The organism is Lysinibacillus sp. FSL M8-0355 (assembly GCF_038008985.1).
Lineage (GTDB): Bacteria > Bacillota > Bacilli > Bacillales_A > Planococcaceae > Lysinibacillus > Lysinibacillus fusiformis_D.
Window position 1 is genome coordinate 519,042 of the sequence record NZ_JBBPAI010000001.1, and the last position, 922,746, is coordinate 1,441,787.

The 922,746-nt window shown below is 37.3% G+C and carries 852 protein-coding genes, 15 pseudogenes, 6 riboswitches and 2 other annotated features (2 of these 875 running past the window's edge); of the genes and pseudogenes, 686 read left to right on the forward strand and 181 right to left on the reverse strand.

Annotated elements, in window-relative coordinates:
• Together MKY46_RS02520 and MKY46_RS02525 are read left to right on the forward strand one after the other, a co-directional pair.
• A protein-coding gene (locus MKY46_RS02520) for an HD domain-containing protein (protein ID WP_080717019.1) crosses the window boundary here: on the forward strand, positions 1 to 671 show its 3' portion. It extends 637 nt beyond the left edge of the window; only the last 671 of its 1,308 coding nucleotides appear in the window; its start codon lies off the left edge, out of view; the stop codon is at positions 669 to 671.
• A gap of 381 nt (positions 672 to 1,052) precedes the next feature.
• Entirely contained in the window at positions 1,053 to 6,242 is a 5,190-nt protein-coding gene (locus tag MKY46_RS02525; protein ID WP_340833700.1) for a collagen binding domain-containing protein, read from the forward strand.
• A 620-nt stretch (positions 6,243 to 6,862) separates the two neighbouring features.
• On the opposite strand, the gene MKY46_RS02530 is transcribed toward MKY46_RS02525, so the two are convergent.
• Together MKY46_RS02530 and MKY46_RS02535 are read right to left on the reverse strand one after the other, a co-directional pair.
• A complete protein-coding gene (locus tag MKY46_RS02530; protein ID WP_036121527.1) occupies positions 6,863 to 7,519 on the reverse strand; it encodes a class A sortase in 657 nt (218 codons plus the stop codon).
• A gap of 91 nt (positions 7,520 to 7,610) precedes the next feature.
• On the reverse strand, positions 7,611 to 7,796 hold the full coding sequence (locus MKY46_RS02535; protein WP_004231516.1) for a 2-hydroxymuconate tautomerase: 186 nt from the start codon (positions 7,794 to 7,796) through the stop codon (positions 7,611 to 7,613).
• A gap of 164 nt (positions 7,797 to 7,960) precedes the next feature.
• Here MKY46_RS02535 and MKY46_RS02540 point away from each other — a divergent pair, with 164 nt between their 5' ends.
• On the forward strand, positions 7,961 to 8,479 hold the full coding sequence (locus MKY46_RS02540) for a YwhD family protein (RefSeq protein ID WP_036121521.1): 519 nt from the start codon (positions 7,961 to 7,963) through the stop codon (positions 8,477 to 8,479).
• A 343-nt stretch (positions 8,480 to 8,822) separates the two neighbouring features.
• Here MKY46_RS02540 and MKY46_RS02545 read toward each other — a convergent pair whose 3' ends face one another.
• On the reverse strand, positions 8,823 to 10,895 hold the full coding sequence (locus MKY46_RS02545) for a transglycosylase domain-containing protein (protein WP_271912331.1): 2,073 nt from the start codon (positions 10,893 to 10,895) through the stop codon (positions 8,823 to 8,825).
• A 318-nt stretch (positions 10,896 to 11,213) separates the two neighbouring features.
• On the opposite strand from MKY46_RS02545, the gene speB reads away from it, so the two are divergent.
• The 21 genes from speB to MKY46_RS02650 all read left to right on the forward strand — a co-directional run bounded on the left by speB (position 11,214) and on the right by MKY46_RS02650 (position 37,991).
• On the forward strand, positions 11,214 to 12,086 hold the full coding sequence (gene speB / locus MKY46_RS02550; RefSeq protein WP_036121512.1) for an agmatinase: 873 nt from the start codon (positions 11,214 to 11,216) through the stop codon (positions 12,084 to 12,086).
• A 247-nt stretch (positions 12,087 to 12,333) separates the two neighbouring features.
• A complete protein-coding gene (locus MKY46_RS02555) occupies positions 12,334 to 12,609 on the forward strand; it encodes a hypothetical protein (RefSeq protein ID WP_036121509.1) in 276 nt (91 codons plus the stop codon).
• Between the two features lie 24 nt (positions 12,610 to 12,633).
• Positions 12,634 to 13,266 carry a YidC/Oxa1 family membrane protein insertase gene (locus MKY46_RS02560; RefSeq protein WP_101966469.1) on the forward strand — a complete coding sequence of 211 codons (633 nt, stop codon included), beginning with the start codon at positions 12,634 to 12,636 and terminating at the stop codon, positions 13,264 to 13,266.
• Between the two features lie 159 nt (positions 13,267 to 13,425).
• The gene (locus MKY46_RS02565; RefSeq protein ID WP_036121502.1) at positions 13,426 to 13,857 is read left to right on the forward strand and encodes a DUF1934 domain-containing protein; all 432 of its coding nucleotides are present in this window, start codon (positions 13,426 to 13,428) and stop codon (positions 13,855 to 13,857) included.
• The gene (gene argS, locus MKY46_RS02570) at positions 13,857 to 15,524 is read left to right on the forward strand and encodes an arginine--tRNA ligase (protein ID WP_340833701.1); all 1,668 of its coding nucleotides are present in this window, start codon (positions 13,857 to 13,859) and stop codon (positions 15,522 to 15,524) included. Before MKY46_RS02565 ends, argS begins: the two co-directional genes overlap by 1 nt.
• A 248-nt stretch (positions 15,525 to 15,772) precedes the next feature.
• Positions 15,773 to 16,162 (forward strand): MerR family transcriptional regulator, encoded by a 390-nt coding sequence (locus tag MKY46_RS02575; RefSeq protein WP_036121497.1) that lies wholly within the window; start codon positions 15,773 to 15,775, stop codon positions 16,160 to 16,162.
• Positions 16,155 to 17,657: a class I adenylate-forming enzyme family protein gene (locus MKY46_RS02580; protein WP_340833702.1), complete on the forward strand. Its 1,503-nt coding sequence runs from the start codon at positions 16,155 to 16,157 to the stop codon at positions 17,655 to 17,657. Before MKY46_RS02575 ends, MKY46_RS02580 begins: the two co-directional genes overlap by 8 nt.
• 1 nt (position 17,658) lies before the next feature.
• Positions 17,659 to 19,326: an acyl-CoA dehydrogenase family protein gene (locus MKY46_RS02585; RefSeq protein ID WP_340833704.1), complete on the forward strand. Its 1,668-nt coding sequence runs from the start codon at positions 17,659 to 17,661 to the stop codon at positions 19,324 to 19,326.
• Between the two features lie 57 nt (positions 19,327 to 19,383).
• A riboswitch (cobalamin riboswitch) is annotated at positions 19,384 to 19,565 on the forward strand.
• 145 nt (positions 19,566 to 19,710) lie between these two features.
• Positions 19,711 to 20,682 (forward strand): ABC transporter substrate-binding protein, encoded by a 972-nt coding sequence (locus MKY46_RS02590; protein WP_340833705.1) that lies wholly within the window; start codon positions 19,711 to 19,713, stop codon positions 20,680 to 20,682.
• The gene (locus tag MKY46_RS02595; protein ID WP_340833707.1) at positions 20,679 to 21,680 is read left to right on the forward strand and encodes a FecCD family ABC transporter permease; all 1,002 of its coding nucleotides are present in this window, start codon (positions 20,679 to 20,681) and stop codon (positions 21,678 to 21,680) included. The genes MKY46_RS02590 and MKY46_RS02595 overlap by 4 nt, the downstream gene beginning before the upstream one ends.
• The gene (locus tag MKY46_RS02600) at positions 21,677 to 23,137 is read left to right on the forward strand and encodes an adenosylcobinamide amidohydrolase (protein WP_340833708.1); all 1,461 of its coding nucleotides are present in this window, start codon (positions 21,677 to 21,679) and stop codon (positions 23,135 to 23,137) included. Before MKY46_RS02595 ends, MKY46_RS02600 begins: the two co-directional genes overlap by 4 nt.
• 12 nt (positions 23,138 to 23,149) lie before the next feature.
• On the forward strand, positions 23,150 to 23,713 hold the full coding sequence (locus MKY46_RS02605) for a cob(I)yrinic acid a,c-diamide adenosyltransferase (RefSeq protein ID WP_036121468.1): 564 nt from the start codon (positions 23,150 to 23,152) through the stop codon (positions 23,711 to 23,713).
• A 270-nt stretch (positions 23,714 to 23,983) separates the two neighbouring features.
• The gene (locus MKY46_RS02610) at positions 23,984 to 26,218 is read left to right on the forward strand and encodes a heterodisulfide reductase-related iron-sulfur binding cluster (protein ID WP_271912337.1); all 2,235 of its coding nucleotides are present in this window, start codon (positions 23,984 to 23,986) and stop codon (positions 26,216 to 26,218) included.
• A 199-nt stretch (positions 26,219 to 26,417) separates the two neighbouring features.
• Positions 26,418 to 27,623 carry an acetyl-CoA C-acetyltransferase gene (locus MKY46_RS02615; protein WP_340833709.1) on the forward strand — a complete coding sequence of 402 codons (1,206 nt, stop codon included), beginning with the start codon at positions 26,418 to 26,420 and terminating at the stop codon, positions 27,621 to 27,623.
• The gene (locus MKY46_RS02620; protein WP_036121460.1) at positions 27,623 to 28,474 is read left to right on the forward strand and encodes a 3-hydroxybutyryl-CoA dehydrogenase; all 852 of its coding nucleotides are present in this window, start codon (positions 27,623 to 27,625) and stop codon (positions 28,472 to 28,474) included. The genes MKY46_RS02615 and MKY46_RS02620 overlap by 1 nt, the downstream gene beginning before the upstream one ends.
• A 59-nt stretch (positions 28,475 to 28,533) precedes the next feature.
• Complete coding sequence (locus MKY46_RS02625) at positions 28,534 to 29,670, forward strand: acyl-CoA dehydrogenase (RefSeq protein ID WP_340812543.1); 1,137 nt, start codon at positions 28,534 to 28,536, stop codon at positions 29,668 to 29,670.
• 168 nt (positions 29,671 to 29,838) lie between these two features.
• Entirely contained in the window at positions 29,839 to 30,975 is a 1,137-nt protein-coding gene (locus MKY46_RS02630; protein WP_036121450.1) for an acyl-CoA dehydrogenase, read from the forward strand.
• A 3-nt stretch (positions 30,976 to 30,978) separates the two neighbouring features.
• Positions 30,979 to 31,611, forward strand: coding sequence for a TetR/AcrR family transcriptional regulator (locus MKY46_RS02635; RefSeq protein WP_036121448.1), 633 nt, complete (start codon positions 30,979 to 30,981; stop codon positions 31,609 to 31,611).
• A gap of 93 nt (positions 31,612 to 31,704) precedes the next feature.
• On the forward strand, positions 31,705 to 34,953 hold the full coding sequence (gene icmF, locus MKY46_RS02640; protein ID WP_340833710.1) for a fused isobutyryl-CoA mutase/GTPase IcmF: 3,249 nt from the start codon (positions 31,705 to 31,707) through the stop codon (positions 34,951 to 34,953).
• A 461-nt stretch (positions 34,954 to 35,414) separates the two neighbouring features.
• Positions 35,415 to 35,957 (forward strand): DNA-directed RNA polymerase subunit delta, encoded by a 543-nt coding sequence (gene rpoE, locus MKY46_RS02645; protein WP_058844289.1) that lies wholly within the window; start codon positions 35,415 to 35,417, stop codon positions 35,955 to 35,957.
• A gap of 441 nt (positions 35,958 to 36,398) precedes the next feature.
• A complete protein-coding gene (locus MKY46_RS02650; protein ID WP_036121444.1) occupies positions 36,399 to 37,991 on the forward strand; it encodes a CTP synthase in 1,593 nt (530 codons plus the stop codon).
• A 51-nt stretch (positions 37,992 to 38,042) separates the two neighbouring features.
• Here MKY46_RS02650 and MKY46_RS02655 read toward each other — a convergent pair whose 3' ends face one another.
• Positions 38,043 to 38,573, reverse strand: coding sequence for a DUF2529 family protein (locus MKY46_RS02655; protein ID WP_036121442.1), 531 nt, complete (start codon positions 38,571 to 38,573; stop codon positions 38,043 to 38,045).
• 155 nt (positions 38,574 to 38,728) lie between these two features.
• Between MKY46_RS02655 and MKY46_RS02660 the strand changes: the two genes are divergently transcribed.
• From MKY46_RS02660 to MKY46_RS02905, 50 genes are all read left to right on the forward strand, one after another.
• Complete coding sequence (locus tag MKY46_RS02660) at positions 38,729 to 39,088, forward strand: response regulator (RefSeq protein ID WP_036121440.1); 360 nt, start codon at positions 38,729 to 38,731, stop codon at positions 39,086 to 39,088.
• A 486-nt stretch (positions 39,089 to 39,574) separates the two neighbouring features.
• Complete coding sequence (locus MKY46_RS02665) at positions 39,575 to 40,429, forward strand: class II fructose-bisphosphate aldolase (RefSeq protein WP_036121426.1); 855 nt, start codon at positions 39,575 to 39,577, stop codon at positions 40,427 to 40,429.
• Between the two features lie 150 nt (positions 40,430 to 40,579).
• Positions 40,580 to 41,230: a fructose-6-phosphate aldolase gene (gene fsa / locus MKY46_RS02670; RefSeq protein WP_340833711.1), complete on the forward strand. Its 651-nt coding sequence runs from the start codon at positions 40,580 to 40,582 to the stop codon at positions 41,228 to 41,230.
• Positions 41,231 to 41,293: 63 nt separating this feature from the next.
• Positions 41,294 to 42,580 carry a UDP-N-acetylglucosamine 1-carboxyvinyltransferase gene (locus MKY46_RS02675; protein WP_036121421.1) on the forward strand — a complete coding sequence of 429 codons (1,287 nt, stop codon included), beginning with the start codon at positions 41,294 to 41,296 and terminating at the stop codon, positions 42,578 to 42,580.
• 94 nt (positions 42,581 to 42,674) lie between these two features.
• Complete coding sequence (glpX, locus tag MKY46_RS02680; protein WP_036121428.1) at positions 42,675 to 43,631, forward strand: class II fructose-bisphosphatase; 957 nt, start codon at positions 42,675 to 42,677, stop codon at positions 43,629 to 43,631.
• A 226-nt stretch (positions 43,632 to 43,857) separates the two neighbouring features.
• Positions 43,858 to 45,141, forward strand: a complete 1,284-nt coding sequence (gene rho, locus MKY46_RS02685) for a transcription termination factor Rho (protein WP_036121419.1) — start codon at positions 43,858 to 43,860, stop codon at positions 45,139 to 45,141.
• A gap of 272 nt (positions 45,142 to 45,413) precedes the next feature.
• Positions 45,414 to 46,796, forward strand: a complete 1,383-nt coding sequence (locus MKY46_RS02690; RefSeq protein WP_036121417.1) for a TcaA 3rd/4th domain-containing protein — start codon at positions 45,414 to 45,416, stop codon at positions 46,794 to 46,796.
• A gap of 14 nt (positions 46,797 to 46,810) precedes the next feature.
• A complete protein-coding gene (locus MKY46_RS02695; protein WP_330493597.1) occupies positions 46,811 to 47,623 on the forward strand; it encodes a hypothetical protein in 813 nt (270 codons plus the stop codon).
• A gap of 348 nt (positions 47,624 to 47,971) precedes the next feature.
• On the forward strand, positions 47,972 to 49,873 hold the full coding sequence (locus MKY46_RS02700) for an AraC family transcriptional regulator (RefSeq protein WP_340833712.1): 1,902 nt from the start codon (positions 47,972 to 47,974) through the stop codon (positions 49,871 to 49,873).
• A gap of 87 nt (positions 49,874 to 49,960) precedes the next feature.
• Positions 49,961 to 51,685, forward strand: coding sequence for an ABC transporter ATP-binding protein (locus tag MKY46_RS02705; protein WP_036123690.1), 1,725 nt, complete (start codon positions 49,961 to 49,963; stop codon positions 51,683 to 51,685).
• 38 nt (positions 51,686 to 51,723) lie between these two features.
• A complete protein-coding gene (locus MKY46_RS02710; RefSeq protein WP_036123689.1) occupies positions 51,724 to 52,518 on the forward strand; it encodes an ABC transporter ATP-binding protein in 795 nt (264 codons plus the stop codon).
• A 33-nt stretch (positions 52,519 to 52,551) separates the two neighbouring features.
• A complete protein-coding gene (locus tag MKY46_RS02715) occupies positions 52,552 to 53,604 on the forward strand; it encodes a FecCD family ABC transporter permease (protein ID WP_340833713.1) in 1,053 nt (350 codons plus the stop codon).
• The gene (locus tag MKY46_RS02720) at positions 53,601 to 54,635 is read left to right on the forward strand and encodes a FecCD family ABC transporter permease (protein WP_249645821.1); all 1,035 of its coding nucleotides are present in this window, start codon (positions 53,601 to 53,603) and stop codon (positions 54,633 to 54,635) included. The genes MKY46_RS02715 and MKY46_RS02720 overlap by 4 nt, the downstream gene beginning before the upstream one ends.
• 122 nt (positions 54,636 to 54,757) lie before the next feature.
• Positions 54,758 to 55,807 carry an NAD(P)/FAD-dependent oxidoreductase gene (locus tag MKY46_RS02725; RefSeq protein ID WP_340833714.1) on the forward strand — a complete coding sequence of 350 codons (1,050 nt, stop codon included), beginning with the start codon at positions 54,758 to 54,760 and terminating at the stop codon, positions 55,805 to 55,807.
• A gap of 199 nt (positions 55,808 to 56,006) precedes the next feature.
• Complete coding sequence (gene rpmE, locus MKY46_RS02730) at positions 56,007 to 56,210, forward strand: 50S ribosomal protein L31 (RefSeq protein ID WP_004269457.1); 204 nt, start codon at positions 56,007 to 56,009, stop codon at positions 56,208 to 56,210.
• Between the two features lie 116 nt (positions 56,211 to 56,326).
• On the forward strand, positions 56,327 to 56,899 hold the full coding sequence (locus MKY46_RS02735; RefSeq protein WP_036123677.1) for a thymidine kinase: 573 nt from the start codon (positions 56,327 to 56,329) through the stop codon (positions 56,897 to 56,899).
• Between the two features lie 152 nt (positions 56,900 to 57,051).
• The gene (gene prfA / locus MKY46_RS02740; protein WP_036123674.1) at positions 57,052 to 58,128 is read left to right on the forward strand and encodes a peptide chain release factor 1; all 1,077 of its coding nucleotides are present in this window, start codon (positions 57,052 to 57,054) and stop codon (positions 58,126 to 58,128) included.
• A complete protein-coding gene (gene prmC, locus MKY46_RS02745) occupies positions 58,115 to 58,975 on the forward strand; it encodes a peptide chain release factor N(5)-glutamine methyltransferase (protein ID WP_036123672.1) in 861 nt (286 codons plus the stop codon). The genes prfA and prmC overlap by 14 nt, the downstream gene beginning before the upstream one ends.
• A 44-nt stretch (positions 58,976 to 59,019) precedes the next feature.
• Positions 59,020 to 59,610 carry a stage II sporulation protein R gene (locus tag MKY46_RS02750; RefSeq protein ID WP_036123670.1) on the forward strand — a complete coding sequence of 197 codons (591 nt, stop codon included), beginning with the start codon at positions 59,020 to 59,022 and terminating at the stop codon, positions 59,608 to 59,610.
• Positions 59,611 to 59,711: 101 nt separating this feature from the next.
• On the forward strand, positions 59,712 to 60,746 hold the full coding sequence (locus MKY46_RS02755; protein WP_340835623.1) for an L-threonylcarbamoyladenylate synthase: 1,035 nt from the start codon (positions 59,712 to 59,714) through the stop codon (positions 60,744 to 60,746).
• 172 nt (positions 60,747 to 60,918) lie between these two features.
• Positions 60,919 to 61,416: a manganese efflux pump MntP gene (locus tag MKY46_RS02760; protein WP_036123667.1), complete on the forward strand. Its 498-nt coding sequence runs from the start codon at positions 60,919 to 60,921 to the stop codon at positions 61,414 to 61,416.
• Between the two features lie 22 nt (positions 61,417 to 61,438).
• Positions 61,439 to 61,879, forward strand: coding sequence for a low molecular weight protein arginine phosphatase (locus MKY46_RS02765; protein ID WP_089933002.1), 441 nt, complete (start codon positions 61,439 to 61,441; stop codon positions 61,877 to 61,879).
• Between the two features lie 8 nt (positions 61,880 to 61,887).
• The gene (locus tag MKY46_RS02770; RefSeq protein ID WP_058843798.1) at positions 61,888 to 63,171 is read left to right on the forward strand and encodes a methyl-accepting chemotaxis protein; all 1,284 of its coding nucleotides are present in this window, start codon (positions 61,888 to 61,890) and stop codon (positions 63,169 to 63,171) included.
• Between the two features lie 357 nt (positions 63,172 to 63,528).
• The gene (gene rpiB / locus MKY46_RS02775; RefSeq protein ID WP_036123645.1) at positions 63,529 to 63,966 is read left to right on the forward strand and encodes a ribose 5-phosphate isomerase B; all 438 of its coding nucleotides are present in this window, start codon (positions 63,529 to 63,531) and stop codon (positions 63,964 to 63,966) included.
• 86 nt (positions 63,967 to 64,052) lie between these two features.
• Entirely contained in the window at positions 64,053 to 64,595 is a 543-nt protein-coding gene (locus tag MKY46_RS02780; RefSeq protein ID WP_101966466.1) for a TIGR01440 family protein, read from the forward strand.
• A gap of 58 nt (positions 64,596 to 64,653) precedes the next feature.
• Entirely contained in the window at positions 64,654 to 65,895 is a 1,242-nt protein-coding gene (gene glyA, locus MKY46_RS02785; protein ID WP_036123640.1) for a serine hydroxymethyltransferase, read from the forward strand.
• A 284-nt stretch (positions 65,896 to 66,179) separates the two neighbouring features.
• On the forward strand, positions 66,180 to 68,339 hold the full coding sequence (locus MKY46_RS02790) for an EAL domain-containing protein (protein WP_340833715.1): 2,160 nt from the start codon (positions 66,180 to 66,182) through the stop codon (positions 68,337 to 68,339).
• A gap of 124 nt (positions 68,340 to 68,463) precedes the next feature.
• Positions 68,464 to 69,093 carry a uracil phosphoribosyltransferase gene (gene upp / locus MKY46_RS02795; RefSeq protein ID WP_004269470.1) on the forward strand — a complete coding sequence of 210 codons (630 nt, stop codon included), beginning with the start codon at positions 68,464 to 68,466 and terminating at the stop codon, positions 69,091 to 69,093.
• Between the two features lie 167 nt (positions 69,094 to 69,260).
• Positions 69,261 to 70,382, forward strand: a complete 1,122-nt coding sequence (gene wecB, locus MKY46_RS02800; RefSeq protein WP_036123633.1) for a non-hydrolyzing UDP-N-acetylglucosamine 2-epimerase — start codon at positions 69,261 to 69,263, stop codon at positions 70,380 to 70,382.
• Positions 70,383 to 70,918: 536 nt separating this feature from the next.
• Positions 70,919 to 71,290 carry an ATP synthase subunit I gene (locus MKY46_RS02805; RefSeq protein ID WP_036123631.1) on the forward strand — a complete coding sequence of 124 codons (372 nt, stop codon included), beginning with the start codon at positions 70,919 to 70,921 and terminating at the stop codon, positions 71,288 to 71,290.
• Positions 71,291 to 71,326: 36 nt separating this feature from the next.
• Positions 71,327 to 72,037 carry a F0F1 ATP synthase subunit A gene (gene atpB, locus MKY46_RS02810; RefSeq protein ID WP_036123628.1) on the forward strand — a complete coding sequence of 237 codons (711 nt, stop codon included), beginning with the start codon at positions 71,327 to 71,329 and terminating at the stop codon, positions 72,035 to 72,037.
• Positions 72,038 to 72,102: 65 nt separating this feature from the next.
• Positions 72,103 to 72,327: a F0F1 ATP synthase subunit C gene (gene atpE, locus MKY46_RS02815; protein ID WP_004269474.1), complete on the forward strand. Its 225-nt coding sequence runs from the start codon at positions 72,103 to 72,105 to the stop codon at positions 72,325 to 72,327.
• 173 nt (positions 72,328 to 72,500) lie between these two features.
• The gene (gene atpF / locus MKY46_RS02820) at positions 72,501 to 73,025 is read left to right on the forward strand and encodes a F0F1 ATP synthase subunit B (protein ID WP_089932992.1); all 525 of its coding nucleotides are present in this window, start codon (positions 72,501 to 72,503) and stop codon (positions 73,023 to 73,025) included.
• A complete protein-coding gene (locus MKY46_RS02825; RefSeq protein WP_036123623.1) occupies positions 73,022 to 73,558 on the forward strand; it encodes a F0F1 ATP synthase subunit delta in 537 nt (178 codons plus the stop codon). The genes atpF and MKY46_RS02825 overlap by 4 nt, the downstream gene beginning before the upstream one ends.
• 28 nt (positions 73,559 to 73,586) lie before the next feature.
• Entirely contained in the window at positions 73,587 to 75,095 is a 1,509-nt protein-coding gene (gene atpA, locus MKY46_RS02830) for a F0F1 ATP synthase subunit alpha (protein WP_036123620.1), read from the forward strand.
• Positions 75,096 to 75,142: 47 nt separating this feature from the next.
• The gene (gene atpG, locus MKY46_RS02835; protein WP_036123615.1) at positions 75,143 to 76,000 is read left to right on the forward strand and encodes an ATP synthase F1 subunit gamma; all 858 of its coding nucleotides are present in this window, start codon (positions 75,143 to 75,145) and stop codon (positions 75,998 to 76,000) included.
• 49 nt (positions 76,001 to 76,049) lie between these two features.
• Positions 76,050 to 77,465 carry a F0F1 ATP synthase subunit beta gene (gene atpD, locus MKY46_RS02840; protein ID WP_089932989.1) on the forward strand — a complete coding sequence of 472 codons (1,416 nt, stop codon included), beginning with the start codon at positions 76,050 to 76,052 and terminating at the stop codon, positions 77,463 to 77,465.
• A 24-nt stretch (positions 77,466 to 77,489) separates the two neighbouring features.
• The gene (locus MKY46_RS02845; protein ID WP_036123609.1) at positions 77,490 to 77,897 is read left to right on the forward strand and encodes a F0F1 ATP synthase subunit epsilon; all 408 of its coding nucleotides are present in this window, start codon (positions 77,490 to 77,492) and stop codon (positions 77,895 to 77,897) included.
• Positions 77,898 to 77,966: 69 nt separating this feature from the next.
• Positions 77,967 to 78,206, forward strand: coding sequence for a DUF1146 family protein (locus tag MKY46_RS02850; RefSeq protein ID WP_036123606.1), 240 nt, complete (start codon positions 77,967 to 77,969; stop codon positions 78,204 to 78,206).
• 484 nt (positions 78,207 to 78,690) lie between these two features.
• A complete protein-coding gene (murA, locus tag MKY46_RS02855) occupies positions 78,691 to 80,010 on the forward strand; it encodes a UDP-N-acetylglucosamine 1-carboxyvinyltransferase (protein ID WP_036123602.1) in 1,320 nt (439 codons plus the stop codon).
• Positions 80,011 to 80,092: 82 nt separating this feature from the next.
• On the forward strand, positions 80,093 to 81,031 hold the full coding sequence (spoIID, locus tag MKY46_RS02860) for a stage II sporulation protein D (protein WP_101966490.1): 939 nt from the start codon (positions 80,093 to 80,095) through the stop codon (positions 81,029 to 81,031).
• Between the two features lie 37 nt (positions 81,032 to 81,068).
• Positions 81,069 to 81,746, forward strand: coding sequence for a M23 family metallopeptidase (locus MKY46_RS02865; RefSeq protein WP_036123599.1), 678 nt, complete (start codon positions 81,069 to 81,071; stop codon positions 81,744 to 81,746).
• Positions 81,747 to 81,902: 156 nt separating this feature from the next.
• Positions 81,903 to 82,163: a sporulation transcriptional regulator SpoIIID gene (locus tag MKY46_RS02870; RefSeq protein ID WP_025114760.1), complete on the forward strand. Its 261-nt coding sequence runs from the start codon at positions 81,903 to 81,905 to the stop codon at positions 82,161 to 82,163.
• Between the two features lie 209 nt (positions 82,164 to 82,372).
• On the forward strand, positions 82,373 to 83,368 hold the full coding sequence (locus MKY46_RS02875; protein ID WP_036123595.1) for a rod shape-determining protein: 996 nt from the start codon (positions 82,373 to 82,375) through the stop codon (positions 83,366 to 83,368).
• Between the two features lie 21 nt (positions 83,369 to 83,389).
• Positions 83,390 to 84,223 carry a flagellar hook-basal body protein gene (locus MKY46_RS02880; protein WP_058843804.1) on the forward strand — a complete coding sequence of 278 codons (834 nt, stop codon included), beginning with the start codon at positions 83,390 to 83,392 and terminating at the stop codon, positions 84,221 to 84,223.
• A 25-nt stretch (positions 84,224 to 84,248) separates the two neighbouring features.
• Complete coding sequence (locus MKY46_RS02885; protein WP_340833716.1) at positions 84,249 to 85,088, forward strand: flagellar hook-basal body protein; 840 nt, start codon at positions 84,249 to 84,251, stop codon at positions 85,086 to 85,088.
• A 47-nt stretch (positions 85,089 to 85,135) separates the two neighbouring features.
• The gene (locus MKY46_RS02890) at positions 85,136 to 85,420 is read left to right on the forward strand and encodes a DNA-directed RNA polymerase subunit beta (protein WP_036124463.1); all 285 of its coding nucleotides are present in this window, start codon (positions 85,136 to 85,138) and stop codon (positions 85,418 to 85,420) included.
• 55 nt (positions 85,421 to 85,475) lie between these two features.
• Complete coding sequence (fabZ, locus tag MKY46_RS02895; RefSeq protein ID WP_036124465.1) at positions 85,476 to 85,919, forward strand: 3-hydroxyacyl-ACP dehydratase FabZ; 444 nt, start codon at positions 85,476 to 85,478, stop codon at positions 85,917 to 85,919.
• A gap of 147 nt (positions 85,920 to 86,066) precedes the next feature.
• Complete coding sequence (locus MKY46_RS02900) at positions 86,067 to 86,450, forward strand: hypothetical protein (protein ID WP_036124467.1); 384 nt, start codon at positions 86,067 to 86,069, stop codon at positions 86,448 to 86,450.
• Positions 86,451 to 86,559: 109 nt separating this feature from the next.
• A complete protein-coding gene (locus MKY46_RS02905) occupies positions 86,560 to 86,970 on the forward strand; it encodes a hypothetical protein (RefSeq protein WP_036124468.1) in 411 nt (136 codons plus the stop codon).
• Positions 86,971 to 87,436: 466 nt separating this feature from the next.
• Here MKY46_RS02905 and MKY46_RS02910 read toward each other — a convergent pair whose 3' ends face one another.
• The gene (locus MKY46_RS02910; RefSeq protein ID WP_340833718.1) at positions 87,437 to 88,402 is read right to left on the reverse strand and encodes a nuclease-related domain-containing protein; all 966 of its coding nucleotides are present in this window, start codon (positions 88,400 to 88,402) and stop codon (positions 87,437 to 87,439) included.
• 80 nt (positions 88,403 to 88,482) lie between these two features.
• Entirely contained in the window at positions 88,483 to 88,908 is a 426-nt protein-coding gene (locus MKY46_RS02915) for a YwpF family protein (protein WP_036124472.1), read from the reverse strand.
• 297 nt (positions 88,909 to 89,205) lie between these two features.
• Between MKY46_RS02915 and MKY46_RS02920 the strand changes: the two genes are divergently transcribed.
• Positions 89,206 to 89,604, forward strand: coding sequence for a single-stranded DNA-binding protein (locus MKY46_RS02920; RefSeq protein ID WP_036124475.1), 399 nt, complete (start codon positions 89,206 to 89,208; stop codon positions 89,602 to 89,604).
• Between the two features lie 248 nt (positions 89,605 to 89,852).
• Here MKY46_RS02920 and MKY46_RS02925 read toward each other — a convergent pair whose 3' ends face one another.
• Together MKY46_RS02925 and MKY46_RS02930 are read right to left on the reverse strand one after the other, a co-directional pair.
• The gene (locus MKY46_RS02925; protein WP_340833720.1) at positions 89,853 to 92,615 is read right to left on the reverse strand and encodes a DEAD/DEAH box helicase; all 2,763 of its coding nucleotides are present in this window, start codon (positions 92,613 to 92,615) and stop codon (positions 89,853 to 89,855) included.
• Positions 92,612 to 94,186 (reverse strand): hypothetical protein, encoded by a 1,575-nt coding sequence (locus tag MKY46_RS02930; protein ID WP_340833721.1) that lies wholly within the window; start codon positions 94,184 to 94,186, stop codon positions 92,612 to 92,614. The genes MKY46_RS02925 and MKY46_RS02930 overlap by 4 nt, the downstream gene beginning before the upstream one ends.
• Positions 94,187 to 94,391: 205 nt before the next feature.
• Here MKY46_RS02930 and MKY46_RS02935 point away from each other — a divergent pair, with 205 nt between their 5' ends.
• Both MKY46_RS02935 and MKY46_RS02940 read left to right on the forward strand, forming a co-directional pair.
• Entirely contained in the window at positions 94,392 to 94,868 is a 477-nt protein-coding gene (locus MKY46_RS02935) for a transcriptional regulator (protein ID WP_340833722.1), read from the forward strand.
• A 375-nt stretch (positions 94,869 to 95,243) separates the two neighbouring features.
• A complete protein-coding gene (locus MKY46_RS02940; protein ID WP_036124319.1) occupies positions 95,244 to 96,074 on the forward strand; it encodes a flagellin N-terminal helical domain-containing protein in 831 nt (276 codons plus the stop codon).
• A gap of 40 nt (positions 96,075 to 96,114) precedes the next feature.
• Here the strand turns inward: MKY46_RS02940 and csaB are convergent, their stop codons facing one another.
• The 5 genes from csaB to MKY46_RS02965 form a co-directional block, all read right to left on the reverse strand.
• Positions 96,115 to 97,194, reverse strand: coding sequence for a polysaccharide pyruvyl transferase CsaB (gene csaB, locus MKY46_RS02945; RefSeq protein ID WP_340812548.1), 1,080 nt, complete (start codon positions 97,192 to 97,194; stop codon positions 96,115 to 96,117).
• Complete coding sequence (locus tag MKY46_RS02950) at positions 97,194 to 99,107, reverse strand: DUF5693 family protein (RefSeq protein ID WP_340833724.1); 1,914 nt, start codon at positions 99,105 to 99,107, stop codon at positions 97,194 to 97,196. The genes csaB and MKY46_RS02950 overlap by 1 nt, the downstream gene beginning before the upstream one ends.
• A gap of 20 nt (positions 99,108 to 99,127) precedes the next feature.
• A complete protein-coding gene (locus tag MKY46_RS02955; protein ID WP_101966460.1) occupies positions 99,128 to 100,684 on the reverse strand; it encodes a putative polysaccharide biosynthesis protein in 1,557 nt (518 codons plus the stop codon).
• A complete protein-coding gene (locus MKY46_RS02960; protein WP_036124308.1) occupies positions 100,681 to 101,421 on the reverse strand; it encodes a WecB/TagA/CpsF family glycosyltransferase in 741 nt (246 codons plus the stop codon). Before MKY46_RS02960 ends, MKY46_RS02955 begins: the two co-directional genes overlap by 4 nt.
• Before the next feature lie 364 nt (positions 101,422 to 101,785).
• Positions 101,786 to 103,636 carry an S-layer homology domain-containing protein gene (locus tag MKY46_RS02965; RefSeq protein WP_340833726.1) on the reverse strand — a complete coding sequence of 617 codons (1,851 nt, stop codon included), beginning with the start codon at positions 103,634 to 103,636 and terminating at the stop codon, positions 101,786 to 101,788.
• Between the two features lie 629 nt (positions 103,637 to 104,265).
• Between MKY46_RS02965 and MKY46_RS02970 the strand changes: the two genes are divergently transcribed.
• The 7 genes from MKY46_RS02970 (at position 104,266) to xerA (MKY46_RS03000) (ending at position 113,664) form a co-directional block, all read left to right on the forward strand.
• Positions 104,266 to 107,730, forward strand: a complete 3,465-nt coding sequence (locus tag MKY46_RS02970; RefSeq protein ID WP_340833728.1) for an S-layer homology domain-containing protein — start codon at positions 104,266 to 104,268, stop codon at positions 107,728 to 107,730.
• A gap of 479 nt (positions 107,731 to 108,209) precedes the next feature.
• Complete coding sequence (locus MKY46_RS02975) at positions 108,210 to 108,431, forward strand: hypothetical protein (protein ID WP_340833729.1); 222 nt, start codon at positions 108,210 to 108,212, stop codon at positions 108,429 to 108,431.
• Between the two features lie 90 nt (positions 108,432 to 108,521).
• Positions 108,522 to 108,701, forward strand: coding sequence for a hypothetical protein (locus MKY46_RS02980; protein ID WP_051998269.1), 180 nt, complete (start codon positions 108,522 to 108,524; stop codon positions 108,699 to 108,701).
• A 472-nt stretch (positions 108,702 to 109,173) separates the two neighbouring features.
• Positions 109,174 to 110,067, forward strand: a complete 894-nt coding sequence (locus tag MKY46_RS02985; protein ID WP_036227522.1) for a tyrosine-type recombinase/integrase — start codon at positions 109,174 to 109,176, stop codon at positions 110,065 to 110,067.
• A gap of 5 nt (positions 110,068 to 110,072) precedes the next feature.
• Positions 110,073 to 110,906, forward strand: coding sequence for a site-specific tyrosine recombinase/integron integrase (gene xerA, locus MKY46_RS02990; RefSeq protein WP_036227525.1), 834 nt, complete (start codon positions 110,073 to 110,075; stop codon positions 110,904 to 110,906).
• 17 nt (positions 110,907 to 110,923) lie between these two features.
• A complete protein-coding gene (locus MKY46_RS02995) occupies positions 110,924 to 112,822 on the forward strand; it encodes a tyrosine-type recombinase/integrase (RefSeq protein ID WP_230584866.1) in 1,899 nt (632 codons plus the stop codon).
• 5 nt (positions 112,823 to 112,827) lie between these two features.
• Positions 112,828 to 113,664, forward strand: a complete 837-nt coding sequence (gene xerA / locus MKY46_RS03000; RefSeq protein WP_340833733.1) for a site-specific tyrosine recombinase/integron integrase — start codon at positions 112,828 to 112,830, stop codon at positions 113,662 to 113,664.
• A 44-nt stretch (positions 113,665 to 113,708) separates the two neighbouring features.
• Positions 113,709 to 113,903: riboswitch (cobalamin riboswitch) on the forward strand.
• A gap of 196 nt (positions 113,904 to 114,099) precedes the next feature.
• Here xerA (MKY46_RS03000) and MKY46_RS03005 read toward each other — a convergent pair.
• The gene (locus tag MKY46_RS03005) at positions 114,100 to 114,435 is read right to left on the reverse strand and encodes a helix-turn-helix domain-containing protein (protein WP_340833734.1); all 336 of its coding nucleotides are present in this window, start codon (positions 114,433 to 114,435) and stop codon (positions 114,100 to 114,102) included.
• Positions 114,436 to 114,786: 351 nt separating this feature from the next.
• On the opposite strand from MKY46_RS03005, the gene MKY46_RS03010 reads away from it, so the two are divergent.
• On the forward strand, positions 114,787 to 117,327 hold the full coding sequence (locus MKY46_RS03010; protein ID WP_340833736.1) for a hypothetical protein: 2,541 nt from the start codon (positions 114,787 to 114,789) through the stop codon (positions 117,325 to 117,327).
• 272 nt (positions 117,328 to 117,599) lie between these two features.
• On the opposite strand, the gene MKY46_RS03015 is transcribed toward MKY46_RS03010, so the two are convergent.
• From MKY46_RS03015 to MKY46_RS03035, 5 genes and pseudogenes are all read right to left on the reverse strand, one after another.
• The gene (locus MKY46_RS03015; RefSeq protein WP_340833737.1) at positions 117,600 to 118,706 is read right to left on the reverse strand and encodes a D-TA family PLP-dependent enzyme; all 1,107 of its coding nucleotides are present in this window, start codon (positions 118,704 to 118,706) and stop codon (positions 117,600 to 117,602) included.
• Positions 118,707 to 119,093 carry a RidA family protein gene (locus MKY46_RS03020; protein ID WP_340833738.1) on the reverse strand — a complete coding sequence of 129 codons (387 nt, stop codon included), beginning with the start codon at positions 119,091 to 119,093 and terminating at the stop codon, positions 118,707 to 118,709.
• 127 nt (positions 119,094 to 119,220) lie between these two features.
• A complete protein-coding gene (locus tag MKY46_RS03025; protein WP_445299958.1) occupies positions 119,221 to 119,838 on the reverse strand; it encodes a helix-turn-helix transcriptional regulator in 618 nt (205 codons plus the stop codon).
• Positions 119,839 to 120,176: 338 nt separating this feature from the next.
• Positions 120,177 to 120,887: pseudogene (locus MKY46_RS03030) on the reverse strand (IS3 family transposase); the annotation flags it as partial.
• Between the two features lie 290 nt (positions 120,888 to 121,177).
• Positions 121,178 to 122,377: a Ger(x)C family spore germination protein gene (locus MKY46_RS03035; protein WP_340833740.1), complete on the reverse strand. Its 1,200-nt coding sequence runs from the start codon at positions 122,375 to 122,377 to the stop codon at positions 121,178 to 121,180.
• A 1,039-nt stretch (positions 122,378 to 123,416) separates the two neighbouring features.
• Here MKY46_RS03035 and MKY46_RS03040 point away from each other — a divergent pair.
• From MKY46_RS03040 to MKY46_RS03085, 10 genes are all read left to right on the forward strand, one after another.
• The gene (locus MKY46_RS03040; protein ID WP_340833741.1) at positions 123,417 to 124,010 is read left to right on the forward strand and encodes a TetR/AcrR family transcriptional regulator; all 594 of its coding nucleotides are present in this window, start codon (positions 123,417 to 123,419) and stop codon (positions 124,008 to 124,010) included.
• Positions 124,011 to 124,013: 3 nt separating this feature from the next.
• Positions 124,014 to 124,436, forward strand: coding sequence for a DUF3995 domain-containing protein (locus MKY46_RS03045; RefSeq protein WP_340833743.1), 423 nt, complete (start codon positions 124,014 to 124,016; stop codon positions 124,434 to 124,436).
• A gap of 15 nt (positions 124,437 to 124,451) precedes the next feature.
• Complete coding sequence (locus MKY46_RS03050; RefSeq protein ID WP_340833744.1) at positions 124,452 to 125,579, forward strand: FAD-dependent monooxygenase; 1,128 nt, start codon at positions 124,452 to 124,454, stop codon at positions 125,577 to 125,579.
• Positions 125,580 to 126,153: 574 nt separating this feature from the next.
• Positions 126,154 to 126,765, forward strand: a complete 612-nt coding sequence (locus MKY46_RS03055; RefSeq protein WP_340833745.1) for a Type 1 glutamine amidotransferase-like domain-containing protein — start codon at positions 126,154 to 126,156, stop codon at positions 126,763 to 126,765.
• Between the two features lie 334 nt (positions 126,766 to 127,099).
• Complete coding sequence (locus MKY46_RS03060) at positions 127,100 to 127,498, forward strand: Rrf2 family transcriptional regulator (protein ID WP_340833747.1); 399 nt, start codon at positions 127,100 to 127,102, stop codon at positions 127,496 to 127,498.
• 98 nt (positions 127,499 to 127,596) lie between these two features.
• Complete coding sequence (locus MKY46_RS03065; protein WP_340833748.1) at positions 127,597 to 128,499, forward strand: NAD(P)/FAD-dependent oxidoreductase; 903 nt, start codon at positions 127,597 to 127,599, stop codon at positions 128,497 to 128,499.
• A 136-nt stretch (positions 128,500 to 128,635) separates the two neighbouring features.
• Complete coding sequence (locus MKY46_RS03070; RefSeq protein WP_340833749.1) at positions 128,636 to 129,805, forward strand: MFS transporter; 1,170 nt, start codon at positions 128,636 to 128,638, stop codon at positions 129,803 to 129,805.
• A 239-nt stretch (positions 129,806 to 130,044) separates the two neighbouring features.
• Complete coding sequence (locus tag MKY46_RS03075) at positions 130,045 to 130,512, forward strand: DUF523 domain-containing protein (protein WP_340833750.1); 468 nt, start codon at positions 130,045 to 130,047, stop codon at positions 130,510 to 130,512.
• A 136-nt stretch (positions 130,513 to 130,648) separates the two neighbouring features.
• Entirely contained in the window at positions 130,649 to 130,978 is a 330-nt protein-coding gene (locus MKY46_RS03080; RefSeq protein ID WP_340833751.1) for a nuclear transport factor 2 family protein, read from the forward strand.
• 130 nt (positions 130,979 to 131,108) lie between these two features.
• Entirely contained in the window at positions 131,109 to 131,669 is a 561-nt protein-coding gene (locus MKY46_RS03085) for a cysteine hydrolase family protein (protein ID WP_340833752.1), read from the forward strand.
• Between the two features lie 304 nt (positions 131,670 to 131,973).
• On the opposite strand, the gene MKY46_RS03090 is transcribed toward MKY46_RS03085, so the two are convergent.
• Positions 131,974 to 132,228 carry a hypothetical protein gene (locus MKY46_RS03090; protein WP_340833753.1) on the reverse strand — a complete coding sequence of 85 codons (255 nt, stop codon included), beginning with the start codon at positions 132,226 to 132,228 and terminating at the stop codon, positions 131,974 to 131,976.
• Between the two features lie 312 nt (positions 132,229 to 132,540).
• Here MKY46_RS03090 and MKY46_RS03095 point away from each other — a divergent pair, with 312 nt between their 5' ends.
• A complete protein-coding gene (locus tag MKY46_RS03095; protein WP_340833754.1) occupies positions 132,541 to 133,686 on the forward strand; it encodes an MFS transporter in 1,146 nt (381 codons plus the stop codon).
• Positions 133,687 to 133,798: 112 nt separating this feature from the next.
• Positions 133,799 to 134,854, forward strand: a pseudogene (locus MKY46_RS03100) (IS4 family transposase); the annotation flags it as partial.
• A 172-nt stretch (positions 134,855 to 135,026) separates the two neighbouring features.
• Here MKY46_RS03100 and MKY46_RS03105 read toward each other — a convergent pair.
• Positions 135,027 to 136,315, reverse strand: a pseudogene (locus MKY46_RS03105) (transposase); the annotation flags it as partial.
• 100 nt (positions 136,316 to 136,415) lie between these two features.
• Between MKY46_RS03105 and MKY46_RS23775 the strand changes: the two are divergent.
• From MKY46_RS23775 to MKY46_RS03135, 6 genes and pseudogenes are all read left to right on the forward strand, one after another.
• A pseudogene (locus tag MKY46_RS23775) lies at positions 136,416 to 136,490 on the forward strand (histidine phosphatase family protein); the annotation flags it as partial.
• A 624-nt stretch (positions 136,491 to 137,114) separates the two neighbouring features.
• A pseudogene (locus MKY46_RS03115) lies at positions 137,115 to 137,938 on the forward strand (AraC family ligand binding domain-containing protein).
• Between the two features lie 140 nt (positions 137,939 to 138,078).
• Complete coding sequence (locus tag MKY46_RS03120; RefSeq protein WP_340833755.1) at positions 138,079 to 139,026, forward strand: proline dehydrogenase family protein; 948 nt, start codon at positions 138,079 to 138,081, stop codon at positions 139,024 to 139,026.
• Positions 139,027 to 139,234: 208 nt separating this feature from the next.
• A complete protein-coding gene (locus MKY46_RS03125; protein ID WP_340833756.1) occupies positions 139,235 to 139,489 on the forward strand; it encodes a hypothetical protein in 255 nt (84 codons plus the stop codon).
• Positions 139,490 to 139,771: 282 nt separating this feature from the next.
• Positions 139,772 to 140,242 carry an HAD family hydrolase gene (locus tag MKY46_RS03130; RefSeq protein WP_340833757.1) on the forward strand — a complete coding sequence of 157 codons (471 nt, stop codon included), beginning with the start codon at positions 139,772 to 139,774 and terminating at the stop codon, positions 140,240 to 140,242.
• Positions 140,243 to 140,605: 363 nt separating this feature from the next.
• On the forward strand, positions 140,606 to 141,880 hold the full coding sequence (locus MKY46_RS03135; RefSeq protein WP_340833758.1) for an alpha/beta hydrolase family protein: 1,275 nt from the start codon (positions 140,606 to 140,608) through the stop codon (positions 141,878 to 141,880).
• 33 nt (positions 141,881 to 141,913) lie between these two features.
• Here the strand turns inward: MKY46_RS03135 and MKY46_RS03140 are convergent, their stop codons facing one another.
• Positions 141,914 to 142,936, reverse strand: a complete 1,023-nt coding sequence (locus MKY46_RS03140; protein WP_340833759.1) for a MerR family transcriptional regulator — start codon at positions 142,934 to 142,936, stop codon at positions 141,914 to 141,916.
• Positions 142,937 to 143,084: 148 nt separating this feature from the next.
• Between MKY46_RS03140 and MKY46_RS03145 the strand changes: the two are divergent.
• The 3 genes and pseudogenes from MKY46_RS03145 to MKY46_RS03155 form a co-directional block, all read left to right on the forward strand.
• Positions 143,085 to 143,388, forward strand: a pseudogene (locus MKY46_RS03145) (ATP-binding protein); the annotation flags it as partial.
• Between the two features lie 967 nt (positions 143,389 to 144,355).
• Positions 144,356 to 144,919, forward strand: a complete 564-nt coding sequence (locus tag MKY46_RS03150) for a sigma-70 family RNA polymerase sigma factor (protein ID WP_340833761.1) — start codon at positions 144,356 to 144,358, stop codon at positions 144,917 to 144,919.
• The gene (locus MKY46_RS03155) at positions 144,916 to 145,938 is read left to right on the forward strand and encodes a DUF4179 domain-containing protein (RefSeq protein ID WP_340833762.1); all 1,023 of its coding nucleotides are present in this window, start codon (positions 144,916 to 144,918) and stop codon (positions 145,936 to 145,938) included. The genes MKY46_RS03150 and MKY46_RS03155 overlap by 4 nt, the downstream gene beginning before the upstream one ends.
• Positions 145,939 to 146,259: 321 nt before the next feature.
• On the opposite strand, the gene MKY46_RS03160 is transcribed toward MKY46_RS03155, so the two are convergent.
• From MKY46_RS03160 to MKY46_RS03200, 9 genes and pseudogenes are all read right to left on the reverse strand, one after another.
• On the reverse strand, positions 146,260 to 146,583 hold the full coding sequence (locus tag MKY46_RS03160; protein ID WP_340833763.1) for an IS3 family transposase: 324 nt from the start codon (positions 146,581 to 146,583) through the stop codon (positions 146,260 to 146,262).
• A 51-nt stretch (positions 146,584 to 146,634) separates the two neighbouring features.
• The gene (locus MKY46_RS03165; protein WP_340833764.1) at positions 146,635 to 146,928 is read right to left on the reverse strand and encodes an IS3 family transposase; all 294 of its coding nucleotides are present in this window, start codon (positions 146,926 to 146,928) and stop codon (positions 146,635 to 146,637) included.
• Positions 146,929 to 146,974: 46 nt separating this feature from the next.
• A complete protein-coding gene (locus MKY46_RS03170) occupies positions 146,975 to 147,124 on the reverse strand; it encodes a hypothetical protein (protein ID WP_340833765.1) in 150 nt (49 codons plus the stop codon).
• Positions 147,125 to 147,229: 105 nt separating this feature from the next.
• Positions 147,230 to 148,489 carry an ATP-grasp domain-containing protein gene (locus MKY46_RS03175; protein ID WP_340833766.1) on the reverse strand — a complete coding sequence of 420 codons (1,260 nt, stop codon included), beginning with the start codon at positions 148,487 to 148,489 and terminating at the stop codon, positions 147,230 to 147,232.
• Positions 148,490 to 148,503: 14 nt separating this feature from the next.
• Positions 148,504 to 149,748: an MFS transporter gene (locus MKY46_RS03180; protein WP_340833767.1), complete on the reverse strand. Its 1,245-nt coding sequence runs from the start codon at positions 149,746 to 149,748 to the stop codon at positions 148,504 to 148,506.
• Positions 149,749 to 150,423: 675 nt separating this feature from the next.
• Positions 150,424 to 151,722: an alpha/beta hydrolase family protein gene (locus tag MKY46_RS03185; protein ID WP_340833768.1), complete on the reverse strand. Its 1,299-nt coding sequence runs from the start codon at positions 151,720 to 151,722 to the stop codon at positions 150,424 to 150,426.
• A 183-nt stretch (positions 151,723 to 151,905) separates the two neighbouring features.
• Positions 151,906 to 152,340 carry a DUF3021 family protein gene (locus tag MKY46_RS03190; protein ID WP_340833769.1) on the reverse strand — a complete coding sequence of 145 codons (435 nt, stop codon included), beginning with the start codon at positions 152,338 to 152,340 and terminating at the stop codon, positions 151,906 to 151,908.
• A gap of 16 nt (positions 152,341 to 152,356) precedes the next feature.
• Positions 152,357 to 152,794 (reverse strand): LytTR family DNA-binding domain-containing protein, encoded by a 438-nt coding sequence (locus MKY46_RS03195; protein WP_340833770.1) that lies wholly within the window; start codon positions 152,792 to 152,794, stop codon positions 152,357 to 152,359.
• A 387-nt stretch (positions 152,795 to 153,181) separates the two neighbouring features.
• Positions 153,182 to 153,445: pseudogene (locus MKY46_RS03200) on the reverse strand (transposase); the annotation flags it as partial.
• A gap of 37 nt (positions 153,446 to 153,482) precedes the next feature.
• Between MKY46_RS03200 and MKY46_RS03205 the strand changes: the two are divergent.
• Both MKY46_RS03205 and MKY46_RS03210 read left to right on the forward strand, forming a co-directional pair.
• Positions 153,483 to 153,920 (forward strand): annotated as a pseudogene (locus MKY46_RS03205) (GerAB/ArcD/ProY family transporter); the annotation flags it as partial.
• 1,787 nt (positions 153,921 to 155,707) lie between these two features.
• Entirely contained in the window at positions 155,708 to 158,230 is a 2,523-nt protein-coding gene (locus MKY46_RS03210) for an Ig-like domain-containing protein (RefSeq protein ID WP_340833771.1), read from the forward strand.
• A gap of 1,245 nt (positions 158,231 to 159,475) precedes the next feature.
• On the opposite strand, the gene MKY46_RS03215 is transcribed toward MKY46_RS03210, so the two are convergent.
• A complete protein-coding gene (locus tag MKY46_RS03215; protein WP_340833772.1) occupies positions 159,476 to 159,772 on the reverse strand; it encodes a hypothetical protein in 297 nt (98 codons plus the stop codon).
• An 808-nt stretch (positions 159,773 to 160,580) separates the two neighbouring features.
• Here MKY46_RS03215 and MKY46_RS03220 point away from each other — a divergent pair.
• The 6 genes and pseudogenes from MKY46_RS03220 to MKY46_RS03245 all read left to right on the forward strand — a co-directional run bounded on the left by MKY46_RS03220 (position 160,581) and on the right by MKY46_RS03245 (position 167,997).
• Positions 160,581 to 160,850, forward strand: coding sequence for a hypothetical protein (locus MKY46_RS03220; protein ID WP_340835626.1), 270 nt, complete (start codon positions 160,581 to 160,583; stop codon positions 160,848 to 160,850).
• Between the two features lie 52 nt (positions 160,851 to 160,902).
• A pseudogene (locus MKY46_RS03225) lies at positions 160,903 to 161,162 on the forward strand (hypothetical protein); the annotation flags it as partial.
• A gap of 658 nt (positions 161,163 to 161,820) precedes the next feature.
• A complete protein-coding gene (locus MKY46_RS03230; RefSeq protein WP_101966456.1) occupies positions 161,821 to 162,189 on the forward strand; it encodes a hypothetical protein in 369 nt (122 codons plus the stop codon).
• Positions 162,190 to 162,389: 200 nt separating this feature from the next.
• Entirely contained in the window at positions 162,390 to 162,797 is a 408-nt protein-coding gene (locus MKY46_RS03235) for a hypothetical protein (protein ID WP_340833774.1), read from the forward strand.
• A 745-nt stretch (positions 162,798 to 163,542) separates the two neighbouring features.
• Entirely contained in the window at positions 163,543 to 165,435 is a 1,893-nt protein-coding gene (locus MKY46_RS03240) for a stalk domain-containing protein (RefSeq protein ID WP_036124295.1), read from the forward strand.
• A gap of 60 nt (positions 165,436 to 165,495) precedes the next feature.
• Positions 165,496 to 167,997, forward strand: coding sequence for an S-layer homology domain-containing protein (locus MKY46_RS03245; RefSeq protein ID WP_340835628.1), 2,502 nt, complete (start codon positions 165,496 to 165,498; stop codon positions 167,995 to 167,997).
• A 90-nt stretch (positions 167,998 to 168,087) separates the two neighbouring features.
• Here the strand turns inward: MKY46_RS03245 and MKY46_RS03250 are convergent, their stop codons facing one another.
• Positions 168,088 to 169,344, reverse strand: coding sequence for an HlyD family secretion protein (locus MKY46_RS03250; protein ID WP_089932955.1), 1,257 nt, complete (start codon positions 169,342 to 169,344; stop codon positions 168,088 to 168,090).
• A complete protein-coding gene (locus MKY46_RS03255) occupies positions 169,344 to 170,021 on the reverse strand; it encodes a hypothetical protein (protein ID WP_058845006.1) in 678 nt (225 codons plus the stop codon). Before MKY46_RS03255 ends, MKY46_RS03250 begins: the two co-directional genes overlap by 1 nt.
• Before the next feature lie 594 nt (positions 170,022 to 170,615).
• Between MKY46_RS03255 and MKY46_RS03260 the strand changes: the two genes are divergently transcribed.
• The 4 genes from MKY46_RS03260 (at position 170,616) to MKY46_RS03275 (ending at position 179,164) form a co-directional block, all read left to right on the forward strand.
• A complete protein-coding gene (locus MKY46_RS03260) occupies positions 170,616 to 174,626 on the forward strand; it encodes a cell wall-binding protein (RefSeq protein ID WP_340835630.1) in 4,011 nt (1,336 codons plus the stop codon).
• Between the two features lie 193 nt (positions 174,627 to 174,819).
• Positions 174,820 to 175,887: a CAP and S-layer homology domain-containing protein gene (locus MKY46_RS03265; RefSeq protein ID WP_036124284.1), complete on the forward strand. Its 1,068-nt coding sequence runs from the start codon at positions 174,820 to 174,822 to the stop codon at positions 175,885 to 175,887.
• A gap of 221 nt (positions 175,888 to 176,108) precedes the next feature.
• Positions 176,109 to 177,020 (forward strand): C40 family peptidase, encoded by a 912-nt coding sequence (locus MKY46_RS03270; RefSeq protein WP_036124282.1) that lies wholly within the window; start codon positions 176,109 to 176,111, stop codon positions 177,018 to 177,020.
• Between the two features lie 233 nt (positions 177,021 to 177,253).
• Entirely contained in the window at positions 177,254 to 179,164 is a 1,911-nt protein-coding gene (locus MKY46_RS03275) for an N-acetylmuramoyl-L-alanine amidase (protein ID WP_036124280.1), read from the forward strand.
• Between the two features lie 135 nt (positions 179,165 to 179,299).
• Here MKY46_RS03275 and MKY46_RS03280 read toward each other — a convergent pair whose 3' ends face one another.
• Entirely contained in the window at positions 179,300 to 181,273 is a 1,974-nt protein-coding gene (locus MKY46_RS03280) for an S-layer homology domain-containing protein (RefSeq protein WP_036124277.1), read from the reverse strand.
• 263 nt (positions 181,274 to 181,536) lie between these two features.
• Entirely contained in the window at positions 181,537 to 183,081 is a 1,545-nt protein-coding gene (gene pruA, locus MKY46_RS03285; RefSeq protein WP_036119871.1) for an L-glutamate gamma-semialdehyde dehydrogenase, read from the reverse strand.
• 180 nt (positions 183,082 to 183,261) lie between these two features.
• Here pruA and MKY46_RS03290 point away from each other — a divergent pair, with 180 nt between their 5' ends.
• Positions 183,262 to 184,599 carry a helix-turn-helix domain-containing protein gene (locus MKY46_RS03290; RefSeq protein ID WP_036121141.1) on the forward strand — a complete coding sequence of 446 codons (1,338 nt, stop codon included), beginning with the start codon at positions 183,262 to 183,264 and terminating at the stop codon, positions 184,597 to 184,599.
• 137 nt (positions 184,600 to 184,736) lie between these two features.
• Here the strand turns inward: MKY46_RS03290 and MKY46_RS03295 are convergent, their stop codons facing one another.
• A complete protein-coding gene (locus tag MKY46_RS03295) occupies positions 184,737 to 185,711 on the reverse strand; it encodes a proline dehydrogenase family protein (protein ID WP_036121138.1) in 975 nt (324 codons plus the stop codon).
• Positions 185,712 to 186,255: 544 nt separating this feature from the next.
• Between MKY46_RS03295 and MKY46_RS03300 the strand changes: the two genes are divergently transcribed.
• Positions 186,256 to 186,855, forward strand: coding sequence for a TetR/AcrR family transcriptional regulator (locus MKY46_RS03300; RefSeq protein ID WP_036121135.1), 600 nt, complete (start codon positions 186,256 to 186,258; stop codon positions 186,853 to 186,855).
• Between the two features lie 43 nt (positions 186,856 to 186,898).
• On the opposite strand, the gene MKY46_RS03305 is transcribed toward MKY46_RS03300, so the two are convergent.
• Positions 186,899 to 188,266 carry a S41 family peptidase gene (locus MKY46_RS03305; RefSeq protein WP_036121132.1) on the reverse strand — a complete coding sequence of 456 codons (1,368 nt, stop codon included), beginning with the start codon at positions 188,264 to 188,266 and terminating at the stop codon, positions 186,899 to 186,901.
• 188 nt (positions 188,267 to 188,454) lie between these two features.
• The gene (gene brnQ / locus MKY46_RS03310) at positions 188,455 to 189,786 is read right to left on the reverse strand and encodes a branched-chain amino acid transport system II carrier protein (protein WP_036121130.1); all 1,332 of its coding nucleotides are present in this window, start codon (positions 189,784 to 189,786) and stop codon (positions 188,455 to 188,457) included.
• 250 nt (positions 189,787 to 190,036) lie between these two features.
• Between brnQ and MKY46_RS03315 the strand changes: the two genes are divergently transcribed.
• The gene (locus MKY46_RS03315; RefSeq protein WP_036121127.1) at positions 190,037 to 190,930 is read left to right on the forward strand and encodes a C40 family peptidase; all 894 of its coding nucleotides are present in this window, start codon (positions 190,037 to 190,039) and stop codon (positions 190,928 to 190,930) included.
• 87 nt (positions 190,931 to 191,017) lie between these two features.
• Here the strand turns inward: MKY46_RS03315 and MKY46_RS03320 are convergent, their stop codons facing one another.
• Together MKY46_RS03320 and secA2 are read right to left on the reverse strand one after the other, a co-directional pair.
• A complete protein-coding gene (locus MKY46_RS03320; RefSeq protein ID WP_036121124.1) occupies positions 191,018 to 191,914 on the reverse strand; it encodes an accessory Sec system S-layer assembly protein in 897 nt (298 codons plus the stop codon).
• Positions 191,914 to 194,277, reverse strand: a complete 2,364-nt coding sequence (gene secA2, locus MKY46_RS03325; protein WP_036121120.1) for an accessory Sec system translocase SecA2 — start codon at positions 194,275 to 194,277, stop codon at positions 191,914 to 191,916. Before secA2 ends, MKY46_RS03320 begins: the two co-directional genes overlap by 1 nt.
• A gap of 225 nt (positions 194,278 to 194,502) precedes the next feature.
• Between secA2 and MKY46_RS03330 the strand changes: the two genes are divergently transcribed.
• On the forward strand, positions 194,503 to 195,570 hold the full coding sequence (locus MKY46_RS03330) for a glycosyltransferase family 4 protein (RefSeq protein WP_036121117.1): 1,068 nt from the start codon (positions 194,503 to 194,505) through the stop codon (positions 195,568 to 195,570).
• A gap of 315 nt (positions 195,571 to 195,885) precedes the next feature.
• Positions 195,886 to 196,178, forward strand: a pseudogene (locus MKY46_RS03335) (transposase); the annotation flags it as partial.
• 186 nt (positions 196,179 to 196,364) lie between these two features.
• Here MKY46_RS03335 and MKY46_RS03340 read toward each other — a convergent pair.
• Positions 196,365 to 197,420, reverse strand: coding sequence for an LCP family protein (locus MKY46_RS03340; protein ID WP_036121114.1), 1,056 nt, complete (start codon positions 197,418 to 197,420; stop codon positions 196,365 to 196,367).
• Between the two features lie 148 nt (positions 197,421 to 197,568).
• Entirely contained in the window at positions 197,569 to 198,204 is a 636-nt protein-coding gene (locus MKY46_RS03345) for a YigZ family protein (RefSeq protein ID WP_036121111.1), read from the reverse strand.
• Positions 198,205 to 198,369: 165 nt separating this feature from the next.
• Between MKY46_RS03345 and MKY46_RS03350 the strand changes: the two genes are divergently transcribed.
• The 17 genes from MKY46_RS03350 to MKY46_RS03430 all read left to right on the forward strand — a co-directional run bounded on the left by MKY46_RS03350 (position 198,370) and on the right by MKY46_RS03430 (position 212,630).
• The gene (locus MKY46_RS03350) at positions 198,370 to 199,518 is read left to right on the forward strand and encodes a sensor histidine kinase (RefSeq protein ID WP_036121108.1); all 1,149 of its coding nucleotides are present in this window, start codon (positions 198,370 to 198,372) and stop codon (positions 199,516 to 199,518) included.
• Positions 199,519 to 199,552: 34 nt separating this feature from the next.
• A complete protein-coding gene (locus MKY46_RS03355; RefSeq protein WP_036121104.1) occupies positions 199,553 to 200,227 on the forward strand; it encodes a response regulator transcription factor in 675 nt (224 codons plus the stop codon).
• 294 nt (positions 200,228 to 200,521) lie between these two features.
• Positions 200,522 to 201,073 (forward strand): DUF3225 domain-containing protein, encoded by a 552-nt coding sequence (locus MKY46_RS03360; protein WP_036121101.1) that lies wholly within the window; start codon positions 200,522 to 200,524, stop codon positions 201,071 to 201,073.
• A 227-nt stretch (positions 201,074 to 201,300) separates the two neighbouring features.
• Complete coding sequence (locus tag MKY46_RS03365; protein WP_036121098.1) at positions 201,301 to 202,143, forward strand: DegV family protein; 843 nt, start codon at positions 201,301 to 201,303, stop codon at positions 202,141 to 202,143.
• A gap of 62 nt (positions 202,144 to 202,205) precedes the next feature.
• Entirely contained in the window at positions 202,206 to 203,573 is a 1,368-nt protein-coding gene (locus tag MKY46_RS03370; RefSeq protein ID WP_340833775.1) for a DEAD/DEAH box helicase, read from the forward strand.
• Entirely contained in the window at positions 203,570 to 204,160 is a 591-nt protein-coding gene (locus tag MKY46_RS03375; RefSeq protein WP_340833776.1) for a ComF family protein, read from the forward strand. The genes MKY46_RS03370 and MKY46_RS03375 overlap by 4 nt, the downstream gene beginning before the upstream one ends.
• A 79-nt stretch (positions 204,161 to 204,239) precedes the next feature.
• Complete coding sequence (locus MKY46_RS03380; protein ID WP_036121090.1) at positions 204,240 to 204,653, forward strand: TIGR03826 family flagellar region protein; 414 nt, start codon at positions 204,240 to 204,242, stop codon at positions 204,651 to 204,653.
• A 121-nt stretch (positions 204,654 to 204,774) separates the two neighbouring features.
• The gene (flgM, locus tag MKY46_RS03385) at positions 204,775 to 205,035 is read left to right on the forward strand and encodes a flagellar biosynthesis anti-sigma factor FlgM (RefSeq protein WP_036121087.1); all 261 of its coding nucleotides are present in this window, start codon (positions 204,775 to 204,777) and stop codon (positions 205,033 to 205,035) included.
• A gap of 27 nt (positions 205,036 to 205,062) precedes the next feature.
• Entirely contained in the window at positions 205,063 to 205,563 is a 501-nt protein-coding gene (locus MKY46_RS03390; protein WP_340833777.1) for a flagellar protein FlgN, read from the forward strand.
• A gap of 14 nt (positions 205,564 to 205,577) precedes the next feature.
• Positions 205,578 to 207,170 (forward strand): flagellar hook-associated protein FlgK, encoded by a 1,593-nt coding sequence (flgK, locus tag MKY46_RS03395; protein ID WP_036121081.1) that lies wholly within the window; start codon positions 205,578 to 205,580, stop codon positions 207,168 to 207,170.
• Between the two features lie 61 nt (positions 207,171 to 207,231).
• The gene (gene flgL, locus MKY46_RS03400) at positions 207,232 to 208,134 is read left to right on the forward strand and encodes a flagellar hook-associated protein FlgL (RefSeq protein WP_036121078.1); all 903 of its coding nucleotides are present in this window, start codon (positions 207,232 to 207,234) and stop codon (positions 208,132 to 208,134) included.
• Positions 208,135 to 208,194: 60 nt separating this feature from the next.
• Positions 208,195 to 208,758 (forward strand): DUF6470 family protein, encoded by a 564-nt coding sequence (locus tag MKY46_RS03405; protein ID WP_036121075.1) that lies wholly within the window; start codon positions 208,195 to 208,197, stop codon positions 208,756 to 208,758.
• Between the two features lie 14 nt (positions 208,759 to 208,772).
• Positions 208,773 to 209,216: a flagellar assembly protein FliW gene (fliW, locus tag MKY46_RS03410; protein ID WP_036121072.1), complete on the forward strand. Its 444-nt coding sequence runs from the start codon at positions 208,773 to 208,775 to the stop codon at positions 209,214 to 209,216.
• Entirely contained in the window at positions 209,216 to 209,434 is a 219-nt protein-coding gene (csrA, locus tag MKY46_RS03415; protein ID WP_036121069.1) for a carbon storage regulator CsrA, read from the forward strand. The genes fliW and csrA overlap by 1 nt, the downstream gene beginning before the upstream one ends.
• Before the next feature lie 181 nt (positions 209,435 to 209,615).
• Positions 209,616 to 210,425, forward strand: coding sequence for a flagellin N-terminal helical domain-containing protein (locus tag MKY46_RS03420; protein ID WP_203582523.1), 810 nt, complete (start codon positions 209,616 to 209,618; stop codon positions 210,423 to 210,425).
• Positions 210,426 to 210,613: 188 nt separating this feature from the next.
• Positions 210,614 to 212,305 (forward strand): motility associated factor glycosyltransferase family protein, encoded by a 1,692-nt coding sequence (locus tag MKY46_RS03425; protein ID WP_036121053.1) that lies wholly within the window; start codon positions 210,614 to 210,616, stop codon positions 212,303 to 212,305.
• A gap of 1 nt (position 212,306) precedes the next feature.
• Positions 212,307 to 212,630: a hypothetical protein gene (locus tag MKY46_RS03430; RefSeq protein ID WP_036121050.1), complete on the forward strand. Its 324-nt coding sequence runs from the start codon at positions 212,307 to 212,309 to the stop codon at positions 212,628 to 212,630.
• Positions 212,631 to 212,768: 138 nt separating this feature from the next.
• Here MKY46_RS03430 and MKY46_RS23780 read toward each other — a convergent pair.
• Positions 212,769 to 212,931 (reverse strand): annotated as a pseudogene (locus tag MKY46_RS23780) (IS30 family transposase); the annotation flags it as partial.
• A gap of 783 nt (positions 212,932 to 213,714) precedes the next feature.
• On the opposite strand from MKY46_RS23780, the gene MKY46_RS03435 reads away from it, so the two are divergent.
• The 21 genes from MKY46_RS03435 to prfB all read left to right on the forward strand — a co-directional run bounded on the left by MKY46_RS03435 (position 213,715) and on the right by prfB (position 236,554).
• Entirely contained in the window at positions 213,715 to 214,710 is a 996-nt protein-coding gene (locus MKY46_RS03435; protein ID WP_031418701.1) for an NAD-dependent 4,6-dehydratase LegB, read from the forward strand.
• A complete protein-coding gene (locus MKY46_RS03440) occupies positions 214,707 to 215,861 on the forward strand; it encodes a LegC family aminotransferase (protein WP_036121047.1) in 1,155 nt (384 codons plus the stop codon). The genes MKY46_RS03435 and MKY46_RS03440 overlap by 4 nt, the downstream gene beginning before the upstream one ends.
• Before the next feature lie 2 nt (positions 215,862 to 215,863).
• Positions 215,864 to 216,991 carry a UDP-N-acetylglucosamine 2-epimerase gene (gene neuC, locus MKY46_RS03445; RefSeq protein ID WP_036121044.1) on the forward strand — a complete coding sequence of 376 codons (1,128 nt, stop codon included), beginning with the start codon at positions 215,864 to 215,866 and terminating at the stop codon, positions 216,989 to 216,991.
• The gene (gene neuB / locus MKY46_RS03450; RefSeq protein ID WP_036121040.1) at positions 216,988 to 218,067 is read left to right on the forward strand and encodes an N-acetylneuraminate synthase; all 1,080 of its coding nucleotides are present in this window, start codon (positions 216,988 to 216,990) and stop codon (positions 218,065 to 218,067) included. Before neuC ends, neuB begins: the two co-directional genes overlap by 4 nt.
• The gene (locus MKY46_RS03455) at positions 218,060 to 218,683 is read left to right on the forward strand and encodes an acetyltransferase (RefSeq protein WP_036121037.1); all 624 of its coding nucleotides are present in this window, start codon (positions 218,060 to 218,062) and stop codon (positions 218,681 to 218,683) included. Before neuB ends, MKY46_RS03455 begins: the two co-directional genes overlap by 8 nt.
• 4 nt (positions 218,684 to 218,687) lie before the next feature.
• Positions 218,688 to 219,734, forward strand: coding sequence for a nucleotidyltransferase family protein (locus MKY46_RS03460; protein ID WP_036121034.1), 1,047 nt, complete (start codon positions 218,688 to 218,690; stop codon positions 219,732 to 219,734).
• Positions 219,731 to 220,423, forward strand: coding sequence for an acylneuraminate cytidylyltransferase family protein (locus tag MKY46_RS03465; RefSeq protein WP_036121031.1), 693 nt, complete (start codon positions 219,731 to 219,733; stop codon positions 220,421 to 220,423). The genes MKY46_RS03460 and MKY46_RS03465 overlap by 4 nt, the downstream gene beginning before the upstream one ends.
• Positions 220,416 to 221,141, forward strand: a complete 726-nt coding sequence (locus MKY46_RS03470) for an SDR family oxidoreductase (RefSeq protein ID WP_031418709.1) — start codon at positions 220,416 to 220,418, stop codon at positions 221,139 to 221,141. Before MKY46_RS03465 ends, MKY46_RS03470 begins: the two co-directional genes overlap by 8 nt.
• Entirely contained in the window at positions 221,138 to 222,079 is a 942-nt protein-coding gene (locus tag MKY46_RS03475; protein ID WP_036121025.1) for a Gfo/Idh/MocA family oxidoreductase, read from the forward strand. Before MKY46_RS03470 ends, MKY46_RS03475 begins: the two co-directional genes overlap by 4 nt.
• 1 nt (position 222,080) lies before the next feature.
• On the forward strand, positions 222,081 to 222,905 hold the full coding sequence (locus tag MKY46_RS03480; protein WP_036121022.1) for an SDR family oxidoreductase: 825 nt from the start codon (positions 222,081 to 222,083) through the stop codon (positions 222,903 to 222,905).
• A gap of 846 nt (positions 222,906 to 223,751) precedes the next feature.
• Positions 223,752 to 224,414 carry a class I SAM-dependent methyltransferase gene (locus MKY46_RS03485; RefSeq protein WP_036121019.1) on the forward strand — a complete coding sequence of 221 codons (663 nt, stop codon included), beginning with the start codon at positions 223,752 to 223,754 and terminating at the stop codon, positions 224,412 to 224,414.
• 33 nt (positions 224,415 to 224,447) lie between these two features.
• Positions 224,448 to 226,460, forward strand: a complete 2,013-nt coding sequence (locus MKY46_RS03490) for a sulfatase-like hydrolase/transferase (RefSeq protein ID WP_036121016.1) — start codon at positions 224,448 to 224,450, stop codon at positions 226,458 to 226,460.
• Between the two features lie 192 nt (positions 226,461 to 226,652).
• Complete coding sequence (flaG, locus tag MKY46_RS03495; RefSeq protein ID WP_036121013.1) at positions 226,653 to 227,042, forward strand: flagellar protein FlaG; 390 nt, start codon at positions 226,653 to 226,655, stop codon at positions 227,040 to 227,042.
• A 21-nt stretch (positions 227,043 to 227,063) separates the two neighbouring features.
• Positions 227,064 to 229,556, forward strand: a complete 2,493-nt coding sequence (gene fliD, locus MKY46_RS03500; protein WP_036121011.1) for a flagellar filament capping protein FliD — start codon at positions 227,064 to 227,066, stop codon at positions 229,554 to 229,556.
• 27 nt (positions 229,557 to 229,583) lie between these two features.
• A complete protein-coding gene (locus MKY46_RS03505) occupies positions 229,584 to 229,943 on the forward strand; it encodes a flagellar protein FliT (RefSeq protein ID WP_036121009.1) in 360 nt (119 codons plus the stop codon).
• 208 nt (positions 229,944 to 230,151) lie between these two features.
• Positions 230,152 to 230,562 carry a flagellar export chaperone FliS gene (gene fliS / locus MKY46_RS03510; protein ID WP_036121006.1) on the forward strand — a complete coding sequence of 137 codons (411 nt, stop codon included), beginning with the start codon at positions 230,152 to 230,154 and terminating at the stop codon, positions 230,560 to 230,562.
• A gap of 195 nt (positions 230,563 to 230,757) precedes the next feature.
• Positions 230,758 to 231,138 carry a PilZ domain-containing protein gene (locus MKY46_RS03515; protein WP_036121003.1) on the forward strand — a complete coding sequence of 127 codons (381 nt, stop codon included), beginning with the start codon at positions 230,758 to 230,760 and terminating at the stop codon, positions 231,136 to 231,138.
• A 99-nt stretch (positions 231,139 to 231,237) separates the two neighbouring features.
• Positions 231,238 to 231,789, forward strand: coding sequence for a ribosome hibernation-promoting factor, HPF/YfiA family (gene hpf / locus MKY46_RS03520; RefSeq protein WP_036121000.1), 552 nt, complete (start codon positions 231,238 to 231,240; stop codon positions 231,787 to 231,789).
• A gap of 142 nt (positions 231,790 to 231,931) precedes the next feature.
• Positions 231,932 to 234,442: a preprotein translocase subunit SecA gene (gene secA / locus MKY46_RS03525; protein ID WP_036120997.1), complete on the forward strand. Its 2,511-nt coding sequence runs from the start codon at positions 231,932 to 231,934 to the stop codon at positions 234,440 to 234,442.
• 343 nt (positions 234,443 to 234,785) lie between these two features.
• Positions 234,786 to 235,328, forward strand: coding sequence for a competence protein ComK (locus MKY46_RS03530; RefSeq protein ID WP_036120994.1), 543 nt, complete (start codon positions 234,786 to 234,788; stop codon positions 235,326 to 235,328).
• A 121-nt stretch (positions 235,329 to 235,449) separates the two neighbouring features.
• A protein-coding gene (gene prfB, locus MKY46_RS03535) for a peptide chain release factor 2 (RefSeq protein WP_419185183.1) occupies positions 235,450 to 236,554 on the forward strand; the annotation gives its coding sequence in 2 pieces (ribosomal slippage) (positions 235,450 to 235,524 and positions 235,526 to 236,554; 1,104 coding nt in all).
• Positions 236,555 to 236,595: 41 nt separating this feature from the next.
• Here the strand turns inward: prfB and MKY46_RS03540 are convergent.
• Positions 236,596 to 237,105, reverse strand: a complete 510-nt coding sequence (locus MKY46_RS03540) for a competence protein ComK (RefSeq protein ID WP_036120991.1) — start codon at positions 237,103 to 237,105, stop codon at positions 236,596 to 236,598.
• Between the two features lie 226 nt (positions 237,106 to 237,331).
• Here MKY46_RS03540 and MKY46_RS03545 point away from each other — a divergent pair, with 226 nt between their 5' ends.
• From MKY46_RS03545 to MKY46_RS03610, 14 genes are all read left to right on the forward strand, one after another.
• Positions 237,332 to 237,580, forward strand: a complete 249-nt coding sequence (locus tag MKY46_RS03545; RefSeq protein ID WP_036120988.1) for an IDEAL domain-containing protein — start codon at positions 237,332 to 237,334, stop codon at positions 237,578 to 237,580.
• Positions 237,581 to 238,018: 438 nt separating this feature from the next.
• The gene (gene uvrB / locus MKY46_RS03550; RefSeq protein WP_340833783.1) at positions 238,019 to 239,998 is read left to right on the forward strand and encodes an excinuclease ABC subunit UvrB; all 1,980 of its coding nucleotides are present in this window, start codon (positions 238,019 to 238,021) and stop codon (positions 239,996 to 239,998) included.
• A 7-nt stretch (positions 239,999 to 240,005) separates the two neighbouring features.
• Entirely contained in the window at positions 240,006 to 242,873 is a 2,868-nt protein-coding gene (gene uvrA / locus MKY46_RS03555) for an excinuclease ABC subunit UvrA (RefSeq protein ID WP_036120980.1), read from the forward strand.
• Positions 242,874 to 242,961: 88 nt separating this feature from the next.
• Entirely contained in the window at positions 242,962 to 244,152 is a 1,191-nt protein-coding gene (locus MKY46_RS03560) for a DUF4097 family beta strand repeat-containing protein (protein WP_036120976.1), read from the forward strand.
• A 242-nt stretch (positions 244,153 to 244,394) separates the two neighbouring features.
• The gene (ftsE, locus tag MKY46_RS03565; protein ID WP_036120973.1) at positions 244,395 to 245,081 is read left to right on the forward strand and encodes a cell division ATP-binding protein FtsE; all 687 of its coding nucleotides are present in this window, start codon (positions 244,395 to 244,397) and stop codon (positions 245,079 to 245,081) included.
• Complete coding sequence (ftsX, locus tag MKY46_RS03570; protein WP_036120971.1) at positions 245,071 to 245,955, forward strand: permease-like cell division protein FtsX; 885 nt, start codon at positions 245,071 to 245,073, stop codon at positions 245,953 to 245,955. The genes ftsE and ftsX overlap by 11 nt, the downstream gene beginning before the upstream one ends.
• A gap of 54 nt (positions 245,956 to 246,009) precedes the next feature.
• Positions 246,010 to 247,317 carry a murein hydrolase activator EnvC family protein gene (locus tag MKY46_RS03575; RefSeq protein ID WP_340833784.1) on the forward strand — a complete coding sequence of 436 codons (1,308 nt, stop codon included), beginning with the start codon at positions 246,010 to 246,012 and terminating at the stop codon, positions 247,315 to 247,317.
• Between the two features lie 260 nt (positions 247,318 to 247,577).
• On the forward strand, positions 247,578 to 248,210 hold the full coding sequence (locus tag MKY46_RS03580) for a hypothetical protein (RefSeq protein ID WP_036128484.1): 633 nt from the start codon (positions 247,578 to 247,580) through the stop codon (positions 248,208 to 248,210).
• The gene (locus tag MKY46_RS03585) at positions 248,207 to 248,794 is read left to right on the forward strand and encodes a peroxiredoxin family protein (RefSeq protein WP_036128486.1); all 588 of its coding nucleotides are present in this window, start codon (positions 248,207 to 248,209) and stop codon (positions 248,792 to 248,794) included. The genes MKY46_RS03580 and MKY46_RS03585 overlap by 4 nt, the downstream gene beginning before the upstream one ends.
• A gap of 282 nt (positions 248,795 to 249,076) precedes the next feature.
• Positions 249,077 to 250,519: a S41 family peptidase gene (locus MKY46_RS03590; RefSeq protein WP_036120961.1), complete on the forward strand. Its 1,443-nt coding sequence runs from the start codon at positions 249,077 to 249,079 to the stop codon at positions 250,517 to 250,519.
• 122 nt (positions 250,520 to 250,641) lie between these two features.
• On the forward strand, positions 250,642 to 251,823 hold the full coding sequence (locus tag MKY46_RS03595) for a PDZ domain-containing protein (RefSeq protein WP_036120958.1): 1,182 nt from the start codon (positions 250,642 to 250,644) through the stop codon (positions 251,821 to 251,823).
• The gene (locus tag MKY46_RS03600; protein WP_036120955.1) at positions 251,823 to 252,044 is read left to right on the forward strand and encodes a DUF2198 family protein; all 222 of its coding nucleotides are present in this window, start codon (positions 251,823 to 251,825) and stop codon (positions 252,042 to 252,044) included. Before MKY46_RS03595 ends, MKY46_RS03600 begins: the two co-directional genes overlap by 1 nt.
• 113 nt (positions 252,045 to 252,157) lie before the next feature.
• Entirely contained in the window at positions 252,158 to 252,583 is a 426-nt protein-coding gene (locus MKY46_RS03605; protein ID WP_036126546.1) for an IS3 family transposase, read from the forward strand.
• Positions 252,526 to 253,488 carry an IS3 family transposase gene (locus MKY46_RS03610; RefSeq protein WP_230593935.1) on the forward strand — a complete coding sequence of 321 codons (963 nt, stop codon included), beginning with the start codon at positions 252,526 to 252,528 and terminating at the stop codon, positions 253,486 to 253,488. Before MKY46_RS03605 ends, MKY46_RS03610 begins: the two co-directional genes overlap by 58 nt.
• A 55-nt stretch (positions 253,489 to 253,543) precedes the next feature.
• Here MKY46_RS03610 and MKY46_RS03615 read toward each other — a convergent pair whose 3' ends face one another.
• Positions 253,544 to 253,870: an AzlD domain-containing protein gene (locus MKY46_RS03615; protein WP_036120943.1), complete on the reverse strand. Its 327-nt coding sequence runs from the start codon at positions 253,868 to 253,870 to the stop codon at positions 253,544 to 253,546.
• On the reverse strand, positions 253,867 to 254,601 hold the full coding sequence (locus tag MKY46_RS03620) for an AzlC family ABC transporter permease (RefSeq protein ID WP_051891627.1): 735 nt from the start codon (positions 254,599 to 254,601) through the stop codon (positions 253,867 to 253,869). Before MKY46_RS03620 ends, MKY46_RS03615 begins: the two co-directional genes overlap by 4 nt.
• A gap of 123 nt (positions 254,602 to 254,724) precedes the next feature.
• On the opposite strand from MKY46_RS03620, the gene MKY46_RS03625 reads away from it, so the two are divergent.
• The 8 genes from MKY46_RS03625 to MKY46_RS03660 all read left to right on the forward strand — a co-directional run bounded on the left by MKY46_RS03625 (position 254,725) and on the right by MKY46_RS03660 (position 267,876).
• A complete protein-coding gene (locus MKY46_RS03625) occupies positions 254,725 to 255,276 on the forward strand; it encodes a helix-turn-helix domain-containing protein (protein ID WP_036120940.1) in 552 nt (183 codons plus the stop codon).
• A gap of 11 nt (positions 255,277 to 255,287) precedes the next feature.
• Positions 255,288 to 255,926: a TVP38/TMEM64 family protein gene (locus MKY46_RS03630; protein ID WP_340833785.1), complete on the forward strand. Its 639-nt coding sequence runs from the start codon at positions 255,288 to 255,290 to the stop codon at positions 255,924 to 255,926.
• 238 nt (positions 255,927 to 256,164) lie between these two features.
• On the forward strand, positions 256,165 to 259,674 hold the full coding sequence (gene addB / locus MKY46_RS03635; protein ID WP_036120932.1) for a helicase-exonuclease AddAB subunit AddB: 3,510 nt from the start codon (positions 256,165 to 256,167) through the stop codon (positions 259,672 to 259,674).
• A 1-nt stretch (position 259,675) separates the two neighbouring features.
• The gene (gene addA / locus MKY46_RS03640) at positions 259,676 to 263,395 is read left to right on the forward strand and encodes a helicase-exonuclease AddAB subunit AddA (RefSeq protein ID WP_036120929.1); all 3,720 of its coding nucleotides are present in this window, start codon (positions 259,676 to 259,678) and stop codon (positions 263,393 to 263,395) included.
• Positions 263,396 to 263,474: 79 nt separating this feature from the next.
• Complete coding sequence (locus MKY46_RS03645; RefSeq protein WP_036120926.1) at positions 263,475 to 264,641, forward strand: DUF418 domain-containing protein; 1,167 nt, start codon at positions 263,475 to 263,477, stop codon at positions 264,639 to 264,641.
• A 124-nt stretch (positions 264,642 to 264,765) separates the two neighbouring features.
• Positions 264,766 to 265,668, forward strand: coding sequence for a fumarylacetoacetate hydrolase family protein (locus MKY46_RS03650; protein ID WP_036120924.1), 903 nt, complete (start codon positions 264,766 to 264,768; stop codon positions 265,666 to 265,668).
• Between the two features lie 180 nt (positions 265,669 to 265,848).
• Entirely contained in the window at positions 265,849 to 266,214 is a 366-nt protein-coding gene (locus MKY46_RS03655; protein ID WP_036120921.1) for a YisL family protein, read from the forward strand.
• A gap of 132 nt (positions 266,215 to 266,346) precedes the next feature.
• Positions 266,347 to 267,876: an alpha-amylase family glycosyl hydrolase gene (locus MKY46_RS03660; protein WP_230593788.1), complete on the forward strand. Its 1,530-nt coding sequence runs from the start codon at positions 266,347 to 266,349 to the stop codon at positions 267,874 to 267,876.
• Between the two features lie 44 nt (positions 267,877 to 267,920).
• On the opposite strand, the gene MKY46_RS03665 is transcribed toward MKY46_RS03660, so the two are convergent.
• Both MKY46_RS03665 and MKY46_RS03670 read right to left on the reverse strand, forming a co-directional pair.
• A complete protein-coding gene (locus MKY46_RS03665) occupies positions 267,921 to 268,778 on the reverse strand; it encodes a DegV family protein (protein ID WP_036120917.1) in 858 nt (285 codons plus the stop codon).
• A gap of 143 nt (positions 268,779 to 268,921) precedes the next feature.
• The gene (locus MKY46_RS03670; protein ID WP_036120914.1) at positions 268,922 to 269,731 is read right to left on the reverse strand and encodes a Cof-type HAD-IIB family hydrolase; all 810 of its coding nucleotides are present in this window, start codon (positions 269,729 to 269,731) and stop codon (positions 268,922 to 268,924) included.
• 121 nt (positions 269,732 to 269,852) lie between these two features.
• Here MKY46_RS03670 and MKY46_RS03675 point away from each other — a divergent pair, with 121 nt between their 5' ends.
• Both MKY46_RS03675 and MKY46_RS03680 read left to right on the forward strand, forming a co-directional pair.
• A complete protein-coding gene (locus MKY46_RS03675; RefSeq protein WP_036120911.1) occupies positions 269,853 to 270,617 on the forward strand; it encodes a prolyl oligopeptidase family serine peptidase in 765 nt (254 codons plus the stop codon).
• Between the two features lie 53 nt (positions 270,618 to 270,670).
• Complete coding sequence (locus MKY46_RS03680) at positions 270,671 to 270,979, forward strand: metal-sulfur cluster assembly factor (RefSeq protein WP_036120908.1); 309 nt, start codon at positions 270,671 to 270,673, stop codon at positions 270,977 to 270,979.
• A 497-nt stretch (positions 270,980 to 271,476) separates the two neighbouring features.
• Here the strand turns inward: MKY46_RS03680 and MKY46_RS03685 are convergent, their stop codons facing one another.
• Positions 271,477 to 272,163: a Crp/Fnr family transcriptional regulator gene (locus tag MKY46_RS03685; RefSeq protein WP_036126671.1), complete on the reverse strand. Its 687-nt coding sequence runs from the start codon at positions 272,161 to 272,163 to the stop codon at positions 271,477 to 271,479.
• A 269-nt stretch (positions 272,164 to 272,432) separates the two neighbouring features.
• Between MKY46_RS03685 and MKY46_RS03690 the strand changes: the two genes are divergently transcribed.
• Positions 272,433 to 274,559 (forward strand): ATP-dependent Clp protease ATP-binding subunit, encoded by a 2,127-nt coding sequence (locus tag MKY46_RS03690; protein ID WP_080717137.1) that lies wholly within the window; start codon positions 272,433 to 272,435, stop codon positions 274,557 to 274,559.
• Between the two features lie 49 nt (positions 274,560 to 274,608).
• Here the strand turns inward: MKY46_RS03690 and MKY46_RS03695 are convergent, their stop codons facing one another.
• Entirely contained in the window at positions 274,609 to 274,803 is a 195-nt protein-coding gene (locus tag MKY46_RS03695; RefSeq protein ID WP_004227469.1) for a YjzD family protein, read from the reverse strand.
• Between the two features lie 577 nt (positions 274,804 to 275,380).
• Between MKY46_RS03695 and MKY46_RS03700 the strand changes: the two genes are divergently transcribed.
• From MKY46_RS03700 to MKY46_RS03720, 5 genes are all read left to right on the forward strand, one after another.
• The gene (locus tag MKY46_RS03700; protein WP_036126669.1) at positions 275,381 to 276,319 is read left to right on the forward strand and encodes a beta-ketoacyl-ACP synthase III; all 939 of its coding nucleotides are present in this window, start codon (positions 275,381 to 275,383) and stop codon (positions 276,317 to 276,319) included.
• A gap of 30 nt (positions 276,320 to 276,349) precedes the next feature.
• Positions 276,350 to 277,591 carry a beta-ketoacyl-ACP synthase II gene (fabF, locus tag MKY46_RS03705; protein ID WP_036126666.1) on the forward strand — a complete coding sequence of 414 codons (1,242 nt, stop codon included), beginning with the start codon at positions 276,350 to 276,352 and terminating at the stop codon, positions 277,589 to 277,591.
• Between the two features lie 126 nt (positions 277,592 to 277,717).
• On the forward strand, positions 277,718 to 278,143 hold the full coding sequence (locus tag MKY46_RS03710; protein WP_036126546.1) for an IS3 family transposase: 426 nt from the start codon (positions 277,718 to 277,720) through the stop codon (positions 278,141 to 278,143).
• Complete coding sequence (locus MKY46_RS03715; RefSeq protein WP_230593935.1) at positions 278,086 to 279,048, forward strand: IS3 family transposase; 963 nt, start codon at positions 278,086 to 278,088, stop codon at positions 279,046 to 279,048. Before MKY46_RS03710 ends, MKY46_RS03715 begins: the two co-directional genes overlap by 58 nt.
• A 114-nt stretch (positions 279,049 to 279,162) precedes the next feature.
• Positions 279,163 to 279,384 carry a hypothetical protein gene (locus MKY46_RS03720; protein WP_036126664.1) on the forward strand — a complete coding sequence of 74 codons (222 nt, stop codon included), beginning with the start codon at positions 279,163 to 279,165 and terminating at the stop codon, positions 279,382 to 279,384.
• 1 nt (position 279,385) lies between these two features.
• Here the strand turns inward: MKY46_RS03720 and trpS are convergent, their stop codons facing one another.
• Positions 279,386 to 280,375, reverse strand: coding sequence for a tryptophan--tRNA ligase (gene trpS, locus MKY46_RS03725; RefSeq protein WP_036126679.1), 990 nt, complete (start codon positions 280,373 to 280,375; stop codon positions 279,386 to 279,388).
• A 115-nt stretch (positions 280,376 to 280,490) separates the two neighbouring features.
• Positions 280,491 to 280,713: a binding site (T-box leader), on the reverse strand.
• Positions 280,714 to 281,203: 490 nt separating this feature from the next.
• Between trpS and spxA the strand changes: the two genes are divergently transcribed.
• The 4 genes from spxA (at position 281,204) to pepF (ending at position 285,949) form a co-directional block, all read left to right on the forward strand.
• Positions 281,204 to 281,599 (forward strand): transcriptional regulator SpxA, encoded by a 396-nt coding sequence (spxA, locus tag MKY46_RS03730; protein ID WP_025116803.1) that lies wholly within the window; start codon positions 281,204 to 281,206, stop codon positions 281,597 to 281,599.
• 433 nt (positions 281,600 to 282,032) lie between these two features.
• Positions 282,033 to 282,701 (forward strand): adaptor protein MecA, encoded by a 669-nt coding sequence (gene mecA / locus MKY46_RS03735; RefSeq protein ID WP_036126663.1) that lies wholly within the window; start codon positions 282,033 to 282,035, stop codon positions 282,699 to 282,701.
• 257 nt (positions 282,702 to 282,958) lie between these two features.
• On the forward strand, positions 282,959 to 284,080 hold the full coding sequence (locus MKY46_RS03740; protein ID WP_036126661.1) for a competence protein CoiA: 1,122 nt from the start codon (positions 282,959 to 282,961) through the stop codon (positions 284,078 to 284,080).
• A 51-nt stretch (positions 284,081 to 284,131) separates the two neighbouring features.
• Positions 284,132 to 285,949: an oligoendopeptidase F gene (pepF, locus tag MKY46_RS03745; RefSeq protein WP_036126660.1), complete on the forward strand. Its 1,818-nt coding sequence runs from the start codon at positions 284,132 to 284,134 to the stop codon at positions 285,947 to 285,949.
• An 836-nt stretch (positions 285,950 to 286,785) separates the two neighbouring features.
• On the opposite strand, the gene MKY46_RS03750 is transcribed toward pepF, so the two are convergent.
• The 4 genes from MKY46_RS03750 to MKY46_RS03765 all read right to left on the reverse strand — a co-directional run bounded on the left by MKY46_RS03750 (position 286,786) and on the right by MKY46_RS03765 (position 289,816).
• A complete protein-coding gene (locus MKY46_RS03750; RefSeq protein WP_036126658.1) occupies positions 286,786 to 287,598 on the reverse strand; it encodes a DsbA family protein in 813 nt (270 codons plus the stop codon).
• Positions 287,591 to 287,998, reverse strand: a complete 408-nt coding sequence (locus tag MKY46_RS03755) for a globin domain-containing protein (protein ID WP_004227447.1) — start codon at positions 287,996 to 287,998, stop codon at positions 287,591 to 287,593. Before MKY46_RS03755 ends, MKY46_RS03750 begins: the two co-directional genes overlap by 8 nt.
• 419 nt (positions 287,999 to 288,417) lie before the next feature.
• Positions 288,418 to 289,200: a lytic transglycosylase domain-containing protein gene (locus tag MKY46_RS03760; protein ID WP_036126656.1), complete on the reverse strand. Its 783-nt coding sequence runs from the start codon at positions 289,198 to 289,200 to the stop codon at positions 288,418 to 288,420.
• 28 nt (positions 289,201 to 289,228) lie between these two features.
• Positions 289,229 to 289,816, reverse strand: a complete 588-nt coding sequence (locus MKY46_RS03765) for a CYTH domain-containing protein (protein ID WP_036126653.1) — start codon at positions 289,814 to 289,816, stop codon at positions 289,229 to 289,231.
• Positions 289,817 to 289,942: 126 nt separating this feature from the next.
• Here MKY46_RS03765 and MKY46_RS03770 point away from each other — a divergent pair, with 126 nt between their 5' ends.
• The 6 genes from MKY46_RS03770 (at position 289,943) to MKY46_RS03795 (ending at position 294,872) form a co-directional block, all read left to right on the forward strand.
• Positions 289,943 to 290,326 carry a UPF0738 family protein gene (locus tag MKY46_RS03770; RefSeq protein WP_036126652.1) on the forward strand — a complete coding sequence of 128 codons (384 nt, stop codon included), beginning with the start codon at positions 289,943 to 289,945 and terminating at the stop codon, positions 290,324 to 290,326.
• A gap of 56 nt (positions 290,327 to 290,382) precedes the next feature.
• Positions 290,383 to 291,054: a GTP pyrophosphokinase gene (locus MKY46_RS03775; RefSeq protein ID WP_036126650.1), complete on the forward strand. Its 672-nt coding sequence runs from the start codon at positions 290,383 to 290,385 to the stop codon at positions 291,052 to 291,054.
• Complete coding sequence (locus MKY46_RS03780; protein WP_340833786.1) at positions 291,051 to 291,845, forward strand: NAD kinase; 795 nt, start codon at positions 291,051 to 291,053, stop codon at positions 291,843 to 291,845. Before MKY46_RS03775 ends, MKY46_RS03780 begins: the two co-directional genes overlap by 4 nt.
• Before the next feature lies 1 nt (position 291,846).
• Positions 291,847 to 292,743, forward strand: coding sequence for an RluA family pseudouridine synthase (locus MKY46_RS03785; RefSeq protein ID WP_036126675.1), 897 nt, complete (start codon positions 291,847 to 291,849; stop codon positions 292,741 to 292,743).
• Positions 292,744 to 293,040: 297 nt separating this feature from the next.
• Complete coding sequence (mgtE, locus tag MKY46_RS03790) at positions 293,041 to 294,417, forward strand: magnesium transporter (RefSeq protein WP_036126643.1); 1,377 nt, start codon at positions 293,041 to 293,043, stop codon at positions 294,415 to 294,417.
• Positions 294,418 to 294,470: 53 nt separating this feature from the next.
• A complete protein-coding gene (locus MKY46_RS03795; RefSeq protein WP_230593938.1) occupies positions 294,471 to 294,872 on the forward strand; it encodes a hypothetical protein in 402 nt (133 codons plus the stop codon).
• Positions 294,873 to 294,937: 65 nt separating this feature from the next.
• Here MKY46_RS03795 and MKY46_RS03800 read toward each other — a convergent pair whose 3' ends face one another.
• Positions 294,938 to 295,462 (reverse strand): CotY/CotZ family spore coat protein, encoded by a 525-nt coding sequence (locus MKY46_RS03800; RefSeq protein ID WP_008174263.1) that lies wholly within the window; start codon positions 295,460 to 295,462, stop codon positions 294,938 to 294,940.
• Between the two features lie 135 nt (positions 295,463 to 295,597).
• Here MKY46_RS03800 and MKY46_RS03805 point away from each other — a divergent pair, with 135 nt between their 5' ends.
• The 6 genes from MKY46_RS03805 (at position 295,598) to MKY46_RS03830 (ending at position 298,438) form a co-directional block, all read left to right on the forward strand.
• Positions 295,598 to 296,002 carry a YhcN/YlaJ family sporulation lipoprotein gene (locus MKY46_RS03805; protein ID WP_230593937.1) on the forward strand — a complete coding sequence of 135 codons (405 nt, stop codon included), beginning with the start codon at positions 295,598 to 295,600 and terminating at the stop codon, positions 296,000 to 296,002.
• Positions 296,003 to 296,458, forward strand: coding sequence for a stage V sporulation protein AC (gene spoVAC / locus MKY46_RS03810; protein WP_036126638.1), 456 nt, complete (start codon positions 296,003 to 296,005; stop codon positions 296,456 to 296,458). It begins immediately after the preceding gene.
• Positions 296,452 to 297,447, forward strand: coding sequence for a stage V sporulation protein AD (locus MKY46_RS03815; RefSeq protein WP_036126636.1), 996 nt, complete (start codon positions 296,452 to 296,454; stop codon positions 297,445 to 297,447). The genes spoVAC and MKY46_RS03815 overlap by 7 nt, the downstream gene beginning before the upstream one ends.
• 16 nt (positions 297,448 to 297,463) lie before the next feature.
• The gene (gene spoVAE / locus MKY46_RS03820) at positions 297,464 to 297,823 is read left to right on the forward strand and encodes a stage V sporulation protein AE (protein WP_170829916.1); all 360 of its coding nucleotides are present in this window, start codon (positions 297,464 to 297,466) and stop codon (positions 297,821 to 297,823) included.
• Between the two features lie 65 nt (positions 297,824 to 297,888).
• Positions 297,889 to 298,062, forward strand: a complete 174-nt coding sequence (locus MKY46_RS03825; protein WP_080717135.1) for a YjcZ family sporulation protein — start codon at positions 297,889 to 297,891, stop codon at positions 298,060 to 298,062.
• Between the two features lie 127 nt (positions 298,063 to 298,189).
• Positions 298,190 to 298,438 carry a stage VI sporulation protein F gene (locus MKY46_RS03830; RefSeq protein ID WP_036126630.1) on the forward strand — a complete coding sequence of 83 codons (249 nt, stop codon included), beginning with the start codon at positions 298,190 to 298,192 and terminating at the stop codon, positions 298,436 to 298,438.
• Positions 298,439 to 298,564: 126 nt separating this feature from the next.
• On the opposite strand, the gene MKY46_RS03835 is transcribed toward MKY46_RS03830, so the two are convergent.
• From MKY46_RS03835 to MKY46_RS03845, 3 genes are all read right to left on the reverse strand, one after another.
• Positions 298,565 to 298,993 (reverse strand): GNAT family N-acetyltransferase, encoded by a 429-nt coding sequence (locus tag MKY46_RS03835; RefSeq protein ID WP_036126628.1) that lies wholly within the window; start codon positions 298,991 to 298,993, stop codon positions 298,565 to 298,567.
• Between the two features lie 3 nt (positions 298,994 to 298,996).
• Positions 298,997 to 299,512, reverse strand: coding sequence for a YjcG family protein (locus MKY46_RS03840; protein WP_036126625.1), 516 nt, complete (start codon positions 299,510 to 299,512; stop codon positions 298,997 to 298,999).
• 83 nt (positions 299,513 to 299,595) lie between these two features.
• Positions 299,596 to 300,315, reverse strand: a complete 720-nt coding sequence (locus tag MKY46_RS03845; protein WP_058844600.1) for an alpha/beta hydrolase — start codon at positions 300,313 to 300,315, stop codon at positions 299,596 to 299,598.
• Between the two features lie 113 nt (positions 300,316 to 300,428).
• Between MKY46_RS03845 and MKY46_RS03850 the strand changes: the two genes are divergently transcribed.
• Positions 300,429 to 301,010, forward strand: a complete 582-nt coding sequence (locus tag MKY46_RS03850; protein ID WP_036126573.1) for a phosphatidylglycerophosphatase A family protein — start codon at positions 300,429 to 300,431, stop codon at positions 301,008 to 301,010.
• A gap of 15 nt (positions 301,011 to 301,025) precedes the next feature.
• On the opposite strand, the gene MKY46_RS03855 is transcribed toward MKY46_RS03850, so the two are convergent.
• From MKY46_RS03855 to MKY46_RS03880, 6 genes are all read right to left on the reverse strand, one after another.
• A complete protein-coding gene (locus tag MKY46_RS03855; RefSeq protein WP_340833787.1) occupies positions 301,026 to 301,178 on the reverse strand; it encodes a hypothetical protein in 153 nt (50 codons plus the stop codon).
• A gap of 60 nt (positions 301,179 to 301,238) precedes the next feature.
• On the reverse strand, positions 301,239 to 302,081 hold the full coding sequence (locus tag MKY46_RS03860) for an IS3 family transposase (protein ID WP_340833632.1): 843 nt from the start codon (positions 302,079 to 302,081) through the stop codon (positions 301,239 to 301,241).
• The gene (locus MKY46_RS03865) at positions 302,078 to 302,584 is read right to left on the reverse strand and encodes a helix-turn-helix domain-containing protein (protein ID WP_340833634.1); all 507 of its coding nucleotides are present in this window, start codon (positions 302,582 to 302,584) and stop codon (positions 302,078 to 302,080) included. Before MKY46_RS03865 ends, MKY46_RS03860 begins: the two co-directional genes overlap by 4 nt.
• A 491-nt stretch (positions 302,585 to 303,075) precedes the next feature.
• Positions 303,076 to 304,887, reverse strand: coding sequence for an ABC transporter substrate-binding protein (locus tag MKY46_RS03870; RefSeq protein ID WP_036126570.1), 1,812 nt, complete (start codon positions 304,885 to 304,887; stop codon positions 303,076 to 303,078).
• Positions 304,888 to 304,899: 12 nt separating this feature from the next.
• Positions 304,900 to 306,396, reverse strand: coding sequence for an ABC transporter permease (locus tag MKY46_RS03875; protein WP_036126567.1), 1,497 nt, complete (start codon positions 306,394 to 306,396; stop codon positions 304,900 to 304,902).
• A gap of 13 nt (positions 306,397 to 306,409) precedes the next feature.
• Positions 306,410 to 307,840, reverse strand: a complete 1,431-nt coding sequence (locus tag MKY46_RS03880; protein ID WP_340833788.1) for an ABC transporter permease — start codon at positions 307,838 to 307,840, stop codon at positions 306,410 to 306,412.
• A gap of 121 nt (positions 307,841 to 307,961) precedes the next feature.
• Here MKY46_RS03880 and MKY46_RS03885 point away from each other — a divergent pair, with 121 nt between their 5' ends.
• From MKY46_RS03885 to MKY46_RS03960, 16 genes and pseudogenes are all read left to right on the forward strand, one after another.
• Positions 307,962 to 309,701 carry an ABC transporter ATP-binding protein gene (locus MKY46_RS03885; protein ID WP_036126538.1) on the forward strand — a complete coding sequence of 580 codons (1,740 nt, stop codon included), beginning with the start codon at positions 307,962 to 307,964 and terminating at the stop codon, positions 309,699 to 309,701.
• Positions 309,702 to 309,834: 133 nt separating this feature from the next.
• The gene (locus MKY46_RS03890; RefSeq protein ID WP_036126536.1) at positions 309,835 to 310,455 is read left to right on the forward strand and encodes a thermonuclease family protein; all 621 of its coding nucleotides are present in this window, start codon (positions 309,835 to 309,837) and stop codon (positions 310,453 to 310,455) included.
• A 506-nt stretch (positions 310,456 to 310,961) separates the two neighbouring features.
• On the forward strand, positions 310,962 to 311,468 hold the full coding sequence (locus MKY46_RS03895; RefSeq protein WP_340833790.1) for a helix-turn-helix domain-containing protein: 507 nt from the start codon (positions 310,962 to 310,964) through the stop codon (positions 311,466 to 311,468).
• Positions 311,465 to 312,307, forward strand: a complete 843-nt coding sequence (locus MKY46_RS03900; RefSeq protein ID WP_340833791.1) for an IS3 family transposase — start codon at positions 311,465 to 311,467, stop codon at positions 312,305 to 312,307. Before MKY46_RS03895 ends, MKY46_RS03900 begins: the two co-directional genes overlap by 4 nt.
• Positions 312,308 to 312,580: 273 nt before the next feature.
• Positions 312,581 to 312,832, forward strand: a pseudogene (locus tag MKY46_RS03905) (ATP-binding cassette domain-containing protein); the annotation flags it as partial.
• A gap of 1,049 nt (positions 312,833 to 313,881) precedes the next feature.
• Positions 313,882 to 315,033 carry a Gfo/Idh/MocA family protein gene (locus MKY46_RS03910; RefSeq protein WP_058844174.1) on the forward strand — a complete coding sequence of 384 codons (1,152 nt, stop codon included), beginning with the start codon at positions 313,882 to 313,884 and terminating at the stop codon, positions 315,031 to 315,033.
• Between the two features lie 18 nt (positions 315,034 to 315,051).
• A complete protein-coding gene (locus tag MKY46_RS03915) occupies positions 315,052 to 316,044 on the forward strand; it encodes an ABC transporter permease (protein ID WP_036126514.1) in 993 nt (330 codons plus the stop codon).
• Positions 316,045 to 316,057: 13 nt separating this feature from the next.
• Positions 316,058 to 316,936, forward strand: coding sequence for a carbohydrate ABC transporter permease (locus tag MKY46_RS03920; RefSeq protein WP_036126512.1), 879 nt, complete (start codon positions 316,058 to 316,060; stop codon positions 316,934 to 316,936).
• 19 nt (positions 316,937 to 316,955) lie between these two features.
• Positions 316,956 to 318,572, forward strand: coding sequence for an extracellular solute-binding protein (locus MKY46_RS03925; protein WP_340833792.1), 1,617 nt, complete (start codon positions 316,956 to 316,958; stop codon positions 318,570 to 318,572).
• A gap of 198 nt (positions 318,573 to 318,770) precedes the next feature.
• Positions 318,771 to 319,442 carry a YesL family protein gene (locus tag MKY46_RS03930; RefSeq protein ID WP_036126509.1) on the forward strand — a complete coding sequence of 224 codons (672 nt, stop codon included), beginning with the start codon at positions 318,771 to 318,773 and terminating at the stop codon, positions 319,440 to 319,442.
• Positions 319,439 to 320,617 carry an N-acetylglucosamine-6-phosphate deacetylase gene (gene nagA, locus MKY46_RS03935; protein ID WP_036126507.1) on the forward strand — a complete coding sequence of 393 codons (1,179 nt, stop codon included), beginning with the start codon at positions 319,439 to 319,441 and terminating at the stop codon, positions 320,615 to 320,617. The genes MKY46_RS03930 and nagA overlap by 4 nt, the downstream gene beginning before the upstream one ends.
• 69 nt (positions 320,618 to 320,686) lie before the next feature.
• The gene (locus MKY46_RS03940) at positions 320,687 to 321,418 is read left to right on the forward strand and encodes a GntR family transcriptional regulator (protein ID WP_036126505.1); all 732 of its coding nucleotides are present in this window, start codon (positions 320,687 to 320,689) and stop codon (positions 321,416 to 321,418) included.
• Positions 321,419 to 321,487: 69 nt separating this feature from the next.
• Positions 321,488 to 322,330, forward strand: coding sequence for a class II fructose-bisphosphate aldolase (locus tag MKY46_RS03945; protein ID WP_036126503.1), 843 nt, complete (start codon positions 321,488 to 321,490; stop codon positions 322,328 to 322,330).
• On the forward strand, positions 322,327 to 323,265 hold the full coding sequence (gene pfkB / locus MKY46_RS03950; protein WP_036126501.1) for a 1-phosphofructokinase: 939 nt from the start codon (positions 322,327 to 322,329) through the stop codon (positions 323,263 to 323,265). Before MKY46_RS03945 ends, pfkB begins: the two co-directional genes overlap by 4 nt.
• A gap of 10 nt (positions 323,266 to 323,275) precedes the next feature.
• Positions 323,276 to 324,292: an SIS domain-containing protein gene (locus tag MKY46_RS03955; RefSeq protein WP_230593934.1), complete on the forward strand. Its 1,017-nt coding sequence runs from the start codon at positions 323,276 to 323,278 to the stop codon at positions 324,290 to 324,292.
• Positions 324,293 to 324,391: 99 nt separating this feature from the next.
• A complete protein-coding gene (locus tag MKY46_RS03960; RefSeq protein WP_036126499.1) occupies positions 324,392 to 325,267 on the forward strand; it encodes an ROK family protein in 876 nt (291 codons plus the stop codon).
• 486 nt (positions 325,268 to 325,753) lie between these two features.
• Here MKY46_RS03960 and MKY46_RS03965 read toward each other — a convergent pair whose 3' ends face one another.
• From MKY46_RS03965 to MKY46_RS03975, 3 genes are all read right to left on the reverse strand, one after another.
• On the reverse strand, positions 325,754 to 326,851 hold the full coding sequence (locus MKY46_RS03965) for an ABC transporter ATP-binding protein (RefSeq protein WP_036126498.1): 1,098 nt from the start codon (positions 326,849 to 326,851) through the stop codon (positions 325,754 to 325,756).
• Positions 326,852 to 326,933: 82 nt separating this feature from the next.
• Positions 326,934 to 327,839, reverse strand: coding sequence for a PucR family transcriptional regulator (locus MKY46_RS03970; RefSeq protein WP_036126495.1), 906 nt, complete (start codon positions 327,837 to 327,839; stop codon positions 326,934 to 326,936).
• Between the two features lie 421 nt (positions 327,840 to 328,260).
• On the reverse strand, positions 328,261 to 329,136 hold the full coding sequence (locus tag MKY46_RS03975; RefSeq protein WP_036126494.1) for a glycine betaine ABC transporter substrate-binding protein: 876 nt from the start codon (positions 329,134 to 329,136) through the stop codon (positions 328,261 to 328,263).
• Positions 329,137 to 329,362: 226 nt separating this feature from the next.
• On the opposite strand from MKY46_RS03975, the gene MKY46_RS03980 reads away from it, so the two are divergent.
• The 15 genes from MKY46_RS03980 to ssuE all read left to right on the forward strand — a co-directional run bounded on the left by MKY46_RS03980 (position 329,363) and on the right by ssuE (position 346,038).
• Complete coding sequence (locus MKY46_RS03980) at positions 329,363 to 329,935, forward strand: manganese efflux pump (RefSeq protein WP_036126492.1); 573 nt, start codon at positions 329,363 to 329,365, stop codon at positions 329,933 to 329,935.
• A 464-nt stretch (positions 329,936 to 330,399) separates the two neighbouring features.
• Positions 330,400 to 331,011 (forward strand): heme uptake protein IsdC, encoded by a 612-nt coding sequence (gene isdC / locus MKY46_RS03985; RefSeq protein WP_036126490.1) that lies wholly within the window; start codon positions 330,400 to 330,402, stop codon positions 331,009 to 331,011.
• On the forward strand, positions 331,012 to 332,436 hold the full coding sequence (locus MKY46_RS03990) for an NEAT domain-containing protein (protein WP_036126486.1): 1,425 nt from the start codon (positions 331,012 to 331,014) through the stop codon (positions 332,434 to 332,436).
• A gap of 82 nt (positions 332,437 to 332,518) precedes the next feature.
• Positions 332,519 to 333,811 carry an NEAT domain-containing protein gene (locus MKY46_RS03995; protein WP_230593933.1) on the forward strand — a complete coding sequence of 431 codons (1,293 nt, stop codon included), beginning with the start codon at positions 332,519 to 332,521 and terminating at the stop codon, positions 333,809 to 333,811.
• Between the two features lie 15 nt (positions 333,812 to 333,826).
• Positions 333,827 to 334,735: a heme ABC transporter substrate-binding protein IsdE gene (gene isdE, locus MKY46_RS04000; RefSeq protein ID WP_036126484.1), complete on the forward strand. Its 909-nt coding sequence runs from the start codon at positions 333,827 to 333,829 to the stop codon at positions 334,733 to 334,735.
• Positions 334,736 to 334,829: 94 nt separating this feature from the next.
• Positions 334,830 to 335,795, forward strand: a complete 966-nt coding sequence (locus MKY46_RS04005) for a FecCD family ABC transporter permease (protein ID WP_036126481.1) — start codon at positions 334,830 to 334,832, stop codon at positions 335,793 to 335,795.
• A 6-nt stretch (positions 335,796 to 335,801) separates the two neighbouring features.
• Positions 335,802 to 336,572 (forward strand): ABC transporter ATP-binding protein, encoded by a 771-nt coding sequence (locus MKY46_RS04010; protein WP_036126479.1) that lies wholly within the window; start codon positions 335,802 to 335,804, stop codon positions 336,570 to 336,572.
• 12 nt (positions 336,573 to 336,584) lie between these two features.
• Positions 336,585 to 337,367 (forward strand): class B sortase, encoded by a 783-nt coding sequence (srtB, locus tag MKY46_RS04015; protein ID WP_036126477.1) that lies wholly within the window; start codon positions 336,585 to 336,587, stop codon positions 337,365 to 337,367.
• Between the two features lie 415 nt (positions 337,368 to 337,782).
• Positions 337,783 to 338,310, forward strand: a complete 528-nt coding sequence (locus MKY46_RS04020; protein WP_036126475.1) for a YceI family protein — start codon at positions 337,783 to 337,785, stop codon at positions 338,308 to 338,310.
• A 185-nt stretch (positions 338,311 to 338,495) separates the two neighbouring features.
• Positions 338,496 to 339,437 carry an NAD-dependent epimerase/dehydratase family protein gene (locus tag MKY46_RS04025; RefSeq protein ID WP_036126473.1) on the forward strand — a complete coding sequence of 314 codons (942 nt, stop codon included), beginning with the start codon at positions 338,496 to 338,498 and terminating at the stop codon, positions 339,435 to 339,437.
• Between the two features lie 105 nt (positions 339,438 to 339,542).
• Positions 339,543 to 340,820, forward strand: a complete 1,278-nt coding sequence (locus MKY46_RS04030; RefSeq protein ID WP_036126471.1) for an AAA family ATPase — start codon at positions 339,543 to 339,545, stop codon at positions 340,818 to 340,820.
• The gene (locus MKY46_RS04035) at positions 340,817 to 341,392 is read left to right on the forward strand and encodes an RloB family protein (protein ID WP_036126467.1); all 576 of its coding nucleotides are present in this window, start codon (positions 340,817 to 340,819) and stop codon (positions 341,390 to 341,392) included. Before MKY46_RS04030 ends, MKY46_RS04035 begins: the two co-directional genes overlap by 4 nt.
• A gap of 127 nt (positions 341,393 to 341,519) precedes the next feature.
• Positions 341,520 to 343,601: a catalase gene (locus MKY46_RS04040; protein WP_036126465.1), complete on the forward strand. Its 2,082-nt coding sequence runs from the start codon at positions 341,520 to 341,522 to the stop codon at positions 343,599 to 343,601.
• Positions 343,602 to 343,998: 397 nt separating this feature from the next.
• Entirely contained in the window at positions 343,999 to 345,339 is a 1,341-nt protein-coding gene (lpdA, locus tag MKY46_RS04045) for a dihydrolipoyl dehydrogenase (protein WP_036125937.1), read from the forward strand.
• Between the two features lie 165 nt (positions 345,340 to 345,504).
• A complete protein-coding gene (gene ssuE / locus MKY46_RS04050) occupies positions 345,505 to 346,038 on the forward strand; it encodes an NADPH-dependent FMN reductase (protein ID WP_036125935.1) in 534 nt (177 codons plus the stop codon).
• 44 nt (positions 346,039 to 346,082) lie between these two features.
• On the opposite strand, the gene MKY46_RS04055 is transcribed toward ssuE, so the two are convergent.
• Positions 346,083 to 346,238 carry a hypothetical protein gene (locus MKY46_RS04055; RefSeq protein WP_170829777.1) on the reverse strand — a complete coding sequence of 52 codons (156 nt, stop codon included), beginning with the start codon at positions 346,236 to 346,238 and terminating at the stop codon, positions 346,083 to 346,085.
• A 209-nt stretch (positions 346,239 to 346,447) separates the two neighbouring features.
• Between MKY46_RS04055 and MKY46_RS04060 the strand changes: the two genes are divergently transcribed.
• The 7 genes from MKY46_RS04060 to MKY46_RS04090 all read left to right on the forward strand — a co-directional run bounded on the left by MKY46_RS04060 (position 346,448) and on the right by MKY46_RS04090 (position 358,204).
• Positions 346,448 to 347,836 (forward strand): aldehyde dehydrogenase, encoded by a 1,389-nt coding sequence (locus MKY46_RS04060; protein ID WP_036125933.1) that lies wholly within the window; start codon positions 346,448 to 346,450, stop codon positions 347,834 to 347,836.
• Positions 347,837 to 348,139: 303 nt separating this feature from the next.
• Positions 348,140 to 349,606 (forward strand): UDP-N-acetylmuramoyl-L-alanyl-D-glutamate--2,6-diaminopimelate ligase, encoded by a 1,467-nt coding sequence (locus tag MKY46_RS04065; RefSeq protein ID WP_036125930.1) that lies wholly within the window; start codon positions 348,140 to 348,142, stop codon positions 349,604 to 349,606.
• Between the two features lie 134 nt (positions 349,607 to 349,740).
• Positions 349,741 to 351,318, forward strand: coding sequence for a peptide chain release factor 3 (locus MKY46_RS04070; RefSeq protein ID WP_036125928.1), 1,578 nt, complete (start codon positions 349,741 to 349,743; stop codon positions 351,316 to 351,318).
• Between the two features lie 181 nt (positions 351,319 to 351,499).
• Positions 351,500 to 354,553 (forward strand): efflux RND transporter permease subunit, encoded by a 3,054-nt coding sequence (locus MKY46_RS04075; RefSeq protein ID WP_340833797.1) that lies wholly within the window; start codon positions 351,500 to 351,502, stop codon positions 354,551 to 354,553.
• Between the two features lie 20 nt (positions 354,554 to 354,573).
• Complete coding sequence (locus MKY46_RS04080; RefSeq protein WP_036125870.1) at positions 354,574 to 355,659, forward strand: SDR family oxidoreductase; 1,086 nt, start codon at positions 354,574 to 354,576, stop codon at positions 355,657 to 355,659.
• Between the two features lie 319 nt (positions 355,660 to 355,978).
• On the forward strand, positions 355,979 to 356,740 hold the full coding sequence (locus tag MKY46_RS04085) for a TerC family protein (protein ID WP_036125867.1): 762 nt from the start codon (positions 355,979 to 355,981) through the stop codon (positions 356,738 to 356,740).
• Between the two features lie 108 nt (positions 356,741 to 356,848).
• Positions 356,849 to 358,204 (forward strand): TrkH family potassium uptake protein, encoded by a 1,356-nt coding sequence (locus MKY46_RS04090; protein ID WP_036125865.1) that lies wholly within the window; start codon positions 356,849 to 356,851, stop codon positions 358,202 to 358,204.
• Positions 358,205 to 359,186: 982 nt separating this feature from the next.
• On the opposite strand, the gene MKY46_RS04095 is transcribed toward MKY46_RS04090, so the two are convergent.
• Complete coding sequence (locus MKY46_RS04095; protein ID WP_036125863.1) at positions 359,187 to 360,926, reverse strand: B12-binding domain-containing radical SAM protein; 1,740 nt, start codon at positions 360,924 to 360,926, stop codon at positions 359,187 to 359,189.
• A gap of 310 nt (positions 360,927 to 361,236) precedes the next feature.
• Between MKY46_RS04095 and MKY46_RS04100 the strand changes: the two genes are divergently transcribed.
• Both MKY46_RS04100 and MKY46_RS04105 read left to right on the forward strand, forming a co-directional pair.
• Positions 361,237 to 362,604, forward strand: coding sequence for an ATP-binding protein (locus MKY46_RS04100; protein ID WP_244504793.1), 1,368 nt, complete (start codon positions 361,237 to 361,239; stop codon positions 362,602 to 362,604).
• 120 nt (positions 362,605 to 362,724) lie between these two features.
• The gene (locus tag MKY46_RS04105; protein WP_036125858.1) at positions 362,725 to 363,171 is read left to right on the forward strand and encodes a MarR family winged helix-turn-helix transcriptional regulator; all 447 of its coding nucleotides are present in this window, start codon (positions 362,725 to 362,727) and stop codon (positions 363,169 to 363,171) included.
• An 85-nt stretch (positions 363,172 to 363,256) separates the two neighbouring features.
• On the opposite strand, the gene MKY46_RS04110 is transcribed toward MKY46_RS04105, so the two are convergent.
• The 3 genes from MKY46_RS04110 to MKY46_RS04120 all read right to left on the reverse strand — a co-directional run bounded on the left by MKY46_RS04110 (position 363,257) and on the right by MKY46_RS04120 (position 364,893).
• Positions 363,257 to 363,946: a hypothetical protein gene (locus MKY46_RS04110; protein WP_340833798.1), complete on the reverse strand. Its 690-nt coding sequence runs from the start codon at positions 363,944 to 363,946 to the stop codon at positions 363,257 to 363,259.
• A gap of 61 nt (positions 363,947 to 364,007) precedes the next feature.
• A complete protein-coding gene (locus MKY46_RS04115; RefSeq protein WP_036125844.1) occupies positions 364,008 to 364,625 on the reverse strand; it encodes a CPBP family intramembrane glutamic endopeptidase in 618 nt (205 codons plus the stop codon).
• 79 nt (positions 364,626 to 364,704) lie between these two features.
• A complete protein-coding gene (locus MKY46_RS04120; protein WP_004224583.1) occupies positions 364,705 to 364,893 on the reverse strand; it encodes a YkvS family protein in 189 nt (62 codons plus the stop codon).
• Positions 364,894 to 365,016: 123 nt separating this feature from the next.
• Between MKY46_RS04120 and MKY46_RS04125 the strand changes: the two genes are divergently transcribed.
• The 3 genes from MKY46_RS04125 (at position 365,017) to MKY46_RS04135 (ending at position 366,643) form a co-directional block, all read left to right on the forward strand.
• Positions 365,017 to 365,205 carry a hypothetical protein gene (locus MKY46_RS04125; RefSeq protein WP_036125841.1) on the forward strand — a complete coding sequence of 63 codons (189 nt, stop codon included), beginning with the start codon at positions 365,017 to 365,019 and terminating at the stop codon, positions 365,203 to 365,205.
• 94 nt (positions 365,206 to 365,299) lie between these two features.
• A complete protein-coding gene (locus tag MKY46_RS04130; protein ID WP_080717115.1) occupies positions 365,300 to 365,476 on the forward strand; it encodes an aspartyl-phosphate phosphatase Spo0E family protein in 177 nt (58 codons plus the stop codon).
• A gap of 300 nt (positions 365,477 to 365,776) precedes the next feature.
• Positions 365,777 to 366,643 (forward strand): NAD(P)-dependent oxidoreductase, encoded by an 867-nt coding sequence (locus MKY46_RS04135; protein WP_036125838.1) that lies wholly within the window; start codon positions 365,777 to 365,779, stop codon positions 366,641 to 366,643.
• 60 nt (positions 366,644 to 366,703) lie between these two features.
• Here MKY46_RS04135 and MKY46_RS04140 read toward each other — a convergent pair whose 3' ends face one another.
• Entirely contained in the window at positions 366,704 to 367,096 is a 393-nt protein-coding gene (locus MKY46_RS04140; protein WP_036125836.1) for a DoxX family protein, read from the reverse strand.
• A 155-nt stretch (positions 367,097 to 367,251) separates the two neighbouring features.
• Between MKY46_RS04140 and MKY46_RS04145 the strand changes: the two genes are divergently transcribed.
• From MKY46_RS04145 to MKY46_RS04170, 6 genes are all read left to right on the forward strand, one after another.
• A complete protein-coding gene (locus MKY46_RS04145; RefSeq protein ID WP_036125834.1) occupies positions 367,252 to 367,572 on the forward strand; it encodes a winged helix-turn-helix transcriptional regulator in 321 nt (106 codons plus the stop codon).
• Positions 367,573 to 368,226: 654 nt separating this feature from the next.
• Positions 368,227 to 369,549 carry an MFS transporter gene (locus tag MKY46_RS04150; RefSeq protein ID WP_036125745.1) on the forward strand — a complete coding sequence of 441 codons (1,323 nt, stop codon included), beginning with the start codon at positions 368,227 to 368,229 and terminating at the stop codon, positions 369,547 to 369,549.
• Between the two features lie 65 nt (positions 369,550 to 369,614).
• Positions 369,615 to 370,517 carry a chemotaxis protein gene (locus tag MKY46_RS04155; protein WP_036125743.1) on the forward strand — a complete coding sequence of 301 codons (903 nt, stop codon included), beginning with the start codon at positions 369,615 to 369,617 and terminating at the stop codon, positions 370,515 to 370,517.
• Positions 370,518 to 370,670: 153 nt separating this feature from the next.
• Positions 370,671 to 372,218 carry a Ppx/GppA family phosphatase gene (locus tag MKY46_RS04160; protein WP_036125740.1) on the forward strand — a complete coding sequence of 516 codons (1,548 nt, stop codon included), beginning with the start codon at positions 370,671 to 370,673 and terminating at the stop codon, positions 372,216 to 372,218.
• On the forward strand, positions 372,215 to 374,371 hold the full coding sequence (locus MKY46_RS04165; protein ID WP_036125738.1) for an RNA degradosome polyphosphate kinase: 2,157 nt from the start codon (positions 372,215 to 372,217) through the stop codon (positions 374,369 to 374,371). Before MKY46_RS04160 ends, MKY46_RS04165 begins: the two co-directional genes overlap by 4 nt.
• 29 nt (positions 374,372 to 374,400) lie before the next feature.
• Entirely contained in the window at positions 374,401 to 376,407 is a 2,007-nt protein-coding gene (locus MKY46_RS04170) for a putative bifunctional diguanylate cyclase/phosphodiesterase (RefSeq protein WP_036125735.1), read from the forward strand.
• A 48-nt stretch (positions 376,408 to 376,455) separates the two neighbouring features.
• On the opposite strand, the gene MKY46_RS04175 is transcribed toward MKY46_RS04170, so the two are convergent.
• Positions 376,456 to 377,067 (reverse strand): TetR/AcrR family transcriptional regulator, encoded by a 612-nt coding sequence (locus MKY46_RS04175; protein ID WP_058843415.1) that lies wholly within the window; start codon positions 377,065 to 377,067, stop codon positions 376,456 to 376,458.
• Between the two features lie 236 nt (positions 377,068 to 377,303).
• Between MKY46_RS04175 and MKY46_RS04180 the strand changes: the two genes are divergently transcribed.
• The 16 genes from MKY46_RS04180 (at position 377,304) to MKY46_RS04255 (ending at position 396,594) form a co-directional block, all read left to right on the forward strand.
• Positions 377,304 to 378,197 (forward strand): NAD(P)-dependent oxidoreductase, encoded by an 894-nt coding sequence (locus MKY46_RS04180; RefSeq protein WP_036125729.1) that lies wholly within the window; start codon positions 377,304 to 377,306, stop codon positions 378,195 to 378,197.
• A gap of 16 nt (positions 378,198 to 378,213) precedes the next feature.
• Positions 378,214 to 379,734, forward strand: coding sequence for a CoA-acylating methylmalonate-semialdehyde dehydrogenase (locus tag MKY46_RS04185; RefSeq protein ID WP_036125727.1), 1,521 nt, complete (start codon positions 378,214 to 378,216; stop codon positions 379,732 to 379,734).
• 62 nt (positions 379,735 to 379,796) lie between these two features.
• Entirely contained in the window at positions 379,797 to 380,558 is a 762-nt protein-coding gene (locus tag MKY46_RS04190) for a 3-hydroxybutyrate dehydrogenase (RefSeq protein WP_036125726.1), read from the forward strand.
• Between the two features lie 16 nt (positions 380,559 to 380,574).
• A complete protein-coding gene (locus MKY46_RS04195) occupies positions 380,575 to 381,759 on the forward strand; it encodes an iron-containing alcohol dehydrogenase (protein ID WP_036125723.1) in 1,185 nt (394 codons plus the stop codon).
• Positions 381,760 to 381,913: 154 nt separating this feature from the next.
• Positions 381,914 to 382,681, forward strand: coding sequence for a 2,4-dienoyl-CoA reductase (gene fadH / locus MKY46_RS04200; protein WP_036125720.1), 768 nt, complete (start codon positions 381,914 to 381,916; stop codon positions 382,679 to 382,681).
• 63 nt (positions 382,682 to 382,744) lie between these two features.
• Positions 382,745 to 382,984: a hypothetical protein gene (locus MKY46_RS04205; RefSeq protein ID WP_036125717.1), complete on the forward strand. Its 240-nt coding sequence runs from the start codon at positions 382,745 to 382,747 to the stop codon at positions 382,982 to 382,984.
• 197 nt (positions 382,985 to 383,181) lie between these two features.
• Entirely contained in the window at positions 383,182 to 383,622 is a 441-nt protein-coding gene (gene cbpB / locus MKY46_RS04210; protein ID WP_036125716.1) for a cyclic-di-AMP-binding protein CbpB, read from the forward strand.
• Positions 383,623 to 383,690: 68 nt separating this feature from the next.
• On the forward strand, positions 383,691 to 384,578 hold the full coding sequence (locus MKY46_RS04215; protein WP_036125714.1) for a LysR family transcriptional regulator: 888 nt from the start codon (positions 383,691 to 383,693) through the stop codon (positions 384,576 to 384,578).
• Between the two features lie 173 nt (positions 384,579 to 384,751).
• A complete protein-coding gene (locus MKY46_RS04220; RefSeq protein WP_036125712.1) occupies positions 384,752 to 387,142 on the forward strand; it encodes a DUF7408 domain-containing protein in 2,391 nt (796 codons plus the stop codon).
• A complete protein-coding gene (locus tag MKY46_RS04225; RefSeq protein WP_036125709.1) occupies positions 387,142 to 388,077 on the forward strand; it encodes an ABC transporter ATP-binding protein in 936 nt (311 codons plus the stop codon). The genes MKY46_RS04220 and MKY46_RS04225 overlap by 1 nt, the downstream gene beginning before the upstream one ends.
• Entirely contained in the window at positions 388,074 to 388,919 is an 846-nt protein-coding gene (locus tag MKY46_RS04230) for an ABC transporter permease (RefSeq protein WP_036125707.1), read from the forward strand. The genes MKY46_RS04225 and MKY46_RS04230 overlap by 4 nt, the downstream gene beginning before the upstream one ends.
• Before the next feature lie 12 nt (positions 388,920 to 388,931).
• Complete coding sequence (locus MKY46_RS04235) at positions 388,932 to 390,377, forward strand: hypothetical protein (protein WP_340833799.1); 1,446 nt, start codon at positions 388,932 to 388,934, stop codon at positions 390,375 to 390,377.
• An 11-nt stretch (positions 390,378 to 390,388) separates the two neighbouring features.
• Positions 390,389 to 391,384, forward strand: coding sequence for an AAA family ATPase (locus MKY46_RS04240; RefSeq protein WP_036125553.1), 996 nt, complete (start codon positions 390,389 to 390,391; stop codon positions 391,382 to 391,384).
• Positions 391,381 to 392,256, forward strand: coding sequence for a DUF58 domain-containing protein (locus MKY46_RS04245; protein ID WP_036125551.1), 876 nt, complete (start codon positions 391,381 to 391,383; stop codon positions 392,254 to 392,256). The genes MKY46_RS04240 and MKY46_RS04245 overlap by 4 nt, the downstream gene beginning before the upstream one ends.
• 11 nt (positions 392,257 to 392,267) lie before the next feature.
• Entirely contained in the window at positions 392,268 to 394,013 is a 1,746-nt protein-coding gene (locus MKY46_RS04250; RefSeq protein ID WP_058843423.1) for a vWA domain-containing protein, read from the forward strand.
• The gene (locus MKY46_RS04255) at positions 393,997 to 396,594 is read left to right on the forward strand and encodes a VWA domain-containing protein (protein WP_036125549.1); all 2,598 of its coding nucleotides are present in this window, start codon (positions 393,997 to 393,999) and stop codon (positions 396,592 to 396,594) included. Before MKY46_RS04250 ends, MKY46_RS04255 begins: the two co-directional genes overlap by 17 nt.
• A 244-nt stretch (positions 396,595 to 396,838) precedes the next feature.
• On the opposite strand, the gene thiW is transcribed toward MKY46_RS04255, so the two are convergent.
• The 7 genes from thiW to MKY46_RS04290 all read right to left on the reverse strand — a co-directional run bounded on the left by thiW (position 396,839) and on the right by MKY46_RS04290 (position 403,359).
• Complete coding sequence (thiW, locus tag MKY46_RS04260) at positions 396,839 to 397,339, reverse strand: energy coupling factor transporter S component ThiW (protein WP_036125547.1); 501 nt, start codon at positions 397,337 to 397,339, stop codon at positions 396,839 to 396,841.
• 91 nt (positions 397,340 to 397,430) lie between these two features.
• Positions 397,431 to 397,538: riboswitch (TPP riboswitch) on the reverse strand.
• Positions 397,539 to 397,604: 66 nt separating this feature from the next.
• Positions 397,605 to 398,801 carry an MFS transporter gene (locus MKY46_RS04265; protein WP_036125545.1) on the reverse strand — a complete coding sequence of 399 codons (1,197 nt, stop codon included), beginning with the start codon at positions 398,799 to 398,801 and terminating at the stop codon, positions 397,605 to 397,607.
• Between the two features lie 228 nt (positions 398,802 to 399,029).
• Positions 399,030 to 400,103 carry an ABC transporter substrate-binding protein gene (locus MKY46_RS04270; RefSeq protein ID WP_036125543.1) on the reverse strand — a complete coding sequence of 358 codons (1,074 nt, stop codon included), beginning with the start codon at positions 400,101 to 400,103 and terminating at the stop codon, positions 399,030 to 399,032.
• Positions 400,100 to 400,897 carry an ABC transporter permease gene (locus MKY46_RS04275; RefSeq protein WP_036125540.1) on the reverse strand — a complete coding sequence of 266 codons (798 nt, stop codon included), beginning with the start codon at positions 400,895 to 400,897 and terminating at the stop codon, positions 400,100 to 400,102. Before MKY46_RS04275 ends, MKY46_RS04270 begins: the two co-directional genes overlap by 4 nt.
• Positions 400,894 to 401,703 carry an ABC transporter permease gene (locus tag MKY46_RS04280; RefSeq protein ID WP_036125538.1) on the reverse strand — a complete coding sequence of 270 codons (810 nt, stop codon included), beginning with the start codon at positions 401,701 to 401,703 and terminating at the stop codon, positions 400,894 to 400,896. The genes MKY46_RS04275 and MKY46_RS04280 overlap by 4 nt, the downstream gene beginning before the upstream one ends.
• On the reverse strand, positions 401,693 to 402,799 hold the full coding sequence (locus tag MKY46_RS04285) for an ABC transporter ATP-binding protein (RefSeq protein ID WP_036125536.1): 1,107 nt from the start codon (positions 402,797 to 402,799) through the stop codon (positions 401,693 to 401,695). Before MKY46_RS04285 ends, MKY46_RS04280 begins: the two co-directional genes overlap by 11 nt.
• Before the next feature lie 17 nt (positions 402,800 to 402,816).
• Complete coding sequence (locus MKY46_RS04290) at positions 402,817 to 403,359, reverse strand: helix-turn-helix domain-containing protein (protein WP_036125534.1); 543 nt, start codon at positions 403,357 to 403,359, stop codon at positions 402,817 to 402,819.
• Positions 403,360 to 403,765: 406 nt separating this feature from the next.
• On the opposite strand from MKY46_RS04290, the gene MKY46_RS04295 reads away from it, so the two are divergent.
• From MKY46_RS04295 to MKY46_RS04340, 10 genes are all read left to right on the forward strand, one after another.
• On the forward strand, positions 403,766 to 404,308 hold the full coding sequence (locus tag MKY46_RS04295; protein ID WP_004224676.1) for a peroxiredoxin: 543 nt from the start codon (positions 403,766 to 403,768) through the stop codon (positions 404,306 to 404,308).
• A 148-nt stretch (positions 404,309 to 404,456) separates the two neighbouring features.
• Positions 404,457 to 404,912, forward strand: coding sequence for a TlpA family protein disulfide reductase (locus MKY46_RS04300; RefSeq protein ID WP_036125531.1), 456 nt, complete (start codon positions 404,457 to 404,459; stop codon positions 404,910 to 404,912).
• A 141-nt stretch (positions 404,913 to 405,053) separates the two neighbouring features.
• Complete coding sequence (locus MKY46_RS04305) at positions 405,054 to 405,716, forward strand: potassium channel family protein (protein WP_004224679.1); 663 nt, start codon at positions 405,054 to 405,056, stop codon at positions 405,714 to 405,716.
• A 6-nt stretch (positions 405,717 to 405,722) separates the two neighbouring features.
• The gene (locus MKY46_RS04310; RefSeq protein ID WP_058843428.1) at positions 405,723 to 406,202 is read left to right on the forward strand and encodes a hypothetical protein; all 480 of its coding nucleotides are present in this window, start codon (positions 405,723 to 405,725) and stop codon (positions 406,200 to 406,202) included.
• A gap of 131 nt (positions 406,203 to 406,333) precedes the next feature.
• The gene (locus tag MKY46_RS04315; protein WP_340833800.1) at positions 406,334 to 406,837 is read left to right on the forward strand and encodes a GNAT family N-acetyltransferase; all 504 of its coding nucleotides are present in this window, start codon (positions 406,334 to 406,336) and stop codon (positions 406,835 to 406,837) included.
• 72 nt (positions 406,838 to 406,909) lie between these two features.
• Positions 406,910 to 407,011, forward strand: coding sequence for a hypothetical protein (locus MKY46_RS04320; protein WP_445299959.1), 102 nt, complete (start codon positions 406,910 to 406,912; stop codon positions 407,009 to 407,011).
• A gap of 46 nt (positions 407,012 to 407,057) precedes the next feature.
• Positions 407,058 to 407,267, forward strand: a complete 210-nt coding sequence (locus tag MKY46_RS04325) for a Type 1 glutamine amidotransferase-like domain-containing protein (protein WP_230593895.1) — start codon at positions 407,058 to 407,060, stop codon at positions 407,265 to 407,267.
• Positions 407,268 to 407,401: 134 nt separating this feature from the next.
• Positions 407,402 to 408,358, forward strand: coding sequence for a S66 family peptidase (locus MKY46_RS04330; RefSeq protein WP_036125521.1), 957 nt, complete (start codon positions 407,402 to 407,404; stop codon positions 408,356 to 408,358).
• Between the two features lie 17 nt (positions 408,359 to 408,375).
• The gene (locus tag MKY46_RS04335; RefSeq protein ID WP_036125519.1) at positions 408,376 to 408,870 is read left to right on the forward strand and encodes a GNAT family N-acetyltransferase; all 495 of its coding nucleotides are present in this window, start codon (positions 408,376 to 408,378) and stop codon (positions 408,868 to 408,870) included.
• Positions 408,871 to 408,894: 24 nt separating this feature from the next.
• Positions 408,895 to 409,878 carry a S66 family peptidase gene (locus tag MKY46_RS04340; protein ID WP_036125517.1) on the forward strand — a complete coding sequence of 328 codons (984 nt, stop codon included), beginning with the start codon at positions 408,895 to 408,897 and terminating at the stop codon, positions 409,876 to 409,878.
• 230 nt (positions 409,879 to 410,108) lie between these two features.
• On the opposite strand, the gene MKY46_RS04345 is transcribed toward MKY46_RS04340, so the two are convergent.
• From MKY46_RS04345 to MKY46_RS04360, 4 genes are all read right to left on the reverse strand, one after another.
• A complete protein-coding gene (locus MKY46_RS04345; protein WP_340835632.1) occupies positions 410,109 to 410,228 on the reverse strand; it encodes a GNAT family N-acetyltransferase in 120 nt (39 codons plus the stop codon).
• Entirely contained in the window at positions 410,228 to 410,452 is a 225-nt protein-coding gene (locus tag MKY46_RS04350) for a GNAT family N-acetyltransferase (protein ID WP_329808676.1), read from the reverse strand. Before MKY46_RS04350 ends, MKY46_RS04345 begins: the two co-directional genes overlap by 1 nt.
• 119 nt (positions 410,453 to 410,571) lie before the next feature.
• Positions 410,572 to 410,775, reverse strand: coding sequence for a hypothetical protein (locus MKY46_RS04355; protein ID WP_036125515.1), 204 nt, complete (start codon positions 410,773 to 410,775; stop codon positions 410,572 to 410,574).
• 75 nt (positions 410,776 to 410,850) lie between these two features.
• Positions 410,851 to 412,074, reverse strand: a complete 1,224-nt coding sequence (locus MKY46_RS04360; protein ID WP_036125512.1) for an MFS transporter — start codon at positions 412,072 to 412,074, stop codon at positions 410,851 to 410,853.
• A gap of 592 nt (positions 412,075 to 412,666) precedes the next feature.
• On the opposite strand from MKY46_RS04360, the gene MKY46_RS04365 reads away from it, so the two are divergent.
• Complete coding sequence (locus MKY46_RS04365) at positions 412,667 to 414,235, forward strand: glycoside hydrolase family 10 protein (protein WP_036125511.1); 1,569 nt, start codon at positions 412,667 to 412,669, stop codon at positions 414,233 to 414,235.
• Positions 414,236 to 414,296: 61 nt separating this feature from the next.
• Here the strand turns inward: MKY46_RS04365 and MKY46_RS04370 are convergent, their stop codons facing one another.
• The gene (locus MKY46_RS04370) at positions 414,297 to 417,386 is read right to left on the reverse strand and encodes an efflux RND transporter permease subunit (protein WP_058843430.1); all 3,090 of its coding nucleotides are present in this window, start codon (positions 417,384 to 417,386) and stop codon (positions 414,297 to 414,299) included.
• A gap of 99 nt (positions 417,387 to 417,485) precedes the next feature.
• Between MKY46_RS04370 and MKY46_RS04375 the strand changes: the two genes are divergently transcribed.
• Positions 417,486 to 418,319, forward strand: a complete 834-nt coding sequence (locus MKY46_RS04375; protein ID WP_340833801.1) for a TetR/AcrR family transcriptional regulator — start codon at positions 417,486 to 417,488, stop codon at positions 418,317 to 418,319.
• 48 nt (positions 418,320 to 418,367) lie between these two features.
• On the opposite strand, the gene MKY46_RS04380 is transcribed toward MKY46_RS04375, so the two are convergent.
• From MKY46_RS04380 to MKY46_RS04390, 3 genes are all read right to left on the reverse strand, one after another.
• A complete protein-coding gene (locus MKY46_RS04380; RefSeq protein ID WP_340833802.1) occupies positions 418,368 to 419,144 on the reverse strand; it encodes a serine/threonine-protein kinase in 777 nt (258 codons plus the stop codon).
• 297 nt (positions 419,145 to 419,441) lie between these two features.
• Positions 419,442 to 421,109 carry a ribonuclease J1 gene (gene rnjA / locus MKY46_RS04385; RefSeq protein ID WP_036125500.1) on the reverse strand — a complete coding sequence of 556 codons (1,668 nt, stop codon included), beginning with the start codon at positions 421,107 to 421,109 and terminating at the stop codon, positions 419,442 to 419,444.
• Between the two features lie 5 nt (positions 421,110 to 421,114).
• Complete coding sequence (locus tag MKY46_RS04390; RefSeq protein WP_012293082.1) at positions 421,115 to 421,324, reverse strand: DNA-dependent RNA polymerase subunit epsilon; 210 nt, start codon at positions 421,322 to 421,324, stop codon at positions 421,115 to 421,117.
• Positions 421,325 to 421,770: 446 nt separating this feature from the next.
• Here MKY46_RS04390 and MKY46_RS04395 point away from each other — a divergent pair, with 446 nt between their 5' ends.
• Positions 421,771 to 422,541, forward strand: coding sequence for a Cof-type HAD-IIB family hydrolase (locus MKY46_RS04395; protein ID WP_036125558.1), 771 nt, complete (start codon positions 421,771 to 421,773; stop codon positions 422,539 to 422,541).
• A 43-nt stretch (positions 422,542 to 422,584) separates the two neighbouring features.
• Here the strand turns inward: MKY46_RS04395 and MKY46_RS04400 are convergent, their stop codons facing one another.
• On the reverse strand, positions 422,585 to 423,352 hold the full coding sequence (locus MKY46_RS04400; RefSeq protein WP_051891704.1) for a DeoR/GlpR family DNA-binding transcription regulator: 768 nt from the start codon (positions 423,350 to 423,352) through the stop codon (positions 422,585 to 422,587).
• A gap of 151 nt (positions 423,353 to 423,503) precedes the next feature.
• Here MKY46_RS04400 and MKY46_RS04405 point away from each other — a divergent pair, with 151 nt between their 5' ends.
• Genes MKY46_RS04405 through phnX form a run of 5 tightly spaced genes read left to right on the forward strand, consistent with a single transcriptional unit; the run spans position 423,504 to position 428,761 of the window.
• Entirely contained in the window at positions 423,504 to 424,256 is a 753-nt protein-coding gene (locus tag MKY46_RS04405) for an ABC transporter ATP-binding protein (RefSeq protein WP_036125494.1), read from the forward strand.
• Complete coding sequence (locus tag MKY46_RS04410) at positions 424,249 to 425,880, forward strand: ABC transporter permease (RefSeq protein WP_036125493.1); 1,632 nt, start codon at positions 424,249 to 424,251, stop codon at positions 425,878 to 425,880. Before MKY46_RS04405 ends, MKY46_RS04410 begins: the two co-directional genes overlap by 8 nt.
• Positions 425,877 to 426,863 carry an extracellular solute-binding protein gene (locus tag MKY46_RS04415; RefSeq protein ID WP_036125490.1) on the forward strand — a complete coding sequence of 329 codons (987 nt, stop codon included), beginning with the start codon at positions 425,877 to 425,879 and terminating at the stop codon, positions 426,861 to 426,863. Before MKY46_RS04410 ends, MKY46_RS04415 begins: the two co-directional genes overlap by 4 nt.
• A 13-nt stretch (positions 426,864 to 426,876) precedes the next feature.
• The gene (locus MKY46_RS04420; RefSeq protein ID WP_036125488.1) at positions 426,877 to 427,977 is read left to right on the forward strand and encodes a 2-aminoethylphosphonate--pyruvate transaminase; all 1,101 of its coding nucleotides are present in this window, start codon (positions 426,877 to 426,879) and stop codon (positions 427,975 to 427,977) included.
• Positions 427,967 to 428,761 carry a phosphonoacetaldehyde hydrolase gene (gene phnX / locus MKY46_RS04425; protein WP_036125486.1) on the forward strand — a complete coding sequence of 265 codons (795 nt, stop codon included), beginning with the start codon at positions 427,967 to 427,969 and terminating at the stop codon, positions 428,759 to 428,761. The genes MKY46_RS04420 and phnX overlap by 11 nt, the downstream gene beginning before the upstream one ends.
• A gap of 45 nt (positions 428,762 to 428,806) precedes the next feature.
• On the opposite strand, the gene def (MKY46_RS04430) is transcribed toward phnX, so the two are convergent.
• Positions 428,807 to 429,364: a peptide deformylase gene (gene def, locus MKY46_RS04430; protein ID WP_036125484.1), complete on the reverse strand. Its 558-nt coding sequence runs from the start codon at positions 429,362 to 429,364 to the stop codon at positions 428,807 to 428,809.
• Between the two features lie 394 nt (positions 429,365 to 429,758).
• Between def (MKY46_RS04430) and pdhA the strand changes: the two genes are divergently transcribed.
• From pdhA to MKY46_RS04505, 15 genes are all read left to right on the forward strand, one after another.
• Positions 429,759 to 430,874, forward strand: coding sequence for a pyruvate dehydrogenase (acetyl-transferring) E1 component subunit alpha (gene pdhA / locus MKY46_RS04435; RefSeq protein ID WP_036125481.1), 1,116 nt, complete (start codon positions 429,759 to 429,761; stop codon positions 430,872 to 430,874).
• Between the two features lie 3 nt (positions 430,875 to 430,877).
• Positions 430,878 to 431,855 (forward strand): alpha-ketoacid dehydrogenase subunit beta, encoded by a 978-nt coding sequence (locus MKY46_RS04440; protein WP_036125477.1) that lies wholly within the window; start codon positions 430,878 to 430,880, stop codon positions 431,853 to 431,855.
• A 48-nt stretch (positions 431,856 to 431,903) separates the two neighbouring features.
• Entirely contained in the window at positions 431,904 to 433,241 is a 1,338-nt protein-coding gene (locus MKY46_RS04445; protein ID WP_036125475.1) for a dihydrolipoamide acetyltransferase family protein, read from the forward strand.
• 4 nt (positions 433,242 to 433,245) lie between these two features.
• On the forward strand, positions 433,246 to 434,661 hold the full coding sequence (gene lpdA, locus MKY46_RS04450; RefSeq protein WP_036125472.1) for a dihydrolipoyl dehydrogenase: 1,416 nt from the start codon (positions 433,246 to 433,248) through the stop codon (positions 434,659 to 434,661).
• A gap of 221 nt (positions 434,662 to 434,882) precedes the next feature.
• The gene (locus MKY46_RS04455) at positions 434,883 to 435,770 is read left to right on the forward strand and encodes a LysR family transcriptional regulator (protein WP_051891703.1); all 888 of its coding nucleotides are present in this window, start codon (positions 434,883 to 434,885) and stop codon (positions 435,768 to 435,770) included.
• Positions 435,771 to 436,175: 405 nt separating this feature from the next.
• A complete protein-coding gene (locus MKY46_RS04460; RefSeq protein WP_155273205.1) occupies positions 436,176 to 436,802 on the forward strand; it encodes a phosphate starvation-inducible protein PhoH in 627 nt (208 codons plus the stop codon).
• Positions 436,802 to 437,410 carry a hypothetical protein gene (locus MKY46_RS04465; RefSeq protein ID WP_036125468.1) on the forward strand — a complete coding sequence of 203 codons (609 nt, stop codon included), beginning with the start codon at positions 436,802 to 436,804 and terminating at the stop codon, positions 437,408 to 437,410. Before MKY46_RS04460 ends, MKY46_RS04465 begins: the two co-directional genes overlap by 1 nt.
• Before the next feature lie 199 nt (positions 437,411 to 437,609).
• Positions 437,610 to 438,242, forward strand: coding sequence for a hypothetical protein (locus MKY46_RS04470; protein ID WP_036125465.1), 633 nt, complete (start codon positions 437,610 to 437,612; stop codon positions 438,240 to 438,242).
• On the forward strand, positions 438,239 to 438,841 hold the full coding sequence (locus MKY46_RS04475; protein ID WP_036125464.1) for a hypothetical protein: 603 nt from the start codon (positions 438,239 to 438,241) through the stop codon (positions 438,839 to 438,841). The genes MKY46_RS04470 and MKY46_RS04475 overlap by 4 nt, the downstream gene beginning before the upstream one ends.
• Positions 438,838 to 439,986 carry an ABC transporter substrate-binding protein gene (locus MKY46_RS04480; RefSeq protein WP_419185188.1) on the forward strand — a complete coding sequence of 383 codons (1,149 nt, stop codon included), beginning with the start codon at positions 438,838 to 438,840 and terminating at the stop codon, positions 439,984 to 439,986. Before MKY46_RS04475 ends, MKY46_RS04480 begins: the two co-directional genes overlap by 4 nt.
• A 14-nt stretch (positions 439,987 to 440,000) precedes the next feature.
• A complete protein-coding gene (locus MKY46_RS04485; RefSeq protein WP_036125460.1) occupies positions 440,001 to 441,002 on the forward strand; it encodes a FecCD family ABC transporter permease in 1,002 nt (333 codons plus the stop codon).
• Complete coding sequence (locus MKY46_RS04490; protein ID WP_036125457.1) at positions 440,999 to 441,811, forward strand: ABC transporter ATP-binding protein; 813 nt, start codon at positions 440,999 to 441,001, stop codon at positions 441,809 to 441,811. The genes MKY46_RS04485 and MKY46_RS04490 overlap by 4 nt, the downstream gene beginning before the upstream one ends.
• Before the next feature lie 725 nt (positions 441,812 to 442,536).
• Positions 442,537 to 443,319 (forward strand): SDR family NAD(P)-dependent oxidoreductase, encoded by a 783-nt coding sequence (locus MKY46_RS04495; RefSeq protein WP_036125426.1) that lies wholly within the window; start codon positions 442,537 to 442,539, stop codon positions 443,317 to 443,319.
• A gap of 194 nt (positions 443,320 to 443,513) precedes the next feature.
• Positions 443,514 to 443,960 carry a CidA/LrgA family protein gene (locus MKY46_RS04500; protein WP_051891702.1) on the forward strand — a complete coding sequence of 149 codons (447 nt, stop codon included), beginning with the start codon at positions 443,514 to 443,516 and terminating at the stop codon, positions 443,958 to 443,960.
• Entirely contained in the window at positions 443,953 to 444,630 is a 678-nt protein-coding gene (locus MKY46_RS04505; protein WP_036125423.1) for an LrgB family protein, read from the forward strand. The genes MKY46_RS04500 and MKY46_RS04505 overlap by 8 nt, the downstream gene beginning before the upstream one ends.
• 59 nt (positions 444,631 to 444,689) lie before the next feature.
• Here MKY46_RS04505 and MKY46_RS04510 read toward each other — a convergent pair.
• Positions 444,690 to 445,285 (reverse strand): annotated as a pseudogene (locus MKY46_RS04510) (class I SAM-dependent methyltransferase).
• Positions 445,286 to 445,548: 263 nt separating this feature from the next.
• The gene (locus tag MKY46_RS04515) at positions 445,549 to 447,018 is read right to left on the reverse strand and encodes an aminotransferase class I/II-fold pyridoxal phosphate-dependent enzyme (RefSeq protein ID WP_058843449.1); all 1,470 of its coding nucleotides are present in this window, start codon (positions 447,016 to 447,018) and stop codon (positions 445,549 to 445,551) included.
• 143 nt (positions 447,019 to 447,161) lie between these two features.
• Here MKY46_RS04515 and MKY46_RS04520 point away from each other — a divergent pair, with 143 nt between their 5' ends.
• The gene (locus MKY46_RS04520) at positions 447,162 to 448,121 is read left to right on the forward strand and encodes an NAD(P)H-dependent flavin oxidoreductase (RefSeq protein ID WP_340833804.1); all 960 of its coding nucleotides are present in this window, start codon (positions 447,162 to 447,164) and stop codon (positions 448,119 to 448,121) included.
• A gap of 20 nt (positions 448,122 to 448,141) precedes the next feature.
• Positions 448,142 to 448,429, forward strand: a complete 288-nt coding sequence (locus tag MKY46_RS04525; RefSeq protein WP_036125382.1) for a UPF0223 family protein — start codon at positions 448,142 to 448,144, stop codon at positions 448,427 to 448,429.
• A 112-nt stretch (positions 448,430 to 448,541) separates the two neighbouring features.
• Here MKY46_RS04525 and MKY46_RS04530 read toward each other — a convergent pair whose 3' ends face one another.
• A complete protein-coding gene (locus MKY46_RS04530) occupies positions 448,542 to 449,168 on the reverse strand; it encodes a YktB family protein (protein ID WP_036125380.1) in 627 nt (208 codons plus the stop codon).
• Positions 449,169 to 449,294: 126 nt separating this feature from the next.
• Here MKY46_RS04530 and MKY46_RS04535 point away from each other — a divergent pair, with 126 nt between their 5' ends.
• Both MKY46_RS04535 and MKY46_RS04540 read left to right on the forward strand, forming a co-directional pair.
• Complete coding sequence (locus MKY46_RS04535) at positions 449,295 to 449,492, forward strand: hypothetical protein (RefSeq protein ID WP_036125378.1); 198 nt, start codon at positions 449,295 to 449,297, stop codon at positions 449,490 to 449,492.
• A 209-nt stretch (positions 449,493 to 449,701) separates the two neighbouring features.
• Positions 449,702 to 450,496 carry an inositol monophosphatase family protein gene (locus MKY46_RS04540; RefSeq protein WP_036125376.1) on the forward strand — a complete coding sequence of 265 codons (795 nt, stop codon included), beginning with the start codon at positions 449,702 to 449,704 and terminating at the stop codon, positions 450,494 to 450,496.
• A gap of 107 nt (positions 450,497 to 450,603) precedes the next feature.
• Here MKY46_RS04540 and MKY46_RS04545 read toward each other — a convergent pair whose 3' ends face one another.
• On the reverse strand, positions 450,604 to 450,789 hold the full coding sequence (locus tag MKY46_RS04545; RefSeq protein ID WP_036125374.1) for a DUF5325 family protein: 186 nt from the start codon (positions 450,787 to 450,789) through the stop codon (positions 450,604 to 450,606).
• Between the two features lie 138 nt (positions 450,790 to 450,927).
• Here MKY46_RS04545 and typA point away from each other — a divergent pair, with 138 nt between their 5' ends.
• The 5 genes from typA (at position 450,928) to MKY46_RS04570 (ending at position 455,988) form a co-directional block, all read left to right on the forward strand.
• Positions 450,928 to 452,772, forward strand: coding sequence for a translational GTPase TypA (gene typA / locus MKY46_RS04550; RefSeq protein ID WP_036125372.1), 1,845 nt, complete (start codon positions 450,928 to 450,930; stop codon positions 452,770 to 452,772).
• Positions 452,773 to 452,802: 30 nt separating this feature from the next.
• Positions 452,803 to 453,201, forward strand: coding sequence for a YlaH-like family protein (locus tag MKY46_RS04555; protein ID WP_036125369.1), 399 nt, complete (start codon positions 452,803 to 452,805; stop codon positions 453,199 to 453,201).
• Positions 453,202 to 453,439: 238 nt separating this feature from the next.
• Positions 453,440 to 454,432: an ABC transporter substrate-binding protein gene (locus tag MKY46_RS04560; RefSeq protein ID WP_036125367.1), complete on the forward strand. Its 993-nt coding sequence runs from the start codon at positions 453,440 to 453,442 to the stop codon at positions 454,430 to 454,432.
• A 1-nt stretch (position 454,433) separates the two neighbouring features.
• On the forward strand, positions 454,434 to 455,201 hold the full coding sequence (locus tag MKY46_RS04565; protein ID WP_036125365.1) for an ABC transporter ATP-binding protein: 768 nt from the start codon (positions 454,434 to 454,436) through the stop codon (positions 455,199 to 455,201).
• On the forward strand, positions 455,194 to 455,988 hold the full coding sequence (locus MKY46_RS04570; RefSeq protein ID WP_036125362.1) for an ABC transporter permease: 795 nt from the start codon (positions 455,194 to 455,196) through the stop codon (positions 455,986 to 455,988). Before MKY46_RS04565 ends, MKY46_RS04570 begins: the two co-directional genes overlap by 8 nt.
• 757 nt (positions 455,989 to 456,745) lie before the next feature.
• On the opposite strand, the gene MKY46_RS04580 is transcribed toward MKY46_RS04570, so the two are convergent.
• Positions 456,746 to 456,949 carry a YlaI family protein gene (locus MKY46_RS04580; protein WP_036125360.1) on the reverse strand — a complete coding sequence of 68 codons (204 nt, stop codon included), beginning with the start codon at positions 456,947 to 456,949 and terminating at the stop codon, positions 456,746 to 456,748.
• Positions 456,950 to 456,960: 11 nt separating this feature from the next.
• A complete protein-coding gene (locus MKY46_RS04585; protein ID WP_036125357.1) occupies positions 456,961 to 457,461 on the reverse strand; it encodes a hypothetical protein in 501 nt (166 codons plus the stop codon).
• 182 nt (positions 457,462 to 457,643) lie between these two features.
• Between MKY46_RS04585 and MKY46_RS04590 the strand changes: the two genes are divergently transcribed.
• The 5 genes from MKY46_RS04590 (at position 457,644) to MKY46_RS04610 (ending at position 463,547) form a co-directional block, all read left to right on the forward strand.
• Complete coding sequence (locus MKY46_RS04590; protein WP_036125355.1) at positions 457,644 to 457,925, forward strand: YlaN family protein; 282 nt, start codon at positions 457,644 to 457,646, stop codon at positions 457,923 to 457,925.
• A 60-nt stretch (positions 457,926 to 457,985) separates the two neighbouring features.
• Complete coding sequence (locus tag MKY46_RS04595) at positions 457,986 to 459,167, forward strand: FtsW/RodA/SpoVE family cell cycle protein (RefSeq protein ID WP_036125352.1); 1,182 nt, start codon at positions 457,986 to 457,988, stop codon at positions 459,165 to 459,167.
• A gap of 12 nt (positions 459,168 to 459,179) precedes the next feature.
• Positions 459,180 to 462,614 carry a pyruvate carboxylase gene (gene pyc / locus MKY46_RS04600; RefSeq protein WP_340833805.1) on the forward strand — a complete coding sequence of 1,145 codons (3,435 nt, stop codon included), beginning with the start codon at positions 459,180 to 459,182 and terminating at the stop codon, positions 462,612 to 462,614.
• A gap of 131 nt (positions 462,615 to 462,745) precedes the next feature.
• Positions 462,746 to 463,366 carry a TetR/AcrR family transcriptional regulator gene (locus tag MKY46_RS04605; protein WP_036125348.1) on the forward strand — a complete coding sequence of 207 codons (621 nt, stop codon included), beginning with the start codon at positions 462,746 to 462,748 and terminating at the stop codon, positions 463,364 to 463,366.
• Complete coding sequence (locus MKY46_RS04610) at positions 463,359 to 463,547, forward strand: hypothetical protein (protein ID WP_036125343.1); 189 nt, start codon at positions 463,359 to 463,361, stop codon at positions 463,545 to 463,547. The genes MKY46_RS04605 and MKY46_RS04610 overlap by 8 nt, the downstream gene beginning before the upstream one ends.
• 54 nt (positions 463,548 to 463,601) lie before the next feature.
• Here the strand turns inward: MKY46_RS04610 and MKY46_RS04615 are convergent, their stop codons facing one another.
• Positions 463,602 to 464,525, reverse strand: a complete 924-nt coding sequence (locus MKY46_RS04615; protein ID WP_036125337.1) for a COX15/CtaA family protein — start codon at positions 464,523 to 464,525, stop codon at positions 463,602 to 463,604.
• A 336-nt stretch (positions 464,526 to 464,861) separates the two neighbouring features.
• Here MKY46_RS04615 and cyoE point away from each other — a divergent pair, with 336 nt between their 5' ends.
• From cyoE to MKY46_RS04650, 7 genes are all read left to right on the forward strand, one after another.
• Positions 464,862 to 465,779, forward strand: coding sequence for a heme o synthase (gene cyoE / locus MKY46_RS04620; protein WP_036125331.1), 918 nt, complete (start codon positions 464,862 to 464,864; stop codon positions 465,777 to 465,779).
• A gap of 99 nt (positions 465,780 to 465,878) precedes the next feature.
• Positions 465,879 to 466,967 (forward strand): cytochrome c oxidase subunit II, encoded by a 1,089-nt coding sequence (coxB, locus tag MKY46_RS04625; protein ID WP_036125330.1) that lies wholly within the window; start codon positions 465,879 to 465,881, stop codon positions 466,965 to 466,967.
• A 40-nt stretch (positions 466,968 to 467,007) separates the two neighbouring features.
• On the forward strand, positions 467,008 to 468,891 hold the full coding sequence (gene ctaD / locus MKY46_RS04630) for a cytochrome c oxidase subunit I (RefSeq protein ID WP_036125328.1): 1,884 nt from the start codon (positions 467,008 to 467,010) through the stop codon (positions 468,889 to 468,891).
• Positions 468,891 to 469,517: a cytochrome c oxidase subunit 3 gene (locus MKY46_RS04635; RefSeq protein WP_036125326.1), complete on the forward strand. Its 627-nt coding sequence runs from the start codon at positions 468,891 to 468,893 to the stop codon at positions 469,515 to 469,517. The genes ctaD and MKY46_RS04635 overlap by 1 nt, the downstream gene beginning before the upstream one ends.
• Positions 469,517 to 469,861: a cytochrome C oxidase subunit IV family protein gene (locus MKY46_RS04640; RefSeq protein WP_036125323.1), complete on the forward strand. Its 345-nt coding sequence runs from the start codon at positions 469,517 to 469,519 to the stop codon at positions 469,859 to 469,861. Before MKY46_RS04635 ends, MKY46_RS04640 begins: the two co-directional genes overlap by 1 nt.
• Before the next feature lie 181 nt (positions 469,862 to 470,042).
• Complete coding sequence (gene ctaG, locus MKY46_RS04645) at positions 470,043 to 470,966, forward strand: cytochrome c oxidase assembly factor CtaG (RefSeq protein ID WP_036125321.1); 924 nt, start codon at positions 470,043 to 470,045, stop codon at positions 470,964 to 470,966.
• Between the two features lie 40 nt (positions 470,967 to 471,006).
• On the forward strand, positions 471,007 to 471,468 hold the full coding sequence (locus tag MKY46_RS04650) for a DUF420 domain-containing protein (RefSeq protein WP_036125319.1): 462 nt from the start codon (positions 471,007 to 471,009) through the stop codon (positions 471,466 to 471,468).
• A gap of 18 nt (positions 471,469 to 471,486) precedes the next feature.
• Here MKY46_RS04650 and ytvI read toward each other — a convergent pair whose 3' ends face one another.
• Together ytvI and MKY46_RS04660 are read right to left on the reverse strand one after the other, a co-directional pair.
• Positions 471,487 to 472,545, reverse strand: coding sequence for a sporulation integral membrane protein YtvI (gene ytvI / locus MKY46_RS04655; protein ID WP_080717108.1), 1,059 nt, complete (start codon positions 472,543 to 472,545; stop codon positions 471,487 to 471,489).
• A 147-nt stretch (positions 472,546 to 472,692) separates the two neighbouring features.
• Entirely contained in the window at positions 472,693 to 473,094 is a 402-nt protein-coding gene (locus tag MKY46_RS04660; RefSeq protein WP_051891699.1) for a YugN family protein, read from the reverse strand.
• 147 nt (positions 473,095 to 473,241) lie between these two features.
• Between MKY46_RS04660 and MKY46_RS04665 the strand changes: the two genes are divergently transcribed.
• Together MKY46_RS04665 and MKY46_RS04670 are read left to right on the forward strand one after the other, a co-directional pair.
• Positions 473,242 to 474,429, forward strand: coding sequence for a CAP domain-containing protein (locus tag MKY46_RS04665; protein ID WP_036125317.1), 1,188 nt, complete (start codon positions 473,242 to 473,244; stop codon positions 474,427 to 474,429).
• Between the two features lie 150 nt (positions 474,430 to 474,579).
• Complete coding sequence (locus MKY46_RS04670) at positions 474,580 to 476,052, forward strand: UDP-N-acetylmuramoyl-L-alanyl-D-glutamate--2,6-diaminopimelate ligase (RefSeq protein WP_036125315.1); 1,473 nt, start codon at positions 474,580 to 474,582, stop codon at positions 476,050 to 476,052.
• Here MKY46_RS04670 and MKY46_RS04675 read toward each other — a convergent pair.
• The gene (locus MKY46_RS04675) at positions 476,033 to 476,530 is read right to left on the reverse strand and encodes a PaaI family thioesterase (protein ID WP_036125313.1); all 498 of its coding nucleotides are present in this window, start codon (positions 476,528 to 476,530) and stop codon (positions 476,033 to 476,035) included. The genes MKY46_RS04670 and MKY46_RS04675 overlap by 20 nt on opposite strands.
• A 90-nt stretch (positions 476,531 to 476,620) precedes the next feature.
• Here MKY46_RS04675 and MKY46_RS04680 point away from each other — a divergent pair, with 90 nt between their 5' ends.
• Positions 476,621 to 477,067: a YlbF family regulator gene (locus MKY46_RS04680; protein ID WP_036125306.1), complete on the forward strand. Its 447-nt coding sequence runs from the start codon at positions 476,621 to 476,623 to the stop codon at positions 477,065 to 477,067.
• 521 nt (positions 477,068 to 477,588) lie between these two features.
• Here the strand turns inward: MKY46_RS04680 and MKY46_RS04685 are convergent.
• Positions 477,589 to 478,503 (reverse strand): glycerophosphodiester phosphodiesterase, encoded by a 915-nt coding sequence (locus tag MKY46_RS04685; RefSeq protein WP_036125304.1) that lies wholly within the window; start codon positions 478,501 to 478,503, stop codon positions 477,589 to 477,591.
• A gap of 327 nt (positions 478,504 to 478,830) precedes the next feature.
• On the opposite strand from MKY46_RS04685, the gene MKY46_RS04690 reads away from it, so the two are divergent.
• On the forward strand, positions 478,831 to 479,103 hold the full coding sequence (locus tag MKY46_RS04690; protein WP_036125303.1) for a YlbG family protein: 273 nt from the start codon (positions 478,831 to 478,833) through the stop codon (positions 479,101 to 479,103).
• A gap of 2 nt (positions 479,104 to 479,105) precedes the next feature.
• Here the strand turns inward: MKY46_RS04690 and MKY46_RS04695 are convergent, their stop codons facing one another.
• A complete protein-coding gene (locus MKY46_RS04695; protein WP_036125301.1) occupies positions 479,106 to 479,495 on the reverse strand; it encodes a DUF7147 family protein in 390 nt (129 codons plus the stop codon).
• Between the two features lie 56 nt (positions 479,496 to 479,551).
• Here MKY46_RS04695 and MKY46_RS04700 point away from each other — a divergent pair, with 56 nt between their 5' ends.
• The 3 genes from MKY46_RS04700 (at position 479,552) to coaD (ending at position 482,105) form a co-directional block, all read left to right on the forward strand.
• A complete protein-coding gene (locus MKY46_RS04700; RefSeq protein WP_036125299.1) occupies positions 479,552 to 480,973 on the forward strand; it encodes a hypothetical protein in 1,422 nt (473 codons plus the stop codon).
• A 72-nt stretch (positions 480,974 to 481,045) separates the two neighbouring features.
• The gene (gene rsmD, locus MKY46_RS04705) at positions 481,046 to 481,612 is read left to right on the forward strand and encodes a 16S rRNA (guanine(966)-N(2))-methyltransferase RsmD (protein ID WP_036125297.1); all 567 of its coding nucleotides are present in this window, start codon (positions 481,046 to 481,048) and stop codon (positions 481,610 to 481,612) included.
• Position 481,613: 1 nt separating this feature from the next.
• Entirely contained in the window at positions 481,614 to 482,105 is a 492-nt protein-coding gene (coaD, locus tag MKY46_RS04710; RefSeq protein ID WP_036125293.1) for a pantetheine-phosphate adenylyltransferase, read from the forward strand.
• Between the two features lie 57 nt (positions 482,106 to 482,162).
• Here the strand turns inward: coaD and MKY46_RS04715 are convergent, their stop codons facing one another.
• On the reverse strand, positions 482,163 to 483,062 hold the full coding sequence (locus MKY46_RS04715) for a hypothetical protein (protein WP_230593889.1): 900 nt from the start codon (positions 483,060 to 483,062) through the stop codon (positions 482,163 to 482,165).
• Between the two features lie 118 nt (positions 483,063 to 483,180).
• On the opposite strand from MKY46_RS04715, the gene MKY46_RS04720 reads away from it, so the two are divergent.
• Positions 483,181 to 484,227 carry a SepM family pheromone-processing serine protease gene (locus MKY46_RS04720; RefSeq protein ID WP_036125288.1) on the forward strand — a complete coding sequence of 349 codons (1,047 nt, stop codon included), beginning with the start codon at positions 483,181 to 483,183 and terminating at the stop codon, positions 484,225 to 484,227.
• A gap of 51 nt (positions 484,228 to 484,278) precedes the next feature.
• Here MKY46_RS04720 and MKY46_RS04725 read toward each other — a convergent pair whose 3' ends face one another.
• Entirely contained in the window at positions 484,279 to 485,490 is a 1,212-nt protein-coding gene (locus MKY46_RS04725) for a nucleotidyltransferase (protein WP_036125284.1), read from the reverse strand.
• A gap of 167 nt (positions 485,491 to 485,657) precedes the next feature.
• Between MKY46_RS04725 and MKY46_RS04730 the strand changes: the two genes are divergently transcribed.
• The 31 genes from MKY46_RS04730 to ileS all read left to right on the forward strand — a co-directional run bounded on the left by MKY46_RS04730 (position 485,658) and on the right by ileS (position 515,887).
• Positions 485,658 to 486,191, forward strand: coding sequence for a YceD family protein (locus MKY46_RS04730; RefSeq protein ID WP_036125282.1), 534 nt, complete (start codon positions 485,658 to 485,660; stop codon positions 486,189 to 486,191).
• Positions 486,192 to 486,215: 24 nt separating this feature from the next.
• Entirely contained in the window at positions 486,216 to 486,389 is a 174-nt protein-coding gene (gene rpmF / locus MKY46_RS04735) for a 50S ribosomal protein L32 (protein WP_010858320.1), read from the forward strand.
• A 163-nt stretch (positions 486,390 to 486,552) separates the two neighbouring features.
• The gene (locus MKY46_RS04740; protein ID WP_036125279.1) at positions 486,553 to 487,320 is read left to right on the forward strand and encodes an enoyl-CoA hydratase/isomerase family protein; all 768 of its coding nucleotides are present in this window, start codon (positions 486,553 to 486,555) and stop codon (positions 487,318 to 487,320) included.
• 110 nt (positions 487,321 to 487,430) lie between these two features.
• Entirely contained in the window at positions 487,431 to 487,808 is a 378-nt protein-coding gene (locus MKY46_RS04745; RefSeq protein ID WP_036125273.1) for a transcriptional regulator, read from the forward strand.
• 212 nt (positions 487,809 to 488,020) lie between these two features.
• Entirely contained in the window at positions 488,021 to 488,923 is a 903-nt protein-coding gene (locus MKY46_RS04750) for a ketopantoate reductase family protein (protein WP_036125270.1), read from the forward strand.
• Positions 488,920 to 489,315 (forward strand): DUF3397 domain-containing protein, encoded by a 396-nt coding sequence (locus tag MKY46_RS04755; protein ID WP_036125267.1) that lies wholly within the window; start codon positions 488,920 to 488,922, stop codon positions 489,313 to 489,315. Before MKY46_RS04750 ends, MKY46_RS04755 begins: the two co-directional genes overlap by 4 nt.
• Positions 489,316 to 489,586: 271 nt before the next feature.
• Complete coding sequence (gene bshC, locus MKY46_RS04760; RefSeq protein WP_036125265.1) at positions 489,587 to 491,203, forward strand: bacillithiol biosynthesis cysteine-adding enzyme BshC; 1,617 nt, start codon at positions 489,587 to 489,589, stop codon at positions 491,201 to 491,203.
• A 253-nt stretch (positions 491,204 to 491,456) separates the two neighbouring features.
• Positions 491,457 to 491,888 carry a division/cell wall cluster transcriptional repressor MraZ gene (gene mraZ / locus MKY46_RS04765; protein WP_036125263.1) on the forward strand — a complete coding sequence of 144 codons (432 nt, stop codon included), beginning with the start codon at positions 491,457 to 491,459 and terminating at the stop codon, positions 491,886 to 491,888.
• Positions 491,889 to 491,949: 61 nt separating this feature from the next.
• Entirely contained in the window at positions 491,950 to 492,900 is a 951-nt protein-coding gene (gene rsmH, locus MKY46_RS04770) for a 16S rRNA (cytosine(1402)-N(4))-methyltransferase RsmH (RefSeq protein WP_036125261.1), read from the forward strand.
• Complete coding sequence (ftsL2, locus tag MKY46_RS04775; protein ID WP_036125259.1) at positions 492,901 to 493,272, forward strand: cell division protein FtsL; 372 nt, start codon at positions 492,901 to 492,903, stop codon at positions 493,270 to 493,272.
• Complete coding sequence (locus tag MKY46_RS04780; RefSeq protein WP_051891697.1) at positions 493,269 to 495,491, forward strand: penicillin-binding protein; 2,223 nt, start codon at positions 493,269 to 493,271, stop codon at positions 495,489 to 495,491. Before ftsL2 ends, MKY46_RS04780 begins: the two co-directional genes overlap by 4 nt.
• Positions 495,492 to 495,548: 57 nt before the next feature.
• Complete coding sequence (locus tag MKY46_RS04785) at positions 495,549 to 497,465, forward strand: stage V sporulation protein D (protein ID WP_036125256.1); 1,917 nt, start codon at positions 495,549 to 495,551, stop codon at positions 497,463 to 497,465.
• A 125-nt stretch (positions 497,466 to 497,590) separates the two neighbouring features.
• On the forward strand, positions 497,591 to 498,562 hold the full coding sequence (gene mraY / locus MKY46_RS04790; RefSeq protein WP_036125252.1) for a phospho-N-acetylmuramoyl-pentapeptide-transferase: 972 nt from the start codon (positions 497,591 to 497,593) through the stop codon (positions 498,560 to 498,562).
• Entirely contained in the window at positions 498,562 to 499,911 is a 1,350-nt protein-coding gene (murD, locus tag MKY46_RS04795; RefSeq protein WP_036125250.1) for a UDP-N-acetylmuramoyl-L-alanine--D-glutamate ligase, read from the forward strand. The genes mraY and murD overlap by 1 nt, the downstream gene beginning before the upstream one ends.
• A gap of 40 nt (positions 499,912 to 499,951) precedes the next feature.
• Entirely contained in the window at positions 499,952 to 501,031 is a 1,080-nt protein-coding gene (ftsW, locus tag MKY46_RS04800) for a putative lipid II flippase FtsW (RefSeq protein ID WP_036125247.1), read from the forward strand.
• A gap of 20 nt (positions 501,032 to 501,051) precedes the next feature.
• Positions 501,052 to 501,882 (forward strand): cell division protein FtsQ/DivIB, encoded by an 831-nt coding sequence (locus tag MKY46_RS04805; protein ID WP_036125245.1) that lies wholly within the window; start codon positions 501,052 to 501,054, stop codon positions 501,880 to 501,882.
• On the forward strand, positions 501,863 to 502,588 hold the full coding sequence (locus MKY46_RS04810) for a DUF881 domain-containing protein (RefSeq protein WP_036125243.1): 726 nt from the start codon (positions 501,863 to 501,865) through the stop codon (positions 502,586 to 502,588). The genes MKY46_RS04805 and MKY46_RS04810 overlap by 20 nt, the downstream gene beginning before the upstream one ends.
• 121 nt (positions 502,589 to 502,709) lie before the next feature.
• Complete coding sequence (locus MKY46_RS04815) at positions 502,710 to 503,429, forward strand: DUF881 domain-containing protein (protein WP_036125239.1); 720 nt, start codon at positions 502,710 to 502,712, stop codon at positions 503,427 to 503,429.
• A 3-nt stretch (positions 503,430 to 503,432) separates the two neighbouring features.
• Positions 503,433 to 503,804 carry a small basic family protein gene (locus MKY46_RS04820; RefSeq protein ID WP_036125237.1) on the forward strand — a complete coding sequence of 124 codons (372 nt, stop codon included), beginning with the start codon at positions 503,433 to 503,435 and terminating at the stop codon, positions 503,802 to 503,804.
• A 95-nt stretch (positions 503,805 to 503,899) separates the two neighbouring features.
• Positions 503,900 to 505,183 carry a cell division protein FtsA gene (gene ftsA / locus MKY46_RS04825; RefSeq protein ID WP_036125235.1) on the forward strand — a complete coding sequence of 428 codons (1,284 nt, stop codon included), beginning with the start codon at positions 503,900 to 503,902 and terminating at the stop codon, positions 505,181 to 505,183.
• Between the two features lie 53 nt (positions 505,184 to 505,236).
• Positions 505,237 to 506,394 (forward strand): cell division protein FtsZ, encoded by a 1,158-nt coding sequence (gene ftsZ / locus MKY46_RS04830; protein WP_058843469.1) that lies wholly within the window; start codon positions 505,237 to 505,239, stop codon positions 506,392 to 506,394.
• Positions 506,395 to 506,585: 191 nt separating this feature from the next.
• Complete coding sequence (locus MKY46_RS04835) at positions 506,586 to 507,419, forward strand: sigma-E processing peptidase SpoIIGA (protein ID WP_036125177.1); 834 nt, start codon at positions 506,586 to 506,588, stop codon at positions 507,417 to 507,419.
• 13 nt (positions 507,420 to 507,432) lie between these two features.
• Positions 507,433 to 508,140: an RNA polymerase sporulation sigma factor SigE gene (gene sigE, locus MKY46_RS04840; RefSeq protein ID WP_009373518.1), complete on the forward strand. Its 708-nt coding sequence runs from the start codon at positions 507,433 to 507,435 to the stop codon at positions 508,138 to 508,140.
• Between the two features lie 114 nt (positions 508,141 to 508,254).
• Positions 508,255 to 509,028 carry an RNA polymerase sporulation sigma factor SigG gene (gene sigG, locus MKY46_RS04845; protein WP_004227313.1) on the forward strand — a complete coding sequence of 258 codons (774 nt, stop codon included), beginning with the start codon at positions 508,255 to 508,257 and terminating at the stop codon, positions 509,026 to 509,028.
• Positions 509,029 to 509,156: 128 nt separating this feature from the next.
• Positions 509,157 to 509,399, forward strand: coding sequence for a PRC-barrel domain-containing protein (locus tag MKY46_RS04850; RefSeq protein WP_230593885.1), 243 nt, complete (start codon positions 509,157 to 509,159; stop codon positions 509,397 to 509,399).
• A gap of 118 nt (positions 509,400 to 509,517) precedes the next feature.
• Complete coding sequence (locus MKY46_RS04855) at positions 509,518 to 510,222, forward strand: YggS family pyridoxal phosphate-dependent enzyme (protein WP_036125178.1); 705 nt, start codon at positions 509,518 to 509,520, stop codon at positions 510,220 to 510,222.
• Positions 510,206 to 510,703 carry a cell division protein SepF gene (locus MKY46_RS04860; RefSeq protein ID WP_036125175.1) on the forward strand — a complete coding sequence of 166 codons (498 nt, stop codon included), beginning with the start codon at positions 510,206 to 510,208 and terminating at the stop codon, positions 510,701 to 510,703. Before MKY46_RS04855 ends, MKY46_RS04860 begins: the two co-directional genes overlap by 17 nt.
• A gap of 20 nt (positions 510,704 to 510,723) precedes the next feature.
• Positions 510,724 to 511,005 carry a YggT family protein gene (locus tag MKY46_RS04865; protein ID WP_058843470.1) on the forward strand — a complete coding sequence of 94 codons (282 nt, stop codon included), beginning with the start codon at positions 510,724 to 510,726 and terminating at the stop codon, positions 511,003 to 511,005.
• A 273-nt stretch (positions 511,006 to 511,278) separates the two neighbouring features.
• Positions 511,279 to 512,067: a YlmH family RNA-binding protein gene (locus tag MKY46_RS04870; RefSeq protein WP_036125174.1), complete on the forward strand. Its 789-nt coding sequence runs from the start codon at positions 511,279 to 511,281 to the stop codon at positions 512,065 to 512,067.
• 95 nt (positions 512,068 to 512,162) lie between these two features.
• The gene (locus tag MKY46_RS04875; RefSeq protein WP_036125171.1) at positions 512,163 to 512,687 is read left to right on the forward strand and encodes a DivIVA domain-containing protein; all 525 of its coding nucleotides are present in this window, start codon (positions 512,163 to 512,165) and stop codon (positions 512,685 to 512,687) included.
• A gap of 96 nt (positions 512,688 to 512,783) precedes the next feature.
• Positions 512,784 to 513,007 (forward strand) — a binding site (T-box leader).
• Positions 513,008 to 513,118: 111 nt separating this feature from the next.
• A complete protein-coding gene (gene ileS / locus MKY46_RS04880) occupies positions 513,119 to 515,887 on the forward strand; it encodes an isoleucine--tRNA ligase (protein WP_036125168.1) in 2,769 nt (922 codons plus the stop codon).
• Between the two features lie 104 nt (positions 515,888 to 515,991).
• Here the strand turns inward: ileS and MKY46_RS04885 are convergent, their stop codons facing one another.
• Positions 515,992 to 517,188 carry a helix-turn-helix transcriptional regulator gene (locus tag MKY46_RS04885; RefSeq protein WP_036125166.1) on the reverse strand — a complete coding sequence of 399 codons (1,197 nt, stop codon included), beginning with the start codon at positions 517,186 to 517,188 and terminating at the stop codon, positions 515,992 to 515,994.
• A 203-nt stretch (positions 517,189 to 517,391) separates the two neighbouring features.
• Between MKY46_RS04885 and MKY46_RS04890 the strand changes: the two genes are divergently transcribed.
• From MKY46_RS04890 to pyrE, 14 genes are all read left to right on the forward strand, one after another.
• Positions 517,392 to 517,727, forward strand: a complete 336-nt coding sequence (locus tag MKY46_RS04890) for a hypothetical protein (protein WP_036125161.1) — start codon at positions 517,392 to 517,394, stop codon at positions 517,725 to 517,727.
• Between the two features lie 24 nt (positions 517,728 to 517,751).
• A complete protein-coding gene (locus tag MKY46_RS04895; protein WP_036125158.1) occupies positions 517,752 to 519,320 on the forward strand; it encodes a sodium/solute symporter in 1,569 nt (522 codons plus the stop codon).
• Positions 519,321 to 519,487: 167 nt separating this feature from the next.
• Positions 519,488 to 519,967 (forward strand): signal peptidase II, encoded by a 480-nt coding sequence (gene lspA / locus MKY46_RS04900; protein ID WP_036125155.1) that lies wholly within the window; start codon positions 519,488 to 519,490, stop codon positions 519,965 to 519,967.
• Positions 519,964 to 520,875, forward strand: coding sequence for an RluA family pseudouridine synthase (locus MKY46_RS04905; protein ID WP_036125153.1), 912 nt, complete (start codon positions 519,964 to 519,966; stop codon positions 520,873 to 520,875). Before lspA ends, MKY46_RS04905 begins: the two co-directional genes overlap by 4 nt.
• 240 nt (positions 520,876 to 521,115) lie before the next feature.
• Positions 521,116 to 521,661 carry a bifunctional pyr operon transcriptional regulator/uracil phosphoribosyltransferase PyrR gene (gene pyrR, locus MKY46_RS04910; RefSeq protein WP_089931954.1) on the forward strand — a complete coding sequence of 182 codons (546 nt, stop codon included), beginning with the start codon at positions 521,116 to 521,118 and terminating at the stop codon, positions 521,659 to 521,661.
• A 17-nt stretch (positions 521,662 to 521,678) separates the two neighbouring features.
• Entirely contained in the window at positions 521,679 to 522,989 is a 1,311-nt protein-coding gene (locus MKY46_RS04915; protein WP_036125061.1) for a uracil-xanthine permease family protein, read from the forward strand.
• A 194-nt stretch (positions 522,990 to 523,183) separates the two neighbouring features.
• A complete protein-coding gene (locus MKY46_RS04920) occupies positions 523,184 to 524,062 on the forward strand; it encodes an aspartate carbamoyltransferase catalytic subunit (RefSeq protein WP_036125057.1) in 879 nt (292 codons plus the stop codon).
• Position 524,063: 1 nt separating this feature from the next.
• Complete coding sequence (locus tag MKY46_RS04925; RefSeq protein WP_036125051.1) at positions 524,064 to 525,341, forward strand: dihydroorotase; 1,278 nt, start codon at positions 524,064 to 524,066, stop codon at positions 525,339 to 525,341.
• Positions 525,341 to 526,441 (forward strand): glutamine-hydrolyzing carbamoyl-phosphate synthase small subunit, encoded by a 1,101-nt coding sequence (carA, locus tag MKY46_RS04930; RefSeq protein ID WP_036125049.1) that lies wholly within the window; start codon positions 525,341 to 525,343, stop codon positions 526,439 to 526,441. The genes MKY46_RS04925 and carA overlap by 1 nt, the downstream gene beginning before the upstream one ends.
• Entirely contained in the window at positions 526,434 to 529,631 is a 3,198-nt protein-coding gene (gene carB / locus MKY46_RS04935) for a carbamoyl-phosphate synthase large subunit (RefSeq protein ID WP_036125046.1), read from the forward strand. The genes carA and carB overlap by 8 nt, the downstream gene beginning before the upstream one ends.
• A 1-nt stretch (position 529,632) precedes the next feature.
• Positions 529,633 to 530,406: a dihydroorotate dehydrogenase electron transfer subunit gene (locus MKY46_RS04940; protein WP_036125045.1), complete on the forward strand. Its 774-nt coding sequence runs from the start codon at positions 529,633 to 529,635 to the stop codon at positions 530,404 to 530,406.
• Complete coding sequence (locus MKY46_RS04945) at positions 530,403 to 531,314, forward strand: dihydroorotate dehydrogenase (RefSeq protein WP_036125043.1); 912 nt, start codon at positions 530,403 to 530,405, stop codon at positions 531,312 to 531,314. Before MKY46_RS04940 ends, MKY46_RS04945 begins: the two co-directional genes overlap by 4 nt.
• A complete protein-coding gene (gene pyrF, locus MKY46_RS04950; protein WP_036125041.1) occupies positions 531,314 to 532,018 on the forward strand; it encodes an orotidine-5'-phosphate decarboxylase in 705 nt (234 codons plus the stop codon). Before MKY46_RS04945 ends, pyrF begins: the two co-directional genes overlap by 1 nt.
• 3 nt (positions 532,019 to 532,021) lie before the next feature.
• On the forward strand, positions 532,022 to 532,651 hold the full coding sequence (pyrE, locus tag MKY46_RS04955; protein ID WP_036125070.1) for an orotate phosphoribosyltransferase: 630 nt from the start codon (positions 532,022 to 532,024) through the stop codon (positions 532,649 to 532,651).
• Positions 532,652 to 532,724: 73 nt separating this feature from the next.
• On the opposite strand, the gene MKY46_RS04960 is transcribed toward pyrE, so the two are convergent.
• Positions 532,725 to 533,513: an MBL fold metallo-hydrolase gene (locus MKY46_RS04960; protein ID WP_036125068.1), complete on the reverse strand. Its 789-nt coding sequence runs from the start codon at positions 533,511 to 533,513 to the stop codon at positions 532,725 to 532,727.
• 736 nt (positions 533,514 to 534,249) lie between these two features.
• Here MKY46_RS04960 and MKY46_RS04965 point away from each other — a divergent pair.
• Genes MKY46_RS04965 through MKY46_RS04985 form a run of 5 tightly spaced genes read left to right on the forward strand, consistent with a single transcriptional unit; the run spans position 534,250 to position 539,935 of the window.
• Positions 534,250 to 535,263 carry an ABC transporter ATP-binding protein gene (locus MKY46_RS04965; protein WP_036125038.1) on the forward strand — a complete coding sequence of 338 codons (1,014 nt, stop codon included), beginning with the start codon at positions 534,250 to 534,252 and terminating at the stop codon, positions 535,261 to 535,263.
• A complete protein-coding gene (locus MKY46_RS04970) occupies positions 535,260 to 536,195 on the forward strand; it encodes an ATP-binding cassette domain-containing protein (RefSeq protein WP_036125035.1) in 936 nt (311 codons plus the stop codon). Before MKY46_RS04965 ends, MKY46_RS04970 begins: the two co-directional genes overlap by 4 nt.
• Before the next feature lies 1 nt (position 536,196).
• Entirely contained in the window at positions 536,197 to 537,159 is a 963-nt protein-coding gene (gene opp4B / locus MKY46_RS04975) for an oligopeptide ABC transporter permease (RefSeq protein WP_036125033.1), read from the forward strand.
• Between the two features lie 35 nt (positions 537,160 to 537,194).
• The gene (locus tag MKY46_RS04980) at positions 537,195 to 538,094 is read left to right on the forward strand and encodes an ABC transporter permease (protein ID WP_036125031.1); all 900 of its coding nucleotides are present in this window, start codon (positions 537,195 to 537,197) and stop codon (positions 538,092 to 538,094) included.
• A gap of 17 nt (positions 538,095 to 538,111) precedes the next feature.
• Positions 538,112 to 539,935: an oligopeptide ABC transporter substrate-binding protein gene (locus MKY46_RS04985; protein ID WP_036125028.1), complete on the forward strand. Its 1,824-nt coding sequence runs from the start codon at positions 538,112 to 538,114 to the stop codon at positions 539,933 to 539,935.
• Between the two features lie 269 nt (positions 539,936 to 540,204).
• Here MKY46_RS04985 and MKY46_RS04990 read toward each other — a convergent pair whose 3' ends face one another.
• The 7 genes from MKY46_RS04990 to MKY46_RS05020 form a co-directional block, all read right to left on the reverse strand.
• Entirely contained in the window at positions 540,205 to 541,131 is a 927-nt protein-coding gene (locus MKY46_RS04990; RefSeq protein ID WP_036125026.1) for an ABC transporter ATP-binding protein, read from the reverse strand.
• Complete coding sequence (locus MKY46_RS04995; RefSeq protein WP_036125025.1) at positions 541,124 to 542,179, reverse strand: ABC transporter ATP-binding protein; 1,056 nt, start codon at positions 542,177 to 542,179, stop codon at positions 541,124 to 541,126. The genes MKY46_RS04990 and MKY46_RS04995 overlap by 8 nt, the downstream gene beginning before the upstream one ends.
• Positions 542,180 to 542,192: 13 nt before the next feature.
• Positions 542,193 to 543,113 (reverse strand): ABC transporter permease, encoded by a 921-nt coding sequence (locus MKY46_RS05000; protein ID WP_036125023.1) that lies wholly within the window; start codon positions 543,111 to 543,113, stop codon positions 542,193 to 542,195.
• Positions 543,113 to 544,042: an ABC transporter permease gene (locus tag MKY46_RS05005; protein ID WP_036125020.1), complete on the reverse strand. Its 930-nt coding sequence runs from the start codon at positions 544,040 to 544,042 to the stop codon at positions 543,113 to 543,115. Before MKY46_RS05005 ends, MKY46_RS05000 begins: the two co-directional genes overlap by 1 nt.
• A 128-nt stretch (positions 544,043 to 544,170) precedes the next feature.
• The gene (locus MKY46_RS05010; RefSeq protein ID WP_036125017.1) at positions 544,171 to 545,826 is read right to left on the reverse strand and encodes a peptide ABC transporter substrate-binding protein; all 1,656 of its coding nucleotides are present in this window, start codon (positions 545,824 to 545,826) and stop codon (positions 544,171 to 544,173) included.
• A 909-nt stretch (positions 545,827 to 546,735) separates the two neighbouring features.
• Positions 546,736 to 548,421, reverse strand: a complete 1,686-nt coding sequence (locus MKY46_RS05015; RefSeq protein ID WP_036125015.1) for a methyl-accepting chemotaxis protein — start codon at positions 548,419 to 548,421, stop codon at positions 546,736 to 546,738.
• 247 nt (positions 548,422 to 548,668) lie between these two features.
• Positions 548,669 to 550,363, reverse strand: a complete 1,695-nt coding sequence (locus MKY46_RS05020) for an Rqc2 family fibronectin-binding protein (protein ID WP_036125010.1) — start codon at positions 550,361 to 550,363, stop codon at positions 548,669 to 548,671.
• Positions 550,364 to 550,624: 261 nt separating this feature from the next.
• Between MKY46_RS05020 and MKY46_RS05025 the strand changes: the two genes are divergently transcribed.
• The 15 genes from MKY46_RS05025 (at position 550,625) to spoVM (ending at position 565,033) form a co-directional block, all read left to right on the forward strand.
• Positions 550,625 to 551,500, forward strand: coding sequence for a YicC/YloC family endoribonuclease (locus tag MKY46_RS05025; RefSeq protein ID WP_340833806.1), 876 nt, complete (start codon positions 550,625 to 550,627; stop codon positions 551,498 to 551,500).
• Between the two features lie 43 nt (positions 551,501 to 551,543).
• Entirely contained in the window at positions 551,544 to 552,161 is a 618-nt protein-coding gene (gene gmk, locus MKY46_RS05030) for a guanylate kinase (protein WP_036125005.1), read from the forward strand.
• Between the two features lie 4 nt (positions 552,162 to 552,165).
• Positions 552,166 to 552,393, forward strand: coding sequence for a DNA-directed RNA polymerase subunit omega (gene rpoZ, locus MKY46_RS05035; RefSeq protein ID WP_036125003.1), 228 nt, complete (start codon positions 552,166 to 552,168; stop codon positions 552,391 to 552,393).
• 125 nt (positions 552,394 to 552,518) lie between these two features.
• On the forward strand, positions 552,519 to 553,523 hold the full coding sequence (coaBC, locus tag MKY46_RS05040; RefSeq protein WP_340833807.1) for a bifunctional phosphopantothenoylcysteine decarboxylase/phosphopantothenate--cysteine ligase CoaBC: 1,005 nt from the start codon (positions 552,519 to 552,521) through the stop codon (positions 553,521 to 553,523).
• A complete protein-coding gene (priA, locus tag MKY46_RS05045) occupies positions 553,520 to 555,931 on the forward strand; it encodes a primosomal protein N' (RefSeq protein WP_340833808.1) in 2,412 nt (803 codons plus the stop codon). The genes coaBC and priA overlap by 4 nt, the downstream gene beginning before the upstream one ends.
• 86 nt (positions 555,932 to 556,017) lie before the next feature.
• Complete coding sequence (def, locus tag MKY46_RS05050) at positions 556,018 to 556,512, forward strand: peptide deformylase (protein WP_036124934.1); 495 nt, start codon at positions 556,018 to 556,020, stop codon at positions 556,510 to 556,512.
• A 1-nt stretch (position 556,513) separates the two neighbouring features.
• Positions 556,514 to 557,455 carry a methionyl-tRNA formyltransferase gene (fmt, locus tag MKY46_RS05055; protein ID WP_036124932.1) on the forward strand — a complete coding sequence of 314 codons (942 nt, stop codon included), beginning with the start codon at positions 556,514 to 556,516 and terminating at the stop codon, positions 557,453 to 557,455.
• Complete coding sequence (gene rsmB / locus MKY46_RS05060; protein WP_036124929.1) at positions 557,452 to 558,813, forward strand: 16S rRNA (cytosine(967)-C(5))-methyltransferase RsmB; 1,362 nt, start codon at positions 557,452 to 557,454, stop codon at positions 558,811 to 558,813. Before fmt ends, rsmB begins: the two co-directional genes overlap by 4 nt.
• A complete protein-coding gene (gene rlmN / locus MKY46_RS05065) occupies positions 558,813 to 559,955 on the forward strand; it encodes a 23S rRNA (adenine(2503)-C(2))-methyltransferase RlmN (protein ID WP_340833809.1) in 1,143 nt (380 codons plus the stop codon). The genes rsmB and rlmN overlap by 1 nt, the downstream gene beginning before the upstream one ends.
• 6 nt (positions 559,956 to 559,961) lie before the next feature.
• Positions 559,962 to 560,711 carry a Stp1/IreP family PP2C-type Ser/Thr phosphatase gene (locus MKY46_RS05070; RefSeq protein ID WP_058843486.1) on the forward strand — a complete coding sequence of 250 codons (750 nt, stop codon included), beginning with the start codon at positions 559,962 to 559,964 and terminating at the stop codon, positions 560,709 to 560,711.
• Between the two features lie 2 nt (positions 560,712 to 560,713).
• Positions 560,714 to 562,699, forward strand: coding sequence for a Stk1 family PASTA domain-containing Ser/Thr kinase (pknB, locus tag MKY46_RS05075; RefSeq protein ID WP_340833810.1), 1,986 nt, complete (start codon positions 560,714 to 560,716; stop codon positions 562,697 to 562,699).
• Positions 562,700 to 562,710: 11 nt separating this feature from the next.
• Positions 562,711 to 563,595, forward strand: coding sequence for a ribosome small subunit-dependent GTPase A (rsgA, locus tag MKY46_RS05080; protein WP_036124921.1), 885 nt, complete (start codon positions 562,711 to 562,713; stop codon positions 563,593 to 563,595).
• A gap of 2 nt (positions 563,596 to 563,597) precedes the next feature.
• A complete protein-coding gene (rpe, locus tag MKY46_RS05085) occupies positions 563,598 to 564,266 on the forward strand; it encodes a ribulose-phosphate 3-epimerase (protein ID WP_340833811.1) in 669 nt (222 codons plus the stop codon).
• A complete protein-coding gene (locus MKY46_RS05090) occupies positions 564,263 to 564,913 on the forward strand; it encodes a thiamine diphosphokinase (protein WP_036124829.1) in 651 nt (216 codons plus the stop codon). Before rpe ends, MKY46_RS05090 begins: the two co-directional genes overlap by 4 nt.
• Before the next feature lie 18 nt (positions 564,914 to 564,931).
• A complete protein-coding gene (gene spoVM / locus MKY46_RS05095; protein ID WP_099805045.1) occupies positions 564,932 to 565,033 on the forward strand; it encodes a stage V sporulation protein SpoVM in 102 nt (33 codons plus the stop codon).
• Between the two features lie 97 nt (positions 565,034 to 565,130).
• Here spoVM and rpmB read toward each other — a convergent pair whose 3' ends face one another.
• Both rpmB and MKY46_RS05105 read right to left on the reverse strand, forming a co-directional pair.
• Positions 565,131 to 565,319 (reverse strand): 50S ribosomal protein L28, encoded by a 189-nt coding sequence (gene rpmB, locus MKY46_RS05100; RefSeq protein ID WP_004227417.1) that lies wholly within the window; start codon positions 565,317 to 565,319, stop codon positions 565,131 to 565,133.
• A 185-nt stretch (positions 565,320 to 565,504) separates the two neighbouring features.
• The gene (locus tag MKY46_RS05105) at positions 565,505 to 566,248 is read right to left on the reverse strand and encodes an IclR family transcriptional regulator (RefSeq protein WP_036124840.1); all 744 of its coding nucleotides are present in this window, start codon (positions 566,246 to 566,248) and stop codon (positions 565,505 to 565,507) included.
• 267 nt (positions 566,249 to 566,515) lie between these two features.
• On the opposite strand from MKY46_RS05105, the gene MKY46_RS05110 reads away from it, so the two are divergent.
• The 103 genes from MKY46_RS05110 (at position 566,516) to MKY46_RS05620 (ending at position 671,743) form a co-directional block, all read left to right on the forward strand.
• Complete coding sequence (locus MKY46_RS05110; protein ID WP_036124826.1) at positions 566,516 to 567,388, forward strand: dimethylarginine dimethylaminohydrolase family protein; 873 nt, start codon at positions 566,516 to 566,518, stop codon at positions 567,386 to 567,388.
• A gap of 14 nt (positions 567,389 to 567,402) precedes the next feature.
• Positions 567,403 to 568,164: a dimethylarginine dimethylaminohydrolase family protein gene (locus MKY46_RS05115; protein ID WP_036124824.1), complete on the forward strand. Its 762-nt coding sequence runs from the start codon at positions 567,403 to 567,405 to the stop codon at positions 568,162 to 568,164.
• Between the two features lie 101 nt (positions 568,165 to 568,265).
• Entirely contained in the window at positions 568,266 to 569,687 is a 1,422-nt protein-coding gene (locus MKY46_RS05120; RefSeq protein ID WP_036124822.1) for an amino acid permease, read from the forward strand.
• A gap of 38 nt (positions 569,688 to 569,725) precedes the next feature.
• Positions 569,726 to 571,330, forward strand: a complete 1,605-nt coding sequence (locus tag MKY46_RS05125; RefSeq protein ID WP_036124820.1) for a M20/M25/M40 family metallo-hydrolase — start codon at positions 569,726 to 569,728, stop codon at positions 571,328 to 571,330.
• Between the two features lie 171 nt (positions 571,331 to 571,501).
• Positions 571,502 to 572,707, forward strand: a complete 1,206-nt coding sequence (locus tag MKY46_RS05130) for a GGDEF domain-containing protein (RefSeq protein WP_036124817.1) — start codon at positions 571,502 to 571,504, stop codon at positions 572,705 to 572,707.
• Positions 572,708 to 572,815: 108 nt separating this feature from the next.
• Positions 572,816 to 573,175, forward strand: a complete 360-nt coding sequence (locus MKY46_RS05135; protein ID WP_004269431.1) for an Asp23/Gls24 family envelope stress response protein — start codon at positions 572,816 to 572,818, stop codon at positions 573,173 to 573,175.
• 18 nt (positions 573,176 to 573,193) lie between these two features.
• Complete coding sequence (locus tag MKY46_RS05140; protein WP_036124816.1) at positions 573,194 to 574,843, forward strand: DAK2 domain-containing protein; 1,650 nt, start codon at positions 573,194 to 573,196, stop codon at positions 574,841 to 574,843.
• Between the two features lie 351 nt (positions 574,844 to 575,194).
• Positions 575,195 to 575,857, forward strand: a complete 663-nt coding sequence (gene sdaAB / locus MKY46_RS05145) for an L-serine ammonia-lyase, iron-sulfur-dependent subunit beta (protein WP_036124814.1) — start codon at positions 575,195 to 575,197, stop codon at positions 575,855 to 575,857.
• Between the two features lie 15 nt (positions 575,858 to 575,872).
• On the forward strand, positions 575,873 to 576,781 hold the full coding sequence (sdaAA, locus tag MKY46_RS05150) for an L-serine ammonia-lyase, iron-sulfur-dependent, subunit alpha (RefSeq protein WP_036124812.1): 909 nt from the start codon (positions 575,873 to 575,875) through the stop codon (positions 576,779 to 576,781).
• Between the two features lie 164 nt (positions 576,782 to 576,945).
• Positions 576,946 to 578,097 (forward strand): M20 metallopeptidase family protein, encoded by a 1,152-nt coding sequence (locus MKY46_RS05155; protein ID WP_036124809.1) that lies wholly within the window; start codon positions 576,946 to 576,948, stop codon positions 578,095 to 578,097.
• Positions 578,098 to 578,240: 143 nt separating this feature from the next.
• Complete coding sequence (gene recG, locus MKY46_RS05160) at positions 578,241 to 580,286, forward strand: ATP-dependent DNA helicase RecG (protein ID WP_036124807.1); 2,046 nt, start codon at positions 578,241 to 578,243, stop codon at positions 580,284 to 580,286.
• Positions 580,287 to 580,417: 131 nt separating this feature from the next.
• Positions 580,418 to 580,990 (forward strand): transcription factor FapR, encoded by a 573-nt coding sequence (fapR, locus tag MKY46_RS05165; RefSeq protein ID WP_036124838.1) that lies wholly within the window; start codon positions 580,418 to 580,420, stop codon positions 580,988 to 580,990.
• A 2-nt stretch (positions 580,991 to 580,992) separates the two neighbouring features.
• Positions 580,993 to 581,985 (forward strand): phosphate acyltransferase PlsX, encoded by a 993-nt coding sequence (gene plsX / locus MKY46_RS05170; protein WP_036124805.1) that lies wholly within the window; start codon positions 580,993 to 580,995, stop codon positions 581,983 to 581,985.
• A gap of 18 nt (positions 581,986 to 582,003) precedes the next feature.
• A complete protein-coding gene (gene fabD / locus MKY46_RS05175) occupies positions 582,004 to 582,957 on the forward strand; it encodes an ACP S-malonyltransferase (protein ID WP_036124803.1) in 954 nt (317 codons plus the stop codon).
• Positions 582,950 to 583,696, forward strand: coding sequence for a 3-oxoacyl-[acyl-carrier-protein] reductase (gene fabG / locus MKY46_RS05180; protein WP_036124801.1), 747 nt, complete (start codon positions 582,950 to 582,952; stop codon positions 583,694 to 583,696). Before fabD ends, fabG begins: the two co-directional genes overlap by 8 nt.
• 58 nt (positions 583,697 to 583,754) lie before the next feature.
• Entirely contained in the window at positions 583,755 to 583,991 is a 237-nt protein-coding gene (gene acpP, locus MKY46_RS05185) for an acyl carrier protein (RefSeq protein WP_036124798.1), read from the forward strand.
• A gap of 441 nt (positions 583,992 to 584,432) precedes the next feature.
• On the forward strand, positions 584,433 to 585,197 hold the full coding sequence (gene rnc, locus MKY46_RS05190; RefSeq protein WP_036124796.1) for a ribonuclease III: 765 nt from the start codon (positions 584,433 to 584,435) through the stop codon (positions 585,195 to 585,197).
• 3 nt (positions 585,198 to 585,200) lie between these two features.
• On the forward strand, positions 585,201 to 588,782 hold the full coding sequence (gene smc / locus MKY46_RS05195) for a chromosome segregation protein SMC (protein WP_036124793.1): 3,582 nt from the start codon (positions 585,201 to 585,203) through the stop codon (positions 588,780 to 588,782).
• Entirely contained in the window at positions 588,779 to 590,071 is a 1,293-nt protein-coding gene (gene ftsY, locus MKY46_RS05200; protein ID WP_036124791.1) for a signal recognition particle-docking protein FtsY, read from the forward strand. Before smc ends, ftsY begins: the two co-directional genes overlap by 4 nt.
• Positions 590,072 to 590,272: 201 nt before the next feature.
• Entirely contained in the window at positions 590,273 to 590,608 is a 336-nt protein-coding gene (locus MKY46_RS05205; RefSeq protein ID WP_036124788.1) for a putative DNA-binding protein, read from the forward strand.
• A 12-nt stretch (positions 590,609 to 590,620) separates the two neighbouring features.
• A complete protein-coding gene (gene ffh / locus MKY46_RS05210; protein ID WP_036124787.1) occupies positions 590,621 to 591,979 on the forward strand; it encodes a signal recognition particle protein in 1,359 nt (452 codons plus the stop codon).
• A 94-nt stretch (positions 591,980 to 592,073) separates the two neighbouring features.
• Entirely contained in the window at positions 592,074 to 592,346 is a 273-nt protein-coding gene (gene rpsP, locus MKY46_RS05215; protein WP_004269411.1) for a 30S ribosomal protein S16, read from the forward strand.
• Positions 592,347 to 592,361: 15 nt separating this feature from the next.
• Positions 592,362 to 592,595 carry a KH domain-containing protein gene (locus MKY46_RS05220; RefSeq protein ID WP_004269410.1) on the forward strand — a complete coding sequence of 78 codons (234 nt, stop codon included), beginning with the start codon at positions 592,362 to 592,364 and terminating at the stop codon, positions 592,593 to 592,595.
• A 386-nt stretch (positions 592,596 to 592,981) separates the two neighbouring features.
• A complete protein-coding gene (rimM, locus tag MKY46_RS05225; RefSeq protein WP_036124784.1) occupies positions 592,982 to 593,497 on the forward strand; it encodes a ribosome maturation factor RimM in 516 nt (171 codons plus the stop codon).
• A complete protein-coding gene (gene trmD, locus MKY46_RS05230; protein ID WP_036124836.1) occupies positions 593,497 to 594,234 on the forward strand; it encodes a tRNA (guanosine(37)-N1)-methyltransferase TrmD in 738 nt (245 codons plus the stop codon). Before rimM ends, trmD begins: the two co-directional genes overlap by 1 nt.
• A 116-nt stretch (positions 594,235 to 594,350) precedes the next feature.
• A complete protein-coding gene (gene rplS, locus MKY46_RS05235) occupies positions 594,351 to 594,695 on the forward strand; it encodes a 50S ribosomal protein L19 (RefSeq protein WP_036124783.1) in 345 nt (114 codons plus the stop codon).
• 105 nt (positions 594,696 to 594,800) lie between these two features.
• Complete coding sequence (lepB, locus tag MKY46_RS05240; RefSeq protein ID WP_036124779.1) at positions 594,801 to 595,364, forward strand: signal peptidase I; 564 nt, start codon at positions 594,801 to 594,803, stop codon at positions 595,362 to 595,364.
• A 57-nt stretch (positions 595,365 to 595,421) separates the two neighbouring features.
• On the forward strand, positions 595,422 to 596,297 hold the full coding sequence (gene ylqF, locus MKY46_RS05245) for a ribosome biogenesis GTPase YlqF (RefSeq protein WP_036124777.1): 876 nt from the start codon (positions 595,422 to 595,424) through the stop codon (positions 596,295 to 596,297).
• Positions 596,298 to 596,462: 165 nt separating this feature from the next.
• Positions 596,463 to 597,224: a ribonuclease HII gene (locus MKY46_RS05250; protein ID WP_036124775.1), complete on the forward strand. Its 762-nt coding sequence runs from the start codon at positions 596,463 to 596,465 to the stop codon at positions 597,222 to 597,224.
• A gap of 54 nt (positions 597,225 to 597,278) precedes the next feature.
• Positions 597,279 to 599,168, forward strand: a complete 1,890-nt coding sequence (locus MKY46_RS05255; protein WP_036124772.1) for a hypothetical protein — start codon at positions 597,279 to 597,281, stop codon at positions 599,166 to 599,168.
• Positions 599,165 to 599,467 carry an EscU/YscU/HrcU family type III secretion system export apparatus switch protein gene (locus MKY46_RS05260; RefSeq protein ID WP_036124770.1) on the forward strand — a complete coding sequence of 101 codons (303 nt, stop codon included), beginning with the start codon at positions 599,165 to 599,167 and terminating at the stop codon, positions 599,465 to 599,467. Before MKY46_RS05255 ends, MKY46_RS05260 begins: the two co-directional genes overlap by 4 nt.
• 161 nt (positions 599,468 to 599,628) lie before the next feature.
• Complete coding sequence (sucC, locus tag MKY46_RS05265) at positions 599,629 to 600,789, forward strand: ADP-forming succinate--CoA ligase subunit beta (RefSeq protein WP_036124767.1); 1,161 nt, start codon at positions 599,629 to 599,631, stop codon at positions 600,787 to 600,789.
• Between the two features lie 19 nt (positions 600,790 to 600,808).
• Positions 600,809 to 601,711: a succinate--CoA ligase subunit alpha gene (gene sucD, locus MKY46_RS05270; protein WP_036124765.1), complete on the forward strand. Its 903-nt coding sequence runs from the start codon at positions 600,809 to 600,811 to the stop codon at positions 601,709 to 601,711.
• Between the two features lie 193 nt (positions 601,712 to 601,904).
• Complete coding sequence (gene dprA, locus MKY46_RS05275) at positions 601,905 to 602,801, forward strand: DNA-processing protein DprA (protein WP_036124762.1); 897 nt, start codon at positions 601,905 to 601,907, stop codon at positions 602,799 to 602,801.
• Between the two features lie 92 nt (positions 602,802 to 602,893).
• On the forward strand, positions 602,894 to 604,972 hold the full coding sequence (gene topA, locus MKY46_RS05280; RefSeq protein WP_036124760.1) for a type I DNA topoisomerase: 2,079 nt from the start codon (positions 602,894 to 602,896) through the stop codon (positions 604,970 to 604,972).
• A 19-nt stretch (positions 604,973 to 604,991) separates the two neighbouring features.
• On the forward strand, positions 604,992 to 606,305 hold the full coding sequence (gene trmFO / locus MKY46_RS05285) for an FADH(2)-oxidizing methylenetetrahydrofolate--tRNA-(uracil(54)-C(5))-methyltransferase TrmFO (RefSeq protein ID WP_036124758.1): 1,314 nt from the start codon (positions 604,992 to 604,994) through the stop codon (positions 606,303 to 606,305).
• Between the two features lie 287 nt (positions 606,306 to 606,592).
• A complete protein-coding gene (gene xerC / locus MKY46_RS05290) occupies positions 606,593 to 607,492 on the forward strand; it encodes a tyrosine recombinase XerC (RefSeq protein ID WP_036124756.1) in 900 nt (299 codons plus the stop codon).
• Positions 607,493 to 607,513: 21 nt separating this feature from the next.
• Positions 607,514 to 608,059 (forward strand): ATP-dependent protease subunit HslV, encoded by a 546-nt coding sequence (hslV, locus tag MKY46_RS05295; RefSeq protein WP_036124754.1) that lies wholly within the window; start codon positions 607,514 to 607,516, stop codon positions 608,057 to 608,059.
• Positions 608,059 to 609,459, forward strand: a complete 1,401-nt coding sequence (hslU, locus tag MKY46_RS05300; protein WP_036124752.1) for an ATP-dependent protease ATPase subunit HslU — start codon at positions 608,059 to 608,061, stop codon at positions 609,457 to 609,459. Before hslV ends, hslU begins: the two co-directional genes overlap by 1 nt.
• A gap of 87 nt (positions 609,460 to 609,546) precedes the next feature.
• Complete coding sequence (gene codY / locus MKY46_RS05305) at positions 609,547 to 610,326, forward strand: GTP-sensing pleiotropic transcriptional regulator CodY (protein WP_004229266.1); 780 nt, start codon at positions 609,547 to 609,549, stop codon at positions 610,324 to 610,326.
• 592 nt (positions 610,327 to 610,918) lie between these two features.
• The gene (flgB, locus tag MKY46_RS05310; protein WP_036124750.1) at positions 610,919 to 611,311 is read left to right on the forward strand and encodes a flagellar basal body rod protein FlgB; all 393 of its coding nucleotides are present in this window, start codon (positions 610,919 to 610,921) and stop codon (positions 611,309 to 611,311) included.
• Between the two features lie 3 nt (positions 611,312 to 611,314).
• Positions 611,315 to 611,776: a flagellar basal body rod protein FlgC gene (gene flgC, locus MKY46_RS05315; RefSeq protein WP_036124747.1), complete on the forward strand. Its 462-nt coding sequence runs from the start codon at positions 611,315 to 611,317 to the stop codon at positions 611,774 to 611,776.
• Between the two features lie 23 nt (positions 611,777 to 611,799).
• Complete coding sequence (fliE, locus tag MKY46_RS05320) at positions 611,800 to 612,105, forward strand: flagellar hook-basal body complex protein FliE (protein WP_036124744.1); 306 nt, start codon at positions 611,800 to 611,802, stop codon at positions 612,103 to 612,105.
• A 120-nt stretch (positions 612,106 to 612,225) separates the two neighbouring features.
• Complete coding sequence (gene fliF, locus MKY46_RS05325; RefSeq protein WP_036124742.1) at positions 612,226 to 613,818, forward strand: flagellar basal-body MS-ring/collar protein FliF; 1,593 nt, start codon at positions 612,226 to 612,228, stop codon at positions 613,816 to 613,818.
• 15 nt (positions 613,819 to 613,833) lie between these two features.
• The gene (fliG, locus tag MKY46_RS05330) at positions 613,834 to 614,847 is read left to right on the forward strand and encodes a flagellar motor switch protein FliG (RefSeq protein ID WP_036124740.1); all 1,014 of its coding nucleotides are present in this window, start codon (positions 613,834 to 613,836) and stop codon (positions 614,845 to 614,847) included.
• Entirely contained in the window at positions 614,840 to 615,628 is a 789-nt protein-coding gene (gene fliH, locus MKY46_RS05335; RefSeq protein WP_036124738.1) for a flagellar assembly protein FliH, read from the forward strand. Before fliG ends, fliH begins: the two co-directional genes overlap by 8 nt.
• A gap of 5 nt (positions 615,629 to 615,633) precedes the next feature.
• On the forward strand, positions 615,634 to 616,959 hold the full coding sequence (gene fliI, locus MKY46_RS05340) for a flagellar protein export ATPase FliI (protein WP_036124834.1): 1,326 nt from the start codon (positions 615,634 to 615,636) through the stop codon (positions 616,957 to 616,959).
• On the forward strand, positions 616,960 to 617,409 hold the full coding sequence (fliJ, locus tag MKY46_RS05345; protein WP_036124736.1) for a flagellar export protein FliJ: 450 nt from the start codon (positions 616,960 to 616,962) through the stop codon (positions 617,407 to 617,409).
• A 4-nt stretch (positions 617,410 to 617,413) separates the two neighbouring features.
• Positions 617,414 to 618,022: a MotE family protein gene (locus tag MKY46_RS05350; protein WP_036124734.1), complete on the forward strand. Its 609-nt coding sequence runs from the start codon at positions 617,414 to 617,416 to the stop codon at positions 618,020 to 618,022.
• Between the two features lie 26 nt (positions 618,023 to 618,048).
• Positions 618,049 to 619,314 carry a flagellar hook-length control protein FliK gene (locus MKY46_RS05355; protein ID WP_340833812.1) on the forward strand — a complete coding sequence of 422 codons (1,266 nt, stop codon included), beginning with the start codon at positions 618,049 to 618,051 and terminating at the stop codon, positions 619,312 to 619,314.
• A 2-nt stretch (positions 619,315 to 619,316) separates the two neighbouring features.
• Positions 619,317 to 620,006: a flagellar hook assembly protein FlgD gene (flgD, locus tag MKY46_RS05360; protein ID WP_036124730.1), complete on the forward strand. Its 690-nt coding sequence runs from the start codon at positions 619,317 to 619,319 to the stop codon at positions 620,004 to 620,006.
• A 15-nt stretch (positions 620,007 to 620,021) separates the two neighbouring features.
• The gene (locus tag MKY46_RS05365; protein WP_036124832.1) at positions 620,022 to 620,390 is read left to right on the forward strand and encodes a TIGR02530 family flagellar biosynthesis protein; all 369 of its coding nucleotides are present in this window, start codon (positions 620,022 to 620,024) and stop codon (positions 620,388 to 620,390) included.
• A gap of 86 nt (positions 620,391 to 620,476) precedes the next feature.
• Positions 620,477 to 621,445: a flagellar basal body rod protein FlgG gene (gene flgG / locus MKY46_RS05370; RefSeq protein WP_036124729.1), complete on the forward strand. Its 969-nt coding sequence runs from the start codon at positions 620,477 to 620,479 to the stop codon at positions 621,443 to 621,445.
• Positions 621,446 to 621,546: 101 nt separating this feature from the next.
• Positions 621,547 to 621,768 (forward strand): flagellar FlbD family protein, encoded by a 222-nt coding sequence (locus tag MKY46_RS05375; protein ID WP_036124831.1) that lies wholly within the window; start codon positions 621,547 to 621,549, stop codon positions 621,766 to 621,768.
• Positions 621,758 to 622,186 carry a flagellar basal body-associated protein FliL gene (fliL, locus tag MKY46_RS05380; RefSeq protein WP_036124726.1) on the forward strand — a complete coding sequence of 143 codons (429 nt, stop codon included), beginning with the start codon at positions 621,758 to 621,760 and terminating at the stop codon, positions 622,184 to 622,186. The genes MKY46_RS05375 and fliL overlap by 11 nt, the downstream gene beginning before the upstream one ends.
• Positions 622,187 to 622,217: 31 nt before the next feature.
• A complete protein-coding gene (fliM, locus tag MKY46_RS05385; protein ID WP_036124724.1) occupies positions 622,218 to 623,213 on the forward strand; it encodes a flagellar motor switch protein FliM in 996 nt (331 codons plus the stop codon).
• Positions 623,206 to 624,429 (forward strand): flagellar motor switch phosphatase FliY, encoded by a 1,224-nt coding sequence (fliY, locus tag MKY46_RS05390; RefSeq protein WP_340833813.1) that lies wholly within the window; start codon positions 623,206 to 623,208, stop codon positions 624,427 to 624,429. The genes fliM and fliY overlap by 8 nt, the downstream gene beginning before the upstream one ends.
• A gap of 21 nt (positions 624,430 to 624,450) precedes the next feature.
• Complete coding sequence (locus MKY46_RS05395) at positions 624,451 to 624,813, forward strand: response regulator (protein ID WP_004269288.1); 363 nt, start codon at positions 624,451 to 624,453, stop codon at positions 624,811 to 624,813.
• A 10-nt stretch (positions 624,814 to 624,823) separates the two neighbouring features.
• Positions 624,824 to 625,498 (forward strand): flagellar biosynthetic protein FliO, encoded by a 675-nt coding sequence (locus tag MKY46_RS05400; protein ID WP_230593865.1) that lies wholly within the window; start codon positions 624,824 to 624,826, stop codon positions 625,496 to 625,498.
• Positions 625,495 to 626,160 carry a flagellar type III secretion system pore protein FliP gene (gene fliP / locus MKY46_RS05405; RefSeq protein WP_036124231.1) on the forward strand — a complete coding sequence of 222 codons (666 nt, stop codon included), beginning with the start codon at positions 625,495 to 625,497 and terminating at the stop codon, positions 626,158 to 626,160. The genes MKY46_RS05400 and fliP overlap by 4 nt, the downstream gene beginning before the upstream one ends.
• A 13-nt stretch (positions 626,161 to 626,173) precedes the next feature.
• Positions 626,174 to 626,443, forward strand: a complete 270-nt coding sequence (gene fliQ / locus MKY46_RS05410; RefSeq protein ID WP_036124229.1) for a flagellar biosynthesis protein FliQ — start codon at positions 626,174 to 626,176, stop codon at positions 626,441 to 626,443.
• A gap of 4 nt (positions 626,444 to 626,447) precedes the next feature.
• The gene (gene fliR, locus MKY46_RS05415; protein ID WP_141903467.1) at positions 626,448 to 627,221 is read left to right on the forward strand and encodes a flagellar biosynthetic protein FliR; all 774 of its coding nucleotides are present in this window, start codon (positions 626,448 to 626,450) and stop codon (positions 627,219 to 627,221) included.
• Position 627,222: 1 nt separating this feature from the next.
• The gene (gene flhB, locus MKY46_RS05420) at positions 627,223 to 628,311 is read left to right on the forward strand and encodes a flagellar biosynthesis protein FlhB (protein ID WP_036124225.1); all 1,089 of its coding nucleotides are present in this window, start codon (positions 627,223 to 627,225) and stop codon (positions 628,309 to 628,311) included.
• Positions 628,312 to 628,335: 24 nt separating this feature from the next.
• Positions 628,336 to 630,369: a flagellar biosynthesis protein FlhA gene (flhA, locus tag MKY46_RS05425; protein WP_036124222.1), complete on the forward strand. Its 2,034-nt coding sequence runs from the start codon at positions 628,336 to 628,338 to the stop codon at positions 630,367 to 630,369.
• Positions 630,366 to 631,556, forward strand: coding sequence for a flagellar biosynthesis protein FlhF (gene flhF / locus MKY46_RS05430; RefSeq protein WP_058843506.1), 1,191 nt, complete (start codon positions 630,366 to 630,368; stop codon positions 631,554 to 631,556). The genes flhA and flhF overlap by 4 nt, the downstream gene beginning before the upstream one ends.
• Positions 631,553 to 632,428 (forward strand): MinD/ParA family protein, encoded by an 876-nt coding sequence (locus MKY46_RS05435; protein WP_340833814.1) that lies wholly within the window; start codon positions 631,553 to 631,555, stop codon positions 632,426 to 632,428. The genes flhF and MKY46_RS05435 overlap by 4 nt, the downstream gene beginning before the upstream one ends.
• The gene (locus MKY46_RS05440; protein WP_082673691.1) at positions 632,429 to 633,583 is read left to right on the forward strand and encodes a protein-glutamate methylesterase/protein-glutamine glutaminase; all 1,155 of its coding nucleotides are present in this window, start codon (positions 632,429 to 632,431) and stop codon (positions 633,581 to 633,583) included.
• Between the two features lie 15 nt (positions 633,584 to 633,598).
• Positions 633,599 to 635,662 (forward strand): chemotaxis protein CheA, encoded by a 2,064-nt coding sequence (locus MKY46_RS05445; RefSeq protein WP_036124212.1) that lies wholly within the window; start codon positions 633,599 to 633,601, stop codon positions 635,660 to 635,662.
• Between the two features lie 27 nt (positions 635,663 to 635,689).
• Complete coding sequence (locus MKY46_RS05450) at positions 635,690 to 636,136, forward strand: chemotaxis protein CheW (RefSeq protein WP_036124209.1); 447 nt, start codon at positions 635,690 to 635,692, stop codon at positions 636,134 to 636,136.
• A gap of 9 nt (positions 636,137 to 636,145) precedes the next feature.
• On the forward strand, positions 636,146 to 636,778 hold the full coding sequence (locus tag MKY46_RS05455) for a chemotaxis protein CheC (RefSeq protein WP_036124206.1): 633 nt from the start codon (positions 636,146 to 636,148) through the stop codon (positions 636,776 to 636,778).
• Positions 636,778 to 637,284, forward strand: a complete 507-nt coding sequence (locus MKY46_RS05460; protein WP_369802726.1) for a chemotaxis protein CheD — start codon at positions 636,778 to 636,780, stop codon at positions 637,282 to 637,284. The genes MKY46_RS05455 and MKY46_RS05460 overlap by 1 nt, the downstream gene beginning before the upstream one ends.
• Entirely contained in the window at positions 637,284 to 637,655 is a 372-nt protein-coding gene (locus MKY46_RS05465; protein ID WP_036124203.1) for a hypothetical protein, read from the forward strand. The genes MKY46_RS05460 and MKY46_RS05465 overlap by 1 nt, the downstream gene beginning before the upstream one ends.
• Positions 637,656 to 638,330: 675 nt before the next feature.
• On the forward strand, positions 638,331 to 639,101 hold the full coding sequence (locus MKY46_RS05470) for a FliA/WhiG family RNA polymerase sigma factor (protein ID WP_036124200.1): 771 nt from the start codon (positions 638,331 to 638,333) through the stop codon (positions 639,099 to 639,101).
• 23 nt (positions 639,102 to 639,124) lie between these two features.
• Complete coding sequence (locus tag MKY46_RS05475) at positions 639,125 to 639,433, forward strand: hypothetical protein (RefSeq protein ID WP_036124197.1); 309 nt, start codon at positions 639,125 to 639,127, stop codon at positions 639,431 to 639,433.
• A gap of 9 nt (positions 639,434 to 639,442) precedes the next feature.
• Complete coding sequence (locus tag MKY46_RS05480) at positions 639,443 to 640,027, forward strand: hypothetical protein (protein WP_036124194.1); 585 nt, start codon at positions 639,443 to 639,445, stop codon at positions 640,025 to 640,027.
• Positions 640,028 to 640,183: 156 nt separating this feature from the next.
• On the forward strand, positions 640,184 to 640,903 hold the full coding sequence (gene rpsB / locus MKY46_RS05485; RefSeq protein WP_004269262.1) for a 30S ribosomal protein S2: 720 nt from the start codon (positions 640,184 to 640,186) through the stop codon (positions 640,901 to 640,903).
• Positions 640,904 to 641,002: 99 nt separating this feature from the next.
• Positions 641,003 to 641,890 (forward strand): translation elongation factor Ts, encoded by an 888-nt coding sequence (tsf, locus tag MKY46_RS05490; protein WP_036124190.1) that lies wholly within the window; start codon positions 641,003 to 641,005, stop codon positions 641,888 to 641,890.
• Between the two features lie 209 nt (positions 641,891 to 642,099).
• Positions 642,100 to 642,825 carry a UMP kinase gene (pyrH, locus tag MKY46_RS05495; protein ID WP_036124188.1) on the forward strand — a complete coding sequence of 242 codons (726 nt, stop codon included), beginning with the start codon at positions 642,100 to 642,102 and terminating at the stop codon, positions 642,823 to 642,825.
• Entirely contained in the window at positions 642,825 to 643,382 is a 558-nt protein-coding gene (gene frr, locus MKY46_RS05500; RefSeq protein WP_036124184.1) for a ribosome recycling factor, read from the forward strand. The genes pyrH and frr overlap by 1 nt, the downstream gene beginning before the upstream one ends.
• A gap of 311 nt (positions 643,383 to 643,693) precedes the next feature.
• Entirely contained in the window at positions 643,694 to 644,488 is a 795-nt protein-coding gene (locus MKY46_RS05505; RefSeq protein WP_036124181.1) for an isoprenyl transferase, read from the forward strand.
• Positions 644,485 to 645,285 carry a phosphatidate cytidylyltransferase gene (locus MKY46_RS05510; RefSeq protein WP_036124178.1) on the forward strand — a complete coding sequence of 267 codons (801 nt, stop codon included), beginning with the start codon at positions 644,485 to 644,487 and terminating at the stop codon, positions 645,283 to 645,285. Before MKY46_RS05505 ends, MKY46_RS05510 begins: the two co-directional genes overlap by 4 nt.
• A gap of 63 nt (positions 645,286 to 645,348) precedes the next feature.
• Positions 645,349 to 646,494, forward strand: a complete 1,146-nt coding sequence (gene dxr, locus MKY46_RS05515) for a 1-deoxy-D-xylulose-5-phosphate reductoisomerase (RefSeq protein ID WP_058843508.1) — start codon at positions 645,349 to 645,351, stop codon at positions 646,492 to 646,494.
• Between the two features lie 46 nt (positions 646,495 to 646,540).
• A complete protein-coding gene (gene rseP / locus MKY46_RS05520; RefSeq protein ID WP_141903475.1) occupies positions 646,541 to 647,803 on the forward strand; it encodes an RIP metalloprotease RseP in 1,263 nt (420 codons plus the stop codon).
• 131 nt (positions 647,804 to 647,934) lie between these two features.
• Positions 647,935 to 649,641, forward strand: coding sequence for a proline--tRNA ligase (locus MKY46_RS05525; protein WP_058843510.1), 1,707 nt, complete (start codon positions 647,935 to 647,937; stop codon positions 649,639 to 649,641).
• A 269-nt stretch (positions 649,642 to 649,910) separates the two neighbouring features.
• Positions 649,911 to 654,242 (forward strand): PolC-type DNA polymerase III, encoded by a 4,332-nt coding sequence (locus tag MKY46_RS05530; RefSeq protein ID WP_089932000.1) that lies wholly within the window; start codon positions 649,911 to 649,913, stop codon positions 654,240 to 654,242.
• Positions 654,243 to 654,576: 334 nt separating this feature from the next.
• Positions 654,577 to 655,053 carry a ribosome maturation factor RimP gene (rimP, locus tag MKY46_RS05535; protein WP_036121405.1) on the forward strand — a complete coding sequence of 159 codons (477 nt, stop codon included), beginning with the start codon at positions 654,577 to 654,579 and terminating at the stop codon, positions 655,051 to 655,053.
• Positions 655,054 to 655,077: 24 nt separating this feature from the next.
• Positions 655,078 to 656,217, forward strand: coding sequence for a transcription termination factor NusA (gene nusA / locus MKY46_RS05540; RefSeq protein ID WP_058843511.1), 1,140 nt, complete (start codon positions 655,078 to 655,080; stop codon positions 656,215 to 656,217).
• A 136-nt stretch (positions 656,218 to 656,353) separates the two neighbouring features.
• Positions 656,354 to 656,632 carry an RNase P modulator RnpM gene (rnpM, locus tag MKY46_RS05545; RefSeq protein ID WP_036121399.1) on the forward strand — a complete coding sequence of 93 codons (279 nt, stop codon included), beginning with the start codon at positions 656,354 to 656,356 and terminating at the stop codon, positions 656,630 to 656,632.
• On the forward strand, positions 656,629 to 656,937 hold the full coding sequence (locus MKY46_RS05550; RefSeq protein WP_036121397.1) for a YlxQ family RNA-binding protein: 309 nt from the start codon (positions 656,629 to 656,631) through the stop codon (positions 656,935 to 656,937). Before rnpM ends, MKY46_RS05550 begins: the two co-directional genes overlap by 4 nt.
• A gap of 14 nt (positions 656,938 to 656,951) precedes the next feature.
• Complete coding sequence (gene infB, locus MKY46_RS05555; protein ID WP_089932001.1) at positions 656,952 to 659,243, forward strand: translation initiation factor IF-2; 2,292 nt, start codon at positions 656,952 to 656,954, stop codon at positions 659,241 to 659,243.
• Positions 659,243 to 659,521: a DUF503 domain-containing protein gene (locus MKY46_RS05560; protein WP_036121391.1), complete on the forward strand. Its 279-nt coding sequence runs from the start codon at positions 659,243 to 659,245 to the stop codon at positions 659,519 to 659,521. Before infB ends, MKY46_RS05560 begins: the two co-directional genes overlap by 1 nt.
• Before the next feature lie 78 nt (positions 659,522 to 659,599).
• Positions 659,600 to 659,941, forward strand: coding sequence for a 30S ribosome-binding factor RbfA (rbfA, locus tag MKY46_RS05565; RefSeq protein WP_036121387.1), 342 nt, complete (start codon positions 659,600 to 659,602; stop codon positions 659,939 to 659,941).
• Between the two features lie 111 nt (positions 659,942 to 660,052).
• The gene (truB, locus tag MKY46_RS05570) at positions 660,053 to 660,964 is read left to right on the forward strand and encodes a tRNA pseudouridine(55) synthase TruB (RefSeq protein ID WP_036121383.1); all 912 of its coding nucleotides are present in this window, start codon (positions 660,053 to 660,055) and stop codon (positions 660,962 to 660,964) included.
• Between the two features lie 12 nt (positions 660,965 to 660,976).
• Positions 660,977 to 661,924 (forward strand): riboflavin biosynthesis protein RibF, encoded by a 948-nt coding sequence (gene ribF / locus MKY46_RS05575; RefSeq protein ID WP_036121380.1) that lies wholly within the window; start codon positions 660,977 to 660,979, stop codon positions 661,922 to 661,924.
• A 173-nt stretch (positions 661,925 to 662,097) separates the two neighbouring features.
• Positions 662,098 to 662,367, forward strand: a complete 270-nt coding sequence (gene rpsO, locus MKY46_RS05580; RefSeq protein ID WP_036121378.1) for a 30S ribosomal protein S15 — start codon at positions 662,098 to 662,100, stop codon at positions 662,365 to 662,367.
• Between the two features lie 458 nt (positions 662,368 to 662,825).
• Positions 662,826 to 663,341, forward strand: coding sequence for a DoxX family protein (locus MKY46_RS05585; protein ID WP_036121376.1), 516 nt, complete (start codon positions 662,826 to 662,828; stop codon positions 663,339 to 663,341).
• An 897-nt stretch (positions 663,342 to 664,238) separates the two neighbouring features.
• Positions 664,239 to 666,353: a polyribonucleotide nucleotidyltransferase gene (gene pnp, locus MKY46_RS05590; protein ID WP_058845147.1), complete on the forward strand. Its 2,115-nt coding sequence runs from the start codon at positions 664,239 to 664,241 to the stop codon at positions 666,351 to 666,353.
• 91 nt (positions 666,354 to 666,444) lie between these two features.
• Positions 666,445 to 667,668 (forward strand): M16 family metallopeptidase, encoded by a 1,224-nt coding sequence (locus tag MKY46_RS05595; protein WP_089932003.1) that lies wholly within the window; start codon positions 666,445 to 666,447, stop codon positions 667,666 to 667,668.
• Positions 667,669 to 668,190: 522 nt separating this feature from the next.
• On the forward strand, positions 668,191 to 668,376 hold the full coding sequence (locus MKY46_RS05600) for a hypothetical protein (protein ID WP_197412998.1): 186 nt from the start codon (positions 668,191 to 668,193) through the stop codon (positions 668,374 to 668,376).
• Between the two features lie 73 nt (positions 668,377 to 668,449).
• Positions 668,450 to 669,445: an ABC transporter substrate-binding protein gene (locus tag MKY46_RS05605; RefSeq protein ID WP_340833816.1), complete on the forward strand. Its 996-nt coding sequence runs from the start codon at positions 668,450 to 668,452 to the stop codon at positions 669,443 to 669,445.
• A gap of 17 nt (positions 669,446 to 669,462) precedes the next feature.
• A complete protein-coding gene (locus MKY46_RS05610) occupies positions 669,463 to 670,455 on the forward strand; it encodes a FecCD family ABC transporter permease (RefSeq protein WP_036121351.1) in 993 nt (330 codons plus the stop codon).
• On the forward strand, positions 670,455 to 671,237 hold the full coding sequence (locus MKY46_RS05615; protein ID WP_036121348.1) for an ABC transporter ATP-binding protein: 783 nt from the start codon (positions 670,455 to 670,457) through the stop codon (positions 671,235 to 671,237). The genes MKY46_RS05610 and MKY46_RS05615 overlap by 1 nt, the downstream gene beginning before the upstream one ends.
• Before the next feature lie 11 nt (positions 671,238 to 671,248).
• A complete protein-coding gene (locus MKY46_RS05620) occupies positions 671,249 to 671,743 on the forward strand; it encodes a pyridoxamine 5'-phosphate oxidase family protein (protein WP_036121345.1) in 495 nt (164 codons plus the stop codon).
• A 215-nt stretch (positions 671,744 to 671,958) separates the two neighbouring features.
• Here the strand turns inward: MKY46_RS05620 and MKY46_RS05625 are convergent, their stop codons facing one another.
• The gene (locus MKY46_RS05625; protein ID WP_230593795.1) at positions 671,959 to 672,471 is read right to left on the reverse strand and encodes an ATP-binding cassette domain-containing protein; all 513 of its coding nucleotides are present in this window, start codon (positions 672,469 to 672,471) and stop codon (positions 671,959 to 671,961) included.
• A gap of 141 nt (positions 672,472 to 672,612) precedes the next feature.
• Positions 672,613 to 672,951 carry a GntR family transcriptional regulator gene (locus MKY46_RS05630; RefSeq protein ID WP_340833817.1) on the reverse strand — a complete coding sequence of 113 codons (339 nt, stop codon included), beginning with the start codon at positions 672,949 to 672,951 and terminating at the stop codon, positions 672,613 to 672,615.
• A gap of 166 nt (positions 672,952 to 673,117) precedes the next feature.
• On the opposite strand from MKY46_RS05630, the gene MKY46_RS05635 reads away from it, so the two are divergent.
• The 59 genes from MKY46_RS05635 to MKY46_RS05925 all read left to right on the forward strand — a co-directional run bounded on the left by MKY46_RS05635 (position 673,118) and on the right by MKY46_RS05925 (position 737,720).
• On the forward strand, positions 673,118 to 673,381 hold the full coding sequence (locus tag MKY46_RS05635; RefSeq protein ID WP_036121342.1) for a sporulation protein, YlmC/YmxH family: 264 nt from the start codon (positions 673,118 to 673,120) through the stop codon (positions 673,379 to 673,381).
• A gap of 9 nt (positions 673,382 to 673,390) precedes the next feature.
• Entirely contained in the window at positions 673,391 to 674,170 is a 780-nt protein-coding gene (locus MKY46_RS05640) for an NAD(P)-dependent oxidoreductase (RefSeq protein ID WP_036121339.1), read from the forward strand.
• Positions 674,164 to 674,754, forward strand: coding sequence for a dipicolinate synthase subunit B (locus tag MKY46_RS05645; RefSeq protein ID WP_089932009.1), 591 nt, complete (start codon positions 674,164 to 674,166; stop codon positions 674,752 to 674,754). The genes MKY46_RS05640 and MKY46_RS05645 overlap by 7 nt, the downstream gene beginning before the upstream one ends.
• An 82-nt stretch (positions 674,755 to 674,836) precedes the next feature.
• A complete protein-coding gene (locus tag MKY46_RS05650) occupies positions 674,837 to 675,874 on the forward strand; it encodes an aspartate-semialdehyde dehydrogenase (protein WP_058843933.1) in 1,038 nt (345 codons plus the stop codon).
• Positions 675,875 to 675,887: 13 nt separating this feature from the next.
• Positions 675,888 to 676,787, forward strand: coding sequence for a 4-hydroxy-tetrahydrodipicolinate synthase (gene dapA, locus MKY46_RS05655; protein ID WP_058843932.1), 900 nt, complete (start codon positions 675,888 to 675,890; stop codon positions 676,785 to 676,787).
• Positions 676,788 to 677,053: 266 nt separating this feature from the next.
• Positions 677,054 to 678,721, forward strand: coding sequence for a ribonuclease J (locus tag MKY46_RS05660; protein ID WP_058843931.1), 1,668 nt, complete (start codon positions 677,054 to 677,056; stop codon positions 678,719 to 678,721).
• A 153-nt stretch (positions 678,722 to 678,874) separates the two neighbouring features.
• Complete coding sequence (locus tag MKY46_RS05665) at positions 678,875 to 681,166, forward strand: FtsK/SpoIIIE family DNA translocase (protein ID WP_340833818.1); 2,292 nt, start codon at positions 678,875 to 678,877, stop codon at positions 681,164 to 681,166.
• Positions 681,167 to 681,366: 200 nt separating this feature from the next.
• On the forward strand, positions 681,367 to 682,095 hold the full coding sequence (locus MKY46_RS05670; RefSeq protein ID WP_036121324.1) for a GntR family transcriptional regulator: 729 nt from the start codon (positions 681,367 to 681,369) through the stop codon (positions 682,093 to 682,095).
• Positions 682,096 to 682,149: 54 nt separating this feature from the next.
• The gene (locus tag MKY46_RS05675) at positions 682,150 to 683,232 is read left to right on the forward strand and encodes a BMP family lipoprotein (RefSeq protein ID WP_058843929.1); all 1,083 of its coding nucleotides are present in this window, start codon (positions 682,150 to 682,152) and stop codon (positions 683,230 to 683,232) included.
• Positions 683,233 to 683,589: 357 nt separating this feature from the next.
• Complete coding sequence (locus MKY46_RS05680; protein WP_330493459.1) at positions 683,590 to 685,137, forward strand: ABC transporter ATP-binding protein; 1,548 nt, start codon at positions 683,590 to 683,592, stop codon at positions 685,135 to 685,137.
• Entirely contained in the window at positions 685,137 to 686,183 is a 1,047-nt protein-coding gene (locus MKY46_RS05685) for an ABC transporter permease (RefSeq protein ID WP_036121315.1), read from the forward strand. Before MKY46_RS05680 ends, MKY46_RS05685 begins: the two co-directional genes overlap by 1 nt.
• Position 686,184: 1 nt before the next feature.
• On the forward strand, positions 686,185 to 687,144 hold the full coding sequence (locus MKY46_RS05690) for an ABC transporter permease (RefSeq protein ID WP_330493460.1): 960 nt from the start codon (positions 686,185 to 686,187) through the stop codon (positions 687,142 to 687,144).
• Between the two features lie 175 nt (positions 687,145 to 687,319).
• Positions 687,320 to 688,591, forward strand: coding sequence for an EF-P 5-aminopentanol modification-associated protein YfmF (yfmF, locus tag MKY46_RS05695; RefSeq protein ID WP_058843927.1), 1,272 nt, complete (start codon positions 687,320 to 687,322; stop codon positions 688,589 to 688,591).
• A complete protein-coding gene (gene yfmH, locus MKY46_RS05700) occupies positions 688,588 to 689,889 on the forward strand; it encodes an EF-P 5-aminopentanol modification-associated protein YfmH (protein ID WP_330493461.1) in 1,302 nt (433 codons plus the stop codon). Before yfmF ends, yfmH begins: the two co-directional genes overlap by 4 nt.
• A complete protein-coding gene (gene ymfI / locus MKY46_RS05705; RefSeq protein WP_036121304.1) occupies positions 689,886 to 690,614 on the forward strand; it encodes an elongation factor P 5-aminopentanone reductase in 729 nt (242 codons plus the stop codon). Before yfmH ends, ymfI begins: the two co-directional genes overlap by 4 nt.
• Before the next feature lie 43 nt (positions 690,615 to 690,657).
• A complete protein-coding gene (locus MKY46_RS05710; RefSeq protein ID WP_004224939.1) occupies positions 690,658 to 690,915 on the forward strand; it encodes a DUF3243 domain-containing protein in 258 nt (85 codons plus the stop codon).
• A gap of 217 nt (positions 690,916 to 691,132) precedes the next feature.
• Positions 691,133 to 691,918: a DUF3388 domain-containing protein gene (locus tag MKY46_RS05715; protein WP_008178931.1), complete on the forward strand. Its 786-nt coding sequence runs from the start codon at positions 691,133 to 691,135 to the stop codon at positions 691,916 to 691,918.
• A 16-nt stretch (positions 691,919 to 691,934) separates the two neighbouring features.
• Entirely contained in the window at positions 691,935 to 692,864 is a 930-nt protein-coding gene (locus MKY46_RS05720; protein ID WP_170829781.1) for a helix-turn-helix domain-containing protein, read from the forward strand.
• Positions 692,865 to 692,911: 47 nt separating this feature from the next.
• A complete protein-coding gene (gene pgsA / locus MKY46_RS05725; protein ID WP_330493462.1) occupies positions 692,912 to 693,490 on the forward strand; it encodes a CDP-diacylglycerol--glycerol-3-phosphate 3-phosphatidyltransferase in 579 nt (192 codons plus the stop codon).
• 17 nt (positions 693,491 to 693,507) lie between these two features.
• Positions 693,508 to 694,767, forward strand: coding sequence for a competence/damage-inducible protein A (locus MKY46_RS05730; RefSeq protein ID WP_058843925.1), 1,260 nt, complete (start codon positions 693,508 to 693,510; stop codon positions 694,765 to 694,767).
• Between the two features lie 158 nt (positions 694,768 to 694,925).
• Positions 694,926 to 695,990, forward strand: coding sequence for a recombinase RecA (gene recA, locus MKY46_RS05735; protein WP_036121272.1), 1,065 nt, complete (start codon positions 694,926 to 694,928; stop codon positions 695,988 to 695,990).
• A gap of 560 nt (positions 695,991 to 696,550) precedes the next feature.
• Complete coding sequence (gene rny / locus MKY46_RS05740) at positions 696,551 to 698,110, forward strand: ribonuclease Y (protein ID WP_036121270.1); 1,560 nt, start codon at positions 696,551 to 696,553, stop codon at positions 698,108 to 698,110.
• A gap of 131 nt (positions 698,111 to 698,241) precedes the next feature.
• Positions 698,242 to 699,024 (forward strand): tyrosine-protein phosphatase, encoded by a 783-nt coding sequence (locus MKY46_RS05745; RefSeq protein WP_330493463.1) that lies wholly within the window; start codon positions 698,242 to 698,244, stop codon positions 699,022 to 699,024.
• 20 nt (positions 699,025 to 699,044) lie between these two features.
• A complete protein-coding gene (locus tag MKY46_RS05750; protein WP_089932159.1) occupies positions 699,045 to 700,202 on the forward strand; it encodes an O-antigen ligase family protein in 1,158 nt (385 codons plus the stop codon).
• Between the two features lie 68 nt (positions 700,203 to 700,270).
• Positions 700,271 to 700,987: a YveK family protein gene (locus MKY46_RS05755; RefSeq protein WP_089932015.1), complete on the forward strand. Its 717-nt coding sequence runs from the start codon at positions 700,271 to 700,273 to the stop codon at positions 700,985 to 700,987.
• Positions 700,987 to 701,685, forward strand: a complete 699-nt coding sequence (locus MKY46_RS05760; protein WP_036121265.1) for a CpsD/CapB family tyrosine-protein kinase — start codon at positions 700,987 to 700,989, stop codon at positions 701,683 to 701,685. Before MKY46_RS05755 ends, MKY46_RS05760 begins: the two co-directional genes overlap by 1 nt.
• A 15-nt stretch (positions 701,686 to 701,700) precedes the next feature.
• Positions 701,701 to 702,780 (forward strand): glycosyltransferase, encoded by a 1,080-nt coding sequence (locus tag MKY46_RS05765; RefSeq protein ID WP_244504797.1) that lies wholly within the window; start codon positions 701,701 to 701,703, stop codon positions 702,778 to 702,780.
• The gene (locus tag MKY46_RS05770; RefSeq protein ID WP_330493464.1) at positions 702,737 to 703,936 is read left to right on the forward strand and encodes a glycosyltransferase; all 1,200 of its coding nucleotides are present in this window, start codon (positions 702,737 to 702,739) and stop codon (positions 703,934 to 703,936) included. The genes MKY46_RS05765 and MKY46_RS05770 overlap by 44 nt, the downstream gene beginning before the upstream one ends.
• Before the next feature lie 19 nt (positions 703,937 to 703,955).
• Positions 703,956 to 705,485, forward strand: coding sequence for an oligosaccharide flippase family protein (locus tag MKY46_RS05775; RefSeq protein WP_330493465.1), 1,530 nt, complete (start codon positions 703,956 to 703,958; stop codon positions 705,483 to 705,485).
• Positions 705,467 to 706,477, forward strand: coding sequence for a glycosyltransferase family 2 protein (locus MKY46_RS05780; protein WP_330493466.1), 1,011 nt, complete (start codon positions 705,467 to 705,469; stop codon positions 706,475 to 706,477). Before MKY46_RS05775 ends, MKY46_RS05780 begins: the two co-directional genes overlap by 19 nt.
• 405 nt (positions 706,478 to 706,882) lie before the next feature.
• Entirely contained in the window at positions 706,883 to 707,680 is a 798-nt protein-coding gene (locus MKY46_RS05785) for a TIGR00282 family metallophosphoesterase (RefSeq protein ID WP_058843922.1), read from the forward strand.
• Between the two features lie 178 nt (positions 707,681 to 707,858).
• Entirely contained in the window at positions 707,859 to 708,125 is a 267-nt protein-coding gene (locus MKY46_RS05790; protein ID WP_004224903.1) for a stage V sporulation protein S, read from the forward strand.
• Between the two features lie 262 nt (positions 708,126 to 708,387).
• A complete protein-coding gene (locus MKY46_RS05795) occupies positions 708,388 to 710,127 on the forward strand; it encodes a 2-oxoacid:acceptor oxidoreductase subunit alpha (RefSeq protein WP_036121251.1) in 1,740 nt (579 codons plus the stop codon).
• On the forward strand, positions 710,127 to 710,993 hold the full coding sequence (locus MKY46_RS05800; RefSeq protein WP_058843921.1) for a 2-oxoacid:ferredoxin oxidoreductase subunit beta: 867 nt from the start codon (positions 710,127 to 710,129) through the stop codon (positions 710,991 to 710,993). The genes MKY46_RS05795 and MKY46_RS05800 overlap by 1 nt, the downstream gene beginning before the upstream one ends.
• 171 nt (positions 710,994 to 711,164) lie before the next feature.
• Complete coding sequence (locus tag MKY46_RS05805) at positions 711,165 to 711,872, forward strand: lantibiotic protection ABC transporter ATP-binding protein (protein ID WP_058843936.1); 708 nt, start codon at positions 711,165 to 711,167, stop codon at positions 711,870 to 711,872.
• A 1-nt stretch (position 711,873) separates the two neighbouring features.
• Positions 711,874 to 712,602: a lantibiotic immunity ABC transporter MutE/EpiE family permease subunit gene (locus MKY46_RS05810; protein ID WP_330493467.1), complete on the forward strand. Its 729-nt coding sequence runs from the start codon at positions 711,874 to 711,876 to the stop codon at positions 712,600 to 712,602.
• 3 nt (positions 712,603 to 712,605) lie between these two features.
• Positions 712,606 to 713,361, forward strand: coding sequence for a lantibiotic immunity ABC transporter MutG family permease subunit (locus MKY46_RS05815; protein ID WP_330493468.1), 756 nt, complete (start codon positions 712,606 to 712,608; stop codon positions 713,359 to 713,361).
• A 10-nt stretch (positions 713,362 to 713,371) separates the two neighbouring features.
• Complete coding sequence (locus tag MKY46_RS05820; RefSeq protein WP_036121239.1) at positions 713,372 to 714,031, forward strand: response regulator transcription factor; 660 nt, start codon at positions 713,372 to 713,374, stop codon at positions 714,029 to 714,031.
• Positions 714,022 to 715,395: a sensor histidine kinase gene (locus MKY46_RS05825; protein WP_330493469.1), complete on the forward strand. Its 1,374-nt coding sequence runs from the start codon at positions 714,022 to 714,024 to the stop codon at positions 715,393 to 715,395. The genes MKY46_RS05820 and MKY46_RS05825 overlap by 10 nt, the downstream gene beginning before the upstream one ends.
• 199 nt (positions 715,396 to 715,594) lie before the next feature.
• Entirely contained in the window at positions 715,595 to 715,972 is a 378-nt protein-coding gene (locus MKY46_RS05830; protein WP_230593789.1) for a 2-oxoglutarate ferredoxin oxidoreductase subunit beta, read from the forward strand.
• 241 nt (positions 715,973 to 716,213) lie between these two features.
• Positions 716,214 to 717,302: an ABC transporter substrate-binding protein gene (locus MKY46_RS05835; protein ID WP_101966385.1), complete on the forward strand. Its 1,089-nt coding sequence runs from the start codon at positions 716,214 to 716,216 to the stop codon at positions 717,300 to 717,302.
• Positions 717,292 to 718,128, forward strand: coding sequence for an alkaline phosphatase family protein (locus tag MKY46_RS05840; protein WP_036121228.1), 837 nt, complete (start codon positions 717,292 to 717,294; stop codon positions 718,126 to 718,128). The genes MKY46_RS05835 and MKY46_RS05840 overlap by 11 nt, the downstream gene beginning before the upstream one ends.
• Before the next feature lie 72 nt (positions 718,129 to 718,200).
• Positions 718,201 to 719,046 (forward strand): ABC transporter permease, encoded by an 846-nt coding sequence (locus MKY46_RS05845; RefSeq protein WP_170829782.1) that lies wholly within the window; start codon positions 718,201 to 718,203, stop codon positions 719,044 to 719,046.
• Positions 719,043 to 719,828, forward strand: a complete 786-nt coding sequence (locus tag MKY46_RS05850; protein WP_330493470.1) for an ABC transporter permease — start codon at positions 719,043 to 719,045, stop codon at positions 719,826 to 719,828. The genes MKY46_RS05845 and MKY46_RS05850 overlap by 4 nt, the downstream gene beginning before the upstream one ends.
• Positions 719,825 to 720,826, forward strand: a complete 1,002-nt coding sequence (locus MKY46_RS05855) for an ABC transporter ATP-binding protein (RefSeq protein ID WP_036121224.1) — start codon at positions 719,825 to 719,827, stop codon at positions 720,824 to 720,826. The genes MKY46_RS05850 and MKY46_RS05855 overlap by 4 nt, the downstream gene beginning before the upstream one ends.
• On the forward strand, positions 720,823 to 721,605 hold the full coding sequence (locus MKY46_RS05860; RefSeq protein ID WP_036121221.1) for a DeoR/GlpR family DNA-binding transcription regulator: 783 nt from the start codon (positions 720,823 to 720,825) through the stop codon (positions 721,603 to 721,605). Before MKY46_RS05855 ends, MKY46_RS05860 begins: the two co-directional genes overlap by 4 nt.
• A complete protein-coding gene (locus MKY46_RS05865) occupies positions 721,605 to 722,618 on the forward strand; it encodes a histidinol phosphate phosphatase domain-containing protein (protein ID WP_058843913.1) in 1,014 nt (337 codons plus the stop codon). Before MKY46_RS05860 ends, MKY46_RS05865 begins: the two co-directional genes overlap by 1 nt.
• 568 nt (positions 722,619 to 723,186) lie before the next feature.
• Positions 723,187 to 724,455, forward strand: coding sequence for a carboxylate--amine ligase (locus MKY46_RS05870; RefSeq protein WP_058844646.1), 1,269 nt, complete (start codon positions 723,187 to 723,189; stop codon positions 724,453 to 724,455).
• Between the two features lie 203 nt (positions 724,456 to 724,658).
• Positions 724,659 to 726,203 carry a tRNA (N6-isopentenyl adenosine(37)-C2)-methylthiotransferase MiaB gene (miaB, locus tag MKY46_RS05875; protein WP_058844647.1) on the forward strand — a complete coding sequence of 515 codons (1,545 nt, stop codon included), beginning with the start codon at positions 724,659 to 724,661 and terminating at the stop codon, positions 726,201 to 726,203.
• Entirely contained in the window at positions 726,204 to 726,641 is a 438-nt protein-coding gene (locus MKY46_RS05880) for a RicAFT regulatory complex protein RicA family protein (protein WP_058844648.1), read from the forward strand.
• 135 nt (positions 726,642 to 726,776) lie between these two features.
• On the forward strand, positions 726,777 to 727,424 hold the full coding sequence (cotE, locus tag MKY46_RS05885) for an outer spore coat protein CotE (RefSeq protein WP_170829783.1): 648 nt from the start codon (positions 726,777 to 726,779) through the stop codon (positions 727,422 to 727,424).
• A gap of 128 nt (positions 727,425 to 727,552) precedes the next feature.
• Positions 727,553 to 730,123, forward strand: a complete 2,571-nt coding sequence (mutS, locus tag MKY46_RS05890; protein WP_058844649.1) for a DNA mismatch repair protein MutS — start codon at positions 727,553 to 727,555, stop codon at positions 730,121 to 730,123.
• A 19-nt stretch (positions 730,124 to 730,142) separates the two neighbouring features.
• Positions 730,143 to 732,005, forward strand: a complete 1,863-nt coding sequence (gene mutL, locus MKY46_RS05895) for a DNA mismatch repair endonuclease MutL (RefSeq protein ID WP_340833820.1) — start codon at positions 730,143 to 730,145, stop codon at positions 732,003 to 732,005.
• A gap of 19 nt (positions 732,006 to 732,024) precedes the next feature.
• Entirely contained in the window at positions 732,025 to 733,518 is a 1,494-nt protein-coding gene (gene glpK, locus MKY46_RS05900; RefSeq protein WP_340833821.1) for a glycerol kinase GlpK, read from the forward strand.
• 18 nt (positions 733,519 to 733,536) lie between these two features.
• Positions 733,537 to 735,183, forward strand: coding sequence for a glycerol-3-phosphate dehydrogenase/oxidase (locus MKY46_RS05905; protein WP_036124680.1), 1,647 nt, complete (start codon positions 733,537 to 733,539; stop codon positions 735,181 to 735,183).
• Between the two features lie 3 nt (positions 735,184 to 735,186).
• On the forward strand, positions 735,187 to 736,104 hold the full coding sequence (locus tag MKY46_RS05910; protein WP_036124678.1) for an alpha/beta fold hydrolase: 918 nt from the start codon (positions 735,187 to 735,189) through the stop codon (positions 736,102 to 736,104).
• Positions 736,091 to 736,993 (forward strand): tRNA (adenosine(37)-N6)-dimethylallyltransferase MiaA, encoded by a 903-nt coding sequence (gene miaA, locus MKY46_RS05915; RefSeq protein WP_036124676.1) that lies wholly within the window; start codon positions 736,091 to 736,093, stop codon positions 736,991 to 736,993. The genes MKY46_RS05910 and miaA overlap by 14 nt, the downstream gene beginning before the upstream one ends.
• A gap of 97 nt (positions 736,994 to 737,090) precedes the next feature.
• On the forward strand, positions 737,091 to 737,321 hold the full coding sequence (gene hfq, locus MKY46_RS05920) for an RNA chaperone Hfq (protein ID WP_036124674.1): 231 nt from the start codon (positions 737,091 to 737,093) through the stop codon (positions 737,319 to 737,321).
• A 96-nt stretch (positions 737,322 to 737,417) separates the two neighbouring features.
• Positions 737,418 to 737,720, forward strand: coding sequence for a rhodanese-like domain-containing protein (locus MKY46_RS05925; RefSeq protein WP_036124673.1), 303 nt, complete (start codon positions 737,418 to 737,420; stop codon positions 737,718 to 737,720).
• 545 nt (positions 737,721 to 738,265) lie between these two features.
• Here the strand turns inward: MKY46_RS05925 and MKY46_RS05930 are convergent.
• A complete protein-coding gene (locus MKY46_RS05930; protein WP_036128186.1) occupies positions 738,266 to 738,661 on the reverse strand; it encodes a hypothetical protein in 396 nt (131 codons plus the stop codon).
• A 288-nt stretch (positions 738,662 to 738,949) separates the two neighbouring features.
• On the opposite strand from MKY46_RS05930, the gene MKY46_RS05935 reads away from it, so the two are divergent.
• Both MKY46_RS05935 and cobT read left to right on the forward strand, forming a co-directional pair.
• Entirely contained in the window at positions 738,950 to 739,804 is an 855-nt protein-coding gene (locus MKY46_RS05935; RefSeq protein WP_036128184.1) for a DMT family transporter, read from the forward strand.
• Positions 739,805 to 739,876: 72 nt separating this feature from the next.
• A riboswitch (cobalamin riboswitch) is annotated at positions 739,877 to 740,052 on the forward strand.
• 94 nt (positions 740,053 to 740,146) lie between these two features.
• Complete coding sequence (gene cobT, locus MKY46_RS05940) at positions 740,147 to 741,202, forward strand: nicotinate-nucleotide--dimethylbenzimidazole phosphoribosyltransferase (protein WP_036128181.1); 1,056 nt, start codon at positions 740,147 to 740,149, stop codon at positions 741,200 to 741,202.
• A gap of 74 nt (positions 741,203 to 741,276) precedes the next feature.
• Here cobT and MKY46_RS05945 read toward each other — a convergent pair whose 3' ends face one another.
• Positions 741,277 to 741,882 carry a trimeric intracellular cation channel family protein gene (locus MKY46_RS05945; RefSeq protein ID WP_036128179.1) on the reverse strand — a complete coding sequence of 202 codons (606 nt, stop codon included), beginning with the start codon at positions 741,880 to 741,882 and terminating at the stop codon, positions 741,277 to 741,279.
• Between the two features lie 349 nt (positions 741,883 to 742,231).
• Here MKY46_RS05945 and MKY46_RS05950 point away from each other — a divergent pair, with 349 nt between their 5' ends.
• The 3 genes from MKY46_RS05950 (at position 742,232) to glnA (MKY46_RS05960) (ending at position 745,404) form a co-directional block, all read left to right on the forward strand.
• Positions 742,232 to 743,485: a methionine gamma-lyase family protein gene (locus tag MKY46_RS05950; protein ID WP_036128177.1), complete on the forward strand. Its 1,254-nt coding sequence runs from the start codon at positions 742,232 to 742,234 to the stop codon at positions 743,483 to 743,485.
• A gap of 154 nt (positions 743,486 to 743,639) precedes the next feature.
• On the forward strand, positions 743,640 to 744,014 hold the full coding sequence (locus MKY46_RS05955; protein ID WP_036128174.1) for a MerR family transcriptional regulator: 375 nt from the start codon (positions 743,640 to 743,642) through the stop codon (positions 744,012 to 744,014).
• Positions 744,015 to 744,069: 55 nt separating this feature from the next.
• Positions 744,070 to 745,404 carry a type I glutamate--ammonia ligase gene (glnA, locus tag MKY46_RS05960; RefSeq protein WP_036128172.1) on the forward strand — a complete coding sequence of 445 codons (1,335 nt, stop codon included), beginning with the start codon at positions 744,070 to 744,072 and terminating at the stop codon, positions 745,402 to 745,404.
• A 109-nt stretch (positions 745,405 to 745,513) separates the two neighbouring features.
• Here the strand turns inward: glnA (MKY46_RS05960) and MKY46_RS05965 are convergent, their stop codons facing one another.
• The gene (locus MKY46_RS05965; RefSeq protein ID WP_036128170.1) at positions 745,514 to 745,822 is read right to left on the reverse strand and encodes a CotD family spore coat protein; all 309 of its coding nucleotides are present in this window, start codon (positions 745,820 to 745,822) and stop codon (positions 745,514 to 745,516) included.
• Between the two features lie 466 nt (positions 745,823 to 746,288).
• Here MKY46_RS05965 and MKY46_RS05970 point away from each other — a divergent pair, with 466 nt between their 5' ends.
• From MKY46_RS05970 to MKY46_RS05995, 6 genes are all read left to right on the forward strand, one after another.
• Complete coding sequence (locus tag MKY46_RS05970; RefSeq protein ID WP_036128169.1) at positions 746,289 to 747,296, forward strand: ABC transporter substrate-binding protein; 1,008 nt, start codon at positions 746,289 to 746,291, stop codon at positions 747,294 to 747,296.
• 133 nt (positions 747,297 to 747,429) lie between these two features.
• Positions 747,430 to 748,446 (forward strand): FecCD family ABC transporter permease, encoded by a 1,017-nt coding sequence (locus MKY46_RS05975; RefSeq protein ID WP_036128167.1) that lies wholly within the window; start codon positions 747,430 to 747,432, stop codon positions 748,444 to 748,446.
• Positions 748,439 to 749,479 carry a FecCD family ABC transporter permease gene (locus MKY46_RS05980; protein ID WP_036128166.1) on the forward strand — a complete coding sequence of 347 codons (1,041 nt, stop codon included), beginning with the start codon at positions 748,439 to 748,441 and terminating at the stop codon, positions 749,477 to 749,479. The genes MKY46_RS05975 and MKY46_RS05980 overlap by 8 nt, the downstream gene beginning before the upstream one ends.
• Before the next feature lie 48 nt (positions 749,480 to 749,527).
• Positions 749,528 to 750,373 (forward strand): ABC transporter ATP-binding protein, encoded by an 846-nt coding sequence (locus MKY46_RS05985; RefSeq protein WP_036128164.1) that lies wholly within the window; start codon positions 749,528 to 749,530, stop codon positions 750,371 to 750,373.
• Positions 750,351 to 751,121, forward strand: a complete 771-nt coding sequence (locus MKY46_RS05990) for an IucA/IucC family C-terminal-domain containing protein (RefSeq protein WP_036128162.1) — start codon at positions 750,351 to 750,353, stop codon at positions 751,119 to 751,121. Before MKY46_RS05985 ends, MKY46_RS05990 begins: the two co-directional genes overlap by 23 nt.
• A 950-nt stretch (positions 751,122 to 752,071) precedes the next feature.
• Positions 752,072 to 753,427, forward strand: a complete 1,356-nt coding sequence (locus MKY46_RS05995) for a YjiH family protein (protein ID WP_036128387.1) — start codon at positions 752,072 to 752,074, stop codon at positions 753,425 to 753,427.
• 247 nt (positions 753,428 to 753,674) lie between these two features.
• Here the strand turns inward: MKY46_RS05995 and MKY46_RS06000 are convergent, their stop codons facing one another.
• The gene (locus MKY46_RS06000) at positions 753,675 to 754,664 is read right to left on the reverse strand and encodes an acyltransferase family protein (protein ID WP_340833822.1); all 990 of its coding nucleotides are present in this window, start codon (positions 754,662 to 754,664) and stop codon (positions 753,675 to 753,677) included.
• Positions 754,665 to 754,901: 237 nt separating this feature from the next.
• Between MKY46_RS06000 and MKY46_RS06005 the strand changes: the two genes are divergently transcribed.
• On the forward strand, positions 754,902 to 755,153 hold the full coding sequence (locus MKY46_RS06005; protein WP_016991985.1) for a phage holin: 252 nt from the start codon (positions 754,902 to 754,904) through the stop codon (positions 755,151 to 755,153).
• Positions 755,154 to 755,234: 81 nt separating this feature from the next.
• Complete coding sequence (locus MKY46_RS06010; RefSeq protein WP_036128120.1) at positions 755,235 to 757,316, forward strand: DUF2339 domain-containing protein; 2,082 nt, start codon at positions 755,235 to 755,237, stop codon at positions 757,314 to 757,316.
• 38 nt (positions 757,317 to 757,354) lie between these two features.
• Here the strand turns inward: MKY46_RS06010 and MKY46_RS06015 are convergent, their stop codons facing one another.
• From MKY46_RS06015 to MKY46_RS06025, 3 genes are read right to left on the reverse strand one after another with little or no spacing between them, the layout of a single operon-like run.
• Positions 757,355 to 758,887: a DUF7305 domain-containing protein gene (locus MKY46_RS06015; RefSeq protein ID WP_419185198.1), complete on the reverse strand. Its 1,533-nt coding sequence runs from the start codon at positions 758,885 to 758,887 to the stop codon at positions 757,355 to 757,357.
• Entirely contained in the window at positions 758,865 to 759,323 is a 459-nt protein-coding gene (locus tag MKY46_RS06020; RefSeq protein ID WP_036128114.1) for a type II secretion system protein, read from the reverse strand. Before MKY46_RS06020 ends, MKY46_RS06015 begins: the two co-directional genes overlap by 23 nt.
• 4 nt (positions 759,324 to 759,327) lie before the next feature.
• Positions 759,328 to 759,774, reverse strand: a complete 447-nt coding sequence (locus tag MKY46_RS06025) for a prepilin-type N-terminal cleavage/methylation domain-containing protein (RefSeq protein WP_036128111.1) — start codon at positions 759,772 to 759,774, stop codon at positions 759,328 to 759,330.
• 311 nt (positions 759,775 to 760,085) lie between these two features.
• Here MKY46_RS06025 and MKY46_RS06030 point away from each other — a divergent pair, with 311 nt between their 5' ends.
• The 10 genes from MKY46_RS06030 (at position 760,086) to MKY46_RS06075 (ending at position 769,880) form a co-directional block, all read left to right on the forward strand.
• Entirely contained in the window at positions 760,086 to 761,417 is a 1,332-nt protein-coding gene (locus MKY46_RS06030) for a G5 domain-containing protein (protein WP_036128109.1), read from the forward strand.
• Positions 761,418 to 761,434: 17 nt separating this feature from the next.
• Entirely contained in the window at positions 761,435 to 763,105 is a 1,671-nt protein-coding gene (locus MKY46_RS06035) for a GspE/PulE family protein (RefSeq protein WP_230593966.1), read from the forward strand.
• Between the two features lie 11 nt (positions 763,106 to 763,116).
• Positions 763,117 to 764,163 (forward strand): type IV pilus twitching motility protein PilT, encoded by a 1,047-nt coding sequence (locus MKY46_RS06040; protein WP_036128104.1) that lies wholly within the window; start codon positions 763,117 to 763,119, stop codon positions 764,161 to 764,163.
• Positions 764,160 to 765,365, forward strand: coding sequence for a type II secretion system F family protein (locus tag MKY46_RS06045; protein ID WP_036128100.1), 1,206 nt, complete (start codon positions 764,160 to 764,162; stop codon positions 765,363 to 765,365). The genes MKY46_RS06040 and MKY46_RS06045 overlap by 4 nt, the downstream gene beginning before the upstream one ends.
• An 87-nt stretch (positions 765,366 to 765,452) precedes the next feature.
• Positions 765,453 to 765,938 (forward strand): prepilin-type N-terminal cleavage/methylation domain-containing protein, encoded by a 486-nt coding sequence (locus tag MKY46_RS06050; protein WP_036128097.1) that lies wholly within the window; start codon positions 765,453 to 765,455, stop codon positions 765,936 to 765,938.
• 112 nt (positions 765,939 to 766,050) lie between these two features.
• On the forward strand, positions 766,051 to 767,025 hold the full coding sequence (pilM, locus tag MKY46_RS06055; RefSeq protein WP_036128094.1) for a type IV pilus biogenesis protein PilM: 975 nt from the start codon (positions 766,051 to 766,053) through the stop codon (positions 767,023 to 767,025).
• On the forward strand, positions 767,025 to 767,618 hold the full coding sequence (locus tag MKY46_RS06060) for a PilN domain-containing protein (protein ID WP_036128090.1): 594 nt from the start codon (positions 767,025 to 767,027) through the stop codon (positions 767,616 to 767,618). Before pilM ends, MKY46_RS06060 begins: the two co-directional genes overlap by 1 nt.
• A complete protein-coding gene (locus MKY46_RS06065) occupies positions 767,615 to 768,304 on the forward strand; it encodes a hypothetical protein (RefSeq protein ID WP_036128088.1) in 690 nt (229 codons plus the stop codon). Before MKY46_RS06060 ends, MKY46_RS06065 begins: the two co-directional genes overlap by 4 nt.
• A 67-nt stretch (positions 768,305 to 768,371) precedes the next feature.
• Positions 768,372 to 769,124, forward strand: a complete 753-nt coding sequence (locus MKY46_RS06070) for a prepilin peptidase (RefSeq protein ID WP_036128085.1) — start codon at positions 768,372 to 768,374, stop codon at positions 769,122 to 769,124.
• Between the two features lie 33 nt (positions 769,125 to 769,157).
• Positions 769,158 to 769,880: a gamma-glutamyl-gamma-aminobutyrate hydrolase family protein gene (locus MKY46_RS06075; protein WP_036128080.1), complete on the forward strand. Its 723-nt coding sequence runs from the start codon at positions 769,158 to 769,160 to the stop codon at positions 769,878 to 769,880.
• A 110-nt stretch (positions 769,881 to 769,990) separates the two neighbouring features.
• On the opposite strand, the gene lexA is transcribed toward MKY46_RS06075, so the two are convergent.
• Positions 769,991 to 770,608: a transcriptional repressor LexA gene (lexA, locus tag MKY46_RS06080; protein ID WP_004232118.1), complete on the reverse strand. Its 618-nt coding sequence runs from the start codon at positions 770,606 to 770,608 to the stop codon at positions 769,991 to 769,993.
• A 166-nt stretch (positions 770,609 to 770,774) separates the two neighbouring features.
• On the opposite strand from lexA, the gene yneA reads away from it, so the two are divergent.
• Positions 770,775 to 771,089, forward strand: coding sequence for a cell division suppressor protein YneA (yneA, locus tag MKY46_RS06085; RefSeq protein WP_036128077.1), 315 nt, complete (start codon positions 770,775 to 770,777; stop codon positions 771,087 to 771,089).
• Positions 771,086 to 771,751 (forward strand): YneB family resolvase-like protein, encoded by a 666-nt coding sequence (locus MKY46_RS06090; protein WP_036128073.1) that lies wholly within the window; start codon positions 771,086 to 771,088, stop codon positions 771,749 to 771,751. The genes yneA and MKY46_RS06090 overlap by 4 nt, the downstream gene beginning before the upstream one ends.
• Positions 771,752 to 771,789: 38 nt before the next feature.
• Here MKY46_RS06090 and def (MKY46_RS06095) read toward each other — a convergent pair whose 3' ends face one another.
• Both def (MKY46_RS06095) and MKY46_RS06100 read right to left on the reverse strand, forming a co-directional pair.
• Positions 771,790 to 772,365: a peptide deformylase gene (def, locus tag MKY46_RS06095; protein ID WP_271912563.1), complete on the reverse strand. Its 576-nt coding sequence runs from the start codon at positions 772,363 to 772,365 to the stop codon at positions 771,790 to 771,792.
• A 795-nt stretch (positions 772,366 to 773,160) separates the two neighbouring features.
• Entirely contained in the window at positions 773,161 to 773,682 is a 522-nt protein-coding gene (locus tag MKY46_RS06100; protein WP_340833824.1) for a GNAT family N-acetyltransferase, read from the reverse strand.
• A 186-nt stretch (positions 773,683 to 773,868) separates the two neighbouring features.
• Here MKY46_RS06100 and MKY46_RS06105 point away from each other — a divergent pair, with 186 nt between their 5' ends.
• Both MKY46_RS06105 and tkt read left to right on the forward strand, forming a co-directional pair.
• Positions 773,869 to 774,102 carry a DUF896 domain-containing protein gene (locus MKY46_RS06105; RefSeq protein WP_036128062.1) on the forward strand — a complete coding sequence of 78 codons (234 nt, stop codon included), beginning with the start codon at positions 773,869 to 773,871 and terminating at the stop codon, positions 774,100 to 774,102.
• Between the two features lie 124 nt (positions 774,103 to 774,226).
• A complete protein-coding gene (gene tkt / locus MKY46_RS06110; protein ID WP_058843965.1) occupies positions 774,227 to 776,221 on the forward strand; it encodes a transketolase in 1,995 nt (664 codons plus the stop codon).
• Positions 776,222 to 776,522: 301 nt separating this feature from the next.
• Here the strand turns inward: tkt and MKY46_RS06115 are convergent, their stop codons facing one another.
• The 5 genes from MKY46_RS06115 to MKY46_RS06135 form a co-directional block, all read right to left on the reverse strand.
• Positions 776,523 to 777,155, reverse strand: coding sequence for a response regulator transcription factor (locus MKY46_RS06115; protein WP_036128056.1), 633 nt, complete (start codon positions 777,153 to 777,155; stop codon positions 776,523 to 776,525).
• Positions 777,130 to 778,170, reverse strand: a complete 1,041-nt coding sequence (locus tag MKY46_RS06120) for a sensor histidine kinase (RefSeq protein ID WP_036128054.1) — start codon at positions 778,168 to 778,170, stop codon at positions 777,130 to 777,132. The genes MKY46_RS06115 and MKY46_RS06120 overlap by 26 nt, the downstream gene beginning before the upstream one ends.
• Entirely contained in the window at positions 778,167 to 778,850 is a 684-nt protein-coding gene (gene liaF, locus MKY46_RS06125) for a cell wall-active antibiotics response protein LiaF (protein WP_036128050.1), read from the reverse strand. Before liaF ends, MKY46_RS06120 begins: the two co-directional genes overlap by 4 nt.
• A 112-nt stretch (positions 778,851 to 778,962) precedes the next feature.
• Complete coding sequence (locus MKY46_RS06130; RefSeq protein ID WP_036128047.1) at positions 778,963 to 779,601, reverse strand: PspA/IM30 family protein; 639 nt, start codon at positions 779,599 to 779,601, stop codon at positions 778,963 to 778,965.
• A gap of 16 nt (positions 779,602 to 779,617) precedes the next feature.
• On the reverse strand, positions 779,618 to 779,974 hold the full coding sequence (locus tag MKY46_RS06135) for a lmo0954 family membrane protein (protein WP_036128044.1): 357 nt from the start codon (positions 779,972 to 779,974) through the stop codon (positions 779,618 to 779,620).
• A gap of 306 nt (positions 779,975 to 780,280) precedes the next feature.
• Here MKY46_RS06135 and sirA point away from each other — a divergent pair, with 306 nt between their 5' ends.
• From sirA to MKY46_RS06150, 3 genes are all read left to right on the forward strand, one after another.
• Positions 780,281 to 780,739: a sporulation inhibitor of replication protein SirA gene (gene sirA / locus MKY46_RS06140; RefSeq protein ID WP_170829784.1), complete on the forward strand. Its 459-nt coding sequence runs from the start codon at positions 780,281 to 780,283 to the stop codon at positions 780,737 to 780,739.
• A 98-nt stretch (positions 780,740 to 780,837) separates the two neighbouring features.
• Positions 780,838 to 781,056: a YneF family protein gene (locus tag MKY46_RS06145; protein WP_004232154.1), complete on the forward strand. Its 219-nt coding sequence runs from the start codon at positions 780,838 to 780,840 to the stop codon at positions 781,054 to 781,056.
• A 146-nt stretch (positions 781,057 to 781,202) separates the two neighbouring features.
• Positions 781,203 to 781,673, forward strand: coding sequence for an S-ribosylhomocysteine lyase (locus tag MKY46_RS06150; RefSeq protein ID WP_036128043.1), 471 nt, complete (start codon positions 781,203 to 781,205; stop codon positions 781,671 to 781,673).
• Between the two features lie 572 nt (positions 781,674 to 782,245).
• On the opposite strand, the gene MKY46_RS06155 is transcribed toward MKY46_RS06150, so the two are convergent.
• Complete coding sequence (locus MKY46_RS06155; protein WP_036127977.1) at positions 782,246 to 783,217, reverse strand: alpha/beta hydrolase; 972 nt, start codon at positions 783,215 to 783,217, stop codon at positions 782,246 to 782,248.
• A gap of 207 nt (positions 783,218 to 783,424) precedes the next feature.
• On the opposite strand from MKY46_RS06155, the gene MKY46_RS06160 reads away from it, so the two are divergent.
• From MKY46_RS06160 to MKY46_RS06170, 3 genes are all read left to right on the forward strand, one after another.
• On the forward strand, positions 783,425 to 784,609 hold the full coding sequence (locus MKY46_RS06160) for an acetyl-CoA C-acetyltransferase (protein WP_080717167.1): 1,185 nt from the start codon (positions 783,425 to 783,427) through the stop codon (positions 784,607 to 784,609).
• Positions 784,610 to 784,631: 22 nt separating this feature from the next.
• On the forward strand, positions 784,632 to 784,898 hold the full coding sequence (locus tag MKY46_RS06165) for a YqkE family protein (protein ID WP_036127968.1): 267 nt from the start codon (positions 784,632 to 784,634) through the stop codon (positions 784,896 to 784,898).
• Between the two features lie 179 nt (positions 784,899 to 785,077).
• The gene (locus MKY46_RS06170; RefSeq protein ID WP_141903549.1) at positions 785,078 to 785,584 is read left to right on the forward strand and encodes a GNAT family N-acetyltransferase; all 507 of its coding nucleotides are present in this window, start codon (positions 785,078 to 785,080) and stop codon (positions 785,582 to 785,584) included.
• A 421-nt stretch (positions 785,585 to 786,005) separates the two neighbouring features.
• On the opposite strand, the gene MKY46_RS06175 is transcribed toward MKY46_RS06170, so the two are convergent.
• Both MKY46_RS06175 and MKY46_RS06180 read right to left on the reverse strand, forming a co-directional pair.
• The gene (locus tag MKY46_RS06175; protein WP_340833825.1) at positions 786,006 to 786,485 is read right to left on the reverse strand and encodes a VanZ family protein; all 480 of its coding nucleotides are present in this window, start codon (positions 786,483 to 786,485) and stop codon (positions 786,006 to 786,008) included.
• Complete coding sequence (locus MKY46_RS06180; protein ID WP_058843268.1) at positions 786,482 to 787,381, reverse strand: aldo/keto reductase; 900 nt, start codon at positions 787,379 to 787,381, stop codon at positions 786,482 to 786,484. The genes MKY46_RS06175 and MKY46_RS06180 overlap by 4 nt, the downstream gene beginning before the upstream one ends.
• A 76-nt stretch (positions 787,382 to 787,457) precedes the next feature.
• On the opposite strand from MKY46_RS06180, the gene MKY46_RS06185 reads away from it, so the two are divergent.
• The 12 genes from MKY46_RS06185 to MKY46_RS06240 all read left to right on the forward strand — a co-directional run bounded on the left by MKY46_RS06185 (position 787,458) and on the right by MKY46_RS06240 (position 798,296).
• The gene (locus MKY46_RS06185) at positions 787,458 to 788,015 is read left to right on the forward strand and encodes an NUDIX domain-containing protein (RefSeq protein ID WP_058843269.1); all 558 of its coding nucleotides are present in this window, start codon (positions 787,458 to 787,460) and stop codon (positions 788,013 to 788,015) included.
• Positions 788,016 to 788,068: 53 nt separating this feature from the next.
• Complete coding sequence (locus MKY46_RS06190; protein WP_036127953.1) at positions 788,069 to 788,581, forward strand: hypothetical protein; 513 nt, start codon at positions 788,069 to 788,071, stop codon at positions 788,579 to 788,581.
• A gap of 121 nt (positions 788,582 to 788,702) precedes the next feature.
• Complete coding sequence (gene fur, locus MKY46_RS06195; RefSeq protein WP_004232171.1) at positions 788,703 to 789,167, forward strand: ferric iron uptake transcriptional regulator; 465 nt, start codon at positions 788,703 to 788,705, stop codon at positions 789,165 to 789,167.
• A gap of 288 nt (positions 789,168 to 789,455) precedes the next feature.
• Positions 789,456 to 790,358 (forward strand): site-specific tyrosine recombinase XerD, encoded by a 903-nt coding sequence (gene xerD / locus MKY46_RS06200; RefSeq protein WP_036127949.1) that lies wholly within the window; start codon positions 789,456 to 789,458, stop codon positions 790,356 to 790,358.
• 99 nt (positions 790,359 to 790,457) lie between these two features.
• Positions 790,458 to 791,639, forward strand: coding sequence for a phosphopentomutase (gene deoB, locus MKY46_RS06205; protein WP_089932072.1), 1,182 nt, complete (start codon positions 790,458 to 790,460; stop codon positions 791,637 to 791,639).
• Positions 791,640 to 791,652: 13 nt separating this feature from the next.
• Positions 791,653 to 792,903, forward strand: a complete 1,251-nt coding sequence (locus MKY46_RS06210; protein ID WP_089932073.1) for a thymidine phosphorylase — start codon at positions 791,653 to 791,655, stop codon at positions 792,901 to 792,903.
• A gap of 239 nt (positions 792,904 to 793,142) precedes the next feature.
• Positions 793,143 to 793,496, forward strand: coding sequence for an anti-sigma F factor antagonist (spoIIAA, locus tag MKY46_RS06215; protein WP_036127938.1), 354 nt, complete (start codon positions 793,143 to 793,145; stop codon positions 793,494 to 793,496).
• Positions 793,489 to 793,929 (forward strand): anti-sigma F factor, encoded by a 441-nt coding sequence (spoIIAB, locus tag MKY46_RS06220; RefSeq protein WP_036127935.1) that lies wholly within the window; start codon positions 793,489 to 793,491, stop codon positions 793,927 to 793,929. The genes spoIIAA and spoIIAB overlap by 8 nt, the downstream gene beginning before the upstream one ends.
• Before the next feature lie 58 nt (positions 793,930 to 793,987).
• Positions 793,988 to 794,731 (forward strand): RNA polymerase sporulation sigma factor SigF, encoded by a 744-nt coding sequence (gene sigF / locus MKY46_RS06225; RefSeq protein WP_283778184.1) that lies wholly within the window; start codon positions 793,988 to 793,990, stop codon positions 794,729 to 794,731.
• 15 nt (positions 794,732 to 794,746) lie between these two features.
• Complete coding sequence (locus MKY46_RS06230; protein ID WP_340833826.1) at positions 794,747 to 796,195, forward strand: spore germination protein; 1,449 nt, start codon at positions 794,747 to 794,749, stop codon at positions 796,193 to 796,195.
• 210 nt (positions 796,196 to 796,405) lie between these two features.
• Positions 796,406 to 797,725 carry a diaminopimelate decarboxylase gene (gene lysA, locus MKY46_RS06235; protein ID WP_036127923.1) on the forward strand — a complete coding sequence of 440 codons (1,320 nt, stop codon included), beginning with the start codon at positions 796,406 to 796,408 and terminating at the stop codon, positions 797,723 to 797,725.
• A 199-nt stretch (positions 797,726 to 797,924) separates the two neighbouring features.
• The gene (locus MKY46_RS06240) at positions 797,925 to 798,296 is read left to right on the forward strand and encodes a GNAT family N-acetyltransferase (protein ID WP_036127920.1); all 372 of its coding nucleotides are present in this window, start codon (positions 797,925 to 797,927) and stop codon (positions 798,294 to 798,296) included.
• Here the strand turns inward: MKY46_RS06240 and MKY46_RS06245 are convergent.
• Positions 798,293 to 798,799 carry a DUF309 domain-containing protein gene (locus MKY46_RS06245; protein WP_036127917.1) on the reverse strand — a complete coding sequence of 169 codons (507 nt, stop codon included), beginning with the start codon at positions 798,797 to 798,799 and terminating at the stop codon, positions 798,293 to 798,295. The two genes, MKY46_RS06240 and MKY46_RS06245, sit on opposite strands and share 4 nt — an antisense overlap.
• Before the next feature lie 55 nt (positions 798,800 to 798,854).
• On the opposite strand from MKY46_RS06245, the gene MKY46_RS06250 reads away from it, so the two are divergent.
• The 15 genes from MKY46_RS06250 (at position 798,855) to MKY46_RS06320 (ending at position 815,325) form a co-directional block, all read left to right on the forward strand.
• Positions 798,855 to 799,634: a segregation/condensation protein A gene (locus MKY46_RS06250; protein WP_058843273.1), complete on the forward strand. Its 780-nt coding sequence runs from the start codon at positions 798,855 to 798,857 to the stop codon at positions 799,632 to 799,634.
• Entirely contained in the window at positions 799,606 to 800,199 is a 594-nt protein-coding gene (gene scpB / locus MKY46_RS06255) for an SMC-Scp complex subunit ScpB (protein WP_036127911.1), read from the forward strand. The genes MKY46_RS06250 and scpB overlap by 29 nt, the downstream gene beginning before the upstream one ends.
• Before the next feature lie 77 nt (positions 800,200 to 800,276).
• A complete protein-coding gene (locus MKY46_RS06260) occupies positions 800,277 to 801,347 on the forward strand; it encodes a D-alanyl-D-alanine carboxypeptidase family protein (protein WP_340833827.1) in 1,071 nt (356 codons plus the stop codon).
• A 546-nt stretch (positions 801,348 to 801,893) separates the two neighbouring features.
• The gene (locus MKY46_RS06265; protein ID WP_036127908.1) at positions 801,894 to 802,625 is read left to right on the forward strand and encodes a pseudouridine synthase; all 732 of its coding nucleotides are present in this window, start codon (positions 801,894 to 801,896) and stop codon (positions 802,623 to 802,625) included.
• A gap of 334 nt (positions 802,626 to 802,959) precedes the next feature.
• Positions 802,960 to 803,493 (forward strand): thiol-disulfide oxidoreductase ResA, encoded by a 534-nt coding sequence (gene resA / locus MKY46_RS06270; protein ID WP_036127905.1) that lies wholly within the window; start codon positions 802,960 to 802,962, stop codon positions 803,491 to 803,493.
• 13 nt (positions 803,494 to 803,506) lie between these two features.
• Entirely contained in the window at positions 803,507 to 805,183 is a 1,677-nt protein-coding gene (gene resB, locus MKY46_RS06275; RefSeq protein WP_036127902.1) for a cytochrome c biogenesis protein ResB, read from the forward strand.
• The gene (gene ccsB / locus MKY46_RS06280) at positions 805,180 to 806,361 is read left to right on the forward strand and encodes a c-type cytochrome biogenesis protein CcsB (RefSeq protein ID WP_340833828.1); all 1,182 of its coding nucleotides are present in this window, start codon (positions 805,180 to 805,182) and stop codon (positions 806,359 to 806,361) included. Before resB ends, ccsB begins: the two co-directional genes overlap by 4 nt.
• Before the next feature lie 115 nt (positions 806,362 to 806,476).
• Entirely contained in the window at positions 806,477 to 807,193 is a 717-nt protein-coding gene (locus MKY46_RS06285; RefSeq protein ID WP_004232215.1) for a response regulator transcription factor, read from the forward strand.
• Entirely contained in the window at positions 807,186 to 808,961 is a 1,776-nt protein-coding gene (locus MKY46_RS06290; RefSeq protein ID WP_058843275.1) for an ATP-binding protein, read from the forward strand. Before MKY46_RS06285 ends, MKY46_RS06290 begins: the two co-directional genes overlap by 8 nt.
• 78 nt (positions 808,962 to 809,039) lie before the next feature.
• On the forward strand, positions 809,040 to 809,573 hold the full coding sequence (gene sigX / locus MKY46_RS06295; protein WP_036127894.1) for an RNA polymerase sigma factor SigX: 534 nt from the start codon (positions 809,040 to 809,042) through the stop codon (positions 809,571 to 809,573).
• Positions 809,570 to 810,850 carry an RNA polymerase subunit sigma gene (locus tag MKY46_RS06300; RefSeq protein WP_340833829.1) on the forward strand — a complete coding sequence of 427 codons (1,281 nt, stop codon included), beginning with the start codon at positions 809,570 to 809,572 and terminating at the stop codon, positions 810,848 to 810,850. The genes sigX and MKY46_RS06300 overlap by 4 nt, the downstream gene beginning before the upstream one ends.
• A 157-nt stretch (positions 810,851 to 811,007) precedes the next feature.
• A riboswitch (FMN riboswitch) is annotated at positions 811,008 to 811,195 on the forward strand.
• Between the two features lie 219 nt (positions 811,196 to 811,414).
• Positions 811,415 to 812,002, forward strand: coding sequence for an ECF transporter S component (locus tag MKY46_RS06305; RefSeq protein ID WP_058843277.1), 588 nt, complete (start codon positions 811,415 to 811,417; stop codon positions 812,000 to 812,002).
• 185 nt (positions 812,003 to 812,187) lie between these two features.
• The gene (locus MKY46_RS06310; protein ID WP_340833830.1) at positions 812,188 to 813,534 is read left to right on the forward strand and encodes a sodium-dependent transporter; all 1,347 of its coding nucleotides are present in this window, start codon (positions 812,188 to 812,190) and stop codon (positions 813,532 to 813,534) included.
• Positions 813,535 to 813,723: 189 nt separating this feature from the next.
• On the forward strand, positions 813,724 to 815,058 hold the full coding sequence (glnA, locus tag MKY46_RS06315; protein WP_141903558.1) for a type I glutamate--ammonia ligase: 1,335 nt from the start codon (positions 813,724 to 813,726) through the stop codon (positions 815,056 to 815,058).
• Positions 815,059 to 815,139: 81 nt separating this feature from the next.
• Entirely contained in the window at positions 815,140 to 815,325 is a 186-nt protein-coding gene (locus MKY46_RS06320; RefSeq protein WP_036127831.1) for a sporulation protein Cse60, read from the forward strand.
• Positions 815,326 to 815,369: 44 nt separating this feature from the next.
• Here MKY46_RS06320 and MKY46_RS06325 read toward each other — a convergent pair whose 3' ends face one another.
• Positions 815,370 to 815,756, reverse strand: coding sequence for an NUDIX hydrolase (locus tag MKY46_RS06325; RefSeq protein ID WP_230593962.1), 387 nt, complete (start codon positions 815,754 to 815,756; stop codon positions 815,370 to 815,372).
• A gap of 202 nt (positions 815,757 to 815,958) precedes the next feature.
• On the opposite strand from MKY46_RS06325, the gene MKY46_RS06330 reads away from it, so the two are divergent.
• The 4 genes from MKY46_RS06330 to MKY46_RS06345 all read left to right on the forward strand — a co-directional run bounded on the left by MKY46_RS06330 (position 815,959) and on the right by MKY46_RS06345 (position 818,785).
• On the forward strand, positions 815,959 to 816,822 hold the full coding sequence (locus tag MKY46_RS06330; protein WP_058843279.1) for an AraC family transcriptional regulator: 864 nt from the start codon (positions 815,959 to 815,961) through the stop codon (positions 816,820 to 816,822).
• 92 nt (positions 816,823 to 816,914) lie between these two features.
• Positions 816,915 to 817,085 (forward strand): transposase, encoded by a 171-nt coding sequence (locus MKY46_RS06335; RefSeq protein WP_186436105.1) that lies wholly within the window; start codon positions 816,915 to 816,917, stop codon positions 817,083 to 817,085.
• Positions 817,075 to 817,578, forward strand: coding sequence for a helix-turn-helix domain containing protein (locus tag MKY46_RS06340; RefSeq protein WP_340833831.1), 504 nt, complete (start codon positions 817,075 to 817,077; stop codon positions 817,576 to 817,578). Before MKY46_RS06335 ends, MKY46_RS06340 begins: the two co-directional genes overlap by 11 nt.
• 478 nt (positions 817,579 to 818,056) lie before the next feature.
• Positions 818,057 to 818,785: a Fic family protein gene (locus tag MKY46_RS06345; protein WP_340833832.1), complete on the forward strand. Its 729-nt coding sequence runs from the start codon at positions 818,057 to 818,059 to the stop codon at positions 818,783 to 818,785.
• Here MKY46_RS06345 and MKY46_RS06350 read toward each other — a convergent pair.
• Positions 818,721 to 819,026, reverse strand: a pseudogene (locus MKY46_RS06350) (JAB domain-containing protein); the annotation flags it as partial. The gene MKY46_RS06345 and the pseudogene MKY46_RS06350 sit on opposite strands and share 65 nt — an antisense overlap.
• A gap of 705 nt (positions 819,027 to 819,731) precedes the next feature.
• Here MKY46_RS06350 and MKY46_RS06355 point away from each other — a divergent pair.
• From MKY46_RS06355 to MKY46_RS06375, 6 genes are all read left to right on the forward strand, one after another.
• Positions 819,732 to 821,678 (forward strand): NACHT domain-containing protein, encoded by a 1,947-nt coding sequence (locus tag MKY46_RS06355; RefSeq protein WP_340833833.1) that lies wholly within the window; start codon positions 819,732 to 819,734, stop codon positions 821,676 to 821,678.
• Between the two features lie 676 nt (positions 821,679 to 822,354).
• A complete protein-coding gene (locus MKY46_RS06360) occupies positions 822,355 to 822,552 on the forward strand; it encodes a hypothetical protein (protein WP_340833834.1) in 198 nt (65 codons plus the stop codon).
• Between the two features lie 432 nt (positions 822,553 to 822,984).
• Positions 822,985 to 823,305 carry a helix-turn-helix domain-containing protein gene (locus tag MKY46_RS06365; RefSeq protein ID WP_145991326.1) on the forward strand — a complete coding sequence of 107 codons (321 nt, stop codon included), beginning with the start codon at positions 822,985 to 822,987 and terminating at the stop codon, positions 823,303 to 823,305.
• Positions 823,306 to 823,313: 8 nt separating this feature from the next.
• A complete protein-coding gene (locus MKY46_RS06370) occupies positions 823,314 to 823,472 on the forward strand; it encodes a hypothetical protein (RefSeq protein WP_155273184.1) in 159 nt (52 codons plus the stop codon).
• A gap of 36 nt (positions 823,473 to 823,508) precedes the next feature.
• Positions 823,509 to 823,586, forward strand: coding sequence for a hypothetical protein (locus tag MKY46_RS23785; protein ID WP_145991332.1), 78 nt, complete (start codon positions 823,509 to 823,511; stop codon positions 823,584 to 823,586).
• A complete protein-coding gene (locus MKY46_RS06375) occupies positions 823,574 to 824,176 on the forward strand; it encodes an IS3 family transposase (RefSeq protein ID WP_340833836.1) in 603 nt (200 codons plus the stop codon). Before MKY46_RS23785 ends, MKY46_RS06375 begins: the two co-directional genes overlap by 13 nt.
• A 62-nt stretch (positions 824,177 to 824,238) precedes the next feature.
• On the opposite strand, the gene MKY46_RS06380 is transcribed toward MKY46_RS06375, so the two are convergent.
• Positions 824,239 to 824,652: a DUF4279 domain-containing protein gene (locus MKY46_RS06380; protein ID WP_069481681.1), complete on the reverse strand. Its 414-nt coding sequence runs from the start codon at positions 824,650 to 824,652 to the stop codon at positions 824,239 to 824,241.
• 87 nt (positions 824,653 to 824,739) lie between these two features.
• On the opposite strand from MKY46_RS06380, the gene MKY46_RS06385 reads away from it, so the two are divergent.
• On the forward strand, positions 824,740 to 825,183 hold the full coding sequence (locus MKY46_RS06385) for a hypothetical protein (RefSeq protein ID WP_340833839.1): 444 nt from the start codon (positions 824,740 to 824,742) through the stop codon (positions 825,181 to 825,183).
• A 235-nt stretch (positions 825,184 to 825,418) separates the two neighbouring features.
• Here MKY46_RS06385 and MKY46_RS06390 read toward each other — a convergent pair whose 3' ends face one another.
• Positions 825,419 to 826,768: an IS1182-like element ISBsp5 family transposase gene (locus MKY46_RS06390; RefSeq protein ID WP_340833840.1), complete on the reverse strand. Its 1,350-nt coding sequence runs from the start codon at positions 826,766 to 826,768 to the stop codon at positions 825,419 to 825,421.
• A gap of 138 nt (positions 826,769 to 826,906) precedes the next feature.
• Positions 826,907 to 827,281, reverse strand: a pseudogene (locus MKY46_RS06395) (transposase); the annotation flags it as partial.
• Positions 827,282 to 827,289: 8 nt separating this feature from the next.
• On the opposite strand from MKY46_RS06395, the gene MKY46_RS06400 reads away from it, so the two are divergent.
• From MKY46_RS06400 to MKY46_RS06410, 3 genes are all read left to right on the forward strand, one after another.
• A complete protein-coding gene (locus MKY46_RS06400) occupies positions 827,290 to 827,988 on the forward strand; it encodes an RHS repeat-associated core domain-containing protein (RefSeq protein WP_340833842.1) in 699 nt (232 codons plus the stop codon).
• A gap of 985 nt (positions 827,989 to 828,973) precedes the next feature.
• Positions 828,974 to 829,477 (forward strand): pyridoxamine 5'-phosphate oxidase family protein, encoded by a 504-nt coding sequence (locus tag MKY46_RS06405; RefSeq protein ID WP_230593960.1) that lies wholly within the window; start codon positions 828,974 to 828,976, stop codon positions 829,475 to 829,477.
• A gap of 170 nt (positions 829,478 to 829,647) precedes the next feature.
• Complete coding sequence (locus MKY46_RS06410; RefSeq protein WP_340833843.1) at positions 829,648 to 830,313, forward strand: GNAT family N-acetyltransferase; 666 nt, start codon at positions 829,648 to 829,650, stop codon at positions 830,311 to 830,313.
• Here the strand turns inward: MKY46_RS06410 and MKY46_RS06415 are convergent.
• Complete coding sequence (locus MKY46_RS06415) at positions 830,258 to 830,521, reverse strand: Parvovirus coat protein VP1-like protein (RefSeq protein WP_082673680.1); 264 nt, start codon at positions 830,519 to 830,521, stop codon at positions 830,258 to 830,260. The genes MKY46_RS06410 and MKY46_RS06415 overlap by 56 nt on opposite strands.
• A gap of 180 nt (positions 830,522 to 830,701) precedes the next feature.
• Between MKY46_RS06415 and MKY46_RS06420 the strand changes: the two genes are divergently transcribed.
• The 3 genes from MKY46_RS06420 to MKY46_RS06430 all read left to right on the forward strand — a co-directional run bounded on the left by MKY46_RS06420 (position 830,702) and on the right by MKY46_RS06430 (position 833,792).
• On the forward strand, positions 830,702 to 831,751 hold the full coding sequence (locus MKY46_RS06420) for a DUF418 domain-containing protein (RefSeq protein ID WP_340833845.1): 1,050 nt from the start codon (positions 830,702 to 830,704) through the stop codon (positions 831,749 to 831,751).
• A 134-nt stretch (positions 831,752 to 831,885) separates the two neighbouring features.
• Positions 831,886 to 832,515, forward strand: coding sequence for a hypothetical protein (locus tag MKY46_RS06425; protein ID WP_340833846.1), 630 nt, complete (start codon positions 831,886 to 831,888; stop codon positions 832,513 to 832,515).
• 23 nt (positions 832,516 to 832,538) lie between these two features.
• Complete coding sequence (locus tag MKY46_RS06430) at positions 832,539 to 833,792, forward strand: glutathionylspermidine synthase family protein (RefSeq protein ID WP_340833847.1); 1,254 nt, start codon at positions 832,539 to 832,541, stop codon at positions 833,790 to 833,792.
• A 58-nt stretch (positions 833,793 to 833,850) separates the two neighbouring features.
• On the opposite strand, the gene MKY46_RS06435 is transcribed toward MKY46_RS06430, so the two are convergent.
• Complete coding sequence (locus MKY46_RS06435; RefSeq protein ID WP_058843284.1) at positions 833,851 to 834,324, reverse strand: YbaK/EbsC family protein; 474 nt, start codon at positions 834,322 to 834,324, stop codon at positions 833,851 to 833,853.
• A 251-nt stretch (positions 834,325 to 834,575) separates the two neighbouring features.
• On the opposite strand from MKY46_RS06435, the gene MKY46_RS06440 reads away from it, so the two are divergent.
• From MKY46_RS06440 to MKY46_RS06450, 3 genes are all read left to right on the forward strand, one after another.
• Positions 834,576 to 835,724 carry a PstS family phosphate ABC transporter substrate-binding protein gene (locus tag MKY46_RS06440; protein ID WP_340833849.1) on the forward strand — a complete coding sequence of 383 codons (1,149 nt, stop codon included), beginning with the start codon at positions 834,576 to 834,578 and terminating at the stop codon, positions 835,722 to 835,724.
• Between the two features lie 31 nt (positions 835,725 to 835,755).
• A riboswitch (guanidine-I (ykkC/yxkD leader) is annotated at positions 835,756 to 835,852 on the forward strand.
• Positions 835,853 to 835,977: 125 nt separating this feature from the next.
• Positions 835,978 to 836,319, forward strand: coding sequence for a DMT family transporter (locus tag MKY46_RS06445; protein ID WP_340833850.1), 342 nt, complete (start codon positions 835,978 to 835,980; stop codon positions 836,317 to 836,319).
• The gene (locus MKY46_RS06450) at positions 836,319 to 836,633 is read left to right on the forward strand and encodes a DMT family transporter (protein WP_330493496.1); all 315 of its coding nucleotides are present in this window, start codon (positions 836,319 to 836,321) and stop codon (positions 836,631 to 836,633) included. The genes MKY46_RS06445 and MKY46_RS06450 overlap by 1 nt, the downstream gene beginning before the upstream one ends.
• 580 nt (positions 836,634 to 837,213) lie before the next feature.
• Here the strand turns inward: MKY46_RS06450 and MKY46_RS06455 are convergent.
• From MKY46_RS06455 to MKY46_RS06470, 4 genes are all read right to left on the reverse strand, one after another.
• The gene (locus MKY46_RS06455) at positions 837,214 to 838,098 is read right to left on the reverse strand and encodes a glycine betaine ABC transporter substrate-binding protein (protein ID WP_036127748.1); all 885 of its coding nucleotides are present in this window, start codon (positions 838,096 to 838,098) and stop codon (positions 837,214 to 837,216) included.
• 86 nt (positions 838,099 to 838,184) lie between these two features.
• On the reverse strand, positions 838,185 to 839,039 hold the full coding sequence (locus MKY46_RS06460) for an ABC transporter permease (RefSeq protein ID WP_249645953.1): 855 nt from the start codon (positions 839,037 to 839,039) through the stop codon (positions 838,185 to 838,187).
• Positions 839,032 to 840,231: a quaternary amine ABC transporter ATP-binding protein gene (locus MKY46_RS06465; RefSeq protein WP_036127743.1), complete on the reverse strand. Its 1,200-nt coding sequence runs from the start codon at positions 840,229 to 840,231 to the stop codon at positions 839,032 to 839,034. Before MKY46_RS06465 ends, MKY46_RS06460 begins: the two co-directional genes overlap by 8 nt.
• A gap of 158 nt (positions 840,232 to 840,389) precedes the next feature.
• On the reverse strand, positions 840,390 to 841,025 hold the full coding sequence (locus MKY46_RS06470; protein WP_036127739.1) for a TrkA C-terminal domain-containing protein: 636 nt from the start codon (positions 841,023 to 841,025) through the stop codon (positions 840,390 to 840,392).
• A 269-nt stretch (positions 841,026 to 841,294) separates the two neighbouring features.
• Between MKY46_RS06470 and MKY46_RS06475 the strand changes: the two genes are divergently transcribed.
• Genes MKY46_RS06475 through MKY46_RS06490 form a run of 4 tightly spaced genes read left to right on the forward strand, consistent with a single transcriptional unit; the run spans position 841,295 to position 844,816 of the window.
• Positions 841,295 to 842,026 (forward strand): GTP cyclohydrolase II, encoded by a 732-nt coding sequence (locus MKY46_RS06475; protein WP_089932088.1) that lies wholly within the window; start codon positions 841,295 to 841,297, stop codon positions 842,024 to 842,026.
• 15 nt (positions 842,027 to 842,041) lie between these two features.
• On the forward strand, positions 842,042 to 843,154 hold the full coding sequence (gene ribD, locus MKY46_RS06480; RefSeq protein WP_340833851.1) for a bifunctional diaminohydroxyphosphoribosylaminopyrimidine deaminase/5-amino-6-(5-phosphoribosylamino)uracil reductase RibD: 1,113 nt from the start codon (positions 842,042 to 842,044) through the stop codon (positions 843,152 to 843,154).
• On the forward strand, positions 843,151 to 844,236 hold the full coding sequence (locus MKY46_RS06485) for an FAD-dependent oxidoreductase (RefSeq protein WP_340833852.1): 1,086 nt from the start codon (positions 843,151 to 843,153) through the stop codon (positions 844,234 to 844,236). The genes ribD and MKY46_RS06485 overlap by 4 nt, the downstream gene beginning before the upstream one ends.
• A gap of 16 nt (positions 844,237 to 844,252) precedes the next feature.
• Entirely contained in the window at positions 844,253 to 844,816 is a 564-nt protein-coding gene (locus MKY46_RS06490) for a 5' nucleotidase, NT5C type (RefSeq protein WP_036127725.1), read from the forward strand.
• Positions 844,817 to 844,863: 47 nt separating this feature from the next.
• Here the strand turns inward: MKY46_RS06490 and solA are convergent, their stop codons facing one another.
• The 4 genes from solA to MKY46_RS06510 all read right to left on the reverse strand — a co-directional run bounded on the left by solA (position 844,864) and on the right by MKY46_RS06510 (position 849,954).
• Positions 844,864 to 845,979, reverse strand: coding sequence for an N-methyl-L-tryptophan oxidase (gene solA, locus MKY46_RS06495; protein WP_036127723.1), 1,116 nt, complete (start codon positions 845,977 to 845,979; stop codon positions 844,864 to 844,866).
• Between the two features lie 128 nt (positions 845,980 to 846,107).
• A complete protein-coding gene (locus tag MKY46_RS06500) occupies positions 846,108 to 847,457 on the reverse strand; it encodes a uracil-xanthine permease family protein (RefSeq protein ID WP_036127721.1) in 1,350 nt (449 codons plus the stop codon).
• A 48-nt stretch (positions 847,458 to 847,505) separates the two neighbouring features.
• Positions 847,506 to 848,873, reverse strand: a complete 1,368-nt coding sequence (guaD, locus tag MKY46_RS06505; protein ID WP_340833853.1) for a guanine deaminase — start codon at positions 848,871 to 848,873, stop codon at positions 847,506 to 847,508.
• Positions 848,874 to 849,063: 190 nt separating this feature from the next.
• Positions 849,064 to 849,954, reverse strand: coding sequence for a LysR family transcriptional regulator (locus tag MKY46_RS06510; RefSeq protein ID WP_340833854.1), 891 nt, complete (start codon positions 849,952 to 849,954; stop codon positions 849,064 to 849,066).
• Between the two features lie 116 nt (positions 849,955 to 850,070).
• Between MKY46_RS06510 and MKY46_RS06515 the strand changes: the two genes are divergently transcribed.
• The 3 genes from MKY46_RS06515 (at position 850,071) to MKY46_RS06525 (ending at position 852,711) form a co-directional block, all read left to right on the forward strand.
• Positions 850,071 to 851,255 (forward strand): YbfB/YjiJ family MFS transporter, encoded by a 1,185-nt coding sequence (locus MKY46_RS06515; protein WP_340833855.1) that lies wholly within the window; start codon positions 850,071 to 850,073, stop codon positions 851,253 to 851,255.
• A 185-nt stretch (positions 851,256 to 851,440) separates the two neighbouring features.
• Positions 851,441 to 852,181 (forward strand): class I SAM-dependent methyltransferase, encoded by a 741-nt coding sequence (locus MKY46_RS06520; RefSeq protein ID WP_340833856.1) that lies wholly within the window; start codon positions 851,441 to 851,443, stop codon positions 852,179 to 852,181.
• A 14-nt stretch (positions 852,182 to 852,195) separates the two neighbouring features.
• Positions 852,196 to 852,711 (forward strand): DUF6886 family protein, encoded by a 516-nt coding sequence (locus MKY46_RS06525; RefSeq protein WP_089932095.1) that lies wholly within the window; start codon positions 852,196 to 852,198, stop codon positions 852,709 to 852,711.
• Positions 852,712 to 853,226: 515 nt separating this feature from the next.
• Here the strand turns inward: MKY46_RS06525 and MKY46_RS06530 are convergent.
• The 5 genes from MKY46_RS06530 to MKY46_RS06550 all read right to left on the reverse strand — a co-directional run bounded on the left by MKY46_RS06530 (position 853,227) and on the right by MKY46_RS06550 (position 857,963).
• Positions 853,227 to 854,027, reverse strand: coding sequence for an ABC transporter ATP-binding protein (locus tag MKY46_RS06530; protein ID WP_036127699.1), 801 nt, complete (start codon positions 854,025 to 854,027; stop codon positions 853,227 to 853,229).
• The gene (locus MKY46_RS06535; RefSeq protein ID WP_058843291.1) at positions 854,027 to 855,058 is read right to left on the reverse strand and encodes a FecCD family ABC transporter permease; all 1,032 of its coding nucleotides are present in this window, start codon (positions 855,056 to 855,058) and stop codon (positions 854,027 to 854,029) included. The genes MKY46_RS06530 and MKY46_RS06535 overlap by 1 nt, the downstream gene beginning before the upstream one ends.
• Positions 855,055 to 856,089: a FecCD family ABC transporter permease gene (locus MKY46_RS06540; RefSeq protein ID WP_170829786.1), complete on the reverse strand. Its 1,035-nt coding sequence runs from the start codon at positions 856,087 to 856,089 to the stop codon at positions 855,055 to 855,057. Before MKY46_RS06540 ends, MKY46_RS06535 begins: the two co-directional genes overlap by 4 nt.
• 1 nt (position 856,090) lies before the next feature.
• Positions 856,091 to 857,152 (reverse strand): iron-siderophore ABC transporter substrate-binding protein, encoded by a 1,062-nt coding sequence (locus MKY46_RS06545; RefSeq protein WP_036127692.1) that lies wholly within the window; start codon positions 857,150 to 857,152, stop codon positions 856,091 to 856,093.
• A gap of 325 nt (positions 857,153 to 857,477) precedes the next feature.
• Positions 857,478 to 857,963 carry an NUDIX hydrolase gene (locus MKY46_RS06550; protein ID WP_340833858.1) on the reverse strand — a complete coding sequence of 162 codons (486 nt, stop codon included), beginning with the start codon at positions 857,961 to 857,963 and terminating at the stop codon, positions 857,478 to 857,480.
• A 129-nt stretch (positions 857,964 to 858,092) separates the two neighbouring features.
• Here MKY46_RS06550 and MKY46_RS06555 point away from each other — a divergent pair, with 129 nt between their 5' ends.
• Together MKY46_RS06555 and MKY46_RS06560 are read left to right on the forward strand one after the other, a co-directional pair.
• Complete coding sequence (locus MKY46_RS06555) at positions 858,093 to 858,539, forward strand: DUF523 domain-containing protein (protein WP_340833859.1); 447 nt, start codon at positions 858,093 to 858,095, stop codon at positions 858,537 to 858,539.
• Positions 858,540 to 858,608: 69 nt separating this feature from the next.
• On the forward strand, positions 858,609 to 859,343 hold the full coding sequence (locus MKY46_RS06560) for a DUF4184 family protein (RefSeq protein ID WP_340833860.1): 735 nt from the start codon (positions 858,609 to 858,611) through the stop codon (positions 859,341 to 859,343).
• 50 nt (positions 859,344 to 859,393) lie between these two features.
• On the opposite strand, the gene MKY46_RS06565 is transcribed toward MKY46_RS06560, so the two are convergent.
• From MKY46_RS06565 to MKY46_RS06580, 4 genes are all read right to left on the reverse strand, one after another.
• Positions 859,394 to 860,101, reverse strand: coding sequence for a hypothetical protein (locus MKY46_RS06565; protein ID WP_036127682.1), 708 nt, complete (start codon positions 860,099 to 860,101; stop codon positions 859,394 to 859,396).
• Positions 860,094 to 860,966, reverse strand: a complete 873-nt coding sequence (locus MKY46_RS06570) for an ABC transporter ATP-binding protein (RefSeq protein WP_036127678.1) — start codon at positions 860,964 to 860,966, stop codon at positions 860,094 to 860,096. Before MKY46_RS06570 ends, MKY46_RS06565 begins: the two co-directional genes overlap by 8 nt.
• Before the next feature lie 133 nt (positions 860,967 to 861,099).
• Positions 861,100 to 862,116: an ABC transporter permease gene (locus tag MKY46_RS06575; protein ID WP_340833862.1), complete on the reverse strand. Its 1,017-nt coding sequence runs from the start codon at positions 862,114 to 862,116 to the stop codon at positions 861,100 to 861,102.
• Positions 862,113 to 862,841, reverse strand: a complete 729-nt coding sequence (locus MKY46_RS06580) for an ABC transporter ATP-binding protein (protein ID WP_036127672.1) — start codon at positions 862,839 to 862,841, stop codon at positions 862,113 to 862,115. Before MKY46_RS06580 ends, MKY46_RS06575 begins: the two co-directional genes overlap by 4 nt.
• Before the next feature lie 116 nt (positions 862,842 to 862,957).
• Between MKY46_RS06580 and MKY46_RS06585 the strand changes: the two genes are divergently transcribed.
• Positions 862,958 to 863,554, forward strand: a complete 597-nt coding sequence (locus MKY46_RS06585; RefSeq protein ID WP_036127669.1) for a TetR/AcrR family transcriptional regulator — start codon at positions 862,958 to 862,960, stop codon at positions 863,552 to 863,554.
• Positions 863,555 to 864,003: 449 nt separating this feature from the next.
• Here MKY46_RS06585 and MKY46_RS06590 read toward each other — a convergent pair whose 3' ends face one another.
• Together MKY46_RS06590 and MKY46_RS06595 are read right to left on the reverse strand one after the other, a co-directional pair.
• Positions 864,004 to 864,903 carry a hypothetical protein gene (locus tag MKY46_RS06590; RefSeq protein ID WP_036127666.1) on the reverse strand — a complete coding sequence of 300 codons (900 nt, stop codon included), beginning with the start codon at positions 864,901 to 864,903 and terminating at the stop codon, positions 864,004 to 864,006.
• A 414-nt stretch (positions 864,904 to 865,317) separates the two neighbouring features.
• A complete protein-coding gene (locus MKY46_RS06595; RefSeq protein ID WP_340833864.1) occupies positions 865,318 to 865,875 on the reverse strand; it encodes a hypothetical protein in 558 nt (185 codons plus the stop codon).
• 289 nt (positions 865,876 to 866,164) lie between these two features.
• Between MKY46_RS06595 and MKY46_RS06600 the strand changes: the two genes are divergently transcribed.
• The 4 genes from MKY46_RS06600 to MKY46_RS06615 are packed head-to-tail and all read left to right on the forward strand — an operon-like array spanning position 866,165 to position 869,580.
• Complete coding sequence (locus MKY46_RS06600) at positions 866,165 to 866,737, forward strand: class I SAM-dependent methyltransferase (RefSeq protein WP_036127285.1); 573 nt, start codon at positions 866,165 to 866,167, stop codon at positions 866,735 to 866,737.
• Complete coding sequence (locus MKY46_RS06605; RefSeq protein WP_101966360.1) at positions 866,737 to 867,324, forward strand: DedA family protein; 588 nt, start codon at positions 866,737 to 866,739, stop codon at positions 867,322 to 867,324. The genes MKY46_RS06600 and MKY46_RS06605 overlap by 1 nt, the downstream gene beginning before the upstream one ends.
• A 53-nt stretch (positions 867,325 to 867,377) precedes the next feature.
• Positions 867,378 to 868,079 (forward strand): response regulator transcription factor, encoded by a 702-nt coding sequence (locus MKY46_RS06610; RefSeq protein WP_101966359.1) that lies wholly within the window; start codon positions 867,378 to 867,380, stop codon positions 868,077 to 868,079.
• Positions 868,063 to 869,580, forward strand: a complete 1,518-nt coding sequence (locus tag MKY46_RS06615; protein WP_036127278.1) for a sensor histidine kinase — start codon at positions 868,063 to 868,065, stop codon at positions 869,578 to 869,580. The genes MKY46_RS06610 and MKY46_RS06615 overlap by 17 nt, the downstream gene beginning before the upstream one ends.
• Here MKY46_RS06615 and MKY46_RS06620 read toward each other — a convergent pair.
• Together MKY46_RS06620 and MKY46_RS06625 are read right to left on the reverse strand one after the other, a co-directional pair.
• Positions 869,575 to 869,892, reverse strand: coding sequence for a hypothetical protein (locus MKY46_RS06620; RefSeq protein ID WP_036127276.1), 318 nt, complete (start codon positions 869,890 to 869,892; stop codon positions 869,575 to 869,577). The genes MKY46_RS06615 and MKY46_RS06620 overlap by 6 nt on opposite strands.
• A gap of 198 nt (positions 869,893 to 870,090) precedes the next feature.
• Complete coding sequence (locus tag MKY46_RS06625; protein WP_036127274.1) at positions 870,091 to 870,984, reverse strand: LysR family transcriptional regulator; 894 nt, start codon at positions 870,982 to 870,984, stop codon at positions 870,091 to 870,093.
• Between the two features lie 100 nt (positions 870,985 to 871,084).
• Between MKY46_RS06625 and MKY46_RS06630 the strand changes: the two genes are divergently transcribed.
• Positions 871,085 to 872,266: a YbfB/YjiJ family MFS transporter gene (locus MKY46_RS06630; protein ID WP_340833865.1), complete on the forward strand. Its 1,182-nt coding sequence runs from the start codon at positions 871,085 to 871,087 to the stop codon at positions 872,264 to 872,266.
• A 41-nt stretch (positions 872,267 to 872,307) separates the two neighbouring features.
• On the opposite strand, the gene MKY46_RS06635 is transcribed toward MKY46_RS06630, so the two are convergent.
• From MKY46_RS06635 to MKY46_RS06645, 3 genes are all read right to left on the reverse strand, one after another.
• Positions 872,308 to 873,168: a YitT family protein gene (locus MKY46_RS06635; protein ID WP_036127272.1), complete on the reverse strand. Its 861-nt coding sequence runs from the start codon at positions 873,166 to 873,168 to the stop codon at positions 872,308 to 872,310.
• Between the two features lie 32 nt (positions 873,169 to 873,200).
• The gene (locus MKY46_RS06640; RefSeq protein WP_036127271.1) at positions 873,201 to 873,740 is read right to left on the reverse strand and encodes a helix-turn-helix domain-containing protein; all 540 of its coding nucleotides are present in this window, start codon (positions 873,738 to 873,740) and stop codon (positions 873,201 to 873,203) included.
• A gap of 160 nt (positions 873,741 to 873,900) precedes the next feature.
• A complete protein-coding gene (locus tag MKY46_RS06645; RefSeq protein WP_139149502.1) occupies positions 873,901 to 874,098 on the reverse strand; it encodes a hypothetical protein in 198 nt (65 codons plus the stop codon).
• A 537-nt stretch (positions 874,099 to 874,635) separates the two neighbouring features.
• Between MKY46_RS06645 and MKY46_RS06650 the strand changes: the two genes are divergently transcribed.
• Positions 874,636 to 875,439: a geobacillin-26 family protein gene (locus MKY46_RS06650; RefSeq protein WP_036128530.1), complete on the forward strand. Its 804-nt coding sequence runs from the start codon at positions 874,636 to 874,638 to the stop codon at positions 875,437 to 875,439.
• Between the two features lie 247 nt (positions 875,440 to 875,686).
• On the opposite strand, the gene MKY46_RS06655 is transcribed toward MKY46_RS06650, so the two are convergent.
• The gene (locus MKY46_RS06655; RefSeq protein ID WP_101966358.1) at positions 875,687 to 877,081 is read right to left on the reverse strand and encodes a hypothetical protein; all 1,395 of its coding nucleotides are present in this window, start codon (positions 877,079 to 877,081) and stop codon (positions 875,687 to 875,689) included.
• A 505-nt stretch (positions 877,082 to 877,586) separates the two neighbouring features.
• Here MKY46_RS06655 and MKY46_RS06660 point away from each other — a divergent pair.
• A complete protein-coding gene (locus tag MKY46_RS06660) occupies positions 877,587 to 878,225 on the forward strand; it encodes a GntR family transcriptional regulator (RefSeq protein WP_036127231.1) in 639 nt (212 codons plus the stop codon).
• Between the two features lie 19 nt (positions 878,226 to 878,244).
• A complete protein-coding gene (locus tag MKY46_RS06665; protein WP_036127229.1) occupies positions 878,245 to 879,294 on the forward strand; it encodes a 2,3-butanediol dehydrogenase in 1,050 nt (349 codons plus the stop codon).
• 250 nt (positions 879,295 to 879,544) lie between these two features.
• Here the strand turns inward: MKY46_RS06665 and yiaA are convergent, their stop codons facing one another.
• Both yiaA and MKY46_RS06675 read right to left on the reverse strand, forming a co-directional pair.
• Entirely contained in the window at positions 879,545 to 880,015 is a 471-nt protein-coding gene (gene yiaA / locus MKY46_RS06670; protein ID WP_036127227.1) for an inner membrane protein YiaA, read from the reverse strand.
• Between the two features lie 584 nt (positions 880,016 to 880,599).
• Positions 880,600 to 882,018: an aminotransferase-like domain-containing protein gene (locus MKY46_RS06675; protein ID WP_101966357.1), complete on the reverse strand. Its 1,419-nt coding sequence runs from the start codon at positions 882,016 to 882,018 to the stop codon at positions 880,600 to 880,602.
• A 113-nt stretch (positions 882,019 to 882,131) separates the two neighbouring features.
• On the opposite strand from MKY46_RS06675, the gene MKY46_RS06680 reads away from it, so the two are divergent.
• The 5 genes from MKY46_RS06680 (at position 882,132) to MKY46_RS06700 (ending at position 886,764) form a co-directional block, all read left to right on the forward strand.
• Entirely contained in the window at positions 882,132 to 883,055 is a 924-nt protein-coding gene (locus MKY46_RS06680) for a DMT family transporter (protein ID WP_089932122.1), read from the forward strand.
• A 76-nt stretch (positions 883,056 to 883,131) separates the two neighbouring features.
• On the forward strand, positions 883,132 to 883,791 hold the full coding sequence (locus MKY46_RS06685; protein WP_101966356.1) for an MBL fold metallo-hydrolase: 660 nt from the start codon (positions 883,132 to 883,134) through the stop codon (positions 883,789 to 883,791).
• A gap of 160 nt (positions 883,792 to 883,951) precedes the next feature.
• Positions 883,952 to 884,161, forward strand: coding sequence for a hypothetical protein (locus MKY46_RS06690; RefSeq protein WP_058843320.1), 210 nt, complete (start codon positions 883,952 to 883,954; stop codon positions 884,159 to 884,161).
• 433 nt (positions 884,162 to 884,594) lie between these two features.
• Positions 884,595 to 885,530, forward strand: a complete 936-nt coding sequence (locus MKY46_RS06695; protein ID WP_058843321.1) for an EamA family transporter — start codon at positions 884,595 to 884,597, stop codon at positions 885,528 to 885,530.
• Positions 885,531 to 885,822: 292 nt separating this feature from the next.
• The gene (locus MKY46_RS06700) at positions 885,823 to 886,764 is read left to right on the forward strand and encodes an alpha/beta fold hydrolase (protein WP_197412987.1); all 942 of its coding nucleotides are present in this window, start codon (positions 885,823 to 885,825) and stop codon (positions 886,762 to 886,764) included.
• A gap of 416 nt (positions 886,765 to 887,180) precedes the next feature.
• On the opposite strand, the gene MKY46_RS06705 is transcribed toward MKY46_RS06700, so the two are convergent.
• Positions 887,181 to 887,801 (reverse strand): flavin reductase family protein, encoded by a 621-nt coding sequence (locus tag MKY46_RS06705; protein ID WP_340833866.1) that lies wholly within the window; start codon positions 887,799 to 887,801, stop codon positions 887,181 to 887,183.
• 253 nt (positions 887,802 to 888,054) lie between these two features.
• On the opposite strand from MKY46_RS06705, the gene MKY46_RS06710 reads away from it, so the two are divergent.
• The 6 genes from MKY46_RS06710 (at position 888,055) to MKY46_RS06735 (ending at position 894,895) form a co-directional block, all read left to right on the forward strand.
• Positions 888,055 to 888,666: a TetR/AcrR family transcriptional regulator gene (locus MKY46_RS06710; RefSeq protein ID WP_058843324.1), complete on the forward strand. Its 612-nt coding sequence runs from the start codon at positions 888,055 to 888,057 to the stop codon at positions 888,664 to 888,666.
• Between the two features lie 15 nt (positions 888,667 to 888,681).
• Positions 888,682 to 889,371, forward strand: a complete 690-nt coding sequence (locus tag MKY46_RS06715; protein WP_058843325.1) for an ABC transporter ATP-binding protein — start codon at positions 888,682 to 888,684, stop codon at positions 889,369 to 889,371.
• Positions 889,364 to 891,094 (forward strand): ABC transporter permease, encoded by a 1,731-nt coding sequence (locus MKY46_RS06720; protein WP_340833867.1) that lies wholly within the window; start codon positions 889,364 to 889,366, stop codon positions 891,092 to 891,094. Before MKY46_RS06715 ends, MKY46_RS06720 begins: the two co-directional genes overlap by 8 nt.
• Before the next feature lie 504 nt (positions 891,095 to 891,598).
• Positions 891,599 to 893,197, forward strand: a complete 1,599-nt coding sequence (locus MKY46_RS06725) for a sensor histidine kinase (RefSeq protein ID WP_340833868.1) — start codon at positions 891,599 to 891,601, stop codon at positions 893,195 to 893,197.
• A 13-nt stretch (positions 893,198 to 893,210) separates the two neighbouring features.
• Positions 893,211 to 893,885: a response regulator gene (locus tag MKY46_RS06730; protein WP_058843327.1), complete on the forward strand. Its 675-nt coding sequence runs from the start codon at positions 893,211 to 893,213 to the stop codon at positions 893,883 to 893,885.
• Positions 893,886 to 893,920: 35 nt separating this feature from the next.
• Positions 893,921 to 894,895, forward strand: coding sequence for a tripartite tricarboxylate transporter substrate binding protein (locus MKY46_RS06735; protein WP_036124911.1), 975 nt, complete (start codon positions 893,921 to 893,923; stop codon positions 894,893 to 894,895).
• A gap of 48 nt (positions 894,896 to 894,943) precedes the next feature.
• On the opposite strand, the gene MKY46_RS06740 is transcribed toward MKY46_RS06735, so the two are convergent.
• From MKY46_RS06740 to MKY46_RS06770, 7 genes are all read right to left on the reverse strand, one after another.
• Positions 894,944 to 895,732: an ABC transporter ATP-binding protein gene (locus MKY46_RS06740; RefSeq protein WP_058843328.1), complete on the reverse strand. Its 789-nt coding sequence runs from the start codon at positions 895,730 to 895,732 to the stop codon at positions 894,944 to 894,946.
• 15 nt (positions 895,733 to 895,747) lie between these two features.
• A complete protein-coding gene (locus tag MKY46_RS06745) occupies positions 895,748 to 896,761 on the reverse strand; it encodes a FecCD family ABC transporter permease (RefSeq protein ID WP_340833869.1) in 1,014 nt (337 codons plus the stop codon).
• A complete protein-coding gene (locus MKY46_RS06750; protein ID WP_051891748.1) occupies positions 896,758 to 897,762 on the reverse strand; it encodes a FecCD family ABC transporter permease in 1,005 nt (334 codons plus the stop codon). Before MKY46_RS06750 ends, MKY46_RS06745 begins: the two co-directional genes overlap by 4 nt.
• Before the next feature lie 87 nt (positions 897,763 to 897,849).
• The gene (locus tag MKY46_RS06755) at positions 897,850 to 898,839 is read right to left on the reverse strand and encodes an ABC transporter substrate-binding protein (protein WP_419185195.1); all 990 of its coding nucleotides are present in this window, start codon (positions 898,837 to 898,839) and stop codon (positions 897,850 to 897,852) included.
• Positions 898,840 to 899,206: 367 nt separating this feature from the next.
• The gene (locus MKY46_RS06760) at positions 899,207 to 900,334 is read right to left on the reverse strand and encodes a Ger(x)C family spore germination protein (RefSeq protein ID WP_036127210.1); all 1,128 of its coding nucleotides are present in this window, start codon (positions 900,332 to 900,334) and stop codon (positions 899,207 to 899,209) included.
• Positions 900,335 to 900,363: 29 nt separating this feature from the next.
• The gene (locus MKY46_RS06765) at positions 900,364 to 901,764 is read right to left on the reverse strand and encodes a spore germination protein (RefSeq protein WP_089932134.1); all 1,401 of its coding nucleotides are present in this window, start codon (positions 901,762 to 901,764) and stop codon (positions 900,364 to 900,366) included.
• A complete protein-coding gene (locus tag MKY46_RS06770; protein ID WP_036127192.1) occupies positions 901,757 to 902,821 on the reverse strand; it encodes a GerAB/ArcD/ProY family transporter in 1,065 nt (354 codons plus the stop codon). The genes MKY46_RS06765 and MKY46_RS06770 overlap by 8 nt, the downstream gene beginning before the upstream one ends.
• Positions 902,822 to 903,198: 377 nt before the next feature.
• Here MKY46_RS06770 and MKY46_RS06775 point away from each other — a divergent pair, with 377 nt between their 5' ends.
• The 15 genes from MKY46_RS06775 to MKY46_RS06845 form a co-directional block, all read left to right on the forward strand.
• A complete protein-coding gene (locus MKY46_RS06775; RefSeq protein WP_155273220.1) occupies positions 903,199 to 903,888 on the forward strand; it encodes a response regulator transcription factor in 690 nt (229 codons plus the stop codon).
• A gap of 438 nt (positions 903,889 to 904,326) precedes the next feature.
• Positions 904,327 to 905,820 (forward strand): helix-turn-helix domain-containing protein, encoded by a 1,494-nt coding sequence (locus MKY46_RS06780; RefSeq protein ID WP_036127189.1) that lies wholly within the window; start codon positions 904,327 to 904,329, stop codon positions 905,818 to 905,820.
• Positions 905,821 to 906,243: 423 nt separating this feature from the next.
• Positions 906,244 to 907,953, forward strand: a complete 1,710-nt coding sequence (locus MKY46_RS06785; RefSeq protein ID WP_051891747.1) for a methyl-accepting chemotaxis protein — start codon at positions 906,244 to 906,246, stop codon at positions 907,951 to 907,953.
• 578 nt (positions 907,954 to 908,531) lie between these two features.
• Positions 908,532 to 909,323, forward strand: coding sequence for a nicotianamine synthase family protein (locus MKY46_RS06790; protein ID WP_036127188.1), 792 nt, complete (start codon positions 908,532 to 908,534; stop codon positions 909,321 to 909,323).
• Positions 909,324 to 909,346: 23 nt separating this feature from the next.
• Entirely contained in the window at positions 909,347 to 910,678 is a 1,332-nt protein-coding gene (locus MKY46_RS06795) for an opine metallophore biosynthesis dehydrogenase (protein ID WP_036127187.1), read from the forward strand.
• A gap of 423 nt (positions 910,679 to 911,101) precedes the next feature.
• Complete coding sequence (locus MKY46_RS06800) at positions 911,102 to 911,929, forward strand: helix-turn-helix transcriptional regulator (RefSeq protein WP_036127185.1); 828 nt, start codon at positions 911,102 to 911,104, stop codon at positions 911,927 to 911,929.
• An 83-nt stretch (positions 911,930 to 912,012) separates the two neighbouring features.
• On the forward strand, positions 912,013 to 912,996 hold the full coding sequence (locus tag MKY46_RS06805) for an iron-siderophore ABC transporter substrate-binding protein (RefSeq protein ID WP_036127182.1): 984 nt from the start codon (positions 912,013 to 912,015) through the stop codon (positions 912,994 to 912,996).
• A 67-nt stretch (positions 912,997 to 913,063) separates the two neighbouring features.
• On the forward strand, positions 913,064 to 913,402 hold the full coding sequence (locus MKY46_RS06810) for a cupin domain-containing protein (RefSeq protein WP_036127180.1): 339 nt from the start codon (positions 913,064 to 913,066) through the stop codon (positions 913,400 to 913,402).
• A 477-nt stretch (positions 913,403 to 913,879) separates the two neighbouring features.
• Entirely contained in the window at positions 913,880 to 914,386 is a 507-nt protein-coding gene (locus MKY46_RS06815) for a phage tail protein (RefSeq protein ID WP_036127178.1), read from the forward strand.
• Between the two features lie 17 nt (positions 914,387 to 914,403).
• Positions 914,404 to 914,904 carry a phage tail protein gene (locus tag MKY46_RS06820; RefSeq protein ID WP_058843341.1) on the forward strand — a complete coding sequence of 167 codons (501 nt, stop codon included), beginning with the start codon at positions 914,404 to 914,406 and terminating at the stop codon, positions 914,902 to 914,904.
• 21 nt (positions 914,905 to 914,925) lie between these two features.
• Positions 914,926 to 915,450, forward strand: a complete 525-nt coding sequence (locus MKY46_RS06825; RefSeq protein ID WP_036127114.1) for a phage tail protein — start codon at positions 914,926 to 914,928, stop codon at positions 915,448 to 915,450.
• A gap of 51 nt (positions 915,451 to 915,501) precedes the next feature.
• Complete coding sequence (locus tag MKY46_RS06830; RefSeq protein WP_036127112.1) at positions 915,502 to 920,082, forward strand: S-layer homology domain-containing protein; 4,581 nt, start codon at positions 915,502 to 915,504, stop codon at positions 920,080 to 920,082.
• Positions 920,083 to 920,553: 471 nt separating this feature from the next.
• The gene (gene isdC / locus MKY46_RS06835) at positions 920,554 to 921,246 is read left to right on the forward strand and encodes a heme uptake protein IsdC (RefSeq protein WP_080717150.1); all 693 of its coding nucleotides are present in this window, start codon (positions 920,554 to 920,556) and stop codon (positions 921,244 to 921,246) included.
• Between the two features lie 72 nt (positions 921,247 to 921,318).
• Positions 921,319 to 922,242 carry a heme ABC transporter substrate-binding protein IsdE gene (isdE, locus tag MKY46_RS06840; protein WP_051891743.1) on the forward strand — a complete coding sequence of 308 codons (924 nt, stop codon included), beginning with the start codon at positions 921,319 to 921,321 and terminating at the stop codon, positions 922,240 to 922,242.
• A gap of 21 nt (positions 922,243 to 922,263) precedes the next feature.
• On the forward strand, positions 922,264 to 922,746 hold the 5' end (the start) of the coding sequence (locus tag MKY46_RS06845; RefSeq protein WP_036127110.1) for a FecCD family ABC transporter permease. Its footprint extends 486 nt past the window's final position; only the first 483 of its 969 coding nucleotides appear in the window; it begins with the start codon at positions 922,264 to 922,266; its stop codon lies off the right edge, out of view.

The window sequence follows — 922,746 nt, forward strand, 5'->3', positions numbered from 1 at the left end:
CAGGCATGCATGCAGTGGAAGATTATATTATGAGCCGCTATCAAATGTACTTGCAAATTTATTTCCACCCTGTGTCACGGAGTGCGGAAGTTATTTTAAATAATATTTTAAAAAGAGTTAAACAATTAAGCCAAGAAGGTTATACATTTAAGCATGAACCTACTCACTTCTTAGCATTTTTTCGCAATGCTATTACATTAGAGGATTATCTTGCTTTAGATGAGAGTATACTTTTTACATATTTTCAGCTATGGATGCAAGAGGGTGATGCTATTCTAAGTGATTTAAGTCGTCGCTTTGTTAATCGTAAGCTATTCCAATACATTGATTTAGATCCCGGTGTTGAGCTAGATAAATATCAAAAACTACAAGAGCTTTTCAAGCAAGCAGACCTGAATCCAGATTATTATCTTGTTCATGATACAACGGCAGATTTGCCCTATGATTTTTATAGACCTGGGGAGGAAGAGGTGCGTGTGCCGATTTTTCTAGAAATGAAAAATGGCGAGCTACGAGAGCTTTCGCGTGAATCCATCATCGTTGATTCCATTTCAGGTCGTATGAAACGAGACCATAAAATCTATTTTCCATTAGATTTCTTAGAGGATGACTCTATTCACTCAACTATTAAAAAACAAATCTTAACACTGTTAAGAGAAGACAGCAAATAAAATAAGAATAAACAAAGCAGTAAACACGTTCAAATAAGAGCGTTGTTTACTGCTTTTTTGTATGTATACATGATTTGTTTAGAATTTGTTCAGGACCCCTAGTTATAATGGAACAAAAATCCTAAAGGGGGGTGAGGCCAATTATTGTAGGTGTCACAAAAGTAGCGCTTATAAAATAAAAAAGTGAAAAAGGCTATAATTTGTTAATTCTTATGACCTATGTTAGCATACAATTTGGCTTTTATTCACAAGAGTGACAAGTTAATTTTAGGAAAGAGGGAGCAACTGATTGTTTGTAGCACGCCTTTCCTAAACAGTGAAAGGAAGCTATCGTCATAGCAAACAATTCAAGCTCTCTATCTATTAGAAAAGAGGAGAGACATGAGGAAAAAAATGAACATTGCTATGCTGACCATGTTGTTAGTGTTCCAAACACTACTAAGTCCACTGTCAGCATTTGCAGCAGATGACCTTTCAACACCACCAGTCGCAAATGACAATGGTGCGGAGGCCGGAATGGCAGAAAACCTATCTACGCCTGTCGACGATGGCACAGATTTGACAGAAGACAACACAGGTGAAGAAGACCTTTCTACAACTCCATCGGAAAATGAAAACACGGAGCAAGCTCCTGAGGGCGAGGCTCCTGAAGAAGAAAAAGCAGCAGATGAGCCTGTGAAAACATTGCCAATGAATGAGGCACCATTAGCGGCTCAAGAAATTCCAGCTTCACTATCATCATTTGTGATGAAAATTGGTGGAACAACGGTTGGAGCAGGTGAATTTGGTACAGAGCTAGATCCAAATACAACAGCTAACTTCACTGTTAAATTTTCCGTACCAATGCAAGATAGTCAAGGCGAAGCATGGGGAGACGGGAGCTGGTTTGAATTCCAACTGCCGCAATCATTAATTGACTTTGATGGGGCATTTACAGGAAGCAGAACAGTGAACGGTATCACATATAATTATGTAACTACAGATAATAAAGTACGTGTAGAGTTAAGCGGTATGGAACCAGGCTCAGGCAGCTCTCAACCGGAGGAATTAAGCATTACATTTAATTCTGGATTTAACCTCCTTTCTGATAACATTGAGCAAGAGCTGGAAATTCCAGCAGCCACTGGTGGTAGTGAGATAATTAAAGCTCAATTTAGTTTTTTACCTTCAACAAGCAACAAAAAGGTAAGTAAGTCAAAACTAGGCACTCCTACACCAACAGCAAGTGGTAACCATGAAATGGAATGGCAAGTATGGGTTAATGAAGCGGGTAAATCATTAAGCAATCCAACTTTGACAGACGATCCAACATCACATGAAATTATGGCTAATTCCGTGAATGTATATCAATATGTGGTTGGTCTTAATGGTGTAAGAACAAGTACTGAAACAAATGTTCTTACAAATGGTAGTTGGAGCGATATTGAAAGTAAGTTGACTGGTAAATATGCATATAAAATTACGTACAAAACGTCTGTAACATTAGATGCTGATAAACGTGATGGTGCAGTTAACTTTCATAACAAGGTACTATTTACTAACAATGGGCAACTAGAAACTTCTAATACGGCTACTCACACCATTACGTATGGTAAAGCACTAGATAAAAAGCTAGTGAGCAATACAAACTATGAAACAAAATGGCGTATTGATTATAATCATAATCTGTTAAGTATCGATCAAGCTGATGCCTATATTGAAGATACAATCCAAGGTCCTCACGAAATTGATGCATCAAGCATTAAAGTATATAAAATGAATGATGCGGCTGGCAATGTGGCGACAACAGTTTCGGAAGCTAATAGAGTAACAAGTGGATTTACTATTACTCCTACTCCTGCAACTGGAGATGTTAAAAGTTTCACATTAACCTTTGATAACGGTATTTCAGATGCCTATACAATAGTGTATGATGCGAACTATACTAAACAGGATTTTTATGAAAATGAAGCAGGTCTGTTTAACAATAGTGTGACAAGTGGTTCAGGTAAAGAGAAGAATATAGACTATGCACTTACAGAAAACTTATTAAAAAAATCATATACAGTTGATTTTGATAAAAAAGTAATTACATGGACGGTCGACATTATATCTGATAATCCAACTAAACCAATTAACAACCTAAAACTAACAGATACATTTACAGCAGGTGCTGCAGATGGGGTGCATGAGTTAATAGATAACACTGTAAAGCTTAATGGTATAGCAACTACTTATATTCTAATTGATGGAGATAAGAAAAAAGGCTTTACAATTTCAGGTATTAATGTACCAGCAGGTAGTACATCAACTATCACTTATCAAACGAGCTTCGCAATTGGTGATGAGGGTACTGTACAAAAGCAAGGGTATGGCAATACAGCTGCTACAGAGTGGACTAGTGGCGGTAAAACATATAAAAAGTCATCTTCAACGAGTTATATCCCACAGTCAACTACTGTTAACAATGGCAGCAAATCGGGAACCTTTAACTACTCCACGCAGCGATTTACATGGGATGTGAAAGTGAATATCAATAAAAAGGATATTAATGGAGCCGTTTTAATTGATACAGTTGGTGAGGGACATAAGTATTTACCAGGAACAATTGAAGTATTACCTTTAACTGACTTAGGTGGTAGTGATACAGGTGGAACGATTGGTACTACACCGATTAACTCGAGTAATTACACAATCTCGGCTGAATCAGATAAAGGCTTTACATTAAAATTCAGTGATTCCTTAGCAGGAGACATAAACTACCAAGCATACGTTGTTCGTTATAACACAATGGATGACGATCATATTTTAGGTATTGGTTCTGATACGGCTACTGATAGAGGGAATGTTTACACGAATGATGCCACATTTAAAACAAAAGGTACGCAAGAATTTACGCTTGAATCAAAGCCAGTAACGATTGACGAGGATGTAGCGAATAATTTAGTGACAAAAAATACACCACAACAAAACGCGAATACAGAAACAATTACTTGGACATTAGATGTGAATAGATCTCATTCTAATTTAGGTCAAAATGTCATCTTAACAGATTTACCAGGTAATAATTTAATGTTATTGGAAAGTAGTATTCTATTAACACCATATACAGTATCTAAAACTGGTATTCAAAAAGGAACTACTTGGCAAACACCTTCGCAATTAGGGGTAACGGTCACATTCGATACACAAGGTGGCTTTAGCCTCGAATTTCCTGATTTAAATCAAAAGGGGTATCAAGTACAGTATAAAACAATAGGCTTTGGTCAATTTGGGGATGCATTGGAAAATACAGCAACATTGCATTATACGGGTCAAACAAAAGCTAATCAAAAAACAGAGAGCGACTATAAGGATAAATTTAGCTTTAGTAGCTCTGAATCAGATTTTACGTCAACACGAGGCAGTGCTAAATTTAAAAAGATTGGTATCGATTCAGCTACAGGCCAATTTAAAGAAAATTTAGCTGGTGTTGAATTCCAACTTATTAAAAAAACTGCAAAACCGAATGAATATATTATCCAAACAGCTACTACAGATGTAAATGGTGAATTCACATTTGAAAATGTACCGTACAACGATTATCTTATTCGTGAAGTAGCTGCACCAACTGGTTATAGTAAGATGTCTGACTTTAAATTTAAGTTAGATGAAAACACGACACTAGATAAGCAACCAGACTTCATTACACAACTTGTCAATACAACACCAATCATTGGTGGTAGTTGTACACAATTTGAAATAGCGATTAAGGATGTTGATGGTCATTCCATTACAACAGGCACAGTTACATTAAAGGATCACAATGGTATAGAAACAGCGCCGTACACAGTAACAAATGGCAAAGTGACATTACCGAATCATTTTACTGCTGGTGAGTATACAGTAACTCATTCAGTTGAAGGTGAATTAGGGAAGGTAACAGTGAAATATGACGGCGGATGTAAAGCTGAGGTTCAACCAGTACCAAAATGTGAAAACTACACAATTGTTGTGAAAGATGATCAAGGTAATATTCGTACTAATATTTTAGAATTAACATTAAAGCAAGGTACTACAGTAGTGACAAAGGTATCTCCTGACGCATCAGGTAAGTTTATTGTTGAATCCAATCAAAACGATCCTACTAATGGTGTAAAACCTGGTGAATATACATTGTATGAGGGTAATCAATTCTTAGGTACAGTCACACTAACGTACAAGAAAAGCTGCGATTATGAATTTACAATTATACAAGCACCGAAGTGCGAAACATTCGAATTAACGGTCAAAGATGTTGATGGAGAATTAGTAGCAGATAAAACGGAAGTAACAATTAAAGATATAGATGGCAAGACGGTAGCTACTGAAGAAACAAAAGACGGTAAAGTAGAATTAAAAGATTTAGAACCAGGTGTTTACGTAGTATTTGATAAGGATGGCAATAAAATTGGCGATTTCGCAAGTAATATTCATTGTCAAGCAACGGTTCAACCAAAACCGGCTTGCGAGCGCTTTACTGTAGCATTGAAAGATGAAAATAATGTGTTGGTTAAGGCTGGTAAAGATGTTGTCATTAAAGATAAACAAGGTAACATTATTTCAACAGTGATAGAAGCAGATGGTAGTATTACATTTATTTCTGAAGATGTACCTGCAGGAAAGTACGAGGTTTACGACAACAAAGTTTATTTAGGCGAAATTGAAGTTTCTTATAAACAAACTTGTAAAGCTGAATTACCTATTGCTCCAGCTTGTCCAAACTTCACATTAACAATTAACAATATGTATGGTCAGCCACGTGAAGGTGTGAAAGTTACGTTTACAGATGAAAATGGTAAAGCGGTAGAAGAGAATGGGTTAATAGAATTTGTTACAGATAGCAAAGGGCAAATTACGATTAACCACTCATTGATCAAACCGGGTAAATATATAGTTAGGGAGAATGGTAATACCATTATTGGGACAGTTACAGTAGGTAATACATGTGAGGCTAAAATACAGCCGACACCACCTACAACAGATCCAGGACAACCAGTAGAGCCAAACAATCCAAACCCAGATCCAACTAAACCAGTAGATCCAACTAACCCAAATCCAGATCCAACTAAACCAGAAGATCCAAACAATCCAAACCCAGATCCAACTAAACCAGTAGATCCAAATAATCCAAATCCAGATCCAACTAAACCGGTAGATCCAAATAAGCCGAACACAGATTCAAATAAACCAGTGGATCCAAGTAAGCCAACGACAGATCCTAACAAACCAACGACCCCTGATAATGGTGGTACATCAGTACAAAATGTGATTGATCAAGGGAAGCAATTACCACCATATCATCCATCTAACGCTACAAAAGATACGTTAGATGCCTATAAAGATTTCCTTAATAGATATAGTAAGCTATCTAAAGACCAACAGGCAGAGGTAGCCCAAGCGATTGATATTAATCAAATCAAGGCAGACACAGCACGCTTAGAAGCGCTGCTAAGAGCACAAGGTAAATTACCACAAACAGATGGAGCAAATCAAACAGCTCTTGTCTTTGTTGGTTTACTACTTGTAGCTGGGGCAGTATGGTTTATGCGCCGCCGTGAAACAGAGGTATAATAAGAAAAAGCGTCATCCTTTTTAGGATGGCGCTTTTTCATGTTGTTGAAAAAAGGTAATGTCAACGGCATAATAAGCAATTTTGTAAGGCGAGGGGTTGATTTCCGTTCCGCCAGCGTCCTTTCCAGGGGGCGTCCGATGAGCCGCTTCACTCACTGCGTTCGCTCCAGGGTCTCCTCTGTGACGCTAAATCCCCTAGGAGTGACGCTGGCTCCACTCCAATCAACCATTCTGCAAAAGTGTCTTTTCCTGAACAAAATAGCCCATTATTTATATTATAAGAGAGGATAGCCTCTTACTTTCAATGTGGAGAAGTGATGTGTGACAACACCCCTCCATAAAAGAGTAGTGAATACCTTCACTTTTTTGCTAAAAAAGTGAACATTTTTATGGATTGGAGTGGAAGGCTACTTGACTCCCGTGGGAATAGCGAGACAGGCGAGCCTCTAAACGGAGCGGTAGCAGAGGAAGCGGCTCGGCGCTCGCCCACAGGAAAGCAAGTAGCCTGCAACGGAAATCCTTTTTCACCTTTCACATAAATTCTATGGATGGTTTTGTTTTTCAACACTATGAAAAAGCGTCATCCTTTTTAGGATGGCGCTTTTTGCGTATTGCTTGCATCAAAAGGTTCCTTTGGCATTTTCTAACGAGTAGCTTTGAACAAAATCTGCTTGTAATGCCAGTCGTTTAGAACCTTTTTCTGCACATGTAATCAATGTTAGTGTAGTTTGATTGGGAATATCGTCAATGATATAAACATCAGTTGCAGCAATGATTTTTTTCGTTGTTAATTTATACTCATAGACATCTTTCATATCCGTGATATAGATGATATCGCCAATTTGTGCTTGATAGAGTGGGCTGAATAAAATATCTTTTTCCTCAAAGTAGTGACCAGCCAATGCATAGTTCCCTTGACCGAGCTGTTGGTTGGGTTTCATCGTACCTGCTCCAATAGCAAGTACAGAATGGCCAACACCTTTTAAAATTGGTAGCTGCATATGTACACTTGGAACAGCAATACTGCCGATAACAGGCATATTACTAGCTTTTACTTGTGCTTGGAGTACCTCAGCGATAGATAATGATTGAACGGCTTCAAACTCAAAATCAGCTGCTGCTTTTTTGTTTTTTTCAATGTCTTTAACGCTGTAGTCAGTTGTATTTAATTGGTCACTCAAATGAGCGATAATAGCATGTTGAATCGGATTAATAAATATTAATAATAGGCCAAAAAGTAACACGCAAACGAGCAAGGTCAGTCTAAATTTATTCATTTTGTATAACACATCCTAGTTATTGAAATAACGGAACGATGATTGTCAGTTTAAAAATGGGTAGAGCTAAGATGCTCTACCCATCTTCATCTTATTTATCACTAAAACGAACGCCTGCAACCCCATAATGGTTTTTTGACATTTCTTCGATAAAAACTGTTACATTTTCTGCAGGTGCATTAACTGTACGCGAAACGGCCTCTGTTACTTCCTTTACAAGGGCGCGTTTTTGCTCCTCTGTACGACCTTCAAGCATTTTCACTGTTACGTATGGCATAATATTGCCTCCTTTATAGAATAATGTTGTATAGTTAGTTTATAAGAAAGTATAAACTTCTTACTTGCGTTGAGGCATAAGTGCGCGTTAGAAATAGTGTGTTATACGACAAAATATACGCGATATGCTTTCCTTTATAATAGCAGAATGGAGGATATTTAAGTATGGCAAATGAAGAAAAACCAAAACAAAAAATGGGTTTTACCATTATAAAAAACGATCCAACAGATGGACATAAAGGGTTTGGAATTGGTTCACTTTCATTAGAGAATGTATCGCCTGTTATGATTGATGTAGAAGAGGGGACAGCTACTGTTGAAATTGGTGCCATGCATGCACGAAGTGATGTTGAGCGAGGTATTAAATTTACGATGGACCGTGCTGATTCAGAAGGTGGGAAATCCTATTGGTTAGTGTGGGTGACGGTAGACCATAAAGAAGATGGACCCTATTATGCGGGTGTAACAGCTTGTGAAATGGTCGTTAACCGTGAAAAGAGACGTGGCTATAAAATTCTAGCTGATCATGTGAACAAAATGGATAAATCCATGAAGCGTCAGATTATTGTAGAGCATATGGATGCACCATCTAAAAAAGTGTTGGCTACTTTCCTAGAGCAACTTAATCCAGATTTGTGGGGACGTAGTGATGAGCAACTGCGTCAAGACTTATTTGTCGAATAGACCAATAATGATTGAACAATCTGTGACATTTTGCGATCGCTTTCGATATTAGGTTGAAAGTGGGTTTGAAACAAAGTACACTTGATGCAGAGCTTACATTTTAGTAAGCTAGGACACTTGGTATCGCGAATATGATGAGCGCTATGCGGCATTTGAATAACCCAAACCCAAGCCAAATGCCCCATGATGCTCATACTTCGCGTACCATAAAAAAAGAAAAGCTTTCTGTTCCCACGGACACGTCTCCGGGGAAGAGAAAGCTTTTCTTATTTATTCGTCTATTAGTTACTTTGTCGAGAGCCTTCATAACATAGAACGAGAGCTGTTCAAAAAGGTTTCCGCATTATTGTTTATTTTTATCATCACCTTTAAAAAGTGAGAATGGCAGCATGTTCCAAAATTCTCCCCATGTATCACTGTCGAGAATATCGAAGTTTGTACATTTTTCAGTTGGTACATCCTTAGCTTCTACATAAACAAGACGTTGTTTTGGACAAGCATCAGTAGCGAGTTTACCTGTTTCGATATCAATGACAACGCCCTCTACACCTTTAGGTTTTTTGAAATCCTCATTTTTCGTTCCTTTGTTGACGCTCTCCATAAAGTCAATCCAAATTTGCTTAGTGGCAGCAGTATCTTCCTTCGTTGTAAGGTTTTTACCCTGATCATAGCCGTTCCACACACCAGCAGTTAGACTTGGTGTAAAACCAATTAGCCATTGGTCACTATTGGTAGAACCTGATTTAGCCGCATAGGTGTGTGTCATGCGGGAACGAATACTAATGCCTGTAGCAGGAGAATAATCACTGAAAACCGGGTCAAAAATACCTGTCATCATCTCAGTTAAAATGTATGCATTTTCTTTTGAAATGGCCGTTTCCGCCTTGCTTGAAACATCTTTATTTTCATAAATAACGTCTCCATGAGCATTTTTTATGGACACAATGGTTGTTGGAATGGTTTGCTGTCCCTGAGATGCTAAAATATTATAAGCATTCGTCATCTCATATAATGTCGTTTCAATTGTACCGAGAGCGATAGATAAATTATCTTTAGCACCAATCCCTACACTAAAACGGTTTGCCATGTCATGAAATTCCTTGAAGCCAATGTCCTCTAACGTTTTTACGGCGTAAATATTGTCTGAGATCGCAATCGCTTGAGCCATCGTCATATCATGATCTGCAAACTGACCATTGACATTTTTAGGTGCATAAGTGCCACGTCCATTATCATAAGTAAAGGTTGTCTCACCAACATCTAAAAATGTAAGCGGTGTGTAACCATTTTCTAGTGCCGCTGCATATAAAATCGGCTTAATAGTAGAGCCTGGTTGACGTTTAGCCTGTGTGACACGGTTAAATGAACTTACTGAATAGTCACGACCTCCAACTAATGCAGTGACAGCACCTGATTTCGATTCCATACTAACGAATGCTGTTTGAAGATCATTGGCAGGCATGTTTTTTACTACTGCTTCTTCAGCGGCTTTCTGGTGTTCCAGATTAAGCGTTGTTTGAATTGTCCAGCCACCTTCGCTAATATCGAGATTTTTTGACTTTAAAATTTCGCTAGCCTCTTGCCATGCCACATCAAGGAAATAAGGGGCGACAGATTTTGTGGCAACCCAGCTATCATTTTTTAAGACAAGCTGTTCATTTTCAGCTCGTGTTTTTTCTTCTTGTGTAATGGCACCTTGATCCGCCATTAGTTTTAAAATTACGTTTTGGCGATTCGTAGCCTTTTCTAAATTGGCAATAGGTGAATAGATACTTGGTCCCTTTGGTACGCCTGTTAGCATTGCAGCTTCCGCAAGTGTTAAATCAGCGGCAGATTTACCGAAGTAAAATCTACTTGCTGCTTCTACTCCATACATGCCGTGTCCATAGTATACCGTATTTAAATAGCCCTCTAATATTTCGTCCTTGTCATAAAAAACTTCTAATCTATAAGCATACAGGGCTTCATTTAATTTACGTGTCCAAGATTTTTCATGGGAAAGATAAAGATTACGTGCATATTGTTGCGTAATGGTACTAGCCCCTTGGACTTTTCCGCCCGCCTTAATATCCACTAAAATGGCACCAGCAATACGTGAATAATCAAAACCACCATGTTTATAAAAATCTTTATCCTCAACAGCAACTACTGCTTCTTTTAAATAAGGTGACATCTCATCAAGACCAACCCAATAACGTCGTTGATTTGTAAAGTGATCTCCAATTTGGTTCTCATTTTCATCTAAGAAGATGGAAGCTTTCGGTACGGTTAAAGGCGGTGCACCAGCCACTTGAACATAGATGCGTAGAGCGACAAATGCTACGACAATTGCAGATGCAAAGGCGACAAAAAGAGTAAGGGATTTCCGTGTGCGCTTTACACGCTTTTGCTTTCGATGATAGCTTTTTCGTTTCATCCGACTTCACCTCGTTTTCTTACAACTTCTAATTTTAGCTTTAGTATGTGTTTGAACACTCATCTTTAATCGAAATTCTAACTAAAAACTATTGCACTTTATTCAAAAACATCTATACTTTTTTTGTACTACTTGAAATGCGAGCATTCGACAGAAAAATCACACCTTGTAGATTTTAATCGAAATTTGCTAGATGTTCCAATAATGTATACGAGGACGAAAGGATACAGGTTTCATTACAATCCTGTAAGCCATAATAGAAGAAGTTGAAGAGAATTGATAATCAATACAATTTGTTAATGATACGGAGGGCAAGCAATGAGATTTGATGAAGCTTATTCAGGAAATGTTTTTATAAAAAGTCATCCTACCTATGAGGATGCACAAGCCGTTATTTATGGCATGCCAATGGACTGGACAGTAAGTTACCGTCCAGGATCACGTTTCGGTCCACAGCGTATCCGTGAGGTATCGATCGGTCTTGAAGAGTATAGCCCATATCTAGATCGGGAGCTTGAGGAAGTAAAGTACTTTGATGCTGGTGATATTCCACTACCTTTCGGGAATGCACAGCGCTCATTAGATGAAATCGAAAAATTTATTGAAACATTATTAGCAGATGGCAAGATTCCTGTCGGTATGGGTGGGGAGCATTTAGTGTCTTGGCCAGTTATGAAGGCTGTCTCTGCTAAATATGATGATCTTGCCATCATTCATTTTGATGCACATACCGATTTACGTGTGGAATATGAGGGAGAACCACTTTCTCACTCAACACCAATTCGTAAAATTGCGGAACATATTGGACCGAAAAATGTTTATTCTTTCGGCATTCGTTCAGGCATGAAAGAAGAATTTGAATGGGCAAAGGAAAACGGCATGCACATTTCAAAATTTGAAGTGCTTGAGCCGTTAAAAGAGGTTTTACCAACATTAGCTGGACGCAATGTGTATGTAACGATTGATATTGACGTTTTAGATCCAGCACACGCTCCAGGCACTGGTACAGTAGATTGTGGAGGTATTACATCAAAAGAATTACTAGCTTCCATCCACGCGATAGCAGCTAGTGGTGTAAATGTTGTAGGCTTTGATCTAGTAGAAGTCGCACCTATCTATGATTCATCAGAAATGACGGCAAACACAGCTTCTAAATTATTACGAGAAATGATTTTAGGCTGGGTAAAATAAATAAAGCATTGAAAACAGATTGATTGGATGGGGTTAGCTATAGGCTTGCCCCATTTTGTATTTTCTATTGAAATGAAGAATAGCTATACGTCATAAATTTGAAACTTATTTTACGTAGTTGCGTAGATAAGTTAAGTAATAGTTTCTATTTTATAGAAGAGAGAAAAATTGATGAAACAACTGTCATCTATTGGTCAGTAGAATGTATGGTTCTTTAATTTAATTAGTGATAGGAAGGAGGAGTATTATGATTTGGTCACTTCTCATCAATGATTTATTCATTATTGTCAGTACAATGGAATACTTTTGGCTATTAGCTTCTTTGGTTTTAACTGTGCTAAGTGTTCATTTGCATCTGTATCTGGTTAATAAAATAACAATTCAAGAAGTAAAGGACGAAGCGTTTGAAGTTGACTATAATATCACGAATACTTGGACTCCACCTATGCTAACGTGGTTTGTTCTATGTATTAGGACGTCGGAAAACAGTGAGGAAGAAAGTGTATCTCCTAGTTTCATGTAAACTTTTAAACTAGGAGGAATATCATTGTTAACCTTTTTAGCACAACCGATTATTTACTTCATTCATTTCATCCATTCATTTACAGGTAGCTATGCAGTGAGTGTCATTGGCATTACGATTGCAGTAAGATTAATTCTAATGCCGCTATTTATTCAATCTGCAAAACATCAAAAGCGCTCGAAAGAACTAATGTCAGCCATTAAGCCTGAACTAGATGCGCTTACCACTAAATATAAGAACAGTCAAAATGAATCTGAAAAAATAATAGTACAACAAAAAATGCAAGCATTAACGTCAGATTCATTGAAAAGTTCTTTATTAGGCTGTTTACCTATTATTGTTCAATTGCCTGTATTATTTTCACTGTATTACGCGATTAAGTTAGATACCGTCATCGCAAGTGAAAATTTCCTATGGATGAATTTAGGTACGATAGATATTGGCATTTCGATTATTGCTTGTTTGATTTATTTGATGCAAAGTGTTTTCTCCTTAGAGAAAAGCCAACCACTTAATATGAAGATTATGGTGTTCATTAATCCAATCATGATCCTCATTTTTAGTTTGTTCAATCCAGCGATTATCCCTATCTATTGGACAGTTAGTGCTATATTATTAATAGTTCAACAATTAATCATTAAAAAATGGTATAGATAAAATGAAACTTCTCTCTTTCGATTATGTAAAGAGAGGAGTTTTTATTTATTCTCCATCTATATTTGTGAGATGCTTTACATGACTTCTATCTTGAAAAAACAGGAGTATTCATCCTATAATAAAAAGGTTATAGTAAAAGACTAAAAGGGAGCGTCCATTATGGCGAACGAAATAAGATCGCAAGTGAACATTAAGCTCATTTCTACAATTCGTCCAAGTGATGGAGAGTCCGAAAGTTATGAAATGTGGCTCAAAGGGCAGCTACTTGAAAAAGCAGGAAGCTTATATTTGAAATATGATGAGGTGCAGGAGGATAAAACTATCCGCACAACAATGAAGTTAGGACATGAGAAAGCGCTAATTATGCGTGCTGGCTCGGTCAATATGCGCTTACCACTTAACATAATTGAGCAACAAAAAGGGCATTATGAGAGTGAGTTTGGTTCCATGCCACTCATTATTGACACGAAAAAAATGACCTTTACGAAACAGGCATTAAGCGGAGATTTCCATGTACAGTACGATTTACTAATGGGTGGGCAATCCGTTGGCAACTATACATTAGATATTACATTTACGGAGGTACAATGATGAACGCAGTAGAACAAGTACAACAGGCTATAAAAGCAGCAATAGCTCAGGCTGTTGAAAAGGCAGGCTTAGTTGAGGCTGGTACAGAATTATCGATTCACTTGGAATCACCAAAGGATAAAGCAAATGGGGACTATGCAACAAACATTGCAATGCAATTAACGAAATTAGCTAAAAAACCACCTCGTGCTATTGCGGAAGCTATTTTAGAAAATCTTGAAACAGCAGGTACAGATATTGAAAAGATCGACATTGCTGGTCCTGGCTTCATGAATATCACAGTACGTAAAGATTTCCTAACTGGGGTAATTACACAGGCTCTTGAACAAGGTACTGACTACGGCCGTTCAAATGCTGGTGCTGGGGAAAAGATTCAAGTGGAGTTTGTTTCAGCAAATCCTACAGGAGACCTTCATCTAGGACATGCACGTGGAGCTTCTGTTGGAGATTCATTATGTAATGTATTAGATCTGGCTGGTTACAGCGTCTCTCGTGAATATTATATTAATGATGCGGGCAATCAAATTAATAACCTAGCTTATTCATTAGAAGCACGCTATAAACAAGCACTAGGTATGGAAGCGGAGATGCCAGAAGACGGCTATCATGGGCAAGATATTATTGATATTGCGGGTAAATTAGCGGAGGAGCATGGTGAAGCTATTTTAGCAAAATCAGAGGATGAACGTTTTGCATTCTTCCGTCAACACGGTTTAGCCTTAGAATTAGATAAATTAAAAACAGACTTAGCAAACTTCCGCGTGAACTTTGATGTCTGGTATTCTGAAACGTCTCTATATGAAAACGGTAAAATCGAAGTAGCGTTAGATAAATTAAAATCAAATGGTCATGTCTTTGAAGAAGATGGTGCTACTTGGTTCCGCTCTACAACATTTGGTGATGATAAAGACCGTGTGTTAATTAAAAATGATGGTTCGTTCACATACTTAACGCCAGATATTGCTTACCACGAAGACAAAATTGTCCGTGGTTTCGATAAATTAATCAATATTTGGGGAGCTGACCACCACGGTTATATTCCACGTATGAAAGCAGCTATTCAGGCCCTTGGCTATGATCGTGATACATTAGAAGTAGAAGTTATTCAAATGGTTCAGCTTTATAAAAACGGTGAAAAATTCAAAATGTCTAAACGGACAGGGAACGCGGTAACAATGCGTGAGCTTGTAGAAGAGGTTGGCCTTGATGCAGTACGATACTTCTTCGTGAAAACTGCAGGCGATTCTCATATGGACTTTGACCTTGATCTTGCTGTATCACAATCCAATGAAAACCCAGTGTACTATGCACAATATGCACATGCTCGTATTTCATCTATTTTACGCTCGGCAAATGAGCAAGGATTTACTGCAGCAACAGATCATCTTAATCTGTTAACAGCAGAAAAAGAAATTGATTTACTGAAAAAGATTGGCGATTTCCCGAGAGTGGTAGCAGAAGCGGCGAAACACCGTACACCACACCGAATCGCTAACTATATTCAAGAGACAGCAGCAACATTCCATAGCTTCTACAATGCAGAAAAAGTATTGGATGCTTCCAACAAGGAGTTAACAGAGGCTCGTTTAGCATTAATTACAGCTGTACGCACAACAATTGCTAATGCACTACGTTTAATCGGCGTATCTGCACCAGAAAAAATGTAATACTTTTTAAGCCCCTAACATGATGAATGTTAGGGGTTTTTTAGTGGCTAGAAGGCCAAAAATGGGCGATAACATTCTAAAAGTGGTTGATAAAACAGTAAATGTGAAAGATAAAAAGGCACAAGGAACGGATAACACTAAAAATTAGCTGTTTCAAACTTAATTTTTCTGTTAATTTCGAAAATTTTGTTGAAGTTTACGTCAACGTCAATGATATACTGTTGACAATAAGGAAAGGGGAGATGATTTTGAAGACGATTCAGGAGGTAGCAAAGGAATTCAATGTATCTACTCGTACAATTCGTTATTATGAAGAACTTGGTCTTCTTCGTCCCGATCGCTCATCTACCAATCAACGAACCTTTTCAAAAAAAGAATTGGCGAAGCTCAAGCTTATTTTCAGAGGCAAGCGTTACGGGTTCTCACTGGAGGAAATCAAAGAGATGGTTTTACTTTTTGATTTTGATCGCTCAGGTATTCAGCAATTAGAGCGAACAGTAGAGTATGGAGAACAAAAAATTCAAGAGATTGAGAGTAAAATTGCTGAGCTGACGCAAATGAAACAGGAATTACAGCAAATGCAAGGCATGTTTAGTGAAAAATTAGCTACTTTAAAGGGAGAGATGCATGATGAATAGTTCCAGTTTGTTAGCACGAAATGCCCGTAAGTATCCAAAAAATGAAGCCATTATTTGTCATGGCAGAAGAGTGACCTATCGTGATTTAGATGAACAAGTAACACGTTTTAGTCATGCTTTGCTAGAGCAAGGAGTAAGTCAGGATGATAAGGTTTTAATCTTTATGCCGAACGTTTTAGAGTTTGTTGTAAGCTATTTTGCTATTCAGCGTATCGGGGCAATCGTTGTTCCAGTTAATGCGAAATTTACATTGCAGGAAGTAGAGTATGTGGCACAGCATGCCGAAGCGAAGGCGATTGTTGTTCATGAGGCGATTTTTGCCGCAGTGGAACAACTAGCTGCTGTACCATTAAAAATTAAAACCGGCCAAGAAAAAACAGGTTGGCAGCATTACGAAACAATGCTTCAAAATGCGAGCACACAAACAATTGATTGCCAGCTACAAGAAGATGACCCTTCGACTATTTTGTATACATCTGGTACGACAGGAAAACCAAAGGGTGTGTTATTTAGCTACCGTAATATTTTAACAGTGGCACAAATGATTGCTGTTGAAATGGAAGTGAAACCTGAAAGCCGTATATTGCTCATGATGCCATTAACTCATTCAGCACCATTGCATTTATTTTTAATGGCGGGCGTATTTGTAGGGTCAACAAGCGTATTAACACCAACCTTTACACCAGACCTTTTTATCGATGCCATTGAGCAGGAAAAAACGACGCATTTCTTTGGAGCGCCTGTTGCTTATTTATTAACGGCTCAGATGCCGAGGCTACAAACGGCTGATTTGTCTTCCATGAAGTGGTGGGTATATGGTGGAGCACCATTATCTCAAAATGAGGTTCGCTTCATTCAACAGGCATTCCGAACAACTAATTTAACCTGTGTTTATGGATTAACAGAGGCGGGTCCGAGTGGCTCACTGTTATTTGGCAAGGAGCATGAAACGAAGGCTGGGAGTATTGGCCAACGGGCGCCACTTGGCACAGAGCTTCGTATTGTCAATGACAATGGAGAAGATGTAAATGTGGGCGAAGTAGGAGAAATTGTCTTATTTGGTGAGGGTAATATGCTTGGCTACTTCAAGGATGAAATAGCAACCAAGGCTGCTTACATTGATGGGTGGTTAAAAACAGGAGATCTGGCTCGGATGGATGAGGACGGCTTTATTTGGATTGTGGATCGCAAAAAAGATGTCATTATTTCAGGTGGTGTCAATATTTATCCGAAGGAAATTGAAGATTGCCTATTAAGCTTTGAAGGGATATTTGAAGTTGCTGTCATTGGTATACCACATCCGCAATGGGGGGAAACCGTGAAGGCTGTATATGCTACGAAACAAGACATAGATGAGGATGCATTGAAAGCTTATTTAGAGGAACGGCTTGCGAAGTATAAACTACCACGTATTTTCGAAAAAGTGGAAGCGCTACCACGCAATGCTTCAGGCAAAATTTTAAAACAATCCTTGAAAGGACAAGAGGTGAGATAGCATGAAGGTTTTACAGCAGGAAGAAATGCGTGCAACAAACTTTTTTACAGAGGAAGAAACGCTTCAAAAAGTGTTAGAAATGATGTTAGATAAAGAGTTTTTGTCTTATGCACACAGAGAACTGACAGATTTCGGTGAGTTATGTGCAGGTGATATTGACGTAAGGGCAAAACATACTGATCGGCAGGGAGAGCCCCGCCTTGAACGGTATAATGCTTATGGAGAAGAGGTATCAGAGGTTTGGGTGAATGACGGTTACAAAAAAACAATTGAAGAGACATATAATACGGGAATTGTTGGCTACGTGCACAAAGAAATTCCACAGTTAGGTCACAAAGGGAATTATGTCTATAGCTTTGCACAAGGTTATTTACTATCTCATGCAGAGCCCGGTTTTTATTGTCCCGTGACTTTGACGATGGCTACGGCTTATCTATTAGATCATTATGCTGATGAGGATGTAAAGCAGCGTTTCTTGCCACATGTTTGTGCAACAGGAGAGACGGAGCTATACGAAGGAGCAACATTTTTAACAGAACGTCAAGGAGGGTCAGACGTTGGGGCAAATGTTGTGGAGGCCAGAAAAGTAGGCAATGAGTACCGTCTCTATGGAGAAAAATACTTCGCATCCAATGCAGGTATGTGTGGCGTAGCAATGGTGTTGGCACGTTTAGAAGGCGCACAAGCAGGCTCTAAAGGGTTAACGTTATTTGCAGTTCCATGGAATAATGAAGATGGTACGGCTAATCATCTTCGTATTCGTCGATTGAAAGATAAATTAGGCGTTCGAGCAGTCCCATCGGGCGAGGTAGAGTTTGATGGTGCCCTTGCTTATATTGTAGGGGAACAAAATAAAGGGATTTATTACATGCTAGAAGCACTAAATCTTTCGAGAATTTGTAATGCAGTCGCATCGATTGGTATTATGCGTCGAGGCTTTTTAGAGGCAAAGCATTATGTGACCAATCGATATGCATTTGGCAAGCCCTTAACACAATACCCAATGATCCAGGATACGTTAGGGAAGTTTGCTGCTAAGCTGCATGTGGAAGTAGCGACAGTATTTGATCTTATTCAATTATACGATAAAGTGACAAGTGGGCAGGGAACACAACAAGATCTCATTATGAATCGTTTATATATTGCCATTATGAAAAAGGAAACGGCAGAGCAAGCCGTTCATTATGCTAGTGAAGCGATTGAATTACATGGTGGTAATGGCTATATTGAAGACTTTGTGACACCACGCTTACTAAGGGATGCACAAGTATTGACGGTATGGGAGGGAACGGCAAATATTTTGGCTTTAGAACTTATTCGTTTAGTGGATAAATTCCATGCACATGAACTGTTTGTCCGTGAAATGGAGACAAGGCTAGAGAAGCTAGCGGATAGTCCACTAGTGCAAATTGTGGAAGAGCAGTTGGTAAATCTTGCGGCTACATTACAAATTTTTAGCGCTTTAGATGAAGCAACTAAAACTTTCGAAGCAAAAGATATAGCGAAAAAGATGGCCCATCTTTATGAAAGTGTTGTAGCGGTGGAATGGGCACAAAAATTTGGCGGAAAGTACGAAAAGCTAGCGGATATCTATTTAGAGCAAACGTGGTCATTGAGACAAATAGGTGCACAAATGAAAACCGTACAATATTTTTCTGAAATTGTATAATTGCCAAGGAGTCGTCTGGAATGGAGGCGACTTCTTTTATTTTCATGTATAATGAAATCAACTGAATATTATAAAGGTTCTTTACTTAAGTAAAGTGAAAAGGGAAGTCGGTGTAATTCCGATGCGGTCCCGCCACTGTAAGTGTGAGTTTTTTCAAATAATGCCACTGAAGATTTCGGGAAGGCTTGAAAAACGCAATAAGCACGAGCCAGGAGACCTGCCTTTATAGTATAGACATGACAGCCTACGAGGATAGGGTGGTGGATTTTGTATCAGTTTTTTGGTGCGATTTTGACCCCTCATCATTCGAAGATGAGGGGTCTTATTTTGATGGAGAAAATATTTCTAACCAATTGACGCACGGATCAACAAAGGAGGATTCACATGAAGAAATTTTGGAAAATAGGATTATCAGCATTTTTAGCAGTAGGTTTGTTAGCAGCATGCGGGCAAGAAGCCAAAAATGACAAGCCAGTAGCTACGGAGCAGCAAACACAGCAAGAGACTCCACAGGTGGATGAAGCAACATTCCCAATGACCATAACAGATGCCATTGGCAAGGATGTTACACTTGAAGCACCGCCTGAAAAAATTGTTTCTCTTATTCCAAGTAACACAGAGATATTATTTGAACTTGGTTTAAATGATGAAATAGTTGGGGTGACAGACAATGATGATTATCCACCAGAAGTCGCTGAAAAGGATAAAATTGGGGGCATGGAGTACAATATTGAAAAAATTATTGCCTTAAAGCCAGATATCGTGTTTTCGCATGAATCTAGCATGTCCCTTTCAGAAGCGGCGATTGAACAGCTTGAGTCAGCAGGTTTGAAAGTATTTGTCGTAAAAAATGCACAAGACTTTAATGAAACTTACACAACGATTGAGCTACTTGGTCGTGCAACAGGGAAATTACCAGAGGCTGAAAAAATCATTGCTAATATGAAGGAAAAAGTGGAAGATGTCCTGACAAAAGTAAAGGATGTCGAACCCAAAAAAGTGCTAGTCGAAGCATCAGATGAACCTACTATTTATACGGCGGGTAATGGCACATTTATGAATGCTATGCTGGACATGATTCATGCAGAAAACGTAGCGGCAGATGCGAAGGATTGGTATGAAATTAGTTCAGAACAAATTATTGCGAAAAACCCAGATGTCATCGTTGTGACATATCATTATGTACCAGATATTTTAACAAAAATACCACAACGTGCTGGTTTCGATACTGTTAATGCCGTGAAAAATAAGGCAATCGTTCAAGTAGATGAAAGCACAACAAGTCGTCAAGGTCCCCGTTTAGGAGAAGGTCTTGAAGAATTAGCAAAAGCTATTTATCCAGAGGTATTTAAGTGAAAAAAATAGCACTAGCCTATGTACTAACATGTACGCTTCTTGTCATTAGTATCTGGTGTGGCGTAGCGATAGGCTCAGTTCATATTCCGTTAGAAGTTTTATGGAATCAAGCAGTTGATGTAACAGCTGCTAATATCTTTTGGAAAATCCGTCTGCCACGCGTGTTGTTAGCGGGACTAGTGGGAGCTTCTTTGGCCATTGCTGGAGCAGCTTTCCAAGGGTTGTTAAAAAACCCATTGGCAGATCCATATACATTAGGCGTCTCGTCGGGGGCATCTGTTGGTGCTGTTATTACGATCTTTTTTAGTATATCTATACCGGTCGTAGGCTTGTATGCCCTACCCACTTTTAGTATGATAGGCGCAATCATCACGATGGTAGTGGTCATGAGCTTCGCTAGAATGGTAGACCGTTCATTGAAGATGGAAACGTTAATTTTAACAGGTGTTATTTTTAGCTCATTTCTAGGTTCTCTCATTTCATTAATGATCGCTTTATCTGGAGAAGAGCTACGCCAAGTAATTGGCTGGTTACTAGGTTCTGTGTCAATGCGTGGATGGCCATATGTCCAAATGATCACGCCATTTGTTATTGTTGGTTCCATTATGCTTTGGACGCAAAGACGAGAGCTAAATGTTTTGTTATATGGTGAAGAGCGCGCGAAGCATTTAGGTGTCAATGTGAAACGTAGTAAGTATTTGATTTTAGCGGGTGGCTCCATGTTAACGGGAGCTGCTGTAGCGGTTTCTGGCACAATTGGCTTTGTAGGATTAGTTGTACCGCATATGACAAGGATGATTTGGGGTTCCGACCACCGCCATTTATTGCCACTATCGTTTTTCAATGGCGCAACTTTACTCATTGTTTGCGATTTAGTAGCACGAACAATTATTGTGCCAAGAGAGCTGCCTATTGGTGTTATTACAGCGTTTATTGGTGCACCTGTTTTCTCCTATATTTTTTATAAGCAACGTAGAAGTAAGGGGGTACGGGCATGATTATTGTCGAACATCTATCAGGTGGTTATGAAGATGTACCAATCGTCAAGGACATTAGTTTTACTGTTGAAAAAGGGAAAATTCTTGGTATTCTAGGACCGAATGGTAGTGGGAAATCCACATTATTAAAGGTAATGAGTGGGATATTACCAGCTACTGCTGGAACAATCACAATTGATGGACAAAATATCCTTTCTTATAATGCCCGTGCTTTGGCGCAAAAGATGGCTGTACTACCACAGCTTCATGCAAATGCTTTCTCAAACAGTGTAAGGGAGGCCATTTCATTAGGGCGCTACCCCCATCAAACAGGTTTTTTCTCAAGTTGGTCTGAACAGGATGAACAGGCTGTTCAGCATGCCATGCTGCAAACAGGTGTGAAACGCTATGAGCACACCCCGTTAGAATTTTTATCGGGTGGTGAACAACAAAGAGTATTTGTTGCCCAGGCATTAGCGCAAACAGCAGAAATTCTACTGCTGGATGAGCCAACCAATCATCTAGACATTGCACATCAACGGCAAATCTTAGATATGGTCAGGAAGGAAGCTGTGGAGTGTGGTTTAACGGTCGTTATGGTACTACATGATATGAATTTAGCCTCTCTCTATTGTGATGAATTATTGCTTATGGAGGGTGGGCAAATGAGAGCACTTGGAGCACCGCATGAAGTATTAATTGCCTCCCAAATTGAAGAAGTTTATCAAGCACGAGTGGCTACATATGCCCATCCCGAAATACCAAAACCTCAAATTACAATGATGCCCGCAACAACTGATTACCAGCAGCGAGCTGTCATCAAAAAAGACCATTTCATGATAACGGAACACTATATTCAACTCCAATCAGAGATTCCGTTAAAAACAGTGTCCTCTGCTGTTCATAACCCAGGTATTGGCTGGCATAATTGCTTGTTAAACCGCTCTGTACCTGGTGATTATGTGATAAGTGATGTAAAAAGAGAAGTTAGTGATTTTTTGCAAAGAGAGAATTTTTCCCCAACAAGTACTGTTGTGATGCTGACAGCAGTGCCAACAGCTCTTGTTGCCATCAATGAATTTTCAGCGCCTTTTGGCAGTATGATAGTAGCTGTAACAGCTGGTGTGGGCAATGCGGTTGATGTATCACGTGTACACGAAAGACAGGATGATCCATATATTGGTACTATCAATACATGGATCATAATCAATGGCTGTTTATCGGAGGAGGCATTTTTCCAGGCACTGATGACAGCTACAGAGGCGAAAACAAAAGCTTTGCAATCAGAAGATATTCGTGACGAGCGTAGTGGAACTATTGCTACAGGAACTGCTACAGATAGTCTGTTAATTGCAGCAACTCAAAAAGGGGAAGAAATGCTGTATGGTGGCCCGATTACGGAAGTTGGTAAAATGATTGCCAAGGGTGTTTATGAAACAACAGTTCAGGCCATCAGAAATTATAAAAATCAGTTTTAGGAGATGAGAGAAATGAAGCTTTACACGAAAACAGGCGATACGGGGAAAACAAGTCTAATTGGCGGACGCGTTGATAAAGATAGCTTACGTGTTGAAACATACGGGGCGATTGATGAATTAAACTCTTTTATCGGGAAGGCAGTAAGTGAATTAGATCAAGCACTTTTTAAGGATATTTTAACAGATCTTGAAACAATTCAGCATGAACTATTCGATGCTGGTGGTGACCTTGCCAATGTGATGAAAGAACGCCACTATAAATTAACAGAGCAACCGATTGAAGTGTTGGAAGCTCGTATAGATGCTTTATCAGATGAGGCACCACCATTACAACGTTTTATTTTACCAGGTGGCGCACCAGCAGCTGCAACTTTACACATTGCTCGTACAGTTGCACGACGAGCAGAGCGTGAAATGGTGACACTTATGAAAGAAGTGGAGGACGTGCCGAAAGTTGTACAAAAATATTTAAATCGATTATCAGATTATTTATTTGCAGCCGCACGTGTTGTAAATGCTCGATTAAACGTAGCAGATATTGAATACATTCGCAGTGGCAATGTCTTCAAAAAATAAACTTGTTATGTGAATGTCGCAGCTTTTATTAATTAAATTTTAAAAAAGAAAAGTAAAAAAATGCTACTTTGAATAAATTTCAGGGTGGCTTTTTTTCTTGTAAAGTGTAAGAATATAAAATTATCAGAAATATTTCCGTTTTATGTTGACTGAATGCTCACTCATTTATTAGAATAGGAATATATTGATATAGTGACGCACATTTCCGTATGAACTAGCAAATTTGCCGCAAAGAGAGAAAATTACGACAAACTAAAGGGGGGACCAACCATGAGTCCATTATTAATTGCTAACATAGTCTTAACAGTCGTGGTTGTGCTTTATGCAGTAGGATTGTTCTTCTATCTGTTGAAAACACGCTATAAGTATGTGCAATTGGGGAAAAAGGTTGAGTTTGATGAAAGTGTTAAAGAGCGACTACGCTATATTATGGTCAATGTATTTGGTCAAAACAAGCTATTAAAGGATCCAAAGAGTGGATTAATTCACGTGATGTTTTTCTATGGATTTTTGATGGTTCAGTTAGGGGCCATTGATTTAATTTGGAAAGGACTAGCACCAGGATCACATCTGCCATTAGGTATTTTCTATGGTGTCTTTACATTCTTCCAAGAGCTTGTAGTTTTAATGATTTTAGTTGCGGTAGTGTGGGCATTTTACCGCCGCTATGTAGAAAAGCTAGTGCGTCTAAAAAGAGGATGGAAAAACGGTCTTGTGTTAATTTTCATTGGTGGCTTAATGGTCTCAACATTAATCGCTAATGGTATGGGATTAATCTGGCATGGTGAGGGGTTAACTTATACGGAGCCTGTTGCTTCAAGCATTGCTGCTATATTTGGCTTCCTACCTGCATCAGTAGCTGCTGGAGTATTTTATGTTATGTGGTGGGCACATCTTTTAATTCTATTAACATTCCTTGTGTATGTACCACAATCTAAGCATTTCCATTTAATTGTTAGCCCACTGAATGTTTACATGAATCGTTTAGATCGTGTGGGTACATTAACGCCTATCGATTTTGAGGCATTAGAAGAAGCAGGAGAAAATGCTGAAAGTGAAGAGGATATGCCTTCAATTGGAGTTGGACGCATACAAGACTTCACACAAAAGCAAATGCTCGATCTGTATTCTTGTGTGGAATGTGGACGTTGTACCAATATGTGTCCTGCAACTGGAACAGGAAAAATGCTGTCTCCAATGGATTTAATCGTAAAATTGCGTGATCATTTAACATTTACTGGCGCTGTTGTAACAAAACAAAAGCCTTGGGTACCTTATCAATTCTTTGCCAATACCAAGGGTAATCAGCTTGCGATGGCTGCTGGTGCTGAAGGCGCAGTAATTGAAGATATTTACAGCCCATCTTTAATTGGCGATGTGATTACAGAAGAAGAAATTTGGGCTTGTACGACTTGTCGAAACTGTGAGGATCAATGTCCAGTAATGAATGAGCATGTTGATAAAATCATCGACCTACGTCGCTATCTAACAATGACGGAAGGAAAAGTTAATCCTGATGCACAACGTGCCATGACAAATATCGAACGACAAGGGAATCCTTGGGGCTTAAACCGTAAAGAAAAAGAGAATTGGCGTGATCTTGATCCAACAATCCATATTCCAACAGTAAAAGAGTTAAAAAAATCTGGCGAAGAAATGGAATATCTATTCTGGGTTGGTTCGATGGGGGCATTCGATAATCGCTCTCAAAAAATTGCTTTAGCTTTCTGTCGTCTATTAAACGAAGCTGGTGTGAAGTTTGCGATCTTAGGAAATAAAGAGAAAAACTCTGGGGACACACCTCGTCGTTTAGGAAATGAATTTTTATTCCAAGAATTAGCTACAGCAAATATTGATGAGTTTGAGAAAAATGATGTGAAGAAAATAGTGACAATCGACCCTCATGCTTACAATATCTTTAAAAACGAATACCAAGACTTTGGCTGGAATGGCGAAGTGTATCATCATACTGAAATACTAAATCAGTTGATTGAGGAAAATCGTCTGGCACTCAATTATGAAGTTCATGAAACAATTGTTTTCCACGATTCCTGTTACTTAGGCCGTTACAATGATGTTTATGATGCGCCGAGAGAAATTCTACGCGGTATCCCGGGTGTGAAGCTTGTGGAAATGGAACGAAATCGCGAAACTGCTATGTGCTGTGGTGCAGGTGGTGGCTTAATGTGGATGGAAGAGCATGTTGGTAATCGCATTAATGTAGCTCGTACAGAGCAAGCTCTTGCTACTAATGCATCCGTTATTTCATCTGGCTGTCCTTATTGCTTAACAATGCTGGAGGATGGTACAAAGGCAAAAGAAGTGGAAGACTCTATTGGCACATTCGATGTAGCAGAATTACTAGAGCGTTCAGTGTTCGGTGAAAAAGTGAAGGCTGTTGATCCTTCATCTGAGGAAGCTGAAGAAGAAACATTAGAGGAAGTGGTAGCATCCGTAGAAAATGTTCAACAGGACGAGAATACGGAAGCGAACGCAGAAAAATGATCGCTATTGTAGAAATATTTTAGTTATCTGAAAAATATAAATTGCACAATAAAAAATTGTTTTGTAGAATAAGATTAAATGGAAATGGGAGTTGCAACTAACAAGCTCCCATTTTTCATCGATAGAAGTCGAGCGAGCGTTCAGTCAATGAAATGCTATACTACTTCATCGAGTACGTAAAACAAAAGGGGTGTTTTACTTGAATAGAGCTGTCATTTTAGTAGGAGCAAGAACTGCATTTGGTAAATTTGGAGGTTCATTATCAACATTACATGCAAGTGATCTAGGGGCAATTGCAATAAAAGGTGCGCTAGAGAAAGCAAATATTGCATCTGACGAAGTAGATGAGGTTATTTTGGGCTCTGTTTTACAAGGGGGACAGGGGCAAATACCTTCGAGGCAAGCTGCGATAAAAGCCAATTTACCAACAGCGGTAAAAACAGAAACAATCAATAAAGTTTGTGCATCAGGGATGCGTGCAGTGACATTAGCAGATCAATTGATTCGATTAGGGGACGAAGAAGTGATTATTGCTGGTGGAATGGAGTCTATGTCCAATGCTCCGTACTATCTGTTAAATGGTCGAAATGGCTTGCGTATGGGAGATTCCACAATGGTGGATGGCATGCTTTATGACGGTTTAACATGTGCTTTCGATAAAGCGAGACCGCATATGGGGAGCTATGGTAATGCAACAGCTAAGGAATTCTCGCTCAGTCGTGAGGAACAGGACGCTTGGTCTGTTCGCAGTCATGAGCGCGCACTAGCGGCGATTGAACAAGGTTACTTTGCTGAAGAAATCGTACAAGTGGAGATTCCACAACGTAAAGGACAACCACTGATCGTCGATACAGATGAAGCACCAAGAGCAGGTACAACGTTGGAGGTACTAGCAAAACTGAAACCAGCCTTTGACAAGGATGGCACGATCACAGCAGGTAATGCACCTGGCGTTAACGATGGTGCATGTGCCCTCGTGGTTATGAGTGAGGAACGTGCCACACGTGAAGGAAGAGAGCCATTAGCAATAATTTTAGGTCATGAAGAGCTTGCCATCGAGCCAGAAAACTTCCCACAAACACCAGGTCTTGTTATTAATAAATTGCTGAAAAAAACCAATAAATCATTGGCAGATATTGATTTGATCGAAATCAATGAGGCCTTTGCAGCAGTCGCTTTGGTCAGCAAGCAGTTAGCTGATTTAGATGCTGAAAAGGTGAATGTTAATGGCGGTGCGGTTGCTTTAGGTCATCCTATTGGAGCATCTGGTGCACGTATTATTTTAACGCTTGCACAAGAATTGAAGCGTCGTGGTGGAGGCATCGGTATTGCTGCAATTTGTTCAGGTGGGGGTCAAGGTGATGCGATTATGATTGAAGTACCAAAAACAGGGGGACTGAACTAATGGGAATTCAGAAGGTAATGGTCATTGGTGCAGGGCAAATGGGCTCTGGCATTGCACAAGTTTGTGCACAAGCCGGCTATGATGTGAAATTGAATGATATTAAACAAGAGTTCTTCGAGCGTGGAATAGGAGTTATTACAAAAAATTTATCACGTGATGTAGAAAAGGGCCGTAAAACGGAGGATGACAAAGCGGCTGTTTTAGGTCGAATTAGTATGTCACTAGATTTACAGGATGCTAGTGATGTAGATATTATCATCGAGGCAGCTGTAGAGAATATGGACATTAAGCAATCCATCTTTAAGCAACTTGATGGCATTGCACCAGCACATGCCATTTTAGCTACGAATACATCTTCGTTGCCTATTACTGAAATCGCTGCGGTAACAAATCGACCAGAGCAAGTAATTGGTATGCATTTTATGAATCCAGTGCCAGTAATGAAGCTTGTTGAAATTATTAGAGGTTTAGCAACTACGGATGAAGTATACAAAGCTGTTGAAGCGATGACAGTCAAGTTAGCGAAAACACCAGTAGAAGTGAACGACTTCCCAGGATTTATTTCAAACCGTATTTTGCTACCAATGATTAATGAAGCAATTTATGCACTTTATGAAGGTGTAGCTACGAAGGAAGCAATTGACGATGTGATGAAGCTAGGTATGAACCATCCGATGGGACCATTAACATTAGCAGACTTCATTGGCTTAGATACTTGCCTTTACATCATGGAAATTTTACATGAGGGTCTAGGAGATAGTAAATATCGCCCTTGTCCACTGCTTCGTAAATACGTTGCAGCTGGCTGGCTAGGAAAGAAATCAGGAAGAGGCTTTTACGTTTACGAATAATCCTATGGGGATGGGGTTATGTAGATGTTGCGGGACAACTTAGAGGGGTGACATTATAGATGCAATTGCAATTTACAGATGAGCAAATGATGATGCGCGATATGGTTCGTCAATTTGCTCAGGAAAAAATTCAACCATGGGTAGGGCGGATGGAAGCAGGAGAATTTCCACGTGAGCTTCTACAACAAATGGGTGAACTTGGCTTAATGGGGATTACGACACCAGAAGACTTAGGTGGCTCTGGTATGGATTTTACATCGTATATTATTGCGATTAATGAATTGTCAAAAGTAAGCGCTGTAATGGGGGTTATTTTATCAGTGCATACTTCGGTTGGAACAAATCCAATCATTTACTTTGGAAATGAGGAACAAAAGAAGCGTTATGTACCAAAGCTTGCAGCCGGGGAATATTTAGGCGCATTTTGTTTAACAGAGCCAGGTGCAGGCTCTGACGCAGGGTCTCTACAATCAAAGGCAGTACGAGACGGCGATGAATATGTGATTAACGGCTCTAAAGTTTTTATTACAAATGGCGGAGAGGCTGATGTATATATCGTATTCGCCTCAACCAACCCTGCTGAAAAAACACGAGGTATTTCGGCTTTTATTGTTGAAAAAGGAACACCAGGTTTAATCATTGGTAAAGATGAACAAAAGATGGGTTTACATGGCTCACGCACTGTTCAACTGACATTCGATAATTGCCGCATCCCAACCGACAACCTTTTAGGGGAAGAGGGAGAAGGCTTCAAAATTGCGATGGCGAATTTAGATGTAGGGCGAATCGGTATTGCAGCACAGGCATTGGGGATTGCTGAAGCAGCACTAGAGGCGGCTACTACTTATGCAAAAGAGCGTGTGCAATTTGGTAAACCGATTGCTGCTCAACAAGGAGTTGGCTTTACACTCGCTGATATGGCAACAGCTGTTGAATCGGCAAAACTATTAGTGTATCGTGCAGCAGATTTACGTGCAAAAGGTTTACCGTGTGGAGCAGAAGCTTCAATGGCCAAACTTTTCGCATCACGAACAGCTGTACAAACGTCAATAGAAGCGGTTCAAGTTTTTGGCGGCTACGGCTACACAGAGGACTATCCAGTAGAGCGATATTTCCGTGATGCAAAGGTCACAGAAATCTATGAAGGTACAAGTGAAATTCAAAAACTAGTTATTAGTAAACATTTACTGAAATAAAGCCTGATGATAGGCTATTCTCTTAGGGATGACTTATTAAAGTGGAGTAAAGACCCTCATCAAGAATGGAAACTCGCTCCAATGCTCCAATATGATTGACAATCGCTGAACCCAGAACAACACACAGGTAACATAGAACAGAGTCTAATTAAAAAGGGGAAATGGACAATGAACTTTCAGTTAACAGAAGAGCATGAACAATTACGTGAAATGATTCGTGATTTTGCTATAAATGAAGTGGCACCAACAGCTGCTGAACGTGACGAGAATGAAGAATTTGACCGTGCAATTTTCGATAAAATGGCGGAGCTTGGGTTAACTGGTATTCCGTGGCCAGAGGAATATGGTGGAGCTGGGTTTGACTACCTTGCATATGTCATTGCTGTTGAAGAATTATCACGTGTCTGTGCCTCCACTGGGGTAACATTATCAGCACATACTTCACTGGCAGGATGGCCACTGTACAAGTTCGGTACAGAAGAACAAAAACAAAAATACCTTCGTCCAATGGCAGAAGGAAAACATATTGGTGCGTATGGTTTAACAGAACCAGGTTCAGGATCTGATGCGGGTGGCATGAAAACATATGCTAAACGTGATGGCGATGATTATATTTTAAATGGCTCAAAAATCTTTATTACAAACGGCGGAGTGGCAGATACATATATTGTGTTTGCAGTAACAGATCCAGAAGCTAAACACGGTACATCAGCATTTATCGTGGAAGCTGGATTTAAAGGTTTCTCTGTAGGGAAGAAAGAAAAGAAATTAGGAATTCGTTCATCTCCTACAACCGAAATCATTTTCGACAACTGCCGTGTTCCAAAAGAAAACCTGCTAGGAGCTGAAGGGGAAGGTTTTAAAATTGCTATGACGACACTAGATGGTGGACGTAATGGTATTGCTGCTCAAGCTGTAGGAATTGCACAAGGAGCGCTGGATGCAGCAGTTGACTATGCCAAAGAACGTGTGCAATTTGGTAAACCAATCTCTGCTAACCAAGGTGTATCTTTTAAATTAGCAGACATGGCAACTCAAATTGAAGCTTCTCGACTTCTTACATACCAAGCGGCTTGGTTAGAGTCTAATAACCTACCATATGGTAAGGCTTCTGCAATGGCGAAATTAATGGCTGGCGATACAGCAATGAGTGTAACGACAGAGGCGGTTCAAGTATTTGGTGGCTATGGTTATACAAAGGATTATCCAGTAGAGCGCTTTATGCGTGATGCGAAAATTACTCAAATTTACGAAGGTACGCAGGAGATTCAACGTCTTGTAATCTCGCGTATGCTAACGAAATAATTGATGACAGAAAAAGATAAAAGGCCCCAAGTACAGTCAACTGTAAAAGATGAAAATTTAATCGCCATTCGTCGTGAACAAATGATTCAAGGAGCTATTAAGCTATTTAAAGAAAAAGGCTTTCATCGTGCCACGACGAGAGAAATCGCAAAAGCTGCAGGCTTTAGTATTGGTACTTTATACGAGTACATCCGTACTAAAGAAGACGTTCTTTATCTTGTTTGTGATAGTATCTATCATCATGCAATGGAGCGGCTTTCAAGTTACGAGATTAAAGCTGGAACAATTGATGAGTTAAAAGAAATGATTCGAGAATATTTCGTGCAAATTGATAGCATGGTTGATGAGCTAACAATCATGTATCAAGAAACAAAATCATTGTCAAAAGAAGCACAACGCTATGTCTTTAGTAAAGAGTTTGAAATGGTTGCCACTTTTGAACGCTTGCTACAGCGCTGTGTGCAGTCTGGGGAACTAACAATGACAGACAAGCAAATCCATTTAGCAGCCAATAACTTAGTTGTCTCAGGACAAAGTTGGGCGTTCCGCAAATGGGCATTACATCGTCAACATTCAATTGATGAGTTCATCGACATGCAAATCACCTTGTTCATTTCAGGCATAAAGGGGTTCTAATATTTCGTAAGGGGTTTGTCGGCAATTGCATACATCGACATTGCAATTGTCGGCTTTTTTCAATTCATTAAGGGGAGAGAGTGGGGATTTCATATGACAAAGGTAGAAGTATATCGTCCAAAAAATCACGTACGTTTTGTGACAGCATCAAGTCTTTTTGATGGACATGATGCTTCGGTCAATATAATGCGACGCATATTACAATCGAGCGGTGTAGAAGTAATCCATTTAGGGCATAACCGTTCTGTCGAAGAAGTCGTGAATGCCGCGATTCAAGAAGATGCACAAGGTATTGCAGTTTCTTCTTATCAAGGCGGGCATATGGAATACTTTAAATATATGTATGATTTGCTGCGTGAAAAAGGGGCACCGCATATTAAAATTTATGGCGGTGGTGGTGGGGTTATTTTACCTCGTGAAATTAAAGAGCTTCATGCGTATGGCATTGCAGGCATTTTCTCACCAGAGGATGGCCGTGTTTTAGGGCTACAAGGGATGATTAATGAGCAAATTAAAGGAACGGACTTTCCAACTGCAACAGGCAACTATTTAGATAAATTAGAGGCTTTAACGACAGAAACGCCTGAAATTTTAGCCAATCTAATTACAGCAGCTGAGTCAAATGAGGATGAAGCTACGAAAGAGATGTTAATTGAGGCACGAAAGCGTTCAAAAGGTACACCTGTCATGGGGATTACAGGAACAGGTGGCGCAGGGAAATCTTCATTAACGGATGAGCTGATTCGCCGTTTCCTGAAAGAATTCCCAGATAAACGTGTAGCCATTCTTTCGGTCGATCCAACAAAGCAAAAAACAGGTGGAGCATTACTTGGCGATAGAATTCGCATGAACGCCATCTTCAATAACCGCGTTTATATGCGTAGTTTAGCAACACGAGGCTCTCGCACTGAATTATCTGCATCTATTGGTGATGTAATAGATGTAGTACGTGTAGCGGGCTATGATTTAATCATCGTCGAAACAAGTGGTATTGGTCAAGGTGATGCCGAAATCACAAGGTATACAGATCTTTCCATGTATGTTATGACAAGTGAATTTGGTGCACCTACACAGCTTGAGAAAATTGATATGATTGATTTTGCAGATGTCATTGCGATCAATAAGTTTGAGCGTAAAGGCTCGGAGGATGCGCTACGTCAAGTACAAAAACAATACCAACGATCTCGTGAGCTATGGGAAGAATCACTTGATAGTATGCCTGTTTATGGAACAATTGCTAGCCAGTTTAATGACAAAGGGACCAATGCATTATTCGCAGCTTTAGTTCATATTATTAACGAAAAAACAGGCTACAATTGGGAAACAAGCTATGAGCAATTTGCTAAGACGCAAAAGCAAGATGTCATTATTCCAAACGATCGTCGTTATTATTTACGTGAAATTACTGACACGGTTCGTGGCTATCATAAAAAATCAGAACAGCAGGTGGGATTTGCTCGCCGTCTGTTCCAATTAGAAGGTGCTATTACGGTAGTTAAGGAAAAAGCACCAGAGGATGCACTTATAGCATCGCTTTCTTCTTTAGCACAAGGTGTCAGAGATGAATTATCAGCAGAATCCAAGCGTATATTGGATAATTGGCAAACTTTAAAAGAAGCTTATGCTGGTGATGAGTTTGTGACGAAGGTTCGAGACAAAGAAATTCGCACTATTTTAAAAACAACAAGTCTTTCTGGTACAAAAATTCCTAAAGTAGCATTGCCGAAATTTGAGGACTACGGTGAAATATTACGCTGGGTGTACAAAGAGAATGTTCCTGGTGAGTTTCCTTATACAGCAGGTGTTTTCCAATTCAAACGTGAGGGAGAAGATCCGAAGCGTCAATTTGCTGGTGAAGGAACACCTGAACGTACAAATAAACGCTTCCACTATTTATCGAAGGATGACGATGCGAAACGTTTATCTACAGCCTTTGATTCTGTAACTCTCTATGGGGAAGATCCAGATTACCGTCCAGATATTTATGGTAAGGTCGGGGAATCGGGTGTATCGATCTGTACATTAGAGGATATGAAAAAGCTTTATGCAGGCTTTGATTTATGTGCACCGTCTACATCTGTATCTATGACCATTAATGGTCCAGCGCCTATTATTTTAGCGATGTTCATGAATACGGCGATCGATCAACAAGTTAAATTGCGCGAACAAGAGCTAGGACGGACTTTGACAGTAGAAGAGTTTACCGAGACACGTGAAAACACATTGCAGGTTGTACGTGGAACAGTACAAGCTGATATTTTAAAAGAAGATCAAGGACAGAACACATGTATTTTCTCGACAGAGTTTGCTTTACGTATGATGGGTGATATTCAGCAATACTTTATTGATCATAAGGTGCGTAACTACTATTCCGTTTCTATTTCGGGTTACCATATTGCAGAAGCTGGGGCAAATCCTATTTCCCAATTAGCTTTCACCTTAGCAAATGGCTTTACGTATGTAGAGTATTATTTAAGTCGTGGCATGAATATTAACGACTTTGCACCAAATCTATCGTTCTTCTTCTCGAATGGACTTGATCCAGAGTATACAGTAATTGGACGTGTTGCTCGTCGTATTTGGGCCATTGTAATGCGTGATAAATATGGTGCCAATGAACGTGCGCAAAAGCTAAAATATCATATTCAAACATCTGGTCGTAGTCTACATGCGCAAGAGATTGATTTTAATGATATTCGTACAACATTACAAGCATTGATGGCATTACAAGATAACTGTAACTCATTGCATACAAATGCCTATGATGAAGCTATTACAACACCTACAGAGGAATCTGTACGTCGTGCCATGGCTATCCAAATGATTATTACGAAAGAGCATGGCTTGGCAAAAAACGAAAATCCTCTGCAAGGTGCATTTGTTATAGAAGAATTGACAGATCTTGTAGAAGAAGCGGTCCTTGAGGAATTTGATCGTATTAATGATCGTGGTGGTGTTTTAGGTGCAATGGAAACGCAATATCAACGAGGTAAAATTCAAGAGGAGTCCATGTACTATGAAATGTTAAAGCATTCAGGGGAGCTACCAATCATTGGTGTCAATACGTACCTGAATCCAAATCCACCTTCAGACGCTGCTATCGATAATATGGAAATTGCTCGTGCATCCACAGAAGAGAAGGAAACGCAAATTCGCAATTTACAAGCATTCTGGAAGACGCATGAAGAAGAAAGTGAAGCTGCAATCGCACGTTTACAAGAAGTTGCTGTTAACAATGGTAATATTTTTGCTGAGCTTATGGAATCAGTAAAAGTAGCAAGCTTAGGACAAATTACAAAAGCTTTATATGAAGTTGGCGGACAATATCGTCGAAATATGTAATTGTAGACATTCAAAACTGCTTTTTTTCTAACATTTTTTTCTAATTTATGTAACAAGCTTCTCTAGTTTCTAGTGTCTAGTCTTAAGATTAGGCACTTCTTTTTATTTTCGTTATAATAGAAATGTAAAAAAAGGGGAGGCGCAGTAGGGATGAAATCATTTATTCACTACATAATTATATTAGCTTTAGTATTGGTAGCCATTTTCCTGTATAATAAGCAAATTGGCGCTATTCCTTTACTACTATTATCTGTTTATTTGTTTTATCTTGGAATAAAAAAAATGCGTAATATAAAAAACAGTAATTGAAGCTAGCAAAGGGGCTAAAACTTTGTATATAATGGGTATTATGCTTATGTATAGAAAGTACCTTTTGCGTGGCCTTTTTTGCTGCGCTTGGAAAATAAAGCACCATGTAATTTTAAAACGTCCATTGTGATGAGGGAAAGGAAGTGCACGAATTGAATTTTCGTGAAATGACAAAGGAACAATTAACGGAAGAATCGTTAATTAACTTAGCTTATGCAATTTTAAATGAAAAACGTGCCTCAGTGTCTTTTAATGATTTACTAAAATTAATTCAAGAGCTTGTGGGCTATAGTGATGCAGAAATGAAATCCCGTCTGTTACAATTTTATACAGATATTAATATTGATGGCCGCTTCTTATATAATCAAGAAGCAGGATGGGGCCTACGTGAATGGTTTAAAGTAGAGCAAATTGAAGAAGAAACAGCACCTTCTGTTAAGACTCAAAAGAAAAAATCTAAAGCTGCCTTTGATGATGAAGATCTTGATGAGGATGTAGATTTAGAAGAAGAAGATATCGACTTTGACGAAGACTTCGAAGAGTTTGTTGATGAAGAAGATATTGAAGAAGAGGACGAAGAAAAAGAAGAAATCGATTTTGACGATGAAGAAATCGAAGATATTGATGAAGAAATTGATGAAGACTTTATTGATGAAGAGGAAGAAGAGTTCGACGAAGAAGAGGAAGAAAACTAATACAGTACTCTTAGAATTTTCTTTCTATTAGGCATGGAGTAAAAAATCTTGACTTCTATCACGGTTCCGTTTAATCTTTTACTTGGGCTCCTTAAAAGAAGGAGAAAGACCGTGTATATAATACGCTCCCCCTGCAAACCTATGCAGGAGGAGCGTTTTTTTGTTTTTAACTATATTCAGTTCTCCCATACATTCATCCAGAAATGAATATAAAAGTTTGGATTTATTCATGATGTATAGTAAACGGTGACTGGATAAATGTTAGAGTTTTAAGGTTTAAAGGAAAGTGGAAAAGAGATAGAACCGATTACAGCTTCGAATCGACTACATTTTTTGTAGACATTCTCGGCTTTTCTTTTTTTAGGGTATTAGAATATAAAGGATTCTGTTCCCCCCTAAGCGAGCTAGTAATTTTAGAACATCATAAGGAGGAATTTATTCATGACGAAGTATATTTTTGTAACAGGTGGGGTTGTATCATCACTTGGAAAAGGGATTGTTGCAGCATCTCTAGGTCGTTTATTAAAGAACCGTGGTTTAGAAGTTACGATTCAAAAGTTTGACCCATATATCAATATTGACCCAGGTACAATGAGCCCTTATCAACATGGTGAGGTTTTTGTAACAGATGATGGTGCTGAGGCTGATTTAGACTTAGGACATTATGAACGTTTCATTGACATTAACCTAGGGAAACATTCTACAGTAACTTCAGGTCGCGTTTACCAATCTGTATTACAGAAAGAACGTCGTGGTGATTATAATGGTGGAACAGTACAAGTAATTCCTCATATTACAAACGAAATTAAAGACCGTATCCAACGTGCTGGTCGTGAAACTAATGCAGACGTTGTTATTACAGAGGTTGGTGGGACAGTAGGGGATATTGAATCATTGCCATTCCTTGAAGCGATTCGCCAAATGAAAACAAATTTAGGTCATGACAATGTGATGTATATTCACTGTACACTTATACCTTATATTAAAGCAGCTGGTGAATTGAAAACAAAGCCTACTCAGCATTCTGTTAAAGAATTACGCTCTTTAGGTATCCAGCCAAATATTATCGTCGTACGTACAGAACAAGAAGTACCACAAGATATGAAAGAGAAATTAGCATTATTCTGTGATGTGCAACCACATGAAATTATTGAATCTCGTGATGCAGAGCATTTATATGAAGTGCCATTAAACCTGCATGCACAAGATATTGATGATATCGTTCTTGATCATTTTGGCATTGAAGCACCAGAGGCAGATATGGAAGAATGGCGCGAGCTGGTAGACAAAGTGAAGAACTTACCAAATAAAAGAAAAGTAGCATTAGTAGGGAAATATGTGGAATTACAAGATGCTTACATTTCAGTAGTTGAGGCATTAAAGCATGCGGGCTACGCATTTAACTCTGATATTGAAATTGACTGGATTAATGCAGAACATGTCAATGCAGATAACGTTGCTTCACTATTAAAAGGTGCAGATGCCATTTTAGTACCAGGCGGTTTTGGTGATCGTGGTGTTGAAGGGAAAATTTTAGCGACACAATATGCGCGTGAAAATGATGTACCGTTCCTTGGTATTTGCTTAGGTATGCAATTAGCAACAATAGAATTTGCTCGTAATGTCCTTGGTTTAAAAGGTGCACATTCTACAGAGCTTGATGCAAATACAGAGTACCCAATTATCGACTTCTTACCAGATCAAAATGATAGTGTAGATATTGGCGGTACATTACGTTTAGGATTATACCCATGTAAATTGAAAGATGGTTCAAAGGCAAGCAATGCATACGGTAAAGAGCTTGTTTATGAGCGTCACCGTCACCGCTATGAGTTTAACAATGAATATCGTGAGGCAATGGAAGCAGCAGGTCTTGTCTTCTCAGGTACAAGCCCTGATGGCAAATTGGTTGAAATTATTGAGCTACCAGGTAACAACTTCTTTGTAGCATGTCAATTCCACCCAGAGCTAGTTTCACGTCCAAATCGTCCACAACCATTGTTCCGTGATTTTATCGGAGCAACATTTAAATAATCAAAAAGAGTTGTCTCTCTATTAATGAGACAACTCTTTTTAAATGAATGTTTATAGTTCTTCTTCATCAATACCAAGCATTTCATCATAAGCAATTTTCACAGCTTCATATACAAAAAGTCCAGCAATTGCATGTGGTACAACGATTCTTTGCCCTAAATCATTAGGCAATAAACCACCTTTAACGCGTGTAGAAACATACGTATAGGCCAAATCTGCAAGAGGATTTTCCGTATTCGCTACTTCACTCGCAACAGCAGCGAAAGGAATAAACCGTTTATTTAAGTCTTGAGCTAAAGCCAGTGCCTCCTCATCGTGCGCACTGCGTGTAAAAATGCAAACACGATCAGCTTCAGTTAAGCTTGTACTCGAAGTCCAAGGAGCTAATTTGCTAAATGGTTCAACTGCTTGAGATGCATTGGATTCAATAACTTGCATTTCACCAAAGCAAGCGAAATACACATGACCTTCTCCAATGGCTGCTTGTGCAAGGAGTCTTGCTGTTTCCTCAATAGCCTCCTCTTCATTTTGTGTTATTCTTTGTAATAATCCACTTAATTGTGTTGTTAGAATTTTTGACATGTTCCCACCTCTAACCATATTATAGGGGCGGAAAAGGTAGAAAGCAAAAGCAGATAATTTATAATACTAGAAGGTATTAAGCTGAAAAAGGAGAATTATACATAATAAAGAAAGTTTTTGTGTAAGAATAAAACTAAAAAAGGGCGGAATGAAATGTGAAACGATTACTAATTGTCGATGATCAGCAGGGAATTCGTTTACTTTTAAATGAAGTGTTGAAAAAGGAAGGTTATCTTACATATTTAGCGGCTAATGGTTCAGAGGCATTAAAATATGCAGATGAGCAACAGATGGATTGTGTTTTACTGGATATGAAGATTCCAGGGATGGACGGTATTGAAATCTTGAAACGCTTAAAAGAAAAATTTCCGAAGTTACCTGTATTTATGATGACAGCATATGGCGAATTGGATGTAGTGCAAGAAGCTTTAGAATTAGGAGCTATTCGTTACTTTACAAAACCATTTGATATTTTTGAGGTGCGAGATGAAGTAAATAAGGCTTTACAGGTGTAAAAAACAGACAGTGGACACACGGTCTGTTTTTTATGTTTATTTTGAAAGAAGCGACAGGGTATTGCCTTCAATTTCAGTGTGTTGCACTATGCTGTCGTGTAGAAAATAAGAGCCTCTGCATTTCAGGTGCAAGCCTCTGTTGAGTTACACTCCACAACGGCAGACACTGTCGCTACGTTATACTGCGGCTATCGTGTAGAAAATAAGAGCCCCTGCATTTCAGGTGCAAGCCTTCGTTGAGTTGCACTCCACAACGGCAGACACTGTCGCAACGTTACACTGCGCTATCGTGTAGAAAATAAGAGCCCCTGCTTTTCAGGTGCAAGCCTTCGTTGAGTTGCACTCCACTACGGCAGACACTGTCGCTACGTTACACTGCGCTATCGTGTAGAAAATAATAGCCCCTGCTTTTCAGGGGCTATTATTTTTGCTATGATTGAGGGGCATGTTTATGTAAAGAATAGTCCTATGAGGAGGATTTTTAGTATGGCATTAGTATCTATGAAAGAGATGTTAATTAAAGCAAAAGCAGAAGGTTATGCGGTTGGTCAATTCAACATTAATAACCTTGAATGGACTCAAGCAATTTTACAAGCAGCTGAAGAAGAAAAATCTCCAGTGATTCTTGGTGTTTCTGAAGGTGCAGGTAAATATATGGGCGGATTTATTTCCGTTGTTCATATGGTAAAAGGTTTAATGGAATCTTACGGTATTACAGTTCCTGTAGCGATTCATCTTGACCATGGTTCTAGCTTTGCAAAATGTAAAGAGGCAATTGATGCAGGCTTTACTTCAGTGATGATTGATGCATCACATCACTCATTTGAGGAAAATGTAAAAATTACTTCAGAAGTAGTAGAATACGCACATGCTAAAGGCGTTTCTGTGGAAGCAGAATTAGGAACAGTTGGTGGAGATGAAGATGGCGTAATCGGTGGTATTATTTATGCTAATCCAGAAGAATGCCGCAAAATGGTTGAACTGACAGACATCGATTGCTTAGCACCAGCACTTGGCTCTGTACATGGTCCTTACAAAGGAGAGCCAAACTTAGGCTTTAAAGAAATGGAAGAAATCTCTAAATTAGCGGATCTTCCACTTGTCTTACATGGTGGTACAGGTATCCCAACAAAGGATATTCAACGTTCCATTTCATTAGGTACAGCTAAAATCAACGTCAATACTGAAAATCAAATTGAAGCAACAAAAGTAATCCGTGAAATTCTAGACAACGACAAAGTTGTTTACGATCCACGTAAATTCCTTGGTCCAGCACGTGAAGCCATTAAGGCAACGGTTATTGGTAAAATTCGTGAATTTGGTAGTGCACAAAAAGCATAATTTTTGCATTTAATATGTTACAAAAGCATAGTTAAATACACATACTAAGAGAAGTGTTGATGCTTTCAATCGACCTTCTCTTGTTTTTGAAATAATGAAATTTTGGAAAATATTTAATAATATAAGAAAAATGATCAGGAGGAAATAAAAATGAAATATTTCATTGATACAGCAAACTTTGAAGAGATTAAAGAGGCACATGCATGGGGTATTTTATCAGGGGTTACAACAAACCCATCATTAGTGGCTAAAGAAGAGAATGTTTCTTTCCATGATCGTCTTCGTGAAATAGCTGAGCTTGTTGATGGCTCTGTAAGCGGAGAAGTTATTGCACTTGATGCGGAAGGTATGATTAAAGAAGGTTTGGAATTAGCTGCGATTGCTCCAAACATAACAGTAAAGTTACCAATGACACCAGCTGGATTAGAGGCATGTCGTTTCTTTGCAAACAAAGGTATTAAAACAAACGTGACATTAATCTTTAGTGCGAACCAAGCATTAATGGCTGCGCGTGCAGGTGCTACATACGTATCACCATTTATCGGCCGTTTAGATGACATTGGTCAAAATGGTGTCGAGCTAATTGAAACAATAGCAGATATTTTTACCATTCATAATATCGATACGCAAATTATTGCTGCTTCTGTTCGTCATCCTCAGCATGTTACAGCAGCAGCTTTAGCTGGCGCACATATTTCAACTACACCGTTTAAAGTATTAAAGCAACTTTTCAACCATCCATTAACGGAAAAAGGAATTGAAGGATTTTTAACGGATTGGAATACGAGAAAAGGCGAATAATAAGATTATAAAGTGAGCCAATTGCAAAAAATACTACTTTCCAATCATGAGGGAGAACGCAAAATGGATGTTTATAAAATTACTGGCGAAAATCGTCTACGAGGTACAATTAAAGTTAGTGGTGCAAAAAATAGTGCAGTCGCCTTAATTCCTGCATCAATTTTGGCGAACTCTCCAGTGACTATTGGGGGGATACCCGAAATTTCAGATGCTTGGACGTTAAAGGCTTTATTAGAGGAAATTGGTGGAGAAGTTTCATTTGAGGATGGCACAATGACAATTGATCCTACAGATATGATTGCATTGCCTTTACCAAATGGCAACGTGAAAAAGTTACGCGCTTCTTATTATTTAATGGGTGCTATGCTTGGACGTTTTAAGAAGGCAGTCATAGGGTTACCTGGAGGCTGCTTTTTAGGACCACGACCAATTGACCAACATATAAAAGGCTTTGAGGCATTGGGAGCTAAAATTACCAATGAACATGGAGCCATCTATTTACGTGCAGATGAATTGATTGGGGCAAAAATTTATTTAGATGTAGCAAGTGTTGGGGCAACGATTAATATTATGTTAGCAGCAGTGCTTGCAAAGGGACGGACTGTCATTGAAAATGCCGCAAAGGAACCTGAAATCATCGATGTAGCGACACTTCTGACGAATATGGGGGCCAATATTAAAGGTGCAGGTACAAGTGTCATCCGTATTGAAGGTGTAGAAGAGCTACATGGTACCGAGCATACGATTATACCAGATCGCATTGAAGCATCTACATTTTTGATAATGGCTGCAGCAGTTGGTGATGGTATTACCATTGATAACGTTATTCCACTGCATTTAGAAGCGATTATCGCAAAGCTTCGTGAAATGGGTGTGAAAATCGAAATTGGTGAAGAAAGTATTTATGTACCAAAAACAGATCTCTCGACATTACAGGCAGTGGATGTTAAAACGCTGGTATACCCTGGATTCCCAACGGACATTCAGCAGCCACTTGCGGTGTTAATGTCACAGGCATTCGGTTCTTCTAAAGTAACAGATACTATTTATACAGCTCGATTTAAACATATTGATGAGCTTCGTCGTATGAATGCAGATGCTCGTGTAGAAGGAAATACAGCTATTATTAAAGGGCCGAGTAAATTACATGGCTCAACGGTAACAGCTACAGATCTTCGCGCGGGTGCAGCTTTAGTTTTAGCTGGTCTCTTAGCTGAAGGCGAAACAGAGGTTCAAGATATCTATCATATCGAACGTGGCTATAGCTCACTTATTGAGAAATTACGTGATTTAGGCGCTGATATTCGACGTGAAACAATCATGGCACGTGTAGCTGAGACAAAGGAATAATGAGAGCTAAAAGTTTTCAGCCAATTATGTTACAATAGAGGTAATTTGAATGTTTTGGCATAAAAAGATGCCGATAACGGGAGGCAAAGCAACAATGGAACGTAGTTTATCGATGGAAGTAGTACGAGTAACAGAAGCAGCAGCAATCGCATCCGGGAAATGGATGGGACGCGGTTTGAAAATTGAAGCAGATGATGCAGCAACAACAGCGATGCGCAAAATGTTCGATACAATTCCAATGCATGCTACAGTAGTAATTGGTGAAGGTGAAATGGATGAAGCACCAATGCTTTATATTGGTGAAGAACTTGGTTTACGAAATGGTGGTCCAAAAGTAGATATCGCAGTGGATCCTTTAGAAGGTACAAATATTGTGGCAAAAGGTACGAACGGTGCCATGACAGTACTTGCTATCGCAGATAAAGGCAATTTGTTAAATGCACCAGACATGTACATGGAGAAAATTGCTGTAGGGCCAGAAGCGGCTGGTAAAGTGGATATAAATGCTTCTGTCACTTATAACTTATTACAAGTAGCAAAGGCTAAAAATAAAGATATTTCTGATGTAGTTGCTACTCTTTTAGATCGACCTCGCCATCAAGCAATTGTTGATGAAATTCGTGAAGCTGGCGCACGTATTAAATTTATCCAAGATGGCGATGTTGGCGCAGCAATCAATACCGCTTTTGATGAAACGGGTATTGATATTATGTTTGGAACAGGTGGCGCTCCAGAGGGTGTTATTTCGGCAGTGGCCTTAAAATGCCTTGGTGGGGACTTCCAAGCAAAACTAGTACCAGAGGATGAAGAGCAATTAGAACGCTGCACAAAAATGGGTGTAGATGTTGAGAAAGTGCTTTATTTAGATGACCTAGTAAAAGGCGATGATGCTATTTTTGCAGCAACTGCTGTAACAGATTGCGAGCTTTTAAAGGGTGTTCAATATAAAGGTGCTTATGCCCTAACACACTCAGTAGTTATGCGAGCTAAATCCGGTACGGTTCGCTTTGTAGAAGGCCGTCACGCTCTTGAGAAAAAACCTAGATATTAATGATATTTTCTTCTAAAATATACCTAGTACATCTATTGTGCTAGGTACCTTCTTCTTAAATTAACCATCCCATATTTTAAGGCAATGTTTAGTTGTATGGTAGAAAGTGTATCAGTAGTTATTATTAAACTCAGGCTACCATATAAGCATTAACAGAGCCTATCGAAAACTTCAATGATAACCCCAATAATTGTATTATATTTTGAAAAAGACTGGAGTTGTGCATATGTCTACATTGACAATCGCTCAATTAGAAAACATGACGTTAAAAGAGCTTTACGCCCTCGCACGCCAATATAAAATTTCATATTATAGCAAGCTAACGAAAAAAGAATTAATATTTGCTATTTTGAAAACGCGTTCAGAGCAAGAGGGCTATTTCTTTATGGAAGGCGTATTAGAAATTGTTTCGCAAGAGGGCTTTGGCTTCCTACGACCAATAAACTACTCACCAAGTAAAGAAGATATTTATATTTCTGCATCTCAAATCCGTCGCTTTGACCTACGTAATGGGGACAAGGTGTCTGGGAAGGTGCGACCACCGAAGGAAAATGAACGCTATTACGGCCTTTTACAAGTAGATGCTGTCAATGGCGAAGATCCTGAAGTAGCAAAGGAACGTGTGCATTTCCCTGCATTAACACCTTTATATCCTGATCGACAAATTAAGCTTGAAACAACACAGCGCAATTTATCAACACGTATAATGGATTTAGTGGCTCCTGTAGGTTTTGGTCAGCGTGGTTTAATCGTTGCACCACCAAAGGCAGGGAAAACATCTTTATTAAAAGAAATTGCAAACGCTATTACAACCAATCATCCAGAAGCTGAATTAATTGTCTTGCTGATTGATGAACGTCCTGAGGAAGTGACAGATATTGAACGTTCTGTAAATGCAGATGTTGTCAGCTCAACATTTGATGAAGTACCAGAGAATCACGTGAAAGTGGCAGAAATTGTATTAGAACGTGCACGCCGTTTAGTTGAACATAAGCGTGATGTTATCATTTTAATGGACTCTATCACGCGTTTAGCACGTGCTTTTAACTTAGTCATTCCGCCAAGTGGACGTACACTTTCAGGTGGTATTGATCCTGCTGCTTTCCATAGACCAAAACGTTTCTTTGGTTCAGCTCGTAATATTGAAGAAGGCGGTAGCTTAACAATTTTAGCAACAGCTTTAGTCGATACAGGCTCTCGTATGGATGAAGTCATCTATGAAGAATTTAAAGGTACAGGTAACTTAGAGCTTCATCTAGACCGTCAGTTGGCGGAGCGCCGTATTTTCCCTGCGCTTGATATTCGCCGCTCAGGTACACGTAAAGAAGAGCTTCTTCTTGAGCCAGAACAGCTTGAAAAACTATGGGCGATCCGTAAAACATTTTCAGATGCGCCTGATTTTGCAGAGCGCTTCCTGAAAAAACTGCGCACGACAAAATCAAATGAAGAATTTTTTGAGAAATTGAACGAAGATATGAAAAAAGCCACAAAAGGTAAGGGGCTACTTTAACTTAAAATTTAGTTAGCTCTTCATATTGCTGATTATAATCTTCAGAAAAGAATCACCATTAACTAAAATTAGTTGATGGTGATTTTTTGTAATATAAAAAGGAAAATATTGTATGATTGTATAATCATTTTCCTAATACTATTTTACTGATAAAGGGAGCTAGAAACTAAATGTATCAAAATAGAAACTATGAAATTTGAATTAAAAAACTACAATTTACCATAAATGTATTGTATAATTATGTTATTATACATAAGGAATGGTGATTTTTAATGAGATTTTGCATAAGTTGTGGTGAAAAAAATAGTGAAGAAGTATTGTATTGTACAAATTGTGGTAATAGTCTTAGCGATGTACAAGATAAAACATCTATGAAAATTGAACCAAAACTAAGTGCTCAAAAGAAGCATCGTAAAAAAATGACTAAAAAACAGAAATGGATATTTTCTATCTCAAGTGTCCTACTATTAGTTCTTGCTATTACACATTTCGTTTTAAGTAGCATTTATGAGCCAACTAAGCAGATTAGTGCGATGAATGATGCGTATAATAATCAAGATAAAGATGCTTTCTTTCAAGAGTTTGAAGTTAAAGAGGGCACTGTAGCAGATGCTCAAAATTTTTATGCGATTGTTAAAGAGTACGGTTGGACAAATTTGAGAAATCAACTTACATATGAAGTAGAACGTATTATGAATAATGAAAATCCAGATATTATATACAATGGGGGTGAATTTATTTCTGTACATAGTAAACCTATTTTATTTGGGTTGTATGACAGGGTTGAATTCATCATTATTCCGACTGAAGTGTTTATTTATGCACCTTTTAAAAATATGACTTTACAGTTTGGGGATAAGGAAATTGTCAGTAAGAGTGATGAGGAAAATGTAGGATTTGGTCACTATATTCCAGGAGAGTATGCTTGGTCTTATAGTTATGAAGGTGGTTATATACCTTTAGCAGACGAAGGAAAACTAATGCTTGAAGCACAAGCAGACAATATTGCACAAATTGATGTAGACTGGGGTTTCCAAACAGTATCTGTAGACTCCGATTTAGAGGATGCGATTTTATATGTAAATGGAAAATCGACTGAAAAAAAAGTAAGTGAATTAAGAGAGCTTTATCCTGCGAAACTAAATAGTAAAATAGAAGTTTATGCACAAAGTCAAGATAAGGATGGTAAAACGGTAAAGTCAGATGTATTGCCACTAGATAGTGATACTATTTATTTACCATTTGAACATATTCGAACGGAACAAAAATTAGCAGAACATGAAGATATCATAAGGGATATTTATAAAAATTTCCGCTCAGACTATTCCTCTGCTATTCGATACACAAATTTTGATTACATAGGTGATTATTTCAGAGAAGGAAGTAAAATAAAAAAAGATTATGCGAAATTTGTAACGGATCATGATAATATTCCTGGCTATAACTATGAATTTTTGTTAAATGAAATAATATCATTTAATACATTATCAGATAAACAATTTGAGTTACAGTCATATGAAACTTTTAATTATTCTTCAGATAAAGAAGGTTCTATTAACTATGAACGTAAAAAGAAATATATTTTCTCATTTGAAAATGGAAAATACTTTATTGATGAAATTGTGGATTTAGATACGAAAAAGACAAAATTATAGTGAGGTATGTGTAGATGAAAAATTGTTTAACATGTGGACATTCGCAGGAGGATGGAAAATTCTGTGGGAAATGCGGGACTCCACTAGAAAGCGCTGCTCTTGAACAAGCAGCAACAATAAATAATATGACGGATTATCAAAATCAGCCGCAGCCACAAGCCGGACAGGCTGTTCAGGAAACTTCGCACAGTAGTGATCAAATTGAATTATTAAAAAAACAATCTAAATTATACTTTAATCATTTTCTAGAACAATTAAAAAAACCATCTGCAGGTTTTAATGTAGAAATAGCTTGGAAAAATAATCTTACTAGTATGATTATCTATGTTTTAATTACGGCTTTATCTGTATTTTTATTAATAAAAAGTTTCACTTCACGAACGTTTGGGCTTTTCGAAAGTTATGGACCTTCTATAATTCAAGTGATTCTATATGTGTCATTATTTCTAATTTTACTAATGGCGATAAACGTATTAGCCATATTCTTAACTTCAAAATTATTTTCTGAAAACCTCAGTTTTACAAATGTGATTAGTAAAATAGGAAGTTACTACGCTCTTCCTATTGCAGTTACGATTTTAAGTATTTTATTTGGCTTGTTGAAATCTTATACATATTCCATGATTATGTTATATATTGGATTTGTGTTAGCTATCGGGATCATACCTATTTTTGTTATGGTTAAATTATTGAGTAATACATCTAAAATTATTGATAATTTCTATAGTTTTATTTTTTATCTAGTTGTAACAGCTATCTTAACTTCAATTATCTTCTCTTTTATTATTGACTCAACAATAGGGGACTATTTAAGTTTTTTAATATAAGAAATTAATAGCTTCAAAGAAAATTATTGAAGAGAAGACAGTTCACAAATACGTATCCATATGGCACTAACACGTGGACAAGTTATTTTATCAAAAAGAAGCAACCTTCTAGTATTGTTGTCTTGTTCTGCAACGAAGGACCCTCATTCATATTAGACATTAAAATTTGGCGTCTGGATGATCCTTTGAATAAAAAGAGGCTTTAAAAACAATTGTTTGTTTAATACCTGCCAAGTTCGCGCTTGGCAGGTATTTTTGTATATGTTTTATTTTATAAATGTATATTGAAATTGATAATCATTATCAATATAATGAGGCTATAAAGTATGTTTATTGAAGGAGACGAAGATGAATTATGACGCTTATATGCTTCTTTGGCAAAATGCATTTATCCAGTTGAAGCAAATCGATTACATAAATAAATCAGATGTTCATGTGTCAAAGGTTTTAACATATAGCTCGTTTCTTATTGTCACAGGAGGTGGTGCACAGGTTGTCATTGATGATCAACCCTATCACGTGCAGCGCTTCAGTATTTTTCATATAGGAAAATCTCAATGCCTTCAGATTACAGCACAACAGAGTGTTAGCTACTTTCTCATTAGCTATAAGGGGGATGTCATGTACAAAGATGCTTTTATGCAACATTTGCACATGCATTATCAACCATTTCAAACACATTTTTCATGTGTACCCGCTAATCCGATCGTCATTCACAGTATCCTTCAAGATATGTACAGTAAATGGCAATCTGGTTCCATTCAGGAGCATTTATCTGTAAGGGCCTCCTTCTATGAGCTTGTCTATCATGTCTTTCGAGAATTAGCGGAAGGGCAAGGTAAACCACATGAGATGGATAAGGCAGAAGCTGCACGATTGTTTATTAAGCAACACATTCATCAACCACTATCTATACAGACATTAGCAGATATGCTTCAGATTAGTACACGGCATTTATTACGCATCTTTAAAGCGCGTTATGAAATAGGTCCACAAATTTATTTACAGCAATTGAGAATAGAGCAAGCTAAGCAGTATTTATTAACCAATCAATATGGCATTAAAGAAATTGCCATTTCTCTTGGTTTTGAAGATGAATATTATTTTAGTCGTGCTTTTAAAAAAGCAACAAATATGGCTCCAAGTAGCTTTAGGCTGAAATATACAGCTAGTATGTCCGAAATTGCCATTACAAATGAGAATCATTTTCAATACAATAATAATCAGCTCGCGCAAGCAAAACGATTTGAGAATGGAGAAAATGAAATCATGATGAGAAAGATGATTCAGCATATAAAGCTACCTTTTTTATTAAGCCTGATTGTTTTACTGGCAGCATGTAATGAAGATACGAGCCAATCTAAGGTTGACAAACAAACTTTGTCTGATACGGCAGTGACTAGAACCGTAACAGATGATAGTGGACGCGAAGTTGAAATTCCAGTGAAGGCGGAGAGAGTCGTAACCGATTGGTATCTTGGGCAAATTTTAGCGTTAGATGTTGTACCAGTTGGAGGCGTAACGGCAAACCTTGATTATGCAGCTTTCTTAAAGCAACACTATAAGGATGGGGAAATTACGAATATTGGTACAGATGGCAAGGTATCATTAGAAAAAGTTTTAGAGTTAAAGCCAGACCTGATTATTACTTGGAATGTGGAAGATGTAGCGAAATATGAAAAAATTGCCCCGACAATTGTCTTCGCTGAAGATGCTCATCAATCAGCAATGGAGGAGATTGAGGCAATGGGAAATTACTTAGGAAGACAAGCAGAGGCTGAAAAATTTACAAAAGAATTTGAAGACCGTATAGCAAAAGCTAAGGAAAAAATCATGGATGTGATTCCAGAAGGATCCACATTTACTATTTATGAAATGTTTGAAAAAAATGCAACGATTGTAGGGCAATCAAGTGTATCAGGCGGTAGAGCACTCTATCAAATTTTGGGCATGAAACCTCAAGAAAAGGTGCAGGAGATTTTTGATACAAAGGAAGCAAGTAATGGACGTTATGAGATTTCCTATGAAGTAGTAGGTGATTATGTAGGTGACTATAACTTCATGATTAATTTCTTTAACAAAGATGGCCAGTTGCCAGCAACGTGGACAAATTTAGATGTCGTTAAAAATAATCAAGTATTAGAGCTTCCATCTGAATATTATTTTGCTTCTGATCCGCTTTCTGGCTTACACCAAGCTGAAGAATTAGCTGACAAAATAGTTGATTTTACGAAGGCTCAGCAACAATAACTGTGAAAACATGTGAGCTATCTGTATGTAGAATCAGATAGCTCATTTATTAGATACGAAAATGACATTACCATAGGAGGTTGCAACATGTTATTAAGGCGCTTTTTTTCATATTATAAACCCTATAAAGGTTTATTCATTTTAGATTTTAGCTGTGCGATATTAGTGGCACTAATCGAGCTGGCATTTCCACTTGTTTTAAATAAAGTAATTGATGATATTCTGCCAGATGGGGAATTAAAATGGATTCTTATGGCAAGTTTATTGCTGTTTGGTCTATATATTTTCAATTCTATTCTTCACTTTATCGTATCGTACTGGGGGCATATGCTAGGGATTAATATTGAAACAGATATGAGGAAGGAATCCTTTAGCCATGTGCAAAAACTATCTTTCCGATATTTTGATAACAATAAAACAGGGCATCTTGTTTCTCGATTAACGAACGATTTAATGGATATTGGTGAACTTGCTCACCATGGTCCAGAGGATATTTTTATTGCGGCAATGACGATTATTGGGACGTTTGGGGTTATGTACTATATTGATCCAACCTTTACAATTCTTATTTTCTTACTTGTACCGATCATTTTAATTTTAACGATTATTTTTGGGAAGTTAATGTCCAAAGCATTCCGTCAAATGTTCGGAGATATCGCAGATTTCAATGCGCGAGTTGAAAATAATGTAAGTGGTATTCGTGTGGTACAGGCTTTCACAAATGAAGATCATGAGATTAAACGCTTTAAAGTAAATAATGAACGATTCCGTATGACAAAGCTGTTCTCCTATAAAGTAATGGCTTGGAATGAGGCTATTTCAGGCATACTCACTAAAGTATTATCACTCTTTACTTTATTTGTAGGAGCGTATTTTGTTTTAAATGGACATATAACAAATGGAGATTTTATCGCATTTATTTTACTATCAGGTATTCTTTTAGGCCCAATTAACAAAATTAATATGTTTATAGAAAGCTATCCGAAAGGTATGGCAGGATTTAGACGCTATATCGAATTTTTAGAAACGGAACCTGAAATTGCGGATCGTCCAGAGGCAAAAATGGTTGATGAAATTAATGGCGAAATTACTTTCTCCGATGTATCGTTTGGCTATGCTGCCAATAACCGTGCCCTACATCATATTAATTTAAAAGTAAATCCTGGCGAAACCGTTGCCTTGGTAGGTCCATCTGGTGCAGGGAAATCAACAATCTGTAGTTTATTGCCACGTTTTTATGAAGTCAATGAAGGATCCATTAGTATTGATGGTATGGATATACGCGATTTTAAACTGCATTCCTTACGTTCGCATATTGGGATTGTCCAGCAGGATGTCTTTTTATTCGATGGTACCATTCGTGAAAATATTGCCTATGGTGATTTAAATGCCAGTGAAGAAGATATTTGGTATGCAGCACAACGAGCGCAACTGACGGATGTCATCAATGCTCTACCTGAAGGTATGGATACATTAATTGGTGAGCGTGGTGTGAAATTATCAGGTGGTCAAAAGCAAAGATTATCCATTGCCCGTATTTTCTTGAAAAACCCAAAAATCTTAATACTAGATGAAGCAACATCTGCATTGGATACAGAAACTGAACAAGCTATCCAACAGGCATTAAATGAACTTTCCATTGGACGTACTACATTAGTGATTGCTCACCGATTAGCAACAATTAAGGATGCAGACAGAATTGTCGTTGTGTCGAAAAAGGGCATCATTGAAGAAGGTACACACGAGCAATTAATGGAACGCCAAAATGCTTACTATGGCTTGTATACAGCTCAATTTGGTTTACAAATGTAAGAGTGGAAAGCATTCTCAAAAATGAAAGGAAGTTAAAGATGTCAGTACTCGAAATAGATCATGTTGCGATTGGTTATTCTTCAGCGCTCATCGTCAACGATTTAAGTGTGGAGATTCCTAAAGGGCAAATCTCCACAATCATCGGCCCAAATGGTTGTGGCAAGTCTACTTTATTAAAGGCTGTTGCCCGTGTATTACGAACACAAAATGGAGCTGTCTATTTAGATGGCAAGGCGATACACCAATTAAAAACGAAAGATGTAGCCAAAAGAATGGCTATTTTACCTCAAACAGCAACAGCACCAGGAGGATTAACGGTTTTTGAGTTGGTATCATATGGTCGCTTTCCCCACCAAGTTGGGTTTGGTTCCTTGCAAAAGGAAGACTACGAATATATCCACTGGGCGATTGATGTAACGGGGCTAAGAGAATTTAGTGATCGACCAATTGAAGCATTATCAGGTGGCCAGCGTCAGAGAGTATGGATTGCTATGGCATTGGCGCAAGGCACGGATATTTTAGTACTGGATGAACCAACAACTTATTTAGATTTAGCGCACCAGCTAGATATATTATTGCTACTGCAAAAACTAAATAAGGAAGAAGGACGAACAATTATCATGGTCTTGCATGATTTAAATCATGCGTCACGATTCTCCCACTTTATAATGGCTATGCGAGACGGCGATTTAATGGTGAACGGTAGTCCAAAAGAAGTGATGACAAAGGAAAATCTACAAAAAGTATTTAATATCGATGCAGAAATGGCTGTTTGTCCATATAGTAAAAATCCAATCTGCCTATCTTATCAGTTGTACGACATGAAGGAATAAAAGTTTAATTGAAAGTTATGAGGAGGAAGTAAAATGACTACGTCGACAGGAGTAGGAGAGCTCAACGATTTAGATGAGCTACAGAAACGATCTCATCCGATCCGTGGAGTAGTGGCTTTAATCGTAGGAGTAATTGGATTAATATTTGCCATTGGCTTATCGATTTCTTTTGGAGCAGCAGATATTTCATTGGGTACTGTTTGGACAGCAGTTACCCATTTTTCACCGGAATTAACAACACATCAAATTATCCATGATATTCGCTTACCTCGAGTACTTGGAGCAGCATTAGTAGGTGCAAGCTTTGCAGTAGCGGGTGCTATTATGCAGGGGATGACACGTAACCCATTAGCAGACTCGGGGCTACTTGGTCTGAACTCTGGAGCGGCCTTTATGTTAGCATTGTGCTTTGCCTTCTTCCCTGGTCTGCCTTACATGTATTTAATTTTATGGTCCTTTGTAGGCGCAGGTCTTGGCGTAGCCATTGTTTATGGTATTGGCTCACTGTCAAAAGGTGGCTTAACACCGATGCGGCTAGTTCTAGCAGGTGCAGCTGTTAGTGCATTGCTTGGAGCGTTAGGAGAAGGGATTGCACTTTATTATCGTATTGGACAAGACCTAGCATTTTGGTATGCTGGCGGTGTTTCAGGTACAAAATGGAGTCATCTACAAATATTATCCCCATGGATCTTTATTGCGATGATAGGAGCGCTTATCCTATCACGTTCAATCACTGTACTGAGCTTAGGTGAGGAAATTGCAGTTGGACTTGGGCAACGTACAGCAGTTGTAAAAGTATGGGGAATGATCATTGTTTTAGTTTTAGCAGGTGCAGCTGTGTCTGTTGTCGGTGCGGTTGGTTTTGTAGGGTTAATTATCCCTCATTTAACGAGATACATAGTTGGACATGATTATCGCTGGATTATCTCTTGTTCTATAGTATATGGGGCATTGCTTGTTGTGTTAGCTGATTTAGTGGCACGTATTATCAATCCACCTTATGAAACACCGATTGGCGCACTAATTGCCTTTATCGGTGTACCATTCTTCCTTTATTTAGCACGTAAAGGAGGGAAAGAACTATGAGTAACAGCTATTTAACACCGAGTCAGCTTAAGGCGAAAAGAAAAAATTTCTCCATCCTCGTTACACTCATTGTGTTAATCATTATTACCTTTGTTATTAGTATGAATACTGGCGTTATTAAACTGACGCCAATGGAAGTTCTGCGCACACTTTTTGGTCAAGGTGATGCACAACAGCAACTTATATTATTTGAGTTCAGACTTCCTAGAATTGTGATTGCTGTGTTAGTAGGTATGGGCTTAGCGGTTTCAGGCGCTATTTTACAGGGCATTTCCAAAAATGCTTTAGCGGACCCAGGAATCTTAGGGATTAATGCTGGGGCAGGACTTGCTGTCATGCTCTATGTATCATTTTTCCCAACTACGAAAGCAGCACCTGTTTATTTACTGCCAGTACTGGCTTTTGTAGGGGCAGGTTTGACAGCTGTTCTGATTTATTCACTTTCTTATAGACGACATGAAGGTATTACACCAATGCGTTTAATTTTAACAGGGGTAGCTGTAGCAGCAGGGATTAGCTCAGCTATGATTGTGCTAACACTACGCCTATCACCAGAAAATTATCAATTTGTAGCGACATGGCTAGCAGGTAGCATTTGGGGCTCGAATTGGCGATTTGTGCTGTCGCTGTTACCATGGTTAATTATCTTATTGCCTTTTGTTTATGCAAAATCACGGGTATTAAACGTACTAAATCTAGGCGAATTAACAGCTGTAGGGCTAGGTGCCTCTATTGAAAAAGAGCGCCGTTGGTTATTGGCTGCTGCTGTTGGTTTAGCTGGAGCTAGTGTTTCTGTAAGTGGAGGCATTGGTTTCGTGGGTCTTGTTGCACCACATTTAGCTCGACAACTTGTTGGCGCTAAACATCAGTTTTTACTGCCAACTGCAGCTCTGTTAGGAGGATTTTTAGTGTTGATGGCAGATACAATCGGTCGTTCTATATTAGAGCCTTCAGAAATTCCAGCGGGGATTGTGGTTGCTGTTTTAGGAGCACCTTATTTCTTATATTTATTGGCGCGATTGAAAGAGTAACTATAGTTTGTGGATGGTGTGTGAATAGTATGATCCTCGTCGGAAAGAATAGACAGGCAGTAGCTTAACACAACCTCAAAACTGTATGATCGAATCGAGACAGAAGGGGATGGAGAACGGAAATGTCAGAAGAACTATATGATGTAACGATTGTTGGTGGTGGTCCAGCTGGGCTTTATACTGCCTTTTATAGTGGGATGCGAGATTTAAAAACGAAAATTATTGAATACAGCTCACAGCTTGGCGGTCGTATGTTAATTTATCCTGAAAAAATGATTTGGGATGTCGGCGGAGTAACACCTATTTTAGGGGGACAGCTGATTAAACAACTTGTTGAGCAAGCTAAAACATTCGATCCTACAATTGTTTTAAATCAAAAGGTGGAAAAATTAGAAAAGCAACAGGATGGAACATTTATGTTGACATCTTCTACAGGTGAGAAGCATTTTTCGAAAACAGTTATTTTAGCAGTGGGGTATGGTGTTCTTTCTATGCAAAAGCTTGAAATAGAAGGAGCAGACCGATTTGAAGTAACAAATTTACATTATACAGTACAGGAACTAGAGATTTTCCGACACAAGCATGTGTTAATTTCAGGTGGTGGTAATTCTGCAGTTGATTGGGCAAATGAGCTAGAGCCAATTGCTGCAAGTGTTACAGTCGTTCATCGCCGAGATGATTTTGGCGGCCATGAAAAAAATGTCTTGCGCATGAAAGAATCCTCAGTTCGTGTAAAAACGCCATATGAGGTTGTTCAATTGCATGGTGACGGTGATTTGATTCAGTATGTGTCTATAGTCAATAAAGAGACAGGTGAAAGTGAACGAGTAGCGGTAGATGCTGTCATTGTCAACCATGGTTTGAAATGTGATTATGGTGCACTTGAAGAATGGGGATTAAATATCCAAGATGAAGTAGCGATTGTCAATGAGAAGCGTGAAACGAACATTGAAGGTGTCTATGGAGCGGGTGATTTTATTGATCATCCTAGTAAAGTAAGATTAATAGCAGGTGCATTTGCGGATGGAATACTAGCATTAAATAGTGCCAAGCTATATTTGGAGCCAGATGCACCGAAAGTAGCCTATGTGTCATCACATAATATTCGCTTCAAAGAACGAAACGAGCAAATTGGGTTAGTAGACAATGATTATCGCGAAGTTCGTGGATAAGAAAGATGGAAGGTTCGTTTTTAATATTTTTTACTTGAAAATAATAAAATGACTATGCTATACTTCAAAAGTATGCAACGTGTACATATGTAGCTGACCCTTTCGACGCAAATTTTGTAGTCGACATATTCGGGCTATGTAAGGTACAGTTCGATAATACTCTGTTCCAGATGGTTCAGGGCGAGAGGAGAAAACGAATATGAAACAAGGAATTCATCCAGACTACAAAGAAGCAACAGTAACTTGCTCTTGTGGGAACACTTTCAAAACTGGTTCAGTAAAAGAAAACATCGTTGTCGAGTTCTGCAACGAATGTCACCCATTCTACACTGGCCGTCAAAAATTCGCGTCTGCTGATGGTCGCGTGGATCGTTTCAACAAAAAATACGGTCTTAAAAACTAATGTTAGTTTAATACCTGCCAAGCATGCGCTTGGCAGGTATTTTTTTCAGTAAATAATACACGTTGATGCAATACCTTTCAAAATCCACATTGACATAGAGAAAGGGAGAAGACAGAATGGCACAGCTATATTTTAAACATGGTGCAATGAATAGTGGAAAATCAATAGAAATTCTAAAAGTTGCCCATAATTATGAAGAACAACAAAAGCCTGTGATGATGTTTACTTCAGGTTTAGATACACGTGATGAGGTTGGCTTTGTTTCCAGTCGAGTAGGTTTACGCCAACAAGCCATCCCTGTTTATGAGGATACAAATATTTTTGAACTAGTGGAATCCAATACTGTCAAGCCATACTGTGTGCTTGTGGATGAAGTTCAATTTTTAAAAAAAGCACATGTTTTACAACTTGCTAACATTGTGGATAAATTGGACATCCCGGTGATGGGCTTTGGCTTAAAAAATGATTTTCAAAATGAGCTATTTGAAGGTAGCCAATACATGCTTACATATGCAGATAAAATCGAGGAAATGAAAACAATTTGCTGGTTCTGTCATAAAAAAGCAACAATGAATTTACGAGTAGATGAAAGTGGAAAGCCAGTCTACACAGGTGATCAAATTCAAATTGGTGGTAATGACTCGTATTATCCGGTTTGTCGAAAATGTCACGCACAGCCACCACTTTAAAGCCAATAGACAGGTGGATACGCTAAGAAAAAGTAGCATACATGCGAAATTTTTCTTATACTAAGTAGTGGAAATAAACATTGTAATTACTGAATGAAAGCTTCTTTGTCAAAAAGGAGCATACCTTAAAAAACTAAATAGAGGTGAAATCCATGTTTGATCGATTACAAGCAGTGGAGGATCGTTATGAAAGGCTAACAGAGCTTTTGAGCGATCCGGATATTGTGAATGATAGTAAGAAATTACGTGAATATTCTAAGGAACAATCAGATATCCAAGAAACAGTGGATACTTATCGTGAATATAAAAGTGTTAAAGAGCAGATAGTAGATACTCGTGAAATGTTAGATAGTGAAAAAGATCCTGATATGCATGAGATGGTAAAGGAAGAATTTAACCTATTAAAAGCACAGCAGGAAGAGCTAGAAGAACGTTTACGCATTTTATTAATTCCTAAAGATCCTAATGATAATAAAAACGTTATCATGGAAATTCGTGGAGCAGCTGGTGGTGACGAGGCCAATATTTTTGCGGGTGATTTATTCCGTATGTACTCTCGCTATGCGGAAACACAAGGCTGGAAAATTGATATTATGGAAGCTACACCAAACCCAATGGGCGGCTATAAAGAAGTAATCTTTATGATTAACGGACAAGGAGCCTATTCAAAATTCAAATTCGAAAATGGTGCACACCGCGTACAACGTGTCCCTGCTACCGAATCTCAAGGTCGTATTCATACATCGACGGCAACAGTTGCGTGTTTACCTGAAGTGGAGGAAGTAGATGTTGAAATCCATGAAAAGGATATTCGTGTAGATACATTTGCCTCTTCAGGTGCTGGTGGTCAATCTGTAAATACAACGATGTCTGCTGTTCGTATGACCCATTTACCAACAGGTGTTGTGGTTTCGATGCAGGATGAACGCTCACAAATTAAAAATCGTGAAAAAGCCATGAAAATTCTACGTGCTCGTGTTGCTGATATGTATATGCAAGAAGCACAAAAAGAAATTGATGCTACACGTAAATCTGCTGTAGGCTCAGGCGATCGCTCCGAGCGAATTCGCACATACAATTATCCACAAAACCGTGTAACAGATCACCGTATCGGTTTAACGATTCAAAAGCTAGATCAAATCGTCGAAGGAAGACTAGGCGAGATTATCGATGCCCTTATTTTAGAAGAACAAGCATCGAAGTTAGAGCGATTAAATGATGACTTATAAAAATGTGATGGAGGCCCTAGAGTGGGCTTCTTCTTTTTTAGTAGATAATGGTCGTGAGCAAACAGCAGCACGTATCGTCATGCAACATGTACTTGGTACAAGTTATTCAGAAGTTATGTTGCACTTACAGGATGAATTAACAGCAGCACAGCAAGTGAAATTTAAAGCGCTCATAGAAGAACATGTCAATGGCCGCCCTGTACAATATTGTGTTGGAAGTGAAGAATTTTATGGCCGCTCCTTCCTAGTCGATGAATCTGTCTTAATTCCTCGGCCAGAAACAGAGGAGCTAGTACTTGGTACAATCAATCGCCTGCCTAAACTATTTCCACAACAAACCCTGAAGTTGGCTGATATCGGTACAGGCAGTGGAGCTATTGCTATTTCGATGAAACTGGAATGTCCAGCGCTAACTGTTATAGCCACTGATTTATCACAGGATGCACTAGCGACGGCGCAAAAAAATGCTCAACGATTAGAGGCTGATATTGATTTTAGGTTGGGCGATTTAACAGCGCCACTTGCAGGAGAAAAATTGGATGTTGTCTTATCAAACCCACCGTATATTGCCTTTGATGAGGCACAGGAAATGTCGAATGTTGTACTAGAGCATGAGCCACATAGTGCACTATTTGCTGAGGAAGATGGTCTGATTTTGTATAGAAAATTAGCTGAGCAACTACCAGCCTATATGAATAAACCAGCATTGATTGGGTTAGAAATCGGTTATACACAAGGTGAGCAAGTAGCCAAATTCTTTCAAGATAGTTTTCCACATGCGACAGTTTCAATAGAAAAAGATATTAACGGTAAGCCTCGAATGATTTTTTGTGAGATTCATGTATAAAGTTTCTTAATCTTGCCAACAATGTTGAGCAAGGAGGGATTTATATGTTAAATGAATACAAGATTATTAGATTACCTAAACAAAATATCTTTCTAGCTTTTGCTAGACTAGTATTAATCGCGATTGCTTTACAATTATGTATTTTATATATTCCATCATTAGTAGGCTTTGCCAAGGAAGCTACCAATGATGAGCAAGAAAACGATTTTCGTATACGTGTTATTGCGAACAGTAATACGACACAAGATCAGCTAGAGAAAGAGCAGCTTGTCCAAGAATTAAAGCCATACTTTATGCAAGTAGCCACTGCTGGCAATGTAGGGAGTGAGCAAATTCTTTCGCTAAAACAACAAATTGAAACAGAATTGAGCGAAAATTATCCACAGATGGATACACAGATTGTCATTGGGGATAACTTATTTCCACCAAAAAGACAAGGTGCTGTACTCTATCCACAAAATGTGTACCACTCGATTGTTGTGAAGATTGGTGATGCACGTGGGGATAACTGGTGGTGCAGTATCTTTCCATCTATTTGTGAGCCTGAAAAAGAAGAAGTAAAAGAAGAAGTAAAAGAAGAAAAAGAGCAAGTAACATTCTTTATATGGGAATGGATTAAAGGACTTTTTGAATGAATTGTGCACAAATTCAGACAACTTATACACATTTTTTCGTAAGTTATAAACATTATGTGGATAATTCAGTAAAAACCAATAATTGAAGGTAGGTTTTAATGATGGAAACCGTTTGCAAGGTTGTGGACAGTAATGTGAATAGTCAGATTAATTATACACAAACTGTGGATATCTTAAATGCGGGAGAGGTAGTAGCATTTCCGACAGAAACGGTTTATGGCTTAGGAGCAGTGGCCACAAATGATTTGGCAGTGAAAAAGATATTTGAAGCAAAAGGCCGACCTTCAGATAATCCTTTAATTGTCCATGTGGGGACAAAAGAGGAAGTAGCCATTTATATCGATCAAATTTCTGAAGTAGCCAAACAGTGCATGGATTTCTTTTGGCCCGGCCCCTTAACGCTTGTAATGCCAGCAAAGCCAAATGTTTTAGCACAAAGTGTCACAGCTGGGTTATCAACAGTGGGCATTCGAATGCCGAATCATCCAGTAGCACTCGCATTGCTACAGCAGCTTCAAAAACCGCTTGCTGCACCAAGTGCCAATCGTAGCGGTAAACCAAGCCCTACAGAGGCAGTCCATGTATTAGATGATTTGGGAGGATACATACCTTATATTTTGGATGGAGGTTCTACAGGCATTGGGCTCGAATCTACTGTGTTAGATGTGACACATGAACCTCCAGTAATTTTACGTCCAGGTGGCATTACAAAGGAAATGCTTGAGGCGAAGATAGGTCCCGTTATTCAACCAACCAATATAGAGCAGAAGCTAGAAACAACGCCTAAAGCACCAGGCATGAAATATACACATTATGCTCCAAATGCTCCTGTGTATTTAATAGATTGTCATTATGAGAAAGTCAGCGAGGCTGTTCAGCGAATGCAGCGAGAAGGACATGTAGTAGCATTGCTTGCACCAGTGAATTTTGAAGATATCAAAGCTGATTTTTACTTCTCAATTGGTGAAGCTGGAAGTAAACAAGAAATGGGTGCGAACTTATACAATGCACTTAGAGCATGTGATAAAACCGCCGCTACCATTATATTAGCAACAACAACCTCAACAGAAGGTGTAGGAGCAGCTATCATGAATAGACTTGAAAAGGCCTCTGGAGGCAAATGGTATTCATTATAAATGAATATAGTTCAGGTACATTAGCGACAAAAGACATTGATATAAATCATGTCTTTTGTCCTTTTTGTTTATCATTACAAAATATAAAAGAAAAACTATTGTGGACAATTATGATAATAATGTATTTTCGAGCATAAAATGATAAAATATTAGGGAGAGAAGGAGTGCGTTCTTGCAGGGAATTCTTGCAGGTATACTAACGTCTGTTGATGTGATTGGTCTATATGTCTTACTGCCAAATGTTAGATATCGCTTATTTTTGTCATTATGGACAGCAGCATTGCATATGCTTTTCCCGTTGTTAGGCTTTGAGCTAGGAAGCTATTTAGTTCGATTTCTATTAGAATGGGGACAATGGATTTCAAGTATTTTATTATTTTGTATTGGTATGCATTTACTATTATTCTCTCATCGAGATGAAAAAGTAACAATATCACCTGTAATTTTGGCTGTGACTGCAAGCCTAGATACCTTTTCAGTTAGTGTTTCTTTTGGTATGCTTAACTTAGAAAAAACTATTTTTATCATGAGTGCAGGCTTGAGCGCTCTAATTTGCGCTTATGGTTCATTAGTCATTGCCCGTAGAAGCCAAGTATTTTTTGGCAATAAAATTCAAATAGCTGCTGGCGTTATATTTATTATCATGAGCATTCTAGCTATTCAACAATAAATGAAATTGGAGAGTGATAAGTGTGAAAATATTATTTGTTTGTACAGGCAATACTTGTCGCAGTCCGATGGCAGAAGTTATTTTAAAACATAAACAAATCAACAATGTAGAGGTGCGCTCAGCAGGTATTTATGCCATGCCAAATGCACAAATGTCAGCACATGCACAACTAGTGTTAAATGAAGCGCAAATGTCACATCAGCATTTTGCAACGCAATTATCAATGACAGAAATGGCATGGGCAGACTTAATTTTAACGATGACGACTGCTCACAAAGACGCCGTGATTTCAAATTATCCAGAAGCTGAACATAAAGTATTTACCTTGAAAGAATATACAAATGAGGGCAGTCTGGAAAATGTAGTAGATCCTTATGGTGGCAATAAAGCAATATATGAAGCAACATTTGCAGAATTAAAGGAATTAGTTGATCAATTAATACAAAAACTTGAAAAGAATTGAGGGGCCCTATGAAAAAACAATTTGGTTTACGGCTTAAATTGGTATTATTTGTTAGTGTACTTGCGCTTATCACCTACAGTGTCAGTTTTATATTCATTGAGTTTTTACAACCTACTTTCTTCCCAGACACGAATCGAATGGTTTTTGAGGTAATTACCTACGCATTAGGTATTATATGGTCAGGTATATTAGCGGCGTTGTTAAGCGTGATCTTAATCAAACCTTTACAGCAGCTCGAACATTCAGCAATCCTTGTAGCTGAGGGGAAAATTGGACAGGATGTGCAAATGCCTAAAACAAATGATGAAATTCGATCCGTTGCTGAGGCGTTCCAACAAATGGTGTTAAATCTGCGTCAAATGGTGGAAAGTATCGATCAAAACTTTCAGCAAACAAATCAATCAATTATTCAGCTATCTGATGAGGCGGGAGTGGCAACTAGAAAGGCAGAAGGAATTGCCTCTACTGTGAAGCATATATCTGCAGGAGCAGAAGCATCTGCAACAGCTGTACAAGACACTGCCGAAGCTATTGAAGATGTGCGAGCTCTTGCAACAGAAGTAAATAGTAGAGCAGAAGCATCAGCATCACAATCAAAAGAGATTCTACATAATTTATCGACAACAACAAAGGCCATCGAAATATTAGTGAATAGTATTCAGCAAATTGCTACAGGTAATAATGAGGCACTAAAAAGTATTCATGCACTTGAAGAAAATGCTGGCCAAGTAGAACGGATTATTAGCTTAGTCGGTGACATTGCGGCACAAACAAATTTACTGGCATTAAATGCCTCGATTGAAGCAGCACGAGCAGGAGAGCATGGAAAGGGCTTCGCAGTGGTAGCTGAGGAAGTTCGCGGTTTGGCTGATGAAAGTGCGAAAGCTGTCCAAGGTATTACAGCTTTAATTCAGTCCATGCAGCAAAATGTAGAGGTGGTTGTTAAACAAATGAATGAACAAGTAGCATTTGCGACGAAGGAAGCTGATCGCGTTTCTGAAACAACGACAGCCGTTGAAGGTATGGCTTCCAACGTACATGAAATGGCAACAGCAATTGTTGAAATTTCCTCGTTAATTGAACAGCAAATGCATAATATTGAAACGACAGCTCGCCAATCACAAGAAGTTGCAGCCATTGCTGAAGAAACGTCAGCAGGTGCACAGGAAGTTCGTAGCGCCGCTGAGGAGCAAGCTTATGCTATCGAGCAGGTAGAGCATTTGGCTCAAAGTTTGAAAAAGCAATCGGAAGCATTGCATAAGATGATTCAACAATTTGATAGACAAGCATAGTTCTAAAGGCTATACATAAATGCGACGTAAAATCGGATTTATGTATAGCCTTTTTTATTAGAGAGCGTCCATCTTAAGATCACACTCTGTCAAAGTATTTATGTCCATCGTAAGTGAAAAGCTAAAAAAACTTCAGAAGATGGAATATTACAACAAAGGACCTTTATCCGAACTTATTAACATGATATTCACATTATCCACAGAAAAACGGGTTTAAAAGTGAATATTTTTATGTTAATATACAATAAATGTTCGTCTTTCAGGAGAAATCAGCATAAAAAAACAAGAAAAATCATGTTATTCTTCAGAAAGAAGTGGTACACTAAGGGTGACTATAATTCGAAAAGAGGGAACCCAGTGAGAATAGCAATTTCTTCTGATCACGGAGGCAACAACTTACGTCGTGAGATTATGCAGCTATTAGATGAACTTCATATTAGCTACGAAGATTTTGGTCCACAATCTGCGGATTCAGTAGACTATCCTGATTATGCAAAACCTGTTTCTGAAGGTGTTGCTAATGGAGAATTTGATAAAGGTATTTTAATTTGTGGCACAGGAATTGGTATGTCCATTGCTGCTAATAAGGTGAAGGGCATTCGTTGTGCATTAGTGCATGATGTATTCAGTGCCAAGGCAACACGTTGCCATAATGACTCAAATATTATAGCCATGGGTGAACGTGTCATTGGTCCAGGCCTTGCACGTGAAATCGTCCAAACTTGGCTAGAAACAGAGTTTGAAGGTGGTCGTCATACACGCCGCATAGAAAAAATTGCTGAGCTAGAGCAATAATTGTTTCATGATTCCATATATGGCATTCGTCAAGGATGTCCTATATGGCATGATTTTAATGGATATAGATGAAGGAGCTGAGCTTAATGGTAGTAAAACAAATACGAACGCATTTGACTCAGTTACTCAGTGAGTTTGAAGAGCAGGTAACGTTACGACCTCATACAATTTTTGTTGTAGGGTGCTCTACATCTGAAGTGATTGGTCAGAAAATTGGCACAGCAGGGGCATTGGAAATAGCTGAAGCCATTTATGAGCCGTTACAAGAATTTGCATCGAAACATCAATTACATTTAGCATTCCAAGGCTGTGAGCATATTAACCGCGCTATTACTATGGAGGCATCGACGGCTGAACGATTTGGCTATGATGAAGTAGCAGTAGTTCCAGTACGTACAGCAGGTGGATCGATGTCTGCTTATGCCTATACACAATTTGCTAATCCAGTGGTTGTTGAAACAATACAGGCACATGCAGGTATTGATATTGGACAAACATTAATTGGTATGCATTTGAAAGCAGTAGCTGTTCCCGTTCGAACATCAGTGAAAATGGTGGGAGAAGCGATTGTTACGGTTGCAACAACACGTCCAAAGCTAATTGGCGGAGAACGTGCAATATATAAATAAGTACCCTTATTATAAGTGGTATAGATAATTAACGATACTTTAGGAGGCTTTTTCAAACATGGCATATGAAAAATTAGCAGTACAAGACAAAGCAGTATTAGACGGAATTCTTGCAGAAAAAAAACGTCAACAAGCAAATATTGAATTGATTGCATCTGAAAACTTTGTTTCCGAAGCGGTTATGGAAGCACAAGGATCAGTACTGACAAATAAATACGCTGAAGGCTATCCAGGTAAACGCTACTACGGTGGTTGTGAACATGTAGACGTAGTAGAAAATATTGCACGTGATCGCGTGAAAGAAATTTTTGGAGCAGAATATGCTAATGTACAACCACACTCTGGTGCACAAGCAAACATGGCTGTTTACCATACAATTTTAGAACCAGGTGACACAGTTCTTGGTATGAACCTTTCTCATGGTGGTCACTTAACACATGGATCTCCAGTAAACTTCTCTGGTATCCTATATAACTTTGTGGAATATGGTGTAACGAAAGAAAATCAAGTAATCGATTATGAAGATGTACGTCAAAAAGCATTAGAACATAAACCAAAACTGATCGTTGCTGGTGCTTCTGCCTACCCACGTGAAATTGACTTCTCTAAATTCCGTGAAATCGCAGACGAAGTGGGTGCATACTTCATGGTGGATATGGCACACATTGCTGGTCTTGTAGCTGCTGGTGAACATCAATCACCAGTGCCGTATGCTGATTTTGTTACATCAACAACGCATAAAACATTACGTGGACCACGTGGTGGTTTAATTCTTGCTTCAAAAGAATGGGAGCAAAAATTAAATAAATCTGTATTTCCAGGAATTCAAGGTGGTCCATTAATGCATGTCATTGCTGCAAAAGCTGTAGCATTTGGCGAAGTATTACAACCAGAATTTAAAGACTATGCAAAGCAAATTAAAGCGAATGCCAAAGCTTTAGCAGAAGTACTAATTGCTGAAGGTGTTGAAATCGTTTCTGGTGGTACAGATAACCACTTATTACTGTTAAATGTAAAATCACTTGGTTTAACAGGTAAAGTAGCAGAGCATGCACTAGATGAAGTAGGTATTACAACGAATAAAAACACAATTCCTTACGATACAGAATCGCCATTTGTTACTTCTGGTATTCGTATCGGTACGCCAGCTGTTACTTCTCGCGGCTTTAAAGAAGAGGATATGAAAGAAGTTGGAGCAATTATTGCTGCGGTTCTTAAAAATCCTGAAGATGAAGCAGTTAAAGCAGAAGCAAAAGATCGTGTAAAAGCATTAACAGATAGACACCCATTATACGCATAATAGAAATGAGAGGGCTGTGTTTAAAGTACATTTGTTACTTTAAATACAGCCTTTTATTTTGTGAATTTAGGACTAAACTATAAAAAACATATTTTTTCTGAAAAAATAGAATAATCATCTTGTTTTTGAATAAATTTACATAAAATAGATAAGTAGGGTTTTATTATAATAGTTTAAGGACAGATAATGTCCTAGAAAAGAAGTTTTTTTTCATAAAGGTGAAAATTTATTTGAATTTTATGTACAATGGAAATGGGATGAAGTGATAGAGATGGAGGGATTGGATGGTCACTAAATCATTAGACATAGAAAATGATGTTTTATTAAGTAGCATTCGTAAATTAGGGGATAATTCGAAAGAAAGCTACGTTATTTTTGATGCGACAAATCATCATGGCATACTAGCGTGTAATGATTCATTTTGTATGCTTACAAATGCTTCGCGTTCACAAATCCTAAATACTGATTATTTTTCATGGCTCTCTATAGATGAAAAAAAGACAACCATAAAAATGATAAAAGAAAAAATACATAACGGCATAATGGTCCAGGCAAAGCTCTATCATAATGGCATTAATAAATCGCCCTTTTGGGCAGAGATACAAGCATTACCATTTTGCAATGAGGCTAATCGTACGAAATATGTTTTAGTGCTTGTGAAGGATGTAACGTATTACCGTACTGAAGACTTCCTAATGAGATTAGAAAATGATATGTACAAGGCCATCGAGCGAGATAGCACTCTTGAACAAAAGATGAAAATTATTTGCCGTGGACTGGATGATTTTTTTACGCCGAATATTGCAAGTATGGTTCTAGTAAAAACAGAGTCCAATCAATTACAAGTTTTCACAGGTAATGATCCGGAGGAAAGTGTGCCAAGGTGCTGTGAAAACAATGCATTTTTTATTGAAGTAATGCAATCAGGAAATGCTAGGCTCGTGGAAAATTTAGATGAAGTAAATATCCCTGAGGAACATAAACAATATGCTACATTATCTGAAAAGCCGTATGGATGGTTTGTACCTATACGCAATCAACAACGGCAAGTGATAGGGTTATTTTCGATCTATTTTCAAAAAACACGAAGCGACCAAATGTCTTTTAAAAATATGCTTCAAAAAATGGGGTCACTTGTTGCGTTGGCTGTTACCTATGCTCGAACTCAAAAAAAAATTTGGGATTTAGCCTACACGGATATTACAACGGGTCTACCTAATCGTCATAGCTTTGTTAATTCGATTGAAAAAGAAGTGGAGCATGGTTTAAGCGGTTTTATCAAAATATTAAAACCAAGTGAATTTCATCAAGTAGTGGAACTTTACGGGCGTGAGGTTGGAGATGAGCTTTTAAGGCAACTCGCTAAAAGGTTGGAGCAAGACAAGCCAGAAGATAATGAATATGTTGCTAGATTTACAAGCTCTAGTCTCATTATGTCTACGTTGGCACACAATGAAAATTTACAGGAGTATGATAAGCGGATAAAGGAAACAATTCGTCAGCCCTTTATTATAGGGGGAAAGCAAATCTATATCACGCTAAAAACAGGAATCGCTTCCTATAATAATGACACAAAAATCATTGATGCGATTCGCTTTGCTGATAATGCTCTTTCCTTTGCAATTGATAGACCAGGTACACATACTGAAATTTTTACAACAGAAAAAAATGATGTGCTTATACAGAAAATGACGGTTTTAAATCATTTATCACAAGCAATCAAAAATAAAGAAATTACAGTCCATTTACAGCCTAAGGTAGACTTACGTGATGGTGAAATACACAGTATTGAGGCACTGGCACGGTGGATTTCTCCAAAACTAGGCTTTGTGTCACCAGCCATCTTCATTCCAGTAGCTGAGAGTACTGGGAAGGTTCTGGAAATAGATGTTCTTGTTTTAGAGACTGTGCTTTCATGGCTTTCAGAACGTCAACGGCTAGGAAAGAAATTAGTGAAAATTGCAGTTAATATCTCACCTGATCATTTTTACTATACGCATTTCGTTCAGGATACACTGAAACTTGTTCAAAAATATAATATTGACCCTAGCTATATTATTTTAGAGGTGACTGAAAATATTGGTTTAGTAGACTTTCAATCTGCCTTTAAAATTATTCAAGAATTAAAAAGCTATGGTTTTAAAACATCAGTAGATGATTTTGGAACAGGTTTTTCATCATTAAGCTATCTACAACAGCTACCCTTCACTGAATTAAAGATTGATCGTAGCTTTATTAATGCGATTGAAGATGCGGCAACACTTGCGATTGTACGCTCCATTATTCAGTTGGCATTAAACTTAGGGATGATTTCAGTTGCAGAGGGCATTGAAACGGAAGAGCAGGTAGAAATTTTACGTGCACTAGGCTGTACAGTAGGACAAGGCTATTTTTATTATAAGCCAATGCCCATTGAACAAGTAGATAAAATTCTTGATCAATAGCTTATTTTTGACAAATATAAAATAACAAAAGGAGTTGTCCTAAATTAATTTTTGAGGCGACTCCTTTTTTCTGTTATACTAGTTGAGATAAAAATGAAATCCGAACGGTGAGGAGAGAATCCCTTTGAGCAAAGTCTATGTATTTGATCATCCACTAATCCAACACAAATTAACTTATATTCGCGACAAGAACACAGGAACAAAAGAATTTCGTGAGCTAGTAGACGAAGTAGCAACACTTATGGCGTTTGAAATCACACGTGATATGCCAGTAGAAGAAATTGAAATTGAAACACCTGTAACAATTGCCAAAACAAAAGTACTTTCTGGTAAAAAGCTTGCGATTGTACCAATTCTACGTGCAGGTATCGGTATGGTAGATGGCGTATTAAAGCTTATCCCAGCAGCTAAAGTTGGTCATATTGGTCTTTATCGTGATCCTGAAACGTTAAAACCAGTTGAATATTATGCAAAACTTCCAGCAGATGTGGAAGAGCGTGATTTCATCATTGTAGATCCAATGCTTGCAACTGGTGGTTCAGCAGTGGAAGCCATCCACTCACTGAAAAAACGTGGAGCTAAAAACATTAAATTCATGTGCTTAATCGCTGCACCAGAGGGTGTAAAAGCTATTCAAGAAGAACATTCTGATGTAGATATTTATATTGCTGCACTCGATGAAAAATTAAACGATCATGGCTATATTGTACCTGGTTTAGGTGATGCCGGAGACCGTCTATTCGGTACAAAATAAAAATCAATACATGTAATTTCCTCATTTAGGAAACTAATAACTTGTGAAAGCGTCCTTCAAATTGAAGGGCGTTTCCTAGTATGTGTAGGCAAGTACGTCTATTGATGACCATTAATAGATGTAGTTGACCATTTCATACAATAACAAAAAGGACGGTGCAGATCGTTTTGATAAAAAAATGGAAAGTAATGACGATTTTTGGTACAAGACCAGAAGCAATTAAAATGGCTCCTCTCGTTTTGGAGTTACAAAAGTATCCTGAGCAAATAGAATCTATTGTAACCGTAACAGCACAGCATCGCCAAATGCTCGACCAAGTATTAGAGACATTTAACATAACACCAAACTATGATTTAAATATAATGAAGGATCGTCAAACATTAATTGATGTAACGACAAACGCATTACAAGGCTTAGATAAAGTAATGAAAGAAGCACAACCAGATATCGTTTTGGTACATGGTGATACAGCAACAACCTTCATTGCGAGCTTGGCGGCATTCTATAACCAAATTGCTATAGGGCATGTGGAAGCAGGCTTACGTACATGGAACAAGTATTCACCATATCCAGAGGAAATGAATCGTCAGCTAACAGGTGTGATGGCAGATTTACATTTTGCTCCAACGGAAGTATCTAAAAAGAACCTGCTAGATGAAAATAAAAATCCAGACACGATTTTTGTGACAGGAAATACAGCCATTGACGCATTAGCAACAACGGTCAGTGAGCACTACACACACCCTGTATTAGATAAGATTGGCGAAGATCGCATGATTTTATTAACGGCACATCGTCGTGAAAATCTGGGTGAACCAATGCGCCATATGTTCAAAGCGATTACGAGAATATTAACAGAGCATGAGGATGTTCAAGTTGTATATCCAGTGCATATGAATCCAGCTGTTAGAGAAATTGCGAATGAAATCTTAGGAGACAATGAACGTGTACATTTAATAGAGCCTCTTGAAGTGTTTGATTTCCATAATTTTGCGGCAAATTCATATATGATTTTAACGGACTCAGGTGGCGTACAAGAAGAAGCACCTTCATTAGGGAAACCAGTGCTTGTTCTAAGAGATACGACAGAACGTCCAGAAGGCATTGAAGCTGGCACATTAAAGCTAGCGGGAACGGAAGAAGAAACAATTTATGCCTTAGCAAAGGAATTACTAACAGATAAAAATGCCTACGAAGTAATGGCGAAAGCATCGAATCCATATGGAGATGGGCATGCATCGAAGCGTATTGTTGAGGCACTGCTAGAATTTTTACAAAGAACTAATTAATGTACTATATTTAATTCGGAAAAATAAGTCTAATGTACCTATTGAAATGGGTAAGCTAATTTACGAGCATAATCATGTCGTAAATTAGCTTTTTTTTCGTGTGAGAAGGTTGGGAACTTTTGAAACTATGAAATTTCATACACAAATTTGTCAACAATTTGACAAGAGTATATAGGCTGTGAAGTTTTTCTCCTTTACCAATTGACTTCAAATATCACCTATTGTATGCTTACAAAGGGTAAGAATGATAAGGGTTTCAGTTCATAAATAGGACGTTGAAACACTTGTTATATCAACTTTCTACTAAATTGACAGTTCAAAATAAAACTGTCGATTTGCAACGTTTTGTGCGTTTCGGTTTTTACCGAGTCGGTAAGGGGTGTAAGTTATTTTTGGGCATTTACACCTGTAATTGAAATGACTCTCCCATTACTATTCCGCTGTGAGTAGTGTCTTTCACTGCTCTTTTCTGATTTCACATAGTGGTCAGCAAACGTTTTCATTACTCGAAAAAATGATTCAGGAGATTATAACCAATGCTAGATTTGCATCACATTTTTGCTGTGCAGAAGAGGGCGTTATTTTTTTTGCTTGCACTCTGCGCATTAGGCTGGGGATTTACTCCCTATCAAACTGTTTTTGCGGGCATCGCAATAGGTGCATTTTTTGGTACGTATAATTTTTGGATTCTAGTTCGACGTATGGAGAAGTTTGACAGATCCATTAGTGAAGGGAAGAAAATAGGCTCACTTGGTACAGCACTTCGCTTTGGATCAGGTGTTGCGGCAGTCGCAATAGCCATTTCGTTGCCAAACTATTTTCACTTAATTAGCACGGTTATAGGGCTAATGATTCCGTACGTTTTTCTCTTTGTCGAGAGAATTGTGTCACATGTAAGGAACCGCTAATGTGCTTTAAATTAGAAAGAGAGGTGAAAAATAACAATGAATCATGAAGCTCCGTTACTAGAAGTCGGTTTTTTAACATTTAACTTATCAACAGTTATGATGTTACTAGTTGCAGCAATTATCGTATTTTTAATTGCCTTTATTTCAACTAGAAGCCTAAAGTTAAAACCTACTGGTATGCAAAACTTTATGGAATGGATTATGGATTTCGTTAAGAATATTATTAAAAGCAACATGGACTGGAAAACTGGTGGTCGATTCCACGTTCTAGCCATTACGCTAATTATGTTTATCGCAGTATCTAACTTACTAGGTCTTCCATTCTCTATCGTCTATGATCATCAGCTATGGTGGAAATCACCAACAGCTGACCCTACAGTTACGATGACATTGGCAGCAATGATTTTAGTCTTAACGCAATACTATGGTGTTAAAATGAAGGGTACAGGTCATTATGTTGGTACATTCTTCAAACCAATGTCATTCATGTTCCCGCTGAAAATAGTAGAAGAATTTGCAAACACATTAACATTAGGTTTACGTCTTTACGGTAACATTTACGCGGGTGAGATTTTACTTGGCTTACTTGCAGGTTTAGCATCATCAGGTGCTGTGGGATTCATCGGGGCAATCGTTCCTATGATGGCATGGCAAGGTTTCTCAATTTTCATCGGCTTTATCCAAGCCTTTATCTTCACAATGTTAACAATGGTTTACATGGCTCATAAAGTGAGCGATGACCATTAATATAAAGCATATATCCTATGCTTGAATCACAAAAAAACAAACAATTCCAAGGAGGAAATTTTCAAATGACAGGTTCATTAGGTTTATTAGCAGCAGCAATCGCAATCGGTTTAGGTGCACTTGGTGCAGGTATTGGTAACGGTCTTATCGTATCAAAAACAGTAGAAGGTATCGCTCGTCAACCAGAAGCTCGTGGCGTTCTTCAAACTACAATGTTCATCGGGGTTGCATTAGTTGAAGCCCTACCGATCATCGCAGTAGTAGTAGCATTCATCGTAATGAACAAATAATTCAGTTGAACACTGAATTTTACTAGTGGCGAAGCAGGATTCACCAGATGAAACTTCGCCCTTCATTTTGGAACGGATAAAAGCTATGTGTAGATATAGCTTTTTAAAATAGGTAGTTTTTTTAATCATTAAATTATGTTGAAGTTAAAGCTCTTGAAGGGAGTGAAACAATCGTGTTTTTAGATTATCTTGTACTAGGTGCTGGCACTGGTGGAGGTTTTAACAATGGTGACATCATCTCAACATTGGTTATCTTCATAGTGTTAATGTTATTACTTAAGAAATTCGCTTGGGGTCCACTTATGGGCATCATGCAGCAACGTGAAGAATTAGTAGCGAGTGAAATCGAAGCAGCTGAAAAAGCGCGCAAAGAATCGCACCAATTTTTAGAAGAACAAAAGAGCCTTCTTAAAGAAGCTCGTACGGAAGCACAATCGATTGTTGAAGGCGCTAAGAAACAAGGCGAACTACAAAAAGAAGAAATTCTTACTGTAGCGCGCAATGAAGCAAACCGCTTAAAAGAATCGGCTTTACGTGAAATTGAGTCTGAAAAAGAAAAAGCTATTGCAGCAGTACGTGATGAAGTCGTTTCATTATCTGTACTTGCAGCATCTAAAGTCCTTAGCAAAGAGATTTCTGAGGCAGACAACCGTGCTCTAATTGAAGAGACGATTGCGAAGGCAGGCGAAGCTCGATGAGTAATTCAACTGTAGCAAAACGTTACGCTCAAGCGCTTTTTGAATTAGCGCAACAAAAAAACAATCTTACTGAAGTTGGAGCAGACTTAAACGAACTAACAAAAGTAATGAAAGAATCTCCTGATTTTTTAACGCTTTTAAGTGCGCCTAAGTTCTCCATCGAACGTAAAAAACAAATGGTAGCTGAAATCTTCACTGGTGCAACACCAGAAGTTTTACACACGGTTCAACTTCTAGTTGAGAAAAAACGTGTAAACGAGATTAAGCTAATTGCCAATGCATATGCTGAGCTTGCTGCACAAGCACAAGGTATGGCAGATGCAACAGTATTTTCAACACGTGCACTTTCTGCAGAAGAAAGCGCTAATATTTCGACAGCATTTGCGAAACTTGTTGGAAAACAATCATTAAACATTACAAACGAAATCGATCCAACTTTACTTGGTGGTATTCGTGTTCAAATCGGTAACCATATTTATGACAGCTCAGTAGTTAACAAACTAGAGCGTCTAAAACGTGAATTAATCGGTTAATAATTTAGAAATGTGAGAGGTGACATACATGGGCATCAAGGCTGAAGAAATCAGCAGTCTGATTAAACAACAGATTGAGAATTATGAATCTGAACTTAAAGTAAGCGAAGTTGGTACAGTTATCCGTATTGGTGACGGTATCGCTCTTGCTCATGGCCTCGACAACGCCATGGCTGGAGAGCTTTTAGAGTTCTCTAACGGTGTTATGGGTATGGCTCAAAACCTAGAAGAAGGTAACGTTGGTATCGTAATCTTAGGTCCATACACTGACATCAAAGAAGGCGATGAAGTTCGTCGTACAGGTCGTATCATGGAAGTACCAGTTGGTGAAGAACTGATTGGTCGTGTTGTAAACCCACTTGGTCAACCAGTGGATGGACAAGGTCCTATCAACGCTACAAAATCTCGTCCAATCGAAAGCCCAGCTTTCGGTGTAATGGCTCGTAAATCAGTACACGAACCACTACAAACGGGTATTAAAGCGATTGACGCATTAGTGCCAATCGGTCGTGGTCAACGTGAGTTAATCATCGGTGACCGTCAAGTAGGTAAAACATCTGTAGCAATCGATACAATCTTAAACCAAAACGGTGAAAACATGATTTGTATCTATGTTGCAATCGGTCAAAAAGAATCTACTGTACGTGGTGTTGTTGAGACTTTACGTAAACATGGTGCTTTAGATTATACAATCGTTGTAACTGCAGCAGCATCTCAACCTGCTCCATTATTATACTTAGCACCATTTGCTGGTGTTTCTATGGCAGAAGAATTCATGTTACAAGGTAAACACGTTTTAATCGTGTATGATGATCTTTCTAAACAAGCATCAGCTTACCGTGAACTTTCACTTCTTCTACGCCGTCCTCCAGGTCGTGAAGCATACCCTGGTGATGTATTCTACTTACACAGCCGCTTACTTGAACGTGCTGCGAAGTTAAATGAAACTTACAACTGTGGTTCTATCACAGCTCTTCCATTCGTAGAGACACAAGCTGGGGATATCTCTGCATACATCCCAACTAACGTAATCTCAATTACTGATGGTCAAATCTTCTTACAATCTGACTTATTCAACTCAGGTGTACGTCCAGCGATCAACGCAGGTCTTTCAGTATCACGTGTAGGTGGATCAGCTCAAATTAAAGCAATGAAAAAAGTTGCGGGTACACTACGTCTTGACTTAGCTGCATTCCGTGAGCTTGAATCATTTGCTCAATTCGGTTCAGATTTAGATAAAATTACACTTGCTAAACTTGAACGTGGTAAACGTACGGTTGAAGTGCTTAAACAAGACCTAAACAAACCACTTAAAGTTGAAAAACAAGTTGCTATCCTATATGCATTAACTAAAGGTCATTTAGATGATATCCCAGTACAAGATATCGTTCGTTTCGAAAACGAATTCTTAAGCTGGTTAGATTCAAACCACACTAACGTTCTAGATCATGTTCGTACTACAAAAGAGCTTGCTCCGGATGCGGATTATGAAGCAGCAATCAATGCATTCAAGAAAACATTCGCTAAATCAGAATAAGTTCTAGCTAGTCACTTGATTAAAAAACAAAAGGTGGTGAAATACCAGTGGTAAACTTACGCGAAATAAAAGGTCGTATTAATTCAACAAAGAGTACGAAACAAATTACGAAAGCGATGCAGATGGTTTCTTCTTCAAAGTTACGTCGTGCAGAGCAAAATGCTAAAGCTTACGTTCCTTATATGGAAAAAATCCAAGACGTAGTAGGCGCGATTGCAGCAGGTACAAAAGACAGTGGACACCCAATGTTAACTGCTCGTCCTGTAAAGAAAACAGCTTACTTAGTCATTGGTTCTGACCGTGGTCTAGCAGGTGCTTACAACTCAAGTATCCTACGTCAAGTACAACGTACAATTAACGAGCGTCATAAATCAAAAGACGAATACGTTATTTTAGCAGTAGGTCGTGTTGTTCGTGATTACTTTGTGAAACGTGATCATAATGTCATCAGCAGTGTTGTTGCTCTTCCTGACCAACCAACATTCGCTGATATTAAAGAAATCGCTCGTAATGCTGTTGGTATGTTCATTGACGGTACGTATGATGAGCTTTATATGTACTATAATCACTTTGTCAGCGCAATTGCTAACGAAGTGACAGAGAAAAAACTTCTTCCATTAACAGATATCGCACCTGTAAACAGTAAAGCTTCTTATGAATTCGAACCATCTGGCGAAGCAATTCTTGAAGTATTACTTCCACAATACGCGGAAAGCTTAGTTTATGGCGCATTATTGGATGGAAAAGCAAGTGAACATGCTTCTCGTATGACTGCTATGAAAAATGCAACTGATAATGCATCTGATCTTATTGCAGATCTTTCATTGCAATATAACCGTGCACGTCAAGCAGCGATTACACAAGAAATTACAGAAATCGTTGGTGGAGCTGCAGCCTTAGAATAGGCTCAGCTCACCAATGTCGTATAAGAATACGATAGGAGGGTACACAGTAATGAATAAAGGACATGTTATTCAAGTAATGGGTCCAGTTGTCGACGTAAAATTCGAAAACGGCCAATTACCAGCAATCTATAACTCATTAACAGTTAAGATTGAACGTCCTAATGAAGAACCAACAACTCTTGCATTAGAAGTTGCACTTCATTTAGGCGATGATTCTGTTCGTACAATTGCAATGTCATCTACTGATGGCTTACAACGTGGAGCAGAAGTAACAGACTTAGGAAAAGCTATCTCAGTACCAGTTGGTGAAGTGACACTAGGTCGTGTATTCAACGTACTTGGAGAAGTAATTGACTTAGGTGAAGAGATTCCAGCAGATGCTCGTCGTGATTCAATTCACCGCGAAGCTCCATCTTTCGATGAACTTTCAACTACAGTTGAAATTCTTGAAACAGGTATCAAAGTAGTAGACTTATTAGCACCTTATATTAAAGGTGGTAAGATCGGTCTATTCGGTGGTGCTGGTGTAGGTAAAACAGTATTAATCCAAGAATTAATTAATAACATCGCACAAGAGCACTCAGGTATCTCTGTATTTGCTGGTGTAGGTGAGCGTACTCGTGAAGGGAACGACTTATTCTTCGAGATGAGCGATTCAGGCGTTATCAAGCAAACAGCGATGGTATTCGGTCAAATGAACGAGCCTCCTGGTGCACGTATGCGTGTAGCTTTAACTGGTCTTACAATGGCGGAATACTTCCGTGATGAGCAAGGCGCTGACGTACTTTTATTCATCGACAATATCTTCCGTTTCACACAAGCAGGTTCAGAGGTTTCTGCCCTATTAGGTCGTATGCCTTCTGCGGTAGGTTACCAACCAACACTTGCAACTGAAATGGGTAAACTACAAGAACGTATCACATCTACGAACAAAGGATCTGTAACTTCTATCCAAGCGATTTATGTACCAGCCGATGACTATACTGACCCGGCTCCAGCTACAACTTTCGCCCACTTAGATGCAACTACTAACCTTGAGCGTAAATTATCAGAAATGGGTATCTACCCTGCGGTTGACCCATTAGCTTCGACTTCTCGTGCATTATCACCTGAAATCGTAGGCGCTGAGCACTACGCAATTGCTACTGGTGTACAACGTACAATCCAACGTTACCGTGAATTACAAGATATCATTGCAATCTTAGGTATGGATGAGTTATCTGATGAAGACAAACAAACAGTAGAACGTGCTCGTCGTATTCAATTCTTCTTATCACAAAACTTCCACGTAGCGGAACAATTCACTGGTCAAAAAGGTTCTTATGTACCTGTAAAAGAAACTGTTCGTTCATTCAAGGAAATCCTTGATGGCAAATGGGATCACCTTCCAGAAGATGCTTTCCGTCTAGTTGGTTCTATTGATGAAGTAGTTGAAAAAGCGAAAAGCATGGGCGTAGAGGTTTAATACTAGGGACGAGGAGGAAAAAATATGAAGACAGTTCAAGTCAATATTGTCACTCCCGACGGCCCAGTATACGATTCTGAAGTATCAATGGTAATCGCTAAAACAACTTCAGGAGAAATCGGTGTTCTTGCAGGCCATATTCCAATGGTTGCTCCACTTGCAATTGGTGCAGTGAAGCTGAAAAAAGAAAACGGTTCGACTGATATAGTTGCTGTAAGCGGTGGTTTCATTGAAGTTCGTCCAGAAAAGATCTCAATTTTAGCGCCTTCTGCTGAAATTGCTGAAAACATCGATGTTCAACGTGCTAAAGAAGCCGTTAAACGCGCTGAAGGACGTCTTCAAAGTAAACAAGACGACATTGATTTCAAACGTGCTGACCTAGCATTAAAACGTGCGTTGAATCGTATCAACGTTCATGAGGGTAATATCTAATTCATTTTTAACGGGCAGATATAGTATCTGCCCGTTTTTTAAGGTGAAGTAAATTGAAGGAGGGGTAGCATGGAACTGTATGAAGCGATAGGACAAGAAGCATTACTGGGCATTTTATCTCATCTGTTTTTTATTGCTATTACTTTTTACGCATTACAAGCTTTTATGGTGGAGAAACTATTTAAGAAGAATCGAGTATTTCAAATTCAACTTATTTATATTTTACTCAGTATTACGATAGGCTCAGCAGTATCTAATTTCTTTCTCCAAATATCTAGCTGGTCAGGCAAACTTCCCTATTTATTTTAAAGCACTCGTTGTTAAATACTATAAGATTTATGCACCTACATGCTTCAAAGGACTTTATAATACCATTTGTGTGGCCCTTTGAACTATGTATAAAAATCTTCCGTACCAGTTTTGCCTTGGCATCATTACAGCTTACGATGCGTCTGTTATTGGTAAGACGCACGCTAACAAAATATGTACATGATGCATTCATATAGTAAAGGGAATATTTTACTGAATGAAGATAAAATAGGTTTTTTGTGCATATATCTTTGGGTATGTATTGAAAGTGAACGGGTTATTGGTCATTCACAAAAAAAAAATGACAGCGTACAATAAATAAATAGCAAAATATCTAATAATGCCTTAAAATAGTGATTTGGACGCTTGAACGAGCGTTAGAAAAGTTGTACTATAGAGTTGTTTGTTTACTGATTATGACATTATACTTCTTTTTAAAATAAAAATTCGATAGGTTAATAGATTGAATTCGGAGGGACATAGGGTGGATAAAATAATAGTGACTGGCGGCCAAAAACTACAGGGAAAAGTACGTGTAGAGGGCGCAAAAAATGCAGTGTTACCAATCCTTGCGGCAGCTTTACTTGCTTCAAAAGGAGAAAATGTAATTAAAGAAGTCCCTAATTTAGCAGACGTCTTTACAATAAACGAAGTACTTAAAAGTTTAAACGCAGCAGTTACATATATACCTGAAGATAATGCCGTATATATAGATGCAACTAAAGAACTTTCAAGTGAAGCTCAATTTGAATTTGTTAGTAAAATGCGTGCATCTATTTTAGTGATGGGTTCTCTACTTGCTCGTAATGGATATGCTCGCGTGGCACTACCAGGAGGCTGTGCAATCGGTTCTCGTCCAATTGAGTTACACTTAAAGGGCTTCGAAGCTATGGGTGCAAAAATTTCATTTGGTCACGGATATGTAGAGGCAAAAACGGAAGGTCGTTTAAAAGGGGCTAATGTGTATTTAGATTTCCCTAGTGTTGGTGCTACTGAAAATATTATGACAGCCGCATCTTTAGCAGAAGGGACAACTGTAATTGAAAATGCTGCGAAGGAGCCCGAAATTGTCGATCTTGCAAACTTCATCAATAGCATGGGCGGTCGTGTAATTGGTGCTGGTACAAATACAATACGTATCGAAGGAGTCGATACATTATATGGAGTAGAGCACCATATTATTCCCGATCGTATTGAGGCTGGTACATTTATGGTGGCAGCAGCTATTACGAAGGGTGATGTAGTCATTGAAAATGCTGTTCCTGAGCATATGACAGCTTTAATAGCTAAGATGCGTGAAATGGGTGTAGAGATTACTGAACTGGATGAGGGAATCCGTGTACGTGCTCCTCATACATTAAAAGCTGTTGATATTAAAACAATGCCACATCCAGGCTTCCCAACAGATATGCAATCACAAATGATGGCATTAATGTTAACTGCGGAAGGTACGAGTATTATTACAGAAACGGTATTTGAAAATCGTTTTATGCATGTTGAGGAATTCCGTCGCATGAATGCTGGTGCTAAAATAGAAGGACGTTCTGTGTTTATCGAGGGGCCGGTTAATCTTCAGGGAGCTGAAGTAATGGCAACGGATTTACGAGCTGCGGCTGCCCTAATTTTAGCAGGTCTTGTATCTGAAGGAATAACACGTGTGACGAAGCTTCATCATTTAGACCGTGGTTATGTTGATTTCCATGGCAAGCTAGCATCGCTTGGTGCCAACATTGAACGTATTACTGAACTTACTGAAGAAGTAGTGACAGTTGAAGACACAATAATTGAATTACCTACAAACTAAATGGATTTCTCAACCCTTTGCTTTTGGAGCAGAGGGTTTTTTGTTTGCTCATAACTTTAAGAGATCTAGCATATTATTCCTTATGAAAAAATGGATGATTAGTATAGGTGTCATTTGTTTGATTGGAGTATTATACATGCTTCCTGTTATAGGGCTTAGTGAAAGACGGGAGGCTGTCAAACCTCCAACTAGTGATGAGAATGCCTGTGAAATATTTATAGAAGTGGAGGGACAAGAGGAAAAAATCCCTTTGGAAACGTATATTACAGGTGTTGTTGCAGCGGAAATGCCTGTTTCTTTTAAAAAGGAGGCATTGAAAGCCCAAGCGATTGCAGCACGCACATACGCACTGAAAACGACAAATTACGGTAAAACTGCAATTGCTCCAACTGTGGCAAGGCAAGTTTTTTATGATGAGGAGCAAAGAAAGGCGAATTGGGCTAGCAATTTCCTGGGAAATGAAAAGAAAATTGTCGAAGCAATCAATGAAACGAAAGGACAAGTTCTTCTTTATAATAAGGAACTAATTACAGCCATGTTCCACTCGACAAGCAATGGTAAAACAGAAAGTGCCTTTGGCTATAGTGGGAATGATATTCCATATTTGAAAAGTGTTGCAAGTATCTCAGATCAAGCATCACCGAAGTTTGAGGCTCAGCAAGAATGGACATTAGCCCAATGGAATAAGTTGTGGCCTGTACAGTGGCAAGCTAGTGATTTTAATCGTATCCAGCTATTTTACAATGAGTCAGGGCGAGTAGAGCGTTTGCAGTTAGGGAGCAATGTCTGGACTGGTAGAGAGGTTAGAACACTTCTTGGCATACCATCAACTGATTTTACAATTGTCTATGACGCAAAGACAAGAAAGGTCCATGTGACAACCCAAGGTTATGGTCATGGCGTGGGCATGAGTCAATATGGCGCTGAGGCAATGGCAAACGAAGGGAAAACGGCTGCCGAAATTTTACACTATTATTATCAAGATATTGAAATAAAAAAAATAGATGCATGTTTAAAATAACTTCTAGTTGTTCACACTGCAACTAGAGGTGATGAAAATGAGAGAGGATAAAAACAATAAAACTTCTCAAAACCAAAATCCAAATCAAAAGGAAAATGGTCAATTACAAAAGAAACCTTGGTTTTGGCCAGCAGTTTACACAGGTGGTGCACTAGTTCTAGCAGGATTGTTATTTGGTTACAATAGTCTCGTATCAAAAGTAGAAGAGGCTCCTTTACCAGATTTAGCGGAAGTTGATCCAGGTCCTGTAGTAGAAACAAATGCACGTACTGAAAACATGAAGTACCCATTCAAAGAAGAGAGTCTTAGTAAAGTACAAGTTTTACAAGAGTTCTACGAGTTAGAGGCAAATGAAGAGTCCCGTGAAAATGCACTAATGGTATTTAATCAAACATTTACAACGTCTTCTGGTATCTCTATCGCTATGAATGGTGAAGAATTTGAAGTACTAGCTGCTATGAGTGGTAAAGTACTAGAGGTAAAACTAGACGCATTTACAGGCAATAAGATTGTAATTGAGCATCCAAACGGTATGCAAACACATTATAGCTCTGTAAAGGATATCGCTGTTAAAGAAGGCGATGAGGTTACACAAGGTCAGGCATTAGGAAAAGCAACTGATAACGAGTGGAATCAAGCGGCTGGCGTCCACATGCATTTCGAAGTTCTTGAAGACGGAAAATATATTAATCCGAAAAAATTACTAGCTTTTTAATTCGAAAAGCTAGTAACGCATAAAAAGTCAGCATTTTATCAGGAAAATGCAAAAAATGTTCTGAATAGCTTTGTCCTTACATAAGGTGAAGAAATGCGCAAATGTGCATCTGATTGCCAAAGCATTTTGTGAAATTGTGTGGAAAGGACGAAGAAAGTGCATGAGCACATTCGGAAGCGCTGCATACGCCTCGGTGAATTACTGATTGAGACGCGTGAGACTGTGCGTGTCCTCGCGAAAATGACTGGTTATTCAAAAAGTACGGTGCACAAGGATTTAACAGAGCGATTACCAACAATTCATGAAGGATTAGCTGACCAAGTGAAAGAAATACTCGCCTACCATAAGGCCGTACGTCATATTCGTGGAGGAGAAGCAACGAAAAACAAGTGGAAAGAGAGAGCGAGTCAAGACTGATTCGTTCTTTTTTATTGTCTTGGAAATGTATTTATGACGAATTCTATGGAATAGTAATTCTATATTATAGCCGTTCATAACCTGAAAAGAAAACAGTCTCATTCACTAAATTTAGGTGAAATTACCAATAGAATATGATAAAATATTCTAGATAAAGAGATAAAATGAACGTTATGTAGTTGGAACTGGCGGGAAGGAGAAATTATAGAATGTTTTCGAAAGATATTGGCATTGACTTAGGAACTGCGAACGTATTAATCCACGTTAAAGGTAAAGGAATCGTCCTAAATGAACCATCTGTGGTGGCGATTGACAAAAAGACAAACAAAGTATTAGCGGTAGGGGAAGAAGCTCGCCAAATGGTAGGGAGAACGCCAGGTAATATTACAGCAATTCGCCCACTAAGAGATGGAGTCATTGCAGATTTTGATGTGACAGAGGCGATGTTAAGACATTTCATCAATAAATTAAATGTAAAAGGATTTTTGGCGAAGCCACGAATTTTAATTTGCTGTCCAACGAACATCACAAGTGTTGAGCAAAAAGCAATCCGTGAAGCCGCAGAAAAATCTGGCGGTAAAAAAGTATATTTAGAGGAAGAACCAAAAGTAGCTGCTATCGGTGCAGGCATGGATATCTTCCAACCAAGTGGTAATATGGTAGTCGATATAGGTGGCGGAACAACAGATATCGCAGTTCTATCAATGGGTGATATTGTAACAAGTGAATCCATTAAAGTAGCAGGAGATGTGTTTGATAACGACATTTTGCAATATATTAAAAAAGAATATAAATTGCTAATTGGTGAACGTACAGCAGAAGCAATCAAGATGACAATTGGTACAGTTTTCAAAGGTAGCCGCAACGATACAATGGATATTCGTGGTCGTGACATGGTAACAGGTTTACCACGTACTATTACAATTCATTCCGAGGAAATTGAACGAGCATTGCACGAGTCTGTAGCGATGATTGTCCAATCAGCAAAAAATGTCTTAGAAAAAACACCACCTGAGCTATCAGCCGATATCATTGACCGTGGCGTTATTATTACGGGTGGCGGTGCACTATTACATGGAATGGATCAGCTATTAATAGAAGAGTTAAAGGTACCTGTCTTCGTTGCAGAGAGACCTATGGATTGTGTAGCAATTGGTACGGGAATAATGCTAGAAAACATTGATCGTGTGCCAGCATCCTTATAAAAATAAAATGAGGTGATTTCTTTGTTTAAAGGGTTTTATACAGTTGCAACAGGTATGATCACGCAACAAAGAAGAACAGAATTACTAACAAATAATTTATCAAATGCGAATACACCAGGATTTAAAGCAGATCAATCAACTATTCGCTCATTTCCAGACATGCTAATGTCTAGTATTGGTAAAACAAATGCTCCCGCCAATCAACAAGCAGGCGCTGAATATATGAGTCAAGTAGGAGCTTTAAATACAGGAACATATTTACAAGAAACATTGCCAAATTACATACAAGGCCAAATCTATAGCACTGATTTTACAACAGATATGGCGCTAATTGATGGAAACTTACCACAAAACGAAGATGGGATTACGGGGTCAATTTTCTTCCGTCTAGAACATCCAGCTGGTGGTGAGGCCTATACACGTAATGGTAATTTCACATTAGATGGTCAAGGCTATTTAGTAAACGGGCAGGGTCTATACGTACTCAATGATGCAGGACAACGTATCCAGCTTCCAAACGATGATTTTCGCCTCGATGAAAATGGAGCCATTTTTGTAAACGATCAGCAAGTAGCACGAGTTGGCGTATCATATGCTGCTAATCCGAACATGCTACGTAAACAGGATAATGGTCTTATTCGTACAGAAAATGGGGAGAACTTACCAACAGCCTATGGTGCGAATGGCGTTTCCTTTACGCTACGTCAAAACTTTTTAGAAGGTTCAAACGTAGATTCTGGTCGCACAATGACAGATTTAATGACAGCCTACCGAGCATTCGAAGCAAATCAAAAAGTATTACAAGCTTATGATCGCAGCATGGAAAAGGCAGTGAATGAAATCGGGAAAATCTAACGGGCGAACAGGAGGCGTTTTATAAATGCTACGTACAATGATGACAGCAACGAACACAATGGGTCAATTACAAAATAAACTAGATACAATTAGTAATAATATTGCTAATAGTAGTACAACCGGTTATAAAACGAAGGAAGCATCCTTCAATGAACTACTTTATCAGCAATTTAACAATGATAAGCAGGACCGAGCTGAACGTCAAACACCAGTTGGTATTCGTTATGGATCTGGTGCCATGCTTGGACAAATTAAATCCAATGAAAAGCAAGGCTCATTACAAACAACGAATCGAGATTTAGACTTTGCTTTCACAAAAGCAAAACAATATTTCAATATTTTAATGCCAAATGGTGAAAATGGAACTGAAACAGTGTATACTCGACAAGGTGACTTTTATTTATCTCCGTTGAATAACGGAACAGTAATGCTCGTAACGGCAGAGGGTTATCCCGTAGCCAATGCAGCAGGACAAGCTATTACATTACCAGATACTGTTCAAAAGTTTGCCGTTCGAGATGGTGGTGTTTTAGAAGCATCTTATCCAAATGGTGATATCATTCGTACGGATTTAGCTGTAACAGAATTCCAAAAACCACAATTAATGGAACATGTTTCTGGTTCCTATGTTGGTTTACCAGACAATCTAGCTGAACTTGGCTTTACACAAGCAGAAGTTCTGACAGAGTTTGTGGGTGCGAACCGTCAGCAAATTGGCATGCAAAGTGGTACACTAGAAATGTCCAATGTAAACCTCTCAAAGGAAATGACAGAACTAATACAAACTCAACGTTCTTATCAGTTCAATGCAAGAGCGGTTACATTAGCAGATCAAATGCTAGGACTAATTAACGGCATTCGATAAAAAGTCATCCAAAAACACATAGTTAGGAATGAAGAGGAGTACAATCTATGACAAACGATTCACGTCGACGTTCTGTGCCGACACAAGAAACCGATACGCAACCAGAAAAGAAAGAACGCCGCTCAAATGGAGAGCAACGCGAGGTTCGCTGGGTGCAAATCCGACTGATTCCGATTTGGTTACGCATTGTAATTGTTCTCGTCTTAGTCGTTGCTGCCGCAGCATTAGGCGCAATGTTTGGCTTCAGTGTGATTGGAGAAGGCAATGCTATGGATATTTTTAAAAGGGACACATGGCAGCATATATTTGATATTATGAACGGTAAAGAATAGCAATATTCTTTACCTTACTTTGTGTATACATACTTAATTTCGAGGGGGAAATTACATGTTAACAGCAGAACAAATTCAAGCAATTTTACCACATCGCTATCCTTTTTTATTCGTTGATCGCATTGTTGAATTAGATGAAGGTAAACGCGCAGTAGGTTTAAAAAATGTTTCGATCAATGAAGACTTCTTTAATGGACACTTCCCAGGCTATCCTGTAATGCCAGGTGTATTAATTGTAGAGGCATTAGCACAAGTGGGTGGAGTCGCTTTATTAAATGCAGAAGAATTCAAGGGACGTTTAGCCTTTTTAACAGGTGTGGATAATTGTCGTTTCAAGCGTCAAGTAGTTCCTGGCGACCAACTTAAATTGGAAGTAGAATTTGTAAAACTTCGTGGCGCAATGGGTAAAGGACATGGTATAGCGACTGTAGATGGAGAACTTGTATGTGAAGCCGATATTCTATTTGCGATTGGACCTGAACAGCCTAAACAAGCCTAATTTGCATTTGTAGACCAAAAGATATAAAATAGATAAAGTCAAGTTAAAAGTTGATTAGTAGGTTCTTAAATTGCAGTGGCGAAAAAGCGTTTGGGAATTGAAATAGATGTAATTTTTAGGTTTTACAAACGTAGGAGGATTATTAAGATGTATAAGGAATTGTCTTCAGGTATTAAAATTAGCATTACTCGTTCGATTTCGACATCTTTTGAAGCATACTTAGCAAGTATTGGTTGGGATGAAGAGCGCTTTTCTATGGAAGACTTCATTGCAAGCTGGCAGACTTATTTTCAGGAGAATGCCGCATGGATCGAAAAAATCCCTGCTGATATATTGTTGAGTGCACAGTTTCATGAAGAGATGGCACAAAAAATCGATGAGGTCATTGCTAAAATTTTAAATGAAGAACCAACAGCGCAGCAGATCGAAACAATCGAGGCATTGCAAAAAGAGCTAGGCACAAACTATAGCTATGACTGTAAAGCAGAAGCAGCATACATTGAACAAGTATTAAAAGAAAAACAAAAATAGTTTGTACAAATATCGGATAGTTCCCTCCTTTCCCGGGCAATCTATGTAGGATCACAAATACACACGATGTATTTGCTGACATAGTACCCAAGAAAGGAGGTTTTTTACTATGTGGAAAATGTCATTTTTAACCATTATTCTTGCAACTGTATTCCTTGGAGGATGTAACTGGGGAAATAATGCAGTCGAAGATCACCCTGTTCGAGACGTCGAAAATGACGTTCGTCGTGGTGTAGACAATGTGGAAGATGCATTAGACCCGAATAATCGTGACGATGCATACGATCGCAACGTAGATGGTACTAACCGAGGTACTGTTAACGAAAATACAACATTGCCTGAAGCGACAACACCTGGATCAAATGCCGATATCAACAGCACAAACGGCTATGATAACGTACCAAATGCTAATGGTGTAAACGGTGTTGAACGTAATGACAACGTAAACAATAATAATGATATTGTCGACGATAAAGTCAAAGACACTGAAAAGTACCGTGATGGTATGAACAACCGATAACATAAAAAAGAGTGTTTCCTAAATGGAAAACACTCTTTTTTGATAAAAAGAAGCGAATACACGCGGAAGGAAGGTGAATACTCGCGGAAGGAAGGTGAATACTCGCGGAAGAAAGGTGAATACTCGCGGAAGAAAGGTGAATACTCGCGGAAGAAAGGTGAATACTCGCGGAAGAAAGGTGAATACTCGCGGAAGAAAGGTGAATACTCGCGGAAGAAAGGTGAATACTCGCGGAAGAAAGGTGAATACTCGCGGAAGAAAGGTGAATACTCGCGGAAGAAAGGTGAATACTCGCGGAAGGAAGGTGAATACTCGCGGAAGGAAAGTGAATACTCGCGGAAGGAAAGCGAATACTCGCGGAAGGAAGGCGAATACTCGTGGAAGAAAGGTGAATACTCGCGAAAGCGAAGTGTATGCCCCATGAGCGTTGCAAATACTCTCGCCAGAGAAGCGAGCCAATCAACCCTCAAAAAAATCTCTTCATGTAATCCAATAAATTTTCAGGTAAATGGTAAACGCGATTTTTATAGGTTCCTGTATAAGGGAACTGAAATTTCTGAAGCAATCGTGTAGCTGTATCGATAGAATCAATTTTGAAAAATTTACGTAACTGTTGATTAGTAATAGAATGGCTAACCAATAGTTGATAATCGAGCATGGCTTCTGCAAAAATTTCTATACTCCGATAATGACAAAATGAACATTTCCAAATGCCCCGATAGAAATACATATTATGTTGATAGGAACATTTAGGACAAAGCACACCATGCCGAAATCGTGATGGGGCAATCGAAGTTCGAATGTGAGGAATCGTTTGTTTGGAGAGAAGCCCTTGAACCAGTTGAGCTAATTGATCATCTGTTAGCATTTTTTGAGGATGCTTTTTAAAAAGTGACTGGAGATGTTGATGAAGACCTGACACATGAAAAATAGGGAGCACTTTAGAAGGATTAACGATGATCGCTGAAGGGTTTGCTATAACAACGGCACCTTCAATGGGGAGTGAGTAAGAAAGACTTTTAAGAAAACGTATATGACGCTCAGTTTGGGTAAACGCATTTGGAAATCCTTCTACTGTGCCATCTGCCTTTGTGCGTGTACATTGATGTGTGAGTTGATTAAATTCTAGTCGACCATGAATATTTTTAATTTCTAAAACGAAGATAAATTGAGAGCAAATAAAAAGTGTATCAAGCTGATGCATATGTTGAGCAGTGTTCTTGAGACACAAATCATGTAATACGAAAAAAGTATTTGGACATAGTAATTCATGCCATTCGCGGTCAACTTTTTGTTCACCAGCAAAACCTGCATCCAGTCGGCGATATTGTTCCTGATAATAGTGAAACTCAACATCATTCTTTAAAAGCCTCCTCATCACAGCCTCAAGCCATAATAATTTTAAAGGCTTCTCTCTAATAGCAATAACCAAATGTAACGCTCCTTTTTAAATAGTATTGTACTGAAAAAAGGCAGCTTGTCCAATAAAAAAACGATGCAAAACTCGCATCGCTAATCATTTTTTAATTTTGGTCGCTGCTTCATATCTTTCGTAAAGCGCTCCAGTAAATCCTCTAGGGATACACCCTCAGCAAGTAGCTCGGAAAGCAATTGTTCAGCATATTTAGAGCGTTTAATTTTGAGTGTTCCTTTTAGTAGTACTGAAACATGATCACCAATTTCTTGAACTGTATGTACGATTACCTGAAAAGGAGCGGGTTCATTATCTGGAAATGAAATAACTGCACGGACATTGCAGACTGTAGCATTTACTAAGAGCTCATCAAAGGTTGAGCGATATTGTTTTTCCATAAACAATTCTAGTATCCAAGATTGATGGCTGTTCTCCTGATTAATAATAATGCCATCGACTAAAGGGAATGGTTGTACGCCATCTTTCGTGACAAGGTCAAAGGAAAGCATTTTAAATGTTTTCATTATGTATATTCCTCCTAAGTCTGTCATTCTTTTATTATAACACATGAAGTAGTGACTGTTTGTTATGTGCACCTGTGACGATATTTCAAAACCTGCGAAAATGCTGATTTCATGAAATAGCATTTGCCATTACAGCCCAAAGCATTCAGCTAGAAAATTAAAAAAAATTAGCAAATTAAAAATGCTAATTTACCCAATTTATGCTGCAAAAAAGAAGGAAATTTATAATATCGGATTTTGCTAATGCGGACATCCTTTTGTAAGATGAAAGCAATCCAACAGAAAGGTGGTGAACGAATGAATCAAGTCGGACTGGTCGGAAGGTTTACGAAAGATCCGGTGTTACGTTACTTATCTGGAAATCGTGTACAGACTCATTTTTCATTGGCCATTAACCGCAATTTTAAAAACAATCGTGGAGAAGTAGATGCAGACTTTATTTTCTGTACAGCTTGGGGAAGGCTGGCAGAACATATCGTCAAATATTGCGGTAAAGGCTCTTTAATCGGTGCAAATGGTCGTATTCAAACAAGATCATTTGTAAATGAAGAAAACACTAAGATTTTTATGACAGAGGTGGTCGTAGAAGATATACGATTTTATCATCTCAAACAAAGGAATAGTGACGAAACGGCTATTGTACCGCCACAGCCACCGAATGAACAGGAAGACTTAAAAGATTTTGTTTTACCATAGACAAGCTATTTACATACGGAGCAAGAGAAATATCGTTGTCTGATCCGCCATTCTCCTTATATTTCTTGCACCGTAGCAACAGAAAGGAATGATGTATACACATATTAAAAAGACATTGCTGAAGACCGCACAGCAATGGCTGTTTTGACACAACTAAATAAGAATGTTTGAAGTAAGTAGGGATAAGAAGTAACGAGGTTCCACTAAAAGAGCGCCAAGAACAATGTAGCTCTTGGCGCATCTAATTACTATATGTCCAATGTTATTAGATCACGAAGTTCTTGATCTTCTAACTCGGTCAACCACTGGCTTGATTGAATGAGTTCTTCGGATAATGCAGATTTCTGCACCAGCATTTTATCAATTTTTTCTTCAATTGTACCGATCGTTACAAATTTATGGACCTGCACAAATTGTGTCTGCCCAATGCGATAAGCACGATCAGTTGCTTGATTTTCGACAGCGGGGTTCCACCAGCGATCTGCATGTAAAACATGATTAGCAGCTGTTAAATTAAGACCTGTTCCACCTGCTTTTAAGGAAAGAATAAATATAGGGAAGTCTCCTGCCTGAAAAGCCTCTACTAAGCGGTCACGCTGCTGCTTAGGCATAGCACCAGTTAAAAACGGTGCATCCACATTGTATAGTTCACTTAAACAATGCTGTAGCAATTGCCCCATTCCGATATACTGTGTAAAGATAAGGCATTGTTCGCCATTGTCCACAATCTCTGCTGCCATTTGTACAATGCGCTCTAGCTTAGTCGAACGTGCAAGCATTGTTTCGGCATCCTCGAAAGATTCCTTTAAATATAAGGCAGGATGATTACATAGTTGCTTTAACTTACTAAGCATCTTTAAAACACGTCCCTTTTTTTGAAAACCTGTTAACTGCTCTAGCTGATCGAGTGTCTCTAAAATATATCCTTCATAGAGAGAAGCTTGCTCGGCTGTTAATGGACAGTATTCGTTCGATTCTAGCTTATCTGGTAAGTTAAGCTGTAAATGGGGATCACGCTTTGTACGACGCAATAAGAAAGGTTGAATTTTAGCTCGTAACTTCTGCTTATGTGATTCAGATTCGTCTCGTTCAATAGGCAAAATAAATTCTTCATTGAAGCGGCCAAAGCTACCTAAATAACCCTTATGAATGAAATCAAAAATAGCCCATAGCTCAGATAAGCGGTTTTCTACAGGTGTTCCTGTAAGGGCAATATGCTGGTCTCCTAACAATTTACGAATGGCTCTTGATTGTAAGGTCTGCATGTTTTTTATATTTTGAGCTTCATCGAGCACAACAGTTGCCCATTCTATATTCTGTAAAAATTCAGTATCCTGCGACACAGTACCATAGGTTGATAAAATAACATGTGGTTTTTCGGCAGTCACTAGCTCTTTAAAATCCTCATCCTTAGCTCGATTTGTCTGATAATGCGTATGCACAATCAGTGAAGGGGCAAATCGAGCGAGTTCTTTTTGCCAGTTACCGAGGACTGAGGTTGGACAAATAATAATGGTTGGCTTCGTATAATCAGCTGCTGTCTCATAAATATGAAGTAAATAGGTGATTAGTTGCACCGTTTTCCCAAGTCCCATATCATCGGCTAGACATGCACCAAAACCTTGTTCGCGCATAAAGATTAACCATTCAAAGCCCTCTTGTTGGTAAGGACGTAATTCGGTTTGTAAGGATAAAGGAATCGGTACTGCTGGCAAGCCCTTCTTCTCCAAAAGCTGCTCCATATATGATTTTAATGATTGTTGTATTTCCAGTGCGAAAATTGGATCATCTCTTAGCGCATCATCGGCATCTTCTTCGAGAGGAGCAGACAAGTCTTCGGGTAATTCTCTAAACAACAATTCTCGAACAGTCCAACTTTCATCTTCTGCCTGCTGCATTAGTTCACGCATTTCGTGCATCCAATTGGCATCGACTCGGAACCATTCCGTACCTATACGAATAAATTCACGTTTCTCATCCACCAGCTTTTTAAATTGCTCAGCTGAAATCGTTTGCCCATTCATAGAAAATTGCCATTTAAACGTTAAAATATCATCTAATCCTGCTACCTTCTTTGTGGAGACATTGTTAGTTGTTACACGTACACGTAATTTGGATTGTTTTAAATCTTTTAGCCATGCAGGGAGTACAACATCAAAACCAAGTGCCTGTAATCTGGCGAGATCCTCACGTAAAAAAGACCGTACTTCTGAGTCCTCCAATGTCACACGAATAAAGGTATCACTTCTGATATCGTCATTGGATAGAAGATTCACAATTTGTTGTTGCTGTTGTTCAATTTCAGTGGCGAACATTCGCCATTTCGTAGGAAGCGCCTCTTCAATTGGTAAGGATTGCTTACGAATAGCAGGAGTCCAGTAGTTTTTTGTCGTAGCCGTGCTGAGCACTGTTTCTAATAACCAGACATCGGCTTCATCTTCTGGCTCACTTAACCGTAAAGAAACTGAAACTGTACCGGCTTGACGAGCCTGATCCAATGGCCAGCCACCACGTAAGAAAAAGGGTAGAAGTTTTGGTAAATCAGCTAGTATTAGACCAACCTGTGAAAGCTTTTGCTGAACAGCTATTTCTAATAATGCTGTATCGACGTGAGCAATAGGAAAAGTTAGCGAAGAAAAATCTTCCGCAATGACAGCGTGTGACCAAAGTGAGGGCTCCTGCCAGTATTCCTGTAACGCCAGTACTTTTCCGAGCCATTCCTTACTTTCATCATTTGCACCAAGCCAATTAATAAAGGGATGTTGGAAGCTTGATGAAAAAATATCAAGTAATTCAGCAGTAGAAACCTCAATCGTGAAATCAGTCCGACTGGTTAATAAGCCATAGACATTTGCTTCATAGGTAAAGAATAATGAAGAAATTAATGTATCGGCGTCGATTGTCGTACCATTTGCAGTAAAACCCTGCAACGTAAAATATCCTTCCCGCGCTACATCAATACGAAGTTGTTGAGTTTGGGAAAAGGCGGAAGGAGCATTTATTGTCATCATACTAAGTTTCCTTTCTCAATTTCTTCTTGTAACGCACGTAATCGTTTATATTCTGCACGAATGGTTTGCATATATGTTTCAAAATAAGCTGTTTTGCCAGCTCGTTTTGCGGCACTACGCATACTTTTCCAAATACGCACAGCTTGCTTATAATTCATACGTGATTTTTGTGAAATTTCAGCCATTGCATAGACATGGTATAAAGGTAAAACAGTAGCTGGTTCAATCTGTAAGACGTCCTTTAATCCACACATTTCTAAATAGGATAGAGATGAAGGGTTTAATTGATGGAGAGCAGCCCATTCACGGTAACGTCCTTTTTTAATTAAAAACGATGAAAATGGCTGAAGCCCATACACACCAAATGCACTGTATAACATTGCTTCCTCTTCCTCAGTAAGCTGTATGTCATCAAATAAAAGCTGAAATTGCCTTACGTACTGGGCTCTTTGAACGACTGGTACGACTTCCTGTAGGAAGGCTTCAGTCAAAGGTAATATAGCTCGTAAAATGACAGCTAATGAATAGGACTCACCAGCACGTTGAGCAAAAGTAGCCAGTTCAAATAAATCCTGCATTTGCGGTAAATCAATCTGTGCCAAATTTTCGAGCAGCAGATCCTCCTTTTGTAATAACACATAAAATAATAGCTTTAATGATTGCAAAGAAATTTCTTCCGAAGGGTTTTCTAGATTATTTAAATAAGTTAATTCCTGCTCGCGTCGAGGCTTCTCATAAAAAAGCACTGCCCAAAGCAGCATATATAGACGAAGTCGATGGGCAAACAGCCCTTGTCGTTCTAATAAAAATTCCCTTACTAGCTCTTGAATGGCATCATAAAAAGGATCAGTCGCAAAAAGACGTGACCGATTCGTTAACTCAGTAAGAATGCTTTCAAAGGATTGCATGCTTTGATCGATAAAGTATTTCATATATGGAGAATCTAATGAATGCCCAGCTGTTGCATTTAAATGCCGCCATATAGTATTAAAAATAGCTAATTCCATATAGAGCTTATAAAGGGGCTGCCATTCACGTTCAAAGGGCATATGCCGGCGAAGACGCTCCAATGCATCTGTTCTTACAGCAGAAAGCCCATAGCCCTCTAATACTCGGCCAGATGGTAATAAGCGCTTCATTACTTCATCAACCATCATCGACCAGCTTTGTGGTCTACGTTCTTCTGCTAAGGTTTTTAGCTGGACCGATTTTTGAGCACGCCAAGCACTCGACCAATTTTGCACGGAGTTAAAGTATTGGTAGAGAGCGAGTAAAGCACCTACTTGATGTCGACACCATTTAGGTTGTGGGCAGTTACAATGTAGCTCTTCCTTGTAAAAATCAATTTCAACAGAAGCGGGTCTGACATCCTGAACACTTGCATATAATATAGAACTTGTTCCATTAAAACGTTCAAAAACAATGGATTTATTTCTTACAGAAAAGACAGCACGACGCACTAGTTCTTCATCTTCCGTAGAGGAAGGATGTAGCCCTTGTTCAGCTTCTTTTAATTTAGTCAGCACAAATGCTTGATGTTCATTAGCTATTTGCGATATAGACAATGCCATAACCTCACTCCTTTCATCATGTATGGCTATGTTTAACATTGTTAATTGTAAGAATGAAAAAAAGACTGTCCTTCCATTATACGATTAAAATGCGGTAATGATAAGCTGAATGATCAGAAAGAAAAAAATGAATTCAAAGATAGTTAACAAGCCAATTGATTTGTGTTAAAATCTGAATAATCAGATAACTAGGGAGGGATGAAGGATGATGCAAGTTCAATACATGAAGCCGTTTTACACAAAAGTTACTGGAGACAAACTACGTCTCGTATTTGCTTATCAATATTTCTCTATTTTAAAAGAGAATGAGATTTTCCATTTCATTCCCATAGAAGGTAAAGAGATGATTATCAACATGAAGACACAGCAAATTGAAAATTTATCTGAGGTTTTTGTTTTCCAAAAAGGAAATCGTTTTATCCGATTACCACTTTATCAACTACTGCTTATTACGAATGTTCATGAGCATCTAGCACCAATACTTGAAAGCGCAACACCGAAGAAACAAATTCCACTTGTTTCATCTGTGACGGTTGGCGAAATCGATCAGCTTATCGCAGAACTAGAGGAGAAAAATTTTGATTATTTAATTGATCAAACATTATTGGAGAACGATAAAGAACTCTTTTTCGAACTGCTACAGCAAAAGAGCCATCAACTTGGAGGTTTAATAATTGAATAGTTGGAATGCCCAGTAAGCACCTACTTTTCAGAAATGATAAGCAGGTGCTTTTACTAAAATTTGGCATGTATCTCCAGAAAGAGAAGAATTGTATTCCAACACAAGTTACAATAGGAGAACAGCTTCATTCAACGTCTTGTCCATGGTAGGCTACTATCTATTGCCACAAAGCTGAATGAGCGACTTGCAAGTCAGCTAATCATCATCGCTCATAATGGCTATAGGTTCACTAAAAAATCTGGACACTATTAAGCTAAAAGGAGTCATGTACCTATAAATTGTTAATAATACATAAAAAATTAGCAACGATTCCCATAATGGTGATTAATAGAATAGAGAATAGGCCGATATACATATTAAGAAGGTGGTGAAAGCATGCTTGGTAAGTGGTCAGCTACGGGGATGTCGATCCTGAATAATATGAATCGGCATCAAAGTGCGATGAGTAAAGCTATGCTACGCATTTCGTCGGGGTATCGAATCAATAGTGCAGCGGATGATCCAGCTGGATTGGCGATTTCTGAAAAAATGCGTTCTCAAATTCGGGGATTGAATATGGCGGCTAAAAATATACAGGACGGCATTTCTCTCGTGCAGACAGCAGAGGGGGCACTGAATGAGACACATGCGATGATTCAGCGCATGCGTGAATTAGCAGTGGAGGCAGCCAATGACACATTAACCGATGATGATCGTGAAAAATTAGAGCTGGAGTTCCAAGAATTAAAGAAGGAAATTCAGCGACTCTCTACGGATACAGAATTTAATACGAAGACATTACTCAATGGAGATCATGAGACAAATAGCATTAAAATTCAGGCAGGGGCCAATGCAGGGCAGCATATAGAATTATTTATCAATGGTATGGGCTCTGAAGCACTCGGTTTGAAGGATGTGTCCATTGCTACTCGTGAGGATGCGGATAAAGCCATTTCTTCAATGGATGAGGCTTTAAAACGTGTATCTAATGAGCGTTCTCGTCTAGGAGCGTACCAAAATCGTTTGGAACATGCTTATAATGCTAATGTTAACACCGCAGAAAATTTACAAGCGGCAGAGTCTCGTATTCGAGATGCAGATATCGCTAAAGAGATGATGAATATGGTGAAGGCTCAAATTTTGATGCAGGCCAGTCAATATGTCTTAGCTATGCATATGCAGCAAGCACAGTCTGTTTTAAAATTATTAGAAATCGGAAAAAAATGATGAATTTCAATATTAATTGAAATTCATCATTTTTTCATGTTTATTGTGAAAAAACCTCAATGGCTAATTTCGCCGTTGCTGTTGCTTCATTTTGTAAGGGTATGATAGCCTGACGCATATTTTCTTGAACCGTCGTAAATGATTCAAGGATTGTGACGGCTTGTTCAAACAATGTCACACCGTTCCAATCATCTGCTTCGACATGACCAATAACTGGTTGACTGACAATGTCAGCAAACGCATCGATTTTTGGATCGTACGAGATGGCGATAAAAGGAGTCGCATAGATTGCAGAAAAAATGAGAGAATGTAGTCGCATCCCAATTAATAATTGAGATTGTCCAATTACTGCGATTTTCTCCTCTATGGATAAATCGGCTGGCGCAATCAAACTTTTCTCCTTCATTAGTGCAGCTACTTCCTGTGATGTTTTTAAATCATGCTCACCATGCATAGGTAAGAAGACAATTTGCTCACCTTGACGCACTAATTCGTCTAGGCTATGCGCAATTTTTTCTTTGTACGCTATGGCGGATGGCCAGTCACGCACACTTACAGAGATATAGCTATCTGCTGATAATGTGACACTTTCGAGCCATTCACTATGAAAGTCACTGCCGTTAAGTCCCATAACAGGGTCTGGCACAAGCTTAGCCTCTTTTCGCACACCAATCTCTGTTAGAAGAGATTGAGAGGCTTTATCTCGGACTGTAATTTGCTCTACCTTATTAAAGACAGAGCGAACAATGAATTTACTTAGAGAGTGATTAATCGGGCCCATGCCTTGGGCGTAAACAAATACTGGTTTTTTCAACCATTTTGCTATTTGGATAACGCCCGCATAGTAAGGAATGGTTTTCATTCCTGTTTGATCCTGCATAAGGCTACCGCCACCGCTGATAAGTCCATCTGCCCTTTTAAGCAATTGGCGTATTTCTTTCATTTTCCAACGATTCACGGCTTTGACACCGTATGTTTGCTCAGTAGCTGCTGGATTATTGGATAATACCGTGATTTCTATATCATGCTGCCACTTTTTTAGAGAGTGGATAATGGACAGCAGGATGGCATCATCGCCAACATTATCAAATCCATAATAGCCAGATAACACAACGTGCATTATGACCACCTCGCGATTGCCTTAGAAACCCAACGATAACCAATTTTGAAGATGAAGATAAACACTAGTCCTACTACAAGGCCAAGAGATACGCTGTATAGTGTACGCAAGACAGAAACAGCTACTGGGATGTGTAGGTGGGTAAATGTATTGACGATAGATAGGAATCCGATAACACCTGGTACAAGTAGGATACTACCCCATTTGCGATTAATCCCCATTACATATAACGCTAAAATAAAGAATGGGAAACCAATTAAAAATTCCTTCGTTCTTGGTCGAACATACAATGTATTTTCGAGCCATTGTCTAAAGGCTAATTCCATATCACTGACAGAGCCAGAGTTACCTGTACGGCTAATGTAAAATAAACCGATACCTGCGACAACTACTAGTAATAGCACATGCCAATATTTTAGTTCTTTGTTTAATAATGTGACGGTATTCGATAAAGATTTTTTGATGTTTTGCTCAGCTAGTCGGTTGATCTCAATTACAGTAAATAATAATACACCCATAATTGGAATGAGATAAACAAGCTTAACTCCTTTAAATACAGCAAAGCCTGTCATAAAGGCATTACCATTCAATAAGCCAATGACAATGATAATCCCAATAAGGCTAATCGCTACAGCCTTCACATATTGCACCAAGATTTTAGACATTTTCGTAGAGCCTTGCGCCGATTTGATGACTGCATAGGTTGGTGCAAGGACTGCAATAATTAGTGCAAAAGCTTGTAAGAATAGAGTACTTTTTAGAATAAAGTACGCAATAGCTAGTAACGCCATAAAGCCAGCTGCCGCTAAACGAAGAGGCATCCATTTTACTAACTCTGAAACGATAAAGGTAAATAAAATACCTGCTAATAATACGGTTGCTGTGACCCATGCTGGAACGGCAACTTTATCAAATAGCTTTGGTTCACCTGGTTGGAAATGATCGGGCATTGTCTCATGAACACCATTTAAGTATTCAATCGTGTCTTCTATATTATCTTTGGCATTGCCTGTTGTTTTAATATGATAGAAGATGGAGCGAATATTACGCTCTTTGACAGCTCGTGTTGTACGGTCAATACTTGCATTTAACTTTAATTTTGTTTCTCTGTTGACATTGATACTATGCAAACGAATCATATGATAATCCGTCATTTGAGCGATTTTACTTTCGCCTTTGAGCGGGTTGCTTTCAATTGTGTAGAAGTAATAGCCAGCGTCACTTAATTTTTCAACTAATTGATTGCCATCTTCTTGTCCAAATCCAATGGCTTCATCGCCTTGGCCAAGCAAACGACCAGCAGAAGCATCTTTTAACGCTAGTAATTGATTTACTATTTTTTCATTAGCTACTTCATTATCTGCATTTTCCACTTTAAAGATGTGGGCTAGTCCATGCTTACTAATCATATCAATTGCAGGCTGATCGTAGCCAATTGGTGTTTTTAAATCAAAATTGTGGTTAGAAGCAGGGAGGAAATAAAAAGCTTCTTCTCCTATTAGTACTTCCTCTGGTTCCATGCTTTCCATGATAAGCTTCTGATAACTTTCATTTTCAGGCACTCGAATATAATAGCCACCCTTAGTGATATCAACAGCATCTTTATAAGGTGTAAATAATAATTGCGCTGCTAATTCGCTTTCTTTATAAACCGTAATTAAGTTTTGTTTTTCCATTTCCTTTAATGTTAAAGGCTCTAGACTTACCGTATTCAGTCCAGCATCCTTTAAGGAGGAAAGGATTTCTTCCATTGTTAAATCGCTATTTTTTTCTGCGGTTTGTATTTCATGATAGGGAATGACAATTTCATAAGCATTATTCGATTGCTCAGCATTCCACCTCATCATCATACCTGTGGAGGAAACGATGAGTAAAAGAACAATGATTCCCCAAAGCCATTTCTGTTTCGACATAAGTGTCCTACCTCTCTTAATTATGAAAATCTTTTTCCGATAACAGGGATTTTCTTTAAATCTTGTTTATGGATTGCTTTCATCATCCATAGAAGAAGGAAATAAAGAGCTCCTCCCACTATAATTGCAACAGTTAGATAACCCATCGCCAACATTCGAGACCAATGTGTAAAATCAAGCCAAAGCGTTGGTAAACCAACAGCTGCCCCCATTACGATGGAAGACACAATCATTTTTACCGTATCTTTTCCAAGAACAGTGAAGCGAATCATACGATAAATAAAGACAGAATTCACAATAAATAACACTAAGTACACCAACAACGTTGCATACGCAGCACCATCTAAACCGAATTCTTGAATAAAGAAGATGTTCGCAAACACCTTAAGGACAACTCCACTCAAAATAATGATGGCTCCTGTTTTGGCAGCATTCATGCCCTGTAAAATACCTGTTCCAAGTAGTGTCAGGGATGTAAAGACGGAGCTAAGGTTAATGATGGCTAACATTAAGCTTCCCTCTAAGTCTTTGAAAAGTGCTAGATTTAAAGGCAAGGTTAAGGCTAGCAACCCGATAGCAGCTGGCCAAGAAATAAGATGTGTCATACGATGTGTTCGTTCAATAATACTGCGTGTTTCATTCAATTTACGTTCTGCTAGCTTCGTTGTAATCAGCGGCACAAGTGGTAAGATAATTGAAGAAGCGAAAACCGTTGTGATTTGAACTAATGTCAGTCCTCGACCATAAATCCCGTAAAGGAAGCTAATCTCACTTGCATCTGCTCCAGCATTTCTTAAGCCATATGTGACCGTGAAGGAGTCAACGAAATTAAAAAGCGCCATTGTTACAGAACCAATTGCAATGGGTATGGAGATTTTTAAAATGGTTTTACTGTATGTGGAAAAATCCTTACTAGAATATTTCTCCTTGCTCGTCACTTTTACCGAAGAACGGAAATATTTAAAGAGTAAATAGAAAAGTGATCCAAGTGCACCTAATACAGAACCTGCCATAATACCACCAGCTACGATATCATTTGAATAATCCATCGCAACTAAGAAATACGCAACAATTAAAATTAAAGCGACACGTACTAATTGCTCAATCACTTGTGAGATGGCAGTAGGTCGCATATCCCCAAAGCCTTGGAAAAATCCTCGATAGACAGCCATATAGGGAGCAACGAGTAGTGTTAGGGCTACAATGATTAATGCAATCTCCGTTGAAGGGCCGCCAAGTGCATTCGCTATCTGCTCTGAAAAGCCGTAAATGATTGTAAAACTAATGACGCCAAAGGATAATGCAAGGATTCTTGCAGTCACATAAATTTTCTTAATTTTGGCAGTATCCATACTCGTCCTAGCTTCCGCAATCAGCTTAGAAATAGCGATAGGGATACCGGCAACGGATAAATACAGTGCCACCATATAGACAGGATAGACAAGACTAAAGATACCGAGTACTTCATCACCAGCAATATTTTGCAGCGGTATACGGAAAATACTACCGATTACTTTAGAAAGTAATGTTGCAATTGTTAAGATAAGCGTACTTTTGACAAAGGTTGACTGACTCATTTTGTTTTGCCCTGACCTTTAAGCTTTAATGCAAAAACCTTTAAAGCAAAGCGAGGGAGAACGAGCATTCTGCCAAAACGACTTGGCTGACGCAGCACTCGGTAGAGCCACTCCAGGTTTAACTTTTGCCAAATGACTGGTGCACGCTTTACAGTGCCAGCGATCACATCGAAGGAACCACCTACACCGATAAATACACCCTTTGAAAACTTATCCAGATTTTCTGTAATCCATTTTTCCTGTCTTGGAACACCTAATGCTACAAACACGAGATCAGGCTGTAATGTCGCGATTTCATTTGCAAAATCATTATTATTCCAGTCGAAGTAACCATCATGATAACCAACGACATCAACATTCGGGTAGTTTTTATGAATATTCGCAACCGTCTTTTCGATTGTTTCTTTTTGTGCACCTAATAAATAAATTTTAAAACGCTTCTGCTGACCTACTTCCAGCAGCTGTACCATCGTATCATAGCCTGTTACACGCTCTGGCAGTGATTCACCAAGGATTTGTGCAGCTTTAACGACACCAATGCCATCCGCACAAATGTAGGTCGCCTGCTGTAAATAATTCATTACAGTGGCATTTTCATTTGCCTGCATAACAACTTCTGGATTGGCTGTTACAACGAAAGTCTTTTCTTGCTGTTCAATACGATGAACGAGTAAATCAACAAACCCTTGCTGATTAATATGTAAAAAGGGTACGCCCATAATTGTTACATGCCTCATATAGTGTTCAAACCTTTCTGTAATTCCTTTTTCACTGCAATCTATCATACCATAAAAGCAATATTGACAGGAAATTTTCGTATAGGGGTTTAGTCGTTATGGAAGAGGGTATATCTCAGACAAGGGAATGAAAGCGGAAAGGGATGTCGATAGTCATAGTCGAGTAGCGCCTATTACTTAGCATGATCGATGAAACAGCTGAATAAGCATAAAATTGTACTAAATTTTAGGAGAATTTTTTCATAATCCTAACATATAATTTCGAGTTTCTTCTATTATATAGCGATCAAATAGTAGGACAAAAATGAACAATAAAAAGAGTGCGCAGCAATGTCGCACTCTTTTTTAGATGATCGCAATCGAATCATTTTTTTACAATATAATCACCATGCACCCAGCCAGTTTTACCGTTGTAGATTACCTGATACCAAGCACCATTTTTTATGAACTCACCTTTGTCATCGACTTCACCAATAATAAAGCCATTCGGTTTCACTGTGCCTAAAATAGCGCTTGTAGTGGAAGGTTCACTTCTGACATTGAGCGTGATATTCATGTTAACAATCTGTAGACCATTTTCAAGCATGACATAATCATCAAATACCCAGCCTTCTTGTCCATTAACACTTACTTTGAACCAGCCACCATTTTCGCCAAGGACTTTAAAGGATGTATCCTTTGGTAAATTCGTAATGATTGAAGCATTATCAGTTGTAGTCGGGTATGTTCTCATATTGAGATTAATCGTAGCCTTGCCTGTTGCTCCAGCTAAACCTAAATCCAACGCATATTGCTTCGTTGGGCTTGGTAATGATGGCGCGGAAGACTGACTTTGATAAGCAGGTACATCAAACACCAAATTAGTTGTTGTATGAGCACCAATTAATTCGTAGATGTCATAAATCTTTTTTGCTTGAATGACTGCCCACATCACATGCGTAGCATATTGGTGAACGGTTGGATTTTCAGGATTCCAACGCATTTTATACAATGTGTCTTGCCCCTTGCTAATATACTGATCCTTTACAAATTGAGCACCACCAATAATAGCATCCTCAACAGTAAACCAACCATTTGCATAGGCACGCTCAGCACCATACTTATTAGCGTCTGCATCAATAGCACCAATACCATAAGCATTGTAAGTTTTCTTAATCGCTGTTAATTTTTCACGATTTTCTGCGGTCACCATCATCGGTTTACCATTAGTATCTAAACCAACCTCGATACCTTTAATGAGTGAAGAGCCACCATTGGCTGTTTCATGTAAGGCATGGGACACCAAATAAATGGCATTGACATTGTTATCGACACCCGCCTTTATAAAGGCATCAGCTGTATTCGCTAAGCTTCCTTTATTCGCAAGTACCTTATCATTCAGTTCCTTTGCACTAAGGTTATTCACCACAGTAGATAATTTTAAAAATTGATAATAAGATGGGCTATCCTGCATAAAGCTTTTTGGGTGCACATAGTATGACACTAGTGCCTCGCTAGCCGTGAAAATGCCTGCACCATCGACCTTTGGATTATTCTTCGCCTGATTACGTACCACCGTTGAGTAATCGTGTGAGTAGTTCGTCGTAGTGTATTGCTTACCACCTGTTTCAGGTGTTTCCAAATGGATTAAACGATAGAGCACAGTAGCTGCCTCGGCACGAGTTGTTTGGGCAAGAGGTGCAAATTGATTATTAGGCTTCCCGACAAGTAGTCCTGTCGTGACGACAGCTTGTACATCTGCATAGGCCCATTTGGCAATACGAGCATTATCACTAAACGTAATAGGGGAGGAAGTTGTGTTGATGTTTTGGTAATGGAGAGCCCTTTTTAACATAGCCGCCATTTCCTGACGGTTAATATGATCATTCGGGTTAAACTTACCTTGCTCATCACCTTTGATCAGTCCGTGATAGCTTGCCTGTTCGATGACCCCGTAATACCAGTCACCCTTCTTAACATCTGAGAAGGTTGCATTACTAGAAGCAACTGGTAGATTAAGTGTTCTAACTAGAAATGCAGCAAACTCAGCACGAGTAACAGCATCATTCGGACGATAATTGCCGAATTCATCACCTTTCATTAAATCGTTGGTAATAAGATAGTTCATTTCATGGTAGGCCCAGTGCTTCGAAAGATCTTCTGCTGAAGCGGAAGTAGGCGCCAGATATAACATTCCGGCAAGCACGGCCCCATAAAGAGGAAATTTACGTTTCATTTTTTTAGCTCCCTTCAATAGCTGATGATGTTCTATCAAACTATCAAAAGTGTAGCATAAAAATAGCCAATCTATCATTACAACATGAGGACAGATAGAGACTGCTTTTCATTAATATAGTAGAAACTCTTGAAAAGTCTGGATTTTACAGAAAAGTACAAAATGTATTACTGTAGCTTTACAATTATTACTAAATTATTACGGGAGTCTTTAATTTTTGACAATTTAGTAACCATTCTAGAAAACACTTGGTTATTAAGGAGAGTCAGGTATAATAGGTAATGGAACTATATGTTACCAATCCAAATAAGGGGATAAATAGATGGGAGATTTTGAGTTTCTATAAAATACCACACTAGGTATGGTAAAAAAATCTTCTATAACTAAATTTATGTCCCAGTGCTTGAATTATGGAAAAAAGAGTGTTATATTATTGTAGAAAGTGAATAAGCTTACTAGAATGGTATTCTACTACTCTTTTTCTAGTAACTTTACTAAGAAAATTTGCTTTAGTTTTGAATTATTCAGGAAAGCTATAATACATAAATTTAGGCAACTAATTATGGTGGTACTATAGTTTTCATTGGAATAATATCAATTTTTAGGAATATTAGGGAGGAATACAAATAATGGCAAAGCAAAACAAAGGCCGTAAGTTTTTCGCGGCATCTGCAACAGCTGCATTAGTTGCATCAGCAATCGTTCCTGTAGCATCTGCAGCACAATTAAATGATTTCGATAAAGTTTCAGGGTACGCTAAAGAGGCAGTTCAAGCTTTAGTTGACAGTGGTGTAATTCAAGGAGATGCTAACGGCAACTTCAACCCAACTAGCACAATTACTCGTGCACAAGCTGCAACAATCTTCGCAAATGCTCTAGAATTAGAAGCTGAAGGTTCTGTAGACTTCAAAGACGTAAAAGCTGACGCTTGGTACTACGATGCAATCGCTGCAACTGTAGAATACGGAATCTTTGAAGGTGTAAGCGCAACTGAATTTGCTCCTAACAAACAATTAACTCGTTCAGAAGCAGCTAAAATTCTTGTTGAAGCTTTCGAATTAGAAGGTGAAGCAGATCTAGGTCAATTCGCTGACGCTTCAACTGTTAAATCATGGGCTAAATCTTACCTTGAAATCGCAGTAGCAAACGGCGTTATCAAAGGTTCAGAAGCAAATGGTAAAACAAACTTAAACCCAAATGCTTCAATTACTCGCCAAGACTTCGCAGTTGTATTCTCACGTACACTTGATACTGTAGATGCAACTCCAAAAGTTGACAAAATCGAAGTAGTTGACGCTAAAACTTTAAACGTTACTTTAACTGACGGTACTAAAGAAACTGTTACTTTAGAAAAAGCTCTAGAGCCTAACAAAGAAACAGAAGTTACTTTCAAAATCAAAGACGTTGAGTACACAGCTAAAGTTACTTATGTTGTAACTACAGCTACTGCAGTTAAATCTGTATCTGCAACTAACCTTAAACAAGTAGTAGTAGAATTTGACGGTAAAGTTGATCCATCTACAGCTGCTGAAGAAGGTAACTATGCTCTTACAGGTACTGGCTCTCCTACAGTTGATTCAGTAATCGTTGCAGAAGATGGTCGCTCTGTAACTTTAAACGTTAAAGACAAACTTGAGAACCAAGTTGAATATAAATTATCTGTAAACAACATTAAAGCTGGCGATAAAGTTATCAATGCTAAAGATTTAAAATTCAAGCCTCTTGACAATACAGTACCAACTGTATCTAAAGTAGAAGCTTTAGGTAACAAAACTATTCGCGTACACTTCAGCGAACCAGTAAAACCAGCTCAAACATCACAATTCAAAATTGATGGTAAAACAGTTGCAGGTAATATCCAAACGAACTTAAACACTGTAATCATTAAATTATCTTCTGCTTTAACAGATGGAGAGCACACTCTAACTACTGAAGGTACTCAAGATTACAACAACTTTAAAACAGTTCAAGCAGACACTAAATTCAACGTTGTTGAAGATAAAACTGCTCCAACTGTAACTTCAGTTGTAAGTGCTTCATTTGAGAAAGTAGTTCTTAAATTCTCTGAGCCTGTAGAGCAAGTATTTGCTTCAAACATCTACTGGATGCAAGGTGGAACTAAAAAACAAGCTTCATCTGTAAAACAACTTACTGATGATACTTTTGAATTCACATTCGATGGTACAAATAAACTTGTTTACACAACAGATTTATATGTTACTAATGTAAAAGATTACTCTGGTAACGTAATTGATAAAGATACAAAAATTCAAGTAACTCCTGTTGTCGATCAAACTCGTCCAGAAATTATTAGTGCAAACATTAATAAAGATAACGCTAAACAAATTGTTATCAAATTTACAAAAACACTAGATGAAAAAACAGCTACGAAAGCTGCTAACTATGTGATTAAAGATAAAGATGGTAAAGTACAACCGATTTCTAATACTGTTACTTTAAAAGATAAAAAAGAAGTAACTATCACTGTATTAAATTCATTAAAAGATAATGCTGACTACACATTAAGTGTAACTGGTGTAGCTGATAACACTACATTGACAAATGTAATGCTTCCATACACAACAACTTTAACAATTAAAGATGTTACTCCACCAACACTTAAGAAGGTTGTACGTTTAAATGACAAACAACTTTACGTTCAGTTCAATGAAGCAATGGCTACAAGTGGTGATGGATCAGTAGTAGAAGATGAAAAATATACTATTAAAGATAAATCTAATAACAATAAAGCTTTAAAACCAACTTCATTTGATCTTACTTCAGATTCTAAAGGTGTAATCTTAAGCTTTAATGATACGCTTCCAGCAAAAGATAAAATTGATTTTACAGTTCAATTAGTAAAAGATTTAGCTGGAAACTACTTAGAAGGCTATAAAGCTCCTGGTGTAGTGGAAGATCAAGTTGCTACAAGCATTAAATCTGTAACAGCATTGGAAACAAAGAAAGTAGAAGTTGAATTTGATAATGCAATTCAATCTTTAAACCAAAATGACTTCACGATCGATGGTTATGGAATTTCTTATGCTGAACTTTCTACTGATGGAAAAACTGCTACATTCACATTAAAAGATGAATTACCAGAAGATGTGAAAAAAGGTACAGAACCAACTAAAACTTTATTACAACTTAAAGTTGCTGAAAATCCTAACACTGTTGATATTTTAGGTGAAAAAATCGCTAAAAATATTCCAGCTAAGGATATTACAGATGAAATTAAACCAACTGTAAAAGGTGATATTGTTGCAGCGGACAAAACAGGCAAAAAAATTAAAATTACATTTAATGAAGCCGTTCAAGTTAAATCAGCTGATCTTACACATGCATTAACAGATTTCATCGTAAAAGAAAACGATGGTAGCACTACGAAAGATGTAAAAATTGAAAGTATTGCTAATGGTGCAGAGAATGAACTAATCCTTACTTTAGAAAAGCCAGTTGTAGCTGCAACTATTTCTACTAATAAAGATGTTCGTTTTGTAACTGACCGTGCATTAAAGCCTAATACAATTAAGGATATCGCTGAAACTGCTGTAGAATTAGGTGGAGATACTGCTGCTCCAAATGCTCCAGCTGTAACTACAGTTCTTGCTGGTGCAACTGCTGTAACAGGAACTGCAGAAGCAGGTTCAACTGTAACTGTTAAAAATGCAGCTGGTACTGTTCTTGGTTCAGCTAAAGCGGATGCAACAACAGGTGCATTCTCAGTTGCTATCGTAGCTCAAGCTGCTAATACAGTATTAACTGTAAATGCAACTGATGCTGCTGGTAATGTAAGTCCTGCTACAACAACTACTGTTGTTGATGCTCCTGTACTTGTAACTGGTATCACTGTAACAGGTACTGCAACTACAATTACAGATAAAGATGGCACATTACAATTGACTGCTACTGTAGTTCCAACGAACGCAACAAATGCTGCTGTAGTTTGGTCTGTAAATGATACAACTAAAGCTTCTATTGATGCTAATGGTTTATTAACTGCAAAAGCTGATGGAACTGTAACTGTAACTGCAACTGCTGCAGATGGTTCTACTAAAACAGGCACATTAGACATCGTTATTTCTGGTCAATAATTTTTAATAATTAAATAATTGATTAAAATTAAGCCCTAGGGAGAGAGATCTCCTTAGGGCTTTTCTTTTTGTTTTTTTACGAAATATAAAGGAACATCGTGACGGTTTTTCCGTTTCAAGAAGATACCTATCATGATTTGAATGCAGTGTTTTTTACGTCAGTTATGTTTTAACTGTTACTCAAAATATTATTGCTTCGGATGTCCAACTGAAGATGGAACTGTTGAAATGCTCCATGATGAGAAATCTCTATGGAGCTTTTCTTATTGGAAGATCGAATGTCAGCCATTAACAGGATTAAATTCGAACAATTTAATACAGTTCAGAATGGAATTTAAATTAGGGTATCTGACACTTAATCAAATTCGATAATTTACTAGAAAAATCAATAATTAAAAAATATGAAAATTAGACGTTTAAAAAAAGAAATACTAGATAAAAATAGTTTATTACAGATTCATGAAAGAGAGGTTACTTTTATGAAAACGACAAAAAAGTATTGGGTCAGCTCACAAGAAGCCATTCCTCCACAAACGAGAATTATTCTGAATGAATATTTGTTAAGTTTAAAATTAGCAAATAAAGCTGAAGTAACTGTTTCCAAATATCGTTCAATACTAGAAAAATTTCTAATGGAATGCTCTATTTCAATTGATGACTTAACATCTGATGATGTTCTAAATTGGTTAAAATTGTATTAAATTAAAAAAAAAGAAAGATCATTAGATCAGGTAATTTCTACTCTTTCGTCTTTTTTTAACTTTTGCCTTGCTGAGGAATATTTAAATACGATGCTTATGAAGAAGCGTTGGAGACCGAAGATACCGCAGTCGTTAACTGCAGCTGCTGATAAAGCGATTTTACCAATTGATATCACTAAAATATCAACTGGTGCTAATAATATTGTTATTACAGTAACAGATGCTGTTGATAACGTATCAACTCCATTAACTGTAACAGTTACTAAATAAAACTAAACGTTACTCTATAAACTGATTGATTCAGTAAAATGAGTGGAAATGGAAACCCCGTGTCTTGCATTATGCATTTCATGGGGTTTTCTTTCTAACTACAATTTCGAATAATAAATGAAAACCCTGTTCCTTTAAAAAATTTATTGTACAAGTACCCTATCTTCATGATCCAATGCTTTGTTGAATTATACAAAAGGGATCAAACCGGTCGTTCTTACTCATGAATAGTAAACTTATTTCCCTAGAATTTGTTTCTTTCCAAAGTGAAATTCAGAGGAAATCATATAATTTGATTGCCTCTTTTTTGTATGTTTATTAATACTTTTCTTCTCTTTATATAAATTCAATAGATTCTCAATTTAACTAATTTAGTTCTGAAACGCCTTATACTTTAGAATAATTTCAATGAAATAGGGTAATACTATTTCTAATATATAAAATCATTTTCTATTAGATTGGTGGTGAGATAATGAAAATTATAGATGAATATTGGAAGAGTACTGATATTTGTATCTCATCAAAAACTAAAACGATATTGAATGAGTATCTTCTATGTTTAAAGTTAGAGAATAAAGCAGTTGCAACTATAACTAAGTATAAATGGATATTGGAACGCTACCTACGTGAATGTAAGGTTCCCTTGATGGATATGACCTCAGAGGATGTTAGAGAATGGATCAATGAATTTTCAGTAGATAAAAAACCGAATACAATAGCGCTTGTACTTGCAACACTATCTTCCTTTTTTCAATTTTGTTTTGATGAAGAATATATAGAAAGAATGATAATAAAAAAACGTTGGAGACCTCAATTACCAAAATCTCTTCCTAATTTTCTAGATGAGTATGAGTTTTCTCGTATTAAACTTATCTCTGAACAATTATCAATTCGAGATAGGGCTATTATTTTATTTCTTCTTACATCGGGTTGCCGTGTCTCAGAAATGTCAGCATTAAATATCAAAGATATTAATATGGACAAACACACAGCAGAAGTAGTAGGGAAAGGTAATAAAATTAGAACTATCCATTTTTCTTTAGAATGTGCAATAGCATTACAAAATTATTTACAGGCTCGGACGTGTGATCCAAAAGAGCCGCTATTCATGAATAAATTTGGTGACCGTCTTTTAAATGGTGGAATAAGAGGTGTTCTAAAAAAAGTGGGGAAACAAGCAGGACTTGAAAAAAATTTTCATCCACATTGCTGTAGACATACATTTGCCACCAATTTGTTAGCAAGAGGCGCAGATCTTCAGTTTATAGCGGATGAGATGGGGCATGCCGATTTGAATACAACACGTATCTATGCGCAAATACCATCGGAAGATAAGAGATTAAAATATCAGAATATAATGGGGTGATTTCTATGAATCAGGAAGTTTTACAAGCCTTCTATGATGATAATTGTAATCAGTTCAGCTCAGAAACAATTCGTTCTTATAAAATTTCACTATCTCAATTTTTTTCGGAGAGTGAAAAAAAGTATGATGAAGTAAGGGCAAAAGATATACGTAATTGGCTGGCAACTCTAAGTGAAAAAGGGTTAAAAATACGTAGTATTCAACTGAAATTAACAGCATTAAAATCATTTTATCAATATTGTATCGAAGAAAACAAGATTAATCATAACCCCACTAAGAAAGTAAAAACCCCAAAAAGTGAAGACTTACTTCCGTACTATTTAAACAAACGTCAATTAGCATTACTTCAGGAGTTAACCAAGGACAATTTAAGAGAACGTGCAATTGTGGAGGTCTTATATGCAACTGGGGTAAGAATTAATGAATTATTGAATATTAAACTAGAAGATATAAAATGGGATACACGCCAAATATGGATTCGTAAAGGTAAAGGAAATAAGGACCGTTTTGTACTCTTCAGTCATGAATGTGCTTTACGTTTGAAAAATTATTTACATGTACGGTACGAGAATAGTGATTTTTTGTTTTCCAGTCCTAGAGGTAAACATATTAGCTGTGACTTAGTACAACTGTTCTTTAGAAAGTATTCTAAAGAACTGGGATTCAAAGTCACCCCCCACACTCTAAGACATACCTTTGCAGCTCATTTAGCAGAAAAGGGAATGGAATTTATCTATATACAAGATTTGCTAGGTCATGCCAATATCAATAGTACGAGAATATATACTAGATTAATGAATCATGCGAGAAAAAAACAATATGATCAATATCAAACATAGAATGGGAGAGTGAGTTTATGGAGTACTGGAAATTAAAGAAAGGATTATTGAATTCTCAAAATACTGAAATAATAAACTTGTTTTTACTAAGTCTAATAAGAAAAAAAAGAAGTCAGCAAACTATCTTAAGACAACGTAGTATTTTGCAGCGATTTTTTGGAAAAAGTAATAAAGTGTATAATTGTATAACATTGGAGGATATAACAAATTGGCTTTTAGATCAACAAATGGGCTGTAATAAGAGAACCATTAGCTGTTATTTAGCAACCTTACGAATATTTTATTTCTTTTGTGAAAATGAAGGGTTTATCGAAGAATCCCCACTTCAAGATGAAGAAAAATCAGTATCTCATCCAAGTAGATATTGGGAGTTAAAGATGATTTTACCCAACATAGAAAATCAAAATATTATAAATGAATTTTTGGTTAATTTAAAAAACTCTGGGAAAAGAAAAAGTACTATTATATGCAAAAGGGTATTTTTACAACAATTTTTCAAGGATTTCAAAAAGGAATTTATTTATATTACTATAACAGAAATTGAAGATTGGTTTTTAAAGAATGGACATTTATGGAGTGATAAAACGGGAAGTGGAATTCTTAGCGCACTTAGAACTTTCTATGACTTTTGTTGGGAAACAAGAATTATAGAAAATCCTCCACTGAGAAATAAAAGGAAAGATAGAAACCTTCAAGATGATGAGGGTTTTTTAATTCAAATTAGATTACCCAACATAGAAAATCGAAAAAAAATTAATGAGTACTTGCTTAACCTAAAACACAAAAATAAGAGCCATCGTACCATCGAGGAATATAGATTTATTTTACAAGCTTACTTTAAGGATACAGATACCCATTTTACACTACTTAAAAATTATGATTTTCAAAATTGGATTCAGAGTTATAAAGGTGTGAAGAATGAAAAAACGTTAGATAATTATATGAGTATCTTTCGTTCGTTCTATATATTTTGCGTAAGAAAAAAATATTTAGAGAGGTCACCTATCCCTTATAAATACGATAAGTTGGAAAATAATAGATACTGGGAAATAAGTAACTTGTTTGTTAACAATGATAGTAGAAAGATAATCAATGAATATTTACTAAGCATGAAATTAGAAAACTTAAGTGCAGGAACAATTTATCAATATCGTTTTTTCCTCAACAAATTCTTTAAAGATAAGCGCGAAAATTGTTTATCTTTAACACCAGAGGAGATTCGAAAATGTTTTATACCACTTCAAAAAGGATTAAAAGCAGCAACAATTAAAAAGCAATTAACAATTCTTTCTTCTTTTTATAATTTTTGTGTGGATGAGGGATATATCCATATGTCGCCTATCAAGAAAAGATGGTTTCCACGAAAATCAAAATCTATTCCTAAGTTTTTAGAAAAAGAAGAAATTGCTAAAGTTCGTCAGTTATGTGAGAAAAGAAATCAGCTTAGAAATAGGGTTATGGTAGAGCTGCTCCTTACGTCAGGTTGTCGAATCAGTGAAGTAAACATGTTGAATAAAAGTGATATAGATTTAGAAAACAGAACGGCTCAAGTATTGGGGAAAGGAAAGAAAATTAGGGAGGTTCATTTTTCTGAAACATGTGCTATTTTATTAGAACGGTTGCTGGAATCTTATATAGATGAGCATCCTGCACTTTTTATTTCCGAAAGGGGAACTAGACTAGGTATTAGGCAAATGCAAAAAATAGTGGAGCAAGTAGGAATAGATGCGAAAATTAAGAGTTCCCTACATCCTCATCGGTTTAGACATACCTTTGCAACCGAGCTATTGACGAAAGGTGCTGATCTTTCTTTTATCGCAGATGAATTAGGACACAAACAACTCCAGACAACGAAAATATATGCTTGTCTACCTAATTGGAAACTGATTAGTCTATATCGAAAATTTAAGGGGTGATGGCTATGGATATAAATGAATTTATCGAAAAATTTAAAGAAGAATACATGTATCGTTTAGCTCCTCGAACAATCAGAGGGTATCAACTATCTGTTAAACAATTACAAGATTATACGGAAAAACCATTTAATATGATCACCAAAAAGGATATTAGGCACTGGATGATGGTGTTAAATGAAAAAGGATATAAACAGAATTCTATAAAAAACAAATTAATTGGGTTAAAAACTTTTTATCAATATTGTTTTGATGAAGGATTGATTATTATAAATCCTGCTAAGGATATCCCATTCCCTAAAGTGGCGGAAACTTTGCCTCGTTATTTAAGTAAAAAACAACTTACTTGTCTCTTAGAGCATGTGTGTGAAAGACTTTATGAGAGAACAATAATCGAAGTACTTTATGCAACTGGGGTAAGAATTAGTGAACTTGTAAAGATAAAGAAAGAGGATATCAACTGGTCTGAACGAAGCATTCAAATTTTGGAGGGCAAAGGAAATAGAAGTAGGATTGTATTATTTAACCTTGATTGTGCTCAACACTTGGAGACCTATCTAAATAGTCGAACAGATAAATTACCTTATGTCTTTGTCGATAAAAAGGAAACAAGGATGATTCGTAGTAGAGAAATTAATACTCTCTTCCAATTTTATTCAAAACAATTGGGGTTTAGAGTAACACCTCATATGTTACGTCATACCTTTGCAGCTCACCTTGCCGAAAGAGGAATGCCACTTGAATGTATTCAACAATTGCTAGGACATGAAACTACTCATTCAACACAGCTATATGCTAGATTATATAATCATGCTAGAAAAGAAATGTATGATAATTGGATATAACAATCCAAGTTTAAAGAATTATTATCCCTAATTTATAACGTATACTACTTTAAAGAGATAAAGGTACAAACTTATTATTAGTTAAGTTAATTTAAAAGTTAAATACGGTTAAAATCCTGTGCTGTCCCGCAACTGTAATTAGGAGCACATTTTAAAAAAACATTGTTATGTGACGAAATAGGAAGGGGAAATGTGTGATGACCATAAGCCAGGAGACCTGCCTTTGTCTAGTACAACCAAAAACCTACGAGGATAGGGGGTGTTGAGTGTGACGGGTTACAGCATCATACTCATAGTGTGACAACCGGAAAAAGGGTCTCTATTCAAATTAGAATCCTTATTTTATTTTGGTTGAAGAACTATGAATTATGTCAGTTATAACTAGCATCTTACCAAAAAACGATAGCCACTTGAATATCCCCCTAATCTCGATAGCTACTGGAAATGCTCTTTTAATCCAAGATAATCATTGATGGCAAACAATAAATAATCCAATTCTCTCTTAGAGTGACGATTAGATAATTCACCTAGCAAGTTAACAGTTAATTGGCCTTCCGTTATTGTATCTGAATGAACCAATTCTTTTGTCGTGATCCCCATTATCTTGGCAAAGTGTTCAATGCGATCTGATTTTAAAGTACGTTCTCCTTTTAACATAAGTCCTACAAGTGATTTACTTACTCCTAATTGTTCAGCTAGCCATTGATATGATTTATCCTCAGCTTTCAACCATTTAATTACTTTGCTTATTACGATGTCGTTAGTTTTCATATCCTACTCTCCACCTATCTACAAATATCATATCATTCAATATTAAACATCCATAACATTTTTATTCAATCTATGCAATTAAATATTAAATATAAGAGCATAGGTTTATTAAACAATTGGGCGTTTTCCTTAAATAGGAGAGTGTCCTTTTTCATGGTATAGAGACCAAGAGACTTTAAATAGCGTCTTCGCTTTTATTTGTTTAGAGATGCAAAAATTTGTTGTTATAAAAGGAGCAAATTCCTGTAATTAAGAAATTCCCCCTTATAAGGTGAATATTATAGGTTTTGTTTGAAAACCTATAACATGAACATTAGTTAATAATCGAGGTAATTACAGGAGGTAATAGTATTGAATCACGAAGAAGAACTGAAAAGACTTTTAGCCGATTTTTCTGAAGACAGTGGATTTAAAGATCAATATGGTTACATTGTACATCAAACAAAAGAAAAAAAAGATGATGTAATGAAACCTGATGAAATAGGAGAGGCAACATTATATACTGCAATAGCAGCAATAGCTATTGCCACCGGTAATTATAAGCAAGATGACTGGGATAAAAATTCTGCAAATAAAAGTCTAATGGAATTATTAACAACTTTACTTGAAAAAGGTTGGGGCAATAAAGATAATCTCGGACGTTATCACCCAATTCGTCATCCAGAAGACATTGAATATTATAAGTATGGAAATGATGTAAAAAGTCGAATAAGTCCAATAACAAAAGATAGTTTTGGAGCAATTGTAGCTGCTTCATACTATTCTTATTCCTGTCCTAATTCAAGCCAGGAAGTTCGTAAATTAGCTCGTGATTTAATGACCAAATGGTCTGAGTACTTAATCCTTTTCCAATGGCGTACTCATTCAATATATATTGATAATGAATTCGAAAAAGATGAAAATGATAAAAAAAGATATAAAAATATTTTTAGTGACAAAAATTTGGAACACCTAAAAACCTTTAAAGGACCAGGTTCTTTTATGTTATTGCCACACGAAATCTATGCTTTACAGAATGTAGCAGCACATTTAGGTATTGCAACAAGTCAATGGGATGCTAGGGATAACATGACACCAGAACTTAAACAAACCTTTATAGATTTAGCTGTTCCATATATAGCTCAATACGCTGGACAAGCTATAGATAATTTACTGCAAAGTTTCAAAGGTGCAGTCCCTTACAGTATTCCATTAGGGCCACCAGATTGGTCTTTAGGAAAAATAAATGGTGTATTTACATTAGAAATTCCTTCAAGTATTCGTGAACAAATAGTTACTTCTTTTAAAGAAGCGATTAAAGATTTATTACGTGAAAAAGTGAGATTGGATAATTATCAAGATTATCAGGGTGATGAATTATTAGGTATTTTAATTAATCGTGTTCTTGATCTTTTTCCAGATGTTTTAGGACCAGATAGCTGGCGTTCTATTTTAACAAAGTCTATACAACAGGTACTACCATGGATTACTAAATCAGGATGGATAGAAGCACTCACTTTTATTGGTAGTTTACAACTACTAAAGCCACAGAGTATTTCTTCTATTAGTTATACTTTATGGATATACGCTGTTGAGTGTGAAACGAGACCTGAAATGAAGGACTTATTAAAAGCTGCGTTAGAAGAATTCTATAGCTATTTAAGAGGTAATGATAATCCAAATAGTCTATGGGCATGGATTGCTGAAGATTCAGGTAGAGTTAGTGAACATTTGCAATTATTCGAATCAAAAGACTGGAATTATTGGTGGAGATTCGCTTATCAAGAAGATAAATTTAACGATTGGCTTAAGAAACCAGAAGATCAATCTAATGAAATAATTAATCAAAATGAATGTAATAATAGTCCCCGCCTTGACTACTTAGTTTTAAGTGGTTTAGCAGAGAAAGGGCCACCTGTGGGTTTAACAGATATCCTTTCTGATTGGTGGGAGGATTTTATGAAGTTGATAGGGGATGTAGCAAATCAGTTTATAAATAATCTGACTGCAGAGATTCAGAAGCAGTTTACACAGACCGGTTACTATATTCAAGAAAAATTAAATGAAGCTGGTGAACTAATTAAAGAAACTTGGTCCAATACCTTAGAATACACAAATGAAACATTTTTTCAGGGTAATTTAATTCGAAAGAGTACATGGAATCCAGCAGGTGTTCTAATTCACAAATGGGATAAAGTTGATGGAAAAGTTATAGAAGAGTTTTGGCATCGCACAGATGAGAGTTACTGGAAAGGGGTATGGTCTGAGACTGGGGACATGCTTGAGCGCATAACTCATCCTGCTGACGGGATTGTTATTGAAGAATTCTGGAAACGAACTGGAGAGAATTACTGGAAAGGGGTATGGTCTAAAGTTGATGGAACTGCTGACGATATGATTGAACGTGTTATTCACCCTATTGACGGGACACTTATTCATGAATACTGGAAACGAACTGGAGAGAATTATTGGAAAGGGATTTGGTCTAACGTTGACGGAGCTATGGAAAACATGATTGAACGCATTATTCATCCTATTGACGGGACGTTGATTCATGAATACTGGAAACGAGATGGAGAGAATTATTGGAAGGGGGTATGGTCTAACGTTGACGGAGCTGCTGAAAATATGATTGAACGCGTTATTCATCCTATTGACGGGACGTTGATTCATGAATATTGGAAAAGAGATGGAGAGAAATACTGGAAAGGGGTATGGTCTAACGTTGACGGAGCTGCTGAAAATATGATCGAGCGCATAATTGAAGGATCTGATGGAACAATTGAAAAAGTAATTTGGGATGGGGCAGGTAAATCGGGAAGAACAGTCTGGAATGCAGCAGGAGAAGTGATTGAAAGGGTTGGTGATCTTTTTCCTGATTTACGCTGGCCGCCGAATTGGTCTCCATTTTGAGTGTAAATTAAAGTAATGTCACTCACTGTGTTTTGTATTTGAAGTACTATTATTGACTAAACATTCTACTTAAAATTAAAGATCCTGTGTAGATATGCGGGATCTTTTCTTATTCCACAATCGGGCCAGATTGTGGAATAACTTCTTTAAAAGGAAGTTGTGAAAATCATGTTGAAATAGATCATTCTACATCATTAATTTTGTTGAACAAAAAAAGAGGGAGCCCTCTTTTTCTATATTTATTTTAGTTTTTTTACAGAACACTGGAGTAATTATTGTAATTTCCCTCTGCATTCAATAATTATCTCTTCAATGACTTTACCATCATTAATTAGGTAAGCCTTTTCGTGCAAATTGGATACGGGACAAATATGGTTTGGAATGATTTGAACTTTATCTCCTATCTGTATTTTTTGATTAAAATCCTTATTGTAGATAATTGAATGTTCGTCAAATACACTATGAATGAACACATCGTCAAATTCTTTTATTTTCCCTAACCCTTTTGTAGCTGTTAGTCCTTCAGTGCGAGTTTGGGCAGTAATGCCTTTAGCACCCACATCAGTAATGACCCGTTCTTCTGTTGGTTTGCTAATGATCGTAGTTAGTACACTAGCTGCGGCTCTATGAAAACTTCCGATAACACCAGATTGAGACGCATCCATTAGAATATAAGTGCCTGGCCTAATTTCGGTAATACCTTTTGGTATGTCAAATCCCAGTAAGAATGGGGGAGTCGAACCAATACTCACTACCTCCAAATTAAAACCTTCATCTGTTGCAATTTTGGAGAAGTACAATGTTCTTTCAACACTTTCGATGTACAATTCTTTACAATGTTCAACACTTTTTGCTTTATACGTATGTCCATCGTGAGAGAAGATGCCCTTTAAATTAAGATTATTGCATTTTTTTATTGCATCTAATAATTTACGGTAATCTTCTTCCTCAATAACTCCAGATCGTTTTTCTCCGACTTCTATTTCAATTAGAACTTGTGCTTTTTTTTCTGCACCCTGGAATACTTTTTCTGTCTGATTAATCTGATAAATAGAATCAATACCAAAAGATATCTCTATCTTTCCTGACAATTCCTTTATTCGTTCTAATTTTTGCACTCCTACAATTTCATTCGCAATAAATATATCTTTCAAACCATGTTCAGCCATTACTTCGGCTTCCCCGACTTTTGCAACAGTTATGCCACTTGCTCCTTTGGCTTCTTGCAATTTAGCTAGTTTAGGCATTTTATGTGTTTTTGTATGGGGTCTTAATTTAACACGATTCCTATTGGCGAAGTCTTGCATCTCCTGAATATTCTTGTTAAGGATGTTTTGATCAATTAAAAGCGCTGGTGTGTCAATTTCTAAGTAATTCATTTATTGTTCCTCCTTAATTCTCGCTATAGCTTCAATTTCTACAAGGCAATCATCATGTAATCGTGTAGTTGGAATAATCGCTCTTGCTGGTTTATGATCTTTAAAAAATTCTGCATAAACATGATTGATTTCATCCCAATAGGTAACGTCTGGTGTATATACTCTACACATCAGAACATCGTTTCTGTTTAACCCACGTCCTTGTAGTACTAACTCCATATTAAGTAAAGCTTGTTTAGTTTCTTCTTTAATTCCTCCTGATGGAATGATCCCTGTAGAGGGTTCTTTGGATAACTGACCAGATATAAATAAAATCCCATTAAACTCCATACCTGGAACATAGTGTCCGCCATTGTTGGATGAATATTGTGTATATACCGGATTCAATGCAATTCCTCCTAAGCTTTCAATATAGCAGCAATTTTTTTCTATCTTGGAAGTAACAATTTGTATAAAAAAATCTATTTTATATATTTTTTTATACATTGTGGTCAAAAAAAGAAAGTAGACCAACCTAAGAATTGGTACTTACTTTTTTATTTGCTTTCTTTATTTCGTCTAAATAGCTATAAACAGTTACTTTAGAAATATTTAACTTTGTAGCTACTTTATCTACAGCACCCTTCATTAGAAAGATTCCTTTTTCATCCATAAAACTTATTACTTCCATTTTTTCTTGACGCTTTACTAATCTGTTTCCACGATTTGAAATAATTTGGTCAATTAATTGATCTGTAATTTCTTCTACGTTACCTATATTCTCTTCTTGATTGGTCATATCATGAGAAGTATGTTTATTGGCATGAATATTTGGTAATAGTGTATCAATCATAGTTTTCAAATCAAGTAACAAATTAACATCATAATTAATGCAAAGAGCGCCTATTACCTTCAAATCATCGCTCCTGATCAGTATGGTAGATGCCTTTATTGTTTTATTATCAGCTGTTTGAAATTCATAACCAGCTAGATAGTCATCTTTAAAATCGTTTGATAACAATACCTTTTTAATAAGGTGATCAAAAGACTGTCCAACTTTCCTTCCAGTTACATGATTATTGAAAGTATAAGTTACGGAAGATTCAGGGGTTGTCAAATCATGAATAATTACCTCACAATTCGGACCAAACATCTCACCAATAGCCTTTGCAAAAGGGATATAGCTATCAAGTATAGTTTTAACACTTCTCAACTTTTTCACCTTCTACTCTTGAAGATAGGATTATCATATCATAGAATTAAATAAAAAATATATAAATTTTTATATTCTATATATTTTTTTATATGACAATAAGTCAGTAACGTGAGTAAGTCGTATACATTTGAGGATATTATAGAATGATATAGCAACTGTTCGTGCAATATTTAGGGAGTAACTTTGTTAACTTTAACAAAAAATATATGCGGACTTATTAAGCATTCACTCTTAAATGAGTAATATTGGTATGTCAACACTAAACTGGACAAAAATTATAAAGTCTGTTGCTTGAATTCCACTGGAGTTAAATAGCCTAGTGTCCCGTGAATTCGAATGTTATTGAACCAATGAACATAATCATCAAGTTCAAAAGCGAGCTGTTCAAGAGTAGAGAAATGTGCTCCGTTGGCGAATTCGGTTTTAAATACCTTAAACATCGCCTCAGCCACGGCGTTATCATAAGGGCATCCCTTCATGCTCAGGGATCGCTGGATTCCGAATGTTTCTAGGGCTTTTGAAATGAGCTTATTATCAAACTCTTTTCCTCGGTCTGTATGAAACATTTGTATGTCGTTCAAGTTACCTCTAATACTTACTAGTTCTTGATAAACCAGCTCTGCTGTCTTATTTGCACCAGCACTACGGCCAATGATTTCACGATTGAAAAGGTCGACAAATAAGCATACATAATGCCATTTTGTTCCGACACGGACATATGTTAAATCACTCACGATGACAGCCAACGGCTCTTCTTGCTCAAATTGGCGCTGTAATTCATTTTTTATCGGCGCTTCATTACATGTTGAGTGATGCAGCTTATACTGTGCTACTGTATAGTTTGATACTAGGCCAAGACCTTTCATTAAACGACCAATTCGACGACGTGATACGTGTTTTGGCTCTGGTAATTTACTTAGTTCTTTCTTGATTTTACGCGTACCATAATTATTACGGCTTTCTTTGAAAATACGAGCAATCTCTTTGGAAAAGAAGAGTTTTAGAATTGTTAGAATTATGTTTACTTGACACATGGGACCATTTGATTTGGCTTGGAAAATCATCTAAAGAAACAGATAAAAAAATTATTACTTTCCTTGAGGCTAATAATATATTATGAAGTGAATGATAATTTTAATTTCAAAGTCCATAGTCAAACCAATAAATCAAACCTGCGCATTTGGCTAAATGGTCCATCATTTTTCTAAATGCGTAGGTTTTAACTTTGCAAATTATTGTTCGTAATCATACTTAATTTCAGACATTAAAAGTAAATTTATTCCCAAGATCTCCAGTTATTAACTGTTCCGACGCTATTAGTATTGACATAGACTTCAATTTCTACCTCTAGTTCAGGAAATATCGTGGACCAATCATCTTTAATGTTTTTCCATGCTTTGTAATCTTCACGGTAGAGTACTTCACCAAATCCTACAATATCGGAACTATAACTTTGTTGAATTGTGGTAATCATTTTTTTAATTTGAGATTTAATAGTTTGCGCTGCTTTTTTATTAATATATTCAGTGGTTTTACTATCATTCAAATCTATATCACATTGAACTTCTCCCACATTTTGATCAATATGAATTTTAATATTTATTCTGGGTGTATTATTTTTAAAAGTTCCTTTAATCTTGGTTGTTGAATCTGTAATTTCTGTGGTTAACTTCCCAGCTTTAGGACAGGTGAATACTATAACTGTGCTTTTAATATTGTCATTTAAAAAATTAAAGCTTTTACTGTCTTCTTCTGTTAGAAACCCCACTAATCTATCTTGTTTAAATACAGACAACCCTATATATTTCAATATTGCTGGGGTTTCTATTTTTTCAACATTCTTTTTATCCGGACCTAATTGCTTATCTCCTTGTATTTCAATTGCAGGTAAAACAGCGCTCTTTTTTTCGCTATTTATAATTGTTGCCAATTCATCTATATTAATCGATAACGTTGAACCCCAAGCTTTTTCAGTTCCTTGTAAAGAGTATAACATTTTATTTGCCGGAATTTTTTCTATAGGGGTTAACACATTTAGAATTTCTTTAGCAGTCGATTCGTGAGAAACCAGTACAACAAAATCATTTCTTGTTTCAGGATCTCTTACAAATAAGTCAATCACGTCATTTATTCCTTCTATAGCTAATTTATCTCCAAGTATAAGTACTTGAAGGTGAGCAAAATACGCTTTTCTTGGCGTTATTGTTGTCAATTTCCTAATTGCTTCAAATATAGATTCGCCTGTAGCATGGTAAGTAATGACTGTTGCCTGGCTACTAGAGGGTTTTTGTGAGGATATTTCACTAGGATTAACGATTTGCACTGAAACTTCAAATCCATTATCGACTTTATCAATACCTGCACCTACTACAATGGCTAATTCATTCAACTCTCGTTTACTCCAACAGCCACTTAACAGTATGCAGAATGAAATAAATATTATTATTACTGCTTTAGTCTTAGTTATCTTAATCACCTCATTGTAAACTTAGTCAATTAAATAAAAGGTTTTACAAATTAGAGAGGAATTAATCATGAAACAAACAAAAAGTCACTATGAGATTAAGCAAAAGTTTAGTCTTTTATTAAATACATATAAAAGGAATTAAACAGCTTAACAACTAATATTAATGGGATGTTTGATTGGAACTGAGTTGATATGGGGAAGCACCTAAAATTTAAGCTTTTCCTTTATGGAGTATTCTTTTAAATTAATTTAGAATGATATTTCCACTTACCAAGTTCCATCAATTCAAGTGGTATTATTGCATCGCTCGTTAAACGAGATCTAAGTCTCAAGCAGGCTTAAACATTTATCTACAGGTAGAAGGCGAACAGTTTAGTATACAGAATCAATGTCCCACGTCCCTGTACTTCACCATAGGCAACTGATAGATTAAATCTAAATACAAAAAGTTCAACCAGAAAGTTATGGTGAACTATATAATACGAAAGCCCTCATTAGACATCTATATAATGTAGAAACCCAGCACTACATCTCGGAAAACTAAAGAAGATTAAGTTCTTTCGTGGGAGTTTGAGAAGAAGAACACAACTTTTTTGTTATTTTCCTGCCTCTAAATGTATCCTTTTTATTGTAGGCGGTCCTCCTAAGTTGGAGATATTGGACTTTGAGTTTTCTCCTAGCTACCATTTCGTTTGTTTAAAATTTTTTACTATGTCATTAAATTAGTAAAAATAATTAGCCTATCAGGACAAACGGTCTGATGGTAGTTAATATCTATTCCAAGGTAAGATATATTCTCCAACATCGATATGCAATTTTAACTCTGTTCAGTTCGTCGATGTGGTTAGAAACTCTGTTTAATCTCTGCCAAGAGTGCTCTAAAAAAGCGATGTTTTTTGCAATATTTTGAAGGCGCTGTTTTGCAAATCTTAGTTAAATAAAGTAATTAGTAAATATAAATAGGTTGGTGACATAAGCGGTTGAACATGGTAAAATCATGACCGTAGTCATTTTTTGACTAAAGTCATAATTTTAGGGAGGAATTTATGTGCTACGAGAAACTAGAAAAAAAGAGTTAAAAGAAAAGGTTTTTTACGAGGCGATTCGTTTATTTTCTGAAAAAGGAATAGACGAAGTCAGTGTGTCTGAAATAACAATAGCATGTGGTATTGCAAAAGGAACATTTTACAATTATTTTCCTACGAAGGAATCTGTTCTTTTATATTTTGGACAATTGCAAATGGAAAGGATAACCCGCATCCAAGAGTTTTCACATATGGATGTAAAACAGAAAATCATTGAATTATTTTCTCGTTTAACGACAATGTATGGGGAATACCCAAAATTATTGAAATTTGCTGTAGCGGAAGTGTTCAAATCTTCGGAGATAATTGATGATGAAATGAATGCGATTCAACAATTTAAAGACCTGTTAATAAATTTATTAAAGGAAGAAATAGAATGCGAGCAAGTTAGAGTTCATGGCGAACTTGAAGACATTGCTTCTATACTCCTAGGAACTTACTTTACATCGGTGATGATGTGGGTATATGATGAACAATCTGAAACTGCACTTCTCCAAAGTATTAATCGAAGAACTTCACTGCTTCTTGAACAATTTATCGTTAAAATGGAGGATTAATTAATGATAGTGTTACCGATCATTTCGTGTATAATACTTCTTTTACTAGCGTTCATTCACGTTTATTGGGCATTTGGTGGAAAAAAAGGAATAATTGCCGTCATTCCACAAGATAATCATAATCAGCGCCAGTTTACCCCAGGAAAATGGATAACGCTTTTAGTAGCTGGTTGCCTTTTTTGTGCATGCTTAATTTTAGGAATACAAAGTTCACTCATCCCATTAATAAAACAACCAAAACTAGTTAGTATCCTTTCTTTTTTCTGTTTCCTTGTTTTTGGTCTTAGAGCAATCGGAGACTTTAATTATGTAGGTTTATTTAAAAAAATAAGAAAGACTTCCTTTTCTAAAATGGATACGATTGCGTACACTCCCCTTTGTCTTTTTCTTAGTTTTACATTCATTTATGTCTTTATGACAAAATAGGAGGGAAATCTATAGATGAAAAAAGTAATTATTTTAGGCGGTGGAATCGCTGGGTTAAGTACAGCTATAGCACTTCAGCGAATTGGAATGAATGTACAAGTATTTGAGAAGGCAGCACAATTAAGGCCTGCAGGAGCAGGAATCATTTTAGCTCCTAATGTTATTCACATCTTTGGAGAGTGGGGGATTACACAGCAACTTAAGAAACATGGTCAGTTCATAAATCATTTTGTTATTTCCTCTGATAAAGGGAAAGTATTAGCAAAGCTTAATGAAAACCAATCTCCTGAACAAACCATTGCTATTCATCGTGCAGATTTACATAATATTCTTCTACAGGAACTAAAGTCAGTCCCAATTTATTTTGAAAAAAAAGCTGTTGAATTTCATCAACATCCGCATGGAGTCGCCGTGTTGATGAATGATGGTGAAGTAGTCAAAGGGGACATGTTAATTGCGGCAGATGGAATTCATTCAATAATTCGAAAGCAATTGCTTCCAAGTATACCGCTCCGATATGCAGGGTATACATGTTGGCGAGGAGTTACTCTTATAGAAAACAAAATGAATTTAGCTCCCGAACTTCAAGAAATATGGGGATCAAATGGACGCGTTGGTTATTTACCGATTTCTAAAACAAAGGCATATTGGTATATGCTTGTCAACAACCGACAGGATGATTGCCTTCTATCCAATTATAATCTTTTAGATTTGATCGAACGCCTAAAAAACTATCCTCAGGAGGTAACTGATTTATTAAAGTTTACTGAAAATCAGCATGTCCTCAAACACGATATTTTTGATATTCCTACAATTGACCAATATGTTTTTGACAATATTGCTCTTGTTGGAGATGCGGCACATGCAATGACACCAAACTTAGGGCAAGGGGCATGTCAAGGAATTGAAGATGCCTATGTTTTGGGGATGGCCCTATCCAATAATCTAGATAATGGATTACTAGAGTATCAAAAAAAGAGATTATATAGAGCAAATAAAATCAGCAACATTTCCAGACGAGTAGGTGTAATGGCGCAATTCGAACACCCTTTCCTTTGTCATATCCGAAATATGATAATAAAAACAACTCCTCAAGCCTTTTATCAAATGCAAAATAAATTTAAAAATGAATATCACTATTAATAAAGCACTCTCTTGATATATGTACTATTATAGGTAATAATAGTAAGTTTTTCAGATAATTAATACAGGTATAGTAATTTGATGATTCATCATTTCTTTCTATAAGAAATAGCATTAACCATACAATACCAAGGTGCTCCAAGTGGTAGTTGGTTGATTCCTTTACTGAATAGAATGGGACAACTAGGGATGATGGATTTACGTGAAGGGCTAGTAAATCCTAATATACTTCAACAATGAGTGCTTATAAAAGATTCATTTAAGCTAAGGGAAGAAAAAGGAATTAACGAAAAGGATTTAACCTTTCTTGTTAATGCTTTTTACAGGTTTTATGTAAACCATAATTACGAGTTTTGGAACAAATATTGGGCAAAAATGTTGACAGCTTGCATTTTTGAAAAAGAGCGTTTTTAAAAATTTTTATTCTCCAATCGGCCATTTTATTGAATAACAATTTTTTATGATAAGGACCAAACTACGCTTTGGTAACTAATGGTATACTTATAAACAGGTCAAATTATGTTAAAGAGATTTTCATATCTGTATAAAAGTAATAACAAAAAGGAGAATTAATATGCTTAAAATGTTTTTAGCATCTTCGTTTATAGATGTAGTTGAGTTATTTGAAAAATTTGCTGATGAAGACCTACAAGGGAAAACTGTAACGTTTATTCCTACTGCGAGTATTCCAGAAGAGGTAACTCACTATGTTAATACAGCAAGAGAAGGTTTCAAAAAGTTAGGCGTGGTTATTGAAGACCTTGATGTAGCTGTAGGATCACCTGAAGAGATTAAAGAAAAATTGGAGCGAAACGATTTTATCTATGTTTCAGGAGGAAATACTTTTTTCTTGTTGCAAGAGTTGAGAAAATCAGGAGCAGATAAGATAATAAAAGAACAAGTTGATTCAGGAAAAATGTATATTGGAGAATCTGCAGGAGCTATAATAACCTCACCTAATATAGAGTATATAAGATTTATGGACGATAAAGAAAAAGCTACTCAATTGAAAACGTTTGAAGGTTTAAACTTAATGAAATTTTACCCAGTCCCTCACTATAGTAACGATCCATTTAAGGAATCTGCATCGGCTATAATTGCTCATTATAGTTCCACGTTAAACCTTTTGCCCATCTCAAATACACAAGTAATTAAAGTTAAAGAAAACGAAGTAATTGTTTGTTAATAAACTTAACTAAAGGGTAGTCTTGCATAATCCTGCATCTTAAAATGAAAAAACGTTCCCAAATGAAAGTTTGGATACACACACTTAAAAGCCACAAAATGTAGTTTATTTATTCCAATAAAGGGCGCTTTTTCGTAATAAGGAAAGCGCCTTTATTCATGAAAAGGATCAAATTGTTGAGGAACGTTTTCAATACAATTGAAGATTTATACAAAAATATAGGGTCATAATTGTGAAGATTGATTGGCTACATTTTTTAGGAAGCATTAGTCTTGACAGATAAATGTATTTAAGGATATTGTAGATATAATAAATCTATAATAGAGGTGTTAATATGAAATTTTCAAAAGCGACTAATTATGCTTTACACACCATGCTTTCTCTCGTTACGGCTTCTTCGATTGAGCCTATAGGAGTCCAGCAACTGGCAGAATCCCAAGGTGTTTCAACAACTTATCTGTCCAAAATTTTAACCAAGCTCGTAAAAGCAGGAATGATTGAATCAATTTCCGGAGCTCATGGAGGTTATCGATTATCACGCCTAAAAGATGATATTACATTTTTAGATATCATTCATGCTATAGAAGGTACAGCTTCCTTATTTGAATGTGATTTTGTTCATGGAGATGAATGCTTAATTCAAGCTGAAATGAAAGAAGCAGAAGATAAGATGAAGCAGCATTTAAAAGAAATTAACTTAGTGGACATAGCTCAAAAGCAAATGGGAGTTTAACATAAGCCATTTTTATAGTTTTTTACTTTAAAGATGGTTATTTTTTGTTTAATTACAGATATAGTATGTCTGTAATATCTATTTAGGTGGTGCAGTTTATGATTTATGAATGTGCAATTATTGGTGGGGGCCCTTCAGGGTTGAATGCAGCCCTTGTACTGGGGAGAGCAAGACGAAGTGTAGCATTGATTGATAATAATCGGCCTAGAAATGCTGTGACACATGCCTCTCACGGTTTTATTACAAGAGACGGTACAACACCGAGTGAATTCCGACGTATTGCTTATAAAGAATTGTTGAATTATCCTTCTATCAATCATCTACAAACTGAGATTGTCTCAGTTAACAAAACAGCTCTAGGGTTTGAGGTAGTTGATAGATCAGGAATTCGTATTCAGACAAAAAAATTAATTGTGGCAACAGGGTTAAAAGAAATTTTCCCTTACATTGAGGGCTTTTATTCATTATATGGAAAAAGTTTATTTAATTGTCCTTATTGTGATGGATGGGAACTGCAGGATCAGCCGATTTTTGTTGTTTCAGAAAATCCATCTATCTTCCATACAGCGAAACTGCTCTTCAATTGGAGTAAAGATTTGATTGTTTGTACAAATGGTTATGCTCATTTATCGGAAATGCAAAAAAAGCAACTGCAATCAAAAGGGATTACGGTGATAGAGAAATCCATTTTAGCCTTTATCGGGCAGAATGGTGGATTGGAATATGTCCGCTTTGCTGATGGAACTCAGATTGCCAGGGCTGGTGGCTTTGTCATGCCACAATTTGTTCAAAGCGCACCGTTCAGAGAACATTTGGGGTATGAAATGACAAAATCGGGTGGGATAAAAACAGATGAATCAGGCAGAACCTCAATACCTGGTTTGTATGCTGCTGGAGATGCTTCTTATGTAAAACCATCTCAAGTGGTTTTTGCAGCAGCTGATGGGAGTCGTATTGCTATGACTGTTAATATGGATTTAACAGAAGAAGAGTTTGAATGATATCAAAATCTTTAAAAATTTACTTTAGTCATTTAGCTCACTAAAAAACCGATTTCCTTGTTTTTCTTCCTAATGAAAATTATCGATATGATGAAAAGTATTTCTTTAAAATAACATTAAGAAAAAGGAGAAAGAAATGAATCGTTTTGCAATATATTTGCTAGCTTTAGGAGCTTTTGGAGTTGGAACAGCAGAGTTTGTTGTTTCTGGGATTTTAGAGATGGTTTCAGGGGATTTAGGCGTATCGATCTCAATGGCTGGGCAATTAGTTACCATATATGCTTTATCCCATGCAATCGGTGCGCTAGTGCTTGTTATGCTGACTGCAAAATATGAAAGAAAAAAAGTGTTAATGTATTCAATGCTTATTTTTGTTATTGGCAACATCATTGCGTTTTTTAGTTTTAATTTCATTATACTTATGATTTCGCGCATTGTCCTGGCAATGAGTGGAGGCTTGTATTTTGTTGTGGCAACCAGTTATGCTGCACAACTTGCTGAGCCCACAAAGCGAGGTAGTGCAATTGCAACGGTTATTACTGGCTTTACCGTTTCTTTAATCCTAGGTGTACCGATTGGCACATTAATTGCTGCTTATTTGGATTGGCGTTATATCTTTCTGTTTATTGCTGTAGTTACACTGTTGAATGTAGTGCTTCTAAATAAGTTCATTCCAAAATTAGCGGGACATAAACCGATCTCTTTAAAGCAGCAAATGTTAATAATTCTTGACAAACAAATCATAACTGGTTTATTAACAACGGTATTTTGGATTCTTGGCTATACAATGGTATTTGCTTACATTGCACCACTTTTAAGTAGTTTAGCTGGCTTCTCTATAGAACAAATTAGTACCTCTCTTTTAGTGCTTGGTTTGTTTGCTTTCATAGGTTCACGTGTCGGTGGATATGCCGTTGATAGATGGGGACCAGTTCGTACTATCTCTGTCAGTTTAATCGTTCACTCATTAATATTAATTATATTCACTTCTATATCTACATCAACGATAGGTATTTTTCTTGCAATTATTATCTGGGGAACATCTGCATGGGTAACTACTCCTGCAAATCAATTTTACTTAATTTCTTTGAAACCACAGTCATCAGAAATTATTTTAAGTTTCAATACGGCTCTAATGAATATTGGTATGACATTAGGTGCTGGTTTAGGAGGAGTGGTAATTGAATATACATCTGTTTTGAATCTAGGGTGGATTGCGGGTTTAACAGTATTACTAGCGTTACTAACTGCATCTATTTCGTTTGGATTGGGGAAAAGGAGAAAAGAAAATTTTGCGAATAGTTGATTTAAAAATACCTAGAATAGTATTGATTAACAATAACTTTTTCTATTTCAACAACGAGTGCGAGAGGTAAATAAGTACGATCCAGCTTCAACATCCTTTGATCTTCAACAATCTGGCGCTATTCCAGAATAAGAGAAAGATTAGAGAGTGAATCAAAAGCTTAAAAGCTTTAAGTTATTCAATTAACCAGGAGTTAGTTGTACAATGTTATTAGGTGCTATTAAAGTGAGGTGTTATCAATGATTTTAGTGAGTTCTTGTTTAGCAGGCTTAGAGGTAAGATATAACGGTACGCATAGTTTAAATCATAAGATCAGTAAACTACTAGAAGTGAATAAAGCAATACCTGTATGTCCGGAATTACTTGGTGGTTTTTCAACCCCCAGAGAACCTGCTGAAATAATTGGTGGTGACGGGGAAGATGTATTGGATGGGAAAGCTAAAGTAATCGAGAAATCAGGTAGAGACGTAACGGAACTATATTTAAAGGGAGCTTACTCTACTTTAAAAAAGGCTACAGATGTTAATGCAACAGTAGTTGTTCTGAAAGAGTATAGTCCATCCTGTGGAAGTTCAATGATTTATAATGGTGAATTTGCAGGAGAGAAAATTGTAGGGAACGGAGTAACAACAGCTTTATTAAAAAGAAACGGTTTACGAGTAATTTCTGAAGAACAACTTGCCGATTATTTCGATGAGATAATATAATTTATCTTCAATTAATAAGCGCGTTTGCGTTATAGTGGTGTTTCAGAATCAGGCCATTTGACGAATGAAAGAGTACCTTGTTAGTCCTGAAAAGAAATAACATATATTAGGTGAATTTTTACATGGAGGTGTTGAGATGGATGAGAATGTTATTTATGAATATGAAGAAAGTTTACGGAAAGCTATGATAAATAGCGATGTAGAAAATCTTGATAAACTTCTCAGTGATAAACTTGCATTTGTTAGTCCCTTTGGACATGTAATAACAAAGAAAGATGACATTGAAGTTCATAAGTCAGGGATGCAAAAAATTACTGAAATTAAATTTTTAAATCAAAAGATAATCCCATTAGAAGATGCTGTTGTTACAATTACACAGGCTCAAGTAAAGTCAATCTTGGCTGGAGAAGATAGAGAAGATGAATTGTGTTATACAAGGTTTTGCAATCAGATGAGAATGAATTAAAAGTTATTTCAGGTAGTTGTAATTTCGTTCAAAAATCTTGAATAATTCTAGAATCGGGCGTAGTTGTGTAAAATGTGCTGCTCATCAATCGGACCAGATTATTGGGAAATTTAAATACAGGAGTGATCTTATGGACGAGAAGAAAAAAGCATTAATTATAGTTGATGTACAAAAGGCTTTCGATAACCAAAAATGGGGTGAACGAAATAACCTCCATGCAGAAGAAAATATCAGCAAGATTTTAAAATTATGGAGGGAGCAAGGCTGGTTAGTGATACATATACAACATACTTCCAATAATCCTAGCTCATTATTTCATCCGAAGAATGAGGGCTTTGCCATTAAAGAAATAGTGAGGCCTATTGGAGAAGAAGTAATAGTTAATAAGAGAGTAAACAGTAGCTTTATTGGTACAAATTTAGAAGATCTTTTGAAAGCAAATGAAATATCAAAAGTTGTTATTGCCGGTTTGACTACGCCCCACTGTGTATCAACGACTACAAGAATGAGTGGTAATTTAGGTTTTGAAACATATCTGATTTCTGATGCAACAGCTGCTTTTGGCTTGAAGGATCAAAATGATAAATATTACGATGCAGAAACTATACACAATATATCTCTAGCCATACTGCATGATGAATTTGCTACAGTTCTTACAACAGATCAACTGATCAATGATTTCCTAATCTAACCTTATTCCATTAACGGACGCGCGCTTGTAGAGCAACATAGACAGAAAATGATCAACCTTTTTTATAAAAGAATGAATCAATTTAAAATATTAAGAGCGTGTTTTGATCAATCTTTTTTCCAAAACACGCTCTTTTCTATGATCGATTATCAATGTTATTAGTATCAATTAGATCAAACTTTATTTTAATGCAACAGCTACCCCTATTTTAAGACATTTTCCTTCTTCCACTAACCTGTATCGTTAGTTCAATAAGAATCCATTCCACAACTCTTAAGTTTCAACACTACAGGTCCATCTCCTTTTATTTTACATTGACATCAAAAACAAAAGTCTCTCTCCCTTGTTGCCATACGGATGTAAGTTCATAAATGTTATATCCACTTTCTGATGGCATCTTTATTTTATTATTTTCAATATTAACATTATCACTTGTACCATCTTCGTTCAGTTTAATTACTAAAGTGGAAGAAGGATTTTTATCAATTTCAAATTTTAGCGTCTCTCCTTTTTTGACTTCTAATAGGGTACGGCAAGAATTCCTTCTTTTTTGAGCCACTCACAAATAGGCCGGGGAAAATTCTTTTATATGAAAATTATAAATTTCTTTTAGTTTAGAAACCAGATTTGATTGAATGTAGATGATATATTTTAGTTGAGTTCGTTATACATTAATCCCCCTATACTTTTTAGTAATCAGAACATATAATAAAAAGGAATTCAAGGCGAGCAATGGAAGAACGTCCCTTCCGCTCTTATTTTTTTGTTTATGATTTTTCAGGAGGTATTATTATGCATACAATCATCAGTGTACGCCCTTAATAAGGGGGACGTACACTTCTTTTAGCCGCCAGACTTTTTGGAGGCTACAATGAAACCAATCTATTATTTATATACGAAAGCGTTTTCTGATTTTAGTTCACGCATGCAATTTATCGGCTTGACGAGCGCGCTGTTAATGAGTAAGCATCCTGAACTGTATTTGATGCTCTTTTATTTAGGGAGACAAATTGGTGGTATGATGATAAGTTACCTGGCTGGCGTCGTTGCCGACCGTTATTCGAAGCGCCGAACGATGATTATTTCAGAACTTGCAAGCGGAATAGCTGTGTTAAGTTTAGTTTTCATAGAACATCCGCTGTTTATTGTGATTATTGCTTTTTTACTTGGTATCACATATACATTTTTTGATGTAAGTTTTCGGGCATCAATCCCATCGATGTTTGACGAAGATCGCCTTACAGAAATCAACACACTTCTTGTACGTCTTGGAGCGACAATGAGTATCATTGGTTTTACTGCTAGTGGCTTTATTTCAGCCTTTTTTTCATATAAGTATTTATTAATATTTGACAGTATGATGTATATTGGATCAGCTATAATTTTATTAAAAGTTCACTGGAAAGAACAAACTAAATCGGTACAGCCCGATCAACAGAAGCATACTGTCCGAAACGTTTTACAGTCAGGAATTTATATGTTTTTGCTGACGGTTGGATTTGTTTATCCACTTGCAGCTTCTGCCTATCAATATGCCCTACCACTTATCGCATCTGTAAAAGAACACGGGGAATTGTATAATGGCTTGATGTGGTCGACTGTAGCTGTAGGTTCATTTCTTTGTTCATTAATTCTAAAGAAGCAAGTAGTAAACGAGAAGCGTTATATCGTCAGCCTACTTTTGTTTGCAACATTCGTGTCGATCACGTTTATTTATGAGTTAACACCCGTCACTTTTCTTATTTTATTACTTGTAGGAGCTACAGAAGCAATGGTGCAAGTGTGTCACTATACGCTCCTTCAACGTAGTGATGAACATGTTCGCGGCCGCTTGTTCGGTCTCAACACTCTCGCAACAAGATGTGGGTTTTTAGTAGGATTTGGACTTGTGCCACTACTGGCGGAGGTAACTTCATTACCTCATGGTATTTGGTTCATGCAGGCCATGCTGGTGATGTGCTGTGTTGTTCATATGTGGAGAAAATATTATTCTTACAAAAAAGCGAAACCGTTATAGTTTGGGTTTCGCTTTTTAAATATATACAATCCGATACTGAACAAATTTATATTCTTTAAAAAAACGCTATTCTTGTTGTAAGAAAGTTTACGAGAACGGATGGTGTTTTTTTATGAATCCTATCATCTTCAGTGAACTGAAACTTTATGCACAAGAATTACAAAGATCTTTATCTCCAATAGTCCTAAAAGAAATCGCTAAACAAGTGGGCTTTGTGCAGCGATCTAGTAAGTATCAAGCAGATGAACTCATCGCCCTTTGCGTTTGGCTCAGCCAAGAAGTCGCTAGTACATCACTTACGCAACTATGTAGTCGGTTAGAGGCTTCGACGGGTGTACTAATGAGCCAAGAGGGACTTAATCAACGCTTTAATCCTGCAGCTGTCGCATTCCTCCAAGAAGTCTTTACTTCACTCCTAACACAAAAACTCTGTGCGACACTATCGCTATCTTCACACATGATTTCTGCTTTCGAACGTATTCGGATTTTAGATGCGACTGTGTTTCAGCTACCTGATTCCTTCGCTACTGACTATCAAGGCTCTGGAGGGAGTAGTAATACTGCGGGAGTAAAAATCCAATTGGAATACGATTTACTGAGTGGCCAATTTTTAAACGTGCAGCTAGGACCAGGAAAGAATAATGATAAAACATACGGTACAATTTGCCTTGAAACCGTAGAGGCAGGCGATTTATGTTTGCGTGATCTTGGTTACTTCGATTTAGGAGACTTACAAGTCATTCATGAAAAAGAGGCTTACTATATTTCGCGGTTGAAGCTGAATACACGCATTTATATCAAGAACCCTGATCCAGAATATTTCAAAAATGGCACGTTAAAAAAGCAAACAGAATACATCCAACTTGATATGACACAAATTATGTCTGGTCTAACCCCTGGTGAAACAATCGAAATCTCCGAGGCATACATTGGCCAAAATCAGAAGCTTCCAGCACGTGTAATTACCCATCGTTTAACCGACAATCAAACGCAAACACGGCTGAAAAACCAAGCGATACGTGAAAAGAAGAAAGGTATTGTCATGAAGGATAAAAGTAAACATTTAATGGGCATGAATGTTTATATCACGAACACGTCGCTAGAAGAAGTACCGATGAATTACGTGCATTCATTGTATTCACTTCGTTGGCAGATTGAGATTTTTTTTTAAAACATCACTACATTGAATACATTGTTTACTGAGTTAAGATATCCAGTATTCAAAGTATCTTTTCACTCGATTTTTCTTCTTCGAATACTTTAAATACTCCTAATTTTCATAGTATAGATAACCGCGTTTTGCTACCGGGACCCCATTTAATTGAATTTTCCCCGGCTATTTATTTTAACTCACCGTTTCTAATTGAGAAGGAGGATACAGGGATATCAAATTTAAGAACCGGTGGACAACGATCAGAGTCTAACCGATACTTTCCAAAACGATTTACATGAAATGTAAGGTATGGACTAAGGGACTAAGTTCAGACAGCGCATCTTCATCCAATTGATTACCTTCTTGCATATATTCATGAAGGATATGAGTGAGTTGAAAAACATTATAGAAAATTAAACAGTTAGCGACTAAGTGATTATATTTTATTGTTTTCTTCTGTTTCTCACGATTGTTTTCCGCAATGACTCCGTCTCCACCAAAGGATAACCATTTGGTAAATCCATTAAAGGATTCACTCTTATTAGTAGCTGCTTGAATTGTACTCCGTAAATCTTCATCCGATACGTAATTCAATAAAAATAGGGTACGAATAGCACAATCTAATTTCCGAAACGCTTGATACAATTTATTTCTTTTGCTGTATGTACTTAATTTATTCAGGATGGTGGAAGGGTGAATACGTCCTGCTTTAATCGACATCACCACTCGTAGCATATCCTCATAATGATCTTCGAGCAGTTTCCAATCAATTGAAGAAGAAAAAAGCTCGTCGATATGCTGATAAGTTGAATGTTCACTTGGTCGAAGAAACTTTAAATCCTTCCAGTTCCGGATACGCGGCATTAGTTTGATTCCTAAAAGGTAAGCTAACCCAAATATAGGCGCATTCTGCCCTTGTGTATCGGAATGGAGCGTATCAGGTTGAATATCAGATTGATTCTTCATCAAGATATCTAGGATATAAACACCTTCCCACACTCCACAAGGGATAAAGTGGCTGAATAAAGCAATATACGTATCAGACACATGGTAATAACCAATCCCTCCATAGCCCCCATAACGAATATGATTTTCAGAAAGTAGATTTTGCTCATACAAGTCCCATTTCGTCCCATCGGCGGATGCGCTGGTTCCCGTTCCCCAATACTTTGGCAAATTGAATTTGTTATAAGCGTTAATTATCCATTCAATCGCTTTTTGAATATTTTCTTCCGTAACGTGCCTCTCATTAATCCAGGAAATATGCTTTCGATCCATATTTCCTAATGATCGAGCAGTTTGAGTCGGACCTAAGTTACATCCATAACAGAATGTTGCTGTTATATAACGCTCGGAAGGGTTATCTATTTTTGCGTCATGGCCAGAGATCGGTCCAAAGAAACGTGTCCAATTTAACCAATATTCTGTGTCGGCCAATAAGTCTAAAACATTGATTGGTGCCATCTTTTCTTCGATACGTTTCCGAATAGCTTTCATTGTGAAAGAAAATATTTAATCTAACGAAGCAGTTTAGTTTTATATTTTTTGGATTTAAAAGATATAAGGGGGAAAAGGCATGCAAATACTATTAATTCGCCACGGAGAATCTAAAGCAGATATTTTAAACGTACATGAAGGAAAGCTGATTTTTCCTCCAATGGATATGGTACCAAAATCATTTACACTCAAGCCAAGTCATACAAATAATGAAGGCTTTAGTGAAGAGATAAAGGAATTGGAATTGGTCGTTCCTTTGGATAAAAAACGATAAAGATGGTCCCATATTAAATATCTGTTGAACTAGGTATTTAATATGGGAACAGTAAACAATGATTTTTGAAAATCCCAGCACTCTTGTGCGCCTCGTATCTGGAATACAGTTTAAAACTAACGATAAGAATTCTAAAATTGCTTAAACAATAACAGCTAATTTAAGCTGAATATTTATTCCAGGAAAGAGCGCTTTTCCGTAATAGGGAAAGCGTCTTTATTCATGGAAAGGACCATTTTGTGGAATAAGGTAACTATTTTTTCTTGTAAGAAATAATTTTTTTAGTTCTACAAATGAAGAAAGGTAGTATAAGGGAAAAACAGGATAAAAGAAATTTATGGGTGTCATCAAGACACTTTTATAGTTGTAGATTTGATATTAATAAAACGAATGGTGTGGTAGTTTTTTAATCGGCCATGCCATTTTTATTAGTCAATATCTTACAAGAGAGCCTTAACCCAATGTGTTACACTAACTATCAGAAATCAAAAGGAGGTTGTTCGTATGAGAGAAGAAGAAAGAACGGTACGTTTTGATCATGATTTACAAATAGAAGCTTATCGTTTCGAAGGTATCATGCAAAAGTTTCCGAACCACTTCCATGAATATTATGTGATTGGGTTTATAGAGAGTGGACAAAGACGATTATCTTGTAAGAACAAAGAATATGTAATAGGTACTGGTGATATTATATTTTTTAACCCTCTGGATAATCATGCCTGTGAATCAATTGACAACGAAACATTAGATTATCGCTGCTTGAATATCAAGCCTGAAATTATGCGAACAGTTACAAAAGAGATTACAGGACAAGATTATCTTCCTTCCTTTGCTTCTCCTGTTGCCTATCGTAGTGAAAAAGCTCAATTGTTGCATAATCTTCACCAGATGATTATGGATGAAATATCAGATTTTGAGAAAGCAGAAACTTTTTATTTTCTTATTCAACAGCTTATTGAAGAATATACTGAAGCCATCGAAGATACAGAACCGAGAGCTATTAAACAAGAAATTGAAAATATCTGTCACTACCTAGAAGTACATTATGCAGAACATATTGCTTTAGATGATTTAGCAAAGATAGCTAATATGAACAAATATTCTTTGTTACGCTCATTTACCCGAATTCGGGGGATTACCCCGTATCGTTACTTACAAACGGTACGTATTAACGAAGCAAAGAAACGATTGGAACAGGGTGTAAAACCACTTGATGCGGCAATAGAGACAGGTTTTGTAGATCAAAGTCATTTTAGTAATTTTTTTTTGAATTTATTGGATTAACCCCTGGACAATACAGGGATATTTTTAATCAGATTGATAAATGATCTGCTTTAATAATTACCCACATTTATTACCATTTTCATTTGGAATTCAACAATGTAGGAGTTTGATTTTTGTGGGTAAAAAGTCATCATCGGAATAACGTAATCCCAAATAAGATATAAAATAAGGATGTGATTACTTTATGTTTAATGAAGAAAGTCGCTTTTCCAAAGCGCTCAAATCGATTGCTAGAGATCAAGAACTAAAAGCCTATTTTCAAAATTCAAAAGAACTTTTCCCGATTTTTATTAAAGGTGCTAATCGATTTGTGGCTGGAGAAACACGTACGGAAGGGATAGAACGCGTTATAAATCTATATAACAAAGGGTATCAGGTTTCATTAGAGTTTATTGGCGAAAATACAACATCCGAAGAAGAATGTATGCTTGCCAAAAACGAATTCAAAGAATTAATAAAAGATCTCGGGAATAATCAAATGAACGCTACCGTATCATTTGATCTTTCTCATATCGGAATGATGATTTCTGATGCATTAGCATTTACTAATTTAGAAGAATTAGCAAAAGAAGCACAAAAGCATAATATTCAACTAATGATAAGTATGGAAGAATCACAAAAAACAGATAAAATTTTATCACTATATAAAAGGATATCAAATTCATTCTCAAATGTTGGGATAACATTACAAGTTCATTTGAATCGTTCATCTATTGACCTAAATGATCTATTGAAAACCTCGGGTAAAATACGTTTAGTAAAGGGGGCTTATCAAGAGTCTGAAGGTATATATATTCCAAGATCCGAAGAGTTAAATAAACGGTATATAGAATTTGTATCTATGTGTATAGATAGTAATCATCCATTGTCTGTTGCTACACACGATGAAAAAATATTGATGGACCTAAAAGCAAAAGGATTTCTTTATAATCCGAATGTTGAGGTAGAGATGTTAGATGGGGTTCGACCTGATTTATTAAGATCTTTAAAGGAGGATAATATCCAGGCTAAAGTTTATGTAACATATGGTAGTGAATGGTATTTATATTTAGTTCATCGTATTGCTGAATATCCTCCGAATATTTATACTTTTATTTCAGATATAATTGAACAAAATACCGATAGAGAATGAAATATTATTTTCTATTGTTTCGTTATGATTTAGTATCTTCAACGATCTTGCGCAATTATTGAATAAGAATAATGGCATTACATATTAGTCATGTAAAATATGTAATGCCATTTAATTTATCTATCTTTTTTAATTTAGGTCTTGATAACATATAGGAGATCCTCTTTTTACTTTTCAAATATTTAATGTAGATGGGAGGTAAAAAGAAATGGCAGAACGTCCGAAGCAACAAATCTATAGGTATGATATTGAACCAGTGGACATTTCAGATATGTTGTCTTTTGTGGAAAGTAGGCAAGAAGTATATGGCAATAAACCAAAAGTTATTTTGAGCATGTACGGAGATGATGTAAAGGGACATGGTGACGCAGCTGTACACTATAAAGGGATGAAGGAAGGGAGGAGTATCAACCTCTCTTATTTAAAGGCCTATAAACTATACCCGAGCTGGCTAATGAAATAACCGTGTCTAATTTTTAGGCGTCATTTCATAGATCAGGTTTTTTGATTGAGTTATATTTTAGTTAATCATGTTTAATATTAACTATATGATGTCTTTATTTCCAAAGGTACCGGACAATAAATATAACTCTAGAATTGGGGATACTTAACTTATAACTCTATATGGAAGATTTACAATCATGATTTAGAACTATACTATTTAAAAGATAACAAAATGCACAACGAAGAAACGCTTATGGTTAATTGCACGGATGTATAAATTAGAGATAAGGAGATGTTTATAGTGGAAATTAATATACCAGGAAGAGGAATCATAAAAATTACAAATCTTTTATTAGACTATAATGGAACTATAGCTTGTGATGGTAGAGTTATACCTTCATTAAAAGAGAAAATAGAGGCTATTAATAAAAAAGGAATAAGAGTACATTTAGTAACTGCTGATACCCATGGTACTGCAAGAAATCAATGTGCTACAATGCCTATTGAAATACAGGTATTTGATAACTCAAATGCTGCAGAAAATAAAAAAGAAATTGTAGAAAAACTTGGGGCAGAGCATTGTATATGTATTGGAAATGGTTTTAATGATGGTCAAATGTTTGAAGCCTGCAGCATTTCAATTATAGTAATAGGGATAGAGGGATGTTCTGCAAAATCTTTAATGAAAGCTGACATTGTATGTAAGAATATCGAAGAAGCATTTGATTTGATACTGAAACCAAGTAGAATCATTGCAACTTTAAGAGGATAAAATATTTACAATATTGTAGGAATACTGATTCATCGCTTGCAAAAATACAAAGATTTTAATGTTATAAAAAATGCAGGGACAGAGGTTAAAAACCTCTGTTTTTGTTTATTTCAAAATAACTAAGGGTTGAATCTCCACCTGCTGGATGTTGTATTGTTTTTGTTAGCTAGAAGCTAGAAGCTAATATGAGGAGGTTCAATTCTTATGAGATTTTTTGAGATGATCTTTATTGTTTTCAATATTTTGCTAATTGTCTGGATTATGTTTGCCAAGAGCAAACCGCTTCGTGGACTTCTTATTTGTTTCGGTGTGTCCACTATCCTTATGCTGCTGCAGTGGCGCATTGAAGGAATACGCTGGCAGATGATTCCCGCTTATGTGATGACAGTGGTTCCGTTAGCGGCTGCAACGGGTAGATTAATATGCAAGCAGAAGAGTAATGAAGGAGTGATCAAAAAAGCATCTCCTGTAAGATTTATTGCGGTGACAGTACTAGCAATAATATATCCACTCGTGGCCGTGGTGCTGCCGCTCTTATTCCCGGTATTTACCTTCGAGGAGCTGACAGGTCCGTACCAAATTGGAACTATTACGTATGACTGGGTAGATGAACAGCGTGAAGAAACGTTTACAGCTGCTCCTAAAGACAAACGGAGGCTAGTGGTACAGGTTTGGTATCCTGCTGATTCGAAAGCGAAAGGTAAGTCAGTCCCTTACCTATCTGATGGGGATGTTTATGCAGAAGGACTGAGCAAGGCTCAAAATATGCCGAAGTCATTATTTACTACTTTCAATCATGTGAAGACACATGCCATGGAGAATGTAGAGATTTCCAACCGGGAAACGGCATATCCCGTACTCCTGTTCTCCCATGGATTTACGATGTATAAGAACCAAAACACTTTTCAGATCGAACAATTAGTTAGTCAGGGCTATATCGTGGTAGGGATTGAACATACGTATAGCAGTGCGGCAACTGTTTTTGCTGATGGACGTGTGGCCTATTATATGTCGCAAGATAAGGATTCTGCTGACTATTTAGATCAAGCAAATGAGGGGTGGGTTGAGGATGCGAAGTTCACACTTGATCAATTAGAAAAGCTAGCAGAAAACGATCCTGATCAACGTTTCACAGGGCGATTGGATATGGAGAATGTAGGAATGTTCGGTCATTCCTTCGGCGGCGCAACAAGCACCCAGATGCTCATGAGGGACAAGCGAATCAAAGCAGCCATTAATATGGATGGTGCGCTGTATGGTAAGGTCGAGGTACCTGAAGAAGGTTTGCAGAAGCCTTTTTTATTAATGAGTGCTGATCGTTCTTTAACCATTACTCAGCAGATGACAGATCAGAAGCAAGTTAAGATGATGGAACGTGTACTTGCCCGATACGAATATGTAACGGAGGGTGGGAATTACTGGCTGATAATAAATCATAATGACCATGTAGGATTCACCGATTTCTACCTTCTCTCACCGCTATTTGAACGGATGGTAGATGTTGATATACGGAAGGTTCATCGCATGATTAACGACTACTCATTGGATTTCTTCAATCATTATTTAAAACAGCAGTCATTTAAGCTATTGGAACAAAATATTGGTGAGTATCCAGATTATACTCTACATAAAGGGTAAGTTTTGTATAGGATCATTGAGAGCGCTAAGCCCTCAATGATCCGTATGAGAGGATTTTTGATGTTGAAGCTTCCATTGGATGCCTTGATTTAATAGTTGATTTCCTTTATACAGCTGGTGGTATTGTGGGCTGATGATGGCACATAACGTATTGCACCGTTCGAGGTGCTTGGTTTGTGTACTCTCGCAATATTTGACAAAGAGATGGAAGAAGTCTCCTTTAGGTCCCAATTGCTCCGAATTCGCAAACAGCATAGCCATATCATCCACGATGTTCTGTACAATCTTGCTTCCTGGTGAACATTTTTGCTTCCATGCATTATTCAACCGTTTCTGGATATTTTCAAGTTTTTTGGTCCATATAGCCGCATTATATCGGGGCTTATGTATGATACGTGCGAACAGCAATTCGACATTTTTAAGATCCTCTATAAATTGGGAGTCGTTCATGAGATCCTGCAGCTCTTGCCAGGCTGCCGTTTGTTTGGCAGATGTTTTGGGCTGATGGACCACATACTTATTGAAAAAAAATAAAATCGGGTTTCTCCACTCAGGAGGAATCCCGTCAAAAAGGTTCGAGAACTCCATTTTCTCTGTAATGAACTCTTTCTGTTTTTCGATGGATAATGTTTTTTCATGCACGAGATCATAAACATAGCGTAGCGAATTTTCTTGGTGTTGTTTCGCTTGATGTAAAATCGCAATCATATTTGTAAGTGCGGTAACCTGTGCTGTAAGAGATTCAATCTGCCAATCGAGTGCTTTTTCAACTGGTAATTCTCCAGAAATAATTCGGCTAATTTCATCGATGCCATAATCAAGATAGCGTAAGGTTATAGTCAGCTTTAAACGCCATATATCTTCTGCAGAATATAATCGATGTCCTCCTTCTGTGTGACTCGATGGTTGTACTAATCCGATTTCATGGTAGTATCGAACGGTTCTGACCTTAGATCCAATTATTTTGGCCACTTCCCCAATCGTAAAGGTAGCACCTTGATCTCTAGATTCTGAAACATATTGCTTTTGCGAATTCATTCTACTTTTTGAATCCAAAATCACTCACCTCCAATACCTTATTTTACATTCTCCAGTACCTGAAGATTCAAAATGATTATACTATGGGGTAGCTCTCAGATGTTTGATTTACTGCTGGACACTGCTAATGAAAAAATAGTTATTAATTAAGTTTTTCCCATTTCTTCTAGAGAGCCGTTTGAAGCATTACACAAAATACAAGTTACTTCTTACTCATTATTGATGAGATTGGTTATTTACCGATTGATCCGGAAGATGCAAAACTATTTTTCCAGTTAATCGATATGCGTTATGAAAAACGTAGCACTATTTTTACAACAAACGTTAACTTCAAGTTCTGGGACGAAGTGTTCCAGGAGCCTAAATTAGCTAATGCGGTTTTAGATCCTATTTTACATCACGCAATAGTTGTCACAATCGTCGGCAATTCATATCGTTTGAAGTACCACCTAGCACAAGAAGGTGAGTAATTTTATACACAATTAAGTGAGCGTTTTGTACATAGATTAGTTGACATTTGTAGCTTGTTAAACAGTTTTGTTTAACTTGTGTTCAACAATCGGGAGCAATTGTGGAGCAACACTCCTAGGAAATGATCAAACTTTTTTATAAAAGGCTCATATTTAGCTAAAACGAAAAACTCCATTTTGATCAATCTTTTTTCGTAATGGAGTTTTTGCATTTTGTGTTAAATAAGGATTGAACCAAACCAACACCAGAAGTAATAAACAAATAACCAGGCGCTCATATGAAACTGAGTACCTGGTATTTATTGTTTATGTTTATTCGTCATAAGGTCTGTATTAAGCATTGTAATTCTTTTACTGTTTCTTTTATTGCTAAAATTCCCTAAAATCTGAATTGAAAGAAGGATTGGAGAAATTGTTTAGTAAAAATAGATTTGTTCCACAATCGGGCGCTTTTCTGAAATAGGGAAGCGTCTTTCTTCATGGAAAGAGCCATATAATTGAACACCACTTTTAAAAGGTCTGGATATTTATGTTTACATATAGGTGAGATTGTGATGTATCTTTAAAACAAAGTTTAACCGTTTGAAAGAAAGTTGTACCGTTTATAAAAAAGATGAACTGTTTTTGTAGATCTTAGAGGGGTACAGCCAACATTTCGGAAATTTTGTACGCTAAGCAAATTTTAACCTCAAAAAATTGGTTGCTGTACGATAAGAAACCGACTTTTAGGCTGGTTTGTTTAACTATCACACCGTTTAAAAGAAAACTCTATAAAAATTCTTCTTCAATCTCCAATATCTAATGGTTTTCTATCATATTTGAATAGATTTGACAGCAATATAACCCAGAGTAAAAATAGCCTAATGAATAAATAAGAAAATAAGAAAACTTTTTTTGAGAAAAAACTCTTAGACAGTTCGTTGTACTTTATGAAAAAGCTTTTTCAATCACATAAGGAGAAAAGTAAATGAAAAGTTTATCGACAAACTTTATCAGTAGATTAAAAAAACAAAAAGAAGATGCACTTGAGTATATCATTGATGCATATATGCCACTCGTGAAAACCATTGTCACAAAAATTTTACACAATATGAAGAAAACAGATGTTGATGAATGTATCAATGATGTTTTTCTAACTGTTTGGCAAAATGCTCATCAGTTTCAAGGTGATACACAAGACTTTAAAAAATGGATTGGCATGATTACGAAATACAGAGCAATCGATCGATACCGTCAAACTAAAAAGCAAGTCATACATGAACAACCGGACAAACCACTAGAACAGAAAGCAAGTGCTTTACAAACAGAAGTAACTGTTTTGAAACGAGAAGAAAAAAATGCATTGTTATTTGCGATTAGTCAATTGAAGGAAATTGACCGCGATATTTTTATAATGAAATATTATTTGGAGCTTTCAAATAGTGAAATTGCTGACAATCTAGGTCTATCGAAAGCTGCGGTCGATAATCGGTTGTATCGAGGTAAGAAAATACTAGCTACAAATACCAAGTTAAAGGAGTTATTTGCATGAGTATGAAGGAATGGATAGATATAGATATCGATCAACTTGAGTTACTAGACGTAACAGACATCGAAAAGGCACGCGTCAAACAACATGTACTCAAACAACGAAAAAAAGCACCGATTTGGAGTAATATTGCCGTCGCTGCTGTTATCATTGTTGGTGCAAGTACAGCAACAGGTTTTGCATTTCCGTCTCTTGCAGCACAAATTCCATTTATGGATCATGTCATCAATTATTTTAATGACGAAGAGCAACACTATAAAAATTTTGAGGCCTTCTCTACTGATATTGGTCTTGCACAGACGAGTAATGGTATTACGGTCATGATTGATAATGCTGTATATGATGGGACGAATATTACGGTATCCTATGCAATTGAAACCGAGCATCCATTTGGTGAAAATCTCGATACACTTGCACCTCACTGGTTTGATGTAAAGGGGTCAATAGCAAGTGATGGTACGGGTAAAATTACAAAAATTAGCAATACTCGTTATGTTGGGATTGCGACACTTACACCTCACTTCAAAGATGATGTATATCCAGAAACGGTACAGTTAACTTGGGAGCCTACAACATTTACGAATCATGAAGGAGTAGAAGGAAAAGGTGATTGGTCATTCGACTTTTCATTAGATCGTTTAGAAGGAGATATACAGCTCGTGAATGAAACTGTACAGAGGAAAGATATGAACTTTACCTTAAAATCGGTTGAATTCACGGATGTTTCGACAGTTATTGCCTATGAGCAAGTCGTGACAGACGAACTCCTTGAACAATGGCCAAGTGTAACACCAGTATTTCGAGTTTCAGATGATCTCGGCCATGTGTACATGAATGGCACCGGTGGTGGTGGCGTTTCAACTGATAATGGGAAAAACTTTGAAGGAACGACAGCATTCGGTCCAATCCAAGAAGGTGCTAGTCAGCTTATTATCCAACCGGTTGAAATCGCAAGTCTTATGTCTGGTCAAGGTCACACCGAAATCGAACTCGATCCGATTGTCATTGAGTTGAAAAAATAAAATTGATATCACCTGTAGAAGTTGATTAGTTGTCAAGTTTTACAGGGGTGTATTTTTATGGACTTTAAAGGTTTAAACCATTAGATTCTTTTTGACTAAGAATATAGTTAAAGAATGCTGTTCCGTTTGCTTAAATACACTGTTTCATAATCTCTTATTTATCTTAACGTAAATATCCATTTTCCTCTTTCTCAAAAAGATACCATAAACGACGAGTTTTGGAACAAATAATAATATGTGTGCTCTTTTAACTTTGTTCAGCAATCGGGTGCATTTCTTTTATTGTACTTACCCCTGTCAAGTTGACAGCACTAAAAAACACTACACAGCCATCTGGTGTCGATATTCTATCGGCGCTAGATGGTTGAGTCGTTTTTGAAAACGTTTATAGTTGTAAAAGTAGATATATTGCTCAACGGCTTGGATAATTTCTACTTCAGAATTATCCTGTAGTAGATACAAACACTCGGTTTTAAAATGGGAGAAGAATGATTCAATATAGGCATTATCGTGACAGTTCCCTTTACGTGAATGGCTGCCAATCATGCCGAGTTGTTCCACTGTTTGATGATAGTTAATCGATGTGTATTGAAAGCCTTGAACTGAGTGGAGAATACTTCGATACACATTTCTTTTTTCTGTCAATTCTTCAAGCGTATCCATGACCAGTTTTAAATCGTTTCGTTTGCTTATCCTTCAAGCGACAATTTCGTTATTATATAAATTTTGAACCGCAGAAAGATAGAGAAAACCAGTTTTGGTTGGTAAGTACGTAATATCTGTGACGAATACTTCATTTTCTGTACGCTCTTTAAATTGGCGTTCTACGATGTTATCGAATACACGAGATACGTGGTTTTTCCACACACGACGCTTCTTACGGATAATGGACTGAATGCCTAGGTCACTCATTAATCGATAGACTTTTTTGTGATTTACTTTGAAGCCTTTGTCTCTTAAGGCGATTTGCATACGTGTGTAGCCATACATTTTATGTGTTTGGTGAATCGATAAAACGTGCTCCTTTAAAAGGATATCATTCCGTTGACGTAACGATACTTTTCCTGTTTTTTACCAAATTATAATAGCCCGAACGTTGCACTTTAGCCATTTCAGTTAGCCACGTAATCGGGTAACGATTCTTCATCTCATCAATAATTCGGTAACTATCTGGATAAGTTGGCATGCCTCCATTTACAGATGCCGCCATAACATGTGTAGTTTTTTATTGGGATCATTTCTACCTGTAGAAAAATCAGTTTTACAAAAAAGTCATGTGTCACATTCCTTTTTAAAGTCCTTTTTTAAAAGAAGGTTTCCATTCTGACAAATCCTGATAAACAAACGTTATATTGTCACATATTTTATCTGCAACTTCGTACATATGTTTTATATCATTAGCTGTAAATAATACATATCCTTTGCGGTGAGTACTGTCTACAATAGTTGGTATGATGTCACCTTCTTTTACTAAAAGATCAATTAATACGACCTCGGATATGTTAGCTAACCCTTTAAACTTGATTTCTTTTAAGCAACCTGGTTTTGGAATTAAGCTTAAGGACATAGCTTGGCATTTTGAAGGTACACATCTAAATTCATCTATAGTCTTATTAGCTAATGCATCATAATAGTATCCAAATTGAGATATACCGGTTGTTAGTTCTACCATTTTCCAAATATTACCTCCACCTATCCTAACTTGAGACTCTATGATAATTGGCTTATTTTGTTTGTCTAACTTTACTTCTGTATGAGTAATACCATTTTCTAGTTGCATGTCGTCCAAGAATAGCATTACTTTCTCAATGATTAATTTTTTTTGAGATTCATCTATAGGTGCTGGCATAATAGTATAGTTTATTAAAAACGTATCCTCTTTAAATATTTCAGCTGATATGGCTAGTATAGAATGTTTTTTGTTATTAGAAATGGCTTCGACTGTGTAAACTACATCACCTTCAACGTACTCTTCCACTAAAATAGGTAGTTGAATACCGTTATCTTTAATAAATACCTCTACGTTATCTCCAATGCCTAGCTTTGACACCCCTTTACCACCTGCGCCAATCGGAGGTTTTATTATAATACTATCTTTTTTATGCAAAAATTCATTGATTTCTTTTATATTGTTGCAAATTATCGAATCTATCGAATAGTCCTTGCCTACTAGAATTTCACGCATCATGTCTTTATTGCGGGTTATCAAATTAGCGTTGTAAGAAAATCCTTTAACATTAAAAATCTTTCCAATAATGCTTGCCGTATCCAAGGCTAATTCGTTGAAAGATACAACCAGATTAAACGGTTTCTCTTTGAATAATTCTTCAGCATAGTAGACACATAAGGGTATGTTTGTTGTGTCTATTTCTTTTTTATAGAAACACTTTTCTAAGATAGTTCCATCAAAATATATGTGTTTAGTGTAAGACCCTATATACGAAACAGTATACCCCCTGTCTAAAGCATCTTGTATAGGTTTAGTCCATCCTCCTATAAATAAAACGTGTGGTGTATTTTCTATTTCAGTTCCTTTTAATATCTTATCCATCATATTTATCTCCTCTAAATTGAAGTCGTATATTCAATGTTGATTCCTTTTGATATGCCTCGCCTTAATAACACTATTAAACACAATGTTGTTCCGAAACCTCCTATAAATAACGTTGTTTGAAGTCCAAATATAGAAACTAAAAAAGCACTAGCAAAACTTCCTAATGCCCAAGCTCCCCAATTAAGCGTACGCTGTACAGCATTTACTCTGCCCAGCATGTGATTTGGTGAGGCAAGTTGTCGTATGGTTGCAGCGTAAGGACCAAATACACCTTCTCCCATACCATGTATGATACTTGCAGCTACTATACCGAATACGGTTCCCAAATATCCCATTACCGGTATTAAGGACAGACCGATAACTGATACAGTAGCGCTATAAACAAGCATTTTTGTGTTATTAATTTGTTGACTTTTTTTGACGAGTATCGTATTCCCTATTAAAAATCCCAACGCTGCCGAGCCTACAACAAAGCCTATTTCAAGTTCAGATAGATCCATTACCTTATATAGGAATATTACTAAAATACTATTTAGTATGTATTTAAAGAAACCGTAAACAGCACCACAGCTTACAATAGGTTCTAATACAGGGTGGCTTTTAAAATATATTAAACCTTCATATATGTTTATATATATCGATTTTATATTTACGTTTTTTAAAGAGCCTTCTGTTTGCGGTTTAAACCTTGAAATAAATAATATACACACAAAACAAATAAAATACGTTACCGCGTCAACAGTGAATAAGCCTGTTAATCCGACTAGAGTAATTACTATTCCTGCTAGCATAGGACCGATTACTATTGAAAGTGACTCCGAAAGGGCTAGTTGAGCATTTCCTTTTTTTAAGTTGTCTTTATCTGTTACTATTTCTGGTAAGAAAGAAGGAATGGCAATGTTATAAAAAGTCGTAAATATTCCATTTAAAAACATGAGAAACACCAATAAAGGGAACGTTATTATATTTGTTACAGTCAGTATGAATACTGATAAAAATAAAACGCCTTGGCATATACTACAAATTAGCAAAACCTTTTTTCTATGAAGGATGTCTATCAAAGCACCGGCCACTAATCCGAAAATTAGATAAGGTAAGAATATAATCCCACGAAGCAAGGCAGCATTCGCCTCACTTGTTTCTAGGACCTCTAATGCAAAAAGAGGTAATGCTACTACTGTAAACTGGGTACCTAACAAACTAATAGACTGTCCTAGCCAAAGCTTGTAAAAATTAAAATGTTTGTTATTTTTCATAAAATACCTCCATTAATCAATTTCAACACTCATCTTTTGTTCAGCATCCAAAACTCCTCTCTTTTCCTCGATTGCTTTGGTTTTTCTCATGTAATCACCTCCACGGAAAACTAGTATAAACCCAAAATTCATCATTTGTACGGATTTGGGAATATAAGAGCAAGATTACAAAATCAAAAAAAGTAAATTATGATAATAATATTTTAGAGTTATGTATGGCAAAACAGGAGGAATTTCATGACAAAGCATATTAACAACACTGAGGGGATGACTTTATTTTAAAGGTGATTTAAAGGTTTGTATGATTGAGACCTATTATGGTTAGTCCATTAAAGGGCGCATTTCTTTAATAAAGAGATGCGTATTTTTAATTAAGGGCCAGATTGTGGAGGATGGCTTTTACCATTAAGTATTCCATAATTATTTTAAAAATAATAATCTATATTAAATATAAGAGAGGCTGAGACAAAACATTTTAGCTAAAGTAAAACCCGAACAATGGCAAGACACTCATACTGGTGCTTTACCATTGTTCGGGTTTTCTAAATATAGTGCTTAATTTATTTGAAAGTGATTCGGCTTTCGCAAAGAGCTAATTAGTTATATCGCTGCCTCTTTGTGTAGCCAGTTAAGGCAGGTATTTTGTACAAAACCAAAGTCTATTTAGATACAAAATTAATATGTCTTCTTGGGATTGAAATGACCAATGCCTTTTAATTCATAATCAAAAAATTCAAGAATTAATTCATTTTCCATTTCAATACAGTAATAGGAATCGATGTTGGCTTTTCCACCTTGCAGCGTATTTGCAAGTATTGGGGAGAAAAGCTGTAAATCGGTCAAGCTTAAATGTTTTGCCCCTTTAAAATGAGTAGTATATGCTCCTTCGAACTGTCTATTGTTGAGTTTGTTCGCTACATAAACAGGAGTACTATCCAGTTGTCGCCAAACATCATCTGAATAAATGTTAAAAAGTGGGGTTGGGTAGACTTTGCTGCTTGCCACAAAATTATCATCTGCTTTGTTATAAACAAGTTCACTAAAGAAAGGGGCATCGATATTTACTACTGCACTTACATCATCGCGCTCTCTGCTTAGCCAAACGCTTGCGGCACCTCCCATTGAGTGCCCGAACACACCAATTTTCTCTGTATTGATATGTTGATAAAGGGGGTTATTGTCATTTTTTTCTTTTTCAAGGATTGTATCAATGACAAAATTCATATCGTCTACTCGCAGTTTCATCCATTTTTGAATGATATTGTACAGTTCTTCATTCGAGTAAACGCCTTTATTCATATTTTCGACTTCATGGCTAAAACCTGAATTGATCCTAGCTACTGTTCCATCCTCTGAACGAGTAAAGAAGGAATGATAAGGATGATCGATGGAAACGACTACATAACCGTGACTTGCAAGTTCAGTGTAGGTAGAGCTATTGCTATCCTTAATGCCATATGCTCCATGTGAGAACACCAAAAGTGGGTATGTACCATTTCTATTTTTTGGATACCAAAACCCTACGTTCACAAATCTGTGTTGCTCTTTATCCGTAAATTCCTCCATACGGTTTTTATCCGTATATGTGTAAGTAGCGGTTGCAACTTTATATTCACCAGTTACTTTTGGTGATTTATGCTGCGGAAAAACAATTGCAGGTGCAAGTGCAAATACTGTTACAACCATCATTACAATGGATCTCCACACAATTTTAGAAGTTTTATATTTTTTGTTTTCCTTGTTACGGATAAGATAAACTGTCGCATTTACCGCTAATAGGAGAAGCAGTATACCAAGCATTACCCAGCGTAAACTCCACACAATCACAGAGGAAAGTGTGAGTATTACAAATGCAATAAATACAGCAATCCTAATGTAATTCTTTATTTTTCTATGGTATTGCTTTGTTGCCATACTGTAAACTGCAGAAACAATTTCGAAAATCAAAGTGATTATCAATAATAAAGTTCCCATTTTTGTTACTCCTTTTTTTAAATCAATTTTATTAACTCATCATAATAAGCAGCCGAAAAGAAGTATATAGAAAAACGGTAAGTTGCTTCTACAGGTAAATAAGATGCAAAAAAAAAGCGGTAAACTATAAAGTTTACCGTAAAATATTCTGTTGCAGAAAAAACTGCATAATGATTTTATTGACTACTCATTATCATTTTTCTTAAATGTTTTTAGTTTTTCGTTAATTTTTTTGGCTTCATTTATATCATTTTTCCATGACAACAGACGAACTATAATATAGATAACAGCAATTTGCAGTGCAATAATAATTACATCTAATCCACTTTTCACAATCCCAAAAATGCCGCCAAGGGTAATCAATAGAATCTCCAAGGTGAAAAAATGAACAGCAATTTTTAGCCGCATTTTCTTTTCACTTATTTCATTAGGAGAATATAAAATAAATCCTGTTAGTGCACTTGAAAATGAAAACGCAATAATGATATAAATAGACTTTAAATCAAAGGCCATATCGGGATAATATATTTGTCTTAAAATAGTAATAATAATAATTATAGATGCGAAGATAATCAAGAAATCCCTAATGATGTTTTGTACAAATTCGGAAAGTTTCATATATTTATCCCACCTTTTACAATCCAAGCATTTTTTTTAGGACAGGCACATATTGCCTTGATATAACAGCACGTTCCTCATTATCAAGCACTGCCTCAAATCGACCACTAAAGGAAGGATGAACGGACGAAATTTTAGCTATGTTTAGAATGGTTGATTTGGTGGCACGAAAACATTCCTTATCTTTGCATATTTCCTCTAACTCATAAAGCTTATGTTTTACCTCAAAAACGTTATCCTTGCAGTAAAGAAAAACCTTTCCGTCAACTGCCTCAAAATAATAGATATCCCTAAGATTAACACGATGAACTCTATCATTTTGATATCCGAGTATTATGAGGGTTTCAGTTTGTAGTTTACTTACAATTTCATGTATTTCTTCATCTACCTCATGACACCTAATGAGGATTTCTTCTTCCAGTTCTCTACTTATTTCTTCTATTGAAATTTTCAAATTATCACCCACGAAAATTTAAATTATTTCAGGTTTGATGTCCGTTATTCTACTAGCACTATGAAGATTTGGAAATAACAACCTTCAGACCATTATAACACAATCAAATACAATCCTTATTTTCATAAAACCTCATTTTGATATATTATGGCGAACCGTATGGTTATAGTGGTAGGTCTTACATTTGGTACAATTCCAATTACAGAATTTATTTACTCAAGAAAATACAAGTAGCGATTATTAAGTATTCAACAAACCAGCTAATAGTTGTCAATAATTTTCATTAAAAATAATAAAAATATCATGTTATACTAAATTTGTGTATACCAAATAACCGTCCAAATACTTGATTTGGAAAGTTCAGGTCTACTTAGTTAAATTGTTAAATCAAGCTAAGTCTTGGAAAGAAGTTTTGCTTTTTAAAAGTGCATAAATCCAATGTAAGAGTTTGTTTGCACAAACTCTTACTGCTACTCTAAATGGTTTTCCTTCTTCCCATTTTTTATCATAAAACGCCCGTAATTTCTTATTACGAGGAAGGGTTTCATCCGTTGTTTTCTGTTTTTGACAGTCACGAATAGCACATTTAGCAGCCATATACAAAGCTTGTCGTAGTCTGCTAGAGCCTCTTTTGGTTATTCGGTTGTAAGTATCAGATCAATTCCCGGTATCGGAGAAAAAAACTTTTCTAATTGGAAACTTAATAGGCGGCATCGTCATCATCTCTATTACATTTTTGTGTGTTACAGTATTAGGTTTTGAGAAAACTGCAGGAGAGATTTATCCAAGTTATGAATTGACCAAAAAGATTAATATCGGGAATTTTATACAGCGTATTGAGGGATTAATAGCATCACTATGGATTATCACTCTCTATTTTAAGACGACCCTTTATTTTTACGCTGCCGTTTTAGGGATGGCACAAATTCTGAATTTGAAAGATTACCGTCCTTTAACATTACCGTTAGGCATGATTGCTGTTGTCCTTTCTCTCGTGATTTTTCCTAATATCATCTACCAAAAATATTTTGACTTTACAACGGGTAATTCTTTAACATTATCAATCGGACTTTTTTTACCTCTTTTGTTGATAGTCGTATATGCAATACGAAAAAGAACGAAATAGAAATAAACGAATAGATAATTATTTTGAAAAATCTATATATAAGCCTTTAATGTGGATAAAAACATAGATGGACGAATTCCAGGTACTTATTGTACTCCCATGAAAGAACGTAATCATCTTTCATTTTCTGTGGTGTAGTGATAATTTTACACGACATGGATGGCTAACGGGTGCTTTAGTGCAACAAGAGTTTCAAAAATAATCTAACTTTTTATTAAAATTTAATATGCTTCATTAAACAAGAGCATGTTTTGTTCAATATTTTATCAAAACATGCTCTTTAGATTTGTTCTCATATAAAGGTTAATATCGGTAAAATAATCAAACTTTATTAAAAGTCTACATAAAGAAATCGTCATTGCTACACTTCATTTCGGTAAAATTGCAGAAGACTTCCAAGAACTTATTGAATTTACAGACTCAATAGGGCCTAACCCTAAAGTAATGTTAAATTCTTAAAAAGGGAAATTATATAGGAATTTTACTTGTAGATTGCAATATTAAAAAAGAGGTTTTCTTACTGTTTGGTAACAGTTAATAGACGAATATTGGAACTGTATAACATTCCCTGTTCAGTTAACAACTTTATTAGTACTTTCTGAATCATTTAGTTCGAAAATAACGGTTTTATTCTGTATCAGTGCCCAACTTTATTATCATTTAACAAAATGTTGTAGAATGACAACAAAGTTGGGCACTGACATTCGACGATATGTTTTTTTAGCATATGTAATGAATGAGGATAGTGAAATATACAACTTTATAACAAATGAAAATAACTATTTAGGCTTTGCAAATGAAATTATTTATTATACCGGTTTAAATACTGTTTTAGCATTAAAATAGACTATAATATAGCATTAAACCAAAGAGGCTGTGACAGAACTCGATTATTTTAAAAAATAGCGAAAATGGATAATAGTTTTTCCGCCTCACAGAGTTAAATAATCCTTCCTAAATCAAAAAATGCTAGACCATATGTATCTTTGTCTAACATTTTTTCTTTTTGTCCCAGCCTCTTTTTATTCACTTTGAGAGTTAGAGATATATTGTTAATGTTAAAATCTGTAAATATAATTTGTATCAAAGGGCATTCTATAACGGTCGATATAAAAGAAGATATACTAAAAGAGCAACCATATCTAACACTTGGTTCTAGTACGCAGGAACTTTGGGAAATGACATTACAACAGGATTGTATAGTCGCTTTTTGATATTAAATATAAGCCAATTGAATATTTTTCTTTATTTACTATCAGACTCTATTTTTGCTGATCATTTAAAATTTTGAGATATAAGCCATTATTGGTGAATTTGAAATAAATAATTTATTAGTGATTTAAAAAATTCAAAAATGACTTATTTGTTGAATATATTTCTTTATTGCGTGCATGCTATAAAAGGTTATTTGCAGGTGTATGGAAATCAAAATTTCAATCATTACAAAACTTAAGACAAGCAACAATAACAATATACTATGATGGAACTGCGGGAATCCCTCCATAGATGTAGAAATAGGAGCAATTATTATTTTTTATCCTAATTATTGAAAAGTAGTTAATCAAACAAACAAACAAAAACCAAATCTTGAATTTTTAGATATAATTATTAAAATTCTCCGATTCCCATTCATGAATAGCATGCTGATCTGTTTCTAAAACCTTCTCCATATAAATGATAGTCGTTTCTATCTTTTCATGACCGAGGGATTTCATAATTTTATATTTAACCTGAATTGTTAACACTGATAAAATAAGCTCAAACCCTTGATATGATTGGAATTGGGTTTGTTTTTTTATTTTATTATTGGCACTGAAACTGCAACTAACCTTAAACAAGTAGTAGTAGAGTTCGACGGTAAAGTTGATCCTTCTACAGCTGGTGAAAAAGGTAACTATACTCTTACAGGTACTAACTCTCCTGAAGTTGATTCAGTAATTGTTGCAGAAGATGGTCGCTCTGTAACTTTAAATGTTGTTACAAACCTTGAGAACCAAGCTGAATACAAATTAGCTGTAAATAACATTAAAGCTGGCGATAAAGTTATCAATGCTAAAGATTTAAAATTCAAGCCTCTTGACAACACAGTGCCAACTGTAGCTAAAGTTGAAGCTTTAGGTAACAAAACTATTCGCGTACACTTCAGCGAACCAGTAAAATCAGCTACAACTTCACAATTCAAAATTGATGGTAAAGTAGTTGTAGGTAATATCTCAACGAAATTAAACACTGTAATCATTAAATTATCTTCTGCTTTAACAGATGGAGAACACACTCTAACTGCAGAAGGTACTCAAGATTACAACAACTTCAAAACAGTTCAAGCTGATACTAAATTCAACGTTGTTGAAGATAAAACTGCTCCAACTGTAGCTTCAGTTGTAAGTGCTTCATTTGAGAAAGTAGTTCTTAAATTCTCTGAGCCTGTAGAGCAAGTGTTTGCTTCAAACGTCTACTGGATGCAAGGTGGAGCTAAAAAACAAGCTGCATCTGTAAAACAACTTACTGATGATACTTATGAATTCACATTTAATGGTGACAATAAACTTGTTTACACAACAGATTTATATGTTACTAATGTAAAAGATTACTCTGGTAACGTAATTGATAAAGATACAAAAGTTCAAGTAACTCCTGTAGTCGATCTAACTCGTCCAGAAGTAATTAGTGCAGGTATTAATAAAGATAACAACAAGCAAGTTGTTATTAAATTTACAAAATCACTAGATACAGATACAGCTAAGAAAGCTGCTAACTATGTGATTAAAGATAAAGATGGCAAAACACAACCAATTTCAACAACTGTTGATGTATCAAAAGATAAAGAAGTAACACTTACTTTATTAGGTAATATTAAAGATAACGCTGATTATACATTATCTATAACTGGTGTAGCTGATAACACTACGATGAAAAATGTAATGCTACCATACACTACAACTTTATCAGTTAAAGATGTAACACCACCAAAATTTGAAGGTGCTACTCTTCTAAATAAAAACCAAATTTTTGTTTCATTTAATGAAGTAATGGCTACAAGTGGAGACGGTTCAATCGTTGAGACTGATAAATATGAGATTACTGATTCAAAAGGTAACAAATTAAAAATCACAGGATTCGATGTAACTCAAGATGCAAAAGGTGTTATTCTTACATTAAATGAAACTATTACTGACCATAACGGTTATAAAGTAAAAGTATCTCTAGTTAAAGATTTAGCTGGAAATCACTTAGAAGGATACACTAAAACACATGATTTAGGAAAACAAGGCGATACTACGATCGATACTGTTAAAGCCACTGCTAAAGATAAAGTTGAAGTAGTGTTCACTAACGCAATTCAATCATTAAATCAAGGTGATTTCAAAATTGAAGGTTATGATATCGCTCATCATGAAATCTCTTCTAATGGTAAAACAGTAACTTTCACATTAAAAACTGATTTAAAAGAACATGTGAATGGTGAAACTCTTAAATTAGAAGTTAAAGATCCATCAACTGTTGATGTATTAGGTAAAAAAATCGCACCTATTTCAAAAACAATCACTGACAAAATCAAAGCAACTGTCAAAGAAATTACAAAAGTTGAAGGTTCAGACACTAAAATCAAAATTACTTTCAACGAAGCAGTACAAGTTACAGATATTGATGCTGCAAAAAATGATTTCATAGTACTTGATAATTTAGATGATGAAGCTAAAGTTGCTCTAATTGACGTAAAATCTGATGCTGATGATACATCTATTATCTTAACTTTAGCAAAACCACTAGTTTCTGCTACAGTTTCTTCTGCAAAAGAAGTTCGTTACGTTAAAGACAAGGCAGCAGTGGCAAATACGATTGCTGACATCGAAAAAACTACTGTAGAATTAGGTAAAGTGGATACTGCAGTTGCTTCTGTAATATCAAAAATTGCAAATGCAACTTCGATTATTGAAGTTGAAGCTGCTAGAGCAGATTTTGAAGCTTTAACAACTGCTCAAAAAGATTTAGTAACAAACGTATCACTACTTGAAACTAAAGAAGAAGGTTTAGTAGGACTTGAAGCTGCTAAAATTACTAAAACAGCTCTTGAGAATCCAGCATTAGTAACTGGTGAAAACGTAAAAACTAGAGCTCAAAATTTAGTTGCTGCAGGTTTCATTGTAACAATTGAAAATTCAGCTAATACTGCTATTGCAAATACTACTGGTGAAGTTACTCATCCAGCATCACCAGCAGCTGATGCTACAGGTAATGTAGTATTTAAAGTTGCTAAATATGGTAAAGAAAAAACTGTAACAATTGACCTTACAGTTGCTGCTCAATAATTAGGGAATGTTTGGCACCCAAAAAATATTGTAAATAGAAGAAAAGTACTGTGGAGAGATACTCTCTATAGTACTTTTCTTTTTTTATGGTTGCGCTATTAAATTTAGGAACTCACTATAGACGCAGACGCAATCCTTTAGTGGCAATTGAAGGATTGACTGTTAAACCGATCGCTCTTATACATGGATAGTAAAAACCTAAGAAAATCAATATGAGGGTTGGAAGTATGGAATGTTTGAAGTATTATAGTTAGCCGTTTGGACTTTGTATGGCAATATATGTGAAGGTTGGAACTAGCAGAAGCGTAGGATCTAGAGTAGATTTATAAAAAACTTATTTCTAGAATTTGTTTCTTTCCAAAGTTAAATTCAGAGGCAATCATATTATATGATAGTCTCTTATTTTATTTTGTATCTACTCTATGAAAGAAAGTAAACTTAAGAAAGAAAAATTCCCAGTTTAGTTAATATAGAGTGATACTTTGTAATGTTTATTATATTTCTTAATCAATGTAATCTGATTTTTAATACAAACCTTTTCTTAATAAACCAATAAATAAGCAATAGCAAACTCTTAAAAGTTTAACTTCTAAGTATTTAATGCTTGAATAACTTTAATGAAAAAAGGAGATGGATAAGTAAAAATCAGGTAGGTTAAATATGGAATTTTATAAAGAAAAAGAAATATTTTGCTACAGTTGTCGTAAAAGAAATAAATTTACTTATAGAGATATGAATAGAAAGAATGGGGTAGACATTCATTGTAGTGAATGTTCTGGGATTTGGTTCGAATGGCAAAATAGAGCTGTTGAGAGGGAGATGTAAAAGTGGATTGAATATAATAAACATCTTATCAAATGACTAATAGGTTGTTTATCAATATTTAATCGAGAAGTTTATATTAGAAGCTCTGTAAAGAAAGTATGTTGCTTTGAAATAAAATTTGAGCAAAATACCTTGCAAACCTTTATTTTGCGTTAAAGTAAGAAGAATCCCTTTTGAAAAAAGATTGATTGATCAAAAGGGATTCTTCTTTTGAGTTTTTTAGTTTGGTTTTTATAAAAAAGTTTGATCATTTTCTACCTACATTACTCCATAAACGCGCTCGATTGTTGTATAAGCCCATCTTTTCTTTATAGCAACAATCCTTGAGAAAACAGCCAAAAAAAGAGCAAGATTCACTGCGATTTTACAAATGCCTTTTTTTCGTATAGATTGTTGCTTCCGAAAAAGTTTCTGAAAATATTATCGAAGTAAAGATAAAAAAGCAGCAGCATAAATTATCACACCAATACCAATTATTGCCAACCCCATACTAATCAGTCTCCAATGGCCCGATTCTTTTTGCATCTCCTTATAACATTTTGTCGTCAAAAATGCACCAGTCATCATTATGACCACACAAGCCGTATACGAAAGAATTCCTCCACCATCAATCTTACTTTGAGCGATGATTCGCATCGCTATATAGTTTATAAAAGACACAACTGAAAAAAGAGATGTTTCCTTCTTTTCTAATTTTCTATCTTTCTTTTTTGACACTATACACCATTTTTTACATCTTCTTGAGATACATATTGCTCAACAATAGCTTCTACTTGTCCTGCATATTCTTTTCGAAATTTGACTGCATAAAACACTATGTATACTTCATTATTTTTTTCGAGCGGAGTCTTTCGGACGGCTGCCTTAAAATATCTTTGATGCCTAGTTCAAACGGAACGCTTTTTCTATCTAAGTGTTCGATAATTGCCTGGACAGTATCTTCTGAATGACCAACTAATATTTTCTTTTTAAACAAACTCAGCACCTCTTATGAAACAAGTTAAATACCCTTAATTATACTATTTCATTAGACCTTTCCAATGATCCAAAATATAACAATATCTTTTAAATATCTAATGCTTTCATTTAGCAGCATTCTTCGAAAAAGGCTATTTTCTTAAAGATTATTGTTATTCAGCTAACGTGGCCGGTTAGTTGAAGAGTGTTGTTTAACTTGTTGTTCAAAAATCGGGCCGTACTCTTGAGGAACGTTTAATTATAGGAAACAATTACCATAAATTTTGGTTCTCTATATTGAGATTATGAATAATTGTATTTAAAGCAAAAGGGAAATTTAAGGGTTATAGAAAAACACTTCGAGGTGAGTAAAGAAGTGGAGATTATGGTGAAGTTCCAATAAAGTGTACAGGTGTTGCAATTGTTCTATTAAAAAAGAGTATAAAGTACTGTTATTGAAAAGGTCTACATCTGTTTTAAAAAATGTTTGGTGTTATATTGGCGGAGGTATCGAGGAAGGGGAATTGCTTGAGAGTCTGCTGTAAGAGAGATCAAAGAAGAAACTGGTATTACAAAGGTTTTATTATATACTCCTAATAAATTTGTTCAAATATATTCACCAAAAGAAAATTATATTTATGTTGCACCTGTATTTGTTGGATATGTTGAAGAACAACAAGAAGTTACATTAAATTACGAACACAGCGAATATAAATGGTTATCGTTTAAAGAGGCAATTGCCGTGGTTTCTTTACCTGGAAATGATGATGTCTTAATGTCTATTGAAAAACATTTTGTCATGAGAAATCCTTCCGAATATTTGCGTATAGAAAACTAATGCACATTAGTATTATTACATGACATAAATAAAAATATATGGAGGTATAGTTATGTGGATAATATTAGGGATTATTGCAATAGTAGCAACACTTATAAATCTTTATATGTATGTAGCAGGAAAGGATTATAAGCTTGCTATGGCGATAGGATTATCATTTACAGCATTAACACTTTGTTCAGAATACAGTCTTGTATCAGGGTGGGTAAAAGAGGAAGATTGGCCAGCTCTATTGGATGTAGTACCTAATATGGAAAAGGCATTATGATTTGTGACAATTTTTTTATATTACTAAATATAACTCCTATAATTGACGGAATGTTGAATAATTTTGCCTCTAAATTAAATAACTTTATGGGTAAAAGGCTAGTTAATATATCACCGTTAGTCAGAAGTATAAAATGAAATTTAATATTTGTAAGAAGCTTTAGATAGCTGAGAAAAAGGAATGATAGCTATTAATCGCTCAGCTTATTAGCGATCAACGTCTAAATTATACCTTTTTATAACATTGAAAATATGGAAAATTATATATGTAATGTGATAAATTATTCCTAGAGGTGAATAAAGATTATGGATAAACGTAAAGAATAGCAATAAGAAGTCATGACATTACAATAGATTTAGGCAATAAAAAGTACCAGAGTTTGAGATGTTAACAGAAATCGGAAATATGGTTAAATTCGCATTAAATATCCGAGGGCTTCCGATGATTGAATACCAAACTTTAAAGTTAGCAGCATATCATTTCTTAGATATTCTTACGTACATGTGTAGTGTATAGTGGAATATCTTGCAGAGATTGAATTTCTTAAAATATCATCGGAAGGAAAGAACGAAAAAGCGGTTAAATAATTTCTATTTTACTTGTGAAATGTATTCCCTAAAAGTTTGGCATTCTGTCTTTTTTTATGGTGATTATTTGAAGTTATTTTGTTCATTATGAGTTAGTAAATAAAAGGAGGATTCAATGTTTATTGTATTTTTTATTCTATTAATCTTAATTATCGTTACTACAATTTTTGTAAGCATTTTGTTAAAGAAAAAACCTCTCATTTCTGTCCTTGTACTTGCGTTGATATGCGTGACTGCTCTGTTCACAAGACCTTCAGAAACTACGTACTATAATGAATTGGCAAATAAACATGGTTTGCAATGCTATGACAACGGCACATGCACTGCCGGTCAACACGTTTATACGGTAGAGCAGTTTAGCAGCCACAATTTAGGTCTTTTTACAACGTATCATTTAAAAATGACTTATGGTGGCGGTACACATTTGCGCGAAATTGATAGCATTGGAGCCTTCTACAATATTTTTACGTATACCAATAGATAAGATGCTGGGACATAAATATCACAATACTTGAAGGTGCTCCAATTGTAGTAGGGATTGTAAAAGATGCACAAGAAAATAGTGAGGATATTTTAAAAATAAGGAAATATAATAAGGACTTAGAAATTATAGATGAAGTTAATTTAAACCAGTATCCTAGTTATTTTTCTTTTACTGGTAAAAATAATAAACTATATTTATTTATGTATAGTGGAGATATTGTAGAAATAAGTAGTGATTTAAAAGTAAGCACTTTTTCTTCTGACTTTTCAGCTATAATGGATGATATAGTTAATATAGAATTCAAAAAAAATTTAATGCTAGAGAATGGAGATCTTTTGATTAATATTGTTTTAAACGCTATTGATCAAAAATTAAATTTTATAGTAAAAGTATCATTTAGTACTGGTTCTCCTCAAATGGAGATAATAGAAAATACAGCTAATAAAAATCTTTTAAATGTTGATTATGATGCCAACGAATTTTATACAGCTTCTTATAAAGAGGATAAAAATGTAATTTCTATATGGGATTCAAAAACTTTAAAAATAAAAAATAAGTTTAAGCTTGATAGTACATATAGCGTTTATTTAGTAGATAAGATAAACTAGTCTAAAATCAAATTTTGATATGCTAAAATCTGTTGCTAAACGACCATTAATTCAATACTTACGACATAGTAATAACCAACAATTTAAACATATTTTAGATTTATTAAATTTAGCGATTTGGCAACTACCCAGCCTCTCTTCACGATTAGAAGAGGGGTTTTTTAGTACGCTGAGCATGTGCTATAACCTGTTATTTATATATTGCACAAGTGAAATTAATACACTACAAAAAACGAATTCGATATCATCTAACTAAGTATCATTAACGAGAATCAGCTATATTTATAGTGTTCACATCTGTTCAATCAAGCATCGGCCAACCTAGAGATGCTTTGAATGTAGTAATCCTCAAATACTTCATTTTCTATGGTGATTACCCAAAAGTTATGTAACTTTTTTTTATAAAACAAGTCTAATTAAGAAAATATAACTTTACTGGAAGTTCTAATAGTAATGAAGTTACTTATCAAATATTATGCACATATAATTTGATAAAAAGCTGACTTTATTACCTTTAAAATACAGTACGATGGGGGTTATACATAAGGATTTATCAAGTAGCAATGCGTTTGATAGAAAATGTTCATGGAGATTTGGAAATAGCCTTTTCTTTCTATGAAGCTTTTGAAGGAGAGGGGTTAGCACTCTAGTACCGAATTCAACACTTTTCGATAAAAATCCCACATTTTAGGGTTTTTTCGTGTTAAGATGTTAAAGACTATGGAATGTGAAAAAGGAGATTAGCATGTTTAAGAAACTTAGAAATACATGTATTGTATCGGCAGTTGCTTTGGCTACTATTTTGCCTGGACAAGCATCTGCAACAGCTATTAGTAAAGATGGAATTCAGATAAAAAACAATGTTTCGATTACGATTAATGGAGAGACGATTAGTGTCAATGACCCTATCTTAAATAAATCGGATTTCTTATTATTACCGATGCGTGCATTATATGAAGCTATTGGTGCGAATGTGGAGTGGAATAAGGATACATTGACAGCGTCAGCTACTCGAAATGGTAAGCTTGTCGATTTAACGATTGACTCTATGAACGCATTAGTAGATGGGGAAGAGGTGGCGATGGATGTCGCACCGTTTATGTATAAGGACCGAACTTATATGCCATTACGCTTTGTCAGTGAAAACTTTGATGGCACTGTGAATTGGGACCCCGATACTCAAAGTGTAGATATTACGTTATCTGATGAAACACCAGAGCAACCTCAAGAAAACCCATATATTTTACATATTAATAATCATCGCATTGTGATGAAAGATCCAATTGTGATGAAGCAATCAAGATCCTACATCCCAGCGAATTATATATATGAATACCTTGATGATTCAACAGGTATGTGGCTACCAGATAACTCTTTTGAATTACAAATAGCTGGCATGAGCTTTGTTTTTAAGGATAACAGTAATCAAGTTTTAGTGAATAATGAAGTTGTCACTTTAGAAGAGGTTCCTTTTGTTCAAAAAGGGAAGATGTACGTTCCTATTACCTTTGTAGTGAATGCATTAGGCGGAAACTTGCGTTATATAAGTGAAAAACGAGAAATGTATTTATATGTCTATCATTATATGTATACAAGCTCTTTCCTTGAAAAATCATTTGGCTCAACAGCTTATCCAGAAGCCGTTCCTTCTGCACGTTTAGAGGGAGATCGTGATTTATTTATTAGTGACAACCCAGAAACTTTAACACGTAAATTAGTTCCTAAATCTAATGCTACGCTTGCACAATACGATGTGAATGCAACAGCAGCAACGAATAAGCACCGTATTTTTGGTTGGCATTATAACACATTAGGGACAGATGTGAAGCTTGGGATTACGGTTCAAAATAAATCTACTACAGAGAGTATTAAGGTAACAGAATCGAAGGGCATTAACCAAAAAACTGGGAACAGCTGGGTAGGCCACGATATTGGTTTAACGATTGCTGATGCTGTTTTAAATAACAAGCTTCAAAGATCAACAAGTAAAGGTACTGTGATTGCACCAGGAGAAACAAAGGTCATTGAAACATACGATTTAGAATACGACTATATCATTGGTTTTTTACATGATCTAGATATCCAAGCGGCTAACGGCGGAAAGCCAGAGTATACAATTCGTACAGTGCTTACAAAGGATAATAGTGACTTAAGAACGATTCAATCAGAGCAGGTTGCTGTTGATGAATATGCTAAACATCCAAGGGGGGCGTGGCCAAGTGCTACAATTCTAGCAGAGCTACCAGCCTATACAGTAGATTCTCCTGAGGTAGGCTATAACATTTCTAACGGCCGTACAGACCATTTACAAACGGCTGAAAATTCCTTCTCTCAGATTAATGGAGCAGTAGGTAATCCAGGTCATTTTGGCATGAACTATAAGGTGTCGATTCCAGTGGTAAATTCATCTGGCACATCAAAAACGATTAAGATGAAATTAGCTGGTCGTGGTGGTTTATATAGTGGTGCTATTAAGGTCAATGGCAAGGTATATTTAGTGCCTTCTTTACGAGTAGGAACAGAATATGTTGAGCTGCCAGAGTACACAATTGATGGTTCATCAGGAACAATTGAATTAGAACTAATGCATGCTGGTGGTGTCAATCTTCCAGTAGCTATCTATGTAGGAACAAAATAAAAAAGTCACTGGCACGGGTCATGTGACATGAGATCGTGCCATACTTTGAATATATTCGGAGTGAAGAAATTGGCAAGGAAACTAGTAACAATTATTGTAGCCCTATTTGTGCTTATACTAACAGTTAGCCCAATCGATGGCCAAGCAGCTGGTTTAGGCAATAAAGTCAGTGAAGTTAAAACGGAGGTTTCACCACAGGTAACACATATACAGCAAAGCTATACTTCAGGTTCTATTCGTGAGTTTGTAAATGTTTTAGATGTTAATTTAAATAATACATATACAAAATTAGAAATCGGTATGCCCAATCCTATTAATTCATTAAAAACAACATCAGCCATGGCAAAGCAAAATACGTATGATGGACATCGTGTTGTGGGAGCTGTCAATGCTTCTTACTTTTTAGGTAATGGTATGCCTGCGAACTTGTTAGCGGAAAAAAATGAAATAGTGAACTATGGTATTTTAGGAGATACCTATGATAGCCCAACACAAAAACCAGTTGCGTTTGGTTTATCAAAATCAGGGAAAGCGATAGCAGATTATTATACAACAAATCTAACGTTCCAAGTGAATGGCAAAAGCTATCCTATTGATCTCATTAATAGTGAACGAGGAACGAATAAAACAGTTTTATATACACCTGAAAAAAGAACGACAGGTACGAATACATGGGGTGTAGAATTAGTGGTGACAGGTGCTAGCCAAGATACAAATGTCTTGCATTTTGGTGACCAGTTTTCAGGCACAGTTTCGCATATAACAGCCTATGGGGCAGAAGGTAACTCATCTGTACCAGCGGATGGCTTTGTTATTTCTGTTCAAAATAAAGAGTTAGCTGCTGAATTAAGTACAATTACTTCAGGCACGAATGTGGATGTAAGCTTATCCATTGATCAAAAATGGATGGATGCTCAATTCATTTTAGCTGCTGGACCAATGCTAGTGCGAAACGGCAAAGTAGATATTTCGATGCCGACGAATTCTGGTTTTGCTTCAACACGTAGTCCACGTACAGCAGTTGCAGTGGATGCCACTGGTACGAAGGTATCTCTTGTAACAATTGATGGTCGCATAAGCGGTCACAGTAATGGTGTGAATTTATCAGATTTAGCTTCTCATTTAATTTCAATGGGCGCTTCTTCGGCTATTAACTTAGATGGAGGCGGCTCTACAGCGATGGTCGTGCGTAATCCAGGTGGCTATTTTGCCAACCTAGTGAACAGACCATCAGAGGGCAGTGAACGTCGTGTATCAGCCATTTTGCAGGTTGTGAATACAGCGCCACCAGGACAAGCAAAATCGATTACATTAAGTAGTGTAAGTCAAGTAATGAAAGGTTCGTCTGTAGATATGCAGGTAGCAAGTGCCTATGATCAATACTTGAATCCGATGACGATCAACCCAGCCAATATGAAATGGACTGTGGAAGGAAATATCGGAAAAATGGATGGGGCAACCTTTACCGCTACACAAAAAGGTGAAGGGAAAATTATCGCAGAATATGAAGGTATTCGTACGTCTACACCTGTAAAAGTAATAGACTTAGCAGAAAAACCTATCGTACTAGATAGCTTCGATAATGCGTCATCTTGGACAACTGAAGTGGCAAAAGCCAATGCTTCATTAGCAAGCTCTAAAGAGTATGCTAGACAGGGAACTGCTAGCTTACAATTAAACTATGATTTTACGACAGCAGGTACAGGCACAAAAGCGGCCTATATGGTTGCTAAGACACCAATTGCTATGACAGGTCAGCCTAAAAACATCGGTCTTTGGGTATTTGGTGATGGCGGTAAGCATTGGCTAAGAGGTGTAGTTGTTGATGGTTCTGGCGCTAAGCATACGATTGATTTCACAAGTCAGGGCGGTTTAGACTGGAATGGCTGGAAGTACGTTACGGCGAATATTCCGAGTGATTTAGCGCAACCATTGAAATTTGAACGTTTATATGTTGCTCAACCAACAGCGTCTCTTCAAAAGAAAGGGCAGCTATACTTCGATCAATTACAGGCTGTCTATAAAGATAATCATGAGGAATTAATTTATACAGATGTTGCAAAAGGACATTGGGCATTTTCTGAAATCCAAAGCCTAAACAATAAATCGCTTATTAAAGGGTATGCCAATGGAACATTTAAGCCAGAAGCATCGATTACTCGTGCAGAGGCAGCGACAATCATTGCTAGAGCTTTAAATCTAACAACGACGAAGGATTCAAGCTTTAAAGATGTGAGTAAAGGTCACTATGCTTACAGTGCCATTGCTGCCGTAGAGCAGGCTGGTATTATTAAAGGGCAAGAAGCAGGGAAGTTTAATCCAAATGGACAGCTTTCACGTGCAGAAATGGCTGCGATTTTAACAAGAGCGTATAAATTAACAGGTACAAGTAAGGTAAGCTTCACAGATGTTAAATCAACACATTGGGCATATAGCAATATCCAAGCACTTGTGGCGAATAATTTAACTGGAGGTTTCCCAGACAATACATTTAGACCAGATGCACAAATTACACGTGCTCAATTTGCAAGCTTCTTAAATAGATGCTTATCATTAAAATAATATTGATGAATCCCCTGTAGCTACTACAGAGGATTCGTTCGTAGCAAAAAAATCCGCTTAGCTCATAAGAGAGCGAAGCGGATTTTTTATTTAGAATACAATGTATTTCACATATTGTTTCCAAGTTAAATCTTTAAAATGGCTCCATTGTATTTTCTCAACAGGCAATGTGCGGAAGGTATAGGCTGCAATATTACGTTTCTCATTAGAGAGCATTGGCGTGCCTTCCTCTACATAGTCCATAAAAATAGCGGATTTCGCTGTGTTAAATTGCACATTGATATCGATCAGCTGGATTTTGCCCTCCTGATTGATAATATAAAGCTTTTTATTTCCTTTTTTAGTCGTCGCTAGCCACGATTTATCGACTTTGTAAGAATCGAATGCTTCATTGACAATAATGGATGCCTTGCCTGTAGTTGAAAATGGGATGTCCTCTAATGGAGCATCTTGCTGTAACGTTACTTCATAATTTGTTGGCTGTGGTAAAGCTGCTGTTTTGGCTAGCTCATTTGCCCAAAATGTATGATCATCTGTAGCGATCATTTGTTTTTCTAAAACCACACCTGATAAGGCATCTTTAACATGTTTGACTTTAAAATCAACGGTTTGGCCTTCCTGTACCTTTTGCCATTCCTTTTCTGATAAATAGGCATACATTGCTTTTTCATTAGAATAGATTTCAAACGTTACTGTACCAGCTTCTTCTTTAATGGCAGATATGATACCGTCAATAGGGCTGACAATGCCTTGTCGAGATTGAATTTGTGTAATTTGTGCTTCAATTAGCGCAATTTGACGATTTGTTTCGGCAATATGTCGATTTAACAGTGCAACGGCTGTCGATGCTGAATTTTGTTGAGCAAGCTCTAATTTTAGCGTAACAGATAGTTTATCATTGATTTGGTCCGTATTAATCGAGCTTTTCGGATTAGAGCCATCTCCATATTCATCCTCAATTTGGTCGAGTGCATCCTGTAAATCACTTAATTCTGTTTCATAGGCAGTACGTTCTGATTCAAGCTTTGTTATCTCTTCATCTACCTCATCAGTTTGATAGGTAGCAAGCAAATCATTCATCATCACTTCCTGACCACGCTTTACATTCACAGCCGATAAGCTAGTTGCATCAGCCGTAATCGTAAATGTTTCAGCAGGTGCTACAATCGTTTCTTTATTGACACGCTCAGTATTTGTGCCGATATAAGCTTTTTGAAACTCGTCGATAAAGTAGGATCGTGTGATGTTGCTATCATTCTTGAACACTAAATAAGCATTTATACCGATTACTAGCATCGCCAACACAATGGTCATACTTGTCCATGGTCTTGCTTTGATAAATGCCATCATCCTAACCCCCTAGCAATCCATTCTTTTATTGGTAGCACACTAATCATCCCAACAAATAAGGCCATAAATAGTTGTACACCAATCAATTTGACTACTAATATTTTTCTACTAGCTGCTTCCTCCCATTTAGATAGGAATAGATACTGCACAATAATGATTAAAACGGTCGTTACTGTCAATTGGTTGATGCTAAATAAGACGAAATCTGTTTCAATCACCTGTAGGGCAGCTGGAGCTAATGAGAAGAATGAAAACATTGTTGTATAGCCTACTGCGTAGAAAACAGCAAAGAGAATTGCTTTTTCGATTAATAAGAAGGCAACAACATAAAGCTGGACTTTTTTAATCCAAGAGTAAGGAATGTCCGTTAATAGATGTAATAGATAGGTAACCCCATAATAATGGAAGCAAAAATAGACGATTGCCCATAATACAGCACCGAGCATGGAAAGTACGCGTGCTACAAAATAATCATTTTGTTGATCCATTGCGAATAGGGTCGTTAAATTTTCCGTCCCCATTCCCCAATATTCGCGTACAGCATACAACAGGATAAATAAAATAAACACTGATAATACGCGTTTCTTATATCCGATGACCTCACCTTCCTCTACTATGTTTGTAAAGTAGGTAGGATTTTTTAAGCTATGCCAGAACTTATAATGGTAAAACATAAACAGCGTCCTTTCTTCCAAAATAGGATTTCAAAGTTGTAGTATACACCTTGTAAAAAGATTATGACATATGAAATTAGCTGTTTTTTTTCATTAATTTCGTAGAAAAAAACATATGCCGTCATTACATGTCGGTTGATGTAAACATCACATAAATCTATTGTATAGTATAATTGAAATAACTTCCTGTTTTTCTAGCTAGTAAATTTGAAAAATTATTTTTGATACTCATAATTTTGTAAATATACTAGAATGTCTTGAAAACATGATATTTATACCGATACTAAAGTAATGATTATCAATTACACTTTGCTGTAATTACGTCCGGATTTTTTCGAGCTTGCTCGAAACGTTTTTTTTCAAAATCTGTGACATCCGCCAGAGGTATTGGGGCTACATGATGCTGGTCACACACCTTCATTACTACAAGACGCACCACATTTAGACGGTGTTCCCTTATTTCGGTGGGCATTTAATTAATCGATGAAAAAAGTAAAACAAGAATTTAACTCTGTCTAGTGGAAGGGGATAAATTCTGAATCAAGATAATTGAAAATGAACATAATCATTTTCCCATACATAAAAGATGAAAGGGTGGTTCGATTGAATCGAAAATTGACAGCAGGGGTCATAACAAGTCTTTTACTTGCACCTACGGCTATAGCGAATGCACAGGAAAATGATGCGCAAACTCGTGTGACACCACAGACAGAGCAAGTTGGCTATGCCAACGTGGTAGCAGCTGCTACGACAAGAGAGCAGCTCATTGCAGAATTTGGTAAGTTATCTGAAATTTCTTCAGGTGATGAGATGGTGATTGCAGAAGGAAATCTCATTGTTGTACAAAATTCTGGAGATTTTCATGCTGATGAAAAAGCAATTATAAAAGCGAAGTATGAATATGTAGTAAAACATCGCGAGCTATTAACAAAGCTTAAAGGAATGGGCAATAAAGTTAATGGAATTTTGTATTCAAGTAAAACGTTTTTTGAAGAAGTTGAAGCTGTAAATGACGAATATGTTAAATTTTTAGGAGAAAAAGAACCAACAGATACAACATCCTATCTATATGTACAAGCTCAATTTAAACAGGCCGTTGATACAGCGCTTATAAATAACGCAAGTAGTATTGCTCCTACTATGCGTAACTCGGTGTTGCAATATGGTTATGATAAGGCAGCACGTGATGCGTATTTTGGCAAAAAAGGACTGGACGTTGGAAAACTATCAAAATTAGGTAAGGATGTAGAAGCTACTGAATTGATTGCTAGCGAGCTAGTGGATTTAGTTAATTTATTGGAGAGTTCTGCAAATTTTGAAGATATTTCGACTGCACTAAACAGTTTTACAACTGGATATAATACCTTAACTGCAGATCAAAAGAAGGTGGTTGAAGCTTATAATCCAAACGATGCTTCCGTAACGCCCTTCAAAAAATATAAGGACGCTCTAACGAGTCAGTCTGCTGTAGAAAAAGTTATTTTAAGTATTAATCAGCTGAAAGCAAAACAACCATCTGAATTCACATCAGCAACAAATTTCATTAGTGCGGTATCGTCTGTTGAAAAAGCATATAACAGCCTTGATACGGCATCAAAAAATTTGGTGACAAACGCTTCTATACTTGAAGAGTATAAAAAAGCGGCTGAAATTTCCAAGCGAATTTCAGCACTACGTGTATCAAGTGATGCTGCTTATCGTACAGAAGTAGCTTCAATTAAAGATATTTATGATAATCAATTAACCCTAGAAAAGGGATATATAAAGAATGCGGCTGATTTTGAAATAGCGGTCGCGAATATTGCTTCTGCACAACAGATTGAAGGACTCATCTTGGCAATTGCAGGTGCTTCAGATAAAGTACAAGCAATTAAAGATGCTCGAACTGCTTATGATGCTCCTCCAGCACCATCTGGAACAACAATCAATGCGGCAAATGTCAAAAAAATTGTTAATAATCTAGCAGAGTTAACGAAGTGGGAAAAGGTTTATAACGCGTCTTTAACTGTGGATAAATTAATCGATAGTATTGATCCAACAGCTTCTACTTTTGAAAGCAAGACATTAGCTGCACAGGCTGCTTTCGATAAGCTTGGAGAAAGTGAAAAGACGTTAGTTCAAGGCACAAATAAACTAACTCTGTTTTTCAAATATGCGGATGTATCTAAAAAAGTGAATGCACTGAATTCTTCTGTGTCTGACTACAACGCACAGCTTGCAACATTGAAAACTGCAGTTGCTGCTTTAGATGCTTCGGGCAGTGAATATGCAGCAGCGCTTGATAATATCAAAGATAAACTCAATGAAAAATTAACAGCTCTTACAAACGAAGCATCAGCAGTAACAGATGTTATGAGCAAGATAGACAGTTTAAATACATCATCTAATCTCGTACAGGATATGCTAGATGCTCGTTCAGCTTATAATGCTCTACCATCAGCAGCAAAAAGTCGTGTAACGAACATTAAAGTTTTAACAGATTTTGAAAAATCACATAAAGCTGTTGTGAATGTCATCTCACTCTTTGAAAAACTTGATCCATCTTCTAAAAGCTATATTTCCAAAGCGAAGTCAGCTTTTACTGCTTATGCAAAGCTAGATGACAATAATAAAGTATATGTAAAAAATTACAAGGATTTAAAAGATATAGTACCAGTTGTAGATGTCATTGTTCAAATTAATGCTTTAAATCCTTCTAAAAAAACGTATAAAGTGGATGTAACAAAAGCAACGGAGACATACGCAGCATTAGCAGATGCAACACTTCAAGGGAAGGTTGTCAATTATGCTGACCTAATAAAAGCACAGGGGTATATCGATACAGCCAAAAACTTTGATGCCCGTGTCGCAGCATTGGCGAATGAGAATCCTGACACATTTGTCAAAAAGGTAGCCGACCTAGCTGCAGAATATAAGACGATGGATAAAAATGTGAAAAAGCTGGTGGAAGAGTACAAAACGTTAAGTGCGTATGAAAAAAACAATAAGGCTGTAGTAAAGGTTATTCAAATGATTGATGCCTTAAATCCAACAAGTAAGGATTATACGAAAAAGGTACTTGCTGCTCGCAAAGCCTATAATGCACTTGATACAGTATCTCAAAAACGAGTGACGAACTATGATAATCTGACAGCAGTTGAGGATGTAGCTTCTTTGATTGGTCTTATTGCTTCATTAAAGCCAACGAGTAAAACATTCTATCAGGATATGAAAACAGCTCGTGAGCTTTATGATTCACTACCTGAAGCGAAACAACAAGCTATCATCAACTATGATGCTCTGGTGGCAGCAGAAAATGAACAGGGCTTAGCGCAGAGCGTGATTGAGCTTATTAATTTAACAGAAGAACAAGATGCAGACTATTTAACGAAGCTGATGAATGCACGAGTAGCCTATGATAAGCTGTCATCGAATCAAAAGAAATTAGTGACAAATATTAAAGATTTAACAACACGTGAAAAAGCGGTTAAGCCGATTTTAAGTGTGATGGTTCAAATTAATGAACTAGATCCAGAAGCGCAAAACTTTGTTAGTAAGTTTAACGCCGCACGTAAGGCCTATGACAAACTATCAAAGGATCAGAAGAAATATATTGATAATATTGATATACTCTTAAAGTTTGAGCCCGTTTCTAATGTGATGGAATTGATTAGCAAACTAAAATCTTCTAATAGTACATTCCTTCAGGATACATCACGAGCCCGTTCATTGTACGATGCACTGCCTGCTGATTTGCAGCAATATGTGACAAACTATTATTTATTGCAAGCAGCTGAGTCTAGTATTTTAGGTGCTGGGAATGTAATGCAGATGATCAATGACTTACCATCTGTTGATCCAAAGCAATATGTGAAACGTATTCAAGAGATTCGTGCGGCTTATAATGCTTTACCAAAGGATCAGCAGCGAGCTGTACAAAATTACAGAGTGCTACAAGATCAAGAGAAGCTAATTAAGCCTGTTATTACTGTGGTAGAGGATATTGACCGACTATTAACAGCCAAAGATATGAACAGCCAGTATCAAAAGATTTTAAAAGCCTATGATAAGCTCAATGCCGATCAAAGACGCTATGTCTATAACGACCAGCTATTGCTATCATTAGACAACGTGATAAAAGTTTATAATAGCATTGCTAACTTGAATCCGAAGGATAAGTTCTACTTTGGTATGATCGAAGCGGTGCGTAGAGAGTATGATAGCTTGAATACAATAGATAAACAGCGTATTTCCAACTACTCTATTTTATTAGAGGCAGAGAAAAGCATGGCTGACGTCAAGAAAGTGGTTGAGTTAATAGCAGGACTTTCACCAAGCTCGCCAACCTATATTGAAGATGTGGCTAATGCAGTTGCTGCTTATAAAGCGCTGGATTCAAAAGTACGAGGACAAGTCATCAATGAGGATGTATTAAAGCAGGCTGAAAAAGATGTGGCAGCTGTTTTGAAAGTTGTCCAAGCCATTGGCGGCATTGATCCAGAAAGCTCATCCTTCGAGAAAAAAGTATTAGCTGCTCAAAAAGATTATAGTAATTTATCGATTGAGCAACAGGGGTTAGTTTATAATTTCCGCATTTTAGAAGAATATCTAAAAATGATACAATAGTCTGACGAAAAAGGAGTTTCCCCAATGAAGATTGCGGGAAAACTCCTTTTATAACGAGAAAATAATGGTTCTACTTATAAATTTCCAAAAAAGTGAAACTATATCAGATGAAATTCGTATCTTATAATGTGCTTACTTATTTTTATTGCATCATGGATACATATTCATTTGACAGAGTGAGGAGGTAGCCCTGTTGAAAAAAATACTTTGTATAGTGGTCCTTTCAATAGCTGCAACCATAGGAAGTTTAACTAATTCAAGTCAGGTAGAAGCTGCATCTGCAAAAGCTGTAGATGTGACTAGTTCATATTGGGCAAATGCTTCCATTCAACATATGCTCACTAAACAATATATGACTACATATAACGATCATACATTTAAGCCTGAGCAAGCTATTACGAGGGCTGAGGCTGCCGCTACCATTGCTCGTTCTCTCCAGGTAAATGTAGACATTGCGAATTCCGCAAAATTTAAGGATGTTCCTGCAACACATCCATATTACAAGGAAATTTGTCAGCTCGTTCAGCTAGGTGTTATTCAAAAAGGTGATGAATTTCATCCAGAAGAGCCTTTGAAGCGAATGCAGGTAGCGAAAATGCTAACACTTGCCTATCAGTTTAAAGTAGATAGCAAAAACAACAGCCAGTTTGCAGATATTGCTAGCACACATTGGGCAAAGGACTATATCGAATCCTTAGCAGATATAGGCATTGTTAGTGGAGTGGATACAAAACATTTTGCACCGGACCAATTGGTGACGCGTGCACAGTTTGCTGTTTTTGTTGAGCGCAGCATAAATTTTCAGCAAAAGATAAAGAAGCTGGAAGTAGCCTATGATTATTTAGCGAAGCAATATATCCCAACAAAAAACCTTTCTACAGAATGGTCTAAAAAGGTCATTGAATTAATCAATGTGGAAAGAAAAAAGAATAAGCTAGAAACGGTTGTCTATGATCCAGAGCTGACACAAATCGCGATTATCAAAGCACAGGACATGGTGAATCGCCATTATTTTGAACATGTTTCTCCATTTTATGGTGCACCTTGGGATTTAGCGACATTATTTGATTACGATTACACAAGCTTTGGCGAGAATATTGCCAGAAATATAAAAACACCTGAAATTGCTGTAAAGGCGTGGATGGCTTCCACTAGTCATCGAGAGAATATTTTAAAAGAACATTATACAAATACAGGTGTTGCGATAGCACAGGACATCAAAGGAAATTACTATTGGGTTCAAATGTTCTCTAGTCAATAAGTTGTTGTGTAACAAAGAGTCTCTAATATTACAGGAATGTTACGAAAGATCCAAAATACGATAAAAAAATTTCCTTTTGAACGCTGGAAATACCACCAAACGTTGGTATTACAGCGTTTTTTTGCTGTCTAAAACCGTTACACAATTGAAAAATAACAATCGCTTTTTTTGTGATAGTCTATGTATAGGCAAAAAAGTTTTGAGAGGGGTATAACAAAAGTATGAATAAGAAATGGTTATTACCGATTTTTGCATCTTTTATGTTATTTTCAACAGCTCATATAAACACTGCTGAGGCAGCGACTAAAGCAGATGTAACTGATACAGCTTCTAAATACGTAGGTATTCCATATAAATACGGCGGTACAACAACAAGTGGTTTTGATTGCTCTGGCTTTACTTCTAAAGTATTTTCAGATTTAGGCATTCAATTAAATCGCACATCTGGCTCACAGTATCAACAAGGTACTGCAGTAGCGAAAAGTGATTTGCAAGTTGGCGATTTACTATTTTTCAATACAAGTGGTAGTGGTATTTCACATGTGGCTATATACATAGGTGACGGTAAAATGATCCACTCTCAAACTGGTCAAGGCGTAAGTTATTCAAGTGTGAATGATCCATACTATTGGAGCTCTCGTTATGTAGGTGCTAAACGCGTTGCGACATTTGATACACAACAGCAAGCAGAAGTTAAACAAGCAGCAATTGACTTTTCAGTATATGCTTCTCGCGCAGAGGTAGCTGTCCAAATTGCGAAAGCTTTGAACTTAGATACATCTGATACAAATGCTGGTTTTGTAGACGTAAAACCATCCAATGCCCATGCAGGTGCAATCGCAGCTGTGGCAAAACTAGGCATCTTTGAAGGCGATGCGAATGGTAAATTCAACCCGTCTTCACCAATTACACGCGCACAAATTGCTAAGGTATTAGTGGTAGCATTTGGCCTTGAAAACAATGGTGGAAGTGTAGCATTTAGCGATGTACCTCAAAATAGCTGGGCTAATGGATATATTTCGACTTTAGCATCAAATGGTATTACAAATGGCGATGGAGAAGGTAGCTTCGGTTCAGATGAGTTACTTAAAATCGACCAACTAAAAGTATTTATCAAACGAATTCAACAATAAGTTCATAAAGTTAACACTTTAATTGTGTTATAGATTGCAAGAATTGATCTTTTGAATAGCGTATAATGGAAGAAGGGTTTGCAATCGCAGACTCTTCTATTTTTATGATAATTTTGTAGGAAAGGGTGTGACTTGGAAAATTAAATTTTAACAGTTCTATTGTCTGATGCATTATTTAGCTAATTTTGTTAAAATGGACACGTTAAGAGAACAAGAAGGGAGGAAATAAGACATTGAACATCAAAAAAATTAGTCTTATCTTGTGCGTCTTATTGATTTCGGCTTCTATGTTTACGATACATAGTGCAAGTGTCAGTGCAGCTACCAATTCAAATATAACATTTGAAGATGTCACTAAAACACACCCAGCCTATGAAGAAATCAATTATTTAGTAAGTTTAGGTGTTATTCAAGGATACTTTGTCAATGGTAAAAGAGTATTTGGCCCAAATAACAATGTAACAAGAGGACAAGCTGCTAAGATGGTTGTGGTTGCTTCAGGTAACAAACCATTAGTTGTTAATAAATCAAGCTTTTCAGATGTTACAGTAGGCACTGAAATGTCAGGTTACATAGAGCGTGCTGTCCAATTAGGATTTTTCGACAAAAATATAAAAGGTGAATTCCTACCAAATAAGCCTCTAACTCGTGGAGAAATGAGTTATGTATTAACAAAGGCATTCAATTTAGATACTAGTGAGTATGAGGGAATTGACTCACCATTTACGGACGTAGCGATTACACATGAATATGTGAAATACATTAATACCATCTATTATAATGGTATTACGAACGGAACGGGTGATAAGTATTTACCAAATAGTACTGTGACACGTTCACAATTTTCTTTATTCGTTGCACGTGCAAAAAGTGAAAAATATCGCTTAGAACTACCTGTAAAAGGTGTACAAGTACCAGATACATCACAAGTGATTGGCTTAGTAAAAGTTACTACAGAGGGGTTAAACATCCGTAAATCAAAGGATTCCTCTTCTAGTACTAACATCGTAGGTAAAGTCAATACAGGCGGTAAATTATCAGTATATGCAGTTGAAGGCAATTGGTTAAAGGTAACTTATAAAGGGGCATTTGCCTATGTTTTTAAGCAATACACTGAATTTTTAGATGCAGATGGCAATGAGCTAGGAGCAGTCGAAAAAGAAGTTACGACAAATGGTGCTGTAAACTTATATGTGAAGCCAACATCTTCCGCAAAAGTAATTTCATCAGTTAAAGCCAACGAAAAATTGCCAGTTTACAAAACAATCGGTGGCTATTATTTAACACAAGTAAATGGTTTGCCAGGTTATATTGTAGCAAACAGTACTACGGATGCTACTGGAGAAGTAAAACCTAATCCGGATCCAACACCACCAGCTTCTGGAGATGTATTAGGTAAGGTAACGGTTGCTAACCTAAATGTACGTAGTCAAGGTAACTCAACTTCGCCAGTGCTATTTAAGCTGAACAAGGGAGAGTATGTCCAAGTTAATAGCATTAATGGTTATTGGGCAGAAATCACCTATAATGGTCAAACAGGATATGTTCATAAATCCTATTTAAAACTATTAAATCAAACAGCTAAGCCTTTACAAAATCGTATTATCATCCTAGACCCAGGTCACGGTGGTAAAGATCCAGGTACTGTAAAAGGTTCTGTTTCTGAAAAAAGCATTACATTAAAAGTCAGCACACAAGTTAAGCAATTACTAGAGAATGCTGGTGCAAAAGTTTATATGACACGTACTGGTGATACGTATCCATCATTACAAGATCGTGTAGATTTTACACAAGCAAACTATGGTGAGATTTTCGTTAGTGTCCATGTTAACTCTGCTGCCAATGCGTCAGCACAGGGTACTGAAACATATTATGCAATATCTACAGGAGATATGTATCAAGAGGACATCGATTTAGCTACATTTGTGAATAACCAAATTGTTAACAATTTAAATATGAAAAACCGTGGTGTGAAGCAAGAGCAATACTACGTCATTCGTAACATGGTCATTCCATCTATTTTAGTGGAGCTAGGATTCTTAACGAATACAGAGGATCACAATAAAATGACGAATGATCAATACGTTAAATTATTTGCAGAATCTATTTACAATGGTATTTTGCAATATTATAAGAAACAATAATAGTTGAAGAACGATTCCAAAGGGGTGCTATCTTTTGGGATCGTTTTTCTTACTTTATACATACCCGCATTCGAAAAATACAAACAAATCTATAAAAAATGGCTGCCTCGTTTCTTAGGAGGCAGCCATTTACTATTATTTCACGGTATTGATGAATTTTATATAATCCTTACTAATATAGGCAGGTTCAGTGTGTAATTTATCTGAAACAACTTGATACCAACCATTCGCTCCTGTATCTGTGACAATGACGGGCATATTACTTTTGCTAAATGTGAACAATGGACTTTGACTTGTTGATGCGTCTGCACGAACATTTAGACCAGCTGTTGTAGTTAGGGCAATTTTATAAGGGTTATTTGCATCTTTAAAGCCTAAAGCCTTTTCTGCACGATAGTAGTGTCCAGCAATTTTAGCGCCCCAGAATGGATCTGAAGCGTATTTTACATTGAAACCGATAGCCTTAGAACCAACCACTGCACCATTCGTATAACGTCCTCCTGGTGTAATATAATTTGGCTGTAAGAACCTTTCAACAAGCTCATTAATGTTTGCACCAACACTATCAAACTTTTTGTTTAGTGGGTTTGTGTCATAGACATATAAACCAAATAGATTGTTCAAGTTTTGTGCATGATCACTCATACCATAAGCACTCTCATGCTGTGCTAGAGATAAAATAAGCATAGCATTAATATGGGCATTTGCCTCTACTTCCTTTAACACAGAGCCTAAGCCAATTAATTTACTTTTTGTTGTTGCATCCTTATAAATGGTAGCACCTGAGCTTTCAACTTCCGCTAATTTTTGCAAAATATATTGATCTAGCTCTTCTGCTGTATATTGAGTTGTCGCACGAGCGGGTAGGAATTGATAGTAATTATAGCCTTCTCCTTTTGAAGAACCATTGGCATTTGTAAAATTAATGCCATCCCAGCTAAAGTATTTTTCGCCTTGCTTCATAAAGCTAGGAGCCTTACCGTACACGTAACTAGAGGAATACTTATTCGTTTTATAATCATATAGGGTATGCTTGATTTCACCATTTTCATTTGAATAGAAAGAACGTCCCTTCACTAATGCAGAAGGAATTAAGCTAACGTCAGCCTGTTTTAAATAGCCTACATGACCAGCTAAGCGTACTTTTACTTGTGTGGCATCACTGCCTAGATACTCCATTTCTGTATTACCAGCAACAGCGATTTGATCCTTAATTGTTTCAGAGTTCAGTGCAACGTAATTATTCGTTACAACATAACCCGAAGTCATTTTTATAATTTTATTATTTTGAGTAATCACTAACGAATTACTTGTCATCGCTTTTTCAGCTGCTTCAAAGGTAGGAAGGCTTTGCTTGTCTACTAGATTGCCATTTGAAATTTCTTTGATGATATATGCTGTAGTATTACCGTTATTCCCAGTATTTTCGTTGTTACCAGCGTTTCCATTATTATTGCCATTATTCTCTGAGTTTCCGTTGTTTTCGTTATTCTCAGTATCCATTTGATCGGCAAGAAGAATTAAACGTAGAATGAATGTTGAAGCTTCACCGATAGTGGCATTGTCTCTAGGTAAAAACATGCCATTAGAGCTTCCTTTAATCAGTCCTAATTGTGCACCAATGGCAATATCCTGACGGAAATCTTTAAAAATAGTGGCATTGTCTTTAAATGTAATAGAAGAAGTACCTTTTGGTATTTTTAAATAATCCACCGCTCTAATTAGCATAACTGCCATATGCTCTCTTGAAATGCGTGCGTCAGGCTTAAAAGAGCCATCTGTATACCCTGTGATAATTCCAGCAGTAGCGGCAAGCTTAATTTCATTTGCATATAAATAGGTGTCTGAGACATCTGTAAACGTCATGTCGCTTTTTGTACCTAAATCTAAAGCTTTTGCTATGTATGTGGCAAATTCACCGCGTGTAACCGTGTCATTTGGACGATAGCTGCCGTTTGCATCTTTAATCAATGCATCTTTAGAGATTAAATAACGCAAGCCACTTTCGTGCATATGGCCTGATAGCTCATCAGCATTGGCCGATTGGGGTTGCCAAATGACTACACTAATAAGCATCATAAGCAACATAAAAATTGATCGTTTTTTCATAGTTTTACCCTCCTAAACTGATATCATTTTAACAAAGTTATACAATCAAGTTAAGGGTCAAATGTTAGAAATATCATAAAATATGCCAACGAATTCTAGGAAATAAGTAGTCTTTTCGTTTTTGTAGAAAGATTTTGTATGGAATAAGGGAGGGGGAGTGAATCAAAATTCATATGAGTTTCTTCTATTATATAGTGGTTTTCTGTTTAGCCCAAAAAATAATGCCGCCCATTGTTTGGAATGGACGGCATTTTTGAAAAATATTAAAGCATTTCTGAAGTTGTTTTTGCTTGCATATGCAGTTGTAGGTAGTCTGGTCCACCTGCTTTTGAGTCTGTACCTGACATGTTGAAGCCACCAAATGGTTGGTAGCCAACGATGGCACCTGTACAGCCACGGTTGAAGTAAAGGTTTCCTACATGGAATTCTTCACGTGCTTTTTCTAAGTTCACACGGTTTTTCGTGATGACTGCACCTGTTAAACCGTATTCTGTATCGTTCGCAATTTCAATAGCGTGATCGAAATCTTTTGCTTTTGCGATTGCTACCACTGGCCCGAAGATTTCTTCTTTCATAATACGTGCAGAAGGTTCTACGTCTGCGAACACAGTTGGCTGTACGAAGTAACCAACTGAATCATCTGCTGTACCACCAGCCACTAGACGACCTTCGCCTTTACCGATTTCGATGTATTCCGTAATTTTGTTGAATGCCGCTTGGTCAATAACTGTTGCCATGAAGTTGCTGAAATCTGTTGGATCTCCAACTGTTAAAGCATTTGTTAATTCTTCTACACGATTAACAACTTGCTCATATACATCTTCTACGATGACTGCACGAGAACAGGCTGAACATTTTTGACCTGAGAAGCCAAATGCTGATTTGACGATTGATTGTGCAGCTAATTCTAAGTCTGCTTCTTTATCAACTACGATTGTATCTTTTCCGCCCATTTCAGCGATGACACGTTTAATCCAAATTTGACCATCATTTAATACAGAAGCACGTTGGTTGATACGTAAACCAACATCACGTGAACCTGTGAAGCTGATGAAGCGTGTTTTTGGATGATCGACTAAGTAGTCGCCTACTTCAGCACCAGAACCTGGTACGAAGTTCACGGCACCTGCTGGAAGACCTGCTTCTTCTAATACTTCGATAAATTTATACGCCACTACTGGTGTTGTAGAAGCTGGTTTTAATAAGACTGTGTTCCCTGTTACTAAAGCGGCCACTGTTGTACCAGCCATGATCGCAAATGGGAAGTTCCAAGGAGAAATAACGATACCGATTCCTAATGGAATATAGTCATAACGGTTGTATTCGCCTGGACGGCTTTCTACTGGTTGACCGCCTTTAATGCGTAGCATTTGGCGACCATAGTATTCCAAGAAGTCGATTGCTTCCGCTGTATCTGCATCTGCCTCTGCCCATGGTTTCCCTGCTTCTTTTGTTAATAATGCAGAGAATTCATGTTTACGACGACGAATAATAGCTGCTGCTTTGAACAAAACGTCAGCACGAATCGCAGGGTCAACTTTTTTCCATGTTTTGAATGTTTCATCCGCTGCTTGCATCGCTTTTTCAGCTAACTCTTTGCTTGCTTTTGACACACGGCCGATCACTTCTGTTTTCTTTGCAGGATTGTACGAAACGATTTTATCTTCTGTTGTAATGCGCTCGCCACCAATAATTAGTGGGTAGTCTTGACCTAAGTAACCTTCAACTTTATTTAAAGCCTCCACATAAGCATTGTAGTTTGCCTCTTGTGAAAAATCTGTGAATGGTTCGTGTTTGTATGGAATCATGTCAGTTTCCTCCCCATGGATAAGTGATGCCAAATGATTATGCACCTTTTAAGAATGTGATAATTATATAATGCAATATAATTTGGCATTAATCAACTCAAATCTTAAAACTTTTTCAATTTTTGCATCTGTTTTTCGTATTGGTGTTAGAATAAGCTTAATGGAATACAGGAGGACAAGATGGATAATAATGTACTACAAAGTATTTATAAATATGTCATTGAAAAAGGTGATATGGGAATTTGCGTCGTAGATACGGATGGCAAGTTGCTCATATATAATAAAAAAATGAGGGAATTAGAAGGTGTTAACGAAGATGAGTTTGAGGAAAGACGAGCCTTAGAGATTATTGATTTTGAGATTGAAAAAAGTGATATTTATAAAGTCCTCAGCTCTGAAACACCCATTTACAATATCAAAAAAACGTATTGGAATAAAAAAAATCAAGAAGTGACCTATATAAGCAATATTTATCCGTTGCACTATGAAGGTGCTTTGGTGGGGGCTGTGGAATTTGCGCGAGATATTACACAGCTTGAATATATGATGTATCAGCCATTAAGAAGATATGGCGCACCATTGACATTTGACATTATCACGGCTGTATCACCAGTCATGAAGGATGTTATTGAAAAAGCAAAGATTGTAGCGCTAAGTAGAATGCCTGTTGTCTTAATAGGGGAATCAGGTACAGGCATTGATATGGTGGCTGAGGGAATTCATCATGATCTAAAGGTTCAAAATGATATGTTTATTGCTTTAATTTGCCGTCGAGACGAAAAAACGGTTTTAAAGCAATTTGAAAAATATATTATTGAAAAGGAAAAAATCACTTTTTTTGCAGAGCGTATCGAATATTTATCGCTTGAAGCACAGGAAAAGATTGTTGAGCTTTTTAATAATCACCCAAATCATCAGCATGTTCTAATCGCTAGTGTTGGCAAAGACCCAATTGATTTAATTCAAAAGCAAGAGCTATCTAAAAAGCTGTATCGACTTTTTTCTGGCATCACAATATATGTACCACCTTTACGAGAAAGAAAAGAGGATATCATGCCCTTTATCGATGACTATTTCAAACGGCATCGTGATAGCTTTGGCTCATCGATTCAAGGGCTTTCAGAAGAAGTGCGTGAAACCTTTTTAAAATATGATTGGCCAGGTAATCTAAAGGAATTGGAAGTTCTATTGGATGAAATTACGTCGTTGATTACCAATGAAATGATTGTGGAGTCACATATGTTGCCTGTCCATTTCAAATGGAAAATCCAAAGCTCATGTGAGGAAACGGAAAAAGAAGTATCTACGAGTGACTTGTTTGTAATTAAAAATCAGCAGGATATCCGACCGTTAGACGTCTACATGAAAGAGGTAGAGGAGTACTATATTTCGAAGGCGTTAGATTTTCATCAGGGGAATATTTCTAAAACTGCTGCGGCATTGGGGATTCGTCGTCAAAGCTTACAATATCGCGTTAAAAACTATAAGCTCAATAAAAAAAGCGAAAACATTGATTAACGATGTTTTCGCTTTTATTGTTGATTTGATGGATAGAATCACTAAATTGATGGATAGAGCTATCTAACTGATGGATAGACTCCCAAAAGTGACGGATAGAACTATCTAACTGATGGATAGCATCTAGCTTGTAATGATTATTTTCCTTTTTTTGAAAGGCGACCAAGAGCAAATGCCGCAGCTCCTAAGCCGATTGCCATATTTGTTTTTTTATTAAACACTTGTTTTGTCACAAGTGCCACATTTTGTGGGCGTTCTGCTAAACGGCGCATAAAGTAACCGTACCAATCGTTACCAAATGGTAGGTATGTGCAGAAGTTAAAGCCTTCACGTGCAAGATCTAGCTGCATTTCTTTACGGAAACCATATAGCATTTGGAATTCGAATTTTTCATTTGGAATATTATGTTGTTTCACAAATTGTTTTACATGGTTAATAACATTATGGTCATGTGTAGCAATCGAAGTAAATTTACCATGTAATAAATGATACTCGATTAGTTTTAAATAGTTGCGATCAATATCACCTTTTGATTGATATGCTACATTTTCTGGCTCTTTGTAGGCACCTTTAACGATTCGTAATCGGAAGTTTTTGTATTTCTCAATATTTTCTTCTGACTCGAAGAAGTAAGCTTGAATAACTGTACCTACGTTATCAAACTCTTTGTGTAGTTCCTCTAATAATTCAAAAGAGCTGTGTAAACGTTCGTAGTTTTCCATATCGAAATTTACGAAAATGTTATATTGATGTGCCAGAGCCACGATTTCTTTTAAGTTTTCGTAGCAAAATGCATAATCAATATCTAAACCTAATTGAGAAGGTTTAAGGGAGATGTGAGCATCAAGCTTTTCATCATGAATAGCTTGAACAACAGCTAAAATATTATTTTTTGCAGCTGTTGCTTCTGATTTTTCGTAGACGAATTCGCCTAGATTATCGACTGTACATGAAATATTAGCATTGTTTAATTCTCTAATCGATTGCACAACTTCAGGTAAGCTTGTTCCAGCAACTACACTTTGAGCACCCATTTTTAGACCATATTTTTGTGCAGCGCTATTTAATAATTTGTTTTCTGATAAGTAAATGAAAAAATCACGTAATACCATCATATGCCTCCAAAATTGAAAATTTTAAATTCTTGGCGATTATAACACTTTTTTTGAAAAGTAAAATGGCTAGATTTTTAGAAAAAATTTTTTTGAAGAAGCGATAAGGGGAGAAAACTATTGTATTGATTGACTTTTGAAAGTGAAAAAAACAAATAAAAAAAATTTTTTCAATAAAAGGGACTTTTCAAAATAATAGTTTTGAATTATGTTGAAAGGTATGTGTATGACACAAAGTATGTAATTGTTGATGGAATTTTCTGATATTTCACCAAGGTGCTCAATTGATTTTTGAGTCCTTTTAGTATTTTAATATAATGTTAAAAGTAATTATCTTTAGAAGAAATTCTAAGATAATTACTTTTTTATTTCCATTATAAATATCATATTAATAGTAGTTCATAGTAAAAAAAAAGTGGGTGTATTATAATAGAATGGTGTATAATCATGGATAAAATATGTACAATTTGTGAAGATATAGTTACTTTTGATTTGTAATACTGAAGGCAATATGACTACTTTAAACTAAGATAAGGTGGAAAGTATGGCAAGAGGCAGAAAATTTAATTCAAATGGAGAGCGAAGCAAACAAATATTACTTGAAAAAGCGATAGAGCTATTTTCTGATAAAGGTTATTATCAGACAAAAATTAGTGACATTGTAAAGGCTGCCAATGTAACACAGCCTACTTTTTATCTGTATTTTAAAAGCAAGGATGCCCTTTATAATGATTTAAATATACAATTCCAAAGTGGATTTTTGGAAGCGCTGGAAAGTCAATCAACTGAAATTGTTGAAAACGGCTTAATAGGATTTGTCACACTGTTAGAGCAAAAGTTATTAAACTTGTTCGTTTATATTACGGAAAATCCCAAATTGACAAAAATCGGTTTTATCGAATCAGAGCAATCCCATATAGTGAAAACACAACTGACACAGCAAATTATCCACCTAATTTATCTTCATGATTGCGACAAAGATTTGCAGATGTATAGTGTGGATATGAAAATAATGATAGACAGCTTAGTCGGATCAATGGAGCGACTCATCATAATTTATTTATTAGAGCAAAAAAGATTACCTGCTGATCTGGCAAATGATATTATACAATTATATTTTGGGAAAACAAAAGAAACGATATAAAAAATCCTCTCATCGATAAAATGTCTATCGATGAGAGGATTTTTTACTGATTTATTTTTATATGCTGATAGTAGCCTTTTTGACTCTTGCTATTTGCATGAATAAGTAGCATATATTCTTGATCTGCTATTAAAGGTTTTGCTGGGGTAACGACAAGTGTTTGCCCTTCAACTTTAGCAGTCATAGATACTTCATTTGCCCCTAAAGCAACTAGTTGAACGTGACCTTTAGCAATTTGTGAAGAAAGAACTGCAGGGATTTTCACACTTACTTTTTCTTTTGTTACAGTATTCTTTGCAGTGGATAACTTTCTATATTTTGGATACTGTTCCTTTAGAGCATCAAAATGTGCTTGGAAAATAGGGGCTGATGTTGTTTGTATATTTGGCTTAACCCCTACTTCGTGAATAGTCTGACTAGCAGGTCCTGTAAATTTACCGACTGTTAGCTTTAAATAACTTCCATCATGTAAGGTATAAAAGCCTTGCATAGCACCTTTTCCATAGGTTGTTTCACCATATAATATAGCCGCCTTTTGGTCTTTTAGTGAGGCGGAGAGCATTTCAGAAGCACTAGCACTATAGCGATTCACGAGAATACGAGTATTTTTAGGAAACTTTGTGTCTTGGTGAACTGCTGGTATCGTGTAGGAGGCGTGTGCTTCCTCTAATAAATAGGCGATTTTAGCAGATGGGAATAATCCTGTCATTTCTTCCGCTGTTGTCACGTAACCCCCACCATTATTTTGTAAATCCAAAATGAACGATGTTGCACCACGTTGTTTTAAGTCAATAAGCGCTTTTTTGACAAGCTGTGCGCCATCTTCAGAAAAGGAAGCCAACGAAATATAGCCAACATGTCCAAACAGTAATTCAGATTGTACATTTGGTAATGTGAATTTTTTTCGTGTAATAGTTTTAGTTGTTGTCGTTTCATTACTATGCTTGATTGTAACCTTCACTTGGGTCCCTTCATTACCGATTAAGAGGGAAGAGGTTTCTTGTGTAGAGCGACCAATAATAGACTCATCATTAACGGCAATGATGATATCTCCAGCCTTAATACCAGCTTCAAAGGCGCCGCTACCTTCAATTACTTGTAAAATATGAATCCCATCTTCGTGTTCTTCAATTATAACACCAATCCCAATTGTTGATAGGTTAATGCTATTCATATAATCCTCAAATTCTTGCTTTGTAAAATAAGTGGAATATGGATCAAGCATCTCCATGATTTCTGAGATGGACGTGGCTTTCTCTAAGTTTCCATCGATTGTTCCAACATAAGTATTTTTAATGATCTCCTTCATTTCCTTCATAAGCTGTTGATCATTACTTGCAGCATGAGTAGCCGTGAAAGGAATTAGAAAGAAGGCTAGAACAAATACAAACGACCATATTAATTTTTTCATTGGACACCTCTTTTCTAGAACTCAAAAAAGGAATGCACCATGCTCATTAGGCTTTTAATGGATGGATACATTTTACAATTGAGTCTCTATTTTTATTATACATGAGCTGTAGGAATTGTGGGGGGATTAAATAAGTTAAAAGAATCTGCTTGTTATGAACAGCAAGCAGATTCCAATAAATTATTTTTTTATTTCGCTGAGGCGTAATTAGTTAGCTTATGAATCATAATGCCAATGAATGCGCCAACTATGGCTGGTAAAAGCCATCCTAAATTTTGCTCATACAGAGGCAATGCTTTTAGCATGTTTTCATACGGCGCAATTTCCACTTTCATTTCTTTTAAGCCACCATAAAGGCTAACAAGGAAAGTTGGAATGAGTGCTAAAATATAAACAATTTGTCCACCTTTAAAGAAATGATCCGCTAATGATAATACCATCAATACCATTGCCAGTGGATAAATGATTAACAGTACAGGTAAAGATGCACTAATAATCGTTGAAAGACCAACATTTGTAATAGCTGCACTAATAATAGTGAAGACAATCAAAAAAGTCTTGTACGAGATTTTTGGGAAGAGCTTGTGGAAATATTGGGCATTAGCAGTTAATAAACCGACAGCCGTTGATATACAAGCTAGTAAAATAGTAGCAGACAAAATAATACTTCCAAAACTACCAAAAAGCACTTCCGCTGATTTTGCAATAATATCTCCGCCATTGGCAGAGGCACCAATTGCAGTGATACTTGTATTCCCAATATGACCGAGTGAGATATAAACAAAAGATAAACCTATAGCTGCAACCACACCAGCAAAAATCGTCGTATTAACTTGCTTTTTCTTATCTGTCATGCCCATATCACGTAAAGCTTGTAAAATAACGATACCGAAAACAAGTGCACTTAGAACATCCATTGTTAAGTACCCTTGTACAAAGCCTTCAGCAAAAGGAGAGCTAATATATTTTCCTGCTGCTTCCCCTGGTTCTCCCATTGGAGAGATAAAGCTTTTGACAGCGAGCAATAAAATAACTAGAAGCAGGGCAGGTGTTAAGATTTTTCCTACTCGATCGACAAGCTTCGAAGGGTTAATAGAGAGATAAAGAATTAGGGCGAAAAATAAAATAGATGTGATTAAAAGCGGCGCCCAATGCCCCTTCATCGCTTCAGGAAGGAACGGTGCAATCCCTATTTCATAGGACACAGATCCAGTTCGCGGTACAGCGAAGAACGGTCCAATGGCTAAATAAACAATGGATGTAAAGATTACGCCAAAAGCAGGGCTAACACGATTGGCAAGCAGCTGTAAATCGCCTCCTGCTTTGGCGACAGCAACGATAGCTAATAGTGGTAAACCGACACCTGTTATTAAGAAACCGATCATAGCAACTGTGATATTTTCACCTGCTTGTTGACCTAATAACGGTGGAAAAATAATATTCCCAGCACCCAAGAATAAGGCAAATAATAGCAATCCTACTGCTAAATTTCCTTTGATGAAATGCAAGATGTTTTTCATAAGTATAAAAACTCCTTTAAGATTGAAAAGATAAAACTTTCTAAAAATTTTAAATACAGAAGTGTATGTTATCATAGGAACAAGAATCTGGCAATGAATATATTATTGCAATATAGTCGGATTTTGTCGTATTCTATAGGATTACTAAAATGTTTGAAAAATAGTCAGTATTTCCGATTTTTCATGAAGCAGTTATCTAGTATGATAGACACACAAGGAAATATTCTAGCACGAACGGAGGCAATTTGGTATGCAAAAGACAAAAAAATGGAGAATTCTTGTTTTAAGTACTATCGCAACTTCATTTTTAGCACTACAAACAGCAGAAGCAGCAACTTACACCGTACAAAAAGGCGATACTTTATCCAAAATCGCGCAACATCATCAAGTTACGATTGAGGATATTATGAAGTGGAATAATCTATCGAAAGATACGATTTTTGTAGCTCAAAAGCTTGAAATTCAAAAGCAAACAACGAGTGAGGGGACAAAACCTTCAACCCCATCAACATCTGTCAAACCTACTGCTGGCTCTCATACAGTAGCGAAAGGTGACACATTATCAAAAATTGCAAAGCAATATAATGTGTCAATTAAAGATATACAGGAATGGAACAAGCTTGAGAAAGACATAATTTACATTGGACAAGTACTAAAGATTTCTTCAGGAGCCGTGAAACCCGGGGGCGAATCTATACATAATAATGTGACTTCAGATACGGGCACACCATCCAAAGTGACAGATAAAGATCCTACAGCAAATGGACAAGCTATTTATAAAAAAACAGTTGAAGTGGCAAATACATTGGTTGGGACACCCTACCTATACGGTGGTAATACGCCAGTGGGTCTTGACTGCAGTGGATTTATTTTCTATGCCTTTAATCAAGGCGGATTAAAAATAGGAAGAACAAGTAGTGAGGGGTATTTTAATGGCAACACAACACTTGTGGAAAACCCAGTACCAGGAGATCTAGTTTTCTTTGAAAATACATATAAAGAAGGTATTTCTCATATGGGCATTTATATTGGGGATAATAAATTCATCCACGCGGGCACAGATGGCGTAGAAATTTCAGATGTTACTTACACTTACTGGTCTTCTAAACTAGTAGCTTATAAACGTTTTGATAGTGTGAAATAAAAAAGGAGTGATTTTTGCTTACGCAGAAATCACTTTTTATATGACATAAACAAACCCCCTTCTTAACGAAAGAAGGGGGTTTTGATGTTATTGTGTAACACGCGCTGTCCAACGGGAGAGATCAGCATCATTTGCATCAACAAGCTCTGCTGGGAAAACAAATGTCCAAGGCTTAGTTGAGTTTGGTTGCACAGTTAAGATTGGGTCCATTTTAAATGAGCCTTTGGCAATTTGTTTGCCTGTTGCATCAATAATTTCTAATGGCAATTGTTCAAGATTAATTGCTTTATTGTGGCCATTGCGGATAAAGATCGATACATTTAAATTACCATTTTCAGCTAGCTTTGCCTGTAAACCTGTGAAGTTTACCTCTGTTTCGCCTAGCTCTGGTAATGTTTTAACGATTTTTTCAAGCTCCTCTTTTTGAGCTGCTGGTAATTGCTTTTCCCAAGATGGATCAAGCTCTAATTGGTGTCCGCGAAGGGAAACAAGGTTAAAGGCAATTTTCCAGCCTTCTTCAGGAACCTCATCAACTTTGATGGTAGACTTGTCAAATTCGAATACCCATGGACGAGCACTTTCTGCTGGAATTGTGCCAAGTGCTTTAAAATCGAATTTTTTAGATGCTACAAGCTCATCATTTTTATCCATAATGAATAGTTCGATTTCACCTAGCTCAATCGCTTGTGGTAAAGATGAACGGAAAAATGCACGTACTAACCATTTTCCACCACGACCTTCTTCAATACTAATAGAAGATAGAGATAATTGATTTGGTTTCAATGGTTCTAGCTCATTAGCAAGGAAGTTAAAGATATATTTTTGCTCCTGAGGTACGTCCCATTCTGGATGGAAAGAAAGCTTTGTTTCAACATCACGGTTTTCACCTTTATTTGTAGAAACAGTACCTAGCAAGTCTTTTGAGTCAATTGTGTTTTCTTGAACGATTTTATCTGATTTTTTAAAGAATGAAAATAAGCCCATTATTGTTCCTCCTGCTGTGCTTCAATTGTTTTCATGAAGCTTGTAATTTCTATAATGATTGAACGACGTAGTTCTTGGAAATTTTTACCGAACAATTCCAGTCCTTCACGTTGATAAATTCGCATCGGATCTTCTTGTTGATAATGACGTAAGCCTATTCCTTCTTTTAAATGCGCCATGGCTTCCAAATGTCTTACCCAGCCACTATCGATGTAGCTAAGCATAACTTGAGGGATAGCTTGAAGTATTTGCTCATTTTCAGAGAATTTTTCGATTTTATTAAGTAGTTCTAGTTCAGATGGTTCGATATCTGCTAGTATCTGTTTAATTCTTCCGACCTCACGATCGATTGTAACAGGCGTAATGAATAGTGAGTTTAATGTTTGCTCCATACGATCATAATCCCATTCGATAGAAGAAACATCTTCTGGTGCAGCATCACGAACAGCAAAATCAACTGTTTCACGTAGCATTTTTTTCAGCTCGCCCATTAAGTCTTCACCAGCTAAAATTTTGTCACGTAATCCATAAAGAACCGTGCGTTGATCATTAATAACATCATCTAGTTTTAAGTTGTATTCACGCATGCCGTATTGAGAACCTTCCACAATGCGCTGCGTACGATCTATAAGCTCCTGCACCTCTTTGTTTTGAATAATGCCATTTTCATCTGTGACCATTTTTGCAGAGAATTTTTCAACTTCTTCTTTTGCGTAACGACGGAACATATCATCTTCAATAGAGAGAATGAAGCGGCTTTCGCCTATGTCTCCTTGACGACCTGAACGACCACGTAACTGATTATCTACACGTCGACTTTCATGCTTTTCTGTACCCATTACATATAAACCACCAAGATCATGCACTTCTTCCCCTAGCACGATATCTGTACCACGACCAGCCATATTTGTTGCTACAGTAATACGACCTTTTTGACCTGCTTGTGAAATAAGCTCTACTTCTTGCTCTACGGTTTTTGCATTGAGTAATTGGAAAGTTAATTTTTCTTTTTTTAGATAATCAGCAACCGTTTCGGACTGTAAGATTGATGTTGTACCAATGAGAATTGGTTGACCTTTTTCATGACGTTTTTTAGTCTCAGCTGCAACATATTTATATTTTGCCTCTTGGGTGCTAAAAATAATATCAGGCTGATCGACACGTTGACGTGGACGGTTGGTTGGAATTTGCACAACTTCCATACCGTACACTTCTCGAATTTCCTTTTCCTGTGTTTTCGCTGTACCCGTCATCCCAGAAAGTCTCGGATACATACGGAAATAGTTTTGAATTGTAATTTGCGCCATTGATTTATTTTCATCCGTGATGGTAACGCCCTCTTTGGCTTCAATTGCTTGATGTAAGCCATCAGAGAGTGAGCGACCTTCTAAAATACGGCCAGTAAACATATCAACAAGCTCAATTTTGTCGTTTTTAACGATGTAATCTACATCACGTTTAAACATGACGTGTGCACGAACTGCTTGAATCACATAATGGAAAAGTGTTTGATGTTCTAAATCATACAGATTATCAATATTGAAGGCAGCCTCAACCTTTTCAATACCTTTGTCTGTTAAGGAAGTAGCTTTTGTTTCTTCATCAAAATCATAATCTTCCTCGACTTTGAAACGTTTGGCTAGCATGGCAGCAATTTGATGTAATTCGTTATTCGATGCCATTTTACCTGCGATAATGAGAGGTGTTTTGGCCTCATCAATCAGGACACTATCTACTTCATCAATAATGGCAAAGTGATATGGTCGTTGAACCTTATCTGCTAAGCTATGGGCCATATTATCACGTAAGTAATCGAAACCGAATTCAGTTCCAACACCGTATGTAATATCTGCGTTGTAAGCTAATTTTTTTTCATCTTGCTCCATCATCGGTACATTTAAACCAACAGTTAAGCCAAGGAACCGATGGATTTGACCAACTAACTCATAGTCTCGTTTTGCAAGGTAATCATTTACTGTGATAACGTGAACGCCTTTACCTTCTAATGCTCGTACATAAGAGGGAAGGGAAGCAACGAGTGTTTTACCTTCACCTGTAGGCATTTCAGCGATATTGCCTTCAGTCAATACAAGACCACCGATAAGCTGTACATCAAAATGACGCATACCTAATACACGCTTTGAGGCTTCGCGTACAACTGCAAAGGCGTCCGGGATGATTGATGTAATAGGCTCACCTTGTTCTAATTGATTTTTGAAAATAAAAGTCATTTCTCTTAATTCAGCATCTGACTTGTTAACATACGTTTCTTCAAGATTATTAATTTGATCTACTATTTTATAGTAGCGCTTTAATTGACGAGCACTAGTTTGCTCTTTGTTACTTTTGAAAATTGAGAACATGAAATATACGCTCCTTTAAAGTTGTCTACATGCTAGACACTTCATTATTTTATCAAATTTTGCGAATGGTGACTACAATTGACTGTATAGGAATCTATGAATGCTAAAATGTACAAAATATTTGTGAAATCGTGGAAAATGTTTAGAAAAAGTATATTTCAATGCTTGTTCATGCTATAATCAATTTGGATTTCAATGTAGATTATTTATTTGAGGAGGAGAGACATGCTTTACGTGTCTTTAATAGCAGCGTTCGTTGCATCCATTTTGTTAACTCCATTAGTGAAACGTTTAGCGTTTAGAATAGGTGCTGTTGATGCACCAAACTACCGAAAAGTACATGCTCGAATTATGCCAAGACTTGGCGGCTTAGCCATTTTCCTTGCGTTTATAATTGGTGTGACGATTTTATATTCATTTTTAATCCATACTAAACATGGTAGTCCCGAATCTTTGTTAGCAATCATTATAGGTGCTTGTATTATCGTTGCCACTGGTGTTATTGACGATATGCGTGAGATTTCTGCCAAGGCAAAGATGATTGGTCAGCTAGGTGCCGCACTAATTGTTGTTTTTGTAGGTGGAATTCAAATTGAAATGGTTAACTTACCATTCTTAGGTACATTAGACTTTGGTTTACTAAGTATCCCATTAACAATTATTTGGATTGTTGGGGTTACAAATGCTATTAATTTAATTGATGGCTTAGATGGCCTAGCAGCAGGTGTTTCTACAATTGCACTCATTACATTAGCAATCATGGCGTTTATTATGAGCAATATGTTTGTTTTAGCGCTAGCAGCCATTTTAGCTGTAGCTTCACTTGGTTTCTTATTTTATAATTTCCACCCAGCGAAAATTTTTATGGGTGATACAGGGGCATTGTTCCTCGGATTTATGATTTCCGTGTTGGCATTACTTGGTTTTAAAAATGTTGCATTCGTAGCTTTAATCATCCCAATTATTATTCTTGGTGTACCGATTTCTGATACATTCTTTGCGATTGTTCGTCGTGTACGCATGAAGAAGAAATGGTCTGATCCAGATAAATCTCACTTACACCACCGTTTACTGGATATGGGCTTTACACATCGTCAAACTGTATTAATTATTTATGGCATCGCGATGATGTTTGGATTAGCAGCGATCATCTTCTCTATGGCAAAATTATGGGGAGCTATTTTACTTGTAGCTGTTATTTTAACAGCCATTGAAATCTTTGTTGAGGTCATTGGGCTAGCAGGTAAAAACTATAGACCATTATTAAACTTTGTACGGATTTTCAGTAAATAAAACGAAAGCAATCATACATTTTGTATGATTGCTCAGACTGTAGATAAACTCAAAAAAATTGAGATTATCTACAGTCTTTTTTTATTAAAACCGTCGATTGATGCTAAAGGCGGGGGCGAGTTGCTTCCCTCGCTTTGTTATTGCCACTACTTCGCACCAATCAGCTTCTACATAAAATACTTCATCGTGAACGATTAGAGATGTTAACGATCGATTAATAAGTACCTAAGAAGCATTTAGTACGAAAATGAAAGAAATCGCAACGAATATGGCGTATTGCCAATATAACCATGCATCACAATGTACAGAAAATAACTCATTCAACACCATATTTGGGAATTATATTTAGAGGAAGCTGAACATTTACGACATTCCTATGACAGCAAACCAATTTATGCAAAGCGCAAAGAGACGATTGAATGTGTCTTTGCGGACGCGAAGCAAAAGCATGGATTGTGATGGAAAAACCTTAAGAGATCTAAAAACATTGTTCATGCAGGTGAGGCTTACTTTTGCTGCCAAAGAAACTGGCTACTTGGATGTATAGCTTAAAAGAGCGCTTCTCAATGTCTTTCTTATTGATAAGCATAAATAGCAACTTTGAGTGAACCACATTACTGACGGACATTACCATTATAATGTATAGGAAATGGAAAGGGAGGAAAGCTAAAATAGGCTTGTTTAACTAGTTCATGACAGGGTAAATGAAAAGAGCAGTTTAATCTTTGGGGAAGTAATATAAAAAGCCCCTAGACAAGATGGCTTGTCTAAGGGCTTTGGAAAGTCATTACTGGTTATTCAACGGCTGAATTATCATCGCTTGCAGCACTGTCTGTTCCTGAAGTATTGCCACTTGTTAGGCTTGATGAACTTTCATTTCGTCCAAGATGGTTATTGAAGATTTCCTTCACTTCATCTACAGAATCCTGATTTAACTGATAATAATAAATACCAGTAGACATGTCATCTGTACCATCCAATGTTAAAGAGTCGATACGTGGAGCACCTTTTGATAAGTAAGATATGAAGGATTTCATTTCAGTGAATGTCATATCTGTTTTCATGTTATCACCAAGGGCTTTAATGACATCATCATACTTTGTGATGGAACCAACAGAAGCAACTTTTTTGATAATAGCTGAAAGAATTTCTTGTTGACGTTTACCACGCTCAATATCACTATCTTGCTTACGTGTTCTTGCAAGGGCAAGAGCCTCACTACCGTTTAAATGCTGTAAGCCTGGCTGTAAATTGATTGTGAATTTATCAAATTCATCTAATTCGTGTAAAGCATAAGGTACCTCTGCTTCAATACCACCGAGTGCATCGACAACGTCAATGAAGGCATTGAAGTTCATACGCACATAATAGTCGATTGGAATGTCAAATAGTTGTTCTACTGTTTCGATAGTAGTAAGTGTTCCACCCATTGCATGAGCATGAGTAATTTTATCTTTATAACCAACCTTAGGAATATAAACGTAAGAATCACGAGGAATACTTAACATTTTAATTGTATGTGTTTTGTTATTTAACGTAGCTAAAATAAGTGCATCGGAACGTGAGTTTTCAGAACCCTGTCCACGATTATCACTATCATCAACCCCGACAAATAAAATAGATACATTATCATGTACTGGCTCTACTTTTTCTTCTCGCTGAGTAGAAACCTGTCGACCTTCTAATTCCTCGTATGCTGAGTTTGCAGCATGCTCTACCTGTTTTGTAAGGTAAACACCATAAGCCGTTACACAAATCACCAAGCTGGCAACTAATAGTAGTGTAACTTTTATAATTAAGGAAGCTTTAGAAGATCTTTTTTTGTACGGTTTAACAGATCTTTTTTTCATATTAGATATATTCTCCTCTAATTATTGGGAATAATAATGCGATAAAGCTAAATTTTATTCAATTACAATAAAGCAAACGAATGGTCAATAAAAATAGCCTAACAAAAAAATTATACTATGCATATTTAGTTTCGACAATTAAAACTATTTATTTGACAATAAATTCTATAAATTGAGCATCTTCGAATGTAATGGAAGCTTGTCCATTTGTGATTTCTGTAATCCAATTTCGGAACTGCTCTTCTTCCTCTTTTAACACAGAAGTAATGATTTCGACACCCTCTAAATACCGTATTTCCTCTAAAGAGTAAGATGAACCTCTTATTTCATTTTCGACTTTCCCTAGCCATGTGTAATCAATGGCTACCTTCATGAAATGATGAAGTTTACGTTCAACTACTTGTGCAGCAATGAGACCCTCTGTTGTCGCTTTCCCGTAAGCACGAATGAGACCACCACCACCGAGCTTAATACCTCCAAAATAGCGAGTAACTACGACGACCGTATCTTTTAAGCCTTGTTTTTTTAAGACCTCTAACATAGGGACGCCAGCCGTACCACTAGGTTCCCCGTCATCATTCGCTTTTTGAATATGATCATGCTCACCAATAATATAGGCTGAGCAGTTATGTGTTGCATTATGATGCATTTTTTTTATACGATCTATAAAGGAAATTGCATCCTCTTCCGTTTCTGCACGTTCTATATAAGTGAGAAAGCGGGATTTGGAAATAACAATTTCGCTTTCACCATATCCTTTTACTGTTAAATAGTTTTCTCTCATCCGTATCAATCTCCTTTTAATTAGAGTTCTATTCTATAATTTTCGTGTAGAAAAAGCATTAAATTTTAGCATGGTAATGCTATAATGGGTGTAGACTATGGAATATATGAAATTGGTCTATTAAAATAGTGAGTAATCATAAGACATTAGACTGGGGAGTATACTATGTTTTCAAATGATACCTTCGATTTAAAGTCGCTTGATGACATTTTCAATCGAATGTTAGATACAATCATGAGCTCAAAGGATGACATCTTTATTATAAGTGAACAAAGCCGAAGAAGCTTTGAAGATATGCAAAAAGAGCTGGAAATTGTTCGAAAACAAATATCAATTGTAATTGATGAAGGCGATGCTCTGGAAAAAAGTACGCAGCTTGCTAAGCAAAGACTTGTATTAGTAAGTAAAGCTTTTGATAATTATACCGAAGAACAAGTTAGAGAAGCATATGAAACTGCACATGATTTCCAGGTAAAGCTCTCCGTTATTAGAACGCAAGAAAAACAGCTACGCGATAAAAGAGATGATCTAGAGAGAAGATTAAGAGGATTACTCGATACGATTGAACGTGCTGATCATATTGTCAATCAGGTAAATGTCATTTTGAATTACTTAACTTCAGATTTAAAAAATGTTGGTTTAGCGCTTGAACAAGCAAAAATGAAGCAAGATTTTGGGATACGTATTATTGCAGCTCAAGAAGAAGAGCGTAAGCGTTTATCAAGAGAGATTCATGATGGACCTGCTCAAATGCTTGCAAATGTACTAATGCGCACTGATTTAATAGATAGAACGTATCGTGAAAAGGGTATTGAAAATGCATTGGCTGAAATTGCTGATTTAAAGAAAACGGTGCGAAATGCTTTATCTGAGGTGCGACGTATTATTTATGATCTACGACCAATGGCACTTGATGATTTGGGAATTGTTCCGACATTAAAGAAGTATTTATCGACAGTAACTGAATATAATCCAGGTGTTGAAGTTCATTTCCAATCGAGAAGTACAGAAAAACGTATACCTTCAAATTATGAGGTATCCATTTTCCGATTAGTGCAGGAATGCGTAACAAATGCCATGAAGCATGGAAAATGTAAAGACATTTGGGTAAAGCTTGAGTGGTTAAAAGAAGCTGTCAATATCGTTGTGAAAGATGATGGCATTGGCTTTGATCCACAAGTAGTGAAAGACCATTCCTTTGGGATTTTAGGAATGAAAGAACGTATCGAAATTTTAAATGGTACAATCACGATTACTAGTGAAATCAATCGAGGGACAACGGTTTTATTTAAAATACCGTTAGAAGTAGAGTGATGCAATGTTGCAGAAATTTAGGGGGTAAAGACAAATGACAAAGATTATAATTGTAGACGATCACCAGCTATTCCGCGAAGGAGTAAAACGCATTTTAGATTTTGAAGATACGTTTGATGTAGTAGCTGAAGGTGATGATGGTACTGACGTGGTTACGTTATATGCTGAAAACGAACCAGATGTTGTATTAATGGATATTAACATGCCAGGTAAAAATGGAGTAGAAGCAACGTCAGAGTTAATCAATGATTTTCCTGATGCGAAAGTGATTATGCTGTCGATCCATGATGATGAAACATATGTGACACATGCATTAAAATCAGGTGCTCTTGGCTATATGTTAAAAGAGATGGATGCCGATGAAATCGTTGAAGCGATCAAAGTCGTTGCTAATGGTGGATCTTATTTACATCCAAAAGTAACAAAAAACCTAGTAGCTGAGTTCAAACGCCTGTCTGAACACGAAAATAAAGGGAACTTCCACCAAACAGAAATTCGTCGTCCATTCCATTTATTAACTAAACGTGAATGTGAAGTATTACAGCTATTAACAGATGGTCAATCAAACCGTACAATTGGTGAGACATTGTTTATCTCTGAAAAAACGGTTAAAAACCACGTTTCAAGTATTCTACAAAAAATGAATGTTAATGACCGTACACAAGCTGTTGTAACAGCCATTAAAAATGGTTGGGTGGAAGTACGATAAGTGCTAAAACTGTTTTTAAAGGCTACTTTCTATTGAAGTAGTTTTTAAAACAGTTTTTTATTGTTTTTTGGTAATTATTTATAAAGGTTTACGAAATCATGAAGAGGCTATTCACAATTTTGTAACATTGCTAAACGGGACTGTTTATACGTATAAACATGAAAACTAACAGAACGTGCAACATTTTACAAGCAAATGCGTCATAAGAAAGATGTAGCACCTAAATGTTGAAAAAGCACAACAAAATTCCTACTACAGCATTTATATGCTACAATATGCGCGGGAGGTTTTTTGATGTTAAAGAAAAGTTTTCTAGCAGTGTTAATCTTATTCGTATTAACTTTAACTGCATGTGGTAATAAAGAAGAGAAGATGAGTGACGAGGATCGAGAAAAAGTAATAGAAGATGGTACAGTAGGCTTTGAGATGATGGGTGGTAACGTGGAAAAAGCTGAAAATGTGCCAGCAGCAGATGAAAAGGCAATTTTAGCATCTTTCGATGAGTATATTGCTGCATTAAATGCTGAAGAAATCGAGCGTTATATGAAGACAATCTCGAAAAATCCAAAGGGTTTTAAATACGATGAAGAAAAAACATATGCAACAGAAGTATTCGATCAATTTGATATTAAGCGTGATGTAGAAAACGTAACGATTGCTAAATATGAACCAGAAGAGGCTCAGGTATTTGCCAACATGAAAATGCACTCTCTTCAGATTGAGACAAATGTTGAACACGAAAGTGCAGGACGTCAAGTAACAGTCTTTGTGAAGGAAGACGATGATTGGAAGGTTACAAGTGTCTTTTATATTGGTGATGACTCACAGTCTAGTACAGGCAACTAACAGGAGCTATCTTCATTCAATATAAGAATTGAGTGAAGATACGCCTACTATACATAGAAAATGAATGCGAAATGAATAACGAAAACGTGAATCTCACGTTCGTCATTCATTTTACATTCATTTCTTTTTGTTTTCATTCCGTATCCTGTGCGACAGCGAACAAACAACAACAATTGCACCAAGAAGAAATAGATTGTAAACTAAGAATCATAGGAGAGTGGACATGGATGAGGACGGCAATCGTAACAGATAGTACTGCATATCTTTCAGCTGAGGAACGTGCACGCTTAAACATTCACATGATACCTTTAAGTGTTAATATCTCAGGTGAACTATTTGCAGAAGAAGTAGACATCACAGCATCTGAGTTTTACGATAAGGTGCGTGGAGCAAAAGAATTCCCAAAAACAACACAGCCTCCAATCGGAGAATTTGTTGCTCTCTTTGACGAGCTAGCGAAGGATTATGACGAGGTTATTTCGATCCATTTATCAAGTGGTATTAGTGGAACATATCAAGGGGCAGTACAGGCAGGTGAAATGGTAGAAGGCATAAAAGTGCATGCCTTTGACAGTGAAATTTCCTGTGCGGTTCAGGGCTTTTATGTTTTAAAAGCTGCTGAAATGGCGAAAGAGGGCCATTCAGCGCAAGACATACTGGCGGCATTAGCGGACATGCAGCAGTATATCCGTGCTTACTTCATTGTAGACGACTTAGCTCATTTACAACGTGGTGGGCGTTTGTCTTCTGCGGCAGCCTTGATCGGCGGTTTATTACAAGTAAAGCCTGTTCTACATTTTGTAGACAAGGTGATTGTGCCTTTTGAAAAAATCCGAACACGTAAAAAAGCATTAAAACGTGCGGAGGAATTGCTAGCAGAGGATGCGAGAAAGTATGAAGCTGTGGACGCTGTTGTCATACATGGCAATTGCCAAGCAGAGGCACAGGAATGGCTAGAGCAATTAGCAGAAGCGTACCCGAACGTAAGTTTTAAATTAAGCTATTTCGGCCCTGTCATCGGCACACATTTAGGTGAAGGATCGATGGGCTTAGGCTGGACAAAAAAATAAAATTTCTATGAGAAGGTCTCTACAGCAAAGTAGAGGCTTTTTTCTATGGAGGGAGAGAAATTATGAAATATAAAGGTTGGCTGTTACCACCGGCATTACGTGATTTCCATGAAGGTCGCATTTGGTTAAAAAACCATTCTCCATATTCATCAGCACATATTGATAACGCAATCGAGCGAAAATATTTTAATTTAATAGAAGGAATTCAAATGAAGCCAGTTATTCGTTGCAATCGCTGCCACAATACAAACCCGCAATTATTCACTCTATTTGATTGTTCAAAATGCCAGCAACAATGTTTATATTGTCGGCACTGTATCAAAATGGGGAGGGTGAGCAGCTGTACGAATTTGATGGTTTGGATTGGCCCTAAAGCCATTAAGACGTACAAGCATTTATTCAAATGGGCAGGGCAATTCACGGAACTCCAACAACAGGCTGCAAATGAAACTTTAGCAAGTGTGGAAGCAAAGCGTTCGCATTTAATTCATGCAGTGTGTGGTGCTGGAAAAACTGAGCTACTTTTTCCAACGGTTTATGATGCGCTAAAGCGAGGGCTACGTGTTTGTATTGCAACACCACGCACAGATGTAGTGTTGGAATTGACGCCACGCTTCCAGCAAGTATTCCCTGAAACTATTATTCATGCATTATACGGTGGTGTCTCACAACAACATGGCTATGCCCAGATGGTTATAGCAACGACCCATCAGCTTTACCGATTTGACAAGGCTTTTGATGTTATCATTGTCGATGAAGCAGATGCTTTTCCTTATACATTTGATGAAACCCTACAAAGAGCAGTAGGAAAGGCTAAAAAAGAACATGCTCCTATTGTATTTGTTACAGCAACCCCATCACCATCATTACTACATGCCTTTCAGCAAGAAAGCTACTCCTTTATTCCAAAACGCTATCACAATCATCCATTGCCAGTTCCTCAAGTGCGTGCTTTATGGGGCTATGATAAAAGCTTCCAGCGAGGTACGATCCCCAAAAGGTTAAAAAAATGGACAGAGGAACGTCTTAGCCAAAAGCAGCCATTTTTAATCTTCTTTCCAACAATCGCCTTAATGAATAGAGCAGAACCCCTTTTTCAGTTGCTAGATGAAAAGATAGTAGCTGTGCATGCAGCAGATTCGGAGCGAAAGGAAAAGGTGCTGAAGCTAAGAAATAAAGAAGTTCCAGGATTATTAACTACAACTATATTAGAAAGAGGCATTACAATTAGCAATGTACAGGTGGCAGTAATCGGAGCAGAGTCATTGATTTTTACTGCCAACGCTCTTATTCAAATTGCGGGTCGTGTTGGGCGGGATAGACAATTTCCTGCTGGTGAGGTCTTGTTCTTTCATCACGGCATCACAATAGAGATGGATGAGGCATGTGCAAAAATTGCTTTATATAATAGAAAAGGATTTCCCCAATGAATAAAATAGAATCGCATTGCTTAATTTGCTCGCAGCCGTTGACATCAACCATGTCCTGGAAAATACTGTTAACAAAGCAGTTTTCACCGACTATATGTGATAGGTGTGCTGCTCGCTTTGAACATTCACAGTCAGCTACAGCACTCTATCAGTATAATGACGCGATGAAAGATTACTTACATCAGTTTAAATTTCTTCAGGATGTAGCTCTTGCAAAAGTATTTCGACAGGAGCTTTATGCTCGATTTAGAAAAGAGAAAGCGATGATTCTACCAATTCCCATGCATCCCCTCAAGCAACAGGAGCGTACCTTCTCACACACAGAGGAACTATTAAAGGCAGCTTTTATTCCGTACATTCAGCTATTAGAAAAGACAACAACAGAGACACAAAGCTCCAAAAATAGAGAGCAGCGCATACATGTAGCACCTCTTTTTCGCGTAAAGGTAGGCTCACAAGTAGAGCATAAAGATTACCTTCTTTTTGACGATATTAAAACTACAGGAACAACCATTCAGCATGCCGCAGATGTGCTAATGCAGGCGGGTGCTAAAAATGTCCAATACTTCACATTAATTGAAGGATGAATTTTCCAACGTATTATGTATAATAGATGATGGGTATAGCATTCGTAGATAAGATTTCTTGAAAGAGGAGGAAAAGCAGATGGCTGAGGTTCGCAATTGTCCAAAATGTAATGAATTTTTTAATTATACAGGGGTCCGAGAAGTATGTCATAAGTGTGCACAATCGGAGGAAGAGCTTTATCAAATCGTTTATCGCTTCCTTCGTAAACGTGAGAACCGTGCAGCAACAGTTGAGCGTATCGTAGAAGCAACTGGAGCAGAAGAGGAGCTATTGTATAAATGGGTTCGTAAAGGCCGCTTGCAGCCAGCCATGTTCCCTAACCTTGGCTATCCATGTGATAACTGTGGTCACCTGACAACAACAGGCAAGCTTTGTACAAAATGTCAAGATGAATTAAAGGCAGACTTACGTACATTTGAAGCAGCCAAGGAATTCCGCGACAGTGTAGAGCAACGCGATCGTGTAACCTATCACGCAGAGCGAAAACGCTAATAACGGGAAGTGTGTTAATTTTAAACAAAATTAGCACACTTTTTTATATGTGAAAACTTAACATTATGTGAGACAATCCGAAATAATAGGAAGATAAGATTTTTAGATGGGGGGGTTCAAAATGAAAATTACATCTTATGGAATTAATGCAGTAAACGCCTATAAAAACCAAGTACGTAACGTTAAATCAGATACAAACAAAGCATCTTTTGCTGATAAAATTGAGATTTCGAAAGCTGCTCAGGATATGAAAAGCGTATCAACATACAGTACAGAGCGAGCTGACCGCGTACAACAGCTGAAAAAAGACATTGATTCTGGTGAATACAAAGTAGATGCTCGCAAAGTAGCAGAGGATATGCTGAAATATTATCGTTTCTAGGGAACAGCAGAAAGGGTGTATAGCGATATGTCTGTAGAAGCGATTAATTCTACATTAACGATGCTAGAGAGAATGCATAAAAGTTTACTTGAACTAGCCTTGAAAAAAACAGAAATCATTAAAGCTGGTGATATCGAAGCTCTAGACCAATTGCTCAAGGATGAGCAGGCACACATAGCGGCCATCGATAAGCTCGAGCAACAGCGTCAGAAACAGGTAACGGACTACCTCGAAGCAAAGGGACTTGCTTCATCTGACAAAATGACTGTCGCAGATGTCATCGAGGCTGCTGACCAACAGGCTGACAAAGCAACCTTATCAGTAGTTCGCGATCGTTTACTGCAAATTATCAATGACCTACGAAAACAAAATGACTTAAATCAAAAACTTGTGTTCCAATCACTACAAATCGTCAACCTAACATTAGATGCTGTAAGACCTCGCACAGAGCAAATGAACTACTCTAGCAACGAGGTTCACGGCACAAATAACATAGCTAAAAAATCATATTTCGATTCACAAGCCTAAAAGGAGGAAGAAAAATGCGCTCAACATTTATGGGCCTAGAAGCAAGTAAACGCGGCCTCTTCGTACAACAAACAGCTTTATACACAACAGGACATAATATTTCCAATGCCAACACATTAGGTTACTCACGCCAACGAGTAAACATGCAAGCAACACCTGGTTTTCCAACAGCCGGCTTAAACCAACCTACTTATCCAGGACATCTTGGTACTGGAGTTGAAGCAAGCTCGATTCAACGTATTCGCAGTGAATTTATTGACCGTCAATATCGTCAAGAGACGAATAAGTTAGGTTATTGGGAATCTAGAACAAATGCCATTTCTCAAATGGAAGATGTCATGAATGAACCTTCGGAATTCGGTTTAGATAAAGCTTTCGAACAGTTTTGGAAGGGACTTGAAGATGTGGGGACGAAGCCTGCAGATGGTGCTTCACGTAAAGTAGCCATTAGTCGTGCGGAGCACTTAGCTGATTCTTTAAATTACCTTGATAAACAGTTAAAAATGATTCAGGGTAATCTCGGAAATGAACTTAATGTTTCGACAACTCAAGTTAATACCATTCTTAAACAGATTGCTGCCGTTAATAAGCAGATTCAAGAGGTTGAACCTAGTGGCCATGTACCAAATGATTTATATGATGTGCGTGATACTCTAGTTGATAAATTAAATGAGTATATTCCAGTATCGATTGAACGAATACCTTCTGGTGGTCTTGCCTCAGAAGTTGCTGAAGGAAGCCTGAAAATTACTTATAAAGGTAATGATGGCGTTATCAGAGATCTAGTAAACGGTAAAGATTTTGCTCAATTTACAGCAATGGGTACGAATGGTACTAAAGTGACAGGTGATGATATTACAAATTCTTTCTCTGAATTACAGTTAACAGGATTGGAATCTCTAGATGCGCATGAAGCTGGAGCTGTCACTAGTACACAAACGGCTATTAAACAGCAAGATTTTGAAGCATCTAAAGGAAAATTACTTTCACTAATTAATTCGTATGGTTATCAAAGTGCGGGTGGCGATATTAAAGGATACTACACAGAAACTTTACAAAAATTAGATCAATTAGCCAATGCATTTATTAAAGAATTCAATGCGCAGCATGCAAAAGGTTATACCCTTGAAGAAAAAGATGCGAATGGAAACATCATAAATCCTTCGAAACCAGGCGGCGTTTTCTTTGAAGGAACTGGTGCTGGTGGAATCAAGGTTAATGAAGATATCTTAAAAAATCCTAACCTTTTAGCAGCATCTTCTGACCCAACAGAAGAAGGAAATGGTAAGAATGCTTACGAACTTGCCAATATGCAGCATAAATTATATGCAGATATAGATAATGCAAGCTTACAATCATTCTATCAAGCGATCGTCGGAAAAGTTGGTGTAGATGGTGAAGAGGCATTACGTATAGCTGCGACTTCTGAATCCCAACTTCTGATGGTATCTAATAGTCGCGATGCTGTAAGTGCTGTTTCTTTAGATGAAGAAATGACAAATATGATTACTTTCCAACAGGCGTATAATGCAAATGCACGTATGATTACGGTTGTCGATGAAACATTGGATAAAATTATTAACGGTATGGGCCGAGTTGGTTTATAACAATAGAATCAAGTAAATAATGACCAATTTATCAACCTACAAGAAGGAGGCTTTTTACAAAATGCGTGTAACACAATCAATGCTATCAAATAACATGCTACGAAATTTAAATAACAGCTATGGTAAAATGTCTAAGCTACAGGACCAAATAAACTCAGGTTCAAAAATCACTCGTCCATCCGATGATCCAGTTATTGCAGTAAAGGGTATGGGCTATCGTCGAGATTTAGCTAAAGTAGAGCAATACACTCGTAACACGATTACGGCAAGTAGCTGGTTGGATTCGACAGATGAATCTCTTAATCAGGTTGGCGAGCAAATGAAGCGAGTTCGTGAACTTGTTATTCAAGCTGCCACTGATTCAAATACATCAGAGGATCGTGACAAAATAAAAAAAGAAATTGACCAAATTCGCCAACAATTACAGGATGTAGGAAATACGAATATTGGTGGCAGTTACATATTTAGTGGAACTAGAACTAACGAGCCTTTATTTATTGGTGGAGCCATAAATCCGAATACTAATCAAGAAGGTGTAAAAATAGAAATATATGATGGTATCCAGCTTTCTGTGAATACCCCAGGGAAAGATCTATTTAATAATATAGATGATATGATGGGGAAAATTTCGGATTTATTAGGCGACCCAACAAAAACAGGTGAAGAAATTGCTAGCATGCTTGGCGGGGTATCCTCAGCTACTACAAATGATGATATTACAGCCATGCATAATAAAGTTTTAGAAGCACAGGCAGATATCGGTGCACGGCAAAACCGTGTAGAAATGATGGAAAATCGACTAGGTATACGTGAGGTTAACGTCACAAAACAACTCAGGGATAATGAGTCTGTCGACTATGCAAAGGCCATTACTGAAATGGTTACACATGAATCTATTCATCAGGCTGCACTTTCAGTAGGTTCTAAAATCATTCAACAAACATTAGTGGATTTTATCCGTTAATATAATTTAGGCGTTTGGACACTTTGTTCAAACGCTTTTCTTGAAAGGAGAGCTAGTATTGTGAGGCTACCACAAATACAAATTCGTACAATCGATGCCAAAATTGATCTTCACATTGGTAAACCTCAGCAGCATATTGAACAGCCAAAGGCGACACAGCGTATTGAACAACCAGCCGCTATTTTAGATATAAATACAACGAGAAGTGTTTTGAAAATTGACTCCTCACAGGCAAGAAGAGACATAGGAATGATTGGTCCTTTAGAATCAAGTGCAAATTACGCAGAAAAAGGAAAACAAGAGGCAATAAAAGGAATGGCACGCAGAGCACAAGAGGGACGTCAAATGATGGAGAACGCTGGAAAAGATCAAGGACGGGCAATAGTTCAAAATATAGCTAAACAAAACCACGGTCCACACCGTGTACAATTTAATGTCAAATTTGTACCATCCGTAGGATCAGTCAAAATTAATTACACACCAGGTACAACGGATGTCAATATTCAACGAAGAGAACCAGTAATTGACGCTAAAGTGAACAAACCTATACACGAATACACACCAGGAAAAGTAACTGGTACAATGATACAAAGACCAGATGTTGACATCGATGTCATCATTTAAAGGAGAGTTTATAAATGAAAATTGCTACTAAATTTTTAGGAGAAGTAGAAATTGGTGAACAAGATATCCTTACATTTGAACATGGTTTACTTGGATTAGAAGAAGAAAGGGAGTTCGTATTACTCCCAATCGATGTTGATCTGCCACTTGCATTACTTCAATCTGTGCAGAATGTTGAAATTGGCTTTGTTGTTGCCTATCCATTTGCATTCAAACAAGATTATAGCTTTGACATTAGCGAAGAAGATCGTGCGCAATTACAAATTGAAAAAGAAGAAGATGTTCTTACATATGCCATTGTCACAATGAAGGAAACATTCAAAGATTCTACTATTAACTTGTTAGCACCCGTTATTTTAAATATTGAAAAGAAACGTGGGAAGCAAATTGTTCTTCAAGATAATAAAGCCTTTCCATTACGCTATCCAATGCTACCATTGGAAGGAAGTGCCAAATAATGCTTGTCCTTTCGCGAAAAAAAGATGAATCTATTATGATTGGTGATCAAGTTGAAATAAAAATATTGGCAGTTGAGGGTGACCAAATCAAACTGGGGATTGTTGCACCGAAAACAGTGAAAGTACATCGTTCGGAAGTTTTTGAAGCAATACAAGCTCAAAATAAAGAAGCTCTTTCTTCAACAACTAACTTCTTAGCGCAATTGAAGAAAAAATAAGAGATATAGGTTGTTTAAAACTATTACATAAAAAATAAAAAAATTTCTAAAAGACTATTAAACATTTCCAACTAATTACGATATATAGTTTGTAGGGGGCAGGAAGTATATACATACTACCTATTCCTAAATTCCACACGGATGTGGGATAACAAAACAAACATTCAAGGAGGAATTCCAAATGAGAATTCAACACAACATTTCAGCTTTAAACACACACCGTAACCTTGCTTTCAACAACACTCAAGCTTCTAAAAACCTTGAGAAATTATCTTCTGGTTACAAAGTAAACCGTGCTGGCGATGACGCTGCTGGTTTAGCAATCTCTGAAAAAATGCGCGGACAAATCCGTGGTCTTGATATGGCTACTAAAAACGCTCAAGACTCAATCTCTTTAATCCAAACTGCTGAGGGTGCACTTAACGAAACACACGCAATCCTACAACGTATGCGTGAATTAGCAGTTCAATCTGCAAACGATACAAACGTAACAGCAGACCGTACAGCACTTAACAAAGAAGTAATTGCATTAAAATCAGAAATCGACCGTATCGCTAAAAACACAGAGTTCAATACTCAAAACTTATTAGATGGTTCATTCTCTGGTAAGAAATTCCATATCGGTGCTAATGATGGACAAGCAATTACATTAAAAATCGCTACTATGGATACAAAAGGATTAAAAGTTAGCGGTACAATTGATACTCAATCAAAAGCTGACAAAGCAATTAAAAACTTCAACAGTGCTTTAGAATTAGTTTCTTCGCAACGTTCAGATTTAGGGGCTGTTCAAAACCGTTTAGAGCACACAATCAATAACTTAGGTGCAACATCTGAAAACTTAACAGCTGCTGAATCACGTATCCGTGACACAGATATGGCGAAAGAAATGATGGGCTTCACTAAGAACAACATCTTAATGCAAGCTGCTCAATCTATGTTAGCTCAAGCTAACCAACAACCACAAGGTGTACTTCAATTATTACAATAATTGACTAACATTTAGAATAATATTAAAAGCTTGAACGAGGACTCGTTCAAGCTTTTTTTTATAAAAAATTTAAAAATCCTTTTTTATACCGATATAAACAAAGAAGTAGTATATTATTTTTCTAAAGAACACTACTAAAAATCCTTTTATCAGGATAGTCTTACTAAGTGAAGCAAGGAGACGACTTTATGGAAGAGTTAGATATAATTTATTTACAAACAAGAAATAATAAGCCTAATGCAAAAGTGAATGGATATTTTTTACATAGTAATTACAATCCAGAAGCAGAGGCTGAAAAATACATAAATAATAACTATAAAGAAGGATATTTAAATATATTATTTGGTTTTGGCCTAGGATATATAGTTAATACTATTGTAAAAAAGTATGGGAATACAGGTATTTTAGTTTACGATCCTTTATTTACTAGTTTAAATATTGAAAATAAGGATAAAATTGAGGGGATTTTTACTGATTTACAAGACTTTTGTAAGCGTTCAGAAGATTATATTGCTGAATTCGATCGTAAGGTCAATATTCTACTCTCACCTAATTATGATAAAATTTTTGACAGAGAATATAAAGAATTTCTAGATTTTATTCGCCATGTTCAAATTGAAGATATAGTAAATGAGAATACAATAAGATTCTTTGGCGATTTATGGCAAGAAAATTACATTATGAATTTATACTATGTTCATAACGATCAAAGTTTAAAAGCACTTTTCAATAAATATGATTGCCCGGTAATTTTAGCTTCGGGAGGTCCTTCATTAACAAAACAGTTACCATTGTTAAAAAAGATGAAGAATAAATGTTTGATAATATGTGCTGGTTCTACAATTAATTCTTTATTGGCTGCAGATATTATTCCTGATTATGTAGTAACAATGGATGGTGGAGAAAATAACTATTTACACTTTAAAAACATTAAAAGTTATGAGTTTGATTTAATTTATGGATTAGGGAATGCATGGAAAATAGCAAGAGATTTTAAAGGCAAGCGCTATAGCTTTTGTTTTTATGGAGAAGATAGTATACAAAAACGTATTAAAGAAGGTCTAGGGAAAGATTTACCAATGCTATCAACTGGTGGTACAGTTGCTATTACTGCATTAGAAGTTGCAAGTAAAATTAGTACAGGACCTATAGCAATTATTGGACAAGATCTTGCATATACGAACAATAAATCCCACGCAGAAAATAATAACCATTACAGTGAGTTAACAGATGATTTTTTTAAGAAAGATATGGCCTTTGAAGTAGAAGGGTACTATGGAGAAACTGTAAAGACGAATCACCAGTTTAATAGTATGAGAAAAAGTTTAGAAAAATTATATCAAAACTTACAGCATCATCATAAAATCTATAATTGTACTGAAGGTGGTGTAAAGATTAATGGTATGCCACAATTAGATTTCGTAGTATTTTGTGAAAATTATATTAATCTTAATCCTACAAATAACATTACTAAGTTGGAATTTAAGAAAGATCTAAATGATAATGAAGAAAATTATGTAGAATTTATGAATCAAGAAATAGAAGTCTATTTAAAAATTAAAAAATTACTAGTGGATGCGATGCATCTTTTAAAAGAAGAGAGAAATAATACTGTTTTTACAACTAGCACATTAAAAAAATTAGATAAAATAGATTCAAAATTGAAGGCGTATTATCCACAAGTTATAATGGAAAGAATTGTTGATCCAATTACTATGGATGTAATTAGAATGACTACGGATAAAAAACAAAAAGAGAGAATAGATAATTTCAAACAAATTCATAAACAAAATATGTATCTTTATGAAAATATGTTAGAGGCAACTGAAAAATCATTGAAATTTACTAGAGTTGCATTAGATGAATTCGGAGGGTGTTAACATGGATAAAACAGAGATTGCAGATGAATATTTTAAATATGTAGCAAAAATACCGGCAGGAATACAATATATTGCAGATAATTTAAGAACTCATAAAATTCCCATGGCTTTAAATGAAATCCTGAATTTCTCAGAAGGTATTACGTGGATTAAACAAATGGAAGAAATTTTAACTGACCAAGGGGTCAATACGAATTTAGATAAAAATCAATTGGATGAATTTTTAAATCTTATCAATGAAGGTTTAGAAAAGCAGGATTTTGTCCTTGTAGCTGATATTTTTGAATATGAAATCTTACCGTATTTTATGAAAATTGTAGCTTGAAAATAATAGTTATTAGCTAATAGTTAAACTAAGGACACTTTTTGAAAGTATATTTAAAATCAAAAAGTGTTTTTTATTTTCAATCAATTGTCAAATTAAGTGCAACAGTTCATCCCGAAACGCCTCATATGCCATTTTTCAGCCTAGGCATTTCCTTGGTTGATTCTTTATGAAATTGAGTATTTGCTTCATGTCATCTAGTGTTACGTAATCGAAGTTCTTTTTCTTAGGAAGAACTCGCGCAGTAAGTCGTTCTATTTTCATTACTAATGCGTTGCCAAGCGGAATAAGCATCCCAAAATAGACTTGAAAGATTAGTTCTTTTTAAGCCCGGAATAAAAAATTGCACCTTCTCGTATGCACAACGACTGGCCATCTACTCTAACTTTTTGGTTAGATGGCTAATTTGTATATATATATTGTATTTAAACCAAGTTTGTAATGATTTGAAATCTCTAGGTGTTGGTGAAACAGTAAAAGGCGATTCATCCACCCATTAAAAAAACTCGAGACAAATATTTTAGCGGTGCTTTTCGGCGCTTTCCAGGTGAAAGGTGATTAAATTGACATTCGAAGCAATATATTTGATTGCAAGTATTGATGACTATTTGACCGTTTTTTCTATCGATCAGTCAATAAAGTCATACATGAGCCCAACAGTTAGCGAATGAAACATCATGAGGATTGCCGTAATCAGAATAACCATTCCAGATAAAGACATTAGCTTGCCTCACTTGGAAATACCATTGACTTAACCAGATTTTCCGTCTAAGCGTTTGATGATATACGCATAGGTATCATCACATGTAACACAGATTAGGATGATAATATCTTATCCTACACTAGTAGAAGCAAATAGGCCGCCCGAGCCCGTATCGTTCCCAGTTCCTTCACCTGGCGGTAAAGAGGTAAGTACTGAATGAATTTTGTCTGTTCAATTGCAAGTGTTGTACCTGCTTCGGTCAGTTGTAGCAATCAGCTAATCAAAAAGAGATTGGTTGATTTTTTTAAAAAAAAGCCGATAGTAAGTATAATTAACTAGTTATGGTAATATAAATAGAAAGAATTTTAGAAGGGGTTTTTTATGAAAATATTAATTACAGGTGCCGATGGCTTCATCGGCTCGCATTTAACAGAAACATTAGTACGACAAGGTTATGATGTTCGTGCATTTGTTTATTATAATTCATTTAATTCATGGGGCTGGTTAGATCAGTCTTCGGCGGAAATAAAATCATCATTAGATGTATTTTTAGGAGATATTCGTGATCCGTATGGCGTAAAAGAAGCGATGAAGGGGTGCACGCATGTCCTTAATTTAGCAGCTTTAATTGCAATTCCATATTCCTATCATTCTCCAGCAACTTATGTTGATACAAATGTGACAGGGACTTTAAATATTGTACAAGCTGCGAAAGAATTAGGTGTAGAAAAGGTAGTTCACACTTCTACAAGTGAAGTATATGGTACAGCGTTATATGTACCAATCGATGAAGAACATCCATTACAAGGACAATCACCTTATTCTGCTTCAAAAATAGGTGCTGATCAAATGGCTTTGTCATTTTATCGCTCATTTGACACACCCGTATCAATCATTCGTCCGTTTAATACATATGGACCACGCCAATCTGCTCGTGCCGTTATACCGACAATCATCAGTCAGCTAGCAAGTGGCAAAACAAATATTAAGCTTGGAGCTGTAAGCCCTACACGTGATTTTAACTATGTAAAGGATACCGTTAACGGTTTTATATCTGTTATGAATGCTACTAGTTCAATCGGTGAAGTCATTAATATTGGATCAAATTATGAGGTTTCTATTGGTGAAACTGCACAAATGATTGCAGATATTATGGGTGTAGATTTAACGATTGAAACGGATGAACAACGTTTACGTCCTGAAAAAAGTGAAGTTGAACGTCTTTGGGCTGACAACAAAAAGGCAAAGGAACTACTTGGATGGGAACCGCAATTTGGTGGCAAGGAAGGTTTCCGACAAGGTCTTGAAGAAACGATAGGATGGTTTACAAATCCTAAAAATTTATCTCAATATAAGGCAGATGTTTATAATATATGAATAATCAATGGTTGGAATTTGCAGATAATGTAAAGCGATTTTATGGAAAAGAGTTTGTGCCTTTACATGAGCCTACATTTAATGATAAAGAAGTTGAATATGTGACGGATTGTGTTAAAACAGGTTGGGTTTCCTCAGTTGGAGCTTATGTGAAGCGTTTTGAGGAAGACCTCGCTAAATTTGTCGGCGTTAAACGTGCTGTTGCTGTTGTAAATGGTACAGCTGCATTACATATTGCATTAAAGGTTGCAGGTGTAAAGACGGAAGACGAAGTGTTAATGCCTTCACTTACTTTTATTGCAACAGCCAATGCTGTGTCATATTTAGGTGCAGTTCCACATTTTATAGATGTTTCTATTAATACTTTAGGTGTTGATGCAGATAAATTAAAAATCTACTTAGAGCAAATTGGAACAACAAAAAACAATCAGCTTTATAATCGTGTAACAGGAAGACGTATTTCAGCGCTTGTACCAATGCATACATTTGGCCATGCTGCGGACATAGAGGGGTTACTTAAAGTATGTGAAATGTATAATTTGATGCTTATTGAAGATGCAGCAGAGTCATTAGGTTCATATTATAACGGAAAACACACAGGTAGCTTTGGAAAAGTTAGTGCATTGAGCTTTAACGGCAATAAAATAATGACAACTGGCGGTGGCGGTGCGATTGTGACAGATGACGATGCAATAGCTGACTATGCAAAACATTTAACAACTACTGCTAAAATACCACATCGTTGGGCATATGAGCACGATGAAATCGGATTTAATTACCGTATGCCGAATATAAACGCAGCGTTAGGTTGTGCGCAATTAGAAAAAATACCCTTGTTTATCCAGCAAAAACGCGAGTTAACAAAGCAGTATGAGCAATGGTTAGCTGGTATCGAGGGTGTCCAATTATTTAAAGAGCCAGCAAATTCTAGAAGTAATTATTGGCTACAAACTATTCTACTGGATGAACAGTTTAATCGTGATGAAGTGTTGGACTATTTAAATGAGCAAGGTGTAATGAGTCGTCCTATTTGGAGCCCGATGCATCACTTAGCAATCTATCAAAACTGCCCGAAATCAGATTTAAGTGTGACAAATCAGTTAAATAGAAGTGTTGTCAATATTCCTAGCACACCAATAAGTGAGGGATAATGATGAAACGTAAAATTTGTATTATAACTGGTACTAGAGCGGAGTACGGTCTATTATCACATCTTGCAAAAAAACTTCGAGAAGATCAAGATTTTGATTTACAAATGGTTGCTACAGGCATGCATTTATCTCCAGAGTTTGGAAGCACTTATAAAGAAATAGAAAATGATGGATTTTTTATCAATGAAAAGATAGAAATTCTTTTATCTGCTGATTCTCCAACCAGCATTGTGAAATCGATGGGACTTGCTACAATTAGTTTTGCAGATGCATTTAACCGTTTAGAACCAGATTTACTAATTATTTTAGGTGATCGTTTTGAAATGTTAGCAGTCGCTCAAACGGCACTTATTATGCGAATTCCTATTGCTCATATACATGGGGGTGAGTGTACGTTTGGTGCGTATGATGATGCTATTCGTCATTCTATTACAAAAATGGCAACTTGGCATTTTACAAGTACAGAGTCCCATAGAAAACGTGTCATTCAATTAGGTGAATCTCCAGAACGTGTTTATAATGTTGGTGCTCTTGGTATAGAAAATATTGTAAATTTAACTCTGCTGACACGTCAGGAACTATTTCAAACACTGCAACTAGATGAGGAACGACCTATGTTTTTAATAACCTATCATCCTGAAACGAATGGTCATATTCATGGGGTATACGAATTGTTAAAGGCCCTGGAAAATTACCCTGATATTAATTTAGTGTTTACGAAATCCAATGCTGATAATGGTGGAAGGTTCATTAATAAGGCGATTCAACAATTTACTTTAAAACATAACAATGCAAAAATATTTGATTCACTTGGTCAGTTAAAGTATCTAAGTGCAGTGAAGTATGCTGATGTTGTCATTGGGAATTCTTCAAGTGGATTAATTGAAGTACCTTATTTAGAAACACCTACTGTTAATTGTGGAAATCGTCAGGAAGGACGTGAGCATCCCAATTCAGTATTTAATACAAATATGGATGCTGAAAGTATACTTATTTTCATTGAAAAGGCAAGAAAGTTTAGCGATAAGTATGAACATATATTTGGTGATGGAATAGTATCTGAAAAAATAATTTCAGTATTACGCAGTTTACCTTCATTTTCTATTCAAAAGGGGTTTTATGATTTATGAACAATAAAACATATATCATTGCTGAAGCAGGTGTCAATCATAATGGGTCATTGGAAATGGCAAAAGAGCTTGTGATGGTTGCAAAAAAAGCAGGGGCAGACGCGGTAAAGTTTCAAACCTTTAAAGCTGAAAATCTAGTTACAAAGAAAGCACAGCAAGCAGCATATCAAGTTGAAAATTTAGGTGGGGCTTCATCTCAATATACAATGTTGAAAAAGCTGGAATTAACTTATGAGGAATTTATTGAATTGCAATCATTTTGTCAATTAGAGCAAATAGAATTTCTATCGACACCTTTTGACTTCGAAAGTGTCGATTTTTTGCTAGATAAAATTGCAATTGCAAGGGCTAAAATCCCATCAGGAGAATTAACGAATGCTCCATTTATTCAGTATATTGCAACAAAACAAAGACCAATTATTTTATCTACGGGAATGGCAACTATCGAAGAAATACATGAGGCATTAGCATTTATTTCTTATGGTTTAGCGAAATCTAATGAACCCGTTACGATAGAGCGTGTGAATAAGTTTTATGTTTCAGAAGAGGCGAAAGAAGTGTTGAAAAAATATGTAACTTTGTTACATTGCACTACACAATATCCAGCGCCTATGGATTCTATTAATTTAAAAGCAATGATTGAAATGGAAAGAATCTTTCAATTACCTATCGGTTTATCAGACCATTCAGAAGGAATCAATATTCCGCTAGTGGCAGTAGGTATGGGTGCAACTGTAATAGAGAAACATTTTACGTTAGATAAAACGTTAGAAGGACCAGACCATGTGGCATCCTTAAATCCTGATGAACTTAAGTCCATGATAATAGGAATTAGAGAAGTAGAGCAGGCATTAGGAAATGGCATAAAAAGTCCAACATCTATAGAACTTCAAAATCGGATTCCAGCACGGAAAAGCATAGTTGCTAAACAAACGATACAAGCAGGTGAAAAATTCTCTGTTAGCAATTTAACTGTAAAAAGACCTGGAGATGGTATGCAACCTTCTAAATACTGGTCTCTTATCGGTGAAATTTCTTTAAAATCATATGAAGAGGATGAGTTAATTGATGAATAAAGGGATTATTATGATTGGGAGTGGGGGACATGCCTCGGTATTAACAGAAATTTTACTTGAACAGAAGCAAACGATTATTGGATTTACTGCACCAACTCTAGAAGAGAATGCTTTTGATTTGCCTTATTTAGGAACTGATGAGGTAATAGAAGATTATAATCCATCTGACATTGAACTAGTACTCGCTATAGGGACAATTAAACCGTCCCCATTACGGGAAAAAATCTTCAATAAATTTACACAAAAAACGTATCAATTTAAATCTGTCATCCATCCTTCAGCTATTATTGCTCCTTCCGTTCAATTAGGTCAAGGTGTTCAAATAATGGCTGGTACTATTATTCAAACGAAAACAACTGTTGCCGATAATAGTATTATAAACACTGGTGCGCTGATTGATCATGATTGTCAAATAGGTTCCCATATACATATTGCGCCGGGCACAAAAATATCAGGCAGTGTACATATACAAAAAAGAACACATGTCGGAACAGGTGCAACAATTATCCAAGGCGTTCATATAGGATCAAATTGTTTAATTGGTGCAGGGGCAGTTGTGGTTAGTAATTTTGCAAATGGCATAAAAGCAGTTGGCGTACCTGCAAAGGAAGTGTAACTATATGAAACAATGGAAAAAAACACTAGTTAATCAAAATCATACTTTACTAGATACAATGAAAATTATTGATGATTCTTCTTTGCAATTTGCAGTAGTTATAGATGAAGAAAAACATTTGCTTGGAACTGTTACGGATGGAGATATTCGCCGTGGTATTTTGCGAGGTGAAGGCCTTGATGTAAAAATTACCTCCATTATGAACCCAAATCCAATAAGTGCAAGAAGTGGTCAAAGATATCATAAATATAAGCAATTAATGAAATCAAAAATGCTTAAGCAGTTACCTATAGTAGATGAGGATAATAGAATTATTAATATACTATTTGCGGACAATATTGAAACGACATTGAATAAAAACACTGTTATCTTAATGCTTGGCGGATTAGGTACAAGGTTGCGACCATTAACAAACGATACACCAAAACCAATGCTTAGAGTGGGAAATAAGCCGATTTTAGAAACAATAATAGAAGGTTTCAAGCAATATGGATATATTAATTTTATTTTTTCTGTTAATTACAAAAAAGAGGTAATCCAGGACTATTTTCAAAATGGGGAAGCATTTGATGTAACGATTAATTATATTGAGGAAGACAAAAAAATGGGGACTGCTGGAGCACTTTCATTACTAAAAAATAGACCGACTAAACCATTTTTTGTGATGAATGGAGATTTATTAACACAAATTAATTTCGATCAACTGATGCAATTTCATATCGAACAAGATTCTGTTGCAACGATGTGTGTAAGAGAATACGAATATCAAATTCCATATGGTGTTATTGAAACAGTTGGAACAGATTTAGTGACCATAAAGGAAAAACCTATTCATCGTAGCTTTGTTAATGCTGGTATTTATGTATTAAGTCCAGATGTTTTTAGTTATATACCAAATGATGAATTTTTTGATATGCCTACATTGTTTCAGCGATTGGTAGAAGAAGGAATGAAAACATCAGTTTTTCCAATACATGAATATTGGTTGGATATTGGACAAATAGGCGATTATGAGAGAGCGAATAATGAAATAGGAGGAATTTCTAAATGATAAATGGGAAAAAAATAATTGCTTTAATACCAGCACGGGGTGGAAGCAAATCTATTCCTAAAAAAAATATAGCATTGCTAGGTGGTAAACCATTAATTTCCTGGTCAATCGAAGTAGCAAAAGCAATTGATTTAATAGATGAAATAATAGTTTCTACAGACTGCAAAGAGATAGCAGAGGTTGCTAAAAAGTTTGGAGCAAAGGTACAAGAAAGGCCGAGTGAATTAGCAAACGATAGCTCTTTAGTAATTGATACAGTTCGATATGTATTAAGTAATATGGAAAATTATTTAGATGATGATGATTATTTGTTGCTATTAGAACCAACCTGCCCTTTACGTTCTGAACAAGATATAAAATCTTGTATAAATCTAATTGAAACGGAACAGTTAGATTCAGTTGCTACATATAAAGAGGCGGAGTTAAATCCACATAGAGCTTGGAAAATCATTGGTAATAAACCAACGAGTTTTATGGATGGTGTAAATCCGTGGTTACCAAGACAGAAATTACCAATGTCTTATCAACTAAATGGAGCAATTTATCTTTCAAAAGTTGGAGTAATTGATGAAAAAACGGTTGGTTTAGTGAATGGAAACATTGGGGCAATTGTTATGCCAAAAGAGCGTTCTATTGATATCGATCATCCGATAGATTTACTTGTAGCAGAGGTGATAGTAAATGGATAAAAGTAAAATACTAATTACTGGGGCTAATAGTGGTGTTGGAGCCTCTTTGGTCTCATACTTATCAAAAAGTTATGATGTTATTGCTTTAGCTAGAAATACGGAAGAGATTATAGAGAAAGATAATGTTTTTAAATATAAAGTGGATTTAATAGAAGAAAAAGAATTAGACAATCTATTAATCCAAATCGTTGAAGAACAAGGGTATATACCTTATTTAATTAATAATGCAGGTATTATGCATCAATCTAAAATTGAAAATTTAAGTCTTAAGGATTTAGAGTATTCTTTTAGAGTAAATGCATATGCCCCGCTTCAAATAATGAATAAATTGTTGCCATTAATGAAGTTAAACAATTATGGAAGAATTATTAATCTTACTTCAGGTGCACCTTTAAATTGTATGGAAGGCTATACAGCTTATAGTGCTTCAAAGGCAGCATTAAATGCTATAACTGAAACTGCTTCAAAGGAGTACAAGGATTATAATATTAAAATTAATTTGATGAGCCCAGGACCTTGTAAGACTAAAATGGCACCTAATGGTGTAATGGATCCATCAGTTTGTCATCCCACTGTTGATTATTTACTTAATTTAGATGAACAAACAATAACAGAAGGATTATATTGGTTAGGATATCAAATTCCACTTAAACCAGAACTTAAAGGAATTGAGTGGTTAAAAGGTACTGCTGATAAAAGGTACAAAAAAATATTATGAAAAAGTTAGGGTTGCTAGGATTAACAGATGGTAACGGTCATCCATATTCTTGGGGATCTATTATTAATGGGTATAATGATAAAGCATTGAGAGATGCGAATTGGGATGTTATTTATAACTATGTTAAAAAGAGGGATATCTCTGAATTTGGTTTTCCTAACATTAAAATCACTCATGTATGGACTCAAGATGATGCTATTAGCAATAATTTAGCACAAGCGATTGGCGCAGAGAGTGTTGTCAAAAACTATACAGATATGATTGGAGAAGTTGATGCAGTAATTATTGCTCGAGATGATTATGAGCAACATTTAGTAATGGCTAAACCATTTTTAGATGCAGGAATGAAAGTTTTAATAGACAAACCTTTGACAATGGATATATCAGAGTTATTGTATTTTAAAGAATTCCTATCTAAAGGACAGTTAATGTCTGTTGCAGGATTAAGATTTGCAATTGAACTAGATGAGATAAGAGCTAATATGGACACGTTTGGTAAACTAAAAGTAATTCAATCATCAGTCATTAATGAATGGGAAAAATATGGAATACATATAATAGACGGGGTATTAGGGTTAATTGAGGAAAAGCCAAAATCAATTGAATATATTTCTAGTAATGCTGAAATATATGTGGTTACCTTTGATAGTGGATTAGTCTGGACAATTAATATTCTTGGTAGAACACAAAAAACATTTAATATAGAAGTTTGGGGAGAATCGAAAAGATCTAGTGTCGAAATAGAAGATAATTTTTCTATGTTTAGACGAATGCTCTATCGATTTGGAAAGTTAGTAGATAAAAATGAAATACTTTATAACCCTGAGAATACTTTGTTATCAATTGCATTATTAATAGCTGGAAAGCAATCACGTCAAGAGAATAGAAAAATCATATTGGATGAGCTATATCATTGCTTAGGAATAGAAGGGTATTAAAATGAAAAAAGAATTTAAAAAGTTTTTTGATTTGCAAGGTAAAAACGCCATTGTAACAGGTGGTGCAGGAATTTTAGGTAGTCATTTTTGTATGGGGTTGGCTGATGCAGGTGCCAATGTAGCAGTAGTAGATATCAATATTGATAAAGCAAATGAACTTGCAAGTACAATTGAAAAAGATTATGGAGTAAAAACACTAGCTATTTATTGTGATTTGACATCTGAACAATCAGTCAAAGAAATGGTCAATAGTGTCGTAACAGAATTTAAGACAATCGATATTCTTCATAATAATGCAGCGGGTAAATCTAGTAACTTAGAAGCTTTCTTTGCCCCGTTTGAAGAATATGAATTGAACCAATGGAAAGAGATTATGAGCACGAATTTAGATGGTATGTTCCTTGTAGCTAAATATGTAGGAAAAGTAATGAAGCAACAAAAAAATGGAGGTTCTATCATTCAAACGGCTTCTATTTATGGCGTACTTGGTCCAGATAATCGTATTTATGAGGGCTCTTTCTATTTAGATCGTCAAATCAATACACCAGCCATTTATTCAGCATCCAAAGGAGGCGTTGTTGCATTAACTAAATATCTTTCTACTTATTGGGCGAAAGATAAAATACGCGTGAATACAATAACCCCTGGTGGAGTAGAAAGTGGACAAAATGAAGTATTTAAACAGAAATACTCAAATCGTATTCCGTTAGGTCGAATGGCACAAGCTGATGAAATGGTTGGAGCGTTAATTTATTTAGCATCTGATGCTTCAAGTTATGTAACAGGGCAAAATCTAGTAATTGATGGTGGTTTGAGTGCGTGGTGAGTATTATATCAATCATATAACAAAACTATTTGTTCTAATTCATAGTCTATAAAGATGAAAATTTATATAAATATATTATTTAGTGTCATTTTTATCTAAGTAGATAGTATATATTGCTTCTACAATATAACCATACTTAATATTAATTATTTATAGTATGTTTTAGTTTTAGGACATAGATTGAATTGTTAAGGCTTTTTATATTGTATAAAAGAATTTATAATGTGCAAAGTTTAGTTGTAAGGATATGTGATGTGTTGCTTGGAACATTACAGTAGATAAAGCTTTATCATCCTGAAATAAGTAGGATCTAAATATAATCAAATCTAGCTAGAATTTTAAACTTTACACTCAAAATCTAATATGATTGGGAGTCTGTAAAACAGCAAAATTAACGCAGGAGATGATTATAAAAGTATACAGCAACTTGCTAAAGAAATTGGACTAATTCTACTTAATTCATAAAGGTATGGAGGATTCTGACTAAACTACAATAGATAGGATATATTATTGCGATAATTAGTAATTACATACAATTATTTTATAACCGAAAGGCTTCAAATTATTAAAATACAATAACTTAAAAAAATACTAATTCTTCTAAATTAGTATACCTATTATCTGAGTTGAAGCTTTTTTGTTGAGCAATACATATTAAAAAGAGTTTACTGCAAAGGTGAAAAATTTCAAAAACTTATGATTCTAAGTTAAGAATAAGAAGAGTTTTATGAGATTTCGTTATATAGTAAATTTCATGAAATTATAATCAATATCTTGATTCATAAATAGAAGTAAGAGAAGGAATGACGATAATCAAGGCCAAAAGAAAAGAATGGAGATTTTTTAATGGGTTATATAAATAAGCAATACTGGGAAAACTTTTATAAAGATAGAGTTGATTTGACTGAATCATCAACCTTTAGTGAGTTTATTTTAAAGAAAAAAGAACAGATTATTGAAAATATAATTCTAATTGATTTAGGATGTGGAACTGGAAAAGATACATTTTATTTTGCTAAAAATGGTTTTGAAGTTATTGGAATTGATGGATCGGAAAAAGCGATACAGAGAAATAATGACCTAACAAAAGAACATTTTGATACAAATAATATATATTTTACATGTGTTGATTTAAGTGATGTGAATGCAGTTCAAAAATTAATGGCCAAATTTAATGATATTTCAATATCTCAAGAAAAAGAAATTTTGTTTTATACTAGGTTTTTCTTACATGCAATTACAGAAGAAACTGAAAATTTGATTTTTGAAAGCATTCTTGCGAATATTAAATTTTCTTGTGAAATAGTAGCTGAGTTTAGAACTAAAGAAGATGAGGAATTAGACAAAGTTTTTGATAATCATTACAGAAGATATATAGATACAGATATGCTAATTTCCAAGTTAATAAATCTAGGATTTTCTATTGAAGAGTTCTCAAAAGGAAGAGGGTTTTCTATTTACAAAAACGAAGATCCGTTTTTAGCTAGAATTATTATTAAAAAGAACTAAGTTGTTTATAAAAATAATGAAAGAGTGATATTTTTGAAAGATGCTAAAATAACTGCTTTGAAAAAATTTAAACAAGAAATCACTTTACTCTTAAATGAAGGATTATTAGCAGAAGCTAAGGTTAAATTAGATGCAATAAGTATAAGAAATGAATCGTATTATTCACTATCTGCAAACTATTATTATCAACTTAGTGAGTATCAACTAGGAATAACTTTACTAGAGGAAGAGGCATTAAAAGAATTTCCTTTTTCATTTGAAATTGTTTATAATTTGGCAATCTTAAAAAGTGCAATTGGGGAGTATATTGATAGCTTATGGATATTTGCACGATGTGTGAAGTTGGCGAATTCTGACGAAGATCGTGAAATGGCGACGCAAAATTTAAAACAAGTAATAGATAAAGTAAAAGAAGATTCTACTCTAATTCCTGATCAACTCCAGGCAGCTTTAGATTATACTAAATTGATTCTTTTAGAAGAAAACGAAAGCAACTATCCAATTAATCGTTTTAATGAAAGTCTTGTGAAAAAAATAGTAAAAGATTCTGCTGGCAATGAATACTTTACAGAAATGTATAAGTCGCTGAATGTGTTGAATATTGATAAAACTTCACGTTTCTTTTTTAAAACTGAACTGTTACAAGGAAAAGCTACTGATGCCTTTTCTTTTGCTATTAATAATGTAACAACTTTACCAATAGCATTATTTGAACAATATGATGAAATAATAGTAGAAGGCCCAAAAATTAATTATAGTTTCCCAAGAAATGTATTAAGGTCAAACCAATTTAATTATTTTACATTTACTGATGTAGGTGAATATAAAGTAACGTCGAGTAAACCCTTTTTTGTTGGAAAACCAGTTGATTTGAAACCTACTATAAAACAAGCTCAAGCTGTTATTACTATTTTTGTAGATGGTCTAGCTAATAGTGTAATAGAAGAAAAGTTACATAAATTAATGCCTCGTACGTATAACTTTTTTTCAAATGGCTATATAAATAATAATTGCTATACTACGGGAGATTGGACACTGCCAAGTGTTGCCAGCATGTACACTGGTAAGACTACCTTAAACCATGGACTTTACCATCCTTCAAATCATTTAGAGTTAAACAAATATAATCATATGTTCACAAGGGATTTTCAAAAAAATGGATATTTAACTGCCCAAGTTAATAATGATTGGCGGGTTACACCTACCTATGGTTACTTAGAGGGGATGGATCGAATTTTATATCAAAACTATGCAGGAGGCTTTACGGCTGGAGAAGTAGTTGGAGAGGCAATCGAGCATTTAGAGACTTTCAAAAATAATAATCATTTTTTATGGATAAGCTTAATGGATTTACATGATGTCGCTGATGAAATAAATAATGATTTAATGAGTCAAGTCAACGTTTCAGCTAAATATAGACAAAATAAAAATCTTGGTGCTACATCTGTATTATCCTCTTATGACCCAAATAAAATAAAAAAGTACGAATCAGAATTAAAGCGTGTAGATTTGCATCTATCCTCACTATATAGTTATCTTGAATCAAGTTTTGGCAAAGAAAATATTATTGTTGCTTTAGTAGCTGATCATGGACAAACTTATTTAAAAGAAGACGACTTTCTCTTACATGAACCAAGACGTAAGGTCCCATTTATGTTGGCAGGTGGAAAAATTGAAAGGAAAATTAGTAATGAATTATGTTCGATTATTGATATTTTTCCTACAATTGCTAACCTTGCTGACCTAAAGTTAGATAGTAATGAAGGTGTTGTATTAAAAGATTTTGGTGGTAATGGACGAGATACAGCAATAACGGAGACAATACACCCTAATCAACCTTATTTAGTTGCTATTACAGATGCTGAACATATTTTTAGATTTAAGACAAAATCTAACGTTACTGACAATGGATTAGTTGATTTAGAGCATTATGAAGCGCAATTATTAGACTTAAAAACATTTGAAGATGTATCAGTACAATTTATTGAAAAATTAGAGAAATATATAGATACAACTATTCAAAGAGCAATAAAATTACAGCCGTAAAAATAATACAGTGAGATATAATTAAATAGAATAGAAAGGATGGCCTCTTGTTCAAGAAAAATTATTTGATCAAGAGGCCATTCTTTTGAAGTATACAAACAAATCAAAGTACTTCTAGAGAAAGAGTGAAACATTCCTAAAAACTTCCGATATTAAATATAAGAATAATAAATGTTTGGGAGGTTACATATTATGCGTATTGCAGCTCAAGGACAATCTACAGATGTGGGAACTGCAACGTCATCAACATCTTCTAAGAAAGCTAGTTTAGAAGAAACTACGATGATTACTAGTAAATCTCAGTTAATAACGCAATCACAAGGAGAAAAAATACCAGTTGCTGAGGGTCAAGATGTATCTAAAGAAAAGTTGCAAAATGTAGTAGATACTGTGAATGAATTTTTGCAAATCAATCATAATGCTTCTAAATTTGTGTTACATGACGGTTTAGATCGTTATTTTGTACAAGTTGTTGATACCCAAACAGAAGAAGTCGTAAAAGAGATCCCTCCAAAAAAACTTTTAGACGCATATTATGAGATGCAAAAGTTATTAGGGATGATTGTGGACGAAAAAATATAAGAATTTTTAGGAGGAAATATAATGGTAAATAGAATCGGCGGTTTAGCTTCAGGAATGGATATAGATTCAATAGTAAAAAAATTAATGAATGCGGAAAGAGCACCTTTAAACAAGTTATATCAAAAGAAACAAACGTACGAGTGGCAACGTGACGCATATCGAAGTGTTAATACAAAGCTAAAAACATTTGATACTTATATATCAGATAATCTAGTACTAAAAAGTCTTATTTCTAAAACGGCAGCTAGTTCTAATTCTAATTTAGTATCTGCAACTGCAACAGGAAGTGCTTCGGGAACACTGTCAATCGAGGGTGTTTCCCAATTAGCTACAGCAGCTCGTAAAGTTGGTGATCAAGTTAATGCTGTAGGAACTACGAAAATGTCCGATTTAGGAGCAACAGGAACTATAGAATTTAAAGCCATTCAAACCAACGGTCAATTAGCAAGTGAGGCAACAAAGATTGAAATTACTCCTGATATGACAGTCAATCAATTTATTAGTAAAGTGAATTCTAGTAATGCAGGAATTAGTGCTGTATTTGAAAATGGCCGATTCTCCTTTACTGCCAAAAACACTGGTGATGTTAAAGGTGATGATGAAATCAAAGTTGTAGGTGGAGTAGACATTTTCAACAAGTTAGGATTTGCTGATCCTAATAAAGTTCAAAATACAGAAGGAAAAAATGCTATCTTCACTGTGAATGGTATAGCAACAGAAAGAACAACAAATACGTTTACGATTTCGGGTTATAATGTAACGTTAAAAGATACATTCAACGGCCTCCAAACGATTGCAGATAAATATAAAGCTGCTGTGGAAGAATTAAAAAATGCTACTACTAATTTAGCAAATAAACAAGCAAATCTTACTACAAAACAAAATGCTTATGGTGCTAGTGATATTAATAGCTATACAGCTAACCATGAAACTGCTTATAAAAATGCTTTTGGTAATACTTTATCTTTGTCACAACAAGTGCAATATAACAAACTTGGAAATAATGCGTGGAGAAATTTATCAACTGATGAAATAAATTTCATTAAAAACCAATCATCTGCACAAGGTATTAAAGATAATTTAGACGGAAGCTCTTTAAGTGATGAAAGCAAAGCGAAATTAAAGGATTTATCTAATGATGTGTTAGATGTTTTATTTTCAAACAAAGATCAGCTTACAGATTTTAAAGCTCAAGCAGAGTACGAAAAGTATGGTGCAAAATTAAAAGATTTTGATCAAAATGCCATCGATGCATTAAAACGTTTCTCATATGACAGTAATGATTCAATTGATAAAATTCATAAAGATATAGATGATAATCCTGAATTTACAAAAGAAGTAAAAGATGCGTTAAAATCTTTAAGTAAAGATGATTTAACTAATTTAATAGCAACAGATTCAGCAACTTTAAAAACTTATCAAGAAAAAGCTCAAGCTGAGGATTTAAAACAAAAGTATAATCAATTTGGAGATGCGTTAATTAAAGATTTGCAAGATGGATCTAAAAAGGTTGAGGATTTAACAGAAAAACAAAAAGAGGTTTGGAATAGCTTATCCCCAGAAGAAAAAGGTCAATTCTATGATTTGGCGGATCAGAATATTAAACGTTCAGAGTATTTAACTGCCGATGCTGAAGAGAAAGCAGCTCAAACTCGTTTAACAGAAGCAACTAATACCGAAAAGGCAGCAACAGCAGATGCAAATGCGGCAGGTATTTTAAAGGATGATGGTAGTGGTGGTAAAATCGTTGACGAAGATAAAGTAAATGCTGCTCCACAAGCACAAGCAGTCACAATGACTTCCACAACAGATGTTGATGACATCATGGCTAAAATTAAGGAGTTTATCACTACTTATAACGGTTTTATCAAAGATTTAAATGATCAAACAAAAGAAACTAAATATCGTGATTATACGCCATTGACTAGTGAGCAAAGAGAAGACATGTCAGAAAATGAGATTAAGCTTTGGGAAGAAAAAGCGAAGAGTGGGTTATTAAGAGGTGATACTCTTATTCGTGAAGGGCTTTCGGGTATGCGTTCTTTAGTATATCAATCAAATCCTGGTATTGATTCAAAATATAATACCCTTTTCAGTATTGGGATTACAACATCAAAAAACTATAATGATGGCGGTACATTAGAAATTGATGAAACAAAATTACGAAAAGTATTAGAAGAAGATCCTGATGCAGTTGAAAAACTCTTTAAAAATAGTGAAGGTAAAAAAGATGATGTAGTAGATGGAAAAACAGTCGATACACGTGGTTATTTAGAAAAACTACGTGAATCGATGAAAACTTTTGAAATTACTATTGAAAAAAAAGCTGGACGTTCTACGATGACAGACGCTCAATATGCAATCGGAAATAACCTAATGGATACAGAAAGTCGAATTAGTACTTGGAAGAGAAAACTAGAGGATATAGAATCTCGCTATTGGAAGCAATTCACAGCTATGGAGCAAGCAATAAATAAAGCAAATCAACAATCCAGCATGTTCATGCAAGGCTGAGGCTTCTAATTAAGGTAGGAGAATAATATGTATCAAACAGATCAACTATTGCAAGTGTCAGCCAATTTATTTAAGCATTTAGGTGACATTCCAAATGGTGAAGAGCGTGACGAATACATCAACACAATCAATAGCATGTTGGACAAGCGTGAAACGATTATTAAAGGCTTGAAACAAGAAGGTTTTCATTTCGATGAACAAAATCGCATTCATCGTACACTGTTGGAACTAGATAATGGTATTAAAGAACGATTAGCAGCTGTTATGGATGCAGTTAAGCAAGATATGGCAAACCTACAAAAAACGAAAAAAAGTGAACAGCAATATTTCAACCCTTACTCCAATGTTCGTGTGATGGACGGGATGTATTACGATAAAAAAAATTGACATTTTATCTTCATTTAGTGTGGTGGAAGCCGCAAGCTGAATGAAGATAAAGCTCCGGCGGACGTCAAGAATTTTAAAAGGATGAATTATGATCACACAATTCAAAATCCCGACACAATTACGCTTGGGCGTTATTGATCAAATAGCTTTTCTTCGTAAAATGGTTTAAACTAGTAAATAAGTAACCTTTCAAAGGAGTTGTCCTTTATTGGCAGCAAATTTAACAGCACAAAATGCATACAAACAAAATAGTGTAACCACGGCTTCTCCAGGAGAGCTGACGTTAATGCTTTATAATGGATGTTTAAAATTTTTGAATAAGGCGAAACAAGCTATTCAAGAAAAAAATATCCAAGAAAAAAATACAAATCTTATTAAGGCACAGGCAATTATAAGTGAATTAATGGCAACGCTCAATATGGAAATCGAAATTTCGAAACAAATGCTACCTCTTTACGAATATATGAATCATCGTTTAGTAGAGGCAAACATTCAAAATGATGTAGCGATTATTGAAGAAGTAGAAGGATTGGTGACGGAATTCCGCGATACGTGGAAGGAAGTTATTCGCATTACTCGACAACAGCAATTTGGTCAGGGAAACAGCGGACAAATTTAGACAAAATTAGAGACCATCATCAGAAGATGGTCTCTTTTCTATATGACAGGAATAATAACTAGAAATTAACACTAAATAGTCATAAATTAGGCTATTTGACGGTAAAATATGTTACTTATTCCCTCTAGCTGTAAGAAGGGCATCGTGTCATAATCAAAGCAATATAAATGTTTAACATAGTACTGGGGTGGGAATATGATCTTTAAGCGTCAAGAAGGTTTCCGATTTAAATTTGAGGAGCCTGTTCAAATAACTTTTGCTATTTATGAGAACGGAAGGGTCAATCATGGACAAACGGCTATGGCGGACTTGCTGGACATTAGTCCACGTGGGTTAAAGATGTTTACTGAAGTGGATTTAGGCGTGAATCCTCCACCATTGGATATCCATTTTGTGCTTGATACACAAGAGGTGCGGGCTTATGGTGAAGTTATTTGGAGCCGTCCGTTTGGTAGCGGCAAGCAATATGGCATTTATTTCAATGATCAGGCACGAGTAGAAGATTTGATTGTAGAAGAATTAAAGCTGCGACGTAAAAAGGAAGCGGCAGAAGCAAAAAAGCAAAGTAACCATTAATTTTATAAAAATTTTTTGTAAAAAAAAGAATTATTTTAGAGGAATTTCACACACTTGTGTAGAAATAGATAGTATAGCAGTTATAAAGGAGGAGTTTACATGTTAAACTTTAACATTCGTGGTGAAAATATTGAGGTAACTCCAGCTATTCGTGAGTATGTTGAGAATAAAATCGAAAAAGTTGAACGTTATTTTAACGAAGATGTTAACGCCAATGCTAACGTAAATTTAAAGGTTTATAATGACAAGCAAACAAAAGTGGAAGTCACAGTTCCGATGAAGAACTTAACTCTTCGTGCTGAAGAGCGTCATAATGACATGTATGCTGCGGTTGATCTAATCGTTGATAAATTAGAGCGTCAAATCCGTAAGCATAAAACAAAAGTAAACCGTAAATTCCGTGAGCGTGAAGGTGCAGGCCTTTATTTTGCTACTACACAAGCAGCCGCTGATGCTACTACAGAGGAAGAGGAATACTCAATTGTACGTACAAAGCAATTTGATTTAAAACCGATGGATCAAGAAGAGGCTGTTTTACAAATGAATATGTTAGGACATGATTTCTATGTCTTTACAGATGCTGAATCTAATGGCACAAATATTGTGTATAAACGTAAAGACGGTAAATATGGCTTAATCGAAACAACTTAAAACTTCATGATGACAAAGGCTCTCGCGATGGCGAGAGTCTTTTTTGTATGACTTTCTTCTGCAAGTAGGGTGACTGTTTGCATGAAACTGTTACACAATGGTAAAATGGAAGTTGAATCTATATAGGAAGTGAAAAACATTCATGGCAAACCTATTAAATAAATTATTTGATTTCAATAAACGTGAGTTAAAAAAATTAGAAAAAATCGCTGACCAAGTAGAGGGATTTGCTTCTCAAATGGAACAGCTTTCAGATGAACAATTACAAGCAAAAACAGAAGAGTTTAAAAAGCGTTATGCTGATGGAGAGCATTTAGAGTCGATTCGTGCAGAGGCTTTTGCTGTTTGTCGCGAAGCATCTAAACGTGTTTTAGAGATGTATCCTTTCCGTGTTCAAATCATGGGGGCTGCTTCACTGGATGAAGGTAATATTTCAGAGATGAAAACAGGTGAAGGTAAAACATTAACAGCTACTATGGCGGTTTATTTAAACGCGATTACTGGTAAAGGTGTACATGTTGTAACAGTCAATGAATATTTGGCTAGTCGTGATGCTGCTGAGATGGGACAGCTGTATAATTTCTTAGGTCTTACAGTAGGTTTAAATTTAAATAGCCTGTCAAAAGAAGAGAAGCGTGCGGCATATGAAGCGGATATTACTTATAGTACAAACAATGAATTAGGATTTGACTATTTACGTGACAATATGGTGCTTTATAAAGAAGAGCGTGTTCAACGACCGCTTCATTATGCTGTAATCGATGAGGTGGACTCTATTTTAATTGATGAGGCTCGTACGCCATTAATTATTTCGGGTCAAGCTGGGAAATCAGCACAGTTGTACAAACAGTCTAATGCTTTTGTACGCATGTTAAGTGCAGATACAGATTACACATACGAAGAGTCGACAAAAGGTGTTACATTAACAGATGCAGGTGTAGAAAAGGCAGAAAAAGCATTTGGGATCGACAATTTGTTTGATTTAACACATGTACGCTTAAATCATGCCATTAACCAATCGTTAAAGGCACATGTGAGTATGCATAATGATGTTGACTATGTTGTCCAAGAGGGCGAAATTGTAATTGTTGACGGCTTTACGGGCCGTTTAATGAAGGGCCGTCGATATTCTGATGGACTTCACCAAGCAATTGAAGCTAAAGAGGGCGTTGACATTCAAAATGAATCAATGACAATGGCTACCATTACGTTCCAAAACTATTTCCGTATGTACCAAAAGCTTGCGGGTATGACAGGTACAGCGAAAACAGAGGAAGAAGAGTTCCGAAATATTTACAACATGAGCGTTATTGCGATTCCAACGAATAAACCAATAGCTCGTGATGACCGTCCAGATTTAATTTTTGCTTCGATGGAAGGAAAATATAAAGCGGTGGCGGCCGATATTGCTGAGCGTCATAAGGCAGGACAACCTGTGCTTGTTGGTACAGTTGCGATTGAAACATCTGAAATTATTTCGCAGTTACTTGATAAACATAAAATTCCTCATAATGTCTTGAATGCGAAAAACCATGAACGCGAGGCAGAAATTATTGCAAATGCCGGTACTAAGGGCGCAGTAACGATTGCGACAAACATGGCGGGTCGTGGTACAGATATTAAACCAGGTGAAGGTGTACTAGAAATTGGTGGTTTAGCGGTCATCGGGACAGAGCGACATGAATCACGTCGTATCGATAACCAGCTTCGTGGACGTTCTGGTCGTCAAGGGAATCCAGGGGTTACGCAGTTCTATCTATCCCTAGAAGATGATTTAATGCGTCGTTTTGGCTCTGATAATATGAAGTCGATGATGATGCGCTTAGGCATGGATGATTCTCAGCCATTGCAATCAAAGGTTGTGTCGAGAGCTGTAGAATCAGCGCAGAAACGTGTCGAAGGTAATAACTTTGACGCACGTAAACGTTTATTACAATATGACGATGTGCTACGTCAGCAACGTGAGATTATTTATAAAGAGCGTTATGATGTATTGGAAACAGAGAATATGCGTGTACTCGTAGAGTCTATGATTCAAGAGACAATCGATAATGTTGTTGGTCTGTATACTCAGGGTGAGCAGAAAGATTGGAACTTAAAAGCAATTGAAGATTTTGTAGCGGCTAATCTGTTAGAAGAGGGTCAGCTTAAAGTAGCGGATTTCCAAGGCAAGTCTGCTGAAGACATTAATCAGTTGGTTTCGGATGCTGTTCATGCTCGTTATGATGAAAAAGAGGCAGAACTGACACCAGAGCGTATGCGTGAGTTTGAAAAGGTAATTTTATTACGTTCTATTGATACGAAATGGATTGATCATATCGATGCGATGGACCAACTTCGTCAAGGTATCCATCTACGTGCATATGGACAAAATGATCCACTTCGAGAATATCAACAAGAAGGCTTTGCTATGTTTGAGGATATGGTTGCGTCTATTCGTGAGGATGTTGCGAAATATGCAATGAAGGCAGAAATTCGCAGTAATCTTGAGCGTGAAGAGGTGGCGAAGGGCCAAGCGGTTAATCCGAAGGAAGAAGGCGGCTCAGCTCCGAAAAAGCAACCTGTGCGTAAGTCTGAAAATATTGGTCGTAATGATTTATGCCCATGTGGAAGCGGCAAGAAATTTAAAAACTGTCATGGTGCAGGTCAATAATATATTAGTGAAAAAAATCATTTTAACTACATGTTGAAATGGTTTTTTTCTTTTGACATTATACTGTTTTAGGAAGAAATTTAGGAATAAAAGTCAGAATTTATAGACAATTGAAAAATATGGGTATACAATAGCTGTAATATTAGGATTTTAGTTCAGGGAAGCTCCCGTTATTATCCTAAATAAGAAGGTGCTATGAAGACTTAGACCTAGAAAGGGAAGGGGTGCTATGCATGATAATAAAGCAATTTTACGAGTCACAAACATCTGGAATGTACGAATATTGGTATATCCCTTTTTATTTTAATTGAAAAAACATAAAGTGTATAAAGGAGGACTATAGGTGCATAAAAAAGATATTATGAATAGTGAAACGATGATGTATATGCCTGTGTATGATTCCTTTGGAAATTTATGTACGCGGGTAATTGAGAAAAATAATGAATATCTATCGAAATTAGCACCAACGAAGTTAATGGACTATAACCTTCGTTATTTTGGTTCGAGTTTAAGAGGGGCATTTGATGGCTCGAAAATGATTTTAGGAAAGCTTAATAAAAATCCAATTGTAGTGGATGAACGATGTAATATTTTATGGTTTCCAAGTAAGTCTCCTCTACAACCTGAATGTATCTGGTTCGCCGTTCATCATATTGATGAATATATCGCTGTGGATAAAAAGAGAGCAAAAATAACTTTTACGAATGGCAAAGAACTGGTAGTGGATGTCAGTGTTAAAGCGTTAGAATATCGTATTCAGAGAGCCTATTTATTAAAATATAGGTTAGAAAAACGAACAAAGCATTTGCTTGTTCAGTATGACCGTGTAAAGGTTTTTCAGCGTCTCGCTCTTAATATGCTAGAGGACGAGACACAGGATCATTGATTACTCCGAGAAAACAACTGCTAGATAGTATGTTTTCCTTTGTAAAAACGTTATAATGAAAAGATACGGAGCTTTGTGAGTGCAATGTTAGCTCCATTACTAACGTTCGGAGGATTTAACAATGATTGAATTAGCAGATGTACGCAATGTGTTAGACACTACAGCCAAAAAACTGGCGGACTTCAGGGGGTCTCTTTGACTTAGAAAACAAAGAGGCACGCATTCAGGAGCTAGATGAAATGATGCTAGAGCCTGGCTTTTGGGATGATCAGCAAGGGGCACAGGTGACCATCAATGAAGGCAATGGCTTAAAAGCAATCGTCAATGAATATAAAGATTTAGTGGAAACCCATGAAAATTTAGATATGACACTGGAGCTTTTACAGGAAGAGCCAGATGAAGAGTTACAGGAAGAACTAGGCAAAGAGCTAGCAGAATTCCAGCAAAAAATGGGAGATTTTGAGCTGCAATTGCTGTTAAGTGGTCCATATGATCAAAACAATGCCATTTTAGAGCTACACCCTGGTGCTGGTGGAACGGAATCTCAGGACTGGGGTTCTATGCTGTTACGTATGTATACAAGATGGGCGGAGAAACGTGGATTTAAAGTGGAGACTGTGGACTATCTTCCTGGTGATGAAGCAGGGATTAAATCGGTAACATTGTCGATTAAAGGTCACAATGCTTTCGGTTATTTACAGGCTGAAAAAGGCGTGCATCGTCTAGTGCGTATCTCACCATTCGATTCGTCTGGCCGTCGTCATACATCATTTGTTTCTTGTGATGTTATGCCAGAATTCGACGAAAATATTGAAATCGAAATTCGCACAGAGGATTTAAAAATTGATACGTATCGTGCTACAGGTGCGGGTGGTCAGCATATTAATACGACAGATTCAGCAGTTCGTATTACACATATTCCGACTGGTACTGTTGTACAGTGTCAAGCAGAGCGTTCACAGATTAAAAACCGTGAAAAAGCGATGACGATGCTAAAAGGGAAATTATATCAATTAGAGTTAGATAAGCAGCAAGCGCAACTAGATGAAATACGTGGTGAGCAAAAGGAAATCGGCTGGGGCTCACAAATTCGTTCGTATGTATTTCACCCATACTCTATGGTGAAGGATCACCGTACGAATGAAGAAACAGGTAATGTTGGTGCAGTGATGGACGGCGATTTAGATCCGTTTATTAATGCCTATTTACGCTCGAAAATTGGCTAATACACAAATCCCCCAAGAGGTGTTCTTGGGGGATTTTCTAGTTAAAAGGGAGGGTGATATGGCGCATCTTGGCTAAGCTGCTTGCGCTCGTTCATGTAATATTTATAGAGCATTGATGCATTCAAAAACTGTTTACTAATCGAGGCATATTGAATAGGTAGTTCAATTGTTTTACCATTTTTTAATGTGACAACACACCCAGTCTGACTTGGTGTAATATTGATAATCGCGTGAAGTCCAATCCATATATTATGAATGGAGTTCGGGGAATAAGTTGGTAGAAAAATACAGGGATAGCCGTAGTCAAAGGCCACGACGATTGGTAGCTTATGTTGATTGCCAAAGAAACGTTTAGCCGATAGTTTGGCAGCTTCATAGGTTGAACCTAATGAGATACAAGATTTTCGAAGCACATGCATCGGTTTACGCGTGACGATCAGCTCATTGTGCTTATCGATAACATGAGTGAAAACCTTGGAGTTGTGCTGAATAGGTTGAAGCAAGTAAGTGTTGAATGAAATTAAGTAGCTATTGACAAAATTGCTAGTCATATAGAGAGAGCCTCCTTTTTCTGTTGATAACGGTAGTGTAGAACAAAATGAGAGTTTCAAAAAATAGACAAAGTAGCTGAAAACCCTTCAGAAAAGAATGAAATGCTTAGAGAATTCACTGCAAATGTCACGAGATTAATAGCTAATCCAAGTTATTTTCAATTCGTAAGCATTGCAATTTAATTTCAATTTTCATATAATTTAGAAAAGGATCGAGGTGAGATCGTTGGATAAATATTATTCGTACACAGATTTTCTAAAAGCCGTGGGTCAGTCGAAAAAAGTTGATGAGGCAGAGAAATTATTAAACGAGATTTATTTAGATTTATTTTTAAATCGTATCCAGCGTATGCATCGTCAAGAGCAGCTCATGGTTCTGATAGACAGAGTACTCGATGAAAAAGATGAAAACGCATTTTACCAATACGCAGCTGAACTACATTCCTTGCAGCAAACAGAGGATGAATCATACTAACGAACCCGCTCTCCATGTCTATTGGAGAGCGGGATTTTTTTGATTGAAGGAGGGCTGCTCGTTCAAAAAGTGAGAGTCTTCGCTTATAAAAGAGGGAGGGTTGCTCAGGAGTAAATCCGCTCTCAAAGCAAGAGCCCTAGCTCATAAAAGAATGCAACCCACGCCAAAAATCTGTTACCCCGCTCACAAAAGCAGAAGCCCTCTACCGAAAATATTATGACTTCTACTCAAGAATCGAAATCTATTGAATAGATTAAGCTTGAAAACGTGTTGAAGCGGCTATTATGAGAGTAATAAGTATTCTTCGCTTCACGGTTATTCATTTAAATTTTAGGGATAAAAAATTTTTTACAAACATTCGTTCGTTAAATGTTCGAAATTTTAATATTGCTATGCTAAAATATATGTACAAATTGGAAGGAAAGGACGGGGACATGTGTGCAAACATTTGATTTACAAGCGCCATATCAGCCTAACGGGGATCAGCCACAGGCAATTGCGGAATTAGTGGAGGGTGTGAAAGCGGGCAAGCGTCATCAAACATTACTTGGTGCTACGGGAACAGGTAAAACGTTTACCATTTCTAATGTCATCCAGCAAATTAAAAAACCAACACTCATTATGGCACATAATAAAACACTAGCTGGCCAGTTATATAGTGAGTTTAAAGAGTTCTTCCCGAATAACGCTGTTGAATATTTTGTCAGCTACTATGATTACTACCAACCAGAAGCCTATGTACCGCAGACAGATACCTATATAGAAAAAGATTCCAGCATTAACGATGAAATTGATAAGCTGCGTCACTCTGCTACTTCTGCATTATTTGAGCGTGATGATGTCATCATTATTGCATCTGTGTCCTGTATTTATGGTTTAGGTTCTCCTGAAGAATATCGAGAAATGGTTGTATCAATTCGCACAGGTATGGAAATTGAACGTAATCAGCTACTGCGCAAACTTGTAGATGTTCAATACGAGCGTAATGATGTCAGTTTTACTCGGGGAACATTTCGGGTACGTGGAGATGTAGTGGAAATTTTCCCAGCCTCACGTGACGAGCATTGTATTCGGGTGGAGTTTTTCGGTGATGAAATCGATCGTATTCGAGAGGTGGATGCCTTAACTGGAGAAATTTTATCGGATCGAGAGCATGTTGCTATATTCCCGGCATCCCACTTCGTTACACGAGAAGAGAAAATGCGAAAAGCGATTGAAAACATTGAAAAAGAATTAGAGGAACGTCTTGCGTTGCTACGTGCAGAGGATAAATTACTAGAGGCACAGCGCCTAGAGCAACGGACACGTTATGATTTAGAAATGATGCGTGAAATGGGCTTTTGCTCAGGGATTGAAAACTATTCACGCCATTTAACATTGCGTGGAGCAGGTGCCACTCCATATACATTGCTAGATTACTTTCCAGATGACTTTTTGCTTGTAGTAGATGAAAGTCACGTAACACTTCCTCAGGTTCGTGGTATGTACAATGGTGACCAAGCTCGTAAAGGTGTACTCGTAGAACATGGTTTCCGTTTGCCATCAGCACTTGATAACCGTCCACTACGTTTTGAAGAATACGAAAACCGAGTGCATCAGGCCATTTATGTATCAGCCACACCAGGCCCTTATGAGCTGGAGCATACGCCGGAAATGGTTGAGCAAATTATTCGACCTACTGGATTATTGGATCCGTTAATTGAAGTGCGACCTATTGAAGGGCAAATCGATAATTTAATTGATGAAATTCGAGATCGAATTGCCCAAAATGAACGGGTTTTAGTGACAACATTAACGAAGAAAATGTCAGAAGATTTAACGGCTTACTTGAAAGAAATGGGCTTAAAGGTCGAGTACCTACATTCCGAAATTAAAACGCTAGAACGTATTGAGATTATTCGTGAGCTACGTAAAGGAACGTACGATGTACTCATCGGTATTAATCTCTTGCGTGAAGGGCTCGATATTCCTGAGGTGTCACTTGTAGCGATTCTTGATGCTGATAAAGAAGGATTTTTACGTTCAGAACGTTCATTAATTCAAACGATTGGTCGTGCTGCACGTAATGCAAATGGTCATGTCATTATGTATGCGGACCATGTAACAGATTCGATGAAAAAGGCAATTGATGAAACACAACGTCGTCGTGCATTGCAAATGGCTTACAACGAGGAGCATGGCATAACGCCTCAAACCATTATCAAGAAAATCCCAGATGTAATTCGTGCGACACAAGTGGCAGAAGAAGAAGAATCCTATGTGACAAAGGCTACGAAAGGCAAAAAGCTGACAAAGGCGGAAAGAGAACAGCTTTTGGCTTCCTTAGAGGTCGAAATGAAGGAAGCAGCAAAAGCGCTTGATTTTGAACGTGCGGCTGAGTTGCGAGATACAATATTTGAATTGAAGGTAGAAGGGTGAATGACTTGTGAAAAATACTGAAATTGTCGTGCAAGGTGCACGTGCTCATAATTTAAAAAATATCAATGTCACAATTCCACGTGACCAATTAGTCGTATTAACAGGTTTATCAGGCTCAGGAAAATCTTCTCTAGCATTTGACACAATTTATGCGGAGGGCCAACGTCGTTATGTTGAGTCCCTTTCTGCCTATGCCCGTCAATTTTTAGGACAAATGGATAAGCCAGATGTCGATGCAATAGAAGGATTATCGCCTGCTATTTCCATTGACCAAAAAACAACGAGTCGTAATCCACGTTCTACGGTTGGTACGGTAACGGAAATCTATGATTACTTACGATTACTTTATGCACGCATTGGTAAACCGATCTGTCCAAATCATGGCATAGAAATCACTTCCCAAACGATTGAGCAGATGGTAGACCGTTTATTATCATATCCAGAAAGAACAAAAATGCAGCTTCTTGCGCCGATGGTTTCTGGACGCAAGGGAACCCATGTTAAACTGCTAGAGGATTTAAAAAAGCAAGGGTTTGTTCGTGTGCGAATTGATGGGGAATTACGGGATTTAGATGATGCGATTGATCTTGATAAAAATAAAAAGCACTCGATTGAAGTAGTAGTGGACCGTGTTGTTATGAAGGAAGGTATTGCCTCACGTTTGAGTGACTCCTTAGAAACAGCTTTACGTTTGGCTGATGGTCGTGTACTTGTTGATGTGATGGAGTATGAAGAATTATTATTTAGTGAACATCATGCTTGCCCGATATGTGGTTTTTCTATAGGCGAGCTAGAGCCTCGTATGTTTTCATTTAATAGCCCGTTTGGTGCTTGCACAAGCTGCGATGGCTTAGGCTCAACACAGGAAGTGGATTTAGATTTAGTCGTTCCAGATTGGGATCGTTCCTTGTTAGAGCATGCTATTGCTCCATGGGAACCGACTAGTTCACAGTACTATCCACAATTATTAAAAGCGGTGTGTGATCACTATGATATCCCAATGGACGTGCCTGTGAAGGATTTACCAAAGGAAAAGATGGATAAGGTTTTATATGGCTCAGGAAAAGACAAAATTCACTTCCATTATGAAAATGAGTTTGGCAATGTGCGAGACCAAATGATTGAATTTGAAGGTGTTGTGCGCAATGTGGAACGCCGTTTTAAAGAAACAACATCCGATTATGTTCGTGAGCAAATGGAAAAATATATGGCACAGCAGCCATGTCCGTCCTGTAAAGGTTATCGTTTAAAGCCTGAGACGTTAGCTGTGAAAGTAGCAGATAAGCATATTGGTGAAGTCACACAATATTCGATTCAGGAAGCGGACACATTTTTCAAAGAGTTGGATTTAAGTGAAAAGGATATGCAAATTGCTCGACTGGTTTTACGAGAAATTGAAGAACGATTGGGCTTCCTTGTCAACGTAGGTTTAGATTATTTGACATTGAGTCGTGCAGCAGGGACATTATCAGGCGGAGAGGCGCAACGTATTCGGCTCGCTACACAAATCGGCTCACGTTTAACAGGAGTTCTCTATATTTTAGATGAGCCTTCGATTGGTTTGCATCAACGTGATAATGATCGTTTAATTAACACGCTGCAAAATATGCGTGATATCGGCAATACGTTAATTGTGGTAGAGCATGATGAAGATACGATGTTGGCAGCCGATTATCTTATTGATGTGGGACCTGGAGCAGGTGTTCATGGCGGTCAAATTGTGGCAGCAGGCACACCACAGGAAGTTATGAAGAATGAAAACTCTCTAACAGGGCAATATTTAAGTGGTAAAAAATTCATTCCATTACCAGTGGAAAGACGTCAACCAAATGGTCGTAAGCTGTCTATTAAAGGCGCTAAGGAAAATAATTTACGTAACGTCAAAGTGGATGTGCCACTGGGTTTATTTGTAGCAGTGACAGGTGTGTCAGGCTCTGGGAAATCGACACTGATAAATGAAATTTTATATAAATCATTGGCACAGAAGCTGAATCGTTCAAAGGTTAAGCCTGGAGAACATAAAGAAGTGACGGGCCTAGATGAGCTTGAAAAAGTAATCGATATTGACCAATCACCAATTGGTCGTACGCCTCGTTCAAACCCAGCAACGTATACAGGTGTCTTTGATGATATTCGTGATGTTTTTGCGGCAACAAATGAAGCAAAGGTACGAGGCTATAAAAAAGGTCGCTTTAGCTTTAATGTGAAAGGTGGACGCTGTGAAGCATGTCGAGGAGATGGCATTATTAAAATCGAAATGCACTTCCTTCCAGATGTTTATGTTCCATGTGAGGTATGTCATGGCAAACGTTATAATCGTGAAACACTTGAAGTGAAGTATAAAGATAAGAGTATTGCAGATATTCTTGATATGACGATTGAAAATGCAGTAGTGTTCTTCGAAAATATTCCTAAAATCCAGCGTAAACTACAAACAATTGTCGATGTGGGCTTGGGCTATATGAAATTGGGACAACCAGCTACCACTTTATCGGGTGGTGAGGCACAGCGCGTAAAGCTAGCCTCTGAGTTACACCGACGATCTACAGGGAAATCCTTCTATATTTTGGATGAGCCAACGACAGGTTTACATGCCGATGATATTGCTCGATTGCTCGTCGTGTTGCAGCGGCTTGTTGAAAATGGGGACTCTGTATTAGTCATTGAGCATAATTTAGACGTTATTAAAACCGCTGATTATATCATCGACTTAGGGCCAGAAGGTGGAGATAAAGGTGGCACTATCGTTGCGACAGGTACACCAGAAGAGGTAGTAAAAGTCGCTGGCTCTTACACAGGGAAATACTTAAAACCTATCCTGGAACGTGATCGTCTGCGAATGGATGCATTGCTAGTAGAAGCGTCTCAATCTTAACAGACCCAATTTATTCAATTTTGCAGTGAAACTTTTCATATGATGAATCGTATAAATAGTATAACGAACTGAGGGAGGCTATTTATTTATGCAAAATGAACGTCAACGAATTTTAGAACTTGTAGAAAAAGGAACGATTTCGGCACAAGAGGCGATTACATTACTAGAAGCATTAGAGCAACCTGGCAAGTCTACTCAAAATGTTATGGATGATGTGTCAAAAGAGGCGCAATCCTTTTCAACTGAAAAAGAAGAGTCACTATTTGAAGAAAAATCAAAAGATGGTGACAAGAAAAAAGATGATTTTATGAAATATTTCCAAGATGAAATGCAAGATTTTCGTAAGGATTTAACGCAAATCGGTTCTCTTTTTATGGATATGATGAATACCGCTGTTAAAAAGGTAAAGGAATTTGATGTAGCATCTCCATTTGGAGATAAAATTGAATTTACACATACAGAAGAAGTGGCAGCTGCTAACGTAGACAATGTTATTGTTGAATTGCCAAATGGTAATTTCTCATTGGAAGCAAGTGAAGGAGATACGATTCAGGTAGTTTGTAAGGTGAAAGCACCGCTGATGAATGAGAGCGAGGAAGAAACACGCAATCACTTTTTAGAGCAATTTGTTGTAAAAGAGGATGAGCGTTCACTTCGCATTTTAAGCCAATTAAAGCTTGTTCAAGTCAATGTAAAGGTGCAAGTACCTAAGGATAAACTTGAAAAATTATCTGTTCGTCTCATGAATGGTAGTGCGTCACTACAGGATATAGAATTTGAAGAATTAAAAGTTAAAACATTGAACGGAGCTATTAAAGGCACTAAGTTTAATTTTGGAAAAGCGGAAGTGGACTCTTCTAATGGTTCCATTGAATTAACGAATGTTCGTGGTAAGGATTTAGAGGCTGAAACGTTGAATGGACGTGTTTATTTAGATGGTGCTTTGGATGAGGTAGAGGCGAAGTCTGTCAATGGACATGTAGTGGTAACAACTTGTTCCACAAATTCATCTAAAATAAAAGCTCAAACAGTTGCTGGAGCGGTGGAAATATATGTCCCACGTACCATTTCATTAAGTGGTAAAGTTGTGACGAATTTCGGGAAAGTGGATGTAGGCATTCAGGATGTTTCTAAAATGGAGTCACAGGACCAATTCCTATCCAAAGTAGTACGCTTTGATAAAGAAGTTGAAAGTGCAAATCGCTTATTTATCGAAGGCGAATCGAAAACTGGCGCCGTTTTAGTGCGCTACACAACAACGGACGAACAACAAATGTAACATGGGAAGCATTCAGGCGAAAGCTTGAATGCTTCTTGCTATTTCAAACAGTATTCGACTTGGTTTATCGTCGATTGCTGTTTTTATTTTTGTCATTTTTTTAATGATAATGGCAATGAAAGAACGAAATAGAAGGAACTGGCACGTATTGAAATGAAACTGTAATAAAAAAACAGAAATAGAGTGCTATAATAGTAAAAGAAATACCTCTTACATAGATGAGAGTTTTAGGTGGTTTAATCATGATAGAAATGAAAAATGTGACAAAGAAGTACCCAAACGGTGTAGTTGCGACAAATGGTATTTCCGTTAATATAAAGCAAGGCGAATTTGTGTATGTAGTTGGTCCAAGTGGAGCAGGTAAATCTACATTTATTAAATTGATGTATCGTGAAGAAAAGGCAACATCAGGGCAAATTATAGTCAATGGTATTGATTTAGCAACATTAAAAAATAAGAAGGTCCCTTTTTTGCGCCGTCAACTTGGCGTAGTTTTCCAGGATTTCAAATTACTACCTCGTTTGAATGTTTATGAGAATGTAGCATTTGCACTTGAAGTAATTGAGGAAAATCCAGATGAAATCCGACGTCGTGTGATGGAAGTATTAGAACTGGTGGGATTAAAGCATAAAGCAAGAATGTTCCCGAATGAGCTTTCAGGTGGGGAACAGCAACGAGTGTCGATTGCACGCTCAATCGTCAATGTTCCTAAAGTGGTGATTGCAGATGAACCAACAGGGAACCTCGATCCTGAAACATCGTGGGAAATCATGAATCTATTTGAGGAAATTAATGCTCGAGGGACAACCATTGTGATGGCGACCCATAACCGTGAAATTGTCAATACGATTCGTCGTCGTGTTATCGCAATTGAAGGCGGTTTAATTGTCCGTGATGAACACGGAGGTGAATACGGCTATGAAATTTAATACAGTAAAGCGCCACTTCCGAGAAAGTGTGAAATCACTTGGCCGAAATAGCTGGATGACCATTGCGTCTGTCAGTGCCGTAACAGTTACGCTTATACTAGTAGGCGTTTTTGCGCTTATTATGATGAATTTAAATAAAGTAGCGACTGATTTAGAAAACGATGTTGAGATTAAAGTTTTAATTGATGAGACAGCAGATGAAGCTGCAGAAAAAGCACTCGTCGAAAAAGTCAAAAAATTGCCTGGTGTGTCAGAGATGACCTATTCCACTAAGGAAGATGAGTTAACTAAGTTAGTAAAAGATTTTGGTGATGATTTTAAGCTATTTGAACAAAGCAACCCTTTACGTAATGTAATCTATGTAAAAGCTGCTGATCCCCAGCAAACAGCTAAAATTGCAAAAGCGATAGATAAATATGAGTATACGTATGACGTTATGTACGGCGAAGGAAAAGTTGAAAAACTATTTAACTTCTTAAATATTAGTCGTAATGTAGGCATCGTACTTATTTTAGGGTTATTATTCACGGCGATTTTCTTAATTTCGAATACAATTCGTATTACTATTATTGCTCGTAGAGATGAAATTGAAATTATGAAACTTGTAGGGGCTACGAATTCATTCGTACGTATCCCATTCCTATTGGAAGGTATGTGGCTCGGAATTTTAGGTTCGATTATTCCGATTGCGGTTGTCACAACCCTTTACCACAATGTATATAAAATTATTGCACCACGTTTACAAGGTGAGCTAATTCAATTACTTGATTTTTCTCCACTTGTGTATCAGGTGAGCGGTCTCCTGTTACTCATTGGCGTGCTTATCGGTGTTTGGGGAAGCTTTATGTCAGTGCGTAAGTTTTTAAAAATTTAGTCACAACGGATATTTGTGAAGAAGAAAAAGAATAGTCGAAGGGGAGTTCAATCGGTGAAAAGTAAGGCGAAAAAAACATTGAAAACACTTGCAGTAGCATCTGCTCTATTTCTTTTTATCCAAACTCCATCAGCATATGCAACAAGTTTATCGGATTTAAAAGAAGAAAAGAAACAAATTGAAACAAAGAAATATGATTTAAATTCATCCATTAGTAATAAGTCAAATGCCATCACGGCTAATCAAGAAAAGCAACAAAAAATCTTAGATCAAATTCAAGCATTGAACGCTGAAATCGACAAAACCAATAGTAATATTAAAAATGTTCAAGCAGATATTCATACAACAAATGAAGAAATAAAAAAATTAGAAGCTTCCATTAAAGAACTTCTGCATAAAATTGAAGAGCGAGATTTATTATTACAAGAACGTGCACGTGCGATTCAAGCTGGTGGTTCGGTAAGCTATTTAGATGTTTTGCTTGGATCTAATAGCTTTGTAGACTTCATTGATCGCTTCTCTGCAGTTAATGCACTATTAGAAGCGGATCGTCAAATTATTCAAGATCAAAAAGATGATAAACAACAGTTAGAAGAGCAAAAGCAAAGTGTAGAAGAAAAACGTCAAAAATTGGAAGGCAAGAAAGCTGAGCTTGAACGATTAAAGGCATCTTTAGATAGCCAAAAAGCTGAGAAAAATAAACTAGTTGACCAATTAGAAAAAGAGCAAGAAAAGCTCAAATCTGAAAAAGTATTACTTGAAAAAGAGTACTCAGAAGCATTAGAAGTAAGCCAAGAATTACAAGATCAAATCATTGCTGAGCAAAAACGTTTAGCTGAAATTGCTCGTCAACAAGAAGCAAAACGTAAAGCAGCGGCTGCTGCTGCAGCGGCTGCAGCAGCCAACAATGGTGGTGGTTCATCAGGTGGTACTGTGAACGCGCCTCAATCAAATGGTACTTGGATTAAACCAACGAACGGCCGCCTAACATCACCTTATGGTTGGCGTAATATTGGAGCTGGCCCTGAATTCCATTACGGCGTGGACCTTGCAAATGCAACAGGAACACCGATTTGGGCAGCGGCGGATGGTGTAGTTTCTTATGCAGCACCACTTAGTTCTTATGGTAATGTTGTCATTTTGACGCACTCTGTTGATGGACAAATTTATACAACAGTTTATGCCCATTTAAGTGCATTTAATGTTAGTGTAGGACAAGAAGTAACACAAGGTCAGCAAATTGCAGCAATGGGTAGTACAGGTCGCTCTACTGGCCCTCACTTACACTTTGAAGTGCATATTGGTCCTTGGCGAGGACAAGCTGTGGGCAGTGTAAACCCACTAAAATATATCCCATTGTAAAATAGAACAGCTATACATTAGAGAATTCTAGTGTATAGCTTTTTTTATTTCATCTATATCTTTAGAAGATAAGAACTCCCTACTCTATGAGTAACGGCTATTATACGATTCTATTTAATGTTATGATGAATATATACATAGTGGGGTATTTTTAACAGATGTTAATTTCTGAAGATTTTCTGAACACAGTGTGAAATATTCTTATTTTAAAAGGGTTCTATGCTATGCTGTATCTAACTTTCGGAGGAGGATTTGTTGGAGTGATTAATACAGAGTGGTACTCGATTCGAGCACTAACTTTACCAGCTACTGCAGTGGCTTTACTCATTACATTTTTTATAGTGTGGCTCATATTACGCGTGCAATTTTCAAAAAAATGGTCTGAAGTATATGCTGATGCGATTTTTACATTTCTCATTGTTTGGAAACTAAGCCTACTTGTGACTGATTTCAAAGCTGTTGTGAATAATCCAATGTCATTACTTTATTTCAATGGCGGTACAATAGGTGTTTATCTCGGCGTCATCGTAGTGTCCTTACAAATATGGAGAAAGCGGCACAATCTTCAGTTTGAAAAACAAGATATTATCCCTTGTAGCTGGGCTATTATTTTAACGCAATCTATTTACCAAATGATTGTCGTGCTACTCAATGACAACACTACATCGAGTGAAATCATTACATTAGTTGTGCTAAGTGTATTAACCATCATCATATTATGGAAACTAGCAGCGATGAAACAAGCTTTATTATTGTATACAGTTGGCTATTTGATCGTGGCTCTCTTCCAAACCCTTGGTATATGGCAAACAACTGTGGGTGTGAGTGTAGTACTACTTTGTTTGGGATTAGCCATTCAATATGAACGAATCAATGTGGGAGGTAAAGAATGAAAAAAAATATTGGGCTATTGATCGTTGTGCTATTAGTGATTGCGATGATTGGTACATATGTGAGACAACAAATTAACGAAGAACGTGCTATTGAAAAGTCTGCTCTTGGTAAGGATATGGAGGAGCTAGAAACGGGCTTGAAAAAAGGGGATATACCGCCTGATTTCACCTTAACAAGCTTAGACGGAGAAGATATCACATTAAGTGATTTGCGTGGAAAAAAGGTTGTACTAAATTTCTGGGCGACATGGTGCCCACCTTGTAAGGCGGAAATGCCGCATATGCAAAGCTTCTACGATGAGTATGCTAAAGAGAAAAACGTTGAAATTATAGCTGTCAATTTAACAAGTGCAGAACGGGATGTGACTGCCGATGCCAAAGTAGACACAGTGATGACATTTAGAGATAGCTTTGAGCTAACATTCCCCATTTTATTGGACCCAGACAATGACGCTGGCTTAGATTATCAAATCATCACCATTCCAACCACTTATTTTATTGATTCCAACGGCTATATCCAACGCGCCATCAGAGGACCAATGGATGTAGATATGTTAAATGATTATGTAGATGCACTAGATTAATTCATAAAAAATCTGTTCGTTTTCTATAGTAGAAACGAGCAGATTTTTTATTTTTATAGAAATTAAGGTGAACAATTGTGGGGCAGGAGGGAATACTCGCGAAGGCAGAGGAAATACTCGCGGAGCCAGAGGAAATACTCGCGGAACAAAGGAAAATACTCTCGAAGCAACAACCAACACCCATGAGAAAAGTGAAATATTCTCTCTTCATAAATTTGAAAGGTAATCTTGTATGTTTGAAAAAATAGAGTCATACAGTAAAAGAGACGGAGGAGGGAAGAATTGCGCAAATTAACGGCTGGTGTCGGAGTCCTGCTTAGTAGTTTGGTGGTAGGTAGTGGTATTTACTTTGATTGGTTTTCTAGTGACGATAAAAAGGAGCCTGTTACGGAGGTTGATACAATTGGTGAAGCCATGACACTTATTGAAGAAAAATCAGTCTACAGCACAAAAAAGGATGCATTGGTGGAGGGGGCTCTTCGTGGTATGGCTGATGCCATTAAGGATCCTTATAGTACGTATTACTCCCAGGAAGAGGCCGAGCAACATCGGCAAATGCTGGCTGAGGAAAGGGTAGGTATTGGGATTGAACTAGCAGAAAATAAAGGGAAGTTTATTGTTGTGTCTCCAGTTCGTTCTTCACCTGCTGAGAAAGCTGGTATGCGTTCACTCGATGAAATTGTACAAGTTGATGGAGTGCGTGTAGATGGGAAAACGATGAGTGAATTAATGCATTTAATTCAAGGTGAAAAAGGGTCGAAGGTAACTATTGTTGTCTACCGTCCGAGTGAGGATAAACATATTAAGATGACAATGGAGCGTGCTGCAATCTCTAATAAAACGGTATCGAGTGAGGTTATAAAAGTAGAAGATACAACCATCGGCTATGTGGCTATCTCGTTGTTTGGGGAAAAAACGGCCAATGAATGGGTTGCTGAAACGAGTAAATTGCTTCGTAAAGATGTTGAAGGTATTGTGATTGATGTACGTGATAATCCAGGTGGTTATTTACATAGCGTCGCAGCGCTACTGAGCACGGTATTGGACAATGGCAAGGTATTTGCATATATGCAAAATGCGGAAGGTGCTATGGAACCATTGAAAACGCAAACGAAAGGCTTTGATGAAAAATATGTAGCAACGATGAACAAAATCCCAATCGTTGTCTTACAAAATCAAGGTAGTGCTTCAGCGAGTGAAGTATTGAGTGGTGCTTTAAAAGGCTGGGGACGTGCTTCACTGATTGGTGTCAAGAGTTTTGGGAAAGGGACTGTGCAGGAATCTTGGGAGCTATCAAATGGTGGAGAGCTGAAATTATCAACTAATAAATGGCTGACACCAAAACGCGAATGGATTCATGGGCAAGGCATTGAAGCAAGTTTAGTAATTGAGCAAAATGAATTATTTGCTTTTCAACTACATCCACTAACAGGTAAATTTAAAGTCGGTGATATGAGTGAGGAGATCGCCTATTCACAAACTGCCTTACAGAAACTAGGCTATCAAATAGATCGTTTAGATGGCTATATGGATGAAACGACTGCAGAGGCCGTCAACCTTTATCGCAAACAGAAAAAATTAAAATTAGCAGAAGATGAATTTTATATGGATACAACTTTCTTCAATAGCTTAAATGAGACATTAAAAAATTATAAAGCGGATCGTCAAAATGACCAGCAATTCCAGATGGCCACTAGCTTTTTACTGCACACTATTGAACAATAAACCTATCTGACAGAACAAAAATAACATAATACAAAGCTTTCGATGAGTTTGTACTACGCAAGAGTGTAGTCGTTTGATACAATAAATTCATAGTATTCAAGATAGAAATGGCGGGTGTTCGTATGGTTAGTGAGATTTTAATAGAAATTGTAACAGCGATTGGCCGCTTTTTACTCAACCCATTACTGTATATAGTCATAATATTTGCTATTTTTTTAGGATATCGTCGTGTAAAACAGGAGCGTAAATATTTTAATAGACGTATTATTTGGGGCTGGACAGAGTTAATCGGTCAATGGAAAGATGGATGGCTTTATGCACTGCTCATTTCTCTTATCAGTATTGTCGCAGGGCTTACTGTACCAAAAGAATTTTTAATCATTTTAATAGTAATTTCTATAGTAGCGCTAGTCCTGTACCTTATTAATGCACTATCGCCCATTGTGACAATGGGTATTGCAACACTTGTGATATGGGCCATGTCCTATTACAATTGGACATTTACTTGGTGGATATTTTCCTTGGAGGGGAGCAATTTAGAGGATGGCGCAATTGTGACGATTACCATTTTGGCAGGCCTTTGTGTTATCGCAGAGGGGCTATTAATCCGTCGTGCTGCCATGAAGGTATCAACGCCTTCCATAGAGAAAACAAAGCGGGGTATGCAGGCTATTGTCTATCGCACAAAAAATGTATGGGTATTACCTATTTTCTTTGTTATGCCTGGTGATGCTATATCGGCTGTATTGCCATATTGGCCACTGTTTACGATAGGTGATAGTAGCTTTGCACTTGTTTTATTCCCTCTTATCATTGGCTTTGCTAAGCTATCAAGAAAGGAATTACCAGTCATAAAATTACCTAAAATAGGGCGATCTGTCTTATTGCTTGGAGAGCTTATTTTAATAGGTGGCTTAGCTGCTTATTTTGAGCCGATGATCGGTTTCATCGTACTTGGTGTTGGGGCAATTATACGTATCATCATCTCTATCTACTTTGCACAGCAGGATAAAACAGATCATTATGCCGTTGCACCAAGTACAAAGGGTGCTATTATCGCAGCTGTTCTTCCTGATTCGCCAGCAGAAAAAATGGGCTTGCTTGCAGGGGAATGTATTCGTAAAGTAAATGGAAAATCTATTTTTACAGAGAATGAGCTATACGAGGCATTGCAATTAAATGCAGCACACTGTCGTCTAGAAGTGTTGGACCGCAACAATGAAATTCGTTTAACACAGCATGTGATTTACAGCAATGATCATTACCGTATTGGTTTATTACTAGCTGAGCCGAGGGAAATATAATGGATGTTTTTGGAAAAATGATATTAGCGCTATTTATACCAGCGATCCTTGTCTTATTGTTTACAAGAATTACCTATAATCGCTATGTTGCGCTGTTATTAGCGATTGCACTTATCGCAGCTTCTGTTTATGCAGGCTATACATCTTCGCCTATTATTTATGTGATGGATGCATTTTCATTAACCGTAGGCTTTTGGTTAGCTAGTAAAATGAAGAAATAAAAAGGTCAGTCCTCTCAATAAAATGTACCCTATAAGATAGACACTTTCCAAAAGGTCATCTTATAGGGTATTTTTATTTATAATGAAGAAAAAAACGAGCGGTGGTAAATAGTATGACTAAAAATTTTTTTTCGGAACAACAACAGGCACAATTAAAATTAAATCCATACGTCAAATCAGTAAGCGCGAAAGCCATTACTTATACAGATGAATTTAAAGAATTTTTTATTGATGAATACGATAAAGGAAAATATCCAAGTGAAATTTTCCTTGAGGCGGGTTTTGACATTGAAGCCCTTGGTCCAGCGCGTATTCGGAGAGCTTCGAATCGTTGGCGCACAGCTTATAAAGAGCATGGGCTAACAGGTTTAGAAGATGCTAGAAAACATGCTTCAGGTCGCCCTTTAGAACGCGTATTAAGTATAGAAGAAAAATACGCCCGCTTAGAAGCGAAGATGAAATTGTTAGAAGCAGAAAACGAATTTTTAAAAAAGCTAGATCAACTCGAAAGGCAGCTGATAAGGAAGAAATCAAAATAAGTACTACACAAAAATTTGAGTTAATCCATCAAATTATTGAAAAATATCAATTAAAACGAATGGTACGATATCTTTGTGAAATGGCACATGTTTCACGCTCAGGCTACTATCGCTATTTTAGAGTAGAAGCTGTCTTAACTCGTCAAAAACAGAATGAAGAAGATGAAGTGGTGAAAGAAGTCATTTTAAAGGCCTTTCATTTCCGAGGACGAAAGAAAGGCGCACGTCAAATAAAAATGACACTAGAAAACCAATATGAAATTACGTACAACCTTAAGCGTATCCGTCGCATTATGAAAAAGTTTAATATTATCTGTCCCATTCGAAAAGCGAATCCAGCGCGTCGTATGGCAAAAGCAACGAAGGAACATCGTATATGCCCTAACAATTTACACCGCAACTTCAAGCAAGGTGTGGCAGGAAAAGTATTACTAACCGACATCACATATTTAATATATGGAGGCGGTAAACGTGCTTATTTATCAACGATAAAAGACGCCGAAACAAATGAAATTTTAGCTTATGAAGTATCTTCTACATTGAGTATAGAAATTGCGCTCAATACCTTACATAAATTGAAGAAACATCGCCATTTAAGGGAAGATGCCTTTATCCATTCGGATCAAGGTTTCCATTATACGAATCCAAAATTTCGAGCCTTAGTGAAGAAAATTGGCTTAGGACAGTCCATGTCACGTCGAGGAAACTGTTGGGATAATGCGCCACAAGAATCATTCTTTGGGCATTTTAAAGATGAAACAACTATTAGAGCATGTGAAACGTTAGAAGAAGTAAAGAAAGAAATTAAGAGTTATATGATTTACTACAATCATTATCGAGGGCAATGGAATTTAAAAAAGCTGCCGCCTGTAAAATACAGACAGCAGCTTCAAGAAGTTGCCTAACCTTTTTCAAAATGTCCTTTACAAAGGGTACACTTTACAAAGGGGATTGACCTTTTTACATGAAAAATCGAACAGCTGCCATAATGATTACGCCTGCAATGACAGTAATCGATAAACTTTTTGTGATAAGTGCAATAATAAGAGTTGGCACAAATGTAACAAAGACGGGCCAATCAAGAGTCACTACTTTCCCACTTTCAGTATCGAATAAGTTTTCAATTACAAGAGCACTTAAGATACAAACAGGTATAAAGCTGAGCCACTTGAGTGCAACATCAGGGAGTGTTACACTACGTACAAAAATAAATGGAATGACACGCGGCAGCCATGTAACAAGTGCACAGCCAATAATAAGCCAGACCATATAAGAAGTTGTTGTCATTTATCTGTCACCACCCCAATTGTTGCGACAATGACTGTTGCTAGAAGCACAGCTACATGTGAAGGCACTAGATAAGAAAGGCCATACATAATAACTGTCATATAGCCGATTAACTTGATATAATGCATGATTTTGCTTTTGCCAACACTGCTCAATTGCAGTACTAACAATGCAACAAACATGGCAATTAAAGCAAAATCTAGGCCCCATTTTTCGGGATTTGCTACCCATTGTCCTAAAAAGGCACCTGCAACACAGGAGAGAATCCAAAAAATGTAGGCTGTGATGTTAAGCCCATCCATCCATTTGCCGTATAATTTGCCTGTTTGCATTTGCTTTGTTACTGCGACACCAAAGGTTTCATCCGTTAATAATGTACCGAAACCAACATTTCTAAGCATAGAGTAGCGCGTAAAATGAGGTGCTAATGTTAAACTCATTAATAAATGGCGTAGATTAACTACAAAAATGGTTACAATGATAGCAGAGGCAGGGCTGCTTGTTAAAAGAAGTGCACAAAAAATAAATTGTGCAGATCCTGCATAAATAAGTATCGTTAACAGGGCAATTTCAAGGACAGATAATCCAGAAGCGGAACCTACAACACCGAATGCAAGTCCTATACTAATATAACCGAGTAAAGTAGGTACGCAATCTTTGACGCCCTGTAGAAAGCTGTCGTTGGAAGGGCTTATGGAATCATCATGATGAAGCTCTGTTGTACTTGTCATAAATAGGCCATCCTTTCTTAATCATTTCCATGTATACTATTGATGGAATTGTTTGATAGTTCTTGATGTTTATTAAAGTATACATATGTCTGATAAAATAAACAATAGAAATTGGTGATTAAAATGGAACAAATGAGTCGAAATTTAGCATTTCAATTAAAGAAAATTAGACAGCAGCGTCATCTAAGTCTAGATGACGTAGCTAAAGCGACAGGTGTTAGTAAAGCACAACTTGCACAAATTGAAAAGGGTGAGGCTAATCCGACTGTTTCAACAATTTGGAAAATCGCAGCTGGTATGCGCATATCATTCTCTTCATTATTACAGCCACCAACCGCTCATTACATGCGTTATAGCAGTAAGGATGTGCCGCATGTGGATGAAGATGAGGGACGCTATCGTGTCTACTCCATTATTCCGTATAATCCTGAGCGAGGCTGGGAATTTTATAAGGTTGAAATGGAGCCAGGGGCAATTAGTAAGAGTGAAGCTCATACAGAAGGGGTAGAGGAAACTGTAATGGTCATCAAAGGACAAGCAGTTATTTCTGCTGGGGATATGCATGAATTACTGGATGAAGGGGATACACTAGTATTCTCAGGGCATCAGCCCCATGAATATCGCAATACTTCGGAAGGGCTAACAATTTTTCATTTAATTTTACAGTATAAATAGAGGTGTCGATGTTGAGTGAATGGTTTACTGTAGAAAATATTGAACAGGTTGCGGCACAATATCGAACATTTGGCCCAATCATTGGTTTACTGCTACCATTTTTAGAAGCGTTTTTACCTTTTCTGCCATTAGTCGTATTTGTTGTAGCGAATGCAAGTGCATTTGGCTTATGGTTAGGGTTCTTATTATCATGGTTAGGCTCTGTAGCGGGCTCCTATGCTGTCTTCTTGCTTGTTCGCCATTTTGGCAAGCATCCAAGGCTACGATTTTTAACAGGTAGTAAAAAGGTTCAGAAACTTATTAAATGGGTGGATATGAATGGCATCAGCCCTCTTTTTGTCCTCCTTTGTTTCCCTTTTACACCATCTGTTATTGTCAATATTGTTGCTGGGTTATCCCATATTCATAAAAAGTTTTACTTAGTCGTTTTATTGGCTGGGAAGTTCGTGATGATTTTAGGCATGAGTGTGTTGGGCTATGACTTAAAATCGTTATTGACAAGCCCCATCAGATTGGTCATTGCTGCTGTAGCCGTCGTAATTTTATGGTGGGTCGGCAAGCTGATAGAGAAGCGCTTGAACGCTCGTGTGGAAAGAGATTTGAAGCAAGCGCGAAAATTGACGAAAAATCAGGATCATCATGCTCGCTAACCAATTGTTTGTAGCCTCTTTAATTTTTAAAGAGGCTGTTTTTTTGTGTCATTATCTTCTCACATGAAGGTTGATAGATAGTATTTACTAGTTTTTTTCGATAGAATTTAAGATAGACGATTAAAGTTGCTGTAACATAGGTACGTTAACTAACTAGCAAAGGAAATGCTCAAAAAGCGTATCAAATCATCAAAAGATTCACCCAAAATGGGCAAGTCAATGAGGAGGGGGAAAGAATATGTCATTGCGTATTGTTTCAGGACGTTCAGGAACAGGAAAATCCGCATTTATTCATCAGGAGATCATTGAACAGCTTAAAACGGAGCCATTGGGACATCCGATTTTCATAATTGTCCCCGACCAGATGTCTTATTCTACAGAATATGAGTTGACGAATAAGCATGGTTTACAAGGCTTGATCCGTGCACAAGTGATGACGTTTAAGCGCTTAGCGTGGCTGGTTTTACAGGAAACTGGCGGGATTGCTCGCAAAGAAGTGAATGGCTATGGCTATCGAATGCTCATTCGTAAACTTTTAGAGGAACAAAAAAGTGAGTTTTCCTTATTTCGACAAGCAGCAGGAAAACGTGGCTTTACGGAGGAGATTGAAACACTTTTAAAAGAATTTAGCCGCTATAGCGTCAATAGCTCAGTCTTAGCAGAGGTAACGGAATCATTAAAGGCAATTGATGCTCCAAATACCTTACAGGCTAAAGCAAATGATTTACATGTAGTGTTACAGGCCTTAGAGGAACGACTAGGCACGACATATGTCGACAGTGAGGGCTATTATCCAATTTTAACAGAGCAATTGAAGTATGCTGATACGATGAAGCAAGCAACCATTTATATTGATGGATTTACCGCCTTCACTGTACGGGAGTTAGAATTAGTACGTGAGTTGTTAAAAGTAACTAAACAAGTAACCATTGTTCTTCCGTTTGATCATTCAGATGAAGCGTTTGATGAACAGGCACTATTCCATGAGGCGGCTTTAACAAATCAACGGTTGCATGACATCGCCAATGAAGAGGGCATCGATGTTGATGCACCATTACATTTTTACAATACTAAAAGGTTCCATTCTGAAGATTTGCAGCATGTGGAGGCTAAATTTACTGATTTGGTGCCCAAAACGAAAAAATCTTCTGGAGATGTGATGGTACTTGAAGCGTCTAATCGTCGAGCCGAAGTACATGCGATTGCCCGGGAAATAACAAAGCTGACAAGAGAAGACGGTTATCGTTATCAGGATATAGTTCTTTTATATAGACAAGCAGAGCTATATGATCCACTTATTACAAGTATTTTCCAACAATATGAAATTCCTATTTTTACAAATACAAAAAAGACGATGTTACATCATCCACTAATCGAGCTAAGTCGTTCTGCACTAGAGGTCATGACGTCTACTTGGAAGTACGAACCTGTTTTTCGTAGTGTGAAAACAGATTTATTTTTCCCATTACATGCTGAGCTAACCATCTGGCGTGAGCGAGCAGATCGATTAGAAAACTATTGCTTGGCACAAGGCATCTATGGAGAACGGTGGTTTGAGGAGGCACGTTGGTTTTATAAAAAGTATCGTGGATTAGAATTCCATTCGCGTGTTCAAACAGATGAGGAACGTGCTATGCAGGCGGAAATCGAGGCTATTCGAGATGAAATTCGTCTACCGTTAAAGAATTTACAAGATAAGCTTGATAGTGCGAAAACGGGTAGAGATATTGCGACTGCATTATTTGAGCTAGTGGAGTCATTACAGGTTTATGATAAGCTTCAAGCAATGAAAGATCGTGAGCTAGAGCGAGGTGACGCATTAGCAGCGAGTGAACATGAGCAAGCTTGGAACGAATGGATTGGTGTTCTTGACCAATTCGTCTATATGTTTGGGGAGCAAGAAATGACTTTGGAGGAAGCAGCTAAAATTCTTGATGAAGGGTTTGATACGCTAGAATTTTCTCGCATTCCGCCGACCTTAGATGAGGTCATGGTCGCTACTGTTGATTTAGCCAGATTGTCTAATATCAAAGTTACTTTTGTAGTGGGTATGAATGATGGTGTTTATCCAACTCGAATGGAATATGAGGGTTTATTGTCAGATACAGAGCGAGAATGGTTTAGCCAAATTGGCTACGAGCTTGCACCAACCTCCACCAATCGTTTATTACAGGAAAATTACTTATTCTACCGTGCTATTACAACACCATCTGACAAGCTGTATATGACATATCCTACGGCAGATGAAGAGGGCAAGGCACTGCTATCCTCTCTTTATATCAAGAAAATGATTGGCAATGATAAAACAGCTGGTTTATTAAGTGAAGTTGTCATTGAGCGAGTGGTGATGGATCCCATTGAATTACTTAACGGAGATGTTTTACCCTATTTACGCCACCCTCGTACGGCTTTAGCGCATCTGATGGTGCAGTTACGTCAAGCTGAGCATAGCCGTGAACTAGCACCAGAATGGCTAGCATTACAAAAATTTTATAAACAAGATCCGTATTGGGCACTCATTTTTGAGCGTGTCCTCTATCCGATTACCCATAAAAATGAAGCTGAGCCACTTGAAACATATATTACACAGGAATTATATGGTCAGAAGTTAACATCAAGTGTGTCACGAATCGAGAAATACTTTAGATGTCCATTTTCTCATTTCACTACGTATGGTCTACGTTTAGAAGAACGTGCTGAATACCGACTTGAAACCTTTGCGATGGGTGATTTATTCCACGAGGCATTAAAGTGGATTACAGAAGAAACACATCGCCAGCAGTTATCATGGATTCGTTTAACAACACAGCAAATTAAACAATTAGCACGACAAGCAGTAGAGCAAATTGTGCCTGTCTTTTCACATCAAATTTTATTGTCGAGTGCTCGTTATCGCTATATTCAGCGTAAGCTTATTCGCATTGTTGAGCGCACAATGACTGCACTGACACAGCATGCTAATGTATCCCACTTCAAGCCTATTGCTATTGAGGCGTCGTTTGGTCCAGGGCAGCATGAACAGCTACCACCGCTTGAAATTGATTTGACTAGCGGCAAGAAAATGTTTATGCGAGGACGTATTGATAGAGTGGATAGTGCAACAATCGATGATCGTTCTTATTTGCGGGTTGTCGACTATAAATCATCAGCTCGAGATCTGGACTTAAATGAGGTTTATTATGGATTGTCCTTACAAGTCCTTACGTATTTAGATGTAGCAATGGAAAATAGCTCTTATTGGCTACCTGGTCAAACTGAACCAGCTGGGGTACTGTATGTCCATGTCCATAATCCAATGTTAAAGCTAGATAAGGATTTAACAGATAGTGAAATAGAGGAAGATCGATTAAAGCAATATAAAATGAAGGGTCTACTGTCAGAAAATGCTGAGGCGATTTTATCGATGGACGAGCAATTAGAAGAAAGTAGTGGGTACTCAAAAATTATTCCTGTATATATGAAAAAGGATGGGACACCGTCTGAATCACAATCACGCATTGTTCCTGTCAATGATATGAAAAAGTTACAACATTTCGTTCGACGTAAACATCAGGAAGCAGGGAATGGCATTTTATCTGGTGATACAGCCATTAGCCCCTATAAATTAAAAGCCAAAACAGCATGTGATTACTGTCAATTCGCCGCGGTTTGTCAATTTGATCCTTCAGATGGTAAACAAAGCTATCGTCAGTTGGCGCAAGCGAAGCCGAATGACATTGTTGATAAAATTCGGAAGGAGATGGAGTAGCATGGCACAAACAATTCCTATTAAGCCAGCAGATGTCACGTGGACAGATGATCAATGGAAGGCGATTTATGCTAGTGGTCAAGACACACTTGTTTCAGCCGCGGCAGGGTCTGGGAAAACAGCAGTACTGATTAATCGGATGATTGAAAAAGTCATTGCTACCGAGAATCCTATCAATGTGGATGAACTATTGGTAGTGACCTTTACGAATGCTTCAGCCGCTGAAATGCGACATCGTATGTCAGAGGCATTAGAAAAAGCAATCGCAGAAAATCCAACATCTAATCACTTAAGACGCCAGCTTAGCCTTGTCAATAAAGCGCAAATTTCCACGTTGCACTCGTTCTGTTTAGCCATTGTGAAGCAATATGCATACTTGCTTGATATAGATCCAGGCTTTCGTATCGCCAATGAAGCAGAAATCGCTTTATTAAGAGATGATGTATTAACGGATGTTCTAGAAGATGCCTATGATGCTGAGGATGAGGCTCAAGTACAGGCTATTTATCGCCTTGTTGATAGCTTTACTTCGGATCGTGATGATCAAGCAATCGAAACACTGATTAGTAAACTATATGATACGTCACGTGTACATGCAGAGCCTCAAAAATGGCTATGGAGTCTTCCTCAAGTATACGAGTTAGCAGAGGATGTAACGATTGATGATCTAGAGCTTTCTCAATATGTTAAATTGACCGTTCGCCATAGTTTGGAAGAAGCCTTCGTGTTAATTTCAGAAATGCGGGCGATTACATTACAGCCAGACGGACCGGCTCCTTATGCTGAAACGGCAGAAGTTGATTTTGCCATGATTCAAGAAGGGATTCGAATTAGCCAAAACGGTACATGGCAGGAGCTATTTGATTTTTTTGCGATGGTCAAATGGTCTACGTTAAAACGAGTATCCAAAGATGCATTAGTAGATGTAGAGTTACAGGAGCTTGCAAAGAAAAAAAGAGAAGCAGCTAAAAAAATAATGAATAAAATCAAAGAAACGTATTTTGTTCGTACACCTGCACGCCTACTTGAAGAAATACGATTAATGGCGCCAATAATTGCCACATTAGTAGACCTGACCGCTACTTTTAGTGAACAGTTCCGCCTAGCTAAGCTAGAACGGGGAATCATTGATTTTTCAGATTTAGAGCATTATGCGCTACAAATTTTGACAGTAGAAATAGATGGTGAACTTCAGCCTTCGCCAGTTGCATTAGATATGAAAAAACGTTTTAAAGAAGTACTTGTGGATGAATATCAGGATACGAATATGCTACAGGAAACCATTTTGCAGCTTGTCAAAACAGGGGAAGAGAGGGATGGCAACCTGTTTATGGTTGGAGACGTAAAGCAAAGTATTTATCGCTTCCGATTAGCTGAACCGAAGCTCTTTATGCGAAAATATAGTGATTTTTTGGAGATGCCTGATGTAACGGGAATGAGAATTGATTTAAATGCTAATTTCCGTAGTCGCAAAGAAGTGTTGAATGCTACAAACTATGTATTTGCACAAATTATGGGAGAGCGTGTTGGTGAGATTCTTTATGATGACAATGCATCATTAAAGCCAGCAGCACCTTATGATGAAAAAGAAATACCTGTTGAGCTTGTAGTGATGCATCCGCCACAGGATGAGGAAGCAACAGAAGAGCTTGAGGAAATGGGCAATGAAGCTACTACAGAGCTAGAAGAATTGAAAAAATCACAATATGAGGCGCGCTTTATCATTGATCGTATACGACTGATGATGGAAGATGGGACAACTGTTTATGATACGAAAACGAAGTCTGAGCGACCATTAAAGTATAGTGATATTGTGATTTTAATGCGCTCCATGACATGGTCGACAGATTTAGTGGAGGAATTTAAGCTGGCAGGGATTCCACTCTATGCTGAGTCATCTAAAGGCTATTTTGATGCGCTCGAAGTGATGATTATGTTAAATGTCTTGAAGGTAGTCGATAATCCCTATCAGGATATTCCACTAGCTTCTGTACTGCGTGCACCGTTTGTTGGTTTAACGGAAAATGAGTTGGCAAAAATTCGTTTAGCCGATCAGAAGGTACCGTTCTATGATGCTTTACGTCAATTTATTCGTAGCGAAGGGCATGGCGTGCAATCAACTACATTTGAAAAGCTTCAACGCTTTATGCTGGCCTTCGAAAACTGGCGAGATTTAGCACGTCGTGGATCATTATCCGATTTAATTTGGAGGATTTATTTAGATACGCATTATTATGAAATGGTTGGTGCAATGCCAAATGGTAAGCAGCGTCAGGCGAATTTACGCATCTTACATGACCGTGCATTAATGTATGAAAAAACGGCCTTTCGTGGACTATTCCGCTTTCTCCGCTTTATTGATCGAATGCGTACGCGTGGGGATGATTTAGGTACTGCAAAATCAATTGGCGAAAAGGACGATGTTGTGCGTCTTGTGACGATTCACTCCTCAAAGGGATTAGAGTATCCAGTAGTCTTTGTTGCAGGAATGGGACGCCCGTTTAACAAAATGGATTTTCATCAACCTTATTTATTCGACCAAGATTTTGGACTCGCTGTCAAGGCTATTGACCCAGAAAATCGCATCACATATACATCTTTACCGTTTTTAGCGTTAAAAGAAAAAAAAGAGCTGGAAATGCGTGCAGAAGAAATGCGTGTTTTATATGTTGCCATGACTCGTGCGAAGGAACGCCTAATTTTAGTGGGCTCTGTGAAGAATTGGGAGAAAACACGTGACAACTGGCAGGATGCACAAAGTTTACCGATAGATGCGCCGCTACAGGAATATTTGCGAGCAAGAGCTAATAGCTATTTGGATTGGGTAGGACCAGCGGTGGCAAGGCATGCAGACTTTACTACAGTTGCTACCACTTCTTATAAGGCGTTAGAAGATCATTCACGCTGGTCGGTACAAGCGATCAACACAAGCCATTATTCATATGAAATACATGCGATGGATGAAGAAGTACAACAATGGCTCACGATGCCAGAGGACGAGGCATTACTAGATGAAATTACGTCACGCTTTCAAGCGCAGTACGCCTACCAAAGGTCTACAAAAAAACGTTCTAAAACGTCTGTTAGTGAGATTAAGCGCTTAGAAAACTTACAGCGCCAGGCGGAACCTGAATTTTACTTTGCCACACCTGCCAAGCAAAAAGCTACTTCCATTGCACCTCGACCAGCCTTTTTACAGGAACAACAGCTAACAGGTGCTGAAATTGGAACAGCTGTGCATACAGTGATGCAGCATGTCCCACAGTATGGCTTTGTTGAAATCCAAGATGTGAAGGATTTTGTAGAGGATTTAGTGGCGAGACAATTGTTAACTGAGGCAGAGGGAAAAATGGTTCCACTAGCGAAGATTTATCATTTTTTTGAGACAGAAATAGGGCAGCGGTTCAAAAAGGCAAAGCAAATACGGAGGGAAATGCCCTTTACCATTAGTAGAGTTGATGAAGATGGCGATGCTCAAATTGTACAAGGGATCATTGACTGCTTATTTGAAGATGAATATGGCGATTGGGTCTTGCTAGATTATAAAACAGACCGTATCCTGCCGCATTTTGCACAGGAGCCTGCCCTGACAAAGGAAATACGAAATCGTTATGCTGTACAGCTTCGTGTTTATAGTGAGGCCATTGAATCAATTTTACACATCAATGTGAGCGATAAAGTATTATATTTATTCGATAATGAACAGGCCGTACAGGCATAAAGAACTTGTTATGGCAAAGCAGGGCAAGCCTTTTTTGCCTTGCTTGCACCATAGCATTTAGTCAAGAGGAGGCTATTTCGTGGAGTCAAAACCGACCATGTTGCAGGAACGAATGGCAACATTAGATATTTTACGAGGCATTAGTTTGGTAGGTATTTTACTTGTAAATATGTATACCTTTTATTTGCCAATGCCGCATATTGATTTGGCATCGTGGTTTACAACACCATCTGATATTGTTTGGCAAAAAAATATAGACATATATGTGCAGGGAAGCTTTTACCCATTATTTGCAATGCTATTTGGTTATGGGCTTGCCATGCAGTGGCAAAAAGCACAGAGCCGTGAACAAAATTTTTACACACTAGGTCTTCGCAGACTGTCTGTATTGTTTGTTTTTGGTTTTCTACATGCTGTGCTGATTTGGTGGGGCGATATATTAATGATGTACGCGTTCTGTGGCGTTTTTTTAGTGCTATTCCTACGCTTTAGTCCTATTTGGTTAGTAGCTAGTGCATTTATTATTAACGGTTTAATGCAAGTTTTTATGTTATTCGTTGTAGGAATTATTCTTTTTAATACCAAGGTAGATGATTATTTAGATATCGTATCTGTAGAGAAGGCTATTACGGCTTATGGTACAGGCAATTGGGTAGATGCCTTTATGCAACGCTTAACAGATTTATCGACGCAGGCAGGCATAGGGATGTGGTTTGCAGCACTGTTCACTATTTTACCGTATATGTTAATAGGTGCTGCAGCGTCAAAATGGCGTCTAGTAGAACGAGCTAAAGAATTGAAATGGCTCTGGCTGACATTAGGGATCACGGGGTTGGTCTTTGGTATCGGTGTTAAAAGTTTACCAATTATGTTTACAAGAACATATTTACTAGATTATCTAAAGGTATACATAGGTGGTCCAATTTTAGCAGTAGGGTATATCGGGGTCATTGTGTTACTTTGCTTAGTGCCAATTGTACCGAAGTTACTTAGTCCTTTTGCTAAAATTGGTCGTATGTCCTTAACGATGTATATTCTTCAATCTATTATAGGTACTTGTTTATTCTACCAATTTGGCTTTGGCTGGTACGGTAAAGTCACTGTGGAAACAGGGGTATTAATTGCTATCGGCATTATTGTTGTGCAAATGATCCTAGCTGAAGTTTGGTTATCTAAGTGGAAACAAGGACCATTAGAGGCGATATGGCGTAAATTAACGTATAAGCAAAACGTGGAATCACGTTAATATATGCCTCTTCACATGCATAATTTATGAAGATAGTACAACTTATAAAATTATTGTCGCAAAAGTAAGGCAATTTCTATCATATTGTTGTATTATGTAGAAAAAAGAAGGAGCTCTTAAAATCATGAAAATTTTATCATTCAAATTAGGTGGACATGTAAGCTTTGGACCAAAAGTAAAAAAAGAAGAAGCGGTATGGGATGTACTCGCTATTCAAAATGAACTTCAAGTTCTCCCTTCTTTTTCAAGTTCAATTGTGGATGGCATTGCTTTAGGCTTTGATTTCGTTGAACAGATTCGTAAATTAGTAGAAGCAGCAGAAAAATCAGATCGTGCCGATAGTTTTAAACGTGAATTTACAGATATCGAGTGGCTTTCACCAATTCCGCGTACACCCAAAAATATTATGTGTATCGGTAAAAACTATGATGAACATGCCAAAGAAATGGGTGCAGAAGCAGCACCAACAGATTTAATGGTATTTACAAAATCACCAACTGCTATTGCAGCGGATGGACAAACAATTTCCATTCATGCTGACCTTTCTTCCAAAATGGACTATGAAGGTGAGCTAGCGATTGTTATTGGAAAACGTGGTAAAAATATTCCTAAAAATTTAGCATTTGATTATGTATTTGGTTATACAATTGCTAATGATATATCAGCTCGTGATTTACAAGACAAGCATAAACAATTTTTCTTAGGTAAAAGCTTGGAAGGTACTTGCCCTCTTGGACCATACCTTGTGACAAAGGATGAAATTCCAAATCCACAAGACTTAACAGTGGTGACAAAGGTCAATGATGAAGTACGCCAAAACGGTTCTACGAAGGATATGATGTTCTCTGTTGAAACCTTAGTATCTATTCTATCTCAACATGTAACATTAGAGCCAGGAGATGTTATTTTAACAGGTACGCCTGCAGGAGTTGGAAAAGGGATGAACCCGCCACAGTTCTTAAAGGCTGGGGATACAGTAAAAGTATCTATTCAAGGCATTGGTACATTAGTCAACCATTTTGAATAATGACGATAACCATCCGCGTGAGTCCTTACTCCGCGGATTGTTTCTTTCTACACTCGATAGGCTGTGAGATGTCGAGCTATAATTGATGTAAATTATGTGAACACTGTTGTAATGTTTGAAACCCTTTCCATCGCATGGTAGGATAGAGTTTGATAGAAAAATGAATGAGGTGGGACAAACATGAGTTTTTTAACTAGCCAAACGCATTTGCATATTACTACGTGGGTTATTGCTATTGTTATCTTTTTAATCGCTGCACTAATGGGCAAGCAATCGAAGGGCTTACATATGGCTTTACGTCTATTCTACGTATTAATTATCATCACAGGTGGGGCATTATTCTTTAAATATCAGGCTGGAGACCCGATGATGTACGGACTGAAATTTTTATTCGGTATTTTAGTAATTGGTATGATGGAAATGGTATTAGTGCGTCAAAAGAAAAACAAACCAACAGGGATGTTTTGGGCATTATTCGCAGTATTCCTATTTATCACGCTGTTCTTAGGCTTTAAGCTACCATTAAACATTAATTTCCTAGCATAATAATTTCTTAAAGGTCGTGAAGTATTTGCTTCACGGCTTTTATTTTGCCAAAAGGGTGAATACGAGAGAACTGACACCTTTTTGCCCTAATTCATTTCGCATTTTCGTAAAATCTTTTGAAAAGATAGCGACGTGACAGTGTTATTTGGTAAAATGACGATGGATTGGTTTGAAAGAGAGGGAATAACAGTGAAATTTAAGAAGTGGATAAGTGCGACGGCTGCATCACTTTTATTAGCAACTTCATTCGTAAGTACTACACCAGTAGCGCATGCGGATGAAAAAGCAACAACATCGATAGCAGAAGAAAGCATCTTTGATTTACTCGTTGACCGTTTCTTTAATGGTTCGGGCACAAACGATTTTGATACAAATACGAAAGACCCTTCGAAATTTGCAGGAGGCGATTTTACAGGTCTGCAAGATAAGCTAAAATTTATTGGTGAGATGGGTTTTACAATTGTTTCTATTGGTCCTATTTTTTCTACAGAGAAATATGATGGATCACTACTTACAAGCTACACGACAATCGAACGTCATTTTGGAACAACAGAAGAATTCCAAAGTGTTGTAGAAGCCTATAAAGCTAAAAATATGTCCATCATGGTGGATTTCCCGCTCAATAATGTGAGTCCAAATCATGAATGGGCAAAGGACTCATCAAAAGCTGACTGGATTGCTTCTACGAATAATGGACAAGTACAATGGGATTTATCGAACAAAGCTGTGCAAGAGGCGCTCATTCAATCAGCCACTGAATTTGTTTCTACATATGATGTTGGTGGTATTCGTTTAACGAATATTGCAGAGGCTGATATAGCGTTTGTCAATGCGATGATTGCAGCATTAAAAGAGACAAAAGCATCTCTTTACGTGATTGCTAATGAAGAAAGTGATGCTGATTTTGATGCAACCTTCTCACCAGCAACAGCGGATATTTATCGTAATATTTTTAAAAACGTGGATATGGATTCTTCTAAATTAATGGAGCCTTTTACAGGAGAGAAGCCGACACAGATTATGGTGGATTCACTTGAAACCCATCGTTTTACATTCGATTCTGCGACTGAAAATATGTTTCCGCCTACACGCTTAAAAATGGCGATGGGTGCTTTATTTATGCTTCCTGGGATTCCCGTTGTGCAATATGGTACAGAAATCGCCATGAATGGGGAAGCAAAACCAGATACACATCAGTTGTATAACTTTAAAACTGATGAAGAATTGATTGATTATATTAAAAATGTTCAATCCTTACGTAATCAATCTGCAACTTTACGTAAAGGTGATTTTGAAGTAATTACAAATGACAATGGCCTACTTGTCTTCACACGTACCTCTGACGAAGAAAAGTGGGTAATTATGGTGAATAATACAGGCAAAACGCAACGTGTGGACTTAACACCAGCGCAACTTGGTGAAGGGAAAATGCTGAACGGAATTTTACATGAGGAAAAAGTTCGTATAAATGAAAAAGAGGTTTATCCTGTTATTTTAGACCGAGAAATGGTTGAGATTTATCAGGTTCGCAATGATGAAGGCTTAAACATGCCCTACATGGTTGCCCTTGGTTTAGTGTGGGTCATCTTTATCGGCTTTGTTGTTATCATCATTAAACGAGGAAAAGTTCGCCGTCAAGAACAAGACGTCCAACAACCATAGCACAACGAAAAAGCATGCTAGGAGCAATCCTAACATGCTTTTTATTAGCCTTGATAGCTTTTGTTCGTAAAGAAGATTGCAATAGTGCCTGGTCCTACATGTGAACCGATTGCAGAGCCAATCATAGTAATTTGAACAGCTTGAGGAGAAAAACGTTCCTGAATAGAAGCCTTTACTTCATTGGCAAAGGCCACATCATCACTATGACTAATACCAACAATTTTATCCGTAAAGCTTCCGCCACGCTCCTGCATTAAATCTAACATACGATTAAGTGCTTTTTTACGACCACGTGACTTTTCAATAGGTATCAGCTTGCCTTCCTCTACATTTAAAATAGGCTTAATGCTCAGAAGACCACCTAAAAAGGCACTGGCCTTGGATACACGACCACCTTTGGCAAGGTAATCTAAATCTTCTACTGTAAATAAATGCTCCATCTGAGGTGCATATGCACTCATTTTAGAGGCCATATCCTCTAAGGATACCCCTATATTTCGAAGGCGAACTGCTTCCTCTACAACTAGACCATGTCCTAGTGAAGCGCATTTAGAGTCGATAATGACTAATTTTAATGAAGGATATTGCTCTAATACTTGATTGCGAATCATTTGAGCAGTACTATATGTGCCGGATAATTCCGATGAAAAGGCAATATAGATGCCTTCTTCTTCATTTTTAGCTAGTTCCTCAAAGTGCTTTAAAAACAGCTCAGGTGACACTTGTGATGTTTTTGGTTGAGCACCTTGGCGGATGGCATCGTAAATCTCTTTGGAATCAATCGTAATGACATCTTCATATTCTTTGTTGTTCAATTGCACTCGTAAAGGGAGTAACACGACATCATTTTCTTCATAGTAAGACTTCGGTAGATCGCATCCACTATCCGTAAAAATCTTCATTCTCTTGTCCCCCTAATTTCAACTTACTCATCAAGTATTTTTAACTTTATTCAGTCGGTACTCACTTAAGATAAATGGAAGGGGTACCACTGAATAAAGTTAAACTGGTAAAAATGGAATGTTAACTTGAACTTACTACTTAACTATGATAATTTCAAGCGTTCAATGAGGATTTTCGCGATTCCATCATCATTATTTGTTGCTGTAATTTCATTGGCAATGTTTTTAAGACTTGGAATACCGTTCCCCATCGCTACACCAAGTCCAGCATATTCGATCATTTCTAAATCATTGTCTTCATCACCAAACGCGATGATACGCTCACGTGGAATACCTAAATCTTTTGCCACATGCGCAATACCCACAGCTTTATTTAAGCCGCGACGTACAATTTCAATAATATGAAGTGGCGCGCCCCATCGACGATGCTCAATAACTTCTGCGTGCACCGCCTGTAAATGGTCACGTATAATGACCGAATTCGCTTCATTTGCTTGAATTAATAAACTTGTGGGATTTTCCAAGAGATGTGTGTATAAATCCCCAAGTGTGATTTTGGGATTACCCATATTAAAAATATTTAAGATACGATCATCCTCTGTGTGTACATAAATATCATCTTTTACCTCAGCGATAATATTTTCATACTCGTAACTATTGATGGATCCAACAACATCATGTACAACACTTAAATCAATCGGTGTGTGCATATGTTGCCAAGATACATTTTTGGGATGATGTACATATGCGCCATTAAAATTGACAATGGGTGTAGTGAGCCCAAGTTCATGATAATAAAGATCACTTGCACGGTATGGACGCCCCGTTGCAATCATCACTTGATGCCCTAATTCCTTAGCCTGCAATAATGTTTTTTTCGTTTTTGCTGAGATTTGTTGTTGGTCTGTTAATAAAGTACCATCTAAGTCTAGTACGATTAAATGCGGTTTCATAGCTCGTTGCCCCTTTCCTATAGTTTGAATAGTATCTCTTTGTCTTTCATTCGTCAAAATTTTGTCACAGTGAAAAAAGTTTGCTAACATAAAGATGAGACAATAGTTGGGAGTGACAAAAATGTTTGTAGAAAAAGAAGTGTGGGGAAATATTCCTTTATTACATATACATACAGACAAGATGAATGAAGAAACCCCAGTAGTTATTTTTTTGCATGGCTTTATGAGCGCGAAAGAACATAACTTACACTATGCATACCAATTGGTGCATAAGGGGGTGCGTGTCCTATTACCAGATGCAAAATTTCATGGTGACCGTAGCGAAGGCCTTACAGAAATACAAATGAACTTGAAATTTTGGGATATTGTTTTAAATTCTATTCATGAAGTGCAACAATTATATGATGAATTAAGGAATAAAAATTTATTGGCCAGTCATAATATTGGCATAGCAGGTACTTCAATGGGCGGCATCGTGACCTCCGGCTGTTTAAAACTTTATGATTGGATAAAAACAGCGTCAATATGTATGGGTGCACCAGGTTTTATTAAATTAGGTGAATATCAATTGCAGCAATTTGCAAAAAGCGGTATCAATTGGCCGATGTCAGAGGAAGATGTTCAAAAAGTGAATGAGCTCTTAGCTAAATATGATGTTAGTTTAACGCCAGAAAAATTCGCAGGTCGTCCAGTTTTCTTTTGGCATGGAGAATTAGATAAAACAGTACCTTTCCAAGAAACGTATAAATTTTATGAGACATTACGGGAATACTATCAAGCAAGCCCTGAATATTTAAAGTTTATGGTGAACAAAAAGGCAGGACATGCAGTCCCACGTGACGGTATGCTAGCAGCAACAGACTGGCTTGCACAGCATTTGGCATAACAGGATGCATCTGCTATGATAAGGTTAACACTATGATGGAAGGAGAAATACGAATGGATCAAGATATGAAAGATAGCATGTTTGGTGCTTTAGAAAATGTAATTGACCCTGAGCTTGGGATTGATATCGTCAACTTAGGTTTAGTATATGATGTAGATTTAGATGATGAAGGTGTAGCAACTGTTACGATGACATTAACATCGATGGGATGCCCACTTGGGCCAGTTATTGTGGATCAGGTGAATACGGCATTAGGGGAACTTCCAGAAGTGAAAAGTACAAATGTTAACATTGTATGGAATCCACCTTGGTCAAAAGACAAAATGTCACGCTATGCAAAAATGGCATTAGGCGTACGCTAAAATTGCAACATTAAAAATCCCTGCTTATTTTATAGGCAGGGATTTCATGTTGTTGAAAAAAGATGATGTTCATAGTAGAAAAAGAACCTTTAGCAAGGCGAGGGGTTGATTTCCGTTCCGCCAGCGTCCTTTCCAGGGGGCGTCCGATAAGCCGCTGCTCCAATCACCCATGTGGTAAAAGGATAGACTCTTATTTTCAATGTGGAGAAGTGATGAGTGACAACACCAGTAGTGAATACATTCACTTTATTTGAAAACCTTGCTAAAAAGAAATATTTTTATGGGTTGGAGTGGAAGGCTACTTGACTCCCGTGGGATAGCGAGACAGGCGAGCCCCTTCACGGAGGAAGCGGCTCGGCGCTCGCCTTCAAGAAAGCAAGTAGCCTGCGACGGAAATCCATTTTCACCTTTCACAAAAATGCTATGGATGGTTTTGTTTTTCAACACGATAAAATCCCTGCTATATTTTATAGGCAGGGATTTCGTTTGTAACGAAATTAATCGATACGGCATATTTGTAATGGACAATTTTCACAAGCAATTTCATTTTTTAAAAATTGTAAATCATGAATTGTAATAAAGCCTTTATCAAAAGTGATAATATCGTGTTTTTTTAAATCATTCAACATGCGATTAATCATTTCACGACTTGTTGCACACAAATTCGCAATTTCCGTATTTGTTAGCTGGAAATCAATAAAAATTGAGCCATTTTCTAAAGGTTTACCATACGTATTGGAAAGCCGAATGAGCGTTGAAAATAAAGCACCTTTTTTTCCATTTAACACTAAATCACGCAAACGACTTTGATGCTTTAAGTTTTCTGTTTGCAACCACTTTATATATTCCACCATAACAGTAGGCTGATCTTCTAGTAAATGCTCCAATGATTTACGACTTAACACATACATCGTAGAAGGCTCTAATACCTTTGCAGTCATGGAATTATAGACTAGGTTACAAAATAATGACCCCTCTCCAATTATACTGTCAGGACCACAAATACGAATAGTTAATTCCTTGCCAGTTTCGGTTTCTTGGCTTATCGAAATCACACCAGATTGGATGTAATAAATTTCTTTTGCCCGTTCACCCTCTAGAAAAATTTTATTTCCTTTATTCACTTTGATAAAAACACCATGCTTTTGAAATAGATCCTTCATTTTTTCAAACATATTATCCATTAAAACCATATCTCCAACACATCGCTTTCTTTTTGTAATAAACGGCAATTATTACAAAAGGATAGTGGATTTTTCGATACTAAAACATAGAAACATACCATTATTATAACGTAAATTTCCATAATCCGTGAAAAAATTTTAGTGCGATTTCTTTGCGAAGCAATGTCGATTGATGTAAAATAAAGTTAGTCAAAAAAGGTCAAACTTTTTAAAAGAACAAGAATGGGTATAACAATGATAAGAAACATGATGGTAAAGGAGTGCTAGCTATGCAATTTCAACAAACAGATAACAAAAAACCACTAGAGCAATTTGGACGAAATTTGATTGAAGAAGTTAAAAACGGCAAAATGGACCCTGTTATCGGGCGTGATGAGGAAATTCGAAATGTCATTCGTATTTTAACACGCAAAACGAAAAATAATCCTGTATTAATTGGTGAACCAGGAGTTGGTAAAACAGCGATTGTTGAGGGTTTAGCACAGCGTATTGTGAAAGGCGATGTGCCAGAGGGCTTGAAAGAATGTGTGTTATATGAGCTAGATATGAGTGCTTTAATTGCAGGGGCAAGCTATCGTGGCCAATTTGAAGAGCGCTTAAAAGGTGTGTTAAAAGAGGTGAAAGATTCAGAAGGACAAATCATTTTATTTATTGATGAAATTCATACCATCGTCGGCGCAGGCAAAACAGACGGTGCTATGGATGCAGGGAATATGCTCAAGCCTATGCTTGCACGCGGTGAACTACATTGTATTGGTGCTACAACACTAGATGAGTATCGGATGTACATTGAAAAAGATCCTGCTTTAGAGCGACGATTCCAGCAAGTTCTTGTACGTGAGCCTTCGATTGAGGATACGGTTTCCATTTTACGGGGCTTAAAAGAACGCTTTGAATTACATCATGCAGTACGAATTCATGACAGAGCAATTGTTGCGGCAGCAGAACTGTCCAACCGATATATTACAGAGCGATTTTTACCTGATAAGGCAATTGATTTAATTGATGAGGCTTGTGCGATGATTCGTACAGAAATTGATTCGATGCCACAGGAATTAGATGCAGTGACACGTCGCATTATGCAGCTTGAGATTGAAGAACAGGCATTACGTAAGGAAAAGGACGAGGCAAGTAAAAAACGTCTAGAGCAATTGCGTGAGGAATTAACAAAATTAAAAGAATCCTCAGAGGGCATGCGCCAACAATGGGAAGCAGAAAAAGAAATGCTACACGACATTCAGAAAAAACGGGAAACATTAGATAAATACCGTCGTGATTTAGATGAAGCAGAAAGTAAATATGATTTAAATAAAGCTGCCGAATTACGCCATGGCAAAATCCCAACATTAGAAAAGGAAATTCAGGAACTCGAAAAACAGTTAGAAAATGGGGCAGAATCCCGCATTTTACGTGAAGAAGTAACGGCAGATGAAATTGCTGCGATCGTTTCCCGCTGGACAGGAATTCCTGTAACAAAATTAGTAGAAGGAGAGCGTGAAAAACTTCTACGATTAAAGGATACATTACATGAAAGAGTAGTCGGTCAAGACACAGCAGTACAATTAGTAACAGAAGCTGTATGGCGTGCACGTGCAGGTATTAAAGATCCACATCGTCCGATTGGTAGCTTTTTATTCTTAGGTCCAACAGGTGTTGGTAAAACTGAGCTTGCTAAGGCACTTGCTGCGCAGTTATTTGATGCAGAAGATCACTTTATTCGAATTGATATGAGTGAATACATGGAGAAACATAGTGTGTCTCGTCTCGTTGGTGCTCCTCCAGGCTATGTAGGTTATGAGGAGGGCGGACAATTAACAGAAGCTGTACGCCGAAATCCATATTCCGTGGTCCTCCTAGATGAAATTGAAAAAGCGCATCCAGATGTGGCGAATATTTTATTACAAATTTTAGATGATGGCCGCATTACAGATAGTCAGGGACGTATGGTGAATTTTACAAATACAGTGGTCATTCTAACATCCAATATTGGCTCTAGTTATTTAATGGAGGCAAAAGAAGGCGATAATGCTGTTGAAGACTTAGTCATGGCGGCCCTACGCCAACATTTTAAACCAGAATTATTAAACCGTATGGATGACATTATCTTTTTCCATGCTTTATCTACAAAGCATTTTACTGCGATTGCTTGGAAGTACGTGGAGCAACTGATTAAACGTGTGGCAGAACAGGAAATTACTTTATCTGTCGAGCAAGAGGTTATTGACTGGGTAGTACAGCAAGGAGCGGATGCTCAGTTTGGAGCGAGACCATTAAAACGCTTTGTACAACGACATATCGAAACAGCAGTAGCTAGAGAACTGCTTCGTGGTGAGGTTTTACCAGGAGAAACTTTGCATGTGAAAATGCGTGATGGTCAATGTGTTGTGGAAAAATAACAGAAAAAACCTGTTCGGCAATATGCTGAACAGGTTTTTTCTAGATAAATTAATGATGGTCTGCAGCTTCTGGTGTAGGGTCGTTTGGAATGATTGCTCCAATAATAAAGATTAGAATGGAGAATACAACGGAAACGATTGCCCCTGTTTTAAAATCGAATGGTACACCAAGTACAGAGCTGACTACGTAGTTTAACATAGAAACTAGTAGGAATGACCATATGAACGTTACGATATATTGCATTAATTTCACCTCAACCGAACTTTTTTCATTATAAGGTTTTACTCATATTCATTATCATATCATAACATAAATCGAAAAAAAATGAACCTTTTATGTGAAACATGGCGAATTTGTCACAACAAATACGAGGATCTGCAATTTATATTCAACGGTATATCGTAGCATTTGATTGTAGAAGGTATGCTGATGTTTAATGATAGGAAGTTAGTGTGTGTTTTGTAATGAAGAAGAGTCAGGGGAATTTGTCTCGATTAGGGTTTTTGCTCGTAACGAGTGAAGAAGCGCTCTAATTATAGTAGGGACTTGGCTCAGAGCTAGTAGAAAGCGCCCCTAAGAAAGACACTCCGCTCATAAAAAGGTGAACAGTACTATGACGTAGAAGTTCACCCGCTCGAAAACGACGATAATGCCAAAACTCTCGCCTAACCTAATAAAGAGTCAGCCATCACCAAAAATAAAATCTCCACCACGTCCAAAACACATTAATTTTAAATCATCTTGCGTCCTTCCTTTCGTATGCGTTATAATTATGACCAGTTACTAATAATTGATAGTAAGAAAGCTGAGGGGTTGCTATATGAACGCTGGTATTATAGGAATTGGCAAATATGTTCCTGAGAAGGTCGTTACAAATTTTGATTTGGAAAAAATAATGGATACTTCAGATGAATGGATTCGAACTCGAACAGGCATTGAAGAACGTCATTTTGCGGCAGAGGATCAGGAAACTTCAGATTTAGCAGTAGCAGCTGCTAAAGAAGCTATTGCAAAAGCGGGTATTACGCCAGAGGAAATTGGTTTAATACTTGTAGCAACTGTCACACAGGATCAAACTTTTCCAAGTGTAGCATGTATGGTTCAGGAACAAATCGGAGCAGTGAATGCGGCGGCGATGGATCAAGCAGCGGCATGTGCAGGATTTATATATAGCTTAGTGACAGCGAAGCACTTTGTAGAGGCAAATACTTATAAATATGTCTTAGTAGTAGGTGTAGAAAAGCTGTCGAAAGTCATTGATTGGAAGGATCGTAATACAGCTGTTTTATTCGGTGATGGTGCTAGTGCAGCCATTGTTGGGCCAGTATCTGAAGGCAGAGGTATTGTATCATTTGAACTTGGTGCAGATGGTACAGGCGGCAAAAACCTTTATTTAACACAGCAAGACACAATTGCAATGAATGGCCGTGAAGTGTTTAAGTTTGCTGTACGTCAAATGGGTGAATCGGCTGTCAATGTGTTAGAGAAAGCAGGATTAACAAAAGAAGACGTAGATTTTTTAGTGCCGCATCAGGCAAATATACGAATTATGGAATCTGCTCGTGAGCGATTAGAGCTACCACCTGAAAAAATGTCAAAAACGATTCATAAATATGGAAATACTTCAGCAGCATCTATTGGTATTTCCTTGGTAGATGAGCTCGAAGCAGGTAAGATTAAAGAGGATGACTTATTAGTCCTCGTTGGTTTTGGTGGCGGCTTAACATGGGGTGCCGTAGCCATGAGATGGGGAAAATAAGAAGGAAAAATGCTTGAGGGGAGTAAGACAATGAGTAAACGACGAGTAGTAATTACAGGAATTGGCGCAGTTACACCACTAGGAAATAGCATCGAAGAAACATGGGCTAACATCAAGGCTGGTAAATCTGGCATTGGTGAGCTGACACGATTGAATAAAGAACTTTTTGCAGCAAAAATCGCAGCAGAAGTGAAGGATTTCGATATTGAAAAATATATTGATCGTAAAGAAGCACGTAAAATGGATCGTTTTACGCACTACGCGTTAGCCGCTTCCATTATGGCAATGGAAGATGCACAATTAACAATTGATGAAGAGTTAGCTCCACGTGCGGGTGTATGGATTGGCTCTGGTATCGGCGGTATGGAAACTTATGAACAACAATTTTTAACATTCCAAGAGCGTGGCGCAAGACGTGTCAGCCCATTCTTCATTCCAATGATGATTCCTGATATGGCTTCAGGGCAAGTATCTATTCACGTTGGTGCAAAAGGTATTAACTCATGTTCTGTAACGGCGTGTGCTTCGGGAACAAACTCCATTGGTGATGCCTTTAAAGTAATTGAACGTGGGGATGCAGATGTGATGATTTCAGGTGGTGCTGAATCACCAATCGTTACAATGGCTGTGGCAGGCTTCTGTGCAAATACAGCTTTATCATTAAATCCAGACCCACAAGCAGCATGTCGTCCATTTGATAAAAACCGCGATGGTTTTATTATCGGAGAAGGCGCTGGTATCGTTATTCTAGAAGAGTATGAACATGCGAAAGCTCGTGGCGCTAAAATATATGCTGAAGTTTTAGGTTATGGTGCAACAGGTGATGCGCATCACATTACGGCTCCAGCTCCAGAGGGTGAGGGGGCAGCACGTGCAATGACGCAAGCATTGACAGATGGTGGAGTTGATCCATCACAAGTTGATTATATTAATGCACATGGTACTAGCACACCTTACAATGATTTATTTGAAACACAAGCTGTTAAAACTGCTTTTGGTGATCATGCGTATAAGCTTGCTATGAGCTCTACAAAGTCTATGACGGGTCACTTATTAGGAGCAGCTGGTGGTGTGGAAGCGATTTTCACAGCATTAGCCTTAAAAGAAGGCATTTTACCTCCAACAATTAATTTAGTAGATCCAGATCCAGAATGTGATTTAGATTATGTTCCAAACGAAGCGAGAGAAGCAAACATTCAATATGCGATGAGTAATTCTCTTGGTTTTGGTGGTCACAATGCCAGTCTTCTATTCAAAAAATATGAAGCATAATATATAAACTTAAAAAACGTCAGCCAAATTTTAAAATGTACCCTATAAGATAGACACTTTCCAAAAGGTCATCTTATAGGGTATTTTTATTTATAATGAAGAAAAAAACGAGCGGTGGTAAATAGTATGACTAAAAATTTTTTTTCGGAACAACAACAGGCACAATTAAAATTAAATCCATACGTCAAATCAGTAAGCGCGAAAGCCATTACTTATACAGATGAATTTAAAGAATTTTTTATTGATGAATACGATAAAGGAAAATATCCAAGTGAAATTTTCCTTGAGGCGGGTTTTGACATTGAAGCCCTTGGTCCAGCGCGTATTCGGAGAGCTTCGAATCGTTGGCGCACAGCTTATAAAGAGCATGGGCTAACAGGTTTAGAAGATGCTAGAAAACATGCTTCAGGTCGCCCTTTAGAACGCGTATTAAGTATAGAAGAAAAATACGCCCGCTTAGAAGCGAAGATGAAATTGTTAGAAGCAGAAAACGAATTTTTAAAAAAGCTAGATCAACTCGAAAGGCAGCTGATAAGGAAGAAATCAAAATAAGTACTACACAAAAATTTGAGTTAATCCATCAAATTATTGAAAAATATCAATTAAAACGAATGGTACGATATCTTTGTGAAATGGCACATGTTTCACGCTCAGGCTACTATCGCTATTTTAGAGTAGAAGCTGTCTTAACTCGTCAAAAACAGAATGAAGAAGATGAAGTGGTGAAAGAAGTCATTTTAAAGGCCTTTCATTTCCGAGGACGAAAGAAAGGCGCACGTCAAATAAAAATGACACTAGAAAACCAATATGAAATTACGTACAACCTTAAGCGTATCCGTCGCATTATGAAAAAGTTTAATATTATCTGTCCCATTCGAAAAGCGAATCCAGCGCGTCGTATGGCAAAAGCAACGAAGGAACATCGTATATGCCCTAACAATTTACACCGCAACTTCAAGCAAGGTGTGGCAGGAAAAGTATTACTAACCGACATCACATATTTAATATATGGAGGCGGTAAACGTGCTTATTTATCAACGATAAAAGACGCCGAAACAAATGAAATTTTAGCTTATGAAGTATCTTCTACATTGAGTATAGAAATTGCGCTCAATACCTTACATAAATTGAAGAAACATCGCCATTTAAGGGAAGATGCCTTTATCCATTCGGATCAAGGTTTCCATTATACGAATCCAAAATTTCGAGCCTTAGTGAAGAAAATTGGCTTAGGACAGTCCATGTCACGTCGAGGAAACTGTTGGGATAATGCGCCACAAGAATCATTCTTTGGGCATTTTAAAGATGAAACAACTATTAGAGCATGTGAAACGTTAGAAGAAGTAAAGAAAGAAATTAAGAGTTATATGATTTACTACAATCATTATCGAGGGCAATGGAATTTAAAAAAGCTGCCGCCTGTAAAATACAGACAGCAGCTTCAAGAAGTTGCCTAACCTTTTTCAAAATGTCCTTTACAAAGGGTACACTTTATTTAAACGGCTGACGTCTTTTTTTATAGTTTTGTGAATAAATGATAAGTAAGAAGAAATAGAAAGGATGCCTCTACTGTGTTTCGTCTCTTTTTATTTTTAGTAAGCTATGGCTTAATGATCCTCTCTGTAGGGAATCTCATATTGTATTTAAATTATCGAACATTAGGTTATTCCTGGAAGGTTGTTTTCAAATTTATTTTTCAAACAACAGAATTTTATATGGCGGTAGGAGCCTGCATTATCATTTGTGCTGTTGTGCTTGATTTAGGCTTTGATCGCTCCACAGACAAGCCATAAATTAGCGACGTGTGCGGCCGAGACCCATTGCATCTTCCATGCGTTTTAATGTAGCACTGGCAATCGCATTCGCCTTTTCAGCACCTTCATCTAAGATGACATCTAATTCAGAGGATTCTACTAAATGATAGAATTTTTCTTGAATTGGTGTTAGATGTTCGATAACAGCTGTTGCAACACCTTGCTTGAATCCACCATAACCAATTCCCTCATATTTTTTGACTAAATCTTCAATGGCTATACCAGAAATAGCCGATTCGATTGTCAATAAATTCGAGACACCTGGTTTATTTTCTACATCAAATGCAACAATACCATCAGAATCCGTAACCGCTGATTTAATTTTTTTCTCAATGTCCTTTGCCGTATCTAGCAAACGGATTGTCGCTTTCGTATTAGGGTCAGATTTACTCATTTTCTTTGTTGGCTCTTGTAAGGATTTAATACGAGCGCCTGCTTTTGGTAATTGAATTTCTGGAATTGTTAAAACGTCACCAAAGCGTTTATTAAAACGTTCTGCAAGGTCACGAGTTAGCTCGATATGCTGCTTCTGATCATCGCCGACAGGGACAATGTTTGTGTTGTAAAGTAGAATGTCTGCAGCCATTAACGGTGGATATGTTAAAAGAGCAGCAGAAACGCTTTCTTTACCATGTGATTTATCTTTAAATTGTGTCATACGTTCTAGCTCCCCGATAGACGCAACACATTGTAACATCCATCCTGCCTGAGCATGCGCTGGCACCTCTGATTGAATGAATAACGTAGATTTTTTAGGGTCGATGCCAGTAGCAATATAGGTAGCTGCCAGCTTACGAATGCTTTCACGTAATTCTTTAGGATCTTGGGCAACCGTGATCGCATGCTGATCAACGATACAATAAATAGCATTTCCTTCGTCTTGTAGTGCAGGAAATTGCTTGAATGCTCCTAAATAGTTCCCTAAAGTAACGATTCCTGTAGGCTGTACGCCTGAAAAAATAGTTGTCATTAAAAGTTCCTCCTCGAATTCAAATTCCGTGATGGTTGTCAGCGGCATTTACTCACTTTTCCACCTCACGATAAAGACAAAAAAACATCATGCGTCCTCATTAGATTTTTTCTAATGAAGGGACGAATGATGTTTTGAATCCGCGGTACCACCCAGCTTGCCTAAAAGGCCACTCAGCTTCGTAACGTGAAGGGACGAGCTCTGCTAATAGCTTCTAACAGCGTTCACAAAGCTAACTCGGAAGTCCATTCCACATGTCTCCACGATCTGTTTGCAGCAACCACAGACTCTCTAAACGTGAAATGAACATATGTACTACTCTTCGTCAGCGTTTTTCTCAATTTAAATTATTCAAATTGATTTGATTGCAAAGAATTATATTATAAAGATTCCATTGTGTAAAGTCAGACTTTTGACGGTGGTTTTTTTCGAGAAAAAATTATATGCTTTTTTTGTTGTGTAATTTTGTTATAAATATAAAATTTTTTATTAAAATTGTGTTTAGGTGTACACGTCAAATTGACAATTTTCTCGTTTAATCTTTTTAAATGAGAACAACTAAGATACATGCTTGGATGTTTAAAATGCACTGAAAGTGGGAATGTTAGTAGTAGCACATAAGATAGAAGGAAATACGCTTTATTAAAAGCTGTATAAAGAGACAGAATAATTTGTGATGGGTTCAGTCTTTTTTTATTGGAACTATATTCAAATACAGCTGAGTGCTGTATAATGGTACTGTGTATTTTACTTTACATTAATTCTAATTTAACACTTTGGTTCTGGTTTATAGATAATGATTACAAAATGAAAGGATGTGTCAGAATGATCGTAACCCTATTTACATCACCAAGTTGTACCTCTTGTCGTAAAGCGAAAGCTTGGTTAGAGGAGCACGAAATTCCATATACAGAACGTAATATATTTTCTGAGCCACTAAGTATTAGTGAAATTAAAAAAATTTTACGTATGACAGAAGACGGGACAGATGAAATCATTTCTACTCGTTCAAAAATATTTCAAAAATTAAATGTGGATGTTGAAAGTTTACCACTACAACGTTTATATGAATTAATTCAGGAGTATCCTGGTTTATTACGCCGACCAATTATTTTGGACGAAAAACGTCTACAAGTTGGCTATAATGAAGATGAAATTCGTCGCTTCCTACCTCGAAAAGTTCGAGCATATCAGCTTCAAGAAGCGCAACGAATGGTGAATTAAACCTACTCATTTTGAATAATATATATTGTAGATGTTACAAATGTGGAATGCATGTTGTGACATCTATTTTTTATGTTTTACTTATGTAAAACCTTCTATATGAAGTATAATAATTGATAGGGAAAAGTCATATATTTCCGTAAAAGTATGTTAAACTTGATTTAAGTTAAATAGTTTACTACAATTTCAATAATTCAAATATCTTCTGTGAAACGGTGTATATCCTTTTCATTTTATGACAGAACAGCATACAATAGAGTTAGAGACAACTGTGAACAAAAAAAATCATGTTTGCGGTTCCTCGATGGTTTTACTGAGTGTGGTCAAAGGTTGAAAAACAAATGCAGTATGAAGGTTAAAAACAAAGAATAAAAGCATACTAATGAAACAAAACTGTTTTTCAGCATATGACAGTGAAGGGAGATGAGGTCTAGTGGACATCGAACGTGTAAATGAAAATACACTCAAGCTCTTTATTACGTATAATGATATAGAGGATCGCGGCTATAGTCGTGAAGAAATTTGGTACAATCGAGCAAAGGGTGAGCAACTTTTTTGGGATATGATTGATGAAGTAAACACGGAGGATTACTTTGATGTAGAGGGTCCGATTTGGATTCACATCAATGCATCTGAAGTAGGCTTAGAAATCATTGTCACACGTGCACATATTTTAAAAGACGGTGAAACATTAGATGGTCATTCGAGTTTTGATGAACACAAAGAAATGTTTGCACCATTCGATGAAGTTGGAGAAGATCTTCTTAGCCAGCTAACTCAACTTGGTGACATGGATGAGTCAGAGTTATTTATGGATACAGACATTTATGTTTATAAATTTAAAGATATTGATGAGTTAATCCCTGTCGCAAAACGAATGACAGACGAATTAGTGGATTCCTCATTATTCAAATATGAAGATTGGTACTATTTAGTTGTTGATTTCGGGAACGCAGATGAGGATTTAAATCGTCATGATCGAAATGCGGTCATCAAGGAATTTTTAACACCATCCAATTTAACCATTCACCGTCTAGAGGAGTACGGTGAAAAGATTATGGAATTTAATTGCTTTGAAACAGTTCGAAAATACTTTGCATAAGCATTAAAATACCTCATTTTTTAGACTGTAGTAAAACTCGTAAATTTATTGAGTTTTGCTACAGTCCTTTTTTTGCATTCATATTTAAGCTATCATCGGTTAATTGACCAGCGTTGTACAGGCCTCTCTGCTCATGCTGTGAAATCTGCTGAATGAAGATATATGAGACGGCATTTTTTAAATTTCAAGAAATAATTGCTTAATTTTTGTGAGGGCAAACCAACTCCATTATAGTTGACTAAAAAGGAGTTGATTAAATGCTGGTAGCTTATAACAACAAACAGCAGCTATTTCTCCCATATCAATATACGAGGAAAGCTTTACAACGATATAGGCGACAAATGAAATTTTTTTGTCCTCAATGTCTAGAACCAGTTCAATTGAAAGTAGGTCAACATAATATTCCCCATTTTTCACACTTCGCCAAAAAGCATTGTCCACAATTGTTCGCTGAAGGTGAATCTAAACTTCATCTCCAAGGTAAAATGCAATTATTTGAATGGCTCACAAAGCATGGATATCAAGTGGAGCTAGAGCCATTTTTAAAGCAGCTTGCTCAACGCCCGGATTTGCTCATTACAATAAATGATCGTCACTATGCAATTGAATTTCAATGTAGCACAATCTCCCATGAAAAATGGCAACAACGTACAGCTGGCTACGAAAAAAACGATATACAAGTAATTTGGCTTTTTCAAACGCCTCAAAGTAAAGATGCAATCAACGGCATCAGCAAAATGACCATTTCCCCATTGTTGCAAAAAGCGTTTATGACAACTACATCAGGTGTACCTTATTTAATGACGTATAACGCTAGGACGGCCCATTTTACTTATTGGACGAATCTTCTTCATGTACATGGGCATACTTTCATAGGTAAAGTTCAGACAATACCAGTCAATCAACAACACTTTCCTTTTTATATACCGAAGCAAATTACTCAAGAAGAATTTCAACAGTATTGGCAACTTTATAAACAAGCATGTAGGCAATTTGTATCTGCGCGTCTTTTATATAGTAAAAAGGGGGCGCAAGATTTATTTTTACGAAATTGCTATGAATTAAACTTTGCGTTAACTGCTATGCCTTCCTACATTGGAATCCCAGTGAAGGGTGGAGCAGCCATCTCCTTGTTTACTAGTGAATGGCAAACGATGCTGTTGCATTTTAGTAAACAATTAGGTCGACAGCCCTTTATGTTAACGAAGCAGGAGATTCACCATTTTTTAAGTAAGCATCAACTAGAAGTGACAACACAGGCGGTAAGTGCTGTCCTGTATTATGGACAGCTCTTGAAGCATATGACTCAAGAAGAGCAGTCGCTAGATATTTGTGAGCATGTATATGTACATTTATTTGCAATTGCCACAATATATTGAGAAAATATGAGAGTAAAAGGAAAAAAGCACATATAAAGGGGGCTGGCATATATGGCTAGTAACAGTAATCAGATTTTGGTTAGAAATGAAGTACCCGCAGAATTAACATGGCGCTTAGAGGATATCTTTGCAACAGATAAAGCTTGGGAAGAGGAATTGAAGGAAGTTGCAGAGCTTGCTAAACAAGCACCGAGCTATGCAGGTACTTTAAATAATGGGGCAGAGGCATTATTAACAGCTTTACAATATCATGATCATCTATATGAGCGTGCGATGAAGCTCTACACATATGCCCATATGCGCTATGATCAAGATACAACAAATAGCTTTTATCAAGATATGAACAGTCGCATTCAAACATTGGCAACTAGTATCTCAGCTGGTCTTTCATATTTAACACCAGAGATTTTAGCATTAAGTGAAGAAACAATTGAAGGCTACTTAGCAGAAAATCAAGACCTACAATTATATAAGCAATCTTTAAAAGAAATTACAATGGCACGTCCACATGTATTACCAGCTGAGCAGGAGGCATTGCTAGCGCAAATGTCTGAAGTAACGGGTACAGCTTCTAATACATTCAGTATGTTAAACAATGCGGATATGGTTTTCCCTTATGTGCAAAATGAAGAGGGAGAGGAAGTACAACTTACACATGGTAACTATATTAAGTTTTTAGAGAGCAAAGATCGCTCAGTGCGTGAAGGTGCATTTAAAGCTATGTACGAAGCATATGGCAAGTTTAAAAATACGTTCTCGGCAACGCTAACGGGTAATGTAAAGAAGCATAATGTGAGTGCTCGTATTCGTCATTATGATTCTGCACGCCATGCAGCCATGTCTAATAATTTCATTCCAGAAAATGTGTATGATCAATTAGTTGAAACAATTCATAAGTATTTACCAGCTATGCAGCGTTATATTTCGTTACGTAAGCAATTATTAGGTGTAGACGAATTGCATATGTGGGATTTATTTGCACCACTTGTTAAAGAAGTGGAAATGAAAGTCACTTATGATGAAGCGAAAGATATTTTAGTGAAAGCACTAGCTCCATTAGGCGAGGAATATCAAAGCATCGTCCAAAGTGGATTGGATAACCGTTGGGTTGATGTATTAGAGAATAAAGGGAAACGTAGTGGAGCCTACTCATCAGGCGCGTATGGTACGAATCCGTATATTTTAATGAATTGGCAAGACAATGTGAATAATCTATTTACATTAGCGCATGAATTTGGCCATAGTGTTCACAGCTATTATTCACGTAACAATCAGCCATTCGTTTATGGAGATTATTCTATTTTTGTCGCAGAGGTTGCTTCAACATGTAATGAAGAGTTATTAAATGACTATTTACTAAAAACAATTGATGACCCTCAACAAAAAATTTACTTATTAAATCATTGGTTAGATGGTTTCAGAAGTACGGTATTCAGACAAACAATGTTTGCAGAGTTTGAACATCTTATTCATCAAATGGATAAGAACGGTGAGTCATTGACAGCTGATCGTTTAACTGAGGTTTATTATGAACTAAACAAAAAATACTTCGGCGATGATATGATTGTAGATGAGGAAATTGGCTTAGAATGGGCTCGTATTCCACACTTCTACTATAATTACTATGTTTATCAATATGCGACTGGTAAATCAGCCGCTACAGCATTGAGTAAACAAATTTTAGAGGAGGGGGCACCAGCTGTAGAACGTTATATTAATAACTTCTTAAAAGCTGGATGCTCTGATTTCCCAATAGAAGTATTAAAGGCAGCAGGTGTTGATATGAACGTTGCTAAGCCGATTGAAGATGCATGTAAAGTATTTGAAGAGCGTTTAAATGAATTAGAAAAATTATTGTTGAATAACTAATTAAAAGGGCGGTGGGAATATTCCTACTGCTCCTTTTTATATATTGTCCATGTTATTTCAAATGAAAGAATAATGATTTTTTTTGATTTCTAAATAGTTTAAAAGTGTGCATCTTGGAAAAATACTGTTTGTAATCGCTTTCTATTTGACAAATTTGTGAATCTAGTATTGGTTGCATTGCTAAATATATTATTCCATGATAGAGTAATTCTTGTGAAATAAATCACAAAACAAACATACACCCCTTTGTTTGAACGTGAACATTTCTCCCATCCCCTTTGTGAAAAAGAAGCGTCTCTATCGGTCGAGGATAGAGGCGCTTCTTTGTATTTTGCTTTATCTAACAAAATATCCATAGAATTTATGTGAAAGGTGAAAATGGATTACCGTTGCAGGCTACTTGCTTTTCTGTGGGCGAGCGCAAAGCCGCTTCCGCCTCGCTATCCCAAGGTAGTCAAGCCTTCCACTTCAACCGATAAAAATATTTCTCTTTAGCAATGGTTTTTAAATAAAGGGAAGGTGTTCACTACTCATTTTATGGAGGAGCGGTACGCATCATTTCTCCACATTGAAAATAAGAGCCTATCCTTCCTCTAATTATGCTCGTATGAAAGATAAGGAAAAGACACTTTTGCCACATGGTGATTGGAGTGGGGCCAGCGTCACAACTGATACCTTGGGACGAACGCAGTGGGTGAAGTGACTCGGACGCTGGTGGTACGGAAATCTACCCCAGACTTTGTGAAAAAGTGTATTACTGCTATTGACATGATCTTTTTTCAACAACATGAAAAGGACTCCATCATGAAAGATTGGAGTCCCTGTCGTTTCTTGTATTATTTAAGACGCCATAACGTAGCGTGAGTTGTCTGGATTCGTTCGATTTTTTGTTGTAGCATGCGTTTCTTTAATTCACGCTCTGCTGCTTGCTCTGTAAATGAATAGATAAAAGCTATTTCATTTGTAGAAAGTGTATGGAATTTAGAAAATAAGTCCTCTATTGATGGTAATGGCTGACGGACAAGCTGTTCGTTCAGCATTTCTTGTAAAATATGTTCATAAACTTCATAGGAATAGCTACCGCTGACTTTTAGTCCTTCATCTTCAATACATTCATTGAAAAACACGATACTAGGGACTTCGTCAACTTCCATTTCACGTTTAATATATAAATCGCATTGGAAAGCTCGTGCTGCTTCCTTTGAGCCAAAGTCGACAGTGAATTCATTCATGTCTAGTTGAACATCCTCTGCAATTTTTAAAAGCGTTGCATAGGAGTTTACATCTTGGTGGTTTAGTAATACATATTCTTGTAGTTTCGACAAATAGCGTGCACCTGCACGTTTTCCCTGTAGTTCGGCTGCTTTAATAGCAATTGAAGGTAAGACAGGGTGATTAATATCAAGTTCGACTCCCGAGATACAACCTTTGACACGTTTACTTAAGCAATTTAAAGAAGTAAGCTCTGTGCTTAAAACAAAGCGCCACGTGAAATAGTGGTTGTATTCAAGCTGTAATTTACGAAGAGTTGCTTGCATACTGAAAGCTTCAGGGCAAAGTGGATCTACGAAAATATACAATTCAATAGGCTTGTTGGCAGTAGAAATCGTCGGCGTTGGCTCTTGCAGCAACATTTGAATATTATTCACGTAACAATTCCCCCTCATCGTCATTTGGCGTATTAACCATGTGATGAGCTGTTAATACTAAACGTTGATAATAAGTTTCACGGAACTTCCCTTCCAAACCTACCTCATCCATTGCTTCTGACATACACTCTAGCCAAGCTTGAGCACGGTCAGGTGTAATCGGAAAATTCATGTGACGTGCACGCATCATTGGATGTCCATGTTCCTCAGTAAAGAGATTTGGTCCACCTAAATACTGTGTTTGAAATTGAATTTGCTTACGGGCTGTCTCTGTTAAATCCTTTGGAAAGATTGGAATAAGATCAGGATGCTGAGCCACTCTTTTATAGAACGCGTGAATGAGTTCTGACAGTTTTTCAGCTCCCAGCTCCTCATAAGGAACAGTGTATTTTCGACTCATAGGTTATATGCTCCTTTAATTCTTCTTTATATCTTAAAGTATCATTTTATCGCATTCAGCAAGTGTTCAAACGACTGCTGAATCTAGAACACCGTCAAAAAGTGCTACGTTTGTGGCAATGAAAGTGTTGCCACAGAGCCCTCCGGCAGTTGTCGCAGGACGTGACTTTCTTAGGCTAACTTCTACTTTTCTGCTCGGAAAAATCTAGACACATCGTTAGCGGCAATTAAGCCGAAGCGTTATTGATATACTTGTCATCCTCAAAATGTGAATTTCTTGTGACTACCTTCATTCTATCAACGTCTTTTCGTTAACACAAACAAAGAGCTCTTTCGAATTGTTGTTCGCTAAAATAGCACAAATTTCACCACAATGGGTGAAATTTGTTGGAAAAAGTATGGATAAAAGGAAAGATGCGATTACACTGTGTAGTAATTCATCACTTTTTTGACATAATTCTGTGTTTCTTTGAAAGGAGGAATCCCTCCATATTTCGTAACGCGAGACGCGCCAGCATTGTAGGCTGCTAAAGCTAGTGTAGGGTCATTATTAAATTTATCTAGCATTTGACGCAAATATTTTGCCCCAGCCATAATGTTTTGCTCTGGGTCAAAAGCGTTTGTCACGCCTAAATATTGTGCTGTTGTGGGCATTAATTGCATTAAGCCCTGCGCTCCTGCATGACTCACTACAGTTGGATTAAAATTAGATTCTTGCTTGATGACAGCCGCAATAAGCTTTTCGGGTACCTGATAAGTAGCGGCAGCTTTTTCGATAATAGCGGCATATTGATTGGCTCCTGTTAGTGAATTGGCGTACGCTGTAGAGCCTATAACATCATCTGAAACATAAGAATCAAGCTTTGTGCCAGTATAGTTGTTTGCTAAAGCTTGTTTGACAGATTCAGGGATAAACACAGCATTAGAGCCTTGATAAAGCAATGATTCGAGTGAGCTACCTTCTGAATTATTGGCTAACATTGTCAGCTGATTGACGAAATCTGAATGATTTGCTGTTCCAGAAGCAAACAAGCTAGACAATTTGGCATTGCTTGCTGTCGATGCTTCTCCTAATAATTCATTAATCATGTCAGAAAAAATAGAATTATTGTCTGTCAGATTGTTTGTTGATGCATTTTCGGTAGCTCCAAGTGTTTGCAATGCTTGAATTTCTAGTAAAGATTTTAGTGATTGAATATCCAAGGAGTCAGTCACCTTCCTTTTTATACTATTATGAATTTTGTGCTTGTAGAGCTTTCATAAAGCGGGCTATTTTTTTATCTGTAGCCTGTTTTTTAATTCCGTATTGCTGTAAAAATTCGTCGAAAATTGTATTTCCTTTTATTGCATCTTTTGCTTCATATTCTACCTCATAATCGTCGCACTGCAAATAGTAAGAATGGTCAAAAACAAGAAGCCCCTCTTTATAAGGAATTTCGACACGATCTGTAGTGAGTGAGCCAAATACTTGTAATTGTTCTAAAGGAATACTGTGGCTGGCTAATTTTTTTGCTACTTCTTGAGCAAAAAAGCCTTTACCATCAAGCATTTGCTGTGCCTGTACTGCAGTTAATTCATCTGTTGTTTCAAGATGAGCATGCTCGGTATTTTTCTCTTTGAGTGTACATTCGTAATAATCACCAATTTGTCTAATTCGCAGCCCGCTTTGCAGTTGACGAATGGCCTGTGTAGGCGTGTCAAAATAATGATTTACTTGTCGATGAATAGCATTTTGGCTAATGTGGAAGTCTTGTAACAATTGCTCGTATTGTTGTTTTGTTAATAGATTTTTAAACTCAATTTCAATTTCTTGTGTCATTTATATTCACCTATTTAATTTTTTATTTTTCATTCGTTGTTTCGCTTGATTTAGTATTTACACACTGCAACTATTTACCCTGTGTGATAAAATAAGAGGAAGAGTACAACGAAAAGGGGAACCGCAGTGCGTAAAATTTATACAATAGAAACATCGAATTTTGAACAAGATCAACTTCATTTTAGTTTAAACGACAATGAAGTAAATTTACAGTTAAAACCTGCTGGACAACTCATTGCAGATTCAGATGAGTTTGCATTTATTTATTTACTTGATGCAGGCGAAGACTATCATTACTTGCGTTTTCCACCGAGTAGTTGGGAGAATCTTGTACATATTTTACAAAAAAAGAAAGATCCAATACTACGAATAGGTGAAGAAGAGATTGAGCTGACAAATTTCTACGATGAATTGGAAATGCTCGTGTATAATATTGAAGGAAATTACAATTACGGGGCAGAATTTGTCCAAACCGTGGAACAACACTTTCAGGCAATTCTTGCTGAATAGAAAGACAAAACGAACAGACGGTGGTGTTCGATACCGAATGTCGGGAGGTTTTTACAATGGGACAATGGGAAATATTTTTAAGTCCTTATAAACAAGCAGTAGACGAGTTAAAAGTAAAATTAAAAGGCATGCGTTCGCAATTTGGTATTGTTAATGCCAATTCACCAATTGAATTTGTAACAGGACGTGTTAAGCCTTTAGCAAGTATATATGATAAAACATTAGAAAAAGGATTAGCTTTTGAGCCCTCTAAACAACTTGGTGATGAACTTGGTGATATCGCCGGGCTTCGGATTATGTGTCAATTTGTTGATGATATCGCAACGGTAACAGAGCTTATTCGTCAGCGTAAAGATATGCGTGTAGTGGAAGAACGCGATTATATTACACATAATAAGCCAAGTGGTTACCGCTCCTACCATATGATCGTGGAATATCCTGTTGAAACGATTCAAGGAAAAAAAGTAGTGTTAGCCGAAATCCAAATTCGAACACTAGCCATGAATTTCTGGGCATCTATTGAGCACTCTTTAAATTATAAATATAAGGGCATGTTCCCAGAGGAAATTAAAAATCGTTTACAAAGTGCAGCAGAGGCAGCATTTCGATTGGATGAGGAAATGTCATTGATTCGTAGTGAAATTCAAGAGGCACAGGCCTACTTTAGCGAATACAAAGAAGCATCGAATCCTAATTTACTAACAGAGAAGGAGCGTGACGCCCAATGAAATTTTCGATTCAATCACGTAGAGATGCACAATCTAACGAGCTAATGGAGCTAGCTAAAACTTATTTACAGGATTTTGGCTTAACTTATGATGAGGAAACACCAGAAATCGTTGTTTCTATTGGAGGAGACGGCACGCTTTTGCATGCCTTTCATCGATATTCTCATTTGTTAGACCAAGTAGCATTCGTTGGTATTCATACGGGGCATTTAGGGTTTTATGCGGATTGGAAGCCATCTGAATTAGAAAAATTAGTTTTATCCATTGCTAAAAAAGACTTTAATGTTGTGGAGTATCCACTTTTAGAAGTAAAAGTAGAGCATCACAATGCCGATTCGAATAGGTACCTAGCGTTAAATGAAGCAACAATCAAATCGCCAGATGTAACACTTGTTATGGATGTCGAGCTGAACGGCAATCAATTTGAGCGTTTCCGTGGAGATGGTCTATGTGTATCAACGCCTTCTGGTAGTACGGCTTATAATAAAGCACTTGGTGGGGCAATTATCCATCCTACATTAGCGGCACTACAAGTCACTGAAATTGCATCCATTAATAATCGTGTTTTCAGAACAGTAGGATCACCATTAATATTACCAGCACACCATCATTGTGTGTTACGTCCGGTAAATGAACAGAACTTTAATATGACCGTCGATCACTTGCAAATTACACAAGGTGATGTCAAGGCTATTGCATTTAATGTAGCAAATGAAAAAGTACGTTTTGCCCGTTTCCGACCATTCCCATTTTGGGAGCGCGTGCATGAATCTTTCGTCGCTAATGAATAATATGGATACAAGGTTTACATTGCACTTTGTGGCTGATAAAGAGGGGCAATTATTACGAGAAGCCCTTCAGGAATGGCGTATATCCAAGAAAGCCTTAACCGCCATTAAGTTTGATGGTGGCTTATTAACAGTCAATGGTGTCGAACGTAATGTGAGACATGTCCTTCAAGAGGGTGACTATGTGGGAGTGACATTTCCTCCTGAGGAAAGAAGTGACGGTCTTGCTATTGAGCATGGTGATTTAACCATCGTATTTGAGGATGATGCAATCTTAGTGCTTGATAAACCAGCTCACCAGAGTACAATTCCCTCAAGAGAGCATCCAACCAAAAGCATTGCAAATTTAGTTTGTGGCTATTTTGAGCAACAAGGATTAGCTTCCACAGCCCACATAGTCACAAGGTTAGATCGAGATACATCAGGCTTACTCTGTATTGCCAAGCATGCGCACATTCATCATTTAACAGGGCTTGCTCAGCGTAGTAGAAACATTTCAAGGCAATATGAGGCGATTGTGCATGGCCATGTCGAACAAAATTTTCAATCCATTGTGGCTCCTATAGGGCGTAAAGTGACGAGTATTATTGAAAGAGAAGTAAGAGAAGATGGGCAATATGCACATACAGATGTAACCGTGCTAAAGCGGTTTTTACTTGATGCTGAACCAGTGACATATGTACGATTGCAATTGCATACAGGACGTACACATCAAATTCGCGTACACATGGCGTACCTTGGGCATCCACTTGTTGGTGATGACCTTTATGGTGGAAGCCGTCATTTGATTGATCGACAAGCACTACATTGTGTCTCCTTAAGTATGGAGCATCCATTGACCGGTAGGCCATTACACTTTACAAGTATGTTAAATGAAGACATGCAGAGATTATTGAAGTAGTCTTTGACTGATAGAAAGGAGATGTTCGCACAAACGGGCATCTCCTTATCATTTTTGATGTAATATCAGTGTATAGGAAGTATCTTTACACCGACTTTATAAAATTAATGTATAGTAAAATAGAAATCGTCATGATTTTACGCTTAAAATCAAATTTTATAAAGATCTGTACACCGACTCTGATGGATAACTTAAAAAAGGGTTTGCAGAAAAGGTATAATACACTCTATTATATAGAAGGTAGATTTACGGCATTGCCCGTAAAGATGATTGAAAGCTCGGAAGGAGGGGACAAGCATGATAGAGGAAAGAAATGAAAAGGATGATGTGCAATTTGATGAGGCACATCTACGAGGAATGCTCGAAGCACATAATATTGATGCATTCCGTGATGAGTTTTTAGAACTTCATCCATATGATCAGGCAACGTTTTACGAAAAGGTGGAACCTGATATAAGGAAGATCATCTATTCGTTCTTGTCTCCGACAGAAATGGCTGATATTTTTCAGGCAATCGATATCGAAGATGATGAATATAAAGCGTACCTAGCTGAAATGGATCCTTCATATGGGGCAGAAATGCTTTCGCATATGTATGCTGATGATGCGGCAGATGTCTTAAATGAGCTGGATTTGGCACAGCGTGAAAGCTATTTGGAAATGATGGATGAGGAAACGGCTGAAGAAATTAATGAGCTATTAAGCTACGATGAATATACAGCCGGTTCTATTATGACAACTGAATACGTTGCTATACCAGAAAATTCAACAGTGCGTTCAGCAATGGCCATTTTGCGTAAAGAAGCACCAGATGCAGAGACTGTTTATTATATTTTCGTGGTGGATGAAGAACACCGTTTGACAGGTGTTATATCACTACGAGATTTAATCATTGCTGACGAGGATACACGTATTCGATCCATTATGAATGAACGTGTTGTGATGGTACATGCAAATGATGACCAAGAGGAAGTCGCACAAATTATGAAGGACTATAATTTTTTAGCGACACCTGTTATTGATGATAAAGGGGAACTGCTCGGTATTATCACGGTCGATGATATTATTGATGTTATTGATGAAGAGGCTTCTGAGGATTACTCAAAATTAGCCGGTATTTCGGATATGGATAAGTTTGATGTAACACCTTTCCAAGCAGCTAAAAAACGTTTACCTTGGTTAGTGGTACTACTGTTTTTAGGTATGCTGACAGCCAATTTAATGGGGCAATTTGAAGATACTTTAGATAAGGTAGCCTTACTAGCTGTCTTTATTCCACTTATTTCAGGAACATCAGGGAATAGTGGAACACAAGCATTAGCCGTGGCGATCAGAGGTATTGCAACAGGAGACGTGGAAGAACATAGTAAATTCAAGTTACTACTACGTGAAGCAGGTACAGGCTTAATGTCAGGCGTTGTTTGTGGATTAATCGTTATTGGCATTGTTTATTTCTGGAAACATGAACTTGTTTTAGGAATGTTAGTAGGAGCAGCACTTTGTGGTTCTATTTTAGTCGCGACATTAGCGGGTTCCTTTATTCCGTTGTTAATGCATCGACTAAAAATAGACCCTGCTGTGGCATCAGGACCTTTTATTACAACTTTAAATGATATAACAAGTATTTTAATTTACTTAGGATTAGCGACAGTTTTTTTAAGTCAAATAGGCTAAGAACCAATTTACTTACTTTCGCATATTGTATGGAAAAAAGGGAAGTGAGTAAAGTGGATCGAGAGCCACGCTTGTTTATAAAATCACCATCATATTTTTTAAATATTTCTAAGGCGTTACATGAACTTGATTTGGATGAAAGTACATCCGTATATGTAAGGGACAACATTTTCGATGAGCAAACAGTTGATGGGAAAGAAGATATCGTAGAAGATGTACAAATAGATCCGTACTTACTAAAACAACTTCAATTTTTAGAAAAGCCATTTCGTCAGAGGGCCTATCAGCCATTATTAGTTTGCTTAAAAGATGGTAGAAAATTAACTGGAACTGCCTCAGAAGTACAGAGTGATTCTTTAATGCTAACGTCATTAGAATTAAAAACACAGGAAATCATTCATTTTGAAGAGATACAACAAATACTGTGGCGTGGAAGAAAATTGCCAACATTATAAAAAAAGTGTACAGCAGAGGATGCTGTACACTTTTTTTTATGTGTGTGTGTCAAAGGTGAAAGAAATTAATCACAAATCCCTAAGTCAACATCAGCGATACATTGTACAGCGCAGAAACAAGATAAATCTACAGTAATACAGCTATCTGTTGAGTTCCAGTCATCTACTTTACAGATTTTCTTCATGTTTACGCAACAGCCGTCACGACTTAATAAGTCTACTGTACTTTCACTAGAGTCAAATGTACATAATGGCTCTAAAACACGTAAAGTTGCACAGCACTCATCAAACATATCTTCTACACGGAAGAATACGGATGTACAAATACAAGGATCTGCTGTTGGAGAGTTAAAGAATGCTTTGAAAGGAGTACCATCTTTTGTAATTAACATGAATACACGTGTATCTGCTTGAGAGCGTGCAGGACTAACAATTCCGCCTAGTGGTTCTAAGAAACAGTTCGCTGTACATGGAGAACACTCATCTCGCACCGCTTGATTTTGAATATCTAAAATAGCGCGAACTACGTCACAAACGCAGCCTGCTGAATGGATTGGTCCAATAGGATTTGTTGGCTTACCACAACCCATATTGTCACCTCCTTTCCTTGTTACTACTTCTACAATATGTACTTTTGAAAAATGGACTCGGGCTTTCGTATATATCTTCGAATGAATAGTTTTTTTATGTGTGGAGAAACTGTAAAGAAAAGGAGGGGAAAACATTTGAGGCTACTAGGAATGACATTACCTCTCTTAGTCGTTTTATCGCTGTTAAATGGTTGTGCTGAAAAAGAAAAATTTATTGTCTATGGGTCGCCACAAAATGAAAGTGAAGTCGAAGCCCTTATAAAAGAAGAAGACTATGTTGAACGATCAACGGTTATCCAATATGACGATAGTATGCTTGTTGCAGTACAAATCAAACCATGGGAAAAGTGGAAAAAGACTAAGCTAGAGAAAAAATTGCAAAAGAAATTTGATGAGAAATATCCAAACAAAGATGTATTTGTCTCAGCTGATTATAAAATTTTTTATGAAGCCAATAAAATAAAAAAGGATCAGATTGAAGATAATAAATTGAGCGATAAAATTACAAAACTAAAAGAGCTTGCAAAGGAGCAGACATAAATGGAAAAAGAACAATACCAACAGTTAGAGCAATATGTTACACCAAAGCCCCCTTATTTAAAGAATATAGCTAAGGCATTCTTTGTTGGTGGACTGATTTGTGCAATTGGTCAAGCTGTGTCCCTTTTTTATATTATTTTTTTCAATTTTACGGAAGCAACAGCAGGAAATCCAACTGTTGCCACAATGGTATTCTTTGCCATGATTTTAACAGGCTTGGGCCTTTATAAAAAAATTGGTCAATTTGCTGGAGCAGGCTCAGCAGTTCCAGTAACAGGCTTTGGTAATGCCGTTATTTCTGCGGCTATCGAACACCGATCAGAAGGGTTGGTACTGGGCGTCGGTGGCAATTTATTTAAATTGGCAGGGTCAGTTGTATTATTTGGAGTAGTATCTGCATTTTTCGTTGCTCTCATTAAATATATCCTTGTGACGATAGGAGTGGTTTCATGGTAATCGTTTTTCAATCGAAACCATCTCTTTTAGCTGGTGGAGTAGTAGCTGGCCCGTTGGAGAACCGCAGTATTTTTAGTCAGTATTTTGACTCGGTCTATGATGATGAACGATGGCAGATGAAAACAAATGAACAGGGGCATCGCAAAATGATCGAAGAGGCCTGTGAATTTGCTATGAAAAAATTGGGCATACAAAACGGAGATATTGATTATTTAATGGGTGGGGATTTGGTTAATCAAATGACACCGACCAATTTTGCAGCTAGAGATTTAGAAATCCCCTTTATTGGATTATTTTCAGCTTGTGCAACGTCTGTATCCTCTGCCATTATTGCATGCCTATTAACAGAGTTAGGTGTGGCTAATTTTTCATTAGCTGGTGCCTCAAGTCAGCATAATTCCATTGAACGTCAATTTCGTTATCCCATCAATTATGGTGCTCAAAAACCTCAAACTGCACAATGGACTGTGACAGCGGCGGGCTATGCCCTTATTGGAAAGCATCGTGAGGAGTATCCTTCTATAGAAGCAGCAACGATAGGCAAGTCAGTTGACTATGGCATGGATGATCCTTTCCATATGGGTGCAGCGATGGCACCAGCCGCCTTTCAAACGATTCAATCTCACCTACAGCAAAGAAACCAAAAAATTTATCATTATGATTTAATTTTAACGGGTGATTTAGGTCAGCTTGGATTAAAGCTGTTGAAAGGAATGCTTGTGGAAAATGGTGTGAAGAATGAAGAGCTAACGTTATTACGTGATGCAGGTGCCGAATTTTATGGACAGGATGAAGCTTTCCAATCTGGTGCAAGTGGAGCAGGCTGTTCGGCGGCTGTTTTTTTTAGTTATGTTATTCAACAAATGCGCGCAGGGAGTTATAAACGAGTATTACTTGTGGCAACAGGGGCATTATTATCGCCGCTATCCTATCAACAAGGCGAGACGATTCCATGTACGGCACATGCGATAGAAATTACAATGAAATGAGGCAAAAACCATGGTTATGACATTTGTATTTGCATTTATTATTGGAGGCATTATTTGCGTCATAGGCCAATTATTAATGGATGTTGGCAATTTAACACCGGGACACACACTAAGTACGTTGGTTGTCCTCGGTGCCGTATTGGATGGTATGGGTTTATATGAGCCACTAATCAATTTTGCTGGAGCAGGAGCTACAGTACCCATTACATCCTTCGGGAATTCATTAACTCATGGGGCATTGGCGGAAGCAGAAAAGCATGGACTTGTTGGCGTATTAACAGGCATGTTCGAAGTAACAAGCTCAGGGATCAGTGCTGCTATCGTATTTGGCTTTATCGGTGCATTAATTTTTAAACCAAAAGGAAATATTGACTAGACGAATACCCCTCCCATTTTTACAACCGAAACATATTATAGGTTGTAGAAGGGAGGGGTGCTTTTATGGGATATCAAGGCTGGTCCTCACAACCTTATGGGAATAATGTTGGTGGGTGGAACAATAGCTATTGCGGAGGTTACTCTGGAGGCGGCAACAACTATGGCTATGGTTCTACGTTTGTTCTAATTGTTGTCCTATTCATTCTATTAATTATTGTTGGCGCTACTTACATCTAATTTGATGAACATAAAGGCTTTAGCTTCTATTTAGGACTATCTAAATAAGGTTAAGGCCTCCACCATTTGCGAAATGTTTCGTGCAAGACGCAAGGTCAATTTGAGTTTTAATGATAGGAGGGAAAACATGCATCGCTCGTTTTTTAATTCGATTGAGCAAAAAACAGGTGTATCGATGGATGAAATCTTCGCATTAGCCAATGCCATTCAACATGCGGATTTTACCAGTGAAAAACAAGTAAGAAAAATTGTAAGACGTGTAGCTAAAATTTCTAACAGATCGATTACGCAAGAGTTGGAAGATAAACTTGTACAATCTATTATTCAAGATGGCGCATCACTAGATTTAGATAAAATCACTAGAATGATGAAGTAGCGTATGGCATATCTACTTGGCAATGTAGCTTGTTACGATGGAGTAGATAAATGGTGGCAAGCGAATTCGTGTCTATTTAAAAAGGGTGTTACGACAATGCGCAATGCATATCGTAACACCCTTTGATTACATTTTTTTCTCCATAGCACGATGTGGAATACCTGCATCCATAAACTCAGGAGAGGTAACTGTAAATCCAAGCTTTTCGTAGAAGGGAATGGCATAGCTTTGTGCATGCAATTTTAATATTTCCTTGTTGATAGAAATGGCATGCTTCTCCATCTCCTTCATCATTAAAGCCCCTAATTTTTTACCACGCTGAGATTGTAAAATACAAACACGTTCAATTTTAGCTGTTGTGCCGTCAATACTACGTAAACGTGCTGCTCCTACTGGCTCAACGTTATCATACATAATGAAATGTGTTGCAGTGGCATCCTCAGCATCACATTCTAGATGAAGAGGGACACCCTGCTCTTCAACAAATACCTTTCGCCGAATAGCAAAGGCATCATCGTGTTCTTGCTTTGTTTCAACAATTTTCACCTGATACAAGAATCACTCAGCTCCAGACAAACGGAATGTTTCATATGTTGTCCATGAGCCATCTTCTAATTGATATAAAAGATGGATGCGATCAATTGTATCCTTTTCATCAACGCCAGTCATGCGTAATTGTCCAAAGATATCGTCATGCTCAGAAGCTGACATTTTTTGAGCGATTGTAATATGAGGAACAAATACATGTTTCATTTCCCCATGAGGGATGTTGTCTTGAAGTTCATGTTGGAATGCTACTAATTGTTCAGTTGGTTCAATGCGGAAGTAAATCGCATTTGTTGTAGGGAAAAACGAACTTATGCGAGATGCATGAATGTTTAAAGGTGCATATTTAGCAGCAAGTTCATCCAATTGCTTGACGATGGTTTGAATTTCTTCTTCAGATGCATCGAAGCTGTCCTTTAACGTCATATGCGGTGTAATCTTTGCATAATGAGGATCATAACGTTTGCGATAAGTGTTTGCTAAATCTTGCAATTTTTTTGATGGAAATGCCACAATACCGTACTTCATAGTCCATTACCTCCCGAAAATAAACAATTTTTCTATTTAAGTATAACAGAAATTTCAATTTTCGTAATTTGAATCACCCAATATTAATTGAAATTTTCAATTAAAGCACGTCGAAGGTCTGGTTTCCAATATTTCCATGTATGATTGCCTTCGAACTCGTCATAAAATGTAGTGAACCCTTTACTAATCATGAGCTCATGTAATTGACGGTTAGGTGTTAAAAAGTCTTTGATGGTTTTATCCATTGTCACTACCTGATCTTCGCCCTTACCTACTATATGGTAGATAGAAATCGCGCCAGGATCTTTAAATTTTTCAACAGCCTGTAAGACATCCTCATCAACATATGGTGATTGTAAAATGACTTTGCCAAAGATGCTTGGGTACTTTAGGGCAGCCATTAAGGAAGCAGTGGCAGCCATAGAGTCTCCAATGACGCCACGACTCATACCCATTTGGTAAGTGGCATATTCATTGTCTAAATAGGGTACTAGCTCATGAGCTAAAAAGCGTAGATAGGCTTCGTGTTGCTCACCGCTTGGAATATATTTATGACGTCGATCTTTAATATCTTTGTAAGGAACAAATGCTATAATTAAATTTTCGATTTCATAGTCATCAATCAGTTCATCAGCTAGCTTTGTAATGCCGCCGAGTTGGAAATAATCTTTACCGTCTGATGCGATTAAAATATTGTATTTATAAAGTGGAGAATAATTTGCAGGAACATAAATATAGAGCTGTAATTCTTCCTGTAATGCTTCACTATAAAATGTTAAATCCTGTACTGTTCCCTTATCCAATGATGACACTCCTTCTTGTATTTGTAACAAAATTGTACCATATTACGAAAGTAAAGGTATAATAGGTTGGGCTAGCTTTATACTAGCAATAAAAATCGAAATGAGGGTTAATTATGCATAATAAAAGTATTCGTGTGCACTCTGACGAAGTAGCAAAGGCAGCTCAAGCCGCGTTAATTCGTAGAGGTGTAGCGATAGAGGATATCGCAAAAATTGTTTACGAAATGCAAAAAACCTATAATGAAGGTTTAACACTGGAGCATTGTGTTCATTCTGTTGAACGTGTTTTACGTAAGCGAGAAGTACAGCATGCTTTATTAGTAGGAATTGAATTAGATGAACTAGCAGAGAAAAAATTATTATCTTCACCACTGCAACAAATTATCGAATCGGATGAGGGGTTATTTGGTGTAGACGAAACAATCGCACTAGGATCTGTTTTTACATATGGCAGTATCGCCGTTACCACTTTTGGTCATTTAGACAAGCAAAAAATAGGGATTATTAAAAAACTCGATACAGAACCTGGACATCATGTCAACACATTCTTAGATGATTTAGTTGGCAGTATAGCAGCTTCAGCGGCTTCACGTATTGCACACCGCATGCGTGACCTAGAAGAGGAAGGCGAAACATTTGCTGATATCGAGCCTGAAGAGCTAGGACCAAAACCAAAATCACATAATGAAATATAAAATGAGTTTCTACTATTAAAAATGAGCCTTCTCAATTTTGAGAAGGCTTTCATGTTGTTGAAAAAAGATGATGTCAACGGCAGAAAAAGCAAATTTGCAAGGTGAGAGGTTGATTTCCGTTCCGCCAGCGCCCTTTCCAGGGGGCGTCCGATGAGCCGCTTCACTCACTTACGCTCGCTCCAGGGTCTCATCTGTGACGCTATGATCTGACCCCAAAAATTAGAACTTTTAAGAAACCCTTCGAAACTCAACTGGACTTTTTCCGTTGAGTTTTATTTTTATCCGTTCATGATTGTAATAATGGATATAGTCTGCTAATGCTTTTTTGAATTCTTCATAGGTGTGAAACGTTGTCGTATATAGAAATTCAGATTTCAAAATGCCAAAAAAACTTTCGATTACGGCATTATCTAAACAATTTCCTTTCCGTGACATACTTTGCTTGATTTCATGCGTTGCCAATAGCTCTTTAAAACGTGGTATTTGATATAACCATCCTTGATCAGAATGGATGATTAAGCCACTCTTTTTCGATAACTTTGTATACGTAAACGCCATTTTAAAAGACTGTTGAACTAACTCAAAATTGGGTGCTTTCGAAACCTCATATCCAACGATTTCTCGATTGAATAAATCTAATACAGCCGATATATAGAGTTTTTGACCATTTATTTTAAACTCTGTGACATCGGTTACCCATTTCTGATTGGGTGCAGTAGCTTCAAAATCACGTTGGATGACATTCTCTGCGACATAGCCGACTGTCCCTTTATACGAACGGTATTTTTTAGGGCGTACCGTCCCTTTTAAGCCCAATTCTTTCATCAATCGTTGGACTGCTTTGTGGTTGATTAAAATCCCTTCATTTCGGAGTGCAAGACAAATACGACGATAGCCATAACGACCCTTATGGTAATGAAAAAGTATCTGGATTCGTTCTTTGATCGCCTGATATTTATCTGGTTTTACCCATTTTTGAAGATGATAATAATACGTACTTTTCTTAAGTTTCGCGACTTTGAATAGAGCTTGAAGTGGAAATTCCAGCCTTAGCTCATACACAGCTCTCACTTTTTCTTCGGTTTGAATGCTTCCTTTTCTTGAACTAAGGCTTTCAACTTTTTTAAATAGGCGTTTTCCATACGTAAATAGTCAATTTCCGCTTTTAACTCTTCCATTGTTTTTTCGTTTAAGTCAGACGAAGGTGGTTGTTTTTTTGGCATCGATTGGCACTCCTTTTCTATTTGATAGAGTACCTTATCAGCCGTTGACATCCATTGTTTTTTCCATCTCCGAATGGTTTCACGAGAAGGAATATTAAACTTCGCAGCAGTCTGAAGGAGCGAATCGCCCGTCTCTATCATGTGTTGAATTACTTTTATTTTAAAAGAATCTTCGTAATTCGTGAACCCTTGAGGACGAATAATTCCTTCGATGCCATGATAGCGATATAATTCAATCCATAATCGAATGTGATGTCGATCAATCTGCAATCGATTGGCAATCTGATACGGACTTTCCTTTTCTTCAAAGTAAGCTAGAACAGCGGCTAATTTTTGTTCATCAGTAATCACTAACTGCACCTCCTAAATTAGATTTTTAAGTCCAATATTTTGGGTGCAGTTCACTAATCCCCTAGGAGTGACGCTGGCTCCACTCCAATCAACCATTCTGCAAAGTGTCTTTACTTTTTTTCATAGTAACATAGCGATTAAATAGTCCGTTATTTGTATTCTTAGAGGGAATAAGCTCTTATTTTCAATGTGGGGAAGTGATGTGTGACAACACCTCTCCATAGAGAGTAGTGAAGACCTTCGCCTTATTTGAAAACCTTTGCTAAAAAGGTAATACTTTTGTAGGTTGGAGTGGAGGCTACTTGACTCCCGTGGGATAACGAGACAGGCGAGCCTCTAAACGGAGCGATAGCGGAGGAAGCGGCTCGGGGCGCTCGCCCACAGGAAAGCAAGTAGCCTGCAACGGAAATCCATTTCTACCTTCCAATTGACTGTTTTGTTTTTCAACACTAAGTGAGCCTTCTCAAATTTTGAGAAGGCTCAAATTAGTATTACTTATTATCGTTATATGCTTTTACAAATTCTTTTACTTTCTCGCTATCTGCCTCCAGTTTTAAACCAGTATCGATTAATGGAGATACTGTGGATACAGCTGGTTTTTTATTGCCTTGGTAATAGCTAATGAATTCGTCTTGGTTAATGGAGTATAGGATTGCTTTACGTAAATCTGCTGAATCAGAAACTGCACGTCCAGACGTATTCATTTGTAAGTAAGACACAGCATTACTATCTGCCGTATTTAATGTTAATTTAGCGTCTGATTTCACAATATCCAACTTCGTTTCTGGAACTGTTTGAAGAACATGTATTTCACCATTACGTAATGCAGATAGTGCACTATCAACATCAGAGATAAATCGAACATTAATTTTGGCGATTTTTGGTTCATATTCGCTACCTGCACGGTAAGCAGGGTTTTTCACGAATTGTGCTTCATAATCATTTTTCTTCACTAAAATGTAAGGACCACTTGCATATAGCTGATTGTTAAATGTTGCTGAACCTTCCGTTATAGTAGCTTGATCACCATAGGCAATGTCTTTATCAGGATCATAGCTAGCCACGTCATACGTATTAATGCTTGTTACTTGTTTTTCAGATACGATACCACCAGATTGGTGTGCTAAATAATTTAATACTTGTGGGAATGGAGTTGGTGTTGTAATTTTAACAACTTGGTATGCACCTGCTGCATTATGAACAGCACCTTTTTCCTTTGTTAATTGTGCTATTGAAGCAGGTAGGTTTTGTGATAATGCATCTAACACTGATTGCTCAGAGCCTGCTACTTTTTTGCTTTGTAATTCAGCTAAATCAGAAACGATTTCCACTGTTTCTATATTTTCATGAATGCTATAAGTACGATGATCTGGTACTGAATTAGCATCTTTTGCACGATTTAATGAGAAGACAACATCTTCAGCTGACACTAATTCACCTGTATCAACTGCTGCACCATCTTTCACAGCTGCAAAGTGGATATCATCACGTAAAATGAAGTAATATTCTTGATTACCTTCAGCCATTACATGGTTATAAGATAATGAACCATCTGAAACAACTTCATCTGTATCTGTTAAGTTAACAAGACGAACGTACATATTCGTGTTTAATGTATTGATGGAACCATCATTCCCTTTGATTGGGTCAAGTGAAGTAAGGGAGTTGATTGTTTGGTGTAAGATTAAAGGTTCTGTTGCATTTTTAGCCGCATCATTAAATTCAATTTTTTCCCAAACCTGTGCACGAGATTTTGGTAAAAGGACCGTTTTAGGATTTACTAATTCAGAGTAGATCCCTTGATATTTATTGGAAATATATAAAGGCGCAATATAAGCTTGATCGAATACTAGTAATTGCTCTAAATCTTTATATTTAGCTGCTGCTTCTTCACCAGTCAATGTGCTTGCCTCATCGATTAGTGCATCTAATTTTGAATCTGCAACAACACTGTAGTCACCGCCTGTTTTAAATAGACCACGTACAGCATAGTCAGGGTTCCCAGTTACTGTCGTCCAGCTTGAAAGAGCAAGATCATAGTTACCCGCTTCTTTTTGAGCAGAGAATGAACCGTAATCTGGTTGAATATTTAGTTTTACATCAAAACCATTTTTCACCAATTGGTCGCGTACAATATTCATATCTTCTTCAGCAGACGCCATTCCTAATACTTCAATGGCCACTTTGCCATTGCTCTTGTTATTATCTTTTGAATCTTTACTGCCTTCTACGTCAGTTTTTGTTTGTACACAGCCAGCTAAAGCTAGTACTGCAACGAATAAAAATACAAGTAATTTCTTCATAGTTACCTCCAATTAATTTGTTTTTGGATCTAAAGCATCTCGTAAACCATCTCCTAAGAAGTTAAAGGAGAGGACAAGAAGCATAATACAAAGACCTGGGAAAATCGCGACATATGAATGTGTCTCCAGGTACGTACTACCAACTTTTAAAATATTGCCCCATTCGGGAATATGTGGCTCAATACCAAGCCCTAAAAAACTTAAACTACTTGTTGAAATAACAGCTCCCCCAATCGTTAAAGTTGCTTTCACAATCATTGGTGCTAATGAATTGGGAACAATATGCTTGAAAATAATAGCAGCATCAGATGCACCTAAAGCTCTAGCTGATTCCACAAATTCAAAATTAGCAAGCTGCATAACATTAGCCCGCATTGTACGAGCATAGGTTGGAATTGCCCCAACACTCAGCGCAATAATGAGGTTCACTGTATTAGCACCAAAGGCAGCGATAATAGCAATAGCTAACAAAATGCCAGGGATAGCATATAAAACATCAAGGCTTCGCATGATGATATTATCAGTGGATTTTCCATAATAGCCTGACAAAGCGCCTAATGTTCCTCCCACAACTGCTGGAATAATCGTTGAGAAAAATCCGACGATTAGCGATATTTGTGCACCAAATACAATGCGAGAAAATAAATCTCGTCCGTAATTATCTGTGCCTAGCGGATAGTCCAATGATGGTGTTTGTAGTAACACACCATAGTTATTTTCTGTAGCAAAATCATAGTCAAAAGTCCAAGAGCTTGTGACGGACAATGAGAACATGAAAATAATGAAGAATAAGCCGAATACAGCCATCGTATTACGTAAAATCTTTTCCCATATTTTTTGCCACTTCTCTATAGAAGACGGATTTACCTTTCGAGCCTTTTGAATCAGGCTATAGCCTAGTAATGTCGCAAATAGATTACCAGTGAAAGTTGCAAATAGTAATAAAACACCGGGAATAATCATCCATTTAGGTGCCTCAGTAGCTGTCACATATTTCGTACATAAAATGGCCATCACGATATAAAACAGCGCTAGTACTAAGAAAACACCCATCGCCAGTAAAAAGGTATCCGTTACATATGGTTTAAATATATTCAATGCTGCAATACCAATGATGAATAATTGTGTAATAAAGGCATAGGCTGCAAAAGTATATTCTGCAGATTTTCTTTTCGACACAAGCATAAATGCAAAGGATGTTGAAAAAATATTGCCTGACAATATAGTGATTAACAATGGATAGCCCAGCACTCGAGTGCTTTTTTGAATGTCACCGTGCTTTGCTAAGTCCTTTTTAATTCGTAAATTGATGAAAGCAACATATGCCGTGGTAATAGCATAAATAACAAAAAAGAGTATAATAACTGGTCGCCAGCTATTGGTAGAAAAATTATAGCTATAGGCTAGAAACAAGAAAGAAAACAATAAGGAAAAGACAAAAGTGAAATGAGAATTGACATATTCCTGTGTAATCTTCAAGAGTAGTTTGACATGTAAGATGTTTTTCACAGGTGATCCTCCTTTAAGACTTCTTCATTTTCGAGCGAATGCGTGGATCAAAAAAGGCATACATGATATCAATCAATAAATTGACAATTGAAATAGTAATGGCAATATAAACAACGCCTCCAAGAATGGCCGGAATATCAGGGATAAATTGTTTATCGACGATATAGCTACCAATCCCACTAATGTTGAATACCTTTTCTGTTACAGATGCGCCTCCCAACATACCTCCAAAAAGAAGTCCAATCACCGTAATAATTGGAATCATGGCATTACGAATGGCATGTTTTGAAATGACTTTAAATTCATTTAAGCCTTTTGCTTTTGCTGTAATAATGTAATCCTCATGAATCACCTCAAGCATACTCGACCTTGTCATCCTAGCGATGGATGCTGTAATGGATGTTCCCAAGACGATAATGGGCATGATGAGCGATAACCAATTGTGAGGATTATAGGTCGCTGGAAACCATTGAAGCTTTAAAGCAAACGTTAAAATAAAAATTAAACCTTGCCAAAAGCTTGGGATGGATAGACCGATTAAAGCAATGAACATAAATGTATAATCCAAATATGAATTTGGACGAACAGCTGAAATAATACCGACTGGAATAGCAATGGCGATAGCCATTAACAATGACAATACGGCTATTTCAAGTGTGACAGGAAATTTTGTCGCAATGCTGTGGGTAATATCTTCTTTACCTGCAAAGGATGTTCCTAAATCAAATGTAAATAGGCCAGATAGTGCGTTCCAAAGCTGCGATAAATAAGGCTGATCTAAACCGTGAATACGATTAAAATTCGCAATCTGCTCGGGTGTTGCTTCAACTCCGAGTAGGTTTCTTGCTGGGTCAAATGGTGATAAATACAAAATAGTAAACACCAATGTAGCTACACCAACAATGACAATGAAGCTTTGTAAAAGACGTTCAATAATAAATTGTAGGAACGGATTCGCAAATAAGATAAGTACTACATAAAATAAAACAGCTGGTAGAAAGGTAAGAGCGACAAAGCGTTTGTTTGTTAGTAGCTGATTAAAAAACTGGTTATACGTTAGTTGTTGTATGCCCTCTTTTTGTAAATCTTGATCCACTTGCTGTTGTAGTTTATTTTGAGCTAATTGCTTGGCTGTTGTTTGAATTTGTGACTGTAATACAGTCTCTTTAAAAAAGGTAGCTTTTGCTATTTCTTGTTGTTCAAAGTCCTTTTGCCAGTGAGCAACCAAAGCCTTCTCTAGGTAGTACTGACTACGTAATGCAAAAGCCTGATCATAATTGTTTGAATGTTTTCTTTTCCGATAGATAAAGTATGTAAAAAGGTGAACTAAAATACTTAAGAAAAAAAGAATCAAATGGTAAGGCTTTTGATGCATTAGTTTTTGATAAACCGTAGAAAAGAAAATAAATTCCTTAGGTTTTAAATGATTTTTTGAAGTAACCATGCATTTCCTCCAAACGTAAATAAAATATTCAGCATCATATTGTATAATTCCTATCAGTATTGTAAAGTATGGATTATACTTGTAAGTAAGTCAATCACAAATTTTAAAAAGGATGGGTCGAATGAATGAAAAGCTTTTAGAAATCAATAATCTTCGCGTGTCCTTTATCACAGGGGAGACAGAATTCGAAGCTGTTAAGGACGTTAGCTTCCATCTAAATAAAGGTGAAACACTCGGAATTGTAGGAGAGTCTGGAAGTGGAAAAAGTGTAACGGCTCGTTCCATTATGCGTTTATTACCATCGCCGCCTTCATTTCTGAAATCTGGCACTATTGTGTTTAAAGGCCAAGAACTCACGGAATTAAGTGAAAAACAAATGGAAGGGATTCGTGGACAAGATATTAGTATGATCTTTCAGGATCCGATGACATCAACAAACCCTACCATTCGAATAGGAGATCAAGTGGCTGAAAGTTTAATCAAGCATCAGGCCATGTCAAAAACAGAGGCCTACCAACAAACAATTGAATTATTAAAACTGGTTGGTATTCAGGATGCTGAAGAAAGATATCGACAATACCCTCACGAATTCTCAGGTGGTATGCGCCAACGTGTGATGATTGCCATGGCACTTGCTTGTAACCCGTCCCTGCTTATTGCGGATGAGCCAACAACAGCACTTGATGTAACGATTCAAGCGCAAATACTGAAATTGATGCGTGATATGCAGAAAAAAATGGGGACGTCTATTGTTTTAATTACACATGACTTAGGCGTGGTTGCAGGTATGTGTGATCGTATCATCGTCATGAAAGAAGGAGAAATTGTTGAACAGGGCACAACGGAAGAGATTTTTGCGAATGCTCAGCATCCATATACCCAAAAATTATTGAATGCGCTACCAAAGCTGCATGAAAAAAAGCAGCCAAAAGAGATAGCCAATATTCAGTCAGGTATCAATCGTCATAAGCCATTGATTGAGGTGACACATCTGTCGAAGGAATTTTCACTAGGTCGTGGTCAAACGCTAAAAGCAGTCAATGATTTATCCTTCCATATATATCCTGGTGAAACATTGGGCTTGGTTGGTGAATCAGGCTCAGGAAAATCTACTACAGGTCGAACGATTCTTCAGCTTCATCAGCCTACAAATGGAGAGGTTTTATATCAAGGCATACCCGTAACAAGACTAACGAAAAAGCAGTTAAAGGCAATGCGTCGTCATATGCAAATTATTTTCCAAGATCCTTATTCATCGTTAAATCCTCGAAAAAAAATCTTAGATATTATCGGGGAAGCTCTGGATATTCATGGTCTAGTGAAGACACATGAAGAAAGACGACTACGAGTAGAGGAATTGCTTGAGCTTGTTGGTTTAAGGAAAGAACATGCTATGCGTTATCCTCATGAATTTTCAGGGGGGCAACGTCAGCGAATTGGGATTGCTAGAGCATTAGCAGTCGAGCCAAACTTTATTGTATGTGATGAACCTTTATCAGCATTGGATGTTTCTATTCAAAAGCAGATTGTAGATTTATTAAAGGAATTACAGCAAAAACTTGGTTTAACATATTTATTTATTGCCCATGATCTGTCAATGGTGAAACATATTAGTGATCGTGTTGCGGTCATGTATGGTGGGAAAATTGTTGAATTGGCAGAAAGTGAAGAACTATATACTAATCCACAGCATCCTTATACCCGTGCATTATTACGCTCAATACCTATTCCAGATCCTGCAATAGAGAAGAAGAAATATAATGATGCCGAATATATCGAAGATAAAAAAGTACGCTATGAAGTAGAAAATAGTCAGCTAGTAGAGGTTTCTCCTAACCATTGGGTAGCTGTGACAATGTGATAGCTTGAATGTAGTAGCTTGATATTTTACAATAGAAACATCGTGCAACTTTTTGTTTTCCTAATGATGAGTTGCACAACTTATGCCAAGCGTAGGTATAAGCAAAGATGATTAGTTGTGAGGGGCCTACTACATGAAAATGCAAGATATAAAAACATTAATAACAAGTGGTACGATTATTCTGGCTGTAGCATTGTACATGATATTTGGCAGATCACCTGCGGAAGATCAAGATACTAAATCAATGACAGATCAGCAAGGAACTATTTCAATTGAACAAGTGGAAGAAAAAACAGGAAATAAACGCTTTGAGCTAGACTATATTAAAGCATATGATGGAGATACGATTCAGGCGACAATTAATGGTGAGAAACGAAAAATTCGTCTGTTAATGGTGGATACACCTGAAATGAATTACAACAAAGGCGATGCCCAGCCATATGCTGAACAAGCAAAAGATTACACGATTAATTTATTGGAAAAGGCTAAAAAAATTGAAGCAGTCTATGATGTTGGACCAGAAACAGACAATTATGATCGCCTTCTAGCCTATGTTTTTGTAGATGATGTATTATTGCAGGAATCTTTATTAAAGGAAGGTCTTGCAGTTGTACGTTATATTCATAAGCCAAACAACACATTTGAAGATGCATTTAAAGCTATTCAACAGAAAACACAGGATGCAAAATTAAATATTTGGTCACATGATGACTACTTCCAAAATGATGGTTTCCACCCTGAAGTAGTTCAATAATCTAAAAATGCCTTTACTATACGCCTTTTAAAGGGCAATTTCAAAAAAGCTACTGTCTGTATTCTACAGGCAGTAGCTTATGTTGTTGAAAAAAGGTAATGTCAACGGCATAATAAGCAATTTTGTAAGGCGAGGGGTTGATTTCCGTTCCGCCAGCGTCCTTTCCAGGGGGCGTCCGATGAGCCGCTTCACTCACTGCGTTCGCTCCAGGGTCTCCTCTGTGACGCTGGCTCCACTCCAATCAACCATTCTGCAAAAGTGTCTTTTCCTGAACAAAATAGCCCATTATTTATATTATAAGAGAGGATAGCCTCTTACTTTCAATGTGGAGAAGTGATGTGTGACAACACCCCACCATAAAAGAGTAGTGAATACCTTCACTTTTTTGCTAAAAAGTGAACATTTTTATTTTATGGATTGGAGTGGAAGGCTACTTGACTCCCGTGGGAATAGTGAACTGCACCCAAAATATTGGACTTAAAAATCTACTATAGGGGGTGCAGTTAGTGATTTCTGATGAACAAAAGTTAGCCGCAGTTCTAGCTTACTTTGAAGAAAAAGAAAGTACGTATCAGATTGCCAATCGATTACAGAGGGATCGACAGTACGTTCGATTATGGATTGAATTATATCGCTATCATGGCATCGAAGGAATTATTCGTCCTCAAGGGTTCACGAATTACGAAGATTCTTTTAAAATAAAAGTAATTCAACATCTGATAGAGACGGGCGATTCGCTCCTTCAGACTGCTGCGAAGTTTAATATTCCTTCTCGTGAAACCATTCGGAGATGGAAAAAACAATGGATGTCCAAGGCTGATAAGGTACTCTATCAAATAGAAAAGGAGTGCCAATCGATGCCAAAAAAACAACCACCTTCGTCTGACTTAAACGAAAAAACAATGGAAGAGTTAAAAGCGGAAATTGACTATTTACGTATGGAAAACGCCTATTTAAAAAAGTTGAAAGCCTTAGTTCAAGAAAAGGAAGCATTCAAACCGAAGAAAAAGTGAGAGCTGTGTATGAGCTAAGGCTGGAATTTCCACTTCAAGCTCTATTCAAAGTCGCGAAACTTAAGAAAAGTACGTATTATTATCATCTTCAAAAATGGGTAAAACCAGATAAATATCAGGCGATCAAAGAACGAATCCAGACAATTTTTCATCACCATAAGGGGCGTTATGGCTATCGTCGTATTTGGCTTGCCCTCCGAAATGAAGGGATTTTAATCAACCACAAAGCTGTCCAACGATTGATGCAAGAATTGGGCTTAAAAGGGACGGTACGCCCTAAAAAATACCGTTCGTATAAAGGGACAGTCGGCTATGTCGCAGAAAATGTCATCCAACGTGATTTTGAAGCTACTGCACCCAATCAGAAATGGGTAACTGATGTAACGGAGTTTAAAATAAACGGTCAAAAAATCTATGTATCGGCTGTATTAGATTTATTCAATCGAGAAATCGTTGGATATGAGGTATCAAAATCACCTAATTTTGAGTTAGTCCAACAGTCTTTTAAAATGGCGTTTACGTATACACAGCTATCAGAAAAGAGTGACTTAATCATCCATTCTGATCAAGGATGGTTATATCAAATACCACGTTTTAAAGCGTTATTGGCAACGTACGAAATCAAGCAGAGTATGTCACGGAAAGGAAATTGTTTAGATAATGCCGTGATCGAAAGCTTTTTTGGTATTCTGAAATCAGAATTTCTGTACACGACTACGTTTAAAAACTATGTAGAATTGACAAAAGCATTAGCAGATTATATTTACTATTACAATCATGAGCGGATTAAAAGAAAACTCAACGGAAAAAGTCCCGTTGAGTATCGAAAAGCTTCGTAAAAAAGTTTATATTTTTGGGGTCAGATCATAGCGAGATAGGCGAGCCCCTGCACGGAGGAAGCGGCTCGCCGCTCGCCCACAGGAAAGCAAGTAGCCTGCAACGGAAATCCTTTTTCACCTTTCACATAAATTCTATGGATGGTTTTGTTTTTCAACACTATGAGCTACTGTCTGTATTCTACAGGCAGTAGCTTTTTTAATCTAATTCTCTTAAAATCACCAAACATAATTTTAGCATAATAAGATGTTGGGGTTTTCGTTAGTAGATGTATCCCAAAACAACTAGTTGGATTTGGTCGCTTTCCTTACTCAAAGGGAAGATTAACTAAAGAAGATGAGATGATTATTTCTAAATATATCGATTTCTTAGACTTAACTGATTTAGAGAATAGATATTTAGATGAACTTTCTGGTGGTCAAAGACAAAGAACATATGTAGCGATGGTTTTGTGTCAAGAAACTGAATATGTACTATTGGACGAGCCATTGAACAACCTTGATGTTGCTCGTTCTGTTCAAATCGTTTGCAGTAGCAACTGTCTGTTTTCCGTTCTAGCTTTTATAATAATTTGTGTTAGTTTGCACACACTATACTACAATAAAGGGATACAGTTTCAGCAACAATTGTTGATGGTCTTCCAATAATATCGAGCAATAGAAACAATGATGAGCCTAGTAACCTTATTTATATTCATTGGAGCAACGATAGTTTATAAAAGTAAATGAGGGTAGATCGTTACTGATTGAACTTTGCTAATAAATATAGTATTTGTTAGCATGAAAAAAGAAGTTGCACAAATTATAAGATTATTGTTGACAAGTTAAATGAAAATGATTATCATTATCATATAAAGAATATTCCTTGACTACAATACAGTGTAGCAAGGATGAACTTTAGCTACTTTTCTCCAGAAGTTTGCTAGTTCATGATTACGCTCCTGAAACCCCCCTCATTTTTTGGGAACGTGAAAATCTCAGACGACTCATCTATCATAGGTGAGTCGTTTTTTTATGTTTTGAGCATAAAAAACAGTCTGTGATAGTAACTCAACAAGCTGTCTCTCATTATTTTTATATAAAAGATACTGCAAAATTAATACTTCAAGCACTAATAAAATATATGAACTAGGTGGTCTACTGAGCCCATATAGTTTTAATTTTCAGGTACTATTTGATATTAGTCAAAATTGGATTATTAAAAACCAAAATATAGAGAGCATCGTTTACATATAGATGATTCATTTCGAAATTTGTTTATTTTTAGAAAAATATTTTAAGAAAATAGAGTAGTAGATTGAGCTATTGAAGAAGGGATATATTTTCTGAATTTTCGGATAGGTCAACTCATATACGTTTTATTTAATTTATACTAGCGAACAAAACCTAGGGTATTGACATATTAAGTGTTAGAATTATATATTTATTCCAGTTAAATTTTTGGAATATTCATTATATTTTTGCTTTAACTTGTACCTACAACGTGTTGACGTGTAGTGGTGTTGTTATGAATAGTTTAATTTGATTTGTAAACGTTTACGAAATACAGGGGAGCAAGGATAAGAGGGGGAATTACAATGAAAAAAATACGAATTGGTGTAATTGGAGCCGGTTTAAGAGGGGGCTTAGCACAATACTGGCATAAACCTACTGGAGCATCAGAAATAGTAGCATTAGCTGATATCTCTCAAGAACGTTTAGAAAAATTTCAGGAAAAATTCGATACACCATTATTTTTAACAAAGGATTATAAGGAATTATTAACAAGAGATGATATCGACGCAATTGCGGTTTTATCACCAGATTATCTGCATGAAGAACATATTATTACTTGCTTAAGTGCAGGCAAGCATGTATATGCTGAAAAACCATTAGCCATTACTGTGGAAGGGTGCGATCGAATATTAGATGCATGGAAAAAGTCAGGAAAGCATCTAATGGTTGGCTTTAATATGCGTTATATGAGTATGTATCAAACGATGAAAGGCTTAATTGACTCAGGAGCTATTGGAGAATTAAAGGCTATATGGGTACGTCATTTTGTTGGATTCGGCGGTTACTTCTACTACCACGATTGGCATGGTAATTCAAAAAATACAACATCTCTGCTACTTCAAAAAGGCTCACATGATTTAGATGTCATTCATTGGATTTCTGGGAAATATGCAACGAAAGTCTCTGCATTTGGTAGCTTAGATTATTATGGTGGAAATCAGCCAAATACGTTAACGTGTCCAACATGTGACCAGAAAAAAACTTGTCCAGAATATGTTGAACATACATTTACGGAATGTGCATTCCGTGAAGAAATTGATGTAGAGGATAATAATATGGTCATTATGGAATTGGAAGGTGGCATAAAAGCTTCTTACTTACAATGTCACTTCACACCAGACTATTCACGAAATTATACATTCATAGGTACGAAAGGGCGTATCGAAAATGATGATATCAATAATAAAATTTATTTAAAAACACGAAAATCAAATTCTTGGGAAGAACTTAGTGATGTTGTTTACGAAATGAAGCCTGAGGAAGGAAGCCATGGTGGGGCTGATCCAAAAATTGCCCAAGATTTTGTAGAACTCATTCTCTACAATAAAGAACCTTTAACAACGCCATTTGCAGGACGAATGAGTGTTGCGGTGGGCTGCGCAGCAACAGAGTCTATTCGTAACGGAGGCAAGGTTATGGAGATCATACAGGAATCTACCATTCTGCAACATTGATAAATTGGGGGTGTAATTATGACGCTTTTAGATAAAACAACTGTTGAGGACAAAACATCTAAAACACAACGTTTTTTCAAAAAGCAATCAAAAGTAAAGAAAAATCACTTGGTAGAGTGGAAAAAATCTATCAAAAAAAATTGGGAGCTTTATTTATTACTAGCTCCTGTCATACTTTACTTTTTGGTTTTTCATTACTATCCACTATATGGGGTGCAAATTGCCTTTAAGGATTTCATTGCTACAAAGGGAATTATGGGAAGTCCGTGGGTAGGGTTTAAGCATTTCGAACGTTTTTTTGATAGTTATTATTTTTGGCGCTTAATAAAAAATACGATAGGGATTGGTGTATTCACTTTACTTATATCTTTCCCAATACCAATCATTATTGCATTGCTATTAAATGAAGTGAAAAGTCTTCGTTTTAAAAAATTTGTACAGACAGTTATTTATGCCCCACATTTTCTATCAACAGTAGTCGTTGTGGGTATGCTGTTACTATTCTTAAAGTCTGATGGGATGATTAATCAAATAATTTTGTTATTTGGGGGTACACCAATTGATTTTATTTCAGAACCAGCATGGTTTAAATCAATATACGTACTATCTGATGTTTGGCAAACGATGGGATGGAGCTCCATCATATATATTGCCGCTTTAGCTGCCGTAGATCCGGCACAGCATGAGGCGGCAATGATAGATGGGGCATCAAAATTCCAAAGAATTATTCATATTAATATTCCTGCGATTATGCCGACTATTGTCATTTTATTTATCTTAAATGTAGGATCTGTCATGGCAATTGGATTTGAGAAAGTATTTTTAATGCAAAATGATTTAAATATGTCGGCATCGGATGTTATATCAACTTTCGTTTATCGTAGCGGGATTTTAGAAGCGCAATATAGCTTTTCAGCAGCTGTTGGCTTATTCAACTCTATCATTAATTTTATCCTCCTTATTATGGTTAATAAAATAGCTAAAAAAGTGAGTGATACAAGTTTATGGTAAAGGAGAGATTGAAATGAAAGAATCAAAGGGCGATCGTGCGTTTACACTCTTTAATTATATTTTTTTAACAATTGTAGCAGTTGTTGTTTTGTATCCACTTATTTTTGTTTTAAGTGCTTCCCTTAGTAATCCGGAGTACGTAATCTCGGGGGATATATGGCTATGGCCAAAGGAATTTACGGTGGAGGCCTACCAAAAGGTATTCCAAAATCCAGATATTATGAATGGATTTATCAACACATTGAAGTACACATTCTTTGGAACATTGTTAAATATAGTTATGACAATTTGTGCAGCCTACCCTCTTTCTCGTAGACATTTAAAAGGAAAAGGCTTTATTATGGCATTTATGGTTTTCACCATGTTTTTCAGTGGAGGACTAATTCCTACATATTTATTAATTCGTGATTTGGGCATGATTAATACTTTTTGGGTCATGATTATTCCGAACGCGGTAGCTGTATGGAACATCATTATTATGCGGACATTTTTCCAGTCCATTCCATATGAGCTAGAGGAATCTGCCATGATTGATGGCGCAGGGAACTTCCGTATTTTGTGGAGTATTGTTCTACCACTATCATTACCAGTTATGGCAGTCATGGTTTTATTTTACGCTGTAGGACATTGGAACTCTTATTTCCAAGCATTGATTTACTTGCAAGACCAAGATAAGTTTCCACTACAACTTATTCTGAGGCAAATATTAATTCAAGGACAAGCTGACGATATGATTAAAGCGACGTCAGAAAGCTTTTTAGCTCAAAAACTTAGCGTTGAAGGGTTAAAGTACGCAGTTTTAATCGTTGCTAACCTACCAATGTTAATGCTTTATCCATTCTTACAAAGATATTTTGTAAAAGGTGTCATGATTGGTTCATTAAAAGGTTAAAGAATAGGGGCGATTTTAAATGAAAGTGAAAAAAAAGCGTGTTTACGGTTTAGTAACAAGCCTGATGTTAGCTGCAAGTTTGCTAGGAGCATGTTCAGATAATAAAGATAATGGTGGAGAAAAAAGCGGTAATCTAGATCATTTGAATGCAACGGATATGCCTATTACAAAAGAGAAAATTGAAGTAGACGGTTTTGCAGCAAAGTTTTTTGCATCACAAGATTGGAACAATCTAATGTTATGGGAAGAATACGAGAAAATGTCTAACATCCATATTAATTGGACAACTGTTCAGACTGAAGTATTAGCGGACAAAAAGAACTTACTTTTAGCTGCTGGAAATTATCCAGAAATATTTTTTGCATCAGCATTTTCAAAAACTGATTTAATCAAGTATGGACAACAAGGTGTATTCTTACCGTTGAATGATTATATTGATCAATATGCTCCAAATTTTAAAAAACTATTAGAAGAATACCCATCTGTAAAACAAGGTGTGACGATGGCAGATGGCAATATTTATGGCTTCCCAACAATTTACGATCCGAAGTTTTCATCACTTCGCGTCGGAGCTCCATGGATTAACCAGAAATGGCTTGATAATCTAGGTTTACAATCACCTGAAACAACAGAAGACTTGTATAACGTGCTGAAAGCATTTAAAGAGAATGATCCTAATGGCAATGGTTTACAAGATGAACAAGGCTGGGGAACTGGCTATGGTATTGAACAAATTATTTCTTATTTAAGAGGTTCATTTGGCTTGAATAAACAAGGAACGATGAATCTGAATTTAGACTTTAAAAAAGGAACTGAAGAATTCCGTTTCGTGCCAACGACAGACGAATATAAACAATTACTTGAGTTTTTAAATAAACTTTACAAAGAAGGTTTAATCAATAAAGATGTATTTACGACAGAGCCTCAGAAATTTGCGGCAGAAGCAGCTAAAGGGACGTTTGGTATGCTTAGTGAAGTAGACCCGAAAGAGTTATATAAAATAGATGGTTATACTGGTGCACAAGTTTTAGAAGGACCGAATGGGGATAGACAATTTACTGCGATGACTAATGGTCTTGGTAATTTAGGCATGTTTGTTTTAACAGATAAAGCGAAAAATCCTGAAGCGATGGTTCGTTGGATTGATCATTTATATGGTGATGAAGGAGCTAAAATGTTCTTTATGGGCTTTGAAGATGTCACTTACGAAGAAAATGCGGATGGTACTATTCAATATGTAGAAAATATTACGAATAACCCAGATGGCAAAAACTTAGATCAAGCGATAAGTGATTATTTAACATGGCCAGGCGGCTATTACCCTGGGATTGTAACGAAAAAGTATTTCCAAGGTGCAGAGGCTAAGGAAAATTCTATTAACAATGCTAACCAAGTAATGCCATATGCCTTGAAAGATGATGAAATTATTCCAGGATTGAATTACACAGTAGAAGAAAATGATCGAGTGTCAGCCGTTTTAACAGACATTCAAACATATGTAAATGAAATGACAGCAAGTTTTATTACAGGTAAAGAAAGCTTCGATAAATGGAATGATTATAAGAAAACAATTGAGAAGATGGGCTTACAAGAATATTTGGAAGTAGCACAAGGGGCATATGACCGATCAAAATAATTAGATTTAGGATTTCCTTCAAGCTTAATAAGAAGGAGAAGGTCACATAAGCTAAATAGTCACTTTTGATTCCAAGCTTATGTGACCCTCATTCTATAAACCTTCTTTCTAATGACGTGTCTATTTAGAGAAACCAACTCTTCATACTTAAAATGAAGCATGCACGATATATAGTTGTATGTGAATCGTAGGGAGGTAATGTACTTGGAATTTGAAGGGTGGAAAAGTAAATTGTACTGGGTTGTAGAGTGGATCACATTGTTAGCAGTGCTACAGTTATTATGGATAGGCTTAACTTTGCTTGGACTTGTTTTATTTGGACTATCCCCAGCAACTGTTGCAATGTTTACTACTTTACGTAAAAGATTACTAGGAGAAGATGACTTAAAAAGATTAGTAAAAATATATTGGAATACATATAAAGTTGAATTTATTCCATCTAATAAAATAGGTATTATCTTACTGGGTTTAGGCTACTTTTTAATCATTAACTTTCAGATTATTATAACATTTCATGGCGTACTTGGTTTATTTTTGCTAACAATGTTCATCACAATTAGTATGCTATTCGGTATTATTCTAGTGAATATATTTCAACTATATGCCCATTATAATTTACCATCATTACGTTACTTTGCTGCTTCCATCATATTTAGTATTGCGTATCCATTACAAATGATTAGCAGCATTATAGGGCTTGCCATACTATATAAAATTTATAGTTGGATTCCTGGCTTATTACCATTTTTCGGTGTTAGCTTAACTGCATTATTTTTAACTTGGATGTCATCTCATATATTTAAGAAAGAAATTGAAGCAGAGGAACAAACGAATCTACCACAGTATTCTGGTGGAGGGATAACCTCATGAATAAAATATGGATTATTAATGCTAATATCGTTTTGGAAAATCAAATTTTAAATAACGGATTTCTAGAAATGTCGGGAGGGAAAATTACAGTAATTGATCAAATGGATAATTGTCCTTCACTAGCTTCGATAGAGAATGTAATAGACTGTCAGCTAAAAGGTTATATAATCCCTGGAATGATCGATATCCATGTACATGGTGCTTTAGGATATGATTTTATGGATGCTGATCAAATTTGTTATTCGAAAATGGCAAAGTATTTAGCTAGTGAAGGCATAACAGCTTTTTTAGCAACAACGATGACAGCTCCGATGTCAGAGATTGAAGCTACTATTGAGGAACTTTCTTCTTATTATAAAAACCAACCTACAGCAGTAGCTGAAATGTTAGGAATTCATTTAGAAGGTCCATTTATTAATGGGGCAAAAAAAGGTGCCCAACCAGAAGAGTATATCTTAAAGCCAAATGTTCAACAATTTAATGATTTATACGATAAGTCTCAACAATCCATTCGTCTTGTCACATTTGCACCTGAGGAAGATAGCAATTTCGAATTACTAAAAGAATTGACTAGTAAGGGTATTATTGCATCTATTGGTCATTCTGACGCTGACTATCATACGGCAATCCATGCATTAAAAGCTGGTATCACACATGCAACACATCTATTTAATGGTATGAGTGGACTTCATCATCGTGATCCAGGTGTTGTTGGAGCAGTGCTTTTAGCCGAAGATGTGTATGTTGAGGTAATTCCAGATAATATCCATTTCCATAAAGATTTACTACCAATGGTTTACAAAATGACGGGCTTAGATCGTTTGTTAGTCATTACAGATGGTATACGTGCGAAGGGGATGCCAGATGGTATGTATAGTTTAGGTGGAAATGAAGTAGAAGTAATCAATAATCAATGTATTCAACGTAAAACAGGATCCTTAGCTGGAAGTGTGTTGAATATGAATACGGCAAGGAAAAACATAGAAGAGTGGCTTACACTTTCAATCGTTGAACAAATGCGTCTTGTTTCTTTGAATCAAGCAGTACATTTAGGGTTCGATAAGAGAAAAGGGTCTATTGCACTAGGAAAAGATGCAGATGTTGTTTGGTTGAATGAAGAAGGAGAAGTGGAGAAAACTTTTTGCTTAGGGAATCTGGCCTTTGAGAAGGGTTGATATATCAATAGGCATCTTTTTATATAGATGGTATATTGATTACAAAACCTAGAGAAGGAAGGAAAAAAGATGCATTTGTTAGATCAATCCAGTGTAATCCCATTGTATCACCAATTGAAACAAATATTATTTGCAAAAATACAATCAGGTGAATGGAAGCCAGGAGATAAAATCGACTCAGAAAACCAATTAATGGAAATTTTTCGAGTTAGTCGAAATACAGTAAAAAAAGCAATTGAGGAATTAGTAAAGGAAGAGAAATTATATCGTATACAAGGGAAAGGAACCTTCGTTTCGAAACCTAGACTTGAACAATCGCTTGGAGGATTTTATAGTTTTAGTCGCATGATTCAAGAAAAAGGTTTAAATCCAAGAGATGAAGTGCTAGAAATACAGAAGGTTTATCCCTCAACAAAGGTTAGGTCCAATTTAGCATTAGAGGAAAATGAGCAAGTAGTAGAAATGAAGCGTTTACGATTTGCAGATAATGAGCCTATTATTTTGGAATCATCATTTTTACCTTTAAGTATTATTAAGGATAGTGAAATATTAAAAGAAGTAACTACTTCCTCTTTATACAGCTTATTAGAACAACGGTTTAACATTATTGTTGTAAGGGCGCGAGAAGCTTTTGAACCAGTCCTTATTAATAAAGATGAAGCGCCTTTATTGAAAACAGATGCTGGAAAACCAGCTTTATTACTAGAACGAACTGCGTTTGATACTTCAGGAAAACCAGTTGAATTCTGTATTTCGATTGTAAGAGGGGATCGTTGCCGATTTTATACAGAATTAAACTAATTGAGTAATTCCCTCTATTTTTTTACGTTATAGATTATACCAACAACCCATTGAGGGAGGAATTCTATTATGCCATTAGTGACAACTAAAGTTATGTTAGAAGATGCTTATAAAAATAATTATGCAATCGGTGCTTTTGGAGCACATAATTTGGAAATTATAAAAGCAGTAATTGCTGGTGCAGAAAAAGTAGGTGCACCTGTCATTTTGCAAACAACTTCGAGCACTTATAAATATGTTGAGATGCCTTATATGATTGCACTTGCAAAAACAGCAGCTGAACAGGCAAAAGTACCGGTGGCATTACATCTGGATCATGGTGAATCTTATAAGATTGTTATGGAATGTTTACGGGCAGGCTATACCTCTGTGATGATTGATGGTTCCTCCTTACCTTTTGAGGAAAATATCTTATTAGTAAAAAAAGTAGTAGAAGCTGCAAATGCGTTAAATGTGCCTGTTGAAGCAGAGCTTGGGACAATTGGTGGTGTCGAAGATCGTTTAAGTGTCCATGAGGATAATGCATTCTTTACTGAACCCAAGCAGGCTGAACATTTTGTAAAGGTTACAGGAATCCAGTCATTTGCTCCAGCTTTTGGTACAGCGCATGGTAAGTATAAACAAAAGCCAAAATTACAATTTGATCTTTTACAAGAAATTCATTGTTCTACAAATGTGCCCTTAGTCATGCACGGAGCATCTGGAGTGCCAGAAGAGGATGTGCGTAAATCTTTGAATTACGGCATTGCAAAAGTGAATTTTTCTACTGAGCTGAAGGATTTATTTGCTGAGCAATTAAGAGCTTATTTTAAGGATAATCCAACTGAAAATGATCCAAGAAAGTATTTCCTTCCAGCACGTGAATCTTTAATTAAGTTAGTAGAGCAAAAGATTGAGATGTTACAAAAATGATTACTACATTAACCTTAAACGCAGCCATTGACCAAGTATATGAGGTAGGTTCTTTAATGGTTGGTCAAACCAATCGTGTATCGCAGAAGTCACAACAAGGTGGAGGGAAAGGTGTTAATGTAGCTCGTGTTATCGTGGCACTTGGTGGCGATGTAATTATTGGCGGTTTCGTTGGTGGATTAAATGGTAGTAGAATAAAGGAACTTTTACAGGAAGAAAATTTACAAACAGAGTTCATACAAATACAGGAAGAAAACCGAATTTGTTTAACCGTTATTAATCAGCAAAAGAAGGAAATGACAGAGCTTTTAGAGACAGGACCAACCATTTATGAATATGAATGGAATAAAATGTTAAATTGGGTTGAGGCACAAGACGAACATACTAGCTATTTTGTGTTGTCAGGAAGCCTCCCTAAAGGTATCCCAAAAACGGCCTATGCGGAGATTATTCATAGATTAAAGCAAAAAGGGATTCGAGTTGCACTTGATACAAGTGGTGATGCGTTGAAACATGGTATTAAGGCAATACCCTCTATCATTAAACCTAATGAGGATGAAATGACTCAATTGATTGGTAAGCCAGTTCTAGCTCAGAAAGACTTAGTTCAAGCTGGTGTAAAATTACAAGAATTAGGGATTGAACATGTGTGTTTTTCATTGGGCGAGCAAGGGGCTTTATTCGTTAATTCGTTAGGGGTTTACAAAGTGAATGCACCACGGATAAATGTTGTCAATACAGTTGGCAGTGGTGATGCCTTTTTAGGTGGACTTATTTATAAGCTCTCACAGGGTGCAGACCCTACAGAGGCATATAAATGGGCTGTTGCATGTGGCTCAGCGAATGCAGAAAATAAAGAGATTGCAAAAGTACAAAAAGTGACTGTTGAAAGTCTCTTAGCCGAGATACAAATAACTAAAATTAAAGAGAAGTAGGGATTTGTTTATGTACACTTACAATGAGATTATGGCACAAGGACAAAAGTTAGAAAAAACAAAAGACATTGTTCAGTCAATTGCATTCAATAAAAGTGCTGTAGATGTCGTTCTTTTCACGGGATGTGGAACATCATTTTATTTAGCGATTGCTGCAGCACGTTATTATCAAGCTGTAACTGGAGAGTTTGCTATTGCTGTACCAGCATCTGAGTTATTTTTACACACAGAAACGTATATTTTAAAAAATAAAAAGTATCTTATCATTGGCATTTCACGTTCGGGGACAACTTCGGAAATCATTATGTCTTTAGAACATTTGAATGATGCGGAAAATATACGTACTATGGCAGTGACATGTAATGGGGACACACCTATGGCTAAATTAACTGATGAATTGATTGCTTTAAATGATATATCAGAAAAAAGTGTGGTAATGACTCAATCATTTTCTAATATGCTATACGCTCTCCAATTATATGCAGCGAAAATTAGTGGACGAACGGATATGATGAAACAGTTAGAGAAAATTCCTAGACTTGTTCATTCGGCATTAGGCAATGGAAAGCAATTAACACAGGTGACAGAAGATGTCTCAAAAAAGCGTTTTATCTTTTTAGGGTCTGGTGCTTATAATGGGTTGGCTAAAGAAGCGACATTAAAGCTAAAGGAAATGACACAAACGGAATGTGAAAGTTACTCCAATTTAGAATTCCGTCACGGCCCTATCTCTATTGTCGATAAGGAAACGGTTGTTATTTTATTTACACAAAATGAAACGAAGGAATATGATCACGCATTAGTGAAAGATATTCAAAAGCTGGGAGGTTTCGTTGTTGTCATCGGTATAGCTTCAGAAGAATTAGAAGCAGATTTAATTCTCAAGTTATCAGAAGAAGTAGATGATTTAAATCGACTTGTTGAAGCTATTCCTTATTTCCAACTATTGGCTTATCAAAATGCAATATTTAAAGGTTGTGATCCTGATAAGCCACGTAATTTAACGCAAGTCGTAAATCTTTCATAACATAAGCAGATGCAATGAAGAATAGACATATATGTAACCTTTACTTTCTGAGAATTGCGAATTCGAGTAGATCATGTGGCGAAAACTGGTGGTGGAAAGATGCGTTATATTTTAGTAGCAGATGTTGGCGGAACAAAATTAGCAACGGCTTTATTCAATCAACAGCAACAGTTGTTAATCAAAAAAGAGGTACCAAGTGATGTTACAAATAGAGAAACTTTATTCCATTGTTTAATTAATAGTTTTGAAAAGCTATGTATAGAGCAAGAAGTCTCTATTAATGAGATCTCTAAGGTATGTATTGGTGTACCTGGTATTGTGGATGTTCAAAAAGGTCTAGCAGTTTATCAAAATAATATACCGTGGAGTAACTTTCCGATTTCTGAGCGTTTAATTGAATTTTTCCCATATGCACAAATATTGATGGATAACGATGTTAACATGGCAACCTGGGGAGAATACAATGCTAGAGGGTTCTGCAAAGAAGTGATGGTATATGTAACATTAAGCACCGGATTATCTTGTTGTACAGTTGTAAATGGCGAATTTATAAGAGGAACAGGATTAGCTGGTGAAATAGGTTTTAATATCGTTGGTAATGATGGAGAAACATTAGAAGAAAGTGTGTCAGGACCTGCTATAGAAAAGTTAGGAAGAGCGTTACTGGGGAATTCGGAAATTCGATTAAAAGATATGATGGAGCTCTATTACAAGGGAGACCTCATCATGAATAAGCTTTTGCAGCAATTAATCTACTGCATGGAAAAACAATTGCATCAAATGATTTTGATGCTTGACCCACATTGCATAGTGTTAGGTGGCGGCTTTTTTAATCATCATCCGAAAATCATAGAGCAGATTAAAGAGGTGATTCAGCAACGTTTGTTAAACACACCTTTTGAAGGGAAAGAGCAAATTATAGGCAGTAGTATTCGTAAAGGTGAGGCGGGACTGTACGGTGCAGCAATGAAATAAAAAGAGCAATCGTTTTTATACTTAATATTATAAATCTCTACTCCAAAATAGCGGTACCGTTAGGAAAATAGGGATTTACATCGATAAAAAAATCCAACTTCCTTATATATTCTATTGAGAAATTTTTGACATGAAATGTTTCATTTCTACAAGACGGAGGTAATAGTTGACAACCTCATATAAAATAGTTGAGATAGCTTAGTGGCGAAATGACAGTGTATTTTTCCATCTAGCTATCTTTTTTGGTTATTTTGCTTTGTTTTATATAAAGTAATAGCAAAATAACATCCACCAAGTAAAATACGATTGTTGGATGCAGAAACACTGATAATCTTCTAAAATCGAATCAGATCAGTGAAGTTGGTTGAATCTAAAGTCAATCAATTATCGAGTATGGACTATGAGTGGGAGGTAAAAAAAGCGGGAAACAGACTCTTTGCCTGAATCCCTTTCTATGAGGATTAATATTTGCAGTACTTTTTGCTTCTAACGAATGCGTTTCTCTGTTTCTAAGTCAAAGAAATGTGCCCGAGACATATCAAATTGTAGGTGTGCAACTTGGCCTTGTGTAATTTTTGTATCAGAGTTAACACGTGCAATATAAGGCTGTCCATTTAACTGGGCATGTAACATCAGCTCAGCACCTGTTAATTCTGATACTTCAATATTTGCCTCGATGGACGAGAAGAAAGGCTCAGAAATGACAGAAGAATTTTCATAAATATGCTCAGGACGAATGCCAAGAATCAGCTCTTTTTGTAAGTAGCCTTGTTCTAATAATAATTTTGATTTTTCTGCTGGAATAGTTAATGAAATAGGACCGATCTGAATTCCTTCTTCATGGAAAACCCCTTTAAAAAAGTTCATGGATGGAGAGCCTATAAAACCGCCAACAAATTTATTTTCAGGTAAGCCATATACTTCTTCAGGTGTACCAATTTGTTGAACAATACCGTCCTTCATGACAACAAGACGCGTTGCCATTGTCATTGCTTCAGTTTGGTCATGTGTTACATAAATTGTCGTTGTTTTTAAGCGCTGATGAAGCTTGGTAATTTCTGCACGCATTTGTACGCGTAGTTTTGCGTCTAAATTGGACAAAGGCTCGTCCATTAAGAAAATATGTGCATCTCGGACGATTGCTCGACCAAGGGCAACCCGTTGTCTCTGACCACCCGATAAAGCTTTAGGCTTGCGATCCAAATACTTTTCTAAATCAAGAATGGCGGCTGCATTGTGGACACGTTCTTTAATTTGTTGTTTTGAAAATTTTCGAAGCTTTAAGCCAAATGCCATGTTGTCGTATACCGTCATATGAGGGTATAGTGCATAGTTTTGAAAAACCATCGCAATATCACGTTCCTTTGAAGGTACATCGTTCATTCTCTTGTTATCAATAAAAAAATCGCCTTCCGAGATTTCCTCTAAGCCAGCTATCATACGTAAGGTGGTTGATTTCCCACAACCTGATGGACCAACAAGTACAATAAACTCTCTATCCTGAACAGTTAGATTAAAATCAGATACAGCCGTTACACCGCCATCGTATATTTTATAAATATTATTAAGTATGATTTTCTCCATATTTAATCCCCTTTGTTCTTTTTTACAGTTTAAATAAAGTGAGGAAGAAAACCAATGTCTAAAATGCATAATGTTCAGTTAACTATTTTTGTGCATTTTGTAAAAATGACCAAAGATAACTAGCAAAGTAAACAAGTATTGCACCATCTAAATTTTTTATGTTAATATTTGTAATTTCCTGGAATTTTGATAAACGATAGGTTAATGTATTACGATGCATGTGCAATTTCTTAGATGTCAACGAAATATTTAAACCACATTCATAAAAAGTTTTAACAGTTTCAAGTAATTCTCTATCAGACTTTAAAGGTATAATAATTTGTTCTTCTAAAAATTTTAGAATAGAAGTAGGCAATTGTTGTGTTAGTAAAATAGGGAATATCGTTTGAAATGAATAATAAGGTTCAGCAAATCTTAAATGTAAACATTCCTTGAACCATTGTGCTTCTCTTTGGAATTTATATGGAAATTTCTTATCTATTTCATAAAATTCTCCAAGATATAATTGGATTCTGACATAAAAATCTGCTTCAATTGTACGAATAAGTGCAATAAAATCTTCTTTCTCATTCATAGAAAGACTCTTAGGTTCAATGAGTAAAAATTGATTTGTAGTAACTTGAATTAATATCGTATCTTCCTGAAAAAAATTATAAAGAGCTTCTTTTAAAGCCTCTAAAGGAGGGTTTTCATTTATAAAAGTAATTTGAATAACTCGAGCTTTATTAAAGGATAAATTGGATGGTATATCACCATTTGAATAGATAAATTCATACCAAGTATCCGATGCCTGAAATAGTGAAGAGGTAGCTTCAGTATAAAAAACAGTAAGCCATTGGTAGTCTCGCTGTGAAACCTCATGCTTTGAGATGGAAAACCATTCTTTTGTTTGGTGATGGTAGAAAATATAAGAGTCATAGGATAGCTGAGTTGGCTTTGTTCGATAATAACGATATGAAGGAAACAATGCTTTGAGATTTAAGTTCATTAAATATTCCTCTTCTTCCGATATATAGTAAAAAATATAAAAAGCGCTAAATGAAAGTCATACAATTTTGTAAAAGACATAGGTTGGAAAAAAACAACGTTTATATAAGCATTTCAAAAGGGTTATAAAACTCCAAATATGTACAATCAAAAAATATGTGATATAAATTTTTCTCCTATTACTAGTAATAATAAATGCTAGGAAAAAAAGTTAATAAGTATAGCTTTGATTCATGGAGCATCACCCCAAAGGATTTATTTTTCATTTATCTATGTAGATAGAGTGCTTTATGTGAAATTAGTGGCTTTACTTCATTTAATTGTAAAAGAAAAAAGACTGTAGGCAAACTCTCAAATTTTTTGAGTTTGTCTACAGTCTGAATCCAATGACTAATGATGAGTAATTGGATCTTTTGTAGTTGTTATGCCTTTACATCTTTTGTCCAATCCGCGACTTTGTCTTGGTTGTTTTCAATCCATTTTTTTGCTGCTTCTGTGGCACTCATACCTTCCATAATATCGAACATCACACTTTCTATATCTTCGGAAGTCCAATGGAAATGATCAAGGACACGATAGGCATCGGGATCATCTTCTTTCAAGCCATTACGAGCAAATGTGCCAATATATTCTTCTGTCCCATATAAACCTTTTGGGTCATCTAAATATTTTAAATCGTATGCATTAAATATCCAGTGCGGTGACCACCCTGTAATGATAATTTCTTCATTATTAGTAATGGCTTGACTAAGGGCGGCTGTCATTGCACCTGCAGAAGAAGTAAGTACATTCCAGTCTTCTAGATTGTTATATTTCTTATAGGCATTTTCTGTCGTAGCCATCATATTAGCCCCAGGTTCAATGCCTGTAATTGTTTTATTGGCTTCAGTGGTTAAGTCTTCGATTGAATCGACATCCATATAGCTTGGAACAACTAAGCCAATTTTAGCCCCAGTTAGATTTTCACCTAAATTCTCTATTTTATCTTTGTATTTCTCTACTTGCGGAGCATGTGTTTGCGGTAACCAAGCAGATACCATACCGTCAACCTCTCCGTTTGCAAGTGCCTCCCACATAATGCCATTGTCGAGTGGCGTTAATGTTACCTCATATCCTAAATCCTCTAAAACTTGTCCTACTACGTGAGTAGAAGCTACTTCAGTATCCCATTCAACATAGGCTAGGTTGATTGTCTTTCGATCTTCTTTTTTAGATCCTGCATCTGCTGAACTACATGCAGTTAAAACGAGTAGACATAGTAAAGAAAAACCTATTTTCCATAATTTTAGATGTCTCATAAATTTCCCCTCTCTAGCAATTCTTATATTCTTGCGAAAATTAAAAAATCAATAAGTAACAACTTAATTTTAATGACAAGTTGTTACTTTTGTCAAATGGATGTTGTACAAATCATGAGGGGAATCATGGGATTAGCCGTGCAGTCTATATTGGGCTGCCCAAAAATCTTTCTATTGATCACATATGATAGGTGAAAATGGAAACGGTGATTTGAGGAGGCTTAGTATGCATTGGATTACCATTATTTTAATAGGAATTGCAGCGAATTTAGATAATTTGGGAATCGGCCTAGCTTATGGCGTCAAACAAGTTAAAATTCCGATTTTATCCAATGCTGTGATTGCTGTCATGTCAATGATTGTCACATACATCGCAGTAACAGCAGGCAGCACAGTTGTTGCGTATATTTCACCGCATACTGCCAATTTATTAGGCAGCTTGCTGTTGTGTATTATTGGGCTCTGGACTTTAATGTCCAATAATTTTTCTAAACAACAGATAGCTGGCAACCCTGAGTTATTTGATGAAGATAAAAACTTAGTGATTTCAACGCGAGAGGCAATGGCACTCGGCTTCGTTTTATCAGCGAACTGTTTAGCAGGGGGCATTGCTATTGGGGCAAATGGCATTTCGGCCCTTTGGACGGTCATATCGATTGGTGTGTTTTCGTTTATTACAGTGGGAGTGGGGAGTCAATGTGGCTCTTTACTATCAAAAACGTATATTGGTAAGCATTCAACTGCGATCTCAGGATGGCTGCTAATTATGATTGGCATTTTCGAGATTTTTGCTAAATAACATATGAAAACAATGGGTAACCTCCACACCATATGTAGATGGAGTATTTAATGTAGAAGTTGATTGGAACGAAGAGCAGCGACTCCAGCGGGAAAAGCGGGATGGACTGAACGGATGTTTTTTCTATGAAAGCGAAGCGACAGTAACGAAGCAAGGGAAGAAGCTCGACCCCGCCCGCGGAAAGCGTCCGCTCGTAGTGGAAATCAACGGCATTACTTTATTTCATCGAGTTTGTCTACAGCTTGAGAATATAACCATATTTTGGTTATATTCTTTTTATTAGGAGGAAAATTTGACATATTGAGGACGAATTTGGTTTAACGGTTGACATACACTGGTATCAACGATTATTCTTGGGAGTAGAATCGTAATTGAGAATAATTTTCGTTTAGGTGAAAGTGCTTTCATGAGGATATTTTTTTCAATTATGATGTTTTACTATGACCAAGGGAGGCGTGCAATACATGAAGAAAATGCTCATGTTGATCATGCTTGTTAGTATTATTGTCGTTAACTTAGGGTTGACACAAGCATCTGCTCAACTGGCTGATGGCACACATTCGATAAAATATCAGGTCAATAAACCTGACAGTAACTCTGCATCCATTGCCAACGATTATTTTGTAAAACCAGCAAATGTAACAGTGAAAAATGGTACTGCTATAGTACAAATTACTTTAAAAAGCAGTGCGTGGATTACGAAATTTCAACCACCTGGTGGAGCAACTGTTGTGAGTGAAGATAAAGCAGCAGATACTCGCACTGTACAATTCACAGTTAATGATTTATCAAAACCAGTAGTAACAGCTATGAAAATTGATATTGATGATATTAATTATCACCATGAATACAGTGTATCGCTTGTATTTGATGCCGTATCGACTGCTAGCCCAGCTGCTACAACGCAACAAGCAACACAAAATGAATCAAAGTCACCCCAAGCATCTACTACAGAAAGTCAAGTGCCGAACCCACAGACAGGTGACGCAACACCTTATCTATTAATTGTTGCTTTAGTGGGATCAGCATTTTTACTTTATAAAAAAAAATACCAAACAAAAACGGAGGGTCAATAAATGACTAAAAAACGTCAATCTCGCGCAACTAAAATAGTACTAGCTTCATTGCTAGCGGCATCTCTTTCAGTCCCATCTTTTGCATCGGCAGCAGAGGTAGTAACTACAAATACTGAAGTGAAGGCAGAAGCAACAAAAGCTGACAAAACGGCAGCAGTTATCAATTTCCAAATCTTCAAACCTGGTACAACAGAAGCACAACCTGCTATTAGCTCTCATCTAGTACCACAGGGTTCAATCGTTGAAAAAGATGGAAAATTTGAAGCGAATTTAACGATTACAGCTAAATCAGCACCAATGATTGCAGGTCTACAAACAAAGCAAGGTGATAAATTTGTAGATGCTACAGAAGTGAAAAATAGTGATGGCACAATTACATACAGTTTCCCTGTTGTTGTTGATGAAGTAAAATCAGCAAAAATCCATGTGGTTGTTCCTTCTGCAAATATGGACAAATGGTATGATTTTGATTTAAAAGCAGTGAAAGAAGTAAAAGAAGAAGTAAAAGTGGATGAAGTAGCTGTTACTGTTTACAAAAATGGTACAACAGAAGAATCTATGATGAAACAATATATTGCACCGAAAGTAGGCGTTTCTGCTAAAGACGGTAAAAATATTGTGACAATGACATTCCCTCAAGGCCAATATGTAAAAGGTTTTACTGTAGAGGGGAAAGAAGCAACACTAGTGAAACAAGATGATGCTACAAATGCACGCACTTACTCATTTGAAGTAGCAGATTTAAAGAAACTTGTGAATGCTCAATTACACATCGTTGTTAATGAACCAGCACAAGGTGTGAAGTATGACTCGAATCATACAGTACAATTTAGTTTTGCTGTCGAAGGTGCAGTAAAGCCAGTTATAAATCCATTTAAAGATATTAGTAAAGATGCGAATAAAGAAGCCATCCTATCACTTTACAGCTTAGGAATTGTTAAAGGACAAGACAACTTTAATCCAAACAATAACATTACACGTTCTCAATTTGCCTTAATGGTGGCACGTGCATTGAACGTCTCTTCTACAAAAGATGCAGGATTTAAAGATACAGGTAAGCTTAGTGCAGAAGCTGTTCAAGCTATAAATGCATTAGCGGAAGCTGGGATTGTTAAAAAAGCAACAAACTTTAATCCAAATGACACATTAACTCGTCAACAAGCAGCTGTGATGATTTATCGCACAGTAACACATGTAGCAGGTAAAGAAATGAACTTTGGCGACCCAAGTCTTTCTTACTATGCTGATGGGGCAAAAGTGAAAGATGAAGAAGCGAAAAAGGCCTTTGCACTTCTATATGCAGGTAAAGTGATGACTGGTTCACCTACTGCAGATGGTAAAACAGTTATTGATGCAAATAGCCCATTAAAACGTTCACATATGGCAAAAATTTTAAATGGTTCATTACAATACATCAACAAATAATGATCTTCACAGCAACTTCCTTTCTCATATTGATGGGGAAGGAAGTTCCTGTGCTTTTAAAGAAATGGGAGGCTATGATGCAATGATTCTAAAAAAAAATAACCTTTGCATAGTGGCTGTTTGTACAATTTTATTAATCTTTTTTTCTCCATTCATTTTTCTAGAAGCAGAAGCAGAGGAATCTGTTATTGCAGATGGTAGTTATCAAGTTGAACTAAGTTTTTCTCCAATCGAAGGCTTTGAAGGAAGTATTTTCAAACAAGTAGCAACACTCGCAGTTAAGGATGGGCAATATCAATTAACGATGAAACTTGAAGAACTCAATCCTATAAGAGATATACATATCGAGCAGCAAGGCAATGAGCTTTCTTTTACACTAGATAAAATAGAAAATTTAGTTCAGTTTGATGTTTTAGCCTTACAACAACCAATTGTCCTAAAGGGCAATATAGAGCTTGCAACAGAAGAACAATATGCTTCGTTTTCCCAAGAGCTTCGCCTCAAAGTGCAGACACTGTCACCAAATATTCCACAAGGTGAAGGTAGTGAAGAAGTGGCTGAGGGAATAAATTCAGAAGGAACAATGGGCCAGGAATGGTCATTGGATTATGAGTTAATGGTAGATGGTAAACAAGAGCCCTCTATTATGAATAGCTATGTGAATCCAGTGGCAAAGGTGATCGAAAAAGATGGTAGATACTACGCACAAATGACGATTTTACAATCAGCTTGGATCACAGGATTAACGGTAGATTATAAAGGACAGCAAGTTGAACCTAAACTACTTTCACTTTTAGATAATGTACGAATCGTGGAATTTAAGGTTGAAGATTTAACACAACCATTACGATTGTGGGTGAAGGTCGATATTCCTGATATTTCTTATCATCATCAATATTTTGTTCAATTAGTATTTGATCCAGCACAGGTTGCAAAGATTTTAGATAAACCTTCAGAAGAAGTATCCTCCGAACCCAAAGACAGTGATAAAACAGCAGAAGTAGTAGGAAAAGAGCAAGTGCAAAAGCAAGTGCAAACGCCGTCGGAACAAAACAATGTGAAGAAGGAAGCGAACTCGGCTACATCGACAGTACCCACTACCCAATCGATGCTTGTTGTACCACAGGAAGAAAAACTAGCATTTGATCGGACACTGGATGAATCAGTGGACGAAGCAGAGGGAGAGGCAGCAGAGGAAAACAAAAAAGAAGAGGTTGCCACTGATAAGGTAGTGAACCATTCTACGGCAAAGCAGCAGATCGAGCCGCTAAACATTGTAAAAATTATGTTGCTAATCGCTATTTGCCTTGTATCAGGTTGGTTACTCATTCGCCGTATTAAAAAAGCCAAAAAAGATCGTACTGAGCAGAAATAAGTAGGAGATGACATAATGAAAAAGGATTGGAAAATTGGGATACTGTTAATGACATTACTATCACTGCTTCTTGCTGCTTGTAGTGGCAGTGACAAACCAGCAACAAAGGATAAAACAGTTGCAGTAAGTGAACAAGTAGCTGAAGAGAGTGAGCAACGAATCATTGCTGGAACAGTTGTAGTGGCAGATATTCTAGATAAGTTGGAGCTTGACGCAATCGCAGTACCAGAAACGGAAAAGCAATTAGCCAAACGTTTTGATGATTTGCCGACCATTGGTAATGCAATGGAGCCTGATATGGAAATTGTGAAATCATTGAATCCGACAGAAGTATTATCGGTATCGACTTTAGAGTACGATTTACAGGATAAGTTTAAACAGTTAAATATTCCTGTAGACTTTTTAAATTTACAAAGTGTTGATGCGATGTTAACGGAAATCACAACACTTGGTGAACGCTATGATCGTGTAGCACAAGCTGAGGAATTAGTGCAGGATTTACAGAAAAATATGGAAGCTGTTCAAGGTGTTGCTGCGAATAAAGAGGGGCCTCGTGTCTTAATTTTACTTGGCATTCCAGGAAGCTATTTAGTCGCAACTGAAAACTCTTATGCAGGGGATCTTGTTAAACGAGCAGGAGGAATCAATGTCATGGAAGGGCAAGATGCCGAATATTTATCTTCAAATACGGAGCATTTACATAGCAGTAATCCTGATATTATTTTACGCTTATCACATGGTATGCCTGATGAGGTTGTGAAAATGTTTGATGAGGAATTTAAAACAAATGATATTTGGAAACATTTCGATGCAGTGAAAAGCGGTAAAGTGTATGATTTAGAGGAAGAATTATTCGGGACGACAGCCTCCTTACAGGTACCTCAAGCTTTAGGACAACTGATGGAAATCTTCTATCGTAAATAGTAACTAGAATTGTCGCTCGTATGATGTATTACTACTCGTCATAGAGCGTTTTTCTTATCCTGAGAGAATATAAACATAAAAAAGGAAATCCAATATGACAAAAAGAATCGTCAGTTTTTTAATTGTAACTGTTTTATTACTAGTGACAATCGTTTATTCAGCTACAACAGGTAGTATAAAAATGGGCTTTTTCGAGTTTATAGGGGCATTATTTGAGGAAGGGAATAGCCAAATGGAGGCTATACGAGATTTAAGGTTTCCACGTATCATTGTGGCATTATTTGCAGGTGCAGCACTTTCAGTCTCTGGGGTGCTTTTACAATCTGTGATGCGTAATCCTTTGGCTGATGCTGGTGTCATTGGGATATCTTCTGGTGCAGCATTTGTACAGCTCTCTATCATTGCCTTTTTCCCCGCATTATTTTTTATGACACCTGTCTTAGCATTTATGGGTGGTGCATTGGCTTGTTCACTCGTATTTGCACTTTCGTGGAAATCCGGCTTGAGTCCACTTAAATTGATCTTAGTGGGGATTGCCATTAACGCCATGTTTACAGGATTAACAGAGGCACTTATTAGCTTAGGTGGTTCCTTGAACACGTCAGCTTCCAGTGTAATCGGTTCTAATTTAACGATGCGTACATGGAAAGATGTCTCTACGATTGTGACCTATGGGACAATCGGATTAATTGGCGCATTTGCATTATATAGTTGGTGTAATTTGCTTATATTGCAAGATAAAACAGTCAAAAGTTTAGGGTTTCAAGTAGCACGGGCACGCTTACTGATTGCCGCTGTCGCTGTTCTATTAGCGGCTGTTTCAGTTGTTGTGGCTGGAGTTATTTCGTTTGTGGGGCTATTAGTACCTCATATTGCACGCAGATTGGTTGGGCATGACCATCTTGTGCTTATTCCTTTTACAGCACTTGCTGGTGCCTTATTAATTTTAGTAGCAGACACGATTGGCCGGACAATTATTGCACCTATTGAAATTCCAGCCTCTACCATTATGGCAATCATAGGTGGTCCATTCTTAATATTCTTATTACGAAAAGAGTGACGAAACATGGATATACAAGACATCATTGTATCGCATGATAATACACGTAACCATTTAAATGGTGTTTCAACAACGATTGTCCAAGGGAAAATTACGACAATCATTGGCCCAAATGGCTGTGGGAAATCTACATTATTAAGTGTTATCTCTCGCCTTCATTCACCTAAATCAGGAACTGTCTCGTTAGAAAATAAAGATTTACTGCACTATAAGCCGAAAGAATTTGCTAAAAAACTGGCCATTGTGTATCAACAAAATGACATACCGAGAGATTTAACGATTGAAAAACTAGTTGGGTTTGGTCGTTTGCCACACCAAACAATGCTAAAAAAGAATCACGATGAGGACTCAAAAGCCATTGAATGGGCACTTGCCTGTACAAATTTACAGCATAAAGGTACAACAAGTTTAGAGGCGTTATCAGGTGGAGAGCGGCAGCGAGTGTGGATTGCTATGGCATTAGCACAACAGTCAGAAATATTATGTTTAGATGAGCCTACAACCTATTTGGATATATACTATCAAATAGAATTGCTAGAGCTGGTGAAAACATTAAACGAGCAGCATGGTTTAACGATTATCATGGTACTACATGATATTAATCAAGCCATTCGCTATAGCGACCATATTATTTTGATGAAGGAAGGTCAAATTTTTGCAGAGGGTGCGCCACGTGATGTGATTACGAAAGATATGATTAAAGAAGTGTATGGAGTGGATGCAATTTTTAATGAAGATAAACAGCTTGGCTATTATATGATGCCAATGGGAATATAAGAAGGTAATCCGATGAAGAAGAAAGTATCCAAGTTGCTAACACTGCTATATTTAGGCATATTTTTATTTTCTGTTTTTTCACTTGCAAAGTATCTATATACGTACTACGAAACGTCAAAATCATTAAAAGAAGTACAGGATATTTATCAGGCCACATTAGCAGCTAATGAAGAACAACCAGCAGAACAAATCGAGGAGACAGAAACAACAAATGATGTATCAGCATTCACTATACGACCACAGTTCCTTGATTTATTGGCGATTAATCCTCAAATTATTGGGTGGATTTCAGTAGATGGAACAAAGCTGAATAATCCAATTTTACAAGCTGACAATAATGACTATTATTTAAATCATAACTTTAAAAATAAGGAGAGTCGTGCAGGCAGTGTTTTTATGGATTATCGAAATCAAATACTAGACATGAACAAAAATACGATTTTATATGGTCATGCCATGAAGAACGAGACGATGTTCGGTAGTTTAAAAAATTACTTAAAGCAAGACTATGCAGATGAGCATCCCATCCTATATCTTGATACCTTATATGAGGGCTATGATATTGAGGTTTTTGCTGCATATGAGACGACGATTGATTTCTATTATATTGAGACCGACTTTGCCAACAATGAAGCTTACCAAAACTTTATAGAGGAGATACAACAGCGATCTTCTATTCAGATGAATGTCGATCTAAGTCCAGACGATAAAATTCTGACGTTATCTACTTGTAAGGATGCGGTTTTAAGTGACGACCATCGCTTTGTCGTGCAAGGCAAGTTAGTCAAGCGTTGAGGGGAAGAAATGCAAAGGGTGGGTGAACCTTTAAGCTTGTTGGCAAAAATAGCTCCAACCTTGATTTTTCACAGCGAGTTGGAGCTTGCCTTCATCTCATTGTCACCTCTTCATATTTAAACCTTCATAAAAGCTTATATCAGTAGACAGAATGATCTCTACTGTCTGAAAGGATGTACCGATAATTTGGATATCCTTTTTTATTTTTAAAATTACTTGACGTAACTTGATTATTAATATATAGTAAGTTACAGAAAGTAATTGATTGCTTTTCGTAATCATAATGTTTAACCAATCGAGTAACTACAAATGTTTATCCAATTCTGTTTTGGGTAACATAAATACTGTAGTTGCTTCATATTTTAAAATATATCTCGAAATCGAGATAAAATCAACTTATTTGGAGGAATTTATAATGGCAAAATGGAACATTGATTTAGGACACTCAGCAGTAAACTTTCAAGTAAAACACATGATGGTATCAAAAGTTAAAGGCGTATTTGATAGCTATTCAGCTGATATTGAAGCGACAGACCTTGCAGACTTAACAACTGCTAACATTAACTTTACAATTGATCCAGCGAGTATTAATACACGTAGTGAGGATCGTGATAATCATTTAAAAGCAGAAGATTTCTTTGATGCTGAAAAATATCCAACAATTACATTTAAATCGACAAACATTGCTAAAAAAGCAGGAGATGAATATGCAGTAACTGGTGATTTAACAATTAAAGGCGTGACAAAGTCCGTAACGTTTGATACAGAATTCAATGGAAAAGGTACAAATCCATGGGGACAAGAAGTATATGGTTTTGAAGCTGAAACAACAATCAATCGTGAAGACTTTGGCCTAACTTGGAACGCAGCGTTAGAAACGGGTGGGGTTCTTGTTGGAAAAGATATTAAAGTAACTGTTGAATTAGAAATAAACCCAGCTTAAAAATAGATGATAGAGCATGCTTGAAGTAATTTTCAAGCATGCTTTTTATATAGAAAAATATAGACGTTTTTTAGTTAATCATTCTAGTAATGCTATTCTGTTAGAAATTACCATCAAATAAGTTTCTTGCATATTTTTAGTAATTACTGCATATAAATCATCATATTGTTTTTGGGGGCGATAGGATGAATGTATTAGTGACAGGTGGCTATGGTTTTATTGGCAGTGCCGTAGGTAGGCGTTTTTTCGAAGAAGGTGCAACAATTTATATTATTGATAATTTAAGTACGGGTCATTTACGAAATGTTGACTTTGAGCATAAATCCTATCTTTTAAATGTAGAGGATGAGGTTTGTGAGCATCTTTTTAAAGAAATACATTTTGATGTAGTCATCCATTGTGCGGCACAAACGAGCGTACAACAATCCATCCAAGAGCCAGTAAAGGATATTTTGACAAATATCGTTGGGCTAAGCCAAATGCTTTTTTTAGCTTCTAAGTATAATGTACAGCATTTTGTTTTTGCTTCGTCAGCATCGGTGTATGGAGATAGTCATTATCCGCCATTAGAAGAAACAGATGTCTGTGAACCGATATCTATGTATGGACTCAATAAGAGCATTGGGGAAACCTACTGTGAGAAATGGCATAAAGATTATCGTTTACCTATTCTCATCTACAGATTTGCTAATGTTTTTGGTCCAAGGCAACAAATGCAGGGCGAAGCAGCAGTGATCCCAAGTATGCTAAAAAGCAGTATGGCAGGCAAACCTTTTACGATTTATGGTGACGGTGAACAAACACGAGATTTCATTTATGTCGATGATATTGCAGATGCTATTTACGCTGGTGTATCTGCCCGTTTGCAAGGCACGTATAATGTATCCACAAATGAAGCTTGGTCTATTCACCAAGTCATCTTACTGCTGCAACATTTAAATCACCCACTTGAAATTCAATATGCCCCTGCACGTGAAGGAGATATCGAACATTCATTTTTAAATAACGACAAATTAGCCAAGGCCATTGGCTGGAGGCCAAAAACTTCTTTTGCAGAAGGAATCGAACGTACATTGCATGCATTACAAAATGAAAAACTAGCAGAAATTCAACAAAATAGTGGCTAAAGGGCATTTAAATTATGTAGGCATATTACATCGTGTAATATGTCTTTTTCTATGTCTATAGTATAATAATTCATTAAAGAAATGGTTGTGGACGGAGGCTTATTGATGCTTGTAGATTTTAGAGTGAAAAATTGTTTAAGTTATAAAGATGATACGTTATTTTCAATGGTAGCGGGCAGCCGTCTGCGAAAATGGAAGGATACTCATACCATTCAATTTGATTCACTTCGACTTGTGAAAAGTGCATTTATTTTTGGACCAAATGGTAGTGGGAAATCCAATCTTTTTACGGCTATTAAAGTATTACGTACTTTGCTTTTTAATTTTGAAAATTTAAATAATGTTAAGCAGTTACGTTTACCCTATCAACCGTTTAAGTTAGGAAGACAGCAGGGCACACCAACAGAGTTTATGATATCGCTTTTTTTAGATGGTGCTCTTTATGATTATGAAATACAGTACAATGCTTCTCAAGTTCTCTATGAGCGTCTTGTGAAGACGAACAAGTCACAAAAAGAAGAGCTGTTTGTCAGACAATGGGATGGTACACAATATTCATATGAAACAGCTCAAACGAGTGCACAGGAGCTGACAAAATATACACGTAACAATACGGCCTTTTTGTCTGTCTTGCATGTTTTTAATGATTCAGATGCTTTAAAGATATTCGATTGGTTTTTACATAAAATTCTATTTCTTGATGAAGCAAATCGGTTATCAAGTCATCCTCTAATTCGTAAACTTGAAGAGAAGCCCTTTAAAAAAGAAGTGATCAAACTCCTTAAAATTGCAGACCTATCCATTCAAGATGTCACGGCCAGACGTGTGGAACGTCGAGAGAAAAATACAGTTGGTTATGAGTATGAATCGTCTGAGGTGATTCAAGAAGTAGATATTGACCTACATTACTTATCATTTGATGAAGCAGGTGCACCGATAGGAACGGAAACGATTAATTGGACAATGGATTCGAAAGGCACAGTACGAATGCTACATTTAGCATGTGTGATGGTGGATGCTTATAATAAAGGAAAAACGATTTTTATAGACGAATTCGATACGGCATTCCATGTGTCGATTTGTGAGTTTTTAATGGCCATTATGAACAGCAAACGCAATCGAAATAATCAATTTATCGTGACAAGTCATGAAATAGAATTGCTAGATCAGCCATTGCGTTCAGATCAAATTTGGTTTGTTAATAAAAGCTTTAAAAATGAATCAGAGCTTTACTCTTTATTTGATTTTGCAGATTTACAAAAGAAGCGTGGAGATCTTTCTTATGCGAAACGCTATATAAAAGGTGAGTTTGGTGCAATGCCTGTTATCAATGAGTATTTATCTGAACAATATTTAGAAGAAGCGGAGGTATCTGAGCCTTGAGAGTACGTCAACAAGGGAGCCGAACACTGCGTAAAACGATTTTAATTTATTGTGAAGGTGAGACAGAACGTATTTATTTTGAACAAATGCGTATATTAAAGCGCTCTAAAATGGTTAGTGTCAAAATAAAAAACGTTAAACGTTCAGCTATTAAGCTTGCTCAACATGCTTATCGAGATTCCAGCTATCAATATTTTGATGAGGTTTGGATTGTTTTTGATAAGGATGACTTAACCGAAAAGCAATTAGAGGAAGTCAATCAATTTTGCGAGGAAAAAAATATTCGCATTGCCTATACCAATGAAGCATTTGAATTGTGGCTACTCCTGCATTTTGAGGAAGTCGACAGTTCAGAAAAGTATCCTCGTGCTGTCTTGAATGACAAGATGGAACAGCATCTTGGCGTAAGTCGTTATTTCCGTCACAAGGCAGATGAATCCATTATTGCCCCCATCGCATTACGACATGAGGTAGCGATTAAAAATTGTACAGACATGATGGCTCTTCGAAAGACGGAGAGCCGCGACAACCCTTACTGTAACATACATGAAATGATACGATACATATTTTAAGCGTGAGTAGGTTTTCTATTTCCAAATAGAGACCTGCTTTTTTATTTTTACACAATGCATTGTCGAAACGAAAGCATGTTTATTTTTCCAAAACATATAGTGTATATGGAGCGAAAGTAGTAAATAGATGAAAGGGGATTGTGTGGATAACTCAAAGTCGAATCAACGCAAAAATCTAGAGGAGAATGCCAAGGATCAGCAACTAGAGCCATTCCGTGTCGAGAATGAAGGCACGAGAATGACAACCAATCAGGGGCTAAGGGTGTCCAATGATGAGGATTCGCTTAAGGCAGGCGTTCGTGGGCCAACAATTATGGAGGATTTTCATCTTAGAGAAAAAATTACCCATTTTGATCATGAACGTATTCCAGAGCGCGTCGTACATGCCAGAGGTTTTGCAGCACATGGCGAGTTTGAATTGTATGAATCCATGGCAGAGTATACGAAGGCGAAATTTTTGCAGGATCCGAAAAAGAAAACACCTGTGTTTGTCAGGTTTTCAACAGTGGTAGGGAGCTTAGGATCGATGGACACAGCTCGTGATGTACGCGGATTTGCAACGAAGTTTTATACGGATGAAGGAAATTATGATTTAGTCGGTAATAATATTCCTGTTTTTTTTATTCAGGATGCCATTAAGTTTCCCGATTTAATTCATGCCGTAAAGCCTGAGCCACACAATGATATGCCGCAAGCAGCCTCTGCACACGATACCTTTTGGGATTTTGTAGCCAATAATCAGGAAATTGCGCATATGGTGATGTGGGTGATGTCTGACCGTGCCATTCCGCGAAGCTTTCGTATGATGGAAGGTTTCGGCGTGCATACATTCCGCTTCGTCAATGACAAGGGAAGATCGAGATTTGTCAAATTCCATTGGAAGCCTGTACTCGGTGTACATTCTCTCGTTTGGGATGAAGCCCAGATAATTGCTGGGAAGGACCCCGATTTTCAGCGACGAGATTTATGGGAAGCCATCGAAATTGGCGATTATCCAGAGTTTGAGTTAGCTGTCCAAATTCTTGAACCTGAAGATGAATTTAAATTTGATTTTGATATTTTAGATGCGACAAAGCTTTGGCCAGAGGAAATAGTGCCAGTGAAGAAGATTGGCAAAATGACCTTAAATCGTAATGTGGATAATGTTTTTGCTGAAACAGAGCAAGTTGCCTTCCACCCAGGTAGCGTTGTACCAGGCATAGACTTTACGAATGATCCTCTGTTACAGGGACGATTATTTTCATACTTAGACACACAGTTAATCCGTCTAGGTGGACCAAACTTTGCAGAAATTCCCATTAATCGACCGGTTTGCCCAGTGCATAATAATCAGCGGAATGGCTTTAGTCGACAGACCATTAATTTAGGAAGAGTGAGTTATCATAAAAATTCGCTGGCTAATAATACACCCGCCACTTCTACTGCAAGGGAAGGGGGATATGTTCATTATGAAGAAAAGGTTGAGGGACGCATCACAAGAGCACGCAGTAAATCCTTTGATGATCATTTTTCACAAGCAAGACTCTTTTGGAACAGCATGTCCCCACCTGAAAAACAACATATTATAGAGGCATTTAGCTTCGAGGTAGGAAAAGTGAAGAGTAAATCAGTTCGTCAGCAAGTTGTGGATATGTTTGTCCATGTAGATAAAGCAATGGCTACAACAGTGGCAGACAATGTTGGCGTTAATCGCCCTACAGGAGAACAGTCCAAGGTCACAGCCTCCTCACCAGCACTTAGTCAAGCCAATACCATTAAATTGCCTTATACACTTAAGGTCGGAGTCTTAATTGGCGATGGCTTTGATGCAAATGAGGTCGGTGAAGTATTGAAATATTTAACAAGGCAAGGTGTACGCTACAGCATTATCTCCGATCGACTAGGTGTTGTGACAGGGAATAATGGGGTTCAATTAACGGCTACTGACACATTTATCACAACTGATGCTGTATTATTCGACTCGTTATATGTTGTTGGGGTAAAGGCAAGCAATCAGGCGAAATTCAATACTTATATCGTCAATTATATCAATGAAGCATATCGTCACTTTAAGCCGATCGGATTTGCTGCTACTGGCACAACTTTCTTCAATATGTCCAATGCAAACGTAGGCCCTGGCATTGTGTTAGCAACAGGTAACAAGGATTTTGCTAAAAAGTTCGTAGCAGCCATTGCCCAGCAACGATTTTGGCAACGAAATATCTATTAAATAGATCCGTGAGTAGCGAATACTTTCAGAACGAAGAGAAATACTCGCGGAACGAAGAGAACTACTCGCGGAACGAAGAGAACTACTCGCGGAACGAAGAGAAATACTCGCGGAACGGAGAGAAATACTCGCGGAACGGAGAGAAATACTCGCGGAACGAAGAGAAATACTCGCGGAACGGAGAGAAAACTCACGGAACGAAGAGAAATACTCGCGGAACGGAGTGAAAACTCACGGAACGAAGAGAAATACTCGCGGAACGAGAAGTGAAATACTCACAAAAGGTAAGTAAATATTGTGCATGTCAAAAGGCCTTTCATTGAATGAGAGGCTTTTCCTCTGTCTGTTATTGCATTCAAATTTTGCGAATGATATGGTGGTACATGAGGTGAAAATTATGGAAAAATTTGATATTGCTATCATTGGAGCGGGGCCAGGTGGCTATGTGGCTGCCATACATGCAGCGAAACATGGCAAAAAGGTTGCTCTCATCGAACGGGATAAGCTAGGGGGAGCTTGTTATAATGTTGGCTGCATTCCTTCAAAAATTTTATTAGAGCATAGTAAGCTTGTACAGGAAATTAAACGAGGGACGAGCTGGGGAATTGAAGTGCCTCAAGTGGAAATTCAATTTCCTCGATTGATGCAGCGAAAAGATACAATTATTCAAGAGCTGTTAAACAATATTGAGCACTATATTGTCAGCAATCAGATTACTTTATATCGTGGTGAGGCCTCTGTCGCAAAGGATTTAACGATTACAATTGGGAATGAGACGATAATGGCTACAGATATTATTTTAGCGACAGGTAGTAAACCATTTGTCCCCCCATTTGAGGGTTTAGCAACTTCGACCTATTTTACAACGGATACATTTTTTGATATAGACGAGTTACCAGCTCAATTAACCATTATTGGGGGTGGGGTAATTGCAGTTGAAATGGCCTTTAGTTTAGCGCCACTTGGTACAAAGGTAACGTTGCTGAATCATAGTGAGGACATATTACAAACGGAAGAGGCTGAAGCAAGACCGCTGATTCGTGAAAAAATGAAAAAACTTAATATCGAGCTTGTGACAGATTTCAAGTTTGAAAAGTTTGAAGGCAATAGCATCCATACATCTAAAGGTGCTTATACATATGAAAATCTCTTATTTGCAACTGGTCGTCGTCCCAATACAGAAATCGCTCAGCAATTAGGCTTAACTTTAGATGGTCGATTAATTGCAGTGGATGAACATTTACAGACAAGCCAGCCACATGTTTATGCCATAGGCGACTTAGTAGATGGTTATCAGCTAGCGCATTCTGCCAGTGCTGAAGGCATTTACGTTGTCGATTATATTGTGGGCAAACAGCCAACACCAATTGACCAAAATTCAATTCCTCGTTGCGTTTATACACATCCGGAAATTGCTACATTTGGTTTATTAGAGGAGCAGGTCACAATACCTTACACCGTGACCAAAATGCCACTACAGACAAATCCTAAGGCATTAATGGAGGGGAATACAGAAGGCTTTGTGAAGTTAATTACAGCAGAGGAAAGTGGTCAAATTTTAGGTGCATGTGTTGTAGCTGATGGTGCCACAGAAATGCTTAATGCTATATTGGCAACAAAAAATGCAGGTGGTACAGCCCAATCACTTGCGCAGATGATCTTCCCACATCCAACGGTGTCGGAGCATATTGGAGATGCCGCAAAGGCTGTTTTTGGGAAAGCAATTCACCAATCATAAAAAAGCTATTGACATTCAGAGAATTTATGTTAGATTAATTTTATAAGAATACTTGGTATTAGAGTTGACTAGGCAACTAGAGGCTTCTATTTTACAAAACGGTAATCCGCCTGATTGTAAAATAGAAGCCTTTTTTAATGACAATGATTAAAAGGAGTGGGAAAAATGACAAAAGCAGTTATTTTGAATGGGAGCAATTCGAAAAATTCTAGAGTTACAGCCATTCATGAAAAGGTGGAAAATCATTTTATTGCGCGAGGAATAGAGGTACATTCCAATTATGTACATGAACTACCAGCTACCGATTTACTCACTGCCAATTTTGCCAGTAAGGAAATCCAAGCAGAAAATGCGCATGTTGAGCAAGCTGATTTTATTGTCATACTAACCCCTATTTATAAAGCTTCCTATACAGGTATTTTGAAGACCTACTTGGATTTACTGCCTCAAAAAGCCTTGCTTGGGAAGATCGTACTTCCTATTGCTGTAGGAGGTTCAATCGGTCATTTATTGGCATTAGAATATGCATTAAAGCCAGTTTTAGCTGTGCTTGGAGCAACATCAATTACCCATTCTGTTTATATTGTGGATAAACAAATTATTCGCCTTGAGGAAGGTGGCTTTGCGATTGAAGAAGAGGCTAGCAGCAGATTGGAAGCGGTGTTAGAACAATTACAGAAAGTGTTAATCGTTAATTAACGTGGTAAAAGCGCATTATAGGGGCATCCTATAATGCGCTTTCTTTAATTGATTTCAATATTTTCTTCATTCTCCATAGGTATTGTAGAGAGATATAAAAAAGCTTCATCTTGCAATAGCAATAATTTTTCTTCACAAATTCCGTGTGATAATGGTCCAGAAAATATGGACTCCCACCATGTCCCAGTTGTTGTTGTCATTCATCTACGCCCCCATTTCAGTTTTAATATGTAGTTGTATATTTCCCGAGATAAAAAAACTAAAACATTTCATTTTCACATAAAGCCATTTCACCCCCGATGCAGAAAGAGGATTTTTGCCCTCCGATGTTGTATCGTATAGACAATGATAGTTTGTTTCAAAATGAAAAAACTATGTATGGCATTTTAAAAAAAGGGGTGCTTTATTGATGAATTTTACGTCACAAGATGTGGAAAATATGATTACAGAGCAGCGTCAATTTTATTTTTCTCGTGCAACAAAAAGTGTAAAGTTTCGAAAAGAACAATTAAAAAAGTTAAAAAATTCCATTTTAAAATACGAAAAAGACATCTTGAATGCGCTGTATTTAGATCTTCGTAAAAGCGAATTTGAAGCATATGCAACTGAAATTGGCATTGTTTTAGATAGTATTTCATATATGGTAAAGCATGTAGAAGAATGGATGGAGCCAGAAGCAGTTAAAACACCGATACAATATCAAATGGGCAAAAGCTTCATTGTTCGTGAACCCTATGGTGTCACATTAATTATTGGACCGTTTAATTATCCATTTCAACTAGTTATGGAACCATTAATTGGTGCCATTGTTGGAGGGAACACAGCAATTGTCAAGCCGTCAGAAGCGTCTGTCCATACAGCAGCTATTGTGAAAAAAATAATTGAAGAAACGTTTCATTCCTCCTATGTACGTGTGGTAGAAGGTGAAAAAGAAGAAGTAACAGCTCTTATTCATGCGTCCTTTGATTACATTTTCTTTACAGGCAGTGTAGCTGTTGGAAAAGTGATAGCAAAGGCAGCAGCAGAACGTTTGACACCAATTGCTTTAGAGCTTGGTGGAAAAAGTCCAGCGATTGTCGATCAAACTGCAAACTTAGAAGTAGCAGCAAAGCGGATTGTATGGGGGAAATTTACAAATACTGGGCAAACATGTGTGGCCCCCGATTATTTACTTGTTCATAAAGATGTTTATGACCGTTTTATGAAAATCTTAAAAGAAACGATCCGATCGTTTTATGGCAAAAATCCTTTAAAAAGCCCTGATTACGGACGTATTGTGAATTTGAGACAATTCGATCGTTTACAACAAATTATCAAGGAAGAACGAGATGCCATTACATTTGGCGGCCGAATTGATCGTGATGATTTATATGTTGAGCCAACAATCATCGAGTATGTAAAATGGACAAGCCCATCTATGCAGGAAGAACTCTTTGGTCCTATTTTACCTGTTATGATGTATAATGAGTTACCACTGGCGATTCATCAAATTCGTCAATTACCAAAGCCTTTGGCGGCATATTTCTTCTCAGAACATGAAAAGGCCATACAATACTTTTTGGAGGAATTACCCTTCGGTGGTGGATGTATAAACGATACCATCACCCATGTTGGAAATTTACATTTACCATTTGGTGGTGTTGGACCATCTGGTGTGAAAGCGTACCATGGCAAAGCAAGCTTTGAAAACTTTACACATCCTAAATCCATTTTAAAGAAGTCCTCTAAGCTTGAGACAAATGTATTGTTCCCACCATATAAACAAAAAGTGAAAATTGTGCGGTCCATTATGAAATAGAAATTAGAAGGGAGATATCTTAGGATGTCTCCCTTGAAAAATAACCTCTTTGTCCTCAAAAAATCTTCCTAATTATGTCGAAAATCGTCGATTTGTGATTATAAATGAAAATTTCGAAGAAAACATAATTATTTCTTTAAATGAAAGCGTTTTCGTTGAAAAAACACATCTGAGGCATTTTATTTATCATGAAATAAGTAGTAAAATAAGTTCAATAGAACGTGGGGGTATTCATCTTGTCGTTTTTTGTCGAGTAATCAAAAATGATGATATGAGTGTAGAGATTGATTGGAGGACTATGAAATGTATGCAGAGGAATTGTTAAGCGCATTACCTTTGAAAAAAATAATTGGCGTGTTGCCAGATCAAGTTAGTGATATTGTAATTGACTCAAGAAGTGTGCAACCAAATAGCATGTTTGTTTGTATCAAAGGTTACACAGTGGATGGGCATGATTATGCGCAAAAGGCAGTGGATGGTGGCGCAACAATCGTTGTAACAGAACGTCAATTACCGTTAGGAGAGACAATTGCACAAGTGATTGTCAGAGATACAGATCGTGCGGTAGGCTTATTAGCCGCAAAGTTTTTTGATTATCCTTCTAAGGATATAACGATGATTGGAGTAACTGGAACGAATGGTAAAACATCCGTAACAGGAATTATTCAAAATATCATGCATGGTATGGGCGAAAAATCCGCTTTATCCGGCACAATCGGTTTTAATTTAAATGGTATTTTATATGAATCTGCCAATACAACGAGTGATGCTTTATCGACACAACAAATGATTTTCCGAGCAAAAATGGAAGGTTGTCGTTTAATGACGATGGAAGTTTCATCACATGGCTTAGCACTTGGACGTTTAGCAGGTGTTGATTATGATATCGCTATTTTCACAAATCTAACACATGATCATCTTGATTTCCATGGTACGATGGAGGAATATGGCCATGCAAAAGGCTTATTATTTTCCCAACTTGGACAAGATTTAGAAAAGAGCAAATTTGTTGTCTTAAATGCTGATGATGCTTGGTCAGAGCGCTATGCCGCAATGACACCATTTCCAGTGTGGACATATGGTTTAAAAAATGAAAAGGCCGATTTCCGTGCCATTAACTGTGAATATCACGACTATATGACTTTGTTTGATGTGGAAATGCCAGAAGGGATTTATCGTGTAAAAATGAATTTGCTTGGTGAATTTAATATTTACAATGTGTTGGCAGCTATGATTGCATTTTACGGTCGTGGGTATTCTATGGAGTCCATTATTGAGCAAATAGAGCAACTACCGCCAGTTAAAGGTCGTATGGAGAAAGTTTGTTCAGATTTACCTGTACAAATTTTTATTGATTATGCCCATACACCAGATGCAATTGAAAAAGCGATTGAAGCGGCACAGCCTTATAAAAAGGGTAAGCTGATTTTCTTAGTTGGAACAGGTGGCAATCGTGATAAATCGAAACGTCCTGCGATGGCTGAAAAAGCGTCTGCTGCAGAATATGTCATTTTGACGACAGATGATCCACGCTATGAGGACTATGATAGCATTACGGGCGATCTTGCCAAAGGGATGCTTCATGACCATTATGCTTGTATCGGGGATCGGGCAGAGGCAGTACGTCATGCCATTGAGGTTGCCGAACCAGGAGATATGATTATTTTTGCTGGTAAAGGTCATGAGGATTATCAAATTATTGAAGATACAAAATTTCCACATAGTGATGCAGAAATTGCAATAGAAGCTGGCCGATTAAAATTTGTTTAATGAAAGATTAAATGTTAGGAAACCCTTTTAGTTGAACTAAAGGGTTTTCTTTTTTGAGATTTCATGTAAAAAGGTTGTACGAAAGGCAAGTCTTCTTTTATTATTATTAAGTATGAAAAAAGGAGAATGACGAGATGAATTCAAATTTAGAAAAAGATATACTATCACGTCGTACTTTTGCCATTATCAGTCACCCTGATGCTGGGAAAACGACGATTACAGAAAAGCTTTTACTATTTGGTGGTGCCATTCGTGACGCAGGGACAGTAAAAGGGAAAAAAACAGGTAAGTATGCAACGTCTGACTGGATGGAAATTGAAAAGCAACGTGGGATTTCGGTTACTTCATCCGTAATGCAATTTGATTATAATGGTTCTCGTGTGAATATTTTGGATACCCCTGGTCACCAAGATTTCTCTGAGGACACATATCGTACATTAATGGCTGTGGATAGTGCTGTCATGGTAGTGGATGCTGCCAAAGGGATCGAGGCCCAAACATTAAAGCTATTTAAAGTTTGTAAAATGCGTGGTATCCCTATTTTTACATTTATCAACAAATTGGATCGTCAAGGGAAAGAGCCACTTGAGTTAATAGAAGAGCTTGAAGAAGTACTTGGCATAAACGCTTATCCTATGAACTGGCCAATCGGTATGGGGAAAGAGTTTCTTGGTATTTACGATCGTTATAATAAACGTATTGAGCAATTCCGTACAGATGAAGCTGAACGATTCTTACCAATTGACGACAATGGAGAGCTTGCTGTGGAGCATCCAATGAAAGTTACTTCTTATTATTCACAAGCAATGGATGATGTTTTACTGCTAGATGAAGCTGGAAATGCCTATTCTGAGGAAAAAATTCGTCGTGGAGAATTAACACCTGTATTTTTTGGTTCAGCATTAACAAACTTTGGTGTGCAAACGTTCCTTGAAACCTATTTACAATTTGCACCGACACCTCAGCCTAGAATTACCGAAGATGAGCAATTTATTGATCCTGTTGAACATAATGAGTTTTCAGGTTTCATTTTCAAAATTCAAGCCAATATGAATCCTGCCCACCGTGACCGCATTGCCTTTGTACGCATTGTTTCTGGTAAATTTGAGCGCGGAATGAATATGACATTAGCTCGTACAGGTAAGTCATTTAAAGTGACTCAATCTACACAATTCCTTGCAGATGATCGTGAGACCGTAGATGAAGCGGTTGCGGGAGATATTATTGGGTTATATGATACAGGAACTTACCAAATTGGGGACACTGTTGTAGGTGGCAAGAAAACATTCCAATTTGAAAAATTACCGCAGTTTACACCAGAGCTATTCGTACGTGTAACAGCGAAAAACGTAATGAAATCAAAGCAATTCCATAAAGGGATTTTACAATTGGTACAAGAGGGTGCTATTCAATATTATAAAACGCTGCATACAGAGGAAGTCATTCTTGGTGCAGTTGGTCAATTACAATTTGAAGTGTTTGAGCATCGTATGAAAAATGAATACAATGTGGAAGTAAGAATGGAGCCAATCGGTTCTAAAATTGCACGATGGATTGAAAACGAAGAGGATGTTAAAGAGTCCATGTCTTCTGGTCGATCTATGCTAGTGAAAGACCGCTTTGATAATCTTGTTTTCCTATTTGAAAATGAGTTTGCCATGCGCTGGTTTGCTGATAAAAACGAAAACATTAAACTTTATAGCCTTCTATAATTACCAAACACGAATCGACAATTTTGCGATTCGTGTTTTTTTGCAAGGAAAATTGACACTGTTTGTAGAATATAGACAGTATTAGGAAATATATTGCACGACGAACTAATTGAAGGGGGCTTAGCTCATTTATAAATCGGCTATCCTAGAAAGGAAGAGGTAGAAAAAGGAGTTTGTTTATATGAATATTAGTCATTTTTCCATTAAAAGACCCGTCTTTACAATTGTTACGATGCTTTTTGTCATCCTGTTAGGCGGTGTCTCCTTATTAAAAATACCGATTACGTTAATTCCAGAGTTAAATCCCCCCATAGGTGTTGTTGTCACTTCTTATCCTGGGGCAAGTCCAACAGAGGTGAATGAGAAGATAACGAAACCATTAGAGGCTACACTTGCCACCTTACCTGGCATAAAAAAACTACAGTCAACCTCACAAGAAGGCTCTAATTTAATTATGCTTGAGTTTAATTGGTCCACGAATATGGAAGATATCCAACTCGATATTTTACAGCGAATTGATATGACACCACTGCCAAATGATGCGGGCAAGCCTAGTTTTTTAAAGTTTGATCCGTCTCAATTTCCCATTATTCAACTATCATTACGTGCAGAAAATAATGATGTAGATGTACGTTTATTAGCAGAGGACTTAGAAAAAGAACTGCGACGGACAGAGGGTGTTGCAAGTGTAAATGTTTCTGGCAAGTTGATCGAGGAAGTACAAATAATATTAGACGAAGCAAAGCTAGTGGAAAAAGGCTTAACACAAGCAGACATTATACAAATTATCCAAGCGAATAATGTATCTCTCCCTGGTGAACCTGTTTCAACAGATGATGGTAAGCTGTTAACAACACGTATTGTAAGTACATTATCGTCACCTGAAAGTATTGCAAGTTTGATCGTTTCAGTGAACCCGTTAACAGGTGAAGCGCTAACTGTGAGCGATCTTGCAACCGTAGAGAGGACAGAGCAACAATCTATTACGACAACTCGTGCCAATGAGCATCCAGCAGTCCTTATGTCCGTTTTACAGGAATCTGGCGCGAATACAGCAGAAGTTTCGAAAGCGTTTCAGCAAACATTAGATGAACTACTAAAGAAAGAGCAATATAAGGGAATCACGGCAGACATTCTTGTCGATCAAGGTAATTATGTAGATTTAGCTATTAATAACATTGGCTCTTCTTTAATTTTAGGTGGATTATTTGCGATGTTCATCCTATTTGTTTTTTTACGTAGTGTAAAGAGTCCAATCATTATTGGTATTGCTATTCCTTATTCGGTTATTGTGACATTTGTGTTGATGTTTTTTGCTGATTTTACCCTTAACATCATGACATTAGGTGCTCTTGCACTGGGCATCGGTATGCTAGTGGATAATGCCATTGTTGTTATTGAAAATATCGAAAGACATTTAGGGCTAGAAAAGGATCCTATTACTGCAGCGCAGGAAGGAACTAAGGAGGTTGCACTTGCTATTACGGCTTCCACGTTAACTACTATAGCCGTATTCATTCCTGTTATGTTTATCGAAGGATTGATTGGACAAATATTTACAGAATTCGCCCTAACGATTTCGTTCAGCCTAATCGCTTCTCTAGTAGTTGCGCTTACTGTCGTCCCAATGCTAGCAAGTCGTCTTTTAAAAATGAAAAATACCAATTTTTATGAGCAGCGCAGTAGCTCTAAATTTTACAACCATTATAAATCCTCTATTGTATGGGTATTACGGCATCGACTGCTAATTCTAATTTTCACGGTGATGTGCTTTGGTTTATCCTTATTTGTGCTGACTAGAATTGGTACAGAATTTTTACCACCTACCGATGAAGGATTCACATCTATAAGTGTCAATCTTGAAAAAGGTGTCGCTGTATCGGAAACAGAAAAGGTAGTGAAGCATATTGAGGAGCGCTTGAAGCAGGAAAAAGATGTGGATGTTTATGTTAGCTTAATTGGGGGTACGCAACAATCCCAAGCGCGTGGACAAACGAGCGCCAATCAAGCTGAAATGTATGTCAAACTAGTACCATTAGCAGAAAGGCAACGTTCCATTTTTGAATTTGTGGAAGAGCTGGAGCAAGATATAAAGGGAGAGCTTGGAGAGCAAGCTGATATTACATTTAATGTATCAACAGCAACGGGTTCGTCACCACATACATTAACGTTCCGATTAACAGACTCAGATGAACAAAGGCTACAGCACACTGTTAAAAAAGTGCAGCAAGAGCTACAAGCGATTCAAGAAGTAACAAAGGTTTCAACGGATCTAGACCAGACTGTGCCAGAGATTCAAATTGAGGTTGATCGAGAAAAAGCAAAAGACTACGGTTTTATCCCAGCACAAATTGCTCAAACCGTGAACCAAATGACAAAAGGACAATTAACGTCTCAACTACTTACTGAGGACGGCGCTGTATTACCCGTTTATACGGGTTTTGGACAGGTATTTAATACGAGTATAGATGCGCTAAAAGCCATGCAGCTTCGTTCTCCAGCAGGGTTGTTTGTGAAATTAGAGGATGTTGCTACTGTATCTATACAAGAGGGACCCGTGTCCATTCGTCGTTCTGATCAGGCAGCAGCAGTAGCCTTTTTTGTAGATTATGAAACAAAGGAATCATTGGGCGGCATTTCGGCAAAAGTAGATAAAGCATTGACCCAAGTTCATTTACCGCCTGCTACTCAAATTGTTTTTAGTGGGGATCGAGAGCTTTATGATAGTGCAATTGACGATATGCTATTAGCAGTTATGCTAGCAATCGTACTAGTTTATATTGTAATGGCTGCGCAATTTGAGTCATTTAAATATCCGTTTGTCATCATGTTTACAGTCCCATTAATGATCATCGGTGTGGCGATTGCTATGTTCGCAACACATACTTTAATCGGTGTGACGTCTGTCATCGGTATTTTAGTGCTTGTAGGGATTGTCGTGAACAATGGCATTGTGCTTGTCGATTATATTAACCAGCTAAAGGCGAAGGGCATGTCTGCTTATGAAGCTATTTTACTGGCTAGCCAAGATCGTCTTCGACCGATTTTAATGACAGCATTAACGACTATTTTGGGACTGTTTCCACTAGCGCTTGGTATTGGTGAAGGGACAGAGATGAACCAACCGATGGGGATTGCGGTTATTGGAGGCCTTGTCACCTCGACATTGCTAACATTGTACATTGTACCGATTATCTATAGTTTAGTGGATAAAGAAACAAGAAAGATGCGCTAGATTTCAAGGGGGAATAGGAGATGAACGTTCATTTTTTTACTGGATTTCCTGGTTTCATTTCAAGTCAACTCATTCGGACATTATTCCAAAAGAGACAGACACAACAAGTGATTGCGATTGTGTTGGCAGGTGAAACCATTAAGGCAGAGCAGGAGAAAAGCAAAATAATAGAAGCTTTTCCTGACTGTTCAATTCATATTGTAGAAGGCGATATTACGCTGCCAAATCTGGGTTTAGATGATCAAATAATCAGTGGAATTGTACCGCAAATAGAAGTGCTTTGGCATTTAGCCGCTATTTATGATTTAGCGGTACCACGTGATCTTGCATGGAAAGTGAATGTCCATGGTACAACAATGGTCAATGATTTTGTGCGCACCTTACCGAATTTAAAACGCTATATGTATTTTAGTACAGCCTATGTGGCAGGCACACGTGAAGGGATACTGCGTGAAAATGAACTCATTCGGCCTCCAGCATTTAAAAACTACTATGAGGAAACAAAATATGAGGCCGAGCTTCGAGTTGAAGATTTAAAATCAGAAATACCACTTACGATTATTAGACCTGGGATAGTGCGAGGGCATTCAATGACAGGTGAAACCATTAAATTTGATGGACCTTACTTCTTTTTAAATTTAGTAGAACGAATAAAGGGTTTACCCTTTATTCCATACATCGGCCGATCGACATCAACGATTAATGTCGTGCCCGTTGATTATATTTTAAATGCCTCAGTTTTTGTAGTGAATGAACAAGGTGCAGAAGGCAAGACACTTCATTTAACAGATCCCAATCCTCACCCTGTACAGGAAGTATACCGTACTATGGTGAAATTAATAACGAATGTCTATCCAAAGGGACGTTTCCCATTTATATTAGCAAAGCTATCGTTACAAGTTCCTTTTATTCGAAAAAAACTTGGAGTTGAACAAGAAACGCTAGATTATTTAACATGGAATGCCACATTTGACACAGCTGAAGCACAGCAAATTTTACAAAAAGGTGGTATTACATGCCCTGATTTTATACAGACTATGCCAAAAATGATTGCCTTTTATTTAGCACATAAGGAAGAGAAGAGCTATCAAATTCAGATTAAGTAAAAACAATATAGATATTTTTGTCAGTTGTAAATGATAGTGCTATAATGATGGAAAGAAGATACCTTCGACAATTTGTCAAAGGGGAGTAGCTAACAGGAATGATATGTCCTGGTTTCACATTCGTCAAGACATGGTTATGACCATCGGGTGTGATAGTGAATGGCTCTATACGTAATGACGTGTAGATTGATGTACCATAAAAGAAGTAGGTACGAATTTACTTAGCGAGACCTTTGCCTGAATTAGGGCAGAGGCTTTTTTCTTTTGTACTTTAGATAAAATGGTCGTTTTAGGGATAGAGCTTAGAGGAGGCACTAGAATGGAAGCAATTATATTACAATACGGCTGGGTGTTAATTGTCCTTGTTGTATTAGAAGGATTACTTGCAGCTGATAATGCGGTAGTGATGGCTGTGATGGTCAAGCATTTACCACAAGAACAGCAAAAAAAGGCGTTATTTTATGGACTATTTGGAGCACTGATTTTCAGATTTTCCGCCTTATTTGTTATTACAGTATTGGTAAACTATTGGCAAATCCAAGCAGTCGGTGCGGCCTACCTATTGTTTATGTCTGCGAAAAATATATATGATTTGCGTAAACATAAAGATGATGAAGAGGAAACAGCTGAAAGAGCAGAGAAAAAGGGTTCTGGATTCTGGTTAACGGTTCTTAAGGTTGAAGCAGCAGATATTGCATTTGCTATTGATTCGATGTTGGCAGCCGTTGCGATCGCTGTAACTTTGCCTCACTTAGGAAATTTTGATATTGGTGGCATCAATGGAGGACAATTTATTGTCATGCTTCTTGGTGGATTTATCGGTGTCATTATGATGCGTTTTGCAGCACAATGGTTTGTTAAAGTATTGAACGATTATCCTTCACTTGAAACGGCAGCATTTCTTATCGTTGGTTGGGTCGGTGTGAAGCTCGTTGTCTTAACATTAGCTCATGAAAAAGTAGGGATATTACCTGTAGAGTTTCCCCATTCAACTGCATGGGAATTAACATTCTGGATAGTCTTACTAGGCATTGCATTTGTGGGCTACCTAGTGGGAGTTCGTCATAAAAAAAATAATTAGTATCTAAATGGGAGGGATAGTTGTTACTATTTCTCTTTCTTTTTTTATGTATCTTTTCTATACTATTATCTATCTAGTTGGGCATCATATGTGGGAGGAGTTGTTAAAGTGCCTTGGAAAAAATCATCAAATAGACTTGTCACACCATTTCAGGTACTTGTTTCTTATTACTTTATAGCTATAGCGATTTCCTTCCTGTTATTACGACTTCCAGGCGTTCATCAAGAGGGCGTAAGAATTTCCTTTTTAGACAGCTTGTTTACAGCAGTAAGTGCAGTTAGTGTCACGGGCTTAACAACGATTACTATTTCGGAAACCTATACAACCTTTGGGCTTGTGATGATTCTTGTTATTTTACAGTTAGGGGCCATTGGTATTATGTCACTTGGTACCTTTGTGTGGCTGCTAGTAGGGAAAAAAATTGGGATGCGTGAGCGTCAATTAATTATGATTGACCATAACCAGTATAATTTGTCCGGTGTTGTGAAACTAATTCGTGAAATCATAAAGATTTTATTTGGCATTGAAGTTGCGGGTACGATTATTTTAACGCTACATTTCACCAATTATTTTGATACATTAGAAGAAGCCTTTTTGCATGGGATATTTGCTTCCATTTCTGCTACAACAAATGGTGGTTTCGATATAACTGGAATGAGCTTACTGCCATTTCATGATGATTACTTTGTACAAATGGTTACAATGGTACTGATCGTGTTAGGTGCTATCGGCTTCCCAGTATTAATCGAATTAAAAACGTTCTTGCTCAATCGACGTGAGAATTTTCGTTTTAGTTTATTTACTAAAATTACTACATCCACATACGCTATTTTATTTGTTGTAGGTGCACTTGTCATTTTACTTCTTGAATCTTTCCATTCCTTCAAGGAAATGTCCTGGCACGAGGCGCTATTTTCGGCGATGTTCCATTCAGTATCAACAAGATCGGCTGGATTGACAACATACGATGTTACGACATTTAGTGAAGCAACAGATATATTTATGAGTTTCCTTATGTTCATCGGTTCTTCGCCAAGCTCAGTTGGTGGAGGGATTCGCACAACTACTTTTGCCTTAGCTATTTTATTCTTAATTACTTTTGCTAGGGGAAGAGAAGATATTCAAGTATTTGGGCGAGAAATTCATTTAATAGATGTCTTTCGCTCATTCGTCGTTATTTTATTAGCATTTTTTATGGTGTTAATTGCTACACTTATCTTACTCATCACAGAGCCACAAGCATCACTGATTCAGATCATTTTTGAAATCACTTCAGCGTTCGGTACTTGTGGTATGTCGTTAGGAATCACCGAGGACTTATCTGTCATTGGTAAAATCATTATCATTATTTTAATGTTTATCGGTCGAGTAGGGTTAATTTCCTTCCTTTACACACTTGGTGGTGGGGGTAGAGGGAAAAAATCAAGCTTCCATTATCCAAAGGAACGCGTAATCATTGGGTAATTATAACGAAACGATGGTATATAAGGGCTTTGTAAGGGACAATCATTAGATTGCCCTTTTTTGCCCCCGAAAGTTCAATTTTCTAGATAATCACTGAATTTTTTGAGGGGACTTCTTTCATGTTCAGTGGTTACATGTAAATAGCTATTTGCAGTTATCTCTCTATTTTTGTGAGCAAGAATGGTACTAACATATCTACATCAGCTTCTTACTTCATAACTGAGAGTGTGTATGCATCTTGAAATACTCATGCTAACTAGGGAGCATAACACATTACTATTAATATGATTCTAAAAAAATAATTACCCTATTTTGACCAATCAATACTAATATCTAGTTTCTAAATATTGGTATATTATAATAGTTTAAAGTAAAAGATTATTTTATGAATAAAACGAATTTACTGGTAAATATTATAAGTATAGTAAATGACTTTCTTCTATTATATATAGATAAAAAAGAAGTAATTTGTCGAAAGTTGTCATTACAGGTGTATATACATAAGGGAATACCCTTTGTTCGCGTCCCCTATCAAAAGTTAATTTTAAGGAATTAAAAAGTAATTGCCTTAATATAGGTAGTTCAAATACAATAAAAAAACACATAAAAAAGCTACACGAATAAATGCGTAATAATGGGGAATGTTTTAGAAGAAAATGATACTTAATAAAGAACATTCCTGTGTATTTTTCATTAAAAAAGGTGAAAAATACGAAATTGTCATACAATTTTCAAAAAATTTAAAATTGTTTTTCCCGCATTTTTAAAATTTTTGTGGGTATTATTTACAAAATAGAACTAGCTTGTCTTTAAGGCATTTGCCCTAAACTTTTGGAGGGAGGCTATGAATACTTGACTAACTCATTTAGTTAGTCGAAGAAAGTACATATACAGTCATGTTATTTTTGTGAAAAGGATTTAAGAATTGTTTAAGAAAGAAAAAAACTAGTCCTGACTGTTAGCACAGGACTAGCTTTTATTATTAACTAGAGTGGATAGATGCAAAATATGGTTGCTGACCGTGACGGAAATAGGTTAACAGATAGCCATTTTTTTGTACAATTTTGCCATTTAGGAAATTGTGATAGTCAAGGCCATGAGGGATAATCAGTGTATGCTTAAACAACTCTTTCTCAGATAGCTTAAAGCTAGCAAATTCCTCGCCAGCGATAGTAGGATCTTCGCGTAATGCTTGATAAAGGGCTTTTTGTTGCTCTTCTGTTGGGCGTTCATTCCACCACAGCTTACGTGGTTGGAACTGCTGTGCCATTAGATAATCAAGCTGCATGAGACTCTGGATAATATTTAAATTCACGCCCTCCACAGTTTCTAAAAACATTAATAAACGGCGGAATAAATCTTCCAACTGATGGCCAATACGAGACCAACCTTTTGTTTCCCAATACGTCCCAAAGTTTTGGAAAAAATCAAATGGTGTGTCAAAGACCTCAGTAACTAAGTATTCAATCGTATGATCCATCCGATGGTCATTCCAATACTTCTCAAGAACATCCTCTGCATGTTTAATGCGTACGATATCATCAAAGGTTAGCACATTATTTGAAAAGATTTCGTAAGGAGAGACATCCACATAGGTATAACCAAACTTTTCCGCTTCTAATCGAAGGCCTGTACCACGTAAAAGCTTTAAAAATCCTAGCTGTAACTCTTCTGGTCTCATCGCAAAAACGTCATTAAACGTTTGACGGAAGCTTGCGTAATCTTCCTCTGGTAGACCAGCAATTAAATCTAAATGTTGATCTATTTTTCCGCCATCCTTCACCATTGTTACTGTTCGTTTTAGCTTTTCAAAGTTTTGACGACGTTTCACGAGTGTATTGGTTAAATCGTTTGTAGATTGTACGCCAATTTCGAAACGGAACAAACCTTTTGGTGCATTGTCATTTAAGAATTGAATCACCTCAGGGCGCATAATATCTGCAGTAATCTCAAATTGGAATACAACACCAGGTTTATGTTCATCAATTAAAAACTGGAACATTTCCATTGCATAGCTACGGCTAATATTGAAGGTACGATCCACGAATTTAATTGTCCGAGCTCCGTTATCCATTAAAAAACGAATATCTTCTTTTATTTTTTCACGGTTAAAGTATCGTACACCTACTTCAATAGAAGATAAACAAAATTGGCAACTAAATGGGCAGCCTCTACTTGTTTCGATATACTGAATGCGTTTACCTAAATGGGGAAGATCCTCCTCAAAGCGGAATGGACTTGGTAATTCACGCAAATCAATTTTAGGTGGCATAGCGTGAATTTTGACTTTTCCATCCTCTAAATAACAAATGCCTGGAACATCCTCTAACAAAATTTCACCGTGGAAATAGCGTAATAATTGTTTGAAAGAAGTTTCTCCTTCGCCCATGACAATAAAATCTACCTCGGGTATTTGACGTAACCAATGATGAGAATCGTAAGAAACCTCAGGACCTCCTAGCAAAATTTTAACATTTGGACAGACAGTCTTTAACATTTTTATAACGTGAATGGTTTCTTCTATATTCCAGATGTAGCAACTAAATCCAACAATATCAGGTTTTTTTTGGAATAAATCTGATACAATATTAAAAGCAGGATCCTTAATAGTGTACTCTGCTATAATTGGATTAAATTCTGGTAAAGCGGCGCCTTTAAGATAGCGCAATGCTAAATTTGTGTGAATATACTTTGCATTTAAAGTAGTTAAAATAGTATTCATGCAATAATCTTCCTTTCAACATCTTATTGTATCAGTCAAGTATCTGACATACAATATAATTCTTTTTACCTATTTATTTTGTGAACGGTTCGTGAAATAATTTAAAATACTTAAATTTACTAAATTTTGTAATAATAGAATCGTGCTGTCATAAAGTATAGTAAAGGCTCAAAATTCGATTTAGAGGTTTTTTACTCTTTTGAAAGGTTCGGTGAGAAAGTTGAAGCAAAATGATATTAATCAATGTTTTGGAAATCTTATGAAAAGTACTTCGTCACCAACACTTATACTCAATAAAGCAGGGAAAATTTTGAACGTTAATGAGGCTGCTATTAAACGTTTTAATCTTAATTTAACGTATATTGGCTATTTAGCTATGGACGAGCCATCTAATTTTAAATGGACTAAATTCGTCAAACAATTACAAAATGATTTACGTTCAGAAGAAATTTTTAATATTCGTACAACTGGAAACGACTATGAAATGCTGTCTTTTAAATGTTTTTATGATCCTAATACAGAAGAAATTGTTGCGCAAATTTCTACACTAAATGATGATGTTGCTCATAAATTATACATGAGTCAGGCGCATGAAAGATCACAATCTTTTAATGCATACGATTATTTACCTTATGCTGTTATTGTAAGCGATGCTAGCGGTATTATTCTTGGGCTTAATAAGTATGCGGAAATGTTTCTGAAAGTTGAAAATTCGCAGTTGCTCCATAAAGCACATCAACATATATTCGATTCATTTACATTGAAAAAGGGACAAATTACATCATACCTGTCTAAGCTGATGGGTGACAAGCATGCAAGTATTCATGTAGTCGATGAAACACAAGTAAGCAGAACTTGCTATTATGAAATTTCCAGTATTTTCGATGAATACAATAATATTATTGTCACGGTTATCAATGATGAAACAGAGAAAAAACAACTTCAGCATAAAGTCGAGCATCAGCAAGCATTAAATGTTGTGGGACAGATGGCTGCAAGTATTGCGCATGAAATTCGTAACCCATTAACTTCTTTAAAGGGATTTACTGAATTATTAAAGTTAAATGCTGATGATGAATCACGCATGTATCTCTCTGTTATTGACAGTGAGCTTCAACGGATGGAACAAATTTTATCCGAGCTTTTAGTGTTGTCTAAGCCAACGACGATGAAAGTTGAATTATTAGAACTGGATCATATTGTAAAGCAAGTCATTGAGTTTATGCTACCAGATGCACTCATGAAAAATATTATGATTCAGTACATTTCTCCTTCTAACCAAATTTATATCGGTGGCAACGAGAATCGCTTAAAGCAGGTGTTAATGAACCTAATTAAAAATGCAATGGAATCCATGAATAATGGTGGCACGATTACAGTTGAAATGGCGACAAATGACTGTGCGATTGTCGAGCTTATGATTAAAGATGAAGGGGTTGGCATGGACAGCACGACACTTCAAAACCTATTCCAGCCTTTTTACACGACAAAATCAACAGGGACAGGACTGGGCCTTGCTTTCGTGAAAAAGGTGATTGAAGAACATGATGGGGTAATAGGCGTTAATAGTGAACTACAGAAGGGGACATGCTTCCATCTGCAGTTCCCAATTTACACATTTAATCAACTTGATACATTGGAAGTATCCTCAAAAGATTCTGCTTATTTAGTAACGTAAATAGAGTAAAAATGGTGAGATAATTCACAATAAAACCTTCTAAATCATATAATGCTTTTGACAATGCTTTTCTAATATCGCTATAATGTCATATAAAGAGCGAAGTGAGAGGAAAAGAATATGAAGTCAGAAGATCTAAAACAATCTTTAAAATTATATATTGTACTATCGCGTGCATTGAAAGCGATCAATGAGACAACACATCAATTATTTCAGGATAATGGTTTAAACCCAACTGAATTTGCTGTTCTAGAGCTTCTTTACCATAAAGGGAGACAACCTTTACAGCAAATAGGCAATAAAATTTTGCTCGCTAGTGGGTCTATTACGTATGTCATTGATAAGCTTGAAAAGAGAGGCTATTTATTACGTGTTTCTTGTCCTTCAGATCGTCGTGTGACATATGCAGAAATCACTGGAGAAGGTGAAGCCTTTATGGCAGAGCTATTCCCAAAACACGAGCAGCATTTGCATGAATTAATGAGTGTGCTATCACCGCAAGAAAAGGAACAAGCAATTACGTTATTAAAGAAAATAGGCCTTTCTATTAAGGATTTATCTTATTAAAAAAGTTGTCTCATTGATTTGAGACAACTTTTTTATAATGGAAATAAAAGGACGATAGACAATGTCTATCGTCCTTATTGTCTTACTATTTTTTAGAGATAGTGGCTGCCATATTAAGCATAGCATCTGTTAAATCTTGTTTATCGTTATCGTGAATTGTTAATTTTGTAATGAGACCATCTTTTTCAAAAACAACCCCAATAACTTTCTCTGTGTCAAAGTCTACGACATAACCCTCGATATGTTGAACATTTTTAAATGCTGCTAATTCTTCAGTAGTTAAAGCTACTGTTTCGCCTACAGCATTCATATAATCTTGCATAGTTGTTTTCACTTCATCAAAGCTTGATTGTGATGCTTCAATTGTTTCAATACGCATAAACACTTCGTCATCATCATTAGATACTAACATATCTTTACCTGGTTCTTCCTGTGTCATTGTAAATCCTGGAAGCTGTTGTAGCTTGTAGGTTTGATTGACACTTTCAGACTGAGTGGCTGTTTCCGTTTTATTTTCGCCTTTTTGTACGTATTTCACATCTTGTTGTGGCTGTTTAGAAGTATCCTCTGTATTTGTATCATCTGATGCAGGAGTTTCCTCATCTTCTTGTGATTCGCCTGCAGTTTCATCTCCAGATGGTTTTTGATCAACACCAGTATTGGATGGCTCATTTTGTTGAGCATCTGAATCCCCTGTTTTATCAGAGGTATTACAACCTACAACTAATACGGCTGTTAGTACTAATGCAAGAATTGAAAATAATTTTTTTTGCATAAAAAACCCTCCTTTTCTAAATTAAACGTTTGTAAAGATAAAATGTTTCCAAAATTAAATGTTATGATGTTAAAGGCAACACTAAAAATAATAATAGTACAAAAACGACATGAGCTACAATAACAAGTGGCATACTTTTTTTCCACTCATAGATGAAGCCCCAAATAATACTTGCCAAAAGTACAGCTATAACACCAAGTATAAAACCACTTAGAGCAATTGATATCGCACACAGTATGGCAGTTACTATAACGGCCAACGATGGACGCATAAAGCGTTTTAACTGCTGTTGGATATAACCACGCCAAAATAGTTCTTCACCTATGGCAACGATGAATACGAGTAAAACATAGTGCCAAATATTTTGTGGTCCATAGTTTGTTAAAAACTTTTGAACGGATTGTACTAAATTATTATTAATATATGGAGCGAGCCAGTAACCAAAGCGAATGATACCATATGTGATGGTACCGTATCCAATACCAAAGAGTAAAAATTGCCATGTAGGTAATTTATCTTCAATGGAGCCAGCTAAGATGGCGATGGCAATACATACTAATAAAGTAAATGCATACATGTACCAAAATACTGCTTGGTTAGCAAAGGTAAAAGCAAGCATGCCATAAACGAATAATAAAGAAAGGAGAAATAGTAGTGTTTGTTTCGAATTTGTTAGCATATTCGACCTCCATACTTTAATTTTATCAAAAAAATAGCCCCTTATCATCTATAAAGACAAATAGGGACTATTCGGACTATTAAGCTTCATTAGTATATAAAATTTTATAACGTTTATGATTGACGACCGTTTTCTCTTCAATCTCAAGGGAATCAAAATTCTCCATATATGTTAAATTAACAATCACCGAATTTTCATTTACCTTTTCGACAATACCTTGTAGACCATTTTTAAACTCGATAATATTTCCAACTTCAGCTATTTTCACAGACAGTCAGCTCCTTCATCGACTAATAATATACAGTTTGCATGAAAATTTGGGAAACGTAAAGCTTTTTTTAAATAATTCATAATTTATTACACAAAAGATGAAAAGAGAGGTATAAAATAAATGGAAAAATACGAAAATATGCTTAAACAATTACAAAACGGGGAAATAGAAAGTATTGAAATTCAAAAGGAAGATTTTTATGAATTTCGCGAAATACTTGTAAAGCATCCTTTATTTAAACATTATAGGGGTGAGGCCAAACAAAATGGACGGATTATATATACTTATACTGAACTTCCGAGAAGTTAAAATTTGTCGAACATTGTCGTAAGTTAATGCTGTAAGAAATAAAATATAAATGTATAATAATGGTATGATTATTTGTGTGTGGAGGGTTGTATGAATGGTCAATCTACTCTTGAAACAAATGGAACAAACTCGTGAGATGATGATTCGCTCAGGTGTAGAAAACGGGTTACAAAATGCAAAAACCATTCAACTGAGTCGCAGATTAGATCAGTTAATGAACACTTATTATAGACAGATGGCATTTGAGGAAGAAAAAGACCAAGAAAACTAAAAAGATTGTTCCAGTATTCAGAGTAAAAACATTTTAACATATATGTTTAAAATGCATGTCAATGGGGAATAACTTACTATGAACACAGCAACATTCTCATTTCCCCCTTTAGAGCAGTGATCCCCCAATCACTTGCTCTCTTTTTTTTCGCTTATTCGGTATATATGTCATACATAAAAAGTTTAGTACAAGTTATGGGAAGAGTTTGAATTATATGTTTCCTTCACCTAAACTGAAAAGATACAGAGTTTGGATTCTCACAGAGAGTGCAGACATTCTAAAATAAAGGAGCATGTACATATGACGAAGAAACGTATAGCATTTATTGGCACTGGTGTGATGGGTGCTAGCATCATTAAACATTTAATAAAAAATGGGCATGAAGTATCTGTGTTTACGCGGACAAAGGAAAAAGCAGAACCTCTTGTAGCATTGGGAGCGTCTTGGGCAAGTTCGCCAGCAGCAGCATTTAAAAATCGTGACATTGCCTTCACAATGGTTGGATATCCTTCAGATGTTGAGGAAGTATATTTTGGGCAAAATGGTCTTTTCCAAACAGCAGAGCAAGGTAACATTGTCGTTGATATGACGACTTCAGAGCCTTCCTTGGCAAAGAAAATTTATGAGCATGCCCTATCAATGGGTGTAGAGGCTTTAGATGCTCCTGTTTCAGGTGGTGATATAGGAGCACAAAATGGTACATTGTCCATTATGATTGGCGGCGATCAAGCTACCTATGATAAGGTATTGCCAATTATGAAGCATTTTGGGGGAAATATTGTTTATCAAGGTGAAGCGGGTGCTGGGCAACATGCAAAGATGTGCAATCAAATTGTCATTGCTTCAGGTATGATTGGAGTGTGCGAATCACTAGCATATGGTTTAAAGGCAGGATTAGATTTACCGACGGTATTACAATCGATCGCATCAGGGGCAGCTGGCTCATGGTCTTTAAGCAATTTAGCTCCACGCATGATACAAGAGGATTTTGCCCCAGGCTTTTATGTTAAGCATTTTGTCAAAGATATGAAAATTGCTTTAGATGAATCCAAAAAAATGGGCATCTCTTTACCAGGGCTTTCATTAGCATATGACATGTATGAGAAATTGATTGAAGAGGGCTATGGTGATAATGGTACACAAGTTCTTCTAAAGTATTATAAATAGTGGCGTGAATAGGAAACCTGAAGTCCCTTTATTTCTTGGGAGACTTCAGGTTTTTTAGTACTACTCTTTACCAAAAAGTTGAGAATCTAAAGAGAAGTTAGATGCTCCTGCTAAAGCAAAATAAAGGGCTATAGCGCCTAAAGCTAAATCTAATTCATAACCAGCCAATCCATCAGCTCCGATAAAGCCAATGCTTAGTTTTGCTGTAAAGATAGCAACGATCATTGTAATCGTTAGTAAAGCGCCAAAGATTCTAGTGGCTAAACCTAAAATAATGGCAATTCCGCCTACTAATTCAATAATCGCAACGATATACGCCATAAATCCTGGTATACCTAGACTATCAAAGAAGTCAGCTGTGTAGCTGATTCCACCTTGAAACTTTTGAAAACCATGTACGGCAAAAATAATGCCAAGAACGACACGTAAAATAGTTGAACCAATCATTTGCATAATAAAATAACTCCTTTTCTTTAACTTACATTTCGTAACCTAGTTTATTTTTAAAAATAACTTTTGTCAAGTAACTTAATGTATTTTTAGAATTGGTTTTTTAGAAAAAGTGCTATACTGTTAAATAGGAACTAACAACAATGGAGGCTAGTAGATTGGATCAAAAAAATATTTGTCCACGATTTGAAAAAGCACTCATGATATTAAATCATCGATGGAATACTTTGCTAATTTATCAGTTGCTCGATGGTCCACAACGTTATTCAACCATTAAAAATCAGTTGAATATTAGCAGTCGTGTTTTAACAGAACGATTAAAGGAGTTAGAGACAGAGCAAATCGTGTTACGTACAGTAATTCCTTCTACACCAGTTGTCATTGAGTATGAGCTTACGGAAAAGGGCTATGCTATTGCGCCAGTGCTAAAAGCAATTGAACAATGGTCTTCTGACTGGGTGACACTAAATGAAAAATGATAAAAAGGTATTCAAGTGAGGGGCTTGAATACCTTTTTATCGTGTTGAAAAACAAACAATCAATAGAATTTGTGAAAGGTGAAAATGGATTTCCGTTGCAGGCTACTTGTTTTCCTGTGGGCGAGCGCCGAGCCGCTTCCTCTGCTACCGCTCCGTTTAGAGGCTCGCCTGTCTCGCTATCCTACGGGAGTCAAGTAGCCTTCCACTCCAATCCATAAAAATGTTTCTTGTTAGCAAAGGTTTTCCAATAAAGTGAAGGGTATTCACTACTCTTTATGGTGGGGTGTTGTCACTCATCACTTCTCCACATTGTAAATAAGAGCCTATCCTCTCTCTAATAATATAAATAAAGGGCTATTTTGTTCAGGAAAAGACACTGGAGCGAACGCAGTGAGCGCAGCGGCTCATCGGACGCCCCCTGGAAAGGACGCTGGCGGAACGGAAATCACCTCCCCTCACCTTGTCAAAAGATCTTTTTTTGGTTTACACGGAAAACGAAGGAAAATGAGTGTTCATTTATCGATCATTTGGCAGTTATTTTTCAATGAAATTGCTGTTATATTGTAAATAATATTAATTTTCTTTAAAAAAAGATATTTTTTATTACAGAGAGAGGTTAATTGATTATTATAGAAAATAGAGGGGAGGTTTTATATGAAGAAAGGTACAGCAATCGATGTACAGCATCGAAGTCAATTAGCCATTTATTTATCATTGCCAATACTTTCATGGGCATTTTATGATTTTGCGAATACAATTTTTTCTTCAAATATAAATACAATTTTTTTCCCGTTTTACATGGATGAAGTGCTGGGTACGAATGAAGTCATGCAACAAGTAGCAAGCACCTTTATATCCTACGCCAATGCGATTGCAAGCTTGTTGCTCGTTATCTTTTCACCGCTTTTTGGAGTTTGGATTGATAACACTGGCTACAAAAAGAGGTTTATCGTATGGTTTGCATCTATTTCCATTCTTTTTACATTTATGATGGGGATCTTTGCAAATGTACAATCGACAACCAACTACTCAGGTGTCCCTCTTAGTTTATTTTTAGTAGTTGCAAGCTTTGTCATTGCAAAATTTTTCTTTAATTCAAGTCTAGTATTCTACGACTCTATGATGGGTGATTTAGGAACAAAAGAAGAGATGCCATTAATCTCAGGGTATGGAGTTGCAATTGGTTATTTGGGCACACTTTTCGGATTACTTGTATATTTATATGTCGGTAACAGCGATTTTCACCGAGCGTTTATTCCAACAGCTATCTTGTATTTATTATTTTCATTGCCATTATTTTTAATTAATAAAGATACACCTATTCCAAAAGCGCAGCGCAAGTCCATAAAGTTTTTAGACGGCTATAAAGAAATCATTCAAACTTTTAAGGATGTGAAGCAATATAAGGCCATTTTTACGTTCATGATTGCTTATTTCTTTTTAAATGATGCCATTGCTACGACGATCGCCATGATGGCTGTTTATGCTACGGCAATTGTTGGATTTAGTTCTGGTCAGTTTATCGTTCTTTATTTGGTCTCTACGGTATCAACAATCATTGGTTCTCTTGCATTTGGCTATATAACGAAATCCATAGGAGCTAAACGTGCCATTACGATAGTTGCGCTCATTATGATTATCGCTTTAGTGTTCGCTGTTTTTGCCTCAGCACAATGGATGTTCTGGCTAGCAGGTAGTCTATTTGGGATATCTCTTGGATCCATGTGGGTGACATCTAGGACCTATATTATTGAATTATCACCATATGAGAAACGCGGGCAGTTTTTCGGCTTATTTGCCTTTTCAGGTAAAGTATCATCGATTATCGGTCCAGCCGTATATGGAACAGTGACATTATGGATGAAGGATTATGGCACCCTTGCTAGTCGTGTCGCGTTATCAACATTAATAGTGATGACAGTAATCGGCCTATTGGTACATCTAAAAGTTAATGATAAAAATGGAAATAGCAAGTAGGAGAAATGTATTGCCTATGATACAATTGAATTATAAATAGATGTAGAGAAAGGAGCGGGATTGCATTGGAACATAAAGGAATATTATTAGAAAGTGGCACAAATGAGCTAGAAATCGTTGAATTTGAAGTAGCAAACAATAAATTCGGCATCAATGTCATTAAAGTGAAAGAAATTATTCAACCGATACCAGTAACATTTATCCCACACGCGCACCCGCATGTAGAAGGAATTATTCAATTACGAGGTGAAGTATTACCGGTTGTAGATATGCTGCGAGTATTAGGAATTCAAGGTGCGGAGCGTAATCCTCAACAAAAATATATTGTGGCTGAATTCAATAAGCAACGTGTTGTTTTCCATGTAGATAATGTGACACAAATTCATCGTATTTCATGGAATCAAATTGAAAAGCCATCTGATATGTATCAAGGTGGGACATCACAAGTAATTGGCGTAATTAAACAAAATGAACAAATGATTCTATTGCTAGATTTCGAAAGAATTATGGTGGATATCAATCCTGAATCAGGAATTAGTGTGGAATCTGTTAAAAAGCTTGGTAAACGTGAACGTTCTGGAAAGCGTATTTTAATTGCAGAAGATTCACCATTATTACGCAAATTATTATTCGATACAATGAGCGAAGCTGGTTATGACAATGTAGAATTCTTTGAAAATGGTCGCGATGCTTATGAATACTTAGAAGGAATTGCGAATAGTGGTAGCGATATCGCAGAACATATTCAATTAGTGGTAACTGATATTGAGATGCCACAAATGGATGGTCATCATTTGACACGAAAAATCAAAGAGCACCCTGATCTTCAAAAGCTTCCTGTCATCATTTTCTCAAGTCTCATTACAGACGATCTTCGCCATAAAGGGGATCAAGTAGGAGCAGAAGATCAAATTAGTAAGCCAGAAATTGCAGAGCTCATTTTACGTGTTGACCAACTTATTCTGTAATGGTAATGACTTACAAGATACTTCACAATTTTAATAATGGGTATCCTAAAAGTAAAAATAAATGAAAGAAAAGTCGGATGCCTTAAAAGGGTGCCGACTTTTTTGTATAGGTCCACATTTTATGAACAAAATAGGCTTGGAGGATGTGATGATTTGAATGAACTAAAAACAGCCATTATTGATATCGGCTCCAATACCATTCGATTAGTATTATATCAGTATGATAATGAAGAGGGGCTTCGTGAGCTAGGAAATATTAAAACGGTAGCACGTTTGCGTACATATATATTGCCTTCAGGAGAAATGTCTGAAGAAGGTATTCAAGTGTTATCAGAAACTTTATTCACATTCAAAGCGATGCTAGAGGATTTTGAAATAACTGATGTCAAAGCAGCTGCAACTGCTGCTATCCGACAAGCCACTAATCGAGATCAAATTATTGAGGAAATGAAAAAACGAACTGGTATCCAAATTGAGCTTTTATCAGAAGAAGAAGAAGCCTATTTTGGCTATGTTGCAGTTGCCTATTCCATGGGTACAAAATCGGCCGTAACAATTGATATTGGTGGTGGAAGTACCGAAATTACGCTCTTTGAAAATAAAGAAATTCAGCAATCACATAGTTTTCCATTTGGGACAGTTTCTTTAAAGCAACGATTTGTAAAAGGCGACATTATGAATAGTAGTGAAAAAGTGGAACTCATTGCCTTTATTAAAGAGCAATTTCAAACACTCCCTTGGATACAAAATGTCGCATTACCTATTATCGCAATTGGTGGTAGTGCGCGGAATATTGTACAAATTCATCAGCAAAAGCATGACTATCCAATTGCAAGTGTGCATGGCTACGAAATGTCTAAGGCAGATTTGGATGATTTAAGCTCATTTTTAGGTCAACTAAGCTTTCAGGAATTGAAACAATTAGATGGGCTTTCATCGGATCGCGCAGATATTATTGTACCTGCATTAGAGGTATTTAGAGTGTTAATGGAGGCGGTTGGTAGTGGGACATTCCAACTGACAAAGAGAGGTTTACGTGAGGGACTCATTTTTCAACGGATTTTGCAAACAGATGCACAGGCCTTTGATAAATACAATGTATTTGAAGGGAATGCAAGAAGATTAGCACGTCAGTATGGTCGAACTGAAATGGAAGTTGATTATTTAATGAATTTAGCAGACCAATTGTATCGTGAATGCTGTCATTTAGGTTATTTGCAATATCATCCAGAAGATTTGCATTTATTGTCGAAAGCGGCCAAGGTTTTTAATATTGGAGAGTATATTGAATTAAGCTCTTCCAGCCAACATACTTTTTATTTAATCGCAAATCAATCCATTGATGGTTTAAATCATTTAGAACGAGTAAAACTAGCACTTCTTGCATCCTATAAAAATAAAGATTATTTTGAACGATTTGCCGCTCCGTTTGCAACATGGATGGATCGTGAGGAATATCGCAAATTACGAGATTTTGGAGCGTTATTAAAATTTGTCTATGCGTTAAATGTGTCAAAGCGCAATGTTGTTCATGCCATTGAGATGCGCACAGAAGAGGATCATGTACAACTGGATATTTATGTGAAAAAGAATGCAGCTGCTGAAAAGTATCAAGCCAATCGCCATAGAAAACATTTAGAACGAGCATTAAAAATCCCAATGAGGATCAATTTTATTGAAGAAGGGTGGAACAATGGATGACAACTGAAGTAACGAAAAACGAGCTACATGAGGAAGACTTTTCAGAAAAACATAGTCGGTTATTAGAGGAGATTGCCAAGCCTCAGTACTATAATAATCGGGAATTGAGCTGGCTTGCCTTTAATGAACGAGTATTAGAGGAAGCGGAGGATATCAATAATCCTCTGCTAGAGCGTTTGAAATTTTTAGCTATATTTAGCTCAAATTTAGATGAATTTTTTATGGTGCGTGTTGCAGGGCTACAAGATCAAGTTCGAGCTGGCTTTCATAAACCTGAAAATAAATCTGGATTAACACCAAAGGAGCAGTTGGCGAAAATTGCAGAGCGTACACAAGCATTAGTTCGTCGACAGACAGAAGTTTATCGTCATTTAATCTATGATTTGCTTCCACAGCATAATGTACATATTGCAGATATGAAAGATTTAAACAGAGCACAAAAAGCATTTATCAATGAGATGTTTGCGGAAACAATCTTCCCAGTTTTAACCCCTGTAGCAGTAGACGCGTATCGTCCTTTCCCAACATTATTTGGTAAGACATTGAATTTACTCGTACTGTTAGAGCAGGATGAGACAGAAGTTGAAAGTCGGGAAAAAGTAGCCATCGTACAAGTCCCTTCTGTCCTAGACCGTTATATAAAAGTACCATCCGAAGAAGGGAAAACAATTGTTGTTTTATTGGAGGACGTGATTGTAGCGCATATTGAAAAGCTATTTTATGGCTATAGTGTAAAATCAGCACAAGCTTTCCGTCTAACAAGAAATGCAGATTTAACGATCCATGAAGAGGGGGCTCGCGATCTGCTAGTTGAAATTGAAAAGGAACTAAAAAAACGAAAATGGGGCGTAGGGAGCCGTTTAGAAGTTCGAGTTGGAGAAATGAATGAGGAAGTACTTCAATATTTATTAGATGAATTTGAAATTGAAGAAACAGATGTGTTCCATATTGATGGGCCTTTGGATTTAACCTTTATGTTCTCTTTTGTTAAAGGTATTTCTGTTGGTCGCGAGCATCTAGAATATGAAAGCTTTATTCCACAGCCACCTTTAGATTTACAATCAGATGAAAATATTTTTGAAAAAGCTCTACAACAAGATATATTTTTCCATCATCCATATGAATCGTTTGCTCCAATTGTTGATTTTATTGCAGAGGCAGCGGTTAACCCAAATATATTAGCAATCAAGCAAACATTATATCGAGTAAGTGGCAATTCACCGATTATACAAGCATTAAAACTTGCAGCTGAAAATGGCAAACAAGTAACAGTGCTAGTTGAACTAAAGGCTCGTTTCGATGAAGAAAACAATGTACACTGGGCAAAACAATTAGAACAAGCAGGCTGTCTTGTGATTTATGGCATGAATAATTTAAAAACGCACTCTAAAATAACACTAGTTGTTAGTCGTCGTAACGGTAAAATTGAGCGTTTTGTCCATCTTGGGACAGGAAATTATAATGATGCTACTGCAAAAATTTATACGGATATGGGCATAATAACTACAGATAAAGAGTTTGGCATTGATGCGACAAACTTCTTTAACTACTTAAGCGGCTATACAGAAAAGCCTACCTTTAATCATTTAGTCGTGGCACCATTTGATATTCGAGATGAATTTATTCGTTTAATGGATGAAGAAATTGCTTGTCATAAAAAACATGGTAATGGTTTTATTAGGGCAAAAATGAACTCACTGACAGACAAAGACTTAATGATGAAGCTTTATGAAGCATCCATTGCAGGTGTAAAAGTGGAACTCATTATACGTGGTATTTGCTGTATTAGACCAGGTATTCCTGGTATAAGTGAAAACATTACAGTGACAAGTATTGTTGGCCGTTTCCTAGAACATTCTCGTATCTATTGGTTCCATCATAATGGAGAAAATAAAGTCTATTTATCGTCAGCAGATATGATGACACGCAATATGATTAAACGTGTAGAAATATTGTTCCCTGTATATGCAAGTGAAGCAAAAACTCGTATTATTGACATAATGAATGCACAATTAATGGATACTGCGAAAGCACGTATTCAAGACTCGAATGGTAAATACCATTACAAAGAGTTTGATCGTAGCGAAGATCCGTTAAATAGCCAGGAAGTTTTCTTAAAGGATGCATTAAAGCCTACGCTAGACGAAGAATAGAGCAAACACGCTACTTAGTGAGGGATAGAATGAAAAAATATAGAGAGAGTGTAGCGCCATTTGCAGATTATCAGCAGCTCATCCAATTGAATCCATTTGATGCAGTTGTCTGTTTGAAAAAAGTGGATACGGCCGTGTTTGAGGTTGTTGAATTTAATGATAAGCTATCTTTATTGCTTGAGTTACAAGATAGCTCAGCCAAGAACGCGGAGCATTTTTTTTCAGAGCCATGCTGGCTGCAATTGTCGGAACTGCTAAATCAAGATGTCAATCAACAACATGTCCTAACATTAGGTACTGATCTTCAAAAAAAAACATTTGTGATTCATGTACAGCACTTAGCTAATTCTATGGTTGCTATGATCCTTCGTGCAACACAAAGTGAAGTAGCGCCATATTTACAATTTGTGGAGCAACATGTGAGCCCAGTGTTAACGACAGATATACAAGGTCGTATTATCCATCAGAACGTTGCTGCTACCTCTGTCTTATCTAGAGAGCAGCACAGCCTAATAGGACTAGATATTTTTTCATTATTAGAAAATAGATATAGCAATGAATTTAAATTATTATTTGCCAAAACCATTGAAGGTTCAGCTTTTGGCATGCCTAGGTGTTTATTAAAGGGCCAATTGCTAAGTAAAGAGCCTTTTTATTTAAGAACGCATCCAACTTATTATAATGGTGAGGTAATAGGGGTACATTTATTTGTCAAAGAAGCCAATTCATTTATGAATGATCATGAGGCATTTTATTACCTAGCACTGATGGACGAATTAACAGGTATTTGGAACCGAAAGGCTTTTAAAGAACACTGGCTGCACCATTTAAATGACAAAAAGCAAGAACACAAGCAAGCTGCTCTAATTTTGGTTGATATTGATCGCTTTAAAAAATTTAATGAATCTCTTGGCGAGAGCAAGGGTGACGAGCTTATGCGTATGTTTAGTCATAGGCTTCGTGAGCTTTGTTACTCAAAATGCTCCCTTTATCGCTATAACAGTGATGAGTTTATCTTTGTGCTAAAAGATGCAACCATCCAAAAAATTGAGCATACCGCGAATGCAATCTTGGATGTTCTAAAACAGCCGTTTATGATAGATGGACAGGAATATTTTATTAGCGTGTCGATTGGCATTTCGCTTAGTCCAGCAGATGGAAGGGATTTAGAGACACTTGTACGGAAAGCTGATAAGGCTTTATTTTCTGCTAAAGAGCATGGCCGATCACATTACCGTTACTATCGTGAAGATATGACAGCTGTCTTTCCAAATGAAGCATTAATGGAGGCCCATTTACGTCGTGCCATTGAATTTAATGAGCTGAGTCTCCATCTACAGCCACAAATGGATTTAGCAAACAATAGCATCAATAGCTTTGAAGCATTACTGCGGTGGAATAATCGTAAATTTGGTTTTGTGTCACCTGCACAGTTTATTCCGATTGCTGAGGCTTCAGGCTTAATAATCGAAATAGGTGATTGGATTATTGATGAGGTTTGTCGTTACCAAAGAGAATGGCAATCGAAAGGCTATCGTCCTGTACGGATAGCCGTTAATATTTCACCTAAGCAGTTTAGAAAAGAAAATTTCGCTCGAAAAATTAAAGCGGCTTTGAAGAAATATAGTGTACCACCCGAATTATTAGAGGTGGAAATAACCGAAAGTTCTATGACAAACGTTCATGAAACTTACTCGATTTTGACCGAGTTGAAGCAATTAGGTGTGTATGTGTCAGTGGATGATTTTGGGACAGGCTATTCCTCATTGAGCTATCTCAAGCGCTATCCAATTGATATCATTAAAATCGATCAGTCATTTATTGCAGATATTGCAAAAGATGACAAAAACGAAGCCATTATTAAGGCAATTATTTCGATGTCTCATAATTTAGGATTAGAGGTCATTGCTGAAGGAATTGAAGAGGCTTCACAAGTTGATTTTCTTAAACGTCATCGCTGTCAAAAAGGACAGGGCTATTTATATAATAAACCATTACCAGTGGAAACAATTGTTCAACAATATTTTGTTAGCTAATCAACGAGTAGCACTTTCATCGCCTAAAATGGGTGAAGTGCTACTTTTTTATTTATGGCTTTTAAGACCATCCAAGACAATAGTTGTGAATTGGGCCATTTCGGAAGCCAAATCAAAATCCTCACTATGAATTAACCAATCATAAACATTGGCACGCATACAGCGCCGAATAATTGCTTGTATGTTAGGAGCAGATACATCTTGTCTGAATTCCCCCTGTCGAATTCCTTCCTCAATATATGTATTCATAATTTGAAAGATTTTACGTTGTGGATTGATTAAGTAGTGATCTTGTTCTACTTGGTTTGTCATGGCAGCCGTATACACTGTGCGCAATAAATCTTTTCCTACAACTTTCGTTAAATAGTTCATTTGTTGTTGATAGACAAATAAAATTTTTTCACTTGCTGATAATGAAGGATCAATATTTTTTTCTACAGTGCTATAAAATTGATCCAGCTCCATAAATTTTTCTAATATAACATCATATTTGGATGGGAAATGTGTATAAAAGGTCCCTTTCGAAACATTGCAGGCTTTTGTAATTTGTTCAACAGAGACATGTTCAAAACCATACTTGTTAAATAAATCTAACGAGGTTTTTAATAATTTTTCCCGTGTTTCTAATGCCTTTTTCTGTCTGCTCGTTAATGATTCCATCGTAGCTTATTACCTCCAAAGTAAAGTATTGTAAAATATTTTCTGTAAAAATATTCTGAAAATATCTTTTTTTTAATTGACGAGATGGAATTATTTTGATTATGATTTAATTGACCGCAGTCACTGACTATGGTCAACAAAAGTATCTCGTTATTAATGTTACGACAAAAAATAGGCGTTGGCTAGTGTATCATGCAGCTTGTCTGCTGAATTTTCAAAGATTGGGGGAAGTTTAAATGAAGGAGAAATTAGGTTTTATTGGCTTAGGCAATATGGGGTTACCGATGTCTATCAATTTATTAAAGGCAAATTATCAGGTGTATGGCTTTGATACAAATGCAAAGGCCATGGAGCAATTTAGAGCAGCGGGTGGCATTGGTGTGGAAACAGCAAAGGACGTTGCACAGCAATGTGATGTGGTGATGACCAGCTTACCGACTCCTCAGGTAGTGGAAATGGTGTATCAATCAGAACAAGGAATCATTCATCATGCGAAAAAGGGATGCTTACTCATTGATTTTAGTACAGTTAATCCCGAATTGAACGATTCATTATATAAAGAAGCAAAAGCCTTAGGGTTACGATATTTAGGAGCACCTGTAAGTGGGGGAGTAATTGGAGCAGTAAATGCTACTCTAACAATTATGGTTGGTGGTGACAAGGAAGATTATGAAAGTACTGCAAAAATATTCGGAATAGTCGGTAAAAATAGTTACCATCTAGGAATTTCGTCAAGTGTAGGTACACGTATTAAATTATTAAATAATTTAATGATTGGATTTTATACAGAGGCCGTAGCTGAAACAATCGTACTTGGTGAAAAGATGGGCATTCATGCTGATGTGCTGTATGAAGTGTTAAGTAATAGCTATGGTCAAAGCCGTATTTATGAACGCAATTATGTGGAATATATGAAAAACGATAATTATGAGCCAGGCTTTTCGACAAACCTACTATTAAAGGATTTAAAGCTAGCGAAAGAAATGGCAGACGAAGCAGGGGTATCGCTGCGAATCGGGGAAAAATTGGTGGATTTGTATAGTGAAATTGCTCAGCAAGGCTATGGTGAAAACGATATGTCTGCTGCTTATTTAAGTTTAAAAGAAACTGCTAAAATAGAACAATTTTAAGAGGAGGAAAAGAAAAATGACAACAGCACAAGAAATTCAAACATTAACACATTTTATTGGCGGACATTTAGTGGAAGGAAAAAGCGGCCGTTATGGTTCAGTATTCAATCCTACAACAGGTGATGTCATTGCAAAAGTACCACTTGCCACAATAGCAGAAACACGGGAGGCAATTGAGCAAGCACAAGCGGCATTTCCTAAATGGCGTGACACATCTGTGGCAAAGCGAGCAGAAATTGTCTTAAAGTTTCGAAACCTTATTACAGAAAATATGGAGGAGCTACTGCAAATTATTTGTACAGAAAGCGGGAAGACGCTTGAAGATGCTAAAGGAGAAATCACCCGAGGACTTGAATCTGTTGACTTAGCTATCGGTGCCCCACACTTAATGAAAGGGGAATACTCTGTTAATGTTGGCGGGCAAATTAATGCCTATTCTGCAAAATATCCATTAGGAGTAGTGGTGGCCATCTCGCCATTTAACTTCCCAATTATGGTGCCTTTAGCACAAACAAGTATGGCTATTGCTGTAGGGAATGCTGTTGTGTTAAAAGCATCAGAACGTGTGCCAATGACTACATTGTTTGTTAGTGAGCTGTGGAAAAAAGCTGGGTTGCCCGATGGTATTTGGACAGTGATAAATGGTGATAAGGATGCCGTTAATGAACTTTTGGAAAACCCAACTGTGCAAGCCATTTCATTTGTTGGCTCAACACCGGTGGCGAAGTATATTTATGAAACAGGCTCAAAGTATGGAAAACGTGTCACTGCCCTTGGTGGTGGTAAAAACAATATGGTTGTGATGCCAGATGCAGACCTTGAACAGGTAGCAAATGCCTTTATTGGGGCAGCATATGGTGCAGCCTCTCAGCGTTGTATGGCAATATCTACGATTATGCCTGTAGGGAAAGAGACAGCAGACCGTCTAGTGGCGATTCTTAAAAAGAAAATCACTAATCTGAAGGTAGGTCCATATACAGACCCTGATGCAGATTTTGGCCCTGTCATTTCTCAACAATCAAAAGAGGCGATTCTTGCTGCAATTGAGCGGGGAGAAACTGAGGGAGCATCGGTGATTTGTGATGGCCGTGAACTTGATATTGTCAAAGAATCTAAAGGCTTCTATGTAGGACCTACATTATTAGATCATGTAAAGCCAGGGATGGAAATTTATGAGCAAGAGGTATTTGGACCTGCTCGTAATGTTGTACGTGTAGATTCACTGGAGGAGGCTATTTCACTTATTAATAAACATGAGCTAGGCAATGGTGTCACAATCTTTACGAATGACGGGTTAGCAGCTCGTCAATTTACGACTGAAATAGATGTTGGCATGGTAGGTGTCAATGTACCAATTCCAATTCCAGTTGGCTACCATAATTTTGCTGGTTTTAAAGGCTCTCGTTTTGGTGAAGGGCATATGTTTGGTCCAGATCAGGCACGATTCTTTACAAAAACTAAGACAATTTCAGAGCGTTGGATGGCAGGTAATGCTTCTACAGCATCCACATTTGCATTCCCAAGTAATAACGACTAATACAAACAAAGAGCTGTAGATTCTTACAGCTCTTTTTCTTAAAAAAGGAGAGGGAATGGTGTATGCAAGGAAAAACAGTTTTCATTACAGGGGCTGCTCGTGGCATTGGTCTTGCCATCGCCCAAGCATTTGCTAGGGAAGGAGCAAATGTAGTAATTACGGATAAAAATGAACAGCTTTTAAAGGAAGCGGTTGCTCAAAACCCTTCTTTAACGATATATACATGTGATGTGACAGAAGAACAAGCTATACGAGAGGCTATTGCATTTACGATTGAAAAATTTTCAACAATAGACATTTTAATTAATAATGCAGGATTTCAACATGTCTCATTGATTGAAGACTTTAAAACGGAGATTTTTGAGGCTATGCAAAAGGTCATGGTCGTTGCACCATTTGTGGCGATGAAATATGCATTACCACATATGAAGAACAATCAATTTGGTCGCATTATCAATATGGCCTCCATCAATGGAGTTATCGGGTTTGCCGGTAAGGCTGGTTACAACGCAGCAAAGCACGGTGTTATTGGGTTAACAAAAGTGGCAGCCCTGGAGGTAGCAAATGATGGGATTACAGTTAATGCCATTTGTCCAGGTTATGTGGATACAGAATTAGTGCACAATCAATTTAGCGATTTAGCGAAGACTCGAGGTATTCAAGTAGAGGAAGTACTAGAACAGGTGCTTTATCCACTTGTACCGCAAAAACGGCTGTTGGATGTCTCTGAAATTACAGGGCTAGCTTTATATTTAGCAAGCGATTTAGCAAAGGGGTTAACTGGTCAGGCGATTCTTTTAGATGGTGGTTATACGGCTCAATAGCTTAGGAGGGTGAAATATGATTCAAACGAAAACAATCTTTACCGTTCATTCACCAGGAACCATTGTATATGGGCGTGATTCTTTTAAGGAAGTAGGGGACTATGCCAAAGCATTAGGCTCTAAGGCATTAATCGTTAGTGATCCAATCATGGATCGCTTAGGTTTTGTTAAGCAGTGTCATACCTTGTTAAAAATCCAAGGGATAGAGGCTGTTTCATACTTAGGAGTGACAACTGAGCCGGATGATACGTATGTAGCCGAGGGACTACAGCTGCTGCAGAAACACCACTGTGATGTCATTATATCTGTTGGTGGAGGAAGCTGTATTGATACGGCAAAAGCGATTGCGGTAGTAGCTACAAATGGTGGCTACATAGGAGATTATATGAAAATGGCCAAAGTTGCAGCGCATGCACCAATACCGCATATAGCCATACCAACCACAGCGGGGACAGGCTCTGAGGCCACAGATGCAACTGTTATTACGAATACAAAAACGGCTGTAAAAATGATGATTAAACAGCCAGCTTTTATGCCAACTGTTGCAATAGTCGATCCTGTTTTAACTATAACATCACCGCCTGCGATTACAGCAGCAACGGGAATTGATGCTTTAAGTCATGCCATTGAAAGCTATTTATCACGTTTAGCGCATCCATATTCGAATGTTCTTGCATTATCTGCCATGGAATTAATCGTCAATAATATACTTAAAGTTTATGAGCAAGGAGATGATGTGGATGCGAGGGAAGCGATGTCATTAGGCTCCATGCAGGCAGGGCTGTCATTTTCAAATGCTTCTGTTGCCTTAGTTCATGGAATGTCGCGTCCAATCGGTGCACTCTTCCATGTTCCACATGGCATCTCCAATGCGATGCTTTTACCAGCTGTATTGGACTATTCAAAAGAAGCTTGTATAGATCGTCTAGCGGATTTAGGACAGTTTTTTAATAAAACAAAAGAGTCGTATTCACAAGAGGAGCTAGCACAATTAGCCATTACGTCCATTAAGGTAATGTGTAGGCATATGAAGATTGGCAATTTAAAACATTGGGGAATAGAAGAACAAGCTTTTTACAATGCTATCCCTAAAATGGCTGAGGATGCTCTTGCAAGTGGCAGTCCTAGCAATAATCCGAAGATACCAACAAAAGAAGAATTAATGGAACTATATAAAATTGCCTATACGTATGAGTTTTAATGATTGTGAGAGTTATTCAAACTGCTGAATAGCTCTCTTTTTTTGAAAAAACAGAAAATATTCTAGTAATCTATAGAATTAATATGACATATTCGAGAAAATATAGTAAAATTCTAATGAATCATCATTCATTTTTTACTAAGGGGGAAATGGAATGTTACAGGGGAAAACGATTATTATTACGGGTGGATCAAGTGGTATGGGGCTTTATATGGCAAAGCAATTCGTCACTGAAGGTGCTAATGTTGTCATAACAGGGCGTGACGAAGAACGATTAGCAGAGGCTAAAAAATTTATTGCTGAGGCGGGTCCCTCTATTGAAACGTTTCAAATGGATGTGCGTGTACCTGAGCATGCAGAGGCCATGCTCGCATTTGTTATTGATAAATTCGGTCAGGTGGATGGGCTAGTAAATAATGCGGCAGGTAATTTTATTGTACGAGCTGAGGATCTATCTCCGAATGGGTGGAAGGCTGTTGTGGATATTGTGTTAAATGGTACATTTTTCTGTTCTTCAGCAATTGGGAATTATTGGATTAAAAATAATATAAAAGGATCTATTTTAAATATGGTGGCTACTTATGCTTGGAATGCTGGAGCTGGTGTTGTTCACTCAGCTGCAGCAAAAGCTGGTGTATTATCACTGACGAGAACGTTGGCTGTCGAGTGGGGAAAACAGTATGGTATTCGTGTTAATGCGATTGCACCTGGCCCAATTGAACGAACAGGTGGGGCAGATAAGCTTTGGGAATCCGAAGCAGCAGCAGCTCGTACGCTAGATTCAGTTCCATTAGGTCGTATAGGAACACCAGAAGAAATTGCTGATTTAGCTACGTTTATGATGTCTAACAAGGCAAGCTATATGAATGGAGAATGTGTAACACTGGATGGTGGGCAATGGCTCAATCAATATCCATTCTAAAAATATTTGCATAACAGTGAGCTGGGTTGACGCATACTAAGGGTAAAGAAAGGAGTGTTACCTATGGGTATGTGGTTAATTCCAGCTATTATTGCCATTGTGATCATTTCTGCAATTTCGTTTGTGTCTACGCTGAAAATTGCAAAAATGACCTCTGAACGGAAATCTGAAAATGATACACCGATTTCAGAAACAGTCGAAGAGTATGCCACGATGTTGAACCCCATTGTTTGGGTCTATGCGATTTTTTTGCTTTTTTTAGGGATTATGATTTTTTATTACTGGAGTAAGGCTGGTTATTAGATAGAAACCATCTTCATTCAGTTAAGTAGAAACTTGACTGAATGAAGATATACTTAGCTTTTGTAGGATAGACCAAAATAATTCATTGTTCATGAAAACTCTTCCCGACCTGGTCATGGTCATACATAGAAAAGTTATGATATGATGAAAGAGAAGGACTGTTCTCCACAGCGAGAACAGAAAAGGAGAAGAAGTTCATGATTTCAACTAACAGCAAAGACTTATTAGCAATGCCAATTAGTGAATTTATTATTTCCTCTGAAAAAGTTGCGCATGTACAAAGTGGAAATAGTGCAGAACATGCACTCCTTGTACTAACGCGTACAGGGTACTCGTCCATACCTGTATTAGATCTGAAATATCGACTTCAAGGTTTACTTAGCATGAAAATGATTACCGAATCGATTCTTGGTCTTGAGCATATTGAATACGAAAAGCTACCTGATATTAAAGTTGACTCTATAATGGACAAAGAAATTGCCGTATTGAAGTTGACGGATACGTTCCAGCGAGCTTTAGATTTAGTCATTAACCACGCCTTTTTATGTGTAGTAGACGAAGACGGTACATTTGCAGGGATCTTAACAAGACGTGTTATTTTGAAGCAATTGAAAAAATATATTTATCAAAAAGAGTAGTAGCTTAAGAGGGAACTCAGATGAAAATCATGAGGCCCTCTTTGCTTGTAGTGGAGGTTTAAAGATTGATGGCAACAGAGGCAGAAGTATTAAAAATTTTAGCTGAAGAACGCAATATGCGGAAAGCAGCAGAGCGTCTATTCTTATCCCAACCGGCCCTTTCTCAACGATTACAAACGATTGAAAAAGACTGGGGTGCACAGTTATTTATTCGCTCACAAAAGGGGCTAACTGCAACTCCCGCTGGAGAACAGGTGATTGCGTATGCGAAGGAAATGCTAGCTAAAAAAGAAGAGATTTTTGAAACCATTCAATCCTTAACAACAAAGGTCAACGGGACATTAAAAATTGCCTGTGCATCCATTGTTGGTCAAAACTGGCTACCTAAAATTTTAAAGGATTTTGTGTCAAAATATCCTGAAGCTAAAATATCACTGATGACGGGCTGGAGCTCTGAAATTGTCAAGGCACTCTATGAGGGCGAGGCACATGTAGGCATTGTACGTGGCCAAGTTGACTGGAAGGGAGAAAAGATTCACCTTTTCAGAGATACTCTTTATTTAGTGGACAAAGAAGTTAAGACCATTGAAGATGTGTTGAAGACAGACCGTCCATTTATACAATATAAAAGTGATTCTAACTACTATCAAGAAATTCAACAATGGTGGCAACAGCATTTTGCATCAAATCCTAGAAAACAAATTTTAGTGGATCAAATTGAGATTTGTAAGCAAATGGCCTTAAATGGCATCGGCTATGCTATTTTACCTTCCATTACTTTAAATGACCACGATGCCATTCATAAAATCCCGCTGTCCAATGATGAAAAGGAATTTGGGCTTACGCGAGATACTTGGTTAATTGGCTATGAATCCTCCTTTGAATTGAGACAGGTAGAGGCTTTTGTTGAAGTAGTGCAGGATCATGCACGTTGTTTGTTTGATTATACAAAATAGCCAAAAAGGCAATTCCAAGTCATGTCGGAATTGCCTTTTTGTATTCATTATTAAATCGCTTATTTCTTAAGAGTTTATGAATATTCATGAAGATATCATAAGAAATGGAACAAAATGCAATTTAAATCGTATAATTATGTAACCATCTATTTACATAAAAAGGAGTTGAGCTTTTGAAAAAGACAAAAATGACGGCACTGACCTTATTAGTCATGCTTGTAATTAGCTTTTTATTGCCTTCTACACAGGCAAGTGCTGCTGCTACATTAGAGGTCAAAGCAACAGCGGGTATTTCAGGTAAAGCTAAATATCAATCAGTGGTGCCACTACAAGTAACAGTAAAAAATAATGGTGCAGATTTTTCTGGAGATATGGCCATTAATTCTGCCAATTCTTATGAGGCTGCATCAGCAATCGTCGTTCCAATCGATATAGCAGCAGGAGAAGAAAAGACATTTACTTTCTATCAGGATGGGTTAGCTGACTATAGTTATTCGGACGCAGATTTATTTGCCTTTTATGAGGGAAGCATTGAGAAAGGAAAAAAGGTTGCCTATAAAGGAACTAAACGCCTACAATCTAATTTTTTAGATCCTTCAGCAACGTTTATTTATACATTAACAGATAAAAGTGATCGACTATCGGCCTTTTTACGTTTATCAACATTTGTTGTTCAAAGCAGTGTCGAAGTATTTAATATTAATCAATTAAAAGATTATACATTCCCAGAAGATTCACAGGGACTTGCTATGGCCAATGTCATTGTAGTGGATGAAGTGGCGATAGCCGATTTAACACAAAAACAACAAGAGTCCTTACTAAAATGGGTACAAGATGGCGGTACATTACTCTTAGGGGCTGCTGACCAAATTGATGCCACTGCAGGTATTTTGAAAGAGTATTTACCATTATCATTATCACAAGAGATGACTTCTATTTCGGCAGAGGCATTAACTAAATTATCGGGTGGAGGCATTTTTACACAGCCTATTTCGGTTTACTCGTCTACTAGTAGTGAAGGAAGTTTACCAGTACTAACAGAAAATAATACAGTGTTAGCAGCAAAGAAAAAAATTGGTAGTGGAGAAATTATTCAAACAGCTTTCTCTTTAGGTGATCAACCGCTTGCATCAATGGACGGCTATGCTGCCCTTATAGCTAAAATGATTGATATTCAGAACATTTCGCAGCAAGGGATGATGAGACAGGGGCAATCATCACTCGACCAAATTTCTTATGAGCTTCGTAACATTAATGAATTATTTCCATCCTTTGAAGTATCAGTAAGCTATATGCTAATTGTCATTATTCTTTATATTTTAATTATCGGGCCACTGCTTTACGTTGTTCTTAAAAAAATGGACAAGCGTGAGCATGCATGGTGGATCATTCCATCGATTTCAATTGTCCTTTCAATTGTTCTCTTTATTGTTGGAGCCAAGGATCGTATTGTTCAGCCACAAGTTCAACAATCTGCATTCTATAAAGTAAACGAAGATAGTAGTGTAAATGGTTATTATGTAGAGTCGATTCTAACAAATCGTAGTGGGGATTTTGTGGTCAATGCTGATCAAAATACGACTGCCATTGCTTTGAGAAATTACAATAATTTCACAGGGACGATGGGAGCTTTGCATGAATCTTCTTATATAAAAGAAAATGCTAACGGTTCGACGTTAACATTACGCGACTTAAGCTACTGGTCTGTGCAATCCTTTGGTGGAAAAACGTCAGCTCAAAATATGGGCAAGATGGATATTGATATAACATTGAAAAATGAAAAGCTAACAGGAACGGTTAAAAATAATTTCCCATTCACATTAAAAGATGTCACATTAATTTCTGGTGTGAAAGAAGTGAAGCTAGGGGATATTGAAGCGAATGGAACGTTACAGGTTAATAAGGAACTGAAAACAACGGTTCTTCAAAAACCATCGATATTCAATAATTATAATTATAGTTACCCATCGAAGAAGGATGAGGTAGACCCAATGCGTATTGAAAGAATGAAATCATTAGCATTACCGCTTGTAGAAAATGATAACCAGCCAATACTCACAGCTTGGACAGATCAAGCCCTTGTAGGAGTTGAACTAGAAACAAGTGCTAATATGTCACCGATTACTACGCTTGTTCAACCGTTTAAAGGAAAAGTGGAGCTATCAGGTCCATTTACAATGAAGCGTAATAACTTCACTTATACATTAGTACCACTTTCAGCAAGTGGACACTATGAAAAAATTGATGAATTGAACAATTGGTACCTATCTGATGGTTTATACGAAGTCACAATGGCAATGCCAGATCAATTTATGGATGCTGTTCAATCACTTAATGAGCTCACAGTTTCCAATAAGGATGTTGCACGTATGCAGATAGCGATCTGGAATAATGAAACTAACGTATATGAACCACTGGTAGATACAAAGCAAGTGTTTACGGATAAAATTTCAAAGTACTTTAATCAAGATGGAGAACTGCGAATGGAAATAAAATATGGTCCTGATCCATCTGGAGAACAAACGAAATTACCAGATATAGAGCTGAAAGGAGTGGCAAAATAATGATAGAAATTCGTGACTTAACGAAACGATATGGCTCCTTTACAGCATTAGATCATTTAAACTTGTCCTTAGAAGAAGGCGTTGTATTTGGATTTGTTGGTGCTAACGGGGCAGGGAAATCTACAACATTCTCTATTTTAGCCACACTATTGTCGCCAACTTCTGGTGATGCCTTGATCAATGGCAAAAGTGTTGTGAAGGAACCGAAGGAAGTGCGCAAGCAAATTGGCTATATGCCTGATTTCTTTGGTGTCTATGACCAGCTAAAAGTAGATGAATATTTAGATTTTTATGGTGCGAGCTACGGTATTCAGCTAGCAGAGCGTCAAGTGTTAATTCCACAACTATTAGAGCTAGTGAATTTAACAAACAAACGCTATGAATATGTGGATTTATTATCACGGGGGATGAAGCAACGCTTATGTTTAGCCCGTGCCCTTATCCACGATCCCAAGGTATTGATTTTGGATGAGCCTGCATCAGGTTTAGATCCACGAGCTCGTGTGGAAATGCGAGACATTTTACGGAATTTAAAATCCATGGGGAAAACCATTTTAATTTCCTCGCATATTTTGCCAGAGCTTGCTGAGATGTGTGATGAAATCGGCGTCATTGATAATGGCAAGCTAATTGCACATGGCAATGTAGCTGCGATTCAAGCACAACTACAGGGAGAAAAGCGTATTGTGATGAAAGTGACAGATCGACTCGATGCAGTACGTGCATTTTTGGAGGAAGATCCCCATATTTCTTCTATTGATGTCATCGACAATCGCTTAGAAATAGCCTTTAATTACCGTGGAACAGACGCAGAGCAAGTGTCATTATTAAAAAAGGCAATGCTTGCCGATTTACCGATTTATGCATTAAGTGAGGAAGAGAAAGATTTAGAGGATGTCTTTATGGCAATCACGAAGGGAGCGGACAATCAATGATGGAAAGATTCTATAATCCGGTACTCGTAAAAGAATTGAAGTTGCGCTTCCGTTCTTTTAAAAGCTTCTCAGGGTTAATGTTTTACTTAGCAGTACTGTGTATTTTCATTGCAGGATTTTTATTGCTTACGACTGAATTTACTGGCAGGGGCTTCTTTAGACCAGAAACAAGCTTTATGATGTTTGCTGTGCTAACCATTTTACAAATGGCATTAGTTCTTTTCATTACTCCAAGTTTAACTGCAGGTGCCATCAGTAGTGAACGTGAGAAGCAAACTTTAAATATTTTACTAACAACAACACAAAGTTCTACACAAATTGTTATTGGAAAATTATTATCCTCTGTAGCATTTCTAGTATTGATGCTAGTAGCAGGATTACCACTATATAGCTTAGTATTTCTATTCGGTGGTGTATCACCTTCGCAGCTTATTTCTATATTTTTATTTTATTTAGTTACTGTAGTAGCAATAGGTAGTATTGGTGTGATGTTTTCAACAATTACAAAGAGAACCATTGTGGCCATGATTGCAACATATGGATCGATTATTTTTTTAGGTGGTATTACAGCATTCTTCTTCTTTTTAACAATGGCCTTTCATCAAATGGGTAATGCCATTGGTACAAGCACCTCCTTTATGACTTATTTTTGGGCGTCTATCAATCCAGGTGCCTTGATGTTGACGCTTATTTCACCAGAGATGGGTGATGCGTTAGCTGAGCTTTCTGGTATAGAACTACCTGTATGGATTATGTATTTAATTGCTTATGTATTGATTATTGTACTTTGTTTAACGATTGCAATTAAAAAATTACGTGCCAACATGAAAAGTAACCGATGAGGAGGAATTGGTATGGAGCGTCGTAAGCAGTTACGAAAATATATTCAGCGTGCAAAGTCGAGCTTAACTCTTGAAAGAAGTATTCCCATTGCACAGTACGGTTTGTTTTTGGCATTGCTTTCGAGTGCTTCTCTCGTTTTAATTTCCCGACTATTTGTTTGGCCATATTATCGTCAAATAGCATTAGGTGCATTCATTACTGTTATGGCTGCAACTACTGTTTACATATGGTGGAAACGTGTCAACGAAAGAGAGGCTTTGCATACTCTGGATCATTATTTTTCTCATAATGAGTTAGTGACAGCATTATCGTTTAAAGATGATCAGGACCCTCTTGTCCAATCTTTATTATCTAAAGCCATACAAAATGTTGAAAAAGCTTTTGCTGACTTTAAGGCTCGAAAGAAACATCTGTTTCGTCCAAAGGCATTTATCGGATTATTCGTCACAACAGTTGTACTAGCCATTCTTTATATGTTCCCGGCAGCGACGCAAATAGAAGCAATCGAGGTTGAAAAAGAGCAAGCTGTTATCGAAGATATGAAAAAGGAAGTTGCTGAACTAGAGAAAAAAGCACAAACAAAAGAAGTTAAGGAGCAATTGCAAGAGCTTCAAAATACTTTAAAAGAGGCTGAAACGGCAGAAGAGGCTTTACGGGAAGTTGTGAAAAAGCAAAAGGAACTAGCCCTAAAGGAACAGCAATTAAAGGATAAACAAACGGCTAGTCAAGATGGGGCAGAAGAAGAACAAAGCTTATCGAAGGAAGAGGTTGAGCAGCTAAAAGAGCTTGCTCAAATGCAGCAAGGGCTAACGGAAAATGCAAATGCTACTCAAACGGCTATGAGCAAGCTTGGTAAGCCAGCAAGTAATTCCTTACAAAATGCTATTGCTAGTGCCAATCATAATGCAAGCAGTAACAAACAAAACAATCAACAGTCTTCTGGCAATGCCCAACCTAGCAATCAGCAAAGCCAAGCAAGTCAGTCTGGTCAAAATAATGCTCAAAGTGGTTCCAAACAACAAGGACAAGGCCAAGGACAAGGACAAGGACAAGGACAAGGACAAGGACAAGGACAAGGACAGGGACAAGGACAAGGACAAGGACAGGGGCAAGGACAAGGACAAGGACAGGGACAAGGACAAGGACAGGGGCAAGGCCAAGGACAAGGACAAGGTCAAGGAGCAGGAAGTGGCCAAGGCGGTCGAAATTTATTGACGACACCTAATCGAGTTGGCGGATCAAGTGAGACATCAGTAGATGGTGGAGCGTTAGGAGATGGTTCTCATGTATCTGAGCAACAGGGAAATGGACCAATAACAAAGGGCTCTATTCGACCATATGAAGAAGTAATTGGCTCCTATAAAGACAGCTATTTAGAAAGCTCAGAGCGTTTACAATTACCAAAGGATTTACAAAATGTCGTGCAATCTTATTTCACGTCAATTGAGTCGCAGTAGGAGGAAAAGAAATGGCATTTACAGAGCAACAGTATGTAGAGATGAGCGCGAAATTACACCAAGTAAAAGAAGAAATTCATCGCTTCATTGTTGGACAGGAAGAAGCAATTGATTATACGCTGTATGCAGTTCTAGCAGATGGTCATGCCTTATTAGAAGGTTTACCAGGATTAGGGAAAACAATGTTAATCCGTACAATTTCTGAAGTACTAGATTTGTCGTTTTCACGTATTCAATTTACACCCGATCTTATGCCTGCTGATATAACAGGGACAAGTATGATTGAACGGACGCCTGATGGCAAGCAACAATTTACATTTCAACCTGGGCCAATCTTTAGTCAAATGGTGTTAGCCGACGAAATTAACAGGGCAACACCGAAAACACAAAGTGCCTTGTTGGAAGCAATGGGAGAAAAAACGGTGACGATTTTGGGGGATACGAAAAAAATGGCGAAACCATTTTTCGTGTTAGCGACTCAAAATCCTATTGAAATGGAAGGAACCTATCCATTACCTGAAGCACAAATGGACCGTTTCCTTTGTAAAATTCTTGTACCGTATCCTGAAAAAAGTGAACTTATGGAAATTATGAAGCGAACGACAGGTGCGCAGGAAATTGGTTTACAGAAGATGATGAATACTGAGGGTCTTATGGAAGCTCAGCAAATGGTAAAAGAAGTAATGGTTGCCGATGAAATGCTGGAATTTGCCACAGATCTAGTGGTGGCTACGCATCCTGAAAGACCAGATGCTCTGGATGAAGTTAAACAATATGCCATGTATGGCAGTGGTCCACGTGGTTTGCAAAGCTTAATAAAACTAGCAAAGGCTAGAGCACTTATGAACGGACGTTTCCATGTTTCTGTAGCTGATATAAAATCTGTTGCAAAACCGGTTTTACGTCACCGAATGCTGTTGAATTATGAAGGGGAGGCTTCAGGGAAAACAGCTGATGATGTGATTGATGTTATTTTAGAAAAAGTTCAACAAGGTGTTAGCAAGTGACAGCAAAATACTTATTGCCCGAAGACTGGTTAGCAAAAATCAGTCGCTTTCAAGTAGCGACGGCCTCCAAACTACGCGGGCAGCATAAGGGTTCGCACCGTTCACAACGCTTCGGGGCTTCTCTCGATTTCTCAGATTTTAGAGAATACCATTTAGGTGATGATGTACGCCAAGTAGATTGGAACGTTTTTGCTCGAACAGATAAATACTTTATCAAGAGGTTTTTAGACGAGCAAGAGATGCGTGTACACATTTTACTCGATACTACTAAATCAATGGGGGAGAGCGCTAAGTGGCTATTTGCTCGTCAAATTGTGGCCTCCCTCGGCTTAATGGTGCTCGGTCGTGATGATCGTTTGTCTTTTTCGTTTGTCCAAGATGAAGTGAAACCACCGTTTCGACGGAAGGGTGCCATGTATCGTCGAGCTTTTTTACAAGTAGTAACAGATATAGAGGAAGCGAATTATGCCAATCGATTTGCACAGGGTGCACTAAAAGCTATGCCTAAGGATAGTACCGTACTCTTCATTATTACAGATGGGTTAGAGCCAATTGAGGAATGGGAGCAGCTGTTAAAAAGACTACCACGCTATGCTGGGGATGTTCGCATTTTGCAAATTGTTACGCAAGAAGAGTTATCACCAAATTATTTGGGGGATGTCCGCCTTCTTGATCGTGAAACAGGCAATGATGTCAATGTGACGATGTCTACTAAAGTATTAGACACCTATCATGCAAGACGATTATTACATGAAGAAGAATTTGAAGCCATTTGCCGTCGCTTTGGCGTTCGAAAATTACAATTGAAAGTGGAAGATGGACTGCAACATGCGATCTTTCAACAATTATTAAAAGCACATTGGATTAGGTGAGGTGAGCCGTATTGGGCTTTAGTCAAATTATATTTAGCTGGACGGCCATCATCCCGGTCATTGTCCTACTCTATTATTTCTTTCGTAAAAAATATACTGATCAAACTGTCTCTTCGACCCTATTTTGGTCTGAAATTATGCAGGAAACCCGTGTATCACCTTATTTAAAGCATTTACAAAAAAATGCCTTACTATATTTACAGCTGCTAGCCTTACTGCTACTTGTATTGGCGCTGATGAATCCATATGTGAAAAAATCAACCATTGTGGGTGCACAAACGATATTTATTGTTGATACATCAGCCACGATGCTAGCAGGAAAAGATTCATCAACCTTTGACACACATAAGCAAGAGATGTTGACATTGATGGAAGAGTTGAATGGGCGACCTGTTACATTGATTACAACAGGTGCCGCTCCAAAAGCCGTTTTGCAGCAAGAAACAAATATGAATGACATTGAAAAAGCGATTAAAGATTTACAAGTATCCTATGAAACGGCTGAAATGACGAAGGCACTGGATGTTGCACAGGCATTTGTGGGTGATACACCGACTTCTATCTATGTTTTTACAGATACGCTTGATAAAAAGCAATTACCAATGGATAAAGATTCAGTGAAATGGCTAGTTAGAGGTGCTGCGAAAGACTTAATAAATATCGCCATTACACGCTTTGCTGCAACGACAGATGGTCAGGTTACGATGGCACTTGTACAGCTCCATAATGATACAACTGCTGAACAAAAGGTGACATTAGCGATACAAAATGCAGAGGGTGAAGAGCTGGTAGCAGAACGTGTCGTTGTGCCTCCAAATGAAGCCATTACGAAAACCTTCAAAGATTTACCCTTAGCAAAATCGATGACAGCTATTATTGATGCAAACGATGATTATGCCGTAGACAATCAACAAACCGTCTTACTACAAACGACTACTTCAAAAATTGTTGTTGATCAGGGTATGCATCAGTTGATACAAAAAGGTTTTCAAAGTGTCAGTAGCGGCGTGAAAATCGTTCCGTCTTTACAAGTAGCTGACAATCAGGATGCAACTGTCATCACAAACCAAACAGCCTTATTGGAGAAGATGGAGAAACCGCTAGTATTATTTGGACGTGATGATGCCGAAAAAGTGGAAGCAAGTGGTACAGTAAGTGCTAAAAGTGATGCATTATTTGCTTTTAGCGAACTAAAGGATATTTATGTTAGTGCTATTTATCCTGGATTTTCGGATTATGAAACCATTGCTTCTGTAGGAGATGAGCCGTTTATCCAACGCTCTCCTAAAGGGGATATCGTTGTTTTAGCGGATATTGCTGATACAGATTGGCCATTGCATCCATCATTCCCGCTATTTTTATGGAGTACTGAGCAACAGTTAACAGAATCAGTCGGTTCACTTGGTATTTTCACACCGAATGAACAGCGTGCAGTAGCCTTAGCGCAAGGAGACTGGAGTGTTTATTCGCAAGAAGATGAGTTTCTTTCTTCTATTACACAGGGCATGTTAATTGCACCAAAACAACCAGGTATTTATATGGTACGTTCAAATAATGAAGAAAAACAATTTATTGTGCAATTGCAAGCCCAGGAACGTGTTATTGAACAAGGAACAAGCTATACATTAGGCGACATTTCAGACAATGGGAAGGAAGAGGTATCGATGGCCTCCTTCGTACCTTGGTTAATTGTAATAGTTTTAATTTTGCTTGTTTCAGAGTGGGAGGTGCAACGACGTCGTGGATTTACGAATTGATACGCCATTAGTATTGTTGCTATTACTTCCATTGTTCTTGTATTTTGGATGGACTTATTTTCGAGAACGGCAGCGACTAAAAAAGAGTCATATTGTTGTGCTTGCTATTCGCATAGTAGCGATATGCTGTTTAGTTTTGGCACTTGCAGGGCCGTATTTATTATTACCGATAAAAGAAGAACAGATCGTGTATTTACTAGACCGATCTGCGTCTATGAATGGTACAGAAGATGAGATGGTTCAGTTTATACAGGAGAGCCTACAATCTAAAAAAGAACCCCAACTTGCAGGGATCTATTCTTTTTCTTCCACTTTACAAACAGAAGCCATTTTGTCTAAAGAATTAAAGGATGTACCGAAGCTTACAGAAATCAAAGCAACAGATCAAACGAATATTGAACAAAGTCTACAGCTTGCAACAGGCATAGTTGATCCTAAAAAAGCGACTCGCCTTGTATTATTAACAGATGGCAATGAGACAAAAGGAGATGCTTTAGAATTTGTCTCCAGATTGAAAGGTGCCAATATTAGTGTGGACGTTGTACCTTTTAGTCTACCAGTTGTCCATGATGTGTCGCTCAAAAGCTTTGTCTCTCCTCAGGTTGCTTATGTAGGAGAGCAGCAACAATTAGTAACAGAAATTCATGCAACAGCAGCAGGGCAAGGGGAGCTGTTATTATATGAAAATGATGAACTAATTCATCGCGAGGCAGTTGAGCTGACGGAAGGTACAAATGTGTTTACCTATAAACACGCAGCAACAGCTGAAGGACTTGTAAAATACGAAGCAGTTATTCAAGTTGGGCAGGATGCTATTTTTGAAAACAATAAATTAACAAGTGTCACAATGGTACAAAGTGAACCCCATTTACTCATCGTCAATGGCTATGAAACAGCTTCACCTATCGCGGCAGCACTTGGTAGTCAATCCATTGCCTATGATGTTGTCGATCCTAAAAGCCTACCAAATGAACTGTCCAGTTATTTACAATATAATGCGATCATTTTTGACAATGTGCCTGGTCATTTAGTTGGTGAGGCGAAAATGAGTGTGATTGAGCAAGCAGTCAAAAACTTTGGGGTTGGTTTCACGATGGTTGGTGGAGAAAATAGTTTTGGTTTAGGAGGCTATTTTAAAACGCCAATTGAAACGTTATTGCCTGTGGAGATGGAAATTAAGGGCAAGGAGCAATTACCTTCATTAGGGCTAGTCATAGTGCTGGATCGTTCTGGCAGTATGCATGGCTCGAAGCTAGAGCTAGCTAAGGAAGCAGCGGCACGTTCTGTTGAAATGCTACGAGATGAGGATACATTAGGCTTTATCGCCTTCGATGATCGTCCTTGGGAAATCATAGAAACCGCACCTCTTAAAAGTAAAGAAGAGGCAGTGGATACCATTCTATCAGTAACACCAGGAGGCGGAACAGAAATCTATAGTTCATTAGCTAAAGCCTATGAAAATCTCGCCGATTTAAAGCTTCAACGTAAACATATTATTCTTTTAACCGATGGGCAATCACAATCTGGGAATTATGAGGATTTAATTGCTGAGGGAAAAGAAAATGGTATCACTTTATCAACAGTAGCGATTGGACAAGATGCTGATGCTAACTTACTCGAAGCACTTAGTGATATGGGTAGTGGACGGTTCTATGATGTTATTGATGAACAAACCATTCCTTCTATTTTATCTCGTGAAACAGCTATGATTTCTCGTACCTATATTGAGGATAATCCGTTTTATCCAGCAATTTATAATGCCGCAGGATGGAATTCGCTATTTGCCAATGGCGTCCCTCAAATGAATGCTTATATTGGAACGACAGCTAAGCAAGGGACAACCGTAATTGCAGAAAGTGAGAAGGAAGATCCTGTGTTAGCACAATGGCAATATGGACTCGGTAAAACATTTGCTTTTACATCCGATTCAACGGGTAAATGGACAGGAGATTGGGCAAGATGGCAGGACTGGGGAACATTTTGGCAGACGCTTATTTCACAAATGTTGCCAAGCTATAATGATGTTGCCTATGATGTGAGATTAGAAGCTGATGGCTCCTTTATGATTACAGACCCTACAAATGAAGCCGCATTTTTAGACATTGTAGCGGTTAATGAAGCAGGGGAGGAGTTAGAAACTCAGTTAGAAACCATTTCAGCCTCCCAAGTTCGAGCTGTTGTACAGGCCGAACCTGGATTGATTTTCTTCCGTATAGCGGATGAGCAGCAGGCCATTTATCAGGCAGGCCTAAGTGTTCCTTATAGTGCTGAGTATGAACTGCTCCCTGTTAATGAAAAACTGGTTGAAGAGTTAACAAATCAAACAGGGGGAGCCGTTTTAAAAGAACCACAAGATGTGTTCCGTGACTTTACAACCAAAGGAGCGGATCGACAAAACATTGCCACATGGCTTCTTTTAGCAAGTATGCTTCTATTCTTTATGGATATTACCATAAGACGTTTTGGGTGGAGTTTCCTAACAAAAACGAATAAAAAAGAGCAGCCAATTGAGGAGAAACCTGTACAAGCAGAAGACACGAACGTAGCCCAGCTATTAAAGGGTATGAAAAAACGATCATAATAGAGTGAAGGCAGTGCAAAATCATTCCATTTTGCACTGCTTTTTTAAATGCTTTGAGGTTTTAAAAAATGGTGGTTTCCGCTAGGAAAGGGGTGCAAAGGTGATTGACACAGTGCAGCCTTCGAAAAGTGCTTCTCGGGGGAGAGAGACGCTCATAAAGAAACGAACCCCGCTCAAAGACTAGAAAAGAAATCTTCTCGCACATCTTAAAGGATTTCCAAAATCAAAAAGCACTCAGCACCACTCAATAAAGCGAAGAATTAAAACTCTTTACTAGTACCGATTTTCGCAAAGTGCTAGCTACCATAACACCTAAGATGGCCCCGATGGTACTTGATGTTAAAAAGGCTGGCATGAAGAATAATGCGGCTACGGATGTCTCCATAAGCAATTTTGCATAGGGTACGGCAATAAGTGAAGCTAAAATACCAGTGCCAAAAACTTCGCCGAATCCTGCTAGCCATGATTTTCTACTGTATTTGTAGGCAAGGGCCGCACACAATGCTCCAATGACGCTACCAGGAATCGCTAAAAGAGAGCCTGTACCAGTAAAGATACGAATGATGGCTGTCACAAAGGCAACTAGAACTGTTGGCACGGGTCCTAGTATAATAGCTCCTATTACGTTAACAGCATGCTGAACGGGGTAGGCGCGTGCGATGCCTGTTGGTATGGATACAAAGGTAGATCCTGCTACAGCAATCGCTACTAATAAAGCCATGATTGTCATTTTACGAATTGACATAAGGTTCACTCCTCTTGAATAAAATCATGAGGGAAATTAAAAGGCCGCTTCCTTTAAACAATAGGAAGCGGCCTTGCATAGACAATGACAATAGCAAGTAGCGCCACTTCCCTCCGCTAGTATGAACTAGATCAGGTTCAAAGGGTCCGTACATCATCATATACGTCTCAGCCTTTTAAAGGCTCCCCCAGTGGTAAATATCATTCAATTTTATTAACCAACATTAATGTAACATAATGTTAAAAATAGTCAATGATTTTTCTGACTATTTCGTATCAGGATGCATTAGATGAGGTGCTTTTTTCAATGTCCAGATGAGTGCAAGGAAGAAGCAGGCTAATAATATGATAGATCCGAAAATATATGGACTGTTCATATTCCAGTCAAATAGTAAACCTGCTAAGGCTGGTCCAATCATATTGCCAAGGCTCATGTAAGCATTATTCAAGCCCGCAGCAAACCCTTGTTCTTTCTCTGCAAGCTTTGAAATTAGTGTATTTACAGCAGGACGAATTAGTGTTGTTGCTGTAGAGAAAATAGTTGCTACAACTAATATAAGAGCGAAGCCAGATACAAACAATATTAAGAAAATAGCAACAGATGCAATAAATAAATTGACTAACACAACTTTCATTTCACCAAAGCGATTAAAAAGTGGTGTAATCACAAACATTTGTACAACTACCCCAAAAGCACCACCGACAACTAAAATAATCGCAATATCTACGGGTGTGTAATTAAACTTTTCTGTCACAAATAATGACAAGGTTGTTTGGAAGTTGGCAATTCCGAACGAGAACACGAGCATGATAATGAGCATAACGAAATAAGGCATATGTATGGAACGAGCCATTTGCTTCGCCAGATTTTCTTGCTTTTGCTTGTCATGTGAAGTGTTTGGTTTAGTAGATGGTAATAAAAAATAAGATAAAACAGATGCAAGTATGGCAGCAACTCCTGCCGTGAAAAATGGAAAATGTAAACTAACCTTTGCTAAGAAACCACCTATTCCTGGCCCTATCATAAAGCCCAGTGACATAGCAGCACCCAACATACTCATACCTTTTCCACGTTCCTCGTAGGTAGTAACGTCAGCTACAAATGCCATAATAGGAGGTGCAACAAATGCGGAACCTAGACCGCCTAAAAAGCGTGCTAAAAATAGCATCCAGACGTCTGTGGCTAGGCCAAAACCGATTTGTGCAAGACCTGTCACAATAAGACCGAAAATAATTAAATTTTTCCGACCATACTGATCCGAAAGATTCCCAGCAATTGGAGAAAATACGAATTGAGCTAAGGCGAACGTTGCAATTAGCATACCTAGAACTTGTCCTGCTGCACCAAAAATTTTTAAATACTCTGGCATGACAGGAATAATAATTCCAATACTCCCCATTGCGATAAACATATTAAACATTAAAATATATAAAGCCGCCTTATTGGACTTCTGCTGGGTCATCGAATGAACCCCCTTTTTATAATCAAATATACTAAAGTCTATCATAAGATATCCTATCATCATATCGGTTGAAAGTCTGAAATGAAACATACCTGCTAGTGCAGCAATACCAATCCACGATGTAGAAAACAATAAACAGACAATAGGTGAAGTGCTGCCAAAAGCAGGAAGATAATAGAGAAAGATCTATCGACAAAATAAAAATTCATCGATAGACCTTTATATGCTTTAACGAATACTCATTTTAAATTCTAAAAACAATTCATTATATTTCCCTAAATAGTCTGGTCCTAAATTTTTGTAAACTTCTAATGTATCGCGTTGTTCTTCAGAAGGATAGTAGCGTTCATCAGAAACAACTTCTTCATCCATTAAGTCCATAGCAGCGATATTAGGCGTAGAGTAGCCTACATAATCGGCATTTTGTGCACCCGATTCAGCACTTAGCATGAAATTGATAAAGGCATGGGCACCGTCGATATTTTTCGATGTTTTAGGGATGACCATATTATCGAACCATAAATTCGAGCCTTCCTCAGGTACAGCAAAGTCTAGCTCCTCATTTTCATACATCATATCTGCTGCTTGCCCAGACCAAGTAAGGGCTACAGTGGCCTCATTGTTGATCATTAATGGTGTAATTTCATCTCCAATGATGGCTTTTACATTTGGTGCAAGTGTGATTAATTTATCAGTAGCCTCACGTAGTTCCTGATTGTCTAGTGAATTCAAGGAATATCCGAGACTGTTTAAGCCCATTCCAATGACTTCACGAGCACCATCCACTAAAAAGACTTTTCGTTTTAAGGATGGATCCCATAAATCATCCCAAGAAGAGAAATCTAAATCTCCCACAAGGCTTGGATTGTAGACAATGCCTACTGTTCCCCAGAAATAAGGGACCGAATATTTATTGTCATCATCGAATGGTAAATCTAAAAAGTAAGGATCGATATTTTTAAAATTAGGGATTTTTGTTTTATCTAAAGGAATCAATAAATTTTCTTCCTTCATTTTTTCTATCATATACTCAGATGGAACGGCAATATCATATGCTGTTCCACCTTGTTGAATTTTGGTCATCATCGCTTCATTGGAATCAAATGTCTCGTAGATGACATGAATGCCTGTTTCTTTTTCAAATTGTTTCAACAAGTCAGGATCAATATATTCTCCCCAGTTAAAGATTGTTAACGTGTCTTTTCCACTTTTACCGCCGCCTGCACTTAAGGCGTCAGCCGCATAGAATAAAAGGGCTGAAACAACAAGGATGGCGATGGTAGCTTGAATTAATGACTTCATCGTTGTCCCTCCATTCTTTTACTCGTACGACTTGTAATGAAATAATAACCAACAACGACTAACACCGTAACAAAGAATACCAAACCAGAAATAGCATTAACCGTTAAAGAAATACCTGCACGGGCCATGGAGTAGATTTCTACAGATAATGTGCTGAAGCCATTACCCGTTACGAAAAATGTCACGGCAAAATCATCTAAAGAATACGTAAGGGCAAGGAAGAAGCCCGCAAAAATCCCTGGTTGAATATAAGGAAGAATGACACGCATCATAATATCCTTTTTCGTAGCCCCTAAATCTAATGCTGCATCGATTAATGATTTATTCATTTCTAGTAGTTTAGGTAAAACCATTAGAACAACAATCGGTACACTAAATGCGACATGGGCTAACAAGACAGACGCAAAGCCAAGCTTAATGCCAACCATTGTAAATAAAATTAAGAAGCTAGCACCAATAATAACGTCTGGGCTGACGATTAAGACATTGTTTAAGGATAGTAAAGTATTGCGCATTTTTGAATCCTTGACAGTCACAATACCGATTGCACCTAGTGTGCCAATAATAGTAGAAATCAAAGCAGAAAGTAATGCCACGATTACAGTATTAATTAATATAACAAGAAGACGTGAATCTTCAAAAACAGCTTTATAATGCTCTAAAGTAAAGGATTCAAAGTGATTCATGGAGCCACCACTATTGAACGAGTAAAAGATTAAATAGAAGATGGGAGCATACAGAACGATAAAAACAATCGTTAAATAGACTTTAGCTGATGCAGATAGTTTGTTCATCGTACGCGACCTCCTTTATCTTTTTGTCCCGTAACAAGCATAATAATCACCATGAATAAAATTAAGAACACAGCAATAGTAGAACCCATCCCCCAATTTTGTGTTACAAGAAATTGCTGTTCAATCGCTGTACCAAGCGTGATGACGCGATTTCCGGCAATTAAGCGTGTAATCATAAACAGGGATAGCGCTGGAATAAAGACAACTTGAATTCCAGATTTAACGCCATCCATTGTTAATGGTAAAACGACACGGCGAAAAGTTGTAAAAGCAGAGGCACCTAAATCGCGTGCTGCATAAATAAGCGTCGGGTTTAATCGATCTAAGGAGTTGAAGATCGGTAAAATCATAAACGGAATAAAAATATAGACCGATACAAAGACAAAGCTAATATCCGTAAAGAGCATTTGCTTAGGATCGAAGCCAAATACTTCAATAAATGCATTAATTGGTCCATATAATCCAAAGATGCCGATAAAGGCATATGTTTTTAACAATAGATTAATCCAAGAAGGAATAATGATGAGCAGAAGCCAAAGCTGTTTATGCTTTGTCTTCGTTAAGAAATAAGCAGTTGGGTATGAAATTAATAAAGTAAAGAATGTAATTAAAAAGGCATACCAAAACGAGCTCAATGTCATCTTTAAGTAAACAGAAGTAAAGAACGCTTTATAGTTATCGAGCGTGAAATTGCCATGTAAATCAAGTAGGGAATAATAAACAACGAGGGCAATCGGCGCGATAACGAAAAAGGCAATCCATAACACATATGGAAATAACGCTGATTTCGATGTCTTAGTTTGCATCTTCATCGTCTCCATACGATTCTAATCGTTTATCGAACTCTTCCTCAGTTTCATTTAAGCGCATTACGTGAATAGCCTCAGGATCAAAGCCTAAGCCAATTTCTGTCCCTACTTCTGCTTTTTTCAATGAATGGACTAGCCATTCATTGCCATCCTTATCGTACGTCGATAATTCATAATGTACGCCTCGGAATAATTGTGTATCCACTTTCACCACAAGTTTCCCTTTATCGATAGTTGTCATTTCTAAATCTTCTGGTCGAATAACAATATCAATTTTTTCATTTGGTTTCATCCCTTGGTCGACACATTCAAAAATTTTGCCAGCAAATTCAACTTTGAAATCTTCAATCATCACACCTGGTACAATATTAGATTCACCAATAAAGTCAGCCACGAAGCGGTTAATCGGTTCATCATAAATATCCACTGGCGTACCTGATTGTTGAATTTGTCCTTCACTTAAAACAAAAATCTCATCACTCATAGCAAGTGCTTCTTCTTGATCATGTGTAACAAAGACAAAGGTTTTGCCAAGACGTTGCTGTAATTCACGCAATTCATACTGCATTTCAGTACGTAGCTTTAAGTCTAATGCGGAAAGTGGCTCATCCAGTAAAATGACTTCAGGGTCATTAACAATGGCACGCGCAATCGCCACACGCTGACGCTGCCCACCAGACATTTCAGAGATTTCACGGTTGCTGTAGCCTGCCAAATTGACAAATTTTAATGCCTCAGCCACACGTTCCTTTATTTCATTTTCAGGCAGCTTTTTAATGCGTAGTCCAAATGCGACATTTTCGAAAACATTTAAATGAGGAAATAGCGCATAATCTTGAAAAACAGTATTGACCTGACGTTCATTTGCAGGTACTGCATTAATTTTTTTATCGTGGAAAAATATATCTCCAGTCGTTGGTTCTGTGAAACCAGCAATAATTCGTAAAATGGTTGTTTTTCCACAACCAGATGGACCAAGAAGTGTATAAAATTTACCTTTTTCAAGCTCCAAGTTGATATTCTTTAAGACGACGGTACCGTCACTATAAGACTTTGAAACATTTTCAAAGCGGATAATGGAATTCGTTGTCATTGATGCGCCTCCTTAAGCTATAAATAAGAATCTGTTGCAACGAGTAAAATTTTAGTTTCATCTGCATGTGCATTGAAAATTTGATGATGATCTGTCGCGTCAAAATAAAGAGCATTGCCCTCACTTGCGATATACTGTTCATTCCCTAAAACAAGACGAATACGTCCTTTGACAACATAAATAAATGTTTCTGAGAGCGACGGCTCAAATTGCTTGAATTCGCCATCAGCAGCAAAGGTTAAGAAAATGGGTTCCATCTCTTTTTCGTTAGATGTAGGGATTAGCCATTGAATTTCATAATTTTTTTCTTCATCTGTATAGATAGATTGGTCTTCTTCTGTATAGACAACCTTTTGTTCAGGTGAGTCATCATCAAAAAAATCTTTAGGTGTTGAACCTAACACTTCCAAAATAGAAAATAATGTTTCAATAGAAGGTGAGTTTAAATCACGTTCTAATTGGGAGATATAACCTTTACTTAAATCTGTACGTTCTCCAAGTTCCTCTTGGGTAAGACCTTTTTTTAAACGAAGCGCTTTAATTTTTGCTCCTATTTGCATCTTTTCCCTCCTAGAAGAAGTTTAGCAATCATAAACTTTTGAAATACGAAGTTTACTTTAACGAAACTTTTAGTTTACTAAAACCATTACAATTATACATAATAATTTTTTTTTTGCAATCATTTTTCGTGAAAAAAATAGCTATAAAATGTTAAAAAAACAGGCATAAAGAAAATGGAGAAAAATTTTGTATAGGGTAGAATATTTTTGTTAAAAATAGTGAATAAATAGGCTGTAGCAGTCATTTCATTTGTGGATTTGACGATTTCTTGTCATGCCACTTCAAACGTACAAACGAGCGGAGTTTACTTGTTTGAAAAACTGCGGTTACTCTGCTATCGTAGAAGATGAGTTCGCTTGTGCGAATGGAATATATAAACTACATATTTATTCGGAGGGATTTATTATGGCAGAACGCATGGTAGGTAAACAAGCACCTGACTTTACAATGGAAGCAGTACTTTCAGACAAATCATTTGGTAAAGTATCATTAGAAGATATTAAAGCACAAGACAAATGGACAGTTCTTTTCTTCTATCCAATGGATTTCACATTTGTATGTCCAACTGAAATCACTGCGATGAGTGATCGTTATGACGAGTTCGAAGACTTAGATGCAGAAGTAATCGGTGTTTCTACAGACACAATCCACACTCACTTAGCATGGATTAACACAGACCGCACTCAAAATGGTCTTGGTGAATTAAAATACCCATTAGCTGCAGATACAAACCACCAAGTTTCGAAAGAATATGGTGTTTTAATTGAAGAAGAAGGTATCGCATTACGTGGTCTATTCATCATCAACCCAGAAGGCGAATTAAAATACCAAACAGTATTCGATAACAACATCGGCCGTGATGTTGATGAAACGTTACGTGTACTTCAAGCACTTCAAACTGGTGGTCTTTGCCCAGCAAACTGGCGTCCAGGTCAAGCAACTCTATAATCTAAATAGAGTCGAGTCATTATGGAACAAATTAAGAGTCCCCACGACAAGTTTGTGGGGACTTTTAACTGAATTTTTGTTTTTGAGAAGGGTTTTCAATTGTTATCGAACTAGTTGAAAACAACCTATATATTAGAGGAGGATTTTTATGAAACTTCGTGAACAAATGCCTGAGCTAGTAGGTGCAACGACTTGGTTAAATGGGGAAGTAACAAAAGCTGAATTAGTAGGCGAGAAACCAACATTAATCCACTTTTGGTCAGTAAGCTGTCATTTATGTAAAGAAGCAATGCCGGACGTCAACAATTTCCGTGATCAATTTAAAGATGAATTAAATGTTGTAGCAGTACATATGCCGCGTTCTGAGGCAGACACTGATTTAGATACAATCAAAGCAGTAGCAGCAGAACATGATATTGTGCAACCAATCTTTGTAGATAGTGAAATGAAACTAACAGATGCTTTTGAAAACCAATATGTACCAGCATATTTTGTGTTTGATAAAGATGGTCAGCTGCGTCATATGCAAGCTGGAGGAAGTGGCATGAAAATGCTAGAAAAGCGTGTCAATCGCGTGCTAGATGAGATGCGTAACGCTGAATAATAAAAAGAAGTTTAGACGGGGATCAAGATCCTCGTCTTTTTTGTTATCCAACATTGACGAATAGACTCTTGTTTTAACAATACATATGATAAAGAATAAGCTACAATGATGGTATAGTAGTTTTCGGAGGGATTTTTTATGATGAAAAAAGAGTTTGCGGTCATAGGGCTTGGACGTTTTGGAGGAAGTATTGTTCGTGAATTAATGAGTCAGGGTGCACAGGTGATGGCAATTGACCATTCTTCAGAGCGTGTAGATGAATTTGCCTCCATTGCTACCCAGGCTGTCATTGCAGATTCAACTGATGAATCGGTACTGAATTCATTAGGTATCCGTAATTTTGAGCATGTTATTGTAGCAATTGGTGAAGATATTCAGGCGAGTATATTAACAACGATTATTTTAAAGGAAATTGGTGTTGAGCAAATTACAGTAAAGGCTCAAAATGACTATCATGAAAAAGTTTTACGTAAAATTGGTGCAGATTTTGTCGTCCATCCTGAGCGAGATATGGGGATTCGTATTGCTAATAATATGTTATCTAATACAGTGCTAGATTATTTAGAGCTTTCGGATGAACATTCAATTATGGAGTTAAAGGCAAATGACGCGATTGCAGGATACTCCATTATGGATTTAGATATTCGAGCAAAATATGGCATTAACATTGTAGGAATCAAGCGTGGAGCTGATATTATCGTGTCTCCACAAGCAAGTGATAAGATTTTACTAGGAGATATTATGCTTGTGATAGGTGCTGACGTTGATATAAATCGCTTTGTTAAAAAGGCATTGAATGGGTAATGGCAAATGACTAAACGAAGATGGAGATTTGTTATTTTTGCCGCTGTTTTACTAATTGGTGCTTTTATCATGCAATATCGAGAAAAAAATGAAGATGAGGCAATCTCCTTAATTTTAGATCATGCCACAGAAATCGATGCAATTGAATTATTGCAAGGGGACCAATCTTTATTGCAAGCTACAGGAGATGAAGCAAAAGACTTTATAGAGAAACATCCATTAAGTCATGTAAGAGATCTTTCTAAAAAGGAAAGAACAATTTTTGAAGAAGAGCCAGCTTATCATATTGTTTATAAAATGAAAGAAAAGCCTCTTTATGAGGTGGAAATTTTAGAGGTAGCCATTCGTTCTGAGCTTGATGAAGAATTGCAACAAATGGTCTTCACCGTTGGCGATACACAATATTTGGTTTATTGGGCCAATGAGAAAAAAGCCCTCGAACAATCAACCAATACACAACGGTTACTCGAACAATTCGGACAATAACGCAAGTAGTGATTCAGCAATAAGGGCTGGTCACTACTTTTTTTATAAAAGTGGAAAGTAATATTTGGAAAAAATGTTTGATTTCTGTCTGATGGTTGAATTACACTTTGCATAAAGAAGGAGGTAGAAAAATGCAGTTTATAACAAGTAACTGTGTGATAGAGCCATTACAACCAGAACATTACAAAGCTATACATATGCTTTACTCCAATGGACAAGTTAGAACCTATCTTGGAGGTGTGCCACAGGACAGCTATATAGAGGCATCCTTTAAAGGTATGCTAGCAGCACCATTTCCTAATACATATTTATATATATCATTAAAGACGACAGGTGAATTTATTGGACTTGTTTCTATCGATGAATACCATGATAAAGAGTTATATGAGCTTTCCTATCAATTTTTACCACAGTATTGGGGAAAGGGGCTAGCTTTTGAAGTCCTTACAGCGGTGATGGAGGAGGGCCTGAATTATTTAGATATATCATCGATTGTGGCAGAAACACAAACTGCTAATAAGGCATCTTGTCACTTACTCGAAAAGTTAGGTATGCACAAAGTACAGGTGTTAGAAAGATTTGGTCATGAACAAGCCCTGTACGAAATAAGGAAAAATCATAAAGGGTCAAGATAAATTATTGCACGATCAGCAGGCATTTATCGCTAACTATATTTTGCATCAAATGAACGAATCAAAATATGTTTTATTCCAACAGCAAGTAATGATGCCCAGGGGTATAGTGAGAAGTTTTATTCAGCATTCCATCATTGTGAAGCAACACATTTTTTTGCAAAAGGATATGGGTGACAAAAATATTCGAGGAAAATACTTGACCAGCATATTATCTATGTAGGTGGGGATTACAAGTTTTCTAGTTGAAAAATGGCAACAATATCGTTTCCATGAAGTATTAAAGGAGGCTTATCAAAAAGGAATTGTATTAGCTGGCATCGGCGCAGGGGCAATGTGTTGGTTTGAAAAGTGCTATAGTGAAAATACAAACAATGACTATGAGGGATATAACGGCTTAGGGATATTGCCAGAAACATATTGTCCCTACTAGGAGGATCAGGAAAGAGGATTGATATTTGATAGCTGTCTAGAAAAGACTATACACTCAATAATGAAGAGATACTCCATTTTAGGAATGAAAAATTAGTGGCTAAAATTCAAACCTATTAGAAGGGATGTAGAAAAATGCGAGTTCCACAAAAACTATCAATTGGTGATGAGATACGAGTCATTGCTCCAAGTCGAAGCGCCAATCTTGTAAAAGTAAGGCAAACGAAAACCATACTGGAGAAATTAGGGTTTAAAATTTCATTTGGCCAACATATTTTTGAATGTGATTTACAGCAGTCTGCATCTATAGAGCATCGAGTGGCGGATATACATGAGGCATTTCGTGACCCTCAAGTAAAAGCGATACTAACAGCACTTGGCGGATACAACTGTAATGAGATTTTACCGTATTTAGATTATCAAATGATCGCTGAAAACCCGAAAATACTTTGCGGGTTTAGTGATATTACGGCTCTGGCTACAGCCATTACAAAAAAATGTGGCTTTATCACTTATTCAGGACCTCATTTTTCTAGCTTTCGTATGGAGCAAGGACAGGCGTATCAGCTATCTTACTTTCAAAAGTGTTTAATGGGAAATGCTCCGTTTCCTCTAACTGCGTCTAAAGTTTGGAGCGATGATACATGGTATATAGATCAGGAAAAACGCCATTTTGAAGAGGCTAGTTGGAAGGTCTATTCAGAAGGGGAGGCAAGTGGGCAGCTTTATGGTGGGAATTTATGTACACTCAATTTATTGCAAGGAACACCTTACATGCCTGATCTAGCGAATTGTATATTATTTTTAGAAGACGATGAGCTTGTCAATCCTGCCATTTTTGCACGTGATTTAACGTCTTTATTACAATCAACTACGCAAATAAAGGGAATGGCAATAGGTCGATTTCAACGAGCTTCTGATATGACAGAAGAACAATTGCATTTTATTTTAGATAAACACCCAAGATTACAAACTATTCCTGTATTTTATGATGTGGATGTTGGTCACACACAACCGATTTTGACATTTCCTATCGGTGGGAATATCTACATGAATACAAAAGAACGAATAATGCAGATTACTAAATTTTAAAGAGAGAGGAACTTTACATGCTAATACGAGAAGCAACACGCAAGGATAGTACACAGATTATAGCTGTTACGACAAATGCAGAGGCATCCAATCTTATGCTATTTGGCCCAGGTGAGCGAAAATTAGAGCCCGAGCAATTTGGAAGCTATATTGAAAAGCTATATCATAGCCACCATTCAGCTTTATTCGTGGCGGAAATGGAACAAAAGATTGTTGCTTATTTAATTTTACAGGGCAATGAACCATCTAGAATTGCTCACCGTGCTTATCTTGTAATAGGCATACATAGTGACTATCGAGGAAGGAAAATAGGGACGGCATTATTTAATCATGTAGAGGATTGGGCAAAAGTTAATGGTATCCATCGTTTAGAGTTAACCGTTATGGAAAATAATGAGGCTGGAATTGCTTTATATAAGAAAATGGGATTTGACATAGAGGGAATAAAGCGAAATTCCTTATATGTAGATGGTCAATATATCAATGAATATTATATGTCAAAGCTATTATAATTTGATAGGGAGAGGAATGTACGTATGACGACACAGATCAATATCGGCATTTATTCACCATCCTCACCAGCAACGGTGACGGCGTTGAAACGTTATGAACGTGCCAAATTGTTTCTAGAAGAGAAAAACCTTCAAATCGTAACAGGTTCTCTTACTGGCAAATCAGATTATTATCGCTCTGGTTCACCAAAGAAACGTGCGGAAGAATTAAATGAATTACTACGCAATCCAGATGTGAATATCATTATGTCTACAATCGGAGGGACAAATGCCAATAGTATGCTGCCCTACATTGATTATGAGGCGTTTCGTCAACAGCCCAAAATAGTCGTAGGTTATTCGGATGCAACAGCCATTTTACTTGCTCTTTATGCAAAGACAGGTATAGCAACTTTTTATGGTCCAGCGTTTGTCCCTTCTTTTGGCGAGTTTGAACCATTAGTAAATGACACCTTCAAGTTTTTTGAGGATTATTTCTTTAAACCGCAAGCACTACCTTATGAAATGCCAATGCCCTCTTACTGGTCAGATGAACCTGTTAACTGGCTCGAGAAGACGGTCGATAAAAAGCTCAAGAAAAATGAATGGTTAACAATTCAGGAAGGGGTTGTAGAAGGTAGGTTAATTGGCGGCAATGTAAATGCAATGTACGGTTTTATTGGCACGCCTTATTTCCCTGAAATTTTGGAAGGTGACATTTTATTAGTGGAGGACTGCTTAAAAAATGCTGCTATTGTTGAAAAGAATTTTGCTATGCTGAAATTGCATGGTGTCTTTAATAAAGTAAGGGGCATTATTTTGGGCAAACATGAATGCTATGATGATTTAGGAACGGGCAGACAACCCTATGATATTCTACTTGAACAGTTGGATGGAATAGAGATACCTCTATTAGCAGAGGTGGATATTTGCCATACACATCCTATGCATCCAATAGCGATAGGGAAACGAGTAAAGCTAGATGCAACAGCTAAAAAGATATATTGTGTAGAAAAATGGTTGTCATGATAAAGTCTTGCATATGGAGCAAGGCTTTGTTTGCTAAAGATTTCTATAATCATCATCAGTGATGGCGTACATTTTCACATTTTGGTATTTTCCTTTAACAAACATACTTTTGCGTAAAATTCCTTCAAATTGCATGCCTGATTTCTCCATAACCTTTTAAGAGGCTATATTTTCTTCAAAACATCGTGCTTGAATACGTACTAAATTTATTTCCTTAAAGCCAAAGTCAATCAGTTTTTTTTTGTTGCTTCTGTAGTGAATCCTTTATTCCAATAATCCTCCGAAAGTACATAACCAATTTCTGCATATTGATGTGTGTTGCTAATCGTAACAAAATCGATTGTACCAATTAGTGTACTTCGATGCCCAAAAGTAAGAGATTACCTTGCTGATAGCCATTTAATATTCGTTTTAAAAAAGCTTTAGTATCCTCTAAACTTGTATGGGCCTGCCACGTCACATAGCGTGCCACATTTTCGCGAGAAGCGTAATCATACATGGCCTCTAAATTTAGTGGAGCAATAGGTCTTAAAAGTAGCCTTTCAGTTTTCAAAATAGGTATTGCATGTTTCATTTATTTCCCTCTTTAAATTACTATATGAAAAAGTCGACCCAATTTCCTAATACATTGGGTCGACTTTTTATCTTAATATCCTTAAAAGCTGTCTGGTGAAAAATCCTGCTAGCTTCACTTTATGGATAACGTTTAGCAGTAGCTGAGGAATCCTTTGTGTTGGATTTATGTTGTTCGTCTTTCACTTTTTCATTCAGTTCTTCAACAGGTATTGGATCGACTGTTTTCATATCCTCGTGTTGATCGAAAATGCTTTTTTTATCTGTATCCAGTACATCAGGGTTGTTTGTATAACGAGTTTTCGCTTGTTTTTTTTCAGTCATTCATTATCACCTCTTACTATAAGCTTTCACTTTTTTACTAGAGTTTAAACATATTAGTTTTAGGTGATATGTGGACTAATCGTTTGTTGGCTTACCAGCAGCTAACAAGACTTTACTTCCAAGTAAGAAAAATCCTTGAATGAAAAGTAATATTCCTGTCCCTATTAGTAGCCATTCGATGGCAATTATATCAGCTATTGGACCAAAAATAAGCATACCTAAAGGCATCATAGAGGTAGAAATCATGCTAAGAATACCAAATACTCGCCCCATATAATCACTTTCTACTTTTTCTTGTAATAACACCGTTGCGGGTGTATTAAAGATTGGCATAGCTATTCCTGTAACAGCCATTATCACGAGATACAGCCAAAAAACAGGAATAATTCCAAGAGCCATTGTACAAAGACCAAATAACAAAGCAGATAATGTCATGGTATGCACTTTATTTTTAAAGCCACCCCATGTCGCGATGGCGATACCACCGATTAACATACCAATGGCAAAGGCCATTTCGATGGCAGTCAAACGCCATACATCATCGCCAAAGCTACGTGTAACTTGCAAAGGTGTTAAAAAGGCAGCAGGTGCAGCGAGCAACATGAAAAAGGCAAAGAACAAGAATAATTGTTTTAAGAAAGCATGCTCTTTAATGTAGATGAAGCCTTGTTTCATATCACTAAAATAGCTTGTTGTCTGTGGTTGATTCGCTTTGGCATGTGCAGGAATATGCAGAAATAATAAGAAGATGGTGATGGCAATAGCAGCTGTCGTCACATCAATAAAGAAAATGGATTCGATTGAAGCCATCGTTAATAATGCCCCACTTGCCATGGGTGCAAGAATCATGATAAAAGCTTGAATACTACTGTTTATCCCATTGACCTTCATTAAATGCTCTTCAGGCACAAATTGCGGTAAAATAGCGCCTACAGCAGGTGTTTGAATACCTGCACCAACTGCACGTACCGCTGATATAACAAATAATAGCCAGAGCTCATCATAGCCAGTTAAAAATAAAATAGCTAAAATTAACGTGGATAAGGCAATCATGCCATCTGCCAAAATAATAAGCCATTTACGATTGTAGCGATCTGCCCAAACACCAGCAATTGGTGCTAAGAAGAAGGTCGGTACAAAACCGCAAATAATCGCAATGGTCATCATGATGCCTGATTGCGTTGTAAGTGTGATATACCATGTAATGGCATATTGCACTAGAGCAGAGCCAAAAAGTGAAATGGTTTGACTGCTTAAAAAAAGTATCGTATTGCGTTTCCAATGATCCAAATTCGTCATCCCTTTCTAACAGTAGTGCCTGTGTGGAAAGTTGAAAGACAACAAAAAAGAGGGGGTGTTGCAGTCCCCTCTCTTCCTGTATTCCTAAAACAGACTAGACTAATCCCATTTCCCTTGCACAGCAGGCAAAGTGTACACATATTTAGTTAATAATGTGAAATCGTAGTCTGATTGAAGCTGTCATTAGGAATACCCTCCGTTCTATATAAGTTGTGTTGATTGTAGCATAAAGTTTATCTGCGCGTAAAGAACGAATCAAACACCTTAACATTTTAGGACCAGAGCTAATAACAAGGGAAATGATAGTAAAATAACAAATTGCCGAGAAAAGCATTTCACCGCTCTCTTGGCTGTTTTTTTGTTTTGATTATACAGATTTTAGAATCAACTAAAGTATTTGATAAAATGAATGACAACAAAAAGTATCATTTAATAGTGCTATTAATTTATAGATTTTAAGCTGCTTCTTCTTAAATAGACGGAAATACTTATGACCGCATTATTTCATTCATCCAGTGAAGTATCTTTGGAGACGTGCATTTAGCGAGAACCTATCATATACTAAAATAGAAAAATAGCAAATGGAGGAAATATGAGAAAGAATAATAGTAAATGGAAACTTATCACTTTTGTCGCGATGATTTTTGTGTTATGCCTATCGACAATTCCTGAAAAGACAGCGATGGCAAGCACGACACAGCCGAAAAGGGAAATGCGGGCTGTCTGGATTTCAACGGTTCTTAATATTGATATGAAAGCGGGTATGACTAAGGAGCAGTATACAGCTTGGACACGCCAAACATTGGATCAATTAAAAGCCAGCAAATTGAATACAGTTATTTATCAAGTAAGGCCAACAAATGATGCAATGTATGCGTCTGAGCTAGCGCCATGGTCATCCTACATAACAGGGAAAAAGCAAGGTACAAATCCTGGTTACGATCCTCTTGCAATTATGGTAGAGGAAGCACATAAACGAGGGATGGAGCTGCATGCCTGGATGAATCCTTATCGTGTAACAATGTCTGGACAAAAACTAACAGACCTTGCTGCCGATAATGTGGCAAGAACCCATCCAAACTGGGTTGTCAAATATGGCAAACAATATTATTTAAATCCTGGTTTACCAGAAGTACAAGACTATTTAGTGGAAACAGTAAGAGAGCTAGTAGCCAATTACGATATTGATGCAGTCCATATGGATGATTATTTTTATCCATATAAAATTGCAAATGAAGTCTTTCCAGATCAAGCAGCTTTTAAAAAATATGGTGGTTCCTTTAAAAAGGTGGAAGATTGGCGACGAGATAATGTCAACCAACTTGTAGAAAATCTATACACAGCCATTAAAGATACAAAACCATATGTTCAATTTGGTATTTCTCCATTTGGCGTATGGCGCAATAAATCACTGGACAAAACAGGAAGCGATACGCGAGCTGGTGTCAATAATTACGATGATTTATATGCAGACGTCAGAACATGGATTCAAAATGGCACGATTGATTACATTACACCACAAATTTATTGGTCAAGAACATTAGCTGTTGCGAAATATGGGACATTGCTAGATTGGTGGAGCCATGAGGTACAAACATATGCAAAAACACACCCTGTTCATCTATACATTGGACTTGCTGATTACAAAGTTGGCAATGACAGTGATGCAGCATGGAAAAACAAAATGGAATTACCAAGTCAAATACTAGCGAATCGTTCGGAAAAGGTAGCAGCCAAAGGGCAAATGCACTTCTCCTTAAAAAGTATTCAAAACAATAAACTGGGCTATGCAACGATTGTTAATCAACAACTATATAATTATACAGCACTGACACCAGGTACAACTTGGGATGATGACACTAGGCCGAATAAGCCGACTTTTGTACAAGTGACAAAGGGAGCGACTGGTCGCAAAATTGACATTATAGACGAAAATGAAACACAACCACGCAAGTATGTCATTTATCGTTTTGCAGGGAACAAAGAGGGTTCTTATAATGATCCTCAAAATATAGTGGATGTTGTTTATAATATGGATGGCATCACTGAATTTGTGGACAAGACAGCTCTTGCTAAGCAAAGCTACACATATGGCATTACGGCTGTATCTGCTGCAGGTGTGGAAAGCAAGGAAGTTTTTGTGGTGAAAGATAATCAGTAAATAGCTTATGATAAAAAAACAGCTACTCACGCAATATAACTGCATGAGTAGCTGTTTTTTATTAATTTTCTTCAATATCTTTACGGTTTTTCTTTAACATTTTAGACAGCATTTCATAGACAATTGGTACAACAACTAATGTTAATAGTGTTGAAGATAGTAAACCACCAATTACAGTAATAGCTAAGTCTTTCGAAATTAAACCACTGCCACCAGAACCAAGTGCCATTGGAATCATTGCCCCGATTGTGGCAATGGCTGTCATTAGGATTGGACGTAAACGTGTTGCTCCTGCTTCGAGGATCGCTTCACGCATGGCAAGACCATCATGTTCCATATGAATGATGCGGTCGACTAATACGATGGCATTGGTTACGACGATACCAATCAACATCAACAGACCCATCATTACAGATACAGAAATAGTTTGACCTGTAACGAATAAACCAATAAATGCTCCAATTACGGCGAATGGTAGGGAGAATAGAATAGCGAATGGAGCTAAACCTTCTCCAAATGTTACTACTAAGATGAAGTAAACAATGGCAATTGCCGCTAACATAGCAATACCAAGCTTAGTGAATGTTTCTTGCATATCGGCAGCAACACCCGCAACACCAGTTGTAACACCTTTTGGTAAATCTAATTTATCAATTTTCTTATCAGCAGCAGAAGTGGCTTTTGAAATATCGTCTCCGATAATCGTACCAGATACAGTTGCAAAGTATTCACCTTTTGAACGAGATAACGAGTTAAGTGTCGTACCTTCCTCGACATCAACTAATTCACCGATTGTCATGGTTGTGCCTAAAGCCGTTTTAATTTCAGTAGCTAAGACATCATCTAAGGAAGTAGCAGCTGCTTTAGCATCACGTTGAACGATCACATCAATATCTTTACCATCATTTTTAACTGTAGTTAATACTTCTTTTGTTGTATTCGAATTTAATGCCATCACGATTTGAGCTGTTGTTAAACCATATTGTAGGACATTTTTTTGTTCTACTTTTAGTACATGCTCTACGTATGGATCTTCGTTATCAGATTTAATATCTTCTAAGCCATCCACTTCTTTTAGGACACCTTCTACTTGTTTCACAGCATCTCGAAGTTTATCTAAGTCATCACTATATAATGTGTAGCTGACTTCGTTTGAAGACATAGACATAGAAGAGAAGTTTTGAGACTTCCATTCTCCTGATTGACCGATGTTGAATACATAGTCTTCTACTTCTTCACGAGCTTTAGGGAAGTCTTCCATATCTGGATCAAAGATAAGGTACATTAAGGCACCACCAGCGCCTCCACCCATCATCATTGCTGATGGATCAACATTATTTGCATCCGTTATGGAAACTTGTAAAATATTAACGTCTTTACGCTTCATTAATTCTTTTTCTACTTTTTCAACATTCGCTGCCGTTTCATCAGCTAGTTCTCCAGTTGAAGGAGTATACGTTAAGTACATTACTTTTTCTTCTTGTGATCCCATGAAACTAAAGCCAATAAGTGGTGTTAATGCAAGAGAACCAGCAAGTAGGGCAATCGCAATGATAGAAGTAATAATTTTGTGATTTAATGTTTTTTCTAAAATACCTCTGTACCAAGTAGCAAGTTTCCCAACTTCTTTATGTTGGCTTTCTGTTTTCTCACCGTATAATTTTTTACGGAATAAGAAGTGAGATAATGCAGGTACGATGGTGATAGCTACTAATAGTGATGCACCTAGTGCAAATGTCATTGTTAGGGCGAATGGCATGAATAATTCGCCTACCATACCACCTACGAAAATTAGTGGGGCAAATACCGCTACCGTTACTAATGTAGACGAAAGAATTGGTTTAAACATTTCAATCGTTGCTTCACGAATAAGGGCACGACCCGTAAGTTTTTCTTGTTTTAAGTGAATGCGTCGATAAATATTTTCAACAACTACGATCGAGTCATCGATCACACGCCCAATTGCGACGGTAATCGCTCCAAGTGTCATAATGTTGAGTGTGATATCCATCCAGTTTAATAGCAGTAATGCCATGAAGACAGAAACTGGGATAGAAATAATTGAAATAATAGTTGATTTGAAATCGCGTAGGAATAGTAAAATGATTAAGACTGCAATAGCGCCACCAAATACTGCTTTTTCGATCATTGTAAATACAGAATCTTCAATTGGGGCTCCTTGGTCAAGGGAAATATCTACATTTAAGCCGTCTAATCGTTTTTCTTCATCTTTAATAAGGTCTTTTACTGCATTAACAACTGTTACCGTATTCGCATCCTGACCTTTCACGATTTGAATGGCGATGGCATCTTGCCCATTTGTACGTGAAACAGATTGTACTTTACCTTCTACTTCAATTTTTGCAATATCACCTAGACGAACGAAAGGTGAAGGATTTGTAGCTGAAGGTGTAACTGGAATTAATAAATCTTTTAGCTCATCAACAGATTGTACTTTACCATCTACTGAAACAGCCTGTTCGCCAACAGTAAACTGATATAAACCAAGTGACAGTGACATATCACTTGCCTGAATCATTTGTTTAACTGTATCCTCCGTTAAACCAAGTGCAGCCATTTTTTCTTCATCATATTTAAATGATACTTGTTCAATGTGCTGACCTGTGATGGTCGCAGAGGCAACACCATCAATTTTTTCAATTTTTGGAAGTAACACGTCTTCTACTGTAGAAGTTAAGTCTACAATATCTTCCTTAGAGCTACTTACAGATAAAGCAACTACTGGCATCATGTTCATGCTAATCGCCATAATAGTAGGCTCTTGAGCACCTTCAGGTAGTTTAAGATTATCTAAAGCTGCTTCTAATTGACGTTTCTTCTCATCCATATCAATTCCGTAGTCGTATTCTACTTGAACTTGTGCTACGTTGGAAGAGGATGTTGAGTAAACAGCTTTCACATCTTCTAAGCTTTCTATAGATTTTTCAAATGGAATGGAAAGCTCATTCATTACTTGTTCAGGCGTTGCGCCAGGATATACTCCCATGACAATTAAATATGGGATTGAAATATCGGGTATTGATTCCATTTTCATTCTTGTACCGGAATAAATACCAGAGACAGTGATGATAATTGTTAGTAACCAAACTGCCAATTTGTTTTTTAATACGAAATTAACTAAACCTTTCACCTTCACACCTACCCTTTATTGACTATCTAAATTCAATTATTTATACTAATGACTAATCGGTCATTTGTCAACGAAATGCATTAGGAGAGATTTAAAAATATGTTAAAAAAGCAATTAATTATGGAGAAAGCGATAGAGCTATTTTCTGAACAGGGTTTTGAAGCTACGTCAGTTCAACAAATTACAGAACGCTGTGGAATTTCTAAAGGTGCATTTTATTTATCCTTCAAAACAAAAGATGAGCTCGTTATTTCAATGGTGGATTACTATTTACAGCAGTTCATTACAGATATTGACCGAGTAGTCAGAGGAACCTATAGTAAAGAAACCGTATTGGTTGAATTTTATAAAAGCATCTTTCAAGCATTCAAAGCACATTCTACATCTGCTCGTGTGTTCTTTAACGAAAAGGTCTTTCTAACAAAAAAAGAGCTATTTCATAAAATAACAGCGTATGAAGCAGAAATGTCGAAATCAATCATCTATATGCTTGAACAACTTTATCAGGATAAATTACAAGAAACGAAATATGATGTGATGTATTGTATAAAAGGATTTATGAAGAGTTATGCTGAGCTTTTTATTTTTTCAGATATGCCACTAGATTTAGAGCAATTGGCAAAATCTTTAGCAGAGAAGACAGATATTATTGCACACCATACAACCATTCCTTTTATTACAGCAGATCTTGTGCCATTTATTGCAAAACCTTGTGAACAAGATGTTTCAAAAGATGCTTTACTACAATTATTGGAGCAAAATATTGATCCTACTGAGGATCCTATTGTAAAAGAATCCCTTATGCTATTGAGACAAGAAATAGAAAATCCTACTTACAGTAAAGCCATCATTAAAGGGCTAATAGAAAATCTACGTCAAGACACAGCCTATCATTGGATTGCTTATGTAAGCGCAAAATACTTTAATATTTAAACTACTGGATAGAATTGTTCACGTTATGTAGGTGAACAATTCTATTTTTTAGTGGGTGAGTGAGGGGACAGATTGCCAAGCCTCTAACCCACTATTAAAAGGGTCTTGAATCCATAATAGCCGTTCAAGAAAATCTTTGACTTCAATCGGTAATTTCAATTCTTGCTGCCAGGCTTGCTCTTTTCGTTTGCTTGGCTTGTAGTTTGAGTACAGTAAAAATAATAAAAAATGACCGACAAAATATAAATCGCTAATATGATTTTCTGCTCGTTTAGGATTTTCAATAGCAGAGAGGTCGATGTGCTTCTGATAAGTGGTAGCGAGACCAAAGTCAATAATATGCAATTGTTGATGGACTAGCAATATATTAGGAATACGTAAATCGCGATGAACAATACCATGATTGTGTAATTCAATAATTTGTTCTAAAAGTTGCTTTGTAATGGCAAGTGATTGAATAACTGTAAACTTGGCACCATCCTCAAAAATCAGTTGTTCAAAAGTTTGCCCATTGACATAGTCCATAATAAAAAATGGACTATCTTGAATCGTTCCTGTTGAATGGATGGTAGGAACATAGGGCAGTGAAACTTGTTGGAGTATGTGTATTTCTTGTTTAAATTTTTGGATGGTTTTCTTGTGGTGACGGTGTTTGGGACGCAAGCATTTTAAGACAAATAGCTTTGATGAACAATCCTCAATCAAATATGCACGACCATATGCACCATAGCCAAGCAATTTTTTAAAGGAGAAGTTGGGATGTTTGCCAATGTAATGTGCTACAGCCTGATCGAAGCCTTTTTCGGATAGTCGCTTCCACCACATTAACTGCTAAAGAAACTCATTGAGCTGAAAAGACTACGTGAGCTTTTACGAGAGCCACGTTTATAATGCTTATGACCATAATAATTATGTCGTTTAGAATACTTGCGACGGCTACTTGATGAAGAATAACGGCGTTTGGATTTACCATTGAGCAAGGAATGAAGAATTTTATCTAGCATAAAAAACGCTCCTTTAGATGTTGTTATAACTATATACGTAAAAATAAAAAAGGAGGTTTCAATATTTCAAAAATAAAAAAGAAGCTATGTAAACTTTACATAGCTTCTTCACAAGAGGTTAAACCTCCATAATAATCGGTAGAATCATTGGTCGACGTTTTGTCTTTTCGAATAGATACGGCCCTAAAACATCAGTTATTTCATTTTTCAATTCTGTCCATTGAGGTGTTTTGCCTTGAATCGTTGCATTCAGATGACGATTTAGCATTTTCTGTGCCTCGTTAATCATCGTACCTGATTCACGCATATAGACAAAGCCACGTGAAATGATGTCAGGACCTGAAACGATTTTTTGGTTTTCCATATCTACACTAACTACTACAATGACCAGACCTTCTTCAGAAAGGATGCGACGATCACGTAATACGATATTGCCGATGTCGCCAATACCATTACCATCAATATAAACATCTCCAGAAGGGATACGACCGGCAACATGCGCTTCATTGGCACTTAATGCCAACACATCACCGTTTTCCATCACAAATGTATTGTCGAGTGGAACATCGCAATCTTCTGCTAGATGTGTATGCATTTTTAACATACGGAATTCACCATGGATAGGCATAAAGAATTTAGGCTTCATTAAACGAAGCATCAGTTTTTGTTCTTCTTGTGAGCCGTGACCAGATGTATGGATATTGTTTAAAGCGCCGTGAATGACTTCTGCACCTGCGCGGAACAATAAATTGATAATTTTATTAACACTCACAGTATTACCTGGTACTGGGGAAGAAGAAAAGATAACCGTATCGCCAGGTTGTATTTGAATCTGACGGTGCGTACCATTGGCAATGCGTGATAGGGCTGCCATTGGTTCACCTTGAGAGCCTGTACATAAAATCATCACTTCGTTTGCAGGAAGTCGGTTGATACTTTGAGCATCGATAAATGTATCCTTTGGAGCGGTAATATAGCCAAGCTCACGACCAATGGTAATAGCATTGTCCATGGAGCGACCAAAGACAGCAATTTTTCTTCCGTATTTTATGGCAGCATCTGTGGCTTGCTGTAATCGGTGAATATTTGACGCAAATGTAGCAAAAATAATACGACTATCCACTTTACGGAAAATCTCATCGATACTCTTTCCAACTGTACGCTCTGACATTGTGAAATTAGGCTTTTCAGCGTTGGTACTATCTGATAGTAAGCAAAGCACGCCATCACGTCCAATTTCAGCCATCTTCGTTAAGTTGGCTGGCTCACCCACTGGTGTAAAATCAAATTTAAAGTCACCTGTGTGAACGATATTACCAGGTGGTGTTTTCACAACAACACCATATGCATCAGGGATACTGTGTGTTGTTCTAAAGAAGCTCACAGATGTTTTTCTAAACTTAATAACATCCTCTTCTTTAATTTCGATTAGCTTTGTTGTACGTAGCAAGCCATGTTCTTCTAATTTATTACGTAATAAGCCAAGTGCAAGCTTACCACCATAGACAGGGACATTTACTTGACGTAAAAGGTAGGGAATACCACCGATATGGTCCTCGTGTCCATGTGTAATAAACAGTCCTTTAATTTTGTCGACATTACGTACTAAGTACGTATAATCAGGAATAACATAGTCAATGCCGAGTAAATCGTCTTCTGGAAATTTAATGCCAGCGTCAATTAAAATGATTTCATCTTGAAATTGAACGCCGTAAGTGTTTTTGCCGATTTCGCCCAGTCCGCCGAGCGCGAAAACAGCTGCTTGGTCATTTTTAACAAACTTCATGTTTGTTAAATTTCCTCCAAGACGAAGTTCGGGCTTGCTTGTTCGTACTCTAAATAGTTACCTTCAAGCAGTTGAACGAACTCGATGTTGTAGTTACGGTCTTTTAGCTTTTGACGTACTTCGCGTTCTGAAGCAGCTTCAAGGTATAGACTTTTAGTGTTTTCGCGAACTGGAATCTCATTTGCATTTTCTTGATAATAAACTTTGTAAATCATAGTTTGCTCTCCTTTAATTGCGTACAATTTTCTTGCACCTTTGACTACTACCACACACGTGCTACAAGAAAACAACGAATTTCCTTCATAAAGCCTTCATAAAGAAATGTACGTTTGTAATTCTTGTATCTCAAAGCTTCAGTTGTGCACTATGTTTTAAATTTATATAGGAAGTAGTGAGACAGTGGTTGCGTATAGCCAAATAAATGCATTTCCTTTATATTATCACGCAGTTCCTCTAAAATAAAGAAAAGCCCTTCAAATAATGAAGGGCAAATGTTAGGCAATTGATTTTTTTCCGAGTACGCCACGAAGTTGCTTCAACAATTTCCGTTTTAGTTTCTTCAGCATGGCACATCACTCCTTAGGATCATTATAATAAAAATTATTGTCTATGTAAAGTCATTTACCTTGAAAGGATGCTATTTATGGAAATGGTTAATAAAATGAACAAAATTTTGTTTTTTGATGTAGATGGTACGCTTTATAACAGTGAAAAAAAATTACCTGCATCTGCAAAAGAGGCACTTTTGGCAGCACGTCGAAATGGCTATGAACTGGCAATTGCAACAGGACGAGCTCCGTTTATGATTGAGTCACTACTAGAAGAATTAGAAATTGATACGTATGTTACTTTCAATGGACAATATGTTGTATACAAGGGTGAAGTTGTCTATACAAATGGTATTGAAAAGGAAGAACTAGCAAAAATCATTGCCTTTGGTGAGGCTCGTAATGAACCAGTAGTATTTTTAGATGATAAACGTATGATTGCCTCTATTGGCGATCATCATATGGTAGCTGAGAGCTTAGATACACTGAAATATCCATATCCAGCATTAGACTCTTCTTATTATATGCAGAACAATGTATATCAAACACTTATTTTTATGGAAGAAAAAGATGAATCTTTATATTGTGAGACATTCCCAAATGTTCAATTCATACGTTGGCATCGCTATTCTTGTGATATTTTACCAAAAGGTGGCTCAAAGGCTGCTGGTATCGAAAAGGTGCTAGAAAGAATGGGCATCACTTTACAAGATGCTTTTGCTTTTGGAGATGGTATAAACGATATTGAAATGCTGCAAGCTGTTGGGACAAGTGTTGCCATGGGGAATGGCCATGAGCGAGTGAAGGCGGTGGCACATCATATTGCCGACCATGTAGATGAGGATGGTCTTGCAAAAATCATGCGCAAGCTAGCAATTATATAAAAAAAGCAACTAGTTGGAAAAAATTCAACTAGTTGTTTTTTTATTATGACTGGTTTTCCTCAATGTTGACAACTTTTATTTGAACGCTTTTATCGGAAAAATGCTGAATCGTCTTTTTAGAAAGTGCATTGTCTGTGATAATGACATCTACGTCAGTCAAAGGACAAACTTGAATCGCTACATCCTTATTAAATTTGGAGGAATCTGTAGCAACGTAAACTGTTTGGGAGATAGAGATAATTTGTTTTCTAGTAATTGCCTCATCCAAACTAAAATCAGAAATACCTTTTTCAATGGAAACGCCACTAGCACATATAAACGCTTTATTGATATTCAAATGTTCAAAGCGGAATAAAAACTCATTCGATGTCACTGATTTTTCGGAATGACGAACTTTACCACCGATTAGTATAACCTCAATATTAGAGCCGATTAGATCAAATGCTACAGGTAGTGAGTTTGTTACTACTGTTAATTTTTCCTTGTTCAATAAAAAGGGGGTCATTTGATAGGTAGTGGTTCCACTATCGACAAAAATACACTCCCCATTTTCCACGAGTGAGGCACAAGCTTTGGCAATGGCGATTTTCTCTGCTAACTGCTCATGAAGTCTTTGATCGATTATTCCCTCAACAGGCTCAATATATTTAATACCCCCATAAAACTTTTCAATTTTCTTATCATGCATCAGCTGTTGGACATCGCGGCGAATTGTTTCCATCGAAACATTAAATTCTTTTGTGAGTGTTACTAACTTAACAACCTTATGTTGTCTTACATACTGCAAAATTTGATGTTGTCTTTCTATCATATACATGTTATCACCTCTACTAGATATTTACTCAAAATAATCATAACTTTGTCAACACTTAGTCAGAATTTACTCAACATTTACACGAAAATGCATTTTCCTTTACAAATGGTCACTATACTAAAGCTAAGAACTGAGAGAGGTGACCAATTTGTTAGAGCTAAAAAATATCGCAAAAAGCTATAAAAATAAGAAAGTTTTAGTAGATATCAATGTAACCATCGAATCAGGTGAAATCATTTCGTTACTAGGGCCAAGTGGTTGTGGTAAAACCACCTTGCTCAATATCATCTTAGGGCTTGTAGATTCCACGGCTGGACAGCTTGTCTACAATGGACAAGATATATCCAAGCAGTCGATGCAAGAAAGAGGTTTTAATATTGTGTTTCAGGATTTTGCGTTATTTCCTCATTTAAATGCATACGACAATATCGTTTATGGTTTGAAAAATAAGAACGTGCAAATGTCGAAAGAGGAGATACAAGAATATATCGATTTTTTAGAGCTAACACCTCATCTGCAGAAAAAGATTCACGAATTATCTGGTGGGCAAAAACAACGAGTTTCCATTGCGAGGACACTTGTGATGCAGCCTAAAATACTATTGTTAGATGAGCCACTAAGTGCATTAGATGGCGTCATTAAGGAATCCATCAAGGAGCGTATTAAATCCATTGCCCGTGAATTTAAATTGACAACCATTATCGTGACACATGATCCAGAAGAAGCCCTCACATTATCTGATAAAGTCATGATTATTAATGAGGGAACAGTTGCTCAATTTGGTACACCTCATGAAATAGTAACAGCACCAAAAAATCAATTTATTGAGGATTTTATTTTAAGGCAGCTTCATATTAAGCGACATAACATCTATCAATTGTTTGGAGAAACATATGCTTAAAACGAATAAAATGATGAAATTGATTTTTCTACCGATTCTTATTTTTTTCCTATTCTTTTTAATTGTGCCATTACTTTATATGTTTTGGCAGTCTTTCAAAATAGGAAATGTGGTGACCATTCAAAATTATATAGATGCTTTACAAAATATCGAAATTCGAGAAGCCTTTATCAATAGCTTTAAAGTTTCTTTTGTAGCCTCAGTGATTACAACCATTTTAGCTTTTTTATTGGCCTATGCTGTTCATTTTACAACGATGCATCGCCATGCGAAAAAGCTTGTGCAAATAGGCATTACTTTGCCCATGCTTCTGCCAACCATCACCTATGGTTTTGTGCTGATTTATACATTTGGTAATCAAGGAATTCTAACGAAATTAGTGGGGCAACCCCTTTTTACAATTTATGGGTACAACGGTTTGGTGCTTGGTTACGTTTTATATACATTGCCAGTCGCTTTTATTTTAATGCAAAACTCCATGCAATATATCGACAAACGATTTTTACTGGTGTCCATGTTAATGCATGATCATTCACTTCGTCGCTTTTATCATACCGTATTCCGTCCAATGTTAGGTACGATTGGTGGTGCTTTTATTTTAACGTTTATTTTAAGCTTCACAGATTTTGGTATACCCGCATCTGTTGGTGGAAATTACACAGTGATTGCCACTGAACTTTATCAAGCGATGTTAGGCTCCATTGTCCATTTTGAGCGTGGCGCAGTGATATCAGTGTTAATGCTAGTACCTGCCGTACTTGGTGTTGCCCTATTAACAATTTTAGAGCGTTTCAATTTTCACTATAAACAAGGTGGGCGAAGTGACCTTGTAAAGCATCGTCTGCGTGACACGTTGTTTACTATTTATTCAATTGTCTGTGTGACGATCGTATTCATCATTTTTGCAACGATGTTTATTGTGCCTTTTACGAAAGGCTATCCATATAACTTCAGCTTTACATTAGAGCATGTTCAAAATGTACTAGCAGAGAAGGATTTAATAAAGGTATATGTCAATTCTCTTATCGTGGCAGTATTAACGGCTATATTAGGCGTGGTCATTACATTTCTGTCAGCGCTACTCAATGTTCGGACACCGTTAAAAGGAAGAAAAAGCTTAGATGTAGCCTCCATGATTACAAATACAGTACCAGGAATGGTGCTTGGATTGTCCTACTTGTTTTTCTTTAATGGAAGTTCATTAAAAGGTACATTTTTCATCATTGTTGCATGTAATATTGTTCATTTTTTTACGACACCTTATTTAATGGCGAAAAATTCATTACAAAAGATGGACCCTACATGGGAAGTGACAGCTGAGCTATTAAAGGATTCTTGGTTAAAAACCGTTAGACGAATTATTTTGCCGAATATTAGACCAACGATTTATCAAATGTTTAGTTACTTTTTTTTAAATGCTATGGTCACGGTTAGTGGTGTTATTTTCCTTGTCAGCACGAAGACAATGCTTGTCTCAACACGCATCAAAGAGCTTCAGCATTTCGCAAAGTACACCGATATTTTTGTACTATCGATATTTATTTTATGTACAAACCTCATTGTGAAATTAGGTTGTGATTATATAACAGCACATAAAGAAAAAGCGGAGGAGATATCAAAATGAACAAGTCAACAAGCATGATGTTAGGGACAATTAGTGCAGCGGCGGTTGTTTTAGCTGCGTGTGGAGGGGCAACAGCTGATTCCAAAGAGCAAGTCATTATTTATTCAAATGCTGATGATGAAGCAATTGAAGTAATGGAATCCACATTAGATGATAAGGGCTATCAAGGTAAGTATTTAATCCAATCATTCGGTACTTCTGAGTTAGGTGGCAAAATGATGGCAGAAGGGACAGATATTGAAGCAGATGTTGTCACGATGGCTTCCTATTTTATAGAAAGTGCTCAAACCTCTAAAGCCATGTTTGTAGATATTTCTTCGGACTTAAAGCCGCTTGATGGAGGAGTTACATATGCACTGCCAATTTTAGGCAATATTGGCTCCATCTTTATTAATACAGAAATATTGCAACAAAAAGGGCTAGCAATACCGAAATCGATTAAGGATTTGACAGACCCTGCTTACAAGGAATTAGTATCCTTCCCAAATATTATGGATTCCTCAACAGGCTGGCTTTTAGTACAAGCCATTATAAAGGAATATGGTGACGATGAAGGACAAAAGGTGTTAGCTGATTTAATTAAAAATGCTGGCCCACATATTGAAAGCTCAGGTTCTGGCCCTATCAAAAAGGTGAAAACTGGTGAGGTTGCTGCAGGCTTTGGTTTACGTATTCAAGCGATTGATGCTAAAAACGAAGGATTGCCAATTGAATATATTGACCCGACAGAAGGAAACTTCACTTTAACGGAATCTGTGGCTGTTGTGGATAAAGAAGGTGATGAGGCTTTAGCTAAAGAAATGGCAAAGGTGATCGCAACGGAGGCTCGCAGTGGTTTATTGGAGCAATATCCTGTAGCTCTATATGAAGGGGAACAGGTAAAGGATGAGTATGTTCCAGCTTATTTAAAAAAATGGGATACAACATTAACGGTTGATTTATTAGAAAAACATCAAGCCTTCTTTAAAGAAGCGCAGCGATAAGGAGTTATAGCAGATGAGTAACTATAAATTATTGACACCAGGACCATTGACAACAACTGAAGCGGTAAAACAGGAAATGTTAAAAGATCGTTGTACATGGGATGACGACTATAAAAATGTGACACAAGTGATTCGCAAGCAACTTTTAGCGTTAGCTCATGTCGAGGAGCCTGAATATACCACGGTGCTTATGCAAGGAAGTGGAAGCTTTGTCGTAGAGTCTGTACTAACAACTGCGATTGGTGATAACGATAAAGTACTAATTCTAACAAATGGTGCTTATGGTGAGCGAATTGTTGAAATGGCTAACGTTTTAAAGTTACAACATGTTGTTTATAGTGTCCCTTACGATGAACAGCCATCATCATTAGAAGTTCAAGCTTTTCTTGAAAAAGATGCAAGTATTACACATGTAGCCGTAGTGCATTGTGAGACAACTACTGGTATTTTAAATCCAATAAAGGAAATAGGAGAAGTTGTTCATTCATTCGATAAAACGTTTATCGTGGATGCGATGAGTAGCTTTGGTGGTGTACCGATGGATGTATCCAATTTGCATATTGATTTTTGCATTAGTAGTGCCAATAAATGTATTCAAGGTGTGCCAGGTTTTGGATTTGTTATCGCGAACACAAAAGCTTTAGAAAAATGTAAAGGACAAGCCCGTAGCGTAGCATTAGACTTGTATAGCCAATGGGAAGTGATGAAGCAAGATGGAAAGTGGCGTTTCACATCACCTACTCATGTAGTGGCAGCTTTTGCGAAGGCGCTTGAGGAGTTAATCGATGAAGGTGGAATCGATGCCCGCCATAAGCGCTATGCGCATAATAATCATATACTTCGCTCTCGTTTGTCAGTGCTTGGGTTTGAAGCGTACGTTTCAAAAGAGCTTCAATCACCTATTATTACAACATTTTTATTCCCACACAATGAGTTTACTTTTGAGCATTTTTATCAGGAAATGAAAAAAGAGGGTTTTGTCATCTATCCTGGTAAGTTGACTGATGTGGATACATTCCGTATTGGCAATATTGGTGATATTCATGAGGAAGATATGCTGACGTTATGTGAGGTCATAGAAAATTATATGGTGGTGAAAACGAATGAAAATTGAAACGGTTATTTTGGATTGGGCAGGGACAGCAGTAGATTTTGGTTGCTTTGCCCCTGTAAATGTTTTTTTAACGATTTTTGAAGATGCAGGTGTCACAGTTACACTGGAAGAGGCTCGTAAACCAATGGGTATGCTGAAAATTGACCATATCCGTACGATGCTGGAAATGCCAAGAATTGCTGATGAATGGCAACGTGTGCATGGACAAGCCTTTACAGAAGAAAATGTAAGTGCATTATACAAGCAGTTCGAAACAAAGTTAATGGAATCGTTGGCAACTTATACAGATCCTATCCAGCATGTGAAAGCGACCGTACAGCAATTGAGAGAAGCGGGAATTCGAATTGGCTCAACGACAGGCTATACTGATTCCATGATGGAAGTAGTGACAAGACATGCAGCTGACAAGGGTTATCAACCTGATTTTCTCGTAACACCTACACAGGTAGGGGATAAAGGACGACCATACCCATTCATGATTTTTAAAAATATGGAGGCATTAGGGTCAAAAGCAACAAAGCAAGTTGTGAAGGTTGGCGATACAACCTCAGATATAATGGAGGCCTTGAATGCAGGTGTTTGGGCTGTTGGTGTTATTATTGGAAGTTCAGAAATGGGACTTTCTGAAGCAGAGTTCCAAGCATTAACTGCTGAAGAACAACAGCAAGTGATAGCGAAAACGAAATGCATTTTTGAAGAAACTGGCGCTCATTATACGATTGAAACTATGGCAGAGCTACCTGCGTTAATTGAAACGATTAATGAACGTATAACTAGAATATAAACAAAACAAACCTCGGCAGATGTGGATAACTGCCGAGGTTTGTTTTTAGTCTCGCTCATATGGGATTGAATCTGGTATTTCGGCAAATGGATTTTTTTCATTAATTCGGTCATAAAACATAACACCATTCAGATGGTCTAATTCATGCTGAAATGCAATAGCCGGCAATCCTTTAAGGCGCATCTTTTTCTCTTCACCATCAATTGTTTTAAATTTTACTGTGATGCGTGCATGACGTGGCACATACCCAGGAATATTACGATCAACAGAAAGACATCCTTCTCCTGCTGATAGGTATGTGTTTTCGACAGAGTGGCTAACGATCTTTGGATTAATGGCCACAAAGCTTAATTGTTCGCCAGCCTCATCTTTTAAATGAAGGGCAAACATACGCTGTAAGCAATTTACCTGATTGGCAGCTAAGCCAATGCCACTACGCAAATTATATTTTTCGGCCATTTCAGGATCTTGGCTGTTGATTAAATATTGAAGCATATCCTCTGCAAGCTTTCTTGTTTCATCAGTTAAAGGGAATTTAACTTCCTCTGCTTTTGTGCGTAAAGTCGGATGACCTTCGCGGATAATATCATCCATTAAAATCATATAGTAATCTTCCTTTCAACTTTGTAGTGCCTTATTAATAAGTATACATCACGTCTTAAAACAATCACATGAAAAAAGACCTTATTTGAATATACTCAAAAAATTTTTCTAATGCTATTAGATTTTCGAGAATGGGGTATTCTACTAGGGGAAAAGCTGTGAGAAAACGTATGAGCTGTACGGTGTAAATAAGGTGTTGTAATACAGAATTTGAATATTACTGATACAGTATAGGACAGCAATGTTTGATTGTTATTCTAGAAAAAATCTTTGTATAGAGCAGTAATAGATGATTGACCGACAGTATTTTATTCAGTATACTGAATTTCAAGAATAAGTTGTACTAGTTAAAAAGGTGATTTATTTTAATACAGCTGAAAGGGAGATGTGACAAATGAGCAAGAAAAACAATAATATTTTTGATGCTAAACAAACGCTAACTGAAATCGAAGATAAGTTTGAAATGTTTCAAATTTTGAATGAAGAAGGCGAAATTATAAATAAAGAGGCAGATCCACAATTATCAGATGAGGAACTAGTTGAACTAATGACACGTATGGTTTATACACGTATTTTAGATCAACGTTCAATCTCACTAAACCGTCAAGGTCGTTTAGGCTTCTACGCGCCGACTGCTGGTCAAGAAGCTTCGCAACTTGCTTCTCATTTTGCGTTAGAACAAGAAGATTGGATTTTACCAGGTTACCGTGATGTACCACAAATTGTATGGCATGGCTTACCACTTGAAAAAGCATTTCTATTCTCGCGTGGTCACTTCATCGGCAATCAGGTTCCTGAAGGTGTAAACGTTTTAGCTCCACAAATCATTATCGGTGCACAATATATTCAAGCTGCTGGGGTGGCACTTGGTATTAAAAAACGTGGGAAAAAAGCTGTTGCAGTAACTTATACTGGTGACGGTGGTTCTTCTCAAGGCGATTTCTATGAAGGAATTAACTTTGCAGGTGCGTTTAAATCACCAGCAATCTTCATCGTACAAAATAATCAATATGCAATTTCAACACCTCGTGAATTGCAAACAGCTGCTAAAACAATTGCACAAAAAGGTGTGGCAGCTGGTTTACCAAGTATTTTAGTAGATGGAATGGATGCGCTTGCAGTTTATGTAGCAACGCGTGATGCACGTGAGCGCGCAGTTAATGGTGAAGGTCCAACATTAATTGAAACAATGTGTTACCGTTACGGTCCTCATACAATGGCTGGAGATGACCCAACACGTTACCGTACATCTGATACAGATAATGAATGGGCACAAAAAGATCCGCTTGTTCGCTTCCGTAAATACCTAGAAGCAAAAGGTTTATGGGATGAAAAGAAAGAAGAAGCAGTAATCGAACGTGCAAAAGAAGAAATTAAAGAAGCAATTAAAAAAGCAGATGCTGCTCCAAAACAAAAAGTAACAGAATTAATGGAAAACATGTATAAAGGCGAAATGCCATCTAATTTAAAAGAACAGTATGAAATCTATAAAGAGAAGGAGTCGAAATAACCTATGGCACAAATGACGATGATTCAAGCAATTACAGATGCACTTCGCACAGAATTAAAGAATGATGAAAACGTTCTTGTATTCGGGGAAGATGTAGGTGTCAACGGTGGGGTATTCCGCGCGACAGAAGGCCTACAAAAAGAATTTGGGGTTGATCGCGTTTTTGATACACCATTAGCAGAATCAGGTATTGGTGGCTTAGCAATCGGTCTTTCTCTTCAAGGATTCCGTCCAGTTCCTGAGATTCAATTCTTCGGTTTCGTTTATGAAGTAATGGATTCAATTAGTGGTCAATTAGCACGTATGAGCTACCGTAGTGGTGGGGTATATAATGCACCAGTAACAATCCGTTCACCATTTGGTGGTGGTGTGCACACACCTGAAATGCACTCCGATAGCTTAGAAAGCTTAATGACAGCACAACCAGGATTAACAGTTGTTGTTCCATCAACACCATATGATGCAAAAGGTTTACTTATTTCATCTATTCGTAATGACAACCCAGTTATTTTCCTAGAGCATTTAAAACTATACCGTTCATTCCGTGAAGAAGTACCTGAAGAAGCATACGAAATTCCACTAGGAAAAGCAGATGTAAAACGTGAAGGTACTGATTTAACAATTGTTGCTTACGGTTTAATGGTTCATGAAAGCTTAAAGGCTGCTGAAGAACTAGAAAAAGAAGGACATTCTGTAGAGGTCATTGATCTACGTACAATTCAACCGATCGATGTGGAAACAATTATCGCATCAGTTGAAAAAACAGGTCGTGCAATCGTTGTCCAAGAAGCTCAAAAACAAGCAGGTATCGCTGCAAACGTAGTAGCAGAAATTACAGAGCGCGCAATTTTAAGCTTAGAAGCTCCTGTTCTTCGTGTGGCTGCACCAGATACTGTGTACCCATTCCCACAAGCTGAAGGTGTTTGGTTACCAAACTACAAAGATGTAATGGAAACAGCGAAAAAAGTTTTAACATTCTAAGTAAAGCTTCTAAACTTGAACAACAGTAACTAGAAAGGATGGGTACACATGGCATTTGAATTCAGATTACCGGATATTGGCGAGGGAATTCACGAAGGCGAAATCGTGAAATGGTTCGTTAAAGCTGGAGATACAGTAAAAGAAGACGATATTCTTTGTGAAGTCCAAAATGATAAAGCGGTAGTAGAAATTCCTTCACCAGTTGAAGGAACAGTTGAGGAAGTATTAGTAGGAGAAGGAACAGTTGCTGTAGTTGGCGATGTCCTAATCCGTTTGGATGCACCTGGCTATGAGGACTTAAAGCTAAAAGGTGATCATCATGCTGAAGAAAAAACAGAAGCACAAGTTCAGGCAACTGCAGAGTCTGGTCAGGACGTAGAGAAAGCTCCTGCTAAAGAGGAGAAGGCACCAGAAAAAGCTCCTGAAAAAGCGGAGACAGTGATTGATGAAACAAAACGTGTGATTGCAATGCCTTCTGTACGTAAATTTGCACGTGATAAAGATGTCAACATCCGTGAAGTGAAGGGTACAGGTAAAAATGGTCGAATCTTAAAAGAAGATATTGAAAACTTCTTAAAAGGTGGCGGCACTGTAGAGGCTGATACGGCAAATGTTGAAACAGTTGACGCAACAGTTCAGCAAGAGGCAGCAGCTCCAGCAGCACCTGTAGTTCTTGAAGGGGAATTCCCAGAGACTCGTGAGAAAATGTCTGGTATTCGAAAAGCGATTGCAAAAGCAATGGTACACTCGAAACAAACCGCTCCGCATGTTACACTTATGGATGAAGTCGATGTAACAGCTCTTGTAGCACATCGTAAAAAATTCAAAGATATCGCTGCTGAAAAAGGTGTCAAATTAACATATTTACCATATGTAGTAAAAGCGCTTATTTCAACTTTACGCGAGTTCCCTGAATTTAACCGCTCATTAGATGATGCAACGCAAGAAATTATTCAAAAGCATTACTATAATATTGGTATTGCTGCTGATACTGAAAGAGGCTTATTAGTACCCGTTATTAAGCATGCAGATCGCAAGTCTGTATTTGCAGTGTCTAATGAAATCAATGAGTTAGCGACGAAAGCCCGTGAAGGCAAGCTTGCGCCACATGAAATGAAAGGTGCTTCCATGTCCATTACGAATATTGGCTCTGCAGGAGGACAATGGTTCACGCCAGTAATTAATCATCCTGAAGTAGCTATACTAGGTATTGGTCGAATTTCAGAAAAACCTGTAATAAAAAATGGTGAAATTGTAGCCGCACCTGTGTTAGCATTATCATTGAGCTTTGATCATCGTATGATCGATGGAGCCACTGCACAAAATGCTTTAAATCACTTAAAGCGTTTGTTAAGTGAGCCAGAATTATTATTAATGGAGGCGTAACAAAATGGTAGTAGGAGATTTCCCAATCGAAACAGATACTCTTGTCATTGGTTCAGGTCCTGGAGGATATGTAGCAGCAATTCGTGCAGCTCAAACTGGCCAAAAAGTAACAATCGTTGAAAAAAATGTACTTGGTGGTGTGTGCTTAAACGTAGGTTGTATCCCATCAAAGGCATTAATTTCAGTAGGTCACCGTTTTGAGCAAGCTAAACATTCAGATGACATGGGAATCATCGCTTCTGATGTGAAATTAGACTTCTCAAAAGCACAAGCATTTAAAGACAGCGTTGTTAAAAAATTAACAGGCGGTGTTGAAGGCTTACTTAAAGGTAACAAAGTTGAAATTGTACAAGGTGAAGCTTATTTCGTTGACGCTAACTCAGTGCGTATCATCAATGGTGAATCTGCTCAAACTTACACATTTAACAATGTCATTATTGCAACAGGTTCTCGTCCAGTTGAAATTCCAACATTCAAATTCTCTGATCGCGTACTAAACTCTACTGGAGCACTTTCTTTACAAGAAGTTCCTGGTAAATTAGTTGTTATCGGTGGCGGATATATTGGTACAGAGCTAGGTTCAGCATACGCAAACCTAGGTTCACAAGTTACAATTATTGAAGGCGGAAAAGATATTTTAGCTGGCTTCGAAAAACAAATGACGCAAATCGTGAAAAAAGGCCTTAAAAAGAAAGGCGTTGAAATGGAAGTTAACGCATCTGCAAAAGGCGTTGAAGAAACTGAAAACGGCGTAGTAGTAACTTATGAAGTTGGTGGAGAAGAGAAGAAAGTTGAAGCTGACTATGTATTAGTAACTGTGGGTCGTCGTCCAAATACAGATGAAATGGGCCTTGCTGAAATCGGTGTTGAATTCGGTGAACGCGGTCTAATCAATGTTGACAAACAATGTCGTACAAATATTTCAAACATCTATGCAATTGGTGATATCGTTGCAGGTCCTCAGCTTGCACATAAAGCTTCTTACGAAGGTAAAGTTGCTGCTGAAGCGATTGCTGGTGAAAAATCAGTTGTTGATTATCTTGCTGTACCGGCTGTATGTTTCACAGATCCAGAAATGGCGACAGTTGGTTACAACGAAGAACAAGCGAAAGCAGAAGGCATTGAATACACTGCAGCGAAGTTCCCATTCGCAGCAAACGGCCGTGCGCTTGCATTAAACCAATCAGAAGGTTTCGTGAAGCTTGTTGCTCGTAAAGAAGATGGCTTATTAATCGGTGCTCAAATCGTAGGTGCTGGTGCATCTGATATGATCGCTGAGATGGGCTTAGCGATTGAAGGCGGCATGACTGCTGAAGATATCGCTTTAACAATTCATGCTCACCCAACATTAGGTGAAATTACAATGGAAACTGCTGAAGTATTACTTGGCAACCCAATCCACATTGTAGCGAAAAAATAATTTGAATAAAGGAGTGTAGAAAAAGCGGATGTTCATTCGCTTATCTACACTCCTTTTTTATTTACAATTGTTTTCTTAAATGCAGCTTGTCGTTGAATAAAATAAATAAAAGGTAATAACTTGAAGATGTGGCCCTATGGATATTAAATTTTACTTTATGCATAAAAAATAGTATTATAATTGATAATAATTATCAATTAAAAATGAAGGAATGGGTTACGATGAATGAGCGCTACCGAACATTTATTTTATTAGCACAATACAAATCATTTACTGAAACAGCGAAGCAGATGTTTTGTTCCCAACCAACAGTTTCTCAGCATATTCAGCAATTGGAAAGTGAATTAGGCTGCCAGCTGATCTCACGGAAAAAACGACAAATCGAGTTAACTACACAAGGCGAAATGGTGTTGGCTTATGCGCAGAAGATGCAGGAAATGGACCAACAATTGCGAATAGCAGTAAAGCAGACACAACAGGAAAATATCAAATTATATATAAGTCACTATATTGCAGATAGCTTTTTTGACGAGCTATTTGATAAAAATAATAGCACATATAAACAATATCCATATGAAATTAATAGCTATTGCTATGAAGATTTAAAAAGTAGTTTAGTAGAAAACCATGCCAAATTTGCTGTGATGCCGATTTATGATGCTGATAAGATTGTTCACGAGTCATTTGATATCGATATTTTATTTGAGGAAGAATTAGTATTAGTGATGACAAATGATCATCCTTTAGCAAGTCGTCAAATCATTTATACAAGAGATTTGAAAAACTTATCGATGCTATTGTCCCAAAGTTCTTATTTGAATCAGCATATTAAACAAGCTTTACATCAGAAGGCAGTACCTGTTTATTATATACAGATGACTAATTTTGAAATTATTAAGAAGGCTGTGCAGCAGGGTATGGGCGTATCCTTTTTACCTTATAAATCAATAGAGGATAGTCTAGATAAATTAACGTTTAAATATGTGAAAGGTCTATCTATTAAACGAAAAAATGGTATTGTATTTAACCGTAACCAAATTTTAAATGAGCAAGAACAAGCATTTTGTGAACGTATAAAGAAGAAATTGAAGATAGAGTCTATCAGGTAAGCTAAACTTATAATGGTAAATAAATCTTTTATAGTGTTTCTTCTATTATATTTATTAAAATATTTTCTAATTTAATCCAAGCAATATACGAAGCTTTTATTTACTGATTCGTAATTGTTTGGGTTTTTTTATCTTAATTGAGCATCTATGCCAGCAGTATGGTAGCACTTGGAGGAATTTATATAGCTTTTTTGCGATGACTTCCAAGAATCATTTTTGATAGAATATCATCCTTCATTTGTAGGTTTATAGCATTCTATAAGAAAATGTAATAGTACAATAGGAGATTTTTATAATTCGAGAAAAACGGATAAGTGGACAGCGAAAATTAAAATCTTAACCCTTATATGATATTGATAATCGTTATCAATGGTGATATAGTTCGAAATGCAAGGAGGTATGAAGATGTCAAAAGACTATATTGTTGTTCATCCATGTAATATTTTTTCTCAAGGCAAAGCAGATGAAAATTTTGAAATTGTAGATATGTATGACTTACCGAATATTGAGCTGTCTTCTTATAAATGTATGATAATTTTAGGGTTTGTTGATCAAGATTTTTTGCTAGAAAAGAAGCAAATTATCGCAGATTTTTTGGCAAGTAAAAAGATTGTATGCTTCTTCGGTAACTTAGTCACAAATTGGTTGCCAGGGCAGCAAGCATTTATTGCAAAGGAAATTCGAAATCATTGGGATTATGACATCTCAATTGCGAAACAACACAGAATTTTTGCAGGTGTAAAGGAAGAAGATATGACGATAAATAAAGGTGTGAAAGGATTTTTTGCTCGTGGACATCATCCAGCACCTACAGATGCGGAAATATTATTAACCTTGCCAGACGGTGAGCCTGTGACATTTATTGACAGAAGCTCAACAAATGGGACTATTTTTATGCATGCAGGTAATAATCTTTTTACTATTGGAGGCATGACACCGTCATCATCAAAAACAACCAGTCGTATTCCTACACAGCTAATGCAATGGGTACAAGAAGAATACATGTATTTAGCGGAAAGGAGTGTCAAGTAGTGCGTAAAATAGCTGTTATGTATAGTGGTAGTTCACAACATTGGCGTACATATAAGACATCTGAATTCGCTCAGTATATCGATCAATTGATTCCAGTGCGTCAGTTAGAGGAAGAAAATTTAGATGCCTTTGATGTATTAATCATCCCTTCTCAATCTCATACAGGGTTATTAGATAAAAATATTCAAAAGATCTATGATTTTGCGAATACAGGTAAAGTAGTGGTCACATTTGGCCCTCAGCACAGAGATTGGTTGCCAATGCATAATTGGGAATCTAGGCCAACCAATTTTTGGTGGTGGCTAGAGCCTAATGCTGATAGTGGCTTGCGTTTAGTAGAGGCAACTCATGATTTATTTAAGAATTATCTTACATTAGAGGATGCTACTTGGCATCAACATGGTGTGTACTGGCCAAGTGAGGGCTGTGAAGTTTTAGTATCGACAGATGATGGTGGGGCCGTCTTATATATTGATCGAGTGAACACAAATGGGATTTGGGTCAATACAACATTGGATCCAGATTATCATTTTGGATCTTATTTTATGCCGGCAACAGAACGCTTCTTACGAGGATTTTTACCTTGGCTAAAGAAAGGGCAAATATAAGGAATGCTAAGTGCGCAAAATGATTACTAATAGCTCTATTTGAGGCGCAAGTGTTAGTAGTATGTTGGTTCAAGGTTTTGACAGGAAAGCTTGCCGTACATAGTGTAGAAAAATAAGCTTATGGGTATTAAATTAATTATTTTGGAATTTGCTTGTCATTGGTAAGGAAATTTTTTGATAAAAGAAAGTAGGAGAACTAGTGGAACCTATTGCTTATGTTGGCATTGATATTCAGTTTACTCGATTAACGGCTGAGGATCGTGAACGTGGCTTAGTATTTTTATATTTATATGATTTACCCTATGTTGATTTAACTGCCTATGCAGGAATAATTATCACAAATCATGTAGAAGAGCAATTTCTACTAGAACATAAAATGATTTTAGATGAATATTTGCTACAGGGTGGTGTTATCTTTTCACTGACAGAAATATCATTGCCATGGTTAGCAAATGTAGCTAATTGGAAACGCTCTCCTATTCCATTGAAAGATCGCGAAATCATGATTGAACAAGCTAATTGTTCTTTATTTAAAGGGATAGAGCCTTATGATATTAATTATCGAAAAGGTGTACGGGGCTTCTTTTCTCGTGGCTATTTTGAAGAATTACCAGCACATGCGGAAGTGTTAATTACAGATCAAAGTGGTGTACCGATACTTTATGTTGATCGACACTCAACAAATGGCACCATTTTTGCAGGGGCAGGTACCGATATTTACAAGGTATTTATGCATGAAGAAAATACATCGAAAAAGCTTAGTATGCAAATGCTAGATTGTATTCGTGAGGAAGCTAACCGCAATTATGCAAGTGGAGGTATGGGCAAATGATAGGGATTGTGACGAATGGCTTACCATTTCAAAATCGCTTTTTTGCAGAGCAAGAATTTCATTATTTATATGATGAAGTGCTACATATTCGCCACTTTCATCAATATGATTTAACAAAGTATGACACACTTATTTTATCTTGTCGCTTAGATATCCGTTCTTTAAAGCGGTATCAGTCACAATTACTGAAATTTGTTAATGCTGGCAAAAGACTGATTATTTTTGGTGAAATATTGGATTGCTGGTTTCCGACAATTGATTGGGAAGATTCTGAGGTCAATTTTAGTTGGTGGGTGAGAGATGGCGGTGATTTACCGATGAAAATGCAAAATAATGTGCATCCACTTTTTAAATACGTGACATTGCATGATATGAAATGGCATTATCACGGTTCTTTTTTACCACCACAAGGAGCGCAATCGTTATTAGATATTCCAAATGGACGATCTTTATTTTATGTAGATAATGTGAGTTTTAATGGAGAACTAGTTGTCACTACACTTGATCCGATGTTTCATATTGGACTAGGTTTTATTGATCAATCAAAGCCGTTTTTACATGGGATGGCAAAATGGTTAAGAGAGGAAGAAAAACATTGAAGAAGTATGGATTTGTCGCTGCTGTAGCACTAACAATGTTGCTGGCAGCTTGTAATAATAACAACGAAGAGACGCAAAATAATACTAAGCCTCAGGTGGAGCAACAATCATCAGAGTTACAAACGACAAAGGAAGAGAAGCTTGTAGTTGACCAATTAGGACGTGAAGTAACAGTACCAAATTCGATTGAGCGTGTTGTAATGGGAGGCATTCTTCCATACTTCTCTACTTGGTATGTAGCAACAAATTCTACAAAAGAAATTGCTGGTATGCATCCAAATTCGTATAATGCAGCAAAACATTCGATGCTAGCAAAAATGTCTCCAGATGTTTTAAAGGCTGATACTTCGTTTATTCAGAATGGTGAAGTCAATGTGGAAGAATTAATGAAAGTAAATCCACAATTATATATAGAGATTGCAACAGATGAGAAATCAATCCATAAAGTATCAGAGGCAGGTATTCCTGTGGTTGCGCTCAAGGCAATTGACGCAGCTGCGGCAGAGCCATTAGCTACCTTTAATAGCTGGTTAGAAATAACAAGTCAAATAACAGGCACAACAGAACGTGCTAATCGCTTCCTAGAGGAAGGCAAAAAAGTACAAGCTCAATTAGATGAAAAGTTAAAAACGATTGAAGAAAAAGATAAGCCTCGCGCGATGATGTTGTTTAGACATAATGAAAAGTCGATTACAATTGGAGGGAAAAACTTCTTTGGTAATCAATGGCTCAATGCGACGGGAGCAATTGATGTAGCTGAAAATGATATCCAAGGACAAAAAGAAGTCAATATGGAACAGGTCTATACTTGGAATCCAGATATTATTTTTATTACCAATTTTACAGAGACACAGCCAGCTGATTTACTTGAAAATAAGATAGCTGGGCAGGATTGGAGTCAGGTGAAGGCAGTTCAGGAGGGTAAAGTGTATAAGATTCCATTAGGCATTTATCGTTGGTTCCCACCTAGTGGAGACGCACCTTTAATGTTAAAGTGGCTTGCACAAAAAAATCACCCAGCGCTATTTGATTATAAAATAGAGGATGAGATTAAAGCATATTATAAAGATTTTTATGAATACGATGTGACAGATGAAGATATTCAAGCTATTTTAAATCCGTCTTCAGAAGCAGCTAAATATTAAGGGATGATTGGTAAATGCAAAACTGGAAAAAGATTATTTTATGGCTCCTCCCCTTGGTGATTGCCGTTATTTCTCTTGGTGTAGGACGCTTTGAGGTTGGTATCGAGCAGCTATTAAAGATTCTTGCTTCACAGATTTTCCCTATAGAGCCGACATGGACAGAGATGGAAGAAACGGTTATTATCAATATTCGCTTGCCACGTATTCTTCTCGCATTGTTAATTGGTGGAGGTTTAGCAATTGCAGGTGCTAGCTTCCAAGGAATGTTTGGTAATCCGCTAGTATCACCAGATATTTTAGGTGTTTCGGCGGGAGCTGGCTTTGGTGCTTCTCTTGGGATATTATTGTTTGGGCAAAATTTTGCCACACAGATAATGGCATTGCTTTTTGGATTAGGTGCTATCGGCTTTACGTTTTTAATTGCTGGCGCACGCAAAAATGCCCCTATTTTTATGTTTGTCTTAGCAGGTGTTATTACATCGGCACTGTTTAATGCGCTTATTTCGTTAACTAAATTTGTAGCTGACCCAGAGGAAAAGCTACCTGCGATTACCTATTGGTTGATGGGTAGCTTAGGAACGGTTACTTATAAAGATTTATATATAGGTGGACCACTGATTATTATCGGTATGTTAATACTTTATTTCCTAAGATGGCGATTAAATATTTTAACCCTCCCAGAGGATGAGGCAAAATCAATGGGAATTTCTGTAGTGCCTTTGAAATGGATGATTATATTTGGTGCGACTTTGATTACTGCGGTGTCTGTTGCGGTTGCAGGAATTGTTGGCTGGGTGGGTTTGATTATTCCACATGTTGCTCGTATGCTTGTTGGAAACAATAATCAGCATGTATTACCAATGTCGATTGCTATTGGAAGCGTCTATTTGTTAGTAATTGATAATTTAGCACGTTCTATAACAGCAACAGAAATACCTTTATCGATTTTAACAGCGATTATTGGTGCACCATTCTTTGCTTATTTACTGCGTAAATCTGGAGGTGGATGGGCGTGATAATTGAAGTGAAAAATGGCAATTTTTATTATGAAAAGCATCGTAAGAAATCCCAAAATCTTTATGTAAACAATATTAATTTTACACTGGAACCAGGACAAATTATGGCCATCCTTGGTCCTAATGGAGCTGGAAAGACAACGATGCTCAAATGTATTACAGGGTTACTAGAGTGGAAGCAGGGAGAAACCTATATAGATGACAAGCCATTGTCTACTGTCAAGCGTAAGGAGCTTTGGCAACGTATTGGCTATGTACCGCAAGCTCATAAAATGGTATTTGGTTTTACAATAGAAGAGCTTGTTGTGATGGGAAGAGCCCCTTTTATTAGTACATTGGCCCAACCATCAAAAAAAGATTTAGAAGCGGCGCATTTGGCATTAGATACAATTGGTATCGTCCATTTAGCAAAAAAATCATGCAATGAGGTAAGTGGCGGCGAGCTACAGCTGGCTTTAATAGCTCGCACACTGGTTGCCGATCCAGAAATACTTATTTTAGATGAACCAGAGTCACATTTGGATATTCAAAAACAAATTACTATTTTACAAACAATCAAGCAATTAGCGAAAGAGCGTGGCATTTCTTGTATTATTAATACGCATTATCCTAATCATGCCTTTTATTTAGCTAATCGGGTCCTGATGACGGCAAAGGATAAGGGAGTTGTATATGGCGCTGTACGTGAAATAATGACGGAGGAAAGAATGCAGTCATTTTTTGGTATCGAGCTAAAAAAAATACTGTATGAAGAAGAGAATTATGTGGTAGAAACAATGGTGCCACGTGCATTAGGTGCAGAAAAATAAGAACGAAAATGATAGTCAGCATGTAGTTGGAAAACAACTACATGCTTTTTAGTGTTGAAAAACAAAATAGTCAATTGAAAGGTAGAAATGGATTTCCGTTGCAGGCTACTTGCTCGCCTGTCTCGCTATCTCATGGGAGTCAAGTAACCCTCAACTCCAACCCACTTTTTAGCAAATGTTTCCAACTAAAGTGAAGGTGTTCACGACTCTTTATGAAGAGGTGTTGTCACGCATCACTTCTCCACATTGAAAATAAAAATCCTATCCCCCTAAGAATACAAATAATGGGTGATTTGATTGCTATACTAGTATGAAAAAAAGTAAAGACACTTTGCAGCATGGTTGATTGGAATGGAGCCAGCGTCACTCCTAGGGGATTTAGCGTCACAGATGAGACCCTGGAGCGAACGGAAGTGAGTGAAGCGGCTCATCGGACGCCCCCTGGAAAGGGCGCTGGCGGAACGGAAATCAACCTATCACCTTGCAAAATTGCTTTTTCTGCCGTTGACATCATCTTTTTTGCTATTTTACCGTATTTGCTTGATGCGTGAGTCTGCTACATAAAAGGTTACAAAGAAAATGGTAAGCAATTATTGATGGGGAAGATTCGGTAGTGGTATTGGCTTCAAATACTATTTCTATCATTTACAAGCTCCTTTGATTATTCTGAATAATCGATAAATGCTATAATGATAGCATTGTAGAAAGTAAGGGAGGATTTCATAATGGAGCTTAATTTAACTGGGAAAGTAGCAATTATTACAGGATCGAGTAAAGGAATTGGTTATTATACGGCCATGCAGCTTGTCAAAGAGGGGGCTCAGGTTGTACTTTGCGCACGTGGAGAGAAACAGCTACAGGTGGCGGCTGGATGTATTAAAAATGAGACAGATGTGGATGTTTTAATTGTTCCAGCTGATGTTACAAAGGAAAAGGACTGTAAGTATCTAATTGAACGTACAATAGAACATTTTGGACGTATTGATATTCTCATTAATAATGCTGGTACGGCTTCAGCGAATCCCTTTGAGTCAGTGAGTAGTGAGCTGTGGCAAGCAGATTTAGATTTAAAAGTATTTGGGGCTATACATTGCTCCAAATATGCTGCACCATATATGCGTAAGGCTGGTGCAGGTGCAATCGTTAATGTGACAGCGGTGATGGCTAAGACACCTCCAGCAAGCTCGCTTCCTACTACAGTTAGCCGCGCTGCGGGACTTGCTTTGACAAAAGCGATGAGCAAGGATTTAGGGAAGGATAATATTCGCGTAAATTCTGTATGTATTGGGCTTATTCGCAGTGATCAAATTGAAAAGAATTGGAAAAAGGAAGAACCTAATTTATCGTGGGAAGAATATTCTCGTATGGTAGGGAAAACTATTCCACTTGGACGTGTAGGTGATACGCAAGAAGCCGCTAACGTCATCACATTTTTAGTTTCTGATGCAGCAAGTTATGTTACAGGGACTTCAGTGAATATTGATGGTGGCTCTGGTCACGCATTATAAATAGGATAATCTTTTCTAGGAAAATAATTTTAATGATGTCTCATTAAATTATGATGAGACAACCCCTATATTTCTCTTAATTAAAAGAAGAAAGCCATCCGCTTTCTTTTTTTATATTATTTTCCTAAAATTATAATAGACAGAAAATTCTTGCAGATGTAGAATGAACGATATAGGGGGTGAAAAGTGGCGAAATGTTGAACGAAAATTTTGCTGCGCTATTGTTGCGAGTTATTCGTATCATTGCTCAAATTGGCATACTGACGATTTTTTATTACATGGGGGTGGGAATAGTAACATATTTACACATACCTCTTCCAGGAAGTGTTATTGGATTACTATTATTAGCACTTTCACTCATTTTTAAAATCATTAAGGTGGAATATATTCAAGACGGTGCCAGTTTTTTAATTGGTATGTTAACATTGTTTTTCATACCAGCAACGGTAGGTGTTATTGATTATCCAGAACTCATGTCAGTCACTGGCCTGTTGATTATTTTAGCCGTTATTGCTAGTACATTAATCTCTATTTATGTCACGGGTTTACTGACACAAATCATTGAGAAAAAAGAATTGGCGAAAAAAGAAGGTACGGAAACCACTGTTGATGAAGGGAAGGGAGAGTTAACGGTTGATTGAAGCAATTGTTGTCCTAAGTACCGTCATTATGTTTGTATTGTTCACAAAGTTTTATCAGCGATTTCCACATCCCATCATGATCCCCTTGGTCACTACTACAGTGGTCAGTGTGATGATTTTACTTATATTCGATATTCCATATGCAACATATATGAGAGGTGGAGAATGGCTTCAGAAAATGCTTGGACCAGCAGTTGTCGCACTTGCCTATCCTCTCTATAATCAACGAGCTATTATTATAAAATATAAGTATTCTATTTTATCAGGACTTTTCATCGGTATGATTACAGGCTTAATGACAATTTTTGTATTACTAAAATGGATTGGTGTAAAGTCTAGCTGGATGCTGACGGCCTTACCTAAATCATTAACCACGCCTGTTGGGATGCAGGTAAGCGAAACGATTGGAGGTATCCCGCCTCTAACTGCTGTTTTTGTGATGATTGCAGGGTTTGTAGGGGCTATTATTGGACCATTCGTTATTAAATATGGCAAAATCAACTCTGCTGTTAGTAGAGGTGTGGCTGTAGGCAGTGCCTCACATGGTGTAGGTCTTGTAAAATTAAGAGAATATGGGGAACAGGAATTATCAGTTGGTTCATTATCGATGGGCTTAACGGCTGTTATTGGGGCATTTTTCTGTCCTTTATTTGTTTATTTATTTTTATAATCCAATTGTCGCTTTGTGCAAAAAAAGAGTTGTCTCAAAAACTATTTGAGACAACCTCTTTAGCTTTTTTCAATAATCAATTGAATCGTATGGGCTAGCCCAGTGTGTAGCATTCCTTCATGTCGAATTTGCTCACCTGTAAAAAAGTGGATAATTTTATATACTTGACACCATTGGAGGACATCTAAAGGGTTATATAAAAAGTCGAGTTGCTGTGGACCACCTGAAGCATAAGGGAGCTGATAAATGGAATATAACTCCATCATAATTCGCCCTCCTGGTTTGACTGAATCGATAATCTTTTGTATGACCGTTTGTTGTTGCTTTGCTGGAAAATGTCCAAATACCATAATGGCCGCATCATATTTATTAACGGGAAGCTCATCCAGCAGTAAATCGGCTAGCTTAGTTTGAACTGTCACTTGATGCTTCAGTGCTAATTGTTCAGTTTTTTGAAGACCACTCTGTGCATAATCATAGGCAGTAACCGTATGTCCAGCTGTGGCTAAAAAAACAGCATTACGTCCTTCACCCTCTGCATAGGCGGCGATATTAGGTAATCTTTCGAATAATATACATAATCTTTAATAAAGGCATTAGGTTGTTCGCCATAAACGTATTCTGCTCCTTGAAAACGTTGATCCCAAGTATTCATTTAGTTCACTCCCTTTTTTATATTGTAAATAATATAGATTGCTTATTCTAATTTTTAGCTTATTAGTTGAAAGCTTCAAAAAGCAAATCATAAATTCTTAAGTAATATTCAAGTACCATTTATTATGTAATTAATAATGATTGGGACAGGTAAAGAGAAATTTCTAAAGCAGCAATGATATCCAAGCATAGCAAAGCTCACTTGAGTGTTTTAGAGATAATGAAAAAGCTAGCTCTTCACAATGAAGAACTAGCTTTTAATTTTTAAAAAATAGGTTTTCGTTCTTTTATTACCCGAATTGTTTTCAATGTTGTATCCTCGGGTCCTTGTACTGGTAAACCTGCTTCAATATTCATTTGAATATAATGAATATTTTCTTGTGTAATTATTTCCCCGGGAATAAAAATCGGAATTCCAGGAGGATAGACCATAATAAATTCTGCACAAATACAGTTATCTGCTTCTGCAAGAGGAACGACTTCTGTATCGGCATAAAAGGCATCACGTGGTGACATGGCAAGAGCTGGGATTTCTGGTACATTCACTACAGCTTCTGTGATAGCCGCTTCAGAATCGAATGCTTTTGACATACGAGTGAGTGCATTTACTAAAAGATTAATTTCTTTTTTCGTATCTCCCAATGTCACTAAACATAAAATATTGTAAAGGTCAGACAGTTCCACTTCAATATTGGCATTATATCGTAACCATTCCTCAGCTCTATGCCCAGAAATACCTAAATCTTTTACACTGATAAGCAGTTTTAATGGGTCCATATCATAGGTCGCCGATGAATGTAATTTTTCCTTACCTGCACACTTTAAATGCGCTATTTGATTGATGCGTTTACGCGCATCTTTTGCTAAACGCAATGCATCGTCGATTAAATCATATCCATGAATGGCTAGCTGGCGACGAGCTGTGTCAAGCGAAGCGAGTAATGGATATGAAGTCGATGTCGTTGTTAGCATGGAAAAGACAGCTTGTACACGTTTCGCTGAAACAAGACCTTCACGGACATTTAAAATGGAAGTTTGCGTCATGGAGCCACCGAGCTTGTGTACACTTGTTGCTGCCATATCTGCACCTGCCTCCATTGCTGAATACGGTAGGTCATCATGGAATTTTATGTGTACACCATGTGCTTCGTCTACGACTACTGGAATCTGACGATCATGAGCGATTTCGACAATGCGCTTTAAATCAGCTGTAAAGCCAAAATAAGTTGGATTAATAACAAGTACAGCTTTTGTGTCTGGATAAGCATTCAACGCTTTTTCGACAGCTTCAGGCGATATGCCATGAGAAATTCCATATTCACTGTCGACTTCTGGGTGAATAAAAATTGGAATTGCACCAGCGAATACAATCGCCGACATAATAGATTTATGAACATTCCGTGGCACTAGAATCTTATCACCTGGGCCGACGACGGTCAGAATCATCGTCATGATGGCGCCACTAGTACCTTGAACGGAAAAGAATGTATGATCAGCACCAAAGGCTTCAGCTGCAAGGCTTTGTGCTTCTTTAATAGCACCCTTTGGTGAATGTAAATCGTCTAGTGGAGCAATATTAATTAAATCAATTGATAAAACGTTGTCGCCGACGAATTCTCGGAAAGCAGGGTCCATCCCTTGCCCTTTCTTATGGCCTGGAATATGGAATTGAATTGGATGTCTGTTCCGATGTTTAAGTAATACGTCGAACAATGGAGTCTCTAGTTGTGACAACGCAGGTACCACCTCACTTTATAATATCTAAGAAAACAAATGAATTATAGCACCTAACGGCACGAAAAAATAGACTTTTCATAAAAATAAAAGGTTTTTTTCAGGATAAAGAGAAATTAGTATCGAACGAAAGGGGAGGTACTATGAATTGGAATACACGTGTGACGGAGCTTTTGCAGGTTAAATACCCCATTATTCAAGGAGGGTTAGCCTATTTAGCATATGCTGATTTAGCGGCAGCTGTATCGAATGCTGGCGGTCTAGGGCAAATAACAGCCATGAGCTTACGAGATCCTGATTTATTACGAGCAGAGATCCAGAAAGTCCGAACATTAACAGATAAACCGTTTGGCGTAAACTTTGCGATTGGTCTGCATGGTATAGGCTTTGAGGAGATGGTGCGCGTTGCAGTTGAGGAAGAAGTACCAGTTATTACGATGACTGGAGGAAACCCAGCACCTATTTTTGAGTTGCTAAAAGGAACAGCTATCAAAAAATTGGTACTTGTAGCTGCTCGTAGACAAGCCCAAAAAGCTGAACAACTAGGAGCAGATGCTGTGATGGTTGTTGGTCAAGAGGGGGGAGGTCATCTTGGGCGAGATGACGTTGGCACAATGGTGCTAGTTCCTCAAGTGGTTGATAGTGTGAAAATTCCAGTCATTGCTTCTGGAGGCATTGGTGATGGGCGTGGTTGGCTAGCTGCACACGCATTGGGAGCTGAAGGCATTGAAATGGGCACACGCTTTATTGCCACAAAAGAATGTGTCGATGCATCAGAAGCTTATAAAGAGGCTCTGCTTGCTAGTATGGAGGCTGATACGACGATTATTAAGCGTTCTATCGGCGCGCCAGCACGAGCTTTACGTAATGAGTTTACGACAAAGATTTTAGAAATTGAGGAAAAAACACCAACATATGAGGCTTTAAAAGATTATATCAGTGGTTCAGCCAATAAGCGTTTTATTTACGATGGCAATCAAAATGAAGGCTTTGGCTGGGCTGGTCAAGTGACAGGAATGATTCACGATATCCCAACCGTAGCGGAACTCATCAATCGAATGGTTGCAGAAGCTGAAAGTATCCGGTTAAAATGGGGGCAATAACATAAAGGTGGTTTTGTCGAATGGAATATTCTTATCCGTTTTCAACTGATTGGTCCACAGAGGAAATTGTGGATGTCGTTCAATTCTTTGAAGGAATTGAGAAAGCTTATGAAAAGGGCATCAAGCGTGAAGTCATGCTGGCTAAATATCGTCGCTTTAAAGAGATTGTTCCATCTCAAGCAGAGGAAAAAACAATTTTTCGAGAATTCGAAGAGGCAAGTGGCTATATTAGCTATCCTGTCGTCAAACAGACCAAGGAAGCTGAAGATGGGATGCTTATAAAAATTGTCCCTAAAAACGGGCGATAAAAAATGGATGTGAGCACAACTCACATCCATTTTTTTAATTTTTTGTGTTAAAAAACGACATTTTGCATAAACTACATCAATAAAAATCATCATTAAATGAATCTAAGTAAAACTATTTTCCAACAATGACGTTGTAAAGAGGAAGTAAGCGATTAAATGTTTCCTCTGTTAATTGTTGTAACTCGCTAGCTGTTAGCTTTGTCGCTTGCTCTTTTGGAATGTGACGACCAACCAAGAACTCACCTTTTTTGACATCTCGCAGTCGTATAAGCAATGCTTCAAGCTTGTCTTCTTTTGCCTCTTCGAGAGAAATGGCCTCAGGGGACATATGATCACCTGACACAATAAAATCAGTAGGAAGTTGCTCCAATAAAGATTTATGGGCAAGTAAACGCTCAGCCATAACATTTTTTTGCGGTGCTTCATAAATAATAGCTAAGACGATGAATAAATGTGTGTGCCATAGACCAATCTGAAAGTGAGGCAATGATTTATAACCTCTTTTATAGGGAGCGAAGGCAACCCAACTATCCTTTGGTGGGTTGACAGTTCTTCGAGCATGTTTGGCAACATGAGGGAAGAATTCTTCACCTAGTTGGCTAGAGAAATAAGCAGAAAAGTCTTCTCCTAGCTGATTGAATTTTGGACGTACAAGGGAAGTTAAAGCATCCATTCTTTGTTCTAAACCGTCTATTGTAAAAACATTAAAGTCTTTGTTTGTCCACTTTGTTTTTGGCAATTTTATTTTACTCCTTTCGTTTTATAAGGTTTATTTTACGCTGATTTTGGGAAAAAATCTTATAACAAGAACTTTATCGAAATAAAAAAGTTTTTGTAAAAAAAATTAAAAAAGGAAGTGTTTTTTATGAAACCTATCGTAAAAATTATACGTAAAGTTGACATTGAAAAGCAATATGAACACATTTTACAATTAGAATTAGATTATGAATTAGCATCACTCTTTGAGGCGATGAATGAAAAAAATGATATTGAAATTGAAAAAAGTAAAAAACGTCTGGCTGAAATACAGATGGAACTTGAAAGCTTGCACGCCTATGCGTAATCAAAATTTAATACCAATTTAAAAAATCACTTGCTGAATATTCCGACAGCAGGTGATTTTTATTGTGACAAAGGGTAAAATAGAAATTATATCAAATTGCAGTCCTCTGTTTTTTTATAGTCGAAACAAATGGTTAAGTGATGGAAAAGGTATGAGGAGCATAAAGAGAGCGAGAGAGCCTTTTCTTATATTCGAAGGGTGGGTTTTGAGTGCATTTACAACAAATAGATGAATTTGCAAAAAGTATCATTTTTGAAGCTGGAAGACGTATTCGAGAGGCTTTTTCGTATAATCTAGTTATTGAGACAAAATCAGGTGCAAATGATCTCGTTACCAATATTGACCGAGAGACCGAATTATTTTTTATCGAGCAAATTAAAGCTTTTGATCCAACCCATAAAATTTTAGGGGAAGAAGGAATGGGCGAAAAGGTCGAATCATTAGATGGTGTTGTCTGGATTATTGATCCGATTGATGGCACGATGAATTTCGTCAAACAACATCGTCATTTTATGATTTCTATCGGTATTTTTGTAAATGGTGTTGGAAAGTTAGGGTACATATTTGATGTCATGCGAGAGGATTTATTTAATGCCATTGAAGGTCAAGGGGCATGGTATAATGATTCACCATTGCGTAAACTACAGTCTGTCTCAATGGAGGAGTCGGTCATAGGCATTAATGCACATTGGGTGGCACCCAATCGACATATCCACCATGAAAAGGTGATAGAAATGGTTCGCAAAGTGCGTGGTACACGATCCTACGGGTCAGCGGCAATGGAAATTGCCTTTGTTGTTAGTGGCAAACTAGATGCATATGTCTCCATGCGACTAGCACCATGGGATATTGCAGGCGGAACCATCATTGCTCAGGAGGTTGGGGCAGTTGCAACAAATTTACATGGAGAAGGCTTTGATTTCCTCCATCAAGATACTTTTATCATCGCCAATCCTTCCATCCATAAAGAATTATTAGAAAAATATATTGTGCCGTACGATTAAATAAAAAGGAGCCGTCTAGTAACTAGACAGCTCCTTTTCATGTTGATTGCTTATTTTTTCAGTGGGTTTTCAACCAGCTAAATTAACATCTGCCAAGGCATACTTGATTAAAGTAAGCCTTGTGTACGTAGTTTACGCTTCATTTTAAAGGCTGTCATGAAAATGACACAAGTTGCCACAATACCTGCTATTGCACCAAATACACTACTAGCCGCAACAGAATAGCCGATAGAGCACATTGCTAGTACAGCTGCTAATGCATAGATAGCCATTACGATTTTTGCACGATTCATAGCCTAGCCTCCTATATAAAAAATTTGTAAATCAAATATATTTTTTAGAATGATGGAAATTCTAATAAGGACATTTCTATCCTTCTTGTGCTATAATATCACAGTTAAACATTCGAAAAAAGAATATGGAGTGGAATAATGACAAACTTACGTCAAGATCTTCGCAATATCGCAATTATCGCCCACGTTGACCATGGTAAAACTACCTTAGTCGACCAATTACTAAAACAATCAGGTACATTCCGTTCAAACGAACGTGTTGAAGAACGTGCAATGGACTCTAATGATATTGAACGCGAACGTGGTATTACGATTTTAGCTAAAAATACAGCAGTAAACTATGAAGGAACTCGTATCAACATCCTTGATACGCCTGGACACGCTGACTTCGGTGGTGAGGTAGAACGTATTTTAAAAATGGTAGACGGCGTTTTACTAGTTGTCGATGCGTATGAAGGTTGTATGCCTCAAACACGTTTCGTACTGAAAAAAGCATTAGAACAACGCTTAACACCAATCGTTGTTGTTAATAAAGTAGACAAAGATTCAGCTCGTCCACTAGAAGTAGTGGATGAAGTGCTTGAATTATTTATCGAGTTAGGTGCAGATGACGATCAATTAGATTTCCCTGTTGTCTATGCTTCAGGTGTAAATGGTACAGCTTCTTTGGACGCAGATCCATCTAAACAAGAAGAAAATATGAAATGTCTATTCGAAAAAGTGATCGAGGCTATTCCAGCACCAGTAGATAACTCAGAAGATCCATTACAATTCCAAGTAGCTCTACTTGACTATAATGACTTCGTTGGACGTATCGGAATTGGTCGTGTATTCCGTGGAACAATTTCTGTAGGTCAACAAGTTGCACTGATGAAATTAGACGGTACAGTGAAAAACTTCCGTGTAACGAAAATCTTTGGTTTCTTCGGTTTAAAACGTGAAGAAGTAGAGACAGCAAAAGCTGGTGATTTAATCGCCGTTTCAGGTATGGAAGATATCAACGTTGGTGAAACAGTTTGTCCTGTTGAACACCAAGAAGCGCTTACACCATTACGTATTGATGAGCCGACTTTACAAATGACATTTTTAGTAAACAATTCGCCATTCGCAGGTCGTGAAGGGAAATGGGTTACTTCTCGTAAAGTAGAAGAGCGTTTACGTGCTCAATTACAAACGGACGTATCTTTACGTGTTGAAGATACTGATTCTCCAGATGCTTGGACAGTTTCAGGTCGTGGTGAGCTTCATCTATCAATTCTTATTGAAAATATGCGTCGTGAAGGTTTCGAATTACAAGTATCTAAACCGCAAGTAATCGTGCGTGAAATCGACGGCGTAAAATGTGAGCCATTCGAACGTGTTCAAATCGATGTACCAGAAGAAAATGTTGGTTCAATTATTGAATCAATTGGTGCACGTAAAGGTGAAATGCTTGATATGGTGAACAACGGCAGTGGTCAAGTTCGTTTAACGTTCTTAGTGCCAGCTCGTGGTTTAATTGGTTATACTACTGAATTCATGTCGATGACAAAAGGTTTCGGTATCATCAACCATACGTTTGATTGCTACCAACCATTACTACCAGGTAAAATTGGTGGACGTCACCAAGGTGTACTAGTTTCAATGGAAACTGGTAAATCAACAACTTATGGGATGATGCAAATTGAAGACCGTGGTACACTGTTCTTGGAGCCAGGTACAGATATTTACGAAGGTATGATCGTTGGAGAAAATACTCGTGACGCTGATATCACTGTAAACATCACAAAAATGAAACAAAAAACAAACATCCGTTCAGCAAATAAAGACCAAACGAATGTTATTAAAAAACCACGTATTTTATCTTTAGAAGAAGCGCTTGAATACCTAGGTGATGACGAGTACTTAGAAATCACACCAGAATCTATTCGTCTGCGTAAAAAAATTCTTGATAAAAATGAACGTGAGAAAGCAGCGAAAAAATTACGTAACGCAGAACAATAATTTTCCGCTGACATGAAAGGAAGAGGAGTCTTGGATATTAAGTCCGCTTTATTGGGTGAACTAAATGTTATTCAAGTTGCTGCACAGACAAGTTCCGATGAAACAACAAGAGTTTATGGAAGAATGGCGGGTATAACTAGATTTTTATACGAAAATTTACCAAGCTATGAAATTGCAGGCTATGTTGTATTTCTTCTTGTATTTGCACTTTCTGCCATTGTCTATAAGTTAGGCTTTGCCAAGAAATTAAAACTATCTCAAAACATTATTATTTATGCGTTCCTATTTTTAGGTTGTATCATGCTAACGTTTTTCGCCCTATTCTTGCCAATGATTGAGGGTCTGATTGTGGCAGCCTTAATTTTAATCGTATATAAAACAAGATTATGGCGTGAAAAAAGAGAAGAGCAACAAGCTACCAATCAGTAACAAGTATGTATTTTATAATAAGAATTTTTATACAGTCTTAGCGATTATTACGCTAAGGCTGTTTTCTTTTGTATCAATTCTCGAGCTTGTTCGAAAAGTGCCTTCTCAAAAATATTATTTGATGTACCTGACGCTAAATAATTGCTAAATCAAAATAAATTGGTAGGCACCGAAATCTTCTAATGTGAATAAGTTAATGTCGATAGGCTTATTTTCATCACATCAAGGAGGAAAGGGAATGCGTGGGCTTACAAAAGGTTTGCTATTAGGTGTCATTGCTTTGTTACTCCTTTCTTTGACAGCATGTAATAAAGCAGAGCTAGAAAAAGTCAAAGTAGGAGAAGTAACTCGTTCAATTTTCTATGCGCCACAATATGTAGCACTTGAGAAAGGATTCTTCGAGGAGGAGGGTCTTTCTGTTGAGCTACAAACGATTGCAGGTGGCGATAAAACTATGACGGCGTTACTGTCAGACGGGATTGATATTGCTTTAGTTGGATCAGAGACATCTATTTATGTCACTTTACAAGGTGCTAATGATCCCATTCAAAATTTTGCACAGTTAACACAAACTGACGGTACTTTTTTAGTAGCAAGAGATAAAATGAATAATTTTTCGTGGGATCAATTAAAGGGCTCAACATTTTTGGGGCAACGTAAAGGCGGTATGCCTCAAATGGCAGGAGAATTTGTGTTGAAAAAACATGGCATTGACCCTGGAGATGATTTAACACTTATTCAAAATATTGATTTTGCCAATATTGCTACTGCTTTTGCCTCAGGTACTGGTGACTATGTACAATTATTTGAACCAACTGCGAGCGTCTTTGAGAAAGAGGGGAAAGGCTATATCGTAGCTTCGTTTGGAACGGAGTCTGGCAATCTTCCTTACACGTCTTTTATGGCAAAAAGTAGTTATTTAAAGGATGAAGCGAAAACGGTTCAGGCTTTTACAAATGCATTGCAACGAGCACAGGATTTTGTACAAAATGAGAGTTCAGCAGAAGTAGCAAAAATTATTCAGCCATATTTTGAAAATGTCGATATAGCGATCATTGAAACCGTGATTGAGCGTTACAAAGCGCAGGGCTCTTATGCTACTGACCCAGTTCTCGATGAAGGAGAGTGGGATAACTTGCAAACAATTATGGAGGAAGCAGGTGAACTTCCTCAACGAGTGGAATATGAAAAACTTGTGAATACAACCTTTGCCAAAAAGGCTGCTGAGTAATATGGAATTTTTACAGCTGGAGAACATTCACCATAGTTATTTTTCAAACACACAGGCAAAGGAAGTATTACGTGATATTAGTCTAGCGATTCGTGAAGGAGAATTTGTGTCCTTTATTGGACCGAGTGGCTGTGGGAAAACAACATTATTATCAATTATTGCAGGATTATTTCCTGCAACTGAAGGCAAGGTCTATATAGATGGTGAAGAGCTATCAGCACATAATCAATCTAGTATTGGCTATATGCTTCAGCAAGATTATTTATTTCCGTGGAAGACCATTGAGGAAAATGTAACAATCGGTTTGAAAATTATGGAACGAAGCAATAAAACACATAAAGTGACAGCCAATGCACTGTTGCAGGAAATTGGCTTACCACATGTCGGGAATAATTATCCACGAGAATTATCAGGAGGTATGCGACAGCGTGTGGCTCTTGCTCGCACATTAGCCGTAAACCCAAAAATATTATTATTAGATGAACCATTCTCCGCTTTGGATTATCAGTCGAAATTAAAGCTTGAGGATTTAGTTGTGGAGACCTTAAAAACGTATAAAAAGACGGCTATTCTTGTAACACATGATATTGGCGAGGCTATCGCGATGAGTGAGCGTGTCTTTCTATTTTCAGCCAATCCAGGGGCATTGCACAGAGTGTTTGAAATACCTGATGCTCTTCGTGAGCTGTCACCCTTTGATGTAAGACAGCATCCAGCCTATACAGATGTTTTCCAAACCATTTGGAAGGAGCTGGAGAGTCTTGGATAACACATTATTTAAACAATATCAGCAATTACTAAAAAAAGAAAAACGCTTTGTACGGTTATATCAGCTTATCATTCTACTGCTATTCTTTGGTGGGTGGGAGCTTCTTTCAAGACTAGAGTGGATTGATCGTTTAATATTTAGCTCACCGACACATGTTTGGCATACATTTATTGAAAAAGTAAGTGATGGTACATTAACATTACATGTTGGTGTGACATTAATGGAGACGGTGATTGGTTTTATTGCTGGTACTTTACTTGGAACATTAATCGCTATAGTATTGTGGTGGTCTCCGCTACTATCAAAGGTTCTCGACCCTTATTTAGTAATTTTAAATGCGATGCCAAAAGTTGCGCTCGGCCCTATTTTGATCGTTGCGCTCGGACCAGGCTATTTTTCCATTATCGCCATGGGTGCATTGATTTCCATCATTATTACAACCATTGTTGTGTATACAGCCTTCAAAGGTGTCGATCCAAATTATAGTAAGGTCTTACAAACATTTGGGGCAACTAGATGGCAAATCTTTCGTGAAGTAATTTTGCCAGCTTCATTTCCTACGATTATTTCAACTTTGAAAGTTAATGTTGGCTTATCATGGGTAGGGGTGATTGTAGGTGAATTTTTAGTAGCTTCAAAAGGGCTTGGTTATTTAATTATTTATGGCTTCCAAGTATTTAATTTTAACCTTGTGCTCATGTCGCTTCTGATCATTGCGTTTTTTGCGACCATTATGTATCAAGTAGTTGAATTGGTTGAAAAAATAATTATTAAAAATAACGGATAAAAGAGGTTCTCTATAGTTGAGGTACTTCTCAGACTGTTGACAAAAGGAATCGAGTGTGAACTTCTCGATTCCTTTTGTCATTTTTGATACCTTTTTTTCCATTCGCAAAGACATGCTTCAAGGTTCCTCTGCGCTTTGCATAGATTTGTTTAATATTATAAGGATGTTGTAAATATTCAACTTCCGCTACCACGATTCCCCGATAGGACGTTGAATGAGTTTCTGATGATTATTACTTTTTGTTCATTGTAATAAGGCTTAGGCGAGGGCACTTAATACAAATCAAAGGATTTGGTTTATTTGGGTAATATTCCACATTGAATGTGGTTTCTTTCATAGTTTGGGCATGGAGCCAATGCAAAAGATAAATAGAATAAATGTAAGAAAACATACTTGGACGTCCATAAGCTGAAGGGAGTTTTTCTACTAAGTTAAACGACAATCGATAGCAGCCTCTAGTATCCATACTAAGTAAACTTTGGGTATTAATGGATCAATCGCTAATTGTTCACGTTTATTGGTTTGCTTCATGGATTATCACCACAAAGGTTTACTTTTCATCAATACATGTAGATGGAGTACTTTATGTAAAAGTTGATTGGAACGAATGGCAGTGACTCCGCCCACGAAAAGCGTCCACCTGTAGTGGAAAGTAAAAGAAAAAAGACTGAAGGCAAACGCTCGATTTTTTTGAGTTTGTCTTCAGTCTGAGAGGTGTCTCTATAGTTGAGGCACCTCTTTTTAATCTGTCATTTAGTTAAAATTCTTTATCCATTTGAGGTGAAGTACGATAAAAACGGAAATTGCCCGTTTCTATTCGTGCAAACGTATTTTCTTTAATACGATCATGACAAATTGTACACATATACGTATGAATTGGACGATTACGTAACTTCTTTGCTAAAGGCAGATTATCATCTAAATTATCAATCGTATCGCAAATAACGCATTTTACGCGCATTGCCTTCCCTCCTATTCAGCGCGAATGGCTGATATGTTTTTAATAGGATTGTCAATATTTGAACCATCTTTTAATAATACATGGATTGGGCCATCTTCTAAAAGAGGCTTGCCGTCTTGGCTATATTTTAATATTAGTGTTGAAGCTTCTTCAATTGTGAATGGGAATTCTTGTCCATCTTTGCATTCTAAAACAATTTTTGTCGCTTCAGGTTTAATTTCAGCATTCTTCAAGAAATGACTTAATTGGATACCAAAAGTACCTGTTTCCATTCCTTTACGGTCAAATTTACGCTCTGATTTTAATGTAGGTGGGAATGTGGCCCCCTCCATAATTTCACGAGACCAGTGAGCACCAACCTCACGCATATATTTGATGTCAGAATCTTCCTCAATGTTTTGTGTCGTAAAGTAAGTGTTTAAATCTAATTTACGATCGTCGAATATCCATACAGTGGGATCTAATGTTAGTTGGTATGAGACGGCACCTGTGATAGGAATTATTGTTTCCATAATAGAAATCCTCCTTAAATCTTGTATATCCATGACATAGTATAACGCTAATGCCTAGAGATAATAAAGAAATATAAACCGAATTCTCTATTTTCCAATGAAGACACTTGCATTTTTAACGACTAGAAGATAAACTTTATTAAGATAGAATCGAAGAAATATCAGATAATGGGGGCGTCCTCATGGATACGAAATCACAAACTTCTTTTCAAGAGAAGGCTTTGGAGCTATTAGTTGCTGATGCAGACAAGATTGCTCGCCTTATTCGAGTACAAATGGATCATTTAACAATGCCACAATGCCCTTTATATGAGGAAGTATTAGATACACAAATGTTCGGCCTATCACGTGAAATCGATTTTGCTGTGAAGCTTGGACTGATTGAACGTGATAAAGGCAAAGAAATTCTCGATTCACTCGAGAAGGAACTGTCTGTGTTGCACGACGCGTATACAGACAAATAAAAAGAAAAACTCAAACGCTTCTTTGCGCTTTGAGTTTTTTTACTAGAACGAGGTTTTCTAATGAGACAATACTTAAAAAGATATGCACAAAATTTTGATTACCCCTTATTTTTTACGGTCCTATTATTAAGTTTATTTGGGTTAATAATGATTTACAGTTCAAGTATGATGGTAGCGATTGCGCAAAAAGAGCAAGCACCTGATTTTTTTTATCAAAAACAAGTTACCAATTTATTGGTGGCATTTATTGGTTTTATAGTGGCAGCCTTTTTCCCCTACAAGCATTATTCGAATAAGAACATTATGTTATTACTAACGATCATACTAGCGGTGTTATTCACATGGTTAAAATTGTTTGGTCACGGGGCAGATCAAGTAGGCTCTCAGAGTTGGATTGCTATTCCAGGATTAGGGAATTTTCAACCTTCGGAATATGCGAAACTATTTATTATTTTATATTTTGCAGCTGCTTTTTATAGAAAAGCGCAAAAACATACGTTTGAAAAGCTACAACCAACTGAAATTTTTTATCCCATTTTCCTATGGATTTTAGTGGTTGCTGGGGTAGCTTTCGAAACAGACTTAGGAGCAGTTATTATTCTGTGTGGAATAGCTGTATCTGTAGTAGCTTCAAGTGGCATTCCCTTTAAAACATTTTGGAAGTTCTTTGGTGTATTAGTAGCCTTCGGTACAGCAATCCTTGGTATCCTTTTGCTATTCAAGGGGGAACTACTGACTGATAACCGTAAAGGACGGATTCTATCTTATTTAAATCCGTTTGAATATGAGAGTGGTAGTGGTCACCAAGTGGTGAATAGTTATTATGCCATTGGCGGAGGTGGCTTAGAAGGACGTGGTCTTGGTCAATCGATTCAAAAATTAGGGTACTTACCTGAACCACAAACAGATTTTATAATGGCGATTATAATGGAGGAATTGGGAATATGGGGAGTTTTAATTGTCTTAGGTGGTTTAGGATTTATTGTATATAAAGGTTTTTCCATTGCATTACGAACAAAAGATCCGTTGGCACGCATGATTGCAGCTGGTATTGCGAGTTGGATAGGCTGGCAATCGTTTATTAATCTTGGGGGGATAACCGGGTTAATCCCGTTAACCGGTGTAACGTTACCTTTTATAAGCTATGGCGGTACATCTATAATCATTCTATCTTTAGCGATGGGAATATTAATCAATGTTTCTATGTTTGAAAAGGTAGAGAGGAAAAAAACACAATCATAAAGGGGGATATCTATGGAATCAATCAACAAAATTCTCGTAGCTAATCGAGGAGAAATTGCAATTCGTATTTTCCGTGCCTGTACGGAGCTGAATATCCAAACCGTTGCCATCTATTCAAGGGAAGATAGTGGTGCCTTTCATCGCTTTAAAGCTGATGAAGCTTATTTAGTGGGAGCTGGCAAGAAACCAATTGATGCCTATTTAGATATTGAAGGTATTATTGCCATCGCAAAAGATGCAGATGTTGATGCGATTCATCCAGGGTATGGTTTTTTATCAGAAAACGTGGAATTTGCACGTCGCTGTGAAGAAGAGGGGATTGTCTTTATTGGACCAACTTCTCAGCATTTAGATATGTTTGGGGATAAGGTCAAAGCACGTTCGCAAGCTATTGCGGCTGAGATTCCTGTTATTCCTGGTACAGATGGTCCTGTAGCCGATCTAGCAGAGGTAGAGGCATTTGCTAACGATTATGGCTTTCCAGTTATGATTAAAGCGGCACTTGGCGGTGGTGGGCGTGGGATGCGTCTTGTGCATACACCAGAGGAGCTTGCTTCTTCTTATGAAAGGGCAAAATCAGAGGCAAAGGCTGCTTTTGGATCTGATGAGGTGTATGTTGAAAAGGCCATCATCAAACCAAAACATATTGAAGTACAAATTATTGGCGATCAGCAGGGCAATATTGTGCATTTATATGAACGTGATTGCTCGATTCAACGTCGTCATCAAAAAGTGGTTGAGATTGCGCCATCCCATTCGATTTCACAAGAGTTAAGAAATCGTATTTGTGATGCTGCGGTGAAATTAATGAAGAATGTCTCGTACATAAATGCAGGGACAGTGGAATTTTTAGTTGCAGGAGAAGATTTTTATTTCATCGAGGTGAACCCTCGCATTCAAGTAGAACATACGATTACAGAAATGATTACAGGTGTCGATATTGTCCATGCCCAAATTAAGGTGGCAGCAGGCTATGGTCTACACAGTGAAGAAATTCATATGCCGAAGCAAGAGGATATGCCAATGATTGGCTATGCTATTCAGGCTCGTGTGACAACGGAAGACCCTGCTAATGACTTTATGCCGGATACAGGAAAATTAATGGTTTACCGTTCAAGTGGCGGTTTCGGTGTGCGTTTAGATGCAGGGAATGGATTCCAAGGTGCTGTCGTTACACCATACTATGATTCTTTACTAGTGAAAATCTCAACATCAGGCATGAACTTTAAAGAAGCTGCTGCGAAAATGGATCGTAATTTAAAAGAATTCCGTATTCGTGGTGTCAAAACAAATATCCCGTTTTTAAATAATGTCGTCACACATGAAAAATTTTTATCAGGTGCTTTTGATACAAGCTTTATTGATACAACACCAGAGTTATTTGAATTCCCTGTTCGAAAGGACCGAGGAACTAAGCTGCTAAGCTATATTGGGAATGTTACATTAAACGGCTTCCCTGGAGTAGAGAAAAAATCTAAGCCCATTTTTGTGCGACCGAACATACCTAAAATCGATCCACTTATTGTGCCACCAGCAGGTACAAAGCAAATTTTAGACACACAAGGGGCAGATGGCTTAGTACAATGGATTTTAGCACAGGATGATGTACTGCTAACAGATACAACATTCCGTGATGCTCATCAATCCCTGCTCGCTACACGTGTTCGATCACAGGATATGTATCAAATTGCTGATGCAACAGCTCGTATGATGCATCAACTATTCTCGCTGGAAATGTGGGGTGGGGCAACATTTGATGTAGCCTATCGTTTCTTGAAAGAAGACCCGTGGGAGCGTTTAGCCAAACTACGTGAGCAAGTGCCAAATGTGTTATTCCAAATGTTATTGCGTGGAGCCAATGCTGTTGGTTATACGAACTATCCTGACAATTTAATCCGTGAATTTATCGCCGAATCGGCAGCATCAGGCATTGATGTCTTCCGCATTTTTGATAGCTTGAACTGGATTAAAGGCATGGAAGTAGCTATTGATGCAGCGCGTCAATCTGGAAAAATTGCGGAAGCGGCGGTTTGCTACACAGGAGATATTCTGGACGACAGTCGTGCCAAATATTCGGTGCAATATTATAAAGATATGGCGAAAGAGCTTGAAGCAGCAGGTGCCCATATTTTAGCGATTAAAGATATGGCTGGTTTATTGAAGCCAGAAGCAGCTTATCGTTTAATTTCCGAGTTAAAAGAGACGACAAGTCTGCCAATCCACTTGCATACACATGACACAAGTGGTAACGGGATTTATTTATATGCGAAAGCCATTGAAGCAGGAGTAGATATCATTGATACAGCTCTTGGCTCTATGGCTGGCTTAACATCTCAGCCAAGTGCAAACTCTTTGTACTATGCGATGAAGGGCGGTAAACGCGAGGTACGTGCGGATATAGATGCTTTAGAGAAATTATCGTACTACTGGGAAGATGTACGTAAATACTATAAAGATTTTGAAAGTGGTATGATCAGCCCACATTCTGAAATTTATGTGCATGAGATGCCTGGTGGACAATATAGTAACTTACAGCAGCAAGCAAAAGCAGTGGGTCTTGGCGATCGTTGGGAAGAAGTAAAACATATGTATTCCCGTGTAAATCTACTATTTGGTGATATTGTTAAAGTAACACCATCTTCCAAAGTGGTAGGCGACATGGCACTTTTCATGGTGCAAAATGATTTAGATGAAAACACAGTGCTAACTCGAGGGCAAACGATTGATTTCCCAGATTCTGTTATTGAATTCTTCCAAGGCTATCTTGGACAGCCACATGGCGGATTCCCAGAGGCACTACAGCAGGTTGTGCTCAAAGACCGCCAAGCAATTACAGTTCGTCCAGGAGAGTTATTAGAGCCTATTCAGTTTGAACAATTAGAGACTGTACTGGAGGATAAGTTAAATCGTCCTGTTACGAAAAAGGATGTATTAGCCTATGCACTCTATCCAAAAGTCTTTGAAGAGTATGCGAAAACGGAAGAATCCTTCGGCAATATTTCGGTTCTAGACACACCTACATTCCTATATGGCTTAAAGCTAGGGGAAATTATTGAAGTCGAAATCGAAAAAGGAAAAACGTTAATTATTAAACTTGTTTCCATTGGTGAACCTCAGCACAATGGGACGCGTGTTCTGTACTTCGAGTTAAACGGACAATCTCGTGAATTGGTTATTCAAGATATGACCGTAGAGATAGATGGTAATCTAGCTTTAAAAGCAGATCCAAGCAATCCAAATCAAATTGGTGCTACAATGCCAGGTACTGTGTTAAAAGTCGTTGTTTCCAAAGGTAGTCCAGTTAAACGCGGTGACCACCTATTAATCACAGAAGCAATGAAAATGGAAACAACCGTTCAAGCACCGAAAGACGGCGTTGTGAAAGAGGTTTATGCAAGTGCAGGGGATGCCATTTCAACAGGGGATTTATTGATTGAAATTGAATAAATAATCATGAAAAAGGTTATGAGATGCTATTTGAGCATCTACATAACCTTTTTCATTGTATTTAAATATTAAATCCTTTAAAATTTGATTAAGTAATCAAAAAAATAATTAATTAATCAGAAGGAGGATCTATGGATAGCCATAAAAACACGTTTATTCAGGAAGCTAGAAAGCAACAAATTATTGCAGCAACTATAACGACGCTAGATGATATTGGTTATATCAAGGCAAGTTTAGCACAAATTGCTAAACGGGCTACTATCAGTACAGCATTAATTTCATACCATTTTGCAGATCGTCAAGATTTGATCGACCAAAGCCTGCAAGCGTTACTTGAACAATCCGCAACATTTATTTTGACAAAAACATATGCTGCCGATGATCCAGCTACACAATTGGCAAATTTCATAGAGGCAAGTATTGCTTATCAAGCGACACATCCGAAGGAGAATGCGGCATTATTAGAAATTATATTCAATGCTCGTACAGCTGAGGATGTTCCTTATTATAAAATTTCGGATGATGGTGAAGATCCTTTATTGAAGGCTTTATGTAAAATATTAGAGGATGGTAAAGAACAGGGGACATTTACTGTTGACTCTGTCCAGGTGATGGCAAAAGTGATTCAAGGTGCTATTGGTGAATATATGCTAATAGGGGGACCGATTTCGGTTGAGGCAGAGGAATATAGTCAAGAAGTAATTAAGATTATGTGGACAGCAATGAAAGTAGAGGGACATAAAAATGCTTAAAGCACTATTTAATTGGATGTTTGTCATTGGTTTAATTCTATTAGGAGGTCGTCTTGTAACGGTTATTTGTCGATATTTCGATATTCCTTTTACAACATTTTTTAAAGACTATGCGCTAGTATCTATGATTATTTTAATTGTAGGAATTATAGGAACGGAGACCTTGAAGAAACAAAAATAAGAATCATAGAAAAAAGATTCGTCACATAATAGGTGGCGAATCTTTTTTGATAGCCTATTTCTTTTTTTCATTATAATTACTACGAGCAACTAACATGATCATGTAGCATAATAGACCGAATAAAAGGGAAATGAATAATGAATGCAGTAAAGCGACTGTTAAATTCAGTCTAGTGAGGACTACTAACATACCAGCAATCACTTGTAAAACTACTATAGTAAAGGCAATAACCCATCCATAGTAAATAACACGTTGATTTTTATATTCTTTCACAGCGTGCCAAGTTATGTATGCAATCCAAATGAAAATAATAAGAACAGCTAGTCGATGTCCCATTTGCACCCACTCGTACATGTTATTCGGTAGTGCGAAAGGTGTTTCATTATAGCAAAATGGCCAGTCAGGACAAATTAAGCTCGAATCTGTATGACGAACTAACGCCCCTGTATAAACAACTAAATAAGAATAAATTGTGACAGCAATTGTATGCCAACGTAACTTTTTACCAATAAATACGTTATCGGCATCAAATTTTCGATCGACCTCAAATACAATCATAGAAAGAAGAAGAACCGCAGCAAAGGAAATAAGAGAAATCCCAAAATGAAGTGCAAGGATGAAATCACCTTGTCCCCATAATACTTGAGCTGCTCCAATAAGAGCTTGTGCGATTAAGAAAAACATCGCTAAGAAACCTAATAGCTTTACTTCACGAATATGTCCGAGTTTACGCCATGTCCAAATGGTTAACACAAGAATTGAAATAGATACGACTCCAGTTACAAGACGATGTGAAAATTCAATCAGGACTTCTGGTGTAATCTCCTTTGGAATAAGAGATCCATTACAATCAGGCCAGTTTCGACCACAGCCTAAGCCACTATCTGTTTTGGTAACGAGAGCTCCACCTAGTAATATAAGGAGCATCCCTACTGTAGCGGCAACAGCAAACCACTTTAAATACCTGTTGTGTTGCATAAAATGAGTCACCTACTTTATCTATCAACATTACAAGAGCGTAATGTTTCTGCTACTAGATAATATCGAAAATACGTATAAAAAACAACTTGTAAAGAGAAGGGAGTAATAGATGTCGAACCCATTTCACAAATTGTTCATAATTTCGTGCTTTAACCTTCACAATTCATTTTAGAAAATGTTTTACTATAGATATGTTGTTTTTATTTATATTTCTAGACAAAACTAATTTTTACAACTTCATCTAAATTTCACTTAATGTCTAGAAATCAATCGCAAATTTCGCTATAGTTATTGTTAGCGGAATATGCTTACAAAAATGAAAGGAGAGGTATTATGTCAAACGGTCGTACACTGGCGGCTACTAGAAATACTGGCCCAGAAACAACATCTGTTGTAAAAGATTTCTTAGCACTAATAAAAATTGGCATCGTTAACTCGAATCTTGTCACAACGTTTACAGGGATGTGGCTGGCTTTTCAGTTTACTAGTAGACATTTCTTGCAAGAGCTTGATGTTATATTCTACACCATGCTGGGTGCGGCATTAATCATTGGTGGCTCAGGTGCAATGAATAACTTCATTGATCAGGATATTGATCCTATCATGAAAAGAACAAAAGCAAGACCGACAGTGACTGGCAGATTCAAGCCGAATTTTGTATTGACCATTGCCCTCTCATTTTTAATTGTAGGTGAAATTTTGTTATTTGCGGCATCGTTTGCAGCCGGCATGTGGGGACTAGCAGGAATATTTGCTTATGTCGTTCTGTATTCAATGTGGTCAAAGAGGAAGCATGTTAGTAACACGGTTGTAGGAAGTATTTCAGGGGCTATACCTCCGGTTATTGGATTTGCAGCGGTTGAACCTGCTTTAGGTCTAGGAGCACTTGCCTTATTTCTTATTATGTTTGCATGGCAGCCACCACATTTCTATGCGCTTGCTATGAAACGTACGGAGGAATATCGTGCAGCTAAAATACCAATGCTACCTGTAGTAAAGGGATTTAAACGTACAAAGTACTCAATGTTATTCTGGATTCTTTTATTATTACCGTTACCTTTCCTTTTACCAGAGCTTGGAATTGGCTTTTTAACTCTTGCCACTGCATTGAATTTGGGTTGGTTAATACTAGCTCTGAAAGGCTTTACAACAAAAGATGATATGAAGTGGGCAAATAAAATGTTTATTTATTCGTTGAATCATATGACCATACTATTTGTAGCCATCATAATATTTGCGCTGTTTAGCTAAAGTTAGGAATTCTTTCTTTTTTTTAAGAATTCATATAGACAGAACTAATGTCCTAGGAACACATGAAAATACAACAAAGAAAGAGGGGTTTAATTAAGCATGATGAAAGGGCTTAAAAAATGGCGTCTTTTTTCACTTCTAGCAGTGATGATGGTTTTCCTTTCAGGTTGTGGTGAAGATTATCTTTCTACACTAAAACCATCTGGAGAAGTAGGTAAACAACAATTAAATTTATTACTGTTAACTACTATAATTATGACGCTAGTAGTAGTAATCGTATCCGTTATTTATTTACTTGCATTCCTAAAATACCGTCGTTCACGCGTTGGTGAAAATGTTATCCCTAAGCAAGTAGAGGGTAGTCACACATTAGAAGTGATTTGGACAGTTATACCGATTATTTTATTATTAATTATCGCTGTACCAGTTGTTACAACTACTTATAAATTTGCAGATGTTGCTGCAATGGATGAGGTAGATGAAGAAGGGAATAAAACTGCCCTAACGATCAATGTAACAGCAAAATTATACTGGTGGGAATTCGAATACCCTAACCAAGGTATCGTAACGGCTCAAGAGCTAGTAGTACCAACAGGTGAAAAGGTTTACTTTAATTTAAAAGCTGCCGATGTTAAGCACTCATTCTGGATTCCTGCTGTAGGCGGTAAAATGGATACAAACGTAGAAAACTTAAACAAATTCTACTTAGTATTTGATAAAGAATCTAAAGATCTTAAAGATGGCGTATTTTATGGAAAATGTGCTGAATTATGTGGACCTTCACATGCATTAATGGACTTTAAAGTAAAAGCATTAAGCCCAGATGCATTTGACGCATGGGTTGATGCAATGAAAGCAACAGAAGGACAAATTGCTGACAAAGCTTCAACAGATCTTGGTGAAGCAACTTTTGCTAACAGCTGCTTAGGCTGTCACGCTATCTCAGGTTCAGGAGCAGGCGGTACACCAGGTCCAAACTTAACTACGTTTGGTGACCGTAACCGTGTTGCTGGTTTCTTAGAACACAATGAAGAAAACTTAAAAGCTTGGATTAAAAACCCAGAGGAATTTAAACCAGGTAACTTAATGATGAACGCTGAAGGCACTGCGCCTATTTACGGTGATTTATCTGATGAAGAAATTGAAGCTCTTGCAACTTATATCATGAGCTTATCAGTTGAAAAATAAATTTCGTTCTATGTAACAAATTTTGAGGGAGGTAAAAGTTGTGAGCTCATACACACAGAAAAAGGGCTTTGGAGCAACTGTCTGGGATTACATTACTACTGTTGACCATAAAAAGTTAGCAGTCATGTATTTATTAGCCGGCACATTGTTCTTCGCTATCGCTGGTTTTGAAGCGTTATTAATGCGTATTCAGTTAATGAAACCAAATAACGATTTCGTGTCAGCTGGTTTTTTCAATGAATTATTAACAATGCACGGAACAACAATGTTATTCCTAGCTGCTACTCCATTACTATTCGCATTTATGAACATGCTTGTACCATTACAAATTGGTGCGCGTGACGTTGCATTCCCGTTCCTTAACTCTTTAGGGTTCTGGTTATTCTTCCTAGGTGCTGTATTCCTTCACCTGTCATTCTTTATGGGTGGCGCTCCTGATGCGGGCTGGACTTCTTATGCATCATTATCTTTATATTCTCCAGGACATGGTATTGACTTCTATGTTCTTGGTTTACAAATTTCAGGGGCAGGTACATTAATTTCAGGTCTTAACTTCATCGTTACGATCATTACAATGCGTGCTCCTGGTATGACATTCATGCGTATGCCATTATTCACATGGACAGCTCTTGTATCAAGTGCATTAATTTTATTCGCATTCCCTCCATTAACAATTGGTTTATTAATGATGTTATTCGACCGTATGTTCGGTGGTAACTTCTTTGACCATACAATGGGTGGTAACACAGTAATTTGGGAGCACTTATTCTGGATCTTCGGACACCCAGAGGTTTATATCTTAGTATTACCGGCGTTCGGTTTATTCTCTGAGATTATTCCAGCATTCTCTCGTAAACGTTTATTCGGATACTCTTCAATGGTATTCGCAACAATTTTAATTGGTTTCCTAGGGTTCATGGTTTGGGCTCACCATATGTTTACAGTTGGTCTTGGGCCAACAGCAAACGCAATCTTCGCTGTTGCAACAATGGCAATCGCGGTTCCAACAGGTATGAAAGTATTCAACTGGATCTTAACTATTTGGGGCGGATCTATTAAAGTTACAACACCAATGCTTTATGCACTTGGTTTCATCCCGTCATTCGTTGCGGGTGGTGTTACAGGGGTAATGCAAGCATCTGCACCTCTTGACTATCAATTACACGATTCTTACTTTATCGTTGCTCACTTCCACTACGTAATCGTTGGTGGTATCGTTACAGCATTATTTGGTTCAGCGCACTTCTACTGGCCAATTTTCTTCAACCGTATGTTAAACGAAACGCTTGGTAAAATTACTTTCTGGGTATTCTTTATTGGATTCCATTTAACGTTCTTCGTTCAACACTTCTTAGGTTTAATGGGTATGCCACGTCGTGTATTCACTTACATGGAAGGTCAAGGTTGGGATCAGTTCAACTATATCTCTACAATCGGTGCATTAATGATGGGTGTAGGGGTTATCTTAATGGTAATCAACTGCTTAATGTCTATTAAAGGCAAGCCAGCAGGTCGCGACCCATGGGGCGATGGACGTACTTTAGAATGGTCTATTCCACAACCAATTCCATTCTACAACTTCCGTCAAACGCCACTTGTACGTGGTTTAGATCCATGGTGGATTGAAAAACAAGAAGGTAATAAAGAAGTGACATTTGCTGAGCCAATCGGTGATATTCATATGCCAAATAACTCAGCGATTCCATTCGTTATTTCATTAGGTATGTTTATTGCAGCATTCGGTGCACTTTACAATCCAGATGCAGATAAACCATGGTCTATCTATGTATTAATCATTGGTTTAGCTATTACATTTGGGGCGATGATTGTTCGTTCAGTTAAAGACGATCATGGTTTCCACTTACACAAAGAAGAAATTCTTGAAATTGAAGAACATCTTTACGGCAAAGGAGGAAATAAATAATGGATTTCAATACTAAATTTACTCCTCATACTTGGCCAGATCATCCTGAACAAGCTACGATGGAAGGTAAAAATAAAGTCGTTGGTTTCTGGATTTTCCTTGCCTGTGAAGTTGTACTTTTCGCAAGTTTATTCGCTACTTATTTAGCGCTTAAGAACAAAGGGCCAGCTGGCATGGAGTTCACAACTCAAGGTTTATTTGAATTACCATTAGCATTTGCTATGACGATGTTATTATTAACATCATCACTAACTTCTGTTTATGCAATTTACCATATGCGTAACTTTAACTTTAAAGGGATGCAAACTTGGTTAGCCATTACTTTAGCTTTAGGTCTTGGATTCTTAGCACTTGAAATCTATGAATTCCAACACTATGTGCACCTTGGTTTTACATTTAACCAATCTGCATTCGCAACTGCGTTCTATTCTTTAGTTGGTACACACGGTTTCCACGTAACTTTAGGACTTGTATGGATTGCAACTTTAATGATCCGTAATGCGAAACGTGGTTTAAACTTGTACAATGCACCTAAATTTTTCGTAGCTGCTTTATATTGGCACTTTATTGACGTTGTTTGGGTATTTATCTTTACAGTAGTTTACTTGATGGGAGTGATCGGATAATGTCTTCACACGATACACCTATAGTTGCTAAGTCACAGGCACAGTATGAGTATGATCGTCATCATAATGCCGTTCATATGCGTAAACAAGTAATCAACTTTGCGATCATGATTTTCTTTACGTTTATCGCATTCGCAGTAGTTGCAGCTGATTTTTCTAAATACTTAATCATGCCATTCGTATTATTATTGGCTGGTGTTCAAGTTGTACTTCAGCTTTATTCTTTCATGCACTTAGAGGACAAAAAAACACACTTTGGTGGTGTTATTGGCTTCTTCATGTGGATGGGGATGTTAATCGCATTTACATTCTTCTTAGCATTTTTAACAATCATTTGGTGGTAATCACCAAAAGAGCACGTTCGTTATTTGTACGAACGTGCTTTTTCTTATGTTTTAAAGTTGTGAAGGTTTCAAAAAGAGACAAACACTGTTAAACTTAACATTTGTTCACCTTTCGTTCATTGCAGTATAGCTGTAAGCGTTTTATAATAGGAGTACTGAAGTTTAAAGGAGTGCGTTCTATATGCCACTTAGTATATTTGGTTTCCAAGCATTGTGGAGTCCCTATTTAATAGGAGTTCTTGTTTTTATAACGATTATCTATTTTTTAGTCACAGTAAAGTGGCGTAATGATTTTAAAGTAAGTGAACCTTTGAAAAAGGGAGAAGCCATTTATTTCGTGTTAGCCATGATTACTATTTATATCATTAAAGGTTCTCCAGTTGATTTAATGGCTCACATTATGTTTACCATGCATATGGTTCAAATGGCGATCTTATTATTGCTTGTTCCGATTTTCTTAATTAAAGGAATCCCTTGGTGGGTTTGGAAAGTTGCGATTGAAGCACCGGTTGTTAGAACGTTGTTTAAAGTACTGACATTACCAGTTGTTGCAGTCTTTGTGTTTATTGGTCTATTTTCCTTCTATCATTTGCCTTCAGTATTAGATTACATTAAATTAAATGAAACATTACATGGTACCTATACATTTGTATTATTTCTTTCAGCTATTTTTATGTACTGGCCTTTAATTCAAAATATGCCTAATAGTGCTAAAATGAAGCCTTTGCATAAATTAGCCTATATTATTGCAAATGCTGTGTTAATTACACCTGCTTGTGGATTAATCATTTTTGCTCCTAATGCAATGTATGAGACATATACAAATGGTGATGCCTGGTTAAAAGCAATGGAGCTGTGTGTACCAGCCTCTACATTATCAGGCTTATCATTATCAGGACCAGAGCTGTTTACAGACATGAAACCTGTTGCAGACCAGCAATTAGGTGGCGTATTAATGAAAATCTTACAAGAGCTTATTTTTGGTGTATTAATTGGGACAATCTTTACGAGATGGTATCGTTCTGAACAAAAAGATCCAGATAAAATTACGGCTGATGCATTAGCTGCACACCAAAAAAAATGGGAAAGTCAACAGCAACATTAATTGTAATATAGAAATTTACTTTGTATAAGGGGTTTTGACAATGGAATTGCAAATTTTGCCTACTATTAGTACATCGTTTATCGTCATTAGTGCTGTACTAGTAGCGATAGGATGGGGCTTAATTATAAAAAGAAATGTAGAGGGGCATAAGAAAGTAATGCTTGCTGCAGGTGTTGCGGCACTTATATTCTTTATTATCTATGCATCCCGTACAATCTTTATTGGAAATACGGCTTTTGGCGGTGGAGAACATTTAAAACCATATTATACGTTCTTTTTGATTTTCCATATTATTTTGGCGACATCTGGAGCCGTGTTTGGTATCGTTAGCATTATTTCGGGTTTGAAAACAAATATTAAGTTACACAGACGTATTGGACCAATCACAAGTATTATTTGGTTCTTTGTTGCCATCACTGGTGTACTTGTTTATTTATTGCTATATATTTTATTTGAACCAGGTGAAACAACATCCGTTATTAAAGCCATTTTAGGGTTTTAAAAAAAATCTCCCTCTTTATTATTGTAAAGGTGGGAGATTTTTTGTAGTTGGTTGAAATATAGAAAGTATCACTACAACAAGTAAAGGGCCTATTAATATCCCAAGAAAACCAAATATTTTAAAGCCGATAAACATGGCAATGAAGGTATTTAAGGAGGAAAGGCCAATTTTATCACCAATAATTTTTGGTTCAATCATTCTGCGGACTAGAAATTGCCCCACATTTAGTAACGTTAGAACGACAGCATATATATAGTCGCCTGCAAATACTTGATAAATGGCCCATGGGACTAAAAGGATAAATGAATCGAGAAAAGGGATAAAATCTAATACAACGAGTGATAAAGCTAACAGTATGGGAAATGGCGTTTTTAAATAATAAAATGCTGCGAAGGATATCGCAAAGATACTAGCACCAACAAGCAATTGTGCTTTTAAAAAGCCGAATAAGGCTAGTTTAACGCGCTGCCCAATAAAAATGATTTTTTGATGATAGTGAAAAGGAAAGGGCATTAATAATTTCCGATTAATGGCTGGCAAATCTAAGAGCAACATATACAAGACAATCCAATAAACAAAAACATCAAATAAAAGGGAGGGGATATATGTTAGTAAAGTAGACAATACATTCACATTTGTTAAGGATATGGCGAATTTTTCTATAGAGGCTAAAGCATTTTCAATCATGAATTGAATTTGTAAAACGAGTTCTACAGGTAAATGATAGGTGTAGTTACTGAGCTTGGATTGCATTTGAATCCATAAGGCCGATAGTTGATTAAGGTACTCAGGAATATCGATGATAAAAGAAGAAAATTGTTTCCAGCTTATATAGAGTATAAGTGTACATAATAATAAAGAGATACTGAGAAAAAATAAAAAAAAGATGAAAACAACTATTTTACGTTTTTTTCGAAACCGTTTGCACATTCGAACAATAATCGGTTCTAAAAGTAACGCGGTTAAGTAGGCAAGGAGGATTGGTAACGATATAGAAATGAACCAGAGAAGCAGAAGCCCAATCGCTATGACGATTATGGGATGCCGAAAAAAAGGACGATTAAAAAAAGATAACATTTTTCTCACCTACATCCATGTAATAGATATAGGTAGTATGAGGAGAAAAAATTTTTTTACTCAAAATAAAAAAAGACTGGACCACCAGTCTTTTCATAAAATGAAGCTACTTACGCTATACTTGCTGTCACTTTAGTTTAATAAAGATTAGCGTGCGTTAACAGGTTCGAAGTTATTTTTATTTGTTGGCTCAATTGAGAATTGATCTAATTCTAATTTAACCTTTTTTAAGATTTCTTCACATTTTGTTACAAGATGTGCTGGGTAAACTTCATCATCCCCATATTCAACACCATGTGGGTAATAGTATTTACCTAGGGCTGGTTTCATTAACGTAAGGATGGCATCGTGTGCACCTACATCACCAGAAATGGCATATGCGAATACGCGTAGGTAATAGCGACCTTCACGAGTATCGAAACGTTTATCGAATGTCATACGTTCGTAATCCCAACCGCCATCACATTCTAAACCATGCTTTTTCATAATGCTGACAATTAGTTCTTGATCAGCTGTTAAATTTTCAAGGTTAGTATTTTCAAAATACATGTATAGTCCTCCTTTAGGTTCTCGTACAAAGTATACGCTCATTTTTATAATAGAGCATATTCGACATTGTTGCAATGACAACATTGTGTCAACCCAATTACAATTGATATAATAACTTACAATAATGGTGATGAAAAGGAGTCCTGTATGAAAGCTTTATTCCGCATTTTAATGGTTTGTGGCGCAATTGCATTAATTGGCTTTATGTTTTTCAATACCCCGCAGGAAAATGAGCCGTTAGAAGGACCAAATACCAATTCTAATATAATCCCTCAAACACAACTAAAGCAACAGTCTGCTGTAGGAGCAATGACACGACCTCAAACAGGCATATCAACTTTGGTAGGAAAAGGCATTCAAACCGTTTTAGAGCAATATGGGGAACCAACGAGAAAAGAACCGTCTTCATTTGGCTATCAATGGTGGGTCTACAATAAAGATGTTGCTACGTTTTTTATGATTGGTGTTGAAAATAATATTGTAACGCAAGTTTACATAGCTGGACAAGAAATCGATGCATTTCCTTTTAAAGTTGGACAAAAACGCGATGAAATATACCGTATGACGATTATTGATTATGAGGTAGCGGCCACTGTGGGAGAAAATATTTTCATTTTCTCGATGAGTGAAGAAGATATGCAAACAAGGTTGCTTGTCAAATTTGATGGCCTTTATGCACAGCTTTATATAGATAGGGAGACAAGTGAGCTACAGGGAATACGTTATACAGACAGTGAAACACTTGTCCTTCATCAACCATATGAAATGAGTTATCAAGGTGAACTAGTGAGACGTACGCCACCGTCTTCATTTTTGCAGCAAGAAATCGATGTAGCTAGCGCCAAACAGCTTGATGATCTCTTAAATGTTACGAGGGTACATCATGAATTACCACCTTTAGCAATGGATGAATCATTAGAAGAAGCTGCAAAAATGCATAGTGAAGATATGAAGGTGCAAAATTTCTTATCACATGAGTCTCCAACTAATGGAGATTTAAAAAAGAGATTACAAGCACATGACATCGACTATAGTGCAGCGAATGAAAATCTTGCCACTGCTTATTTTGATGCGATAGAAGCTATGCATGGTTGGACAAATTCGCCTGAACATAGGAAGGTGTTATTGGATGATCGATATACACGCGTTGGTTCCGGTGCTTTCGTAGATTATTATACGCAAATCTATATAGAGCCTACTGCACAGACGATGGATAGTGAAGAGCAAGATAGAAAAAAACAAGATATTGAAGAACAGGATAACGAAGAACAGAGAAATAAAGAACCAGATAGTGAGGACCCTGTAGAGAATACAGAGCAATCCTCCTCATCCTAACAACAGAATATCAGTTTGAAGACAAGCTCGAATAGCCGAGCTTGTCTTTATTTTTTTATAAGGTAGTACTTTCACTGTGGGCTTCTACATTTTTCGTCACACCGTTACAAACGCCGTCATATGATAGAGAACGGAAAGGGGGAATGAGGCTTGCAACTAGCTGAGTTATTAAAAGATTGGCCATGTAGTGTGACAGGAGGATCCATTCGAACAGAAATTACAGGCGTAGAAGATTATGCACAGGCCGTACAACCCGGCGACATTTTTATTGTACGAAAGGGCAAAAAAACATCAGGAAGTCGTTTTGTTAAAGAAGCGTTGGCACGGGGGGCTGCTGCCATTGTTTCGGAAGAAAGTATTTCTTTGCCGATTATGGATAAAGAAATTCCTTTTGTGTGGGTTCCGAATACAGCATTATTTTTATCGTATGCGAGTGCGAAGCTTGCTGCTTTTCCAGCAGAGGCTTTAACGGTTATTGCCATTACCGGTACAAATGGAAAGACCACGGTGAGCCATTTTGTTAGTCAGCTTCTAAATGCCTTACATAAAAAAGCAGCAGTTATTGGAACGGTTGGCTTTTTCATCAATGGCGAGAAACAACAAACGGCTTACGAGCAACTAACAACATTGCAGGCCAAAGAATTGCATCCGATATTAAAGCAATGTGTACGAAAAGGGGTTACACATGTTGTGCTAGAAGCTTCTTCAATGGGCTTACAGCAGCATAGACTCGACCATTGCGATATTGACTGTGGTGTATTTTTAAATCTATCAGAAGACCATTTAGAAGATCATGGTGGTTTAGAAGCATATAAACGTGCAAAAAAAAGATTAGCCGATTTATCCAAAAAGTTAGTATTAAATGGAGATGATAACTTTTGTCGTTCTGTAGGGATTTATGATAAGAAAAAATCCTGTTCATTTGGCTTTGATAATCACAATGATCTACATATTCAAATTGTCAGTGAAACAGTTGGAAAAACCGTACTTTGCTTACAAACAACAGCGAGTGAGCATATTGTGGAAATTCCTTTTGTCGGAAAATATCATGTACAAAATACTATTGCTGCCTTAATGGCTATATGGCGCCTAGGTGTCCCGATGGAAGATCTAGTTGGTCATATGTGGTCCTTAAAACTACCAGAAGGACGACTTGAGAAGATTGATAATCCTTTGGGTATAGAGGTTTATGTAGATTATGCGCATACAGCAGAAGCCTTACAAGCCGTTTTACAAACCTTTAATCGTTCCAAAACAATTTACCTTGTTTTTAGTTGTGGTGGAAATCGTGATAAGGCGAAGCGCTTCGCCATGGGAGCGGTAGCAAGTAAATACGCGGACGTTATTTATTTAACAACAGATAATCCACGAGATGAAGATCCAATCGTGATAAATGAAAGCATTATTGCAGGCTTTACAGAGCAACAATATTATGAAATTTACTTAGATCGGAAGCTTGCTATCCATCAAGCGTTAGCAAAGGCGAAAAAGGGCGATATTGTCCTTGTGGCCGGAAAAGGGCATGAACAAACACAGCAAATTAAAAATCAAAAATTGCCTTTTTCCGATCAACAATGCATCAAAGATTATTTTGCCAGTCTCATTACAGACGACGCTGAATAACAAAGAAAGATCCTGTAGCAATAGCCAGCTTGCGACCTGTCTCATCTTCGATATCACATGCCATGACGAGTGTTTGACGTCCTTTATGAACAAAACGACCGCGCGCAATCAATTCTTTATTCGTTGTTGTGGCAATATACGATAGATTCATATTCGTTGTAACCACATTATATCCCTCTGGTACAGAGCGTGAAGCAAGTCCGCCCATAGCTGCATCGGCAATTGTTGCAATAATGCCACCATGAGGCACCTTAATTGTATTATGAATAACTGGTGTAATAGGGATACGAACCTCACTAATTTCAGGCTCAAACTTACCTACCATATGTAGGGCAGCATTAAGATAACGACGGTGAATGCCTTGCTGCTTCTCTCTTAGCCCATTTAAAAGATGTAATAAAACTTCTTCATCTTCCTCAGTACTTTCTTGTAAAATTTCAGCTAGTAATTGTTCTATCTGTCCTTTAGATGTTGTCATTAATTGGAAAACCTCTTTCATTAAAAGTATCAATAATGTAAAATTACCATAAAATCTGTTATGATGGGAAAGAGATTGGGGGAATTAAAAATGATGATGACCTCTGACTGGGTACTCATTTTGGATGAGACCGAAGCGCTTTGTGAGATGATTCTTTCCTCAGAACCTGCGATTGCGCTACAGCAAGCGTATGATGCAGTCTATAGTGATGCACAAATTGTAGAAGCTATTTACGCATTTAATCGCATGAAAGAGCAGTACGAAGATGTACAACGTTTCGGAAAATATCATCCAGACTACCATACAATCATGAAGTCAATTCGCCAACAGAAAAGGGCACTTGACTTGAATGAAAAAGTTTCAGCTTTAAAAATTGCTGAAAACGATTTTCAGGATTTACTCGATGAGATTAGCCTATTAATAGGTAAAACAGTCTCTGAAGCTGTAAAAGTTCCTGTTAGTAACCCATTCTTTGCATCTGGTTCATCTTGCGGAGGAGGATGTGGCTCGGGCGGCTCATGCTCTTGCTCAGCATAAAATACGATGTGTATGTTACACATCTCTTCTAGACTGTAGACAACTCCAAGTATTCACAGGAGGTTGTTTACAGTCTTTTTTCAATTGATAGGAGGAAACATACTTGAATGGCTGTCATCCCTGGTGACAGGATAGGAAAAAAGTTGTTTAGGCTGCTAAAAAGGTTCTAAATCAAGTAACTTTATTGGATGGCCTTACAAATATCCTTTTATATTATAGTCTAGTTGGATCCGTGGTATGCAAGGTCAAAAGGATTGGATACTCGATTTGAGGATTATTAAGATTTAGAGGCTTTCCTCAGATTTAAGACAGGGAGTTGGCCCATTTTTAAGGAGCTATCGTGGGAACCATGACGAGTTAGTAACGGTTTCTGGGGAAGAAAACGAATACAGTAATTCTTCAATATATTATTGCTCATGAAATCCATCAGATTAGACAAGCCCATATCTGCTCATTATATAGGTAGAACATTCAAATGAAGGGAAGGCACGTAACTAGTGTCCTTCCCCTTTATGTTCGTATCATGATAACGACTCTTGTTCCTGTAATAATTCAGCAGCTATATCAGGGCGATCTGTAATGATCCCCTTGGCGCCATTATGGATTAATTTTTTCATCGTGTCGATATCATTGATTGTCCAATAGTGGACAGGTATGTTGAGATGATTCAAAAATTGAATAAATTTAGGTGAATCTAATGCGATAACGCCTGATTTAGGTGGGATTTGGAAAACATCAACTTTCGGATGATATAAGTGCCCAAATTGACTTGAGAAGGAGGCAAATGCTTTTCTCACATCTGATTCACCGGCACCAAGTGCTACTTGATTTTGGGCATATAAATTAAAACGATCGATTTGCTCACCATAGAAGCTTGTCACAACGACACGCTGTTCAGCGCCTAGCTCTTCGATTAAGCGCCAAAGTTTAGAAGGCATCAAACTTCCCTCATAAGTATCTGGAGCATCTTTAATATCAATATTGATGAGCATATTTGGATAAGTTTCTAGTAGCTCTCGTAATGTCACTACATTAATTTTTTCCTCTCGATATGGAAAAGCGCCATCCAAATCTTCAAATTGATAGCCGTGATTTAAGGCATTGATTTCTGCTAAGGTCATATCGGCAATGAGACCATAGCCATCCGTTGTACGATCAACTGTATCATCATGGAAAACAATGATTTCCTCGTCTTTTGTTAAACGGATATCAATTTCAAAGCCATCGACTCCTAACTGTGCTGCTTTTTCAAATGCGATCATTGTATGCTCAGGTGCTAAAAGAGCCCCGCCACGATGCGCCAGAATGATGGGGCGATCAAATTGCAATGCTTGTTTGCCTTCACGTTGCTGTGGTTTAGAAATAGCTTTACTACCTGCCCAAGCCGCTGCACTTGCCGCAGCAATAGCAAGGGCAATTTTTGTTTTCTTACCCATATTCGTCCTCCTTAACAATTATCTTCATATAAAAAGTAATGGTGAATTCATTGTCAGTATTGATAATTAAAGTACCTACTAAAACTAATAGCTAGTAGAAGTGAATGATGCTTTTTTCATGCTGATATATGCAAAAGCAAAAAAATACGGAGCTATTACGCGGAGGCGTAAATGTTCCATGAAAACAACTAATTCATATCTCTACGATGTTTCTCGCAGTATGCTTTTCCATTATAACGGAAAATTGAGCTTTCTGTCAGCTAAACTCTGTTGCTATCATTTTCCGGTCTATGGTATTCTTTTATGTAAGAAATGAGGGAATCCAATATGAACGAACGACAAGGGCTAATCGTTTACGTCCATCAATTAAAACATGCTAAATCTCTTCGGAAATATGGTCATGTTCTTTATATTTCAAGAAGGCAAAAATACGTAGTGCTTTACTGTAATCGTGAGGACATTGATATGATGACAACAAAACTACAACGCCTTCCATTTGTGAAAGACGTTGTGGAGTCTTATCGTCCATTTGTGAAAACTGAATATGAAAATGCAAAACCAGATAAAGCAAAGGAATATGACTACAAAGTAGGTCTATAATCTTACGTCAATGCAGGTATATAGTTATTTAGTCTTAATATACCGATTAAGTATTGATAAAATAGTTTTGATTCCGAAAATATAGATGAGTGCTTTATTTCTACAACAACTGCTTTCCGATCGAGTTGTTCTATTTGTGCTTCAAACATTTTTTGTCGCATTGTAGGTTGTTCTTCATTATATGGGATGCCTTCTCGGCAAATATAGATAGGCATGAACTTACTTTCACCAACTGGTTTGAGAGCTACAGCTAATGAGATCACCTTTTTATCTTCTTTTGTAGATGTTAGTATAAAGGCTTGATGAAAGCGTTCCTGATTTGTTTTGATAATTTCGAGTAACTCGTAAACATCACCATAGCCTTCTCCTAATTCTATAAATTGTTGTGGCATAATAATTGCACATCCTTTCCAATACTCATAGTATCATGCTGCGGGAGGTCAAGCACATGAAATTTGCATTAAGCTTTTTTTCTATTTTAGCACTAATTATTACAGGAACGATATTTTTCCAGTATCATGCTTATTCATCTGATTTAGAAACAGGCATAGGGGATTTTCATTACTCTCAAGAAATAGAGATTGTCTATCGTGAAAATAGCTTAGATATTCGCCAGCATTTTAAAAATTTACCAAATCAAAAGGTGAAAATTAAATGGCCAGAAAAAGCGACAAATCCTAGTTGTTTTATCGAGAGCGAAAATAGCTGTGATCGTTTATCAGATGAGGTCTCTTATTTTGCCAAAGGGGAAACGAAATCACAATCTGTGTCATACATAATTCCAATTGAGGGCGGCTTAAAAAATAAGATGCTCCTTCAAAATGTTTTTGCTACACTAATAAATGGTGAAGCATCGTATTCAATTGTTCATATTTCTACAGATAGTAAAGTGAATGGACAGTGGATTACAGGTTTACCTTTAGTAGGGCAACAACAACTGTCTCTTGTGAATTACACAATGTTTAAAGGAAACGGTACCGTTCAAGATCTTTATTGGCAAGCAGGTAAACTTAAAGTACAAGAGCAAACACCGATTTTATCTATCTATGCACAGCAGTCAATTCCTAATGATTTCCTAAAATCATTAGAAAGCTTGCAGTTTTTGAATGATGAGCATATTGCTATTATTCAAGAAAAAAGTCCGGTAACAGCTCATGATGAAAGATTGTTATTTTTACCAACACTTACTGCACAAGCCGTTGAGCAGGAAGTGATTTTATCACAAATCAAATCACAATTTAAATTTGTAGATTCTCCAGAATGGTTGCCTGAAGTTGTGGCATCCTATTTAGTAAACGATTCAATTGGTGGAGACAAAACAAAGAAAATGGTTAAGACATTAAATGACTATATGACAGATAGTCAACAGCAAGCTTGGCAGGAAAAGCTGAAAAACCTTGGGGAAGAACCGCTTTCGCCTGATACATTGGACAAGTATTTATCACAAGCGTTAGATGCGAAAACATCTTATTTTACATTAAACGCAGCTCAGAAAGATGGAACATATCCGCTCTTATTTGAGGATGCTCGTGATGTGTATGTGGATGATGTATTAAAAGAAGACGTTCATGTTATTCTATATGAGGGTCAAGTGTTGTATACGGCAGATACGTTATTGCCTTATCTTGGCTATTCGGCTGAGGAAGGGAAGAATGGCTATTACGTAAATAGCGAGCATCGCACATTCCGATTCCCGAAAGAGCCTGGTTTCTATGTATTTAATCAGCGGAGATATGCAACAATTTCAGAGCCAATTATTAAAATTGCTGATCATTATTATGTGGAAGAAGCTTGGTTGCAACGTTTATTCCTAGTTGAACTACAAAAGAAGGACGAGCGAATTCAAGTATTAACACAAGAACAACAATAACTTTTGCAGCGGAGGGTCATCCTTTCGCTGCAAAAATACTTTATATGGATGAAAGTACGGTGATATGCTGTTATGAGAGTTGTAGCAGGAGAGCGCAAAGGAATGCCGCTAAAAGCAATAGCTGGAAATACGACAAGACCTACAACGGACAAAGTGAAGGAATCGATTTTTAATATTATAGGTCCGTTTTTTGATGGAGGAATCGCGCTTGACCTGTTTGCAGGAAGCGGTGGCTTGGGCATTGAATCACTAAGTCGTGGGGCAAAGCAAGCAATCTTTATTGAAAAAGATGCAAAAGCATTCCAAGTGCTACAAGAAAATATAAAAAAATGTCGTTATGAAGAAGATACAGAGCTTTTTCGTATTGATGCAAAGCGTGCTGTGAAAGCGCTGTTAAAACGTGATCTTACGTTTAAATATGTCTTTTTAGATCCACCTTACCATCAACAGGAATACTATGATTTAGTTCAGATTCTTGTGGACAATGATAAAGTTCAACGAGATGGTATTATATTATGTGAACATGCGAAAGAGGTACAATTGCCTCGAAATTTTGGTGAATTTGTGTTAACAAGACAAGAATCATATGGCGGAACAATTATTTCTGTTTATCGCTGTACAGAGGAAGAGGGAGAATAAGTTGTCTGAGAAAATTGCTGTAGTTCCAGGAAGTTTTGACCCTGTCACATTCGGCCATCTTGATATTATCAAACGTGCGGCAGATGTGTTTGACATCGTATATGTAGCAGTATTAAACAATTCAGCAAAGAATCCGTTGTTTTCTGTAGAGGAACGCATGGCCTTAATGGCTGAAGTAACAAAAGCATTACCGAATGTCCGTATAGAAAGCTCTTCAGGTCTTTTAATAGACTATGCTAAAGAAAAAAAGGCGAAGGCCATTGTACGTGGCTTACGAGCTGTTTCAGACTTTGAATATGAAATGCAAATTACCTCTATGAACCGTTTTCTAGATGAAACAATTGAAACATTTTTCATTATGACGAAAAACCAATATTCATTCCTAAGTTCCAGTATAGTAAAAGAGGTTGCGAAATACGGTAGCGATGTTAGTGAGCTAGTTCCTACTTGTGTCGTAAAGGCTTTACAAGATAAATATGATTTTGCGCAATAATTATGCAGAGGATGTCAAAGCAAAGTGACATCCTCTTTTTGGTACATAGAGCGATCATTATTTCAGAAAAAATAGAGCATAAATAGTCGGAACAATGATTATGCTAAGGAGGCGGAATTTGATATAGGGTCTGACAGAAAGTTTTGCTGATTTTGCGATAACGAAGATTTGTAAGTGAATACTAATACTTTGCATCGTTAATAAAATGACAACTAGTAAGGTGATATGTGGAAGATCTGGGAAGGCTGTAACGGTCATTTTAAGACCATTCGTCACCTCAAGAATAGCTGCAAGAGAAAGTTCAATCGTATAGGGAAGTTTAGGGATTAGTTGATCTAGCCCCTGTTGGACAATGGTCTGAATGGTTGTGAAAAAGATGATGGTTGTACCAACTAACAGAATTGTTGGAGCTGTTTCTTTAATACTTTCTGAAAATGGTGCACTATACAGTGGTGTGTTGTGTACGGAAATAGTGGGTGGGTCAGTTTTGCGAAATAAGTAGTAGCCAATTACTAAGCAACAAATATTAAACGTATGTAGTAAACATAAAAACAACCATCCAAACGTATTACTGTGTAGTAAATCAAGACTTACAAAACCTAAAACGAACAGTGGACTTGGTGCATGACAAACAGCTAGTAGAAAATTTGCCTCTTTGGGGTGTAATTGACCACTATTTTTTAAATAAACAATGGTTGTTGCCCCTGTTGGATAGCCTCCAAGTGCGCTAATAATGTAGGCTTGTACGTATAATGAGGCCCTTTTCGTTTTAGTACGCATAGGGGCAGTTAAACGCAGAAGCCATTGTGTTAATACTAGATACGGCAATAAATACGGAAAAAGTGCTTCCATGAAAAGGTTAACGCCTAAATCAGTACCACTATGAGCGGTTTGTGGGAATAACAAGAGTAAGAGAATTAGAATTACGCAGAGCACTATTTGAATTGTAGCAAACATGTTATCAACTCGTTTCAACTTTTTGTCATTCACATAGGCAAATGCTAAAATCAATATATGTGAGAAAGGCAAAAACATGAACGTATGGTTTTGCAAGCGTCCTAGGAGGTGTTTTCAAGTGAAGAAAAAAATTGGTATTTATGCAGTGTTAATAGTCGTGATTTGTTTTATGATGTTATACCGACTAGACGCGTATATTATGAAACCTGGAAGTGCATATGATGTCAGTAAATTCGTGACGGTAGATAGCAAAGAGGCTGATAGTGTGGGGTCTTTAAGCTTAATGACTGTCGCGATGCAGCAAGCCACCCCATTTTCGTATTTGTGGGCTAAAGTTCAAAAATATCAAAAGCTAATGGATATTGAACAAGTACGCAATCCTTTAGAGGATGATGAGGAATATAATATTCGACAGTTAAAATTAATGTCTGATTCCCAATTTAATGCGAAATATGTAGCTTTCCAAAGAGCAGGATTAGAGACTAAAGTTCATTTTAACGGTGTATTTATATTAAATGTGTTAGATGGAGGAGCGTCTGATGGCATTTTAAAAGCTGGGGATGAAATTATCGAGGTTGACGGTCAAAAAATAACTAGTCAGCAAATGCTTGTTGACCTTTTAAAACCTAAACAGCTTGGAGATAAGGTAACAATACAATTTATACGTAATGAAGAGCAAAAACAGGAGACGATTACCTTACAGGAGATTCCGAATACACAGGAACATAGAGCAGGGTTAGGTATTTCTTATACGGAAAGTAAATCGATTGAAACAATGCCAAAAGTGACGATGAAAACAGAGGATATTGGAGGGCCCTCTGCTGGCTTGATGTTTACACTTGAAATATTGGACCAGCTTCTTGATGAAGATTTAACAAAGGGTTATGCTATTGCTGGTACGGGTGAAATGTTAGTAGATGGATCGGTTGGTAGAATTGGCGGGATTGATTATAAGGTCATTGCCGCTGATCGGGACGACATGGAAATCTTCTTCGCGCCCGATGATGAAATTTCTCAAGAAATGAAAGCGAAATACCCAGAGCTAGAATCTAACTATTCGACGGCTGTTAAAACGGCCAAAGAGATCAAAACTAAAATGAAAATCGTTCCGGTGAAAACGGTTGACGATGCCATTAGCTATTTAAAGCAACTACAGCCGAAATAATAGAGCGAAAAAGGGATGCTAGAATTTTACTAGCATCCCTTTTGATAGCCATTAACAACGGATAGGGGGTGTTTGATAATCTTTGGGAAGAGTCCAATCCTTTGTGCCTTGTTCGATACTTAAATTGTATAGCTCTGCTGCATGTATATCTATTGCTAACATTGCATCATTGGTAGCTGCCACTCGGCTAATTAAAGGTAATTGGATATCCTTTTTTTGCTTACCTAAATAAGCTTGCCCCACCGAGCTCATACCTAATAGCCGAATATAAGAGGGTGCTTCGAAACTTTGAAGCTGCTCTTTTGTAAACCCCGTGTATATATGTGTTATCATGCGTTGAAGGCGGGTCCATGTATAACGTTTAGATTTAATTTTTTCCATAAAGCTATTGAAGGAGGAGCTAGTTTTGGCTGCTTTCACAATAGCATTTTCAATTCCCTCTGTTACTTCTGCATAACGAGTCAGTTCTGAAGGCGTGTGTCTGATGATGGTAAACTGTAATAACGGCCAAAATGCTTCCCAGCTTGCAAATTGACTATACTGTTTATGCCAGTCTGTTAAATAACTATAAGTAGTCTCAGGAACAACATTTTGCACACTCTGTAAAGAATTTGTAGACGCAAGTGCTTTACGTATACCAGTGGCACTTGCAATCGATGTGTCTTCCTTTAATGCATCATGGTATCCTGCAGCTACGCGAGAAATAGTTAGTGGTTTGATGTGACTGTTAAGTGATTTCGCTGCTTCAAGATAATGAAAGCCTAGTATATTATTTGGCTGTGCGAGATCAATGTATGGAGCAGGGAACTTCTGAGAAAGCTGTTCATAGGCATAATGTAGGCTTTTCGGATAGCTTGCACCTGTTTTAAGGCTGTTTTTAATAAGCATGTCATATTCTGCACGGTTGTGGTCTATCAACTCATATGTGTTTAAAAAGGGTTGAATCGAGCCTTCTTCACTTCCGAAGGCAAATGAGTCACAGCCAACGGCGCTTAATAAGGAAATGGCACCTTTTGCGAAATCTGTGGCTGGTGCTGTACTATAGACGTAGGGCAGCTCAATAACAATATCTACACCACCAGCAAGCGCCATTTTAGTACGTGTCCATTTATCTACCATGGCTGGCTCTCCACGTTGTAAAAATGTGCCGCTCATAACAGCGATAACAAGTTCCGCCTGTGCTACTTTTTTAGCCTGTTTTAAATGATAAGCATGTCCGTTGTGAAAAGGATTATATTCAACGACAATTCCAACTGCTTGCATGCTTTTCCCCCTTATAATTTGTGTCATTATTTGAAACTGTTAGGAGCAAATACACTTCTCATAGTATTTAATTATAAGTGGGTTTTTAAGTGGTGACAAGAAATTATCTTGACATCTATTTTTACACATTATATAATCAACATTGTTGTCTCGAGGTGATTAAACGAATGAAATGGTCAATTCATCAATTATCTAAATACCGCCAAAACGGGATGCCAATCGATGCCTTTGTCCAGCTGGACGAAGTGATGGAGCGAAACCAGGATATTCGAGCAATTTCGCCCGTTCATGTAAAAGGGCTATGTACTTTTGGTGCATCGCAAATGACATGTCAGTTAACTGTGACAGCAACGTTAACACTGCCATGTGCTCGCACGTGGGAGGATGTTGAGTTTCCAATTGAAGTCGAAACAGTTGAAATTTTTAGCTGGATTGATGAAGATAAACGAGGAGACGATGACGGAGACATTCACTATATAGAAGGTGAAGTCATCGACATGAAACCAATTCTCGAGGAATTAGTATTGCTTGAGGTACCAATGCAAGTGTTCAAGGAAGATTCTGAAGGACAAGTGCAGGGCGGTAAAAACTGGTCTTATGCAACAGATGAAGACGTAAAGCTACACAAAAAAGCTGACGAACAAAAAGTGGATCCAAGACTAGCTTCTTTAGCTAAGTATTTTGATCAAACAGACGAATAGACGATCTGTAAGGAGGTGCCATCAATGGCTGTACCATTTAGAAGAACTTCTAAAACTGCAAAAAGAAAGCGTCGTACGCATTTCAAATTATCTGTACCTGGTATGGTAGCTTGCCCTAACTGTGGTGAGGCAAAATTATCACACCGTGTTTGCAAAGCTTGCGGACAATACAAAGGTAAAGAAGTAGTAAGCAAATAATACAGTGTTTGCTCACTTAAAAGGCTAGTAGAGAGACCATGGCTCTTTACTAGCCTTTTTGTTAGCTTAAAAAGACGGAATATTTCGTTGATTATAAAGTTCTTTACAATAGTAAAATAATTGTGTGATACAATTTATTCACAGGAATAAAGGGGGTAACAGTATGTCTTACACAATTGATAATCATGATGGCGTTATGACATTTACCATTAACCGTGAAGAGAAGCGGAATGCTGTCAATGATGAGGTTATGAATGGTCTTCAAGAAGTCATTACATATATTCGTCAGCATGAAGATGTGCGTTTTTTGGTAGTGACAGGTGCAGGCGATAAATCATTTTGCTCAGGAGGGGATTTATCTGAGTTTCATTCACTGGAAACAGAGGATGAGGCATTTGGTATGTTAAGTAAGATGGGGAAAATATTATACGATCTTGCTACGTTACCTGTGCCCACTATAGCGCTTATAAATGGTACTGCTGTTGGCGGCGGCTGTGAAATTGCAACAGCTTGTGATTTCCGTTTAGTGGCAAGTCACGCGAAATGTGGCTTTATTCAAGGTACATTAGCCATTACAAGTGGATGGGGTGGCGGTACATATTTATTTGAACGAGGTTTACGCCATGATCGCGCGATGAAGATGCTAGTAGATGCAAAGCCGTATCCTGCACAACTACTATATGAAATTGGATGGGCGATGCGTGTATTTGAAGGCTCAAAAGAAGAGGCTTTAAATGATTTTATTGAACATATGCGAAAAATTCATCCTGCTGTTCATAAAGCCTATAAGGAAATTGAACTTCGGAAGTGGCGTGAACGCAATATGTATGAGCGTGTGATGGAGGAAGTTCGTACTTGCGCGAAGCTGTGGGAAAGTGAAGCGCATCACCAAGCAGTTAATAATTTCTTGACCAAGAAGAATAATAAGTAATGTATAAAGGCAGTGATGAGAGGGAAACATCATCACTGTCTTTTTTCATGCAATGATTCTATTTTGCCCACTTGTGCATATAGTAGTAAAAAATGCGAGGGTGATAGATTATGGAATTGAAAAAAAGAAAAGATCAATGGACAAAGGAAGACGATGAAAGACTAGCAGAAATTGTGTTGCATAATGTGCAAAATGGCAAAACACAGCTAGAAGCCTTTGAAATGGCGGCTGTAGAATTGGGTCGTACAAAGCAAGCTTGTGGCTTCCGCTGGAATAAAACATTGCGTGGTCAATATAGTCAGTCACTATTAGCTGTTCGAAATCAGCCCCAACAATCTATGCGAAGTCACTTGAAATTGGCATTGACAAGTTTTGACGAATTAACGGAGGCTTATCAAACGCTTGAGATGAAGCATCGTGAATTGCAAAATGAGCATGATAAGTTAGTGAAATGGCTACAACAGGGCTACTCATTGATGAAAGATTAAAGTTCTAAGTATGATGACTACATTATTTTTCTTTCCTGGCGATAAAACCCTTTCAGTGTATCGTCAACAATCGGTCTATCCTGTATAATAAAAGAACCTGCATAGAAGGTGCCTTAGAAGTAATCTGAGGCACCTTATTCTTATAGTTTTATTTTGGTTTAGCAATTGTTTTTTTGTGCCGAAAACATTCAAACGAAGGAGGGGTGGAGAAGATGGACGTAGCGGTAATTGGTGCAGGAGCGGTAGGTCAACTAACAGCGAGCTTTTTAGCGGAATCGGGTATGTCAGTAACGTTGGTTGCAAGGAGGCAGGAACAGGTCAATGAGCTAAATACAAAGCAGTTAACACGTATCAATGTTGATGGTACCAAAACTGTGCAAAATGTTGTTTCTACTACAGATTTGGCCACTCTACCACCACAAGATTTACTTGTGATTGCTGTTAAATATGGTCATTTGCAAAAGCTCTACAAACAATTTGCTGCATTATCGAGTGATATGCCATTGCTTTTTATGCAAAACGGCTTAGCGCATTTCGAGGAGGCACTCACCTTGCCACAAAAAAATATTGCCTTTTGTTCAATTTCTTTTGGTGCTCAAATGATGGGGCAAGCAACAGTTCAACATAGAGGAGTGGGACGCTGTAAACTTGCGGTAGAAAGAGGGGATCAACGGATCTTTCAAAAACTATTACAATTACAAAATTCTTTGTTTCCTGTTGAGCTGGTTCGTAATGCTGAGCAAATGCTTTTTGAAAAAGCAGTGCTAAATAGCTTAATTAATCCATTATCAGCTGTATTGCAAGTGAAGAACGGTGAGTTGGTAACGAATCAACAGGCGTTTTTACTTATGGAAACTATTTATAAAGAGCTTACAGAAGCTTTTGAAGCTATTGAACAGACTATACCTTTTGCTGATGTGGTAGACTTATGTAGGAAAACGGCCAAGAATACATCATCTATGCTTACAGATCGTCTACAGGGTCGAAAAAGTGAAATTGAAACAATTGTTGGTGTCATTCTAAACAAAGCTTTGGCTAACGGTCATAATTTACCTACTTTGCGTACTTTATATCACCAAGTACTTGCAATAGAGGAGAGCGGTGAACGAAGTTGAAAGACTTTTTACATATACTGATTAGTATCATCATTTTTTGTCCAATTGTTCTTTTTGTCATTGTTTATCTTGTTGGCAGAAAGGTTAAAATTCGCGGCACACATGCTTTTGGAGCAGCATCTGATGTGACGACATTGTGCTTGTTTTTTTCTGTTCCATTAGCTATTGGGGTGCTGTGGCGCGTGAATGTAGGAGCACTTTTAGTCATGCTTGCGATAATGATGGCTATGATTTTTACATATATTGATTGGAGAACTAAAAAGGAAATAGAAGTAAAGCCGTTACTAAAGAAAATTTGGCGTTTTTTATTTTTAATACTTAGTACAGCCTATGTAGTGATCTGGATAGTGGGGGTTATTCAATCCATTGTAGAATATTTACAGGTTGTCTAAGCATTTTCTTTTCATGTTGAAGCTATAAGCGTTAAAATAATAGCATCAAAATTAGTTATAAAAAAATCATTCTTTATGAATGGGAATATTGATTAAATTCATAGATCTTAGTGCTATAAGCTTAGTTTAGTCATCTTGTGCTGTTGCTAGCTTATGTAATGATGAAAGATGGGCTAAAAACATTTAAGACATCATGTGCATAGTATGAATGGAATTAATTTCTCATTATGGAGTAAGAAAATGATTTAGTGAGTAGAGGAGTTTATGTTAAATGAAACTGGAGTCTATCCAAGTACCTATAAAAAATCATGTGCTAGCAGATTACTGGTCGCCAAATACCGCCATTCATCAATTTTTTGAGTATGAGTATAATGATCAAGCTTTTGAGGAAAGAGCGAAGCATTTAGCACAACATGCTCGAGACCAAAAAGAATTAACAGCCATCATTCGTCAATTTATGGAGCCGCTTGGGCTTTCTAACAAGGCGAATGAACATTTAGAACAACTAGAGCAAGGAGCTATGGTGGTAGTCGGTGGACAACAAGCAGGTATCTTAACTGGCCCTCTTTACTCCGTTCATAAAGCTATTTCAGTGATAGCATTAGCGAAAGAGCAAAGTGCTAAGCTTCAACAGCCTGTCATTCCTGTTTTTTGGATAGCTGGAGAGGATCACGACTTAGAAGAGATTAATCACACTTATACAGTACATGGAGAATTACTAAAAAAGCGTGCGTATAGTGAGCGCTCTAGACGTAAAACGATGGCTTCTGCAACAGTTCTAAATAAAGAGTTGATGACGCAATTGATTAATACAATTGTTCGGGATATTGGTGAGACAGAGTATACGGAAGCGTTGATGAAGCAACTAGTAGACGCGCTGAACGAAAGTGAAACATTTACAGACTTCTTTGCCTGTTTGATGAATCAACTATTCAAAGAGGAAGGTCTGCTGTTAATTGATGCAGCCAACTTCCAATTCCGTCAATTTGAAAGCAAATATTTTGCGCAAATCATCCACTACAATGAAGAAATTGCTAGAATAGTAACGGAACAGGAAGAGGAACTGGAGCGTGCTGGCTATGGTAAGCCTATTTTGGCGACATATGAAGCGGCCAATTTATTTTATGTAGAGGATGGAGAACGTCATCTTTTAGAAAGAAAAAATGAGCTATTTGTTAATTTAGCGGCAAATCTCAAATTTACACAGGATGAGCTGTTGGCAATTGCTGACAAGCATCCTGAACGTTTAAGTAATAATGTAGTGACTCGTCCGTTAATGCAGGAGATGACACTGCCTGTGTTGGCATTTGTTGGTGGCCCAGGTGAATTGGCTTATTGGGCAACACTGAAAAATGCATTTTCAGCATTAGATTTACAAATGCCGATTTTTGCGCCTCGTCTTCATATCACAATTGTTACACGTCACGCAGAGCAATTATTACGTGAGCATCAACTAACTGTGACGGATGTATGGGAAGGCAAAGCATTGCAGTTAAAAGAACGTTTTATTGCAGACGTGCAGGACAGTGAAGCAAAACGACAAATACAAGCTATGCAGCAGATAGTAACAGAAAAATATGAGGAGCTAGCTTCCTATTTAGAAAAACAGCATTTGCATTTAGAAAAGATCCTTGTAAAAAACCAAGAAAATCATGAGAAGCAATTTGATTATCTACAGCAAAAAATTGAACAAACTGTACTAAGCAAGCATGAAGCGACGATTCGTAAATTTATGACGCTGCAACATGAATTGTATCCAAATGATGGTTTCCAAGAGAGAACCTATAATCCATACCAATATATCAATGAGTTTGGACCTATGCTAATTACCGAAATGCTGAAACAAAATTACAGCATTGGTAAGCACCACTATTTACTCTATTTATAAATAATGAAATAAGTTCTTTTTACCTAATTATTTGTTTACCTCCATATGGATTTGGTGAATAATGTCGAGAAAAATAGTATATAAAGAGCTATCCTACTAAGGGTAGCTCTTTTCTTATGTCCTTTAGCATATATCAAAAAAAATCCTAAAGGCCAAATTGCATATTAAGTGATAAAATGTCAAGTTTTTTTTAAAAAAAGTGGAGGAAAGTGGGGGGATGTGGTACATTATTTAATAAAGTGGGGTGAGTAGTATGTTCATGGGAGAATATCAACACTCCGTTGATGCAAAAGGGCGAATAATCGTACCGGCAAAATTTCGTGAAGCTTTAGGCGAAACGTTTGTTGTCACAAGAGGTCTCGATAACTGTCTATTTGGCTATCCTATGAATGAATGGCGAAAACTCGAAGAAAAATTAAAAGGTTTACCAATGACCAAAAAAGATACCCGAGCATTTGCAAGGTTTTTCTTTTCTGGAGCAACAGAGGTAGAAATAGACAAGCAGGGGCGTATCAATATCCCAACTACTCTCATGCAACATGCACATCTTGTAAAAGAGTGTGTGGTGTTAGGGGTTTCAAATCGAATTGAGATTTGGGCAAAAGATGCTTGGGAAGCTTACTTTAGTGAGTCTGAACAATCTTTTAATGAAATTGCAGAAAATATGATTGGCTTTGATTTTTAACTTTTATAGGTATTACAACGCGATAGTTGTATGAGGTTAAGGCCTGAAAGGAGCGTGTGGTATGTTCGATCATACAACCGTGTTATTAAAAGAAACTGTTGATGGGTTGAACATCGATCCTGATGGTGTATATGTGGACTGTACGCTAGGTGGTGCAGGTCACAGTGAATATTTAGTACAACAATTATCAGATAAAGGTCGTTTGATTTGCTTTGACCAAGATACGACGGCCATTGAAAATGCGAAAATTCGATTAGCGCCCTATATTGAGCGTGTTACATTTATTCATTCGAATTTCCGTTATTTAAAAGAGGAACTAGTAGCTCATGGTTTCGAGCAGGTTGATGGCATTTTGTATGACTTAGGTGTATCTTCTCCACAATTAGATACACCTGAACGAGGCTTTAGCTATCACCATGATGCACCACTTGATATGCGTATGGATCAAACAGCAACGCTGACAGCATTTGATGTTGTTAATCATTGGGCATATGAAGATCTCGTTCGGATATTTTTCCGTTATGGGGAAGAAAAGTTTTCAAAGCAAGTGGCTCGTAAAATCGAAGAAGCTCGTAAAGTAGCTCCAATTGAAACAACTGGTCACCTTGTAGAATTAATTAAAGAGGGTATTCCAGCAGCGGCACGCCGAAAAGGTGGACATCCAGCAAAGCGCATTTTCCAAGCAATACGAATTGCTGTTAATGATGAGCTAGGCGCAGCAGAGGATTCATTAGTCGATGCGATTGATATGATTAACGTAGGGGGGCGCATTAGTGTCATTACGTTCCATTCATTGGAGGACCGCCTATGTAAGACAATCTTTAAGGAAGCGTCATCATTACCGGAATTACCACCAAACTTACCTGTAATTCCTGATGACATGAAGCCAACTTTAAAGCTGATTACACGAAAGCCAATTATTCCTTCTGATGAAGAATTGGCAGTCAATAATCGTGCACGTTCAGCGAAGCTTAGAGTGGTGGAGAAAATTAACGACAAAGGGCGTGAGTAAATGGCAGCAGTTCGTGTAAGGCAGCAGCACCAACATCAACAAGTGCAACAACCGATAACACCACCTAGTCCACAACCCACTATCATACGTCGTAAAAAACCGAACCAGAAGTTTGAAAAGACAATGCTACTTGCTTTAGTTGGCATTATTATAGTTTTAGGAGTAATAGTGTTAAATAAACAAGCAGCTATTCAAACAACAAGTATAGACATTCAAAACATTGAATCAGAAGCAGAAGAGATTGCGAAACAGAATGTTGACTTGACGGTTCGTGTGAGTGAACTTTCTACATACGAAAACATATGGAAAAAAGCGAAAGAACTCGGTTTAACTCAAAATGAGAAAAATGTAAAGGTAGTGCCGGGAGAATGAAAAAAAAGAGATTTCGATTCCAATGGGGAGCCTTTCTATTATTAATTTTTTATGGAGGGCTCTTTTTTCTATTATTTACAAGAATGGTGACGATTCAGGCGACAGGGGAAGTAGAAGGACAAGAGCTTGCAGCGAGAGCCGCAGCGAAGTATGGTAAAGAAAGTGTACTTACAGCAAATCGTGGGAAGATTTATGATCAAAATGGGCAAGTAATTGCGGAAGATACATTAAGTTACCGCATAATTGCCATTGTAAGCGAAAAGGCTACGACAGATCCTAAGAAACCAAGACATGTAGTAGATTCTGAAAAAACGGCCGAGGTTTTGGCTAAGTATATTCCAGCAATGAAGGACAATGAAGAAGAGATTGTTAAAAAACTGAACAATCGATATAGAAGTGATGGCGAGCCTTTATACCAAGTTGAGTTTGGCAGCGCTGGACGAGGCATTAGTCACGAAGTCATGAGTAAAATAAAGGATGAAAAATTACCAGGAATCCTATTTGTCAGTGACTTAAAACGTTATTATCCAAATGGTGTATTTGCCTCCCATTTAATAGGCTATGCACTGAAAAAGGATAATGAAGATGGAACAGTTACAACAAAGGGAGAAATGGGCCTAGAGTATACGTATGATAAAGAGCTAACAGGCGTCAATGGCAAGATTAAATATGAGACGGATGCATTCCATTACTTACTCCCAAATAGCGAGAAAATGGTGACACCTGCCAAAAACGGGAATGACATTTATTTAACGCTCGATAAAACAATCCAAAGCTTTTTAGAGGAAGCAATGACAAAGGTTGAACAGGAATATAATCCTGAATCTATGACAGCGGTCGTAGCAGATCCGAAAACAGGGAAAATTTTAGCGATGTCTCAGCGTCCTACGTTCAACCCTGAAACACGTGAAAGTCAAAATATGAAGTGGTTGAATGAGGTGATTGAGGAGACAATCGAGCCTGGATCAACGATGAAAACATTCACGCTTGCTTCAGCTATTGATACAGGAAAATGGACACCGAATGAATGGTTTATGTCAGGATCATATACAGTATTTGACCGTACGATTCGAGATCACAATAGATATGGTTGGGGACCGATTACTTATTTAGAAGGGTTCCAACGATCTGCCAATACGGGTATGGCCCATTTATTAACGAAGATTGGTGATGATGTCTTTATTGAATATCTGGACCGCTTTGGTTTTGGTCATAAAACAGGTATTGATTTACCGAATGAAGCGGCAGGTACTATTTTATCGAAGTATCCTATTCAACGAGTGACAACAACTTACGGCCAAGGTTCTACAGTAACGCCTATTCAGTTAATCCAAGCGATGACAGCAATTGCGAATGATGGAAAAATGATGCAGCCGTATGTTATTGATCGTATTGTCGACTCATCAACTGGAAAAGTTATTCAAAAGCATGAGCCCGTGGAAAAAGGACAACCAATTAAAGCTGATACAGCGAAACAAGTACGAGAAATCCTTGCTTCAACGTTAACCTCAGAAAAAGGTACGGCGAAGGATTTTATACTGGAGGATTATGAGGTTGCTGGGAAAACGGGGACTGCCCAAATTCCAAAAGCTAGTGGTGGATATCTTTCAAACCAATACCTCTATTCATTCTTAGGCTTGGCTCCTGTAGACGATCCACAGTTAATTGTCTATGTCTCAGTGAAAAAACCTAAGTTGAGCAACGAGCTTGGATCTGTACCAGTGTCAAAAGTATTTAACCCAGTTATGTTAAATAGCTTAAAGCATCTTAACATCAATCCAGATGATGTACAGCATGTCAATAAAGTTAGTATACAAGATTATACAGGTCAAAGTGCTGAAGCGGTGGAGGTAGAATTAGCGAATGATGGTTTACAGCCAATCATTGTTGGCGCTGGTGGTAAAATTATTGAACAATATCCAACGAACACTCAAAAACTTGTAAAAGGTAGTTTTATATTTTTAAAGACAGATGGCGAAATAACATTGCCAGACTTTACGAATTGGTCATTACGCAATTTACTTGTTTTTAAATCCATGACAGGGCTAGAGATGGAAATTTTCGGTGAAGGCTTTGTAGCGAGTCAAAGTGTATCCGCAGGAACTATCATCACTGATAGTTCACCGATTGTTGTTAAGCTCAAAACACCTGCAGAAAGCTTTGTGCAAGATGTTGAAGCCCCCGCTGAGGGTGAAGTTGAAGAAATAGAGGATGAATAATACTGAATAGAAGTCCACTTTATTTCATACGTTGTAAAAAACAAGGTGTGATGTCGAATGAAGTGGATTTCTATCCATTCTAAAAAGCGTTTACGTATTTTATATGTGTTGTTTATGTGTGTGGCTGTGGCAATTATTGTAAGACTGCTCTTTTTGCAAGTATTAGATCAAAAAGAACTGACAACGAAGGCAGAGGAGAATTGGGACCGAGAAATTCCATTTGCAAATGAACGTGGGCATATTACAGATCGAGATGGTGAAAGCATCGTAACCAATAAGCTAGCTCCAACCTTGTATTTCATGCCTTCACAAAGTAAGGATATTGAAGGGGCTGCAGAAAAAATTGCGCAAGTTCTGGAAGTAGACAAAGAGAAGCTACTAGAGAAAATGCAGAAAAAAGCCTATTTAGTGAAGTTAGCGCCGGAAGGGAAAAATATACCCTATGAAAAAGCGGTGGAATTACAAGGTATGCAAATTGAAGGATTATACAGTGGTGTGGACTATTCTAGGGATTATCCTTACGGCACACTCTTATCTCGATTTTTAGGCTTTACTGGCTATGATGCTCAAGGCTTAGCTGGGATTGAATATGAATATGATAAATTATTGCAGGCTAATTCTTCTGCGATTCGCCTCTTTACAGATGCAAAAGGTAATAATTTACCAAATGTTTCGAGTGCATGGAAAGCGGGAGAGGATGGTGCAACGATTGAGTTAACCATCGATGTCGATGTCCAGCAGGTTGTTGAGCGTGAATTGTCACAAGCTATGAAGCGCTATGAAGCTGACCAAGCATTGGCTATTGCTATGAATCCAAATAATGGTGAAATTTTGGCATTAGCCTCCTATCCGACTTTCCATCCAGCTGAATATCAATTAGTAGAGCCTGCGATTTATAATCGAAATTTACCTGTATGGATGACATACGAGCCTGGTTCAACTTTTAAAATTATTACCTTGAGTGCAGCCTTGGAAGAAAATTTAGTGGATTTAGAACATGATACTTTTTATGACCCAGGCTATACAATGGTTGCTGGTGCAAGGCTTCGCTGTTGGAAGCGTGAGGGGCATGGGCATGAAACATTTTTAGAGGTAGTTGAAAACTCCTGTAACCCAGGTTTTATAGAATTAGGACAGCGGTTAGGTAATGAGCGGTTGTTGCAATATATTAAAGATTTTGGTTTTGGTCAAAAGACAGGATCTAATATTGCTGGTGAAGCTTCAGGGATTTTATTTTCTAAGGAAGCCTTTGGACCTGTTGAGCAGGCCACCACTTCATTTGGGCAAGGGGTAGCCGTGACACCTATTCAACAAGTGCAGGCAGTAGCTGCTGCAATCAATGGAGGCAAGCTCTATACGCCATATGTTGTGAAAAAGGTATTTAATCCGAATACAGGGGAAGTTATACAAGAGACGGAGCCAGTTGTTAAAAATCAGGTGATTCGTGAGGAGACATCTGCCAAAGTACGAGGCGCATTAGAATCGGTAGTGGCGAATGGTTCAGGTCGACAAGCCTTTCGTGATGGCTTACGAATTGGCGGTAAAACAGGAACCGCACAAAAGGTTGAAAATGGTCGTTATAAAAGTGGAGAATATATCGTATCATTTATAGGCTTTGCGCCTGCAGACAATCCGCAAATTGTCGTCTATGTAGCTGTTGACAATCCGAAAAAGACAACACAGTTTGGCGGTGTTGTAGCAGCACCGATTGTTGGGCAAATTATTGAGGATGTTGCACCTTTTGTAGGTATTGAAAAATCGAAGGAACAGCTTGAAAAGGATTATCGTTATGGTGATCCAATTACTGTGAAGGTACCGAATTTTATTGGTCAAACAAAAGATGATATTGCCAAGCAATTTTATCCATTCCGCATAGAATGGCATGGGGAAGGGACCAAAATTGGTAACCAATTACCTGAAGTGGATAGTGTTATCAAACAAGATGGTACCATTCATTTATATTTGGAGAACTAAAATAACTTTACCTTTAAAAAATGGGAAAGAACCACTATTATTATGAAGGGTAGTAATAAATAAATGAAAGTTTATGCTTTTTTCTTAAAGAAGAAAGTGAAACAAGATTTAAAGGAGATTTTTCAATGAAACTCGCAACAACACTTACCATTTTAGCTCTTGCTTTTATAGTAACAGTTATCCTGGCACCAATTAGTATTCCACTTCTTCGTCGTCTAAAGTTTGGGCAAAGTATTCGTGAAGAGGGACCAAAATCACATATGAAAAAAGCTGGTACACCAACAATGGGAGGAATCATTTTTTTAATATCTATCGTCCTTACAACTGTTGGTGTAGGTAGCTTTTTAGATTTATTAACGACACAAACCGTAGTACTTTTATTAGTATTAGCAGGGTTTGGTTTAATAGGTTTATTGGATGATGGTTTAAAAGTTGTATTTAAAAGAAATTTAGGTTTAACTTCTCTTCAGAAGTTGATTGGTCAAATTGTTATTGCTATTCTTGCTTATTTCCTGCTGTATGTAGGATCATTTGATACAACGCTCGCTATTCCGTTTACTGAGTGGACAATAGATCTTGGGGTATTCTATGTAGCCTTTTTAATTTTCTGGCTAGTAGGCTTCTCCAATGCCGTAAATTTGACGGATGGTTTAGACGGGCTAGTGGCAGGCACTGCTTCAATTGCCTTTGCAGCATTTGGCGTTATTGCGCTCTTCCAAAATCAAGCGGATATTGCACTATTTACATTTGCTGTAACAGGTGCTTTATTAGGATTTTTATTATTTAATGCCAATCCTGCCAAGGTATTTATGGGAGATACGGGTTCGTTAGCATTAGGTGGGGCATTAGCGATGGTATCTGTGCTAGTAAAGGAAGAATTCTTGCTTTTGCTAGTTGGTTTAGTGTTTGTTATCGAAACATTATCCGTTATTTTACAGGTAGGTAGCTTTAAGCTTCGCAAAAAGCGTATTTTTAAAATGAGTCCTATCCACCATCACTTTGAATTATCAGGTTGGTCAGAATGGAAAGTCGTGCTTGTCTTCTGGTCAACTGCTCTAGCAGTAGCATTGATTGCAGTCTTATCGGAGGCGTTCTAATGAAAAACTATACAGATTTACAACATAAAAAAGTACTTGTGTTAGGTCTAGCAAAGAGTGGTGTAGCCGCTGCTGAAATTTTACATGAGCTTGGCGCCTTTGTAACCGTCAATGATTCCAAACCATTTGATGAAAGTCCAGATGCACAAGGTTTATTACAAAAGGGGATTACAGTGATTTGTGGTCGTCATCCTGAAGATTTACTAGATGAAGGCTTTGAATTAGTAGTCAAAAATCCTGGGATACCATATAGCAATCGAATTGTGGCTGATGCCCTTCGTCGTGAAATACCTGTCTGGACAGAGATTGAGCTTGCTTATTTAATTAGCGATGCGCCATTTATTGGTATAACAGGATCAAATGGCAAAACCACAACGACAACTTTAATTTTTGATATGTTAAATAGTGGGAGTAAAAATCCTCTAATTGCGGGGAATATTGGGACAGTAGCCTGTGGTGTCGCAAAAGAAGCTAATAAAGATGACATCATTGTAACTGAATTGTCTTCATTCCAATTGATGGGAATAAAAACGTTTAAGCCAAAAATCGCTATTTTAACAAATCTTTATGATGCACATCTTGATTATCATGGGACATTTGACAATTATGCTGGAGCAAAGTTTGGTGTGACACGTAATCAAGATGATAGTGATTATTTTATTTATAATGCGGATCAACCGATTGTTGTTGGATATGCAGCACAATCGAATGCTCAAAAAGTTCCATTCAGTTCAAAGGGACGTACTACAAGCGGCATTAGTGCAGATGAGACAACGATTTATTGGCAAGGTGAGCCATATATGGAGCGTGCTCATATCGCCCTGCCTGGCAAGCATAATTTAGAAAACATCCTAGCAGCCGTTGCAGCTTGTATTTTAGTTGGCTGTGACAAGGCGAAGATGGAAGAGGTGTTAGCGACTTTTGGTGGCGTTCGTCACCGTACACAATTCGTTCGCGAATGGAATGGTCGAAAGATTTACAATGATTCTAAGGCAACCAACTGCTTAGCAACAAAGAGTGCTTTAGATGCTTTCCAAGCACCTATTATTTTACTCGCAGGTGGCTTAGATCGTGGACATTCTTTTGAAGAACTTCGCCCTTGTATGCAGCATGTAAAAGGTGTTGTTGCATTTGGAGAAACAGGCTTACGCTTTGTAGAATTTGCAAAGTCGTGTGGTGTCCAACAGACAGTCATTGCCCAAAATGTAGAAGACGCTGTACACTATGCAGCACCGATGTCGGCAGAGGGAGATATTATCTTACTATCTCCAGCATGTGCAAGCTGGGATCAATATGACAGCTTTGAAATACGCGGAGATGTTTTTATTGATGCTGTAATGAAGCTGTAATGAGCCTGTAACTATTTTAGAATATACTTGACTTGGAAGGATGGCATTACTGAGAGGTAAAGAAAGTTACTTATTGCTCGTCACAACTTTGATGCTATCAATAATCGGCATTGTTTTCGTCTATTCTGCAGGTACCTACTGGAGTGCCGTTCATTATAGTGGAAAAATGCCGTTTTATATGAAGCAAAGCATATACTTTGTGGTAGCCATTGTCGTATTTTTAATCACGATTCGATTAAATATTTTGAGAGAGCAGTCCTTTTGGAAAATGGCCTATATATTTTCGTTAATTTTACTTGTTCTCGTATTAATTCCAGGTATTGGGCTTGTGAGAAATGGCTCGCAAAGCTGGATTGGTTTAGGTCCATTAACAATTCAGCCAGCAGAGCTAACGAAAATTACAGTCATTGTGTACTTGAGTCATATATTAGCGCAACATAAAACAGGAAAACCGATTGTTAATTGGCGCCATGGGGCGATTCTTCTACTACCCGTTGCCCTTATTATGTTGCAGCCTGATTTCGGCTCAGTATTTATTCTTGTTGTCTCTGTGTTTTTATTATTTTTTGTCGCTGGCTATCCTCTAAAACTGTACGCCATGATTATGCTAGTTGGTGTTGCTGGATTGGTAGGGCTCATTGCGACAGCACCGTATCGTCTAAAGCGTATAGAAGCATTTCTTGATCCATGGGCAGATCCCCTAGTAAGTGGGTTCCAAGCAGTGCAATCCTTAATGGCAATTGGTCCAGCAGGGATATTCGGTCATGGTTTTGGTCAAAGTCGTCAAAAATTCCTTTATTTACCTGAACCGCAAAATGATTTTATTTACGCGATTATTTTAGAAGAAGTCGGATTAATTGGTGGCCTTGTCATTTTAGCGCTCTTTGTACTGACAATTTATGCAGGCTATAAATTTGCTGTACAGGCTAAAAATCGAACATCCTATTATGCGATTATCGGGCTTGTTACGATGTTGATGGTGCAAGCATTTCTAAATATAGCTGTCGTAATAGGTTTAGTGCCAGTAACGGGTGTTACATTGCCCTTTATTAGCTACGGAGGTACATCTTTAGTAACAATGTGGTTAATAATAGGTATTATTTATCAATTTGCGAAATAAATATAAAGGAGGAGTACTTTTTGGAGAAAGTAATCGATATAGAAGATCGCATACCTACGCTTAAAAAGCGACGAAAAAAGCGTACTAACCGGAAATTTATAGTGCTAATATTACTTTTCTTTATTGTGTTAGCAGTACTCCTTTATTTTCAATCTCCATATAGCAATATCAAGAAAATCACAGTTCATGGTGCTAAGCTAGCGAATGACGAATATTATTTGGAGACAAGTACCCTTGTTCCAGGTAAATCAATGTGGGGTTTCAAAGTGGAAGATGTTGAGCAGATTTTATTAAAGGATAAATGGGTAAAAGAAGCACATGTTAAACGTAACTGGCTACAAGGCGTTACAATTGAAATAAAAGAATGGAAAAAGGTTGCGTACTTAGCTGGAGACGGCACCTACTATCCTTTGCTAGAAAACGGCAAACGCTTTGAACAAACTGGTAATGATACACCAATTGATGCACCTGTTTTTATCGGGATAACCGGTGAAAAAACCATTAATAAGCTTGTTGAGCAGCTAGCGCAATTAAAGCCGGAAGTTTTGGCTTTAATTTCTCAAGTTAACACGAATAGTAATGATGCGAATCCAAATGCAGTCAAGCTTTATATGAATGATGGCTATGAAGTACGTGCTGTGATTCAGACGCTGGCGGAAAAGTTAGATTACTACCCCTCGATCGTTGCGCAAATTGCCAACTTAGAAAAAGGTGTGATTGATTTAGAGGTCGGTTCATACTATCGTCCTTTTAATGAGGAGTACAACAAGATAAGTATTGACTTGGAAGCAAGTGCAGATGGGGAAATGGTTAACCAGGAAGTGACGGAAGATGAACAACAAGAAGAATAGCAAAGGGAGTTTTTTTTCTAGAAAACAATTTGAATTACTAATTGTTTGTGTAACAACAGGATTTATCATAGGCTATTCATACAACCAAGCAAAAGACAATAGGGAAGCAGGCACTATTAATTCAGAGCTTTTTGAGCAAGAGGACTCTTATCGTGAGGAGTTAATCACTCAACAAGAACGCAATAAAGAGCTTACAGAAGAGCTAAATAATTTACAAGAACAGATTCGAAAGTATGAAAAATCATTTGCTTCAAATGAAAAGGATTATAAGAAGCTTGTTGAACAAGCAGAGGATTTACGTTTATTACTTGGTGAACTAAAAAGTGAGGGAAAAGGCATACGTGTAACTCTTCAAGATGGAGACTATGATCCGAAATCTTTGAATCCAAATGATTATATCGTTCATGAAAGCCATGTTTTTAAATTGTTGAACGAACTGAAAATTTCAGGTGCTCAAGCCATTGCTATCAATGGACAACGTGTTATGGCTAATTCCTATATTCGCTGTAATGGACCAGTGATAACAATTGATGGGACACAGCACCCAGCGCCATTTGTGATAGAAGCAGTAGGTGATTCAGAAACTTTAATGGCTTCTTTAAATTTAAATGGTGGTGTGGTGGATCAGCTATTAAATGACAATATTATCGTGTCATTGGAAGAAAATCAAAAGCTGACAATGCCAAAAGTAAAAGTAGAGAGTTAAGGACAAGCTTTATTGATCCTACTTAAAGTCTAACTTAGCCTCCAGATAAATAGACGATTGTAGTATTTACAATTCAAATATGAATTCTGCGGGGCATGCGATACGTCTAGGAGGGGCTATTTTGAAAAGAAATATGTACACCCGAATAACGATCGTGCTATTTATTATCGGTTTGATGATAGCGGTACAATACAATACCATACAAAAACCAGCTGAGCGAGATACACGAGATATTTGGGCAATAAGAGAGGAATTAGCACAAGAAAAACAAAGACATTCCGCATTACTGGCAGAAATTCGCTCACTTCATGAAGTAGTGGATCGCTATGAGCAATCTGAGAAAGTAAATCAGCAAGCAGCTTTAAATGAAACATTAAATCGTTTAAAGCTACAGGCAGGATTAACAGAAGTTATGGGGGCAGGCGTCATACTACATGTTGAACCTGCACCAGAATTAATTGAAATGGGGTATGAAATTAAAGAAATTTCACCCGATTTATTAACTCAGTTATTAAATACGCTTTTTAAAAATGATGCTACGAGTGTTTCCATCGATGGCAACCGTGTTGTACAAACAACAGCCATTCGGGATATAAATGGTAAGACAACAGTGAATAGTATACCATTGTCTTCCCCTACTTTCGAGGTTCATGTTGGGACAAGCAATTATAAAGCAGCACAAAAATTGTATAATTCACTACAAGCCTCAACATTTGTAGACTCATTTTATTTAGATAATTTTAATTTAGTGATTGAAGAGCCAACTGAGCAGTTACAAATTCCAGCATTTGATCAGCCATTGACAAATGATTATTTAGCAGAGGTAAAAAAAGGAGATTAATATATGTGGCTACCATTTTTAGGTTTGCTATTTGGACTTGCCCTTGGCTTGTTAACAAATATACAAATCCCCTCTATGTATGAAAATTATCTGTCAATAGCTGTTTTAGCAGCTTTAGATACATTATTTGGTGGTATTCGCGCGCAATTACAGCAAGTTTACGACGATAAAGTATTTGTATCAGGATTCTTTTTTAATATAGTTCTAGCAGCGGGTTTAGCCTTTATAGGCGTGAACTTAGGGATTGATTTGTATTTAGCAGCCATTTTCGCTTTTGGAGTACGTTTGTTCCAAAATATAGCAATAATTAGGCGTATATTACTAACCCGCTTAGATGAAAAACGTCACAAGAGAAAAAGAACTTCCATAGAATGAGAGAAAAATTGACCAAAATACTCGATTTGCTTAGACATTATGCCAAATTTACAATAGAATGAAAATAAGAGCATTTTTCAAGGAGGTGCAGCGAATTGAATCAGCAAGATTTATACATTTCACTTGATATTGGGTCCTCCTCTATCAAGGTATTAATAGGTGAAATGAGTGACGGGCAATTACATGTAATTGGCGTCGGAAATGTAAAATCGAATGGCGTTCGAAAAGGTGCAATTGTTGATATTGATGCAACAGTACAATCTATTCGAAAAGCAGTAGAACAAGCCGAACGAATGACAGGTTATCAAATTCATGAAGTCGTTTTAGGCGTTCCAGCTAACCAGACGATGTTACAGCTAGTTAAAGGTGTTGTCGCTGTGAATAGTGAAAATAGAGAAATTACAGATGATGATTTAGACAGAGTGGTAGAATCTGCACAAGTCATGTCGATACCTCCTGAACGTGAATTAGTTAACATCATTCCAAGACAGTTTATTGTAGACAACCTTGATGAAATTAAAGATCCTCGTGGTATGATTGGCATCCGCCTTGAGATGGATGCAACAATGATAACGACTTCCAAAACGCTTCTACACAACGTTCTTCGCTGTGTAGAACGAGCTGGTTTAAGTATACGAGAAATATATTTGCAGCCATTAGCATCAGGCTACTTTGCATTAACTGAAGATGAAAAAAACCAAGGGACTGCCTTTATAGACTTAGGAGGCGGATCTACAACAATCACGGTATTTGAAGAGGGTTTGTTAACGCATACGGGTGTCATACCAGTTGGTGGTGATCATATAACGAAAGATATTTCAATCGTTTTAAAAACACCAACAGAACAAGCAGAGCAGATCAAACACCAATTTGGACATGCCTTTTATGACGATGCATCTGATGATGAAGTCTTTGAAGTGCCTGTTGTAGGTACAGATTCAACTGATCAGTACAGTCAGCGTTATATTTCAGAAATTATTGGCGCTAGATTAGAAGAATTATTGGAGTTAGTGATTGATGAGTTGGCGCGTTTAGGTGTTCGAGATTTACCAGGTGGCGTTGTTTTAACCGGTGGCGTTGCAAAGCTTGAAGGAATAGCCCAATTGGCACGTCAAATTCTACAAACGCGTGTAAGAATCTATACACCCGATTATATTGGCGTTAGAGAGCCTTCATTTGCGACGGCAGTTGGACTTATTCGTTACGCCTATTTAGAAGATGATTTTTACGGTAAGAGTACGAATACGCAACCTGTTGAATATGCAGCTGTAGGGGCTCAACCAGCTATAAATAAAAAGCAAGAGTATTCTACACCTTCAGAACCAAAAGAAAGCGTAATCGGGAAAGCAAAAAAATTATTTGATAAGTTTTTTGATTAACTAGAATGCGTAATGAATGATACAGAGTCGAGTTACCGTGGGAGGAAAAAGAGATGTTAGAATTTGATACAAGTGTTGATGAACTTGCAGTAATAAAGGTCATAGGTGTTGGTGGCGGCGGTAACAACGCGGTCAATCGAATGATAGAACATGGTGTACAAGGCGTTGACTTTATCGCAGTGAACACAGATGCACAGGCATTAAACTTATCCAAAGCGGAAATAAAGCTACAAATTGGTGCTAAATTAACGCGTGGACTAGGTGCAGGTGCAAATCCTGAAGTAGGAAAAAAAGCTGCTGAAGAGAGCAGAGAACAGCTAGAAGAAGTTCTTCGTGGGGCAGATATGGTATTTGTGACAGCCGGTATGGGTGGCGGAACAGGTACTGGTGCAGCCCCAGTTATTGCACAAATTGCACGTGAATTGGGAGCCCTTACAGTAGGGGTTGTCACACGCCCATTTACGTTTGAAGGACGTAAGCGCCAAACACAAGCAATCGGTGGAATTGGTGGCATGAAGGAATCAGTAGATACACTGATTGTGATTCCGAACGATAAGCTTTTACAAATTGTTGATAAATCAACACCAATGTTAGAAGCCTTCAGAGAAGCTGATAATGTTTTACGTCAGGGTGTACAAGGTATTTCGGATTTAATTGCAACACCTGGTCTTATTAACTTAGACTTTGCTGACGTGAAAACAATTATGTCTAACAAAGGTTCAGCATTAATGGGCATTGGTATCGCAACAGGCGAAAATAGAGCTTCTGAAGCTGCGAAGAAAGCAATTTCAAGTCCATTGCTTGAATCGTCAATTGATGGTGCTAAAGGTGTCCTTATGAACATTACAGGTGGTTCAAATCTAAGTTTATTTGAAGTACAAGAAGCGGCAGATATCGTAGCTTCTGCGTCAGATGAAGAAGTAAATATGATTTTCGGTTCTGTTATTAATGAAAATCTTAAAGATGAAATCATTGTTACAGTTATTGCGACTGGCTTCACTGAAGAAGCACTACAGCAACAACGTAATACAGCAAAACCGTCACTCAACATAAACAGACAATCTGCTCCACAACAACAGGCGCCGATTCGTGAACAACGACAAGAAACGCATGTTCAACAAGAGCAGCCACGTCAAAATCAGCAACATTATGCACAGGATGACATGCTTGAAGTACCTGCATTTTTACGTAACCGCAAAAATCGCGGATAAAACAAGCATAAATCTTCTAGAAAGCTCGTATTCTACTTAGGTAGGGTACGAGCTTTTTATATTGCATAACATGTTGTTCAAATGTGTAAGGAAACCATGTATTTTGTCAAAACATTTTCAGGAAATGATGCGATTGTTTGACAATATTTGTGGGAATAACGTGCTAACTTTGTAAGTAGGAGGCGGCTGTTATGTATGGAGAATGGCTGGTGCTCATTAATACGCTTTTTAATCTAGCAATACTCACGTTTACGGCAAGAGTAACAGGGGTCTTGGTGAAGAATTCAAGATTATTAATGAGTTCAATTTGTAGTAGTTTTGTAGCTGTCATTGGCGGTCAAATGCTGTGGACGACGATTCTTAGTTTTATATTGCTAATTGGTATAGCATTTCACTTCAAGATTCGAAGTTTTCAGAAGCAAGGTCCTATTGTATTAACAGCAACAATCGTTATTGGCGGTTTATTAACAGCTCTACAACCTTTTTTGAAAAATCTTTCTGTTACCCATTTTATTATGATTTGCTTTTTACTTGCAGTTTTAAATCTTATTGCATTCTACAAGCAATGGGGTTTTGTAAAGCTAGAACGCTTAAGTGGTCAATTTGTTTTTGATACAACTTTAAAAATTTTTGGGGCAACCATACCACTTTCTGCTTTTGTGGATACAGGTAATCAAGCTATTGAGCCATTATCAGGAAAGCCGGTTCATTTTGTTTCCTATACAGCTTTACGGCCACATTTACCTTCAGCGTTCCGTCAATCATTAATAGAATGGCAAGAAACAGATCCGTACAATGTATCCATGTTTTCAGAAGATTATCAGCGTTATATACGATTTATTCATGTTAATACGGTACAGCAGCAAACCGTAGTGCTTGGTTTTCGTTTTGATGAGTGGCATATAAAGGGGGAGCCCTCACAAGTGAAAACGAATGAATATATCGTTTTAACCAAGAAAGCTAAAAATTTTCCACATAGCACAGCAGCAATTTTACATTTTTCAGCGCTTTCAAATAACTCATAGAGGGGGAGAACTATTGCTTCTTAGGCTACTTGCTAGCTTGAAAAAATTATGGAGTAAGTTTCGGAGTCGTGAAACGTACTATATAGGGGGAAATGATTCATTGCCAGTGCCATTAAGTCGAGAAGAAGAAGTTACAGTCATTGCATCCTTTATGAACGGTGATTTACGTGCTAGAGACACACTAATTGAACGTAATTTACGTCTTGTTGTATATATTGCAAGACGTTTTGATAACACAGGCACGCCAATAGAAGATTTAATCAGCATAGGCTCGATTGGTTTAATTAAGGCGATTGAAACGTTCAATACTGATAAAAATATTAAGCTTGCAACATATGCATCACGTTGCATTGAAAACGAAATTTTAATGCATTTACGAAAAACAAGTCGTATGAAGGGTGAAGTTTCACTAGATGAACCACTAAATTCTGATGCAGATGGAAATGAATTATTACTGTCAGATATTTTAGGAACAGAAGAGCATATTATTCTTGATAATGTTGAGAAGAAAATTGAACGTCAGCATATGTTCCATGCGATTAATTTATTAGGTGCGCGAGAGCGGTATATTATGGAATGTCGTTTTGGTCTCAATGGAAAAGTTGAAATGACTCAAAAAGAAGTGGCAGATCATTTAGGTATATCGCAATCATATATTTCCCGATTAGAAAAGAAAATTATTCAAGATTTACGTGAAAATTTAAATCAACCGATTTCGTAGAAAGGGAAATTTAACCTACCTAAAATTGGTCGCAGCTTTTGTGCATATTCTTGTTTCTCTCGGACAAACTGATGTCACGGTTTAGTCAGAGAATAACATCCGGAGGAATCGAATATGCGAACAAAAGTAGATCTTTGCGGCTTAGATACATCGACTTTGCCAATTTTAAAGCACGAGGAAATGAAGGAACTCTTCATCCGTTTACAAGCTGGAGAAACTGAGATTAGAGAAGAGCTTGTCATGTGCAATTTAAGGTTAGTGCTTAGTATTGTCGGTAGATTTGCCTATCGGGGTGAACAGGCAGATGATTTATTTCAAGTGGGCTGTATTGGGCTCATGAAAGCCATTGATCATTTTGATTTAAAGCATAATGTACGATTTTCGACATATGCTGTACCAATGATTATTGGTGAAATTCGTCGCCATCTGCGTGATCATCATGCATTGCGTGTATCGCGCTCTCTAAGAGATATAGCTTATAAGGCAATGCAGGCAAAAGAGCAATGGATAACCGATAATTTGCGTGAACCAACGATTGAAGAAATTGCTGAGATGATTGACATGAAAAAAGAAGATGTTTTATTCGCTTTAGATGCCATTCAAGATCCAGTTTCATTACAGGAGCCCATTTATTCAGACGGTGGAGACGCTGTTTATATGATGGACCAATTACGTGATGATGATGTATCAGAGGATCAATGGGTTGCCTACGTGTCGGTAAAGGAAAGCTTGCAAAAGCTAGATGAACGTCAGCAAATGATCGTTGCAAAACGTTTCTATTATGGTGAAACGCAAACGGAAATCGCGAAGGAATTGGGGATTTCCCAAGCACAAATTTCACGTCTTGAAAAAAATGCTATTGAAACAATGCAAAAAGATTACAAATAAAAAAATGCGCATCGGATTATTCGGTGCGCATTTTATCTTCATTCAATGAACAAGTGATACATAAATATAAAGTAACAGCTAAGTTTGATGATAGAAATGAATGTACAAAAATAAAGAATAGAGGAGGTATGTCATTGCGTTTTTCATTATTACAGCAAAAAGAAGTGATTGAAGCAGGAAATGGGCGATTTATAGGTTTTGTAATAGATGCTGAAGTCTCAAAAGAAACGGGCTATGTGACAGCATTTTTGATTGCAGAGCCTCGTAAATATCTTGGTTTTTTTAAAGGGGAAGAGTCTGTAAGAAAAGTGTATATGAAAGATGTGCTTGTCGTTGGCAAGGATGTTATTTTAGTTAAAGCACTTTCCTAAGGCATATGTTAATAAAATTGTGGTGAATGTAAACTGACATAGGTCAGGCTATTCATTGATAAATCAAGCATTGCTTGTTACAATAAAAGAAACTATTGTTGTAAAGTTGGGAAAAACAGTGACAAAAATCTTAACAAATTTAAACAAACTACATGATTTAATAACAGCAGCAGAAAAAAAAGGCAATCGTCAGGGTGATAAAGTCCAAATAATTGCCGTAACGAAAGAAGTTTCTGTTGAAAGAACACAAGAAGCAATTGATGCAGGACTCTCTCATTTAGGAGAAAATAGACCTGAAGGCCTGCAACGTAAAATTGCAGAGATTCATGCTGATGTACATTGGCATTATATCGGGTCACTTCAAACACGTAAAGTAAAACAAGTCATTAACAGCATTGATTATTTACACTCCTTAGATCGTTTGAGTCTGGCAGAAGAAATTGAAAAAAGAGCAGATCGGCCAGTTAAATGTTTTGTACAAGTAAATGTTTCGGGTGAAGAATCAAAACATGGCTTAAGTATCGAAGAAGTTTTGCCTTTTGTAGAAGCGTTAAAGAGTTTTACAAAGATTCAAGTTGTAGGTTTAATGACCATGGCACCAAATACAGAAGACGAAGCAATCATTCGCTCTGTTTTCAAGCAATTAAAACAATGTCAACAGCAAATAGCCGAGCAAGGATTCGCACATGCACCTTGTACCGAGTTATCAATGGGCATGTCTAATGACTTTGAAATTGCGGTAGAGGAAGGGGCTACTTTTGTTCGAGTCGGAACGGCTCTTGTTGGAAATGAAAGAGGGGAACAGGATGAGCATGAAAAATAAAATTAAAAACTTCTTTTACCTTGAAGAAGAACTAGAAGAAGAAATCACGCAAGCTCCTATTCAGCAGCAACAGCCCATACAACAACAGCAACCGATTCATTCCGTAAAGCCAAAAAAAACGATTAAAGAGCGTAGGGCGCCTATTCAAGAAATTATGCCGCAAAGTTCAGCAACGCCTAACAACATTGTAAGCTTGCAGGCAGCTATGAGCTCTAAGGGAGCAAAAGTTGTTTTAATTGAGCCTAGAGTTTATGCAGAAGCACAAGATATCGCGGAGCATTTAAAAAATAAGCGTGCTGCAATTGTCAATTTACAACGTATTGAACGAGAGCAAGGTAAACGCATTATTGATTTTTTAAGTGGTACAGTCTATGCACTTGCCGGGGATATCCAACGTATCGGTAAAGATATCTTCCTTTGTACGCCAGATAATGTAGAAGTGACTGGTGAAATTACAAACTTTATTTTAGACGATAATTAATAGCGAGGATTGTAGTTTATATGACTTTTTTTATAATACTTGGTTATGTATCATTAGCATTTAGAATCTATTCATTTATGCTAATTGGCTATATTTTAATGTCTTGGGTGCCTGCCGCTCAAAATTCAGCCATTGGACGTATGCTTGAAAAAGTGTGTGAGCCGTATTTAGGGATTTTCAGAAAGTTCATTCCACCACTTGGAATGATTGATATTTCACCAATTGTGGCTATCTTCATGTTGAATTTTATTGAACGAGGGCTTGTTATAGTCATCCAGAAAATATTTCTTATGTTCGTTTAGCAGTAAATCCTCACTCTTAGGTGGGGATTTTTTATTTAGCAATGTTTTTGTACGGAAAGAGCAACGGTGGTTCAAAAAAATAGAGGGTGATAAAGGTTTGTTTAACGGGTGTTCAAATATCCTTGTATAATGAGACTGCCCCAGTGGAAAAAAGAACTTTTCAAGTAAATGTAAAAAAATTATACTCAATGATGCAAAGACGTCATAACTTGGAAATACTATGTTCATCCAGCCCACCAAGCATATAGAACTAGTGAAAGAGGAGACAACGAGATGGAACACTTAATTCAGCATTTTCGAAAAGATGAACAACCGTTTATTGAACAAGTAATAAGTTGGCAGCGTGAGGTAGAGGATCGCTATGCACCTAAGCTAACAGATTTTCTTGATCCCAGACAGCGTTTTATCGTGACATCTATTATCGGACAGGACGACACATTGAAAACGGCATGTGCAGGGTTATTTGACGGGGCAGAGAGACAGCGTATGCTTATTTATCCTGCTTACTATGAAGTTATGGAGGAAGACTTTCAGCTGACAGCATTTACGATTCACTATCCTATGAAATTTGTCCAGCTCCGGCATCCAGATGTGTTAGGGGCCTTGTTATCATTAGGCTTGAATCGTGGTAAATTTGGTGATATACGTGTCAATGAGCAGCAGGTGCAATTTGTAGTAGCACAAGAGGTAGCAGATTATGTTCGTTTGCATTTAACGGGTATTGGTAAAGTCAAGGTACATGTTGAATCTTTAAAGCAAGACGAGCCACTTCTCTTCAATGAGGATGAGTGGTTTGAGGAATCTCATACTGTTTCATCCATGCGTTTAGATGTGATTATCGCTACCATTTTAAATGTGTCACGTCAAAAGGCACAAGCTTTGATTACTGGGAATAAAGTACGTGTCAATTGGACAGAGCGAGATACAGTTGCCTTTGAATTACAAGAAGGGGATATTTTATCGATACGAGGGAGCGGTCGTGTGAAAATTATTATGACAGAAGGCCGTACAAAAAAGGATAAAATCCGTCTGCAAATCGGTCGATTGGCCCAAAAAAGCTGAAAGTGAAGTAAATTTCATTAATTTTTACTGCTAAGTTGTCGGAACAATTGTATAATAGAAATTACGAATGTACATGTAAAGGAGAGAAGGATTGTATGCCATTATCACCTATTGATATACATAATAAGGAGTTTACAAAAGCTTTCAGAGGTTATGCTGAAGATGAAGTAAATGAATTTTTAGACCAAATCATTAAAGACTACGAAATTTTGTTACGTGAAAAAAAAGAGGTTGATAAGCAATTAGAGATGGCCTTAGAACAGGCGAGGCATTTTAGCTCCTTAGAAGAAACTTTGCAGAAGTCCATTGTTGTTGCACAAGAAGCGGCTGATGAAGTGCGAAGAAATTCACAAAAAGAGGCTAAACTCATTGTAAAAGAGGCTGAGAAAAATGCTGATCGAATTGTCAATGATGCTTTAACAAAAGCTCGTAAGGTGACGATTGAAATTGATGAGCTTAAAAAACAATCTAAAGTATTCCGTAATCGTTTCAAGATGCTTGTTGAGGCACAGCTTGATTTGCTTAATGCTGATGACTGGGATCATTTGCTTCAATATGATATTGATTTAACAGAAATTCAAGCATCTGTTGAGGAAGCACAAGAATCTGAAGAGATGTAACTTTTCTTTTTAATGGTTGCACTCGACAAATGAAACTTGACGCCATTGTTTGAATTTCATATACTTTGTAATAGTAATTATTTTGAAAAGATATGCATACAGGCAGAGACGAAGACAGTATTTGTTAGGCGTAGTTAAGCGATTTGGGGACAGTGAGAGCCCAAACATGCAACTAACATTGAACATCACTTCTGAGCTAAATAGCTGAAAAAAGTAGGTTATTTCGTGATGCACGACGTTAACGTGCTTGAAAGAGGTAGTGCAATATTTTTGTGCTACAAGTAGGGTGGTACCGCGAGTAGAAGCTTCTCGTCCCTTAGTGGGATTGAGGGCTTTTTTTATTTGTTCACGAATTGTTTGAGTTGCGTTTGCCAATAACTGTCCTAGAAGTAATTGTCTATATGCTTGGGTAAAATAAAGGAGGAATTTTAATGGTTGAATACAAAGATACGTTATTAATGCCAAAAACAGATTTCCCAATGCGTGGGAATCTACCGGCGAATGAGCCAAAAACGCAAGAAAAATGGAATGACATGGATATTAACAAATTACAGATGGAACGTACTGCCGATCGTCCAGAATATGTTCTACATGATGGTCCTCCCTATGCAAATGGTGATATCCACATCGGCCATGCCTTAAATAAAGTATTGAAGGATATGATTACACGTCATCGTTCAATGACTGGCTACCATGTGAATTATATTCCAGGCTGGGATACGCACGGTCTACCAATTGAACAAGCACTGACAAACAAAGGTGTAAAGCGTAAAGAAATGTCAGTAGCAGCATTCCGCCAACTTTGTGAAGAGTATGCATATGAGCAAATTGATAATCAACGTGCCCAATTCCGTCGTCTAGGCATTCGTGGTGATTGGGAAAACCCTTATATTACATTAAAGCCTGAATTTGAAGCACGTCAAATTGAAGTGTTCGGTAAAATGGCTGAAAAGGGTTACATTTATAAAGGCTTAAAACCAGTTTATTGGTCACCATCTTCTGAGTCTGCTTTAGCAGAAGCTGAAATTGAATATAAGGACATCAAATCACCATCAATCTATGTTAGCTTTGCTATTAAAGATGCGAAAGGCATTGTACCAGCAGATGCTAAATTTATTATTTGGACAACAACACCTTGGACATTACCAGCAAACTTAGGCATTTCTTTAAATCCTGAATTTATGTATGTTGTAGTTGCTGTAGCTAATAAAAAATTCATCATTGCCAAAGAATTATTAACATCAGTAGCGAATGCCCTTGGATGGGAAGACTATGAGGTTGTTCAAGAAGTAAAAGGGGAAGCACTTGATCGTCTTGTAGCGCAGCATCCATTTTATGATCGTGAATCTCTTATTATGGTAGGAGAACACGTAACTGCTGAAGCGGGTACAGGTTGTGTTCATACAGCTCCTGGACACGGGGAAGACGATTATCATATTGGTAAACAATATGGTTTAGGCATTCTTAGCCCTCTTGATAATAGCGGCTGTTATACAGATGAAGCACCTGGTTTTGAAGGCGTGTTTTATAATGATGCCAACAAACTTGTAACAGAAAAACTAAAAGAAGTAGATGCATTAGAAAAACTTGACTTCTTTACGCACTCTTATCCACATGACTGGCGTACGAAAAAACCTGTTATTTATCGTGCGACACCACAATGGTTTGCCTCTGTTGAAGCATTCCGTGGTGAGTTGTTAGAAGCTGTAAAAGCTACAGCATTTACACCAGCTTGGGGAGAAACTCGTCTTTATAATATGATTCGTGATCGTGGAGACTGGGTTATTTCACGTCAACGTGCTTGGGGTGTGCCGATTCCAATTTTCTACGCAGAAAACGGAGAGCCAATTATTACACCTGAAACAATTAGCCATATCTCAGCATTATTCCGTGAGCATGGATCCAATATTTGGTTCCAAAAAACAGCAAAAGAATTATTACCAGAGGGCTTTACACATCCAGGTAGCCCGAACGGCGAATTCACAAAAGAAAATGATATTATGGACGTCTGGTTCGATTCAGGTTCATCCCACCAAGGTGTACTTGTAGAGCGCGGCATGAAATATCCAGCTGATTTATACTTAGAAGGCTCTGACCAGCATCGTGGTTGGTTTAACTCATCTCTTATTACATCTGTTGCTATTAATGGCTATGCACCATATAAAGGACTATTAACACATGGTTTTGTTCTTGATGGTGAAGGACGTAAAATGAGTAAATCATTAGGAAATGTGATCATTCCACAAAAAGTAATGGATCAGTATGGAGCAGATATTCTTCGTCTATGGGTTGCTTCTGTTGACTATACAGCGGATGTACGAATTTCGATGGATATGTTAAAGCAAGTATCAGAGGTGTACCGTAAAATTCGTAATACATTTCGTTTCTTACATGGCAATATCGCTGATTTCGATCCAAAGAAAGATCGTGTTGCCTATGCAGAGCTTCGTGAGATGGATCAATATGTCTATATGCGTTTACAGGATGTCTTACAAACTGTTCGTGCAGCATATGATCGTTATGATTTCGCTGCTGTTTATCACATCGTCAATAATTTTGTCGCAGTCGAGTTATCTTCATTCTATTTAGATATTGCAAAAGATGTTGTCTATATCGAAGGTCACGACAATAAAGATCGTCGAGCGATGCAAACAGTTATTTACGATACATTAATGACATTGGTTAAAATCATGACACCAATCATCCCTCATACAACAGATGAAATGTGGTCTTATCTACATGCCCAAGGTATTGTAGAGGAAGTTTCTGTTCAATTAACGGACTTCCCAGAGGTAGATGTTCAAGAGAATTTTGAAAGCCTACGTACAAAATGGGAAAATATTATTGATGTACGTGACGATATCTTAAAAGCATTAGAGGAAGCTCGTAATGCTAAAACAATAGGTAAATCACTAGAAGCAAAAGTAACAGTATATGCCAAAGAGGATGTTGTAGCCTTATTGAATGATGTGAACATTGACTTTGCACAGCTTTCAATCGTTTCTGCTTTTGAAGTAGCTACTATTGATGAGGCGCCTGCTGAAGCTTTAGCACTTGAGCATGTATCCATTGTAGTTGAGAAGGCAACAGGGGAGAAATGTGAGCGTTGCTGGTCAATTTCTGAAACAATTGGTGCAAATGAGGCACATCCTACAGTTTGTGCGCGCTGTGCAGAAGTTGTAGAAAAATATTACGTTTAACGGAAATGAATAATAAGAATCTGCATTTCTATTGTAGATCATACGCAAGTCTCCTTGATGGGGGCTTGCTTTTTTTCATGGAGGTTTTGCAGATTCTTGTTAGATTATTTAAATAAAATTTCTGTCGTATTGCGATAGTCCGTTGGAGAGATTCCTACATATTTTTTAAAGGTTAAACTATAGTAATTAGGTGTATTAAAGCCACAGGTGGAGGAGATCTTTTCTACGGTATAGTCGTACTTCCGTAGAAAGGGTAAGCTCTTGATGAGGCGTGTAAAGGCAACATAGTCAACGAAATTACGACCAGTCTCTTTTTTAAATAGCCTGCTAAAATGTGTGGGACTAAAGCTTATATATTTTGCAACATCACGAACGGTCAATTGCTCATCATAATGTTCTTCAATATAATGAATGGCCTTTTGAAGCTGCACATGCTTTGTTAAATCTTCATAATATCTGATATGAATATTATCTATAGGTGGTTTTCTACGTGCTTTTCGTGCTTGACTATAGGACTCCTTTACGTGCATTGCGTCCTGAAACACTCCTCCAACCCCCATGAAAAGATGGATACAATAGTCCTTTTTAAGTGTCTCGATGACCTCCAATAGACATGATTCGCCTACTGTCCAATGTTTAAAAGAGTTATACTCAGTCGGAATTCTCATGAGAAGTAATAAGTAGCGTTCGAAATGTAAAAAAGATAAGGGTGCTTTATTGGCAAAATGCTGACGAAAAACATTTGTAATGTTACTGCTTGCGTCATGAGGAATAGCATCACTATCGATATAGCCCTGAATTAAGAACACAATATTAGGAATACAATTTGTTGATAAAAATGATGCAGATTGAATGATTTCTTGTTCATTATCAATTTCGCCACGTATAAGACGTTTCAAAAATGCTTCTCTGAACGGAGAGGTATGATGCTGGGACACTTGTTGTGATAGCTCAAGCATTGTGAGTGTACTTGCTTTCTTGTCCTGATAGGATGTGTACAGTTTTTTTACGATTCGTAAAAATTTTGATTTCTGTAATGGTTTAATGAGAAGTGCAGGTAAAACTAATTCAATTGCTATACCAGTCGAGTAGGTGAGGTGTTCTGTAACAATTGGGACAATTATACTATTAGGATAATTTCTTTTTAATCGATTAATCTTCACCCAATCAAATAACCGATTGACCTCATAGACAATAATGACCTCATCTTCTCGCTTAGGCACTTTACACTCCTCCAAAGCATTTGGTAAAACCTCTTTTAACCATTCACTCATTTGCTGTTTATCAAATGAGCTTTCCATATACCATACCACCTTTAAAATGCTACCAGCCTCCTACGAATGAAAAGATAAAAATATTTTAACTTAAAATAGCAATTATTTGTACTAATACAGCAAAATTTTATATCTATATTGTGGTTGAAATAGAATAAAATAATTGTAGTGAATAATAATTTGAAATTTCAGATAATTATTCACTGATATGACAAAGGGGGAGTTAGCTTATGGCGGAAGTAGGCAGTCATGATTATGACTACGTGGAGGCAGGAACAATTGATGTGAAAGATCTACCGCCTCTAGATGCAACAACAAATAAAATTATGAAGGATGAATTTACAACAGGTTTAGGCTTAACGGTATTTTACTTTATTTTGATTTTTAGTATTCCTGTTATGAATTGGTTTGCTCCAGCATTTGCATTCAAGAAAATATGGGGCGGTATGACAGTCACATGGTTTGTGACAACGATTGTCATGATGGCTATGGCTTTTATTATTGCGTATGTGCATACGGCCATGTATGAGAAGCGTTTAAAAAAATACGATATAGCAAATAAGTAGGTGAAACAAAGGGGGAAGTGTTGAATGATGGAAGCTCTTTTAGAACCAAAGATGTTAATGACCGTTGCGTTAATGGGAACGATTGTCTACATTACGTATTTAACCAAGAGAAATGCAACAGCTTCGGATTTCTTTGTAGGTGGCCGAAGCTTTGGATGGTTTACAAATGGTTCTGCCATTGGCGGAGATTATTTAAGTGCAGCAACATTTCTTGGAATAGCTGGTTTAACATTTCAACTAGGTTATGATGGTGCTTATTATGCTTTTTGTTTCTCTATTGGATTAACATTATTAGCTATTTTCGTAGCGGGCCCTTTAAGAAGATTTGGTGCATTTACGGTTGCTGATTTTTTAGGTTATCGTTTTCATAGTAGCAGGGCTCGACTCGTAGCGGTTGCAGTCGTTTTAGCCATCTCAGGCTTTTATGCGGCTCCTCAATTACTAGGTGCTGCTCAAATATTAAGTATGTTTTTTGGTACTTCCTATGAATTTGGCATTATCTTTACATGTGTTGTCATGGTTTTTTATGTAGGGATAGGTGGAATGAAAGGTACGACAATCAACCAAGCTTTGGAGCTGTGGATTCGCCTTGGCGCATTTATTGTGATGTTAATTGCTGCAGTTTATGGTGGTTTGCATTACGATAAAATTTTAGCTGCCATCCATTCATTCAGTGGCCCTATTACAGGAACTTCTCCGTATGCCTTAGATGGTAATGATGTGAATTTTGATGGTGCCGCTTGGACAGGCACAGGCTTTTATTTCCCAACATTTTGGCAAACTATTAGTATGACCATTGGTTTAGCCTTAGGGACAATTGGGCTTCCCCATATATTATTACGCTTTTATACAAACCCAAGTGCTAAAGCAGCGCGTAAATCTGCGCTCATGGCTATTGGCATTGCTAGTACGTTTTTCTTATTAGCTGTTTATTTAGGTGTTGTAGGCCGATCTATTTTCATTTCGGGAACAGCTAGTGAGGAGGTAATGCGTGATTTAGTATTAGGTGGGAATAACATGGTCATTCCGACGACAGCCCTTGCGCTAGGTGGTAAATGGTTACTTGGTTTAGTAATTGCAGGTGCATTTGCAGCTATTTTCTCTAATCTTTCAGGGCTATTTATTACAAGCTCTGGCGCATTAGCCCATGATTTATATGCCAATATTATGAAAAAGGATATAACACAAAAACAACGTGTGGTTGCTGGTAAAGTGGCCATTGTATTATTAGGGATTTTATATGGAGCACTTGGTTTACTTGTCAAGGATGCATCCATCGGTCATTTAGTGGCGCTCGCCTTTACGGTTGCAGCAAGTACATTCACGCCAATCTTTATTCTCGGTATTTGGTGGAGGGGCATGACAGAGAAGGGTGCCATTGCAGGATTGCTCATTGGTCTTGGCGTGTCAATGTGGATGATCTTTTTACCAGGAACATTACCAAGTTTCTTGCAGTTTAAAATACCAGGTATTGTGACAGTACCGGTTGGCTTCTTATCTGTTATTATCGTGTCACTACTAGATCGTAAAGTTCCGGCTGATGTCAATGATTTCATGAAGCGAGTGCATTCGAAAGAATCTGAAACCGTTTAACTCAATAAGTCAGAGCTATTTCTATTGCTTAAAAAGTAAATAGAAATAGCTTTTTTATATTCTTGAAAGAGATTGGGCATCCGCCATCTTTTGATGTGATATTAGTTATTGTGATGGGTGCTGTTATGGTAGAATAGGTAAGATGTTGAGTGAACGGAGGAATGACTGTGTATAAATATTATGGATTGGCTGCTTTTGTCGTTTTATTAGATCAATGGACAAAATGGCTAATTGTGAAAAATATGGAGTATGCTGAACGTATTGCTGTGTGGGACCCATGGTTTGGCATTTTATCTCATCGTAATAGAGGTGCAGCATGGGGGATGCTAGAAGGGCAAATGTGGTTATTTAGTATCGTGACAGTTGCTGTCATTTGTGCCATTCTCTACTTTTATCATAAAGAGGCAAAAGGAAAGCCCGTTTTTCAAGTGGGTTTAATGCTATTACTTGGTGGCGCATTAGGAAACTTTATCGATCGTCTTTTTAGAGGAGAAGTGGTCGATTTTGTTGATGTTTTAATTCCAATTATTAATTATGACTTCCCTATTTTTAATGTGGCAGATGCTGCATTAACTATAGCTGTCGTTGTACTAATGATTGGTTTGATTATGGAAGATAAAAAAGAAAAGAAACAGGTGAAACAATGACGCAAGTAACATATACAATCGAAGAACAGCAGCAAGGAGAGCGCATTGATAAAGCACTTTCAAGCTTACAATCAGAGTGGTCACGTACACAAATTGGGAACTGGGTTAATGATGGGATTATCAAAGTGAATGGTGATGCTGTAAAAGCAAAATATAAAGTAAAAGCTGGTGATGTCATCTTGATTGATGTACCAGAAGTAGAAATTCTAGATGTAATAGCCGAAAAATTAGATTTGGATATTGTTTATGAGGATGCAGATGTCCTTGTTGTCAATAAACCAAAGGGGATGGTCGTTCATCCAGCACCAGGCCATATGTCCGGTACACTGGTAAATGGTTTAATGTATCAATGTAAGGATTTATCCGGTATTAATGGTGTGATGCGACCTGGTATTGTCCATCGTATTGATAAAGATACGTCAGGTCTATTAATGGTGGCTAAAAATGATACAGCCCATGAATCGTTAGTGAATCAGTTAGTGAATAAAACGGTGACACGTAAATATATTGCCCTTGTACACGGTCATATCGCACATGATAAGGGGACAATTGATGCACCGATTGGTCGCGATCAAAAGGATCGTCAAAAACAGGCAGTCGTTGATAACGGTAAACATGCGGTGACACACTTCCAAGTTGTGGAGCGTTTTGGTGATTATACACTAGTAGAATGTCGTTTAGAAACGGGACGTACACACCAAATTCGTGTGCATATGAATTATATCGGCTTCCCACTAGTGGGAGATCCAAAATATGGTCCGAAAAAGACAATAGACTTTGGTGGACAAGTTTTGCATGCTGCAACTTTAGGATTTGATCATCCTTCTTCTGGTGAATATTTGGAGTTTGAAACACCACTTCCAGTTGATTATGAGCAATTATTAAATGATTTACGAAATAGGCATTGACGAATAAGAAAAGAAAGTCTATACTAACCACAGTGAATGAACAACATAACTAAATATTCACCTTTAATAGCAGTCCAGAGAGGCTGAGAAGGGACATGTGATAGTGTTGCAAAAATTTGTGCTGCAAATTTTTCGACATGCTTTTTTCGACACGTATACAACCCCTCTCAGGCTATTCGCCTCGAGAGGTTTTTTTATGGACACATGGCTGACACTAGAGTAGAGAGAGGAGGAACGGATATGGCACAAAATGAATTATTAGATGGCCCATCAATGACAAGGGCACTCACACGTATTGCCCATGAAATTATTGAACGCAACAAAGGAATCGATGAATGTATTTTAGTTGGCATTAAAACAAGAGGTGCCTTTCTAGCCAAACGTTTGGCACAACGAATTGAAAAAATTGAAGGTAAACCTATTCGTACAGGGGAAATTGATATTACGCTATACAGAGATGATTTAACAACCAAACATGAAAACGAACAAGCACATGTAGAACAAGTTGATATTGAGTATGTAGTGAAAAATCAAAAGATCATTTTAGTAGACGATGTACTTTATACAGGACGAACAGTACGTGCAGCACTGGATGCTGTAATGGATTTGGGGAGACCTGCTCAAATTCAACTAGCCGTGCTAGTGGATAGAGGGCATCGAGAGTTGCCAATTAGAGCAGACTATGTAGGGAAGAATGTTCCAACTTCTGGCTCTGAGCGCATCATTGTCAACTTACAAGAAGTAGATGGAGAAGATTGCGTCATTATTTATAAAGAAGACGAATAATAAAGTGAGGAAACAATATGTCAAATGCAGTTTTAGATATTAAGGATAAACCAACTCCACTTCAGCTTGTGACATTAAGTTTCCAGCATATGTTTGCGATGTTTGGATCAACAATTTTAGTGCCACAGTTAGTAGGACTTAGTCCAGCGATTGCTCTTTTAACAAGCGGGATTGCTACATTATTCTTCCTATTAATTACGAAATTTCAAGTACCAGCCTATCTAGGGTCGTCCTTCGCCTTTATAGCACCAATCATACTTGCGGCAGGCGGTTTAAACGATGATGGCTCGAGTGTCCACCCAGGCAATGCCATGATCGGTGCGATGGCTGTCGGGATTACGTATGGAATTGTATCCTTAATCATTTGGAAAAGTGGTTATAGGTGGATTATGAAAATTTTGCCGCCAATCGTGGTAGGTCCAGTTATTATGGTAATTGGACTTGGACTATCTGGTACAGCTGTGAATATGGCCATGAACGTCAATGGAGAGTATAGCTTTTTACACTTCTCAGCTGCTTTAGTTACGGTCTTTACAGCGATTATCTTTACGATTTTCTTTAAAGGAATTTTAAGCACTATGCCAATTTTGATGGGCTTAATCGTAGGGTATATTTACTCCATGATCGTAGACATCGTAGATTATACACCAATTGCCCAAGCAAAATTCTTCGCAATGCCTGATTTCTTAATACCAGGTGTGCATTATGAGTTTGAAATAACAACAAAAATTCTACTTATCATGGTACCAATCGTGATTGTAACAATTTCGGAACATATTGGTCACCAGCTAGTATTAGGAAAAGTAGTAGATCGAGATTATATTAAAGAGCCAGGGTTGCACCGTTCCCTATTAGGAGACGGACTTGGAACATTTGTGAGTGCTATAATCGGGGGGCCTCCGAAAACAACTTACGGTGAAAATATTGGTGTACTAGCTATTACTCGAGTGTACAGTATTTACGTTATTGCAGGTGCAGCAGTGGTTGCCATCTTACTATCATTCTTCGGGAAAGCAATGGCAGTGATTGCAACGATTCCAACCGCAGTACTTGGGGGAGTGTCCATCTTACTCTTCGGAATAATCGCAGCAAGTGGCCTACGTATGCTAGTAGATAATCATATTGATTTTGGTAATAGCCGTAACCTAGTTATTGCTTCAGTCATATTAGTCATTGGTATTGGCGGTGCCAAGTTTGTTATCTCTGAATCATTAAGTGTTGAAGGGATGGCGCTAGCCGCGATTATCGGTGTGCTATTGAATGCGATTCTACCAGGTAAGAAAGAAGCAGATATACCTGTACAATACAATCAAAATAAAGATTCATAGTAGTACCTTTTAATGAATTGTCCAGAGAGGCAAAAAAAGGGAAGTTGTGGACAGGCTGAAGTAGGATGTATGTCTTGCTGTAGTTTGTCACGCCTCCTTATGCCTCGTTGATGACATCAACGGGGCTTTTACTTTATATACAGAGAACGTCATACATAGACGTTCACGATTCACAACCTAATGGAGGTCACATGATGAAGAACTTATTATCGATGGAACATTTAACAACAGAAGAGATTAACCAAATCCTAGATCTTGCGCAAGCATTTGAAAATGGTGAAACATCATCGTTATCTCGCCCGTACAAAGTGACCAATCTATTCTTTGAACCAAGTACTCGTACAAAAACAAGCTTTGAAATGGCAGAATACAAAATTGGCTGTCATGTTATCCCTTTCGATGCAGGGTTTTCGAGTGTTACGAAAGGGGAAACGATGTATGATACTGTCAAAACGTTAGAAATGATTGGTTTAGATGCTGTCATCATTCGAGCTTCAGAAGATGAATATTACAATGAGCTGCTGGATGGTATTAATGTAGCGATTATTAATGCAGGGGACGGTGCTGGGCAACATCCTTCACAATCCTTATTGGATCTTTATACCATCAAAAAAGAGTTTGGCTGTTTCGAAGGGTTGAATGTCACAATTGCAGGAGATATCTCTCATAGTCGAGTAGCCAAATCAAATGCAACAGCATTACAAAATTTAGGGGCAAATGTTCATTTCCTTTGCCCACAAGAATGGTCTGGCGGTTTTGAAGCGCATCATTCATGGGATAATCTGATCGAAATAAGTGATGTCATTATGTTACTACGTGTGCAACATGAACGTCATAAAGTAAATAAAAGCTTCTCAAAGGAAGGTTACCATCAAGAGTTTGGTTTAACAATTGAACGAGAAAAGCAAATGAAAGAATCCGCCATTATTATGCATCCAGCACCCGTAAATCGTGATGTTGAAATTGCTTCTGAGTTAGTAGAGTGTGATCGCTCTCGAATTTTTGAACAGGTGCGGAACGGTGTTTACACACGGATGGCTATTATGGAAACCATTTTAAAGGGGAGAGAATAACATGACAAAGGTACTTCAAAATGTACAAATGCTAGATGAACAAGGTGAATTGAAGACAGTCAATATTGCAATGGCAGACGGAAAGATTACGGCTATTGGTCAGAATGTGACTGTAGCAGGTGCAGAACTGATTGAAGGACATGGTTTAATTGTGGCACCAGGCTTTATCGATGTTCATACACATTTACGAGAGCCAGGATTTGAGCATAAAGAAACCATTGCTACAGGCTCCGCCTCAGCAGCAAAGGGTGGCTTTACGACAATTTGTGCGATGCCTAATACAAAGCCAGTACCTGATTCGGTTGACAACATGCAGCTCATCAATGGGCTCATTAAGGACAGCGCTGTTATTCGAGTACTCCCATATGGTTCCCTAACAAAGGATATATCGGGCGAGGTTCGAACAAATATTGAAGAATTAAAAGCACATGGAGCCGTAGCGTTCTCAGATGATGGTGTAGGCATTCAGCTAGCCTCAACGATGTATGAGCAAATGAAAGATGCGGCCCAGCACGATATGGTTGTTGTAGCACATTGTGAGGACAACTCATTAATCTATGATGGTGTGATGCATGAAGGAAAGCGTAATAAAGAGCTTGGGCTTCCAGGGATACCTTCCATTTGTGAATCAGTACAAATTGCACGAGATGTACTACTAGCAGAAGCGGCAGGGGCACGCTACCATGTTTGTCACGTTTCTACGAAGGAATCGGTTCGTGCAGTAAGAGATGCGAAGGCAGCAGGTATTCGTGTCACAGCAGAAGTTTGTCCACATCATTTATTACTAGAAGAGATGGATATACCATCTGACGATGCAAATTGGAAAATGAATCCACCATTACGCGCAGCTGATGATAAGGATTCTCTACATGCAGCACTACTTGATGGCACAATCGACTGCATCGCAACAGATCATGCACCACATACAGTAGAAGAAAAATGCTGCGGTATGGTTGGCGCACCATTTGGTATCGTCGGTTTCGAAACAGCTTTTCCATTGCTTTATACACAATTTGTTGAAACAGGAAAATGGACTTTAAAGCAATTAATTGATTGGATGACAGTGAGAGCAGCTGAGATTTTTGATCTGCCATATGGCACATTAGCAGTAGGCGCTTCAGCGGATATGATTTTAATTGATATTCAAAAAGAACAAACAATTGATGCAGATGGCTTTGTATCAAAAGGTCGTAATACACCATTCAACGGCTGGGTGGCAAAGGGTTGGCCAGTACTAACAATTTTTGAAGGCAATATCGTATATCAGGAGGCAGAGTAATGAAAAAACGTTTACTAGTTTTAGAAGATGGCACAGTATTTACAGGTACAGCATTTGGTAGCGAGCGCGCTTCACAAGGTGAGGTTGTATTTACAACAGGGATGACAGGTTATCAGGAAACGATTTCAGATCCTTCATTCTATGGACAAATTGTTACATTGACATATCCTTTAGTTGGTAATTACGGCATTAACCGTGATGACTTTGAATCGATTACGCCAGCCATTCGTGGATTCGTTGTGCGTGAATTGGCTAAAAAACCTTCAAACTTCCGCTGTGATTTAACTTTAGATGACTATTTGACAGCAAAGGATATCCCAGGAATTGAAGGCATTGATACGCGAAAATTAACACGTATCATACGCAGTAAAGGATCGGTTAAAGCGATTTTGACGGCTGCTGATGAAGAAGTAAATGTGGATGAAATTGTAGCACAATTACAAGCGACACCAGCCATTACACACCATGTCCGTGAAGTATCTCCAAAAGCTGCTTATCCATCTCCTGGTCGTGGTAAACGAGTTGTCTTAATTGATTATGGTATGAAGCACGGAATCCTACGCGAATTAAACAAACGTGATTGTGATGTGTTGGTAGTACCTTATAATACACCAGCTGAGGAAATTTTAGCTTGGCATCCAGATGGTATCATGCTATCCAATGGACCAGGGAATCCTGAAGATGTTCAGGAAGGTATTGAAACAGTACGTAACTTAATAGGAAAAGTGCCAATGTTCGGTATTTGTTTAGGACACCAAATCTTTTCATTAGCTAGTGGAGCAAAAGCCTTCAAACTACCGTTTGGACACCGCGGTGGTAACCACCCAGTCAAAGACTTACGCACAGGACGTACAGATTTAACATCTCAGAACCATGGCTATGCTATCGACATCGATTCATTAAAAGAAACGGATTTAGAATTAACACATATCGCATTAAATGATGGAACATGTGAAGGTGTGCGTCATAAGAAATATCCGATTTTCACAGTGCAATATCACCCAGAAGCATCACCAGGACCAGAGGATTCAAACCACTTATTTGATGAATTCATCGAAATGATGGAAGTAGAAGCAGGGAAGGGGAAACAACATGCCTAAACGTACAGATATTGAAACTATTTTAGTAATTGGCTCAGGCCCAATCGTTATCGGACAAGCAGCAGAATTTGACTATGCAGGTACACAAGCTTGTCTTTCATTAAAAGAAGAAGGCTACCGTGTTATTTTAATCAACTCAAACCCTGCCACAATCATGACAGATACAGAAATTGCGGACAAAGTATATATCGAGCCAATTTCTCTTGATTTTGTCTCTCGTATTTTACGTAAAGAGCGTCCAGATGCGATTTTACCAACACTTGGCGGTCAAACAGGTTTAAATATGGCGATCGAGTTAGACAAATCAGGTATTTTAGACGAGCTTGGTATTGAAATTCTTGGTACAAAACTAGATGCTATCCATAAAGCAGAAGATCGTGATTTATTCCGTAATTTAATGTATGAGCTAGGTGCTCCAGTTCCTGAGTCTGATATTATTCATAACTTAGATGAAGCGAAAAGATTTGTTGCGAAAATTGGATACCCTGTAATTGTTCGACCAGCATTTACACTTGGCGGTACAGGGGGCGGGATTTGCTACAACGATCAAGATTTAGAAGAGATTGTGACATCGGGTTTAAAATATTCACCCGTAACACAATGTTTATTAGAAAAATCAATTGCTGGCTATAAAGAGATTGAATATGAAGTAATGCGTGATGCGGCTAACAATGCCATTGTTGTATGTAACATGGAAAACGTTGACCCAGTAGGAATCCATACAGGTGACTCAATCGTTGTAGCACCAACGCAAACACTATCAGATCGTGAAAACCAAATGCTACGTAATATTTCGCTAGATATTATTCGTGCACTTAAAATAGAGGGTGGCTGCAACGTCCAGCTAGCACTTGATCCATATAGCTTTAATTACTATGTGATTGAAGTAAACCCACGCGTATCGCGTTCATCTGCACTAGCATCTAAAGCAACAGGTTATCCAATTGCTAAGCTAGCAGCTAAAATTGCAGTTGGTTTAACATTAGATGAAATTAAAAACCCTGTAACAGGATCAACATATGCTTGTTTTGAACCTGCACTTGATTATATCGTAGCTAAAATTCCTCGCTGGCCATTCGATAAATTCGAATCAGCTAAACGTAATCTTGGTACGCAAATGAAAGCTACTGGTGAAGTAATGGCATTAGGTCGCACATTTGAGGAAGCTATGTTAAAAGCGGTTCGTTCTCTTGAGACCGGTCAAGTACATTTAGAGTTAAAGCATGCTGAGGAAAATTCAGATTCTTGGATTGAAAAACGTATCCGCAAAGCTGGAGATGAGCGCCTATTCTTTATCGGTGAAGCTTTACGTCGAGGTGTAACAATTGAACAAATTCATGAATGGTCAGCGATTGATCTATTCTTCTTAAATAAGTTTAAAAATATCGTTGATATGGAACAAACACTTGCTGACCATAAAAATGATAAAGATGTCCTACGTACAGCAAAACGTTTAGGCTTTGCAGATAAGAAGGTTGCTGAGCTTTGGGAAACAACACCAGAAGCCATTTATGCTTATCGTAAAGAACACGGCATTATTCCAGTCTATAAAATGGTTGATACATGTGCAGCGGAATTCGAATCGGAAACACCATATTTCTATGGCACATATGAAGAAGAAAATGAATCTATTAAGTCAGAAAAACCTTCTGTTGTGGTACTTGGATCAGGCCCAATCCGCATCGGCCAAGGGGTAGAATTCGATTATGCAACAGTACACTCAGTATGGGCGATTCAAGAGGCTGGCTATGAGGCAATTATTATCAACTCCAACCCAGAGACAGTATCAACAGACTTCTCTGTTTCTGATAAGCTCTACTTCGAGCCATTAACAATTGAGGATGTTATGCATATTATCGATTTAGAACAACCAATTGGTGTTGTTGTTCAATTCGGTGGTCAAACAGCCATTAACCTGGCCGATAAATTAGCAGCAAATGGTGTAAAAATCTTAGGTACATCTTTAGAAGATACTGACCGTGCAGAAAACCGCGATAAGTTCGAGCAGGCTTTACGTGAATTAAACATTCCGCAGCCGCTAGGGGAAACAGCCGTTTCTACAGAGGAGGCTCTTGCCATTAGTGAGCGTCTAGGCTTCCCAGTACTTGTTCGTCCATCGTATGTACTTGGTGGACGTGCAATGGAAATTGTCTACAATCAAGATGAATTACAGCACTATATGGAAAATGCAGTGGAGGCATCTCCAGATCATCCTGTTTTAGTAGACCGTTACTTAACAGGACAGGAAATCGAAGTAGATGCTATCTGTGACGGCGAAAATGTTCTAATTCCAGGAATTATGGAACATATTGAGCGTGCAGGGGTTCACTCTGGAGACTCAATCTCTGTCTATCCACCACAAAAATTAACACAGGCACAAAAGGATACATTAGTTGATTATACAACTCGTCTCGCGAAGGGCCTAGGCATCGTTGGCTTAATGAATATCCAATACGTAATTTCACAGGGCGAAGTATTTGTGATTGAGGTAAACCCACGTTCATCACGTACAGTACCATTCTTAAGTAAAATTACAAATATTCCAATGGCTAACATTGCAACGAAAGCAATCCTTGGAAAATCTATTGTAGAGCAGGGCTACCCAACAGGTTTAGCGCCTGAACAAAAGGGTGTATTTGTAAAAGTACCAGTGTTCTCATTCGCAAAATTACGTCGTGTAGACATTACATTAGGACCTGAAATGAAATCCACTGGTGAGGTAATGGGGAAAGATGCAACATTAGAAAAAGCCCTTTATAAAGGTTTAGTTGCAGCAGGTATGGAAATTCGTACAGAAGGTACAGTATTGTTTACTGTATCTGATAAAGATAAGGAAGAAGCGATTGCATTAGCAAAACGTTTCTCTACGGTAGGGTATCGCATTGTAGCTACTGAAGGTACAGCAAAAGCATTTGAAGAAGCAGGAGTACGTACAGATATTGTTGGCAAGATTGGTGCGAAAGGACAAACATTGATTGACCTTATCCAAAATGGTGAAGCTCAGCTTGTTGTCAATACATTAACTAAAGGGAAGCAGCCAGCTCGTGATGGCTTCCGAATCCGTCGTGAGTCTGTAGAAAATGGCGTACCTTGTCTAACATCTTTAGATACAGCAGAAGCAATGGTTCGTGTTATCGAATCCATGACATTTACAGCAGAACAAATGCCAAAAGCGGAGGTAGTACACTAATATGATACGTCAAGAGAAAATGACGGTCGTCTCTCAAAAGCAAATTGCGACAAACATTTTCGAACTGACACTTCATGGTGAACTGGTTCAGGAGATGACTCCTGGCCAGTTTGTCCATGTAAAGGTGTCAGATTCATTGGAGCCGCTTTTACGTCGACCAATTAGTATTGCAAATATTGATAAAGAAAACAATGAGTTTACTATGATTTATCGTGCTGAAGGACGTGGTACGAAAGTGCTGGCGACGAATCGAGAAGGTCAACAAGTCAACGTGCTTGGTCCAATAGGTAATGGTTTCCCAGTAGATGCGGTACAAGAGGGAGGCACTGCACTATTAGTTGGCGGTGGAATTGGTGTACCACCTTTACATGAATTATCCAAACAATTGAATGCTCGTGGTGTGAAAACCATCCATGTCCTAGGCTTCCAAACAGAGGATGTCTGCTTTTATGAGGATGAATTTAGTGCACTTGGTGAAACACATTATGTGACTGTGGATGGCTCGAAAGGTACAAAAGGCTTTGTAACAACTGTATTAGAGTCAAGTGCCCCAAAGTTTGATGTATTTTATTCCTGTGGACCATTACCGATGTTAAAAGCATTAGAGGGCTTTTATCCTGAAAAAGTGGGTTATTTATCATTTGAAGAACGTATGGGCTGTGGTATTGGAGCTTGCTTTGCATGTGTATGTAAAACAACTGATGAAGTTGAAAAAGACTATGTTAAAGTATGCTCTGATGGTCCAGTTTTCCCGAAAGGAACGGTGGCACTATGAGTCGTTTAACCATTCAAATACCAGGCTTAGCGTTAAAAAATCCAATTATGCCAGCTTCGGGTTGCTTTGGCTTCGGCCGTGAATATGCACAGCTTTATGATTTGTCAAAACTAGGTGCTATCATGATTAAGGCAACAACGGTCGAAACACGTGCCGGTAACCCAACGCCACGTGTTGCTGAAACAGCGGCGGGGATGTTAAATGCAATTGGTTTACAAAATCCAGGCATTGAAAAAGTGATGAATGAAGAATTGACATTTTTAGAGAGCTATGATGTGCCAATTATCGCTAATGTTGCTGGTACTGAAACGGCAGATTATGTGGAAGTAGCACGTCGTATTTCAGCAGCATCAAATGTCAAAGCGTTGGAACTGAATATTTCTTGCCCTAACGTGAAGTGTGGTGGCATCCAGTTTGGGACAGACCCAGCCACAGCACGTCAGCTTGTTGAGGCTGTCAAGGCTGTGTCTGAAGTGCCAGTCTATGTGAAGCTATCACCAAACGTGACAAATATTGTGGATATTGCTTTAGCTGTTGAAGCAGGTGGAGCAGATGGTATTACGATGATAAATACATTGGTAGGTATGCGTTTAGATGAGCGTACAGGAAAGCCTGTCATTGCTAATGGAACAGGTGGACTATCAGGTCCTGCTGTTAAACCTGTAGCAATCCGAATGGTTTATGAGGTGTACAAGGCTGTCAATATTCCGATAATTGGTATGGGTGGTGTAACAGAAGCACAGGATGTCATTGATTTTATGTCTGCAGGTGCTTCAGCTGTAGCAGTAGGAACAGCAAACTTTGTTGACCACTTTGTCTGTCCAAACATCATTGAAGAATTACCAGCAAAGCTTGATGCATTAGGTGTAGAACATATAACAGAGATTATCGGAAGGAGCCATCGCTGATGAATACGAAACCAATATTAGCACTAGATTTTCCAGGAGAAAAAGAAGTGTTTGATTTTCTAAAACAGTTCAATGAGCCTCTTTTCGTGAAAATTGGTATGGAATTATATATGCAAGAAGGGCCTGACATTGTTCGAAAAGTAAAGGATTTAGGTCATGATATTTTCCTTGATTTAAAATTACATGATATCCCGAATACAGTAGGCTCGGCGATGAAGGGTCTAGCAAAACTAGGGGTAGATTTAGTCAATGTCCATGCTGCTGGGGGACGTCCTATGATGGAGGCAGCACTAGAAGGACTTGAATCGGGTACACCTGCTGGCAAAGAACGTCCAGCATTAATAGCCGTTACACAATTAACATCAACAACAGAAGAACAAATGCAAGCAGAACAACAAATTGCTCTATCTTTACAAGAGTCTGTCTTACATTATGCGAGTCTTACAAAACAAGCAGGTTTACAAGGTGTAGTTTGCTCTGTACATGAGGCGAAGGCAATTGCAGAAGTGTGTGGAGATGATTTTCTACGTGTAACACCTGGAATTCGTCTAGCAGGCGGTGCTGCACACGATCAAAAGCGTATTGCCACACCAGATGGCGCAAAGCGTGACGGTTCATCACTCATCGTTGTTGGGCGTGCCGTAACTGGTGCACAGGATCCAGTAGCTGCATATAAAATCGTAAGTGAATTATGGGAGGCATAAATGATGACATTACAAAATGAAATTGCACACGCTATGTTAAAAGTGGGTGCTGTAGAATTAAATCCAACTGAATTATTTACATGGGCGTCTGGTATTAAATCTCCTATTTACTGTGATACTCGTTTAACAATCTCAGACCCAGTTATTCGTAAACAATTAGCAAATGGCTTAGCAGCTGTTATCAAAGAGAATTTTGGTGCAACAGAAATCGTAGCAGGAACAGCTACAGCGGGTATCCCACACGCAGCATGGGTAAGTGATATTTTAGAATTACCGATGGTTTATGTACGATCAAAAGCAAAAGAGCATGGTCGTGGTAATCAAATCGAAGGAAAATACGCAGCAGGTCAAAAAGTAGTTGTTGTGGAGGATATCGTTTCCACAGGCGGTTCTTCGATTACAGCAGTAGAAGCATTGCGTGCAGCTGGCTGTGAAGTATTAGGCGTAGTTTGTGTCTACACCTATAATCTTCCACGCGCTGAGCAAGCATTTGATGAGGCTGGCATTCAGTATGTATCGTTAACAAACTTCGATTATTTAATTGAAGCAGCAAACGAATCAGGTGCTATTAAAGAAGAAGATATTCCATTTTTAAAAGAGTGGCATGCGAAATTAAAGGCTGGAGAGTTATAATGAAAAGCTGTTCTATAGGTTATTTGACCTGTAGAACAGCTTTTTTCTTTCTATTTAAATAGGATGAGGGTATTTAAAATTGAATACTAAAACCATTAAAACGATGAATACCTGTCCCAAAACGTACTAGATTATTCTCACGAAGTGTCATAATTGCCCGTTTCACCTCCAATAAAATAGAAGGATCAAGACCTAATGTGTGATGTGAACCAAAAATTTTCGTAAGCGAAGGTAAGTTAGCTATTTTTTCTAAAGATTGAACTAAATCCTCGGGGGAAGTAGTTGGAAAAAATGCATAAATAGGTGCTTGATCATAGAGTAAGTCCCCTGTAAACAAATAACCATATTTATGATCCAAAATAGCAATATGGCCAGGCGAATGCCCGGGTGTGTGGAGAATTGATAATTTTCGGTTCCCCATATCTATAACATCCCCATCTTCTAAAAATCCAGAAGGCTGTCCCTGAAAAGGCTTGTAATTCGATGGATTAAACGTTTTAGGTGTAGGTAATGTAATATTACGTCCAATATCCTTTCTAATCTGTTCGATAGATAATTTAGGGATACCATTGATTAACCAATCAACTTCATCCTTATGAACATAAATATCATCAAATGCTCCATGGCTACCAATATGATCCCAGTGGACATGTGTTGTCATCACAGAAATGGGCAAAGAGGTTAATTGTTTACTAATCCTTTGAATATTATCAATGCCAAGACCTGTATCAATGAGAACAGCCCGTTTTTCTCCAAGCAATAAAAAGGAATGTACTTTTTCCCAATGACCATATTCACTTATAGCATATGTTTCATTATTGATTTCTTCTACTGTAAACCATTCATCATTAATTTTTGCCATCACAGACAACCCTTCCTTATGTTAATAATTTAATAAAACTTTGTCATTGGAAATTTTAACATAAAAACATGTAATTTCCTTTAAAAATATTCTAAATAGTATTTCTATATCGAAAATCGGAGAAAAAATCGGCAATCAGAAATAATTAAGAAGTATGGTAGATAGCTATAAACTAATAGCTATAAATTATTTTTTTAAAGTAATTTGAAATATTAGCACTTCAACGTCCAAAATTATTTATTGAAAACAAAAATGTGTGAAATATAACTTTTTCATAAAAAGTATTTTTTTTACTTTTTGCTTTAAAATACTGAATTAATTGAATTTTTAAGCATTTTATTTGCGCGAATAAATATAATGTGAAATATCATTAATTATATTTATATAACATTGATTTGTGAGAATTGTAACTTTGTAAAGAAAAAGTAAAATAATTCTTAACTTTAAATACTGAAATTACTATTTTTTTAAGGAAGAGGTATGGTGGAAATTTATATTTTGGTTTGTAATAATTTGAAAAAGGTACTTGCGTTTATACATGTTTTCTAGCTAAAATAATAGCACGGTTTAATTTTCAGATAATTCTATCAGCGGCTTACGCGTTTAAAGCGAAAAAATTATTAAAATTATACTAGCTATAATGAAAAAGAGAGGGGAAGAGAGAAAAATTAAATATGATTCTGATATAAAGTATCATTTGTATTTTCAGAATATTGAATAATAGAGGAGAGATTGTTTGAATACAGCAAAAGACTTATTAACAATTACAAATTTGTCTACAAGTTTTCGCATTAAAGATACATACCACGCTGCTGTAGATGATGTCTCACTTTCCCTTAAAAAAAATGAGGTATTAGCAATAGTTGGAGAATCTGGTTGTGGTAAAAGTACATTAGCGACTACTATTGTAGGCTTGCACAATGAAGTAAATACAAAGGTTTCTGGTGATATTTTTTATAATAATCAAAATTTAGCTCAATTGAATGACCAACAATTTAATAACTTACGTGGTAATGACATAGGATTTATCTTTCAGGACCCACTTTCAGCACTTAACCCTTTAATGAGAATTAACGAACAAATTGAAGAAGGGTTAATCTATCATACTAAGCTTTCAAAACAACAGCGAAGTGAAAGAGTATTAGAACTACTAAATCAAGTTGGGATTGCGAACCCAAAACGTGTTGCTAGACAATTTCCGCATCAGTTATCTGGTGGTATGCGTCAGCGTGTCATGATTGCAATTGCCTTATCATGTAAGCCTGCTATATTAATTGCTGATGAACCGACAACAGCTTTAGATGTTACGATTCAGGCTCAAATTTTGGACCTGTTAAAAACATTACAGACTGAAACGGAGACAGGCATTATTCTCATTACTCATGATTTGGGTGTTGTAGCAGAGATGGCTGATCGAGTTGTAGTTATGTATGCAGGGGAAGTAGTGGAAGAGGCTCCCGTTCAGGAATTATTCAATAATCCAAGACATCCATACACTCGCTCGCTATTAAATTCAATTCCACAAACACATAGCGAAAATGAAAGACTCGAGGTTATTCAAGGGATGGTGCCATCTCTAATAAATTTACCTCGAGAAGGTTGTCGTTTTTCAGGAAGAATTCCGTGGATTGATGCATCTTCACACGAGACAAAACCTCAATTACATGAAATTGCACCAGGACATTTTGTGAGATGTACCTGCTGGAAACACTTTCATTTTGAAGGTGAAGAAGGGGGCGGGGCTATATGAGCTTTATGCAAATTAAGGATTTAAATGTTCATTATCCAATACGTGGTGGATTTTTTAATACTATTGTTGATCGAGTATATGCGGTGGATGGCGTGACAATGGAATTTGAGAAAGGGAAAACTTATGGATTAGTAGGTGAATCAGGATCTGGTAAATCGACTACTGGAAAAGCGATAATTGGCTTAGAAAAAATCACCTCTGGTCAAATTTTTTATGAGGGTGAGAATGTGACAAATCAACAAAGACAGCGTGATTCTGCCTATAACAAAGATATTCAAATGATTTTCCAAGACTCTCATTCAAGTATGAATCCTAGAAAACGCGTTCTTGATATTCTAGCAGAACCAATTCGAAATTTCATGAAGCTAAGTGATCAAGAGGAACGCAAACGTATTAAAGAACTACTAGCTATTGTTGGGATGTCAGAGGATGTCTTACTTAAATATCCACATGAATTTTCGGGAGGACAAAAGCAACGTCTTGGCATTGCGCGAGCGGTTGCATGTAACCCTAAAATGATCATTGCGGATGAGCCTGTTTCTGCGCTAGATCTATCTGTACAAGCACAGGTCTTAAATTTTATGAAAGATATCCAAAATGAATATGGTCTTACTTACTTATTCATTTCCCACGATTTAGGTGTTGTTAAACATATGTGTGATCATATTTCTATTATGTATAAAGGACGCTTTGTGGAAACTGGTACAAGACATGATATTTATAAGAATCCACAGCATATTTACACGAATCGACTTTTATCAGCCATCCCGAATATCGAACCAGAGACTAGGAATGAGCGCAAATTAATTCGACAAAAAGTAGAAGAGAATTATCAACAAGAGCAACATAAATATTATGATGAGCATGGAAAAGTCTATCCACTGAAATCCATTTCAGAGACACATATGGTTGCAATGTCGGGAGGAATGTGAAATGTGGAAAACAATTATTAGAAGAGTAATTTTAATGATTCCTCAAATGTTTGTATTAAGCTTAATCATTTTTATCCTAGCAAAACAAATGCCAGGTGATCCTTTTACGGGGTTAATTACTCCAGAGACGGATCCTGCAAGAATTGAGGAACTAAGAATTCAAGCGGGTTACTATGACCCTTGGTATGTACAATATTACCATTGGGTAATCAATGCCTTTCAGGGCGATTTTGGACAAAGCTATACATATAAACTTGCAGTGTCCACATTGATTGGCGAGCGTGCATTAAACACATTCTGGCTCGCTCTACTTAGTACCATTCTCGTTTATTTAATAGCTATTCCATTAGGAATGATAGCTGGACGTAAGCAGGATACTTTGTACGATAAGTCGATTACTCTGTATAGCTTTATAAGCTATGCAATACCGACCTTTGTATTGGGTTTAATCTTCTTATATATCTTTGGATACCGTTTAATGTGGTTCCCAACGAGCGGAACAGTCGATGTAGGTGTAGAGCCTGGAACACTCGAGTATTATTGGAATCGTTTGTATCATTTAATATTACCTGCAATGACGTATGCAATATTAGCTACAACGACGATTATTCAATACTTACGTTCAGAAATTATCGATGCCAAGACACAGGATTATGTTAAAACAGCACGTAGTAAAGGTGTACCGATGAAAAAAATCTATAGAAGACATATTTTCCGTAACTCCTTATTACCAATTGCAGCCTTCCTTGGCTTTACAATTACAGGTTTATTAGGCGGCTCGATATTCATAGAGACAATTTTTGGCTTCCCGGGCATGGGGCAATTATTCATCCATTCCGTAACAAGTCGCGATTATAGTGTTATTACAGCTCTTGTTATGCTTTATGGCTTCTTAGCGTTATTAGGTAGTCTATTGTCAGATATAATTATGAGCATTGTTGATCCACGTATCCGCATAGACTAACAGCTAAATTGAACGCATAAGGAGAGGTGAATAAAATGGATCAAAAAAATGATGTAGTGAAAGTTGAAAGTACTCCACCAACAGGAATTCAAGTGGTTATACGTGAATTTAGAAAAGATAAATTAGCATTATTTTCATTTATAGGAATAACATTACTTATAATTGCGATATTAATTATGTCCTTTTTTATGAACCAGGATGAAATATTACGAATTAAATTATTAGAGCGTTTTACAGAACCCGGCGTTAATGGATATATCCTTGGGGCTGATGAAGCTGGGCGTGATATGTATGGACAGCTTATTATCGGTGCGAAAAATTCTATTTTAATTGCAATTGCTATCACTCTTATTGCAAATGCTTTAGGGATCGCACTAGGTATAATAATGGGCTACTATGGTGGCTTTATTGATAATTTATTTATGCGTATCATTGATTTTCTTATGACATTACCGACATTAATGATTATCATTGTATTAGTTACAATTATTCCTAAATATGGTGTTTTAGAGTTAATTTTGATTTTAAGTGCCTTTCAATGGATAGGTACTGCACGTCTTGTTCGAAGTAAAGCTTTATCTGAAGGACGACGAGATTATGTAAGTGCCTCCAAAACAATGGGGACTAGTGATTTTGCCATTATGTTTAAAGGGATACTACCAAATTTAAGTTCGTTGCTAATAGTAGAGTTAACGTTGAACTTTGCAGGGAATGTGGGTATTGAAACAGGTCTATCATTTTTAGGCTTTGGTTTACCTCCTTCTACACCTAGCTTAGGGACATTAGTAAGCTATGCAACAAACCCGATAGTATTATCTACAAAATGGTGGATTTGGTTGCCCGCATCATTATTAATTTTAGTTTTGATGCTTGGTATAAATTATGTTGGTCAAGCGCTAAGACGTGCGGCTGACGCAAAACAACGATTAGGATAAAAGGGGAGGATTTACACATGAAGAAGAATTGGTTATTCCTATCCGTACTTTTTGCATTCATGCTAATTTTAGCAGCCTGCAATGGTGGTGGAGGCAGTGGGTCTGAAAAAGGCTCAGAAACAGATAATACAGAAAAGTCAGGTGAAACAGAAAAATCCGGTGAATCTGAGGCAACAAATGATTCGTTACTTCCAATGGAGGTAACAAATGAAGGAGAAGCAATTCAAGGTGGTACATTACGTGTAGGACTTGTAGCAAGCTCTCCATTCCAAGGGATTTTCAACTATGAACTTTATGAAGATGCCTATGACTCAGATATTTTAGCATTTATGACAAATTCAATATTTGACGTTGATGGTGACTTCCTTATTACTGATAAGGGCGCTGCAAAATTAGAAGTTGACACTGATGCTAAAACAGCAACAGTCACATTGCAAGGTGATTATAAATGGTCTGATGGTACACCAGTAACAGCAGAAGATTTAATATATCCTTACGAAATTATTGGACATCCTGATTATACAGGTGTACGTTACGATGATGACTTCAGAAATATTGTAGGGGCTGAAGAATATCATAATGGCAAGGCTGATACAATCTCAGGTATTACAAAAGTAGATGATAAATCAATTAAAATTCAATTTAAAAAAGTATCACCTGCAATTTATTATGGCGGGGATGGCTTATGGGGTTATGCAGAACCAAAGCATCAATTAGAGTCAATTCCAGTAAAAGATTTACTAGCTTCAGATGCAGTACGAAAAAATCCTGTGACTCTTGGCGCATTTAAACTTGATAAAGTTGTTAATGGTGAATCTGTACAACTTGTAGCTAACGAACATTACTTTAAAGGAAAGCCGAAAGTTGATAAAGTTGTAATCGAAGTTGTTCCACCAACTTCAATTGGTGAGGCGTTAAGAACAGGGAAATATGACCTAGCAACATCTTATCCAACTACTCAATTTGATAGTATTAAATCTTTAGAAAATATTTCTGTACTTGGTCGACCAGAATTGTCTTATTCTTATATCGGTTTTAAGTTAGGAAAATATGATACAACGGCAAAAGTAAACGTGTTTGATGAAAAATCAAAAATGAACAATGTAGAGTTACGCCAAGCAATTGCTTTCGCAACAGATGTTGAGGGAGTGGCTGAAAAATTCTATCAAGGCTTGCGTGTACGTGGGAACTCTTTAATTCCACCAGTATTCTCATTCTATGATGAAACATTAGAGGGTTACCATTACGATCCAGAAAAAGCGAAAGAGTTATTAGATAAAGCTGGTTTTAAAGATGTTGATGGTGATGGAATTCGTGAAGATAAAGATGGTAAAAAATTCTCTATTCGTTTAGCTTCTATGGCTGGGTCAGAAACGGATGAAGCAATTGTTGAATACTTCCGTCAAAATTGGAAAGAAGTTGGTTTAGATGTACAGTTAACAACTGGACGTCTTATCGAGTTCAATGCATTTTATGATAAAGTACAAGCAGATGATCCGGAGATCGATATGTTTATGGCAGCTTGGAATACAGGAACAAATCCATCTCCAGCGGGTTTATATAGTGTAGGTGCTGAATTCAACTTTAGCCGCTATGTATCACCTGAGTTAACAAAATTATTAGCAGCTATCGACTCAGAAGATGCTATGGATCAAGATAAACGCTCTAAAGCTTTCCGTGAATGGCAAGAATATATGAGTGATAAAGCAATGGTAGTTCCAACATTCTTCAGAACTGAAGTTATTCCAGTTAATAAACGCGTGAAAAATTACAATGTTGATTATGCAAATCTTACAGAGTTACAAGATATTGAATTAATAGCAGATGCTCCAATAAAATAATAGGTATCAAAGAAGCAGTCTTTCTTGATAGAAGAAAGACTGTTTTTTCAAAACCTATTTAAGGATGCTGTGAATGAAAGAAAATTAAAGAGGTTATAGAGTAGAAAAGTTAATAAAATTTATTGTAAACATTCAATAACAATTATGTAAGTCTGGTATAGATGCCTTTTATAGAGAATTACTTTATACGGGTTTAGACTACAGTTAAATGTGGGTATAAAATAAAAAAACTCCTATCACAGCTGTAAACTGCGATAGGAGTGTCAATTTTATCGATTAGCAACCCAAGTTTTTACTAAATCAGCAGTACCATAAACATAATGTTGGTCGCCTACTTCATGATAGGCTGCACTTTGGTCAACCTCTGTATGCTTGTACTGAATACGTTGACGGCGCTTCTCTGACATTGGATCAGGAAGTGGGATAGCTGATAATAAAGACTTTGTATATGGATGAACAGGATGATTATAAATATCATCTGCTTTACCGATTTCCATGATTTTTCCACGGTACATTACAGCAATTCGATCACTGATGTATTTAACCATGGAAAGGTCATGGGCAATGAAAAGATATGTTAAGCCACGTTCTTTTTGTAACTCTTTTAATAAGTTAACAACTTGTGCTTGGATCGATACGTCAAGCGCAGAAATTGGCTCATCCGCAATGATGAATTTAGGGTCTAGGCTTAATGCACGAGCGATCCCAATACGTTGACGTTGACCACCAGAAAATTCATGTGCATAACGATTCGCGTGCTCTTTGTTTAAACCAACAGCTTCAAGTAACTCTTGGATTTTCGCACGACGTACCTTTTTATCCTTGTAAAGGCCATGGATATCAAAGGCTTCACCAATGATTTCACCAGCTGTCATACGAGGATTTAAAGAAGCATAAGGATCCTGAAAAATCATTTGCATTTGACGGTTAAATTTCTTTAACTCAGTTTTAGATTTTTTTCCTTGGACATTCTCACCATCGAAAACAATCTCGCCACCTGTAATATCATATAATCGAATGATTGAACGACCAGTTGTTGATTTACCACAACCTGATTCACCCACAAGACCAAGTGTTTCGCCTTCATAAACATCGAAGCTAATACCATCTACAGCTTTGATCGGATTACTTGGTGAACCAAAATACTGCTTTAAATTTTTGATTTCAAGAATTTTTTTCGCACCAGCTTTAGTCATTTTCTTGTGCCTCCTTTGCTAAATACCCTTCAATACGTTTAGCAACTGCTTCAGGAAGAGGAATCTTTGGTGCATCAGGATGCAATAACCACGTTTTTGCAAAATGCGTTTCACTCACTTGGAACATTGGTGGTTCTTGTTCATAATCAATTGCCATAGCATATTCGTTACGAGCTGCGAATGCATCACCTTTAGGCGGATTCGTAAGATCTGGTGGTGAACCTGGTATTGTGCGTAATAGTTCATCAGTGTCATTGTCTAAATCAGGCATTGAACCAAGTAGACCCCATGTGTATGGGTGTTTCGGATTATAGAAAATATCATTAACAGTACCATATTCTACGATTTGACCAGCGTACATTACTGCTACACGGTCAGCGATATTTGCAACAACACCTAAATCGTGTGTAATGAAAATGATAGATGTTTTTGAGTTTTTCTGGATTTCTTTCATTAGCTCTAAAATTTGTGCTTGAATTGTTACGTCAAGGGCTGTTGTTGGCTCATCAGCAATCAATAGCTTCGGATCAGCTGCAAGGGCGATGGCGATGACAACACGTTGACGCATACCACCTGAAAACTCATGTGGATATTGGTTATAGCGTTTCTCAGGGAAGGGGATACCTACCTGTGTTAAAAGTTCAATTGCACGTTTTTTGGCATCAGCTTTGGAAATTTTTTTGTGTTGCAAAATTACCTCAGTAATTTGACGTCCGACCTTCATAGTTGGATTCAAACTAGTCATTGGGTCTTGGAAAATCATAGCAATTTCATTTCCGCGTACTTTTGACATTTCTTTATCCGTTAACGGAACTAAATCACGACCATTAAATAAAATTTGTCCTGACTCATAAATACCGGGTGGCTGTGGAATTAGTTTCATTAACGCATTACTCGTAACACTTTTACCAGAACCAGATTCTCCTACTATAGCGAGTGTTTCACCCTCTTTTAAATCAAAGTTAACACCACGTACAGCACGGACAAGCCCTGCATAAGTTTTAAAGTTAATTTTTAAATCTTTTACTTCTAGAATTGTTTTACTCATTTCGGCCACCTCCTTATTTACGTAGTTTTGGATCTAGTGCATCACGTAAGCCGTCACCAACTGCGTTAAACGCAAAGATTGTTAGTGAGATAAATACCGCTGGGAAAATCAAGCGCCATGGAGCATTGGCAATGGCTTTATTTCCGTCAGAGGCCATTGTACCCCAAGAAGCTGTTGGAGCAGGAACTCCAAGACCAAGATAACTTAGGAATGATTCAGTGAAAATAGCAGATGGAATTGTTAAAGTCATCGTAACTAAAATAGCACCAAGAGCATTCGGAACTAAGTGTTTAATGATTAAATGGCCTGTACTAGCACCTAATGTACGAGCTGCAAGAACATATTCTTGGTTTTTAATAGATAATACTTCACCACGTACAATACGTGCCATGTTAATCCATCCAGTGATAGACAGGGCAATAATCATTGGGAATAGACCTGGTTGCATAACAACTAAAAGTACGATTACTACTAAAAGGTAAGGTACAGCTGTTAAAACGTCAGCAATACGCATCATAATGTTATCAACACGACCGCCTGCTAAACCTGAAATACTTCCCCAGATAACACCGATAATTAAGTCAATAATCGCCGCTGCAATTCCGATAAATAGGGAAATACGAGCTCCTTCCCAAATACGAACGAAAATATCACGACCTAGATCATCTGTTCCAAACCAAAATTGTGCAGATGGAGGTGCATTGTAAACACCTAGTTGATCACTTGATTTATACTGAGAAAGCATTGGTACGAAAATAGCCATTAAAATAACAATGATTAAAATAATTATCCCAATGATGGCCATTTTGTTATGAGAGAAACGGAGAAATACTTCTTTCCAAAAGGAAACTGATTTATCAGCTAATTTTTCCGTTGCTTCATGATTGCCACCAACAATTTTGAACTTATCTTTTTCAATTTGCTGCTGTGTCATTATTTTTTCGCTCCTTTCAGTTTAATACGCGGATCAATCACACTATATAGTATATCAACGATTAATACCGCAAATAAAAGGATGATGGAATAGAACACAGTCGTACCCATAATGACTGTATAGTCACGGTTTGTAATACTTTGTACAAAGTGTTTTCCAAGTCCAGGAATAGCGAAAATTTGTTCAACAATGAAACTACCTGTTACCACACCAGCTGTTAATGGGCCTAGGTATGTTACAACTGGTAAAAGAGCATTTCGTAATGTATGGCGGAAAACAACTGTCCATTTTCCAATTCCTTTGGCACGAGCCATTTTTACATAATCACTATTGTTTTGCTCAAGCATACTTGAACGTGTTAATTTTGCGATAAAGCCCATATGTGAAAATGCAATCGCAAGGGCAGGTAAAATGCTGTAACCGAATCCTTTCCAGCCACTAACTGGGAACAACCCTAATTTAAAGGATAAGAAATACTGCATTAAACCCGCTAAAATAAATGAAGGTACTGAAATACCTAGCACCGCAAAGGACGTTGCCAAATAATCCGGGAACTTATTATGGTATAGCGCGGAAACTACGCCAATTAAAACTCCAAATCCAACTGCTAATAGCATAGCTTCAATCCCTAATGTTAAAGACACAGGGAAACTTTCAGAAATCATATCATTTGTAGAACGCGCTTTATACTTCATTGACTCACCGAAATTGAAAGAGGCCGTATCGATTAAATAATCTTTATATTGAATATACCAAGGGTTATTTAATCCATACGTTTCGTTTAACTTCTCCTCGATTTGAGGTGGAAAATTACGTTCACTCGCAAATGGACTACCAGGAGCGAGACGCATTAAGAAAAACGTAACCGTTACGATGACGAAAAGCGCGAGAAGTATATACATCAGCCTTTTCAAAATATATTTAATCACATAAAACTCCTCCTTCTATTTGTCAATTGTCAGACAAATATATGCCTTCGTATTTTAAAAAGAGCTGACTCGAGCCTAAGAGACTACGAGGCAGCTCTCTTTTTATAGAGCTTAATTAAACAATAGAATTATTCAGTAATTTTAACATCTTTAAGTTGAATGATACCGATTCTATCTGGAGACATATTTTGTACTTTATCATCTTTAACATATAAGTTAGTGTAGTAATAAATTGGTCCAACTGGGAATTCAGTCATAGCAATTGCTTCAGCTTGTTTTAAGATTTCAGAACGCTTTGCAGTGTCTATTTCTGAAATAGATTGTTTTAATAAATCTTTATATTGAGAGTTTTCCCAACCAGTATCGTTATTACCGTTGGCAGCAGTATCGTACATTTCTAAGAATGTATAAGCATCGTTGTAGTCAGCAATCCATCCCATACGACCAACTTGATAGTCTAATTGGTTAAGTTTTTCTAAATATACTTGCCATTCAGAGTTATCAAGGTTTACTGAAATTCCAAGGTTTTTGCTCCAACCTTCTTGGATAAATTGAGCGATAGCAGCATGTCCTTCACTTGTATTAAATGAAAGGTTGATACTGATTTCTTTTGGATCAGAAATACCAAGCTCTTTCATTCCAGCTTCAAGTGCAGCTTTTGCTCCTTCAATATCATTGTCTTTATAATAACCACGGTCTTCTTCAAAACCAGAAATTGCAGATGGAACCATACCTAGAGCAGGCTTTTGTTCACCTTTAGTAACGTTATCGATTAAGCTTTGGCGATCAATTGCTAATGTTAAAGCTTTACGAATGTTAGCGTTTCCAGTAATTTTATCTTTTGTATTAAATTTGTACCAATAAATAGCTGCATAATCCTCAATTTGTAATGAGCCATCAGTTTTGAAACCATCAATTGCATCAAGTGCTACTGTTTGGTATGGAGAACCTAAGTAGTCAATTTCTCCATTTTTAAACATTGTTACTGCCGTAGCTTCATTCTCAACCATGCCTATATTAACTGTTTCAAGGTCTACATTTGCAGCATCCCAGTAATCAGTATTTTTCTTAAGAACTATTGAGTCACTGTGTTTCCAAGTATCTAAAACGAAAGGTCCGTTTGTTACATAGTTTTCACCAGCATCAGTGTACCATTCATCATTACCTTCAACTACTTTTTGGTTAACAGGTGCGTACGTTTTGAAAGCAGTTAATTCTAAGAAGTAAGCAGTCGGATTTGCTAATGTAACTACTAAAGTTTTATCATCTTCAGCTTTAATTGCTACATCATCAACAGCACCTTCACCAAGATTGTAAGCTTCAGCACCTTTAATTGGGTAGAATACAGAAGCATATTCCGATAGATTTTCAGGATTTAAAGCCCATTTCCAAGCATATTCGAAGTCACCAGCAACTACTGGATCTCCGTTTGTCCATTTTGCATCACGTAAATGGAAAGTGTAAGTAAGACCATCTTCACTTACGTCCCATTTCTCAGCCATTGCTGGAGTTGATTTACCTTCTTTGTCTGTACGTGTTAAACCTTCAAAAATGTTAATTAATACTGCGCTAGATGTAGAATCCGTCGCAAGTTGTGGATGTAAAGATGGTGGTTCAGAAGCTACAACTAGGTTTAAGTCTTTAGAAGCTGTCCCAGATGAACCAGAATCTTTTCCATCGTCTTTAGATTTTTCAGACGAATCTCCACCGAAGCCACATGCAGCAAGTACTAAAGAAAATACTGCAAGAACTGTTAATAATAAAAACTTTTTGTTTTTATTCATGTGAATCCCCCTTATACAATTTTTAAGCCTTTTGTGAAGCTCCTATTTAATATACCAAAAAAATCATTGTGCACAAAATAAAAAAGATTCAAATTTATATAGTATTATCTGACATTTAATAGAGTGATAAATTTTTCTGATTTATCACTCTAATGGAATAGAGTGTTTATATGATAATATTTTGATAATTATCTATTTTGAATATCAAAAATAAATCAAAAATAAAAAAATGATTTACTATACCGAAAATTCCTATTTTTTTGATAATATTATCGATATTTGAAAAATGAATCAAAAGTCATGGATGTAATACCTTGAGGGATTTGTATAGATTTGTAGAAAATCTATGTAAAACTAAGTGAATTAGTTTCTTTTGGAGGTAATTTCTTGTAATTTATGATCGCGAAACATGATTATTTTTATCTATTAATGATATATAAGAAACTTGTTTTGTAATTTTCTAGGATTAACCAATTGTGGATAGGAACAAGAAAAAATAGAGCAAATCTATGAAAAAAGGTACCCATTCTAAGAAAATTTTGGGTTTAACGAGAAGTGAATGATGATAATTATATTTTTTTGAAATAATTTACTAGCTAACTGACTATACATGCATATATGCAATGCTAACCTATTTTATTCATCCATTAATTAATGCAAGTATTGCTTGATTTTTGACCATATTCTCCCAAAACAGCCAACTATGTCAATGATGTTTTTTTAAGGATGTCATTTGTCTTGCTGACAAGGATTGATTATGCAAATAATTACTAAAAATCTGATTTTTAATTGATTGAAACCGCCTTCATTAGCTTTTCAGAAAGATATGCTTCTGGATTCATGAGGATAATATGTATGAAAATTACAAAAACAGTGCTCTCATATATATGAAATGCACTGTTTTTTAAGTTAAAGTTTGAAATGATTGATTTGATTCTGTAAATCTAAGGACTTTTCACTTAGATCAGAGGCAACTTGATTTATTTGTTGCATCGTAATAGATTGCTCCTTACTTGCTGTAGCTACGATTTGAGTATTGTCTGAGCTAGTTGAAGCACCATGAGCAATTTCTGCAACAGAGGCGGCTACTTGTTCGGCACTGGCTGAAATTTCTTCAGAAGTAGCTGATATATCTTCTATTTGATCTGTCATCGTATTAATCGCTTTTACGATTGATTCAAATGCTTGCCCTGCATGTCCAATGGTTTTTACACCCTCTGTGACAGAGTGAAGCCCATCGAAAACTGCTTTTTCTACATTATGTGTATCTTCCTGAATTTCCTGTGTTAATGTAACAATTTGATTGGCTGATTGCTTGGACTCTTCAGCTAGCTTGCGAACCTCATCTGCAACAACGGCAAATCCTTTCCCATGCTCTCCAGCACGTGCCGCTTCAATCGCTGCATTAAGTGCCAATAAATTCGTTTGATCGGTAATGGCTGTAATGACAGCTGTGATTTGACTAATCTCTTCGGATTGTTTGCTCAACTTTTGAACAAGGGTATTGATTACTTGTGTTGATTCATGAATTACATTCATTTGTTGTTGAGCTTCTTCTACTGTGTTATTGCCATTTGTCGCTAATTCAGATGTTGTAACAGCATTATGATGTAGTTGTTGAGTTGCTTCCGCTATACGTTGAACACCTACTGCCGTTTCATCCATAGCATGTGCGCTTTCGTTGGCTGCAACTGTAGCGGCTACAGCTGCATTAGCTGTTTCATTTATACGCATTGTAATCTCGTCTGCAGAGGTAGTGATTTCTTCAGTTGAGGCAGAAAGTTCTTCTACGGAAGCTGTTAAATGCTCTGCATTATCTTGAATATGGGTTAATAAATTTTTTATATTTCCCTTCATTTCATTAAAAGCTGTCGATAGCTGACCAATTTCATCCTTTGAATAGTGAGTAAGATTTTCATGAAACAATTCACCGCTGGCAATATGGTTAGCTGCTTGAACTACCGATTTTAAAGGACGAGAAATAGTGCGTTGTATGTAGAATATTAGGAAAACACCTAGGGCAATACCAATAATAATAGCAATGACAGAAATAATTTGAGAGTTGGATACTGCCTGTTTCGATTCTTTTGTCACCGTGTCAAGCTGTTGTTTTTGATAGTTCCCAATTTTATCTGATATGTCCTGTATATTTCTATTGGCTTGCTGTACGTCACCATTGACCTTTTGCAAAGCTCCTTCAAGATTACCAGCTTCAAATAGTGCCAGTGCTTCTGTTGCCGACTTGTTAAAAGCATCATTATATGTAGCTAACTCGTTTGCATATGTTTCCATTTCAGCTGAATCCGCTTTTTCCGTTATTGCTTCTACATGCTTATCTAGCATACTTGCATATTTTGTAAAACTCTCTTTATTTGCTGGATTGTCTTCAATGATAATGGCACGAATGAAAAGTCCTTGCATGGCCATTTCAAATTGAATATCATCTGCTAACTCTACAAGAGCGACATGTCCTTCTAATGCATTTTCAATCTTTTTTTCAATGTTTGAAAATAGCAGGAACATAATCATTAATGAAATGATTAGCGTGAGAATAATTGTAAAGAAACCAAAGCTTAATTTTTTACCTACAGACATGTGGATACGCCCTTTCTGATGCTATTCAAGTTTTATATTTAAATATTGCTTTTCTGAAAGGGAGAAGTCAATAACTGATGGGAGAAACAGTTCAGATTATTCATATGTTTTTTTAATGTTATTATAATAAGGAAGATTGTCTGTAAAAAACAATGAAGATATGGCTGTTTTCATCGTTTTATAGTACGGATTACGTGTTTGTACTATAAAAAAGAAGAAACCGAGATGTTTTGTCTCGGTTTCTATCTTATGACTGTTTTTTTAACTGTAAAATGACAGCCTCATCAGGGTCAATATACAGTGTTTTCTGTTCAAAGTAAATGACAAAACCCGGTTTAGCCCCATTTGGTTTCTTGACCTGTCGAATTTCTGTGTAATCCACTGGCACAGAAGAAGATTCTCTAGCTTTAGAAAAATAAGCGGCTAATGTGGCAGCTTCTCGTAATGTTGTGTCGTCTGGTTCACTTGAATGGATGACAACGTGAGATCCTGGAATATCCTTTGTGTGCAACCAAATATCTGTGCGTTTTGCTATTTTAAACGTCAACATATCATTTTGCTTATTGTTTTTTCCAACAGAGATCGATACTCCTGTAGATGAAACATAGCGCTCTGGTTCTGGCTTTACTTGTTTTTTCTTTTTCTTGGCATGACGTAGTTTTAAGTAGCCTTGCTCTGCCAGCTCTTCGCGAATTTCCTCAATATCCCCTGGAGAAGCTTGCTGTACTTGTTGTGCCAGCATTTCAAAGTAGGCAATTTCTTCTGTCGTTTTTTCAAGCTGCTCTTGAACCATAACCAAGGCGTTTTTTGCCTTTGTATATTTTGTGTAATAGCTTTGCGCATTTTCAATCGGTGTTTTACGTTCACTTACTGGAATCGTAATCACTTCGCCTGTTTCACTATAGTAGTTTGTTACCGTTACCTCTTTGACACCTTTTTCAAAGGCATAAATATTTGCCATTAATAGCTCACCATAAAGCTGAAATTGATCAAGCTTGGAGGCACGCTCGTAGTCCTTCGTCAGCTTTTTCGTTTTTAAGGATAGCTTATCAATTTCATTTTGTAGCCAGCGTTCTAAATCACCTGCTTGTTGTTTCACACGGTCTCGTTCTGCACGTGCAAAAAATACGCGGTCGAGAAGCTCGTGAACATTAGGGTAGACAGTTACTTCTCCCTGCAAATGACTCAACTCAATAGGTGAGAAATACGTTTTGTTATTAGAAAGTACATACATTGGCTTCATACCACCGTTTGCAAAGGATGTCATAAATTCCTTGAAACAGGCTGGTGCATTAGATGCTGTTGTCATGCGGTACAATAATTCTTCAGCGTGAAGAGGCGAAAAACCGGCTAACTGTGTTACGATCTCTTTGGTCGTTTTTGCTTCAGCGAAAAACATTGTTAGCTCTTCATCTGTAACCGTTAATGGGTTCCATTTATTTTGTGTGGGTGGTGCAATATACGGTTGACCTGGTAACACAGTTCGGAAGCTATTTACGGATGGAGGTAAATGCTTTAAGCTATCAATAATTTTCCCCTGTTCTTGATCAATCAACAGTAGATTGCTATGTCTACCCATGATTTCAGCGTGTATTTCCCTTACAATAGGATCGCCAATTTCATTTTTACTGTGAATTTCTACTATTATAATACGATCAAAATCATGTTGTTTTATGGATGAAATAAAACCACCCTCTAAATGTTTACGCAAAAGCATACAAAACATGGGAGGCTCTGCTGGATTTTCAATCGTATGCTCCGTAAGATGGACACGTGCATAAGAAGAGTGGATGGAGAACAGTAGTTTTTGATTTTTTCCGTTTGCCCGCACATGTAACACAACTTCTTGTGCATTAGGTTGATGTATTTTTGTAATCCGACCAGTGACAAGCTGTTGTAGGTCGGCCGTTACTGAATAAGTAAATAAGCCATCAAATGCCATATGAATTCCTCTTTCCAACGATATCAAGCATCTTGGTACTTTCGTATTTTTTTCATGGTGTAGTTGCTTTCGCTATCTGTCAGCTCCGACAAATACACAATTTGTATGTTTATCATAGCATTTTTTAGGTGAATATTAAAATATAGCTTCAATTGTGGTAGAATTAGCTTTTATTCTAACCAATTTTTTTGGGAGAGTCGTCATAATCGACAGAGCTTATGTTATAATAATCCCAGTATGCAAAGAAAGGTGTGACGAACCTTGGTGCGTAGTATGACTGGTTTTGGCAGAGGTGTCACAACAACTAGAGACTTTCAATTAACCGTGGAAATGCGCTCGGTCAACCATCGTTTTTTAGAAATTAACGCAAAATTTCCGAAAGAATGGCTTGAAGCAGAAATTTTTGCAAAGAAACTAATTTCACAAGCTTTGTCACGCGGCAAAATTGATGTGATGGTATATGTGAAAGACTTAGAGAACGTAGAGCAATCTATTGAAATTAATTGGTCATTAATTGAAGCGTATCGTAAGGCAAAAGAGCAATTAGCAAGTAAAGTACCACTTGAAGAAAAATGGACGATGCAAGAGCTTTTATCGCTAGAACAGGCACTTGTACAGCAAAAGCCACAGCTTACACCAGAGGATTTGCTAAGTGCTGTTGAACAAGCGATTTCACAAACAATTAAACAGCTCGTACAAATGCGGGAACGTGAAGGGCAAGAATTACAAGAAGTTGTTGTACAATATAAAGAACAGTTGATGGAACAAGTGAATCAGATTCGTTTGTGCTCTTCTCTTGCTGTTGAAAAATATCGTACACGATTAATAGAACGAATTGCTGAAGTCGCAGATGGCACATTGCTAGATGATCGTTTACTAGCAGAAGTAGCGATTTTTGCAGAACGCGTAGACATCTCCGAAGAATTAGACAGACTAGATAGTCACTTTAATCAGCTGGAGGAAACATTACTTGAAACCATTTCAGTTGGACGTAAATTAGATTTTTTAATGCAGGAAATACATCGCGAAATTAATACGATTGGTTCAAAAAATCAATCTACAGAAGCAGCGGTTGCTGTTGTTCAGGCGAAAACAATTTTAGAAAAGATGCGTGAACAAGTGCAAAACATCGAATAACTTGCACGTGTCTGTTATAAATTAAGGGAGATATAGAGAATAAATGATAAAAGAACGTGGATTATTAATTGTTCTGTCTGGCCCATCTGGTGTAGGTAAAGGGACAGTGCGAAAAGAATTATTTTCTCAGCCGAATACGAATTATGAGTATTCCATCTCGATGACAACACGAAATCCTCGCGAAGGGGAAGTAGATGGTGTAGACTATTTTTTCAAGACACGTGAAGCATTTGAAACGTTAATTGAACAAGGTGGCTTATTAGAGCACGCTGAATTTGTTGGTAACTATTATGGAACACCACTAGCCTATGTGAATGAAACACTGGATGCAGGTCGTGATGTATTTTTAGAAATCGAAGTGCAGGGTGCAGCACAAATTCGTAAAAAAGCACCAGATGCCTTATTTATTTTTTTGGCCCCTCCAAGTTTAACGGAATTAAAAGACCGTTTAGTTGGGCGTGGGACGGAAACAGAGGATATCATTGCGAAACGCATAGCTACTGCAAGTGAAGAGCTTGAAATGATGAGCTTGTATGATTATGTTGTGGAGAATGATGAAGTGACGAATGCCTGTGATCGTATAAATGCGATTATTAAAGCCGAGCATTGTCGTAGAGAACGTGTTGAAAAAAGATATTTGTCAATGTTGAGAGGAGAATAAAACAATGTTATACCCATCAGTGGACGCTTTAAAAAAAGAAATCGATTCAAAATATTCATTAGTGAGCCTTGCTTCTAAACGTGCTCGCCAAATGCAAGAAGAGCAAGATACAGAACGTTTACACAAGTATGTTTCTCATAAATACGTAGGAAGAGCACTTGAAGAAGTAGCGGCAGGTGTACTTACGAAGGTATCACAGGATGAGTCCGCTGTGTACGAAGACGAAATTTAACATACATGTAACGTAGTTGGGTTACATGCATGCTAGTTCGCAGTAGATTTTGATTATACAGAATGCCGAGAGCTCCCAGGGAATCCTTCTTTGGGAGCTTATCATTTGAAAGGACGACACCTAGCATGAATAAAAATATTTTACTATGTGTTTCAGGCGGAATTGCAGTATATAAGGCTGTTGCGCTCGTTAGCAAGCTATCACGAGCAGGGGCCAATGTAAAAGTTATGATGACAGCTTCTGCTAGACAGTTTGTGAATCCATTAAGTTTTCAAGTGATGTCCAAAAATGACGTTTATTTTGACACGTTTGATGAAAAAGATTCAAGTGTGATTGCCCATATCGATTTAGCAGATTGGGCTGATTTGATTTTAGTGGCTCCCGCTACGGCCAATATGATTGGCAAATTAGCCAATGGTATTGCTGATGATATGGTCACAACAACCTTGCTTGCTACTACAGCCCCTGTCTGGATTGCACCAGCTATGAATGTACACATGTATGACCATCCAGCGGTAAAACGAAATTTAGATCGGCTATCAGCTGATGGATACCAATTCATTGAGCCTTCAGAGGGGTTTTTAGCATGTGGCTATGTCGGGAAGGGACGTTTAGAGGAACCTGAAAAAATAACGGCCCTAGTAAAGGCTTTTTTTTCAGGACAATCCAAACCATTAAAAGGTAAAACCGTAATTGTGACAGCAGGTGCGTTGCAAGTACCATTAGATGAAAAGCATATGATTAGCCCACAGGCAAGTGGCATTATTGGACGAGCATTAGCGAATGAGGCAAGGATACGTGGGGCACATGTGATTGAAATTGAAAATAGCAATTTGTATGATGTTATTCAACAACTGGAAGCCTATAAAATCCAATATCCCCAAGCATTTTTTATACATGCAGCGAATGTACCAACCATCGACGAAACGCCGATTATTTCTGTAGAAGGAACGAATGCAATCACTTTCGGACAGCAAGTGCAAGGTAAACCAATGATCAATATACTTTCTGATAGCTGGATTGATTTTAGTGAAAATGCTCAGCTTAATGGACAATTTTTGGCTACGACAAATCCCCAGCTTTTTGCACAGACACTCTGGTCTCATATTACAAAGGATGAGGGGCAATGAGCTTTTTAATAGCAGAGGTCATTGTAGACGTCTCTACCTACCATGTAGACCGTCCCTTTGATTATCAAGTACCTCTCGAATGGGTAAACGTAATAGAATTAGGCTGTCGTGTGAAAGTGCCATTTGGTCCAAGAAATGTTTTAGGCTTTATCGTTGGCTTGAAAAAGGAAACAGATGTACCACTGAATAAATTAAAGGCTATCACTCAAATTTTAGACATGGAGCCGGTCCTGACAGAAGAAATGCTGCTAATGGCGAAATGGTTAAAGAACAACACGATTTGCTATGAAATAGATGCCTTGCAAGTGATGTTACCATCTGCACTTCGGGCTAAGTATGAAAAAATAATTAAATTACAACAGTCTCAAAGTCTACCAGAAGAAGTACAGTACATTTTTGGTAAACGCCAACAAGCCAACTTTAAAGAATTTGAGCGAGCAGGTTTACTTCCTTTATTAAAGCAGTTGGTTGCAGAGAGCATTGTTTCAATTGAGAATGTTGTGAAGCAGCAGGGCAATGTAAAAGAAATCCGAATGGTTCAAATTACAGAAGACCAGCAACTTGTAGAACAGGCTTTGGAACAGTCAAAAAGAGCCGTTAAACAACGTCTATTACTACAATGGATGTGTCAACATCTAGGAGAAATTTTATCACCCCAGCACATTTGTGAGGAAACAGGAGTCTCGATATCGGTATTAGAGGCAGTAATTGAAAAAGGAGCTGCCCAGTTTATTCAAGAGGAAGTTTTTCGTGATCCATTTACGAAGAAAGTTTCTCGTACACAGGCCTTACAATTAACAGAGGAGCAGAGGGGTGCTCTTCAAGCTATTACTACAGCTATAGAGCAGCAACAAGCGCAAACATTTTTGCTACATGGTGTAACAGGGAGCGGTAAGACAGAGGTTTATTTACAGGCTATTCAAAAGGTGCTAGATGAAGGGAAAGAAGCCATTATGTTGGTACCTGAAATCTCTTTAACACCTCAAATGACTGAGCGATTCCGCAGTCGCTTTGGTGAGATGGTTGCTGTTATGCATAGTGGATTATCTGTTGGAGAGAAGTATGATGAATGGCGTAAAATTCAACAAGGTAAAGTGAAAGTAGTAGTTGGTGCTCGTTCCGCTATTTTTGCACCCTTTACGAATATTGGTCTTATTATTTTGGATGAGGAACATGAATCAACGTATAAGCAAGAAGACTCGCCGCGTTATCATGCAAGAGATGTCGCCATATGGAGGAGCGAATTTTATAAATGTCCTATTATTTTGGGTAGTGCAACACCAGCTTTAGAGTCATTTGCCAGAGCTAAAAAGGGCGTATATACGCTACTCTCATTAACGCAACGTGCTTTACACCAAGCATTGCCGACTGTTTTTATTGCAGATATGCGTGAAGAGCTTCGTCAAGGAAATCGTTCGATGTTCTCAGACTCTCTTGCTGAGGCGATTCGTATAAGACTTGAGAAAAAAGAACAGATGGTGCTGTTTTTAAATCGTCGTGGTTATTCATCGTTTGTTCTATGTAGGGATTGTGGTACGGTTGTACAATGTCCAAATTGCGACATTTCCTTAACCTATCATCGGACAACGGAGAAATTAAAATGCCATTATTGCGGTTACGAGGAATCTGTTCCTAAAATATGTCCACAATGTCAAAGCGATCATATTCGTTACTTTGGTACAGGTACACAAAAAGTCGAGGAAGAACTTTTTAAACTATTTCCTGATGCAAGAGTGTTACGTATGGATGTAGATACCACGAAGCATAAAGGGGCACATGAAGAAATCTTAGATACATTTGGAGCTGGACATGCAGATATTTTACTGGGGACGCAAATGATCGCAAAGGGTCTTGATTTTCCTAATATTACTCTTGTCGGTGTACTAAGTGCTGATACATCCTTGCATTTACCTGATTATCGTGCAGCAGAGCGCACATTTCAGCTACTAACACAGGTAAGTGGAAGGGCAGGACGACATGATAAGCCAGGGGAAGTAATTATTCAGACGTATACCCCTGAGCATTATGCAATTGAGCTAGCCAAAACGCAGGAGTATGAACCATTTTATGAACGAGAGATGTTTTTACGTCGTCGCTCCAGCTATCCACCTTATTATTTTGTAGCCCTTATTCAATTATCTCATGAAGATGTCATGATGGCTGCTGAATATGCTGGACGAGTGGCAGATTGGCTACGAGGAAATTTATCGAATCAAGTAGCCATTATAGGACCAACAACGGCAAGTATTGCTCGTCTCCAAAATAGATATCGTTATCAATGTTTGATAAAATATAAAATTGAACCAAATCTAATTCCAGTGTTACAGCGACTGCTTGCCATGTATCGAGCAGAATGGATTAAACAAGGAATATTAATGACGGTAGATTTAGATCCGTCTACTATATAGTGAAATTAACAGCAAGATTTTTTTACAATAGTAAAATGAACAATCAGCTATTGCACTAGCTTGAATACAGAAATGAGGAAATGAGAATGGCTATAAAAAAAGTAATCGAAAACCCAGCAAAAGTACTATCAACACCATGTGCAGAAGTGACAGAAATTAATGATGGAATCATTGCATTACTAGATGATTTATATGACACAATGGTGGAATATGATGGCGTTGGTATTGCAGCGCCACAAATAGATGTAGGCTTACGCGTAGCAATTGTAGAACTAGGTGAGGAACGCGATATTTTAGAAATGATTAATCCAACGGTTATTGAAACAGATGGAGCGGAAATAGATATTGAAGGTTGCTTGAGCTTTCCAGGGTTATATGGTGAAGTAGAACGTCCTAACTATGTTAAAATTGAAGCTTGTGATCGTGAAGGACGTGTATATGAATTAGAAGCAGGAGGCTTTGATGCCCGTGCCATCTTACATGAAATTGATCATTTAGACGGCGTGCTGTTTGATTCGAAAATCAAGCGTATTATTACAGCAGAAGAACTTGAAGAACTGTACGCAGAAGAGGAGGAATAAAATGACGTCTATAATTTTTATGGGGACACCTGACTTCTCAGCACCTATTTTGCGTATGCTACATGATGAAGGATACGATATTAAAGCAGTTGTGACACAGCCAGATCGTCCAGTTGGGCGAAAGCGTGTATTGACACCACCACCTGTGAAGGCTGCAGCTTTGGAACTTGGCTTACCAATTATTCAACCAGAAAAATTGCGCGGCTCTGAAGAGTTACAACAAATTCTTGCTCTACAGCCAGATTTAGTGATAACAGCAGCTTTTGGACAAATACTACCAAAGGAGCTATTAGATGCTCCTGCTTTTGGCTGCATTAATGTTCATGCCTCACTACTTCCAAAATACCGTGGAGGCGCTCCTATTCATCAAGCTATTATAGATGGCGAGAAAGAGACTGGGGTAACCATTATGTATATGGCAGAGAAGCTTGATGCTGGAGATATTATCTCTCAAAGAGCGATTCCTATTGAAGAAAACGACTATACAGGTGGCCTTTTTGAAAAGCTAAGCATAGTGGGTTGTGAGCTCCTAAAAGAGACACTTCCTTCTATTATAAATGGTACAAATAGCCGAACAGTCCAAGATGAAGCACTTGTTACCTTCGCCAGCAATATTTCGAGAGAGCAAGAACGCATCGATTGGACAAACGATGCTGCTACTTTATACAATCAAGTACGTGGTCTTCATCCGTGGCCGGTTGCTTATACAACTTTTGAGGATGGTAATTTTAAAGTATGGTGGGCAGCTATTGGTAAATGCAAGCATGAGACGAATCCAGGTACAGTTGTAGCGATTGAGAAAGATCATTTTGAAGTAGCTGCTGGCAACGGTACAACTTTAGCCTTATATGACGTGCAGCCAGCTGGCAAGAAGCGTATGACTGCAGAGGAGTATTTACGTGGTACAGGTTCTAAATTACAGATTGGGGACCAATTTAAATGAGTAAAAAAAGTGTAGTGATTTGGGATGGAAATGTGCGAGATGCTGCATTATCTATTCTATTAGCAGTTGATAAAAACCAAGCATATAGCAACTTATTGCTAAACGAAACAATTAAACGACATAAAATTGAGGCGAAAGATCGTGCCTTATTAACTGAAATTACGTATGGAACTTTACAGCATAAAATGACGCTTGATTTTTATTTAGAGCCTTTTATTCGTGGGTCAGTCGATCATTGGGTACGTTGGTTATTAAGAATATCGTTGTATCAAATTCATTATTTAACTCGTATCCCACCACATGCTGCTGTAAATGAAGCAGTGGAAATTGCCAAGCGTAGAGGGCATCGTGGTATTGCTTCGACGGTGAATGGGATTTTAAGATCGGTGTTACGTAGCGGCGTTCCTTCTACAGAGGATATAGCAGATCCAATGGAGCGACTTGCTATTGAAACAAGCCATCCCGAGTGGTTAGTGCAACGATTTGTAGCAAACTACGGTTTAGAGCTAGCAACAGCAATGTTGCATGAAAACAATGTGCCAGCTATGCAAACAGTGCGTGTGAATACAACAAAAACAACCGTTAAACAGGCTATTGCTGAACTAGAGGAAGAAGGATTAACAGTACAGCAAAGTGATTTAATGCCTGAATGTTTACGTGTAACCAATGGTCAACCTGCACGTACAAAAGTATTTAAAGAAGGTCACATTACTATCCAGGATGAAAGTTCAATGATACCTGCTAAAGTGTTAAATCCATCTCCTGGCATGCGTGTCCTTGATATGTGTGCAGCCCCGGGTGGAAAAACAACACATTTAGCCGAAATAATGAAAAATGAAGGATCTATTTTAGCGACAGACCTTCATCCACATAAATTAGATTTAATCGACCATAATACAGAACGTCTAGGGCTTGATATTGTTGAAACAGCCCCAATTGATGGACGGAAAGCACCCGAATTTTTACAAGCAGCGTCTTTTGATGCTATTTTAGTTGATGCACCATGTAGTGGGCTAGGGGTTATGCGACGTAAGCCCGATATTAAATATACAAAGCGAGAAGAAGATTTAGAAAATCTACAAAAAATCCAATTAGCTTTACTTGAGGCAGCAACTAAAGTATTGAAAACAGATGGAAAGCTTGTGTACAGTACTTGTACAGTCGATCTACAAGAAAATGAAGGCACAGTTCATGCCTTTTTAACAGCGCATCCAGAAATGGAAGCAATACAACTAGAGTCTTTACCAACAAAATTAGCGGAAAAGCAAGCTAATGGCATGCTTCAAGTCTTTCCACAAGACTTTGGCAGTGACGGTTTCTTCGTTGCCGCCTTTCGTAAAAAAGGAGAATCCAACTAATGGTGGATCAAGAGAAATTTAATGAACGTATTAACGATTTAGTTGATGAAGCGGAAGACAAGCCCGTCCGACGTGTCAAGAAAGAAAAACCAAATTTAAAAGAATCTATTTATTCTTTACAGCCATATCAGTTAGAAGAATGGTTAACAGAAAACGGTGAAAAACCTTTCCGTGCTACTCAAATTTTTGACTGGCTGTATAATAAACGTGTAAAGACATTTGAAGAAATGTCGAACCTTTCAAAGGGATTGCGTGATAAGTTAACAGCCAATTTTGCGTTAACAACACTATCAACCATTATTAAGCAAGAATCTACAGATGGTACCATTAAATTTTTATTTCAATTGCAAGATGGCTATTCAATCGAAACCGTATTAATGCGCCATGAATATGGCAACTCTGTTTGTGTAACAACACAAGTAGGATGTCGAATCGGCTGTACATTTTGTGCTTCCACTTTAGGTGGTTTGAAGCGACATCTACTAGCAGGAGAAATCGTGGAGCAAGTTGTCAAAGTGCAGCAGACTTTAGATGAAGTGGGCGAGCGAGTATCGCATATTGTCATTATGGGTATTGGCGAACCTTTCGATAACTATGATGCGATGATGAACTTCTTAAAAGTAATCAACCATGAAAAAGGGTTAAATATCGGTGCACGTCATATTACTGTATCAACATCAGGGATTGTTCCAAAAATTTATCAGTTTGCAGATGAACAATTACAAATTAACTTCGCCGTGTCACTACACGCACCAAACCAAGAGGCACGTCAAAAGCTAATGCCAATTGCTCGTGCATACAAATTGGATGAATTAATGGAGGCTGTTCGTTACTATACTAAAAAAACAGGGCGACGAGTGAGTTTTGAGTATGGATTGATGTCTGGTGAAAATGATTCAGTGGAAATTGCAGAGGAGTTATCGGCATTAATTAAAGGAATTAAATGTCACGTTAACTTGATTCCTGTCAACTACGTACCAGAACGTGATTATGTTCGTACGTCTCGTAGTCAAATTTTTGCTTTTGAAAAAACCTTAAAGAAAAATGGGATTAACGTAACGATCCGCCGAGAGCAAGGCTCAGATATCGCAGCTGCGTGTGGTCAATTACGTGCTCAAGAGAGATCTGAAGAAACGAGGTGACCAGTGTTGGAATACACAGTCGAAAGTGATATTGGTTTAAAACGATCAATTAATGAAGACCGTGCTGCATTTTTTAAACGTCCTGACGGGCTTGCACTAGCACTTGTGGCGGACGGCATGGGTGGTCATAATGCTGGTGATGTAGCAAGTGATATGGCAATTAAACAGATGGAATCCTTTTTTTTACAGGCAGACGCACATCATTTTGTATCAACAACATCAAAAAAAGAATGGTTATTGCACACAGTTAAGCAATTGAATAAAACGATATATGACTATTCTTTATCACATGAAGACTGTAAAGGAATGGGCACGACGTTTATTGCGGTGTTAATAGAAGAGTATCATTGCTTCATTGCACATGTTGGGGATAGTCGTGTGTATTATTTCTTTGAAGATGGTGCACAACAAATAACAAGAGATCATTCATATGTAAATGTACTGGTAGAAAATGGCGAAATAAGTGAAGAAGAAGCTTTGACACACCCAAAGAAAAATTTCATTTTAAAAGCTGTTGGAACAGAGGAAACGCTAGAGCCAGACTTTTATGAAGTAGATTTAGCATCAGAATCGTATTTACTCATTTGTTCAGATGGCTTAAGCAATAAACTCACTGTCTATGAAATGGCTTCAATTATAACGTATCCAGATGCCATTGAAGAAAAAGGACGTAAGCTTGTAGAATTGGCAAATGCCAGCGGGGGAGAAGACAATATCTCCCTCGTGCTACTAACAAAAAAGGATGAGGAGGTGTAAGAATGCTTGTAGGTAAAAGAATTAGTGACCGTTATAAAATTTTGCAGCTCATTGGTGGCGGAGGTATGTCCAATGTTTATTTAGCGCACGATATGATATTAAACCGTGATGTAGCCATAAAAATATTACGCTATGATTTTTCCAATGAGGATGAATTACATCGACGTTTTCAACGTGAGGCACTGTCTGCTACAAGTCTTACACATCCAAATATTGTTAGTGTTTATGATGTAGGGGACGATGGCGATCTACATTATATCGTGATGGAATATGTTCAAGGAAAAACGTTAAAGCAGTACATACAAGAATTTGCACCAATTTCTCCTGCTAGAAGTGTGCATATTATGAAACAATTAACGTCTGCCATTGCAAATGCCCATGAAAATCATATTATCCACCGTGATATTAAGCCGCAAAATATTTTAATGGATGCGGAGGGTAATGTAAAAATAACTGATTTTGGTATTGCCATGACGTTAAGTGCTACATCGTTTACACAAACGAATTCAGTGTTAGGTACGGTGCATTATTTATCGCCTGAGCAAGCCCGAGGCGGGACGGCTACTAATAAATCAGATATTTATGCACTTGGCATTGTGCTATATGAATTATTAACAGGTGAATTACCATTTTCTGGAGAATCAGCAGTTTCCATTGCACTCAAGCATTTACAAACAGAAACACCTTCTGTTCGTGCTTTTGATGCAACCATTCCTCAAAGTTTGGAAAATGTGGTGCTGAAGGCTACGGCTAAAGATGCTTCCCATCGTTATAATACAGTGGAAGAAATATATGATGATTTGGAAACAGTCTTATCACCAACACGAGTAAACGAACCAAAATTTGTCATACCTGTTGATAATGATACGACGAAAGCTATACCAATTATTAAAGAGCCTGTTCATAAAAAAGGCGAAGATTTAACCCAAACGAGAGTTATGGAACCGATTATGGAAGTGAAAACACCATCTCAAGCAAAGCCTAAAAAAACTGTAGAAAAACCAGCTCCTGTTAAGGGAAAGAAGAAAAATTGGCCAAAGTATGTTGCTGGATTATTGATTACTGTGATTGTCATCTTCCTATTCTTTTTATTTGCAACAGATTCGTTTAGCCCGAAAAAGATTTCTGTACCTGATGTGACAAATTTAACTGTGGAAGAAGCTACAAAAAAATTAGAAGCAGAGGGGTTTGTTGTTGGTGAGGAGCATCAGGAGCGGAACCATGAGGAAATTGAGAAAGGTAAGATCATTGAAACAGATCCAGCAAAAAATGCATTGCGTACAAAAGGCACAGAGATTGATTTAATCGTCAGCTTAGGTGTGGAAATGACGACTGTAGATAATTATGTTGGACAGAATTATAGTCAAGTGGAAGCTTTAATAAAAGGAAAGTATAAAGAAGTACTAAAAGAGGATGTCCCTTCTAATGAACCAGAAGGAAGAATCATTGAGCAAAGTATACCCCCAAATACTGAAGTTGTTGCGAAGGAAGAAACAATTACGTTTAAAGTAAGCCAAGGGGTTAGAATGATAAGGCTTGAAAACCTCAATAATTATACAAAAGCGGATATGGATGACTATGTGAGGAGAGTTGGCCTTAATTGGCGTATTTCACGTGAAGAATATCATGAGTCGATTCCTGCGGGCAGTGTGATATCACAATTGACAAAAGCGGGTACTATGGTGGAAGAAGGTTCCTTCATATCCGTTGTGATCAGTAAAGGACCAGCGAAAAAGCCTGATAAACCACTGGTCATACCTGTAGTCATTGAGTATAAACCTACAGAAGAGGGTATAGCTCAAAACATTCGCATTGAAATTCAAGATAAAAATCATACATTTTCTGAACCAGTAGAGTTTCCAATTTTAGATGATACACCTTACAATATACAGCTTGTTATTGAAGAAGGCAAAGATGCAAGTTATAGAATTATCCGTGACTCAGAAATAATCTTAGAAGACAAAGTTAAATATGAGGATGTCAATTAAGGAGGAATTGGATGGCGCAAGGCCAAATAAGAAAAGCATTAAGCGGTTATTATTATGTTTATGATGGTCATCAACTTATTCAATGTCGAGGACGTGGGGTCTTTCGCAATCGCGGAGAATCCCCGCTTGTTGGTGATATTGTAGAATATTCAACGGAAACAGAAGGATCGGATGGTACCATTCAAAAGATTTTGGAGCGTCAAAATGAATTAGTTCGTCCGCCAATTGCCAATATTGATCAAGGTATTTTAGTATTTTCCGTAAAAGAACCTAATTTCAATACCATTTTATTGGATCGCTTTTTAGTTGTTTTAGAATCATTCCATGTACATCCTATTATTTGTTTAACAAAAATGGATTTGCTGGAAAATGATAAACGTGAGGAATTACAGCAATATATCGTCGATTATCAAAACATGGGCTATACGGTTTTACAAACCTATAAAGATGAAGAAGAATTAGTTGAACGCCTACAGCCTATTTTAAAAGGAAAAACCACTGTATTAGCAGGTCAATCTGGTGTTGGAAAATCAACTTTGCTGAATACACTAATTCCTGAATTAAACTTAAAAACAGGCATCATTTCGCAAAGCTTAGGGCGAGGAAAACATACTACTCGTCATGTCGAGCTTATTGAGGTCTGTGATGGTTTATTGGCAGATACTCCTGGATTCAGTTCTTTTGATTTTGATGAAATTGATAAAGAGGAATTAGGCGCATGTTTTCCTGAAATGGTCAGAGTGGCGGATGATTGTAAATTTAGAGGCTGTTTACACTTGAAAGAACCAAAATGTGCAGTAAAGGCAGCAGTAGAAACGGGAGAAATTCGTGACTACCGCTACAAGCATTATGAACAATTTATGCAAGAAATTATGGATCGAAAGCCGAGGTATTAATGATGATACAAATAGCACCATCAATTTTAGCAGCAAATTTTGCAAAATTAGGGGAAGAAGTAAAAGAAGTAGAGCAAGCAGGTGCAACACTGATTCATATTGATGTCATGGATGGTCACTTTGTACCGAATATTTCATTTGGCTCAATCGTATTGGATGCTATCCGTCCATTAACGAATTTACCGTTAGATGTACATTTAATGATTGAAAATCCAGATCAGTATATTGAACAATTTGCAAAAGCTGGTGCAGATTATATTACAGTGCATGTTGAAGCATGTCGTCATTTACACCGAACAATACAATTAATTCGTTCTTATGGTGTAAAGGCTGGCGTAGTATTAAATCCACATACACCAATAGAGTCGATTCAACACATTTTAGAAGATATCGATATGGTATTGTTGATGACTGTTAATCCAGGCTTCGGTGGACAAAAATTTATTCATTCTGTTGTACCTAAAATTGAAGCATTATTGGCAATTATTAAAGAGCGGGGTCTAGAGATTGCCATTGAAATTGATGGTGGTATTACTGCTGAAACGATTGTTCCATGTGCACAGGCTGGAGCGACGATTTTTGTGGCAGGATCAGCTATTTATAGTAAAGAAGATCGAACAGCTGCACTCCAAGAGATTTTAGCGGCTGGTGAGGCAGCGATTAAGAGATGACGATAGTCGTTGTTTGTGCAGGTGGTCCAAAACAAGAGCTTTGCTCATTTTCATCGTTTCAACAACAGGATGTAGTATTTATTGGAGCAGATCGTGGTGCTTTATATTTACTGGAGCATGGGATTACCCCTCATGCCATTGTTGGTGATTTTGATTCCTTAACAAATGAGGAATATCAATTTGTGATGGCACAAACCAATGACCAACAACGTTTTCAGGAAGAGAAAAATGAAACAGACACGGATTTAGCTTTGCTTAAAGCCTATACTTATGCACCTCAAGAAATTGTCCTAACAGGTGTTACAGGTGGGCGCTTAGATCATTATGAGGCAGCGGTTCGTTCCATTTATCGACTCCAAAAAGAGCATCCTCAAGTTGAGCTGAAGATTATTAATCATGCAAATATGTTGCAATTTTTATTACCTGGTACGCATACTATTTTTGCAGATGATCGATACCGATACTTGTCTTTTTTTGCTCATGAGGAACCGATTCAAAATGTGACATTACGGCAAGTAAAATATGAAACAACGAATGAGGAAATCTCTTTAGGAACATCACGATTTACAAGTAATGAAATAATAGGAACTTCAGGGTCTATATCTTTCTCGCATGGCATATGTTTAATGATAAGAAGCATAGATTAGCGTAAGGGGGAGAGAGTCCTGAAAGTATATACGTTCCAGCTGCCGAAATTCGTGAGTAGTATCACGCGTACGTGTATTAACCTATTTAAAAAAGATAAGAAAGTAAAAAAATCCGACTAATGTTAGTCGGATTTTTTTACGTTAAGTATATTGAATACTGTAAAAAGAAAAAAATCGATTTGCGCCCAATGCGAAATCGATTTTTTAGAAGCGGCGATTAAACGCGCTCGATTTTACCTGATTTTAATGCACGAGCAGAAACCCATACACGTTTTGGTTTACCGTCAACTAAGATACGAACTTTTTGAAGGTTAGCACCCCAAGTACGTTTGTTAGCGTTCATAGCGTGGGAACGGTTGTTACCAGTACGAGCTTTACGTCCAGTGATTACACATTGTTTTGGCATGTTGTATTCCCTCCTTACTGTTGATGCTGAAAGATTATTATTTCAGTTCGGTATTTCACATACCATAATAATTTAACATACGATGGCGTTCAGTGCAATAGTTTTCACATATCCTTTCAAGAAAAAAACCTTTACAGGCAAAAATCAGTTAGTAAAAGAAAGGAAACTTAAGAAAAGAAGTATTACTACCCTTTTCCACGATAACCAAGTTTTGTCGATACACGTTTACCAGTATCAACTAAGCGCTCAATTAATGTATTAATATGATCTTGAGAGACATTAAAATTCACAAAGCCGATGCTCACTGCACCTATCACTTCTCCAAAACCATCTTGTACAGATACCGCAATGGAGGAAGTACCAGCAGTTCGTTCTCCATGACTTATTGCATAGCCCTGCTGTCGGATGTTTTGAAGTTGTCCTTCTAATTCAGCAATTTCGTCTTTCGTTATTAGCTGTTCCAAAATTTCTTTTGACTGAGTGTCAGGCATAGAAGCAAGAATGGCTTTATTGGCTGCGCCGATATGCATAGGTATGCGAATGCCAAGTTGGTCATAAATACGAATCGGATTTGCAGCACTGTCTATTCTTTCTATAATAATTGTATCTAAACCAGCGGGCTTACTTAAATAGACACTTTCTTCAACTTCTCTTGCTAAGCGTTCTAATTCAGGTCTAATTTTACTAATATAATCCATCGTGTCATATACCTGTAAGCCAAGTTCCATCCATATTGTTCCGAGGCGATAATGCTTAGTCTGCTCATCCTGTTCAATCATACCTTGTTTAATCATGGCTTTTAAAATTCTATGTAAAGTACTTAGTGGTAAATTGCATTTTGTAGAAAGCTCTGAAATAGACAAGCTACGGTCATTTGCTTCAGATGCTAAAACCTTCGCAATCGTCATAGCTCGCTCTAATAATTGCATTTGTCCCACCTCCCTTCCTCCTATTTTATTTTTATTCTCCAATTACGTCTAGTTCCAATATTTTCGAGCGAATAGATGTCTATACAAAGATGTGTAAAATGAATCCTCGTACAATTGTTTTTCAATGGATAAATCAAATTTAGATTAAAGGAAAAATAAAAAGTTTTCTAAATATATTGACAGTATAGCATAAAACGAATATATTTTTCATATAAACTTTCCTCTTAACGGAAACGTTTTCCACTACACGGAAAAGGGGTGAAGGGAATGCATTATTGTTCATCAATGTATGCACCTTTGAAACACGTTATAGTAAAACATCCGAAAGATGCTTTCCGAAGCCAGGCACATCTTAGCGATGAATGGAAAACATTTAACTATTTATCTGAGCCTAACTATGAAGAAGCGCTAAGAGAATATGCTGAATTTATTAGGATTCTTGAAAAGTATGTTGATACGATTGATTATTTGCCTGCTAATGATGAAGTAGGGTTAGATTCGCTTTATGCACATGATCCAGTTAAATTCACACCAAATGGCGCCATTATACTGAAATCTGGCAAAAAATTGAGACAGCCAGAAGCAGCAGTATATAAGGCCTTTTTACAGGAGAAAGGTATTCCAATCATTGGGGAACTAACAGGAGAGGCGGTATCAGATGGTGGAGATCTTGTTTGGTTAGATGATCGAACACTCGTTGTAGGTAGAGGTTATCGTACAAATGATGAAGCTATCCATCAATTAAAGGAAATGACAGCGGATATGGTGGATGAGTTTATTGTTGTGCAGCTACCCCATGACTTAGGTGAAGCTGAGTGTTTACATTTAATGTCTTTCATAAGTATGGTAGATCGAGATTTAGCTGTTGTACATTCACGTTTAATGCCAGTATTTTTCCGACAACTGCTTATCGAGCGAGGTATCCAATTAATAGAAGTACCGAAGGATGAGTATGATGCACTGGGCTGTAATGTCTTGGCGCTTGCACCAAGAGTGTGCGTTATTCCTGAAGGGAACAAAGTAACAAAACAACAGCTACTTGATGCTGGTGCAACAGTGTTTGAATATAAAGGTGATGAAATTACTGTTAAAGGAACAGGTGGGCCAACATGCCTAACTTGTCCAGTAGTAAGAGGATAAAGGAGACGAAAATTATGTTTAAAAATGTTATTGTTAAAAATCCAGGAAATAGTTTTGTAAACGGTTTAACAACTAGTGATTTAGGTAAACCCATTTTAGAAAAATTGTTTGAACAGCATGAAAAGTATATAGATGCTTTGAAAAAATGTGGCGTTGAGGTTACACAATTACCAGCAAATGAAGCATTCCCAGATTCAACATTTGTAGAAGATACGGCAGTATTAACATCTGAATTTGCTATTATCTCAAACCCTGGAGCAGCTGCTCGTAATCGTGAAATCGAAGATATTGAACCAGCAGTGAAACCATTCTTTGAAAAAATTTACTATATTAAAGGCTCTGGAACGCTTGATGGTGGAGATGTATTACAAGCAGAGAAGAAATTTTACGTAGGGATCTCAGACCGTACAAATGAAGAAGGCGCACAGCAATTTAAAAAAATTGTTGAGCAAGAAGGCTATGAAGCGACTATTATTCCATTAAAAGAGTTCTTCCATTTAAAAACAGGGGTTGCCTATGTTGGGGATAATCGTATGGTGGTAGCTGGTGAGTTTGTCGATCACCCTGCATTTGAATCTTATGATAAAATCGTGATTCCTAAAGAAGATGAATATTCTGCTAACTGTATTCAAGTAAATGATTATATTATTATTCCAGCTGGCTACCCAGAAACAAATCGTAAATTACAAAATCTTGGCTATCAAACTATTGAACTTGAGATGTCTGAGTTTAGAAAACACGATGGTGGCTTAAGCTGTTTATCATTACGTTTTTAAGACATGCTAACATTGCCCAATCAATTTAAAAGGGAAAATTGATTGGGTACTTTTATTCTTTGATTATCTGAATATTTACACTATATGGGAAGTAGGGATGGATGTTGAATAAAGGGGATCAGCTTCACAACAATCAATTAAATCGATCGATGAAAAGCCGTCACTTATTAATGCTTTCACTTGGGGGTGTTATTGGAACGGGCTTATTTTTAAATGTTGGCTATACCATTAATCAAGCAGGACCAGGTGGTGCTCTAATTGGTTACTTGTTTGGTGGCCTAATTTTGTTTATGGTCATGAACTGTCTTGGGGAATTGGCTGTTTATATGCCAGTTACAGGCTCCTTCCAGACATACGCTACACGTTTCATTAGTCCTTCAGCTGGTTTTTCATTAGGCTGGATGTATTTTGTCGGGTCTGCCGCCACAGCTGGTGTTGAATTTACAGCTGCTGGGATTTTAATGCAACATTGGTTTCCGACTGTACCGATATGGATTTGGTGTGCTGTGTTTATGGTTCTTTTATTTGTCTTAAATGCTTTAACAACAAAGGGCTTCGCTGAAGCAGAGTTCTGGTTTGCTAGTATCAAAGTTGTTGCAGTCATAGCATTTATCATTATAGGTGGTGCGGCCATTTTCGGATTAATTCCATTAGCAGATCGTCCAACGCCACATCTGACAAATTTAGCACCTACTGGTTTATTCCCAGCAGGTATTTCTATTATTTTTGTCACAATGATGAATGTTATTTTCTCTTATCAGGGATCAGAGCTTGTTGGTATTGCAGCAGGTGAAACCGAGAACCCTGAAAAAAATATTCCAAGAGCGATTCGTACTATTCTTTTTAGAATTATAGTCTTTTATATTGCCTCCATTATTGTATTATCGGCGATATTCCCAGCATCAGAGCTTGGTCTTGTAGAAAGTCCATTTGTAACGTTGATGAATATAGCAGGTGTTCCATATGCAGCTAGTATCATGAATTTTGTTATATTAACGGCTATTTTATCAGTCGGCAATTCATGTCTGTATGCGTCAACACGTTTATTATTCTCTATGTCACAAGAGGGAATGGCACCTAAGTTATTTGGTCGATTGACTAAAAATAAAGTGCCGTTAAATGCGCTCATTTTTACAATGGCTTTCTCACTATTATCCTTATTAACAAGTGTAATGGAAGCAGATGCAGTATTTGTGTTACTCATGTCGGTGGCCGGAATCTCTGTCACAATCTCATGGATGGGGATTTGTGCTTCTCAACTAATGTTCCGCTATCGTTATGTAAAGTCGGGAGGAAATTTGGCTGATTTAAAATTTAAAACACCTCTATTTCCTTTAATACCTGTATTTTGTATTATCTTTTGTGTATTTATTTTAGTATTTTTAGCGTTTGATCCAACGCAAAGAATCGGTTTACTTTACGGGATTGGCTTCTTTATTGCCTGTATGATTTTTTATCAATTGAAATTAAAAAATGCAACAACGACAGATAGTAAAAGTGAAGAGTCACTAGAAATTCGTTAACCAAAAATTTAACGAATTGAGGCTAAAGGAGAGTTTGTATGAATAATTATATGTGGAATACACCTGAAAAACTGCGAGCATTGCTATGTGAAATTGTCAGTTGGGAAAGCAGGACATTGACAAAGGGTGAAAATGACTTTGCCTATAAATTAAAAGATAAATTGTTAACGCTTCCATATTTTGAAAAACATCCAGAGCTTATTGAATTACATGATGCAGGGCTTGGAAGAAATGCTGTTACGGCATTTTATAAGCACCCAACAGCAACAGAAACAGTGGTGTTAATCAGTCACTTCGATACAGTGCATACGGAGGAATATGGAGAACTAGAGCCATTAGCTTTTTATCCAGAGGAATTAACAAAAAAACTGATGGAGTCTAAATACAAAGAAGATTTACCAGAAGCGGCTAGAATTGATTTGGAGTCAGGTAATTATTTATTTGGTCGTGGCACAATGGATATGAAAATGGGACTTGCTTTACATATGCAGCTCATTGAAAAGGCAAGCTTTGAACAATGGCCAATTAATTTGATTTTAACTACTGTACCTGATGAGGAAGTAAACTCTGCTGGAATGCGAGCTGCTGTTGTGGAGCTTGTGAGACTTCGTGAACAACATGGGCTAACCTATAAATTATTTTTAAATAGTGAACCTTCCTTTTCGCAAGGGCCATCTGATACAAATGAATATATTTATTCAGGTACTATAGGGAAAATAATGCCAGCTGCTTTATTTTATGGCAAAGAGACGCATGTTGGCGAACCTTTAAAGGGCATGACCGCTAACTTTATTGCTTCTTATATGACACAGTACATGGAGTGGAATCCTCTTTTCCGTGAAACAGATTTGGGAGAAAGTACGCCACTGCCAGTTTCTTTACAATTAAAAGATTTAAAAATGGAGTATTCTACACAAACACCATATCGTGCGGCTGCACTTTACAATGTATTTTTATTAAAACGTACAGCTGCAGAAGTAATGGCTATCTTTGAACAAGTGGCATTACAAGCCATGGCTGCTTGTAATGAGCAATACCAAAAAGTTTGCACTCGAGAAAAAGTACAAGGGGTAGGGAATGTACAGGTCTTGCGATATGAGGCATTGTTGGAGCATGCTATCCATAAATTGGGTGAGGAGGAAGTGCGAACGATCAAACAGCAAGTTCTTCAGCATCACGCATGGGACGATCGTGAAAAATCTATACGTATTGTTGATCAGCTCATGATTCGTTGTCAGGAATTAGCACCAGCAACAGTTTTGCTATATGCACCACCTTATTATCCAGCAATTAATTCATCCAATCATCCACTTGTTATTCAATCGATTGAATTGATGAAGAAAACGGCTCAAACATTTGCTATTGAGGTGGAGCAGATTCATTATTTTAACGGGATTTGTGATTTAAGTTATGTTAACTACACAGATGATTCAAACGAGTGGTTAGCATTCGAACGTAACACACCTGTATGGGGAGATACGTATAGTATTCCGTTTAAAGAGATGTCTGCATTACAGGGGCCTGTATTAAATGTCGGTCCCTTTGGCAAAGATGCACACCAAAAAACAGAAAGACTGCATGTGGATAGTGCCTTTAAAGAAATGCCTGTTATGATCGACAAGCTTATTAAAAGTCTTTTTTAGTCAAATAAATTTTAAAATATTGAACTGAATATAATATAAACAAAGTTGATGCTATAAAAGTATCAACTTTTTTATTTATCAAAAAAATTTCGACCTACTTGTATTTTTCATTCTTTAGACGATACATATAGAACATTATATAACTGAAAGCGGACAATAGGAGCGAGTATTATGAAAAATCAAGAAAAAATAGGTTTTTCTATTCGCAAAGAAATGGTTCAGTCGAATTTAAAAGGGATGAGAACAGTTGCTTGGTCACTTATGTATGTATCGGCTATTATTTCCCTTATTCATTATGGAGAGGTTTTCTTTGTCAAAGCAGAAAGAGCCATGGTCCCCGTCTATATTGCCATTCATATCGCCATGTTTTATATAGATATAGCCGTATTGTTATTTGTTAGGGAAAAACGAATTCACATTACCTCTGTTAATATACAAAAGTATGAACACCTAGTTGTTATTTATATTTACACGATTATGCTATTGATTACGGCAATTTCGGTAATGGATGTTTATTTCTTTCATCATGCAGCATTATATGAGGTGATTTTAATCATTATTTGTACGGTATTTGCATTACCTTTACGAAAAATTAGTTGGATTATTTTACTTTCTGCACCAGCAATTATTGCGAGTACGTATTTGAGTGTTGGCATGTCCAGTGACAATATTAAAGTCATATTACCGATGTCTCTTTTAATTCCGATTGGTATCATAATTCAATATCAGGCCTACAAGGTTCGGAAACAAATAACTACACAGCATATTTTATTGGATGAAGAAATGACCAAAACGAAACAATTATCAGAGCTGTTAGCTGTTAAAAATAAAGCGTTAGCAGAGCAAGCACTAAAAGATCCTTTAACGAATCTGCCAAATCGTCGAGCATTTAATCAGCAATTGACTAAAATAGGACATCAGCTTCATCAACCACAAACATTAACGGTAATGATGATTGATATTGATTATTTTAAAAAGTTTAATGATTACTATGGACATATACAGGGTGACGCGGTCATTGTTAAAGTAGCCTCCTTATTGGCGGAAATTGCAGAGAAGTATCAGGCGTTTGTTGCTCGTTGGGGTGGAGAAGAATTTATTATGATTAGTCAGCATACTGAGAAGTTTGCTGAGCCTATATGTGAAGAAATTTTAAAGGAAGTGCGTGACTTAAAGATTCCACATAGGCAATCAGATATTGTTCGATACGTAACGGTTAGTATTGGAATGTGTCATGCTAACCTGACAATGCATGAGCATTTACAAACATGCTGTGATATTGCTGACCAAGCGTTATATTTAGCTAAGCAGAACGGACGAAATAACTATTTTCGTAAAATGGCAATTTTTTACGGAAAGGAAAATGCGTCTATTTGAAGTCAGAAAACGTTGCTATAAAGCCTTTCTATACTGCCTTAGGTTGCTTAAATTATAACGAAAGTGTTACAATATACTTTAGTCAAAAAGAGCCAAGGAGGCATTCCTATGTCAATTGAATTAAACAATGAATTCGGCCAAATTGATATTTCAACAGATGTACTTGCACAAATTGCTGGTGGTGCTGCTGTAGAATGCTACGGTATTGTTGGCATGGCATCTAAACATCAAATTCGTGATGGTCTAACTGATATTTTACGTAAAGAAAACTTCGCAAAAGGTGTTGTTATTCGACAACAGGACGACGATTTACATATAGATATGTACATTATTGTTAGTTACGGGACAAAAATTTCGGAAGTTGCTTACCAAGTGCAATCGAAAGTGAAATATACAGTAGATAAAACATTAGGTATGAGCGTAAAATCTGTCAATATCTTTGTACAGGGCGTTCGTGTAGCGAATTAAGAGGAGGAACTAAATCGAATGCAGTCTTTAGACGGTATAAAGTTTGCTGAAATGGTACAAATGGGTGCGCATCATCTATACCAAAATGCAAATTATGTAGATTCATTAAATGTATTCCCAGTACCGGACGGTGATACAGGGACTAATATGAACTTATCGATGACATCTGGCGCAAAGGAAACAGAACTTGCCGCTTCAGAACATATTGGTAAAACAGCACAGGCATTATCAAAAGGTCTTTTAATGGGTGCGCGCGGAAATTCAGGCGTTATTCTATCGCAATTATTCCGAGGCTTTGGGAAGTTTATTGAAAAAGAAGCAACCATTGATGCAAAAGGCTTTGCAGCGGCTTTCCAAGCGGGTGTTGATACAGCTTATAAAGCTGTTATGAAACCTGTGGAAGGAACTATTTTAACAGTAGCACGTGAGGCGGCAAAAAAAGGTGTAGAAGTGGCAGAAACTGAAACCGATATCATTGCCGTGATGGAAGCTTTTATAGCAGAAGCAAAGGCTTCATTAGATCGCACACCTGAATTGCTACCTGTTTTAAAAGAGGTCGGTGTTGTGGATAGTGGTGGTCAGGGCTTACTATTTGTGTATGAAGGGTTTCTAGCCTCTTTAAAAGGTGAGCCTCTTCCAGAGAAAAATGATGCGACCTTAGATGATTTAATCAATGCAGAGCATCATAGAGTACAGGATTTCATGAATACTGAAGATATTGAATTTGGCTATTGTACTGAAATAATGGTGCGTTTAGAAGAAGGGAAAGAACCTTTCGATGAGGAGCATTTCCGTAATGAATTAAATCCTTTGGGGGATTCTTTGCTTGTGATCTCCGATGAAGAAATTGCGAAAGTTCATATCCATTCTGAGCAACCAGGTTCTGTTTTATCAATCGGACAAAAATACGGTAGTCTTATTAAAATAAAAGTTGATAATATGCGTGAGCAGCATTCAGCGATTGTTGGTGAGGAGCATAAAGCACCAACGACTGCCAAAAAAGTAGAAAAACATCCGTATGCTATCGTAACGATTGCGATGGGTGAGGGTGTGGCAGAATTATTGCGCTCTATCGGTGCTTCATATGTCATTGAAGGTGGTCAAACAATGAACCCTTCAACTGAAGATATCGTTAAAGCCGTACAAGAAATCGGTGCAGAAAAAGTATTAATCTTACCGAATAATAAAAATATCGTTATGGCAGCAGAGCAAGCGGTTGAACTATTAGAGATTGACGCAGCGGTTGTTCCTACGAAGACGATTCCACAAGGGATGGCAGCGATTTTAGCGTTTAACCCTGAAGCAGCTGTTGATCTAAATAAAAAGACAATGTCCGATGCATTTGCTAATGTGAAGACAGGTCAAGTAACCTATGCAGTGCGTGATACATCTATTGATGGTGTGGAAATCCGTAAAGATGATTTTATGGCATTAGCAGAAGGTAAAATTGTCCTTTCTACACCAGCATTAAAGGATGCAGCAGAAAAGGTAATCACAGATTTAGTCGATGAAGATGCTGAGATAGTTACAGTGATCTATGGCGAAGATACAACTGAACAGGCTGCTTCAGCATTAGCAGCTTTCATTGAAGAGAACTATCCAGATGTAGAAGTTGAATTATTTGATGGTAAACAAGGGTTATATCCATATATTATTTCAGTAGAATAATTACATGCTACTTTGCTATTCCGTAAAGAAAGCAGTGCACAAAACGTGTACTGCTTTTGTTTATGCTACAAAGAGGAGGATGTATAATATTTAGTAAAAACGTGCTAAATATGAACAGCTAGATGTACGTGTCCAGAGGATAAAAAATTTGGAATTATTGGAATATCAACTGTTTTATTGATGTGTATATATGGTGTGGACAAAAAATAAGCCTATATAGTTACTATAAATTATAGTAGTGGTAATTTTCTGAAAGTTGATAAATTAAATGCTTTACTTTTATAGTAGCTATCAAGCATGATATAAGTAAAAATAAATATTATTATATGAATAGAATAGAGGGGTGTTTGTATGAAGTTTACTTCAGTATTTGATATTATTGGACCAGTCATGATTGGGCCTTCCTCCTCTCATACGGCAGGTGCAGCTCGCATTGGGCGTGTTGCAAGGGATTTATTTGGTAGACAACCTAAATGGGCAAAAATTCATTTATATGGATCATTTGCTGAAACGTATAGAGGACATGGTACAGATGTTGCGATAGTGGGGGGCCTATTAGATTACGATACATTTGATGACCGTATTAAAATAGCATTTGAAGAGGCCGAAAAAGTGGGATTAGAATATGAATTTATTCCCGAAACGGCTAATACGGAGCATCCCAATACAGCTCGGCTTGTCATTGGAGACGATGAAGGGGAAATGTCTGTAGTTGGTATTTCGATTGGTGGCGGAAAAATTGAAATCAGTGAAGTCAATGGTTTTAAGCTACGTTTAACAGGTGGTATGCCAGCAATTCTTGTTGTGCATGATGATCGTGCTGGCTGTATTGCCAATGTAGCCAATTGTTTAGCAATGCATGAAGTCAATATTGGGCATATGGAAGTTTCACGTATAGAACGTGGTTTAACAGCTCTAATGGTGATTGAAATTGATCAAAACATTGAAGATAAGGTGCTACAGCAAATATCTTTAATTCCACATATTACAAAGGTTTCTAAAATTAATAACTAAGGGGGGTGTCCCAAAATGGACGTTTTATTTCATAATGTTCGTGAGCTTGTAGAACGAGCAGAGCAAGAAGGAAAATTAATATCAGAAATCATGATCGAACAGGAAATATTGATTACTGGCAGAACGCGAGAAGAAATCATCCAACAAATGGATCGAAATCTAACCGTGATGGAAGAAGCCATTGAACGAGGATTACAAGGTGTGCAATCAGTAACAGGTTTAACTGGTGGGGACGCCGTATTGCTTCAAAATTATATTGCGCAAGGAAAATCACTATCAGGTGATTTATTATTAGATGCTGTAAGCAAAGCCGTTGCAACAAATGAAGTAAATGCAGCGATGGGAACAATATGTGCAACGCCTACAGCGGGTTCTGCAGGTGTTGTACCAGGAACGCTTTTTGCAGTGAAAAATAAATTAAATCCAACTCGTGAACAAATGATCCGTTATTTATTTACGTCAGGAGCTTTTGGGTTTGTGGTTGCGAATAACGCTTCCATTTCAGGTGCTGCTGGTGGTTGTCAGGCAGAAGTTGGTTCTGCTGCAGGAATGGCTGCTGCTGCCATTGTTGAAATGGCTGGAGGTACGCCACAGCAATGTTCGGAAGCATTTGCCATTACCTTAAAAAATATGCTTGGTCTTGTCTGTGATCCAGTAGCAGGTCTTGTTGAAGTACCATGTGTCAAACGTAATGCCATAGGTGCATCTAACTCGCTAGTAGCGGCAGATATGGCACTTGCAGGTGTAACAAGTCGTATTCCCTGTGATGAAGTAATTGGCGCTATGTATCGCATTGGGCAATCTATGAGTCCAAACCTTAAAGAGACTGCACGAGGTGGTCTTGCGGCAACACCAACTGGTAAGGCTATTAGTAAGGCCATTCTTGAAAATGGTGGCTTACAAAGTATTAAAGCACTTCAATAAAACTGGTGAAACATGCTATCTAAAAAGGTAGCATGTTTTTATATTGGTTTAGTTGCGAATGATTTTAGTATAATAAAATAAGCACCCATTTTGTAAGGGTGGCTTTATCAGACGCTCCATTCCTTTGTAGGAACGCTCAAGGTAAATTAAAAGGAGTTTTTTTAGTGGAAATAACTAATCTACCATTTTTAACAAAACAAGCTATAGAGGATCGTCGTTATCTTCATCAATATCCAGAGCTTTCTGGACAAGAATTTGAAACAAGTCAATTTATTCGTAAACGATTAGAGCAGCTTCAAATTGAAATATTAGAGTATGATTCTCCTAGCGTAGTGGCTATGATTCAAGGGACAAAAGGTAAAAAGACAATAGCTTTACGAGCTGATATAGATGCATTACCAATTGTTGAAGAAGGTGATAAACCCTATATCTCTCAAAAGCCAGGTGTGGCACATATGTGTGGTCATGATGGGCATACAGCGATTTTATTGGCAGTAGCACAATGGATAGCGATGAATAAGGAAAAAATCGAGCCAAATATTATGCTTATTTTCCAATCAGCTGAGGAAATCACACCAAGTGGAGCAGATTTTTTAATTCAAAATAGCGTGCTAGAAGATGTTGATGCTATTTTTGGTATTCATTTATGGCAGGGTTTAGAGAAAGGGAAAATAGGCTTAACACATGGGCCAATGATGGCTTCGGTCGATGATTTTGAAATTGAGATTCAAGGTCATGGTGGACATGGTTCAATGCCTCATGAAACGATTGATCCCATTTATATTGCGAGCCATTTAATGCAAGCCTTTCAGAGTATCATTAGCCGAACAATCAATCCTATTGAGGCTGGCGTTATTACAGTAGGAAATATTCAAGCAGGAACAACGTATAACATTATTCCAGAGACAGCAAAATTAATAGGAACGATTAGGGCATTAACTCCTGAAACAGTAGCTACCATTCAAACGAAGATGGTAAGTTTAACAGAAGGGGTTTGCCATGCTTTTGGGGCGAAAGGGACAATCGATTTTATTATAGGGACGCCTCCCCTTATCAATGATCCTCAGCAATCACGCTTCGTAGAATCTATCGTTTGTGAAAATTTTGGGCAGGATGTATTCGAGCTTGTTGATCCAGTAATGGGGGGCGAGGATTTTTCATATTATCTAAAGCATAAGCCAGGTGCATTTATTTTTGTTGGGATGGGTGGCGAAAAAAGCCAATATCCACATCATCATCCAAAATTTGATTTAGATGAAGATGTCTTTCCTGATGCCATTAAGCTTTTTATTGACATAATTTTGCAATATAAATGACAGACGTTTATAACCCTATCATGCATTGATGGGGTTTTTGCTTATGTGTAGAGGCTGCGAATTAATATATGATACATTAGATAGAGGAAGCTAGGATGGTTACATAAAGAGTACCACTTGAATGAAGGGAGTTGTGGGATAGGATGACTGAATTATTTAGCCATGTCAATGAAGTGAAAGGCATCGGGAAAGAAACAGCAGCACATCTTGAATCACTAGGCATCAATACAGTAGCTGATTTATTATGGACGTTCCCACATCGACATGAAGATTTTCGTTTAAAAGATTTAGCGCAAACACCACATAACGAACGCGTTACAGTTGAGTGCAAGGTAGAACGTGAGCCTACGATATTATTTTTAGGTCGTAATAAATCAAGACTTCAGGTAACAGTTTTGGCAGGACGTCACTTGGTAAAAGTTGTATTTTTCAATCAAGGTTATTTAAAGCAAAAGCTTGTACCGGGTTCCATTATTACCGTGACGGGGAAATGGGATCGTGGTAGACAAGTAATCAATGGTACAACTGTCACATTTGGGCCAAAAACAGATCAAGTAGACTTTGAGCCAGTGTATAGTCTGAAAGGTTTGATTCCGCAAAAAAGATTTCGTAAATATATGCGACAAGTGTTAGATGATTTTGGTGCAGAGCTACCAGAGGCGATTCCATATTATTTACAGGAGTCCTATAAGCTTGTTCCGATACGAGAGGGCTTGGAGGGTATCCATTTTCCGCTGGATGCTGGGCATGCTAAACAAGCAAGAAGACGCTTTGCTTATGAGGAGCTATTAAACTTTCAATTGCGTATACAGGCTTTACGTAAAACGCGGAAAGAGAGTGAGCGTGGCACAATCATTCAATTTGATGTGCATAAACTACGAGCATTTATTGCTTCATTGCCCTATGAATTAACAAATGCTCAAAAACGAGTGGTTAATGAAATTTGTAAAGATTTGAAGGAACCACATCGAATGAATCGTTTGCTGCAAGGCGACGTAGGTTCTGGGAAAACAGTAGTAGCGGCAATCGGTTTATATGCAGCTGTGACAGCTGGCTTTCAAGGAGCCTTAATGGCACCAACTGAAATTTTAGCGGAACAGCACTTGGAGAACTTAAAAGAATGGTTTCAACCCTTTGATGTTCGTGTTGCTTTGTTATCTGGGTCAACTAAAACAAAGGAGCGACGTGGGATTTTAGCAGATTTGGCAAATGGTGATCTTGACATTGTCATTGGCACACATGCGTTAATTCAGCCAGATGTTATATTTCAAAAGCTAGGTTTTGTCATCACAGATGAGCAGCATCGCTTTGGTGTGGAACAACGTCGAATTTTGCGTGATAAAGGGGAGAATCCAGATGTCCTCTTTATGACAGCTACTCCTATACCGCGTACACTTGCTATTACTGCATTTGGGGAAATGGATGTATCGATAATTGATGAAATGCCAGCGGGCCGTAAACAGATTGAAACGCATTGGATGAAAAAAGAGCAACTCGGCTCTGTGATGTCCAAGCTAGAATTGGAGCTAGCGGCTGGAAGACAAGCTTATGCTATTTGTCCACTTATTGAGGAATCTGATAAGCTTGATGTTCAAAATGCTGTAGAAATTTATGAGCAACTAGCCACTTATTTTAAAGATCGTTATCAGGTCGGTTTAATGCATGGACGTTTATCAGCCGATGAAAAAGATGCGGTGATGCGCGATTTTAGTGAAGGAACAATTCAGCTTTTAGTTTCTACAACAGTTGTGGAGGTAGGTGTTAATGTACCGAATGCTACCTTTATGATTGTCTATGATGCTGAGCGCTTTGGCCTAGCGCAATTGCACCAGCTCCGAGGGCGTGTCGGGCGCGGTGAGCACCAGTCATACTGTATTTTACTTGCTGATCCTAAGTCTGATGAAGGGAAAGAGCGTATGCAGTCGATGACGGAAACGAATGATGGTTTCCGTTTAGCCGAAAAAGATTTAGAATTAAGGGGACCAGGGGACTTTTTTGGTAGAAAGCAAAGTGGTTTGCCAGATTTTAAAGTGGCTGATTTAGTACATGATTATCGTATACTCGAGACCGCAAGAAAAGATGCAACAGAGATGCTTGAAACAAAAGCGTTTTGGCAGGATGATGACTATCAATACTTGCGTAAAATGCTAGAAGAGTCTGGTGTATTACAAGGAGAGCGCTTCGATTAGTATTGAGGGCTTATGAGCATAGGAGAATGTGAGTACTTGATTTCAAAACAAGTCTTGCATTCTTTTTTTATACTCTATATACTGATATTAGTACCAAGTGCTAATAACAACTCAAAAGGTGGCGAATGATGTTGAGACGAACGAAAAAAGAGCGACAGCGACTACTATCTGAAACGATAGCTGAAAATCCATTCGTCACAGATGAACAGCTAGCAACACAGTTTCAGGTAAGTGTCCAAACAATTCGTTTAGATCGTATGGAGTTATCTATACCAGAATTACGAGAGCGAATTAAAGATGTTGCTTCTAAAAACTATGAAAATGAAGTAAAATCTCTACCGATTGATGAAGTCATCGGAGAAATTGTAGATATTGAATTAGATAATCGAGCACTATCGATTTTTGATGTACAAGAAGAGCATGTTTTTCAGCGCAATGGCATCGCACGTGGACATCATTTGTTTGCACAAGCAAACTCATTAGCGGTCGCAGTAATTGATGACGAACTAGCATTAACCGTACATTCCAATATTACATTTGTGAAACCTGTGCGTGCTGGAAATCGTGTTATTACAAAAGCGATTGTTATCGGACGAGATGATCTAAATCATCGTACAAAAGTCGAGGTAACATCTACCGTAAATGGTGAAACCGTTTTTGTTGGTGAATTTGATATGTACCGCACGAAAGGTAAAGGTGAGTAACAATGAAATTAGCGCTTGATGGAATGGGTGGAGACAATGCACCAAAATCAGTTGTTGAAGGTGCACTCTTAGCATTAGAGCAAATCCCAAATTTAGAAATCCAATTATATGGTCAGCAAGATAAGCTTGAGCCATTTTTAAAACAACATGATCGATTAACAATCATACATTGTGAGGAAATAGTAGAAGGAACGGATGACCCTGCACGTGCTGTTCGTCGAAAAAAGGATTCTTCAATGGCTCGCATGATGGAATCGGTGGAAGAAGGTAGAGCAGATGCTTGCCTATCTGCTGGGAATACCGGAGCGTTAATGGCAGGGGGCTTATTTAAAGTTGGCCGAATTGAGGGGATAGCCCGTCCAGCTTTGGCTACAACATTACCGACATTGGATGGTAAAGGCTTCTTAATGCTTGATTTAGGAGCAAATGCAGATGCACGACCAGAGCACTTAGTGCAATATGCGATTATGGGTGATATTTATGCTAAAAAGGTTGGAGGCTTACAAAAACCACGAATTGGCCTATTAAATATCGGTACTGAGGAAAAAAAGGGTAATGAATTAACGAAAGCTGCCTTCGAATTATTGAAGGAAGCTGATTTGAATTTTATTGGTAATGTAGAAGCGCGTGATTTGCTTGATGGAGTAGCGGATGTTGTTGTAACAGATGGCTTTACAGGCAATATGGTGTTGAAGTCTATTGAAGGGACGGCTGGCGCTTTATTTTCAATGTTAAAAGAGGCATTTATGTCATCAACGAAAACGAAAATTTCAGCAGCACTCATGAAAAATAATTTACGTGACTTAAAAAATAAAATGGACTACACAGAGTATGGTGGTGCAGGGTTGTTTGGCTTACAAGCACCTGTAATTAAAGCGCATGGCTCATCGAATGCAAAAGCAATTTTTAGTGCGATTCGACAAGCTAATACGATGGTAGAGCATGCTGTTATTTCGACGATTACTGATACAGTACGTCACTTAGAAATTGATTAAACAAAGGGGATTATTCAAATGACGAAAATAGCATTTATTTTTCCAGGACAAGGTTCGCAAGTAGTAGGGATGGGTCAAGAGTTTGTTGAAAATGCAGCAGACAGTAAAGCATTTTATGATCGTGCAGATCAAGCTCTTCAATTTGAATTATCTAAGTTAATGTTAGAAGGTCCAGCTGAGGAGTTAACACTGACATACCACGCTCAGCCAGCACTTCTTACTACCGGTGTAATGGTAGCTGAAAAGCTGCGTGCAGCAGGAATTCAGCCACACTATGCTGCGGGTCATTCGCTTGGAGAATATGGTGCATTGGTTTTAGCAGGCGTAATGTCATTTGATGATGCCGTGTCTATCGTGCATAAACGTGGTCTTTATATGAATGAAGCTGTACCAGCAGGACAAGGAGCGATGGCAGCGATTCTAGGGATGGAATTAGAGGCATTGAACGCAGTTACAGAGCTGGTTTCAGCAGCGGGTGATTCTGTGCAGGTAGCCAATGTGAATTGTCCAGGACAAATTGTTATCTCAGGCACTAAAGAAGGTGTAGATAAAGCGATTATTGCTGCAAAAGAAGCAGGGGCAAAGCGCGCAATACCTTTAGTTGTGAGCGGTCCATTTCATTCTGAATTGATGCGACCATCCTCAGAGAAACTGCAAGCAGCATTAGCAGAGATTACTTTATCTGCACCTGAAATCCCTGTTATCGGCAATGTAATGGCGAAGGAATTAAAGGATGTACCAGCGATTCAGCAGGAGCTAGTTGAACAGGTATATAGTGCAGTGCAATGGGAAGCATCTATGCGTGAAATGATTGCACAAGGTGTCGATGTCTTTATCGAATGTGGACCTGGCAAAGTATTAAGCGGTCTCTTGAAAAAAATTGATCGTTCAGTTGCTGCTTATTGTGTCCATGATGAAGCATCATTAGAAGCGGTTTTAGAAGCGTCGAAGGAGTGGTCAATCAATGCGTAAATTAGAAGGTAAAGTAGCTGTTGTAACAGGAGCTTCAAGAGGGATTGGACGTGCTATTGCTGTAAAGCTTGCTGAGGAAGGTGCTAAGGTTGTAGTAAACTATAGTGGCTCACAGGCAAAAGCGGAAGAAGTCGTTGAGATGATTCAAGCAAACGGTGGGGAAGCCATTGCGGTGCAAGCTAGCGTTTCACAGACGGAAGAAGTAACCGCATTAATGGATGCCGCTGTGAAAACATTTGGTTCTCTTGATATTTTAGTGAATAATGCAGGTATTACTAGAGATAACCTGTTAATGCGTATGAAGGAAGACGAATGGGACGATGTATTAAATACGAATCTTAAAGGGGTTTTCCTTTGTACAAAGGCGGTAACACGTCAAATGATGAAGCAACGTGCAGGTCGTATTATTAATATTTCTTCCATCGTTGGTGTAGCGGGTAATGCTGGTCAAGCAAACTATGTTGCGGCTAAAGCAGGTGTTATTGGACTCACAAAAACGACGGCAAAAGAATTAGCTTCACGCAATATTTTAGTTAATGCGATTGCGCCAGGCTTTATTGAAACAGAAATGACAGAGCAACTACCAGAAGATATTAAAAAAGGTATGCTTACGCAGATCCCTCTTGCGAAACTTGGACAGCCAGAGGATATTGCCAAGGCAGTAGCTTTCCTTGCTTCCAATGATGCTAACTATATGACAGGGCAAACGCTTCATATAGATGGTGGTATGGTAATGTAATTTCGATTAGGCATATACGCTGATTTTTTGTATAATCATTTGAGGGGAGGTGAATCATTTGTCTACAGTATTAGAACGTGTAACAAAAGTAATCGTGGACCGTTTAGGTGTTGAAGAAAGCGAAGTAACACTTGAAGCTTCTTTCCGTGATGATTTAGGTGCTGACTCATTAGACGTAGTTGAACTTGTAATGGAACTTGAAGACGAGTTTGATATGGAAATTTCTGATGAAGATGCTGAAAAAATCTCAACAGTAGGTTCTGCAATTTCATACATCGAAAGTAAATTAAACTAATTTCGTTAAAACTTTATTTAGCGAAAATGGATCACCTTTATAGATGTGATGGTCATCATAATACACAATGGTATTTATGATAGCATGAATAAAGTAGAAATAGTTTGTCTGCTTTGACTTGATAGAAGAAGCAGCTTCAATGAACAAAGATGTATTCAAAGGGGACGAAATAGATCGATTTTCGATCTATTGACGTCCCTTTTTCATGTTAAAAATCGGGGGCATAATGTCTAAAATTTTTTTGAGCTGACGACTGGAGTTAACCAAAAATCATCCCACAAGCATTCAACTTTCATTTTAGAGGAGATCATTTTCTATGAATAAGATAAATTTTCGAAAAAATTTCCAAAACATTGTGTTTAAGCCGAAATACTTTTGCATAAACGCCTTGAAAAAGGTACACTAAAACGGTAGAAACTATTAGGAAGGCAGATTTGTTCAATGGCTATGAAAAGAAAAGGAACTATGCAGAAATCTGGCGTACTTCCTGAAAAAGTACGCAACCAATTCGAGCTGTTACAGCATGAATTAAATATCACTTTTATTAATAAAAATTTATTGTATCAAGCATTCACGCATTCATCTTATGTGAATGAGCATCGCCGTAAGCTATTTACGGATAATGAGCGTCTTGAATTTTTAGGAGACGCAGTACTTGAACTATCTGTTTCTAAATATCTTTTTGAGAAATACCCAAATATGAGCGAGGGTGAGTTAACAAAGTTAAGAGCTTCGATCGTTTGTGAGCCATCACTAGTTATTTTTGCGAATGAATTAGGATTTGGACGCTTTGTGTTACTTGGAAAAGGTGAGGAATTAACAGGTGGTCGGGAACGCCCAGCGCTACTTGCAGATGTGTTTGAATCATTTGTAGGTGCACTCTATCTAGATCAAGAATTACAAACGGTCGTGTCGTTTTTAGAGCGTATCGTGTTCCCAAAAGTAGAAGTAGGTGCTTTTTCGCATGTGATGGATTTTAAAAGTCAATTGCAAGAAATGGTACAACAAACCAATAATGGACTTCTTCATTACGAAATAATCGATGAAAAAGGCCCAGCACATAACCGTACCTTTGTATCAAGCGTATTATTGAACGGGCAAGAGCTTGGTATTGGTCGTGGAAAATCAAAAAAAGAAGCCGAGCAGCAAGCTGCACAATGTGCAATGCGAATGATGCGTGAAGAAGCTGCAAAAGAGGAGGCTTAATAGATGTTCCTAAAACGACTAGAAGTGATTGGCTTTAAATCCTTTGCGGAGCGCATTGGAATTGATTTTGTACCCGGTGTTACAGCGGTTGTTGGACCAAATGGCAGTGGAAAAAGTAATGTCACAGATGCGATTCGTTGGGTACTTGGGGAGCAATCGGCAAAGTCGTTACGTGGAGCAAAGATGGAAGATGTTATTTTTGCTGGCAGTGACTCTCGTAAGCCACTCAACTTTGCAGAGGTAACACTTATATTAGACAATACTGACGAGCAACTTGCTTTTTCTTATACAGAAGTCAGCGTAACAAGACGCGTATACCGTTCAGGTGATAGTGAATATTTATTAAATAACCAACAGTGTCGCCTGAAGGATATTACGGACTTGTTTATGGATTCAGGGCTTGGGAAAGAGGCATTTTCAATTATTTCTCAAGGCCGTGTTGATGAAATCTTAAATAGCCGCCCTGACGACCGTCGTTCGATTTTTGAAGAGGCAGCTGGCGTTTTAAAGTATAAAATAAGAAAGAAAAAAGCAGAGCATAAGCTTGTAGAGACAGATGAGAATTTGTATCGTGTATTAGATATACTCCATGAATTAGACAACCGATTAGAGCCGCTTGAAATGCAGGCTTCTAGTGCGAGAGACTATGTCCAAATGTCTACCGAGCTAAAAGATTTTGATATTGCCATTCTTGTGCATGATTTTAAAAATTGTGCACAATCTTTGCATGCACTAAAAGCTGAATTTACCGAGCTGTCTGCAACTGAGCAACAACAAGCTCAAAATATTGCAACAATCGATATACAAACAACCAATATTCGCAAGTTATTAAAAGAACTTGATGATTATTTGGATGTTTCACAGGCTGATCTTGTCAATGCCACAATGGAGGTAGAGCGTTGGGATGGTCGTAAAGCACTAATGGCTGAAAAACGACAAAATGCTTCCAATCAACTACTGCAGCTGAATGCGACATTACAAGAAGCAAAAGAAGAAGTAGACGTACTGCTTGTACAAGAACAGGAGAAAAAAGAAGCATTTTCAGAGAAACAGCAAGCACTCTCCATACTCAAGCAGAGCATTAAACAGTTAGAACAGTCATTAAATCGTTCTGTTACGGAAATTGAACAAGAAATTGAAGAACAAAAAAATCGATATATTGATTCATTGAATGAAGAAGCAACTATTAAGAATGAATTGAAAAATATCGATCAGCAATTAGCGCAACAAAAGGCTATGGCAGCAAGAATGTCCAATCAAACTGATGAAATTGGACAAGAGCTTACGCAAATTGTTGCTGAGAAAGAAAAGCTAGTCGCTGAACACACTTCCACAACAAATGATTTGCAAGCTAAGCTTGAACAATATGAGTCGCTGCAAGTTCAGTTAAAAAATACAAATTCTTCCTTTGTTGAGAAACAGGATATGCTGTATAAAGCTTATCAGCATCAGCAGCAATTAAAGGCGAGAAAAGATACATTAGCCGAGTTGGAAGCCGATTTTTCAGGATTTTTCCAAGGAGTTAAAGAAGTTTTGCTCGCTCGTGATAAAGGTGAATTACAAGGAATTGAGGGGGCTGTCGCTGAATTACTACAAGTTGAGGGGAAATACTCTCAAGCGATAGAAACAGCTTTAGGTGCAGCCTCTCAGCATATTGTCACAACGAATGAACGACATGCACAGCAAGCCATTCATTGGTTAAAGCAAAAACGAGCTGGACGAGCTACTTTTTTACCAAAAACCGTGATGAAGTCACGTAAAATTAATCCAGCTACGATCCAACTAGCGATAGAGCATCCAGCTTTTATTCAAATAGCAGATGCGCTTGTGACATTTAATGAAGATAATCGTACAATTGTTGAAAATCTTTTAGGGCATGTCATTGTGGCAGCAAATCTGGAAGGGGCCAGTCAAATCGCTCGATTATGTGGTTTCCGATACCGAGTGGTCACACTTGATGGAGATATTGTCAATGCAGGGGGTTCTTTAACGGGTGGTGCTATGAAACAGCAATCCTCACTCTTTACAAGAAAAGCCGAATTAGATGATTTAATCCTCAAGCTAGAGTCATTACAGGATTCCATTTATAGTGCTGAACAGGCTGTAGCAACCGAAAAAGACAAGCTTGCAACACTTCGAGATCAAGTAGAACAGTTAAAGCTTGAAGGAGAGCAATTACGAAAAGATGAGATGCAACAGGCTGGTCGTATCCGCGAGTTAGAGGTTGTTGAAAAAAGCTTATCAGCCCGAGTATCTTTTACTTCAACTGAAACTCAAGATGTAAAAACACGTGAGGAAGCATTGTTATCACAAAAGCAAGAGGCAATGGAGCGATTAAACGCACTCGCCGATGAGCTTGTCGAAATCAATGATACTGTCGAGCAATTAAGTAAGGTAAAGCTACAAGGTGAGACAGAGAAGGACGTATTACGAGAGCAACTAGCGGAAAAACGTTCACAATTAGCAGTAATGCAAGAACAAATGTCGCAAGTTCAAATTTCCACTGCTGAGCTAGCACTACAATTGAACAAAGCTCAACAAAAAGTTGAAAATATTTCTCAGGAAATATTATGGCTTCAATCCGATGAATCGACAAATCATTTAAGTGATGAAGAGGTTGAGGAGCAGGTAATCACATGGAAAGCGAGAAGAGATGCCTTACAAGAGACTATTTCTCGAAAGAAAGAGGAGAAGGTAGGGCAACAACAAGAACTCACAACATTAGAAGAACAACTGAAAGAAATGCAACGTATACATAAAGGATACCTTGAAGCAATACGTGCAAATGAGTTGAAACAAAGCCGTTTAGAATTTGAAATGGATAATTTCAAAGAACAACTCGAAGAAAACTATCAGTTAACATTTGAAGAGGCAGAGGAAGAAGCTCTTTCGATAGAAGACGAAGAGTTCGTACGACGCCGTGTGAAACTGTTGAAAAAATCCATTGAAGAGCTTGGTCCTGTTAATTTAGGGGCGATTGAGGAATATGAACGAGTACTTGAACGTCATACATTCTTAACTGAACAACGAGAGGATTTACTTGCTGCACAGGAAACATTGCATGAAGCCATTAAAGAAATGGATGAAGAAATGACATTGCGCTTTAGTGAAACGTTCTATGCAATACGAGAACAATTTAAACTTGTTTTCCGTGAATTATTTGGCGGTGGGCAAGCGGATTTAGTGTTAATTGATCCGCAAAATTTACTAGAAACAGGCATTGAAATAGTGGCACAACCTCCAGGGAAAAAACTACAAAATTTAAGTTTGCTTTCTGGTGGTGAGCGAGCACTGACAGCAATTGCCTTATTATTCTCTATCCTAAATATACGACCTGTACCATTCTGTATTCTCGACGAAGTAGAGGCGGCTTTGGATGAGGCAAATGTTGTGCGCTATAGCCAGTATTTAAAAAGATTTAGCCGTGACACACAATTCATTGTTATTACACATCGTAAAGGGACGATGGAGGGAGCTGATGTCTTGTATGGTATAACAATGCAAGAATCGGGTGTATCAAAACTCGTATCAGTAAAATTAGAAGATGAACCCGTACTTGCGGAGCAAAGGAGCGAACAAGCATGAGTTTTTTTAAGCGTTTAAAAGATAAATTAATGGGAAATCCAGCCGAGGAAGAAAAACTAGAGGCGCTTGACAATGAGCAGGATGCTGATCTTCAAGAGCTAGATCTAGATGAAGCAAACGAAACGGCTGCTATTGAGACTGTTGATGTAGAAGTGGTTGAGCAAATAGAAGAATCTCCAGAGATGGAAATTGTGAAAGAAGCAGCAGTAGAACCTTCAACTGAAATAGAAAAAGAACAACCAGAAATACAGCCAGAAGTACAAGATCTGGAAGTACAAGAGCTAGCAGTTATTGAGGATACACCAGTAGAGGAGAAAAAGCCTTCTGCTTGGTCGATTACACAAAAATTCAAGGCTGGTCTTGAAAAAACACGTAATTCCTTTACTTCTAAAGTGAACGACCTTGTTGCGCGTTATCGTAAAGTGGATGAGGATTTCTTTGAAGAATTAGAGGATTTATTATTACAAGCTGATGTCGGCTTTGAAACAGTTATGGAGCTAATGGATAAACTGCGTTTCGAAGTACAACGTAAAAATATAAAAGATACGAACGGTATCCAAGCCGTGATTTCTGAGAAGCTTGTAGAAATTTATGAGCAAGGTGAAGAAGATTTAATTGATCTAAATATGCAGCCAGATGGTGAGCTGACAGTTATTCTATTTGTCGGAGTAAATGGCGTTGGAAAAACGACAACGATCGGCAAACTAGCGCATCGCTTAAAAACACAAGGGAAAACCGTTGTTTTAGCTGCTGGTGATACGTTCCGTGCTGGTGCGATAGATCAATTACAAGTATGGGGAGATCGTGTCGGTTGTGAAGTTATCAAACAATCTGAGGGCTCTGATCCAGCGGCAGTCATGTATGATGCGATTCGTGCAGCCAAAAATAGAAAAGCCGATGTATTAATTTGCGATACAGCTGGTCGCTTGCAAAACAAAGTGAACTTAATGAATGAACTTGAAAAGGTACATCGTGTCATTTCACGTGAAATTCCAAATGCGCCACATGAAGTATTATTAGCATTAGATGCCACAACAGGCCAAAATGCACTTGTGCAAGCACAAACATTTAAAGAAGCAACGAATGTAACAGGTATTGTCTTAACGAAGCTAGACGGTACAGCTAAGGGCGGGATTGTGCTTGCTATTCGCAATAAGCTGCACATTCCTGTGAAATTTGTTGGTCTTGGTGAGAAAATGGATGATCTACAGCCATTTGATGCTGAACGATATGTTTATGGTTTATTTGCCGATGGTTTGGATAAAGAATTAGAAAATAATGAAGATTAACAGCGAACATCGCTGAGTAATTTTATAAAACGCTCGACTGTGTATAGGTGAATTGACTTGTTTAAAAGAGTAATACTTGCTAAAGGCGTAAAATATGCCTGCAAGCAGACATTTAAGCTTTTAGACAAGGAGATTACCTTGACACAGACGGGCGCTTTTCGTTATGATACAAATGACTAATAGCGGGAGGAGAAACATTCGATGCTACTTGAAAAAACAACACGCATGAACTTTCTCTTCGACTTTTATCAAGCATTATTAACAGATAAGCAAAGAAGTTATATGGAACTATACTATTTGGATGATAACTCTCTAGGAGAAATCGCTGAATCGTATGGAGTTTCACGCCAAGCTGTTTACGATAATATTCGTCGAACAGAAGCGATGCTTGAGGAATATGAAGAAAAATTATGTTTACTTGAAAAATTTCAACAACGTACCCAAATGCTGTCACAGCTTACAATGGGGATTACAGAGAAAAGTATGACAGATGAACAGCAGTTAGCACTTATTGAACAGCTGAAAGAATGGGATTAGGAGGCGAAAGCAATGGCTTTTGAAGGATTAGCGGAACGACTCCAAGGAACGATCCAAAAGATTAAAGGCAAAGGGAAAGTATCAGAGCAAGACGTTAAAGAAATGATGCGAGAAGTCCGATTTGCTTTAATCGAAGCGGATGTTAACTTAAAAGTAGTCAAAGAGTTTGTGAAAAAGGTAAGTGAGCGTGCTGTCGGTGTTGAAGTTATGCAAAGCTTAACACCAGGGCAGCAAGTTATTAAAATCGTACAAGATGAATTAACGGAATTAATGGGTGGCGAACAAAGCCCTATTAAGTTTAATACAAAGCCGCCAACAGTCATTATGATGGTCGGTTTACAAGGTGCGGGTAAAACGACGACTACAGGAAAACTGGCAAATGTCTTACGGAAAAAATTTAATCGTAAGCCGTTACTAGTTGCCGCAGACGTTTATCGCCCAGCAGCCGTTCAACAGCTACAAACATTAGGTAAACAGTTATCATTACCTGTTTTTGCTTTAGGAACCGAGGTATCTCCAGTAGAAATTGCTCGTCAAGCAATCGAATTGGCAAAGGAAGAGCATCATGATGTGGTGATTATCGATACGGCTGGTCGTCTTCATATCGATGAAGATTTAATGCAGGAATTAAAAGATATTCGTGCATTAAAAGAGCCAGATGAGGTATTCCTTGTTGTCGATGCTATGACAGGTCAGGATGCTGTCAATGTGGCAGAAAGCTTTAATGAGGCCATTGGTATTACAGGCGTTGTTTTAACAAAACTTGATGGTGATACTCGTGGTGGTGCTGCATTATCCATCCGTTCTGTAACGCAGAAACCGATTAAGTTTGTCGGTATGGGTGAGAAAATGGATGCGCTAGAGCCTTTCCATCCAGAGCGTATGGCGTCTCGTATATTAGGTATGGGAGATGTTCTGTCGCTGATCGAAAAGGCGCAAGCAAATGTAGATGAAGCAAAAGCCAAAGAATTAGAAGAAAAATTCAAGTCCCAAACCTTTACATTTGATGATTTCGTTGAACAATTACAACAAGTCAAAAAAATGGGGCCACTTGATGAAATTTTAAAAATGCTCCCAGGTGCAAACAAAATCAAAGGCTTGGATAATGTAAAAGTAGATGATAAACAAATGGGGCGTGTAGAGGCCATTATTTACTCGATGACCCCTGCTGAAAAGACCAACCCAGAAATCATAAATGGTAGCCGTAAAAAGCGTATTGCTAAAGGCTCTGGGACATCTATTCAAGAGGTGAATCGTCTCATTAAGCAATTCGATGAAATGAAAAAAATGATGAAGCAAATGACTGGAATGGCAAGTGGTAAAGGCAAGAAAAAAATGAAATTACCAGGCTTTGATTCATTGTTTAAATAATAATTTTTAGGTGTTAAGAAAAAACACTTTACAAACAACCTAAACATTGATAATATACTATCTTGTGTGAAACTTATTCGGAGGTGCTATTAAAATGGCAGTTAAAATTCGCTTAAAACGTATGGGAGCTAAAAAATCTCCTTTCTATCGTATCGTAGTTGCAGACGCTCGTTCACCACGTGACGGTCGTCAAATCGAAACAGTTGGTACTTACAACCCACTAACTCAACCAGCTACTGTAAACATTGATGAAGAGAAAGCTCTTAAATGGTTAGCTGACGGTGCAAAACCATCAGATACAGTGCGTAACCTGTTCTCAGAACAAGGTATCATGGAAAAATTCCATAACCAAAAATTCAGTAAATAATCGGGGGCGACGTCTTTGAAGCAGCTGATTGAAGCAATCGTTTTACCGTTAGTCGATTATCCAGAAGAAGTTCGTATTGAGACGGATGAAAATGCAAATCGAATTGTTTATAAACTTTTTGTTCATCCAGAGGATCGAGGGAAAGTCATAGGCAAGCAAGGGCGAGTAGCGAAAGCGATTCGTACAATTGTTTATTCAGCGGCAGGTAGTCACCATCAAAAGAAGACCTACGTCGATATATTGGATTAATAGAAAAGATTTTCACGCTCTTGCAACAAGTACAAATGAGTCCTGATAGGTGTGTTTACATGTCGCTTAGGAGTTCAAAGTGGCTTTTAGCATGAAACGTAAAATCTGGACAAAGAAGGAGGGAGCTTGTAGGTTCCTTCCTTTTTTTATCTTGTTTTAACAGCAGCATGTATCTAGTACTTCTGTTTAAGCAGAACAGAAAACTGTTATAACGATTACAGCTAAAGGGTATTGCTTATATTAATAATGACAAGACAAATCAGTCTTAGCTAAAACGACATTCTTCCAAGCATATCTGTAAGCGGTGATAAATGAGCGAACGGTAGCTATTTATTTGGTGAGCAGGATGCTTTATGGAGAGAAGTTTTTTACGAGGTGAAAGTTGAATGGAATGGTTTAATGTAGGTCGTATTGTCAATACACACGGTATTCGTGGTGAGATACGTGTATTATCGACAACAGACTTTGAAGAAGAGCGTTTTGCAGTAGGAAATAAACTTGCTGCCTTTAAAAAAGACGATAAGAAGCCAACCTGGGTAACGATTGGTTCGGTGCGTCGTCATAAAAACTTTATTCTTTTAACTTTTGAAGGCATGAACAATATCAACTTGGTTGAGCCGTTTAAAGAAGGCATGCTGAAAGTAACAAAAGATCAAATGACAGATGATCTACTTGCAGAAAATGAATTCTTTTTCCATGAAATAATAGGCTGCACAGTTATTTCTGAAGAGGGCGAAACAATTGGTGTTGTGGCAGATATCCTGCAAACAGGAGCAAACGATGTATGGGTAGTTAAAGGCTCGAAGAAAGAGCATTATATCCCTTATATCGAAGATATCGTAAAAGATATTGATGTTGTAGATAAAAAAATTATCATCCATGTAATGGAAGGCTTATTATGATGAACATTCATGTATTAAGCCTGTTCCCTGATATGTTCTCAGGCGTTTTTGGTGCATCTATTTTAAAGAAAGCGCAAGAAAAAGGTGCTGTAAAGCTAGAGGTCACGGATATTCGTACATTTTCAGGGAACAAACACAAGCAAGTCGATGACTATCCATATGGTGGTGGTGCGGGTATGGTTTTAAAGCCTGAACCTATGTTTAGTGCAGTGGAGGCCATCACTGCTGGCAAACAACCACGTATCATTTTAATGTGTCCTCAAGGTGAACGATTCACCCAGAAAAAAGCAGAAGAGCTAGCACAAGAAACGGAGTTAGTGTTCTTATGTGGTCATTATGAAGGCTATGATGAGCGTATACGTCAGCACCTCGTGACAGACGAGATTTCCATTGGCGATTTCGTGTTAACAGGTGGGGAATTAGGCGCTATGACTGTTATTGATAGCGTAGTTCGATTGTTGCCTGGTGTCTTAGGGCAAGAGAATTCGCATATCCAGGATTCTTTTTCAACGGGTCTACTTGAGCATCCACATTATACACGACCTGCGGAGTTTCGTGGGATGAAGGTACCTGATGTTTTAGTATCGGGGAATCACGCTAGAATCGAGCAATGGCGAGAGGAACAATCGCTGAAAAGAACTTTTGAGCGCCGTCCTGACTTATTGGAGCATTATCCATTAACAGACAAGCAAAAATTGTATCTAGAAAAACTAAAAAACAATCATCAAGATGCTTGATTGCCTGCTCTATTTATGATAACATCTAATCTGTACTTCTATGTGAAGTGCTGAATCACGGTGTTCCGCTGTGGCATAGATTGCGTGCAAGAGCATCTGTCTAAGGAGAGAAAACAATGTCAAACATTATTACAGAAATTACAAAAGCTCAGCTTCGCACTGATCTACCAACTTTCCGTCCTGGTGATACTGTTAAGGTACACGTGAAAGTAGTAGAGGGTACTCGTGAACGTATCCAACTTTTCGAAGGTGTAGTAATTAAACGTCGTGGTGGCGGTATTAGCGAAACTTTCACAGTTCGTAAAATTTCTTACGGTGTAGGTGTTGAGCGTACATTCCCTGTACACACACCAAAAATCGCTAACTTAGAAGTTGTACGTCGTGGTAAAGTACGTCGTGCTAAACTTTACTACCTACGTAACCTACGTGGTAAAGCTGCTCGTATTAAAGAAATTCGATAATTATGACTTAAAAGTGAGGGGCTTGTGTTCAAGCCCCTTTTCTTTTTGCTTGTCATCTTTATTCACTATCATCTAAAATAGTGTTAGACAAGGGGGCAATTCTCAATGGAAAAACAAGTGAAAGAAAAGAATGAATTATGGGAATGGACAAAAGCACTATTAATTGCATTTGCGATTGCTGCAGTGATTCGATATTTTTTATTTACACCCATTGCAGTTGATGGAGAGTCCATGATGCCAACCCTTGAAGATGGCGACCGGATGATTGTGAATAAGATTGGTTATAAAATAGGTGAACCAAAGCGTTTTGATATCGTTGTATTTCATGCACCTGAACAAAAAAATTACATAAAGCGTGTAATAGGACTGCCAGGAGATACGCTGGAATATAAGGACGATCAATTATATATTAATGGTGAACCAATAGATGAGCCCTATTTAGATGCATATAAAGCGCAAATTGCTGGGGGGACCCTAACAGAAGACTTTACCTTAAAAGATATTGATGTTTCCGTGGATACTATTCCAGAAGGATATGTTTTTGTCATGGGGGATAACCGTCGAAATAGTAAAGATAGTCGTCATATTGGCCTTGTTGAACAAAAGGAAATTATTGGTAATACAAGTTTGATTTTCTGGCCATTTAGTGACATAAAAATTGTAAAGTAATGCAAGAAAGGGAGAGCTTAATCACTCCCTTTTTCTTTTAGTTTAGGAGGTATAGCTATGACAATACAATGGTTTCCAGGGCATATGGCGAAAGCCCGACGTGAAGTAACGGAAAAATTAAAGCTTGTCGATATTATATTTGAATTAATAGATGCACGTTTACCGCTATCCTCACGTAATCCGATGATCGATGAAGTGATTAACCAAAAACCACGTCTTTTAATTTTAAATAAAGCGGATATGGCAGATGAGCAAGAAACACGTAAATGGGTAGAATATTTTGCACAACGTGGTCATAAAGCCGTAGCCATAAACTCACTTGAGGGTAAGGGCTTACAGCAAGTAACAAAAGCGGCGCAAGAAATTTTAAAAGAGAAATTTGATCGCATGAAGGCGCGAGGTATGAAACCTAGAGCTATTCGTGCCATGATTGTTGGAATACCTAACGTAGGGAAATCCACACTGATTAATCGCTTGGCGAAAAAAAATATCGCTAAAACCGGAAATACACCAGGTGTAACAAAAGCACAGCAATGGATTAAAGTTGGTAAAGAGCTAGAGCTACTGGATACACCAGGTATTTTATGGCCAAAATTTGAAGATCAAGAAGTAGGCTTTAAATTAGCTTTAACTGGTGCGATTAAGGATACCATCACAAATATGGAAGATTTAGCTGTCTATGGCTTGCGTTTCTTATCCGATCATTATCCAAAGCGTATGGAGGAACGTTATGGTTTCGAATTTATCCATGAGGAGCTAGTGGATACTTTTGATCATATTGGCAAGCTACGCCGTGTATTTGGACCTGGCGGAGAAATTGATTATGATCAAGTAGCACAGCTGATTGTTCGAGATATACGCGGCTTACAATTAGGCAAACTGACCTTTGATTTTGTTGATGAACAGCTAAAAAAAGAGGCTGAACAATTATAAGTATTGAAACTGTCACATGTTCTTTTGTGACAGTTTTTCTTTTAGGAATGAATTTTCTTACCGATAATGACTATAGAGAGGAAAATAGTTTTCAAGTGAATGAGACTACATAAAGAACTGAACATGATATAGTTTTATTGAGTAGAAGCAAGAAGGAGCACTTAAATGAAAACCATTAAAGAAATTAACACTGCATTGAAAGGTGCAGAAGAATGGCAAGATTGGATGATAGAAATAGCAACGGATGAAAGAACAGGTGTACAGAAGGCGTGGCATACTTGGCAAAAACGACAAGATAAAAAACGTCAATTACTGCAAGAACATCAAGCGAAAGTAGCATTTGATTTAAGCTATGGGAGTATCGATACATTGGTTGCGGGTGTAGATGAAGCAGGACGTGGACCATTAGCGGGACCTGTTGTGACAGCAGCTGTTATTTTACCTACAAATTGTGAGGCCCTTGTTGGTCTGAATGATTCAAAGCAATTATCAAAGGAGAAACGAAACGCCTTTGCAACGTTAATTAAAGAGCATGCCATTAGTTATTTTGTTCATTTCCAATCCGCTCAGCAAATCGATGCACTGAATATATACGAGGCCACCAAACAATCTATGAAAGTAAGTGTAGAATCATTGGCGACAAAGCCTGATGTAGTTTTAGTAGATGCTATGACATTACCCATTTCGATTCCTCAGGATTCAATTATCAAAGGGGATGCCAAGAGCTTAGCAATCGCAGCTGCCTCCATTCTAGCTAAAACAGCCCGAGACGATTATATGGAGCAACTAGACAAAGAATTTCCAATGTATGGCTTTGGGCAACATGCAGGCTATGGGACAAAGCAACATTTAAATGCATTGGAAGAATATGGACCAACAATTCACCATCGTAAATCATTTGAACCGATAAAATCAATGATTCAATAAAGCTACAGAATGGGACAATGACACGAGGGAGTAATTGATGAAAGGAGTATGTATATGTCAGCCACATCATTTAATCCGATTCAACTACAACAAAATGCCATGACTTCAGCAAATCAGCCACTTGCTTTAAAGCAGGGACAAGTATTTCACGGTACCATTAAGCAATTATATCCAGATCAAATGGCAGAAATACAAGTAGGTAATCAAAAATTTATAGCGAAACTTGAAGTACCGTTAAAGACGGGTGATGCCCATTTCTTTCAGGTAACAGGAACAAATCCACAAACCGAATTAAAAGTGGTTACAGGACCAATGGCACAAGCATCTTCTCCAAATCAACAAATCAATCAGCTACTAGAATCCATGAATTTGCCTAAAACAGCAGAGATGCAGCAATTGCTAGGACATTTTATGAAGGAACAGTTACCTATTTCAAAAGAGCAATTAATGCAGGCAGAAATGTGGCTAAAGGCATTACCAGAGGGCATTTCAAAAGCGGATGCACTACAGGTCATTCAAAAAATGATAGAGCTTAAAATGCCAATGACGAATGATGTTTTTCAAGCCTTACTAAGTGGACAAAAAACATCTGGTATGGCGATGACTATGGATAATTTTGCACAGCTTTTAGCAAGGGATACTACTTTATCTGAAGTGCTTAAGCAAAATTTGATGCAGCAGGTACAAGCGATTGCTAAACCTTTTGAAATAGAAACAGGCAGTCTGATTTTAGCTAGAGCGATACAGAGCTTAACAAATGATGCTGCTGCGATGAGTGAAAAAATGCAAGCCTTAACAATTTTAAAGGAAGCAGGCATACTGCCACAACAAGCAACATGGCAAAACTGGACGAATATCAATGACCCTAAAGCGGCACAACCAATGCAGCAGGCTGGCCAAGTTGTACAAACGATCCTTGCATCAAAGCCTGAAAATGTAAGTCAGCTAATTGAACAGTTGAAATCATGGACAGCCAACCAAAATTTCTTAACAAATGAACAAAAACTACAGCTCAATCAGTTAATGGATCGTTTTAATCAATTACCAGTATCGAAGCAAACATTAGAAATTTTTGCTAAACAAATGCAGGAGCAGTTAATAAAAGCGTTTGCTCAAAATACTGCTGATCGTTTATTTACACAGGATGCTAATGCATTGTCTAGCAAGGAACATTTGCTATCTCTTATAAGGCAAGAAGCGACGACTCCATTACAAAATGAAGCACTGATGCGTAACCTTGTTAAAACTAGTGTTGAATCACCGCAACCGATGATTCAACAAATAGTGACACAAGCTGATGCACTTGTACAAAATTCGGTGGATAGTAAGGCGATGCAGCATGCCCTTAAAACGGTGTTAAAAAATTTAGGGATTAGCTATGAGGCGACATTGGGGAACAAATCAGCAGATATACAAATGATTACCCATCAATTAAAGCCACAGCTCCACACATTATTGCAGGAAAGTAATATTACACCACAATTGAGAGAAGCGGCAGAAATGTTGATGACGCGTATGAATGGTATGCAGCTATCTTCAGGAGAAAATGGCCATCAACATCAGCTCATTATGCAAGTCCCGCTTGAATTTTTCGGCAAAAAGATGGATGCAACGTTACAGTGGAATGGTCGCATGAAGGAAGATGGCAAAATTGATGCCAATTATGCACGCGTATTATTTTATTTACAGATGGCATCCATGCAAGAAACGGTAATTGATATGCAGGTTCAAAATAGAGTAGTTACAGTAACGATATTTAATGAAAATTCGGATATTCAGCCACTTGCGGAGCCATTAAAGGCTGCCTTGAAAATGGGATTGGCAGAAAAGGATTATCAACTATCAGGTGTTTTTATTAAACAATTTGACAAGGGGCAAACAGAAAAAGGAAGTACTGTAGTAGAACAGCGAGAGGAACAGAGTGGGGTGGATATCCGCGTATGAGCGAAGAAAAATTTACTCGAAAAGAAGCAATTGCACTTACCTATAAACTTGGACAAATGGATAGTCCGACTGTTGTAGCAAAGGGAAAAGGGAAAATTGCCGAGAATATTTTGGCGCGTGCAAATGAGCATAATGTGCCGATTTATGAGGATCCTAACCTTGTGCAGTTGCTTGGTCAATTAGATTTAAACGAGTCTATTCCAGAAGAATTATATCAGGCGGTTTCGGAGGTTTTTGCTTTTATTTATCGTTTAGATCAACAACATGCGCAAAAATACAGAAAAAATGAAGTATTCTGACTGTTTTGCAAGCTGTTTTAGTACACAAAATAGAAAAAAGCGTCATAATAAGAGAGAAAATTCGAACTAAAGACAAAGTGTAGACTTTATCAGAATGTTTCGTTAGAATAGTCTATGTTAGTAAAACAATTCTATGCAAATGTTTGATGGGAGGATGTATTATGAATATCCATGAATATCAAGGGAAAGAGATTCTGAGAAAATATGGTGTAGCAGTACCAAACGGAAAAGTTGCTTTTTCCCCTGATGAAGCAGTAAAAGTAGCGAAAGAACTTGGCTCAAACGTAACAGTTGTCAAGGCGCAAATTCATGCAGGTGGTCGCGGTAAAGCAGGCGGTGTAAAAATCGCTAAAAATCTTGACGAGGTGCGCACATACGCAAAAGAGTTATTAGGGAAAATTTTAGTGACTCATCAAACAGGTCCAGAAGGAAAAGAAGTAAAACGTTTGTATATTGAAGAGGGTTCTGATATCCAAAAAGAATACTATTTAAGTCTAGTATTAGACCGTGCCACATCTCGTGTTACGATGATGGGATCTGAAGAAGGCGGTATGGATATTGAAGAAGTTGCGGAAACAAATCCGGAAAAAATCTTCAAAGAAGTAGTAGATCCTGTAGTTGGATTAACAAGCTTCCAAGCACGTCGTATGGCGTTTAATATGAATATTCCAGCAAACCTTGTGGGGAAAGCTGTTAAATTAATGTTAGGCTTATATCAAGCATTTATCGACAAAGATGCATCAATTGTAGAAATTAATCCACTTGTAGTAACTGGACAAGGTGATGTAGTGGCATTAGATGCTAAATTCAATTTTGATGCCAATGCATTATATAGACATAAGGATATTGTCGAATTACGCGATTTCGACGAGGAAGATCCAAAAGAAATCGAAGCATCCAAATATGATTTAAGCTATATTTCATTAGAGGGTAACATTGGCTGTATGGTTAATGGTGCTGGTCTTGCTATGGCAACTATGGATACAATTAGCTATTATGGCGGTAGCCCTGCTAACTTCCTAGATGTAGGGGGCGGTGCAACAGCTGAAAAAGTAACAGAGGCTTTCAAAATTATCCTTTCTGATTCAAACGTAAAAGGCATTTTCGTAAACATTTTTGGCGGAATTATGAAGTGTAACATTATCGCTGAGGGTGTTGTAACGGCTGCTAAAGAAATCGGTTTAGCTGTGCCATTAGTTGTACGTTTAGAAGGTACAAATGTAGAACTTGGAAAAGAAATTTTAAATGCGTCTGGTTTAAACATCGTTGCAGCGGATTCAATGGCTGACGGTGCACAAAAAATTGTGGGACTAGTAGGCTAAGGAAGGCAGGGAGAGAACAATGGCTGTATTTATTAACAAAGATACGAAGGTAATTGTACAAGGGATCACGGGCGAAACAGCTCTTTTCCATACGAAGCAAATGCTTGAGTATGGCACAAAAATCGTAGCAGGTGTAACACCAGGTAAAGGTGGACTTGAGATCGAGGGAGTTCCTGTTTTCAATACAGTAGCAGAAGCTGTAGCTGTAACAGGTGCTACAACTTCAGTTATCTATGTACCTGCACCATTTGCGGCAGATGCAATTTTAGAAGCTGTTGATGCTGAATTAGAATTAACGATCTGTATCACAGAGCACATTCCTGTCCTTGATATGGTGAAAGTTAAACGTTATATGGAAGGTAAAAAGACTCGCTTAGTAGGTCCAAACTGTCCAGGTGTTATTACAGCTGATGAATGTAAAATTGGTATCATGCCAGGTTACATTCATACAAAAGGCCATGTAGGAGTAGTTTCTCGTTCTGGTACATTAACATATGAAGCAGTACACCAATTAACGCAAGCTGGTATTGGTCAAACAACAGCTGTAGGTATCGGTGGAGACCCTGTCAACGGTACAAACTTCATTGATGTTCTTGAAGCGTTTAATAATGATCCAGAAACTTACGCAGTAGTTATGATTGGTGAAATCGGCGGTACGGCTGAAGAAGAAGCAGCTGAATGGATTAAAGCAAATATGACAAAACCTGTTGTAGGCTTTATTGGTGGACAAACTGCCCCTCCAGGAAAACGTATGGGTCACGCTGGTGCGATCATTTCTGGTGGTAAAGGAACAGCAGCTGAGAAAATTAAAGCAATGAACGCTGCTGGTATCGAAGTTGCAGAAACACCTTCTGTCATTGGTGAAACATTGATTAAAGTAATTAAAGAAAAAGGGCTATACGAAAAGTGTAAAACCCATTAAAATGGAAGATGTAGCTATTGCGGCTACATCTTTTTCATTATTTACACGCTGCTATCATATTTCATGAAACAAATTCCTACTTACTTATGAAAAAAACGACAATTTTATGGCAGATGTATAAATAATGATGAAAAGTTGTGTTGCATTATCATGCGGTCATTTAATTTCTTCTATTATAAAGGAGGTTTATTGAATGATCCTTGCAGTAGATACACAGAGATTACTAGCTTTGCATTATATATACCCGTTACCTCTTCAGAAACTTCAACAATTATTGTCCCCGGTAAATATGTTAAGCTCTTTTGAAGACATTCATCATGATGAGATAGCGAAAATTCTACAAATATCGGCACAAAAAGCATATCAGCTCTCTCAAAGTTTTCGACAAATTATGATAAAACCTTTTGGTGCTGCGTATGCACAAGCCAATATTTTCCCCATACCGTTTTATCATCCATATTTCCCGGCGCAATTATTTGAAATATCCAATCCACCTACTGTATTGTATGTGAAAGGTCAGTATTCTTTGTTAACAAATAACAAACAGATAGCTATTATAGGCTCTAGGAAGGCTACAGCGTATTCTAAGAGGGCAATGGACCTCATAGTACCGCCTCTTGTTCAAAGTGGTTATACGGTCGTTAGTGGGCTTGCTAGAGGTGCTGATACAATGGCACATAGAGCAACAATTGATATGGGTGGTCACACAATTGCTGTACTTGGACATGGTTTTAATTATCTCTATCCAGCAGAAAATCAGATTCTTGCTAAACAAATGGCAGAGCACCAGCTATTAATAACGGAATATCCCCCTCATATGAAGCCTGAAAAATGGCATTTCCCGATGCGTAACCGAATCATTAGTGGTTTATCCCGAGCTTTAGTTGTGACAGAGGCTGCCCTAAAAAGTGGTACGCTTATTACGACAGAGCTCGCATTAGAGCAGGGGAAAGATGTATTTGTGGTGCCTGGACCTATTGATGCGACACAATCTAAGGGGACCAATCAATTACTTTTAGAAGGTGCAATTCCAGTCATGAATGGTCATCAAATCGTTGAAACACTGGAGCTCTTTTCTAACAAAAATTGAAAAAAAGTTGCATTATCTTAAAATCTGTTATACATTTTGCAACAGGTAACTTAAAAAAATTAGTAATAGACCTCGCTAAGGGGGAGACATAGATGGCGGATTATTTAGTGATTGTAGAATCACCAGCAAAAGCAAAAACGATTGAACGATATTTAGGAAAGAAATATAAAGTAAAAGCGTCGGTTGGACACGTACGAGATCTTCCACGTAGCCAAATGGGTGTTAGTGCAGAAAATAACTTTGAACCTAAGTATATTACGATACGCGGTAAAGGACCTGTTTTACAGGAATTAAAATCTGCGGCTAAAAAAGTGAAGAAAGTATATCTAGCGGCCGATCCAGACCGCGAGGGAGAAGCGATTGCTTGGCACCTTGCGACTGCGCTAAATATTGATATTCACTCGGATTGTCGTGTGGTATTTAACGAAATTACCAAAGATGCGATAATAGATTCCTTTAAAAACCCACGTCCAATCAATATGGATTTAGTAGATGCACAACAAACAAGACGTATTCTGGATCGACTTGTCGGCTATAACATTAGTCCGATACTGTGGAAAAAAGTGAAAAAAGGTTTATCTGCAGGTCGTGTACAATCTGTAGCGCTACGTATGATCATTGATCGTGAAAATGAAATTAAAAACTTTAAACCAGAAGAGTATTGGACAATTGAAGGAACGTTTGAAAAAGGTAAAAAAACATTTGATGCGCTTTACTATGGAAATGGTAAAGAGAAAATTAAATTAACAAATGAGGCACAAGTAAAGGCAATATTAAAAGATGTAAAAGGAACAAACTTTGATGTTGTCAATGTTACGAAAAAAGAACGCAAGCGTAATGCTGCACCAGCCTTTACAACATCTTCCTTACAGCAGGAGGCAGCAAGAAAATTAAATTTCCGAGCTAAGAAAACGATGATGCTAGCTCAGCAATTATATGAAGGTATTGATATTGGGAAAAAAGAGGGAACAGTCGGGTTAATCACCTATATGCGTACCGATTCCACACGTATTTCAGATACGGCAAAAGCAGAAGCGGTTACTTATATTGAAGGAAAATATGGCAAAGAATTTATTGCAACAGATATAAAACAAACGAAGAAGGCTTCGAATGCACAGGATGCTCATGAGGCGATCCGTCCAACGAGTACAATGAGAACACCAGAAGAATTAAAAGCAGTTCTTAGTCGTGATCAGTTACGTTTATATCGTTTAATTTGGGAGCGCTTTATCGCGAGCCAAATGGCACCAGCAGTTCTTGATACAGTAGCTGTAGATCTTCAAAATGGTGATGTACTATTTCGTGCAAACGGCTCACAAGTTAAATTCGCAGGCTTTATGAAACTATATATCGAAGGTACTGACGATCAAACAGAGGAGACGACAAAGCTTTTACCTGAGATGGCAATTGGTGATCAAGTAAAATCGCTCGAAATTGAGCCTAAACAACATTTTACACAGCCACCACCACGTTATTCAGAGGCGCGACTTGTTAAAACTATGGAAGAACTAGGCATTGGGCGCCCATCCACATACGCACCGACCCTCGATACAATTCAGCGCCGTGGCTATGTTGTATTAGATGCTAAACGCTTTATGCCAACAGAGCTAGGTGAAATTGTACATCAACTCGTACTAGAATTTTTCCCAGATATCATAAACATCGAATTTACAGCACAAATGGAACAAGATTTAGATGATATTGAAGAAGGCAACCGTCAATGGAAAAGTGTTGTGGAAGAGTTTTATACAGATTTTGAAGTGCATGTAAAACATGCGGATGAAGCTATGGAAAAAGTTGTGATTAAAGATGAGCCTGCTGGAGAGGATTGCGAACTTTGTGGATCTCCTATGGTCTTTAAACTGGGTCGCTATGGTAAATTTATGGCTTGCTCAAACTTCCCAGATTGTAGAAATACAAAAGCTATTATGAAACCAATTGGTGTAAAATGTCCTTCCTGTGAAACAGGCGAAATTGTGGAGCGAAAAAGTAAAACAAAACGTCTATTCTATGGTTGCAATCAGTATCCAGAATGTGAATTTGTATCATGGGACAAGCCAATTAGTAGACCATGTCCAAAATGTAATGCATTATTAGTAGAGAAAAAGATAAAAAAAGGTGTGCAAATTCAATGTACGAAATGTGACTATGAAGAAGCACCAACTCAATGATAGGAAGATGGTAAGAAACATGACTGAACAAGTAGTAAATGTAATAGGAGCAGGTCTTGCTGGTAGTGAAGCTGCATGGCAAATTGCAAAGCGTGGGGTAAAAGTAAGACTTTATGAAATGCGTCCAGTAAAGCAAACTCCGGCACATCATACTGATAAATTTGCAGAGCTTGTTTGTTCTAACTCATTGCGTGCAAATGGTTTAACAAATGCTGTAGGCGTTATTAAAGAAGAGATGCGTACGCTAGATTCGGTTATCTTAAAGGCAGCAGATCAGTGTTCAGTACCAGCTGGTGGTGCATTGGCGGTAGACCGTCATGAGTTTGCGGGCTATGTGACAGAGACTGTGAAAAACCATCCACTTGTGGAGGTCATTCATGAAGAAGTCACAGAAATTCCTGAAGGTATAACAGTTATTGCTACAGGTCCACTAACATCAAAAGCTTTAGCTGAAAAAATTCAAGGTTTAACTGGCTTGGATTATTTATACTTCTACGATGCAGCAGCACCTATTATCGAAAAAGATAGCATAGATATGGATAAAGTTTATTTGAAATCTCGTTACGATAAAGGAGAAGCGGCTTATTTAAACTGTCCTATGACAAAGGAAGAATTTGATCGTTTCCGTCAAGCCTTGATCGAAGCAGAAGTTGTGCCATTGAAGGAATTTGAAAAAGAAATTTACTTTGAGGGTTGTATGCCGATTGAAGTTATGGCAGCTCGCGGAGAGAAAACCATGTTATTTGGACCGATGAAACCAGTTGGTCTTGAAGATCCAAAAACAGGAAAACGTCCGTATGCGGTTGTGCAACTTCGTCAAGATGATGCTGCTGGTACCCTTTACAACATTGTAGGCTTCCAAACTCATTTAAAATGGGGTCCACAAAAGGAAGTGCTACAGCTAATTCCAGGGTTAGAGAATGTAGAAATTGTACGTTATGGCGTCATGCACCGAAATACATTCATTAATTCACCAAAAGTTTTAGAAAAAACATATCAGCTTCGTGAGCATAAGAATATTTTCTTTGCAGGTCAAATGACGGGTGTAGAAGGATATGTTGAATCAGCAGGAAGTGGATTAATTGCAGGAATTAATGCAGCTCGTTTAGCACTTGGACAAGAGCCTATTATTTTCCCATTCGAAACGGCATTAGGAAGTATGGCGCGTTATATAACAGAAGCACAGTCGAAAAACTTCCAGCCGATGAACGTTAACTTCGGTATATTCCCTGAATTACCACCTGGTCGTCGTTCAAAACCAGAACGTGCGGAAATGCATGCAACACGCGCAATAAGCTCAATTCACAATTTTGTGAATTCACAAACAATTTAATTGCAAAAAGCCTCTAAAAGTTGATATACTCTTAGAGGCTTTTTCTTTTTGTAGACAAAATGCTTAATTAGACGTATTTTATTATTTTGTATGAAGATTTTCTCAATTTATAACTAATTACACTTGCTATATTATGAAGATAGGTTTAGTGTCAGTATGTATGTTTATTAATGAAATGAAAAACGATACAAACTTGTAAGAGATGACAAAGAAATATTTATCCGTTATATTACAAGTGTCAGTCATTTGAGAAAATTATTAATAAATCATTGGTGGTGAATCTTTCCATGTTAGTTTCGTCCCAAGATGCACTCGAACAGTTCATGCTTTACATCCAAGTTGAAAAGAACTTCTCTGTTCATACAGTGCGAGAATATGAATCAGACCTGCTAGATTTTTTAACCTTTTTACAAAGAGAGGGCATCGATGATTTAGCGAGTGTTGAATATATACATGCACGTCTTTATGTAACAAAGTTGTACGATGAGAAAAGAGCAAGGGCCTCTATTTCTAGGAAAATTTCCTCGATACGCTCCTTTTTTCGCTTTCTAAATAGACAGTACGGATTAGATGACGGAGCATTTCGTTCTCTTTATCATCCAAAAAAAGAATCACGTTTACCCAATTTTTTCTACGAAGAAGAATTGAAGCAGCTATTTGATGCGAATACTGGTGATGATTTGAAATCATTGAGAAATATAGCTATATTAGAGCTGTTGTATGCGACAGGTATTCGTGTAAGTGAACTGACTTCAATCCAAGTAGGGGATGTAGATTTTCATTATTCGATTATACGGGTAATGGGAAAAGGTCGAAAAGAACGAATTATTCCATTTGGTCAATTTGCGAGTTTAGCAATGCAGGACTACATAGAGCAAGCTCGTCCACGATTGATGAAAAAAACTAGTCACCAGCAGTTGTTTGTCAATATGCGTGGTGGGGAACTTACTCCTCGAGGGGTACGTCATATTTTAAACGAAATGATTGACAAGGCCTCACTCCATACGAAAATTTACCCACACATGCTTCGTCATACTTTTGCCACACATTTATTGAATAATGGCGCAGACTTGCGGACAGTGCAGGAGTTATTAGGTCACTCACATTTATCTTCTACACAAGTTTACACACATGTAACAAAAGAGCATCTTCGTCAAACATATATGAATGCCCATCCAAGGGCATAATAGAGCTAAGGAGGAAGGCAGATGGGACAAATTCATGCGACAACGATATTTGCAGTTCATCATAACGGAGGCTGTGCCATGGCTGGTGATGGTCAAGTAACATTGGGAAATGCAGTTGTGATGAAGGGAACAGCAAAAAAGGTCAGACGTCTGTTTAATGGGCAGGTCCTTGCAGGTTTTGCAGGTTCCGTCGCTGATGCATTTACACTTTTTGAGATGTTTGAAGGCAAACTAAATGAGTATAATGGTAATTTACAGCGTGCAGCAGTGGAAGTAGCAAAGCAGTGGCGCGGTGATAAAATGCTTCGCCAGTTAGAAGCGATGTTATTAGTAATGGATAAAACGACATTGCTACTCGTTTCAGGTACAGGGGAAGTCATTGAACCGGATGATGGCATTTTGGCTATTGGTTCTGGTGGAAATTATGCATTATCTGCAGGTAGAGCATTGAAAAAATATGCAGGTGAAACAATGACTGCTCGTGAAATTGCTGAGGCGGCATTAGAAACAGCTGCTGAAATCTGTGTATTTACGAATCATAATATTATCGTGGAGGCGCTGAACTAATGACGCAAAAAAATTTAACGCCAAGACAAATTACTGAGCATTTAGATCGTTATATTGTTGGGCAGAATGAAGCTAAGCGCGCTGTAGCCATTGCGTTACGTAATCGCTATCGTCGTTCGTTGTTACATGAGGATATGAAGGATGAAGTTATTCCTAAAAATATATTAATGATTGGACCAACAGGTGTCGGAAAAACGGAAATTGCCAGAAGAATTGCTAAGCTTACAAATGCTCCTTTTGTGAAAGTTGAAGCGACAAAGTTTACTGAGGTAGGTTATGTAGGGCGTGATGTTGAGTCAATGGTACGTGACTTAGTAGAAGCCTCACATCGTCTAGTAAAGGAAGAAATGATGGAGTCTGTTAAGGAACAAGCAGAAGAATTAGCAAATGAAGCGATTGTGAAACTTTTGGTGCCTTCTTTACGTAAGAAACAGGCGATGCAAAATCCGTTTGAAATGCTATTTGGTGGTAAAGAGCAACCAACGACTGATGATTCTTCAACAGATGAGGTTGAAGTACGCTCTAAGCGTGCACAAATTGCGATTGATTTACGTAACGGTAAATTAGAAAATGAGTGGGTTACTGTGGAGGTAACAGAACAAAATCCATCTATTTTTGATGCGTTACAAGGAACGGGAATGGATATGTCTGCGAATAGTGGCATGCAGGATATGTTATCCAGTTTGATGCCGAAGAAACAGAAAAAACGTCGTGTACAAGTGAAGGACGCCCGTCGTATTTTAACAGTTGAAGAAGCGAATAAGCTGATAGATGCGGATGAAGTGGCACAAGAGGCTATTACTAGAGCTGAGCAAACAGGTATCATTTTTATTGATGAAATCGATAAAATTGCTAGTAAAGAAGGCAATTCTTCAGCAAATGTCTCACGTGAAGGTGTCCAACGAGATATTTTACCAATCGTTGAAGGTTCAACTGTTACAACGAAATACGGTGCGGTGAAAACGGATTATATGCTGTTTGTAGCTGCTGGTGCATTCCATATGTCGAAGCCATCAGATTTAATTCCTGAATTGCAAGGACGCTTTCCAATTCGTGTAGAGCTTGAAAAATTAACAAAACAGGATTTTGTACGTATTTTACAAGAACCAGACCAATCACTTATTTTGCAATATAAGGCATTGTTAGAAACGGAAGGCGTGGAAATTCATTTCACAACAGATGCTATTGAACGAATTGCTGAAATTGCTACGGAGGTTAATCAGGAAACTGACAATATCGGAGCTCGTCGATTACACACGATATTAGAACGTTTACTTGAAGAACTATCGTTTGAAGCTTCTGAAATTGCACCAGCAAGTATCCCGATCAATGCTGCGTATGTAGATCAAAAACTTGCGGGTATAGTAAAAAACAAAGATTTGTCACAGTTTATATTGTAAGAAAAAGCTAATTAGTATCATTCAATAATAAAAACCTTTAGAATATTTAATAAATACTCTTCGGATTATTTATAGGAGGAACATATAATGAATTTATTAGAAAAAACACGTAAAATTAACTCGATGCTTCAAGCATCTGCTGGTAAACCAGTAAACTTTAAGGAAATGGCTGATACATTAGGCGATATTATTGATAGTAATGTCTATATTTTAAGTCGCAAAGGGAAATTATTAGGTATTTCAATTCACCAACAAATTGAAAATGAGCGTATGAAAAAAATGTTCGAAGAGAGACAGTTCCCAGAAGAATACACACATAGCTTGTTTACGATCTCTGAAACATCATCAAATTTAGATATTAACAACGAACATACTGCTTTCCCAGTTGAAAACAAAGATTTATTCCAAAACGCTTTAACAACAATTGTACCGATTGTTGGTGGTGGAGAACGTTTAGGTACATTAATCCTTGCTCGTTTATCTTCACAATTTGAAGATGATGATCTAATTTTAGCAGAGTATGGTGCGACAGTAGTTGGTATGGAAATTTTACGTGAAAAATCAGAAGAAATTGAAGAAGAAGCTCGTAGCAAAGCTGTCGTACAAATGGCTATTAATTCACTTTCATACAGTGAGTTAGAAGCAATTGAGCATATCTTCGAAGAACTTGATGGCAATGAAGGCTTACTAGTTGCTTCTAAGATTGCTGACCGTGTGGGTATTACGCGTTCAGTGATTGTCAACGCATTACGTAAACTTGAATCTGCTGGTGTCATTGAATCTCGCTCTTTAGGTATGAAAGGTACTTATATTAAAGTGCTAAACGATAAATTCTTAAATGCTTTAGCAGAAATTAAAATGAAATAAATACTTCTTTAAGAAGATTCTGAAAGCGTCTAGGGTAAAACTAGGCGCTTTTTTTTGTGTATTAGCCCGTGAGGGAGGAGATTTTTGTGCTTATTTTTTTGCCATAAGTACAAAAATGCTGATTATTGTAGGTTCTTATTTCTTTCTTCCTAATGCTGTTCAAAAAATCGTCACTACCTTTAGCATATAAAAATGTAATGTGTGTTACTTTAGAAGAATGGTGAAAAACTTGTTCAAATATGTGTCACATTCATAGGCAAAATATGCTTGTGTTGATTGAACTAGTAAAATGGGACCTTTATTTAGTCAATATTTATAAGGCGATAAAGCTCAGAAAAAGGCATATTTAATACAAAAACCGTAAACACTGTCGAAATGGTGTAAAATAACTAGATGTCTAATAACCTTTGATAAACCTTAGAGACATAAGGGATGCAGAAGTTTTGTCATGGTTATACATTAGAAAAAATAGGGCGGATAGACTATTAAAAAGTGACAAAAGACAATAGACACTAGGTATCATCTTAATTACAATTGTATTATTGGATAAATTAACAAGTACATAAATTGAAATAAAATGAGGTGAACAGTTTTGAATTTATTTGGTGGAACTATTAGTAGCCTGGAAAACGGACTTTCCTATGCAACTTTGAATCATAAAACAATCGCAAACAATATTGCGAATGTCGATACGCCTAATTATAAGGCGAAAAATGTTAGTTTTAAGGATATGTTGGTAGAACAGCAAAGTATGTCTATTTCCGCATATCGTACTGACAGCAGACATTATGATTTCACAATTCGACAATCTACGCCTGGCGTTAATAATGTTGAGAACTTGCGATATAGAAATAATGGCAATGCTGTAGATATGGATGCTGAGCAGGCAAAATTAGCAGAGAATCAAATTTATTACAATGCTTTAATTGACCGTGTTAATGGAAAATTAAACACATTGAATACCGTTATAAAGGGAGGTAAGTAATAGATGTCTATATTTCATGGGATGAATACCACTGCCTCTGCTTTAACAGCGCAACGATTACGAATGGATGTTATTTCTTCCAATATGGCAAATGTGGATACGACTCGTGCTCGTCAAGTGAATGGGGAATGGGAACCGTATCGACGTAAGTCTGTGACGTTCGCAGCACAAGAAGGACAATTCTCGAAATTTCTGAATGTAGCCCTTGGTAAAAATGCGAAAAGTGGTGTTGGCAATGGTGTGAAAGTTTCTCGAATTTCAGAAGATCAAGAAACACCTTTCAAACTTGTTTATGACCCAACTCATCCAGATGCAAATGCAGATGGTTATGTGAATATGCCAAATGTGGATCCATTGAAAGAGATGGTAGATTTAATGTCAGCAACACGTTCCTATGAGGCGAATATAACTGTATTTAACGCAAATAAATCCATGCTAACAAAGGCTTTAGAGATTGGTAAATAAATAAGTAGAAAGGAAGATACATAATGACTATTTCGTCCGTTTCGCTAATGACACCTACTCAGGTTGTAAATGAAACAAATAAACTCAATACAACACCTTATGAAGCGCAACAAAGCTTCGCGAACTCGTTAAAAGAAGCAATAGCCAAAGTAAATGATCAGCAAATAACTTCTGATAAATTTACTCAAAAGCTAATTAAAGGTGAAGATGTGGAGTTGCATGAAGTGATGATTGCTTCACAAAAGGCGAGCATTACATTAAACGCAACAATTGAAGTTCGCAATAAGGTGATTGAAGCTTACCAAGAAATAATGCGAATGAGTGTTTAATTTTATTGTCTAGATAAGGAAACTCTTTTCAAACTAGATTAATAACCACTACTATAGTGGACTCATTATGTTCGCAAATTATTGATGGCTAGGTTATTCACTATAACCGGAGGATTCATAATGAATGAACGATTGACGAAAATAAAAAACGACACCAGTCAATTTTGGACAAGTCGAAGTAAAAAGCAAAAAATAGTTATGATTGGCTCCGTGGTAGGCGTCATCGCACTTGCAGCCATCGTGACGTTTTTTGCTTCGAAAACTACATATGTTCCACTTTATAAAGATTTATCAACTAGAGAAATTGGACAAGTAAAGGAAGCACTAGATTCCCAAGGTGTGAACTATGAAATTGCTCCAGGTGGAACATCTATTTTAGTGCCAGAAGAGCAAGTTGACTCCTTGTTAGTACAATTAGCTTCAGAGGGCTATCCGCAAACAGGCACAATTGATTACTCATTTGCTAATAGTTCAGGATTTGGTATGACAGATAATGAATTTAACCTCTTAAAAAAAGCAGCAACTGAAACTGAAATTGCTAAGCTTTTTAAAAATTTAGAGGGTGTAAAAGATGCCAAAGTAATGATTACAGTTCCTGAAGAAGGGGTATTCGTAACGGATGTGCAAGGCGAGGCAACGGCATCTATTGTTTTAAATACAGACCCTGGCTATAAATTTACAGAACAGCAAATTACTACTATGTACAATTTGGTGTCAAAAAGTATTCCCAATTTAAAAACTGAAAACATCGTAATCTCTAATCAATTCTCAGAGTACTTTGATTTGAATGCTGCTACTACTGATGGTACTTCCACAGCGACAGCCGAAGGTCAATTACAAATGAAGAAATTAGTAGAACGTGATCTACAGCGTCAAGTGCAAAATATGCTAGGAACGTTGATGGGACAAGATAAAGTGATGGTTTCTGTTACAACGGATATTGACTTCAAGAAAGAAAATCGTGAAGAAAACCTTGTGACACCTGTTGATGAAGAAAATATGGAAGGTATCGCAATTAGTGCTCAACGAATTACAGAGCAGTATTCTGGTACAGGCGCAGCAGCTGCAGGAACACCTGAAGCTGAAACAACTACAGATAACTTCACAACGTATAACGAAGGTGCAACAGGGAATGGTGACTATGAACGTACAGAGGAAACGATCAATAATGACGTGAATCGTATACGTAAAGATATCCAAGAAGCTCCTTATAAAGTTCAAGATATTGGAATTCAAGTCATTGTTGAACCACCAACAGCGACAGATGCAGCGTCATTACCAGATGGTGTTCGTGAAGATATCGAGAAAATTTTAAGTACAATAGTTCGTACAACAATTTCCAAAGATGTGGCAGCAGAACTTACACAAGAGCAAATTGACGAGAAAGTAGCTGTTTCAGTACAACCTTTATATGGTAAGGCGACAGAGGTCGCTGATGAAAAACCAGTTATCCCATGGTGGGTTTGGGTCATTGGCGGTATCTTATTAGCTGTTATTTTATTACTAGCATTCTTTATTATCCGTTCTCGTAAGCGTGCGCAGGAAGAAGAAGAGCTAAGTATCCTAGAAGAACAAGAAGAATTAATGATTGATGATATTAATGAAGAAATTGAAACGGAAGCTACAATGCGTCGTAAGCAGCTTGAAAAAATGGCTAAAGAAAAGCCAGACGATTTTGCAAAGTTACTGCGTAGTTGGATTGCGGAAGACTAACTAGGAGGTTCGGCTGTGTCCAAGAAAGATAAGGAATTAACCGGAAAACAAAAGGCCGCACTCTTGTTAATTTCATTAGGGCCTGAGGTTTCAGCTTCTGTCTATAAACACTTAACAGAGGAAGAAATTGAACGTTTAACATTAGAAATTTCAAGTGTTAAAAAAGTAGAATCAAATGTCAAAGAAGAGATTATTGAAGAATTTCACAATATCGCACTAGCGCAAGACTATATCACACAAGGTGGTATTGGCTACGCGAAAACAGTATTAGAAAAAGCGCTTGGTGTTGAACAAGCGCAAACGATTATTAATCGTCTAACATCTTCTCTACAAGTGCGTCCGTTTGATTTTGCTAGAAGAGCTGATCCAGCACAAATTTTTAACTTTATTCAAAATGAACATCCACAAACAATTGCCCTGATTCTCTCTTATTTAGAGGCGGGGCAAGCGGGTGTTATTTTATCTTCACTACCACAGGAAGTACAGGCGGATATTGCTAAACGTATAGCAGTAATGGAATCGACTTCTCCAGAAGTAATTAGTGAAATTGAATCTGTATTAGAGCGTAAATTATCGTCAACAGTTACACAGGATTACACTGAAACAGGTGGTATCGATGCTGTCGTAGAAGTGTTAAATGGCGTAGATCGACAAACAGAAAAAACAATTCTCGATGCACTCGAAATACAGGATCCAGAACTTGCAGAGGAAATCAAAAAACGTATGTTTGTGTTCGAAGATATCGTTACACTCGACAATCGTTCCATTCAACGTGTTATTCGTGACTGTGAAAACGAAGACTTACTGCTTTCAATGAAGGTATCAAGTGAAGAAGTAAAAGATATTATTTTCCGCAATATGTCACAGCGTATGGCTGATACATTTAAAGAAGAAATGGAAATTATGGGACCTGTACGATTACGTGACGTAGAGGAGGCGCAATCTCGAATTGTTGCTGTTATTCGTCGTCTAGAGGATGCTGGAGAGATTATTATTGCTCGCGGTGGAGGAGATGACGTCATTGTCTAGAATCATCCGTTCTATTTACACCCAGTCTGATAGCGATAGTATTAAAGAAATCCAAATCCGAGATATGTTTGAACCGATTGAAGTAGACCAACATGAAGTCTCATCACAGCATCAATTAACATTGGATGAAATAATGGCAGAGCGAGATCGTTTACTTGCAGAAGCTAGAGCTACTTTGCAAGCAGAACGTGAGATGTTTGAACAAGAAAAGCAATTACACTTCCAAGAAATTGAACACTTAAAGTTAAGCTGGGAAGAAGAGAGACCGAATCGAGTGCAAGAGGCGTATGATGAGGGGTTTGGGCAAGGCTATGAAGATGGTATGAACAAAGCCTCTGAAGCAATGGCCCAGTCACTTCAAACTGCGAATGAAGTTATGATTCAAGCGAAACAAAATGCACAAAAATATATTGAAGATCAAGAAGCGGTCATTTTAGAGTTAGGCTTAACTGCAGCAGAACGAATTATTGGCACCTCACTAGAGCAAGATAACGAACTGTTTGTGTCAATTGTGCGTCGAGGGTTGAAAGAAGCAAGGGAAATGAAAGAAATTAAAATTTATGTTTCCCCAACATACTACGCTTTAATTACCACTAATCGAGATGAATTAGCAGAAATGTTCCCGATGGATGTACCATTTATGATTTTTGTGAATGAAGATTTAGACAATGAAACAGATTGCTATATTGAAACAAATCATGGTCGCATTATGGTTAGTATTGATGAGCAATTGAATGAGCTTAGATTAAAGCTACATGAAATATTAGAGAGTAAGGAATGATCTTGATGAAAACGGCTCAATTAATCGAACATATTCCTCATATACCTACTTTTAAAAAGTTTGGTAGAGTAACTAGAGTTGTCGGCTTGATGATTGAGTCGCAAGGTCCAGATAGTTCCATAGGTGATGTCTGTAAAATTCATGTGGAAACTGTAAACAATGGTCACCAAATCATTTTAGCAGAGGTTGTTGGTTTTAAAGATGAGATAGTTGTCTTAATGCCATTCACCTCTTTACGTGAAATATCTATTGGCTGTCTTGTTGAAGGGACTGGTGCCCCTCTAGAAGTAAAAGTGGGCCCTGAGTTAATAGGAAAAGTATTGGATTCTATGGGGAATCCAATCGATGGCACCTTATTACCGAAAGGGTTAATGACCGTCCCTACTGAGCAAGATCCACCGAACCCACTGACTCGTCCACCAATTGACGAAAGACTCGAAGTAGGGGTGAAGGCGATTGATGGCATGCTAACAGTTGGTAATGGTCAACGTGTTGGTATTTTCGCTGGTTCTGGGGTCGGAAAAAGTACGTTACTAGGTATGATTGCTAGAAACACGCAAGCAGATTTAAATGTCATTGCGCTCATAGGAGAACGTGGTCGTGAGGTTCGTGAATTTATCGAACGTGATTTAGGCGCAGAAGGTTTAAGTCGCTCCATTGTTGTTGCAGCCACATCAGATCAACCAGCATTAATGCGGATTAAAGGCGCTTTTACAGCGACAGCGATTGCCGAATATTTTAGAAATCGAGGCTTAAATGTCATGCTGATGATGGACTCCGTTACACGTGTAGCCATGGCACAACGTGAAATTGGACTTGCCACGGGAGAACCACCGGCACAAAAAGGGTATACGCCTTCTGTATTTGCGATATTACCTAAATTATTAGAACGTACTGGTACTAATGAAAAGGGCTCAATCACAGCATTCTATACCGTTTTAGTTGATGGTGATGATATGAATGAACCAATAGCTGATACTGTGCGAGGGATATTAGATGGCCATATTGTATTGGATCGAAATCTAGCCAATAAAGGTCAATATCCAGCCATCAATGTTTTAAAAAGCGTAAGCCGTTTGATGAATCATGTTGCAGAGCCAGCGCATAAAAAAGCTGCTGAACGATTAAGGGAACTCTACTATACATATGACAAATCTGAGGATTTGATCAATATTGGAGCTTACAAAAGAGGAACTTCTAAAGAGATTGATGAGGCCATTCATTATGAACCGCTCATTACGCATTATCTTAAACAAGGCTATTTAGACAAAGTAACATTAGAAGAAAGTGTCAATGAGTTAATAACATTATCGAACGGTGGTGCGAAATAGATGGTCAGTTATGTGTATCGTTTTGAAAAAGTGTTAACAATTCGTGAGCAAGAAAAAAACGAAACCGAAATGGCTTATAAAGAATCTGTCCGTTCTTTTGAAGAAATAGCAACAAGATTATATGAATTACTTAAAAAGAAAGAAGACTTAATCGCATTTCAGCAGGAGCGTTTAACGATTGGCTCATCTATTGACGAAATTCATCATTATAGTCGTTTTATAGATAGTCTTGAGAAAACAATTGCAGATGTACAACAGAAAGTGATACAAGCTCGTGCGAAGATGAATTGGCACGAGGAAAAATTATTAGAAAAAAACTTGGAAGTACGTAAATTTGAAAAAATGAGAGAAAAAGATTTGAAGCTATTCCAGCAAGAGCAAGATCGTATAGAAAGCCTTTTTCTAGATGAAATTTCATTACAAACGTATAACAAGAGAGAAATCAGGTGATTTCATGGCAAAAAAAGACAATCGATTGACAGCGGAGTTAGTAGAAGTGCAGTCAAAGAAAAAAACAGGGGGCTTTCTAAAGTTTTTTACTTGGATTGTACTACCGATTATGTTTGTAGTAGCGGTTTTACTTGTTGTGGCAACGTTAATGAATACGAATGTCTTTGATTTAGGGAAAAAGGCAATAGGAAGTTTACCCTTTGTCCCATCAGAAGAGCAACAAGCTAAAGATGCTGCCATTAATAACGACTCTAAATTAGTTAATTTACAGGCAGAGATACAAGAAAAAGAAGCTGAAATTACACAGCTACAAAAAAAGCTTGATACAACAACAACTGAAAAAGAGAAGTTAGTGATAGAAAAAGAACAGTTGCAATTTGAAATTGAAAAATTGAATCGACAACAAGATGATGTAAAGCGTGACTTTAATGATATCTTATCAACGTTCGATAAGATGTCTCCGAAAGCTGCAGCACCAGTATTAATCAATATGAGTGATGCGGAGGCGCTACGAATTTTAACGAATTTAAAGCCTGATAAGTTAGCAGCCATATTAGAGAAAATGGATGCCAAAGATGCAGCAAAATATACGGAGTTAATGGCTAAACAATAAGATAAATGAAAGGAGGTGAAAGAACAATGGATGTAGCAATGATGCAAATGATCACTAAGTCTGTACCTAATAAAGCAGCAAAATCTTCAACCGTTAATAGTCCTGAAGGTAAGGTCAATGGAACTCCGAATAAAGAAAATGTATCGAATTTCGGGTCTGTTTTTAGTAAAATGATGTCGTCTTCAACGCAAACAAACCAATCTTCGCAGTCAACTGCAACAAAGGAGCTAGCCGATTTACAAGCGGTTTTAAATGCTGATTCAATGGAGGAATTACTAGATTTACTAGGAATCCCTCATGATGATGGGTTATTAATGCTTCAGCTTGGCGAAGACAATAAAGCAGTGGCAATGGATGAAATGCTTAATTTAGAAAATATACTAAATGCATTAGGTATTGATGAAGAGCAACTTCAAAAAATAGTCCAACAGCTGCTAGGAGAAGAGAAGAAAGCTAGTGATGTTTGGGAGCTACTATCACTAGTAGATGCCCAAGCACCGATACTGCAGGCGCAAATAGGAGCTGCTTTACAAGGTGAAGGACAAGTAACACCAAAAGACGCTACACAACTGCTTCAAGTATTGAAGCTAGCACAATTAGTCGGACAGAAAACGGACTTAACAACTTCACAAGAAAACTTATTAACAACGGTTAAGAGTCTATTAACATCATTACAAACGCAAGTAGAAACTACACAACTAACAACAACCAAAACAACTGGAGCATTGCCATTACAAGGCTTTCAGCAAGTAGTTCAGCAAGTACAAGTGACGAAGCAGAGTGAGACAAGCACAAATGACATGGTTACACCGCAAACAGTTCAAACAAAACCGGATACATTCCATGTCACATTACCAACTGCCAAACCTGCGCAGTCTGAGGCTTTGTTAAAAGAAATGCAGGCTATTATGAATAGAGCACAAATTTCAAATGCACAAGGGATCACACGTTTAACGATTAAATTGTACCCAGAAAATCTTGGGACAGTTCGTATTGAACTTGTACAAAATGATGGCGTACTGACAGCTCGTTTACTAGCTTCTACAGCTCATGGACGTGAATTACTTGATAGTCAAGCACATCAGCTAAAACAAGCTTTTGTTCAACAAAACATTCAAGTAGATCGTCTTGATATAGCACAATCACTACAAGATGCAGATCGCCAGCAACGCGATCAAAGCTTCTTCAATAATTTCTTTAAGCAGCAACAGGATGAAGAGCAAGAACATAAAAATGAAGATGAAGATGAAGGACTATCCTTTGATGACTATTTAATCAATGAGGAGGTGTAATAATGGCAGATGCAACAAAAAATGTAAGCAATACATCCATAACGGATGATTTGTATTACTCGAATTATAAAAAACCAACGAAACAAACAGGTAATAGTGAGCTTGGCAAAGATGCCTTTCTACAACTTTTAATTACACAATTACAGCATCAGGACCCTACAAATCCTATGGATGACCGAGAATTCATTTCTCAAATGGCACAGTTTTCTTCTTTAGAACAAATGCAAAACATGACAAAGACAATGGAGTCATTATTGGCATCACAGCAACAAACACAGATGATGAATTATGCATCCTTTGTTGGTAAAGAAGTGAAATGGCATGAAATTACAGATAAAACAGATGAAAAAGGGGATCCTGTTGTAAATGAAGGAACAGGTGTAATTGAATCCTTGAAATTTGTAGATGGTAGTGTTGTATTCAAATTAACAGATGGAAAAGAAATAACGCCTGGTAATATTTCAGGAATACTAGGTGGCTCTGGAACAAATACAGATGGCGGTAATACTGTACCAGAATCTCCGCTTGTACAGGCAAGTAAACTGATTGGTAAAAATGTTACGTATAAAGATGGCGACCAAGAATTACAAGGTCGAATTGTCTCTGTTTCAAATAAAGATGGCGTTATCTATTACGTATTAGATAATGATAAAAAACTAACAGATAAAGATTTTACAGTAATTAGCGAATAAAGGTGGAGAAGAATGATGGATAAATTTTCAATTCATCGTGTACCCTTGCATCCATCTATTCACACAATACAACCTAAGCCAATTCAATCGCAGCAATCCTTTAAAGCTCATTTACAGGAGGCTGCAAAGCAAGAACTAAAGGTGAGCAAACATGCGCATGAACGGATCATTGAACGTAAAATTGACATCTCTGAACAAGAATGGCAGGTAGTATCGGATAAGGTATTTGAAGCACACTCAAAAGGTGTCAAACAACCATTAGTCTTGATGGATCAAGCAGCTTTAATTGTCAGTGCTAAAAATGCTACTGTCATTACAGCAATGGATCGCACGGAGGCAAAACAACAGTTATTTACAAATATTGATGGCACCATTGTGCTGTAAAGGCTGGACCTTCTTATGTAAGGAAGCCTTGGTGATGCTGATTGATAGAGGCACACCTATAAAAAACGAAGGGAGAACGAAAACTTATGTTACGTTCTATGTATTCAGGTATTTCAGGTCTTAAAAACTTCCAAACGAAGCTAGATGTTATTGGTAATAACATCGCAAATGTTAATACTGTTGGCTTTAAAAAGGGGCGTGTTCTTTTTAAAGATTTAATGTCTCAAACACAAGCTGGTGCATCTGCAGCAACAGCTACACGAGGTGGTGTTAACCCACAACAAGTTGGTTTGGGTTCTCAATTAGCTGCTATTGATACAATACATGGTGGCGGCTCATTACAAGGTACTGGGCGTGGACTTGACTTAGGGATTGAAGGAGATGGCTTCTTCATGGTAGCTGACGCAAATGGAGCTCCAGACCCAGATAGTGGTTTTATTGGCGAAGAAGGTTTCAATAATACCCTATTTACTCGTAATGGTGTTTTCTATATGGATAGCAATGGCTATATAGTAAATGCTGATGGTAAATATCTAGTAGGAGTATCTGCTGGAGAAGAAATTGTTATGGAAACTGATGACGATGGTATCAATCCAGATGAAGCACCAGTCGCTTCTGGAGATGAAGGTGCTAACTTATTTGATGATGATGGTGTACTAGACCCAGACGATGGTGAGGTAGGGCCAATCCGTATCCCAACGACTGCTAAAGAAATTAGCATCGGAGCTAATGGTACGATTGAATATGTGGACCTAAACGGTGATCGTAAATGGGCAGGACAGCTAATTATGGCTAAATTCCCAAATGCGGGTGGTCTTTCTAAGGTTGGAGGAAACTATTACCAACAAACAGCAAACTCTGGTGCTGCCTATGCACAAGTAGCCACTGTTGCAGGGATGGGTAAAGTAGTACCTGGCACAGTAGAAATGTCCAATGTAGACTTATCGGAAGAATTTACAGAGATGATTGTGGCTCAACGAGGTTTCCAAGCGAATACTCGTATTATTACAACATCAGATGAAGTGTTACAAGAGCTAGTAAACTTAAAACGATAATGATTATATAGTTCTTTAATTCATAACAGGTGTTTGATAAAACATATTTTCATATGAGGGAGGGTCGGGCCGGCTCTCACGCTAGACCCGGCCCTATTTCAATGATCGAACTAACACGTCTTAATGGCAAAGCATTTACATTAAATGCTTTATACATAGAAACAGTCGAATCGTTTCCAGATACGACTATTACTTTAACAACTGGAACAAAAGTAATTGTTTTAGAGAGTGAAGATGAGGTGCGACAAAAGGTAACTGCCTTTTATAATAATATACAAATTTTATCCAACCCGCATCTACGAGGTGAAAAAGATGAAGAATAATAAAATGTTAACAATGATTATTATTTTGCTAGTAGCAGTCATACTGATTGGCGTTATTTTATTTGTATTGCTTACACAATTTAATAAGCCAACAGGAGCTGTTGAGCCATCCATTGATGAGATTGTAGAATCCTCTGTGGAGGTTCCTGAAATCACGACAAATCTTGCAGATAACAGAGTTGTACGCTTGTCATTAAAAATTCAAACGACAAGTAAAGATGCTGCTACAGAATTAACAAAGCGTGTTTTCCAAGTGCAAAATATTGCCATTCAAGAGCTTTCTGAAATGGAGCAAAAGGATTTAGAGGGTAAGCAAGGGAAACAAATTTTCCAAAAATCATTAAAAACAAGGTTAAATGAATTGATGCAAGAGGGAGAAGTTCAGGAAGTATATTTTACCTCCTTCATCACTCAATAAAACAGAAACTGCTTGAAATGGAGGTGGGCAAATGGCAGGAGATGTGTTATCTCAATCCGAGATAGATGCGCTGCTTTCCGCTATATCAACTGGGGAAATGTCAGCTGACGATATAAAAAAGGAGGACGAGGGACGTAAGGTTAAAGTTTATGACTTTAAACGAGCACTTCGATTCTCAAAAGATCAAATCCGAAGTTTGACCCGAATACACGAAAACTTTGCACGACTATTGACAACCTTCTTTTCTGCACAGCTTAGAAGCTATGTACAGATTACGGTTGCATCGGTAGACCAAATACCATTTGAAGAGTTTGTACGTTCGATTCCGAATATGACACTCATTAATGTGTTTGAAGTGCCACCATTAGATGGTAATATATTGATGGAAATAAATCCGAACATTGCCTATTCCATGTTAGATCGTCTAATGGGCGGTAGTGGGGCAAGTCATAGTAATGTAGATAACTTAACAGAAATTGAAACAAAGATTATGACAAACCTTTTTGAACGCTCATTCGACAATTTACGCGAGGCATGGGAAAATGTTGCAGAAATTGATCCAATATTAGTGGAGCTTGAAGTAAATCCACAATTTTTACAAATGATCTCACCAAATGAAACAGTGGTCGTAATTTCGTTAAATACGATTATTGGTGAGACAAGCGGTATGATTAACATCTGTATCCCGCATGTTGTGTTGGAGCCTATTGTTCCAAATCTATCTGTTCGCTACTGGATGCAGACAAATACAAAAGAGATGTCTCCAGAGCAAACAAAAATGCTGGAAACACGTGTGAAACAAGCACAATTACCACTTTCAGTTGAACTGGGTCTGTCGGACATTACCATTGAGGATTTCCTTACAATGCAAATTGGTGATGTTATACAATTAGATCAAAAAATCGAAGATCCATTAATACTGAAAGTTGGAACATTGCCAAAATTCACGGTTCAACCAGGTAAGCAAGGCAAAAAATTAGCAATCCAGATTATCGACCCTTTGAAAGGAGGAGACGAAGATGAGTGATGAAATGCTCTCCCAAGAAGAAATTGAAGCGTTATTAAGGGGCGAGACGTTGGAAGATAAAAACAGCGACACTGCAGCTTCTTCAAATGATGAGACTAATGATTTAAGAGTTGAGGATTACCTTGATTCGTTTGCACAAGATGCATTAGGTGAGGTAGGTAACATTTCTTTCGGAAGTTCTGCTACAGCACTTTCTGCGTTATTAGGTCAAAAAGTAGATATTACTACTCCAAGTATTTCCATGATAAACCGTAATAAATTAGAAGAGGAGTTTCCTCATCCTTATGTGGCTGTACAAGTGGAATATACGATTGGTTTAACAGGTATGAATTTACTTGTTATTAAACAATCGGATGCAGCCATTATTGCTGATTTAATGTTAGGTGGCGATGGTTTAAATCCGAAGCCAGACTTAGGTGAAATTCAACTAAGTGCTGTTCAAGAGGCTATGAACCAAATGATGGGTTCAGCGGCAACATCGATGTCGACTGTATTTAATAAAAAAGTGGATATTTCTCCACCGACTATTGATTTAATGAATATTTCACAGGATGAAGGCCGTGACAATATTCCAGAAGACGATTTATTAGTTAAAGTATCCTTTAGACTACGCATTGGTAATTTAATTGATTCAAATTTAATGCAATTATTACCGCTTAAATTTAGTCAAAACATTGTAAAATCTCTTTTAGGTGAAACAGAGTCTATTGAAGAACCAGTAGCTGCAACGATTGCCCCTGAGGCACCATCAATTGCAGCGTCACCAGTTCAACAACAAGCACCTGTAACACCACCACCTGCACAACCAGTATATCAACAGCAGACAGCACCAACGCAGCAACCTATTTATCAAGAGCAACCACAGTTTACGCAACCAGCAAGACCTGCACAACCTGTGAATGTGCAACAAGCACAGTTTGCTAGCTTTGATCCAAATGTAATCTCTCAATCTGAAGCTAGAAATTTAAATATGCTACTTGATATTCCATTGCAAGTTACTGTAGAGTTAGGACGTACGAAACGTTCTGTTAAAGAGATTTTAGAACTATCGAGTGGTTCAATTATTGAGCTAGACAAATTAGCGGGGGAGCCTGTTGATATTTTAGTCAATAGTCGTTTAATCGCTAAAGGTGAAGTCGTTGTTATTGATGAAAACTTTGGTGTCCGTATTACAGATGTTTTAAGTCAAGCAGAGCGTTTAAATAATTTAAGATAGTTTCAATTGGAGGAGTTAACCATGTCTAAAAGAATTTTAATTGTAGACGACGCTGCATTTATGCGCATGATGATCAAGGATATTTTATCAAAAAATGGATTTGAAGTTGTTGGAGAGGCAGCAGATGGCTTACAGGCTGTTGAAAAGTACAATGAATTAAAACCCGATTTAGTAACAATGGATATCACAATGCCTGAGATGGACGGTATTGCGGCTCTTAAAGCGATTAAGGGAACAGATCCAAGTGCAACTGTAATTATGTGTTCAGCCATGGGACAACAAGCAATGGTAATCGATGCAATTCAAGCTGGCGCGAAAGACTTTATCGTGAAGCCTTTCCAAGCAGATCGTGTAATTGAAGCGATTCAAAAAGCACTGGGATGATTGTATGAGAATGTTAAAATCATTTCGTTTCACGATGATTTTCGCATTTCTTGTATCCTTCCTGTTTTTGTACCCGACACCAACTTCTGTTTATGCGGATGCTGATACGAATAGTGTCACTGATTGCATTGAAAACCCAGAAGCTTGTAATGGAGATACTACCGATCCAGCTGCTAAACAAGAAATAAATGTATCAGCAGCTGGAGATATATCTGCATGGGAATACATAAAAATGGTTTTGGCGCTTATTTTTGTTGTAGCTTTATTTTATGGATTGATGAAGTTTTTAAATAAACGAAATTTAAACTTCCAACGTAATCAAATGGTACAAAATTTAGGCGGTTTATCGTTAGGTGCTCAAAAGTCAGTTCAGCTTTTACAAGTAGGTAAATCATTGTATTTAGTAGGGGTTGGAGAAGATGTGCAACTGTTACGTGAAATTACTGATCCTGAAGAAGTTGAAGCATTGCTAGCACTCTATAACGAAAGGCAAGAACTTGCAACAACATCACCGTATATTGCAGAAGTACTTTCTAAGTTTAAGAAAAAAGAGCAAGTGAGTATGCACAATGAACAAAAGCAAGATTCATTTGGCAAACTATTTGAAAAAAAGATATCTGAAATAAAACAGGAGCGTAGTGATGAGATAGAGAGATGGAAGCAAAAGGAGAAGGATGATAAATGAATGATTTAATCAATGTTTTTTCCAATAGCGATCCAACCAACGTCTCTACATCTGTTAAGCTCCTACTGTTACTAACGGTTTTATCTCTTGCACCGAGTATCTTAATATTAATGACATCTTTCGCTAGAATTGTCATTGTCTTATCCTTTGTGCGGACGGCATTAGCGACACAGCAAATGCCACCGAATCAAGTGATTGTTGGTCTAGCACTATTTTTAACGTTCTTTATTATGGCACCAACTTTTCAAGAGGTGAATAAAGAGGCATTACAGCCGTTATTTGCTGAAGAGATTGGTTTAGAAGAAGCATATGATCGTGCTAGTGCACCATTTAAAGAGTTTATGAGTAAGCATACAAGGCAAAAAGACCTTGAATTATTTTTATCTTATAATCAAGCAGAAAAACCAGCATCAGTGGAGGAAATCCCACTAACAATGCTCGTCCCAGCATTTGCTTTAAGTGAAATAAAAACAGCATTTCAAATTGGTTTTATGATTTTTATACCATTCCTTGTCATCGATATGATTGTTGCGAGTACTTTAATGTCGATGGGGATGATGATGTTACCACCAGTAATGATTTCCTTGCCATTTAAAATCTTATTATTTGTTCTGGTAGATGGCTGGTATCTAGTCATGAAATCGTTACTACAAAGTTTTTAGGGGATGATACAGTATGACAGGTGAATTGGTTATTTCCATAGCAGAACGTGCCATTATGATTATCCTTCTAACAAGCGGTCCGCTATTATTAGTTGCTTTAATCACTGGTTTAGCGGTAAGTATCTTTCAAGCAACAACTTCGATACAAGAGCAAACATTAGCATTTGTACCCAAAATTGTCGCTGTCCTAGTGGCCATCGTATTCTTTGGCCCATGGATGTTATCTCAAGTTACTAGCTATGCGAGAGACATATTCGAGAATTTAACACGTTATATAGGGTGAGTCCATGAATGAATTAATTCCACATTTAACGGTTTTCTTATTAGTACTTGTGCGTGTTTCAGCATTTTTTGTTACGGTCCCCTTTTTTTCATATAGGACCATTCCGCCACAAGTCAAAATTACTCTCGCACTGGTATTAGCTTGGATGATGTACTATACAATTGATGTTGAGCCATTGGTCTTCAATGATGAATACATATTATTAGTGATGAAAGAAGCACTTGTTGGACTATTGCTTGGTCTTATGGGCTACATCATCATGTCTGCAATACAAATTGCAGGAAGCTTTATTGATTTTCAAATGGGATTTGCCATTGCCAATATTATTGATCCACAAACAGGTGCGCAAAGCCCATTAATTGGTCAGTTCTTTAATATGCTAGCACTTCTTTTTTTATTAGCGATTGATGGCCATCATATGATTCTGAATGGAATTTACTATAGCTATCAATTTTTACCGATGGATCAATTTCCAAGCTTTGCTAGTGAAAGCTTACCGAAATTTATTATGACGACTTTCACAGCCGTTTTCGCGATAGCATTTCAGATGGCTGCTCCTGTTGTGGCGACCTTATTTTTAGTCGATTTAGCTTTAGGAATAACAGCAAAAACAGTACCGCAATTAAATATTTTTGTGGTCGGTTTTCCGATTAAAATCGGAGTTAGTTTTTTAGTAATGTTTACAATGATGGCTGTGATGATTCAAGTTATTCAAAAGCTCATTACGATTATGATCTACGGTATACGAGATTTAATGGCCATTTTAGGTGGTGGATGATATGAAGCTACTACTAAGTTTAGATATCCAGTTTTTTGCAGGTGAAAAAACAGAAAAGGCAACCCCTAAAAAACGTCAGGATGCTCGAAAAAAAGGGCAAGTTGTAAAGAGTCAAGATATTTCTAGTGCCATTGTCATGCTTATGGTATTTATCTTTTTATTTTTCTTTGCTGGCTCCTTGCGTGATGAATTATTAGCTTTTTTTAGACAAACATTTATTCATAACATACGCATCGAAAAATTAACGATTGATAGTGTGATGCGCTTATTTACAGAAACATTGATACAGATGGCTTTTATTATTGTGCCCATCATGGCGATTGCTTTTGTTGGAGCTCTTGCGGGTAATTTCCTGCAGTTTGGCTTTTTATTTACATTAGAACCAATGAAATTTGATTTAAAAAAGATGGATCCTATTAAAGGGTTAAAAAAAATATTTTCTGTTAAGGCCATTGTTGAACTGCTGAAGTCGGTCTTAAAGATTGGCTTTATAGGAAGTGTCACAACAATTATTATTTGGACAAACCTACCAGAAGTTTTGGCTTTATCTTTTAAAAGTCCATGGATGACGCTCATTACAGTAGGGAAGCTTGTCGGCATAATGGGTATAGCCGCATCTTTAGTTTTACTTTGTGTATCCGTTCTGGACTGGATGTATCAAAAACATGAGTATGAAAAAAATCTTAAAATGTCTAAGCAAGATATTAAAGATGAATATAAAAATAGTGAGGGTGACCCGCTGATTAAATCCAAAATCAAACAACGTCAACGCGAAATGGCGATGCGTCGTATGATGTCAGAGGTGCCGAATGCAGATGTTGTTATCACCAACCCTACTCACTATGCGATTGCCCTCAAATACGATGAGGACAATATGGATGCCCCACGTATCGTTGCGAAGGGGACAGACTTTGTCGCCCAAAAAATTAAGCTGATCGCCAAAGAGCATGATGTCATAATGGTTGAAAATAGACCTTTAGCACGTGCGATGTATGATCAGGTAGAAATTGGTGATCAAGTACCAGAGGAATTTTTTAAGGCAGTAGCAGAAATACTCGCTTATGTTTACCGTATTAAGCGAAAAATTTAAAGCTTTTAAGTAGGAGGGACACAAATGAAAGTTCGCGATATTGGGGTTTTAGGTGCGGTTATTTTAATCGTTGCGATGCTCATCATCCCTCTTCCTCCGTGGATGTTAAGTTTCTTAATTGTCATTAATATTACATTAGGATTAATTGTACTGCTAACAGCAATGAGTATGAAGGAAGCATTGGACTTTTCTATCTTCCCATCGGTCATTTTACTGTTAACCTTGTTCCGATTAGGACTAAGTGTTTCCACAACCCGTGCTATTTTAGCAAATGGTGATGCAGGGTCAGTCGTTGAAACCTTTGGTGATTTCGTAGTTGGCGGGAATGTTCTTGTTGGTTTAGTTGTCTTCTTAATTCTAGTGTTAATTCAGTTTATTGTAATTACAAAGGGCGCGGAGCGTGTAGCTGAAGTAGCAGCACGTTTCACACTCGATGCAATGCCTGGTAAACAAATGAGTATTGATGCTGACTTAAATGCAGGGGTCATTTCCGAAAAAGAAGCACGTGAACGACGTGAAAAGGTATCGGGAGAAGCAGACTTCTATGGAGCGATGGATGGTGCCACAAAATTCGTAAAAGGGGATGCCATTGCCTCAATGGTAATGGTTATTATCAACCTATTATTTGGGATCATTATCGGGGTAGTGCAAATGGGTCTTCCATTTGCAGAAGCAGCAACTCATTTTTCTAAACTAACAGTTGGAGATGGTATTGTATCCCAAATCCCGGCTTTACTTATTTCAACAGCTACAGGGATTGTTGTAACCCGTGCCTCTTCAAAAGGAAGTCTTGGCCAGGATATAACAGGACAATTATTTGCTCAGGCAAAGCTTCTTTATGTAGCTGGTGGAACGATTATCTTACTTGGATTATTTACACCAATTCCAGATTGGATAACGATTCCAATTGGTGCGTCACTCATTACAGGAGCATATATGATGGGGCGTAAGAAGCCAGAGGATGAAGAGGAATTACTTGAAATTGAGGAAGAAGTGGCAACAGATGGCATGAAGAGCCCTGAAAATGTTGTGAATTTATTAAATGTGGACCCGATCGAATTTGAATTTGGTTATGGATTAATACCTTTAGTAGATGCTACACAAGGTGGGGATTTATTAGATCGTGTTATTATGATTCGACGACAGCTAGCATTAGAATTAGGTATCGTCATCCCAGTTGTTCGTATTCGAGATAATATTCAGCTGCAACCAAATGAATATCGAATTAAAATAAAAGGGAATGAAATGGCACGAGGCGAGCTCTTATTAGATCATTATTTAGCGATGAGCCCTGGTGATGATGACTCTATTGAAGGAATTGATACTGTGGAGCCATCATTTGGACTACCAGCGAAATGGATTACGGAGCAAGTGAAAGAAGATGCCGAAATGTATGGTTACACAGTTGTTGATCCACCAAGTGTGGTGTCAACACACTTAACAGAAATCATTCGAGCAAATGCACATGAGTTACTAGGACGCCAAGAGACGAAGCAGTTAATCGATCACTTACGCGAAACACATCCTATTTTAGTCGAAGAATTAACACCGACTCCTTTGTCTACTGGAGAAATCCAAAAGGTACTTGGCAAGCTTCTTCGAGAAAATGTGTCTGTACGTAACTTACCTATAATTTTTGAGACATTAGCAGACTATGCAAAATTAACGAGTGATACAGATATTTTAACGGAGTATGTCCGTCAAGCATTAGCACGTCAAATTACTGCACAATATGTTGGAGATAGTTCAGCATTAAAGGTGATTACGGTGTCAGGTAAAGTAGAAAAAATGATTGCTGATAGTATTCAACAAACGGATCACGGAAATTATTTAGCAATGGATCCTCAAGATTCTCAAACCGTTTTAGAGACTATTGCAGCAGAAGTAGAGCGTGTTTCCTTTATGGAGCAATCCGCTATCATTTTATGCTCTCCAGCAGTTCGTATGTATTTACGACAATTGACGGAGCGTTATTTCCCTCAAATTCCAGTTCTCTCTTATAATGAGCTGGATGCTTCAGTTGAAATTCAAAGTGTTGGGGTGGTGAATGTTCAATGAAAATGAAAAAATATTATGCATCATCCATACCAGAGGCGATGAAGCAAGTGCGGGCAGAATTAGGTGAGGACGCAGTCATTTTAAATTCAAAAGTAGTCATCACAAAGAAATTTTTCGGTATGATTAAAAAGAAAAGTTTTGAAGTGGTCGCGGGAGTTGATGTTATGGAGCCAAGTTATGTGGCTCCAGCACCAGCTGTACTACCTGTAGAAACAAAAGAAAATGCAAGGTTACAAGAGATTACAAATGCTATTCAAGCAAAAGTCCATCAAGAGCCAACACCACATGTTGCAGCAGTGCATGAGGATACTAGCATCTCTGAAGAATTGAGGAAGGAAATTGCAGATTTAAAATCTTTAATGCAATCGATGCATAAAAAGACCACCCAAGCTCAATATCCCGATGAACTCTTCCCCTTCATTGAATACTTAAGACAGCAAGAGCTAAGTGAAGAGCTCATCACAACGATAGGTGATGAGCTTTTTATGCATTTCAAAGAAGCGTCAGAAATAAATTTTTCACAATGTAAATTAATAACGAAAAATTTACTACGTAAGCAGCTAGAGGCCCTTCCTGTTGGAGGATTGTCCTATGAAAGAAAGTATATAAATGTTTTAGGCCCAACAGGAGTTGGAAAGACTACAACGATTGCTAAAATGGCAGCGCGAGCTGTGTTAGAAAAAAAGAAAAAAGTCGGCTTTATTACGACCGATACGTATCGAATTGCTGCCATAGAACAGCTAAAAACATATGCAGGTCTTTTACAGGCTCCAGTTGAAATTGCTTATAATGCGACCGATTTCGAGCAAGCAATCCAAAGTTTATCCCATTTAGATTTGGTGTTTATTGATACAGCAGGTCGCAATTATAAAGAGGTCAAGTATGTGGATGATCTCCAACGTCTCATTAAGTTCGATGATCAAGCAGAGTCTTACTTAGTCCTTGCTATGACAACGAAAGAAAAGGATATGGAGAACATTGTAGACCAATTTAAGCAATTACCAATTGAAAAATTCATTTTCACAAAAATTGATGAAACAAATTCTATTGGCACAATGATCAATTTAATGATTAAATATAATAAAGGACTTGCTTACTATACGAATGGTCAAGAAGTACCAGAAGATATTGAGGAAGCTGATTTAGAAGCAGTACTTAATTTGTTTTTTCAAGGTGAAGAAAAATGAGAGACCAAGCTGAAACATTACGCTTGAAAATGATGAGGCAGCAGGGCGAACTAGGTAGAGCCATCGCAGTTGTCAGTGGCAAAGGTGGAGTAGGTAAAAGTAACTTCACCATGAATTTTGCTATAACCTTGGCCCAAAAGGGAAAAAGAGTTGCCATTGTAGATATGGATATTGGGATGGGGAATATTCATATTTTAATTGGGAAAAATGCTTCTTATAGTTTGAAAGACTATTTAGAAGGAAATAAATTACTAGATGAGGTAATATTTGAAGGACCTTATGATCTAAAGTATATTTCAGGTGGGTCTGGTATGACGAGCGTTCTAGATTGGTCACAAAGTATGTTTGAGCGATTGATTCATGCCTTTGAACAGCTTCAAAAAAACTATGATTATATTTTATTTGATATGGGGGCTGGTGCGACAAATTGGTCATTAGACTTACTGACATCCATTGATGAAATTATTGTCATTTCAACAGCGGAGCCTACTTCTATAACAGATGCGTACTCCATGATGAAATATATTCATGTACGTGATCCAGAGAAGGAGTTTTATATTCTTTGTAACCGTGCTTTTAGCAAAGAAGAAGGAATTGAAACGAATGAACGTTTAAAAATAACGATGAAACGTTTTTTAGACAAAGAAATAACCATTCTAGGTTCATTACCTGAAGATCCAGTTGTGCGTAAGGCTGTGCGTGAGCAAGTACCATTCTCGCTTGCTTATCCAGACGCACTAATATCAAAGACATTACAACTTATAGTCGTTCGTTTTATGGAACATCGTGCAGAGGAAATACACGCACATGAACAAACAGCTAAAAATTTTTTATCGAAACTCAGAAGTATTTTCTCGAAAGGGCGTGATTAATTGGACTTTTTACATAAAAGCAAGCTATTAGTTGTGGATGATTCTGCTTTTATGAGAAAGCTAATTAGTGACTTTTTTGTTGGCAACTCGAAGGTGGAAGTAGTTGGAACGGCACGAAATGGAAAAGATGCGATCAAAAAAATACAGTCGTTGAAGCCAACAGTTGTGACAATGGATATTGAGATGCCTGAAATGAATGGGCTCGATGCTTTAAAAGAAATTATGATTCAATGTCCAGTTCCTGTAATAATGCTCTCGAGTACCACTCAACGTGGGACAGAAAATGCAATAGCAGCAATTGAGAGTGGTGCAGTAGATTTTGTCGCAAAGCCAAGCGGAACCATTTCTCTTGATTTACATAAAATCCAAAATGAGCTTGTTCACAAAGTAGAGCAAGCGGCAATGGTGCCGATTTCCAAATTGAAAAAACCTTCTGGTAGTAAAAAACAACAAGAACCAGTGACAAGAGCGAGTACCGTAGTAAAGGAGCCACAACAGCATGGACGAACACCAACTCTTATGAATGTTGCTGCTAGCAATGTAGCTACATCAAAGCCACTGGTAGAATGGAGTAAAGTTGGAAAGAAAATGGTGTTAATTGGTACATCAACTGGAGGACCTCGTGCACTTCAGGAGGTCATTACTAAAATTCCTAAGTCCATACAAGCACCTATATTAATTGTTCAGCATATGCCAGCTGGATTTACTAAATCACTTGCTACTCGTCTGGATCAGCTAAGTGAAATTGCTGTAAAAGAAGCGGAACAGGGCGATATATTGCAAAATGGAGTAGCTTATATTGCACCGGGTGGTTATCATTTAAAGCTGAGAAAAGTAGGAACGACTTTTGGCATTGTTCTTGATAATCAGGAAGCACCGAGATCAGGCCATCGCCCTTCTGTAGATGTAATGTTTGAAGATGTTAGTCAATATAAGGATTTTGATAAAGTGGCAGTCATTATGACTGGTATGGGCCATGATGGTTCTAATGGACTGAAAGCATTGAAAAAAAGTGGTAATGTCATAGCTATTGCAGAATCAGCCGAAACTTGCATTGTATATGGAATGCCAAAAGCAGCAGTAGAAACGCAACTTGTTGATGAAGTTGCAGATGTAGATGATATTGCACAAACAATAATGAAATATTTGCCTTAAAAGGGGTGTCCTCTTATGGAAGTCAATCAATATTTAGAGATGTTTATCGAAGAAAGTAAAGAGCATTTACAAGCATGTAGTGAACATTTATTAGAATTAGAGAAGAATCCAGATGATTTGGCCATTGTTGGGGAAATATTCCGCTCTGCCCACACGTTAAAAGGTATGTCTGCCACAATGGGCTTTGAAGATTTAGCGGATTTGACACATAAAATGGAGAATGTTTTAGATGCTATTCGTAATGAGAAAATCCATGTCACACCTGAAATACTAGATGTTGTCTTTGAATCTGTTGATCATCTAGAAGAAATGGTGATGGATATTGCGAACGGTGGAGATGGTAAACGTGATGTTTCATCAACTGTTGCTCAACTGAAGCGCATTGAATTAGGTGAGGAAGCAGTACCAGAAGTGGTAGCAACAGTGGCACCAGCAGTCGTTGCAAGTGTTTTAGAATATGATAGCTTTGAACAAACAGTTATTACACAATCATCTGAACAAGGCTTCAATGCATTTGAAATTGCAGTTACATTACGTGAGGATTGCCTATTAAAGGCTGCACGTGTATTTATGGTGTTTGAAATTTTAGAAAAAGATGGAGATGTCATTAAGTCCAGTCCATCTGTTGAAAAGCTTGAAGATGAACAGTTTGATCAACAATTCTATGTTGCTTTTGTGACAAAAGAAACAGCCGAAGATATGCAGAAAAAAATAATGAAGGTTTCAGAGGTTGATGAAGTCGTTGTGACAACAATTGACCTGAAGAAATTTAGTGAAAAACAATATGAAGCCCATCAGGAAGTAGCAGCAACAGCAGTGGTAGAAGCAGAACCAACACCAGCAGCTACGCCTGCGAAAGCTGAACCTGTTGCGGCACCAGCCAAAGCAGCAGCACCAGCTAAAGCTGATAAAGCTCATGCACCTGTAGGGAATAAAACGATTCGTGTAAATATTGAACGTCTTGATATTTTAATGAACTTGTTTGAAGAGCTTGTCATTGATCGTGGTCGACTACAATCGATCGCTACAGAAGTGAATCATGGTGAGTTAAATGAAACAGTAGAGCGCATGAGTCGTGTGATGGGTGATCTACAAACAATTATTTTAACGATGCGTATGGTACCAGTGGAAACAGTATTCAACCGATTCCCAAAAATGATTCGTCAGCTATCACGTGACTTAAATAAAAAGATCAACCTAGAAATCATCGGTGCAGAAACCGAGTTAGATCGTACGGTTATAGATGAAATTGGGGACCCACTAGTTCACTTAATCCGTAATTCTGTGGATCATGGGATTGAGAATCCGACGGCTCGTCGTGCAAAAGGTAAGCCAGAAGAAGGAACAGTTGTCCTACGTGCGTATCATAGTGGAAACTATGTCTTTATTGAAATTGAAGATGATGGCGCGGGCATTAATCGTGAAAAAGTACTAGCGAAAGCTATTTCAAAAGGCATTGTGACACAAGAACAATCATATTCAATGTCTGATAAACAGATTAATGAGCTTATTTTAGCTTCAGGCTTCTCAACTGCCGATGTCATTTCTGATGTTTCTGGTCGTGGGGTAGGTTTAGATGTTGTGAAAACAACGATTGAATCACTTGGTGGCAATATTTCAATTGAATCTACACAGGATGTTGGATCTATCTTCTCGATTCAATTACCACTGACATTATCGATTATTTCAGTCATGCTGGTGGAGATTGAAAAAGAAATTTATGCAATTCCACTATCTTCTATTATTGAAACATCTATTATCCGTTCATCAGAGATTATGAATGCGCATAATCAAAAAGTAATCGACTTCCGTGGCAAGGTTGTTCCATTGGTATTCTTAGAGGAAATCTTTGAGGTTCCTCGTAAAGAGTCACAAGATGAAGAATTCCATTCAGTTGTAATTGTTCGCAAAGGTGAAAAACTTGCTGGTCTAGTAGTGGATTCTTTCATTGGACAACAAGAGATTGTCTTGAAGTCATTAGGAAATTACTTAACAAATATCTTTGCCATTTCAGGTGCAACGATTTTAGGTAATGGTAAAGTAGCCTTAATTGTAGATTGCAACGCACTAATTAAATAAGGTGAATGAATAAGAGAGGTGTAAAGTATGACAAACGCAGTGGAACAAGAAAGTATTAAAGTAATTGTTTTTCAGCTAGCAGATAAAGAATATGCAATTCCCGTGTCCCATGTACAAGGAATTGAAAAATTAATGCATATTACGCGTGTACCGAAAACCGTGAAATATGTGAAAGGTGTAATCAATCTACGAGGTGTTGTTACACCAATAGTCGATTTACGTGAACGCTTTGAACTACCTGTTTCTGAACATGAAGAAACAACACGCATTATCATTATTTCATTAGAAGATATGGAAGTAGGTTTTGTTGTAGATTCAGCGAACGATGTTATTGATATTCCAGCAAGTGCAATTGAACCGCAACCAGAGGTCGTTGGCTCACTTGAAGAAGAATTTATTTCAGGTGTTGCCAAAGTAGAGAAACGATTATTAATCTTGTTACATTTAGAAAAAGTATTAAATCCACTAAAGTAGGGATCGATAATGACATTTAATCAAAAGATTACATCGCTACATTTAGATGTATTAAAGGAAATTGGAAATATTGGTGCTGCGCATGCCGCGACAGCACTTTCCAATTTACTTGGGAAAAAAATTGATATGCGCGTTCCAAAGGTAGAAATGGTGTCCTTTAACGAAATGATGGAACTGGCTGGCGGATCTGAAAACGTTGTAGTTGGTATTTACCTTCGTATTGAAGGAGATGCTGAAGGAAGTATGTTCTTTATTTTACCTATCGAGCAAGCAAATCGCTTTATCCGTCGTCTTATTTTTGATGATACATTTGACTTTAAAAAACAACCAGTTTCAGAGCTAGGCTTATCAGCTATGCAAGAAATGGGCAATATTTTATCGGGCTCCTATTTATCTGCCTTATCGGACTTTACCAATTTGAAAATTTACCCAACAGTACCTGGTCTAAGTGTAGATATGTTTGGCGCTATTATCAGTATTGGTTTAATCGAATTATCACATGTAAGTGATAATGTTATTGTGATAAATACATCCATTTTTGAAGAAGGTGTAGAAGACCACGAAACGGTGAGAGGTCATTTCTTCCTGCTTCCCGATCCCGACTCATTCGATGCAATTTTTAAAGCATTAGGAGTTTCATGATGATGTTAAGCAGCAGTAGTGGACAAGTAATTAAAGTGGGAATTGCACAAATGGATGTAGTAAAGTTACCTAACACCATTCGAACTTCTGGTCTTGGTTCTTGTGTGGGCGTTATTTTATATGATGAGTCAAAAAAAATTGCTGGTTTAATCCATGTGATGTTACCAGATTCAAGCTTAGGTAGAGCTGAGTCAATCAATGTGGCAAAATTTGCAGATTCAGGTATTGCAGCAATGATAGATTTATTAAAATTAGAAGGCGTTCAAAAATTTAAACTAAAGGCAAAAATTGCAGGGGGGGCGCAGATGTTTCAATTTACATCTGACAAAGATACGATGCGTATCGGTCCCCGCAATGTAGAAGCAGTTAAACATGAGTTAAAGAGACATGGAGTACCTTTAGTGGCCGAGGATACTGGTGGAAATAGTGGTAGAACGATTGAATTTAATCCTGCAACGTCGATATTACATATTCGAACAGTTAACCAAGGAGTGAGCGAAATCTAATGTTTGGTTCTATTTTTTACAATCTATGGGGAGCATTAATTGCTTTTTCAATTTATTTTTTCAGTACATTTCAAAAACCTTCTACTCCCCTTCGCATAATCATCAGCGCTTTTGTTGTAGCAATTATCGTCTTTATCGCTATGTATATAGTACGTTTTTTAATTGCTTACATCATGTTTACGCCAGAGGCTAATGAAGAAGTGGATGAAGATGGTCTAACAGATCATGAACTTGATGCTACTGATGGCGCAAAGCAAGAAGCTCCAGCAGTTAATTCAACGGTTGAATTTCAAGATGAAAATTCCGAGGAAATTGCTCAAGTAGTACGAACGATGATGAATCGAGAAGAAGAGCAACAAGTGAATGCGTAAAAATGAGTCGCGAATAGCGGCTCTTTTTTTATTGGGCATTTGAAGGCTTTATTATACGAGAAACTCAAAAGCTCAGGCTAGCTTATTAGCGCACTTTATTACAGGAGGAAAACCACCGCTTAATGAAGCAGATAAGCAAAAATGGTCAAAAGGAGGGGAAGGGCGAACATGGTATTAGTAATGGGCTGAAGCAATCGCTCGTAGATCTCAATATTCAATGGAAAAATTATAGCACGTTTTTGAAACGACAATTGGTACATTGTGGATGCAATGTAGGTATTATAACCTTTTTGTTCAATGTCATAGTTATGATGCACCTTAGCATCGAATTAAATAGCGTCCTAAATTATAAGTTTAATTCTGTAGACAAAATTTTAGAACTGTATCCAACTGTTCATCATAACAAGGGTACAGTTTTTCTATGAGATTAAAAAATGAAGGAATATATTAGAGAGTAAGAGAAACAAATGAAATTATAGTCGATTCTTGTTATAATATAGGAAAGATGGCAACTGCTTATCGAGTTTTTAACTATTCGAAGCTCACGTCTAGATTAGCTTTAATGTGGATTTTTTACAAAGATTAACCGAAAAATCCTGTTGAATGATTAATTTTATGAGCGCAAATAGTCAGTGGCAAACGGGCGCGTAAAGCGTTTTTAGAGAGGTGGATTTCATGACACAACCAATTCTGAACGATGAGCAAAAACTATGGAATCGCTGGATTCATGAGCGTGATCCAGATGCTGGTGATTTACTTATAAAAAAATATATTTCTTTAGTATCTTACCATGTCCAACGTATTGGTGCGGGTTTGCCAAAGAGCGTATCACGAGACGATTTAACGAGTTTAGGCATGGTAGGGCTTTTTGATGCATTAAATAAATTTGATATTAACAGAGATTTAAAATTCGATACATATGCTTCGTTTAGAGTAAGAGGCGCTATCATTGATGGTTTACGTAAGGAAGACTGGTTACCGCGTTCAGCGCGTGAAAAAGCCAAAAAATTAGATGCTCAAATTGAACAATTAGAGCAAAAATATATGCGTCATGTAACACCTGAGGAACTTGCGGAGCATATGGAAGTATCTGTTGAAGATGTGTATCAGACAGTGCAAGAGCATTTTTTTTCAAATGTTCTTTCCATTAATGAGCAACAGGATCAAGAGGAAGCGGACGGTAAGTCATTTGTCATCCGAGATGATACGACAAAAACACCTGAGCAAACTGTTATTAAATCGGAGTTATTAGGTGACTTAGCTGAGAATATTCAAAAGCTCAATGAAAAAGAACAGCTTGTACTTAGTTTATTTTACACAGAGGAATTAACTTTGACTGAAATTGGTGAAATGCTTGAACTGTCAACATCACGTATTTCACAGATTCATTCAAAAGCGCTATTAAAGCTACGAAAGCTATTATCAAGTGAAATGATTAATGCGTAAATATCCTTGAGGGAGAGATTCCAATGAGTTTAAAAGGTGTCGAATTACAAATTGCTATTCCAAAAACATTTGAAGCGGGGAAAATGGCAGATCAGGCACAGCAACAAGCATTAGCCCAACAGGCACACGCAAATGAAGCATTAAAAAAAGAAGTAGAGCGCAAGCAAAAAATTGTCAATACAACAGAAGGTATGGATGAAATTAGTGAGGATGAGGATGCAGGTGGCGAATATTTAACAGGTATTCATAAAAAGAAGAAAAAGAAGCAGGGTCAACAAGAAAAACAGGCACAACATCCGTTTAAAGGGAATTTCGTGGATTTTAGTGGATAGGAGTTTACAATGACAACCATACTAATAGCGTTACTATTCTTTTTACAGCTACTTTCATTTTACTTCCTTATTATTTTAAATACAAAGCTAGCAAAATTTAAGGATTTAGAAAAGAAGCAAGAACGTTTAATGAGGGAAATGGACGATACGATTACGGCTTATTTAGCAGAAATGAAAGATGAAAATGACCGTCTTATTAAAGAGTTACAAAATGTCAAACAGCCCGAAATAGCGGCGAGTAGCTTGCAGCAAATAGAACAAAGTGTGACACCAATGGAACAGTCGTCTTCGGATTTAACCCAAGGGACTAAAAGTGATAGTTCGCTAAGTTTAGATAAAGATTCTCGTATCTACGTACCTAAAAAAATTGTAGCAAATGCTTATTCACGTCAGCAACATACTGGTGCAAAAAAGGCACAAGCAGTGCCATCTCCAAAAGAGGAGATGGCAAGTCTACCTGAAAAAGAAAAAATGCTGACGGTGGAACAGCAAGCGCTAGAATTAACAAAGCAGGGAAAATCGGTAGAGGAGATAGCGAAACAACTGCAAAAGGGGAAAACAGAAATCGAGCTTTTACTGAAATTTCATCACTAAATTGTTGCGAATCAATCAAAGCTATGATATAGTTGCAAATGGTGTTATTACTACACACGCATTTTGATGTAGTAAGTGGTGCTCTAAGCTTAGGGTAGCTTGTTGCAGATGATAAATGCGGAGGATAAAAACCAAACATACTAGGAGGAAATTCACATGTCAGTAATTTCTATGAAACAATTACTTGAAGCTGGTGTACATTTCGGTCACCAAACTCGTCGTTGGAACCCAAAAATGAAGAAATATATCTTCGTTGAACGTAACGGGATCTACATCATCGACTTACAAAAAACGGTTAAAAAATTAGAGGAAGCTTATGACTTCATGCGTCAAGTTGGTCAAGACGGTGGTAAAGTTCTTTTCGTTGGTACGAAAAAACAAGCACAAGAAGCGATCAAAGATGAAGCTGAACGTTCAGGCAACTACTACATCAACCAACGCTGGTTAGGTGGTACTCTTACAAACTTCGGTACAATTCAAAAACGTGTTGCACGTATGAAACAAATCGAAAAAATGGAAGAAGAAGGAACTTTCGAAGTTCTTCCTAAAAAAGAAGTAATCCAACTTAAAAAAGAACACGAACGTCTAATCAAATTCCTAGGCGGTATCCGTGATATGCACGATCTTCCAGACGTAATGTTCGTGGTTGACCCACGTAAAGAGCGCATTGCTGTTGCAGAAGCTCGTAAATTAAACATCCCTCTAGTAGGTATTGTTGATACTAACTGTGATCCAGATGAAATCGACTACGTAATCCCTGCTAACGATGATGCTATTCGTGCTGTTAAACTTTTAACTGCTAAAATGGCTGACGCTTTAATCGAGTCAAAACAAGGTGAAGAAGAAGCTCCAGCTGTAGAAGCTGCTGCTGAGTAATTCACGTTTACAAAAAGGTGATAAGTGGCTCAAAACCCTTATCACCTTTTTTAGAACCTATCATTAAATAGTTCAACCAATTTGAGGAGGAAACACTAAATGGCAAACATTACTGCACAATTAGTAAAAGAATTACGCGAAAAAACTGGCGCTGGTATGATGGATTGTAAAAAAGCGTTAGTAGAAACTGATGGTAACCTAGAAGCTGCAATCGACTTCCTACGTGAAAAAGGTCTTTCGTCAGCTGCTAAAAAAGCTGACCGTATCGCTGCAGAAGGTACAACTTACATTTTAGAACAAGGTAACGAAGCGATTATCGTGGAAGTAAACGCTGAAACTGACTTCGTTGCGAAAAACGACAAATTCCAAGTATTAGTTTCTTCTTTAGCAGAGCAATTACTTGCTGCTAAACCAGCTTCAGTTGAAGCCGCTTTAGAGCTTACAAATGCTGAAGGTGTAAAAATTGAAGATCAAATTTCAACAGCTGTTGCAACAATTGGTGAAAAAATTACACTTCGTCGTTTCGAAATTAAATCAAAATCTGATGCAGATGCATTCGGTGCTTACTTACACATGGGCGGCCGTATTGGTGTATTAGTGACTTTAGAAGGTTCTACTGATGCAGCAGCAGCTAAAGATGTTGCGATGCACATTGCAGCAATCAACCCAACATATGTTTCTCGCGATGAAGTTTCTGCTGAAGAAGTTGAACGTGAGCGTAAAGTATTAACAGAGCAAGCTCTTAACGAAGGTAAACCAGAAAACATCGTTGCGAAAATGGTTGAAGGCCGTCTTGGTAAATATTTCGAAGACGTTTGCTTGCTTGATCAAACATTTGTTAAAAACTCAGATCAAAAAGTACGTGATTTCGTAGCTTCAACTGGTGGTTCAGTAAACGGCTTTGTACGTTACGCTGTTGGTGAAGGTATCGAAAAACGTGAAGATAACTTTGCAGAAGAAGTAATGAGCCAAGTTAAAGGTAACTAATTTCGCTTGCATTTGATTCTAATCAAATAATATCTAGATTATCTAGACTAAAATGGGGAACACAACATAGCGTGTTCCCTATTTTTCCGAAATGAAAAACGGATATAATTTTCTATTCTGCCTTATTCACAACTAGCAATTATTGTTAGATATACTATAATGGAAAAGGGAATAGAAAGGTTTTAAATAAAGTCTTACGGAGGTTTACAATGAGTGTACCGCAATATAAACGAGTAGTTATTAAACTAAGTGGTGAAGCGTTAGCTGGAGAAGCGGGCTTCGGTTTATCACCAAAAATAATCAAGTCTGTTGCAGAAGAAGTAAAAGAAGTAGTAGATCTTGATGTAGAAGTTGCTGTTGTTGTAGGTGGCGGTAATATATGGCGTGGTAAAATAGGTAGTGAAATGGGAATGGATCGTGCTGCAGCCGATTATATGGGCATGTTAGCAACCGTTATGAACTCACTAGCTTTACAAGATGCTCTTGAAAAATTAGGTATTGAAACACGCGTTCAATCTTCTATTGTGATGACTCAAGTAGCGGAGCCATACATTCGTCGTAAAGCAGTTAGACATCTAGAGAAAAAACGTGTCGTTATCTTTGCAGCAGGGACAGGTAATCCGTTCTTCTCTACTGATACTACTGCCGCATTACGCGCAGCAGAAATTGACGCAGATGCGATTTTAATGGCTAAAAATAATGTCGATGGCGTTTATTCGGCAGATCCAAAAGTGGATGAAACAGCCATTAAATATGATACACTCACATACTTAGAAGTTATCCAACAAGGCTTACAAGTAATGGATTCAACGGCTTCCACTTTATGTATGGATAACGATATCCCGCTAATTGTTTTCTCAATTACGGAGCCAGGTAACATTAAACGTGCTGTACAAGGCGAAAAAATCGGAACAGTTGTTAGGAGGAACGTATAATGGCTAAACAAGTCTTAGAACAAGCAAAAGAAAAAATGAACAAAACAATCACAGCTTTCTCACGTGAACTATCATCTATTCGTGCGGGTCGTGCGAACGCATCTTTATTGGATCGTATCATGGTAGACTACTATGGGGCACCAACACCAATTAACCAACTTGCAGGTGTTTCTGTACCAGAAGCTCGCTTACTAGTCATTACACCTTACGATAAAACAATTTTAGGTGATATTGAAAAAGCAATTATGAAATCAGATATCGGGATTACACCAACAAATGATGGTTCGATCATTCGTTTAATGATTCCAGCGCTAACAGAAGATCGTCGTAAGGATCTAGTAAAGCAAGTGAAAAAAGAAGCAGAAGACGCAAAAATTGCTGTACGTAACGTTCGTCGCGATGCAAACGATGATTTGAAAAAACTTGAAAAAGCTGGCGAAATCACAGAAGACGATCTACGTGGCTATGGTGACGATATTCAAAAATTAACAGATGAATTCATTGTGAAAGTAGATCAAGTAGCGAAAGATAAAGAAAAAGAAATTTTAGAGGTGTAAACAAGACGTTTTACATGTCTATGATGGAACTTTTTGATGAGATGAAGGCGTCCTATACATAACAGGACGTCTTTTCGCTTTATTGTTCATAATCAATTGCTTTGTCATATAAAGAGCATACATGAAATGCGAAAAGATCATTAATAACAACATCATCGATTTTCTAACAAACTTATTCTTTATTATGTGTATAGTTCTAAAATAAGCTAGTACATACATAGTCAATTTAGAGGGAAAAAAAAGACAAAAAGCGCTTTTGTTTGTTATGATAGGTTAGTATACGTCCGATTAGTTGTAGTGGGGGAGTTAGCATGTTTAAAAAGCTATTAGGAAAACAAATAAATATGGATACACTATCATTGGAGGAGCGTGTGGCCCTAACTAAAAGCGAGCCGATTCCTGCCCATGTAGCGATTATTATGGACGGAAATGGACGTTGGGCGAAAAAACGTGCTATGCCACGAGTTGCTGGTCATCATGAAGGAATGAAGACCGTACGTAAAGTAACTAGGTTTGCGTCGGATTTAGGAATTAAAGTTTTAACCGTATATGCATTTTCCACAGAAAATTGGAAGCGACCAAAACCAGAGGTTGATTTTCTTATGCGTCTACCTGTTGAATTTTTAGGTTCTTTCTTACCAGAAATGATGCAGCGTAATGTACGTGTCGAAATGATTGGCGATCCATCCTTATTACCTGCTCATACGCAAAAGGCGTTGTATGAGGCAATGGAAGAAACAAAGCATAATACAGGGCTTGTCTTAAATTTTGCGCTGAACTATGGGAGTCGTTCTGAAATGGTCAATGCCATGAAAACGATGCTGCAAAAAGTGCAGGACGGTCAATTAACGATGCAAGACATAACAGAAGAATGCTTAACGTCTCATTTAATGACGGCCCATTTGCCTGAACCAGATCTTCTAATTCGTACAAGTGGTGAAGTACGATTAAGTAACTTTATGTTATGGCAGCTCGCCTATACAGAATTTTGGTTTACAGATACATTGTGGCCAGATTTTAGTGAGGAAAGCTTACTGGAAGCGGTGGAAAATTATCAGAAGCGTAATCGCCGTTACGGTGGGTTGAAGGGAGAAGAAACAACTTGAAACAACGAATTATCACGGCAATAATTGCAGCAGCACTTTTTATTCCGTTCGTTATTTATGGCAAAGTACCATTTACCATACTTGTGCTTGCAATGGCTATTGTCGGTTTTTATGAAATCTTAAAAATGAAAGGGATTTCCATTTTTTCTGTGCCTGGTTTTCTAGGGTTAATAACATTAGTATTACTTGTTATACCGAAAGATTGGAGTGAAAAAGTTGTAGAGACAATAGGCTATTCATCCAATTTAATGGTTGTTTATGGTCTAATGATGTTACTGCTGATTTACGTGGTCCTTGTAAAAAATAAAATAACCTTTGACGAAGTGGGCTTTATTTTATTGGGTGCATTTTATGTGGGGTTAGGATTCCATTATTTAATTGAAACAAGAAATGTTGGATTAGAGTATGTTGTCTATTGTTTATTAGTTGTTTGGACAACAGATTCAGGTGCCTATTTTGTAGGAAGAAAATTAGGAAAGAATAAGTTATGGCCTGAAATCTCACCGAAGAAAACGATTGAAGGTTTTCTAGGCGGAATTGTCATTGCGGTTATTTTTGCAGTTGGTATGCAACTCATTTACCCATTTGCAAATGGTTATATATCACTTGTTTTTGTCACGATTTTTGCCTCTATTATTGGACAAATGGGAGATTTGGTAGAATCAGCTATCAAACGTCATTTTGATGTAAAAGATTCGGGCAATATTTTACCAGGGCATGGCGGAATTTTAGATCGCTTCGATAGTCTATTATTTGTCGTGCCTCTCCTTCATTTTTTACATTTGTTTGGTAATTAATCTGTATATTAAAAGACATCTTGCTAAATCATTTGCTTAGATAGAAAAAGGGGACAATTTGTTGTGAAAAAAATTAGTTTATTAGGTGCAACGGGTTCAATCGGTTGGCAAACCTACGATATTTTAAAAGAACAACGTGATGCGTTTCAATTAGTGGCTTTTTCTTCAGGGAAAAACATTGAGAAAACACGAGAAATGATTGAAACATTAAAACCCGAGCTAGTTTCTGTGCAGCTAGAAGAGGATGCACGAGACCTTGCGAAAGATTATCCTGAAATCCAATTTACATTTGGGGCGAAAGGTCTTGTAGAAGTTGCTACACATCCAGACTCAACTGTACTCGTCAATGCTGTGCTAGGCAGTGTTGGTCTGGAATCAACATTAGCAGCTATTCGCATGGGCAAAACGATTGCCATTGCTAACAAGGAAACACTTGTTACAGCTGGTCATTTAGTCATGGCAGAAGCCAAAAAACATAAGGCCACGATTTTACCTGTTGATAGCGAGCACTCAGCCATCTTCCAATCAATGAATGGCGAAAATCCCAAAAATATTGAGCGTTTAATTATTACAGCTTCAGGTGGTAGCTTCCGTGATAAAACACGTGACCAATTACAACATGTGACGGTCGCAGATGCATTGAATCACCCGAACTGGTCTATGGGCGCAAAAATTACGATAGACTCCGCAACAATGATGAATAAAGGATTAGAAGTCATTGAAGCACATGTTTTATTTGATATGCCATATGATAAAATAGATGTACTTTTGCATAGAGAAAGTATTATTCACTCTCTTGTTGAGTATCATGATACTAGTGTGATTGCTCAGCTAGGCACGCCAGATATGCGCGTACCGATTCAATATGCTTTAAGCTATCCTGATCGTATACCATTACATAATGGTCAGCGACTAAATTTAGCGCAAATTGGACAACTACATTTTCAAGATATGGACTTTGAGCGTTATCCGGCTTTGCGTTTAGCATATGAGGCTGGTCGTACAGGTGGTACCATTTTGACAGCGATGAATGCAGCAAATGAAGCGGCAGTTGCAGCCTTTTTACAAGGGAAAATTACATTCCTTGAAATTGATGAGACGATTGAACGAGTAATGCATGCACATCAAAACATTGCAGTACCAGATTTACAAACGATTTTACATGTGGACAGTGAGACAAGAAAAATAGTGTTAGACATGGTAAAATAACGAAAGTACTGTATCGTTAACTAATCGCTATTAAAGGTGGGATATTATGCAAACAGCCATTGCATTTATTTTAATATTTGGGATGCTCGTCTTCTTCCATGAACTTGGACATTTCTTATTTGCTAAACGTGCAGGTATTTTAGTGCGTGAATTTGCTATTGGAATGGGTCCCAAAATTTATGGGAAAACGCATGGAGAAACAATGTATACTATTCGATTATTGCCTATCGGTGGGTATGTTCGTATGGCCGGCGAGGATATGGATGGCACTGAACTACAGCCAGGCTATCGAATAGGGCTAATTGTCGATGAAGATAATGTTGTGAAAAAAATTATTTTCAATCAAAGTAATAAGCAGCTACCAGATTTATTATTTTTAGAAGTTGAGCGTGCTGATTTAGAGAAGAATTTATTTGTAGAAGGCTATGATGAAGAAGAACGTCTAGTTCGTTATGACGTAGCAAGAGATTGTGTTCTTGTGGAAAATGGTCGTGAATTGGTCATTGCACCACATGATCGTCAATTTAATGCAAAAACAGTTGGTCAACGTGCGATGACAATCTTTGCAGGTCCTTTGTTTAACTTTATTCTTGCGTTTGTGATTTACTTGGTAATTGGGTTAATCCACGGTGTCCCAACATACGAGCCGATTATCACTGAAGTAGTAGAAAATGATCCAGCTGCACAGGCAGGAATGCTTGCGGGAGATAGAGTAACAGCCATTGACGGACAAGCCGTTGAAAAATGGCAGGATTTAGCCGCTATTGTTCAAGATCATCCAAACGAAGAAATTACAGTGACTGTGGAACGTGATGGACAATCTATGAACTTAAATATGACTGTGAAAGAAATCCAGCAGGATGGCGAAAAATATGGTCAAATTGGTGTGCGCTATGACAGTCCGAGAGAATTTAATCCATTAAAAGCTGTAGTTTATGGAGCACAAGAAACCTATAATATGACCATGAAAATATTTGAGCTTCTTGGTATGTTGATTACTGGTAAGTTCACAATAGATGCGCTTTCTGGACCTGTTGGCATTTATAAAGCAACAGAGCAAGTAGCCCAGTATGGTATTATGAACTTAATGAATTGGGCCGCAATGTTAAGTATTAACTTAGGAATTATGAACCTACTTCCATTACCAGCACTTGATGGTGGTCGTTTATTATTCTTTGGTTTTGAAGCTTTACGTGGTAAACCAATCGATCGTCAAAAAGAGGGAATTGTCCATTTCGTAGGAATTGTCCTACTGATGATTTTAATGGTTGTCGTGACATGGAACGATATTCAACGATTCTTCTTTTAAACCAATGACAGTTAAATGAAATTTCATTTTCTAGCTTTGAGCGCAATTACTATGAAACATTGCGCTCAAAGCTAAATTTGTTTATGCTATTGAGAGTATAAACTTATCTATTAAAAAAGGTGGAACACTGAATGAAGCAAAGTAAAACATTTATCCCAACATTACGTGAAGTACCTGCGGATGCTGAGGTAAAATCACATAAGCAATTATTACGAGCAGGGTTTATTCGTCAAAATACAAGTGGGGTATACTCGTATTTACCGCTTGCAAAACGTGTCTTAACAAAAATTGAAACAATTATCCGTGAAGAAATGGAAGCCATCAACTCTATTGAGCTTCTAATGCCTTCTTTACAATCTGCTGAGCTTTGGCAGGAATCAGGTCGCTGGGAAAAATACGGACCAGAATTAATGCGCCTAAAAGACCGTCACAACCGTGATTTTGCATTAGGACCAACTCATGAAGAAGTGATTACAACTTTAGTACGTGATGAAATTAAATCCTATAAAAAATTGCCGTTAACATTGTATCAAATTCAAACTAAATTCCGTGATGAAAAGCGCCCTCGCTTCGGCTTACTACGAGGAAGAGAATTTATAATGAAGGATGCTTATTCTTTCCATGCATCACGTGAAAGTTTAGATGAAACATATGAAGATATGTATCGTGCGTATTCAAATATTTTTTCCCGCCTTGGCTTAAACTACCGCGCTGTCATTGCAGATGCAGGTTCGATTGGCGGTAAAGGTACACATGAATTTATGGTGCTATCTGAAATTGGGGAAGATACGATTGCCTACTCAGATACTTCTGACTATGCAGCAAATATCGAAATGGCTGAAGTCATTGCGGATTATCAACCATCAGATGACGCTTTAAAAGAAGTTGAAAAAGTGGCAACACCAGAGCAAAAAACAATTGAAGAAGTATCAGCGTTCTTAAATGTAGAGCCAGCCAGTGTGATCAAATCTTTAGTGTTTGATGTAGACGGGGAGCTTGTGGTTGTCCTTGCACGTGGGGATCATGAAATTAATGATATCAAGCTGAAAAATGCACTTGATGCAGGTTCTGTGGAGCTGGCTAGTGAAGCAGCAATCCGTGAATTATTAGGCTGTGGCGTTGGTTCAATTGGGCCAGTGAAATTACCAGTAGACGTAAAGGTAGTAGCGGACCAAGCTATCAAATCTATCCGTAATGGTATTGCAGGTGCAAATGTAGATGGATTCCATTTAGTGAATGTCAACCCAGAGCGTGATTTTGCTGTGAATGACTACTTAGATATTCGTTTTATTAAAGAGGGAGATCCTTCCCCAGACGGACAAGGGTTTATTAAATTCGCAGAAGGTATCGAAGTTGGTCATATTTTCAAATTAGGTACTACATACTCTGCTAAAATGAATGGTACTTTCTTAGATGAGCAAGGGAAGGCTCAACCGTTTATTATGGGCTGTTACGGTATTGGGGTATCTCGTATTCTAGCTGCCGTGGCTGAGCACTTCCAAGATGATAATGGATTTACTTGGCCAATACAATTAGCACCATATGATATTCATGTTGTGCCAGTTAACACGAAAGATGAGGCGCAAGTGGCATTAGCAGATGAACTTTACGGTTTATTAAAATCATATCGTTATGATGTACTTTTAGATGATCGTGCCGAGCGTGCAGGTGTAAAATTTGCAGACGCTGATTTAATTGGTTTACCTGTGCGTGTAACGGTTGGTAAAAAAGCATCTGAAGGTATGGTAGAAGTGAAATTCCGTCAAACTGGTGAAACATTTGAATGGAAAAAAGAAGAGGTCATTGATCGCCTTAACGAATTTTTCCGTAAAAACTAATGGCTTGTTAAGAGATCGGTTATAATTGGAAGTTAATGCTTTTGATAGAGGCTTTCGTAAAATTTTGATAAGATAGAGATAAATAATTCGCGACACTTCTGCGGGACAGTGAGCCAAGCAAGAAACAACAGATGGTAAAACTCTGTTAAGCTTGAAGAGCGCCCGCAGTGAGGGAGCGAATTTTTTTCTTGAATTCTCTCGTGTCTTTGAGACGAATTAGAAGAGGAGGCTTAACAACCTACCTCTTTCTGAAAGTAGGTGTCGTTAGATTGGAACAGCAACAAGAGGCAAGAATGAGACTTCGAATGCTCTTGCAACAATTAGAATTAACAGATGATGTGTACATGTCATTTTTTGAGGAAGGTGAATTATCACGCCTAACAGTCCATAAAAAGGTTAGACTTTGGCATTTCACCATTAAATTACAAGATATACTGCCGTTTCCGTTATATCAGCTTTTCCGTACACATTTAACGGAGAAATTTTCAGCAATTGCACAAATTAATACTACCTTTGAAACGGTAGAGAAAAATGTGACAGAGGAACTGGTGCAAGCTTACTGGTTAAGTGTTGTGGAACAAATTGATGAGATGGCACCGACGCTTAAAAGCTGTCTCATCTCTCAAGTGCCAATGTGGAATGGCCAAAAAATTACTTTGTCCTGCATGCAGGAAATGGAATTTATGATGCTGAAAACAAAGTATGCTGACAAGCTTTCCGAAAGCTATGGTCAATTCGGCTTCCCCCATATGGTAATCGACTTTGTACTACAAGAAGAGACGGAAGAAATGATCGCGGCACAAGAGGCGTTTATGGAGCAGAAACGTATGGAAGAAGTGGCCCTAGCGCAGCAAGCGATGCAAGATTTCCAAAAACGTGAGCAAGAGAAAAAGGATAACCCGGCATTGGCGAATCTTGGTGACCGTCCATTCCAGCTTGGAATGCATATTAAAGATGATGAAATAGTGGAAATTAAACGGATTGTCGAGGAAGAACGCCGTGTCATTATTGAAGGGTTTGTTTTTGATACGGAGATTAAAGAGCTAAAAAGTGGACGCTCCTTATTACAAATTAAAATTACCGACTATACAGATTCCATCATCGTTAAAATGTTCTCTCGTGATAATGATGATGCAGAATTAATGCAGCATCTGAAAAAGGGCATGTGGGTTAAAGTGCGAGGCTCTGTTCAAACGGATACATTCATCCGTGATTTAATTGTCATGGCGAATGATATTAATGAAATCAAAAAAGAAACACGACAAGATTTAGCACCAGAGGGCGAAAAACGTGTTGAGTTACATTTGCACACACCGATGAGCCAAATGGACGCAGTTACACCTGTTGACCGGCTTGTTGCACAGGCCGCAAAATGGGGGCATCCAGCAATAGCTATTACGGATCATGCTGTTGTGCAATCCTTCCCTGAAGCATATGCAGCAGGAAAAAAACATGGGATCAAGGTCATTTATGGTCTAGAAGCAAATTTAGTAGATGATGGTGTACCGATTGCCTATGCTCCTGAACATCGTTTATTAGCAGACACAACGTATGTTGTCTTTGACGTAGAAACAACAGGGCTATCTACGGCTTACGATACGATTATTGAATTGGCCGCAGTAAAAATTAAAGACGGGCATGTCATAGATAAATACGAAAGCTTTGCCAATCCACATCATCCACTTTCGGCTACTACCATTGAACTAACAGGAATTACAGATGATATGGTTCGAAATGCACCTGAAGTGGAGCAAGTGATTAAAGAATTTCATGCCTTTATTGGTGACGCAATAGTTGTTGCTCATAACGCATCATTTGATATAGGTTTCTTATATACAGGCTATAAGAAATTTGGCCTTGAAGGAACAACCCATCCGGTCATTGATACATTAGAGCTTGCAAGATTGCTTTATCCTACTATGAAAAATCATCGTTTAAACACACTGTGTAAAAAATTCAATATTGAATTAACACAACATCACCGAGCGATTTACGATACAGAGGCGACAGGCTATCTACTATTACATTTATTAAAAGATGCAGATGAGCTAGCGATTAATTACCATGACGACTTCAATAAGCATATTGGTGGTGGCGATGCCTATAAAAAAGGTCGACCAATGCATTGTACGATTTTAGCCGTTGATAATGTGGGCTTAAAAAACTTATTTAAAATCGTCTCACATTCTCATACGAAAACATTCTATCGTGTTCCTCGAGTGACACGGGCTGTACTCGAGCAGTATCGCGAAGGTTTATTAGTAGGTTCAGGCTGCAGTAATGGTGAACTCTTCGAAACGATGATGAATAAGTCACCTGAGGAAGCAGAGCAAGTTGCTCGATTCTATGATTATATCGAGGTACAACCGAAAGCTGTGTATGCGCCACTAATTGAACGCAATGTTGTACGTGATGAATGGACGTTAGAGGATATTATTCGTAAGCTTGTTAAGCTTGGGAAGAAGATAGATAAACCTGTTGTTGCCACTGGAAATGTCCACTATTTAGATCCAACAGATGCCATGTTTAGGCAAATACTTATTGGTTCACAGGGTGGAGCTAATATTTTAAATCGATCCAAGCTACCTGAGGTTCATTTTAGAACAACGGATGAAATGCTCAAGGAATTTGATTTTTTAGGACCAGATCTTGCAAAAGAAGTGGTTGTAACGAATGCGCAAAAAATTGCAGAGAGTATTGGTGATGTAAAACCGATTAAGGATGACCTCTATACACCAAAAATTGAAGGCTCCGATGATGAGGTAACCAATTTAACGTACGAAATGGCCCATCGTATTTATGGTGAGGAGTTACCAGAAATCGTGAAAGCTCGAATTGAAAAAGAATTAAAATCGATTTTGGGACACGGCTTTGGTGTTATTTATTTAATTTCAGCCAAACTGGTGAAAAAGTCATTAGCTGATGGCTATTTAGTTGGTTCACGTGGTTCGGTTGGTTCTTCATTAGTCGCAACCTTCATGGAAATTACAGAGGTTAACCCATTACCTCCTCATTATATTTGTCCTAATTGTAAGCATTCTGAGTTTTTTGATGATGGTTCGGTCAGCTCAGGCTTTGACTTGCCAAATAAAGACTGTACGGAATGCGGCACACCTTATAAAAAAGATGGACAAGATATACCATTTGAAACCTTCCTTGGTTTTAAAGGTGACAAGGTACCCGATATCGATTTGAATTTTTCTGGTGAATACCAACCACAAGCTCATAACTATACGAAGGTGCTATTTGGAGAGGATTATGTTTATCGTGCTGGAACTATTGGTACAGTGGCAGAGAAAACAGCATATGGCTATGTAAAGGGCTATGCAAATGATCATAATTTACATTTCCGAGGTGCGGAAGTCGACCGTTTAGTGCAAGGCTGTACAGGAGTAAAACGTACATCTGGGCAACACCCTGGGGGAATTATCGTTGTACCTGATTACATGGATATTTATGACTTTTCTCCAGTGCAGTTCCCTGCAGATGCACAGGATGCAGAATGGCGGACAACCCATTTTGACTTCCACTCTATTCATGACAATATTTTAAAGCTTGATATACTTGGACACGATGATCCGACGGTTATCAGGATGTTGCAGGATTTATCTGGAATAGATCCAAAAACAATCCCAACCGATGATCCTGTCGTAATGAAAATTTTTAGTTCTCCAGAAACATTAGGAGTCACAGAAAAGCAGATTGGCTGTAAGACAGGAACATTGGGTATCCCGGAATTTGGTACACGTTTCGTACGTCAAATGCTTGAAGATACAAAGCCTTCCACATTCTCAGAGCTTGTCCAAATTTCTGGACTTTCCCACGGAACCGACGTATGGCTAGGCAACGCACAGGAATTAATTCAAAACGGTACATGTGTGCTGAAAGAAGTAATTGGTTGTCGTGATGATATTATGGTGTATTTAATTTATCAAGGTCTAGAACCATCACTGGCCTTTAAAATCATGGAGTCTGTACGTAAAGGGAAAGGCTTATCTGAGGAGTTTGAAGCTGAGATGCTCGCCAATAAAGTCCCAGGCTGGTATATCGAATCTTGTAAAAAGATAAAATATATGTTCCCGAAAGCCCATGCGGCAGCATATGTGCTAATGGCTGTACGTATTGCTTGGTTCAAGGTACATTTCCCAATCCTCTATTACGCAGCGTATTTCACAGTTCGTGCAGATGACTTTGATTTAATTGCGATGGTTCAAGGGTCGCAAATGATTCGAGCACGTATTGATGAAATCAATATGAAAGGTTTAGATGCATCCACTAAAGAGAAGAACTTATTAACGGTGATGGAGCTTGCATTGGAAATGTGTGAACGAGGCATGAGTTTCCAGAAAGTTGACTTATACCGTTCTCAAGCAAGTGAATTTGTCATTGATGGCAATTCATTAATTCCTCCGTTCGATGCGATTCCAGGACTTGGAACCAACGTTGCCAAAACGATTGTAGCCGCTCGGGAAGAGGGAGAGTTTTTATCCAAGGAAGATTTACAGCAACGTGGGCGTGTATCGAAAACACTTATCGAATACATGGACCAACTTGGTTGCTTAGAAGGCATGCCTGATGCCAATCAGTTATCACTTTTTTAGTAAGTGATTTGTGTCGTGGCGAAAGGTCACTGTAGAATTTCAAAATCCTGACACAATATGGTTAACTGTCATGAAGGAAATTTGCATTGTGCCGAGAACTGTGCTATCCTTATGGTAATAATTTGTTGATATTTTTCCAGCAAAAGAGTGGGGCATACCCGCTCTTTTCTGTTGTTATACCGTAGCAAAACAAATTTTGACTAACAGCAGGTAAGACCGTAAAATTTCACCAAAGCAACTGGTGGAATTTCTGTTTTATTATGATTCATTACTGCATTAACTTACAGTGATGAACAATTCATACGCTAGAATTTGATAAATACAGGAGGCAACAATGAGCAAAGTACCATCTTTAATTGAAGAGCTCGCTAAACCAATTGTGGATGAGTTAAATCTTGAGCTAGTGGATATTGAGTACGTCAAAGAAGGACGTAACTGGTTTTTACGTGTTTATGTCGATACGCCTGAGGGTGACATTGACATTGACCAATGTGCTCAAGTTAGTGAACGACTAAGCCTGTTATTGGATGAAAAAGATCCAATTACACAAAACTATTATTTAGAAGTTTCTTCACCTGGAGCAGAGCGCCCCTTAAAAAAAGATACGGATTTTGAAAAAGCAATTGGCAAATTTATTTATGTAAAAACCTATGAACCCATTAAGGACATGAAGGAATTCCAAGGCTACTTAACGTCATACGATGAACATACATTAGTGGTGGAAGTACGTATTAAAACACGTAAAATGACAGTAACAATTGAACAAGAAAAAATCGCATTGGCACGACTTGCCATTGATTTTTCAGCATAATGCATATTTAGGAGTGAAAACAAAATGAGTAGTGATTTGTTAGATGCGTTGAATGCGCTAGAAGAACAAAAAGGAATTTCAAGAGATGTGTTAATTGAAGCCATTGAAGCGGCATTAGTTACAGCTTACAAACGCAACTTTAATCAAGCACAAAATGTTCGAGTGGACTTAAATTTAGATAAGGGCTCTATTCGTGTATTTTCACGTAAAGATGTTGTGGAAGAGGTAGAAGATGATCGTTTGCAAATTTCTTTAGAAGATGCAAAAGTCATTAATCCAGCTTATCAGCTAGAAGATATCGTGGAACAGGAAGTAACACCACGCAACTTCGGACGTATTGCCGCACAAACAGCAAAACAAGTTGTCACACAACGTGTACGTGAAGCGGAGCGAGGATTAATCTATGAGCAATATGTAGACCGTGAAGATGATATCGTAACAGGTGTCGTGGAACGTTTGGATGCTCGAAATATCTATGTAGGTTTAGGGAAAGTAGAAGCTGCATTGCCAATTAATGAACAAATTCAAGGCGAATCTTATCATCCACATGATCGTATCAAAGTATATATTACAAAGGTTGAGCGTACGACACGTGGACCACAAGTGATTGTGTCTCGTACACATCCTGGTTTATTACGTCGATTATTTGAGATGGAAGTACCTGAAATTTATGAAGGTATTGTAGAAATTAAATCAATTGCTCGTGAAGCTGGAGATCGCTCTAAAATTTCTGTCCATGCACATAATGAAGAAGTAGATCCAGTAGGTTCATGTGTTGGAGCTAAAGGTGCTCGTGTACAAACGATTGTCAATGAACTAAATGGTGAAAAAATTGATATTGTAGAATGGTCTGAAGATCCAATTGTATTCGTAGCCAATGCATTAAGCCCATCGAAAGTATTAGATGTTCAAGTGAACGAGGAAGAAAAATCAACTACGGTTGTCGTACCAGACTATCAATTATCATTAGCAATTGGTAAACGTGGGCAAAATGCACGTCTAGCTGCAAAGCTTACTGGTTGGAAAATTGATATTAAGAGTGAAACAGATGCTCGTGAATTAGGTATTTATCCTTCTGCTACAAGCACTTTCATCCCTGCTGAAGATGAAGAAAGTGATTTTGATGACGTGGCAGTTGACTTATATCAAGACGACGAAGAATAAGTAAGAAAGCCCGTGTGACGAGTTAGCTGACAGTATTCAGTGGGCCCCCTACGCCGACTGAATACTGTCAGAGCGTCAAGTAGAGCATGACTTGTCCACCTCTTACGACAAGCTTCAGAGAGGAATGGTGATTCTTATGGCTGTAAACAAAAAGGTACCTCTTCGTAAATGTGTAGCAACTGGAGAAATGCTACCAAAGAAAGAGATGGTACGTGTTGTTCGTTCAAAAGAGGGCGAAGTAAGTGTAGATATCTCCGGAAAAAAGCCTGGGCGTGGTGCATATGTATCTAAATCAGAGAATGCAATCGACATCGCGCGCAAAAAAAATGTATTAGGGCACCAGCTTGATGTTAAAATTCCTGAAGAAATTTATGAGGAACTTATTTTGCTGATTCGTAGGGAGTCAATTTTATGATAAATCAAGCAATATTTAATTTGCTTGGGATCGCAGCAAGAGCACGTAAAGTGATTTCAGGAGAAGAGTTAGTAGTAAAGGAAGTTCGGAATGGCAATGCTAAGCTAGTATTGCTTGCAAACGATGCCTCTAAAAACTCTAGTAAGAAAATTCAAGATAAGTGCACGTACTACAACGTTGAGTATCATGTAATTGGAGATCGCTACGATCTAGGACATGCTACAGGTAAGGAGGCCCGAGTGGCTTTAGCTATTACCGATAAAGGTTTTGCACGTAAATTGTCTAGTCTACTCAACGAAAACTAATCGGGGGTGAGCAGATGACCAAAATCAGAGTTCATGAATATGCGAAGCAAGTGAATAAAACGAGTAAAGAGGTTATTGAAGCACTAAGTAAATTAAATGTGAGTGTAACAAACCATATGTCGATGTTGGAAAAAGATATTGTGGCAAAGTTAAACCAATCATTTAAAGCAACACCTGAGAAAAATGTAGCAGCAAAAAAACCCATTCAAAATATGGGGCAAAGACCTCAATCGAATGGACAGCAAAAACCACAGCATTCGGTGAAAATGCAAGAAGGACAAAGGCAGCAATCTGCTACTTCTAAGCCTAAAGCAAACAATCAGCAACACACACAGCAAAACTCAAATTCGTCTAACGAAAAATCTAAGAATACAAAAGGTAATCAAAATAGAAATATGACACAAAATAATAATAATAACAATAATAATAATAATCGTAGAGGTGGCGGTGGTTACAACCAACGTCCAAAACCAGGCATTCATGGAGGCAAACGTCGCCATCCAAAAACGCATCAACCGTCTATACCAGTAAAACAAAAGGAACTGCCAGAAAAAATTACTTTTGTTGAATCATTATCAGTAGCGGAATTAGCAAAAAAATTACACCGTGAGCCATCTGAAATCATTAAGAAATTATTTATGCTTGGTGTAATGGCAACAATTAACCAAGAATTAGATAAGGATGCAATTGAATTAATCTGCGCAGACTACGGTGTAGAAGTGGAAGAAGAAATTCGTGTAGATATTACGGATTTAGAAACACACTTCGAGCAAATAGAAGAAGTGAACGAAGCAGTATTATCAGAACGTCCACCAGTTGTAACAATCATGGGTCACGTTGACCACGGTAAAACAACATTATTGGATTCTATTCGTAATACGAAAGTGACAGCAGGAGAAGCCGGTGGTATCACACAACATATTGGGGCATACCAAGTAACGGAAGGCGACAAGAAAATTACTTTCCTTGATACACCAGGACACGCTGCTTTCACAACAATGCGAGCACGTGGAGCAAAAGTAACTGACTTAACCATTTTAGTAGTTGCTGCTGACGATGGTGTCATGCCGCAAACAGTAGAAGCGATTAATCACGCTAAAGCAGCCGAAGTACCAATTATTGTAGCTGTGAATAAAATGGATAAACCATCAGCAAATCCTGATCGTGTCATGCAAGAATTAACAGAGCATGGCTTAGTTCCTGAAGCATGGGGCGGCGAAACAATTTTCGTACCGATTTCTGCATTAAAAGGTGAAGGCATTGATACATTGTTAGAAATGATTTTACTTGTAGCCGAGGTTGGTGAGCTTAAAGCGAACCCAGATCGTTTAGCGCTTGGTACAGTTATTGAAGCACAGCTTGATAAAGGACGTGGCTCTGTTGCTACGCTATTAGTACAAGATGGAACATTAAAAGTAGGAGATCCAATTGTTGTAGGTCATACGTATGGTCGTGTACGTGCGATGGTGAATGACAAAGGTCGTCGTGTAAAAGAAGCTGGCCCATCGACACCAGTAGAAATTACAGGTTTAAACGATGTACCTCAAGCTGGTGACCGCTTCGTAGTCTTTGAAGACGAGAAAACAGCACGCCAAGTTGGTGAAACTCGTGCCATGTCAGCAATTCAAGCACAGCGTTCAGAAAAACAACGTGTTACGTTGGATAACTTATTTGAACAAATGAGCCAAGGCGAAATGAAAGAGCTTAACTTAATTGTGAAAGCTGACGTTCAAGGTACTGTTGAAGCAATGGCTGCCTCATTAATGAAAATTGATGTAGAAGGCGTAAATGTGAAAATTATTCACACAGGTGCGGGTGCTATTACAGAATCTGATATTTCTCTTGCAGCAGCTTCCAATGCGATTGTTATTGGATTTAACGTACGTCCAGATGTTAACGCAAAACGTGCTGCAGAAGAAGAGGGTGTAGATATTCGCTTACACCGCATCATCTATAAAGTAATTGAAGAGATTGAACAAGCGATGAAAGGTATGCTTGATCCTGAGTTTGAAGAAAAAATTATTGGTCAAGCAGAAGTTCGTCAAACAATTAAAGTATCAAAAGTTGGTACAATTGCTGGTTCATATATAACAGAAGGAAAAGTAACGCGTGATTCAGGTGTACGTGTAATCCGCGATAATGTGGTTATATTTGAAGGTGAGCTAGATACGCTTAAACGCTTCAAAGATGAAGTGAAAGAAGTAGCAAGAGGATACGAATGTGGTATTACGATTACAAACTTCAACGATATTAGAGAAGGCGATATTATTGAAGCCTATATTATGGAAGAAGTTAAACGCGTCTAATGATCGTTTATGCAGAGGTTGAATTCATCATTCAAACTGCCCATTCGTTAAAGGAAAAACGCGCTGTCTTACAGCGTATGATTACCCGCACAAAGCAGAAATTTAATGTTTCTATTGCGGAAATTGACCATCAAAATGTATGGCAGCGTACGAAATTAGGACTTGTTGCTGTTTCTTCATCAAAAGATGCAGCTGAACGGGAAATAAATCATGCGCTCCATTATTTGCAGTCAAATCCATCATGGGAACAGCTTGATGTGTGGCGAGATTATTTATAAGCAATAGTAGATAGCTGTAAGCTTGATACAGCAATGAAATGCACAGCTATCTGTACATCGAAATAGAGGTGACAAATTATGTCTCTACGTTCAAACCGTGTTGCTGAGCAAATGAAAAAAGAGCTTGGCGATATTATTGGCCGTAAAATAAAAGATCCGCGTGTTGGTTTTGTGACTGTTACAGGTGTTGATGTAACGGGTGATTTACAGCAAGCGACAATTTATATTACATCTTTAGGCAATGAGCGTGAACGTGAAGAAACGCTTAAAGCTTTAGTAAAAGCTTCTGGCTTCATTCGATCAGAAATCGGATCACGCATTCGTTTACGACGTACACCAGAACTACTCTTTGAATTTGATTCATCGATTGAATATGGTAACCGTATTGATTCATTGTTAAGAGGTTTACACAAAGAATAAGCTAAAAAAGTCTGCCACATGCATGTTAATGCAGGCAGACTTTTATCTTTATGGAAAAAGATTATGTCAATACGTAGTCGATGATAGAGAAGGTAACTGGGAGGCACTAATATGAACGGTATTTTACCACTTTGGAAAGAAAGAGGCATGACGAGCCATGATTGTGTCTTTAAATTACGGAAAATTTTGCGCACAAAAAAAGTTGGGCATACAGGGACACTAGACCCGGGAGTAGAGGGTGTGCTACCTATTTGTATTGGCCAAGCAACGCGTATTGCTGAATATTTAACCGATGCAGGAAAGGTCTATGAAGCTATCATTTCAATCGGCCGTACTACAACAACAGAGGATGCAGAAGGCGAAACGGTTGCGCAAGATCAGACCACAAAAAGCTTTTCTCGTGAGCAGCTGTTAGAGGTGTTAGCTACATTAACAGGTGTTATTGAACAAACGCCACCAATGTTTTCAGCGGTAAAAGTAAATGGAAAACGTCTCTATGAGTATGCCAGAAAAGGCGAAACGGTTGAAAGACCAACACGTCAAGTAACGATTTATGCTTTAGAGCTGCTTGATGAGATTGAACAATATGAGGGGCAAGAGATTACATTTCCGGTTCGTATTGCTTGCAGTAAAGGGACCTATATTCGTACACTAGCTGTGCAAATTGGTGAAGCTCTTGGCTATCCTGCACATATGAAGGAGCTCGTACGCACAGCCTCAGGCACCTTTACTCGTGATAACTGCTTTACATTAGCGCAGGTTGCTGAGCTAATGGATGCAGAGCAAGCAGCTACCTGTATTTTACCTGTCGAGTATGCATTAGCAGACTATCCATATATTGAGATTACTGCCGCCAATGAAAAAGAAATTTTCAATGGACAAGTGCTTCCAGCAGATGCATTATTAAAGAGTCATGATAAAATTGTGTTTGGAATCAATGGAAAGGCAGTGGCGGTTTATCAGGCTCACCCTACGAAGGATGGTTTGATGAAGCCACACAAGATGTTTCCGACGATAGAGTAGGAGGATTTTTCAATGGAGGTCATTCATTTAAAATACCCACATCAATTACAGCAACGAGAAAGCATGCAGCCATATTCGCTTGCTCTTGGCTTTTTCGATGGTGTACATAGAGGGCATCAGGCAGTTATCAAGACAGCGAAGGAAGAGGGAAATAAGCGGCAAATTCCGACTGCAGTGATGACATTTGATCCACATCCTTCATTAGTTCTTGGTGGACGTAATGAAAAAGTTTTTTATATTACACTCTTACAACAGAAATTACAGCTCTTTGAAGAACAGGGTGTGGATACGGTGTTTGTTGTCCATTTCACCTCTGATTTTGCTAAGCTTTCACCAGCAGCATTTATTGATACTTTTATTCGTGGATTAAATATTCAACATGTTACAGCTGGCTTTGATTATTCGTTTGGGGCATTCGGAAAAGGAACTATGGACGATATGCGTGCATTAAGTAATGGTGAGTATGGTGTAACCATTGTGGAGAAGAAAACAGACGATGTTGAGAAAATCAGCTCTACCCGTATCCGGAAGCTACTACAAGAGGGCGATATGGAAGAAGCTACAACACTATTAGGCAGACCATTTGAAATCAATGGGATTGTTGTACACGGTGATAAACGCGGACGTACTATTGGCTTCCCTACAGCAAATGTCCAAGCTTTAGAAGGCACTTTCATTCCAGCAAGTGGTGTTTATGCTGTTCGTTTACTCGTGCAAAATAACTGGTATGATGGTGTTTGTAATGTGGGCTACAAACCAACTTTCAAAGATCCAAATGATAAGCAATTATCGATTGAGGTCCATATTTTAAACTTTGATAAAAATATTTATGGTGAAGAAGTACATGTAGCTTGGTACAAACGGATTCGAAGCGAACGAAAATTCGATGGGATTGAGGCGTTGAAAGCGCAAATCGAAAAGGATAAACAAGAAGCTATCCGATACTTTAACGATTTGTAAGCGTCACAGCATGATGAGATGACAACATTCAAGCCGACGTTTTACTTGCTTGATCAAATGATTTATGGTAACATTCATAAGTGCATAAATGCTTAACCTTAGCTCGGTATATCGATGACTCCAACGTTTACTGTGCTAATGGGGATTCATTATATTTTAGGAGGTCCATTCAAATGGCTATTACAAAAGAACGTAAAAACGAAATTATCGCTGAGTACCGTACTCACGAAAGTGACACTGGTTCACCAGAAGTACAAGTTGCAGTATTAACAGAGGAAATCAACGCTCTAAATGCTCACTTACGTACACACAAAAAAGATTTCCACTCTGAGCGTGGTCTTCTTAAAATGGTAGGTCGTCGTCGTCACTTATTAAAATATCTTCGTGAAACAGACGTACAACGTTACCGTGAACTAATCAACCGTTTAGGCTTACGTCGCTAATTCAAAGCGCAAGTATAGCTGTATTAGACTGTAGACAAATTTTAGTTTGTCTACAGTCTTTTTTTATGGTTGAAACTTGCGACATATATGCAGCGTATTGTTCATAATGCAGGTTTATTCTCGTCTATTATTTTATGTTGTTCAACAATAAGCCATAACTTTATTACACAACGATGAACGAATCATCAAAACAATTTAGTATGGTTGAAAAGGATGGTATATTCTAATCACATTTCGCAACCAAATTCAAAAACTATGCGATAGTCTATCTTTGTTGCTGCTCAATGCATTGAACGAATTGAATAGTGGTTGTTTTTTCGTTTACGAATGAATAGTCATTTATAAAATGTTCACAATCTACGAAGGACAACAGGGTGCAAGTGTGGAGAATAGCTGATCTCTATAGATTTATTGAAGACCGTTGTGAAAAGTAAAAAATAGAGAGTAGGGATTGGTTAATGTTTAATACATTTTTAAGAGAGAATAACATTGTTGCTGCTATTCTAACAGCCGTGCGTATTTACTTGGGCTGGCATTGGCTGACAGCAGGTTGGAGTAAATTGACGAATGGATTTGATGCCTCAGGGTTTTTAACATTTGCATCAGAGAATCCTGTCATGAGTGGAGAAAAAGTGGTATATCCTACATATGTAAAATTTATAGAGTCATTTGCCTTGCCAAATGCTGAAATATTTAATGTGGTCATTCCTTGGGGAGAATTCCTTGTCGGTCTTGGCTTAATACTAGGGTGCTTAACTACATATGCAGCATTTTTTGGAATGGTTATGAATTTTGCCTTCTTGCTAGCTGGTACGATTTCTAGTAATCCATTTGATATTCTACTGGCGATCTTTATCGTTGTGGCAGGCTATAATGCTGGAAAATTTGGGCTTGATCGCTTCGTAATGCCTATCATAAGCAAAAAAATGAAGCTAGAAAAAAATACAATGCACTCCATGACGAAAACTACATAACTTACGATTTCATAAAATCAAATACCCTGTAGCAAATCGTTACAGAGTATTTGATTATGTTGTTGAAAAAAGGTGATAGCAATAGCAGAAAAAGAACCTTTCGCAAGGCGAGGGGTTGATTTCCGTTCCGCCAGTGTCCTTTCCAGGGGGCGTCCGATGAGCCGCTTCACTCACTGCGTTCGCTCCGGGTCTCAGCTATGACGCTAAATCCCCTAGGAGTGACGCTGGCTCCACTCAATCAACCATTCTACAAAAGTGTCTTTTCCTGAACAAAATTGCCCTTCATTTATATTATTAGAGAGAATAGGCTCTTATTTCAATGTAGAGAAGTGATGAGTGACAACACCTCTCTGTAAAATGAGTAGTGAACATCTTCACTCGAACCTTCGCTAAAAAGTGAACATTTTTATGGATTGGAGTGGAGGAAGCGGCTTGGCGCTCGCCTACAGGAAAGCAAGTAGCCTGCAACGGAAATCTACTTTCATCTTTCACAAAAATGCTCTAGATGGTTTTGTTTTTCAACACTAAGATCAAATACCCTGTAGCAAATCGTTACAGGGTATGATTGATAGTACCTCTATTTTTGTTTTAGCTTTACTTGCTATGTGACTTTCTTTATACTGATAAGATGTTGTATGATGAGCGCAATGTTATCATAAATTGATATTTAAGCTTGTACCTTTTGGTAGGAATCCATTGAAAATCCGTATACCAATGTAAAAAATGCTTTTTCAATAAAATATAGAAATAAATCTTAAATAAATTGGCAATAACTGAATTTAAATGTATGATTATTTCATGAAATATTATTTAGCATAGAACAAGCATTTTTGGTACACTTACTATTAGTACATACAGACGAAGTAAGTGTTTTTATAATAGAGAGGGGTTCATTGAATGAACGAAAAGAAAGTCTATTCCTATGAATGGGCTGGCCGTCCACTTGTAATTGAAGTTGGACAGTTAGCAAAACAAGCAAACGGAGCCGCATTAGTACGCTATGGCGATACTTCTGTACTTGCCACAGCAACAATGTCAAAATCACCAAAACCACTTGATTTCTTCCCATTAACAGTTAACTATGAAGAACGTCTATATGCTGCAGGTAAAATTCCTGGCGGCTTTATTAAGCGTGAAGGGCGTCCATCTGAAAAGGCGATTTTAGCAAGCCGTTTAATCGACCGTCCAATTCGTCCGATGTTCCCAGATGGTTTCCGTAACGAGGTACAAGTCATTTCGATGGTTATGTCCAATGATCCTGACTGTACATCTGAAATGGCAGCGATGGTAGGTTCATCATTAGCATTATCTATTTCTGATATTCCATTTGATGGACCAATAGCAGGTGTACAAGTAGGTTATATTGACGGAGAATTCATCGTTAACCCGACAGTGGAGCAATCGAATCACTCAACAATTCATTTATCTGTAGCAGGCAACAAAGATGCCATCAACATGGTTGAAGCGGGCGCACTTGAAGTGCCAGAAGAAATCATGTTAGAAGCTATTATGTTCGGTCATGAAGAAATCAAAAAAATCATTGCTTTCCAAGAACAAATTGTGGCAGAGGTAGGTAAAGAAAAGTTACCAGTGACATTATTTGAGATTGACGAAGCGATTCAAGCCGATATAAAAGCAGCTTGTGAGACTGATATGCATGATGCGATTCAAACTGCGGAGAAGCATGCGCGTGATGAGGCCATTCAAGCTGTAAAAGATCGTGTTATCGCTTCCTATGAAGAGCAAGAAGCCGACGATGAAACAATGAAACAAGTGTATAACATTCTTGATAAAATGGTAAAAGAAGAAGTGCGTCGTCAAATCACGGAAGATAAGATTCGCCCAGATGGTCGTAAGCTCGACGAAATTCGACCACTTTCTTCTGAAACAGGCTTATTACAACGTACACACGGTTCTGGTCTATTTACACGTGGACAAACACAAGCCCTATCTATTTGTACATTAGGGGCGCTAGGTGATGTACAAATTATTGATGGCTTAGGTGTAGAAGAATCAAAACGCTTTATGCACCATTACAACTTCCCTCAATTCTCTGTAGGGGAAACAGGTCCAATCCGTGGTCCAGGCCGTCGTGAAATTGGTCATGGTGCGTTAGGTGAGCGTGCGCTTGAAGCTGTTATTCCAGATGAATCGGCTTTCCCATATACAATTCGTTGTGTATCTGAAGTACTTGAATCAAACGGATCCACTTCACAAGCTTCTATCTGTGCATCTACATTAGCCATGATGGATGCAGGTGTACCATTAAAAGCACCAGTTGCAGGTATTGCAATGGGTCTTATCAAAAAAGGCGAGCACTATTCCATTTTAACGGATATTCAAGGGATGGAAGACCATTTAGGTGATATGGACTTTAAAGTTGCTGGTACAGCTAAAGGTGTAACAGCACTACAAATGGACATTAAAATCGACGGTTTATCTCGCAATATTTTAGAAGAAGCACTGACACAAGCGAAAGTTGGTCGTATGCATATTCTAGAGTCAATGCTTGCAACACTTGCTGAACCTCGTGAAAAATTGTCTGAATTTGCACCAAAAATTGTCATCGTGAAAATTAACCCAGATAAAATTCGTGATGTGATTGGACCTGGTGGTAAACAAATTAACAAAATTATTGAAGAGACAGGCGTTAAGATTGATACAGAACAAGATGGTACAATCTACATTTCTTCTGCAAATGAGGAAATGAATGCACGTGCAAAACAAATTATTGAAGATATCGTACGGGAAGCAAAAGTAGGGGAATATTACTTATCGACTGTGAAACGTATTGAAAAATTCGGTGCATTTTGTGAGATCTTCCCAGGAAAAGATGGTTTGCTACACATTTCCGAAATTCAAGAGGAACGTACAAAGCAAGTAGAAGATGTCTTAAAACTTGGCGATCAATTACTTGTGAAGGTTATTGAAATTGACAAGCAAGGTCGTGTGAATTTATCTCGTAAAGTAGTAATACAAGAGGAAAAAGAACGCGCTGAACAAGAAAAATAATAATGATTCCAAAGGCTGCGTATGATTGCGCAGCCTTTTTAAATAGTAGCAAAAAGACTAGTAGAGAATTTTTATAATTGGGGGAGATTTTTTGGTTCAAGTACATACATGTCAAAATGGTGTTCGGATAGTATCAGAGCATATAGATCATGTGAGGTCTGTTGCATTAGGTATTTTTGTGAATGCAGGTTCTCGCTATGAGCTACCAGAAGAAAATGGCATCACACATTTTATTGAACATATGTTATTTAAAGGAACAACAACTCGCTCAGCCCGTCAAATTGCTGAAGAATTTGATCGAATTGGCGGAGAGTTAAATGCGTTCACATCGAAAGAAAATACATGTTATTATGCAAAAGTTTTAGATCATCATGCAGAGCTTGCTGTCACAATACTAGCAGATATGTTTTTTCATTCTACGTTTGCGGAAGAAGAATTAGAAAAAGAGCGACAAGTGGTATTAGAAGAAATATTAATGAGTGAGGATGCGCCTGATGATGATGTTCATGAAAAACTGTGGAGTGTCATGTATCCGAATGATGCACTTGGTCGTCCGATATTAGGAACTGCTGAGACATTAAAGACTTTTACAGCTGACGCCATACGACATTATATGGACAAACATTATGGTCCAGAATCTGTTGTTATATCCATTGCAGGGAATATTTCAGCTCAGCTTATGCAAACGATTGAAGATTTATTTGGACACTACCAACCTTCTCCACAAGCGATTGCGCCTGTACTGACAAATCCTGCATTTTATCCAGGAGAAATGACGAAAATTCGTGATACCGAGCAAGCACATCTTGCGATTTCATATCCAGCAATTGGTGTGAAAGATCCAGATATGTATAGTTTTATTGCACTGAATAGTATTATTGGGGGCAATATGAGTTCTCGATTATTTCAAGAAGTACGAGAGGAACGTGGGTTAGCTTATTCTATCTTTTCCTACCAATCCTGTTATGCCGATGTTGGCGCGTTTACGATTTATGGTAGTACTAGTCGCCAGCAATTAGCTCAGCTTCAGCATACCATTGATGCTACTTTACTGGACATTGTCGCTGGTGGCATCACAGCAGAAGAGCTTGATAATGCAAAAGAGCAGCTGAAAGGTAGCTTTGTCCTTGGTTTAGAAGGCACGGGGGCCCGTATGAATCGCAATGGGACAAGTGAGCTGGTGCATCGTAAGCATCGTACTGTAGACGAGGTACTTGCATCTATAGATGCTGTATCCATGGAGTCAGTAGATCGACTAATTGCCAAAATTTTAAAAGCCGAACCAGCTATCTCGATTATTGGCCCAAGCGAATAAAAGAGCTTAAAATGATACTAATTATCCAAGTTATAACAATTTATTCATTATAGTAAAAAGGAGAACTTTGAATATTTCCAAGGTTCTCCTTTTAGTGTTGAAAAACAAAACAGTCAATTGAAAGGTAGAAATGGATTTCCGTTGCAGGCTACTTGCTTTCCTATGGGCGAGCGCGAGCGCCGGAGCCGCCTCCTCCGCTATCACTCCGTTTAGAGGCTCGCCTGTCTCGTTATCCCACGGGAGTCAAGTAGCCTCCACTCCAACCTACAAAAGTGTTACCTTTTTAGCAAAAGTTTTCAAATAAAGCGAAGGTCTTCACTACTCTTTATGGAGAGGTGTTGTCACACATCACTTCCCCACATTGAAAATAAGAGCTTATTCCCTCTAAAAATAATGGGCTATTTAATCGCTATATTACTATGAAAAAAAGTAAAGACACTTTGCAGAATGGTTGATTGGAGTGGAGCCAGCGTCACTCCTAGGGGATTTAGCGTTACAGATGAGACCATGGAGCGCACGTAAGTGAGTGAAGCGGCTCATCGGACGCCCCCTGGAAAGGACGCTGGCGGAACGGAAATCACCCCTTCCCCTTGCAAAGTTGCTTTTTCTGCCTTTGACATGATCTTTTTTCAACAACATGAGGAGAACTTTGAATATTTTCAAAGTTCTCCTTTTTTAATGTTTATTTTCTTCTCAATTAAGCATTGAAATTCTCAATTAACTTTGATAGTATGGATGATATTGAAAATCATTCGCATTTAAATTGGAGGATATTTATCTTATGAAAAAATGGCTTGCTGTCAGTACCCTTACATTATCACTAGCGCTAGCTGGTTGTGCAGATCAGGAAGAAAAGAGTACTGACAAAGAAATAAAAGAAGAAGCAACAACACAACAAGAAACAGCAGATACAGCTGATGTGCAAGAGGATGCATTTCAAGATGGTGTCGATGAGGAAGCATTCCAAAAGGTATTAGCAAGCTTCCCAACAACAGCACCAGAAAAAATTGTCACGACATCTGTGCCTTTAACAGAAATGTTACATCTTTTGGACATCACACCAGTAGGAGTGCCAACATCGACAAACCCTATCCCAGCAGACTTTGATTCTATTACAAAAATCGGCTCGCCAATGTCGCCCGATTTAGAGGTTATTTCAAGCTTACAAACAGACTTAATCCTTGGGGCATCATCATTACAAAGCTCACTTGATCAAGCACTACAGGGAATGAATTTACCGACAGCTTATTTACCAACGGATTCATATGAAGACTTAAAATTAAGCTTTAAAGTGCTCGGTACGTACTTTGGTAAAGAAGAAAAAATGAATGAGGTTTTACAAAATCTTGTAGCAAAAGAAAAAGAATTGGAAGAGAAAGCACAAGGAAAAGAATTACCATCTGTGATGCTTGTCATCGGTACATCTGATTCCTTTATGGTAATGAACGACCAATCCTACTTAGGAAGCTTAGTAGAACGATTAGGTGCAGACAATATTGCGAAATCGGTACTAAAAGCAGAATCAACGTATTCGCCAATGAATTTAGAAGATATTGTTGTAGCTGATCCAGACATCGTTTTTGTTTTAGCATCAGGTGATCATGGAGCAAATGAAGATAAATTTAAACTAGAGATTAAAAAGAATAGTGCATGGCAACAATTATCAGCCTATAAAAATGACAAAATCTATATGCTTGATTATAGTACATTCGGTGTCACATCCATTACAAATGCTGAGAAAGCACTAACAACAATTGCAGATTATTTTTATAAATAAGTTCGTGAGGTAGAGGTATGATTCATACAGCAAGAAGTCGCATGATTATTATCACGACCTTTGTGGTAACGATTTTAGCAGCCATTGTAGCGATCGGGTTAGGCAGTGTTCATATTTCCGTACCTGATATTTTATCTACCCTGATCAATGGACGTGATCAAGAGGGTGTTTATACAACCATCATCTGGGATATTCGCCTACCGCGCGTGCTGCTCGCATTAATTATTGGTGCTAGTATCGCCATTTCGGGTGCCTTATTGCAGGCAGTTATGGGCAATCCATTAGCCGATCCTGGGTTAACAGGGGTAACGAGTGGGGCAGCGGCCTTTGTGTTACTTATTCTTTTAGCTAATCCAGAGCTAACGCATTTGATTCCGCTTGCAGCTTTTGTTGGTGGCTTAATTGCAGCAGCCATAGTATATGCTCTTGCATGGAGACGTACAGGCATTACACCCATCACCATTATTTTATCAGGGGTAGCCGTAAATGCATTGTGTGGTGGAGTCATTGGATTCTTATCCATTCTTTACAGTGATCGTTTACCATCAGCTGTGCAATGGATGAATGGTAGTCTTGCAGCAAAAGGAAATGCATCACTGCATATGATTTATGTGTATGCCATTATCGGCTGGATTCTATCCATTTTTGCCATCCGAAAAGCTAATATTATTCGTTTAGGCGATCAGGTCGCAACCAATTTAGGAGAAAGTGTGACCCGTATTCGTATTATGTTATCTATTTTAGCTGTCTTTCTAGCAGCAATTTCGGTTGCAGCAGTTGGCATGATTGGCTTTGTTGGATTAATCGTCCCGCATATGGCTAGGCTACTAGTTGGCTCCGATTATAAGTACATGTTGCCTATGAGTATGGCTATGGGGGCTATTGTCTTATTGATTGCCGATACGGGTGGACGGACATTATTTGCACCACTTGATATTCCAGCAGGTATTTTAATGGCTGTTCTCGGTGGACCTTACTTCTTATATTTAATGAGAAAGAGGGCGTTCTAATGTTAACAATTGATCAGCTATCCATCAGCTATGAACAAAAGGAAGTTGTCCATAATTTTTCATTTGAAGTGAAACAGGGCGAAATTTTATCCATTATTGGACCGAATGGCTCCGGTAAGTCAACGATTTTAAAGGCGATCGCACGGATGCAGCCGTATCATGCAGGAACCATCCTATTTGATGGTGTAAATATGCGTCAATTATCCTCAAAGGAAATCGCACGCAAAATGTGTATGCTGAGTCAACAAAATCAAGCACCGAGCGATATTTCCGTCAAAAATTTAGTCGCCTATGGTCGTTATCCACATAAAAAATGGTTTGAGCGTCTCAATGCAGAGGACGAGGCCATAATTGATTGGGCATTGGAAAAAACCTACCTCTCACATTATAAAGAAAAGCCTATTGCCGCTTTATCTGGTGGGGAGGCGCAACGTGCGTGGATTGCAATGGCATTGGCACAACGGCCCCAAGTGCTATTATTGGATGAGCCCACGACCTTCTTAGATATTGCCCATCAGCATGAAGTGCTAGAATTAGTGCGAGAGCTTAATCGTGATATGGGCATGACTGTTGTGATGGTGCTCCATGATTTAAACCAAGCCTCTAGCTATAGCAATCAAATCGTTGTTGTAAAGGACGGCTTACGAGCACAAATGGGTACACCGGATGAGGTCATGACGGAGCAAATGATCCAACAAATTTATCGTATGGAAGCAGAAATTCAATATGTCACATGGGATAATGCCCCACGGATTCAATTAAAAAATACGGTCAAAGTATAGGAGGAAACAGCATGCCAAAAGCAATTGATATTGAACAAGTAAAACAAAACTATGAAGCATTTATTCAAGGTAAAAAAAATTGTGTATTAAGCTTTGTAGATGGGGAAGGCAAGCCTTTTAGTAGTACAACGCCTTTTATACGTTTGAATGGGAAATTTTATGTGTATATTAGTCGTATTGCCGAACATTACCAGTTAATGGAGCAGTCAGAAGTAGTCGATTTAATTTGTGTAGCAGATGAAGCTGTGACAGCCAATCCATTTGCCACAGAGCGAGCACGCTGGCAATGTCAGCCTAAAAATTTAGGAAATGAAGGTCATGAGGAGATTTTTGCTGCCTTCGATCAACTATTTAATGCAAAAATGATGGAAATGTTACGTTCACTCGATTTCTCATTATTTGAATTAACACCTCTAGACGGACGCTATGTAGTTGGATTTGGCAAAGCCTTTACGATTGATATTGCCAATGACACATTAATCCATGTTGTAATTGATAAAAAATAGGTTGCCAATAGGCAGCCTATTTTTTGATGGTGATTAGCAAATTTCTCGCGTCGTATATAAATGAAGCCATTTAAGGTTTTTCAAGCCTGAAAGCCTCATTTCCTTCATGTTTAAGTGCTAAAGCCTCGATTCCAAACGCTCCCGGACGTCTTCTCACAATCGCATGCTCTGGCAAATCCCTTACTTCCTCACTATTCCCTTTGAAAATCCCATAATCATAAGAGGGCATCCTTACTTTCGCTCAATAAAATTTCACCTTTATGAATCAACTTAATATAGTCAGCATTTTTTTCTAAATCGCTTGTAATATAGGAAGAAAATAAAATGCTATGTGTTTCATCCTGCATCAATGCTAAAAATAAATCCAAAATTTCAGCCCGAATGATAGGATCGAATCCACTTGTTGGTTCATCTAAAATCAATAATTTTGGATGATGTGACAATGCTAATGCAATTGACAGCTTCATCCTCATACCTCTTGATAGTTCCTTGATCTTCTTCCTCTTTGGGACATTAAATTGAGCTAATCGTTCAAAATAATAGCCTGAATCCCACGTTTGGAATACTTTTCTCATGATTTTGTCGAGTTGCGTCGCATTTAGCGTTTCTGGTACGTGTAAATCGTCAAATACGACTCCGCTGTCGTTTTTTATCGATAGTTCATGTTCGACATGATCTTTATTAAAAAGCAATATTTCGCCATATTCTTTTTTTAGTAAGTTCAGCATGCATTTAATGGTTGTGGATTTTCCAGCTCCATTTTCTCAGATAAAGCCTACACGGTTCCTTGAGGGACTGAAAAGCTTACATCTTTTAAAGAAAAGCCTTCAAAGACCTTATGTAAATCATGAATCTCAATGGCATTCCTCTTAATTGTCCACCTCTACTGTTAAAGATAGGAGTTCCTGCAATTTTTCATTAGAAAGACCGGCTGTTTTCGCTATTTTTACGGCCTTTTGCAAATGCTCCTCAAGCTGTCGCAGAAGTTCCTTGCGTAGAAAATCTTGATTGCGCTCTGTAACAAAGCTCCCTTTGCCTGCAACTGTTTTGATGAAGCCGTCTCGCTCTATATCGGTGTATGCACGTTTGGTCGTCATGACACTGACCTTTAAATCCTTTGCTAGAGCACGGATAGATGATAGTGCATTACCTGCATGTAATTTATTCGCTAGAATGCCCTCTTTGAGCTGTATCGTGAGGTTTATCACTGGCATTACTTAAATGGATATGCACAAATCCTCACCCGTTATAACGGTGTATATACACTATGTACAGATGTCGATGGGAATGCAACACATTCCTACTTTTGGTAGGGGGCACGATTTGCAAAAACTCGCATATATTGAGGTAATGGCACAAGGAGGGAGATGAGGCATGCTACTATCTGAGATGGTGGATAAGGAGTTAATTCAAATTGAGGGTGGCGTACATTTTGGCATCTTGGCACATACAGAATGCCTATTAGATGTGCAAACAGGGAAAATACATGGCTTTGAAATTGTGAAAGATAAACTACCATTCCAAAAAAAGAAAATGAAAGTTAGTGAAATGATACCTTGGCACGAAATTATCTTAATTGGTGAAGATCGGATTTTATTTAATAAAACATCTTCAGTACAGTCAGAATATTTACAGTGAGGTGAGCTTTTGGAAAACGAAAAATGGCTTGTTATCGGTGAGGACTCACGATTAAAGGAATTAGCGACAATGCTAAGAAGTCCATCGAGAACAGTGTTTTATAAAAGAACGACCGTTTGGAACGAGGAGTTAAATAAACTGGTTTTAGAATACCAACCAAATAAAATTATCCTACCAATTCTTCCATTAAAAATAGAAGTTGAGCAGCTCTATGGAATATCACAAGTTAAATTTTATACAGGCCGATTAACGATGCATTGGAAGCAATTACTAGAGAAAAATGAATCCATTTGCTATTTGCAGCAAGAATCGTTTATATGGCAAAATGCTCGGTTAACAGCGGAGGGATTTATCGCCACGTTTTACGGACTCGAGCAAAAATGTATTTACGGACAAAATTTTACAATCGCAGGCTTTGGACGCATCGCCAAAATGCTCGCCTCTTTACTAGTTAAGATGGGGGCGAACGTCCACATTGTTGCACGTTCTGTTGTACAAGTGAGCGAGGCAAAAGCATATGGCTATAAAGCTACGAATTTAGATGATCGTCGATGGTCTATTACGGATGATATTTTCATCAATACAATTCCAGCAAAATGGATTACAGAATCATTTATAGAGCATGTTCCAGCAGTTTTATATGATTTGGCCTCAGAGCCAGGCTGTTTAGATATAGATGCGGAGCAATTACAAACGTATGTACTATTGCCATCATTGCCTGGGAAATACTTTGCACATGACGCTGCTACAATCTTGTGCAAGGCAATAGAGGAGGAAGAAGATTGTTAACGGGGAAACGAATTGGGCTAGGTATTACAGCCTCACATTGTACGTATGAAGATGTCATACCTAAAATTCAAAATTTTATTGATGTCGGAGCAACGGTTGTGCCAATTATTACTCACTCCGTTTTACATGCAGCTACTCGCTTTGGTACTGGAGAGGAGTGGATTGCCAAAATAGAAGCATTAACAGGAGAAAAGGTTATTTCTTCTATAAAAGAGGCGGAACCATTTGGTCCATCCAATCCATTAGATGCAATGGTGATTGCGCCAATGACGGGCAATAGCATAAGTAAGTTTGCGAATGCAGCAACAGATAGTCCCGTATTAATGGCAGCGAAGGCAACATTGCGTAATGGATCACCTGTTGTATTAGGTATTTCAACAAATGATGCACTTGGTTTAAATGGTATAAACATTATGAAGCTGTTGAATGCCAAAAATATTTATTTTATTCCTTTTGGTCAGGATGCCCCCCTCTCCAAACCGAATTCTTTAATTGCTGATTTTGATCAAATGGTGGATACTGTTCATGCAGCAATTACGCAGAAAAAGCAATTACAACCGCTGTTGATACAATATTTCAAATAAATCATAGATTACACACAATTTTCAGTATTTTTGTGATACAATAGCACACATTATGGAACATGTATTCAAGGAGAGATGACAGATGACAAAGCAGTTAACAGTTGCGGTTGTTGGGGCAACAGGAGCAGTAGGTTCGAAAATGATGGAGCAATTAATTAAACGTAAATTTCCGATTGGGCATATTAAATTTCTAGCCTCTGCTCGTTCAGCGGGAAAATCAATCGAATTTAATGGTCAAACATATACAATTGAAGAAGCGACACCTGAAGCTTTCGAAGGCGTCAATGTCGCTTTATTCTCAGCTGGTGGGTCAGTATCAGCTGTGCTTGCACCAGAGGCAGCTAAGCGTGGTGCAGTAGTTATTGATAATACGAGCCATTTCCGTATGGATCCAGAGGTACCGCTTGTCGTACCTGAAGTGAATCGAGGCGACTTAGCGAAGCATAAAGGGATTATTGCGAATCCGAACTGCTCTACAATTCAAATGGTGGCTGCACTTGAGCCAATTCGTAAAGCATTTGGTTTAACGAAAGTAATCGTTTCAACATATCAAGCCGTTTCAGGAGCGGGTATTTCTGCTATTCAAGAATTAAAGGCACAGAGCGCAAATTGGGAAGCAGGTAAAGATGTAGAAGCAACTATTTTGCCGTCTGGTAGTGATAAACGTCATTACCCAATAGCACGCAATGTCATTCCACAAATCGATAAATTCACAGATAATGGATTTACATACGAAGAAATGAAAATGATTAATGAGACGAAAAAAATCATGCATGCACCAGAGCTCAAAGTAGCTGCTACTTGCGTTCGTGTTCCAGTCGTTTCAGGTCACTCTGAATCTGTTTATATTGAGGTAGAGAAAGAAGCGTCAATCCAAGAGATTTTTGACGTATTACGCAATGCACCAGGTGTAGTATTACAAGATGATATTGCAACACAAACTTACCCAATGCCTATTTATGCAGAAGGGGAAGACGCTACTTTTGTAGGACGTATCCGTCAAGATTTAGACAACAATAAAGGATTCCATCTATGGATCGTTTCTGACAATTTATTAAAAGGCGCCGCATTAAACTCTATCCAAATTGCAGAAGCAATGCTTGAGGATAACTTACTATAAGAGGGGTGTAAGGATGAATTTAGGTCGAATTGGGACGGCTATGATTACGCCGTTCAAAGATGATGGCACGATTAATTATCCAGAACTAGAACGTATTATTAATCATTTGATAGACAACGGTACAGACTGTATCGTTGCCTGTGGTACGACTTCTGAAAACCCAACAATGTCTACTGAGGAAAAAATCGAAGTTGTGCGCTTTACAGTAGAGAAAGTAGCAGGACGCGTACCGGTTATTGCAGGTACAGGGGACAATGAAACAGCCTACTCGATAGCGATGACTCATAAAGCAGAAGAAAATGGAGCAGACGGTATTATGCTTGTAGCTCCATATTATAATAAGCCGAATCAACGTGGTATTTTCGCTCACTTTGAAACCATCGCTAAACAAACAAGTCTACCTGTTATGCTCTATAATGTCCCTGGGCGTACAGGTGTCAATGTTGCCTATGAAACTTCTGTTGCTTTAAGCAAGATTCCAAACATTGCTTGGATTAAAGAAGCGAGCGGTAACTTAGATCAGATGGGAGATGTTATAGAGAACATTGATCCAGATGATGACTTCTTAGTGTATAGTGGGGATGATGGTTTAACATTACCGTTAATGGCCATAGGCGGAGCAGGCGTTATTTCTGTAGCAGCCCATGTTGTAGGCAATGATATGCAATTAATGATTAAAGCGTTTGAAGAAGGAAATCATAAGCTAGCAGCCAAAATTCACCGAGCATTATTACCTTTAGTACGTGCGCTGTTCGCTCAACCGAACCCATCGCCTATTAAATATGCGATGACAAAGTTAGGCTTTGATACACTCAATGTACGTCTGCCAATGATGGAAATGACAGATGAAGAAAAAGAGAACTTTGACCGAATTTGGGATACGTACCAAGAAAAAGCGAAAAATTTTCGATAATGAGCAACGAGGCTGATAACTCTATCGGCCTCGTTTTTGTATGCTATAAACATCCATTCATCACTTCTCATCCTTAAAAATACTTGATTAACTCTATTCGTACAAGGTATCCAATATTTGTTTTTCCATCTACTAGCAATCAGCAAATCAAAAGAAAATCTATTTCCTACGTGAAACATGTATTTTTAATTTGTGCAAAAGCTTTGCAAACCGTATAATAAATGTTAAGTGGTTGCTGTTCGGGATATTTTTTAGGAGGAAATAAATTGACAAAAAAGAAAAATGAATTGATTCGTATCATCCCTCTTGGGGGTGTAGGCGAAATTGGGAAAGCAATGTACGTAGTAGAAATTGATGAAGAGCTATTTGTAGTGGATAGCGGCTTAATGTTCCCAGAAGATGAGATGCTAGGTATAGATATCGTGATTCCTGACATTACGTACTTAGAAGAAAATAAAGAACGTGTGAAAGGTATTTTCTTAACACATGGTCATGAAGATGCGATCGGCTCTATTGCCTATGTTTTACAAAAAATAAAGGCACCTGTGTACGGATCGAAATTAACCATTGCATTAGCAAAGGAACATTTAAAAGAATTACCTGCACCACATCAGGTGAAATTTTTCGAAGTAACAAACCGTAGTCGTATGAATTTTAACTCAACGTATGTAACATTCTTCCACACAACACATAGTATTCCCGATTCGTTAGGGGTAGTGTTCCATACATCTGAAGGCGCGATTGTTCATACAGGAGAGTTTAAATTCGATCAGTCAGCGACAGGTAAATTTAAACCTGATTTAGCAAAAATGGCACAGTTAGGGGAAGACGGCGTCTTTATTCTATTATCTGAGTCTTGCGAAGCTGAACGACCAGGCTATACGACATCGGAAATTGTGATTGAAGAGCAATTATCAAAAACATTCCACTCAGCACCAGGTCGTATTTTAGTAGCTGTCTATGCATCGAATTTTATTCGTATTCAGCAAGTTTTTGCCCAAGCCCAAAAATCATTCCGTAAAGTTGTGATTGTTGGTAAGCCATTGGAAAAAGCTGTTGATTTAGGTGTACAGCTTGGTTATTTAACAGTTGAAGAAGAGACAATTATTCCAATTTCAGAAATGCAAAAATATCAAGATGATGAAATTATCATTATTACAACTGGCAATAGAGGAGAGCCTCTAGATGCATTAGAAAAAATTGTCCGTAAGCACCATCGTGACATTAAAATTAAACAAGGTGATACGGTGTTAATTACATTTACACCTTCTCCTGGTATGGAAGTACAAATGGCTAATACGATGAACTCTATGTCAAAAGCAGGCGCTGAAATTTTGACTTCTAGTAAAAATGTCCACGTATCAGGACATGGTAGTCAGGAAGATTTGAAGCTGATGCTGAATTTAATGCAGCCAAAGTATTTTATTCCTGTTCAAGGTGAATATCGTATGCTCATTGCTCACTCGAAGTTAGCGCAACAGCTCGGTATGCAAAAATCACAAATCTTTATCGCCGATAAAGGGGATATCGTAGAATACAAAAATAATAAAATGCGCATGAGTGGTCGTGTACAAGCTGGTAACGTATTAATTGACGGTATCGGTGTAGGCGATGTAGGAAATATTGTACTTCGTGATCGTAAATTATTATCGCAGGATGGTATTTTCATTGTAGTCGTGACATTAAATCGAGCACAAAAGAAAATTGCCTCTGGCCCAGAAATTTTATCACGAGGCTTTGTCTATGTACGAGAATCAGAGGAATTAATGATTGAGGCATCTGACATTGCAAAAAATGTGATTGAAAAATATGTTGGGAAAGATACATTTGAATGGACGAATATTAAACAAGAAATTCGAGATACACTCAATACGTATTTATTCCAAAAAACAAAACGTCGTCCAATGATTATTCCAATTATTATGGAATATTAATTGAACGAGCTCATCGTAAAGGTTTTGAGGAAAAAGTAGATGAAAAGGATTTTCTCCCAATTGCGGTGGAAAATCCTTTTTTTGAAATATTCGAGTTCTACATGTTATGATTCGCTACATATATAAAATGGATCGCAGAAGAAGGTGAAATAGATGGCAGTTAGTAAAAGAAAAAAAGTGACTAAAAGTAAAGCGACAACTGAAAAAAAAGATATGCATCCGCTTATGTATGAAATTTTAGGACTGCTTTTAATTGCATTAGCAGTCATTATGATTTTTGAATTTGGCATGATTGGTCGGATTCTAGAAAACATCGCAATGTTCCTTTTAGGTAATTTACATTTTGCTGTTCCATTTATGCTTATATTTGTTGCATTGTTAATGATGATTGGTCGTAAAAAAGTCAGTATGAAGGATCGATTAATACTTGGCATGGTACTCATTATTATGAGCTTAACGATTTTTAGTCATGGCATATTATTTGAACAGTTATCAAAATCAGGTGGTCTATTATCTGATTCTGTGCTGCGTGAATCGTGGCGAATATTAATCAATACAGATGGCATTATTCACCGCAGCAATGCTCTGGGCGGTGGGATGATTGGCGCCCTTTTATTTAGTGGGCTTCATGTATTATTTGAAGCCTCGGGGGCAAAAGTTGTTGCTTGGGTCATCTTCTTTATTGGGCTCATACTTGTCACTGGCAAAGCATTAGTGCCTTATTTAGCAGAAAAAACACCAGATCTATTTGGCAAATGGAAAAAAAAGCATCATGATAAAAAGAAAAATAAACCGAAAAAACCAAACAATCGCCGCTCAAGGGTAGAAAGTGGAGATGAGGTTGCGGCTGTAAATCAAATTACGGATGTGCCTGAACAAGAGGAAGAAATACCTCATGAGCCGATTATCTCTGCTTTTACGCAAAATGTCTCGCAGGAAAGAGCTGTGTTTGATACGCCTGCTATGGTGGAAAATGAAGTAGAAGAAGCAACGGATGAGGTTCATATTCAAGGTACAGATGCAGTGGAAAATGCAGACTATCAGCTACCGTCTTATAGCCTATTACAACCACCACCTCAACATGATCAAAGTGGTGAATATTCAGTTATCCAGGCGAATGCCAAAAAGCTTGAGCAAACATTACAAAGCTTTGGTGTAAAGGCAAAGGTAACACAAGTGCATTTAGGACCAGCTGTCACAAAATATGAAATTTTGCCAGATATAGGTGTGAAAGTAAGTAAAATTGTCAATCTGCAAGATGACCTTGCATTAGCACTTGCAGCTAAAGATATTCGGATGGAGGCCCCAATCCCTGGAAAATCTGCGATAGGTATTGAAGTGCCAAATAGCGAAGTGGCTATTGTAACACTTCGTGAGGTATTGGAATCGAAGGACGGTGCGAAGCCAGAAGCATTATTACAAGTAGCCTTCGGGCGTGATATTACAGGACAAGCTGTACTAGCCGAACTCAATAAAATGCCACATTTACTTGTAGCTGGTTCAACAGGCAGTGGGAAAAGTGTTTGTATAAATGGCATCGTTGTATCCATACTAATGCGTACAAAACCGCATGAAGTAAAACTTATGATGATCGACCCAAAAATGGTGGAGCTCAACGTTTATAATGGCATTCCTCATTTATTGGCTCCTGTCGTAACAGATGCACGTAAAGCTTCGCAAGCACTGAAAAAAGTGGTATCTGAAATGGAACGTCGCTATGACTTGTTCTCTCATACAGGTACACGAAATATTGAGGGCTACAATGCACATGTTCAAAAAGTGAATGAACAAACAGAGGAAAAAAATCCAAAGCTACCTTATATTGTAGTCATAGTGGATGAGTTAGCAGATTTGATGATGGTCGCATCAAGTGATGTTGAGGATTCTATTACACGATTAGCTCAAATGGCACGTGCAGCAGGAATTCATTTGATTATTGCAACACAACGACCAAGTGTAGACGTTTTGACAGGTGTTATTAAAGCGAATATTCCATCGAGAATTGCTTTTGCCGTTTCGTCAGCCATCGATTCAAGAACGATTTTAGATATGGGTGGAGCTGAGCGCCTACTTGGACGGGGTGATATGTTATTTTTACCTGCGGGCGCTTCCAAACCGAAAAGGGTGCAAGGTGCCTTTTTATCGGATCAAGAAGTAGAAGCAGTCGTTCATTTTGTTATAGAACAGCAAAAAGCGCAGTATCAGGAGGAGATGATTCCTACCGAAGAAGAAACCATTTTAGAGGAAACGGATGAATTATATGATGAAGCTGTCCAATTAGTTGTCAATATGCAAACAGCATCCGTTTCCATGCTGCAACGTCGCTTCCGTATTGGCTATTCAAGGGCTGCACGAATTGTCGATCAAATGGAGCAACGTGGGGTTGTAGGGCCACCAGAGGGCAGTAAGCCTCGTCAAGTACTTGTTCACCAATATGATAACTAAGCAAAAAAGCTAGATGTCGAAATGGTGAGAACTACTGTATATTTGTCCAAATATTTGCAAAGAAAATGAAGAAAGAATGAATTCTATAACAGATTTTATTCAAAACTGTTTATTTCATTCTGCAAAAATGTTATATTTATGAACGATTAGTAGGAATGTTGTACATCAGATGTCTGATCTCTGATTTGGTGGTGATATATGTGACTATTAAAGCAGATCATCGTCATCTCTATCTTCAAGTTATCGATCGTTTAAAATCTGACATTGAGGCTGGCATTTTTAAAGAAAATGAAAAGCTGCCTTCAGAGTTTGAATTATCGAAATCACTAGGAGTCAGTCGAGCTACTCTTAGAGAAGCTCTTCGACTGTTGGAAGAGGAAAATGTGATTGTGCGCCGACATGGGGTTGGGACTTTTGTCAATCCTAAGCCGTTGTTTACATCAGGCATCGAGCATCTATCGAGCATTTCTTCTATGATCGAAACAGCAGGTATGGAGCCGGGTTCCCGTTTTTTAAAGGCAACTGAGCACACACCTTCTGAAGAAGATTTAAAACGCTTCCAATGTGATGGCGACGATAAAATACTCACGATTGAACGTGTCAGAACAGCGGATGGTGAGCCAGTAGTTTACTGCATAGACAGGCTACCCGCAAGCTTCCTGCCTACTGACTTTGTCGAAAAAAAAGAAGTTTCACTGTTCTCTGCTTTAGAGCAATCAGGCAAAATTCATGTAGCCTATGCTGTAACGTATATTGATCCAATTGGGTATCATGAACAAGCCTCACCGATTTTAAATTGTGGACGTGAAACAGCTCTTTTAGTGTTAAAGCAGTTGCATTACGATGATCATGATCAAGTAGTGCTCTATTCAAAAAATTATTTCCGAGCTGATAAATTCAGCTTCCATGTAGTTCGTAAACGGGTGTAGAACATTTCTAAATTTTTTTCCTGCTAATTACAATACCTTTGGGGGGTTAATTAAATGAAAAAACGTAAATTTGGTTTAGTATTAACATCAGTATTAGCGGCAAGTGCTATTTTAGGTGCTTGTGGTACGAAAGACGACGAAAAACCTGCAAAAGACAATGACAATGCTTCAGGCGGCGACAAAACAGAAGAAACTTTCTCAGTAGCAATGGTTACTGATGTAGGTGGCGTTGATGACAAATCATTCAACCAATCTGCATGGGAAGGTGTACAAGCTTACGGTAAAGAGCACGGCTTATCAAAAGGTGATGGTTTTGATTACCTACAATCAAAATCAGATGCAGACTATGATTCAAATTTAAATGCATTATTACGTCGTGACTTCAATTTAATTTTCGGTATTGGCTATATGATGGAAGATGCAATGGCTGCAATTTCTGAGGAAAATCCAGATGGCCAATTTGCAATCATTGATGCTGAAGTAAAAGCAGACAACGTAGTATCAGTAATGTTCAAAGAGCAAGAAGGTGCTTTCTTAGCGGGTGTAGCGGCAGCGAAAATGTCTAAATCAGGTAAAATCGGCTTCGTAGGTGGCGTAGATATCCCAGTTATTAATCGCTTTGAAGCTGGATTCCTTGAAGGGGCAAAAGCTGTAAACCCAGATATCATCATCGAAGATAAATACACAGGTGCATTTGATAAAGCGGATGTTGGTAAAATTACAGCAAGCGGTATGTTCTCATCAGGTGTTGATGTAATCTTCCACGCTGCTGGTGCAACTGGTAACGGTGTATTCTCTGAAGCAAAAGAACGTAAGAAAAAAGATCCAGAGGCAAACATTTGGGTAATTGGTGTAGATGCTGACCAATACGAAGAAGGTAAAGTAGACGATAAAACAAACGTAACATTAACTTCAATGTTAAAAGGTGTTAATACAGCAGTAGTAGATATTTCAAATAGAGCAAAAAATGGTGATTTCCCAGGCGGAGAAACACTTACTTATGGTTTAGCTGAAGACGGTGTTAAACTTGCAGATTCACGCGGTGCGATTCCAGAAGATGTACAAAAAGTAATTGATGAATATAAAGAGAAGATTGCTAAGGGTGAAATCAAAGTTCCAGAAAAAGTGGAAAAATAATTCAACTCTTGATCATCATAAGGGACTTTTAGAAGGACCTTATGATGATTTTTCAATCTATCGTTATATTTAGATTATTCGCAATACTCTATTTAACTAGATTTATAGGAATCTTATAGAGGTAAATCATGATGGTAATAAGTTAATAGAAGAAAGGTTTCTAACGATGACCTTTCCTGTATTAATTTAGCAAAACAACTACCTCTATAGGTAGGTTTAGATCAAGCAATAATTCTAGCCTCTGGTAGAAATCGACTACTGGACGTATGGCTTATCTGTACCATCAATCATGTAGCAGCAGATACTATACGCTAAGGCAAAAATACTTAATAAGTGCCTATTAAGGGAGTGACAATTTTGGAATATGTGATTGAGATGCTTGGAATCCGTAAAGAATTCGGGAGTTTCGTGGCGAATAATAACATCACCCTCCAACTGAAACAAGGCGAAATCCATGCATTGCTTGGTGAAAATGGTGCAGGTAAATCGACTTTGATGAACGTCCTTTTTGGTTTATATCAACCAGAGGGTGGCGAAATTCATGTTCGTGGGAAGGCTGTAAAAATTACAAACCCGAATGTTGCCAATGATTTAGGAATTGGCATGGTGCATCAGCACTTTATGTTGGTAGAAAACTTTACGGTTACAGAAAACATTATTTTAGGCACGGAGCCTACTAAAATGGGTATTGTCAATATAAAAGATGCGGCGAAGAAAGTACACGCACTTTCTGAAAAATATGGATTGGATGTTGATCCAAATGCCAAAATCGAAGACATCACAGTTGGTATGCAACAACGTGTTGAAATATTAAAAACATTGTATCGTGGTGCCGAAATTTTAATTTTTGATGAACCCACGGCTTCATTAACACCACAAGAGATTACAGAATTAATTCAAATTATGCGTCGACTGATTGCAGAAGGTAAATCTATTATTTTAATTACGCATAAGCTAAAAGAAATTATGGAAGTTTCAGATCGTGTGACGATTATCCGTAAAGGAGAAGGGATTGGCACTGTTGTAACCGCTGCCACAAATCCTGATCAATTGGCTGAAATGATGGTTGGCCGTCAAGTTGAATTTAAAACAGAAAAAATTGACGCAAACCCAACTGAAGAAGTGCTATCGATTGAAAAGTTGGTAGTAACGGATTACCGAGATATTGATAAGGTAAAAGGTTTGAACTTAAATGTTTGCAGAGGTGAAATCGTAGGTATAGCTGGTATCGATGGTAACGGTCAGTCCGAATTAATCGAAGCCATTACAGGACTACGTAAAATCAAAAGTGGGACAGTTAAGTTAAATGGCAAAGATATTACCAATATGAAGCCTCGTAAAATTACAGAGGAAGGCGTCGGTCATATCCCACAAGACCGTCATAAGCATGGTTTAGTGTTAGATTTCCCGATTGGTCATAATATTGCACTGCAAACGTATTACCAACCTCCAATTGCAAAGGGTTTTGTCATGGATTATAAAAAAGTGTCGGAAAAAGCTCGTCAAATCATTGAAGAGTATGATGTGCGTACAGGTAATGGTGAAATGACACCGGCTCGTGCATTATCTGGAGGTAACCAACAAAAAGCTATTATCGGTCGTGAAATCGACCGTAATCCAGATTTATTAATTGCTGCTCTACCAACACGTGGACTTGACGTAGGGGCTATTGAATTCATTCACTCTCGTCTCATTGAGCAACGTGATAAAGGAAAAGCCGTTCTGTTAATCTCATTTGAATTAGATGAGGTCATGAATGTATCGGATCGTATTGCTGTTATTTATGATGGACAAATAGTAGATGAGTTAAATCCAAAAGAAACAACAGAACAAGAGCTAGGCTTACTTATGGCAGGGCAAAGTAAAAAAAATAATAAGCATGATGCGAAGGAGGGGAACGACTAATGTCAAATCGTGTCATTAATCTACTCGTTCCTATCATCTCTATCATTATCGGTTTAATTGTAGGGGCTATCGTTATGGTAGTCAGTGGCTATGACCCAGTAGAAGGTTATATTGCTCTTTGGACAGGTATTTTTGGAGATTCATATTCAATTGGGAACACAATTCGTCAAATAACACCTTATATTTTGGCAGGTCTTGCAGTAGCATTTGCATTCCGCACAGGACTGTTCAATATTGGGGTTGAGGGTCAGCTGATTTTAGGTTGGCTAGCAGCAGCTTGGGTAGGATACGCATTTGAGCTACCTAAAGTTATTCACTTACCATTGGCATTACTTGCTGCTGCAGCTGCAGGTGCATTTTGGGCCTTTATTGCAGGTTTCTTAAAAGCGAAATTTAAAGTCCATGAAGTTATTGCGACAATTATGCTCAACTATACTGCGCTTTATATTGCCAACGCAGTGATTAAAAAATTGTCCGATGGAAGCTTTAAAACAGAACGTATCCATGAATCAGCTTCTTTACGTTCTCCGTTTTTAAGAGAGCTTACAGACAATTCAAGTCTTCACTATGGGATCATTGTTGCACTATTAATGGTAGTAGTTATGTGGTTCATTTTAGAAAAAACAACACGTGGATACGAGCTAAAAGCAGTAGGCTTTAACAAAAATGCTGCCGATTATGCAGGTATGAGTGTTAATAAAAATATTATTTTAGCGATGACGATTTCAGGAATGTTTGCAGGTCTTGGTGGTGCGATGGAAGCTTTAGGTACATTCCAAAACGCATCTATTAAACCTGGCTTTACAGGAATCGGTTTTGACGGTATCGCCGTTGCGCTACTTGGTGCGAATACACCACTTGGGGTAGTGTTTGGAGCATCACTATTCGGTTCATTAAAATATGGTGCATTAAATATGCCAAATGCTGCAGGTATTCCAGAAGAAATCGTATCCATTATCATCGCATTGATTATCTTCTTCGTTGCATCAGGCTATATTATTCGAGTAGGCTTGCAAAAGCTGAGCAAGAAAAAGGAGGGACAATAACATGAGCTTTTTAGAAATGTTATATTTCATCATCCCTTCAGCGATTCTTTATGCAACACCTTTGATTTTTACTGCTATCGGTGGAGTATTCTCTGAACGCTCTGGTGTAGTCAACATCGGGCTAGAAGGCTTAATGATTGTCGGTGCTTTTGTTGGTATTTTTGTCAATTTAGAATTCGCTTCATCATTAGGTGTGGCAACGATTTGGGTAGCGATGTTAGCAGCTATGATTATTGGTGGGATTTTCTCTCTTTTCCATGCTGTTGCTTCGATCTCTTTCCGTGCCGATCAAACAGTTTCAGGTGTAGCCATTAACTTACTTGGCTTAGCTGCTACAGTTTTCTTAGTTAAAATGATTTATGATAAAGGTCAAACGGATATGATTACACGTCCAATCGACCGTTTCGGTATTCCTTATTTAGAGAATATTCCATTCTTTGGTCCTTTATTGTTCCATGATGTTTACAGCACATCTATTTTAGCATTTGCGGTAGCCATTGGTGCTTGGTTTATTATCTATAAAACACCATTCGGCTTGCGTTTACGTGCTGTAGGTGAACACCCAATGGCGGCAGATACAATGGGGATTAATGTTAATAAAATGCGCTATATTGCCGTTGTTATTTCTGGTGCATTAGGTGGTCTTGGTGGTGCAGTCTATGCACAAACAATTACACATGACTTTTCGCATGCAACAATTGCTGGACAAGGTTTCATGGCCATTGCCGCTATGATTTTCGGGAAATGGCATCCAATTGGTGCATTAGGAGCAGCCTTATTCTTCGGTTTAGCGCAAACATTAAGTATTGCAGGAAGTCAAATTCCATTCATCGAGAATGTACCAGCCGTTTATCTGCAAATTTTACCATACGTCTTAACAATCCTTGCATTAGCAGGCTTTATTGGTAAAGCGAATGCTCCAAAAGCAAGTGGACAGCCTTATATTAAAGGTAAACGTTAAGAAAAATGAATCAAAAAGACTGAGTGAACGATGCTCAGTCTTTTTTTACATATGAAATTGGTGTATTTTTTAATTTTTCCCATACATACTTTGGATTCTTTTTGCAATTATAGACAATAGACATGTATAGTATGTGTAGTACATCGTTATATTAAGAAGGATAGGAGGGTTTCATATGTTTAAAACAATACCTTTTGCAAAAGGTGTCAATTTGCATATCCGACAAACAACCCAATTTAAAACCGTAAATTTTTCGATTAAATGGAGAAGAGCATTAACTGCTAAAAGTGCATCGGAACGTACAGTGTTAACCAATGTACTACAGCATAGTAATGCTAAATATAAAACAACTGCTGCTTTCCGTAGCTTTTTAGATGATTTATATGGTACTGTTTTATATTTTGATACATCAAAACGAGGTAATGAACATACGGTGCTAATGAATGTGGAGACTGTGAATGATCATTATCTAGCAAATACAAGTGTCTTAAACGACGTACTTGGTTTATTGCACACAGCTATTTTTGAGCCTAATTTAGAAAACGGTGTCTTTAAGGAATCGATTGTAGAACGGGAGAAGAAAACAGTCATTCAACGGATTGAATCTATTTTTGATGATAAATCTCGTTTTGCTCAGTTCCGTTTACAACAAATCTTGAGACCAAACGAGCCTGCATCGATTTCGGCTAATGGTAGCGTAGAAGAAATTCAAAAAATTACGCCTGCTTCTTTATTTGAGGCATACCAATCCATGCTCGCTAACGACAAAATAGATATTTATGTTGCTGGAGACATTAATGAAGAGGAACTTGTAGCGAAATTAAAAAAAGCGCTACCATTTAATGATCGCACACCAGAGGAAGTGCCAGCAGTATTACCACAACAGCATCCTGACAATGATTACGTAAGAGAACAGCATGAAATGAAACAAGGTAAGCTTCATATTGGCTTTAGCACGCCTATTCGATTTGGAGATGCTGATTTTGCTAAAATGCAGATTTTTAATGGCATTTTTGGAGGCTATCCTCATGCTAAATTATTTATGAATGTGCGTGAGAAAGAGAGTCTTGCTTATTACGCATCAAGCTCCTATGCATCGCATTACGGTCTTCTGTTTGTTGTTTCTGGGATTGAAGCTAAAAATGAAGAAAAAGCATTGTCTTTAATTAAAGAACAACTTGCTGTCATGCAGGCTGGAGACATTACAGATTTAGAGCTGGAGCAAACAAAGGCTATGCTGACAAATCAGCTAAAAGAGTCCTTGGATTCTGCGCGTGGACAAATTGAAATTTTTGACCAATATAAAGATTTACCTGAGGAATTCTCTGTTGAAGCCTGGGCAAATAAGTGGAAAGCTGTAACAAAGGAAGACGTTGTTGCAATGGCTAAGCAAGTGCAGCTTGAAGCGGTCTATTTCTTATGTGGAAAGGAGCAAGCCGCACAATGAAAACAATTGAATTTAAACAACTAGATGAAACACTTTACTATGAAAAACTAGACAATGGCTTAGATGTATATATTTTACCAAAAAAGGGCTTTTCCAAAACATTTGTAACATTTACAACAAAGTACGGCTCTGTTGATCGTACGTTTGTACCAATCGGTGAAACGGAAAGTATTACAGTGCCAGATGGTATTGCACACTTTTTAGAGCATAAAATGTTCGAAAAAGAAGATGGTGATGTTTTTCAAAAATTTAGCGAATATGGTGCTTCGGCGAATGCCTTTACGTCGTTCACACGCACAGCTTATTTATTTTCATCTACTGACAATATATATAAGAGCACAGAAACTTTATTGAATTTTGTGCAAGAGCCATTCTTTACAGAAGCTACTGTCAACAAAGAAAAAGGAATTATTGGGCAAGAAATTACGATGTATGATGATCAACCAGACTGGCGTCTATATTTTGGTACGATTGAAAATATGTATCATCAACATCCTGTAAAAATTGATATAGCAGGAACGATTGAATCGATTGACGGCATTACAGCAGAGCATTTATATACGTGTTACAATACGTTTTATCATCCTTCAAATATGTTATTATTTGTCATTGGCGCTGTAGAGCCAGAGGAAATGATGACTTTTATTCGTGACAATCAAGGTAAAAAAGAGTTCCCAGAGCCAACACCAATTCAACGTTTCTTTGATACAGAACCAACAGACGTAGCGATTAAAGAACGTACATTAAATATGGATGTACAAAAGCCGAAAATTTATGTTGGTTTGAAAGCAAAGGATACGAATTTATCAGGACAGGATATGTTAAAGCATGAGCTGTCTGTTCAAATCGCGCTTGAACTTATTTTTGGCCGTACATCTAATTTTTATGAACGTGTCTATGAAGAAGGTTTAATCGATGAGACATATGCATTTGATTTTACGTTAGAAAATGGCTTTGGTTTTGCCATGATTGGTTCGGATTCAGCAGAGCCTGATAAATTGGCCCAAGCGATAAAAGAAGAATTAGTGAAATATGAGGGGAATAGCCAATTGGATAGTGCTGGTTTGGAACGTATAAAACGTAAAAAAATTGGCTTCTTCCTACGAGCATTAAATTCGATTGAATTCATCGCAAACCAATTTACACGTTATTCCTTTAATGATATGAATTTGTTTGATGTGGTACCAGTTCTTGAAACATTAACAATAGAGGATTTACACAAAGCCTTTACTTCTATTCAAGGAGAATCCCAACAAACAGTCTTTAAAATTTTGCCAAGCAAGCAGGGAGCACAGTGAAAAAATTTGCCCTTGTTTTAGGCGCATCAGGTGAGATTGGTCGTGCCATTTGTCAAAGTCTTGCAGAAGATGGATGGTCCATCTATGTGCATTATTCGAATAATAAAAATGCGGCACATAAATTATGTGATTCGCTTTCTAAAACCTTCCCTGCACAAGAGTTTATGCTTGTGCAGGGGGATTTTTCTATTTTAACAGGAGCGGAAATGGTAGCCGCGCAAATTTTTAATGTGCAGGCCATTGTCTTTGCAAATGGGCAGGCACATTATTCGCTGCTCGAAGATACAACAGTGGAGGATATGGATGCTTTATGGCGTGTCCACGTTCAAAATCCAATGCGACTGACAGCTTTACTATCTGAGAAACTGCGTAAGCATGAGGTGAGCTATGTATTATTCATTGGCTCCATTTGGGGAGAGGCTGGCTCAGCGGGTGAGGCACTTTATGCAACCGTTAAGGGAGCACAACATGCTTTTGTCAAATCCTATGCAAAAGAAGCGGCACTATCCCGTATTCGAGTAAATGCTGTTGCTCCAGGGTTTATAAATACGTCAATGAACAGCCATTTAAATCAAGAAGAACTTAATTATATTTTAGAAGATATTCCTTTAGGTACCATTGGTCAGACAAAGGATGTAGCTGAAATGGTACGTTTTTATTTGTCTGGTAAAGCAGATTATGTGACAGGACAAATCATACGATTAAATGGCGGTTGGTACATATAATATTCTTTTTTGCACATACTACATGTGTAAAGGAGGAGGAAATATGACCATTTTAGAAAACTGGCAAAAATGGACATCGTTTTTAGGACAAAACGTTATGCAAGCTGAATCGAGTGGTATGCCGAAGAAAATGATTCAAACGGCTGCTGTCCAAATTGGGGAATATTTAGCGACAAATGTCGATCCTAAAAACGAACAAGAGCGAGTGCTGTCGGATTTATGGGGCGTTGCCTCTGAAGATGAGAAGCATGCATTAGCGAATTGTGTCATTAAGCTTGTACAAAATAAGCATGTGCAGTAAATAAAAGAGGAGAGCCAATCTCCTCTTTTTTCTATATAAAAAAGCTATTTATCTACGAAAAAGGGAACGTATGTAAGCCTAATCTACATGCATCAAAAAAAATTAGTAAATAACGCCGTAATTCCATGTATTCTAACTTTCCATTACATAAAAAATCAGCTATGATGGAACTTATAAAGGATTTTTTACGTTAACTAATAGGAAGGGAACGAGTGTGTTGAGCGATTGGTACTTTGAATATGAAATTCAGGTGAATCGCCCTGGATTATTAGGAGATATTGCTTCACTTTTAGGGATGCTTCGTGTCAATATTATATCAATAAATGGTGTCGATGAGGACCGACGTGGTATGTTAGTGCATACAGACAATGATGAGGCGATTGAACGTTTTCGTACAATTGTTTCGACAATGGAACATATTAACGTAACCAAATTTCGACAACCAAAACTTCGTGACCGCCTAGCTATTCGGCATGGTCGTTATATTCCTCGAGATGCAGACGAAAAAAACACTTTCCACTTCGTAAGAGACGAACTTGGTATTTTAGTCGATTTTATGGCAGAGCTTTTTAAAAAAGAAGGACATAAGCTAATTGGTATTCGTGGTATGCCACGCGTTGGAAAAACTGAATCCATTGTAGCTGCAAGTGTTTGTGCCAATAAAAAATGGATTTTCTTATCGTCTACAATGATTAAACAAACTGTTCGTAATAAACTTGTGGGAGACGAATTTAGTCGTAACAATATTTTTATTTTAGATGGTATTGTGACTCGGCGTTCATCTGATGAGCGACATTTGCAATTAGTGCGTGAAATGATGAATATGCCTTGCATTAAAGTTGTTGAGCATCCAGATATGTTTGTGCAGCATTCAGAATATAAAATAGAGGATTTTGATTATATCATTGAATTACGTCATCACACGGATGAAGAAATTACTTATGAAATAATGGAAAAAAATCACATGTCCGAATCCGATTCATTTGGAGGATTTAATTTTTAATTTGATGTTAAAGTAGGTGTTATTAGTGGCAGAATTAGGTACTCGACTGAAAGAGGCGAGACTGTCTAAAGGCTACAGCTTAGACGATTTACAAGAAATAACGAAAATTCAAAAGCGTTATTTAGTAGGAATTGAAGAAGGCAATTATTCCATTATGCCTGGTTCGTTTTATGTACGAGCTTTTATTAAGCAGTATGCAGAAGCTGTTGGTTTGAACGCAGAGGAAATTTTAGAGACTTATAAAAAAGAACTACCGAGTACTCCAAATGACCAAGTAAGTCAATCGATGACGAATAGTCCAAGTAGAAGAAAAGTTACGAAAGGCCCTTCGAATAAAATGATGGAGGCTATGCCAAAAATCATTGTAGCTTTATTTATCGTTGTAATCATTGTGGCCATATGGATACTATGGCAATCTAAAAATAGTTCAGGGACAAGCGAAGTAGAAAATACTACTCCTGAAATGGAATATGATACTAATATTCAACCAATTGATAGTGAAAAGGATAAAAAAGACAAAGAAAATAAAGATGCACAGAAAAAAGATAAAGAAGATACAAACTCTACAGAGGAAACACCAACTGATGAAGATCAAACTGATCAAACAGAAGAGATGAAGCAAACAATTTCCGCGGGGACGGTTGAGGCGGATGGGGCGACGACTTCTTATACCTTAACAGGTACAGATACAATGAAAATTAAAATCGAAGTATCAGGTCCTACATTTGTGGGTATTCGCAACCAACAGCAACAAGAATTATTAACGGACACACGTGTCTATAATGCTGGAGAAGTAGTTGAGTTTGATGCTACAACACAAAACTATGTACGTGTCCGTCTTGGTAATTCAACGCAGGCTAAAATCTATATTAATGACGAACTTCTACCGTATGCACAGCAGATTGTAACGCAAAATATCGTCATCAATTTCAATAAAGAACAGTAGTCATCAGGTGATGGCTACTTTCTTTCATCATGAAAGGTGTTAGAAAAATGAACATTCCAAATAAAATTACCATCTCTCGAATTTTGCTTATTCCATTTTTTGTCATCGTGATGATGTTTGATTTCCACTGGGGAACTTTGACACTATTTGGCGCTGAGATGCCGATTCACCATTTTATAGGTGCACTTATTTTTATCTTTGCTTCAACAACAGATTGGGTGGATGGTTATTATGCACGTAAGTATAATCTTGTGACAACATTTGGGAAATTTTTAGATCCCTTAGCTGATAAATTACTGGTTTCAGCAGCCTTCATTTTAATGGTAGAACTTGATATGGCACCTGCCTGGGTAATCATCATTATTATTAGCCGTGAATTTGCCGTAACTGGCTTACGTTTGATTTTGGCAGGTGAGGGAGAAGTTGTTGCTGCTAATCAGCTCGGTAAAATCAAAACTTGGGCACAAATTGTAGCGATTGCAGCTGCTCTTTTACACAATACAATCTTTACACTGTTTGGTATTCCATTTGATACGATCATGCTCTATATTGCATTGTTCTTTACGCTTTGGTCTGGGTGGGATTATTTCTATCTAAATCGACGTGTTTTACTTGAGTCTAAATAAGAAAGGTCTTGTGAATCATGAATGCTGAAATTCTTGCGGTTGGCTCAGAACTATTATTAGGTCAAATTACGAATACAAATGCGAGATTTATCTCAAGTCAATTATCCGAGCTTGGTATCAACGTTTTTTATCATACGGTAGTAGGCGATAATACGAAACGTTTAGAACAGGCTATTGAAGTGGCGGAGACTCGTGCCGATTTAATTATTTTTTCGGGAGGACTTGGACCTACGAAAGATGATTTAACGAAGGAAACGATTGCTCGTCATCTTGGTGTTTCGCTTGAGTCTGATGATGTAGCATTAACGTATATTGAGCAATTTTTTGCCAAACGAGGTCGTCCAATGACGGAGAATAATCGGAAGCAGGCATTAATTTTAGCTGGCAGTGAAGTGCTAGCCAACCACCATGGAATGGCGCCAGGTATGATTTTCACAAAAAATGACCGCACCTATATTTTACTTCCAGGACCACCAAAAGAGCTGGAACCTATGTTTCAATTTGAAGCAAAACCAAAGCTTGCTGCGATGCTTAATGATGGAGGGATCATTGCATCACATGTGATGCGTTTCTATGGGATTGGTGAAGCAGAGCTTGAGGTACGAGTTCAAGATATTCTAGATGCCCAAACAAATCCTACAGTTGCCCCACTTGCCTCTGATGGAGAAGTAACATTACGTGTTACAGCTAAAGCGGCTACAGAGCAGGAAGCTCAACAGCTTATAGCTACAAAGGTTGCTGAGATACAGGCACTTGTGGGAGATTATCAATATGGTGTAGATGACGACTCTCTTGCCTCTAAAACGGTAGAAATGCTACTTGATAATCAGTTAACCATTGCTGCCGCAGAAAGTTTAACAGCTGGGTTATTTCAATCTGAGCTTGCGGAAATTCCTGGGGTAGGCAATGCACTGATTGGTGGCGTTGTTACCTATGCTGCTGATGCAAAGATAAAACAGCTTGGCATTTCAAAAGAATTAATTGATACACATGGTGTCGTTAGCAGTGAGTGTGCGGCGGCAATGGCAAGTGCTGTTCGCGAAAAGTTTGCTACTAATATTGGAATTGGTCTTACAGGAGAGGCTGGTCCGACAGCGCATGATCACCAGCCAGTAGGTACGGTTTGGATTGGTATTGCTATCAATGATGAGGAGCCACTTACTTATTTACTGCATTTATCAGGCATGCGAAATACAAATCGACTACGTGCGGTGAAATTTACATGTCATTATTTAATGCAGCTTTTAGAAGAACGCGGTTATACAAAACGATATTAAATAGAGTGAAATAGAAATTTGGGTAGAGGAAAACTATCCAAATTTTTATTTTGAAGAAAAATCGAATAAATGTTCGCTTTTTTCTTGCGCGTTTTCTTAAAAACAAGTATAGTAGAGATAGATAAAAACAGTGAACAGTTTTCGAAGGAGGAAAATGAATGAGTGATCGTAAAGCAGCCTTAGAACAGGCTCTAAAACAAATTGAAAAGAATTTTGGTAAAGGTTCCATCATGAAACTTGGTGAAAGAACCGATTTAGAAATTGCGACATCTTCAAGTGGTTCGCTAGCACTTGATGCAGCATTAGGCGTAGGTGGTTATCCACGTGGACGTATTATCGAAGTATATGGTCCTGAATCATCTGGTAAAACAACAGTTGCTCTACATGCTATTGCAGAAGTGCAGGCAACAGGTGGACAAGCAGCATTTATCGATGCAGAGCATGCATTAGACCCAATCTATGCACAAAAATTAGGTGTTAATATTGATGAGCTATTATTATCACAGCCAGATACAGGGGAGCAAGCACTTGAAATTGCAGAAGCATTAGTGCGTAGTGGTGCTATTGATATTATTGTTATTGACTCTGTCGCTGCCTTAGTGCCAAAAGCAGAAATTGAAGGCGATATGGGTGACTCTCATGTCGGCTTACAAGCACGTTTGATGTCTCAAGCATTACGTAAGCTTTCAGGTTCGATTAATAAATCAAAAACGATTGCTATTTTCATTAACCAAATTCGTGAAAAAATTGGTGTCATGTTCGGAAACCCAGAAACAACACCAGGTGGACGTGCGCTGAAATTCTATAGCTCTGTCCGTTTAGAAGTGCGTCGTGCAGAAGCAATTAAACAAGGTAATGATATTGTTGGTAACCGTACAAAAATTAAAATTGTTAAAAATAAAGTAGCGCCACCTTTCCGTACAGCTGAGGTAGATATTATGTATGGAGAAGGAATTTCTAAAGAAGGCGAAACAGTTGATTTAGGTGTAGAATTAGATATTGTGCAAAAAAGTGGTTCTTGGTATGCATATGGTGACGAACGCCTAGGTCAAGGTCGAGAAAATGCTAAACAGTATTTAAAAGAAAATGTAGCTGTTTTAGAAGAAATCGCTAATAAAATTCGAGCTTCTTATGGTATCGCGGCTTCTTCTTATACAATTGCAGCACATGATGAAGAAGAGATGGATGACGAATTAATGTTGCTTCTTGAAGAAGAAAAATAAACGATTGCATTGTTCCTGCTTTATTTAAGGGGACAATGCATTTTTTTGTCTATAATCTTCAATTTTTACACATAATAAGAGAGAGGCTCTAAGCCTTAGACGTGTTATTTCTAATGTACTGTTTTTATGGTAATTGTTTTGAAGGTGAATTTTTTTCTAGTGTAAAAGTAATAGGGAAAAAATTCACTGAATGGATAGGACTTACTTTTTTTTATCCGATGGGGCGAGCAGACGCCTGACTAACCTTGACAGAGTTTGAGGCTAGCTATACAATTAAATATGTATAATTTCTGAATTATGACTTTAAATAGGCAGTACATTTTGTCTTCATTTAGCAAATGTTTATAGTGAAATGGACATTACACTTTTTAAGATTTCCTTGTTATGGGTGGTTGTTGTTCCTTTTCAATAGATGTCTAAACACCTACTGAATGAAGCGAAAGCTTTGGCTAATAAAACGGATTTTGCACAAGTAAAATCTAGCACATTTTTGCCAAAGTGACATAGATGTATGCGCCGACTGAAACTGTAATACCCAAATAGCAAGAGGAGGTGTTCATATGGATGGAATTACTATCATCTCCGCTTTGCTTGGACTCATCGTTGGTGCCGCTGTTAGCTATATCTACATGAAAAAAGTGAATGACTCAAAAATCACTGGTGCTAAACATGTCGCTGAAACAATCGTTGAAGAAGGAAAACGAGAAGCGGAGGCAATGAAGAAAGAAGCACTACTTGAAGCCAAAGATGAAACTCACAAATTTCGTACTGAAGCCGAAAATGACATTCGTGAACGTCGTTTAGAACTTCAAAAACAAGAGAACCGTTTATTGCAAAGAGAAGAGAATCTTGATCGCAAGGATGATGCTCTAAATAAGAGAGAAGCAAGCTTAGAGCGTAAAGAACAAGCTCTAGCTGAAAGACAACAGCATATTGAACAGATGGAGAGCAAAGTGGATGAGCTCGTTGCATCACAGAAAACAGAGTTAGAACGTATTTCTGCTTTAACTAGAGAAGAAGCTAAATCAATTATCCTCAATGAAGTAGAAAAAGAACTGACAACTGATATAGCTGTGATGACGAAGGAAGCTGAAACACGTGCAAAAGAAGACTCAGATAAAAAAGCACGTGAAATTTTATCATTAGCACTACAACGCTTTGCTGCAGATCACGTAGCAGAAACAACTGTCTCTGTTGTGAACTTGCCGAATGATGAAATGAAAGGTCGTATTATTGGTCGAGAAGGCCGTAATATCCGTACTTTGGAAACGTTAACAGGCATTGATTTAATTATTGATGATACGCCAGAAGCCGTTATTTTATCAGGCTTTGACCCAATTCGTCGTGAAACGGCTCGACTTGCACTTGAAAAACTTGTACAAGATGGTCGCATTCACCCAGCTCGCATTGAGGAAATGGTGGAAAAAGCTCGTCGTGAAGTGGATGAACAAATTCGCGAAACAGGTGAGCAAACTACATTTGAAATTGGTATTCATAACTTACATCCGGATTTAATGAAAATTTTAGGCCGCATGAAATATCGTACAAGCTATGGACAAAACGTCCTAAAACATTCAATTGAAGTCGCACATTTAGCAGGATTACTTGCTGCTGAACTTGGTGAAGATGTAGCATTAGCTCGTCGCGCAGGTTTATTACATGATATTGGGAAAGCAATTGACCATGAAGTTGAAGGTAGCCACGTTGAAATCGGTGTGGAATTAGCAACGAAATATAAGGAACATCCAGTCGTTATTAACAGTATTGCTTCGCATCATGGTGATACAGAAGCAACATCTGTCATTGCGGTATTAGTCGCAGCAGCTGATGCATTATCAGCAGCTCGTCCAGGAGCACGTAGTGAAACACTTGAAAACTATATCCGCAGACTTGAAAAGTTAGAGGAAATTTCAGAAAGCTATGATGGCGTAGAAAAATCTTATGCAATTCAAGCTGGACGCGAAATTCGAATTATTGTACAACCTGAAAAAATTGATGATTTAGCCTCCCATCGTCTTGCGCGAGATATCCGCAAACGTATTGAGGAAGAATTAGACTATCCAGGTCATATTAAAGTAACAGTCATTCGCGAAACACGTGCTGTGGAGTACGCGAAATAATATTGAAAGTTAGAGGTTTCTTTAGATTCATATCTAGAGAGCCTCTTTTTTACTTTCAGTAGAGTCATGTTTAAGGAGCCCTTATCATAAAAAAGAACAAGGCTATATTTTGATTAACGATGAAAGATGTGATGATCCTGATTGATCTCCATGCACATGTATTATACGGTGTAGATGATGGACCGAAAAATGAAAGAGATTCCTTGAATATGTTAAGGCAAGCTGCTAAAGAAGGAATTACAGAAATCATTTGTACATCTCATGCCATGCACCCACAATATCATGTCCCATATAAAAAAGTCGAAGAGCGAGTCAAGAGTTTACAACAATTGTTACAGCATGAGCAAATACCAATTACACTCCATACTGGCCACGAAATACGCTTACATGATGAGCTTCCTACACTACTTCAGCAACAACAGCTCCATACATTAGCAAAGTCCAACTATATTTTATTGGAACTTCCTTCTAGCACTATCCCCGCCTATACGGTAGAGATGATAAGACAATTAAAAATAGCGGGTTATAAACCCATTTTGGCCCATCCTGAACGAAATATGGCTATTAGAGAAAATCCAAAAAGGCTGAATGCCCTCATTCAACAAGGGGTATTTACACAATTGACGGCGGGTAGTTTAACCGGATTGTATGGTAAGGAAGTACAGCGATTATCACTTGCTTTAGTGAGGGCCAATTACATTCATATGATAGGCTCTGATGCCCACGATCTACGCACAAGATGCTTTTATTATCAAGCAGCACTGCAATATCTGGAGAGAAAGAAAGAGGGAGATTCGATCAATCGCCTCTTAACGAATAATGCAAGCATTTTAGCAAATAAGCCAATTTTGCCACTCGAATTGGATGATATGGCTTTAAGGAAACGATGGTATTTCTTTCATATGTCTTTGTAGGATTTGAGCGTGACAATCACATGAAAATATTCTACACATTAATGTTTAGCACACTTATTTTTATGAGTCTCATGCAGCCAGTCGCTGGTATTTATCATAAATTATCTTTAGTAATCGGCTTGTTCATCATAGTGATATCTGTACTCCTGCATAAAAAAATACATATTCACAATGTACAAGCCTGTGTTTTCTTTAGTCTGTATACATTTTTTTGTGTCATAGCAGCAGGTATGAATCAGGACATGATTTTATTGAAAAACAGTTTACAATTGATGTGCCTGTTTATAGCTGTTTCTATTTTTTTTAATGATCTTGTGAAAGCACAAGTATTAGAAATCGTGTTAAATAGTGTGCTAATCGCCTATATCCCATTTTTAATGCTATGTTTTCAGCAAGCACATTATATGTTTGAAGCTTTTGCTGGTGTATTTGAAAATCCAAATACAATGGGGTTTTCTATGATTGGTTTAGTGATAGTAGTATTAATGAAACTGTATAACGTGACAATACAGATGTTACATGGGCAACAAAAGGTAAAATACATGCTGTCTTTTATACTTTATACGGTCGTCTATTTAATTAGTTTGTATGTTATTTTGCTATCAAATGCGCGTACATCATTATTAACCGTTGCTCTTGCCACAGTTGTTGTCATGGTTTGGATTGTTAAAAGCATGAACAAAACCTTCCTGCCCTTCATAAAGTTGGTCACATTGTTTACATGTTTAGGTGTAGTTGTAGTAATGGTAATGATGAAAATGGACATGATGCAAGAGGCGGTACAAAGTATTCTATTAAAAATGGAGAAAAAATCTACGAACATAACAGATGGTCGCCTTGAAATTTGGCAATATGTTTTTGAGCATTTTCATTTTTGGGGACACGGTGTTGAATCATTGTGGTCTATAGGTGTTTCCCATGCACATAATACATTGATTAATATTTTACAGGAGGCAGGCTTGCTGGCACTGGTTAGCTACTGTTTGTTTCTTTTTGCCATTGCCAAGGGTTATCGTCAGATGAATGAACAGCTTATCGTTTTTACAGCCTTGGTCGTGGTTGCCGTATTAGGGGTTTCTACATTTGAAATACTTTATTTTAATATGCTTCATCTCCTTGTATTTGTTGTAAGTGGAAGTATGAGGGATAGGGGCAAAAGAGCGACTTTGTCCGAATAACCAGTAGGCTTGTTTAATATACTTTATTAATATTGTGCACGATTTGCCTATTAGGAGGGGATCCATTTGTGAATGAAGAAATGACAATACAAAGTCTCATAAAAGTATTGCTAAAACGCTGGTTCTTCATCCTCATGCTCATGCTTCTATCTATGGGCATCGCTATATTGATAAGTTATTATATTCAAACGCCGATATATGAAGCGGAAACGCAATTATTGGTCAATCAAAAAAGCTATGAAAATCAGCAACTAGTAGGTGCACAAAATGTTGATACGGATCTGCGACTCATTAATACGTACAATGTGATTATTAAAAGTCCTGTTATTTTAGCGAAGGTTATTGATGTACTGTCACTTGATACGACACCAGATGAATTAATGAAGCAAATAGAGGTTTCAAGCGCCAATAATTCCCAGGTGGTGAATATTCGCGTACAGGATAAAAATGAAGAGAATGCAGTGAAAATCGCCAATTCAATTGCCGAAGTGTTTAAAGAGGAAATTCCTGTCTTGATGCATGTAGACAATATTAATATTCTTTTTGTTGCCCAAAGCAGTGAGCAGCCAGTACCAGTAAAGCCAAATAAAATGCTGAATCTTATTATAGCTGCTATTTGCGGCTTCGCTTTGGCTATTGTGCTAGCGTATTTTTTAGAAACGATTGATAGGACCATTAAAACAGAGCAAGATATCGAGGAGATTTTATCATTACCAGTGATTGGGGTCGTCAGTAATATCGAATTACAGACGAGAAAAAAACTGAGGGTCAGGGGGCCATCCTAATGTTTTTTAAGAGAAAAACAAAGAAAATACCAATGGCTCGAAAGCTGATCACCGTTTCCGATATGTCGTCGATTCCATCAGAGCAATATCGAACAATTCGCGCAAATATTAAGTTTTCACAGCCTAATCGAGATGTGAAGACGATTTTAGTAACCTCTTCCATTGCTGGCGAGGGAAAATCTACAAATGCGGCGAATATTGGTGTGGTATTTTCGCAAGAGGGTAAAAGCGTGCTGATTGTAGATGCTGATATGCGTAAACCTACTTTGCACCATACGTTCTATCTAGACAATATTTTAGGGCTTTCCTCAGTATTATCACGGCAATCTGCACTACAAGAGGTGATTCAAGAAACTTTCGTCGAAGGAGTAGATATCATTTCGAGTGGGCCAATTCCTCCCAATCCGACAGAGTTATTAGCTTCAGAAACGATGACCTCCCTCCTGGCTGAAGTGAAAAATATATACGATATCATTATTTTGGACGCACCACCGTTACTTTTTTTATCGGACGCACAAATTTTATCGAATAAATGTGATGGCACCCTTTTAATTGTCAATACAGGGGCGGTTGGGCAAGCAGACGTTATCAAATCGAAGTCAATCTTAACAGTTTCTAAGGCTAATATTTTAGGTGTTATCTTGAATAACTATAAGATCAAGGGCAATACGTACGAGCATTATTATGGCAAAGAATAAGGATGGAAAATAGCTTTGAAAAAAATTTTGCATATTATTCCAACAACAGATTTCGGCGGTATTACATCGATGGTTGTCGACATTTGGACGAATACGAATAAATCAATGTACCATTTTGATTTTCTATCGTTTAATAAAGGGCAATACCATGAGACATTAGTTCAACAGGGCTCCAAGATATTTTACGAAACATACATTACCCAGCAAGGACCACTTGCTTATATGAGGAAACTTTATCGAATCCTAAAGCAGCAACAATATGACGCAGTTCACGATCATACAGGCTATCGAGCGGTCTTTACATTGCTGGCAGCTCGTTTAGCGGGTGTTCAATGCCGTGTTTTACACAGCCATACGAATGTTGCTGAGGAGTGGAACAATAAGATTATGTTAGCATTGTTGAAAAGACTAAGTGTTTACAATGCAACAAAATTGGTGGCATGTAGTCAAAAGGCGGGGGAATTTTGTTTTAGTAAAAGGCCTTTTGAAGTAATAGCAAACCCAATTGAACTTCAAAAAGTAAAATGTATATCATTTGAAGAGAGAAAAAAATGGAGAGAAGAACTAGGGATAAAAGATGATGAATTAGTGTTAGGGCATATTGGACGCTTTGTACCAGTGAAAAATCATTCTTTTTTAATTGAACTCTCCGTCTATTTAAAACAGCGAGGTATCCCTTTTCAACTATTTTTGATAGGGGATGGGCCTTTAGAGCAAGAAATTCGACAGCTCGTCCAACAAAAAAATGTAGAGGACTGTGTACGAATTTTAGGACAGCGTGCAGATATACTCACGCTCCTTCAACTCTTTGATAAATTTCTCCTGCCATCACACTTCGAGGGCTTTGGGATTGTCCTTTTAGAGGCACAAGTTTGCGGGACACCTGCTATTGTTTCTTCCTCTTTACCGAGAGAAGTAGATTTACATATTGGTTTAGTGCATTATCTAGATCTACATGGAGAGATTGATAGTTGGCTTCAGGCCATTGTAACTCAGAATGGTCAAGTGGATCACCAAATGATTCATGACCATATTAAAATGAAAGGACTTGATGCACAAGCGATTGCAAGCAAATTGTGCACGCTCTACATATAACGAAACTACATCAAAGGATGAGACTATTCAAAAGAAGATTAAAATTACGCATATCATCACGACCATTGGCCTTGGTGGAGCAGAGGCCATGCTTTATCGTCTCTTAGAAAACATGGATCGGGATGGTTATGAGGTAGAGGTCATCTGTTTAACGGAGATGGGAACGTATGGTGAGTTAATAGAAAAGCAATTAAATATTAAGGTAACGATATGCGATCTGCGTAGCAATCGTGTCAACGCGTTTATGAATTGCTATCGTTTATGTCAAGAAAGCGACATTATTCAAACATGGATGTATCATGCTAACTTACTAGGATATATCCTAGCGATATTGCTAAAAAAGAAATTAATTTGGGGAATTCACCATAGTAATCTCAATAAACAAGATAATAAACGCCGGACAATTTTTATTGCCAAGCTTTGTGCAAAATTGTCAAAACGTGTAGATGCTATTATTTCATGTGGACCAAAAGTAAAAGAAATCCATGAAGCGATTGGCTACAGTGGTAAGCAGCATCGTGTCATTGTTAATGGCATCAACACAGATCAATATCAGCCAAGCACGAAGAGGCAATATTTTGTAGAACAATTTGACATCATCAATCAACCCATTTTATTGCATGTTGGCAGATGGGACCCATTAAAGGATTATGAAAATTTGATGGCTAGTGTAAAAAAGCTAAGGCAGCAACGGCAAGATTTTTATTTGTTTTTAGTAGGCTTTGAAATTGATGATGCCAATAGGGATTTACTACAACTGATTGAGTCGGCCCAGTTAGAGGAAGTGACGTTCTTATTAGGCAGTAGAGAGGATATTCCACAATTAATGGCAGCAGCTGATGTATTCGTTTTATCCTCAGTAGGAGAGGGGCTACCGAATGTGCTAGTGGAGGCATTGGCAAGCGGCACATGCTGTGTCACAACGAATGTTGGAGATTGTGCTTATTTGGTCGGGAATAGTGGTGAGGTTGTAGCTGCCAAGGATGCAGAGGCTTTAGCAAGTGGAATTAATACGGCTTTAAATTACAGTTCACGGCAATATGCACAAAAAGCGAACCTTGGTCGTGAACATGTGTTAGCAAATTTTCAAATTCAACAGGTTGTTGCGCAATATCAATCATTATATCCAGCAATTCTAAAGGAAAGTCCATCCTAACTAATAGAAAGGTGTGCTCATGAAAGAAATAAAGATTGGAGCCATTCTTTCTTATATAACAATCGGCTGTACAATGCTCTCTTCACTCATTTTCACACCTATTATGATATCACTCCTTGGTCAGAAAGAATTTGGTCTATATTCCTTAATGATTGTACTTGTAGGTTATCTCTCCATTTTAGATTTGGGGTTAGGTAATGCTATTGTACGCTATATTGCTAGAAATCGAGCAGCAGCAGATCCAACATTAGAAGCAGCATTAAATGGATTTTTTCTGAAATTATTTGTTGGTATCGGCTGTCTTACTTTATTAATAGGATTTTTCTTATTTTCTCATGTGGATATTATTTTTGGGCAAAGCTTATCTGGGGAACAATTAGAAAAGGCCAGGTTAATGGGCTTTATAATGACGATTAGTTTAGCAATGCAATTTCCGCTAGGTGTCTTCACTTCCATCTTACAAGCATATGAAAAATTTATTTTTATTAAATTAACGACATTATTACAGGTGATTGTGCAGCCCCTGACAATGTTGTTTTTTCTTTTACAGGGAACAGATGCGGTGACATTGATCTATATTATTGCTATTTACAACATACTTTTTTTACTGTTAGATGCCATTTATTGCATGAAGGTGCTGTCCATCCAATTCACATTTAGTCTCCAAAATACAACTCTCATAAAGGAAATTTTCATCTATTCATTTTTTATTTTTATTACTGTGATTGTTGATAAAATTTATTGGCAAACAGATCAAGTGTTATTAGGCATATTTAAGGGGATCGAGGATGTTGCCATCTATGCAGTAGCGATTCAAATTGTGTTGATCTTTATGTCACTGGCTTTAGCGATTAGCGGATTGTTTTTACCTCGTATTTCTATGCTAGTGACAAAAGAAGATGGCTTAGTAGAAATAAATCAGCTATTCGTAAAAGTTGGCGCGATTCAATTTTTAGTTGTGGGCTATATATTAGGGGGCTTTTTTCTTTTTGGTCAAGAGTTTCTAGTATTATGGCTAGGTCAAGAGTTTATTGCCATTTATGCGATTGTCCTCATTATTATGGTGCCGTTTAGTATTGATCTCATACAAAATCTGGGTCTTAATGTGTTGAAGGCAAAAAATTTGTTTAAATTTAGAACCATTTTATTAATCATTGTTGCCGTTGCAAATATTTTTGTATCAATACCGGCTATTTACTTTTATGGCAAAATCGGTACCGCGATTGTTACAGCTTGTTCATTATTTATTGGAAATGTAGTGATTATGAATATGTATTACCACAAGAAAATTGGCTTGGATATCTTTAGGTTTTGGCGTACTATTGGCAGGCTAGTACTGGCCTTTGTTGTTGCTATTTGCTGTAGTGAACTTTTATGGGAACTAACAAACCCTTCAGTTACTTGGCTATCTATTAGCCTATCTATTTTTTACTACACGCTACTGGCAGGTATCAGTCTATTTTGTATTGCTTTGACGAAAAAACAAAAATCAAAGTGGCTAAAGCTTTTTCGTAAAGGAGGCGCAATATTTTGGCGTCCAAAATCTTAGTGAGCGTTATTGTACCTGTTTACAATGCTGAGCCCTATTTGGAGAAATGTTTAACAAGCATTTGTCAGCAAACATTAAAGGATATTGAGATAATTGTCATTAATGATGGCAGTGAAGATCAATCATTAACGATCTTACAAAAGTTTGCACAAATTGATGCACGTATGACCATTTTTACGAATGCCAATAGTGGTGTTAGTAAAGCAAGAAATGTTGGAATAGACCATGCCAACGGTCAATATGTTACCTTTGTTGATGCAGATGATTGGCTAGAGCTAACGATGCTTGAAGAATTGTATCAAGCATGTAAGCTGACAGGCTCTGCTATTGCAAAATGTGATTTATTTTGGCAAGCAGCGGAGGGCAGCAGGTCGTTATATTATCCATCCAACAGTTACTGTACTTACAGTGCCATTGATTGTTTACACAAATTATTTACTGAAATAGGAGAAACACATTTTGGTTTTGCCAGCTGTAAATTGTATAAAAAATCCTTTTTAGATTTCCATAGGCTACAGTTTGATGAAGCGATGAGCTTTGCAGAGGATACAGTGTTTCTGACAAGGGCTGTCATACAAAATCAGTCCATCTGTTATGTGCCAAGACAGCTTTATTATTATAATGTGGCGAATGAAAGCTCCTTAACAAAAAAAGCCATGGTCCATTTACGACACAATTATGATGTATTGTATAAAAAGCTTTTGAAGGAATTACAGGATGGCGAGGTTTATGCGGAAGTGAAAAATAGCTTTCTGAATTACCAATTGGAGGGGCTATTGATTATTCTTCATCAAAGTGCTACTGCACAAGAGATGAAGTATGAGATTCAATCCTTTTTAAAGGCTTATCCAGACGTATTAAAGGTTAAGTTAATGAAACGAAAGATGAAACAAATTGTTTTTTTAAAGCTTATCAAAAACAATTGGCTTACACTATCTTCAACACTAATTTATTTAAATGTGAAAAAGCATCAAGTGATTTCGCGTTGTTAGATTGATCTTGATTTAGCCGATGTTTTTTGCAATGAAGACGCCAACTGAAATAGGGAGACACCAAAAGGAGCAATAACGGTGTGACCAATATCATGTTGCTCCAAGGATACTGGTGGAGGTTATTGATATGGAAGAAAGCCTGCACGATGCAGGTCAGTTAATTGTTGTCACAGGTCGTGACGGTCTTAGGTTAACTTCTACTTGTTAGCTCGAAAAAATCTGGAAGCATTGTTTATCTGCGCAAAGGCGAAGTATCAGCGGCAATGACGCCGAGGCGTCATTGATATTTTATTTTGCGTAATCCTCCTCCTAGCGTTACAATTAGTGATGGTATTCAGGTGCGAAGTTAAAGTCTCTGAAGCATAATGATATAGAGGCGTAATGGAAAGAAAGAGTGGTTAAAAAATGAAGGTTTTATTTATTGGCGATATTGTAGGTTCAATTGGTCGAGATGCGGTGGAAAAATATTTACCTCGCTTAAAAAAGAAATATAATCCAGACGTTGTCATTGCCAATGGTGAAAATGCTGCGGCAGGACGTGGCATTACTCATAATATTTATAATAGCCTGCTACAAATAGGTGTAGATGTAATTACAATGGGTAATCACACATGGGACAATAAAGATATTTTCGATTTTATCGATGATGCGGATTATTTAATTCGTCCTGCTAACTTTTCAAGTGAGGCACCTGGTAAAGGTATGGTGCAAATTTCTAAAAACGGTGTGACATTATCTGTCATTAATTTACATGGTCGTGTATTTTTACCTCCTCATGAGGACCCATTCGCAATGGCAGATAAGCTAATAGAGGAAGCCCGTCAAACGTCACCACTTGTTTTCGTAGATTTTCATGCGGAAGCGACTAGTGAAAAGATTGCCCTTGGCTGGCATTTAGATGGCAAGGCTTCTGCGGTTGTGGGGACACATACACATGTACAAACGGCCGATGCAAGAATTTACCCGAACGGCACAGCCTATATTACGGATGTAGGTATGACAGGTCCATATGATGAGGTTTTAGGCATGACGAAGGATAGTGTCATTTATAAATTCCAAACAAATATGCCATCCCGTTTTGAAGTACCGAAAAAAGGACGAGAGGTTTTAAGTGGTTTCTTTGTAGAGATGGATGATCGAACAGGGAAAGCTACTGCCTGTGAACGCATTTATATAAATGAAGATTATCCGTTTCAAGGATAAATAAGTCGAAGTATGTTGGTTTACGACTCTTTTGCTGTGGATACAGGTTTATTTGTGAAACTAGTCTATTTCCGTTTTGCGGAGCATAAAATGTGCTACGGACAATAACTTGAGGTCCAAAAAGGGGGACATGAGTTGTTGAGCGTAAACACTATTCGCGAAACGGGGAGGAATAATTGTGGATTCATTAAAAGTATCATCACGCTCTAATCCAAATTCAGTTGCAGGTGCATTAGTCGCGGTAATCAGAGAAAAAGGGCAGGCAGAAATGCAAGCAGTTGGGGCAGGTGCACTTAACCAAGCCGTAAAAGCAGTGGCCATTGCACGCGGATTTGTAGCGCCAAGTGGCACAGATTTAATTTGCGCACCGGCGTTTGCCGATATTTTAATTGCTGGTGAAGAACGTACAGCCTTGAAGCTGCTCGTGGAAAAACGTATTCGATAAAAAAGTAATGAACTAAAATGCCTTGTCACATAATAACGTGGCAAGGCATTTTTTCGTTTTCCTGTTTACATATGATACATGTCACTTGAAATAGAGGTGTGATTTTGCTTGGATTTGAAAATTACAACTTTATGAACAGGATTTTCAGTCAAAGGTCTGATTTTCGCCTAAATCGTTGAGAAACAATAGTGCAGAAGGTTTCTTCGTGTTAAACTTATGAAGGAAAAATAATAGTACACATTGGATTTAAGGAGTTGTTGACATGTTACATCAGCTTTCATGGAAAGTCGGTGGGCAACAGGGTGAAGGGATTGAGAGTACAGGTGAAATTTTCTCAATGGCAATGAATCGTCTAGGCTATTTCCTATACGGTTATCGTCACTTCTCTTCTCGAATTAAAGGTGGCCATACGAATAATAAAATTACAGTTCGTCCAACAGAAGTGCGTGCAATTGCGGATGATTTAGATATTTTAGTGGCATTCGATCAGGAAACAATCGATGTCAATTATAAAGAGCTCACAGAAAACGGTGTTATTTTAGCGGATGCAAAATTTGACCCGGTCAAACCAGAAGATTCAAAGGCGCCATTATTTGCTGTTCCATTTACAGAAATAGCAGCAGAGCTTGGTACATCGTTAATGAAAAACATGGTAGCCATCGGAGCAACAGCATCATTGCTTAACCTAGAGGATGCAGTGTTCCAAAATGTTGTTGATGATATTTTTGGGAAAAAGGGCGAAGAGGTCGTTCAAAAAAATATGGAAGCCATTACACGTGGTCGTCAAATTATGAATGAGCTTTTGGGTGAACGTGTAGGCCAATGGGAACTTGCACCTGCAGACGGCAAACGTCGTATGTTTATGATTGGTAACGATGCAGTGGCACTTGGTGCATTAGCTGCTGGGACACGCTTTATGGCAGCATACCCAATTACGCCAGCTTCTGAAATTATGGAATACTTAATTAAGAAGCTACCGAAATTCGGTGGGACAGTTATCCAAACGGAGGATGAGATTGCTGCGGCAACAATGGCAATCGGAGCTAACTTTGGTGGTGTACGTTCCTTTACTGCTTCAGCAGGCCCTGGTCTTTCATTGATGATGGAGGCAATTGGTCTTTCCGGTATGACAGAGCAACCATTAGTAGTAGTAGACACGCAACGTGGAGGCCCTTCAACTGGACTACCAACAAAGCAAGAACAATCGGACTTAATGGCTATGCTTTACGGAACACATGGAGAAATCCCTAAAGTAGTCATTGCGCCTTCAACAATGGAGGAAGCATTTTTTGATACAATCCAAGCATTTAATATTGCAGAGGAATTGCAATTACCAGTTATTTTAATGACAGATTTACAATTGTCTCTAGGGAAACAATCGGTAGAACCGTTTGATTACGATAAAATTGAAATTCGTCGAGGTAAAATTGTGATTGATGACCTTGATGAGGCTGTCGATAAAGCCTACTTCAAACGCTATGAAGATACTGAAGATGGGATTTCACCTCGTGTTTTACCAGGTACATTGCATGGTATTCACCACGTTACAGGTGTTGAACATGATGAAACAGGGAAGCCATCTGAGGCAACGGGCAATCGTCAAACACAAATGGATAAACGCTTCCGTAAATTAGAGAGTTTGAAATTTGATAACCCTGTCTTTGTCAATGCACCACATGAGGAAGCGGATATCTTATTAGTAGGCTTTAACTCAACAAGAGGAGCTATCGAGGAAGTGCAAGAACGACTTAATGCGCAAGGAATGAAAGTGAATCATGCGCATATTCGTTTAATTCACCCATTCCCATCTGCGGAAATGGCACCTCTTGTAGCACAAGCGAAAAAAGTGATCGTTGTAGAAAATAACTATACGGGTCAATTGGCTAATATTATGAAGATGAATATTGGTGGTCACGATAAAATCGCGACAATCACTAAATATAATGGTACGCCATTCTTGCCAGGTGAATTAGAAAATCGTGTGAAGGAGTTGACTCGCTAATGGCAACATTTAAGGATTTTCGTAATACAGTGAAACCAAACTGGTGCCCAGGTTGTGGAGACTTCTCTGTACAAGCAGCTATTCAACGTGCTGCAGCAAATGTCGGAATTGAGCCAAATGAACTTGCTGTGATTTCAGGAATTGGTTGTTCAGGACGTATTTCGGGCTATATTAATTCTTATGGATTCCATGGTATTCATGGTCGTGCACTACCGATTGCACAAGGATTAAAAATGGCCAATCGTGATCTACATGTCATCGCTTCTGGTGGTGATGGTGATGGATTTGCTATCGGTATGGGGCATACAATTCATGCTATCCGTCGTAATATTGATATTACGTATATTGTAATGGATAACCAAATTTATGGTTTAACAAAAGGTCAAACATCGCCACGTTCTGCTGCTGGATTTATTACAAAATCTACACCAGGTGGAGCGATTGAACCATCATTGAAACCATTAGAGGTAGCATTAACAAGTGGTGCAACATTTGTGGCACAAGGCTTCTCTACTGATATTAAAGAGTTAACAGCTTTAATCGAAGCTGGTATCAACCATAAAGGCTTCTCATTTATCAATGTCTTTTCACCTTGTGTAACGTATAACAAAGTGAACACATACGATTGGTTTAAAGAGAATTTAACAAAACTAGCGGATGTAGAAGGCTATGATCACAATGATCGTGGTATGGCAATGCGTACAGTGATGGAGCATGAGGGCTTAGTAACAGGTGTTATTTATCATGATACGGAAACAACATCGTATCAAGAAAAAGTACCTGGCTACTCAGAGCTACCATTAACAGATATCGATATTAAAATGAGCGAAAATGATTTCAATGATTTAGTAAAAGAATTTATGTAAAAATGATAGAATCAAAGCATTTGGAATGAGGACATTCCAAATGCTTTTTTTATGCTTTAGTAAGGAATCGCGAGTAAAAGCCTAGCCACCGCGAGTATTTGATATTGAATCCTTATAAAATCCTTATAATTGTTTTTTATACTAAGGTCATCGAAAGGATGATGACTAATGATGACAGATTTAATATTGAAGATAGAAAATCTTAATAAGTCGTTTAAAGGGCAAAAAATTGTGGATAATGTATCGTTAGAAATCCAACGTAATACAGTCTACGGTTTACTTGGACCAAACGGAGCGGGGAAATCCACAACATTAAAAATGATGACAGGTATGTTACGACCAAATGCCGGAAATATCATTTTTAATGGACATACATGGACACGAAATGATTTACAGGACATCGGCGTGTTAATTGAAACACCTCCCTTGTATGACAATTTAACAGCAACGGAAAATTTACAAGTTCGCACGATAGCGTTAGGTCTACCGCAAAGTCGTATTGAAGAAGTATTAAAAATTGTAGATTTAACGAATACAGGAAAAAAACGGGCGGGGCAGTTTTCCTTAGGTATGAAGCAACGATTAGGTATAGCGATTGCGCTGCTAAACAAGCCAAAGCTGTTAATTTTAGATGAACCTACAAATGGACTGGATCCGATTGGTATACAGGAGCTTCGTCAGCTTATTCGCTCATTTCCAGAGCAAGGCATCACCGTTATTTTATCTAGTCATATTTTGTCTGAGGTGGAACAGGTCGTGGATGACATTGGCATTATTGCTGATGGCAAGCTTGGCTATCAGGGACCGGCACCACAAGGTCAGGAATTAGAATCACTGTTTATGCAGGTTGTAGCTACCAATAGAAAGGTAGGTTACTAGCATGATAGCCATAATGAAAGCGGAAAAATTAAAATGGAAACGAACATTTATTGCCAAACTACTTTGGCTTACGCCCCTTGTGACCTTACTGATAAGTGCCGTGCTGATGGGTGGCGTGTATTTTCAAACAGGTGCTTATAACTGGTGGTATACTATGCTGCTGCCAGGTGCACTGACGATTTGCTGTGCCTTAGTGGTCGAAAAGGATAAAAAAATAAAATACCATAGTATTCTTGCTTTACCACTGGATCTTAAAAAGATTTGGCTAGGAAAAATAGTATCATTAAGCATATGGCTTCTTTTGATTACGATTATTTTCTTTGGGGGAATCACGGCTGGGGGCAGGCTATTCGGTCATAGTTTACCAATAGCGAGCAGTTTACTAAGTACTTTTGTTATTTTCCTGACGTTTTTGTGGCAAATACCTTTATGTCTTTTCCTAGCAGCTAAATTAGGCACCTATTTAACCATCTTACTCAATGTAGTAGCCAATATCTTAGGGATTGTTGCCTTTGCGGATGGGGAACTATGGTATTACTATCCATTTGCAATTGGTGCACGTTTATTATGTTCAACACTTGGCATATTACCAAACGGTCTACCAGTACCACAAGGCAGTCCTTTATTGGATAAAGGCGTTATACTTCCCGGCTTACTGATAGCACTAGCTTGGTTTATGATGATTAGCTTTCTAACTGCGAAGTGGTTCCAAAAAAGGGAGGCGAACTAGCGAATGGACATGTTACGATTATTGAGAGTGGAATGCCTTAAAACAAAACGAACACCTTTTTTGCTGACACATATACTTGTCCCCCTTGCTATTTCTGGGCTATTTCTAGCCTACTACTCCTATTCGCCATGGGATTTTCAAGGAAAAGTAACTGCCTATTTTCAGGGGTTAGCTTGTGGGCTACCGATTATTATAGGATTAGTATGTGCTATGGCATCTGAGCAAGAAGCAAACGCTGGTCGTTTCCAAGGCATGCTAGCTACAACAAACATAAAAATAAAGGCATACATGAGCAAGCTCATCTTATTATTATTGTTTAGCTTTGGAGCCATCTTTCTATCTATAGCTATTTTTAGTTTTGGCTTTAGAGAATTATTACATGAAGTAGATTTGAGCTATTCATTTTATAGTATGGCTGCTTGTATTCTATTCGGCAGTCATGTGATTTTCTATATGTTACATTTATTTGTAAGCCTCCAATTTGGTAAAGGCGCTTCGATTGGTTTAGGTATTGTAGAAGCGCTGTTGGTCGCCTTATTGCTTACAGGCTTAGGGGATCGTATTTGGCCCTTTTTACCTTATGGATGGAGCGGTCATTTTGTTTCATTATGGATTTTAACATCGATGGGAACCGATTTAACATTGCTCAAAACAAGTATTCAAACTGGCATAATGGCGTGCTTAGGGGGTATCCTATTGACTTTTGCGCTGTCTTGTTTATGGTTTTGGAGATGGGAAGGTAGAGCATCTGAAAATTAGAGGGTGAATTATGGCAAATATATTAGTAGTGGATGATGAAGTAGATATTTTAATGTTGATAAAGAATGCACTTTATAAAGATAAACACTTAGTAACCATTGTGTCCGAACCGACAGAAGTAGGAAAGATGGATTTAGGTTCCTTTGATTTAATTTTGCTTGATGTGATGATGCCTATTATGGATGGCTTTACATTATGTGGGCAAATTCGGCATGCTGTAGATTGTCCGATTCTTTTTCTTACAGCTAAATCCTTAGAAGAAGATGTGATGTATGGTTTAGGCTTAGGTGCAGATGATTATTTGATTAAACCATTTGGCATTGGAGAGCTACGGGCAAGGGTGAATGCGCATATCCGACGGGAAAGCAGAGAGAAGCGGAACATCCTTTATAGTGATAAAGTTCATTTTAATCTTTCTGGTAAAGAACTGTTTGTTCAGAATGAGCGCATCCTGCTAACTAAAAGTGAGTATGAAATATGTGAATTTTTAGCACGGCATCGTGGGCAAGTTTTCTCAAAAGAACAGATATACGAATCAATTTTTGGGTTTGATGGCAAAAGTGACAGTACAGCGATAACAGAACATGTCAAAAATATTCGGTCAAAGCTACATGCGTTTGACATAGATGTTATTGATACGGTTTGGGGGATCGGCTATAAATGGAGATGATAAAACCGAGGAAAGGAACACACCTTCATACATTTTTCCTGAGATATTTATTCTTTCTTTGCTTAAGTATCATTTTATTAGGGGCACTATTAATCGGTTTATTTATGTTTGCTTTTTCAGCTACTATTATTTTGCCAGCCAATTATGCTGAAACACAAATCACTTTTGCGAAAGACCGTATTGCTACAAGCAGTGAGGTCACAGATGATATGATTCCTGATCTTGTAGACTACGCAGTGATTTCTAATAAGGGGGAATTTCTTTCTGGTACTTTAACAGAAAAAGAGGCTTCCCATGCATGGCGTTTAAAGCAAAGGGGAGAGACGAAAAGTAATGTTCGATTTTATGCATTTGTTGAGCGAGAACAGGAAGTGTGTATTTTACGCTATGGTTTAGTCCCTGAGTATCGCTCACCTGTTATGAGAAAATATTTACCTAATCCCCAATTAACGGCTTTACTATTGTTTATTATAGGCGTTATCGTACAGGCAACGGTGCTTGCTGTGCATTTCGGCAGAAGACTTAAACGAAAAATGTTGGGCCTACAAGAAGCCATTGAAAAAATCCAACATCAAAATTTAGATTTTCATATAAAACCATCTGGGATTCGAGAAATTGATGATATTGCACTCTCCTTTGAGCAGATGAAGGAGGCATTAAATACTTCATTGACACAACAATGGCAGGCAGAAAGAGCACGCAGAGAACAAATTTCTGCACTTGCTCATGATTTGAAAACACCTCTTACAATTATTAGAGGTAATGCGGAACTTTTATTGGATACTGTTCAAGATGAAGTACAAAAAGAATACAACACTTATATATTAAAAAATACGCTAGAAATTGAAAAATTCACAAAGCAATTAATGGATATATCCAATATGGAGCAAAGTGTTGGTGGTGTAAAAACAACTGTAGAGCTGGCTTCATTTATACAACAGCTAGAACAGCAAATGAAGGCGCTTGCTTTAGAAAAAAATCTTGAAGTTAGTGTAGAAAAGGATAAACTGCCTGATGCCTTTATGATAGAGGAAGAGCTTTTTTATCGAGCTTTATTAAATTTGATCGTTAATGCTATAGAGCACACGCCACATAATAGCAAAGTCACTTTATCTGTTCAGGGAGAGTCCGATATTATTCATTTTACTGTGATGGATAGTGGGGCTGGTTTTTCATCGCAAGATTTAAAGAGAGCCACAAAGCAATTTTATCGGGGAGATCCAAGTAGAAATGCAGCAAATCATCATGGCATGGGGCTTTATATTGCCGAGTCCATCATTCAAAAACATGGTGGAACACTAACGTTGGCTAATGATTCAATAACGGGAGGAGGAAAAGTGATAATCACCATTGCGACGTCTTAATTATAAGATGTCTTTTTTTATTGTTAGCGATCAATCGCGAGTAAAAGTACTGCTACCGTGAGTAAAGACACTGCAATCACGAGTATTCAATGTACAATCGTGAGTAAAAGCACAATTAAAGGTTTCATGTAAAAATTGTAGGGGGTGGTGCGGGCAATGTTCTTTTAAAAAATGCTACAATAAAAGAAAAAAAGAGGCGATGCACGTGAATAACGTCATTGATTTTATTGCAAAGAAAAAGGAACGTGAAGATCGAAAGCGTGCTCAGGATTTAGAGCGTTATGTAGCTACACAGTGTAATTTTCAGCAACCTGAAAATATTGATGCTCTTGTAGATGACAAACTGATTGAAGTGAAGGATCATACGTTGTTTCTGGGCTTTCTATCTATTTTAAAAGATGAGCAAATTGAGCCGCTCACGATTTTTCAAGATGTCTTTACGTTAGAACCTTCTCGTTTTGAGATGTCCTACAATATGAGATGGTGGTCAGTTGTGCAACTGGCGTTTACATTTTTAACAATTTTAAAGGAAAATGAGCCGCATACATATGCAGATTTTTTAGGTCTCTCCAAATAATCTAGGTATGTGTACGTCTGGTAAAGCCAACGTACACATACAAAACTAGATTTCTTCTTCATCTCCTCCATTCAGCTTTACAATGCTCCTTCACTTATTAAGTATTTTCATAGATATTTATAATTTCTCAATAATTTTTACTAAATATTTTTAAGACCTCCATACTTGCTTAATGTTTGTTTTATACCATTAGGGTTGTAAGCAAATAAAAATAAACCAAAACAAATGGAGGGTCCAACACATGGCAATTCAAAAATTGTGGAAAAAAGGTCTAATCGGTGCATTAGCCATTTCCATGTTGGCAGCTTGTTCTGACAGTTCATCTAGTGCAAATGAGGTAAACAAGGATTTATCGCTTGAAGAAATTACAGAAAAAGCAAAGGAAGAGGGCACTGTTAACTCTGTTGGTATGCCAGATACATGGGCGAACTGGGTGGAAACTTGGGAAGAGCTAGGAACCGAATATAGCATCAAACACAAGGATACGGATATGTCGAGTGCTGAGGAATTAGCGAAGTTTGAAGCAGAGAAAGATGATGCGACAGCAGATATTGGGGATGTTGGAATTGCTTTTGGACCAATCGCCAAGGACAAGGGCTTAACATTACCATATAAAACTTCCTACTGGGATGAAATACCGGATTGGGCAAAAGACGATGAAGGAAACTGGATTGTTGGCTATACTGGAACAATTTCATTTTTAACAGATACAAATAATGTAAAGAATGCCCCGACCTCATGGGAGGATCTGAAAAATGGGGATTATACAGTCAGTATTGGAGATGCATTAACAGCTAACCAAGCGCAGTTTGCTATTTTAGCAGCAGCTATGGCCTTTGGTGGAGATGAGTCAAACATCCAGCCGGGCGTTGATTTCTTTGCTGAATTAGCGAAACAAGGTCGTTTACAGGGGGATCCATCAGTAGCAAACTTAGAAAAAGGTGAAATCGATGTAGCGATTTTATGGGATTTTAATGCATTAGGCTATCGTCACCAAATCGATGAGGAGCGCTTCGATGTAGTGATACCAAAGGAAGGATCTGTTACTTCTGGTTATGCAACAATTATTAATAAATATGCCAAAAACCCTCATGCTGCCATGCTAGCACGTGAATACATTCTATCTGACGCTGGTCAAGAAAATTTAGCAAAAGGCTATGCGCGTCCGATTCGAGACAACGTAGAACTTCCACAAGATGTAAAGGATTTATTATTACCAGCAGATATGTATACGAATGCACAGCCAGTAAAAGATCAAAAGAAATGGGAAGAAACAACAAAGCAAATCCCTCAACTCTATCAAGAGCAGGTGTTAATCCATGCAAAATAACAAAGTGGTTCTTATTGTCATCGATGCATTGCGCTTTGATACAGCCTGTACACATATGGGATTCTTGCACCATTTAGTGGAGCGTCAGGTGGCTGCTCGCTATAAGATTTGCGCAGAGGTGCCATCATTATCAAGGCCATTATATGAGACGATTTTAACGGGGACACCCCCCATTGTTCATGGCGTTACTAGCAATATGACGGTACGCTTATCGACGCAGAAAAGTGTCTTTCATGTCGCGAAGGAGCATGGTTTATCCACGGCAGCCTCCGCCTATTATTGGGTGAGTGAGCTTTATAATAGAGCACCATTTAACTATATGGAGGACAGGCTACAGCTTGATACGCAATTACCGATTGACAATGGCTTGTTCTATTTTGAGGATCATTATCCAGATAGTCATGTATTTGCTGATGCAGCTTGGTTAATGGATCAAAAGCAGCCTGATTTCCTTTATATTCATCCTATGAATGTTGATGATGATGGTCACAAATTTACGGCGGATTCTGCACAATACCGCAATCGTGTGTTAGCGATGGATGCTCTGCTCTCATTATTTATTCCAAAGTGTATGGCACAGGGCTATGAGGTAATTGTGACGGCTGACCATGGTATGACAAGTGATGGTAATCATGGTGGAACAACGCATGAGGATCGTCATGTCCCACTGTTTGTCATTTCGGATTCCGTCAAGGCTGGTATAAAAGAAGAGATTATTTCGCAATTACAAATTGCACCACTGTGCTGTCATTTATTAAATATGGAGCCTGCGGATGATATGGAGCCCCTTTTGCTAGAAGGTGTGTATACAGCAAAAGAGGTGTAACTAATAGTAGTCGCTCCTTTTAGGTTGGAGCGACTACTATCCTTCTTGAGCCGCAAGTAATTATAGAAAGAAGTGGTTGTGTTGATATCGAAGCGGCAGTCCATTGCCTGGCTTTCGCCTTTTCTTGTACTACTCTTATTATTTTTCCTAGTGCCTTTACTGTATATGCTTATTACGAGCTTTCAAAATAGTGAGGGCTTTACATTAACGCAATACGAGTCCATTTTTACGAACGACTATATATTGCAAGGCTTTAAAAATAGTATTACATTGTCTGTTGTATCGGCTGTTATTGCATTAGTAGTCACATTGTTCGCTGTTTATGCCATGATGAAGTTGACTGAGCCAGTACGGGAGAAAATTTTAATACTAACGAACTTAACATCCAATTTTTCAGGTATACCGCTAGCATTTGCTTTTATCGTTTTACTTGGTAATAGTGGTCTATTTACATTGTTATTTGAAAAATGGGACATTGATGCTTTGACATCCTTTTCTCTTTATAGCTGGGGTGGTTTATTACTTATTTATATTTACTTCCAGCTGCCATTATCGCTAATGTTGTTATATCCCATTTATGATGGGATTCAGCAACAGTGGAAGGAGGCAGCAGCTTTATTAGGAGCGTCTAGTTGGCAATTTTGGCTGAAGATTGGTTTACCAGTTATGTTACCTGGGATTGTAGGAACGTTTAGTGTGTTATTTGCTAATGCAATGGGAGCGTATGCCTCTGCCTATGCTCTAACAAGCAGTAATTATAATTTAGTGGCCATTCGTATAGGTTCCTTAATAAAAGGTGATATTTTTGCTCAGCCAGAGCTAGCTAGTGCCATTGCTGTTATATTAGCAGTGACAATGGTGACAGCCATGCTAATTAGTGAGTGGAGTATCTCTAAAACAAGGAGGAAAGTAAAATGAAAAAGCGAGGCTTGGCTGATTTCTTTTTCCTCTTGTTAGTGGGGTATTTACTATTGCCAGTATTGGCAACGACGCTTTATGCATTTGCATCGAAATGGAATAAAACAATATTACCAGAAGGACTTACATTAAAATGGCTTGCCACATTGTTTCAGGATACCGATTTTATCCAGGCATTTGGCCGTTCTGTGTTATTAGCAAGTGGTGCGGTTAGTATTGCACTCCTTGTCATTGTGCCAGCCATTTTCGTTATTGTTTTGTATTTTCCTACATACGAAAAATGGATACAGATAGCAGTGGTCATGGTCTATTCTTTCCCTGCAATCATTTTAGCTGTAGGGCTCATTCGAGTGTATAGCCAAATAGGTATACCAATGATATTCGTTGTTCTAGGAGCCTATGTGGTGGGGATTCTTCCTTATATCTATCAAGGAACAAGAAATAGTTTAAGAAATATAGATGCAAGGCAGCTACTTGATGCGGCCCAATTGCTTGGTGCATCAAAAAGGCAGGCTTTCACAAAAATTTTACTGCCTAGCGTTTATCCAGGCTTATTTGCAGGTGCTTTGTTATCATTCTCCGTCTTATTTGGTGAATTTGTTTTGATTAACCTTGTGGTTGGTTCTCGCTTTGAAACAGTTCAAATTTACTTAATGAAAAAGCTTAGCACAAGTGGACATATTGCAAGTGCAGTTGTTTTTATCTATATCGTGCTAATGGGTCTATTAACATTTGTCATTGCCATTGTAACAAAACGATCGAAAGGTGCTACAAATCTATGAGTTATCTTATTATTGAAGGGCTTCATAAAAAATATGGACAAGCAACGGTTTTAAGCAATATTCAGATGAATATCCAAAAGGGTGAATTTATTACATTGTTAGGTCCTAGCGGCTGTGGCAAGAGCACCATTTTGCGCATTGTGGCAGGCTTAACAGATGCATCGTCTGGTAAAATTACAATTGAAGGAAAAGATATGAGTGGCGTACAGCCAAAGGATCGTCAAGTGGGCATGGTCTTTCAATCCTATGCACTCTTTCCTAATATGACTGTGCAAGAAAATGTTGCCTTTGGTTTGCGCATGCAAAAAGTCAATGCGGCAGACATCGAGCAGCGTGTTCAAGAAATGCTAGCCCTCGTTCATCTAAGTGAGAAAGCCAATGCTTACCCGAACGAATTATCGGGGGGGCAACAGCAGCGTGTTGCTCTGGCACGTGCGTTAATCGTCCGTCCTAAAGTGCTGCTATTAGATGAACCCCTTAGTGCACTCGATGCTCAAATTCGCAAGAAGCTACAAGCAGATTTACGAGCTATTCAACGTAAGCTCAATATGACAATGATTTTGGTAACGCACGATCAGGAAGAGGCTATGGCCGTTTCAGACAGAATATTTGTCATGAATAATGGGAGCATTGCTCAAAACGGTACACCAACAGAGATTTATACAAGACCGAATAATGAATTTATTGCAAACTTTATTGGGCATTATAATGTCTTTACACGCGAGACTTTAGAAAACATGCTTGGAGAATCTTTAGTCGAGCAAGCCTCTAAATTTGCCATTCGACCAGAAGCACTGCATCTCAATCAACGAGAAGGAGATATGTGTCTAGTAGGAATCGCTAAACAATCATTAATGAGTGGCAATATTATTCGTACTACATTTGATGGTGAAACGGTGTTTACAATGGAACAACTACATCAACAAGGCTATTCGATTGAAATGGGCAAACCCTATAACTGTTATGTCGCAAAAGAAGATGTGATTGCACTATCATGACGTACGCCAAACTTGAAAGATTTGATTTTATATTAAAGCAATTAGAGAGAGACGGGAAAATCATTGTTGCCAATATTGCCGATGCCCTTCAGGTAGCACCAGAAACAATTCGCCGAGATTTTGATGAATTAGAGCAGCAGCATTTATTATCGAGAGTCCATGGTGGGGCTATTAAATATACGAACGTGCGCAACGAGCCTGTATTTTTACGCAAGCTGCAAATGCAAAAAGAGGCAAAGCGCCAAATTGCTCGTATGGCAGCAAAACGTATTTGTGATGGTGATACCATTGCAATTGATACAGGTACGACAACGGTCCATATGGCCGATTTTTTACTAGCGGTTGATGATATAACGGTTGTAACGAACTCGATTGCAGCAGCAATACAATTTAATTTAGCCATAGAAGAACGACGTATGACAGGCAAGGTCATATTACTAGGAGGCACTGCGAATCCAAAACAATCTTCAGTTGCAGGTGCTATGACTTTAGAGATGCTTGATAATATGAATTTTGATAAGACATTTTTATCGTGCGGTGGCATTAGTGAGGGCATTGTTTATGATTACGATTTGGATGAATCCCTTATTTCTAAGAAGATGCTCAAGCATAGTAAAGTGAGTTATTTATTAGCCGATGCAACCAAAATAAATGGCAAATCATTTTTTCAAATTTGTCATCTTGATGAATGTACAGAAATTCTTTGTGAAAGTACTTGTCCATTAGAATGGCAAGCCTATGAGGAAAAATGGACGGTATGTAATGGAGGGAAAAGCTGATGACAATTGATTATCATGTACATTTAGAAGAGGGACCTTATTCATTTCGCTGGCTAGAGCGTACATCACAGGCACTGGAGTTTTTCCAGCATGAGGATGAGGCGAAAAAAGGCTCCAAGCAACAAATGTCCTGTCAAGTACAGCGGTTAGTACAGCGAGTACAAAAGGGGTGTTATAGTGAGGAATGGTTGGATTTATATCTCGAACAGGCCAAGCAGCTTGGCTTGCGTGAGGTAGGCATTGTTGATCATTTATATCGTTTTCAAGAAACGCGTGCCTATTTCGAACGCTTTATGAGGTTGGATGATAGTGAGATTGGTCAAGTACAGCGCTATTGGCTAGATCGCGTGATGACAGAGAACATAGATGCCTTTGTGTCGACCATTCAGCAGGCGAAGGAAAAATGGCGTCAACATGGCATTACTTTGAGACTGGGTATAGAGGCAGATTATTTTATTGGCGGGGAAGAGCAATTAGCTGCTTTATTAGTTGGTTATCCTTGGGATTATGTGATTGGTTCTGTCCATTTTGTTGACGGCTGGGGCTTTGATAATCCTCAAACACAACATCTTTTTGAGCAAATGGATCAGTCTGCTTTACAACAAAGTTATGAGCAATTTTTTAAGGTTGTCGAGCAAATGATTCATTCCAATATGTTTGATTTTGTTGCACATTTAGATAATTTTAAAGTATTTAATTATCAGGTGGAGAATCATGCTTTTCTTGATGCCTGGTATAAACGGATTGCCCAGGCCCTAACGACAACTCAAACTGCCACTGAAATCAATGCTGGGCTGTATTATCGTTACCCTGTAAAGGAAATGTGCCCAGGCCCTCGTTTTTTACAAACCTTACTTGACCATGGAGTGGCTTTTACTATATCCTCTGATGCGCATTTCCCTGATGATCTAGGTAAATATACAAGTGCTAATACCGAGCTACTAAAAAATCACGGTGTTCAAGCTATTGTTGCTTTTGAGCAGCGAGTCAAAAAAATGATAGCATTAACGTGATGGAAAAAGGTGATGTCAACAGCAGAAACAGCCATTTTGAAAGGCGAGGGGTTGATTTCCGTTCTGCCAGCGTCCTTTCCAGGGGGCGTCCGACGAGCTGCTTCACTCACTCCGTGCGCTCCAATGTCTCAACTGTGACGCTAATCCCCTAGGAGTGACGTTGGCTCCGCTCCAATCAACCATTCTGCAAAAGTGTCTTTTCCTGAACAAAATAGCCCATTATTTATATTATAAGAGAGGAGATAGCCTCTTATTTTCAATGTGGAGAAGTGATGTGTGACAACATCCCTCCACTTGAACCTTTGCAAAAAAAGTTAACATTTTTATGGAGTGGAAGGCTACTTGACTCCCGTGGGATAGCGAGACAGGCGAGTCGACAGGAAAGTAAGTAATCTGCAACGGAAATCCATTTTCACCTTTCACAAAAATTCTATGGATAGTTTTGTTTTTCAACACTATGAAAAGGCACTAAAGTTACATAATAGTGCCTTTTCATTCTGTTACATAAGTATAATGTAGCTGGCATACAAATGATTAAATTCATTTTTATAATGTGAGGCGAGTCAAATTGACATGTATAAAAGAACAACCTTTTTTACCTATTATTATACAATCGGGTCAGCATGCCTACGGGGTGGCCCGCTCTTTTTATGAAGCGTATCGTATCAAGAGTCTTGTTATTGAGCCCACCGTAAAAGGGGCAACAATGCGTTCACTCTTTTTGGGAGGCTCACAGGGAATTGCTACGCAAAATAGTAGCATTCTGGATTTTCACTATGTAGAGCGTCTAGATGACCCTACCCATTTTGTACAAGCTTTAATCGAGGTTGCCATGCAGTGCCAACAGAATAAATTGATTTTAATCGTTTGTGACTGCTATTATGCAGAGCTTATCATTGAAAATAAAGAACGGCTTGAAACATATTTTATTTTACCTTATATAGATCAAGCTTTACTAAAGAAGGTGCAAACGAAGGAAAAATTTTATCAGCTTTGTGATCAGTATAAGTTAAACTACCCCAAAACCATGATCATAACTAATGAGCATCACGCAGTCAGCGAACTCCCTTTCCAGTATCCCATTATCATTAAACCTTCCAATGCAGTGACATATACGCACTGTTCATTTCCCGAAAAGAAAAAAATATTTCTTGCAAATAATGCCAGTGAGATGCAATACATTATTCGCAGTATTTATCGTTCTAGCTATGAAGATTCCTTGATTGTTCAAGAATTTATTCCAGGTGATGATTCTTCTATTCGTGTACTAGATGTATTTGTAGGAAGAGATCATAAAGTCAAATTGATGTGTGTCAGCAATAAACTGCTTGAAGATCCTTCTCCGCAAAATAAAGGTATTTCTTTAGCTGTTATGACAGACTACGATGAACAGCTAATGGATTCCATTCGATACTTTTTAGAGGACATTGGCTATACAGGTTTTGCTAATTTTGATATGAAATATGATGCTCGAGACGGGATCTATAAGCTATTTGAAATGAATTTGCGAGCAGGGGCTTCCAGCTACTATGTGACGGCGAGCGGTCATAATTTAATGCAGTATATGGTGGATGATTATTTGCTTGGCGTTTATCATGAACGAACGTATGTCCAAACTAAGCATCTATGGTCACTACTTCCGCTAAAAACTTTATTTAAACACATGAACAATGAAAAATTAAAATTAGAAGCAAAGCGATTAGTGAAAGAAGGACAATACACAGATGCATTACTGTATAAAGAAGATATGAATATTAAACGTTGGATGAAGCTGAAATTGTATAATCAGTACTTACATGTAAAGTACAGCAAGTATTTTAATGAAAGCGATGGTTAGCATATGTAAACGAAAGGATAGCGCTTCAAAACTGAAGGATAGAACGCTAAAGCTGATGGATAATTACTCCTATCATCATGTAATTAAGTCGAAACCACGACATTTGAGGCGCAAACCTTGTAGGAAGTATCAACTATTCAGTATAATAATAAAATGGGAATTCAAGTGCATGGATTTCGTTTGAAAGGAGTTACCTGATTGCGATGAATGAGGAACAACGCTTAGCTAATCAACAGGTCAATCAACCAAAAAAAGAAGACAAGCCTGAAAAGGATTATAGTAAATATTTTGAGAAGGTCTTTACAGCACCTTCCTTAAAAGATGCTAAAAAACGTGGCAAAGAAGATGTCAAGTATCATAAGGATTTTAGCATTGCAGAAGAGTTCGCAGGAATGGGCAAAGATCGCACCTTCTATATTCGTACTTATGGCTGCCAAATGAATGAGCATGACACAGAAGTGATGGCCGGGATTTTTATGCAGCTTGGTTACACACCAACAGAGATGATTGAAGAGGCTGACGTTGTCTTGCTGAATACATGTGCTATTCGTGAAAATGCAGAAAACAAAGTATTTGGAGAACTGGGTTTCCTGCTGAAATATAAACGAAAAAACCCTGAGATGCTTATCGGGGTTTGTGGCTGTATGTCGCAAGAGGAATCTGTTGTTAATAAAATTTTAAGAAGCTATCCACACGTCGATATGGTATTTGGTACGCACAATATTCACCGTTTACCAAACATTTTAAAAGAAGCCTATATGTCGAAGGAAATGGTGATTGAGGTTTGGTCTAAAGAAGGCGATGTCATTGAAAATCTGCCGAAAAAACGACTTGGCTCCATTAAGGCTTGGGTTAATATTATGTATGGTTGCGATAAATTCTGTACGTATTGTATCGTTCCATATACTCGTGGTAAAGAGCGCAGTCGTCGTCCAGAGGAAATCATTGCCGAAGTTCGTGAGTTAGCGGCTGCGGGCTATAAAGAAATTATGCTGCTGGGACAAAATGTCAACGCTTACGGGAAGGATTTTGAGGATATCGACTATCGTCTTGGCGATTTAATGGATGAATTAAGAAAGATCGATATTCCACGTATCCGTTTTACTACGAGTCATCCGCGTGATTTTGATGATCATTTAATCGAAATCCTTGCAAAGCGTGGCAACTTAGTGGAGCATATCCATTTACCAGTTCAATCTGGCTCGAATGACGTCCTAAAAATTATGGCGCGTAAATACACACGTGAGCATTTCCTTGGTTTAGTAGACAGAATTAAAGCCGCAATACCTGAAGTAACATTAACAACAGATATTATCGTTGGCTATCCGAATGAAACAGAGGAGCAATTTGAGGAAACATTGTCCTTATATCGTGAAGTTGGCTTTGAGGCTGCATTTACGTATATTTATTCTCCTCGTGAAGGAACACCAGCTGCCAAAATGGTCGACAATGTACCTGAAGAGGTGAAAAAAGAGCGTCTTCAACGTTTAAATGAAGTGGTGGGTGAATACTCACGCAAAGCATTAGAACGGTTAAATGGTGAGGTTGTCGAAGTATTAGTTGAAGGTACAAGTAAACGACGAGACGATGTGCTAGCGGGCTATACGCGGAAAAATCGTTTAGTTAACTTTAAAGCACCAGCAGAAGTAATTGGTCAATTAGTAAAAGTAAAAATAATAGAGACTACATCTTATTCACTTACGGGTGAATTTGTGGAAGTCGTAAAAAATGAAAAGGTGGAAGCGTAAATGACACAAGTGTTATATACAAAAGAAGATTTAATTAAAAAATCACATGAAATTGCACATATGATTGCAAATACACCAGAGGTTGAATTTTTCAAAAAGGCAGAAGCACAGATTAATGAAAATCAACAAGTACGTGAACGTATTGCAAGCTTAAAAAGCTTACAAAAACAGGCGGTTAATTTCCAACACTTAGGAAAAGAAAAAGCATTAAAAATGATTGAAGATAAAATTGCTAAAATCGAAGAAGAAATTAATGCTATTCCAGTTGTGCAACAATTTAAAGAATCACAAGGCGATGTCAATGATTTATTGCAACTGGTATCGAATACCATCGCAAATAATGTTACAAATGAAATTGTTCGCTCAACTGGTGGCGATGTTCTTCGTGGTGAAACGGGTTCATACGTAGAAAATACTCAGCCAGGTAGCTGCTCTTAATAAATCCTCGAAATCAAAGCTCGAATGACAGCATTCGAGCTTTTTTCATGTCTTCTTCTATTGAAGCATTCCCATGCTATAGCAGACCTCTCACGGAAAAAGATTTGGACGATACTTTTCATTCTCTAAAAATATATGTTCACCCAATGGGCGCTACCTGCATATGATGGAGTGAAAAGAGTCGAAGGAGGAATTGCGCTGAAACGTTTACGACAAATCGTGACGAAAGCAGTAGTTGCCAAAGGGAAGAAGAGAACGGAAGAACGTGTAACATTATCACCAACAAATAAACCGACAAGTATTTTAGGATGCTGGGTAATCAATCATACTTGCTCTGCGAAAAGAGTCGGGAAATTTGTAGAAGTAACTGGGAAATTTGATGTCAATGTGTGGTATGCCTATAGTAACCATTCGAAAACAGCTGTGTTTTCCGAAACGGTTCACTATAAAGACAAAGTGAAGCTTCATTATCGTGAAGGTGAAATTAGCGTTGGTGATGATGTTCGTGTACGTGTGATACAAGAACCAAATTGTATTGAAGCGATTATCTCTCCATGTGGTACGAAGTTTGAAATTGTTGTAGAACGTGAAGTAGTTGTCGAAGTAATGGGTGAAACAACAATTTGTATTAGTGTCCATCCATTAGACTATGAAGAAGATTGGAGCTTTAATGATGAAAGTTCTTCATCCTCCTCATCAAGCTCCAGCTCATCTTCCAGCTCTGATGGAGAAAGCAGGTATGTGTTAGAGTCCTCATCGTTTCCTGATGAACGACCAAGATAAGTCTAAAAAACATCATTTTTTGATACATGCGAAATGCTAGCATCTTAAAAAAGGTGAAGGAAGCGTTTCGCATGTATCTTTTGTTATAATAAAAATATCTATATGGTAAGAGCGAGGTAAATAATTATATGACAACATATACACCAATGATGCAACAGTATCTACAGGTAAAGGAAGACTACAAAGATGCCTTTTTATTTTTTAGATTAGGTGACTTTTATGAAATGTTTTTTGAGGATGCCATCAATGCCTCACAAATTTTAGAGATTACATTAACGAGCCGAGATGCAGGCGCAAAAGAGCGAATACCAATGTGCGGTGTGCCGCATCATTCGGCTAAAAATTATATTGAAACACTTGTGCAAAAGGGCTATAAAGTGGCGATTTGTGAACAAACAGAAGATCCAAAGCAAGCAAAAGGTGTGGTCAAACGTGAAGTGGTTCAGCTTATCACACCCGGAACCATTATGGAAGGTAAGGCGCTTGACGGTAAAACCAACCACTTTATTGGGGCAGCAGAGCAATTAGATGACACGACATTTGGCTATGCCTATTTAGATTTATCGACAGGTGAAGCAGTGGCTTCTTCTATTGAAGGCGATGGAAAAGCCCTCTTAATGCAAATGCAGGCTTATGGTATTCGAGAGCTTATTGTAACGGATAGTTTACAGCTACTATTAGCAGAGCACGCCGTTCATGCTGGGATTGTGCTATCAGTTGAAGTGGATGAAATGCCTATGGACAAAGCAGCAAGCTATTTAGAAGCCGTACCTCAGCCATTACAAGTTGCCTGTCTTCGTTTGTTAGCGTATATCGATCAAACACAAATGCGCTCTTTATCGCATATTCAAGCTTTCACGTTTAATGAAATTAAAAATTATTTACGCATTGATTCTAGCTCCAAACGAAATTTAGAGTTGATTCAATCGATTCGTGGTGGAGACCAAAAAGGAACACTTTTATGGCTATTAGATGATACCGTGACAGCAATGGGTGGGCGAAAATTAAAACAATGGCTACATCAGCCGCTGGCTACTCGTACAGCGATTGAGGACAGGCTGGCGATTGTCACGGATTTATTGGAAGAATATTTTGTGCGCACTGAGCTACAAGCTTCCTTAAAACAAGTATATGATTTAGAGCGTTTGGCTGGTCGTGTTGCGTTTGGCAATGTAGGCGGACGTGATTTAGCCCAATTACGTGATTCATTGCGCCAAGTGCCAGCTATTCAGCAGCAGCTGATGGGGGCAAATAAAGAGACGTTACAGCAACTAGGTGCAGCACTTGATACATGCACAGATGTCGAGGCTTTATTAGCAATGGCGATCACTGATAATCCACCTATTACCATTAAAGAAGGGGATGTCATCCGTGATGGCTACAATGAGCGCTTAGACGAACTACGCTATGCTGCTCGCAACGGTAAAGATTGGATTGCCCAACTTGAACAAGAAGAGCGAATGAAAACAGGCATTAAAAATTTAAAAATAGGCTATAATCGAATTTTTGGTTACTATATTGAAATTACAAAATCGAATATTCATTTAGCGGACTTAACACGCTATGAGCGCAAACAAACGTTGGCGAATGCAGAGCGCTATATTACACACGAACTAAAAGAAAAAGAAGCATTAATTTTAAATGCAGAGGAAGAAAGCTTAACATTAGAGTACAATCTGTTTGTGGAAATTCGGGAGGCATTAAAGGCATATATCCCACGTGTACAAGCACTTGCAGCAAGTATTAGTGAGCTAGATGTTTTACTAAGCTTTGCAAGTGTTTCAGAAAAATATCGTTTTACAAAACCAGAATTTCATGGTGGACGTGCGCTCGAAATTATAGAGGGACGACATCCAGTTGTTGAAAAAATGTTAAATAAGCAAATGTATGTACCAAATGATTGTGTGCTAGAAGAGCAGCATAATATGATGCTTATTACAGGGCCGAATATGTCTGGTAAAAGTACTTATATGCGCCAAGTAGCCTTAATTGTTGTTATGGCGCAAATGGGCTGTTATGTACCTGCTGAAAAGGCGAGACTGCCTATTACCGATCAAATTTTTACGCGCATTGGAGCGGCTGATGATTTAGCAGCAGGACAATCCACATTTATGGTAGAAATGCTTGAATCACAACATGCTATTATGCATGCAACAAAAAATAGCTTGATGCTATTTGATGAAATCGGACGTGGCACATCGACTTATGACGGCATGAGTTTGGCACAATCGATGATGGAATATATTCATGATAAAATCGGTGCAAATACGTTGTTTTCTACGCATTATCATGAATTAACGGCACTGGAAAAGGATTTACCTCGCTTACAAAATGTCCATGTATCGGCTACGGAAAAAAATGGAACGGTTGTGTTCTTGCATAAGGTGAAAAAAGGAGCCGCTGATAAATCCTATGGTATTCATGTAGCACAGCTCGCACAATTGCCAGAAGAAATTTTAGCGAGAGCGCGTGTTTTACTGGAGAATTTTGAGGCTGGGAAAGAAGTAGTTGCTGAAACACAAGTAATGGCTGAACAACCCGTGCAAATGTCTTTGTTTGCAGAGGAAGAGCCGATTTCACCAGCCGAGGCAGAGGTGCTAAAAAAATTAGAAAAAGTCAATATTTTAGGCACTTCACCTATGCAGGCAATGAATATTTTATATGAGCTACAGCAAGAGCTAATCAACGTAAAAAAATAGATAAAGGAGTGATACGTTAGTGGGAAACATACAAATTATGGACGAGTGGCTATCCAATAAAATCGCAGCAGGAGAGGTAGTAGAAAGACCAGCTTCTGTTGTCAAAGAGCTAGTGGAAAATGCCATTGATGCGGGGAGTACGTCCATTGATGTTTTTTTACTAGAAGCGGGTCTCACTTCCATTCAAGTAATAGATAATGGTAATGGTATGGATGAAGAGGATGCATTGATGTCATTCTCTCGCCATGCTACTAGTAAAATTCATCAGGAACATGATTTATTCCGCATTCGTACACTTGGTTTCCGTGGGGAAGCATTGGCATCCATTGCTTCTGTTTCTAAAATGACGCTGATAACATCAAATGGTGAATCTGGAACGCATTTAGAGCTTGAAGGTGGACATATCCTAACACATAAGCCTGGCCCTTTGCGTAAAGGTACGGATTTAACGGTATCTCAGCTATTTTTTAACACGCCCGCACGCTTAAAATATATGAAAACTATTCAAACTGAACTTGGGCATACGATAGACCTAATGAATCGCCTAGCACTTAGCAATCCACAAATTGCATTCAGATTACTGCATAATGGTCAACAATTATTGCAAACCAATGGGCGAGGAGATGTGCAACAAGTACTGGCCGCTATTTACGGTGTACATAATGCCAAGAAGATGGTGCCGTTCCAAGGCGAATCATATGATTATCGAATTTCTGGCTTTGTGTCCTTGCCTGAGGTGACACGTGCTTCCAAAAATTATATGTCTCTGTTTGTTAATGGTCGCTGGGTCAAGCATTATTTAGTGCAAAAAGTGGTTGTGGATGCCTACCATACGTATTTACCCATCGAACGCTATCCGATAGTTGTCCTTTATATAGAGGGAGATCCTTATTTAACAGATGTCAATGTGCATCCTGCGAAACATCAAATTCGTTTAAGTAAAGAGCCAGAGCTTTTGAAATTAATCGAGGAAACCATCCGTGAAAAAATACGCAGCGTTATTCGCGTACCTCAGATGGAGAAGAAAGAAAAAAGTGTCAAACCTACTAATGAGCAACTTAATATTTGGAAGCCTGCTCCCAAAATAGATGTAGAGAAGATGCATGCAATTGTTGAGAAACTATATGATGTCCAAACCATTCAAGAGAGCAATCGTGAACAGTTGGTCGTGCCAGAGCCTGTACCTACTATGATAGAGGATAGCTGGCAGCCCGATCTGCGATTGGAGACTGAGACAGTTGAACAAGTAACCAGTGTAGAACAACAAGAAGTAATTGAGAATGAGTCTACGAAAGAGCCATTTCCTGAACTAGAAGTAGTTGGGCAAATCCATGGCACATACATTGTTGCACAAATGGAAGATGGTTTTTATTTAATTGATCAACATGCTGCACAAGAACGCATTAAATATGAATTTTTCCGTGAAAAGGTCGGTCAAGTCAATCCGCATGAACGTCAAGCATTATTGCTTCCACTAACTTTCCACTATGCGGCCGATGAAGCACTTATTTTACGAGAATACAAGCATGAGCTAGAAGCTGTAGGTGTATTTTTAGAGGAATTTGGTCAGTCATCTTTTGTTGTACGTGAGCACCCAAGTTGGTTCCCACAAGGGGAAGAGCAGGAAATCATTGAGGATTTAATTGAACAGGTGCTAACAACGAAAAAGGCCGATGTCAAAAAATTACGTGAAGCAGCGGCGATTATGATGAGCTGTAAAAAATCGATCAAAGCCAATCATTATTTAACAAAAGAACAAATGGAAACATTACTACGAGATTTACGTAATGCAGATAATCCATTTACATGCCCTCATGGACGTCCAGTGCTTATTCATTTTACATCGTATGAAGTGGAAAAAATGTTCAAACGGGTTATGTAGAGACAAGGGGGAAGTTGGGATGGGCGAATTTATTTTAGCGATTGATCAAGGAACGACAAGTTCAAGGGCTATTTTATTTAATAAAAAAGGTGAAATTGTTCATGTCGCACAAAAAGAATTTCAGCAAATTTTTCCGAAGGCTGGCTGGGTAGAGCATAATGCAAATGAAATTTGGGGTTCTATTCTAGCCGTTATTGCGGCGGTCTTAACCGAAAGTGGGCACGAAGCAAGTGAGGTACATGCCATTGGCATTACCAATCAACGCGAAACGACAGTTGTATGGGATAAAAAGACAGGTCAGCCCATTTACAATGCGATTGTCTGGCAATCGCGCCAAACACAGGACATTGTGAATACCTTAAAAGATCAAGGCCATGAAGAGCTTTTTCAGCAAAAAACAGGGCTACGCCTAGATGCTTATTTTTCTGCAACAAAAATTAAATGGATTTTAGACAATGTGGATGGTGCACGCGCAATGGCAAACAATGGAGATTTGCTATTTGGGACGATTGATTCTTGGATTGTTTGGCGATTATCAAAAGGAAAGGCTCATGTAACCGACTATTCAAATGCAGCTCGAACATTGCTTTACAATATTCATGAATTGCAATGGGATGATGAGCTTTGTCAGCTTTTAGCTATTCCAATGTCAATGTTACCTGAAGTGAAAAATTCATCTGAAATATACACGGAAACAGCACCAAGTATTTTCTTTGGTGAAAAAATTCCGATTGCAGGGATTGCAGGTGATCAACAAGCCGCTCTTTTTGGTCAAACTTGCTTTACAAAAGGAATGGCTAAAAACACTTACGGTACTGGCTGTTTTATGCTATTAAATACAGGCCAGCAAGCAGTGACCTCTGAAAATGGTTTACTGACGACTATTGCTTGGGGGATAGATGGAAAAGTGACCTATGCATTAGAAGGTAGTGTTTTTGTAGCAGGGTCAGCAATCCAATGGCTACGAGATGGGCTACGTATGATTCGTACTGCTGAGGATTCCGAAACCTATGCTAAAAAGGTGAAGAACACGGATGGTGTCTACATTGTCCCTGCCTTTGTTGGTCTAGGAACTCCTTATTGGGATACAGATGCTCGTGGTGCCATTTTTGGCTTAACACGAGGAACATCAAAAGAGCATTTCATCCGGGCAACACTTGAATCATTAGCCTATCAAACAAAGGATGTACTGGATGCAATGGAAGAAGCAGCGGGTACCCCGATTGAAGTACTCCGTGTCGATGGTGGGGCTGTTAAAAATCAGTTTTTAATGCAGTTCCAAAGTGATGTTTTACAGCTACAAGTTGAGCTAGCACAGCTTAATGAATCAACAGCACTAGGTGCAGCCTATTTAGCAGGTCTTGCCACAAACTTTTGGCCAAACCAAGAGACCTTATCTGCATTATGGGTGAGTGGCCAAACCTACCAACCACAAATGGAGGACGAGCAAGCCACAGCTCTTTACACTGGCTGGCAAAAGGCTGTAGAGGCCACACGAATTTTTAAATCATAGCTATTGGGGGAGAAAGGTATGTTTTCATTTGAGCATCGTCCAAAAATTTTATATTATCTAGAGCACTATAGCTTTGACGTATTAGTCATTGGTGGTGGTATTACAGGTGCAGGAATTGCATTAGATGCCGCATCAAGAGGCCTTTCTGTCGCATTAATTGACATGCAGGATTTTTCAGCTGGTACGTCGAGCCGTTCAACCAAGCTGATTCACGGTGGCCTACGTTATTTAAAGCAATTTGATGTGGGTGTCGTAGCGGAAGTGGGGCGTGAACGTGAAATCGTTTATGATAATGCGGTTCATGTCACAACGCCTGAAAAAATGCTATTACCTTTATATAAGAAGGGCTCACTTAGTCCGTTTACAACATCTATAGCATTAAAGGTTTATGACCGCTTGGCGGGTGTCAAAAAACATGAACGTAGAACAATGTTAAACGTCCAAGAAACCCTAGCATTAGAACCTTTACTTAATGAAGATGGACTTGTGGGTGGAGGGTATTATGTTGAATATCGTACGGATGATGCACGTCTGACGATTGAAGTATTGAAAAAGGCTGCAGAATATGGAGCATTGTGTCTCAATTATGCAGAGATGACGGAATTTATCTACAAAAAGAAAAAGCTTGTTGGCATTAAAGTGAAGGATCATGTTACGGGAACAATACTCGATGTACATGCAGCACAAATTGTCAATGCTACAGGCCCTTGGGTAGATGACGTACGACACAAGGATAAAGTAACAGATAACAAGCAATTACGTCTGACAAAAGGCGTTCATATTGTCCTCAACCAAAAGGATTTTCCACTGAAGCAAGCTGTTTATTTTGATATTCCTGATGGACGTATGGCTTTTGCAATTCCGCGAGATGACAAAACCTATATAGGGACAACGGATACAGTCTTTGAGGGAAATCTTGTACACCCTGTTGCTACACAGCAAGATGTAGATTATTTAATTGAGGCTGCTAAAAAAGTCTTTCCAACTGCTACTATTACAAGAGAAACGATTGAATCATCCTGGGCAGGAGTACGCCCGCTCATTTATGAAAAAGGAAAGGACCCTTCTGAAATTTCAAGGAAAGATGAAATATGGACAGCGCCAAGTGGTTTAATGACAATCGCTGGCGGTAAGCTCACAGGCTATCGTCAAATGGCTGAAACAATTGTCGATAAAATTGTAAAAGCTCGTCGCTATAAGCATGCAAGTGCTTGTTTAACACGTGAGCTCTCACTGTCTGGTGCAAAAGGAATCAACGCGATTAATTTCCCTGACTATATGGCTTATAAAGCACGAGAAGGTGTACAATACGGCTTAAATTATGATGAAGCCAAACAGCTTGTACAAAAGTATGGCACAAATGTAGATGGATTATTTAATCGTGTTAAATTTTTACATGAACATGGCAGTACAATGCCTCTAGCTTTACACGCTATGCTACTGTATGGCATGGAAGAGGAAATGGTCTATACACCGAGCGACTTCTTTATTCGTCGTACAGGCTTGCTTTACTTTGATATTGAGGCCGTCAAGCTTTATAAGCAGCAAGTAATTCAAGTGATGCAACAACACTTGAATTATACGGAGGAACAGAAACACAAGTATATGGCTGAATTAGAGCAAGCCATTAAGGATGCAACAAATTTTGTGAAAAAAGGGGAGTAAGGGATGGAGCGTTATATTCAAATGTCGGATGGACATTTTGTCTTTACTCGAACATTGGAGCCCACAACGCCATGTATTGGCCATATTCACATTTTGCATGGTATGGCAGAGCACAGTGGTCGCTATTTAACATTTGCTAAAACACTCAATACGGCAGGCTATGCTGTGACGATGCACGATCATCGTGGTCATGGTGAAACGGCGGCCTATAATGGCACATTAGGTTTTTTTGCTGAAAAGAACGGTTTTGAGCGTGTGGTAGAAGATGCCCATGAAGTGGTCACGCAATTACATGCACCCTATGCAAATGTACCATTCATTATTTTTGGTCATAGTATGGGGTCATTTATTACTAGACGATATATTCAACTGTATGGTGAACAAGTAGACAATGTTATTCTCTGTGGTACGGGAAATGTGACAGCTCTGCATGCTGTTGGAAATATCGTAGCCAAGGTATTAGCTAAGGGGCTGGGGAAAGAAACTGAAAGTAAGCTGCTAAATCAATTGAGTTTTGGTAGCTTTAATAAACAGTTTCCAAATCCAAAGACGGCCTATGACTGGCTATGTTCTGTCCAACAAGAGGTGCAGAAGTATATAGATGACCCATATTGTGGCTTTATTCCAACCAATCAATTTTTTGTCGATTTAACAACGGGCTTTGCAACACTTAATCGTAAAAAAGAATTAGCAAAAATAAGAAAAAATCTTCCCATTCTCTTGATAAGCGGAAGTAAAGACCCGGTTGGCGAACAGGGGCTGGGCGTTTACACAGTTGCTGAACAATTGGCAACAGTAGGAGTAAAAGATGTAACGGTTTATTTATTTGAGGACAAACGGCATGAAATTTTAAATGAAGACAACCAAGAAGCGGTCTTTCAAGTATTATTACGGTGGTTAGAAAAATATGATAGAAACTAAATTACAGCAGGCAGAGGTCGTAGCGATTGTAGGACCAACTGCCTCTGGTAAAACAGCTTTAAGCATTGAACTGGCGAAAAAATATAACGGTGAAGTCATTAATGGCGACTCCATGCAAATTTATAAAGGACTCGATATTGGGACTGCTAAAATTAAGGAAGAAGAGATGGAGGGCGTACCACACCATCTACTCAGTTTTTTAGAGCCGACAGAATCTTTTTCAGTAGCGGATTATCAAAAATTAGTCCGAGCAAAAATTGCAGAAATCCAATCTCGACAAAAATTACCCATTATAGTAGGTGGCTCAGGCTTATATGTACAAGCGGTCCTCTATGATTTCCAATTTACTGATGAGAAAGTTGATGAGGAAGCACGAAAAGCCTACTATGATGAATTAGCAAAGCTTGGCCCTGAGGCAATGCATGATAAATTAAAACAACTAGACCCTCAAACAGCGGAGACGATTCATCCAAACAATACGCGTCGTGTCATTCGTGCATTAGAAATGCTGGAATTAAGCGGTGTATCCAAAGCAGCTGAAGCACAAAACCGAGGGGAAGTACCTCTCTATAAGCATGTCATTTTGGGGTTAGGTCAAAATATGACCCGTGAAGTGCTTTATGACCGCATTAACCGTCGTGTTGATTTAATGATGGACAATGGCCTTTTAGAAGAAGTCAAAGGTTTATGGCAGCAAAATATTCGAAATGTGCAGTCCATACAAGCAATTGGCTATAAGGAATTGTATGATTATTTGGATGACAAATGTACCCTCGAAGAAGCTATTGATAGCTTAAAACAAAATTCACGCCGCTATGCAAAAAGACAACTTACCTATTTTCGCAATAAAATGGATGTCCATTTTATTACGACGGATGAACAATTATAATAATTAAGAAAAATTTCTAAAAATTACTAATTGATAAATTGGTAGAACATGCTACTATAGGAGTGAAGAGGTAGAAAGTTAGTGGGGAGGCTATTTGATGAAATCAATCAACTTGCAAGATACGTTCTTGAACCAACTACGTAAAAACAGTGTTTTTGTAACTGTATTTCTGTTAAATGGATTTCAGTTAAAAGGGACTGTGAAATCATATGACAATTTTACAGTTTTATTAATGGATGCTGAAAATAAGCAGCACCTAATCTACAAGCACGCCATTTCTACATTCGTTCCAGCAAAACAAATAGAGTTTTTAGAGACAGAAGGATAAAAAATTGTTAAACAGCTTGTGTTCACCACACTGGCTGTTTTTTTTGTTACAAGCTATAATGTAAGTGGAATTTGAAATTTTGGAGGAAAAAAGTTCATGAAATCAATGGAAACAACACAATTACTAGAACGATTAGATGCAAATGAGGACCTATATATTATTGATGTACGTGAAGAGGATGAAGTAGCACACGGCATGATTCCTGGTGCCAAGCACATTGCCCTTGGGACAATCCCGGAACGTTTAGAGGAATTAGACGTAGAAAAGCCATATATTGTTGTTTGTAAGGCTGGTGCTCGTTCTGCTAATGCATGTGCTTATTTAGAAGCGCAAGGATTTGATGTAACAAATCTTGAAGGCGGCATGCTAGCTTACGATGGGGAATTAGAATTTAAATAAATGCCAAAATGAAAAATAAAACCATCCATAGCATTTTTGTGAAGGGTGAAAATGGATTTCCGTTGCAGGCTACTTGCTTTCCTGTGGGCGAGCGCCGAGCCGCTTCCTCTGCTACCGCTCCGTTTAGAGGCTCGCCTGTCTCACTATCCCACGGGAGTCAAGTAGCCTTCCATTCCAATGCATAAAAATGGTACCTTTTTAGCAAAGGTATTCACTACTCTTTATGGAGGGGTGTTGTTACTTACCACTTCTTCACATTGAAAATAAAGGGCTATCCTTTCTCTCATCAGACAAATAATGGGCTATTTTGTTCACTACGGTTCGTATGAAAGAGAAGGAAAAGCCACTTTTACATATGGTTGATTGGAGTGGAGCCAGTGTCACTCCTAGGGGATTTAGTGTCACAGAGGGGACCTTGGAGCGAACGCAGTGAGTGAAGCGGCTCATCATCGGACGCCCCCTGAAAGGACGCTGGTGGAACGGAAATCAACCTCTCGCTTTTCAAAGTGGCTGTTTCTATCATTGATATCACCTTTTTTATATACTTATTTTCGGAGTGTGTTCATGATGAGGCTGAAATTTTTTTCAAAGTTAATATACGGATTCACATTTTTTTGCCCACGAACCTTTAAAGCATAACTGGAAAAATTTAAACCAGCACCATATATTTGTAAAGCACCATTCGCAAGATCCCCCTTTTGAAGAAGTTCAAGACCATCTTTTAAGAAATTTTCACTCTCATCGAAGTGACATTCCGTCATGTATTTATCCCCGCTATAATATAACTTCAAATTTTCGATGATTATATTCGCTGTTTCGTTACTTATACTAGCATCGACATTCATTAATAACTGATTGATTGGTTTCACTAACTGAGCGTAGTGACTATCATAATTTTCACAAGTCTCCGCAATGGCATTTCTCAATTCTCTTGCATTCATCCTAACTCCTCCTCAAAGAAAATTTATGACTTACCTTATATTGTACATACTCATAATAGTATGAAGGGATTAGTGACCCCTTTCTTTATAAAACTTACTCTTTAATTTTCAGAAATATGTTACAATTATGTAGATGAAGGAGGGATTTTGTATGTTTTGTTCAATAGCACCCCCAACAATGTCTTTACAGTAGAATCTACTGTTTAGGCATACAATAACAGTTTGCTCATTTTCAATAGATTCTACTGTATAGGTTAATACTTTATACGTAGAAAGTAGGTATTTGTAATGAGCGGAAAATTAGCATTTGTATTATCCATGATTATTTTTGGAGCAGTTGGTGTTTTTGCCAAGTATATTCCGTTATCTTCAAGTGAAATCGCTTTTTGGATGAGTTTAATAGGTGCTTGTTTTTTAGTAGTGATTTTTATTTATAAAAAGAAAAGTTTTTCGAAATTAGAGATTATAAAAAATAAGTGGAAATTAATACTTTCTAGTATCGCCTTGTGTGGGAACTGGATTTTTTTATTTCAGGCTTATAAAGCAACAACGATTGCCAATGCTGCATTGAGTTATTATTTTGCACCAGTACTCGTTATCTGTTTATCTCCAATTATTTTAAAAGAGAAGCTAGTTGGCAGAAAAATAATGTATGTCTGTGTGGCCCTTATCGGACTATATTTGATTGTCCAAAGTCAAGGCACTGGGGATAGTGAGCATTTTATAGGCATTGTCTACGGTCTTATCGCGGCATGCTTTTACACAGCGCTAACATTGACAAATAAATTTATATGTGGCTTAAAGGAACCAGAAAATACAATGATTCAACTTTCTTTAGCAGCATTTTTCCTTAGCTTCTATCTACTTGGAACTACAGGATTTCAGGTCATGAAAATCAGTTTTGAATCAGTCCTATTCTTAATTACATTAGGCCTTGTCCATGCAGGGGTTGGATTTTTATTGTTCTTTTTAGGCATGTCACAGTTAAAAGGACAAAGTATAGCCATTCTTAGCTATATTGATCCACTGACATCATTAGTAATTTCCACGATGATTATAGGAGAAAAAATGGCGCTTCTACAAATAATAGGAGCGGTCCTATTATTAGGCTCAACATTGCTAAGCGAAATAGAAAAAGAATAGGTAACCGAAGAAATGGTACAAGGCGAGTATTCTAATATTGACAGAAAAAATACGCTGTCGTAGATTATAAATAGTTTAATAAAAGCATTAGGTGCCCAATAGGGAGAATAGGGAATAAAGTGAAAAACTTTAGCGGACCCGCCACTGTATAAGGGAGTGTCATCGTAAATGCCACTAGCGAATCGCTGGGAAGGCACGATGATATGTTGAACTTGAGCCAGGAGACCTGCCTACTTGCTTCGGAAGTATATAGATGATGGAAAAGTCTGTAGTTTATTTGTCATGACAATAAACTACAGACTTTTTATTTTGTCTTCATGTAGAACGAGAGGAGAAACAATAATGCAATTATTACAAGACACGATTCAAAATATCCAAGAGGCTGATATGAATAGTATGGACCAAGCTAGAAAGCGAATTGATGCGCTTTGTAAGCCCCCAGGTAGCTTGGGTAAACTAGAATCACTTGCCGTACAGCTTTCAGGCATAACAGGACAATTATATCCAATGGTCGATAAAAAAGTGATGATTGTCTGTGCAGCAGATCATGGCGTTTGTGAGGAAGGCATAACAACGAATCCACAAAATGTTACGGTCTTTCAAACATTAAATTTTCCTAAAGGAGGTACAGGCGTTTGTGCGATTGCGGGCATTACCAATGCAAAGGTAGTAACAGTAGATGTTGGGGTAAAAGAAGATATTCCGCTTGATGCAGGTGTCATCATTCATAAAATTAAGCATGGCACAGATAACATGGCACAGGGCCCTGCTATGTCAAGAGAAGAGGCTATTCAATCCATTGAAGTGGGGATTCATGTGGCAACAGATGAAATCACAAAAGGAGCCAACCTACTTGGAACAGGTGAAATGGGCATTGGTAATACAACGCCGAGCACTGCCATATTAGCTGCTTTGACTGGCTATGACCCTATTGAAATAACAGGGTTTGGCGCAGGAGTTGGTCAAGGAGGGATTGCTCATAAAGCAGCAGTAATTGAAAAAGCAATTACTCTCAACAAACCCAATCCTAACGATATCATTGATGTTCTAGCTAAAGTTGGAGGGCTAGAGATAGGGGCTATGGCTGGTATCATGCTGGCTGCCGCAAGTCACCGAAAACCTGTTATTATTGATGGTTTTATTTCGACTATTGCTGCGCTTATTGCTTATCAAATTGAACCGAAAGTAAAAGACTTTATCATACCTTCCCATGCTTCAGAGGAACCAGGGGCTAAAATTGCCGCATCATTACTTGGTGTAGAGCCAATGCTGCATATGAACATGCGATTAGGCGAAGGCTCTGGTGCTGCTCTAGCCTTTCCTCTTTTAGATGCTGCTTGTTCTATGATGAAAAATATGGTGACATTAGAAGAAGCCATGAATCTTTTGGCTAAATAGTTACTGAATAACAAATAAGCGCAAATAGTTAATGAACTCTTTGCGCTTATTCATTTTTTTATCAATTACAGTATCTATGCCCGATTCAACCTTCGCAAAGGCAAACGCCACTTCATCATATAGGAAAGAATGCGTAATGCTGTAATCACTGCAAATAATACATAAAGGAAAATGTCTCCAGTCAAAACTTCAAATCCGATAACAAGCCCTGCGAGAGCAGCCCAAACACCATAGACTTCATCACGGAGAACTAGTGGCTTCCGTCTAGCTAATAAATCTCGCACAATACCACCACCTGAACCTGTTAAAACAGCAGCTACAACGACTGCGCTAATTGGCATATCTAGCTTCACGGCATAGAGTGCACCTTGAATAGCGAACGCGGATAAGCCAATGGCATCTGTGAAGTTGCCCCAACGATGCCAATGCTGAATCAGATGATGCGGGAAAATAAAAAATATCGTAATCGCAGCTAGTGCAATTTGAAACATCATATCCTGTCCCCATAAGGTTGTGACAGGCAGCCCGATGAGTAAATTTCGAATAGCTCCTCCACCAAAAGCAGTGACAATACCGAGTATATATACACCGAATAAATCGTATTCTTCTTCCATGGCAATGATTGCCCCAGAAATAGCAAAGGCAATTGTTCCAATAATACTAAAAACCTCCCAAGCCATCCCTTTCACCCCTTCTATCAATAAATGAACTTCTTTTTTAAAAGTTAAAAGACTTTTTTTGACGTAACAGAATCTATGAATTTAATAGCCAAAATCAGTCATTACATACGCTTCTTGAAGTAAGTCCGCACATTAGCTTAGCGTAAAATTCGCTTAGAAACAATAGGCAAGTTTTGCAGGGGTTCATACAAATTGATAAGATGTTATTGAAATAAAGAAAAACATTCGTCAAAAGCGTTGATATACCAGTAGTTATTTAGGGAATTCTAGAATGAGTGAAGTCAATTTAGAGAGTCGATAGATCTTACTGATTGAAATGCGGGACAATTGTGAAATGGAGAAGAAAAGAATGACGTTTACATCTAATTTATCAGCACAAACGCTATCCTTAGCGTCAAAAATAGAGGAGCAAGTTCGACCCTATCATGCAAAGGTAGAAGAAATGGCGTTTTATAATCAACAGAAGGTGCTAGCAGCATTTCGCAAGCATCAAGTAAGTGACTATCATTTACATCCATCCAATGGCTATGGCTATGACGATGAGGGACGCGATAATTTAGAGCGTGTTTATGCGGAAGTTTTTGGGGCGGAGGCTGCCATTGTACGACCACAAATTATTTCAGGAACACATGCAATCACGCTTAGTCTATTCGGTGTCCTTCGTCCTGGTGATGAGCTGCTTTATATTTCTGGTCAGCCATATGACACATTGCAATCCATTGTCGATGGTGGTAACAAAGATACCGGTTCACTGAAAGATTATAAAATAGGCTATCGACATGTGGATTTAGTGGAAAATAAAGCAATTGATTGGGTAGGTGTAGAAGCAGCCATTACTACGCAAACAAAAATGATTGCCATTCAACGTTCGAAAGGCTATGCGACACGTCCATCCTTTACGATTGCAGAAATTGCTGATATGTGCGCAAAGGTGCGCAAATTAGCCCCACATGCCGTTATTTTTGTAGATAACTGCTATGGTGAGTTCGTAGAGGCGAAGGAACCTACAGAGGTTGGTGCTGATTTAATGGCAGGCTCACTCATTAAAAACCCTGGTGGAGGATTGGCGAAAATTGGTGGCTATATTGCTGGCCGTGCAGATTTAGTAGAGAAATGTGCGTATCGTATGACATCTCCAGGTATTGGGGCAGAGGCAGGGGCAACATTAAATACATTAGGAGATTTTTATCAAGGATTTTTCCTAGCCCCACATGTCGTATCACAAGCCTTAAAAGGTGCGATCTTTACAGCAGCTATGCTGGAGGAAATCGGAATGAGCACTTCTCCAAGCTATGATGCAAATCGTACGGATTTAATCCAATCCGTTTCCTTCCAAACTGCACAGCAGATGATTGCCTTCTGTCGTGAAATACAAGCCAATTCTCCAATAAATGCCCATTATGCTCCAGAACCAGCTTATATGCCTGGTTATGAAGATGATGTCATTATGGCTGCGGGAACATTTATTCAAGGCTCCAGCATTGAGCTGACAGCAGATGGTCCAATCCGTCCACCATATACAGCCTTTATCCAGGGTGGACTAACATATGAACATGTTAAATTTGCTATTTGTAGTGCTGTTCAAGCCATTCAAAAAAAGTAATATGAAAATAAATAAACCTTAAATTTGAATAGTTTTTTACAATTTTCTATCGGATTGAAAAAAATAACGCCTTACATGTTAGGAAACCTCACATGGTTGGTTGACAGTGAAAAAATTTCGTTATATGATAAGCGGGTATTGGAGGAGGACTTAAATGAGTCGTGAAATTAGACGAACTATGCCGTTATTATCAATGAGTATTGTGATGCAATTAACTGAACTCTCGGCACGACAAATTCGTTATTATGAAGAACACCATTTAATTGAGCCGCACCGAACAGAAGGCAATCGTCGAATGTTTTCATTAAATGACGTCGACACATTGCTTGAAATTAAAGACTACTTAGAGCAGGGTATGAATATGGCGAAGATTAAAAAATTATTTGCTAAAAAGAAAGATCCTGTTGCTACAGATGAACAAGATTTAAGTGATTCAGAATTACGCCAAATCATGCGCGAAGAAATGCGTCAAGCTCAGCGCATGCAAAAATCATCCATCCGACGAGGGGATTTATCTCGATTCTATTAATAAATAGGGTAGGGTAAACATAAAAGCTAGACAAATTATAGGAGTGTGGAAAACTGTGGGTAAATACACAAAAGAGGACATTAAACGTCTCATCGAAGAAAAAAACGTAAGCTTTATTCGTTTACAATTTACAGATATTCTTGGCACAATCAAAAATGTTGAGATTCCTGTAAGTCAATTAGACAAAGCATTAGAAAACAAAATGATGTTTGATGGCTCATCTATTGAAGGTTTCGTTCGAATCGAAGAATCTGATATGTATTTATATCCTGATCTTGATACTTTCGTAGTATTCCCTTGGACTTCTGAAAAAGGGAAAGTGGCACGTCTCATTTGTGACGTATACACTGCGAAAGGCGAACCATTTGCTGGTGACCCACGTAACAACCTAAAACGTATTCTTAAAAAAATGGAAGATATGGGCTTCTCAAGCTTCAATTTAGGGCCTGAGCCAGAATTCTTCTTATTCAAATTAGATGCAAAAGGCGAACCAACGTTAGAAGTAAATGACCATGGTGGTTACTTCGACTTAGCTCCAACAGATCTTGGTGAAAACTGCCGCCGTGATATCGTATTAGAGCTAGAAGAAATGGGCTTTGAAATTGAAGCATCTCACCATGAAGTAGCTCCAGGACAACACGAAATTGACTTTAAATATGCCGATGCTGTTACAGCTTGTGATAACATTCAAACTTTCAAATTAGTTGTTAAAACAATTGCACGTAAACATGGCTTGCACGCTACATTTATGCCAAAACCATTATTTGGTGAAGCAGGCTCTGGTATGCACTTTAACGTGTCACTATTTAAAGGTAAAGAAAATGCATTCTATGATGAAGCTACAGAATTAGGTCTTTCTGAAACAGCTATGCAATTCATGGCGGGTGTTCTTGCACATGTACAAGGTTTCACAGCTGTAACAAATCCAACAGTAAACTCTTATAAACGTCTAGTACCTGGTTATGAAGCACCATGTTATGTAGCATGGTCTGCGCAAAACCGTTCACCACTAATTCGTATCCCATCAGCACGTGGACTTTCAACTCGTGTAGAAGTACGTTCTGTGGACCCTTCAGCAAACCCATATTTAGCAATGGCTGTTATTTTAGAGGCAGGTCTTGAAGGTATTCGTCAAAACTTAACGCCACCAGCAGCTATTAATCGCAATATCTATGTGATGTCGGAAGAAGAGCGTCAAGCTAATGGTATTGAAAACTTACCAGCAGCACTTGATGATGCTTTAACATTACTTGCTAAAGATAAAGTAGCGCAAGCAGCTTTAGGTGAGCATATTTACGCAAACTTTAAAGAAGCAAAAGAAATCGAGTTCGATATGTACCGTACAACCGTTCATCAATGGGAACGCGATCAATATTTAAAAATGTACTAAGAATTAATAAAAATATAAAAAAACGAGTGCCTCTTCACTTGGAAGGTACTCGTTTTTTTGTCTATAGTTCCAGAGCATGATAGGGCAGCATGGCACCCCATCGTTATTGTTAACGGCCCATATGTTTACGATGGTGTGGCATATGACAAGGGTTAGGTGGCATACCGCACATTGTATGTGTTTCACAGCATTCATTAACAACAGACTCTGTGCATGGGAAATAGTATTGATGATCAATCATATGTTTATTTACTGTTGTGACATGTGCTGGTTGTACATGTGGAACAACCGTATGGATATAATTTGTGCGAACATATTGCTCTGGTGGTAAAAATTGTGGTGGATCAAATTGCGTTGGCATTGTTTGTGGCGGACAGCAGTGTGGACCTTTTGCCGGATGGCGTCTTCGTTGAAACATGTTATTACCTCCTGTTTTGATAAGTTGTAGTTCATTATTAAGATATGAGATATACGTCGATAGGGTCTATTTATTTGCCTATTATTGAATAGGTAAATCTAACAAGTCGCTGAAATGGTAGAAAATCTATAGCTGGTTAGATACATATTGGGTGAAAGAAGCAGCTACTGAAAGCCTCTCCCAACATCAAAATGACATTGCTTAGAGCTATTGTTTTAAATAAATGCCATGAATTTTAGTCAATTATCTATTACACCTCAGCATCATTGCGACGAAATTTTCATAATAAATACAAAAATCCTACACCTTCTAAACTATATGGGAGGGAGCTGTAGGCTAATCAAGATAAAAAATTATTAAAAAAGTATGTTTTTTGAAAAAAAGATATTGTCAATAAAACGGTCGTACAGTATACTCTTTAATTGATAATGAATATCATTATTGATTATATTTTAGGAGGAAATGTATGTCGAAATTATCACTACGCAATAAAAATGTTTCTATTCTTTTTGCGCTATTCTTAACATTCTCACTTTTATTGGTGGGATGTGGAGATAAAGCATCGAACGGTAGTAGTTCACAAGAAAATGACAAAGCAGAAGAAAGTAACACAGAAGAATCTTCTAGCCGTGAGATTACACATGCTATGGGCACTACCACAATTGAAGGTACACCTACAAAAATCGTTACGCTATACCAAGGGGCTACAGATGTAGCAGTAGCGATGGGCATTAAGCCAGTGGGGGCAGTAGAATCTTGGGCTGAAGCACCTTTTTATAATTATTTGAAAAAAGATTTAGATGGCGTTGCGATTGTTGGACAAGAAACGCAACCTAATCTTGAAGAAATTGCAAAACTTAAACCAGATTTAATCATTGCATCGAAAGTGCGTCATGAGGAAATTTATGATCAGTTATCACAAATTGCACCGACTGTTGCTCATGAAACGGTTTTTGATTTCAAGGGAACAGCTGAAATGATGGGTCAAGCAATGGATCAGGAAGAAAAGGTGAAAGAGTTACTAGGAGATTGGGATACGCGAGTTGCTGATTTCCAAACAAAAATTCAAGAGAAGCTTGGCGATAAATGGCCATTCCATGTTTCAGTTGTTAACTTCAGAGCAGACCATGCACGTATTTATGTAACAGGATATGCAGGTTCTATATTGTCAGAGCTTGGCTTCCAAGGTCCTAAAAATTTAACAGATGACTCATTGGAAATCGTGAAGCTAACGGATAAAGAAAGTATTACACAAATGAATGCCGATGTTATTTATATGTTTATGGAAAATGATGACGCAGTCAAGAAAAATTATGAAGAGTGGACAAAACATCCGCTATGGAAAGAGCTTGATGCTGTGAAGGCAAATCAAGTTTATCAAGTAGATGAAATTAATTGGAATCTAGCTGGTGGACTTATTAGTGCTAATTTAATGCTAGACGATATTTATGACAAGTTTGAATTAGAAAAATAGTAAAAGAGACTAGGGCTGTTGAAAGTGTTATAGAATACTTGAATGACAGCCCTCTCATTATAGGGATTGGACATATTAGAAACCTACAATCCCTTTCATAAGATAAATTGTGGATCAAGAAAGTTGGCGTAAAATGAGAATTATTCTTTCCAGTACCTCGATGAAACAAGTAGGCTTATTCATCAGTTGTTTGATCCTTTTGCTGGCATTTTTAATCAGCATAGCTATTGGTCAAACGTCCATACCCTTCTCGTCAATCTATGATGCCATTTTTCATTTTGATGCTGCTAATAAGGAGCATGTTATTATTCGGACATCGAGATTTACAAGAGCTGTGATCGCTACAGTAGTTGGCGCAAGTCTTGCCATCGCGGGAGCATTAATGCGGGCATTAACAAGAAATCCTTTAGCAGCTCCTGATATTTTAGGGATTAATGCAGGGGCGATATTTTTTATTGTTAGTGCCATTACTCTTTTTTCCATCAATTCTTTAATGAGCTATATGTGGATTGCCTTTTTAGGTGCAGGTGCTGCGGGAGCTATGGTATTTTTCCTAGGGTCATTAGGAAGAGATGGTTTAACACCGATTAAAATAGTATTAGCTGGTGCAGCGATTACAGCTCTATTTGTCTCGTTTACGCAAGGGCTTTTAGTGATTGATGAACAAGGCTTACAAAGTGTTCTTTTTTGGTTAGCGGGATCTGTATCAGGTCGTAGCATTGACATGCTTATACCAGTTTTACCGTTTATTTTAGTGGTCACAGTTGTGGCAATAGGTATGGGTCGTTCTATAAATATTTTACAATCAGGTGATGATATTGCAAAAGGCTTAGGACAACGAACTATGATTACGAAAATCACACTCGGTCTCATTATTATCATTCTTGCAGGTAGTTCAGTTGCTGTAGCAGGTTCAATTGGATTTATTGGTTTGATTGTCCCTCATATTGCGATTCAGCTTGTTGGTACGGATTATCGTTGGATTATTCCGTACAGTGCAGTATTAGGAGCAATATTGCTGCTGTTAGCTGATATGGCTGCGAGATATGTGATCATGCCATTAGAAATGCCAATTGGTGTAATGACTGCCTTTATCGGAGCTCCTTTCTTTATTTATATTGCACGAAAGGGGTTAGCGAAAAATGTCTAATTATAGGATAGTTCGAACGAAATCTGAACGTATATCTTTTCAAATTGCCAAAAGAACTAGTTGGATTTTACTTTTATTAAGCTTATTATTAGTCATCATAACAGTCCTTGGTTTATCTGCAGGTAGTGAATTTATCCATCCTATCACAGTGGTGAGGGAATTATTGGGCTATGGTAATGGAGAGTACGATTTTGTCTTACATACATTAAGGCTCCCACGTGTATTGATGGCATTATTAGTTGGTGCAGCGCTAGGAGTTGCTGGTTTAATTTTACAAGGGATTATCCGTAATCCACTTGCTGCTCCAGATATTATCGGTGTAACGAGTGGTGCATCCATGGGGGCGATTATCTTTATCGTGTACTTTATGGGGTCAGTCAGCATTCAATTTTTACCGTTAGCTGCTATTTTAGGTGCTGGCATTGTTTCCTTTATCATTTACCTACTGTCATGGAGAAAAGGCGTCACACCTATTCGTATGGTGCTTATTGGTATTGGGATTTCAGCCTTAGCAAAGGCTGTTGTGACGATGCTGCTTGTAATCAGTAATGTAGCCGCAACAACGAAGGCCTATTTATGGCTGACAGGTAGTTTGTATGGGGCTAATATGCAGGATGTCTATTTGCTTTTACCATGGGTTGCTCTGTTATTGCCACTAACGTTTATTTTGGCAAGAACAGTAAATGTGAAGGAATTAGGAGATGAGATTGCGATAGGGCTAGGGGTAAAGGTTCAAGTGTACCGTTTACTTTTTTTACTCATTAGTGTGATGCTAGCTGGCTCTGCGGTTGCATTTGCTGGTGGAATTGCCTTTGTTGGATTAGTAGCCCCTCATATGAGTAGAATGCTTGTAGGGCGTTCCTTTGCTGGATTGATACCTGTGACTGCTATAATCGGTGGGATGATTGTTATCGTAGCCGACATCGTAGCACGCACTGCTTTTTTACCAAAGGATTTACCAACAGGTGTCTTTACGGCTGCAATTGGGGCACCATTCTTTATTTATTTACTATTTAGAACGCGCAATCAATAAAGCTACAGGAAATAACAGTTAAAAGCGTGAGAAGAAGGTGACGGGATTTTGAAAAATGTTTTAGAAGCACAAGATTTACATGTAAGCTATGGTGAAAATCTTATTTTGGAGGATTTGAATCTTCAAATACCAAAAGGGAAAATAACAGTACTAGTAGGTGCTAATGGTTGTGGAAAATCAACGCTACTACGAACGTTTGCACGATTACAAAAACCAAAGTCGGGTGAAATTTTCTTAGAAGATGATTCACTAGATACGATTTCAACGAAAGAGGTGGCTAAACGGTTAGCCATTCTCCCACAGGGACCTGTTGCGCCAGAAGGACTAACCGTTCAACAATTGGTAAAACAAGGTCGTTATCCACATCAGAGCTGGTTGAAGCAATGGTCTACTGAAGATGAAAGTATTGTGAACAATGCGCTTGAGGTAACACAGATGACAGAATTTGCAGATCGACCAGTAGATGCATTATCAGGTGGTCAGCGTCAACGTGTATGGATAGCCATGACATTGGCTCAAAAAACAGATCTTATCTTACTAGATGAACCTACAACTTATTTAGATATGGCCCATCAAGTAGAAATTTTAGATTTACTATTTGATTTAAATGAAAATGAAGGGCGTACAGTCGTGATGGTCTTACACGATTTAAACTTAGCCTGCCGCTATGCCCACCACATTGTAGCTGTGCGAAATAAACAGGTGTATGCGCAAGGTAAGCCAGAGGAAGTGGTAACACCTGAGCTTGTACAAGCTGTCTTTCGTATGGACTGTACGATTATGAGAGACCCTCTATTTGGTACGCCTTTATGTGTTCCACATGGCAAGGGACGAACAGTTCAGGTGGAGAAATTAGAGGAGGTAGGGTCAGTTGAGCTTACAACTGTCAGCTGAAGAAAAAGCAGTACTATTACGTGATTATCGATTGACAATTGAGCCAGCGGTAGATGCTGCTTACTCTCTACTAGCCCAAAATTTATTAGACACTGAACAAGCTTTAGCCTATTTACAAAAAATCGCACCTTTCTTTCATTCCACATCTACATTAGTTACAGCATCGTTATTTGCAAAGCGCTATAGCGTCTTAACGATGGCTTCAGCATTCTATGCTATGTCAAGATATGATAAGGGGCTAGGTGTTGGTATCGACAATATTTGGGTGGAAGCAGAAGATCATGCGAAACCATGGCTTCCAAATATTCGCTTAATCGATGACTCAGTGTCAGTGCCAACACAAGATCGTGAAGCATGGCGTGATGAGGTTCTCCAAGGAATTTTTGTAGGTAATCTAGCGAAAGTGTGGCAGTCATTAACAAAAATAAGTAAAATCCCAAAAGCGATTTTATGGGAAAATACAGCTATTTATGTCAATTGGCTATATGAAACAAAAATAAGCGAAGGGGCCAGTGAGCAAGAAAAAGCTCGTATACAAGAAGACTATCACTATATTGTCAATCAAGCGCCAGGTTCTCTTTTTGGCGAAAGGAAAAATCCTTTGACAAATTATTGTGGTCCCAAAGTGACAATCAAGGAATCAGAGCAACCAATACGCTTGAGAAAAACATGTTGTTTCTATTATCACACCTCTGATGAAGCAAATGACTTTTGTATCTCTTGTCCCAAAATCAAAAGACTTGGCTAACCTCATGAAGCATTGACAATTCCACAAAGTGAATAAACAGTCGTGTGGTTTATTCACTTTCATGTTGGTGAAAAAAGATGATGTCAATAGCAGAAAAAGAACCTTTGGCAAGGTGAGCGAGTGATTTCCGTTCCGCCAGCGTCCTTTCTCCAGGGGGGCGGTCCGATGAGCCACTTCCAGGGTCTCAGCTGTGACGCTAAATCCCCTCCAATCAACCATATGCAAAAGTGTCTTTTCCTCTATCTTTCATACTAGTCGAAGTGATCAAAATAGCCCATTATTTGTATAATTAAAGAATAGAGGTTCTTATTTTCATTGTAGAGAAGTGATGAATGACAACACCTCTTCAAATAAAGTGAATACCCTTCACTTTATTTGAAGACCTTTGCTAAAAAGGTACCATTTTTATGGATTGGAGTGGAAAGCAAGTAGCGTGCAACGGAAATCCATTTTCACCTGTCACAAAAATGCTATGGATGGTTTTGTTTTTTAACACTATGCAAAGAGGCGGAAAAGTTATTATCTATTTTCGCTATTTTCGAAATAATCGAGTTTCTTCCCAGCCTCGTTTCCTTCCTATTAAAATTTCTGTTTATCATAATATAATATTGATATACTAGTTTTAAAGAAAAAAACTATACTAATTGTGTATAAAAATTCAGAAAATTGTAGAGTTGAACCATATGTGTTGTTGCGTTTACAATAGTTTTATAACACGATTATGTTATAAAAACATGAATAGAGTCATTGTTTTTCTATTTAAAGCTCAAAACTTCATTGTTTTTGTAATAGTACTATAACAGAAAGAGGAGGGAGGTATTGAATGAACACTACATGTTTAGCTTATAAAGTATTACAGCAAACGAAGTATAGTGAAAGATAAAATTGGGGAATGCATCATACATAGTTACAAGTTTAAGCAATACTAAGAAATGAGGTTTCAGTCAAAAATGAAAAAGTATTCTGTTAGTACATATATTTATTTCATCATTCCTTCTTTAATTGGTATTTTTCTATTTATGACTCCTGTATTAACGGATGAGGGCTGGAAAGTACCGATTGCCATTTTAGCAAATATTTTAGCAGGTGTAGTGGCTCCAGTCATTAGTTATTTTACGATTATTATGTTTGCAATTTCCGCGTTTGGCGCACTTATAGCTAAATGGATTCCTCGAAAAAATATGAAAGAACCTAGTATTTTAGATACATTGTTTTATGTCAATTGGTTTTGGACGATTACTCGCTTTTTAGGTTTAACTTTTGCTTCGATGGTTGTCTTTCAATTTGGACCTTCTGCCATCAACAATGAAAATACAGGTGGGCTACTGATGGATCCAAACGGTGGACTTGTGACGTTTTTATTTACCATTTTTTTATTCGCAGGTTTCCTTTTACCATTTTTAACAAACTTCGGTTTACTTGAGTTTTTCGGTACAATGATGGTGAGAATCATGAGACCTCTTTTTAAAAGCCCAGGGCGTTCTTCGATTGATGCTCTTACGTCATGGGTCGGTGATGGAACGATTGGAGTGTTAATGACGAGTAAGCAATACGAGATGGGGAACTATACCAAAAAAGAAGCAGCGATTATTGCTACTAGCTTCTCTGTTGTCTCCATCACCTTCTGTATCGTAGTATTGGATACCGTCCACTTGGCACGCTATTTTATTCCTTATTATTTAACAGTAGTACTTTGCGGTGTTGTACTAGCGATTATTATGCCTCGAATTTATCCTCTTGCACAAAAGGAAGATACGTATATCGATGGTACTCCAGTAGACTATTCGCGTGAGGAATTGCCAGAGGGCTATAATTCTGTGTCGCATGGCTTAGAAAATGCACTTGCTATTGCTCATGCAAATCGGGATCCGCGCCAATTTTTAAAAGATGGTTCTAGAAATGTTATTGATTTATGGGTTGGCGTTGCTCCTATTGTTATGGCTTTTGGTACAATTGCCTTAATGCTTGCTGAATTTACCAGTATCTTTGTGATTTTAGGAAAACCATTTGAGCCGATCCTAACTGTACTAGGCTTACCTGAAGCGGCAGAAGCGGCTCAAACAATGGTCGTAGGCTTTGCCGATATGTTCCTGCCTTCAATTTTAGGTGCAGGGATCGAATCAGATGTTACTAGATTTGTCATTGCTGTTGTTTCTGTATCACAGCTAATTTATATGTCTGAAGTTGGTGGACTTATTTTAGGAACAAAAATTCCATTGAAATTTTTCGATTTAGTCGTTTTATTTATATTACGTACACTTATTTCCCTACCAATCGCTGCATTGGTTGGTCACATACTCTTTTAATGAAAAAGCCAAGTCTAGATCGACTTGGCATTTTTCATGAGATAATGATAACTGCCTTTTTTACGTATACATAAATAGATATAATGAGATACAAATTTGGAAAAAGTAATTTAAAACACAAGGAATAGATGCACTTCAATCAAAGAATAAGGGACAACCATTCATAAAAAGAATCAAATAAACAACAGAAACATCCTATTCCTATACAAAATAAGGTTTCTAAAAAGCCTTCTCAATTATGAGAGGGCTATTTTTGATGAGACTTTCCAATCAGATAAGCACTAAAAGGGATAAATGAAATGATTTTGATGAGCAGCATACAGACAAGTAAAGTGGATAAAAAAAGAGAAATGACTTGAAGAGCAGTAGTGGGTAGTAATGCGCTATAGGGAGCTAAATATTCTTGAATTAGCCAGTGAATTAAAAAGATCCCAAAGGAATAGCGACTTAAAATAGGGATAAAAGGGAGCTTAGACAAAACTTGTGCAAACGCCAGTATGCAAAACGTCATCGCCAACACGAATAGCATAATATCAATTCTTCTTGATGTAATCTGTTGGGCACCTAAATAATAATTTGTATATAAAATAGCCATTGCAAGTATGACAGCTATAATTGTGAAATATTTATATTGGACGAGGTAGTGCGTGATTTTTTCATAATGACTACCGATAATATAGGCTAGTGCAAAATATGGGAGCCAGCCGACAAAGAGCAGGCGCATAAAATGTTCATTTTGTATGAAATAATCTATATTGGCATTTGCTAGTGTCATATAGAAAATGCCAAGTAAGAACATAATGGGCGTAAACCAGATGCTGGATACCTGATATTTCTTGACAATATAGAAGAGAATATAGAGTTGAAAAATAGTCATGACAAACCATCCCGAAAAATCTCCTAAAATAATATGGCGATATAATGACTCCCAAAAGCTTTCATCATAATGAAGAGCCGCGTTGGCTGCATATAACATGCCTGCAGCTATAAACGGAATAACAATAAACTGAAAACGACGCCCTATAAAATGGGGAGGTAGCTGATGTTGGTAGCGTTTAGCTAAAATTAAAATGGATAATAAGATAAAAGTGGGTGTAGCGAAACATAATAATAATCGAAAAAACTGATAGTAGGGTTGATCCATATAGCCATTAATACTTTCAATATTGGTCGTTGCATGTAATAACACAATACTCAGGCAAGCTACTACCCTTAAGACGTTCCACTCATACACCATCTTCATCACCCTCATTTTCAGTAAATTGTTAGGCATTTCGTTACCGAATGCAACCTAACTATATATATGAACATGTCTAGCGTGATAAAACCTACCTTACTTGCTATGGCTGAAAATAGTTTATGCCGCAAAATATTATTAAAAAATCCTAGTAACATGGCGAGAGCTCCATTTTTGCATATGTGTCACATAACCACTATGCATATACTGTGGCAAGAGGGGGGGAGGTGAGCTTTTATGAGAATTAATTGGAAGGTTCGTCTTCAACATATTCCATTTCTACTAGGGCTATTTTCATTGTTACTCTTACTCGCACAACAAGTTGCAGCGATTTTTGGCTATGATTTCACAGGGGTAATGAGTGAGCAAATGTCATCTATTTTAAATACAGTTTTATCCATTCTTGTATTAATGGGTGTTATTGTGGATCCAACGACACGAGGCACCAGTGATAGTGAGCGTGCCTTAATGTATAGGAGACCGAGATAAATTAAACAAAAAGTGTAATTTTACAATAAGGATAAATATGTTATACTGTTAGAAAATTGATAAAGTAGGGAGGATGATTGAATGTCTCTTGAATTGGAGCGAAGAATTGCTAAGCTCGAAGAGGAAATGGCAGATTTACGTCAGGAGTTGTCTTCGTTAAAAGGTACACAAAGTACCGAAAAAATAAATACTCTTGATGCCAGACAGTCGATGATCAAGCAATCAGAACCAATAAAACCAAAACCAGCACTGGAGTCGAAGCCTGTCCCGACTAAAGTAACGGAAAAAGAAGTGCAACCGCAGCCATCGATGGAGGAGCGTGTTATGTGGGCACTGCCAAAAGTATTCATGGTTATTTTAGTAATGGGCGTACTTTGGGGCCTAAAACTTGTTAGTGATTATGGTTATGTATCGAATGGCGTGAAAATCATCCTTGCCTATGCATTATCGGTAGGTTTGGCGGTTATAGCCTATGTACTAGAACGTAGAAAAGTAGGCTCATCTGCTATAACGATTTCCTTATATGGCGGGGCATTTATTGTCGGTATTTTAACAACTGCCGCGAGTGCCATTTTATATGAAATCATTGGTCTTACTCCAGCACTAGGCATTACACTTCTTTATATTGGCTATGGTATTGCCATTAGTTATTGGAAGAAAAATGAAGCACTTACCGTTTTTGTAGCCTTTACATCGTTATTGCTACCTTATTTATTAGAATATATGGATTTTAATGCGGTCATTATCTTGCTTTTTGTCGTGATATTATTTGCTTCATTGCAATGGGTCATTTATCAGCACAAGCAAAAGCTAGCTCTCTATATTGCTACATTCTTCTCGGTGCTAGCGGTGAGCGTAGTAGCGTTTATGAATATTGATAAGCAAGTTATCTTCGCATTTGGTTTATTGGTGATTCTATCAATATTTTACGTAATTTGGTGTTTAATGTATAACGCACAATCCAAATGGAAGCCTCTTCATATAGGGCTTCAATTTTCCTTAGGCTCATTTAGTTTATTGCTGATGAATCTTATTATTCGTTCACTTCCGCATGGAGAAATGCTGCTCCTTGTCCTAATGGCTTTATTTGGAGCGGTGGCGTTATATAGCTATCGCCAAAAATGGCAGGAAGTATTGGATAGCGCTGTTACACTCGCATTTATCACCCTATGTAATACGATACTTTTAATGAATATACCAAATAAAGTGGATGATTTACTTTATCCGATGATTGCTTTTGCTGGCGTGATGATGAGTTTGCGACTACGGGCAAGTATGATGAAGGTCGTTTCTTCATTTGTTCTTATCATCACATTCATTTTAAATTTCATCTTTCATGAACCAAAACCATTTTTCAGCATAGATCATTTAAGCTTGTTCATGCCAATTATTTATTTCGTTATTATTTACTTATATGCAAGACGTCCAAAAGAGACACTTACGGCATTTGAAAAGGTCATGAAGGATCTGTATGTGATTGATATTTTAGCAGTGGCCACAACTGGCTATTTCTTAGCCTATATTGGCAAACTAGATACCGTTTATTTTGCAGCAACAAATGGCATTCCATATATGATGTGTATCGTATTAGCTGCCTTATTTACTGGCTCTCTATTTGTAGAGGAAACCTATAAAGGTCGTGCTTTAACACCAGTTCTCGGCTCATTTTTCCTATTATTCTTCTTGATGATCAGCACCAAGCCGACCATGATGGAAAGCTTAAATATTATAACTAGATTGGTATATATGGCAGTCATTGTCGCCATCATCGTAGATATTCTAGTAAAAGGGTTTATTTATCGATTGTATGAAGTGCGTCTGGGGAAATATGTAGATGCTATTGTAAGCACTGGTATCGTGCTCACGATGATTTCAATATGGGGGCTGATCCATCAATTTACGTTTAACAACGTCCTTGATTGGAAGCTAAGCATCGCACTGACAACCATTACATTATTTTTGACGGCAAGCGTTTCCCTATGGATAAGCTCCACACATCAATTAAAAACACTGCGCTCAACAGGTTTTATTCTGTTAGTCATGGCGTTTATTAAGCTAATTTTCTTTGACTTATCTGCCCTTGATTTATTAATTAGAGCTATTCTATTTATAACGATTGGTGGTATTGGCATGCTGCTATCGGGTAGGTTGTTGAAGAAATAAAGAAGAAGAGATTCCAATGCATTTTGGAATCTCTTTTTCTATTGTTCTACTAATTCATTTTCTTTTATTAAAGTGATAGGATCGCCAATTTCTGTATGTCCTGAAGAAGGTGGTTGGATTGTGCCTTCTGTAAATGTAACGGAAGTACCTCCATTAGCTAGTAAATTATCAGAAATAATAGCTCCTTTAATGTGAGCGCCGCCTTCTAAAATGACAGAAGCATTTGGTGCAATAATATGTTGACCATTTGAGTTTGAACCACCATTAAAAGTAACCTTAGTTGCTCCTGCATATATATTCCCCGTTAATCCTATCCCCCCTGTGAATGTTAAATTGGCTTGCTTAGAATAAAGAGAGGCAGCGCTTTGTGTTTCTCCTGCAATTGTGATAGCTGATGCTCCGTTATAATATAAATTTATTTGATTAGCATTACCGTTCCTGTTTAAAGATCCTTTTAGATTAAAAGTATTATTAATATATACATTTAACTTTCCTGTTCCTACAATTTTAATATGCCCCTGTAGTATATTAAAATCTTCGATATATAAATTTTTATCTGTATCTCCTACATTTATAGTCAACGTATTATTTTGATCCACTTTGAACTGTTTGAAATGTGTATCACCATTTAACTGTAAAGTATAGTTATTAGTCATCCAATTATCAGCTAAAAAATGTCCATTATTAATAATGAAGGTTTTGTTGTGTGGATCTTTGATGACTTCTTGATTTGGAGGAACAGGTAATTTTGATAATTGTTGCATTTTCTCTAATGGAAATAAAGGCAGGATACTTGAACCAGGATATTTCCTACTTTGCGTAAGTTTGCTTGATAAATCTCCCATCCAAGATGGATATTGGAAATGATCACTTGAAGCACCTACAGTACCAGAAATAGATGAACCACCATCCAATGAAATTATACCGATGTCAGTAGCTACATCTCCCTTTATGGATGCCCCACCTGTTAGCTTAATATTGCCTTTAGTTTGTACTGCAAATTCAGGGGTAGCAGTATTTAAATTTTCCTCATCATCCCCACCATTATTATTAGTTGTTTCGGCATCAAGAACAAAGTCTACACTTTGCTGTAGTTCTCTTTTTTGTGAAGGCGATTCTCCATATGTACCGATAGAAGTTATCCAATATCGAAGATTCGTATCTAAATCCTGTTTTAGGGTAATCCTGGCAATAGGTTGCATTCCTAGTTGTTCTTCAAAATTATTTATAATGTTTTCGTTATTTAATAGTGGTTCTATTATGCTTTTAATATTCTCTTCATATAATTCTACAAATTTTTCATACTTTTTCTGTTGAATTGGTAAACGATCGTATTCTGCTTTTGCACTTTGATAAGCTTCATTCGCTTTTTCTAATAAAATTGCTTTTTCATAATTTACACCTGCCTCAGCAATGTAATAAATGGATTGATCTTCTCGCTCATGTTTAGAGAGTTTTAAGGAATTTGAAGATACAGCAAGTAAACCTAGACCTAAAATCGTCACTAATACAATGGTTAAAAAAACTAATAAAAATGAAAAGCCTTCATCATTTAGTAGATTTTTTTTCATCTTTTGCACCGTCACCACTCCTAAAAGATAGTTGTGTAGAGATTGTGTGTTCGTTAATACTTTCAATATTAATGGAAATAGAGTCGCCAATACTTGTTAAGGAAAATGAGTGTATATGAGTTGCAATAACCTCGTTGTTACGAGTAATCGTATTTTTTTCAGCATCAAAGATATATGTGTATTGAATAGAACCATCTCTGTTTTTAAATGTTGAATTATTAGGATCATACGTAATGGTTTTTCTCATATCTTTCGTAATGAGCTTTAAAACATAAGACAACTCGGATAGCTGTTCATTATTTTCAAGTTGTTTTTTATTAGTTTCTTTGCTAGACGAAAGTATACTAAAAAGAATTGTTGAAACAATGCTTAAAATTAAGATAACAGCAAGTACTTCCACGAGTGTAAAACCTCTGTTATTTTTTATGAACCTCATGTATTCACTTCCTACTATATATATTTTCCATCTTGCTTTTGAGTACATCGTTCTCATAAACTTCGATAACAATAGTATCTAGATATTCATATTGACAATGGCGCTTAATGGTTAGAATAAACCGTCTATCTTCCATCTGTTTTTCATAGCTCCAAATAGTTGAAAATTTACTATTTTTACTACAACTAATATATTGAGGATTTTCTGTACTTGTATAGAGTAATTGTCTAGCTAGTTGTTCTTCTGTTCTGCCTTTGATTTCTCTAAATATATTTTCCATTTCATTTTGAGCAAGATAGGTAGAATCTACGATTGTGCTAGAAGTTTTGGAAGTTTTGTTAGATTGAATAAATAATCCGAAAAATGAAAGCAATATTATTGTAATTAGAATTAAAGAAGCAACGACTTCAATTAATGAAAAGCCACCTTCATTTTTAAAATATTTTTGCAATAATATCGCCCCTTATAAGTTTTTTGTGTCAAAAGAACCAAATGGTTATTTAGTGAATTATGTATTATGAAAAGAGTAGTTCGAAAAGCGTGATTCTAATCAACTAGTAATAAAGTATTCATAACGATAATATAACATTATATAAGAGATAAACTAGTCTAAATCGTGAAATTTTTATATATTTTGAAGGGGTTATTTAAAATAAATTAGGTTTTTAGTAGTGTAATGTAGTAGTAAATATAGTATTCTAGTATCTGGATGAGCATAAAGTTGCAAACCAATAAATTACGATGTTTAAGGGGGATTGACAGATGAAAAAAATTATAACCATTACTGTATTATTGATTGGAATATTTATACTAGCTGTAGTCTGTCTACCTAATTTTATAATAAATGGGAAAGTTTTTGCTAGTGATGAGACAAAAAGTTCAACAATTGGAGGTATAAAAGTCGGGGGTGTTAATAGTGCAAATTTATTACCAACTGTGGAAAAAGCAATTAAAGACTGGCAGCAAACAGAAATAAATGTTAAAAGTACTAATATCTCTAAGACCATTGACCCGAAACAATTAATTTTTGATACTACTACAGCCATATCACAGTTTGAACTGCTGACAAAAAAACCATGGTATGCCTTTTGGAAAAATGAAAAAATTGTACATATCCCCATTCCTGTAACTGCCAGCGACACTGTTATTCAGGAACTAGATGAAATGGGCATTTTGGATACTGATAAAACGCTTCAAAAAATAATAGTACAAGCAAGTTATTTGAAAGAACATGAGGTTGAGGCAGTAATCAATGCTGCTGCTTTGCAAATGCAAGAAAGGATTGCCTTTCAAATTGCGGATGTACCGACAGATAGTCAAGGGGTTGCAAAACTAATCCCTTTATTAAATGACGTCACACTTGTACCGAACCAGTCATTCTCCTTGCTTTCACTTTTAGGGGAACAGGCTGGAGCTGCGAATGATACAGGTTTAGATTTTGTAGCTTCCATCCTCTATAGTGTAATTCTTCAGACAGAGTATGAAGTTCTAGAAAGACATTCTCAACAAACAAAGCCCAACTATTTACAACTGGGGATTGAAGCGGATGTCAATGCTGCATTAGCGAAAGACTTACAATTTATTAATCGTTCTCATCAGCTTGGCAAAATGCAAGCTACAATTGAGGGCAATCAATTAAAAATAGAAATATTTACAGCAGTAAAAGACAAAGATATAACGGTTCGTATCAGTAAAGATAAAATCGTTAAGCCACGAACTATTTACCGTTATTCAGAAGATTTAAAGGCTGGTCAAGAGCGTGTGGAACAAGAGGGGAAAGAAGGGGTGAGAGTTGAAGTTTATCGTTCCATTGTAGAGAACGGTGCAATGGAAGAACAGTTTATTAGCAGAGATTACTATGCGCCTCAAAATCGGATTGTGACACGTTCATCGCAGGAGCCTATTACAGTCACTCCACCAACAAAAAACGCAGGGCAAAGTATAGCAGATCCTGATTTAGAGATAGATTTAGATGGCAACGGCTTACCTGATATAAAACCTTCAACACCTGAAGAATCTGAGCAAGAAGATGGACCAGAAATTGTCTATGGTTATTATGACAAGGGCGGTAATTTTGTACAAACAAGTCCATAATGATTGGAGGTATTTTTATGGCGATGAAGCCAGGTCGTAAACGTTTAGGGGATTTACTTGTTGAATCAGGCGTTATTACAGCAGAACAGCTAGAGTATGCACTGACTACTAAGTTGAAAAATGAGAAACTAGGTGATTTTCTCATTAAAGAAAACGTCTTAACGGAGCAACAACTCATTGAAGTTTTAGAATTTCAGCTTGGTATCCCTCATATTAGCTTAAATCAATTTTCAATCAGCCCTGAATTATTACAATTAATTCCTGCTGAGTTGGCAAAGCGGACAAATATTATGCCTATCCGCAAAGAGAAAAATAAATTGTTTATTGCGATGGAAGACCCGATGGATTATTTTGCTATCGAAGAAGTCCGTATGACGACAGGTTGTCAGATCGAAACAAGCATTGCTGCAAAAGATGATCTATATCGTACAATTACCAAATATTATGATTTGCAGGAGTCGATGGATGCTGCAATGTTAGATTTAGCGGCAACTAGTACTGAAACGCAAGACGAGATTGAGAGTGAAGATTCACCCATTGTTCGTTTAGTAAATCAAATTATTGCCAATGGTGTAGCACAAAGAGCTAGTGATATTCATTTTGATCCACAAGAAACAGAGCTACGTGTGCGCTACAGAGTAGATGGAGTACTTCGTACAGAGAGGTCATTGCCCAAGCATATGCAAAACGTAGTATTGGCTCGGATTAAAATAATGGGCAATTTAAATATTACAGAAAATCGTATTCCACAAGATGGGCGTATAAAAACGAATGTCAATTTTAGACCAGTTGATATACGATTAGCCACATTACCGACTGTCTTTGGAGAAAAAGTTGTTATGCGTATTTTAGATTTAACCAATTCGTCCAATGATATTGAGAAATTAGGCTTTAGTGCTACGAATGAAGTACTATTCAGGAAAATGATAAGCCGTCCCAACGGCATGATGCTTATTACTGGACCTACGGGTTCTGGTAAATCCTCTACGTTATATGCAGCTCTTTCGCATTTAAATGAGGAAGGCGTCAACATTATTACGGTTGAGGATCCTGTGGAATACCAATTAGATGGCATCAATCAGATCCAAGTAAAGGAAGAGGTTGGCTTAACGTTTGCGGTAGGGTTACGTTCGATTTTACGACAGGACCCTGACATTGTGATGGTAGGGGAAGTTCGTGATCTTGAAACAGCGCAAATTGCTATACGTGCTTCACTTACAGGACATTTAGTGTTAAGTACGCTGCATACTAATAGTGCAGTAGAATCCATCTCACGTTTACATGATATGGGCATTGAACCATTTCTACTATCTTCCTCACTTGTAGGCATTATGGCTCAACGACTTGTACGTAAAGTTTGTCGTGATTGTGCTGAACCATATGTATTCACCTCACGTGAATTAGAAATACTAGAGGAAAATGGGCTGGAAGGTGTTACCCAAGGTAAAAGGGGGCGTGGTTGTCCTGCATGTAATCATACAGGCTATCGAGGACGTATGGCGATTCATGAAATCCTTCCAGTGGATAGAAAAGTGAAGGACATGATTTTAAATCGAGAAGGTGATTTGGTTCTTCGGGATTATATGAATGACAAAGGCTATCACACCCTATTAGTAGATGGACTATTAAAGGTTGTAGCAGGTCAAACAACAACATCAGAAATTTTACGTGTTGCAAGTGTAGATTAGGGGTGATAAAAATGACATCTTATTCAATCGTTGAATTATTAACACGTGCGTTTGAAGAAAAAGCATCGGATCTTCATTTAACAAAAGGTATTCCGCCAGTATATCGTATTCATGGGCAGTTGGAACATTATGGTGCAGATCCATTAGATTCTGAAGAATTAAAGGGAATGGTAAATGCCATTCTCCCTGTACATAAACAACAGGAGTTTGAGGGAAAGGGAGAAACTGACTTTAACTTTTCATTGCCTGGGAAATGTCGATTCCGTGTAAATGCCTATCATCAGCGAAATGAAGTGACAATAGCGGCTCGTTTAATTGAAGCTAAAATTCCATCTATTGAAGCACTTAATATGCCACAAGTGTTATATAAGCTTGCGGAAAAACCACAAGGTTTAATTTTAGTAACTGGTCCAACAGGCTCAGGTAAATCAACTACATTAGCAGCAATGATTGATTATATCAACGAGACAAGATCAAAACATATTATTACTTTAGAGGATCCAATTGAATACTTGCATACTCATAAAAAGTCTATCATTAATCAGCGTGAGGTTGGTGTCGATACAATGAGCTTTGCGAATGGTTTACGAGCATCATTGCGTCAAGACCCAGATATTATTTTAGTTGGGGAGATGCGAGATTATGAAACGATTTCAACGGCTATCACGGCTGCTGAAACAGGGCATTTAGTAATGGCAACACTTCATACAAGTAGTGCACCAACTACAATCGACCGTATTATTGATGTATTTCCACCGCATCAGCAAAGTCAAATTCGAGTGCAGCTTGCGAATGTACTCCAAGGTATTGTTTCTCAGCGTTTATTTATTCGTAAAGATGTAAAAGGGCGCATTGCTGCGACAGAAATTTTAGTACAAGCTCCTGCCATTTCGAATTTAATTCGCAATGAAAAAATTCACCAAATTCCAAGCGTAATGCAGACAAGTAAAGCATTGGGCATGCACACATTAGAATCTTCGATGCAGCACCTGATTACCACAGGTAAGATCTCGCTAGAAGATGCACGGCCATACATGAACGCTGGTGATTATAGTTGACTGTATTTCGTTATAGTGGTCGCACCAAAACAGGAGCACCTAAAAAGGGCATTATTGAAGCCCCAAATAAAAAAATTGCTATGGAGAAGCTTCGTGCACAAGGAATAAATGCGCGAGAGCTTCAAGAATCAAATAGCATTTTACATAAGGACATTGCCATTGGTACAAAAGTGAAGCACCAAGAGTTTGTTATTTATTGTCGGCAGTATGCGACATTAATTCGTGCTGGTGTCCCTGTCGTTGAAGCGACGCGTATTTTGGGTGAGCAAACACGGAATAAACCACTAAAGCGAGCATTGATGCAAGTTGAAGAGGATATTCGGAGTGGGATGGCATTTTCAGATGCAGCAGGCAAACATACCAAAGTGTTTCCCTTGCTTTTTGTCAATATGATGCGTGCTGGAGAGGCTACTGGTAACGTTGACGACACATTAGATCGTCTGGCAAGCACACTAGAAAAGCAATATAACATCAAGAAAAAAATTCAATCGGCAATGACCTATCCAGCAATATTATCCCTTTTAACGCTGGTGGTTGGCATGTTTTTAATGGTTTTTATTGTGCCTACCTTTATGGATGCATTTAAAGATATGGACTTAGAAATGCCGCTAATTACAGTTATTGTTGTTGGTATAAGTGATTGGCTGATTCAGTTTTGGTATCTCGTGATTTTAGGGCTATTAATGTTAGTAGTGGGATCACGTTATTTTTATAAAAATAATAAAGAGTTTCATTATACAGTTAATGTTTTGTTACTCCGCATGCCTATCTTTGGCCAACTTTTACAAAAAGATATTATAGCGAGAATGACGAGAACTCTATCTACTCTTTTTAGTAGCTCGGTGCCGATTTTACAAGCCCTAACGATTGTTGAAAAAGTCGGAGGTAATCCAGTTATGGGAAAAGTAGTGCTGGAGGCCCGCGATAATTTAGAAAAGGGTGGCACATTATCAGAGCCACTTGAAAAAAGCTGGCTATTTCCACCTCTTGTTACACAAATGACAGCAATTGGTGAGAAAACAGGCTCCTTGGATTACATGCTTGAAAAAATTGCTGATTTTTACGAGGAAGAAGTAAACCGTGCCGTCGATACAATGAAGTCACTTATCGAACCTTTAATGATTATAGTACTTGCTCTTGTTGTAGGAGTAATTGTTGCGGCTATATTCTTACCAATGTTCCAACTATATGAAAATATGTAATTTTTAATTATATAAAACTTATTTAGAAATTGAATTAGAAGACCGTGTTTTCACACTTCATATAAAACTACTAAGGAGGAATTCTCTATGTTTAAAAAATGGAAAAATAAAAAACTATTGAAAAATGAGAAGGGTTTAACATTAGTTGAACTTTTAGCTGTAATTGTTATTTTAGCAATTATCGCAGCAATCGCTGTGCCTGCAATTGGTAATATTATTAATAAGTCAAAGGACCGTGCTATTTTAGCAGAAGCATCAAATATTCTATCTGGTGCTAAGATTGCTTATATTGATGGCGCTTGTAAAGGAGACAGCTCAGATAATGAGTGTGTGAAAGATGAATTAGAAGCGTTTGTAGATGGTATTGAGCTAGGAAGCAATGATAAAGTAACGTATAACGAAAGTGAAAAAAAATGGTCAATTTCATATGGTAGATTTGAAGAGATTAAAACAGAGAGTCTCAAAGTTAGCTCAACTGCAGGTGCAATAACAATATTTGAAGAAGAACTTAATAAACTATTAAAAAGTGCAGGAGTAGATAAGAAAAAAACAGAAAATACTAAAACTCAATAATCAGTCCTCCCAACCCATTCAGAAACGATAATTTTCTTGCGTTTCTGGCTGGGGAATGGATGACTAATTGATAAAATCATTTATACTGAATAGGAAAAGGAGGTCTTTTCACATGTTTAAGAGAAAGAGAAAGTCGCATGTATCGATTGAACTGAAGGATTATGTGCTACGTGCGATTGTGGCGAAAGGACCTGAGCCTAGTCAATGGCATGGCTATGAATATCCTTTACCAGCTGATATTGTTGAAAATGGAGCAATCATAGATGAGGTGGCTCTTTTTGAAATTATTAAAGAACAGGTTGTGAAGTGGACAGGAAAAAAACAGGCTGTTCGTATGTTTGTGCCTGATACAACTGTTTTATTAAAAACTTTCGAGCATCCTAAAGATGTTAAACCTCAGGAATTACGAGGATATGCTGAAATGGAGTTGGGCCATTCTATTCATTTACCTTTTCAGGACCCGTTAATTGATGTTTATGATCCCGATGCGGAGGACGGTAAAGCGATATTATTTGCAGCACCTTCAGAGGAAATTACGAAAATAGTAGGAATGCTGTTAGATGTCTCCTTGGACCCTGAAGCGGCCGATATTCGAGCATTATGCAATATACGTTTATTAGAACATATGTCAATGTTAATGCCTAATAAAACATATTTAATTGCTGAGTGGTCTATCAATGAACTTTCCATTAGTATCTTTTCAAACGGACAGGTTGAGTTTTTACGTTATCAATCAATTGAAACAGATATGGCACAATGGCAGGGCAAAAAAGTCGATGAATTTAGCTACCAATTTCTCTACAATGGTGAAACCGAAGATTACCAGATGGTCGTCATGGATCAGGTTTTAGAAATTGATCGAATGATGAATTTCTTTAAGTTTTCTTTACATAAAGGGGAAAAAACAGTAGATGAAATCATAATGCTTGGTGATAACCCGTTACTTAAATCAATAGGAACCTTATTATCTTCTAATTTAGAGACACCTTTGATGATTGTTGATGGAGCAAAAATTGAAAAGTTCTTTCCTTATTTTAAAAAAGAATTTTCAACATTGCTAGGCTTAGCTTTGAAGGAGGTTCATTAATGGTTCCAGATATAAACCTCTTACCACAGCTTGAAAAACGGTCTACTTCACCAAAGCTTTTTTATAGCTTGATAATTGTCATTGTGGGTCTAATAGTAGCTTATTTACTATTTATATTTTTTACAGCTAAAAGTGATTTGTCACGTTTATCTGCTGAGGAAAAGACATTAACGACACAGCTTGAACAATTACAGCAAGAGTTAGATGTAAGACAAAGTGTTGATCAGGGATCATTGGAGGAATCTGTTGCCTATATTCAAGGTGTTTCTTATCCTGTAACCCCATTAATTGATGAAACGAAAACTTTACTACCAACTCAAACATACTTGCGTAGCTACGTTTTTGGGGAAAATACAGTTACTATTGAAGTGGATTTTGAAACGATGACCGATATATCGAAATATGTAGAGCGACTTTTAATGAGTAGTTTTTTTACAGACGCACAAATTAATACAGTGTCAAACTTCGATATAGAGCTTGGCGAACAGAAGGAATTAACGCCTGAACAAAAATTTAAAGAAGTACCACGTTATTCAGTGTCCATTACGGCGACAATCGACTTTATGTATTTAGCTGGAGGACGACGCTCATGAATAAATTAACGAGTAGTAAAAATTCATCTATTATCTTGTTATTGACTTTAATCGTTTCTATTTTATTTGCGCTTTATTATTATTTATTATTACCAAGATTAAATGAAGTAGAAGCAAAAGAGAGTCATGTATCACAACTCCAGCAAGAGATTTCTAGTGTAAAAGAAAAATTAGCTCAATTAGACAAGGAGCAGGGTCAGCCGACTATCAATGTTTTAGCGTTAAGACAGAAGCTACCTACAACAAGAGCTGTTGAAAAGATCATACTAGATTTAGCTGAGATTGAGGAAGTGACAGGAACACGCATAAAGTCATTAACAGTTCAAAATGATGATGCGGCTGTTTCGCAATCAGATGTATCGCAAGACCTTAATCTGTTGGAGCAAGCTGAAGAAGAGGTTAATGGTGAGCAGGATAACAAGATTACGAGTTCACCGATTTCATCTATTTCAAAGGATTCCTTACCATCGAATTTAAAGTTGATTACTTTTATATTAGAGGTTGGGGCGCTTGATTTTAATTCTCTAGAGAGCTTTTTACAGGAAATTGAACAATTACAGCGTGTGATGAAAACTGATACAATCGAATTCAAATTGCCTGGAGAGCAGGATCAATTAGAAAAAGATACGGATCTTACTTTACAAGCTACCGTCCAGGTGACGACGTTCTATTACGAAGGAGAGTAATAATTGCATTGATAGGCGTTCCATACTGCATCTGTATGGGCGCCTATTAGTTTAGGAGGACAGAAAATTGGAAATGGCTTATACAATCTTTCTATTTTTATTTGGGCTTGTCTTTGGCTCTTTTTATAATGTGGTGGGCTTACGTGTGCCACAGAAGGAGTCGATTGTACAACCTCCTTCACATTGTACTAAATGTCAAAGGCAACTGACGGCGCTTGATTTAGTGCCAGTTTTATCTTATGTGTTTTTTGGGGGGAAATGTCGGAGCTGTGGTAATAAAATAGCTTGGATTTATCCAGTAATGGAATTATTAACAGGATTATTGTTTGCCTTTGCATATTGGCAGCTTGGTTGGAGCATAGAGTTTATAGTAGCCCTATTTTTTATTTCATTATTAGTCATCATTGTTGTTTCTGATATAGCCTATATGCTGATTCCGAATAAGGTGCTTTTATTCTTTTTACCCTTCCTTATTATTGGACGAGTATTGTCGCCATTAACACCCTGGTGGGACTGTGCTGTAGGTGCAGTCGTTGGTTTCGGCATATTATATAGTATTGCTGTGATATCAAACGGGGGCATGGGTGGAGGCGATATTAAATTATTCTTTTTAATTGGACTTGTTCTTGGTACAATGCATACACTGTTAACATTATTTATAGCTGCAGTTATCGGCATGATTGTCGGGCTTGTCGTGTTAACGAAGAACAAGCAGGGGAGAAAAACACCTATTCCTTTTGGACCTTCTATTGCATTAGCCGCTATCATTGTCTATTTTTATGGGGATTCATTAATCGATTGGTATTTAGGTTTTTGGTAATTGTTCAATCTTCAAGCATATGGAGGGAAGCAAGTGAAACCGATTATTGGCATTACAGCCTTTGTGGAAGATGATTTATCCTCTCGATTAAATGCTGCTTACAGTAAAAGTATCATTGATGCAGGTGGGATTCCGCTTATTATTCCACTTGGCGTAGAGGAGGATGCCACACAAATTCTATCCCTTACAGATGGTTTATTGTTATCTGGAGGCTATGACGTGCATCCATTTCTGTATGGGGCAGAGCCTGCACCAAAACTAGGGAAAATTCATCCAGCAAGAGATACGGTAGAGTTAGCATTAATTGAAGCGGCATTCACACGAAAGATGCCTATTTTGGGTATTTGCCGAGGCATTCAAATACTAAATGTAGCACTAGGTGGTACTTTATTTCAGGATATTGATAGTGACCATTTTAGTACTAAGCTGCTCAAGCATGTACAGCAATCTGCTCGAGCTGTAGCTACTCATTATGTACAAATTATGGAGGAGAATTTATTAGCGACCATTTTACAACAAGAGAAAATAGCGGTAAATTCATTTCATCATCAGGCAGTTAATGTATTAGCAGAGAAATTAAAAGTAGCAGCAAAATCGAGTGATGGCATTATCGAAGCAGTTGTTCATGAAGAGTTGCCATTTTGCTTGGCTGTTCAGTGGCATCCCGAGGAACTAGCTATAGCAGGAGATGAGCCTGCACAAAAATTATTTTCAGCCTTTGTTGAAGCTAGCTTAAAATTCAAAAAGGAAGCGTAGCAGGGGGACTGTACAAAGAATCCAACCATATATGGATTCTTTTTTTGCGTAAAAAAGAGGATACATGCTCTTAGAAGGAACACATAATCCTCAAAACCTACTTTAAATGATTAATGTACACGACGATATAGTCCTACAACTTGTCCTAAAATAGAAACTTGATCGACGATAATAGGCTCCATAGATGAGTTTTCAGGCTGTAAACGGAAATGATTTTTTTCCTTGAAGAAACGTTTGACCGTTGCTTCATCCTCTGCTGTCATGGCTACAACAATATCTCCGTTATTAGCTGTTGCCTTTTGCTTCACAATAACTAAATCGCCGTCTAAAATTCCTGCTTCAATCATAGATTCCCCCATAATCTCTAGCATGAATAACTGATCCTCGCTTGTGCCATACGTATCTGGTAATGGGAAATATTCTTCAATGTTTTCAATAGCAGTAATTGGGGAACCAGCAGTTACCTTCCCCACAAGTGGTACATGAATGACTTGCTGCTTTTGAATAGACTCTTCAGGCTCTAAAATTTCAATTGCACGTGGCTTTGTTGGATCTCGACGAATAAAGCCCTTTTGTTCTAATCGAGCTAAATGACCATGAACAGTTGAACTTGAAGCAAGTCCGACTGCTTCCCCGATTTCACGTACTGATGGTGGATATCCCTTAGCTCGTACCTCTTCTTTAATAAAAGCCAAAATGTCCTCTTGTCTTTTCGAAACTTTTTTCATGAGTGCTCACCTCTTTTTTCTAATATCATTCTTCTTATTTGATAGTATAACAGAATGCGAACATGTATGCAAACATAGGTTCGAAAAGTGTTTGACAAAAACGTTTGTTCGCTTTATTATGAGAACATACATTCCGAACAAACATTCTAAAAAAGGGGTTGTAACTATGACATGGTTAAAGAAAAATACACATATCTCCATTTTATTAGGAGCTTGTCTATTATTTGCAGGATACCTTTACATCACTGATCCAGGAGATGTTAACTACGCAGAAATTCAAATTGAACATGGGGATAGCTTGTGGTCGTTAGCAGAGCAATACCGTGGTAAGATGAGTACAGATGATTGGATTAAGCTGGTCAAAACAGAAAATGAATTAGCAGATATTAAAATTGTGGCAGGAAAGTCTCTAGTTATTCCTGTATTGGGTGATCAAGCCAATCCCATCCATACTATCGAAATTGCGAGAACTGAACAATGATGAATAAACAAATGTCGGCTGTTGTCTATTGCCGTGTAAGTACTGAAAAAGAAACACAAAGCTCCTCATTAGAGCGCCAACAGGAAGAGTTGCTGCGCTACGCTAGAGAGCAAGGCTATGAGGTAAAGGGTGTATTTAAGGATAAGCATAGCGGCTATGATGTGGAACGCGATGGCTTGCTTGAAATGCTTGATTTCATTAAAGAAAAGGGAATTAATGCCCTTTTTGTACAAGATGAAACACGATTAGGACGTGGGAACGCAAGGATGGCTGTGTTGCATTTATTGCAAAAATCAGCAACAGATGTTTTTTCCATGCGCGATGCAGGACCCGTTCAACTAAATGAAATGGACACGATGCTGCTTGAGATTTTAGCAATCGTGGAGGAGTATCAACGAAGAATCCATAATGCTAAAATACGTCGAGGCATGCGACGCGCTGTAGAAAATGGCTATCGTCCTGAAAATAATTTATCGAACCGAGGGAATCCCTATGGGCAGGAGCGAAAGGATCTACCTGTAGATGAAATTGTCAAGCTACGCAAACGTGGATTTACCTTTGAGGAAATTTCGATCACGCTTCGAGGGTTGGGCTTTGAAGTAAGTAAAGCGACTGTTCATCGTCGCTTCCAAGAACATCAAGAAAGATTAGCAGGCAAATAATATCGCCTGCTAATCTTTTTTATTCACAGTAAAAAATGCTATTGATAGGAAGCCAAACTGTCGATGATGATGTTAGTAGGTAGTTGAAAAGGATACTCTTTATTTATTCGATCATAAAACATTATGCCATTTAAATGATCGATTTCATGTTGGACAACGATCGCCCCATAGCCCTGAAACGGCAGGATGAATTCTTGACCATCAATGTCATATGCTCTGACCTTAATACGCTCGTATCTTGGCACAAAACCATGGACAGGTCGATTAACCGACAGGCAGCCTTCTCCATCAGGTAAATAAATCATATTGAGGGAATGACTTATGATTTTGGGATTGATAAACACCATTTCATTATGATCAAATAGTACAGCAAACATTCGTTTGTCTACACCTATTTGATTTGCAGACAACCCAGTTCCAGGGCGAAGCTTATATTTTTTTGCTAGCGTTGGATCTTGGCTGTTTTTGAGATATTGCAGCATAGCTAATAAAGTATTTCGATCCTCTTGGTTTAAGGGTGTCGTCACTTCTTCGGTTTGTTTTCGTAATAATACCGAGTCTTCTTTCACAAAATCTTTCATGGTAATGATCGAATCAGGAAGAAATTTAGTCATACATAAACACCTCATCAATACGGCTATTGAGGACTTTAGCCATCTTCAAAGCTAATGGCTCGTACTTATCATTTTCAATACAATTAATTGTCTGTCTAACAACACCGCATTCTTTCGTAAGTATAGCTTTGGTTATCCCTAATTTGTTTCTCACCATTTTGATCATACTCCTCAGGTGTATCCCTCCGTTTTGTCCGAAGTGTTAGCCATTTATTTTATACTCTTTTTACTGAATGACCAAATGTTGAAAAACAAAACAGTCAATTGAAAGGTAGAAATGGATTTCCGTTGCAGGCTACTTGCTTTCCTGTGGGCGAGCGCCGAGCCGCTTCCTCCGCTGTCGCTCCGTGCAGGGGCTCGTCTGTCTCGCTATCCCACGGGATTCAAGTAGCCTTCCACTCCAATCCATAAAAATGTTTCTTTTGAGCAAAGGCAAATAAAGTGAAAGTATTCACTACTCTTTCTGGAGGGGAGGGTGTCACGCATCACTTCTCCACATTGAAAATAAGAGCTTATTCCCTCTAAGAATACAAATAATGAGCGATTTTGATCGTGACGGCTCGTATGAAAGAGAAGGAAAAGGCACTTTTGCCAAATGGTTGATTGGAGTGGAGCCAGCGTCACTCCTAGGGGATTTAGCGTCACAGCTGAGACCCTGGAGCGAGCGGAAGTGAGTGAAGCGGCTCAGCGGACGTCCCCTGGAAAGGACGCTGGCGGAACGGAAATCAACCCCTCACCTTGCAAAGTTGCTTTTTTTGCCTTTGACATGATCTTTTTCAACAACATTTGGTCATTTTATAGAATTTTATGCCATTCTTCCTGCAAGATTGCGTAATAGTATTCATCCCACCAATTGTCACCATGCGGTATACATTTTTTAAAAAATCCTTCACGCCGCATACCGATCTTTTCCATCACTCGGTAAGAAGCTATATTTTCGGGTTGGCATGTTGCTATTATTCTATGAAGCTTCAATTTGGAAAATCCATAATCTAATAGGGCTTGAGCAGCTTCTGATGCATAGCCATGTTGCTGATAAGCAGGATTCAATACCCATCCAATTTCATAGGTATGTTCGCCAAAGCATCGATGAAAAACTAAATGACCAATAACTTCTGGTTGATCGCGTAAAGTAATGGCAAAATGCTTAGCTTGATCCGCGCTATTTTCTGTTATAAATTTTTGGACTTGTTCTTCCGTTAAAACTCCTTCAGGCATATAATGCATCACCGTTTCATCAGACATATAGCTATAAACAGCCTGCCAATCTTGGGCTTCAAATTTTCGGATAAGTAATCGCTGTGTTGTGATGTTCATTTAATTTCCTCCAATAAATATAAATTTTTTCCTTTTATTATTAGTTATACACGACTAACATCTGGAAGTCATGTAAATTATGGCTAAGAAGTGTTATTAAGGGTTGGTATAACTGCATTTTAAGGGAAAGCATGCTATACTTTGCATACTGAAGTCATTAAGCTAGGTATTGAAAGGTGTGTAACAATGTTATCAAAGGAAAAAATTAACCGAATTAATGAACTTTCTGCTAAGGCCAAAAGTGGTCAATTAACAGAAGCAGAGGCTAAGGAGCGAACAGCGCTTCGCAAGGAGTACTTAGATACGTTTAGAGCGACTATGCGAGATACGATTGAAAATGTAAAAGTGGTAGATGCAGAAGGTAATGATGTGACACCAGAGAAAGTAAGACAAGCTAAAAAAAATAAATTTCTAAATTAATGTGACACAATTCAATAAAGTATGTATGAAAACGCAATTAGTATAACAAAAGCATTGTTTTCTAAAGCAATGTTGACTAAACTGTAAAAGAACAATATAGGACGAGAAAGGATGTCACAATATAATGACTCAACACGCGGATCTTTTAGCAATTAATGCTATTCGAACTTTGTCAATCGACGCTATCGAAAAAGCAAATTCTGGTCACCCAGGTTTACCAATGGGGGCGGCGCCAATGGCTTATACGCTATGGACAAAACAATTACGCCATAATCCAGCAAATCCAAAATGGTATAACCGTGATCGTTTTGTACTATCAGCTGGTCATGGTTCTATGCTTCTGTACAGCTTACTTCATCTTGGAGGCTATGGTTTACCAATGGAAGAAATTCAAAACTTCCGCCAATGGGATTCATTAACACCAGGACATCCTGAATACGGTCATACAGTAGGTGTGGAGGCAACAACTGGTCCGCTTGGTCAAGGGATTGCTATGACAGTTGGTATGGCAATGGCTGAGCGTCATTTAGCGGCTACTTACAATAAACCTGGTCATGATATCGTTGACCACTACACATTTGCCCTTTGTGGTGATGGTGACTTAATGGAAGGTGTAGCAGCTGAAGCTATTTCATTGGCTGGTCACTTAAAACTTGAAAAATTAATCGTACTTTACGATTCTAATGATATTTCTTTAGACGGTGACTTAGAAAAGTCATTCTCAGAAAACGTACAAAAACGCTTTGAATCTTATGGCTGGAATTACTTAAAAGTGGCTGATGGTACAGATGTAGATGCCATTAATGCCACAATTGAAGAAGCGAAAAAATCAACTGGCAAACCAACATTAATTGAAGTAAAAACAGTGATTGGTTTTGGTTCTCCAAATAAATCTGGTAAAGCAGATTCACATGGTGCGCCACTTGGTACAGATGAAGTTGTCTTAACGAAAGCTGCGTATGAATGGGCACACGAGCCATTCCAAATTCCTGCTGAAGTGTATGATACATTTAATGCTGCTGCTGAAATACAAGGTGCACAATCTGAGGAAGCTTGGAATGCTAAATTTGCTGCATATAAAGAAGAGTTCCCAGAGTTAGCGGCTCAATTTGAAAAAGCGATGAATGGTGAATTACCAGAGGACTTTGCGTCAGAGCTACCAGTATATGAGGCAGGTAAATCTGTAGCAACACGTTCTTCTTCTGGTGACGCGATTAATGCCATTGCGAAGAAAACTCCTTCATTCTTTGGTGGTTCCGCTGACCTTGCTGGCTCCAATAAAACAACGATGAAGGGCGCAGGCGATTTCTCTGCAGACGATTATGCTGGTCGCAACATCTGGTTTGGTGTTCGTGAATTTGCAATGGGTGCTGCGATGAACGGTATGGCTCTTCATGGTGGTTTAAATGTATTTGGCGGTACGTTCTTCGTATTCTCTGATTATGTTCGTCCAGCAGTTCGTCTTTCTGCATTAATGGGGCTTCCTGTAACATATGTATTTACACATGACTCTATTGCAGTAGGGGAAGATGGTCCAACACATGAACCAATCGAACACCTTGCATCACTACGTGCGATGCCAAATCTATCTGTTATTCGTCCTGCGGATGCAAATGAATCAGCGGTAGCTTGGGAGCTTGCCGTAGCATCAGAAAAAACGCCAACTGTTTTAGTATTATCTCGTCAAAACTTACCTGTCCTTGACGCTTCTATTGAAACAGTTCGTGATGGTGTTACGAAGGGTGCTTACACAGTATCTCCTGCTACAAAAGAAGTAGCAGATGCTATTTTAATCGCAACAGGCTCTGAGGTTTCACTTGCTGTTGAAGCACAGAAAGCATTAAAAGCAGAAGGTGTGGATGTGGCAGTTGTTTCCATGCCGTCTATGGATCGCTTTGAAAAACAAGACGCAGCTTATAAAGAATCTGTCCTACCAAAAGCTGTGACAAAACGTCTTGCGATTGAAATGGGTGCATCATTTGGCTGGCATAAATATACTGGCTTTGAAGGTGACGTTCTTGCAATCGACAAGTTCGGTGCATCAGCTCCAGGTGAATTAGTAATGGAAAAATACGGATTCACTGTAGAAAATGTCGTAGCGAAAGTAAAAGCACTATAATTTATATTAAAATACCGCAACACTCAGTCGATGTTTAAGTTCGCTGAGTGTTGCGGTATTTTTTATCGTTTTTCATTATGATAAAAGTGAGATTATTGCAGAGGTGCTGCATCATTTTGCCAAGTATCCAAAGGAACAATTTATCATGATCGGGGCTTGTGAAAATGATTTTGATGCTATCGGCGTGACATATGGTTATGGATCACGACAAGAATTAGAAAAGGTATATTGTGGATCTAATCAAGTATCTCTAAATACATGAAAAAACTGCATGCTGACATGCAGTTTTTTATGTAGGTGTTTATTTAGCAAGGCCATTTTGAAAAGCGTAGACAACGGCCTGTGTACGATCTTGCACTTCGAGCTTTGCTAAAATATTGCTAACATGTGTTTTTACGGTCTTTAAGGCAATGTATAGTTCGTCAGCGATTTCCTGATTGGCTTTACCCTTTGCCATGAGCAATAATACTTCCATTTCACGGTCAGTGAGCTGTTCGTAAAGGGGCGTATTATTACCGTGGCGCATACGGTGCATCATTTTGGATGTGACTTCTGGCTCTAATACTGTTTCGCCACCTATGGTTTTACGAATAGCATCGGCAATTTGTTTAGCATTAGAAGTTTTTAAAATATAGCTTACCGCACCAGCCTCTAAAGCAGGGTAGACTTTATCGTCATCTAAAAAACTAGTCACCATCATGATTTTTGCCTCTGGCCATGCCGTTAAAATTTCCGCTGTTGCCTCTGCTCCTGTCATGATGGGCATGACATTATCCATTAAAATAATATCAGGTCTTAGGGCAAGGGCACGCTCCACAGCCTCTTTGCCGTTTTCAGCCTCACCTACAACTGTAATATCTGGTTGTGCTGAAAGATAGGCTGAAACGCCAATCCGTACCATTTCATGATCATCCACTATGAGCACTTGTATCATCGACATGAACCTCCTCCTTCTGTAGCGGAATTTTAACCTCCACAATCGTTCCTTCTTCAGGCACGGACACAATTTTGTATGTGCAGCCAATTTCAACAGCTCGTTCAGCTATATTTTGTAAGCCGTACGAAGTTGATTTATCGGCCTCCACATCAAAGCCTAACCCATTATCCTGAATTCGTAAAATGGCTAAGTCATCTCGTGCAACAAGCAGTAACTCCACTTCACTTGCTTTGGCATGACGGAGCGTGTTAGAGAGGGCTTCCTGTGCAATACGGAATAAATGGTCTTCTTCTGCTTTTGTTAAGGCCATTTCCTCTAGCTCATATTCAATATGGAAATAAACTTTTTGTTGAAGTTCAATAATCAATTCCTCTAAGCCTTGTGCTAGCGTTTTATTGTGTAGAGCTACAGGTCGTAAGTGGAGCAGCAATGCGCGCATTTCTAGCTGTGCCTGCTGAACAATCTTTTCCACCTGTTTTAAGCTAGTAGCATTTTCGTCATTTTCAGTTAATGCTGAGAGTAACATAGAAGCCGCAAATAATTGCTGTGATACGGAATCATGCAATTCCCTAGCAAGTCGTTGGCGTTCAGCAATAATACGCTCCTGAATAATTTTATCATTTGCTTCTGCCCGTTCATTGGAGAGTCGCTGTAAGCTTTTTCGCTGTGTATCGATTAATTCACTTGTTTGAACTATTGCCTTTTTTAATGATTTCGGAAGTGCTTGTTTTTTAGGGAAAATAAAATCAGGCTCGATTAATTGCTTCACAATGCGTGTTGCTTGAGCTTCTCGTGCCCGAGCAGTCATGCTGATCCAGCTAGCAAATAGGAAGCTAAGTACAAACAGGCTAACTACGATGATGCCTCCTAGCGGAATATTATCGTAAGTCTGCTGCCACAATGGCTCCCATGTTTTTTCATCCGGATTGCCCCATACCGCCACAAGCAGACCGAAAACAGCACTCATTAAAATGAAAAATAGCGTAAACAATCTTGAGATAAAGGCAATCATTTTCGTAGCACCTCCAAATCTCCCAGCCAGGTTGCGACATGAATAATTAAAACGCGTTTAGCATCCTCAGGGTTGCCGTCAGCGAAAGTAATACTTTCATTTAAGATGCGTTGTGGCCCCTTATGTAAGCAGATAAGCTCACCAAATAACGTCGTATACTGTAAACGGAAAGGGATTTCATAGGGAATATAGATTTGAACTTTCCCGATCCCTTGGCGAATTGTAATGAGACTAGTGCCAGCAGGTAAAATTGTTTGTGTTGTATCAATCGTAATATCTCCTGCAAGGCGTTGAATTTGTACATCTTGCCATTTGTACGCTTCTGTAGGTGCTGGCATTGTGCCAATCAAGTCATTTTTAGTTGTAGGAAGCTTTTCAAAAAGCTCTGCACCGACTACCTTTGGTTCGTTTTCTCGTTGTAGGTATTGATAAAGCATATATAAGAGCATGATGACGACGAATAAACGTAGGCTCCACATGGTAAACAAAGCAATAGCAATGAAGAAAATTCCTGTCCATTTAAAAAAACGAACTTTTTTGGAAAAACTTAAATAAAGAAGTACTGCCCCAATCAATAAACAGAAGGCTCCGCCATTATTAAAAATAGTAAGCTCTACAAAGACGAGTAAAAAGAAGCATAGTACCCAAAACGTGAGCTTATTTGTTGTGAAATTTTGCAAGAGGGTCACCCTTCCTTCTACTAATAGTATAAGAGAGGGAATGGGACCCTCTATTTTTAAACGTGAAAGAATGCGCCTTATAAAGTTGGCGCATTGCTTTCATTATAACATGTTATTTATTTTCAATTAGCAGTGGTGAGTGATCTTCTGCTGCTTTTTTTTCTAATTCTGCCAGTCTTGCCTCGAAAGTTGTTACCTCATGATCTTTATCGATTTGGTAAGCTAATTTATCGATATAGGCTTCTAAATCTTCAAAATTTGTTTTATTGTTTTTGGCAATCATGCCGTCCATTTGATGGTGAGCACGTGTTACATTTTCTTTTCCCATCAGCTGTAATTGACGTACTTTCATATCTTTAATTTTATGCTTCATTGTTTCGAATTTACGCTCTAGCTCGAAGTATTCACGTGTACTCGATTCAATGCTCGCTTGTAGTGTATGATTACGAGCTGTGTAAGCCGTTACTTCATCTGTAGCGAAATCAATTAAATCCTGTTCACCACTAGTTGTTGCCAATGTTAGTTGGGCTTCACGTTTAGCTAGTAATTCAGCATTTTGCTTATATTCTTGCTCTAGCTTTTCTTTTAATTGCCCTTGTCGTTCTAATAATTTACCTGTTTGTTCTGTTTGTTTTTCTGCCTCGCGAATGTATTGATTTAACATTGCAATCGGATTTTTTTGTTCCTTTTTATCAAATATTTGATGTAAGTCTGCCTCTACTGTATATCTAAAACGTTGAAATAAATTCATTTAATTTCGCTCCTTTTTATTTTGTTAAGTTTGACCATTCTTTTTCAAAGTTTGTAAACGGATCTTCTTCTTTTTTCCCTTCGATTGTAGGGATTTTTACATCTTCGCCATTCCATTTTTTATAGATGACATAGATAATAGCGATAGCTGCAAGACCGATCATTGCTGGAATGTTAGACACTGCTGATAGAACACCGATTAGACCAACTGTAAACCAGAAAATTTTACCGAATGTTGATTTGCTTGCCATGTAGAAATGCATGCCTAGTGCTACAAATAATCCAGAGAATAGTAAACCTGCCAGTGGTCCTATTAAGGCAAGTGCAACACATGCTGCGATGACGCCTCCAGTTAATAAAAGAAATTTTTTCATTTGTTTTAGCTCCTTTCGTTTGTACCTTTATGTTACCTCTATACAAGATTGTCTAAAACGGACTCGAAATTGATTTTGATCTAGGTCTTGAGGCTGAGAACCATCTAAGCTGTAACGAAAGTGGGTTTTTGGCGTATAAAACGAGCTGCTTTTTCTTGTTTTTGGAAAATAACTATTTTGTTTTATCAAAAAATACCATTTGTCATAAAGTCATTTATAGATGCGAAACTAGAATTTTTTCGACAAAAATAGAAGATAGATCCTTCCTTCGTTTGACAAATTAACAAGGTTGGATGAGCTATACTTATGGAAAAGAAACTGAGCGAAGGAGGATTTCTGGTGAGAACCTATTCTATATATAAGATAAAAGAAGAGCATTTAACATTTATTTTTGGCAGAGAGCGTAAGTTGTTAGAGATGATGCAAGGCTGTGAAGACGCCAACGAGAAATCCTTAAAAGAGCTTGCATATATATGTGAATCTGTTCGTTTTGAAGAAATTGCAGCGATGTTGGAACATCAACTTGATTCCAAATATGCACATTTAGAAAGAGCCCGCAATGCTTTGTTTTTAGAACATCCGATAAAAGGCAAAATGGCTATTTATTTGGTCGATCGTAAAATTTGCGTTTATTGTGAAGGTTCGCGAATGCTAGATTTAGATTTATTTCAAATGCTTGCCAAAATGAGTGAACGGTTTATTGCTTTTAATAAACAGGATAATGAGTGTGGGTGGTTAAAGCCGATGAAGTATACAATGCACTAGATAAATTCACTACAATATATAGTAACACGCTATCATTTGGTGTATAATGGTGCGTGGAGAGTTTTTCTCGGTATATTGTAGTGGAGGAGGTTGGTTGTATGCCTACATGGGGCTGGATTATTATCGTAATTATCGCATTAGCAGCGGGAGCGGCACTTGGTTTCTATTTCGCTCGTCAAGCTATGATGAAATATTTAAAAGAAAACCCACCTATTAATGAGCAAATGATTCGTATGATGATGGCACAAATGGGTCGTACGCCGTCTGAAAAGCAAGTACGTCAAATGATGGCACAAATGAATAAATTCCAAAAGTAATCGGAATGATGAGAGCAACTAGTTCAAACTTAACTAGTTGTTTTTTTTTATATTTTTTACAGTATTTAAAAAATTCTTGAAAATCATATAATTCTATCGGGAAACTATGTATAATAGAATTACCATACGGAAAGGGGTTATGTATTATGCAAAAAGAAAAGACAAATGTAGAAAGCTTTGATCTGGATCATACAAAAGTAAAGGCACCTTATGTTCGTTTAGCTGGTATTAAAACGGGCCAAAATGGCGACGAAGTGTACAAATATGATATTCGCTTTAAACAGCCAAATAAAGAGCATATGGATATGCCTGCCTTACATTCTTTAGAGCATTTATCTGCTGACATTATTCGTAACTACTCTGATCACATTGTTGATTTTAGTCCAATGGGTTGCCAAACAGGCTTCTATGTATCACTGATTAATCATAATGATTATGAGGAATTATTAACTATTTTAGAGAAAACATTTATTGATGTGACAAAAGCAACAGCTGTTCCTGCATGCAATGAGGTGCAGTGTGGCTGGGCTGCTAGCCATAGCTTGGAAGGTGCACAATCATTAGCTGAAGAATTTTTAGCAAAACGAGATGAATGGCATATCGTTTTTGGAGAATAATCATTTATAAAACCTTGCGGAGATAATTCCGCAAGGTTTTCTTAGTGTTGAAAAACAAAACAGTCAATTGGAAGGTAGAAATGGATTTCCCTTGCAGGCTACTTGCTTTCCTGTGGGCGAGCGTCCCGAGCCGCTTGCTCCGTTTAGAGGCTCGCCTGTCTCGTTATCCCACGGGAGTCAAGTAGCCTTCCACTCCTACCTACAAAAGTATTACCTTTTTAGCAAAGGTTTTCAAATAAGGCGAAGGTCTTCACTACTCTTTATGGAGAGGTGTTGTCACACATCACTTCCCCACATTGAAAATAAGAGCTTATTCCCTCTAAAAATAATGGGCTATTTAATCGCTATATTACTATGAAAAAAAGTAAAGACACTTTGCAGAATGGTTGATTGGGGTGGAGCCAGCGTCACTCCTAGGGGAATAGCGTCACAGATGAGACCCTGGAGCGAGCGTAAGTGAGTGAAGCGGCTCATCGGACGCCCCATGGAAAGGGCGCTGGCGGAACGGAAATCAACCTCTCACCTTGCAAAGTTGCTTTTTCTGCCTTTGACATGATCTTTTTTCATGTGTGCTAAAAATGGAATGGAATGACATTGGAGGAGGAAGACTCGGGATTGATTTTTTGGTAAATAAAACTTTCTAAAAAATCATGAATTAAATCCTCATATTCATCCATATTTTCATTAAAGGACTGTGCATGTGCCCCAGTGTCAAAAAGTTTTAATTTTTTGGGACCTGCTTTTTTATTGTAGAGATCTAGTGACATCGACGCTGGAATAAATGTATCAGGAATACTGTGAATAAAGAGTACTGGTTTTTCAATATGTGTCACGGCTTCAGCAGGTGTTACACTTTTGAAGGAGTAACCATCTCTGAGGCGAACAAAGAAATCGGCAAAGCGAATGGGAATAATGGAGCCATATTTAAATTCGGTTTTGGCGATTTGCTTCAACAACATGGAAAAATCGGAGAACGCACAGTCTGAAATATAGAAATCAGCACCATCTTCCACTGTTCCAGCATAAAGTAGCATAGTTGCTGCCCCCATGGATTCACCGTGAATCCCAAGGATAGCGTCTTCACCAATCATGGCTTTCACTGTCTTTACTACTGCATCAAGATCATTTTTTTCATAGTAGCCATAACTCGTTGTTTTGCCCCCAGATTCACCATGACGACGATGGTCAAAAATAACTGAATTATAGCCAAGTCTTTCAAATAATCGAGCATATTTTACGGAATTTATTTTATTTTCAGTGACACCGTGACAAATGATGATGGTGTTATTAGTTTGCAAAGGCTGAAACATAATGCCTCGAATTGAGTAGCCATTAGGAGAATCAATATTGAGTTCACATTTCAAGTTATTATTGTACCAAGCTTCATCAAAGCGCTTGGCAGTCGTTTCTCGTTCTCGAACAAACTCCGGGTCTTTTTGTTGGATATACATTAATTTATTGGAAAGCGCGAAGCCGAACAGACCTGTTGCAGCTGCGGCTAGCGTTGTTGTAATACCAGAGAATAAAAGCATCTTCTTTTTCATCATAAAACACCTCCACATGCTGTTTCTTATTTGTAATGTTCCCAACTAAGATTGTTTAAAACACGTCAACATTTTACAATATCTTTGGCAAAACTGCGATTATTTCTATTATCGAAAATCGTCAAAATATTTGTTAAAATATACATATCTGCTAGTAGCATATGCATGCAGTGTTGATTTTTGAACGGGGAAAAGGGGAGAATGATTATGACAAACGAGGTAGTAATCGTGAGTGCTGTGCGTACAGCGATAGGCTCATTTCAGGGGACATTAAAAGACGTACCAGCGACAACGTTAGGTAGCATTGTCATTAAAGAGGCGTTAGCACGTGCAGGTGTAGCAGGAGAACAAGTAGATGAGGTCATTATGGGGAATGTCTTAGCGGCAGGGCTTGGACAAAACCCAGCTCGTCAAGCGGCAATTAAAGCGGGGTTACCTCACGAGGTATCAGCATTAACAATTAATAAAGTATGTGGATCGGGTTTAAAGGCTGTTCATTTAGCCACACAGGCGATTATAGCGGGAGATGCTGAGATTGTTGTTGCGGGGGGCTTTGAAAATATGAGCCAAGCACCTTACGTCTTAAAAAATGCACGAGAAGGCTTCCGAATGGGTGATCAAAAGGTAGTAGATACAATGATTCAAGATGGCCTATGGTGTGCTTTTAATGATTATCATATGGGGATTACCGCTGAAAATTTATGTGATATGTATCAAATTTCTCGAGAAGAGCAGGATGCTTTTGCGGCTCGTTCTCAGCAACGTGCAGAGGCAGCGATTGCAGTTGGCAAGTTTGAAAATGAAATCGTGGCTGTCGAGATTCCACAGCGTAAGGGAGAGCCACTTCTTTTCAATAAAGATGAATTTCCACGAGCAGGTGTGACAGCGGAGTCCTTAGCTAAGCTACGACCAGCATTTAAAAAGGATGGCTCCGTTACCGCAGCGAACGCATCGGGTATTAATGATGGTGCAGCAGCAGTTGTGGTGATGTCAAAGGAAAAAGCACAAAAGCTAGGCATTCAACCAATGGCGATTATTACAGCGAATGCCAGCGCAGGTGTCGATCCAGCTATTATGGGGACAGGTCCTGTAAAAGCTGTCCAAAAAGCACTAACAAAAGCAGAGACAACTTTAGACGATATCGATTTAATTGAAGCAAATGAAGCATTTGCAGCACAATCAATTGCTGTAGATCGTGAATTAAGCTTTAATCATGATAAACTAAATGTGAACGGGGGTGCTATTGCTCTTGGTCATCCAATCGGTGCAAGTGGTGCTCGTATTTTAGTGACGCTATTGCATGAAATGGAAAAGCGTGACGCAAAAACGGGCTTAGCCACATTATGTATCGGTGGAGGACAAGGCGTAGCAACTGTTGTAAAGCGCCCTTGATATCAATAAGAAGGTGAATGTAATGGGAAAGAAACGAAAACAGCAGCAACGCACTGACAATAGCATGACAGCTAGCCTACCTAAGCAAGAGGCGGTCACATTAGCGGATCAGCTTGGCGGCGATGTGCTCGCAAAATTAAAAGCGGCGAAGCAAGATTTAACTGCTAAAGAGCAGGCGGCAGAGGAAGAACGTCAAGCAAAATTAGCGTTTGAACGCAAACAACGTGAAAAAAATAAATCGTTTGAAGAATTACTAAACGAATACGGCGATAAAGGCTCTAAATTTTAAAAATAAAGCAGTGAATTCACACAGGTGGGTTCACTGTTTTGTCTTTTACAGCATTTAAATTATGTCGTTATAGTCGATATACAAAGAGAGATTTTTGAATTTAATGGAACGGGAGACGCTGCCAATAACATATACCTAATTGTAGTTTAGTATCAATTAAATTATGTTAGGAGAACAACATGGTAGAATTACAGACAGAAAGAATAAGATTAATTCCTTTAAACGCCAAGTATCTAAAATTACTAATAGAGCATGAGAAACAAATGGCCAAGCAGTTGTCATTAAGTATGGGTGAGGGGCGTTTAGATTGCGAGCTTAAACAAGCATTGTATTTTAGACTTTCCAAAGTCGTAGAAGATGAGCAAAACTATCTTTGGCATACGAACTGGTTACTTGTGTTAAAAGAGAAAAATTGTGCTGTTGGTGGCATAATGCTAAAAGGTATGCCAAATGACCAAGAGGAAGTTGTGATTGGGTATTATACTTTTCCTCCTTATCAGGGGCAGGGCTATATGACAGAATCAATCATAGCTCTTCAAAACTGGTTACTTCATCAACTAAATGTAAAATACGTTATTGCAGATACCGAAAAAGATAATGTGGCATCCCATCGAGTTTTAGAAAAAGCAGGAGCTGCCTTGTATAAAGAAACAAACTCCCTCTATTTTTGGAGATTCCAACTTTAAAAAATGGCTAAGACAAAAGACTATGATTGTGCCTTTTGTCTTTATTTTGGTTAAAAATGGTAATGTCACAAAAAAGATTTTTTAGCAAGGCGAGTAGTTCCGTTCCGCCAGCGTCCTTTTCAGGGGGCGTCCGATGATCTGCTTCCCTCACTTACGTTCGCTCCAGGGTCTTCTCTGTGACGCTGGCTCCACTCCACATTAACCATTCTGTAAAAGTGTCAGTAGCAGTAGTGAATAAAATATTTCTATTTTTAGAGAGTGGAGACGCGATTAATCACCACTACCATCAATAAAGTAGTGAACACCTTCATTTTATTTGTGAAACCTTTGTAAAAAAGAGAACTCTTTTGTAGAGCGGCAAACCTTTTTTTACTTTAAATTCTATGGATATTTTGTTATTCAACACAATGAAGACAAAAGGCTACGGTAATGCCTTTTGTCTTTTATTTTTAAGTATTTTTCTCAGTGCAACAACGATACTCACAAAAACAATGGCTCCAGCTGTATCGACCAAGACATCTTGGAAGCTCATTGTGCGACCTGGTGTAAAGCTTTGACGAAATTCGTCAATGATAGCAATTGTAGCTGTTCCTGCAATGGCAATACTTGCTGCCAAACGTCTTTTTCCCCAAGCAAAATACAGACCAAGTGCAATGCATCCAAACCCAATAAAATGTGTCAATTTACGAATTAAAAACTCTACAAATGGAAAATAACCACGTTCTTCAACGGAAACGATGGTTCCCCAATAGGGAATTTTTAAAACAGATAGTTGTTTTTCAAAAGGTTTATTGGCAAGTAGATCTTCTAATTCTGGTAGGATACTCTGTTGCTCATAGGTCATACTAGAGGAGATTACTAATATGACAAGACAGATGATGAAGACCAGCCATTTTTTCATCGGTGTTCTTGATACTGCTCATTTTTAGTCAGTTTATTGGCTGCATTAAAATCTGTGATTACGTTGATTTTTTCATAGGCAGCTAGCGTTTGAGCTAGCTGTTGTTGTGAGCTTGCCCCAATTACCGTTGAAGCGATCGTAGGCTCTTTCAAATTAAAGGCGATGGCCAGCGCATGTAAATCATCATATTGTAAAGCTAAGTCTGTTAACGATGCTGTTAATTCCTCTGCCGTATAGCCGTTAAAACCATTGACCTGTTGTAGACGTTGTTGCCAGCTATTTGTTAATAAGCCTTTTGCCACTGTGCCACGTGTTACAACAGATGCACCTTGATTTGCAATAAACTCAAACCATTCTTCAGGGCGACGATCTAGAGCACTATATTGCATCATAACGCTTTTAGCTGAGCTTGCAGGTAAAAATCGCTGCAATACATTTGGACGAATAGAAGAAATGCCATATTCACGAATGAGCCCTTCTTTTTTAAGTTCTTCAAATGTGTCAATAATTCCATCCCAATCATCTTCCATTGTGCCGCCATGTAATTGATAGACATCAATATAGTCTGTACCTAGTCGTCGTAAGCTAGCATAGGCAGCTTCTTTAATATAGTCTGGGGATGCGTCCCAATGCCAACCATCGACGCCTTCTGTCCAACGGTTTCCTACCTTTGTTGCTAGGATGACATCATGACGACGTTTACCTAACGTTGTACCAATGATTTCTTCGTTTGCACCAAAATCATATAAATCCGCTGTGTCGATATAATTAATCCCGGCATCTAATGCCATATCGACAATGGCAGCTGCTTGCTTTTTATCTGTCGAAAGAGACATGCCTCCTAAACTAATCTCTGAAATAAACAATTCACTTATGCCAAGCTGTCTTTTTTTCATATGATCGTCCTCCTTCGATTTCTCTACTTGTAATGGTACAATGAACATATCTGAAGAACAAGCGAGGTTATCGTCAGTGAAAAAGTTTGAGGAAAAAACAACGACAACAACACCAATCTATGATGGAAGAATAATAAAACTACAAATTGATGAGGTAACTTTACCAAATGGACAGGTTGCGAAACGTGAAATCATAAAGCATCCCGGTGCCGTAGCAGTTATTGCCGTTACGGACGAGGGGAAACTAGTGTTGGTAGAACAATATCGTAAAGCGCTTGAACGTTCAATCGTTGAAATTCCGGCAGGGAAGCTGGAACCTGGTGAGGAGCCAGTGGTGACAGCACGTCGTGAATTAGAGGAAGAGACAGGCTATGGAGCGCATAAACTGACTTTTTTACAAACATTTGCAACATCACCAGGCTTTGCGGATGAAGTTATTCATTTGTTTGTAGCGAGGGAATTATATACAATAGATAATAAAGCAGATTTAGATGAGGATGAATTTGTCGAATTATTAGAAGTTTCGTTGGAAGAAGCACAAATAATGGTGGCAGATCAGCGTATATATGATGCTAAAACGGCATTTGCAGTACTCTGGCTGGCTGCCAATTTAGAAAATAATCTTTTAGCATAATAGAGACGGACGAGCATAAGCTGTACAAACCTTGATAGAAAAGGAGCATGTTTATGTCTCGTACGGTGTCTATTTTTTATCACGCTTCCATCATTGCAGTAAGTTTTGTTTGCGGCGTTATTTTCTTTCATATTATTGGTGGACCGAAAGCGGAACCATTTATATTATTTATAGAGCCTCGTTTAGCAGATGGGGACAGGCACTCCATTTTTCGTTTAGTACTGCCTGTCACTATTTCTATAGGTCTTGTATTATTACTAGCAACACATAGCGTATTAAAAGTTTTAGTGCGTGTGACAGTAGCCATACGTGCCACTTTTTTTGGCTTTAGTTCTGTTTTTTTATTACAAAAACTTGAAGCTTTTTGGCTTTATACGATTTGGTGGTTTCCATTTCAGCTCATCTATTGTATATTGTTGCTAGTCCTATGCAATTTACTTGTACCCGCTTGGTCCAAGCGAAAAATCGGGAAACAAGTATCTGGTCGAACAATTTTGTTGAATTTTATCGCATTTTTCATCATAATAGTTGCTGAGTTTATTGTTATTGCTTATGTGTTAAAATGAAGGATTGAATGGACAGAAATTGTGATCAGATAAAAAATAGAAGCATGTTAGAAATCTATTCACTATCTTGTAATAGGATTTACTCCTTTGGTATAATGGAAAGAGTTTAGGGGGGCGTCACATGGAGAGCCGAATTGATCGTATAAAAAAACAGCTGCATAGTGCTAGTTACAAGCTGACGCCGCAGCGAGAAGCGACAGTTGCTGTCTTGCTTGAGCACGAAGAGGACCACCTAAGTGCTGAGGATGTTTATCTTTTAGTAAAAGAAAAAGCACCAGAGATTGGTCTAGCTACTGTTTATAGAACGTTAGAATTATTAACTGAGCTCAAAATTGTCGACAAAATCAACTTTGGCGATGGCGTATCGCGCTATGACCTACGCCAAGAGGGAGCTGCCCATTTCCACCATCATCTTGTTTGTATCGAATGTGGTGCTGTTGATGAAATTCAAGAAGATTTACTTGAAGATGTGGAAGCCGTTGTTGAAAAACGTTGGAACTTTATTATAAAAGATCACCGACTAACTTTCCACGGCATATGCTGGCGCTGTCATGATAAAAACGACGAATCGAATGAAGAAAAATAACAAAAAGCTGTCTGTTTTAATCTTAAGTATAGATTGAATCGGGCAGTTTTTTGTTTTTTTGAGGCAGCAAATGTTTTTGTTCCGAAAGCGAAGTGTAAGAACAGAAGTCTCCTCGGACGAGCTTAATGAAAGAGTTATTAATAACTTGGACACATTTAAGTAGGGTGGCCTTGGATTAATTATAATGTAACGATAATATGGTTGGATTATGTCGAATAGAGGGGGCTTTAGCACATTTCTTAAGGCCATGATAAAATAGAGAATAATTGACAGTGAGGGGGCGTTATGATGAATGAATTTCAATATGCAGTAGAGGACTATATCCATTTTATTCAGGTGGAAAGGCAGTTATCTGTTAATACATTAGCATCCTATCGCCGTGATTTAGAAAGCTATGTGCATTTTTTGCAGGAAGCAGAGGGGATGGCTGATTTTAGCCGTGTGGAACGAACAACTATTTTGCGGCATTTGGAGCAATTGCGAGCACAGGGGAAGACAAGCCGTACCGTTGCCCGTCATATTTCTTCTATCCGGAGCTTCCATCAATTTTTACTGCGAGAAAAGCGTGCAGAAACAGATCCGACTGTTCATTTAGAAATGCCAACTATTGAGCAAAAGCTACCGAATATCCTATCTATCGAAGAAATCGAAGCGTTACTAACAGCTCCGAATCGAAGTAAGCCACAAGGTATACGTGATCTTGCCATGCTAGAGTTACTATATGGATCTGGCATGCGCATCAGTGAGCTCATTGCACTGGATTTAGCCGATATTCATTTAACGATGGGCTTTGTCCGTGTCTTTGGGAAGGGTGGGAAGGAACGAATTATTCCACTTGGCAAAAATGCCCTTTCGGCGATTAATGCCTATTTAAACGGTGCTCGTGGTCAGTTGCAAGGAAAGCACCCAAAAACAGATGCGTTTTTTATTAATCAAAGAGGGAAACGTTTAACAAGGCAGGGTTGTTGGAAATTAATGAAGGAGCATGCTTTAAAGGCAGGCATCCAACATGAATTAACCCCACATACATTGCGTCATTCCTTTGCAACTCATTTGGTCGAAAATGGCGCTGATTTACGAGCGGTGCAGGAGATGCTTGGTCATGCAGATATTTCTACAACGCAGATTTATACACATATTAGTAAAACAAGATTATCTGAGGTCTATAAGCAATTCCATCCACGTGCTTAAAACTCTTCAATAAGTAAAAATTATTTTAGTCGGATGTCTGACCTTTATTTTTCGCATTTTTTTGGTAAAATAGAGTCATGAGATTAGGAGGCAACCATTATGAATAAACCGTTTAACAAAATCCATGTTGTTGTCATGGACTCAGTAGGTATAGGTGAAGCGCCAGACGCAGCAAATTTTGGTGATGTTGGTGCACATACATTAGGACATATCGCTGAAAAAATGAATGGGCTTACAATGCCAGTGATGGAGTCCTTTGGTTTAGCAAATATTGAATCATTGCAAGGTATGCACGCGGCTACAGAGCCAAAAGCATACTACGGTAAAATGCAAGAAGCATCTGTCGGCAAAGACACGATGACAGGCCATTGGGAAATCATGGGGTTAAATATCGATAAACCATTTAAGGTTTATCCAGAAGGATTTCCAGCGGAGCTTATTGCTGAGTTAGAGCAACGTACAGGTCGTAAAGTACTGTGCAATCAACCAGCAAGCGGTACACAAGTGATTGAAGATTTCGGTAAGGAACATATGGAAACAGGTGCGATTATTGTTTATACATCAGCCGATCCTGTTTTACAGATTGCTGCTCACGAGGAAATCATTCCATTAGAAGAATTATATAAAATTTGCGAAATGGCGCGTGAATTAACATTACAGCCTGAATATTTAGTAGGACGTGTCATTGCAAGACCATTTGTTGGTACGCCAGGCAACTTCACACGTACTGCCAATCGACATGACTACGCATTGAAGCCATTTGGTCGTACAACAATGAATGTTTTAAAGGACGCAGGATTAGATGTCATTGCCATTGGAAAAATCTCAGATATATTCAATGGTGAAGGTGTCACTGATTCGGTACGCACAAAAAATAATATGGATGGTATGGATCAATTTGCAGAGGTTGTCCGCCGTGATTTTCGTGGGATGAGCTTCTTAAATTTAGTGGACTTTGACGCCAACTTTGGTCATCGTCGTGATCCATTAGGCTATGGACAGGCACTACAAGAATTTGATGCACGCCTACCAGAAATTACAGAAGCGATGTCAGAGGATGATTTATTAATCATTACTGCCGATCACGGAAATGATCCAACCTTCCATGGAACAGATCATACACGTGAATATGTACCGTTAATTGTCTATTCACCACGTTTCAATGGTGGAACAGAACTAGCTTTGCGTGAAACTTTTGCGGATATTGCAGCGACAGTTGCTGAAAACTTTAGTGTAGAAGCACCACCATTCGGCAAAAGTTTCTTACATGATTTGAAATAAGGGGGTTTTTCGTATGAATATGGTTCAATTGTTTGAAAAGAAAAAACAAGGAATAGAGCTATCTCAAGCTGAAATTCAGTATTTTGTTGAAGGCTATACGACGGGTTCCATTCCAGATTATCAAGCAAGTTCACTTTTAATGGCTATACGCTTACTAGGTATGTCTGATGATGAAACATTTTATTTAACAAAGGCCATGATCGAATCAGGGGATGTTATTGATTTAACGTCTATTGATGGCTTTAAAATCGATAAACACTCTACAGGAGGAGTTGGTGACAAGGTCACACTTGTTGTCACACCAATTATCGCTTCTTTAGGAATCCCTGTGGCGAAATTTAGCGGTAAGGGTTTAGGCATTACAGGTGGAACAATCGATAAACTTGAATCCATTGAAGGCTTCAAAACAGAGCTTTCATCACAGGAGTTTATTGACAATGTCAATCAGCATAAAATTGCAGTTGCCGGACAAACAGGGAATCTTGTACCAGCCGACAAAAAATTATATGCATTACGTGATGTGACAGGTACTGTCGATTCTATTCCATTAATCGCTGCGTCGATTATGAGTAAAAAAATTGCAAGTGGTGCAGATGGTATTGTACTTGACGTAAAATGCGGCTCAGGTGCGTTTATGAAGACGCAAGAAGAAGCACAGATTTTAGCGGATACAATGACGGCCATTGGAGAAAAACTTGGGCGTAAAGTTGTCGCACATATTAGTGATATGGATAATCCTTTAGGAAAAATGATTGGCAATAAACTTGAAGTTGTAGAGGCGTATGCCTTATTAAGTGGACGCTTGGAAGAAACGCATGAAGATTTGTTGGATGAATGTATTGTTATTTCTTCCTTAATGTACCAAGTTGCCGCTGGCGTGAATGAAGCGGAAGCGACCGCTGAGGTTAAGCGCGTGCTTGCTGATGGTTCTGCTGCTGCAAAATTTGAGGAGTTCATTGTTGCACAAGGTGGCGTAGTTTCTGATATTGTCCAAAATGAAACCGCTCATAAAGTAGCAGTGACAGCTGTTGCAGAGGGCACTGTGGAAACCATTAATGCGTTATTAGTAGGTGAAGCGAGTGTCAGTCTAGGTGCTGGACGATTAACGAAGGAATCGGTACTTGATTATGATGCAGGCATCCAGCTGATTGCTAAAAAAGGTGACCATGTCAATCATGGCGACACGATTGCTTATTTATATGCCAATCAACCAATTGTTGAAGAGACAATCAATAAAATACAGCAAGCATATACAATTGCATAAAGATTCGTTAGCGAGGGCTCTCACTTTAAGTGAGCTCTCGCTTTTTTGCGTTCTAAGGATCGTTAAACTTTAGCTAGCAATGGCGTTTAGAAAATGTAGATTTATCCCATACTGCACTTAACCTAAAAAGCTATAAGTATGTCGATTAGACACTATTTCGGAAGACTTTGCACTAGTTCTGTCAGCCGCAAGGATTCATTGCATTGAATGTGGAATTGCACGAGGAGGAGGCGATGTTCATGCATTATCAATTAGAAATGGTCACAAGAGAGACTGTCGTTATACGTTTGTTTGGGGAGCTCGATCACCATGCAGTAGAACAAATTCGAGCGAAAATTTCTACAGCAATTTTTCAAGGCACTGTGACGACCATCATTTGGAACTTAGAAGGGCTTTCCTTTATGGATAGTTCAGGCGTTGGCTTAGTGCTTGGTCGAATGCGTGAGTTAGAAGCAGTTGCTGGGCGAACTATTTTATTGAATCCATCGCCAACAATGCGAAAAGTATTTCAATTTTCAGGATTAGGGCCATGGATGATGGATGCAACAGAGGAACAAGCGATTGATCGCGTAAGGGGGATTGTAAATGGATAACGAAATGACATTAACATTTTTAGCACTTAGTGAAAATGAAGCCTTAGCCCGTGTGGCTGTTACAGGTTTTATTGCACAATTAGACCCAACTATTGATGAGCTATCAGAGTTTAAAACAGTTGTCTCTGAAGCGGTTTCCAATGCCATTATTCATGGCTATGAAGAAAATGGTAAGGGTGTTGTTACAGTTCATGCAAAACGTGAGGATGACATTGTAACGGTATCTGTCATGGATAAAGGAATAGGAATTGAGGACGTTAGTCGAGCGATGGAGCCATTATTTACAACGAAAAGTGCGATGGAGCGTTCGGGTATGGGCTTCACCATTATGGATAGCTTTTCAGATCAGCTAACAGTAATGTCTAAATGGCAAGAAGGAACAACTGTAACGTTTACGAAGAAATTTTACACAGTTCGCACAGCGGTAATGTGAGGTTGAGACAGTGAAGCCGCTAGAACAGTCGTCCGATAAGCTATTGTCTCAGGAGGAAATGCGTGATTTAATTGCACGCGCACAGCAGGGCGATCATGAGGCTCGTAAACGAATGGTAGAAGGCAATACGAGACTTGTGTGGTCCATTGTTCAACGTTTTACAACGAGAGGTGTTGAGCTTGAGGATTTATTCCAGATTGGCTGCATAGGGCTGATGAAATCTGTAGATAAATTCGATTTAACCTATGATGTGAAGTTTTCAACCTATGCAGTCCCTATGATCATTGGTGAAATTCAACGCTTTTTGAGGGATGATGGCATGGTGAAGGTGAGTCGCTCTATTCGTGAGCTAAATTTTAAAATTCGTCATGCTACAGATGAATTTATTAAGAAAAATGAACATCCACCAACCATTCAAGAACTTGCTCAGGTACTTGGTGTGACAACGGAGGAAATTGTCACAGCATCCGATGCGCTGAGAGATCCAGCATCTCTTCATGAGCAATTGTATGAAAGTGAAGGGGATTCCATTACATTGATGGACCAAATGAAAGATGAAAAATCTGAGCAACCATTTGATTATATCCCATTGAAGGAAGTACTCACGAGACTTGAACCGAGAGAGCAGTCTATTATTTATTTACGCTATTTTTCAGATTGCACGCAAACAGAAATTGCGAATAGGTTAGGGATATCACAAGTACAAGTGTCTCGTTTAGAGAAAAAAATCCTTGCCCAGCTGAAAAGTTGGATGGCTACAAGCGCTACCGTGGAGCAGGAAGCTATAAAAAAAGACATCTAAGAAAATGGTGACAGCATGACAAATAAATTATTTAACAGCTTAGAAGAAGCCGAAGATTTTCTTATTGAACATTTTGGTGACGACGAATCATTTGACGTTGGTATTAAACACTTATTTGTCAAGGATTTGCCGGTCCTTTGTGCATATATTAGCGGGCTTGTGGACGGAGAAGCTTTAACACAGTTACTCTCTAGCATGCTTCCAAATGAAGACATTGACATTGATGTGGAGGATGAGAAGGAATATTTTGAGTCCTATTTTAATTTCCATGGGCGTTCAGAGGAAACAGAGCGAAAAGCCTATTTATTAGCCATTTTAAGTGGACAAGTCACCTTTATTACTAAAAGTGGCTATTGCTACGTTGCAGAGCTGAGGAATTATCCAGGACGTTCTCCAGAAGAGCCAGATAATGAAAAGGTAATTCGTGGTTCGCGGGATGGCTTTACAGAAGGAATTTCTCAAAATACGGCTTTAATACGTAGGCGAATTCGCAATAGTAATTTACGTTTCGAGCTACATAAAATATCCAAAATCGGCCAAACCGACGTGGCGATCGCGTTTATGAAGGATATTGCCAATGAAGATATGCTCGAAAATTTACGACAGCGCCTTGGACAAATTAATCACGATGGCTTGACGATGGCCGATAAATCATTAGAAGAATGGCTTTTTAAGCAAAAATTCCATCCAGTGCCATTTGTACGCTATACGGAACGACCTGATATTGCAGCAGCGCATCTGCTTGAAGGGCATATAGCGATATTGGTCGATACCTCTCCATCCGTGATTTTAGTACCTGTTACTATATTTCATTTATTACAGCATGCGGAGGAATATCGACAGGCACCAACAGTTGGTACGTTTGTGCGATTTATGAGGTATTTTGGTTCTGTCATGGGTTTACTTTTATTACCATTGTGGTATGTGTTTGCTACAAATGAATCCTTACTGCCGGATGCCTTATCCTTTTTAGGCACCGAAGAGAAATCGCATGTACCATTATTATTGCAAATATTGATCGCAGATATAGGTATTGAATTTTTAAGGATGGCCGCCATTCATACTCCGTCACCATTATCGACTGCGATGGGATTGGTTGCGGGGGTAATCATTGGTCAAATTGCTATTGATGTAGGATTATTTTCTGCGGAGGTAGTTCTTTATACAGCAGTAGCAGCTATTCTTATTTTTATCATTCCATCATATGAACTCAGTATCTCGATCAAAATTTTTAGGTTGCTGTTATTAATTATAACGGGTCTCTGGGGTGTCAATGGCTTATTTATTGGCTTATTTTTATTGTTTACGTATTTATGTTCATTACGACCTATGCAGGCACCTTATTTATGGCCGCTTGTTCCATTCTTCCCAACGGCAATGCTTCGTGTCATCATTCGTTTCCCAATGACTTCCGATGCATTAAGACCTTATGTAGTCGCTTCCAAACAGCGAAAAAGATCATAGGAGCCGTTGCACTCGTTTTTTTCATGTGATAAAGTTCACATATAGTATTTTGTGATTTTTGCAAAAATTATTTTCATTCAAGAAAAAGTAGGGTATATACATTTTTCTTTTAATATTTTTATGGAAATAATTACTTGATGGGATGCCACGAAAGTCCCTACAAAGTGTGAAAATAACAAGATGGAACGATGTGAAAAGGGAGAGATGCACATGCATTTATATGGAACACAAGCGATTTCTGAAGATGGTCATTTAACAATTGGACAGGTAGACACACTAGAGCTAGCAAAAGAGTATGGTACACCACTTTTCGTGTATGATACTGCACTTATTCGTAAGCGTGCACGCGGCTTTATCGATACGTTTAAAAAATTAGGCGTAAAAGCAGAAGTAGCTTATGCTTCAAAAGCATTTGCATGTGTAGCGGTGTATCAATTAGCAGCAGAAGAAAATTTATCCTTGGATGTTGTATCTGGTGGGGAGTTATTTACTGCCTTAAAGGCAGGCTTCCCAGCAGAGCGCATTCATTTCCATGGTAATAATAAAAGCATTGCTGAAATAGAGCTAGCTTTTGACTCCAAGATTGGATGTATGGTTGTAGATAATTTCTATGAAATACAGCTTTTAAAAGAAATTTCGGAGCGCCGTCAGCAAAAAATGCGTATTTTATTACGTGTTACACCAGGTGTGGAAGCACATACGCATGATTTCATCACGACAGGTCAAGCAGATTCAAAATTCGGCTTTGACTTAAACAATGGTCAAGCGGATGAAGCATTCCAACAAACATTTAACCATGAATTCCTAGAGCTACTTGGCTTACATTGTCATATTGGCTCACAAATTTTTGATACTGCTGGCTTTGGCTTAGCTGGAGAAAAATTGATTGACAAAATTTCTGATTGGAACAAGACTCACGAATTTACGTGTACTGTGTTAAACTTAGGTGGGGGCTTTGGTATTCGTTATACTGAAGAAGATGCACCGCTGGAACCACAAGTTTATGTAGAGGATATGATAACAGTTGTGAAAAATAAAGCAACTGTGCTTGGACTGAAGATGCCAGAAATTTGGATTGAACCAGGTCGATCACTTGTAGGTGATGCAGGAACATCTCTTTATACAATCGGTTCACAAAAAACAGTGCCAGATGTGCGCAAATATATTGCGGTTGATGGTGGGATGAGTGATAACATCCGCCCAGCATTATACGATGCTAAGTATGAGGCAGTCATTGCAAGTAAAGCGAATGAGCCGAAAAATGAACTCTATACAGTGGCTGGTAAATTATGTGAATCTGGCGATAAATTAATTATTGATGCGAAACTACAAGATGCTGCTTCAGGCGATGTGTTAGCCATATTCTGTACAGGTGCGTATGGTTATTCGATGGCTAGTAACTATAACCGTGTGCCAAGACCTGCTGTTGTATTTGTAGAAAATGGACAGCATCAACTAGCTATTCGCCGCGAAAGTTATGAAGATATTGTGCAAAACGATCTCCCGCTAACTTTAAAAAAGGGTGAGTAAATTTGAGGAAAAATAAGTGGGTATTACTAGCGTCCATTTCAACTTTTATTTTGTTGTGGGGCGTTGTCTATTGGGTGTTGGCGTCTAAAGGTATTCTCGGACCTGGTTCGTAAGACAGAAATTGGCTTGCGGTAAAAGTACAAATCGTGTAGGATAGTCAAAGATTATGTACAGCTAGAAAAAGAGGGAATAGACAAATATGTTAATTCGATATAAGAAAGCTTTAGAGAAAATAGCAATGGGGCTACTTTCATTTATGCCTAATGAAAAAGACGTAAAAAAGCTTACAGAGACCATCCACTCCTATGAAAATGACGATAATTGGGTTTTATATTTATGGAAAAAGAATGATGAATATGTTGGCATTGTTGGGCTTGTCATTGATGAGCATAATACAGCTACCATCCAGCATGTATCGGTGATCCCTTCCTATAGGGGTGAAGGCGTAGCAACGGAAATGCTTCAAGAAGTGGCAGAACTTGGCCAATATGAAAGTGTACGTGCTACCGATGCAACACGGAGCTTGGTTCAAAAATGTATCCATTGTAAAGATGAAAAAGCAGACGATTAACAGCGTCTGCTTTTTCTTTGTTTGCTTTCTTGCCGCTCTGCAAGAATATGTGAGCGATCTCGTAGCATATGTTTATGAAGAAGATAGTTTGAACTACTAGAAGGCAAGAGCTGTATACGTGCAATCGTTAACTCCAGCAAATTGGGAGAGAGAGGGAGCTGGATAGCTTGAAAGGAATTGCCCGTTTTCAACGAAATAAGGGTCGTTGTTACTTGTGTTAGGAGTTGCTGATAATCGATTTCTTGGAAAAAAATATGGCCTTCATTTTCTTGGAAATTATGAAGTGCCTTTTCTAAAATTCGTATAGCGCCAGTATTGTTACCACGTCGCCAATGATAGAAACCTGTTGCAAGCTGCACATAGCCAACAAGCGGATGCATTTTATCACCAGGTGCAATTTCCTTCCAATATTCCTCCAGTACTTCATGGCATTCAAAAAAATCTTGATTGCCATTAAAATAAGCACAGTAATCTATAAATAAAGTATGATGCTGTGGATGCATTTTGGACTCCTTTCCACTATACTAAAAGAACATAGAATCTCAGGGTGGTAAAATAATGTCTTATGAAGTAAAATTAGAAGCCTTTTCAGGGCCTCTTGATTTATTATTGCATTTAATTCACAGATTGGAAATTGATATCTATGATATCCCAATGGCTGAAATTACACAACAATATATCGACCATATACATGCAATGCAAGTACTGGAATTAAATGAAGCAAGTGAATATTTAGTAATGGCAGCAACATTGCTGGCAATTAAAAGCCGCATGCTATTGCCGATTCATGAAGGTGAAATGGAAGACGCAGAATTAGAAGTGGACGGCCCTGACCCTCGTGAAGAACTGGTGCAACGCTTAATTGAATATAAAAAATATAAGGAAGCAGCCAGTAATTTGCAAGAGCTTGAAACGGACCGATCACAAGTATTTACAAGGCCTCCAGCTGATTTAACAGGGTTGGCCTCGGATGAACAAATGGCTTTGTTTGATTTAAATGTGAACATCTATGATATGCTTGGAGCATTTCAAAAATTGATGCGTCGCAAAAAATTAAAGAAACCACTAAAAACGACAGTAGCGAGGCAAGAAAGATCAGTAAAAGATCAAATGCGTTCTGTTGTTGATTCTTTACGTTTAACAGGTGGACGTGCATCATTTTTCGAGCTTTTTCCCTATGAAGATAAGCCGACACTTATTCTGACGTTTGTTTCCCTTCTAGAACTGATGAAACGTCAGGTCGTCGTCGTAGAACAAGATGGTAACTTTGAAGAATTAACGGTTACCTTGCAGAAGGAGGAATGGGAAGATGACGAAAACTTTGATGTTACAGAGTAGAATTGAAGCCTTATTATTCGTTGTTGGAGATGATGGCTTAACGATTAAACAGCTATCGCAACTTTTAGGAGAACAGGAAGAGCTGATTGTTCAGGCGATGAGTGCATTGAGAGAAGCCTTTGACGAAGATGTAGCAAGAGGCATTACTGTGAAGGAAATTGCAGGCGTTTATCAGCTCATTACAAAATCTGAGTTTGCTGATACGATTCAAAGATTAGTAGAGAATCCAACGGCACAATCCCTATCCCAAGCCTCCTTGGAGGTGCTGGCGATAGTGGCTTACAAACAGCCCATTACACGTGTAGCAATAGAAGATTTGCGCGGTGTAAAGTGTGAACGACCAATTCAAACATTAGTGTCACGAGGATTAATTAAAGAGGTAGGGCGTTCAGAAGGAACTGGACGTGCCATACTATATGGAACGACAAAAGAATTTTTACATTATTTTGGCTTAAATACTATTGAAGAAATGCCGCCTCTACCTGAAGAGGATCTTGTTGAAACAGAACAAGAAACAGATTTATTTATGACAAAGTTCCAAGAGACATTTAGCAGTGCAAAATAATGATTAGGTATAATGCGTAGCCTTCAACATAAATATGAATCTATATTTTCCTATCACATTAAATAAGGAGTGGCTCGTTGCTTCGGTTATTTCGTTTAACACTGTTCATGCTCATGATATTAATGGTAATGCTTCCTCAAACTAGCTTTGCCAGAGGGGGAAGTGGCTATGCTGTCTTAGATGGTGCTACAGGCCGCGTTTTAATAGGGTCTAATAGCGATGAACGCTTACCTATTGCTAGCCTAACAAAAATTTGGACAGCACTTGTTGCAATCGAAAATAGTGACCTGCAAGATGAAGTTGTGATATCACCGAATGCCGCTATGGCTGAGGGGAGTTCTATTTATTTACAGGCTGGCGAAACAGTAACAGTCGAAACGTTATTGTACGGTTTAATGCTGCGTTCAGGCAATGATGCTGCGACCGCTTTAGCAGAACACGTAGGGGGTTCTGTGGAGGGCTTTGTCAAATTAATGAATGAAAGAGCTGTGATTGCAGGTCTGACTAACACCGTTTTTATGAACCCTTCTGGTCTTCATCATGATGAGCATTTATCGTCAGCAAGAGATACTGCTGAGATGTTAAGACTTGCTTTGCAAAATAAAACATTTGAGAAAATTGCTTCAACGATTCTTTATCGGGCGAATACGGTAAACGGAATGCTTTGGGAAAATAAACACCGATTATTAAGAGAAGGTTCAGGGATGGCTGCAGATATAGATGATGAAACGGAGCAGCCTGTTAGTTCTTTAAAATCAGCGACTGGCACTGCGTTCGCTGGAAAAACCGGCTTTACAAAGGTTGCTGGACGTACACTAGCAACAGCCTTTCAAAAGGACGGGCAAATCTGCATTGTTGTCACTTTAAATGAATCCGATGATTGGAATGTACATCGAGGTTTATCGAATAGAGTATGGCAAGACTATAGCCTTGAAACCGTAGTGAAGAAGGGCAAATACAACGTCAACAAAAAGTTAGCTATTCGATTAGAAGAGCCCGTTCGCCTACAATTAAATAAAGAAGAAAAAGAACAGGTGCGGCAAGTTTTACATGTATCAAGAAAACGTCAAGAAGCTGTCTTGTCGATCTTTATTGGTGAAGAGCGTATTTATGCAACTCCAGTAAAAGTTGAATCAGCAGATCGTTAAAAACGATTTGCTGATTTTTTTAGTATGGAATCTCTGCTAAATGACGGATGACTATAGCATAAACAGCCAAGTGATTCAGTGCAATATGCTTTTATTTTGAGCCGTTCTTTCGTGCTCCTATAATCTGCATTACTAGACAACTAACTGCTTGGAAGAAAGGTGAGTAAATCAATATAGAAAAAGCTGACGTAACAATACATGCTAAAATTTTTTTGTGCTACAAGATGTTTTAACAATTGAGCAAACACTAACAAAATGATAGCTTTCTTGTCTGTTAAAATAAAGATTTTTAAGTCGATTCGCTTTTTTGCCAAATGAGTATACTGGTTATGAGGAACGTAAAATGTAGGTGCAAATGATAAGAAATTTGTGAATGAGAAATAATTTGGAATACTCAATTAAAAAATGTGAAATTTGTTTTTCTTTAATAATGCTTAAAAGTATGACATAATTTTCACAGATTAGCGGGAAAGATAACCCTATTCATTAGAGCGAAATCGAATGATGACGAAAGTGTCAATGTGAAAGAAAACTAGAGGTGAAAAAATGGAAAGATTACAAAAGGTCATTGCCTATGCAGGAGTTGCTTCAAGGCGCAAGGCAGAGCAATTGATAGTAGAAGGCAAAGTAAAAGTTAATGGTGTAGTTGTTCGTGAGTTAGGAACGAAGGTTTCTAATTCTGATACAATTGAAGTAGAAGGTGTGAAATTGGAAAAGGAAGATAAGGTATATTATTTACTTTACAAACCACGTGGAACAATTTCGGCTGTGACGGATGATAAAGGACGCAAAACTGTCACAGATTTATTTCACCATATTCCGCAACGTATTTTCCCAGTTGGTCGTCTTGATTATGATACATCTGGATTATTGTTATTGACAAATGATGGGGAATTCTCCTATATGTTGACACATCCGAAGTTTAAAATTGATAAAACCTATATCGCGCGTGTCAAAGGTATTCCAACAATTGAAGGGCTTAAAAAACTTCAAAGAGGGATTAAATTAGAGGATGGGAAAACAGCTCCAGCTAAGGTTAGTATGACATCCTTTGACGAAAAAGCAGGCAAAGCAATTTGTGAAATTACGATTCATGAAGGACGCAATCGCCAAGTTCGTCGTATGTTTGAAGCCATTGGGACACCTGTTGTCAAATTAAAACGTGAACGCTTTGCATTCTTAGATTTATTCGGCCTTACACCAGGAGAATACCGTGAATTATCAAAGCATGAAGTCAAGCAATTACGTGTTTTAGCGGAGACTGGAAAGCTTGATTAAAGAACATTTGCCAAAAGAAAGTAGGTACCACAATAGGTATTATTTGGGTGTTTACACTTTCTTTATGGTGAATTCGTTCATAAATCATTCATAATTAATAGCTAAGTGTTTTTGTATCATTTTGCTATAATAGGTGAGAATAGTACACCTAGTAACAGTTTGTTCAAAAGAACTGTTACACATACAATCTGGTATTGTTGACGTCAATTTGAAAGAAGTTTTTACATAATTAAAGACGTATATAAAATGAAAAAGTTCATTGGGTCTGCATTAGGTAAAAGCTTCGCGTTTACAAACTTTACGCTAAGCCGTAATTGATAGGGGGTTTATTAACTTGGAGAAAAAGAAAAAGCGTCTCGTACTGCGAACGGTCATCTTAGCACTGCTAGCGTTGGCAATCGGGTACACAGTATATGGAACAGCGACAAAGGAAAAAGTAGAGTTAGTGGCAGTAGGCTCTGAAGCACCTGACTTCACGTTAGTAGATTTAAACGGTGAAAAACATAAATTGTCGGATTATAAAGGACAAGGGGTATTTTTAAACTTCTGGGGAACTTGGTGTAAGCCTTGTGAGAAGGAAATGCCTGCGATGGACAATCAGTATCAAGAATTTAAAGATCAAGGTGTACAAACTTTAGCGGTCAATATCGCTCAAACTGATTTTGAAGTGCAGAATTTTGTTGATCGGTATGGTTTATCATTCCCAGTAGTGATCGACAAAACGAAAAGTGTTATGACTGCTTATAATGTAGGTCAATTACCTGCTACAGTATTAATTGATCCTGAAGGCAAAGTGACTAAGATTATTACAGGTGAAATGACGGAGGAAAATATCGCTTCGTACATGGAATTAGTGAAGCCGGAATAAGGAGTATATGACGATGGAAAAAATCATTTGTGCTTGCGGTCATAGTAACCCATACGGCACGAAGCTTTGTGAGAAATGTGGTCGTCCTTTAACCGAAGAAGAACAGCAAAATAAAGTAGTTGATATGCGCTACGATGGTATGGCCATTCGCTCTAAAACATATAACAAGTCATTTATTGATAAAATATGGAATTTCTTCTCAAGTGTTAAAGTCGGTATATCCTTAATTATTATCACATTAATTGCTGCTTCAATCGGAACATTACTACCACAAGAGTTTTACGTGAAAGCTTCTGATTTGGAGAAGGGAGCTTATTACGCAGACGTTTATGGTACATTCGGTAAAATTTATTATACGTTAGGCCTTTCAGATTTATATAGCTCGTGGTGGTTCCAAATTTTGGTTGGTATGCTTGCTGTATCCATTATTGTGGCAAGTCTTGACCGGGGAATACCACTTTATAAATCATTGAAGAATCAACGTGTGAAAAGACATGAAAGCTTTATGAAGCGTCAGCGCATTGTTGCAGAAGGACAAGTGACAGCAGGCGCAGAGGAAACGCTTGATAAAGTGGCACAAAAAATGTCTGAGATGAGATATTCTGTTCGTCGAGATGGTAGCGCTCTCTTAGCTGAAAAAGGACGCTTTTCTCGTTACGGTCCGTACATAAACCATGTCGGTCTCATTATCTTTTTAGGTGGGGTCATGCTACGTCTGGTGCCAGGTTTCTATGTTGATGAATCAATCTGGGTACGTGAGGGCGAGACACGTGCGATTACTGGCATGGACGGTTATTTCATTGAAAACAATGATTTTGTTTTAGAGACACATGATAATGAACCACAGGGTGAGCAAGTAAAGCAGGGTGTAAATGTTGTTGCGAAAAATTTCCAAACAGATATTACACTATATAAGCAGCCTAAAGATGCTTTGCCAGGTGACACAGATAATCTAGAAAAAGTAAAAGACTATTCCATTCGTGTAAACCATCCTTTAAAGGAAGATGGCTTTGCGCTTTACCAAATGGATTATCGTTTAAATGAATTAAAGCAAATGAATTTCGAATTAATCAATAAAACGACTGAACAATCACTTGGTAAGGTGGAAATTGATTTAACAAACCCAAAAAAGGAATATGATTTAGGTAATGGTTCTTCCGTTCAAATTCTTGTTTATACACCAGATTTTGATGGATTTGAAAATGGTGAGCCACAAACAAAAACATCCATTCCAAATAACCCAGCATTCTTATTTAAAATGACAACACCAGAAACACCTGAAGGCGAAGTGAGCTTTGTTGAAATTATGCAACCTCCTTTAGAGCCGCTTGGTGAAAATAAATACAGAATGAAATTTGCAGCAGCAGAAATGCGTGATATGTCAGGTATTACAGTACGTAAAGATCGTACAATTCCTATCTTATTTGTTGGGGGCGTCATCTTTATGATTGGTGTTGTTATTGGTTCTTACTGGAATCACAGACGTTTATGGATTCAAGTGGAACCAGATGGCCGTGTGTTAATGGCTGCCCATGTTAACAAAAATATGTTCAGCATGAAAAAGGATTTAGATGCTGTTACAACATTTGCTGCATTGCCTCCGTATCAAGATCAGTTAGAGAAAGATGAGGCTGGCGAAGAGTCCACAAATGGTGGCATTAAAGAAAAGGAAGGTGACAACACCTTATGAGTTTGATTGACTTAAGTGGAAACCTATTATTTGTAGCTTTTATTGCTTATCTAGTTGCGACATTATTATTTGGTGGTTCAATTAAGCAAGCAAATGCTACTGGTAAAAATACTGGCAAATGGGGCAAGCTTGCCATTGTGGTAACCATTATTGGTTTCTTATCACAGCTAGGTTATTTTATTACGCGTTGGATCTATACAGGACATGCACCAGTAAGTAATATGTTTGAATTTACGACTGCCTTTGGTATGTTCATTGTTGGCGCGTTTATTTTAATTTATTTTATTTATCGTTTGACTGCACTAGGGCTAGTTGCATTGCCTGTTGCATTATTAATCATCTCATATGCAGCAATGTTCCCGAAAGAAGTAAGTCCGTTAGTACCATCGTTACAAAGTCATTGGCTAACGATTCACGTTATTACAGCAGCATTAGGACAATCTATTTTAGCCATTAGTGCTGTAGCAGGGCTCATTTATTTATTAAAAGTAGTTGATTTAACAAAGCCTTCTAAACAACGTTTTTGGTTAGAAGCCGTGATGTACTGTCTTGTAGTTGTAGTTGGTTTTGTCGCAGTGACATCTACATTCGGTGCTATGGATTATGAGTCTAGTTATAATTATGTGGATAAAGAAGGAACTACTCGTAAAATCATTTACAATTTACCGCCAATTTTCGGTATGAATGAATATGAAGCAGTTGAAGAACATGGTATGTCACCGTTAGTAGAAATGCCTGCATTAATTAATGCCAAAAAATTAACAACTGTCTTTTGGTCATTATTGGTAGGATCAATCTTGTATTTATTAATTCGTTTAATCGCTCGTCGTCGAATTAGTGCCATTTTCCAACCACTTGTTAAACGCGTTAATTTGCAATTATTAGATGAAGTTGGTTATCGTTCGGTGCTGATAGGATTCCCTGTATTTACCCTAGGTGCTTTAATTTTTGCGATGATTTGGGCACAAATTGCTTGGAGTCGTTTCTGGGGTTGGGATCCAAAAGAAGTATGGGCTCTTATTACATGGTTATTCTATGCAGCATTCCTACATTTACGTCTATCAAAAGGCTGGGAAGGTCGAAAATCTGCTTGGTTGGCATTAATTGGTTTCGGAATTATTTTATTTAACCTAATTGCTGTTAACTTAATTCTTGCAGGTTTACACTCTTACGCGTAACTTGTAAAATAACAAGCCTTTTCGCTGTGGCGAAGAGGCTTTCTTTTCTTTTCAATATGTGTCACACCATGTACAATAGAAGTTAGAGAAAGATTGGAAGAGAGGGATCGTGAAAGTGTCAGAAAATATTTCAGTATTAGTAGTAGACGATGAGGATCGTATTCGCCGATTATTAAAAATGTACCTAGAGCGAGAAGGATACCTTGTTGACGAGGCAGAAAATGGTGAACAAGCGATCGAAAAATCTTTAGAAAAAGAGTATCACTGTATTTTACTTGATATTATGATGCCTGAAAAAGACGGGCTAGAAGTGTGTGCGGAAATTCGAGAACGCGCAGCAACGCCGATTATTTTATTAACTGCAAAGGGCGAGGAAGCGAATCGTGTACAAGGCTTTGAGCTTGGCGCAGATGACTATATTGTAAAGCCATTTAGTCCTCGTGAGGTTGTGTTACGTGTGAAGGCTATTTTACGTCGTTCACAGGCTTTCTCACCAACGACAAATGCCTCTTCTTCAAAAGATTTAGTAGTGTTCCAGCATTTAATGATCGATCATGATGCACACCGTGTAACGGCAGAGGGCATTGAGGTTAATTTAACACCGAAAGAGTATGAATTATTATACTTCTTAGCAAAATCGCCAGACAAAGTATTTGACCGTGAACAATTACTAAAAGAGGTTTGGCATTATGACTTCTTTGGTGATTTACGTACAGTTGACACACACGTAAAACGTTTACGTGAAAAGCTCAACCGAGTTTCTGAAAACGCTGCTAAAATGATTGTGACGGTTTGGGGCGTTGGATACAAATTTGAGGTTGTCAATGAATAGAATATGGAATAGTGTTGTCGGGAAGCTATGGGTAACCATATTGCTTCTCGTTTCATTTGTATTATTTGTTTTCACGGTATTGATGCTTGAATTTCTTCAAAACTATCATATGCAGCAAGCCGAAATATCTTTACGGCAAACAGCTGCAACAGTAGCAAGTATAGTGGATGACAATGAAACAGCGGAATCTACTTCGGAATTATTAAAAGATATCTTACCTACAGGAACCAATGCATTAATTGCAATCAATCATGTTGAAGTATCCTTTGCCATGCAGGAGGGTGTCAACAAAAAAGAAATACAAGAGACCATTTTAGCCAATAAATCGTTTCGAGAAGTATTTCAATCAGATGAACCTATTACGAAAGAAATGATGATGCCTTCTTCGACAGATCAAGAAAAAATGGAATCTTATGTCGTGCTAGGTTTCCCATTAAATGTTGAAAATGCAGTACACGGAGCTGTCTTCATCTATCAAAGCCCAGATGCACTACATAAAACATCTAAGGAAACAACGAAAATTGTTTTTTTGGCGGCTTTCATTGCATTCGTGTTGACGACATTCTTCGCGTTTTTCCTTTCCTCACGTATTACGTCACCACTTAGAAAAATGCGAGAGTTGGCTTTTGAAATTGCGAAGGGTAATTTTGAAGCGAAAATGCCAACAACTCAAAATGATGAAATTGGTCAACTTGCTGTTGCCTTCAATCAAATGGGCCGTCAATTAAAGCATAACTTAGAGGTCATCAATCAAGAAAATGAACAACTTTCAAATATTTTGACATCTATGACAGATGCAGTTATTACATTTAACCGTGACCTTACAATATTATTAAGTAATCCACCAGCTGAACGACTTATGCAAAAATGGTTCGTCAATAAAGGCTCACAAAGTGCTAAACCTATTCCTCCAGAGCTGTATCATATGCTTGATCATGTGCTAATGTTTGAGGATAAACTAGAAGAGGAAATTGAAATGGATGGTAACTACTATACATTTACTATTAGCCCTCTTTATAGTGGTGACATGATACGTGGCGCTGTGGCTGTTATTCGTGATATGACTGAGCAACATCGCTTAGAAAAACTACGATCCGATTTTATCGCCAATGTCTCTCATGAGCTACGGACACCAATTGCCATGCTGCAAGGATATTCTGAAGCATTAATGGATGATGATTTTATTCAGGATCAGGAAGAACGTAATGAGATTACTAAAATCATTTATGATGAATCGAAGCGGATGGGGCGTCTTGTAACAGATTTATTAGATTTAGCACGCATGGAATCGGGACATATGACGCTGTATAAAGATGAATTACCGATTAATTCTACATTCGAACGTATTACTCAAAAATTTGCACAGGTTGCAAAGGAAAAACACGTTCGTCTATTGTTTGAAAGTGAATTTAATGACGATGCCATGATTAATATCGATGAGGATCGTATTGAACAAGTGCTCACAAATCTAGTAGATAATGCACTTAGACATACGGATGAAGGAGCAGTCACTGTAAAAGTTGAGCAGGAACCAACATTCGCTAAAATATCTGTTCAAGATACAGGGCACGGCATTCCTCATGACGACTTACCTTATGTCTTTGAACGTTTTTATAAAGCAGATAAGGCACGTACCCGTTCAAAAGGTGGTACGGGTCTCGGCTTAGCCATTGCGAGAAATATTGTGAAGGCACACTCAGGTAATATTATGGTAGACAGTGTGCTGAAAGAAGGTACGACCTTCACGTTTTATTTACCGTTCGATTAATAACATGTATTGCTATTAATTGGCTGTAACTTTCACGAATGTAAGACGACAAATATTATAGAACGGGGGTGGAGTGCTTTGAATGACTCCGTGTTCCATCGACTATACGATGCATATCACCAAGACGTGTTCCAGTTTTTAATATATTTAGTAAAAAACCGTACATTGGCTGAAGATTTAGCACATGAAGTTTATGTACGAGTATTGCGCTCATATGATCAATTTGCAGGTAATAGTAGTGAGAAAACATGGCTTTTTGCTATTGCCAAAAATGTAGCGATTGATCATTTTAGAAAGCAGGCTGTACGCCAGAAGCATTCACTTGATTTCTTTGACTGGGAAACGGAACAGCTCCATTCAACCACACCATCACCGGAAGATATGCTACAGGCCAGTGATGAATTTATGCAAGTAGCGTCAGCACTGGAAAACTGTACAGGCGACCAAAAAATGGTCATTATTATGCGCTATTTTCAGGATTTATCGATTGCAGAAACTGCTCAAATATTAGATTGGACAGAAGCTAAGGTAAAAACGACCCAGCATCGAGCCATAAAATTTTTAAGGCAACAGCTACAGCCGATTAGAGAACAGGAGGCGAAACGGCAATGACGCATAAGCCATTTGATGATGAGCAGCTTGAACATGTATTGAACAATGCCCCTAAGCTTTCTGACCACCGTTCAAAAGAGGACATATTAAATCGGTTAATGGCAGATGCTCGCTTGCAGGATAACAGTTACCTTCAAGAAGCGATACAACAACCAAAAGAGGATGAACAAAAGCAAAGCAATTCCTCCATCCAAGAAGAACGAACAACACGATCTAAGCTTCGTAAAATGCCAATTTTTATGAGCATTGCAGCAGTTTTTGCGTTAACGATACTTGTAGGCTCAATGGTCATGAATAATGATGTTGGACATAAAGATCAAGCTAGTACTGCCGATACGGCTACCTATTCTACTTTACAGGAAGATCTTTCTCCAAAGGAGGCTGCTACGCAAGACGAAGCACTCCAATCTCCTATCGTAGCAGAGCATGAGCGCATGTTATCTTTACGGTCATCTGTCTATGAGGAAGATGTGAAAGATGCTGTCGTTTTCCGTATTGGCTTAGCAGGGCGAGATGCGGAAAGTGTACCAATGACGTATGTGATACCAAATGAGCGAGTAGCAACGGATTTTGGAACAGAAAAACCTTCTACTTTACAGATGTATGAAAAATACGCGCCTCAAATAGATGAGAAAGCTAAAGGATTTACTGATTACCATCCTTACAAAGGTGAGCTGAAGGAGAAGGACGATAAGCTTGTCCATGTGCTACCAAAGGACAATAGCTATGATGTTGCTTCTGCTACTGTCAATGAGTACAAAGGAACTTTGGAGGATACATTCTCTGATTCTGAATATACAGAAGTTGAGATTCAAAATGAAGATGGAACACCTTATGAGTTTTCTCAAGAAGGTGAGCTAAGTCCACCTATGTCATTAACGAACGCCAAGCATTATAATTATTATATATATCAAGATGGTACAGGTGCAGAATATTTATCACCAGATTTCCGTCAAACATTTGCAAATGTCACAGAGGCGCTCACACTGATGAAAAATAAAAATGATGATGTCTATGTGTCGGTTGTTCCTGAAAACGTATCATATACGGTGACAGAGGAAGCAGAGGGTGTAGTCGTTACATTTGATCTTCCGCTTGATTTAACATCAATGGAACCGATTCGTGCCACACAACTGATTGAGGCCATGATGTTAACGGCTGCTAGCTTTGATCAACAATTACGCCTAAATAATGTTGTCCAAGAAAGCTGGGAGGGCTTTGATTTAAAAATGTTTTTACCAAAGCCTGTAGGGCCAAATAAGCAATATATGCCTTAGTCAAAGAAAATAACAATAAGAAATGGAGCATTCCTGTTCGGTGAGGATGCTCCATTTTTTTTTACAATGCATACAAGTCTAATAGGTTTTTTGAGCAGAACTATTTACTTTTTGTTGATAATTCTTTATAGTAAAACTGTAGTATAAAATAATAGTGATTCATCTTCGGGGCAGGGTGAAAATCCCGACCGGCGGTAATAGAGTGCTAAACCGTTAATGTTTATTCATTAACTCGAATGGTTTAGGCAAAACTCTTTAGCCCGCGACCTGTGCAAATTTATTTGCATGGCTGACTTGGTGAAATTCCAAGGCCGACAGTTACAGTCTGGATGGGAGAAGATGGAGGTACGATCGTCATTCATTGTTATGAAATGAACTATGACCGAGCGCTTTTTTTGTATGGCTTTTAAAATAGTGCTCAAAAAATAGTTTAGATTGACGCTTATTCGTCATGCCTTTCTCCCTTGTGCTTTTTAATGCATAAGGGTTTTTTCATGCTAACAATTGAAAGATCGTCACCTTTCTTCTTGCGAGATTGAATCAGCAAAGAGGAGAGAGTTTTCTATGAAGAAAAATGTTAAACTTCAATCGTTTATTACGATTGGTATGCTGAGCAGTATTTCGTTTTTATTAATGCTTTTTAATTTCCCAATACCGCCGTTCCCAGCATTTTTGGAAGTGGACTTTAGTGATATGCCTGCATTAATAGCGGCCATCACAATGGGACCTGTAGCTGGTATTTTAGTAGAATTATTTAAAAATGTGTTGGATTGGATTTTCTCGGGTACGCCAACAGGTGTGCCAGTAGGGCATATTGCCAACTTTACAACAGGCATTTTATTTATTTTGCCAGTTAGCTTTATTTTTAATCGTTTTAAAACGACTGCTGGTCTTGTTGGAGGTTTAGCGACAGGAACAGTCGTGATGGCAGTAGGAATGAGCGTTTTGAACTATGTTGTATTTTTACCGATGTACACATATTTCCTTGGTATGGAACCTGTTGTAGGTGACTCCCTTTATAAAATGATCGTCGCTGGAATTTTACCATTTAATATTGTAAAAGGTATTTTATTAACAGCTATTATGGCGTTTTTATTTACTACAATGCGCAAATGGATCGACCGCCAGCGCTCTATGTATATAGCAAAATAATGGACCATAAACCTCGAGTAGTTAGCTCGAGGTTTTTTTGTGGGAAGAAGTGATGGGACGAATAAAATTAGAAAAAAGTAGTAGAAAATGCTCGTGCTCTAGTGCTTTATTATTATAATCTAGTCGAAGAACACATTTTCATGTAGAATAGAGGGGAGTTTAGAAAGTTTGAGGAGTTTGAAGAGATGAGTGAAAAAAAGGGACAGTGGTCTAGTAAATTAGGATTTATTTTAGCATCAGCGGGTGCTGCGATTGGACTAGGAGCAATTTGGAAGCTACCGTATGTAACGGGGCAAAGTGGTGGAGGTGCATTCTTCCTAATCTTTGTGTTATTTACGTTATTAATAGGGTTGCCAATGCTATTGTCCGAGTATGTTTTAGGGCGTGGTACACAATCGGAGGCGGTAACCGCGTATAAAAAGGTTGCTCCGACAAAAACAGGATGGGCTTGGATTGGCCGAATGGGTGTGCTAGGTTGTTTTTTATTATTAACATTTTATAGTGTTGTTGGAGGTTGGATTTTTATTTACAGCGGGCTAGGCGTCGCTGGTGCTGTGATAGATCCTGCGATTGATCCAGCTGCACTATTTGGAAAAATTATAGGTACACCTTGGATTACGCTAGTAGGTTTAGCTTTGTTTACATTAGCTAACGTACTCGTTATTTCATTAGGTGTACAAAATGGTATTGAAAAGGCGAATAAATGGATGATGCCGTTACTCTTTGTGATGTTCATTGTTCTGGTTGTGCGTGCTGTTACATTAGATGGCGCAATGGAGGGAGTGAAATTCTTCTTATGGCCTGATTTCTCAAATATTACTGGTAGGGCATTATTAGAAGCGTTAGGGCAATCATTCTTTGGATTAGCTGTAGGATTTTCTTGTCTTGTTACATATAGTTCCTATCTAAAAAAAGATGTCAGCCTTCCAAATTCAGCAGGTTCTGTTGTGCTCTTAACCGTGCTTGTATCATTTTTAGCGGGTTTAGCAATCTTCCCTGTTGTGTTTGCCTTTGATTTAGAGCCAGCCGCGGGACCGGGCTTGTTGTTCATGGTGCTGCCGACAGCTTTTAGTCAAATGCCGTTTGGAGAATTATTTTTAGCGATGTTTTTATTGCTATTTTTATTTGCTACATTAACGTCATCATTTAGTTTATATGAGATTATCGTAGCGGCATTTATGGAACATAGTCAGAAATCTCGTCCGATGTGGACGCTTTTACTTGGTGTAGTCGTATTGATTGCGGCTATTCCAGCGGCACTTTCTTCTAGTGTTTTATCGGATGTAACCATTTTTGAGAAAAGTATTTTTGATGCCACTGATTTTTTAGTGTCGAATATAATGCTGCCATTAGGAAATTTATTCATTGCTATTTTTATTGCCCACATAGTGGATAAGGAATTTGTAAGGAAAGAACTGTTAATGGGTAGTCACTTAGGGCAGGGCTATTATGCAACATATCGTATGTTAATGTTAGTCGTTGTACCGATCGTTATTCTAGTTGTGTTCATTAATATGCTATTACAATATTAAAATAAAAAAAGTGTATCCATTGTGGAAATGGATACACTTTTTTTATGCATCGAAAATCAAGATAAATATATTCTAAAAAAACTATGTTATAAAACATAACATGTCTATTGCGTGAATTTCAATTTTCATGTATTTTAAGAACAGTTATAAAAACATATGTTAACTAAATTTACATTGGAGTGGTGAAGAGTGAAACATTACACAAAAGAAGATATTATACGCCGAGTAAAGGAAGAAAATGTGAAATTTATTCGCCTACAATTTACAGATATATTAGGAACAATCAAAAATGTGGAAGTCCCTGTCAGTCAGTTAGAAAAAGCATTAGATAATAAAGTCATGTTTGATGGTTCATCCATTGAAGGTTTTGTGCGTATAGAGGAATCTGATATGTATTTAAAGCCTGACTTTGATACATTCGTGATTTTTCCTTGGACTGCTGAGAAAGGCAAGGTGGCTCGTTTCATTTGTGATATTGCCAGACCAGATGGAACGCCGTTTGAAGGAGATCCGCGCTCCAATTTGAAACGCGTTTTAAAGGAAATGGAGGAGTTAGGCTTTACTTCCTTTAATTTAGGGCCAGAGCCAGAGTTCTTCTTATTCAAACTGGATGATAAGGGGCATCCAACACTAGAGTTAAATGATAGTGGAGGCTACTTCGATTTAGCACCGACAGATTTGGGAGAGAATTGTCGTCGTGATATCGTTTTAGAGTTAGAGGGAATGGGCTTTGAAATTGAAGCCTCCCATCATGAAGTCGCACCTGGTCAGCATGAAATTGATTTTAAGTATGCTAGTGCCATTGAGGCATGTGATAACATACAAACGTTTAAGTTAGTCGTAAAAACCATTGCTGCACAGCATGGTCTCCATGCAACATTTATGCCGAAGCCATTATTCGGTGTAAACGGCTCAGGAATGCATTTTAATCTATCATTATTCGAGGGTGATAAAAATGCCTTCTATGATGAACATGCAGACTTACAATTAAGTGCAACGGCACGTAGTTTTATGGCAGGGATTATAAAGCATGTACACGGCTTTACCGCTATTACGAATCCACTTGTTAATTCCTATAAACGGCTAGTGCCTGGCTATGAGGCTCCTTGTTATGTCGCGTGGTCTGCTCAAAACCGTTCACCACTAATTCGTATTCCAGCAGCTCGTGGACTATCTACTCGAATTGAATTGCGTTCAGTTGATCCAGCTGCAAATCCATACTTAGCAATGGCTGTTATTTTAGCATCTGGACTTGATGGTATACGGAAAGATTTAACGCCACCTGCAGCAGTAGATCGTAATATTTATAAAATGACAGCAGGAGAGCGAGAGTTGAACGGAATTGATAGCTTACCTTCCTCATTAGAATATGCGTTGATTGAATTAGAGATGGATACCATTGTTCGTAATGCACTAGGCGATCATATTTATGATAAATTTACAGCCGCCAAAGAAATTGAGTGGAATAAATATCGCACACGCGTCCACAACTGGGAACGTGAGGAGTATTTAACGATGTACTAAAAAGCGTTGGAGCTGTTTTGGCCCCAACACTTTTACATTTCCTTTCTTTTCATCTATTATTAGAGAAAAGGAGTGTGGGCAATGACACAAACGACCCAGGTTGTGACCATTCAAAACAATGATATTGTGCAATTTGAACATGACATTAACCGGGCTTTAGTAGATTTAAGAAGCTTTTTAATACTTGATATCAAATACAATACGCTCTATATTGGCGAACAGACAGTCATCCATTCTGCTTTAATTATTTATCAACAAAACGATTAGCAATATGTACTTGAGATGAGTCATGTCATTAAGACGTGACTTTTTTATTGAAATAAAGATAAAAGAAAGGCACGATCTTCTGGAAAAGTTAATGACAATTGGGCCACTTCATTTTTTGATTGCCAAGCAATGTCATAAATTAATTCGTCAGGATCATGAATCATCATTTGTCCGTCAATCATAACTGTTTCAAAGTAATGAACTTCCACAGCTTCATTCTGCTTACAATAAATTTCTTTTAGAATAGCTACTATATAGCCCGTTTCTTCATAAACCTCTCGAATACAGCAAGCCTTAAAATCTTCCGCTGCTTCTTTACCACCTGATGGAACAGCCCACGTTTTTTCTTCTTCCACCGTTCCTTGTAAAACCATTAATAATTGATTGTTATCGTTCAAACAAATAGCAGCAGCACCTTGCCATTTTCCCAAGAGAAAAACCTCCATTTCATTTCTATTTATACTTAATTTACCTATTAAAGAACGTAGTTGTAAATATGTGTAGGGTGGAGGGTGAAAATAAGTAGGGAGAATCGTCGGGAAAATACTTCCCTTTTAACCTGTCCAAAGTTAGCATAAAAAGACAGGTTATACAGCAATATCTATTTTATGATGGAATCAAGGAGTGAAAGCAATGAGTTGGATTGAGTCGATTCAAAAGGCCATTAATTTTATGGAGGATCATTTATTAGAGGACATTACGATTGAACAGATTGCACAGGAGGTTAATTCATCTGTCTTTCATTTTCAACGCACGTTTGCAATTTTGACGGATATGTCCATTGCAGATTATCTGCGACGAAGAAGATTGACATTAGCTGCACAAGAATTAATAGGCACGGAACAAAAAATAATCGATCTCGCCTACAAATATGGCTATGAAACTCCTGAAGCTTTTACAAAAGCGTTTCGTAAGCAGCACCATATAACGCCTAGTGAAGCAAGAAAGAAACAAGGGCCATTACAATCATACAATCGCCTGGTCATCCAGGTAAACTTGAAGGGAGCAGAACCAATGAAGTATAAAATCGTAGAAAAAGAAAAGTTTCAAATTGTTGGAGTGAAAAGAACGTACAACTGTCAAGACGGGGAGAACACACGAGAAATTCCTCTATTTTGGCAAGAGGTAAATCAAAGTGGCTTCGACCATCAACTATACCAATTAAATAATGGTAATATCAATGGAGTACTAGGTGTTTGTGTACCAAATACAAACCAAGGACAAAAGGGTTTCATTGATTACTGGATTGCTACAGATCATGTAGGGGAAGTAGGAGAAGATCTATTAACAATGGAAGTACCTGCCTCCAAATGGGTTGTCTTTGAAGTACATGGCCCTATGCCAGATGCGATGCAAAATACGTGGAAGCAAATTTATTCAGAGTGGTTCCCGTCCAATCCATACGAACCAGCAGGAACAGCGGAACTTGAGGTTTATCCTGAAGAGGATGCCTATAGTCCTGACTCCTATTCTGAAATTTGGATTCCAATTAAATAACAAGAAAGCCAAGAATGCATGGATTGATATGCTCCCCATTAGGTAGACAGATTAAAAAAATAAAATCTGTTGATCAAATGGGGAGTTTTATCATGCCTAAAAAATCATTTTCACCAGATGTGAAAATTTTAGTACTTCAACATTTAGAGGAAGATCGTCATACTCTCGAAGAAATCTGCATGATGTTTTCTGTAAACATGACCACTCTATATGCCTGGCGTGCTCTTTATAAATATGGTGGGGTAGAAGCTTTTGCGCTCTAAGAAAAATAAGAAGTACTCAGAAGAATGGGAGCTGCGTGCTGTAGAAGATTATTTAACGAAGAACTACTCCATGTTTGACATTCTCGCCAAATATGGAATTCGCAGTTTATTAGTATTCAAAAAGTGGTTGAAAATCTATACTAGTCATAGTGAATTAAATGATTTGGGTAAAGTAATGAGCCAAGCTATGAAGAAAGGAAGAAAAATAACCGTAGAAGAACGTATTGAAATTGCAAAGGTTTGCCTAGCAAAAGGGAAAAATTATCAAGCAACGGCAGCACAATATGAGGTGTCTTACCAACAAGTGTATCAATGGGTGCGTAAATTTGAACAAGATGGTGAAGAAGCGCTTCAAGATCGACGTGGCCGCACAAAACCAGCAGAAGCGCGTACACGAGAGGATGAATTGCGCAAAAAATTCAACAGCTGGAACGTGAAAATGAGCGATTGCGTGCAGAGAATTTACTGTTCATGCCCTGCGAATAGTTCATGATTTGTTGCTTCTGTCTTGCCACTGGAGTTTTAGAAACATTTACAGAGCTTATCGTGACAAAGGAGGGCGTAACTTCCGATATTGGGGTAGTGACCTGTATCAACCACTTGTCATTCCTTATTCTTATCAAATCAATAATACTTCACAATGGAAATTATAGGGAATTATTAGGGGAGGTAATTGCCAATGATTTTGATATGAAACGTAGATATATAAATAGCTCAGTAGGAAAAAGAATACTACTTCTTGTTTGTTCTTAACAACTGAACTATTCATAGCAATTTATAAAATCTTAGTATTCTAAGTAAGGGTTACCACCAAATCATTTAAATAGTTACAGTGTAATTTTTTTATTGAATCGGTATAATAAAGTATAAATAAATAAATAAATAAATAAATAAATAAATAAATAAATAAATAAATAAATAAATAAATAAAATAAAATAAATAAAATAAAAAGTTGGCAGGAGGAAGCATAGTGTTAGATCAAATCAATGAAAAAAAGGCGCGCTTAGATGCACTTCGACCACTTCCTAAATATACATTGAAAAGTTTACGAGAAAAGTTATTACTAGAATGGACGTATAATTCTAATGCAATTGAGGGCAATACACTAACAATTAATGAAACAAAAGTTGTTCTTGAGGGAATTACAGTCGGCGGAAAAACGATGCGGGAACATTTAGAAGTAATTAATCACCGTGATGCTATATCGTATGTAGAAGAAATTGTTCAAAAAAAAGAACCTTTATCTGAGTGGCAAATTAAAAATCTTCATCGTCTTGTGTTGAAGGGGATAGATGACGAGTATGCGGGTGTTTACCGTGATCAACAAGTGTTTATTTCAGGTGCAAAGCACACACCCCCAGCTCCTCTCCTCATTCGTGAAAGGATGGACCAGCTAATGGGTTGGTATAATACCGAGGGTATTAAATTACATCCTGTTGTCAGGGGGGCTATGCTACATGCGATTTTCGTTGGTATTCATCCATTTATCGACGGTAATGGCCGTACATCAAGATTATTATTGAACCTTGAGCTGATGAAAGATGGCTATCCACCAGTAGTTATTAAAGTGGAAAATCGTCTAGCTTATTATGAAGCGTTGGATAAAGCACATACAATGCAAAATTACGATGATTTTATTCAGTTGGTAGTAGCAGAAGTAAATGATTCGTTAGATCTTTATTTAAGTGCGATGAATTAATCTCACAGGCTTTTTTTAAGCGCTTAGTAACGGAAATATCTTCTGAACTTGGATCACAAACATTGCTTGGATGATTGTGTGCTACAATCATTGAAGCAGCATTACTTAATAATGCAGATTTAAGAACCTCGCGTGGATGAACGATGCTAGAATTTAAACTATCGATATGAACAGTTTGAATGCACGTTGGCTGGTTTTTGGTATCTAAGCACATTACAATGAAATGTTCACGATCGACATCACCCTGAGACATATATATATCATAAAGAAAAAAAGATATTTAAACGGAAAAAGCCCAAAAGAGTAGGGGGGAAGGCTGGAATACCTCAAGGTGGAGTCTATTCAGGTTTAATAGCAAATATTTATATGCATGAATTTGATAAGTGGGTTATAGGGCTAAAAGAAAAATATGACCTTAAATATATACTTCAGTTTATCCTGTGTCGATTACATATAATATAATCGACCGAAGAATTTGGATACTCTTTAAACTTTAACACTTGAAAACTAGTAAAAAAATATAAAAGTTTACCTCGCAACATATTTCCATCTCCATTCAAGATTTTTAACAATAGAAATACTGTTAAATAAACGTTTATAAGAGTTAGGGCAACTTGAGGAAGGTGTTAAACTTTCAAAAAGAATCCTAACTTTTTTCGTTTTTATGGGTACATTTAATTGAATACTGACATTTATAAACCTTCTAATTCACACGATGAATAGGAGGTTTTTTATTTGGATAAGAGCAGAAAAAATGATGTTTTTTTACAGGAGAAGTGCGGCATATCAATCTTAAAGTGAGAAATGACCATTGGATACCAGTGTCTGTGCTTTTTAATTTTTGTAAAAGGTGATTGAATCGATATTCTTTTAGGGAATTAATACTGTTATAATAAAAATATGGAAACAACTTAGTGCGCTTTAACACTAAAAAGGAGGAAGTTATATGGTAATAGGAAAGTTATTCGGTACTACTTTATTGGAACATAATTTGAAAGAATTAAATGATTTAGCTATAAACGGTTTAGTTGAGAAATGGGAACAGTTTGAGTCTAATTATAATAAAAATTTTGGGAATTATTTCGAAAAATCCATAACTAATCTTAATAAAGTTAGAACAATTTTGAATGATAGAACTCAAAATTTAACTGAGATATTTCAACCAACTGCTTTAAATGAAAGGATAAGAGAAGGAAGAAAAATTTCTGAGAAAGCAATTTCATCTAGAGAATTTTTACCCTATATCAACAAAAAGAAATATGTATGGATTACTGGACATGGTGGTATTGGAAAATCCACATTATTAAAACATACTATGTTAACGATTCTTATGGATGAGAAAAAAAGTAAAAATAAAATTCCTGTATATATTGAACTAAGAAAATATAATCATGAAGAAATTAAGAGAAGAAGTATTATTAATTTTATTTATAACGAAATGAATGTAACTGGATTTGAATTAAATTTTGAAATTTTTGAATACATGTTAAAAAAAGGTAGATTTTTATTTCTATTTGATGCCTATGACGAAATTTCATCTGATAAATCTCAAATCTTCTTACAGGAATTTGAAGACTTTTTAACAAAATATGAGAAGAATGAGGTAGTAATTTCTAGTAGATTTATGCCAGAAGGACATTTGGATAATTTTATTAAATTATGTGAGTTGAGAACAAATGGCCTTACTAAAAAAGAAGCTATACAGATGATAGAAAAAACTAGATATGATGAAGAAATCAAAAAAGAATTTATAAAAAGTCTATCAGAAGGTCTATATGATGAATATGAAAGTATAGCTTCAAATCCTACATTATTGCTATTGATGCTTTCTTTATTTAGAGAAAATTCTAACTTTCCAAAGGAAAAAAGTACTTTCTTAATAAAGGCATTTGAGGAATTATTTGAGAGACATGACGGTAGAAAAATTGCTTATATCAGAGATTTTCGTAGCAAAGTTTTATCTAAGTATCAAATGATGAAGGTTTTTTCAGCTTTCTGCTTTTTAACTTATTTTGATACAAATGCTTCTCAAAATGAATTTAGTGAACAGTATATCAAAGAAAAACTTGATAGAATAATTAAAAGCTATTCATGGTTGAAAAGTTTAAGTATCAGCGGAGATGATCTTCTTTATGACTTTAGAGTATGCTTATGTATTTTATATAAAGAAGGAGAAAAGTACTATTTTGTACATAATATTTTCCAAGAATTTTTTTCAGCCTATCATGTATATAAGAGTGATGAAGAAACTCAGAAAAAGTTTTTGAAAAAATATGTTCTCACTGATATCAGTAATGAAATTCAAGGAAAACGTTCATACAATTATAGAACGATACTAACAACTTTTGACTACATATGTGAACTAGACAATTCTGAAGATCAAAGTGTAATTAAATATAATTTATTATTACCTTTATTGGAAATGAGTGAATCGGATTCTTCTTTTATCGACTATCATCACTTAGAAAAAAAAGTTTCTTATGGAATAACAAATTTTGAAGATCAAATTGTAATTAATTTTGTACCTACACCAGTGAGTTTATCAATACATCGTGCTATATTACGTCTTTATTATCTATACATTGGTGGACCTAGAGCACTTTCTTCGAAAGGTCCTGGATATATCCGAAGAAATGAAGTAATTATTTCAAAAGAAGATTATGAGAGTATTATTGCTTTACCATTGCTTAAACATATTTCTAGAAGAGATGAAGAAGGGCGAAGAAGAGATTATATAGATGCAGGTATTGAAACTGTATTTGCTAATGATATATTAAAGCGTATGTATATGGAGAGCGCTAGATATAAAAGAAATGAAAAATTAATGGGATTGTGTGAAGTTCTAAGAGAAGATAAGCGTAAGCGTAATAGTGAAGAGGAAAGCTTATTATAGTAAAATTTTGAACTACTCATGAGGATTTGAAATTCTTGGTCATATAATAAATTAATTTGAAAATTACCTGCCCCCGCAAAGTATATTTTTAATCAAAAGTAGTCAAAAATGTAGTCGAAAAAATCATTTGCCCCCGCAACCATTGATATAACAACATTCTGAGGCGGTTGGTTCGACTCCCGCAGTCTCCATACATGAAATTTAACAGTAGAAATGCTGTTAAATCAACGTTTATAAGAGTTAGGGTAACTTGATGAAGGTGTTAAACTTTCAAAAAGACTCCCTAACTTTTTTCGTTTTAAAGGTACATTTAATTGAATACTTATTTTTATGAACCTTCTAATTCACACGATGAATAGGAGGTTATTTTGTTTGGATAAAAGCAGAAAGCATGGTGTGTTTTCGATGGGAAATGCAAGTCACGTTAAACCTAAAGAAGTAATAACCATTGACGGTGTCCCCATAAAAAAGTGGGATTCTTCCTGTTTTCTTCCTAGCTACACTAGGCTCTACCTAGTCTAACACCCAAGTGATAGCAGGTTTCCCTTATGCTCTTTTCACTACTGCCTAATCCTAGGCATTTGAACAAAGCGACAATTGTATTGAAGAAAGGAATTTGAAATAATATGTCGAAATTTACATGATAAATTGAAAATAGAAATACGAGGTGATATATATGGCAAAAGTTAATATTGAAGAAATTATTGATCCCTTGAGTTCAGAAATGAGAAGGTCATTAAAAGATTCAGTAAATAGCGTTCTTCCAGGAGCGACTTTTGATGACAGAGAACTTTTTAGACGTTTTAAAAGAGAAGTACGTAGAAAGTGTAGTACATGGGAAAGAGTACCCGATCGGTATGTTGATTCTGAATAGCAATTAAATTCAACTGTATACAATTGAATATTAAAGTAGAAAAACGTTCCCAAATGCACGTTTGGAAACACATCGAAAAGCCATGAACATTGTTAAATCAACGTTTTATGGCTTCTTATGAACATTGTTTATACATCTTTTTATACAAACAGCGTAAACGTTGGTATAACAGTATTTTTACTTGTTTGTTTGTTCTTTGCTTTGCATAAAATCGTGTATATTTCATATGACAAATGTGGCTATTTCTTATTAGTAATGATTGATTCAGAGATTTCAGCTAAGTTGATGGTGTGAAAGTTCCTGAAAAAGCAAAAAAATTGAAAATAAAAAAGCCTCTGTTCATATCGTTATGATATTATCCCCTTTAGGTAGACAATGTTAAAAAAACTACAGTACGCTGTAGATAACAGTTTACTTTAAGGGGGTTTTTCTATGTCGAGAAAAAATAATACGTATTCAAATGAGTTGAAATTAGAAGTAGCACAGGCTTATTTGGCGGGAGAAGAAAGTATGCAAAAGGTTGTGGAAAAATACGAGATTCGTAATGTTTCACAAGTAAAGGTATGGTTGAGAAAATTTAAAGAAGTAGAATCGATTGAAGCGTTTAACCGTCTTCCATCTTCAGGGTCAGGGGCAAAAGGCGTAAAAAATCCGTTCAAAGGCAAACGGATTCACTTCAAGGATATAGAAGAAGAACGTGACTACTACAAGGCACAGATAGAATACTTAAAAAAGCAGTACCCAAATCTGTAAATGGAGGAATGCCCACTTATCCAGATCGTTATCAAATAATTGAAGAAATGAAAGACCGTTATCCGATTACGTGGCTTGCAGAAATGGCGAAAATCCAACGTTCCGGCTATTATAAGTGGTTGAAAAATAGCAAGGTATCGTTGCGGAAACAGGATGATATCCTTTGAAAAGAACACATTTTAACCATTCATCAAACAAATAAAATGTATGGTTATCCACGCATAAAAATCGCTTTACGTGATAAAGGATTTAAGGTGAATCACAAAAAGTGTATCGATTAATGAGCGAATTAGGCATCCAATCCATCATCCGTAAGAAACGTCGCGTGTGGAAAAATCAAGTATCACGTACATTTGACAATGTGTTAGAACGCCAATTTAAAGACCGTGCAAAGAATGAAGTATTCGTCACAGACATTACGTATTTACCGACAGAAACAGGCTTTCTATATCTGTCTGCCATTCAAGATTTAAACAACAACGAAATTGTGGCTTGGCAAGTAGGCAAATGGAATGATTTACAGCTGATGATGGACACATTAAGCGAGTTAACGACAAAAAGAAATGTGTATCGAAGTATTCTCCATTCAGATCAAGGCTTTCAATACACATCGATTAACTATCATCAAACAGTGGAACAACTCGGCATGATTGGCAGCCATTCTCGTAAAGGGAACTGTCACGATAATGCCTGTATTGAATCATTCTTCTCCCATTTTAAAAGCGAGTGTTTGTATCTACTACAGGATAATTCTGAAGTAGAGATAATCCAAGCAGTTGAGCAATATATCTACTTTTACAACTATAAACGTTTTCAAAAACGACTCAACCATCTAGCGCCGATAGAATATCGACACCAGATGGCTGCGTAGTGTTTTTTAGTGCTGTCTACTTGACAGGGGGTAAGTCCATTAGAGGCTTTTTTATTTTCTATTTATATTTCATCACGATAAATATCAATATCATATTCTGAGTTGGTGTCATAAGCAAATTTGATAAGTTTTTGGTCGAAGAAAAGGCCTGATGTTTCGGGGAAAATAAGGACAACTGCTATTTTACATTTTAAATTAAATTCTTTTTGAAAGTGATTAATGATATTTACTTTATTTGTGAAAATATCAATTAGTTCATTAATTTGTAAAGTAGGATCACTTGTCAATTGGTAATCTATTTCGTAAGTCCATGATGTGGTATAACTTTCGTGTTGTGTCTTTCCAATTGTATAAATTTCTCCTTTTGTACGTGTTTCTGTTGGTGTTATTACTATTTTTTGTGTGAATTCATCTAATGGAAAATCATCTCCAAATATACAGAAATAAGTTCTTATATTAGTAGTTGGCTTTTGCATTTTTTCCCCTTTCTATATTTCTGATTTTATGGAATATATTGAAAATAATTATAACATAAGTTAGAATATTCCAAAAGGGGGTATATTATGATAAAAAATGTCAAAAAAGTATTTTATAGTTTTTTCGCTTTTGTATTAATGTTAGCAATAATGATACCTTCAGTTAGTGCTAACACACCTAGTTCTTCAGATGAAGATTTTGCTCACCTTGAGCTAGTTAATCTTGAAGAGGTAGATGGTGAAGAGCTAAATGGCGAGGAAATAGAGGCTGCTCCATTTGCTGGCCCATCGAAACCACATTTTGAGCATTTCGGAGGTATAAGTGGCCTTACTCAAATGGGTTCTAGTCGAGCTGCTTCATTTGTTAAAGCAAATGGCTACAAGGATGCACATGATTACAAATATTCATATCTAGGTAAAAATACTTCTATAAGCAAGTACAATATTTACTATGTTAAAGGCTCAGGACAAGTGTACATACTTGATTCAAGTAACCGAGGTGTTAAAACGTACGAATTTCTTGCTCCTTGATAAAGTAAAAAAGTAAATATTCATATTAAAGGTTGCTTTAAAACATATAAGAAATTGGTCACGAAAAATTTTTTTATCCTTAAGGATAGAGCGCTTTGTGCTGCTCCAGACTGTAGACAAAAGCCCATCGAGAAGTTCACTCTCGATGGCTTTTGTCATTTTTCTTCCTATTTTATTTTCAACATTTGGTAATATACTACCAAATTCAACATACTCTTCGAGCATAGTTGCTCTCTTAAGCTACTTGCCACGTCCAAGTAGCCAGTTTCTTTAAATTCATGGCAGCAAAAGTAAGCATCGCCTGCATGGACAATTTTTTTAGACCTCTTAAGGTTGTCCATCGCATACCATGCTTTTCTTTTGCATCGGCAAAGACACGCTCAATCGTTTCTTTGCGCTTTGCATAAATCTGTTTGATGTCATAGGAATGGCGTAAATGTTCAGCTTCCTCCACATACGACTCCCAAATATGGCGTTGAATGAGTTTTTGATGATGCTTACTTTCTGTACATTGGGAAAGGCTTGGACACTTCGCACAAATCAAAGGATTCGATTTATATTGGCGATATCCTTCCTTCGTCGTTGTCGCATACTTCAATATCTGCCCTTGTGGGCAAAGATAACAATTATAGTGCTCGTCATATGTATACTCGTGCTTTCGGAAGAATCCATCTTTCGTTTTAGGACGTGTATACGGAAGAACAGGCAACATTTGATTCTCTAACAAAAAGTTCGTAATCGCTGGTGTTTTATAGGCTGCATCTGCCGCAACGGCGATTGGTTTTTGAACATTTTGAATGACCCTTTCAACAAGTGGCTGCAATACATGGCTATCGTGCACATTTCCCGGAGTCACAATGGCACCTAAGACAAAGCCTTTTTCGTCTGTGGCTGCATGAAAGGAATATGCAAACTGCTTCGTACGTTCATCCTTCACGTAATACCCACTTTCAGGATCTGTCGTGCTTTCCTTTATTTCTTTCCATTCTTCCTTTTCAAACTTCTCCGGGGGAAAGGGCTTTTTTCCGTGTTCTTCACGATCCATATTTAACTCTAATTGAAGCTTCTCTTTATAAGCCCGTGTTTCTTTTCGCACGACCTTTTTATCATACTTCCGTTTATTCGCACTCGCTTTCACATGCGTGGAATCAATAAATAGATGGTCTGCATGGAGGAGTCCCTGATGCATAATCTCTTTTAATATACGATAGAATATCTGTTCAAATATATCGGTGTCTTGAAAGCGACGGGCATAATTTTTACCGAAGGTAGAGAAATGCGGGACTTCTGTATGGAAGCCAAATCCTAAAAACCAGCGATACGCCATATTCGTTTCAATTTCTTTGATCGTTTGACGCATGGAGCGAATGCCAAAAACATATTGAATAAACGTCATTTTAAAGAGAACAACAGGATCAATACTAGGACGCCCATTAGGTGAATAGAGATGTTCTACTAAAGGATAGATAAATGAAAAATCAATAGCAGCCTCTAGTTTTCGCACTAAATGATCGTTGGGAACTAATTGATCAATCGTTAACATTTCTAATTGTTCACGTTCATTGGTTTGATTCTTCGTCATCATGGTTGATCACCTCAAAAGTTTACTTTTCAACACCCTATGTAGATAGAGTACTTTATGTAGAAGTTGATTGGAACGAAGGGCGGCGACTCCTGCGGGAAAAGTGAAGTGACCCCTAAAAGTTAGACACGGTTATTTCGTTTAGGCAGCTTGGGTAAAATGAGTCCGGTGCAGCACCGCACCGGACTCATTTTTAATTTTGCCTTCATACGTTTCGTGTTGTAATAGTTTATATAGTTTTCAAGTTCTTTTTTTTAAATGCTCGACACTTTCAAATTCCTTTAAATAGAGAAATTCCGACTTCATGATGCCAAAGAAATTCTCCATGACAGAATTGTCGTAACAGTTGCCTTTACGCGACATACTTTGCACAATCCCTCTTGATTGAAGGGCGTGGCGATATTGTTTCATTTGATACTGCCAGCCTTGATCGGAATACATGAGGAGGTGGTGTTCTTCTGGTAACCGCTCTAAAGCCTTTTCTACCATCTCTGAAACTAACGAATATGTATCGTGGAGATGTATTGGCATTAACAGATAAAAACGGTGATATTTCCGCAGAATACACATATGATGCATGGGGAAATATTATGAGCCAAAAAGGTAATATGGCAACTATTAATCCCTATCGTTATGCAAGTTATCGATATGATGAAGATACTAAACAATACTATTTAATGGCGCGCTACTATAATCCAAATACGGGTGTGTTCTTATCATTAGATCCGATTCGTGGAGATACTATAGATCCTTTAACACTGAATGGTTATGCTTATGCAAACAATAATCCTGTGATGAATATAGATCCAAATGGTGAATGGGCTCAAATTTTAATAGGGGGAGCCATTGGGGCCATTTTAGAAGTTATAAGTTATTATGCATCTCTAATTGCAAAATACGGGAAGAAGAAATATAGATCTCATGTTAATAAATGGACTCTTGTGGGGGAATTAGGGAAAGGCTTTGCACTAGGCGCAATTGGGATTGGTCTTCCTAATCATCTAATGAAGGCTGCAAATGTTACATCTAAAATTACTTCTGCATTTTTTGCAGGTCACTTTGCAGGAATAACTTATATGCTCGCAAACATACGGAATCTAAAAAAATTAAGTGTGAGGGGGTTCACAGAAAATCAAATTTTATCACTTTTTAGAGCTGAGGCTAGCGCTGTTTGGTATATGGTGAGTAGTGAAGTAACTAGATTATATAGAAAGTATAGATGAGGTATATAATGGATGAACTTTTAAATGTAGTAATATTTTCAATTATAGGCGCGATTGTCTCATTAAGTATAGTAGTTCTATTTTTTTAAAAGAAAAAAATCATAAAGATTTTAAAGCAGTGGTTTTTACTTTTAGTCTTTTTTTATTGATTTGTTTATATCTAAGTGTCACAGGTTTGATAGATATAATAAATATAAAAAACGGCAATGTTCAATCAAGTGGAATGTGTAAAGTAGTAGAATTCAATAACGTGGGAGGGAGATTTGGAAGTGAATCTTTTTTTCAAATTATAGTTAACGATATTACAGTAGAGGCAGATCACGAGGAGTTTTCTTATTTAAAAGAAGGCAATTATAAATGTACAATTCAATATGGGGAAAATACACATAAATTAATAGATATAGAGTTCAAATAGTGCTCTAGTCTTCTTCTTAAATAACCTCCCCTGATTTAATTTTCAACAAGCAGGGTTTTGAATATCCCTGTTTGTTTTTTTATGGTCTAACATACATTACAAAGGATGAAGACCTTGAATTTAACAGTATGGTAATGAAAGACGTTATGACAGTAGCAAACGCTATTAAAAACATCTGGGTATCGACTATACAGAAATTTGGTCTATAAGAAATATGCATAGATATTGGCCCAGAATCAAAGGCAATATCTTATGTAAGAATTATGGATATGGTTCAAATCAACATCAAAAATTAACTAAATCTGCTAGAAATCAAATCAGGAAATATAGTGCAAAAATAGCAGGAAAAATAATGCTTAAATCTATTTTCATATGGCATATATAGGTATTATTGGATATTCTAACAGATATGAGTGGAGTAGGGGTCAGTCCCAGATTAAGCATTCTTGGCTTTTATTATTCAAAAGAAAATTTATCCTTTTTTTAGGTGTGTTAAAGATGTAAAATATATGTATGTTTAAAATAAACGATTGAGTTAATCGTGATATATTTTCATGAGGGGGTTAAAGTATGATGAGAGGTACGATTCAAAACAAGCGTGTAGAAATTTCACAAGAGGAAGCACAGCATTTCTTAAAAGTAGGGCAAGTAGCGCATGTTGCAACGGTTGATGAGGAAGGTTTTCCATACGTTATTCCGTTTGTCTATGTATATGAGGGAGAAGATAAACTATATTTGCATATTGGCAATATTCGAGAAAGTCATTTTTGGTCAAATATTAAACAAAATCCTAAAATCTGTATCGAAGTGAGTGAGATGGGCGATTTACATCCAGGGAAAAAATATGCCTGTCAATCTGCACTTGTGTATCAAAGCGTGGTGTTGTTTGGACAGGTCGTACGCATTGAGGAGGAGTCGAAGAAAGAATGGTTCTTTGATGCACTGCTTGAGAAGTATGGCAATCCTGCATGGACATTTGAAAAGGAAGGCTATCCAATTCTGCCTAAAATAGAGTTGTTTGAAGTACAAATAGAGAAGTTAACAGGGAAAATTAATCACGGCATGTATCACTAAATGAAGAAGCTAAAGCGTATAGTTAGCCAGCAAAGTAAAATTTAATTTTTTCCAGCCTCCAAGATTTTCGTGATGTTGGATGCAAAATATGGCTATCTGCGCATCATTCAGTCCCTTTAACTAAATTTATCTATTATTATAAGAGAATAGAAATAACAGGAGGAGGTAGCATGATGAAAGTTATAGAGGCTCATTACCCGATTATTAAACAAACCATTAAAAGAGCCCCGACATTTGTGTATAGTATACTAGATCAATTAATAGAAGGTACGGTCTATACAGACACAGAGAATTTACAAACATTATTATTTCAAACAAAATCAGGAATCTATTTTGTAGCTGGCGATTCAATTCATACGGTACTTGACGATCAGCTTGTCTGTTGTTTTCAACAGTCTATAGAGCAAAAGAAACGTTTTACCTTATTTTCTTATTCAGAACAGTGGAATATTAAAATTGAACAACTGCTACATGATCAACTTCGAAAATTAGAGCGCTATACCTTTACTTTCGATGAAGGTTTGTATGATTCTAGAGAGGAGCGGGAAGTACCCAATTTTGAGGTTATGCCTATTACTCATCATCATATAAAAAATGCACAGGAGTTTACCTATGCTTACTACGATGAATATTGGGATTCAACAGTTAATTTCCTTGAAAATGGTTTTGGCTATTGCTTAGTGCAGCAAGAGCAAACTTGGTTTTACGACTCCGCAAAAATATGCTATTTATACAAAAAAGTAGCCCACGCTGTTTGCAAAAACATCGTGAGCGTCATTGTTAAAAAAATCGATGACGTAATTCGAAAACGCGATAAAACAAACGGGCATCTCTAGCCATTTTATGATTTGCATTCATATGGGGGCGGAGGCATTGTTGAAACAATTCATCACAGAACTTTGTGCTACCATGGCGTGCATAGCATTCATCATGCAATTTACAGCAACTATCCACAGCATTCGTAGGCTCACCTGGTCCTGAGCAACCAGGTCCACAGTATCGATAACCAGGATAACAAAAACCGAGCTTGCGATTTCTATTCATCTGTTAAACCTCTCTTTACGATGTTTTTATTATAAAATATGAAACATTTTTTTGAAGAAGCGGATGAAAAACTATAAGACTATTTTTGATTTGTAAGGTTCCTGTAAGCTTAAAAAAAAATAGCTGTAAGGATGGGGAGTTATGCTAGCTATAGCATAAAAGATAAGGAGTTAATTCAACATGAATCCATCTGTTACACAAAAGGAACGTATCGTTTCCTTAGACATTATTCGAGGATTAGCGTTATTCGGTATTTTATTTATTAATGTAGGTGCCTATGTGGTCATCATAGAGGGAGGACCCATGCCTGATATGAGCGGTATCAATAGCGTGATTAATTCACTTATTGATATTTTCATTGAAAAGAAATTTTTCTCTATTTTTTCATTTCTGTTTGGCGTTGGTTTTTATATTTTTGCTTCACGTGCAGAAGCTCGTGGGGATAGTCCAAGAAAGCGTTTTGCTAGACGTTTATTTGCGCTATTATTGATTGGCATTATTCATATTTTTCTATTTTGGGGTTCTATCTTAGCCATTTACGCAGTGATTGGATTTTTATTGCTACCATTTTACTCTGCAAAGATTTCAACCATCTGTAAATGGTTATTTACCCTAATCTCACTTCATATTCTTGCTATATTAGGTCAAATGTATATGCCGAATAATGCTGTTTTATCAGCTATTTATGGCTTATTAGGCACTGATGCCTTAGCGATTTTTATCATGTTTTTAAGTGGTTTTTTAGTAGCAAAAGCTGGTTGGATTGGTCATATTGGTGAGCATGCTCAAAAAATAAAAAGGGTGCTTTATGGTACATGTCCATTCTTTATTGGATTTGCTCTATGGATTTGGTTCGCATCACAAGCAGATGACCAACAGCTCCAATCAATTATTGGCTTAGGAGTTGTGCCAACAACCTATTTTTATTTAAGTTGTTTATTTTTACTATTAGAAAATAAACAAATAGCGAAGCTGCTTCAACCAATTGGACGTGTAGGACAAATGGCGTTTACAAACTATTTGATGCAAAGCTTCATTGGGACGGCTATCATTTCGTTAATGGGCTTACAAGTTGTTTCACCATCAGAAATAGTAATCATTGCAAGCATTACTTTTATCATTCAAATTATCTTTAGTGTGATTTGGTTTAAATTCTTTTCAATTGGACCATTCGAAAAGCTATGGCGATTTATGACTTATGGCAAAAAAACTGTGACAAAGCAATCATAAAACTCTGGAAATCCCAAACATACATACTGTTTGGGATTTTTTTGCTAAAATTAATTGTATGTTTTTGTAAAAGTGAAACCTATCATGATAGACAATCGTAAACTAGAGAACAGAAATAAAGGAGCGTTTATAATATGGCAAAGCAAATGAAAAAATATATGGCTGTGACCACGGCATCTTTTATGGCTGTCCAATTAGCAGCATGTGGCAATAGCGAAACACAGACAGTAGCTTCTTCTACGTCTACCCTAGTAACGGAAGATCAAGGTCAAGGAAACACAAATGAAGAGATAGTAAGTGTTTATAATAGTGAAATGGCAGATGCCTGTGATGAATGGCAAGAAGGGGACGATGGCTCCTATGAATGCCTTGATGAAAATTCTCCTTACTATGCACAGCATTTCTTTAATGGGCTTATGTATGCAACTGCTGGAGCAATGATTGGAAGTGCTATTTATAAAAGTCGTAATTTAAAAAATGGCACAGATCGAAATGAGCAAAATGGTGGCGGTTCTGCAGTGCCGCGATCGACACAAAGTGGTAATGCAAATAATAAATCTACAAATGGTATTACAAACAGTTCACAAAATAAGGCTGGTACAACTTCAAATGGTTCAAATACTTATTCGAGTGGACAACGCTCTTATTCAACAGACAGTTCATCAAAAAGCACGAACTCCTACACTAATAGCTCCTCCTCCAGCACAGGAAAATCTGGTTTTGGTTCAGGTGGAGCATCCCGTGGCGGCTCGTCCTCCTCATAAAGTGTGGAAAGGGAGCAAATAACATGATGAATCATACACAACAACGGCAAGCGTTCTATTCAAAATTCCCAGACTTTTTTCCTGACTTTGAGGATTTAGAGTATGCGCTATATGATGTCTTAGAATTGCCAAAGCAGCAGATCAATCAACTTCACTACGCAACACAAATACTTTGGCGCATCTTTTTAAAAGTAGGGAAACAATTTAAGCATTTGTCGATTGATCAACTTTTAGCTTTAGGGATTCGCCCTGAAATGATACCGTATATTCAACTAGACTATTTACAACAGCAATCTGTTTTGGCGCGATTTGACTTTGTTTGTACAGAGGAGGGCCACATTAAATGTCTAGAGTTGAATGGAGAAACACCGTTCCTTGTACAAGAAACCTTCGAGATAAATGAGGCACTTTGTCAGCATCTTGGCTATAACAATCCAAATGATATAATAGCTTTACAAAAAACATTGTCAGGTGCGCTTTTTGCTGCCATGCAATATTTACATAATGTTAAAAAGCCAAAGGTTGTCATCACGGGTAAAGCAGCCAAAGAGGATTATGAGGAGTATTGCCAGGTACAGTTTATTAAGCGCTGTATTCCTTTTGATATTGAGTATGTACCTATCCAGGATCTCATCATATTTACTAGTGATACATCACATATAGTACAAGGTCTTTATACACCTGCAATGGAGAAAATCGATATATTATTTCGACCTGCACATCCTGTAGAGTTTTTAATGGATGATGTAGCATCAGATGGTGATCGCATTGGGCTGCATTTGTTAGAACTTGTCAAAAAACGACAGTTAGCTATCATTAATCCGCCTGCTGCTTATGTATTACAATCGAAAATCTTATTGTGGTTAATATGGGAGCGGAGAAACGATCCTTTACTCTTTACCGCTGAGGAACGGGTAGCTATTCAGCAATATATGCTACCAACCTATCTTTCAGCTGAGCCGTTTATTCGTAATAATCTTCCTTATGTGAAGAAGCCTGTTTATTCTCGGGAAGGAAATACAGTAGAAATTTTCGCAGCAAGTGGGCAGAAAATAAATGCCTCCACATCCACACATTATGATGATAATTTGTTTATTTTCCAACAGTATGTGGAGATGCCTAGCATGACAATTCAATTAAAAGAAGGATATCAGACTAAAAAATGGCTAATAGGTTCATTTGTTGCTGACAATCGAGCATGTGGTTTAAGCTGTCGTGTCGGTAATCAAATAACAGAATGGGATTCACATTGGCTAGCTGTGGGTTATAGGGATTAACAAATCTAATTTTGTAGAAGTGGCGGGACTATTAATAGTCTCGCCAATCGTTTAGTCCTTATTCATTCCAGCCTTTACAGACATCAATCCATTCTTTATAGGGGGCATACGTTTCGAGTTCTGAAATCGTTACCTCAATGGCAGAATTGCTGCTACCACATGCAGGAAAAACAGTGGTAAAACGTTTCAGAGATTCATCTAAATAAATGGCTACACCTTCGTTCACACCAAAAGGGCAAACACCTCCGACATCATGACCAATCATCGTCTCCACATCGTCCTTGGATAACATCTTTGCCTTTGTACCAAACATTGCTTTATATTTTGCATTATCGATTTTAGCATCCCCTGCAGCAACAATTAATACCGCACCATCATTCACAAGAAAAGATAATGATTTTGCGATGCGTTCGGGCTCACAGCCAAGGGCCTGCGCTGCTAATTCAACAGTCGCTGAACTTTCTTCCAGCTCTTGTATTTTGTGCTCAACATGCCATTTTGCTAAATGACTACGTACTTTTTCAATCGCCATATGTACATTCCTCCTACTTTTATCAATGACGCCTCGTCATAATGGTGTCCTGATTCATTCGAGCTTGTTCTTCAAAAGCGCCTCTCCCTTTAAAGAGGGACTTTTCCGTTTTTTTTGTAAAAACAAAAGAAGTCGTTAAATCAAGATAAATTTAATTTTAGCATAATTTTCAGAATATATAGTTGTGAATGCTCTATCTTTCAAGTATGCTAACTATAGGGAGTGTAAAATTACACTAAAAGGGGGTTCCAATGTTAAAGTTTATACAAATCGTATCTGTGTTGATTGGTTTATCAGTAGTGACATTAATGGTTGCATTGATTATCACACTGAATGGCAGCATTCATTTGATACAGTTAGTTTGGACAGTACCCGTTTGTTTATTTGTCCTGTTTATTTGTAGTGTATTTAAATGGACCAACACCAAAAGACGAAGAGGATGGTTATTTGGAGTAATGGGTATTGCCTTATTAATAGCTTCCATCAAACCAATCCAACATTATTATAAAATGAGTATTCCTACTGTTGATGCGGAAATTGATGTATCTGCCTATCAGCCATTTACGCTGGGCAATAAAGTGATAAAGCCTGACACAAAAGCATCCTTACAATTGACCGAGTCATTACCAAGATTAGATGGTGCAACAGCCATGTATCCTTTGTATGCGGCTTTTGTAGAGGCTACTTATCCCAAAGGTGACTATCAGCCAGATACTAGTAGAGTTCAAGTAAGCCGAACACCTGAAGCCTATCAAAATTTAATAGCAGGAGATGTGGATCTTATCTTTGCAGCAGCACCGTCCACCTCACAAGAGTGGCAAGCAGAAAAGGAAGGTCTTACATTTGACATGACACCAATTGGACGTGAAGCATTTGTCTTCTTCGTGCATCATAAAAACAGTGTGGATAATGTCACGCTTGAGCAGGTGAAGAAAATATACGCTGGTGAAATAACCAATTGGCATGAGGTCGGTGGGGAGAATGAGCCAATCCGTGCTTTTCAACGCCCAGCAGATAGTGGAAGTCAAACAACATTAGAAAAATTGATGGGCAATACGCCAATTATGGCGGCGCCTTCTGAAGATATTGTGTCGGGAATGGGAGGAATCATTCGTGAAGTATCACAATATCGAAATTATAAAAACGCAATGGGCTTTACGTTTAGATATTATTCTACAGAGATGGTCGGTAATCAAAAAATCAAATTACTATCCATTGACGGAGTAGCCCCAACAAAAGAAACGATTCAAAATGATACATATCCTTTAGTTGCTGAATTTTATGCCATCACAGCCGGAACAGAAAATCAAAATACGCAGAAACTTATTGAATGGATACTTTCTGAGGAAGGGCAAGCGATGGTTGAAAGGGTCGGCTATGTACCAGTGGAAAATTATTAAAAGGTTTGCTATACTAAGAGCAACAATCGAATGAAAAGTTTTCTAGGGTTCCGTAGCTTTTGCTAGTCTGGTCCGAGAGAAAACCACAAATTAATTTTGTGACACGGAAGGATAAAAGCCTGGGAGATACTGTTTAATGACAGTTTCTTCAGGCTTTTTTGTTTGGCTAAAATCATGTTATTTGGCGAAAGCTGAGGAAGGTGCTTTATCAATCAGTTAATCGACCGTGTCTCATAAAATGGAGGGATTTAGGATGAATAAACAGTGGATCAGTGTCATTATAGCGGCTTGCTTTGAAGTAGGCTGGGTCATTGGTTTAAAGCATGCAACGAGTGTGCTGGAATGGATTGGGACAGTTATTGCTATTTTTATTAGTTTTTATTTACTTATAAAAGTGGGGGAGCATTTACCTGTTGGTACGGTATACGCTGTCTTTGTTGGATTAGGGACAGCGGGGACTGTTTGTGCGGATAGCTTGTTGTTTGGGGAGCCGTGGAAATTAGCCAAAATAATATGTATTGTTGTTTTACTTGCAGGAGTTGTGGGCTTAAAGCTTGTAACGGGAGAGCCGAAGGAACAAGAGGTGAATGAATAATGGTATGGATGGCATTAGTTATGGCAGGGTTATGTGAGATGATGGGCGTATATATGATTAGTAAATATAATAAAACAAAGACTATAAAAAATTTAGGGCTGCTGATTTTTGCATTTACCTTAAGTTTTGCGGGTCTTGCTTATGCGATGGAAACATTACCAATGGGTACTGCCTATGCTATTTGGACAGGAATTGGAGCAGCTGGGGGAGCACTACTGGGTATGTTATTTTTTAATGAGTCAAAGGACTGGAGACGAATGGTTTGCATTGTGCTTGTTTTAGGAGCAGCCATTATGTTGAAGCTATTGTCTTAAGAAAAACAAAACGATCTATAGAATTTTTATGAAAGGTGAAAATGGATTTCCGTTGCAGGCTACTTGCTTTCCTGTGGGCGAGCGCCGAGCCGCTTCCTCCACTGCCGCTCGTCTGTCTCGCTATCCCACGGGAGTCAAGTAGCCTTCCACTCCAATCCATAAAAATGTTTCTTTTGAGCAAAGGCAAATAAAGTGAAAGTATTCACTACTCTTTATGGAGGGATGTTGTCACTCAGCACTTCTTCACGTTGAAAATAAGGAGCTATCCTTTCTCTCATCGTACAAATAAGGAGCTATTTTGATTGTTACGGCTCGTATGAAAGAGAAGGAAAAGGCACTTTTGCCAAATGGTTGATTGGAGTGGAGCCAGCGTCACTCCTAGGGGATTTAGCGTCACAGCTGAGACCCTGGAGCGAACGGAAGTGAGTGAAGCGGCTCAGCGGACGCCCCTGGAAAGGACGCTGGCGGAACGGAAATCAACCTCTCGCTAAAAGTTCTTTTTCTGCTATTGGCATGATCTTATTTCAACAACATGAAAAAATGCACTTCCCTTTGTAAAAGCGGAAGTGCATTTTTTATATTATTTTTTTACGTCTTTTGTCCATTCTGCTACTTTATCTGGATTAGCTTCCACCCATTCTTTTGCAGCCTCTTTTGGATCTTTGCCATCCATTACTTCAAGCATGACACTTTCTAAATCCTCTGCAGTCCAGTGGAAGTTATCAAGCACCGAGTATACATCTGGTAAATCTTCTTTTAAGCCTTTACGAGCGAATGTATTAATTGTTTCTTCGCCACCATATACACCTTTTGGATCTTCTAAGTATTTAAGATCATATTTTGCAAATTTCCAGTGTGGTGACCAACCAGTTACAATGATTTCTTCTTTATTTTTTAACGCTTTTGCCAATGAAGTTGTCATGGCACCAGAAGAAGATGTAATAAAGTTCCAATCTGCTAAATTATCATATTCTCCTAAAGCTTTTTCTGTAGCAGCAGTAATACCAGCACCAGGCTCGATACCTGTAATAGTATGATCAGCTTCATTTGTTAAATCTTCAATAGAATTTACATTCATATAACTTGGGACAACTAAGCCAATTTTTGCACCAGCAAGGTTTTCGCCAAGCTCATCTAAATTAGCTTTATATTTCTCATATTGTGAGGCGTGTGTATGTGGTAACCATGCCGCTACCATTCCATCAGCCTCTCCTTTCGAAACAGCCTCCCACATAATCGCATTATCCAAAGGAGTTAATGCTACATCATAGCCTAAATCTTCGAGTACTTGCCCCACGACATTCGTTGAGGCGATTTCTGTATCCCATTCAACATAGGCTAAGTTGACCTCCTTAGAATCACTGTTTTTACCAGAGCTTGACCCTGTGTCGCCTCCACTACATGCAGCAAGCATGAGGCCTAGACCTAGAGCCATTCCTAACTTAGATAGTGTTTTCAGTTTCATCGAATCTCCCTTTCTATTCATCGTTTTGTATCAAACTGCCGACACCTATCGCTTGATGGCTGCAGGCGAGAAAGATTAACTATATTCTATAAAGCTTTCTTTTTATTGAAGCTTTGTGTTAAACGGTCAATGATAATCGCAAAAATAACTAAGCCTAAGCCTGCAACGAAGCCATTCCCAACTTGTGTACGCTGTAAGGCTGTTAATACTTCACGTCCTAGACCTGGAGCCCCAATCATAGAGGCGATAACTACCATAGAAAGTGATAGCATAACGGTTTGGTTAATTCCTGCCATAATCGTTGATTTCGCAAGAGGAATTTCTACTTTAAATAGTTTTTGACTAGCCTTACTACCATAAGAGTCTGCGGCTTCTACTAATTCCTTTGGTACCTGACGAATACCTAGGTTTGTCATACGTACAGTTGGGGGTAAAGCAAAAATAACAGAAGCAAAGACACCAGGCACAATCCCGATACCGAAGAAGGCAACTGCTGGGATTAGGTACACAAAGCCAGGCATTGTTTGCATGAAATCGAGTATTGGTTTAATAATGTTTTCAGCTATTGTTGATTTGGACATTAGAATACCAAGTGGAATACCGATGATGATGGATATAATACTTGAAAAGATTACAAGCGTGGTTGTCTCCATAAGGTGAGTCCATAATCCTTGGTTATAGATAAACAGCAAGCCTATTAATGAAAATGCGGCAAGCCCGAATTTTTTACCAGCTACAAAGAAGGCAAATATCACGACAAGTAATATAAGAATAATGGCTGGGATACTAATTAGTAAATCAGTGACCTGATTCATGAGTAGTTTTCCAAATTGTTGAATCGTGTTAAAGAACCCTGAAAAATTACTCGTCAACCAGTCCATAGCTGATTCAACCCACGTAGCTAGTGGAATTGTTGGAATATTATCTAAAAAATTATTCATGTGCTTCGGCCTCCTCATCGCTCGTTGACAGTGCTTGGATGACAACGCCTCTAATCAGAACACCCAGTAAGCGGTCATCTTTGACAACTGCAATAGGAGTAGGTGAATTATAGATCATTCCTAAAATATCCTGTAAAAGCATATCTGGCGGAACAGTTAACACCTCTGATTGCACAATAGAATGGACTGTTTGTTCATGCTTTTTAGCTGCAGCCAGTGCATCATCAGCTGTAATAAAGCCTTTTAAATGTCTATTTTTATCAACAGCCATTAATAAACTGACAGCCTCTTGACGCATACGTTTAAGCGCTACTTTAGGACCGTCAAGGTCTACATTGACATAAACAGGACGCACCATAACGTTTTCTGCTGTTAATACTTTCGAACGGTCCACATCTTCCACGAATGTTTTGACATAGTCATTGGCTGGATTGGTTAATATTTCTTCTCCTGTACCAATCTGAATGATTGAACCATCCTTCATAATGGCGATGCGATCCCCAATACGTAATGCTTCATTTAAATCATGTGTAATGAATAAAATAGTTTTCTTCAATTTTTGTTGTAGATCAAGTAGCTCATCTTGCATTTCTTTACGGATCAATGGATCCAGTGCAGAAAAAGCTTCATCCATTAATAGTATTTCAGGATCGTTGGCAAGGGCACGTGCTAACCCAACACGTTGCTGCATACCACCTGATAATTGACTTGGGTATTGATCTTTGTATGCGAGTAATCCAGCATTTTCGAGAGCCTGTTCCGCTTTTGCTTGGCGTTCTTGCTTTGAAATACCTCGAACTTCAAGGCCATATTCGGTATTTTGAAGTAATGTGCGATGGGGGAATAAACCGAAGTTTTGAAAAACCATACTCATTTTATTTCTTCTGACAGTCCGTAGACTTTCTTTTCCCATAGTAGAAATATTTTCTCCATCGATATATATATTTCCGCTCGTTGGTTCAATAAGGCGGTTTAAGAGCCGTATAAGTGTTGATTTACCACTTCCTGACAGTCCCATGATCACGAAGATTTCTCCTTCGTTGACCGTAAAGCTTGCATCGTATACACCAACAGTCGCACCTGTTTCTTTTAAGATATCAGTTTTACTTTTTTGCTGTTTAACGAGTTCTAGTGCTTGGGGAATATGTTTACCAAACACTTTTGATACGTGTTCTATTTTAATTTTTTCCATAGAAGCACTCCTTTCGTAGATTATTACTATGTGAGGATAATGATACCCAAAAATAAACAAGTAACAACCTTACTGTAACAAAGGGTTGTTACTTTTGTCAAATCGACTAATAAGAAAAAAACCGTTTAAACGCTGTTATATCAGCGTTTAAACGGTTTTTAATTTGGATATAAAAAGCTTTGAACTCTGGCGAAGCTTTCATCATTTCCGACAAAATAAATAATGTCACCTTCCTCAAATGAGACATAAGGACCAGGGGATAGTAATAATTCATTGCCACGTCGTATACCAACAATGGTGCTTGATGTATTTTGCCAAAAATTTAAGGTTTGTACAGTTTGATGAATGCATGGACTATCAGCTGTCATTTCTAATTGATAAGGAATGAATGGATTGACCGAACGGTAATGCTCAGTGCGGCTAATGAGCTGCTTTGCCTTGTCTTGTAAATTAATTAATTCATGATGCTGCTTTTGAATACTCGTCAATAGTTCATTTTGTATTTCGTGAATGGATTGAACATCATGAAACTGTCTGACGAATTGTGCTGCTTTTTCATACGATTTAATAATTACGCCGCTACCTTTAGAAGCCTCAACAATTTCTAAGTCTTGTAACACGGCAATGGCTCTTCTCGCAGTCTCTGCTGAAACATTGTATTGACTTGCAAGAGAGGATCTTGCGTATATTTTATCGCCAATGCGGTATTTTCTTTCTACGATCTTAGAGGCAAGGTCGATGGCTATTTGTTGATATTTTGGCTGCTTTACTTGAACATTTTTTTCTAAGTTCATTTTAAACTTCCTTTCGTCATTACAGTACCACAGCTTATTATAGACTAGCCTGCACAGAAAAAATAGCACCTCCATAAGCTAGTGGTATATGATGAAAAAGTAATGCTAAAATTTTAGTATCTATCATTTATATTAAAAGAATAATAGCTGTTGTTTGACACTTTTTAGTTATTATTATAAACTAAGTTACGTTATGTAAGTGATGTAAAAATACATGTGCTCAGTTGGCGAATTCAGCCAACTGTTTCTATAGAAGGTTGGAGATTAATATGACAATTACGACTAAAGTTATGGACTTAGTGAAGGATAAAATGACAATCGTGAAGCATACAAATACAGAAAATATTTGTCTAGTTGGCCCAGTGAATTTACCTGTAAAACAAGGCGATTTTTCTGCATCATTTCAATGGTATAACTGGCTAACAGTTGATGCAAATTTAACGAAAGAGGAAATTATTGATGGTTTAGCAAATGCCAATTTAGCATTTTTGCAACAATCATCTGTGCTGGTGTATGGTGATTTTACCCATTCCGAGGATGCTTTAATCCGAATGCATAGTATTTGTCACACTGGTGACATCTTTGGCAGTCAGCGCTGTGATTGTGGCTACCAGTTGCATGAATCCATGAAAATGATCGCAGAGCACGGCTGTGGCGCTATATTTTATTTAGCCGATCATGAAGGTCGTGGCATAGGGTTATTCTCTAAATCTCTTGCTTATTTATTACAAGAGGAAGGGCTAGATACAGTAGAAGCAAATCATGCACTCGGCTTCCCAGATGATACTCGTTCATATGACGAGGCACTTGCGGTATTAGCTACTCTACGCACAAAACCTGTCACACTTATTACAAATAATCCGAAGAAATTGGCTGCTTTACAGGCTCGCGGTATGGCTGCTGAAGGGCATGTTCCATTATGGGGCGGTTTGACAGAGACAAATCGTTTTTATTTAGAAACAAAAGTTGAAAAATCTGGACATATGCGCGAAAAACAATAGGTGGAGGTTGTGATGATGGCAAATGTTGATGAAAAGTATATGCAATTAGCACTCGATTTAGCAGCGAGTGCCAAAGGAAATACGAACCCTAATCCACTTGTTGGGGCTGTGATCGTGAAGAATGGCGTAATTGTAGGCACAGGCTTACACAGAAAAGCAGGTGAACCACATGCTGAAGTGCATGCTTTTCGTATGGCTGGAGAGCATGCACAAGATGCTACATTATATGTAACGTTAGAGCCTTGTTCGCATTATGGGAAGACACCACCTTGTGCGAAGCTAGTGAAGGAATCTGGTGTAAGTCGAGTTGTGGTAGCCATGCAAGATCCAAACCCAGCTGTAGCAGGGCGAGGCATTCAATTGCTACGGGATGCGGGAATAGTAGTTGAGGTGGGAGTTTTGGAGCAACAAGCTCGCCGTGTTAATGAACGTTTCATCCACAATATGCTGACACAACGCCCATTTGTTATTTCCAAATTTGCTATGACTTTAGATGGGAAAATTGCCACACATACAGGGCATTCTAAATGGGTAACTGGCGAGGCTGCACGTGAGGATGTTCACTATATTCGCCATGAAGTAGACGGAATTTTAGTCGGTGTGGGTACAGTCATTGCTGACAATCCTACTTTAACAACAAGATTAAAAGAAGGATACGGAAAAAATCCAACACGTATTATTATGGATAGTTCTCTACGCACACCCGATTATGCAAATGTGTTAAATACGGAGGAAGCACATACGATTCTTGTATGTAGTGAGGACGTAAGCCAAGAAAAAATGAAGCGATTTACAGACAAAGGTGTGACGGTTTTACCAGTACGTAAAAATGAATATGGACTTCAGCTTGATGATATGCTTGAAAAGCTTTATACACATGGCATTACGGATATTTTGCTTGAAGGAGGAAGTAAAATAAATGCTTCTTTTTTACAGCAAGAAGCGGTCGACAAATATGTGGTGTATATAGCGCCTAAAGTTCTCGGTGGGAATCTATCATTAACACCGTTTGCTGGTTATAGTCCTTCTCAAATGAATGAGGCATGGAATGTTGAATGGACTTCATTTGATAAGGTAGGCGAGGATTTGCGTATTATTGCTTATCCAAAGCAAGGTGAAGAGAAGTGAACTATCAAGCAGATGTTTGTATAGTAGGGGCAGGACCAGCTGGCGCACTGTTAGCCTACTTGCTAGCCAAAAAAGGGCTAACAGTGATCCTACTTGAGCAAAACGCAGCACTTGGTCAGTCATTTCGAGGCGAGCACTTAAATGAAGAGGGCGAGGCTGTTTTAAAAAATCATCATCTTTTTGAGGCAGTTGAGTCACACGGTATATTACGAATGGAGAAGCTGGAATATTACGCAGATGGTAACGCCTTTAAAACGATTTTTCCTGATGAAGCAGTAGGTCATTTAGGCATACATGTCCCACAAGCTCATTTATTAAAGGGAATTTTACAAAATACACGGCCGTTTCCCAACTTTACATGCTTGCTACATACAAAGGTAACAAAGCTCATCGTAGACACTTCTGGTCATTATAGAGGAGTTATAGCAATAAAAAATGGAAACACTATCAAAATTGATAGCCAATTAATTATTGGTGCAGATGGTCGCTATTCTACCATCCGTAAGGAAGCACATATTGATGTTCAGAAACAGAAACATGGCTTTGATTTACTATGGGCTAAAATTCCTGCACCTTCAAATTGGGAACCTTCTATAAAAATGGCACTAATCGATGATAAGCAGCTGTCATTGTTTACGCAAGTTGGTGGTTATATTCAAATAGGCTGGAATATCGAACAGGGTAGTTTCCCTCAGCAGCGCAAACAAGCTTTTACTCCTTTTATCCAGCAGCTTACAACACAATTTCCACTATTAGCTAATACAGTACAAGAGCATATTCAGTCTTGGAAAGACTTTGTGTTATTAGATGTTTTCAGTAGTCACTGTGACTGTTGGGGTACCCAGGGCATTGTATTGTTAGGTGATGCTGTCCATACGATGACACCAACTGGGGCATTTGGATTAAATAGTGCTCTAAAAGATGCCGATTGTTTGGCATCTTTGCTAAATAAAGACACGTTAGCACAATTTAATGTACAAGATTTTCAACAAATGCGTAAGCAAGCCATTGAGGAAGTATTAGCAAAACAAATTGAAAAAGAGCAAACATTTGCTTCTAACTTTATAAATAAGGCTTCTTGAAAGGGCGAACAACTAGATGAAATTTGGCTTTGATATAGATGACACTTTAATTGATTTACGAGCACACGCTTTTTTACTCTATAATAAAAAACTAGGTAAAAATGTTTCCTTTAAAACCTTTCAAGCCTTACAACGTGTAGAAATACATGAGCCTTTTGGTTTAACAGACGAAGAAGGTTATGCAATGTGGAATAGTACAATGGAGGAGATTTATTTTACGGACTGTCCTTCTTTTGAGGGGGCAATAAAAACGCTCCAAGCTCTAGCGGCGCAAGGGCATGATATTTACTATATTACATCTCGTCCCAAACAATACTGTACACAAACAAAAGCATGGATGGAGGCGCAAGGTTTTCCAATAACGGATGGTCATTTTTTCTGTGGAATGCAGGATGCAGAAAAAGTCAATATTATAAAAGAGCTTGCGTTAGATGTTTATGTAGATGATAAACCAACAGTGCTGGAAACACTTCATGATGTGACAACTAAGGTGATTTTAAAAAATCAATCCTATAACCAGCATGTGAATCTTCCACGTTTATATGATTGGCAAGAGTTTCAAGTGCTGATACAAAAATAAAAGATTGGTACAACGATTATGCGTTCGTTGTACCAATCTTTATTTTTTTAAAATCGATTCAACTTAAAGGTTGATAAATCCTGTTTACTTTTGCCATCTACAATTAATTCCGCTAGTACTTCCCCTACAGCGCTACTAAATTTAAAGCCATGGCCCGAAAAACCTGCAGCAATAATAATATTTTGATGTTTAGGCAAAAAGTCAATTATAAAATCTTCATCAGGAGTCATCGAATACTTGCATGTTTTGCCGTATTTTATTGCACCATGCTTGGGCATAAACTGATGAATGAAATTTTGTAAATCAACAAGATCTGCATCATCAAATGGGCGCAAAGGAGTATTTGGATTGATCACTTCGCCACCATCATGTCGCCCAAGTTTTAATCCTGCTCCATCAATACTAGGAAAGCCGTAGTAGGTTGAATCTGCAAATTCAAAGCAATAGGCTGGGAAATTTTCATCACGATAAAGCTCCTCATCTGCCTCAAACCATGCAAACGTTTTACGTGTTGGGGTAACTGGGATGGTTACGCCCATCGTTTGTAGTAACTCGGTTGCCCATGCACCAGCCGTTACTATTAAGTGCTTTGCTTTGTAAAGGTTATGTACAGTTTGAACCTGTACAATTTCTCCAGCTTGAATAGCAAGTACTTTTTCATTCGTCTGTAAGCTTGCACCAGCCTCTAACGCCAATTTTTGATATGCTCGAATACATGCTTCTACCCGAAGGACGCCTGCTGTCGGCTCAAAGCAAGCCACTAAATCTTCTGGCAAGAATAGCCCTGGCCATTTGTTCATCGCTTCCGCTGCTGAATAATGTTCGAGTGCTAAATCATAGAGTGCTGAGCTTGCCTTGACATTCTGAATAAAGTCACAGGTTGGTTCTCCAATATTGACTACGCCAGTTTGTAAAAATAAGTTCTCATTGGCTAAAGACTCTAGCTCTTGCCAAAGCTCACCAGCTCTTTTTACAAAAGGTACATAGCTAGCCCCTTCACCATAAGCAAAGCGAATGATTCTTGTATCTCCATGATGACTACCTTCTTCATGCGGGGGAGTAAAGGCATCTAGCATAAGAACTTTGTTACCTTTCTTTGCTAAATAATAACCAGCCGCCATCCCCATGGAGCCAGCACCAACTATTATGACATCATATACCATTCTGAATCCCTACTTTTTTGCTCTAGTATAACAGATTAGCAGGGAGGGAAACAGAAATTTTAGAAAATAAATAGGCACAACACCTGCAATCCAAATGGACTAGAGGTGCTATGCATTGTAGATACTTGCTATTTTGAGCTTGGTAGAATTTTATTAAGGAAAATCGCTACTAGCGCAGCGGTTGCGATAGGCGATCCAAATAAATATTGAACGGTTGTAGGTAGTGAATAAAGGAAATCATCAGGCAATAATGTCAGAGCTAACGTTAAAATGACAGGAATCGCAATGACATACATTTCCTTTTCGCCAATATGTTCATTTTTCATCACCTGTAATCCGCTAATGGCAATAATGCCACAGACGATGACAAATACACCACCAATGACTGCTGAAGGAATGGCTGAAATAAGTGCCGCTAATTTACCAGAGAAGCCGAAGATGATAAACCAAATACCTGCTGCTATAAATACTCGACGGCTCGCAATCCCTGTAATTGAGATAACACCTGCATTTGTAGAGTAACCCGTCACAGGTGTAGAGCCTAGTAATGAAGCAATAAAACAGCCAATGCCTTCACCAATAACGCCTCGATTAATTTGTTGATCTGTTAATGGTTTGTCGATGACATTGCTAATGGCAAACCATGTTCCTGTTGTTTCCGCCATTAAGACAATATAAATAATGACCATTGTGATAATGGCTGAAATATTAAAGCTAAAGCCGAAATCTGCAAATGGAATTTGCGGCATACTAAACCATTTTGCTTGTGATACAGGAGATAAATCTAAAACACCCATCCTATTTGCCGCAATACTGCCGCCGATTAAGGCAATGATGACAGATGCAATACGGAATAGACGCCCTTTTTGGTGGAAGACTGTCCCTAACATGACACAAATGATTAATACAATGGCTGAAATCAAAGCTAAATAGATGTTCTGATTAATGGATGCACCTGCTCCATTAAAAATATTATCACTTAAACCGACAGGCATTAAGGAAAGACCGACAACAAAGATAATCGTACCGCCAACAATCGGTGGAATAAATGTTTGAACAATTTTATTGAAAATGCCTGTATAGCCTAAAATAATGACGCAAATAGCACCGATTAAGCTGGCACCTAGCACAGTGCTCCAGCCTAAATCACCACTGCCACTTGCCGCATAGATTCCAACAATAGCCCCTAGTGGAACATAGGAAGGGCCTTGTGCCATCGGTAATTTCATACAAAAATGGGTTTGTACAATAGTCGCAATTCCTGCCGCAATAAAGGTGGATTGAATTAATGCACCTGCCTGCCCTGTTTGTAGACCAATGAGCATGGCAATTAAAAATGGCACAACGTAAACATCCATGGCCATGACATGCTGTAAACCTAATAGAGCTGATTGGCTGAACGAGATTTTTTCATCTGGTAACACGGTTAATTGTGTTTTTCTTGTTTCGTTTGTTCGTTTACTATGTTGCGTTTTCACGAAGTTGTACACCTCAAAATGATAGATTTTTAATGAATAAGAGAATGACTAGTCTCTCGCATGAACTTTACTTCCTTGCACCCATACCTCACGGATATTTTCTGGGCGTACAAGATACATTATTTTTTGGAATATATCGAGTAAATCTTCCTTTTGATCAAAAATTGGAAGCTTAGCAGTAGGGATTTTTGTATCTATAATTTGTACATCCCATGTATAGTTTTCTTGTAAACGCCCAATTGGAAGGCTTAAGCTTTCACCACCACCAGCAGTGGCTAGATAGAAGGCTTCATTAATGGTAATACGTGAATTTGGCACACCTCGTTTTTCAGCTGCAAGGGTTGTATCGACACCATCCTCTAACATTCTTGATGACATAACAGCTTGTCTTGCATTATCAAAAAGACTTGGAGAAAATCCCCCTGAAACATCTGAGCCTAATCCAATATCAATGCCCATTGCATGGAAGTGGGCGATTGGAATCACACTGTTAGCAAAATAGGCATTAGAGATTGGACAATGACCAATGGCAGTGCCTGTTTCAGCAAATAATTGAGCATCATCATTACTTAAAAAGTTACAATGAGCCATAACCGATTTATCACCTAATAAACCAAAATCATGTAAGGCTACTGCATCATTCTTATTAAATCTCTCTCTGACATAACCATGCTCCCAGTCACTTTCGCTACAGTGAGATTGAATATGAGTATCGTATTTCGCTGCTAAATCACCTAAGCCTATTAAGGCATCATCTGTACAACTTGGAATAAAGCGAGGTGTGACCACGGGGTAAACACCTTGTTTAGTTGTTTTCGCTAATTCTTTTACCGCTAAAATAAACTCTTCTGTATCAGCTAATGCGGTTTGTGTGTTTGCATCTCGATAAAAATCGGGATTTTGCTCAGGATCATCCATGACCACTTTTCCGACAAGGCCACGTTGCCCCTTTTCAGCACAGATTTTAGCTAATAGTATGCTAGCTTCTTTATGAACTGTCGCAAAATATAAGGATGTTGTTGTGCCATTGGCAAGCAACGTGCTCACTAAATCCTCGTAAACCTCTTGTGCAAACGTTAAATCCGAAAATTTTGATTCGATTGGGAACGTATAGGTGTTTAGCCAGTCATAAAGTGGAATGTCTAAGGCTGTACCCGATTGTGCCCATTGTGGTGCATGAACATGCAAGTCAACAAATCCTGGTAAGAAATATTGACCTTCAGCTAATGGATGGAAATTAGGTTGATGTTGATATGTAGTTAATAGTTGTTGGTAATCAGTACGTTCTGGACCGACTGCTTTATCAATCATGCCGTCAGCATTTATGAAAAACAAATAATCTTTTAAAATTTGAACTTCAGTAGCAGATTTACTAGTAAAAGCTGTCCCTTTGAAAATATACGTATATTCAGTCATAAAAACCACCTTAATGTTCGTTTATTGATAATAACACGGATTATTATAGGCTATATAAACTATTAAGTCTATAAAAAAACGAATATTGATGAGTTTATGAAAGAAAAAAGAAGCTTTCCAACTACATTTTTACAGCTTTGACAAGCATTGATGGATGAGAAGAAGGCACATGTTTTAGCGTGCCTTCTTTTTATAGAATGGATTCATTGATGATATGAAGAAAGTTATGAAAGGAGGGGGAATGGTGCTGTTCATTTTTTCGTGTACAAAGATAGATAGGACGTTGAATATCAATATCCTTAATAAAAACACGGGCAACTTGTTGCTGCTGGATAAAGCTAGAAGCTGCTATGGACGGAGCTAGCATTGTTCCGAAACCTGCTGCAATAGCATGGATCGATTCATTAATTCCATCTAGTTGCAGTCCTACTTTCGGTGGGGGAATTTTATGCACTTTACATAAAGCATTTAAATATTCTTTTGTGGAACTCCCGTCTTCCCTTGTCACAAAGGGCTGTTCCATAAGTTCTGCGAGGGAAACCGTTTGACCTGCTAATGGATGACTGTATGGCACGATAAACCAATAATCTAAATTCATCAGAAATTGATAATTAATATCAGGATGATGGCCATCTTCTTTAACGATAAAGGCTAAGTCAGCTTTATAATGCAATAATTTCTCAATGACTTGCTGTGAATTAGCCGTTTTTAAATGGAGATTTGTTGCTGGATAAATTTGTTTAAAATGAGCCAACCATTTGGGCAGTAAAAAATGGGAAGGCACATGCGTCGAGGCAATTTGTAATTCCTCATTGCCTGTATATTTCAGTTGTTCAATTTTATATTCAATATCGATTTCTAAATCAAATAATCGCTGTGCCTGTTTATATAAAAACGTGCCATTTGGTGTTAATGCAATGCCTCTCCCTTTGGATTCTATCAGGGTCAAACCTAGCTCTTTTTCTAAATTTCGTATTTGAATGGTGACAGCAGGCTGACTAATCATAAGCGTTTGTGCCGCTTTGGAAACACTATTGTGCTCAGCCACCTTTGTAAATAGCCGTAAAGCGTGTAAATTCATATGCAAGCACCTTTCATTAATTTTTTTTATGATTTTATATACATTATATATTAGATTTATTAATTTACGCTCTGTATCCTTATAATTACAGTAGGAAAAAGGGGAGGGGGATAAAAATGACTCGACAGCATATGGGGGTTGTCTTTGGAGGAATTTTATTACTAGTTGTCGCAATGGGAATTAGTCGATTTGCATTTACACCGATTTTGCCATTTATGCGTCATGATGTAGGATTTTCGTTAGAGGTGGCTGGATTTTTGGCTTCAAGCAATTATATTGGCTATTTCATTGGCGCATTATGGGCAGGATTTATTCATCGTCGACGTAAAAATATTTTATTGGCAAGTGTCGTTTTCAATGTTCTATCGGTGGGATTAATGGGCTTGCTAGAGGTGTATTCTGTATGGCTAGTTCTCCGTTTAATCGCAGGCATTACAGGTGGGCTTATTTTTGTTTTAACGTCTAGCATTATGATGGATTATTTGGCGAGACATTCATTATCGCGATGGTCTGGCTATGTATTTAGTGGCATTGGTTTGGGAATTGCTATTTCTGGCTTATGTGTTCCTGCAATAGAAGCGAAATTTGCTTGGGAGGGAACATGGCTAGGTTTAGGTATGCTATCAGCTATCTTTTTACTCATTACCTTTATTCTGTGGAGAAATTTAGAAGTTCAAGACAGCATAAAAGTGATGAAAACGCTCGATACCAAAATGACAAGAGGTTTTATGCCATGGCTGATTCTATCCTATGGTTTAGAGGGATTAGGCTATATTATTACAGGTACTTTTTTGGTTGATATTATTCATAATATCCCTTCTCTCCAAGCTTACTCCTCTTACAGCTGGGTTATTGTGGGACTTGCAGCTATTCCATCAGCACCTGTTTGGACAGTCTTATTGGAGAAGTTTTCAGCGATAAAAATTTTGTTTGTGGCATACATACTTCAAGTGATTGGCATCCTATTACCCGTATTTTCACAAACTGTATGGAGCGTATTGTTAGCATCATTTTTATTTGGTCTGACCTTTGTAGGAATTGTCACGTTAACTACTTCCTATGCACGACAGCTTTTCCCAACACAGAGCGGTTTTGTTGTATCTTTATTAACAACCTTTTATGCTTTTGGACAAATTATCGGACCGATCGTCGCAGGAAAGCTGGTTGAAGTTTATAGTAGCTATAAAGCAGCACTTGTATTTGCTGGTGTCATCGTGTTTTTTGCATTGCTCGTTATGGTAATTGGTAGATGGCTAACTGTAAAAAAAGAAGCTGTTGCAGAACATACAATTTCTATATAGCGCATAAAAGCCAGAAATCCTATTTGGATTTCTGGCTTTATCATTTACTTAAAGAAGCCGTGCCTCTATCTACATGATATTAAAAAATATAATAAAAGTCTATATATTTTTTTCTTTATATGGAAAAATAGATAAGTGCACAAAGGACGTAACGTTACGATTCTACATTGAAATGGGGACTTTATATGAACACAGAACAAGCTATTCAACGTTGGAATCAATATGCAGAGCGGTATACAGCTACCTACGATGAGCAGGGTGACAATCATCGTGTAGTACTGTTAAATCCCACCATCTTTTCTTTACTGGAAGGGCTAGATGGAAAGTATGTATTAGATGCAGGATGTGGAGAAGGATATTTAAGTAGGTTATTAGCGAAGAAAGGGGCAAGCGTAACGGCTGTTGATTTTTCACAAAAAATGCTGGATATTGCTATGGAAAGAACACAACAGCAGGAAGCTATTCAATTTTTACACGGGAACTGTGAAAATTTAGCGTTTCTAGCAGATGAGCAATTTGATGGTATTGTGTCAAATATGGTTCTTCAAGATTTAGAGGACTACAAGGCTGCATTGCATGAAATGTATCGTCTTTTGAAACCTAATAGCATTTTTATTTTTTCAATTCTGCATCCATGTTTTGTGACACCAAATAGTGGATGGATAAGACATGAGCAGCTAGATCAACAGTATTGGAAAATCCAGCGTTATTTTTATGAAGGGGTTTACCAACAACTAGATGCTGACCCCTCAATTGTGCTGTATCACCGTACATTAACAAGCTATGTGCAAGCCATTATTCAAAGTGGCTTTACCATTGAAGCTATTGTAGAGCCAAAGCCATCACAAGACATGCTAGAGAAGTATCCTCAATTTGAGGAAGATTTGCATTGTGCAGATTTTATCGTCTTTAAACTTAGAAAATAAAGGAGAGTGAATCCATGCGTTTATTTCATGTCAGTGAGAACCCTACTATTACGATGTTTCATCCTCGACTACCTGAGCGAGCAGATTTAGATGCAACCAAAGGGCTTGTATGGGCCATCAATGAGAGATGCTTGCCAAATTATTTAACGCCGAGAGATTGTCCTCGTGTTTGCTTTCATGCAGGGGTACAAACAACAGAGCAAGATAGAGGGCATTATTTAGCACAAGCTTCTCATGTAGTGGTCATTGAAAACAAATGGTTTGAAGTATTGAAGAATACGAGACTTTACCTATATGAGTTTGATAGTAATGGATTCTCATTACTGGATGATAATGCAGGTTATTATACAAGTGAATTAATACAAATGCCCATTAATGTCTCTGAGGTTAACGATATAGCTAAAGCATTATTGGAACGGAATGTTGAATTGCGAATAGTGGATCGCTTGTGGGATATCCATGACGAAATCCAGTATACAAGCTTAAATTGGTCGATGTGCAGGATGCGCTTTGCACAGCCAAGACACTAAAGAACAAGCCTCGTCATGCTGCTAGTGCATGGACGAGGCTTGTTTGTCTATTAATTAGATAAAGGTATACAGCTAATTACGAGAAGCAGGGTGATATTCATTGAACCCTACCATCTATCCTTTGGTGGAAGAGCCAGATGGAAAGCATGTATTAGATGCAGGATGTGGAGAAAGATATTTAAAGTACTACTCTAACAAATTTTCAATCTCGTCTTCCAGTACGATCAAAATGAGGTAGTTTTAAAGGGTTTAGGTATATCGTTCATAGTGGTGTTCACTACTGAATGAAAAAGGAAAAGATACTTTTGCAGAATGGTTGATTGAAGTGGAATCAGCACCACTCCTAGGGGATTTAATGTCACAGACGAGACACTAGAGCGAACGCAGTAAGTGAAGCGGCTCAACGGACGCCCCCTGGAAAGGATGCTGGCGGAATGGACATTAGCCCCTCGCCTTGCTAAAAGGTCTTTTTCTGCTAGTAACATGATCCTTTTTCAACAACATTCCCTTTATAACTAGACAGCATGATAACGGCCAACAGGAACAATTAAAGGTGTTTTAGAAACAGGGTCTTCAATAACCATGCTATCTAAGTCAAATGTATCTTTAATTAACTCGCTTGTCACAATATCTTTTGGCGAACCTTCTGCAAGTAAACGACCATTTTTTAATGCGAATAAGTAGTCTGCATAACGGGCAGAAAGATTAATGTCATGTAATACCATGACAATGGTTGTACCATATTTTTTATTTAAATCTGTTAGTAAATCTAAAATTTCAACTTGATATGTAATATCTAAAAATGTTGTTGGCTCATCTAAAAATAAAATATCAGTTTGTTGCGCTAATGCCATAGCAATCCACACACGTTGACGCTGACCACCTGAAAGTTCATCGATATTGCGGTCAGCAAACTCTGTAATGTTCATCATTTCAAGAGCTTCTGCAACTGCCTCATAATCTTGTTTGGACCAACCTTTAAATAATGTTTGATGAGGAAATCGACCACGGCCAACTAAATCGGCAACTGTAATTCCTTCAGGAACGATAGGGGACTGAGGTAAAAGTCCTAACACACGAGCTAATTGTTTTGGCGGCATTTGATGAATGGATTTGCCATCTAGCATGGCATGACCACCAGTTGGCTTAATCAGGCGTGCCATTGTTTTTAATAATGTAGATTTTCCGCAACCATTCGCACCAATAATAATGCTAATTTTATTACTTGGAATAGCAATGCTGACATTTTCTAAAATCGTCTTTTGCTCGTAACCAGATGTTATATGTTCAGCCTGAAGCGTATGTGTTGGTTTCATCATATATCTCCCTTTCGATTGATTCGAATTAACAAGTAAATTAAGTAAGGTGCACCAATGATTCCTGTAATAACACCTACTGGATATCTAGCTGTAAATGCGAATTGACCAATTAAATCAGCAGCCAATACTAAAATAACACCAATTAGACCAGCTGGAAGTATATTTGAAAACCCGACACCAACTAATTTTTTGGCAATTGGTCCAGCAAGGAATGCAACAAAGGCAATCGGTCCTGTAGTTGCTGTAGCAAGTGCAATGATTAATACAGAACAAAGCATTAAAATGATTCTTGTTTTGTTTGTGTCTACACCTAGAGAGGTGGATGTTTGTTCACCAAGCTCAAGCATTTCTAAATGCTTCCCGAAAAATAACAGTACAGGTGTAAATACAATGACGATCATCATTAATGGATAGAGTGACTCCATTTTCGCACCATTTAAGCTCCCACTCAACCATCTCATGGCACTTGGAATATCATGTGTATTGCCAATTAGCATTAAATAAGAGATGAATGCATTTAGCATTGCTTGAATACCAATCCCGATTAATATTAATTTGCCAATTGAAAAAGAAGAGCCTCTTGATAAAGCATAAATAATTAGGACAGTAGCTAAACCGCCAATAATTGAAGCGATGGATACAACGATATTACTTGCTTGCAGGACAATAATACAAAATACAGCAGCAGCACTTGAACCAGCTGTAATACCAATAACATTTGGATTTGCTAAAGGATTGCGCAACATAGTTTGGAAAATATAACCTCCAACACCAAATGCAAAGCCAGCAAATGTACCAGCTAACATGCGTGGTAATCGAATTGTGCCTACAGCGAAAGAGGCACCTTGTACATGTTGGCCAAGGAGAACACGGATAACATCTTCAACAGGGTAAATCGTGTTACCAAGCATTAGCATTGTGCAACACAGTATTATGGAAATAACAGTCAATACAGAAGTTATTATGACAAAGCGTCTTTTTCTTCGTTGTCTGCCTTTCATTATGGATATCAATGTTTCATTCATCATAACGCACGCATTTTCGCTTTCATCGTAATTAAAATCAAGATAGGGGCACCAATAAAGGCTGTTAAAATACCCACCTCTAGCTCACCAGGACTGCCGAGAAGTCGACCACAAACATCTGAAAACGTTAAAATAATTGCTCCTGTTAAGGCAGACATAGGAAGGATAAAGCGTATATCAGGTCCTATAATAAGGCGGACAACATGAGTTGCTAATAAACCGATAAAACCAATAGGTCCTGCTAGAGCGGTAGCAGCCCCACATAAAAGAACGCCACCTAGTGCTGCAAACATACGTAGTGTACCAGTACGAACACCTAAACCAGTTGCCACTTCATCCCCGAGTGCTAAAGCATTTAGTGCTGGAGCAGTGAAGAGGGCAATCAATAGGCCTACAACTAAAAATGGAATAAATAGCTGAATAGCGTCCCAGCTTCCAGCTCCTACACTACCAACTTGCCAAAATCGAAATTGATCCATTACATTTGTACGCGGAATCATAACCGCAACGACTAATGAAGATAAAATGGCACTTGTAGCAGCCCCTGCAAGTACAAGCTTTAATGGTGTAGCACCACTTGCACCCATAGAGCCTATTCCAAATACAAAAATAGCAGTGATAATGGCACCCGCTATTGCTAACCATATATATTGATTGGCTGAACTAATGTTTAAAAAGGCGATACCACAAACGACAAAAAGTGATGCCCCTGTGTTTACCCCCAAAATACTTGGATCTGCAATTGGATTACGTGTAACGGCTTGCATTAGTGCCCCAGAAACGCCTAATGCCGCACCACACAGTAAACTAAAAATTGTTCGGACGATTCGTTTTCGAACAACAACGGCTTCATGTGACTGAACATCAGGATGGAACAAGCCATCCATTAGTCCAGTCCAGCCAATTGTACGAGAACCGAATAGTAGCGAAGCAATTACACATAACGCAAGAAAAATGATAAGAAAAAGCAAAACTTTAGCGAAATTTTTAGGGATAAATAACTGTTTCTGTTCGGTAGCTTGTATCTTATTCATATTACTTTATATTTTTTGCTACGTCTGAGATTAATGATAAATAGTCATCAATTGTATAGGCAATTGATAGTGGGCTAGGGGTACCAGCAGCTGCAAGTGGCGTATTATCACCAATAACAACAACATTCCCATTTTGAATAGCAGGTACTTTCCCTAAAATTGGGTCAGCTTGTAATGCTGGTAAAGTTGTTTCATCTCCGTAAGCAATAAAGATTTCTACATCAGCTAAAGCATCTGCATTTTCAGCGCTTAATTCAATATAGAAGCTGCTATCATCCGAAATTTGTTTTGTAACGCTTTCAGGATATTCCATACCTAATTCCATTAAGAATTCACCGCGTGGATCTGCAGGTGTATAAACATAGAATTTTGATAAATCTGTTGGAGTAAACATAGCGAATGCAGCTTTTTTACCTTTAATAGCAGCATGTTCATTCACTTTATCTTGGATCAATTTTTCAGTGTCTTTGATTAATTGTTGACCTTGTGCTTCCATACCCATACCTTGAGCGTTTAATGTAACTTGGTCACGCCAAGAAGTTACCCAAGGAGTTTCTTTATAGGCTACAACAGGTGCGATTTGACTTAATGTCTCATACTCTTCTTGCGTAATACCAGAGTATGCAGCAAGAATGACATCTGGGTTAGAGTCAGCAATGGCTTCGAAGTCTAAACCGTCAGTATCTTGATAAATATTCGGATTTTCTTCACCAAGCTCTTTTAATTTTTCAGCAGTCCAAGGAAGCATACCACTACCATCTTGTACACCATAGTTAGCTGCAGAGAAACCAACTGGCACTACACCAAGTGATAGTGCAACGTCATGGTTAGACCAAGCAATTGTTGCTACACGCTCAGGCTTTTTCTCAATAACAGTTTCACCAAAAGCGTGTTTAATTGTAATCGGATATTGCTGTTCATCAGTAGTTTCTGATGTATTGTCTTTTGTTTGTTCTTCTTTTTTAGCAGTGTCTTTATTAGATGAATCAGAACATGCTGCTAAAGCTAAAACCATTAATGATAAAAGCATTACTATGAACATAGAATTTTTAATTTTTGACATTTTTTTTACCTCACTTTATTTTAAAAAATGATAATGATAATCCTTATCATTCAGAGAAAAATATTACGCTAATTTCAGTAAAAGTCAACAAATATTTTTGCATTTTTGATGTTTTTTTGCTTTATCACAATTATACGATATTCGGTATAAAAACTGAGCTAGAAAAAAGCGGAAATGCCCCGCACTTCTTGGTTGAGAATTCTTAAACTATTATCCTTAATTACACATCCCTAAATTGGTATATGTAACGAATTTTTCCTAGAAGAGACGTTTAGAAAGCAAGCCCCGTCCTACACTTATTGCATGGACGAGGCTTCCTTGTCTATTAGACTGTAGATGTTTGTTCGATTGGTGTGGAAGAAATATGAACTAATTGTTTGTCTTGATAAGTGAAGTTGTAATCATAATTAGTTGCCTCATTGAGCATTGTTGGTAAATAATGTTTTAAATCTGCAATGGCAACATTTTCAGGGTGGAAAATCCAAGTAAGGTCCTTCCAATCAAGAATACCCTCTGCAACTTTTATAGGTGTTATATATGTAAAAGATTCAGGTAGTTCTGCTATAAAAGCATACATACAGCCATAGTTAACAACACCATCTGTCCATGTGATTTTTCCTTTATAAGTAATTTCTTCAACCGTAATACCTGTTTCTTCTTTAATTTCTCGTATAGCACCTGCTAATGGCGTTTCGTCCTGTTCAATTTTACCACCTACACCATTCCAGGCTCCCATCCATGCTGGGTAATTTCTATTCAATAAAAGAATTTGTTCACCCTTCTTTAGAAAACAAATTGTAAATTCAGCCAAAATTGTTTCTCCTTTTCTATTTAGTCGTTACTAAAAATATTGTATCAAAGAAATCATTCTATCACGTCAAAATTGCATCCTGTATGCGTGTTATAGTTAATAAAGATAGTTGAAGGAGTGAGAATCGCTGTGATATTAATAAGTGCTTGTTTAGCAGGGTTAAGTGTTCGTTATAATGGCACCAACAGTTTAGATGAAAAAATACAAAGGCTTATGTTAGAAAATAAAGCGATTACTGTTTGCCCAGAGCTGATGGGCGGTTTTTCAACCCCTCGGGAGCCTGCTGAAATTGTGGGAGGCAATGGAGAGGATGTACTTGATGGCAAAGCAACCGTTATTGAAAGGACTGGGCGTGATGTCACAGAGCTGTATTTAAAAGGAGCCTATGCGACTTTACAAAAAGCACTTGAAGTAGACGCCTCTCTGGTCGTTTTAAAGGAGTATAGTCCATCTTGTGGTAGTGCAATGATTTATAATGGGGCGTTCAATGGTACTAAATTATTGGGTGAAGGGGTAACTACAGCATTACTACGAAGGCATGGGATTGAGGTTCTATCAGAAGAGCAATTTTTATGAAAGATCGGTTTTAACGAGAGAGTAACCTTTGTCAGTTAGAAACGTCTGAACTGGTGGGAGGTGGCTTATATGCCATTAACATTCGCACATCCAGCCGCAATTTTACCTTTTTCAAGACGAAGTAAGTACATCCATTTTTCAGCACTTGTACTAGGAAGTATGGCACCTGATTTTGAGTATTTTTTTAGAGGTAGACCAATAGGTGAGATAGGTCATAGCTTAACGGGATTTTTCATTTTTAATTTACCTCTTATTATTGTGATTTACATCCTTTATTGTAAGTATGTTCGGCAGCATGTAGTTCATCATTTACCAGTATGTTTACAGGATACAGCTAACCAAACAACTTCCAGGAGTAAACGACTCAATGTCATTGTCTTTGGTTATTCAGCGTTTTTGGGTATGCTCACACATGTCATTTGGGATTCCTTTACACATAAAAATGGATTTATGGTTTCGTATCTATCTATTTTATCAGAAACAATGCCCATTTTCGGTTTTCAATTCCCCCTTTATAAATACTTACAGCATGGCAGTACTTTAGTAGGCATTACGTTGATTATCGGTTATGTCTATGTTAGAGCAGCCCATCAATCAACGAATGCATTGCTCACTATTCATCCTAAACAAAAATTATTTTTCTGGATACAGGTACTTGGATTAGCAATCTTCTATGTATGTTGCTGGTCTATTATAGATGGGGTATCAGTTAGCAATTATGGTGTATGGGTGGTCCGTATGATTGATTCATTTTTCTGTAGCTTGCTAACCATTTGTTTATTGAAAACATATTGGCAAAAATAAATAATAACGAGCATGACAGGACTTCCTTTAAGTGGGAGTCCTTTTGTTCGTTACCTCCTTTTCAGTTTGGATAAAAAGAAAAATACATAGATAACGAAGCTAGCATAAACTAGTATCCAGATGAACTGCCAATAGAACTTACTAGGGATGGATTTTATTTGATCGCCAACAGTCATTATTTCTAAAGAAAGATGGAGTGGTGGTAGAACCAAAATAAGACCTTTCATTTGCGGGATTGAATCTTTTAACGTTGCGACTACCAAGGTTAATAATAAGACGCTAATGACTCCCCACCAAGTGTTTTGTTTATTTTTGACAAGCTCTCTTGTAAAGATAGCAGAGAGAGCAATCCCCAAAATCGCTAAGCTAACATGAGAGAGAAATCCAAGAAATAGGTGTGTAAAGCTTGGTTCCTCGGCAAAAGCATGGATAGCTGTGGGATAAATAACAGAAACCATACTTAAGCTAAAAGCAATCAAAATGGCAATTATAAACAGGCTGAAATGATAAGATGTCGCACCATTTGCATGTAATATCGTTATCATTTTTTGCCCTTCATCCTCTGAATGAAATAGTGTGACGGTAAACCAGCCCATCAGGAAAAAGAGGATTATAGAGGTAAATGAAAAGCTATCTAATATAGGGTTTGGGACGAATGTGTAGTTAACAACAAGACATAAAATAAAAATAGAAAAAGGTGGAATATACTGATAGGTTCTCAAATAATTTTGTAACTGATATCGGCCTAAACTAATCATGTTGTATGAACTTCTCCTTATCATTGATCGGTATGAGTTGTTTAATAGAAGCGTTTTTATCAAGTAGCTGTTGTAAAAGATGGTCAGTACGCTGTGCTTGGATATGGACAATCACTTCATAAAAACCATTCGCTAATGGTGATTGCTGCTGTATTTCCGTTACATGTAATAGATCTTTTATGTATGTAATATTCGAAATTTCAAAAATTAATTGATTGTAGGTTGTAGGAGTAACAGATAAATCCGTTTGCATCACTTCTTTATGGTGAATCATTAGAATCGTATCAACGACATGCTCCAGTAGCTTTGTTTCGTGACAGGATAAGATAATCGTCATCCCTTGTTGTTTGAGCGTCTTCAGTGTTTCTTCCAAATCATTCTGTGTTTGCAAATCCAGCCCTGATAAAGGTTCATCTAATATTAACAAGTCCGTTTCGTTGAGCATAGCCTGCATAATCATTATTTTTTGTTTCATACCTTTAGAAAAATGGGTCATTCTAGTATCCTGTACATCTTCCAGATGAAATAGTATTAATAAATCATTTATTCTCGATAAAAGTTTTTGTTTAGCCATCCCACGGATTCGCCCCATATGCTGAAGATATTCCTTGGGGGTAAATAGAATAGTGGAAGGGGCAACCTCTGGTACATAGCCAATGTTTAAAGCTTGTTTAGAAGACATAAAGGAACCATTGTCTGGCGTAATAAGCCCAGCAATCATTTTTAAGAGCGTGCTTTTGCCAGATCCGTTTTTTCCAACAATAGCTATTATTTGATTGTCGTAGATGGTAAAGGAGACATTTTCTAAAATGGAAGTACCTCTGTATTGCTTAGTGATGTTTCGTGCGTCGAGCAATATGTTCATCAATCTGCACCTACTTATACTGAAATTCATTCATTTCATTGTAAATGATTTGTAGTATGTATGGCAAAAGAAACCATTTTTATTGAAAAACAGTAAGGAGCTGTTGATGATGAACAGAACCTTACTGTATTTTTTACAGCGACCGATATTTTTTTAAACTAATGATATTTAAGGTAATAAATACTACAGCGAAACAAGCAAGAATACTGAGATTCATTATAATATCATTGAAGGAATAACCTTTATACATAACCCCATTTAATGCGTCCGCTGCGTAGTAAAGTGGCATGATACGTCCAATATTTTGAAGCCATTCCGCCATACTATCAAGCGGAAAAATGCCTGAAAAGAATACTTGTGGAACAATAACAAGCGGAATAAATTGCATCATTTGGAATTCTGAAGCGGCAAAGCTTGAAAGCAGGGCACCTAAGGATAACGATACAAGGGCAATCATCATATTAATGAGTAAGACAAGCCAAATGGAGCCTACATGGACAATATCAAGCACATAGATGCCAAACAGTACGATAATAATTGTTTGTAGGAAGGCAAATAAACCATAACCGACCATATAGCCTGCTACAATTTCTGAGCGTTTGATAGGTGTTGCAAGTAAACGTTCCAATGTCCCAGATGTTCGTTCCTTTAACAAGGCAATCCCTGTAATTAAAAAGACAAAGAAAAATACGAAGAAGCCAATGAGCATGGGACTAAATATATCAAAAATGGCCGTATCCTTATCACCATAAACATAGTCTGTTTCTAAACTACCTATGGAGTCTTGAGAAGTCTGTAAAAGTTGAGCAAGCTGCATTGTTAAAGCTTTTGACTGGGAAGGATCATCATTTAATAAAGTTAACTTTAGTTCGTTTTGCTCTATTGCTAGCCATCCATCATACTCTTTGTCCTGTAGCTGTTTTTTCGAAAAATCATCGTCTTCAATAATTGTAAAATCCGTCTCTTTCAATTTGTCAATCAATAGTGCGGGACCATTAGAGACGACAAGTGTGACAGAAGCCTCGTTACTATTGAAAATAAAATACATTAATGACAAGACAAGAAGTGGGGCTAAAAATAATAAAGCAAGTGTCCGCTTATCTCGTTTCATTTGTTGTATGATTCTTGTGACGATAGCACCCATTCTCATTGTACGTCACCTCCAGCCTTTAAAAACACTTCATCAAAATCTTTTGCCTGATAAAAGGCTTTTAATGCCTGTGGTGTCCCTTGTGCAATAATATGCCCGCTTCTGAGCATAGCTAATTGATCGCATCTTTCCGCTTCATCCATCGCATGTGTCGTCACTAAAATCGTTTTATGTTCGTGTTCTTTTAAACGAATAAGTTCTTGCCAAATTTCCTTTTTTAAAACAGGATCAATGCCAACCGTTGGCTCATCTAAAATCAATACCTTAGGATTTTGAATAAGGGCAATGGCAAGGGACAGCCGACGTTTCATACCTCCAGAATAATTCATCACTTTAAGCTGTAAGTCATCGGTCAAACGAACAAGGCTTGCGGCATAGGCTACACGCTCCATTTGCTCCGCCTTCGATAATGAATAAAGCTTGGCAAAAAAATGTAGATTTTCTTCACCAGTTAAATCCGTATAAAGTGCATCTGACTGTGCCATATAGCCGATATCATTCAATAATTGCTTATGTGGAACAGCTAAATCTAATACTTCAATAGTGCCATTATCAGGCTTTAGCATGCCCATAATCATTTTAATTAGCGTTGTTTTTCCACAGCCTGACGGACCAAGTAAGCCCATCAATTGTCCCTTGGGAATATCTAAGGTAAGGGGGGCAATAACTTGCTTATGTTGAAATCTTTTTTCAAGGGTTTTAATAGAGATTGCATGGTTTCCCATATGGATCTCACTCCTTCACTGAACACTATGTTGATTTGATAAAAATTTTACGGTAGCATGTGAACAAATACAATCAACAGTTTGCCTGTAAGTGTTAAGTAACTGGAGGGAAGTTTGTGTCTGTACATGAAAAGATGAATTTTGAAACAAAGCAAGCCATTAAAAAGGTTTTTATCCAGCAAGTAGAGGAGGTCGGCTTTGAACGTGTGACCGTCAAAAATTTAGCGTTAGCGGCCCAAATCAATCGTGGAACGTTTTATTTACATTATACGGATAAATATGACGTAATGGAGGATTTGCAACAGGAGCTATTAATGGAATTAGAACGCTATGTCAAACATGTTCAACCAGTGGAAGCATTCCAAACATTAAAAATGGGTCAATTCTATCAACCCTTTATTAAAGTGATAACATGTATAAAAGAGCATGCAACAGCCTTTCGTATGTTATTAGGAGAGCAAGGAAGTCCTGCTTTTACACAAAAGATGAAAACTATCTTTGGCAATCATATTTTGGACAGATTATCAGTGATTCGTGAGGAAGTAAAGGATCCAGAATTTCAGCAATACTTACAAGCCTTTATCGCATCTGCCATTCTGGGTGTAATTCAGGAGTGGCTTGACAAAGGCAATGAAAATTTAACGGTAGAAGAAATGGTCGCCCTCCATTTTCGATTATTACGATTTTTAGGAAATGTAGTAGCCAATAGTTAACGGCACTGTAGCGGTTGGGGATGATAATTGTCAATCTCGTTTAACGAAAAAATGACTAGCTAAACTATCGCAAAGTACACCAATTAGAAAATGACTGCCAAGCATCCACCGGTAAGAGCAATCTAGTTGAATTTTATTTGAACCGAACAATGTATAGATTGCCCCCTATTATTAAGTGCTTCAATGTGATAAAAGATATTAAAAATTCCAGCACGATAGGCATAGCAAGTTTTAAAGCCTTACTGCTACAACAAACATAGACCGAAATTTTGCAACAATAGCCTTGTTATGTTTAGCTCATGAGAAAACAACATTTCGAAGATTGTCACCAAGGTAGTAATAGTAAGGAGTATAAATAGCTAGCGCATTATGCGCATATAAAAAAGAACATGACGATGAGCCTTTTAGCTAGTCTCACGCATGTTCTGCTGATAACCCTTTGTTCAAATTTATTTGTCATAATAATCGTTCAATGCCACTTCCAAGCGTTCTTCTAAATGCTGAGAAATATAGCTTAGCACAAATTGCTCCTTATCCATCTCAATTTGAGCTGACTTGAACATTTTAGTGAAAAAACTTACTTTATGCTTCTCTGAAAAAAGCCGTAATGCTTCCGTTCGCAAAGTAGATACAATCTCATTTTCTATATGACGCTCTCTAATCTTCTGCACAATATCCTTCACACTGTTTTCTTGTAGCTCTGAAATTTGCTGTTGGAGATGTTCATTTTCTTGTTTCAGTTCTACTGTTTCTTTTTGAATTTCCTCTACTTGAAGAGCGGAGTCTGCGGATAATCGCTGAATGTTTTGAGCAAGAAAATCCTGATTGATGTTTACTTGTAATGTTCCTTGCTCTTCATCTGGCAAAATCTGAAAGAGGCCGGTTTGGATCATCTGCTGTAGGACGTTTCCAAGCACATCAATTTTATGTGATAAATCATCAGAATCCATAGTCGTTGCGGTAATTTGATGTTTCAGCAACTGACCATTATCATCAATGCCTAGCAATAATTTTATCCCCCTCACACGATACTCATCCTTCAATAATAAAATCATTCTTAGCCTTACTATAGCAGGTAGGTTTAAACGAATATTACCATTCACGTTCGGCGATGTATTGTCAAAAATGTATTGTTCAAATGGTTTTAAATAGTAGCGAAGCATAGCGTCTGTAATATCAAACCAGCCCGCGACTTCTGCTATTGTATAGTGTTTGGATTCATCGATATCCGTTAAATAAGCATCCTGATAAAGATTCTCCTCTAAAGGCGTATGTTGTAGTGCAACAAACAATGGGTCATCTTGCACAATTCCAAGTACCATTTCTTTTGCATCATTTACTTTAAGCATCCTTTCACACCCCACTTTATTTTTCCCATGACTAATTGTTCTCTATATAGGTTTCTATTCGTTTGGCAGCAATTGTATGCCTATTTTATGTAGGAAATAATCATTAGAACAATGGACCTTTTAATCTTTTATGACTCTTGAGGAAAAAAGTCGTTCTCAGTGGGAATGTATTGATACATAAGTGATAGCGGGGGACACATATAATGTCTACTCCAATGTGTACCTCAAAATTTAATAAATCATACAAACTTCAGCAAGTAATATGTGAGGAACTAAAGAAAGACTCAAAAATCAAATTAGTTTTCAAAAACACCCTCCAACTGTTTGGAAGGTGTTCTAATAATTTAAAATTGAATTCCTGGTGACTTTTCATTGTATACTTCATATTTGAAAAGCCGATTTTACTTAAAAACACTATGTACTATAGTAATATGAAGCTATCTTTTTCAAGTCAGATGCTTGGAAATTAGCTAAATCAATCTTGTCCATATCCGTCTTTTTAATGACCGTGGTCATTGCAGACCCAGTAGTAGGGTTACCATAATCATCTTTGAAGTGATCTTGCCAATTGATGTGGATATTACCCATATCCTCTACATCCTTTAAAATTTTAAGTAATTTAACTGTATTTTGTTGAGCATCATTTAGCTTTTTCTTTTTTGTTATGGAATCATCAATCATCAGCTTTAAATAATAGGTATCTCCCATGCTTTCAACCCTAATATCTCGATCGCGACCATCAGTTGTAGTAGTTCCAAATAAATCAGTAGCTATCTTGGCAATACGTTCCTCTAGGGGGATACTTGTATCATTTGCAGCTTTCATATCAATAACGATGGTATCATTTTTCTCCTTTAATTCCTTTTCAGAAGTTTTCTGATCGTCACCAATCATTGTAGTTCCAATAGCACCAATGACAATAAATGTGATGATTAAAATAAACCACCATTTTTTATAAAAAGGTTTATTCATAAATGTTATCTCCTTACATAATTCGTTATTCTATTAAATTATATCAATAATGGAAGGTGTTGTCAGCAGTCGCTCCATATAGCTATTTGTCAAAAATTACTCATCTCAAAGAATGAGTGATTTTTTTTATTAACCTACAAATATTCCATACAAAGATGTAACCATTATGGAATCAACCAAATATTGTAAAACCTTAAGAAAAAGTTAAGAATTCTCCTTGCAAATCTTTAAGAAATACTCTTTATAGTTAGAACCATCAACAATGTAAGCAAAGCGAGGAGAAAACGACATGCAACTCATTACCTTCCTAACTGAATTTATCAAACATCCGAAAACAATTGGAGCAATATCACCTAGCTCCAAAAAGTTGGCTCATAAAATGGTACAACCCATTTGCTTTGAAACGGCTCAATGCATTGTCGAGCTTGGACCAGGGATGGGTTCCTTTACTACAGAGCTTGTGAAAAGAAAGCAGCCAGCTACATTGCTTATTCTCATTGAACATAATGCGATTTTTTGTGAAAAGCTACGTCATCAATTTGCACATGAAGCCAATGTTGTGGTAGTCAATGGCTCAGCAGAAAACTTAAGGCAGTTTATGGACGAACTCCATATAGAAAAAATTGATTATGTCATTTCTGGGCTGCCATTTACCTCTTTAAAGTCTGATGTATCATGTTGTATTTTAAGCAATGTGAAGGATTGTTTACGCAATGGAAAATTTATAACATTCCAATATTCACTTGTGAAAAAAGCATTCTTTCAATCATATTTTGAGGATATTTCTCATGAAAAAGTATGGATGAATATGCCGCCAGCATATGTACTAAGCTGTAAACTTGGTCATACGAGGGCTAGTTAATGGAGCTACAGGATCTTTTAGGATTCATTGAACAATATGGCTATTTTGCTTTGTTTTTTAGTTTATGGTTAGGCATTATAGGGATGCCGCTACCAGATGAGATGATTGTGATGAGTGGTGGCTTTTTATCTTCGTTAGAAAAAATGGTCGTATGGAAATCCTTTTTACTGACCTATCTAGGTGTTATTTCGGGGCTTTCACTAGGGTATTTCCTTGGTAAAATCTTTGGACATCGAGTGCTCGACAAACTTATCAAAAAGAACAAGGCAAAATACCTTGTAAAATCAAAGGAATTACTAAATAAATATGGTCGCTTTGCATTAGTACTGAGCTATTTTATTCCGATTGTTCGACATATCTTGCCGTACTTGGTGGGGATGAATAATATGCCCTTTAAAACGTATGCCTTGTTTTCCTATACAACAGGCTTTGTTTGGACATTGATGTATTTTACACTTGGTTTATTATTTGGCAGTCAAATGGAAGTTATTTCGATGCTGGCTACTAAATATGGTATTTATTTTGGAATTATCAGCGTAATCATCAGCAGTTTTTATTATTTTTATATACGAAAATTAAAAAAATAGTTAAAATGAGGAAACGTTATAATGGACAAATATTTGATTATTGGTGGGGTTAGATGAGTAAAGAAACCATTTTAATTGTAGATGATGAAAAAGAGATACGGAATCTTATTGCTATTTATTTAAAAAATGAAGGCTATCATGTGCTAGAGGCTTGTGATGGGGAAGAAGGCTTGCAGCTATTAAAGAAGCATCAGGTGCACTTAATTGTACTGGATTTAATGATGCCTAAAGTGGATGGTACTGAAATGTGTATGAAGGTAAGAGAAATTGCGGAAATGCCTATTATTATGCTGACAGCAAAATCTCAGGATATGGACAAGATTGTTGGCTTAACAATAGGCGCTGATGACTATGTGACAAAGCCCTTTAATCCGTTAGAGTTAATTGCCCGCATTAAATCACAGCTTCGTCGCTATCTGAAAATGAATGGCATGAATAGCAGCAATAATGAAGAGCTGGAAATCGGTGATTTACGTATTAATACTGCGACACATGAGGTTTTTGTCAATAATGAAAAAGTCAAGTTAACACCAAGAGAGTTTGCGATTTTAGAATTGCTTGTCCGTAATCCAGGCATCGTGATGAGTGCAGAGCAAATTTATGAAAGGGTCTGGAAAGAGGAGGCTTTTCAATCAGAAAATACAGTGATGGTCCATATACGTAAAATTCGAGAGCGAATTGAAACAAATCCAAGAAATCCTCAATATATCAAAACAGTATGGGGAGTAGGATATAAAGTTGAAAAAGATCTTTAGGTTTTTATGTAAGCTCATAGGGCTCTTCAAACATATCGGTACGAAGATAAAAAACAATATCCAGCGTAGCATTCGAATTCAACTATTTACAACGTTTATCCTATGTGCGCTGGGCAGCTTTTTGGTGTCACGTGCAGTCCTCCCATTGTTTGAGAATATCAATGAGACCGTGATGGTGGATTATAGTGCCAGTATGCAGATGATGTATTATCAGGCACAGGATACAGCAGAATTAGCGATCCAAGAAAATAGTGTTAATGTGTTAAAGCAATGGATTGACCAAGAAAATGACAAGGTGGACAGTGCCCAGAATGCTTTACAAATTATTGTGACAGATGAGGGCGGGAAGATTTTATATAAAACCAAGCAGGTCAAAGAGCAAGAAATTGATCTGCATGAAGAAATAAGAAATGTCATGGATTTTGCAATCAATCAACCGTTTAACCATACGTATCCAGGTGCGATAGAAACATCACGAGAGGCATTTACCACGTTAGTGCCGCTAACCCTGCAAGATAAAAATTATTATTTCTTCGTGAGTGGGCTTCCACAAGGTGAAGCGATAACTAGTACAAGCGAAGGGCCCATACCTTTTTTCATTGGGGTTATTTTGTTTATCGTATCTTTTTTCTATAGTACCAAGCGTAAAATGAATCAAATTGAGGCATTGGCAGAGGGGGTTATGGTCATCGCAAAAGGAAATTTAGCTTATCGTATTGAGAAAAAAGGACAAGATGAAATTGCATTACTAACCGATAATATTAACCAAATGGCGGAAAAAATTATGACAAGCATCGAAATGGAGCGAAAAATCGAGCAACAAAAAAATGAGCTTATTACAAATGTTTCACATGACCTGAGAACACCTCTTACCTCTATTATGGGTTATTTACGTTTATTAAGCGAAGAGAAGTATGAGACGAAAGAGCAGTATGACGAATATTTGAAAATAGCTTTTTCTAAATCTGAGCAATTGAAAAATTTAATTGATGATTTATTTGAGTATACCAAGCTAACGAATGATAAAAATACAATAGTACGACAACAGGTTTGTGTGAATGAGCTACTCGATCAACTAATGGAGGAATTAGTACCCTTAGCAGAGGAAAAACAACGGATTTTTATGAAACATTTCTCAGAGGAAAAAATTTTTGCGGCGCTTGATTCGGAAAAAATTGTTCGTGTGTTTGATAATTTACTCATCAATGCTATTAATTATAGCGCTGATGATGGAAAAATTATGGTTTCTCTTGAAGGGCAAGACGATCATATGCGTATCTGCGTGGCAAATCAAAGTGATGCCTTTACAACGGAGGAGCTTGATAGTTTATTCGAGAGATTTTATAAAAAGGATCAAGCGAGAACAAATGTTACAGAAGGTTCGGGACTTGGGTTAGCGATTGCCAAAAGCATCGTAGAGCTTCATGGAGGAACGATTCACGCTAAATATAAAAATGAGACATTGTATTTTATTATTACATTGCCATTAGCAGCTTCATAAGTTCAATTGCAGTGGAAGAATGTAAATAGCATGCTGTCTGTGTTTATGATGACCTAGCATTTCCTGCATGGTTGCTAGGAGAGCTGTGTCCTTGATGAAGAGTTGAATTTCTGTTTGCTTGTATTGTTTTTGAAAGTCAAAAATATAGTCTGTAATGATTTGTAAGTTATAGTGGTTTTGAATCTCTACCTCGACGAAAAACGGCAGTGTTAACTCTGGCAGTTTTGTGCTCCCTCCACGACGAATCCAGACCGCTTCCTGCACATAGTAGCGGATAGGTAATTGTCGATTACTAGCGATAAAAATATCCATAAAAAGCTCCCTTCAGTATGTAATTACAGCCTAAAGGAAATGTATTCAGTCGTCAAAAGAAAACATAAGCTGCTCAGCCAAGGATTATGTGCTGAACAGCTTTTTAGTAGAAGGTGGATAGTAAAGGATAGCGTTACTAAAGTGGTGGATAGCGTTATCAAAGTGATGGATAGCAATACCAAAGTGATAGAAAGCATTTCAAAACTTTTGGCTAGTATTCTCGCAACGTTGGTAAGCATCAAGAGATTCTAAAAAATACTGTAGTATAGGAGACTGTACATCATCCTTACGATAAATAAACCACGTAGGAATTTGTGCTTGCTTGTTCGTGATCGCATGCAGTGCCAATGCTTGTGTGGCACTATATTTTTCCGCGATGGCACGAGGAAGTAAGGTAAAACCTAATCCCGCAGCAACACAGCCTAAGATTCCATCAAGTGTTCCAAACTCCATTCGATTTTGTGGGCGTACACCATCCTCATGTAACCAATGATCTAAAATAGCCCGATAGGAACAGCCATGACGGAATGTAATTACAGTGCTACTCGCTAAATCTCGCAGCTGCTTAATTGGTTTATGCTTGCTAGATGTGACAATAACAAGCTCCTCGTAGACAAACTCCTTTACCAATAGATTTTCTTTATAAACAGGTCCAGTGACAAATGCACCATCTAATTCATAATTTTCTAACCGGTCAATATTATCCTGTGAAGGGCTTGTCAAAATGGTAATATCCACCTGTTCATGAGCTTGATGAAATATGGTTAATAACGCTGGTAAGTTTAGTGCTGCAGTCGTTTCCATTGATCCAATTCGTAATACACCTTTTGGTTCTCCTGTATCCTGAACAATCTCAAAGGATTTTTCATAGAGGTGAAGCATTTTTAAGACTAGCTCGTAAAATTGTTCTCCTTTCGGTGTAAGCTGTATTCCACGATGTCCGCGATAAAAAAATGTTGTGCTATACAGCGTCTCAAGACTTTGAATTTTCATAGAGATGTTGGATTGCGTGTAATTAAGTGCTGTGGCAGCTTTAGAAAAACTACCTGTTTGGACGACTGTCCGAAAGATCGTTAAATCATTAATATTCATAGATCCTCCAACTATCAGTTTTTTTGATACCTATTATAACGAATTGAGTCTATTTGTGATATCTGGATATTTGTTATAGTAAATTGGAAGGGGTGATTCTATGCACAAGCAAACGATTCAATATGTAATTGGTGGGATTTTTACATTGGTAATCGCCATGGGCATCACTCGTTTCTCCTATACAGTTATTTTACCGTATATGCAAGAAACATTTGAATTTAGCCTTGCAACAGCAGGATATTTAGCCACAAGCAATTATTTAGGCTATCTAGTAGGAGCATTGGTGGCAGGGCGTTTACCTATAGCAAATAAACGCATTCCTTTTTTACAGCTAGCACTCGTTATTAGCATTTTAACTACTGCCTTCATGGGCATTATGAATGCAATCCTTATATGGTACATACTGCGGTTTATCTCAGGTATAATGAGTGCCTTTATTTTTGTCGTCATTGCGAGCCTTGTCCTTGATCAGTTAGCTAGCAGTCGTAACATGCATCTATCAGGACTTTTCTATAGTGGGGTAGGGACAGGTATTGCTTTAAGTGCCATCATTGTTTCACCAATACATGCCATTTTTCAATGGAATGGAACTTGGATTGCTTTAGCTCTGTTTTGTGTCGTATTGTTTGTGCTGATTATAAGATTCATCAAACCGATCCCACCGTATGAACAACACTTAGTAAGTCAAGCCATTGCGCCTCAGAAAGCTCCACCGAAGACGTGGCTAAAATGGTTAATCATAGCCTATAGCCTTGAGGGGCTTGGCTATATTGTCACAGGTACCTTTATTGTGTCGATTGCACAGGAGTCAACAAGCTTTCATGGAGATGCAGCTTTTGTATGGTTTGTAGTGGGCGTTGCGGCGATTCCTTCATGTATTGTATGGTCGAAGCTAGCACAGCATTATGGCTATGTAAGAACATTACTGATCTCTATGCTATTGCAAGCATTTGGTATCGTGTTACCTGCATTTACAACGAATACGCTTACCCTTTATGCCAGTGCCTTTATTTTTGGTGCAACCTTTATGGGCATTACAACAGTTGGCACAACATTAGCAAGACATATTGTACCGATAAACAGTCATCAAATTATAGGCTATTTAACTGCTGGTTATGCATTTGGCCAAATGATTGGCCCATCCATAGCAGGGACAATTGCGAATGTGACGAATAGCTATCAGTATGCATTGATAGGCGCTGCCGCTGTAGTAGTGCTTGGGGCTCTATGTTTAATTGGTGGAGTAAAATATGATAGGATGGCTGCTCCCATAAGTAAATAAAAAAGTAAGTAAGACCTATCTGCGTCTTACTTACTTTTACATTAATGGATATCTCGTTTCTTAAAGTTCCCACCACGAACTTCAGAAACATCAGAAATGACAACAAAAGCACCTTCATCGATATCCTTTATAATTGAAACTAATTTATTTTCTTCCATACGGTTAATGACACAGTTTAAAATTTCCGTTGGTTCGTTAGAGAAACCACCACGTCCATGTGTATAAGTAACACCACGTCCTAGACGAGCTTGGATCGCGTCCCCAATTTCCTCAGATTTTGCACTAACCACACGAACTTCTTTTGATTTCTCTAAACCAACTTGGATAATATCAATAACATTTTTTGCAATATAATATGTTAAAGCTGAGTATAAAGCACTCTCTAAGCCAAAGATAAAGCTTGCCCCTAAGAAAATAAAGGCGTTGATAAATAAGATAATATCGCCGACTGAAAATGGAATTTTACGTGATAATAGTACAGCTAAAACTTCAGAACCATCTAAAGCACCACCGTTACGTAATACAATCCCGATACCCACACCGAGCAGCATACCACCAGATAAGACAATCAGTAAGGGATCATTTGGGCCTAAAATGGTTTTAACATCATGTAAAAGCACCGTAGAAATGGATAATGCTGCGATACCAGCACTACTCATTAATGCAAAGGTTTTTCCAACTTGCTTATAACCGATATAAATGAACGGAATATTTAAGACAAAGAGCAGTATGCCTAACGGGATTCCGAAGAGGTGAGCCCCCATAATACTTAGACCCGTTACACCGCCGTCAATGACAGCATTTGGAATTAATACAGCTTCTAGTCCATAAGCGGCAATCACTGCTCCAATAATAATCATAATTAATTTTCGTATATTTTCTAGTGACTTTCCTTTTTTCATAAATCTTCTCCATTTCTTTACGTCAATAGTACTTAAGGTTTTGGAATAATATTTATCGCAATTGTTTTAGTCTCAGAACCTTTATTTGAGTCGGCCATATTATAGTATTTAGTGAGTAAATTGTTAAGATCATGTTCGAAGCTTACAAATTGATCAGTAGTTAAGGTTAAATCATGTAAAGAAAAAGTAGCTAAGTCGCTTTCACTTTCTTTTTCTTCAAGTGAGGATAAATAATGTTGATATTTAGACAGTAATGTTAATTGATAATAGGACATATACGTTAATTTTTGCTTCTTCGTTAGTTTTCGCCAATCCTCCTCGCTAAATTTTGCCGCATGTTCATTTAAGGCATAAAATTTTTCTGTAACTGAACGGATTTTTCGCTCTCTAACAATTTTGATGATGTTTTCGTCCATAAGGATTTGAATGTGGCGATATAAAGTAGCTTGTGGCACATCCTTAATGATTGTAATCATCTCTAAAGTACTTAAGCCTTCCTTTTTCATATGCAACAGAGCTTGTAAAATCTTCATTCTCACAGGATGTATTAAGACATCTGCTTTGCTGTGCATCAATTCTCCTCCTTCTAAAAATGAGATGGCTTTAAGGAAAGAAAGTAATATTATCAAAATGAGAACGTTATCAAATATAATATATTTTTTTTAAGATGTACAGTCAAATGGCAAGTGAATTTTCCTCTTTTATAGAAGGAACAGGAAATAATTCATTGTATCACTCTCTACTAAGATGGTAGATTAAAAACATAGCAACTATCGCAACAAGCCCAATGACCACAGATATTAAATTTCGTCTTGTCAGCTCAAATGGGCTCACATTACAAATGGCAGCGGCTGGAATTAATGCCCAAGGAATCAATGTTCCGCCACCGATATAAAACATATTAGGACATTCTAATTGAAACCGCGTCATTATTATTACCCTGAGCTGTTTCCAATTTAGACATATTAAGTAGGTCAAGTCCATGAAAGTTTTTTAAATTATTAAGGTATAATGTTTAAAATAAGGATATAATTAACAAATTAGTGTTATGGAGAGTAGGAAAATAAAGTACCTGAGAATTATCTCTTTTTGCTCTTTATAATCAAGACTTTAATAATAAAAAGAATGGAGTGATATTGTAATGTCATGGTTAGCAATTGTCGGATTTTTTTTACTCTTTATAATATTTATAACTTGCAGTATATACTTATTACTTAAAAATAAAAAGGAAAAAAATGTGCATAATAATATATTAGCTTTTATTTTTTTATTAGTAGGGATATGTCTATTAATATTAAATTTATTATTTTTGCTCGATTAATAATTAGAATAACATTCCCTAAAACTATATATATAACCAATTATATAGTAATATGGAAATATAGGGGAAATTAATAAAGGATAGGAGAGTGAGGGAGATGTGAGGAATTTAACTATTCCCTAAATAACTTGAATGGAGAATAAAAAATGAAAAAAATTATTAAAAGTTTAATTTTTGTGATTACTGCTGTTCTTATATTTTCAAATTTCGCTCCAATTCTAGCAAACGCTAACGAAATGGAAAAGAATAACTTCCTATCTTCGTCAAAAAAATTAATTGATAATTCGGACTTTAATTCAGAATTAGGTATGGTTGATAAGGAAGCAATTGAATACCTTGGTAGTCTTCAAATAAATGTAATTGAAGATAATGAGAATTTTAGAATAGTAGAGTCAATTGAAAATGGCAAACCAATGGTCGCAATATTTGATAAAAATTCGAATGTTTTAACAACTCAAATTAAGGGTGATGATTCATCCAAATTAGTAATAGATTTGAATGAACTTGCAGCTTTAGAAGAGTCATTGAAAGAATCGATATCTGGAGATATTAGCGCTTTCGCATCTTCGATGAAACAAGATACTTTCACAAACTATGAATATACTATTGAATTTACTTCACCTGAATCATGGCAATTACGCAGACCAAATCCTGATAATCCAATAAACTGGTTGTATAAAGATGTAAAGAAAACAACTGGTAACGCAACTAACCTAGAAAAGTTTAAAAATGCTGTTAACGATTTAAATGATTATGAATGGAAGTATATTGGTGCAGCATCTGGAGCTGGCATATTAGCTATAGCTGCGCTAATAGTTGGTGCTATAAATGGAGGTGCAGGGATTGCAGTCGGATTAGCTGCAGCTGGAGTAACTGGTGCTGCTTACAATTATGCAATATCAATGAATAGAGCAGCAAAAGACGCTCATTATTATTACTTCCAAGTTTAAGATTATACGTATCACTAAAGGCCATCTGTCTGGAATTTTTTAGATAGATGGCTAATTTGTATGTTAATAAAATTACTTTGAAACGAGCAATCTATAGAGCTCGTTTTTTCTGTGTACACTTGCCATGTTTGAATTTTTAATAGTACATGCAATAAATTGACTCGAGGAAAAAGGACTACCGATATAGTCCTGTACCCCAAAAGTTAGATTTTTGACTCTAACTTTTGGGGACATCAAGGAGCCTTATTTAAATCAAAAACACCGCAACTATCGTCGTCGCAACAAGCCCAATGACCACAGGGATTAAGTTTCGTCTTGCTAGCTCAAATGGGCTCACATTACAAATGGCAGCGGCTGGAATTAATGCCCAAGGAATCAATGTTCCGCCACCAACCCAAATAGCTGTGATTTGTCCTAAAGCAGTTAACGTTGCGGTTCCTTCACCAAGGGCATTGCCGAACAGACTGCCGACAGAGCCAGCTAGGGAAATTCCCGAAAAGCCTGAGCCATCTAACCCTGTAATAGCGCCAACCACTGCTAAAGTGACCACGGCAATTTCCTTTGTTAAAGGTACTACCGCAGCAAGACCAACACCAAGATCATTGACAATTCCATGTGAGGTAGCGGGTAAATGGTCACCGAGAATTTGTGTAAAGCCAGCATCTCCAAGATAGAAAAAGGCGGCAATAGGGATGACAGGTCCGAACACTTTAAAGCCGAATTGGAATCCTTGAATCAAATAGCTTGTCGTCTTTTCGAGCCCCTCAGCTTTGTGAGTAACAACACTAAGCAAAAGTAAGATGAAAACAGAGGTTCCTCCGATTAAAGCTGTTGCATCGCCGCCTTGCAATTTAAAGACAGCCATTGCAATGACATCTAAGACGAAAGCAATGGGAATGAGTACAGCAAAAAATCGTCTTTGCCCGACAGACAGTAAATTTTCCACAATTTCATGTCTATCTTCACCAGCTTCACCGACAGTATTCAAAAGTAAGGTTCCTCGTTTCATATCTCGTCGTAAGAAAAAATAAGCAACAATTGTCGTTACAATCCCCATTGTAATGACGAGTGGAATACTAGCTGAAACGACATCACCAACAGGAATTCCAGCAGCATCAGCCGTTAGTTTTGGAGCCCCTTGTATGACAAAATCACTTGATAACGCAATACCGTGCCCAAATAAGTTCATCGCCATGGCAACGCCAAGTGCTGGGAGGCCAGCCCGAATCGCAACAGGTAAGAGCACCGCCCCTAACAGTGCGACTGCAGGGGATGGCCAGAAAAACCATGAGATAAACATCATTAATAGACCAATCGTCCAATAGGCGAGTGCTGGTGTTTTAATAATCTTCGTGAAAGGTGCAACCATAACCTCATTAATACCAGAAGTCATCATCACTCGACTCATGGCAACAATAATCGAAATAATAAGAATCGTTGATAGCAGCTCTGTAATAGCATAAATAAAGCTGTTAAACACACCACTTATGGACGAAGTGAAATCGCCAGTCGCAACAATCGCTAGCATAAAGATGCCTACTACACAAATGAGGGTGGTATCGCGACGTTTAACCATAAATCCGATGATGAGTACAATAAAAACAACATAAATCCAATGGAGAGCTGTGAATTCAATCCCCATACGTTTCCCCCTCAATATTCTGATTCTATAGAATATGAAGAGAAAAAAAGATGGTGATGATTTTGAAAAATTTTGACCTAGGTGAAATGCTGTGTGAATTGAAAATAGAAATAATTAACTAATAATGATGGGAAATTAAGTTATTAATGAAGTGCTCAAATTGTAAGGAGAACTTTAAGCAATCTAAACTATAGGATTTTCTAGTGTCTTTATCTGCATCTTTGCCAACTATCTCAATGAAATGCCTCTTATTATAAACAAGTAATCAACTTAACAACCACTTTCTTAGCAAATTAAAGGGCCTCTTAAAAGATGCTTGATGTTATACAATAGTGGCCGAAAACTACACCTCAAACAAGATAATTGAAAGAAATGGATTTTTATATTAAAATACTTTTATAGATTATCGATAATCTATAATCCATAATATATAACACCTATAGCTAATCACCCTATACACTAAACTATGTTAAAATAAAGGATATAAATTTAATGGAGTGGTTTGATGGGGTTTGATGAAAGTTCAATTTCAAAAAAAACAATTTCTGAACAAATAGCTGAACGATTATTATTTCGCATATTTTCTGGTTATTATGAACAAGGTCAGCGCTTAATCGAAGCGGAAATTGCAAAAGAGTTACAAGTAAGTCATGCACCTGTCCGTGAGGCTCTTTATCTTTTACAAAAAGATGGTGTAGTCGAAAAAGTACAACATAAAGGTGTAAGAGTTAAGACTATATCGGATCAGGAATTGAAGGATTATTTGGAAGCGCTTTATTACCTATTGGATTCTGCACTTACAAAGTGTGAACCTAAATGGAATGCCGATTTGCAAAATGAACTATTACTTCGTTTTGAAGCGATGAAACAAAGAAAGTCTGCTGAAAATATTTATGAATATGTTGTTTCGTTTGCGCACTTGTTACAATTGTTTTTTGATGTTACAGGAAATATTGCGATGCTACGATTCTTTAAAGAAACCATATTTGTTACAAATGTAGCTGCACAAACAAAATGGAAAATGGATCTAGTTGAATCCTACCATCTGTCCATCAACACGTTTATCAGGTGTATAGAAGTGTCGGATTTTAATCATGCACGAGTGGCTATTAAAGATGTTATTTTATGGTACCAATTTAAATAATTTTATGGGGGTAACATAAATGAAAGCTGCAGTTTGGCATAATGTGAAAGATATTAGAGTCGAAGAGGTTGAATTACGAGCTTTAAGAGAAGAAGAAGTGAAAGTAAAAGTAGCATGGGCTGGTATTTGTGGAAGTGATTTGCATGAATACGAAGAAGGTCCAGTTTTTGTACCAGTTGATGTAAAAGCTGAATTAACAGGTGAAGTTGCCCCGCTTACAATGGGTCATGAATTTGCTGGGATTATCGAAGAAGTTGGCTCTAAGGTTACGGACTTAAAGGCAGGAGACCGAGTTGTCATCAATCCTACATTAACTTATAGAAACAAACATGAAGATGTCGATCGATATGATGGATTTAATTTCATCGGACTACATGGAAACGGTGGATTTGCGGAATATGTCAATGTCCCTGTAACAAATGTACACCGTTTAGCAGATAACTTAACATTAAAAGATGGTGCACTAGTAGAACCAATGGCTGTTGCTGTACAAGCAGTCAAAGATGCTGGGGTTACATTAGGAGATTCTGTAGCTGTATTTGGTGCTGGACCAATTGGATTGTTAACAGTAATCGCTGCAAAAGCATCGGGTGCAAGTAAAGTTATCGTATTAGATTTATCCGATGATCGATTAGAAAAGGCAAAAGAATTAGGTGCAACCCATGCCATTAACTCTGGTAAAGAAAATCCTGTACAAGCCGTTCGATCGATTGTAGCAGGTGGGGTTGATGTATCCTTTGAAGTTGCGGGAGTAGCTCCTACCTTTAAACAAGCAATTGATGTTACAAAACCACGCGGTAACATGATGATCGTTTCGATTTTTGCAAGACCAATCGAATGGAATCCAATGCAGCTTACAAACACAGGTGTTAATGTACTGTCATCAATTGTTTATACACCGTCAATTTTCCAAAGAACAATTGATGCAATGAGCTCTGGTCAATTAAATCCACAGGGTATCATCACAAGTCAAATTGAATTAGATGACATTGTTGATAAAGGATTCAAAACGTTAACAAACGACAAATCACAATCTAAAATTTTAGTCGCGATAAGTGGAGAAAATTAATAACATGGATAGATTAAAATAAATCTATCCTAACAAAGGGAGTATGGCTTATTATAGTCATGCTCTTTTCTTATAGCCTGTTTGATGATTCAAAACTGTTTTTCAAAGGATTTGCTGAACTTCATTGAGGGGAAGAGGGGCGTTGCAGCTTAAGAAAGCGTTTATACTCGATATTTTTGAAATATAATAAGAGAAGAAAAATGACAAAAAGAATCGAGAATGAATTTCACGATTCTTTTTGTCATATAGTTTAATTTCTTTCTCTTGCCCTCTGTGTGTCTCTAATATTTTTTTGAACTGTTATGGAGGCAAATAAACTAAGGACAAATGACATACCATAGAATCCTTTTTCGCTTAAAACAATACTTCCAGCATTATATAAACCAATACCCATTAATAAAATAGATACAATAAGTGCAATCCAACTAATACCATAATAAATAGTAGTAACTGGTATTCCCTCATCTTTATCTCTTACTGATTTTTGTAAAGATACTGCTGAATAGAGCCCGAATACTAAAACAGCTAAGTAATATCCTTTTTCGTTTAGTTGCATCGTTGCGTTAAATAGGCCTATAAGATAAGCAGTAACACCTACGAACAGTGCTGCCCAGGAAGCACCCTTGAAAGCAGCAGTCGGTTCTCCCTCTTTCCTTTCTACTTTTATTTTCGGATCAGGCTGTTTTCCCTTATCTAATGATGTCTCATTTTGATTAGACAATATCTTTCTCCTCCTTCTATCTCTGTATCAAAACATTCTTATTCTACAGGGATGTGATGAGAACAGAAATTTCTCTAAAACTGGCTTTTCAGTAATAAAGCAACCCCCTTTGAAGGAAGCGGCTTTATACTTGACCGTTATTTTGCTGCACTATAGATAGTCAATGTGGCTTCATCGAATTTAAAGGGACGATTATTGTTTCTTGGTAAATTTGCGCTTTACCCCGAGACAATTTTTTCTGTCCTTTGTTGCAATTCCTTTTTAGGGGCAGGAATCTGTTGTACCGATAAGAACTAGGTGTATAACTTTTTTTCATTTTATTCAAATAGACAGCAGAATATGTTAGGTAGATGTGGCTGCCTATTGTTGCTTTGCCCACTGTTATTGACGAACAATGAACGAAATAATTTAAATGGTTGATAATAGCTAAGGCATAAATAAAGCTGTGTAAAACCTGACTTATGGTTGAAATTAAATTGGTCAGTTGCAACAATTGTATTTAAATGCTAATAAAAGGCTTTTAAAGAAAATTTAAAAGCCTAGGCCCATTTGAAAGTGAGTAGCTGGTTTCAAAAAAGTACCCCTCACGTAGAAAGAGATTGTGCCACTGCAACCAACCTTTTTACTCCTTCCCTTAGTTGTTTTTCATTTGCATAAGAATAGCTTAAACGTACCCAGGATGATAGTTGTTTTAATGGATCACAAATTTGACCCGGTACAAAGGATATAGATTGTTCAATACTTTTAGATAGTAATAATTCAGTTGGAACATTATCTGGGAGCTGCACCCATAAATTCAGACCACCTTTTGGGCTAGTCCATCGCCAACCTGTTACAGCTAGCTCTTCTTCCATGATTTCCTTTCGAATCTGTAGGGCGATCCTAATTTTCTCCAAATGCTGTTGCAATCTTAGGGATGAAAAGTAATGGAGAAAAATTTTTTGATTGAGAAGTGGTGAGCCATTATCAGCCAATGATTTTTCTATTAGGAGTGAGTTCATTAATGATGATTGACAAATCACAGTCGCAATTCTCAAGCCAGGAGAGATATATTTGCAAAAGCTTCGGATATAAATGACTGTTCCAGCACTATCGTACGTGTAAATGGGTGGTGGTGGGGCTTGATCAAAATAGATGTCGTGATAGGCATCGTCTTCAATTAATAGAAATCGATATTGTTCAGCTAGTTCTACTAATTTTTTGCGCTGCTCGACAGAAACAGTATAACCAGTCGGGTTATGGAATGTGGGGTTGAGATAAAATAGGCGCGGCTTGTATTGTTTAATATAGTATTCAACCTGTTCTAAATCGTAGCCCTCTGGATGGATATCAACCGTTACAATCTGTGCTCCTTGTGCTCTAAAAATATCAATCGCAGCACTGTAGCTTGGACGTTCAAATAAAACGACGTCTCTTGGTTTAATAAAAGCTTGAGCGATTAAGTGAATCGCTTGCTGTGAGCCAGAAGTGATTAACAGATTATCTGCACTCAAATGAGTTTTATACTGGTTGATAAAATAGTGAGTGAGTGTTTCACGCAGCTCTAGATCACCTTGTACAGTTGAGTAGGTGGCAAGTACTTTAGGATAAAGATCAAACACTTCCTTCACATAATCTGAAAAATAATGATTAGGCAAAAGATTTGGATCAATCAACGCCTGAGAAAAATGATAGGAAACAGAGGGTTGATGGATTTCGGATAAATGATTTTTTTTTACGTATGCAGAAACAATGGGATTGTCCTGATCTAGATATTCAAGATTTTTCGTTACAGTTGATTGGACATAATAGCCTGCTTTATCTTTTACATAAACTTTGTCATGCTGTTTTAGTAATTGATAAGCTTTTAATACCGTTAATCGATGAACATTCATTTCAGATGCTAATTGTCGGACGGAGGGAATCTTGTCATGTTCTTTCCATTCTTTACGTTCTATACGGTGCAGTACATAATCGTAAACTTTGTTAAAAAGATAATCTTCATTTTGATTTGCTTTGCCCATATTGATTCCTCCTTTTCAAAACGATTGTACCACGAACCTATCTAATCTGTTCTATCCCTTTTAATCTGTTCTATTGTCTTTCTTTTATGATAGAAAAAGAGGAGGAGGTTTATATGGTACTTATTAATTATTTTTTCATGTGTTTGATTTTTGGAACGACTTTTTTAGCGATTAAAATTGGTGTTGATGCAGGAATGCCTCCGTTTTTATCAGCTGGCCTCCGTTTTTTTATTGCCGGTTTACTGCTATTTAGTTTTATGGTTTGGAGAGAAAGAACGACAATACGGGTGTTATTTCGTAAAGAGATGTTTTTTACAGGAGTGGGCTTAACCTTTGGGACGTTTGCCACATTATATTGGGCAGAACAGTATGTGACATCAGGGATTGCAGCTGTCTTATCTGCTACAGGTCCAATGATGATCATTATTATACAGACATTCCTATTGAAGCAAAAAGGAAATCGAAAATCATTTATTGGTTGTGTTGTCGGAGTCATTGGTGTTACGTTCTTGATCTTACCTAGCCTTTCAATTGAGATTAGTCCCTTCTGGATGGTTGGTTGTTTTGCCATAATACTAGGGGAAGTTTTTTATGCATCTGGAACCATTTATACGAAACATGTCATCCGAAAATTTGAAACGACATCTCCAATTGCTTTAAATGCAGCGCAAATGATGCATGGTGGGATTTTATTAATCGTTTTGTCACTTTTTACTGAGAACATTCAGCTTCATTATCTTTTAAGCCCAGCTTCAATTGGCTCTCTTCTTTATTTAATTATTTTTGGTTCAATGATCGGCCATAGCATTTATTATTGGCTTGTTTCCCGAACGAATCCTGTTTTTCCTTCTACATGGCTGTATATCTCACCAGTCATTGCCGTTACATTAGGTGTGACCCTCTATCATGAATATATTTCTTGGCTAACAGGCATAGGTACTCTGACGATTATTGCTGGAACGGTTCTAGTCAATTTCGAAACATTGAGGGAGTTGCTTTGGCGCAATAGGACTATGCTTCAGGATGTGAAAAATTAATATAGCTTGAATAAGAGAGGTAAGAAATTCTATTATTCTACATTGATTAAATCAAATTTAAAAGGAGAATGAAGCTATGAAAATTTCTAAGGGAGTAGAGATTCTGGCTCTTGAATTTAATGGGAACATCATTCATCCAACACTTTTATGGGATCAGGAAATGGCTGTTTTAATAGACACTGGATTCCCAGGTCAAATGGAAGATTTGCGCGTAGCAATGGATAAGGTAGGCATGTCGTTCGATAACCTAAAGGTTGTGATTTTGACACATCAGGATATAGATCATATAGGCAGCCTCCCGGAAATAGTGCGAAATTGTGGAAGTAATATAAAAGTCTATGCGCACGAACTAGATAAGCCTTATATCCAGGGGGATTTACCACTTTTGAAAGACGCGCACATAGCGAATCCACCCAAGGGGAAAGTGGATGTGGCCTTGAAAGACGGTCAAGAACTACCGTATTGTGGCGGAATTCGAGTGATCCATACTCCAGGGCACACGCCTGGCCATATCAGCTTATATTTAAAGCAAAATAAAACACTTGTTGCTGGAGATTCGATGTATAGTGTAAACGGTACACTGGGAGGAATTCATGTTCCAACTACTTTGGATATAAAGGTCGCTCGTCAATCTTTGAAGAAATATTTAGACTTAGACATTGAATCTGTAGTTTGTTACCACGGAGGATTATGTAACGTAAATATTAAAGAGCAGATTCAAAAATTTTACAAATAATGATCTCTTTTTTTGAGGAACTATTGCTAAGTGTAAATGGAAGTCTGTTTTATTGTTAGCCAGCTCATGTTATAATGAAGAGCTTAAGATGATTAAGACCTTTTTATAACGGATGCCAAGAAAAGCCTCCGCAAAATGAAAAATATGGAGGTGTAAGAGAATGAATAAGCGTTGGACGATTAGTGAAATTCAAAAGTTTGTTGAGAATAATTCGGAAAGTAAGTTGCTAACGACTGAATATCATGGTTTTTCTCAAAAGTTATTATTTAAATGTGCATGTGGAAGTAACTTTGAAAAAACATTTACGAAATTTAAAAATAAACATCAACGAAAATGTGATGTATGCCAACCGCCAAAAGAGTCACGCTAAATGTATTGCCAATTTTCACTAAAGAGAAATAGACTTTTTCTATGTGACTGATAGAAGAAAATGTTGATTAAAATCACTTTACTCTTATAGGTAAGGTGATTTTTTTGCCTAGGATTACTACTGAAAAAGATGGTAAAGTAACATACTTAAGCAAATACAGAATAAAACATCACCAATTTAACCTTCTGTATTAATGAAATATCATGGATAGAAGCCAAACCCTTGATACATCTGGGTTTGGCTTTTTTAATATTTCCAAAATTTTTCTTTTTTCACTGAAAAACTCGGTTTGTAAACCATTATTGCCGAAAAAAAGATTGTAAAATAACAATCAGTGATTTATATTGGAGATTATGATTTTTTTTCAAAATCTCAAAATCATAATCGAAATTTAATTTATATACAAGTTTTAAGAGGGAAGTGAATTAGCAAAATGTATCTTTATCCCCTATTAGTCATTATTGCAGCTAGTAGTTTTGGAATCGTTTCAACTATCATAAAACTGGCAATGCGTAGTGGCTTTTCTGTATCAGAGGCAGTGACAAGTCAGTTTTTTGTCGGCTTCTGTATAGCAGTATGTATCAGCTTAGTTACAAACAGGTCAAAATTTAGCTTTAAAGGTGTTAAAATCCTTCTATTTGCAGGTATCTTAACTGGGTTAACAAATATTTTATATGGTCATTCTTTGAACTTTTTGCCAGCTTCCTTGGCAGTAGTACTACTGTTTCAATTTACATGGATCGGTATGTTGATCTCTTGTATTACAAAACGGCAATTTCCAAGCAGAATTGAATTAATCTCTTTAATTATATTGGTAGCTGGAACCATACCAGCTGCTGGAATAATTGATGTTGATTTATCCCAAATACCTTTGCAGGGATGGTTATGGGGATTAGCAGCTGCTCTTTGTTACTCTTTATTTTTATATGTGAACGGTAAGGCAACTGCAAGTATGACAACCTCTAACCGTTTAGTATTGGTTTCTTTCTTTGCTTTTATGATTACGGCGGCTTTTCAGTCTCCAGAAATTATTTGGAATGGTACTTTGTTTAATGAGGGGCTTTGGATTTATGGATTGGCATTAGGGTTATTTGGCATGATTATCCCCGTTTTCTTATTCACTATTGCAGTTCCTAAAGTTGGATTAGGTATGTCCTCTATATTGAGTGCTGTTGAATTGCCAATCGCCGTGATGGTATCTGTTATCCTATTAAGCGAAACGGTTACCATTTTGCAAATAGCAGGTATCGTCACGATCGTTGTCGGTATAAGCTTACCAACATTGCTAGATAAAGATGGATTGTTAAGTAGCGTCAAAACTAAGTACAAAAAATCCAGCAAAGAAGTAGCGAAAGGGTCTTCGATTTGAAGATCCTTTTTTCATGACAATCAAGCAATGTGATAACAATTGGGTTTTCTGATACGAATTTAACGTCCTCCTTAGTAGATTCAATTACACCTTTTATGCAACGCTGTAAATTTTTTTGTTCATACTCCGTTCATATTGTTGTCATAAGCAGTACACCTTCGTTGTATAAGCTATCCTTAACGGTTTATGAAAGTAGCCGGAATCCACATAGAGATAACGAAAGGGAGGTGTGGCACGAGAGCAAAGGAGAAAACGGTGATCGCTTACCGTTCTATACTATCGTGCAAACATAATGAAAAAAATGATCATCATTTTAAGTAAATTAATAGCTGTTTTTGCTGTAGCCATCATACTTTTTTTAGCGATTGTTTTCCTAGTGAATATTGTCTGCTCTAAAATAGAGCAAGGAAAAATAGAAACTTATGGGCAGTCTGTAGCAGTGGACGGGAAAACGATGAATGTCTTCATTCAAGGAGAAGGCGAAGAAACCGTTGTGCTTTTACCTGGTTATGGAACAGCGGCACCAGCACTTGATTTTAAATTTCTAGTAGATGAATTATCTCCATTTTACAAAGTGGTTGTCATCGAGCCTTTTGGTTATGGGTTAAGTGATCTAATTGAAAAAGAACGTAGCACAGAGAATATTGTTAGTGAAATACATGAAGCTTTACAGCGTCTTCATATTGAACGTTATATTCTGATGGGACACTCCATTTCAGGCCTTTACGGATTGGATTATGTGAACAAATATCCAGAAGAGGTGAGTGCATTTGTCGGGCTTGATAGCAGTGTTCCAACGATAAGCGAGAAAAAGATTGATTCTTCTATAATAAGAACTATAAAACTACTTAAAAAATCGGGTTTAGCGAGATTGCAAGTAAAGCTAGGGGATGACCCATACGCCGTACTACCATATGATGATAAAACAAAAGAACAATTGAGAATTCTTAAACACAAAAACATGTATAACCCAAGCCAGTTAAATGAAGCTGAAATGATGTATGAAAATTTTAAAGCAGCTGAAAATAGATCCTTCCCAAAAAATCTCCCTGTGATTTTCTTTATACAAGAAAATCATCCAGTAACTGACAGATGGATACCAGAGCATAAAAAACAAATAGAAGATTCTATAAATGGGAAAGTGATGACATTTGAAGGGGATCATTATTTATATCGTACCAAAGCAAAAGAAATCGTTGAAGGCTTCAGAGAATTTATGAAGGAAGTACAGTGAAGGTACTGAGAAAGATCCTTTATTTTATCTTATATTAATGGTCAGTAAGCGCCTATCTCGATTGGGGAAATTAGGGTGAGCCAACTAAGTGCCTCCGATCAAGTGTAATATATTTATTGTAGTTAATTATTTTGTGCGTATGAACAGCCAGTATCTATTTTGAAGCCAATTAAATAAAGTTCTTGAAACGAATAACCAGGCGCTCATATGAGTACCTGGCCTTTTTTATGCAGTATTAGAAGTGTTCAAAAAGGTTCTGAAAGGTGTAACGATAACGCTGAAACCATCATCAGGAGGCTCATGGCAAAAATCATGGGGAACAGCTCTGTAATGACATAAATAGAAATAGCGCTAGCCAATTTACGTCCAACTACTTGCTTGTAGATTAGCTTCTATCTAGTACAACTTGATTATGTTTAGATCTCTGAACGGAAGTTGTTACCTAGCTTGCTTCCCAGACCAAAATAATGCCGAAAATTATAAATAAGTGGGCTCCATTTATTTGGATCAATATGATTTTCTTCAATAATAATTTCCTCATGAGCATGTACATGTATCGTTTGTGTCTCAACAATTGCAAAAGTAGGAGAATAATCTGGGATACGAATATGTTTTACCTTTGCCTCGATTTGAATGGGACACTCCATAATCCGAGTAGGAATGACCGTTGTAGAATTAATAGGTGTGAATCCACAAATATCAAATTTCTCTTTTCTATATGTAAAACCAATTTGTTTCTTAAAATCTGGAACTGGTTTTTTTCCTGTGTAAGGAGCTAACTGCTCCACATTTTCCCATAGAGAGGGTTCAGGAATATTAATGACACATTCAGGATGTCGTTCTAAATTTTCTATTGCTTTTCCACCAAGGCCAATACCTAAGACAATACAGTCTCCTAATGCCCAAGAAGATGACAAAGGGCTAATATTCACTGTTCCATCCTCATTTAATGTACTCAGTAAAATTACAGGAAATCCATAATATAAAATTTTAGGATTTATCATTTTTGTATTTGGTATTTGCTTTGTTATTGTCATTTTAAGTTCCTCCTACTAAATATTTTCGCTGTCATAACTCATTGTAAAATATAAAGATTTCGATAAGCATCGAAGTGTTGATTACAAAATAATTACTTCAACAAAAGAATATGGAGGAAAGGTAAAGTTTAAAGTTCTTCATTTCATCTCCTTGATATTTCTAAATTTTTTATGCCAATTTCCTTGACTTCATAAGAAAAATATGGAAATATATAAATAAACCGTTGGTCGGTTTATTTATAGGGGGTTTATGATGGCAAGGACAAATAAAAACTATGAACATAAAAAAAACGACATTTTAATTCGAATTTGGGAGGTTCTTCTGCAATATGGTTATGAAAAAATGACACTTCCGATAATCATAAAGGAATTGGGCATATCAAGAGGAGCCTTTTATCATTATTTTCAGTCAAAAGAAGAATGTGTAGATGAAGCTGTTAAATTGTTTGTTGAAAATGCGGTAGTGGAAATAAAGACGATGGATAATAAGACATTGTCCGCAGATGTAAGACTTAAAATGGCAGTTCAAAATAGTATTTCTCTTTTTCATCAAAATAAAGAGCAAGATCGAATGATGAATCAACCTGAAAATGCTGTATTCCATCAAAAACTGATGATAGGTCTAACTAAATATCTTGCTCCGTATTTTGCAGAAATCATTGAACAGGGAGTGGAGGAAAAAATTTTTTACACAAATTATCCCTTAGAAATAGCTGAAATGTTATTGACACTATCAAATTTTTATTTAGATAAAGATTTATTTCATTGGGATCCAGAAACCATTCCATATAAAATAACAGCCTATGAAGAATTGATCAATAAAGGTTTAGGAACAACTGATAATATTGGCTTTTTTACTAACTAAAAAGGAGATTGGTAAATGGAAGCTGTTTTAAAATTACAAAATATAAGCAAAAAATTTAATGATTTTGATACAGTTTTACAAGAAATTAACCTTTCATTTTTTGCCCATACGTTTAATGTGATACTCGGACAAAGTGGTTGTGGGAAATCAACACTCATCAATATCATGTCAGGACTAATGAAGCCAACAAGAGGAAATGTTTATTATAAAGATTTAGATATTTCTCATGCGGAACAAAAAGAGATGATTCAATTCAGACGCTATAATTTCAGTAATATTTTCCAAGACTATTTACTATTGTCGGAATTAACGGTACGGGAGAATATTGAATTAGGGAAAACAGGGAATGCTCAAGATTTAGAATTCCGTGAACTTATAGCAAGGCTAGGGATCGAAACATTAGCAGATCGATTTCCCAATGAATTATCTGGTGGTCAGCAACAACGAGTTTCTATCGCACGTGCAATGATTAAAAATCCTGAAATTTTGTTTTGTGATGAAGCAACAGGAGCATTGGATGAGCATAACAGCAAACAAGTTGTGGACTATTTAAAGGAATTAAATAAAACCTATGGTACACTCATTATTTTTTCTACACATAACCTCAAAATTTCCACAGTGGCAGACCGTATTATTGTCATGAAGGACGGTCTTATTGAGGACGATTATTTAAATACTTCTCCACGGAGATTCTATAATGAGTAGGGTGTTTAAACAAATTTTCAAGAGTTTACTATGTGAAAAAGCGACTATGTCTGTGTTATTTTTTCTGAGCTGTTTAGGCTCATTTATGTACTTTTTTGTTCAAGTATCTATAGATGGGAATCTAAAACATTTGGCTTACAATAAAGCAAATGGGATATTTATTAATAGTTCGCAAAAAGAGCTATTGATTGCATTGCATTCTAATCAAATTTTAGCAGCTACTTTTTTAATCATTTTTTCTGTAATTGCAGCCTTTGCATTTTATATGTTTTTTTTTAAATATTACCGTAATCATCTGAAAGAAATTGGTTGCTATAAGGCTTTCGGATGTTCAAATAAACAAATAATCGCAGTTATGTTTTTCATTAATAGTAGTCTTTCTTTTATTGCCTTTATAGTAGGCTTCATATTGGGATGGATTTGCTCAGATGTATTATTACAATTATATCGTTCATCTTTTGATATTGAATCACTTCAAAAGGGAATTTTCCCTTCAAATTTAGCAATAGGTTTCCTATTTATTGTTGTATTATCGGGAATCATGGCAATAGTGCCATACTATAAGTTTTTAAAATTTGATATTTCCTCATTATTATGTAATTTCCCTGAAGAACACCAAAATAAATGGATAGTTTTCATTAGCAATAAACTATCCAATGCAGTTCCAATCAAATATCGGCGCTCATTTCGCATAGCTTTACGTAAGCCATTAGCAGTGTCTTTACTATTCCTGTCAGTAGGCTGTTTTACAGTTTTATGGATTATGAGCATGTCACTTCATTTCAGCAGTCAATATATTTATGAAACCCAGACACTTGGTAGGTCCTATAAATATGATATTCAGTTTGAAAATTATCAGCCGTATCATCCACTAGAAGAAGATAGTACTTTCTATTTAAGAAGTAATGTGAAGATTTCATGGAAAGGAAATGAAATTAATCAACAAGCAATAGGATTTCATAAAAAACCAAATTTGTTTCAATTTTATACATTAGATCACAAGGAGCTTTTCTTACCTAAAGAAAAAGAGGTGTATATAAATGAAGCTTTATCTGAACTCTATGGAATACGACAAAATGATTATATTGAAGTAAATATTAAACATAAAATCTATAAACTAAAAGTTGCTGCTATTGTGGGAAATGCAGAGAATAAGACTATTTATCTTTCAGAACCGCAATTAGCAAGTATGTTATCCATAAAAGAGTCAAGCTATAACGGAATACTTTCAAACACTGTTCCTAAACAGTATGAGAATAAATCAATAATAACAGAAAAGGAACGTTTAGCTTATTTACAAAAAAATAATGTTTCAAATAAAATAAGTGCAGTGATAAATCAACTATTAGGATGTATGATTGGCTGTTTGCTTCTTTATCTTGTCATACTGCTAAATTTTCAAGATTGCACAAGAAATATTCTTATTTTAAATAGGTTAGGGTATTCTGCAAAGTCCATTAACAAAATGTTAATCAGTATTTATAAACCTCTTTTAAATGTGGCATTTATCATTATGGTTTCATTAAGTGTTATAGTTTGTCAGTTCATACAAAAAAGCCTCTCGATAAAAACGGGTGATTATATACCGTTTCAAACGAATTTGTTTATAATTGGCGGTATATGGTTGTTGCTAAATCTACTTTATCATCTTATCCACTGTAGATTTAATAATAAAATTGAAAAAATTCAAAATGCAGAACAGACTAAAAAATACATCCTTTAACACCAACATAAGTAAAATGATGTGACTATTAAGGAGATAGCAAACGAAGATGTTTTGAATGTAAAGAAATGCACTTCAAGGAACAGTGCATGGTAGTTGAAGATGCTGTTTGTTTTATCTTTCGTACGAGGGAAACTAAGGAATACAACATTAATTTTATGAGCAGGGTAAATCATATTACTATATAAATAACTTCTTCTACTGGTAGAAATCTAAAGAGAATTCAATCCCCATTTAATTATGAACGGTGGGGATTATTTAATGCTTATACAGTAAGCGATTTCGAAAGAATGGATGACAGAAATGAGCGAACTAACTGTATCATCTTTGTTTAAATGTGAGCATTCACCATATCCTAAGGGGTGCTTGAAAAGATGTATAAAATAGTGGTTGTAAAGTACAATAAGATGGGATATTCATAAGCTAAATTTCATTACGAGAGTTATCTACTATTTTCTTCATTCAATATAATTCTGTCTCTCTAATTTAGAAGGGTTAAATACGATGTTTAAAAATAAAAGGATTACATTAAAAACGAAAATACTAGGGTTAATTAGTTCCCTTATACTTCTCATTATTACGCTGCTTGCAAGTGTCTTTGCTTATTTACAAGCAGTAGATACTAGAAATCAAGTAGAACAATTAGCATTACAAGCGGCAAAATCGATTTCACTTATGCCTGAATTAAGAGATGCAATTGAACAAGAGGACTTAGAAACTCAATTTCGTCCTATCGCTGAGCAAGTGATAGATCAGGTAAACGCAGCAAATATTATCATTGAAAATCGTGATAAGATCATTTATTCTCATGTAGAAAATGATATTGAAGAAAGTGGTTTAGATGATACCAATGATCTAGCACTGCTATTTGGAGGCTCAAATATTTTTGAAGTTGAGCGAAGCAGTGGCTCCGTTATTATGGGGAAAGTGCCAATAATGGCTGACTATGGTGATTTCCAGCGCATAATTGGAGTCGTTTCGGTAGAGTTTTTGGAAACAGACATTTATCGAAATATTATTAGTAGAATTAAGACCATTGTCATTGCCTCTATTGTGATACTAATGCTCGGTATCATAGGTGGTATTTTTCTAACAAAAAGTATTAGAAAGGATACCTTAGGTTTAGAACCACACGAGATTTCATCGCTATACCTAGAAAGAAGCGCAATTCTTTTGTCTATTAAAGAAGGAATTCTTGCGATTGATCAAAATGGATTGTTAACATTAATCAATCATTCGGCTAAGAAAATGATGAATCTTAATGAAGAAAGATTAATTGGTCAGCATATCAATGACGTTCTAAAGAATTCAAAAATTGAAGAGGTTTTGCAAACAGGAAAAACGATGCACAATGTTGAGATTCTCTTGAATGATATCGTTTTTATCTTTAACGTTATTCCTATTATAAAAAACAATCAAATTATGGGGGCTGTATCTAGTTTCCGTGATAAGACTGAATTAAAGAATTTAATCAATACTATATCAGAGGTTAGGGCTTATTCAGAAGGCTTACGAGCGCAAACTCACGAATACACCAATAAATTATATTTAATATCTGGTTTGCTCCAATTAGAACGATATAAGGATGCTTTTGATTTTATTCAAAAGGAGTCAATCACTTATCAACATAGAAATCAAATATTATTTAATCAAATTCATGATGCTAATGTGCAAGCAATTTTGTTAGGGAAACTCGGGAAAGCTTCTGAAAAGAAAATAACATTAGAAATTGATCCTGATAGTCATGTCGATCCTTTGCCAAGCAATATTGAGGTAACAGATATTATTACAATTATCGGAAATCTCATTGATAATGCCTTTGATGCGGTCACTAATCAACAAAGTAAGAAGGTATTGTTTTCAATTACTGGCTTTGGCAATGACATCATAATAGAAGTAACAGACAACGGAAAAGGGTTGTCAGAGGAACAAATAGATACCATATTCACTTTGGGCTATTCTTCTAAAGGGGAGAATAGGGGATATGGCTTATTCAATGTTAAACGAATTGTGGAGTCATTAAGGGGCACAATTGAAGTGCATAATGATAAGAGTGGAGGCGCCATTTTTACAGTATACCTGCCAAAAAAGGCTTTCATATGAGGAGAGAAGTAAAGTGATAAAAGTTGTGATTGCAGAGGATGACTTTCGAATTGCACAAATACAAGAGGGATTTTTGAAGAGAGTATCTGATGTAAGCTTGGTTGGGAAGGCGTTAAATGCTAAAGAAACATTGAACCTGCTTGAGCAAGAAGAAGTTGATTTACTTCTATTAGATATTTATATGCCCGATGAGCTTGGAACTGATTTACTTCAGAAAATAAGGGGAGACTATCCAAATGTAGATATTATTATGGTTACGGCAGCAACTGAAAAAGCTATGCTAGAAAAGGCTATGCGTTTTGGCGTTTTCCACTATCTTTTAAAGCCGGTAACAATGGAAAAGTTTATTGAAATCATCGAGGAATATAAAAGGAAAAAAGAGCTCTTTAATAGTAGGGATGAAATCGATCAGTCAATTATTGATAGTTTCTTTGGCACTTCTGTCCAAACTGTGATGAATCAAAAGGACCTTCCTTCAGGGGTGGATCGTTTAACCTTGCAAAAAGTCAAAGAAATAATGTTTGAGCTTAAAGGTGGCGTTTCAATTGAGGAAATGGGGGAAAAGATGGGGGCATCTAGAACAACGGCAAGAAGATACCTAGAGTATTTGGTTTCAATCAACGTCTGTACAGCTAAACATGATTATGGAATTGTCGGAAGACCTGAAAGGAAGTATTACCTAATATGACAAAACACTGTAAATTTATGATAAAGGTCTAACGAATGAAGAAGAAACAACTCATGTTATTCCTACTGTTCATGATAATTCTCTTTACTTGCTCTACAAATGAATTTAAAATCGAGGAACCAATCACAAAAGAGGTAACGATTATTGCACCTAGCTCAATTGGTGGGGGATGGGATGTAACAGCTAGGGCTATGCAAGATATATTGATAAGTGAAAATTTGATGAATCAGAATATTTCTGTTATTAATAAAGTCGGTGTTGGCGGGGAATTAGGCTGGAAATATACAAAGGATCAAACAGATTCAGTAATAGCCATTAATTCAAGTCTACTTATCACTAATTATTTATTGGGTCAAAGTAAATTAACGTATAAAGACTTTACACCAATTGCCACCTTAGCGACTGAATGGGAAGTTACCATTGTTTCAAAAGGTTCGAAAATATCCAGTGCTAAACAGTTAATGGACGATCTCAAGAAAGATCCGCATGCTTATAAAATCGGTGTTTCCCCAAGGCTTGGAAATGATGATCAACTTTCCTTTGTATTAGCTAGTCAACAGGTTGGGCTGAAAACGGAACAGCTCGACTTTTATGTTTATGAAAATAGTGAACAAGTGGTGGAGGCATTATTAAAAAAACAAATCGATGTTGCCACGATGTCTTTATCAGAGGCGAAAAAATATGCTGAATCAAATCAAATAAAATTACTAGTGATTTCTTCTGAAAAAAGATTAAAGGAGTTACCAGAGGTTCCGACATGGGCTGAGCAAGGAATTGATTTAGTTTTTGAACATTGGCGTGGAGTGATGGGGCCTCCGAACATGTCAAATGCTGAAATTGAATTTTGGGATGCAACAATCGAAAAAATGGTGAAGACTGAGAAATGGAAGAAAACGCTTCAAATGTATATGTGGAATGATTTTTATAAAAATAGAAGAGAAACGATTATTTTTCTAGAAAATCAAAGTAGGATGTATGAACAATTAATGGGTATTCATATGGATTCGTAAATAAAGGGGCCGCTACATCTTAAAAGTAGCGGTCCCTTGTACTTAGTACTAGCTTAATGATAAGCCGATAGGAATACACAGTGGTGTTTGATCAACAGGATTTTCAATAATATAGCAATCAAGTCCAAATGCTTCTCTAATCATGCTTTTGGTAAATACTTTTTCAGGCGGCCCCTCTTGAAAAATTTTTCCTTTAACAATGCTAATAAGGTGGTCAGCATATTGTGCTGCCTGATTTAAATCATGTAAAACCATAACAATTGTTCGACCATGAGTTACGTTTAAATTGCGTAACAATTCTAGTATTTCAATTTGATGAGCCAAATCTAAATAGGTTGTTGGTTCATCTAATAATAAAAGATCTGTGTCTTGTGCTAAAGCCATTGAAATCCAAGCCCTTTGCCTTTGCCCTCCAGATAGCTCATCCAATGTACGATCTACAAAATCGGTCATTTTGGTGGCCATTAACGCACGGTTTACAATCGCATCATCTTCCAGCGTTTGTCTAGACAATAAACCTTTATGTGGATGTCTACCATAATAACAAAGATCTTTAACAGTTATATCTTCCGGAGCTTCTGGACCTTGAGGTAAAATAGCCAATTTCTTTGCAATTTCTTTAGAAGATTGCTGATGAATGGCTTTTCCATCTAAATAGACTATTCCTTCTTGAGGTGTTAATAATCTAGCTAAGGAGCGCAAAATAGTTGATTTGCCGCAACCATTCGACCCAATAATAACACTAATCTTACCTTCAGGAATGACTAAATTTATATCATCAAGGATTTGAGTTGATCCATAGGACAGTGAAAGATGCTCGGCTGATAATGTTGTCATAAATGTTCACCTTTCTTATGCTTTTTTTCGTTCAGCACGTAATAAATATAAAAAATATGGTGCACCAATCACTGCTGTAATGATACCAGCAGGTATTTCTATTGGAGGAAATAGACCTCTACCTAGGCTATCAGCGACTAAGAGAAGGATAGCACCGAAGAGCGCAGAAGCAGGAAGTAAAACGTTAAATTTAGATCCTACAATTCTTCTGGCAATATGAGGAGCGATTAAACCAATAAATCCGATAGAACCTACTGTGGCAACACATACGCCAATTAAAATAACGGAAACGCTTAGTAAAATATATCGCAAAAATTTTGAGCGTTCTCCAAGACCTGTAGCTATATCATCACCAAGGCTCAAAATATCTAATTTAGCAGTTAATCCAAATAGTATTGGGATAAGAATGAGGCATGGCAGCAAAAGATACACTTGGTCCCATCCTCTTGCCCAAAGACTTCCAGTCAACCATAAAAGAGTCATGCTTACATCATCTGGAAACTTAATCATTAAATATTCTATCCCTGCTTGACATATTGCTCCTAAAGCTATTCCCACTAAAGCCAACGTATTTGGCTGAGCACCTTTTTTATAAACAAACAGCATTAGAATGGCAGCAATGATAGCTGCTCCAATAAAAGCTGAAAGGGGAAGAAAAATAATAGGTGACGTTGGGAATAGAACAATGATGATAACGGCTGCTAAACCAGCCCCTTTCGTAACGCCGATTACATCTGGAGAGGCTAATGGATTACGGAGAATTCCTTGCAAAATTGCTCCAGCTGTTGCTAGTCCAGCTCCTACGATGATAGCGATTATAATACGAGGAATACGATAATTGTTTAGTATGAATCTTTGACTTTGTGTTCCTTCCCCAATTAAATTGCGAATGATTTCTGATGGTGTAATGTAAATAGCTCCTAAACCTAGACTTACTATTGATAAAATGAAGATGATGATTAAAAGCACAGGAAGAATAAGATTAGGATGAAAATGTTGTTTTTGCCTAAACTGTTGTCTATTATTCATTGTTTAATATGCCTTCCTTTCCTTGCTAAATAAAGGAAGAATGGTGCCCCAATGATTGCTGTAACAATTCCAACTGGCGATTCAAAAGGGTAAGCGATAAATCGAGCGAGAATATCTGCGTAAACTAAAAGTATAGTCCCAAAAAGTGCAGAGAATGGAATGATTCTTTGATAATCTCCTCCTAGCATTCTCCTAACAATATGAGGAACAATTAATCCTACAAAGCCTATTGGACCTGCGACAGCTACAGAGGAGCCAGCCAAAATAATGACCAGTATGCCAGCTAGAATACGGATGCGATTTACTTGTTGTCCGAGACCTTGGGCGGTGCTTTCTCCTAGGACAAGTATAGAAATAGATCGAGAAAGTAATAAGGCAATGAATAGCCCAGAAATAGACCATGGAAGAATGATCATAACATGTGTCCATGATTTTCCATTAATTGACCCCACTAGCCAATACAGAACATCCTTTGCCTGCTCACTAAAAATAATGATTCCTTGAGTTAAAGAGGACAAAAGAAAATGTACGGCCATTCCAGCTAACGCCAGTTTTACATGTGTCATTCCTCCTCCAGAAGCAAAGGAATAGACTGTTATTCCTCCTATAGCTGCCCCGATAAAAGCAGAGAAAACGAGCGATGGGGAAGAGAGAGCAGGAAAGAGGGCGAAAGCAGTGACAATAAACAATGAAGCACCTGCATTCACACCAAATACTTGTGGGGAAGCTAATGAATTTCGAGTAATCGCCTGCATAAGAGCACCTGCTACGGCTAAATTAGCACCAACTAATGCTCCGATGATAGCTCGGGGCAATCGAAGGGTCTGAATAATTAATTGATCTTTTGATGGATTGGTTTCGAAGAAGGACTTCAAAACCATTAATAGATTGACATCTGCTACCCCTACAGAGACACTAATGATAATTCCTAAAATCAATAAAACGATTGCAGTTATTGCTGTACTATATATTTTTACTTTACCTTTAACTATAGATTCCATTAACTACAACACACTTTCTTACAAAAGATAAGACTTACTAGAAAGAGAAGTAAGTAGAATACTTTACTTACTCCTCTTTTATTTATTTTATTTTTCATTCAGCTTTGTTAATGTGTCTTTAGCAATTGCTTCTGCTGAAATAATGCCTCGGAATCTTGTCCATAAATCTCTATCAACACTATAAATCTGTTCATTTTTTACTGCTTTTAAGTCTTTCCAAAGTGGATTTTCCTTCCATTCATCAGTAAGCAGTTTACCTTCATTATTAGCTAAAAGTAGTACATCTGGATTGATTTCTACAAGTTGTTCCAGACTCATTTCAACATAAGGTTGTTCGTTCTGAATGGCCACCTTCAGACCTAATTGTTCAAGCAATTCTCCATCATAAGAAGAAGTAGTATGTGCTTGAAATGATGTATCTCGTACAACCGCAGGTAAAACAGTTAGATTCGAATCATGGCTTAGCTTTGAATTAATTTCGTTTATAATTTGTTTATGTTCATTTAATCTCTTTTCAGCAGCTTCCTTTTGATCTAATGTTTCTGCAATTGTTTTAAAAGAGTCCAAATTATCCTGGTATGTCGATTCACGACTTTTTAAGACAATTGTAGGAGCTATTTGCTGCAAGTCTTTGTAAATAGCACTGTGTCGCTCAGCATCTGCAATGATTAAATCTGGCTGTAAAGAGCTAATAACCTCTAAGTTAGGCTGTTCACGAGTCCCTACAGAGGTATAATCTATGTCACGACCAACAAGCTTGGCAATCATATCCTTTTTATTATCATCCGCAATTCCTATAGGATTAATTCCTAAAGTATTTAAAGAATCAACAAAAGATAGTTCTAGAGTAACTATCTTTTGAGGAGTGTTAGTAATAACAGTTTCTCCCATCTCGTGTTTAATTGTTCTACTATTAGATTCTTTTGCTTCCGTAGAAGTTTGTTCCTTTTTCTCTGTTTCTGTATTTTTTTGAGTAGCATTGCATCCAGTTAAAACCATCATGACTGTTAATAGGAGCAATAGCGTTATACCACTCAATTTCCCTAACTTAGTAAATCCTTGCATTAGTCTAATCATTCCTCTCTGGTAATGTAAATGAAAATGATAATCATTAACAGGGATTATAATAGAATGTTCAATGCGGAGGGTCAATATAAAGAAAGTTATGTGACATAAAATTAATAGGAGTAAAAAGTTCATTTTGAACATTTTGTTCATAGCGGGTGACTAAGTTGAATATTCGCTTCGATAACATCGGGAGAGTGAGGGGAATAAACAGATATTTTATTTTCACCACCTACATACTTCCTTTAAATTCATACGAATAGATACGATTTTTTTGGCATACAAAAATCCCCTTTAAGTCTCAACGTACTGTAGTTTTTGAACGTTGTCTAATGAAAGAGGACAATATCATGTGCTCAAAAAGGTGAAGGTAATTTTCTTATTTTTTAGCTCCTTCATCCTTTATGAAAACATTTATATTAAATTTTTTAATTGAATTTTCAGTAATGGAGTTTAATTCATCTACAGTCCATGATTGGGGCTTGAAACGATAAGCTTTTTCTGAGAAATTGAAGACATCAGTGTTTATTTCCAGCCCTTTATTAAATGTACTTTGAAACTGTGATAAAATAATATTTTTAATATCATTTTCAATTGTTTCTTTTCCAATATTTTTTGGATTTTCTCTGATAGAAGCTTTTATTTCTAAATTAAGTATATATTTAGGAATCGAATTATCCACAATTTCTATATGATAATCTATATTATCAATAAACATCGAAACAGACTTATCCTTTATTGATAATTTCATGTTTTTAAAATCCTTATTAAACCAATCTAACCCTGATAGTTCTTCTTCCTTTATCCAGCCATTGAATTTTTGATGTGAAAGAAAATAAGCACCACTTATTTTTAATATATCTTTAGATGTATTATCCTCCATCCAATAATCTTCACTAATCTTTATGGAAGGAACCATTATTGATCCAACTGGTTCATAATATCTTTTAATCATGTCTTGTACAGTACTGGTGGAGATGAACGAATTAAAGAATAATTGTTCATTTGGATCATAAGGAAATGTTAAGATAGGTGGTTTATAAAAGAGACCATGTACATTCATTATCTCTTTAATATCATCATCTTCAAATCCATAAGCTAAAGTATTGTAACGTAAATAGTAATCCCTACTAAAAAAATCAAAAAATTCATCTAAATGTCCATCCAATATGTTTTTGGAAATAAAGAAAGTTTGTATATGTCCATAATACAAAGGGTTAACCGAATTCTTTTCTATATCATCGATTGCTCCCTGTATTGTTTCACCTTCTCCATGTCCAACAACAATTGGAGCAGGCTCAGATGAAATGCCAGGATCTGAGCCCGCAACATTTGTAAATCCGAAAGCTTGAAAATATAAATGATACGCATCATTAGAATAATCTATACCAAGAGCGGTAATATAAACTTCACTTTGTATTTCCTTCGTGCCTAAACAACCGCCTAGCATAAATAATAAAGGAAAAATGAATGTTATTTTGAATATGCAAGTATAGTAATGGGACAATTATAATCTCCCTTCTGCTGAAAAAGCAGTCAGTCTTTTATTTTAATTCTAAATGGCATTTTTAAAAAACCTTTAATAAGATTGGGTATACTTACTTTGTAAAATGTAGAAAGGTAAGGATGCCCGAAACTTTCTAATGATGAGATATATGTTAAGAAAAATAAGACGCTTAAAACAAAGCCATACATTCCAAAAAAGGAGGCAATTACTAATGTAGCAACTCTTATTAAAAATACATTTCCTAGTATATTTTGATTAATTAATGTATAGCTAGATATAACAGTAAGTGCTCCAATTACTAATGTTGATGGTGATGTAAATCCTGCTCTTATGGCAGCATCACCAACTATTAAGCCTCCTAAAACTGCAACTGTTTGACCTACAGCTTTAGGTAAACGTATGCCCGCTTCTCGAAAGAGGTCAAAAAAAACGAGCATAATAAGAATTTCGAACGAAGAAGAGACGGGTAGTCCAATTTTAGATGCAGATATTGAAACTAGTAAGGGAAAGGGTAACTGGTTAAGTTGATGGACAGTTAATGCAATCCAAAACCCAGGTAAAAATATACTTGTTAATAAAGAGGTAATCCTTAAAATTCGTGAAAAACTCACAAATAAAAAATTAGTTTGATCATCTTCCGGGGCTTTCAAAATAAGTAGTAAATTTGCGGGTCCAATTAAACAGCTTGGACTTCCATCTACCAATATGACAAAACGGCCCTTATTGAGAGAACTTACTACAAAATCGGGTCTTCCTGAATAATCAAGGAGGGGGAAGAGGGTCAACTTATCATAAAGTAATTCTTCAATATGATAACTACTTGCAATATTATCTACTTTTATTTTATTTAGTTTGTTTTGTACATTCTTTAAAGTGGTCTGATCAATATTGTTCTCAATGTAGAGCAATAAAACTTTTGTTTTACTTATATCACCAATTGTAAACTGGTCACTTGATAAATTTTTACTTTTTAATCTCATTCTTATTAAAGAAAAATTGGTATCTATATTTTCAATAAACCCGTCTCTGGGTCCTCTTAATGAGACTTCCATATTTGATTCTTCAATGGATCGTTCAGGTAGTTTAGCTAAATTGGTTGAATATAGGCTGTTTGATGGAACATGAAAAAAATATAAAAAACCTGAGAAAATTTTGCTATTTATTTCATCTGTCTTCGTTCTGAACTCTTTTCTCTCCTGTACTTCTAAATAGCGATTTATAATTTCGACATCGTGTAAATGGCCTTGTTCAGCCAAAAATCTAATATTTGGTAATAATGAATTCAAAAAAAGTACACTATCAATTAAACTATGGCAATAGATAAATATAACTTCATGTTTTTCGTTATTAAACATATAGAATTTACTACTTACCGTTATATCTGATTGGTGACTTAATTCTTTATAAAAAAAATCCCTATTTTCAGTCAAGATGATGAACTCCCTTTTGCTTTTTTTCTAATACGTAGAAAACAGTCATAAATAAGAATAAAAATACAAAAATAGAAAGGAGATAAGTGCTTTTTATAAATGATAAAAAATCAGAAACAGACCAAGGAATTAATAATCCTATTGTTAAACATAGATAACAAATAAATAATATTAATTTTCGGTTTTTAAAAAAGGAAGATACAATATACATAAATAAACATATGCGAATAAAAGCCACTGATAATATTTGGAGAACAGATAAAGAATCCAATCTTGTAAAGTACTTACCAAATGATAAAACCCTCCATTGTTCGTTTAGAGGAAAGAGCATTTTCTGGGTTATATAGATGCCGAATTCAGATATAGCAGTCGCAATGGAAATAAAAACCAATAGGGCAAATATAATAGAAAAAACGAGTATTCCTTTTCTTTTCATTCTCTCTTTTACATAACCATTTAAAACAATTAAAATAAAACCCATTTCTAAAATACCAATACATATGTATAATATTCCCCATAAAATGGACGGAGTATTACTTGTATATACTGGTAATAATAGTTCATATTCATTGTTCATTGAGTTCCCTAAGTTGAGGAGTACAAACAAAAAAATGTAGAGTGAACAAATAATTATGGACTGGATAGCTATGGTTTTGATCCCTTTTAAGGAACCATAAAAGCATAATAATATAAATAAAATAACTGTTATAAAATATGGATAATCAGAGTTAAAACTTTCATCTGCCCAAATAATTGTAAATTTGAGTGAGACGAAAGTGGATGAAATAAAATAAACTATATATGAAGTAATGATGAATAAATAGAGTGGTCTGCTAGTCTGGACAGATGTTAATTCAAGGAATGAAGTATTATTTGTTGTAATTCTAGAAATAAGTAAGGCAAAAAAGAATATTGGGATTACACTAGCTAATGCACTTATCCATGCTTCACGTTCGACCACTGTGAAAATTGTGGGAATTAAAACGAAATGTGCTAAAAAACTAACTGATAAGAATAACAAACAATATACATGTATTGGTTGTAAAACTTTGTTCATTTTATCTTAAACCCCCTCCTAACAATACTCCCCATGTTTGTTGTCATCTAATCTAAATGGACTTCTTTTTATTATTGACACACATGAACCCCGTTATAGCTCTAGCTCAAAATTTCACTCTCTTCATGGAAGTTAAAATGAGGCATTGCATAAATAATTAATCTAACAATGATGCTACTAATTATCAAAGCAAGTTAAAAAACTATCAAAAGTAGATTTTGATTTATTTTATATAACTGCTAAGATTTAACTAAATTAAAGCCTTTTTTAACAGTGCGAAACTGAGAAAAGGTTTATAAATTATTAAAAAAATTACATAGATTATAAAATTTAATGAATATTTTTATGATTTAAATGAAAAGGGGGACTTTTTCAATTTGCTTAAGAAGAATATGATCATTTTAGAAAACAATCTTTATTTGAAAATGGGCTTAGTGAAAATACTGGAAAATGACTACAATATTTATTCAGACATTGACTTATCAAAAAATCTTTATGATTTAATGAATCATTACAAGCCAGATATTATTGTCATCAATGATCTAAAAAAAAATAACCTAGAACATGTAAAACGGATTCGATCCGAATATCCGAATACGTATGTTGTCATTCTTACTTCAATTATTTTAGAGGACGAAATTCATGAGGCTTTGTTAGCTGGCGTCACAGGTTATATTTTATATAATATAAAATCAAAAGAATTAAGAAAGGCAATAGATTTAATTTCCAAAGGTGAATACTACTTTAATAGTTCGACAATGACCATTTTTATAAAAAGCTATTTAAAACTTTTTGATTCGAAGGAAATCATATCTCATCTTTTTACAAAGCGTGAATATGTCATTTTGCTCATGCTTGCAGAAGGTAAAAATGTACAAGAGATTAGTCAAACACTTAATATCTCGGAAAAATCAATCCATATAAATATTAATAAAATTTATAATAAATTATCAGTAAAGACTCGTATTCAAGCAATAGATAAAGCAGTTAAAAACAGGTGGATTCCTTATAATTTAGCTATATCTAATTTATATGTAAATTATAATAAAAAACGTACATTACTATAATAAAAGAAATCCGAATATTATTTATATTCGGATAATTTTGTTTTATTGGGGAATACTCCCTTTTAAGCAGCTAGCTCATTTTCTTTTAACTGATTTGTATCTATATAAAGCCTTTGACACCAAAATCGTTAATTGCCATAACGAAATTTCTTATATTACAAATACTTCTTTTTTCTTATATCTAATTATCAAATTATGCTTCATTTGAAACAAATGTTGATTTTGAAGACATGTGAATAGATGTTATGGTATTTGTTAATTAGAGATAAAGAGGTACCTAACATAGGTATTTTTGATTATTTCAAATGAATTTAATAGGGATTCTTTGCTCGATAGGTTTTAAAAAAAGTGCAATAAACCATAATGTAGTTACCAGTTCTATATATGCGTATTTTCGGCGTATTGATAGACAAATTAGTAAGAAATAGAGGTGAGAGTATGTACAATTTTTTAGATCGTTTCACTTTACAAAAGGTGCAATTATTAGATCATATCCATAATGAAAAACGTTTTTTTTCTAGTCAGGAGTTGGCTAAAAAAATGGATTTATCTGAAAGAACCATCTTAAAAATAGTAACAGAACTCTCAGGTGATTTACAAAAATTTGATGAAGCTACTTTTTTAAAAGAAATTAAACATAAGCAATTTAAATTAGATTGTAAAGATTATTTTTCGATTAAAGCAATAGAAAGGTATTACTTACAAAATTCTTTGGCATATAAAATCTTTAATGATATTTTCTACAATAAATTAGTCGATTTTAATATGTTTATTATAGAGAATTTTACAAGTCAAGCTTCTATATATCGCCAAATAAATAAGATTAAACCTTTATTAAAAGAATTTCAATTAAAATATACTTCTCAGGATTTCATTACACTTGAAGGATCTGAAAAACAATTCCGCTATTTCTATTATTTGTTCTATTGGAATTCATGTTGGGGAGAAATTTGGCCTTTCACAGGAATATCTAGAGAAGAAATATTAGAAGTAATTAAGGGGTATAATCGAGAACTTCCAATATCTGTTTTATATTTGCTGGCTATTTGTTTAATAAGAGCTAAAATGGGTTTTGTCATAGAAGAAGACGCAGCATATACAAGATACACAGAACATCATTATCAATATGAAAAGTTTTCACAAACATTTAGTTCTTTATTTAAAAAATTCACAGCCCTTAATGATGAAGCAATAGAAAAAGAGATAAAGTTTTCATTTTCATTTCTAGAATCTCAACATCGTTATGAGAAAAATGAAAGTACAATAAGTTTAATGATGAATTTTGCTCAATACCATAATCAAGAATTATTTGTGCAAGCTACTTTGTATTGGATGGAGAAATTCAGGGAGTTTTTTTCTATTACTTTAGATATAGAGGAATATGGCGTATTGTTTGTAAACTTACTTAACCTTCATTATTATACGGTGAATTTTTCTGGTCCTGCATTTCTATTTAAAGAGGATCTTTATAAAAAGAGATTTGATAGTCATGCCACTATACAAATTGAAATTATGAATCAATTTTATGATTATCTCTTAGAGAATGAAGCATTTTATAAGATTTTTGAACGTAGGGAGCTTTTAATTGGTAGATATCATCGATTACTAAAACAATCAATCGACGTACTTAAAAGAAGCACAATAAAGGTAAAAATATACTCTGTGATAAATGATGTTCCTTATTTATTTGATAAGGTCAAACGCGTTTTTTCGCATGTTGATTATTGCACAAAAGATGAAGAAGCGGAATTGATAATCACTGATCGCCTATACTTAAATATTGCTAAAGATAAAGAAGATATTTTTGTGTGGAATTCTATACCTGAAAGGGAGGATTTTTTCAGACTAGGTAAAAGGCTTCAAAAAATTTATTTTACTAAAGAACAACAGCCAGACCAACTACTTTTAAAAACATTATTAAGTCAAGTATAGAGTGGGGGAGTTTAATTGATCTTGAGAAAAGGATACTGGGATAAAAATTATTGGATTATTTGGAATATTGAATTTAAAAATGATAGAAGGAGAATATAAAACTAAGTTATACATGATGAAAAATATTATTGATATAAATCTATTATCATTGATTTTAAAATACATACTTTTGTTGGGTTTGATGTTTTCTTGAAAATTACTGGAGGAAAGGATACTAGACTCATAGATGATAAAAAGTTAGACAGAGCAGACTATACATCAGAGGTTAGAATGGTACCGTGCTATATAAAATAGTTTGGATAATAGAGACACGAACCAATGATAAAGTAAGACCAGCCTATTACCTATTGTTATTAAATGAATAACCAGTAAAACAAACAAATTTTCGTTTACTACATTTTCGAATCAGAGGGGATAATTATGATGTTACGCAATCTTTCCACAATGAAAAAATTATTAATCTTAATGTTAATATCCATATCTACAGTTGGTATTATTCAAGTGGTTGGGTATAACACGATGAAATCTTTAAAAAATAATATAGAGGATATATTTAAGGACCGCTTAGAACCAGGGATTATATTGACTGATTACAGGCTAAATAATCGTATTATTTTAACAGATATGTATAGATCCTTCCTTTATACTGATGAAAAAACGATAGAATTAATCAATAATGAGGTGAACAAAGCTTTTGAAGATAATGAAATGAATCTTCAATTACTTAATGACACCAACTTGAAGTCAGATGAAGCAGAAATTATAAGTGAACTGGTGGAACAATATCCAATTTTTAAAGAGACTATGGAGCAAGTATTCCAACTGAGTCTTGCTAATAAGAATGAGGAAGCGTTAAACCTCTATTATTCTATAGGTGAGCCTGAGTATAATAGCATTTTATCAAAAGGTTTAAAGTTAACAGAACTGAATAGAGATTATGCAAGTTCTTTATATAAAGATAGTGTAGACCAAGTAGATAAAAATACCAGAAATACAATGATCATTTCAGTGGTATTAAGCATACTGTATGTTGTAATTGGGTTTATTGGTGTTCGAAAATATATAACTGCTCCAATAGAAAAAATAAAAACTGCTGTTCAACGAGCAGAAGCGGGAGAATTAAATTTTAGTGTAGATTATAATTCTAAGGATGAATTTGGGATATTATCTACCTCACTTAATCGTATGATTGCTCAATTACGAGATTTAATTGGTCAGGTAAAGCAATCGTCTGAACATATGGTAGCGTTTTCTACTGAACTCACAGCAAGTACAGAACAAACAAATTCAGCTAGCGAGCATATTGCGACTGTTACGTTAGATATTGCAAGCGGATCAGAGCATCAAGTTAGAACGATAATAGAAACAGAAGATATTGTTACACAAATGGTACAAGATGTCCAAACAATTGAAAGTAATTCAACTAGCGTATCAGAGGCAGCTATCCACGCAGAACAAATATCAGTGGATGGGAATGAAATCATTAAAAACGCTGTTCAACAAATGGACAAAATCCAAACTTCTATCGATAATCTAAATAATGTGATCTTTGGTTTAGGTGATCGCTCTTCAGAGATTGGACAAATCGTAGAAGTTATAACAAGTATTGCTGAACAGACTAACTTACTAGCATTAAATGCAGCGATTGAAGCGGCAAGAGCAGGGGAAAATGGTAAAGGTTTTGCTGTTGTTTCAGAAGAAGTTCGAAAATTAGCTGAAGAATCCTCTTTATCCGCACAGAGAATTTCTGTGTTAATTGATGGAATTCAAACGGAAACGAATAGAGCAGTAGAATCAATGCAGTTCACAACAAATGAAGTGGTTATAGGTATGAATAGTGTAAACACCGCAGGAGAAGCCTTCAAAAAAATTCAACATGCTACCAAACAAGTATCTGTTCAAGTTCAGGGGATTTCTACTTCGGTAGAACATATGGCTATAGAAATGAATAATATGACTGATTCGATGAAGCAAATCAATGGAATCGCCCAAAGTTCTGCAGAAGGAACACAAAATATTTCTGCAGCTACAGAGGAACAGCTAGCCTCAATGGAAGAAATTACAGCATCTACTTTTACACTTTCTAAAATGGCAGAAGAATTACAAAATAAAACAAATATGTTCAAAGTATGACGTGTATGATTTATTTGAAATTCTTAGGCAAAGATAAAATGGTTTGATAAACAGACATTATGAACTATAAGCCAATAAATTAGTATTAAATGTTACTATAGTATTTCACACGAAATGTATTTACATTTAACTATTTAACGCTCGACCAGGAACTCATATAACAAGTGAGTTTCTGGTCTTTTTTATGTGGAATCATAAGAATTAGACAGATTCCTCATCAATGATATAAATCCATATGTTTAAGATTTTATATGCATATGAAGATGCAAGCGTACCTCTTACAAAAAAATATAACAGCTTTAGCACAAGTGTCTTCTAATATATACGGTTATGATTTTGCATTTGATCGACTATCAATCCAATAGTTGCTACAAGGATTTAAGATGGGGTAAACCTTCCATTGCTATTACTATTTACAACTTCGCGGCTTTCTATATTTGGGGGATACAATGAATCCCTCAATTTTTTACTAATTATTGAGGACGTTAAATTATTTACATAACCAAGGAAGTGTTGAAATAGTATTAAAAGTGTATGCATATATTGAACTTTAATCCTCAAATATAGGAGTGGGGCAAGTGAAGGATATAGAGTTGTTTTTAAAAAAATTACATTACTTTGATAATAAATTTAAGTTATTTATTTATAACAAGGATCATCTACTAGTTGATTATTTAGAGTTGTGTGCGTTAATTGATGAGTATTCTTCTTTTATTATAAATCATGACAATGAAACACAATGGAATAATTTAGGGCGGTCAATTGAAATAGTATCATTAGTTCAAAATCTACGAAAGAACTCTTCTGTTTGTGTCCAAATCATGGAAAAATACCGGGCTTTATTATTAAGTCATGAAGAAAAGGAGATGACGGATTACTTTCGTAATATAGGAGACTGTATTGGCAAGGAATTCGGAGGTTTTCAAGTTACTAGTCAATCGAAGGTGCTTTTAATAGGATCTGGGTCTTTTCCTATAACATTATTAATGGTTGCGGAACAAACAGGAGCAGACGTTTTTGGAATTGATATTGATGATGAGGCGATTCAGTTGGGGAAACATGTAGTAAATAAATTAGGAAGTCATTTATCCATTCAGATTGACAAGAAGACAGTAAGGGAGCTCGCAGTTATGGAACAGATTAGTCATATTATATTTAGTTCAACTGTAAGCAGTAAATATGACATATTAGACCAATTATATGATGTAACAAATAAAGATGTACTGATTGCTATGCGTTATGGAAATGGGTTAAAGTCTCTTTTTAATTATCCAATGCAGAAGGTAAATAAAAATAAATGGCATATAATAGAAGAAATTATCCATCCTCAACATGTCTTTGATGTTGTTTTATATCAAAAGGTACAATGATTTTAATAGGTGAGGAGAAGACTATGTCTTATTTTAATAAAGTATTACTGTTAGGAACAGGGCCTACAGTAATTCAATTAGCTGTGAATTTCAAAAATTATTGTAATAGTAAAGTAGCTATTGCAGGTCGAGAATCTTTACGCTCCAACATTTTCTTTGACACGATCGTTCAGCAACAACTTGCACTCAAAGTATTTATTCAAAATACACAACATCAGGCTGTTGCGGGAAAATGTACGATTGATGCGTTTTTTAAGGGTTATCATAAAATATCTGGAAATTGGGATACCGTAGTTCTTTGTGTTACTACAGACTCTTATCTTTCAGTATTAGCACAAATTGATACGAAAGTGTTGAAGCAGGCTAGCTGCTATATATTAATGTCACCTACATTTGGTTCTAGTCATTTAATAGCAAATTTCCTAAAGAATCTAACTCCTCAGGCAGAGATCATTAGTTTTTCAACATATTATGGGGATACTAGATGGATAGATGGAATACCATCAAATGAAGTATTGACAACAGGAGTGAAGAAAACAGTTTATGTAGGTTCAACTTACTCAAAATCACATAGACTAGATAAATTATCTGAATTATTTCATCATTTAGGGATTCATTTAAAAAAATTAGCTTCTCCCCTTGAGGCAGAAACAAGAAATATTTCTTTATACGTACATCCTCCCTTATTTATGAATGATTTTTCATTAAAGGCAATATTTGATGAGGATAGTATAACAAAGTATGTGTATAAGCTTTATCCTGAGGGTCCTATTACTTATACAATAATTCGGCATCTATTAAATTATTGGAAAGAAATGATGGAAATTGTGAAACACTTCGATATTCAACCTCTCAATCTATTAAAATTTATGGTAGACGATAATTATCCATTGCAGCCAGCAAGTATAGACGGACAAGAAATAGAGAATTTTAATAAACTCGAATCTATACATCAAGAATATCTGCTCTATATTCGTTATGCATCCTTATTAATTGATCCATTTTCTATACCAAATAAAGAAGGAAGATACTTTGATTTTTCTGCCGTTCCTTTTAGAGGTATTTATAAAAATCTTGATGGAGAATGGGATATTCCTAGAATGCCAAAAGAGGACTATTTCCGTATGAAAATCATTCAAGGGATTGCGCATGCCCTGAAATTGAAAAGCCCGACGCTTGATTATTTTGTACAAACCTATGAAGAAAAACTACAACAAGTTGTGGCTTCATCTAAGCATAAAATCTTTTCTGATGCCTTTCAAATAAAATCTTTTTCACAAGAAATAGAGATGATTTGTAAGGAGTTAATTTTGAGTAAGAAAACAAAAGAAGGAGAAGAAGAATATATAAAATGATAAAAAGCTATTAAGTTTACAATAAGGTTTAACAAAAAAGCCACTATAGCGGTGTGCGAAAACTAAGGGCAATTAGCGGACCTTTCAAAATTCTTTAGACATGGCTCAGTTTCCGAGCTTTTCATGCGTAGTGCAAGCCACCAATTAGTAGATGGGTGGTTCTATTTCAAATTGACAATGATAATCATTATCGATAAGGTGGGGATAGACGAAAGTCATCATGCCCACCTTTTCGCATTTCAGGGGCTAAACATGATCAGTAATTTGGCTGAGATGACTCAACCCGCCGATTGATTATGGAATCCTTAAAATCAGTTCTCGATGCCACTGAAACTTACTTTGAACAGTAGCTTGTTGAGGGGTCCATGCTATTTGTTGTCAAAAGCCATTACTAGTAAACAATTTTGAAACGAGGTATGCAATTTGAAAATCGATGTGAATCAGTTAGCAGAACATTTAGCACATATTCCTTTCCAAGTAGAAGGAATATATCGATATACGAGTTATTTAGGTGTGCCGTACGCTGATTATACAGATTCCTTTCCTGGATTTATTTTTCCACTTACAGGGAAAATACAATTTCAATTTAATGGCACGCCTTATATCTTTTCACCAGGAAAAGTTGTGCATGGTGGTGCAAAAATGAAACTAGATCAAAAAAATTTTGATAATGCGAACTGGGAATATATTCTTGTTTTATACCGAATATGTAACTCAGAAATACAAGAGTCCAGTTTTTCTCATCAGCATTTTGAATTATCGACTGGACAATCTCCTCGTCTTATTGAGTTACTTATGCGTCTTTGGCATGTGTATAATCAGCGCGGAGGTATTTCAATGTTTCAGACCGAAATGCTGTTTCGCGATGTACTGAATGAAGCCTTATTATGTGTTGCTAATAGGCAAAATAGCTGTGAATCACATACTTTATTCGAACGGGTATCTTCTTATATTCATGAATACTATCATCAAAGCCTTACAATCCCCTTGCTTGCAGAACAATATAACGTGAATCGAAATCGACTTTCTTATGTATTTAGAAAACATGCAGGTATGGGACCAGCAGAATATTTATTAAAATATCGTATCAACATGGCGCAAAAAATGCTTTTTACAAGTGATGCGCCTGTACAATATATTGCGCAAACTGTTGGAATTGCTGATCCCTTTTATTTTAGTAGAGTGTTTAAGAAACAATTTGGTCTTTCTCCTACTGAATATCGAGAGAAGTTCATCAATAATCCATGCTAATTTCAACAAGCATCCATTCAAATCCGAAAATTCCTTTACTATACTAATAGCGTATCAAAGATAATTTGTTGGAGGAATTTCGGATGCACAAGATCAAAGGACTATTATTCTCAACGCTATTATTAGCAGGCATACTAGCAGGTTGCAATGAAACATCAGTTGAGAAGAAAGGCGTAGCTACAGAAGACACTTCTACCTCTGCGGTTAATGCAGATGCAACTCATTGGCCAAGAACCATTAAGGATGCTTTGGGTAAAGAAATTGTTATCGAGAAAAAACCAGAAAAAATAGTTTCCCTATGGTATTTTTATCCTGAAATACTAGTTGCATTAGGTGAGCCGCCTACAGCTTCTACTGACAAAGAGTATCTATCTTCTTTATCTTATTTAAATGGAAAGCTAGATTCAACTGAAGAATTAGGAGATAAATTGTCTCCTAGTATTGAAAAAATTTTATCGACTGAGCCTGATTATATTTTAGCAACGGAACATCATGAAAAATTATATGAGTCACTAGAAAAAGTTGCGCCAGTCATTACGCTGAAATCTAAGGACATCTATGATGACTGGCAATATGGCCTTCGTACAGTAGCCGAGATTATTGGAAAGGAAGACGAAGCGGAAAAAGTAATTGATAAAATGATGCAAGAAATTACAATTGGTCGTGAAGCATTAAAGTCGATTCAAGGAGAGTCAGTAGCACTTGTGTTGTCTTGGGATGGAAAAACTTTTAATGTTCTAGGTGAAGAAAATCCTGTATATATTCTTGCGTTTGATAAAGAAAAGGGATTGGGGCTTACACCAGATATCACATTTAAAGGAAAAAATAATCAGTTTACTGCATTCGAAGGAATTTCAACAATTCAAGCAGACCATATTTTCCTTATAGGTGACATTACAAAAAAGGAAACATTAATGAGTGAATTACAACAAAGTAATGTATGGAATAATATGAACGCCGTAAAAAAAGGGAATATTCATTTAATGGATACTTCCGCTATTACTGGTGGTCCATTAGCTATTGAATATGCTTTGCAAAATATAACAAATGCCCTGCAAAAACAATAAAACGAAGAATTTAATTCGAGAAACAAACAGTGTTAAGAAGGTCAATAGATGACAAGGAGAGATGGTTATGCCCTACCAAGTTATAAATATAAAAGAAAATTTGTCTCAAATAAATGAGCTCTGGTCTCCGAAAGTTGTAGGTGAAATAAACGACTTTCAATTCAAACTAATTAAGATTGATGGAGATTTTATATGGCACGAGCATCAAGGTGCAGATAAGGTATTTATTGTGCTAGAAGGAGAAATGTTCATTGCTTTTCGTGATGGCCAGGTAAAAATTTCTAAGGGAGAGATGTTTATTGTTCCGGGAGGAGCAGAGCAAAAGCCTTTCGCTGAAAAGGAATGCCATATTATGTTGGTTGAGCCTAAAGTTGCTGTAAACACTGGCGGTATTGAGTCTAAATAAACTGCATCAAATGCTACAGAGGATCTAATGTTTGTCATTAGTCCGAATTCAATATTTGAGAAAATGGTTCACGGCTACTGAATGGGCAGTAAATGGATTAAATTGCTGTATCGCAAATCGTAGAATTAACCTCTAGATAAATAAGTAGGACAAGAGGCAACATACAATGAAGGAGACCGTTCGTGTTAATTAAACGGTCTCCTTTTGTTTTTCTTATATTTATACTTCACTTCATTACATGTGGTCTATCTTCTGGATTCTGATTACCTACCTTTGCTACAGCATATGCAACAGTAAAATGAGATTGTTTATTTGATTTCTTTCTATTGATTTTAATGAGTAGCTAAAATTGAAAAGATTGAAATTCATTCTAGGTAAAATATATTATTTTCATTTAATGCCATTTTTTTAACCTGATTTTAACCTTTCTACATTAATTTAGTGTAAGAGATACATCATTAAAGGAAGGTGTTTTAAATGGATCCATATGTTGGAGAAATTCGAATGTTTGCAGGTAATTATGCTCCAGATGGCTGGGCATTGTGCAATGGGCAACTCATATCCATTGCAGAAAATGAAGTACTTTATTCCTTAATTGGTACAACTTATGGCGGGAATGGACAAACGACATTCGCGTTACCAAATTTTCAAAGTAGAGTAGTTGTCCATCAAGGACAGAATCAAGCAACTGGTACGAACTATGTGATAGGTCAAATAGGAGGGGTGGAAACTGTCACTTTAAACACTTCACAGCTTCCAGCTCATACGCATCAAGTAAATGCTTTCTCACTTGAAGGTACAACACTGAGTCCTGAAAAAGCTGTTTGGGCAAAAAATATACAATATTCAACACAACCAGCAAATAGCACAATGAATGCAACAGTCGTTTCAAGTGTTGGAGGAAATACTCCTCATGACAATGTAATGCCGTTTCTGACAATTAGTTTTATTATCGCTCTTTACGGTATATACCCATCATTTTGATTAGGAGGAATGAAAAGATGAGTGAGCCATATGTAGGTGAAATCAGATTATTTAGCTTTGGAAGAGTCCCAAGAGGATGGGCATTATGCGATGGTCGAGTTTTGCCAATTAATACAAACCAAGCCCTATATTCCATATTGGGAACAACTTATGGTGGCGATGGCAGAACGACATTTGCATTGCCTGATTTAAGGGGGAGAGTTCCCGTTCATGTAGGTAACGGTGTCTCACTAGGACAAAAGGCGGGAGAAGAGACACATGTATTAACTATAAACGAAATGCCAGCTCATACACATGCAGTCAACGGTAGCTCGGACAGTGCTACGGTGAAAGCGGCTGCGGGTAATGTATGGGGGGCATCCACTAATAATATCTATTCTGATAATCAACTGAATACTTATATGAACACACAAGCATTATCAACATCAGGAAGTTCACTGCCCCATCAAAATATGCAGCCTTACAGTGTGGCAAATTATTGTATGGCTCTAGTTGGAATTTATCCATCAAGAAATTAAGAAAAAAGGAGATGCAGGAAAATGTCAGAAGCCTATATTGGAGAAATCAGAATATTTGGCGGTAATTTCGCACCAAAAGATTGGGCTTTATGTAATGGTCAGCTCTTATCAATTACTTCCAATACAGCATTATTTGCCATTTTAGGTGCAAATTATGGAGGAGATGGAAGGACCACCTTTGCTTTACCGAATCTAAATGGTAGGGCAGCGCTTCATCAAGGAACAGGAGCTGGATTAACACCGAGGAGTGTTGGAGCATCAGGGGGTGAAGCTACTGTTACGCTATTAACAACTCAAATGCCTAGTCATCATCATATAGCTGCTTGTAACAATGTTCAAACTTCAAATAATGACCCAACTGGAGCAATATGGACAGAGCAACAGGGAAGAGGCTCTGTCCCTGTCTATGCGACACAAGTAAATACACAAATGAGTTTATTGGCAATAGATGTAGTGGGTGGGAATCAACCACATAATAATATGCAACCATATCTTGGGTTGAACTTTATCATTTGCTTAGCTGGAGAATGGCCTCCAAGGAGTTAAGAATGAATGAAATGAAGGATGTGAAACAATTATAAAGGAGTAGTGTAGAGAATGGGGAAAAAGATAATAGCCATAACCTTGTGTTTTATGTTAGTAGTTTATAGTCAACTGACAGTCATATTGTTTGTTGCCCCTTTAAAAGCAGAGGCGGCTAATTGTGGAACGTCTAATTATCCAACTTGTGTTCAAGATTTAACACAAGCAAATTGGCTAAGTGATACAACGAACGGATTTGAAGTGTCTGGCATTGCAGGGAATGATGGTATTCATTTATTCACGTATAGTAATGATGCACAATTTCCAGCTGGCTATTATTTTAATGCAGATGAATATTCAACACCAAAATCGATTAGAATTTCTGCAGGTGAAAGTTTTTCAGGTGGTGTCTTTGATTTAAAAACGTTAAAGATTAATACTATCAATTCACATGCCGAAAATGATGCCTTGTCTCTGACGATTCAAGGGTATGATGAAGTAGGAAATCCAAAAGGAAATCCAGTTATTTTTAAGACAATTGCCAAGCATGACCCTATTTATGATATACCTATTAATATTGAGGGTATTAACTCTTTTATCATTACTGCAAGTGTGCAATTTATCAATACTGTACAGGCGGGGTTGTGGGATTTAACGTTTACGGAATTTACGATAGATATACCAAATAATAACCCTCCCAATAATCCACCGACATCTAGTAATGGAACCGTAAATGTAAATGAGGGGCAAGTGTATACATTTGATAGTACTTCCTTCACTTTTAATGATGCAGATGCTGGAGATACTTTGAAACAGATTCAAATCTCTACAATTCCTAATAGCGGACAACTCTTTCTCGATAACAATAATAATCAGCAATTTGAGGCAGGGGAAGCTATTGCAAATGGTGAGACAATAAGTAAAGCTGACTTAGATGTAGGTAAATTCAAATATATGACGGAAAATGGCTCTTCTGCATCTTTTACATTTAAGGTAAGTGACGGTATTGACTATAGCACTGTCTATACAATGAATCTAGTCGTCAATGCACGTCCTTCCGTGACCATTCCAACAACTATATCTAGCCCAACAAATAGCAATCCAATTTCTATAACGATTGTTTTCAGTGAGCCAGTGACTGGTTTAGCGGCTGGAGATATAACTGTTACAAATGGAACTATTCTATCTATCACAGGAAGTGGTGCCACATATACTGCCCAAATATCACCAAGTGTGGATGGAGCAGTGAAAATTAAAATTCCTGAAAATGTAGTTGCTAATAGCAGTGGCGCATTGAATAAAGCATCTGCGGAATATCAAATAATCTATGATAGTACACCACCTACGAATATTGAACTCAGTAATACTACTATAGAAGAAAAGAAGCCCATTGGTACAACTGTTGGAACAATGACGGCAACAGACTCAGGAAGTGCACAAACTTTTACGTATTCACTGCAATCTGGGGATATAAGCTTCTTTACAATTGATGGAAATGTATTAAAGACAAATGCCCCGTTTGCCTATGATACGAAAAATAGTTATAAGATTACGATAAGAGTAACAGATGCTGCTGGTAATACGTTTGATAAGGAATTTACAATTCAGATTACTAAAAATCATGCCCCAACAGGCACTATTATGATTAATGGTGGAGCAGGCTATACAAATACTACTAATGTTACTTTAACAATGACTGCAAGTGATTTAGAAGGAGAAGCGATAGAAATGCGCTTGTCAAATGATGGTACTACTTGGTCCGGTTGGGAGCCGCGTTTATCTTCAAGAAATTGGACATTGTCACCTGGTGAAGGTAGTAAAACCGTTTATATGCAACTAAGGGATACTGCTGGCAATATATCGAATACACTATCAAATACAATTGTGTTAGATACGACCCCTCCTACCATAACAGGAGTGACAAATAACGGTGTTTATAATACAGACGTAACAATTAGTTTCAGTGAAGGAACAGCGACATTAAATGGTGCTCTCTTTACAAGTGGAAGCATTGTAAGTACATCTGGAAATTATACTTTGGTAGCAACAGATAACGCAGGTAATACAACAACAGTTTCATTTGTGATTGATAAAACGATGCCACAAGCTGTAGAGGTGACGATTAAGTCGAATAATCATGATCCGACAAAGGCCAAGATAGGGGATACTATTACATTAACAATTAAGACAGATAAAAGTATTCAAGCACCTACAGTTAAGATTGCAGGAAAAGCCGCAACTGTCAATGGAGCTGCAACAAACTGGCAAGCAACATATATGGTAACAAATGGAGATCTGGAGGGGACAACACCCTTTACCATAAATTTCAAAGATTTACTAGGCACTCCAGCAACAGAGGTCACTGATGTAACTGATGGAAGCTATGTCATAGTTGATAGTAGGAAGCCAACTGTTCAGCAGGTGACAATGGCATCTAATAATGCCAATCCATTAGTCGCGAAGATAGATGATATTATCACAATAGATTTTGTGACAAGTGAGGATATTCAATCACCCAATGTAACGATTCTCGGACAAACAGCCATCATAACCGATAAAGGTGATGGAGATGCTAAAACTTGGCAAGCAAGCTATACACTGAAATCTGGGGACACAGAGGGACCAATTAGCTTTGCAATTGATTATCGGGATTTAATGGGGCATGAGGGCATACAAGTAACGGAGGTTTCTTCAGGATCAATTGTGATATTTGATAAAAAATCTCCAGAAGTAACAGCTTATTTCCCAATACATCAAGCAATGGATGTACAGTTTACAGAAAATCTCGTATTAACATTTAATGAAAAGGTTTTACCTGTAACGAATAGAAATATTGTCATTCGTAATAGTTCAGACAATCAAGTTGTTGAAACAATTGAAGTTACGCAAGCAAACGTCTCTATTATTAATGAATCCGTGACAATTAATCCTACATTAGAATTAACCCAAAATACAGCTTACAGTATTCAAATTGATGCAGGTGCCTTTACTGATTTAGCGGGTAATGTGTATGAAGGTATTACTGATAATACTACCTGGAATTTTACAACGGGCGCACTGCCAACATATACAGTTACGTATGACGGTAACGGAGCTGAAGGAGGTAAAGTGCCAATTGATTCGAAGCAGTATATTGCTCACGAATTAATTAAAGTTATAGGCAATACAGGTAATTTAATGAAAGTCGGCTATACATTTATAGGATGGAATACAAGGTCTGATGGAAAAGGTGTTACTTACAAAGAGGGGCAAACCATTCAAATGGGGAAAGTGAATTTGATGTTGTATGCTGTATGGACAAAAAACATTGTACCGGGAGATGGAGGATCGTCCACTCCAAGTCCAGCACCTGAACCAGGTCTGCCAAGTAATCAAGTAAAGGTGAATGTTGTAGATCCGAATAAGCCAAACGAGGTTCTTCTTCAAACAGTGTTAACACGTCTATATATCAACGGTGAGATACAAGATACGGTAGCGTTTTCAATTGCCAATGCACAAGAGTTTCTTCGGAAATTAGTGAAGCTGGAAGAAAAACAATCTCGAATTGTCATACCAAATATGGAACCATCTGCAAGTGAAACAAAGGTGATACTTGCTAAAGAGGCAGCTAAACTATTAGTAGAAGGAAAATCTAGCTTTGGGATAGATATGAGGAATGTTAAAATCGAAATTCCATATAATTCAATGTCAGATTTCAACGAGGATATTTATTTCCGAATTGTACCGATTAAGAGTACAATCTCACAGGAAGATATTGAAGAGCGTGAAAGGGCATTGGGATTAACAAAAGGTACGAAAGTGAAAGTTATCAGCCAACCATTAACAATTGAAACGAACTTGCAAAATCGTCAAGTGTCATTGCTACTACCACTGCCAAAGAACCTGACATCCGTGCAAGAAAGAAATATAAGGGTTTATGTAGAACATAGTAATGGTACATCGGAATTATTGTCTGGAAGATTGGTAGAATTCAATAAAGGGCAGACAGGTATCATTTTTGATGTACAGCATTTCTCTACTTTTTCTTTAGTACATTTAGAACAAAAAGAGCTAGAGAGAACATCCGTCCCTTACATCCAAGGCTATGAAGATGGTACTTTCCGTCCGAATGAAAGTGTTACACGTTCACAAATGGCCGCAATGTTGGCAAGAAGTTTGAGTAATAATAATGTACCAGAAGTAACTGGAACTTTTTATAGAGATACAGCTCATTCATGGGCTAAACATGATATTGAGTATATCCGTACACAAGGAATCATGGAGGGACGACAAGATCATTCTTTTGGCCCCAATGATGAAATAACAAGAGCTCAAATGGCAGTTATTGCTATGCGTTGGCTTAATAAGCAATGCTCAGAGGAGACGACTGCTACTCCTTATTGCAATCTAAAGATAGGTGATAAGAAATACCATGATGTAGCTTCTACGCATTGGGCTGCCCAGGCAATAGAGGCTATTAGTGAGATGGAGATCATGGTAGGTTCTGGAAATGGACAATTTAGCCCAGATGAAAAGCTAACACGTGCCCAAGCAGTAAAGGTATTAAATCGAATTTTTAATCGTCCAATACCAACTTTAGATTCAGAACCAATCTTCAAGGATATACCAAAAGAACATTGGGCCTTCTTTGAAATTCAAGCAGCTACAATGAAATAAAAACATAATGAACCTTTTAACGGATTTGGAATTGCATAACTTCCAAATCCGTTTCTTTATTATTGATTTTTTATAACTGATAAAAGATTCCATATTCGATTCATCTAATTCTAGTAACACTGCACGAATTAAAAGCACATTCCTTAATCGAGCTACAGCAGGAGATGACCCGAAAAAACAAGAGATAATCAATTTTAAAATATGTCAATGGAAGTTTTATTTTGAGACACCACTTTTTTCATAAAAATAGAGATTTTTTTCTTATCAATCTGTTTTCATTGCTTCATAGACTTTTTGATTCTTACTTAACTTTTAAAATTGTTTAGGAAAAATAATCTATTTTGTATTAGTATTGACAAATTAATGTATACATAATATCATTCAATTAGTGATAATGATTATCATTATCATAATTAATATGTCGAACACGCAGAATAATAAAAAGGGATATTTTCTAATATCCCTTTTTATATGCATAGTGTTGATAATGATTATCAATTGAAAGGGGGGTTTACTATCAAAAGGTTAATTTCAGTAATGTTAGTCGCATTTTTAACAATTTTCGTTACACCTAATTTAAATGCTTCTGCTGCGCTTGCAGATGGGAAATATACAATCAATTACCAAGTGAATAAACCAGATTCTTCATCTGCTTCGATGGCAAATGATTACTTTTTGAAGCCTGCAACAATTATTGTTCAGAATGGTACTTCGGTTGTACAAATGAAGATGAAAAAAAGTGCGTGGATAACGAAATTTGAATCAAGTACAGGCGGTAATAAAGTCGTCAGCGAAAATAAGGCAGAGGATACACGTATCGTCCAATTTGCATTACCTGCTTATACATCGAAAACTGCTGTTACGATGAAGGTGGACATTGATGACTTAAATTATCATCATGAATATACAGTAGATTTTGTATGGGATGCGGCATCATTGAAAAACGAAGATGGTAGTGCAGTAGCAGCTACAACAGTACAAAATAACTCTAACACGACTAAAAAAACAGATAATACTGGTAAAACAGATATTTCGTCAGTTAAAGAAAAAGAAGTAAATCCACAAACAAGTGATGCTTTTCCAATAGGTATACTTTTATTGTTCTGTGTCAGTGGATTTATCCTATTTAATTTTAAAAAACGCATGAAGGAAGAAATCCATTGAAATATTTCGGAAGCACCCTCATCTACTTCACTCAGGTAGGAGTAGGGTGCTTTTTAAAAGGAGTGAATGGACATGATAAAAGAAACAAAAGTAAATAGTAGAAAGTTACATATGGTGGTGCTATGTATTATTTTTGTCGTTCTTTCAGCATGTACTAATTCAATTAAGGAAAATGAAAATAAGGTAAAAGAAAAAAAGGATGAAAATAAGACAACTGTTCAAGATGAAAATCGAATTATTCCAACGACAGTTGCAGTTGCTCATATTCTAGATGCACTAAATTTAGATGCCGTCGCTATTCCTACGACGATATATGATTTACCTAAACGCTATAAGGGTTTACCCGAGGTTGGTAGTCCGATGTCACCTGATATGGAAATTGTAAAATCCTTGAATCCAACAGAGGTTTTCTCAGTGACTACGTTGGAGGCAGATTTGAAAAAGACATTTGATGAAGTTGGTATTAATGCTTCATATGTGAATTTACAGAGTATTGATAGTATGAAAGCTGCTATTTTAGAAATTGGAGAAAAATATAAACGGACAGAAGAGGCCATGAAGCTAGTGACGGAGCTAGAAGGAAAGATTACAGCCATTTCAATGAAGGCGGAATTAAATGAATCACCAAAGGTGCTGATTTTATTAGGCATTCCAGGTAGCTATTTGGTGGCAACAGAAAATTCATATATTGGAGACTTAGTGAGATTGGCTGGAGGTCAAAATGTGATGAGCGGGCAAGAACCGGAATATTTACCGTCTAATACGGAATTTTTACAACAAAGCAATCCAGATATTATTATTCGTCTGGCACATGGTCTGCCTGAACAAGTTGTGGAAATGTTTAATGAGGAATTTACTACGAATGATATTTGGAAGCATTTTGACGCAGTAAAAAATGGACGTGTTTATGATTTAGATGAACCGTTATTTGGTACAACAGCAACGCTTGCAGTACCTCAAGCGCTAGAAGAATTAATTAACATTATGTATCCATAATGAGAAATGTAGAGGACTGAGATGAATAAAAAAATAAGTAGTTTTTTAGTTGTAAGTCTATTACTTTTAGTCGTTATTATATATTCAGCCATTACTGGCTCTATTAAAATGGATACGATGGAGTTTATTAGGGCTCTTTTTGGGGAAGAAAACTCAAATTACACAGTCATTAAAGATTTACGATTTCCACGGATTATTGTTGCTTTATTTGCAGGAGCATCATTATCCATTTCCGGCGTATTATTGCAGGCAGTTATGCGTAATCCATTAGCCGATGCAGGTGTAATTGGCATCTCAGCAGGAGCATCATTTGTACAATTATTAATCATTACATTATTTCCAATGATGTTTTTCTTTACGCCATTATTAGCTTTTTTTGGAGGAGCCTTTGCTTGCTTTTTAGTATTTATGTTGTCCTGGAAATCAGGATTAAATCCTTTGAAAATAATTTTAGTGGGTATTGCGATTAATGCGATGTTTACGGGTCTAACAGAAGCCTTTGTT

Coding starts and splice junctions, on each gene's coding strand:
- MKY46_RS02525 (WP_340833700.1), top strand. CDS start 1,053: ATGAGGAAAAAAATGAACATTGCTATGCTGACCATGTTGTTAGTGTTC.
- MKY46_RS02530 (WP_036121527.1), bottom strand. CDS start 7,519: ATGAATAAATTTAGACTGACCTTGCTCGTTTGCGTGTTACTTTTTGGC.
- MKY46_RS02535 (WP_004231516.1), bottom strand. CDS start 7,796: ATGCCATACGTAACAGTGAAAATGCTTGAAGGTCGTACAGAGGAGCAA.
- MKY46_RS02540 (WP_036121521.1), top strand. CDS start 7,961: ATGGCAAATGAAGAAAAACCAAAACAAAAAATGGGTTTTACCATTATA.
- MKY46_RS02545 (WP_271912331.1), bottom strand. CDS start 10,895: ATGAAACGAAAAAGCTATCATCGAAAGCAAAAGCGTGTAAAGCGCACA.
- speB (WP_036121512.1), top strand. CDS start 11,214: ATGAGATTTGATGAAGCTTATTCAGGAAATGTTTTTATAAAAAGTCAT.
- MKY46_RS02555 (WP_036121509.1), top strand. CDS start 12,334: ATGATTTGGTCACTTCTCATCAATGATTTATTCATTATTGTCAGTACA.
- MKY46_RS02565 (WP_036121502.1), top strand. CDS start 13,426: ATGGCGAACGAAATAAGATCGCAAGTGAACATTAAGCTCATTTCTACA.
- argS (WP_340833701.1), top strand. CDS start 13,857: ATGAACGCAGTAGAACAAGTACAACAGGCTATAAAAGCAGCAATAGCT.
- MKY46_RS02580 (WP_340833702.1), top strand. CDS start 16,155: ATGAATAGTTCCAGTTTGTTAGCACGAAATGCCCGTAAGTATCCAAAA.
- MKY46_RS02585 (WP_340833704.1), top strand. CDS start 17,659: ATGAAGGTTTTACAGCAGGAAGAAATGCGTGCAACAAACTTTTTTACA.
- MKY46_RS02590 (WP_340833705.1), top strand. CDS start 19,711: ATGAAGAAATTTTGGAAAATAGGATTATCAGCATTTTTAGCAGTAGGT.
- MKY46_RS02600 (WP_340833708.1), top strand. CDS start 21,677: ATGATTATTGTCGAACATCTATCAGGTGGTTATGAAGATGTACCAATC.
- MKY46_RS02605 (WP_036121468.1), top strand. CDS start 23,150: ATGAAGCTTTACACGAAAACAGGCGATACGGGGAAAACAAGTCTAATT.
- MKY46_RS02610 (WP_271912337.1), top strand. CDS start 23,984: ATGAGTCCATTATTAATTGCTAACATAGTCTTAACAGTCGTGGTTGTG.
- MKY46_RS02620 (WP_036121460.1), top strand. CDS start 27,623: ATGGGAATTCAGAAGGTAATGGTCATTGGTGCAGGGCAAATGGGCTCT.
- MKY46_RS02625 (WP_340812543.1), top strand. CDS start 28,534: ATGCAATTGCAATTTACAGATGAGCAAATGATGATGCGCGATATGGTT.
- MKY46_RS02630 (WP_036121450.1), top strand. CDS start 29,839: ATGAACTTTCAGTTAACAGAAGAGCATGAACAATTACGTGAAATGATT.
- MKY46_RS02635 (WP_036121448.1), top strand. CDS start 30,979: ATGACAGAAAAAGATAAAAGGCCCCAAGTACAGTCAACTGTAAAAGAT.
- icmF (WP_340833710.1), top strand. CDS start 31,705: ATGACAAAGGTAGAAGTATATCGTCCAAAAAATCACGTACGTTTTGTG.
- MKY46_RS02650 (WP_036121444.1), top strand. CDS start 36,399: ATGACGAAGTATATTTTTGTAACAGGTGGGGTTGTATCATCACTTGGA.
- MKY46_RS02655 (WP_036121442.1), bottom strand. CDS start 38,573: ATGTCAAAAATTCTAACAACACAATTAAGTGGATTATTACAAAGAATA.
- MKY46_RS02665 (WP_036121426.1), top strand. CDS start 39,575: ATGGCATTAGTATCTATGAAAGAGATGTTAATTAAAGCAAAAGCAGAA.
- fsa (WP_340833711.1), top strand. CDS start 40,580: ATGAAATATTTCATTGATACAGCAAACTTTGAAGAGATTAAAGAGGCA.
- MKY46_RS02675 (WP_036121421.1), top strand. CDS start 41,294: ATGGATGTTTATAAAATTACTGGCGAAAATCGTCTACGAGGTACAATT.
- glpX (WP_036121428.1), top strand. CDS start 42,675: ATGGAACGTAGTTTATCGATGGAAGTAGTACGAGTAACAGAAGCAGCA.
- rho (WP_036121419.1), top strand. CDS start 43,858: ATGTCTACATTGACAATCGCTCAATTAGAAAACATGACGTTAAAAGAG.
- MKY46_RS02690 (WP_036121417.1), top strand. CDS start 45,414: ATGAGATTTTGCATAAGTTGTGGTGAAAAAAATAGTGAAGAAGTATTG.
- MKY46_RS02695 (WP_330493597.1), top strand. CDS start 46,811: ATGAAAAATTGTTTAACATGTGGACATTCGCAGGAGGATGGAAAATTC.
- MKY46_RS02700 (WP_340833712.1), top strand. CDS start 47,972: ATGAATTATGACGCTTATATGCTTCTTTGGCAAAATGCATTTATCCAG.
- MKY46_RS02705 (WP_036123690.1), top strand. CDS start 49,961: ATGTTATTAAGGCGCTTTTTTTCATATTATAAACCCTATAAAGGTTTA.
- MKY46_RS02710 (WP_036123689.1), top strand. CDS start 51,724: ATGTCAGTACTCGAAATAGATCATGTTGCGATTGGTTATTCTTCAGCG.
- MKY46_RS02715 (WP_340833713.1), top strand. CDS start 52,552: ATGACTACGTCGACAGGAGTAGGAGAGCTCAACGATTTAGATGAGCTA.
- MKY46_RS02720 (WP_249645821.1), top strand. CDS start 53,601: ATGAGTAACAGCTATTTAACACCGAGTCAGCTTAAGGCGAAAAGAAAA.
- MKY46_RS02725 (WP_340833714.1), top strand. CDS start 54,758: ATGTCAGAAGAACTATATGATGTAACGATTGTTGGTGGTGGTCCAGCT.
- rpmE (WP_004269457.1), top strand. CDS start 56,007: ATGAAACAAGGAATTCATCCAGACTACAAAGAAGCAACAGTAACTTGC.
- MKY46_RS02735 (WP_036123677.1), top strand. CDS start 56,327: ATGGCACAGCTATATTTTAAACATGGTGCAATGAATAGTGGAAAATCA.
- prfA (WP_036123674.1), top strand. CDS start 57,052: ATGTTTGATCGATTACAAGCAGTGGAGGATCGTTATGAAAGGCTAACA.
- prmC (WP_036123672.1), top strand. CDS start 58,115: ATGATGACTTATAAAAATGTGATGGAGGCCCTAGAGTGGGCTTCTTCT.
- MKY46_RS02750 (WP_036123670.1), top strand. CDS start 59,020: ATGTTAAATGAATACAAGATTATTAGATTACCTAAACAAAATATCTTT.
- MKY46_RS02755 (WP_340835623.1), top strand. CDS start 59,712: ATGGAAACCGTTTGCAAGGTTGTGGACAGTAATGTGAATAGTCAGATT.
- MKY46_RS02770 (WP_058843798.1), top strand. CDS start 61,888: ATGAAAAAACAATTTGGTTTACGGCTTAAATTGGTATTATTTGTTAGT.
- MKY46_RS02780 (WP_101966466.1), top strand. CDS start 64,053: ATGGTAGTAAAACAAATACGAACGCATTTGACTCAGTTACTCAGTGAG.
- glyA (WP_036123640.1), top strand. CDS start 64,654: ATGGCATATGAAAAATTAGCAGTACAAGACAAAGCAGTATTAGACGGA.
- MKY46_RS02790 (WP_340833715.1), top strand. CDS start 66,180: ATGGTCACTAAATCATTAGACATAGAAAATGATGTTTTATTAAGTAGC.
- MKY46_RS02805 (WP_036123631.1), top strand. CDS start 70,919: ATGCTAGATTTGCATCACATTTTTGCTGTGCAGAAGAGGGCGTTATTT.
- atpB (WP_036123628.1), top strand. CDS start 71,327: ATGAATCATGAAGCTCCGTTACTAGAAGTCGGTTTTTTAACATTTAAC.
- atpE (WP_004269474.1), top strand. CDS start 72,103: ATGACAGGTTCATTAGGTTTATTAGCAGCAGCAATCGCAATCGGTTTA.
- MKY46_RS02825 (WP_036123623.1), top strand. CDS start 73,022: ATGAGTAATTCAACTGTAGCAAAACGTTACGCTCAAGCGCTTTTTGAA.
- atpA (WP_036123620.1), top strand. CDS start 73,587: ATGGGCATCAAGGCTGAAGAAATCAGCAGTCTGATTAAACAACAGATT.
- atpD (WP_089932989.1), top strand. CDS start 76,050: ATGAATAAAGGACATGTTATTCAAGTAATGGGTCCAGTTGTCGACGTA.
- MKY46_RS02845 (WP_036123609.1), top strand. CDS start 77,490: ATGAAGACAGTTCAAGTCAATATTGTCACTCCCGACGGCCCAGTATAC.
- MKY46_RS02850 (WP_036123606.1), top strand. CDS start 77,967: ATGGAACTGTATGAAGCGATAGGACAAGAAGCATTACTGGGCATTTTA.
- spoIID (WP_101966490.1), top strand. CDS start 80,093: ATGAAAAAATGGATGATTAGTATAGGTGTCATTTGTTTGATTGGAGTA.
- MKY46_RS02865 (WP_036123599.1), top strand. CDS start 81,069: ATGAGAGAGGATAAAAACAATAAAACTTCTCAAAACCAAAATCCAAAT.
- MKY46_RS02875 (WP_036123595.1), top strand. CDS start 82,373: ATGTTTTCGAAAGATATTGGCATTGACTTAGGAACTGCGAACGTATTA.
- MKY46_RS02885 (WP_340833716.1), top strand. CDS start 84,249: ATGCTACGTACAATGATGACAGCAACGAACACAATGGGTCAATTACAA.
- MKY46_RS02890 (WP_036124463.1), top strand. CDS start 85,136: ATGACAAACGATTCACGTCGACGTTCTGTGCCGACACAAGAAACCGAT.
- fabZ (WP_036124465.1), top strand. CDS start 85,476: ATGTTAACAGCAGAACAAATTCAAGCAATTTTACCACATCGCTATCCT.
- MKY46_RS02900 (WP_036124467.1), top strand. CDS start 86,067: ATGTATAAGGAATTGTCTTCAGGTATTAAAATTAGCATTACTCGTTCG.
- MKY46_RS02905 (WP_036124468.1), top strand. CDS start 86,560: ATGTGGAAAATGTCATTTTTAACCATTATTCTTGCAACTGTATTCCTT.
- MKY46_RS02915 (WP_036124472.1), bottom strand. CDS start 88,908: ATGAAAACATTTAAAATGCTTTCCTTTGACCTTGTCACGAAAGATGGC.
- MKY46_RS02920 (WP_036124475.1), top strand. CDS start 89,206: ATGAATCAAGTCGGACTGGTCGGAAGGTTTACGAAAGATCCGGTGTTA.
- MKY46_RS02925 (WP_340833720.1), bottom strand. CDS start 92,615: ATGATGACAATAAATGCTCCTTCCGCCTTTTCCCAAACTCAACAACTT.
- MKY46_RS02930 (WP_340833721.1), bottom strand. CDS start 94,186: ATGGCATTGTCTATATCGCAAATAGCTAATGAACATCAAGCATTTGTG.
- MKY46_RS02935 (WP_340833722.1), top strand. CDS start 94,392: ATGATGCAAGTTCAATACATGAAGCCGTTTTACACAAAAGTTACTGGA.
- MKY46_RS02940 (WP_036124319.1), top strand. CDS start 95,244: ATGCTTGGTAAGTGGTCAGCTACGGGGATGTCGATCCTGAATAATATG.
- csaB (WP_340812548.1), bottom strand. CDS start 97,194: ATGCACGTTGTGTTATCTGGCTATTATGGATTTGATAATGTTGGCGAT.
- MKY46_RS02950 (WP_340833724.1), bottom strand. CDS start 99,107: ATGTCGAAACAGAAATGGCTTTGGGGAATCATTGTTCTTTTACTCATC.
- MKY46_RS02955 (WP_101966460.1), bottom strand. CDS start 100,684: ATGAGTCAGTCAACCTTTGTCAAAAGTACGCTTATCTTAACAATTGCA.
- MKY46_RS02960 (WP_036124308.1), bottom strand. CDS start 101,421: ATGAGGCATGTAACAATTATGGGCGTACCCTTTTTACATATTAATCAG.
- MKY46_RS02965 (WP_340833726.1), bottom strand. CDS start 103,636: ATGAAACGTAAATTTCCTCTTTATGGGGCCGTGCTTGCCGGAATGTTA.
- MKY46_RS02970 (WP_340833728.1), top strand. CDS start 104,266: ATGGCAAAGCAAAACAAAGGCCGTAAGTTTTTCGCGGCATCTGCAACA.
- MKY46_RS02975 (WP_340833729.1), top strand. CDS start 108,210: ATGAAAACGACAAAAAAGTATTGGGTCAGCTCACAAGAAGCCATTCCT.
- MKY46_RS02980 (WP_051998269.1), top strand. CDS start 108,522: ATGCTTATGAAGAAGCGTTGGAGACCGAAGATACCGCAGTCGTTAACT.
- MKY46_RS02985 (WP_036227522.1), top strand. CDS start 109,174: ATGAAAATTATAGATGAATATTGGAAGAGTACTGATATTTGTATCTCA.
- xerA (WP_036227525.1), top strand. CDS start 110,073: ATGAATCAGGAAGTTTTACAAGCCTTCTATGATGATAATTGTAATCAG.
- MKY46_RS02995 (WP_230584866.1), top strand. CDS start 110,924: ATGGAGTACTGGAAATTAAAGAAAGGATTATTGAATTCTCAAAATACT.
- xerA (WP_340833733.1), top strand. CDS start 112,828: ATGGATATAAATGAATTTATCGAAAAATTTAAAGAAGAATACATGTAT.
- MKY46_RS03005 (WP_340833734.1), bottom strand. CDS start 114,435: ATGAAAACTAACGACATCGTAATAAGCAAAGTAATTAAATGGTTGAAA.
- MKY46_RS03015 (WP_340833737.1), bottom strand. CDS start 118,706: ATGAATTACTTAGAAATTGACACACCAGCGCTTTTAATTGATCAAAAC.
- MKY46_RS03025 (WP_445299958.1), bottom strand. CDS start 119,838: ATGTTTGGTCCGAATTGTGAGGTAATTATTCATGATTTGACAACCCCT.
- MKY46_RS03045 (WP_340833743.1), top strand. CDS start 124,014: ATGATAGTGTTACCGATCATTTCGTGTATAATACTTCTTTTACTAGCG.
- MKY46_RS03050 (WP_340833744.1), top strand. CDS start 124,452: ATGAAAAAAGTAATTATTTTAGGCGGTGGAATCGCTGGGTTAAGTACA.
- MKY46_RS03055 (WP_340833745.1), top strand. CDS start 126,154: ATGCTTAAAATGTTTTTAGCATCTTCGTTTATAGATGTAGTTGAGTTA.
- MKY46_RS03060 (WP_340833747.1), top strand. CDS start 127,100: ATGAAATTTTCAAAAGCGACTAATTATGCTTTACACACCATGCTTTCT.
- MKY46_RS03065 (WP_340833748.1), top strand. CDS start 127,597: ATGATTTATGAATGTGCAATTATTGGTGGGGGCCCTTCAGGGTTGAAT.
- MKY46_RS03070 (WP_340833749.1), top strand. CDS start 128,636: ATGAATCGTTTTGCAATATATTTGCTAGCTTTAGGAGCTTTTGGAGTT.
- MKY46_RS03075 (WP_340833750.1), top strand. CDS start 130,045: ATGATTTTAGTGAGTTCTTGTTTAGCAGGCTTAGAGGTAAGATATAAC.
- MKY46_RS03080 (WP_340833751.1), top strand. CDS start 130,649: ATGGATGAGAATGTTATTTATGAATATGAAGAAAGTTTACGGAAAGCT.
- MKY46_RS03085 (WP_340833752.1), top strand. CDS start 131,109: ATGGACGAGAAGAAAAAAGCATTAATTATAGTTGATGTACAAAAGGCT.
- MKY46_RS03095 (WP_340833754.1), top strand. CDS start 132,541: ATGAAACCAATCTATTATTTATATACGAAAGCGTTTTCTGATTTTAGT.
- MKY46_RS03120 (WP_340833755.1), top strand. CDS start 138,079: ATGTTTAATGAAGAAAGTCGCTTTTCCAAAGCGCTCAAATCGATTGCT.
- MKY46_RS03125 (WP_340833756.1), top strand. CDS start 139,235: ATGGCAGAACGTCCGAAGCAACAAATCTATAGGTATGATATTGAACCA.
- MKY46_RS03135 (WP_340833758.1), top strand. CDS start 140,606: ATGATTCCCGCTTATGTGATGACAGTGGTTCCGTTAGCGGCTGCAACG.
- MKY46_RS03150 (WP_340833761.1), top strand. CDS start 144,356: ATGAAAAGTTTATCGACAAACTTTATCAGTAGATTAAAAAAACAAAAA.
- MKY46_RS03155 (WP_340833762.1), top strand. CDS start 144,916: ATGAGTATGAAGGAATGGATAGATATAGATATCGATCAACTTGAGTTA.
- MKY46_RS03165 (WP_340833764.1), bottom strand. CDS start 146,928: ATGTATGGCTACACACGTATGCAAATCGCCTTAAGAGACAAAGGCTTC.
- MKY46_RS03170 (WP_340833765.1), bottom strand. CDS start 147,124: ATGCCAACTTATCCAGATAGTTACCGAATTATTGATGAGATGAAGAAT.
- MKY46_RS03175 (WP_340833766.1), bottom strand. CDS start 148,489: ATGGATAAGATATTAAAAGGAACTGAAATAGAAAATACACCACACGTT.
- MKY46_RS03180 (WP_340833767.1), bottom strand. CDS start 149,748: ATGAAAAATAACAAACATTTTAATTTTTACAAGCTTTGGCTAGGACAG.
- MKY46_RS03185 (WP_340833768.1), bottom strand. CDS start 151,722: ATGGGAACTTTATTATTGATAATCACTTTGATTTTCGAAATTGTTTCT.
- MKY46_RS03190 (WP_340833769.1), bottom strand. CDS start 152,340: ATGAAACTTTCCGAATTTGTACAAAACATCATTAGGGATTTCTTGATT.
- MKY46_RS03230 (WP_101966456.1), top strand. CDS start 161,821: ATGTTTATTGTATTTTTTATTCTATTAATCTTAATTATCGTTACTACA.
- MKY46_RS03235 (WP_340833774.1), top strand. CDS start 162,390: ATGTATAGTGGAGATATTGTAGAAATAAGTAGTGATTTAAAAGTAAGC.
- MKY46_RS03240 (WP_036124295.1), top strand. CDS start 163,543: ATGTTTAAGAAACTTAGAAATACATGTATTGTATCGGCAGTTGCTTTG.
- MKY46_RS03250 (WP_089932955.1), bottom strand. CDS start 169,344: ATGGCATTTATCAAAGCAAGACCATGGACAAGTATGACCATTGTGTTG.
- MKY46_RS03255 (WP_058845006.1), bottom strand. CDS start 170,021: ATGTTTTACCATTATAAGTTCTGGCATAGCTTAAAAAATCCTACCTAC.
- MKY46_RS03270 (WP_036124282.1), top strand. CDS start 176,109: ATGAATAAGAAATGGTTATTACCGATTTTTGCATCTTTTATGTTATTT.
- MKY46_RS03280 (WP_036124277.1), bottom strand. CDS start 181,273: ATGAAAAAACGATCAATTTTTATGTTGCTTATGATGCTTATTAGTGTA.
- pruA (WP_036119871.1), bottom strand. CDS start 183,081: ATGATTCCATACAAACACGAACCATTCACAGATTTTTCACAAGAGGCA.
- MKY46_RS03290 (WP_036121141.1), top strand. CDS start 183,262: ATGGATAATAATGTACTACAAAGTATTTATAAATATGTCATTGAAAAA.
- MKY46_RS03295 (WP_036121138.1), bottom strand. CDS start 185,711: ATGGTATTACGTGATTTTTTCATTTACTTATCAGAAAACAAATTATTA.
- MKY46_RS03300 (WP_036121135.1), top strand. CDS start 186,256: ATGGCAAGAGGCAGAAAATTTAATTCAAATGGAGAGCGAAGCAAACAA.
- MKY46_RS03305 (WP_036121132.1), bottom strand. CDS start 188,266: ATGAAAAAATTAATATGGTCGTTTGTATTTGTTCTAGCCTTCTTTCTA.
- brnQ (WP_036121130.1), bottom strand. CDS start 189,786: ATGAAAAACATCTTGCATTTCATCAAAGGAAATTTAGCAGTAGGATTG.
- MKY46_RS03315 (WP_036121127.1), top strand. CDS start 190,037: ATGCAAAAGACAAAAAAATGGAGAATTCTTGTTTTAAGTACTATCGCA.
- MKY46_RS03320 (WP_036121124.1), bottom strand. CDS start 191,914: ATGGGCTTATTTTCATTCTTTAAAAAATCAGATAAAATCGTTCAAGAA.
- secA2 (WP_036121120.1), bottom strand. CDS start 194,277: ATGTTCTCAATTTTCAAAAGTAACAAAGAGCAAACTAGTGCTCGTCAA.
- MKY46_RS03330 (WP_036121117.1), top strand. CDS start 194,503: ATGCTTTACGTGTCTTTAATAGCAGCGTTCGTTGCATCCATTTTGTTA.
- MKY46_RS03340 (WP_036121114.1), bottom strand. CDS start 197,420: ATGAAAAAAAGATCTGTTAAACCGTACAAAAAAAGATCTTCTAAAGCT.
- MKY46_RS03345 (WP_036121111.1), bottom strand. CDS start 198,204: ATGAGAGAAAACTATTTAACAGTAAAAGGATATGGTGAAAGCGAAATT.
- MKY46_RS03350 (WP_036121108.1), top strand. CDS start 198,370: ATGTTTTCAAATGATACCTTCGATTTAAAGTCGCTTGATGACATTTTC.
- MKY46_RS03355 (WP_036121104.1), top strand. CDS start 199,553: ATGACAAAGATTATAATTGTAGACGATCACCAGCTATTCCGCGAAGGA.
- MKY46_RS03360 (WP_036121101.1), top strand. CDS start 200,522: ATGTTAAAGAAAAGTTTTCTAGCAGTGTTAATCTTATTCGTATTAACT.
- MKY46_RS03365 (WP_036121098.1), top strand. CDS start 201,301: ATGAGGACGGCAATCGTAACAGATAGTACTGCATATCTTTCAGCTGAG.
- MKY46_RS03370 (WP_340833775.1), top strand. CDS start 202,206: ATGAAATATAAAGGTTGGCTGTTACCACCGGCATTACGTGATTTCCAT.
- MKY46_RS03375 (WP_340833776.1), top strand. CDS start 203,570: ATGAATAAAATAGAATCGCATTGCTTAATTTGCTCGCAGCCGTTGACA.
- MKY46_RS03380 (WP_036121090.1), top strand. CDS start 204,240: ATGGCTGAGGTTCGCAATTGTCCAAAATGTAATGAATTTTTTAATTAT.
- flgM (WP_036121087.1), top strand. CDS start 204,775: ATGAAAATTACATCTTATGGAATTAATGCAGTAAACGCCTATAAAAAC.
- MKY46_RS03390 (WP_340833777.1), top strand. CDS start 205,063: ATGTCTGTAGAAGCGATTAATTCTACATTAACGATGCTAGAGAGAATG.
- flgK (WP_036121081.1), top strand. CDS start 205,578: ATGCGCTCAACATTTATGGGCCTAGAAGCAAGTAAACGCGGCCTCTTC.
- flgL (WP_036121078.1), top strand. CDS start 207,232: ATGCGTGTAACACAATCAATGCTATCAAATAACATGCTACGAAATTTA.
- fliW (WP_036121072.1), top strand. CDS start 208,773: ATGAAAATTGCTACTAAATTTTTAGGAGAAGTAGAAATTGGTGAACAA.
- csrA (WP_036121069.1), top strand. CDS start 209,216: ATGCTTGTCCTTTCGCGAAAAAAAGATGAATCTATTATGATTGGTGAT.
- MKY46_RS03420 (WP_203582523.1), top strand. CDS start 209,616: ATGAGAATTCAACACAACATTTCAGCTTTAAACACACACCGTAACCTT.
- MKY46_RS03425 (WP_036121053.1), top strand. CDS start 210,614: ATGGAAGAGTTAGATATAATTTATTTACAAACAAGAAATAATAAGCCT.
- MKY46_RS03430 (WP_036121050.1), top strand. CDS start 212,307: ATGGATAAAACAGAGATTGCAGATGAATATTTTAAATATGTAGCAAAA.
- MKY46_RS03435 (WP_031418701.1), top strand. CDS start 213,715: ATGAAAATATTAATTACAGGTGCCGATGGCTTCATCGGCTCGCATTTA.
- MKY46_RS03440 (WP_036121047.1), top strand. CDS start 214,707: ATGAATAATCAATGGTTGGAATTTGCAGATAATGTAAAGCGATTTTAT.
- neuC (WP_036121044.1), top strand. CDS start 215,864: ATGAAACGTAAAATTTGTATTATAACTGGTACTAGAGCGGAGTACGGT.
- neuB (WP_036121040.1), top strand. CDS start 216,988: ATGAACAATAAAACATATATCATTGCTGAAGCAGGTGTCAATCATAAT.
- MKY46_RS03455 (WP_036121037.1), top strand. CDS start 218,060: ATGAATAAAGGGATTATTATGATTGGGAGTGGGGGACATGCCTCGGTA.
- MKY46_RS03460 (WP_036121034.1), top strand. CDS start 218,688: ATGAAACAATGGAAAAAAACACTAGTTAATCAAAATCATACTTTACTA.
- MKY46_RS03465 (WP_036121031.1), top strand. CDS start 219,731: ATGATAAATGGGAAAAAAATAATTGCTTTAATACCAGCACGGGGTGGA.
- MKY46_RS03470 (WP_031418709.1), top strand. CDS start 220,416: ATGGATAAAAGTAAAATACTAATTACTGGGGCTAATAGTGGTGTTGGA.
- MKY46_RS03475 (WP_036121025.1), top strand. CDS start 221,138: ATGAAAAAGTTAGGGTTGCTAGGATTAACAGATGGTAACGGTCATCCA.
- MKY46_RS03480 (WP_036121022.1), top strand. CDS start 222,081: ATGAAAAAAGAATTTAAAAAGTTTTTTGATTTGCAAGGTAAAAACGCC.
- MKY46_RS03485 (WP_036121019.1), top strand. CDS start 223,752: ATGGGTTATATAAATAAGCAATACTGGGAAAACTTTTATAAAGATAGA.
- flaG (WP_036121013.1), top strand. CDS start 226,653: ATGCGTATTGCAGCTCAAGGACAATCTACAGATGTGGGAACTGCAACG.
- fliD (WP_036121011.1), top strand. CDS start 227,064: ATGGTAAATAGAATCGGCGGTTTAGCTTCAGGAATGGATATAGATTCA.
- MKY46_RS03505 (WP_036121009.1), top strand. CDS start 229,584: ATGTATCAAACAGATCAACTATTGCAAGTGTCAGCCAATTTATTTAAG.
- MKY46_RS03515 (WP_036121003.1), top strand. CDS start 230,758: ATGATCTTTAAGCGTCAAGAAGGTTTCCGATTTAAATTTGAGGAGCCT.
- hpf (WP_036121000.1), top strand. CDS start 231,238: ATGTTAAACTTTAACATTCGTGGTGAAAATATTGAGGTAACTCCAGCT.
- secA (WP_036120997.1), top strand. CDS start 231,932: ATGGCAAACCTATTAAATAAATTATTTGATTTCAATAAACGTGAGTTA.
- MKY46_RS03540 (WP_036120991.1), bottom strand. CDS start 237,105: ATGACTAGCAATTTTGTCAATAGCTACTTAATTTCATTCAACACTTAC.
- MKY46_RS03560 (WP_036120976.1), top strand. CDS start 242,962: ATGCAAAATGAACGTCAACGAATTTTAGAACTTGTAGAAAAAGGAACG.
- ftsE (WP_036120973.1), top strand. CDS start 244,395: ATGATAGAAATGAAAAATGTGACAAAGAAGTACCCAAACGGTGTAGTT.
- ftsX (WP_036120971.1), top strand. CDS start 245,071: ATGAAATTTAATACAGTAAAGCGCCACTTCCGAGAAAGTGTGAAATCA.
- MKY46_RS03585 (WP_036128486.1), top strand. CDS start 248,207: ATGAAAAAAAATATTGGGCTATTGATCGTTGTGCTATTAGTGATTGCG.
- MKY46_RS03595 (WP_036120958.1), top strand. CDS start 250,642: ATGGTTAGTGAGATTTTAATAGAAATTGTAACAGCGATTGGCCGCTTT.
- MKY46_RS03600 (WP_036120955.1), top strand. CDS start 251,823: ATGGATGTTTTTGGAAAAATGATATTAGCGCTATTTATACCAGCGATC.
- MKY46_RS03605 (WP_036126546.1), top strand. CDS start 252,158: ATGACTAAAAATTTTTTTTCGGAACAACAACAGGCACAATTAAAATTA.
- MKY46_RS03615 (WP_036120943.1), bottom strand. CDS start 253,870: ATGACAACAACTTCTTATATGGTCTGGCTTATTATTGGCTGTGCACTT.
- MKY46_RS03620 (WP_051891627.1), bottom strand. CDS start 254,601: ATGACAAGTACAACAGAGCTTCATCATGATGATTCCATAAGCCCTTCC.
- MKY46_RS03625 (WP_036120940.1), top strand. CDS start 254,725: ATGGAACAAATGAGTCGAAATTTAGCATTTCAATTAAAGAAAATTAGA.
- addB (WP_036120932.1), top strand. CDS start 256,165: ATGTCATTGCGTATTGTTTCAGGACGTTCAGGAACAGGAAAATCCGCA.
- addA (WP_036120929.1), top strand. CDS start 259,676: ATGGCACAAACAATTCCTATTAAGCCAGCAGATGTCACGTGGACAGAT.
- MKY46_RS03650 (WP_036120924.1), top strand. CDS start 264,766: ATGAAAATTTTATCATTCAAATTAGGTGGACATGTAAGCTTTGGACCA.
- MKY46_RS03655 (WP_036120921.1), top strand. CDS start 265,849: ATGAGTTTTTTAACTAGCCAAACGCATTTGCATATTACTACGTGGGTT.
- MKY46_RS03665 (WP_036120917.1), bottom strand. CDS start 268,778: ATGAAGATTTTTACGGATAGTGGATGCGATCTACCGAAGTCTTACTAT.
- MKY46_RS03670 (WP_036120914.1), bottom strand. CDS start 269,731: ATGAAACCGCATTTAATCGTACTAGACTTAGATGGTACTTTATTAACA.
- MKY46_RS03675 (WP_036120911.1), top strand. CDS start 269,853: ATGTTTGTAGAAAAAGAAGTGTGGGGAAATATTCCTTTATTACATATA.
- MKY46_RS03680 (WP_036120908.1), top strand. CDS start 270,671: ATGGATCAAGATATGAAAGATAGCATGTTTGGTGCTTTAGAAAATGTA.
- MKY46_RS03685 (WP_036126671.1), bottom strand. CDS start 272,163: ATGGATAATATGTTTGAAAAAATGAAGGATCTATTTCAAAAGCATGGT.
- MKY46_RS03690 (WP_080717137.1), top strand. CDS start 272,433: ATGCAATTTCAACAAACAGATAACAAAAAACCACTAGAGCAATTTGGA.
- MKY46_RS03695 (WP_004227469.1), bottom strand. CDS start 274,803: ATGCAATATATCGTAACGTTCATATGGTCATTCCTACTAGTTTCTATG.
- MKY46_RS03700 (WP_036126669.1), top strand. CDS start 275,381: ATGAACGCTGGTATTATAGGAATTGGCAAATATGTTCCTGAGAAGGTC.
- fabF (WP_036126666.1), top strand. CDS start 276,350: ATGAGTAAACGACGAGTAGTAATTACAGGAATTGGCGCAGTTACACCA.
- MKY46_RS03710 (WP_036126546.1), top strand. CDS start 277,718: ATGACTAAAAATTTTTTTTCGGAACAACAACAGGCACAATTAAAATTA.
- trpS (WP_036126679.1), bottom strand. CDS start 280,375: ATGACAACTATTTTTTCAGGCGTACAGCCTACAGGAATCGTTACTTTA.
- MKY46_RS03740 (WP_036126661.1), top strand. CDS start 282,959: ATGCTGGTAGCTTATAACAACAAACAGCAGCTATTTCTCCCATATCAA.
- pepF (WP_036126660.1), top strand. CDS start 284,132: ATGGCTAGTAACAGTAATCAGATTTTGGTTAGAAATGAAGTACCCGCA.
- MKY46_RS03755 (WP_004227447.1), bottom strand. CDS start 287,998: ATGAGTCGAAAATACACTGTTCCTTATGAGGAGCTGGGAGCTGAAAAA.
- MKY46_RS03765 (WP_036126653.1), bottom strand. CDS start 289,816: ATGACACAAGAAATTGAAATTGAGTTTAAAAATCTATTAACAAAACAA.
- MKY46_RS03775 (WP_036126650.1), top strand. CDS start 290,383: ATGGGACAATGGGAAATATTTTTAAGTCCTTATAAACAAGCAGTAGAC.
- MKY46_RS03780 (WP_340833786.1), top strand. CDS start 291,051: ATGAAATTTTCGATTCAATCACGTAGAGATGCACAATCTAACGAGCTA.
- MKY46_RS03785 (WP_036126675.1), top strand. CDS start 291,847: ATGGATACAAGGTTTACATTGCACTTTGTGGCTGATAAAGAGGGGCAA.
- mgtE (WP_036126643.1), top strand. CDS start 293,041: ATGATAGAGGAAAGAAATGAAAAGGATGATGTGCAATTTGATGAGGCA.
- MKY46_RS03800 (WP_008174263.1), bottom strand. CDS start 295,462: ATGGGTTGTGGTAAGCCAACAAATCCTATTGGACCAATCCATTCAGCA.
- spoVAC (WP_036126638.1), top strand. CDS start 296,003: ATGGAAAAAGAACAATACCAACAGTTAGAGCAATATGTTACACCAAAG.
- MKY46_RS03815 (WP_036126636.1), top strand. CDS start 296,452: ATGGTAATCGTTTTTCAATCGAAACCATCTCTTTTAGCTGGTGGAGTA.
- spoVAE (WP_170829916.1), top strand. CDS start 297,464: ATGACATTTGTATTTGCATTTATTATTGGAGGCATTATTTGCGTCATA.
- MKY46_RS03825 (WP_080717135.1), top strand. CDS start 297,889: ATGGGATATCAAGGCTGGTCCTCACAACCTTATGGGAATAATGTTGGT.
- MKY46_RS03830 (WP_036126630.1), top strand. CDS start 298,190: ATGCATCGCTCGTTTTTTAATTCGATTGAGCAAAAAACAGGTGTATCG.
- MKY46_RS03840 (WP_036126625.1), bottom strand. CDS start 299,512: ATGAAGTACGGTATTGTGGCATTTCCATCAAAAAAATTGCAAGATTTA.
- MKY46_RS03850 (WP_036126573.1), top strand. CDS start 300,429: ATGCATAATAAAAGTATTCGTGTGCACTCTGACGAAGTAGCAAAGGCA.
- MKY46_RS03870 (WP_036126570.1), bottom strand. CDS start 304,887: ATGAAGAAATTACTTGTATTTTTATTCGTTGCAGTACTAGCTTTAGCT.
- MKY46_RS03880 (WP_340833788.1), bottom strand. CDS start 307,840: ATGGTTACTTCAAAAAATCATTTAAAACCTAAGGAATTTATTTTCTTT.
- MKY46_RS03885 (WP_036126538.1), top strand. CDS start 307,962: ATGAATGAAAAGCTTTTAGAAATCAATAATCTTCGCGTGTCCTTTATC.
- MKY46_RS03890 (WP_036126536.1), top strand. CDS start 309,835: ATGAAAATGCAAGATATAAAAACATTAATAACAAGTGGTACGATTATT.
- MKY46_RS03910 (WP_058844174.1), top strand. CDS start 313,882: ATGAAAAAAATACGAATTGGTGTAATTGGAGCCGGTTTAAGAGGGGGC.
- MKY46_RS03915 (WP_036126514.1), top strand. CDS start 315,052: ATGACGCTTTTAGATAAAACAACTGTTGAGGACAAAACATCTAAAACA.
- MKY46_RS03920 (WP_036126512.1), top strand. CDS start 316,058: ATGAAAGAATCAAAGGGCGATCGTGCGTTTACACTCTTTAATTATATT.
- MKY46_RS03925 (WP_340833792.1), top strand. CDS start 316,956: ATGAAAGTGAAAAAAAAGCGTGTTTACGGTTTAGTAACAAGCCTGATG.
- MKY46_RS03930 (WP_036126509.1), top strand. CDS start 318,771: ATGTACTTGGAATTTGAAGGGTGGAAAAGTAAATTGTACTGGGTTGTA.
- nagA (WP_036126507.1), top strand. CDS start 319,439: ATGAATAAAATATGGATTATTAATGCTAATATCGTTTTGGAAAATCAA.
- MKY46_RS03940 (WP_036126505.1), top strand. CDS start 320,687: ATGCATTTGTTAGATCAATCCAGTGTAATCCCATTGTATCACCAATTG.
- MKY46_RS03945 (WP_036126503.1), top strand. CDS start 321,488: ATGCCATTAGTGACAACTAAAGTTATGTTAGAAGATGCTTATAAAAAT.
- pfkB (WP_036126501.1), top strand. CDS start 322,327: ATGATTACTACATTAACCTTAAACGCAGCCATTGACCAAGTATATGAG.
- MKY46_RS03955 (WP_230593934.1), top strand. CDS start 323,276: ATGTACACTTACAATGAGATTATGGCACAAGGACAAAAGTTAGAAAAA.
- MKY46_RS03960 (WP_036126499.1), top strand. CDS start 324,392: ATGCGTTATATTTTAGTAGCAGATGTTGGCGGAACAAAATTAGCAACG.
- MKY46_RS03965 (WP_036126498.1), bottom strand. CDS start 326,851: ATGGAGAAAATCATACTTAATAATATTTATAAAATATACGATGGCGGT.
- MKY46_RS03970 (WP_036126495.1), bottom strand. CDS start 327,839: ATGAACTTAAATCTCAAAGCATTGTTTCCTTCATATCGTTATTATCGA.
- MKY46_RS03975 (WP_036126494.1), bottom strand. CDS start 329,136: ATGAGACATCTAAAATTATGGAAAATAGGTTTTTCTTTACTATGTCTA.
- MKY46_RS03980 (WP_036126492.1), top strand. CDS start 329,363: ATGCATTGGATTACCATTATTTTAATAGGAATTGCAGCGAATTTAGAT.
- isdC (WP_036126490.1), top strand. CDS start 330,400: ATGAAGAAAATGCTCATGTTGATCATGCTTGTTAGTATTATTGTCGTT.
- MKY46_RS03990 (WP_036126486.1), top strand. CDS start 331,012: ATGACTAAAAAACGTCAATCTCGCGCAACTAAAATAGTACTAGCTTCA.
- MKY46_RS03995 (WP_230593933.1), top strand. CDS start 332,519: ATGATTCTAAAAAAAAATAACCTTTGCATAGTGGCTGTTTGTACAATT.
- isdE (WP_036126484.1), top strand. CDS start 333,827: ATGAAAAAGGATTGGAAAATTGGGATACTGTTAATGACATTACTATCA.
- MKY46_RS04005 (WP_036126481.1), top strand. CDS start 334,830: ATGACAAAAAGAATCGTCAGTTTTTTAATTGTAACTGTTTTATTACTA.
- MKY46_RS04010 (WP_036126479.1), top strand. CDS start 335,802: ATGGATATACAAGACATCATTGTATCGCATGATAATACACGTAACCAT.
- srtB (WP_036126477.1), top strand. CDS start 336,585: ATGAAGAAGAAAGTATCCAAGTTGCTAACACTGCTATATTTAGGCATA.
- MKY46_RS04020 (WP_036126475.1), top strand. CDS start 337,783: ATGGCAAAATGGAACATTGATTTAGGACACTCAGCAGTAAACTTTCAA.
- MKY46_RS04025 (WP_036126473.1), top strand. CDS start 338,496: ATGAATGTATTAGTGACAGGTGGCTATGGTTTTATTGGCAGTGCCGTA.
- MKY46_RS04030 (WP_036126471.1), top strand. CDS start 339,543: ATGCTTGTAGATTTTAGAGTGAAAAATTGTTTAAGTTATAAAGATGAT.
- MKY46_RS04040 (WP_036126465.1), top strand. CDS start 341,520: ATGAAAGGGGATTGTGTGGATAACTCAAAGTCGAATCAACGCAAAAAT.
- lpdA (WP_036125937.1), top strand. CDS start 343,999: ATGGAAAAATTTGATATTGCTATCATTGGAGCGGGGCCAGGTGGCTAT.
- ssuE (WP_036125935.1), top strand. CDS start 345,505: ATGACAAAAGCAGTTATTTTGAATGGGAGCAATTCGAAAAATTCTAGA.
- MKY46_RS04055 (WP_170829777.1), bottom strand. CDS start 346,238: ATGACAACAACAACTGGGACATGGTGGGAGTCCATATTTTCTGGACCA.
- MKY46_RS04060 (WP_036125933.1), top strand. CDS start 346,448: ATGAATTTTACGTCACAAGATGTGGAAAATATGATTACAGAGCAGCGT.
- MKY46_RS04065 (WP_036125930.1), top strand. CDS start 348,140: ATGTATGCAGAGGAATTGTTAAGCGCATTACCTTTGAAAAAAATAATT.
- MKY46_RS04070 (WP_036125928.1), top strand. CDS start 349,741: ATGAATTCAAATTTAGAAAAAGATATACTATCACGTCGTACTTTTGCC.
- MKY46_RS04075 (WP_340833797.1), top strand. CDS start 351,500: ATGAATATTAGTCATTTTTCCATTAAAAGACCCGTCTTTACAATTGTT.
- MKY46_RS04080 (WP_036125870.1), top strand. CDS start 354,574: ATGAACGTTCATTTTTTTACTGGATTTCCTGGTTTCATTTCAAGTCAA.
- MKY46_RS04085 (WP_036125867.1), top strand. CDS start 355,979: ATGGAAGCAATTATATTACAATACGGCTGGGTGTTAATTGTCCTTGTT.
- MKY46_RS04095 (WP_036125863.1), bottom strand. CDS start 360,926: ATGAATACTATTTTAACTACTTTAAATGCAAAGTATATTCACACAAAT.
- MKY46_RS04105 (WP_036125858.1), top strand. CDS start 362,725: ATGAAGTCAGAAGATCTAAAACAATCTTTAAAATTATATATTGTACTA.
- MKY46_RS04110 (WP_340833798.1), bottom strand. CDS start 363,946: ATGCAAAAAAAATTATTTTCAATTCTTGCATTAGTACTAACAGCCGTA.
- MKY46_RS04115 (WP_036125844.1), bottom strand. CDS start 364,625: ATGCTAACAAATTCGAAACAAACACTACTATTTCTCCTTTCTTTATTA.
- MKY46_RS04125 (WP_036125841.1), top strand. CDS start 365,017: ATGGAAAAATACGAAAATATGCTTAAACAATTACAAAACGGGGAAATA.
- MKY46_RS04130 (WP_080717115.1), top strand. CDS start 365,300: ATGGTCAATCTACTCTTGAAACAAATGGAACAAACTCGTGAGATGATG.
- MKY46_RS04135 (WP_036125838.1), top strand. CDS start 365,777: ATGACGAAGAAACGTATAGCATTTATTGGCACTGGTGTGATGGGTGCT.
- MKY46_RS04140 (WP_036125836.1), bottom strand. CDS start 367,096: ATGCAAATGATTGGTTCAACTATTTTACGTGTCGTTCTTGGCATTATT.
- MKY46_RS04150 (WP_036125745.1), top strand. CDS start 368,227: ATGAAGAAAGGTACAGCAATCGATGTACAGCATCGAAGTCAATTAGCC.
- MKY46_RS04165 (WP_036125738.1), top strand. CDS start 372,215: ATGACAACTGAAGTAACGAAAAACGAGCTACATGAGGAAGACTTTTCA.
- MKY46_RS04170 (WP_036125735.1), top strand. CDS start 374,401: ATGAAAAAATATAGAGAGAGTGTAGCGCCATTTGCAGATTATCAGCAG.
- MKY46_RS04175 (WP_058843415.1), bottom strand. CDS start 377,067: ATGGAATCATTAACGAGCAGACAGAAAAAGGCATTAGAAACACGGGAA.
- MKY46_RS04180 (WP_036125729.1), top strand. CDS start 377,304: ATGAAGGAGAAATTAGGTTTTATTGGCTTAGGCAATATGGGGTTACCG.
- MKY46_RS04185 (WP_036125727.1), top strand. CDS start 378,214: ATGACAACAGCACAAGAAATTCAAACATTAACACATTTTATTGGCGGA.
- MKY46_RS04190 (WP_036125726.1), top strand. CDS start 379,797: ATGCAAGGAAAAACAGTTTTCATTACAGGGGCTGCTCGTGGCATTGGT.
- MKY46_RS04195 (WP_036125723.1), top strand. CDS start 380,575: ATGATTCAAACGAAAACAATCTTTACCGTTCATTCACCAGGAACCATT.
- fadH (WP_036125720.1), top strand. CDS start 381,914: ATGTTACAGGGGAAAACGATTATTATTACGGGTGGATCAAGTGGTATG.
- MKY46_RS04205 (WP_036125717.1), top strand. CDS start 382,745: ATGGGTATGTGGTTAATTCCAGCTATTATTGCCATTGTGATCATTTCT.
- cbpB (WP_036125716.1), top strand. CDS start 383,182: ATGATTTCAACTAACAGCAAAGACTTATTAGCAATGCCAATTAGTGAA.
- MKY46_RS04215 (WP_036125714.1), top strand. CDS start 383,691: ATGGCAACAGAGGCAGAAGTATTAAAAATTTTAGCTGAAGAACGCAAT.
- MKY46_RS04225 (WP_036125709.1), top strand. CDS start 387,142: ATGATAGAAATTCGTGACTTAACGAAACGATATGGCTCCTTTACAGCA.
- MKY46_RS04230 (WP_036125707.1), top strand. CDS start 388,074: ATGATGGAAAGATTCTATAATCCGGTACTCGTAAAAGAATTGAAGTTG.
- MKY46_RS04235 (WP_340833799.1), top strand. CDS start 388,932: ATGGAGCGTCGTAAGCAGTTACGAAAATATATTCAGCGTGCAAAGTCG.
- MKY46_RS04240 (WP_036125553.1), top strand. CDS start 390,389: ATGGCATTTACAGAGCAACAGTATGTAGAGATGAGCGCGAAATTACAC.
- thiW (WP_036125547.1), bottom strand. CDS start 397,339: ATGTCAATTCGTAAAATGACAATCATGGCTTTATTAGTAGCGATTGCT.
- MKY46_RS04265 (WP_036125545.1), bottom strand. CDS start 398,801: ATGACCCAGCAGAAGTCCAATAAGGCGGCTTTATATATTTTAATGTTT.
- MKY46_RS04270 (WP_036125543.1), bottom strand. CDS start 400,103: ATGAAGTCATTAATTCAAGCTACCATCGCCATCCTTGTTGTTTCAGCC.
- MKY46_RS04275 (WP_036125540.1), bottom strand. CDS start 400,897: ATGAACAAACTATCTGCATCAGCTAAAGTCTATTTAACGATTGTTTTT.
- MKY46_RS04280 (WP_036125538.1), bottom strand. CDS start 401,703: ATGCAAACTAAGACATCGAAATCAGCGTTATTTCCATATGTGTTATGG.
- MKY46_RS04285 (WP_036125536.1), bottom strand. CDS start 402,799: ATGACAACGAATTCCATTATCCGCTTTGAAAATGTTTCAAAGTCTTAT.
- MKY46_RS04290 (WP_036125534.1), bottom strand. CDS start 403,359: ATGCAAATAGGAGCAAAAATTAAAGCGCTTCGTTTAAAAAAAGGTCTT.
- MKY46_RS04295 (WP_004224676.1), top strand. CDS start 403,766: ATGGCAGAACGCATGGTAGGTAAACAAGCACCTGACTTTACAATGGAA.
- MKY46_RS04300 (WP_036125531.1), top strand. CDS start 404,457: ATGAAACTTCGTGAACAAATGCCTGAGCTAGTAGGTGCAACGACTTGG.
- MKY46_RS04305 (WP_004224679.1), top strand. CDS start 405,054: ATGAAAAAAGAGTTTGCGGTCATAGGGCTTGGACGTTTTGGAGGAAGT.
- MKY46_RS04310 (WP_058843428.1), top strand. CDS start 405,723: ATGACTAAACGAAGATGGAGATTTGTTATTTTTGCCGCTGTTTTACTA.
- MKY46_RS04315 (WP_340833800.1), top strand. CDS start 406,334: ATGCAGTTTATAACAAGTAACTGTGTGATAGAGCCATTACAACCAGAA.
- MKY46_RS04330 (WP_036125521.1), top strand. CDS start 407,402: ATGCGAGTTCCACAAAAACTATCAATTGGTGATGAGATACGAGTCATT.
- MKY46_RS04335 (WP_036125519.1), top strand. CDS start 408,376: ATGCTAATACGAGAAGCAACACGCAAGGATAGTACACAGATTATAGCT.
- MKY46_RS04340 (WP_036125517.1), top strand. CDS start 408,895: ATGACGACACAGATCAATATCGGCATTTATTCACCATCCTCACCAGCA.
- MKY46_RS04350 (WP_329808676.1), bottom strand. CDS start 410,452: ATGAAACATGCAATACCTATTTTGAAAACTGAAAGGCTACTTTTAAGA.
- MKY46_RS04355 (WP_036125515.1), bottom strand. CDS start 410,775: ATGACTGAAAAAAAACAAGCGAAAACTCGTTATACAAACAACCCTGAT.
- MKY46_RS04360 (WP_036125512.1), bottom strand. CDS start 412,074: ATGACGAATTTGGATCATTGGAAACGCAATACGATACTTTTTTTAAGC.
- MKY46_RS04365 (WP_036125511.1), top strand. CDS start 412,667: ATGAGAAAGAATAATAGTAAATGGAAACTTATCACTTTTGTCGCGATG.
- MKY46_RS04375 (WP_340833801.1), top strand. CDS start 417,486: ATGTTAAAAAAGCAATTAATTATGGAGAAAGCGATAGAGCTATTTTCT.
- MKY46_RS04380 (WP_340833802.1), bottom strand. CDS start 419,144: ATGTGGTGGAAGCGACTATCCGAAAAAGGCTTCGATCAGGCTGTAGCA.
- rnjA (WP_036125500.1), bottom strand. CDS start 421,109: ATGAAGTTTGTTAAAAATGACCAAGCAGCTGTTTTCGCGCTCGGCGGA.
- MKY46_RS04390 (WP_012293082.1), bottom strand. CDS start 421,324: ATGATTTACAAAGTTTATTATCAAGAAAATGCAAATGAGATTCCAGTT.
- MKY46_RS04395 (WP_036125558.1), top strand. CDS start 421,771: ATGAACAAAATTTTGTTTTTTGATGTAGATGGTACGCTTTATAACAGT.
- MKY46_RS04400 (WP_051891704.1), bottom strand. CDS start 423,352: ATGATAGAAAGACAACATCAAATTTTGCAGTATGTAAGACAACATAAG.
- MKY46_RS04410 (WP_036125493.1), top strand. CDS start 424,249: ATGCTTAAAACGAATAAAATGATGAAATTGATTTTTCTACCGATTCTT.
- MKY46_RS04415 (WP_036125490.1), top strand. CDS start 425,877: ATGAACAAGTCAACAAGCATGATGTTAGGGACAATTAGTGCAGCGGCG.
- MKY46_RS04420 (WP_036125488.1), top strand. CDS start 426,877: ATGAGTAACTATAAATTATTGACACCAGGACCATTGACAACAACTGAA.
- phnX (WP_036125486.1), top strand. CDS start 427,967: ATGAAAATTGAAACGGTTATTTTGGATTGGGCAGGGACAGCAGTAGAT.
- def (WP_036125484.1), bottom strand. CDS start 429,364: ATGATTTTAATGGATGATATTATCCGCGAAGGTCATCCGACTTTACGC.
- pdhA (WP_036125481.1), top strand. CDS start 429,759: ATGAGCAAGAAAAACAATAATATTTTTGATGCTAAACAAACGCTAACT.
- MKY46_RS04440 (WP_036125477.1), top strand. CDS start 430,878: ATGGCACAAATGACGATGATTCAAGCAATTACAGATGCACTTCGCACA.
- MKY46_RS04445 (WP_036125475.1), top strand. CDS start 431,904: ATGGCATTTGAATTCAGATTACCGGATATTGGCGAGGGAATTCACGAA.
- lpdA (WP_036125472.1), top strand. CDS start 433,246: ATGGTAGTAGGAGATTTCCCAATCGAAACAGATACTCTTGTCATTGGT.
- MKY46_RS04455 (WP_051891703.1), top strand. CDS start 434,883: ATGAATGAGCGCTACCGAACATTTATTTTATTAGCACAATACAAATCA.
- MKY46_RS04460 (WP_155273205.1), top strand. CDS start 436,176: ATGTCAAAAGACTATATTGTTGTTCATCCATGTAATATTTTTTCTCAA.
- MKY46_RS04475 (WP_036125464.1), top strand. CDS start 438,239: ATGATAGGGATTGTGACGAATGGCTTACCATTTCAAAATCGCTTTTTT.
- MKY46_RS04485 (WP_036125460.1), top strand. CDS start 440,001: ATGCAAAACTGGAAAAAGATTATTTTATGGCTCCTCCCCTTGGTGATT.
- MKY46_RS04495 (WP_036125426.1), top strand. CDS start 442,537: ATGGAGCTTAATTTAACTGGGAAAGTAGCAATTATTACAGGATCGAGT.
- MKY46_RS04500 (WP_051891702.1), top strand. CDS start 443,514: ATGTTGAACGAAAATTTTGCTGCGCTATTGTTGCGAGTTATTCGTATC.
- MKY46_RS04520 (WP_340833804.1), top strand. CDS start 447,162: ATGAATTGGAATACACGTGTGACGGAGCTTTTGCAGGTTAAATACCCC.
- MKY46_RS04525 (WP_036125382.1), top strand. CDS start 448,142: ATGGAATATTCTTATCCGTTTTCAACTGATTGGTCCACAGAGGAAATT.
- MKY46_RS04535 (WP_036125378.1), top strand. CDS start 449,295: ATGAAACCTATCGTAAAAATTATACGTAAAGTTGACATTGAAAAGCAA.
- MKY46_RS04545 (WP_036125374.1), bottom strand. CDS start 450,789: ATGAATCGTGCAAAAATCGTAATGGCTATCTATGCATTAGCAGCTGTA.
- typA (WP_036125372.1), top strand. CDS start 450,928: ATGACAAACTTACGTCAAGATCTTCGCAATATCGCAATTATCGCCCAC.
- MKY46_RS04560 (WP_036125367.1), top strand. CDS start 453,440: ATGCGTGGGCTTACAAAAGGTTTGCTATTAGGTGTCATTGCTTTGTTA.
- MKY46_RS04565 (WP_036125365.1), top strand. CDS start 454,434: ATGGAATTTTTACAGCTGGAGAACATTCACCATAGTTATTTTTCAAAC.
- MKY46_RS04580 (WP_036125360.1), bottom strand. CDS start 456,949: ATGCGCGTAAAATGCGTTATTTGCGATACGATTGATAATTTAGATGAT.
- MKY46_RS04585 (WP_036125357.1), bottom strand. CDS start 457,461: ATGGAAACAATAATTCCTATCACAGGTGCCGTCTCATACCAACTAACA.
- MKY46_RS04590 (WP_036125355.1), top strand. CDS start 457,644: ATGGATACGAAATCACAAACTTCTTTTCAAGAGAAGGCTTTGGAGCTA.
- MKY46_RS04595 (WP_036125352.1), top strand. CDS start 457,986: ATGAGACAATACTTAAAAAGATATGCACAAAATTTTGATTACCCCTTA.
- pyc (WP_340833805.1), top strand. CDS start 459,180: ATGGAATCAATCAACAAAATTCTCGTAGCTAATCGAGGAGAAATTGCA.
- MKY46_RS04605 (WP_036125348.1), top strand. CDS start 462,746: ATGGATAGCCATAAAAACACGTTTATTCAGGAAGCTAGAAAGCAACAA.
- MKY46_RS04610 (WP_036125343.1), top strand. CDS start 463,359: ATGCTTAAAGCACTATTTAATTGGATGTTTGTCATTGGTTTAATTCTA.
- MKY46_RS04615 (WP_036125337.1), bottom strand. CDS start 464,525: ATGCAACACAACAGGTATTTAAAGTGGTTTGCTGTTGCCGCTACAGTA.
- cyoE (WP_036125331.1), top strand. CDS start 464,862: ATGTCAAACGGTCGTACACTGGCGGCTACTAGAAATACTGGCCCAGAA.
- coxB (WP_036125330.1), top strand. CDS start 465,879: ATGATGAAAGGGCTTAAAAAATGGCGTCTTTTTTCACTTCTAGCAGTG.
- MKY46_RS04635 (WP_036125326.1), top strand. CDS start 468,891: ATGGATTTCAATACTAAATTTACTCCTCATACTTGGCCAGATCATCCT.
- MKY46_RS04640 (WP_036125323.1), top strand. CDS start 469,517: ATGTCTTCACACGATACACCTATAGTTGCTAAGTCACAGGCACAGTAT.
- ctaG (WP_036125321.1), top strand. CDS start 470,043: ATGCCACTTAGTATATTTGGTTTCCAAGCATTGTGGAGTCCCTATTTA.
- MKY46_RS04650 (WP_036125319.1), top strand. CDS start 471,007: ATGGAATTGCAAATTTTGCCTACTATTAGTACATCGTTTATCGTCATT.
- ytvI (WP_080717108.1), bottom strand. CDS start 472,545: ATGTTATCTTTTTTTAATCGTCCTTTTTTTCGGCATCCCATAATCGTC.
- MKY46_RS04660 (WP_051891699.1), bottom strand. CDS start 473,094: ATGTATTTTGAAAATACTAACCTTGAAAATTTAACAGCTGATCAAGAA.
- MKY46_RS04665 (WP_036125317.1), top strand. CDS start 473,242: ATGAAAGCTTTATTCCGCATTTTAATGGTTTGTGGCGCAATTGCATTA.
- MKY46_RS04675 (WP_036125313.1), bottom strand. CDS start 476,530: ATGACAACATCTAAAGGACAGATAGAACAATTACTAGCTGAAATTTTA.
- MKY46_RS04680 (WP_036125306.1), top strand. CDS start 476,621: ATGATGATGACCTCTGACTGGGTACTCATTTTGGATGAGACCGAAGCG.
- MKY46_RS04685 (WP_036125304.1), bottom strand. CDS start 478,503: ATGGGTAAGAAAACAAAAATTGCCCTTGCTATTGCTGCGGCAAGTGCA.
- MKY46_RS04690 (WP_036125303.1), top strand. CDS start 478,831: ATGAACGAACGACAAGGGCTAATCGTTTACGTCCATCAATTAAAACAT.
- MKY46_RS04695 (WP_036125301.1), bottom strand. CDS start 479,495: ATGCCACAACAATTTATAGAATTAGGAGAAGGCTATGGTGATGTTTAC.
- MKY46_RS04700 (WP_036125299.1), top strand. CDS start 479,552: ATGAAATTTGCATTAAGCTTTTTTTCTATTTTAGCACTAATTATTACA.
- rsmD (WP_036125297.1), top strand. CDS start 481,046: ATGAGAGTTGTAGCAGGAGAGCGCAAAGGAATGCCGCTAAAAGCAATA.
- MKY46_RS04715 (WP_230593889.1), bottom strand. CDS start 483,062: ATGTTTGCTACAATTCAAATAGTGCTCTGCGTAATTCTAATTCTCTTA.
- MKY46_RS04725 (WP_036125284.1), bottom strand. CDS start 485,490: ATGCAAGCAGTTGGAATTGTCGTTGAATATAATCCTTTTCACAACGGA.
- MKY46_RS04730 (WP_036125282.1), top strand. CDS start 485,658: ATGAAATGGTCAATTCATCAATTATCTAAATACCGCCAAAACGGGATG.
- rpmF (WP_010858320.1), top strand. CDS start 486,216: ATGGCTGTACCATTTAGAAGAACTTCTAAAACTGCAAAAAGAAAGCGT.
- MKY46_RS04740 (WP_036125279.1), top strand. CDS start 486,553: ATGTCTTACACAATTGATAATCATGATGGCGTTATGACATTTACCATT.
- MKY46_RS04745 (WP_036125273.1), top strand. CDS start 487,431: ATGGAATTGAAAAAAAGAAAAGATCAATGGACAAAGGAAGACGATGAA.
- MKY46_RS04750 (WP_036125270.1), top strand. CDS start 488,021: ATGGACGTAGCGGTAATTGGTGCAGGAGCGGTAGGTCAACTAACAGCG.
- bshC (WP_036125265.1), top strand. CDS start 489,587: ATGAAACTGGAGTCTATCCAAGTACCTATAAAAAATCATGTGCTAGCA.
- mraZ (WP_036125263.1), top strand. CDS start 491,457: ATGTTCATGGGAGAATATCAACACTCCGTTGATGCAAAAGGGCGAATA.
- rsmH (WP_036125261.1), top strand. CDS start 491,950: ATGTTCGATCATACAACCGTGTTATTAAAAGAAACTGTTGATGGGTTG.
- ftsL2 (WP_036125259.1), top strand. CDS start 492,901: ATGGCAGCAGTTCGTGTAAGGCAGCAGCACCAACATCAACAAGTGCAA.
- MKY46_RS04780 (WP_051891697.1), top strand. CDS start 493,269: ATGAAAAAAAAGAGATTTCGATTCCAATGGGGAGCCTTTCTATTATTA.
- MKY46_RS04785 (WP_036125256.1), top strand. CDS start 495,549: ATGAAGTGGATTTCTATCCATTCTAAAAAGCGTTTACGTATTTTATAT.
- mraY (WP_036125252.1), top strand. CDS start 497,591: ATGAAACTCGCAACAACACTTACCATTTTAGCTCTTGCTTTTATAGTA.
- murD (WP_036125250.1), top strand. CDS start 498,562: ATGAAAAACTATACAGATTTACAACATAAAAAAGTACTTGTGTTAGGT.
- ftsW (WP_036125247.1), top strand. CDS start 499,952: ATGGCATTACTGAGAGGTAAAGAAAGTTACTTATTGCTCGTCACAACT.
- MKY46_RS04810 (WP_036125243.1), top strand. CDS start 501,863: ATGAACAACAAGAAGAATAGCAAAGGGAGTTTTTTTTCTAGAAAACAA.
- MKY46_RS04820 (WP_036125237.1), top strand. CDS start 503,433: ATGTGGCTACCATTTTTAGGTTTGCTATTTGGACTTGCCCTTGGCTTG.
- ftsZ (WP_058843469.1), top strand. CDS start 505,237: ATGTTAGAATTTGATACAAGTGTTGATGAACTTGCAGTAATAAAGGTC.
- MKY46_RS04835 (WP_036125177.1), top strand. CDS start 506,586: ATGTATGGAGAATGGCTGGTGCTCATTAATACGCTTTTTAATCTAGCA.
- sigG (WP_004227313.1), top strand. CDS start 508,255: ATGCGAACAAAAGTAGATCTTTGCGGCTTAGATACATCGACTTTGCCA.
- MKY46_RS04850 (WP_230593885.1), top strand. CDS start 509,157: ATGTCATTGCGTTTTTCATTATTACAGCAAAAAGAAGTGATTGAAGCA.
- MKY46_RS04860 (WP_036125175.1), top strand. CDS start 510,206: ATGAGCATGAAAAATAAAATTAAAAACTTCTTTTACCTTGAAGAAGAA.
- MKY46_RS04865 (WP_058843470.1), top strand. CDS start 510,724: ATGACTTTTTTTATAATACTTGGTTATGTATCATTAGCATTTAGAATC.
- MKY46_RS04870 (WP_036125174.1), top strand. CDS start 511,279: ATGGAACACTTAATTCAGCATTTTCGAAAAGATGAACAACCGTTTATT.
- MKY46_RS04875 (WP_036125171.1), top strand. CDS start 512,163: ATGCCATTATCACCTATTGATATACATAATAAGGAGTTTACAAAAGCT.
- ileS (WP_036125168.1), top strand. CDS start 513,119: ATGGTTGAATACAAAGATACGTTATTAATGCCAAAAACAGATTTCCCA.
- MKY46_RS04885 (WP_036125166.1), bottom strand. CDS start 517,188: ATGGAAAGCTCATTTGATAAACAGCAAATGAGTGAATGGTTAAAAGAG.
- MKY46_RS04890 (WP_036125161.1), top strand. CDS start 517,392: ATGGCGGAAGTAGGCAGTCATGATTATGACTACGTGGAGGCAGGAACA.
- MKY46_RS04895 (WP_036125158.1), top strand. CDS start 517,752: ATGATGGAAGCTCTTTTAGAACCAAAGATGTTAATGACCGTTGCGTTA.
- MKY46_RS04905 (WP_036125153.1), top strand. CDS start 519,964: ATGACGCAAGTAACATATACAATCGAAGAACAGCAGCAAGGAGAGCGC.
- pyrR (WP_089931954.1), top strand. CDS start 521,116: ATGGCACAAAATGAATTATTAGATGGCCCATCAATGACAAGGGCACTC.
- MKY46_RS04915 (WP_036125061.1), top strand. CDS start 521,679: ATGTCAAATGCAGTTTTAGATATTAAGGATAAACCAACTCCACTTCAG.
- MKY46_RS04920 (WP_036125057.1), top strand. CDS start 523,184: ATGAAGAACTTATTATCGATGGAACATTTAACAACAGAAGAGATTAAC.
- MKY46_RS04925 (WP_036125051.1), top strand. CDS start 524,064: ATGACAAAGGTACTTCAAAATGTACAAATGCTAGATGAACAAGGTGAA.
- carA (WP_036125049.1), top strand. CDS start 525,341: ATGAAAAAACGTTTACTAGTTTTAGAAGATGGCACAGTATTTACAGGT.
- carB (WP_036125046.1), top strand. CDS start 526,434: ATGCCTAAACGTACAGATATTGAAACTATTTTAGTAATTGGCTCAGGC.
- MKY46_RS04940 (WP_036125045.1), top strand. CDS start 529,633: ATGATACGTCAAGAGAAAATGACGGTCGTCTCTCAAAAGCAAATTGCG.
- MKY46_RS04945 (WP_036125043.1), top strand. CDS start 530,403: ATGAGTCGTTTAACCATTCAAATACCAGGCTTAGCGTTAAAAAATCCA.
- pyrF (WP_036125041.1), top strand. CDS start 531,314: ATGAATACGAAACCAATATTAGCACTAGATTTTCCAGGAGAAAAAGAA.
- pyrE (WP_036125070.1), top strand. CDS start 532,022: ATGACATTACAAAATGAAATTGCACACGCTATGTTAAAAGTGGGTGCT.
- MKY46_RS04960 (WP_036125068.1), bottom strand. CDS start 533,513: ATGGCAAAAATTAATGATGAATGGTTTACAGTAGAAGAAATCAATAAT.
- MKY46_RS04970 (WP_036125035.1), top strand. CDS start 535,260: ATGAGCTTTATGCAAATTAAGGATTTAAATGTTCATTATCCAATACGT.
- opp4B (WP_036125033.1), top strand. CDS start 536,197: ATGTGGAAAACAATTATTAGAAGAGTAATTTTAATGATTCCTCAAATG.
- MKY46_RS04980 (WP_036125031.1), top strand. CDS start 537,195: ATGGATCAAAAAAATGATGTAGTGAAAGTTGAAAGTACTCCACCAACA.
- MKY46_RS04985 (WP_036125028.1), top strand. CDS start 538,112: ATGAAGAAGAATTGGTTATTCCTATCCGTACTTTTTGCATTCATGCTA.
- MKY46_RS04990 (WP_036125026.1), bottom strand. CDS start 541,131: ATGACTAAAGCTGGTGCGAAAAAAATTCTTGAAATCAAAAATTTAAAG.
- MKY46_RS04995 (WP_036125025.1), bottom strand. CDS start 542,179: ATGAGTAAAACAATTCTAGAAGTAAAAGATTTAAAAATTAACTTTAAA.
- MKY46_RS05000 (WP_036125023.1), bottom strand. CDS start 543,113: ATGACACAGCAGCAAATTGAAAAAGATAAGTTCAAAATTGTTGGTGGC.
- MKY46_RS05010 (WP_036125017.1), bottom strand. CDS start 545,826: ATGAATAAAAACAAAAAGTTTTTATTATTAACAGTTCTTGCAGTATTT.
- MKY46_RS05015 (WP_036125015.1), bottom strand. CDS start 548,421: ATGTCTGTAGGTAAAAAATTAAGCTTTGGTTTCTTTACAATTATTCTC.
- MKY46_RS05020 (WP_036125010.1), bottom strand. CDS start 550,363: ATGGCATTTGATGGCTTATTTACTTATTCAGTAACGGCCGACCTACAA.
- gmk (WP_036125005.1), top strand. CDS start 551,544: ATGATAAAAGAACGTGGATTATTAATTGTTCTGTCTGGCCCATCTGGT.
- rpoZ (WP_036125003.1), top strand. CDS start 552,166: ATGTTATACCCATCAGTGGACGCTTTAAAAAAAGAAATCGATTCAAAA.
- coaBC (WP_340833807.1), top strand. CDS start 552,519: ATGAATAAAAATATTTTACTATGTGTTTCAGGCGGAATTGCAGTATAT.
- priA (WP_340833808.1), top strand. CDS start 553,520: ATGAGCTTTTTAATAGCAGAGGTCATTGTAGACGTCTCTACCTACCAT.
- def (WP_036124934.1), top strand. CDS start 556,018: ATGGCTATAAAAAAAGTAATCGAAAACCCAGCAAAAGTACTATCAACA.
- fmt (WP_036124932.1), top strand. CDS start 556,514: ATGACGTCTATAATTTTTATGGGGACACCTGACTTCTCAGCACCTATT.
- rsmB (WP_036124929.1), top strand. CDS start 557,452: ATGAGTAAAAAAAGTGTAGTGATTTGGGATGGAAATGTGCGAGATGCT.
- rlmN (WP_340833809.1), top strand. CDS start 558,813: ATGGTGGATCAAGAGAAATTTAATGAACGTATTAACGATTTAGTTGAT.
- pknB (WP_340833810.1), top strand. CDS start 560,714: ATGCTTGTAGGTAAAAGAATTAGTGACCGTTATAAAATTTTGCAGCTC.
- rsgA (WP_036124921.1), top strand. CDS start 562,711: ATGGCGCAAGGCCAAATAAGAAAAGCATTAAGCGGTTATTATTATGTT.
- rpe (WP_340833811.1), top strand. CDS start 563,598: ATGATACAAATAGCACCATCAATTTTAGCAGCAAATTTTGCAAAATTA.
- MKY46_RS05090 (WP_036124829.1), top strand. CDS start 564,263: ATGACGATAGTCGTTGTTTGTGCAGGTGGTCCAAAACAAGAGCTTTGC.
- rpmB (WP_004227417.1), bottom strand. CDS start 565,319: ATGCCAAAACAATGTGTAATCACTGGACGTAAAGCTCGTACTGGTAAC.
- MKY46_RS05105 (WP_036124840.1), bottom strand. CDS start 566,248: ATGCAATTATTAGAGCGAGCTATGACGATTGCGAAGGTTTTAGCATCT.
- MKY46_RS05110 (WP_036124826.1), top strand. CDS start 566,516: ATGCATTATTGTTCATCAATGTATGCACCTTTGAAACACGTTATAGTA.
- MKY46_RS05115 (WP_036124824.1), top strand. CDS start 567,403: ATGTTTAAAAATGTTATTGTTAAAAATCCAGGAAATAGTTTTGTAAAC.
- MKY46_RS05120 (WP_036124822.1), top strand. CDS start 568,266: ATGTTGAATAAAGGGGATCAGCTTCACAACAATCAATTAAATCGATCG.
- MKY46_RS05125 (WP_036124820.1), top strand. CDS start 569,726: ATGAATAATTATATGTGGAATACACCTGAAAAACTGCGAGCATTGCTA.
- MKY46_RS05130 (WP_036124817.1), top strand. CDS start 571,502: ATGAAAAATCAAGAAAAAATAGGTTTTTCTATTCGCAAAGAAATGGTT.
- MKY46_RS05135 (WP_004269431.1), top strand. CDS start 572,816: ATGTCAATTGAATTAAACAATGAATTCGGCCAAATTGATATTTCAACA.
- MKY46_RS05140 (WP_036124816.1), top strand. CDS start 573,194: ATGCAGTCTTTAGACGGTATAAAGTTTGCTGAAATGGTACAAATGGGT.
- sdaAB (WP_036124814.1), top strand. CDS start 575,195: ATGAAGTTTACTTCAGTATTTGATATTATTGGACCAGTCATGATTGGG.
- sdaAA (WP_036124812.1), top strand. CDS start 575,873: ATGGACGTTTTATTTCATAATGTTCGTGAGCTTGTAGAACGAGCAGAG.
- recG (WP_036124807.1), top strand. CDS start 578,241: ATGACTGAATTATTTAGCCATGTCAATGAAGTGAAAGGCATCGGGAAA.
- plsX (WP_036124805.1), top strand. CDS start 580,993: ATGAAATTAGCGCTTGATGGAATGGGTGGAGACAATGCACCAAAATCA.
- fabD (WP_036124803.1), top strand. CDS start 582,004: ATGACGAAAATAGCATTTATTTTTCCAGGACAAGGTTCGCAAGTAGTA.
- fabG (WP_036124801.1), top strand. CDS start 582,950: ATGCGTAAATTAGAAGGTAAAGTAGCTGTTGTAACAGGAGCTTCAAGA.
- rnc (WP_036124796.1), top strand. CDS start 584,433: ATGGCTATGAAAAGAAAAGGAACTATGCAGAAATCTGGCGTACTTCCT.
- smc (WP_036124793.1), top strand. CDS start 585,201: ATGTTCCTAAAACGACTAGAAGTGATTGGCTTTAAATCCTTTGCGGAG.
- ftsY (WP_036124791.1), top strand. CDS start 588,779: ATGAGTTTTTTTAAGCGTTTAAAAGATAAATTAATGGGAAATCCAGCC.
- MKY46_RS05205 (WP_036124788.1), top strand. CDS start 590,273: ATGCTACTTGAAAAAACAACACGCATGAACTTTCTCTTCGACTTTTAT.
- ffh (WP_036124787.1), top strand. CDS start 590,621: ATGGCTTTTGAAGGATTAGCGGAACGACTCCAAGGAACGATCCAAAAG.
- rpsP (WP_004269411.1), top strand. CDS start 592,074: ATGGCAGTTAAAATTCGCTTAAAACGTATGGGAGCTAAAAAATCTCCT.
- rimM (WP_036124784.1), top strand. CDS start 592,982: ATGGAATGGTTTAATGTAGGTCGTATTGTCAATACACACGGTATTCGT.
- trmD (WP_036124836.1), top strand. CDS start 593,497: ATGAACATTCATGTATTAAGCCTGTTCCCTGATATGTTCTCAGGCGTT.
- rplS (WP_036124783.1), top strand. CDS start 594,351: ATGTCAAACATTATTACAGAAATTACAAAAGCTCAGCTTCGCACTGAT.
- lepB (WP_036124779.1), top strand. CDS start 594,801: ATGGAAAAACAAGTGAAAGAAAAGAATGAATTATGGGAATGGACAAAA.
- ylqF (WP_036124777.1), top strand. CDS start 595,422: ATGACAATACAATGGTTTCCAGGGCATATGGCGAAAGCCCGACGTGAA.
- MKY46_RS05250 (WP_036124775.1), top strand. CDS start 596,463: ATGAAAACCATTAAAGAAATTAACACTGCATTGAAAGGTGCAGAAGAA.
- MKY46_RS05255 (WP_036124772.1), top strand. CDS start 597,279: ATGTCAGCCACATCATTTAATCCGATTCAACTACAACAAAATGCCATG.
- MKY46_RS05260 (WP_036124770.1), top strand. CDS start 599,165: ATGAGCGAAGAAAAATTTACTCGAAAAGAAGCAATTGCACTTACCTAT.
- sucC (WP_036124767.1), top strand. CDS start 599,629: ATGAATATCCATGAATATCAAGGGAAAGAGATTCTGAGAAAATATGGT.
- sucD (WP_036124765.1), top strand. CDS start 600,809: ATGGCTGTATTTATTAACAAAGATACGAAGGTAATTGTACAAGGGATC.
- dprA (WP_036124762.1), top strand. CDS start 601,905: ATGATCCTTGCAGTAGATACACAGAGATTACTAGCTTTGCATTATATA.
- topA (WP_036124760.1), top strand. CDS start 602,894: ATGGCGGATTATTTAGTGATTGTAGAATCACCAGCAAAAGCAAAAACG.
- trmFO (WP_036124758.1), top strand. CDS start 604,992: ATGACTGAACAAGTAGTAAATGTAATAGGAGCAGGTCTTGCTGGTAGT.
- xerC (WP_036124756.1), top strand. CDS start 606,593: ATGTTAGTTTCGTCCCAAGATGCACTCGAACAGTTCATGCTTTACATC.
- hslV (WP_036124754.1), top strand. CDS start 607,514: ATGGGACAAATTCATGCGACAACGATATTTGCAGTTCATCATAACGGA.
- hslU (WP_036124752.1), top strand. CDS start 608,059: ATGACGCAAAAAAATTTAACGCCAAGACAAATTACTGAGCATTTAGAT.
- codY (WP_004229266.1), top strand. CDS start 609,547: ATGAATTTATTAGAAAAAACACGTAAAATTAACTCGATGCTTCAAGCA.
- flgC (WP_036124747.1), top strand. CDS start 611,315: ATGTCTATATTTCATGGGATGAATACCACTGCCTCTGCTTTAACAGCG.
- fliE (WP_036124744.1), top strand. CDS start 611,800: ATGACTATTTCGTCCGTTTCGCTAATGACACCTACTCAGGTTGTAAAT.
- fliF (WP_036124742.1), top strand. CDS start 612,226: ATGAATGAACGATTGACGAAAATAAAAAACGACACCAGTCAATTTTGG.
- fliI (WP_036124834.1), top strand. CDS start 615,634: ATGAAAACGGCTCAATTAATCGAACATATTCCTCATATACCTACTTTT.
- fliJ (WP_036124736.1), top strand. CDS start 616,960: ATGGTCAGTTATGTGTATCGTTTTGAAAAAGTGTTAACAATTCGTGAG.
- MKY46_RS05350 (WP_036124734.1), top strand. CDS start 617,414: ATGGCAAAAAAAGACAATCGATTGACAGCGGAGTTAGTAGAAGTGCAG.
- MKY46_RS05355 (WP_340833812.1), top strand. CDS start 618,049: ATGGATGTAGCAATGATGCAAATGATCACTAAGTCTGTACCTAATAAA.
- flgD (WP_036124730.1), top strand. CDS start 619,317: ATGGCAGATGCAACAAAAAATGTAAGCAATACATCCATAACGGATGAT.
- MKY46_RS05365 (WP_036124832.1), top strand. CDS start 620,022: ATGGATAAATTTTCAATTCATCGTGTACCCTTGCATCCATCTATTCAC.
- flgG (WP_036124729.1), top strand. CDS start 620,477: ATGTTACGTTCTATGTATTCAGGTATTTCAGGTCTTAAAAACTTCCAA.
- MKY46_RS05375 (WP_036124831.1), top strand. CDS start 621,547: ATGATCGAACTAACACGTCTTAATGGCAAAGCATTTACATTAAATGCT.
- fliL (WP_036124726.1), top strand. CDS start 621,758: ATGAAGAATAATAAAATGTTAACAATGATTATTATTTTGCTAGTAGCA.
- fliM (WP_036124724.1), top strand. CDS start 622,218: ATGGCAGGAGATGTGTTATCTCAATCCGAGATAGATGCGCTGCTTTCC.
- fliY (WP_340833813.1), top strand. CDS start 623,206: ATGAGTGATGAAATGCTCTCCCAAGAAGAAATTGAAGCGTTATTAAGG.
- MKY46_RS05395 (WP_004269288.1), top strand. CDS start 624,451: ATGTCTAAAAGAATTTTAATTGTAGACGACGCTGCATTTATGCGCATG.
- MKY46_RS05400 (WP_230593865.1), top strand. CDS start 624,824: ATGTTAAAATCATTTCGTTTCACGATGATTTTCGCATTTCTTGTATCC.
- fliP (WP_036124231.1), top strand. CDS start 625,495: ATGAATGATTTAATCAATGTTTTTTCCAATAGCGATCCAACCAACGTC.
- fliQ (WP_036124229.1), top strand. CDS start 626,174: ATGACAGGTGAATTGGTTATTTCCATAGCAGAACGTGCCATTATGATT.
- fliR (WP_141903467.1), top strand. CDS start 626,448: ATGAATGAATTAATTCCACATTTAACGGTTTTCTTATTAGTACTTGTG.
- flhB (WP_036124225.1), top strand. CDS start 627,223: ATGAAGCTACTACTAAGTTTAGATATCCAGTTTTTTGCAGGTGAAAAA.
- flhA (WP_036124222.1), top strand. CDS start 628,336: ATGAAAGTTCGCGATATTGGGGTTTTAGGTGCGGTTATTTTAATCGTT.
- flhF (WP_058843506.1), top strand. CDS start 630,366: ATGAAAATGAAAAAATATTATGCATCATCCATACCAGAGGCGATGAAG.
- MKY46_RS05435 (WP_340833814.1), top strand. CDS start 631,553: ATGAGAGACCAAGCTGAAACATTACGCTTGAAAATGATGAGGCAGCAG.
- MKY46_RS05445 (WP_036124212.1), top strand. CDS start 633,599: ATGGAAGTCAATCAATATTTAGAGATGTTTATCGAAGAAAGTAAAGAG.
- MKY46_RS05450 (WP_036124209.1), top strand. CDS start 635,690: ATGACAAACGCAGTGGAACAAGAAAGTATTAAAGTAATTGTTTTTCAG.
- MKY46_RS05455 (WP_036124206.1), top strand. CDS start 636,146: ATGACATTTAATCAAAAGATTACATCGCTACATTTAGATGTATTAAAG.
- MKY46_RS05460 (WP_369802726.1), top strand. CDS start 636,778: ATGATGTTAAGCAGCAGTAGTGGACAAGTAATTAAAGTGGGAATTGCA.
- MKY46_RS05465 (WP_036124203.1), top strand. CDS start 637,284: ATGTTTGGTTCTATTTTTTACAATCTATGGGGAGCATTAATTGCTTTT.
- MKY46_RS05470 (WP_036124200.1), top strand. CDS start 638,331: ATGACACAACCAATTCTGAACGATGAGCAAAAACTATGGAATCGCTGG.
- MKY46_RS05475 (WP_036124197.1), top strand. CDS start 639,125: ATGAGTTTAAAAGGTGTCGAATTACAAATTGCTATTCCAAAAACATTT.
- MKY46_RS05480 (WP_036124194.1), top strand. CDS start 639,443: ATGACAACCATACTAATAGCGTTACTATTCTTTTTACAGCTACTTTCA.
- rpsB (WP_004269262.1), top strand. CDS start 640,184: ATGTCAGTAATTTCTATGAAACAATTACTTGAAGCTGGTGTACATTTC.
- tsf (WP_036124190.1), top strand. CDS start 641,003: ATGGCAAACATTACTGCACAATTAGTAAAAGAATTACGCGAAAAAACT.
- pyrH (WP_036124188.1), top strand. CDS start 642,100: ATGAGTGTACCGCAATATAAACGAGTAGTTATTAAACTAAGTGGTGAA.
- frr (WP_036124184.1), top strand. CDS start 642,825: ATGGCTAAACAAGTCTTAGAACAAGCAAAAGAAAAAATGAACAAAACA.
- MKY46_RS05505 (WP_036124181.1), top strand. CDS start 643,694: ATGTTTAAAAAGCTATTAGGAAAACAAATAAATATGGATACACTATCA.
- rseP (WP_141903475.1), top strand. CDS start 646,541: ATGCAAACAGCCATTGCATTTATTTTAATATTTGGGATGCTCGTCTTC.
- MKY46_RS05525 (WP_058843510.1), top strand. CDS start 647,935: ATGAAGCAAAGTAAAACATTTATCCCAACATTACGTGAAGTACCTGCG.
- rimP (WP_036121405.1), top strand. CDS start 654,577: ATGAGCAAAGTACCATCTTTAATTGAAGAGCTCGCTAAACCAATTGTG.
- nusA (WP_058843511.1), top strand. CDS start 655,078: ATGAGTAGTGATTTGTTAGATGCGTTGAATGCGCTAGAAGAACAAAAA.
- rnpM (WP_036121399.1), top strand. CDS start 656,354: ATGGCTGTAAACAAAAAGGTACCTCTTCGTAAATGTGTAGCAACTGGA.
- MKY46_RS05550 (WP_036121397.1), top strand. CDS start 656,629: ATGATAAATCAAGCAATATTTAATTTGCTTGGGATCGCAGCAAGAGCA.
- infB (WP_089932001.1), top strand. CDS start 656,952: ATGACCAAAATCAGAGTTCATGAATATGCGAAGCAAGTGAATAAAACG.
- MKY46_RS05560 (WP_036121391.1), top strand. CDS start 659,243: ATGATCGTTTATGCAGAGGTTGAATTCATCATTCAAACTGCCCATTCG.
- rbfA (WP_036121387.1), top strand. CDS start 659,600: ATGTCTCTACGTTCAAACCGTGTTGCTGAGCAAATGAAAAAAGAGCTT.
- truB (WP_036121383.1), top strand. CDS start 660,053: ATGAACGGTATTTTACCACTTTGGAAAGAAAGAGGCATGACGAGCCAT.
- ribF (WP_036121380.1), top strand. CDS start 660,977: ATGGAGGTCATTCATTTAAAATACCCACATCAATTACAGCAACGAGAA.
- rpsO (WP_036121378.1), top strand. CDS start 662,098: ATGGCTATTACAAAAGAACGTAAAAACGAAATTATCGCTGAGTACCGT.
- MKY46_RS05585 (WP_036121376.1), top strand. CDS start 662,826: ATGTTTAATACATTTTTAAGAGAGAATAACATTGTTGCTGCTATTCTA.
- pnp (WP_058845147.1), top strand. CDS start 664,239: ATGAACGAAAAGAAAGTCTATTCCTATGAATGGGCTGGCCGTCCACTT.
- MKY46_RS05605 (WP_340833816.1), top strand. CDS start 668,450: ATGAAAAAATGGCTTGCTGTCAGTACCCTTACATTATCACTAGCGCTA.
- MKY46_RS05610 (WP_036121351.1), top strand. CDS start 669,463: ATGATTCATACAGCAAGAAGTCGCATGATTATTATCACGACCTTTGTG.
- MKY46_RS05615 (WP_036121348.1), top strand. CDS start 670,455: ATGTTAACAATTGATCAGCTATCCATCAGCTATGAACAAAAGGAAGTT.
- MKY46_RS05620 (WP_036121345.1), top strand. CDS start 671,249: ATGCCAAAAGCAATTGATATTGAACAAGTAAAACAAAACTATGAAGCA.
- MKY46_RS05625 (WP_230593795.1), bottom strand. CDS start 672,471: ATGCTGAACTTACTAAAAAAAGAATATGGCGAAATATTGCTTTTTAAT.
- MKY46_RS05635 (WP_036121342.1), top strand. CDS start 673,118: ATGCTACTATCTGAGATGGTGGATAAGGAGTTAATTCAAATTGAGGGT.
- MKY46_RS05650 (WP_058843933.1), top strand. CDS start 674,837: ATGACAAAGCAGTTAACAGTTGCGGTTGTTGGGGCAACAGGAGCAGTA.
- dapA (WP_058843932.1), top strand. CDS start 675,888: ATGAATTTAGGTCGAATTGGGACGGCTATGATTACGCCGTTCAAAGAT.
- MKY46_RS05665 (WP_340833818.1), top strand. CDS start 678,875: ATGGCAGTTAGTAAAAGAAAAAAAGTGACTAAAAGTAAAGCGACAACT.
- MKY46_RS05675 (WP_058843929.1), top strand. CDS start 682,150: ATGAAAAAACGTAAATTTGGTTTAGTATTAACATCAGTATTAGCGGCA.
- MKY46_RS05685 (WP_036121315.1), top strand. CDS start 685,137: ATGTCAAATCGTGTCATTAATCTACTCGTTCCTATCATCTCTATCATT.
- MKY46_RS05690 (WP_330493460.1), top strand. CDS start 686,185: ATGAGCTTTTTAGAAATGTTATATTTCATCATCCCTTCAGCGATTCTT.
- yfmF (WP_058843927.1), top strand. CDS start 687,320: ATGTTTAAAACAATACCTTTTGCAAAAGGTGTCAATTTGCATATCCGA.
- yfmH (WP_330493461.1), top strand. CDS start 688,588: ATGAAAACAATTGAATTTAAACAACTAGATGAAACACTTTACTATGAA.
- MKY46_RS05710 (WP_004224939.1), top strand. CDS start 690,658: ATGACCATTTTAGAAAACTGGCAAAAATGGACATCGTTTTTAGGACAA.
- pgsA (WP_330493462.1), top strand. CDS start 692,912: ATGAACATTCCAAATAAAATTACCATCTCTCGAATTTTGCTTATTCCA.
- MKY46_RS05730 (WP_058843925.1), top strand. CDS start 693,508: ATGAATGCTGAAATTCTTGCGGTTGGCTCAGAACTATTATTAGGTCAA.
- recA (WP_036121272.1), top strand. CDS start 694,926: ATGAGTGATCGTAAAGCAGCCTTAGAACAGGCTCTAAAACAAATTGAA.
- rny (WP_036121270.1), top strand. CDS start 696,551: ATGGATGGAATTACTATCATCTCCGCTTTGCTTGGACTCATCGTTGGT.
- MKY46_RS05745 (WP_330493463.1), top strand. CDS start 698,242: ATGATCCTGATTGATCTCCATGCACATGTATTATACGGTGTAGATGAT.
- MKY46_RS05750 (WP_089932159.1), top strand. CDS start 699,045: ATGAAAATATTCTACACATTAATGTTTAGCACACTTATTTTTATGAGT.
- MKY46_RS05760 (WP_036121265.1), top strand. CDS start 700,987: ATGTTTTTTAAGAGAAAAACAAAGAAAATACCAATGGCTCGAAAGCTG.
- MKY46_RS05770 (WP_330493464.1), top strand. CDS start 702,737: ATGCACAAGCGATTGCAAGCAAATTGTGCACGCTCTACATATAACGAA.
- MKY46_RS05775 (WP_330493465.1), top strand. CDS start 703,956: ATGAAAGAAATAAAGATTGGAGCCATTCTTTCTTATATAACAATCGGC.
- MKY46_RS05785 (WP_058843922.1), top strand. CDS start 706,883: ATGAAGGTTTTATTTATTGGCGATATTGTAGGTTCAATTGGTCGAGAT.
- MKY46_RS05795 (WP_036121251.1), top strand. CDS start 708,388: ATGTTACATCAGCTTTCATGGAAAGTCGGTGGGCAACAGGGTGAAGGG.
- MKY46_RS05800 (WP_058843921.1), top strand. CDS start 710,127: ATGGCAACATTTAAGGATTTTCGTAATACAGTGAAACCAAACTGGTGC.
- MKY46_RS05805 (WP_058843936.1), top strand. CDS start 711,165: ATGACAGATTTAATATTGAAGATAGAAAATCTTAATAAGTCGTTTAAA.
- MKY46_RS05810 (WP_330493467.1), top strand. CDS start 711,874: ATGATAGCCATAATGAAAGCGGAAAAATTAAAATGGAAACGAACATTT.
- MKY46_RS05815 (WP_330493468.1), top strand. CDS start 712,606: ATGGACATGTTACGATTATTGAGAGTGGAATGCCTTAAAACAAAACGA.
- MKY46_RS05820 (WP_036121239.1), top strand. CDS start 713,372: ATGGCAAATATATTAGTAGTGGATGATGAAGTAGATATTTTAATGTTG.
- MKY46_RS05825 (WP_330493469.1), top strand. CDS start 714,022: ATGGAGATGATAAAACCGAGGAAAGGAACACACCTTCATACATTTTTC.
- MKY46_RS05830 (WP_230593789.1), top strand. CDS start 715,595: ATGCACGTGAATAACGTCATTGATTTTATTGCAAAGAAAAAGGAACGT.
- MKY46_RS05835 (WP_101966385.1), top strand. CDS start 716,214: ATGGCAATTCAAAAATTGTGGAAAAAAGGTCTAATCGGTGCATTAGCC.
- MKY46_RS05840 (WP_036121228.1), top strand. CDS start 717,292: ATGCAAAATAACAAAGTGGTTCTTATTGTCATCGATGCATTGCGCTTT.
- MKY46_RS05850 (WP_330493470.1), top strand. CDS start 719,043: ATGAAAAAGCGAGGCTTGGCTGATTTCTTTTTCCTCTTGTTAGTGGGG.
- MKY46_RS05855 (WP_036121224.1), top strand. CDS start 719,825: ATGAGTTATCTTATTATTGAAGGGCTTCATAAAAAATATGGACAAGCA.
- MKY46_RS05860 (WP_036121221.1), top strand. CDS start 720,823: ATGACGTACGCCAAACTTGAAAGATTTGATTTTATATTAAAGCAATTA.
- MKY46_RS05865 (WP_058843913.1), top strand. CDS start 721,605: ATGACAATTGATTATCATGTACATTTAGAAGAGGGACCTTATTCATTT.
- miaB (WP_058844647.1), top strand. CDS start 724,659: ATGAATGAGGAACAACGCTTAGCTAATCAACAGGTCAATCAACCAAAA.
- MKY46_RS05880 (WP_058844648.1), top strand. CDS start 726,204: ATGACACAAGTGTTATATACAAAAGAAGATTTAATTAAAAAATCACAT.
- cotE (WP_170829783.1), top strand. CDS start 726,777: ATGTTCACCCAATGGGCGCTACCTGCATATGATGGAGTGAAAAGAGTC.
- mutS (WP_058844649.1), top strand. CDS start 727,553: ATGACAACATATACACCAATGATGCAACAGTATCTACAGGTAAAGGAA.
- glpK (WP_340833821.1), top strand. CDS start 732,025: ATGGGCGAATTTATTTTAGCGATTGATCAAGGAACGACAAGTTCAAGG.
- MKY46_RS05905 (WP_036124680.1), top strand. CDS start 733,537: ATGTTTTCATTTGAGCATCGTCCAAAAATTTTATATTATCTAGAGCAC.
- MKY46_RS05910 (WP_036124678.1), top strand. CDS start 735,187: ATGGAGCGTTATATTCAAATGTCGGATGGACATTTTGTCTTTACTCGA.
- miaA (WP_036124676.1), top strand. CDS start 736,091: ATGATAGAAACTAAATTACAGCAGGCAGAGGTCGTAGCGATTGTAGGA.
- hfq (WP_036124674.1), top strand. CDS start 737,091: ATGAAATCAATCAACTTGCAAGATACGTTCTTGAACCAACTACGTAAA.
- MKY46_RS05925 (WP_036124673.1), top strand. CDS start 737,418: ATGAAATCAATGGAAACAACACAATTACTAGAACGATTAGATGCAAAT.
- MKY46_RS05930 (WP_036128186.1), bottom strand. CDS start 738,661: ATGAATGCAAGAGAATTGAGAAATGCCATTGCGGAGACTTGTGAAAAT.
- MKY46_RS05935 (WP_036128184.1), top strand. CDS start 738,950: ATGAGCGGAAAATTAGCATTTGTATTATCCATGATTATTTTTGGAGCA.
- cobT (WP_036128181.1), top strand. CDS start 740,147: ATGCAATTATTACAAGACACGATTCAAAATATCCAAGAGGCTGATATG.
- MKY46_RS05945 (WP_036128179.1), bottom strand. CDS start 741,882: ATGGCTTGGGAGGTTTTTAGTATTATTGGAACAATTGCCTTTGCTATT.
- MKY46_RS05950 (WP_036128177.1), top strand. CDS start 742,232: ATGACGTTTACATCTAATTTATCAGCACAAACGCTATCCTTAGCGTCA.
- MKY46_RS05955 (WP_036128174.1), top strand. CDS start 743,640: ATGAGTCGTGAAATTAGACGAACTATGCCGTTATTATCAATGAGTATT.
- MKY46_RS05965 (WP_036128170.1), bottom strand. CDS start 745,822: ATGTTTCAACGAAGACGCCATCCGGCAAAAGGTCCACACTGCTGTCCG.
- MKY46_RS05970 (WP_036128169.1), top strand. CDS start 746,289: ATGTCGAAATTATCACTACGCAATAAAAATGTTTCTATTCTTTTTGCG.
- MKY46_RS05975 (WP_036128167.1), top strand. CDS start 747,430: ATGAGAATTATTCTTTCCAGTACCTCGATGAAACAAGTAGGCTTATTC.
- MKY46_RS05980 (WP_036128166.1), top strand. CDS start 748,439: ATGTCTAATTATAGGATAGTTCGAACGAAATCTGAACGTATATCTTTT.
- MKY46_RS05995 (WP_036128387.1), top strand. CDS start 752,072: ATGAAAAAGTATTCTGTTAGTACATATATTTATTTCATCATTCCTTCT.
- MKY46_RS06000 (WP_340833822.1), bottom strand. CDS start 754,664: ATGGTGTATGAGTGGAACGTCTTAAGGGTAGTAGCTTGCCTGAGTATT.
- MKY46_RS06005 (WP_016991985.1), top strand. CDS start 754,902: ATGAGAATTAATTGGAAGGTTCGTCTTCAACATATTCCATTTCTACTA.
- MKY46_RS06010 (WP_036128120.1), top strand. CDS start 755,235: ATGTCTCTTGAATTGGAGCGAAGAATTGCTAAGCTCGAAGAGGAAATG.
- MKY46_RS06015 (WP_419185198.1), bottom strand. CDS start 758,887: ATGAAAAAAAATCTACTAAATGATGAAGGCTTTTCATTTTTATTAGTT.
- MKY46_RS06020 (WP_036128114.1), bottom strand. CDS start 759,323: ATGAGGTTCATAAAAAATAACAGAGGTTTTACACTCGTGGAAGTACTT.
- MKY46_RS06030 (WP_036128109.1), top strand. CDS start 760,086: ATGAAAAAAATTATAACCATTACTGTATTATTGATTGGAATATTTATA.
- MKY46_RS06035 (WP_230593966.1), top strand. CDS start 761,435: ATGGCGATGAAGCCAGGTCGTAAACGTTTAGGGGATTTACTTGTTGAA.
- MKY46_RS06040 (WP_036128104.1), top strand. CDS start 763,117: ATGACATCTTATTCAATCGTTGAATTATTAACACGTGCGTTTGAAGAA.
- MKY46_RS06050 (WP_036128097.1), top strand. CDS start 765,453: ATGTTTAAAAAATGGAAAAATAAAAAACTATTGAAAAATGAGAAGGGT.
- pilM (WP_036128094.1), top strand. CDS start 766,051: ATGTTTAAGAGAAAGAGAAAGTCGCATGTATCGATTGAACTGAAGGAT.
- MKY46_RS06060 (WP_036128090.1), top strand. CDS start 767,025: ATGGTTCCAGATATAAACCTCTTACCACAGCTTGAAAAACGGTCTACT.
- MKY46_RS06065 (WP_036128088.1), top strand. CDS start 767,615: ATGAATAAATTAACGAGTAGTAAAAATTCATCTATTATCTTGTTATTG.
- lexA (WP_004232118.1), bottom strand. CDS start 770,608: ATGAAAAAAGTTTCGAAAAGACAAGAGGACATTTTGGCTTTTATTAAA.
- yneA (WP_036128077.1), top strand. CDS start 770,775: ATGACATGGTTAAAGAAAAATACACATATCTCCATTTTATTAGGAGCT.
- MKY46_RS06090 (WP_036128073.1), top strand. CDS start 771,086: ATGATGAATAAACAAATGTCGGCTGTTGTCTATTGCCGTGTAAGTACT.
- def (WP_271912563.1), bottom strand. CDS start 772,365: ATGACTAAATTTCTTCCTGATTCGATCATTACCATGAAAGATTTTGTG.
- MKY46_RS06100 (WP_340833824.1), bottom strand. CDS start 773,682: ATGAACATCACAACACAGCGATTACTTATCCGAAAATTTGAAGCCCAA.
- MKY46_RS06105 (WP_036128062.1), top strand. CDS start 773,869: ATGTTATCAAAGGAAAAAATTAACCGAATTAATGAACTTTCTGCTAAG.
- tkt (WP_058843965.1), top strand. CDS start 774,227: ATGACTCAACACGCGGATCTTTTAGCAATTAATGCTATTCGAACTTTG.
- MKY46_RS06115 (WP_036128056.1), bottom strand. CDS start 777,155: ATGATACAAGTGCTCATAGTGGATGATCATGAAATGGTACGGATTGGC.
- MKY46_RS06120 (WP_036128054.1), bottom strand. CDS start 778,170: ATGATTGCCTTTATCTCAAGATTGTTTACGCTATTTTTCATTTTAATG.
- MKY46_RS06130 (WP_036128047.1), bottom strand. CDS start 779,601: ATGAATTTATTTCAACGTTTTAGATATACAGTAGAGGCAGACTTACAT.
- MKY46_RS06135 (WP_036128044.1), bottom strand. CDS start 779,974: ATGAAAAAATTTCTTTTATTAACTGGAGGCGTCATCGCAGCATGTGTT.
- sirA (WP_170829784.1), top strand. CDS start 780,281: ATGGAAAAGAAACTGAGCGAAGGAGGATTTCTGGTGAGAACCTATTCT.
- MKY46_RS06145 (WP_004232154.1), top strand. CDS start 780,838: ATGCCTACATGGGGCTGGATTATTATCGTAATTATCGCATTAGCAGCG.
- MKY46_RS06150 (WP_036128043.1), top strand. CDS start 781,203: ATGCAAAAAGAAAAGACAAATGTAGAAAGCTTTGATCTGGATCATACA.
- MKY46_RS06155 (WP_036127977.1), bottom strand. CDS start 783,217: ATGAAAAAGAAGATGCTTTTATTCTCTGGTATTACAACAACGCTAGCC.
- MKY46_RS06160 (WP_080717167.1), top strand. CDS start 783,425: ATGACAAACGAGGTAGTAATCGTGAGTGCTGTGCGTACAGCGATAGGC.
- MKY46_RS06165 (WP_036127968.1), top strand. CDS start 784,632: ATGGGAAAGAAACGAAAACAGCAGCAACGCACTGACAATAGCATGACA.
- MKY46_RS06170 (WP_141903549.1), top strand. CDS start 785,078: ATGGTAGAATTACAGACAGAAAGAATAAGATTAATTCCTTTAAACGCC.
- MKY46_RS06175 (WP_340833825.1), bottom strand. CDS start 786,485: ATGAAAAAATGGCTGGTCTTCATCATCTGTCTTGTCATATTAGTAATC.
- MKY46_RS06180 (WP_058843268.1), bottom strand. CDS start 787,381: ATGAAAAAAAGACAGCTTGGCATAAGTGAATTGTTTATTTCAGAGATT.
- MKY46_RS06190 (WP_036127953.1), top strand. CDS start 788,069: ATGTCTCGTACGGTGTCTATTTTTTATCACGCTTCCATCATTGCAGTA.
- fur (WP_004232171.1), top strand. CDS start 788,703: ATGGAGAGCCGAATTGATCGTATAAAAAAACAGCTGCATAGTGCTAGT.
- xerD (WP_036127949.1), top strand. CDS start 789,456: ATGAATGAATTTCAATATGCAGTAGAGGACTATATCCATTTTATTCAG.
- deoB (WP_089932072.1), top strand. CDS start 790,458: ATGAATAAACCGTTTAACAAAATCCATGTTGTTGTCATGGACTCAGTA.
- MKY46_RS06210 (WP_089932073.1), top strand. CDS start 791,653: ATGAATATGGTTCAATTGTTTGAAAAGAAAAAACAAGGAATAGAGCTA.
- spoIIAA (WP_036127938.1), top strand. CDS start 793,143: ATGCATTATCAATTAGAAATGGTCACAAGAGAGACTGTCGTTATACGT.
- spoIIAB (WP_036127935.1), top strand. CDS start 793,489: ATGGATAACGAAATGACATTAACATTTTTAGCACTTAGTGAAAATGAA.
- sigF (WP_283778184.1), top strand. CDS start 793,988: ATGCGTGATTTAATTGCACGCGCACAGCAGGGCGATCATGAGGCTCGT.
- MKY46_RS06230 (WP_340833826.1), top strand. CDS start 794,747: ATGACAAATAAATTATTTAACAGCTTAGAAGAAGCCGAAGATTTTCTT.
- lysA (WP_036127923.1), top strand. CDS start 796,406: ATGCATTTATATGGAACACAAGCGATTTCTGAAGATGGTCATTTAACA.
- MKY46_RS06240 (WP_036127920.1), top strand. CDS start 797,925: ATGTTAATTCGATATAAGAAAGCTTTAGAGAAAATAGCAATGGGGCTA.
- MKY46_RS06245 (WP_036127917.1), bottom strand. CDS start 798,799: ATGCATCCACAGCATCATACTTTATTTATAGATTACTGTGCTTATTTT.
- MKY46_RS06250 (WP_058843273.1), top strand. CDS start 798,855: ATGTCTTATGAAGTAAAATTAGAAGCCTTTTCAGGGCCTCTTGATTTA.
- scpB (WP_036127911.1), top strand. CDS start 799,606: ATGACGAAAACTTTGATGTTACAGAGTAGAATTGAAGCCTTATTATTC.
- MKY46_RS06265 (WP_036127908.1), top strand. CDS start 801,894: ATGGAAAGATTACAAAAGGTCATTGCCTATGCAGGAGTTGCTTCAAGG.
- resB (WP_036127902.1), top strand. CDS start 803,507: ATGGAAAAAATCATTTGTGCTTGCGGTCATAGTAACCCATACGGCACG.
- ccsB (WP_340833828.1), top strand. CDS start 805,180: ATGAGTTTGATTGACTTAAGTGGAAACCTATTATTTGTAGCTTTTATT.
- MKY46_RS06290 (WP_058843275.1), top strand. CDS start 807,186: ATGAATAGAATATGGAATAGTGTTGTCGGGAAGCTATGGGTAACCATA.
- MKY46_RS06300 (WP_340833829.1), top strand. CDS start 809,570: ATGACGCATAAGCCATTTGATGATGAGCAGCTTGAACATGTATTGAAC.
- MKY46_RS06305 (WP_058843277.1), top strand. CDS start 811,415: ATGAAGAAAAATGTTAAACTTCAATCGTTTATTACGATTGGTATGCTG.
- MKY46_RS06310 (WP_340833830.1), top strand. CDS start 812,188: ATGAGTGAAAAAAAGGGACAGTGGTCTAGTAAATTAGGATTTATTTTA.
- MKY46_RS06320 (WP_036127831.1), top strand. CDS start 815,140: ATGACACAAACGACCCAGGTTGTGACCATTCAAAACAATGATATTGTG.
- MKY46_RS06330 (WP_058843279.1), top strand. CDS start 815,959: ATGAGTTGGATTGAGTCGATTCAAAAGGCCATTAATTTTATGGAGGAT.
- MKY46_RS06335 (WP_186436105.1), top strand. CDS start 816,915: ATGCCTAAAAAATCATTTTCACCAGATGTGAAAATTTTAGTACTTCAA.
- MKY46_RS06355 (WP_340833833.1), top strand. CDS start 819,732: ATGGTAATAGGAAAGTTATTCGGTACTACTTTATTGGAACATAATTTG.
- MKY46_RS06360 (WP_340833834.1), top strand. CDS start 822,355: ATGGCAAAAGTTAATATTGAAGAAATTATTGATCCCTTGAGTTCAGAA.
- MKY46_RS06365 (WP_145991326.1), top strand. CDS start 822,985: ATGTCGAGAAAAAATAATACGTATTCAAATGAGTTGAAATTAGAAGTA.
- MKY46_RS06370 (WP_155273184.1), top strand. CDS start 823,314: ATGCCCACTTATCCAGATCGTTATCAAATAATTGAAGAAATGAAAGAC.
- MKY46_RS23785 (WP_145991332.1), top strand. CDS start 823,509: ATGTATGGTTATCCACGCATAAAAATCGCTTTACGTGATAAAGGATTT.
- MKY46_RS06380 (WP_069481681.1), bottom strand. CDS start 824,652: ATGCAAAAGCCAACTACTAATATAAGAACTTATTTCTGTATATTTGGA.
- MKY46_RS06385 (WP_340833839.1), top strand. CDS start 824,740: ATGATAAAAAATGTCAAAAAAGTATTTTATAGTTTTTTCGCTTTTGTA.
- MKY46_RS06390 (WP_340833840.1), bottom strand. CDS start 826,768: ATGATGACGAAGAATCAAACCAATGAACGTGAACAATTAGAAATGTTA.
- MKY46_RS06405 (WP_230593960.1), top strand. CDS start 828,974: ATGATGAGAGGTACGATTCAAAACAAGCGTGTAGAAATTTCACAAGAG.
- MKY46_RS06410 (WP_340833843.1), top strand. CDS start 829,648: ATGATGAAAGTTATAGAGGCTCATTACCCGATTATTAAACAAACCATT.
- MKY46_RS06415 (WP_082673680.1), bottom strand. CDS start 830,521: ATGAATAGAAATCGCAAGCTCGGTTTTTGTTATCCTGGTTATCGATAC.
- MKY46_RS06420 (WP_340833845.1), top strand. CDS start 830,702: ATGAATCCATCTGTTACACAAAAGGAACGTATCGTTTCCTTAGACATT.
- MKY46_RS06425 (WP_340833846.1), top strand. CDS start 831,886: ATGGCAAAGCAAATGAAAAAATATATGGCTGTGACCACGGCATCTTTT.
- MKY46_RS06430 (WP_340833847.1), top strand. CDS start 832,539: ATGATGAATCATACACAACAACGGCAAGCGTTCTATTCAAAATTCCCA.
- MKY46_RS06435 (WP_058843284.1), bottom strand. CDS start 834,324: ATGGCGATTGAAAAAGTACGTAGTCATTTAGCAAAATGGCATGTTGAG.
- MKY46_RS06440 (WP_340833849.1), top strand. CDS start 834,576: ATGTTAAAGTTTATACAAATCGTATCTGTGTTGATTGGTTTATCAGTA.
- MKY46_RS06445 (WP_340833850.1), top strand. CDS start 835,978: ATGAATAAACAGTGGATCAGTGTCATTATAGCGGCTTGCTTTGAAGTA.
- MKY46_RS06450 (WP_330493496.1), top strand. CDS start 836,319: ATGGTATGGATGGCATTAGTTATGGCAGGGTTATGTGAGATGATGGGC.
- MKY46_RS06455 (WP_036127748.1), bottom strand. CDS start 838,098: ATGAAACTGAAAACACTATCTAAGTTAGGAATGGCTCTAGGTCTAGGC.
- MKY46_RS06460 (WP_249645953.1), bottom strand. CDS start 839,039: ATGAATAATTTTTTAGATAATATTCCAACAATTCCACTAGCTACGTGG.
- MKY46_RS06465 (WP_036127743.1), bottom strand. CDS start 840,231: ATGGAAAAAATTAAAATAGAACACGTATCAAAAGTGTTTGGTAAACAT.
- MKY46_RS06470 (WP_036127739.1), bottom strand. CDS start 841,025: ATGAACTTAGAAAAAAATGTTCAAGTAAAGCAGCCAAAATATCAACAA.
- MKY46_RS06475 (WP_089932088.1), top strand. CDS start 841,295: ATGACAATTACGACTAAAGTTATGGACTTAGTGAAGGATAAAATGACA.
- ribD (WP_340833851.1), top strand. CDS start 842,042: ATGGCAAATGTTGATGAAAAGTATATGCAATTAGCACTCGATTTAGCA.
- MKY46_RS06490 (WP_036127725.1), top strand. CDS start 844,253: ATGAAATTTGGCTTTGATATAGATGACACTTTAATTGATTTACGAGCA.
- solA (WP_036127723.1), bottom strand. CDS start 845,979: ATGGTATATGATGTCATAATAGTTGGTGCTGGCTCCATGGGGATGGCG.
- guaD (WP_340833853.1), bottom strand. CDS start 848,873: ATGACTGAATATACGTATATTTTCAAAGGGACAGCTTTTACTAGTAAA.
- MKY46_RS06510 (WP_340833854.1), bottom strand. CDS start 849,954: ATGAATTTACACGCTTTACGGCTATTTACAAAGGTGGCTGAGCACAAT.
- MKY46_RS06515 (WP_340833855.1), top strand. CDS start 850,071: ATGACTCGACAGCATATGGGGGTTGTCTTTGGAGGAATTTTATTACTA.
- MKY46_RS06520 (WP_340833856.1), top strand. CDS start 851,441: ATGAACACAGAACAAGCTATTCAACGTTGGAATCAATATGCAGAGCGG.
- MKY46_RS06525 (WP_089932095.1), top strand. CDS start 852,196: ATGCGTTTATTTCATGTCAGTGAGAACCCTACTATTACGATGTTTCAT.
- MKY46_RS06530 (WP_036127699.1), bottom strand. CDS start 854,027: ATGAAACCAACACATACGCTTCAGGCTGAACATATAACATCTGGTTAC.
- MKY46_RS06535 (WP_058843291.1), bottom strand. CDS start 855,058: ATGATGAATGAAACATTGATATCCATAATGAAAGGCAGACAACGAAGA.
- MKY46_RS06540 (WP_170829786.1), bottom strand. CDS start 856,089: ATGAATAAGATACAAGCTACCGAACAGAAACAGTTATTTATCCCTAAA.
- MKY46_RS06545 (WP_036127692.1), bottom strand. CDS start 857,152: ATGTCAAAAATTAAAAATTCTATGTTCATAGTAATGCTTTTATCATTA.
- MKY46_RS06560 (WP_340833860.1), top strand. CDS start 858,609: ATGCCATTAACATTCGCACATCCAGCCGCAATTTTACCTTTTTCAAGA.
- MKY46_RS06565 (WP_036127682.1), bottom strand. CDS start 860,101: ATGATTAGTTTAGGCCGATATCAGTTACAAAATTATTTGAGAACCTAT.
- MKY46_RS06570 (WP_036127678.1), bottom strand. CDS start 860,966: ATGAACATATTGCTCGACGCACGAAACATCACTAAGCAATACAGAGGT.
- MKY46_RS06575 (WP_340833862.1), bottom strand. CDS start 862,116: ATGAGAATGGGTGCTATCGTCACAAGAATCATACAACAAATGAAACGA.
- MKY46_RS06580 (WP_036127672.1), bottom strand. CDS start 862,841: ATGGGAAACCATGCAATCTCTATTAAAACCCTTGAAAAAAGATTTCAA.
- MKY46_RS06590 (WP_036127666.1), bottom strand. CDS start 864,903: ATGCTTAAAGTAAATGATGCAAAAGAAATGGTACTTGGAATTGTGCAA.
- MKY46_RS06595 (WP_340833864.1), bottom strand. CDS start 865,875: ATGAATAAACCTTTTTATAAAAAATGGTGGTTTATTTTAATCATCACA.
- MKY46_RS06600 (WP_036127285.1), top strand. CDS start 866,165: ATGCAACTCATTACCTTCCTAACTGAATTTATCAAACATCCGAAAACA.
- MKY46_RS06605 (WP_101966360.1), top strand. CDS start 866,737: ATGGAGCTACAGGATCTTTTAGGATTCATTGAACAATATGGCTATTTT.
- MKY46_RS06610 (WP_101966359.1), top strand. CDS start 867,378: ATGAGTAAAGAAACCATTTTAATTGTAGATGATGAAAAAGAGATACGG.
- MKY46_RS06620 (WP_036127276.1), bottom strand. CDS start 869,892: ATGGATATTTTTATCGCTAGTAATCGACAATTACCTATCCGCTACTAT.
- MKY46_RS06625 (WP_036127274.1), bottom strand. CDS start 870,984: ATGAATATTAATGATTTAACGATCTTTCGGACAGTCGTCCAAACAGGT.
- MKY46_RS06630 (WP_340833865.1), top strand. CDS start 871,085: ATGCACAAGCAAACGATTCAATATGTAATTGGTGGGATTTTTACATTG.
- MKY46_RS06635 (WP_036127272.1), bottom strand. CDS start 873,168: ATGAAAAAAGGAAAGTCACTAGAAAATATACGAAAATTAATTATGATT.
- MKY46_RS06640 (WP_036127271.1), bottom strand. CDS start 873,740: ATGCACAGCAAAGCAGATGTCTTAATACATCCTGTGAGAATGAAGATT.
- MKY46_RS06645 (WP_139149502.1), bottom strand. CDS start 874,098: ATGACGCGGTTTCAATTAGAATGTCCTAATATGTTTTATATCGGTGGC.
- MKY46_RS06650 (WP_036128530.1), top strand. CDS start 874,636: ATGAAAAAAATTATTAAAAGTTTAATTTTTGTGATTACTGCTGTTCTT.
- MKY46_RS06655 (WP_101966358.1), bottom strand. CDS start 877,081: ATGGGGATTGAATTCACAGCTCTCCATTGGATTTATGTTGTTTTTATT.
- MKY46_RS06660 (WP_036127231.1), top strand. CDS start 877,587: ATGGGGTTTGATGAAAGTTCAATTTCAAAAAAAACAATTTCTGAACAA.
- MKY46_RS06665 (WP_036127229.1), top strand. CDS start 878,245: ATGAAAGCTGCAGTTTGGCATAATGTGAAAGATATTAGAGTCGAAGAG.
- MKY46_RS06675 (WP_101966357.1), bottom strand. CDS start 882,018: ATGGGCAAAGCAAATCAAAATGAAGATTATCTTTTTAACAAAGTTTAC.
- MKY46_RS06680 (WP_089932122.1), top strand. CDS start 882,132: ATGGTACTTATTAATTATTTTTTCATGTGTTTGATTTTTGGAACGACT.
- MKY46_RS06685 (WP_101966356.1), top strand. CDS start 883,132: ATGAAAATTTCTAAGGGAGTAGAGATTCTGGCTCTTGAATTTAATGGG.
- MKY46_RS06690 (WP_058843320.1), top strand. CDS start 883,952: ATGAATAAGCGTTGGACGATTAGTGAAATTCAAAAGTTTGTTGAGAAT.
- MKY46_RS06695 (WP_058843321.1), top strand. CDS start 884,595: ATGTATCTTTATCCCCTATTAGTCATTATTGCAGCTAGTAGTTTTGGA.
- MKY46_RS06700 (WP_197412987.1), top strand. CDS start 885,823: ATGAAAAAAATGATCATCATTTTAAGTAAATTAATAGCTGTTTTTGCT.
- MKY46_RS06705 (WP_340833866.1), bottom strand. CDS start 887,801: ATGACAATAACAAAGCAAATACCAAATACAAAAATGATAAATCCTAAA.
- MKY46_RS06710 (WP_058843324.1), top strand. CDS start 888,055: ATGGCAAGGACAAATAAAAACTATGAACATAAAAAAAACGACATTTTA.
- MKY46_RS06715 (WP_058843325.1), top strand. CDS start 888,682: ATGGAAGCTGTTTTAAAATTACAAAATATAAGCAAAAAATTTAATGAT.
- MKY46_RS06720 (WP_340833867.1), top strand. CDS start 889,364: ATGAGTAGGGTGTTTAAACAAATTTTCAAGAGTTTACTATGTGAAAAA.
- MKY46_RS06725 (WP_340833868.1), top strand. CDS start 891,599: ATGTTTAAAAATAAAAGGATTACATTAAAAACGAAAATACTAGGGTTA.
- MKY46_RS06735 (WP_036124911.1), top strand. CDS start 893,921: ATGAAGAAGAAACAACTCATGTTATTCCTACTGTTCATGATAATTCTC.
- MKY46_RS06740 (WP_058843328.1), bottom strand. CDS start 895,732: ATGACAACATTATCAGCCGAGCATCTTTCACTGTCCTATGGATCAACT.
- MKY46_RS06745 (WP_340833869.1), bottom strand. CDS start 896,761: ATGAATAATAGACAACAGTTTAGGCAAAAACAACATTTTCATCCTAAT.
- MKY46_RS06750 (WP_051891748.1), bottom strand. CDS start 897,762: ATGGAATCTATAGTTAAAGGTAAAGTAAAAATATATAGTACAGCAATA.
- MKY46_RS06755 (WP_419185195.1), bottom strand. CDS start 898,839: ATGATTAGACTAATGCAAGGATTTACTAAGTTAGGGAAATTGAGTGGT.
- MKY46_RS06770 (WP_036127192.1), bottom strand. CDS start 902,821: ATGAACAAAGTTTTACAACCAATACATGTATATTGTTTGTTATTCTTA.
- MKY46_RS06780 (WP_036127189.1), top strand. CDS start 904,327: ATGTACAATTTTTTAGATCGTTTCACTTTACAAAAGGTGCAATTATTA.
- MKY46_RS06785 (WP_051891747.1), top strand. CDS start 906,244: ATGTTACGCAATCTTTCCACAATGAAAAAATTATTAATCTTAATGTTA.
- MKY46_RS06795 (WP_036127187.1), top strand. CDS start 909,347: ATGTCTTATTTTAATAAAGTATTACTGTTAGGAACAGGGCCTACAGTA.
- MKY46_RS06805 (WP_036127182.1), top strand. CDS start 912,013: ATGCACAAGATCAAAGGACTATTATTCTCAACGCTATTATTAGCAGGC.
- MKY46_RS06810 (WP_036127180.1), top strand. CDS start 913,064: ATGCCCTACCAAGTTATAAATATAAAAGAAAATTTGTCTCAAATAAAT.
- MKY46_RS06815 (WP_036127178.1), top strand. CDS start 913,880: ATGGATCCATATGTTGGAGAAATTCGAATGTTTGCAGGTAATTATGCT.
- MKY46_RS06820 (WP_058843341.1), top strand. CDS start 914,404: ATGAGTGAGCCATATGTAGGTGAAATCAGATTATTTAGCTTTGGAAGA.
- MKY46_RS06825 (WP_036127114.1), top strand. CDS start 914,926: ATGTCAGAAGCCTATATTGGAGAAATCAGAATATTTGGCGGTAATTTC.
- MKY46_RS06830 (WP_036127112.1), top strand. CDS start 915,502: ATGGGGAAAAAGATAATAGCCATAACCTTGTGTTTTATGTTAGTAGTT.
- isdC (WP_080717150.1), top strand. CDS start 920,554: ATGCATAGTGTTGATAATGATTATCAATTGAAAGGGGGGTTTACTATC.
- isdE (WP_051891743.1), top strand. CDS start 921,319: ATGATAAAAGAAACAAAAGTAAATAGTAGAAAGTTACATATGGTGGTG.